This window comes from Chimaeribacter sp. YP20170169 (genome assembly GCF_056739715.1).
This window is the reverse complement of record NZ_CP176824.1, coordinates 2,631,004-3,551,328: the sequence shown is the minus strand read 5'-3', so window position 1 is coordinate 3,551,328 and position 920,325 is coordinate 2,631,004. Positions and strand designations below refer to the sequence as shown.

The following is a 920,325-nucleotide window of genomic DNA, read 5'->3' as shown; positions in this document are numbered from 1 at the left end:
TGTGGGGCTGGTGGTGGCGCAACTGCGCCAGATTGTTGGCAGCAGGGTGGAGGAGCCAGCCTTTATCGGCCGGGTCAAGGCGATCTACACCACGCTGTTGCCGGAGTACCCGCGTTATGAGATTGCCGAAAGCTTTTTCAACTCCGTCTACTGTCGGCTGTTCCACCATCGGGCAATCACCCCGGACACGCTATTTCTCTTCAGTTCCCAGCCTGAAGGGGGCATCCACACGGTGGCGCGGCCGCTGGATCGCCATTTAATGCCGCGTGGGGGACTTTCCGCGCTGTTTCAGGGGCTGTTGGGCACCCTGCCGCTGCGCCTACCGTGGGAGGATCTCACGCGGGATGTCTCGGCCATTGTGCAGGTGCTGGAAAAACGCATTGGCCGGCGGGCGCTGGCTGACGCACGTATTGAGGTCGCCAATGAGCTGTTCTACCGCAACAAGGCGGCGTGGCTGGTGGGCAAGATCCGTCTGAGCGATCGGGTGCTGCCCCTGTTGCTGCCGATCCATCACAACGGCCAGGGGGCGCTGTTTGTCGATACCTGCCTGACGGAGCCGGATGAGGCCAGCATTGTCTTTGGTTTCGCCCGCGCCTATTTCATGGTTTATGCGCCCCATCCGGCGGCGCTGGTGGGCTGGTTGCGCGAAATCTTGCCGGGCAAAAGCCTGTCAGAGCTGTATATGGCCATCGGCTGCCAGAAGCATGGCAAGACGGAGTACTACCGTGAGTATCTGGCCTTTATGGCCCAGCATCGCGAGCAGTTCATCATTGCGCCCGGCGTGAAGGGGATGGTGATGCTGGTGTTCACGCTGCCCTCCTTTGACCGGGTGTTTAAGGTGATCAAGGATCGCTTCGCCCCGCAGAAGGAGATGAGTGCGGCGCGGGTGCGGGACTGCTACCAACTGGTCAAGGAGCATGACCGCGTGGGGCGCATGGCCGATACCCAGGAGTATGAGAATTTTGTGATAGCCAAGGCGGCCATCAGCCCGGCGCTGCTGGAGGAGCTGTGGCGAGAGGTGCCGGAGAAGCTGGAGGATCTGGGCGATCGCCTGCTGATCCGACACCTCTATATGGAGCGGCGCATGATCCCGCTGAACCTCTATCTGGCACAGGCAGATGACGCCGCGCGCCGTGCAGCGATTGAAGAGTATGGCAACGCCATCAAGCAGTTGGCCGCCGCCAATATCTTTCCCGGCGACATGCTGTTCAAAAACTTTGGTGTTACACGCCATGCGCGGGTGGTGTTCTATGACTATGACGAGATCTGCTACATGACGGAGGTGAACTTCCGTGACATCCCGCCGCCGCGCCACCCTGAGGAGGAGCTGGGGGCCGAGCCGTGGTACAGCGTCGCGCCGAATGATGTCTTCCCGGAGGAGTTTCGCCACTTCCTGTGCGCTGACCGCCGTAACCGCGCGCTGTTTGAGGAGCTGCACGCCGATCTCTTCAGCGCCGCCTACTGGCGCAGCCTGCAACAGCGCATCCGGCAGGGATATATTGAGGATGTGTTCGCCTATCCGCACGGCCGGCGTTTCAGCCAGCAGCGAGAAGGCGTTGGGCAGTTTGCGCGGCAAGCGGGCACGGGCTAGCACAATGCGTTAACCCCGTTACGCTGCCGTCGGCGCTAACCTCGGGTGCCGCCATAGGCCAGCGTCACCTCTTTCGCGGCCTGGATCACCAGCGCGCCCAGTTCAGTGACACGGTCGTCGGTGATGCGCGACAGCGGGCCGGAGAGCGAGAGGGCGGCAAAGGGTACGTGATGCTCGTCAAACAGGCAGGCGGCCACGCAGCGCAGCCCCAGCGCATGTTCCTCATCATCAAAGGAGTAACCGCGCTTGCGGGTATGCGCCAGATCCTCCTTCAGGTGCGCTGGCGAGGTCAGTGTGGCGTGGGTATAGCTGTGCAGCCCGGTGCGGTGCAGCAATTCACTCACCTTCGCCTCGCTGAACTGCGCCAGCAGCGCCTTGCCCGCACCCGAGGCGTGCAGCGGCAGTTTGCCACCTATCGGGGCGGACATGCGCATCAGGGCGTTGCACTGCACCTGATCGATGATGATCACCTGGGAATCCGCGTGGTCGAACACCGCCAAATTCACCGTCTCGCCAGAGGCCTCCATCAGGCGTCGCAGCACCGGGTGCACAATCGCCAGCAAGTTGCGGCTCTGCAAAAAGCTGCTGCCGACAATAAATGCCTGCGCGCCAATCGCCCAGTGGCCGAGATCGCCCACCTGCCGCACAAACCCCTGCTGCTGCATGGTGGTCAGCAGGCGGTGGGTAGTGGAGTTCGGCAGGCCAGCCTGTTGCGCGAGTTCAGTGAGCGCCACACTGTTGTGCGATGCGGCAATAAATTCCAGCAGCGTCAGGCCACGGGTCAGCGACTGTACCTGGCCCGTGGCGGCCGGGCTGGTGGCTGCGGCACGGGGCTTTTTACCGCGTTTGACAGGAAGTGGGGTAGCCATGGGGCATCCTTTTGTAAGCGGAAGAGAGAGGGAAATTGGAATTTATTTTCATTTACTCAGTATGGCTGGCAAGGCGCGGATTTGCTCATCCGATCTGTTTAACACGCTAACTGAAAAAGTCTCAATATACGCCGCAGTGGCCGGTGAAAAACTTGTGTTAGGATGGCGCTTGTCTGATTTTTCGGCACCGCGCAGGTGCGCCGTCGTTTACAGGTTCCGGGCTGTGCCCCGGCAGTAAGGTTGAGGTTACAGTGACAAATCGAGCAGAAGCGCTGCGTTCGCAGCTTAACCAGCGTATTTTGGTGTTGGATGGCGGTATGGGCACCATGATCCAGAGTTACCGGCTGGAGGAGGGGGATTGCCGTGGCGCGCGCTTTGCCGATTGGCCCAGCGACCTGAAGGGCAATAACGATCTGCTGGTGTTGACCAAGCCGGAGGTGATCACCGCCATCCACTACGCCTACCTGGAGGCGGGCGCGGACATCCTGGAAACCAATACCTTCAACGCCACGCCCATCGCCATGGCGGATTATCAGATGGCGTCACTCTCCGCTGAAATTAACTACGAGGCGGCCCGGCTGGCGCGCATCTGCGCCGATGAGTGGACGGCCCGCACGCCGGAGAAACCGCGCTACGTCGCCGGGGTGCTTGGCCCGACCAACCGCACGGCCTCCATCTCGCCAGACGTTAACGACCCGGCCTATCGTAACGTCACCTTTGACCAGCTGGTGGATGCCTACCGCGAATCGACGCGCGCGCTGATTGAGGGCGGCGTTGACCTGATCATGATTGAGACGGTATTCGACACCCTCAATGCCAAGGCCGCCACTTTCGCGGTAGAGAGCGAGTTTGAGGCGCTGGGCGTTGAGCTGCCGGTGATGATCTCCGGCACCATCACTGACGCCTCTGGCCGCACACTCTCCGGCCAGACCACCGAGGCCTTCTACAACTCGCTGCGCCACGTTCGGCCCCTCTCCTTCGGCCTGAATTGCGCACTGGGGCCGGATGAACTGCGCCAGTATGTGCAGGAGCTGTCGCGCATCGCCGAGTGCTATGTCACCGCGCACCCCAACGCCGGGCTACCCAACGCTTTCGGCGAGTATGATCTGGGGGCAGATGAGATGGCGGCGCAGATTGGCGAGTGGGCGCGCGCGGGCTTCCTGAATATCGTCGGCGGCTGCTGCGGCACCACGCCAGCCCACATCGCTGCCATCGCGGCCGTGGTGGAGGGCGTGGCACCGCGCGCGCTGCCCGCCATCCCAGTGGCCTGCCGCCTCTCCGGCCTGGAGCCGCTGACCATTGACGCCAACACTTTGTTCGTCAACGTCGGCGAGCGCACCAACGTCACTGGCTCCGCCCGCTTCAAGCGCCTTATCAAAGAGGAGAAGTACAGCGAGGCGCTGGAGGTGGCGCGCCAGCAGGTGGAGAGCGGCGCGCAGATCATCGACATCAACATGGATGAGGGGATGCTCGACGCCGAGGCGGCGATGGTGCGTTTCCTCAACCTGATCGCCGGCGAGCCGGACATCGCGCGTGTGCCGATCATGATCGACTCCTCGAAGTGGGAGGTGGTGGAGAAGGGGCTGAAGTGCATTCAGGGCAAAGGCATCGTCAACTCCATCTCGATAAAAGAGGGGGTAGAAGCCTTTGTCCACCACGCCAAATTGGTGCGGCGCTACGGCGCGGCGATGGTGGTGATGGCATTTGATGAGGTGGGGCAGGCGGACACCCGCGCCCGCAAAATTGAGATCTGCCGCCGTGCCTACCAGATCCTGACCGAGCAGGTGGGCTTCCCGCCGGAAGACATCATCTTTGACCCGAATATCTTTGCGGTGGCGACCGGCATTGAGGAGCACAACAACTACGCGGTGGACTTTATCGAGGCCTGCGCCGACATCAAGGCGGAGCTGCCCCACGCGCTGATCTCCGGCGGCGTCTCCAACGTCTCCTTCTCCTTCCGCGGCAACGACCCGGTGCGCGAGGCGATCCACGCGGTGTTCCTCTACCACGCCATCCGCAACGGCATGGACATGGGCATCGTCAACGCTGGCCAGCTGGCGATCTACGATGACCTGCCAGCCGAGTTGCGCGATGCGGTGGAGGATGTGGTGCTCAACCGTCGGGTGGATGGCACCGAGCGCCTGCTGGAGCTGGCGGAGAAGTACCGCGGCAACAAGGGCGGCGGCGAAGCGGACAAAGTGCAGGCCGAGTGGCGCGGCTGGCCGGTCAACAAGCGGCTGGAGTACTCGCTGGTCAAGGGCATCACCGAATTCATTGAGCAGGACACCGAAGAGGCGCGGCAGGCAGCGGCGCGGCCGATTGAGGTCATCGAAGGCCCGCTGATGGATGGCATGAACGTGGTCGGCGACCTGTTTGGCGAGGGCAAAATGTTCCTGCCGCAGGTGGTGAAATCGGCACGCGTGATGAAGCAGGCGGTGGCCTACCTCGAGCCTTACATTCAGGCCAGCAAGCAGCAGGGCAGCAGTGCTGGCAAAATTCTGTTGGCGACGGTGAAGGGCGATGTGCATGACATCGGCAAAAACATCGTCGGCGTGGTGTTGCAGTGCAACAACTACGAAATTATCGACCTCGGCGTGATGGTGCCGACCGACAAGATCCTGAAGACCGCGCTGGAGGAGAAGGTGGACATCATCGGCCTCTCCGGCCTGATCACCCCCTCGCTGGATGAGATGGTCAACGTGGCGAAGGAGATGGAGCGTCAAGGCTTCACCCTGCCGCTGCTGATTGGTGGCGCGACCACCTCGAAGGCGCACACCGCGGTGAAAATTGAGCAGAACTACAGCGGCCCGACGGTCTACGTGCAGAACGCCTCGCGCACCGTGGGCGTGGTCTCCGCGCTGCTCTCGGAGACCCAGCACGATGACTTTGTCGCCCGCACCCGCAAGGAGTACGAGACGGTGCGCATCCAGCATGGCCGCAAAAAGCCGCGTACCCCGCCAGTGACGCTGGCAGCGGCGCGCGAGAATGCCCTGACGCTGGATTGGGAAGATTACACCCCGCCGGTGGCCCATCGCCTTGGTGTGCAGGAGGTGAGCGCCAGCATCGACACGCTGCGCAACTACATCGACTGGACGCCGTTCTTTATGACCTGGTCGCTGGCCGGCAAGTACCCGCGCATTTTGGAAGATGAGGTGGTGGGCGAGGAGGCGACGCGCCTGTTCGCTGACGCCAACGAGATGCTCGACATGCTGGCGGCCAATAGTGCGCTGACGCCGCGCGGCGTGGTGGGGCTGTTCCCGGCCAACCGCGTGGGCGATGACATCGAAATCTACCGCGATGAGCGCCGCGACGAGGTGCTGCTGGTGAGCCACCACCTGCGCCAGCAGACGGAAAAGAGCGACTTTGCCAACTACTGTCTGGCCGATTTTGTCGCGCCAAAGGGCACCCAGCCGGACTACCTTGGCGCGTTCGCCGTCACCGCCGGGCTGGAGGAGGATACGCTGGCCGAGGCCTATGAGCGGCAGCATGATGACTACAACAAAATCATGGTGAAGGCGCTCTCTGACCGCTTGGCGGAGGCGTTCGCCGAGTACTTGCATGAGCGGGTGCGCAAGGTCTACTGGGGCTTCGCGCCCTATGAGAACCTCAGCAACGAGGAGCTGATCCGCGAGAACTATCAGGGCATCCGCCCCGCGCCCGGCTACCCGGCCTGCCCGGAGCACACCGAGAAGGGGCAGATCTGGCAGTTGCTGGATGTCGAGGCGCACACCGGCATGAAGCTGACGGAGTCCTTTGCCATGTGGCCGGGTGCGGCGGTCTCGGGCTGGTACTTCAGCCACCCGCAGAGCAAGTACTTTGCCGTGGCGCAAATCCAGCGCGATCAAGTGGAGGATTACGCCCGGCGCAAAGGGATGAGCGCCAGCGAGGTGGAGCGTTGGCTGGCACCCAACCTGGGCTATGACGCCGACTGATTCCCCTTGGCCTGCGCGCGTTCGCCGTGCAGGCCATCACCTCCCTCATCTTTTCTCACACGTGCTCTAAAATTGCGGCGCACGGCGCATATTCACCGGGCTGCCGGCTGGTCAAAGTCATCTTGGTCTACAGTTAACTACAGCCCCCGTTGGGGGTGTGGCACGCCACTTGCTTGCAGTTTTAAGTGGTAAGTCGCTGATTAACGGGCGCTCACCGACAAAGCCCCTTTCCGAGCAGGCGGGTGGGCCATCTATGATGCTTAATTTCCCTTAATCTCTTTGCCGTTGGCCGGGGCAGGACGCCGCCGCGCCGATGTGGATGCCCCGCCGTTCCGACTCACCAGGCAGGCGGCGGGGCCGGTTAATGCCTGGGGTTAAAGGAGTGACTATTTGTGTTAACGCTTCTTCACTTGCTTTCAGCCGTGTCACTGTTGGTCTGGGGAACGCATATTGTCCGCACCGGCATCATGCGGGTGTATGGTGCAAACCTGCGTCAGGTATTGAGCGGCAGCGTGGAAAAGAAACCGCTGGCTTTCGCCGCTGGCATCGGCGTCACCGCGTTGGTGCAGAGCAGCAACGCCACCGCGCTGCTGGTGACCTCTTTTGTGGCGCAAGGGCTGGTGGCGCTCTCGCCAGCGCTGGTGATCATGTTGGGGGCGGACGTCGGCACCGCGCTGATGGCGCGAGTCCTGACCTTCGATCTCTCCTGGCTCTCGCCGCTGCTGATCTTTGTTGGCGTGGCGATGTTCCTTAGCCGCAAACAGATGCGTGCCGGGCAGATGGGACGGGTCGCCATTGGGCTGGGGCTGATTTTGCTGGCGCTGGAGTTGATTGTCACCGCTGCCACGCCTATCACCCAGGCCTCGGGCGTCAAGGTGATCTTCTCCTCGCTGACGGGTGACGTGCTGCTTGATGCCCTAACCGGTGCGCTGTTCGCCATCATCAGTTATTCCAGCTTGGCAGCGGTGCTGCTGACCGCCACCCTGACCTCCACCGGCGTCATCTCGCTGAAGGTCGCGCTCTGTCTGGTGATTGGTGCCAACTTTGGCAGCGGCCTGCTGGCGATGATCAATGCCAGTAAACAGAACGCCGAGGGCCGCCGGGTGGCACTCGGCAGCCTGTTGTTCAAGCTGGTGGGCTGCGTGGTGGTGCTGCCGTTCGTTACCCCGCTGGCGGACTACTTCGACCGCCTGCCGGTCTCCGACGAGGAGCTGGTGATCTACTTTCACGTCTTCTACAACCTGATCCGCTGTGTGGCGATGGTGCCGCTGGCGGAGCCGATGGCGCACCTTTGCCAGCGGCTGGTGGCCGCCTCGCCGCAGGACGATCCCCGACTGGCACCGCGCCACCTCGATACCAGCGCGCTGGACACCCCCTCGCTGGCGCTGGCCAATGCCGCGCGCGAGACGCTGCGCATGGGCGACGTGGTGGAGCATATGCTGATCCTCCACCATGAGGTGATGCACGGCAACCTGACGCAGGAGCGTGAGGTGAGCCGGCTGGATGATGATGTGGACGTGCTCTACACCGCCATCAAGCTCTATCTGGCGCAGATACAAAAGGAGGATCTGGGTGAGAGCGACTCCCGCCGCTGGGCGGAGATCATTGAGATGGCGCTCAATTTGGAGCAGGCCGGCGACATCATCGAACGCATGACCGGCGATGTGGCGGTGAAATCCCACAACGCCCGCCGCGCCTTCTCCGCTGCCGGGCTGGCAGAGCTGGACGCGCTGCATGAGCGGCTGCTCTCCAACTTGCGCCTCAGCCTGTCGGTGTTCCTCTCTGGCGACCTGACCAGCGCCCGCCGCCTGCGCCGCTCCAAACACCGTTTCCGCCTGCTGGATCGGCGCTACGCCCACGCCCATGTCGATCGCCTGCACCAGCAAAACGTGCAGAGCATCGAAACCAGTTCACTGCATCTGGGCCTGCTGGGGGACATGAAGCGCCTCAACTCGCTGTTCTGCGCCGTGGCCTATAACGTGCTGGAGCAGGAGCTGGAGGATGATGAGCGGGATGAGGAGAGCGGCGAGGCCGCGTCGCTCTAGGCAAAAAAAGGCGCTGCAAGTGCAGCGCCGGGGAGTCAGGCCTTGTCCGCGCGCTGCGCGGTGACCGGGTTGGCATTTGGTTTGTCGACCGGTTTGCCAGACCAGTAGCCCGCCAGCAGCGAGCCGGAGAGGTTGTGCCACACCGAGAAGAGCGCGCCGGGCAGGGCGGCCAGCGGGGTGAAGTAGATTTTGCCGAGGGTGGCGGCCAGCCCGGAGTTCTGCATTCCCACCTCCATCGCCAGTGTGCGGCAGGTGGTTTCGTCAAAGCCAAACAGCTTGCCGCCCCAGTAACCGCTCAGCAGCCCAATGCCGTTGTGCAGGATCACCGCAACAATCACCACCAGCCCAACCGACCCGATAAAGCCTTGGCTACCGGCCACCACCGCACTGATGATCGCCAAAATGCAGGCCATCGAGAACAGCGGCAGCAGCGGCTCCACCCGCTTCACCAGCCCGGTGAACAGGTGGTGGATCACCAGCCCGGCGAAAATCGGGATCACCACGATTTGCAGGATGCTCAGCAGCATCCCCTCCACATCCACCTGGATGTGGGTATCAACGTAGAGCCGCGTCAGCAGCGGGGTGGCGAACACCCCCACCAGCGTCGAGACCGCCGAGATGGTCACCGAGAGCGCCACGTCGCCCTTGGCCAAGTAGATCATGACGTTGGAGGCGGTGCCGCTGGCGACACTGCCAACCAGCACCATGCCGGCGGCCAGGTCAGGCGGCATCTGGAACAGCTTCGCCAATACCCAGGCGGCCAGCGGCATGATCAGGTAGTGCAGGAAGGTAGCGGCGGCCACCGGGGCCGGGCGGGACAACACGCGCTTGAAGTCGGCGAACTCCAGCGTCACGCCCATGCCAAACATAATCAGCATCAATAGCGTGCTGACGTGCGGGCCAATCGGCGTAAAGGCGCCGGGCGCAAAGTAGGCCGCGACGGAGAGCAACACAGCCCATAACGGGAACAGCCGGGTAATCTTCGCTAACATGGAGCAGATTCCTTCTTTTCATGGTGCAGGGTGGGGTGTTTTTTCGCCAGACGGCAGAGACAAAAAAGCCGGGCATGCGCCCGGCTTCGCCCTGCGCGCCGTCAGTTATTCAAATAGGTTGCGGTGCAGGGTCTGGACCACCTGCTCGGCATCGTCGCCCGGCACCAGGAAGCAGAGGTTATAGCTGCTGGCACCGTAGCAGATCATGCGGATGCTGAACGGGTCGAGCACGCCAAACACCTTTTTGCCCACGCCGCTGGCGCGTGAGAGCTGGTTGCCGATCAGTGCCACCAGCGCCAAGTTCTCTTCCACTTCCACCCGGCAGAGCGAAGAGAGCTCGGTCAGCAGCGAGGTGGTCAGCAGGCTCTCGCCCGTGGAGGTGGAGCCGGTAGTGTCGAGGGTCAGGGAGACGCTCACCTCAGAGGTGGTGACCAGATCGACCGAGATGTTGTGGCGCAGCAGGATGTTGAACACCTCTGCCAAAAAACCGCGCGCGTGCAGCATGTGCAGGCTGTGCAGCGTCAGCAGGGTCTGCTTACGGCGCAGCGCCAGCGCGCGGAACAGCGGCGGGTTCTCCGTGCTGCCGCACACCAGCGTGCCGCCCGCCTCTGGGGCCTTGCTGGAACCAACAAACACCGGAATGCCACGGCGCACCGCCGGTAGCAGGGTGGCCGGGTGCAGCACCTTCGCGCCGAAGGTCGCCATCTCCGCCGCCTCTTCAAAGGCGATTTTGTCGATGCGCTTGGCGGTCGGCACCACGCGCGGGTCAGTGGTGTAGATGCCCGGCACGTCCGTCCAGATATCGACGCGCACCGCGTGCAGCGCCTCGCCCAGCAGCGCGGCGGTGTAGTCACTGCCGCCACGGCCCAGCGTGGTGGTGCGCCCCTTCTCTTCACTGCCGATAAAGCCCTGGGTGATCACCAGCGCACGCGCCAGACGCGGCGCCAGTTGCTGCGCGGCCAGCGACGCCAGCGTGGTGGTCTCTGGCTCCGCGCGGCCAAAGCGGTCATTGGTGCGCATCACTTTGCGCACGTCGAACCACTCCGCCGCCACCTGGCGCTCGCGCAGAATCTCCACGAACAGCAGGGTGGACATCAGTTCGCCGTGGCTGACCAGCTCATCGGTCAGCGCCGCCGAGGTGGCCAGCGCGGCCGCCTCAGAGAGCATGGCGATATTCTCCAGCATCCGGTCAATCTCTTCCCGGATCACCTCTGGCTGCGCCAGACGGTCAATGATGGCGTACTGGATACGGCGGATCTCAGCCAGATGCGCGTCGCGCTGCGGCTGGTCGCACCCCTCGGCCAGCGCGACCAGCAGGTTGGTGATGCCCGCCGACGCGGAGAGCACCACCAGACGGTTGTCAGGGTTGGAGAGCACAACATCGGCGCTGCGGTTCATGGCATCAAAATCGGCCACGCTGGTGCCGCCAAATTTGGCAACGACAATCGGCTGGGCGGCGCTGGGGGGTACTGCTTGAGTCATGGTAGACCTCGTGTCAGGGGCCATTCGTGATGGCAACAATCAAAAACATAACCTTGGCACAAGGGGAGAGCAGTAAACAGGGGGCAGACGTAGAGATGGCTACGATACACCCAGAAGCGCCCCACCTTGTTAATCGCCCTTCTGGGGCGATTCTGGTGACAACCCAGAGGATTCAGCCTCTGTAGTCGATACGGGGACAGCCGCCTGTCACCGCACCTCGGCGTTGCTCCCCCTCAAGTGTCTTCAGCGGGTTACGGCTCCTCTGACACTCTACCTGGGCGACGCGCCTCTTCTGGCTCGCGCTGGCTGCGCGAGTAGGGGAGTAGGAATAACCGACTCTGCTTGCGCTGTCAATGGCGGGGGGGTGAGGGATTTTCATTTTTGAATTATTAACGCTGAAAGCACTTCTTCTGCCACACTAGGTAACTGTTTAATAAATATCCATTAACAGTTGTCGCCTATTGCAAGAAAAGGGATATCATCGGGGAAGTTACAAGATACAATCGGCTCAATGCGGTCTTTAATCTCACTACGTGAAACTCAAACGAGAGCGTTGCTATGAAAAATATCAATCCAAGCCAAACCGCTGCCTGGCAGGCCCTGCAGCAGCATTTTGAACAGATGAAGAATGTCCAGATCAGCGACTTGTTCGCGCAGGACAGCGAGCGCTTTTCCACGTTCTCTGGCACGTTTAACGACCAGATGCTGGTGGACTACTCCAAGAACCGCATCACGGCGGAGACCCTGGAAAAGCTGCAGGCGCTGGCCACGGAAACCGATCTGCAATCAGCAATCAAATCCATGTTCGCGGGTGAGAAGATCAACCGCACCGAAGATCGTGCCGTGCTGCACATCGCGCTGCGCAACCGCAGCAACACCCCGATTGTGGTGGATGGCAAGGATGTGATGCCGGACGTGAACGCGGTGCTGGCGAAGATGAAGCAGTTCTGTGAGCGCGTGATTGGCGGCGAGTGGCAGGGCTACACCGGCAAGGCGATCACTGACGTGGTTAACATCGGCATCGGCGGCTCCGACCTTGGCCCCTACATGGTGACCGAGGCGCTGCGCCCGTACAAAAACCACCTCAACATGCACTTTGTCTCCAACGTTGACGGCACCCACATCGCCGAGACGCTGAAGGATCTCAACCCGGAGACCACCCTGTTCCTGGTGGCTTCCAAGACCTTCACCACTCAGGAGACCATGACCAACGCCCACAGCGCGCGTGACTGGTTCCTGCAGGCGGCGGGCGACCAGCAGCACGTCGCCAAGCACTTCGCGGCGCTCTCCACCAACGGCAAGGCGGTCGGCGAGTTCGGCATCGACACCGACAACATGTTCGAGTTCTGGGATTGGGTGGGCGGCCGCTACTCCCTGTGGTCGGCCATCGGCCTCTCCATCGCGCTCTCACTGGGCTTTGATAACTTTGAGAAGCTGCTCTCCGGCGCGCACGAGATGGACAAACACTTCGCCAACACCCCGATGGAGCAGAACCTGCCGGTGCTGCTGGCGCTGATTGGCATCTGGTACAACAACTTCTTCGGGGCCGAAACCGAAGCGATCCTGCCGTATGACCAGTACATGCACCGCTTCGCCGCCTACTTCCAGCAGGGCAATATGGAGTCCAACGGCAAGTACGTTGACCGCGACGGCAACCCGGTGAGCTACCAGACCGGCCCCATCATCTGGGGTGAGCCGGGCACCAACGGCCAGCACGCCTTCTACCAGCTGATCCATCAGGGCACCAAGCTGGTGCCGTGCGACTTCATCGCGCCGGCCATCAGCCACAACCCGCTGAGCGACCACCACGCCAAGCTGCTCTCCAACTTCTTCGCCCAGACCGAGGCGCTGGCATTCGGCAAGTCGCTGGAGACGGTAGAGCAGGAGTTCGCGGCGCAGGGCAAACAGCCGGAAGATGTGAAACACGTCGCGCCGTTCAAGGTGTTCGAAGGTAACCGCCCGACCAACTCCATCCTGCTGCGTGAGATCACCCCGGAGAGCCTGGGCGCGCTGATCGCGCTGTATGAGCACAAAATCTTCACCCAGGGCGCGATCCTGAACATCTTCACCTTCGACCAGTGGGGCGTGGAGCTGGGCAAACAGCTGGCCAACCGCATCCTGCCTGAGTTGCAGGGCGATGAGCCGGTAAGCAGCCACGACAGCTCTACCAATGCGCTGATCAACCAGTTCAAATCCTGGCGCTAATACTTAACAAACGATTAAGCTTTAAGCGTTAAAAGTGGCATGGCCCGCGTGGAAATCTCCGCTCGGGCCATTTTTTTCGTGACTTTTCCGCCTGATAGGGTGGGTTTTATCTGAAAAAGCATAAAATCAGCGAGTTCCTAAGGCGTTTATTATTTCACCACGCATGCCCGGCGATTTACCCTGCTAACAACTGGCTGGTCGAATAAAATGCTTAACTTAAGTCATCCTGCCAGCATGAGATGCTGTTAAGGCGCTTTTCTGTCCACTCGGCTGCAAGATTTTCCAGAAGTATGAAAAAGCGTCAAGTGAAATGCCTGCCCGTGCCGCCCAATAAAAATTCTAATAAATCATAATGTTAAACTGATTTATAAAATCCCAGATCCACGCGTGAAAACGCCGCTGGCCGACTCATTCACCCCATCCATGATGACACTTCGTAACTGTTTATTGCATTATAAATAAGCAGCCAGCCACGCCTGCACGCCTGAATACCCTTTGGGTCACCCATGCAGCAACCATTTGATAAGCATAGGGACACCCTTTAGTTTTCGGAATGTAACGGCAGGCGGCTTGCTCTGGCCATTCAGTGGATGCGCCCCGCTTTTCGCAAGGAATCAGCGCTGCTTTTGCCGCGCTGGCGGAAGGGGATGCCGGCTCTCCGGCCCGCAGACACTGACCGGGAACGTCCCGGCCCGGCCAATAACCATATGCTCTCCCGGCTACGGGGGAGGTTTATCGGCTGCCGGCCTGTGCCGGCGCCTGTTACGGGCCTGTTTATTCGGGAAAGAAACGTGCGCTATTTTTCACTGTTATTGTGCCTGCTGCTGGCCGCCTGTAGCCAAACCCAACACAGCATCCAGGATACGCTGGCGCTCGCCACCGTCGGGATGCCGGATGTGGAGATGGACGATCAGGCGATCAACAACCTGCCGTACTCCAGCCTCTACGCGACGATCAATGACGGCCCGCAAATCTTTGTGGTCGCAGCCTTCGCCGAAGAGGATCAGGTCAAGTGGCTCACCTCCGACCGCGTGCTGCTGATCACCCAGAATGGCCGTCTGGTCAAGACCGTGGGTTACACCGATAACCTGCTGGAGACCACCGATCTGCGCCATGATCCCCTGCTTCACCCACTGCGCCTGAAAGAGGGCGACAGCTGGACACGCACCCTGAGCTGGACGGAGGGCAAGGCCTTCCGCAGTGCCACCGTCACCTCAGTGTTCCACCTGGACGGCGCCGAGCCGCTGACGCTGGCTGGCACCACCCTCAACACGCTGCGCGTGGAGGAGAATGTCTCGGTGCCGGCACTGGGCCAGCACTACCGCAACCGGTTCTGGATCGATCCCGCCACGGGCATCGTCAGGAAGGCCGAGCAGTCCGTCGGCCCGGATTTCCACGTTAACCTCACTATCTTAAAGCCCTGAATACGATGAAAAAACGTCTCTTACTTGGGGTCAGCCTGAGCGTTGGCCTGGCCGCGTCTGCGCTGGCGCAGAGCCGCGTGGTGGTGTCGTTCCCGCAGCGGGCTGAGACCGTCACCCTTGAGGGTGCCAACGATCTCAGTGAACTGGTGATGAACCCGGCGCTTGCCGGGCAGACTTGGTGGCCGGGCACGGTGATTGCCACCCCGCAGGCCACGCTGAAACAGCAGGCGCTCAAGCGCCAGGTGCTGGCGTCGCTGGGCGCGCTGGCGGCCCACTACCGGGCAGACGAGGATAACGATTTGGCGGCGGCAGTGGAGAACCTGCACCAGCAGGTGACGCAACTGGCCGTCACGGGCCGCCAGTTCGTCACGCTGGATCCGGACGCAGTGCGCATCCGCCCGGAGTGGAACCGCCGGCTGGAGGGGGAGTACCACCTCTACACCCTGCCACGCCCCACGACCCTTCGCCTGTTTGGCCTGCTCAGCCACAGCGGCCCGACCCCCTTTGTACCGGGGCAGGATACGCGTGACTACCTGACGGGCCACGACAGGCTGGCCGGGCGTGACCGCAATCAGGTGTGGCTGATCCAGCCTGACGGCACGGTGCAGTTGGTGCCGGTGGCCTATTGGAACCACCGCCATGTGCAACCGGCCCCCGGCAGCACGCTGTTTGTCGGCTTCTCCTCTTTACCCCGCGCCTATCGCGATCTGAACCAGCAGATTCTGGCGCTGTTGACCAACCGGGTCCCTGACTGATGAAAATACCATTTGTGATCAGCGCGCTGGCGCTGTCCGTGGCGGCGGGCGCGCAGGCTGCCACCTACACTGAGCCACTGGGGCCATCCCAAGGGGATCTGGGCGGCGTCGGCCTGTTGCAGACCCCGACCGGGCGCATGGCGAAGGAGGGGGAGTTCAGCCTCAACTACCGTGACAACGACCAGTACCGCTTCTACTCACTGGCAGTCCAGCCCTTTGACTGGCTGGAGGCGACCATCCGCTATACCGACGTGCGCACCCGCCAATATAGCCAGGATGCGGCCTTCAGTGGCGACCAGACCTACAAGGACAAGGGCCTCGACCTGAAGCTGCGCCTGTGGAAAGAGGGCTTCTGGCTGCCGGAGACCTCGGTGGGCATCCGCGACTTCGGCGGCACCGGCCTGTTTGACAGCGAGTACCTCGCCGCCAGCAAGGCGTGGGGGCCGCTCGACTTCACCCTCGGCATCGGCTGGGGCTACCTCGGCAACAGCGGCAATATCAAAAACCCGTTCTGTGAGGCAAAAGCGAGCTTCTGCTACCGCAACAACCAGCAGGGCGAGGCTGGCCAGTTCAACGGCAAAAACTTCTTCCACGGCCCGGCGGCGCTGTTTGGCGGCGTCGAGTACCAGACCCCGTGGCAGCCGTTGCGCCTGAAAGTGGAGTATGAGGGCAATGACTATCAGGGCGATTTCGCGGGCACGCTGAAACAGGATTCGAAGGTGAACGTCGGGGCGATCTACCGCGTCTTTGACTGGGCCGACGTCAACCTGAGCTGGGAGCGCGGCAACACCCTGATGGCGGGTGTTACCCTGCGCACCAACTTCAACGACCTGAAGCAGCGTCATATCGACCCGCCGCCGCAGTCCTACCAGCCGCAGCCGCAGGATGCGCTACTCGACCATCAGGTCGTGGGCAGCCAGCTGGCGGACTTGCAGGACAACGCGGGCTACAGCGCGCCGCATATCCAGGTGAAGGATCGCACGCTCTACATGACCGGCAGCCAGAACCGCTACCGCGACAATGATGAGGCGGTGGCCCGCGCCAACCGCATTCTGGTGAACCACCTGCCGGCAGGCGTGGAGACCATCACGGTCACTGACACCAGCATGAACATGCCGATCTCCAGCACGGTCACCAATGCCGAGAGCCTGAAGCAGCAGTTGCAGGGCTACCCGCTCGGTCAGGAGAAGCCGCTGTTGCAGCACCGCGCCGATCCGCACCTGCCAGAGAGCGCCGAGCAGGGTTACTACGCCGAGAAGAGCCACTTCGACGCGCGCCTGTCACCGGTGCTGAACCAGTCGCTCGGCGGCCCGGAGTCCTTCTACATGTACCAGGTGGGCCTGCAAGGCGATGCCGACTGGTGGATGACGGAGCACTTCCTCGCTTCCGGCTCGCTGTTCCTCAACCTCTACAACAACTACGACAAGTTCAACTACAAGGGGCCGCCGGGAGACAGTAGCCTGCCGCGCGTGCGTACCCGCATCCGCGAGTATGTCGATAACCACGACCTCTACCTGACCAACGCGCAGTTGACCTACATGAACCGCCTCGGCGATGGCTGGTACGGCCAGATTTATGGCGGCTATCTGGAGCAGATGTATGGCGGTGCCGGTGGCGAGCTGCTCTACCGCCCGCTGGACAGCAGCTGGGCGGTGGGCGTGGACGCCAACTACGTCAAGCAGCGTGACTGGGACAGCCCGATGCGCTTCACGAACTACAAGGCGGCCACCGGCCACCTGACCGCCTATTGGCAGCCGCACTTTATGGATGGCGTGCTGGTCAAGGCGAGCGTCGGCCAGTATCTGGCGAAGGACAAGGGCGCGACCCTCGACGTCTCCAAACGCTTCAACAGCGGCGTGATCGTCGGGGCCTTCGCCACCAAGACCAACGTCTCGGCGGACGAGTATGGCGAAGGGGAGTTCACCAAGGGCTTCTATATCTCGATACCGCTGGACATCCTGACGGTACAGCCGACCCGCACGCGCGCGCAGATCAACTGGATCCCGCTCACCCGCGACGGCGGCCAGATGCTCAACCGCAAATACTCGCTCTACAGCATCACCGACAGCCGCTCACCGTTCTTCAACTAACGGCCCGGCAATCCAAACGGCCCTCTCAGGAGGGCCGTTTTTTTATGGGTAAAACAGGGTGCGGCCCGCGAAATCTGATGATGGAGGGAGCCATGATCTGCATCAGGATTCAGAAAAAAATAGAAAATTCAGAAAGGCGTGAGAGTGATAACGTGGCGCAGCCAGGGCGAGGAGTTGCCCCGGAGGGAGAGGGGTAAACACGCCAACCGCGCAGCGTTGACGGATGTTCACACCCGATGGTACTATTCCTGTGACAGGAGAGTGATGAAAAGGCATCCTCACAAAGCCATTCAAGACGCCATAGAGTATGCGCTAGCCAATGGATGGGTCATTGTGCCGTGTAACGGCCATGCGCATGGGTTCTGTAAAATCCGCTGTGGCATACCGGGCCATACCGAGCATATGCACAGTATCTGGACCACGCCCAAAGACCCTGAACGATTTGCCCGCCAAATTCTCCGTGCGGTCAGTAAGTGCCAGCCTCATTTACAGTAATGGGCGCTCGGCCGGGCACAAGGCGAGTTAACTGACATTAAGGCGGTGCTTTCCGCCGCCTTATTTACCCCAGGAGAGAAGGAGTCCGCATGGCACTCTATAATTTCACCCTGACCCTTTCCGGGATCACCCTTGAGACAGCCGGCCACGAAGACGCGCTTTTTGCCGCTGGCTGCGATGACGCGCTGTTGAGCTATTATGGCAAGGCCATCTATTTGGAATTCGAGCGCGACGCCCCCTCCCTGAAGCGCGCCATCGCGTCCGCCATCCGGGACATTGAAGGGGCCGGTATTGGCGCGCGCGTAGAGTCGGTCGACTCCACGCTGGTGGGGCTGAGTGATATTGCGCAGCTCTCCAACTTGTCACGTCAGGCCATTACCATGCTGAAAGATGGCGATCGGGGAAGAGGGGACTTTCCCAACCCGATCCAGCGAATCTCAGGCCAGTCACCGCTGTGGGATTGGGCTGAAGTGGCGGCCTGGCTGGAGGGCTGTGGCCGCATAGCCGCTGAGTCGGGTCTGGTCGACAATGCGAAAGAGTTGAATGCCTGGAACCTGGCCCTGCGTATCCGCGCCTCGCAAAATGAAGCGATGATCGCTGAACGCGTCTCTATCCTTGCCCATCCTGAAGAGTGCCAGCCAGTCGACGCCTGACTGCCAAACAACGGCCCTCCCCGTCGGGCCGTTTTTCCTTTCTATCTCCTCTTGCTGCTGCTCCTTGCGCTTCGGTATGCTGCGCAATCAATCTACATTACTAAAGAGTATCTTATGGCTGCGTCACAACGTGGCATGGTGGTGGCGAAAACCATGCAGCGGATTTTGAATCTGTTTTTACTGGGGCTGGGGGCGATCCTGCTGCTGTTCTTGGGGCGGGAAACCTACCACTTGACGCTGGTGCTGTTTGTGAACGGTGATGAGCCGTCGTCGTACCTGCTGATTGAAGGGATCGTGATCTACTTCCTCTACTTTGAATTCATTGCCTTGATCGTGAAGTACTTCTCCTCGGGCTACCACTTCCCGCTGCGCTACTTCATCTACATCGGCATCACGGCCATTGTGCGGCTGATTATCGTCGACCACAAAAACCCGGTGGATACGCTGCTCTACTCCTCCGCCATTTTAGTGCTGGTGGTGACGCTCTGGCTCGCCAACTCTGACCGCCTGAAACGCGAGTAAAAAAAGAGGGCGGCCTCCAGGGCCGCCCAAGACACAGGGAATCATACTGCCACAGCAAAAATGTCAGCCCTTCACCCCGCCAGCGGTCAGGCCGCCAATCAGCCAGCGCTGCGCCAGCAGGAAGATGGCAGTGATGGGAATGGCGGAGAGCACGGCGGAGGCAGCAAAGTCACCCCACAGGTAGTTCTGCGGGTTCAGGTACTGCTGCATCCCCACCGCCAGCGTGTAGCTGTTCACGTCGCGCAGCAGCAGGGAGGCCACCGGTACTTCGGTAATGGCGGCAATGAATGACAGAATGAACACCACCGCCAGAATTGGCACCGACAGCGGCAGCAGCACCAGCCGGAACGCCTGCCACGGCGTAGCGCCATCCAGTGCCGCCGCCTCCTCCAGCGAGTTATCGATCGTCTCGAAGTACCCCTTGATCGTCCAGACATGCAGCGCGATCCCACCCAGATAGGCGAAGATCACCCCACCGTGGGTGTTGAGGCCAATGAACGGCAGGTACTGGCCGAGGCGGTCAAACAGCGCGTAGAGCGCCACCAGCGACAGCACTGCCGGGAACATCTGGAAGATCAGCATCCCGCGCAGCAGATTGCCCTTGCCACGGAAACGCATACGCGCAAAGGCGTAGGCGCAGGTGGTCGAGAGCGCCACAATGCCAATGGCGGTGATCACCGCAATCTTCACCGAGTTCCACAGCCAGAGCAGCACCGGGAAGGGCGGCGGCGTCACGCTGCCGTCGGCGTGGGTGACGCTAAAGCCGAGCGCCAGCCGCCAGTGATCCCAGGAGACCTGATCCGGGATCAGGCTGCCGGTGGCGAAGTTGCCGGGCCGCAGCGAAATCGCCACCACCATCAGCAGCGGGAACATAATCATCGCGATAAAGGCGATCAGTAACAGGTGGGTCACCAGCAGGCGCACACGCTGCGATTTTGGTTTAACCATGCCCATGGCGCTCTCCTTAATCAAAGTTCATCTTGGTGGCTTTCAGGTTGAGGATCGCCAGCGCGCCCACCAACAGGAAAATCAGGGTGGCGATGGCCGCCGCCAGGCCGAAGTCCTGCCCGCCACCGCCCTCAAAGGCGATGCGGTAGGTGAAGCTCACCAGCAGGTCGGTGTAGCCGGCCGGCGTGGTGGTGCCGAGCCGGTCTGGCCCGCCGTTGGTCAGCAGCTGGATCAGCACGAAGTTGTTAAAGTTAAAGGCGAAACTGGCGATCATCAGCGGCGTCAGCGGCTTAATCAGCAGCGGCAGGGTGATGCGGAAGAAGTTCTGGAACGGCGTCGCGCCATCCATCGCCGAGGCCTCGTAGAGATCGTCCGGGATCGCCTTCAGCAGCCCCATGCAGAGGATCATCATGTAGGGGTAACCGAGCCAGGTGTTGACGATCAGCACCATCGCCTTGGCGGTGGTCGGATCGCTGAACCACGCTGGCTTCACGCCAAACAGCGCGCCGAGCATCAGGTTGATCTCGCCAAAGCTCTGGTTGAACAGCCCCTTGAAGATCAGGATCGAAATAAACGAGGGCACCGCATAGGGCAGGATCAACAGCACGCGGTAGAGCGCCTTGCCGCGCAGCGCCTCCCACTGCACCACGCAGGCCAGCACCATACCCACCGCCACGGTCAAAATCACCGTCAGCACCGAGAAGATCACCGTCCAGAGGAAGATCGACAGGAATGGCTGCTGGATGCCCTTATCCTCAATCACGCGGCTGAAGTTTTTCCAGCCGATACCCACGGTAAAGCCGGGGCTGAGCCGCTCCGCCTGCCACTGGCCGCTGGCGTCCACCGCCTGATAGAAGCCGGTGTCAGGGTTGGGGCGATAGGTGACTTGCGTCTGGTTGTTGGTCAGGGTAGTGCCATCCTCCGCCAGCGTGTAGAGCGGGGCGGTGCCAGAGAAGTGGCGCAGCGAACTCATGCGCAGGTCGCTGCCGGTCGGCAGGTGTGCCACCAGCGACGTCATCGCCTGCCGGTTCTGGGTGATCACGCGCAGGGTGGCCTTCTCTCCCTCGGGCGGCGTCTGCTGGGCCTGCATCTCCAGCGCTGGCGGCAGGGTGCCGAAACTGAAGGGCTGGGAGATCCACTGCTCATTGTTCTCCGGGCGGGTAAGCTGCAACCGCCACTGGTTGCCAGCCGGGTAGAGCGCGAAACCATAGGTGTCGCCGGCCTGGTACTGCCGCTGCATCAGCACCGACTGCGCCCGCTCAAAGGTGAGCTGGTTGGTGCTGCTGTAGTTGGTAAAGGCGATGGCGATGGTGGCGACCAGCGGGAAGAGCACGAACAGCCCCATTCCCGCCAGGCCGGGGTAGACGTAGCGCCAGGCGTAGGCGCGGCGGTTGGCGAAAATATAGAGTCCGGCGCTCAACAGCACCAGCGTGACAATGGCGAACAGGTATTCGCCCTGTGCATACATCAGCACCACCAGATAGGCGGTGAACAGAGAGAACAGGCCAATAACCAACCATTTCAGCGGATCGCTCTGCCACCAGGCGGTGGTATTACGGTCGGCGCGATCGGTACGGGTCAACGGCATAGCGATGTTCCTTGCGGTGGGCAAAAAGAGGGCAGCGGCGCGCACCCGCCGCCCTCCGTGGGCGGCGGGGCAGGGCGTTACTTGGTGAGGCGGGACTGCACGTCATCCAGCGCCTGTTTCACGCTCTGGCGGCCGGAGAGGGCGTTGATCACCGCGCTGCGCTCGGCGTACCAGAAGGCGCTCATCTGCGGGATGTTCGGCATGATCTCGCCGTTCTGCGAGTTCTGCATGGTGGCGGCGATCTTCGGGTCTTTCTCCAGCTGCTGCTGGTAGGACTTCAGCGCCACCGCACCAAGCGGCTTGTCCTTGTTCACCGCGGCCAGCCCCTCGTCGGTCAGCAGGTAGTTCTCCAGGAACTCGGTCGCCAGCTCCTTATTCGGGCTGGCGGCGTTGATGCCAGCGGTCAGCACGCCGACAAACGGCTTGGAGGGCTTGCCCTTGAAGGTCGGCAGCAGGGTGACGCCATAGTTGATCTTGCTTTGCTCAATGTTGCCCCACGCCCACGGGCCATTGATGGTCATCGCCGTCTCGCCCTTGTTGAAGGCCGCCTCGGCAATGGAGAAGTCAGTGTCGGCGTTGATGTGCTTGTTCTTCACCAGATCGACGATGAATTGCAGGCCAGCCTGCGAACCGGCATTGTTCACGCCGACATCCTTCACGTTGTACTTGCCGTTCTCCAGTTTGAAGGCGTAGCCGCCGTCAGCGGCGATGATGGGCCAGGTGAAGTAGGGCTCTTGCAGGTTCCACATGATGGCGCTCTTGCCCTTGGCGCGCAGCTGCTTGTCCAGCGCCGGGATCTCCTCCCAGGTCTTCGGCGGGTTTGGCACCAGATCTTTGTTATAGATCAGCGACAGCGCCTCGACGGCCACCGGGTAGCCGATGATCTTGCCGTCAAATTTTACCGCGTCCCAAGTGAAGGGGAAGATCTTGTCCTGCGTCGCCTGTGACGGGTTGATCTCCGCCAGCAGGCCGGACTGCGCGTAGCCGCCAAAGCGGTCATGCGCCCAGAAGATGATGTCCGGGCCGTCGCCGGTGGCCGCCACCTGCGGATACTTCTCCTCCAGCTTGTCCGGGTGCTCCACGCTGACCTGGATGCCGGTGTCTTTTTCGAAGCGTTTGCCCACCTCCGCCAGCCCGTTGTAACCCTTGTCGCCATTGATCCAGATGACCAGCTTGCCCTCCTCAATCTTGGCCAGCGCCGGCGCGGACAGCACCAGGGTAGCCAGGGCGGAGAGCGCCAGGGTGCGGGTAAAGCGGGTGACGCTAGAGCGATGATGTGTGCGAGTCATAATCCTGTCCTGTTATCCGTGACTGAAGGCAGCAGCGCAGGCAGCCAGCAAGCGGGCGCGGCCATAGGGAGTACTTTCAACGTCGCCATAGTCAGTCACAACCCGAACTGGCCTCATCCTCCCCCCCTCTACGCCCCCCGCAGGCTTTCTGTGATCGCCATAACATTTCAGCGGGTTATGTGGGATCAGGCACAAAATCAGCCGACGATTTTTGTAAGGGCGATCACGAATTTGCTTTTCGCCGGGAACTTTCGCCACGCCGCGATCTGCCCCCGTCCTCCCGGCTCCTCCCCCATGAAAAACCTTGTTACGGATGATTACCGAATACCATCAAAGTCGCATCCTGTGCTCCAACTATTCACTGCACCGATTAATGGCAGAAAGGAGTCCGGCATGGCGGGCGTTACGCTGCGGCACGTACACAAGGCTTACGGCGAGGCCGTCATCTCCAAGGACATCAACCTGGAGATTGAGGATGGCGAGTTTGTGGTATTCGTCGGGCCATCCGGCTGTGGCAAGTCCACCCTGCTGCGGATGATCGCCGGGCTGGAGGGGATCACCTCCGGCGACCTGCTGATCGGCGAGAAGCGGATGAACGAGGTGCCCCCGGCGGAGCGCGGCATTGGCATGGTGTTCCAGTCCTACGCCCTCTACCCGCACCTGTCGGTGGCGGACAACATGTCGTTCGGCCTGAAGCTGGCGGGCGCGAAAAAGGCGCTGATTCACCAGCGCGTCAATCAGGTGTCAGAGATTTTGCAGCTGGCGCACCTGCTCGACCGGCGGCCCAAGGCGCTCTCCGGCGGCCAGCGCCAGCGCGTCGCCATCGGCCGCACGCTGGTGGCGGAGCCGGACGTCTTCTTGCTCGACGAGCCGCTCTCGAACCTTGACGCCGCGCTGCGGGTGCAGATGCGCATTGAGATCTCCCGCCTGCATAAGCGCCTGAAACGCACCATGATCTACGTCACCCACGATCAGGTGGAGGCGATGACGCTGGCCGACAAAATCGTGGTGCTGGACGCCGGCCGCGTGGCGCAGGTGGGCAAACCGCTGGCGCTCTACCACTACCCGGCCAACCGCTTTGTCGCTGGCTTCATCGGCTCGCCGAAGATGAACTTCCTGCCGGTCAAGGCGATTGCCGCCGAGACGGAGCGGGTACAGGTGGAACTGCCCAACCGCCAGCAGGTGTGGCTACCGGTGGCGGGGCGCGACGTCCAGCCCGGCAGCAATCTCTCGCTGGGCATCCGCCCGGAGCACCTGCTCCCCTGTGACCAGTCCGAGGTCACGCTCGAGGGCAAGGTGCAGGTGGTGGAGCAGCTCGGCAACGAAACTCAGATCCATATCCAAATCCCGGCCCTGCGTCAGAACCTGGTCTACCGCCAGAATGATGTAGTGCTGGTAGAAGAAGGTGCAACATTCGCCATCGGCCTGCCGCCGCATCGCTGTCATCTGTTCCGTGAAGATGGCTCGGCATGCCAACGGCTGCATGACGAGCCAGGCGTTTAAAGCACGCACATGCCATCAGGCAAATCCATAACAGGAGATTTTGAGGATGACTACTCTGCGCATTGTACCTCTGGCACTGGCGGTGGCAGCCGGCGTGATGTCCACCCAGGCCGCGGCGGTGGACTTTACCGGCTACGCCCGTTCCGGCATCGGCTGGACCGGCAGCGGCGGCGAACAGCAGTGTTTCCAGGCCACCGGCGCCCAGAGCAAATACCGTCTGGGTAACGAGTGTGAAACCTATGCCGAGCTGAAACTGGGGCAGGAAGTGTGGAAAGAGGGCGACAAGAGTTTCTACTTTGACACCAACGTCGCCTACTCCGTCTCCCAGCAGAATGACTGGGAAGCGACCGACCCGGCCTTCCGTGAGGCCAACATCAAGGGCAAAAACCTGATTGATGCCCTGCCGGGCGCCACCATCTGGGCCGGTAAGCGCTTCTACCAGCGCCATGACGTCCACATGATCGACTTCTACTACTGGGACATCTCCGGCCCCGGCGCAGGTCTGGAAGACGTTGACCTTGGCTTCGGCAAACTCTCGCTGGCAGCGACCCGCAACACCGAGAGCGGCGGCTCCATTGGCTACATCAATGACCAGCGCGACGAGGTGGACACCTCCAACGACGTGTTCGACGTGCGTCTGGCCGGGCTGGCGATCAACCCCGGCGGCACCCTGGAGCTGGGCGTGGACTATGGCCGTGCCAACGCGCGTGACGGCTACTCACTGGATGACAACGCCAGCAAAGATGGCTTCCTGTTCACCGCCGAGCACGTCCAGAGCTACATGGATGGCTTCAACAAACTGGTGGTGCAGTACGCGACCGATGGCATGAGCACCAACAACCAGAACGCCGGCCGCTCGCAGGGTGGGCTGGTGAACAACGATGGCCACATGATCCGCCTGCTGGACCACGGTGCGATTACCCTGGCCGAGAAGTGGGACTTGATGTACGTCGCCATGTACCAAGATGTCGACCGCGACAACAACAACGGCACCACCTGGTACACCGTGGGTATCCGTCCGATGTACAAATGGACGCCGATCATGAGCACCCTGCTTGAGGCCGGTTACGACAACGTCAAGTCGCAGGAAACCGGCGACCACAACAGCCAGTACAAGATCACCCTGGCCCAACAGTGGCAGGCGGGCAACAGCATCTGGTCGCGTCCGGCGATCCGCGTGTTCGCCACCTACGCCAAGTGGGATGAGAAGTGGGGCTACGATGACGCGGGCGTGGCAGCGCGTGACACCGGCCTGACCACCTTCAGCCGTGGGGATGATGATGAGATCACCTTCGGCGCGCAGATGGAGATCTGGTGGTAAAGCCTGACGCCGCCGGGCAACCCGGCGGCCATCCGCGTTATGGATTTTGAGATTAGCCGGCGCAGTGCATTGCCTGCCTGACGCCGGCGCTCCTGCTCGATAAAAAGGGTATAACAATGAAAAAGACACTGCTTTCCCTCAGCCTCGCCCTGAGTTTTGGGGTGCTGGCACCGATGGCGGCACACGCCGTCTCCCTGACCTCTTCTGAGCCGGTTGCCGTCTCCCATGACGTCGCGACCGCGCCAAGCCTCTCCAGCGCCGCACTCCAGCGCCTCCCCTGGACACCGCTGGTGCCACCGGCCAACCAGAGCGTGACGCTCGGTGGCACGCGCCTTAATGAGGGCGACGTGCAGGGCAGCGTGGCGGCCTTTGCACTGCCTGCCGATCGCGGCTCGCTGGAGATCCGCCTGACCAGCGTGGTGGAGGACAACTCCGTCTACGCGCCAAACGTGCTGGTGCTGGATGAGCAGATGCGCCCGGCGGCCTTCTACCCCAGCAGCTACTTCCCCTATCACCAGCCGGGCGTGATCGCCAGTGACCGGCTGGAGGGCACCATGAAGCTGACCCCGGCACTGGGCCAGCGGCAGATCTACCTGCTGGTCTATACCACCCGGCAGGATCTGGCGCGCAGCACCACGCTGATCGCCCCGGCCAAGGCCTATGCCGCGGGCGTCGGTAACGCAGTGCCAGACATCCCTGACCCGGTGGCGCGCCACAGCGATCGCGGCACGCTGAAGATCAAGATCAGCGCCGAACAGCAGTCCGGCAACATCATGATTGGCCAGCCGACAGCCGCCGCGCCTGCCGCGGTGATTGGCAGCGCCCCGGCCCCAGCCGCCGCCCCGGCACAGCCCGCCCCGGCGGCACCGGCCCCGGCCAAACCGGCTGCGCCCGTGTTGGATGACACAGAAACCTACTTCAATCAGGCCATTCGCCGCGCGGTGCAAGCCGGCGACATTGATAAGGCCCTCAAACTGTTGGATGAAGCGGAGCGCCTCGGCTCGAAAACCGCGCGTCAAACATTTATCGGCAGCGTGAAAGGCAAGGGGTAACTCCCCACGTCGCCGGTGATGGCTGGAAGATTGGTGCGCCCCGGCGCACCCTTTTTTCCCCGCTGTGGCCGGCCTTTCTCCCCCAATGCCCGCCAGTTATCTCAAACTCGTTAGCGGGTTGTTAACACACCCATTCCCCCCCGGCCATTCTGCGCTACAATAGCGCCTTGTCACCCTCTGACCCCGTAACGGAACCCCATGCCTGATTTGCCCACTATCCCTGCTTCCCTGCGCTGGCTCGGGCCGCACGACGCCGTGCCGCCGCAGATTGCCGACTGGCTGAATGAGATGGGGTCGATGACCCGCCGCTTTGAGCAGTTCTGCCGCCAGGTGACGGTGCAGCCGGTCAACGAGGGATTTATCTGCCGCGCTGAATTGCGGCCGGAGGAGGCGGAGGCGCTGCCAGACAGCCCGCGCTACTGGCTGCGCGAGATCGTGCTGCTGGGCGACGGCGTGCCGTGGCTGCTGGGACGCACGCTGATCCCGGAGGAGACGCTGACCGGCCCGGATCGTGCGCTGGTAGACCTCGGCACCATGCCGCTGGGGCGCTACCTGTTTGGCGGGGCAGAGCTAAGCCGTGACTATATCCATTTTGCGACCGTCGCCACGCCGGCGCTGCGCTGGGCCAGGCGTTCACGCCTGCGCCTGTCGGGCAAGCCGCTGTTGCTGACGGAGCTTTTTCTTGCGGACGCGCCCATCTACCGCGCGCCGCAACCAAATGATGTGGGGGAGAGATAGGTGGAGGCAAGTTTGACCCAGAGCAGATGGCGCGCGTACTGCCGCCTGATGCGCATTGATAAACCGATCGGATCGCTGTTGCTGCTGTGGCCGACCCTGTGGGCGCTGTGGCTGGCGGCTGGCGGCCTGCCGCCGTTGGACATCGTGCTGGTGTTCGCGCTCGGCGTGTTCTTTATGCGCGCCGCGGGCTGCGTGGTGAATGACTATGCCGACCGCAAGTTTGACGGCCACGTCAAGCGTACCGCCGGGCGGCCGCTGCCGAGCGGGCAGGTCACCACCGGGCAGGCCAAGGCGCTGTTTCTGGCGCTGGTGCTGATCTCCTTTGGGCTGGTGCTGACGCTTAACCTGATGACCATCGCGCTGTCGCTGGTGGCGCTGGCGCTGGCCTGGAGCTACCCCTTCATGAAGCGCTACACCCACCTGCCACAGGTGGTGCTGGGCGCGGCGTTCGGCTGGGCGATCCCGATGGCCTTCTCCGCCGTGGGCGAAACGCTGCCGCTCACCTGCTGGCTGCTGTTCATCGCCAACCTCTGCTGGACGGTGGCCTACGACACCCAGTATGCGATGGTGGATCGCGACGATGACCTGAAGATTGGCATCAAATCAACCGCCATCCTGTTTGGCAGCTGGGACACGCGCATCATCGGCCTGCTACAACTGGCGACGCTGGCGCTGCTGGTGGCCGTTGGCCTGCTGGCGCAGCTGGGCGGCATCTACTACCTGTCGCTGGCGGCGGCCGGGGCGCTGTTTGTGCGCCAGCAGCGCACCATTGCCAAGCGTGAGCGCGATCCCTGCTTCCGTGCCTTCCTGAACAATAACTACGTCGGCATGGTGCTGTTCCTCGGCATCTTCCTCAGTTACGTCTAGCCTGAACGCGGGCGCGTAACCATAAAAAAAGGGCACAGCAAGCTGTGCCCTTTTTGTTGCCTGAAACGTGGCGCTACCCGGCGATCAGTTCGCCTCCGGGTCAGCCACAGGCGTCGGCTCCACCGCGCCCAGTGCGTCCGCTGGGGTCATCACGCTCTCAATGGTCAGGCGCACTTCCGGCGTCATCAAATCGCTTAGCATGTTATAGACCGACAGGGTGTGCTCCTGGATGGCATCACCCACATCATTGATGTAGCCCTCGGCGCGCAACGTGCCGACCAGCGTCGAGAAGACCGCCTTGTCAAAGAACTCCGGCGCGTTGATGCCGTGCAGCACCGACAGGCGCTGGGCCATGCTGCGGCTCTCCTTCTCCAGCGCGCCACGGCTGATGCTCGGGTTGGCGCTCAGCAGTGAGAAGGTGATGGCGTAGCGTTGCAGCGTCTCGCGCACGCCAGCCGCCAGCAGTTGCAGCGGACGGATGCGGGTCGGGTTGATGGATAGCTCGCCGTCGATGTCGATAATCAGCTTCTGGCGCGCCAGCTCATCACTCAGCGTCGCCAGCACCGTCGGCAGCTCCTCTTTGGTGATGTGCAGGAACAGCTCGGCCTTCAGCATCGGGTAGATGAGGTCAATCTGGCGCAGCAGCTCCGCGTGGCTGACGCGGCGGTGGTGCATCACGATGCTGGCAATCAGCGACGGCAGCACCAGCAGGTGGTGGATGTTGTTGCGGTAGTAGGTCATCAGCACCGCCTGCTCACGCGGCAGGATGATGATGTCACCGATGTTGTCCTTCTCCACCTCGAACTTGTTCATGTTCAGGGCGTGATCCAGCAGGCCAGCTGGCGTCTGGTCAGGCACTGTCACGTCGCCAGCGTAGGGCACGTTGCGCAGCAGTTGCAGGTAGCAGTCGAGCTGCTCCAGCAGTTGTTCACGGGTCAACGAGCGCTGGCGCGAGGCGAGCAGGGCGGTGGAGCAGAGGTTCATGGCATTGGCCGCGGCGGCATTGTTGATGCGCACCATGATCTTGTCCGCCAGATCCTGCACCGTCGGCGTCAGCCAGCTTGGGCGCTGCGCTTCGATCGGATCGATGGCGTCACGCCAGGCCGGCACGTGCTGGTTAAGGTAGCTGGTGAGGTGCAGCGGCTCGCCGAAGTTCACATAGCCCTCGCCGAGGTTACGCAGCTTGCGCAGCCCGCGCAGCATCTGCAAAAAGCCCTCTTTCTCTTTGGTCGCGCCACGCAGCTCCTTGGCGTAGGTGCCCACCTCCATCACATGCTCATAGCCGATGTAGATCGGCACGAGGGTGATCGGGCGGGTGCCGCCGCGCAGCATCGCCTGAATGGTCATCGCCAGCGTGCCGGTTTTCGGCTCCAGCAGGCGGCCAGTGCGCGAGCGCCCGCCCTCGACGAAGTACTCCACCGAATAGCCGCGCGTAAAGAGTTCGCCCAGATACTCACGGAACACCGTGGAGTAGAGCTTGTTGCCCTTGAAGGTGCGGCGGATGAAGAACGCGCCCAGTCGGCGGAAGATCGGGCCGGCTGGCCAGAAGTTCAGGTTGATGCCAGCCGCGATGTGCGGCGGCACCAGCCCCTGATGGTAGAGCACGTAGGAGAGCAGCAGGTAGTCCATGTGGCTGCGGTGGCAGGGCACGTAGACGATCTCCTGTCCATCCTGCGCCAGCTGGCGCACGCGATCGGCGTTGCTGACGTTGATGCCTTGGTAGAGGCGGTTCCACGTCCAGCTCAGGATACGGTCGGAGAGGCGCACCGTCTCGTAGGAGAAGTCCGCGGCAATCTCCTCCATCAGGGCGATGGCGTTCTGCCGCGCCTTGTCATGGGAGATCTTCTTGCTGCGCGCCTCATCTTCCACTGCCTTCTCAATCGCCTTGGAGGCCAGCAGCTTGTTGAACAGATCCTGACGGGCTGGCAGGCGCGGGCCAACGGCGGCCAGCCGCTGGCGGGCGAAGTGCATCCGCGCGACGCGCGCCAGCTTCTGCGCGATGGTCTTGTCGGTGCCGTGCTCGGTCGCCATGTAGCGCAGGGAGACGGTATTGGAGAAGCGCACAAAGCTGTCGCGCCCCAGCCACACCACGGCGAAAAACTTCTGGATGCCGTTGAGCAGCCGCAGGTGCGGCATCATCTGGCCATCCCCCTCGCGGCCCGGCGAGCGGCCGAACATCACCGAAACTGGCAGCATCTGGATGTCGAGCTGTGGGTTGTTGCGGTGCAGGTCGAGGTAGTCGTGGAACAGCTTGACCGACTCCTCCTGTGGGGTGTAATAGCGGAAGAAGCGTGGCCCCTGGCCGATGAACACATGGCTCGGCAGGTGGTGGCCGTCAATCTCCAGCGGAATTAATGGATCGGGCAGGTTCTGCGCCAGGCACTGCCGCCGCAGGGTCAGAAGGTCTGCCTTCGAATCATAGGGTAAAACGTAAAGTACCGGCCGGGTCGGATCCAGGCGGAGTTCCGTCACCGGATCGGCAGGTATCACCTTGCTTCTTACCAGCAATTTGAGCGGTAAGTTCAAAAGGGAGTAGTAAAGTTTGCGCCAACCTGACATAAAAATGTAAAGCCTCATATAAGCGATGCGCCGCAAGGATATCAGAAAGCCGGTTTGATATCTTTCGTCCCGAGTGGATGAATAGCCGCTAAAATATTGTTAATTCATCTTAAGGTGCAGAGCGTATGGCAAATCAAACAACCGGGTTAGTCCGTATCTATAAAGCGGCCGGTTATTCAGTAAAAGGACTGCTGGCAGCCTGGAAAAATGAGGCTGCGTTCCGACAAGAGGCCATGTTGGCCATCCCGGCCATCATCCTGGCGTTCTGGCTGGATGTGACCACCGTTGAGCGCATCCTGATGGTCGGGGCCATCGTGCTGGTGATGATCATTGAGATTATCAACAGCGCGATCGAGGCCATTGTCGACAGAATCGGGCCGGAGTTGCATCCGCTCTCGGGCCGCGCCAAGGATCTTGGCTCGGCGGCCGTTGCGTTGGCTATCATACTGACACTTTTCGTCTGGGCAATGGTGCTGCTGCCCCATTTGTCATAACTTGCGAAGATTTACGCAAAAGCGCACGGTAAACAGTGCAAAATGCACCAGAACCGGGGATTTTTCGCCTGTCAGGTTTTCAACTGCGCCGTAGCTGTATATACTCCCAGCAAGACTGTATAAACAACCAGGGGGCGGGATGAAAGCACTTACCACCAGACAGCAAGAGGTCTATGACCTCATTCGCGACCACATTTCCCAGACCGGCATGCCGCCGACGCGTGCCGAGATTGCGCAGCGCCTGGGTTTCCGCTCGCCTAACGCGGCAGAAGAGCACCTGAAGGCGCTGGCGCGCAAGGGTGTGATTGAGATTGTCTCCGGCGCCTCACGCGGCATCCGCCTGCTGATGGAAGAGGAGAACGGCCTGCCGCTGATTGGCCGCGTCGCCGCCGGCGAGCCGCTGCTGGCCCAGCAGCACATTGAGAGCCACTACCAGGTTGACCCGGCGATGTTCAAGCCGAGCGCCGACTTCCTGCTGCGCGTCAGCGGCATGTCGATGAAAGATATCGGCATTCTGGATGGCGACCTGCTGGCGGTGCACAAGACCCAGGATGCGCGCAACGGCCAGGTCGTGGTGGCGCGCATTGATGATGAAGTCACCGTCAAGCGCCTGAAAAAGCAGGGCAACATTGTGCACCTGCTGCCGGAAAACAAAGAGTTCACCCCGATCGTGGTTGACCTGCGCGAGCAGACCTTCTCTATTGAAGGGCTGGCCGTCGGCGTCATTCGCAACGGCGACTGGAGCTAACGGCATAGGGCGCAGTGCAGGAAGCGGCTGCGCCAGCCGGATACAGTCCTGAACTCCTGATAACGCCCCCTCGTGGGGCGTTGTCGTTTCTTCTCCCTGCCCGTGAGCGAACTGATGCCACTGATTGCCGCCCTACGGTTCGGCGAGACCGACCGCCAGCTCTGGCGTTTGGCGCTGCCGATGATCTTCTCCAACGTCACCGTCCCGCTGCTGGGGCTGGTGGACACCGCCGTCATCGGCCACCTCGACAGTCCAGACTACCTCGGCGGCGTCGCGGTTGGCGCGATGGCGACCAGCTTCCTGTTTATGCTGCTGCTGTTCCTGCGCATGAGCACCACCGGCATGACGGCGCAGGCGTTCGGCGCCCGCGATCCGGCGCGGCTGGCGCGGGCCTTTATACAGCCGCTGCTGCTGTCGGTTGCCGCAGGCCTGCTGATTTTGCTGTTCCGCCACCCGCTGATTGAACTGGCGCTGGGGCTGGTGGGCGGCCATGCCGCGGTGCTGGAGCAGGCGCGGCTGTTCCTTGAGATCCGCTGGCTCAGCGCGCCCGCCTCACTGGCGAATCTGGTGATCCTCGGCTGGCTGCTGGGGGTACAGCATGTGCGCGCACCGGTGCTGCTGCTGGTGATAGGCAACCTGCTGAACATTGTGCTCGACCTGTGGCTGGTGATGGGGCTGCACTGGGGCGTGCAGGGCGCGGCGTGGGCAACCGTCCTGTCGGAGTACGCCACCCTGCTGCTCGGGCTGTGGCTGGCAGCGCGCGTCATGCGGCGGCGCGGCATCAGCCGGGCAATGCTGGCACAGGGCTGGCGCGGCGATCTGCGGCGGCTGCTGGCGCTTAACCGCGACATCATGCTGCGCTCGCTGCTGCTGCAACTCTGTTTCGCCTCACTGACCATTCTGGGCGCGCGGCTGGGCAGTGAGACGGTGGCGGTTAACGCCCTGTTGATGAACCTGCTGACCTTTACCGCCTATGCGTTGGATGGCTTTGCCTACGCGGTGGAGGCGCACTCGGGGGAGGCGTATGGCGCGCGCAACCGCGGGCAGTTGCAGGCGGTGTGGCATGCCGCCTGCCGGCAGGCCGGGCTGGTGGCGCTGGCGTTCGCGGCGCTCTATGCGCTGTTTGGGACACAGATTGTCGCGGCGCTCACCTCGCTACCGGCGCTACATGCGCTGGCGCAGCACTATCTGGGCTGGCAGGTGCTGCTGCCGCTGGTGGGCGTCTGGTGCTACCTGTTGGATGGCATGTTTATCGGGGCGACGCGTGGCCGTGAGATGCGTAACAGCATGGCGGTGGCCGCCGCAGGCTATGGCTTGACCCTGTTAACGCTGCCCTGGCTGGGCAACCATGCGCTGTGGCTGGCGCTGACGGTGTTCCTGGCCCTGCGAGGCCTAGCGCTGGGCTGGATTTGGCGTCGCCACTGGCAACAGGATAGCTGGTTCCCGGCAGGCGCCTGACGCGCCGTCGGGGCTGGCGGGCGGACATTCGTTGTTACATCTGCTAAGCGTTATTATCACTTCACGTTACCGCCTGTTTTCCCGCTCTTTTTATGCGCCCCTGCGCCCGGTCGTGCCCGTTTTTCAGGTTAATCTGACTACAAAAGCGGGCAAATTCCGCATGACCCACTACAATTATTCATACGGCAGGCGCTGATGGCGCTACCCGAGCGGTAGCCCCGGAGCCGGGCATAATGCAGAGGATGTCGTTCTTATGCCCCGCAGGCTCCGTCCCTGCCTCAATGATCACACCGGCTATGGAGATGCCTCCATCAGCCTCATCTGAACCAAGGTTAGGTAAGGAGATTATGATGAATAACGATCAAGTAGGCGGTAACTGGAAACAGTTTAAAGGCAAAGTTAAAGAACAATGGGGCAAGCTGACTGATGATGATATGACCACCATCGAAGGCAAACGCGAACAGCTTGTCGGCAAAATCCAGGAGCGCTACGGCTACGAGAAAGACGCAGCCGAGAAAGAGGTGAAAACCTGGGAAGACAGCAACAAATACAAATGGTAACCCCGGCCATTTGAGAGGTTCCGGCTTACCGGCCTCATGGGTGATGCCACTCACCCCAGGTAAGCCGGCATTAAGAATCCAGGGCTCTTCCGCTGCTCCTACCCGATAAGCGAAGGTACGGATGATGCGGCACAAGGATGTGCCCTTTCTTATTTCCCCACCCTCTTAACGCTTCTTCACCACGATGCTATGGTCGTGGCCGCAGGCGTGCTTATCCTCACAGCTCTCCACTTCACGGCACGGCGTACAGAGACCGTGGGCCTCCACCACACTGTGGCGCATGGCAAAGCCCGTCTCCTGCGCCAGTTTCGCCAAGATCTCCTCAATGCCTTGGGTCGTCTGCTCGGTCACCTGGCCGCAGCGGTCGCAGATGAACAGCGCCGAAGCATGGGTCGGCTCCTCGAAGTGGTGGCAGAGCACGTAGCTGTTGGCGGACTCCACGCGGTGGATAAACCCCTGCTCCAGCAGGAAGTCGAGGGCGCGGTAGACCGTCGGTGGCTTGGCCTGTGGCTCAGACTGGCGCAGCAGATCCAGCAGGTCATAGGCGCTGATGGCACCGGGCTGCAACGCCATCAGGCGGAGCACTTCCAGCCGCTGCGGTGTCAGGCGCACGTTGCGCTGTTGGCACAAACGCTCAGCCTGAGCAAGGAGGGTGTCCTGAAGGGTGGTGGTCATGGCAATATTCCCGGCGCAAAAGAGAGAGGGATTTTACCACGTTTAGTGCAAATCGACGAATCTACCGGCAGATGGTGGCAGCCCGCGTGCGCAGTGGCCTGTTAAAATTGCCGGATCGCTGTACAATAGGGGTTTGCCTGCGGCACTGCGCCGCCGTGCCGCGCCTGTTGCTGACAGGCTATCTTTTATCAATTCCCCGGAACTGCCCGATCCTGCTATGACGACTTCACTCTCTGCCCCGGCCACCGCGCCCGGCGTGGCGCCGACCCGTCCGCCGCACACCTTCTCTGTCGCGCCGATGCTCGACTGGACCGATCGCCACTGCCGCTACTTCCACCGGCTGCTGAGCCGCCAGACGCTGCTCTACACCGAGATGGTGACCACCGGCGCGATCATCCACGGCAAGGGCGACTACCTGGCCTATAGCGAAGAGGAGCACCCGGTGGCGCTGCAACTGGGTGGCAGCGATCCGGCGGCGCTGGCGCACTGCGCCAAACTGGCGGAGCAGCGCGGCTATGATGAGATCAACCTGAACGTCGGCTGCCCCTCTGACCGCGTGCAGAATGGCATGTTCGGTGCCTGCCTGATGGGGCAGGCCGCGCTGGTGGCGGACTGCATCAAGGCGATGCGCGACGTGGTCTCCATCCCGGTGACGGTGAAGACCCGTATCGGCATTGACGATCAGGACAGCTACGCCTTCCTGTGCGACTTCATCGACACCGTCTCTGGCCGGGGCGAGTGTGAGATGTTCACCATCCATGCGCGCAAGGCGTGGCTCTCTGGCCTCAGCCCGAAAGAGAACCGCGAGATCCCGCCGCTTGACTATCCGCGCGTCTACCAGCTCAAGCGCGACTTCCCGCACCTGACCCTCGCCATTAATGGCGGCGTGAAGACGCTGGAAGAGGCGAAAGCGCACCTGCAACATCTGGATGGCGTGATGATGGGGCGTGAGGCCTACCAGAACCCCGGCATTTTGGCGCAGGTGGACAGCGAGCTGTTCGGCAGCCAGGAACCGGCCCGCAGCGGGGTGGAGGTGGTCCGCGCGCTCTACCCCTACATTGAGAAGGAGCTGGCGAACGGCACCTATCTCGGCCACATCACCCGCCACATCCTCGGCCTGTTCCAGGGCATTCCGGGCGCGCGCCAGTGGCGTCGTTACCTGAGTGAGAACGCCCACAAAGCGGGCGCGGATGTCGAAGTAGTGGAGCGCGCGCTCCAGTGTGTGATCGCCCCGCGGTAAATTTCACCAACTGTTGGTGTTTTCCACGACGTCCCGCTGCACCCGGCGGCGGGGCGTGTGCCAAATCAGCCGCTTAGCGTCAAAGAAAAGTGGCACACTTCTTGTAATACTCCTGCCAGAACTCTCTCTTCAGGAGCCTTGCCATGATTGAACTCTTTTTTGTTATCGGCTTCTTCGCCATGCTGATGCTGACCGGCATTTCACTGATTGGCATTGTCGCGGCCCTGTTTGTCGCCACGCTGTTCATGATGGTCGGCGGGCTGTTTACGCTTGTTATAAAATTGTTGCCTTGGCTGCTGTTGGCGGTGCTAGTGGTGTGGATTTACCGCACGGTGCAAAAGCCCAAACTGCGCCGTTATTAAGCGAAACGGTTACGCGTTGTCGTAACATTCGGCAAAAATGTGCCAAAATTCAGGCGATTATTGTGCCAGCCGGCTAACAAAATCGTGCAAGCCAAACCCGTGGGCCGGGCAGGTTATGCGGCGAGGATCACAACCTGGCAGATTAGTCGGCGAAATAGGAAATTATGCATATTGTTTAACAAGGCAGGCTGTTAGGATGTCCCCAGCTTCTGGTTGCCGACCCGCTGGCGACCCCATTTTCATCCTGCCTGATGCGATAGATAATAGTCGCTGAAGTGACACCATCCGTCGGGCGCATCCGCTGTACCCCTACAATTACAGTGTGTCGCAGTAAGGAAGAGAATCGCGTGGACGTTCGGCGTTGCGCGAGGGCATGAGAGGGCTTCTTCGGAAGCCCTCTTTGCTTTTATAGGCCAGGGATCAGCAGGCTGGAGCCTTGGGTATTGCGCGACTGCAACACCTCATGGGCGCGCTTTGCCTCCGAGAGCGGGAAGCGCTGGCTCTCCGGCACCTCCACCTGAATCACGCCGCTGGCGATCAGCGCAAACAGCTCCTGACTTGCCTCCACCAGCTCCTCATGGCTGGCCACGTAGGCGTTGAGCGAGGGACGGGTCACGAACAGCGATCCCTTCTGGTTGAGGATGCCCAAATCGACGCCGGTCACCGGGCCGGAGGCGTTGCCGAAACTGACCATCAGCCCGCGCGGACGCAGGCTGTCGAGGGAGTCGATCCAGGTCTCCTTGCCCACCGAGTCATACACCACGCCCACCTTTTTGCCGCCAGTCAGCTCCGCGACGCGCGCGGCGATCCCCTCACGCCGGTAGTTGATGGTCGCCCAGGCACCCGCCTGTTGCGCGCGCTCCGCCTTCTCGTCGCTGCCCACGGTGCCGATCAGTTTTGCGTGGAGCGCTCTGGCCCACTGGCAGGCGATCAGCCCCACGCCACCGGCAGCGGCGTGGAACAGGAACACTTCGCCCGGCTGGATCTCATGGGTCTTGCGCAGCAAATAGTAGACCGTCAACCCCTTCAGGAAGGAGGCGGCCGCCTGCTCGAAGCTGATGCCGATGGGCAGCGGCGCGGCCTTGGCGGCCGGCACATTGTGCACCTCGCTATAGGCCCCCAGCCCGGACTGGGCATAGACCACGCGATCGCCCGGCTTGAGGTGGCTGACGCCGCTGCCGACGCGCGTCACCACGCCTGCCGCCTCGGTGCCCAGCCCGGAGGGCAGGCTGGCGGGCGGGTAGAGGCCGCTGCGCACATAGGTGTCGATATAGTTGATGCCGATGGCGCGGTTCTCAACCTGGATCTCGTGCTCGCCCGGCGCGGCGGGGGTGAAATCCACATACTCCAGCACCTCCGGGCCACCGGTGGCGGAAAACTGAATGCGTTTGGCCATGTCGTTGCTCTCCTTAGGGGTTTGCTCCACGCTACGCCAATTGGCAGGGCCAATCCACCCCCGGCTTTTCTGATTCGGGCATTGGGATAGTGAAGAAAGCGCCTGGAGAATTCAGTATACTCTAGGGCGCATCCCAGCGACGTTTCACCCGCAGGAACCCCTTTAGCCCAGGAAAAAAATCTACCCATGTCAGCAAAAAAACCCCTCAGCAAACCCACCGACACCCGAGATCGCCAGATGGAAGGGCTGAAGCTCCCGCCGCACTCCTTGGAAGCGGAGCAGTCCGTGTTGGGCGGGTTGATGCTGGACAACGAACGTTGGGACAACGTCTCTGAACGTGTGGCGGCGAATGACTTCTTCAGCCGCCCGCACCGGCTGATCTTCACCGAGATGCAGCGCCTGCTGGAGATGGGCAAGCCGATTGACCTGATCACCCTGTCGGAGTCGCTGGAGCAGCGCGGCGAGCTGGAGTCGGTGGGCGGTTTCGCCTATCTGGCGGAGCTGTCGAAAAACACCCCGAGCGCCGCCAACATCTCCGCCTACGCCGACATCGTGCGCGAGCGCGCGGTGGTGCGTGAGATGATCTCGGTGGCCAATGAGATTGCCGACGCTGGCTATGACCCGCAGGGGCGCAGCAGCGAGGATCTGCTCGACCTGGCCGAGTCGCGCGTGTTCCAGATCGCCGAGAACCGCGCCAACAAGGATGAGGGGCCAAAGAGCATCGACCAGATCCTCGAGGCCACGGTGTCGCGCATTGAGTCGCTCTACCAGACCCCGCACGACGGCGTGACCGGCGTGGACACCGGCTATCAGGATCTGAACAAGAAGACCGCCGGCCTGCAAAAGTCTGACCTGATTATCGTGGCGGCGCGTCCGTCGATGGGTAAAACCACCTTCGCCATGAACCTGTGCGAAAACGCCGCCATGTTGCAGGACAAGCCGGTGCTGATCTTCAGCCTGGAGATGCCCGGCGAGCAGATCATGATGCGTATGCTGGCGTCGCTGTCGCGCGTTGACCAGACCCGCATCCGTACCGGCCAGCTTGATGACGAGGATTGGGCGCGCATCTCCAGCACCATGGGCATCCTGCTGGAGAAGCGCAACATGTATATCGATGACTCCTCCGGCCTGACGCCAACCGAGGTGCGCTCGCGCGCGCGCCGCATCTTCCGCGAGCACGGTGGCCTCAGCCTGATCATGATCGACTACCTCCAGCTGATGCGCGTGCCGTCGCTCTCCGACAACCGTACGCTGGAGATCGCCGAGATCTCCCGCTCGCTGAAGGCGCTGGCGAAAGAGTTGCAGGTGCCAGTGGTGGCGCTGTCGCAGCTCAACCGCTCCTTGGAGCAGCGTGCCGACAAGCGCCCGGTCAACTCCGACCTGCGTGAGTCCGGCTCCATCGAGCAGGACGCCGACCTGATCATGTTCATCTACCGTGATGAGGTCTATCACGAGAACAGCGACCTGAAGGGCATCGCCGAAATCATCATCGGCAAGCAGCGTAACGGGCCGATTGGCTCGGTACGCCTCACCTTTAACGGCCAGTGGTCGCGCTTTGACAACTATGCCGGCCCGCAATACGACGACGAATAAGTTTCTCTCTTCATTAAGGACGAACCATGAAAGCGGCCACCGCGGTCATTAACCGCTGCGCACTGCGCCACAACCTGCAACAGGTGCGCCGGCTGGCGCCCCAGAGCCACCTGGTGGCGGTGGTGAAGGCCAACGCCTACGGGCATGGCCTGCTGGAGAGCGCCCACACGCTGCAAGATGCCGACTGCTACGGCGTGGCGCGCCTCAGCGAGGCGCTGGCGCTGCGGGCGGGCGGCATCGTCAAGCCGATCCTGCTGCTGGAGGGCTTTTTCAGCGCCTCCGACCTGCCGCTGCTGGTGGCGAGCAGCATTGAGACGGCGGTGCACAGCGAGGAGCAGTTGCAGGCGCTGGAACAGGCGACCCTGCCGCGGCCGGTGAAGGTGTGGATGAAGCTCGACACCGGGATGCACCGCCTCGGCGTGCGCCCGGCGCAGGCCGAGGCGTTCTACCGTCGGCTCTGCGCCTGCCCGAACGTCAGCCAGCCCGTGAACATCATGAGCCACTTCAGCAGCGCCGATGAGCCGGAGAAGCGCACCACCCTCGACCAGCTCGCCTGCTTTGACCGCTTTGCGCAGGGCAAGCCGGGCGAGCAGTCGATCGCCGCCTCTGGTGGGCTGCTGCTGTGGGCCGATGCCCATCGCCACTGGGTGCGGCCCGGCATCGTGCTGTATGGCGTTTCGCCGCTGGCGCAGCCCCATGCCGCCCACTTTGGCTTCCAGCCGGTGATGAGCCTGCGCGCCAGTTTGATTGCGGTACGCGAGCATGCGGCGGGTGAGCCGGTCGGCTACAACGGCGTCTGGCAGAGCGAGCGTGACACCCGCCTCGGCGTCATCGCCATCGGCTACGGCGACGGCTACCCGCGCAGTGCGCCAACCGGCACACCGGTCTGGATCAATGGCCGCGAAGTGCCGATCGTCGGGCGGGTGTCGATGGACATGATCTCCGTCGATCTTGGCCCAGACGCCGCTGATCGGGTGGGTGACGACGCGGTGCTGTGGGGACCGGAGCTGCCAGTGGAGCGGGTCTCCGCCGCCACCGGCGTCAGCGCCTATGAGCTGATCACCAAGCTGACCGCCAGGGTCGCAATGGAGTACGCCGACGAATAAAGGTTGGCCGGGGCGGCACCTGCCGTCCCGCTATTTCGCCCGCCTGCGGGTCAATGACCCCCCGCGCTTACCATTTCGCGCCAATTGATGGCTCCCACGCACATTCCCGCCAAATTAATCCAAAGAGATGAGCCAGTTAATATTTATCGCCACTAATTGCGCCATTAATTTCCGTGGAGGATAACGCAGGGGATTAATTGCGCGGAAAGGTATTTTGTATTTATGCCGAATAATCGCGACAACAAAAGTTAAAATAAAAGTGTGACGGCCTGCGGTTTTTTATTGTTATCCTGCCTTGCCAACTATTCCCACCGCTCTCTATCAGATTAGAGAACGTAATTTTTTCCGCTATGATTTACGCGGATAAATCATGGTTATTGCTCTGTTTCCTATAATTCATTTAATTGTAATTAAACGGGTTTATAGAGAGGCGTCAAGCGAGGAATAGATTAGCGTGGAAATAAGTGCCGTGGTTTGACAGCGTGAATTAAAGGCTATAGGTTTATTGGCAGATGTTGCTGGCATTTCATTTTATTTTTAAAGGGAGTGGCCCTGCCTGTATTCTCCCGTACTGCTTTCTGTTTTCTGGAAGGGGTGAAATAGAACACCCAATTATTTCCCTGTGTGCTTTGCTGGAACATCCACCGGGGCTTTTTATTTTCTTCTGTTAACAGGTGTGGGATATTACAATGAAACTCTCCTCTGGCGTCTCTCTCCTTGAGGCGGTGCGTGCGCACCGCTGTGCCTTGCGGGTGACCGCATGGTTGCAAATTGTGCTTCAGTTGTTGCTGATGCTGCTGCCGTTACAGGCGTGGGCAGCATCGCCGCACCAGCCTGAGATCCGGCTGGAGGAGCAGACCCTCAGCCGGGCCAGTATGTACACCCTACAGCCCGGCGAAAATGCCCGCCTGATCGCCCAACGCAAACAGATAAGCCTCGATGCGCTGTGGGAGCTGAACAAGTATCGCCAGCCTGATCGCGCCGCCATGCTGCGGCTGGGGGCCGGTGACATTCTGCTGGTGCCGATGAGCGAGCGCGATCAGGCGTTGCCGGTGCTCGGCAGCACGGCGCTCGGCAAGGAGGAGGGGTGGGATCTGCGCAACGTCGCCCAGCAGGCGAAAGCCTTTGGGCAGGCCACCGGCAGCCGCTACAGTGACGGCGACGCCGCCGGGCGCTTCGCCCAGAACCAACTGGCGCAGGCCGCCTCCTCTAGCGTTGAGGGGTGGCTCAGCCAGTTTGGCACCGTGCGCGCCAACTTAGCGGTGAGCGATGGCAGTGACCTCGACACCAGTTCGCTGGATATGCTGACGCCGATCTGGCAGAGCCGCTCACGCATCTTCTTCACCCAGTTCGGCGTGCGTGACACCGATGACCGGGTAATCGCCAACCTCGGCATCGGCCAGCGCCACTTCACTGACTTCGGCTGGATGTTTGGCTACAACCTGTTCTATGACCAGGAGGTGACCAACAACAACGCCCGGCTTGGTCTGGGCGGCGAGGCGTGGCGCGACTACCTGAAACTCTCCGCCAACGTCTACATGCGCCTCACCAACTGGGTGGACTCCAAACAGTTGGAGGATTACGAGGAGCGCCCGGCCAACGGCTGGGACGTCACCGCGCAGGGCTACCTGCCGGCCTACCCGCAGGTGGGCGGCAAGCTGGCCTATGAGCAGTACTACGGCAACAGCGTGGCGCTGTTTGGCACCGAGAACCGCCAGAGCAACCCGCACGCCATCACCCTCGGTGTCAACTATACACCGGTGCCGCTGGTCAGCCTCGGCGTGGACTACCGCGACGGCAAGGGCGGAGTGGATGAGACCCGCTACAGCCTGATGTTCAACTACACCTTCGGCGTGCCGTGGGAGGAGCAGATCTCGTCAGAGAACGTCGCCCTGAAACGCAGCCTGGCCGGTAGCCGGCTCGATCTGGTGGATCGCAACAACGACATCGTGATGGAGTTCCGCAAAAAGATCCTGATCTCCCTTGGCCTGCCAGCGCAGATCAGCGGCCGCAGCGGCGAACTCTATGACATTAACTACACCCTGCAATCCAAATACGCGCTCTCACGCATTGACTGGCAGCAGAGCGAACTGGCAGCGGCTGGCGGCGCCATCATCGATGCCGGCAATGGCCGCTATCAGGTGAAGATGCCACCGTTCCGCTATGACGGCAGCCCGAACAGCTACCCGATCTCTGGTATCGCCACTGACCGCAACGGCAACCGCTCAAACACCGCCAGCTCGGTGATCACCGTCAGCGGCGCGGCCATCGACAGCGTGAAATCCACCACCACCGCCACCCCGACCAACATCTTCGCCGATGCCCAGAGCACCTCGCTGATTGAGGTACGGGTGTTCGACACCGACGGCAACCCGGTATCCGGCCTCGGCGACGCGTTGAAAATGACGCTGGCGGAGACCCTGAGCGACAGCAGCACCCAGCCCGCTGTGGCGGCGCGCCTCGGCACCATCAATGAGAGTGCCGCTGGCGTCTATCAGGTACTGCTCACCGCCGGTAACAACCCCGGCAGCGTGGTGATCACCCCGTCGGTCGGCGACATTGGGTTGACGCCAGTAACCGTCAATGAGAACCAGCTGGTGCGTAATGCCCGCATCGCCAGCCTGAAGGTGAACAAAAACCGTGCTATCGCCAACGGCCAGGATCCGGTGGTCTACACCGCATTGGTGGTGGATGACAACGACCAGCCGGTGAAAGGCGCCGTGGTACGCTGGCTGACCTCCCTCGGTGAGGACTCGGTGCCCTCCAGCGTGACCGACGATCAGGGGCTTGCCACCGTCACGCTGACCAGTACTGAAGCGGGCGTGGCAGAGGAGATTGCGCAGGTGAACCTCAGCAATGTGCCGAATGCGCCAGAGCCGGTGCAGGCCCCGCCAGTGCTGTTCGTGCCGGATGCCGCCACTGCGCGCTTTAGCCAGATTGCCACTGACAAGACGCAGGCGCTGGCCAACGGCAGTGATGCGATCACCGTGACCGTCACTGTGGTGGATGCCAACGACAACCCGATCCCGGCGCAGAGCATCAACTGGGCCACCACGCTGGGTGCGATGTCCGCCACCAGCAGTGTCACCGATCTCAACGGCAACAGCAGCATCACGCTCACCAGCGGCGCGGCGGGCGTAGGGCAGGTGACCGCCACCCTCGGCAATGGCGCGGCGATTACCAGTAACCCGCTGACCTTTAGCGGCGATCCCGCTACCGCGCGCATCGTCTCGCTGACGCCAGATAAGATCGCGGCAGTCGCCAACGGCACTGACGCAGTCACCTATGACACGCTGGTGGTGGATGCCAACAACAACCCGCTTGGCGGGCTGGCGGTGACACTGAGCAGCGATCTGGGCACACTGGCTGCGCCGCAGGGCGTGACCGATGCGCAGGGCCACTACCTCACCACCCTCACCAGTACCTTGCGCGGCGTGGCGACGGTCTCTGGCGTGATCGCCAACCAACCGGCGACCCGTGCCACACCGGTCACCTTCAGTGCGGATGCCGCCAGCGCCACTGTTACGGCGCTGACCGTGGACAAACGACTGGTACTGGCGAACGGCACCGATCAGGCGACCTACACCGCCACTGTCACCGATAGCAACGGCAACCCGGTCGCTAACCAGCTGGTCAACTGGGGCACCACCTTCGGCAACCTGGCGGCGGCCACCAGCGCCACCGGGCTGGACGGCACCACCACCATCACCCTGACTAGCCTCCAGGCGGGTTCGGCGGTAGTGGATGCGCGCATCGGCAGCGGTGCGCCGCGTACGGCAGAGGAGGTTGTCTTCACCGGCGACCCGGCTACCGTCACCGTGGCCGCACTGACGCCAGACAAAAACAGCGCCGTCGCCAATGGCACGGACACCATCACCTACGTGGCGACAGTGCGTGACATCAACAATAACCCGGTGCCCGGCCAGACCGTGACGCTCGCCACCACCCTCGGCACGCTGGCGACCACCACCGCCGTCACCGATGCCAACGGGCAGGTGAGTACTGCGCTGACCAGCCTCCAGGCTGGGCCAGCGACGGTCAGCGCCTCGCTGAGCAATGGGGCCAGCATCAACGCCAGCGAGGTGATCTTCATCGCTGACGCCAGCACCGCCCGCATCACTGGCGTGACGGTCGACAAGACTCAGGCGGTGGCAAACGGCACCGATCTGGCGACCTACACCGCCACCGTCACTGACGCCAACAACAACCCGCTGGCGCAGGTGCCGGTCAACTGGGCCACCACCCTCGGCATACTCTCCGGCGCACAGAGTGCCACCGGCAGCAACGGACAGGCCACCATCACCCTCGGCAGCACTCAAGCCGGGCCGGCGTTGGTGAACGCGCAACTGGCCGGTGGCACCGCCTCTGACGCGCCGCAGGTGACCTTCGTGGCTGACGCCGCCACCGCACGCATCAGCGCGCTGACGGTCGATAAACCGGAGGCGCTGGCGAATGGCACCGATCCGCTCAACTACACCGCCACGGTCACTGACGCCAGCGGCAACCCGCTGGTGGGGCAGACCGTGACACTGGTCACCGATCGCGGCAACTTCCGTGACGGGGCGAGCGCACCGACCAATGACGCCGGGCAGATCACCCTGCCGTTGGTCGGCACCCAAGCCGGGCCGGTGGCCGTGACGGGCAGCGTAAACGGTGGGGCGGCGGTGGCCGCGCCAGCAGCGGCCTTTATTGCCGATGCCAGTACGGCGCACATCACTCTCCTTGAGCCAGATAAATTGACGGCGCTGGCCAACGGCGGCGATGTCGTAACCTACACAGCGACCGTTCAGGATGCCTTCCTTAACCCAGTGCCCAACCTGTCTGTTGCCTTCACCACCGATCTGGGCACGCTTACGGCCTCCAGCGCCACCACGGACGCCGAGGGTAAAGCCAACGTTGGCCTGACCAGCGTGGTGGCCGGGCAGGCCACGGTCACCGGGACACCGGCGAATGGGAATCCAGTGACTGCGGGTGTCGTCACCTTCACCGCTGACCTCTCAACCGCCACCATCACTGTGGAGGCGAATACCACCAGTGTCCCGGCCAACGGCACCACGCCGATTGTCATCACTGGCACGGTACGTGACGCCAATGGCAACCCGATAGCCAACCAGCCGGTGACCTACACCACCGACTTTGGCCAGCTCTCAGTACCGGGCGGCACCACCGACGCCAACGGGCAGGTGACCTTCAACCTCACCAGCCAGCAGGCCGGGACGGCCAATACCGTAGCGGTGCGGCTGGACAACGGCATCACCGGCAGCGGCGGCCCCTACCAGTTCGTGCCGGATCTCGCCACGGCGCAGGTGACGCTGACCCCGTCCAACAACGGCATCTACGCCACCGACACTGACAACGCCGTCACGGTGAACGTGCATGACGCCTTCAACAACCCGATTGTCGGCAGCGTAACCCTGACCGCCAGCGACCCGGCGGTGGTGTTCACCGGCAGCCCCATTACCCTGGATGCCGCCGGTAACGGCAGCGCCACGGTGCGTAGCGCCGCGGCCCTGCCGTCGGTCACCCTGACTGCGACGCTGGATCAGGAGACCAGCAAAACCGCCGCCGCCAATGTCAGCTTCACCGTGCCGGTCAGCGTGGTATCGCGTGAGGCGGTCGATGCTAACGGTGGCAACGCCAACGGCAAAACCTTCGCACAAGGCCCGTCGATCGCCTGGCCGGGGGCGCGCTTCCATATCACCACCGCTGGCGGTTCCGGCACGCTCAACTGGACCAGTAGCAACCCGGCGGTCACGGTACAGAACGATGGCACCGTGACCTTCGACAGCAACCCCGGCAAGGGAGCCATCACTATTACCATCACCGACACGCTGACCCAGCAGGTGGTGGTCGAGAGCTGGAACTTCGTCAGCTGGTTCAATACCGCTGGCTCCAGCAGCTCGGGCGATCACCTGACCGCCGAAAGCACTTGTACGGGGAGTGGCGGCCTGCCGACGCTGGGCAACATGAGCAGTCTGGTCGGCCTGTGGGGCAATATGAGTGTCTACAACTGGGACACCTCGACGAACTACTGGACCAATGAAGTCGATGTGGCGCAGCTTAACTACTACTATGCGGTCAACCTGACACAGGGGCAACAGAGCTCCTATCCTGACACCACCCAAACCGCCTATGTCTGTGGTGGTGAATAACGATATCCCTTGCTGAAAAGGGAAACGAATGTACCTCCACTGCCTTTCCGTGCCCTCCCGCGGAAAGGCTTTTTTTTTGGCGCACGGTGGGCGGGGCGCGATTATCGGTCAGCAAAGCGGCGTGGCGGCTAGGGTTATGCCAGCAAGGCGGGGGATAGCCAGCGCGATCGGCCATTTTTTCCCGTGCCGCTCACCGGGCGTGAAAAAACAGGTAGTCTGTGGGGCAACCATAAAAAGAAGCGATAAGTTCGCGGGTTGGTATTTATGTACAATATTGATGATTACGATTTGAAGATGTTGACCCTGTTGCAGAGTAATGGGCGTCTGACCAATCAGGAGTTAAGCGAACTGGTGGGGTTGTCCGCGTCCCAGTGCTCGCGCCGCCGCATCAGTCTGGAGCAGGCACAGCTGATCCTTGGCTACCATGCGCGCCTCGCGCCGGAAGCGGTCGGGCTGGGGATGATCGGCCTGATTGAGGTGCGCCTTATCAGCCATGTGCCAGAGTACGTGGAGAGCTTCCACGCCATGCTGGCGGAGGTGGACGCCATCATCGACGCCTACAAAACCACCGGCGACGCCGACTACCTGCTGAAGGTGGCGGTGGCCGATCTGGCCGCCCTCAGCGACCTCATCAGCAAGATCCTCTCCAACCACAAGAGCGTGGCCCACATCAAAACCTCGGTGGTGCTGAACCGCCTGAAGGAGAATGGCCTGCTGACCCTGCTACGTTAGGGTGCAATGCACTTTTTTGGTGCTACCGATGTGCAAAAAAAGTGCATTTTCGCTGTAATTAATGCGCAGACTGCGCGCGATAGGGAAGTTCTCTGCATGGATTGCGCGCGCGGGCGGAAAAAAATGCAAAAAGTGTGAACATAAATGTCTCGCACAAACAAAATGTTACCGAAGGGCAGGGCAGAGCGGGCCACCGGGTGGGCGAAAAAAGCGCCTGTCAGCGACCAAAGCACCTGAAATGGCGCGCTTTTTGCTGATTGGCTATAGCCCGCAGCCCGGCTGCGCTTCCCTGACAAAGTGGCCCCTAATGGATAACGTGATTCAACCCCCTAAACTCGCACACTCCGCACTGGAAGATGTGCTGGCGATGCTGATTGGCACCCTGATGGTCTCCTTCGGCGTCATCCTATTGCGCCAGGTCGGCGCGCTGACTGGCGGCACCGCTGGCATGGCGTTCCTGCTGCACTATCTGACCCATGTCTCTTTCGGCACCGCCTTCTTCCTGATTAACCTGCCGTTCTACTGGCTGGCGATCCGGCGCATGGGCTGGCAGTTCACGCTGAAAACCTTCTGTGCGGTGGGGCTGGTGTCGCTATTCTCTGACCTGCATCCGCTGTTTATCCACTTCGACCAGTTGCAGCCCTTCTACGCCACGCTGTTTGGCAACGTGATCATGGGGCTGGGCTTTATCGTCCTGTTCCGCCACAAAGCCAGCCTCGGCGGCGTAAATATTCTGGCGCTTTTCCTGCAGGACAAATATGGTATCCGCGCCGGGAAATTGCAGATGGGCGTTGACGTGGCGATCGTGCTGGCCTCGCTGTTAGTTGTGAGCCTGCCGATGCTGGTGGTTTCGATTGCGGGTGCTACCCTGCTGAACCTGATCATCGCCCTGAACCACCGGCCCGGCCGCTACAGCGTATAAGCGCCCGAGACCCTATTCATGACAAGACAATCCAAGGAGTGCAGCACCGTGTTCCAAAATGTTGATGCCTATGCAGGTGACCCCATTCTCTCGCTGATGGAGAGCTTCAAACAGGATCCGAGGGAGCAGAAGGTTAACCTGAGCATCGGGCTTTATTACAACGAGCAGGGCATCATCCCGCAGATGCAGGCCGTTGAGCGCGCCGAGCGTCAGCTGAGTGACACGCCGCACGGTGCGTCAGTTTACCTGCCGATGGAGGGCCTGACTGCCTACCGCAGCGCCATCCAGCACCTGCTGTTCGGTGCGGCGCACCCGGCACTGGCCGAGGGGCGCATCGCCACCATCCAGACCGTCGGCGGCTCGGGCGCGCTGAAAGTGGGCGCGGACTTCCTCAAGCGCTACTTCCCGGAGTCCGAGGTGTGGGTGAGCAACCCGACCTGGGAGAACCACATCGCGATCTTCGCGGGCGCGGGCTTCAACGTGCACACCTATCCCTACTTTGACGCTGACAGCCTGGGTGTGAACGTGCCCGCGATGCTGGAGAGCCTGCAACAGCTGCCGCCGAAAAGCATCGTGCTGCTGCACCCCTGCTGCCACAACCCGACCGGCTCTGACCTGACCCCGGCAGAGTGGGATCAGGTGATTGAGGTGGCGAAGGCGCGTGAGCTGATCCCGTTCCTCGACATCGCCTATCAGGGCTTTGGCGCGGGCATGGAAGAGGATGCCTACGCGATCCGCGCGATGGCGCAGGCCGGCCTGCCGTGTCTGGTCAGCAACTCCTTCTCCAAGATCTTCTCGCTGTATGGCGAGCGCGTCGGCGGCCTCTCAGTGGTGTGCGAAAATGCCGACGCCGCAGGCCGCGTGCTTGGCCAGCTGAAGGCCACCGTGCGCCGCAACTACTCCAGCCCGCCGAACTTTGGCGCGCAGGTGGTAGGCAAGGTGCTGAACGACGCGGAGCTGAACGCCCTGTGGCTGGCGGAAGTGGAAGAGATGCGCACCCGCATTCTGGAGATGCGCAAAACGCTGGTCGCCAAACTGAAGGTAGCGCTGCCCGCGCGCAACTTCGACTACCTGCTGGAGCAGCGCGGCATGTTCAGCTACACCGGCTTTAGCGAAGCGCAGGTTGACCGCTTGCGTGACGAGTTCGGCGTCTACCTGATTGCCAGTGGCCGCGTCTGCATGGCTGGCCTGAACCACGGCAATGTACAGCGCGTGGCGGAAGCCTTCGCCGCCGTGCAGTAAGTCCCCCGGCAGGCCGCCCGGCCTGCCGTTTTTCCCTCCCTCTGCCCGTCACGCCCGCAGGAAATTCCCCTCTCCGCCTTTATCTTTCAGCCGATTGATGCACACTGGATAGGAGAGTACATGGCATGGAGCAAATGATGTGGCATCAACATACCCTGACCCTGAGCGCCAAACCGCGCGGGTTTCATCTGGTGACTGACGAGGTGGTCGGCAAGCTGGAGGGGCTGGCACGGCTGGAGACCGGCCTGCTGCACCTGCTGCTGTTGCACACCTCCGCCTCACTGACGCTGAATGAGAACTGTGACCCGACGGTGCGCGGCGACATGGAGCGGCACTTCTTGCGGCAGGTACCGGAGAACGTCAATTACGAACATGATTACGAGGGGCCGGATGACATGCCGGCCCATATTAAATCGTCGCTGCTGGGCGCATCACTGATGCTGCCGGTGCGGCATGGGAAACTGGTGCTCGGCACCTGGCAGGGCATCTGGCTGGGTGAGCACCGCAATCACGGCGGCCAGCGGCGCATCGTCGCCACCTTACAAGGGGAACCCAAATGACCAGTTCAGAGCTGCTCGACTACTGCATGTCCAAGCCGGGCGCGGAGCAGAGCGTGGATAACCAATGGAACGCCAACCAGGTGAAGGTCGGCGAGATGATGTTCGCGATGGTCAGCCCCCTGCGGGAGCGCCCGGCGATCACGCTGAAGACCAGCCCGGAGCTGGCCGAAGAGTTGCGCAACAAGCACCCGGAGATTGTGCCGGCGGAGCACATGAACAAGGCGCACTGGAACACCATTTTCCTCGACGGCGACCTGCCGGATTCCCACTTCTACCACCTGATCGATAGCTCCTACCAGCTGGTGGTCACCGCGCTGTCGGAAGAGGTGCGGCAGGATCTGGGCGTCTAGGCATAAAAAAAGGCCACACCGTGGTGTGGCCTTGATGGCTAACGTCTGTCAGGCAGACTTCTTCTGCCGTTTCGCCACATGGCTGGCGAGAATCGGCTTCAGGAAGCGCGCGGTGTGCGAGGCTTCGCACTCCGAGACCGTCTCCGGCGTGCCGGAAACCAAAATCTCGCCGCCGCCGCTGCCGCCCTCTGGCCCCAGATCGACGATCCAGTCAGCAGTCTTGATCACGTCCAGGTTATGCTCAATCACCACGATGGTGTTGCCCTGATCGCGCAGTTGGTGCAGTACCGCCAGCAGTTGCGCGATGTCCGCGAAGTGCAGGCCGGTGGTCGGCTCATCCAAAATGTAGAGCGTCTGGCCGGTGCCACGTTTTGACAGCTCGCGCGCCAGCTTGACGCGCTGCGCCTCACCGCCGGAGAGGGTGGTCGCCGACTGGCCAAGGCGGATGTAGGAGAGGCCCACGTCGATCAGCGTCTGAAGCTTGCGCGCCAGCGCTGGCACGGCGTCGAAGAAGTCACGCGCCTCCTCAATGGTCATCTCCAGCACCTCATGGATGCTCTTGCCCTTGTAGCGGATCTCCAGCGTCTCGCGGTTATAGCGCTTGCCTTTGCACTGGTCGCAGGGCACGTAGATGTCCGGCAGGAAGTGCATCTCCACCTTGATCACGCCATCGCCCTGACACGCCTCGCAGCGGCCGCCACGGACGTTGAAGCTGAAGCGGCCCGGCGTATAGCCACGGCTGCGCGACTCCGGCACCCCGGCGAACAGCTCACGCACCGGCGTGAAGATGCCGGTGTAGGTCGCCGGGTTGGAGCGCGGTGTGCGGCCGATCGGGCTTTGGTCGATGTCGATCACCTTGTCGAAGTGCTCCAGACCCTGCACCTCGCGGAACGGCGCTGGCTCGATGATGGTCGCGCCGTTGAGCTGGCGTTGCGCAATCGGGAACAACGTGTCGTTGATCAGCGTTGACTTGCCCGAGCCAGAGACGCCGGTGATGCATGTGAACAGCCCCACCGGCAGCGTCAGGGTGACATCCTTCAGGTTGTTGCCCTTGGCACCCACCAGCTTCAGCACGCGGGAGGGATCGGCCGGCACGCGCTGCTCGGGCACCGCGATCTCACGCTCGCCGCTAAGGAACTGGCCGGTCAGCGACTCCGGTTTCGCCATGATGTCGCTGGCAGTGCCCTCGGCCACTACCTGGCCGCCATGCACGCCCGCGCCGGGGCCGATGTCGATGATGTGGTCGGCGGCGCGGATGGCGTCTTCGTCATGCTCCACCACGATCACCGTGTTGCCGAGGTCGCGCAGGTGGATCAGCGTCTCCAGCAGGCGCTCGTTATCGCGCTGGTGCAGGCCGATGGAAGGCTCATCCAGCACGTACATCACGCCCACCAGCCCAGCGCCGATCTGGCTCGCCAGACGGATACGCTGCGCCTCGCCGCCGGAGAGGGTCTCCGCCGAGCGCGACAGCGACAGGTAGTTCAGGCCGACGTTGACCAAAAACTTCAGGCGGTCGCCGATCTCTTTCAGCACTTTCTCGGCGATCTTGGCGCGCTGGCCGCTAAGCTTCATGTTCTGGAAGAAGGTCATGGCGTGGCCGATGCTGAAGTCCGAGATCTCCGGCAGGGTGGTGTTCTCCACGTAGACGTGGCGCGCCTCTTCCCGCAGGCGGGTGCCGTGGCAGGTGGTGCAGGGGCGGTTGCTGATATATTTCGCCAGATCCTCACGCACCGCGGTGGATTCGGTCTCTTTGTAGCGGCGCTCCATGTTGTTCAGCACGCCCTCGAACGGATGGCGGCGCACGGAGGTGTCGCCCCGGTCGTTGATGTACTTGAACTCGATGGTTTCGCGGCCGGAGCCTTGCAGGATCGCCTTTTGTACGTTGGCGCTCAGCGAGTCGAACGGCGCTTCCACGTCGAACTTATAGTGCTCCGCCAGCGAGCGCAGCATCTGGAAGTAGTAGAAGTTGCGGCGATCCCAGCCACGGATCGCGCCACCGGCCAGCGACAGCTCCGGGTTCTGCACCACACGGTCTGGGTCGAAGAACTGCTGCACGCCAAGGCCGTCACAGGTCGGGCAGGCGCCCGCCGGGTTGTTGAACGAGAACAGGCGCGGTTCCAGCTCGCGCATACTGTAGCCGCAGATCGGGCAGGCGAAGTTGGCGGAGAAGAGCAGCTCCTCGGCATTGGTGTCATCCATGTCCGCCACCACGGCGGTGCCGCCGGAGAGCTCCAGCGCGGTCTCAAAGGACTCGGCCAGACGCTGCGCCAGATCGTCGCGCACCTTGAAGCGATCCACCACCACCTCGATGGTATGCTTCTTCTGCAACTCCAGCTTCGGTGGATCGGAGAGATCGCACACTTCGCCGTCGATGCGGGCGCGGATATAGCCCTGCGCCGCCAGGTTCTCCAGCGTCTTGGTATGCTCGCCCTTGCGGTCTTTCACCACCGGTGCCAGCAGCATCAGGCGGCGGCCCTCCGGCTGGCTGATGACGTTGTCCACCATCTGGCTGACGGTCTGCGCCGCCAGCGGCACGTCATGCTGCGGGCAGCGCGGCTCGCCCACGCGAGCGAACAGCAGGCGCAGGTAGTCATGGATCTCGGTGATGGTGCCCACCGTGGATCGCGGGTTGTGTGAGGTCGACTTCTGCTCGATGGAGATCGCCGGCGACAGCCCTTCAATGTGGTCGACGTCCGGCTTCTCCATCAATGACAGGAACTGGCGGGCGTAGGCCGACAGCGACTCCACGTAGCGGCGTTGGCCTTCGGCATACAGGGTGTCAAAAGCCAGTGAGGATTTGCCCGAACCAGACAGGCCGGTGACAACGATCAGTTTGTCGCGCGGGATGATCAGGTTGATATTCTTGAGATTATGGGTGCGTGCGCCCCGAACTTCGATCTTATCCATTCATATTTCCCGGATTAAACACGATCTCTCACTATGCCTGTCACGGGTATCCGGCGCATTGTCGCTTGCGCAACGGAAGAAAGCAGGACACAGAAAGTACGAAACGTTTAATTATGACACAAAAAAACCTGAATGGATATCCAGTATTCCGCCGCAAGATTGGGTATACTGTGAACAATTCTGGGGCGCACTTCGCAGGTATGATCACGCGGGGTAGCGTGCTAAAATGAACGGTTTACTATCTTCAGAAAATTAACTCATCAGGCAGGAGAGTCGACATGGCCAGCAGAGGCGTAAACAAAGTGATTCTTGTCGGGAATCTGGGCCAGGATCCGGAAGTACGTTACATGCCCAATGGTGGCGCTGTGGCGAACTTCACTCTGGCGACATCAGAATCCTGGCGTGACAAAGCCACCGGCGAGCAGAAAGAGAAGACCGAATGGCACCGTGTGGTTCTGTTCGGCAAACTGGCGGAAGTGGCGGGCGAGTACCTGCGCAAAGGCTCTCAGGTGTACATTGAAGGTGCCCTGCAGACCCGTAAATGGGCGGATCAGTCTGGCCAGGATCGTTACACCACTGAAGTGGTCGTGAACGTTGGCGGCACCATGCAGATGCTGGGCGGCCGTCAGGGCGGCGGTGCAGGCGCAGGCGCGCCGATGGGCAACAACAACCAGAACGCCGGCAACAACGGCGGCTGGGGCCAACCGCAGCAGCCGCAGGGCAACAACAACCAGTTCAGCGGCGGCCAGCAGTCCCGCCCGGCCCCGCAGCAGAACAACGCCCCAATGAATAACGAACCGCCGATGGACTTCGACGACGATATTCCGTTCTAAGCATTTGTCCCGCGCAGTACCCACAAAGCCCCGAAAGGGGCTTTGTTGTTTTTGGCTACAGCTCATGTAATGTTTTTTCTCTCACCTTTTATCTATTGCTTGCAATTAATACTTGAGTTTCCTCTATAACGCCCAGTTATTACTAATATTTATCCTTTTCCTTCCTAACAGGTATATGGCTTGAAATATAAGCTTTATTGATTTTGCGCAGCGTGCCTGCGGCCTTTGCCTGCTCACAATATTGCCCCTGAACGTCTTCTGGCCGCCCCACCCCTCGCGGGTGCAGCGCGCCACTTCACTTTTTGTTGGTCAAGGAAAACAGCATGGATAAGGAGCTGCAAAATGCGCTGGCCTTCTACCAGCCGGCACCCGAAGGCTGGTTTGACAGCACGGCCCGGCGGATGGAGGCCGGCGGCGAGTGGATATGGCTGACCCTGCAGGGCGATTTCAATGAGCACCCGACCACCGGGCAGGTGGTGGCCGGTACGCTGATATCGGTTATCCCGCTGGTGGACCAGCTGTGTGACATGCGCGACCTGATAGCCAACAGCCGGAAAATCGAGCAGGAGCGTGACAACCTCTGGGCCTGGGTGGCGCTGGTGCTGACGCTGGTGGGCTGCTTCCCGGTACTGGGCTCGGTGACCAAGGGCGGTATCAAGGTGCTGCTGCTGAGTGCGCGCAAGGGGATGCTGTCAACTGCCGCGCGCGGCGGCCGGGTCGGACAGCGGCTGGATGAGGCGATACAGCTACTCGACCGGTTCCTGGCCATGCCGGCGGTGCGTCAGACGCTGCGAGCCTGCCGCATCGGCAATGTTTATCACTACCTGGAAGACCAGTTACGCCGGCTGATGGCCACCCTCACGCCGGCGGCCCTGCTAAACGTGTTGGACCCGCTGCTGGCCTCGACGCGCGAGATGCTCGGTCTGGTGGCCGAGTGGGGACCGGCCTCCCTGTACCGGCCGGTGCAGGCGCTGGGCGAGCAGCTCATCCGTCTGCGCAGCCAGGCCAACACCATGCTGGCCAAAGCGCTGGCCCCGGCCACGGACTACCTGGAGGCGCTGGCCAACCGCCTGCGCGTGGAGGGGGACAACCTCTACCGCGCCCACGTCGGCAATAACTACCATGTGCTGGGGACCTCCCCCGAGCGCGCCCGGGCCGAGCTTGCCCTGTTGGAGCGCAAGCGGCCTAACTGGGTGGATAAGGGGATTGGCGCCCGTTATCCGGCACTGAGAGAGTTACGCGATGATTATTCAGAAAAAATTGCTGAGGGCTGGCCGGATATCCGCAAGATTGATAACCGCGAACATCCCCTGGATGGGGCGTTTGAAACCTTTGATGATTCACTGCGTGCCTCGGAGCTGCCGCCGGGTACCCGGCTATACCGGGTGGTGGATGCCGGCTCCGGGGATAACAGCATCTGCTGGATGCGGGAGGAGGAGTTCCTGAAACTCACCACCAAAAGCGACTGGCGCCGCCGCTTTGCGGTCTGGAAGAGCTGGAATGAGAACGGTGAGTATCTGGTCTACACCGTGCCACCGCACAGCACCCTGAAGGTCTGGGAGGGGCGCGCTGCCACGCAGATTAATCGCACGGATGAAACCTACTCCCTAGAGGGGGGCGCGGTACAGATTGTGGTCGACCCGGCGCAGCTGAAAAAAGAGTTTGTCAGTGCGCGTCGGCCGACCGGCTGGGGCTATCAGGATGTGCCTGCCGACCCGGTCTACCCCTACCTGGGTTTGCCGTATCTGGAAACCACCCACAAATGGAATGAATAAAAGGAGCCGTAAGATGGCGATACTTCACCCGCTGGAGTGTTATCTACTGGAGCAGTTCAGCTCACCTGAGCACTTTGCCCTGACGCGTGATGCGATTAGCGAGTGGGTCAATGCCCATGAGGCGGCCTATGCGCGCTACCAGCAGGAACTGCCGCTGCGCAGCCGCAAAGATCCGCTGTGGAAACAGGGCGACGTGGTGTGGGGTACCCGCGTGCTGCCCAATATCCGCCCGGACGTGGACCGCTATATTCAGGCTTATATTCTGCGCATCCACCATGATCCGGAAGCTTTTTTTAAAGTCGGACACACGATGAGCGGGAACATCCGGGGTATCCGGGAGTTCTGGGATGGCTGGATGACCGAGGGGGAGCTGATGCGCCTTGGCCGTGCCGAGTATCGGGCCAGCCAATTGGACAATGCGTTGACCAAGACTGTGGATGGCACGTGGCGTGAGGGGGATCTAACCTATTTTCAGGGGGATTTATACCAACTTTCTGATTTACCCAAACGTATTCCCCGTTATGTGCTGGACAACAATGTGCGGATGGAGAAGGGCGGCATCCCGCCGGTGACCGGCATTTATCTACCGGACGTGGCGCTTGCGCCCGCGAGGCTACTCTATCCGGGTCTGGAAAAAGGCAGGCCGATTGTGGCGCGTCAGGGTGTAAGGCGCAGTGACTGGGTAGATGAGGACACCGGAGCACGCGATTATAACTGGGAAGAAACCTGTTGGGCCGAGACGGGCTGGACGCTGATCCGCCGGGTAGAGGGGGAGTACCTCGACGTGCCGCCGGGCGGCTTTTTCCCCAAGTGCACGCCGGAGGAGTTATATAACTGGCCAGCGCGGGAGGCTGACTATCTGAGCCGAGGTAGAGAGTATATCACCGCCTGGACGGGTGAGGCCGCGAGCCATGCCGGGCAGTGGTCCACCTTTACCGGCAATGAGATGCAACATGCCATGCTGGCAGCGGGGGAATCCTTGCCCCCAATCCGCGACAAAGGGAACAGCGCCCTGCGGGCGTGCTGGACGCTGGTCAGCCGCGCAGATGGCGGTTCGGTATTTAAGTAAACCGGCCACCCTTGCCTTCTGACTCTTGGACAGGGCATCTGCCCTGTCCGTGCCTACCGTTACCCCTACCTGGGTTTGCCGTATCTGGAAACCATCCATAAATGGAATGAATAAAAGGAGCCGTAAGATGGCGATACTTCACCCGCTGGAGTGTTATCTACTGGAGCAGTTCAGCTCACCTGAGCACTTTGCCCTGACGCGTGACGCGATTATCGAGTGGGTCAATGCCCATGAGGCGGCCTATGCGCGCTACCAGCAGGAACTGCCGCTGCGCAGCCGCAAAGATCCGCTGTGGAAACAGGGCGACGTGGTGTGGGGCACCCGGGTGCTGCCCAATATCCGCCCGGACGTGGACCGCTATATTCAGGCCTATATTCTGCGCACCCACCATGACCCCAAAGCCTTTAAGATTGGGCACACGATGAGCGGGAACATCCGCGGTATCCGGGAGTTCTGGAATGGCTGGATGACCGAGGAGGAGCTGATGCGCATTGGCCGTGCCCGGACCCGAGCCAGCCAGCTGGACGATGCGTTAACTTGGACGGTGAGTGGCATGTGGTGTGAAGGAGACCTGACCTATTTACAGGGGCGGTTATACAAGTTGTCAGACTTACCCAAACGGATTCCCCGTTATGTGCTGGACAACAATGTGCGGATGGAGAAGGGCGGTATTCCGCCGGTGACGGGCATTTATCTTCCGGATGTGGCGTTTGCGCCCGCGAGGCTACTCTATCCGGGTCTGGAAAAAAGTAGGCCGATTGTGGCACGTCAGGGTGTAAGACGCAGTGACTGGGTGGATGAAGACACTGGAGAGCGTGAATATGCCTGGAAAGAAACCTGCTGGGCCGAAACGGGCTGGACGCTGATCCGTCGGGTGGAGGGGGAGTACCTCGACGTGCCGCCGGGCGGCTTTTTCCCCAAGTGCACGCCGGAGGAGTTATATAACTGGCCAGCGCGGGAGGCTGACTATCTGAGCCGAGGTAGAGAGTATATCACCGCCTGGACGGGTGAGGCCGCGAGCCATGCCGGGCAGTGGTCCACCTTTACCGGCAATGAGATGCAACATGCCATGCTGGCAGCGGGGGAATCCTTGCCCCCAATCCGCGACAAAGAGAACAGCGCCCTGCGGGCGTGCTGGACGCTGGTCAGCCGCGCAGATGGCGGTTCGGTGTTTAAGTAAACCGGCAGCAGGCACTCTGCCTTATAACTGCGGGAGAGAGGGCTGTTATATTGGTTTAAGCGCCTGACATAGGCGCGCTCACACGACAGGCTGCACTGATTTATATCTTTTGAATTAACATTGAAAATGCCGCCAATAAAAAAGCCCCTGTCGGGGCTTTTTTATGTTGTGGGCGTTACCCGACGATCTTCTCCAGTTGCCCGGCGGGGGCGCGCTGGTCGCGTTTTTTGCGGTGCACCCAGAAGGAGCTGAGCACCACGGCGGCGGCGAGGATCAGGGTGGCGAGCACCTGGCCGCGCTGGTCGGGCATAAACAGCATACAGGCCAGCATCACCACGATGAAGGCGATCACCGCCAGCGTGATCCAAGGGTAGCCCCACATGCGGATCGGCATCTGATCGTGACGCATCTTGGTGCGCATCCGCAGCTGGGAGATGGCAATCACCAGATAAACCAGCAGGGCCACGCTGCCCGTGCTGGCGATCAGGAAGTCAAACACGTTCTTCGGCGCGTAGTAGTTGGCAATCACCGTCAGAAAGGCGGCAATGGTGGAGAGCATCACGGCCACGTAGGGGGTCTTCACCCGGTTGGTCTTGCGCGCCAGCGCCGGGGCGTCGCCGCGCTTGCTCAGGGAGAAAAGCATCCGTGAGGCGGTGTAGAGCGCCGAGTTGAGGCAGCTGGTCACCGCCAGCAGGATCACGCAGTCCATGATCAGCTTGGCGTAAGGGATGTGCAGCGACTCCAGCACCGTCTGGTAGGAGCCGAGGGTGGTCAGTCCGTGGCTGTTCCACGGCACCAGTGTGATCACCATGAAGATCGACCCGAGGTAGAAGACCGAAATGCGGCCAATCACCGACCGAGTGGCGCGCACCACGTGCTCCGCCGGGGAGGAGGTCTCGGCGGCGGCGATGGTGACAATCTCGGTGCCCATAAAGGAGAACATGGTGATCAGCACCGCGGCCAGAACGGAGCCGATGCCGTGCGGCATAAAGCCGCCCTGGCTCCACATCAGCGAGAGGCCAGCGTTCTCGGCGGAGGGGATCACGCCGGTCAGCGCCATGCAGCCAATCACGATGAAGGCCAGGATGGCGATCACCTTGGTCAGCGCCAGCCAGAACTCAAACTCGCCATAGTTCTTGACGTTCAACAGGTTGCTGCCGGTTAGGGCAAGGGTGATGAACAGGGAGAAGGTCCACACCGGCACGCTCTCAAACCAGCCGTGCAGGATGCTGGCGGCGACGTTCGCCTCCAGCGGGATCACCAGCACCCAGAACCACCAGTAGAGCCAGCCGATGGTATAGCCGGCCCACTTGCCAATGGCGCGGTCGGCGTAGGTGGAGAAGGAGCCGCTGTCTGGCGAGGCGGCGGCCATCTCGCCGAGCATCCGCATGATCAGCACCACCAGCAGGCCGGCGATGGCATAGGAGATGATGGAGGCCGGGCCGGCGAGGGCAACGGCGCTGCCGGAGCCGACGAACAACCCGGCGCCGATGACGCCGCCGATGGAGAGCATGGTGATGTGCCGGGCGCGTAAGTTGGTGTTCAGGTCACTGGCTGTGGCTGTCTTACTCATAGATGTCCCTTACTTTCCTGTTGGTGCCGGTGGCGCAAACAGGAAAATGTCGTGATGGTGAATGGGTGATAGCCCGCCGTGGCGGCGGCCAGAGTGGCCGGGGCGCGTGGCCCCGGCCCCAGCCTTACTGGCTGATGTCAAAGCAGAGGTACTTCATCTCGAGGTACTCATCCAGCCCGTAGCGCGAGCCTTCACGCCCCAGCCCGGACTGCTTCACGCCGCCGAAGGGCGCGACCTCGTTGGAGATGGCACCGGTGTTGACGCCGACCATGCCGCTCTCCAGCGCCTCGCTGACGCGCCACTGGCGGCTGGCGTCACGGGTGTAGAAGTAGGCGGCCAGCCCGAACTCGCTGTCGTTGGCGTAGCGGATCGCCTCCTCCTCGGTATCGAACGGGATCAGCGCCGCCAGCGGGCCGAAGGTCTCCTCATGGGCGACACGCATCGACGGCGTGACGCCGGTCAGGATGGTCGGCTGGAAGAAAGTGCCGCCCAGCGCGTGCGGCTGGCCGCCGCTCACCACCTCGGCTCCCTGCTGGCAGGCGTCATCAATGTGCAGCTGCACCTTGGCGACCGCCGCCTCATCAATCAGCGGCCCCTGGCTGCTCTCGGCGTCACGGCCATCGCCGACCTTCAACTGCGCGACGGCGGTGGTCAGGTGGCGCACGATCTCCGGGTAGATGCCGCGCTGCACGTAGATGCGGTTGGCGCAGACGCAGGTCTGGCCGCTGTTGCGGAACTTGCTGGCCATGATGCCCTGCACCGCCGCCGCCGGATCGGCGTCATCGAACACCAGGAACGGCGCGTTGCCGCCCAGCTCCAGCGACAGCTTTTTCACCGTCGGCGCGCACTGCGCCATCAGCAGGCGGCCCACCTCGGTCGAGCCGGTGAAGCTCAGCTTGCGGATCACCGGGCTGGCGCACAGGGTCTTGCCGACCGCCACCGCGTCGCCGAGCACATGGATCAGCAGGTCATCCGGCAGCCCGGCGCGGCGCGCCAGATTCTCCAGCGCGAAGGCGGTCAGCGGCGTCTGCTCGGCGGGCTTGACGATCATCGCGCAGCCTGCGGCCAGTGCTGGCGCGGCTTTGCGGGTGATCATCGCCGCCGGGAAGTTCCACGGCGTGATGGCGGCACAGACGCCCACTGGCTGCTTCAGCACCAGCAGGCGTTGGTGTGCCTGCGGCGGGGTGAGCACGTCGCCCTCCACGCGGCGCGCCTCTTCGGCGAACCAGCGGATAAAGGAGGCGGCGTAGCCAATCTCGCCGCGCGCCTCGGCCAGCGGCTTGCCCTGTTCGGCGGTCAGGATGTTGGCCAGCGCCTCGCGCTCGGCCAGAATCGCCTGATACCAGTTGAGCAGGATGTCGGCGCGCGTCTGGGCGGTCTGCTGCTTCCAGCTCTGCTGAGCGCGCTGCGCCCGCTGGATCGCCTCCTCAACGTCGGCGGCGTCGAGCTGTTTGACCCACGCCAGCACCTCGCCGCGCGACGGGTCGGTCACTTCAATAAAGCCAGCCGGAACTGGCTGGCCCGCTTCCGGCTGGCGCACCAGCGGGTGGTCGAGCAGGGGGGATAAGGTGTTCATGGCGGCCCTCACTCAGCGGTCAGTACGTGGCTGAGGATCTCCATCGCCTGCTGGAACTGGGCGTCCGGGATGGTCAGCGGGTAGAGGAAGCGGATGACGTTGCCGTGCTGGCCGCAGGTAAGCAGCAGCAGACCGGCTTCCATCGCGCGTTGCTGGATGGCGGCACACAGCGCCTTCTCCGGCGTGCCGCTCTGCGGATCGCAGAACTCCACCGCGATCATCGACCCCACGCCACGGATGTCCGCGATCGCCGGGTTGCGCGCCTTGGCAAGGTGCAGCACCTCACGCAGGTGCTGGCCGAGGTGCTCGGCACGCTCGCACAGCTTCTCCTCCTGAATCACGTCCAGCACCGCATGGGCGGAGGCGATCGCCAGCGGGTGACCAGCGTAGGTGCCGCCCAGCCCGCCGGGGGCTGGGGCGTCCATCACCTCGGCACGGCCACAGACGCCGGAGAGCGGCAGGCCGCCCGCCAGACTCTTCGCCATGGTGATCAAATCTGCCTTCACCTGCGGGTGGTGCTCCATGGCGAACAGCTTGCCGGTGCGGGCGAAGCCGCTCTGCACCTCGTCAGCGATCATTAGGATGCCGTGCTGGTCGCACAGGGCGCGCAGGCGGGTCATGAACTCGGTCGGGGCAGGGCGGAAACCGCCTTCACCCTGAATCGGTTCCAGCACAATCGCGGCCACCTGCTCCGGCGCGATGTCACAGCTAAAGAGCTGATCGATGCTCGCCATCGCGTCGTCAACGCTGACGCCGTGCTGCTCGCTCGGGTAGCGGGCGTGGAACACGGAGGCTGGCATCGGGCCGAAGTCACGTTTGTAGGGGGCCACTTTGCCGGTCATTGCCATCGTCATCAGGGTGCGGCCGTGGAAGGCGGCGGTGAAGGTGATGACGCCGGAGCGGCCAGTGTGGGCGCGGGCAATCTTCACCGCGTTCTCTACCGCCTCGGCACCGGTGGTGAAGAAGGTGGTCTTGGCTGGCCCCTCAATCGGCGCCAGATCGTTGATGCGTTCAGCCAGCGCGACGTAGCTCTCATAGGGCACCACCTGATAGGCGGTGTGGGTGAAGGCCTGAAGCTGCTTCTCCACGGCGGCCACGATCTTCGGGTGGCGGTGGCCGGTGTTCAGCACGGCAATGCCCGCGGCGAAATCGATCCAGCTGTTGCCCTCTTCGTCCCACAGGGTGGCGTTCTCGGCGCGGTTCACAAACCAGTTACACATAACGCCCACGCCACGCGGGGTGGCGGCATTTTTGCGTTGGTTAAGTTGCTGATGTTTCATGGTGTTCTCCAGGTACAGGCTATGCCGTTTAAATAACGGCCGTCGATATTGTTAATTATTAACAGTCTCTATTAACATCAGGCGAGAGCCACTTTAGGAAAACGGAGGGAGCCAATTGCGTTCTTTACACGCAGATCTGCTTTTACAGCGTTTGCAGCAGACCACCGGCGGGCAGCTGCGGCTGCGCGTCTGCCAGTGCCTGCGCACGGCGATTGCCGATGGCAGCATCCCGCCCGGCAGCCGCCTGCCAGCGACGCGCGATCTGGCGCGGGAGTTGGAGGTATCACGCAATACCGTGCTCTACGCCTATGAGCAGTTGCAGGCGGAGGGCTACTTGCAGGCCAAGACCGGCAGCGGCACAGCGGTGGCAGAGATCCTGCCCGACAGCTACCTGACGGCGGTCGCTGGCCAGAGCTACCATAGCGAGCGCTATGCCAAGGAGGCGCGGCTGTCGAAGCGCGGCGGCACCCTGATGGGCTACGCCAACGCCTCGCCGCACCAGTGGGGGGCCTTTGTGCCGGGCGTGCCGGACGTGCGCGAGTTCCCGCACGCGCTGTTCAGCTCCATCCAGCGCAAGATCAACCGCGATCCGCTGCACCACCACCTCACCTACAGCCATCAGGGCGGCAGCTATGAGCTGCAACAGGCGCTGGTGGAGTACCTGCGCGTCACGCGATCGGTGCAGTGCGACGTGGATCAGATCCTGATCACCGAGGGCACCCATCAGGGGATCGACCTGATCGCCAAGATGCTGTGCGATCCCGGCGATCGCGTCTGGTTCGAGGAGCCGGGCTACTGGGGCGCGCGCAATATCTTGCGCATCAACGGCGCGGAGTTGCAGCCGGTGCCGGTCGATGGGCAGGGGCTGGTGCCGCCCGCGCCGGAGGGCGCGCCGCCCAAGCTGATATTTGTCACGCCGTCGCACCAGTACCCGCTCGGCGCGGTGATGAGCCTGCCGCGTCGCCAGCAGTTGCTGGCGCTGGCGCGGGAGCAAGGGAGCTGGATCATTGAGGATGACTACGACAGCGAGTTCCGCTTCAGCGGCCAGCCCTACCCGGCGTTGCAGGGGCTGGAGCCGGATGCGCCGGTGATCTACCTCGGCACCTTCAGCAAGACGCTCTACCCAGCGTTGCGCATCGGCTACATGGTGTTGCCGAAACCGCTCGCCTCGGCAATGAAGCTGGCGAGCGCGGAGCTGTACCGTGGCGGCCACTTCCTGATCCAGACCGCACTGGCGCAGTTCATGCGCGAGGGTCACTACACCGCCCACATCCGCCGGATGCGGCTGCTCTATGGCCGCCGCCGCGCCTATCTGGTGTCGCTGATCCAGCGCTATCTGGGGCCGGAGTTTTTGCATGAGTATGACCACGATGCCGGGCTGCATCTGGTGCTGGTGCTGCCGAAGGGGTGCGATGACGTGAAGATTGCCGCCCATGCGCTGCGGCGCGGGGTGAAGGTGCGGCCACTGTCGCAGTACTTCATGTGCCGCCAGTCACGGCGGGGGCTGCTGCTCGGTTTTGCCTGCGTGGAGGAGAGCGCGATGCTGCCAGCCTTCAACGTGCTGCGTGACAGCCTGATCAAGGGCGGCCTGACGCTGCCGGGCTGCGCGCCGCCGGAGGCGGGGGACAAGTAGGGGAGGGGCGCGCCAGCGGGTCGGCGCGCCCGGTGGTTAGCGCCCTTGTGACGCCTGTTTGTCGAGCCACTGGCGCATCTGGACGATCTCGACCTGCTGCGCCTTGATCACCGCTTCGGCCATTTTGCGCGCCTCGGCGTTGCGGCCATACTTCAACTGGGTGCGCGCCATCGCGATCGCCCCCTCATGGTGGGCAATCATCCCCTGGATAAACGCGGTGTCCGGGTCGCTGGAGGTGAAGGCTTTCGCCATGTTGTCATGCATGGTAGCCATGCCAGCCTGATACTCCTGCTGGGCGTCGGTGGCGGCCCCACCATGCTCGCCATGCACTGCGTTGCCGCTTGGCGGTGGGGCGGCCAGCGCCATCAGCGGGGCGAGCAGCAGGCCAGCCAGCCAGGGTGCGCGTACTCTCATCATGATGCCTCCTGTGGCGACTGCGCCGCCGTAACATGCACATCGCGCCGCTCCAGCGTCACCGGGCGGCCCTCCTGGGCGGAGCGGTAGAGGGCCTCGATAAAGATCTGGTCCTGCAACCCCTCCTCGCCGGGCGTGCGCGGCGCGCGGTCGTTGCGCACGCAGTCGGCGAAGTGTTCAATTTCCAGCGCAAACTGCGGCCCGGCGCTCAGCTTCAACTCCTCCTGTGACACCGCCTCGCCCTTCAGTTGCGACACTTTCAGGCGCTGGCCGCTGTAGGCATAGGCGTTCTCCAGCTTCACCCAACCCTTCTCCAGCCGGATGGTCATCTCCTTGCCCTCGTGCGCGCCATAGCTGGACGAGCACTGCGCCACCACGCCCGACGGGAAGCGCATCTGGAAGGTGATGGTCTCCTCCACCTCCTCATAGCGCGGGTCGCCGGTCGGGTTGATGGCCTGCGCGTACACCTCAATCGGGTTCTCCGCCAGCATCATGCGCACGCCATTCAGGCAGTAGAGGCCGATATCCGGCAGCGCACCGCCGCCAGCCAGCGCCGCCTTGAAGCGCCACTGGTCATCCGGCCCCATCGACTGTACGTTGGTCGCCTCAATCAGCCGCGGGCGTCCCAATTCGCCAGATTGCACCTGCCGCGCCGCCTCTTTGTTGTAGGCATCAAACTGGCAGCGGTAGGCGATCATGAGCTTCACGCCAGCCTGCTGGCAGGCCTCCACCATCTCCTGCGCCTCCTGCGAGGTGTTGGCCATCGGCTTCTCGCACAGCACATGCTTGCCAGCGCGCGCCGCCGCCAGCACGTGGTCGCGGTGCAGGCCGTTGGGCGTCACGATGTAGACCGCCTCAATCTCCGGGTTGTCAGCCAGTTTGTGCATCTCGTCGTAGCGGTAAATCGCCTCTTCCGGGATGCCATACTGCGCCGCCACGACGCGCGCCTTGTCGGGCTTGCCGGAGACCAGTGCCACTGGCCGGGCATTCTTGCAGCGGTGCAGCGCCGGCAGGATCTGGTTGAGCGTCAGCCGCCCCAGCCCGACCACTGCGATGCCGACGCGCTGCTCCGGCGGCAGCCAGGTGGGCGGCGAAGGCTCCGGCGTGTCCGCCTCCCCCTTCCAGTTGATAAAGGTTACGCTTTCCCCCTCGGCCTTGCCGCTGTCAATCTCGGAGGGTGGCAGGTAAGCCCCCTCGGCGGGCAGGCCGTGGCCGGTGGCGGTCGCGGGGCCGCGATTCTCAAACGGGAAGTTGCTCTCATCGGTCATGCTGGCTCCTCAGTGCGGATGCGGGACTCCTTTCACTATAGACCATCCTCTGATGGCAGCCGGGTAGGGCGGGGGAAAAGGCAGTGAACATGCGGCCAATGGCGGCGAACGGGGGTTATCGGCGGGGAAAAGGGTGCGCCTGCCGGGAGCCGACAGGCGCTGGGGATTATGGTGAAGCGGCGTCCGCTTCGCGGGCGGTAATTTCAGTGGCCGGGATGACGCGGCCGGGCCAGTCGCTGCTGATGCGCTCGGCGATCTGGGCGGGCGTCATTGGGCGGCCCAGCAGGAAGCCTTGCAGGGCGTCGCAGCCGAGCTGGCTAAGGAACGCCTGCTGCTCCGGCGTCTCCACGCCTTCGGCCACTACCTTCAGGTTGAGGGTCTGCCCCAGCGCGATGATCGCCGAGACAATGCTGGCATCCTCATTGTCGATGGTCAGTTCGTTGATGAACGCCCGGTCAATCTTGAGTTCGCTGGCCGGCAGCCGTTTCAGGTAGAGCAGGCTGGAGTAGCCGGTGCCGAAGTCATCAATCGACGCCTTCACCCCCAGCTCGGTCAGCTGGTCGAGGATGGCCACGCTGACATCCGGGTTGCGCATCGCGGTGGTCTCCGTCACCTCCAGCGTCAGCTTGCTTGGCGGGATGTTGTGGCGCTTGATGATGCTGATCACCTTCTCCACCAGATCCGGCTGCTCAAACTGCAACGCCGACAGGTTGACGGCGATGCTCCACTCCTCGTGCCCCTGGCGGTGCCACTCGCTCAGCTGGCGGCACGCCTCGTTCAGCACCCACTCGCCAATCGGCAGGATCAGGCCGGTCTTCTCCGCCAGCGGCAGGAACACGGCCGGACTGAGCATCCCGGTCTCCGGGCGCTCCCAGCGCACCAGCGCCTCAAAGCCGCACACCGGGCCATCCGGCGCGGTGAACTTGGGCTGGTATTGCAGGCGCAGTTCGTCATGCTCAATCGCCAGCCGCAGATCGTGCATCAGTTGCAGCTGCTCCTGCGCATTGGTGTTCATCGACTTCTGGAAGAAGCTGTGGCCGTTGCGGCCGGAGTTTTTGGTGTGGTACATCGCCGCGTCGGCGTTGAGCATCAGTTCGCGCTCGGTGGTGCCGTCGCTCGGGTAGACGGCGATGCCGATACTGATGGAGACCAGCAACTCATAGCGCGAGACGTGGAACGGCTTCTCAATCAGCATCACCAGCTGCGCCGCCAGCGTGGCGGCATCGGCCGGGTCGCTGATCTCCACCAGCACCACAAACTCATCGCCGCCCAGCCGCGCCAGCGTGTCCTGGGTGCCGAGCCGGTCGCGGATGCGCTCGGTGACGGCGATCAGCAGCTGATCGCCGATGTGGTGGCCATAGGCATCATTCACCGCCTTGAAGCCATCCAGATCCATGAACAGCACCGCGAACTGGGTATCCTCATGCTCCGCCTTTTGCAGCGCCTGCTGGATACGATCCTCCAGCAGCAGGCGGTTTGGCAGCTTGGTCAGGTTGTCATGCAGCGCCAGCTGGGTCAGCTCGCGGTTGGCCTGCTCCAGCGACTGCGCCAGCACTGCGGTGCGCGCCTGAAGGCGGGCGTCCAGCACCGACACCACCAGCGTGATGGCCAGCACCGCCAGGGTAACCACAATCACCAGCACCGCCAGCCAGTTGGTGTTTACGCCGCCGTGGCGGTGCATGTGGCTCATCATCTCCGGTGTCATGGAGAAGTTGGCGGCCGCCATGCCGGTGTAGTGCATCCCGACAATGGCGATGCCCATGATGATGGCGGCCAGCGCGCGCAGCAGCTTGACGTTGGAGGTCTGGGTACGCAGCCGGAAGGACATCCAGAGCGCGCCGGCGGAGGCGAGCACCGCAATCACGATGGAGAGCGCCACCCAGCCGAAATGATAGGACATGCCGGGCATCACGTTCATCGCCGCCATGCCGGTGTAGTGCATCCCGGCGATGCCGACCCCCATGATCACCGAGCCAACCAACAGGCGGGAGATGGGCAGGTGCAGATCGGTGACCAGCCAGAGGGCGAAGACCGAGGAGGCGATGGCAATCAGCATCGACAGGCCGGTGATGGTGGGATCGTAACTGATGGCGACCGGCAGGCTGAAGGCCAACATGCCGATGAAGTGCATCGACCAGATGCCGATCCCCATCGCAATCGCGCCGCCGCCAAGCCACCAGTGGGCTGCGGGCTTGTCAGTGGTGGCCACACGACCGGCCATGTCCAGCGCGGTATATGAGGCAAGGATGGCAACGATGAAAGAGAACATCACCAATACATCGTTGTAACTGCTGGCAAGCATAACGTGCTCTCCGAGAGAACCTGAATTGATGGCAATGCGTCCCGGTTATGGCGCCGTTGAAGCGGCAGGACGATCGCCGTAAAAAGCCCTTAACGATTATGTTGGCTTAACAGTCATGCGGCAGGCTAGAGGGCGCGCCTTAATATGTTTAGCATTAATTATGTGTTATTTAAGGCTTATTTAACGATTCTAGCGGCTTTTCCCAGATGGTTAAACTGGCGCGTACGCCACACTCCTAAGCAGGCTAAAAGTTTTAAAAAGAAAAAAATCTTTATCATTAACAGGCAAAGTTTAGATGATATTAGTCGGTTTATTTGGCTTTGTGAGTGACGATGCCAAGCCCGGCTGCCGCCAGACAGGCCGTTGGGGGCCAGGGCGGGGGAAATGCCGGCGGAAAATAGGGCGTGTGGCGGAAAAAAGGCGGCCATTTCAAGGGCGCGCGCCGGCCAGCTGGGGGAATCAGCTATAGTTAATCATTACTGTGGTTAATGACTCAGGAGCGCCCGCATGATCACCCTCCACCACCTGAACAACTCCCGTTCCCAGCGCATTCTCTGGATGCTGGAGGAGCTGGAGGTGCCCTACCAGATTGAGCGTTACCAGCGTGACTCCCACACCATGCTGGCCCCAGAGGCGCTCAAGCGCGTGCATCCGCTCGGCAAATCGCCGGTGCTGACCGACGACGACCTGACGCTGGCGGAATCGGGTGCCATCATCGAATATTTGCAGGAGACCTACGACGCGCAGGGGCTGCTGAAACCTACCGACCACTTTGCCCGCCAGCACTACCGCTACTGGATGCACTACGCCGAAGGCTCACTGATGCCACTGCTGCTGATGAAACTGATCTTCAGCCGGCTCGGCAAACCGCCGGTGCCGCTGCTGGTGCGGCCAGTGGCTGGCGCGATTGGCAAGGGGATGCAGAAGGCCTGGTTCGACAAGCAGATCGCCGTTCACCGCGACTATTTGGAGAAGGCGTTGCAGGAGAACCCGTGGTTCGCCGGGCGTGAGTTCAGCGCGGCGGATATCCAGATGAGTTTCCCGCTGGAGGCGCTGAATTCGCGGGGCGGGCTGGAGGGCGCGCCAGCGCTGGCTGACTGGCTGAAACGGGCGCAAGCGCGGCCCGCCTACCAGCGTGCGCTGGCGCAGGGCGGGCCATACGAACTGGCGGGTGCTCAGTAGGGGCGTGCGGGGGCGTGGGTAAAGTGTCGCCCCAGCGACTGCAACAGGCGGTTGCACAGACGCACGGTCTGGCGGCGCAGGGTCGGGCGTGGCGTATTGCCTTGCGCGGACGTGGCGTCCTGGCGCGAAGGTAGGGTCATCGATTTCATCGTTGCCTCCAGTAAAAAGGGTGGGAGCGCATTTTTTGTGCGCGTCATACAAAAAGGATATGCATAACGATTCACCAGATCAATATTTTTGTGAGACACATCACAAAAATAGTGAAACGGCGTTTTGCTTACCTGCTGTTGCGCAACAAAAACAGAGCGTTTCCCTCCGGCTTCGCCGCTTTTTCCGGCACGTCAGGCTGGTAACGCATCAGGGGGTGCGTGAATGCTGCTTAAATGCGCAATCAGGCAAATTTTGTCATGATATGGAGTTGAAAAAGCCCGCTAGCTGGCTGGATAATCGTTTGCCTTTTATTTATCTCCTATTTTAATAACGTCATGCGGGTTCAGAGTTAAACGTTTGCCTTGTTTTCTGCCTCTCTTTTTTCAGGAAACGCGGCGCCAGGGATGCCACGAAACGGAAACGACTGCGCTAAACCACCCTGCGCCGACACTCCCAGACCACATTCAGAGGACATCATATGTCTAGCAATCACACCCGGACGGGTGGCTCCGTGCAGCCAACAGGCTCACTGGATGCATTTTTCAAAATCAGTGCGCGCGGCAGCAGCGTGCGGCAGGAGATTGTCGCCGGGCTGACCACCTTTTTGGCGATGGTCTACTCCGTGATCGTCGTGCCGGGGATGCTCGGCCAGGCCGGTTTCCCACCGGCGGCCGTGTTCGTCGGCACCTGTCTGGTGGCGGGCATTGGCTCGCTGTTGATGGGGCTGTGGGCCAACCTGCCGATGGCGATCGGTTGTGCCATCTCGCTGACCGCCTTCACCGCCTTCAGTCTGGTGCTCGGCCAGCAGATCACCATTCCGGTGGCGCTGGGCGCGGTGTTCCTGATGGGCGTGCTGTTCACCCTGATCTCTGCCACCGGCATCCGTGCCTGGATCCTGCGTAACCTGCCGATGGGCGTGGCGCACGGCACTGGCATCGGCATCGGCCTGTTCCTGCTGCTGATCGCCGCCAACGGCGTCGGTCTGGTGGTGAAGAACCCGGCCCCCGGCCTGCCGGTGGCGTTGGGCGACTTCACCTCCTTCCCGGTGCTGATGACGCTGGTGGGGCTGGCGGCCACCATTGGCCTTGAGAAGCGCCGGGTGCCGGGCGGCATCCTGCTGGTGATTGTGGTGTTGTCGATCATTGGGCTGATCTTCGATCCGTCGGTGAAGTATTCGGGGCTGTTCGCCATGCCGTCGCTGACCGACGCCAGCGGCCACTCCACCATCTTCAGCCTGGATATTCTGGGCGCGCTGCAACCGGTGGTGCTGCCGAGCGTGCTGGCGCTGGTGATGACCGCGGTGTTTGACGCCACCGGCACCATCCGCGCGGTGGCCGGGCAGGCCAACCTGCTGGACAGCGACGGCCAGATCATCAGCGGCGGCAAGGCGCTGACCTCTGACTCCGTGAGCAGCATCTTCGCCGGGCTGGTGGGTGTCTCGCCAGCGGCGGTCTACATTGAATCGGCAGCGGGTACGGCGGCGGGCGGCAAGACCGGCCTGACCGCGACGGTGGTTGGCCTGCTGTTCCTGCTGATGCTGTTCCTCTCGCCGCTCTCCTATCTGGTGCCGGGCTACGCCACCGCACCGGCGCTGATGTATGTCGGCCTGTTGATGCTGAGCAACGTCACCAAGCTCGACTTTAACGACTTCGTGGACGCGATGGCGGGCCTGCTGTGCGCGGTGTTTATCGTGCTGACCTGCAACATCGTCACTGGCATCATGCTGGGCTTCGGCTCGCTGGTGATTGGCCGGGTGGTGAGTGGCGAGTGGCGCAAGCTGAACGTCGGCACCGTGGTGATCGCCGTGGCGCTGGTGGTGTTTTATGCCGGTGGCTGGGCCATCTGATCCCGCACAATCATCCAGGGGAGCCACGGCTCCCCTTTTTTATGCGGCGAATTTTCCTTGCCGCGCCACATCCCGGCATTGCGCACACGCGGGTTTAACACCTTTTCCAATCTGATCTACTATCACCGCTTGCCTGTGCCGGCCCGTGGGGCCGGTTGATGTTATAACGACAAGAGCCCAAGGAACGCATGGAAATCTTTTTTACAATCCTCATCCTGATCCTGGTGGTGTCACTCTCCGGGGTCGTCACCCGGATGTTGCCCTTCCAGATCCCCCTTCCCCTGATGCAGATCGCCGTTGGCGCGATGCTGGCGTGGCCCAACTTCGGGCTGCACATCGACTTTGACCCGGAACTGTTTTTGGTGCTGTTTATCCCGCCGCTGCTGTTCGCCGATGGCTGGAAAACGCCGATGCGTGAGTTCCTGCACCACGGCCGCGAGGTGCTGGGACTGGCGCTGATGCTGGTGCTGCTGACAGTGGTCGGCATCGGCTACCTGATTCATCTGGTGGTGCCGAACGTGCCGCTGGTGGCGGCCTTCGCGCTGGCGGCGGTGCTGTCACCGACCGATGCGGTGGCGCTCTCCGGCATCGTTGGCAAGGGGCGTATCCCGAAATCGATCATGGGCGTGCTGGAGGGCGAGGCGCTGATGAATGACGCCTCCGGCCTGGTGTCGCTGAAGTTTGCCATTGCGGTGGCGATGGGCACCATGGTGTTCACCGTCTCCGGGGCGACGGTGGAGTTCCTGAAGGTGGCGATTGGCGGCCTGCTGGCGGGCGTCGCCGTTACCTGGCTCTACAGCAAGTCGCTGCGCGTGATGAGCCGCTGGAGCGGTGATGACCCGGCAACCCAGACGGTGTTCCTGCTGCTGCTGCCGTTCGCCTCCTACCTGGTGGCGGAGCACATTGGCGTCTCTGGCATTCTGGCGGCAGTGGCGGCTGGCATGACCATCAGCCAGTCCGGCATTATCCGCAACGCGCCGCTGGCGATGCGCCTGCGCGCCAACGGCGTCTGGTCGATGCTGGAGTTCGTCTTCAACGGCATGGTGTTCCTGATGCTCGGCCTGCAACTGCCGGGCATCCTCGAGACTTCGCTGCTGATGCTGGAGAATGACCCGACCGTGCCAAACTGGCAGCTGTTCGCGGATGTGGCACTGATCTACTTCGCGCTGCTGATGCTGCGCTTCCTGTGGCTGTGGTCGATGAAAAAGCTGAGCAACCGCCTGCTGGCCAAGCGCCCGCTGATGTTCGGCAGCTACACCACCCGCGAGCTGTGGGTCGCCTCCTTCGCCGGGGTGCGTGGGGCGATCACGCTGGCCGGTGTGCTCTCCATCCCGCTGTTCCTGCCGGATGGCTCCGCCTTCCCGTCGCGCTACCAGCTGGTGTTTTTGGCGGTCGGGGTGATCCTGTTCTCGCTGATTGCCGGGGTGATCGCGCTGCCGTTCCTGCTGCGTGGCGTCAAGGTGGCTGACAAGTCGGTCTACAGGGAGGAGGAGCGGATGGCGCGCTCGGTCGCGGCGGAAGTGGCGATTGAGAGCCTGCACAAGATGGAGGAGCGCATCGCCGCCGACACCGAGGAGAACATCGATGAGCAGACGGTGCGCGAGGTGAGCGCCCGGGTGATCGGCAACCTGCGCCGCCGCACCTATGACAAGGACAATCTGGAGAACATGCTGCTGGTGGAGAACCTGGAGCGCCGCTTCCGTCTCAACGCCCTGCGGGCCGAGCGCGCGGAGCTGTACCACCTGCGCGCCACCCAGCGCATCAGCAATGAGACGCTGCAAAAGCTGCTGCATGACCTTGACCTGCTGGAAGCCCTGCTGGTCGAGAAAGAGACCTGACCCACTGGCGCGCCCGCTCTGGGCGCGCCCTTTTCCCCCTGTTTTCCCGCCTGTTCGCTATTTCCCCAGTGCCATCCGCGCCGCATGGCGTGTCGCATACCTGACCGTGCCCGCCTCCAGCAATTTGCCCTGCAACAGCAGGTTGAACACCGGTGCCTGTGGCCGGTGGAGGCGATGCTGCAACAGGTGCACCGCCTCGACGCCCAGTTCGCGGCAGGGCACCACCATGCCGGTGAGCGGCGCGTCCGGCAGGTTCTCCAGATGCCAGGAGAAGTCGGTGGTGATCAGCGAGACGTCATCCGGCACCCGCAGACCATGCCGCGCCAGCACCCGCAGCACGCCGGAGGCCATCGTCATGCAGCCGGGGAAAATGGCCTCTGGCCAGTGGGCCGGCGGGTGGGTGGCCAGCCACGCCTCCAGCGCCTGTTCGGCCTCATCGGCGGAAAAGCCCTCGGTCACAATCAGATCCTGCTGTGGGTCGAAGGGCAGGTGGAAGGCGCGGTAGGCCGCCTGAATGCCATTCAGCCGGGTGTAGAGCGTGCGACGGCGCAGGCAGGTGAGCGTCAGAAGACGCCGGTGGCCGCGCTCCAGCAGATGCCGCGCCGCGTTGAAACCAATCGCGCCGTGGTCGGGGGCAACGGCGTCCAGCGTCATTTCGCGGTCATGGGTGTTGATTAGCACGCAGGGTTTGTTGAGCGCGGCCGCCACCTTGAAGATGGCGTCATCGTCGGTGCCGATGATGATCACCGCATTGATGCGCTTATTACCGGCCTTCTTAAGGAACAGCTCAATGTCCGCGTGCTGCTCCTCCAGCCCGCAGTAGCTGAGGTGGACGTTGTGCGCGGCCAGCGCCTCGGCGATGCCGCGTGTCACCTCAAGGTAGAAGATGTCGCCACGGGCGTTGAAGGTGCGCCCCGGCGCGAACACCGCGATCCCATCAATCAGCAGCCGCCCGCTCGCCAACTCCTCCAATACCCCCAGCTTGCGCGCGCAGTTAACAATTGCCGCGCGCGCCCGTTCGCTGGTGTAAGACTTGCCCGCCAGCACGCGTGACACGGTGCTGACGGAGTAACCGGTCTGGGCGGCAATTTGGTCCATTTTCAGCTTGCCTGGCATGGTGTGACCTCGCTCGCAATAAAGATCTGCAACTATTTTCAGCCACAGTTCGCTGATTTTAAAAGCTAATTTACGCCACCGGCCGGGCCGCCGTTCCACCCTGCGAGCATTCTCACAAATTCCGTTTGTCCTCGCTGGCCCGCTTTCTTATGTTGCCGCTATCCCCCCATTACGTGGAATCAAGGTGAGTTATGGAAGAGATGGAGAAGGTTCGCTTCGGCATCATTGGCATCGGCAATATCGGCACCGTCCACGCCCGCTACCTACTGGCCGGGACGGTCAGCGAGGCCCGGCTGGCCGCCGTCTGCGATAACGATCTTGCCAAACACCCGGCGATCCGCCAGCTGGTCGGCGACGCCATCCCGCTGTTTGACGATGCGGAGGCGATGATCACCAGCGGGCTGATTGACGCGGTGATTGTCGCCACGCCGCACTATGCGCACCCCGGTCTGTCGATGATGGCGATGCGCCACGGCCTCCACACCCTGTGCGAAAAGCCCGCCGGCGTTTACACCGCGCAGGTGCAGGAGATGAACGCCTGCGCCCGCGCCAGCGACGTGGTGTTCGGCATCATGTACAACCAGCGGCCCAACCCGCTCTACCAGAAGGTGAAGGATCTGATCGCCTCGGGCGAGTTGGGCACTTTGCGCCGCTCCACCTGGATCATCACCAACTGGTATCGCTCGCAGAGCTACTACAACTCTGGCGGCTGGCGCGCCACCTGGCGCGGCGAGGGCGGCGGCGTGCTGCTCAACCAAGACCCGCACCAGCTCGACCTCTGGCAGTGGCTGGTGGGAATGCCGGTGCGGCTGCGCGCCTTCTGCCAGTTCGGCAAGCACCGGCAGATTGAGGTGGAGGATGAGGTGACCGCCTACGCCGAGTACGCCAACGGTGCCACCGGCGTCTTCATCACCACCGTGGCGGAGACGCCCGGCACCAACCGGCTGGAGATTGTCGGCGATCGCGGCAAGGTGGTGGTCGAGGAGGGGCGGCTGCGCTACTGGCGGCTGCGCGAGTCGGAAACCGAATTCAATGCCCGCTGGCAGCAGGGCTTTGGCGAGCCGGAGTGCTGGGAGGTCACGATCCCGGTTGCGCCGGAGTGCAGCGACCATCAGGTGATCACCGCCAACTTCTGCGCCGCGGTGCTGCGCGGCGAGCCGCTGATCGCGCCGGGGTTGCAGGGCATCCACGGCCTGACGCTCTCCAACGCCATGCACCTCTCCACCTGGACCGATGACTGGGTGACGCTGCCGCTGGATGAGCAGCTCTACCTGCGGCTGTTGCAGCAGCGCATCGACGCTTCCGTTGACAAGCCCGCCGCCAGCCGCACGCTGGACGCGCGTGGAAGCTGGTAACAGGGGGCCGCATGTTATACGTCGCCATCGTGGGCACCGGCAACATCGCCCACCACCATATCCGCGCCTATCTAGAGTTTCCGCAGCGCTGCACCATCGTGGCGCTGGTGGATATCTACCCGGAGAAGGCGCAGGAGAAGCAGCAGCGCTATGGGCTGGCGCAGGCACAGGTCTTCAGCAGCCATGCAGAGATGCTTGCCGCCGGTATCCGGGTCGATCTGGTGGATGTCTGCACGCCGCCCTACGTCCACGCCGAGATCGCCATCGATGCGCTGCACGCGGGCAAGCACGTGCTGTGTGAAAAACCGATGGCCGCCTCGCTGGAGGAGTGTGACGCGATGATCGCCGCCCAACAGGCCAGCGGCAAGGTGCTGTCGGTGGTGGCGCAGAACCGCTTCACCGACGCCCTCTGGCGGCTGAAGGCGGCGCTGGAGAGTGGGCTGGCCGGCCGGGTCTGCCACGCGCAGGTTGATTCGCTCTGGTGGCGCGGCCACTGCTACTACGACCTGTGGTGGCGCGGCACCTGGGAAAAGGAGGGCGGCGGCTGCACGCTCAACCATGCGGTGCACCACATCGACGCGCTCCAGTGGATGCTGGGCCAGCCGCAGGAGGTGGTGGCGATGATGAGCAACGTCGCCCATGACAATGCGGAGGTCGAGGATCTGAGCGCCGCCATCTTCCACTATCCCAACGGCGCGCTGGCGCAGCTGACCGCTTCGGTGGTGCACCACGGCGAGGAGCAGAAAATCGTGATTCAGGGCGAGCGGGCGCGCCTCTCCGCGCCGTGGTCGGTCTGCGCCAGCGTCAGCGGCGACAATGGCTTCCCGCTGCCGGAGCCAGATCGCCCGCGCGAGGCGCAACTGGAGGCGCTGGCCCGGCAGATCCCACCGCTCACCTGGACGCTGCACACCGGGCAGATTGAGAACCTGCTGACGGCGATTGAGCAAGGCACGCCGCCGCTGGTGGATGGCGAGCAGGGCAAGCGCGCGCTGGCGTTGATCACCGCCATCTACAAATCGGCCATTACCCGCACCGTGGTGGTGCTGCCCATCAGCCGCCACGACGCCTTCTACCGCACCGGCGGCATCAGCGCCCTGGCGCCGCGCTTTTATGAGAAATCCGCCTCGGTCGCCAACTTCAGCGAGGTGGGTGCCATTCCCCTAGGAAAAGACCTGGACAAAGGAGTATCGCCATGAACAACAACGACGGCATGAACTATGCGCCAGCCGGCAAACCGCAGCCGGTGGTCAAGGCGGGCGAGTTTGTGTTTGCCGTCGCCGCGCTCGACCACGGCCACATCTACGGCATGTGCAACGGCCTGCTATAGGCGGGCGCAACGCTGAAGTGGGTCTACGACCCGGATCCGGAGAAGGTGGCGGCGTTTATCCACCGCTACCCGCAGGTGCGGGTGGCTGGCAGCCTAGAGACGCTGCTGGCGGATGAGGAGGTGCGGCTGGTGGCGGGCGCGGCGATGCCCTCGGCACGTTGTGCGCTGGGGCTGAAGGTGATGGTGGCGGGCAAGGACTACTTCACCGACAAGGCCCCGCTCACCACGCTGGAGCAGCTGGCCGACGCGCAGGCGATGGTGGCGAAAACCGGGCGTAAATACGCGGTCTACTACAGCGAGCGGCTCCATGTCGAGAGCGCGGTGTTCGCTGGCCAGCTGGTGCGGCGCGGGGCCATCGGCCAGGTGGTGCAGACGCTCGGCACCGGGCCGCACCGCGAGGGGCAGGGGCGGCCCGCATGGTTCTACGACCGCCGCTACTTTGGCGGCATCCTGTGCGACATCGGCAGCCACCAGATCGAGCAGTTCCTGTTCTACACCGGCAACCACGACGCCACCGTGATCGCCGCCCAGACGCGCAACGTCTCCCACCCTGAGCACCCCTACTTTGAGGATTTCGGCGACGCGATGCTGCGCGGCGAAAATGGCGCGAGCGGCTACTTCCGCTGTGACTGGTTCACCCCGGATGGCCTGCCGACCTGGGGCGATGGCCGGCTCACGTTGCTCGGCACCGAGGGCTACATCGAGATCCGCAAATATATCGACCTGACGCGCGGCGAGCAGGACGTGGTCTATCTGGTGAACCGCGAGGGCGAATTCCGTTACCCGGTGGCCGGGCAGGTCGGCTTCCCCTACTTTGGCGAGCTGATCCGCGACTGCCTGCACCGCACGGAGAACGCCATGACCCAGGCCCACGCCTTCAAGGCGGCGGAGTTGTGCGTGAAAGCGCAGATGCTGGCCAACGCGACGCGCTAGGGAGGAGCAGATGGAGAGACTCAATGCCGCTATCCTTGGCTGCGGCGCCATCCACCACTGCCACGTTGACGCCCTGCAACAGATCCCGGAGGCGCGGTTGCACGCGCTGGCGGACTGTGACGGCGAGCGTGGCCGACGGCAGGCGATGGCGCAGGGCTGCCACTTCTTCCATGACTACCGTGACGCGCTGTGGGATGAGGCGATTGACGTGGTGCACATCTGCACCCCGCACCACCTGCACAAGCGCATGGTGCTGGAGGCGCTGGCGGCTGGCAAGCATGTGTTCTGCGAAAAGCCGGTGGGCATGAATGGGCAGGAGGTGGCGGAGATCGAAGAGGCCGTCGCCCACGCGCCGGGGCTGCTGGCGGTCTGCTACCAGAACCGCTGCAACCCCACCAGCCTGGCCATCCGGCAGGTGCTGGCGGAGAAACAGCTGGGGGCGATGCTCAGTATGCGGGCGGTGCTCACCTGGTCACGCGCCGGGGCCTACTACACCGACAGCCCGTGGCGCGGGCGCTTCGCCACCGAGGGCGGCAGCCTGCTGATCAATCAGGCGATCCACACCCTCGACCTGATGCAGTGGTTCGCCGGTGGGGTGGCGCGGGTGAAGGGGGTGGTGGACAGCGGAATCCTGGCGGCGGCCACCGAGGCGGAGGACAGCGCGATGGCGACGCTGGCGTTCCGCAACGGCGCGCGCGGCCTGTTCTACGCCAGCAACGGTTACACCACCGACGCGCCGCTGCTGCTGGAGATCCAGTGCGAGCGCGGGGTGCTCCAGCTGAGCGACAACACCCTGTGGCAGATTGAGGGCGGCAGGCGCACCGCGCTGGTCAGCGACGCGCCGCCAGGCAGCGGGAAACGCTACTGGGGAGCTGGCCACCGCGAGGCGATCCGCCGTTTTTACCGCGCCATCCTTTCGCCGGCGGGGGCCGATTACATCCCGATCCGCGAAGCCAAACAGTCACTCACCCTTGTGGAGGCAATTTATCACTCATCCCTGACCCGGCAATGGATCGAGATTTATCACTGATTATTATCCTGACGTAAATAATCATCATTATGGATTCCGGCAATAAATAAAAATAGCCAAATAGATCTGGCAATCAGCGACCTTACACACTGGAATATTATTATGATTAAACCTACTGAGCGCAGGGTCGGTTATGGCGTGGCGATGGGCTACGGCGTGACTGACCTGTTTGGCGGCGGGGCTTTCGCCATTATCGGCACCTGGCTGTTATTCTTCTACACCACCTATTGCGGGCTGACGGTTTTGGAGGCAAGTTCAATATTTGCCATCGCCCGCGTGATCGACGCAATATTAAGCCCGATTATGGGTTACATCACCGATAATTTTGGCAACACCTGGCTGGGCCGGAAATTTGGCCGCCGTCGCTTCTTTTTATTGCTGAGCAGCCCGCTGATGTTTCTTTATGCGCTGCTGTGGCTGACGGACATGAACTACTGGTATTACCTTGGCACCTATCTCTCGATTGAGTTGCTGTCGGCGATGGTGCTGGTGCCGTGGGAAACCCTCGCCGCCGAGATGACCAACCGCTACGAGGAGCGTAGCCGGCTGGCGGGCGTGCGCATGATCTTTTCCCAGCTGGGCGGCTTCCTGGCGGTGTCCGTACCGGGCCTGATCATGCAGTTTACCGGCAAGGATAACCCCTTCACCTACACCCTGACCGGGCTGATCTTCTCCTGCGTATTCTGCCTCGCGGTCTTCACCACCTGGCGCTGCACCTGGGAGGCGAAGGATGTGCAACCCGAGCATAAGTTCAAGGCGGAAGTGCAACGCAGCAGCGGCCTTTTCAACCATCTGAAATATTTGATACTGGATCTGCTCTCTTCGTTCCGCATTCGCGCCTTCCGACTGCACATTATTATTTACATCGCCTCCTTTACCGCGATGGATGTATTTGGCGCGGTGTTTACCTACTATGTGATATACTGTTTGGGTAAGGATGCCGCCGCTGTTTCAGCATGGTCAAGCGTCGGCGCATTTGCCGCTATCCCTGGCACTTATGCTTTTATGATGATACTTAACAAATTAAATCTTACCCCCTCATCGGCGCTGCGGTTGGCGTATAGCTCCATATTCTTTGTATTAGCCTTCCTGTTTATTGTCTATTACACCAACACCCCGGTTCCCGATATGGTCTTTTTCGGGCTGTTTATTTTAAATGGGGTGGCGCGTGCCGGATTAATCTATATTCCGTGGAATATTTACAGTTTTATTCCTGATATTGATGAGATGGTCACACAACAGCGTCGCGAAGGGATTTTCGCTGGCGTGATGGTGATGACGCGCAAGAGCACGGTAGCGATCGCCATCCTGATTATCGGCATGGTGCTGGAGGAGGCGGGCTTTGTGAAGGGCAACGGCATACAGCCTGAAAGTGCGCTCTACGCCATCGTTACCCTGATGACGCTGGGCACCGCGGTGCTGCTGGCCATCAGTTTCTACGTCACCTATCCCTTCAAGCTGACGCGTGAAACGCACAAGGTGCTGTTGAAGGAGATTGCCCGCCGCAAACTGGGCGGCAAGGCAGAGGACTGCGATGCGCCGACCCGGCTGGTGATCAAGCAGCTGACGGGCTACGAGTACGATGAAGTGTGGGGCGGCGAGGCAACGCGCCGCGTAGTAGGTCAAGTTCACTGTTCCCGTGTGGGATAAGGATTGTTATGTACAGGCAATGGTCCGCTGAACAAGCGCAAGAGTGGCACCGCCGGCAAGGCTGGGGCTGCGGATTCAACTACCTACCCCGCACGGCGGTAAACTGGCTGGAGATGTGGCAGGCCGATACCTTTGACGAGCTGACCATCGAACAGGAGTTGGGCTGGGCGGCGCGCTACGGCTACAACCAGTTGCGCACCAACCTGCCGTTCACCGTCTGGCAGCATGACCGCGACGGCCTGCTGGCGCGCATCGACCGCTTCCTACATCTGGCCGACAGCCACGGCATCCGGGTGATGCTGACCCTGCTGGACGACTGCGCCTTCTCGGGCGACGAGCCGTTCGTCGGGCCGCAGAAACCGCCGCGCCCCGGTGTGCACAACAGCCAGGCGGCCGGTAGCCCCGGCCGGGCAAAGGTGCTCGACCCCGATAGCTGGCTGGACATTGAGGCCTACGTGCGCGACGTGGTGCGCCACTTCCGGGACGATGCGCGCGTGCAGGCGTGGGATCTCTACAACGAGCCGGGCAACGGCGGGATCTTCAGCGATGCCCACCACTGCGCGCTCTACGACACCCGGCTGGAGATCTACGCGCTGTCGCTGATGGTGCAGATCTTTGGCTGGGCGCGGCACGAACTGCCGAGTCAGCCGCTGACCGTCGCCGCCTGGCACGTCGATCGCGACGCCTGCCACCGGGCGTTCAACCACCCGATTGACGTCGCCGCGTTGCACCTGTCGGACATCATTAGCTACCATGCCTACGTTGACACGCCGGGGCAGCTGGCGGTGATGACCAAGCTGATGGCCTTCGGCCGACCGGTGCTCTGCACCGAGTGGCTGGCGCGCCACGTCGGTGGGGTGATGGAGGAGCAGTTGCCGCTGTTCAAGGCGCAGCAGGTAGGCTGCTACCACTGGGGGCTGGTACAGGGCAAGACGCAGACCTGGCTGCCGTGGCCGGATGTCACGCCTAATCCGGCGCTGTGGTTCCACGATGTGCTGACGCCCGAGGGCGCGCCGTTCAATGAGCGGGAGATGGCGCTGGTGCGCCAGTTGCGCGAAACGGCATGAGGGTTGGCCGGGCCTTGGGTGGCCCGGCCCGCCATCAGTGGATCACCTGCGCCAGGAACTCGCGGGTGCGCGGTGAGGTGGGGTTGGAGAAGAACTCTTGCGGCGGTGCCTGCTCGACGATCTCACCGCGATCCATAAAGATCACCCGGTCAGCAACGGTGCGGGCGAAGCCCATCTCATGGGTAACGCACAGCATGGTCATGCCATCCTGCGCCAGCCCAATCATGGTATCCAGCACCTCCTTCACCATCTCCGGATCCAGCGCCGAGGTCGGCTCATCAAACAGCATGATCTTGGGCTTCATGCAGAGCGAGCGGGCGATCGCCACCCGCTGCTGCTGGCCGCCGGAGATCTGGCCGGGATATTTGTGCGCATGTTCCGCGATGCGCACCCGCTTCAGGTAGTGCATCGCCAACTCCTCCGCCTCTTTTTTCGGCATCTTGCGCACCCAGGTCGGCGCGAGGGTGCAGTTCTGCAACACCGTCAGGTGCGGGAAGAGGTTGAAGTGCTGGAACACCATGCCCACCTCAGTACGCACCTTCTCGATGTTGCGCAGATCGTCATTCAACTCGATGCCATCCACCACGATGCGCCCCTGCTGGTGCTCCTCAAGGTGGTTGATGCAGCGGATGGTGGTGGACTTGCCGGAGCCGGAGGGGCCGCACAGCACGATGCGCTCACCCTGCCGTACCCGCAAATTGATGTCCTTAAGCACGTGGAACTGTCCGTACCACTTGTTGACCGCTTCCAGCGTAATCATCATCTGTTTATCGTCATTAACCTGATGGTCGCTCATGGTTTACCTCAGTGGTTGGAACGTCCGGTGTGAAAGCGCCTCTCCAGATGCTGGCTGTAGCGCGACATGCTGAAACAGAAAATCCAGTAGACCAGCGCGGCGAAGACATAGCCCTCGGTGGACATCCCGAGCCAGGCCGGGTCAACGGTCGCCTGCTGCACGCTACTGAACAGATCAAACAAACCGATGATGATCACCAGACTGGTGTCCTTGAACAGGGCAATGATGGTGTTCACCAAGCCGGGGATCACCATCTTCAGCGCCTGCGGCAGGATCACCAGCCCTTGGGTTTTCCAGTAGCCCAGCGCCAGTGACTCGGCCGCCTCATACTGCCCCTTCGGCAGCGCCTGTAAGCCGCCGCGCACCACCTCCGCCACGTAGGCGGACTGGAACAGGATCACGCCGACCAGCGCACGCAGCAGTTTGTCGATGCTGGTGCCCTCCGGCAGGAACAGCGGCAGCATCACCGAGGACATAAACAGCACGGTGATCAGCGGCACGCCGCGCCAGAACTCAATGAAGCAGATGGAGAGCACGCGCACGATCGGCAGCCGCGAGCGACGTCCCAGCGCCAGCAGGATGCCGAGCGGCAGCGCGCCGGCGATGCCCACCGAGGCGATGATCAGCGTCAGCGTCAGGCCGCCCCACTGGCGCGTCTCGACGCGCGGCAGGCCGAAAAAGCCGCCATACAGCAGCGCCCAGACCAGCAGCGGGTAGACCACCGCCCAGCAGGCGATGTAGCGCCCACGGCGTGGCATCCCGCGCCAGAACATCAGCCCAATGGTGACCAAGCCGATCAGCAGCGCGACGTTGATGCGCCAGCGCTGGTCAGCCGGGTAGAGGCCATACATGAACTGGCCGAAGCGCGCGTGGATGAAGACCCAGCAGGCCCCCTCACGCGTGCAGTCGGCGCGGCTGTCGCCAATCCAGTTGGCCTGAAAGATCGCCCAGTTCAGCAGCGGCGGCAGCACCAGCCACAGCAGGTAGAGGCAGAGCAGCGTCAGTAGGCTGTTGAACAGGCTGGAGAAGAGGTTGCGGCGCGCCCACAGCACCATGCGGCCGACCGGGCCGGAGGGCGGCGCGGCGCTGTGGGAGGAGGGGGGAAGGGTCATGGTCATGGCAGCTCCTAGCGCTCGACCAGCGCAATGCGCCGGTTGTAGAGGTTCATCAGCAACGAGATCAGCAGGCTGATAATCAGGTAGACCGACATGGTCATCGCGATGGTTTCAATCGCCTGCCCGGTCTGGTTGAGCACCGTACCGGCAAACAGCGACACCATGTCCGGGTAGCCGATGGCCGCCGCCAGCGAGGAGTTCTTCACCACGTTGAGGTACTGGCTGGTGAGCGGTGGGATGATCACCCGCAGCGCCTGTGGCAGCACCACCTGGCGCAGCGTGACGGGGTTGGGCAGCCCGAGGGAGCGTGCCGCCTCATGCTGGCCGCCCGGCACCGATTGGATGCCGGAGCGGATCACCTCGGCGATAAAGGCCGAGGTGTAGACCGACAGCGCCACCGTCAGCGCCGCCAGCTCCGGGATCAGCACCATGCCGCCGCGGAAGTTGAAACCGCGCAGCACCGGCAGCTCCCAGTGCAGCGCCGCGCCAAACAGCAGGTGGGCAGCCAGCGGCAGGCCCAGCAGCAGCAGCAGCGCCCACGGCCAGATGCGCCACACCCGGCCAGTGTGCACCTGGCGGAAGTGGTTATAGCGTGCCAGCGCGGCAATTGCCGCCACCGCCAGCAGCAGCGCCACCAGCGCCGCCGCCATCCCTTCACCCGCCGATGGCGAGGGGAGGTAGAGGCCGCGGTTGCTCATAAAGATGACGCCGAAGGCATCCAGACTCTGGCGCGGGCCGGGCAGGTTGCGCAGCACCGCAAAGTACCAGAAGAAGATCTGCAACAGCGGCGGGATATTGCGGAAGATCTCGACGTAGACCGTAGAGAGCTTGCGGATCAGCCAGTTGTCGGACAGCCGCCCCAGCCCGACGACAAAGCCGAGGATGGAAGCGAACAGGATGCAGAGCACTGACACCAGCAGGGTGTTCAGCAGGCCGACAATGAACAGGCGGCCATAGGTGTCGCCCTGCTCGTAGTCGATCAGGTGCTGGATCACGCCGAAGCCGGCGCTGTTGTTTAAAAAGGCGAACCCGGAAGTGATGCCTCGGGTGGAGAGGTTGACCTGCGTGTTGTGCAGAAGATAGCCGCCACAGGCGAGCAGCAAGGCCACCGCGATGAGTTGGTAGATCCAGGCGCGAACCGCTGGGTTGGTCAGCGAGAAGCCGCCTTTTCCGGTTGGGCGTTGCGACATAACAGGAACCTCAGAGCAAAAGCTGACGCTGCGCCCCGGCAAGCCGCCGGGGCAACAGGATTAACGTACCGCCGGTGCGTACTGGATGCCGCCCTGGTTCCATAGGGCGTTCAGGCCGCGCTTGATCTTCAGCTCGCTGCCCATCCCGACGTTGCGCTCAAACACTTCGCCATAGTTGCCGACCTGCTTGACGATCTTCACCGCCCAGTCATTCGGCAGTTTCAAATCCTTACCATAGCTGCCCTCTTTGCCCAGCAGGTGCGCCATGTCCGGGGTTTTCGGGTTGGCGGCCATCTGGTCAACGTTGGCGGAGGTGACGCCCATCTCCTCGGCGTTCAGCATCGCGAACAGCGTCCAGCGCACGATCGCCAGCCAATCCTCATCACCACGGCGCACCACTGGCCCGAGCGGCTCTTTCGAGATCACTTCTGGCAGCACGATGAACTCATCCGGCTTGCCGAGCTTGATACGCAGGGCGTAGAGCTGTGACTGATCCGAAGCCAGGGTGTCGCAGCGGCCAGAGTCCAGCGCCTTGGCGCTCTCGTCGGAGCGGTCAAAGGTGACCGGCGTGAACTGCATGTTGTTGGCCTTGAAAAAGTCCGCCACGTTCAGTTCGGTGTCGGTGCCCGCCTGGATGCAGACGGTGGCGCCATCCAGCTCCTTGGCACTCTTCAACCCGGCCTTCTGGTGGGTCAGGAAGCCGATGCCGTCATAGTAGTTGACGCCAGCGAAGATCATGCCCATGCCGCCGTCGCGGGAGGAGGTCCAGGTGGTGTTGCGCGACAGGATGTCCACCTCACCCGATTGCAGCGCGGTGAAGCGCTCTTTCGCGGTGAGCGGGGTGTACTTCACCTTATTGGCGTCGCCGAACACCGCCGCGGCCACGCCACGGCAGAGATCGACATCCAGCCCGGAGAACTTGCCGCTGGCATCGGCATAGGAGAAGCCCGGCAGGCCGTCACTGATGCCGCATTGAATGAAGCCCTTTTTCTGCACGGCGTCCAGCGTGGCGCCCGCCTGCGCCGTGTTGGCTGCCGCAAAGAGGGAAGCAGCGGCAATGAGTGTGGAAAGCATCATTTTTTTCATAAAGCGTCCTGTGAGGCAGTGTCGGTGAGTTTTCGTTATTGGCACACCCTGGTGCACCCTCTTTGTTCGCGGGGGAGACCCCGCAAGGGAATTAGCAAAGGGAGTGCCAACTTTGAAAGTGCTTATAAATCAATGATGGTGATGGATAAGGTGAAAACATTCATTCACCTGAGCAAATCTATAGCACCAAAAGGGTGCAATGGGGAGATTTGTGGCGCTTAATGGCGCAAAAAGATGCGTTTTGTGGGGCGGGTCACATCAACATGAATAAATGTGAGTTTTATCAACTAATTGAATAAATAATTTTATAAATTGAACCGGGTAGAAAGGTGCGGGGCAAAGATGATTTTGCAGGTGATTATCTGCATCAGAAGGAAAATTGTAGCGAAAGGCGCTAAAAGTTGCGGATTAAGCATGTGATAACGGGGCGGAATTATCTCCCGACCGGTCGGCCGGGAGAGGAAAATCACGTTAGTAGAGCGAAGGCGTGCCCGCCGGGCGGGTTTTGAAGCGGCGATGCAGCCACATGTACTGCTCCGGCGCGCGCATGATTTCGCGCTCCACAATGCGGTTCATGTAGGCAGCGGCGGCCAGCTCGTCATCCATCGGGTAGTCCTGCAACGCCGGCTGGATCAGCAGCTCATAGCCGCGCCCATCCTCGCGGCGCACCAGCACCACCGGTACTAGCGCTGGCTTCGCCAGACGCGCCAGCATAAAGGTGCCGCTGGTGGTAGCAGCCTGATCAACGGCGAACAGCGGCGCGAACACGCTGCCACGCGGGCCATAGTCCTGATCCGGCGCGAACCATACCGCTTCGCCACGCTTAAGGGCGTGCACCATGCCGCGCAGATCTTTGCGATCCAGCATCGCCTTGTTGGAGCGCATACGGCCCCAGGTCTGCGCCACTTCCATCGCCTTATTATTGTGCGGGCGGTACATCGCCATCATCGGCTGGCAGAGGCCCATCGCCCGGCCACCCAACTCCAGTGACATAAAGTGGATGCCAATCACCAGCACGCCGCGCTGATCTTGTTGTGCACTCTTCAGGTTGTGCAGGCCGTTAACGTTGAACCAGCGTTTGACGCGGCGATCGGACCAGAACCACGCCATGCCAGTCTCAATCAACCCCATGCCGAGTGACTCAAAGTTGCTGACCACTTTGCGCTCCAGCAGCTCCGGGCACATCTCCGGGAAGCAGAGTTGCAGGTTGCGGCGGGTGATGGAGACGCGGCGCTTCAAAAAGCGCATTGAGGTGCGGCCCATCCAGATGCCCAGACGGTGCAACAGCGGGTAGGGAAGTTGCACCAGCAGGAACAGCACGCCCAGCCCAAACCAGGTCGTCCAGTAACGTGGGTGCAGCAGGGCGCGGGAAAATTTTTGCGGGTTTTTCATGTCACAACTCATTATGCATTGGAAAGGGGGCGTAACGCATAAAGAGGTGACTCGTTAGCGGTACGTGGGTGTAGACACTGAAGGTCAACAATCGTTTGAAAATAGGCTCGAAGTGACACAATCTTTACACAAAAGCAGAGATCGCGAGGTAAACCGATGTGGAAGGTGTTTAGCGAGCGAGGCGACTTTTGCGGCGGAGTATATCATGACGTTTGGTAAAGATAACGGGGCGAAAATGAAGAAAAAGCGTGCTTTTTGGGTAATCGGTGAGCAAATGTGACTGGCGAAAAAAAAGGCAATAAAAAAGGCGTCACTCCATGCCGAGTGACGCCTTCCAAATCAGGCAATTAACCGATCAGGGATCAGTTCATGCCATATTTTTTCAATTTTTTGCGCAGGGTGCCGCGGTTGATGCCCATCATCAGGGCTGCACGGGTCTGGTTGCCACGGGTGTATTGCATCACCATGTCCAACAGGGGCTGTTCAACTTCAGCCAATACCAGCTCATACAAGTCATTCACGTCCTGACCATTCAGTTGAGCGAAATAGTTCTTCAGTGCTTGTTTAACCGAATCACGCAGGGGCTTTTGAGTCACCTGATCCTGGGAGTTAACGGTAGAAACGGTCAGTACGTCAGAATTCACGCGTTGTTCGAACATAGTTCTGTCAGCTCTTTTTTTACGCTAAGATTTTCGAAATATGCTTCCAACGCCTCCAGCTGTTCGCTGGCATCCTCTATAGCGTTGAATGAGCGCCGAAACTGGTCATTCGGGGCGTTCTCCTGGAGATACCAGGATACGTGCTTACGAGCGATGCGGAATCCCTTGCCGGGCCCATAAAAGCCGTGCAATTCCCGTACATGCTCGATCATCAAGCGCCTCACCTCGCCAAGCGGCATCGGTGGAAGCAGCTCCCCAGTGTCCAGATAATGCTGGATTTCCCGGAAGATCCAGGGTCTCCCCTGGGCCGCGCGGCCTATCATCAGGGCATCTGCCCCCGTATAGTCGAGCACAGCCCTGGCTTTATGCGGGTCAGTAATGTCGCCATTCGCGATAACCGGAATGGAGACAGTCTGCTTAACTGTCCGAATGCTGTCGTACTCTGCGTCGCCATTAAACAGGCAGGCGCGGGTCCGGCCATGAATGGTCAGGGCCTGAATACCACAATCTTCAGCCAATTGGGCAATTTCTACACAGTTACGGTGGTCCGGCGCCCAACCAGTGCGAATTTTCAGCGTAACTGGCACATCGACCGCGTTAACCACGGCGTGAAGGATCTGTTTGACCAGATCGGGGTACTGCAAAAGTGCAGAGCCTGCCAGTTTGCGGTTCACTTTCTTGGCCGGGCATCCCATATTGATATCGATGATTTGGGCACCATTTGCCACGTTGATTCTGGCGGCCGCCGCCATATCCTCCGGTTCGCTGCCGGCAATCTGCACGGTACGAATCCCGGGTTCATCGTCGTGTACCATGCGCAAACGCGATTTATCTGTCCGCCACACTTCCGGATTGGAAGAGAGCATTTCAGAAACCGTCATCCCCGCACCCATCGCGTGGCAAAGCGCGCGAAACGGGCGGTCAGTGACACCGGCCATGGGGGCGGCAATCAGGCAATTAGTGAGTTGGTGGTGTCCAATGCGCATAGACAAAAATTTGACCATACTGTGTCCGCAAGGGCGCGTATATTACGCATTTTTCAGACGATATGAAAGGCCAAACTTTGAACAATTCCGCGCGGATTTGGCTAAAAAGGTGATGGTCGTCACTTTTTCAGAAAATTTATAGAATATAAACAATAAGTTATAAATTGAAGGCTAAATAATAGCCGCAAAAATAATCCCGGTTATGCAGCATTTTATCGTCAAAATGAGCGAAATCAGTCGCTATTCTAGGCGGCTTGGTCGGCCGAACCAGGAGATTGCTTCACGCGCTGGTTGAAATGTGACCGATCCATGACGCCGCCGTCGAAACAAAAAATGTGGTCTGATGACCTCGCCCACTGCGTAAACCCAAAAAACGCCCGCTTACTCCACCACCACTCGGCCATGCAGCGGCTGCACCGGACGGTTGTTATTGTGGTGCATTAACTGCTTGAATTTCTCAAGCTGCGCCTCGGAGAGCGTCTGTGGCTGCTTCAGCACCAGCCAGCGTACCCCCTCGGAGCAGGGCGGGGTGGTCAGGGAACCGGAGAAACGGTAGTGGGTCAGGGAGTGGGGCAGCAGGCCGTTGAGATCGAGCGCCTTGGTCAGGGCGACCGGCTGGTTAACCTGCTGCGGCATCTGCTGCCACAGGGCTTCCAGCACCGGGTTGGCCTTGCCGAGCTTGAACATCACCGCCACCACGGCTATTTCGCCATCGGCGTCGGTGTGCACCAAATGCATCTCCATCGGGAAGGATTCACCGTTGAGGGTGTTTTCACTTGGCGCGTGGAAGTGGAACTGTTGCAGGCGGAACGCCTCGCCATCCAGCGTCACTTTATTCCCTTCGGGGACGGAGATCTGCAGCGTATGGCCGTTGTTCACCATGCTCTCAGGGGCTTTCGGGTAGCTTACCTTCAGCGGGCGGGGGTGCGCCTTTAGCGCGTCATGGATGTCGATGGGCGACTGGTTTTTGCCGTACTCACACAGGTAGTAGTCCTGGGAGAGGGTACCCCAGTGTGCAGGCGCGCCTTCGCCCTCATAACTCCAGTGTGGGGCGCTGGATGCTGTGTGATCCGCCGCGACGGCGGGCAGGGTGGCCAGCAGTGAGGCGGCCAAAAACAGTGCATGTTTCATCTCTTTCTCTTAGAAGGTATAGAAAACGGGAGTCCGGCAGGGCCGGGAGTGAGCGGCGCAGGGTACGCCTACGGGGGGCAAGAGAGGAGGCAAAAAATGGCATTTTGGCCACCCGGAGGTGGCCAAACGTGCGGTTTACTTTTTGTGCAAACGAAAGATTAAAACGCTATTAATCAACTGTTAACGGCGTGTGCCAGTGATGCGACACCACTCCTCGCGCTCCGCCACCGGATCCAGCGTGAACAGGTCGCGGTAGGCTTCGGATACGCTCTCCGCCTGCGTCGCCAGCACGCCAGAGAGGCCGAGGTGGCCGCCCTGTTTTGGCAGGCAGCCAATCAGCGGGGCCAGCTCACGCAGCGGGCCGGCGAGGATGTTCGCCACCACCACGTCAGCGCTCAGGTCTGCCGGCTGGTCTTGCGGCAGGAACAGCTCCAGACGCTCCGAGACGCCGTTGCGCTGTGCGTTGTCGCGGCTGGCTTGGATCGCCTGCGGATCGATGTCGATGCCGATGGCGCGCGCCGCGCCCAGCTTCAGGGCAGCGATTGCCAGAATGCCGGAGCCACAGCCGAAGTCGATCACCGTCTTGCCGGCCAGATCCAGCCCATCGAGCCACTGGAGGCAGAGCGCGGTGGTTGGGTGGGTGCCAGTACCGAACGCCAGCCCTGGATCGAGCATCACGTTCACCGCCTCCGGGTCTGGCACGTCGCGCCAGCTCGGGCAGATCCACAGGCGCTCACCGAAGCGCATCGGGTGGAAGTTATCCATCCACTCGCGCTCCCAATCCTTGTCCTCGAGCTGCTCAATGCGGTGGGCGAAGCCTTCGCCCAGCAGCGGTGAGCCGGAGAGGATCGCGACCACCTCTTTCATGTCCGTTTCGGCGTCATACAGGCCGATGACGTCGGTGTCGCCCCACAGGCGGGTCTCGCCCGGCAGCGGCTCGAACACCGGCGTGTCGTGGGTGTCCTGGAAGGTGACGGACACCGCGCCGCTCTCGATCAGGGCGTCTCCCAGGCTCTCCGCGTCACTGCCGCGGGTGTTGATTTTCAGTTGAATCCAAGGCATGGCAAATCTCTTCTAAGGTTGTGGCCCGATGGCGGGGTGTGGGCGCGCGGGCGCCTCTCCGAACCGGTTACCGATATAAAACGCTAGCAGGCTGAGCAGCAGCGAAGGAACAATGGGGTGCAGGCCGGCGATATGCAGGTCAATGCTGGCCAGCAGCGTGTAGCTGGCGGCCCCGGTTATCATTGAGCTTAGCGCACCCGTGGCGTTGGCCCGCTGCCAGTAGAGGCCGAGCACCAGCGGCCAGAGGAACACCGCCTCCAGCCCGCCAAACGCCAGCAGGTTGAGCCAGATGATCATCTCCGGCGGGCGCCAGGCCGCCAGCAGCACCAGCAGCCCCAGCACCAGCGTCGCCAGGCTGGTGAGGCGCGTCAGGCGGCGTTCGTTCGCCAGCGCCGCCGGGCGGGCATAGAGGTAGAGATCCTTCACGATCGTCGCGGAGGATTGCAGCAGCTGCGCATTGATGGTCGACATGATCGCCGCCATCGGCGCGGCCAGGAAGATCCCAGCGGCGAAGGGCGGCAGCACGGCGATCATCAGCGTTGGGATCACCTGGTCAGGGATCTTCAAATCTGGTAGCACCGCCCGGCCCAGCGCCCCGGCCAGATGCATCCCCAGCATCAGCACCGCCATCACGAGGGTGCCAAGCACGATGCCACGGTGCACCGCCTTGCTGTCACGGTAGGAGATGCAGCGCACGGCGGTGTGCGGCAGGCCAATCACGCCGAAGCAGACCAGAATCCAGAACGAGGCCATAAATGGCAGGCTCAGAATATCCTCCCCGCCACGCGGTGAAACCAGTTTCGGGTCAATCTGCTGGAGCGTATTGACTGCCGCGTGCAGGCCACCGGCGGCGTGGATCACCCCCAGCAGCAGCAGCACAGTGCCAAGCAGCATCACCAGCCCCTGCATCGCGTCATTCAATACGCTGGCGCGGAAGCCGCCGAAGGCGGTGTAGAGCGCGATGCTGACGCCAAAGATCAGCAGGCCGGTGTCATAGGGGATGCCAGCCGCCGTCTCCAGCAGCCGCGCGCCGCCGATGAACTGCACTGTCATCGCGCCCAGGAAGGCCACCAGCAGGCTGAAACTCGCCAGCCACACCAGCAGCCGGCTCTGGTAGCGGGCGTAGAGCATGTCGTTGAGCGTGACGGCGTTGTAGCGCCGCGCCAGAATGGCGAACTTCTTGCCGAGCACCCCCAGCGACAGCCATACCGCCGGCAGCTGGATCATCGCTAGCAGCACCCAGCCGAGGCCATATTTATAGGCCGCGCCGGGGCCGCCAATAAAGGAGCTGGCGCTGATGTAGGTGGCGGTCAGGGTCATCGCCAGCACAAAGCCGCCCATCGAGCGGTTGCCGATGAAGTACTCATTCAGGAAGTTGCCCTTCTGGCGACGGCGGTAGGCATAGACCGACAGGCCAAACACCAGCAGCAGGTAGCCGAGCAGCGGCAGCAACACATCAGTTTGCATGGTCATGATCCTCAAGCGGGATGTCGCGGAACACCACCCGCACCATCAGCCAGCAGAGCAGGACAAACCCCAGCGGCACCAGCAGGCAGGCCAGTTCAAACCAGTGCGGCAGCCCGGTCACGCCCTGGGCATCGCTTGGCAGGTAGGCCGCCAGCAGCCAGGCCAGCAGATAGGCCAGCGACAGGCCGAACGCCCAGCGCGCTTCCCGATGCGCCTGTATAAATCGCGTATCCATCCTCTTCCTCATCAGGTTGGCAGGAAAACAGAGTCGCGATTTTACGGCAGTGAAGCGGTTTGACCAGAACAATTCTGTGTGGCGGGGAGGGCGGTGGGCAGCGGGCATAAAAAAACGCCCACAGGGTGGGCGTTTTCAGGCAGCGAGGAATTACTTCTCCTGCAGGCCGAGTTTCTTCTCCAGATAGTGGATGTTGGTGCCACCATGCTGGAAGTTTTCGTCAGCCATAATGCGCTGCTGGAGATCAACGTTGGTTTTGATGCCGTCGATGATCAGCTCCGCCAGCGCATTGCGCATACGGGCAATTGCCACGTCACGGTTCTCACCGTAGGTGATCAGCTTGCCGATCATGGAGTCATAGTACGGGGGCACAGTGTAGCCCGCGTAGATATGGGACTCCCAACGCACACCAAAACCGCCCGGCGCGTGGAAACGGGTGATCTTGCCAGGGCTTGGCAGGAAGGTGTTCGGATCCTCGGCGTTGATACGGCACTCGACCGCATGGCCCTGGATGCGCACTTCGTCCTGCGTGATAGAGAGCGGTTGGCCGGCTGCGATGCGCAGCTGCTCTTTGATCAGGTCAACGCCAGTGATCATCTCGGTCACCGGGTGCTCCACCTGGATACGGGTGTTCATTTCGATGAAATAGAACTCGCCGTTCTCATACAGGAACTCGAAGGTGCCCGCGCCGCGGTAGTTGATGTCGATACAGGCTTTCGCGCAGCGGTCGCCGATGTAACGGCGCATTTCGCTGGTGATGCCCGGCGCGGGTGCCTCTTCGACCACTTTCTGGTGGCGGCGCTGCATGGAGCAGTCGCGCTCGGCCAGATAGATGGCGTTGCCCTGACCGTCCGCCAACACCTGGATCTCGATGTGGCGCGGGTTCTCCAGGTACTTCTCCATGTACACCATGTCGTTGTTGAAGGCCGCTTTGGCTTCCGCACGGGTCATGGAGATGGATTGCTCGAGGTCTTTGTCGCTACGCACAACGCGCATACCACGACCGCCGCCGCCGCCGGAGGCTTTGATGATGACCGGATAACCGATGCGTTTCGCGAACGCGCGGTTCTTCTCCATGTCATCGCCCAGCGGGCCGTCGGAGCCAGGTACGCACGGAACGCCAGCTTTCTTCATCGCGTTGATGGCGGAAACCTTGTCGCCCATCAGGCGGATGGTCTCGGCACGCGGGCCGATGAAGATAAAGCCGGAGCGCTCAACCTGCTCGGCAAAGTCGGCGTTCTCGGAGAGGAAGCCGTAACCCGGGTGGATAGCCACCGCGCCGGTGATCTCAGCGGCCGCGATGATAGCCGGGATGTTCAGATAGCTTTTTACGGACGGCGCAGGGCCGATGCAGACGGTTTCATCCGCCAGCAAAACGTGTTTCAGGTCGCGATCCGCGGTGGAGTGTACCGCTACGGTCTTGATGCCCAGCTCTTTGCAGGCACGCAGAATGCGCAGGGCGATCTCACCACGGTTGGCGATGACAATTTTATCTACCATGGGACGCCTCGTTATTCGATGACGACCAGCGGCTCGTCAAATTCAACCGGTTGGCCGCTTTCGAGCATGATGGCTTTCACCACGCCGGATTTGTCAGCTTCGATCTGGTTCATCATCTTCATGGCTTCAACGATACACAGGGTATCGCCCGCGTTGACTTTCTGGCCCACTTCCACGAACGGCTTGGCGTCCGGGCTAGGCGTGCGGTAGAAGGTGCCAACCATCGGCGAGCGCACGATGTGGCCGCTGATGGCAGCCGGCGCGGCCGGTGCGGCGTCTGCCGGGGCAACGGCAGCCGGTGCAACAGCAGCCGGGGCCGGTTGCGGCATCGGCATAGCGTAAGCCTGTTGCATCATCGGGAAGTTCTGCGCGGCCGGGGCACGACTGATACGAACTGATTCTTCACCTTCAGAAATTTCCAGTTCAGCGATGCCGGACTCTTCAACCAGTTCGATCAGTTTCTTGATTTTACGAATATCCATGAGTGTGATTCCGTACTCTTTTTGCTTGATTTAATTGGATTTTGACAAGCGGCGTGCCGCTGCCTGTAATGCAAAGGTATAACCATCAGCCCCTAAACCACAAATGACGCCGACAGCAATATCAGAAAGATAGGAGTGGTGGCGGAACGGCTCGCGCGCATGGACGTTGGAGAGGTGGATCTCGATAAACGGGATCGCCACCGCCAACAAGGCATCGCGCAGCGCCACGCTGGTGTGCGTGAAGGCCGCCGGATTAATCAGGATAAAATCCGTGTTGCCGCGGGCCTGATGGATGCGATCAATCAGGGCATGTTCCGCATTGGATTGCAGGTGACTCAGCGTCATGCCCAGTTCATCGGCCTGGCTCTCCAAACGACTGACAATTTCCGGCAACGTGGTGTGCCCATACTTCTCCGGTTCACGTGAACCCAGCAGGTTCAGGTTGGGGCCGTTCAGAAGCAAGATGTGGAAGTTGTCTGCCATCGTGTGCCTATCTCCGTCAATTTAACCTGTATTGTAGAAAATAACCCGATGTCATCATTTTGTCACCCTTTTCGCGGTCATCCGGGTGCCTTCAGGCCGCCAAAGCTGGGCATTATAATGATATCGTGGCAAATCGCAGCTAAATACTGGTCTTATCAGCGAAGATAATCAACCCTTTATCGTTAGTAAAGTGTGACGAACCCACAGAAAACGGGTGCGCGCCGGACACTTATCGCCACCATTGGCGCACCTTTTTATAGCGGAATGCCAGCAGGATCGCCGCAATCAGCGCATAAATCACCGGTTGGGGCGACACAGTCTTCACCGACCAGAGATAGTGAATCGGCGCGAGGATTGCCACCAAATAGATGGCGTTGTGCAGCCGCTGCCAATTTTTCCCGAGTCGGCGCTGCGATCCCATCGTCGAGGTGACGGCCAGCGCCAGCAGCATCAGCCAGCTTATCACGCCGAGGGTCAGGTAGGGGCGCGATACCAGCTCAGAGGCCAGCAGGCGCAGGTTGTTGATCCCCAGCTCCAAAAAGGTGTAGCTCAGCAGGTGCAGGCTGGCCCAGGCAAAGCACCACAGCCCCAGCAGGCGGCGGGTGCGGATCAGCAGCGGCTGCTTACCATAACGCGCCAGCGGCGCAACCACCAGGGTCGCCAGCAGCAGCTTCAGCGCCATCCGGCCGGTAAAGTGCTGGATATCTTTCGCCGGATCGGCGCTAAACCCGCCCTGACTCACCGACCAGACCAGCCACACCAGCGGCAGTAGCGCGGCGAGGTGGAGCAGCACCTTCAGGCCGGTAACCTGTTTCAGGCTCAGTCGCTTCACTTAGAAATTCTCCCTCAAATCCATGCCGCGGTAGAGCGAGGCCACCTGATCGCCATAGCCATTGAACAGCAGGGTGGGCTGGCGCTTCACGTCCAGAATGCCGCCCGAGCCAATCACGCGCTCGGTGGCCTGCGACCAGCGCGGGTGGTCAACGTGCGGGTTGACGTTGGCGTAGAAGCCATACTCATTGGGGGCGGAGAGGTTCCAGGTGGTGGGCGGCTGCTCCTTGGTCAGGCGTAGGGTGACAATCGACTTGATGCCCTTAAAGCCATATTTCCACGGCGTAATCAGCCGGATCGGCGCGCCATTCTGTGGCGGCAGCTCCTTGCCGTAAACGCCGACCGTCATCAGCGCCAGCGGGTGCATCGCCTCATCCAGCCGCAGTCCCTCGACATAGGGGTAGTCGAGGCCGCCGCCGACAAAGCGATCGCGCTGGCCGGGCATGTGCTCCGGGTCATAGAGCGTCTGGAAGGCGACGTAGCGTGCGTTGCTGGTCGGCTCTGCCAGCTTGATCAGCTTGCTCAGCTCGAAACCGACCCATGGCACCACCATCGACCACGCCTCGACGCAGCGCATACGGTAGATGCGCTGCTCGAGTGGGAAGCGCTTGAGCAGGTCATCCACGCCGAGGGTCATTGGCTTCGCCACCTCGCCCTCAATGCGGATCTTCCAGTCAGCGGTGGGCAGCGTGCCAGCATTGGCGGCGGGGTCAGCCTTGTCGAGGCCAAACTCATAGAAGTTGTTGTAGCCGGTGACTTTGTCCTCCGGCGTCAGCGGCCAGTCCGGCTGGTAGGCCGGCGGCTTGGTAAAGGTGAGGGGCTTGCCGGCCGGTGCCTTGGCCGGCTCGCTGCCCTTCAGCCAGGAGAGCAGATCGGCGCGGGCGGCGGAGGGCAGGGCCAGCGTGGCGGCAGAGATGCCCAGTGCCTGCATCACCCGGCGGCGACCCATCATAAAGACCTGTTCCGGCGTGACGTCGGCTTCGGTCAACTTGCGTGACTTACTCATCTGAATCTCCAGCGAAAGGCGATAACCTCTAAATTATCGCCTTTTAGGGAGTTTCCGCGAGCGGTGTCCGCGCATTTGTTACAACTTTGTGCCTAATGTGACCCTTTAGCCGCCGATTCGCACCAGCGTACGGCCGGTGATGCGGTTCTCCATCAGCGCCGTCGCCGCCTCCGGCACCGCCTCCAGCTCGATCTCGGTGGCGGCCTGCTGGTAGAAGCGCGTCGGCAGGATAGTGGCCAACCGCTCCCAAGCTGTCTGGCGGCGGTGCAACGGCGCGCGCACCGAGTCAATGCCCTGCAGGCGCACATTGCGCAAAATGAAGGGCATGACGGTAGTGGGCAGCAGGTAGCCGCCCGCCAGACCGCAGGCAGCGACCACGCCGTTATAGTTCATCTGCGCCAGCACGCTGGCCAGCAGGCGGTCGCCCACGGTGTCAATCGCGCCAGCCCAGCGCTGGCTCTCCAGTGGGCGCGCCGCCTCAAAGAAGGTCTCACGCGGCAGGATGTTGCTGGCCCCCAGTTCGCGCAGGTAGTCGTGGGTGCTGGTGCGGCCGCTGACCGCCGTCACTTGATAGCCGAGCTGCGCCAGCAGCGCCACCGCTGTGCTGCCGACGCCGCCGCTGGCCCCGGTGACCAGCACCTCGCCGCTCTCCGGCGTGACGCCGCCCTCCTCAAGCGCCATCACGCAGAGCATGGCGGTCAGGCCGGCGGTGCCGATGATCATGCTCTGGCGCGCCTCCAGCATCGGCGGCAGCGCCACCAGCCAATCCGCCTTTACCCGCGCCTGCTCGGCCAGCCCGCCCCAATGGTTCTCGCCCACGCCCCAGCCGGTCAGCACCACCTGCTGGCCCGCGCGGAAACGGCTGTCGCGGCTCTCCCGCACCGTGCCCGCGAAGTCGATCCCCGGCACCATCGGGAAGTTGCGCACAATCTTGCCCTTGCCGGTGATGGCCAACGCATCCTTATAGTTCAGGCCAGACCATGCCACCTGCACCGTGACGTCGCCCTCAGGCAGGCGTGCGGCGTCAATCTCCTGCACGCGGGCTGGGGTTCCTTGCTGCTCAAGCAAAAGCGCTTTCATACCACCTCTCATAATAAAGATGAATTTTTAGCCAAATAAGTTGTCTCTTTATGAATATAAACGCTTTACTTGCCGGGCAGCATGAGGCAGGACAAAAAAGCGTGCCGCCCCACTTTGGGAGAGGCCTCGCAAACGGTCTCTTTTCATACGTTCTGGAACCTGTTTTATTTTATAGTAGCGGCCCGCAGGGGGACTGCCCTTCCACTTAACCACGGTACGCAAGGCTCAGGGATGCGATTCACAACCAAACTTTCCGCTTTCATTACGCTGTTGGTGGCCTTGGCAATGTTGCTGATGCTGCTGGGAAGCGCGTTTAGTTTTTTCACCCTCAGCCAGCAGCGTATGCAGTCGCGCCTCCAGTCGTTTGCCACCACTTTTGATCAGGGGCTGTTGACCCAGCCGCCCGGCTCGGTGCCCAACTGGCTGCCGCTGGCGATGCGTACCGTCGGGGTGAGCGAAGTGAGCGTGATCAACAGCGGCCACGTCTACTACCACCTGGCCCTGCCGCCCGACCGCCGCCGCCCACCGGCCCACTATGCCTGGCGGGTGGTGAAGGTGCCGCTGATGCAGCACCCCGGCTCCACCCTGCAAATGACCTATCCCGATCCCTTCGCCAACTTCACCCACTCGCTGCAAACGTCGCTGCCGGTGAGTCTGGCGATCATCACCATGATAGGCGTGCTGCTGGTTAGCTACCGCTGGCTGAGCCGGCAGATCCGTGGCTATGAGCTGCTGGAGACGCGGGCGCGGCAGATCCTGCGCGGCGAGCGCGACAGTGTGATGCAAGGCAACATGCAGGAGTGGCCGCCAGTGGTGAGTGGCGCGCTCGATCACCTGCTGCGTGAATTGCGCGATGCCCAGGAGGCACGCAGCCGGGTGGACACCCTGATCCGCGCCTTCGCGGCGCAGGATGCCTCTACCGGCCTCAATAACCGCATCTTCTTCGACAACCAGCTCACCACCCAGCTGGAGGATGAGGGGGCGCACGGCGTGGTGATGGTGATCCGCCTGCCCGATTTTGACACCCTGCGTGACGTGCATGGCCAGCCGCAGGCGCAGGATCTGCTGAACGCGGTGGTCAACCTGCTCTCCACCTTTGTGATGCGCTTCCCCTCGGCGCTGCTGGCGCGCTACTTCCTCAGCGATTTCGCGGTGCTATTGCCGCACAGCACGCTGAAGGAGGGGGAGGTGATGGCGGCGCAGCTGGTAAATGCGGTGGGCGTGCTGCCAACCCACCCGGCGATCGATCGCGACGCGCTGCTCTATATTGGCATCAGCGTCTACCGCTTCGGCCAGTCGGCGGAGGAGGTGATGGACAACGCCGGGCAGGCGGCGCGGCTCGCCTCGCTACAGGGCAGCAATGGCTGGATCGTGCATGATGACCGGGTGCCGGAGCGCGGCCGCGGCAGCGTCAAGTGGCGCACGCTGCTGGAGAGCGTGCTGGCGCGCGATGGCCTGCGGCTCTACTACAAACCGGCGCTGGCGCGTGACGGCCAGCGCCACCATATCGAGATTTTGCGGCGCATCTTTGATGGCGAGCAGGAGCTGCTGGCGGCGGAGTTCCTCCCCTATGCCATGCTGTTTGGGCTGGCCCAAAGCTATGACCGCCACACCCTCGGCCAGATCCTGCCGCTGCTGGCGGAGTGGCCGGAGGAGACGCTGGCCTGCCCGCTGACGGTGGACGCCTTGTTACAGCGCGCTTTCCGGCAGTGGCTGCGTGACACGTTGCTGCAATGTGAAAAAAGCCAGCGCCAGCGCATATTGATTGAACTTGCGGAGGCGGATCTCTGTCAACACATCGACCGGCTGCGTCCGGTGCTGCGCCTGCTGCGTGGGCTGGGCTGCCGGATCGCGGTGGCGCAGGCGGGCCTGACGGTAGTCAGCTCCGCCTACATCAAGACCCTGCCGATTGAGCTGGTGAAGCTCCATCCTGGGCTGGTGCGCAGCATCGATCGGCGGGTGGAGAACCAGCTGTTTGTGCAGAGCCTGGCGGATGCCTGCGCTGGCACCCAGGTTCGACTGTTTGCCGCCGGCGTCAGGACGGCGGAGGAGTGGCAAACGCTGCTCGACAAGGGGATCCACGGTGGGCAGGGCGATTATTTCGCGCGGGCAGAGCTTGTCGAAAGAAGCAACAAAAAATATTCGTTCAACTGGTAGCATTACGCTGATCGAATGGAACGAATTGACGTAGAATGAGCCAGCCCGAGGAGAGGGGCGTTGGTGAGTACCTACCAACGCTGCCTATGGCGGGAATTATGATTTTTACTGTGTGGTGTGACCACCTTTATGGCTTGTCGGGCAGGATGCGCGGCGAGCGGTGCCAAAAAAACGGCAGAGTCCTTGTTTTATGGCTGATAAATTGTCAACATCGCAGACTATTTTTTCACCGGAGCAGAATCTTTATGCGCCTTGTCGCTGCTTCGCGTGGTTGGTAAAGTAGGCGGATTTTATTTTCCGCCCCCAGCTTGCAGGATTATCCTTTCGTTATGTTTAAGAAATTCCGTGGCATGTTTTCCAATGACTTGTCCATCGACCTGGGTACGGCCAATACCCTGATTTATGTTAAAGGGCAAGGCATTGTACTGAACGAACCTTCGGTCGTGGCCATTCGCCAGGATCGTGCCGGTTCCCCGAAAAGCGTGGCCGCCGTCGGTCACGATGCCAAACAGATGCTGGGGCGTACTCCCGGTAACATCGCGGCCATCCGCCCGATGAAAGATGGCGTGATTGCTGACTTCTTTGTGACTGAAAAAATGCTTCAGCACTTCATCAAACAGGTCCATAGCAACAGCTTTATGCGCCCAAGCCCGCGTGTGCTGGTGTGTGTGCCGGTGGGCGCCACCCAGGTTGAGCGCCGCGCCATCCGTGAATCCGCGCAGGGTGCGGGCGCGCGTGAGGTGTTCCTGATTGAAGAACCGATGGCAGCCGCCATCGGCGCGGGCCTGCCAGTCTCCGAAGCCACCGGTTCGATGGTGGTGGATATCGGCGGCGGCACCACCGAAGTGGCGGTGATCTCGCTCAACGGCGTGGTCTACTCCTCTTCCGTGCGCATTGGCGGTGACCGTTTTGACGAAGCTATCATTAATTACGTGCGCCGCAACTATGGCTCACTGATTGGCGAAGCCACCGCAGAGCGCATCAAACACGAGATCGGTTCCGCCTATCCGGGCGACGAAGTGCGTGAGATTGAAGTGCGCGGCCGTAACCTGGCTGAGGGCGTGCCACGCGGCTTTACCCTGAACTCCAATGAGATCCTGGAAGCCCTGCAAGAGCCGCTGACCGGCATCGTCAGCGCGGTGATGGTGGCGCTGGAGCAGTGCCCGCCAGAGCTGGCCTCTGACATCTCCGAGCGCGGCATGGTGCTGACCGGCGGTGGCGCACTGCTGCGTAACCTCGATCGCCTGCTGATGGAAGAGACCGGCATCCCGGTGGTGGTGGCGGAAGACCCACTGACCTGCGTGGCGCGCGGCGGCGGCAAGGCATTGGAAATGATCGACATGCACGGCGGCGATCTGTTCAGCGAAGAGTAATCCGCGCAGTCATCAGCCCCGGGAAGGGCAATGCGACACGAACAGCCGTGCAGTGAATGAGGCGCGCCCGCCAGGGCGCGCCGACCTGCCCGATTACCCTGTATTCCTGTGCGTGAACGGCTTTCACGCCGTGTGGCTAACCCCTTCTGTTGTCGAGGAACCCGCATAATTTATGAAGCCGATTTTTAGCAGGGGGCCTTCCCTGCAATTACGTCTCTTTCTGGCGATTGTCGCGGCGATCGCCCTGATCATTGCCGACAGCCGCCTCGGTACTTTCATGAAGATCCGTACCTATATGGATACGGCCGTCAGCCCCTTCTACTTCCTCTCCAATGGCCCGCGCAAACTGCTGGACAGCGTCTCCGATACCCTGGCTACTCGCCAGCAACTGGAGCTGGAGAACCGTGCGCTGCGTCAGGAGTTGCTGCTGAAAAACAGTGACCTGCTGCTGCTCGGCCAGTTCAAGCAGGAGAACGCCCGCCTGCGCGAGCTGCTTGGCTCGCCGCTGCGCCAGGATGAGCAGAAGATGGTGACGCAGGTGATTTCGACCGGCACCGACCCCTACAGTGACCAGGTGGTGATCGACAAGGGCGCGGACAATGGCGTCTACGAGGGCCAGCCGGTGATCAGCGACAAGGGCGTGGTGGGGCAGGTGGTGGCCGTTGCCAAGTTCACCAGCCGCGTGCTGCTGATCTGCGACGCCTCGCACGCGCTGCCGATTCAGGTGCTGCGTAATGACATCCGCGTGATTGCTGCTGGCAGCGGCTGCGCCGATGATCTGCAACTAGAGCACCTGCCGAGCAACACGGACATCCGCGTCGGCGACGTGCTGGTCACCTCTGGCCTTGGCGGCCGCTTCCCCGAGGGTTACCCGGTGGCGGTGGTCTCTTCGGTGAAGGTCGATAACCAGCGCGCCTACACGGTGATTCAGGCACGGCCCACTGCTGGCCTGCAACGTCTGCGCTACCTGCTGCTGCTCTGGGGCTCAGATCGCAATGGCGACCTGCCGCTCTCCCCGGAGGAGGTGCACCGCGTCGCCAATGAGCGCCTGACGCAGATGATGCCGCAGGTGCTGCCGCGTCCCGGTGAGGTGGCCGGGCCGCCGGCTCCGGCTGCCGCGCAGCCCGCCGCGGGCACCGCGCCGACCACAGGGGCGCGGCCATGAACCGTTACCGCAGCCACGGGCGCTGGATCATCTGGATCTCGTTCTTTGTCGCCATGCTGCTGCAAATCATGCCGTGGCCGGAGCAGATCTACATGTTCCGGCCCTCATGGCTGACGCTGATTTTGATCTACTGGGTGATGGCGCTGCCACACCGGGTCAACGTCGGCACGGGCTTTATCCTCGGGCTGGTGATTGACCTGATCCTTGGCTCCACCCTCGGGGTGCGGGCGCTGGCGCTGGGCATCATCGCCTATCTGGTGGCGTTCAAGTTCCAACTGTTCCGCAATATGGCGCTCTGGCAACAGGCGCTGATTGTGATGCTGCTGTCGCTGGCGATGCACGTGATGGTGTTCTGGGCGGAATTTTTGGTGATAAACGTCTCATCCCGGCCGGAAGGATTCTGGAGTAGTGTGGTAGACGGCATATTGTGGCCGTGGCTGTTCCTGTTGATGCGTAAGATCCGCCGCAAATTTGCTGTGCAATGAGGAGCGACATGACTTCACTCTATCTGGCCTCCGCCTCACCGCGGCGGTATGAACTGCTTTCCCTGCTGGAGATCCCTTTCGAGCGCCTGAGCGCGGAGGTGGAGGAGGTGCGCCACCCCTACGAAACGCCAGAGGGCTACGTGCGCCGGCTGGCGCAGGACAAAGCACGCGCTGGCGTCGCTGTCGCACCGCAGGATTTGCCGGTGCTCGGTTCTGATACTATCGTGGTATTGGATAACCAGGTGCTGGAGAAGCCGCGGGATGCCGCCCATGCCGCGCAGATGCTGCATGCGCTCTCCGGCAAGCGGCATCAGGTGATGACCGCGGTGGCCTTCGCCGACCGCGAGGATCTGCTCTGTGCGCTGGTGGTCACGGAGGTCACCTTCCGGGTGGTCACCGATGAAGAGATCCAGCGTTACATTGCCAGCGGCGAGCCGATGGACAAGGCGGGCGCCTATGGCATTCAGGGAAAAGGCGGTTGCTTTGTCCGCGAGATTCGCGGCAGTTATCCGGCGGTGGTGGGCTTGCCGCTGGTGGAGACACAGGAGCTGTACGGCCAGTTTATGGCAGTCCGCAAGGTAAGGAGAGACCATGACCGCTGAATTGCTGGTAAACATTACGCCATCCGAAACCCGCGTCGCCTATATCGACGGCGGGACGCTGCAAGAGATTCACATTGAGCGCGAGGCCAAGCGCGGCATCGCCGGCAACATCTATAAAGGGCGCGTCAGCCGCGTCCTGCCGGGAATGCAGGCGGCCTTCGTGGACATCGGCCTCGACAAGGCGGCCTTCCTGCACGCCTCCGACATCATGCCGCACACCGAGTGCGTGGCGGGCGATGAGCGGAAAAATTTCCATGTGCGCGACATCGCCGAATTGGTGCGCCAGGGGCAAGACCTGATGGTGCAGGTGGTGAAAGATCCGCTCGGCACCAAGGGCGCGCGCCTCACCACTGACATCACCCTGCCATCCCGCTATCTGGTCTTCATGCCGGGCGCGGCGCACGTCGGCGTCTCCCAGCGCATTGAGAGCGAGGCGGAGCGCAACCGGCTGAAGAAGATTGTTGCCGCCTACTGCGACGATCAGGGCGGCTTCATCATCCGCACCGCCGCCGAAGGCGTCGGTGAGGAGGAATTGAAGCAGGATGCCGCCTTCCTCAAACGCTTGTGGACTAAGGTCACTGAGCGCAAAAAACGCAATATCACCAAGTGCAAACTCTACGGCGAGGTGGCGCTGGCGCAACGCATCCTGCGTGACTTTGCTGGCGCGGCGCTGGATCGCATTCGCGTGGACTCACGCCTGACCTACGATCTGCTGATGGAGTTCACCGCCGAGTACATGCCGGAGCTGACCAACAAGCTGGAGCACTACACCGGCAAGCAGCCGATCTTCGATCTCTACGACGTGGAGAACGAGATCCAGCGGGCGCTGGAGCGCAAGGTGGAGCTGAAGTCGGGCGGTTACCTGATCATCGACCAGACCGAAGCGATGACCACCATCGACATCAACACCGGGGCGTTTGTCGGCCACCGCAACCTGGATGAGACCATCTTCAACACCAACGTGGAGGCGACGCAGGCGATCGCCCGCCAACTGCGGCTGCGCAACCTCGGCGGCATCATCATCATCGACTTCATCGACATGAACAATGAGGATCACCGCCGACGGGTGCTGCACTCGCTGGAGCAGGCGCTGAGCAAAGACCGGGTGAAGACCAGCGTCAACGGCTTCTCGCAGCTGGGGCTGGTGGAGATGACCCGCAAGCGCACGCGGGAGAGCGTGGAGCACGTGCTGTGCGGCGAGTGCCCGACCTGCCACGGCCGCGGCACGCTGAAAACCGTGGAGACCGTCTGCTATGAGATCCTGCGTGAAATCGTGCGGGTGCACCACGCCTATGACGCTGACCGCTTCCTGGTCTACGCCTCCCCGGCGGTGGGCGAGGCGCTGAAGGGTGAGGAGTCCCACGCGCTGGCCGAGGTGGAGATCTTCGTTGGCAAGCAGGTGAAGGTGCAGATCGAACCGCTCTATAATCAGGAACAATTTGATGTGGTCATGATGTGACCTGCCCCCCGGCGGCTGCGGCCGCCCCTTTGTTGCCTCTGCGTCGCACGTGGCTGTAAAACTGAATGAATGTCTATCCCGCCGCAGGTGCGGGGTAACAAGGAGATACACGTGAGGCGAGTGCCGGGAATACTGTTAACCACCTGCGCCACGGTCGTTGTGGCGGGGGCGTTGTCGATCAGTGGCCTACGGTTGATCCTGCCCAAGCTTGACACCTTCCGGCCACAGCTGCTGGAGAAGATCGAGGCGGTGAGCGGGGTGCCGGTCAAGATTGCCGCGCTCTCCGGCCGCTGGGAGACTTTCGGCCCGACGCTGGAGGTGCAGGGGCTGAGCGCGCGCCTGCCGGACGCCTCCTGGCAGCTGGATCGCGCCACGCTGGCGCTGGATGTCTGGCAGTCGCTGCTGCATGGCCGCTGGCAGTTCCGTGACCTCACCCTCTACGGCCTGAAGCTCGATTTCGACAGCACGCTGGGCGGCCGTGACCGTCAGGGCAACGCCATTGAGCCTGACACCCTCAGCACCCTGTTCCTCCAGCAGGTGGATCACTTCGACCTGCGCAACAGCCGTATCTCCTTCCTCACCCCCTCCGGGCCGCGTGCGGTGTTTGACGTCCCGCAACTTACCTGGCTCAACCGCGCCGACCGCCACCGCGCCGAGGGGCAGATCAGCCTCTCCACCTTCACCGGCCAGCATGGCGTGGTGCAGTTGCGCATGGATCTGCGCGACAGCGAAGGGCGGCTGGATCGCGGCAAACTCTACCTTCAGGCGGATGGTATTGACCTCAAGCCGTGGCTGAGCCGCTGGCTGCGCAAGAACACCGGCCTGCAAACCGGCAACATCAGCATGGCCGCCTGGCTGGAGGTGCAGAACGGCGAGATTGCCAGCGGTGACCTGCGGGTGAAGCAGGGTGAGGCGCGCTGGAACATCGACGGCCAGCCGCACCAGCTTAACGTTGGCGAACTGGCGTTGCAGGCGACGCGCCACGGGCGCGGCTGGCTGTTCACCGTGCCGCAGGTGCGGCTGCAAACCGATGGCCAGCCGTGGCCGGAGGGCGGGGTGTCGGCGCTGTGGCTGCCGGAGAACCGCGACTTCCTTGGCCCGTCACAGAGTGAGGAGCTGCGCCTGCGTACCCGCGACGTGCGCATTGAGCGGCTGGGGCCGCTGCTGCCAGCGCTGGCGTTCCTCTCGCCTAACCTGCTGGCGCGCTGGAATGACCTGAAACCCAGCGGCCACATCGATGCGCTGGCGCTGGACATTCCGTTGAAGCAGCCAGACCAGACGCGCTTTCAGGCGCGCTGGCATGACGTCAGCTGGCAGCACTGGAAACTGGTGCCGGGTGTCAACCACTTTGCCGGCACGCTCTCCGGCAGTGTGCCGCAGGGGCGGCTGGATCTCGATCTCAATGACAGCGTGCTGCCCTATGGCGAGATGTTCCGCGCGCCGCTGGAGGTGCAGCGCGCCCGCGGCAGCCTGAGCTGGCGCAGTGACAGCGATGGCTTCGAGTTGGCGGGCACCGGGCTTGACGTGCAGGCGCGCTCGCTGTGGGCCACCGGTGACTTCCACTACGCGCAGCCCGCGAAGGGCGAGCCGTGGCTGAAAATCCTCTCCGGCATCCGGCTGTATGATGCCGCCGACGCCTGGCGCTACTTCCCGGAACCGCTGATGGGCAAAGGGCTGGTCAACTACCTGAGTGGCGCGATTCAGGGCGGGCAGGTGGAGAACGCCACGCTGGTCTACGCTGGCGACCCTGGCCAGTTCCCCTACAAGCGCAATCAGGGCCAGTTCCAGGTCTATGTGCCGCTACGCCACTCGACCTTCCAGTTCCAGCCCGGCTGGCCAGCGTTGCAGGATCTGGCGATTGACCTCAACTTCGTCAACGATGGCCTGTTTATGAAAGCGCCGCACACCATGCTGGGGCAGGTCGCTGGCAACAATGTGGCCGCCGCCATCCCGGACTACCTGAAGCGCAAACTGCTGATTGACGCCGACATTCGCGGCGAGGGCAGGGAGGTGGGCAACTACTTCAACCAGACGCCGCTAAAAGGCTCGCTGGGCGCGGCGCTCGATCAATTGCAGATTGGCGGCGAGGTCAACGGGCGGCTGCACCTCGACATCCCCTTGGATGGCCAGCAGGTGCGCGCGAGCGGCGAGGTGGCGCTCGCGCGCAACAGCCTGCTGATCAAGCCGCTGAACACCACCATTGCTGACCTGAGCGGCACCTTCCACTATGACAACGGCAACCTCCAGAGCCAGCCGATGAACGGCGTCTGGTTCGGCCAGCCGTTGCAGGTGGACTTCTCCACCCAGGAGCAGCCGGAGAGCATGAAGATTGGCGTCAATCTGGCGGGCGACTGGCTGCCAGCCAAACTGCCTGGCCTGCCACAGGCCGCGGCAGAGGCGCTGGGCGGTCACGCCGCCTGGAAAAGCCAGGTGGGCATTACCCTGCCGCACCGGGGGCAGGCGCATTATGACGTAGAGGCAACAGCCAACCTGAAAGAAGTGAGCAGTCACTTACCTGCGCCGCTGGCGAAAGAGGCCGGTACGCCTTTGGCGCTCAACCTGACCGCCAAAGGCGGCCTCAACGGCTTTGTGATGGGTGGACGCGTCGGCGAGAAAAACGCCTTTAACAGCCGCTGGATGCTGGGTCAGGGCATCACCCTCGACCGCGCGGCATGGCGCGCGGGCAACCAGATCCCGCCGCTGCCGCCGGAGAGTAGCCTGCACCTCGACCTGCCGCCGCTGGATGGCGAAAGCTGGTTGGCGCTCATCTCGCCGCAACAGGCTTCCGGCAAGGGCGGCACCTCCCTGCCGCACTTCACCTTCCCGAAACAAGTGTCGCTCACCACGCCGGAGCTGACGGCGGGCGGCCAGCGCTGGCATGAGGTGTCGGTGGAGAATGAGCAGCAACTGGGGGGGATGCTGCTGCGGGCGAAGGCCAAAGAGGCGGACGGCACGCTGAAAATCGCCGAAAATGCGCCCTGGCAGGCTGACATCCGCTATCTTTATTATAATCCTCAATTTAGTGAGGCCGGTGCGCCAGCGGGCGGCACAGTAACCCATCCCTTCGGCCGCAACCGCGTCTCTTTCCGCGACTGGCCAGCGCTGCGGCTGCGCTGCCAATCCTGCTGGTTCTACGGCCAGAACGTTGGCCGGGTGGAGGGCGACCTGACGCCGGGTGGCGATACGCTGGTGCTGAGCCACGGGCTGGTGGACACCGGCAAGCTGCGCCTGACGGTGGATGGGCAGTGGCAGCAGGGCGCGCAGAGCGAGCGCACCAGCCTGAAGGGCAAGCTGAACGGCGCACGGGTGGATGATGCCGTCAGCTGGTTTGGCCTCTCCACACCGGTAAAAGAGGCGCCGTTTGATGTCGCCTTCGATCTGCACTGGCAGGGCGCGCCCTGGCAGCCAGCGGTGGCCACGCTCAATGGCACGCTCAACACCCGGTTTGGCAAGGGTGAAATCGCTGACCTCGGCGGTGGCCGCGCTGGCCAGTTGCTACGGCTGGTCAGTTTCGACGCCCTGCTGCGCAAATTGCAGCTCGATTTCAGCGACACCTTCGGCAAGGGGTTCTATTTTGACTCCGCCAAGGCCACCATCTGGATCAAGGATGGCGTGCTGCATACCGATGACCTGCTGGTGGATGGTCTGGCGGCGGACATCGCCATGAATGGGCAGGTGGATCTGGTGCGGCGGCAGATTGAGATGGAAGCGGTCATCGCGCCGGAGATCTCCGCCACCGTCGGCGTCGCGACCGCCTTTGTGGTCAACCCGGTGATTGGGGCCGCGGTATTTGCCGCCAGCAAGGTGCTGGCGCCGCTGTGGAACAAAATCTCCCTGATTCGTTACCACATCAGTGGTAACGTGGATCAACCCAAAATTAATGAAGTGTTGCGCCAGCCGAAAGCGGTCAAGGCTGATGAGTAGCCGGGCGCAACCGTCCAGATGCCGGCGCGCCGCGCCGGATCTCCCTAAAACAAGAGTGAAGAGACTATGAGCCTGGCCTATGCTAGTGAGCAGTTACTTACTGCGAACAACCTTACTCACCAAGACCTCTCGGCGGTATTGGGCCAACTGGCTGAGCGCCGCCTGGACTATGCCGATCTCTATTTCCAGTCCAGCTACCATGAAGCCTGGGTGATTGAAGACAGCATCATCAAAGATGGCTCCTACAACATTGATCAGGGCGTCGGCGTGCGCGCCGTCAGCGGCGAGAAGACCGGCTTTGCCTACGCCGACCAGCTGACGCTGAACGCGCTGAACCTCAGCGCGCAGGCGGCGCGCAACATCGTGCGGGAGCAGGGCAACGGCACGGTGCATACGCTGGGTGAAGTGCGCCACAAGGCGCTCTACCCGCTGTTTGATCCGCTGCAAAGCCTGCCGCGTGAAGAGAAAATTGCCCTGCTGCACCGCGTAGACAAGGCGGCGCGCGCCGCTGACCGCCGCGTGCAGGAGGTGAGCGCCAGCCTGACCGGCGTCTATGAGACGGTACTGGTCGCCGCCACCGACGGTACGCTGGCGGCGGATGTGCGCCCGCTGGTGCGCCTCTCCGTCAGCGTGCTGGTGGAGGAGGATGGCAAGCGCGAGCGCGGTTCCAGCGGCGGCGGCGGCCGTTTCGGCTACGACTTCTTCCTGGAGAGCGTGGATGGCGAAGTGCGCGCCGACGCCTGGGCGCGCGAGGCAGTGCGCATGGCGCTGGTGAACCTCTCCGCCGTGGCGGCACCGGCTGGCGCGATGCCGGTGGTGCTGGGCGCGGGCTGGCCGGGCGTGCTGCTGCATGAAGCGGTAGGCCACGGTCTGGAGGGCGACTTCAACCGCCGTGGCACCTCGGTCTTCAGCGGACAGGTGGGCGAGCTGGTGGCCTCCGAGCTGTGCACCGTGGTGGATGACGGCACCCTGCCGGGCCTGCGCGGCTCATTGGCGGTGGATGATGAGGGCGTACCCGGTCAGTACAACGTGCTGATTGAGAATGGCGTGCTGAAGGGCTACATGCAGGACAAACTGAACGCCCGCCTGATGGGCGTCGCGCCGACCGGCAACGGCCGCCGTGAGTCCTATGCCCACCTGCCGATGCCGCGCATGACCAACACCTACATGCTGGCTGGCCGCTCCACGCCGGAAGAGATCATCAGCAGCGTCGAGTTCGGCCTCTATGCGCCAAACTTTGGCGGCGGGCAGGTGGATATCACCTCCGGCAAGTTCGTCTTCTCGACCTCCGAGGCCTACCTGATTGAGAAGGGACGCATCACTAAGCCGGTGAAGGGCGCAACCCTGATCGGCTCGGGCATTGAGGCGATGCAGCAGATTTCGATGGTCGGCAATGACCTGGCGCTGGATCGCGGCGTAGGCGTCTGTGGCAAAGAGGGGCAGAGCCTGCCGGTCGGCGTTGGCCAGCCGACCCTGAAGCTGGATGCCCTCACCGTGGGCGGCACCGCCTGATCCTCTGGCCCTGCCCATCCGGGCAGGGCCTCACTCCTCGCTTGGCCGCTGCTCGCGGTACTGCTGGAACAGCGTACCGACGTGGTTGAAGTACTCCGTTAGATAGTTGATGCACACCTGCACCTTCAGCGGCAGCTTGTCCTTTTCGGTATAGAGGGCGTAGACCGGCCGCGGATCGGAGTGGTAGCGGGCAAACAGAATCTCCACCTCCCCGGCGTTAATCTCATCGATGATCCACATCAGCGGCACGTAGGCGATGCCAGCACCGGCCTTCAGCCAGCGGATCATGGTCTGTGAATCATTGGTGACGAAACGCCCCTGCGGGCTGAGGCGGGTGGTGATGCCCTCTGGCGCGATCAGCTCGAACTCGCTGTCCGGGCGTACGCTGTACTCCAGCCAAGAGAAGTTGACGATGTCCGCTGGCTTCTCCGGCGAGCCGTGCTGGTTGAGGTAGCTACGGGCGGCGCACACCACCATCGGCATCGAGCCGAGGCGGCGCGAGAAGAGGCTGGAGTCCTGCAACGCGCCGACGCGGATCACCACGTCCAGCCCATCGGCGATCAGGTCTGGCGCGGGGATGCCGGTCACCAGATTGACCGTCAGGCCGGGGTACTCGCGCATCATGTCGGCGGTCATGTTCGCCAGCACGTTTTGCGCCATGGTGGAGGAGCTGCCGATGCGCAGCGTGCCGGTCGGGGTATTGTTGAAGGCGTAGAGCTGCTCATGCACCTCCAGCACGTCCTGCAACATGCGTCGGCAACCTTGGTAGTAGATCTTGCCCGCCTCGGTCAGGCCGATGCTGCGGGTGCTGCGGTTCAGTAGCTTCACCTGTAGCTCATTCTCCAGTTTGGAGACGGTCTGGCTGATGGAGGAGACGCTCATTTCCAGCTGCCGCGCCGCGGCCGTGAAGGAGCCGCACTCCACCACTTTGGCGAACACGGACATCCGTTTCAGTCTTTCCATTATTCACTCTGGCTTAAAAGTGATTTAGATCACATAAGGTAGATAAGGCTTAAATAAGCAGGCTAACATAGTGGCACAGGTGAAGTGCCTCTCGTCAGGCGAATCTTTAGTCAATCAGTTCTTCCTGCGACACCTCCGCGTTGCTCCAGTTTACTTTTCATTCTCGGTTTCCGACCTTTTTTCGGTGGCGGGAGCCGGATATTGCCTAAAATATCTGAAGCGCGTGCGCAGTTATGGTGAGGCATTAGCCCGGTAGAGTAAACAATAAGGAATAAATGATGAGTTTGCTTCCGGTAATGGTAATTTTCGGATTATCGTTTCCCCCGGTATTCTTCGAGATCATCGTCGCGCTGGCCCTCTTTTTCCTCCTGCGACGACTGCTGCAACCCACCGGGATCTATGATTTTGTTTGGCATCCGGCGCTGTTCAACACCGCGCTGTACTGCTGCTTGTTCTATCTGATCTCCTGTCTTTTTGTCTGAGGCCGTTCCGTGAAAACCCTATCCATAAAAATAATCCGTATTGCGATCACCCTGCTGTTGGTCATCCTGGCGGCCATCGCGATTTTCCGTGCCTGGGTGTTCTACACCGAATCCCCTTGGACCCGTGACGCCAAATTCACCGCCGATGTGGTCGGGCTGGCGCCGGACGTCAGTGGGCTGGTCACCGCCGTACCGGTGATGGATAACCAGCTGGTGAAGGCGGGCCAGATCCTCTTCACCATCGATAAGCCGCGCTACCAGCAGGCGCTCGATGAGGCCGAGGCGGACGTGGCCTACTATCAGGCGCTGGCCGCCGAGAAAAAACGCGAAGCGGGCCGCCGCGTGCGCCTTGGCGTGCAGGCGATGTCGCAGGAGGAGATCGATCAGGCGAACAACTCGCTGCAAACCACCCTGCACCAGCTGGCGAAAGCTGAGGCGACGCGCGACTCGGCGCGGCTGGATCTGACCCGTACCGACGTGCGCGCCCCGGCTGACGGCTGGGTGACCAACCTGCGCGTGCATGGCGGCGAATTCATCACCCGTGGCTCCACCGCCGTGGCGCTGGTGAAGAAGAACACCTTCTACATCCTCGCCTATATGGAAGAGACCAAACTGCCGCAGGTGCGGGTGGGTGACCGCGCGGAGATCACCCCACTCGGCAGCAACCGCATCATGCATGGCACCGTGGACAGCGTCGCCGCAGGCGTGACCAACAGCAGCAGCACCGTGGACAGCAAGGGGCTGGCGACCATCGACAGCAATCTGGAGTGGGTGCGGCTGGCACAGCGCGTGCCGGTGAAGATCCGTTTGGATGACATCGACCAGAGCCACCCTTACCCGGCTGGCACCACCGCCACCGTGGTGCTGACCGGCCCGAACGATCGCAACCTGCAACAGGCTTCGCCCTTCGTGCAGTTCCTGCACCGCCTGCGTGAGTTCGGCTAAGGGGAGGCGATGAGAAGCCTTAACATTGAATTCCCGTTCCCGCGTATGCGGTTCGCGTTCAAACTGACCTTCGCCATTCTGTTTGCCCTGATTCTGGGGTTCCACCTTGAACTGGTCACGCCGCGCTGGTCAGCAATGACCGCCGCCATCGTGGTCGCCGGGCCAGCCTTCGTTGCCGGTGGCGAGCCTTTCTCCGGGGCCATCCGCCACCGGGGCTGGCTGCGTATCATCGGCACCTTCATCGGCTGTCTGGCGGCGCTGGTGATCATCACCACCACCGTGCGCGCGCCGGTGGTGATGCTGCTGCTCTGCTGCATCTGGGCGGGCTTCTGCACCTGGTGGTCATCGCTGGTGCGGGTAGAGAACTCCTACGCCCTTGGGCTGGCGGGTTACACCGCGCTGATTATCGTCGTCACCTCCGCCAACACGCCGCTGCAAACGCCCCAGTTTGCCGTGGAGCGCTGTAGCGAGATTGTGCTGGGCATCGTCAGTGCGGTGATCGCCGATCTGCTCTTCTCGCCGCGCTCGATCAAAAATGACATCGACCGGCTGGTGGAGAAGCTGCTGGTAGACCAGTACCGCCTGATGCAGCTCTGCCTGCGCTCCACCGAGCGCGAGACGGTGGACAAGGCGTGGGGCGATCTGGTGAAAAGCACCAACGCGCTGAACGGGATGCGTGGCCACCTGATGATGGAGTCCTCCCGCTGGACGCGCGCCAATCGGCGGCTGCGGGCGATGCATACCCTGTCGCTGACCATGATCACCCAAGCCTGTGAAAGTTACTTCATCCTGATGAACCACCCGGAGGAGATCTCCGAATCGATGCGCCAGCTGTTCGATGAGCCAGCGGAGAGCATGGTGGAGGTGCACAAACGCATGAAGATGCTGCGCCACCTGCTGACCAACGACGCCACCGCGCCGGTGACTGTGACCAGCTGGGTCGGCGCGGCCTCGCGCTATTTGATGCTGGCGAAAGGGGTACGCACCAACAGCAGCATCAGCAGCATTGAGGAGAACGTGCTGCATGATGAGGTGGTGGTGGTCAAACCCTCCTCCGCCGAGCGTTACCATGCGCTGATCAACGGCCTGCGCACCTTCTCCGCCACCGCCTTCGGCTGCCTGCTCTGGCTGTGGACGGGCTGGACTTCCGGCAGCGGTTTTATGGTGATCATCGCCGTGGTGACGGCGCTGGCGATGCGTACACCCAACCCACGCATGATGGCGATGGACTTCGTGCTGGGGATGATGGTGGCGATCCCGGTCGGCTCGCTCTACTTCATGTTGCTCCTGCCCGCCACCCAGCAGAGCGTGGTGCTGCTCTGCCTTTGCCTTGGTGTGCTGACTTTTATCTGCGGCATCGAGGTGCAGAAGCGGCGGCTCGGCACCCTGGGCCTGTTGGCGGGCAGCATCAACATTCTGGTGCTGAGCAACCCGATGGAGTTTAACGTGACCAGCTTCCTCGACAGCGCCACCGGCCAGTTCATTGGCGCGGGCGTCGCGCTGCTGGTGATCCTGCTGATCCGTGACAAATCCAAGGAGCGCACCGGGCGCACGCTGCTCAACCGGCTGGTCAGCAGCGCGGTCTCGGCACTGACTACCCAGGTGGCGCGCCGCCGTGAGAACCATCTGCCGGCGCTCTACCAGCAGCTCAACCAGTTGCTGGTGATGTTCCCGAATGACATCGCCAAATACCGGCTGGCGCTGACGCTGATCATTGCCCACCAGCGGATGCGGCAGGTGGAGATCCCGGTCAATGAGGATCTCTCGGCGTTCCACAAACGTATCCGTAACACCGCCGACCATGTGGTAACGGCCAAAAGCGATGCCAAACGCCGCTACTACTACAACCGGATGCTGAAGGAGCTGAATGAGTACCAGCAGAAGTTGGTGCTGTATGAGGCGCCGCGCAACGTTACCGAGCCGGTGCAACGGCTGGCGGACATGCTGCACAAGTACCAGAACGCGCTGCTCAGCGCCTGATTAGAAAGCCAGACTCCGGTCTGGCTTTTTTGTGTCTGGCGTCCTGCCTCACTCCGTTCCCCTCGCTCTCCCGCGAACGCCCGTCCGCCCCCTGTTGGCCTGGCGTACTGGCCCTGCGCATCGGTGACATGATAAGCCGCTATACTTACTCCTTGAATGATAAGTATGCGGCGCTGATGCCGCGCAGCGATCAGGAGATAACCATGACAAGCGATGAACGCCTGACAAATAACGACTTATTTAAGACCGGCTACTTTGTGGCGGGTGAATGGCACCGGGCCAACGAAACCTTTGATGTGCTGAACCCGGCCACCGGCGCGGTGGTGGCGCAGGTGGCAAAAGCCGGGCAGGCGGAGACCGAAGCCGCCATCCGCGCCGCCGAAGCGGCCCTGCCGGGCTGGCGCAGCCAAACCGCCAAAGCGCGCTCGGAGATCCTCTACCGTTGGTATCAGCTGATCAATGAGAACAAACAGTATCTGGGCGAGCTGATGGTGGCAGAGCAGGGCAAGCCGCTGAAAGAGGCGTTGGGCGAGGTGGACTACGCCGCCAGCTTTATCCAGTGGTTTGCCGAGGAGGCCAAGCGCGCCAACGGTGAGATCATTCCCGGTGCGAAAGCGGGGTCACGCATTCTGGCGACCCGCGAGCCGATTGGCGTGGTGGCGGCCATCACCCCGTGGAACTTCCCGCTGGCGATGCTGACGCGCAAACTTGGCCCGGCGCTGGCCGCTGGCTGCACCGGTCTGATCAAGCCCGCCAACAATACGCCGCTGTCGGCGTTTGCCCTGCTGGCGCTGGCTGACCGCGCCGGGGTGCCGAAAGGGGTGCTGAATGGCGTGGCTGGCGATACCTCCGCCATCAGCGAGGCCATCATGGCCAGCCCGGTGGTGCGCAAAATCTCCTTCACCGGCTCCACCGAGGTGGGCAAAACGCTGGTGCGCAACGCCGCCGACACGCTGAAAAAAGTCTCGATGGAGCTGGGCGGCAACGCGCCCTACATCGTCTTTGATGACGCCGATCTGGAGCTGGCGGTGCAGGGCGCGATTGCCAACAAGTTCCGCAACAGCGGGCAGGTGTGCGTCGCCACCAACCGCTTCTATATTCAGGACGGCATCTACGACCGCTTTGTTACCCGCCTTGGCGAGGAGGTGCAGAAGCTGAAGGTCGGCAACGGCATGGAGGAGGGCGTGGTGGTCGGCCCGCTGATTGAGCCGAAGGGCGTCGATAAGGTGGAGCAGCACATCAAGGACGCGCTGGCGAAGGGCGCGCGGGTGGTCACCGGCGGTGAGCGTCACGCGCTGGGTGGCAACTTCTTCCAGCCGACGGTGCTGGCGGAGGTGACGGAGGAGATGCAGGCCACGCAGGAGGAGACTTTCGGCCCGCTGGCGGCCTGTATGCGCTTCCAGACCGAGGAGGAGGTGATCCGCCGTGCCAACAACACGCCGTTTGGGCTGGCGGCCTACTTCTACACCCAGAACCTGCAACGGGTGTTCCGCGTCTCGCAGGCGATTGAGAGCGGCATGATCGGCATCAATGAGTGCTCAGTCTCCACCGAGGTCGCGCCGTTCGGCGGCGTGAAGGAGTCCGGCATGGGGCGTGAAGGCTCGGTGCTGGGGCTGGAGGAGTACCAGATCGTCAAGACACTGCATCTGGGCAACCTGTAACGGGTGACCGCGGGCCGTGCCGATCTCGGCCCGCTACCCGGCGACAGCAGGGGATCAGGCAAAAATTTTATCCGGATGGAGCAAGGCATGGGAAAAGTGGTGTTCGACTTTAATCAGATTCCGGATCTGCCCCGGTTTTATGGCGAATTTGCGCGCGAGTTTGCGCTGGACGAGGACTTTGGGGCGAATCTGGACGCGCTGTGGGATGTGGTGACTGGCCGCCTGGGGCTGCCGCTGGAGATTGAGTTTGTGAACCTGAACCCGCGCAAGAAGCGACGCTTCGGCGCGCTGGTGCTGCTTTTTGAGGAGGCGGAGGAGGAGCTGGAGGGCGGGCTGCGCTTCAACATCCGCCAATAAAGGGTGGGGCCGGGCAGGGGGCCCGGCCAGCCCTTAATCCTGTGTCTCAGCCAGTTCGCGCAGGTACTGGAAGATCTGGCGGAACGCCTTCGGCGGCTTGTTGGCGGCCTTCTCTTTCTGGGCGTTGCGCACCAACGCGCGCAGTTGCTGGCGATCCGCATCCGGGTAGAGCGCCAGCACGTCCGGCACCGCGTCATCACCCTCTTCCACCAGACGGTCACGCAATGCTTCCAGTTTGTGGAACAGCGACACCTGCTGGTTGTGGCGGTTTTTCAGCTTGTCGAGCGCGGTCTGGATCGGCTCCGGGTCACGCGCGCGCAGCATTTTGCCAATCAGCTGCAACTGGCGGCGACGGCCCTCTTTCTTGATGCGCTGTGCCAGTTCAATTGCGGCGCGCAGATCCTCATCCAGCGGGATCTTGTCCAGGGCGTTTTTGCCCAGATCGACCAGCTCCGCGCCCAGATCTTTCAACGCCTCGGCGTCGCGTTTGATTTCGCTTTTGCTGACCCAAATAATCTCTTCGTCTTCGTCGTTTTCATTCTCAGGGACGTCGTCGAGCCAGTCTTCGTGTGATTTGTTCATGGGGACTCCAAAAAAAGAGGCTAATCCTATCAGGTTGTCGGCGTGGATCGCCAGCGACAGCCCGATTTAGCCGCCTGCCAGTGCGCTGGCCCGGCCCCGCGTGCCGCGAAAGATCGGGCCGGCTGCTGTGGCTGCCATCATTTTGCGCCAATCTCTGTTAGACTCAAGTCTATGTATCCGGTGTAAAACGCCGCAAAGTGGACGCGAAACCCCGGCACCTCGCCCGGTTTCCCAACGATTATCTCATTAATTATGGCAAATAAATGAAAGTAGTCACTCAAGTTGCAGAGCAGCGTAAGATGCTGGAGCAGGCGGTGGCCCGTGCGCTGGAACTGGCGCAGGCTGGGGCCGATCAGGCCGAAGTCGCCGTCAGCAAATCCACCGGGATCAGCGTCAGCACCCGGTTTGGCGACGTGGAGAACGTGGAGTTCAACAGCGACGGCGCGTTGGGCATCACGGTCTACTGGCAGAACCGTAAGGGGAGCGCCTCCTCCACCGACCTCAGCCCGGAGGCCATTGGCCGCACCGTGCAGGCGGCGCTGGACATCGCCCGCTACACCTCACCCGATCCCTACGCCGGTGCCGCTGACCCGGAGCTGCTGGCCTATGACGCGCCGGATCTTGACCTGTTCCACCCGACCGAGCTAGACGCCGAGCGCGCCATCGAGCTGGCGGCGCGCGCCGAGCAGGCGGCACTGGCAGCGGACAAGCGCATCACCAACAGTGAGGGCGGCAGCTTCAACAGCCATGTCGGCATCAAGGTGTTCGGCAACAGCCACGGCATGTTGCAGAGCTACTGCTCCAGCCGCCACTCCATGTCGAGCTGCGTAATCGCCGAGCATGAGGGCGACATGGAGCGTGACTACGCCTACACCATTGGCCGGGCAATTGACGACCTGCAAAGCCCGGAGTGGGTGGGGGCCGAGTGCGCCCGCCGCACCCTGTCGCGCCTGTCGCCGCGCAAGCTGGCAACGATGAAGGCCCCGGTGCTGTTCGCCTCGGAGGTCGCCACCGGCCTGTTCGGCCATCTGGTCGGTGCCATCAGCGGCGGCAGCATCTACCGCAAATCGAGCTTCCTGCTCGACAGCCTCGGCCAGCAGATCCTGCCGGAGTGGCTGACCATTGAGGAGCACCCGCACCTGCTGAAGGGGCTGGCCTCCACCCCGTTCGACAGCGAGGGGGTACGCACCCAGCGCCGTGATATCGTTAAGGATGGCGTGCTGCAAACTTGGCTGATGACCAGCTACTCGGCGCGCAAGCTGGGGCTAAAGAGCACCGGCCACGCTGGCGGCATCCACAACTGGCGCATCGCCGGCCAAGGGCATGACTTCGCCGCGATGCTGAAACAGCTAGGCACCGGGCTGGTGGTCACCGAGCTGATGGGGCAGGGCGTCAGTGGCATCACCGGCGACTACTCCCGCGGCGCGGCCGGTTTCTGGGTGGAGAATGGCGAGATCCAGTACCCGGTGAGCGAGATCACCATCGCCGGTAACCTGAAAGAGATGCTGCGCAACATCGTCAGTGTCGGCAGTGACATCGAAACCCGCAGCAACATCCAGTGCGGCTCGGTGCTGCTGCCGGAGATGCGCATCGCCGGCCAGTAAGCCTCACCCCACGCTTTCCCCCAACGGGCGCCTTTTGGCGCCCGTTTTTATTTCCGCCGTTTTGCGAATCCGATCCCTCCCCGGCAGTGCTTTTCCAGTTTGAACTGGAAAAAGAGTGGCTACACAGGCCGCCGCCCGGCGCGTAGGGTGGGGTTATCACAGGGCGGCAGGGAGAGAGGTCACAGTGAATAACGCAAGCGCGCCAGAGACAGAGGACGAAGCGGCAAACAGGCAGGTTGAGCAGGTGCTGGCGCAGATCCACGCCCTGTTGTGCGGGGCGGCGATCGTCCCGAACGCGGTGCAGCAGCAGATGCTGGCGTCCCACATCCGCGCGATGGTGATGCGCTCCCGCACGGGCGAGCCGCTGCCGGAGGTGGATCGGGAGCTGTTCGATGAGATCTCGCCGCACTCCATGCAGCTGGCCGAGCAGGTGGTCGCCAGTTTCGGCAACCTGCCGATTGAGGAGGCTTACCTGCTCTCCGTGCATTTTGAAGTCGCGAAAGAGAACCAGACCACTAACTGATGACAGAGAGGGACAGGCATGGGCATTACCGTAGTGATTGGCGATCGGCTGGGCAAAGGGCAGAAAGTGGCGCAGGGCGTGGAAGCGGCAGGCGGCCGCGCGGTGGTGGTGCCCGGCATGGCGGCGGATATGCGGCTGGGTGACGTGATGAAGGCGGAGGGGGCCACCTTTGGCATCTCCTTCTGCGGCAGCGGCGGGGCCGGGGCGATCACCGCCCAGAACAAGTATGGCTACCGCGCCCGCCACGGGATGCGCTCCGTCGAGGAGGGCGTCACCGCCATTAATGAGGGCTACCAGGTGCTGGGCTTCGGCTTTATGGACAAAGAGGAGCTGGGCGAAAGGCTGGTGGAGGCGTGGCGCAAGAAATTCGGCCAGACGCCATGAAGCAGGAGTTCACCGCCACCGTGCAGGTCAACGGCAAGGGGGAGAGCAAATCCCAGGCGTTCTCGGCGGCGCTGGGCCAGGTGCAGGCGGAGGTGATGAAAAACTCCCCGCACCTGCTGCTGCGCATCGAGCCACAGGATGTGCGGGTGGTGAAGGCGGAGGAGCGGTGCGTGCGCGAGCGGTTCCTGTTTCTCTTTTTCCCGCGCGAGCGGCGGCACTACAGCGTCTCGCTGGAGATTGTGGTGAAGGTCACTGCCTTTGACATGGCGCAGGTGGCATTCACCCCCCAATAGCCAGCGGCAAGCCTGAGCGACAGAAAAGGATACCCTGATGTTTCTCATTATTCTGATGAAATCCCTGATTATCGGCGGGCTGGTCGGCGTGGGCGTCGGCGCGGGCGCGGCACGCATGTTCCATGCGCCAGCCACGCAGGGCATGGGGGCGTTCCGCACCCTCGGCGAGCTGAACGCCTGCGAGGGCGACCCGGCCTCCCACTTCTCCTTTGGCCTCGGTTTCTTCTTCAACGCCTGGGCCTCCTCGGTGGCGGCCGGTGCCTTCACGCAGGACGTTGACCATCGCATCATCCCCAACTGGGGCGCGGCGGCGCTGATGATGAAGAACCGCACGCTGGCCGACACCCTGCACAACCCGCGCCGCATGGCGCTGGCCTGCGGGCTGATTGGCATGGTGGTGGTGGCGTTCCTGAACACCACCGCCTCGGCGGTGCCAGCGGCGCTGCAAGTGACGGCGGTGAAGGTGCTGGTGCCAGCGGCCAATATCCTGGTCAACACCGTGATGCCGGTTATCTTCTGGCTGGCGGCGATTGACGCCGGTCGCCGTGCTGGCTTCTGGGGCACGGTATTTGGCGGATTGGCGCAGCTGATTATGGGCAACGCCGTGCCGGGGCTGGTGCTCGGCATCCTGATTGGCAAAGGGGTGGACGAGGGCGGCTGGACGCGCGTCACCCGCATCATGATGGCGGCGATTGTCCTGCTGTTTGTGCTGAGCGGCTTCTTCCGCGGCTTTGACATGAAGCTGCTGCAATCCTTTACCCTCGGCGTGCCGGGCTGGCTCGACAGCATCCACAACACCTTAAGCGGGAAGTGATATGGCGACGATTATCAGTGAAAAAACCGACACCGATCAGCAGGCCGGCTTCTGGTATGCCGACTGGTCATTCCCAATCTTTGTCGGGCTGCTCTCCGCTGGTGTCTTTGCTGGCACCCACATGTACTACCTCTACGGCATCGGCGCGTTCAACGAGGTGGCCTTTGTTTCGATGCTGCGCGCCGGTATGGATACCGGCGTCTATGGCGCGGTGGCGGCCTTCGGTGCCAGCTTCCTGTTCGCGCGCATCATTGAAGGCTCGCTGGTCGGCATTCTCGACATCGGCGGGGCGGTGCAGACCGGCGTCGGGCTGGGCATCCCGGCGCTGCTGCTTGGCGCGGGCATCGTCTTCCCGGTGGAGAACTTTGCCGCCTCGCTGCTCACCGGGCTGGTGGCTGGTATGGCGATTGGCTATCTGATCATCCTGGCGCGCAAGTTCACCGTCAATCAGGGCAACGTCACCTATGGTGCGGATGTGATGATGGGCGCGGGCAACGCCTCCGGCCGCTTCCTCGGCCCGCTGATTATCCTGTCAGCGATAACCGCTTCCATCCCGATTGGCCTCGGATCGCTGGGCGGCGCGCTGCTGTTCTACCTGTGGCGCAAGCCGATCACCGGCGGGGCGATCCTCGGCGCGATGATCCTTGGCGCGCTGTTCCCGGTGACGCTGTGATGGGCGCGCAACCGGCGATGGATCTGATCATCCGCCGCGCGCGGTTGGCGGAGGGGGGCGTGGTGGACGTGGCGGTCAGCGGAGGGCGCATTGCCGCGATCGGCACACTGCCCGCGACGCTGGCCGCCACCACCCAACTGGATTTAAGGGGCGAGGCGTGGCTGAGCGCTGGCTGGATCGACAGCCATGTGCACTGCTACGCCGCCTCGCCGCTCTACCATGACGAGCCGGATCGCGTGGGCATCGCCGGTGGGGTGACCACGGTGGTGGACGCTGGCAGCAGCGGCGCGGATGACGTGGCGGATTTCCGCCAGCTGGCCTCCGGCGCACAGACGCGGGTGCTGGCGCTGCTCAACATCGCCCGTACCGGCATCTGCACCCAGCATGAGTTGGCGGATCTGACGCAGATTGACGCCGCCATGGCGCGGCGCGCCATCGCTGACCACGCAGGGTTCATCGTCGGCCTGAAGGCGCGGATGAGCGGCAGCGTGGTGGGCGACAACGGCCTCCACCCGCTGCGGATCGCCAAGGCGATCCAGCGGGACAATGGCGATCTGCCGCTGATGGTGCACATCGGCAACGATCCGCCGCGGCTCGAAGAGATCGCTGATCTGATGGGCGCGGGCGACATCATCACCCACTGCTTCAACGGCAAGCCGAACCGCATCCTCACGCCGCAGGGCGAGGTGCGCGCCGCCGTCACGCAGGCGCTGGCGCGCGGCGTGCGGCTGGACGTCGGCCACGGTAGCGCCAGCTTCAGCTTTGAAGTGGCGCGGCAGGCGATTGCCCTTGGCTTGCTGCCCGACACCATCAGCTCAGATATCTACTGCCGCAACCGCCTGCAGGGGCCGGTGCACAGCCTGGCGGCGGTGATGTCAAAATTCCTGGCGATCGGCATGACCCTGCCGCAGGTGATCGCCTGCGTCACCCATCAGGCCGCCGATGCGCTGCGGCTGGCGGGCCGTGGCCGACTGGCAGTGGGGGCGGAGGCGGATTTGACGCTGTTCACCCTGACTGACGCGCCGCAGCACTATCTGGACGCCGACGGGGCGTCCGTGCACGCTTCACAGCACCTGTCGCCACTGGCGGCCGTGGTGGCGGGCGTGCTCTATCCCACTGACACATGGAGTGCCGAGTATGTCTGCTGACAAACACCCTTCGCTGTATGAGAAGTACCACCTGAAACCGGTGATCAATGCCTCCGGGCGCATGACCATGCTGGGCGTCTCCACGCCGGGGCCGGAGGTGGTCGCGGCGGTCAATCAGGGCCTGAGCCACTACTTTGAGATGAAAGATCTGGTGCTGAAAAGCGGTGCCTACATTGCCGGGCTGCTGGGGGTGGAGGAGGCGGTGGTGGTCTCCTGCGCCTCGGCGGGCATCGCCCAGTCGGTGGCGGCGGTGATTGTGCAGGAGAGCGATCACCTGCTGGCCAACCTGCACAGCGCCGCCCACGATCGCCCGTGTGAGATCGTGCTGCCGAAGGGGCACAACGTGAACTACGGCGCGCCGGTCGGCACCATGGTGGCGCTCGGCGGTGGCCGGGTGGTGGAGGCGGGCTACGCCAATGAGTGCTCGGCGGCGCAGCTGGCAGCGGCCATCACCCCACGTACCGCGGCGCTGCTCTACGTTAAGTCCCACCATACGGTGCAGAAAAGCATGTTGACGGTGGCGGAAGCGGCGGAGGTCGCGCATCGCCACCAGTTGCCGCTGATTGTGGACGCGGCGGCGGAGGAGGATCTCACCTGCTACTACCAAATGGGCGCGGATCTGGTGATCTACAGCGGCGCGAAGGCGCTGGAGGGGCCATCCAGCGGGCTGGTGATAGGCCGTGCGCCCTATGTTGGCTGGGTGCGCCGCCAGTCGGAGGGGATTGGCCGGGCGATGAAAATTGGCAAGGAGGGGATTCTCGGGCTGGCGCAGGCGATTGAGTGCTACGTGCAGCGCACGCCGGTCAGCGGCCAGCAGATGGTGGAGAAGATGACGCCCTTTATCGACCGGCTCAATGGCCTGCCCGGCATCCACGCGCGCGTGGTATGGGACGCCGCCGGGCGGGATATCGCCCGCACCGAGATCGCCTTTGACGAGGCGGCGCTCGGCGTGCGCACCGCCGAGATTGTGCGGCGCTTGCGCGAGGGGGAGGTCGCGATCTATTTCCGTGGCTACCGTGCCAATGAGGGCAAGGTGGAGGTGGACGTGCGCAGCGTCACCCCGGCGCAGCTTGCGCGCATCGCCGATGCCATCGCCACCCTGCGGGAGGCCCGCCCATGAGCCGCCTGACCCCGAACTACCTGCATGGCCGCGTCTGCCTGAATGTGCTGGCCGGCAGCAAAGAGAACGCCCAGGCGGTGTATGAGGCGGCCGAGGGGCATGTGCTGGTCGGCGTGCTCTCCAAAAATTACCCTGATGCCCGCAGCGCCATTGAAGAGATGCGCGACTATGCGGCGCGCATCGACAACGCCCTCTCCATCGGGCTGGGGGCGGGCGATCCGCGCCAGTCCGCGATGGTCAGCCAGATCGCCGCCGCGCTGCACCCGCAGCACGTCAATCAGGTCTTCAGCGGCGTCGCCACCAGCCGGGCGCTGCTCGGGCAGGGGGAGACGGTGGTCAACGGGCTGGTGTCGCCCACCGGCCGCGTGGGCTGGGTGAAGATCTCCACCGGGCCGCTGAGCAGCCGCCAGAGTGACGCGATCGTGCCGGTGGAGAGCGCCATCGCCATGCTGAAAGAGATGGGCGGCAGCTCGGTGAAGTACTTCCCGATGCAGGGGCTGGCCTGCCGGGAGGAGTATGCGGCGGTGGCGCGCGCCTGTGCGGCGCAGGATTTCTGGCTGGAGCCAACCGGCGGCATCGACATGGAGAACTTCACGCCGATTGTGGCAATCGCGCTGGAGGCGGGCGTCAGCAAGGTGATCCCGCACGTCTACAGCGCCATCATCGACAGCGACAGCGGCGACACGCGGCCCGCGCAGGTGGCGGGGCTGCTGGCGCAGATGCGGGCGCTGGTGGGCTAGCCGCCCGCCAGCGCGCATGGCACACTCTGGTTTTCCCGGCGCGGCGCGCCTGTGGCTGACCCGTAACAATGGAAGGATTATGGTGCGTTTTCCCTATCAACGTCTGTCCCATCTGTTTGATGCCTTGCAGGATGAGATCCTGCCGCAGGACGAGCTGGCAAAGCGTCTCGATGTCTCGACCCGCACGGTGCGCACCGACATCACCGCGCTCAACGAGATCCTCGGCAAGTATGGCGCGCAGTTGGTGCACACGCGCGGGAGCGGCTACCAGTTGCAGGTGCATGACGCCGCCCGCTTCGCCACGCTGCGCCAGCCCAGCCAGCCGGTGCGGCAACTGCCGCGTACCGCCGCCGAGCGGGTGCAGGCGCTGCTGGTGCGTTTCCTCACCTCTGCCTTCTCGCTGAAGCTGGAGGATGTGGCGGATGAGTGGTTCGTCAGCCGGGGCACACTGCAAAATGACATGGCCGAGGTGCGCGAGCACCTCGGTCGCTACTCCCTGCACATCGAAACCAAGCCGCGTTACGGCATGAAGCTGTTCGGGCCAGAGACGGCGATCCGCGCCTGCCTGACCGACCTGCTGTTCCGGCTGCGCGGCGAGAATGACGCCCACCCGCTGCTGACGCCGGAGGCGCTGGCGCTGGCGCAGATGCCGGCGCTGGCCGATGCCCTGCGCCACCGGCTGGCGCAGGCCGGCATCCGCCTGACGGATGAGGGGAGGAGTACCTGACGCTGTATGGCGCGGTGGCGTTGCGACGCATCGCCGAGGGCTACCCGCTCGCTGACTTCACGGCGGATGAGGGGAGGCGTGCGTGCGGCAGGTCTCCAGCGGGCTGGCGGCTGACCTGCGCCAGTGGGCGGGCAAGGAGCTGGCCCCGGCCGAGGAGGCTTACCTGCGCGTCAACATCGCCGCCCGGCGCAGCCAGGAGGTGGCGCCGACGGAGATTAACGCCGACGACGAGGAGGGGCTGGTCAACTATCTGCTCTGCTACATCAGCGCCTACTACAACTACGACCTTCAGGGCGACGCGCAGCTGCGGCTGGATCTGCTGACCCACATCAAGGCGATGATCACCCGCATCAAATACCAGATCGCCATTCCCAACCCGCTGCTGGCCAATATCAAGCAGCACTACCCGATGGCCTATGACGTGACGCTGGCGGCCATCTCCAGCTGGGTAAAGTACACCCCCTACAGCCTGAGCGAGAATGAGATTGGCTTTTTGGTGCTGCACATCGGCGTCGGGCTGGAGCGGCACTACAACATCGGCTACCAGCGCCATCCGCAGGTGCTGCTGGTGTGCGACACCGGCAACTCCACCATCCGCATGATTCAGGCGCAGGTCAGCCGCAAATATCCGCAACTGGTGATCACCCGCGTCATCTCTCTGCGCGAGTATGAGATGCTGGGCGAGGTGGAGGAGGATTTCATCATCTCCAATGCCCGGCTGGCGGAGCGCGGCAAGCCGGTGGTGGTGATGTCGCCCTTCCCGACGGAGTACCAGCTGGAGCAGCTCGGCAAGCTGGTGCTGGTGGATCGCACCCGCCCCTACATGCTGGAGAAGTTCTTTGACGCACAGCACTTCCTGCTGCTGGAGGAGACGCTGAGCCAGGCGGCGCTGTTCCGCCGGGTCTGCGACCAGCTGGCGCATGAGGGGGTGGTCGAGCCAGCGTTCCATGACTCGGTGGTGGAGCGCGAGGCGATTGTCTCCACACTGCTGGGCGACGGCATCGCGCTGCCGCACTCGCTGGGGTTGCAAGCCCACCGCACGGTGGTGGTGACGGTGATCTGCCCGCCGGGCATCGACTGGGGGGAAGGGGAGCGGGCGCAAGTGATATTTCTGCTGGCGATCAGCAAGGCGGATTATGAGGAGGCGATCGCCATCTACGATCTGTTCGTGACCTTCGTGCGTGAGCGCTCGGTCAGCCGCCTGCTCGGCAGCCGGGACTTCCCCAGCTTTAAGGCGATCGCCATTGACTGCCTGAGCCGGAGCTAGCGCTTACCAGGCTTGTTCGTGTTGTGGGGTGCTATCCCCCAACAGTCCGAAAGGTAGAGCAGGTCTGCGAATAAGAGTATGGACTTGTAGCGAGTGCGGATCGCTACATGATCGCGATGTAAACGCGTCAAAGAATATACTCGCGGCAGGGCATTGCCGTCTAGCTGTAGGAATCCCCGCCCTTTAGGGCGGGGAGGATGTCAATCTTCGTCAAAGCCGGAGTTGATCAGCTCAATCACCGCATTGAGCGCGTTCACCTCGTCGGGGCCGCTGGCCTCGATCTCAATGTGTTGACCCTTTGGCGAGTCCAGCATCAGCAGCGCAATCACGCTGCTGGCCTCCGCCTCCACGCCAGCGTCGTTGCGCAGCAGCACCTCGGCGTCGAAGCTCTGCACCAGCTCAAACAACTTCATCGCCGGCCGGGCGTGCATCCCGAGCCGGTTCTTGATCTCCACCGTCTGTTTGACCGTCATGATTTGCGCTTTTCCAGGGTGCGGTGGCGGGACTGCACATTCTTCCCGCGCGAACGGAAGTAGTCGGCCAGCTGCTCCGCCACATAGACCGAGCGATGCTTGCCGCCGGTGCAACCGATGGCGACCGTCAGGTAGCTGCGGTTGTTGGTCTCCAGCATCGGCAACCACTGCTCCAGGTAGCTGCGGGTCTGGTAGATGAAGTTGTGCACTTCCGTATGGCGATCGAGGAAGGCCGCCACCGGGCGATCCAAACCGGTCATCGGCCGCAGTTTGGGGTCCCAGTGCGGGTTGGGCAGGAAACGGACGTCAAACACATAGTCGGCGTCAATCGGGATGCCGTGCTTGAAGCCAAACGACTCGAACACCATCGTCAGCTCACGTTCGCGCTTGCCCAGCAGGCGGGTGCGTAGCATCTCTGCCAGCTCATGCACCGACATCTCGGAAGTGTCGATCAGCAGGTCAGCGCGGGAACGCAGCGGCTCCAGCAGCTCGCTCTCCTCGTCAATCGCACTCTCCAGGGAGAGGTTGCGGCTGGAGAGCGGGTGCAGGCGGCGCGTGTCGCTGTAGCGGCGGATCAGCGTGTTGCGATCGGCGTCAAGGAACAGCAGTTGCGGCGAGAAGCTCTCCGGCAGCTGGGCCATCGCGTGCTCAAACAGCTCCGGGGTCTCCGGCATGTTGCGCACGTCGATGCTCACTGCCGCCGAGGTGTTGCGCTCCGCCAGCGCGTGCGCCAACTGCGGCAGCAGCACCACCGGCAGGTTATCGACGCAGTAAAACCCCATATCTTCCAGCGCACGCAAGGCAACGGATTTACCTGAACCGGAACGGCCGCTGACTATCATCAGCACCATGTGTCACTCCCCCTGGCAATTCACTCTTGGCGTTGTGTTACCGGCAGCAGGCTACTCGGTAATGATCTGGTACAGCTCTTCATCGCTCTGCGCGGCGCGCAGCCGACGGCAGACGCTCTTATCCGCCAGACGCTTCGCCACTTGCGACAGCGTATGGAGGTGGGTCTTGCACTGGTCGGCAGGCACCAGCAGGGCGAACAGCAGGTCAACCGGCTGGTTGTCGATGGCGTCGAAGGCGATCGGCTGATCCAGGCGGATGAAAACGCCCACCGCGCGCAGCGTGTCCTCTTCCAGCTTGCCGTGCGGGATGGCGATGCCATTGCCGATACCGGTACTGCCCATGCGCTCCCGCGTCAGGACGGCATCAAACACCGCCTGCGACGGCAGGTTCAGCTGTTTCGCCGCCAGTTCGCTGATGATCTCGAGGGCGCGTTTCTTGCTGGAGCAGTGGACGCCGCTTTTGGTGCACTCTGCGCTGAGCACAGAGCTTAATTGCATGATTGAGTCGTTTATCATCTCATCTTTCACTTAAGCGCTTGAGTCACGCCTGATGGCTTATCGGCCCGTCACCGCAGGGTGAAGGGCCGATGGTCAGGTGATGTAGCGCGATTGGCTACAGTGAGTCTTAGTGTTGTTTCAACTTGTCTTTATGTTTATTGAGCTGCCGTGACAGCTTATCAATCAGGCCGTCGATGGCCGCATACATATCTTCATGTTCCGAGGTGGCGTGCAACTCGCCTCCATTGACGTGCACGGTGGCTTCCGCCACCTTCTGCACTCGCTCCATGCTGAGTATCACATGAACCTGATTGATTCGGTCGAAAAATTGCTCAAGCTTGGCAAATTTTGTACTGACGAAATCGCGCAGGGCATCAGTGACTTCAACGTGGTGGCCGGTGATGTTGAGCTGCATAATGTCTTCCTTCTCTGTTTAGGTCAAACCAGTTGTTTGCGTTGGTTCGACGGCGGGATGGACAAAGACTCTCGGTATTTTGCGACCGTGCGGCGGGCAACCATGATCCCTTGATCGGAGAGCAGGGTCGCCAGCTTGCTGTCGCTCAGAGGTTTGGCGGGGTTTTCCGCCGCAATCAGCTTCTTCACCAACGCCCGGATGGCGGTCGAGGAGGCCTCCCCGCCGCTGTCCGTGCTGACGTGGCTTGAGAAGAAGTACTTCAACTCAAAAATACCGCGCGGGCTGTGCAGGAACTTCTGCGTGGTGACGCGCGAGATGGTGGATTCGTGCATGTCCACGGCCTGGGCAATGTCCGCCAGCACCATCGGTTTCATGTACTCCTCGCCATGCTCGAAAAAGGCCTGCTGCTGCGCCACGATGCAGCGCGTCACCTTGAGCAGCGTCTCATTGCGGCTCTCCAGGCTCTTGATCAGCCATTTGGCCTCCTGGAGGTTGCTGCGGATGAACTGGCCATCGCTGTCGTTGCGGGCCGTGCCGCCCAGCGCCGCATATTGCTGGTTGATTTTGAGCCGGGGGATGCTGTCAGCATTCAGCTCGACCGCCCACTGCCCTTGGTGCTTGCGCACCAGCACATCGGGGATCACATACTCAGATTCGCCGGTGTTGATGGACTGGCCGGGGCGCGGATCCAGCGACTGGATCAGCAGCATCGCCCCCTTAAGTGTATCTTCTTTTAGCCGGGTCGAGCGCATCAGCGTCCGGAAATCGTGGTTGCCCAGCAGATCCAGGTGTTCGCTGACAATCAGCCGCGCCTCGGCCAGATAGGGGGTGTCAGGGATAAACTGCGAAAGCTGGATCAGCAGGCAGTCGCGCAGATCACGCGCCGCCACGCCAATCGGGTCGAAGCGCTGCACGCGTTTCAGCACCGCCTCCACCTCCTCGAGGGTGACATTCTCGTCACCCATGCTCTCCAGGATCTCCTCGAGCGTTACCGTCAGGTAGCCGGTGTCATCCACCGCATCGACAATCGAGGTGGCGATGGCGGTATCGGTGTCGGAGAAGGGGGTGAGATCCACCTGCCACATCAGGTAGTCCTGAAGGGTCTGGGTGGTCTCGCCCTGATAGACCGGCAGCTCGTCATCGCTGTAGTCGGTGCCGGTGCCAGAGGGGGTGCCAGCGGTGTAGATCTCGTCCCAGGTGGCATCGAGCGGCAGCTCTTCCGGCATATCCTTCTGCTCCAGCGCCTCGCGGGTGTCCAGCGCCTCGCTGTCGGTGGTCTCCTTGGCGTCAATCTCCTCGTGGATATCGCTCTGCTCCAGCAGGGGGTTGCTCTCTAATGCCTGTTGAATCTCCTGCTGCAGTTCTAGCGTTGAGAGTTGCAACAAGCGGATCGCCTGTTGGAGCTGGGGAGTCATGGCCAGTTGCTGGCTAAGCCTGAGTTGCAAACCTTGCTTCATAGGATGATCTGGTTTCCCTTACTGGTAACAACGCAAAAGTGGATCAGAGACGGAACTCTTCACCCAGATAGACGCGTTTCACCTGCTCATCGGCCAGAATATCGCTTGGGGAGCCGTGGGCGATCAGTCGCCCCTGGCTGACGATATAGGCGCGTTCGCAGACGTCGAGGGTCTCGCGCACGTTGTGGTCAGTAATCAACACGCCGAGCCCGCTGTCGCGCAGGTGCTCAATGATTTTTTTTATGTCAATCACGGAGATGGGGTCCACCCCCGCAAAGGGTTCATCCAGCAGGATAAACTTCGGGTTGGCCGCCAGCGCGCGGGCGATCTCCACCCGGCGGCGCTCACCGCCTGACAGCGCCTGCCCAAGGCTGTCACGCAGGTGGGTGATGTGGAACTCCTCCATCAGCTCCTCGGCGCGGTCACGGCGCTGTTCGCTGGTGAGGTCTTCACGGATCTGCAACACCGCCATCAGGTTGTCATAGACGCTGAGCCGGCGGAAGATCGAGGCCTCCTGCGGCAGGTAGCCGATGCCGCGGCGCGCGCGCGCGTGCAGCGGCAGCAGGCTGATATCCTCGTCATCAATCACGATGCGGCCAGCGTCACGCGGCACAATCCCCACCACCATGTAGAAGGTGGTGGTCTTGCCCGCGCCGTTCGGGCCGAGCAGGCCAACGATCTCGCCGGAGTGCACCTTCAGGCTGACGTCCTCCACCACTCTACGGTTTTTGTACGCCTTGGCGAGGTTTTCTGCAATTAGGGTAGCCATAAGTGATCAGTTACTCTTCTTCTGTCCGCTGGACGGGGTGCCTTTGTCCTGCAATTGGGTCGGGATTAACACAGTGGTAACACGTTTGCCTTCGTTACTGAAAGCTTCCATCTGCTGTTTTTGCACCAGATAGGTGATGCGGTCGCCCTTCACATTGCTGTCGAGCTGCTCCAGATAGGCATTGCCGGTCAGGATGACATAGTCATTCCCCAGCTCATAACGCATCTTCTGCGAGTGGCCCTTCACCGGCTTGCCGTTGTCCTGCAACTGGTAGAAGGTCGCCGGGTTGCCGAAGGCCTCAATCACCTCCTTGCCCTGCTGCCCCTGCGGGCGGATCACCACCACCTTGTCGGCCTTGATCTCGATGCTGCCCTGTTTCGCCACCACGTTGCCGGTGAAGGTCACGGTGTTGCCCTCCATGTCCAGCGCCTGCTGGGCGGAGTCGATGTGGATCGGCTGGCTGGTGTCATCTTTCAGCGCCAGGGCCGGCACGCTCACAGCCAGAAGCGAACTGGCAACCAGCAGGTTACGGAGCGGGGTTTGAAGTCTGGATTTCATAGTAGGTGTTTACCTTTTCGATCAGCTGAGCTGTTTTGGTCCGCAAATTGCCGCGCATTTTCATGCCCTTGGAGGTGAAGGCGGCCCCGTAAAGGGTGACTTCATCATCCGAGGTGACATCCTGGCTCACCAGGTTGACCTGGGCGTTGTCCGTTTTGATCCGCTGTAACTGCGAGGTCGCGGTCAGGCTGTTGACCTCAACATGCCCATAGAGATAGAGCATCCGATCCTTGGTCAGCTTGGCGCGATCGGCGCGCACCGACCAGGTCGGGATGGTGTTGGCGTCATAGAGCGTCATCACCGGGTTGGTGAACCAGCTCAGCTCCTCCGCCGTGTAATATTTGACGTCATCGGCCACCAGCTTGTAGTTCAGCTTGCCGGTCGGGTCGTAGACCACGGTAACGGTGTGCTGGCTCTGGTAGGTCGGGTCCTGGGTGTTGATGGCTGCCGTCGGTGCCGCCTCATCCTCATCGGCCAGGCTCCAGCCAATCAGTACCAGCGCGGCCAGCGCCAGCAGCAGGGTAATCAGAAACTTTGCTCTGCTCATATTGAAAGCCCGACGGCGTCCTCCAGCTTCCCTTGCGCCAGCAGGATCAGGTCACACACTTCGCGCACCGCGCCCTTGCCCCCGCTGATGCGGGTGGTGTAGTGGGCGCGCGGCGTCAGCATCGGGTGGGCATCCGCCACCGCCACCGCCAGGCCGCACTCGGCCATCACCGGCCAGTCAATCAGGTCATCGCCGACGTAGGCCACCTGCTCCGGGCGCAGCGCCAGCGTGGTGAGCAGTTCGCGGAAGGCAATCAGCTTGTTGGACTGCCCTTGGTAAAGGTAGCGGATGCCGAGGGTCGCGGCGCGATCCTCCAGCAGTTTGGCGGAGCGGCCGGTAATGATGGCCACTTCCACGTCAGAGGTGAGTAGGCAGCGGATGCCGTAGCCGTCGCGCACGTTGAACGCTTTCAGCTCCTCGCCCTGATTGCCCATATAGACCAGGCCGTCGGACATGACGCCATCCACATCACAGATCAGCAGGCGAATCTGCCGCGCGCGGTCCAGTACCTCGGCGCTGACCGGGCCGTAACAGGTATTCACAGTTGCTGCGTTATCACTCATTGAGCCTTTCCTTCATTAAACTACGCCAGCGCGCAGCATGTCATGCATATGTACCACACCGAGCAACTGGTCGCCATCGGCAACCATCAGGGCGGTAATGTGCCGGGATTGCATGGTATTCAGGGCCTCCACCGCCAGGGTGCCGGGGCGCACCCGTAGGCCGCCGGGCGTCATCACCTCTTCGATGCGCGCCCGGTTGAAGTCGATGCCCATATCAATAATGCGGCGCAGGTCGCCATCGGTGAAGATGCCCTCGATCTTCATCAAGTCATCACAGATCACGGTCATGCCGAGGTTTTTGCGCGTGATCTCCAGCAGCGCGTCGCGCAGCGTGGCGTCACGGCTGACGTGGGGGATCTCATTGCCACTGTGCATGATATCACTGACACGCAGCAGCAGCTTGCGGCCCAGTGCGCCGCCGGGGTGGGAGAGGGCGAAATCCTCGGCGGTGAAGCCGCGCGCCTCCAGCAGCGCCACCGCCATCGCGTCGCCCATCACCAGTGCGGCGGTGGTGCTGGAGGTGGGTGCCAGCCCAAGCGGGCACGCCTCCTGCGGCACCTGCACGCAGATGTGGATGTCCGCCGCGCGGCCCATGGCGCTCTCCGGGTTGCCGGTCAGGCAGATGAGCGGCACGTGCAGACGCTTGAGCACCGGCACCAGCGCCAGAATTTCGCTGGACTCACCGGAGTTGGAGAGGGCGATCACCACGTCATGCCGGCTGACCATGCCCAGATCGCCGTGGCTCGCCTCCGCCGGGTGGACGAAGAAGGCCGGCGTGCCGGTGCTGGCGAAGGTCGCTGCCATCTTGCGGCCAATGTGGCCGGACTTGCCCATCCCCATCACCACCACCTTGCCACTACAGGCGAAGATCCGTTCACAGGCGCGGGTAAAGTCGTCATTGATATATTGATCGAGCTGGGCCAGCCCCTCCCGCTCGATCTGCAGTACGGTTTTGCCGGCCTGCTGGAAGTCGAAGCCGGGCTGGAGTTCAAAGTTCGCCATGTTGGTGTCCTGACTGTTTTACAAGGCGGGGCCAGCCGGAAAGAGCAGCAGCCACGCAAGATAAGCCATAAAGCCGCACAGTAGCAGCGCGCCCGCCCGGCGGCCGATGCGGTGCTGACGCAGCAGGCAGAGGCCGGCCAGCACGCCGCTGACCGCCAGCATCACCCAGTAGTCGCGGCGGAACGCCTCCGGCGCGAAGGGGCCAGGGGCGATCAGTGCGGGAATGCCGAGCACTATACAGAGGTTGAAGATGTTGGCGCCTATGATATTTCCTAAAGCAATGTCATCCTCCCCCTTCAGCGCGCCCGCGACAAAGGTGGCCAGCTCCGGCAGGCTAGTGCCGACGGCAATCACCGTCAGGCCAATCACCAGCTCGCTGACGCCAAAATAGCGCGCGATCACGGTGGCGTTGTCCACAATCATGCCCGCGGCCAGCGGCATCATCACCACCGCCAGCAGCAGCCAGAGCACCGCCACGGTGTTGCTGCTGTCCTGCGGCAGCTCCGCCAGCTGCTCGGTGGTGAGCGGGTCACTGCCCTCGCGCTGCGCCAGCCGGGCGATCTTCAGCATCAGCAGGCAGAACAGGGCGGCGCTCAACAGCAGGATCACCCCGTCCAGCCGCGAGAGTTGCAGGTCTGAGAGCAGCACACCGCACAGCGCGGTGATCAGCAACAGCAGCGGCAGCTCGCGGCGCAAAATGTCAGACTGCACCCGCAGCGGGTGGATCAGCGCCGCGCCGCCCAGGATCAGCAGGATGTTGATGATGTTGGAGCCAATGGCGTTGCCTATCGCCAAATCGCGCTGCCCGCCAATCGCGGCAGTGGTGGAGACCACCAGTTCCGGCAGCGAGATGCCAATGCCGACAATGGTCATGCCGGTCACCAGCGGCGGCACCCCCATTGAGCGGGAGAGCACCGCCGCGCCATACACCAGACGGTCGGCCGCGTAAGAAAGTAGAAGTAAACCAACGATCAATAGTATGGTCGCAAGCAGCATGCGGAGTCCTTTATTCGGTATAATCCCCTGTTCGTCGGTGAATCAGAAGGTCAAAAATGATTACCTGAAACAATGATAAACTGACTCTAATCGACGGCGAACCCGCGCCAGCGTTAACGCCCAGATTTATCCGCTAATTTTGACCCTGCGGAACGTAAAAGTAAAACGTATGGCAAGTTTAGCGGCCAGGGCCGTAAGGTTTTGTAAAGATACGGCGTCCGGCCGCCTTTGCTTTAACATCAGGGGTATCGTTTTCCCAATACCCTATAAGGGATAGCAAGAATGAACCAGAAGGCATCGAATCTGGTGGAGATCAAAGGCATCAGTTTTATGCGCGGCGATCGCCCCATCTTCGAGAAAATCAATATGACGGTGCCGCGTGGCAAGGTCACCGCCATCATGGGCCCCTCCGGTATCGGTAAAACCACGCTATTGCGCCTGATCGGCGGGCAGCTCGCCCCCGATGAGGGCGAGATTTGGTTTGATGGTGAAAACATTCCCACCCTCTCGCGCCGCAAGCTCTACGCCACGCGCAAAAAGATGAGCATGCTGTTCCAGTCCGGCGCGCTGTTTACCGATCTGAATGTCTATGAGAATGTCGCGTTCCCGCTGCGGGAGCACAGCCACCTGCCCGAGCCGCTACTGCACACCACGGTGATGATGAAGCTGGAGGCGGTGGGCCTGCGCGGCGCGGCCAAGCTGATGCCCTCGGAGCTATCCGGCGGCATGGCGCGGCGTGCGGCGCTGGCGCGTGCCATCGCCCTCGACCCGACGCTGATCATGTTTGATGAGCCGTTCGTCGGGCAAGACCCCATCACCATGGGCGTGCTGGTGAAACTGATCGACGAGCTGAATCATGCGCTCGGCGTGACCTGCATCGTGGTCTCCCACGACGTGCCGGAGGTGCTGAGCATCGCGGACTACGCCTATATCGTGGCGGAGCAGCATGTGATTGCCGAAGGGACGCCCGCGGCGTTGCAGGCCAATGCCGATCCGCGCGTGCGCCAGTTCCTCGACGGCATCGCCGACGGCCCGGTGCCATTCCGTTTCCCGGCCGGTGATTACCAGACCGAGCTGCTAGGATAAGGGAGCCAATAGACTGATGTTAACAACTGCACTGGCGTCACTCGGACGCCGTGGGATCTCACTGTGCCGCGCATTTGGCCGCGCCGGGCTGATGATGTTCGGCGCCCTGATGGGTCGCCCGCACCCGCGCAAGCATGGGGCACTGCTGGTGAAGCAGCTTTACAGCGTCGGCGTGATGTCGCTGCTGATTATCGTGGTCTCCGGGCTGTTTATCGGCATGGTGCTGGGGTTGCAGGGCTACCTGATCCTCACCACCTATAGCGCCGAAACCAGTTTGGGGATGATGGTGGCGCTCTCGCTGCTGCGTGAACTGGGGCCGGTGGTGACCGCGCTGCTGTTTGCCGGCCGCGCCGGCTCGGCGCTCACCGCCGAGATTGGCCTGATGAAGGCCACCGAGCAGCTCTCCAGCATGGAGATGATGGCGATCGATCCGCTGCGCCGGGTGGTGGCACCACGCTTCTGGGCTGGCATGATCAGTATGCCGCTGCTGACGGCGATCTTCGTCGCGGTCGGCATCTGGGGCGGCTCGCTGGTGGGCGTGGACTGGAAGGGCATCGACAGCGGCTTCTTCTGGTCGGCGATGCAGAATGCCGTCGACTGGCGGCAGGATCTGGTCAACTGCCTGCTGAAAAGCGCGGTCTTTGCGGTCACCGTGACCTGGATTGCGCTGTTCAATGGCTATGACGCCGTCCCCACCTCGCAGGGGATTAGCCGGGCGACGACCCGTACCGTGGTGCACTCCTCATTGGCGGTGCTGGGATTGGATTTTGTGCTGACGGCACTGATGTTTGGGAACTAAATAATGCAAACGAAAAAGAGTGAAATCTGGGTGGGGGCGTTCCTGCTGATCGCGCTGGGCGCCATCCTGTTTCTGGCCCTGAAGGTGGCGAACATCACCTCAATGCGGCCGCACCCCACCTACCGCATCTACGCGACCTTCGACAACATCGGCGGCCTGAAAGCCAGCTCGCCGGTGCGCATCGGCGGCGTGGTGATTGGCCGGGTGGCGGATATCTCCCTGGACAACAACTACTCGCCGCGCGTGGCGATGGACATCGACGAGCAGTACAACCAGATCCCGGACACCAGCTCGCTGGCGATCCGCACCTCCGGCCTGCTGGGGGAGCAGTATCTGGCGCTGAATGTCGGCTTTGAAGACCCGGAGATGGGGACTGCTATGCTGAAAGAGGGTAGCACCATCCAGGACACCAAATCGGCAATGGTACTGGAGGATTTGATCGGCCAGTTCCTGTACAAGAGCGGCGGCTCCGATGACGCCGCCAAACCGGGCGCGCAGGCTGCGCCTGCCGCAACCCCTGCTGCACCCAGCAATTAAGAGGAAACCCTGAATGTTTAAACGTTTATTGATGGTCGCGCTGCTGGTGGTCGCTCCGCTGGCCAATGCGGTGGATATGACCAACCCTTACCGTGTCATGGATGAGGCGGCGGAGAAGACCTTCACCCGCCTGAAGAATGAACAGCCGAAAATCAGGCAGAACCCGAACTACCTGCGCGACGTGGTGCGTCAGGAGCTGCTGCCCTACGTGCAGGTGAAGTACGCCGGTGCGCTGGTGCTGGGCCGCTACTACAAATCCGCCACCCCGGCGCAGCGTGACGCCTACTTCGCCGCCTTCGAGGACTATCTGGCGCAGGCTTACGGTCAGGCGCTGGCGCTCTACCACGGCCAGACCTACCAGATTGCGCCGGAGCAGCCGCTGGGCAACGCCGACATCATCGCCATCCGCGTTACCATCCTGGACAACGGCGGCCGCCCGCCGGTGCGTCTGGACTTCCAGTGGCGCAAAAACAGCAAGACCGGCAACTGGCAGGCGTATGACATGATCGCCGAAGGCGTCAGCATGATCACCACCAAGCAGAATGAGTGGGCTGACATCCTGCGCCAGCAGGGCGTCGACGGCCTGACCGCCCGCCTGAAAAGCGCGGCGGCCCAGCCCATCACCCTCGACCAGCAATAATGGCCGGCTCAACCCTGAACTGGGCCTCCCGTGGGCAGACGCTGGTACTGACCGGCGATCTTGACCGCGATACGCTGCTGCCGCTCTGGCAGCAGCGTGAGAGCCTGCTGGCGCAGCACACTGCCCTCGACCTGTCGCAGGTCGGCCGAGTGGACTCGCCCGGTTTGGCGCTGCTGGTGCACCTGCGGGCCGAAGCGCGCGCACGTGGCGCGGCGCTGACGCTGGAGGGCATGACCGATCGGCTGGAGACGTTGATTACGCTCTATAACCTGGATGAGATCATCCCTGTCAGCGCCACCGCCTCAACGCGTTAGCGTGCTTTTTGCCGCAATTGACGACCAAAGCCCCCGCAAGAAAGCCTCTTCGGGGGCTTTTTCTTTGTTTAAGAGTCGGCCGGATTACACTAAGATAGTCGGCTGATATTATCCCCATTTAGACAGAATAGACTCCTATGGATACCCAAGAAATTAAAGACGTTCTGATGCAGGCGCTGGCCTTGCAGGAAGCCCACGTGACTGGCGAAGGCAGCCACTTCCAGGTGATTGCGGTGAGTGAGCAGTTCGCTGGCATGAGCCGCGTGAAGAAGCAGCAGACCGTCTATGCGCCGCTGATGGAGTACATCGCGGACAACCGCATCCACGCCCTCTCCATCAAGGCTTTCACGCCGGAAGAGTGGCAGCGCGACCGCAAGCTAAGCGGCCTTTGATGCCGGGGGCGGCGTGGCCGCCCTGTGCTCATCCTTATCAAGTTAATCATTGAGAGCAGTCATAATGGATAAATTTCGTGTGCAGGGCCGTACCCGCCTGAGTGGTGAAGTGACCATCTCCGGGGCTAAAAACGCGGCCTTGCCAATCCTGTTCGCCGCCCTGCTGGCGGAAGAGCCGGTTGAGATCCAAAACGTTCCCCATCTGAAAGACATCGACACCACCCTGAAGCTGCTGAGCCAGCTCGGCACCAAAATTGAGCGCAATGGCTCGGTGTTTGTCGATGCCAGCGCGGTCAACGAATTCACCGCCCCTTATGATCTGGTGAAGACCATGCGCGCCTCGATCTGGGCGCTCGGCCCGCTGGTGGCGCGTTTTGGCCGCGGCCAGGTGTCGCTGCCGGGCGGCTGCGCCATCGGCGCGCGTCCGGTTGACCTGCACATCACCGGCCTGGAGCAACTGGGCGCGGAGATAAAACTGGAAGAGGGCTATGTCAAAGCCTCCGTTGACGGCCGCCTGAAGGGCGCGCATATCGTGATGGACAAAGTCAGCGTTGGCGCGACCGTGACCATCATGAGCGCCGCCACGCTGGCGGAGGGCACCACCATCATCGAGAACGCCGCGCGCGAGCCGGAGATTGTGGACACCGCCCACTTCCTGAATACCCTGGGCGCGAAAATCAGCGGCGCGGGCACCGACAAGATCACCATCCAGGGCGTAGAGCGCCTCGGCGGCGGGGTCTACCGCGTGCTGCCTGACCGCATTGAGACCGGCACCTTCCTGGTGGCGGCGGCGATCTCCGGTGGCAAAGTGGTGTGCCGCGCGACCCGTCCGGACACCCTGGACGCGGTGCTGGCGAAACTGCGCGAAGCGGGCGCGGACATCGAGGTGGGCGAGGATTGGATCAGCCTGGACATGCATGGCCAGCGCCCGAAAGGTGTCAACATCCGTACCGCGCCACACCCCGGTTTCCCGACTGACATGCAGGCGCAGTTCAGCCTGCTGAACTTGGTGGCGGAGGGCACGGGCGTGATCACCGAAACCATCTTCGAGAACCGCTTCATGCACGTGCCGGAGCTGATCCGCATGGGCGCGCACGCCGAGATTGAGAGCAACACCGTGATCTGCCACGGCGTGGCGGAACTCTCCGGGGCGCAGGTGATGGCGACCGATCTGCGCGCCTCCGCCAGTCTGGTGCTGGCCGGCTGCATCGCCGAAGGCACCACCATCGTTGACCGCATCTACCACATCGACCGTGGCTACGAGCGTATCGAAGACAAACTGCGCGCGCTGGGTGCCAACATCGAGCGCATCCACGGCGAATAACCGTCCTGCGCCATAAAAAAAGCCGGCATTGCGCCGGCTTTTTTTTGTCCCAGCTTAGTGGGAGGGGTACTCCTGAATCGTGACCTGAAGCGTCATCTTGTTGCCATTGCGCATGATCTCGACCGGAATCACCGAGCCGGGGCGAATCTCCGCCACCTGATCCATCGTCTCCAGCGCCGAAAGGGCTGGCTTGTGGTTGACGCTGACAATCACGTCGTTGACCTGCATCCCCGCTTTCGCCGCCGGGCCATCTGGCGTCACCTCATTGACCACAATCCCCTGAATGCGATCGAGGCCGCTGTTTGGCGTGTGCATCGGGCTGATCTCGCGCCCGCCAATGCCGATGAAGCCACGGATGACGCGGCCATCGCGGATCAGCTTCTGCATCACCTTGGTCGCCAGCGCGGTCGGGATGGCGAAACCAATGCCCTCCGGTGTTTCGCCGTCGTTGCTCTTGTCAAAGGAGAGGGTGTTGATGCCCACCAGTTCGCCGAGCGTGTTCACCAGCGCGCCGCCGGAGTTGCCACGGTTAATGGAGGCGTCGGTCTGCAAGAAATTCTGCCGGCCAGAGGGGCTAAGGCCGATGCGGCCGGTGGCGCTGATGATGCCTTGGGTGATGGTCTGGCCAAGGTTATAGGGGTTGCCGATCGCCATCACCACGTCGCCGACGCGCGGGATGCGCTGGGTGTTGATCGGAATCACCGGCAGGGCGGTGGCGTCAATCTTCAGCACCGCCAGATCGGTCAGGCTGTCGGAGCCAACCAGCAGCGCCTCGAACACCCGGCCATCCTGCAATGCCACGATAATCTGCTCGGCGTCATTGATCACGTGCTTGTTGGTCAGGATGTACCCTTTGTCATTCATGATGACGCCCGACCCGAGGGTGCGGATCTCCAGCTCGTTGTGCGAGGAGGCCCCCATACTGCGGTTATAGACGTTCACCACCGCTGGCGCGGCATGGCGCACCGCCTGGTTATAGCTGACCGGCTGCTCATCGCCGCCGCTGAAGTGCGACGGCAGCAGGAAATCCGCACTGGGCAGCCGCAGCGCTGGCAGGGCGAATAGCAGGATGCCAGCGACAATCAGGCCAAAGAGAATTGAACGCAATAACTTAGCAAGCATCAGGCTCAGAATATCTGGAAATGGAATGGGGGGGAGGATAGCACGAAGTGCCGGGCGCGGCAGCGTGCCGCGCCCACTTTTCGATTAAATCAACGCAACAACAAGTAGATATTGTCATCGCCGCGCACCACGTGCAGCGCCACGATTTGCGGCTTGCCTGCCAGCACCTTGCGCAAGTCCGCCAGTGAGGCGATGCGCTCGCGGTTGACGCCGATAATGACGTCATTCTTTTGCAGCCCAAGCGCGGCGGCCGGCGAGCCGGGGTCCACGCTCACCAGCTTCACGCCCGTCTCACCAGCGTCGGTGGCGCCATCACTCATCGTCGCCCCCTGCAACGCCGGGGAGAGTGTCTGGGCGGCGGTGGCCTCGGTACTGGTCTGGAGGGTGACGTCCACCTCCATCAGCTTGCCAGCACGCAGCAGGCCAATTTTCACCGTCTTGCCTGGCCCGGCGGTGCCGACCTTGGCGCGCAGCTCGGCAAAGCTCTCAATCTGTCGGCCGTTGAGCGACACCAGCACGTCACCGGCTTTGATGCCAGCGCGGGCGGCGGCGGAGTCGGCCAGCACCTCATTGACGAACGCGCCGCGTTGGGTCTCCATCTTGAAGGCTTTCGCCATGTCGGCGTTCATCTCGCTGCCTTTGATGCCAAGCATACCGCGCCGCACCTCGCCAAACTCAATCAGCTGCTTGCTGAGGTTCTGCGCCATGTTGCTGGGGATGGCGAAGCCGATGCCGATGCTGCCGCCGCCCGGCGCCAGAATGGCGGTGTTGATGCCGATCAGCTCGCCGTTGAGGTTGAGCAGCGCGCCGCCGGAGTTGCCGCGGTTGATGGAGGCGTCGGTCTGGATGAAGTTCTCCAGCCCCTCCAGATTCAGGCCGGTGCGGCCAAGGGCGGAGATGATGCCGGAGGTAGCGGTCTGGCCGAGGCCAAACGGGTTGCCGACGGCCACGGCGAAGTCGCCCACCCGCAGCTGGTCAGAGTCGGCAATGCGGATCGCCGTCAAATCCTTGGCCGCCTGCAACTGCAACAGCGCGATGTCGCTCTGCTCATCCCGGCCCAGCAGCTTGGCCTCATACTCGCGGCCATCGTTCAGCTGTACCTGGATCTTGTCGGCATTGCTCACCACGTGGTTGTTGGTCAGCACGTAGCCTTTGTCGGCATTGATAATCACGCCGGAACCAAGGCCCTCAAAGGGGGTGGCGTTCTCCTCTTCGGCAGGCTCGTTCGGCCCGAAGAAGTATTTGTACTCTTCCGGCAGGCGCTGGCGCTCGGCCTGTGTGCCGTAGACATGCACGCTGACCACGGCTGGCAGTACCCGCTCCAGCATTGGTGCCAGGCTGGGCAGCGCCTCGCCCGCCACCGCCGTCGGCAGACCAGAGGCCATCGCAGGCTGTAAGGCCAGGCCGAGACAGAGGGTTAACGCACTCAGTGATAGTGAAGTCATCTTCATTGGCAGCTCTCCCGCAACCTGCGGCAAAAAATGAGTAACCGGTCATTCCAGGTAATGAGGGCAGCGTACCCGGTCAGACGCGCGTGTCATTTCATTAAATATCAATAAACAATAAGAGACGCGTTTTTTTCATGTGCCATGACGCACGGGGCGTGGTCATGACGGGAAGGCAAGCGCCGGCGGCAGGGGGCCGCCGGCGGACAGGCATCATTTGCGGCGGGAAGTGTCGCCACGCAGCAGCCCGGAGGCGCTGTCGGAGTAGTCGCGCGGCATCTCGACCGGCGCCTGATCGTTGTCGGCTTCCGCCTCGGTCAGGCGGTAGTTGAACGGGTTGTCCTGCGTCGGCATGTCCGGCAGCAGGTTGTTCGAACTTTTCGCCATGTGCTGGTAAAGCTGGCGATAGTCAGTGGCCATGTTGTCCAGCAGTTCGGCACTGCGGGCGAAGTGGCTGACCAGCTCCTGGCGGTACTCATCCAGCTCTGCCTTACTTTTCTCCAGCTCGTGCTGCAACACCTGCTGCTGGCGCAGTTTACGATTGCCAAAACGCATGGCGAGGGCGCCGATAATCAGGCCGCCGACCAAACCAATAAGTGCATACTCCCAGGTCATAATGACTCCTATGTTACTCTCGTTGTCCAGTAGGGCTTTTTCACTTAATAATACCCACTATAACCGTTAACCTTGTCCCAGTGGAATCCTGACGGGTCTGAAGCGCGGAAACAGCGCGTTTTTCACGGCCAGCACGGCAGGCAACGGCGGCGAACTCGGGGCGAAAACGTCCAGATGCGTCGCGAAAACCCGATAATTTTTTTCTCATGGAACGTCGAAAAACATGCAACCCACATCCCCCCTAGCACGCTATGAGCAGGCGCTGGCCGCCGGTGATTACCAACCGGATGACGTCCAGCGCCAGACCGTGACCCAGCTTGACGCCATCCACCATGCGCTGGTGGCGCAAAAACCTGCGCCTGCCCGCGCCTCCGGCGGCCTGTTCGCGCGGCTGATGGGCAAAAAGCCGGCGCCGACGCGCCCGGTGCAGGGGCTGTATATGTGGGGTGGCGTGGGGCGCGGCAAAACCTGGCTGATGGACATGTTCTTCCACAGCCTGCCGGGTGATCGCAAAATGCGGCTGCACTTCCACCGCTTTATGCTGCGGGTGCATGAGCAGCTGACCCAGCTGCAGGGGCAGGAAAACCCGCTGGAGACGGTGGCCGACCGCTTCAAAGCGGAGGCGGACGTGCTCTGCTTCGACGAATTTTTCGTCTCTGACATCACCGACGCCATGCTGCTGGCGACGCTGCTCCAGGCGCTGTTCGCGCGCGGCATTACGCTGGTCGCCACCTCCAACATCCCGCCAGACCAGCTCTACCGCAACGGCCTGCAACGCCAGCGCTTCTTGCCGGCCATCGATCTGATTAAAGAGTACTGCGATGTGCTCAACGTTGACGCCGGCATCGACTACCGCCTGCGCACCCTGACGCAGGCCAACCTGTGGCTCTCGCCGGCGGACGCCGCCGCCGCTGACCGGCTGGAGGGGATGTTCACCCGGCTGGCGGGCAAACCCGGCGAGCGCAACCCGGTGCTGGAGGTGAACCACCGGCCGCTGCCCGCGCTGGCGGTGGCAGAGGGGGTGGCGGCCTTTGACTTCCACACCCTGTGTGAGGAGGCGCGCAGCCAGATTGACTACATCGCGCTCTCTACGCTCTACCACACGGTGCTGGTGCACAATGTGCGGGTGATGGACAGCAAAAACGAGAGCGCCGCGCGCCGCTTTTTGGCAATGGTCGATGAGTTTTATGAGCGCCACGTGAAGCTGGTGATCTCCGCCGAGAGCGGGATGCATGAGATCTACCAGGGGGAGCGGCTGAAGTTTGAGTACCAGCGCTGCCTCTCGCGTTTGCAGGAGATGCAGAGCGAAGAGTACCTGCGTTTGCCGCACCTGCCGTAACCCGCGTACCAGCGGGCAGATATTATGCATTTGTGATAAAAAAGCAGTCGATCTTTGTGGGTGACTTCTCTATAATCTTGCGACCCCACGTTACAACAAAGTTTTTTTCCCGAAACTTTATTAGTGCCGGCATAGGCTATTCGAAGGGGTAGGTTTGCTGGACTTGATGGCCGTGTGAACCTCCAACACTGTTAATTAAGCGTTTGGGTGTTCGCCAACGTGTAACTTAAATTGGGTAAGCTTTTAATGAAAACTTTTACAGCTAAACCGGAAACAGTACAGCGTGACTGGTTCGTAGTTGATGCAAGCGGCAAGACCTTGGGTCGCCTGGCCACTGAACTGGCTCGCCGTCTGCGTGGCAAGCATAAAGCGGAATACACTCCGCACGTTGATACCGGTGATTACATCATCGTTCTGAACGCTGAGAAAGTTGCCGTAACCGGTAACAAGCGTAACGACAAGATCTATTACCATCACACCGGCCACATCGGTGGTATCAAACAAGCGACCTTTGAAGAGATGATTACTCGCCATCCTGAGCGTGTGATTGAGATCGCGGTTAAAGGCATGCTGCCGAAGGGCCCGCTGGGTCGTGCTATGTACCGTAAACTGAAAGTTTACGCGGGTAACGAGCACAATCATGCGGCACAGCAACCGCAAGTTCTTGACATTTAATCGGGATTATAGGCAATGGCTGAAAATCAATACTACGGCACTGGTCGCCGCAAAAGCTCCGCCGCTCGCGTCTTCATCAAGCCGGGCAACGGTAACATCGTAATTAACCAGCGTAGCCTGGAACAGTACTTCGGTCGCGAAACTGCCCGCATGGTAGTTCGTCAGCCGCTGGAACTGGTCGACATGGTTGAGAAACTGGACCTGTACATCACCGTTAAAGGTGGTGGTATCTCCGGTCAAGCTGGTGCCATCCGTCACGGTATCACCCGTGCGCTGATGGAGTATGACGAGTCTCTGCGTTCCGAGCTGCGTAAAGCTGGCTTCGTTACCCGTGACGCTCGTCAGGTTGAACGTAAGAAAGTCGGCCTGCGTAAAGCACGTCGTCGTCCGCAGTTCTCCAAGCGTTAATTTCTGGCTGCACTTGCAGCAGGAACAGCGTCAAAAACCCGGTGTCTCACCGGGTTTTTTTATGCCTGAAATCCACACTTTCCCGCCTTATCCCACCCTCTGACAGACAAATCGCGCGGATTTCACCGTTGCGCCGCCACAAGAGGGGCAAAATCTGGTAAACTAACAACACTTTTGCGCCTGAGCGCCGCGCAGTTTGATGGGTTCGGTCGTCCTGGAGATCGCCTGACCTCCGGGCTTCTGCGAGGTTGCTGGCTGGCGATAACATGATTCAGGATAGCAGCCTGATGTTGGCTATTCGCACTGTTTTCTAGATAAACTTGGAGGTTTACATGGCTGTCGCTGCCAACAAACGTTCGGTAATGACGCTGTTCTCTGGCCCGACCGACATCTTCAGCCATCAAGTACGTATCGTACTGGCGGAAAAGGGTGTCAGTGTCGAGATCGAGCAGGTGGATATGGGAAATCTGCCGCAGGATCTTATTGACCTCAATCCTTATCAATCCGTCCCGACGCTGGTTGATCGTGAGCTGACGCTGTATGAATCCCGAATCATTATGGAGTACCTCGATGAGCGCTTCCCACATCCGCCATTGATGCCGGTCTACCCGGTGGCGCGCGGTGAGAGCCGCCTGATGATGCTGCGCATCGAGAAAAACTGGTATTCGCTGAAAGACAAAATCGAACAGAGCAGCGGCCAGGAAGCTGACGCCGCCCGTAAACAGCTGCGTGAAGAGCTGCTGGCGATTGCCCCGATCTTTGGTCAGGCCCCGTTCTTTATGAGCGAGGAGTTCAGCCTGGTGGACTGCTACCTCGCACCGCTGCTGTGGCGTCTGCCGCAACTGGGCATTGAGCTGACTGGCGCTGGCTCCAAAGAGCTGAAAGGGTACATGACCCGCGTCTTTGAGCGTGATGCCTTCCTGGCTTCACTCACCGAAGCTGAACGCGAAATGCGTTTGCATACCCGGAGTTGATTCAGATGGAGATGTCGCACATGTCTCCGCGTCGTCCTTACCTGCTGCGGGCGTTCTATGACTGGTTGCTCGACAACCAGCTGACCCCGCATCTGGTGGTGGATGTCACGCGCCCAGGTGTTATGGTGCCGATGGAGTTCGCCCGCGATGGCCAAATCGTGCTGAACATCGCCCCGCGCGCGGTAGGGAACCTGGAGCTGGGCACGGACGATGTCCGGTTCAATGCCCGCTTTGGCGGCGTGCCGCGTCAGGTGAATGTGCCTATCGCCGCCGTCCTCGCGATCTACGCCCGTGAAAATGGCGCTGGCACCATGTTTGAGCCAGAACCCGCTTACGAGGATGAGGAGGGGATGTTTGAGACCTCCGCTGAGGAGAGCGCCACGCCTGAGCCAACGATGTCCGTTATCGATGGCGATCGCCCGGATGAGAGCGATCCTTCCGACGATGAGCCGCCGCAACCGCCACGCGGTGGCCGCCCGGCCCTGCGCGTGGTGAAGTAACCGCGTCGCACAAAAAGCCCCGCTCCGGCGGGGCTTTTTTATGGGCGTAAAAAAGGGGGAGCCACTGGCTCCCCCCGTTCGACCGCAGGCGGTTTATACTTCTAGGTAGTTCATGATGCCGTCGGCGGCTTTGCGCCCTTCGGCAATCGCCGTCACCACCAGGTCGGAGCCGCGCACCGCGTCGCCACCGGCGAAGATTTTCGGGTTGCTGGTCTGGAAGGCGTTCTCCACCCCTTCCGGCGCGATGATGCGGCCCTGATTGTCCAGCTCCACGTCATGGGCGGCCAGCCACTCCATCTTGTGCGGACGGAAGCCAAACGCCATCACCACCGCGTCCGCGTTCATCACGAACTCGGAGCCGGGCACCAGTTCGGCACGGCGGCGGCCAGCGGCATCCGGCGCGCCCAGTTCGGTACGCACCATCTTCACGCCGCTCACGCGGCCCTGCGCATCCAGTACCACGCTCAGCGGCTGGACGTTGAACTTGAACTCCACGCCCTCTTCACGCGCGTTCTTCACTTCGCGGCGGGAGCCTGGCATGTTCTCTTCGTCACGGCGGTATGCACAGGTAACGTGGGAAGCGCCCTGACGGATGGAGGTGCGGACGCAGTCCATCGCCGTATCACCACCGCCCAGCACCACCACGCGTTTGCCCTCCATGCTGATGTAAGGCTCCTCAGTGGTGGCCTCATAGCCCATCAGCTGCTTGGTGTTGGCGATCAGGAACGGCAGGGCGTCATACACGCCAGCCGCGTCCTCATTCTCCAATCCACCGCGCATCGACTGGTAGGTGCCAACCGCGAGGAACACCGCGTCATACTCTGCCAGCAGCGCCTCAACCGTGACATCCTTGCCGACTTCGGTATTGAGCTGGAACTCAATGCCCATGCCGGTGAAGATTTCGCGGCGGGTGGTCATCACCGACTTCTCCAGCTTGAAGGCTGGGATGCCGAAGGTCAGCAGGCCGCCAATCTCCGGGTGACGGTCATAGACCACCGCTTTCACGCCGTTGCGCGCCAGTACGTCGGCACAGGCCAGCCCGGCCGGCCCGGCACCGATGATCGCCACACGCTTGCCGGTCGGCTTGACGTGGGACATATCGGGCCGCCAGCCCATCTCAATCGCCTTATCATTGATATAGCGCTCGATGTTGCCGATGGTGACCGCGCCGAACTCGCCGTTCAGGGTGCAAGAGCCTTCACACAGGCGATCCTGCGGGCAGACGCGCCCGCACACCTCAGGCAGGCTGTTGGTCTGGTGGGCGAGGTCGGCCGCCTCCATAATGCGGCCCTCGTTCGCCAGCTTCAGCCAGTTCGGAATATAGTTATGAACCGGGCACTTCCACTCGCAGTAGGGGTTGCCGCAGGAGAGGCAGCGGTCTGCCTGCGCCTGCGCCTGGCTGTCGGAGAACGGCTCATAAATTTCTACAAACTCAATTTTCCGGATCTTCAGCGCTTTCTTGGGCGGATCGACACGCTGCAAATCGATAAATTGATAAACGTTTTGACTCATCGAAAACCTCTTACTGCGCTTGGACCCGCAGCTCTGCTGCGGAACGACTGCGGTGACCCAACAATGCTTTGACATCACTGGACTTCGGTTTCACCAGGGCGAACTTGGCGGCCCACACCGGCCAGTTGGCTAGCATCTCTTCACCACGGCTGGAGCCGGTCAACTGCACGTGCTCGGTAATCAGGCCGCGCAGGTGCTCCTCGTGGATCGCCAGTTGGTCAACTTCCAGCACCTCCACCAGCTCCGGGTTGACGCGTTTGCGGAACTCGCCATCCTCGTCCAGCACGTAGGCGAAGCCGCCGGTCATGCCCGCGCCAAAGTTGACGCCGGTTTTGCCCAGCACGCAGACAATGCCGCCGGTCATGTACTCACAGCCGTTGTCGCCGATGCCTTCTACTACGGTGATGGCACCGGAGTTACGCACTGCGAAACGCTCGCCCGCCCGGCCTGCGGCAAACAGCTTGCCGCCGGTCGCGCCATACAGGCAGGTGTTGCCGATGATGCTGGCCTCATGGCTGCGGAAGGCGGAGCCTACCGGTGGGCGCACCGCGATGCGGCCACCCGCCATGCCCTTGCCAACGTAGTCATTGGCGTCGCCGGTCAGCATCAGATCCAGGCCACCGGCGTTCCAGACACCGAAGCTCTGGCCGGCGGTGCCGGAGAAGTGCGCGGTGATCGGGTCAGAGGCCATGCCCTGATCGCCATGCTTCTCGGCGATGGCACCGGAGAGCAGCGCGCCCACCGAGCGGTCGGTGTTACGGATGTCAAAGTAGAACGTCTTACTCTGGCGCTTCTCCACGTGCGGCGCGGCTTGCTCCAGCAGCGCCTTGTTCAGCACGCCCTTGTCGAACGGCGGGTTGCTGCCCTCGGTGCAGTAGCGCGCCTTGCCGGGGTGCGGCTGGGCGGTTTGCAGCAGCGCGGCGAGATCCAGCTTGTTCTGCTTGGCGGTGAAGCCCTCCAGCGCGGTCAGCAGATCGGTACGGCCAATCAGGTCAACCAGGTTGCTGACGCCCAGCTCGGCCATGATCTGGCGAGTCTCCTGCGCGATGAAGCGGAAGTAGTGGGTCACACGCTCTGGCAGGCCATGGTAGTGGTCGCGGCGCAGCTTCTCATCCTGCGTTGCCACACCGGTCGCGCAGTTATTGAGGTGGCAGATACGCAGGTATTTGCACCCCAGCGCCACCATCGGGCCGGTGCCGAAGCCGAAGCTCTCCGCACCCAGAATCGCTGCTTTGATGATGTCGACGCCGGTCTTCAGGCCGCCATCCACCTGCAAGCGGATCTTGTGGCGCAGGCCGTTGGCCACCAGCGCCTGCTGGGTCTCCACCAGCCCCAGCTCCCACGGGCAGCCGGCATACTTCACCGAACTGAGCGGGCTGGCACCGGTGCCGCCGTCATAGCCAGCGATGGTGATCAGGTCGGCATAGGCTTTCGCCACGCCCACCGCGATGGTGCCGACGCCCGGCTCGGAGACCAGTTTCACCGAGATCAACGCCTTCGGGTTGACCTGTTTCAGGTCGAAGATCAGCTGGGCCAGATCCTCGATCGAGTAGATATCATGGTGCGGCGGCGGGGAGATCAGCGTCACGCCCGGCACCGAATAGCGCAGCTTGGCGATGTACGGCGTCACCTTGTCGCCCGGCAACTGGCCGCCTTCACCCGGTTTCGCGCCTTGCGCCACCTTCACCTGGATCACGTCGGCGTTGACCAGATAGGCTGGCGTCACGCCGAAGCGGCCAGAGGCCACCTGCTTGATGCGCGACACTTTGTTGGTGCCGTAGCGCGCCGGGTCTTCGCCGCCCTCGCCGGAGTTGGAGAAGCCGCCGAGGCCGTTCATCGCCTCCGCCAGCGACTCATGCGCCTCCGGGCTGAGCGCACCGATGGACATCGCCGCGGTGTCGAAGCGCTTGTAGAGGTTCTCTGCTGGCTCCACCTGATCGACTGGGATCGGCTGGCCGTTCGGCGTGATCTTCAGCAGATCGCGCAGCGTGGAGACCGGGCGCTCGTTCACTAGCTTGGCGTACTGCTGGTAGTCGTTATAGTCGCCGCTGTGCACCGCGGCTTGCAGCGTCGCCACCACATCCGGGTTGTACATGTGATACTCGCCGCCGTAGACGAACTTCAGCAGCCCGCCCTGATCCAGCGGTTTGCGCTTCAGCCACGCGCGCTTGGCGAGGTTTTGCAGATCCTGCTCGAAATCGCCAAAGTTGGCGCCGCCGATGCGGCTCACCACGCCCTGGAAGCAGAGGCTGCTCAGCTCGCGGTGCAGGCCAACGGCCTCAAACAGCTTGGCGCAACGGTAGGAGGCCACGGTCGAGATGCCCATTTTGGACATGATCTTGTAGAGGCCCTTGTTGATGCCGTTGCGATAGTTCAGCATCACCTCGCGGTAATTCTTGTCAATGGCACGGGAGTCCACCAGCTTCGCCAGCGTCTCATAGGCCAGATAGGGGTAGATGGCCGTCGCGCCGAAGCCCAGCAGCACTGCAAAGTGGTGCGGGTCACGCGCGCTGGCAGTCTCAACAATCAGGTTGGCGTCGCAGCGCAGGTTCTTCTCCACCAGACGGGTCTGGATGGCACCGACCGCCATCGGCGCCGGCACCGGCAGGCGGTTCGGGGCGATGGCGCGGTCAGAGAGCACCAGCAGCACCGCGCCGTCACGCACCTTGTGCTCGGCCTGTTCGCACAGGCGGTGGATCATCTCCTCCAGCGAGTGCTCGGCCGGATCGTAGGTCAGATCCAGCGTCTCGGCGCGGTAGTGCTCGCCCTCCAGCGTCGTCAGCTGTTTGAAGTCGGAGTAGAGCAAAATCGGCGACTTGAAGCTCAGGCGGTGGGACTGCCCCTCGGCCTCGAAGAAGACGTTCATCTCGCGGCCAATGCTGGTCGCCAACGACATCACATGGGCCTCGCGCAGCGGATCGATCGGCGGGTTGGTCACCTGCGCGAACTGCTGGCGGAAATAGTCATAGATGATGCGCGGGCGGCTGGAGAGCACGGCGAACGGGGTATCATCACCCATTGAGCCGACCGCCTCCTGACCATTCTCGCCCAGCACGCGGATCACCTGATCCAGCTCCTCATTGCTGTAGCCGAACTGCTTCTGGTAAGTCTCCAGCAAGGTGTCATCCAGCTCACGGCAGCCCACCTGATCTTCCGGCAGGTCTTCGAACGGCACCAGACGGCGGACGTTCTTCTCCATCCACTCTTTGTAGGGGTGGCGACTCTTCAGGTCATTGTCAGTTTCGGCGGAGTGCAGAATGCGGCCGCTGCGGGTGTCAATCACCATCAGTTCGCCGGGGCCGACGCGCCCCTTCTCCACCACCTCATCCGGCTGGTAGTCCCAGATGCCCACTTCAGAGGCGCAGGTGATCAGCTTGTCTTTGGTGATCACATAACGCGCCGGGCGCAGGCCGTTGCGGTCGAGGTTACAGGCGGCGTAGCGGCCATCGGACATCACGATGCCAGCCGGGCCGTCCCACGGCTCCATGTGCATCGAGTTGAAGTCAAAGAAGGCGCGCAGGTCGCTGTCCATGTCCGGGTTCTGCTGCCAGGCCGGCGGCACCAGCAGGCGCATGGCGCGCACCAGATCCATCCCGCCGCTCAAAAACAGCTCAAGCATGTTGTCAAGGGAGCTGGAGTCGGAGCCGGTTTCGTTGACGAACGGCGCGGCATCCTGCAGATCCGGGATCAGCGGGGTCTTGAATTTGTAGGCACGGGCGCGCGCCCACTGGCGGTTACCGGCAATGGTGTTGATCTCGCCGTTATGCGCCAAATAGCGGAACGGCTGTGCCAGCGGCCAGCGCGGCACGGTGTTGGTGGAGAAGCGCTGGTGGAACAGGCAGATGGCCGATTCCAGACGCAGGTCAGCCAGGTCGAGGTAGAAGCGCGGCAGGTCAGCCGGCATACAGAGACCCTTGTAGATGGTCACCAGGTTCGACAAGCTACAGACGTAGAACTCATTGTCCTGGATGCGCTTCTCAATACGGCGGCGCGCCATATAGAGGCGGCGCTCCATGTCACGCGGACGCCAGCCAGCCGGGGCGTTCACGAAAATCTGCTCAATGCGCGGCAGGGAGGAGAGGGCGATCTCACCGAGGACATCCGGGTTGGTCGGAACGTCACGCCAGCCGACGATCGACAGCGTTTCGTTCTGCAACTCTTCTTCGACAATGCGGCGGCTCTCGCGGGCGTCATCCTCATTCTTGCTGAGGAACATCATGCCCACGGCATAGTTCTTGGCCAGACGCCAGCCGCGCTCTTCAGCAACCATCCGGTAGAAGCGGTCGGGCTTCTGCAACAGCAGGCCACAGCCGTCGCCGGTTTTGCCGTCGGCAAGAATTGCACCACGGTGTTGCATACGGGCCAGTGCGTGAATGGCAGTACGCACCACCTTGTGGCTAGGTTCGCCTTCTATGTGGGCGATCAGGCCGAAACCACAGTTATCCCTCTCGAGGGACTTATCGTACAACATATCAGCAACCTCCCCAGGCTCTGCGTGACTCTTCCACCCTACGGCAAGAAGCGGCTCTCCGGCGGTCAGGGGGTTACCTGCATAATTTGGCAGGTGGAACCCGGCCTGACGTCCTCCGTCGACGGCCTCTTGTGACGGTGCTCACAAGTGGGTGATGACTTGTTTAATGAGGGAGTCTGTAATAACTGCATAAGTATGACGAGTCTTGGCTCGTCGAGAATGCTTCCAGCGGACTTCCAACTTATCGAGAAAGCACAGGTAGGTCAAATATGGTTTTAAGATATGCGTTTTTGTGATTTTTAATGGTTAACTTAATGTTTTTTAAATTAAAAATGACATTTTTTATGGGTGGGGAAGGGGTAGCGACAGAAGGCGGAATGTGAGCTGACTCACTATAGTGCAAGCCACAAATCTCTGCACCATGCTAGGGCGCAACACATTACCAGGATTATATTCTGTTAAAGTTCTGTTGAATGTAGTTTGTGTCTGTTTTTTATGCTGTCATTTTTCCTCATGATCCGGGCAGGCCGATAAGAATAATTCATCAGCCAAAATTTGAATTAATTCTCATTTATCCTGAATTTTTATTCTGGGGAAACAGCAGCGGGGCGGGGGTTGATCGCGGTCATCATGCAAAAAGCCATTGCGCGCTAGGCTATTGGCTTTTTTCTGAGATAACCACACGATCATGCAGCTGTCACAATTAGTCAATATGTTCGGCCCCCATTTGCAACGGCGCTTCGGCGAAAAGGTGCATAAACTCACGCTGCACGGCGGCTTCACCTGCCCAAACCGCGACGGTACATTAGGGCGCGGGGGCTGCACCTTCTGCAACGTCGCCTCCTTTGCTGATGAGGCCGCCCGCCACCAGAGCATCGCCGCACAGCTGGCCACGCAGGCCGCCAACGTCAACCGCGCGCGCCTCCACCTCGCCTATTTTCAGGCCTACACCAGCACCTACGGCGAGATCGCACGGCTGCGCGACCAGTATGAGCAGGCGCTGCAACAGGCCAGCATTGTCGGGCTGTGCGTCGGCACCCGGCCTGACTGCGTGCCGGAGGCGGTGCTGCAATTACTGGCTGGCTACCGCGACCAGGGCTATGAGGTGTGGCTGGAGCTGGGGTTGCAGAGCGCCCATGACGCCACGCTGCGGCGCATCAACCGCGGCCATGACTTCGCCTGCTACCGCGAAACGGTGCAGCGCGCCCGCGCGTGGGGCATCCCGGTCTGCTGCCACCTGATTGTCGGCCTGCCGGGCGAGACAGAAGCGATGGCGCAACAGAGCCTGCTGCGCGTGGTGGAGGCCGGGGTGGAGGGGCTGAAGCTGCATCCGTTGCACATCGTCACCGGCAGCCGGCTGGAGCGCGCGTGGCAGGCCGGGCGGCTGTCACCCCTGACGCTGGCGGAGTATGTCACCACCGCTGGCGAGATGGTGCGTCACACGCCGCCAGAGGTGATCTTCCACCGCCTGTCGGCCAGCGCGCGCCGCCCGACGCTCTGTGCGCCGCTGTGGTGCGAAAACCGCTGGAGCGCGCTGGTGGAGCTGGATCGTTACCTGCGTCGCGAGGGTGGGCAAGGCTCGGCGCTGGCTGGCAAAAAATCTGCGTACTGCCTCCCAGCCTGAGCATTCCCCGTGGTCGCTGCCGCCCTGCCGCCGCTGATTTGCGGTATGATTCACGCCATGTTGTTTGACTGGAGTGGCTATGAAGCAAATCAGGGCGCTGGCCCAGTATTACGTGGATCTGATGGTGAAACTGGGCCTGATCCGTTTTTCCCTGCTATTGGCATCCGCGCTGGTGGTGCTGGCGATGATCGTCCAGATGGCCGTCACCATGCTGCTGCGCGGCCAGGTGGAGAGCATCGATGTGGTGCGCTCCATCTTCTTCGGCCTGCTGATCACGCCGTGGGCGGTCTACTTCCTCTCGGTAGTGGTGGAGCAGCTGGAGGAGTCGCGCCAGCGGCTCTCGCGGCTGGTGGACAAGCTGGAGGAGATGCGCCACCGCGACCTGGAGCTGAACAACCAGTTGCAGGAGAACATCGCCCAGCTTAATCAGGAGATCGCCGTCCGTATCAAGGCGGAGGAGGCGCGTCTGGCGGTGGTGGACAAGCTGAAGCTAGAGATGGCGCACCGTGAGCAGGCGCAGATCGAGCTGAGCCAGCAGTCAGCGTTATTGCGCTCCTTTCTCGACGCCTCGCCCGATCTGGTCTACTACCGTAATGAGGATAAAGAGTTCTCCGGCTGTAACCGGGCGATGGAGCTGTTGACTGGCCGCAGCGAGAAGCAGTTGATTGGCCTGACGCCCTATGACGTCTATACGCCGGACATCGCCGCCAAGGTGGTGGAGACCGACGAGAAGGTGTTCCGCCACAACGTCTCGCTCACCTATGAACAGTGGCTGGTCTACCCGGATGGGCGCAAGGCGTGCTTTGAGCTGCGCAAGGTGCCGTTCTATGACCGCATCGGCAAGCGGCACGGCCTGATGGGCTTTGGCCGCGACATTACCGAGCGCAAGCGCTATCAGGACGCGCTGGAGAACGCCAGCCGCGAGAAGACCACCTTTATCTCCACCATCAGCCATGAGCTGCGTACGCCGCTCAACGGCATTGTCGGCCTCAGCCGTATCCTGCTGGATACCGAGATGAACGAGGAGCAGCGCAACTACCTGAAGACCATTCATGTCAGCGCCATCACCCTCGGCAACATTTTCAACGACATCATCGAGATGGACAAAATCGAACGCCGCAAAGTGCAGTTGGACAACCAGCCGGTGGACTTCACTGGCTTCCTGGCCGATCTAGAGAACCTCTCCGGCCTGCTGGTGCAGCCCAAAGGGCTGAAGTTCGTCATGGAACCGCACCTGCCGCTGCCGCAGAAGGTGATCACCGACGGCACGCGCCTGCGCCAGATCCTGTGGAACCTGATTGGCAACGCGGTGAAGTTCACCCAGCAGGGGCAGATCGTGGTGCGTGTCTGGCACGAGGGGCAGGATCGCCTGCGCTTCGAGGTGGAGGACTCCGGCATGGGCATCCCGCAGGATGAGCAGGACAAGATCTTCGCCATGTACTATCAGGTGAAGGACCAGCACGGCGGTAAACCGGCCACCGGCACCGGCATTGGGCTGGCGGTCTCCAAGCGGCTGGCGCAGAGCATGGGCGGTGACATCACCGTGCGCAGCCAGCCGGGGCAGGGCTCCTGCTTCAGCCTGACCATCGCCGCGCCGGCGGTGGAGGAGGAGCCGGCCGCCCAGAAAGAGCGCGATGAGCTGCCGCTACCGGCGCTGCATGTGCTGCTGGTGGAGGACATTGAGCTAAACGTGGTGGTGGCACGCTCGGTGCTGGAGAAACTCGGCAACAGCGTGGAGGTGGCGATGAATGGCCACGATGCGCTGGCGATGTTCCGGCCAGACGAGTTTGATCTGGTGCTGCTGGACATCCAGCTGCCGGACATGACCGGGCTGGACATCGCGCGCACCCTGCGTGAGCAGTACGTTGACCACGCGCTGCCGCCGCTGGTGGCGCTGACCGCCAACGTGCTCAAGGACAAGAGGGAGTACCTCGACGCCGGAATGGATGACGTGCTGAGCAAGCCGCTCTCCGTGCCAGCGTTGACGGCAATGATCAAACAATTCTGGGATCACCCGCCCCGTCATGCGGGCAAGAAGATGGAGCCAAAGAGTATGCAAACCAACGAATCATTGCTCGACCTACCGATGCTGGAACAGTACATGGATCTGGTCGGCCCACAGCTGATTCACCAGAGTCTGGAGATGTTCGAACAGATGATGCCGGGCTATCTGGCGGTACTGGATTCCAACATGACCGCCCGCGACCAGAAGGGGATCGCCGAGGAGGCGCACAAGATCAAGGGTGCGGCTGGCTCCGTGGGGCTGAAGCACTTGCAGCAACTGGCGCAGCAGATCCAGACGCCTTCGCTGCCTGCCTGGTGGGACAACGTGCAGGACTGGGTCGATGAGCTGAAACAGGAGTGGATGCACGATGTGCAGGTGCTGCGTGACTGGGTGACGGAAGCCGAGAAGGAGTAACGGACGGCGATAGGGGTCATAAAAAAAATGACCCCAGCCTAGGCCGGGGTGCGCGAATACTGCGCCAACACCAGGGAAATCGGTAACCCACGCGATTATTGTCAGAGGGGTTGCGTTATCGCAGGTCTTGGTAATCTTTCACAACAAATTTTTACTGCTTCCTAACAATAGCAAAAGGCTGAGCAGTTGTTAAAGGAATCATTAAAATCTGTGATGTAGATTAGTCTTTATTCATACAAAACTTCAAGCAGTTGTTTTAAGAAATTTCGGAGGCGCGAGATGAAAAGGATTGGCGTGCTGTTCTGTGGAACACATTTTCTCGATGAAAATGAAAAGTCTGAAGCAATAATCACCCTGAATGCCCTGAAAATAGCGCCGGAGAAAGCTGATTTCCCCTTGTTTATTTTAAATGAACTCATTGTTAATAAAGAAGATTTTTTGGTTGAAGAAAATAGTGCGCTTTCCGTGGTAAAAACCGTAACTGGACTGACCTCCGACCCCTTAAATAACCCGGCCAAATTTGATCAATTTGTGCTGGATGGGCTTATTATTTTGTCAGCTAATAGTGTACCGGTTTACAAGAATGGGCGATTAAATAGCGCAATTTCTACCCAAGAAATTGATAGTGTTGCTGACCAGTTGCAAAAAATACATAAGCAACATAAAACAATTGCCTTTATAGGGAAAAGCGCTTTATGGGCACCCCTACTGATCGGATCGCCAGTACGCATTACCTTGGGGAACGATCCCGACCACGCCGAACTGATTGATGAATTGGGTGGAGAAGCAGTGATATGTCCGGCGGATGACATCGTGGTGGATGAGGAGCAGGGGGTCATTTCCACGCCCGGTTTTCTGGGCGACCAGGATGTTGAAAATGTTTCACATGGAATTCATAAGCTGTTAACACGTATTTTAGGTGTGTGATTATGTGGCCGCGAGACCATAAAAAGCAGAGATTATCCTGGTTAGCACTTGTCCGGCGGGCAATTTTTTCCTTGATCGCACTGTGGCTGGGCCTAATGGTAGTTTTTTCTTTTCTACCGGTTCCATTTTCTGCCGTAATGGTTGAGCGCCAGCTCAGCGCGTGGTTCTCCGGCAACACAGACTATGTCGCCCACTCAGATTGGGTGCCGATGGAGGAGATTGCCCCGATGATGGCGCTGGCAGTGATGGCGGCGGAAGACCAGAAGTTCCCGGAGCACTGGGGCTTTGACGTGGCCGCGATCCAGTCGGCGCTTGATCACAACGCCCGTCGCGGCAGCAGCCTGCGTGGCGCGTCCACCCTGTCGCAGCAGACCGCCAAGAACCTGTTGCTGTGGGATGGGCGCAGTTGGCTGCGCAAGGGGCTGGAGGCGGGCCTGACGGGCGGCATTGAGCTGATCTGGACCAAGCGGCGCATCCTGACGGTCTATCTCAACATCATTGAGCTGGGTGATGGCGTGTTTGGCGTTGAGCAGGCAGCCCGCACCTACTTCCACAAACCGGCGAGCCAACTGACGGCCTCCGAGGCGGCGTTGCTGGCGGCGGTACTGCCCAACCCGCACCAGTTCAAGGTGAGCGCCCCCTCTGCCTATGTGCGGCAGCGCCAACAGTGGATTTTACGCCAGATGCGCCAGATGGGCGGAGAGAGCTTCCTGCGGCAGCATAATTTGTAACGGGGAAAGCGTGGGCGCAGCGCGCCCACGGGGGGATTACTTGACGTAAGTGAAGGCGGTGGTGACGTGCTTGACGCCGCTGACCTGGCTGGCGATCTGGGCCGCGGACTGCCCCTCTTGTGACGTGACCAGACCCAGCAGGAACACCTCGCCGTTCTCGGTGGTCACCTTGACGTTGGAGGATTTCACCGAGTCGCTGGTCAGCAGCTGCGAGCGCACCTTGGTGGTGATCCAGGTGTCGGCCGAGGCGGTGCCGAGGCTAACCGGCGTCCCCTGGCGGATCTCGTTGTAGACCTCCTGCGCCCCATCCACGCCCATGGTGATCTGCTTGGCGCGTGCGGCCAGATCGGTGGTCGGGGCCTGGCCGGTGAGCAGCACCTTGCCTTGGTATGCCGTGGCGACGATGCGCGCCTCTTTCTTCAGTTGCTGGTCTTTCGCCAGCGCATTCCCGACACGCGCTTCCAGCGTCTCGTCATCCACTTGCGTACCCACGGTACGGGGGTCAGTGGCGGTCTTGGTGGCGACAGCCGCACTGCCAACCACGACCGCGCCAACGCAGCCTTGCAGCAGCAGGGCAGCGCACAGCGTTGCCAATAAACGAACCTTCATGGATGCTCCTTAATCGTCCTGGTGGGGAAACAGGGTGTTGTCTATCAGATCGCACAGGCAATTCACGGTGAGCATATGCATCTCCTGAATGCGTGCGCTGCGGTGGGAGGGGATGCGGATCTCCACATCCTGCTGGCCGAGCAGGCCCGCCACCTCACCGCCGTCATAGCCGGTCAGGGCGACGATGGTCATGTCGCGGGTCACTGCCGCCTCCACCGCCTTGACGATGTCGCGGCTGTTGCCACGGGTCGAGATGGCCAGCAGCACGTCGCCGGTCTGGCCGAGCGCCCGTACCTGCTTGGCGTAGACCTCATCATGCAGCCGGTCATTGGTGATGGCGGTCAGGACAATGTTGTCGGCGCTCAGGGCGAGGGCCGGCAGGCTGGGGCGCTCTGTCTCATACCGGTTAATCAGGCTGGCGGCAAAGTGCTGGGCATTGGCGGCAGAAGTACCGTTGCCGCAGCAGAGGATCTTATTGCCATTCAGCAGCGATTGCACCAGCGTCATGGCGGCGCGGGAGATGGCGTCGGGCAGCGCTTCGGCCGCCGCGATCTGGGTTTGGATGCTTTCGGTAAAGCAGGCTTTGATTCTTTCCAGCACGTCAGTTAATCCAATCAGTAAGTATCCGGCTGGGATCGCCGGTTATGGTGTTATTCCGCCGTGAAGGCATTGGGCAGCCACGCCAGGTGTTCACCGGTGATGGCCACGACGTCAAAGCGGCAGGGCGCGGTATCGAAACTGGCCTGCCGCCCCGCCAGCCAGACGCGGGCGGCATGCAACAGCCTTTGGCGCTTCTGCCGGGTGATGCTGTCAGCAGCGTTGCCAAAGGCCGCGTTGCGCCGGTAGCGCACCTCCACAAACACCCAGGTGGCATGGTCACGCATGATGAGATCCAGTTCCCCGCCACGCACGGTGACGTTGGCGGCCTCAAAACGCAGGCCGGCCCGCTCAAGGTGGCGGCGCGCCTGCTGCTCATATTGGGTACCGGTCTTCCGGCTCTCCGTGGCACTCATCGGGCCTCCTGGCAATTGCCGGAGCCGCTATCAATAGCACGTTAGCGGCCCCGGTCACAATGCGATGGGTGAATCGCGTGGCAGGCGGGGTCAGCCCGCCGGTACTAGCGAGCCGCGGCGGTACTGCAACCACGGCAGCTGGCGATGGATGACGCAGTCACTGTTGGCGCTCAGGCCGCCGGTAGTCCCCGCCAGCTGGAAGCCAGGGATGCCGCGCATCTCAGCGAAGTGGTTAGCCAGCGACCAAGCGTCCATGCCCATGGCATAGAGGCGCACCAGCGAGTAGTCGCTCTTGAACTGCGCGCTGGCCTGCTGCATCAGTTGCGGATTGCTGCCAGCCAGCAGTGGGATATCGCTGAACTCCAGCCCCTCCATCTCCAGGCGGTAGTCCGGGCCGGCCCCAGCCTGATAGCTGCGTGAGCTGGCATAGAGGGCGACGCCGCTGCGCGAGCCGCGTGACATGTCAATCATCGGCTTGATCAGCGTCATCTCATCCTGTGTGGCGATGATGTAGACCGCGTCCACGTTGCCGGACGGCGCGGCCGCGCCGGTGATCTGCGCATCGGTCGGCGGGGCCGGGATGGTGATGCCACCAATGGTCACGCCCTGCTCGCTCGGGGCAGGCTGCGCTGGCGCGGTGGCCACCGGGGTGCCGGTCAGGCGGATGCCCGCGCCGCCATTGATGGCCTGTTTCAGTTCGGTACTGGAGCCGAAGCCCTGTTGCAGCACGGTCTGGCCGCCCTGTTTCTGCCACTCGTCGGCAAAGGCTTTGGCGATGCGATCGCCCAGCGTGCCGCGCGGCGCCAGAATCAGCGGCATCTGCTTGTGCTGTGACCAGATATGGCGCGCCGCGTCACGCGCCTCATCCTCTGGCGAGAGTGCGAAGTAGCAGAGGTTGGGCAGGTTAGTCACCGTCTCCGGCTGGTTGAGCGCCAAAATATTCAGCGGGGTCTGGGCGGTGGCGAGCTGCTCGACGTTGCTCTTGAGCAGCGGGCCGACCACCAGCGTCGCGCCATCCTGCTGCGCCTGTGCCAGCAGGGCTGGCAGCGACTGGCCATTGGTGTCATACACCTTCACCGAGGCCGCAGGGGCGGCAACCGGTGCCGGGGCAGGCGCGGGCGCGCTTTCTACCGGCGCGGCGGTTTCAGCCGGTGGTGCGGAGGGGCTGACCACCGCATTCGGGTCAGCCGGGGCGGCAGGGGCCGTCTCGGTAGCCGCCGGGGCCGGTGCGGCGGCAGGCGTCGCCTGTAGGCCATTCTGTGCCGCCATAAAGCCCTGCTGGATGGCATCGCCAAACACCTGCGCCTGCCCACTGAGGGGCAGCAGCAGCGCGATGCGTGCGGTAGAGGCTTGCTGGAAGTTCAGCACCTGATTCAACAGCGTCGGCAACGTCTTGGCCGCCGGGTTCTGCGGGTAACGGGTCTGCCAGTCGCGGATACCGGCCTTCAGCAGATCCGGGTCTTGCTTGTTGTCCTGATAGAGGCGCAGCAGATCCAGCCAGCCCTGCAACACATTCTCGTCGGCGTTGATCACCAGCGAGTTGAACGCCTGCGGTGGCAGTTGCACCAGCGCCATCCAGGTCTGGTCGATGTTGTCTTGATGCGCCTGACCGCTCAGCAGCGGCTCCTGCGCAATATAGGCGCGGATCAGCGGCAGCCCCGGCTGGTTGCGGTTTGCGCCAATCAGCGCCTGATAGTAGCGCGCCTGCTGGTTGGCCGACAGGCCCTTGGGATTGAGGGCGCCGAGCGTGGTGGCTGCGGTGGCCGCATCGCCCTGCGCCAGTTGCAGTTCGCCGGTCAGCAGTTGCTGCTCCTGACGTTGCACATCACTGAGGGAGGCGGGCAGGCTGCCGAGCTGGGCCGCCGCCTGCGGGAGCTTCTTCTCATTCAGCAGGGCACGAATGGCAAGTAATTGCCAGTCAGCCTTGTTATCATCGCTGCTTTGCTGCATCTGTTGCAGGTAGTAGTCAGAACTGGCGGTGGCCGCGTCCTGGATATTGACGGGTGGGGTGGTTTGGGGCGCCTGCATTTGACAGCCCGCCGCGATCAGGGCTGCCAACAGAACAGGCACAAAGCGCCCTTTGCGGGGACGAACGACATGAGAGAAAAGCATGCTGTATCCAGTGATGTTTTTTCAAGATGCTCAATATTAAATCGGCATTCCGGACTAAACAATGAATCAACACGATCAGGCAGTGATTTCTGCCTCAACGCTTTATGTGGTGCCCACCCCGATCGGCAATCTGGGTGACATTACCCAGCGCGCCCTGGCCGTGCTTCAGGGGGTGGATCTGGTGGCTGCCGAGGATACGCGCCATACGGGCCTGCTGTTACAACATTTTGCAATAAATGCGCGGCTCTTCGCACTTCATGACCACAATGAGCAGCAGAAGGCTGAATTGTTGCTGGCGAAATTGCAGGAGGGCCAGAGCATTGCGCTGGTCTCCGACGCTGGCACGCCGCTGATCAACGACCCCGGCTACCATCTGGTGCGCCGCTGCCGCGAGGCTGGCATCCGCGTGGTGCCGTTGCCGGGCGCCTGTGCGGCGATTGCCGCGCTCTCCGCCGCTGGCCTGCCCTCTGACCGCTTCTGCTACGAGGGCTTCCTGCCCGCCAAGACCAAGGGGCGTAAAGACGCGCTTCAGGCGCTGGTGGAGGAGCCGCGCACGCTGATCTTCTATGAGTCCACCCACCGCCTGATTGACAGCCTGACCGACATGGTCGCGGTGCTGGGCGCGGATCGCTATGTGGTGTTGGCGCGTGAGATCACCAAGACCTGGGAGTCGATCCACGGCGCGCCGGTGGCGGAGCTGCTGGCGTGGGTGCAGGCGGATGAGAACCGCCGCAAGGGCGAGATGGTGCTGATCGTCGAAGGCCACAAGGCCGATGAGGAGGCGCTGCCAGCCGAGGCACTGCGCACGCTGGCGCTGTTGCAGAAGGAGCTGCCGCTGAAAAAAGCCGCCGCGCTGGCGGCCGAGATCCACGGTGTGAAGAAAAATTCCCTCTATCGCCATGCGTTGGCGCAACAAGAGGGTGACATTCAGGACGAAACCGCCTAATATGCGCGCCGGAGTTGACCAGACAGTCGCCGCTTCACTGCCGTCCTTTTCGGAGGAGACAGGTGGAGGGGAGGAAAGTCCGGGCTCCATAGGGCAGGGTGCCAGGTAACGCCTGGGAGGCGTAAGCCTACGACAAGTGCAACAGAGAGCAAACCGCCGATGGCCTGCGCAAGCGGGATCAGGTAAGGGTGAAAGGGTGCGGTAAGAGCGCACCGCGCGGCTGGCAACAGACCGTGGCACGGTAAACTCCACCCGGAGCAAGGCCAAATAGGGGTTCGCATGGTACGGCCCGTACTGAACCCGGGTAGGCTGCTTGAGCCAGTGAGCGATTGCTGGCCTAGACGAATGACTGTCCACGACAGAACCCGGCTTACCGGTCAACTCCACTCCATATAGAAAAGCCCGGATCAGGAAACTGGTCCGGGCTTTTTGCTTATCAGGCACGGCTCAGGCGCCCTTTTTTGGTGTTGCTGTGTAGGGTCATGCAATCGCCCGCTGCCGTGGTCGCAGCGGGCAAAATGGGTTATTCCGCCAGATCAATCAGCAGCGCGCGCAGCGGGCTGTCCGCCACTATCGTCAGCTCCGGCTCCTCACAGATAAAGGCTCCATCGCCGCAGGCCAGCCGCTGCCGCGCCTGCCCATCATGGCCAATGGCCTGCACCTCGCCGTGGATCGACTGCAAGTAGGCGCGTGGGCCATGCAGGCGCAGGGTGTGGCACTCACCGGCCGCTAGGTCAATGTGGTGCACCCACGCCTGCTGGCGCAGTTGCAGGCTGCCCTGCGCGCCATCCGGCGACGCCAGCAACTGGCAGGGGCGATGACGCAGCGTCAGCTGCTGCGCCGCGTCATTGACGCGCGCCGGGCAGGCGTCCAGCCAGAGCTGCATCCGCGTCAGCGGCCGAGTACCGGGATTCTGCTCGCTGTAGGTGATGCCCAGCTGGGCCGACAGCAGCAGCGCCTCGCCAGCCTTGGCGCGCAGGCAGTTGCCGAGGCTGTCGCGGTACTCCGCCTCGCCCTGCAAGATAACATTCAGCACATCCACCCGTGGGTAGCCGCGTGGTTGCAGGCCCGCGCCGGGTGCCAGCACCTCCTGGTTCAGGACGCGCAGCGAGGCGTAGCCCATCAGCGAGGGATCAAAATAGTGGCCGAAAGAGAAGGTGTAGCGGGCTTTGAGCCAGCCAAAGTCCGCTTTCCCGCACTGTTTGGCTGTTCTGCAAGTAATCATGACGTTTGGCTCGCGTTATTCGATAGCTAAATGGTAAGCGTCTGGACGGCGGATTGTTAGCCAGTTAATCTGGTGGGTATATTCAAAAATCCTGACAGAGAACCACCATGGCCAAAGACCGGGCGTTGACGCTGGAAGCGTTGAGAGTAATGGATGCAATAAACCGCCGTGGCAGTTTCGCCGCCGCCGCTGATGAGCTGGGGCGCGTGCCGTCGGCGTTGAGCTATACCATGCAGAAGTTGGAGGAGGAGCTGGACGTGGTGCTGTTTGACCGCTCAGGCCACCGCACCAAATTCACTAATGTCGGGCGGATGCTGCTGGAGCGCGGCCGGGTGCTGCTGGAGGCGGCGGACAAACTGACCACCGATGCCGAGGCGCTGGCGCGCGGCTGGGAGACGCACCTGACGGTAGTGTGCGAGGCGCTCTCGCCCGCCACCCAACTCTTCCCGCTGGTGGAGCGGCTGGCGCAGAAGGCCAATACCCAGGTGTCGCTGCTGACCGAGGTGCTGGCCGGTGCGTGGGAGCGGCTGGAGCAGGGGCGCGCCGACATCGTTATCGCACCGGACATGCACTTCCGCTCCTCATCCGAGATCAACAGCCGCAAGCTCTATACGCTGATGAGCGTCTACGTCGCGGCGCCCGACCACCCGATCCATCAGGAGCCGGAGCCGCTGTCAGAGATCACCCGCGTCAAGTACCGCGGCATTGCGGTGGCGGACACCGCCCGCGAGCGGCCGGTGCTGACGGTGCAGCTGCTGGACAAACAGCAGCGCCTGACAGTCTCCACCATTGGCGAAAAGCGTCAGGCGCTGATTGATGGCCTTGGCGTCGCCACCATGCCCTACCCGATGGTTGAGCAGGACATCGCCGCTGGCCGGCTACGGGTGGTGAGCGCCGAGTACAACCGCGAGACCGACATCATCATGGCCTGGCGGCGTGACAGCATGGGCGAGGCGAAAGCCTGGATGCTGCGCGAAATCCCCAAGCTGTTCAGCCACCTGCAATAATCCCCGCTGGCCGGCCGCCCCGGCCGGCTACAGGTTCTCTTCCTCTTCATGCTCCTCGCTGCCGAAGCGCTGGTCGCGCCCGTGCTCGGCCAGCAGATCGCCCTGCGGCCCGATGGAGATGATGCCGCTCGGGTTGATGGTCTTGTGGCTGCGGTAGTAGTGGTGGCGGATGTGGTCGAGGTTGACCGTCTCCTCAATGCCCGGCAGCTGATAGATATCACGCAGGAAACCATGCAGGTTCGGGAAGTCGCTCAGGCGGTGGCGGTCGCACTTGAAGTGGGTGACGTAGACCGGGTCGAAGCGCACCAGCGTCGTCCACAGGCGCAGATCGGCCTCGGTCAACTGGTTGCCGGTCAGGTAGCGCTTGAAGCTCAGGATCTGCTCCAGCCGCTCCAGCGCCTCAAACACGCCCGCGACCTCGGTGTCATAGGCCTCCTGACTGGTGGCAAAGCCGGACTTATAGACGCCATTGTTCACCTTGTCATAGATCCAGGCGTTGAGATCGTCAATCTCATTGCGCAGCGCCACCGGGTAGTAGTCACCCGCGCGCGCGCCCACTGCGTCAAAGGCGCTGTTGAACATGCGGATGATGTCGGCGGACTCATTGCTGACGATGGTCTGCTGCTGCTTGTCCCACAAGACCGGCACCGTCACGCGGCCGGTGTAGTCAGGCTGCGCCTTCAGATAGAGCTCGTAGAGGTAGTTGAACTGGTAGAGATCGTCACCGGTGGCGGCGGGGAAGTCATCGCCGAAAGTCCAGCCGTTCTCCAGCATCAGCGGGTGCACCACGGAAACCGGGATCAGCGTCTCCAGCCCCTTCAGCTTGCGCATCAGCAGGGTGCGGTGCGCCCACGGGCAGGCCAGCGAGACGTAGAGGTGGTAGCGATCCGGCTCGGCGCGGAAGCCGCCGCGGCCATGCTCACCCGGCTCGCCATCCGGCGTCACCCAGTTGCGGAATTGCGAGGCGGAGCGCTTGAAGTGGCCGCCGGTCGATTTGGTGTCATACCAGGTGTCCTGCCAGACGCCGTCAACGAGCTGTCCCATGGGTATCTCCTTACGTGGCTAAAAAAAGAGGGGCGGGTGCTGACTGCGCCCGCCCCCTGATAGGGTAAGTGTAGTGAATTACGCGCGGGTTACCGAGCCGGAAAACAGGCCGCGTTTTTTCAGCAGTGCATCCAGGCTGAAGCCACCGGCACCGACCACGCTCAGCACCAGGAAACCGCCGGCGATGGAGAGGTTCTTCATGAACATCATCTGGTTCATCTCATCGGCGAAGTTGCTGTGGAACAGCAGCGCCGTCAGCACGGTAAAGATGGCGGTGATGAAGGCCGTGGTACGGGTCAGGAAGCCAAACAGGATGGCCAGACCGCCGCCGAACTCCAGCAGGATGGTGAGCGGCAGCATAAAGCCGGGCACGCCCATGCTCTCCATATATTGCTGGGTCGCGCCGTAGGCACCGATTTTGCCGTAGCCAGCGGTAATGAACAGGATCGGCATCAGGATGCGTGCAACCAGCAGGCCAGTATCTTCTAATTTCTTCATCATCTTATCCTCGGTCATTTTGCTGGTTCGCTCTGGCGGCCAGCCGATTTTTTTTGCCCCAGCCCGCGATTGGCGCGCTGTGTGGCGGTGTGTGTGTTCGATGGAGAGGAGTGTAGGGGAGTTAGAAAAAAGAAGTAAGCTGATAAAATTGCCGTAAAAACTCAAAAAAATTGAACAAGTGTTGGCAGAGCAAAAAAAACGGTAGCGCCGGGCTACCGTGGGGAGAGGGTATTGCGAACCAGCTTGACGGTGCCCCAGATGCCAAGGCCACGGCGTACCAGCCGCACCACTTTGTTGGGGTGGCGTACCGTGTAGACCGCCATCAGGCTCGAACCAATGGCGAGGTACTTCTTCATGCCCATCAGCTTGATCCAGCCGCGGTCATAGGGCGCGGTCACCTCCAGCCACTGTTCGCAGCCGACGGTGAGATCCATGCGCTGCTGCTGGATCAGCGCCAGCAGGCGCTGCTTCTCACGTTCGCGTTCCAGTTGGGGACGGCTCATGGGATCTTCTTCTCCAGCATGGCGCGGTCAATCTGTAATTGCCGCCGGGTGGCCCCCAGCAGGGTGGAGCGCTTGGCTTTTACCAGCGTCCAGATGGCTAAACCGCCGCCCAACACCAGCAGTGCCGCCGTGGCGATCCAGAGCGCGGTCTGGCGATAGTCCGGGTCAATCGCCCAGAAGATTAGCACCAGCAGGCTCACCAGCCCGAAGACCAACAGGATTAGGGAGATACCGGTCATCAGCAGCAGTTGAACCAGATTGGATTTCTCCTCCTCCAGCTCTACTACCGCCAGCTTCACCCGGGTTTCGATCAGGCCGACCAGGGTGGTGGTGACACGGTGCGCAACATCCAGGACCCCTTTCGCGGGGCCCTGGGATTCAGGTTTCTGATAATCCGCCATAGTTATCGACGCGCAATCAGGACGCCGACAATCACGCCGACGGCGGCACCGATGCCAATGCCTTTCCACGGGTTCTTGTGGACGTAGGTATCAGCCTGGCTGGCAATCTCTTTGGTCTGGTGGGCCAGACGGTCACCGGTGTCGCTCAGGCGCACACGGGTATCCTTCAGCGCACCTTCCGCCTTGCTGCGTAGACGATCCCACTCCGCCAGTGGCTTCTCAGAGGAGGAGCGCAGCACATCTTCCAGGGTGTCTGCCAGCGACTTGAGTTCGGCACGTAAATTTTCCGTGGTGTAATCTTTTGCCATCGGTAACTCCTTCGTTTACAGGACGGTATGAACATAGAGATGGCCGTGGGCGCGCCAATCCACAGGGCCTGACAGACAGGCCGCCGTGGCGTTGAAGAGGGGACGAAAGGGGGCTCAGGTCCCTCCGGCTACTCCCCGGCGGCGCGCAGCTCAGCGATCGCCTCTTCCAGTTTTTTCTGGCGCACGGCGATCTTGTCCTTATCGCCGCTAGCCTGTGCTTCCCTTAAATCTTGTTGCCGTTCCGCCACTTCCTGCTCGTATTCACGCACCTTGCGCTGTTTGTCTGCCTCCAGCGTCTGGGCGGTGCAGTTGGCTTTCACCTGCGTCAGCGCCTTCATCAGGCCGGAGACGCGCTCGGTTTGCCCCTGCTGGCGCGCCTGCGCCAGCTGCTGCTCGATTTCCTGTGCCTTGCTGTCGCAGGTCTCGTTGATCGCCGCGGCGCAACTGCCCGCCAGCAGCGGCAGGGTGAGGAGCAGAGCCAGTGAAGTGCGAAACGTCATGATCCGGTCTCCTTCTCAGGGTAGCGGCACGTTGCCGCCGGGGGCGGGATACAGGGTTTACCGCCACACTGGTAAGCATAGACCTGAAATTCGCATCCCCCCAAAAAAACAGGCTTTTTCGGAAAAGTTTTGTGCAGGCGGGCAAAAAAAACGCGCCGGGCGGCGCGTGATGGGAGGGGGGAAGCTAACCGATCCGCAGGTGATCGAGGGCCAGCTTTTTGACCCAGGCCTGCTCGGCGGCCACGGCGCGCAGCCCGACCGTGTAGCCCTGCGGCAAAATCAATGACAGCGCCTCACGCGCCTGCTGCTGCTGTTGCGGCGAGGCGAGGCGGATGATCAGCGTGTCATTCTCCGGCGTGATGCTCTTGATGCGGATGCCGCGCTGGTCAAGGGTCTGGTAGACGAAGAAGCCGTCCGGCAGCGTCTGGCCGCGCCGCTCGGGGCGAATGGTCAGGGCGCTCTCCTGGCTGGCACCGCGCGGCAGCGCCAGCAGCCCCAGCACGGCAAAGGCCAGCATCAGGCCAGCCAGCCACCGCCAGCGCAGGGCGGAAGGGGGGAGAAAGCGTTTCATAAGGGATTTCCTTTATCCGCACTGCCCTGCTTTTTGCGCCACAGCACCACCAGCGAGCCAATCAGGCCCAGCACCAGCAGCACCAGCGGCAGCATCATCAGGCAGAACATCAATTGATCTTCATATTGTAAAAACAGCGGCGTTCGGCCAAGGATAAAGCCGAGCGTGGTAAGGATCACTACCCACAGGAAGCCGCTCACCCAGTTGAAGAACTGGAAACGGCTGTTGCTGAGGCCAGAGAGACCGGCGATGGTCGGCAACAGGGTACGGACAAAAGCCAAAAAGCGGCCCACCAGCAGCGCGGAGAGGCCGTGGCGGTGGAACAGGTTGTGCGCCCGCTGGTGGTAGTGGGCGGGCAGATGCGCCAGCCAGCTCTGCACCAGCCGGGTGTTACCAAGCCAGCGCCCCTGGATGTAGCTCAGCCAGCAGCCCAGACTGGCGGCGGAGGTGAGCACCAGCAGCGTCAGCGGGAAGTCCATGGTGCCTTTGGCGATCAGCACCCCCACCAGAATCAGCAGGCTGTCGCCCGGCAGGAAAGCCGCTGGCAACAGGCCATTCTCCAGAAAGAGGATCAAAAACAGCAAAATGTAGATCGCCCATACCAAGGTCGGATCGGCAAGTAACTCAAAATTTTGGTGCCAGAGGGCATGCAGCAGCTCTTTGATGATATCCATGCGTTGGTTCCGGAAACTCTATTTATTACTGTCAGCCCGGGAGGCGCAGCACATCCTGTCCTGCATTGATGGCCAGCTCAATATGGGGGAAGCGGGGAGCCGGCCACAGGGCGATGTTTCCCGAGATTATTCTGCGACTTACCGTTATCGGCCTCATCAACAGCAAAATCGGGTAAAAAAAGTGGTCTAACTGTAACAAAAACCGTCAGAGCGAGACAGCGGTAATGAGGATTGATCGGACAGGTTTACATTCCATTGTATTAACCGATCGAAAAGGCGGGGCGGATTTACACATCTTGACATAACTGGCAAAAAACCGGCCAGTGGCCGGTTTTCAGGAGAGGTTATTTTGGCAGGCCAAGGTGGCTCTCAAGGTGCACCACCGGGTTCTCGGTAAACAGGTAGCGGTCAACGTTGAACTCAAAGTCATCGGTGGTGGCGTGGAACAGCATCTGCTTGGTGTTCTCCAGGTGCTGCCACATCGCCAGCTTGGCCCCATGCGGATCTTTGCGCACCAGCGCCTTCAGGATCTGGTCATGATCCTCGCACCAGCTCTCGATCGACTTGTCATCAATGTGCTCATGCAGTTTCAGCCAGTAGGGGTTCTGCACGCGCTGGCTCCACATCTTCTCGACGATGGTCGCCATCGCGCCATTCTGGGTGGCGAGTGCCACCTGCACGTGGAATTTCAAATCCCACTGCGAATCGCGGAAACGATCCTCCTGGCGGGCGTGCTCCTGAATCTCCATCAGCCGCACGATGTCCTGCTTGGTCACCTGGGTGGCGGCGAACTCGGCGATGTTGCTCTCAATCAACTGGCGCGCCTGTAACAGCTCAAACGGGCCGACGCTGGCGAACTCCAGATCGCTGCTTGGCGTCACCAGATGACGCTGCTGGTTGGAGACCACATGGATACCGGAGCCTTTGCGCACCTCCACATACCCCTCCACCTCCAGCATGATGATCGCCTCACGCACCACGGTGCGGCTGACATTCATCTCCTCGGCGATATAGCGCTCCGCCGGCAGCTTATCGCCCACCGGGTAGAGGCCGGACTCGATACGCTGTTTAAACTCTGCGGCCAGTTGTTGATAAAGCCGACGCGATTCGGTGATTTCCATGGCAGTGCTCTTGGGTCAGGAGTGGAGTAGGTTTCGGTGCGTGATAGTACCACAGGTTATCAGGCGCTCCGGCGCGATAACTTGTTATACCACTTTACTATAGCCCAGCGGCTTGGCCCAGCCTATGATCTGCGGTCATAAAAGTGCAAAAAACCCGGCCTTGGCCGGGTAGGGAAGCATCATCACGCCTTGGCGGTGACCGGCAGCTCGCTGGCTGGCGCGGGCGGCTGGGCCGGGCGGTTTTGCAGCACTGTCCAGATCAGCACCGCGCCCAGCAGGTCAAACACCGCCAGCGCGGCGAACAGCGGGCTGAAGCCGAGGGTGTCGGCCAGCGCGCCCACCACCAGTGCAAACAGGGTACTGGCTGTCCATGCCGCCATGCCGGTCAGGCCGTTGGCCGTCGCCACCTCGTTGCGGCCAAACACATCCGAGGAGAGGGTGATCAGCGAGCCGGAGAGCGCCTGATGGGCGAAGCCGCCGACGCACAGCAGCGCGATCGCCGCGTAGGGGCTGGTGAACAGGCCAATGGTGCCGGGGCCAATCATCAGCACCGCGCCCATCGTCACCACCATTTTGCGCGAGACGATCAGGTTAACGCCAAACACCCGCTGGAACAGCGGCGGTAGGTAGCCGCCAACGATGCAGCCGAGGTCGGCGAACAGCATTGGCAGCCAGGCGAACATCGCAATCTCTTTCAGGTTGAAGCCATAGGCCTTGAACATAAACAGCGGGATCCAGGCGTTGAAGGTGCCCCATGCCGGTTCGGCCAGAAAGCGTGGCAGCGCGATGCCCCAGAACTGGCGGTTCTGCACGATTTGCCAGGCGCTCATTTTCTTGCCGTTGGTGGTCTGGTGGTGCGCCTCCTGCCCATCGAGGATGTAGGTACGCTCCTCCGCGCTCAGCTTTTTCTGGTCTTTTGGGTGCTTATAGAAGATGAGCCAGCAGATCGCCCAGATCAGGCTCAGCACGCCGGTGATGATGAACGCCATCTCCCAGCTGTGGGCGACAATCGCCCACACCACCAGCGGCGGGGCGATCATTGCGCCGATGGAGGAGCCGACGTTGAAGTAGCCGACGGCAATCGAGCGCTCCTTGGCCGGGAACCACTCACTGCTGGCCTTCAGGCCGGCCGGGATCATCGCCGCCTCGGCCATGCCGACCGCGCCGCGCGCCAGCGCCAGTCCGCCCCAGCTGTTCGCCAGCGCGGTGCACATGCAGAACACCGCCCACAGTATGGCGAACATGGCGTAGCCGACCTTGGTGCCGAGGATGTCCAGGATATAGCCGGCCACCGGCTGCATCACGGTATAGCAGGCGGAGTAGGCCGCCACGATGTAGGAGTACTGCTGCGTGGTGATGTGCAGCGTGTCTTCCAGGGTTGGTGCGGCAACGGCGATGGCATTGCGCGTCAGGTAACCGAGCACGGTGCCGATGGTCACCAGTGCGATCATGTACCAGCGCAGCCCTTTGATCTTACGCATATAACACACTCCCAGTCTCTGTTAGGCGATGGGTGCCGCGATCGCGGCCCCGGACACAGCGGCCGTGGCCGCTGGCGCTTCGTATTATTGTGTTGAGAGGGCCAGTGGCCCCCGGCCGGTACGTACCGCCTGCATCGCACCGGAAAGGAGAACGACCCGCGCCACCGTGGCAGGTAAGCGGCGCGGGTCTTTGCCTAAAACGCAAGCACCTTAACTTGTCATACAGATTTAAAAGTTGAGTGACATCACAATTCGCATTTTTACGCCGACCAAGCATTAGCAGACTCACGAAAGAAACGCTTTCGGTGTGGTTTTTTGTGATCGGCCTCTGATTTTACAGCGGTTATGCCTTTTACACTGGGTGGCATGGCAGAGGCATAAGCTAAAAAAGCGCTGGACGCCCTCTGAAATTGGTGTGATAACTTTGTCCGTGAGACGGATCCCGTGTGGAACGTAAGGTGAGGAACTGATTATGTCGTCATTTTTGACTGAAGATTTTCTGCTCGATACTGAATTTGCCCGTCGGCTCTACCACGACTATGCCAAAGACCAGCCGATCTTTGACTACCACTGCCATTTGCCGCCGGAACAGATCGCTCAGGACTATCAGTTCAAGAACCTGTACGACATCTGGCTGAAGGGCGACCACTACAAGTGGCGGGCGATGCGCACCAACGGCGTGGCCGAGCGCTTCTGTACCGGCGACGCCTCCGACTGGGAGAAGTTCCTCGCCTGGGCCGAGACCGTGCCGCACACTATAGGCAACCCGCTCTACCACTGGACGCACCTGGAGCTGCGCCGCCCGTTCGGCATCACCGGCACCCTGTTGAACGGGGAGACGGCGAAGACGATCTGGCAGCAGGGCAACGCGCTGCTGGCGCAGCCAGAATTCAGCGCGCGCGGCATCATGCAGCAGATGAAGGTCAAGATGGTCGGCACCACCGATGACCCGATCGACACGCTGGAGCACCACAAGGCGATTGCCGACGACGGCAGCTTTGACATCAAGGTGTTGCCAAGCTGGCGGCCAGACAAGGCGTTCAACATCGACGCACCCGGCTTCACCGACTACCTGACACGCCTTGGCGCGGCGGCGGACACGGACATCTCACGCTTTAGCCAGCTCTGTGACGCCCTGAAAGTGCGGCTGGAGCACTTTGCCGCCCACGGCTGCAAGGTGTCAGACCACGCGCTGGACGTGGTGCTGTTCGCCCGTGCCGACGAGGCCACGCTGGATGGCATTTTGGCGCGCCGTCTGGATGGCACACTGCCCAACCCGCAGGAGCTGGCGCAGTTCAAGACCGCCGTGCTGCTATTCCTCGCGGGCGAGTACCAGCGCCGCGGCTGGGTGCAGCAGTACCACATCGGCGCGCTGCGCAACAACAACACCCGGATGCTGCGCACACTGGGGCCGGACACCGGCTTTGACTCCATCAACGACCAGCCGCTGGCGGAGCCGCTCTCCCGGCTGCTGGACGCGCAGGCCGAGGCGGGCAACCTGCCGAAGACCATCCTCTACTGCCTCAACCCGCGTGACAACGAGGTGATTGGCACCATGGTCGGCAACTTCCAGGGCGAGGGCGAGCCGGGCCGGATGCAGTTTGGCTCCGGCTGGTGGTTCAACGACCAGAAGGATGGGATGCAGCGCCAAATGACGCAGCTTGCCAACCTCGGCCTGCTTAGCCGCTTTGTCGGGATGCTGACCGACAGCCGCAGCTTCCTCTCCTACACGCGCCATGAGTACTTCCGCCGCGTGCTCTGCCAGATGATGGGGCGCTGGGTGGCGGATGGCGAGGCACCGGCAGATATCCAACTGCTCGGCAACATGGTGCAGGAGATCTGCTTCGATAACGCGAAGCGCTACTTTGCCATTGAACTGAACTGATCCTGTGGGCGGATCGCTCCGCCCCTCTCTCTGTCTGGCGTCGGCCGGGAAATGACCACTATGCAAAGCACAATAAAAATACACGCCCTGGACAATGTCGCCGTCGCCCTGCGCGATCTGGAGGCCGGTGAGCAGGTGTCGCTGGATGACCAGCCGCTGGCTCTGCCGCAGCCGGTGGCACGTGGGCATAAGTTCGCCCTGCGCCCGATTGACGCTGGCGAGCACATCATCAAGTACGGCCTGCCGATTGGCCATGCGCTGGTGGCAATCGCCGCCGGTGAGCATATCCACTCGCAGAATGCCAAAACCAACCTCAGCGATCTGGATGAGTACCAGTACCGGCCAGAGTTTGCCGCGCTGCCGCCGCAGCCAGCGGATCGGCCGGTGAAGCTCTACCGCCGGGCCAATGGCGCGGTGGGGATCCGCAACGAGCTGTGGATCATCCCAACCGTAGGCTGCGTCAACGGCATCGCCCGCCAGATCCAGACCCGCTTCCTGAAAGAGACCCGCGACGCGGAGGGGATCGACGGCGTGCACCTGTTCGGCCACACCCTCGGCTGCTCGCAGCTCGGACAGGATCATGAAAACACCCGCACCATGCTGCAAAACATGGTGCGCCACCCCAACGCTGGCGCGGTACTGGTGATTGGGCTGGGCTGTGAGAACAATCAGGTCGATGTGTTCCGCAGCACGCTGGGCGAGATCGACGCGTCACGCGTACGCTTTATGGTCTGCCAGCAGCAGGATGATGAGGTGGAGGCCGGGCTGGAGCAGTTGCGTGACCTGTACCAGGTGATGCGCGACGACACGCGCGTCGAGGGGCGGCTGAGCGAGCTGAAGTTTGGGCTAGAGTGCGGCGGCTCGGATGGCCTCTCCGGCATCACCGCCAACCCGCTGCTGGGGCGCTTCTCAGATTACGTGATCGCCAACGGCGGCACCTCGGTGCTGACCGAAGTGCCAGAGATGTTCGGCGCGGAGCGCATCCTGATGAGCCGCTGCCGTGACGAGGAGACCTTCAGCAAGACCGTCAGTATGGTCAACGACTTCAAGCGCTACTTCATCGCCCACAACCAGCCGATCTACGAGAACCCCTCGCCGGGCAACAAGGCGGGCGGCATCACCACGCTGGAGGAGAAGTCGCTGGGCTGCACCCAGAAGGCCGGGCAGAGCCAGGTGGCGGACGTGCTGAAGTATGGCGAGCGGCTGAAAACGCCGGGGCTGAACCTGCTGAGCGCGCCGGGCAACGACGCGGTTGCCACCAGCGCACTGGCCGGCGCGGGCTGCCACATGGTGCTGTTCAGCACTGGCCGCGGCACCCCCTACGGCGGCTTTGTGCCGACGGTGAAGCTGGCGACCAACAGCGAGCTGGCAGCGAAGAAGCCGCACTGGATCGACTTCGACGCCGGGCGGCTGATCCACGGTGTGCCGATGGATCGTTTGCTGGAGGATTTCATCGATCTGATCGTGGCGATCGCCGAGGGCCGGCAAACCTGCAACGAGAAGAACGATTTCCGCGAGCTGGCGATCTTCAAAAGCGGCGTCACGCTCTAGATCGCACGATCTGCCCCTGCCAGCGGCGCGATTGGTTTGTCACACCGGGCAGGGCTGTTTAAAATAAGAACAGCGTTTCAAAACCGGCGCTCCCTTGCGGGGCGCCGTTTTCTTTTGGTCGTAGTGGCAAGGCAGGGTGTATGACGTTTTACTGGTTCGCGCAGGGTGTGGGGGGTGTGGCCTTTCTGGTGGGCATCACCATGTTCTTTAACCGCAACGATCGCCGCTTCAAGCAGCAGCTGGCAATTTACAGCGCCTTGATTGGCGCGCACCTGTTCCTGATGGGCGGCCACTCCGCCGCCTTCAGCGCCTGGCTGAGCGCCACCCGTACCTTGGTGGCGCTGCGCACCCGCCACCTCGGGGTGATGTGGCTCTTTATCCTCATTACGCTGGTGCTCGGCCTGACCAACGCCCACCACTTGATGGAGCTGTTGCCGATCTGCGGCACCACCATCAGTACCTGGGCACTGTTCCGCACCTCTGGCCTGACCACCCGCTGCGTGATGTGGTGCTCCACCTGCTGCTGGGTGGCGCACAACATCTGGCTCGGCTCCATCGGCGGCTCGCTGATTGAGGGCAGCTTCCTGCTGGTCAACGGCTACAACATTCTCCGCTTCTACCGCCTGCAACAGCGCGGCATAGATCCCTTTAAAACCGAGAAGGCGTTGCAGAAGTCGTGACGGCTAGCGCCCACCCCCCGGCTCGAGCGCCAGTGGCGGCAGTTGGGTGAAGGTGTTCATCAGCCCCTCGCTCCACCCCTTACGGATTGCCTCGAAGTAGGGGTGCTGCTCGGTGATGCGGTACTGCTGCGACAGGCTGAAGCTGTCATTCGGGTAGAGCAGCGCGTCGAGCGGCAACCCCACCGAGAGGTTGCTGCGCAGCGTGGAGTCCATCGAAATCAGCGCGCACTGCATCGCCTGCTCCAGCGGGGTGTCGTAGGTTAGCACCCGGTCAATGATCGGTTTGCCATATTTGCTCTCGCCCACCTGGAAGTAGGGGGTGTCATGCGTCGCCTCAATGAAGTTGCCCTGCGGATAGACGTGGAACAGCCGCGGCTCCTCACCGTGGATCTGGCCGCCGAGCAGCAAGTTGCAGGTGAAATCGGTGGTGCCATCCTGCTGACTGGCGCTGTCACGCGCGATCACCTCCCGCACCGTCTCGCCCAGCATGGTGGCGGCGTCATACAGCGAGTGGACGTTCATCATGTTGCGCTGCTCCGGGTCGAGGCAGCGCCGCTGCAACAGGCTGATGATGCTCTGGGTGGTCGCCAGATTGCCGGCGCTCTGGAGCACCAGCAGGCGCTCACCGGGCTGGTGGAACACGTGCAGCTTGCGGAAGGTGGAGATGTGGTCCACCCCCGCGTTGGTGCGCGAATCGGAGACAAACGCCAGGCCGGCCGCCAGCCGCATGGCCACGCAATAGGTCATATCATGCCCTTTCAGGATTGGGATTGGGACTGCCCGCCATCCAGCGACTGGACGGCCGCCACGGCGTGCATCTCCTCCGAGCCGCCGCCGAGGCGGATGCCGCGCACCGGGCAGGCGTCCAGATAGTCGACGCCGATCGCCAGCTTCAGGTGCTGGTTGGGCCGGCAGGTGTTGTTGGTCACGTCAAAGCTCTGCCAGTGGCCCTCCAGCCACGCCTCGGCCCAGGCGTGGGTCGCCACGTGCGCGGTGTCCTGTGAGTATAGATAGCCGCTGACGTAACGCGCCGGAATGTTCAGGCTGCGGCAGCAGGCCAGAAAGACGTGGGTATGGTCCTGGCAGACGCCGTGCCCGCCCTGAAACGCCTGACTGGCGCTGTCACTGACGCTGGTGGCGCCGGGGGTGTAGGGCATCCGCTCCAGCAGATCGCCCATCATGTCGCACAGCGCGCCGTGGCTGCCGTTGGCGGCGTGGAAACGGCTGGCGAACGCCCGGATCGCGGCATCCGGCTGGGTCAGCGGGCTGTGGCGCAGGAACACCAGCGGCGACAGCGGCCCCTGATTGTCATCCTCCACGTTGTCCTCAATCTCCACGATGCCCTGCGCCTGAATGGTGATCGCCTGATGCGGGTGGTCGAGCGTCAGCACGTGCAGCACGTTGCCGTAGGCGTCGGTGGTCTCCACCGCCTCCGCCGGCAGGTTGAGCTGCCAGGCGAGGATGTGCTGGTGGCTGGAGTCGCGCGGCGTCAGCCGCAGGTACTGGGTGCTGCGCCGCACCTGCTGGGCGTAGGTGTAGTGGGTCTGGTGGTTGACGTTCAGTCTCATTGTGCCTCCAGGTAGGTGAGGTGAATGCTGTCGGCGATGCCGCTGAGCTGGGAGAGGAACTGCGTCAGCCACTCATCCAGCCCCGGTGCCAGCACATCCTCCAGCGTGCTGAATTGCAGTTCGGCGTGCAGCGCGTGGATCTGCCGCCGTGCCGGGTTGCCCTGCGGGCCATCAATCTGCGCCAGTTGCGCCATCATGTCGCTGACGCAGGCCAGCAGCGAGCGCGGCAACTCATCACGCAGGATCAGCAGTTCGGCGATCGCCTCGCGGGTGTACTGCTGCTTGTAGAGGCTGTGGTAGGCCTCGCGGGCGCTGACCGCGCGCAGCAGGGTCTCCATGCGGTAGTACTCGCGCACCGGGTCATTGTCATGCAGCAGCCGCTCTTTGGCGCTGAGCAGCCGCGCGGTGCTGTCGGCGCGCTCCAGCAGCGTGCCAAGGCGGATGAAGTGCAGCGCGTCATTGCGCAGCAGAGTGCCGAAGGTCGCGCCACGGAACAGGTGCGAGCGCTCCTTCACCCAGTCGAAAAAGGCGTCCGCGCCGACGGCGGCCACCCCCTTACGGCGGATCAGCTTCATCTCAATCCAGGAGGCGTTGATCGCCTCCCACACCTCAGAGGAGAGGCTGCCGCGTACCGCGTGGGCGTTGTTCCACGCCATCTGCATACAGCTGAAGATGCTGCTGTGGTTGTGATTGCTGAGGGCGAAGAAGTCGAGCAGGTTCGCCATGCTGAGCTGCGGGTAGTTGGCGTCAAACAGCGCCTGCGTGCCGCTGATGTTGAGCGGCACCTGGAGGTCGGTGCGGTGGTCGGCGCGCAGCGGCATCAGGGAGAGTTTGTTGGTGACGTCGAGGATGCGCGCGGTGTTCTCCGCCCGCTCCAGGTAGCGCGCCATCCAATAGAGTTCACTGGCTGTACGGCTTAACATGCGTCATCCTCCAGTACCCAGGTGTCCTTGGTGCCGCCACCCTGTGACGAGTTCACCACCAGCGAGCCGGCGGCCAGCGCCACCCGCGTCAGGCCGCCCGGCACCAGCCGGATCTCCGCGCCGGTCAGGGCGAAGGGACGCAGGTCGATGTGGCGCGGGGCCAGCCCTTGGTCGACGAAGGTCGGGCAGGTGGAGAGCGCCAGCGTCTCCTGCGCGATGTAGTTCTCTGGCCGCGCCAGCAGCCGGTCGCGGAAGTTGGCGATCTCCTGCTTGCTGGCGGCCGGGCCAATCAACATGCCGTAGCCGCCCGCCCCGTGCACCTCCTTCACCACCATCTGGTCGAGCCGGTCGAGCACATAGGCGAGATCCGTCGGCTGGCGGCACTGCCAGGTCGGCACGTTGTTGAGGATCGGCTCCTCCGCCAGGTAGTAGCGGATCATCTCCGGCACGAAGGGGTAGACCGATTTGTCATCGGCCACGCCGGTGCCGATGGCATTCGCCAGCACCACGCCGCCCGCGCGGTAGACCGACAGCAGCCCCGGCACACCGAGCATCGAGTCGGCGCGGAACGCCAGTGGGTCGAGGAAGGCGTCATCAATGCGGCGGTAGATCACATCCACCTTGCAGGGGCCAGCGGTGGTGCGCATAAATACCGCGCCATCCTTGACGAACAGGTCGATGCTCTCCACCAGCTCCACGCCCATCTGCTGCGCCAAAAAGCTGTGCTCAAAGTAGGCGCTGTTGAAGCGGCCGGGCGTCAGCACCACCACCGTCGGGTCATTGACCGGCGAGCTCTCACGCAGGGTTTGCAGCAGGTGCGAGGGGTAGCGCTCCACCGGGGCGATGCGCTGCTCGGCGAACAGCTCCGGGTAGAGGCGCATCATCATCTTGCGGTTCTCCATCATGTAGGAGACGCCGGAGGGGGTGCGCAGGTTATCCTCCAGCACGTAGTACTCGCCGTCGCTGTTGCGCACCATGTCGATGCCCGCAATGTGGGCGTAGATGTCGCGGTGCAGCTTCACCCCCTGCATACAGGGCTGGTACTGGTCATTGGCGAGGATGTGCTCGGCGGGCACGATACCGGCCTTGAGGATCTTCTGGTCGTGGTAGATGTCATGCAGGAAGGCGTTGAGCGCCTGCACCCGCTGGCGGATGCCGCGATCCAGCTTCTGCCACTCCGCCGCCGGGATAATGCGCGGCACGCTGTCAAACGGGATCAGGCGCTCCGCGCCATCATCCTCGCCGTAGACGTTAAAGGTGATGCCCACCCGGTGGAACAGCAGCGCCGCCTCCTCCCGCTTGCGCTGCACTGCCTGCTGGTCAGCCCGCTGTAGCCACTGCCAGTAGGCGTCGTAATGGCTGCGGTGGCGGCCTTCCGCCAGCAGCATCTCATCAAAAAACGGTGAAGCGGACAGGTCAATCGTTATCATTCTCACCTCACTGACAAAACAGGCCGTTGGGTTGCCTGATCCCCACGCATAAAGCGTGCCAAGGGACAGAAAGCGGGAAAACGTGCGGCCATCACCCCTCTTGGGCACCGTTTCAGTGCGTCAGGGGCGGGGTATGCGTTGCGCCGGGGCAACGGGGTAAGTATGGACGGGGGCGGGAAAAACGCGCGGGGGGAGGGGAGGCGTGCCGCGGGCGCGGCACGCGCAGGCATCAGCGGCGAACCGCGATCGCCTCAATCTCGATTTTCACGTCTTTCGGCAGGCGGGCCACTTCCACGCAGGAGCGCGCCGGGAACGGGGCGTCATGCTCGTTGAAGAACGCCTCATAGGCGGCGTTGACGGTGGCGAAGTCATTCAGGTCTTTCACGAACACCGTGGTCTTGACGATGTCTGCCACCTTCAGGCCAGCCTGTTCCACGATCGCCTTGACGTTCTCCAACGACTGGCGCGCCTGCGCGGCCACGTCATCGGCGACGGCGCCGGTTTTCGGGCAGACCGGGATCTGGCCGGAGGTGATGATCATACTGCCGAGATCCACGCCCTGGACATAGGGGCCGATGGCGGCGGGGGCAAGCTCAGTGCTGATGGTACGGGACATGATATCTCCTGTTGGGTAAGGGAAGGTTCAGGGCATTATAGGGAGCCGGTGGCGCACTGCACAACCGGCACCCGCCTCAGTCGTTGTTCAGCACCACCTGGCGGCCAAACTCCTTCTCGCAATACTTGCACTTCAACAGCACCTCCGCGCCGCGCGCGCGTACCGCGAAGCTGGAGGCCACCGGCTCGCGCCGGCTGATGCAGTTGCCGTTCGGGCAGCGCAGCACGCCGTGGATCTGCTCCGGCAGGCTCGGCATGATCTTGCCCACCACCTCGTAGTCGTCGATGCGGTTGACGGTGGCGTTCGGCGCGTAGACCGCCAGCTGGTTCACCTGCTGCTCGGTCAGGAAGGTGTTCTCAATCTTGATGATATCCTTGCGCCCCAGCGCGTTGGAGGGCAGGTTGAGGCCGATGGTGATGCGCTGCTCGGTTTTGGTCAGCTTGAACAGCGACAGCAGCTTGAAACCAACCTGCGCCGGGATGTGGTCAATCACCGTGCCACACTTGATGGCTTCAACCTGGAGTTTGGTGTCGTGGGTCATGGGGGCGGCTCCTTCAGGCGGTCAGGTCAGCGGGAAGTTCAGGGGTCAGTACCAGCGCCAGCAGCGCCTGGCGGGCGAAGATGCCGTTGCCAGCCTGCTGGAAGTACCAGGCGTAGGGGGTCTTGTCGACGTCAGTGGTGATCTCGTCGATGCGCGGCAGCGGGTGCAGCACTTTCAGGTTGTCGCGCGCGGCGGCCAGATCGGCGGCGCGCAGCACGAACTGCGCCTTGACGTTGGCGTACTCGGAGGGGTCGAGGCGCTCCTTCTGCACGCGGGTCATGTAGAGGATGTCCAGCTCCGGCACCACCTCGTCAATGCTGGTGTGCAGGCTGTAGGTGATGCCGCGCTCCTCCAGCATGGTGAGGATGTACTCCGGCATTGCCAGCGCGTCCGGCGCGATGAAGTAGAAGCGGTTGCCGCTGAACTTCGCCAGCGCCTGCGTCAGGGAGTGCACGGTGCGGCCATACTTCAGGTCGCCGACCATCGCGATGCTGATGTTCTCCAGCCGTCCCTGCGTCTCGCGGATGGTGAAGAGGTCGAGCAGCGTCTGGGTGGGGTGCTGGTTCGCGCCGTCGCCAGCGTTGAGCACCGGCACGCCGCCGGAGAACTCGGTGGCAAGGCGCGCCGCGCCCTCCTGCGGGTGGCGCATCACAATCGCGTCAACGTAGGTGCCAATCACCGAGATGGTGTCCGCCAGCGTCTCGCCCTTCTTGCCCAGCGAGGTGTTGCTGCCATCGGCGAACCCCACCACCGACGCGCCCAGCCGGTGCATTGAGGTTTCAAACGACAGGCGGGTGCGGGTGGAGGCCTCAAAGAAGCAGCTGGCGATCACCCGGTGCTTCAGCAGCTCCGGCTGCGGGCGGGCTTTCAGCGCGGCGGCGGTGTCGAGCACCAGCTCCAGCTCCTCACGGCTCAGGTCATTAATCGAGATGATATGTTTTTGGTACAGCGGATTGGCCATTGTCGCTCTCCTGTATCTCCCCGCAGGGATGCCGGTTGGTGGGGCATGGGGTTCTGCCGCCGGATCGCAGGCAAAAAAAAGCCCCTCAATGAGGGGCGTTCTACGATCGGGGCAACGGGAGGAAAAACGGCGGCGCGCCCCGGTTGGGGCAGGGCATTCTGGCGATGTGCGGCAACAGAAAACGCGGCGTTTCTCATGATCTCTCCCGGCAAATTGGGGCGCATTATACGCACGCCGTGTGACTCTGCAAGATGAAAGTTCTCACTTTTGCCACAACGCAACCGTTTGTCCAGCGACATCTGGCCATCTGGCCATCGGCTGAAAACGTTAGCCCGATCCCAATGCCCGCCGCACCCTGGGTTATAATGAAACGCCTTTTCATTTTAACCAGGGGATACCATGATTACCGGAAACATCTATGCGTTGGCGCAACTGCCCTACCTGCCCGCGCCGCTCTGCGCGGCCATCGATTATGTCAAACAGCAGATCACGGAGCAGACCCCGCTCGGCAAGCACACGCTGTGTGGCGAGGACGTGTTTGTGCTGGTCTCCGAGGAGATGACCGCCCCGGCCAACGCGCGCCGCGCCGAGTACCACGCCCAGTATCTGGACATCCAGATTGTGCTGCGCGGGCAGGAGGGGATGGCATTCAGCACCCTGCCAGCGCACCAGCCGGAGACCGACTGGCTGGTGGAGAAGGACATTGCCTTCCTGCCCCACGGCGAGCAGGAGAAGCATCTGGTGTTGCAGGCCGGTGACTTCGTGGTCTTCTACCCCGGCGAGGTGCACAAGCCGCTCTGCGCGGTGGGCGAACCGGCCCCGGTACGCAAAGCGGTGGTGAAAATGCGCGTCAGCGCGCTCTAGTGGCAGGTGCGGCGGCGCGCCGCCGCATCAGTGGCGGATCCAGGCCACCTGCCAGGGCGTCAGCGTCATCTTGCCGTTGAACGGCATATCTGTGATCAGCTCCTGCCCCACCTCATCCAGTTCCAGCTCCACCTTGTGGTCAGTCACGTTGATCACGCAGCTGATGCGATCCTCGTTTTTCGGGTCGTAGCGCTCCAGCCCGAACAGCGCAGTGCCAAGATCCAGCACCCGCTGGCCGGAGGCCGGGGCGAAGGCCGGGTGGGCGCGGCGCAGCTCAATCAGCTTGCGCAGGCCATTGTAGACCAGCGCGCGCAGGCTCTCCGGGTTCGCCAGCTCCTGCTCCACCTTGTCCGCCTCCAGCTTCTGCCGGTTGATGCGGCGGTTGATCCCCGCCTGATGCATCCCCTCGACGTCATTCTCACTGCCGAGCAGGCTGTGGTAGTAGAGTGCAGGCACGCCGACAAACGACAGCAGCAGTGACTGCGCGGCGATGAATTTTTTCGCCTTAAGCGCGTTGTTGTCCTGCTTCTCGGTCAGGGCGCTGAGGTAGTTGATGTTCAGCTCATAGGGGGAGAAGGTGCCGTCGCCGTTGTCCTTGTGCGAAACGCGCCCCTCCTTGCGAATCACTTCCGCCGCCATAAATTGCCGCTCGCTGTCGTCGAGGAAGGTCTCGGTCGGCCGCAGGCCAATGCCGTCATGGCTAGCGAGGAAGTTGAAGTAGGTGGTCTCCGGGTAGCGCGCCTCGGCGCTCAGGCCGTGTGCCCACTTGGTCAGCACCGTGGTGTCCTGACGCATGAAGGCGTGCAGCGTCAGTGGCGGCAGCGGGAACTGGTAGACCATGTGGGCCTCGTCACCGTGGCCGAAGTAGCTGATGTTCTCATGGTGCGGCACGTTGGTTTCGGTGATCAGCCGGGTGCCAGGGATCACGTAGTCGAGTACCGTGCGCCACACCTTGATGATGTTGTGCGCCTGCGGCAGGTGGATGCAGCGGGTGCCCGGCTCCTTCCAGATGTAGCCGATGGCGTCCAAGCGGATCGACTGCCCGCCGCTGGCGGCGTACTGCAGCAGGATATCGATGCTCTCCAGCAACACCTGGGGGTTGTGGAAGTTGATGTCGATCTGGTCGTCGCTGAAGGTGGTCCAGAGGTAGACCAGCTCGCCGTTGGCCTTGGTCATCGGCGTCAGTAGGCGCGAGGAGCGCGGGCGCACCACCCGGCTGTAGTCGAGCGCCGGGTTGGCGGCGATCAGGTAGTTGTCGAAGTGCGGGTCGCCATGCATGTAGCCGTGCACCCACTCGCTGGAGCGCGAGACGTGGTTGATCACGCAGTCAAACATCAGGTTGAAGTTCTGCGACAGCGCCTTCAGGTCGCCCCAGCCGCCCAGCCGCTCGTCGATGCGGCGGTAGTCAATCACGCTGAAACCGTCGTCCGAGCTGTAGGGGTACATCGGCAGGATATGGATGTCCGTCACCAGCCCATCGAAATATTTGCGGGCAAACTGGTTGAGCGTCGCCAGCGGCTTCTCGTCGCCGTGGTGGATGCTGTCCCCGTAGGTGATTAGGTAAATGCTGTTGCCATCCACCCAGTGTGGACTGGCGTGCTTGCCATACTGCCACTTGGCAACCAGCCGGAAGATCTGCCTCAACAGGTGCGCAATGTGTTCACGCGGATAGATGTTGCCGAGCAGTTTTTCTAACCGTTGCGCAAATTCCAGTTTGTTGGCGCTCATGACCTCTCCCTCTTCGGCTGCTGTCTGGAAAAGGGTAGTCGAGAATTAAGCGGAACGGCGGAAAAAGCAGCGGAAAAGTGCAAGCCAATGTGAATGCGCGGCAGGCGGCATGGAGGGCTAACCCCACGCCGCCTAAGGGGAAATTACGCCTCGGCGCTGAGGGTGGTGACCATCACCGCCTTGATGGTGTGCAGGCGGTTCTCAGCCTGATCGAACACCACGCTGTGCGGCGACTCAAACACCTCATCCGTCACCTCCATGCCGCCATGCAGGCCATACTGCTCGGCCATCTGCTTGCCGAGGGTGGTCTGGTCATCATGGAACGCTGGCAGGCAGTGCAGGAACTTCACCTGCGGGTTGCCGGTGGCCTGCACCAGCGCGCTGTTGACCTGATAGTCACGCAGCAGCGCGATGCGCTCCTGCCATACCTCTTTCGGCTCGCCCATCGACACCCAGACATCGGTATAGAGGAAATCGGCCTGCGCCACGCCCGCGGCACGATCCTCGGTCAGGGTGATGTCACCGCCGCGCGCCTGCGCCAGCGCCTTGCACTCGGCCACCAGCGCCGCCTCCGGCCAGCAGGCGCTCGGAGCCACCAGCCGCAGATCCAGCCCGGCCAGCGCCGCCGCTTCCAGCAGCGAGTTGCCCATGTTATTGCGCGCGTCGCCCAGATAGGCCAGCTTCACCCCCTGCAACGGGCGGCCCGGCAGGTGCTCGCGGATGGTCAGCAGATCGGCCAGCAGCTGCGTCGGGTGGAACTCATCGGTCAGGCCATTCCAGACCGGCACGCCAGCATACTGCGCCAGCGTATCGACAATCGCCTGCCCGTGGCCGCGGTACTGGATGCCGTCATACATCCGCCCCAGCACGCGCGCAGTGTCCTTGATGGACTCCTTGTGGCCAATCTGGCTGCCGCTGGGGCCGAGGTAGGTGACGCGCGCGCCCTGGTCAAATGCGGCAACTTCGAAAGAGCATCGGGTACGGGTCGAGTCTTTTTCGAAGATGAGCGCAATGTTCTTGCCACGCAGGTGGGGCGTTTCGGTGCCCTGTTTTTTCTCGGCTTTCAGCCGTGCCGCCAGCGCCAGCAGGCTCTCTAGCTCAGGTGGGGTGAAATCAAGTAACCGGAGGAAGTGACGTTTATAGAGTGAACTCATCGCGTGGATCTCCATGCTGACCATCAGATTAATATGAATTAAAATTCACTCTATATGTATGAATATGCAATTACAACCCCGGCAAACAAATCTTTCACGTTTGTGGTGGAGGCGGGGGCGGCGCTGTGGGAGAATGCGAGCAGATACGCCCACTGACTGAGGACTTAGGCATGGCAAACCGCGAATTGCTGGACGAACAGCGTGAAGAAACCCGTCTGATCATCGAAGAACTGCTGGATGATGGCAGCGATCCCGATGCGCTCTACACCATTGAGCACCACCTCTCTGCGGAGAAGTTCGAGGTGCTGGAGCAGGCCGCCGTTGAAGCCTTCAAGCTGGGTTATGAAGTGACCGACGCCGAGGAGCTGGAAGTTGAGGATGGCACCCGCCTGATGTGCTGCGACGTGATCAGCGAAGTGGCGCTGAACGCTGAGATCATCGACGCACAGGTCGAGCAGCTGGTGGCGCTGGCAGAGCGTTGCAACGTCAACTACGACGGCTGGGGCACCTACTTTGAAGACCCGGACGGCGAAGGCGACGAGTATGATGACGATGAGGACTTCATCGACGAGGAAGATGACGGCAAACGCCACTGATTCCCCGCGATAAAAAAAGGCGCCCCGGTGGCGCCTTTTTCTTGCCTGCGAGTTACAGCGTCTCGCCGTTGCTGGCGATCACCTGCTGATACCAGCCGAAGCTGGCCTTGCGCGAGCGCGCCAAGGTGCCGCTGCCGTCATCATATTTGTCGACGTGGATGAAGCCGTAGCGCTTGCTGTACTGGCCGGTGGTGAAGGAGACACAGTCGATGCAGCCCCACGGGGTATAGCCCATCAGCTCCACGCCATCCTCAATCACCGCTTTTTTCATCTGCTCAATGTGCGACTTCAGATAGGCGATGCGGTAATCATCCTGAATCTGGCCGTCGTCGCCCGGCTTGTCGATGGCACCAAAGCCGTTCTCAACGATAAACAGCGGCTTCTGGTAGCGCTCATAGAGCACGTTCAGCGAGTAGCGCAGGCCCACCGGATCAATCTGCCAGCCCCAGTCGGAGGCCTTGACGTGCGGGTTCGGCAGGCTGCCGGGGAAGCTGACGATGTCATCGGTGTCGCCGAGGGTGTGGGCCGACACGGCATTGCTCATGTAATAGCTCAGGCCGATGTAGTCGGTGCAGCCCTCACGCAGGATCTGCGCGTCGCCCTCTTCCATCTGGATAGTGAAGCCACGGCGCGCCCACTCCTTCAGGATGTAGGCCGGGTAGTAGCCGCGCACCTGCACGTCGGTGAACAGGAAGCGTGAGCGCATCGCCTCCACCGAGTAGATCATGTCATCCGGGTGGCAGGAGTAGGGGTAGATCGGCACACAGGCCAGCATACAGCCGATGCTGAAGGCCGGGTTGATCTGGTGGCCGAGTTTGACCACCTTGGCGCTGGCAACGAACTGGTGGTGCAGCACCTGATACATCGTCTCTTCCGGGTTTGGCTCCTCGGTGAAGACCACGCCGGAGCAGCAGTAACCGAACAGCGGGTAGCGCCAGTCACGCTGGTTGTTGATCTCGTTGAAGGTCATCCAGTACTTCACTTTGTGCTGGTAGCGGGTCATCACCACTTCGCTAAAGCGCACAAAGAACTCCACCAGCTTGCGGTTTTTCCAGCCGCCATACTCCTTCACCAGATGCCACGGCATCTCAAAGTGGGAGAGGGTGATCACCGGCTCGATGCCATATTTCAGCAGCTCGTCGAACAGGTCATCGTAGAACTGCAAGCCCGCCTCGTTGGGTTCCAGCTCGTCGCCGCGCGGGAAGATGCGCGTCCAGGCGATGGAGGTACGGAAGCACCTGAAGCCCATCTCGGCAAACAGCGCCACGTCCTCTTTGTAGCGGTGGTAGAAATCGACCGCCTCATGGTTCGGGTAGCGGTATCCCTCCTGGATGCCGTCGGTGATCACCCGGTCCACGCCATGCGCGCCGCCGGAGAGCACGTCGGCAATGCTGATGCCCTTGCCGCCCTGATCCCAGCCACCCTCAACCTGGTGCGCCGCCACCGCGCCGCCCCACAGGAAATCATCTGGTAAACCCTGCTTTGCCATTGTGAACCGCTCCATTTGGAAATAAATCCGAGTCTGGCAAAAACAAAAAATAAAGTCACGATATAACAAGGCACGCGCCGGGTAATATGTCACGCCCTGATAACAGGTTGTTTTTTAAGGCAGCGGGGCCACCTGCGCGACTTTTTTGCCGAGGGTTTCCAGAATATAGATCACCGGAATCTGGGTGGTGATATTGTGGTGGCCCGGCAACAGCACTGAGGGCATATGGTAGGCAATGTTCATGTCGGCCAATTGCGCCAGCGAGGAGCTATCGCCATTGGTAATGCTGATGATCCGGCACTGGTGCAGGCGGAACTGGCTGGCAATGCGCAGCATTTCGTGGGTTTCGCCCGAGACAGAGAGAATAATCGCCACCGCCTTGCGGTACATGTCACTGTTGACCGGATAATAGGGATCGTCGATGTGGGTGCTGAATTTCCCGACGTTGGAAAAGAAGCGCGCGCCATATTTCCCGAGGGTGCCAGAGGTGCCGGCACCGACAAAAATAATACGCTCATTCTCGGCAATCATGGCGGCGGCGGCATTCAGTTGCTGGTCAAATTCCACATTGTCGATGCTGCGGAAATAGTGGATCAGCTCGCTGATGCCAAAGGCCGGCACCGTCGCCTGCTCCTGTTGCAGGAACAGCTTGTAACGCACGCGGAACTCCGAATAGCCGGCGTAGCCCATCTTTTTGCAGAAGCGCAGGATGGTGGTGGTCGAGACGCCCACCTCCTCCGCTAGCTCGCGGATGGTCATGTAGATCACCTGCTGGCGGTGCTTCAGCACATAGTGGTAGACCAACAGCTCCAGCTCATTCAGGCAGGATACTTCCTGGTAGCTGAACATCCGGCGGCCCTACAGCGCTTTCAGCATGGTGACTTCACAGTCGCCGTGGCCGGTGGCCCCGAGCGGGCCATCAATGTGCTCAAAGCCGAGGTGCTCATAGAGCGCGATGGCCTGATTGAGGCAGGCGGTGGTCTCCAGATAGCAGTGGGTGAAACCCTGAGTGCGGGCGAACGCCAGCGCATCCAGCACCAGCCGTTTCGCCAGCCCCTGGCCGCGCAGCACCGGCATAAAGTACATCTTCTGCAACTCGCACAGCCCCGGCTCCGCGCCTGCCAGCGGGGCCAGCCCGCCGCCGCCGGCGATCTCGCCATCCGCCTCCACCACCCAGTAGACGCTGCGCGGCTGGCGGTAGACGGCATGGAGGTCATCCAGCGTCGGGTCAGCCACGGCGTAACCCTTGTCGGCGGTGAGGCCAAACTCCGTGGAGACCGTGCGGATGACGTGGGCGATGGCGGCGTTGTCCTGTTCTGTCAGCGGGCGGACGACGACACGGGAAGGCGTTGCAATGGTCATGGCACTCTACTCGAAAAGGAAAAAAGGGGCCGGCGGGGCTGCCGGTGGATCCGGTTACTATTACGCAAACCATCAGAAATGCAAAATAAAAAAGCCAGCCCGAAGGCTGGCTTTTCACTGACGGCGGTCAGGCTTAGAGCGCGGCGATGGTTACCTGCTGCTCCAGCAGCTTGGTTTTCGCCTGTGCGCAGGCGTCAAGGCGCTCGCGCTCCTTGGCGACCACGGCTTCCGGCGCGCGCGCCACAAAGCCTTCGTTGGAGAGTTTGGCCTCAATGCGGCTCACTTCTGCATCCAGCTTCGCCACTTCCTTCGCCAGACGATCCAGCTCGGCGGCTTTGTCCACCAGACCGGCCATCGGGATCAGCAGCTCTGCGCCCTCCACCAGCTTGGTGACGGAGACCGGGCCTTTCTCGCCGTCGGCCAGCAGGGTGATGCTCTCCAGACGGGCCAGCGATTTGATGAAGCTCAGGTTCTCATTCACCCGGCGCTGGGTGGCGGCATCCGCCCCACGCAGCAGCACGTCCAGCGGCTTGCTCGGCGCGATGTTCATCTCAGCGCGGATGTTACGCACGGCGATGATCGCCTGCTTGATCCACTCCAGATCGGCCAGCGCCTGCGCATCCACCTGCTCGGCGTCATACGCCGGGAAGGGTTGCAGCATGATGGTGTCAGCGGTGATGCCCTTCAGTCCCTTCACACGCTGCCAGATGGTCTCGGTGATGAATGGAATGATCGGGTGCGCCAGACGCAGCAGCGACTCCAGCACAGTGACCAGCGTGTGGCGGGTGCCACGCAGCTCAGCCTCGCTGCCGCCGTTCATGACCGGCTTGGTCAGCTCCAGATACCAGTCACAGAACTGGTTCCAGGTGAACTCATACAACACGCCGGCGGCCAGGTCGAAGCGGTAGCTGTCCAGCGCCTCGCGGTAGGCTTTCACCGTCTGGTTGAACTCCGCCAGGATCCAGCGATCCGCCAGCGACAGACGCAGCTCGCCGCCGTTCAGGCCACAATCCTGATCCTCGGTGTTCATCAGCACGAAGCGGCTGGCGTTCCACAGCTTGTTACAGAAGTTGCGGTAACCCTCAAGGCGCTTCATGTCCCAGTTGATGTCGCGGCCGGTCGAGGCCAGCGCCGCCAGCGTGAAGCGCAGGGCGTCGGTGCCGTGCGGCTCAATGCCGTTCGGGAACTGCTTCTCGGTGCGCTTGCGGATCTTCTCCGCCAGCTGCGGCTGCATCATGTTGCCGGTGCGCTTCTCCAGCAGGTCTTCCAGCGAGATGCCATCGATCATGTCCAGCGGGTCAATCACGTTGCCCTTGGACTTGGACATCTTCTGGCCCTCTTCATCGCGGATCAGGCCGGTCATGTAGACGGTGTGGAACGGCACCTGCGGCTTGCCATCCTCATCCTTCACGAAGTGCATGGTCATCATGATCATGCGTGCGATCCAGAAGAAGATGATGTCGAAGCCACTTACCACCACGCTGGTGGGGTGGAAGGCTTTCAGGTCTGGGGTCTGGTTCGGCCAGCCGAGGGTGGAGAAAGTCCACAGCGCGGAGGAGAACCAGGTGTCCAGCACGTCTTCATCCTGGCGCAGCGCGACGGCGGCATCCAGGCTGTTTTCACGGCGCACTTCCTCTTCGGTGCGGCCGACGTAGACGTTGCCCGCCTCGTCATACCACGCCGGGATGCGGTGGCCCCACCACAGCTGACGGGAGATGCACCAGTCCTGAATGTCACGCATCCAGCTGAAATACATGTTCTCGTACTGCTTCGGCACGAACTGGATATCACCGTTCTCAACCGCCTCAACCGCCGGTTTCGCCAGCACGTCCGCACGCACGTACCACTGGTCGGTCAGCATCGGCTCGATCACCACGCCGCCGCGGTCGCCGTAAGGCACCGTCAGATCGTGCGGCTTGATCTCCTCCAGCAGGCCCAGCTCCTCGATGGCCGCGACCACTGCCTTGCGGGCAGCGAAGCGCTCGAGGTTCTGGAACGCCGCCGGGATGGCGTTGTCGCAGGCGGTGCTCTCGCGGCCATTGGTGTCAAACACCTCGGCCACCTGGCGGATGTCGCCATCGAAGGTCAGGATGTTGATCATCGGCAGGCCGTGGCGCTTGCCCACTTCATAGTCGTTGAAGTCGTGCGCCGGGGTGATCTTCACGCAGCCGGTGCCTTTCTCCATGTCGGCGTGCTCGTCGCCCACGATCGGGATGCGGCGGCCGACCAGCGGCAGGATGATCTCTTTGCCGATCAGATCCTTGTAGCGCGGATCTTCCGGGTTGACCGCCACGCCGGTGTCACCCAGCAGGGTCTCTGGACGGGTGGTGGCGACCACCAGATAGTCGAGGCCCTCGGCGGTCTTCACGCCGTCGGCCAGCGGATAGCGGATATGCCACATGGAGCCTTTCGACTCGCGGTTCTCCACTTCCAGATCAGAGATGGCGGTGCGCAGTTTCGGATCCCAATTCACCAGACGCTTGCCACGGTAAATCAGGTCTTCCTGATAGAGGCGCACGAACACCTCTTTCACTGCCTCGGAGAGGCTCTCATCCATGGTGAAGCGCTCGCGCTCCCAATCCACGGAGTCGCCCAGACGGCGCATTTGGCGGGTGATGGTGCCGCCGGATTCGCCTTTCCACTGCCAGATCTTGTCAATGAAGGCGTCACGGCCATAGTCATGGCGGGTTTTGCCCTCTTCCGCGGCGATCTTGCGCTCAACCACCATTTGCGTGGCGATACCGGCATGGTCGGTGCCTGCCTGCCACAGGGTGTTTTTCCCCTGCATACGCTGGTAGCGGATCATGGTGTCCATGATGGTTTGCTGGAAGGCGTGACCCATGTGCAAGCTGCCGGTGACGTTCGGCGGCGGGATCATGATGCAGTAGCTCTCCTGGCTGCTGTCGCCGTTCGGCTTGAAGTAGCCCTGCTGCTCCCAATGCTCGTAGAGCGGTTGCTCGATGTCTTGCGGGTTATATGTCTTTTCCATTTCGCTTGTATGTCAGTGAGTTGGCGGCTGGGCCGTGGTCAAATGGAAGCCGACGCTGCGATAGGCTTTATAGCGGTCGCGCGCCAACTGTTTCAGGGATTCGGGATAAGGAACGAAGTCTATCACTTCATGGAAAGCGGTGGCAAAATCTGCGAACTGCGGCAGCAGGCTGATCAGCAGATCGCGCGGCGCATTGCCGCGTTTGCCCGGCCAGCAGATCTCCACCGGCGCGCCGTAGCGCGGCCCTTCGCCCGCCAGATTGTGCGGCACAAAAGCCTCCGGCTGGCGCTGCCACAGGGCATCGTCCAGCCGCTGTGCCTGTTGCTGGTCTTCACAGGCGATCAGCACCCGTTTACCGGCGCGCCAGCGCTCGGCAGCCAGATCGCAGGCCAGCGCCTCATGGGCCGTCATGCCATCCTCGGCGGTCTCACTCTCCAAAAGATAGAAGGTTGCGTTTTTCATTGCGTTGCCATTGGTCGGGTGGGGCGGGTGGCGGGTGGGGCGATGCCGCCGGGCGAGGCCCGGCGGCAGGGCGGTTACTCGTCGCCGTTCATGCCGGCGCGGTTAAGCAGGAACTGGGTCAGCAGTGCCACCGGGCGGCCGGTCGCGCCCTTGGCCTTGCCGGAGCGCCAGCCGGTGCCAGCGATGTCCAGGTGCGCCCACGAATACTTGCGGGTGAAGCGCGACAGGAAGCAGCCAGCGGTGATTGCGCCACCGGCGCGGCCGCCGATGTTCGCCATGTCCGCGAAGTTGGAGTCCAGCAGCTCCTGGTACTCCTCATGCAGCGGCAGGCGCCAGGCGCGGTCGCCCGCCAGATCGGCGGCGCTGATCAGCTCGTGCGCCAGTGGGTTGTGGTTGGACATCAACCCGGTGATCTGGTGGCCCAGCGCGACTACGCAGGCCCCGGTCAGGGTCGCCACGTCAATCACCAGCTCCGGGTCGAAGCGCTCGACGTAGGTCAGGGCGTCACACAGCACCAGACGGCCCTCGGCGTCGGTGTTGAGCACCTCCACCGTCTGGCCGGACATGGTGGTGAGGATGTCACCGGGGCGGAAGGCGCGCCCGCCCGGCATGTTCTCACAGCCCGCCAGCACGCCCACCACGTTCAGCGGCAGGTTCAGCTCGGCCACCACGCGCATCACCCCGTAGACTGCCGCCGCGCCGCACATGTCGTACTTCATCTCGTCCATGCTGTCGGCTGGCTTGATGGAGATGCCGCCGGAGTCAAAGGTCAGGCCCTTGCCAACCAGCACAATGGGCTTGGCATCCGGGTTCGGGTTGCCCTTATATTCCATGACAGACATCAGCGACTCGTTCTGCGAGCCTTGGCCCACCGCCAGATAGGCGTTCATCCCCAGCTCTTTCATCTGCTGCTCGCCGATGACGCGGGTGGTGATGTTGGTGCTGAAGGCATCCGCCAGCTGGCGCGCCTGCGAGGCGAGGTAGGCGGCGTTGCAGATGTTTGGCGGCATGTTGCCGAGATCCTTGGCGGCTTTCACGCCAGCGGCCACGGCCAGCCCGTGCTGGATGGCGCGCTCGCCGCTGGTCAGCTCACGGCGGGTCGGCACGTTGAACACCATTTTGCGCAGCGGGCGGCGCGGCTCAACTTTGTTGCTTTTGAGCTGGTCGAAGGTATAGAGCGACTCTTTCGCCGTTTCTACCGCCTGACGCACTTTCCAGTAGGTGTTGCGGCCCTTGACGTGCAGCTCGGTGAGGAAGCAGACCGCCTCCATCGACCCGGTGTCGTTGAGGGTGTTAATGGTCTTCTGGATCACCTGCTTGTATTGGCGCTCATCCAGCTCGCGCTCTTTGCCGCACCCAATCAGCAGGATGCGCTCGGAGAGAATATTGGGCACATGGTGGAGCAATAACGTCTGGCCCACCTTGCCCTCCAGCTCGCCGCGGCGCAGCAGGGCACTGATGTAGCCATCGCTGATTTTGTCGAGTTGCTCGGCGATGGGCGACAGGCGGCGAGGTTCAAAAACCCCGACTACAATACAGGCACTGCGCTGCTTTTCCGGGCTACCGCTTTTTACACTGAACTCCATGCACTCTCCTGAATCTTAAAGACAAGGACGGGAGCTACGGGCTAGAATGAGGCTCTCCGTAACAAACTCTCGTCATTGTGTTAACTGCGTATGTTAACCTGAACGGCGTAATTTATTCTGTTTTTGGCGGCTATAGGCGTGTTCCTATAGGGCACCCTAACACAAGATGTTTTAATGCTATTTTAGCTGTGAAGGTTGCCATATGATGAGAATAAATGGCGGATTAGCGAAGAAACTAGCGATTTTCCTGCAAAAAGACAAGTTTTCACAGGCGTATTAAGCGTGATCATCATTAGATATCTGGTACGGGAAACCTTCAAGAGCCAGGTTGCGATTCTGTTTATCCTGCTGCTGATCTTCTTCTGTCAGAAGTTGGTCAGGGTGCTGGGCGCAGCCGTCGATGGCGATATCCCAACGAATCTGGTCCTCTCATTGATGGGGCTGGGTGTGCCTGAAATGGCGCAACTGATCCTGCCGCTCAGCCTGTTCCTCGGGTTGCTGATGACACTCGGCAAGCTCTACACCGAAAGTGAAATCACCGTGATGCATGCCTGCGGCCTGGGCAAAAAGGTGCTGGTGGCGGCGGCGCTGCTGCTGGCGTTCATTACTGCCATTCTGGCGGCGGGCAACGCCTTCTGGCTTGGCCCCTGGTCATCCAAGCATCAGGACGAAGTGCTGGCGGAGGCGAAAGCCAACCCCAGCATGGCGGCGCTGGTGGAGGGGCAGTTCCAGTCCTCACAGGATGGCAACGCGGTGCTGTTTGTCGGCAGCGTCAAGGGCAAGGAGTTCCATGACGTCTTTCTGGCGCAACTGCGGCCAAACGGCAACCAGCGCCCGTCGGTGGTGGTGGCGGATCGTGGCCATATGGAGCAGCGTGAGGATGGCTCCCAGACGGTGACGCTCAACCAAGGTACGCGCTATGAGGGCACCGCGATGCTGCGCGACTTCCGCGTCACGGACTTCAACAACTATCTGGCGGTGATTGGCCATCAGGCGGTGAGCGTGGACAACAGCACCGAGGCGGAGCAGATGAGCATGACGCAGCTGTGGCAGGCGACCACCCCGGACGCCCGTGCCGAGCTGCACTGGCGGCTGACGCTGGTGGTCTCCGTGCTGTTGATGGCGCTGATGGTGGTGCCGCTCAGTGTAGTAAACCCGCGTCAGGGCCGCGTACTGAGCATGTTGCCGGCGATGCTGCTCTACCTGATCTTTTTCCTGTTGCAGAGCTCGCTGCGCTCCAACGGCGCGAAAGGCAAGCTGGACCCGCTGGTGTGGATGTGGGCGACCAATGCCCTCTATCTGGCGCTGGCGCTGGGGCTGAACGCCTGGGACACGGTGCCGATGCGCCGCCTGCGCGCCCGGTTTAAAGGAGCGGCATGATGTTTGGCGTACTGGATCGCTATATTGGCAAGACCATCTTCAACACCATCATGATGACGCTGTTCATGCTGGTGTCGCTCTCCGGCATCATCAAGTTCGTGGATCAGTTGCGCAAGGTGGGGCAGGGCAGCTACTCGGCGACGGGCGCTGGCTTCTACACCCTGCTGAGCGTGCCGAAGGATATCGAGATCTTCTTCCCGATGGCGGCGCTGCTCGGCGCGCTGCTGGGGCTGGGCACGCTGGCGACCCGCAGTGAACTGGTGGTGATGCAGGCCTCCGGCTTCACGCGGATGCAAATTGCGGCCTCGGTGATGAAAACCGCCATTCCGCTGGTGCTGCTGACAATGGCGATTGGTGAGTGGGTCGCGCCGCAGGGCGAGCAGATGGCGCGTAACTACCGCGCGCAGATGATGTATGGCGGCTCGCTGCTCTCCACCCAGAGCGGCCTGTGGGCGAAGGATGGCAACGACTTCATCTTCATTGAGCGGCTGAATGGCGACAATGAGCTGTCGGGCGTCAACATTTACCACTTTGACAAAGAGAACCACCTGCTGTCGGTGCGCTACGCCGCCACCGCGGCCTTCGACAGTGAGGCGCGCGAGTGGAAGCTGTCGCAGGTGGATGAGTCAGGGCTGGGCGGCAAGTTCATCACCGGCCACCAGACGCTTAACGGCGTCTGGAAGACCAACCTGACGCCAGACAAGCTGGGCGTGGTGGCACTGGACCCGGACGCGCTCTCCATCAGCGGCTTGCGTAACTACATCAAATACCTGACGCAGAGCGGGCAGGAGTCCAACCGTTACCAGCTCAACATGTGGAGCAAGATCTTCTCGCCGCTCTCGGTGGCGGTGATGATGCTCATGGCGCTCTCCTTCATCTTTGGGCCGCTGCGCAGCGTGCCGATGGGGGTGCGGATGGTGACCGGTATCTGCTTCGGCTTCCTGTTCTACGTGCTGGACCAGATTTTTGGCCCGCTCAGCTTGGTTTACAGCATTCCGCCGATCCTTGGCGCGCTGCTGCCAAGTCTGGTGTTTTTGCTCATCAGCCTGTTCCTGCTGCTGAAACGGCGTTAAAACCCCAGCTTGCCCTACTAAAGCCCCGTCACGACGGGGCTTTTTTTTGCTAGTTATCCCTGACGGGCGAACACCGCGAACACCGCGTCCAGATGTGCCTTCATCGCCTTGCGGGCAGCGGCGGCATCACCGGCCTCAATCGCCTCAAGGATGGCGCGGTGCTCCTGCTCTGAGCGGTGTGGCATATCCTGTGGCGTGTAGTGGCGCTGCAACACCCGGAACATGCTGCCGTAGCGGTGGCCGAGCAGGTGGCCGATGATGAAGGCGTAGGCTGGGTTGCCGCTGGCCTGCGCAATGCGAATGTGGAACAGCCGGTCGCCGGGATGGGTACTGGAGCCGGCGCGGTTGTCCGCCACGTTGCGCTGGTAAGCCTCACGGATGGCGGCGCGCTCCTCTGGCGTGGCGTAGCGGGCGGCCAGCGCGGCGGTCTCCGGCTCAATCAGCCGCCGGGTTTGCAGCAGCGAGAAGGGCGGCAGTTCGGCATTCAAATCGAGGGTGATGCCCAGCTCCTCATCCAGTTCCGCCCACTGGCCGCGCCCGGCCTGCGCCATCACTGGCTCCATAGAGGCGGCCTGTGGCGGGTGGCGCACAATCACGCCGTTGCCCACTTTCACATCCACCAGCCCAATCACCTCCAGCGCAATCAGCGCCTCACGCACCGAGGCGCGGCTCACCTGCAACTGGGCGGCCAGATCGCGCTCCGAGGGCAGCCGGCTGCCGGGCGGAAATTCTCCCTTTTCGATCAGGCCGCGCAACTGGTCTGCTATCTGCCTGTAAAGCCGTGGGTTTTCCAGTCTGGTTATCGGCATGGTCTCCTTCCCCCCTAGATCGGTTAAGCGATTCAGCCAGCAATTCCCCCCTGTCGCCCTTGAGGAATTGTTATAGCCATGTAAAAAATGAACCACATGTGATGATGTTTTGTTCAGTCCTGCCTTCCATCTTAACAAACCGCAGGCCGGGCAGAGCAACAACATTTCACGTGAGTGGCCTGACCTTCGGGCCGTTTTTATGCCGTCAGTGGCCTGACCATTAGACCTTAACCGCGAGGTAACCATGACCACCTTTACCGCCCTGCGTGTCGAAGACATTCGCTTTCCCACCTCGCTGGCGCTGGACGGCTCCGACGCGATGAACCCCGACCCGGACTACTCCGCCGCCTATGTGATTTTGGAGACCGACGACCCGGCGCTGAGCGGCCACGGCCTCACCTTCACCATCGGGCGCGGCAATGAGATCTGCTGCGCCGCCATCCGCGCGCTGGCGCACCAGATTGTCGGGCAGAGTCTGGAGACGATCGCCGCTGACATGGGTGCCTTCTGGCGGCGCTTCACCAGCGACAGCCAGTTGCGCTGGATTGGCCCGGACAAGGGCGCGATCCACCTGGCGACCGGCGCAGTGATCAACGCGGTGTGGGACGCGTGGGCAAAGTCCCGTGGCAAGCCGCTGTGGCAACTGGTGGCGGAGATGACGCCGGAGGAGCTGGTGCGCTGCATCGACTTCCGCTACATCACCGACTGCATCACTCCGGAGCAGGCGCTGGCGCTGCTCACCGAACGTGCCGAGGGCAAGGCGCAGCGCCGCGAGACGCTGCTGGCCGAGGGCTACCCCTGCTACACCACCTCCGCCGGCTGGCTCGGTTACCCGGATGAGAAGCTGCGACGCCTCTGCCAACAGGCGGTGGACAACGGCTTCTCCTTCCTCAAGCTGAAGGTGGGCCGTGACCTGGAGGATGACATCCGCCGCGTGCGCATCGCCCGCGAGGTGATTGGCCCGCAGCGCCAGCTGATGATTGATGCCAACCAAGTGTGGGAGGTGGACGAGGCGATCGATTGGGTCAAGCAGCTGGCCTTCGCCCAGCCGTGGTTCATTGAGGAGCCGACCAGCCCGGATGACATCGAGGGCCACCGCAAGATCCGTGAGCAGGTTGCGCCGGTGAAGGTCGCGACTGGCGAGATGTGCCAGAACCGTATCATGTTCAAACAGTTCATCATGCGCGGCGCGATTGACGTGGTGCAGATTGACGCCTGCCGCATGGGCGGCGTGAACGAGGTGCTGGCGGTGATGCTGATGGCCGCTAAATACCAGCTGCCGGTCTGCCCGCACGCTGGCGGCGTCGGGCTGTGCGAGTACGTACAACACCTGTCGATGATTGACTACCTCTGCATCGCTGGCACCCACGAGGGACGGGTGATTGAGTATGTCGATCATTTGCATGAGCACTTCCTGCATCCGTGCGAGATCCGGGGCGCGGCCTACATGCCGCCGCGCGCGCCGGGCTTCTCGATTGAGATGCACCCCGCCTCGCTGGAACAGTACCGTTTCCGGGGGGCGTGATGACACCGCGCATTGATGCCCACCAGCACTTCTGGCGCTACCGGCCGCAGGCGTTCCCGTGGATCAGCGATGCCATGCCAGCATTGCGGCGCGACTTCCTGCCCGACGACCTGCTGCCGCGGCTGGCGGCACAGCGCCTTGACGGCTGCATCGCGGTGCAGGCGCGCCAGAGCCTCGAGGAGACGCTGTTCCTGCTGGCGCTGGCGGAGGCGCACCCGCAGGTGCGTGGCGTGGTCGGCTGGCTGCCGCTCGCCTCGCCCCAGCTGGCTGACCTGCTGGAGCCATTGCAGGCGCGCCGCACGCTGCGCGGGTTCCGCCACTTGGTGCAGGATGAAACTGACCCGGCCGCTTGGCTGTGCCAGCCGGCGCTGACGGAGGGGATGCGCCTAATCCAGTCGCGCGGCTACCTCTATGAACTGCTGGTGACCCACCGCCATCTGGCGGCGGCGGCGGCTTTTGCGGCGCGCCACGATCGCCACTGGCTGGTGCTCGATCACCTCGGCAAGCCTGATATCGCACGCGGCGCGGCGCACTGGGCACGGCAGATAGCGCCGCTGGCCGCGCTGCCGCACGTCGCCTGCAAGCTCTCCGGGCTGGTCACGGAGGCACCCGGCGGGCAGTGGACGCCAGAACAGCTCCGCCCCTTTTTCGACGCCGCGCTGGAAGCGTTCGGCCCGCAGCGGCTGCTGTTCGGCTCCGACTGGCCGGTCTGCCTGCTGGCCGCGGAGTACGACGCGGTGGCGGGACTCTGTGAACAGGCGCTGGCCGGGCTGAGCGAGCCGGAACGCGCCGCCATCTGGGGCGGCAATGCCTGCCGCCTCTACGCCCTACAGGAGCCTGACTATGCACCTCAACCTGACCGATAAGGTCGTGATCGTCACCGGCGGCGGTTCCGGCATCGGCGCGGCCATCTCCCAGACGCTGGCGGAGGAGGGAGCGATCCCGGTGATCGTCACCAACGTGCCACCTGAGGCCACCTTCATGGCCGGGCTGCACCGCCACCAGCCGGAGGCGTGCGCCATCCTCGCCGATCTCTGTCTGGAGGCTGACTGCCGCCGGGCGGTGCGCGAGACGCTGTCGCGCTTCGGCCGCCTCGACGGGTTGGTGAACAACGCCGGTGTCAACGATGGCGTCAGTCTGGAGGCGGGCCGCGAGGCGTTCATCAGCTCGCTGGAGAAGAACCTGATCCACTACTACCTGATGGCGCACCTCTGTCTGGACGCGCTGCGCGCCAGCCGGGGCAGCATCATCAACATCAGCTCCAAAACGGCACTGACCGGGCAGGGCGGCACCAGCGGCTACACCGCCGCCAAGGGGGGCGTGCTGGCGCTGACGCGTGAGTGGGCCACCTCGCTGCTGGCGGATGGCATCCGCGTCAACGCGGTGATCCCGGCGGAGGTGATGACGCCGCAGTATGAGCGCTGGATCGCCTCCTTTGACTCACCGGAGGCCAAGCGGGAGAGCATCACCGCGCGCATTCCGCTTGGCCGCCGCATGACCACCCCGCAGGAGATCGCCGACACCGTGGTGTTCACGCTCTCTTCCCGCGCCTCGCACACCACCGGCCAGTGGCTCTGCGTGGATGGCGGCTACACCCACCTTGACCGGGCGATCACATGAGCCGCCGCCTCTGTCAGGCGCTGGATCTGGTCGATTCGCCGGCGCTGATTGCCGAGTATCAGGCGCACCACCGCCGCATCTGGCCGGAGGTGGCGGCGCACCTGCGTGGGCACGGCATTCTGGAGATGGAGATTTACCAGCTCGGCACCCGGCTGTTTATGGTGATGGAGGTGGCCGACGGGTTCAACCCGGCGGCCTTTGCGGCAGCCAGTGAACAGAACCCGCATATCCAGCGCTGGGAGGCGCTGATGTGGCGCTACCAGCTTCCCACCCCGTGGACGCCACCGGGTGACAAATGGGTGACGATGGAACGCCTGTTTTCCCTTGCGGATCAACCCGCGGCGCAGTAGCCCGGCGCGTGTGCGCCATCGATGCGTTATCCACCTTTGGATCAAGGAGTTAACATGCTCGTCAATAAAAGTGCGACCCCGGTGCCGGGCAGCGTCAGCCAGATGGCCTCGGCCAGCCGCTGGGCGCTGATGCTGGTCACCAGCCTGTTCTTTATGTGGGGCCTCTCCTACGGCCTGCTTGATGTGCTCAACAAGCACTTCCAGGAGACGTTGCACGTCACCAAGGCGCAGTCCGGCCTGTTGCAGGCGGCTTACTTTGGTGCCTACTTTTTGGTGGCGCTGCCCGCCGGGCTGTTTATGGATAGGCGCGGCTACAAGGCGGGGATTCTGGTGGGACTGTGCCTCTACGCCCTCGGCGCGCTGCTGTTTGTGCCTGCCGCCGCGGCCAACAGCTTCGCGCTGTTCCTGCTGGCGCTGTTTGTGATCGCCAGCGGCCTCGGCTGTCTGGAGACCGCCGCCAACCCTTACGCCACCGTGCTCGGCGACCCGGCAGGCGCGGAGCGGCGGCTCAACCTGGCGCAGTCCTTCAACGGGCTGGGGCAGTTTATCGGCCCGATGATTGGCGGCACGCTCTTCTTCTCCGCCACCCAGCAGGGCAGCGGGCTGGAGTCAGTGAAGGTGACCTACGTCGGCATCGCGCTGCTGGTGCTGCTGATCGCTTTTCTGTTCAGCCGCACCCGCCTGCCGGACATCCGTGAGAGCGGCGACGCGCCGGGGCAAGTGCAACGCGGGCTGTGGCAGCATCGTCACTTCGTTGGCGGCGTGGTGGCGCAGTTCTTCTACGTGGCGGCGCAGGTGGGCGTCGGGGCGTTCTTCATCAACTACGCCACCGAGCACTGGGATAACGTCTCCAACCAGAGCGCCTCTTACCTGCTCTCGGTAGCGATGATCTGCTTTATGGTCGGGCGCTTCTTCAGCACCTGGCTGATGGGGCGGGTGGCGGCCACCACGCTGCTGATGCTCTATGCGCTGGTGAACATCGCGCTGTGCGGGCTGGTGGTGTTGAGCATCGATAACCTGTCGGTGGTGGCGCTGGTGGCGGTGTTCTTCTTTATGTCGATCATGTTCCCGACCATCTTCGCCCTTGGCGTGAAGAACATGGGGGCGCACACCAAGCGCGCCAGCTCCTTCATGATCATGGCGATTGTCGGAGGGGCGATCATGCCCTACTTCATGGGCGCGCTGGCCGACCACTACCACACCGCTATCGCCTACCTGCTGCCGATGGCCTGCTTTGCCGTGGTGTTTGTCTATGCCCTAAGCCAACGCCGCGCACAGGGGTGATCGGGAGTGCCGGGCAGGCGAGGGCTGCCCGGCATCTTTAACGTGAAGGGAACAGTCAGGCGGAAGGGTTAGTCATACTGGTTATTGACCAGCGCCGTCACCAGATCGTTGACGCCATCACTCATGTTGGTAAAGCGCGTCAGCTCGGTGCGCGTCACCACCACGAACACCCCCACGTTTCTCTTCGGCACCATCGCCATGTAGGTGATGAACCCGCCCCCGCCACCGGTTTTCTGGATGATAGTCGGTCGGCCATCGCGCGCCGCCATCGTCACCCAGCCCAGCCCGAGGGCATCCGCCTGACCCGGCACATCCATCCCCTTCAGCGAGACCAGTTCACTGCGCCGGAAGTACATGGTCTGGTCGCGGGTGGCGGTAAGGGCTGGCGCGCGGCCATTGCTCTCCAGGAACTGCTGCATCCAGCGCTGCATATCCTCTGGCGTGGAGTAGACGCCGCCACTGCCCGCCGCCGCCAGCGTGTTGGTGCAGGGGCTGCTCCCCTTGCCAACCATCAGCCGGGCGCACTGTGCCGCCGTCGGCGTGAAGGTGGTGTTGACCATGCCGAGCGGGCCAGTGACCTTCTCACGCAGCAGCGAGGCATAGGGCTTGCCGGCGGCATTGGAGAGCGCATCGGCCAGCAGGTCATAGCCGAGGTTGGAGTAGGCCGCATGTACCCCCGGCGGCGTGGTGACCTTGGCGGATTTCAGGTACTGCCAGCGGTTGGCCTCGGTCGGCCAGGTAAACACCGCCCGCCCGGCCTTGCCACCCGGCTGCTCACGCGGCAGGCCGCTGGTGTGCGTGGCGAGGTTGAGCAGGGTAATGGGCTGACGCGCATTATAAGCCGGCACCCGCGCGCCGCGCGGCGCATACTTCTTCAGCGGATCGACCAGCCGCACCTTGCCCTCATCGGCCAGTTTCACCATCACCTCGCCGGTCATCAGCTTGGTGAGGGAGGCGATGCGGATCAGGGTATCCGGCTGCGGCCGCACATTATCGCCCGGCCGCGTATCACCGAAGCTGCGGAACACCTGCTGGTTATTGTCGATCACCACCAGCGCCATGCCTTGCGCGCCGCTGTTATAGAAGATGTGTTCAGCAAAATTATCCACCACTTGGGAGGACAACTGCGCCTGAGCAAAAGCGCTGAGCGGCAGGGCAGCCGCCACCAGCCCAAGCAGCAGGGAAGGGAGTCGTTTGGCCAATCTGGTTTCCATGAGAGGCAAGATTCAGGTGGCAGACATCATAAAGCCAACCGCCGCGCCTGACAGGCGAAAAATGTGCCCCCCGCCAAAAAAGTGTGAGCCTCTCTTACCTTTCCCAACCCCACCGGCACACGGCCTCACCACCCCGCAGCGCATGAAGCGCTGATTTTTTCGTCACTTAACAAACGGAAAGGGGGATAACAGTTGCACGTGCTCCGGGGGAAGGTATAATGCACCCGTTTTCCGCATACTACTTCAGTGCCGAAGTGGCGAAATCGGTAGACGCAGTTGATTCAAAATCAACCGTAGAGATACGTGCCGGTTCGAGTCCGGCCTTCGGCACCATTTAGATGCAATCAAGCTACCCCAGGGTGGCTTTTTTTGTGTCTAAAATCCAACCCCTGCAAGGTTTTTTCGCTTTTTACTCAGCCTAAATTAGCCAGATTTAATCTACATTGACTTACTGATACGGGTACAACTGCGGGTATATCTCGGTTCTATAATGTTTGTACCCACACAGAACCCTTGAAAAGATACTCATCATGGCTCTGAGTGATGTGAAGGTTCGTTCGACTAAGCCTGAAGAAAAAGCCTATAAGCTTACTGATGGCGACGGCATGGTATTGCTGGTTCACCCCAACGGTTCTAAATATTGGCGACTGCGTTATCGCTTTGGTGGTAAAGAGAAGATGCTGGCGCTGGGGGAATACCCTGAAGTGTCGCTGGCGGATGCCCGGGCATGCAGGGATGAGGCCCGTAAGCTATTAGCTAATGGCGTTGATCCCAGTGAGAACAAGAAAACCGTTAAGGTAGAGCAGGAACAAGAAGCTATAACGTTTGAAGTAGTCGCCAGAGACTGGCATGCCAGTAATCAGAAATGGTCGGCATCGCATAGCGCTCGTGTATTGAAAAGTCTCGAAGATAATCTCTTTGCTGCCATCGGTAAGCGGAACATTGCTGACCTCAAGACACGGGATCTACTTGTCCCCATCAAAGCGGTGGAGTCATCCGGGCGTCTCGAAGTTGCGGCTCGTTTGCAACAGCGAACTACCGCGATTATGCGCTTTGCTGTGCAGAGCGGTTTAATCGACTACAACCCCACGCAAGATATTGCCGGTGCAGTTGCTACGGCGAAAAGACAGCATCGTGCGGCACTGAAGCTTAACCGTATACCTGAATTACTTCATCGCATTGATCACTATTCCGGAAGACCATTAACCCGACTTGCTGTCGAACTTACCTTGTTAGTCTTTATCCGCTCAAGCGAGCTGCGATTTGCCCGCTGGTCAGAAGTAGATTTTGAAACGGCCATGTGGACGATCCCCGGTGAGCGTGAACCGCTGGACGGGGTTAAACATTCGCAGCGTGGTTCAAAGATGCGGACTCCTCATCTTGTCCCTTTGTCGCGGCAAGCTCTCGCTATTTTGGAAAAGATCAAAAGCATGAGTGGAAACCGTGAGCTGATCTTTGTGGGCGATCACGATCCGCGTAAACCTATGAGTGAAAACATGGTGAACAAAGCTCTGCAAGTGATGGGCTATGACACGAAAACGGAAGTATGCGGACATGGCTTCAGAACGATGGCGTGTAGTTCGTTGATTGAGTCGGGGCTATGGTCGAGAGATGCGGTAGAGCGGCAGATGAGCCATCAGGAACGCAGCTCTGTGCGGGCCGCTTATATTCATAAGGCGGAGCATCTGGGGGAGAGGAGACTGATGCTGCAGTAGTGGGCGGATTATCTGGATTCGAATCGGGATAAGAGGGTTAGTCCGTTTGATTTTGCTAAATTAAATAAAGACTCATTAAAAAGGATTTCTATAAAGCATGCATTGGGCATGCCTTATTTTTGGCTAATTTGGTATTTGCAGACTCACAACTTAGCCCAGACAGTTGTAAGTATCCGCATATCCGGAGTATTCACTTTTATCGAATTCATGATGCAGCACCCCTAATAATGAACACTCAGCATAAGTGTGAAAGGACTTATGCTGAGAGAGGGACATCCATCACATCATGATACCAACAACATCAATGGAACTTAAAAAATCATCCGTTTGTGAGAAAATAAGCTTTTTTAGAAACTGATCGATACGAATATTCAGCTTGAATAGGGGCATGGTTACGCCTTCATGTTTTTCAAAATAGGTCTTGGCTTTCACTTTATCTACCGATTCTTTTAATGCGTCGAAGCGACCAAAATCGTTTAGATTTTTCTCATTAACACTATCAACCATTAATGCTATGAGCAGTTCTTTATCTAAACCAAGAGCATTAATAACGGCGTTTATTTGCGCATTTTCAGCGTTATTTTTGTAGATGTTGATGTAGTCTCTGAAAGTATGTCCTTCAACCAACTGTGCATCGCCGCGCTGCAAGTCATGCAAGAAGAGTTTGGCATATTTTTGCTCAATTTGGGTGAGCGTTGCAAACGACTTGTGCAGTTCATTTAATGTGGATTCAATGCTTGCAGGGTCTTGGTGTTTATTCAGCTCTTTTAAATATTTATCAAATCGGCTGTTCATATAGTTAGCATCGATTTTGCCGGTGTCTATTTCAGTTAAATAACCACTAATATCAAAAGGCACATCGCCACCACCTGCACCATCGTGCTCACCTTTGGCTGTTAATTCTTTATAGCGCAGGACCAGGCTTAGGTAAGTTTGTTCGTCTATAGCCAGCGTTACTTCATGTTCTGCATTATTTTCAGTAAAGGAATAGACCGACTGTTCCCAATGGAAGCCTTGTACTTTAGCCGCTTCCAGGTGCTGGTTAAAGGTATTAAACAACTTGGCAAATTGGGCACAGGCTTCTATATCGTCTGGCAGTTTTTCAAAATTCTCCACGCCAGCGGTAACAAACAGCTCGGTAATGTCAGCTACTAATTCATTTATGGCTTTAATATTGCTTTCTAACTTATCAACAAACAAGCCGATAGGCTTATCGCCGGAATAGAGTTTTACCGCAGCATTAATGTGCTGCTCCATTGTATGTGGGTAGCGGTAATAACGGATGATGCCGTGGGGTTTGTCGGGACCAAACAAGCGATTGGTGCGTGAGAACGCTTGAATTATATTTTGGTATTTAATTACTTTGTCTAAATATAAAGTATTAAGCCATTTAGAATCAAAACCAGTGAGCATTTGATCCACTACAATCAATAAATCTAACTGCTTCGCAGGCTCGGTATGAATACGTTCGTAGGGTTTTTTATGTGCCAGACGTGCCGCTAAATCCTTTTTAAAAGCCGCGTGGCGGGCAAAATCAAAATCGTGACCATAGCGCTTATTGTAGTCACTCATAATTTCATCCAGCCCATCGCCTTTAAAGGTTGGGCTACGGTCACCACTGTCGTCGTTATCAATATTTGGGTCAAACAAGGCTGAGATTTTTAGCTCAGGTTTGGCCGCTTTTAAACGCCGGTAATAGTCAATTGCTTCAGCGATGCTATTTGTGGCTAGTATTGCGTGAAATTTATTGCCTTGGCTGAGTACATCCCATTTATCTAAAATGTCACTGACGACTTTTTCCTGGTGGGTGGCCGTTAAATATTGGCTTTTAGGTACATAGTCTTCAATGCCTTTATGGTATTTGCCTGTGGCATCTTTATAGCCAGCCATCGGTACGTCATTTAAAAAGTGATTAAACTTTTTCTTTTTGGCGGGATCCGCCATCGCATCAGCAACCGAATTAGCCTTAGCTTGTTCTAATGCAACTTCTTTCCTTAGGTCACTATCTCTAAAGGTAGGAACTTTGTAAGGATCAAAGCCCAAAACGTTACCATCACGTATACCATCAGCTATGCTATAGCGATGCAACTCGTTACCAAATACATCAGCGGTAGTATTGTTATTGATTTTATTTTCATCATGAATCGGCGTGCCGGTAAAACCAAAAAAGAGTGCCTTAGGGAAGGTTTTTTTAATACTTACCAGCATGCCTAACTTATTTTCTTTTCCTCCACTCATCGTTGAGCGATGTGCTTCATCAATAATAAATACCAAGCGCTTAGCACGGATTTTTTCTATATCAGCTGAATTTGTTGCTGTTCCCTCATCATCAGCTTCTTCAAAAATATTACTCATCTTTTGAATGGAGCTAACAATTAACGTATCGGAAGTTGCACTGCTTTTTAATTTTGTAATAAGCACATGAGTATTTTCTGTGGCTTGAACGTCCTCGCCATCGCTAGCAAAATTACGGTATTCTGTCAGCGACTGGGTACCCAGCTCAATCCTGTCCATTAAAAAAATCACTTTATCGGCATCTTTCGATTGTGCAATTAACTGTGCCGATTTGAAACTGGTCATGGTTTTTCCCGAACCGGTAGTATGCCACACATAACCCCCGAGACGATCAGGGTTATTAGCGCTACCCAGTTGTTGCCAGTTGGTTTTGGCTACTTTGTCTGATATCGCATTGGCGGCGTAATACTGATAACTGCGCATTACCTTAAGCACGCCGTCGGTATCGTCGGCGACGGTATAAAAGCCAATTAACTGGTGTGCCATAGGGATAGAAAGCAAGGTAGAGGCGATGTCTTTCCAGTAGTTCATGGGTTCGTTATTAAAATCGGCCCAGTTGAACTGATAGTCGGGGTTAAACTTGCCGTCTAGTCCGGGGTTGGCAAAGTATTTGGTCTCGTTTGGCTCCATAGCTACAAATACCTGGATGAGCGAAAACAGGCCGTTAAATAAGCCTTCTGTACTGTACTTTTCAATTTGGTTTACGGCCTGGCTAACTGGGATACCGCTGTGCTTTAACTCTACATGGATCACCGGCATACCGTTAATCAGTAGCAACACGTCACCTCGTCTGTCGTTACGCAAAGGGCTGCCGCGTTCAAATTTAGGCTGCTGTACAATTTGGTAACGGCTTTGACCTGCGGCGATTTCCTGGCGATCGTATATTTTTAAGCTGACTTCTTTACCCATATGCAAAGTATCGGCTGGGTTATCGCGCTTAATAGCCACGGTTTTACCATTAATTAAACCGTTCAGCTTGAGCGGGGTTTTAAGCTCTTTGATTTGCTCAATAATTTGCTGCATTTCAGTTGCAGTAAGCGGGACATCGTTTAAGCGATCTCGCTGGCAATTGTTTTCAAACAAAATGTCTGCCCAGTTTTGCAGTAAATCGGCCTCGGTTTTGTTTTTGAGTATCTCCGACTCCCAACCTTTGTTGGTAAGTACCTCAATAAAGGCTTGCTCAAATTGTGCTTCGTTTTTGAAGGTGATCATGTGCACTCCTTATACAAACATTTTGCTCAAGCAAGCCTGCTTGATGTTATTGAGCTTGGTAATTTGTTGTTGGTGTTGGTTGATCAGTGCGTCGAGTTTCTCGAAGTAGTTACTGATTGCAGTTTGTTCCACATATTCAGTTGGTAAAATTAGCTCTAAATCAGCCAGGTCTGAATTTCTTATATGAACAACAGATTTTCCTTGTGCTTTAGAAGACAGCTCTTTTTTTAAATGACCATTTGATATTACTAAGGCTAAAAATATTGGATGAATTTTTTTGCTAGGTGATACAATATTCAGATCACCACCAATAATTATATCCGGATCACTAATAACCGACGCTCTTGATATATCTTCAGGTGATTCACCTGAAGCAGGAACGATAACTTCCCCTCCAATACTTTTAACGGATTTATTTCTTTCAATTACAAATGTGTCAACGCTATTAATAACTGTTTGATACTTTGTATAAAGTAGGCCATACAAAATGATTGGCGATCCGCTTGTAACTAAATCACCTTTCGAATAGCCTTGCCCTTTAGTGAATTTCGCGTTTTCACCTAAAGCCAAGTAATCCCATTCTCCATTAAATCCCTTAAAGCGGATTTCTGGAATGGTTTCACCTTCTTTTGGGAACATTTTTTCTAGCATGGCTTTCTTAATGTTGCTGAGCTTGTCATGCTTTTGTTGGTGTTGATTGATTAGGCCATCGAGCTTTTGGAAATAGTTGCCGATTTGGGTTTGCTCTTCGTCGTTGCATGTATTTATCGGCGTTGCTTTGGCTTGTTCAATTGTATAGTGCGCAATAGTTCCTGTATGAGAAATACTTTTAATATGTTTTTTGAAGCATTCGCTAAAGAAAAATGTATATAGAAAGTATCCATTAAACTTTTTATTGTTCTTTAACCAAAGTAAATCAGCATCCTTGAAATATAAAGGATTATCATTCGGGACCAGGTAGGGAATACCAATCGAGCCGCCGCCAGTTATAAGAAGATCATCTTTTGCTACCTTGCCAATCTTCTCAGAGAGGCCATTGTAAACTTCATGAGAAATATAGGCTTTAGTGTTTTTCTGTCCTTTGTAAATAGATACAACATCGCTTGTTCTAAAAAATGGCACGCCTGTTTCAGTCCATTGCTCTTTATGAACTCGCGCGGCTGATTTAATATCTATTAGTTCACCTAGATTATTTTCAACCCACTCCCCACTAAATCCTTCAAAGCGAATTTCTGGTGCTTTGTTATCCACACTCATCTTATTCACCTTTCAATAAGTTGGTGAGTTCTGTCAAGCCCTGCATATCAAACTCATTACCTGTGAGCTTGCCCATCATCTCTGCCAGCTCTTGCTCGGTGGTTTTTATCGCATGGGAGACTTGCGAATAGGTGACGGCGTATTTGTCGGCAAGGGCTTGCACTTGGCTAGTAAGTTGGCTAATCACGGCGTCTGGCATGGCGGCGAGTTCGGTGCTTAATGGCGTAATCCATTTAAGGTGCAGCAGGTTGTTCACTTGTTCATCGGTTATGGTTTCTATGGTTGTTTTGGTTTTTGAGTGCAGGACAGCAGCCGCATCTTTGACCGTTTTTTTCAGGGATTTTTCTTCATCGATTAATTTGTTCGCGCGGATGATTTTGGCTTCATAGCTTTCCTCTGCGAATTTAACTTTGCTGTTTTTTTGTTCTTTCAAGAAGGCCTTGGCGGCCTTGCCTACTTCGGCATTGGCAAAGCCGTCTTTGCTTTCTTTGACCGTATCTTGTTCTTTATCTTCTTCGGTGAGAGATTCTAAAATATCTTCCAGCGCGCTAGCGATTTCTGCCAGGCGGGTTTCTTTATCTGCCAAAGCTTTTAAGTCATTACTCAAATAAGTTTGTTGCACTAAATCAAAGGGCAGTATGTGGCCTTTCCAGCCGTCTTGTACTTCGGTGTCTTTACCATCTTTTTTCTTGATGACAATATTTGGGTCAACTTGTTTGGTGGCGGCAAAGCCTTCGGTTTGCATCATCTCTAAATCGGCGCTAATGACTTGCCATTGGTTATTTAGAAATTGGTAAGCCTGGTATTTATCGATCAAGGTAATCGGGGCTAAGCGAGTAAAGAGCTCGGCGCTTAATACCGCCTCTTGTTGGTTACGCTTTACGCTTTGCCAGTTTTGTATTAATTGGGCGTTTAGCTGGTCATCAAAGCCATTAAAAGCTTGGTTGTAGGCGCTGATAAACTCTAGCACTTGCGGGTGCCCGCTAACGCTGGCGTTGACGTCTTGCTTGTCGATGGCCAGTTCACTGTCAGCGGCAGATTTTAGCGTAAATAAAGTACTGCGCAATTGTGGGAAGGCTTGCCAAAAGTTGTCTAACTCGGCAATTTCACTATTGGGAATACCGCCGAGCATGGTGGCGTGTAAATCCCAGCTTTCTGCCGCCGCAGAGGAATCCACGTAGCGCGGTATGTTGAGGTTGTAACCGTTGTCGCGCAGGATTTGTTTGCTCACTAGTTGTGAGAACTTGTCGATACTTTCGCGGTTAATCACCGCATCAGTAATGCGCTTGATATCACTGGCTTGCAGTTTATTGTTTTTACCTTCTTTCATAAAGTATTTGGAGGCATCGACAACCAATACATCGGTGTTTTGGCGTTTTTGCTTGAGCACTAAAATTACCGTAGGAATACCAGTGCCAAAAAAGATATTGGCCGGTAAACCGATAATAGTATCAATGTGATTCTGCTCAATGAGTTGCTTGCGAATTTCACCTTCTTCACCGCCACGGAACAAGACACCATGAGGGAGTACGATGGCCATAATACCATCGGGTTTTAGGTGATAGAGATCGTGCAGTAAAAAAGCAAAATCGGCTTTGGTTTTAGGTGCCAGGCCAAAGCGTGAATAGCGTGGATCGCTGTCTTTAAAGCTGGGGTCCCAGTTTTGTGAGTAAGGAGGGTTGGACACCACGGCATCGACATGTAAGGCGTAATATGAGCCTTGAGGATCACTGTCATCAAAATACGGCCAATCCTCTTACAGAGTGTCGCCATTACGAGTTTTAATGTTGCTGGCTTTAATACCGCGCATGATGAGGTTCATACGGGTTAGGTTGTAGGTATTGGCCTTCAACTCTTGGGCGAAATAGGTGATGCTGTCTTTATTTTTAGCGTATTTCTCGACTGCCTCACCGATATTGATCAGCAACGAACCAGAGCCGGAAGTAGGATCGTAAATTTTGATCGTATCTTTGTGTTTTAACTCATGGGCGATGATGTTCGACATTAGTACCGAAACTTCATGAGGCGTGTAAAACTCCCCGGCTTTTTTACCTGCGTTGGCGGCAAATTTTTCAATTAGGTATTCGTAAATATAGCCCAGGACGTCATACCCTTGATTGCTATTCATGGGGATGCTTTTGATTAGGTACAGTAAGTCGCTGATGGCTTTAGTGCGTTTGCCTGCGCTTTCACCCAGTTTGCTTAAACCTGTTTCTAAGGTGGTAAAAATCCCTTCAAACAGTTTTTTGTAAGTTGGCGAAATCAAACGGCTAAAGGCGGAGAGCGCATCACGCACGTTAGATTCATCAAATTCGGATTTTGGATCAACCCATGTCGAAAACAGATTATCGTAGGCAATAAAGTAGCCCAAGTTACTTTGTACGTATTCAACGATATCAGCGTCTTCTTCATTGAGGGCTTTGATGTCTTCGAGCGTCATACCTTGTCTAGTGACAAACTGCACTAGCTGGTCGCTTAGGTACTTGTAGAAGATAAAGCCGAGTATGTAGTCTTTGTATTCGTTAGCTTCAATTTTAGAGCGCATCTGGTTGGCAGATTCCCAGATTTTGGCAGCAAGTTTTTGTTTATTCACAATAATTCCTGTTTAAAGCAATCAATTTTTGAAAAGGCTATTTTAGGGTTTTGATTGTACGTTTGATAAAAGCTTCTTGCTAGTGGCAAGGCTTTGCGAACCTGTATCAGTGAGCAGTTTGTAGTCTCGATACCTACCAAAACAGCTATCGTCATCTGAGACAGCTTCGATGTTGCTGTCTTGAGGTACGAGCAAAGGATCTAAATACTGGCCCATGAACCGCCACCGCACAATACACCGGCTTCAAGCTAGCCATGATACTTTATGGTGTTTTGAAACCACAATTGTTTTAACCCAAGCATAACTTTATCCGTGATAGCATTGATAAACATGGTAGAGACGTTAAAGACATATAAACCTTGGATCTCACGGTAGGTATCCTAATAACTAATTCCTCGGACAAACAGGCGGATGATCTTATGCTCGATCTTGTCGAACAGTACGGTCTAATGCTTTTTCACTAACTTAGGTTCAAAAGTACCATTGCGATCCTACAGGTTGCCAGTTCGAAGTTATCTGCTGAAGCCTTAATCGTCTCTTTACCGGAGCCGTTTTACGCTTAGCTTCCATATATAAAGTCAGATGAGAGTCAAGTTCTGAAAACAAATATTTTCATATTAAATGCTTGATTAAAAATAAAAAATATATAGCTCGTTATATCCTAGCTAGATTAGAGTGCTTTGTCAAAATCGAAGAGTTTGGACATGTATCATTCCTTTTTGATTACATATTGTCAAGATGACACAGAATTTCTAATACGCCGTACTCAGACATGGTAGGCGTAATCACACTATCAAAAGAATGATAATCACCGCTCAAAATAATCCATATCCATCTTAGGCAATTTAACCAGTTGTGAAGTAACACCCACTTCATTATTCATCATCAAATTTACTAGCCGGTTACCATCAATTAGTACCAAGCTTTCAAAGGATCTGTAAAACTCTACGGCATGGACCGTAAATCCTGACGTGGTAATAAAAATACCTCGTTTAGCTTTTTGTCCGGCAAGCGCACCGTAGAATGCCTGTAGCTCTGGGCGTCCGACGGTTCCCTGCCAGCGTTTGGCTTGAACATAAACCTTTTCTAGCCCTAACTTATCAAGGGAAATAATGCCATTAATCCCGCCATCGCCTGTTCCGCCAACTCGTTGCAGATCATCACGGTGGCCACCGTAACCAAGCTTATGCAGCACATCCAATACGATGACTTCAAATCGACCAGGCGATGCCTGCAGTAGACTCTCCAATAATTTAATGGCAACAGCATCACGCATCTCTTGTAGTGCTTCAGCAAAACGGTCATCCGGACTACTGGTCTGTTGAGGAAACACATTTTCCTGCGGTGCATCATCAGCCAGTAGCATCGCATCCGAGGGAGTCGTTAGCTTTACGTTCACAAAGTCAAAAGCCAGGTGATCAACCTGTTCCTTACTGAGGGGAAAAGGGTTCTGTTTTATCCAGGCGAAACCGGCTTCTGTTAAGCACCACTTGCCGCGTGATAGGCTCTGTGAAAGTCCCGCACGCTTAAGCCTGTCATGGGCCCAGCCGGCGCGGTTTTTATACATCGGTTGGCCACTGGTAATCATCTCGTTACGTTGCTCTTGGCTCTGTTTCAGTAGATTCGCGGCGCTTTCATGCACCTCTTCTGCTGCAATACCTTCTGGAGATTGCTGTAGGAAGGTTAAGACAGGCTCAATAAATTTATCGTAAGTTGGAACTGCCATGTGGCGCTCTTTCTATTATTATGGAAATTATAAATATTATGACATTTATTTAAAATAGCGTAAAGTTAGATAAATTATTACGATATATTTATTTTAATATGAGACAAAATTCGATTTACATCGGCATTGTTTAAGTAGGTCCAGTCGAGATGGCGATAAAAAGTCTTGGCTTGCTAATGGCTTAATAACATTTGATCTCTGCCTTGACGTCAACAGATAATAATTCATTATTTGAGTATGAATAAAGGAAAAATTCCCAGCCCTAAGGTTCATCTTACCTTCTTAAAGATAAAAAGAATAAAAGGAACACAAATTGCGAATCCATAAATAGCGGCATTAAATACTCTGTCTGTGGCTTGTATCAATGAATCCATCGCCTGGATATAGGTATTCATAGAAATTGGATTAGATAGCAACAGACTCTGGCTCTCCAAGAACACTGCAAATGATTGCGAAGCAATGAATAGCCCTAGAAAGTAACATAGAGAGATAATAAAAATTCTGCTCCATCGAAGAAACGTCTTGGTTCTACCCGTCAATCTCATATGGTCCCCCTAATACGCCGCCAATTGTACCGCCAGAATAAGGGGACAAAGAATCTCCCAAAGCTGCACTTTCTGCGGCAACTTGCTGAAGTCTGCCACCGCGGGACTCCTTTAAGTAATGTAGATCATCTTGATTGCTATACATTGCTTTAAAGGCATCGGTCACTTCGACGACTAACATTGATGAAAGATCAGCACTCTTTGCTACCAGATACCTCTGGAGAGAGAAGGGAATAGTGAAATATTCCTCAGCGTCGATAGAGAGCAGCGTTGTCATAGATGTATAGCCACTTTCATAGATAATTTAGCCTATCGATTCTCAAGCCATGTTGGGATGACGAAATGGTAAACCTGTTTTTTTGATAGCATCCATATTATCTATAAAAATCAATCAATAAAATTTATCCATAAGTCAAAGGAATAATGTTATACGAATAAATGGTTCTTTTACGTCTATATAAATCATTAAAATTTAATTAAATATTGCTTTCCCCACTAGTAAAGCCGGCTCCTCACAGCCGGCACTCACTCAAAAAATCACTCCCACTTCCCTAAATAAAAATCACCGTCGCCAATTTCAACCAAATCGCTCCGCGCGAAAAGTGGCGAGCATGGGGTGTTTTTCGCCGCTAACGATCTCGTCGGCCAGCAGTTCGCCGACGATCAGGGCCAGGGTGGCGCCGGAGTGGGTGAAGGCGACGAAGCAGCCGGGCACTTTTTCAAGTTCGCCGAGTACTGGGTTGCCGTCGCCGGGGATCGGTTTGGGGCCAATCTTCCAGTTGTCGGCCTTGAGAGGCGTGCGGTCTGTTAGCAGTGCGCCTGCCTCGTGCATCAGGGTCTCTATTACGCTCTCGGCGATGGTGTAACTGCCGTCGGGTTGCTGTGTGATCTCCTCCTCGTACCAATCGTGATCCACCGCCAGCGTGCTGCCGGGGTTGGGGCGTACCGCGGCGCGGGGGGTGTTCATTACCACTTTCAGGCCGTGGGCGGTGGGCTGGCTGACCACCAGCATGGAGACCGGCGAGCCGTTGGGAATGGTGACGCCGAGTGGCGCGACCACCTCTGGCGTCCAGGGGCCGCAGGCCACCAGCACTGCGTCGGCGCGAAACTCGCCGCGCAGCTCGCTGCGGATGCCACAGGCGCGCTGTTGCTCGGTCAGTACCGTCGCCTTGCCGGCGTGCTCAATGACTTCGCCGCCCAGCGCGCGGAACTGCTGTGTCAAAAAGGCGATCAGGTGCGGCAGGCTGACCCAGCCCTCGCCGGGGTTGGCAATCGCCACTTCTGCCAGCGCGTTGGCGTTCACCTGCGGGTCAACGGCGGGCACGGTGGCGGCCTCCACCAGGTGCGAGTCATAGCCGTGGGCGCGCTCGTAGGCGTGGCGGGCGCGGGTGCCGGCGGCGTCATCGGCGGCCCAGAACAGGCCGCCGTCAAAGCGCAGCCAGTCGCAGGCCGGGTTGCGGGCGAACAGCGTGCGGTAGCGATCGATGCCCGCCATGCGCAGCGCATGGTAGGGCAGGGTACGCTCGCCTGCCGAGTTGAGCCAGGAGAGCGAGCGGCCAGAGGCGCCGGAGCAGAGCGCCGCCTCGGTCACCAGCGTTACATGCGCGCCCCGCTTCGCCAGCTCCAGCGCCGAAGAGACCCCCAGCACTCCGCCGCCCAGTACCACCACCGTTATAGTTGAGTTCACAGACATCGTTCTGATCCTTGCAATAGGGAAAAGGAAGCGCCGTTCAGGCGCTGCGCACCGCAAAGCGCGCATGGAGATCGTCAATCACGCGCAGCACCGCCAGCGCCTCATGGGCATCGACCGGCGGGGGCGCGCCTTCACGCAGCGCCAATGCCAGTTGCCGGTAGAAGGCCGGATAGTCGCCGCGCGCGGGCGTGACCCGTTGCTCATCGGTGCCCTGCCCGAGGGTGCCCCAGCGGGCCTCGGGGGTGATGCCGTAGGCGGCGTCATGGGGCGTGATGCCCGCCGACAGATCCGGCTCCTGGTTGTCCAGCCCCCAACTGGTGTAGGCCGCCCGGCTGCCGAGCAGATGGAAACGGGGCGCGGGCCGTGCCGCCTGCCCGTTCATCCACAGGCGCGAGCGCACGCCGCTCTCATGCAGCAGCGAGACAAAGGCGTCCTCGTCGCTGTCAGAGAGGGTGGCCGGGCTGTAGCGCGCCAGCTCTGCGGTGGCGGTACGCACTGGGCCGAAGAGCTGGATCGCCTGATCGATCAGGTGGCTGCCGAGATCGAGCAGCAGCCCGCCGCCCTCGGCCAGCGTCACACGGTCGCGCCAGTTGCCGAAGCCCTCTGGCCGCCACCACTCAAAACGTGACTCAAAACTGCGCACGCGCCCCAGCGCCTCCTCCGCCAGCAGGCGCTGGAGGGTCAGGAAGTCGCCATCCCAGCGGCGGTTATGGAATACCGTCAACAGCGTGCGACTGGCCTCCGCGCCAGCGATCATCTGCGCCGCCTGGCGGGCGTTGGCAGCGAACGGCTTGTCCACCACCAGATGGATGCCGCGGGCGCTGGCCTCCTGTGCCTGTTGCGCATGCAGCGCCGGCGGGGTGCCGAGCACGATCAGATCGATCGTGAGCTCGCCGCTGTCGATCCGGCGCAGCAGATCCTGCCAGTCGGCGAGGATCTGTGCCTGCGGGTAGCGCTGTTGCGCGGCAAGGATGCGATCCTCGCGGCTGGTGACGATCGCCGCCAGACTGAAGTGCGGGTCAGCCGCCAACAGCGGCGCGTGGAACACCTGGCCTGAGATGCCAAACCCCACCAGCGCGGTGCGGATGCGTTCTGAAGTAACCAACTGATGCGTCAAGATAAAACCTCCGAAAGGAAACGTTGCAGACGCGGCGACTGCGGACGGTCAAAGATCGCGTCCGGCGAACCGTACTCGACGATCTCGCCCTCATCCATGAATACCACCTGATCAGCCACCCGGCGGGCGAAGCCCATCTCGTGGGTGACTACCACCATCGTCATGCCGCGCCGGCAGAGATCCGCCATCAACGCCAGCACACCCTTCACCAGCTCGGGATCGAGCGCCGAGGTCGCCTCATCAAACAGCATCACCTCCGGGTCCATCGCCAGCGCGCGGGCAATGGCGACGCGCTGCTGCTGGCCGCCAGAGAGATCGCGCGGCCGGTGGTCGGCCCGCGGGCCGAGGCCCACCTCCTCCAGCCGCTGGCGGGCGATCGCCTCGGCCTGTGCGCGCGACAGCCCCTTCACCCGCCAGGGGCCAGCGCCACGTTCTCCAGCGCGCTGTGGTCAGGGAACAGGTTGAAGTGCTGGAACACCATGCCGATGCGCAGCCGCAGCGCGTCGGGTTTGTCACGCAGTACCGAGCGCCCGGCCAGCAGCACATCGCCGGAGAGCGGCTCGTGCAGCCGGTTGATGCCGCGCAACAGCGTCGATTTGCCGGAGCCGGAGGGGCCGATGATGCAGGTGGTGGTGCCAGGCGGCACGTGCAGCGACACCTTGCGCAGCACCTCCACCGGCCCGTAGGCCAGCGTCAGGTCGCGCAGCTCGAGGCTGGCACCGTGGTAGGCGAGGGCGTCGCCCGCGGCGGCTGGGGTGGGTTGGCTCATCATTGTCCTCGCTCTGTGATCAGGGGGTTGATCTGGCCGCCGGTCACCGGGGACGGCGCGGTCTGGGGTTGCACCTCGGCCACCTCTTTTAGGCCGCTGCGTGGCGCGGTCATGCGGCGGCGGCCGGTGCGGTAGCGGGTATCGATATAGTTGACCGCATGGGTCAGCGGCACGGTGATCACCAGGTAGAACAGCCCCGCCAGCAGCAGCGGCGAGAGATTGCCGGTCAGCACCGCCGCATCCTGCCCGACGCGGAACAGCTCGCGCTGGCCGGTCATCAGGCCCAGCAGGTAGACCAGCGACGAGTCCTTGATGATAGCGATGAACTGGTTGACGATCGCTGGCAGCACGCGGCGGATCCCCTGCGGGATAATCACCAGCCGCATGGCGCGGCCATAGCTCATGCCGAGCGCGCGGCACGCCTCCATCTGCCCCTTCTCCACGCTCTGGATGCCAGAGCGGAAGATCTCGCCCATGTAGGCGCTGGCGATCAGGCTAAGGGCGAAGATGCCGAGCGGGTAGGGGGTCGGGCCGAAGATCTGGTAACTGAAGCGGGCCAGCCCTTGGCCAATCAGCAGGATGGTCAGGATCGAGGGCAGCCCGCGGAACAGATCGGTATAGAGGCGCGCCGGGATGCGCAGCCAGCGCGACGGGGAGATGCCCATCAGCGCCAAAATCAGGCCGAACAGCGTGCCGAGAATCGTTGCTGCCACCGAGATGATCACCGTATTTACCAGCCCGGTGCTGAGCAGCTGCGGCAGCACCTCCAGCATCGACGGGAAGTCAAAGAAGGTGCGCGAAAGTACAGTTAACAGATCCATAGCCGTGTCTCACAGATAGCGGGTGACGGGGCGCGCCCCTCACCTGTTGGCACTCTGAACGCCAGGCGTCCACGGGATTACTGGGGCAAATACTGCTTCGGCAGCGGCGAGCCGGGGAACCACTTCTCATAAAGCTGTTTCCAGGTGCCATCCTGCATCGAGGCTTTGATCGCTTTGTCCAGCGCCGCCTTGAACTCCGGCTTGCCCTTGGCGATCGCCACACCTGCTGGCGCATCAAAGGAGGGGATATCGGCGGCGGTTGCCAGCTTGAAGCGCTCGGCATAGCTTTTGGCGGCCTCGTTATCGAGGAACATGGCGTCCAGCGTGCCATTGTTCAGCGCCGAGACCGCCGCGTTGTTGTCCGGGAAGCGCACCACGTCGGTCTGGGTGAAGTGCTTGATCGCATAGGCCTCCTGAAGGGTGCCCTGCACCACGCCCAGCCGCTTGCCGGCCAGCGTCTCCACGTTCTTCACGCCGGAGTCGCTGCGTGTCAGCACGGTCAGGAAACCGACCAGATAGCCGGTGGAGAAGTCCACGGTGTTGGCGCGCGCTGGGGTGATGCCGATGGCCGCCACACCGGCGTCATACTGGCCGTTGGCAACCGCCGGCAGGATGGCGGTGAAGTCCTGGCCGATGAAGTCGACCTGCTGGATGCCCATGCGGCGCGCGACATCCTTGAAGAACTCCACATCAAAGCCGGTAAAGTTACCGCTCTTGTCAGTGAAGGTGTAAGGTTTAGCGTCACCCAAACTGGCGACCCGCAGGTGGCCCGGCTCGATCAGCCCATAGGGGTTGGCCTCGGCGGCAACCGCGCCCGCTGACCAGAGGGGAGCCGAAGCGATCAGCGCCACGGCCAGTGCGTTCAGAGACGATTTGTGCAGGTGAAGGTGCGATTTCATAGCTCATCCGTTTTGTCAGGTTTAAACATCAGAGACTGTTGAACCGGCGGCGTTGTGTTAGTATGAGACCGGTCTCAACCAGAGTGACTGATTGGCCGGAATGATGGGTGTGAGACCGGTCTCAAGCAGTTGCCTTGATAATAAGCACAGCCTTTTTCCAGCGTCAATGCTCATGTTAACAACTTGTGATAAGACTTTATTATGACCAGCCCAATGCCCCGTATTAAGGCACCAACCGTGGCCGACGTCGCCCGCGCCGCCAATGTCTCCAAGGCTCAGGCGGCCCGTGCGCTGGGCGGCTATGGCGCAGTGAGCGAAGAGGTGCAGACGCGGGTCAACCACGCGGCCGCCGCCCTTGGCTATCGCACCAACGAACTGGCGCGCAGCATGAACACCGGGCGCTCCAACACCATTGGCGTGATTGTCGGCGACATCGAGAACCCGCACTTCGGACTGGCGTTGCGCGGCATGGCAGACGTGGCACGGCAGGCGGGCTACCACCTGCTGCTCAGCAACAGCGATGAGCAACTGGCGGAGGAGCGGCAGGCGGTGCAGGTGATGCTGGAGAAACGCGTGGATGGCATCATCATCGCACCCAGCAGCTCCGCGATGCAGCACAATGCCCATCTGGCGCAGATCGTGGCCGATGGCCGCGCGCTGGTGCTGTTTGACCGCGCGGTGGCCGGGCTGGCAGCGGAGGCGATCTGCGCTGACTTCACTGCCCCGGCAGAGGAGGCGACCCGCCAGCTGATTGCCGCCGGTCACCGGCGCGTCGCCTATGTCACCAGTATGCGCTGCGACGAGGGGTGGCGTTACCCGGACGATCTGGGGCTGACGCCCGTCGCCCAACGCCTCGGCGGCATGGCCCGCGCCTTTGCTAGCGCGGACTTGCCCTTTGATCCGTCGCTGATCAAGGCTAACGCACTGGATGAGGCTGCCATCGCGCGCATCGTGGAAGAGCTTTGGCAGGAGCGCGTGCCGCCGACCGCACTGATCGCCTCCGACAGCGTGATCGCCATGATGCTGCTGCGCGAGCTGGGCCAGCGCGGCCTGCGTATCCCGCAGGATCTCTCGTTCGTGATGTACGACAACTTCCCCTGGACGGAGATTGTCAGCCCGCCGCTGACGGTGGTGGCGCAGCCGGTCTATGAGATGGGTCGTGAGGCGGCGCGCCGCCTGATCGCCCACATTCGCGGCGAGGAGCCGGGGCCGATGGCACAGTTCGGCGCAGAGCTGCTGGTCAGAGGATCGATAGCCGCGCCGGGTGCAGGCAGCTAAACTTAAGGCATCGCCATCGACCGGGAGAGTACCCATGCCAGACTACCAGCTGCTAAGCGCCGCCCATGCCGCGCCGATCAAGATGTGGACCCACGGCGTGCCGGTGGAGGCAGAGGCGCGTGACCAGCTGATGAACACCGCCAAGATGCCGTTCATCTTCAAGCACCTGGCGGTGATGCCGGATGTGCATTTGGGGAAGGGATCGACCATCGGCAGCGTGATCCCGACGCGCGGCGCGATCATCCCGGCGGCGGTGGGCGTGGACATCGGCTGTGGCATGATCGCGGTGCGCACCTCGCTGATGGCCGGCGACCTGCCGGATAACCTCAGCGGCCTGCGTAGCGCCATCGAGCGCGCCGTGCCGCACGGGCGCACCGTGGGCCGTGGCAAGCGCGATCAGGGGTCATGGGATCGCACGCCGCAGGAGGTGGACGCCCACTGGGCGGCGCTGGCAATCCGCTTCAAGCGCCTCACCGACAAGTACCCGCAGCTACTAAAAACCAACAACCACCAGCACCTCGGCACGCTCGGCACCGGCAACCACTTCATCGAGATCTGTCTGGATGAGCAGCAGCGCGTCTGGGTGATGCTGCACAGCGGATCGCGCGGCGTCGGCAACGCCATCGGCACGCTGTTCATCGCGCTGGCGCAGAAGGATATGCAGCGCCACCTCGCCAACCTGCCGGACCGCGATCTTGCCTATTTTCAGGAGGGGAGTCGCCACTACGATGACTACCTGGAAGCGGTGGGGTGGGCACAGGATTTTGCGCGCCACAATCGCGAAGTGATGATGTCCAGGGTGCTGGCGGCGCTCTCGCAGACGGTGCCCAAACCCTTCCTCACCCAGCAGGAGGCGGTCAACTGCCACCACAACTATGTGCAGCAGGAGCGGCACTTTGGCGAGCAGGTGCTGGTCACCCGCAAGGGCGCGGTCTCAGCGCGAAAGGGCGAGATGGGCATCATCCCCGGTTCAATGGGCGCGAAGAGCTTTATCGTGCGTGGGCTGGGCAACGAAGAGAGCTTCTGCTCCTGTAGCCACGGCGCAGGCCGTACCATGAGCCGCGCCGCCGCCAAAAAACGCTTCACCGTACAAGACCAGATCCGCGCCACCGCCCACGTCGAGTGCCGCAAAGACAGCGACGTCATTGACGAGATCCCGATGGCCTACAAAGACATCGACGCCGTGATGGCCGCCCAATCCTCGCTGGTGGAGATCGTCCATACATTACGGCAGGTGGTGTGCGTGAAGGGGTAGGGAATACCGCGCCTGCCCCACACCGGCCTGGCATGGGGCGGGTGGGCGCTTAGCCCTGGTTATTATACTGCGACAGGATCATGGCGCGGCATTTGGCGGGGTCGTTGACGGCGGATTGGCGCATGTCGTCGTCGAGATCCATAAAGGCATCGACTACTTTTTCCGCTTCGTCGTCGTTGAACTCTGGTTTGTTCATCGCGGAGGAGGAGACGCCTGCCCCGGAGCGTACCTTGAGCTGGTCGAGGTAGTGATCGTCGTCGCCCTTGCCGCCATCGGCCTTAATCTCTTCACACAAGCCGTTGATATACATATCAGTGTGGCCATCGGCGGCCTGCGCCAGGTGGGGAAATGAGCTGGCCGCCAGCAGGGCGGTAAGTACCAGTAGTTTTCGCATTGTCACTCCTTTCATTGCCGGGTGCTGTCGCGCCTGTCGGTCGCCACAGCCCCATGGATTCCGCGCCAGTCAGGCGCGCTCCCCTTAAGTATTGGACAAAATCGCCATGCCAGCAGTGGAACGCGGCAATTTTCCTGTTGGCGCGGGCGTGGCGACGGGCCTCACGCCATTGCGGCGCGCCCTATGCTATGGTCGGGAGTGGTTATACTTCATTTCTTGCTCACCAATAAGGGACTGAAAGGTATGTCTACGTTTTTTATGAACGACCGTAAGAACCTGGTAAACGATGCCATCGAGGGTGTGATTTTGGCATCCCCCCACAAAAATCTGGCGCGGCTGGAGGTGGATCCGGCGATCCGCATCGTGGTGCGCAAGGGGTGGGACAAGCAGAAGGTGGCGCTGGTCTCCGGCGGCGGATCGGGCCACGAGCCGGCGCACGTCGGCTTTGTCGGCAAGGGGATGCTGACCGCGGCGGTGTGCGGCGATGTGTTCGCCTCGCCGAGCGTCGATGCGGTGCTGAACGCCATCGTGGCGGTGACCGGTGAAGCGGGCTGCCTGCTGATCGTCAAGAACTACACTGGCGACCGCCTGAACTTCGGGCTGGCGGCGGAGCGTGCCAAAAGCCTCGGCTACCAGGTCGATCTGGTGATGGTGGGTGATGACATCTCACTGCCCGACAACAAGCAGCCGCGTGGCATCGCCGGGACGGCGCTGGTGCACAAGGTCGCGGGCTGGGCGGCGGAGCAGGGGCAGTCGCTGGCGGAGGTCAAGGCGCTGGCGCAGCGCGCCATTGACGCCACCGCCACCATTGGCGTGGCCATGGCTGGCTGCCACCTGCCGGGCGAGAAGGGCGATGAGGCCGACCGCATCGCCCCCGGCACGGTGGAGCTGGGGCTGGGCATCCACGGCGAGCCGGGCGTCAGTACGCTGGATACCCAGAACAGCCGCGAGATCGTCGCCACGCTGGTGGAGAAGTTGCAGGGCGCGGTCGATGCGAAAGCGCGGCTGGCGCTGCTGGTGAACAACCTCGGCGGCACGTCGCCGCTGGAGATGGCGCAGATCACCAAGGAGGTGGCGGACTCCGCCATCGCCCCGGCGGTGGAGTACCTGATCGGCCCGGCGCACCTGGTGAGCGCGCTCGACATGAAGGGCTTCTCGCTGTCGGCGATCGTGCTGGATGAGACGCTGGAGCAGGCATTGAAGGCCGAGGTGGAGTGCGCTGGCTGGCAGCCGCTGGTGAAGCTGGAGGCGGCGCCAAGCCAGCCGGCGGAGAAGGTGAGCCAGCGGGTGGAGGTGACGCCCTCGGCGAACGCGCAAGTGGGGCAGGTGGTGGCGACCGTCACCCAGACGCTGATCGACCTGGAGGACGCGCTTAACAAGCTGGATGCGCAGGTGGGCGACGGCGACACCGGCTCCACCTTCGCCTCGGGTGCGAAGGCGATTTTCGATCTGAACCAGCAGGGCAAGCTGCCGCAGGACGATCTGGCGGATCTGTTCGCGCTGGTGGGCGATCGACTGGCGGTGGTGATGGGCGGATCGAGCGGCGTGCTGATGTCGATCTTCTTTACCGCTGCCGGTAAGCAGATCCAGGAGGGTGGGGATCTGGCGTCGGCGCTGCTGGCAGGCTTGCAACAGATGAAACATTATGGTGGCGCGGACAAGGGCGACCGCACGCTGATTGATGCGTTGCAGCCAGCGCTGGAGGCGCTGGAGCAGGGCAGCGACCTGGCCGCCGCGGCGCAGGCGGCGAAAGAGGGGGCGGAGGCCACCGCCGCCATGCAGAAGGCCAACGCTGGCCGCTCGGCCTACCTGAGCAGCAACAGCCTGGATGGCATCAAAGACCCCGGCGCGGTGGCGGTAGAGCGGGTGTTCGAGGCGCTGGCCAACGCCTGATCCTTATGGCCGGGGCAACCCGGCCATAGCTTTCATCCCCGGTGTTACCGGTATCACAGAAACCAGTTAACGTAATAGCTAAAGAAAATCTGAGAATCGTCCTGCCCCGCACACTGGCTTATAACCTCCCTATCGCCACGGTGTGCTGCCACGCCGTGAACCCCCTGATCGCGAACCTGTGGAGCAGAGATGAGCCAGAAACTCTCCGTCAAAGAAAAGGTCGGCTACGGCCTCGGTGACATGGCCAGCCACATCGGCCTGGATAACGTCATCATCTTCCTTACCTTCTACTACACCGATGTGGTCGGCCTGCCGGCGGTGTTCATCGGCACCATGTTCCTGCTGGCACGCGTCGGCGACGCGGTGATTGACCCGATAATGGGGCTGCTGGCGGATCGCACCACCTCGCGCTGGGGTAAGTTCCGCCCCTACCTGCTGTGGCTGGCGGTGCCATTTGGTGTCAGTTGTATGCTCACCTACGCGGTGCCGGCCGGGCTGTCGCTGGAGGCGAAAATGGTCTTCGCCACCGTCAGTTACTGCTTCATGATGCTGATGTACACGGCGATCAACATCCCCTACTGCTCGATGGGCGCGGTGATCACCGCCGACAATGAGCAGCGTATCTCGCTGCAATCCTACCGCTTCTTCCTGGCGACCCTCGGCGGCGCGCTCTCCACCTTCTTTATGCTGCCGCTGGCGGAGTACATCGGCGGCGCGGACAAGCTGGCTGGCTACCGCTGGGCGATGGCGATCATGGCCGCGGCGGCGACGCTGATGTTTTTGGTCTGCTTCCTCACCACCCGTGAGCGCATCCGCGCCACCCCCTCCCACGCCCACTTCATGAGCGACCTGCGCGACCTGTGGCACAACGACCAGTGGCGGGTGGTGGCGGTGCTGGTGCTGACCAATATTGCCTTTGGCGTCATCCGGCTGGGGGCGTTGATGTACTACGTGACCTACTATTTAGGGGACGCAGCGCTCTTCTCCTGGCTGCTGGGCGCGCACATTGTAGGGAAAGGCGCAGGCAGTGCCCTGTCAAAAGTGCTGACACGCGGACGCAGCAAGATCACCGTATTTGCCGGGGCGGCGGTGGCGGCGGGCGTGCTCAGCGTGGCGATCTTCTTTATGCCGAAATCGCTGATGCTGTTGGTAGGCATGATGTTCCTCGTCTCCACCTTCTACCAAATCACCACCACCTTGATGTGGGTGATGATGGCGGATGTCGCCGACTATGGCGAATGGAAGCAGGGCAAACGCATGGATGGCACCATCTTCTCCACCCTGCTGGCGGTGCTGAAGATGGGCATGGCCATCAGCGGTGCCATCGTCGGCTGGACGCTGGGGCTGAGCGGCTATGTACCGCAGGCCGCTGAGCAGTCGTCACAGGCGATGTTCTGCATTATCGCGCTGTTCAGCCTGGTGCCCGGCGTCCTGTCCTTCGTCAGCGTCATCGCGCTGCGTTGGTATCGGCTGAACGACGCCACCATGAGTGACATCAACCTGCATAAAGTGGTGATGCAGGCCGACAACTAATCTAAGGAGCGAAGATGAGTCAGTTAGAGGCGCAAGAGAACCGTATCCTGTGGCGCTATGACAACCAGATGCTGGTGGTGGAGCCGTGGGGGCCAAACAGCCTGCGCGTGCGCGCCACCTGCCAGCCCACGCTGGCGGAGGAGCCGTGGGCGCTGCTGCCGCGGCCAGCGGCGGAGGGTGTCACCATTGAGCGGCAGGATGACCAGCTGATCCTGCGCAACGGCAAGGCGAAGGCGGTGCTGAATGACAAGGGGCGGCTCTCGTTCTTCAACCAGCGCGATGAGCTGGTGCTGGAGGAGTTCTGGCGGCAGCGCTCCAGCGTCGGCATCGGTACGGTGGAGAAGGGCAAGGACAAGTACATCAGCGCGCTGAAGCTGGACGCCCGCGCCTTCCGGCCGATTCCCGGCGGCAAGCACCAACTGATGGTGCGCTTTGAGGCGCGCAACGATGAGCGCATCTATGGTATGGGGCAGTACCAGCAACCCTGCCTCGACCTGAAGGGGTGCGTGCTGGAGCTGGCGCAGCGCAACTCGCAGGCCAGCGTGCCATTTATGGTCTCCAGCCTCGGCTATGGCCTGCTGTGGAACAACCCGGCCGTGGGACAGGTGAGCTTCGCGAAGAACCTGACCGAGTGGCGCGCCGAGGTGACCGGGCAGATGGACTACTGGCTGACCGTCGGTGACTCGCCGGCGGAGATCACCCGCCAGTATGGCCGCGCCACCGGCACCGCGCCGCCGATGCCAGCGTTCGCCACCGGCTTCTGGCAGTGCAAGCTGCGCTACCGCAGCCAGGAGGAGTTGCTCTCGGTGGCGCGCGAGTACAAGCGCCGCAATTTGCCAATCTCGGTGATCGTCATCGACTTCTTCCACTGGCCTAAACAGGGCACCTTCCGCTTTGATGAGGAGTACTGGCCCGATCCGAAGGGCATGGTGGAGGAGCTGAAGGGGATGGGCATTGAGCTGATGGTCTCCGTCTGGCCGACCATCGATGCCACCACCGACAACTACAAGGAGATGAAGGCGCAGGGCTATCTGGTCAACAGCGATCGCGGTGTCTCGCTGACCCTCGACTTCCTCGGCAATACCACCTTCTTTGACGCCACCCACCCCGGCGCGCGGCAGTATGTCTGGGGCAAGGTGAAGCAGAACTACTACGACGCGGGCATCCGCCACTTCTGGCTGGATGAGGCAGAACCGGAGTTCCGCGCCTATGACTTCGATAACTACCGCTACCACCGTGGGACGGTGCTGGAGGTGGGCAACATCTATCCGCGCGACTTTGCCCAAGCCTTCTATGACGGCCTGCAAGAGCAGGGCGAACGGGAGGTCATCAATCTGGTGCGCTGCTCATGGGCCGGCAGCCAGCGCTACGGCGTGCTGGCGTGGTCAGGTGATGTCCACTCCTCCTTTGTCTCGCTGCGCAACCAGCTTGCCGCCGGGCTGAACATGGGCATGGCGGGCATTCCGTGGTGGACGACGGATATCGGTGGCTTCCAGGGCGGCCATGTGGAAGACCCGGCCTTCCAGGAGCTGCTGCTGCGCTGGTTCCAGTGGGGGATCTTCTGCCCGGTGATGCGGCTGCACGGCTACCGCGAGCCGCATGTCGCGCCCGAGAAAGCCTACGGCGCGGATGGCGCGCAGCAGTGCAACAGCGGCGCGCCCAATGAGGTGTGGAGCTACGGCGAGCAGAATCTGGCGATCATGACCGCCGGGCTACAGTTGCGTGAGAAGCTGCGCCCCTACATCGGGCGGCAGATGGCCGTGGCTCATCAGCACAATGACCCGATCATGCGTCCGCTGTTCTTTGACTTCCCACAGGAGGCGGAGAGCTGGCAGGTGGAGGATCAATATATGTTCGGGCCAGACATCCTGGTGGCACCGATTCTGGAAGAGGGCGTGCGCCAGCGCCGTGTCTGGTTGCCCGCGGGCGCCAGCTGGCAGGATCTGCATGGCGAAACCTATCCGGGCGGCAACTGGGTGGAAGCGGACGCGCCGATCGAGGCGATCCCCGTGTTCCTGCGGCAGGGCGCGGCGGTGATTGACGAGCTGCGCTGACCGGCCGGCCCCGCCTGCCGTGGCGGGGCCGGATGCTATTTGCTAAGCTGGCACTCCGTTAACCGCTGCCGGAATGCCGATGAAACGCCCTACCGTCACGTTGGATGACGTCGCCCGCGCGGCTGGCGTCTCCTACCAAACCGTCTCCCGCGTCATCAACCAGTCGCCCAATGTCTCCGTGCGCACCCGCCAGAAGGTGGAGGCCACAATGACGGCGCTCAACTATGTGCCGAACCGGGTGGCACAGCAGCTGGCGGGCAAGCGTTCGCGGGTGCTGGGGCTGGCGACCAGTTCACTGGCGCTACATGCGCCATCGCAGATTGCCGCCGCCATTGAGCAACGCGCCGGGGAGGCGGGCTATGGGCTAGTGATGGCGATGGTGCGCGGCAGCGGCGAACCGGCGTGCCGGGCGGCGCTCCAGGAGTTGCGCGCCCAGCGGGTGGACGGGGTGCTGGTGAATGCCCCGCTGGCGGGCGCGGCGGCCGCGGCGCTGGCGCAGCAGTCTGAGGGGTGGCCGCTGGTATTCCTCGATACCGATCCAGCCACTGCCGCGCCGCATGTGCTGTTCGACCCGGCGCAGGGGCGCGGCTGGCCACGGAGTATTTGCTAAGGGAGGGGCATCGTGCCATTGCGCTGCTGGCGGGGGAGGCCGGTTCCATCTCCGCCCAGTTGCGTTTGCAGGGCTGGCGGCAGGTGCTGGCGGAGGCCAGTCTGCTGCCGGTGGCCGAGCGCCACGGTGACTGGAGCGCCGCCGACGGCTACCATCAGACGCGGGCGCTGCTGGCAGAGGGCACACCATTCAGCGCCTTGCTGGTGGCCAATGACCAGATGGCGCTGGGGGCGATGCGCGCCCTGCACGAGGCCGGGCAGGCGGTGCCGCAACAGGTGTCGGTGGTGGGATATGACGATACGGCAGACAGCGCCTTCTTCTTCCCGCCCCTGACCACGGTGCGGCAAGATTTTCGGCTGCTGGGGGAGCGGGCGGTGGAGACGCTGCTGGCCGGGCTGGCGGGCGAGGCCGCCAGCCTCACCCTGCCCGTGACGCTGGTGGCACGCGGCACCACCCGTGCGGTGGCGCCGTCAGGCCAGTGAGGCCGTCGGCGATGGCTCTGGCAGCGGGGCATCCTTATACTCAATGGTGTTGCGGCCGTTGTGCTTGGCGCGATAGAGCGCATGGTCAGCCCGGTCAACCGCGCTCATCCAGTCCAACGCCTCCAGCGGCGAAATGCCGGTGCTGAGCGTGACCTGGGTAGAGACGTTCTCATTGAACAGGTGCGGGATCTCCAGCGCCAGCACCTGCTCCTGGATGCGTTGCGCCACCTTGATTGCATAGGCGCGCTCAACGTGGGTCAGCAGTACCAGAAACTCCTCGCCACCGTAGCGCACCACGATGTCCCGCGAGCGCACGGTATCCCGAATGGCGGCCGCCACTCGCACCAGCGCCTGATCGCCCATCGTATGCCCGTAGTTGTCGTTATAGGCCTTGAAGTGGTCGATATCCATTAGCAACACGAAGTGTTGCTGGTTGGCCGCTGGCGGTTGCATTGAGGCCCACTTATTTTCCAGCCCGCGCCGGTTATAGAGACTGGTGAGCGGATCGATCATACTGAGATCGCTAAATTTTTCCCGTTCAATATAGAGATTGTCCACTAAGCGGCGGGTAAAGGCATCGCTACGTTTTTGCAGGATATGGTGCAGCGCCAATCCGGTCATTGGCAGGGCAATAATGAAAAAAATTCTCAATAGATTATGTAGTTGATCGAAATAAACAATCATTATGCCAGCGGGCAATACATGCAGCAGAAAGGCAGTAAAGTTGGCCGAGAAGGCAATGGCGCTAATAAAAAATAGGCTAAACAAACTTATCAGCAGAAAATTTTTGTCATTGCCACCAATTGCTTGATATTTCAATGAGATATGCCAGGCCCAAAGCAGGCCCAATAAAAATGCATAGATATTCAAAATATTATCCAGCCGCAGACGATTGAGCAGCGTGAATATCAGGCCACCCAGGCTCAGCAGCGTGATGCCTGCCAACGGCACGGAGAGAAACATTTTATTATTAACGGTGCTCAGCAAGCTGAACAGGGACGATGTGCAACTCAGGAATAAAAAGAGTAAGAGGGAGAGCCGATGCTTACTTTTGACAAGCTCGTCATAGGAACGCAAATTCATATCGTTTTCACTCTGGTTTAAAAAGCTATCAATCTGAAAATTTTATTAAAATAATGGTGCTATTTATCCCAATGCCGACGGCCGGTTATTGGTAACCGGTGTGACAATAAGGGTTTTAATTATTTAGGTAATGCTAAGAATTCAAAATTACCACTTTTGTACCAGACTGTCATCTTTGTACAAGAATTCTCAGAAAAGAGTGAAAATCCGCCACTGATGCTATATGATATTAATTCTCATTATCACTCAATCAGTAAGGGAATTAGGATGGTGGCGGCGATGATTACGGTGTGCGGGCTGTGGGGCGCGGTATGGTGCATGGGCCGGAAATTGTCTGGCGGCTGGGGAGTGCTACTGCCCTGTGCGCTGCTGCCACTGTTGGCGATGATGGATATCAGCCTGGAGACGCTGCGGCTGGTGATCGTGGTGGCGATGCTGGTAACGCTAGGTATGCTGTTCAACCGCCATCTGCGCCACTATATTCTGGTGCCGTCCTGCGTGGCGTTGCTCGGCAGTCTGGTAGCGATGACACTGAACTTCAATATGCTGGGATAACAATAAGAGTGAGGGAAAAACAAGAGAGCGTATTGGAACAGAAGAGGAGAAGCAGGGGGAAGAAAAGAGAAGCGAATCAAGTGGTGCGAAGAGAGGGACTTGAACCCTCACGTCCGTAAGGACACTAACACCTGAAGCTAGCGCGTCTACCAATTCCGCCACCTTCGCACAGATGATTCTGCTGCAATTTATATCACCGGATTGGTGCGAAGAGAGGGACTTGAACCCTCACGTCCGTAAGAACACTAACACCTGAAGCTAGCGCGTCTACCAATTCCGCCACCTTCGCATTAAGTCCTGCGATATAAATCATGTGGTTATTTGGTGCGAAGAGAGGGACTTGAACCCTCACGTCCGTAAGGACACTAACACCTGAAGCTAGCGCGTCTACCAATTCCGCCACCTTCGCGTACCAATCACACTACTGAGGAGTAGCGTAACCACGGAGGCGAATTCTAGAGATTTTCGCTGCGGCGTCAATAACTATTTCGAAGAGATGACACGACTGCTGCAAAAGTAGACATAAAATGTAAAATTTGCTTTTTTTATCACCATTATGGCGCCGTTGCCTGCTGCAATAGCTCGGCTAGCCACTCCAACATGACCCGCACCCGTGGCGCGACGAAGCGCCCCGGCGGGTACATCAGGTAAATCGGCATCGGCGGCGGCGGGGTCTCTGCCAGTACCTCCACCAGTGCGCCGCGCGCCAGCTCCGCCTGCACCGAGTAGCGCGCCGCCTGCACCAGCCCAAAGCCACTGCACCCGGCCGCCAGATAGGCATCCGCCCCGCTGACCGCCAGCGTATGTGGCAGGGTGATGGCCTGCGTGCCGCCGGGTAGGCAGAACTCCAGCCGCTCCAGCTGCTGGCTGTGCCGGAAAAAGTAGCCCACCATGCGGTGGCCCTGAAGCGCCTCCGGCGACGTGGGCGTGCCGTGCGCCGCCAGATAACCAGGGGAGGCGCAGGTGACCTGCGGCAGGGCGACGCGGCTGCGCACCACCAGATTCTCCGCCTCCGAGGGCCAGGCGCGCAGCACGCAATCCACGCCGTGGTCGAGCAGGTCGATGGCGGCATCATTGGCGCTCAGCAGCACCTCAATGTGCGGGTAACGCGCCTGAAACTGCGGCAGCGCCGGGATCACCACTTCACGCGCCAATGAGTGCGGCATGTCGAGCCGCACCTTGCCCGCCGGCTGGTGTCGCTGGTGGGCGAACAGCGCGTCCGCTTCCGCCAGCGCGTCCAGCAGTTGCAGGCAGCGTTGGTAGTAGATCTCTCCCTCCTGCGAGACATGCAGCCGCCGGGTGGTGCGCACCAGCAGCCGTACGCCGAGCCGCAACTCCAGGCGCTTCAAGACGTTGCTGACGGTGGCGCGTGGCAGGCCAAGATCCTCCGCCGCCCGGCTGAAACTCTGCAACTCCACAATCCGGGTGAAGACCCGCATCGCCTGAACCTGATCCATCAGTGCCCCCATTGTTGGCGATTTATGAACAGTGCTGTGCAAACCGCGTGATTTATCCCGTTCGCCTAAACAACCACACTGAGCGCATCAGGTAAACCACCGTAAGGAGCAAGACAATGCAAACACGCCAATTGGGAAAAAATGGGCCAGTGGTCTCCGCCATCGGGTTGGGCTGCATGGGGATGAGCGACTTCTACTCCACCGGCGCGGATGCCGACGAGGCGGTCGCCACGTTGCACCGCGCGCTGGAGCTGGGGGTGACGATGCTGGATACGGCAGACATCTATGGGCCGCACACCAATGAGCAGCTGATTGGCCGCGCCATCAAGGGCAAGCGCGAGCAGGTGTTCCTCGCCACCAAGTTTGGCATTTTGCGCGATCCCAGCGCGCCGTCGCGCCGCGGCGTGGACAGCCGGCCGGAATATATCCGCGCCTCGCTGGAGGGCAGCCTGAAGCGGTTGCAGGTGGATCATATCGATCTCTACTACCAGCACCGGGTCGATCCGTCGGTGCCAATTGAGGAGGTGGTGGGCACGCTGGCCGATCTGGTGCGCGAGGGCAAGATCCGCTACCTCGGGCTGAGCGAGGCCTCCGCCGCCACGCTGGCGCGGGCGTGCGCCGTGCACCCCATTACTGCCCTACAGACCGAGTACTCGCTCTGGTCACGGGAGGTAGAGCAGGAGATTTTGCCTGCTTGTGAACATTTAGGCGTGGGCTTTGTGCCCTACAGCCCGCTCGGGCGCGGTTTTCTGACCGGTAAGATTGCCACGCCAGAGGATCTGGCCGCGGATGATTTCCGCCGGGGCAACCCGCGCTTTAGCCCGGAGAACTTCGCCAAAAATTTGCAGCTGGTGGAGGGGATCCGCACACTGGCGGCAGGGAAGGGGGTAACGGCCGGCCAGCTGGCGCTGGCGTGGGTACTGGCACAGGGATCGCACATCGTGCCGATTCCCGGCACCAAGCGCCGCCGCTATCTGGAGGAGAATATCGCTGCCGTGGAGATCACCCTCGATCCGGGTGAACAGGCGGCGATCGCGGCCCTGTTTGCGCCCCAGGCGATCGCGGGGGATCGCTATGAGGCGCATGTGATGCCGATGCTTAACGTCTAGATTTTTTCTTCGGCGCGCGCGGCGGGCGGCCCAGTTCAGCCTGATAGACCTTGAAGCGGCCGGTCTGGGCCAGCACTTCATGGCTGCCAAAAGTGGCGTCGAGGATATCGGCGTACGGCAGGAAGGCGTTGGCGACGATGCGCAGCTTGCCGCCGATGTGCAGGTGGCTGGCTGCGCCGCGGATCAGCATCTCGGCCGCGTGCAGGCTGGTTTGCAGCCCCTCGTGGAACGGCGGGTTAGAGACGATCATATCGAAGCGCCCGCTGATGTCGGAGTAGACGTTGCTGGCGATCACGTTGCCCTCCAGGCCATTGGCGGCCAGCGTGGCGCGGCTCGCCTCCAGCGCGGCGGCATTGACGTCGCTCAGCGTCAGCTTCACCTTCGGGAAGTGGGTGCCGAGTACCGCACCCACCACGCCCGCGCCACAGCCGATGTCTAGCACCGTGCCTTTGATGTCCTCGCTGAAGGTGCCCAGCAGCAACATACTGCCCGGATCGAGCGCGTCACGGCTGAAGACGCCCGGCAGGGTCTTCACCGTCACATCGGCAATCACGTAGGACTCCCACCAGTCGTCGGCGTCGAAGGCCGGTTGCTGCTCCAGACGGCCGTGGTAGAGGCCGCAGCGGCGCGCGCTGTCGATCTTCTGCAACGGGCTGTTCTCCTCCAGCATCCCCTCGGCGCTGCGCACGCCCGCGCGGTTCTCGCCCACCACAAACACCTCGGTGCCGACCGGCAGCAGCGACAGCAGGTTGGCGAGCTGGAACTGCGCCTCCTGCTTGCTCTTCGGCCAGTAGTAGATCAGCACCTCGCTCTGGCTGACGAACTCCGCCTCTGCCAGCAGGCCATACTGCACGTTATCCCCCAGCGCTTTACTGAGCATCTGTCCGTGATGATATTGGTTGGTGTGGACACGCACCTCCGCCGCGTCGAACTGGGCGGGCAGGCTGTCTTGGAGGTCGCCGGCAAACAGCACGCGGCGTCCGGCAAATTCATCAGTGTGGCGCAGTATGACTTCACTGGCAGGGGTTAATGCAGACATCAGGTTGTGGCTCCTTTGGAAGATGACCGGGGATTATAGAGGTTTGTTGGCGCATGTTCGATGGGTTTGCTAGCATAGCGCGGCACATTTGGGTGCTTGGCAGGATTTGGCATGGCAACGCGACGCGACATACTGTTACAACAACTGGGCATCACGCAGTGGACCCTGCGCCGCCCGGCGGTCTTGCAGGGTGAAATCGCCGTCCACCTGCCGGACGGAACCCGGCTGCTTCTGGTGGCGGAAAGCCCGCCGCCAGCCGATCACCCGCTGGTGCGTGACCTGCTGCGGGCGCTGGAGCTGGATGCCCATCAGGTCTACAGCCTGACGCCCGATCAGGCGGCGATGCTGCCGGAAGGCACCCGCTGCACCAGTTGGCGCCTTGGCGTCAGTACACCGCTGGCCCTTGAGGGGGTACAGCTCTCCAGCCCGGCCCTGCCGGCGCTATCCCAGGACGCCGGCGCGAAACGCGCCCTTTGGCAGCAGATTTGTGAACATGAACAGCATCTCCATCCTGACGCCGGACGACCATCCGCGCGCCATGCAGATTGAACGCGCCAGCCACGCCTTTCCGTGGAGTGACGCCACCTTCGCCGGCAACCAAGGCGATCGTTACCTGAATTTGAAGATCATGGCCGACGGGCAGATGGCCGGTTTCGCCATCACCCAGGTGGTGCTGGATGAGGCGACGCTGTTCAACATCGCCATCGATCCCGCCTTCCAACGCCGTGGGCTGGGGCGCACCCTGCTCACCGGGCTGATTGCCGAGCTGGAGACGCGCGACATCATGACCCTGTGGCTGGAGGTGCGCGCCTCCAACCAGCCCGCCCTCGCGCTGTATGAGGATCTTGGCTTCAATGAGGTGTCACTGCGCCGCAACTACTACCCCACTGCCACCGGCCGCGAAGACGCGGTGATCATGGCACTGCCGCTGTAACCTCCCCAAAACGGATAAGTGAATAATTACCCCTTATCCGTTGTTTTTCGCCCTCAAAACAACTGATAAGAAGTAAATCGAGGCTTTTACAATTAGTGCGTTGTTTTCTCCAGCAAATACAACCCATGCGTTGTAATAGCATGGCATCGATAGGGGGAGGGCACCCATATGAAAACCTTGGAGCAGCTGGCCGCCGCGTTAAAACAGCGGCGGCAGGCATTGGATCTGAACCAGAAAGATATGCTGATGAAAATTGGCATGTCTCAGCAGCAGTACCAGCGCATTGAGGCAGGGGGGGACGTGCGCCTCTCTACTCTGTTGCGGGTGCTGGAGGGCATGGATCTGGAGCTGGTGCTGTTGCCACGTGAGGCCGCCCGGCGCACTAAGGAGTGGCCGGTGGAGACACCCGCCGACCCGGTGGGCGAGTGGGATGCCCTGATGGGTTGAATGGCCGGCTCTCCCCGGCCTATGACATCCTCTGCACGCTGCCCTATGTGCGTGACGAGCAGGAGATGACACTCAACATGGCGCATGAGAAACGCTGGTCTCAGATCAGTTGGGAGACGTTCTCCCGTTGGGCACAGCGCTCGGGCGTCGCCTGGCCGGCCATCCGTGTCCATCTGGAGGAGGCGTTGCAGCGTGCGCGGGCCGAGTGGCCTGACAGGCTGGCGGCGCTGCCGATACATGACGCCCACAAGGCGGCCCTGCGTGCCTACTGGTCGGCGCTGCACCGGGATTTTCGGCTGTAGGCCAGTCCCCATGAACAATATTTCAACATTGATTGTCTCTGCGGGTTAAATCATAGAAAATAGCGCCCCATTATTACTCCTTTCCGCTTTGCCCGGTGCCGTTCGCGGCGCGATCTGATGGTCGCAGGGCGGTACAACGATAGAAACGTGAAAATGTCTCCAAGTGAATACGCCCGCGAAGTGGCCAAGCGCCGTACCTTCGCCATTATCTCCCACCCCGATGCGGGTAAAACCACCATCACTGAAAAGGTGTTGCTGTTCGGACAGGCGATCCAGACCGCCGGTACAGTGAAGGGCCGCGGCTCGAACCAGCACGCCAAATCTGACTGGATGGAGATGGAAAAACAGCGTGGGATCTCTATCACCACCTCGGTGATGCAGTTCCCCTATCGCGATGCGCTGGTCAACCTGCTGGATACCCCCGGGCACGAGGACTTCTCCGAGGATACCTACCGTACCCTGACGGCGGTGGACTGCTGCCTGATGGTGATCGACGCCGCGAAAGGCGTTGAGGATCGCACCCGCAAGCTGATGGAAGTCACCCGCCTGCGTGACACGCCGATCCTGACCTTCATGAACAAACTTGACCGCGACATCCGTGACCCGATGGAGGTAATGGATGAGGTGGAGCGCGAGCTGAAAATTGCCTGTTCGCCTATCACCTGGCCGATTGGCTGCGGCAAGCTGTTCAAGGGCGTGTACCACCTCTATAAGAATGAGACTTACCTCTACCAGACCGGTAAGGGCCATACCATCCAGGAAGTGCGCATCGTCAAAGGGCTGGATAATCCGGAGCTGGACGCCGCGGTCGGCGAAGATCTGGCGGCCCAGCTGCGTGATGAACTGGAGCTGGTGCAGGGCGCGTCCCATGAGTTTGAGCGTGAAGCCTTCCTTAATGGTGAGCTGACGCCGGTCTTCTTCGGTACTGCACTGGGTAACTTCGGCGTTGACCACATGCTGGATGGACTGGTGGAGTGGGCGCCAGCACCGATGCCGCGCAAAACTGACGTGCGCGAAGTGACGGCGGAAGAGGAGAAGTTCACGGGCTTCGTGTTCAAGATCCAGGCGAACATGGATCCGAAACACCGTGACCGCGTGGCTTTCATGCGCGTGGTCTCCGGCCGCTACGAGAAGGGCATGAAGATGCGCCAGGTGCGCACCGGCAAGGACGTGGTGATCTCTGACGCGCTGACCTTCATGGCGGGCGACCGCTCGCACGTGGAAGAGGCCTATCCCGGCGACATCCTCGGCCTGCACAACCACGGCACCATCCAGATCGGCGACACCTTCACCCAGGGTGAGGATATGAAGTTCACCGGCATCCCGAACTTTGCGCCAGAACTGTTCCGCCGCATCCGCCTGCGTGACCCGCTGAAGCAGAAGCAGTTGCTGAAGGGGCTGGTGCAGCTCTCCGAAGAGGGCGCGGTGCAGGTGTTCCGCCCCATCGCCAACAACGACCTGATTGTCGGCGCGGTCGGGGTACTGCAGTTTGACGTGGTGGTGGCACGCCTCAAGAGCGAGTACAACGTTGAGGCGATCTATGAGTCGGTCAACGTCTCCACCGCCCGCTGGGTGGAGTCCACGGACGTGAAGAAATTTGAGGAGTTCAAGCGCAAGTGCGAACTCAACCTGGCGCTGGATGGCGGTGACAACCTCACCTACATCGCCCCGACCATGGTGAACCTCAACCTGACGCAAGAGCGCTTCCCGGAAGTGACCTTCCGCAAAACCCGCGAGCATTAATCCATGCGATGAAAAAAACGGCAGCGATGCCGTTTTTTTTCGGCTGTAGCATGTTGTTACCTTCCCATTTCCCCTACCCAAAGCAGGAGAATTGCCGCTTTTTGCCGCAATATTCTCCTGTTTTGCTGCTTTTTTCATCCTGATTCCTCGGACTAGTCTGCATTTCCCGCCATTTCCGCAAATTTCCTTCAACCTCGTCATTTATCGACTATATTTAAGTTGTGCTTGCGAAACAGCGCGATAAAGCACTGATACGGGAGTTACTCACAGCGGCTTATCTGGGATTTTCGTCACTGAGTGGCGTTTAGTTCTGAATGAAGCGGTTGCTGAAGGGAACAACGGCGGGAGGCCGGGCAGCGCCAGGGAAGGGGCGGGCAAGGATGCAGTTTTGCCAGACAAAGGATGGTTTTGACTTTAAGACGCACACGACGCAACGCTTTTGACGTGCATAAGAACGTGAAATGGTCGGTCAGCTTGGTGGCAACGCCGGATATGGCCGACGGGTCCCGATGGTTGGGGATCACAACATAAAGGAATAAATCGATGAAAAAGTCTAAATTTGCCTATTCAATGATGGCCGTAGTGTTGAGTTCTGCGCTGGTGGGCGGTAATGCACTGGCGGAAACCATGACAAGCAAAGCGGACAGCGCCGCAACCTCCGCTGGCGATAAAATCGATAGCTCGGTAAACAAAGTCAGCAACTACATGGGTGACAGCGCGGTCACTGCCAAGGTGAAAAGCGCGCTGGTGGATGACGAGGCGATCAAAAGCACCGACATCTCGGTTGATACCACCAACGGCGTCGTAACCCTGAGCGGCTTCGTGGCCAGCCAGGCGGAAGCGGACAAAGCCGTGGCCGTGACCAAGAAAGTGGAGGGTGTCACCTCCGTCAGCGACAAGCTGCACGTACGTGACAGCAAAGAGCAGACCGCCAAAGCCTATGCGGGCGACGCTGCCACCACCACCGAAGTGAAGGCCAAACTGTTGGCTGACGACAATGTGCCCTCCCGCAACGTGAAAGTGATCACCACCGAAGGCGTGGTACAGCTGAGCGGTACTGTGGAGAATCAGGCGCAGTCTGAGCGTGCTGAAGGCATCGCCAAGGCTGTTGACGGGGTGAAATCCGTTAAAAACGACCTGACCATCAAGCCATAACATCTGGGGCCATCAGGCCCCGATGACCCGAGGTCAGGGCCGCCCCGTCGGGGCGGCCGGTAACTAACCAAAACCACAAGAAAAAACGACCGTGTCAGTCCTAAAGAGGGGGCGGGTCAGGCAATTTCCTGATTTTACGCTATCTTTTTAACACGGGTTTCATCGTCAGACGGTGAGATCCAGGCTGTATAACGGTGTCTCGAATTTCAATAAGGTAAGGAGAGATTTATGTTTCGATGGGGCATTATCTTTTTAGTCATCGCGCTGATCGCTGCGGCGCTGGGCTTTGGTGGACTGGCAGGTACTGCGGCGTGGGCTGCAAAAATTGTCTTCGTCGTCGGCATCATCCTGTTCCTGATCAGTCTGTTTACCGGTCGCCGCCGCTCTTAGCGAGCTGACGCACCCGCTGGCCGCCACATGATGGAAACGTGTGGCTGGCCAACGGAATGTACGCCATTGGCTCATTGGTAGGACGCCACCCACCCCGGCCAGCAGGGCGCCAAGGGGTGACAGCCAGGAGGCCCGCCGGTTATCCTCCCCGGTGCGGAATAGCCGGGTAATGAGGTGAAGGTTGGGATATAGGATACCCATCACGCTGGGGAATATTGAGTCCCTGGCCTACAAACCCTACCGGCCAGGCAAAATTGCGCTGGTATGTGAAGGGGGCGGACAACGTGGAATCTTCACGGCCGGTGTGCTGGATGAGTTCCAACGCGCCCACTTCGATCCCTTCGACCTGTTGATCGGCACCTCTGCCGGTGCGCAAAACCTCTCCGCCTTTGTCTGTCGCCAGCCCGGCTATGCCCGGCGCGTGATCTCCCGCTACACTACCGCTCCCCAGTTCTTCAACCCTTTGCGCTTTGTGCGCGGCGGCCACCTGATCGATCTCGACTGGCTGGTGGAGGCAACCCACCAACAGATGCCGCTGGCGTTGGGGCAGGCTTCCGACTACCTCGGCAATGGCCGGGAATTCCTGATGTGCGCCTGCCGCAGCGATGACTACTCGCCGGTTTACTTTGCGCCGACGCCGGAGAACTGGCTGTCGGTGCTCAAGGCCTCCAGCGCCATTCCCGGCTTTTACCGGCAGGGGGTGGAGCTGGAGGGGGTGAGCTACCAGGATGGCGGCATCAGCGCGGCCATCCCGGTGGAAGAGGCGTGGCAGCGCGGCGCGGATACCATCATCGTCATCCGCACGGTGCCGTCGCAGATGTTCTACACGCCGCAGTGGATGAAACGGATGGAGCAGTGGCTGAGCGAAAGCAGCCTGCAACAGCTGATCCACATGATGCAGCACCATGAGCAGAGCTATCGCCGCATCCAGCAATTCATCGAACAGCCGCCGGACAACCTGCGCATCTTTGAGATCTTCCCGCCTAAACCACTGGCCAGCCGGGCGCTCGGCAGCCGCCTGCCAGCGCTGAACCGCGACTATCACCTCGGACGGCGCTGCGCGCGTTACTTCCTCGCCACCGTTGCCCACTGGCTGTTGCCGCAGGACGATCAGGTGCCAGACATCCTGCCGCTCACCAAGGTGCCGGACGCCGTGCTCGCTGGCACGCCACCGCCGCCCGCGGGCGAACCGGCCAATACGCCGCTGGTCACCGACGCGCCACTGGTGGCCGCCGTGAGCGATGCCGTCAGCGGACTGCTGGCCGATGCGCCGCCAGTGGCGCAAAATGAGGAACCCGATGATCAGGAGCAGGCCGGATGACCCTTCCACGTTACTTTATTGATACCCATTGCCACTTTGATTTCCCGCCCTTTGTGCATGACGCGCAACAGAGCATCGCGCAGGCGGCGGCGCACGGCGTGCGGCAGATCATTGTGCCAGCCATCAGCGCCGACCGCTTTGCCCTCGTCAGCGAGCTGGCCGCCAGCCATCCGGCGCTCTTTGCCGCCCTCGGGCTGCACCCGCTGTTCATCGACCGGCATGATGACGCGGCGCTGGCGGCACTGGCCGATCGCCTGCGGCAGCCCGACCCCAAGTGCGTGGCGGTGGGGGAGATTGGCTTGGATCTCTATATGGAGAATCCGCGTTTTGAGCGGCAGAAGGCGCTGCTGGCGGCGCAGTTCCATCTGGCGAAGCAGGCGAACCTGCCGGTGATCCTGCACTCGCGCCGCACCCATGACCCGCTGGCGGCGATGCTGCGTCAACATAAGTTGCCAGCCACCGGCGTGGTGCATGGCTTTGCTGGCAGCCAGTCGCAGGCAGAAGCCTTCATCAAGCTGGGCTACGCGATTGGCGTCGGCGGCACCATCACCTATGAGCGGGCGCAGAAGACCCGGCGTACCCTCGCCGCGTTGCCGCTCTCCTCGCTGCTGCTGGAGACCGACGCCCCCGACATGCCGCTGGCCGGTTACCAAGGCCAGCCCAATCGGCCGGAGCGCGCGGCGCTGACCTTTGAGGTGCTCTGCCAGTTGCGCAGTGAACCGGCCGAAGAGATTGCCGCCGCCCTGAATGCCAATACCCGCCGCATCTTTAACCTGCCGCTGCTGGCTGACCAGTCTGAAAAAGCAATGTAATAAAAATAACATTTTTGCTGCCGGGCCACGGCGTTTGTATACCGGTTGACAAAACTTTTCACCGCTGGCGCGGAAATCCCATTCTCTTCCCGTTGTGACTATTATAACATCCTGCCTTGCAAATCCCTGCCAGCGCGGCCTGCGGGCCGGGACGGCGCACCGGGCCAGGTAGCCTGGTGTACACTCATAATTGCGGTCATTTTCTGAGCTTGAAACGATTAACATGTGATGTCTGTCACATGTAATCTAAACGCGTTACAATTGGCTTTCAGATTTTGTGAAACAGAACACATAAGCGTCCCCTTATGCATGTTTCAATAGCCAACGCTGGCCGGCGCCGGCTAGTGCGGTGAGAAGGATCTCAACGGTGGTATGCGCCTGCGTGCCCGCCTGCTCTTCACGGAACCAAGTCCGCTCGCCAACCTGTAGAGTGCGTTGCCCTCAGACCTGATCGTGGTTGTCAGCAACGATAACTGTTGGAGAGTCATATGACCGATTTAACCGCCGCAGCGCAGCGTGCGCTGAGCCTCATGGATTTAACCACCCTGAACGAAGACGACACCGATGAGAAGGTGATTGCGCTCTGCCGTCAGGCGAAAAGCCCGGCTGGCAACACCGCGGCCATCTGCATCTACCCGCGCTTTATCCCGGTGGCCCGCAAGGCGCTGCGTGAGCAGGGCACCCCTGAGATCCGCATCGCTACCGTGACCAACTTCCCGCATGGCAATGATGACGTGGAGATCGCGCTGGCAGAAACCCGCGCGGCCATCGCCTACGGCGCGGATGAGGTGGACGTGGTCTTCCCCTACCGGGCGCTGATCGCGGGCAACGAGCAAGTGGGCTTTGAGCTGGTGAAAGCCTGCAAAGAGGCCTGTGCGTCAGCTAACGTGCTGCTGAAAGTGATCATCGAAACCGGTGAGCTGAAGCAGGCGGCGCTGATCCGTAAGGCGTCCGAGATCGCCATCAAGGCGGGCGCAGACTTCATCAAGACCTCCACCGGCAAGGTGCCGGTCAACGCCACGCCAGAGAGCGCCGAGCTGATGATCCAGGTGATCCACGATCTGGGCGTCGGTGAGCAGGTCGGCTTCAAACCGGCTGGCGGTGTGCGCACCGCGGAAGACGCGGCGCACTATCTGGCGATTGCCGGGCGCATCATGGGCGACCAGTGGGCCGACGCGCGCCACTTCCGCTTCGGTGCCTCCAGCCTGCTAGCCAGCTTGCTGACCACGCTGGGCCATGCCAGCGGCAACGCAAACGGCGGCTACTGATGGGCCTGCCGCGCCGGTTTTCCGGCGCGGCCTTCACTCATGTGACGCAAGGGGGACACCTTGTTTCTGGCACAAGAAATTATTCGAAAAAAACGTGACGGCCAGCCGCTGACAGAAGAGGAAATTCGCTTCTTCATCAATGGCATTCGCGACAACCAGGTTTCAGAGGGTCAGATCGCCGCGCTGGCGATGACCATCTATTTCCATGACATGACCATGCCGGAGCGCGTGGCGCTGACGATGGCGATGCGCGACTCGGGCACGGTGCTGAACTGGCAGAGTCTGGGGCTGAATGGCCCGGTGGTGGACAAGCACTCCACCGGCGGCGTCGGCGACGTGACGTCGCTGATGCTGGGGCCGATGGTGGCGGCGTGCGGCGGCTACGTGCCGATGATCTCCGGGCGCGGCCTTGGTCACACCGGCGGTACGCTGGACAAGTTGGAGGCGATTCCCGGCTTCGACATCTTCCCGGATGATGCCCGCTTCCGTACCATCATCCAGCAGGTAGGGGTGGCGATCATCGGCCAGACCAGCTCGCTGGCACCGGCGGACAAGCGTTTCTACGCCACGCGTGACATCACCGCCACCGTAGATTCCATCCCGCTGATCACCGCCTCGATTCTGGCGAAAAAGCTGGCCGAGGGACTGGACGCGCTGGTGATGGACGTGAAGGTAGGCTCCGGCGCGTTCATGCCGACCTACGAACAGTCCGAGTCGCTGGCGCAGGCGATTGTTGGCGTCGCCAATGGCGCAGGCTGCAACACCACGGCGCTGCTGACGGACATGAACCAGGTGCTGGCTTCCAGCGCTGGCAACGCGGTCGAGGTGCGCGAAGCCGTGCGCTTCCTGACCGGCGAATACCGCAATCCACGCCTGTTTGAGGTCACGATGGCCCTCTGCGTGGAGATGCTGCTGTCGGGCGGCTTGGCGAAGGATGACGCCGAGGCCCGCACCAAACTGCAAACCGTGCTGGACAACGGCGCGGCGGCAGAGATCTTTGGCCGGATGGTGGCCGCCCAACGCGGCCCCACCGATTTTATTGAGCACTACGATCGTTATCTGCCGGCGGCGACGCTGAGCAAACCGGTCTATGCGACGGAGAAGGGCTATATCCGCGCCGTGGACACCCGCGCGCTGGGCATGGCCGTGGTGACCCTCGGGGGTGGCCGCCGGCGGGCGTCGGACAGCATCGACTATAGCGTCGGCCTGACCTCGGTGGCCCGGCTGGGCGAGCAGGTGGACACCCAGCAGCCGCTGGCGATGATCCACGCCAACAGCGAGGAGTCCTGGTGGCAAGCGGCGGAGGCGGTACGCGCCGCTATCACGCTCGGCGAGCAACCGCCGGAGGCGACGCCGGTCATCTACCAACGCATCCGGGCATAACGGTCACCCTTTCGCGTAGCCCTGTGGCCCGGCTGGCAGCCCGCCGCACAAACGCGTAAACACACGCAGGAGAACAGAATGAAACGTACGTTTATCATGGTGTTGGACTCTTTCGGTATCGGCCACAGCGCAGACGCCGAACGGTTTGGCGACAAAGGTGCCGACACGCTGGGACACATTGCCGAAGCCTGCGCGCGCGGCGAGGCTGACGTGGGCCGCAAGGGGCCGCTGCATATGCCGAACATGAGCCGACTGGGGCTGGGCAAGGCGGCGGAAGCCTCCACCGGCACCTTCCCGCCGGGGCTGGACGCCAACGCTGACATCATCGGCGCCTACGCTTTCGCCAGCGAACTCTCCTCCGGCAAGGACACCCCGTCCGGCCACTGGGAGATTGCTGGCGTGCCGGTGCTGTTTGACTGGGGCTACTTCACCGACACCGAAAACAGCTTCCCGCAGGCGTTGTTGGACAAGCTGGTGGAACGCGCCAACCTGCCGGGCTACCTCGGCAACTGCCACTCCTCTGGCACGGTGATCCTTGACCAGCTGGGCGAGGAGCACATGAAAACCGGCAAGCCGATCTTCTACACCTCGGCGGACTCGGTATTCCAGATCGCCTGCCACGAAGAGACCTTCGGGCTGGAGCGGCTCTATGAGCTGTGCGAAATCGCGCGCGAGGAGCTGACTGAGGGCGGCTACAACATTGGCCGCGTGATTGCCCGCCCGTTCGTTGGCAACAAGGCCGGCGAGTTTGAGCGCACCGGCAACCGCCATGACCTGGCGGTGGAGCCGCCGGCACCGACCATCCTGAAAAAGATGGTGGACGAGAAGCAGGGCGAGGTGGTTTCCATCGGCAAGATCGCGGACATCTACGCGCAGGTCGGCATCACCAAAAAAGTGAAGGCCACCGGGCTGGACGCGCTATTTGACGCCACCGTTAAAGAGATGGCGGCGGCGGGTGACAACACCATCGTCTTCACCAACTTTGTGGACTTCGACTCCGCCTACGGCCACCGCCGCGACGTGCCCGGCTATGCCGCGGCGCTGGAGCTGTTTGACCGCCGCCTGCCGGAGCTGATGGAGCTGGTTGGCCCGGATGACATGCTGATCCTGACTGCCGACCACGGCTGCGACCCGACCTGGACCGGCACCGATCACACCCGTGAGCACATCCCGGTGCTGATCTACGGCCCGAAAATCAAGCCGGGCTTCCTCGGCAAGCGCGACACCTTCGCTGACATCGGCCAGACCGTTGCCAGCTACTTCGGCATGTCGCCGATGGAATACGGCAAGTCCATGCTGTAACCTGATCTGCGCGCCGCCTCCGGGCGGCGCGGTTTTTATGATTAACGTCAGAATTTGTGAAATAAGGAACTGAATATGGCTACGCCGCATATCAATGCTGAAATGGGTGATTTTGCAGACGTGGTACTGATGCCGGGCGATCCGCTGCGTGCCAAGTACATCGCGGAGACCTTCCTGGAAGACGTGCGTCTGGTCAACGAAGTGCGCGGTATGCTGGGCTACACCGGCACCTACAAGGGCCGCAAAATCTCCGTCATGGGCCACGGCATGGGCATCCCCTCCTGCTCCATCTACGCCAAAGAGCTGATCACTGAGTTCGGCGTGAAGAAGATCATCCGTGTTGGCTCCTGCGGCGCGGTGCGCAGCGACGTGAAACTGCGTGACGTGGTGATCGGCATGGGCGCCTGCACCGATTCCAAGGTGAACCGCCTGCGCTTCAAGGATCACGACTACGCCGCCATCGCTGACTTTGACATGGTGCGCCATGCAGTGGACGCGGCGAAGGCCAAGGGTATCCCGGCACGCGTCGGCAACATCTTCTCCGCTGACCTGTTCTACACCCCAGATCCGCAGATGTTCGACGTGATGGAGAAGTACGGCATTCTCGGCGTAGAGATGGAAGCGGCGGGCATCTATGGCGTGGCGGCAGAGTTCGGCGCGAAAGCGCTGGCGATCTGCACCGTCTCTGACCATATCCGCACCCACGAGCAGACCACTGCTGACGAGCGCCAGACCACCTTCAACGAGATGATCGAGATCGCGCTGGAGTCAGTGCTGCTGGGCGACCAGGAGTAACGGCCACAGGCTGAAAAAAAACCGCGCCCCGGCGCGGTTTTTTTATGCTCAGGATTTGCCGGGCGGATCCTCTGGCTCCTCCTTTACCGGCCGGGCGGCGGTGAGCAGGAAGGGGGATTGCTGCCAGCGGCTGCGGCGGTGCTGCAACAGGGTGCGCGCCAAAATGATGCCGACCGCCAGCGCCAGCAGCATCATCAGCCGCAGCAGGTTGGTGGTGTTGTCCACCTGCTTGGACTCGGTTGCCAGCACGTGGGTATCCAGCGTGATGCGCAAGAACCCCTCGGGATCGGCACGGTCGCCAATCGGCTCGACAATCTGGTGGTTGAAGTAGCTGCCAGCACGCTTGCCATCCAGCGCCAACCGGTCACGCACCGGCACCGTCTCGCCAGCGTGCGCCACCAGCGTGCCATCCATCTGGTAGACGCCCGCGTCCAGGATGCGGCTGTTGTCATCCGTCAGGCGCGCCAGTAGCGCGGTGATCTTGTCGCTGTCGACGTTTTCATTGTCGCTGTCCATCAGCGGCGTTAATGAGTAGGCGACCTGCCGCGCCAATGTTTGCGCCAGCTCCTCCACCTGCTCTGAGCGCGCCATCTGGTGGCTCAGGCTGAAGTAGGAGGCGCCCTGCATCAACCCGACCAGCAGCGCCAGGCAGATCAGCACGATTACGGTACGGTGCAGGCGGAATGTGAATGTGGCTCGGGCCATGCCGTGTCCTTCAGAGGATTTGATCAGTTTCATGTTGCCAGAAGCAAGGGCGATAGGATAGCTTGAGGCGCGTTTAACGAGGCCACGCGCCATGCCCCTGAGGCCATTTGCACGCCGCGTTATCAGTTAAATCCATGCCGGGCCTGCCGGCGAGCCAAGTTTACCATGACCCCTCTGCACCCCTACAGGAGTTAACGATGTCGACCAGTCTGACCTATTGCGATCTTCCGGCGGAGATCGATCAATGGCCGGGGCTTCCCCTCTCTTTAAGCGGCGATGAAGTGATGCCGCTTGACTACCGCGCGGGCCAGACCGGCTGGTTGCTCTATGGCAGAGGGCTGGACAAGCAGACCCTGACCCACTTCCAACGCGAGCTGGGCAACGCGCTGGTGATCGTGAGCGCTTGGCGCATCGGCGACTGCTGCGTGGCGCGCCTCGCTGGCACCCTGACACCGGCGGTTGCCGAGCTGGCGGATCGCCGGGGGCTGGATGTTGCGCCGCTCGGCAAGCTGCCCGACCTGCGTATGCCGGGCCTGCTGGTGATGGACATGGACTCCACCGCGATTGAGATTGAGTGCATCGACGAGATCGCCAAGCTGGCGGGCGTCGGCGAGCAGGTGGCGGAAGTGACCGAGCGGGCGATGCGCGGCGAGCTGGACTTCAGCGCCAGCCTGCGCCAGCGCGTCGGCACGCTCAAGGGGGCGGACGCCAATATCCTGAAGACGGTGCGCGACCAGCTGCCGCTGATGCCGGGCCTAACCGAGCTGGTCAGCCGCCTGCATGGCTTTGGCTGGCATGTGGCCATCGCCTCTGGCGGCTTTACCTACTTCGCCGAGTACCTGCGTGAGCGTCTCAATTTGGTGGCGATTGCCGCCAACGAACTGGAGCTGCGCGACGGCAAGCTGACCGGTGAGGTGCTGGGGCCGATTGTCGATGCCCAGTACAAGGCTGACGTCCTGCAATCTCTGGCGGAGAAGCTGGAGATTCCTGCTTCCCAGACGGTAGCGATTGGCGACGGTGCCAACGACCTGCTGATGATCCAGGCCGCCGGGCTGGGGCTGGCCTACCACGCCAAGCCGAAGGTCTACGCGCAGGCGAAGGTCTGCATCCGCCACGCCGACCTGACCGGCGTGCTCTGCGTATTGAGCGGCAGCTTCCGCGACGGCATCTAAGGGCTGGTTATCCATCCAGTTGTTGGGGTAGAATAGGGAACTTCACGGCGTGCGCGGCGCGCCCGGTTCCCACGACGCCCCGGCGTCAGAAACATGAGGTAGGCTGTGGCTAAAGCTCCGAAACGTGCGTTTGTCTGTAATGAGTGTGGGGCGGATTATCCGCGCTGGCAGGGGCAGTGCAGCGCCTGCCAGGCCTGGAATACCATTACCGAAGTGCGCGTGGCCGCCTCCCCGTCGTCGGCACGTACCGAGCGCTTCAGCGGCTACGCTGGCGATGCCGGTGTCAGCAAGGTGCAGAAACTCTCCGAGATCAGCCTTGAGGAGTTGCCGCGCTTCAGCACCGGCTTCAAGGAGTTCGACCGGGTGCTGGGCGGCGGCGTGGTGCCCGGCAGCGCCATCCTGATTGGCGGCAGCCCCGGTGCCGGCAAGAGTACCCTGCTGTTGCAGACCCTCTGCAAGCTCTCCGAAAACATGAAGACGCTCTACGTCACCGGCGAGGAGTCGCTCCAGCAGGTGGCGATGCGCGCCCATCGCCTCGGCCTGCCGACCGCCAACCTCAACATGCTCTCCGAAACCAGCATCGAGCAGATCTGCCTGATCGCCGAGCAGGAGCAGCCGAAGCTGATGGTGATCGACTCCATCCAGGTGATGCACATGGCGGAGATCCAATCCTCGCCGGGCAGCGTGGCGCAGGTGCGTGAAACCGCCGCCTACCTGACGCGCTTCGCCAAGACGCGCGGCGTGGCGATCATCATGGTCGGCCACGTCACCAAGGATGGCTCGCTGGCTGGCCCGAAGGTGCTGGAGCACTGCATCGACTGTTCGGTACTGCTGGATGGCGATGCTGACTCCCGCTTCCGTACCCTGCGCAGCCACAAGAACCGCTTTGGCGCAGTGAATGAGCTGGGCGTGTTCGCGATGACCGAGCAGGGGCTGCGCGAGGTGAGCAACCCCTCTGCCATCTTCCTCAGCCGCGGTGACGAGGTCATGTCCGGCAGCGCGGTGGTGGTGGTCTGGGAGGGCACCCGGCCACTGCTGGTGGAGATTCAGGCGCTGGTCGATCACTCCATGATGTCCAACCCGCGCCGCGTGGCGGTGGGGCTGGAGCAGAACCGGCTGGCGATCCTGCTGGCGGTGCTGCACCGCCACGGCGGGTTGCAGATGGCCGATCAGGATGTGTTCGTCAACGTGGTAGGCGGCGTGAAGGTGACGGAGACCAGCGCCGACCTCTCGCTGCTGCTGGCGTTGGTCTCCAGCCTGCGTGACCGCCCGTTGCCGCAGGATCTGGTGGTGTTCGGCGAGGTGGGGCTGTCCGGCGAGATCCGCCCGGTGCCGAGCGGCCAGGAGCGCGTCTCCGAGGCGGCCAAGCACGGCTTCAAGCGCGCGATTGTGCCGCACGCCAACATGCCGAAAAAGCTGCCGCCCAACATGCAGGTATTCGGCGTGAAGAAGCTGGCTGACGCGCTGGCGATCCTCGACGACCTGTAATAAGCGATCTGTCGCCGTGAGTTGTGATAGGGTGGTTTACTGCCCTGAACAAGAGGATCGGCGATGTCGCAGTTTGATTACCTGAAGGCGGCGATTAAGCAGAAAGGCTGTACGCTACAGCAGGTGGCGGACGCCAGTGGAATGACCAAAGGCTATTTAAGCCAACTCCTTAATGACAAAATAAAAAGCCCCAGCGCCCAGAAGTTGCAGGCGCTGCACCGCTTTCTGGGGCTGGACTACCCGCGCCGCGAGTCACGCATTGGCGTGGTGTTTGGTAAATTTTACCCCCTGCATACCGGCCACATCTACCTCATCCAGCGCGCGTGTAGCCAGGTGGATGAGCTGCACATCGTGATGGGCTATGACGAGCCGCGCGACCGCGAGCTGTTTGAGAATAGCTCGATGTCCCAGCAGCCGACGGTCAGTGATCGCCTGCGCTGGCTGCTGCAAACCTTCAAGTACCAGAAGAACATCCGCATCCACGCCTTCAATGAGGAGGGGGTGGAGCCATACCCGCACGGCTGGGACGTCTGGAGCCATAACATCAAGGCGTTTATGGCAGAGAAGGGCATTGATCCGGCAGTGATCTACACCAGCGAGGAGCAGGACGCGCCGCAATACCGCGAGCACCTCGGCATCCACACGGTGCTGATTGACCCGCAGCGCTCCTTCATGAACATCAGCGGTACGCTGATTCGCCAGGATCCGTTCCGCTACTGGGAGTACATCCCCACCGAGGTTAAACCCTTCTTCGTGCGCACCGTAGCCATCCTCGGCGGCGAGTCGAGCGGCAAATCGACGCTGGTCAACAAGCTGGCTAACATCTTCAACACCACCAGCGCCTGGGAGTATGGCCGCGATTACGTCTTCTCCCACCTCGGTGGCGATGAGATGGCGCTGCAATACTCCGACTATGACAAGATCGCCCTTGGGCAGGCGCAGTACATCGACTTTGCGGTGAAGTACGCCAACAAAGTGGCAATTATCGATACCGATTTCGTCACCACGCAGGCGTTCTGCAAAAAGTATGAGGGGCGCGAGCACCCGTTTGTGCAGGCGATGATTGATGAGTACCGCTTCGATCTGGTGATTTTGCTGGAGAACAACACGCCTTGGGTGGCTGATGGCTTACGCAGCCTCGGGAGCAGCGGCGACCGGCAGAGTTTCCAGCAGTTGCTGGTGGAGATGCTGAACAAAAACCGTGTGGAGTTCGTGCATGTGGAGTCGTCAGATTACGACCAGCGCTTCCTGCGCTGCATTGAGCTGATCCAGCAGTTGCTCGGCATCCGCCAGTAGGCAAAAAAATGGCCCGCTTGGGCGGGCCATCTCAACGCATTACTTCGCGATCTTCTTGTACTTGATGCGGTGCGGCTCCAGCGCCTCAGCGCCGAGGGTACGCTTCTTGTACTCTTCGTATTCGGTAAAGTTACCTTCGAAGAACTCCACCTTGCCCTCATCCTGATAATCGATGATGTGGGTGGCGATACGGTCAAGGAACCAACGGTCGTGGGAGATGACCATCGCACAGCCTGGGAACTCCAGCAGGGCGTTCTCCAGTGCGCGCAGGGTTTCGATGTCCAGGTCGTTGGTTGGCTCATCGAGCAGCAGCATGTTGCCGCCGACCTGCAACAGCTTCGCCAGGTGCAGACGGCCACGCTCACCGCCGGACAGTTCGCCGACACGTTTGCCCTGATCCACACCCTTGAAGTTGAAGCGGCCAACGTAGGCGCGGCTTGGCATCTCAAAGTTGCCGATGCGCATGATGTCCTGACCGTTGGAGACCTCTTCCCAGACGGTTTTCTTGCCATCCATGCTGTCGCGGAACTGGTCTACCGACGCCAGACGCACCGTCTCACCGAGGGAGATGTCACCGGAGTCTGGCTGCTCCTTGCCGGAGAGCATACGGAACAGCGTCGATTTACCGGCACCGTTCGGGCCGATGATGCCGACAATCGCACCCTTCGGCAGCGCGAAGCTCAGGTCGTCGATCAGCACGCGATCGCCGTAGGATTTGCTCAGGTGCTCCACTTCCAGCACCTTGTCGCCCAGACGTGGGCCAGGCGGAATGAACAGCTCGCTGGTTTCGTTGCGCTTCTGGTACTCAACGTTGTTAAGCTCCTCGAAGCGGGCCAGACGCGCCTTGCCTTTCGACTGACGGCCCTTGGCACCCTGACGCACCCACTCCAGCTCTTTCTCGATGGATTTGCGGCGCGCGGCTTCGGCAGAGGCTTCCTGCGCCAGACGCTGGTCTTTCTGCTCCAGCCAGGAGGAGTAGTTGCCCTCCCACGGAATGCCCTCGCCGCGGTCCAGCTCCAGGATCCAACCCGCAACGTTGTCGAGGAAGTAACGGTCGTGGGTGATCGCCACCACGGTGCCTTCGTAGTCGTGCAGGAAGCGCTCCAGCCAGGCCACGGACTCGGCGTCCAGGTGGTTGGTCGGTTCGTCGAGCAGCAGCATGTCCGGCTTCTCCAGCAGCAGGCGGCAGATCGCGACGCGGCGACGCTCACCCCCGGAGAGGTTGCTGATTTTCGCATCCCAGGCCGGCAGGCGCAGCGCATCGGCGGCACGCTCCAGCTGGTTGTCGAGGTTGTGGCCGTCGTGGGACTGGATGATCGCTTCCAGTTCGCCCTGTACCTTGGCCAGCTTGTCGAAATCGGCTTCCGGGTCGGCATAGGCCGCGTAGACCTCATCCAGACGGGCCAGCGCGCTCTTCACTTCCGCGACCGCTTCCTCGATGGATTCGCGGACGGTCTGCTCCATGTTGAGCTGCGGCTCCTGCGGCAGGTAGCCGATTTTGATGCCGGGCTGCGGGCGCGCTTCGCCTTCGATGTCTTTGTCGATGCCCGCCATGATGCGCAGCAGGGTCGATTTACCCGCGCCGTTCAGGCCCAGCACGCCGATTTTGGCACCTGGGAAGAAGCTGAGGGAGATGTTCTTCAGAATATGACGCTTCGGCGGAACCACTTTTCCGACGCGATGCATGGTATAGACGTATTGAGCCACGTTGGATTGAGCCTCTTTTCAGATCCGTGTGTTGGAGTTTGGCTGCGGAGTGTAGCCCGTTTCCGGGCACGATGACAGCCGAACGCATTGACCACACAGTATAGCGACGGCGGCCGTGCTCCGCAGCTAAAAGCGCCGGTTATGCTGCCCGGCGCACACCGCGTCAGCGCGGCTGGATCGGGATGCCGTTGGTCAGCTGTTCCACCAGCCGGGCGACGTGGTGGATCACCTGCTTGCTCTGGCTGCCGACCTTGCGCTTAATGTTGCCCTTGTAGAGCGACACGGTTTTGCGGTGGATATTCAGCCGCGCCGAGATGGCCGGTGTCGGTTGGCCCGCCATCCACATCGCCAGCACCCGGTGCTCCGAGGCACTGAGGGAGAGGGGGGCGGCCGGCGGGGCAACGGCGTGCTCCGGGCAGGCCAGCGCCAAAAAGGGGCGCAACGTGTGCGGGCGGGCGGTCTTCGGCAGCAGCACGATGTTCGGGCCAATCGCGACGAACTCGCGGTAGTGCAGCGGCTCTCGATCAATGAAAATCACGAACTGCACCTGCGGCGCAGCGGCGATCATCTGGCGAAGCCGCGTGGCGCTCTCCGGCTGGCGGCAGAAACAGGCCTCGTTGATAAACACCACCTGCGGCTGCACCAGCGCCATATTGTCATGCAGGTCGGCCAGAGTTTTCACCGCCAGCACATCCTGGCTGGGCTGGCTCATCTCAAGCAGCGTGGTCAGTAGCGCCAGCCGGGTGAAGTGGCACTGGTCAACAATAATCGCAGACATGTCCTTCCCTTATGCGTGGAGTGGGCATCAGCGGGCGGGCGCCCTGCTGGAGAAGTGAGTATCGGCAGCGCGGCGGCAGACTGTAAATATTGCCGCGGTGAATTGAGACACCACGGCAGCAAATTGAGACGCCCTGTACGCCAGCCACCACTTCGCAGGGGGCTCTCCGCGGCGTGCGCAAAAGCGCGCTACACTTTCACCACCGTCTGGAGGGCGGCAGGGATTGATCTGCATTAAGGAGACAGGCGGTTTTTATCCCGTTGATGGCCCTCTGCTTTTACACTTCATGGCCGATAACCCTGTCTGCCGCCACGTGTAAATGTTGTGGTGTTAAAGCGCGTGACCTTCAATTCTTCCCCTGAATCGATTAGCGTGACAGTTAATTACGGCGGGGGAGATGCCCGCGCCAGACATGGCTCACATTCAATACCGGGTGGCGGTGGCCGCCCGTTTCCGGACACACAGCGAGGATAAACCCAAGTATGGTCAAGGTGGACAAATGGCGATTTCTGGCAGTGGGCGTCTGGCTGGCGCTGTGCGCGGGCAGCGCCCATGCCGACTCCCTCGAGGCGCAGCGCCAGCGTTACCAGCAGATTAAGCAGGCGTGGGACAGCAACCAGATGGACACGGTCGCCCAGCTGATGCCGACGCTGCGCGACTACCCGCTCTATCCCTATCTCGAGTACCGCCAGCTGACGCAGGATCTCGGCACCGCCACCTCCATGCAGGTGTCGGCCTTTATCAAGGCACACCCGACGCTGCCGCCGGCGCGCTCTCTGCCCTCGCGTTTCGTCAATGAGCTGGCGCGGCGGCAGGACTGGCGCGGCCTGCTGGCCTTCAGCCCGCAGCCGCCCAAACCGGTGGCGGCGCGCTGCAACTACTACTACGCCCGCTGGGCAACCGGCCAGCAGCAGGTGGCTTGGGACGGCGCAAAAGAGATCTGGCTGACCGGCCACTCACTGCCCACCACCTGCGACAAGTTGTTTACCGTCTGGCAGCAGGACGGCAACCTGTCGCCCATCACGCTGCTGGCGCGTATCAGGCTGGCGATGAAAGAGGGCAACAGTAATCTGGTCAACTTCCTGGCGAAGCAGTTGCCGGAGGATTACCAGACCATGGCGAACGCGCTGATGGCGCTGCAAAACAACCCGGACACCATCGAGAGTTTTGCCCGCACCGTCGGCCCCACTGACTTCACTCGTCAGGCGGTGACGCTCGCCTTTGAGCGGGTGGCGCGTGAAGACCCGGAGAACGCCCGCTCCATGCTGCCGGTGCTGGTGCGGCTGCAAAAGATGAGCGACAGCGAGCGGCTGGCGCTGGAGGAGTCGATCGCCTGGCGGCTGATGGGCAGTGACGCCACCTATGAGCAGGCCAAGTGGCGCGACAGCGTGATCCTGCGCGGCCACTCCACCGCCTTGCTGGAGCGCCGGGTGCGGATGGCGCTGGGCGCGGGCGACCGGCAGGGGTGTCGGTGTGGCTGGCGCGGCTGCCGGAGGAGGCGCAGCAGAAGGAGGAGTGGCGCTACTGGCGCGCCTCAGGGCTGATCGATCAGGGCCGCCGCAGCGAGGGTGAGGCGATTCTGCGCTCGCTGATGCAGATGCGCGGCTTCTACCCGATGGCGGCGGCGCAAAAGCTGAATGTGCCGTATCCGGTACGGGTGGAGCCTTCCGCCCAACCAGACAGCGACACCGCGGCGCTGCCAGGCATTGCCCGCGTGCGTGAGCTGATGTACTGGGGCATGGATAATCTGGCGCGCACCGAGTGGAGCTATCTGGTGGCGAGCCGCAACAAGACCGAACAGGGGCAATTGGCGCGCTACGCCTATGAGCAGAACTGGGCGGATCTGAGTGTGCAGGCAACCATCACCGGTAAGCTGTGGGACAATTTGCAGGAGCGCTTCCCGATGGCCTGGGCGCAGGAGTTCCGCACCCAGACGGAAGGGAAGGGAATCACCCCGAGCTACGCAATGGCGATTGCCCGTCAGGAGAGTGCCTGGAACCCGAAGGCCCAGTCGCCGGTCGGCGCTGCCGGGCTGATGCAGGTGATGCCGCGCACCGCCGAACACACGGTGAAGATGGGTAACATTCCTGGCTACTACAACAGCAGCCAGTTGCTTAATCCGCAGACCAATATCCTGATCGGCACCAGCTATTTGGAGTATGTCTACCAGATGTTTGGCCGTAATCGCATCCTCTCCAGTGCCGCCTACAACGCCGGGCCAGGGCGCGTCACGACCTGGTTGGAGAACAGCGGCGGGCGGGTGGATGCCATCGCCTTTGTTGAAAGTATTCCTTTCTCTGAAACGCGCGGTTATGTTAAAAATGTGTTGTCATACGATGCGTTCTATCGCCATTTCATGCATCGCCCGGCGAAACTGCTGACTGACGCGGAGTGGCAACGGCGTTATTGATTTTGGTGCGATTATGGTATGCTGCTGTACTAGTTACATAGTATGGCAGCGATTATGGCGCACTTATCCCTTAACGATCCGGCTCTTTCCCAACAAGGCAATGAAGACTGGCTGCGCTTTGTCGCGCTGCTGCAACAGGCGTTTGCCGAAGGCCGGCACTCGCAACTGTTGCAGCTGTTCCTGACGCCCGATGAGCGCACCGCGCTTGGCACCCGGCTGCGGATTATCGAGGAGCTGATGCGTGGCGAACTGAGCCAGCGTGAGCTAAAAGGCGAACTGGGGGTGGGCATCGCGACCATCACCCGTGGCTCCAACAGCCTGAAAAGTGCCACGCCGGAGCTGAAGGCATGGCTGACTGAGCAGCTGCTGGAGACGCCGCGCTAATCAGTGGGTGTGGGCGCGCGCCTGATACACCTCGTTGTGGAAGGGCGCCAGCGCCAGCACCAGCGCCTGATGGTAGACGCGGGTGCGGGTCAGTACCCCGGCGGTAAAGATGCCGATGGCGCCACCCTTGCGTTTCACATCGGCAATGCCGCTGAGTTTCGCCATCTCCTCCCCCAGTTCGTGACCCAGACGAATCTCCCGCAAGATCACCTCCGGCAACATCAGGCTGGCGGAACGCGACTCACCGCGCTGGTGCATGTCCTCGATCACCATCCAGGCAAAGGTCATGTCATCCTCAATCCCGGCCTCCACCCCGACCCAAAAGTCCGCCTCCGGGCGTAGTTGGCGGGCGTTGGTCACCCGGTGCCGGGCGCCACTGCGCGTTTCGTCGCTGCCCATCGGCTGGGCTGGCACGCCGCTCTCTACCTCAACGCCTTCGATGCGCACGCTCTCCGGGCCAAAAATGTCTTCAAATGCCAGTTTGATTGCGTCAATTTTTGCAGGATTGGTTGTTGCAGCGACCACGTGATACATAGGGATTCAGCGTCCTTTTGTCAATTTTAGGCAGTATAACGGAAAACACTCATGCTACAGGTATATCTTGTTCGCCACGGCGAAACCGAATGGAACGCCGCCCGCCGCATTCAGGGCCAGTCAGACAGCGCCCTGACCGCCAAGGGTGAGCAGCAGGCAAGGCAGGTGGCGCAGCGCGCACGCCATCTGGGCATTACCCACGTTATCACCAGCGATTTGGGGCGCACCCGACGCACCGCCGAGATTATCGCCGACGCCTGTGGCTGCCCGGTGGTGGTGGAGCCGCGCCTGCGCGAGCTGCATATGGGGGTGCTGGAGGAGCGCGCCATCGACAGCCTGACGGCGGAAGAGGAGCAGTGGCGCAAGCAGATGGTGGATGGCACGCCAGATGGCCGCATCCCGGAAGGGGAGAGCATGGCGGAGCTGGGAGAGCGGATGCAGGCGGCGCTTAATCACCTGCGCACCCTGCCGGCTGGCAGCGTGCCGCTGGTGGTCAGCCACGGCATCGCGCTGGGCTGTCTGTTAAGCACCATCATCGGCCTGCCGCCCTACGCGGAGCGCCGGCTGCGGCTGCGTAACTGCTCGCTGTCGCGGGTGGATTACCAGCAAAGCCCGTGGCTGGCCCCCGGCTGGATCGTGGAGAGCGCGGGCGACGTCTCACATCTGGATCTGCCCGCGCTGGATGAGTTGCAGCGCTAGCGGCGAATCGGGATCAGGTAGTCGCAGGCCATCTCTTTAATCGGGCGGACAGTGCGATCGCCCTTCGGGTAGAAGCGCTCGATGTCGTAGCCCTTGCGGCGGGTCAGCTTCAGCAGCGGCAGGCAGGTGCCGTAGAGCATCAGGATAAAGTCCTGGAAGCCGCTGATTGGCCCGTCGTAGCGGAAGAGCGCATACTCGCCGCCCTGAAGCGTTACCGGGTGGCCCTCCTGCACGCTCTCCGGCACATGCTCCGGTTGCAGCGCAGTGGTGTAGAACACCTCCTGCTCGTCATCCTTCTCCAGACTGGCGCGCGCATGGTGCAAGCCATACAGCACCGGCGGCAGCTGGGCGACCTGCCCCAGATACTGTCCCCAGAACTGCGAGCGCAACTGGGAGCGGAAGGTGGAGAGCTGCTCCAGCGTACAGGTGTAGCTCTGCGTCATCCCAACCAGGTGCTGCTCCGGCAGGGAGACAAACTCCGGCTGCGGCAGGGCGAGGTTATCCAGCCGAATCGGCGGGCAGATGCCGTAGGAGTGCCAATCTTCCGCCCGGCGATAGAGCGCCGGCGTCTGGGCAAACTGCTTCTTGAAGGCGCGCGTGAAGGTTTGCTGGGAGTCAAACCGGTACTGCAGGGCGATGTCGAGAATCGGACGGCTGGTCAAACGCAGGGCCACGGCGGCCTTGGAGAGGCGCCGGGCACGGATGTAAGCGCCGATCGCGTTCCCGGTGACATCCTTAAACATTCGTTGCAGGTGCCATTTGGAGTAACCGGCCTTGGCTGCCACGTTGTCGAGTGATAACGGCTGGTCCAGGTGGGTCTCCAACCAGCTAAGCAGATCGCGAATAATTCCGGCTTGATCCATAGATCGTCCTCGTTGAACTAAGATTGGCGCTAAGAATATGACGCCGCATAATAGCAATTTTTTCGGCCTAAAACTTCTGGAGATTTTTTTGTCCTCGCGTGCTATTGCTGGATATAAAAGCCATGAATCAGTCTTTTTTGTGATCTCGTTTGATTTGTATGAATGACGGCATGGCCATCACACAGTATGAAAGGGAGTAAATGAATGAAAACGAGTTGGATCCTAGGCGCCGCACTGCTGCTTGGCGCGGCAGGTACTGCACAGGCAGAGCAGGTGGGTGAGGTGGATACGGTCTTCAAACTGTTTGGCCCTGACCACAAAATTGTGGTGGAAGCCTTTGATGACCCGGACGTGCAGAATGTCACCTGCTATATCAGCCGGGCGAAGACCGGCGGCATCAAGGGCGGGCTGGGTCTGGCGGAGGACACCTCTGACGCGGCCATCTCCTGCCAGCAGGTGGGGCCTATCACGCTCAGCGACAAAGTGAAGCAGGGGAAGGAGAAGGGCGTGGTGGTATTCCAGAAGCGTACCTCACTGATCTTCAAGAAGTTGCAGGTGGTACGCTTCTATGATGAGAAGCGCAATGCGCTGATCTACCTGACCTACTCCGACAAGGTGGTGGACGGCTCGCCGAAAAACGCCCTGAGCGCGGTGCCGATCATCCCGTGGGGCGGCCGCTAAGGCATAAAAAAGCCGGCACATAGGCCGGCTTTTTATGACCATCGGGCAGTATTACTCTTCCAGATCGCCGCAGAAACGGTAACCTTCGCCGTGGATGGTGGCGATAATCTCTGGCGTGTCCGGCGTCGATTCGAAATGCTTGCGGATGCGGCGGATGGTGACGTCCACCGTGCGGTCGTGCGGCTTCAACTCACGGCCGGTCATCTTCTTCAGCAGTTCGCCACGCGTCTGGATTTTGCCGGGGTTCTCGCAGAAGTGCAGCATGGCGCGGAACTCGCTACGCGGCAGCTTGTACTGCTCGCCCTGCGGGCTGATCAGCGAACGGCTGTTGATGTCCAGTTCCCAACCGTTGAAGCGGTAGCTCTCCACCAGGCGGCGCTCTTCACCGGTGCTCGCCAGGTTCATGGTGCGGGAGAGTAGGTTGCGGGCGCGGATGGTCAGCTCACGCGGGTTGAACGGCTTGGTGATGTAGTCATCAGCACCAATCTCCAGACCGAGGATCTTATCCACTTCGTTATCACGGCCGGTCAGGAACATCAACGCGACGCTGGCTTGTTCACGCAGCTCGCGGGCCAGCAGCAGGCCATTTTTGCCGGGCAGGTTAATATCCATGATAACCAGGTTGATGTCGTTTTCGGACAGGATCTGGTGCATCTCCGCACCGTCATTGGCTTCATAGACCATATAGCCTTCGGCTTCAAAAATGGTCTTCAGCGTATTACGCGTTACTAGCTCGTCTTCGACGATTAGGATTTGCGGGGTCTGCATGGTTGCTACCTAAAATTGCCAACAAATAGAAAATAGGAGTACAAAAGTCTTTGTTCTCATGGAGCTGTAGGCGGGTGTTACCGTCAACTCACCTGCTACCCGACTAAAGTACGTAAACTCGTTCTTGATGCACTTTCCATCAACGTCAACAACATCGCTAGCCTGGTTGGGGAAGATACGCTAACAGCGCCAAGGGGACCAAAAGAGGCGCATATCCTAACCCCATTAACAGCAATATAACAGTGTGTATCGAATTTACCACCCAACAAAACTACGCTTTGTTGACATATATCAAGTTCAATTGTAGCACGTTAACAGATTAGTGATAAACACTTCCCAGAATGCCGCAGCAAGTCACACTTTTGTGCCTATTGTCGCGCTTGTGCGTCCGTTTTTTCGCGTAAACCAATATAATTTATGCATAAAAAAATGGAACTCATCCAGTTGATTTATAAATATTTCGGCACAACAAATAAACCAATGTAATATCTTCAGCAGGCATGAACTGAGAAAAGCTTATTTAAGTCATCATTTAATGATAATCGCAAACGGCTTTTATGTTAATACACTGTAAAATTGAACGCCTTTCCCTGAAGGAAATGACAAGGTAAAGTAGAGCCTGTATTCCCTTTTTTCTTTCAGGTACACCATGCAGTTTCATATTATTTTAGTTTCTCCCGCTCGCCCGGAAAATGTCGGCGCGGCTGCCCGTGCAATGAAAACCATGGGCTTTGGCTCCCTGCGTATTGTTGACAGCCAGGCGCACCGCCAGCCGGAAGCGGCCAGGGTGGCGCATGGCTCAACAGAGATCCTGGAAAATGCGCTCCACTTTCAAACGCTTGAGGAAGCGCTGGCTGACATCGACCTGACCATCGCCACCACCGCCCGCAGCCGCTCCCACTATCACTACTTCTGCACGCCGCAGGAGTTGCAGGGGCAGCTGGAGGAGAAGCAGCAGTGGATCCACCATGCCGCGCTGGTGTTTGGCCGCGAGGACTCCGGGCTGACCAATGAGGAGTTGGCGCTGGCCGACCTGCTGACCGGCGTGCCGATGCAGGCGGATTACCCCTCGCTCAACCTCGGGCAGGCGGTGATGGTTTACTGCTACCAGCTTTCGGCGCTCAACCAACTGTCGCAGAGCGTGATGCCTGAGGCGGCACCGGGCCAGCTCGCTGCGCTGCGTGAGCGGGTCACCCAGCTGCTGCCGCGCCTCGGCTGTGAGGACGACCGCAAAATGGTGGAGTGGCTGGCGCAGCGGCTGGGCAGTGTGTCGCAGCGTGACACCGCCATGCTGCACCGCCTGCTGCACGACATCGAAAAAAAATTAACGCCATAATCGCTGGGGATTCCACTGCCTGAAGGGCCATCCGTAGTGGAATCCTCTGTACGGTTCCCAGAGGGCTGGCAATCCGGTTGGCGCGTCCGGCTTTCATAGCGGGAACTGTTTTTGAACTCCCTTGGCCTTCTGCACCGCCTTTTTAGAAATAAATTGACTTGGAAGGGCGATTGCTTTAGCTAATAGGGGGACAGATAAATTTGACAGACAGACTCCATGCGACTCATCAGCCTGAACACCACAATTATTACCACCACCGCTACCACAGGTAACGGGGCGGGCTGACGCGTACAGGAAACACAAGAAAAAAGCCCGCACCTCACAGTGCGGGCTTTTTTTTCGGCATCAATTCAGGAGAAACCAGAAATGCGAGTGCTGAAATTTGGCGGGACCTCGGTAGCCAATGCGGAACGCTTCATGCGCGTGGCCGATATTATGGAAAGCAATGCACGTCAGGGACAGGTGGCGACCGTGCTCTCCGCACCGGCGAAGATCACCAACCACTTGGTGGCAATGATCGAAAAAACCGTCGCCGGTCAGGATATCCTGCCGAATATCAGCGACGCCGAGCGGATCTTCTCCGAGCTGCTCGAGGGGCTGGCGCAGGCGCAGCCGGGCTTTGATCTCGCGGGGGTGAAGGCGTTTGTTGAGCAGGAGCTGGGCCAGCTCAAGCAGAAGCTGCACGGCATCGCGTTGCTGGGCCAGTGCCCGGACAGCGTCAACGCTGGGATCATCTGTCTGGGTGAGAAGCTCTCAATCGCCATCATGGCGGCGCTGTTCACTGCCAAGGGCTACCCGGTCACCGTCATCAACCCGGTGGAGAAGCTGCTGGCACAGGGGCACTTCCTGGAGTCCACAGTGGACATTACCGAATCCACCCTGCGCATCGCCGCCGCCGAGATCCCGGCTGACCACATTATCCTGATGGCGGGCTTCACCGCTGGCAATGAGAAGGGCGAGCTGGTGGTGCTGGGGCGTAACGGCTCCGATTACTCTGCCGCCGTGCTGGCCGCCTGCCTGCGCGCTGACTGCTGCGAAATTTGGACTGACGTGGATGGCGTCTACACCTGCGACCCGCGTACCGTGCCGGACGCACGCCTGCTGAAATCGATGTCCTACCAGGAGGCGATGGAGCTCTCCTACTTTGGCGCGAAAGTGCTGCACCCGCGCACCATCGCGCCGATCGCCCAGTTCCAGATCCCCTGCCTGATCAAGAATACCGGCAACCCGCAGGCGCCGGGCACGCTGATTGGGCTGGAGAGCCGCGACGAGGCCAACCCGGTCAAGGGCATTACCAACCTCAATAACATGGCGATGTTCAACGTCTCCGGGCCGGGCATGAAGGGCATGGTCGGCATGGCGGCGCGGGTATTTGCCGTGATGTCGCGCGCCGGCATCTCGGTGGTGCTGATCACCCAATCCTCCTCCGAATACAGCATCAGCTTCTGCGTGCCGCAGAGCGATATGGCGCGCACCCGCAAAGCGCTGGAGGATGAGTTCTACCTCGAGCTGAAGGATGGCCTGCTGGAGCCGCTGGACGTGATGGAGCGGCTGGCGGTGATCTCGGTGGTCGGCGACGGTATGCGCACCCTGCGCGGCATCTCCGCCAAATTCTTCTCGGCGCTGGCGCGCGCCAACATCAATATCGTGGCGATCGCCCAAGGCTCCTCCGAGCGCTCCATCTCGGTGGTGGTCAACAACGATGACGCCACCACCGGCGTGCGCGTCAGCCACCAGATGCTGTTCAACACCGATCAGGTCATTGAGGTGTTTGTCATCGGCGTCGGCGGGGTCGGCGGTGCGCTGATCGAGCAGATCGCCCGCCAGCAGGCGTGGCTCAAGCAGAAGCACATCGACCTGCGGGTGTGTGGCATCGCCAACTCGCGCGCCATGCTGACCAACGTGCACGGCATCTCGCTGGAGAGCTGGCGCGACGAGCTGGGCGCGGCGCGTGAGCCATTCAACCTTGGCCGCCTGATCCGGCTGGTGAAGGAGTACCACCTGCTCAACCCGGTGATTGTCGACTGCACCTCCAGCCAGGTGGTCGCTGACCAGTATGCCGATTTCCTGGCGGATGGCTTCCACGTGGTGACGCCGAACAAAAAGGCCAACACCTCGTCGATGAACTACTACCACCAGCTGCGCAAGGCGGCGCAGGGTTCACGCCGCAAGTTCCTCTATGACACCAACGTGGGCGCGGGCCTGCCGGTGATTGAGAACTTGCAGAACCTGCTGAACGCTGGCGATGAGCTGACCCGCTTCTCCGGCATCCTCTCTGGCTCGCTCTCCTTTATCTTTGGCAAGCTGGATGAGGGGATGTCGCTCTCCGCCGCCACCCTACAAGCGAAGGAGATGGGCTACACCGAGCCAGATCCGCGTGACGACCTGTCGGGCATGGACGTGGCGCGCAAACTGCTGATTCTGGCACGTGAGGCGGGCTACACGCTGGAGCTGAACCAGATTGAGGTGGAGCCGGTGCTGCCAGCGCACTTTGACGCCAGCGGCGATGTCGCGGCGTTCCTCCAGCACCTGCCGGGGCTGGATGAGGAGTTTGCCCGCCGGGTGGCGCAGGCGCGTGATGCCGGCAAGGTGTTGCGCTATGTCGGTGCCATTGAGGAGGGGCGTTGCAAGGTGAAGATCGCGGCCGTTGATGGCAACGATCCTCTGTATAAAGTGAAGAATGGGGAGAACGCGCTGGCCTTCTACAGCCGTTACTACCAGCCGCTGCCACTGGTGCTGCGCGGCTACGGTGCCGGGAACGATGTGACCGCCGCCGGCGTCTTTGCAGATCTTTTACGCACACTGTCATGGAAGTTGGGGGTTTAATATGGTTAAGGTGTATGCACCGGCGTCAATCGGCAATGTCAGCGTGGGCTTTGATGTCCTGGGCGCCGCCGTGTCGCCGGTTGACGGCACCCTGCTGGGCGACTGCGTCAGCGTTGAGGCGGCTGCCACATTCAGTCTGCGTAATGAGGGGCGTTTCGTCAGCAAGCTGCCGGCCGACCCGCAAGAGAACATCGTCTACCAGTGCTGGCAGCGCTTTTGCCAGGAGATTGGCCGCGAAGTGCCGGTGGCGATGACGCTCGAGAAGAATATGCCCATCGGCTCCGGGCTGGGTTCCAGCGCCTGTTCGGTGGTCGCCGGTCTGATGGCGATGAATGAGTTCTGTGACCGCCCGCTCGACCAGAACCGCCTGCTCTCCCTAATGGGGGAGCTGGAGGGGCGCATCTCCGGCAGCGTGCACTACGACAATGTCGCCCCCTGCTACCTGGGCGGGCTGCAATTGATGCTGGAGGTGGAGGACACCATCAGCCAGCCAGTGCCCTGCTTCGATGACTGGTTCTGGGTGATGGCCTATCCCGGCATCAAAGTCTCCACCGCCGAGGCACGCGCCATCCTGCCTGCCCAGTACCGCCGCCAGGACTGCATCAGCCACGGCCGCTATCTGGCGGGCTTCATCCACGCCTGCCACACCCGCCAGCCGCTGCTGGCCGCCAAACTGATGCAGGATGTGATCGCTGAACCCTACCGCACCCGCCTGCTGCCGGGCTTTGCCGAGGCGCGCAAGGCGGCCAGCGAGATTGGCGCGCTGGCCTGCGGCATCTCCGGCTCCGGCCCGACGCTGTTTGCCGTCTGTGATGACGCGGCGACCGCGCAGCGCATGGCCGCATGGTTAGAGCAGCACTACCTGCAAAATGATGAAGGTTTTGTTCATATATGCCGTCTGGATACTGCCGGCGCACGACAATTAGGATAAGCCATGAAACTCTACAACCTGAAGGATCACAACGAACAAGTCAGTTTCGCCCAGGCGGTGAAGCAGGGGCTAGGCAAACAGCAGGGGCTGTTCTTCCCGCTGGAACTGCCGGAGTTCGAACTGACCGAGATTGATCGCCTGCTGGAGCAGGACTTTGTGACCCGCAGCACCCGCATCCTCTCCGCCTATATCGGCGAAGAGATCCCGACCGAGGTACTGCGCGAGCGCGTGGCCGCCGCTTTTACCTTCCCGGCGCCGCTGGCGCAGGTGGAACCGGATGTCGCGGCGCTGGAGCTGTTCCACGGCCCAACGCTGGCGTTCAAAGATTTCGGCGGCCGCTTTATGGCGCAGATGCTAGCGGAATTCTCCGGCAACCAGCCGGTGACCATCCTGACCGCCACCTCCGGTGACACCGGCGCGGCGGTGGCCCACGCCTTCTACGGCATGGAGAACGTACGGGTGGTGATCCTCTACCCAGAGGGCAAGATCAGCCCGTTGCAGGAGAAGCTGTTCTGCACCCTGGGCGGCAACATCCACACCGTGGCCGTTGACGGCGACTTTGACGCTTGCCAGGCGCTGGTCAAGCAGGCCTTTGACGATGAGGAGCTGAAACAGCGGCTGGGGCTGAACTCTGCCAACTCCATCAACATCAGCCGCCTGCTGGCGCAAATCTGCTACTACTTCGAAGCGGTGGCGCAACTGCCGCAAGAGGCGCGCAACCAGCTGGTGGTTTCGGTGCCGAGTGGCAACTTCGGCGACCTTACCGCCGGCCTGCTGGCTAAGTCGCTCGGCCTGCCGGTGAAACGCTTCATCGCTGCCACCAACGCCAACGACACGGTGCCGCGTTTCCTGCAACAGGGCGCATGGCAGCCGCAAACCACGGTCGCCACGCTGGCGAACGCGATGGATGTCAGCCAGCCGAACAACTGGCCGCGCGTGGAGGAGCTGTTCCGCCGTAAAACCTGGCAATTGAAGGAGTTGGGCTACGGCGCGGTCAACGACGAGGTTACCCGCGACACCATGCGCGAGCTGGATGAGAAGGGCTACCTGTCAGAGCCGCACGCGGCCATTGCCTATCGCTTATTACGCGACCAGTTGCAGCCGGGTGAATTTGGCCTGTTCCTGGGAACTGCCCATCCGGCGAAATTCAAAGAGAGTGTGGAAGAGATCCTTGGACGGGCGATTGATTTGCCAGAAGCATTGGCTGCCCGCGCCGAACAGGCATTATTGTCACATTCCCTGCCAGCTGACTACCTGAAAATAAGAGAATTTTTACTGAATATTCCTGCCTAAAATTCGACAGTCCCGTTTTCAGATAAAGGCCATTTTATAATGGCCTTTTTTTATACATATAGATTCTCCAACCATTTCACCTGTAGCAAACTTCTCAGTTTTAAATCTTTTTAGGTGAGTTAGGCTAAGTTATTTTACCCCGAGAAGTATGAAGCGATATCTAAAGTGATACCGTGCCTAAAACTCTCAAGAGGCAGCAATGAAAGAAAGGCGTCCCCCCTTATTCGACTACAACCTCATCCGAATTATGGATGAGGTCATTGCCGCAGGGAGCGCGTCTAAAGCAGCAAAACGTTTGAACCTCTCCACTTCCGCCGTCAGCCTTTCACTCAGCCGGCTGCAACGCCATTTTGGTCAGGAGCTGTTCATTCGTACCGGCACCGGACTTAAACCGACACCTTCCGCCCTGGAAATTAATCGTTCATTCAGACAAGCAATTGATATCGTAGATAATGTAATAGATTTGTACCAAAAGGAGGAGAGTCATTTAGAGTTTTTTAGAATATCTGGATCAGATTTTATCGAGTCATTTTATATTTCTCAGCTTGTTGAGCAAGGCTATTTAGAGATAAATAGCATCGTTTTTTATACGCTGACCAACCAGGATGAGTTCGAATTAACGGATAGCCTCTTGCAAAATAAGTGTGAGCTGGCAATGACGTTCTTCCCGCTGATGCATGAGTCAGTCATCACCGAAAAAATAGGGAGTCTGCAAAAATTCGTTGCCGTCTGCCGGGCAGACCATTTATTGGCGTCCGGCGGAGCAATGACCTTGGCAAACTATTACTCACTGCCACATGCCGGATTAAATGGCGAAGTGTCAGACATGGATACGACGTTGTTAGGCAGCTTAATGCATATTAACCATGAGTTCCGGGGAAAGCGTAAGGTTACTTATCGGTCCAACAGTTTTAACGGCATCATCAATGCGATTGAAAAAAGCGACATGATTGCCATTTTGCCTGAAAGCATTGCCACTTTCTTGATAGATAAAGAGAGGCGAAAGTTGGCCTGGCTCACGTTGCCGCCTGAACTGGAACCCTATCCGGTTAATGTTTACGCCAACTATTATATTAATTCAGCTTATCGTTCTTCCATTGCCGCGTTGATCTCTCAATTCAAAAGTATTAAAAGCTAATTTTACCCGTCCTTTATCATCCTCTTTTATCCCTCTGTGTAAATATCATCAAAGAAAAGATGATGTGATAAATCGCATGCCTCACGTAATAACAATAAAAGAGATCTATTTTGTGGTAAGGCTCACGCAACAAAAAAGAGATGTCGTGATTTGCAAGGCGAGGGGTGGCTCATTACCATAGGCCTCAGTCGAAAGTTAACGTTTTTATTCTTCCTATATGAGGGTTCTACCATGACCGTAACTACCGTGGAAAATTTTGCCTTTATGGAATTCGAACTGTTCCTGACCATCATCGTGATGGCAACCTGGGGCGGGGTAATCCGGATTTTGTTGCAGCCCGGCAAGCTGCCAAAAAAGAATCGCATCAGCAACTGTATTATGCAGGTGTGCATCTCCTGCTTTACCGGATTTATCCTCAGCGTGCTGGGGATTGAACGCGGGTTAAGCTCCCATATGGTTATTATGGTGGCGGGCCTTGGTGGCGTATTTTCAGGAACGCTGTTGACTGCCCTGGGCGAACGGATAAGCAGTATCGTCCAGGGACACACATTACTCACTAAATAAAGCATAGTGACAAAGTCAAAAAAGGAGAACGCGAGTTCTCCTTTTTTTTGTGTCATATTAGTGTTACTCGATGATCTATCCACCCATAAATAAACGACTCATTCTGCTCCCGCTTTTCAGCCAGTTCCAGATAGTAGTGTCCTTGTGAACAATTTAATGAACGTGTTAATACATTCTCACCGTGTGGCTGTCGTTTTTTTAGAAAAGATTCCAGTGAAGATAACGTTTTGCTCCCAATTATCCCGTCCACTACAATATCTGGATAATACTTCTGTTGATTATTGTACGCATTCAACCACCGCTGTAGCCAGCGTATGGGTAATCCCGTCCCAATATTGGTACCGGCATCGCACATCTCCAGTGCGAGGAGAGGCGCCAGATCATGCACCTTGTCAAACCCTGGTGAACGCCAGTAGTCATCCTCTAGGATACGGTAGGCCTCCTCTTTGGAAAGATCTTTCATTTCACCCACATAGCCATGCTTGCGGGCCACCTTTTCGGTAATTCCCCAGCAGGTTTCGCCCCCCAGGTCATTGGCATGGTTGACGTATGCCCCCTCTTTTTCAAGGATGCTGTTAATCACGGGATTCGTAAACATGAGGATACCCCTTGTTTATTGGCTGCTAATAAAGAAAGAACAGCGTACCGATAGCCAGTAAGAACAGAATCAGCGCGCCGCCGGTTAAATAAAGCCCCTTGCGCGGATAGACCATCTCTGGTGCCTTCTCTATTTTCTCAATCTGTACGGTATCATTTACCCGAATGCCGGAGCGTGGAACGGTAATAAAGAAGTCATCCAGGCCCAGCGTCTTGAGATCCTTACGAATCAGATAGAGGGTTTGGGTCAGGCTGGCGTCGCTGGCAAATTGGCTACGTTTGCCCCAGAGCGCCTGTGACAGCGATGATTTCTCAATAACATCTTCATCGGCATGTTCAATGATATAGCTCAGGCAGCGGGCACGCATTGACGTGAGTTTAATAATGACATCACTGTCCACTAATTTCAGCTCTTTAGCATTTTCATTGAAGATGCACATCTTATTTAACAGGTAATTGCTCATCATATTAAGCTCTCTTATGAGTTAAGTTCATTACAGGAACGGGTGGACTTTTAAAAGCGTAATTCCGTTTGGGCAATAATCTAGTTCCGAGAGAGATAAAACTTTGTCGTTTATTTTATTTTGCGAGCCTGTTCAATAAAACCGGACCTTTTTTATCTTAACTCAAAACCCTTTTGAGTTTTACTCAAATTATATTTTTTGGCTGTCAAATCTTGAAATAATTAACAACGATGTGGTAAATCAATATGTCGATCTAAGGTCAGGAAAATTAATGTTTCGGATGCTTTCGGCTGCTAAATGATGATGAGAAAATTTAACGGGCAATGAGTAGAGAGGCTTTTTTTTAAGAGGATACTTCGGCACTGCTTTATTATCGGAATGAGTGATTAGCATCAAAATAAATGTGATGGGGTGTGATTTGTGTTTGTGGGGCGATAACGCAAAGATTGATTCCGGCAGCGCAATGCTGCGCGATTAATCTCAACACCACATAAGGTAAATAAAATGGCAACAAGTAAACTTGTGAAAGACGATTCATTGACCACGCAATCCTATCAGGCGGATGGTTTTGATCCGGCAAAGGAAACGGTCAAGTACAGCACCACCTCCGCACGAGTAATTAAACCCGTTTACAACAAATATAACACTGCTAATAAGCCCAAAGTGTTTGGCTATTACACTGACTGGTCACAATACGATGGCCGTTTACAGGGTGGGGTAGGTACGCCAGAGACGCGCGGTCGTGGTTATGATTTAGCAAATGTCTCCCCGACGGCCTATGACAAAATTATTTTAGGTTTTGTTGGAATTGTTGGCGACCAGGGTGAAAAGAAACAGACAATTGAGAATGCGGCCAGCCAACTCAATAAAAAAGAGCATGAAGCCACCTTCCTGGATCCGTGGGGCGATTTCGCCTCCTCCACCAACTGTGGGCTGGATAATCCGGGTTGGGTTGAGTTGTCAATTTCCACCCTGACCCAAGCCAACACCAAAGGGGTGATTGGCGGCCTGCGCGATCTGCAAAAGAAAGCCAAGGCACAGGGCCATAACCTGGCGCTCTCCCTGAGCATCGGCGGCTGGACGTTGAGTAACGGTTTCCACAATATGTCGAAAACCGCCAACGGGCGCAGCGTCTTCGCCAAGAGCGTCGCCAACATCTTCAAACGCTTCCCGATGTTCAGTGAAGTGGATATTGACTGGGAGTACCCCAACAATATCGGTAACAACAACCCGCATGGCCCAGAGGATGGCCCGAACTACGCGCTGCTGATCGCCGAACTGAAGAAGGAGCTGACCGCCATCAACCGCGCCGATGTCAAAATCAGTATCGCCAGTTCGGCGGTGGTGAGCGTGCTCGGCCACTCCAACGTCAAAGCATTGATGAACGCGGGCCTCTACTCCATCAACGTTATGACCTATGACTTCTTCGGCACGCCGTGGGCAGAAACATTGACCCACCACACCAACCTGCATGCGCTGGAAAGCGGTGCGCTGGGTGTCGACACCATCGTTGACTACCTGATCGCTGAGGGCTTCCCGAGAGACCGCATCAACGTCGGTTACGCGGCCTATACCCGCAACGGCCAGAACACGCAGATCGACAGCTTCTCGCCGCTGAAGGGGAGCTACAAACCAGAAGAGGGCAAAACCACAGTCGGGACCTTTGAGAGCGGCACCACCGAATGGTACGACCTGGTCTACAACTATCTCGACCTGGAGAACCAGCGTGGCCGCAACGGCTTTGATGTCTATACCGATCAGGTAGCCAACGCTGATTACCTCTATAACAAGGACACCAAGGTGTTTATGTCCTGTGATACCCCGCGCTCGGTGAAAGCGAAGGGTGAGTATGTGGCCTCGAAAGGGCTGGGTGCGCTCTTCACCTGGACCATCGACCAGGACAATGGCGTGCTGGTCAATGCGGCCCGCGAAGGGCTGGGTTGCCCGATCGTCAATAAAGTGATTGATATGTCCCCGTTCTACTTTGAGGGGGTGAACGTCAGCGGCTCCGTGCCAGACGAGCCTGCGCAAGAGGAAGAGAGCAGCGCCGCCAACCGCGCGCCAGTGGCCGCCATTGAGTTGCAGGTGGTCGGTGGCTCACGGGTACGGCTGAGCGGGGCCGGTTCGAAAGACCCAGACGATGACGCCATCAGCTACCAGTGGACCGTGCCGGCGGCGATTGCCGTGGCAGACAAAAGCGCGGCCGTGCTGGAGTTCACCGTGCCAGAGGTGGTGGAAAAGGCGAGCTTTACCTTCTCATTGATCGTGAAGGACAGCCATGACCAATCCTCCACCCAGCAGAACTATGTGCTGACGGTGATCTCCGCGCCGCAGGAGCAGGAGGAGGCGCCGACCCCGACCCCGACCCCAACGCCGACCCCAACGCCGACCCCAACGCCGACCCCAACGCCGACCCCAACCCCGACCCCAACGCCGGAGCCTTCAGGCAAGACGCCTTATGCGTTGTGGGATGAAGAGGAAGTGTACACCGGTGGCGAAACCGTCAGTTGGAAAGGCACCAACTACAAGGCCGCCTGGTGGACGATGGGCGACGAACCCGGCAGTGAGCAGGGCACCGGTTCCGGCCGCCCGTGGGTGGTGCAGGGCACCTATTGATTGCGAGGAAGTTAACCATGCCGGGCGCTTGCCCGGCATTTTTTTACTGCTCTGACCGGATGAAGACCAGCTCATTGCCCTGTGAGCGGGCGGCGTCGAAGCGGTAGCCCTCCCAATCAAACGCCTTGAGCTGCTCCGGCTGGGAGAGGCGCTCGGTAATGATAAAGCGGCTCATCAGGCCACGCGCTTTTTTGGCATAGAAACTGATCACCTTATACACGCCATTTTTCTCATCAAGGAACACTGGCTTCACCATCTGCGCCTTCAGGGACGTGGTTTTCACCGCCTTGAAGTACTCATCAGATGCCAGATTCACCAGCACCTCATCCCCTTGCGCCGCCAGCGCCTCATTCAGCGCCTCAGTGATAATGGTACCCCAGAAGGCATAGAGATCCTTGCCGCGCGGGTTATCCAGTTTGGTGCCCATCTCCAGCCGGTAGGGCTGCATCAGATCGAGCGGCCGCAGCAGGCCATACAGGCCGGAGAGCATCCGCAGATGCTGCTGGGCGTGGTCAAAATCCTGCTCGCTGAAGGTGTGTGCCTGAAGGCCGGTGTAGACATCCCCCTTGAAGGCCAGCAGCGCCTGACGCGCATTGTCCGGCGTGAAGGCGGGCGTCCAGTTCTGGAAGCGGCCTACATTGAGATCGGCCAGCTTGTCACTGATGCCCATCAGGCTGGCGATCTGCGCGGGCGTCAGCGTGCGGCAACGCTCAATCAGTTGCTGGCTGTGGTCAAGCAGCGCCGGTTGGGTATGGCGCTGGGTCGCCAGCGGGCTTTCGTAATCCAGGGTTTTGGCAGGAGAGATAATCGTTAACATGGCGCGGTCCCATTCTGTGCATTGTCGCTACTGTACCAAATCCCAGCCGAAAAAGGGGCGATGGGTCTGATAGGGCGCGTCACGCCGGCGGCTCCCACACCCCCGGCACCAGTTGCCCGCGCAGGCTGGGGTGGTGCGCCGGGTGGAAGACCGGCAGCAGCCCAATGCGCTGCTGACGCTGGTAATCCTTGACCAGCATCACCGTCACGCCGGAGAGCAGCAGTAATGCCGTCAGGTTGGCCAGTGACATCACCGCCAGCAGGCTGCCGGTCAGCGGGCTGAGCCAGGGAGCCTGCCAAAACAGCCCCAGCCCGGCGCAGGCCAGCGTCAGGCCGCGCAGCCAGGGCAGGCCGCCGGTGCGGTTACGGGTCAGGAATAGCAGGTTGCTCTCGGCATAGACATAGTTGCCGAGCAACGTGGTTAGGGTGAAGAGCACGATCACCGCCATCATCGGCGCGCCGCCCCAAAGCTCGACGCAGGCCGCCATCGCCTGCCGGGCGAGGGAGGGGGCATCCGCCGTCACGGCAGGCAGACCCGCGAGCAACAACACCAGCGCGGTGGCACTGCCAATCACCAGGGTATCCAGCACCACCCCCAGCATCTGCACATAGCCCTGTGACACCGGGTGGGCCGGTTGCGGTGCGGCGCTGGCTGCGGCGTTTGGCACGGAGCCAATGCCCGCCTCATTGGTCTGCAACCCCTGTTGCAGCCCCTGGCTCATCGCCTGAGAGATGCCATACCCAATTGCGCCAGACATCGCCTCCTCCAGACCGAATGCGCCACGAAAAATAGCCAGCGCAATGCGCGGCAGCTCAGCGGCATGGCTTAGGATCGTCCAGCCCGCCAGCCCAAGGTAGAGCAGCAGCATCAGCGGCACCAGCAGTGCCAATGTGCGGGCGATGCGCGACAGGCCACCGAGCATCACGCCGCCGGCCGGCAGCAGCAGGGCGGCCGCCAGCCCCAGCGGCGGGCAGTGCAGCGCCAGCCGGTTGGCCTCCGCCAGCGCGTTGGTCTGCAAAGTATTGAGGGTCAGGCCGAAGGTGGCAATCAGCAGCAGGGCGAACAGCACGCCGAGCCAGCGCATCCCCAGCCCGCGCGTCATATAGTAGGCGGGGCCACCGCGAAAGCGTCCCTGCCCATCGCGGCTTTTATAGAGCTGCGCCAGCGTGCTCTCCGCCAGCGTGGTCATCATCCCGATCCAGGTCATCACCCACATCCAGAAGATGGCGCCCGGCCCGCCATTCTCCAGCGCGATGGCAACGCCGGTCAGGTTACCCGGCCCGATGCGCGCGCCGAGCGTCAGGCAGAGCGTCTGCCAGGAGGTGAGGCCACCGGGCTGGCGGACACGGCTCAGCCGCAGGGCGCTGGCCATGCCGCTCAGGCAGCGCAGCTGCATCCCGCGGGTGCGCCAGGTGAAGTAAAGCCCCGCGCCAATCAGCAGGTAGAACAGGATGGAATCCCACAGGATAGTGTTGAAAAAGACAATCAGTTCAGTCATTGAGGGCCTCGTTGAGCCATGCCCGGATGGCGCCACCCGACGTTGCGACGCGGGAACGCTGGTAATGGGCGCGACTGTAGCACACAAATTATGCATCCAGACAGCCCCATTGTCGCGTCGTGAACTGGTTGAATTCCCGCGCGATTTCCCCGGCCTTTCCTGCCCGGCCGGGGCGTGCGCTTTTCCCTGACGCGCGTCTTGCGCGCCCCCCTTTGCATGTTATTATCAGGCTACGGCAAGGCCGTCTGGCCTTCATCAATACCCACCTATGAGAAATGCCATTATGACGAACAAACTTACTGCCCTACGCCAGTTGACCACCGTGGTTGCCGATACCGGCGACATCGCGGCCATGAAGTTGTACCAGCCGCAAGATGCCACCACCAACCCCTCCCTGATCCTGAATGCAGCCCAAATCCCGGAATACCGCAAACTGATTGATGAAGCCATTGCCTGGGCGCGCGACCAGAGCGGCGACCGCGACCAGCAGATCCTGGACGCCTCTGACAAGCTGGCGGTGAACATTGGTCTGGAGATCCTGAAGCTGATTCCTGGCCGCATCTCCACCGAAGTGGACGCGCGCCTCTCCTATGACACCGAAGCGAGCGTCGCCAAGGCCAAGCGCCTGATGAAGCTCTACAACGATGCCGGCATCAGCAACGATCGCATCCTGATCAAGCTGGCCTCCACCTGGCAGGGCATCCGCGCCGCAGAGCAACTGGAGCGCGAAGGCATCAACTGTAACCTGACGCTGCTGTTCTCCTTCGCGCAGGCGCGTGCCTGTGCTGAAGCGGGCGCTTACCTGATCTCGCCGTTCGTTGGCCGTATCCTCGACTGGTACAAGGCCAATGGCGACAAGAAAGAGTTCGAATCCCATGAAGATCCGGGCGTGATCTCCGTGACCGAAATCTACCAGTACTATAAAGAGCACGGCTACGAGACCGTGGTAATGGGCGCCAGCTTCCGTAACGTGGGTGAGATCATCGAACTGGCAGGCTGCGACCGCCTGACCATCGCCCCGGCGCTGCTAAAAGAGCTGGCCGAGAGCGAAGGCGGGGTAGAGCGCAAACTCTCCTTCAACGGTGAAGTGAAACCACGCCCGCAGCCACTGACCGAATCCGAGTTCTACTGGGAGCATAACAGCGACCCGATGGCGGTTGAGAAGCTGACCGACGGCATCCGCAAGTTTGCCGTTGACCAGGGCAAACTGGAGAAGATGATCGCCGATCTGCTCTGATCTGGCGCATTAACCAGCGAAAGGCGGCCTTGGGCCGCCTTTTTTATGCGCGGCGCGGCGGCAGAATTCGTATACTGGGCGAAACAGGTTTACTGGCGCACGCCATAAGGTAAAAGATGAACACATTACGCATTGGTCTGGTCTCGGTGTCTGACCGCGCTTCCAGCGGCATCTATCAGGACAAGGGCATCCCGGCATTGCAGGAGTGGCTGGCGTCGGCGCTGGCGACCCCGTTTGAGATTGAGACCCGCCTGATCCCGGACGAGCAGCTGCTGATTGAGCAGTCACTGTGCGAGCTGGTGGATGAGAGAGGTTGCCATCTGGTGCTGACCACCGGCGGCACCGGCCCGGCGCGCCGTGACGTGACCCCGGACGCTACGCTGGCGGTGGCCGATCGCGAGATGCCCGGCTTTGGCGAGCAGATGCGCCAGATCAGCCTCAACTTTGTGCCGACCGCCATCCTCTCCCGTCAGGTGGGGGTGATCCGCAAGCAGGCATTGATCATCAACCTACCCGGCCAGCCGAAGTCGATTAAAGAGACGTTGGAGGGGCTAAAGGATGAAAGTGGAAAGGTAATTGTACACGGTATTTTCGCTAGTGTGCCGTACTGCATACAGCTGCTGGATGGCCCCTACATTGAGACCCACCCCGATGTTGCAGTGGCTTTTCGCCCGAAAAGCGCGATTCGCGAAACAAAAAGCTGAAGTTGGACTTTTTCCGCCATAAGCCGCGCTGACGCTGGTGTGTAGATAAATTGCCGATATAGTAATGTTAACTTTACAAATATCGGCAACTTTATTGACGCGTGGTGACTGATGATTCCTGAGCCTGCCCGCCGCCTTAACCGGCGCGATTTCCATACCCTGACCTTGGCCGCCTTGGGCGGCGCGCTGGAGTTTTACGACTTCATCATCTTCGTCTATTTTGCCGCAGTGATTGGCGAGCTGTTCTTCCCGGCCCAGATGCCGGAGTGGCTGCGGCTGGTGCAGACCTTCGGCATCTTTGCCGCGGGCTATTTGGCGCGGCCGTTGGGCGGCATCGTGATGGCGCATTTCGGTGACATCGTTGGCCGCAAAAAGATGTTCAGCCTTAGCATCCTGCTGATGGCGTTACCGACGCTGGCGATGGGAATGTTGCCAACCTACGCCAGCATCGGCGTGGCCGCGCCGCTGTTGCTGCTGTTGATGCGGCTGTTGCAGGGAGCGGCGATTGGCGGCGAAGTGCCGGGAGCCTGGGTGTTTGTCGCGGAGCATGTGCCGCGTCGGCGCATCGGTTTTGCCTGCGGCACCCTGACTGCCGGGCTGACGGTCGGCATCCTGCTCGGTTCCTTCGTGGCTACCCTGCTGAACACGCTCATGACGCCACAAACGCTGGCGGCCGTGGGCTGGCGTATCCCGTTCTTCCTCGGCGGGCTGTTTGGCCTCGGCGCGATGTACCTGCGCCGCTGGCTGCATGAGACGCCGGTGTTCACCGAGATGCAGCAGCGCAAGGCGCTGGCGCAGGAGTTGCCGCTGAAGGCGGTGCTGCGCCAGCATCGGCGGGCATTAGTGGTGAGTATGCTGCTCACCTGGCTGCTCTCCGCCTGCATCGTGGTGGTGATCCTGATGACGCCAACCTGGCTACAGAAGCAGTTTGGCCTGCCAGCCGCGCTCACCCTTCAGGCCAACTGTCTGGCGACGGTGGCGCTGATCTTCGGCTGCATCATCGCTGGCAGCCTGGCGGATCGCTTTGGGGCCAGCAAGGCGCTGATCGGCGGCAGCCTGCTATTGGGGATCTGCTCCTGGACCTTCTACCACCTGGCGGCCAGCGGCACGGGCTGGCTGTTCGCCACCTACGGGCTGGCGGGGCTTGGCGTCGGCGTGGTGGGCGCGGTGCCCTACGTCATGGTGCGCGCCTTCCCGGCGGAGGTGCGCTTCACTGGCCTCTCGTTCTCCTATAATGTCGCCTATGCGCTGTTTGGCGGGCTGACGCCCATCTGCGTCACGCTGCTGATGGCGGTCACGCCGATGGCCCCGGCCTACTACGTGCTGGCGCTGGCCGTGCTGGGAATGGGAGTAGGGCTCTATTTGAGCCGCGATCTGGATGGGGAGGCGAGCGGGGCGCCGCTGCAACGTGGCATGGCCAACCCCTGATGTGAAAAAGCCCTGCTGAGCAGGGCTTTTTTTATGGCGGTCAGGCGCGGGCGCCAATCGGCAGCAGGGTGCGGCCAAACTGTTCGTTCAGCACCTCCGCCATCGCCAGATAGATGGCGATCAGGCCACAGACAATCCCCTCGATACCTGCCAGTTTCAGCAGCGCCGCATTGCCGGTCAGATTGCTGGCGGCCAGCAGCACAAACAGCAGCGCCAGCGTGCCGAACACCGCCTGCAATGCCCGGTTGGCGCGCAGCGTGCCAATAAACATAAACAGCGTGAACAGGCCCCATAGCGCCAGGTAGCTGGCGAAGGTCGCGCCATCCGCCACCTCTGCCAACCCAAGGCGCGGCAGCAGCAGAATGCCCACCAGACTGAGCCAGAAGGCACCATAGGCTGTAAAGGCGGTCATGCCGAAGGTGTTGCCCTTCTTGAACTCCATCAGGCCGGCCAGCATCTGCGCCATCCCGCCGAAGCACAGCCCCATGCTGAGCACCACGGCGGTCAGCGGGCAGAAGCCAGCATTATGGAGGTTAAGCAGAATGGTGGTCATGCCAAAGCCCATCAGCCCAAGCGGGCCAGGGTTGGCGTAGTGTTTCTCGTGCATAAAGTCCCTGCATCAAAATGATCGGTAGCTGAATTGAAAAGGGGAGAACCCCTCCCCATTTCCCCCTGAGTAATGGGGCGCGCCATCATAATCAGCGGCAGATGGTCAGACTTTGATCCAACGGGGAAGAAAACACACTTTTTTTCATAGTGCCCCCTTGATGCCGTCGCGCTTGGCCCCATCTTATTTGCAACCGCAGTTGCTAATCGCGGGCAAGCCGGACATATCGGGCGTTGAAAACGAAAAAATCGCCCGCATATCCATTAGCAACCTGATCGAATATGAATATTTAGTGGAGACGTTTAGATGGGCAAAATCATTGGTATCGACCTGGGTACAACCAACTCTTGTGTGGCAATCATGGATGGCACCCAGGCTCGTGTGCTGGAAAACAGCGAAGGCGATCGCACCACGCCTTCCATCATTGCTTACGCGCAGGATGGTGAAACCCTGGTGGGCCAACCGGCTAAACGTCAGGCTGTCACTAACCCGCAAAACACCCTGTTTGCTATTAAGCGCCTGATTGGCCGTCGCTTCCAGGACGAAGAAGTCCAGCGCGACAAAGGCATCATGCCGTACCAAATCATCAGCGCCGACAACGGTGACGCCTGGATCGACGTAAAAGGCCAGAAAATCGCCCCGCCGCAGATCTCTGCGGAAGTGCTGAAAAAGATGAAGAAGACTGCGGAAGATTACCTGGGTGAGCCGGTAACCGAAGCTGTCATCACCGTTCCGGCCTACTTCAACGATGCACAGCGTCAGGCGACCAAAGACGCCGGCCGCATCGCGGGTCTGGAAGTGAAACGTATCATCAACGAACCGACCGCCGCTGCGCTGGCTTACGGTATGGACAAAGGCATCGGCAACCGCACCATCGCGGTCTATGACCTGGGTGGCGGTACCTTCGATATCTCTATCATCGAGATCGATGAAGTTGACGGCGAAAAAACCTTTGAAGTACTGGCTACCAACGGTGACACCCACTTGGGTGGTGAAGACTTCGACAGCCGCCTGATCAACTATCTGGTGGACGAGTTCAAGAAAGAGCAGGGCATTGACCTGCGCAACGACCCGCTGGCAATGCAGCGCCTGAAAGAGGCCGCTGAGAAGGCGAAGATCGAGCTTTCCTCTGCCCAGCAGACCGACGTGAACCTGCCGTACATCACTGCAGACGCCACCGGTCCGAAACACATGAACATCAAAGTGACCCGCGCTAAGCTGGAGTCGCTGGTAGAAGATCTGGTTGCCCGTTCCATCGAGCCGCTGAAAGTGGCACTGCAGGACGCTGGCCTCTCTGTCTCCGAGATCAACGACGTGATCCTGGTAGGCGGTCAGACCCGTATGCCGATGGTACAGAAGAAAGTGGCTGAGTTCTTCGGCAAAGAGCCGCGTAAAGACGTGAACCCGGACGAAGCGGTAGCGATCGGTGCAGCGGTTCAGGGCGGCGTGCTGGCAGGTGACGTGAAAGACGTCCTGCTGCTGGACGTAACCCCGCTCTCCCTGGGTATCGAAACCATGGGTGGCGTGATGACCTCGCTGATCAGCAAGAACACCACTATCCCGACCAAGCACAGCCAGGTGTTCTCCACCGCGGAAGACAACCAAGCCGCCGTGACCATCCATGTGCTGCAGGGTGAGCGTAAGCGTTCGGCGGACAACAAGTCCCTCGGCCAGTTCAACCTGGACGGCATCCAGCCGGCACCGCGCGGTATGCCGCAGATCGAAGTGACCTTCGACATCGACGCCGATGGTATCCTGCACGTCTCCGCGAAAGACAAAAACAGCGGCCGCGAGCAGAAGATCACCATCAAAGCTTCTTCTGGCCTGAGCGATGAAGAAGTACAGAAAATGGTGCGTGAGGCGGAAGCCAACGCCGAGTCTGACCGTAAGTTCGAAGAGCTGGTTCAGACCCGCAATCAGGGTGACCACCTGCTGCACAGCACCCGCAAGCAGCTGGATGAAGCCGGTGACAAGCTCTCCGCTGACGACAAGGCACCGATTGAGTCTGCGCTGAAAGATCTGGAAGCGGCGCTGAAAGGCGAAGACAAAGCCGACATCGAAGCGAAAATGCAGGCGCTGGCACAGGTTTCCGGCAAGCTGGTTGAGATGGCGCAAGCCCAGGCTGGCGCAGCGGAAGGCCAAGCAACCGACGGCGCGAAGAAAGATGACGACGTGGTTGATGCTGAGTTCGAAGAAGTTAAAGACAAAAAATAATCGCCCTTAAGCGGGCACAGCGGCGGCGTCGGCGGAACCCATTTCCCTCGCCGCCGCTGCCAACCAGGCACGGGCGTCGGGGAAACCTTACGCCCGTGCACGCATGTTGAGGGCAGGAAAAAAACAATGGCGAAAAGAGACTATTACGAGATTTTGGGCGTTTCCAAAACAGCGGAAGAGCGTGAGATCAAAAAGGCCTATAAACGCCTGGCAATGAAATATCACCCTGACCGCAATCAGGGCGACAAAGAGTCGGAAGCCAAATTCAAAGAGATCAAAGAAGCCTACGAGATCCTGACGGACGAGCAGAAACGCGCGGCCTACGATCAGTACGGCCATGCGGCCTTCGAGCAGGGCGGCATGGGCGGTGGCGGCGGCTTTGGCGGCGGTGGCGCGGACTTCAGCGACATCTTCGGCGACGTCTTTGGCGATATCTTTGGCGGTGGCCGTCGCCAGCGCGCCAGCCGTGGCGCCGACCTGCGCTATAACATGGAGCTGACGCTGGAAGAGGCGGTACGCGGCGTCACCAAAGAGATCCGTATCCCGACGCTGGAAGAGTGCGAAATCTGCCACGGCAGCGGCGCGAAACCGGGCAGTTCGCCGGTCACCTGTCCGACCTGCCACGGCGCGGGCCAGGTGCAGATGCGTCAGGGCTTCTTCACCGTGCAGCAGGCATGTCCGCACTGTCAGGGTCGCGGCCAGATCATCAAAGATCCGTGCAACACCTGCCACGGCCACGGCCGCGTTGAGAAGTCCAAAACCCTGTCGGTGAAGATCCCGGCTGGCGTGGACACCGGCGATCGCATCCGTCTGGCGGGTGAGGGTGAAGCGGGTGAGCATGGCGCACCGGCAGGCGATCTGTACGTTCAGGTGCAGGTGAAAGCCCACCCGATCTTTGAGCGTGAAGGCAACAACCTCTACTGTGAAGTGCCGATCAACTTTGCGATGGCTGCACTGGGTGGCGAGATTGAAGTGCCGACCCTCGATGGCCGCGTGAAGCTGAAAGTGCCAACCGAGACCCAGACCGGCAAGCTGTTCCGTATGCGCGGCAAGGGCGTGAAATCGGTGCGTGGTGGCAGTCAGGGCGACCTGCTGTGCCGCGTGGTGGTGGAGACCCCGGTCAACCTGAGCGAGCGCCAGAAGCAACTGCTGCGTGAGCTGGAAGATAGCCTGGGCGGCCCATCGGGTGAGAACAACAGCCCGCGCTCTAAGTCCTTCTTTGACGGCGTGAAAAAGTTCTTTGATGACCTGACCCGCTAAAACGCGGCAGGCATCACTCCCCTGAAACCAGATGGCCCCGGCCATCTGGTTTTTTTTATGTCTGCCGTTCCGCTTTTCCAGACAGAATTGATCCTACTTACACTTCGGTAAAGCCGAATCAATCATAATCTAAAAGCTGCTTTTAACGATGTATGCGATTGCGTACTCTTTAGGCCCGCATCCACTACAGAGCATTTTAAAGGACGACTTTCGTGCATAACATCATCAGGCAATTTTTCAATATGGAAGCCTCCGGCGGCATTGTGCTGATCGTGGCCGCCGCCGCGGCATTGGTCATGGCAAACTCCTCGCTGGAACCCGTCTACCACGCGCTGGTTGAGTTCTCCCTGCCTTTGCAGGCCGGTGGGTTTGACTTTACCCGCTCGGCGGAGTGGTGGATCAATGACGGCCTGATGGCAATCTTCTTCCTGCTGGTGGGAATGGAGGTCAAGCGCGAACTGCTGGAAGGCTCACTGGCTGGCATTAACAAGGCGCTGTTCCCAGTGATTGCGGCACTCGGCGGCATGATCGCCCCGTCGCTGATCTATCTGCTGTTCAACGCCGGTGATGAAATCACCCGCGTCGGCTGGGCAATCCCGGCCGCCACGGACATCGCCTTTGCCGTCGGGGTGATGGCGCTGCTCGGCAGCCGCGTGCCGGTCAGCCTGAAGGCGTTCCTGCTGGCGCTGGCGATCATCGACGATCTGGGTGCGATCGTGATCATTGCGTTGTTCTACACCGCCGATCTCTCGCTGATCGCGCTGGCCGCCGCCGGTGGGGTGATCGCCGTGATGGCACTGCTGAACTGGCGCGGCGTCAATGCCCGCTCGATCTACCTGCTGCTGGGCGTGGTGCTGTGGGTGTGCATCCTGCAATCAGGGATCCATGCCACCCTGGCGGGCGTGATCACCGGGTTCCTGATCCCGTTGAACCGCGGCCAGAAGGTATCGCCGCTGCGCCAGCTGGAGCACCAGCTGCACCCTTGGGTGTCGCGCGTGATCCTGCCGCTGTTCGCCTTTGCCAACGCCGGCATTGTGTTTGGCAGCGTGACATTGGCTGGCCTGTTCACCGACCTGCCGCTGGGCATCATCGCCGGGCTGTTTATTGGTAAGCCGGTGGGCATTACCCTGATCTGCTGGCTGGCCGTGAAAATCGGCATCGCCAGCCTGCCGGATGACATCACGTTCAAGCACATCAGCGCGGTCTCGGTGCTGTGCGGCATCGGCTTTACCATGTCGATCTTCATCGCCGGGCTGGCCTTCGGTCATGACGATCCGCACCTGATTACCTACGCCAAAATTGGCATCCTGAGCGGATCGCTGCTGGCAGCGTTCTTTGGTTACCTGGTGCTGAGCCGGGTGTTGCCGGCCAAACGCGCGGCCTGACGGAGTGGGGCGGCGTCTCCTGCGCCGCCCCCAGCATGATGCGGCAGGCCCCACCTGCCGCTACCGGGGGTAAACCATGCGTATGTCCCATCTCAATTTCAACCATCTCTACTACTTCTGGCACATCTGCAAGGCTGGCTCCGTGGCAGGCGCGGCGGAGGCGCTGTTCCTGACGCCGCAGACCATCACCGGCCAGATCAAGGCGCTGGAGGAGCGGCTCGGCGGCAAACTGTTCAAACGCCAGGGGCGCGGGCTGGTGCCCTCGGAACTGGGGCAACTGGTGTTCCGCTACGCAGATCGCATGTTCATGCTTAGCCAGGAGATGCTGGATATCGTCAACTACCGCAAGGAGTCGAGCCTGCTGTTTGATGTCGGCGTGGCGGATGCGCTGAGCAAGCGGCTGGTGAGCCGGGTGTTGGAGACGGTGGCAACGGTGGAGACGCCCATCCACCTGCGCTGTTTTGAGTCGACCCATGAACTGCTGCTGGAGCAGCTTAGCCAGCACAAGCTGGACATGATCCTCTCTGACTGCCCGGTGGACTCCAGCCAACAGGCGGGACTGTTCTCCCTGAAGCTGGGCGAGTGCCCGATCGGTTTCTACTGCTGCCAGCCGCTGCCGGCTGCGCCTTTCCCGGCCTGCCTGAGCGAGCGGCGGCTGCTGATCCCCGGTCGACGCTCCATGCTGGGACGCAAGCTGCTCAGCTGGTTTGGCGCGCAGGGCATCCAGCCGGAGATCCTCGGCGAGTTTGATGACGCGGCACTGATGAGCGCCTTCGGCCAGCGCAACAACGCCATTTTTGTCGCCCCGGCGATGGATGCGGCCGAGATGGGCGGTGCCATGCAGGTGCAGAAGATTGGCCAGTTGGAGCAGGTGCAGGAGGAGTACTACGTGATCTTTGCCGAGCGGATGATCCAGCACCCGGCGGTGCAGCGCATCTGCCACAGCGACTTCTCAGCGCTGTTCAGCGGGGGAGGGGAGAGCCAGAGGTAAACTGCAGACGTAAAAAAACCGGCCTAAGCCGGTTTTTTTAACAAAGCACACAGCGTAATGCGATTATTGCATTGCGTTGATTTGCGCAGCCAGGTTTGACTTATGACGCGCAGCTTTGTTTTTGTGAACCAGACCTTTAGAGGCCTGACGGTCCACGAGCGGTTGCATTTCGTTAAATGCTTTTTGTGCAGCTTCTTTGTCGCCAGCTGCGATAGCCGCGTATACCTTCTTGATGAAGGTACGCATCATGGAGCGACGGCTAGCGTTATGCTTGCGGCGCTTTTCAGATTGTACGGCGCGTTTCTTAGCTGATTTGATATTAGCCAAGGTCCAACTCCCAAAATGTTCTATTGAGGACAATTCAAAGGCCGAGGAATATGCCCGTTCAGCCTTCTTTTGTCAATGGATTTGTGCAAATAAGCGCCGTTTGTACGAGCGGCACTTGTTACGTTGTGATGGCGCAGGATTTTAACAGCTTCGCCGCTCGGAATACAGTCTTTAACATGAAAATTCACCACTGGCCTGACCGGGGGAGAGTAAAGAAAGCTAACCATTTGTTTCGATTCAGCCGATCCCGCCACATGGCGTGGGGCCAGCGCGCAAAGGGATTTTACCGCGGCAATAACTCCGGTATGGTAGGACATCATACTAAACCCCCAATCGCCGGTTAACCTTACACGCTGTACAAGGTATAATCCGTCGATTTCCACTGTCTTGAGCCAGCTATGGAGCTAATTCGCGGCATTTACAATCTTCGGGCGCGCCACCACGGTTGTGTGCTCACTATTGGTAACTTTGACGGCGTGCACCGTGGCCACCGGGCGTTGCTGGAGCAGTTGAAACAACAGGGGCAACGTCTGGGCTTGCCCGTGATGGTGATGATTTTTGAGCCGCAGCCGCTGGAGCTGTTTGCGGCCGACAAGGCCCCCGCCCGGCTGACCCGCCTGCGCGACAAGGCTAAATACCTGGCGGAAGCGGGGGTGGATTACCTGCTCTGCGTCAAGTTTGATCCCCGTTTTGCCGCCAATACCGCCCAGTCGTTTGTCGCTGAGTTGCTGATCGAAAAACTGGGTGTTAAGTTCCTGATGGTCGGCGATGACTTCCGCTTTGGCGCGGGCCGGCAGGGCGATTTTGCGCTGCTACAGAAGGCGGGGGCCGAGTATGGCTTTACCGTATGTAACACCGACACCTTCTGTGACGACGGTATGCGCATCAGCAGTACCGCCATTCGCACCGCGCTGAAGCAGGATGACCTGGCGCTGGCGGAGCGTCTGCTGGGCCACCCCTACAGCATCTCTGGCCGGGTGGTGCATGGTGACGCGCTGGGCCGAACCATCGGCTTCCCCACTGCCAACCTGCCGCTGAAGCGGCTGGTGGCACCCGTCAACGGCGTTTATGCGGTCGAGGTACTTGGCCTCGGGCCAGCGCCGGTGCCCGGCGTCGCCAATATCGGAACCCGCCCGACCGTGGCGGGAGTACGCCAGCAGCTGGAAGTTCACCTGCTGGACGTTGCAATGGACTTATATGGGCGCCATATAGATGTGGTGCTGCGCGCCAAAGTGCGCGATGAACAGCGGTTTGCTTCTCTGGATGCATTGAAGCAGCAGATCGCGAATGATGTGGTGACTACCCGGAACTATTTCGGGCTGAAGGCACCGGTTTAACCTCTCTTGCCGAAAACGGAACCGAGAATCTGATGAGTGACTACAAAAATACCCTGAATTTGCCGGAAACAGGGTTCCCGATGCGCGGCGACCTCGCCAAGCGCGAGCCTGGCATGCTGAAACATTGGTATGAGCAGGATCTGTACGGGATTATTCGTGCTGCCAAAAAGGGCAAAAAAACCTTTATCCTGCATGACGGCCCTCCGTATGCGAACGGCAGCATTCATATTGGTCACTCGGTTAACAAAATTCTCAAAGACATTATTATCAAGTCGAAAGGAATGGCCGGTTATGACTCGCCGTACGTGCCGGGCTGGGACTGCCACGGCCTGCCGATTGAGCTGAAGGTTGAGCAACTGATTGGCAAGCCGGGCGAGAAGGTCAGCGCGGCGGAGTTCCGTCAGGCGTGCCGCACCTATGCCGCCGAGCAGGTGGAAGGGCAGAAGGCGGACTTTATCCGTCTGGGCGTGCTGGGTGACTGGGATCACCCCTACCTGACCATGAACTTCGACACCGAAGCCAACATCATCCGCGCGCTGGGCAAGATCATCGCCAACGGCCACCTGCACAAAGGCGCGAAGCCGGTGCACTGGTGCACCGATTGCGGCTCCTCGCTGGCCGAAGCGGAAGTGGAGTACTACGACAAAACTTCGCCGTCGATTGACGTGGCCTTCAACGCCACCGACGCCGCCGCCGTGGCGGCCAAATTTGGTGTGACCGACTTCACCGGCCCGGTGTCGCTGGTGATCTGGACCACCACCCCGTGGACCATGCCGGCCAACCGTGCCATCTCCCTTAACCCGGAGATCGCCTACCAGCTGGTGCAGATTGAGGGCCAGTGCCTGATTCTGGCCGCTGATCTGGTGGAGAGCGTCATGAAGCGCATCGGTGTCGCCAGCTGGAACGTGCTGGGCGAGTGCCGCGGCGCGGAGCTGGAGCTGCTGCGCTTCCAGCACCCGTTCCTGGCATTCGACGTGCCGGCCATCCTGGGCGACCACGTAACGCTGGACGCCGGTACTGGCGCGGTGCACACCGCCCCCGGCCACGGCCCGGATGACTATGTCATCGGCCAAAAATATGGCCTTGAGGTGGCGAACCCGGTTGGCCCGAACGGCTGCTACCTGCCGGGCACCTACCCGACGCTGGATGGCCTGTTTGTCTTCAAGGCGAATGACGTTATCGTGGAGCTGCTGCGCGAGAAGGGTGCCCTGCTGCACGTTGAGAAGCTGGTGCACAGCTACCCGTGCTGCTGGCGCCACAAAACGCCGATCATCTTCCGTGCCACCCCGCAATGGTTCATCAGCATGGACCAGAAGGGCCTGCGCCAGCAGTCGCTGAGCGAGATCAAGGGCGTGAAGTGGATCCCGGACTGGGGACAGGCGCGCATCGAGACCATGGTCGCCAACCGCCCGGACTGGTGCATCTCCCGCCAGCGTACCTGGGGTGTGCCGATGGCGCTGTTCGTCCACAAAGAGACCGAAGTCCTGCACCCGCGCAGCGTCGAGCTGATGGAAGCGGTAGCGCAGCGTGTTGAGCAGCACGGCATTCAGGCATGGTGGGATCTCGATCCGGCCGAGCTGCTGGGTGACGAAGCGGCGGACTATGTGAAGGTGCCGGATACGCTGGACGTCTGGTTTGACTCCGGCTCCACCAGCTTCTCGGTGGTGGATGCCCGCCCAGAGTTCGAAGGCCACAGCGCCGACATGTATCTGGAAGGCTCCGACCAGCATCGCGGCTGGTTCATGTCCTCGCTGATGATCTCCACGGCGATGAAGGGCAAGGCGCCTTATAAAGAGGTGCTGACCCACGGCTTCACCGTGGACGGGCAGGGTCGCAAAATGTCCAAGTCCATCGGCAACACCGTCAGCCCGCAGGACGTGATGAACAAGCTGGGTGGCGACATCCTGCGCCTGTGGGTGGCGTCCACCGACTATACCGGCGAGATCGCGGTCTCCGACGAGATCCTGAAGCGCTCCGCAGACGCCTACCGCCGCATCCGTAACACCGCCCGCTTCCTGCTGGCGAACCTGAACGGCTTCAACCCGGAGACCGACATGGTCAAGCCGGAGGAGATGGTGGTGCTGGATCGCTGGGCCGTGGGCCGGGCGCTGGCAGCGCAGCAGGATATCGAGCAGGCCTACGCCCGCTACGACTTCCACGAAGTGGTGCAGCGCCTGATGCAGTTCTGCTCCATCGAGATGGGCTCCTTCTATCTCGACATCATCAAGGATCGCCAGTACACCGCGAAAGCGGACGGCGTGGCGCGCCGCAGCTGCCAGAGTGCGCTCTACTTCATCGCCGAGGCGCTGGTGCGCTGGATGGCACCGATCATGTCCTTCACCGCGGATGAGATCTGGGGCTACCTGCCGGGCCAACGCGCGCCATTCGTCTTCACCGAGGAGTGGTTCGACGGCCTGTTCGGGCTGGACGCGGCCGAGCCGATGAACGATGAGTTCTGGGCCTCGCTGCTGAAAGTGCGTGGCGAAGTGAACAAGGTGCTCGAGCAGGCGCGCGCTGACAAGCGCATCGGCGGCTCGCTGGAAGCGGCCGTCACGCTCTACGCGGACGAAACGCTGGCAAACCAGCTGGAGAGCCTGGATGCGGAACTGCGCTTTGTGCTGCTAACCTCGGCGGCCACCGTGGCCCCGCTGGCCGACGCCCCGGCAGACGCCCAGCCAAGCGAGCAACTGAAAGGACTGAAAGTGGGTCTGGCGAAAGCCGCTGGCGAGAAGTGCCCGCGCTGCTGGCACTACACCACCGATGTGGGCCACAACCCGGAGCACGCCGAGATCTGTGGCCGTTGCTATACCAACGTGGCTGGCAGCGGCGAAGAGCGTAAGTTCGCCTGATGCGTAAACCGTTACTTTCAACCGGACTGCGCTGGCTGTGGCTGGCGATTGTGGTGCTGATTGTCGATCTCGGCAGCAAGCAGTGGATCCTCTCCCACTTTATGTTGGGGGAGACCCAGCCGCTGTTCCCGTTCCTGAACCTGCACTACGCGCGTAACTACGGCGCGGCGTTCAGCTTCCTGGCGGATCGCGGCGGCTGGCAGCGCTGGATGTTTGCTGGCATTGCCATCGCCATCGCGCTGTCGCTGCTGGTGATGATGTTCCGCAGCAGCGCACAGAAGCGGATCGCCAACAGCGCCTACGCCCTGATCATCGGCGGCGCGCTAGGCAACCTGTTTGATCGCATGTGGCACGGCTTCGTGGTCGATTTCATCGACTTCTACGTCGGCGACTGGCACTTTGCGACCTTTAACATCGCTGATACTGCCATCTGCGTCGGCGCGGCGCTGGTGGTGCTGGAGGGGTTCATCTCCCCGGCCGACAAAGACAAGGCTACGGCCGGAAACAAGGGATAAATGATGGCAGAGAGCGTACAACCTGACAGCGCCGTCCTGGTGCACTTTACCCTGACGCTGGAAGATGGCTCAGTGGCGGAGTCCACCCGTGGCAACGGCAAGCCGGCGCTGTTCCGGCTGGGCGATGGCAGCCTCTCTGGCGACCTGGAGGCCCACCTGCTGGGCCTGCACGTCGGCGAGAAGCGGGCGTTCACCCTGTCACCCGATTCCGCCTTCGGGCAGAAAAGCCCGGATCTGATCCAGTTCTTCTCACGCCGCGACTTTATCGAAACTGGCGTGCCGGAGGTGGGCACCATCATGATGTTCACCGCGATGGACGGCAGCGAGATGCCGGGCGTGGTGCGCGAGGTGGCGGAGGAGTCGATTACCGTGGACTTCAACCATCCGCTGGCCGGGCAGCACATCAGCTTTGATCTCGAAGTGCTGGAGATCGACCCGCAACTGGAGGGCAACGATGCAAATCCTGCTGGCTAACCCGCGCGGCTTCTGCGCAGGCGTTGATCGCGCCATCAGCATTGTCGAGCGCGCGCTGGAGATCTACGGCGCGCCGATCTACGTGCGCCATGAAGTGGTGCATAACCGCTACGTGGTGGACAGCCTGCGCGAACGTGGCGCGGTGTTCATTGAGCAGATCGCGGAAGTGCCGGATGGCTCGATCCTGATCTTCTCGGCACACGGCGTGTCGCAGGCGGTGCGGGCGGAAGCGCGCAGCCGTGATCTGACGGTATTTGACGCCACCTGCCCGCTGGTGACCAAGGTGCATATGGAAGTGGCACGCGCCAGCCGCAAAGGGACGGAGGCAATCCTGATTGGGCACGCCGGCCACCCGGAAGTGGAGGGCACCATGGGCCAGTACAGCAACCCGAAGGGCGGCATGTATCTGGTGGAGTCGCCAGAGGATGTCTTTAAGTTGCAGGTGAAGGATGAGAACAATCTCTGCTTCATGACGCAGACCACGCTGTCGGTGGATGACACCTCGGACGTGATCGACGCCCTGCGTGAGCGCTTCCCGAACATTGTCGGCCCGCGCAAGGATGACATCTGCTACGCCACCACCAACCGGCAGGAAGCGGTGCGCACCCTGGCGGGCGGCGCGGACGTGGTGCTGGTGGTGGGGTCACGCAACTCCTCCAACTCCAACCGTCTGGCGGAGCTGGCACAGCGGATGGGCAAGCAGGCCTATCTGGTTGATTCTGCAGCAGACATCCAGGAAGCCTGGTTGAACGGGGCGTCGAGCATCGGCGTCACGGCTGGGGCATCCGCGCCGGATGTGCTGGTGCAAGAGGTGATCGCCCGCGTTCAGGCGCTGGGCGGTGGCATCGCCATCGAGCTGAGCGGCCGTGAAGAGAACATCGTGTTCGAAGTGCCGAAAGAGTTGCGGGTCGAGGTCAAACAGATCGACTGATCCCCGCCTCTTAATAAGAGGGCCTGCTGATGCAGGCCCTTTTTTATGGCGGCGAGCTGGCGATCAGATCGCGAAGCGGTTCTGCGGCACACCGGTTTCACTGGTCTCCACGCGCAGCAGCGCCCCCTCCAGATCGTGCGGCTGCTCCAGCCCCTTGCGCGCCGAGGTGATAAACAGCGTCTTCATCTCCGGGCCGCCGAAGGTGCAGCAACTCGGCTGGGTCACCGGCAGGCGAATCTCCTGCTCCTTTAGCAACTCGTCGCCGCGCAGCTGGTAGAGACAGAGACAGTGGTGGCCGAAGCAGGCGTTGACCAGCTGGCCGCGGGTGGTGAGGGTAGAGCCATCCGGCGTCAGGTCGCCACTGGAGTAGCAGTTCAGCGCGCGCGGGTTGATGCGTTTGCCGTGGCCGGAGTAGAAGCGCTTGGCGTCACTGTCAGCGAACCAGACGCGCTGCTCATGCCAGACCAGCGTATTGGGGATGGTGAGGTTCTCCATCATCCGCTCCGGCTGGGCGTCGCCGGCGGCGTAGCGATACCAACTGCCGATGGCGCTCCCCTCCGTCAAATCCATCGTGCCGAACCACAGCGAGCCGTCCGGGGCGATGGCTGCCTCATTCGGGCGGGTGCGGCCGATCTCTTCGGGGTAGTCGCAGAGCGGGGTGATCTCGCCGCTGGCGTAGTCATACAGCGCGATGCCCAGCTGCGACACCAGCAGGAAGCACTCCTCGCGCTCGGTCAACAGCACGCCGCTGGTGACGCCCGGCAACTCGCGCACCGCCGTCTCCTGGCGATCCGGCCAGTGGCGCAGCAGGCGCTGGCAGTTAATGTCGACCCACAGCAGCGACTGGCTGCGGTCGCACCATACCGGGGTCTCCCCCAACTCGGCCCGGTAGTCACTGACCGGGGTAATCTCAGAACGTAAAAATGCGGCCATGAATCGTGTCGTCCTCCCTTTCATTCATCGGGTGCGGCAGCAACGCCGCGGCCCTCTTAGCTTAGCCCTCAGCGCCCTCTGGCGCAGGCCGGATATGAAAAATCCTGCACGCCCCGGCCAGAAGCCATTGGTGCCGCTTATTTTCAACATCTGGCCGATAAATTTAGCCGATGTTAACAAGCCTACATCATAAACTCCTAATTATTCAACCATTTGCCCGGCGAGAGGAGCGGGGCGCTGGCACCTTAAGGTTGTGACCCGGCCCGCACTACGGTGATCGGATTGATGGATTAATCGATTAATCTGCTAACCTGACAGGGCTGTTCTCCTCGGGCCGGAGGCACATATGACTCTCTCTTTTATCCAGCCACCACAGGTGGCGTGGGCTAGCGGTGCATTAGCCGGTGGCCCGTTATTGCGTAAATCAACCCGCATTCAGGATCTTACTGACGTTTTTGACGATGAAGAGGCCCGCCAGCAGTTGGCTGGCGAGCAAGTCGTGTATGACGTTGAGATGCTGGATACCACGCCTGCGGAAGGCGAACTCTACACCGGCGTCACCCACCTCTATCCTGGCCGGGTCGGCTGCGAGTACTTCATGACCCGCGGGCATTTCCATGCGCGCCGCGAACAGGGGGAGGTCTATTTTGGCCTGCGTGGCAGCGGGTTGTTGCTGCTGCAAACGGAGCAGGGCAAGGCGCGGCTGGAAAAGGTCTTCGCTGGCTCGGTGCATATCATTGCTGGCTTTACCGCCCATCGGTTAATCAATACCGGAGAGGAGGTGTTGTCCGCGCTTGCCGTATGGCCAGCGATAGCGGGCCACGACTATGCGGCGCTGGCCCGCGGCTTCAACATCCGGGTCTTTGAGCAGAACCAGAGGGTTCGGGCGAAGGAGGTACAGAATGGCTGACTCAGCGCCCGGTTACGGTCTGGACATGCGGGTTCATCACCATCCGCTTGGCTTTAGCTATGGGGATGACGTCACCGGGCCGATGCCGGAGATTCGCCGGCTCGACCACATCCGCGCCTCACTGCGCGATCCGCAGTGTGACGGGCCAGAAGAGGTGTATGCCATTGCGATGGATGTGGCCCGGATGCAGGATCGCGAAGAGTTGGAAAAGCGGATGCTGCTGTTTGGCGTGGTGACCTATGCCGCGGGGCGGCTGGGGGAGGAGCCGGTGCGTAGCCAAGGGCATATCCATCGCATCAGCCAGCACAGCGGCTGGTCTCCACCAGAGCTGTACGAAATCTGGCAGGGGAGAGCGATAATCTATATGCAGGAGTATGTGGAGGATGACCCCGGACGTTGTTTTGCGGTGATTGCCCGGCCCGGTGAAAAAGTGCTGGTGCCGCCCGGTTGGGGACATGCGACCATCTCCGCTGACCCGGAGGTGCCATTGACCTTTGGGGCATGGTGCGATCGTGAATATGGCTTCGAGTACGAGGCGGTACGGGCGCACAAAGGGCTGGCATGGTATCCGTTACTTCAGGGGAACCAGATTATCTGGCAGCATAATCCGCGTTACAAAGCGGGGCGATTACAGGCCGTCACGCCCCGACACTATACGGAATTTTCGGTCACCCCGGCGCCCGTCTATCAGCAATTCATTGAAGACCCGGCACGCTTTCAATTTATCTCACGCCCGGATAAACACCCGACGCTGTGGCAGAACTTCCATCCATAAAAAACCGGGGCATCGCCCCGGTACAGAGATTGCCGTTGAGGCATTACCCCGCAAACAGGCCCGTGGTAACGCCGAGGGCGGCCAGCACCAACAGCAGAATCATGGCTTTTACCGGCGACACGCCGCGCTTCGCCATCAGATACCAGGTGCCGAGCACCACAATCAGCGGCAGTAACTGCGGGAAGATACCGTCCAGCATCTGCTGGACATGGATATTCACCCCATCATTGGTGATAAACTCCAGTCCGCTGCCGAGCTTCACGTAGCTTGCCGCGACGCCACCCATCACAAACACGCCCAACAGTGACAGCGCTTCACGCAGGCGGGTAGATTTGCTGCTCACCAGCATCTCCACCGAGCCGGAGCCCATTTTGTAGCCCTTCAGGAACAGGAACCACGAGCCGGGAATGATGATGGCCAGCCAGGCGACGGTATAAAACAGCGGCCCCAGAATGTTACCGCCAGCCGCCAAAGCCATACCGATGCTGAGCAGGATAGGGATCAACATACCGGGGATCATCGAGTCGCCGATCCCGGCGATCGGCCCCATCAGGCCAACCTTCAGGGTATTGATCGTCTCCCCATCGATCGGCTCACCGTTTGCTTTCTTCTCCTCCAGTCCCAGCGCCATGCCATTCACGATGGCACCCATCTGCGGTTCGGTATTATAGAACGAGGCGTGACGGCGCAGCATTTCAGTACGCTGCGCGGCGTCGGGATAGAGTTTCTTTGCCACCGGCAGCATACTCAGGCAAAAGCCAAAAGATTCCAGACGTTCAAAGCTCATGGATGACAAGTTATGCATCATCCATGCACGCCAGCAGTGGCGAAGATCTTTACGGGTCAGTGTGCGCGCTTCCATCAGAATTCATCCTCATCATCGACAACCGACGTTGCCTTGGCAGCCTGCGGCGGTTCTGGTTTGTAGTTGTAATGGATCAACGCCAACAGCGACCCGACGATCACCAGCGCGACCATGTTGAGTTTCAAAAAGACGATGCAGACAAAACCGACCAGAAAATAGATCAACATGGTGTAGTTTTTGATGATCTGCTTAAGCAGAATCGCGATCCCGACGGCGGGTAAAATACCGCCCAGCACATTCATCGTCGAGAGAACCACCTTCGGCAAACTGTCCATAAAGCCGCTGATGTACTGCGCGCCAAAGTAGACCGCAATAAAGGTCGGCACAAAACGCAGGACGAAGTTTGTCGCCTGCGGCCAGATGGCGCTGTTTAGGTAGATCCCGCGTTCGTCGCCCCGTTCCAGTGCCACGTCGGCGCGGTGGTTCCAGAAGGAGTTCAGAACCATCATCGCATTAAACAAGATGGTTCCGGCAATGCCGATGGTCGCCGCCAGCGCGACCGCCACCTCCGGCCCCTGTCCCGACAGGATCCCCAGGGCAATCGCCGGGTAAGCGACAAAGTTAAGGTCAGCCGGCATGGAGCCGCCCGGCGTCACCATCGCGATATAGACCGCCTGCACCGCAACGCCAATCATGATCCCGGTTTTCATGTCGCCGAGGATAATCCCGACCAACATCCCGGACACCAGCGGGCGGGTGATCAGATACCAGCCGCCAGTCAGTCCCAGCAGCCAGGGGCTGCTGAGCGCGCCGAGATAGCAAAGTATGCCAATCAACGTAGCTTCGAGAATCATGGTGCGCTCCTTATTTCAGCTTCTGGCGTGCGTCCTGCCAGCTGTAGTAACTGGCATCCGGCACCAGCCGAAACTCAACCAGATGCCCACGTTGCGTCAGCCAGTCAAAGGCGGCAATTTCATCGCCATTCACCGACTGGTTGGGGCCGATGGTGGTGGTATCGGCGCGGGCGCTCATCGGGCCAACGTTGATCTTGCCGTTGGCATTTTTCAGGCTGATGCCCGCCTCTTCGAGGCGTTTCAGCGTGACAGGCGATTTGCCAATGACGAAATACCGCTTCTCGCTGGCAATGACTTTGGGCAGTTTTTCAATCGCGGTGGCCGTATCAAACAGCCAGACTTTGGTGTCCTGCACCGCCCCTTTCATCACCGAAGAGAGCAGGGGATCGGCCGCGACGGCATCATCTATCGCGACGATCCCATCACAGGGCAGCTCTTTGGCCCAACGTGTCACGAGCTGCCCGTGGATCACGCGGTCATCGATACGTACAAAAGAGAGACTCATAGTGGTTTCCTTTAAAAATCGTCGGATTGAACGGAGAGAACCGGGGCGGCTTTAATCAGGGTCGGCACCGTCAAGGCCAACAGTTCAACGGCTGCGGCGTGGACATCCGTCAAATGGCAGATCTCTTCGCTTTGCAGCAGCATTGGGAAATTGACGCCCGCCACCACGGCGACGGGAGGGCGCGTTTGTGGCGAGAACGCATGGTGGCAGGCGACGTTCCACGGTGTACCGCTCTGCATGTCGCACAGCACCAGCACGCCGTCGGCATTTTTCCCGGCATCGGTGAGCACCTGGGCGAAGGTCTCCTTAAACCCTGCGATACCCGCATCTTCACTCAGCGTAACCGGGTAAACATGCGGCAACTCGCCGTAAACCATACGACCGCTGGCGACAAGCGCTTCCGCCAGTGGGCCGTGGGTGGCAACAATGACGTTGATCATGTGCTTATCCCCTCACCCAGGCTTTGATGGTGGCGAGCTGCTGGCCGATGCCCTTGCCAAAGGGTGAAATGCGATACTCGCCAACCGCGGCTGGGACGATAAAGGTCTCTGCATAATTGACGACAAACGGGGCAAACGCGCCGCTCGGGCTATCGACCACCGCTTGCGCACCTTCCACCAGATTCAGGACGTTCACGCCGCCACGGGTATGGTGCGTGACCGGCCCGGTAAACCAGTGGCGACGCGTTTCGATGAACTCGCGCTCGTGCAGCCCGGTTCTCTCCTCCCGCCACGCTTCCCCTTCGGCGATCGGTTCAATATGGTTGACCAGATTGTCGTGCACCCACTGGGTGTCACGCTGCCAGTCAATGACCTGCTGGCCGTGATCCAGATGGACTGGGCGCGGCAGGCCATCCAATCCCAAGCGTCCCCAATCCCACAGTTTGAAGGTGAAGATATAGGGCGTGGCGCTGATCTCCAGCACCAGCGTGCCCGCGCCGGAACAGTGCACGGTGCCGGCAGGGATCAGGAAGTGATCGTGTTTACGGGCAGGGATCTGATTGACGAATCGCTCATCATCAAACGCTTTTTCGCCACGGCCTGCCGCCCTGAGATCGTCGAGCATCGCCTGCGGCGCGATGCCGGTTTTGGTGCCGAGATAGACCACGGCATCCGGCTCGGCGTCCAGAATGTAATAGCTCTCATCCTGGGTGTAGTGCATACCAAACTGCTGCTGTATGTACTCGGTGACCGGGTGAACCTGGAAACTCAAGTTCTGGCCGCCGATGGTATCGAGGAAGTCAAAACGAATCGGGAACTCCGCGCCAAAGCGCGCGTGCACTTTCTCGCCCAGCAGGGCGCGTGGACAGGTCAGTACCAAGTCCTGAGAGGGGATCTCGATCCGCACATTGCCAAAACGCAGTAACAGGCTGTTTTCCTCGGGCACGCAATCAAAACACCACGCGTAATTGGCGGCTGAGGGATCGAGATCGAATTGTTGTTTCATCCACTGCCCACCCCAGACGCCGGGGTCAAAGAGCGGGGCAACGCGAAACGGTTGTTCGGTGGTTTGTTGCAGGCCAGTGCGCAGCGCGTCGCCGCTGACCATCGCCGGCTGGTTCTCTAGCGTGGTATCCAGCAAATAATCGGCGCGTTTGAGTAACGGGGTTTTGTGTCGGTCGAACACCCGCCACTCAATAAAGAACGCGCGTTTGTAACGCCGAAGAATGTCTTCCTGCGGGTTTTCCGCCCCCCAGTTACCCAGCCCGTCATGGCGCATACGCTGTTGAATCTCCCAGCGTGGAAGATCGGCATACACCAGTACGTCACCGGGGTGCGCCAGCGCCGCGCCGGAGCCATACACCACGACCAGCCCCTCGGTCACGGCATCAATCTGTTGCCGGATCTGGCTGAGTTTGTCGCGATCAAAAAACTCCTCCAGCTGATGGCAGGAGAGCACGCCGAATACGCGATCGTCAGTTAGGTTGCGCGCCAGCAATTCATGCAGGGCCTGCTCATCGCGGCGGGCGGATTCAATATTCAGCACCCGCGCGGTGTCGAGTGTCGTGACAAGCTGGTGTTCCAGTTCGCCAAGCCGCACGCCCGGATAGCAATCCACGATCAAGACGGTTTTGGCGGCGGTAGACATTCTGGTGTTAAGCTCAACCTGGATTGACGCCCAACCCTGCCAGGCGTGATGGTCATAGCCCTGAACGTTAACCTCAGGGAATTTGTTGTAGGTGGTAGACATTTTCTTTCTCCGTATTGGCTTATTAAAGATTAATCGATTAACCTTATTTTCCTAGGGTGGTTAACGCGATTAACCCGCCACATTCGGGATTCAGTAGGGTCAACAGCACGCTGGCGTGATGGGAATCACAGGTAAAAAAACAAAATGTAGGTTATTCGATTAACCTTGGACAAGAGATTAGGAGAGATCATGGCAACAGTCACGTTGGCGCAGGTCGCTGAACGCGCGGGCGTCTCCACGGCAACTGTTTCAATGGTATTGCGTAACCGGGGGCGAATTTCTCAGGCTACACGCGACCGGGTGCTAAAAGCGCTGGACGATGCGGGCTATGTGTACAACCAAACCGCCGCCAACCTGCGTAACCGCAGGAGTAACCAGGTTGGCTTGCTGCTGCACGACATCACCAACCCCTTTTACGGCGAGATGACGGCGGGGCTAAGCCATGAGATGGAGCGGCATGACCTGCTGCTGTTTCTGGCCAATAGTGAAGAGTCAGGAGAGCGGCAGCAAAAATTTGTCGATTCGCTGATGCGCAACAATGCCTGCGGCATGGTGCTCTGTGCGGCGCGCGAGACGCCGGCCTCCTTCTTCGAGGCGCTGAAACGGCGCAACATTCCCGCCATCATGGTGGTGCGTCCCCTGAGCGATCCTGATTTTGATTTTGTCGGCACCGATAACTTTCTCGGTACGCAGATGGCGACCACCCACCTCGTCAACATGGGGCATAAAAACATCGCGTTTATTGGCGGCAGCCCCACTTCCGGGAGCCGGGCACAGCGCATTGGTGGGTTTACCAGTACCTTGCTGGAGCAGGGCATATCGCCAAACCCGGCGTGGATCGTGGCGACGCAGGCCAGCCAAATTGACGGTGAAAACGTGGCGGAGTCCCTGCTTCTGCGTTACCCGCAAATCACCGCCGCCGTCTGTTATCAGGATATCGTGGCGCTTGGCGTCATGCAGGCGCTACGCAAGATGGGGCGCGAACCCGGACGGGATTTTGCGCTGGTGGGGTTTGATGACATCACCGAAGCGGCGCTGGTGCAACCCGCGCTCACCACGGTGTCCGTGGCGGCAAAAGAGATTGGCCGCAAGGCGGGGGAGCTGCTGTATAGCCGGATTCAGGGCAATGACGAACCGCCGAAACGCATTATCCTGCCGCCAGCGCTGGTGGTCAGGGAGTCATGTGGCTTTTGCTAAGGGTCATGCCTTTTACTGATATCTCTGCCTGTTTATCATTAAATTCTAATTATCGACGTTTTCGGCTGGCGGCACGGCGATGTGCTGGTTACTCTGAAAACGATTTACCTAAAATTAACAAAAGAGAATAGCTATGCATGATGGACAAATCCGCGTTGCCATCGCGGGAGCCGGAGGGCGCATGGGGCGTCAGTTGATCCAGGCCACTCTTGGCATGGATGGCGTACAGCTCGGTGCGGCGCTGGAGCGTGAAGGCTCCTCCTTGCTGGGATGCGATGCCGGAGAGTTAGCGGGCGCCGGAAAAACCGGCGTGACCGTGCAGAGTGACCTTGAGGCGGTAAAAGGGGATTTCGATGTCTTCATCGACTTCACCCGCCCGGAAGGCACGCTGGCGCATCTGGCGTTCTGCCGCCAGCACGGTAAAGGGATGGTGATCGGCACCACCGGTTTTGATGATGCGGGTAAACAGGCTATTCAGGATGCCGCGCAGGAGATTGCCATCGTCTTCGCCGCGAACTTTAGCGTCGGCGTTAACGTCATGCTTAAGCTGCTGGAGAAGGCGGCGAAAGTGATGGGGAATTACACCGACATTGAGATCATTGAGGCGCACCACCGCCACAAAGTCGATGCGCCGTCAGGCACGGCGTTGGCGATGGGCGAGGCGATTGCTGGCGCGCTGGAGAAGGATTTAAAAGAGTGTGCGGTCTATTCACGTGAAGGGTACACCGGGGAACGCGTGCCCGGCACCATCGGCTTTGCCACCGTGCGCGCCGGCGACATCATCGGTGAGCACACCGCGATGTTCGCGGACATCGGCGAGCGCGTGGAGATCACCCACAAGGCCTCCAGCCGCATGACCTTCGCCAGTGGCGCGGTGCGTGCCGCCCAGTGGCTGGCAACGCAACCGACCGGACTGTACGACATGCGGGACGTGCTCTCGCTACACGATTTATAAGCTTTCCCAACCATCGTGATGTGGTTATTTCAATCATAAGTCTTGGATTACGGGGCAATGAACGGTTGCCCCTTTTTTCGCCCCGCGCCTGACCACTCCTTTTCCCCCTCCCTGATTAATGCATGAATATGCAAATATTTTCATTATTTATGATTTGTGGGCGCCATTGGCACCCTGACAGCGCTAGCCTGTGACTGGGCCAGCAGAATCCAACGCCCGCCGCCAGCGCCACCAAACCCATCGGCTACCCTGCCGGGATCACGATAACCAGACAGGGAGGAGAGATGGAGACGAGGTATGGGTTGGAGATAGCCATCCGGCAGGCTCCGCTGGGCTTCAGCTATGGCGAGGAGGTGATCGGGCCGATACCGGAGATCCGCACGCTGGCGCAGATGCGGCCGCTGCTGCGCGATCCGGGCTGCGGCGGCCCGGCACTGGTGTACGCCACGGCAACGGACGTGGCGCGGCTGGATGACCGGGCGGAGCTGGAGCGACGGATGCTGCGCTTCTGCGTGGTGGCCTGCGCGGCGGGCACCCTCGGCGCGGAGCCGGTGCACAGCCAGGGGCATGTGCACCCCATCAGCCAGCACAGCGGCTGGTCGCCGCCGGAGCTGGTTGAGATCTGGCAGGGGCGGGCGATGGTCTACATGCAGGAGTATGTGGCGGAGGATGCCGGGCGCTGCTTCGCGGTGCAGGCCGGGCCGGGGGAGAAGGTGCTGGTGCCGCCGGGCTGGGCGCACGCCATCCTGTCCGCCACGCCAGACGTGCCGCTGGCCTTCGCCACCTGTTGTGACCGGGAGAGGCGCGCGGATCATGGCGCGCTTTACGCGCGCCACGGGATGGCGTGGTATCCGCTGGTACAGGGAACGCACATCGTCTGGCAGCGCAACCCGCACTACGCGCCGGGGCAGTTGCAGGTGATCACACCGCGCCGCTACCACGAGTTCGGCCTCACCGATGCGCCGATCTATCAGCAGTTCCGCGACGATCCGGCGCGGCTACAGTTCATCTCCCGGCCGGGACGCGTGGCGGCACAGTGGCGGCGCTTCCTGCCCTGACTCGGCCTGGAGGGCCACCCGTTGCTGGCCGGGGCCGCGCCGCTAGGGCGCGAAGCGCAGCAGCAGCGTCAGGTAGTCGCCCGGCGGGATCAGCGCCTCGTTCGCCAGCGGTTGTGGGTCATCCTCACGCAGCGACAGGCGCAGCATCTGGCAGGGGCGCGCCATCTCCAGCGTGGCCCGCTCCGGGCGGCGACCGGGGTTGAACAGCCGGATCACCAACTCCCCGGCCTCCACGCCGGGCCGGCACATGCTAAGGAAGATGCGGGGGTTGGTCAGGCTGAACAGCGACAGATCCGCCGGCATCGCCTGTGCGGGCAGCGGCAGGGTGAAGCGTTCCAACCGCTCCTCGAAGGTGTTGAGATCCTGCACGTGGTAGCTCATCACCGGCTCGCGGTAGTCACGGATGGCGGCGAAGGCCGCGGCCTCATCCGGCAGGGTGTCGAGCAGCAGCGCATAGTCAAACACCAGCGGCTGCAATAGCTGGGCGTCGGGCGTCTCTACCACTTTGTTGTTGATGCCGGAAGCGCGCCCCGGCCGCCACGCGGTGTCATCCTTGCCCAGCAGCCCGACGCTGCGGTAGAGCGTCAGCGCCAGCACCTGCTCATCCGGCAACACCTCATACTCCTTGATGCCCTGCGTCAGCACGCCAAAGTTGTGGTCGTCATTCAGCACCAGCACGATGTTCTCCAGCGTGAAAATCGGCATCGGCTTCTCGACAAAACCTTTCTCGCGCCAGTTGGCGAGCCACGGACTGTGGGTGTCGCGACGCAGCAGGCTGTAGCCCTGATCGGCGAAGGAGAAGCGCGGCGAGCGGACGGGCGTGGCGAGGTGCACCCGCAGCCGGTGGTCGGTGGCGGCATTGGTCAGCTGGTGCTGCACGCGCAGCCACGGCTCGCCCTGACGCAGCTCCAGCGTGGTATGCACCACCATCGCCAGGTTACGCTGGCCCGCCTTGCGGCTCGCCATGTCCGCTGGCAGTTGCAACGTGGTCGCCAGCGTCATGCGCGCGGCCAGTGGCCCGGTCTCGCAACGGATGAGGCTAAAGCGCTGGCAGGCGTCGGGGATCTCGGACTCGAGCGGCGCGAAGTCAAACTCGTCGCCGTCATCACCGCACTCGACAAAGGTGATGGGGTGGCGCAGGCGGCAGCCGTTGCGCAGGTTCTCCAGCGTCAGCCCCTCCTGCTCGAAGGTGACGCGATAGCAGCCATTTTCTATCACCGGCTGCGGCGCAGGGCGCAGCGCCGGGGCAGCACACTGCTCATCGACGCTCAGAGTGTGCCAGCCCAGCCCCGGCAGGGTGGTGCGGAACAGCACCTCGCTGCGGTAGTAATCCGCCAGCGGCTCCAGCTTCTCGCCGGTGGCGGTCACCACCACGCGCTGGCCGCCGGGCATTTGCTGCTGGCTGAGCAGCGTGCTGTCGAGCAACGCGCCCGCCCGGCGCAGGGCAAAGCCCGGCTGGCGGGTGAAGAGTACGGCGCGCACCAGCTTCTCCTGCGGGGTCGGGTCGCCGTTGAACACCACCAACGCGTTCTCCTGCTCGACGCGGCGGGCAATCTTCTTCTTCAACAGGTTGAGCAGGCTGAGGGCGGAACGCTCCACGCTCACCAGTCGCTGGCGGATATTGAGGTTGACGGCATCGGCGTTGGTCGCCTCAATGCCGTTGTGCGCATGGGCGGCAAACAGCGTCTTCCACATCTCATCCAGCAGCGGCGCGGGGTAGTGGATGCCCATCAGCGACGCCATCGCCGCCAGCGGCTCCAGCTGATCCAGCAGCAGATGCTCGGTCTGCCAGTTCTGGCGCTTGATGTCATAGCGCGTAGAGTGGCAGGTGCGGTGGATGCGCGACTTCTGGCAGGCGTACAGCTCACCCTCCAGCGTGTGGTTAAAGAGCGCGTCAGCCCAGACGTCCCGCATATAGTGCTCATAGTCGGTAAGGGTAAAATGCCACGGCAGGCCAAGGGCGTTAAGCTCCTCGACAATCTGCGGGAAGCGGGCATTCGCCAGAACCTGATCGCCGCCCGCTGGCAGCAACAGCGTGTCGGTGCCGCGGTTCATGGCGCGCAACGACGTCAAAATCGGCAGCAGGCGCTGGTTGAGGTAGGTGTCATCCGTCGCCAGGAACTTGCCGGGGCCGTAGCCATAGTAGAGGTAATGGGTGGCGATGCGCTTGCCGTTGGGCGACTGCCACCAGAAGTTAAGATCGCCCTGAAGCTGCTCGGTATAGACGCCGCGTTGCAGCACGCAGTAGTGGATGCCAAGGTCGGTGAAGATGGCTGGCAGCCAGGCGTGCTGGCCGAAGATGTCCGGCAGGTAGCCGATGTCCATGCTATGGCCGAAGCGCTCGGCGGTGCGGATGCCATATTGCAGGTTGCGGATCAAAGACTCGGTGCGGATCAGCAGCGAGTCGCACTGGGTGTACCAAGGGCCGACCAACAGCCGGCGCTGGCCAATCAGCGCCGCCAGCCGCCCGGTGTTCTCTGGCCGTACCCGCAGGTACTCCTCCAGCACAATCGCCAGCCCATCGAAGGTGTAGCTGGGGAAATCCTCGCGCTGCTCCAGCAGGTCGAGGAGGTAGTCGAGATTCTCCACCAGCAGGATGTGGGAGTCCTCGCAGGTAAAGTACCACTCGGCGTCCCAGTGGCAGTGCGGGACAACATAAACGTGCGTGTGCTTCATGACCCCTCCTGGTCATTGACGGTCAACAGGCCGCGTTTAATCAGATAGAAACGCAGAAAGACATTGCTGATGGCGATGAACGCAATCCCGGTCACCATGCCGCACAGGTAGGCGGGCAGGTTCTGCACCAGCGGCCAACCCCAGATGGCGGGCAGCGGATACCACTGCACCGAGCCAAGCAGGATGGCGATCACCGCGCCGAGCACCGCACCTAGCATGTTGAGGGAGATGGTGATCAGCGGGTTTTTCAGCATAAAGGGGATCGCCCCCTCGCCAATGGCAAGGAAACCGAGGATCAGCGAGGTGGTGCCGGTCACCCGCAGGCTCTCGTCGAACACCCGGCGGTGCACCAGAAAGCGGTCGATCAGGGTGGCGAGGCCGATGCCGATCGGCGGGATGACAATCGCCAGCACCCGTGGCGTCAGCGGGAAGATGTGGTCAGCCGCCAGCCCAATGGCGATCGCCCCGGCGGATTTGTTCACCGGGCCTCCTAAATCGAAGGCGGTGAGGGAGGCGATGATCACGGCGAGCATCAGGGCGCTGGAGTTGCCGTGCGCGGTAATGAACGCCTGCAACGCCCGGTTAAGGCCGCCAAACACCGGATCGACAAAGTAGAAGTTGAGCAGGAACAGGGCGATGACTGTCAGGCCGGGCACAATCAGCATCGGCTTCATCGCCTGCAAATGCCGGTGCAGGTGGATGCGCCGGTTGAGGGTGTCGGCGATCAGCCCGGCCGCCATGCCAAGGATCAATGCGCCCAGAAAGCCGGAGGGCACGCCGCCCGGCACTGACCAGAAGGTGAAGTGCAGCCCACCGGCGAAGGCCCCGCCGACAAAGCCCGGCATCAGGCCCGGCCGGTCGGCCAGGCTCCACGCCATGTAGGCGGCGAACACTGGGTACATGAACTTCATGATCATCGCGCCATACAGCGACAGCCAGTGGGCCATCGCCACTGTCAGCCGGTCATCGGTGGCATACTGCGCGTTGGCAATGTCGGTGATGCCGCAGGCGCTGGCGAGCAACTGGCCGATGCCCATCATCAGCCCGGCGGCGACAATCACCGGGATCATATAGGAGATGCCGCTGGAGACGCCTTGGTAGAGGCGGCCGGAGAGGGTGAGGCCGCTGCGCGGCGGTGGCTCCGTCGCGTGCGCCTCGGTTACCACGCCGTCGGGCTGCTGCAACAGGCGGTCAATCACGCCGTCGGCATCCTTCAACGGCGCGGAGACCGGCACCGAGACGTAGGGCTTACCGTGAAAGCGCCCCCGTCCCTTGGGCGGCAGGGTGGCGGCAAAGATCACCCCCTCGGCGTCACGGATCTGCGCCGCTGTCAGCTCTCCCTCGGTGCCGCTCGCGCCCTGCTTTTCACAATGGATCTGGATGCCGCGCGCCGCGCCCGCCCGCTCCAGCGCCTCAGCGGCCATATAGGTGTGGGCGATGCCGGCCGGGCAGGAGGTGATGGCGACCAGCGTGCGGCTGGGCGCGCTTACTGGCGTGGCGTCGGCGCTGGCGCTGTCCAGCAGCGTGAGGAATGCCTGCGGGCTGGCGGCGGTTTTCAGCGCCTGCACGCGATCCTCCTCCATCAGCGCCAGACTCAGCGCCGACAGCAAACGGATATGGCCGTCGCTGTCCCCCTGCGGCACCGCCAGCAGGAACACCAGATCCACCCGGTTTTCACCATCCATTGTCGGCCAGTCGGCCACCGGCTGCGTCAGCCGCGCCACGGCGAACGCCGGGGCCGTCACCACCGGCGACTTGCCGTGGGGCAGGGCGACACCCTGCTCAAAGCCAGTCTCGGATAGCGCCTCGCGCTGCCACACCGCCTCCAGAAACTGCGCCCGGTCAGCGATTTTTCCCTGCTCAAGCAGGCGCTGGCTTAGCTCCTCAAGGATCATCGTCCGGCTGCCCCAGGGCGCATCCAGCACAATGAGGCTTTCGGCCGTTATGCTGCTTAGTATCATCACTCCTCCTGCCGCATGGGTGAAATCTGGTCAGCGCTAGGTTAATCGATTAACTTTTTTGCGAAAGGGTGGTAAACGCGATTAACCCAGCAGATTCCGGGAGATGTGGCACGTTGCCACCCCGGCTGTGAGGCAGCTCACAAAGAAAGTGCAGCCAGAAACAGGGGGCATCCCTAACGCCAGCGCCTGATCCGGCCGCCAGCGTGCGTCATTCCTGGCCTCTGCGGCTTTCGTTCGGCACCCAAGGGCAGAATAACTATGCACCCCCTGCTGCATAGCAGTTCAGGGGGCAAAAAATGGCCGACGCCCGCGCGCCCTGCGGCCAGCCAGTGTCCAGTGGGCAGGGGTTAAGCGAAGCGGGTGAAAAAAGCAGCTTTCTGGCCCCCGGTTGGGCTGGGCAAAGCAACAAAAAGCGCTGGGGCATCTCCCCACGGTTTTCACGCTAACAGTCAAGAACGTGTGCTTTTTCAGGGGCAAAAAGGGCTGTCAGGGCAGCGATGACTGGCGATTACGTTACGCAATGGTAAATAAATGGGGTGATGTGGCTTAAGGTGGTTTTGGTGAATGAAATTGCTATTTATATGCTTTGAAACGATTTTTTTTGGCGTATATTTTGGCTTTTTAAATTATTATTGATTTTATATTTATATGTATTATAAGATTTTTTAAGTTAAGTATCTTGCTTTAAAGCGTATGTGTATTTATCTGTAATATTTTCCGCATAACATAGCAATATCTCTTCGCAATCCCGTTTTTCATGTTGCAATTGCTCAAAGTTCGCCCTGAATGGGCAGCCTCCCCGCTTTTTTTTCGCGGAAAAGTGTCGCAACCGTTTACTCACACCACTTATCACCCTTTTTTGGCTGGCTAAGGCTGCATTTCTACTGAATGAAGAGAAATAGGGGTGAAAATGCGTGTTTCTGGTAGACAAAGGTAGGGGGCATCATTAGAATGCGCGCAATTTGCCAAAAATTAGCTCTCGCAGTGATTTTTGCATTGATTTAGGGCGTCAATTCTGAATTAATATGCAAATATAATGATTGATTATTCCTGGAGGATGCTTTGATTAAGTCAGCGCTGTTGGTTCTGGAAGACGGAACCCAATTCCACGGTCGGGCCATCGGGGCCGAAGGTACGGCAGTGGGGGAAGTGGTCTTCAATACGTCGATGACCGGTTATCAAGAAATCCTCACTGATCCCTCCTATTCCCGCCAGATCGTCACCCTCACTTATCCCCATATCGGCAATGTCGGCACCAACACCGCCGATGAAGAATCCTCCACCGTCCACGCGCAAGGCCTGATCATCCGCGACCTCCCGCTGATCGCCAGCAACTACCGCTGTGAAGAGACCCTCTCGGACTACCTCAAGCGCCTGAACATCGTGGGCATCGCCGATATCGACACCCGCAAGCTGACCCGCTTGCTGCGTGAGAAAGGGGCGCAGAATGGCTGCATCATCGCTGGCGACCATCCAGACGCAGCGCTGGCCCTGCAAAAGGCGCAGGCGTTCCCCGGCCTGAACGGCATGGATCTGGCAAAAGAGGTCTGCACCAAAGAGAGCTACAGCTGGCAGCAGGGGAGCTGGTCACTGGAGGGCGAACTGCCGGAGGCCAAAGAGGCCGCGGATCTGCCCTTCCATGTGGTGGCCTATGACTACGGCGTGAAGCGCAACATCCTGCGGATGCTGGTGGATCGCGGCTGCCGCCTGACGGTCGTACCGGCGCAGACCCCGGCGGACGAGGTGCTGGCGATGAACCCGGATGGCATCTTCCTCTCCAACGGCCCCGGCGACCCGGCACCGTGCGACTACGCCATCACCGCTATCCAGCGCTTCCTTGAGACTGAGGTGCCGGTGTTTGGCATCTGCCTCGGCCACCAGTTGCTGGCGCTGGCCAGCGGCGCGAAGACGCGCAAAATGAAGCTTGGCCACCACGGCGGCAACCATCCGGTCAAAGACCATGACAACAATACCGTGATGATCACCGCCCAGAACCACGGCTTCGCCGTCGATGAAGAGGGGATGCCAGCGACGCTGCGCATCACGCACACCTCGCTGTTCGACCACACGGTGCAGGGCATTCACCGCACTGACAAACCGGCTTTCAGCTTCCAGGGTCACCCGGAAGCCAGCCCCGGCCCGCACGACGCGGCGCCGCTGTTCGATCACTTCATCGAACTGATCCAGACCTACCGTTCTACCGCCAAATAATCAGGAGCGACTTACCATGCCAAAACGTACAGATATAAAAAGCATCCTGATTCTCGGCGCCGGCCCGATCGTGATTGGCCAGGCGTGTGAATTTGACTACTCCGGCGCGCAGGCGTGTAAGGCGCTGCGTGAAGAGGGCTATCGCGTCATTCTGGTGAACTCCAACCCGGCGACCATCATGACCGACCCGGAGATGGCCGACGCGACCTACATTGAGCCGCTCCACTGGGAAGTGGTACGCAAAATCATCGAAAAAGAGCGCCCGGACGCGGTGCTGCCGACCATGGGCGGCCAGACCGCGCTGAACTGCGCGCTGGAGCTGGAGCGTCAGGGCGTGCTGGAGGAGTTCGGCGTCACCATGATTGGTGCCACCGCCGACGCCATCGACAAGGCCGAAGACCGTCGCCGCTTTGATCAGGCGATGAAGAAGATTGGCCTCGACACCGCACGCTCCGGCATCGCGCACACCATGGAAGAGGCGCTGGCCGTGGCGGACGACGTGGGCTTCCCCTGCATCATCCGTCCCTCCTTTACTATGGGCGGCACCGGCGGTGGCATCGCCTACAACCGTGAAGAGTTCGAAGAGATCTGCGAGCGCGGCCTCGACCTCTCGCCAACCAATGAGCTGCTGATTGACGAGTCGCTGATTGGCTGGAAAGAGTATGAGATGGAGGTGGTGCGCGACAAAAATGACAACTGCATCATCGTCTGCTCGATTGAGAACTTTGATGCGATGGGCATCCACACCGGTGACTCCATCACCGTCGCCCCGGCGCAGACCCTGACCGACAAAGAGTACCAAATCATGCGTAACGCCTCGATGGCGGTACTGCGTGAGATTGGCGTCGAAACCGGCGGTTCCAACGTGCAGTTCTCGGTTAACCCGAAAACTGGCCGCCTGATCGTCATCGAGATGAACCCGCGTGTGTCGCGCTCCTCGGCGCTGGCCTCCAAGGCCACCGGCTTCCCGATTGCCAAGGTAGCCGCGAAACTGGCGGTGGGTTACACGCTGGATGAGCTGATGAACGACATCACCGGCGGCCTGACCCCGGCCTCGTTTGAGCCGTCCATCGACTATGTGGTTACCAAAATCCCACGCTTCAACTTTGAGAAGTTCGCGGGCGCGAATGACCGCCTGACCACCCAGATGAAGTCCGTGGGTGAAGTGATGGCGATTGGCCGCACCCAGCAGGAGTCGCTGCAAAAAGCGCTGCGTGGCCTGGAAGTAGGCGCCACCGGCTTTGATCCGCAGGTGAGCCTGGATGACCCAGAGGCGCTGACCAAAATCCGCCGCGAGCTGAAAGACGCGGGCGCGGAGCGTATCTGGTACATCGCGGACGCCTTCCGCGCTGGCATGTCCGTGGATGGCGTGTTCAACCTGACCAACGTTGACCGCTGGTTCCTGGTGCAGATTGAAGAGTTGGTGCGTCTGGAAGAGAAAGTGGCCGAGGGTGGCATCAACATCCTGACCGCTGACTTCCTGCGTCAGCTGAAGCGCAAGGGCTTTGCCGACGCGCGTCTGGCGAAACTGGCTGGCGTGGCCGAGAGCGAAATTCGCAAGCTGCGCCACGGCTACCAGCTGCACCCGGTCTACAAGCGCGTAGACACCTGTGCGGCGGAGTTCTCCACCAACACCGCCTACATGTACTCCACCTATGAGGAGGAGTGCGAGTCCAACCCGACCAACGACCGCCCGAAAGTGATGGTGCTGGGCGGCGGGCCGAACCGTATCGGTCAGGGCATCGAGTTCGACTACTGCTGCGTGCACGCCTCGCTGGCGCTGCGCGAAGATGGCTTCGAAACCATCATGGTCAACTGTAACCCGGAGACCGTCTCCACCGACTACGACACCTCTGACCGCCTCTACTTCGAGCCGGTGACGCTGGAAGACGTGCTGGAGATTGCGCGCCTCGAGCAGCCACAGGGCGTGATCGTGCAGTACGGCGGCCAGACCCCGCTGAAACTGGCGCGTGCGCTGGAAGCCGCGGGTGTGCCAATCATCGGCACCAGCCCGGACGCGATTGACCGCGCCGAAGACCGTGAGCGCTTCCAGCAGGCGGTCAACCGCCTCGGCCTGAAGCAGCCAGCCAACGCCACCGTCACCACCACCGAGCAGGCAGTAGAGAAGGCCGCGACCCTCGGCTACCCGCTGGTGGTGCGCCCCTCCTACGTGCTGGGCGGCCGGGCGATGGAGATTGTCTACGACGAAGTGGATCTGAAGCGCTACTTCCAGAACGCCGTCTCCGTCTCCAACGACGCGCCGGTGCTGCTGGATCGCTTCCTTGATGACGCGGTAGAGGTGGACGTGGATGCCATCTGCGACGGCGAGCGCGTGCTGATTGGCGGCATCATGGAGCATATCGAGCAGGCTGGCGTGCACTCTGGCGACTCCGCCTGCTCCCTGCCGGCCTACACCCTGAGCCAGGAGATTCAGGATGTGATGCGTCAGCAGGTCGAGAAGCTGGCCTTCGAGTTGCAGGTGCGCGGCCTGATGAACGTGCAGTTTGCGGTGAAGGAGAATGAGGTCTACCTGATTGAGGTCAACCCGCGTGCGGCGCGTACCGTGCCGTTCGTCTCCAAGGCGACCGGCGTACCGCTGGCGAAAGTGGCGGCGCGCGTGATGGCTGGCAAATCCCTCGCGGAGCAGGGCGTCACCAAAGAGGTGATCCCGCCGTACTACTCTGTGAAAGAGGTGGTGCTGCCATTCAACAAGTTCCCCGGCGTTGACCCGATTCTGGGGCCAGAGATGCGCTCCACCGGTGAGGTGATGGGCGTCGGCCGCACCTTCGCGGAAGCCTTCGGCAAGGCGATGCTCGGCAGCCAGTCCAACCTGAACCTGAAGGCGAGCGGCCGTGCGCTGCTCTCCGTGCGCGAGGGTGACAAGTCCCGCGTGGTGGATCTGGCGGCCAAGCTGCTGAAACGCGGCTTCGAGCTGGATGCCACCCACGGCACCGCCGTGGTGCTGGGCGAGGCGGGCATCAACCCGCGTCTGGTCAACAAGGTGCATGAGGGCCGTCCGCACATTCAAGACCGCATCAAGAATGGCGAGTACACCTACATCGTCAACACCACCGCGGGCCGTCAGGCGATTGAGGACTCCAAGCTGATTCGCCGCAGCGCGCTGCAATATAAAGTGCACTACGACACTACGCTGAACGGCGGCTTCGCCACCGCGATGGCGCTGAGCACCGACCCGACCGAGCAGGTTATCTCGGTGCAGGAGATGCACGCGCAGATCGTTGGTTAATCCAGCGCGACCCTACAGACCCCACGGCAACGTGGGGTTTTTTTTCGCATAATAGTTCATCCTGATCCAGACCGTGACGGGCTATGGCCGGGCGGTGGGGCGGTTGATTGATCACCACGCCCTGTCCGGCGTACTGGGGGCCGGCAGCAGCACGGTGTGGGTCGCAGCGCGCAGCCGCGACACGCTAACGCAGACCCGCCAGCAGCTCAGCCGCCTGCTAACGGCGGGGTGATCCGCGCCAGGGCGGCCTCTTTCCCCTGTTTCGCTCTTTTCCCATTTCTCCTGTGGCGTGAACGCCGTAGAATGCGCGGTTTCCATTGGCGGCAGCGTCAGGGCCGGGCGTGTGGATGGCCCTGCCTGACGCGACACACGTTGTAGCGAGATCCTGATGATCCTGATTATTTACGCCCACCCCTATCCCCACCACTCCCACGCCAACAAACGAATGATCCAGGCGGCCGGTGAGCTGGATGGCGTGGAGGTGAGATCGCTCTACGATCTCTACCCCGACTTCACCATCAATGTGCGCGCCGAGCAGCAGGCGCTGAGCCGCGCCTCGCTGGTGGTGTGGCAACACCCGATGCAGTGGTACAGCATGCCGCCGCTGCTCAAGCTCTGGTTTGACAAGGTGCTGGAGCATGGCTGGGCCTACGGGCAGGGGGGCGACGCCCTGCATGGCAAACAGGCGCTGTGGGCCGTGACCACTGGCGGCGACCAGCCGCACTTCAAGCTGGGCGACTTCCCGCACTTTGACGCGCTGGCGCAGCCGTTGCAGGCGACCGCCCTCTACTGCGGCATGACGTGGCAGCCGCCGTTCGTGCTGCATGGCACTTTCAGCTGTGATGCGGCGACCCTGGAGGCGGCAGCGGCCCGCTACCGGGCACAACTGGCGGGCTATCTGGCCGCCACCCTTGAGGCCGCGGCGAACGGAGGTGAGCATGGATAACCACGCGATGATGATTGAGGGGCTGATCTACCTCGGCTCCGCGGCGCTGATTGTGCCGATTGCCGTGCGCTTTGGCCTCGGCTCGGTGCTCGGCTACCTGATTGCTGGCTGTCTGATTGGGCCGTGGGGGCTGCGGCTGGTGGCCGATGCCGAATCGATTTTGACCTTCGCCGAAATTGGCGTGGTGCTGATGCTGTTTATCATCGGCCTTGAGCTGGATCCGAAACGGCTGTGGAACCTGCGCGCCGCGGTGTTCGGCGGCGGCGGCTTGCAGATGGCTGGCTGTGGGGTGCTGCTCAGCGCCTTCTGCTACGTGCTCGGCCTGAGTTGGCAGGTAGCGGCGCTGATTGGCCTGACGCTGTCGCTCTCCTCCACCGCCATCGCCATGCAGGCGATGAGCGAACGCAACCTGACCTCGACGCAGATTGGCAACAGCGCCTTCGCCGCGCTGCTGTTTCAGGACATCGCCGCCATTCCGCTGGTGGCGATGATCCCGCTGCTGGCAAGCACTGGCGGCGGCACCACCCTCAGTACCTTTGCGCTCTCCGCGGGCAAGATGGTGCTGGCGCTGGCGCTGGTGGTGCTGCTTGGCCGCTACGTCACCCGCCCGCTGCTGCGCTTTGTCGCCAAGTCCGGGATGCGTGAGGTGTTCAGCGCCGTGGCACTGTTTTTGGTGTTTGGCTTTGGCGTGCTGCTGGAGATGGCTGGGCTGTCGATGGCGATGGGCGCGTTCCTCGCTGGCGTGCTGCTCGCCAGTTCCGAGTACCGCCATGCGCTGGAGAGCGATATCCAGCCCTTCAAGGGGCTGCTGCTGGGGCTGTTCTTCATTGGCGTCGGCATGTCGATCGACTTCGGTACGCTGGTGAACAACCCGCTGCTGATCCTCACCCTGCTGGGCGGCTTTATGTTGCTGAAGGGGGCGCTGCTGTGGCTGCTGGCACCGATGCTGCACGTGCCGCGCGCCCAGCGTGGGCTGTTCGCCATCCTGCTCGGGCAGGGCAGTGAGTTCGCCTTTGTGGTGTTCAGCACCGCCCAGACCGCTGGCGTGCTGCCGGTCGAGTGGTCGAAGGCGCTGACGCTGGCGGTGGCGCTGTCAATGGCGGTGACGCCGCTGCTGCTGGTGCTGTCCAAGCGCTTCGAGAAGGCGGCACCCGCCAATTCACGCCCGGATGACACCATTGATGAGCACGCCAGCGTGATCGTCGCGGGCTTCGGCCGCTTTGGTCAGATCACCGGCCGTCTGCTGCTGTCGAACGGCATCAACGCGGTGGTTCTGGACAACGACCCGGATCACGTGGAGACGCTGCGCAAATTTGGCACCAAGGTATTCTATGGCGATGTCACCCGCGTGGAGTTGCTGGAGTCCGCTGGCGCGGCGCAGGCCAAGGTGCTGGTCAACGCGCTGGATGACGTAGATGCCAACCTGCAACTGACCGATCTGGCGCGTGAGCACTTCCCGCACCTGAAGATCATTGCCCGCGCGCGTGACGTTGACCACTACTACCAGCTGCGGCTGCGTGGCGTGGAGTCGCCGGAGCGTGAGATGTTTGAAGGCTCGCTACGCACTGCCCGCCGCGCGCTGGAGGCGATCGGCATCGGTGCCTATGAGGCGCGGGAGAAAGCGGACATCTTCCGCGACTACAACCTGAAGATGCTGGAGGAGACGCTGCCGAACTATGAGGATACCGAGTTCCGCATCGCCACCATGCAGCGCGCCAAAACCATGCTGACCGAAGCGATGGCGATGGATCATACCCGCTTGGCGCGGGCGCAGCAGACTGGCTGGCAGGGGCGCTCGGAAGAGGGCGAGATTCCGCAGGAGGAGACGCCGCACCAAGCCTGATGCGGCACACCGGTGGCCGCGCCCGCGGCCACCTTTTTCCTTACTCCTCAAACGTCCCTTTCACGCACGCCTTGCCGTTCTCCACCAGCCGTTTCCCCTTCGCCCACACCTGATCGATCGCCAGATCCGGCGTCAGCACCAGCAGGTCAGCGTCACGCCCCGGCAGCAGTTCCCCTTTCATGCTTAGCCCCAAGAAGGCCGCCACATTGCAGGTGAAGGGGCAGAGCGCCTCCGCGAGCGTGAAGCCGTGGCACTGCACCAGCTCGCGCAGCGCCTGCGGCAGGGAGGTGAACCCGGCCACGCCGATGCCCTGTAGGTTACCCTGCTCGTCAAACACCGGCTGGCTGCCGTTGCCATCGGAGCTGATGCTCAGGCGCGCCAGCGGCACATTGGCCGCCACCGCCCGCGCCACCCCTTCGGCGGCGCTGAACGGGGTCTCAATGCTGCTGGTCAGGTCGATGTGGCCGCCGGCGCGGGCGAACTCCAGCGCGGCGGTGAACAGCGTGGTGCTGCGGTTGACGTGGGTCGGCAGCAGCTTGCCGATCGGCACGTCGCTGTCGCGCAGGAGCGCCTCAAGCGGGGCCAGCAGGCGCGGGCTGTTGCCGAGGTGGAAGACGCTAACACCCGCCTTGCCGCCCAGCAGGCCACCGACCCGCGCTTGCGCCGCCAGATTGGCCAGCGCCGCCGGGGCCGGGGCCGCAGAGCGGTGGTCGGAGATGGCGCACTTCACGCCGATCACCTTGTCAATCAGCGCCACGTCGCGCTCGACGCTGCCAGTGATGGTGGGCGAGGGTATGCCGTAGGCGCCGGTCAGCATCCAGGCGCTGATCCCCTCACTCTCCAGCGCCCGCACCTTGGCCAGCAGCGACTCCGGGTGGCGCGTCACGCTGTCAGTGCCCAGCAGCCCCACCACGCTGGTGATGCCCGCCTCCACCAGCCGCGACAGCCGCACCTCCGGCGTGCGGGTGTGCGGGCCAGCCTCACCGCCGCCGCCAATCAGGTGGACGTGCTGGTCAATCAAACTGGGACAGAGGCAGTGGCCCGCCAGATCCACCACCTCACAGCCGGGCAGAGACTCCGGCGCGATGTGCGGGGCGAGGGCCACAATTTTACCGGCGATCACCAGCAGATCCTGCCGCCCGAGCGCCTGCGGGGTATAGACATTGGCACCGCGCAGCAACACGCCGCCAACCATTGAGAGATCCATCGTTTTTATCTCCTTACACCAAAGCCTGCATCACCCAGATGGAGAGCAGGGCGTTGATCACACAGACCGCCAGAATCAGCGGGTAGTAGCGCGGGTGCACCCCGGCGGTGCCGAGGCAGCGGCCAACGTTCTGTACTGGGTTGCCCATCAGGTAGATGGCGGGCAGCAGCACGGTGGCGTGGTGGCCGTTGAGCGCCCCTCCAGCACCAAGCTGGCGCAGACGCCGACCGCGCCGCCCATGCTCATCAGCGCCGCCAGCAGCACCGTCGCCGCCTCGCCCGGCAGCCCCCACAGCGCCATCACCGGCTGGCAAATCCGGCCGACCCACTCCAGCAGTCCGGTCACCTTCAGCGCCTGAATGATGACGAACGCCATCACCACGTTCGGCAGCAGGTTGGTGGTGGCGATGGTGAAGCCACGCCGCGCGCCGTCGATAAACATCTCCATCACATTTTTGTGTTGCGTCACCATCTTATTGCTCCTGTACCCGGCGGCTTTCCAGCGCGAAGATCCAGACGCGCAACAGGTTCGCGCCAATGAATTTGAACAGCAGGATCACCGCCAGCGGGGTGATCACCGGCACGGTGATGACGCTGAACAGCGCCGCCGCCGAGGAGAAGTAGTTGGTGACGATGGCGCTGCCGCTGGTCTGGTAAGTGGCGAAGATTGCCCGCTCCTGTTCGGTGATCACCTTGGTCTCTGCCAGCTCCTTGGTCATGCCAGCGGCGGCGTCGGTGTTCTGCAAGTTGGCGATCAGCGCCAGCGAGCAGATGCCCGGTACGCCGAGCAGCGGGCGCAGGATGGGCGTCATCAGTTGCTGTGCGGCGCGCAGGCCACCCAGCCCCTCGGTGATGGCGATCAGGCCCAGCGAGAGGATCACTGAGGGCGTCAGCTCGAGTGCGAACAGGAAGCCATCTTTCGCGCCGCTGCCGCCGCTGCCGCGGAAGGAGGTGACGGTATCGCCCGGCGCGTTGAGCGTGCCGAACGCGCCATTCAGCACGGTGAAGTCCAGCACCCGCCACCAGCCGCTGCTGCTGGAGAAGAGGCCGGAGAAGAGCAGGATAGTGATAAAGAAGGCGAGGTAGCCGGTGATGCCGACCCGCTCTGTTGCGTGAGGTGTCTCTGTTTTCATTATTATTCCTGTCAGTCGTCAATAGCGGCCTGCCGGATGCAGGCCAAAACGGACGATAAAACAACAGGCTGAATCAGGAAGGTGGACAGGATCAAAGAAAGGGCAGGGGATGCATTAGCAAGGTTTAATCATGATTTAACGAATGGCATAAAAAAAGCGGGCCGTAGCCCGCGCCAGGATCACGGGACGATCAGCTCAATGCCACCTTGATCCCCAGTGCGATCAGTACGCCGCCCAGCAGGCGGTCGACGACCTTCTGCGCCTTCGCCAGCCCGCGCCGTACCGGCTCGCTCTGGAACAGGATCACTAGCAGCGGCCACCAGACCACCGACAGGCTAAGGATAATACCGGCGTACCACAGCTTCTCGCCGATGCTGGAGTTGACCTGCAACACCTGGGTAAAGACCGCCAGAAAGAACAGCGTCGCCTTCGGGTTCAGCAGGTTGCAGAGGTAGCCCTGCAAGAAAGCCGCCTTCAGGCTGACGGTCTGCGGGGTGAGCTGGCTGAGGTTCATTTTGCTGTCGCCACGTGCGCGCAGCGCCTGAATGCCGACCCAGATCAGGTAGGCCGCGCCAGCATATTTCAGCACGTTGAACAGCCAGGGCGTGGTGGTGATCACCACCGCCAGCCCGGCGACGCAGTAGGACATATGGGTCGCCACGCCACAGATGACGCCCAGCGCGGTGAACATCGCCGCCGCACGCGGGTAGCGCGCCGCGTTCTTGATCACCAAAAAGAAGTCCGGGCCGGGCGACAACATGCCCAGCGCCGCGATGGTCGCGACAAACAGAGAGGTTTCTAACATCGTATACAGGCCGAGGAGGAAAAAAGGGAATGATAGCCTCACGGCGGGAAATTCGCACCACGCTTATGGATAATTGCCACGCCGGGCCGCTGTGACTGCTGCTTTACTAACCCCTTCGGGGTAGGAATTACGATCTTGTACTGGCTTTTTTCCACTTTGCGGGCAGGAAACATGCGGGCAGGCCACTATTTGTGGCGAAATACGCGGTAAAATGGCGACTTCGCTAAGAGCTGTCTCATAAATTTGTTGGGAACCGCTGACGCTATCGACGGCTGTTGGCCCTTTCCGTATAGTGACAGCACTTTTCGGTACTACACTTTCCGACGACAACACACTCCGACGACACAAGGTTTAACAATGATTATCAGCCTGATCGCTGCACTGGCGGTGGATCGCGTTATTGGCATGGAAAATGCCATGCCGTGGCATTTACCGGCTGACTTGGCGTGGTTCAAGCGCAACACGCTCAATAAACCGGTAATTATGGGACGCAAGACATTTGAGTCTATTGGACGCCCGCTGCCGGGACGCCACAATATTGTTATCAGCAGCCATCCCGGTGACCACGATGGTGTCACCTGGGCCACCTCCGTCGAGGCCGCGCTGGCCGAGGCCGGCGACGCCGCCGAGGTGATGGTGATTGGCGGTGGTCGGGTCTATGACCAGTTCCTGCCGCGTGCTGACCGCCTCTACCTGACGCACATTGATGCCGAAGTGGAAGGGGATACCCACTTCCCGGACTACGAGCCGGATGAGTGGGAGAGCCAGTTCAGCGAATTCCACGATGCGGATGACAACAACTCCCACAGTTACTGTTTCGAAATCCTCGACCGCCGTCGTTAATCTTGCTGGCGGCGCGCCCGGCTGGCGCGCCGTTTTTCTACCTCTCGCCGCCAAATTGTAACAAACCTGAAACACTCTCTGTTTAGACTGACCCGCATCGTTGGCAGCCGGCAGCCTCCTGCCGCTCGCAAATAAGAAAAGGGAAACAGCATGAGTGAAAAAATTGAACTGAATGCCGACCGCCTGATGAATCCAACCCGCCGCAAATTATTGCTGGGAAGCGCGGGGATGGTGGGTCTGGCGGGCTTCCTGGGCGGCATTGGCACCTTCCCGCGTGACGTCTGGGCAGCAGAGGGCACGGGCGCCAACGGCAGCAAACTGTTGGGCTTCAAGGGCATCGCCGCCTCCACCGAGGACAAGGTAGTGCTGGCCGAGGGCTACCGGGCGGACGTGCTGATCTCCTGGGGCGACCCGCTGCACGCGGGCGCGCCAGCCTTCGACCCGAATGGCGGCAACAGTGCGGCGGATCAGGAGCAGCAGTTCGGCGACAACAACGATGGCATGAGCTTCTTCCCGCTGGATGACAACCGTGGCGTGATGGCCATCAACAATGAATATGTCAACGAGCCGTACCTGTTCGCCCACGGCGGCAAAAAGGCCACCAGCCTGGAGGATGTGCGCAAGTCGCAGGCGGCGCATGGCGTCTCGGTGCTGGAAGTGCGCCGCGTTGCCGGTTCCCCGCGCTGGGAGCGTGTCACCGACTCGCGCTACAACCGCCGCATCACTGCCAACACGCCGATGACCTTCAGCGGCCCGGCGGCTGGCAACGCGCTGCTGCAAACCGCCGCTGACCCAACCGGCACCCGCGTGCTCGGCACCTTCGGCAACTGCGCCAACGGCAAGACCCCGTGGGGCACCTACCTCACCTGTGAAGAGAACTTCGACACCTACTTCGGCACCAAACAGGCGGGCTTTGCCACCACCGCTGACCAGAAGCGCTATACCCTGAAGCCGGAAGATCCGGAGCGCAACTGGCCGGACTACGACCCGCGCTTTGACGTGGCGAAAAACCCAAACGAGTTCAACCGCTTTGGCTGGATCGTCGAGATCGACCCGATGAACCCGGACTCCACGCCGATCAAGCGCACCGCGCTGGGACGCTTCAAGCATGAGAATGCCGCCGTTACCGTCGCCGAGGATGGCCGGTTGGTGGTCTACATGGGCGATGACGAGCGCGGCGAGCACATCTACAAATTCGTCTCCAACGGCAAGGTGGACAGCGCCAACCCGGCCAACAACCGCATGCTGCTGGATGAGGGCACCCTCTACGCCGCGCAGTTCAATGGCGATGCCAATGGCACGCCGTTGAAGGGCACCGGCAAGTGGCTGCCGCTGCGCTTCGGTGAGAATGGCCTGACGCCGGAGAATGGTTTCCAGAACGCGGCCGAGGTGCTGATCTTCGCCCGCAAGGCGGCGGCACAGGTGGGCGCGACCAAGATGGATCGCCCGGAGTGGATCGCCGTCAACCCGCATGATGGGCGCGCCTACTGCACCCTGACCAACAACAGCAAACGTGGCGACGAGGGGATGCCGCTTAACGCCGCCAACCCGCGCCCGGACAACATCTACGGCCAGATCATCCGCTGGGATGAGGGCGGCGACGCCACCGCCGAGAGCTTCAGCTGGGACATGTACGCGCTGTGCGGCAACCCGATCGCCCACCCACAGGGCGTCAACCGCGGCACGCCGAACATCACGGCGGAGAACACCTTCAATAGCCCGGATGGGCTGGGCTTTGACCACGATGGTCGCCTGTGGATTTTGACCGATGGCAAGTACACCAACAGCGGCGACTATCAGGGGCAGGGCAACAATCAGATGCTGGTGGGCGACCCGCAGAGCGGCGAGATCCGCCGCTTCCTGGTGGGGCCGAAGTCCTGCGAATTGACCGGCGTGGCCTTCACCCCGGACTACCGCACGCTGTTCGTCAACATCCAGCATCCCGGCGAGGAGGGCGACTCCCACTTCCCGGACAACAGCCCGCGCCCGCGCTCATCGGTACTGATGATCACCCGTGAGGATGGCGGCATCATCGGCGCCTGACGCGCGCAATAAAAAAGGCCGCCGGGCGAGATGCCGGGCGGCCTTTTTATTGGTAGCGGATCAGGAGGCCCGGGGGGCCTCGGTCTCCGCCATGTCATGCTGGCGGTTGGAGGGCTGGGTGAAGTACGCCTTATCCTCCCAGCGCAGCAGCGTCAGTTCGCCACCCCAGCAGCAGCCGGTGTCGAGGGCGTAGATACCCTCCGGCGCGCCACGCCCCTCCAGTGAGGCCCAGTGGCCAAAGATGATGGCGTAACCCTGCTCCGCCACCGGGTTGGGCAGCGCAAACCACGGTTTGAGCGGCGCGGGCGCGTGCTCCGGCGTGTCCTTGCAGATCATGTCGAGCTGGCCGTTGGGGAAGCAGTAGCGCATCCGCGTCAGCGCGTTGGTGCTAAAGCGCAGGCGCGCCAGCCCTGACAGCTCCGGCAGCCAGTTGTTGGGCATGTCGCCATACATGGCGTCGAGGAACAGCGGGTAGCTGTCACTGCTCAGTACCGCCTCCACCTCGCGCGCGCAGAGCTGGGCCGTCGCCAGATCCCACTGTGGCGTGATGCCAGCGTGGGCCATCACCAGCCGCTTCTCCTCATCCACCTGCAACACCGGCTGGCGGCGCAGCCAGTTGATCAGCTCATCCGCATCCTCCGCCTCCAGCAGCGGCGTGATGCGATCCTTGGGTTTGTTGCGGCTGATGCCAGCGTAGACCGCCAGCAGGTGCAGGTCATGGTTGCCCAGTACCATCCGCACCGCCGGGCCGAGCGAGCGCACGTAGCGCAGCACGTCCAGCGAAGCCGGGCCGCGCGCCACCAGGTCGCCGGTCAGCCAGAGGGTGTCAGTGGCCGGATCAAAATTGACCTGCGCCAGCAACGCGCGCAGCTCCTCATAGCAGCCGTGGATATCGCCTATCAGATATGTCGACATAACTCAGTTAATCATGGTTGGAATGGCAAGGCGGAAGGCGGGAATGGCGACACGGAAGGGCGCTCCCTGCTCATCAATCATCTCATAGTGGCCCTGCATGGCGCCGAGCGGCGTCTCCAGCACGGCACCACTGGTGTACTGGAACTCGCCGCCGGGCAGGATGTGCGGCTGCTCGCCGACCACCCCTTCGCCCTGGACCTCCATTTCACGCCCATTGGCGTCGGTGATCAGCCAGTAGCGGCGCAGCAGCTGTACCGGATGCCGCCCCAGATTGCGGATCGAGATGGTATAGGCAAAGACATAGCGGTTCTCGTCGGGCAACGACTGGGACTCAATGTAAACGCTCTGTACCTGTACGCAAACGCGGGGCGACTCAATCATTACAGCGACTCCTGTGGTTCCTGCTGCTGATGCGGCGGATTGGCGGAGAGCCAGTTTGCCAGCGCGCAATACTGCGCCACGGTAATGTTCTCCGCCCGTAGGCCGGGGTTGATGCCCAGTTCGGTCAGCTGCTCTGGGGTGAACAGGTGGCCGAGGCTGTTACGGATGGTCTTGCGGCGCTGGTTGAACGCCTCGGTGGTGATGCGGCTCAACATGCGCACGTCGCCGACCGGGTAGGGCAGCTCGGTGTGCGGCACCAGACGCACCACGGCGGAGTCCACTTTCGGCGGCGGGGTAAAGGCCGTCGGCGGCACTTCCAGCACCGGGATAACCTTGCAGTAGTACTGCGCCATCACAGTCAGACGGCCATAGGCCTTGCTGTTCGGCCCGGCCACCAGACGGTTGACCACCTCTTTCTGCAACATGAAGTGCATGTCGCGGATCGCCTGAGTATAGCTGAAAAGATGGAACATCAACGGGGTAGAGATGTTATACGGCAAATTGCCGAACACCCGCAGCGGCTGGCCTGCCTGCTCCGCCAGCTCGGCGAAGTTGACGGTCATGGCGTCCTGCTGGTGGATGGTGAGCTTGTCCTTCAGCGTCGGGTGCACTTCCAGCCGGGCCGCCAAATCGCGGTCCAGCTCGATCACGGTCATTTTGTCCATGCGTGCGCCGACCGGCTCGGTCAGCGCGCCGAGGCCGGGGCCGATTTCAACCACCGCCTCGCCCGGTTGCGGGTGGATGGCGGAGACAATGCTGTCGATGACAAACTGATCGTTTAAGAAGTTTTGTCCAAAGCGTTTGCGGGCAAAGTGCCCTTGGTGGACTCGATTATTCATTACTGTTGGTTATCATTTTAATGGCGAGATGTAAGGCCGTCTTGAAGCTCCCGGCGTCGGCAGTGCCGCTGCCAGCCAGCTCCAGGGCGGTACCGTGGTCTACTGAAGTTCGGATAAAGGGCAGGCCCAGGGTGATATTCACCGCCCGGCCGAACCCCTGGTATTTTAGCACCGGCAGCCCCTGATCGTGATACATCGCCAGCACGGCATCCGCATGTTGCAGATATTTCGGCTGGAACAGCGTATCGGCAGGCAGTGGCCCAATCAGGTTGATGCCGCGCTGGCGCAGTGCCTCCAGCGCCGGGCCGATGGTGTCGATCTCCTCGCGCCCCATGTGGCCGCCCTCCCCGGCGTGGGGGTTCAGCCCACAGACGTAGATCTGCGGCTGGGCGATGCCAAACTTGCTGCGCAGGTCGGCGTCGAGGATGGTGATCACCTCATCCAGGCTCTGGCGGGTGATGGCGTCCGACACCGCCTTCAACGGCAGGTGGGTGGTGGCCAGCGCCACGCGCAGCTCCTCGGTGGCGAGCATCATCACCACCCGGTCGCAGCCGCTGCGGTCAGCGAAGAATTCGGTATGGCCGCTGAAGGGCACGCCAGCGTCGTTGATCACGCCTTTGTGCACCGGGCCAGTGATCAGCGCCGAGAAGTGGCCCGCGAGGCAGCCATCGCAGGCGCGCGCCAGCGTCTCGACCACGTAGGCGCTGTTGGCGGCGTCCAGCTGGCCTGCGTGCGCTGGCGCGGCCAGTGCCACCGGCAGCACCGACAGGGTGCCGGCCGGGGCGGGCGTGGCGGGCCGACCCGGCTGGTAGTCGCGCAGCGTCAGCGGCAGGCCAAGCTGCGCGGCGCGCTGAGACAACAAAGCCGGATCGGCGCAAGCCACCAGCTCAACAGGCCATGCCTGCTGAGCCAGGGCAACCACCAGATCCGGCCCAATCCCGGCGGGTTCGCCGGGAGTGATCACCACAGGATTAAGGTTGTGCATTGCCATCCAGAATTTTCACGTAGGCCGCGGCGCGCTGCTCCTGCATCCAGGTCTGCGCTTCCTCGGCGAACTTGCGGTTGAACAGCATACGGTAGGCCCGATCTTTCTGGGCAGCGTCTGTCTTGTCCACCTGGCGCGTATCCAGCAGTTGGATCAGGTGCCAGCCAAAGGCGGAGTGCACCGGCTGGCTCACCTCACCCTTACGCAGCTTCAGCAGCGCATCGCGGAACGCCGGATCGTACATGTCCGGGGAGGCCCAGCCAAGATCGCCGCCCTGCATGGCAGAACCCGGATCCTGGGAGAGCTGTTTTGCCAGGGTCGCGAAGTCCGACTGACCACCCTTGATCTGGCTGGCCGCGTCCTGGAGTTTGGCGCGCGCCTGATCGTCGGTCAGCACCACGGAGGTCTTCAGCAGGATGTGGCGGGCGTGCACCTCAGTGACGGAGACGGTCTGGTTGTTGCCGCGGATGTCATTGACGCGCAGGATATGGAAGCCCACGCCAGAGCGGATTGGCCCTACCACCTGGCCCTTCTGGGCGCTTTGCAGGCGCTCGGCAAACAGGGTCGGCAGCTCTTGCAGTTTGCCCCAGCCCATCTGGCCGCCCTTCAGTGCCTGCGGGTCAGCGGAGTAGGTGATCGCCAGCTTGCCGAAGTCGACGCCGCTATTGATCTCGGCTACCAGCTTGCGTGCCAGCTCCTCAGCCTGATCCACCTGATCCTGTGACGGGTTCTCCGGCAGCGGGATCAGGATGTGGCTCAGGTTGAATTCGGCGTCGTTGCCGTTCTGTGCGCCAATCTGCTTCGCCAGCGAATCGACTTCCTGCGGCAGAATGGTGACGCGGCGACGCACTTCATTGTTGCGTACTTCGGAGATCAGCATCTCCTTGCGGATCTGGCTGCGGTAGGTGCCGTAATCCAGCCCCTCGTAGGCCAGACGGCTGCGCATCTGGTCAACGCTCATGCGGTTCTGGGCGGCGATGTTGGCGATTGCCTTGTCCACGTCAGCATCCGTGAGGGTGATACCCATCTTCTGCGCCATCTGCAACTGGATGTTGTCCATGATCAGACGCTCCAGGATCTGGTGGCGCAGGGTGTTGTCGTCCGGCAGCTGCTGGCCAGCCTGCTGCGCGTTCAGCTTCACCGACTGCATCAGGCCGTTCACATCACTCTCCAGCACAACGCCGTTATCCACGACGGCGGCGACCTTATCAACTTCCTGCGGTGCTGCGAACGCGGTATTGGCACAGATCACCAATCCGAGAATAAGCGTTCTCCAGTTCTTCATACCTTTTCCATTTATTGTCATCCGCATAGCGGGTTAAAGTTTACACATCATGCAGTTGCACTTAATCAGAATGCACGCTGGTAAGGGAGGATACCCTGTTTCAGCATCTCCTGTGTGCCGAGAGAATGGTTGCTGCTCAGGCCGCGCAACTCAATATTAAATGACACCCTGTTATCGTATTTGCTCGATTGGGACGTGTTGTCCCACTCAGTGATTTTACGCTCATACCCAAGGTTGATCGCCCAGCAACAGGTGCTGTACTGCACACCAATCAGCTGGTCGGCCGGTTGTTTGGCCTCAACATCATAGTAGTAAGCGCCGACGACGGCCCAGCGATTGGCGATCGGCCAGCTCGCGGTGATGCCCGCCTGCGAGATGCCCTGCTGGTAGCCGGGGTTCTGCACGGTGGGCAGCGTCGCCTGGATATACTCCGGGCTGGCGTAACGGTAGTTCAGCTGTACCATGCGCTCGGCGTCCTTGCGGTACTCCAGCACCGCGTCGCCCAGCGCCAGCGCGTCCAGGCGGGTGTCATATTGCACCCCGCCGCGCACGCCCCAGTTGTTACTGATCTTCCAGTAGGTATCGCCCGCCCACACCAGACTGCCGGTGTCATCATCTTCATCCAGCGACGAGTTCGGATCGCCGGTACGCGGCTGGGTGAAGTAGTAGATTTGACCCGCAGAAACGTTAAAACGTTCAACCAGCGCATCATCATAAATGCGCGAGGTTAAACCGGCGGCCACCTGGTTGGCGGAGGCGATGCGATCCAGGCCGCTGTAGCTGCGGTCGCGGAACAGGCCGGTGTAGTCCGACTGCAACAGGGTGGAGTCATAGGTGTAGATGTTGCTCTGGTCGCGGTACGGGATGTAGAGGTACTGCGCGCGCGGTTCCAGCGTCTGGGTATAGCCCTCCGCCCAAGTCATGTTGCGGTCAAACACCATCTTGCCGTCGGTCTTGAACTCCGGGATGGTGCGGTTGACGTTGTCCTTCAGCGCCAGGTTGCGGTTGGCGTTGAACTCGTCCGGCACATCCTGCTGATAGTGGGTCGCCAGCAGCTTCACTTCGGTGTTCAGGCTGCCCCAGCGGTTAGCCAGCGGCAGGTTGACGGTCGGCTCCAGATGCAGACGGGTCGCCTCCGGGTTGTCCGGGTTAACGCTGGTGAAGCGCGCGGCCTGCCCATAGACGTTGAAGTCAAACGGGCCAAGGTCATTCTGGTAGTAGTGGATATCGAGCTGCGGCTGCGCGCGGTAGGCGTTGGCGTTGCCTGCGTCGGCGAAGACCTGGAACTGTTTCGACGCCAGCATCACATCCCAGTTGGCATCGGCGTAGCCGACGCTGAATTTCTGCGTGGCGTAGCCGTCGGTGGTGGAGCCGTACTCTGAGTCGAGATCGGTGAAGTACTGGGAGTCGCTCACCTTGGTGTAATCGACGTTGAAGCGCCACACCTGATCCATCACGCCGCTGTGGCGCCAGTAGAAGAGCCAGCGGGTGGAGTCGTCATCCTGCGGATAGTCGTCGCGGTACTCTTTGTCGCTTGGCAGCCAGTCGAACTCGATGTTGCCAGCGCCCGGCGCGGTCAGGTAGCGGAACTCGTTCTGTAACTGCATCCCCCGCTTGCTGATGTAGTGCGGCGTCAGCGTGGCGTCAAAGTTAGGCGCGATGTTCCAGTAGTACGGCAGCATGAATTCGAAGCCGTTGTGGCTACCGAATTTGGCGTTCGGGATCAGGAAGCCCGAGCGGCGGCGGTCGCCCACCGGCAGTTGCAGGTAGGGGCTGTAGAACACCGGCACCGGCCCAATCTTGAAGCGGGCGTTCCAAATCTCGGCCACCTGCTCCTCGCGGTCGTGGATCACCTCGGAACCGACCACGCTCCAGCTGTTGTCGCCCGGCAGGCAGGAGGTGAAGGTGCCGTTGTCGAGGATGGTGTAGCGGTTGTTGCCGCGCATCTTCATCTTGTCGGCATCACCGCGCCCCTGACGGCCTACCATCTGGTAATCGCCCTGATCGACGTCAGTATCTTTGGTGTTTAAGTTGGAGAAGGCGCGCGGCCCCTTCAGCTTGATCTGGTTGTCGTCGTAGTGGACGTTGCCGGTCGCGGTCACGGTGCGCACCGGCTCCGGCTGGTCTTTCACCTGGGTCTGGTCGAGTTGCACCTGATCTGCGGTCAGGGTGCTGTTCCCCTGCTGGATGTTGACGTTGCCAGAGAAGATGGCGTTGTCCGGATAGTTGGCCTCACTCTTGTCAGCCTGAATGTGCACCGGCAGAGTCTCCGGATCGCCATTCACCAGCGGCTTATTGTAGGTGGGAACGCCAAGCATACATTGTTCAGCAAGGTCGGCCATCGCGCCCTGGCTGTAGAGTGCCGTGCCAATCATGGTGGCCAGCAGTGTAGGAAGAGTTTTTTTCATACGCGGTATAGGGTGTTCCGTCATCAGGGGCATCATGCCGGCAAACGGTCAGAGACTATCTCACTCATCTACGTTGCGCTAGTGTTAAATCCAGCCGCAATTCTGTCGTCGTTAGGCATCCGGATAAATGCCGAGTATGATAAAGCAAATCTTACGTGACGGCATGGTGAATTGAGGAGTATATGCAGTATTGGGGAAAGCTGCTCGGCGTTGTACTGGGCTTGATGTCCGGTGCGGGCTTTTGGGGCATAGTATTGGGATTTCTGATCGGTCATTTGGTTGACCGGGCGCGGGCCACCCGCCGCCAGGGCTACTTTGCCGATCAGCAGACAAGACAGACCATCTTTTTCCGCACCACCTTCCAGGTCATGGGACACCTGTCAAAAGCGAAGGGCCGGGTAACGGAAGCCGACATCCAGACCGCCAGCCAGCTGATGGCACGTATGCAGCTGCATGGCGAGCAGCGCACCATGGCGCAGCAGGCGTTTCGCGAGGGCAAGGAGAGCAATTTCCCGCTGCGTGACAAATTGCGTGAGCTGCGCAGCGTCTGCTTTGGGCGCTTTGACCTGATCCGCATGTTCCTGGAGATCCAGGTGCAGGTGGCATTCAACGACGGCGTGCTGCACCCGAACGAGCGGCAGGTGCTGTATGTGATCGCCGAGGAGCTGGGCATCTCGCGCCACCAGTTCGACCAGTTCCTTAGCATGATGGAGGGCGGCCAGCAGTTTGGCGGCGGGCAGGGCGGTTACTCCCAGGGCGGCTACCAGCAGCCACAGGGGCCGACGCTGGCGGACGCCTGCAAGGTGCTGGGCGTGCAGCCCGGTGACGACGCCACTACCATCAAGCGCGCCTACCGCAAGCTGATGTCCGAGCACCACCCGGACAAGCTGGTGGCGAAGGGGCTGCCGCCAGAGATGATGGAGATGGCGAAGCAGAAAGCGCAGGCGATCCAGGCCGCCTATGATCTGATCAAGCGTGAGAAGGGCTTTAAATAGCCGCCTGCCACGCACAAAAAAGCCGCCCGCAGGCGGCTTTTTTTATGGCGCTCAGCGACTGCCGCGCAGTTTGCGCACCACCTCGAACTCATCGAAGCGCACCGGCGCATTGCGCTGCATCGAGAGGTTGCCAGCGATGCCGGTCAGGATGGAGAGCGTGCCAGCGCGGTGGTCAGCGGCGCGTTGCAGCGGGTCGATGGGCGGCGAGCCAAACAGATCCTCTAGCATCGCCTGATCGCCGCCGCCGTGGCCGCCCGCGCCAGCGGTGAACTCCGCCTGCCACGCCTCGCCAAACATCGGCCAGACGGTGATCTGGCACTCATCCAGCGCGCCTTCCCCCTCACGCAGGCCGCCGCCGTTGACGTAGGAGTGCTCCACCACCTTCATCTCCAGCCGCCCCTTGCTGCCGTTAAACACCACGTTCAGCCCCTCCCACGGCAGGTAGGCGTTGAGCGAGTAGGTGAGCTGCGCGCGGTTGCGATACTTCACCAGCACCGACAGCGTGTCCTCAATGTTGATGCCGTCGCTGAAGACGCTCTGGTCGCGGTAGTAGCTATCCTCATGCTCCGCCTCCAGATAGAGGGCGCTCAACTGCGGGTTATCGGCCATGTGCAGCGCGAAAGGATCTTCCTTCGCCAGCGCCGAGCCGTGGGCGCGGGCGTAGAACTGGGTCTCGCCGCGTCGCTCGGCGTTCTCGCGGCCGTAGAAGCGCAGATCGCCCATCGCGTAGACCTGCTCCGGGGCGCTGTTGAGCCAGAAGTTGACCAGATCGAAGTGGTGGGTCGATTTGTGCACCAGCAGGCCGCCGCTGTTGCGTTTCTCACGGTGCCAGCGGCGGAAGTAGTCCGCGCCATGCTCGGTGTTCAGCAGCCACTCGAAGTGCACGGAGAACACCTCGCCAATCGTTCCCTTCATCAGCAGTTCGCGCACCTTGCTGTGGTGCGGCGCGTAGCGGTAATTGAAGGTGACGCGCACCTGCCGGCCGCTCTCCTCGATCGCCTCGGTGATGCGCAGCGCGCGCTCGGCGTCGATGGTCATCGGCTTTTCGGTGATCACATCGCAGCCAGCCTGCAACGCACGGATGATGTAGTCATCGTGGGTGCGATCAATGCTGGTGACGATCACGATATCCGGGCTGGTCTCGTCAATCATCTCCTCGAACTCCGCCGCCGAGAAGGTCGGCACCGGTGCCGCACCTGACTGGGCCAGCAGGCGGTTGGCGTAGTTCATCCGCGTCTGGTTGGTATCACAAAATCCCACCAGCCTGGCGCTCTCCCGGTAGGTACTGCCGATGGCCTCAATAAAGAGGCCCGCGCGCCCACCGGTTCCGACTAATGCATATCTTTTCATGACATCCTCTTTATCACCTGCGTAAGGCAAAGGCCGCGGCGGTATCGCTGCATTGCCGGGCCGGATAGGGGGAAGCATAAAAAGCGGGCGGCGGAATGTCTGCCCGGCACAATCAATTAGCAGGAGAAATGGCGGCCAGTGATGTGAGTTTGTGATGCGGGTCAAAAAATAACCGCCGACGGGCGGCGGTCAGGCAATCAGAAGTCGGCGGGCGCGCGGAAGGTCATCGGCGTGCCGAAGTGCGGATGGGTAAGGGTGAGGGTTTCGGCATGAAGTTGCAGCCGGGAGGCCATCGCCCGCGCCTCGGGCGGCGCGTAGAAGTTGTCGCCGAGGATTGGGTGGCCGAGCGCCAGCATGTGCACGCGCAACTGGTGCGAGCGGCCGGTGATCGGCGTCAGGCGCACGCGGCTGGTGCCATCCGCGTCACGCGCCAGTACCTGATAGAGGGTCTGCGCCGGTTTGCCGCTCTCGTGGCACACCTTCTGCTTGGGCCGGTTTGGCCAGTCGCAGATCAGCGGCAGATCCACCAGCCCCTCATCCTCGGCCAGATGGCCGAACACCCGCGCCAGATAGCTCTTTTTCGGCTCGCGCTCGCGGAACTGGCGTTTCAGCTCCCGCTCGGCGGCCTTGGTCAGCGCCACCGCCAGCACGCCGCTGGTGGCCATGTCGAGGCGGTGCACCGACTCGGCCAGCGGAAAGTCACGCTGGATGCGGGTGATGATGCTGTCCTTGTGCTCCTCCGCCCGGCCGGGCACCGAGAGCAAACCGCTCGGCTTGTTGACCACCATCAGGTGCTCGTCCTGATAGAGCAGCATCAGCCACGGATCCAGCGGCGGGTGGTAGGCTTCCAGCGGGGGCGTCAGGGACGCGGCATTGTCGCTCATCGCTTCTTGTCTCGGGGAACCGGGCGCGGCAGGCGCGCCCGGAACGGGTTACTGGTGGCTCACCACCACCAGGCGGATGGCGTCCAGACGCCAGGTAGCGTCATTCAGGTTCGCCAGCACCTGGGTGCGGTTGTGCTCCAGCGCCTCCACCTCATCGTCACGGATGTTCGGGTTGACGGCACGCAGCGCCTCCAGACGGGCCAGCTCGCTGCTGGTTTGCTCGTCAGCCTCGACCTTGGCGGCCTCAATCAGCGCCTTCGCCTCGTCGGCCACCAGCGCCTCCGCCTGTTGCAGCATGGCGTGGACATCCTGCTGCACCGCGTTCACCAGCTTGCTGGAGGTGTGGCGGTTCACGGCATTAAGCTGGCGGTTGAAGCTCTCAAACTCCACCTGCTTCGCCAGGTTGGTGCCCTTGCGATCCATCAACATGCGGATCGGCGTCGGCGGCAGGAAGCGGGTCAGTTGCAGGTGCTTCGGCGCCTGCGCCTCGACCACGTAGACCAGCTCTGCCAGCAGGGTGCCGACCGGCAGCGCCTTGTTCTTCAGTAGCGAGACGGCGCAGCTGCCGGTGTCGCCGGAGAGGATCAGATCCAGGCCGTTGCGGATGATTGGGTGCTCCCAGGTGATGAACTGGGTGTCCTCGCGCGAGAGCGCCTGCTCACGGTCGAAGGTGACGGTGCAGCCATCCTGCGGCAGGCCGGGGAAGTCCGGCACCAGCATGTGATCAGAGGGCGTCAGCACGATCAGGTTGTCGCTACGGTCATCCTGGTTGATGCCGACAATGTCGAACAGGTTCAGCGCAAAGTTGACCAGATTGACGTCATTGTCACACTCGGCAATCGACTCGGCCAGCGCCTGCGCCGCCTCGCCGCCGTTGGAGTGCATCTCCAGCAGGCGGTCGCGCCCCTGCTCAAGCTGCTGCTTCAGCGCGTCATGCTCCAGACGGCACTGGTGGATGAACTCCGGCAGGCCGTCGGTCTGGGTCGGCGCGGCCAGATAGGTCACCAGCTGCTCGTGGTGCTTGTCATAGATGGTGCGGCCGGTCGGGCAGGTGTGCTCGAAGGCGTCCAGCCCGTCGTGATACCAGCGGATCAGCACTGCCTGCGCGGTCTGCTCAAGGTAAGGCACCATGATCTGGATGTCGTGCAGCTGGCCGATACGGTCAAGGCGGCCGATGCGCTGCTCCAGCAGATCCGGGTTGAACGGCAGGTCAAACATCACCAAGTGGCTGGCGAACTGGAAGTTACGCCCCTCGGAGCCGATCTCGGAGCAGAGCAGCACCTGCGCGCCCTCCTCTTCGGAGGCGAAGTAGGCGGCGGCGCGGTCGCGCTCAATGATCGACAGCCCCTCGTGGAAGACGCCAGCGCGGATGCCCTCGCGCTCACGCAGCACCTGCTCCAGTTGCAGCGCGGTTTCGGCCTTGGCGCAGATCACCAGCACCTTCTCGTGGCGGTTGGCGGTCAGGAAGCCCATCAGCCACTCGACGCGCGGGTCGAAGTTCCACCAGGTGCCATTCTCACCCTCGAACTCCTGATAGATGCGCTCCGGGTAGAGCATGTCACGCGCGCGCTCCTCAGTGCTCTTTTTCGCGCCCATGATGCCGGAGACCTTGATCGCGGTCTGGTACTGCGCTGGCAGCGGCAGGCGGATCTCATGCAGCACACGATGCGGGAAGCCCTTCACGCCGTTGCGGGTGTTACGGAACAGCACGCGGCTGGTGCCGTGGCGATCCATCAGCAGGGATACCAGCTCGCGGCGCGCCGCCTCGCTCTGCTCGCCTTCGCCGTTGGCCGCCGCCAGCAGCGGCTCGATGTCCTGCTCGGAGACCATCTCGGCCAGCAAATTCTGCTCATCGTTGGAGAGGGCGTTGCCGCTCATCAGCAGGGTCACGGCGTCGGCCACCGGGCGGTACTGCTGCTGCTCGGCGACAAAATCGTGGTAGTCATGGAAGCGGTTCGGGTCGAGCAGGCGCAGGCGCGCGAAATGGCTCTGCGGCCCCAGCTGCTCGGGGGTGGCGGTCAACAGCAGCACGCCCGGCGTCTGCTCGGCCAGCTGCTCAATCACCTGGTACTCGCGGCTTGGTGCCTCTTCGCTCCAGGCCAGGTGGTGCGCCTCATCCACCACCAGCAGATCCCAGGCGGCGTCCGCCAGCTGCTCCAGACGGCCCTTGTTGCGGCGCACGAAGTCCAGCGAACAGATCACCAGCTGCTCGCTCTCGAACGGGTTGGTCGCCTCGTGCAGCGACTCGGCATATCGCTCATCATCAAACAGGGAGAAACGCAGGTTGAAGCGGCGCAGCATCTCCACCAGCCACTGGTGCTGGAGCGTCTCCGGCACCACGATCAGCACGCGATCGGCCCGGCCAGCGAGCAGTTGCTGGTGGATGATCATCCCGGCTTCGATGGTCTTGCCCAGACCCACCTCGTCCGCCAGCAGTACGCGCGGCGCATGGCGGCGACCCACTTCGTGGGCGATGTGCAGCTGGTGCGGGATCAGGCTGGCACGCATCCCGCGCAGGCCGCTCCATTGCAGGCGGTACTGCTCACGCAGGTACTTGCGGGCGCGGAAGCGCAGCGCAAAGCGATCCATACGGTCAATCTGGCCGGCAAACAGGCGATCCTGCGGCTTGCTGAAGGTCAGCTTGCTGTCGAGCAGCACCTCGCGCATTGCCACCGGCGACTCGCCGGTATCCTGGCGCACGCCGATATAGGTCAGCAGGCCGTTATCCTCTTTCACTTCATCCACGTGCAGTTGCCAGCCCTCATGGCTGGTGACGGTATCGCCCGGATTGAACATCACGCGGGTGATAGGGGAGTCGTTTCTGGCATAAAGGCGGTTTTCGCCGGTCGCGGGGAAGAGCAACGTCACCATGCGCGCGTCGAGCGCCACCACAGTGCCTAATCCTAATTCGCTTTCCGTATCGCTGATCCAGCGCTGACCAAGTTTAAAGGGCATAGTTACTCTCTGTGTTGATAAGGTCGGGTCGTACGTTTTTCCTTGCTTACCCTTTGGGCAATAGCAAAGCCTCCCATGCAGCGAGGCACGGAGTGATGGGCAGGTAAAATGGGAAAGGGCGCTATGGTAATGGAAGGTTGCGGTTTCGTCACCTGCCAGCGCCGTTATTTCTGCTACGTCTCTACATGCCGGGCGCGTGGCCCGGTGTCGCATCCCGGCGGCCCGGCGGGCAGCCGGTTAGAACAGTCCCATCTGCCCGGTAATCAGTGTAGCAAAATCATCCTGGACGAAAGGCAGAATGCCATCCGCCACCGGCTCCAGTTGCCGCTCGATGTAGTGCTCATAGTCGATGGCGGCGCTGCGCGCCTCCAGCGGCACCGGCCCGGCGAGGGTCATCACGTAGCTGATCCAGCCGCCTTTCTGGTACTGCTGCGGCCGGTTGTGTGCCCGGTTGTACTCATCCGCCAGCCGCGCGGCACGCACGTGGGGCGGTACGTGGCGCTCATACTCCGCCAGTGGCCGGCCCAGCCGCTTGCGGTAGACCAGCCGGTCATCAAACTCACCGGCGCGGGTGCGCGCCACGTAGTCGCGCACAAACTCCTGATAGGGCTGCTGGCGGAAGATACGCTGGTAAAGCTCCTGCTGGAAGATCTGCGCCAGCGCCGTCCAGTCGGTGCGCACTGTCTCCAGCCCCTTGTAGATGATCTGCTCCTGGCCGTCGCGGCTCACCAGCCCGGCGTAGCGCTTTTTGCTGCCCAGCTCCGTCCCGGTGCCACGGATCGAGGGCATCAGGAAGCGGCGGAAGTGGGTCTCAAACTCCAGCTCCAGCGCGCTCTCCAGCCCCAGCTCCGCCTTCAGGCTCTGCTGCCAGTAACCGTTGACCCTCTCCACCAGCCGCTGGCCTATCTGCCGCGCCTGCGCCTCATCATGGGCCTGCTTCAGCCAGACAAAGGTGGAGTCGGTGTCGCCATAGATCACCTGATAGCCCTCCTCCTCAATCAGCGCCCGCGTGCGGTGCATGATCTCATGGCCGCGCAGGGTGATGGAGGAGGCGAGGCGCGGGTCGTAGAAGCGGCAGGCGCTGGTGCCGAGCACGCCATACAGCGCGTTCATGATGATCTTTAGCGCCTGTGAGAGCGGGGCGTTGCCCTGCTGCTTGGCCGCCTCGCGCCCCTGCCAGATGCGCTGCACAATCTCCGGCAGGCAGTGGGTCTGGCGCGAGAAGCGCGCGCCGAGGAAGCCCGCCACCGAGGCCGCGTCATCGGGCTGTTGCAGGCCAGCCACCAGCCCGACCGGATCGATCAGGAAGGTGCGGATGATGGAGGGGTAGAGGCTTTTGTAGTCCAGCACCAGCACCGAGTCGTAGAGGCCGGGGCGCGACTCCATCACAAAGCCGCCGGGGCTGGCCTGCTCCGCCACCTCGCCACGGTTGGGCGCGACGTAACCGGCGCGGTGCATCCGTGGGATATAGAGGTGGCTGAAGGCCGCCACCGAACCGGCGTGGCGATCCGCCTCCAGCCCGGTGACGCTGGCGCGCTCCAGCAAAAAGGGCATCAGATCGGTCTTGGCGAAGATGCGCGTCACCAGTTCGCAATCCTTCAGGTTGTAGCGTGCCAGCGCTGGCTTGTCGCTGCGAAAGCGCTGCTCAATCTCCGCCAGCCGCTGGTAGGGGTTGTCGATCGCCTTGCCCTCACCGAGCAGGGTTTGCGACACCGACTCCACGCTGAAGGAGGGGAAGCTCCAGAATGCCGATTTCAGCGCCTCAATGCCGTCGATGAGCAGCCGCCCGGCCGCCGAGGCGAAGTAGTGCCCCTGCTTGAAGGGATGCTCGCGCCACTCCAGCGGCGCGCCGCCACGGCCCAGCCGCAGCGGGATGCCGTAGCGGTCGGCGTGCTTCTGCAATACCCGTAGGTCGAACTGCACCACGTTCCAGCCGATGATCGCATCCGGATCGTGGCGCGCCAGCCATTCGTTGAGCCGCTCCAGCAGCAGCGGGCGGCTGGCGACATACTCCAGCGCGAAATCGACCTGTGTGGGCGGGCCGCTCTCTGGCCCGAGCATGTAGACCTGTCTCTCGCCGCACCCCTCAATGCCGATGCAGTAGAGTTCGCCGCTGCCGCTGGTTTCGATATCAATGGAGGCGAGTTTCAGCGGCGGGCGGTAGCCCTCCGCCGGTTTCATCCGCGTCTGGCGCAGGCTGCCGTCAGCGGCCGGCTCGCCGCTGAACCAGACCGGCGCGGTGATGAAGCGCTCCATCAGGAAGCGCTCCGGCGGGCGGATGTCCGCCTCATACAGCGACAAACCCTGCTCGCGGAACTGCCTCTCCAGCCGCGTCAGCTGGCGGTACTGCGGGCAGTAGAGGCCGAGCTGCGGCCGGTGGCGGAAGTCCTGGAGGTTGACCGGGCGCAGCACCGCGCCTGGCTCACCGCGCAGCAGCGCCTCGGCGCGCGCCTGCTGCTCCACGGGCAGGAAGGCCACGGCGGTTTGCGGCGGCAGGAGCACGCGCTGCGGGCCATCATCGGTCGCCAGCCAGAACTCAAGTTCGGTGCCGACGGGGGTGTCGCGCCAGTGGCGGGTCAGGATAAAACCCTGGCGGGCTGGGGTCATGGGCTACCTTCTTGCGGCCGGAGAGCGGGCGATCAGTATCGGTTTTTCATCCGGCGCTGTCCAACCGCCGCCGCTTCTGCCAAAACCACATACAATTCATTCATTGACTGTATTAATGACGGCGATAACAATTCAACGCCAAAATGATGAATTAAGCCGGAAAACGCGTTGGAATTTATGGAATCCTACATTGAACATCTGATTACCCAATCTGTTGCGTTCTCACTGGCCGCAGTGTTGCTGGTGACCTTTTTGGAGTCGCTGGCGCTGGTGGGGCTGCTGTTGCCGGGCACGGTGATGATGGCGACGCTCGGCGCCTTTATCGGCAGCGGGCAGGTCAACTTCTACGAGGCCTGGGCGGCGGGGATCATCGGCTGCTTCGCCGGTGACTGGATCTCCTACTACATCGGCCACCGCTTCAAGAAGCCGCTGCACCGCTGGTCGTTCCTGAAAAAGCACAAGTCGCTGATGAGCAAAACCAGCCACGCGCTGCACCAGCACAGTTTCGCCACGGTACTTGTCGGCCGCTTTATCGGCCCGACTCGGCCGCTGGTGCCGCTGGTGGCCGGGATGCTGGATCTGAAGCCGCTGAAGTTCGCGCTGCCCAATGTCCTTGGCTGCCTGACGTGGCCGCCGGTCTACTTCCTGCCGGGCATTCTGGCGGGGGTGGCGATTGGCATCCCGGCGGGCGCGGAGGTGGCGCACTTCCGCTGGCTGCTGCTGACGGCCTTTGTGCTGGTGTGGCTGGCCGGCTGGCTTGGCTGGCGCTGGTTCCGTGAAGGGAAGCGCAGCGCCGACTGGCTGTCACGTTACCTGCCTCTGGGCCGCCTGCGCTGGGCCTGCATACTGGCGGCTGTCGCGGCGCTGGTAGCACTGGTGGTACTGGTGCGCCACCCGCTGATGCCGGTCTACCGCCACCTGCTGTGGCAGGTGATGGCCTTCTAACGGCCGATGCCGAGCACCGCCGCCTCTTTGGCGCTGCCGTCGAGCAGCGCCGCCGTCGGGCCGTCATAGTAGAGCCGCCCGTCCACCACCAGCAGCGTGCGCGCCGCAATGCGCGCCGCGTCATCCAGATTATGTGACACCATCAGCAGCGTCAGCCCCCGGCGGCGGCACACCTCATCCAGCAGGGTCAGCATGTCACTGCGCAGGGCCGGATCGAGCGCCGAGAACGGCTCATCCAGCAGCAGCAGCGGCTGGCTGCGCAACAGGCAGCGCGCCAGCGCCACCGCTGCCGCTGGCCGCCGGAGAGCTGCCCCGGCAGGCGATCCAGACAGTCGCCTAGCCCGACTTGATCGGCAATCTCCACCAGCGCGCGCTGCTGCGCGGCGTCCAGCTTCAGGCCGGGGTGCAGCCCCAGCCCCAGATTCTGCCGCACCGTTAAATGGGCAAACAGGTTGTTCTCCTGAAACAGCATCGACACCGGCCGCCGCGCGGGCGGCGTGCGGGTGTGGTCGTCACCGGCAATGCGCAGCGTGCCGCTGCTTGGCGCCAGGAAGCCGGCAATTAGTCCCAGCAGCGTGCTCTTGCCCGCGCCGCTGGGGCCGAGGATCGCCACGCGCTCGCCCGCGGCCAGCGCCAGATCAAAGCGCATCGGCAGATGCTCATAGAGGTAGGTGATGTTATCCAGCGTCAGTATCGGTTCGGGCATCGCGGCGTTCCGGTAGGCGTTCAATCAGGGTAAACAGCAGGAAGCAGAGCAGCAGCAACAGCAGCGCGGTGACCGCGCCCGCCTGACTGCGGTAGGCTCCCATCTGCTGGTAGAGGTAGAAGGGCAGGGTGCGGAACTGCTCGTTGCCAAACAGCGCCACCACGCCAAAATCGCCCATCGACAGCACGCTGGCGAAGGCCAGTGCCTGTGCCAGCGGTCGGCGCAGCGCGCTCAGCTCCACCCAGCGCAGGCGCTGCCAGCCGCCCATGCCGAGGGCGCGGCAGAGCGGGTTGTAGCGCTCCGCCAGATCGCGCATCGGGTTGTCCAGCACCTTCAGCGCGTAGGGCACCGCCATCAGCGCATTGGTGAGCATCACCAGCCCCCACGCCGACTGCGGCAGCCCGGTGGTGGCGCTCATCAGCAGGAAGAAGCCAGTCGCCAGCACGATGCCCGGCATCGCCAGGATCACCATGCCGCTCAGTTCCAGCGCCTGTGCATGGCCCCGCTGCTGGCGCAGGCGCAACTCACGGCTGCTCCACAGCAGCATCATGGCGAGCAGCAGGCAGATCAGCCCGGCACCCAGCGCGATGCGCAGCGAGGTGAACAGCGCCTGCCACAGCGCGGGCTGTTGCAGCACCGCTGGCAGCGCCGGGTTGAGGCCATCGGCCACCACCGCCAGCAGCGGCGGCAAAATCAGCAGCAGCGCCAGCGCAATCAGCCCGCCATCCAGCAGCCGCGCCGACCAACTGTCCTGCGGGTTGCGCCACTGCACCGCTTGCGTGTGGCCGCCCGGTAGCGCCCGGTTAAGGCGCTGGCTCAGCAGCACCAGCCCCAGACAGCAGCCGAGCTGGAGCAGCGCCAGCAGCGCCGCCCGGCCCAGATCGTAGTCGTAACTCAGCGCCTGATAGATCGCCAGTTCAATGGTGGTCGCCTGCGGCCCGCCGCCCAATGACAGCACGGTGGCGAAGCTGGCAAAGCAGAGCATGAAGATCAGCGCCGCCGCGGGCAGCAGTTGCCGCCGCAGCGCGGGCCACTCAACAAAGTGCCACTGTTGCCAGCCGCTCATGCCTAGCTGCGCCGCCAGCTGGCGCTGCTCTACCGGGATGCCCTCCAACGACTGCAACAGCAACCGGGTCGCCAGCGGCAGGTTAAAGAAGACGTGCGCCAGTAGGATGCCCTGTAAGCCGTAGGGTGAGAAGGCGTAGGGCAGGCCGAGCCAGCCGCAGAGCGCGGCCAGCCACCCCTGCCGACCATAGACGCTCAGCAGGCCGAACACTGCTACCAGCACCGGCAGCACCAGCGTCATGGCGCACAGGCGCAGCAGCAGGCGGCGGCCGGGAAAGCGGCGGCGGAACAGCGCGCGCGCCAGCGGCAGCGCTGGCAGCACCGAGCAGAGCGCCGACAGTAGCGCCTGCATAAAGGTGAAGCGCACCACATGCCACAGGTAGCTGTCCTGCATCAGCGCCCGCCAGTCGGCGACTGGCGCATGCAGCCACAGCGCGCCGAACGCCAGCCCGGCCACCGCCAGCAGCAGCCCGCCCGCGATCAGCCCCGGCAGCAGCCAGCTGGCGATCAGCGGCTGACGGCGGTTTGCCATGCCCGGATCCAGTCGGCGCGGTGGGTGGCCACGTCAGCGGCGCTGTAGCTCAGGGCGGTTTTCGGCACGGTCAGGCTCTCGAAGCCCGCTGGCAGCGGGGTGTCGGTGGCCGGGTACATCCAGTTGCCGGCCGGGATGGTTTTTTGGAATGCCGGGGTGAGCATGAACTTCATGAACTGCTGCGCCAGTTGCGGCTGGCGGCTGGCGGCCAGCTGGCCAGCTACCTCCACCTGGAGGTAGTGCCCCTCGCTGAAGTCAGCGGCGGCGTAGGCGTCATTCTTCTCTTCAATCAGATGATAGGCCGGTGAGGTGGTGTAGCTCAGCACCATATCCGCCTCTCCTTTCAGGAACAGGCCGTAGGCCTCGCTCCAGCCCTTGGTGACGGTGACGGTCTTCTTCGCCAGCTTCTGCCAGGCCGTTGGCGCGTCATCGGCATAGACCTTCTGCATCCACAGCAGCAGCCCCAGCCCCGGCGTACTGGTGCGCGGATCCTCATAGATCACCTTCAGCGGGCGGTCACTCTCTACCAGCTCGCGCAGGCTGGTCGGCGGGTTTTGCAGCTTCTGCTTGTTGTAGACAAACGCGAAGTAGCCGTAGTCGTAGGGCACAAAGGTGGTGTCCTGCCAGCCACCCGGCACCTTCAGCGCGGCGGTGTCAACGCCCGAGGGCGCAAACAGCCCGGTCTGGGCGGCGGCCTGCACCAGATTGTTGTCCAGCCCCAGCACCACGTCCGCCGGGCTGTTTTTGCCCTCCATCCGCAGCCGGTTGAGCAGCGAGACGCCATCCTCCAGCGGCACGAATTTCAGTTCACAGTGGCACTGGGCCTCAAAGGCTTTTTTCACCGCCGGGCCGGGGCCCCACTCGGAGGCGAAGGAGTCATAGGTATATACCGTCAGGACAGGCTGGGCAGCCAGCGTCGAGGCAGAGATAAACAGCAGGCAGGACACGATCTTTTTCAACACTTTGCGCTCCTTGGCAGAAGGGTGGCAAAGGAGTTTGAGCAAGCAGGAAGCACTCTCAAATCCCTCCGCCGGTATTAACCGGATCAGGTTCGACGGGACTCTCTCAGCCAAAGCCGGCAACTGACGCCAGCATTTCGCACCCCGTTGAGAACGCGCCATTGTAAAGGCTTACTCCGGCGGGCGAAAGGGCGGCGTGTCAAGGCTCCGGCGGCGCGAACCAAGCGGATTTGAAGTCGAACCAGCCGAGAGTGTTGAGCCGCACGCCGCGCATACTGCGCTGGCCCTGCAACTGCAACCAGTGGTGGAACAGCGGGTGGATCTGGTGGCTGGCGACCAGCGAACGGCACCACTCCGCCAGCGGCAGTTGCTGCTGTCGCCAGGCGGCGGCCTGCGACGCCGGTGGCTCCTCCAGACAGTGGTGCAGCAGCGGTAGCTCGTAGAGGCTGGCGAACAGCGAATACTCCAGCGGCAGCGTGAAGTTGACACTGCCGAGCCACAGGTCACTCTGCGCTTCCCCGGCGTGCCACTGGGCATACTCCAGCGCCTGCACCCGCAGGCTGATGCCCTGCGCCGCCAACAGCGGTTGTAGCGCGCGGCAGATGACGTCGAACTCCGGGTGATCGCGGTAGTAGGTGAGGGTCAGCGCCGTCAGGCCAGCCGGTTTGGCGGGCTGCGGCGGGTGGGTGCGGTGGTGCCAACGCGGCAGCAGCCCGAGTGCCGGTGACCAGTAGCGCTGGTAACGGCGCTCGGCATGGTTGAGCAGCGCCGCCGGGTTGAGCAGCTCCGCCAGCCAGGCGCGCACCTCTGGCCGGGCGGCGGTGGCGGATCGCCGGTCAAACAGCACGAAGTAGCACCCCTCCTCAAGCCGGTTCTCCAGCTCGCGCGAGCCGGTGTCGTCCGCCTGCAACTGCACGCCGGAGGAGACCAGCTCCTCGCTCAGCTCCGGCTGCACCCAGATGGTGACCTCATCAATCAGCGCGCGGTAGCCAAAGTAGTCATCAAAGGCGCGGATACGCAGCTGGCTGCGGTGGTTGCGCACCACCGCATAGGGGCCGGTGCCGACCGGGTGGCGCGCGAAGCCGGGCAGCGTCTGCCACTCGTGCGGCAGGATCATGGCGCTGACGCTGCTGAGCAGCCACGGCAGCCACTGGTCTGGCATGGTCAGGGTGATGTCGATGACGTGCGGCGTCGGCGAGCGGATGGTCGCCAGATGGTTGAAGAGCGGCAGGCGCTGGGCGCGCGTCAGGGCGGCGATCACATCCTGCATCTCCAGCGGCCGCCCGTGGTGGAAGGCGATGGCCGGGCGCAAATAAAAGCGCCAGTGCAGCGGCGTCAGCGCCTGCCAGTGGTGCGCCAGATCCGGCTCCAGTTCCCCGTTTTCCTCATTTATCCGCGTCAGGCCACTGAAGATCTGGCGCGCCAGATGGGTCTCCGAGCGGCGCAGGGGCGAGCCGGGCAGCAGGTTGCTCATCGGCCGGTAGTAGAGCACCCGCAGCAGGTGCCGCCCCTGACGAAAGCTGCGCCCCAACTGGCCCAGCAGCATCTGGCGCGCGACCTGCCGGTCGCCGAGTAGCTGCACCAGTTGGTCGGCGCTGCCCTGTTCCAACAGCTCCTCTGCCCGCTGGCGCTGCAACGCCAGCCCGGATTGCAGGAAGGTGAGGGTGGAGCGGCGGCCGCGGCCCGCCTCGGCCTGCCAGCTTAACCAGCCAGCCTGTTGCATGGCATTGAGCAGCGAGCGGACGTGGCGGCGCGAGCAGTTGAGCAGCGTGGCCAGATCCGCCAGCCGGGTCTCGGCCGGTTCGCCGTGGAAGTGTTGCCACAGGCGGATAAACTGCTGCTGGCGGCGGGATGTCGGCATAAAAGGGGAACTCCTTGGCAGAAGGTGAGCCATTTTTCTTTCCCCATATTACGCCGATACTTAGCTTCAGCAATCCTGCGCCGATCCGGTGCGTATGGCCGGGGCGACGACCATGCAGGCCAGCATTCCGCAAGTCCGCCGTGGGCGGGCTTCCCCTTTTCTGAGTAATGGTGTGTTCACCAGCCAGCCGGGTCCTCCGCTGGCTTTTTTTATGGGCAGCGGCGTGCCAGCGGTGAAAAAAGCGCCATTGCTGGCGTGGTGTGCGGTATCCTGCCGCAAAGCCGTCTACACTCCACCTTTTAAGGTTAAAAACCATCTATTTTTTGCAGGGATAACACCATGTCCAACCGGTCAATCACGCCGTACTCCACCCTGTTCCGTCGCCTGAACCCCGTGTTTGTCGCCTTTTTGGCCGTGGCGTTTCTCAGCGGCATCGCCGGGGCGTTGCAGGCACCGACCCTCAGCCTGTTCCTGACCACCGAGGTGAAGGCCAGTCCGCTCTGGGTCGGGCTGTTCTACACCATCAATGCGCTGGCGGGGATCGTGGTGAGTTTCCTGCTGGCGAAGCGCTCAGACCACAGCGGCGACCGGCGCAGCCTGATTCTGGTCTGCTGTTTGATGGCGGTTGGCAACTGCCTGCTGTTCGCCTTCAACCGCCACTACCTGACGCTGATTACCGCTGGCGTGCTGCTGGCGGCGATCGCCAACACCGCCATGCCGCAGCTGTTCGCGCTGGCGCGTGAGTATGCCGACACCTCGGCGCGCGAGGTGGTGATGTTCAGCTCGATGATGCGCGCGCAACTGTCGCTGGCGTGGGTGATTGGCCCGCCGCTCTCCTTTACCCTGGCGCTCAACTACGGCTTCACCCTGATGTTCTGCTTTGCCGCCGCCATCTTTCTGCTCAGCGCGCTGGTGGTGTGGTGGGTGCTGCCCTCGGTGCCGCGTGAGCCGCAGCCGGTAGACCAGATGGTGGTGTCGCCGAAGGCGTGGAAAGACATCAACGTGCGGACGCTGTTTTTCGCCTCGCTGCTGATGTGGACTTGCAACACCATGTACATCATCGATATGCCGCTCTACATCAGCCATGACCTCGGGCTGCCCGACCGGCTGGCGGGGCTGCTGATGGGCACGGCGGCGGGGCTGGAGATCCCGGCGATGCTGCTGGCGGGCTACTACGTGAAGCGGGTCGGCAAGCGGCGGATGATGATTGGCGCGGTGGTGGCGGGCGTGCTGTTCTACGGCGGGCTGGTGCTGTTCCAGGACCGGACGATGCTGCTGGTGCTCCAGCTGTTCAACGCCATCTTTATTGGCATTGTCGCTGGCATCGGGATGCTCTACTTCCAGGATCTGATGCCCGGCCGTCCGGGGTCGGCCACCACGCTATTTACCAACAGCATCTCCACGGGCGTGATTGTGGCGGGGGTGTTGCAGGGGGTGGTGGCGGAGCACTTCGGCCATTATGCGGTCTACTGCGTGGCGGGCGTGCTGTCGGTGCTGGCGCTGGCGCTCACCTGGCGGGTGCGCGACGTCTAAAAAAAGCCCGCCGGGCGGCGGGCTAGGTGGTGCTTACTTCATGAACGCTGGCTGCTGCGACTCATAGGCCGCGATGCTGGCGTCGTGTTGCAGCGTCAGGCCGATGCTGTCGAGGCCATTGATCATGCAGTGGCGGCGGAAGCTGTCGATCTCAAACGGGTAGCGCTTCCCACCGGCGATCACCTCCTGCTTCTCCAGATCCACGGTAAAGGTGATCCCTTCCTGCTCTTTCACCAGCGTAAACAGCTCATCCACCTGCTCATCGCTCAACGTCACCGGCAGCAGCTGGTTGTTGAATGAGTTGCCGTAGAAGATATCCGCGAAGCTTGGCGCGATGATCACCTTGAAGCCATAGTCGGTCAGCGCCCACGGCGCGTGCTCACGGGAGGAGCCGCAGCCAAAGTTCTCACGTGCCAGCAGAATGCTGGCACCCTGATAGCGCGGGGCGTTCAGCACAAAGGTTGGATCCGGTGACTGGCCAGCGTCGTCCAGGAAGCGCCAGTCGTGGAACAGGTGCTGGCCGAAGCCGGTGCGCGTCACCTTTTGCAGGAACTGTTTCGGGATAATCGCATCGGTATCGACGTTGGCCGCATCCAGCGGTGCGACCAAACCAATGTGCTGGGTAAATTTCGCCATGGTGCTGCTCCTTAATTCAGTTCGCGGATGTCGGCAAAGTGGCCAGAAACCGCCGCCGCCGCTGCCATCGCCGGGCTGACCAGGTGGGTACGGCCACCACGGCCCTGACGGCCCTCAAAGTTACGGTTGCTGGTGGAGGCGCAACGCTCGCCGGGGTTCAGGCGGTCGTTGTTCATCGCCAGACACATGGAGCAGCCCGGCAGGCGCCACTCAAAGCCCGCCTCGATGAAGATCTTGTCCAGACCCTCCTGCTCGGCCTGTGCCTTCACCGGGCCGGAACCCGGCACCACGATGGCCTGTACGCCGGTCGCCACTTTGCGCCCCTTGGCAATCTCCGCCGCCGCGCGCAGATCTTCAATGCGCGAGTTGGTGCAGGAGCCAATGAAGACCTTGTCGATGGCGACGTCGGTCAGCTTGATGCCCGGTTGCAGCCCCATGTAGGCCAGCGCCTTCTCGGCGGAGGCGCGCTCCACCGGATCGCTGAAGGAGTCCGGCGCGGGGATAATCTGGTTGACAGCAATCACCTGGCCGGGGTTGGTGCCCCAGGTCACCTGTGGCGCGATCTCGGCGGCATCCAGCGTCACCACGCTGTCAAAATGCGCGCCCTCGTCCGATTTCAGCGTTGACCAGTAGGCCACCGCCGCGTCCCAGTCCGCCCCTTTCGGCGCGAACTGGCGGCCCTCCAGGTAGGCGAAGGTGGTGGCGTCTGGTGCGACCAGCCCGGCCTTGGCGCCCATCTCAATCGCCATGTTGCACAGGGTCATGCGGCCCTCCATGCTCAGCGCCTCGATCGCTGAGCCGCAGAACTCCACCACATGGCCGGTGCCGCCAGCGCTGCCGGTTTTGCCGATCACCGCCAGCACGATGTCCTTGGCGGTGATGCCGTGCGCCGCGGTGCCCTTGACCTCAATCTTCATGGTCTTGGCGCGGCCCTGTTTCAGGGTCTGCGTCGCCAGCACGTGCTCCACCTCGGAGGTGCCGATGCCGAACGCCAGCGAGCCAAACGCGCCGTGGGTGGCGGTGTGGGAGTCGCCGCAGACGATGGTCATGCCCGGCAGTGTCATGCCCTGCTCCGGGCCGATGACGTGCACGATGCCCTGGAACGGGTGGTTCAGGTCATACAGCTGGACGCCAAACTCCGCGCAGTTCTTGATCAGCTCCTGCATCTGGATGCGCGCCATCTCGCCAGAGGCGTTGATGTCTTTGGTCTGGGTCGAGACGTTGTGATCCATGGTGGCGAAAGTCTTGCCCGGCTGGCGTACCGGGCGGCCCATGGCGCGCAGGCCGTCAAATGCCTGCGGCGAGGTCACTTCATGCACCAGATGGCGGTCGATGTAGAGCAGCGGGGTCTCATTCGGCGCTTCGTGTACCACATGGGCGTCAAACAGTTTCTGGTATAAGGTCTTGGCCATGTTATGCCCCTTCTGCTACAAACCGGGCGATGATGTCGCCCATGTCACCGGTGGAGATGGCGTTGCCGTCACCCGCCAGATCGGCGGTGCGGGAACCCTGTTCTAATGCCTGATTGACGGCGCGCTCAATCGCGTCAGCCGCCTCATCCGCGCCCAGGCTGTAGCGCAACAGCAGCGTCAGCGACAGGATCTGCGCAATCGGGTTGGCGATGCCCTTGCCAGCGATGTCCGGCGCGGAACCGCCCGCTGGCTCATACAGGCCGAAGCCCTCCTCATTCAGGCTGGCGGAGGGCAGCATTCCCATTGAGCCGGTGATCATCGCGCACTCGTCTGACAGGATGTCGCCAAACAGGTTGGAGCAGAGCAGCACGTCAAACTGCGACGGGTCTTTGATCAACTGCATGGTGGCGTTGTCGATGTACATGTGGGAGAGGGCGACATCCGGGTAATCCTTGGCGATGCCGTTCACCACTTCACGCCACAGGATCGAGCTTTGCAGCACGTTGGCCTTGTCGATGGAGGTCACTTTGCCGCGGCGCTTGCGGGCGGACTCAAAGGCGATGCGCGCGATGCGCTCAATCTCAAAGCGGTGGTAGATCTCGGTGTCGAACGCCTTCTCCTGCGCCCCTTCACCCTCGCGCCCCTTCGGCTGGCCGAAGTAGATGCCGCCGGTCAGTTCACGCACGCACAGGATGTCAAAGCCGCGCGCGGCGATGTCAGCGCGCAGCGGGCAGAAGGCTTCCAGACCGGTGTAGAGGCGCGCCGGGCGCAGGTTGCTGAACAGCTTGAAGTGCTTGCGCAGTGGCAGCAGCGCGCCGCGCTCCGGCTGCTGGTCTGGCGGCAGGTTTTCCCACTTCGGGCCACCCACCGAGCCGAACAGGATGGCATCGGCCTGCTCACAGCCAGCCACGGTCGCGGCTGGCAGTGGGCTGCCGTGCTTGTCGATGGCCGCGCCGCCGACATCATATTCGCGCGTGGTGATCGCCAGCCCAAAACGCTGGCGCACTGCATCAATCACTTTATAGGCCTGCGCCATCACTTCCGGGCCGATGCCATCTCCGGGCAGAACGGCAATGTGGTGGGTTTTGCTCATATTCACACCATTTCCTGATTATTATGTTGTTGAGTGGTTTGCAGGCGCTGTTTCTCTTTTTCTACCTGCTTGCTGCGCCAGATGCAGTTCAGCACATGCACCATCGCCTTGGTGGAGGACTCCACGATGTCCGTTGCCAGCCCCACGCCGTGGAAGCGGCGCCCCTCATAAGAGACCACGATATCCACCTGGCCCAGCGCGTCACGGCCGTGGCCCTTGGCGCTCAGCTGGTACTTCACCAGCTCGATCTGGTAGCCGGTGACGCGGTTGATCGCCTCGTAGACCGCATCGACCGGGCCATTGCCGGTGGCAGCCTCGGTCTTCACCTCGTCGCCGCAGCGCAGGTTGACGGTGGCAGTGGCGGTGATGCTGGAACCGGACTGCACGTTGAAGTTATCCAGACGATAGAACTCCGGCTCCTCCTGCTGCTTATTAATGAACACCAGCGCTTCCAGGTCATAGTCGAACACCTGGCCCTTCTTGTCCGCCAGCTTCAGGAAGGCGTCATACAGCGCGTCCAGGCTGTAGTCGCTCTCCTTATAGCCCATCTCCTCCATGCGGTGCTTCACGGCGGCGCGGCCGGAGCGGGAGGTCAGGTTCAGCTGTACCTGATTCAGGCCGATGGACTCCGGCGTCATGATCTCGTAGTTCTGGCGGTTCTTCAGCACGCCATCCTGATGGATGCCGGAGGAGTGGGCGAAGGCGTTGGAGCCGACGATCGCCTTGTTGCCCGGAATCGGCATATTGGTGATCTGGCTGACGATCTGGCTGGTGCGGTAGATCTCTTTATGGTTGATGTTGGTGTGCACGTTCAGGATGTCTTCACGGGTCTTGATCGCCATGATGACCTCTTCCAGCGCGGTGTTGCCAGCGCGCTCGCCGATGCCGTTCAGGGTGCCCTCAACCTGGCGTGCGCCCGCCTGCACCGCGGCGATGGAGTTGCCGACCGCCATGCCCAGATCGTCGTGGCAGTGCACGGAGATGATCGCCTTGTCGATGTTCGGCACGCGGTCATACAGGGTGGAGATGATGCCGCTGAACTGGTGCGGGGTGGTGTAGCCCACGGTGTCCGGGATATTGATGGTGGTGGCGCCGGCGGAGATGGCGGCCTCAACGATGCGGCACAGGTTATCAATCGGCGTGCGGCCGGCATCTTCGCAGGAGAACTCCACATCATCAGTATAGTTGCGGGCGCGTTTCACGGAGCGCACGGCCATCGCCATCACATCCTCAAAGGAGCGGCGCAGCTTGGACTCAATGTGCAGCGTGGAGGTGGCCAGGAAGACGTGGATACGGAACGCCTCCGCCACGCGCAGCGCCTCGGCGGCCACGTCGATGTCGCCATCCACACAGCGCGCCAGCCCACAGACGCGGCTGTTTTTGATCTGGCGGGCGATGGTCTGCACCGACTCAAAGTCGCCCGGCGAGGAGACAGGGAAACCCACTTCCATCACATCGACGCCCATTCTTTCCAGTGCCAGCGCAACTTGCAGCTTTTCGTTCACGCTCAGGCTGGCTTGCAGGGCTTGTTCACCGTCGCGCAGGGTGGTATCGAAAATAATAACTTGTTGGCTCATGGGGTTAATCCTTGTCTTGTCGTCACGTTTAGCGCCCAGCGAGTAAAAAAAAACCCGCGCAATGGCGCGGGTTTTTTATTTGGGGGAGAGTTGATTCAGTGTTGAATCCCGTCCACCGCCCTACCGCGCAATGAGAATGCGAGAAGTAGTAGGCGGTTTAGACGGGTAACGATAAACATAGGAATCAATCTCTCTCGTAACTGGTAAAAACTTCGTTGCCTAATTTGATACGGCATCGCGTTACCCTTGTCAACCCTCGGGTCAAAAATAGCGGCGGCAGGGCCGGGGGTGGCAAACAGAATAAAAAACTGCCGTGAAAAGTGCGGCCAACGGAATCTTTGGCAAGATGGGGCAGGGGGTAAGATGCAGGAAAAGTGGCTGGTTGGCTGCTTTTTTTGATGCTCGTCATGGCTGCATTTGAATTTATATTTATCACCAAAATTTTAAGGTTATGCAAACTCATTATTATTTGTGATAGTCGCTATTTATATCATTGAAAATAAAGTTCTGATAAATCAACAGAATGACATCAATTTAATGTTGGCTTAAATCATTATTCTCATGTGGCTATGTTGTATGTCATAAGGTGATGTGGTCATATTGGCTCGAAAAATAAATGGGCATGATGGTTTTTGATTGTCTCTGCTTATTATTTCCTTATATCTATTTCCGCCCATCGTAATCAGTGGGCACATAAAAGAGACGCCGCTGTCGGCCTTTTCTCTGGTATTCCACGCCCCCGGCGATAACCGGTTGCGGCTATTCGCCGACGGGGGGTTAAGACGTCCTGCCCTGGCCGGCGGGTTATTAAAGTGGCCAGCTTATTGGAGTTAAATATGTCTGACTATGTTGCAGAAAAACCGGCTCATGATGTTCAATTGCGTAACGTCGATCTGAATTTATTAACGGTATTTGACGCCGTCATGCAGGTCCAGAATATTACCCGCGCCGCACAGAGCCTTGGCATGTCCCAGCCGGCGGTCAGCAATGCCGTGGCACGCCTGAAGCTGATGTTTAATGATGAGCTGTTCGTGCGCTACGGGCGCGGCATCCAGCCCACCGTGCGTGCACGCCAGCTGTTTGGCCCGATACGCCAGGCGTTGCAGCTGGTGCTGAACGAGCTGCCGGGCGCTGGCTTCGAGCCGGTCAGCAGCAACCGCACCTTTAACCTCTCCATCAGCAGCCCGCTGGATATTCGGCTGGCGCCCAAGATCTTCAATATCATCGGCAACGCGGCGCCCAACGTGCAAGTGCGGCTTACCTCCTGCTTTGATGAGAATATTGAGCACCAGTTGCGTTATCAAGACGTAGAATTTTTTATCAGTTATAAAAAGTTTGAAAAAGACGCCTTTTGCAGCGATGTATTATTTAATGATGAGGTGGTATTGGTCTGCTCCTCAACGCACCCCAATATTAAGGCGCTGAACAGCCGCGCGCAGTTTTTAAGTGAACGCCATGCGGTGGTCAATTTCTCACAGACCGGTTCATTTAGCTCGGAATTCTATAACGGCTCGGAAGCCCGGCGCACCATTGCCTATTGCGCCAATGACCTGAGCAGCGCGATGAATATTGTGTCACAGACAGAGATGATTACCCTGGCACCGCGCTGGCTGGCCTCGGAATATATGCAGATGCTCAATATTACCCTGCTGCCGGTCAACTGGATGGAGAACAGCATGAAGTGCTACCTGACGTGGCATGAGTCCGCTGACAAAGACCGCGCACACCAGTGGCTGCGGGCACTGTTGAACCAGTCCAAGTCCTCCCTGTAATCTCTTCCCGCGTGCTCCATCTCGGCCAGAAAGCGATTGATACTGGCGAGATGGGGCAGCGCAAACGATCATCCTGCGCCAACCGGCCCAAAAAAATGGCATCCCGCCAGCGGTGATAAACATGTTCCCTCCCTAAAACAGGGCGAGCCAGCTGCCACGAACAGATGGCCTCGCAGAGCCATTGCCCCACGGCGACCCGCGCCGCTCCCTTTTAGGGCTGCATCAGCGAGGTTATTTTTTTATATGATTTACTTCTGCCTTTGACTCACCCCGCCATATATTTCCCGAGCGCAAGCCGCATTCGATAGTGAATAATCTCTTTTCCCCCGCATGTCACAGCGTGGCGCTATTTTAGTGGCGCCGCACTGCCATTTTTGCCGTTTGCTTGCCCCAAATTCTGACGTTAAGGTAATCAGTTATATCCGAACAATAATAATATCGGGGCAATGCCCTCTTACCCACAGAGTGGCGGAGAAGGGATCTCCCCATTCAGTAATAAAAACAGCAGTCTGGAGGCAAGTCATGGAGATGTTGTCAGGAGCCAAGATGGTTGTCCGATCGTTAATCGATCAGGGCGTGAAGCATGTGTTTGGTTATCCCGGCGGGGCAGTGCTGGATATCTACGATGCCCTGCATACGGTGGGCGGCATTGACCACGTGCTGGTGCGCCACGAACAGGGCGCGGTACATATGGCGGACGGCTATGCCCGCGCCACCGGCGATGTGGGCGTGGTGCTGGTCACCTCCGGCCCCGGTGCCACCAATGCCATCACCGGCATTGCCACCGCCTATATGGACTCCATTCCCATGGTGGTGCTCTCCGGGCAGGTGCCCAGCTCGCTGATTGGCTATGACGCCTTCCAGGAGTGCGACATGGTGGGCATCTCCCGCCCGGTGGTGAAGCACAGCTTCCTGGTCAAGCGCGCGGAGGATATCCCTACCATCCTCAAGAAAGCCTTCTATCTGGCGGCCAGTGGCCGGCCCGGCCCGGTGGTGATCGACCTGCCGAAAGATGTGATGAACCCGGCGATCAAACTGCCCTACGCCTACCCGGAGCAGGTGACCATGCGCTCCTATAACCCGACGGTGCAGGGCCACCGTGGGCAGATCAAGCGGGCGCTCTCCACCCTGCTGGCGGCGAAAAAGCCGGTGATGTACGTCGGTGGCGGGGCGATCAACTCCGCCTGCCATCAGGAGCTGACCCAGCTGGCGGAGAAGCTGAACCTGCCGGTGACCAGTTCACTGATGGGGCTGGGCGCTTTCCCTGGCTCGCACCGCCAGAGTCTAGGGATGCTCGGGATGCATGGCACCTATGAGGCCAACATGTCGATGCACCATACCGACCTGATCTTTGCGGTCGGCGTGCGCTTTGACGATCGCACCACCAATAACCTGATGAAGTACTGCCCGGATGCCACGGTACTGCATATCGACATCGACCCGACCTCCATCTCCAAGACCGTCAATGCCGACATCCCGATTGTCGGCGATGCCCGCCAGGTGCTGACGCAGATGCTGGAGCTGCTGGATCAGGGCGACGCCACCCAGGAGCATGATGCGCTGCGCGACTGGTGGCAGATGATCGAACAGTGGCGCGCGCGCCACTGCCTCGCCTATGAGAAGGAGGGGAGCACCATCAAGCCGCAGGCGGTGATCGAGACGCTCTACCGGCTGACCGAGGGCAAGGCCTACGTCACCTCCGACGTCGGCCAGCACCAGATGTTCGCCGCGCTCTACTACAAATATGACCTGCCGCGCCGCTGGATCAACTCCGGCGGGCTGGGCACCATGGGCTTCGGTTTGCCCGCCGCGCTGGGGGTGAAACTGGCGCTGCCCGATGAGACGGTGGTGTGCGTGACCGGCGACGGCAGTATCCAGATGAATATTCAGGAGCTCTCCACCGCGCTGCAATATGGCCTGCCGGTGGTGGTGGTCAACCTGAACAATCGCTACCTTGGCATGGTGAAGCAGTGGCAGGACATGATCTACTCTGGCCGTCACTCCCAATCCTACATGGAGTCCCTGCCGGACTTCGTGAAGCTGGCGGAAGCCTACGGCCACGTCGGCATCGCCATCCGCACGCCGGATGAGCTGGAGAGCAAGCTGGCGGAGGCGTTGGCCGAGAAGAACCGGCTGGTGTTCGTTGACATCACCACCGACGAGAAGGAACACGTCTACCCGATGCAGATCCGCGGGGGCGGGATGAATGAAATGTGGTTAAGCAAAACGGAGAGAACCTGATTATGCGCCGGATATTATCGGTTTTACTGGAAAATGAATCGGGCGCGCTCTCGCGGGTGGTCGGGCTGTTCTCCCAGCGCGGCTATAACATCGAAAGCCTGACGGTGGCCCCGACCGACGATCCCACCCTGTCGCGCATGACCATCCAGACCGTCGGCGACGAGAAGGTGCTGGAGCAGATTGAGAAGCAGCTGCACAAGCTGGTGGACGTGCTGCGCGTCAGCGAGCTGGTGCAGGGCGCGCACGTCGAGCGTGAGATCATGCTGGTGAAGGTGCAGGCCAGCGGCCATGGGCGTGAGGAGGTGAAACGTTGCGCCGACATCTTCCGCGGCCAGATCGTGGATGTCACCGCCACGCTGTACACCGTTCAGCTGGCGGGCACCAGTGACAAGCTGGACGCCTTCCTCAACACGGTGCGTGAGGTGGCGGAGATTGTCGAGGTGGCGCGCTCCGGCGTGGTCGGCGTCTCACGCGGCGAGAAGATTATGCGTTAAGCCTTCATACCACAGACAAAATTGCAGCGCGGCCGGGCAGGGGATGCCCGGCCGCTTTTTTTTACGGCCTTGCTGATACCTTTCGGCAAAACACCTTGCTCTCCATCAGGGATTGGGATTAGATAACCGGAGGTTATTTATCCCGGTTATCTGGATCAGAGATCGATAACCCGTTGGGAAATAAAGGCACAGCGCCTTTCCTGCCTCCTTACAGGGAAGTGGCGGAATATTACTTCAAGCAATGAGAGGACGTCATGAAACTGGATGAAATCGCGCGGTTAGCCGGTGTTTCGCGTACCACCGCCAGTTATGTGATTAACGGCAAGGCGAAGCAGTACCGGGTCAGCGATAAAACCGTTGAGAAAGTCATGGCCGTCGTCAGGCAATATAACTACCACCCCAATGCAGTGGCTGCCGGATTGCGGGCGGGCCGTACCCGCTCCATTGGGCTGGTGATCCCTGACCTGGAAAATACCAGCTATACCCGCATCGCCAACTACCTGGAGCGTCAGGCGCGCCAGCGCGGCTACCAGCTGCTGATCGCCTGTTCGGAAGACCAGCCGGACAATGAGATGCGCTGCGTGGAGCACCTGCTGCAACGCCAGGTGGACGCGATCATCGTCTCTACCGCCCTGCCACCCGAGCACCCCTTCTACCAGCGCTGGGCGAACGACCCGTTCCCCATCATCGCCCTCGACCGGGCGCTGGATCGCGAGCACTTTGTCAGCGTGGTGGGGGCGGATCAGGAGGATGCCCAGATGCTGGCGAAAGAGCTGCGCAGCTTCCCGGCTGAATCGATCCTCTACCTCGGCGCGCTGCCAGAGCTGTCGGTCAGCTTCCTGCGCGAACAGGGCTTCCGTGAGGCGTGGCAGGGGGATACCCGCCGCATCGACTACCTCTATGCCAACAGCTTTGAGCGCGCCGCCGCCGGTGAGCTGTTCCGCAACTGGCTTGAGACGCATGAGATGCCGCAGGCGCTGTTCACCACCTCTTTCCCGCTGTTGCAGGGGGTAATGGATGTGGCGCTGGCACAGCAGGGCCGCCTGCCGACTGATTTGATTATCGCCACCTTTGGTGACAACGAGTTGCTCGATTTCCTGCAATGCCCGGTGCTGGCCGTGGCCCAGCGCCACCGTGACGTGGCAGAGCGGGTACTGGAGCTGGTGCTCGCCAGTCTGGATGAGCCGCATAAGCCGAAAACGGGCCTGACACGTATTCGGCGTACCCTCTACCGGCGCGGATCGCTAAATCGTAAATAATCGCAGGCGCAATTGATGCGCCTGACCCACTATCATGATTAATTATCTTCCGCTTCGCCTTTACGTTTTTTTACGCACTTGTAAAAAAGCTGTTTAAATTAGTTCAAAAAAAGCCTCTTTTAATATGTAAGAAATTAATTCAGCTTTATTTGGCAGAATTGAGATGAATCCGAAGGGAATGCCAATAAATGCCATGCGACCGGAAAAATATAGTCATCAATATTATTTGCTACATGGTAAAGCGGTATAACGCGGCAATAGGTTAATAAAAGCGAAAAAAGCGGGGCCATTGTGGTTATGGGCAAAGAAATCAACCTATTATTAGCCCCCTATGCGTATCAGGACAGGCAGCGTGCCCCCACGGCTGGCCGCGGCTGGGCGGAAAAAGTGGCGCTAGACGTCTAGCGAAGCGTAGTCAAAAGTGAGAGATTGATAGCAGAAGAATATGAGCAGTTATTTATTGCTCAATTTGACTTTTTTTTAATCTGTTATTAAGTGATGGCAAAAATTTCCTTAGCTAATCATGGCCTTAATTTTTATTGCCATGTCGTACCCTTCATGGGCAGTGAATTCCGCTCTGCTAACCTCCGAGAAATATTGCGAAACCGCCTCCGCGCTGGCTTGACAAGGTTTTCATACCCTCCGTAAACTCCTTTAGGTGGGAATTTGTGGGAGAAAGTGGTGAAAATGGTCATCAAGGGGTAGCGAACCATGTTCCGTGGGGCAACGCTTGTAAACCTCGACAGTAAAGGACGGCTCGCCGTACCCACCCGTTACCGGGAGATGCTGAACGAGAGTTCCCAAGGCCAGATGGTATGTACCATTGACCTTCACCAGCCCTGCTTGCTGCTTTACCCCCTGCCTGAATGGGAAGTCATAGAAAGAAAATTGTCCCGTCTGTCGAGCATGAATCCGACCGAACGTCGCGTGCAGCGTCTTCTTTTAGGACATGCCAGTGAGTGTCAGATGGATAACGCCGGGCGCTTGCTGATTGCCAGCACATTGCGCCAGCACGCCAGGCTCACCAAAGAAGTGATGCTGGTCGGGCAGTTCAATAAGTTTGAACTGTGGGATGAACAGACCTGGTATCAAAAAGTTAAGGAAGATATTGACGCTGAGCAATCGGGCCAGGGGCCGTTATCCGACCGATTACAGGATTTGTCATTATAAGCATGTTGGAAAATTACAAGCATAAAACCGTGCTGCTTGATGAGGCCGTCAACGGCCTGAACATTCGCAGCAGTGGCATCTACATCGACGGTACGTTCGGTCGCGGCGGTCACTCTCGCCTGATTCTGTCCCAACTTGGGCCGGATGGGCAACTGCTGGCAATCGATCGTGATCCTCAGGCCATTCAGGCCGCTGAATCCATTGCCGATCCCCGTTTTACCATCATACACGGCCCGTTCTCTGACTTGGCGCATTACGTGCGCGAGCGTGGGCTGGAGGGGAAAATTGACGGCATCCTGCTGGATCTGGGCGTCTCCTCCCCGCAACTGGATGACCCGGAGCGCGGTTTCTCCTTTATGCGTGACGGGCCGCTGGACATGCGCATGGATCCGACCCGCGGCCTCTCCGCGGCGGAGTGGCTGCAAAAGGCCGAGGCTGACGACATCGCTTGGGTGCTGAAAACCTTCGGCGAAGAGCGTTTTGCCAAGCGCATCGCGCGGGCCATTGTCGAACGCAATCGTGAACTTCCGATGACACGCACCAAAGAGCTGGCGGAGCTGATTGCTGCGGCCACGCCGATCCGTGATAAGCACAAACACCCAGCCACTCGCAGCTTCCAGGCCATCCGCATCTACATCAACAGCGAGTTGGAGGAGATTGAGCGTGCCTTGGAAGGGGCGCTGGAGGTGCTGGCACCGGGCGGCCGTCTCTCCATCATCAGCTTCCACTCGCTGGAGGATCGCATCGTCAAGCGCTTCATGCGCCAGCACAGCCGTGGCCCTCAGGTGCCAGCCGGCCTGCCGATGACCGAGGCGCAGTTGCGCGAACTGGGCGGACGCTCGCTGAAAATGATTGGCAAGATGATGCCTTCGGAGCCAGAAGTGGCCGAGAACCCACGCGCGCGCAGTTCCGTGTTGCGCTTCGCTGAGAGGACGGGCGGGTGATTGGCACCGAGCGGCATGGACTGGTCGGCGTTATCGGCGGCGACCTGCTGCGTCATGGCAAGCTTCCGGTCATCCTGCTGGTGTCGGTGCTGGTCTCCGCCGTTCTGGTGGTGACCACCGCCCACCGCACGCGCCTGCTGACGGCAGAGCGCGAGCAGCTGGTGCTGGAGCGGGACGCCCTCGACATTGAGTGGCGCAACCTGATTCTGGAAGAGAATGCCTTGGGCGATCACAGCCGGGTGGAGCAGATCGCGACCCAAAAGCTGCAGTTGCAGCATGTTGATCCTGCGCAAGAGAACATTGTGGTTAAACAATAATTTGAGGGAGCCGGTATACCGCGCATGAAAGCCACACGTGGAGTGAAGTTGAAACGCCAGGATGATCAGGCCAGCTTTGTCAGCTGGCGTTTTGCGTTGCTGTGTGGCTGCATTTTGCTGGCACTGGTCGGCCTGATGTTGCGCGTCGCCTACCTTCAGGTGATTAACCCCGACCGGCTGGTGCGCGAGGGCGACATGCGCTCCCTGCGTGTGCAGCAGGTGCCTACCGCGCGCGGCATGATCAGTGACCGTGCTGGCCGCCCGCTGGCGGTGAGCGTGCCGGTCAACGCCATCTGGGCCGATCCCAAAGAGCTGAATGAGCACGGCGGCATCACGCTCGACACCCGCTGGAAGGCGCTCTCCGACGCGCTCTCCATCCCGCTCGACCAACTCTCCACCCGCATCAACGCCAACCCGAAAGGGCGCTTTGTCTATCTGGCGCGTCAGGTCAATCCTGCCATCGGTGAGTACATCCACAAACTCAAGCTGCCGGGCATCTACTTGCGCCAGGAGTCGCGCCGCTACTACCCGGCCGGACAGGTCACCGCCCATGTAATTGGCGTGACCAACATTGATGGCAAGGGGATCGAGGGCGTGGAGAGCAGCTTCAACCGCTGGCTGACCGGCCAACCGGGCGAGCGCACGGTGCGCAAGGATCGCTACGGGCGGGTGATTGAGGATATCTCCTCCGTGGACAGCCAGGCGGCGCACAATCTGGTGCTCAGCATCGATGAGCGGTTACAGGCGCTGGTCTACCGCGAGCTGAACAACGCGGTGGCGTTCAACAAGGCGGAATCGGGCACAGCAGTGCTGGTGGACGTCAACACCGGCGAAGTGCTGGCGATGGCCAACAGCCCCTCCTACAACCCGAACAACCTGAGCGGCACCCCGCAGGAAGCGATGCGCAACCGCGCCATCACCGATATTTTCGAGCCGGGTTCCACCGTGAAGCCGATGGTGGTGATGACCGCGCTGCAACATGGTGTAGTACGTGAGAACAGCGTGCTGCAAACCCTGCCGTACCGAATCAATGGCCACGAGATCAAAGACGTGGCGCGCTACAACGAGCTGACCCTGACTGGGATCTTGCAGAAATCGAGTAACGTCGGCGTCTCCAAGCTGGCGTTAGCGATGCCCTCCTCGGCGCTGGTAGAGACTTACTCGCGTTTCGGGTTGGGAAAACCGACCAATTTGGGGCTGGTCGGAGAGAGCAGTGGCTTATATCCCCATAAACAACGGTGGTCTGACATAGAGAGGGCCACCTTCTCATTTGGCTACGGGCTGATGGTAACGCCGTTACAGTTAGCGCGTGTGTACGCCACCATCGGCAGCCTGGGCATCTATCGCCCGCTGTCGATTACCAAAGTGGACCCGCCGGTCTCCGGGGAGCGCGTCTTCCCTGAGCACTTGGTGCGTACCGTGGTGCATATGATGGAGAGTGTGGCACTGCCGGGCGGCGGTGGCACCAAGGCCGCGATCAAAGGCTATCGCATCGCCATTAAGACCGGTACGGCGAAAAAGGTCGGCCCGGATGGCCGATACGTCAACAAATATATTGCCTATACCGCAGGCGTCGCCCCGGCCAGCAACCCGCGCTTTGCGCTGGTGGTGGTGATTAACGATCCGCAGGCCGGGAAGTACTACGGCGGCGCGGTATCGGCACCGGTGTTCGGTGCCATCATGGGCGGCGTGTTGCGGACAATGAATGTGGAACCGGATGCCCTGATGACTCCCGGACCAGCCGGTGAGAAGGGTGATCTCGTAAACAACAAAAAAGAGGGTTCAGGTGGCCGATCGTAATTTGCGCGACTTACTCGCTCCTTGGGTGGCGAATGCCCCGGAGTGCGCGCTGCGGGAAATGACGCTGGACAGCCGCGTGGCGGCTGCCGGGGATCTGTTTGTGGCCGTGGTTGGCCATCAAGCGGACGGACGCCGCTATATCCCACAAGCCATTGCCCAGGGCGTGGCGGCCGTGATCGCGGAAGCGGACGGCGTGGCTGACAACGGTACGCTGGCGGAAGTGCATGGCGTGCCGGTGATCTACCTGCATAACCTTCACCAACAGCTGTCGGCGCTGGCCGGCCGCTTCTACCAGCAGCCCGGCGACGCGCTGCGCTTGGTGGGCGTGACCGGCACCAACGGCAAGACCACCACCACCCAGCTGCTGGCGCAGTGGAGCCAGGCACTGGGCGATACCAGCGCCGTAATGGGTACCATTGGCAACGGCCTGCTCGGGCAGGTGGTGCCGGCGGAGAACACCACCGGTTCCGCGGTGGATGTGCAGCAGGCGCTGCGCACGCTGGCAGACAAGGGCGCGACCTTCGCCGCGATGGAGGTCTCCTCCCACGGGCTGGTGCAGCACCGGGTCGCCGCGCTGCCGTTTGCCGCCGCGCTGTTCACCAACCTGAGCCGCGACCACCTCGATTACCACGGCGACATGGCCGGGTATGAGGCGGCGAAGTGGCTGCTTTTCTCTACCCATCAGGTGGGGCAGAAGATTATCAATGCCGACGACGCGGTCGGGCAGCGCTGGCTGGGCCAACTGCCGGACGCGGTGGCGGTCGCTGTCGAGCAGCCCCTGCCGGAAGGGTGGGCGGGCCGCTGGCTGGCGGCACGTGAGGTGCAGTACCACGATCAGGGCGTGCGCGTTGCCTTTGACTCCAGCTGGGGCGAGGGCGTAATGGAAGCGCGCCTGATTGGCGCATTCAACGTCAGCAACCTGCTGATGGCGCTGGCGACCCTATTGGCGCTCGGCTATCCGCTGGCGACGCTGCTCAAGGCCGCGCCGCAACTGCAACCGGTGTGCGGCCGCATGGAGGTGTTCACCGCCCCCGGCAAGCCCACGGTGGTGGTGGACTACGCCCATACGCCGGATGCGCTGGAGAAAGCGCTGGCGGCGGCCCGGCTGCACTGTAAAGGGCAGTTGTGGTGCGTCTTTGGCTGTGGCGGCGACCGTGACAAGGGCAAGCGCCCGCTGATGGGCGGCATTGCCGAGCAGTACGCTGACCGCGTGGTGGTAACGGATGACAACCCGCGCAGCGAAGAGCCGCGCGCGATTGTCGCGGATATCCTCAGTGGCCTGCTGGATGCTGGCCGCGCGCAGGCGATCCACGGCCGCACCGAAGCGGTCACCCATACCATCATGCAGGCCACGCCAGATGACGTGGTGCTGATCGCTGGCAAGGGGCATGAGGATTACCAACTGGTCGGCAACCGTCGGCTTGACTACTCCGACCGTTTGACGGTCGCCCGGTTGCTGGGGGTGATGGCATGATTCCCGTCTCCCTCAAGACACTGGCCGCGGTGCTGGACGCCGAGCTGATTGGCGCAGATTGCGAGATTGACGCGGTCGAGACCGATACCCGCAAACTGACCGCTGGCTGCCTGTTTGTCGCGCTGAAGGGCGAGAACCATGACGCCCATGACTTTGTTGATCAGGCGGTAATCGCGGGCGGCGCAGCGCTGCTAGTAAGCCGCCCGGTTGACGCCTCCGTGCCGCAGTTGCGGGTGGCGGACACGCGTATCGCCCTCGGCCAGCTGGCCGCGTGGGTGCGCAGCCAGATGCCGGCGCGCATCGTCGGCCTGACCGGCTCCTCCGGCAAAACCTCCGTGAAGGAGATGACGGCGACCATCCTGCGCGAGTGCGGCAACGTGCTCTACACCCAGGGCAACTTCAACAATGACATCGGCGTGCCGCTGACGCTGCTGCGCCTGAAGCCGCAGCACCAGTTTGCGGTGGTGGAGATGGGGGCGAACCACATCGGTGAGATCGCCTACACCACGGCGCTGGTGAAACCGGAGAGCGCGCTGGTCAATAACCTGGCGGCGGCCCACCTAGAGGGCTTCGGCTCGCTGGAAGGGGTGGCGATCGCCAAGGGTGAGATTTTCGATGGCCTGCCGCCGCAGGGCGTGGCAGTGATCAATGCCGACAGCCATGACGAGCCGCGCTGGGCACCTTCGCTGGCGGGCAAAACCGTCTGGCGCTTCTCGCCGCAGGCGGCAGAGGGCGTGGACTTCTATGCCAGCGACGTGCAGGTCGGGCAGCAGGGCACCACCTTTATGCTGCATACGCCGGTAGGTGAAGTGAGTGTTCGCTTACCTCTGCCGGGGCGGCACAACATTGCCAACGCGCTGGCAGCGACGGCGCTGGCGTTGTCAGTCGGCGCGTCGCTGGAAGCGGTGGCTCAGGGGCTGGCGAAGTTGCAGGCCGTGCCGGGCCGCCTGTTCCCGATCCCGCTGGGGGAGGGGAGGCTGGTGCTGGATGACAGCTACAACGCCAACGTCGGTTCCATGACCGCCGCCGCCCAGGTGCTCTCGGAGATGCCGGGCTACCGCGTGATGGTGGTGGGCGACATGGCTGAGCTGGGGGCTGACAGCGCGGCGTGCCACCGTCAGGTGGGCGAAGCGGCGCGGGCAGCGGGCATCGACAAAGTATTAAGCGTGGGGCGCGAGAGCCAATTGGTGAGTGATGCCAGCGGCTGTGGCGAACATTTCGCAGACAAAACAGCAGTGGTGGCCCGGTTAACGAGCTTACTGTCTGAACATGCGGTTATTACCGTTTTGGTTAAAGGTTCACGTAGTGCCGCAATGGAGCAGGTAGTACGCGCGTTACAGGAGAGTGCAACATGTTAGTTTGGCTGGCCGAACATCTGGTCAAGTATTATTCCGGCTTTAACGTCTTTTCCTATCTGACGTTCCGCGCCATCGTCAGCCTGCTTACTGCGCTGTTTATTTCACTCTGGATGGGGCCGCGCCTGATCGCCTACCTGCAAAAGTTGCAGATTGGCCAGGTGGTGCGTAACGACGGCCCGGAGTCGCACTTCAGCAAGCGCGGCACCCCGACCATGGGCGGGATCATGATCCTCACCTCCATCACCATCTCGGTGCTGATGTGGGCCTACCCCTCCAACCCCTATGTCTGGTGCGTGCTGTTTGTGCTGGTGGGGTATGGCATCGTCGGCTTTGTGGATGACTACCGCAAGGTGGTGCGCAAAAACACCAAGGGGCTGATCGCCCGCTGGAAGTACTTCTGGCAGTCGGTGATTGCGTTGGCGGTGGCCTTCGCGCTGTACACCATCGGCAAGGACACGCCAGCGACCCAGCTGGTGGTGCCGTTCTTCAAGGACATCATGCCACAGCTGGGGCTGCTCTATATCCTGCTCTCCTATTTCGTGATTGTCGGCACCAGTAACGCCGTCAACCTGACGGATGGGCTGGATGGCCTGGCGATCATGCCGACCGTCTTCGTGGCGGCCGGGCTGGCGCTGGTCTCTTGGGCGACCGGAAACATGAACTTCGCCAACTACCTGCATATCCCGTACCTGCGACATGCCGGTGAGCTGGTGATTGTCTGTACTGCCATCGTGGGGGCCGGGCTGGGCTTCCTGTGGTTCAACACCTATCCGGCGCAGGTCTTTATGGGTGACGTCGGTTCACTGGCGCTGGGCGGCGCGCTGGGCACCATCGCGGTGCTGCTGCGTCAGGAGTTCCTGCTGGTGATCATGGGCGGCGTGTTCGTGGTGGAGACGTTGTCGGTCATCCTGCAGGTGGGTTCGTTCAAGCTGCGCGGACAACGTATCTTCCGCATGGCGCCGATTCATCACCACTATGAACTGAAAGGCTGGCCGGAGCCGCGCGTCATCGTGCGCTTCTGGATTATTTCGCTGATGCTGGTGCTGATTGGCCTGGCGACGCTGAAGGTACGGTAATTATGGCTGACTATCAGGATAAAAAGGTCGTCATTATCGGGTTGGGGCTAACGGGCCTCTCCTGTGTGGAGTTCTTCATGGCGCGTGGCGTGACGCCGCGGGTCATGGATACCCGCGCCAACCCGCCGGGACAAGACGCACTGCCCGCTGGCGTGGAGTGCCATGTCGGCTCGCTCAATGAAGCGTGGCTGATGGCGGCTGACCTGATTGTCGCCAGCCCCGGTCTGGCGCTGGCTACCCCGGCGCTGAGTGCGGCGGCGGAAGCGGGCATTGAGATCGTCGGCGACGTAGAGCTGTTCTGCCGTGAGGCACAGGCCCCGATTGTTGCCATCACCGGTTCCAACGGCAAAAGCACTGTCACCACCCTGGTGGGCGAAATGGCGAAGGCCGCCGGCTGGGCGGTCGGCGTGGGCGGCAACATCGGGCTGCCGGTGCTGTCGCTGCTGGAGAACCCTTGCCAGCTTTACGTGCTGGAGCTGTCGAGCTTCCAGCTGGAGACCACCTCCAGCCTGAAGGCCACGGCCGCCACCATCCTGAACGTCACCGAAGACCATATGGATCGCTATCCATTTGGGCTGCAACAGTACCGCGCCGCCAAGCTGCGCATCTATGAGAATGCGGAAATTTGTGTGGTAAATGCCGATGACGCCCTCACGATGCCGGTGCGCGGTGCCGATAAACGTTGCGTCAGTTTTGGCACCGACGTTGGCGACTACCACCTTAACCGCCAGCAAGGCGAAACCTGGCTGCGGGTGCGGGGCGAAAAAGTCCTGAACACCAAAGAGATGGCGTTGACCGGTCAGCATAATTACACCAATGCCCTGGCGGCGCTGGCGCTGGCGGATGCCGCCGGCATTCCGCGCGCCTCCAGCCTGAAAGCGTTGACCACCTTTGGTGGGCTGGCACACCGCTTCCAGCTGGTGCACCAGCAGAACGGGGTGCGCTGGATCAATGACTCCAAGGCCACCAACGTCGGCAGTACTGAGGCGGCGCTGAAGGGGTTGCAGACCGACGGCACGCTCTACCTGCTGCTGGGCGGCGACGGCAAATCCGCGGACTTCTCGCCGCTGGCGCCTTACCTGGCGCGGCCAGACATTCGCGTCTACTGCTTTGGCCGGGATGGCGATGCGCTGGCTGAATTGCGCCCAGAGGTGTCGGTGCGTGTAGAGACGATGGAACAGGCGATGCGGGCGCTGGCCCCGGCGCTCCAGAGCGGCGACATGGTGCTGCTCTCGCCGGCCTGCGCCAGCCTTGACCAGTTCCGCAATTTTGAGCAGCGGGGCGATGAGTTCGCCCGGCTGGCTAAGGAGTTGGGCCAATGAAGATCCCGGGCCTGCGTCTGATAGGCGGCCTGTTTGCCAGCCTGTTTGGCAAGCTCAATGACTGGGTGATGGGCGCGCGCGAAAGCGACGACACCAGCATGGTGCTCTATGACCGCACCCTGCTGTGGCTCACCTTCGGTCTGGCGATTATCGGCTTTGTGATGGTCACCTCGGCTTCGATGCCGATTGGCCAGCGGCTGGCGGACGATCCTTTCCTGTTCGCCAAGCGTGATGCGCTCTACCTTGGGCTGGCATTCGTGCTCGCGCTGGTGACGCTGCGCGTACCGATGGCCGTCTGGCAGCGCTACAGCAACGTGATGTTGCTGCTGTCACTGGTGATGCTGCTGATTGTGTTGGTGGTGGGCAGTTCGGTCAACGGCGCCTCGCGCTGGATCGCGCTCGGGCCGCTGCGTATCCAGCCGGCAGAGTTCTCCAAGCTTTCGCTGTTCTGCTACCTCGCCAGCTATCTGGTGCGGAAAGTGGAGGAGGTGCGCAGTAACTTTTGGGGCTTCTGCAAACCGATGGGCGTGATGGTGATGCTGGCGGTGCTGCTGTTGGCGCAGCCAGACCTCGGCACCGTGGTGGTGCTGTTCATTACCACGCTGGCGATGCTGTTCCTGGCCGGTGCGAAAATGTGGCAGTTTTTGGCGATTATCGGCTCCGGTGCCTTTGCGGTAGTGCTGCTGATCATTGCCGAGCCGTACCGTATGCGCCGCGTTACCTCGTTCTGGAACCCGTGGGCCGATCCCTTCGGCAGCGGCTACCAGTTAACCCAGTCGCTGATGGCGTTTGGCCGGGGCGAATTCTGGGGACAGGGGCTGGGTAATTCCGTACAGAAACTGGAGTATTTGCCGGAAGCGCACACCGATTTTATTTTCTCCATTCTCGGTGAGGAGCTGGGGTATTTCGGTGTGGTTTTGGCCTTGTTAATGGTATTCTTCGTCGCTTTTCGGGCGATGTCCATCGGCCGCAAGGCGTTGGAGATCGATCAGCGCTTTTCCGGCTTCCTGGCCTGTTCGATTGGCGTCTGGTTTAGCTTCCAGGCACTGGTCAACGTCGGCGCTGCCGCCGGTATGCTGCCGACCAAGGGCCTGACGCTGCCGCTGATCAGTTACGGCGGCTCGAGCCTGTTGATTATGTCCACGGCAATTGTTCTGTTGCTGCGGATCGATTTTGAAACGCGGATGACGAAAGCGCAGGCGTTTGTAAGGGGTTAATGATGAGTGGCAAGACCAAGCGTTTACTGGTGATGGCAGGCGGGACTGGCGGGCATGTGTTCCCAGGGCTGGCCGTGGCCCATCACCTGATGGCGCAGGGCTGGCAGGTACGCTGGCTGGGAACTGCCGACCGGATGGAGGCGGATCTGGTGCCCAAACATGGCATTGAGATCGACTTTATCCGCATTTCCGGACTGCGCGGCAAGGGGCTGAAGGCCCAGCTGCTGGCCCCAGTGCGCATCTTCCGCGCGGTGCGTCAGGCGAAAGCGATTATCCGCCGCGACCAGCCGGATGTGGTGCTGGGCATGGGCGGTTACGTCTCCGGCCCCGGCGGCCTGGCGGCCTGGCTCAGCGGCGTCCCGGTGGTGCTGCATGAGCAAAACGGCATCGCTGGCCTGACCAACCGCTGGCTGTCAAAGATCGCCAAAAAGGTGTTGCAGGCGTTCCCCGGTGCCTTTGCCAAGGCTGAGGTAGTGGGCAACCCGGTGCGTACTGACGTGCTGGCGCTGCCGCTGCCAGCTACCCGACTGGCGGGCCGTGAAGGCCCGATTCGCGTACTGGTGGTGGGCGGCAGTCAGGGCGCGCGCGTCCTGAACCAGACCCTGCCAGCGGTGGCCGCCGCAATGGGCGAGCGCATCACCCTCTGGCATCAGGTGGGCAAGGGCGCGCTGGCCGAGGTTGAGCAGGCGTACCGCGCCGCTGGCCAGCCGAGGCACCGGATTGCCGAATTCATTGATGACATGGCCGAGGCTTACGCTTGGGCTGATGTGGTGGTCTGCCGCTCCGGCGCGCTGACCGTCAGCGAGATCGCCGCTGCGGGCCTGCCGGCAATCTTCGTGCCGTTCCAGCATAAGGATCGCCAGCAATACTGGAATGCCTTGCCGCTGGAAAAGGCGGGTGCAGCCCGCATTCTGGAGCAACCAGACTTTACCGCCGAGGCGGTGTGCGGATTGCTGGCCCAGTGGGATCGTCCGACGTTGGCTGAGATGGCGCAACGGGCTCGGGCGGTCGCTATTCCGGACGCCACCGAGCGGGTGGCTGCCGAGGTGTGCGCCGCGGCGCATATTGACTATGAGCGAACCGCGCCGCGCGCGGTTGCCAATCAGTAACGATGGAAAAGTGAAAAACAACGTGAATACACAACAATTGGCGAAACTCAGAACCTTCGTGCCCGAGATGCATCGCGTCCGGCACATCCACTTTGTTGGCATCGGTGGTGCCGGCATGGGTGGCATCGCCGAAGTGTTGGCTAATGAGGGCTACCAGATCAGCGGCTCTGATCTGGCGCCGAACCCGGTGACGCAGCACCTGACGTCACTGGGTGCACAGATTTACTATCACCATCGCCCGGAAAACGTGCTGGACGCCAGCGTCGTGGTGGTCTCCTCCGCCATTACTCAGGATAACCCGGAGATCGTGGCAGCCCGCGAGGCGCGCATTCCGGTAATCCGCCGTGCGGAGATGCTGGCGGAGCTGATGCGCTTCCGCCACGGCATTGCCATTGCCGGCACCCACGGCAAAACCACCACCACGGCGATGGTGAGCAGCATTTACGCCGAGGCCGGGCTGGACCCGACCTTTGTGAACGGTGGGCTGGTGAAGGCCGCCGGTACCCATGCCCGGCTGGGGAGCAGCCGCTACCTGATCGCGGAAGCGGATGAGAGCGATGCCTCCTTCCTGCACCTGCAACCGATGGTGGCGATTGTGACCAATATCGAAGCCGATCACATGGATACCTATCAGGGCGACTTTGAGAACCTGAAGCAGACCTTCATTAACTTCCTGCACAACCTGCCATTCTATGGGCGCGCGGTGATGTGCATTGATGACCCGGTGGTGCGCGAGCTGTTACCGCGCGTCGGCCGCCATGTCACCACCTATGGCTTTAGCGAGGATGCGGACGTGCGGCTGGAGGATTACCAGCAGCAGGGCGCACAGGGGCACTTCACCCTGCGCCGTCAGGACAAGCCGCTGATGACCGTGACGCTGAACGCGCCGGGCCGCCACAACGCCCTGAACGCCGCGGCGGCGGTGGCGGTGGCGACCGAGGAGGGCATTGCTGATGCGGCCATCCTCAGCGCGCTGGCGGGCTTCCAGGGTACCGGGCGCCGCTTTGACTTCCTCGGCGAGTATCCGTTAGCCGCGGTCAACGGCAAAGAGGGCGCGGCAATGCTGGTGGATGACTACGGCCACCACCCGACCGAAGTGGACGCTACCATCAAGGCGGCGCGTGCCGGTTGGCCGGACAAGCGGCTGGTGATGATCTTCCAGCCACACCGTTACACCCGTACCCGCGATCTGTATGACGACTTCGCCAATGTGCTGTCGCAAGTGGACGTGTTGCTGATGCTGGACGTCTATGCGGCCGGCGAAGCGCCGATTCCGGGGGCGGATAGCCGCTCCCTCTGCCGCACGATCCGCGGGCGCGGTAAGATTGATCCTATTTTGGTTTCCGATGTGGATACCGTGCCGGAAAATCTTGCCCAAATCCTGGAGAATGAGGACTTGGTGCTGGTGCAGGGCGCCGGCAATGTCGGCAAGGTTGCCCGTAAATTGGCTGAGCAGAAATTTCAGCCCGTAAGAAAAGGTGAAGAGCAACATGGCTGATAAAGTCGCGGTATTACTGGGCGGCACCTCCGCTGAACGCGAAGTATCGTTGCAATCCGGGCAGGCAGTGCTGGCCGGATTACGTGAGTCGGGCATTGATGCCCATCCGGTCGATCCGCAAGAGACGCCGGTGACGCAGCTGAAAGAGCAGGGCTTCACCAAGGTATTTATCGCGCTGCATGGCCGCGGCGGTGAGGACGGCACTTTGCAAGGGCTGCTGGAGCATCTGGGTCTGCCCTATACCGGCAGCGGCGTGATGGCCTCGGCGCTGACGATGGACAAGATGCGCACCAAGCGCATCTGGCAGGCGATGAACTTGCCGGTCGCGCCGTTCGTGGCGCTCAACCGCCAACAGTTCACCTCTGGTGAGCTGGGCGAGGATGCCACTACGCTGGCCGCGCTCGGTTTCCCGCTGATTGTGAAGCCGAGCCGTGAAGGCTCGAGCGTTGGTATGAGCAAGGTAGACGGCATCGAACAGCTGCAACCGGCGCTGGAAGCGGCGTTCCGCCATGACGACGATGTACTGGTGGAGAAGTGGCTGAGTGGGCCGGAGTTCACAGTTGCGATCCTGGGTGATGAGGTTCTGCCCTCAATTCGCATCCAACCGGCTGGGGTGTTCTATGATTACGAGGCGAAGTATCTCTCTGACGAGACGCAATATTTCTGCCCTAGCGGTGTCAGCGAACGTGAAGAGGCGCATCTGGCCGATCTGGCCCTGCGCGCATATCGCGCGCTGGATTGCCAGGGTTGGGGTCGGGTCGACATCATGCAGGACAGCAATGGCGGGTTCTACCTGCTTGAGGTGAACACCTCGCCGGGGATGACCAGCCACAGTCTGGTGCCGATGGCCGCCCGCCAGCATGGTTTGAGCTTTGCCCAGCTGGTGGCGCGCATTCTGGAGCTTGCTGACTGATATGTCGCAAGCGGCGTTGAATGCACGCGAGCGTAATGAGCCAACGGTCAGCCGTGGCCTGCGCCGCAGTAACGGTACTCGGCTGGTGGGGGTGCTCTTCCTGCTGCTGGTGCTTGGCACCATCGGCTGGGGCGGTTGGGCCGTGGTGGGCTGGATGAAAGATGCCAGCCGGCTGCCGCTCTCACGGCTGGTGGTGACGGGTGAGCGCCACTACACCACCAACGACGACATCCGCCAGGCGATTCTGGCGCTGGGGTCGCCAGGCACCTTCATGACGCAGGATGTGGATGTCATCCAGCAGCAGATTGAGCGGTTGCCGTGGATCAAGCAGGCCAGCGTGCGCAAGCAGTGGCCGGATGAGCTGAAGATCCACCTGGTGGAGTATGTACCCGTCGCCCGCTGGAATGACCTGCACATGGTGGACGCGGACGCGAAGTCGTTCAGCGTGCCGTCAGAGCGGGTGGGCAAACAGACGTTGCCCCTGCTCTACGGGCCGGAGGGGAGTGAACAGGATGTTTTGCAAGGTTACAGAACGATGAGCCAGACGCTGGCGGCCAGTAAGTTCACGCTGAAGATGGTCTCCATGACCGCGCGTCACTCCTGGCAGCTGGCTTTGGACAACGATATCCGTATTGATCTGGGCCGTGACGACCGGGCAGGACGCTTGCAGCGCTTCATTGAGCTGTTCCCGGTGTTGCAGCAGCAGGCGCAGACCGACAGCAAGCGCATCAGCTACGTCGATCTGCGGTATGACACCGGTGCGGCAGTTGGCTGGGCTCCGGCGTTCGTGGAGCAGCAAAACAGTAATCAGGAACAAAATCAGGCACAGGCAAAACAACAATGATCAAGTCGACGGACAGAAAACTGGTAGTTGGACTGGAAATCGGTACGGCAAAGGTTGCGGCATTGGTAGGGGAAGTTCTGCCCGATGGCATGGTCAACATTATTGGGGTGGGCAGTTGCCCGTCCCGCGGTATGGACAAGGGTGGCGTTAACGACCTGGAGTCAGTGGTAAAATGCGTACAACGCGCCATTGATCAGGCGGAACTGATGGCAGATTGCCAGATTTCGTCAGTGTATCTGGCGCTTTCTGGCAAACATATCAGCTGTCAGAACGAAATCGGGATGGTTCCTATTTCGGAGGAGGAGGTCACGCAGGAAGATGTGGAGAATGTGGTCCACACCGCCAAATCGGTACGTGTGCGCGATGAGCACCGTATCCTGCATGTCATCCCCCAGGAGTACGCCATCGACTATCAGGAAGGCATCAAGAACCCGGTCGGCTTGTCCGGTGTCAGGATGCAGGCGAAGGTGCATCTGATCACCTGCCACAACGACATGGCGAAAAACATCGTCAAAGCGGTGGAGCGTTGTGGCCTGAAAGTTGACCAACTGATTTTCGCCGGGCTGGCGGCCAGCTATGCGGTCTTGACTGAAGATGAACGCGAGTTGGGCGTCTGCGTGGTGGATATTGGCGGTGGTACGATGGATATCGCCGTCTACACAGGCGGGGCGCTGCGCCACACCAAGGTTATCCCTTACGCGGGGAACGTGGTGACCAGCGACATCGCCTACGCTTTCGGCACCCCGCCAACGGATGCCGAGGCGATTAAAGTGCGCCACGGATGCGCGCTGGGATCGATTGTCAGCAAGGATGAGAGCGTTGAAGTACCGAGCGTGGGCGGGCGTCCGCCACGCAGTCTGCAAAGGCAGACCCTGGCCGAGGTGATTGAGCCGCGCTACACCGAGCTGCTGAACCTGGTCAATGACGAGATCCTGCAGCTGCAGGAGCAACTGCGCCAGCAGGGCGTTAAACATCATTTGGCCGCCGGCATTGTCCTGACCGGCGGCGCGGCGCAAATTGATGGTCTGGCGGCTTGCGCCCAACGGGTGTTCCACACCCAGGTGCGTATTGGCCAGCCGTTGAACATCACCGGGCTAACGGATTATGCGCAGGAGCCTTACTACTCGACAGCGGTCGGGCTGCTGCACTACGGAAAAGAGTCTCACCTGAGCGGTGAGGCGGAAGTGGAAAAACGCGCCTCAGTGGGCAACTGGTTCAAACGAATCAACAGCTGGCTGAGAAAAGAATTTTAATGTTTAACAAGAGATCAAGCTGATCCTCTTTTTTTGATCTCGAAGCGACAGGCACAAAACGGAGAGAAATTATGTTTGAACCTATGGAATTAACCAATGACGCGGTGATTAAAGTCATCGGCGTCGGCGGTGGCGGCGGTAATGCCGTTGAACATATGGTGCGCGAGCGCATCGAAGGTGTTGAATTCTTCGCCGTAAACACAGACGCTCAGGCGCTGCGTAAGACGGCGGTGGGCCAAACCATCCAGATCGGCAGCGGCATCACCAAAGGGCTGGGCGCGGGCGCCAACCCGGAAGTGGGTCGTAACTCTGCTGAAGAGGACCGCGAGGCACTGCGTACGGCGCTGGAAGGCGCTGACATGGTCTTCATCGCAGCCGGCATGGGCGGCGGCACCGGGACGGGCGCAGCGCCTGTCGTGGCTGAAGTGGCCAAAGATCTGGGTATTCTGACCGTCGCTGTGGTGACCAAGCCTTTCAACTTTGAAGGCAAAAAGCGCATGGCGTTTGCGGAGCAGGGCATCGCCGAGCTCTCCAAACACGTTGACTCGCTGATCACCATCCCGAATGACAAGCTGTTGAAGGTGCTGGGTCGTGGCATCTCCCTGCTGGACGCGTTCGGCGCGGCCAACGACGTGCTGAAAGGCGCGGTCCAGGGCATCGCTGAGCTGATTACCCGCCCAGGCCTGATGAACGTCGACTTTGCGGACGTGCGCACCGTGATGTCCGAAATGGGCTACGCGATGATGGGTTCTGGCGTTGCCTGTGGCGAAGATCGCGCCGAGGAAGCGGCAGAGATGGCCATCTCCAGCCCGCTGCTGGAAGACATCGACCTCTCTGGCGCGCGCGGCGTGCTGGTCAACATCACCGCGGGCTTCGACCTGCGTCTGGATGAGTTCGAAACCGTGGGTAACACCATCCGCGCCTTCGCCTCTGACAACGCGACCGTGGTAATCGGTACCTCGCTGGATCCGGAGATGAACGACGAACTGCGTGTCACCGTGGTGGCGACCGGTATCGGCATGGACAAACGCCCAGAGATCACCCTGGTCACCAACAAGCCGCAGACCCAACAGCAGCCAGTGATGGATCACCGTTACCAGCAGCATGGCCTCTCCCCACTGCCACAGCAGCAGGAGAACAAACCGGCCGCCAAAGTGGTGAACGAGCAGAACACCCAATCCAACAAAGAGCCTGATTATCTGGATATTCCGGCCTTCCTGCGTAAGCAGGCGGATTAATTGTCGCTGCTTTTTCATCTCCGCTCTTTGTGCTAAACTGTCCCGCCGATCCTGGTATAAGCTAGGGTCGGTAGGATGGATAACATTGCGAGATAAAACGATGATCAAACAACGCACACTAAAACGTATTGTTCAGGCGACTGGCGTCGGTTTGCATACCGGCAAGAAAGTCACCCTGACCTTGCGCCCTGCACCGGCAAATACCGGGGTCATCTATCGTCGCACTGACTTGAATCCACCGGTTGATTTTCCGGCAGATGCAAAATCCGTGCGTGATACCATGCTCTGTACTTGCCTGGTCAATGAGCATGACGTACGTATTTCTACGGTTGAGCACCTGAATGCCGCACTGGCGGGATTGGGTATCGACAACATCGTAGTGGAAGTGGATGCGCCTGAAATCCCAATCATGGATGGCAGCGCCGCGCCTTTCGTCTACCTGTTGCTTGACGCCGGCATTGAAGAGCTGAACTCCGCCAAGAAATTCTTACGTATTAAGCAGCCTGTTCGCGTGGAAGAGGGCGACAAGTGGGCCGAACTGACACCGCACAACGGTTTCAGCCTCGACTTTACTATCGACTTTAACCACCCGGCGATCAACGCCAGTTCGCAGCGCTACCGCATGGACTTCTCTGCCGACGCCTTTGTCCGCCAGATTAGCCGCGCGCGTACCTTCGGCTTTATGCGTGACATCGAGTACCTGCAATCCCGTGGCCTTTGCCTGGGCGGCAGTTTCGATTGCGCGATTGTCGTGGATGACTACCGTGTGCTGAACGAAGATGGCCTGCGTTTTGAGGACGAGTTTGTACGTCACAAAATGCTGGACGCCATCGGTGACCTGTTCATGTGCGGCCACAACATCATCGGCGCGCTGACGGCTTTCAAGTCCGGCCATGCGCTGAATAACAAGTTGCTGCAAGCGGTGTTGGCGAAACAGGAAGCGTGGGAATATGTGACCTTCGAGGACGAAGCGGAAATGCCGCTGGCATTCAAAGCCCCGTCCGCCGTACTGGCCTAATTCCGACGCGACGCGTCACTTGCCTCTGTTGGTTGCACTGGTACCCTCTCCGGCCAGTGCAGCCAGCCGTTCCAAGGCTTTCTTAAGCTTCTCAGGACTGCGCTCTGCTACCCCACGTAATACATCCGCGCTCTGCGGGCTAAGCTGCCGGAATACTTGCTGTTTTTCCTGTTCAATGCCTGAGTTTTTTTGCGTGGCCGCTTCCGCTTTTGCCATGAGCGACGGATTAATCCTGATGTCGATCGCACTCAATGATGGTAAGATTTGCGCTCGCAGAGCCGAGAGCAAAGTGGACTGTTCGTAGCGTAATCGCATCATCCAACTGGCATTCGCGGTTTCAAGCACTAAAATACCCTGTCGGTAATTGGCAACACGACACCAGGGGTGCAATTGAGCAGGCAACAGGCCTTTCACTGCACGATTAAGTTTCAAGAGCGCGGTTGCACGCTGCTGTACGCTATGCAGCGGGCTTTTTTCTCCCGCAGAAGCATCGTCGAACAGAACTTCTAATAATTGTGGGCGGCTATCACGCATGGCGGGGCTCCGGCGGATCTGAACTCGTAATGGGTATTCTAAATCTTTGGCGACAATTTGGCAGACGTTATTTCTGGCCGCATCTCCTGTTGGGGATGGTCGCGGCAAGCTTTGGGGTCTCCTCAAGCCTGAATGGCGCGTCTGAACAGTCGTCACTGCCCAATCCTGCCTCCTCGCTCAATCGCCAGAACAGCGCCAGCACCGCCTTCAGCCGGCTGATGCTGTTGCAGGAGTCGCAACGCCGCGCCTTCGCCGTGGATTACTGGCACCAGCACGCCATTCGCACCGTCATTCGTCACCTCTCCTTCGCCTTTACGCCGCACACAATGGCGGAGAAGGATGAGGCGCAGGGTGCCCCCCTGCAAGCACAGCGTCTGGCGCTGCTGGTTTCGCTCAATGCGTTGCTGACGCAGGAGCCGAAGCCGCCCACCATTGTCCATCTCACTTCCCCCTCACTGTATGTCACTGTCTCACAACATCAACCGGGATTGTGGCTGGCCCAAGTGCAAGGTATTCGTGCCGGGCCGTTTGCATAATTCGATCAATACCTTTAAAACCATAAGTAGATCCAATGACATAGTGGCTTATTTATAACCACAAAAGAGATATGACGAATTATGTTGATTAAATTATTGACCAAAATTTTTGGTAGCCGTAACGACCGCACCTTGCGTCGCATGCGCAAAGCCGTAGACCTGATCAATCGTCTGGAGCCGGAGATCGAAAAGCTCTCTGATGAGGCGCTGAAAGCCAAAACCGACGAGTTCCGTGCGCGTCTGGCCAAGGGCGAGAGCCTGGAAGCCCTGTTACCGGAAGCCTTCGCCGTAGTGCGCGAGGCGAGCAAGCGCGTGTTCGGGATGCGTCACTTCGACGTCCAGCTGCTGGGCGGCATGGTGCTGAATGATCGCTGCATCGCCGAGATGCGTACCGGTGAGGGTAAAACCCTGACCGCGACCCTGCCGGCCTACCTGAACGCCCTGAGCGGCAAAGGCGTGCACGTTGTGACCGTCAACGACTACCTCGCCCAGCGCGATGCGGAAAAGAACCGCCCGCTGTTTGAGTTCCTTGGCCTGACCGTCGGCATCAACCTGCCGGGGGTGCCGGCACCGGTCAAACGCGCCGCCTATGCCGCAGACATCACCTACGGTACCAACAACGAGTACGGCTTCGACTACCTGCGTGACAACATGGCTTTCAGCCCAGAAGAGCGCGTGCAGCGCAAACTGCACTATGCGCTGGTGGATGAGGTGGATTCCATCTTGATCGATGAGGCGCGTACCCCGCTCATCATCTCCGGCCCGGCGGAAGACAGCTCCGAGATGTACATCAAGGTCAACAAGCTGATCCCGAAACTGATCCGCCAGGAGAAAGAGGACTCCGACACCTTCCAGGGTGAAGGCCACTTCTCCGTGGATGAGAAAGCGCGTCAGGTACACCTGACCGAGCGCGGTCTGGTACTGATCGAAGAGTTGCTGATGGACGCTGGTATCATGGAAGAGGGCGAATCGCTCTACTCGCCGACCAACATCATGCTGATGCACCATGTGACCGCCGCCCTGCGCGCCCATGTGCTGTTCACCCGTGACGTCGATTACATCGTCAAAGATGGCGAAGTGATCATCGTGGATGAGCACACTGGCCGTACCATGCAGGGCCGCCGCTGGTCTGATGGCCTGCATCAGGCGGTGGAAGCCAAAGAGGGCGTGGATATCCAGAACGAGAACCAGACGCTGGCCTCCATCACCTTCCAGAACTATTTCCGCCTGTATGAGAAGCTGGCCGGCATGACCGGTACTGCTGATACCGAGGCCTTTGAGTTCAGCTCCATCTACAAACTGGACACCATCGTGGTGCCGACCAACCGCCCGATGCAGCGTAAAGACCTGCCGGATCTGGTCTACATGACCGAAGCGGAGAAAATTGGCGCCATCATTGAAGACATCAAAGAGCGCACCGCCAACGGCCAGCCGGTGCTGGTGGGTACCATCTCGATTGAAAAATCGGAAGTGGTCTCCAACGAGCTGACCAAGGCAGGCATCACCCACAACGTGCTGAACGCCAAGTTCCATGCCCGCGAAGCGGACATCGTGGCACAGGCTGGTCAGCCGGGCGCGGTCACCATCGCCACCAACATGGCGGGCCGTGGTACGGACATCATGCTGGGCGGCAGCTGGCAGGTTGAACTGGCCGAACTGGAAGAGCCGACGCAGCAGCAAGTGGACGCCATCAAGGCAGCATGGCAGGCCCGCCACGAAGCGGTGCTGGCCTCCGGTGGTTTGCACATCATCGGCACCGAGCGCCATGAGTCGCGCCGTATCGACAACCAGTTGCGCGGCCGTGCGGGCCGTCAGGGTGATGCCGGTTCCTCCCGCTTCTACCTCTCGATGGAAGATGCCCTGATGCGTATCTTCGCTTCTGACCGCGTCTCCAACATGATGCGCAAGCTGGGCATGAAGCCGGGTGAAGCGATTGAGCACCCGTGGGTGACCAAGGCGATCGCCAACGCCCAGCGCAAGGTGGAGAGCCGCAACTTTGACATCCGTAAACAGCTGCTGGAGTACGATGACGTCGCCAACGACCAGCGTCGCGCCATTTACACCCAGCGTAATGAGCTACTGGATGTGTCGGACGTCAGCGAAACCATCGCCAGCATCCGTGAGGATGTGTTCAAGGCGACGCTCGACAGCTACATCCCACCGCAATCTCTGGAAGAGATGTGGGACATTCCGGGGCTGGAGCAGCGCCTGAAGGCCGATTTCGATCTGGAACTGCCGATCAAAGAGTGGCTGGACAAAGAGCCGCAACTGCATGAAGAGACGCTGCGCGAGCGCATTCTGCATAGCGCCATTGAGGTGTACCAGCGCAAGGAAGAGGTGGTTGGCGTCGAGATGATGCGCAACTTCGAGAAGGGCGTGATGCTGCAAACGCTGGACTCCCTGTGGAAAGAGCACCTGGCAGCGATGGATTACCTGCGTCAGGGCATCCACCTGCGCGGCTATGCCCAGAAAGATCCGAAGCAAGAGTACAAGCGCGAGTCGTTCGCCATGTTCGCCTCCATGCTGGAGTCACTGAAATATGAGGTGATCAGCACCCTGAGCAAGGTACAGGTACGCCTGCCGGAAGAGGTGGAAGCCCTAGAGCAGCAGCGCCGTGAAGAGGCGGAGCGTCTGGCGCAACACCAGCAGCTGAGCCACCAGACCGACGCGGCCATCGAGGCGGAAGCCGCGATTGGCGCGGCATTGGGCGAACGCAAAGTGGGGCGCAACGACCCTTGCCCATGCGGTTCCGGTAAAAAATATAAGCAGTGCCATGGCCGCCTGCAGAAGTAAGGCCACTTGCCGCCCCGCTGCCTGAGCGCCGGGGCGCAACACATCCACGGGGTTCAGCATGCTGAACCCCGCTTTTTTTGCTAAAACAGCAGACAGAGAAGAGGGCAGCAGCGTGAAACAGTTGGAGATCGCAGTCGGTATCATCCGCAATCCGCAGCAAGAAATTTTTATCACCCAGCGTGCGGCCGGGTCACATATGGCAGGGTTCTGGGAGTTTCCCGGCGGCAAAATTGAGGCCGACGAAACGCCGGAGCAGGCGCTGGTACGTGAGCTGAGCGAAGAGACCGGCATCATCCCTACCGCCATCCAGCCGCTGGAGAGTGTGGCGCATACCTTCAGCGATCGGCAGATCACGCTCCACGTCTTTTTGGTCGAGGCATGGCAGGGGGAACCCTATGGCCGTGAGGGCCAGCCCATGCGTTGGGTCAAGCAGCAGGCGCTGCGCGCGGAGGAGTTCCCGCCCGCCAACGCCGGTATCATTGCAAGGCTGACCGCCTAACGGCGGCCAGCGGCGGCAGGTCGGGACTAGCGCTCGTCCTGCTCGCTCCACTCATCCGAGTCATTCACATCCCCCTGACTCGGGATGCGCTTCTCTTCATCCGCCCACTCGCCCAAATCAATCAACTGGCAGCGCTTGCTGCAAAAGGGCCGGTAGGGGCTACTCGCGTCCCAGCGCACCGGCTTCTGGCAGGTCGGGCAGCTTACGACAGGGGTTTCGGTACTCATAACATCTCCAATCATCAACATCCCCGGCTTAACAGCAGGCCAGGGTAAAAGTGAGACGCGCCGGCACCTGGCCGCGCTCGCTGTCCAGCGACAGGAAGCGGATGGCATAACGGGTCTTGTGGCCGGAGATCTGTGGGTAGATCTGGTGCTCCAGCGCCACCCGCAGCCGCAGCAGATCCGCGTCCTCGGCATTGTCCTGGAAAAAGCCGTTCAGGCTGATCTGGTTTTTGAACGCGCCGGACTGGCGGATCAAATCAAGGATAATGGTCAGCGCCTCATTGAGCGGGGCAAGGGTGGCCAGCCAGGCGCTCACCTGGCTGTCACGCGCCTCCTGCTCCAGGTGCAACCACATATGCAGGGTCGGCAGGTCGAAGCTGCAACAGCCACCCGGAATGCTCAGCCGTTGCTTCACCAGCGCGATCAAACGATCCTCGCGCAGTGCCTGCCCCATACGCGGCGCGGCCATCAGCACGCTGGAGCGCTGCTTGAGCTGCTGGCGCAGCGCATCGACGCGGGCCATGTCCACGCCCGGCACATCGGCCCAGAGCATCAGTTTTTGCTGCTGGCGTTCCAGCTCCTTGAGCAATTCGGTGCGCACTTCGCCGCGCTCCAGTACATCCAACAAATCAGAGATGGTGCGGAAAAAGCTGAGCGCGGTGGCGATATCGCGCAACACCGGGTACTGGTAGATCTGTTGTAGCAAAAATTCGATGCGCAACCAGGTGCGCATCTTCTCATTCAGGGGGTGTTCGAACAGAACGGTCGGGGAAAGGTCGCTCATTGTGTTAATCCTGTTGGGCTGCCGCCGCCAGCTGCAAATAGTGCTGGTGGAGGGCGGCAACACGCGGCACGATCGTCGAGGGATCGCCGCGGTTATCAATAACGTCGTCGGCGCAGGCCAGCCGCTGTTCGCGGGATGCCTGCGCCGCAAGAATATTTTCCGCCTGCTGGCGGGAGACGCCATCACGCGCCGTGGTTCTTGCCAGTTGGGTCTCGCGATCGACATCGATCACCAGCACCCGGTCAGCCCGCGCCTGCAGGCCATTTTCGATCAGCAGCGGCACCACCCACAGTACATAGGGGGAGGTGGCCTGCTGGATCTGCCGCTGGGTCTCCTGCTGGATCAGCGGGTGCAGCAGGGCATTCAGCCACTGCTTCTCATCCGGGGCGGCGAAAATTCGCTCGCGCAACCGGGCGCGATGCAGGCTGCCATCAGGATGGAGGATGCCGTCGCCAAAATGCCGGGCGATCTCTGCCAACGCCGGTGTCCCCGGCTCCACAACCTGACGCGCAATAATGTCGGCATCAACAACGGTGATACCCAATGCGGCAAAGGCATTGGCCACGGTACTTTTGCCACTGCCGATGCCCCCTGTCAGTGCCACAAGATAGTTCATGGTCATGCTCTCATTAATAATGATAGATAAAACAAGATGTTATTTGGCATGGCTCGCAAAATGATGTCAACGCCCGGTTGCTGGGATGGCCATACGGCGGCACCCAACAGGCGATAACAGTGAGCCGGGTCACGCCACATTTCTATGGTTAAATTTCTGTGATTGTAGCGTAAATAAAGTCGGAATCGCAGACTTGTACGGTGATTAATCCGGCGTATGATGACATCACTGGGAGTGGCCGCACGACCTGTCGCGCACCCCTCTGTCCGAACACCCTTAGCGATCCGTCGCCTACTACCAGGAAACTGCACCATGCGTATTGAAGAAGATCTGAAACTGGGCTTCAAAGATGTCCTGATCCGCCCGAAACGCTCCACCCTGAAAAGCCGCTCTGAGGTTGAACTGGAACGACGCTTCAACTTCAAACATGCCGGATGCGCATGGTCAGGTGTGCCGGTCATTGCCGCTAACATGGATACCGTGGGGACCTTCCAAATGGCCACCGTGCTGGCCTCCTTTGACATGCTGACCGCCGTGCACAAGCACTATAGCGTGGAGCAGTGGCGCGATTTTGTGGCACAGGCGCCAGAGTCCGTGCTCAACCATGTAATGGTCTCCACCGGCACCTCCGAGGCAGATTTTGCCAAGATGAAGCAGATCCTGGCGCTGTCGCCGGCGCTGAAGTTCATCTGCATCGATGTCGCCAACGGCTACTCTGAGCACTTCGTTGCCTTCCTGCAACGGGCGCGTGAGGCCTGCCCGGATAAGGTGATCTGTGCCGGCAACGTGGTGACCGGCGAGATGGTGGAGGAGCTGATCCTCTCCGGCGCGGATATTGTCAAAGTGGGCATCGGGCCGGGTTCGGTCTGCACCACCCGCGTCAAAACCGGTGTCGGCTACCCGCAACTCTCCGCCGTGATTGAGTGCGCCGACGCCGCCCACGGTTTGGGTGGGCAGATTGTCAGCGACGGTGGCTGCGCGGTGCCGGGCGATGTGGCAAAAGCCTTTGGCGGCGGTGCCGACTTCGTGATGCTGGGCGGGATGCTGGCCGGCCACAACGAGTGCGGGGGTGAGGTGGTGGAGCAGGACGGTGAGAAGTTCATGCTGTTCTACGGCATGAGTTCCGAATCCGCCATGAAACGCCACGTGGGCGGGGTGGCCGAGTACCGTGCCGCCGAAGGCAAAACCGTGAAACTGCCCCTGCGCGGCCCGGTTGACCACACCGTGCGCGACATCCTGGGCGGCCTGCGTTCGGCCTGCACCTACGTTGGGGCGGAGCGCCTGAAAGAGCTGACCAAGCGCACTACCTTCATCCGCGTGGCGGAGCAGGAAAACCGCACCTTTAACGGCAACTGATCCTGATACCGGCGGGCACGCCCCGCCGGTCAACCACTCCCCATCACACCACCCAGCTGGAATATCGGCAGGTACATGGCGATGACCAGCCCGCCAATCACGCCCCCCATCACCAGCATCATCACCGGTTCCAGCGTCTGCGCCAGCCCTTCGGCCAGTTCAAACGTATGCTGCTCATACCAGTGCGCCAGCCGCTCCAGCAGGCTGTCCAACGAACCAGACTCCTCGCCGACCCGGATCAACTGCCGGCACAGTGGGGTAAAAAGCGGCTGCGCGCTAATCGCCCGATGCAGTGGCACCCCTTGCAGCACCTGCTCCCGTACCGCCAGCAGTGCCTGCTGATAGCAGAGATTGGGTACCGCCCGCGCGGCGGCCTGCAATCCGGTAAGCAGATCCAGTCCGGCCTGTTGGGTCAGGGCCAGCGTAAAGAAGATCTGCGCCAGCGCGCCGCCCTGAATCAGGCCGCGTGCCAGCGGCAGGCGCAGCATCAGCCGCTGCTCACGCAGATGCCAGCCGGGCTGAGGGCGCAGCCAGACGCCATACCCCGCCGCCGCGCCGATCAGCACCGCCAGCAGCAGCGCGCCATGCCTGACCAGCCAGGAGGAGAGCGCCATCAGCCACTGGGTAAACCACGGCAGGGGCGCATCAAAGCTGCGGTAGATCTCCGCAAACGCTGGCAGCACCAGCGTCAGCATCAGCACGCAGACCAGCAGGGCAATCAATGAGACGATCAACGGATAGCGCAGCGCTTTGCCGACCATCTGGCGCAACTTGCCCGCGCGCGTCTCCAGCAAGGCGTACTGCCGGCAGCAGTGGTCGAGGTTGCCAGTCAGTTCACCCAGCTTCATCATCTGCACCGCCAGTGCCGGAAAGATAGTGGGATAGGCCGCCAGCGCCTGCGAGAGTGGAATCCCATCCGCAATCTGGCGCGCCAGTTCGCGCAGGATACAACGCCACCCGGCCCGTGGGTGCCCCTCTGCCAGCAGCGCCAGCCCCTCCATGAGCGGCAGGCCCGCCTGCAACAGGGCAGCCAGTTGCTGGAACAGGGCGGTACGCTCCGTGGGTTTCCAGTAACGTTTGCCCAGACGGCCACGGGAGGTCACGCGCAGCGGCTGAAGCCCGCCCTCAATCAGCCCCTCGATCACCGCCTGCCGGTGAAGCGCCAGCTGCTCGCCCTGTTGCAGCGTGCCCTGGGCATCTATGGCCTGCCATACGAACAGCGCAGGATCGGCCATCTTAATGTCCCACCACCCGGTACACCTCCTCCAGCGAAGTGACGCCTTGCGCCACCAGCGCCAGCCCGGCATGGAACAGGCTGGCCTGATCCTGCTGCCGGGCAATGGCGGCCAGTTCATCGGCGGCGGCATTCAGGGTCAGCGCCCGCTGGATCGCCGGGGTCACCACCAGCATTTCATAGAGGCCGGTGCGTCCATAGTAGCCGCCCATACAGTGGTTGCAGCCAGCGGCGCGCCACGGATGCAAGGGAGTGGGCCAGCTGTCGGGCGGCAGCACGGCAGGCTGTGCCGACTGCCGTCGGCAGTGTGGGCAGAGCCGGCGCACCAGCCGCTGCGCCACCACCAGCTTCAGGCAGGAGGCGATCAGGTAGCCCGGCACGCCCATCTGGTTGAGGCGGGTCAGCGTCTCGGCCGTGGAGTTGGTATGCAGGGTCGAGAGCACCAGATGGCCGGTCTGGGCGGCATTGACCGCAATCTCCGCCGTCTCGGCATCACGGATCTCGCCAATCATGATGACGTCAGGATCCTGGCGCAGCAGCGCCCGCAGTGTGCGGGCAAAGCTAAGATCCGCCTTAGGGTTAATTTGGGTCTGGTTAATGCCCTCTACCGGGATCTCCACCGGATCCTCCACGCTACAAATATTGCGCTCTGGCTGGTTGAGCTGCCGTAGCCCGCTGTAGAGCGTGACGGTTTTGCCGCTGCCGGTGGGGCCGGTGACCAGCACCAGCCCCTGCGGTTGGGCCAGCGCCGTCAGGTAACTGGCCAATGCCTCAGGTGCCATGCCCAGCTGCGCCAACGCCAGCGCCTGTTGCTGGCCCTGCTGGAGGCGCAGCACCAGCTTTTCGCCATGCAGCGTCGGCAGGGTGGAGAGGCGCATCGCCAGACGCTCCCCCGCCAACCGGGCCGCACACTGCCCATCCTGTGGCAGACGCCGCTCGGCGATGTCCAGCTTGCCCATCACCTTCAGCCGAGCGCCCACCTGATGCCCCAGCGCCGCCGGTGGTGCGGCTGCCTCCTGCAATACGCCATCCACCCGCAACCGCAACCGGTAGCCGCGGGCGCACGGTTCCAGATGGATGTCCGAGGCGCGCCCCTGTACCGCCTGCCGCAGCATCTGTTGGATGAAGCGTGCGGCCGGCGTCTCATCCTCCAGCGCGTCGGGCGGCTCTGCGCCCAGCGAGGCAGGCTCGGTAGGCGCCAGTTCAGCCGCTTGCCGTGCCTGATCCAGTTGCGCCACCGGCCAGCACTCCAGCCGCAGGGGCAGGCGGCAGGCAAAGCGCAATGCCTCCTCCAGCGCGGCTCGTTGCTCAGCGGAGACCGCTACCTGCAGGCCATCGGGCGTGTGGCTCAGCAGCACCGCCCCGAAACGTGCGCAGAGTTGCCGCAGCGCGCTATCCTGCTGCGCCAGCTGGCTCATGATGCGCTCCCGTTTGCATCAAACCGGAAAATTTCTTCGCACCGCGCTTTCAACTCATTGTCGGAAGCCGTGCACTGCCGCTGCCAGAGTAGCCCACCGGCCTGCGTGTCTGGCACCGGGGTCAAGGTCACGTCCAGCCCAGTGAGCGCGGCCTGCCCGGTCAGGGTGATGACACCGTTGCTGACGGTGATGGCGCTGACATAGTGGGTAGTTTTGCTGGCTGGAATGCCCGCGGTGCCGAGGTTGCAGCCTGTCACTGCTCCCTGCTCAATGGCACATAGCTCGGTCGCCATTTTGTAGGGGGTGAGGGCCTGGAGCATGTCGGTCAAGGCCGCCTTCTGGATATAGCTCTGATAAGCCGGGATGCCGATGGCGCTCAGGATGGCGATGATGGCAATGACCACCATCAGTTCAATCAGGGTAAAGCCTTGCTGGTGACGCATAGTGTCGCTCCATAGAGATTGGGTGGCGTCACGGTAATCAGGTGGCACGCCCGCTGCCAGCGGCAGAACGCGGGGCTTCGGCACACCTCCAGAAAATAAACGGCGTTGCAAAGCACCGGGAAAAAGGTTGGGAGGCGGCTCGCAGGCCGTCAGAATGGCGCTGGGTTTCTGGCGGCAACGGCGTATAACGGCGGCAGGAAAAGGCGGGGTAGCGAGACGCTGCCGGAAACATGTTAACCTGGGCGCCCAGACACCCTGCGAACCGGGCCACTCCGGGGCAGGGCAGAAACAGAAGAAGAGGTTAACGATGAGAGTGGAAGAGGGATGGCTGACCGGCGTGAGAAGGGTGGTATCGCCGCACTGTGACCTGCGTCCGGCGGAGGAGAAGCCGAGCCTGCTGATCATTCATAACATCAGCCTGCCGCCCGGCCAGTTTGGCGGCCCCTACATTGACCAGCTGTTTACCGGTACGCTTGACCCGCAGGCGCACCCCTTTTTCGCCGAGATCCATACCCTGCGCGTGGCGGCGCACTGCTTGATCCGCCGCGATGGCGAGATTGTGCAGTATGTCTCCTTCAATGACCGCGCCTGGCACGCTGGCGTGTCGCAGTGGCAGGGGCGGGAGCGCTGCAATGACTTCTCCATTGGCATTGAGCTGGAGGGCACAGACACCCAGCCCTTTACGGCGGCGCAGTACCAAAGTTTGGTTAGCGTGAGCGAGTTGTTAATTAGTGAGTATCCTATTAGTGTAGAAAATATTACGGGTCACAGCGATGTGGCACCGGGGCGCAAAACTGACCCCGGCCCGGCATTTGACTGGGCAGGCTATCGCCATGCGCTCCATGCGCAGCCCTAAGCCGGCAAGGCAGGAATAAGAGGATACCGCAGCATGACGCTTTTTACTTTATTGCTGGTACTGGCGTGGGAGCGCCTGTTCAAGCTGGGCGAGCACTGGCAACTGGATCACCGCATGGTGGCCTTTTTCCAACGTACGCAGGGGGCGGCCGGGTGGAAAACCCTGCTGATGCTGCTCTGCTGGATGGGCATGGTGGCCGGGCTGCTATGGGTGGTGCATGGCCTGTTCTTCGGCGTGCTGAGCCTGCTGCTGTGGGTGCTGGTGGGTGGGTTGTGCATTGGGGCGGGCAGCAAACGCCGCCACTACCGCGCCTACCTGAAGGCCGCACGCCAGGGAGACGATCAGGCTGGCAAGCAGATGGCTGAGGAGCTGGCGCTGATCCACGGCCTGCCGGTGGAGTGCTCCCCCGAGGTGCGGTTGCGCGAGCTGCAAAACGCGCTGCTCTGGATCAACTTCCGCTACTATCTGGCGCCGATGTTCTGGCTGGTGATTTGCGGCCCCTACGGGCCGGTGTCGCTGGCGGGCTATGCCTTCCTGCGCGCCTACCAGAGTTGGCTGGCGCGGCGCGAGTCACCGTTGTTGCGCGCGCGCTCTGGCATTGACCGCCTGCTGCACCTGTTGGACTGGGTGCCGGTACGGCTGGCGGGTGTCGCTTATGCGCTGCTGGGGCATGGCGAGCGGGCACTGCCCGCGTGGTTTGCCTCCCTGTGGGATCGCCGCCGCTCGCAGTATCAGGTGCTGACCGGGCTGGCACAGTTCTCGCTGGCGCGGGAGCCGCATCTGGACCCCATCCAGACGCCGCGCGCCGCCGTGGCGCTGGCGAAACGCGTGACGTTGATCATCGTGGTGGTGGTGGCGCTGCTGACCATCTACGGCACGCTGGTCTAGCGCCAGTGGGCCGGGGTGGCCCGGCCTGAAATGGCTCGGCGCGGGAAAGCCCGGCGCAGGGCAGGCATAAAAAAAGCACGGTATACCGTGCTTTTTGGTGGGCGGCGCAAAGGGGTATGCAGCACTAGCCAGCTACAGTACCCGGTGCGTCGGTTTGGAAGGTGCTGGAAATATCACGGTTTTCCGCTGGCGGTTCACCAAAGACCGGCATCCCCTTTTCATCCCAGCGCAGGTCAAGGATGCGCGTATGGCGGTTGTGGTCATACAGCGGGTCGCCCTCAATCTCCCGGTAGTTGCGGGCATGGTAGACCAGCACGTCGCCCCCTTCGGCATTGGTGGTGAAGCTGTTGTGGCCCGGCCCGTACTGGCGGTTGCGGTCGCTGGTGGAAAAGACTGGCTCCGGGGATTTGTGCCAGCTTGCCGCGTCCAGCAGGTTGCTGTCGATGTCGGCCCACAACAGGCCCATGCAGTAGTTGGCATCCGTCGCGCTGGCGGAGTAGGTCATGAAGATGCGTTTGCCGTGTACCACCACCGCTGGCCCCTCATTGACCCAGAAGCCGCGCGTCTCCCAGTCAAACTCTGGCTGGGTGAGCATGACTGGCGTGCCTTTCAGGGTCACGGCATCCTCCATCTCGCACAGGTAGATATTGGAGTTGCCGCGCGTGGCCGGATCTTTCTGCGCCCACGCATAGTAGCGCCGCCCCTGATGCTCAAAACTGGTGGCATCGAGCGAGAAGGTATCCAGGTGTGACTCAATGCGGCCGCGCTCGACCCACTTACCGTGCAGGGGGTCGGCATCCGCGCACTCCAGGGCAAACATCCGGTGCTGGAACAGGGTGTCAATCACCGTGATGTCAGGGGCGGCGGCAAAGTAGATGTACCATTTGCCCTCAATGTGGTGGATCTCCGGTGCCCAGATCAGGGCGCTCATCGGGCCGCTCTCCGGTTTGCGCCATACCACCACGGGTTCTGCATCGGCCAAACCCTCCAGGGAGGTGGCGGCCCGCAACTCGAGCCGGTCATACTCCGGCACCGAGGCAATAAAGTAGTAGTGTCCATTAATTGGATGGGTAATGAAGGGATCGGCCCGCTGGAGGATCAGAGGGTTAGGGTAACGAGTTACGGTCATGCCAATGGTTCCTTATCCGTTGCAATCAAAGCAACACCTTCTCGATGTTTCATGCTCTGGTAATCCGCCAGTTCACGGTAGTTCTGACGGCGTTTTTCCAAATCACTCTGAATCTGCGCCATCAGGTTGCGGTCAACCTTCAACAGGCGCACCACCCCGGCGGTGATCAGGTAGCCAATGCCGGGAATGACGGTGAACAGCAGGACGATGCCATTCAGGGCGGTGGCACCCTGCTGTTTGGCACCGGCATCGTAGCCATAGAAGGAGAGCAGGAATCCCACCATCGCCCCGGCAATTGCCAGCCCCACTTTCAGGAAGAAGAGGTTGCCGGAGAAGCTGATGCCGGTGATGCGCTTGCCGGTTTTCCATTCGCCGTAGTCATCCACATCCGCCATTAAAGACCAGTGTAGCGGCGATGGGATTTGATGCAGGATATTCAGGACAAAATAGGCAACCAAAATCAGCGTGGTGGCGTGTGGGTCCAGGAAGTAGAAGCCGCTCGAGCAGATCGCCAGCACGATATTGGTCCAGAAAAAGACCTTCAGTTTGCAGAACTTATCCGTCAGTGGTTTTGCCAGCGCCGCGCCAATCATCATGCCGACCACGCCGAGGCTGATAAAGAAGCTGGCAAAGGAGGCGGATTGCCCCATCACCCAGGTGACGTAGTACATGGTGGCCGCCATGCGGATGAAGCCGGGGCAGACGTTGCACAGCGTCAGCAGCAGGATGCGCACCCACTGGTCATTTTTCCACGCGTCTTTCAGGTCAGATTTCAGCGCGTCACGGGTCGGGACGGCCGGCTGGATGCGCTCACGCACGGTGGCAAAGCAGAACAGGAACATGAACAGCGCGATCACCGCCATCACACCCATCGACATCTGGTAGCCGCGCGCCCGGTCTGCCCCGCCGAAGAACTCCGCCATCGGCAGCAGGGTGGAGGAGAGGATCAGCGTGGCGATGCCAACCATAAAGAAGCGGTAGGATTGGCAGGAGACGCGCTCATGCGGGTCGGCAGTGATCACCCCGCCCAGCGAACAGTAAGGAATATTGATGGCTGTGTAGGTCAGCGACATCAGGAAGTAGGTCACGAAGGCATAGACTACCTTGCTGTTGTAGCTCCACTCTGGCGTGGTGAACATCAGCACCGCAAACAGCACGTAGGGCAGGGAGATCCACAATAGATAGGGGCGAAAACGTCCCCAGCGGGTGGTGGTACGGTCGGCAATCGCGCCCATAATCGGGTCGGTCACCGCATCAATGACCCGCACCGAGAGCAACAACACCCCCACTAACGCCGGGGCCAGCCCAAACACATCGGTATAGAAGTAGTTGAGAAAAAGCATGATGGCGCCGCCGATCATATTGCAACCGGCGTCGCCCATCCCATATCCGATCTTCTCTTTAATCGAAAGCGCACCCTGTTTCATGGACTCTCCGCGATGGATGAAAACTGCTGATAAGAGACGATTATTGCGCCCCCGCCCAGCACTATGCAGAAGACGATGGTTATAGAGATGGACAAATTGGTTGCGATGATGGAAATGTGATTTTGCTAGCAACTTATTAACATTTCGGCCGATCCATTAGCCTCTTGCTTGCTGCTATAAAAAAGCCCGGCAGAGCCGGGCTTGGAAGGGGGTAGGGAAGGTTAGCCGCGTTTGCGGGTAAACAGGTAACCAATACCGAGGATGGCCACCCAGACCGGAATCAGCAGCACGGAGATGCGGATGCCCGGTGTCAGGTACATGATCACCAGAATGGCACACATAAACGCCAGGCAGAGGTAGTTGCCGAACGGATACCACATCGCCTTGAATTTCGGCTCAATGCCCTGCAGGCGCTTGGCCTTGCGGAATTTCAGGTGCGCCAGGCTGATCATCGCCCAGTTGATCACCAGCGTGGAGACCACCAGCGCCATCAGCAGCTCAAACGCCTTGCCCGGCATCAGGTAGTTGATCAGCACGCAGAATGCGGTCGCGGCGGCAGAGACGCCAATCGCCACCACCGGCACGCCACGGCGATCCACTTTCATCAGCGATTTTGGGCCGTTGCCCTGTTTCGCCAGGCCGAACAGCATACGGCTGTTGGAGTAGACGCAGCTGTTGTAGACCGACAGCGCCGCCGTCAGCACCACGATGTTGAGGATGGTTGCAACCACGTTGCTGTTCAGCGCATGGAAGATCAGCACGAACGGGCTGCCGCCTTCCACCACTTTGCCCCACGGGTAGAGCGAAAGCAGGATTGCCAGCGAGCCGATGTAGAAGATCAGGATGCGGTAAATCACCTGATTGGTGGCTTTCGGGATGGTCACATCCGGCTTGTCAGCCTCTGCCGCGGTGATGCCGATCAGCTCCAGGCCGCCGAAGGAGAACATGATGACCGCCATCGCCATCACCAGCCCGCCAAAGCCGTTCGGGAAGAAGCCGCCCTGCGCCCACAGGTTGGTGACGCTCGCTTCCGGGCCGCCATTGCCGCTCAGCAGCAGCCAGCCGCCGAAGACAATCATGCCGATAATCGCCACCACCTTGATGATGGCGAACCAGAACTCCAGCTCCCCATACACCTTCACGTTGGTGAGGTTGACGGCATTGATCAGCACGAAGAAGGCTAGCGCCGAGACCCAGGTCGGGATCTCAGGCCACCAGTACTGGATGTAGATGCCCACGGCGGTCAGTTCCGCCATCGCCACCAGCACATAGAGCACCCAGTAGTTCCAGCCGGAGGCGAAGCCCGCGAAGTTGCCCCAATACTTGTAGCAGAAGTGGCTGAAGGAGCCGGCCACTGGCTCCTCCACCACCATTTCGCCGAGTTGGCGCATGATCAGGAAGGCGATGAAGCCGCCGATGGCGTAGCCGAGCAGCACTGACGGGCCTGCCATTTTGATGGTCTGCGCGATACCGAGGAATAACCCGGTACCAATGGCGCCTCCCAGTGCGATGAGCTGAATGTGGCGGTTTTTTAGCCCGCGCTTCAGCTCCTCGCCATGCTGTTGATCGTCCATTTACTGTCCTCTGTCACTTGGTGCAAACGCCGAACCAAAACGCTTTCGCGCCGTGTAAGGCTGTGATTACAGTTATTGTATTAGTAGGTTTACGGTTTTTAGGGCAGCAAAATGGGCTGTGCCCTACCGTTGCGGCCAGAATAGTGTTAAGCGCAAAAGTTTGCACCTGGTTTCTGGATGTAACTGATTAATAAACGCGCAAACCCGCGTAGGCAGGAGGAATCTGGAAAAAAAGCGTCGGCAGGACGCGGCGCGAGGGAACCGGGGCTAATATGTAAGGTCAATAAAACGGTTAACCATTATTAATGAAAAAACAGGTTTAAACCCCCGCCTACTGGGCAGGTTTTTGTGCGCTTACCTGACCATTGCCTTTTTATGCACCGGCTGCAGCAAGTTATGCATCCATTTTGCCTGCTCAATCTTTTAGTTCTACCGCTTAATTGTTTCAAAAAGGTTAAAACAGAATTTAGATCAAAATTGGTTATACCAAGCCCTGATGCCGCCTTTGATCTGGTCACGTAAAAAGGTTGTTAAAATGTGCGGGCATGGCGGAATTCATTCGCCCGATATGGACAGAAGGTGAATACTTTGTTAGTTTACGGGCACGTTTTAGAAATTGGTATTACCAATTTACTACGCGCTTTCGGCGAGAAGAATAATATGGCTTACAGCAAAATCCGCCAGCCCAAACTTTCGGATGTGATTGAGCAACAACTCGAGTACCTGATTTTGGAAGGGACGCTGCGTCCCGGCGAGAAGTTGCCCCCGGAACGTGAGCTGGCGAAACAGTTTGATGTTTCCCGTCCTTCTCTCAGGGAAGCCATCCAGCGCCTGGAGGCCAAGGGGCTGCTCTTGCGCCGTCAGGGCGGCGGCACCTTCGTTCAAAAAAACCTGTGGCAAAGCTTCAGCGACCCGCTCGCTGAATTGCTGGCCGATCACCCTGAATCACAATTCGACCTGCTGGAGACCCGCCACGCGCTGGAGGGGATCGCCGCCTACTATGCGGCGCTACGCGGCACGGAAGAGGATCTGCTGCGCATCCGCGACTGCCATCTGGTTATCCAGCAAGCGCAGGACAGCGGCGACCTGGACGCCGAAGCGGACGCGGTGATGCAGTACCAGGTGGCGGTGACCGAGGCGGCGCACAACGTGGTGCTGTTGCACCTGTTGCGCTGCATGGGGCCGATGCTGGAAAAGAACGTCCGACAGAATTTTGAGCTGCTCTACTCGCGCCGGGAGATGCTGGCGCAAGTGAGCAGCCATCGCGCCAGGATTTTTGAGGCGATTGTGGCGCGCGAGCCGGAAAAGGCGCGCGAGGCCTCACACCGCCACCTGGCGTTTATTGAGGAGATTTTGCTGGATCTCAGCCGAGAGCACAGCCGGCGCGAGCGTTCGCTGCGCCGCCTCCAGCAACGCAAGGATTAAGCGCTTGGTTAAGCACTGAAAGCGGCAACCCATGACGGGCCTGTCTTCGTGTGCTTTGACGTTCGCCGTCAGAGTACAGGGAGACAGGCTCCACTACACAAACGTATAGAGAAGATAAGGAATCCCACCATGTCAGATCGTTTAAACAATGACGTGGATCCGATCGAAACCCGTGACTGGGTGCAGGCGATCGAATCGGTCATCCGTGAAGAGGGTGTTGAGCGTGCACAGTTCCTGATTGATCAGGTGTTAGGTGAAGCGCGCAAAGGCGGCGTCAACATCGCGGCCGGTGCGTCTGCCCGCCACTATGTCAACACCATCAGCGTGGAAGACCAGCCGGAGTACCCGGGTAACCTGGAGCTGGAGCGCCGTATCCGTTCTGCCATCCGCTGGAACGCAGTGATGACCGTGCTGCGCGCCTCCAAAAAAGATCTGGAGCTGGGCGGCCACATGGCGTCATTCCAGTCCTCCGCGACCTTCTATGAAGTCTGCTTCAACCACTTCTTCCGCGCCCGCAATGACAAAGATGGCGGCGACCTGGTTTACTTCCAGGGCCACATCTCGCCGGGCGTCTATGCGCGTGCCTACCTGGAAGGGCGTCTGACTGAAGAGCAGATGAACAACTTCCGTCAGGAGGTGGATGGCAAAGGCCTCTCCTCCTACCCGCACCCGAAACTGATGCCGGAGTTCTGGCAGTTCCCGACCGTGTCGATGGGCCTTGGCCCGATCAGCGCCATCTATCAGGCGAAGTTCCTGAAGTACCTGGAGCACCGCGGCCTGAAAGACACCTCTGAGCAGACCGTTTACGCCTTCCTGGGCGACGGCGAGATGGATGAGCCGGAATCCAAGGGCGCGATCACCATCGCCACCCGTGAGAAGCTGGACAACCTGGTGTTCGTCATCAACTGTAACCTGCAACGCCTTGATGGCCCGGTGACCGGCAACGGCAAGATCATCAACGAGCTGGAAGGCATCTTTGGTGGCGCGGGCTGGGAAGTGATCAAGGTGATCTGGGGCTCCCGTTGGGACGAGCTGCTGCGCAAAGACACCAGCGGCAAGCTGATCCAGCTGATGAACGAAACCGTGGACGGCGACTACCAGACCTTCAAGTCCAAGAACGGTGCCTATGTGCGTGAGCACTTCTTCGGCAAATACCCGGAGACCGCGGCGCTGGTGAAAGACATGAGCGACGACGAGATCTGGGCGCTGAACCGTGGCGGCCATGATCCGAAGAAAGTCTTCGCCGCGCTGAAAAAAGCGCAGGAGACCAAGGGCAAGCCGGTCGTTATTCTGGCGCATACCATCAAGGGTTACGGCATGGGCGTCACCGCCGAGGGCATGAACATCGCCCACCAGGTGAAGAAGATGAACATGGAAGGCGTTCGCTACTTCCGTGACCGCTTCAACGTGGAAGTGACCGACGAGAACCTGGAATCCCTGCCGCTGATCAAGTTTGAAGAGGGTTCCGACGAGTACAAATACCTGCATGAGCGCCGTCAGGCCCTGAAAGGGTATGTGCCGACCCGTCTGAAAGCCTTCACCCAGTCGTTGCAACTGCCGACGCTGCAGGACTTCTCCCCGCTGCTGGAAGAGCAGAAGAAAGAGATCTCCACCACCATCGCGTTCGTGCGTGCACTGAACGTGATGCTGAAGAACGACTCCATCAAGGATCGTCTGGTGCCGATCATTGCGGACGAAGCGCGTACCTTTGGTATGGAAGGCCTGTTCCGCCAGATCGGTATCTACAGCCCGAACGGCCAGCAGTACACCCCGCAAGACCGCGAGCAGGTGGCCTACTACCGTGAAGATGAGAAGGGTCAGATCCTGCAGGAAGGGATCAACGAACTGGGCGCCGGCTCCTCCTGGCTGGCCGCGGCAACGTCGTACAGCACCAACGACCTGCCGATGATCCCGTTCTATATTTACTACTCCATGTTTGGCTTCCAGCGCATCGGCGATCTCTGCTGGATGGCGGGCGACCAACAGGCACGCGGCTTCCTGATCGGCGGCACCTCTGGCCGTACCACCCTGAACGGCGAAGGCCTGCAGCACGAAGATGGCCACAGCCACATTCAGGCGCTGACCATCCCGAACTGCATCTCCTACGACCCGGCTTACGCCTACGAAGTCGCAGTGATCATGCATGACGGCCTGGAGCGCATGTACGGTGAGTCGCAGGAGAACATCTACTACTACATCACCACGCTGAACGAGAACTACCACATGCCGGCGATGCCGGAGGGTGCGGAAGAGGGTATCCGTAAGGGTATCTACAAGCTCGAGACGCTGGAAGGCAGCAAAGGCAAGGTGCAGCTGCTTGGTTCCGGTGCCATCTTGCGTCACGTGCGTGAAGCGGCGGAGATCCTGGCGAAGGATTACGGCGTGGGTTCTGACGTCTACAGCGTCACCTCCTTCACCGAACTGGCACGTGATGGCCAGGACTGCGAGCGCTGGAACATGCTGCACCCGACGGAAGAGCCGCGTGTACCGTACATCGCTCAGGTGATGAGCGATGCACCGGCCGTGGCCTCCACCGACTACATGAAGCTGTTCGCCGAGCAGGTGCGCAACTTCATCCCGGCGACCGAGTTCCGCGTACTGGGCACCGACGGCTTTGGCCGCTCCGACAGCCGCGAAAACCTGCGTCACCACTTCGAAGTGGACGCCTCCTACGTGGTGGTGGCTGCCCTGGGTGAGCTGGCAAAACGTGGCGACATCGACACCAAGGTAGTGGCAGAAGCGATTACCAAGTTCGGCATCGATGCTGACAAAGTCAACCCGCGTCTGGCATAAGAGGTAAAGATTACATGGCTATCGAAATCAACGTACCGGACATCGGTGCAGATGAAGTTGAAGTCACCGAAGTGATGGTGAAGGTTGGCGATAAGGTTGACGTAGAGCAGTCGCTGATCTCCGTTGAGGGTGACAAAGCCTCAATGGAAGTACCCTCCCCGCAGGCGGGTGTGGTGAAAGAGATCAAGGTTTCGGTGGGCGACAAGGTCGAAACCGGCAAACTGATCATGATCTTCGAAGAGGCCGGTGCGGCCAAAGAAGAGAAAGCTGCGGCCCCGGCCGCAGAGAAACCGGCTGCGGCCGCACAGCCAGCCCCGGCGGCTGGCGGCGCGAGCAAAGAGGTCACCGTGCCTGACATCGGTTCCGATGAGGTAGAAGTGACCGAGCTGCTGGTGAAGGTCGGCGACCAGGTTGAGGCCGAGCAGTCCCTGATCACCGTAGAGGGCGACAAGGCCTCAATGGAAGTGCCTGCGCCGTTCGCCGGCAAGGTCAAAGAGATCAAGATTGTCAGCGGTGACAAGGTGAAAACCGGCTCCCTGATCATGATCTTTGAGGTGGCAGGCGCTGCCGAGCAGCCGCAAGAGGCACCGAAGCCGCAGGGCGAAACCGCACCGGCTCCGGCTCAGGGCGGCTCCGCCAGCAAAGAGGTGAACGTGCCGGACATCGGCGGTGATGAAGTCGAAGTGACTGAGGTGATGGTCAAGGTCGGCGACAAAGTGGATGCCGAGCAGTCCCTGATCACCGTTGAGGGCGACAAGGCCTCAATGGAAGTGCCGGCACCGTTCGCCGGTACGGTCAAAGAGATCAAGATTGCCAGCGGCGACAAGGTGAAAACTGGCTCGCTGATCATGGTATTCGAAGTGGAAGGCGCTGCGCCGGCCCCGGCCGCCGCGAAGCAGGAGACCCAGGCCCCGGCGAAAGCCGAGCAGGATGCCCAGGTCGCCCAGTCCACGCCGGCGAAAGCCGAGAGCAAGCCAGAAGGCAAGGGCGAATTCGCCGAGAACGACGCCTACGTGCATGCTACCCCGGTCATCCGCCGTCTGGCGCGCGAGTTTGGCGTCAACCTTGGCAAGGTGAAGGGCACGGGCCGCAAGGGCCGTATCCTGCGTGAAGACGTCCAGACCTACGTGAAAGAGGCGGTGAAACGCGCCGAGTCCGCCCCTGCCGCCGCGGCGGCAACCGGTGGTGGCCTGCCGGGCATGTTGCCGTGGCCGAAAGTGGACTTCAGCAAGTTCGGTGAGGTGGAAGAGGTGGAGCTGGGCCGCATCCAGAAGATCTCTGGTGCCAACCTGAGCCGCAACTGGGTGGTGATCCCGCACGTCACGCAGTTCGACGAAGCCGACATCACCGAGCTGGAGAACTTCCGCAAACAGCAGAACCTGGAAGCCGAGAAGAAGAAGCTGGATGTGAAAATCACCCCGCTGGTCTTCATCATGAAGGCGGTTGCCAAGGCGCTGGAAGAGTTCCCGCGCTTCAATAGCTCCCTCTCCGAGGATGCCCAGAAGCTGACGCTGAAGAAGTACATCAACATCGGCGTGGCAGTGGATACACCGAACGGTCTGGTGGTTCCGGTGTTCCGCGACGTAAACAACAAGGGCATCATCGAGCTGTCGCGTGAGCTGGCGGTCATCTCCAAGAAAGCGCGTGACGGCAAGCTGACCGCGTCTGACATGCAGGGCGGCTGCTTCACCATCTCCAGCCTCGGCGGCATCGGCGGCACGGCGTTCACGCCGATCGTCAACGCGCCGGAAGTGGCAATCCTGGGCGTCTCCAAGTCGTCTATGAAGCCGGTCTGGAATGGCAAGGAGTTCGCGCCGCGCCTGATGCTGCCGCTGTCGCTCTCCTTCGATCACCGCGTGATCGACGGTGCGGCGGGCGCACGCTTCGCGGCCTTTATCGGCACCCTGCTCTCCGACATCCGTCGGTTAGTGATGTAACCACACAGGCCGGCCCACTGGGCTGGCCTGTCTGTTTTTGCACCGAAATGCTGGCGGGCCGCCCTCCCGGATGGGGGTGCCAGCCGGCATGGTTAAGACACTGAACACTCGAACTTGCTTTGCAGGTTGTTAACAATTCTGTAAACTGCTCGCGGTGTAAGCGTCCCGGTGGATGAAGGGCGTTATGAATTCTATGAGCGACAAAAGTGACGTCTGACCCGCCGGACAATCAATTAAGAGGTCATGATGAGTACAGAAATCAAAACCCAGGTGGTGGTACTTGGGGCAGGCCCGGCAGGATATTCCGCGGCCTTTCGTTGCGCTGATTTAGGTCTTGAAACGGTTCTGGTTGAACGCTATTCCACGCTGGGCGGGGTGTGCCTGAACGTTGGCTGTATCCCTTCCAAAGCGCTGCTGCACGTTGCCAAAGTGATTGAAGAGGCCAAGGCCCTGGCCGAGCATGGCGTGGTCTTCGGTGAGCCGAAAACCGACATCACCAAGATCCGCACCTGGAAAGAGAAAGTCATTAACCAGCTGACCGGCGGCCTCTCCGGCATGGCCAAGCAGCGCAAGGTTAAAGTGGTGAACGGCCTGGGCAAATTCACCGGTGCCAACACCCTGCAAGTGGAAGGCGAAAATGGTGCGACCACCATCACCTTCGACAACGCGATCATCGCGGCGGGTTCCCGTCCGATCCAACTGCCTTTCATTCCGCATGAAGACCCGCGCGTGTGGGACTCCACCTCTGCGCTGGAGCTGAAAGAGGTGCCTGAGCGCCTGCTGGTTATGGGCGGCGGCATCATCGGCCTGGAGATGGGCACCGTTTACCACGCGCTGGGTTCCCAGATCGATGTGGTAGAGATGTTCGACCAGGTGATCCCGGCGGCTGACAAAGACGTGGTGAAAGTGTTCACCAAGCGCATCAGCAAGCAGTTCAACCTGATGCTGGAGACCAAGGTCACCGCCGTCGAAGCCAAAGAAGATGGCATCTACGTCACCATGGAAGGCAAAAAAGCGCCAGCCGAGCCGCAGCGCTATGACGCGGTGCTGGTGGCGATTGGCCGCGTGCCGAACGGCAAGCAGCTGGACGCGGGCAAGGCCGGCGTGGAAGTGGACGACCGTGGCTTCATCCGTGTGGACAAGCAGATGCGCACCAACGTGCCGCACATCTTCGCCATCGGCGACATCGTCGGCCAGCCGATGCTGGCGCACAAAGGCGTGCATGAAGGCCACGTCGCGGCGGAAGTGATCTCCGGCAAGAAGCACTACTTCGACCCGAAAGTGATTCCGTCCATCGCCTACACCGAGCCAGAAGTGGCATGGGTTGGCCTGACCGAGAAAGAAGCGAAAGAGCAGGGCATCAGCTACGAAACCGCGACCTTCCCGTGGGCCGCGTCGGGCCGTGCCATCGCGTCTGACTGCGCGGACGGCATGACCAAGCTGATCTTCGACAAAGAGACCCACCGCGTCATCGGTGGTGCCGTGGTCGGCACCAACGGCGGCGAGCTGCTGGGCGAGATCGGCCTGGCGATCGAGATGGGCTGTGACGCGGAAGACATCGCGCTGACCATCCACGCCCACCCGACCCTGCATGAGTCGGTCGGCCTGGCGGCTGAGATCTTCGAGGGTAGCATCACCGACCTGCCCAACCCGAAAGCGAAGAAGAAGTAAGCTTCGCACCCAAGAAACGGCGCCCTTCGCGCCGTTTTTTTATGCCCGTGGTGACCCCACCGGGAGGCGGCAGCAACCCGATGCCTGCCGCCGCTGCCCTTAGCAGGCGATTTGACGCAGGTCAACGTTTGGTCGAGGTTTTTATGTTGCTTTTATGTGAACGAATTAACAACTGCTTCAAGTTCTGGTATGCTTCCTGAGCGGAACCGGGCACTGTACTTTCCTACAGTCCAGGCGATCGACAGCAGTGCTGTGGCGTTTCATAAGTTAAGCGTTGATAAAGGCGGAGAATCTCATCAGGCGAAAACCCTGTGCGCAGGACGGCAGGTTTTACACCGGTATGAACATGGATAGCCAGGCACAATAAATGACAATGAGAGCGAGGAGAGAGTCGTGCTAGAAGAATACCGTAAGCACGTAGCCGAGCGTGCTGGAGAGGGGATTGCCCCGAAGCCATTGGACGCAACCCAAATGGCCGCGCTGGTTGAGTTACTGAAGAATCCGCCTGCGGGCGAAGAAGAGTTCCTGTTAGACCTGCTGATTAACCGTGTACCGCCGGGCGTTGATGAAGCTGCCTACGTGAAAGCCGGCTTCCTGGCCGCGATTGCCAAGGGCGATGCCCACTCCCCCCTGATTACCCCGGAAAAAGCGGTCGAACTGCTTGGCACCATGCAGGGCGGTTACAACATCCAGCCACTGATTGAGGCGCTGGACCACGAACAGCTGGCACCGATTGCCGCCAAAGCGCTCTCCCACACGCTGCTGATGTTCGACAACTTCTATGATGTGGAAGAGAAAGCCAACGCGGGCAACCGCTATGCCCAACAGGTGATGAAATCCTGGGCTGATGCCGAGTGGTATCTCTCCCGCCCGCAGCTGGCTGAAAAACTGACCGTCACCGTCTTCAAGGTGACCGGCGAAACCAACACCGATGACCTGTCACCGGCACAGGATGCGTGGTCGCGCCCTGACATCCCGCTGCATGCGCTGGCGATGCTGAAAAATGCCCGTGAAGGCATTGAGCCAGACCAGCCGGGCAACGTTGGCCCGATCCGCCAGATTGAGGCGCTGAACCAGAAAGGCTTCCCGCTGGCCTACGTCGGCGACGTGGTCGGCACCGGCTCCTCCCGTAAATCCGCTACCAACTCGGTGCTGTGGTTCATGGGCGACGACATCCCGAACGTGCCGAACAAGCGCGGCGGCGGCGTGGTGCTGGGCGGCAAGATCGCCCCGATCTTCTTCAACACCATGGAAGATGCTGGCGCACTGCCGATTGAGCTGGACGTCTCCAACCTGAACATGGGCGACGTGATTGACATCTACCCCTATCTGGGCGAGGTGCGCAACCATGACACCAATGAAGTGATCGCGACCTTCGAGCTGAAAACCGACGTGCTGCTGGACGAAGTGCGCGCTGGCGGCCGTATCCCGCTGATCATCGGCCGTGGCCTGACCTCCAAGGCGCGCGAGTCACTGGGCCTGCCGCACAGCGATGTGTTCCGCATCGCCAAGCCGGTAGAGGCCAGCGACCGTGGCTTCTCCCTGGCGCAGAAGATGGTGGGCCGCGCCTGCGGCGTGACCGGCGTGCGTCCGGGCGAGTATTGCGAACCGAAAATGACCTCGGTTGGCTCACAGGACACCACCGGCCCGATGACCCGTGACGAGCTGAAAGATCTGGCTTGCCTCGGCTTCTCGGCGGATCTGGTGATGCAATCCTTCTGCCACACCGCCGCCTATCCGAAGCCGGTGGACGTCACCACCCACCACACGCTGCCGGACTTCATCATGAACCGTGGCGGCGTCTCGCTGCGTCCGGGCGATGGCATCATCCACTCCTGGCTGAACCGTATGCTGCTGCCGGACACCGTCGGCACCGGCGGTGACTCCCACACCCGCTTCCCAATCGGCATCTCCTTCCCGGCCGGCTCTGGTCTGGTGGCGTTCGCTGCCGCGACCGGCGTCATGCCGCTGGACATGCCGGAGTCAGTGCTGGTGCGCTTCAAGGGCAAAATGCAGCCGGGCATCACCCTGCGCGATCTGGTGCACGCCATCCCTTACTACGCCATCCAGCAGGGCCTGCTGACCGTGGAGAAGAAGGGCAAGAAGAACATCTTCTCGGGCCGCATTCTGGAGATCGAAGGGTTGCCGGAGCTGAAAGTGGAGCAGGCATTTGAGCTGGCTGACGCCTCGGCGGAGCGCTCTGCCGCAGGCTGCACCATCAAGCTGGATCAGGCCCCGATCATTGAGTACCTCAACTCCAACATCGTGCTGCTGAAGTGGATGATTGCCGAAGGCTACGGCGACCGCCGTACGCTGGAGCGCCGTGTGCAGGGCATGGAGAAGTGGCTGGCCGATCCGCAGTTGCTGGAAGCGGACGCTGATGCCGAGTACGCCGCGGTGATCGAGATCGATCTGGCGGAGATCAATGAGCCGATTCTCTGCGCGCCGAACGATCCGGACGACGCGCGCCTGCTCTCCTCGGTGGCCAACAGCCACATCGACGAGGTGTTCATTGGCTCCTGCATGACCAACATCGGCCACTTCCGCGCCGCGGGCAAGCTGCTTGACCAGCACAAGGGCCAACTGCCGACCCGCCTGTGGGTGGCACCGCCGACCAAGATGGACGCGGCCCAGCTGACGGAAGAGGGCTACTACAGCGTGTTCGGCAAGAGCGGCGCGCGCATCGAGATCCCAGGCTGCTCGCTCTGCATGGGTAACCAAGCACGGGTCGCCGACGGCGCGACGGTGGTCTCCACCTCCACCCGTAACTTCCCGAACCGCCTTGGCAACGGGGCCAACGTCTACCTCGCCTCGGCGGAGCTGGCGGCGGTTGCCTCCCTGTTGGGCCGCCTGCCGACCCCGCAGGAGTACCAGCAGTACATCGAGCAGGTCGATAAGACGGCAGTGGACACCTACCGCTACCTGAACTTTGACCAGCTGGCGGAGTACACGGAAAAAGCGGACAACGTGATCTTCCAAACCGCGGTGTAATTGGCTATATTGCGCCACGCAACAGAGGGAGCCGGAAGGCTCCCTTTTTTTATGTCTAAAAAAGCGTGCCCACCCACGCCTGCCAGCGGGCGGCGCGGGTTACACTTAGGGTATCAACCGGGAGGTCACTATGGATTACGAATTTTTGCGCGATATTACCGGCCAGGTACAGGTGCGTTTCTCAATGGGCCATGAGGTGATTGGCCACTGGTTCAATGAAGAGGTGCGCGGCGACCTGTCGTTGCTGGACGAGGTGGAGGCGCAGGCAGCGGCGGTGTATGGCACCGAACGCCAGTGGCAGCGCGAGGGGCGTGAGTACACGCTCTGGCTCGACGGCGAGGAGGTGATGATTCGCGCCAACCTGCTGGAGTTTGAGGGCGACGAGATGGAGGAGGGCATGAGCTACTACAACGAGGAGAGCCTGTCACTGTGCGGCGTCGAGGACTTCCTGAAGGTGGTGGCGCAGTACCGTGCCTTCCTCAAGGGGCGCTAATCCGCCGGCCAGCGGCCAGCGGCGGCTTCCCTGTCGTTGGCATCAATCAGTAGTAGAACCCGATCTCCAAACCTGCGGAGGAGGTGGTGGTGGCAGGCTGGTAGAAGTTCATCTCCTTGCTGCCGAGCGTGCCGCGCTGGTTGTCTGAGCGGCCATACTTCTGGTGCACGTAGTAGGCTTTCACGAACATATCGCGCGTCGGGTTCCAGGTCAGCGCCGCGTAGGGTGACAGCCGCGAGGTCGGCTCCAGCCAGACGTCACCGACGTTGCTGTGCGTCCAGGTCTTGATCGGGTAGAGCGCGCCACCCTCCAGGCTGATCATGGTAGCTGGCGTTGGCTGCCAGTTCACCCCGGCACCCGCTTTCGCATAGGGCTGGATCGACACCTCCACTGCGCCAAACTGGCGGGTGCGGTTCTCGGCGGCGATGTAAACCTCGTCGGAGCGGATGTTGCGCAGCCACGCCTTGGCGCCCAGCGTCCCTTTCAGGTCAAACGAGAGGCGCTCGGAGGCGCGCACCCGGTAGCCACGGGTGAGGTCGGCATGGTAGCCGGTGTACCAGGTAGTACCCTTCAGCGAGCCGGGCGGCAGGTTATAGTCCGGGTCGATCGCGCCGCCGCGGTAGCTGACCGCGCCCAGCATCAGGCCACTGTCCCACCCCTTCAACAGCCCGCGATGGGCATCGGCGTAGTTGTTGGCGCCAGCATTGACGCGCAGGCGCGGCCCGTGCTCCTGCACATAGCTGCGGTTGAGGTTCGCGACCCGCTCATCCCATTTGAAATATTCTGCCCCGACGCTGACATAGGGGCGGGTAGGCGTGCTGAATGGATTTTCCCCGGCTTGGGCTGTGCTGGACATAAACGCACTGCCGGCAACCAGAGATAACCCGGCGGTGCAAAAGAAGGTTTTCATTATTGATATCTTGTGTGAATAAACAGGGAAATTGATTATAAAAACGGCGCGGGAATGCTAACGGCGGAACAGCATAAGATACAGCGGCTATTTCCAAAATTGGCAAGAAAAGATCAATAAAAAAGAGTTAAGTCAAATCAATGGGTTAAAATGGGATGATATTTGACTTAGGGCAACGCGCTTATATTTTTAATTTTTGTTAATGAACGGATCATTTTCTGATCAATTGTGCGAAAAAATGGGCAAAAATAAGCGAAGCACGCGGCAAGGTGCCAGCGGAAAATAGCGCCAGCAAAAAAAGGCCGGGTGCGGAATAATGGAGCGGGTGGGGGAGAGGAAAATGCGCCCGCAGAGCGGGCAGCGGCGCTACTGCGCGTAGGCAAGCAGGCTAAGGGAGTCGCGGGCCAGCGATTTGCATTTATTGGGCGTTGGGATGGCGATGCCGCTCAGGTCGCGGTAGCTCTCTTCCCCAAGCTGGCGCATGTTGAAGCTGTTGTAGTTGCTCAAATCCCAGCTATTCTGCTGGGCAAAATAGAGGATTGCCCGCTTGATCTGGGTGTTCGGCAGGTCATGGTAGCCGCAATTGTTTTTCAGGTAGACAAACACCGCCGTCAAATCGGCAAGGTCTTCGGCTTCGGCTTCGCTCAGTGCTTGGCTGGCGGAGGAGAACCCCAGCAAACCCAGCAGCAGCATTATCAATGTCGTTCGTTTCATTGCCATTTTTGACTTATTCATGGTGGGTTGACGTTATCACACTTAGTAAGCGCGGCACCAAATTTATTCTGTGCCGCGACGGCTTGACCTTGCCGTTAGGGCAGGGTGTAGTCTGGCTTCCGCCTGATGGGAAAGATCCTAAGTATAGTGTCCGGCGCACCCCGCCGCCGAAATTAAGAAAAGTGAGAAAGGAGAGCCATGCACCGTCGCCACTTCCTGAAACTGGCCGCCGCCACCGGCACCCTGCCGCTCTGGTCGCGCGCCGCCTGGGCCGCTGGCCAGACGCCACTGCCCATTCCGCCGTTGCTGGCACCCGACGCGCAGGGCAATCTGGCGCTGCGGCTCCAGCCCGGCACCAGCGCGTTGCTGCCGGGCGTGCGTACCGCCACCTGGGGCATCAATGGCCCGCTGATGGGGCCAGCGATCCGCTTGCGGCGCGGGCAGGCGGTCACGGCGCAGATCCACAACGCGCTGCCGGAGACCACCACCCTGCACTGGCACGGGCTGGAGGTGCCAGGCGAGGTGGATGGCGGCCCGCAGGCGATGATTGCGCCGGGCGCGACGCGGCAGGTCAGCTTTACCCCCGACCAACCAGCGGCGACCTGCTGGATCCACCCCCATACCCACGGCGCAACCGGCCAGCAGGTGGCAATGGGGCTGGCCGGGCTGGTACTGATCGAGGAGCCGGGCGCGGCGTTGCCGCTGCCCACGCAGTGGGGCGTGGATGACATCCCGCTGGTGTTGCAGGACAAGCGCTTTACGGCGGACGGGCAGGTTGACTACCGGCTCGACGTGGAGAGCGCGGCGGTGGGCTGGTTCGGTGACCACCTGTTCACCAACGGCGCGCACTACCCGCAGCACGCCGCACCGCGCGGCTGGTTGCGGCTGCGGCTGCTGAATGGCTGCAACGCCCGCCCATTGCGGCTGGCAGCCAGCGATAACCGCCCGCTCTATGTGATCGCCAGCGACGGCGGCCTGCTCAGCGAGCCGGTGAAGGTCACGGAACTGCCGCTGCTGATGGGTGAGCGCTTTGAGGTGCTGGTTTCGACCGCTGACGGCAAACCCTTTGACCTACTGACGCTGCCGGTCACGCAGATGGGAATGGCGCTGCCGCCGTTCGACCAGCCGCTGCCGGTGGTGCGCATCCAGCCCACCCGCACGCCAGGGCAGGGCGCGTTGCCAGATAGTCTGGCAACCCTGCCGCCGCTGCCCGCCAGCGCCGGGCTGAAATCCCGCTGGCTGCAACTGATGATGGATCCGAAACTCGACCAACTAGGGATGCAGGCACTGGCGGCGCGCACTGGCGCGGCGGCCAGCCACCACGGCCACGCTGGCATGGCGATGGATCACGGCGCGCTGGGCGTCCCGCTGATGGGGGCCAACCGCATCAACGGCAAGGCGTTCGACATGGCGAAAACCCAGTTTGACGTCCGGCGCGGCGAGCTGGAGAGGTGGACGATCTCGGGCGAGGGCGACATGATGTTGCACCCGTTCCACATCCACGGCACGCAGTTCCGCATCCTCAGTGAGAATGGTCAGCCGGTGGCGGCGCATCGCCAGGGCTGGAAGGACACCGTCTGGGTGGAGGGCGGGCGCAGCGAGGTGCTGGTGCGCTTCGCCCATCTGGCCCCCGCGGCGACGCCCTACATGGCCCACTGCCACCTGCTGGAGCACGAGGACACCGGCATGATGCTGGGCTTTAGCGTCAGCGCCTGAGCTGCCCCCTGCGTCGATCCGGCGCGGGGGCTATGCTAGAATCGGATTCCACCTTCCGGTAACAGACAAGATATTTATGAAACACAGTGTAGAGATCGTGATCTCCGAGCAGGAGGTCAAAGCGCGCATCGCCGAGCTGGGCCAGCAGATTACCGCCGACTACCGTGACAGCGGCAGCGAGATGGTGCTGGTGGGCCTGTTGCGCGGCTCCTTCATGTTTATGGCTGACCTTTGCCGCCAGATTGAGGTATCGCATGAGGTGGACTTCATGACCGCCTCCAGCTATGGCAACAGCATGTCCAGCAGCCGGGATGTGAAGATTCTGAAGGATCTGGATGAGGATATCCGTGGCAAGGATGTGCTGATCGTGGAGGATATCATCGACTCCGGCAACACCCTCAGCAAGGTGCGCGAGATCTTGGCGCTGCGCGAGCCAAAGTCGCTGGCCATCTGTACGCTGCTCGACAAACCCTCCCGCCGCGAAGTGCCGGTGCCCGTGGAGTATATCGGTTTCTCGATCCCCGATGAATTTGTGGTCGGATACGGAATCGATTACGCGCAGCGTTACCGCCATCTGCCCTACATTGGCAAAGTGGTGCCGCTGGCGGAGTAATACCCACCCGCCGTTGCTACTTCCTTGTCCCCAATAAAGAAAACCGCAGAATAAAAGCGCTTGGAAAGCTAATTTTTACTCTGCGGTATTGGCTATGCTTCAGGCCAGCGGGTCACCCTCAGGCGTTGCCAGGCAGCAGCTTGGCGATCGCGCCATGGTAGTTGGCTTCCAGGCTTTCGCGGTTGGCGGTGGTCATGTCCAGATCATTGAGCTGGCCGTTCTGCAAGCCGTAGACCCAGCCGTGCAGCATCACTTTCTGCCCGCGCTTCCAGGCGCCCTGCATGATGGTGGAGTGGCCGAGGTTGTAGACCTGCTCAACCACGTTGATCTCGCACAGGGTATTCAGACGATCCTCCTGCGGGAGTTCGTTCAGTAACGAGCTATGCTTGTACCACAGGTCGCGGATGTGCAGCAGCCAGTTGTTGATCAGACCCAGATCCGGGTTCTCCACCGCTGCGGCCACGCCGCCGCACCCGTAGTGGCCGCAGACGATGACGTGCTCAACTTGCAGGACGTCAATCGCATACTGCACCACGGAAAGGCAGTTCAGATCGGTATGGATAACCAGGTTGGCCACGTTACGGTGAACGAACAACTCACCCGGCTCCATGCCGGTCAGGCGCTCAGCGGGCACCCGGCTGTCGGAGCAACCAATCCACAGGAAACGCGGTTTTTGGGCTTCGGCCAGGCGCTCGAAGAAGGCTGGGTCGTCTTTAGTGATGGTCTCAGACCATGCACGGTTGTTGGCTATGAGCCTTTCAATCTCTTTCATGGGGGATCTTTCTCGTATGAAATGTGAACAATCTGTGAAGCACAGGTTGTCAGTTTAATATAGGGCATACATCACGAATTTGAAATCTGATCCTGCCCTTGAGTCAGAGAAAACAGCAAAACAAGGCGATCCTACGTTTATGACATATGCACTGGAATTAGCGCAGCTTACCAAAACCTACGCAGGTGGGGTACAGGCGCTGCGCGGCATCGACCTGCAGGTGGAAGCCGGCGATTTTTATGCCCTGCTCGGCCCGAACGGCGCCGGGAAATCCACCACCATCGGCATCATCAGTTCGCTGGTCAACAAGAGCGCCGGTAAGGTGCGGGTGTTTGGCTATGATATTGACCGCGACATCGTCAACGCCAAGCGCCAGCTCGGGCTGGTGCCGCAGGAGTTTAACTTCAACCCGTTTGAGACCGTGATGCAGATTGTGGTCAATCAGGCCGGCTACTACGGCGTGAAGCGCCGCGAGGCGCTGGAGCGGGCAGAGAAGTACCTGACCCAGCTTGACCTGTGGGGCAAGCGCAACGAGCGGGCGCGGATGCTCTCCGGCGGCATGAAGCGCCGCCTAATGATTGCGCGCGCGCTGATGCACGAGCCAAAGCTGCTGATCCTCGATGAGCCGACCGCAGGCGTCGACATTGAGCTGCGCCGCTCCATGTGGAGTTTTTTGCAGGAGCTGAACGCTGGCGGCACCACCATCATCCTTACCACCCACTATCTGGAAGAGGCGGAGATGCTGTGCCGCAACATCGGCATCATCCAGCGCGGGGAGCTGGTGGAGAACACCAGCATGAAGGCACTGCTCGCCAAGCTGAAGTCCGAGACCTTTGTGCTCGATCTGGCGGCGAAAAGCCCGCTGCCGAAGCTGGAGGGGTACAAGAGCACGCTGGTGGACACCTCAACGCTTGAGGTGGAGGTGATGCGTGAGCAGGGGTTGAACGGCGTGTTCAGCCAGTTGAGCAAGCAGGGCATCCAGGTGCTCAGTATGAGGAACAAGGCCAACCGGCTGGAGGAGCTGTTTGTCGGGCTGGTGAATGGTGTGGAGGAGGAGGCATGACACATCTCTATTGGGTGGCGCTACAGAGTATCTGGTACAAAGAGATCAACCGGTTTGGCCGCATCTGGATCCAGACGCTGGTGCCGCCGGTGATCACCATGACGCTCTACTTCATCATCTTCGGTAACCTGATTGGTTCGCGCATCGGCGAGATGCACGGCTTTGACTACATGCAGTTCATTGTGCCGGGCCTGATCATGATGGCGGTGATCACCAACTCCTACGCCAACGTCGCCTCCTCGTTCTTCAGCGCCAAGTTCCAGCGCAACATTGAGGAGCTACTGGTGGCACCGGTGCCGACCCACGTGGTGATCGCCGGCTATGTCGGCGGCGGCGTGGCGCGCGGCATCTGCGTCGGCGTGCTGGTGACAGCGGTGTCGCTGTTCTTCGTGCCGCTGCATGTGCATTCATGGTGGGTGATCGCGCTGACGCTGCTGCTGACCTCGATCCTGTTCTCGCTCGGTGGCCTGCTGAACGCAGTATTTGCCAAGACCTTCGACGACATCAGCCTGATCCCGACCTTTGTGCTGACGCCGCTCACCTATCTGGGCGGGGTGTTCTACTCGCTGACGCTGCTGCCGCCCTTCTGGCAGGCGGTGTCGAAGCTGAACCCGATCGTCTACATGATCAGCGGCTTCCGCTACGGCTTCCTCGGCATCAGTGACGTGCCGCTGGCCCTCACCATGGCGGTGCTGGTGGCCTTTATCGTGGTCTTCTACCTGCTGGCGTGGATCTTGATCCAGCGCGGACGCGGCCTGCGTACCTGATCGCTTTTCGCTGACAAAAAAGGGAACCCGCGGGTTCCCTTTTTTTATGGCATTCAGGCCACCTGCACCGGAATGGCGCTGGCGCGCCGCTGGAGCTGGTTGTCACCCTCGAAATAGGCAACCTTCGGCTGGTGGCGGCGCGCGTCCGCTTCCTCCATCTGCACGTAGGAGCAGATGATCAGCTTGTCGCCAACGCAGGCGAGGCGGGCGGCCGCGCCATTGACCGAAATGATGCGCGAGCCGCGCTCGGCGACGATGGCATAGGTGGAGAAACGCTGGCCGTTATCGACGTTGTAGATGTCGATGGCTTCATACTCCAGGATGCCGGCGGCCTCGAGGAAATCCTGATCGATGGCGCAGGAGCCTTCATAGTGCAGATCGGCTTGCGTGACCTTCACCCGGTGGAGTTTGCCTTGCAGCATTGTGCGTACCATAGCGTGTTACCTTGGCAGTAGAGTCATGGTGCCGGCCGCCGTCGGCGGCCGGGTAGGGCGGGGTGCGTCCTGCGTCCGGGGGCGGCGTGCCTGCCGCCCGTTAAGCATCATACCGTCAGGTCAACCTGACAGTTATCAATCAAACGCGCCTTGCCGAGCCAGGCGGCCATCAAAATCACCGCGCGGGTGCTGGCAACCGTTAGCGGTTGCAGGCTGTCGGCATCGCGGATAAACAGCTCATCCGGCGTCAGGCCCGCCTCGCGCAGCTCGGCGGCCGCGCCCTCCAGCAGATCCTCCACGTGGCGCTCGCCCTGCAACAGCGCCTCCGCCAGTTGGTTCATGATACGGCTGAGGGCCGGGGCCAGCTTGCGCTCCTCCGGCGTCAGGTAGCCATTGCGCGAGCTGAGGGCCAGCCCATCCTTGGCGCGCACCGTCGGCACGCCGACAATCTCGATGTCGGTGCCCATGTCATCCACCATCTTGCGGATCAGCGCCAGCTGCTGGTAATCCTTCTCGCCAAAGCAGGCGATGTCTGGCTGCACTAGATTGAACAGCTTGCTGACCACGGTGGCGACGCCGCGGAAGTGGCCGGGGCGGCTGGCGCCCTCCAGCATCTCGGAGAGCACCGGCACCTCCACATAGGTGTGGGTCGCCATGCCATGCGGGTAGATGTCCGCCGGGGCGGGGGAGAAGACCAGATCGACGCCGCGCCGCGTCAGCTTCTCGCAATCCTCTTGCAGGGTGCGCGGGTAGCGCGCCAGATCGTCGGCCTTGTCGAACTGCATCGGATTGACGAAGATGCTGACCACCACCACGTCGGCGCGCGCCCGCGCCTCGTCCACCAGCGTCATGTGGCCGTCGTGCAGGTTGCCCATGGTCGGCACCAGCGCAATGCGCTTGCCCTCCTGTCGCCAGCGGCGGATCTCACGGCGCAGCAACGGTATGGTTTCAATGATTACCACGTTCCTCTCCTTTTTATTTAAAGCTGTGCTCTTCCGCCGGGTACGCGCCGGAGGCCACCTGATCGACGTAGAGGCGCACCGCGCTGCGCAGGTCGCCCGCCTCGGCCAAAAAGTTCTTGGCGAACTTTGGCACATGGCCGCCGGTAATGCCAAAGGCATCATGCATCACCAGAATCTGGCCGTCGGTGGCGTTGCCCGCGCCGATGCCAATCACCGGGATCTGCAACGCGCGCGTCACTTTTTCAGCCAGCGATGCCGGTACGCACTCCAGCACCAGCACCTGTATGCCGGCCTGCTCCAGGTTGAGGGCGTCCTGCAACAGCTGGTTGGCCGCCGCCTCGTCGCGCCCCTGCACCTTGTAGCCGCCGAAAATATTGACCGATTGCGGCGTCAGGCCAAGGTGGCCGCACACCGGCACCGCGCGCTGGGTCAGCTTTTTCACCGTCTCGCACAGCCAGCTACCGCCCTCCAGCTTCACCATGTTGGCCCCGGCGCGCATCAGCATCGCGGCGTTGTCGCACGCCTGCTCCGGCGTGCCGTAGCTCATGAACGGCAGGTCAGCCATCACCAGACTGTGGGGCGCGCCGCGCCGCACGCAGCGGGTGTGGTAGGCGATCTCCTCCACCGTGACCGGCAGGGTGGAGTCCTGCCCCTGAACCACCATCCCAAGCGAATCGCCAATCAGCATCACGCTGATGCCCTGCTCCTCGAACAACTGGGCGAAGCTGGCGTCATAGGCGGTGATGGTCGCGAACTTGCGCTGCTGCTGTTTCCACTCGCGTAAGTGGCTGACCGTGGTGGGTTTCATAATGACCTCGTCTACGACTATTTATCGGTATTCACCAAAGAGGTCATTTTAATGATAAGGCGAGGCGCTGGATAGCCAACCGTGCGTTTCGCATCGCATGGTTAACAAAAAAGGGGAGAAAAAGTTGGCGGAACAGGCACCCGGCCGGGCACCTGTTACCAGAGCGTCAGGCCGTTGCGGTCGATGCCACGCAGGTGCGCGTCCAGCGCCACGCCGCTGGGGAACACCAGATCGGGGGCGATCTCAAACAGCGGGTAGAGCATGAACTCGCGGTTCATAATGTCATAGTGCGGCACCGTCAGGCGCGGCGTGCTGATCACCTGCTCACCGTAGAGCAGCATGTCGAGATCCAGCGTGCGCGGCCCCCAACGTTCAGCCTTGCGTACCCGGCCCTGCTGCTGCTCAATCGCCTGCGTGGCGTCAAGCAGCGCCTCCGGCGGCAGGGCCGTCTCCAGCTCCACCACCGCGTTCAGATAGTCCGGCTGGTCCTGCGGGCCAAGCGGCTTGCTGCGGTAGAGCGAGGAGCGGCGCACCAGCCGCGTCTGCGGCAGGGCGTCCAGCGCCGTGAGGGCCGCATTGACCTGATCGAGCGGCTCGGCCAGGTTGCTGCCGAGCGCCAGATAGACGCGGATCACTCGGCGTTGTCCCGGCGCGGCGCGCGTTTGCGCGGACGGCGTGGGCGGCTGCGGCGCGGGTTGCCCTCTTCGCCGAGGTTGGAGAGCATCCCTTTCTGGCGCATCGGGGTGGCGGTCTGGAACTCGCCCCACCACTGGGCCAGCTGCACCAGCTCACGGTTGTTCTCCGCCTCGGCGCGCAGCGCCAGCAGATCGTAGGCGGCGCGGAATTTCGGGTGCTCCATCAGCTTGTGGGCACGCTTGCCCTGACGGCGTGACAGGCGCAACTGCAACAGCCAGATGTCGCGCACCAGCGTGGTGATGCGTTTCGGGATCGCCAGCGAGCGGCACTGCTCGTCCAGCACATCATTCATCGCCAGCGCGAAGGCGTCGAAGTAGGCCAGCCCGCTCTCTTGCGCCAGTTTCTGCGCATGTTCAATCAGCGGATACCAGAGCATGGCCGCGAACAGGAACGCCGGGTTGACGCGCATGTCATTGTGCAGGCGATGGTCGGTGTTCTTCAGCACCTGCGCCAGGATGCGCTCCATCGGGCTGTCGCCGCTCTCGGTGAACTGGCGGGAGATGAGCGGGAACAGCGGCTGGAACAGCTGGTATTCGCACAACAGGCGGTAGGTCGGGTAGCCATACCCGGCCTGCAACAGCTTCAGCGACTCCTCAAACAGGCGCGCTGGCGGGATCTCATGCAGCAGCGCCGCCAGACGCGGGATCGGCTCGGCGGTCTCCGCGCTGATGCGCATGTTCAGCTTGGCGGCGAAACGCACCGCGCGCAGCATCCGCACCGGGTCTTCACGGTAGCGGGTCTCCGGGTCGCCAATCAGGCGGATGACGCCCTCCTGGAGATCGCGCAGGCCGCCGGTGTAGTCACGCAGGCTGAAATCGGCCACGCCGTAGTAGAGGCTGTTGATGGTGAAGTCGCGGCGCTGCGCGTCCTCCTCGATCGAGCCGAAGATGTTGTCGCGCAGCAACATGCCGTTGCGCCCCTGCTGGGAGGCATTTTTGTCCTGCTGCGGCTGCTCCTGCTCGTGGTGACCACGGAAGGTGGCGACCTCGATGATCTCCGGGCCAAACATCACGTGGGCCAGACGGAAACGGCGGCCAACCAGCCGGCAGTTGCGGAACAGCTTACGCACTTCATCCGGCGTGGCATTGGTGGTGATGTCAAAATCTTTGGGTTTTTTGCCGAGCAACAAGTCACGCACGCCGCCGCCGACCAGGTAAGCCTCAAAGCCGGCTTTGTTCAGGCGATAGAGCACCTTCAGGGCATTTTCACTAATGTCCCGGCGGGAGATCGCGTGTTGATCGCGCGGAATGACAGTGAAAAGAGGCGCTTGCACGGGTGCGACCGTGTCAGGGACGTCGTTTTCGCGGGCCAGCACCTTTCGGCAAAAATTGGCTACTCGGGTAAAAATGGGACACCTCGATAGTGACTAAAAAATGAGAGCAAAAAACAGCGGCTAATCATAGCTCATGCCGGGGGGTTTGAGAATAATGTTGTAAAGATGTGCCAAATCCCCTCATCGCGGCACCGCCTCCAGTTGCCAGTGCGCCACCGCGTGCGCCAGCAATTGCGCCAGACTCAGGTCGCGCCAATCCGCTGGCAGCGGCTGGTTAAGGAAGCGCAGCGCCTCCGCCAGCACCGGGCGCGGATCGCCCTCCGGCAGCGCCGGCGCATGGTTCTGCTTGGAGAGTTTGTCGCCATGCTCATTCAGCGCCAGCGGCAGGTGGATATAGCCGGGCGCCTGCCAGCCGAACTGGTGGTAGAGCGCGATCTGCCGCACCGTTGGTTCAATCAGATCCGCGCCGCGCACAATCTCCGTCACCCCCTGAGCGTGGTCGTCCACCACCACCGCCAGGTTATAGGCGAACAGGCCATCACGCCGGTGGATAATGAAATCCTCCTCCGCCAGCCGTGGGTCGGCTGCCAGCCAGCCGCGCAGGCCATCCTCAAAGCCGTAGACCGGCTGCGACTGCACCAGCCGCAGGGCGGCGTTGTGCGCGCCCAGATGCAGCGAGCGGCAGTGGCCGTCATAGACGCCACCTATCGACTGGATGCGGCTGCGGGTGCAGGTGCAGTAGTAGGCGCGGCCGGCAGCAATCAGCTGGCTTAGGGCCTCGCGGTAGGCGTCATGGCGCTGCGACTGGTAGAGCACCTCGCCGTCCCAGTGCAGGCCGTAGTGCTCAAGCTGGCGCAGGATGCGCGCCGCGGCACCGGGCATCTCGCGCGGCGGATCGATATCCTCGATGCGCACCAGCCAGCGACCCTGTTGGGCACGGGCGCGCAGGTAACTGCCAAGCGCGGCGATCAGGGAACCAAAGTGCAGCTCGCCGGAGGGCGATGGCGCAAAGCGGCCAATATAGGGAGCGGGGGAGAGGCGTTCAGGCATGGTGTAGGGTGACGAAAGCGCGGCGCCAGGGGCGCCGCGGCAGTCGTGATCAGACATCAGAGCTTAGCCTGCCATCTGCTTTTCGCGGATTTCGGCCAGCGTTTTGCAGTCAATGCACAGGTCTGCGGTCGGACGGGCTTCCAAACGACGGATGCCAATCTCAACCCCGCAGGATTCGCAGAAGCCGAAATCTTCGTCTTCCACTTTTTTCAGGGTCTTTTCAATCTTCTTGATCAGCTTGCGCTCACGATCGCGGTTGCGCAGCTCCAGACTGAACTCCTCTTCCTGGGCAGCACGGTCAACGGGATCAGGGAAATTAGCGGCTTCGTCCTGCATGTGCGATACAGTACGGTCGACTTCATCCCTGAGCTGGTTGCGCCATGCTTCAAGAATACGTTTGAAGTGGGCGAGTTGCGCCTCATTCATGTACTCTTCGCCCACCTTCTCTTGGTACGGCTCCACCCCAGCGATGGCGAGAATGCTCAAGGAGGATGTTTTACGGGTTTGCCCTTCTTGCATGTTGCTTCTCCTACATAACACGCACTATCGATCCCCAACGTGGGGAAAAATCAGGCCGCTATAAATAACAGATGGAAGGATAGATGGCAATTATTCCTCACATCCGCTTGACAATCCTGTGATACGCGGCTTTATTGCGCTCGCCGCAGGATGAGGCAGCCTTATGTTTTTGGTATCCCTATCAACGGGATGGGGTTCATCAGGTCAATGCCGGTGGGTGAGAGCTGTGCTCCGTAGCAAATCACCTCAACCCCCTGATTTTGTACTTCTGCCAATAGATTAGCGTAGCGTGGATCAATATGGCGGGCGGGAGAGACCATAGAGATGCCGGAGTGCAGCACGGCAAAAAACAGCACCGCACGCCGCCCGGTTGACGCTACCTGCTGCAACTCCCGCAGATGCTTCTGCCCACGCAGTGTCACCGCATCCGGGAAGTAGCCGCCGCCCTGGTGGAGCAGCGTCACCGACTTCACTTCAATATAGCAGTCAGGACGGTTTTCTGCCTGTAATAACAGATCGATACGGCTGTTTTCACTGCCATACTTTATTTCGCCCTGTAGCTGGGTGTAACCAGACAATTCCGGCACTCTTCCCGCCGCTATCGCCTCGCGCACTACACTATTAGCACGCTGAGTATTGATGCAAATCCAATGGTTTTCTTGAGTTTCAGACAACTCCCAGGTGTGGGCGTACTTGCGCTTGGGGTTGCTGGAGGTGGAGTACCAGACAGTGTCGCCCGGCGTGGCGCAGCCGGTCATGGCGCCGGTGTTGGGGCAGTGCAGTGTCAGTTGTTCCCCCTCGGGGGTGACGACATCTGCCAGAAACCGTTTGTAACGTGTGATCAACGTAGCCCGTTGCAGCGGTGGGGTAAAAAGCATAACTCTCCTGACTGGCCTTAGCCAAGCGGCCACGCCTGCAGGGCGCGGTAGCGGGTCTGGCCGCGTTCAAAGCGGGATTCATACAGGCAGAACTCGGTGGCCTCCAGCGTCCAGTTGGGCGTGGCGGGCGGCAACGCCACCGGGCGGGTAGCACCGCGCAACAGCGTAATGTGCGGGTGGAATGGCTGTGCGCTCTGGTGGCAGCCGTTGCGCGCCGCCTGCGCGCGCAGCAGCGTCGCCAGTTGCAGCAGCGGGCGCGGCGCGCGGCGCGGGCCAAGCCACACCACACCGGGGCGCGGCCAGTGGCCAAGGTCATCCAGCGTCAGCTGGAAGCCGCTCTGGCGCACCCGGCCCGCCAGCTGGGCCAGCGCCGCGGCCTTCTGGTCGCTCACCTCGCCAAGGAAGGCCAGCGTCAGGTGCAGGTTGGCGGCGGCAATCGGCCGGCCCGCCTCCGGCGCGAACGCGGTGGCGCGCCAGCCGATCACCTGTTGTTGCAGGCCAGCCGGCAGCGGCAGGGCGAAGAAGAGGCGTTGGGCGTCGGGCATGGGCATCCTGTATGAATTTACCAAAGGGTCTGGGGCTGAATGCTACAATGCCCGGCTCAGAAAGTTAACCGATGTAAGGGGAAGGGGTATGGACGCGGTGACCACCGGGGCATCTGCGCTGCCGGTCAGCGAGGTGGTGGAGGAGGTGCTGACGGCGCTGGCATCGTCGCCACAGGTGCTGCTGAATGCGCCGACCGGCGCGGGCAAGTCAACCTGGCTGCCGCTGACCATCCTGGCGCGCGCCGGGCTGCCGGGCCGTATCATTATGCTGGAGCCACGCCGTCTGGCGGCAAAGAACGTCGCGCACCGGCTGGCGCAGCAACTGGGCGAAGCGCCGGGGCAGACAATCGGCTACCGGATGCGCGCCGAGAGCAACACCAGCGCCGCCACCCGGCTGGAGGTGGTGACCGAGGGCATCCTGACCCGCATGGTGCAGCGCGACCCGGAGCTGAGTGGCGTGTCGCTGGTGATCCTCGATGAGTTCCACGAGCGCAGCTTGCAGGCCGATCTGGCGCTGGCGCTGCTGCTGGAGGTGCAGCAGGGGCTACGCGATGACCTGAAGCTGCTGGTGATGTCCGCGACACTGGACAACGCCCGGCTGGCGCAGGCGCTGCCGGACGCGCCGGTAATTGTCTCGCAGGGGCGCAGTTTCCCGGTCGAGCGCCGCTATCAGCCGCTCGCCAGCCATGAGCGGCTGGAGGAGGGGGTGGCCGCCGCCGTGCTGCGACTGCTGCGCGAGGAGTCAGGCTCGTTGCTGCTGTTCCTGCCCGGCGTGGCCGAGATTCTGCGCGTGCAGGAGCGGCTGGCGGGCAACGTCGCCACCGATACCGATCTCTGCCCGCTCTATGGCGCGCTGCCGCTGGCGCAACAGCAGCAGGCGATCCAGCCAGCGGCGGCCGGGCGGCGCAAGGTGGTGCTGGCGACCAACATCGCCGAAACCAGCCTGACCATCGAGGGCATCCGGCTGGTGGTGGACAGCGGACTGGAGCGCGCCACCCGCTTTGACCCGCGCAGCGGCGTCACGCGGCTGGTGACCCAGCGCATCAGTCAGGCCTCCATGACCCAGCGCGCTGGCCGTGCGGGACGCCTGTCGCCGGGCCTCTGTGTGCACCTCTTCAGCCGTGAGCAGGCGGAGCGTGCGGCGGAGCAGGGCGAGCCGGAGATCGTGCAGAGTGACCTGAGCAACCTGTGGCTGGAGCTGTTGCAGTGGGGCTGCCGTGACGCGGCCGACCTCACCTGGCTGGACGCGCCGCCTGCGCCCGCGCTGGCAGCGGCACAGGCGCTGCTGCGGCAACTGGGCGCGCTGGATGCTGGCGGGCGGCTCACCCCGGCTGGGCAGCGCATGGCGCGGCTGGGCGTTGACCCACGGCTGGCGGCGATGCTGGTGGCCGGTGCGGCCGAGGGGGCGGCGCTGGCCACCGCCGCGCTGCTCGCCGCCATGCTGGAGGAGCCGCCGCGCGGTGGCACGCCGGATCTCAGTGACTGGCTCAGCCGCCGCCAGCCGCATTGGCAGCGCCGCGCTACCCAACTGGCGAAGCGCTGCGGCCAGCCCTTTGGCCAGCCCGACCCTGACCACACCGCCTGGCTGCTGGCGCGCGCCTTCCCGGATCGCCTCGCCCAGCGGCGCGGCACGGAGGGGCGCTATCTGTTGGCGAATGGGTTGGGTGCCTCGCTGCCGCAGGATGAGGCGCTGACCCGCCACGGCTGGCTGATTGCACCGTCGCTGTTGCAGGGCAACGCCAGCCCGGACGCCCGCATCCTGCTGGCACTGCCGGTGGAGATGGAGGCGCTGGCCGCGCGCCTGCCGGATCTGGTGACGCGCCATGCCGCCGTGGAGTGGGACGAGGCGCGCGGCACCCTGCGCGCGTGGCAGCGCGACATGGTGGGGCGGCTGGTGCTGCGCGCCCGCCCGCTGGCAAAGCCCTCCGATGAGGAGCTGCAACAGGCGCTGCTGGAGTGGGTGCGCCAGCAGGGGCTGGCGGCGCTCAACTGGGAACCGGCGGCCGAACAGCTGCTGCTGCGGATGCGCTGCGCCCGCCGCTGGCTGCCAGAGGGCGACTGGCCGGCGGTAGAGGAGGAGGATCTGCTGGCGAGCCTTGAGAGCTGGCTGCTGCCGTCGCTCGGCAAGGTGCGCGACATGCGCGCCCTGCGGCAGGTGAATCTGCTGGAGGCGCTCGGTCGGCTGCTCAGTTGGCCGCAGCGGCAACGGCTGGATAGTGCGTTGCCAAGCCACTACACTGTGCCGACCGGTAGCCGGCTGCCGCTTCGCTATGACGCCGATAAGCCGCCGGTGCTGGCGGTGCGGTTGCAGGAGATGTTCGGCGAGGAGGCCAGCCCGCGCGTCGCCGAAGGGCGGGTGGCGGTGGTGCTGGAGCTGTTGTCGCCAGCGCACCGCCCCTTGCAGATCACTGCCGATCTGGCGGCGTTCTGGCGCGGTGCCTACCGCGAGGTGCAAAAGGAGATGCGCGGGCGTTACCCCAAGCATCCGTGGCCGGACGATCCAGCGCAGGCGCTGCCCACGCGCCGCACCAAGAAACACGCCCCCTAGCCCCGGTGGCTGGGCGGTTTTCAGATGTTTCCGCTGGCCGGGCCGGGCAGCGGGTAACAAAGTAGCGCCTTTTCCGGCCTCCGTTGATAGCACAGCAATCTGAAAAGCCACTGCAGGACGCCGCGACTTTTCTTTAGGAAGGGTAATGATGAACAAGAACAGTAGCGTGGAGAACAGCAATGTCAGGTGATGACCGCGAGCCCATCGGGCGCAAGGGACGCAACACTCCCCCAGAGCGCAAGCCCGCGCGGCAGCGGCCGCGTCACCGCAGGGAGGAGGACGCTGGGGATGATTTTGGCGACTATCAGGATGACAACCAAGACAATAAAGGTAAGCAACAGATGCCACGCAAGGTAAAGGCGGGCAAGCCGCGCAAAAAACGCGGCTGGCTGGGCCTGGCAGTAAAAATCGGGATTGTGCTGGCGCTGCTGCTGGCGATCTATGGCTTCTATCTGGATGGGCAGATCCGCAGCCGCATTGACGGCAAGGTGTGGCAACTGCCGGCGGCGGTCTATGGCCGGATGGTCAACCTCGAGCCGGGCATGGGCTACAGCAAGAAGGAGATGGTTTCGCTGCTGGAGGGCACCCAGTACCGCGAGGTGTCACGCATCACCCGGCCGGGCGAATTCACCGTGCGCGGCAACAGCATTGAGATGCTGCGCCGCCCGTTCGACTTCCCGGATGGCAAAGAGGGGCAGATCCACGCGCTGCTCACCTTTAAGGGCGACAGCCTGGCGCAGATCCAGAACATGGACAGCAAGCGCAACTTCGGCTTCTTCCGCCTCGATCCGCGCCTGATCACCATGTTGCAGTCGCCAAATGGCGAGCAGCGCCTGTTCGTGCCGCGCAGCGGCTTCCCTGACCTGCTGGTGGATACGCTGCTGGCGACGGAAGACCGCCACTTCTATGAGCACGACGGCATCAGCTTCTACTCCATCGGCCGCGCGCTGCTGGCGAACCTGACGGCTGGGCACACGGTGCAGGGGGCGAGTACCCTGACGCAACAGCTGGTGAAGAACCTGTTCCTCAGCAATGAGCGCACCTACTGGCGCAAGATCAATGAAGCCTACATGGCGCTGCTGGTGGACAGCCGCTACAGCAAGGATCGCATCCTCGAGCTGTACCTGAACGAGGTCTACCTCGGGCAGGATGGCAATGACCAGATCCGCGGCTTCCCGCTTGCCAGCCTCTACTACTTTGGCCGCCCGGTGGATGAACTGAGCCTCGACCAGCAGGCGCTGCTGGTGGGCATGGTGAAGGGGGCGTCGCTCTACAACCCGTGGCGCAACCCGAAACTGGCGCTGGAGCGCCGCAACGTGGTGCTGAAGCTGCTGGAGACCCAGCAGATCATTGACCACGAGCTTTACACCATGCTGAGCGCCCGCCCACTGGGCGTGCAACCGAAGGGCGGGGTGATCTCGCCGCAGCCAGCCTTTATGCAGCTGGTGCGCCAGGAGTTGCAGCAGCGGATGGGCGACAAGGTGAACGACCTCTCCGGCGTGAAGATCTTCACCACCCTTGATCCGGTGTCGCAGGACGCCGCCGAGCAGGCGGTGGAGGAGGGCATCCCGCAGCTGCGCAAGAAGAGTGGCCTGAACGACATCGAAACCGCGATGGTGGTGGTCGATCGCTTCAGCGGCGAGGTGCGGGCCATGGTCGGCGGGTCGCAGACCCAGTTTGCTGGCTTCAACCGCGCCATGCAGGCGCGCCGCCAGGTTGGCTCGCTGGCCAAGCCAGCCACCTACCTGACCGCGCTGGCGCAGCCGGACAAGTACCGCCTTAACACCCTGCTGGCTGACCAGCCGCTGGCGCTGCGTCTCTCCAACGGCCAGACCTGGAAACCGCAGAACGATGACCACCAGTTCCGCGGCCAGATGATGCTGGTGGACGCGCTGGCGCGTTCGATGAACGTGCCGACGGTCAATCTGGGGATGGCGGTCGGGCTGGATGAGATCACCAAAACGCTGGTGACGCTCGGCGTGCCAGCCAACGTGCTCAACCCGGTGCCGTCGATGCTGCTCGGGGCGATCGCGCTGACGCCAATGGAAGTGGCGCAGGAGTACCAGACCATCGCCAGCGGCGGCAACCGCGCACCGCTCTCCGCCGTGCGCTCGGTGATTGCCGAGGATGGCTCGGTGCTCTACCAGAGCTTCCCGCAGGCCGAGCGCGCAGTACCGGCGCAGGCCGCCTACCTGACGCTCTACGCCATGCAGCAGGTGGTGAACGAGGGCACCTCGCGCGCGCTGGCGGTGAAGTACCCCGGCCTGCATCTGGCGGCCAAGACCGGTACTTCGAACGACCTGCGTGACAGCTGGTTCGCGGGCATTGACGGCCAGCAGGTGGCGATCACTTGGGTAGGCCGCGACAACAACGGCCCGTCGAAACTGTGGGGCTCCACCGGGGCGATGGCGCTCTACAGCCGCTATCTGGCAAACGGCACCCCGCAGCCGCTGGATCTGCAAGCGCCAGAGGAGATCAGCCCAATGGGCGTTGACTCCGCCGGTAACTTTGTCTGCGGCGGCGGTGGCGGCCTGACCGGTGGCGTGGTGCGCACCATGCCGGTCTGGACGGATGACCCGGACAGCCTGTGTCAGGCCAGTCTGGCGGCTCAACAGCAGCAGTGGCAGTTGCAACAGCAGCAACAGGCGCAAGCGCCGCAGGGCCAGCCGCAGCAGGCACCGCAGGATGAGCAGAAGGAGAGCGAGGGCGTCGCTGGCTGGATCAGGGAGATGTTCGGCCAGTAACTCCCCGCCTTGAGCCGAGAGGGTGTGATGCGTGTCAAACGTGCATCACACCCTTTTTTTATCAGCTTTATCAATGATTATCGCTGACCGTTGGTGATTGGCGTCGGCCCGGCGGGGCGGGGCACTCTCTGGGGATCCCCCACAGAAGGAGCCAACCATGAAACGCGCACTACCCCTGCTACTGATGCTTATCTGGCTGAACCCCCTATCACGCGCCGAGGCCGCCGATGCCCAGGTTCACGTGGTGTGTGACTACAGCCATACGCTGCCCGATGACGCGATCATGATGCCCGCGATGCCCGGTATGGCGATGTCCCATGATTTCTTCGGCAGCACCCACGCCAACGCCTACAGCACCAACGAGCAGCTGGTGGCGGACTTCTCCACCACCTGCAACAACCTGGCCGACCACTCTGCCTACTGGGCGCCGTCGCTGCGCCTGCCGGATGGGAAGGTGATCCGCCCCGCCTACCAAAAGACCTACTACCAAGCCAACAACGTGCAGGAGTTCCCGCTCAGCCCGTTCCCGGCCGGGCTGCAACTGCTGGCTGGCACCCACAACGGCACTACGCCCAACAAGGTGGCGATTGACTACTTCTGTCAGGGGCTGGGCTACTCGGATGTGCCCAAGAGCCGCTGCCCGCCGCAAGCGGATGGCACGGTGCAGATGAACATCGCCATCAAATTCCCCAACTGCTGGGACGGCGTGACGCTCCGCCCGGCAATTGGGGTCAAGAACGCGGATTACACGGTGAACAACGCCTGTCCGGCGGCTTACCCGGTGAAGATCCCGACCGTCAACATGAACATCGCCTATCTGGTGCCCAACTCGCCGCCGATTGACATGACCAAGGTAGAGCTATCGCTCGATCCGAAAATAGTAGAGGGCAATGTGGTGGAGCGGTGGGGGTCGATCTACAGCGCCCACGCCGACTTTATGAATGGCTGGTCGGATCAGGCGTCTGATTACATGGTCAACCACTGCATGAACCACGCGCTGGATTGCGGCTTGAATGTGCCGCTGGCCTATGAGCCAGCGTTGCAGGATGTGACCGTCAGCAATCAGGAGTCGGCGGAGAGCAACTTCGCGGGCAGCAGCACGCTGGTGGTGCAGGACAACTGGCAGAATGACCGCAGCAAAAACCGTGAGGAGGTGGGGCTGATCCAGTTCGCCATCCCGGCGTGGCCGGCGGCGCTGGACATCGATAAAGACACCTCCTTTATTTATAAGGTGCGGCTGTTTGGTAACAACGTCTCCGACAGCGCGTCGCGCCAGCTCTTCCTCTACCCGACCAGCAACGACTGGCAGGAGCAGGCGGTGACCTGGAACAGCCGCCCAAGCTGTGGCCGTGACGCCGACGGCAAAACGCAGGTGACCAGCAAACCCAGTTACCTCTATTTCAGCGTTGATGCCGCTGTGAAACGGGCGATTAAAAATAAGCAGTCCACCATCTCATTCTGCATTGGCGGCGAGCGGCAGGGACGTATTTACCATTTCGATGCCACCGAGAGCGGTAATCCACCGCTGCTGATATTACTGGGCGTTAGAAAATAGTCATCAGGATAAAAAGTTTTATAAACCCGCGACATAAACGTTGCGGGTTTTTTTATTTGCGTTAATGAAATTTAACCATAACGGAAATAAGGTGAATTCTTCACCCGCTTATCAGGCGTCAGGCGCTTTCTGCTTGAGTTTAAAAATTCATCCGAATATGATTCGCTCTGCATAATAATAATTCTCGTTTACATTCCTGTTAACATCATTAGAGAAGCAACCATGCGCACACGCACACGTTCAGGCTTTACCTCAGCGGCTTCGTTCCCCCGTGGGAAAGTGGCGCTGGCCATTGCGGTTACACTCGGGCACGTCGCCCTGCCGGCCCTGGCGGCCGACACGACCCAGACCAACGGCAACGACACCATTACCGTGGTGGGCAGTGGGCCGAATGTGGCGCAGGAGAGCGCATGGGGGCCAGCCGCGACCGTGGCGGCCAAACGCAGTGCCACCGGCACCAAGACCGATACCCCGCTGCTGAAGACGCCGCAGTCGGTCTCCGTGGTCACCAGCGAGGAGCTGGAGATGCGCCAGCCGGACTCGGTCAAGGATGCGTTGCGCTACACACCGGGCGTTTTCGCCAGCCGTGGTAGCTCCGAGGCGCTGGATGTGGTCTCAATCCGCGGCTTTAGCTCGGTCAACACCAACCAGTACCTCGATGGCCTCAAGCTTCAGGGCGACAACTACAATGAAGCCGCGATGGATCCCTATATGCTGGAGCGCGTGGAGCTGATGCGCGGCCCGGTGTCGGTGCTGTATGGCAAGAGCAACCCCGGCGGCATCATCTCGATGGTCAGCAAGCGCCCGACCACCGAAACCCTGCGCGAAGTGCAGTTCTCGATGGGCACCGATAACCTCTACCAGACCGGCTTTGACTTTGGCGGCGCGCTGGATGACAACGGCGTCTACTCCTACCGCCTGACCGGTGTGGCCCGCAGCCAAGATGCCCAGCAGGAGCTGGTGAACGAGAAGCGCTACGCCATCGCCCCGGCCTTCACCTGGCACCCGGATGACCGCACCACCTTCACCTTCCTGAGCAACTTCCAGAATGAGCCAGAAACTGGCTACTACGGCTGGTTGCCGCGTGAGGGCACCGTGGTGCCTTACACCGACGCCAACGGCAAGGCGCGCAAGCTGCCGGTGGACTTCAACGAGGGGGAGGCGAGCGACACCTACTCCCGCAACCAGAAGATGGTGGGCTACAGCTTCGAACATGGCTTTGACGACACCTGGACGGTGCGCCAAAACCTGCGCTACAGCATGATCGACAGCCACTACATCGGCCACTACGGCAATGGTTACAGCGCGCCCGCCACCATCAACCGTGGCTACGTGGACTCCAGCGAGAAGCTAAATAACTTTAGCGTGGACACCCAGGGGCAGGCCAAATTCGCCACCGGCGACGTGGATCACACCCTGCTGGCGGGCGTGGACTACATGCGGATGCGCAACGATATCAATGCCGACTACGGCACCACCGGCGGCATCAACATGACCGCGCCGCAGTATGGCAATGATGACTACGACATCAATTTCCGCTATCACATCCTCAACCGTCAGGAGCAGACCGGCCTCTATGTGCAGGATCAGGCGGAGTGGAACCACTGGCTGCTGACGCTGGGCGGCCGCTATGACTTCGCCAAGAGCACCGTGCTGACCCGCAGCAGCAACACCACCGACAAGCGCCGCGACGAGCAGTTCACCTGGCGCGGCGGCCTGAACTACCTGTTCGACAACGGCATCTCGCCTTACTTCAGCTACAGCGAGTCCTTCGAGCCAGTCAGCGGCACCAGCCTGAGTGGCAAGGCGTTCGATCCTTCCCACGGCAAGCAGTATGAGGCCGGGGTGAAGTACATCCCGGAGAACCAGCCGATCAGCCTGACGGCAGCGGTCTACCAGCTGACCAAGGACAACAATCTGACCGCTGACCCGGCTAACTCTCTGTTCAGCGTCCAGAGCGGCGAGATCCGCTCACGCGGCGTGGAGCTGGAAGCCAAGGCGGCGGTCAACGCCAACATCAACCTGATCGCTTCTTACACCTTCACCGATGCCGAGTACACCAAGGACACCAACCTGAAGGGGCTGCGTCCGGTTGAGGTGCCGCGCAACATGGCGGCGCTGTGGGCAGACTACACCTTCCATGAGACGGCACTGAGCGGCCTGACCGTGGGCAGCGGCGTGCGCTACGTTGGCGCGACCTCCAGCCTGAACGCCGCCAACGAGCCGTTCAGCGTGGCGTCCTACACGCTGGTGGACGCCACCATCAAGTACGATCTGGCGCGCGCTGGCCTGCCAGGCTCCTCCGTTGGGTTGAACATCAACAACCTGCTGGATCGTGAGTATGTCTCCAGCTGCTACCGCGACTACGCCTGCTACTGGGGCACTGACCGCCAGATCGTGGCGACCGCCACCTTCCGCTTCTGAGCCTTGGGCCTCGCGGCAACGCGCGCATCCGGCCAGTCAGACTTTGGGCGCGCTGAAGCGCGCCCGTTTGCAAGACAGGGAATTATGCAGGATAACCACGTCAACACCCACGTTTCGCTGAGCCTGGAACAGGCCAGCTTCACCGTTCCGGGGCGCACCCTGCTGGCGCCCCTGACCCTCACCTTCCCGCAGGGCAAATTTTGTGGCCTGATTGGCCACAACGGCTCTGGCAAATCCACGCTGCTCAAGATGCTAGGCCGCCATCAGCCGCCCTCCAGCGGCGCGCTGCGGCTGAACGGCAAACCGCTGGGCACATGGGAGAGCAAAGCCTTCGCCCGCGAAGTGGCCTATATGCCGCAGCAACTGCCGCCCGCCGAAGGGATGACCGTGCAGGAGCTGGTGGCGATTGGCCGCTACCCGTGGCACGGCGCGCTCGGGCGCTTTCGTCACCATGACCGCGAGGCGGTCGAGCAGGCCATCGCGCTGGTGGGACTCAAGCCCTTCGCCCAGCGGCTGGTGGACAGCCTCTCCGGCGGCGAGCGCCAGCGCGCCTGGCTGGCGATGATGATGGCGCAGGAGACGCGCTGCCTGCTGCTGGACGAGCCGACCTCCGCGCTGGACATCGCCCATCAGGTGGAGGTGCTGGCGCTGATCAAGCGCCTGAGCGCCGAACGCGGCCTGACGGTGGTGGCGGTGCTGCACGACATCAACGTGGCGGCGCGCTACTGCGACCATTTGATTGCCCTGCGTGAGGGGCAGATGATTGCCAGCGGCAGCCCGCTCGAGCTGATGCAGGGGCCGGTGCTGGAGAAAATTTACGGTATCCCGATGGGCGTGCTGCCGCACCCCGGCGGCGGCGCCCCGGTGAGCTTTGTCTGCTGATGAGATCCCTGACCCAACCTGACGGCGTGCGCCGTCGCCTGTTGCAGGCGCTGGCGCTCTCGCCGCTGCTTGCCGCCTGGCCCTCACTGGCGGCCGCCCGCCCTGATTTGCGCCGTATCGTCTCGCTGGAGTGGTCTACCGTGGAGCTGCTGCTGACGCTCGGCGTGGTGCCGCTCGGCGTGGCCGATACCCACAGCTACCGCGAGTGGGTGAAAGAGCCAGCACTGCCGCCCGGCGTGGTGGACGTCGGGCTGCGTACCGAGCCAAACCTGGAGCTGCTGCAACAGCTGCGTCCCTCGCTGCTGCTGCTCTCCGCTGGCTATGGCCCGACGCCGGAGGCGCTGGCGCGTATCGCACCGACCCTCTCGCTGGCCTTCTATGACGGCAGCGGCCAGCCGCTGGACTCGGCACGCAAGGCGCTCTATCTGCTAGCTGACCGGTTGGCGCTGCGCCCGGCGGCCGATCGCCATCTGGCGGAGTTTGAAACGCTGCTGGCGCAGACGCGGGTAGCGCTACGCCCCTACGGCCAGCGGCCGGTGCTCCTTTTCTCTTTCCTCGATGCCCACCACGTACTGGTGTTTGGCAAAGGCAGCTTGTTTATGAATGTCCTGAATGAACTTGGCATCCCCAACGCCTGGCAGGGGGAGACCAACTACTGGGGCAGTAGCGTGATTGGTATTGAGCAGCTCTCAACCGTGAAGGGCGTGCGGGCGCTCTGCTTTGATCATGGCGATCGGGCGCAGCGTGACAGCATCATGGCCTCGCCGCTGTGGCGCTCCCTGCCGATTGCCCGTGACAATGCGGTCTCCATCGTGCCAGCCATCTGGTTCTACGGCTCCACCTCCAGCGCCATGCGCTTCTGCCGTTTGCTGCCAGCATCGCTGGGGGTGACGTCATGAGCCGCCGTCCGACCGCCACCGCGCTGCTGGTGCTGGGGTTGCTGGCCGCCGCCTGTCTGGCGCTGAGCGGCTATAACCTGCGTTGGCAGTTGCCGACGGATCGCTGGGCGCAGGGGTTCTGGCAGCCCGAGATCGATGACGTGCGCCAGATGGTGTTCCACTATAGCCTGTTGCCGCGTATCGCCGTCTCCTGGCTGGCCGGGGCCGGGCTGGCGCTGGCGGGCGTGCTGTTCCAGCAGGTGCTGCGCAATCCGCTGGCGGAGCCAGCGACGCTGGGCGTGGCCTCCGGAGCCAAGCTGGGGCTGACGTTAGCGACCCTCTGGACGCTGCCGGGCGGCCTGCTGACCCAACAGTTCGCGGCGCTGGCAGGCGCGCTGGTGGTGGGGGCGCTGGTGTTTGGCGTGGCGTGGGGCAAGCGCATCTCGCCGGTGACGCTGATCCTCGCCGGGCTGGTGCTGAGCCTCTACTGCGGCGCAGTGGATGGCCTGCTGGCGCTGTTCAACTATGATCAGTTACAGAGCCTGTTCCTCTGGAGCAGCGGCGCGCTCAACCAACAGGATTGGAGCGTGGCGCGCTTCCTGCTGCCGAGACTGGTATTGGCGCTGGTGCTGGCGCTGCTGCTGCTGCGGCCGATGACGCTGCTGGGGCTGGATGACGGCATCGCCCGCAACCTGGGACTCGGGCTGTCGGCGGCACGGCTGGGCGCGCTGGCGGTGGCGATCACGCTCAGCGCGATGATCGTGAATGCGGTGGGCGTGGTCGGCTTTGTCGGGCTGTTTGCGCCGCTGCTGGCGACGCTGCTTGGTGCTCGGCGCTTGTTCAGCCGCTTGCTGCTGGCCCCGCTGGTGGGGGCGCTGCTGCTGTGGCTGACAGACCAGATCATGCTCTGGCTGAGCCACTTCTGGCAGGACATCGCCACCGGTGCGGCCACCGCGCTGATTGGCGCGCCGCTGCTGCTGTGGCTGCTGCCGCGCCTGCGTAGCCGCAGCGTGCCGGGCCAGAGTGACGTGGTGCCTGCGGAGCGCGGCCACCTGCCGTGGTGGATTGGCGGCGCGTTGCTCTGTTTGCTGGGTGGCCTGTGGCTGGCGCTGGCCTTTGGCCGCGACATGGCGGGCTGGGTCTGGGCGCAGGGCGATCTCTTCACCCAACTGCTGCCGTGGCGGATGCCGCGCGCGCTGGCGGCGCTGGCCGCCGGGGTGATGCTGGGTGCGGCGGGCACCATGATGCAGAAGCTGACCGGCAACCCGATGGCCAGCCCGGAAGTGCTCGGCATCAGTTCCGGCGCGGCCTGTGGCGTGGTGCTGATGCTGTTCTTCGTGCCGGGCGACGCCTTTGTCTGGCTGCTGCCTGCGGGCAGTCTTGGGGCGGCGGCGACGCTGTTCATCATCCTGCTGGTGTCGGCGCGCAGCAGCTTCTCGCCGGAGCGGATGCTGCTGGCGGGGATTGGCCTGAGCACCGTCTTCACCACGCTCATCACCCTGCTGATGGCGAGCGGCGATCCGCGCATGGGGCAGTTGCTGAGCTGGATCTCCGGCTCGACCTACTCGGTGACTTGGGCGCAGGCATGGCGTAGCGTGGCGTTGGCGGCGATCCTGCTGGCGTTGACGCCGCTCTGCCGCCGCTGGCTGATGATCCTGCCGCTGGGCGGCGCGCTGGCGCGCTCGGTCGGGCTGGCGCTCGGCCCGAGCCGGTTGGTGATTCTGCTGTTGGCGGCGATCATGACGGCGGTGGCGACCCTGACTATCGGGCCGCTCAGCTTTGTCGGCCTGATGGCACCGCACATGGCGCGGATGATTGGTTTCCGCCGCGCGCTGCCGCAACTGGTGATGGCCTCGCTGATTGGCGGCCTGCTGATGTTGCTGGCCGATTGGGGCGGGCGGATGCTGCTGTTCCCCTACCAGATCCCGGCCGGGCTGCTGGCGACCTTTATCGGCGCACCCTACTTTATCTACCTGCTGCGCAAGCAGGCGTCATAAAAAAACGGCCACCCCTCGGGGTGGCCGTTTTGTTTGGCAGGGCAGGGCGCTTACCAGTTGACGCGTACGCCAACCGACCCCTGATAGTCGCTGTAGTGGTGCTCACCCCACTCGCCGCCGACCTGTCCCCAGAGTTGCACATGTGAGTTGGCGCTGCCTGACAGGCCAATCACCGCCTGATAGCGATTCTCCGGCATATCCTGATTCACCCACTCGCCGTCGAAGGCCATGCCGCCAACATCGGCACCGTTCTTCCAATTCGCCTCACCATAGAACTGCACAGCCTGTGAATCCAGCACGTTGCGGTTGGTCAGCCGCACGCCAAGGCGGGAGAAGAGTGCGTCATCGGCACCACTGCTTACCCGGGTGCCGTTGGCCTCGGTATGGTCGTCGCTCTCAAGGTGCGAGTAGATCAACTGTGCCTGCGGCGTGACGGCCCACTCGCGTGTCTCACCCCGGCCAAAGGGCAGGGTGTAGCCCGTTTCCAGAGAGGCCTGCACCCCCTGGCTATGGTAACTTTCGGACGCCAGATCCGCGCCGGTGACGTGGTTGTCGAATTTGTTGTACTGCACCCAGCTATCGGCATACAGCCCCTGCTGGCGCGCCGCATCCTGGAACCAGGTGGCGTAGGCTCCAACGCTGTAACCGGTGACGTCGCCCTTGGCGTTGTAGCGGTTCCCCTTGGCATGAGCATCGTTCTCACTGTCACCGATGCCGGCCATCAGCCCGGCATGCCAGCGCGCATCGCTGCTGGTGAAGAGATCGCCCCCCACCTGAAGCAGGGTGGTGGTGGTATCAACAGACAGCCCGCCGTTGCCCGCCTGGCTCTCGCTGGCGTTGCTCTTGATGCGTGCCCAGCCAAGGCCGCTCTCCTGGCTGCCCGCCGGGGCGTAGCGGTCGCTCATCTGGCTGATGAACATCTGCTGCGCGGCCAGTTGGTTACCCAAATAGGCACCCACTTCCGGGCGGTAGAGGGTAGGGGCATCCGGCACGGGTTGCAGCTCAGGCTGCGGTTCTGGCGTCGGCTCAGGTTGTGGTTCTGGCGTTGGCTCAGGCTGTGGGTCTGGATCAGGGGTTGGTTGCGGCTCGGGTTCCGCCTGCGAGCTAAGATACCAGCCGCCATTGCCGCTGTTCTGGAACAGGTTGTACTCATAGGCCCCGCTGACGGCACGGCCCGTCAGCGTAAATTGGCCGGAGGAGTCGCCGCCCACCGAGATCACCTCCATGCCCTGCACGGTCTGTGCGCCGAGGCCACCGATGTTGTTCACCACCAGCGAGGAGCTGCCGCGGCTGTCGCCCTCAATCACCAGCGCGTCCGTGGGGGCATTATCCCCCGCCAGTGCGCTGTTGATCACCACGGTGCCGTTGTCACCGGTGTAGTTGCCGCTGATGGTCAGGATGTTGCCAATCTCACTGCCGCCCAGTTGCAGGGTACCGCTGTTGGTGAGATTGCCGTTGACGCTGGTGGCGCTGGCCGGGCCATCCACGATGGCGTTATAGGCGGCAAAGGTGCCGGCATTGTTGACGTCGCCGGTCAGGGTGCCGGCGACGGCTGCCTGCGCATTAGTGGCGATGTTGAGCTGTGGCGTGGTCAACGTGCCGCTGCCATCCACCAGTAGGGTGGCCCCGCTCGCCACTTGCGTATTGCCTTTGGCGGTGACGTTGCCGGCCAGCGTCAGGCGACCACTCTCCACGTTGAGGGTGGTCGCATCACTGCCGGTCAGGTTGACGTTGCCGGAGAGCATCCAGTCGTCGCCTTGCATGGTCAGGGATTTGAAGCCATTCTGCGTGCTGTTTTTGTCACCCACAAAGTTGGCATCTTCACTGCCGCTGCCAATAAGTGTCAGGGTATTGGTGTCCGCAGTGCTGCTGACCACATCGCCCTCAATCACCGAACCCGTGCCGAGCGTCACTGCGTTGCTGCCGTTGGTGAGGTCAATGGCAGTGCCACTTTCACTGGAGATCGTGCCTTGGTTCAGGATGTTGACGCCGGTGGTGCTGTCAATTTTGATCGCCTGGGTTTTCGAGGCGATCACGCTGCCCTGCTGGTTGGTGAGGGTGCCCGTGGTGTCGTTGCCGAAATAGATGCTGACAGCGTCGGTCGTGATGGAGCCAGCATTATCCACCACACTCCGGGTGTTGCCGCCCATCATGTAGAGGCCATACGAAGCGCCTTCCAGCACGCTGCCCGCTGACCCATAGTAGCTGCCGCCCTGTTTATAATAGACGATTGACCCATTTACCTTGTGGCTGATGATCTTGCCGTCATTATTGACGGTCAGACTATTGCTCCCATAAATGGCATCGGATTCCGAGATGATAACCCCGCTGGCGCTATTATTGATGGTGGCGGAGCCAGACGCCAGAATGGCGGCGTCGGAACCAGCCAGTTTCGTCCCGGTGGCGGTGATCTGACCATTATTGGTAAAGGTATTATTTTGGCCAGTGATAGAAACGCCATTTTTACCAAAAATCATCATGTCTGGCGTGTCGGGGGTGTAGGTAATGGTATTGTTATTACCAGTAAGGCTAACCGCCGACCCGCTGCTGTTTGCGATATCATTATTAATAAGGATAGCTTGGTTGTCACCGGTATAGGTGACGGGTGCATCTGCCGCTCTGGCTGGGCCAGACAGCAAGGCGGTGCCTAGCAGAACCGGCAGGGTATGTTTGATATAGAGTGAAAGGGGCGAAAGTGTGCCCACGTAATCTTTATTAACGTCACCTTTAGTATGTTTTATTTTCATTATCTTATGACCGTGGAGTATTGGAAATCATTAAATTAACAAACTGTCCCTCCGGAGAGTCATATAGGTAAAAAGTGGAAGCGCTATGTAACTTAAAAGGAGGGGGTAGGTAGGAATCTATAGGGGGAATTTAAAGGCCGGGTCAGGGTTGTTCAATTAATTTTATTTTAATGATGTATTGATGTTGAGTTAAATGTTAAAGCTGAAAGGGTGAAGAACAGTTCGGGTGATCTGATGAAAAACCTCTTAACGCGCACCTTGGCAATAATAAAAATAAAAGGGGCCGTAGCCCCCTCATTATATTTTATCTAACGCTTACAGCTTGGCGAAGCAGCGGCGTGCCGCGTCCACGGTACGCTGGATATCTTCCGGGCTGTGCGCCAGCGACATGAAGCCCGCCTCAAAGGCAGATGGCGCGAGGTAGACGCCCTCGTCCAGCATCAGGTGGAAGAAGCGCTTGAAGCGCTCCACGTCGCACTGCATCACATCCTGATAGCAGGTGATGCTCTCTGCCTCGGTGAAGAACAGGCCGAACATGCCGCCGACGCGGTTCACCACCAGCGGGATGCCGCTCTCCTGAGCCGCGTTCAGCAGGCCGGTGGCGAGCTGCTCGGTCAGGTCAGTCAGGGTGGCGTGGGTGCCCGGCTGGGCGATCTGCGTCAGGCAGGCGTAGCCAGCGGCCATGGCGACCGGGTTGCCAGAGAGGGTGCCAGCCTGATAGACCGGGCCGGTCGGGGCCAGCGCTTCCATCACTTCACGACGGCCGCCAAAGGCGCCCACCGGCATCCCGCCGCCGATGATTTTGCCCAGACAGGTGAGGTCAGGCACCACATTGTAGTAGGCCTGCGCGCCGGCCAGCGCCACGCGGAAGCCGGTCATCACCTCGTCAATGATCAAGAGCGCGCCGAACTCGTCACACAGCGCGCGCAGGCCCGGCAGGAATTCTGGCAGCGGCGGCACGCAGTTCATGTTGCCAGCCACCGGCTCAACGATGATGCAGGCGATCTCCTCCGGGAACTGCTCAAAGGCAGCGCGCACCGAATCCAGATCGTTGTAGGTGCAGGTCAGGGTGTGTTTGGCGACGTCCGCTGGCACGCCCGGCGAGTTCGGCTGGCCGAGGGTCAGCGCACCGGAACCGGCCTTCACCAGCAGGTGGTCGGCGTGGCCGTGGTAGCAGCCCTCAAACTTGATGATCTTGTCGCGGTGGGTGTAGCCGCGCGCCAGACGGATGGCGCTCATGGTGGCCTCGGTGCCGGAGTTGACCATCCGCACCATGTCCATCGTCGGCACCAGTTCGGTCACCAGCTCCGCCATGGTCACTTCCATCTCGGTCGGCGCGCCGAAGCTCAGCCCGCGTGCCGCCGCCTCAATCACCGCCTCGCGGATGCCAGCGTTGTTGTGGCCCAGCACCATTGGCCCCCAGGAGCCCACATAGTCGATATAGGCCTTGCCGTCGGCGTCATACAGGTAAGCCCCGTCGGCATGTTCAATGAACAGCGGCACGCCGCCGACGCCGGTAAAGGCACGTACCGGCGAATTGACACCGCCGGGAATAAGTTGCTGCGCCTTGGCGAACAGACTTTCGGACTTGCTGTGTTGGCTCATGGTTAAGGCTCCTGAATGGTTCGCATCCCAGGGGATGCAGAGGTAAACCCCCCTATTCTAGTGAAACAGGGCGCGTTATGAAATCGTTGCTGGCCTGCTACGCGCCCGGCGGGGCGGGGAAATCGTGCCAATGTGTTGCAGAAAACGAATGGTGGCGATTCAGGCGGGACGCCCCGCCTGCCATCGAGTAGTATGATCCGCCGGGCTTTTTGGTGATTTCCGATCCTGATAAACGAGACCGTGATGATAACGCAACAAGAGAGGCAGCTTTCCGCCGCGCCCCGTCTGCGGCGCAGTGAGGTGTTACGGCAATTTCTGCGGCGTGACAAGACGCCAGTGGCGATTTTGGGGGTGGCGGCGCTGGTCGGGTTGGTGACCGGCCTGCTGGGCGTGGGCTTCGAGCGGGCGGTCGGCTGGGTGACGCAGCAACGGCTGGCGGCGCTCCAGGAGGCGAGCGCGCACGCCTGGCTGCTGTGGCCGCTGGCATTTGTGCTGTCGGCGCTGCTGGCGATGGTCGGCTACCTGCTGGTGCGCACGCTGGCGCCGGAGGCGGCGGGATCGGGCATCCCGGAGATTGAGGGGGCGCTGGAGGAGCTGCGCCCGGTGCGCTGGTGGCGCGTGATCCCGGTGAAGTTCATCGGCGGCATGGGCAGCCTCGGCGCGGGCATGGTGCTGGGGCGCGAGGGGCCGACGGTGCAGATCGGCGGCAACGTCGGCAAGATGCTGGTTGACCTGTTCCGGCTGAAGAGCGCCGAGTCGCGCCACTCGCTACTGGCGACCGGCGCGGCGGCCGGGTTGTCGGCGGCCTTCAACGCGCCGCTGGCGGGCATCCTGTTCATCATCGAGGAGATGCGGCTCCAGTTCCGCTACAGCCTGATCTCCATCAAGGCGGTGTTTATTGGCGTCATCACCTCCAGCGTGGTCTACCAGTACTTTAACGGCGCGGCCTCGGTGATCCAGATTGGCCGGCTCCAGGCGGCCGCCAGCGATACGCTCTGGCTCTACCTGCTGCTGGGGATGCTGTTCGGGGTGGTGGGCGTGGCCTTCAATGCGCTGATCTTCCGCATCCAGGATCTGTTCCAGCGCCTGCACGGCGGCAACCTGCGGCGCATCCTGCTGATTGGCGGGCTGCTGGGCGGCGTGTGCGGCCTGCTCGGCCTGATCCAGCCTGCGGCAGCGGGTGGTGGCTTTGGCCTGATCCCGGCGGCGGCGTTGGGCCACTACACGCTGGGGATGCTGCTGTTTATCTTCCTGAGCCGCATCGTGACCACGCTGCTCTGCTTCTGCTCCGGCGCGCCCGGCGGCATCTTCGCGCCGATGCTGGCGCTCGGCACACTGGCTGGCACCGCTTTCGGCATGGCGGCCGCGGCGCTGTTCCCGCACTACGGGTTGCAGCCGGGCGCCTTCGCCATCGCGGGCATGGGGGCGCTGTTTGCCGCCACGGTGCGCGCGCCGTTGACCGGCATCGTGCTGGTGCTGGAGATGACCGACAACTACCAATTGATCCTGCCAATGATCATCACCTGCCTCGGCGCGACGCTGCTGGCGCAGTTTCTTGGCGGCCAGCCCTTGTATTCCACGCTGCTGGCCCGCACCTTACAACGGCAGGAGCGTGAGCAGGCGGCGCGCGCCGCCGCAGAAAATGCCCCCGGGACGGTCAATACTTGAACGTATCAGCCGGGTATAAGATAATTGATCGATGTTCGGGCGCCATTGGTGCGGCCTGAAGTGAAACTGGTTGGGAGTATAAAGATGAGTGATGACGTAGCACTGCCCCTGCAATTTACTGAGGCGGCGGCACATAAGGTGAAGAACCTGATTGCTGACGAAGAGAACCCGAACCTGAAACTGCGGGTCTATATCACCGGGGGTGGTTGCAGTGGTTTCCAGTATGGCTTCACTTTCGACGATCAGATCAATGACGGCGACATGACCATTGAGAAAGCCGGTGTGGCGCTGGTGGTCGATCCGATGAGCCTGCAATATCTGGTGGGCGGTTCGGTGGACTACACCGAAGGGCTGGAAGGATCGCGCTTTATCGTCACCAACCCGAATGCCAAAACCACCTGCGGCTGCGGCTCCTCATTCAGCATCTGAGGCGTTCGTCAGGCAGAAAAAAACCCGTGTGCCAGTGGCAGACGGGTTTTTTTATTACTGTTTTTCTTATGGGTAAAACAAGGTTGCTGTGTATAGCTGCGAAGCGTCCTGACTCACCATTCAACCGTGATAAGCCGGGTGGTGCGCTCCACATTGCCCGCCAGATGGGTCTCTTGTTTCAAGGTTTGGGTACGGATAACCGGCTGATAGCGGGCATCGCTGCCGCACTCGGCCGTAGGGGTGCTGCCGGTCAGGGTAACCGCGCATTGAGGCACAATCACCAGACGGACATTGATCACGCCCTGGGCACCCTCGCCCTGACTTCCGATGGCCATTGCCGGCAAAATCCCCAGCGCCAGTAGCGCGCTGCACAGGAGGTATCGCATCGGTGGTATTCCTGGTGTTGAAGTACTCCAACGTACCGGCCGGTGACCCCGGCCTGATAAGGGTATCGGCAGGGGAGGGCGCTGGCTTTAGCCAATCTGGATCTCCCCAGGGTTAACCGGTTTACCGGTACGTGGAGCCCGCGCCGCAAAACAGACCGAAAAGGGAGTGTGTGGCGGCGGCAGGGCGCATGAGCAACCGGCCAAAGGCCGGGCTGCTCAGACGCGGTGAATATAACAGAACCGATCGATGGGGTGAATATGTTTTAATCAATAAATAATTAATTGATATTTCATCCCGGTTGAAGATTAATTTGCCAGTTGCTTATCCGTGGCTTTCCAGCTCAAAGGTCGGCAACTTCAGGTGCCAGCGGATGGCAGCCAGACGAATCACCAGCGTAATCGCCATGCCCAGCAGCGTCGCCTGCGGCAGCGGCAGGGCAAAGACCGAGTAGGCGAGGGTGTGGGCAATGCCGCCGACGATGCAGGCGGTGGCATAGATCTCGGTACGCAGGATCATCGGGATCTCACGCGCCAGAATGTCGCGGATGATACCGCCGCCGACGCCGGTAATCACTCCCATGCAGACCGCCACCAGCGGGCCAGTGCCCGCGGCGAACGCCTTGTTGACGCCGATGCCGACAAACACCGCCAGGCCGACCGCATCCAGCACCGGCAGCACCCACTTCGGCAGGCGGCGCGGCTGGCGCACCAGCAGGATGGTGAGCAGGCAGGTGAGCATCGCCACCACCAGATCGGTGGGATCGCGCACCCAGAACACCGGGCCATGCGCCAGCGCCATGTCACGGATGGTGCCGCCACCGACCGCCGTCACCACGCCCAGCACCAGTACCCCGAAGGGGTCCATCCGCAGTTTGCCCGCCAGCAATACGCCCGAGATGGCGAATACCGCGGTGCCTAAGATATCCAGAATTGAGAGCAACATATCAACGATCGTTCCGCGCAGAAGTGGGATCCGGCAGCGCCGCCAGCTGTGGGCAGAGCTGCTGTGCGGCCAGCATAATACGCGGGCCAGCGCGGCTGAACCAGTCAGAATTAACGGCGATCACCGGCACCGTCAACTGCGGCCGCCAGAAGGCGCTGACCGCCTGCTGCTGCGCCGCCTCACCGGGGGTGACGATCGCCGCCGGGTGGCGCATCAGCACCTGTTCGCGGCTCACCTGCGGCCACGGCATCCGGCTGTCGGCAAACACATTGCGCGCGCCGCACAGCGTCACGATCTCGCTCTGGAGAGTGTCGGCGGAGGCGGTGAACAGCGGCCGGGTGCCGAACTGCAACAGCACCGGCAGCGGGGTGGCGCGTGCGTAGTGCTGGCGCAACGCCTCCCGCTGCTGGCGCAACTGCGCGGCGGCCTGTTTGCCCAGAGCCGGCTGGTCGCTGTAGTCGGCGAGCCGTTCCAGCGTCTCTGCCACCTGCTCAATGCTCTGCGGATCGAGGGTGATCACCGGGATCCCCAGCGACGTCAGCTGGTCGAGGGCGCGCTGCGGGTTGCCGCCGCGCCACGCCAGCACCAGATCGGGCTTCAGCGCGACGATGCGCTCCAGGTTGATCCCCTGCCAGTTGGCGACCCGCTCCAGCGCCTTGGCCGCGGGCGGGTAGTCGGCGTACTCACTGGCGGCCACCAATTTCGGCTCCAGCCCGGCGGCGTAGGCCAGCTCGGTGAGGTTGGGGGCCAGCGCCACCACCCGCTGCGCCGGAGCCGCCTGCGCTGTTGCGATAAAAAAAGGCACTGCCAACAGCAGTGCCTTGAGGGAAGCGAACAGCCGCATCAGCCGCGCGACGCCAGCGCCTGAAGCATGGCATCTACCATGCGCGTGGATTGCTCAGCCGCCACCACCAGAAACTCCTCAAAGCTCAGGTGGGAAGCCTGATCCGCCACGTCGGAGATGGCGCGCACCACCACGAACGGGGTGCCGAACAGGTGGCAGACGTGGCCGATGGCTGCCGCTTCCATCTCCACGGCCGCCACCTGCGGGAAGGTCGCGCGAATGCGGGCCAGCGGCTCGGCGCCATTGATGAAGGCGTCGCCGCTGCACACCAGCCCGCGCACAGCATTCAGGCCCAGATCGCTGATGCAGCGTTCGGCCAGCGCAATCAGCTCGCCATCGGCGGTGAAGGCCGCCGGGCAGCCAGCCATCTGGCCCGGCGCGTAGCCGAAGGCGGTGACGTCGGCATCGTGGTAGCGCACTTCGTCAGAGACCACGATGTCGCCCACTTTCAGGGTGGCGGCCAGGCCACCGGCGGAACCGGTGTTGATCACCACGTCCGGGCGGCAGTGCTCCAGCAGCAGGGTGGTGCCCATCGCGGCGGAGACCTTGCCAATGCCCGATTTGAGCAGGGCCACCTCCACGCCATGCAGCGTGCCGGTGTAGATTTCGCAGCCGGCGCGTTGCAGGGTCTGACGGTTTTCGATCTTGTCGCGCAGCAGGGTAACTTCCTGCTCCATTGCGCCGATGATGCCAACTTTCATAGAGATACTCGCTGATAAAGGTAGAGGACGATTTCGCATTTTCCTGTGGCCGAGTAGTCTATCATGGCTAAAAGCCAGAGATAATGCGTAATGGGCCGCGTCCTGCGGCGGGGGAACAGCATGGCGGCAATTGATTTTCGTAAAAAATTCAGCGTGGAGCGTCCCTTCAGACCGCAGCGGCAGGTGCTGGAGGAGCTGGACGCCTATGACATTGTGCGCCAGTTCGAGAGCGATCGCGGGCGCATCATCAACTCGGCGGCCATCCGCCGGTTGCAGCAGAAGACGCAGGTCTTCCCGCTGGAGCGCAACGCCGCGGTGCGCAGCCGGCTGACCCACTCGCTGGAGGTGCAGCAGGTGGGGCGGCACATCGCGAAAGAGATCCTGCACCGCCTTGGTAAGGCTGACCGGTTGGCGGCGCTGGGGCTGGAGCGGCTGGTAGCCCCGTTTGAGAGCGTGGTGGAGATGGCCTGCCTGATGCATGACATCGGTAACCCGCCGTTCGGCCACTTCGGCGAGTCCGCCCTCAATGACTGGTTCGGCCGACGGATGCGGGTGGCCGACTGCGCGCCCGGCGCGGAGGATGCCTGCCCGGTGCCGTTCCTGCGGCTGCGCGCTGGGGAGGAGACGCTCAATGCGCTGCGTGGCCGCATTCGCCACGATCTCAGCCACTTTGAGGGCAACGCGCAGGCCATCCGGCTGGTGTTCAGCCTGCTGCGCCTCAACCTCACGCACACCCAGGTGGCCTGCATCCTGAAGTATACCCGCCCCGCCTACTGGGCCGGGCCGGTGCCGGAGCCATACAGCTACCTGATGAAGAAGCCGGGCTACTATCTGGCGGAGGAGCCGCAGATCCGCCAGCTGCGCACGGCGCTGGATCTGGGCGAGTTCCAGCGTTTCCCGCTCACCTACATCATGGAAGCGGCGGATGACATCTCCTACTGCATTGCCGATCTGGAGGATGCGGTGGAGAAGAAGATCTTCACCGTTGACCAGCTCTACCACCACCTGCAACAGGAGTGGGGCAGTGCGCAGGCTGGCGACCTGTTTGATCTGGTGGTGGGCACCGCCTATAAAAAGATGGCGGCCGCGCGCGACTATCGCCACCCCATTGACTACTTCTTTATGGAGTTGCGGGTGCAGACCGTCAAACGGCTGGTGCCCCATGCCGCGCAACGCTTCATCGACAACCTGCCGCAGGTGTATGAGGGGACGTTGAATCAGGCGCTGCTGGAGGATGAGAGCCAGGCTAACCGGCTGCTGGAGGTGTTCAAGACCGTTGCCTTCCGCCAGGTGTTCAACCACCATGAGGTGGAGGAGCTGGAGTTGCAGGGCTACCGGGTGATCAGCGGCCTGCTGGATATCTACAGCCCGCTGCTGGAGATGCCGTGGGAGGATTTCCGCCAGCTCAACGAGCAGGATACCCATCGCCGCTACCCGATTGAGACGCGCCTGCTGCACAAGCTTACCGCCAAATACCGGCTGGCCTACAATCAGGCGGTGAATCAGCTGGTCACGCTGCCGGAGGTGGAGCAGCCGGTGTGGGAGTACTACTACCGCGCGCGTTTGATCCAGGATTACATCAGCGGCATGACCGATCTCCATGCCTATGATGAGTACCGACGGCTGGCGGCGGCGGAGTGATTAAAATCTGTTCTTTTGTAAAGGCGTTGAACACTTTTTTACCATTGCTGAATCGACGCCAGTGAACTTAAGGTAGTTAATTACATCTTATTCAGCATGGCTGCACAGTCAGTATTGTTTTTATCGTATTAATAAATTAAAGAGATACAGACGCATGAAAAACTCCTCTTTGTTCCTCAGCGCCTTGGCGCTTAGCATTGGAATGGCTTTTGGCCCCGCCTCCTCCGCACTGGCTGCGGAAACCGCCTCCTCGGCACTGGCTACGGAAACCGCCTCCTCGACACCGGCTGCGGAAACCGCCTCCTCGAACATGACCCAACTGCCGAGTCTGGCGCCGATGCTGGAGAAAGTGATGCCGTCCGTTGTGAGCATCAACGTCGAGGGCAGCACCACGGTCAACACGCCGCGCATGGGCCAGCAGTTCCAGCAGTTCTTCGGTGACGACTCGCCGCTCTGCCAGGATGGCTCGCCGTTCCAGCAATCCCCGCTCTGTCAGGGCGGCGGTGACAACCCGCGTGGCGGCAACCCGCGTGGCGGCCGCCAGTCCCAGCAGCCGTTCCAGGCGCTTGGCTCCGGGGTAATCATTGACGCCGACAAGGGCTATGTGGTCACCAACAACCACGTGGTGGACAACGCCACCAAGATCGTGGTGCAGCTCAACGATGGCCGCAAATTTGATGCCAAGGTGATCGGCAAAGACCCGCGCTCCGACATCGCGCTGATCCAGCTGAAAGAGGCTAAAAACCTGACGGCCGTGAAGATAGCCGACTCCGAGGCGCTGCGCGTCGGTGACTACACCGTCGCCATCGGCAACCCGTACGGGCTGGGTGAGACCGCCACCTCCGGCATCATCTCGGCGCTGGGCCGCAGCGGGCTGAACATTGAGAACTACGAGAACTTCATCCAGACGGATGCCGCCATCAACCGTGGCAACTCCGGCGGCGCGCTGGTCAACCTGAACGGTGAGCTGATCGGCATCAACACCGCGATCCTCGCGCCGGACGGCGGCAACATCGGTATCGGGTTTGCCATCCCCAGCAACATGGTGAAGAACCTCACCAGCCAGATGATTGAGTTCGGCCAGGTGAAACGTGGCGAACTGGGCATCATGGGCACCGAACTGAACTCCGAACTGGCGAAGGCGATGAAAGTTGACGCCCAGCGCGGCGCGTTCGTCAGCCAGGTCATGCCGAAATCGGCGGCGGCGAAGGCCGGTATCAAGGCCGGGGACGTGATCCTCACCATGAATGGCAAGGCTATCTCCAGCTTTGCCGCCTTCCGCGCGGAGGTGGGTACGCTGCCAATCGGCACCAAGCTGGCGCTGGGCCTGCAACGTGACGGCAAGCCAATAACGGTAGAAGTGACGCTGGAGCAGAGCCAGCAGGCGCAGGTCGATTCCGCCACCATCTTTACCGGCATTGAGGGCGCGGAGCTGAGCAACACCGAGGTCAACGACCAGAAGGGCGTGAAAGTGGACAACGTGAAGCCGGGTTCTGCCGCAGCACGCATCGGCCTGAAGAAGGGCGACGTGATTCTCGGCGTCAACCAGCAGCCGGTGGCCAACCTTGGCGAGCTGCGTAAGATCCTCGATAGCAAACCGTCCGTTCTGGCGCTCTCGATCCAACGCGGTGACAGCCAGCTCTATCTGCTGATGCAGTAAGATCCTGACGGTCCACACGATTTAAAAGGCACGGGAGACCGTGCCTTTTTTACGTCTGTGGTGGTCATTATTTCTGCCGCACCTAAAATCGTCTTTCATTCCGTTGTCATCGCTTATTTATCCACTGTGTGCATTTTGTGCGTTTATACAAGGCGGCGTGGCGTGCGGCGGCGTATGCTGCCAGACAGGTCAGAGCAGTGGAGGGAGCAGATGGCGGCATATCAACTGGAAGCGGGCATGGCGCAGGAGATCGTCTCCCGCACCATGCAGATCATCGACAGCAATGTCAACGTGATGGATGGGCGCGGGCGCATCATCGGCAGTGGCGATCCGCAGCGGCTGGGTGAGCTGCATGAGGGGGCACTGCTGGCGATCGCGCAGGGGCGGCGGGTGGAGATCGATTCCGCCGTGGCGCGCGGGCTGCACGGCGTGCGGCCGGGGGTGAATTTGCCGCTGCGCATCGACGGCGAGATTGTCGGCGCGGTGGGGCTGAGCGGCGAGCCAGAGACGCTGCGTCGCTACGGCCAGCTGGTCAGCATGACCGCTGAGATGATGCTTGAGCAGGCGCGTTTGCAGCAACTGCTGGCGCGCGACAGCCGGCTGCGGGAGGAGTTGGTGCTCAACTTGATCCGGGCGGAGGGCGGCACGCCCTCTTTGGCGGAGTGGGCGCAGCGGCTGGGGGTCAACCTTGACCAGCCGTGGGCGGTGGCGCTGATTGAGGTGGAGGGGCAGGGGCCAGACGCTGGCAGCGCGCTGCATGAGATGCAGGCACTGCTCGCCGCGCCGGGGCGGGAGCCGCTGCTGGCGCTGGTGTCACTGCATGAGCTGGTGTGGCTGGTGCCGGCGCCGGAGGGGAGGCGCGTGGCGATGCGCTGCGGGCGCGGATGGAGGCATTATTGGCGCGCGCGGCGGCACAGGGGCTGGAGGTGCGGCTGGCGCTCGGCAACGGCTTCAGCGGCCCCGGCGGCATTGCCCGATCCTACCGCACGGCCCGTGCGACGCTGGCGGTGGGCAAGCAGCAGCTGCCGGCGCAGCGCGGCTACTTCTACCCGGATCTGCGGCTGCCGGTACTGCTCGACAGCCTACGCGATGGCTGGCAGGCCGAGGAGTTGGCGCAACCCTTGGCGCGTCTGCGGGAGACGGACAGCAACGGCCTACTGCGGCGCACGTTGCGCGCCTGGTTCGCCCACGACGTGCAGCCCGGCGCGGCAGCGCGCGCGCTGTTTATCCATCGCAACACGCTCGAGTACCGCCTCAACCGCATCGCCGACGTGACCGGCCTCGACCTCACCCGCTTTGACCACCGGCTGCTGCTCTATGTGGCGCTGCAACTGGAGGCTCCCCAGCCCGAGTGATCGGCTTAGCCGCCGCGCAGCTGGATCTTCGCCGCGTTGGTGACGTTCTCAATCTCATCCAGCAACTCTAGCCACTCCGGCTCCAGTGACAGCGGGCTGGCGTGCTGGCGCAACTGCTGCTCCAGATAGAAACAGAGATGCTTGAGGCGCGGTACGCCGCTGTAGCTGCAACTGCCGTGCAGCTTGTGGATCAGCGCCTGAATGGTGTCATCGTTGGCGCCGTCCAGCACCGCCTGTACCCGCTCGCTGACCTGCGGCAGGAAGTCGATCAGCATCTGCAACAGATCGCGCGCTAGATCCTCTTTATTGGCGGACTGGCGCAGCGCCAGATCCCAATCCAGCGAGGGCAGCGGATCGCCCGCGGTGGGGCTGATGACCAGCGCCGCTGGCTCGAGCGGTTCCACCTCCGGCGCGTGGTAGCGCGCCAGCACCCGTTTCAGCATCGCCTCATCGATCGGTTTCGCCAGATAGTCGGTCATGCCGGCCGCCAGCAGGTGCTCATGCTCGCCAGCCAGCGAGTGGGCGGTGACGGCGATGATCGGCGTCTGGCTGTGCTGCGGCAGCTGGTGGATCAGTTCGGCGGCGCGAATGCCGTCAATCTCCGGCATCTGGATATCCATCAAAATCACATCCAGTGCCTGTTCGCGCGCCAGCGCCAGCGCATCCACCCCGCTGTCACACAGCAGCACCTCCTCCACCAGCTCCTCCAGCAGGGTGCCGATCAGCTTCAGGTTGGCCGGGTTGTCATCCACCGCCATCACCGTCAGCGGCAGGCGCGGCGGCTTGTTGCCGAGCAGCCCGGCCTGACGGTCATCCAGCAGCAGCGGCAGCAGGCGCACGCTGGAGATGGGCTTGATCAGGCAACCCTGCACGCCCAGCTGCTTGAGCGCTTCGGCGTCAATCTGCAACTGCGAGGGGAGCGCCATGATCACCCGGTCGGCCAGCGCCACGATGCTCGGCATCCGCTGCTTGTACTCACGCAGCATGTGGCGCTTCTTCAGCGGCACGCCAATCAGCAGGATGTCAAAGTGCTCCTCCGGCAACTGGCTGAGCAGCGAGGCGTAGGTGATCTCCAGCGGCGTAGTGGCGAGGATCTCCAGCGTCGCCTTGGCGGCGGCGTCGTTGGCCTCGACGTAGGCCAGCCGCTTGCCCTGCAAGGGTGCCATCGGCTGCGGGCTAGGCAGGAAGTTGTCGTTCAGCTCAATGTTGATGTGGAACCAGAAAGTGGAGCCGCGGTTAAGCTGGCTGTAGAAGCTGATGTCGCCCCCCATCTCCTTGACCAGCTTTTGGGTGATCACCAGCCCCAGCCCGGTGCCGCCGTGGCGGCGCGAGATGCTGGCATCCGCCTGGCGGAAGGCCTGGAACAGCTGCGACTGCTGGCGCTCGGAGATGCCAATGCCGGTGTCGTGGATCTGCACTTCCAGCTCCGCCTTCATGTGGTCATGGGAGCGCAGCTCGACGTTGATGTCGATATTGCCGGTTTCGGTGAACTTGATAGCGTTACCGAGCAGGTTGGTCACCACCTGTTGCAGGCGCAGCGGGTCGCCGATCACCTGCTCCGGCACGTTGTTCTGCACGTTCAGCGTCAGCTCCAGCCCCTTCTCATGGGCGGAGTGCGCCAACAGCACCACCACCTCATCCAGCGTCTCGCGCAGCGCGAACGGGATGTGCTCCAGCACCAGCTTGCCGGCCTCCAGCTTCGAGAAGTCGAGCACGTCATTGATGATGGTCAGCAGGTTGTTGGCGGAGCGCTCAATGGTTTGCAGGTAGTCGCTCTGGGTCGGCGTCAGCGGGGTCTTCAGCGTCTGGCGGGTGAAGCCAATCACGCCGTTGAGTGGGGTGCGCAGCTCATGGGACATGTTGGCCAAAAATTCAGACTTGATGCGCGCTGCCTCTTGGGCACGCTTCTTCGCCAGATCCAGTTCGACGTTCTGGATCTCCATCTGCTCCAGCGTCTCGCGCAGGTCAGAGGTGGCCTGATCGATATTCTGCTGCATCTCCTCATGGTAGGCGGTCAGGGACATCGCCATCGAGTTGATGCCGTTTTTCAGCATGTCCAGCTCACCCAGCATGTAGCCCTCCACCCGGCTGTCGAGCTGGCCGCGGCGGATGCGGTCAACGGTGTTGACCATGTTGCGGATTGGGCCGGTGACATCGCGCATCAGCCGGTAGGCGAACAGGATGGCGATGCAGAGGCTGAGCACCAGCAGCAGGGTGGCGACAAACACCTCCTTATACTGCTGGAGGCGCACCGAGTTGAGATCCAGCTCAATGGCGATGTAGCCGAGGTTGTCGGTTTTCAGCGCGGGCGCGTTGTCGCTCTCGTCCGGCGCGCTCTCCTCCGGGGTAATGGGCGTGCGCAGGATCAGTTCGTCGCCGATGCGGCTCACCATCAGTTCCGTGGGCATCGGCGTGCCCTGGCTGATTTGCAGCTGGGTGTAGTTGCGGTGGTAGTTGGAGGTGACGAACAGCCGGTTGTCGCGGTCAAACACCGTAATCGAGCGCACGATGTCAGAGTGGCGGCGGTGCAGCAGGCTTACCAACTGGCGCACCGACTCGCGGTTATTGAAGGTCATGCCATACTCGCTGGCGACCGCCAGCGGCTCAATGATGCCAGCACCGGCATCCACCAGCTGATCCTGCAACTCATTGTACCGGTGGACCACAAAGAAGGTGCTGAGCAGCAGGCCGATCAACAGGGTCGGTGCCAGGATCAAAATCATCATCCGTGCGCGAAGGCTATATTTGGTCATGGGATTCCAATATGGGAGAATTGGCAGCTAATTAGCTTCATTAACACGCGTGCAATCAATATGGCCCAATTCTACTCTCCAAACCGCCGTGTGACGACCCGGCAAACGGTGACGGTTACCGCCACCGATCTCGATACCTTCGGTCAGGGCGTGGCGCGCCACCAAGGCAAAGCGCTGTTTGTGCCCGGTGTGCTGCCCGGCGAACAGGCGGAGGTGACGCTCACCGAAGAGAAGCGCCAGTTCGCCAAGGGCAAGCTCAAGCGTCTGCTGACGCGCAGTGAGGAGCGCGTGGCCCCGCCATGCCCGCACTATGGCGTCTGCGGCGGTTGCCAGATCCAACACGCCGCCACGCCGTTGCAGCAGCGCAGCAAATCGGCCGCCCTGCTGCGGATGATCGCGCGTGAAACCGGCATCACGCCAGAGGCGCAACCGGTGATTGCCGGGCCGGAGTATGGCTACCGCCGCCGGGCGCGCCTCGGGCTGGTGTGGCAGCCGAAGGCGAACCGGCTGGTGATGGGCTTCCGCCAGCAAGGCTCCAGCGAGCTGGTGGCGGTCAGCCGCTGCCCGGTGCTGGTGCCTGCGCTGGAGGCGCTGCTGGTGCCGCTGCACGCCTGCCTGAGCGGGCTGGCGGCGGTGCGTCGGCTCGGCCACGTGGAGCTGGTGCTGGCGGAGGCCGGGCCGCTGGTGGTGCTGCGCCACCTCGACCCGCTGAAAGAGGGCGACCGCGCGCGGCTGGCGGCCTTTGCCGCGCACCACGCGCTGACGCTTTTCCTCGACGGCGGGGAGGGGCAACTGACAAAAATGTGCGGTGACGATCCGCACTATCAGGTGGATGGCTTATCATTGCGTTTCAGCCCGCAGGATTTCATTCAGGTGAATGATGCCGTCAACCAGCAGATGGTGCAGCAGGCGCTGGCCTGGCTGGCGCTGACGCCCGACGATCGCGTGCTCGATCTGTTCTGCGGCATGGGCAACTTTACCCTGCCGATCGCCCGCCGCGCGCGGGAGGTGGTGGGCGTGGAAGGTGTTGCCACGCTGGTGGCGAATGGGCAATATAACGCACAGATAAATTCGCTGAATAATACCCAGTTCTTTCATGCCAACCTGGAGGATGAAAGTACCTGGCAGCAGTGGGCACAACAGGGGTTCGACAAGGTATTGCTCGACCCGGCGCGGGCTGGCGCGGCAGGGATCATGCCGCACATCGCCAAACTTTCTCCATCACGGATTGTCTATGTGTCCTGTAACCCCACCACACTGGCGCGGGACAGCAATGTCCTGCTCGGGGCAGGCTACCGGCTTGCAGAAGTGCGGATGCTGGATATGTTTCCACAGACTGGCCATCTGGAGTCCATGGCCCTGTTCATCAAGCCGCCCGCGACGCCGGGCAAGTAGGGAGAAGATATGGTTGCGGTAAGAAGTGCGCATTTGAATACGGCTGGCGAGTTCGCGCTTGATGCGTGGATTGAGAGTTTGGGGCTCCCCAGCCAGCAATCATGTGAGCGTCTGGCCGAAACCTGGCGTTATTGCGAGCAGCAGACCCAGGGCCACCCCCTGGCCTCGCTGCTGCTGTGGCGCGGGCTGGAGATGGTTGAGATCCTCTCCACCCTGAGCATGGACAATGACAGTATGCGCGCGGCGCTGCTGTTCCCGCTGGTCAATGAGGGGATCATTGACGAGGCCACCCTGACCGTCGAGTTTGGCGGCGGCATCACCGCGCTAGTGCATGGCGTGATCGACATGGACGCCATTCGCCAGCTCAAGGCGACGCAGAATGACTCGATGGCCTCAGAGCAGGTGGACAACGTGCGCCGGATGCTGCTGGCGATGGTCGAGGATTTCCGCTGCGTGGTGCTGAAGCTGGCGGAGCGCATCGCTCACCTGCGCGAGGTCAAGGACGCGCCGGAGGATGAGCGCGTGCTGGCGGCGAAGGAGTGTACCAACATCTACGCGCCGCTGGCGAACCGCCTCGGCATCGGCCAGCTCAAGTGGGAGCTGGAGGATTTCTGCTTCCGCTACCTGCACCCGGACGAGTACAAACGCATCGCCAAGCTGCTGCATGAGCGCCGCATCGACCGTGAGCAGTACATTGATGATTTCGTTAACAACCTGCGCCGCGCGATGCAGGAGGAGAACATCAAGGCCGACATCTACGGCCGCCCCAAGCACATCTACAGCATCTGGCGGAAAATGCAGAAAAAGGCGCTGGCCTTTGATGAGCTGTTTGACGTGCGCGCGGTGCGCATCGTGGTGGATCGCCTGCAAGATTGCTACGCGGCGCTGGGGATTGTGCACACCCACTATCGCCACCTGCCAGATGAGTTCGACGATTACGTCGCCAACCCGAAACCCAACGGCTACCAGTCGATCCACACCGTGGTGCTCGGCCCGCGCGGCCTGCCGCTGGAGATCCAGATCCGTACCCGCCAGATGCACGAAGATGCCGAATTGGGCGTCGCGGCGCACTGGAAGTATAAAGAGGGCACGGTGGTGGCCGGCCGCACCGGCTACGAGGAGCGCATCGCCTGGCTGCGCAAGCTGATTGCCTGGCAGGAGGAGATGGCCGACTCCGGCGAGATGCTCGACGAGGTGCGCAGCCAGGTGTTCGACGACCGGGTCTACGTCTTTACGCCGAAGGGCGACGTGGTCGACCTGCCGACCGGCTCCACGCCGCTCGACTTCGCCTACCACATCCACAGCGACGTCGGCCACCGCTGCATTGGCGCGAAGATTGGCGGGCGCATCGTGCCCTTTACCTACCAGTTGCAGATGGGTGACCAGATCGAGATCATCACCCAGAAGCACCCGAACCCGAGCCGCGACTGGCTCAACCCGAACCTCGGCTACATCACCACCAGCCGTGGGCGTTCGAAGGTGCACAACTGGTTCCGCAAGCTGGATCGCGACAAGAATATCCTCGCCGGCCGCCAGATTCTGGATGATGAGCTGGCGCGCCTTGGCATCAGCCTGAAAGAGGCGGAGAAGCTGTTGATCCCGCGCTACAACGTCAATTCGCTGGATGAGGTGCTGGCGGCCATTGGCGGCGGCGACATCCGCCTTAACCAGATGGTCAATTTCCTCCAGTCGCAACTGAACAAGCCGACCGCCGAGGAGCTGGATCGCGAGGCGCTGCGCCAGCTGACGCAGAAGAGTGGGCCATCCCAGCAGCGTGCGGCCAACAAGGACAATGGCCGCGTGGTGGTGGAGGGCGTCGGCAACCTGATGCACCACATCGCCCGCTGCTGCCAGCCGATCCCCGGCGATGAGATCGTCGGCTTCATCACGCAGGGGCGCGGCATCTCGATCCACCGCGCCGACTGCGACCAGCTGGCGGAGCTGCGCTCCCACGCGCCGGAGCGGCTGGTGGACGCGGTGTGGGGCGAGAGCTACTCCAGCGGCTACTCGCTGGTGGTGCGCGTCACCGCCAACGATCGCAGCGGCCTGCTGCGCGACATCACCACCATTCTGGCGAATGAGAAGGTGAATGTGCTGGGCGTCGCCAGCCGCAGCGACACCAAAGAGCAGCTCGCCACCATCGACATGGAGATTGAGATCTACAACCTCCAGGTGCTGGCGCGCGTGATCGCCAAACTTAACCAGCTGCCGGACGTGATTGAGGCGCGACGCCTGCACGGGAGCTGACTCTTCTGGCGGCCCTGCGTGGCCGCCCCTCCTCTTTTTTTGGGGCCACTCTGGCCCCGCCACCCTTGAGATGCCGTCATGACCGAGATGTCCCCGCTTGAACGCCTGCTTGCCCTGATGAAAACCCTGCGCGACCCGCAACACGGCTGCCCGTGGGATCGGGCGCAGACCTTCGACACCATCGCCCCCTACACGCTGGAGGAGACCTACGAGGTGCTGGACGCCATCCAGCGCCGTGACTACGCCGACCTGCGCGACGAGTTGGGCGATCTGTTGTTCCAGGTGGTGTTCTACGCTCAGATGGGCAGCGAGCAGGGGCTGTTCAGCTTTGATGAGATTTGTGATGCCATCAGTGACAAGCTGGAGCGCCGCCACCCGCACCTGTTTGGCGGCGACAGCGCCGCGCCGTCACTGGCGCGCTGGGAGCAGGCCAAGGCGCAGGAGCGGGCAGAGAAGTCGCTGCACTCGGCGATGGATGACATCCCCGAGGCACTGCCGGCGCTGATGCGCGCCCACAAGATCCAGAAGCGCTGCGCGGCGGTGGGCTTTGACTGGACAACCCTCGGCCCGGTGGTGGACAAGGTGCATGAGGAGATTGATGAGGTGATGCACGAGGCGCAGCAGGCGGTGGTCGATCAGGAGAAGCTGGGCGAGGAGATTGGCGACCTGCTGTTCGCCACCGTCAACCTGTCACGCCACCTCGGCCACAAGGCGGAGAACGCGTTGCAGGCCGCCAACCGCAAATTTGCCCGCCGCTTCCGCGAGGTTGAGGCGATCCTGCGCACGCAGGGCATGAGCACCGACGAGGCGACGCTGGAGCAGATGGAGGCGGCCTGGCAGCAGGTCAAACGCAACGAGCGCTGAGTGGCGATTTTCAGCCAAAGTGCAAGCTTACAGCCGGCGTGCGGCAGGGTAGAGTAGCGCGGTTTTTTATCCGGGGATCGCCAGGCCATTGGCGCGCCCTGACGCCGTACCGTAAGGCGTTTTGCTGGCCCTGAGTACCGGACAACCATCGGCAGCAAAGGGGCGGAAATACAGGGTTTGTCGCAGGATAAAGCCGGGGAAAACAGAGGGGCAAGGCGCTTTTTCATCGCCGAGCCATAAAACGATCAATTGTGGCGCCCTCCAGGTTCGGGTATACTACTTTCCCGTCCTGGTACTCCCATCGTCTTTAAACCTAAACTCTCAGGTTCAGCATGACAACTAATTATATTTTTGTGACCGGCGGGGTCGTCTCCTCTCTGGGTAAAGGCATTGCCGCAGCCTCTCTGGCGGCTATTCTCGAAGCCCGTGGCCTCAACGTTACCATCATGAAGCTGGACCCGTATATCAACGTGGATCCGGGCACAATGAGCCCAACTCAGCATGGTGAGGTTTTCGTTACCGAAGACGGCGCAGAAACTGACCTCGATTTAGGTCACTACGAACGCTTTATCCGCACCAAAATGTCTCGCCGCAACAACTTCACCACCGGCCGCATCTACTCTGATGTGCTGCGCAAAGAGCGCCGTGGTGACTATCTGGGCGCGACCATTCAGGTTATCCCGCACATCACCAACGCCATCAAAGAGCGCATCATTGAGGGTGGCGAAGGCCACGACGTGGTGCTGGTCGAGATCGGCGGCACCGTCGGCGACATCGAGTCCCTGCCGTTCCTGGAAGCCATCCGCCAAATGGCGGTGGACGTGGGCCGCGAGCACACCCTCTACATGCACCTGACGCTGGTGCCGTACATGGCGGCGGCCGGTGAAGTGAAGACCAAGCCGACCCAGCACTCCGTGAAAGAGCTGCTCTCCATCGGTATCCAGCCAGACGTGCTGATCTGCCGTTCTGACCGTGCAGTGCCGGCCAACGAGCGTGCGAAAATCGCATTGTTCTGTAACGTCCCGGAAAAAGCGGTTATCTCCCTAAAAGATGTTGATTCGATTTATAAAATCCCGGCGCTCTTGAAATCACAGGGCCTGGACGATTATATTTGTAAACGATTCAGCTTGAACGCGCCGGAAGCCAACCTGGCCGAGTGGGAGCAGGTGATCTACGAAGAAGCCAACCCGGGCGGCGAAGTGACCATCGGCATGATCGGCAAGTACGTGGAACTGCCGGATGCCTATAAGTCGGTGATTGAGGCGCTCAAACATGGCGGCCTGAAGAATCGCCTGACGGTCAACATCAAGCTGATTGACTCGCAGGACGTGGAGACGCGTGGCGAAGAGATGCTGAAGGATCTGGATGCCATCCTGATCCCAGGCGGCTTTGGCTACCGCGGCGTGGAAGGCAAAGTGGCCGCCGCCCGTTATGCGCGTGAGAACAATATTCCTTACCTGGGCATCTGCCTGGGGATGCAGGTGGCACTGATGGAGTTCGCCCGCCACGTGGCCGGGATGGAGAACGCCAACTCCACCGAATTTGTGCCAGACTGTAAGTACCCGGTGGTCGCGTTGATCACCGAGTGGCGCGATGAAGACGGCAACGTTGAAGTGCGCGATGAGAAGAGTGATTTGGGCGGGACCATGCGCGTTGGGGGGCAACCGTGCCACCTGACCGAGAACAGCCTGGTTCGCCAGCTGTACGGCGAGCCGACGATTGTTGAGCGCCACCGCCACCGTTATGAGGTGAACAACATGCTGTTGAAGCAGATCGAAGCGGCGGGCCTGCGGGTTGCCGGTCTCTCTGCTGACAAAAAGCTGGTGGAGATCATTGAGGTGCCGAACCACCCGTGGTTCGTGGCATGTCAATTCCACCCGGAATTTACGTCAACGCCGCGTGATGGTCACCCGTTGTTTGCGGGCTTCGTCAAAGCCGCCGGTGAGTATCAGAAGCGCCAGGTAAAATAAGATAGATGATAAGCAGTGCGCACCCTAGGGTGCGCACTGTTTGTCTGGGGTTTTAGTTTAACTTGTACTGAGGAAAATCTAATGTCCAAAATCGTTAAAGTCATCGGTCGCGAAATCATCGACTCCCGTGGTAACCCGACGGTAGAAGCTGAAGTGCATCTGGAAGGTGGTTTCGTAGGTCTGGCGGCTGCGCCGTCAGGTGCCTCTACCGGTTCCCGCGAAGCGCTGGAACTGCGTGACGGTGACAAATCCCGTTTCCTGGGTAAAGGCGTCACCAAGGCGGTTGCCGCGGTTAACGGCCCGATCGCACAGGCCGTGACCGGCAAAGATGCCAAAGATCAGGCTAACATCGACAAGATCATGATCGAGCTGGACGGCACTGAGAACAAATCTAACTTCGGTGCAAACGCCATTCTGGCGGTTTCCCTGGCTGCTGCCAAAGCTGCCGCCGCGTCCAAAGGCATGCCGCTGTACGAACACATTGCTGAACTGAACGGCACACCGGGTAAATTCTCCATGCCGCTGCCGATGATGAACATCATCAACGGTGGTGAACACGCTGACAACAACGTCGACATCCAAGAGTTCATGATTCAGCCGGTTGGCGCGAAGAACGTGAAAGAAGCCATCCGTATGGGTTCTGAAGTGTTCCACAACCTGGCTAAAGTGCTGAAATCCAAAGGCATGAACACCGCTGTGGGCGACGAAGGCGGCTACGCGCCGAACCTGGGTTCCAACGCCGAAGCACTGGCTGTGATCGCGGAAGCGGTAAAAGCAGCGGGCTACGAGCTGGGCAAAGACATCACCCTGGCGATGGACTGCGCGGCCTCTGAGTTCTACAAAGATGGCAAATACGTGCTGGCTGGCGAAGGCAACAAAGCCTTCACCTCCGAAGAGTTCACCCACTTCCTGGAAGATCTGACCAAACAGTACCCGATCGTCTCCATCGAAGATGGTCTGGACGAATCTGACTGGGACGGTTTTGCATACCAGACCAAAGTGCTGGGCGACAAAATCCAGCTGGTGGGCGACGACCTGTTCGTCACCAACACCAAGATCCTGAAAGAAGGCATCGAGAAAGGCATCGCTAACTCCATCCTGATCAAGTTCAACCAGATCGGTTCCCTGACCGAAACCCTGGCTGCGATCAAAATGGCGAAAGATGCAGGCTACACGGCGGTTATCTCCCACCGTTCCGGTGAGACCGAAGATGCCACCATCGCTGACCTGGCAGTAGGTACAGCAGCAGGCCAGATCAAGACCGGTTCCATGAGCCGTTCTGACCGCGTTGCCAAGTATAACCAGCTGATCCGTATTGAAGAAGCGCTGGGCAACCGTGCGCCGTTCAACGGTCTGAAAGAGGTGAAAGGCCAGTAATTCCTGCGCCTTCGCTGATAAAACCCGCTTCGGCGGGTTTTTTTATGCCGGTTTACCACTGGAAACAGATAACACTGCGCTAAATTTGGTCAGCGCGCGGGAATCTGCCATAATCACGCCCCTTCAAATTAACAACATTGAGAGTGCCATGCAGTACCCGATTAATGAGATGTTCCAAACCCTGCAAGGGGAAGGCTACTTTACCGGCGTGCCAGCCATTTTTGTTCGCTTGCAAGGATGCCCGGTGGGATGCAGCTGGTGCGACACCAAACACACTTGGGACAAGTTGGCCGATCGGGAAGTGGCGCTGGATGAGATTCTGGTCAAAACCGTGGAGACCGACGCGTGGGGTGCGGCCACCACCGAGGATCTGCTGGCGGTGATTGAGCGCAACGGCTACACCGCCCGCCACATCGTGATCACCGGCGGCGAACCGTGCATCTACGATCTTGGCCCGCTGACGCTGCTGCTGGAGAAGAGCGGTTTCACCTGCCAGATTGAGACCAGCGGCACCCATGAGGTGCGCTGCTCGCCTAATACGTGGGTAACGGTTTCGCCGAAGGTCAATATGCGCGGCGGCATGGCGGTGCTCGATCAGGCGCTCAAGCGTGCCGATGAGATCAAGCACCCGGTGGCGCGTGAGCGAGACATTGAGGCGCTGGATGCCCTGCTGGCGCGGCTGCATGATGAGAAGCACCGCATCGTGGCGCTGCAACCCATCAGCCAGAAAGAGGAGGCCACCCGCCTCTGTATTGAGACCTGCATTGCGCGCAACTGGCGGCTGTCGATGCAAACTCACAAATACCTCAATATCGCCTGATTCCCAACCCGCCCACGTGGCGGGTTTTTTTTATGATGAAAATTGATGCCCCTCACAGATCTCATCTCTTGCCGCCCGGCATCCGGTGAGCGGCAACCCCTCCAAATAACGCCATACCTCTTCAACGCGACCAGCCCGTTTTCTGGGCGAATCCACAGCGAATCAATGGTCTGACATGTTTGAGCCGCACCACAGTTAACAGTAAAAATGCTGGATAGCGGCGCGGATCCGCGTGGAAGAAATTACTCAGGTAATGATTTTGTTGCTTAGCAATAAACCCTGTACTTTTAACCCGTTATCGCCCTCTTGCGCTTTCTTAAATGCGGGTATTTTATAAGCAAGGGAACGTTTCCCTGAAGAGAATGCGCGGAGTTAATCATGAGTAAAAATATAGTTTTCTGTGCCGACGGTACATGGAACGGTATCCGCACTGATGATAACCATGACGGGCAATTTGAACTCACCAATGTCCTGAAGCTGTATAAGAGCCTGCAAGGGATACCCGAGGATCTGGACAGTAACCCAGAGGAGCAGGAGAAACTGCTGACGGAGGGGCAGGCGGTAATTCAGGTGGCCAAATATATCCACGGCGTCGGTGACACCACCAATTGGCTGATTAGAAATTTAGAGGGAATATTTGGCGGCGGCACCATCCAGCGGATTGTGCGCGGCTACACCTTTATTAGCCGCCACTACCAGCCCGGCGACAAAATCTTCCTGATCGGTTTTAGCCGCGGGGCCTACACCGCGCGGGCGCTGGCGGGCATGATCGCCTCACAGGGGTTGCTGGACGCGGGCAAGCTCAATCTGGCGGATGAGAGTGAAGCCCATAAGGCACAGGCTTACCGCTGGGGAACTGCCGTCTGGTCTCAATTCCGCGAGCAGGCCAAAGGGGAGAAATCCTGGCAGGAGAAGCTGGCCTCTATCAAACATGGGCTGCCGGGATTTGCCTCCGAGCGCGTCAATCCTGATGCCATGATCTATAACGTGCCGATTGAGATGGTGGCGGTCTTCGACACCGTTGGCGCGCTCGGCATCCCGCATTATGAGGATGAGGACACCAGAGTCGATCTCTTCCGCTTCGCCGATACCACGTTAAGCCAGCGCGTCAGGTTGGGGCGTCATGCCATCTCGCTGGATGAGCAGCGGCTGGACTTTACCCCAGTGCTGTGGGAGGCGCGGCAGGGCATCCAGCAGGTGCTGTTCCCCGGCGTGCACTCGGATGTCGGCGGCGGCTACCCGGAAGAGGAGAGCGGGTTATCGAACGGTGCCTACGGCTGGATGCATGAGGAGCTGGAGCAGGCTGGGGTGAAGTTGCGTCCACACCACTATCAGGCGGACGCCTGCGCGATCTGTCACTGCCCGTGGTTTGACAAGGCGATCTACAAAATCGGCCATCGGGAATTGACCACGCCTTTGAAAAAGAGTTTGCCCTATCTCGCGGAAGGCAACTACACCCTGGCGGTGCACCAGTCAGTGGTTGCGCGGCGAGCGGGCAAGGAGATTTGGTTCCAGGATCCAAAGACAGGCAAAAAGCTTGCCGGCCCCTACCAATCGGCGTTTCTGGACAGCTTTATTGATGACCCGGAGATTATGGTGATGCCAGTGCATGAGTGAAGGCAGAGGGGAAAATCAGGCCGCGTGAGCCACGCTCCGGTGGGTCACGCGGGTGGGGTTATTCGCCCTTATAGATGCAGCCGGCGGTGCAGGTCTCTTTAACCAGCACGGCGCTCAGGATCGGCAATTGCGGCTTCAGTTCGTCCCAAATCCATTTTGCCAGCACTTCGCTGGTTGGGTTCTCCAGACCGGGAATATCATTCAGATAGTGATGATCCAGACGCTCCCAGGTGGGCTTGAACATTGCCTTCAACTCGGAGAAGTCCATCACCCAGCCGGTATGCGCATCCACTTCGCCAGTGATCTCCAGACGTACCATAAATGAGTGGCCGTGCAGGCGCCCGCATTTATGGCCTTCCGGTACGTGGGGAAGCCGGTGGGCGGCTTCAAATTGAAAATCTTTAAACAGCGTGGTTACCATTGCTACCGTCTCATTGACTCAAAAAACCGGCGGATATTACCGGAAAGCCGCCGCCCGCGCCATGACAACCCACTTTCGCGCCACGTTCAGCTAAAACTTTTTTAACTGCCTGAAAAACAGCCATTCGTCATGCGGTCAACGGGTTAGCGCCAGCAGGCCAGTAAAAAGCGAACGAATTCAACGTTATAAAAATTCAAATCTATTACTTTTTCCGGTAAGCATAACCGTTAAATCAGCTTAGTCGTTTTTGTTATTTATTATTTCCATCCCTTATTTAAGTGTTGCCAGCGCGCTGGGTAACCTTACAAACTCTCTACTTTCTCACTTTTTTCCTAGTATCACCCGACTCTACGAAAAACAGACACTGGCTTACGCACAAGGGAATCGGTACTGCAATGACGACTCAGGCTCCACCCACTTCACTGCTCCCGCTCACGCCCGAGCAACTGGCACGCTTGCAAGGCGCCATCGGGGAGTTCTCCCCGACGCAGCTGGCGTGGCTCTCCGGCTACTTCTGGGGCATGGTTAACCAGCAACCGGGCGCGGCGCTGCCGACGGCCCCGGCTGCCCCGGTTGCCAGCACCATTACATTGATCTCAGCCTCGCAGACCGGCAATGCGCGCCGTCTGGCGGAGCAACTGCGTGACGACCTGCTGGCCGCCAAGCTGACCGTGAATCTGGTCAATGCCGGCGACTACAAGTTCAAGCAGATCGCGCAGGAGAAGCTGCTGATCATCGTGGCCTCCACCCAGGGTGAGGGCGAACCGGCGGAAGAGGCGGTGGCGCTGCACAAGTTCCTGTTCTCGAAAAAAGCGCCGAAGCTGAATGAGACGGCCTTTGCGGTGTTTGGGCTGGGTGATACCTCCTACGAGCGCTTCTGCCAGGCGGGCAAGGACTTCGACAGCAAGCTGGCCGAGCTGGGCGCGGAGCGCCTGCTGGATCGCGTGGACGCGGACGTCGAATATCAGGCGGTGGCCGAGCAGTGGCGCAAGCAGATTGTTGAGGTGCTGAAGGCACGCACCCCGGCAGAGCCAGCCGCTGCCGTGCAGGCGGCGCAGAGCGGCGCGCACAACATCGTCGACTCCAGCCCCTACACCAAAGAGCAGCCGCTGACCGCGACCCTGCTGATGAACCAGAAGGTCACGGGCCGCAACTCCGACAAAGACGTGCGCCACATTGAGATTGACCTCGGCGACTCTGGCCTGCGCTACCAGCCGGGCGATGCCCTCGGCGTCTGGTTCGACAACGATCCGGCGCTGGTGGACGAGCTGCTGGGGCTGGTGTGGCTGAAAGGTGATGAGAGCGTGGAGGTCGAGGGCAAAACCCTGACGCTGCGTGACGCCCTGATCCACCACTACGAGCTGACGCAGAACACCACGGTGATCGTCAGCAACTACGCCGCGCTGGCACGTGACGAGACGCTGAATGCGCTGCTCAGCGACAAGCCGCGCCTGCAACACTATGCGCAGAACACGCCGATCGTTGACATGGTGCGTCAGGCGCCGATGGAGCTGAACGCCGAGCAACTGACCGGCCTGCTGCGCCCGCTGACGCCACGCCTCTACTCCATCGCCTCGTCGCAGGCGGAGAGCGAGGGCGAGGTGCATGTCACCGTCGGCGTGGTGCGCTACGAGATTGATGGCCGCCCGCGTACTGGCGGTGCCTCTGGCTTCCTGGCGGATCGTCTGGAAGAGGAGGGCGAGCTGCGGGTGTTCATTGAGCACAACGACAACTTCCGCCTGCCAGCTGACCCGGAGACCCCGGTGATCATGATTGGCCCCGGCACGGGCATCGCGCCGTTCCGCGCCTTCATGCAGCAGCGTGACAACGACGGCGCTGGCGGCAAAAACTGGCTGTTCTTCGGAAACCCGCACTTCACCGAGGACTTCCTCTATCAGGTGGAGTGGCAGCGCTACGTGAAAGATGGCCTGCTGACCAACATCGATCTGGCATGGTCACGCGATCAGGCCCAGAAGGTCTACGTGCAGGACAAGCTGCGCCAGAAGGGCGCGGAGGTGTGGCGCTGGATCCAGGAGGGCGCGCACATCTACGTCTGTGGCGATGCCAACCGCATGGCCAAGGATGTTGACCGCATACTGGTAGAGCTGGTGGCGGAGCATGGCGGCATGGACACCGAGTCAGCCGATGAATTTTTAAGTGAGCTGCGCCTTGCGCGCCGTTATCAGCGAGATGTGTACTAATGAGCGACAAACACCCTGGGCCTCTGGTTGTGGAAGGCAAACTAAGCGACGCCGAACGCATGAAGCGCGAAAGCAACTTCCTGCGTGGCACCATCGCCAACGATCTGAATGACGGCCTGACCGGCGGCTTCAACGGCGACAACTTCCTGCTGATCCGTTTCCACGGCATGTACCAGCAGGATGACCGTGACATCCGCGCCGAGCGTGCGGCACAGAAACTGGAGCCGCGCCACGCGATGATGCTGCGTTGCCGCCTGCCGGGCGGCGTCATGACGCCAGCGCAGTGGCTGGGCATCGATAAGTTTGCCGCCGAGAGCACGCTCTACGGCAGCATCCGCATCACCAACCGCCAGACCTTCCAGTTCCACGGCATCCTGAAACCCAACGTGAAGCCGGTGCACCAGCTGCTCAACAAGCTGGGGCTGGACGCGCTGGCGACCGCCAATGACGTGAACCGCAACGTGCTCTGCACCTCCAACCCGGTGGAGTCCGAGCTGCATCAGGAAGCCTACCAGTGGGCGAAGAAGATCTCTGAGCACCTGCTGCCACGCACCCGCGCCTATGCGGAAGTGTGGCTGGATGCCGAGAAGGTGGAAACCACCGACGAGGAGCCGATCCTCGGCCCAACCTACCTGCCGCGTAAGTTCAAAACCACGGTGGTGATTCCGCCGCAGAATGACGTGGATCTGCATGCCAACGACCTCAACTTCGTGGCGATTGCTGACAACGGCAAGCTGATTGGCTTCAACGTGCTGGTGGGCGGTGGCCTGTCGATTGAGCACGGCAACAAGAAGACCTACGCGCGCACCGCCAGCGAGCTGGGCTTCATCCCGCTCGAGCACACCCTGGCAGTAGCGGAGGCGGTGGTGACCACCCAACGCGACTGGGGCAACCGTACCGACCGCAAAAACGCCAAGACCAAGTACACGCTGGAGCGTGTCGGCGTGGACACCTTCAAGGCTGAGGTGGAAAAACGCGCGGGCATCACCTTTGCCGCCGTGCGCCCCTATGAGTTCACCGGACGCGGCGACCGCATCGGCTGGGTGAAGGGCATCGATAAGCAGTGGCACCTGACGCTGTTCATCGAAAATGGCCGCATCCTCGACTATCCGGGCCGCCCGCTGAAAACTGGCCTCGCGCAGATTGCGCGTATCCACCAGGGTGACTTCCGCCTGACCGCCAACCAGAACCTGATTGTCGCGGGCGTACCGGAGTCAGAGAAGGCAAAAATTGAGGCGCTGGCGCGCGAGCACGGCCTGATGGATGACGCCGTCACCGAGCAGCGCAAAAACTCGATGGCCTGCGTCTCCTACCCAACCTGCCCGCTGGCGATGGCGGAGGCGGAGCGCTTCCTGCCGGAGTTCGTCACCAAGGTAGAGGGGATCATGCACCAGCACGGCGTGGGCGACGAGCACATTGTCCTGCGCGTCACCGGTTGCCCGAACGGCTGTGGCCGCGCGCTGCTGGCCGAGATTGGTCTGGTGGGCAAGGCGATCAACCGCTACAACCTTCATCTGGGCGGCAACCGCAGCGGTACGCGCATCCCGCGCATGTACCGTGAGAACATCAGCGCGGAAGAGATTCTGACGCTGATTGATGAGCTGGTGGGCCGCTGGGCGCAAGAGCGCCAGCCGGGCGAGGGCTTCGGTGACTTCACCATCCGTGCTGGCATTATCCGTCCGGTGCTCGATCCGGCCCGCGATTTCTGGGAGTAAGGCCGCTGCGGCGGCTGATTAGCTGAGGAGAACCCGATGTCCCAATTTAATCTGGCGGAACTGAATGCCCTGCCAAAATCTGGTCAGGCCCTGGCGCTGGCGGAGATCAACGGCGAGCTGGAGGCCCTGACGGCCGAGCAGCGCGTGGCGTGGGCGCTGGAGCACCTGCCGGGCGAGTTCGTGCTGTCGTCCAGCTTTGGCATTCAGGCCGCGGTCTGCCTGCATCTGGTGACGCGCCAGCGCCCGGATATTCCGGTGATCCTGACCGACACCGGCTACCTGTTCCCGGAGACCTACCAGTTCATTGACACGCTCACCGAGCAGCTCAACTTGAACCTGAAGGTGTTCCGCGCCGAGCAGTCGCCAGCCTGGCAGGAGGCGCGCTACGGCAAGCTGTGGGAGCAGGGCGTGGAGGGGATCGAGCGCTACAACCAGATCAACAAGGTCGAGCCGATGAACCGGGCGATGGCCACGCTGAAGGCTGGCACCTGGTTCGCGGGCCTGCGCCGCGAGCAGTCCGGCAGCCGCGCCCATCTGCCGGTCTTGGCCGTGCAGCGTGGCGTGTTCAAGGTACTGCCGATCATTGACTGGGACAATCGCCAGATTTACCAGTACTTGAAGCAGCACGGGCTGGGCTACCACCCGCTGTGGGATCAGGGCTACCTCTCCGTTGGCGACACCCACACCACCAAAAAGTGGGAACCAGGCATGAAAGAGGAAGAGACCCGCTTCTTCGGCCTGAAACGTGAGTGTGGCCTACACGAATAATTTTCATCTTCGAGGGCGCGGCTTCCGCGCCCTCGCTCTCTCTGCGCCGGTTCCCTTCGCTTTTACGCTTCCCGTACTTTTCCCCGCTGTGAACCGCAATACCTTGGCCCTTGCAGCCAGCAAAAGGCCATTTTGCCGTCGGCCTTTACTTTCGGTCATTAACTATTCTTATCTATTAACGCCAGTCTCTCTTCAAGAATGAACAAAAGCCCCCAATTTAGCTGTTGAAATTAAACCGGTTTAATTGAGGCTTATGAATAAAACGACGGTAAGTTGGGATTTGTCGCGCAAAGAATGATCACTTAATCTTATCTGTGTCTATTTGTTAACAGGAAGATAACAACGTGATCAAACCCCTTCGCCCAGCGTCGCCGCTTACCGTGCTAGACCGCACGCTTCACTTCAGCCGCCAGCCGACGCCTGAGGGCATTACTGTGCGCGGTGTCAGGAACCTCCAGGAGTTTTACAGCGGGATGCGCCTGCTGCACCAACAGTACCGGCGGCTGGGCATCATCACGCCGCAACCGGGTGAGATGATCTTCTCGCCCGGCCTTTTCCAGCACGGTAGTCGGCTGTTCATCGCCACCCGTGGCAATGCGGTGGTGGGCACCATCGCCTACTTGCGCCACGGGGCGCTGGGCATCCCGGCGATGTCGCTGTATGGCGAGGAGATCCAGCCCTGGCTGGCACGCGGCCCCGTTGGGGAGATTGGCGCGCTCTGCATTGAGCCATCGTGCCGCAATCAGGGCGTGCTGCGGCTGCTCTATGCCTACGCCATGCTCTACGCCTGCGTTGCCGAACGTACCGAAACGCTGTTTATCCAGGTAGACCGGCGCAAGGCGGCGTTCTACCAGAAGATGTTCTTCTTCCAGCCAGCCAGCGAGGGCAAACGCCACCCGGCCTACGGCAACCTGGAGTCGATGCTGATGCGCGCTGAGATCCGGCCACTGCTGCGGCAGTTGCGCCATAGCCTGCTGCCAGCGCAGCGGCTGAGCATCCGGCAGCGGTTGGGCCACCTGCATATCCTCCCGCTTTACCAGCAGTTGTGCTACCGGATGCAGCATAGCCGCCCCTTCCTGTGGCAGGCCGACAGCGTGCGCGACTACTGCCGCCAGTGCCATGTCAGCGGGCCGCGCATCAGCCCGGCACTGCGCCGTTTGCTATGGCAGGAGTGGGGCTGGGTGCCGGGGCCGTAGCCGGAAAAGGGGGGAAGGAGAGGGAAAAAGCATTTCTATATTCCAATAAGGAACTAATAATTCCATTTCGTCATTTCATAACGCCAAAGGGCACACCGTATAGTCATGTGATTATTCTGTTACATAGATAAAGGCTGTTGTGGACTATCTCCCCCTATTTGCTGACCTGAAACAGCGTCCGGTACTGGTCGTTGGCGGCGGCGAAGTTGCATCGCGCAAGATCGACCTCCTCCTGCGCGCCGGTGCGGAAGTACGGATAGTGGCGCACTCGCTCCACCCTGAACTCCAGACACGTCATGAACAACAGCAGGTTATCTGGCTGGCGACGGACTTTGTGCCCGAGCAGCTGGATGACGTCTTCTTTGTGATCGCCGCCACTGACGACACCGTGCTAAACGCCGAGGTGTTTGAACAGGCCGACCGCCGCCGGGTGCTGGCGAACGTGGTGGATGACCAGCCGAAGTGCTCTTTCATCTTTCCGTCGATCGTTGATCGCTCGCCCTTGGTGGTCGCCATCTCCTCCAGCGGCAAGGCACCGGTGCTGGCGCGCCTGCTGCGTGAGAAGCTGGAGGCGCTGCTGCCCACCAGCCTTGGCACGATGGCGGAGATCGCCGGCAACTGGCGTGGCCGCGTCAAGGATCGCCTGCGCTCAATGACCGAGCGTCGCCGCTTCTGGGAGAAGGCTTTCAGCGGGCGCTTTGCGGCGCTGGTGGAGAGCGGCCAGCACGCGGAGGCGGAGCAGGCGCTGGACGACGCCCTGAGCCAGCACCAGCGTGAGGGCGGCCAGGTGACGTTGGTCGGCGCCGGGCCGGGCGACGCCGGGCTGCTGACGCTGCGCGGCCTACAGGTGATGCAACAGGCGGACGTGGTGCTCTATGACCATCTGGTCAGCGACGAAATTCTGGATCTGGTGCGCCGCGATGCCGACCGCATCTGCGTCGGCAAGCGTGCTGGCGCGCACTCGGTGGCGCAGGAGGAGACCAACCGCCTGCTGGTGGAGCTGGCGCTGAAGGGCAAGCGCGTGGTGCGGCTGAAGGGGGGCGATCCCTTTATCTTTGGCCGCGGCGGCGAGGAGTTACAGGCCGCCAAGGCGGCAGGTATCCCGTTCCAGGTGGTGCCGGGCGTGACGGCGGCGGCAGGCGCGACCGCCTACGCTGGCATCCCGCTGACCCACCGCGACCATGCCCAGAGCGTGCTGTTCATCACTGGCCACTGCCGGCCAGATGGCGACGGCATCGACTGGGCAACGCTGGCGCGGGCGCGCCAGACGCTGGCCATCTACATGGGCACCGTCAAGGCCGCGGAGATCAGCGCACAGCTGATCGCCCACGGCCGGGCGGCCGACACGCCGGTGGCGGTGATTGGCCGTGGCACCCGCGCTGACCAGCAGGTGCTGACCGGCACGCTGGCACAACTCGATACTCTGGCCCAACAGGCGCCGACCCCGGCGCTGCTGGTGATAGGCGAAGTGGTCTCGCTCCATTCGCAACTTGCCTGGTTTGGGCATCAACCGCAGGCTGACGGCTTCCAACGCCCGTCAGTCGTGAATTTGGCTTAAGCCGCTGCGCCGGGATACCCCCGGCAGCAGGGCCTGAAAGGATCTGTTATGGACGAAAAACGACTCACACATTTGCGGCAATTGGAGGCGGAGAGTATCCATATCATCCGTGAAGTTGCCGCTGAATTCAGTAACCCGGTGATGCTCTACTCCATCGGGAAAGACTCCTCGGTGATGCTGCACCTGGCGCGCAAAGCCTTCTACCCCGGCACCCTGCCGTTCCCGTTGCTGCACGTGGACACCGGCTGGAAGTTCCGCGAGATGTATGAGTTCCGCGATCGCACCGCCAAAAACTATGGCTGCGAACTGCTGGTGCACAAAAACCCGGAAGGGGTGGCGATGGGCATCAACCCGTTCGTGCACGGCAGCGCCAAGCATACCGACATCATGAAGACCGAAGGGCTGAAGCAGGCGCTGAACAAATACGGATTTGACGCCGCGTTCGGCGGCGCACGCCGCGACGAGGAGAAGTCCCGCGCCAAGGAGCGTATCTACTCCTTCCGCGACCGCTTCCACCGCTGGGACCCGAAAAACCAGCGCCCAGAGCTGTGGCACAACTACAACGGCCAGATCAACAAGGGCGAGAGCATCCGCGTCTTCCCGCTGTCGAACTGGACGGAGCTGGACATCTGGCAATATATCTACCTGGAAAACATCGAGATCGTCCCGCTCTACCTGGCCGCGCCGCGTCCGGTGCTGGAGCGCGACGGTATGCTGCTGATGGTGGATGATGACCGCATCGAGCTGCAACCGGGCGAAGAGATCAAAGATCGGATGGTGCGCTTCCGTACGCTCGGCTGCTGGCCGCTGACCGGTGCCGTGGAGTCCGAGGCGCAGACCCTGCCGGAGATCATCGAAGAGATGCTGGTCTCCACCACCAGTGAGCGCCAAGGGCGCGCCATCGACCGCGATCAGGCGGGTTCGATGGAGTTGAAAAAGCGTCAGGGATATTTCTAAGGAGCCACCAGATGAACAATGCTATTGCACAACAGATCGCTGAACAGGGTGGCGTCGAAGGTTACCTGAAGAACCAGCAGCACAAGAGCCTGCTGCGTTTCCTGACCTGCGGCAGCGTCGATGACGGCAAATCCACGCTGATTGGCCGCCTGCTGCACGACACCCGCCAGATTTATGAGGATCAACTCTCCTCGCTGCACAGTGACAGCAAGCGCCACGGCACCCAGGGCGAGAAACTCGATCTGGCGCTGCTGGTGGATGGCCTGCAAGCCGAGCGCGAGCAGGGGATCACCATTGACGTGGCCTACCGCTACTTCTCCACCGAGAAGCGCAAATTTATCATCGCCGACACGCCGGGGCATGAGCAGTACACCCGCAACATGGCGACCGGCGCCTCCACCTGCGACCTGGCGATCCTGCTGATCGACGCGCGCAAAGGGGTGCTGGACCAGACCCGCCGCCACAGCTTCATCGCCACCCTGCTGGGCATCCGTCACCTGGTGGTGGCGGTGAACAAGATGGATCTGGTGGAGTACAGCGAGCAGGTGTTTGAGCAGTTCAAAGATGACTACCTGACCTTCGCCCAGCAGTTGCCGAGCGATCTGGACATCAAATTCGTGCCGATGTCAGCGCTGGAGGGCGACAACGTCGCCACCGAGAGCCGCCGCATGCCGTGGTACAGCGGCCCGACGCTGCTGGAGTTGCTGGAGAGCGTGAACGTGGTCAACGTCAGTGAACAGCAGCCGATGCGCTTCCCGGTGCAGTACGTCAACCGCCCGAACCTCGATTTCCGTGGCTATGCCGGCACCCTGGCCTCTGGCGTGGTGCGCGTTGGCCAGCGCGTGAAAGTGCTGCCGTCGGGCGTCGAGTCCACGGTGGCGCGCATCGTCACCTTCGATGGCGATCTCCAGGAAGCATGGGCCGGTGAAGCCGTGACGCTGGTGCTGAAAGATGAGATCGACATCAGCCGTGGCGACCTGCTGGTCGATGCGGGCGAGAGCCTGACGCCGGTGCACAACGCGCTGGTGGACGTGGTGTGGATGGCGGAGCAGCCGCTGGCACCGGGCCAGAGCTACGACATCAAGGTGGCGGGCAAGAAATCCCGCGCGCGCGTCGAGGGCATCCGCCACCAGGTGGAGATCAACTCGCTGGCGCAGCGTGAAGTCGATAGCCTGCCGCTGAACGGCATCGGGCTGGTGGAGCTGGCCTTTGATGAGCCGCTGATGCTTGACCGCTACCAGCAGAACGCGGTGACCGGTGGCATGATCCTGATTGACCGCCTGAGCAACGTGACCGTGGGCGCGGGCTTGGTGCGCGAAGCACTGGAGAGTGCCCCGGCCGCCGCAGGCAACTACAGTGCCTTTGAGCTGGAGCTGAACGCGCTGGTGCGCCGCCACTTCCCGCACTGGGGCGCGCGCGACCTGCTGGGTGGTAAATAAACGTGTCTGAACGCGACGAAAATATCGTCTGGCACCCGCACGCCATCGCGCGTGCGGAGCGTGAGGCGCTGCATGGCCATCAGGGCGTGGTGCTCTGGTTCACGGGCCTCTCCGGCTCTGGCAAATCCACCGTCGCCGGGGCACTGGAGCAGGCGCTGCACGCCCACGGCGTCAGCACCTATTTGCTGGATGGCGACAACGTGCGCCACGGCCTGTGCAACGACCTCGGCTTCTCGGATGCCGACCGCCGCGAAAACATCCGCCGGGTGGGCGAGGTGGCGAAGCTGATGGTGGACGCCGGGCTGGTGGTGCTGACCGCCTTCATCTCGCCGCACCGTGAGGAGCGCCGCATGGTGCGTGAGCTGCTGGGCGATCGCTTTATCGAGGTCTATGTCGATACGCCGCTCGAGCTGTGTGAGGCCCGCGATCCCAAGGGCTTATACAAGAAAGCGCGCGCTGGCGAGCTGAAAAACTTCACTGGCATCGACTCCGCCTATGAGGCGCCGGAAGCACCTGATATCCATCTAAAAGGTGAACAATTAGTAACAAATTTGGTCGAACAAATGTTAGACGTCTTGCGTCGCCGCGTTATCATCGAACCCTGAGCCAGCTGCGGCAAAACGCCTGAGAGCGTGCCGCGGCACTGATAATACAGGGATCACCTTATGCAGAACGTCAGCCCCTACACCACTGACCGCCGCCGGGCGCAGGACTCTCCGCGACCGGCCCGGCAGGCCGCTGACCAGACCGAAGCCGAGGAGCCGTCATACTCCTTTCTGGGCGGCACCACGGGCTTTATCTTCTACTGGCTGGCCTTCGCCATCCCCTTCCTGATTTACGGTGCCAACACGCTGTTCTTCCTGCTCTACACTTGGCCCTTTTTCCTCGCGTTGATGCCTATCTCCGTGGTAATCGGCATGGCGATTAGCGTGCTGCTGCGCGGAAGGGTGCTGCTGACCGTGCTGCTGTGCGGCCTGGCGGTCACCTGCCTATTCTGGATGCTCTTCTCCTTCCTCACCGGCTGGTAAGCCGCTCCCCCCACTGCACTGCCTTTCCCGCACGCCTGCCGTTCGCTATTCTCCCCATCAATAGATCGCGCCGGTGGAGTCCGACGGAAAGTTATGGGATGATTGCCGAGGTTTTTCAGGGGGCGGGGATGGGCAAACTAACGCTGCTATTGCTGGTTTTACTTGGCTGGTTACAGTATTCGCTGTGGCTGGGAAAAAATGGGATTCACGATTATGTCCGGGTCAATGATGACGTTGGGGTCCAGAAGGCCAACAACGCCAAACTCAAGGCGCGGAACGATCAGCTGTTTGCTGAGATCGATGATTTGAATGGCGGTCAGGAGGCGATCGAGGAGCGCGCGCGCAACGAACTCGGGATGATCAAGCCGGGAGAGACCTTCTACCGTCTGGTCCCTGACCAATCCAAACGCGGGACTGCCACGGCATCCACGCAAAATAACGCACAATAAAGACGATGAACAACGCAGGTTCCCTTCCAGAGATCATTGCCGTTGTGCCGGCTGCCGGGATCGGCAGCCGGATGCAGGCGGAGTGCCCTAAGCAGTACCTCACCATCGGCCACCAGACCCTGATCGAGCACGCGATTGCCGCACTGCTGCGCCATCCGCGCATTACGCGGGTGATCGTGGCGATCAGTCCGCAGGATTCGCACTTTCGGCATTTGCCGATTGCTGCCGATCGGCGGGTTGACGTAGTGTCGGGCGGAGCCGAGCGCGCCACGTCGGTGATGGCCGGGCTGGCGCACGCCGGCGACGCGGGCTGGGTGCTGGTGCATGACGCCGCGCGCCCTGCCTGCACCCGGACGACCTCGACCGGCTGCTGGCGCTGACTGCCACCAGTCAGGTGGGGGGGATCCTGGCGGCCCCGGTGCGCGACACCATGAAGCGCGCTGAAGTGGGCGTGGCGGCGGTGGCGCATACCGTTGACCGCCAGAACCTGTGGCACGCGCTGACGCCGCAGCTCTTTCCGCTGGCACTGCTGAAGTCGTGCCTTGAGCGGGCGCTGCGCGAGGGCGCGACCATCACGGACGAGGCCTCCGCGCTGGAGTACTGTGGCTACCACCCGGAGCTGGTGGCGGGCCGCGCGGACAACATCAAGGTGACGCAGCCCGAGGATCTGGCGCTGGCTACCTTTTATCTATCCCAATTTTCACTACAGGAGAGCGCATGATGCGTATCGGTCACGGTTTTGATGTCCATAAGTTCGGCGGCGAAGGCCCGCTGGTGATCGGCGGCGTGCGAATTCCCTACCCGCAGGGGCTGCTGGCGCACTCTGACGGCGATGTGGCGCTGCACGCCGCCACCGACGCCCTGCTGGGCGCGGCGGCGCTGGGGGACATCGGCAAGCTGTTCCCGGACACCGATCCCGCCTTCAAGGGCGCAGACAGCCGTGCGCTGCTGCGTGAAGCCTACCGCCGCATCCTGGCGAAGGGTTACCGCCTCGGCAACCTGGATGTCACGATTATTGCGCAGGCACCGAAAATGGCTCCGCACATCCCGCAGATGCGTGTGAACCTGGCAGAAGATTTGCAATGCCATATGGATGACGTCAACGTGAAGGCGACCACCACCGAGCAGCTGGGCTTTACCGGCCGCGGCGAGGGCATCGCCTGTGAGGCCGTGGCGCTGCTGGTGAAGGCGTAACCGATGGACATGACAACGCTGACCTGGCTGCATGGTGAACCGCTCTCTGCCGGTATCCTGAAGGCCAACCCGGAAGATTTCCAGGTGCGCGAGGATCTGGGCTTCGAGCCAGACGGGGAGGGGGAGCACCTGCTGGTGCGCATCCGCAAGACCGGCTGCAATACCCAGTTCGTCGCGGACGCGCTGGCGCGTTTTGCCGGTATCCCGGCGCGCGCCGTCAGTTACGCTGGCCTGAAGGATCGCCACGCGGTGACCGAGCAGTGGTTCTGCCTGCACCTGCCGGGCAAGGAGACGCCGGATCTGGCGGCGTTCCAGCTTGAGGGGTGCGAGGTGGTCGCCAGCGCCCGCCAGCGCCGCAAGCTGCGCATCGGCACCCTGAAGGGCAATGACTTTACGCTGGTGCTGCGCCACATCACCGATCGCGAGGATGTCGAGCAGCGCCTGCAACGTATCGCCACCGCTGGCGTGCCGAACTACTTCGGCGTGCAGCGTTTTGGGCATGGCGGCAACAATCTGGTGCAGGCCGGGCGCTGGGCGCGCGATGAGATCCGCGTCAAAGAGCGTAGCAAGCGCAGTTTTTACCTCTCCGCCAGCCGTAGCGCGATGTTCAACCTGATCGCCAGCCAACGTCTGGCGCAGGGATTGCAACGCACCGTGCTGGAGGGCGATGCCCTGCAACTGAGCGGCCGCGGCAGTTGGTTTGTCGCCAAGCCGGAGGAGCTGGAGGCGCTGCAGGCGCGTCTGGACGCCGGTGAGTTGCAGGTGACCGCCCCGTTGCCGGGCGATGGCGAGCTGGGCACGCAGGCGGCGGCGCAGGCGCTGGAGCAGGCGTGCCTGCAAGACCAGGAGACGCTCTTGGGTTTGCTGCGGCGCGAGCGGGTGGAGCCGGCACGCCGGGCAGTGCTACTGATGCCACAGCAGATGCAGTGGAACTGGTGGGATGATGTCACCCTTGAACTGAATTTCTGGCTGCCAGCGGGCAGCTTCGCCACCAGCGTGGTCCGTGAGATTCTGCGACAGGACAGCAACGATGCGGATATTACTGAGTAATGATGATGGCGTGAGCGCGCCGGGCATTCAGGCGCTTTCGACGGCGTTGCGTGAGTTCGCCGAGGTGCAAGTGGTGGCCCCGGATCGCAACCGCAGCGGCGCGTCCAACGCGCTGACGCTGGATGCGCCACTGCGCACCCTGACCCTGCCCAACGGCGATGTCGCCGTGCAGCAGGGGACGCCGACCGACTGCGTCTACCTTGGCGTCAATCAACTGATGCGGCCACGGCCAGATATTGTGGTCTCAGGCATCAATGCCGGGCCGAATCTGGGGGATGATGTCATCTACTCCGGCACGGTGGCGGCGGCGATGGAGGGGCGTCACCTTGGCTACCCGGCGCTGGCGGTGTCACTGGATGGCCACCAGCACTATGACACCGCGGCAGCAGTGACTTGCATGATTTTGCGGGCATTGAGCCGTGAACCGCTGCGAACCGGCAAGATTCTCAATATCAATGTGCCGGATCTGCCGCTGGCGGAGATTAAGGGCATCAAGGTTACACGCTGCGGCAGCCGCCACCCGGCGGAGCAGGTGTTCCACCAGCGCGATCCGCGCGGCCAGGATCTTTGGTGGATTGGGCCGCCGGGCGAGAAGTTTGACTACGCGCCCGGCACCGATTTTGCCGCCGTGGAAGAGGGATATGTATCGGTCACCCCGCTTCAGGTCGATTTGACGGCCTACGCGGCTCAGGATGTGGTGGAGAGGTGGTTAACCCAAGCCGAGGTCAATGCGGAATGGTAAACAGTCGTATGCGAACCCTGCTGGATCAGCTGCGCCAGCAGGGCATCCAGGATGAGCGGATATTGCAGGCGATGGAGGCGGTGCCGCGCGAGCGCTTTGTGGATGAGGCGCTCGAGCACAAAGCCTACGAGAACACCGCGCTGCCCATTGGCTCCGGGCAGACCATCTCACAGCCCTATGTGGTGGCGCGGATGACCGAACTGCTGCGGTTGACGCCCACCTCACGCGTGCTGGAGATCGGCACCGGATCGGGCTACCAGACCGCCATTTTGGCGCAGTTGGTCGATCATGTCTGCTCCGTGGAGCGCATCAAGGGGTTGCAGTGGCAGGCAAAACGCCGGCTAAAGCAGCTCGACCTGCACAACGTCTCCACCCGCCACGGCGACGGCTGGCTCGGCTGGCCCTCACGCGGGCCGTTTGACGCCATCATCGTCACCGCTGCGCCGCCGGAGATCCCCACCGCGTTAATGGAGCAACTGGATCAGGGCGGCATTTTGGTACTGCCAGTGGGCGACCAGTCGCAGTTGCTGCAACGAATCCAACGCAAAAACAGTGAGTTTCTCATCGAAACCATTGAGCCAGTGCGCTTCGTGCCGCTGGTGAAAGGGGAGCTGGCCTGATTACCCGGGACGATCGCTCCCGGCTTTTCCCCGCCTTCTTGCCACCAATCAAAAATTCCATACATCTCTCCTATGGCGCTGTACCAGCGATTGTTGATAGCATCCGTGCAGCGTTTTTCTCTCCCGCTGGCCGCCATGGCAGCTGCGGGGAGGCCTTGGGGTCGCGCAGCGGGGCCGCGTGGCCCGGTTGCCGCCGATTGATAAGGTTTTTTGGATAGTTCACTGATTTTGCTGTCATGGGGGAAGCATGAGCACGGGAAGCCCGATTATTACATTGCGCCGCATCGCGGCGTGTACAGTGGTGAGTTTATGGCTGGCGGGCTGTTCCAATAACGCCACCAACACTGCGCCGATCTCGAGCGTCGGCGGTGGGGGCGGTAGCCAGGGCGGTATGATGCAAGGCTCTGCCCCGCAAGGAAATATGCAGGGCGCGCCGCAGGGGCGGATCGTCTATAACCGCAGTTACAACACCATCCCCAAGGGCAGTTATACCGGCAGCACCTACACCGTCAAACGGGGCGATACCCTATTCTATATCGCCTGGATTACCGGCAATGACTTCCGCGATCTGGCCGCCCGCAACAATATTCCGGCCCCCTATAGCCTAAATGTTGGGCAATCAATTCAGATCAATAATGTCTCCTCTGGAGCCAGTACTGGCGGGGCTTTGGTGGCCACTGACGCCACCCGTGGCGGGGTACCGAAACCCCCATCCAGTACGCAGATACAAAGCGCAACGGTTGATTCTCGTCCAACTAGCGCGTATTCTGATAATTCTGGTAAACAGAATGTAGGCCATATGTTGCCTTCATCAGGGGCTGTAGTGGCTACGACAGCGCCTGTTACCGCACCGAGCACTACCGTCAGCAGTACAGCGAATACCGGCGCGCCGGTAAGCAGCTGGAGATGGCCTACTGACGGTAAAATTATCGATAGCTTCTCAGCGTCTGAGGGAGGCAATAAGGGGATCGATATCGCCGGTTCGCGTGGTCAGTCCATCGTCGCGACCGCCAGTGGGCGGGTTGTGTATGCAGGGAATGCGCTGCGCGGTTACGGTAATCTGATCATCATTAAACACAATGATGATTACCTGAGCGCCTATGCACATAACGACACAATGCTGGTTCGGGAACAACAAGAAGTGCAGGCGGGTCAGAAGATAGCGACCATGGGTAGCACCGGAACCAGTTCGACAAGATTGCATTTTGAAATTCGTTACAAGGGGAAATCCGTAAACCCGCTGCGTTATCTTCCGCAGCGATAAATTGGGCAGAATCCTTGTATTCTGCCTTGGGATCACGGGTAGGAGCAGCTTATGAGCCAAAGTACGCTGAAAGTTAACGAGTTACATGATGACGCGGATTTCGACGAGAACGGCGGTGAAGCCTTTGACGAGAAAGCACTCGTTGAAGAGCCTGTTGATAACGAGGCTTCTGAGGAAGAACTGTTATCACAAGCTGTGAGCCAACGAGTGCTGGATGCTACTCAACTGTATCTCGGTGAAATTGGTTATTCGCCTCTTCTGACCGCAGAGGAAGAGGTCTATTTTGCGCGGCGAGCACTGCGCGGTGACGTGCCGTCCCGCCGTCGTATGATTGAAAGTAACTTGCGCTTGGTAGTAAAAATCGCCCGTCGTTACAGTAACCGTGGTCTGGCACTGTTGGATCTGATTGAAGAGGGTAACCTCGGTTTGATCCGTGCCGTTGAGAAATTTGACCCGGAGCGCGGCTTCCGATTTTCTACCTATGCGACCTGGTGGATTCGCCAGACGATTGAACGGGCTATCATGAACCAAACCCGTACCATCCGTCTGCCGATCCACATCGTGAAAGAACTGAACGTGTATCTGCGTACCGCACGTGAGCTTTCTCACAAGCTGGATCATGAACCGAGCGCGGAAGAGATTGCCGAGCAACTCGACAAGCCGGTGGATGATGTCAGTCGCATGTTGCGCCTGAATGAGCGCATCACCTCAGTGGATACCCCGCTGGGTGGCGATTCTGAGAAAGCGCTGCTGGATATTCTGGCAGACGAGAAGGACAATGGTCCGGAAGACACCACGCAAGACGATGACATGAAACAGAGCATCGTGAAATGGCTGTTCGAACTGAACGCCAAACAGCGTGAAGTGTTGGCGCGTCGTTTTGGCCTGTTGGGCTACGAAGCTGCCACACTGGAAGATGTTGGCCGGGAAATTGGTCTGACCCGTGAACGTGTTCGTCAGATTCAAGTTGAAGGTCTGCGCCGCCTGCGTGAAATTTTGCAGGGTCAGGGGCTGAGCATTGAGGCACTGTTCCGCGAGTAAGTGGCGCATCCTATTGCTCTGGAAAAGCCGTGAATCATTAACCTGCTCAGGATGTTAATGATTCATTGAAAAAGAAAGCAAAACGGTGGGCCTTGCCCACCGTTTTTTTTCGCCTGTACATTGGTGACCGCAGACGATCGTTCACCCAACGCTTCGTTAAAACGATCCGTGGGGATCGGGCGGATCGCGATCGCCGCCCGCCAGGATCGATCCTTGCTACACCATATTTTTCAGCCGGTAGATCCACTCCAGCGCCTGCTTGGGCGACAGGGAGTCAGGGTCTAGTGCCTCCAGCGCCTCCACGGCCGGTGAAGTCTCCTCACTCAGCAGCGTCAGCTGCGCGCTATCCACATGGCTGCCCGCCGCATGGTTGGAGAGGCTCTCCAGCTCCCTCAGCTTCTGCCGCGCGCGCTTGATGACATCACGTGGGACACCCGCCAGCGAGGCGACGGCCAGACCATAACTTTTGCTGGCCGCGCCCTCCTGTACATTGTGCATGAAGGCGATGGTATCGCCGTGCTCCACCGCGTCCAGATGGATGTTGACCACCCCCTCCATCTTCTCGGGTAGGGTGGTCAGCTCGAAGTAGTGGGTGGCAAACAGCGTCATCGCCTTGATGCGGCTCGCCAGGTTTTCGGCGCAGGCCCAGGCCAGCGATAGGCCATCGTAGGTGGAGGTGCCACGGCCAATCTCATCCATCAGCACCAGACTGTTCTCGGTGGCGTTGTGCAGGATGTTGGCGGTCTCCGTCATCTCCACCATGAAGGTGGAGCGGCCGGAGGCCAGGTCATCTGCCGCGCCGACGCGGGTAAAGATGCGGTCAACCGGCCCAATGACTGCGCCATCCGCTGGCACAAAGCTGCCAATGTGCGCCAGCAGCACAATCAGCGCCGCCTGACGCATGTAGGTGCTCTTGCCGCCCATGTTCGGGCCGGTGATGATCAGCAGGCGACGCGCCGAGGAGAGTGCCAGCGGGTTGGCGATGAAGGGATCTTTCAGTACCTGCTCCACCACCGGGTGGCGGCCCCCGCTGATTTTGATGCCGGGCTGGTCGCTCAAGGTTGGGCAGTGATAGTTCAGCGTCTCGGCGCGCTCCGCCAGGTTGCACAGCACATCCAGCTCTGCCAGCGCGGCCGCGCTCTGCTGCAACGCGGGCAGGTGCGGCAGCAGCAGGTCGAACAGCTCCTCGTAGAGCGCCTTCTCAAGTGACAGCGCCTTGCCTTTGGAGGTGAGCACCTTGTCTTCATACTCCTTCAGCTCTGGGATGATGTAGCGTTCGGCATTTTTCAGCGTCTGGCGGCGCACATAGTGCATCGGCACCAGATGGCTCTGGCCACGGCTGACCTGAATGAAGTAGCCGTGCACGCCGTTGAAGCCGACCTTCAGCGTATCAAGGCCCAGCTTCTCACGCTCGCGGATCTCCAGCTGGTCGAGGTAGTCCGTCGCGCCGTCTGCCAGCGCGCGCCACTCATCCAGCTCCGCATGGTAGCCGGGCGCGATCACGCCGCCGTCACGCACCAGCACTGGCGGTGACTCAATGATCGCCCGCTCCAGCAGTGCCACCAGCTCGGTGAACTCCCCGGCGCTCTCTTGCAGCGCGGGCAGGTGTCCGGCCGTCAGCGGGGCCATCACTTCGCGAATCTCCGGCAACTGCTGCAAGGCAAAGCGCATCCGCGCCAGATCGCGCGGGCGGGCGCTGCGCAGCGCCAGACGGGCCAGAATGCGCTCCAGATCACCCACCTGACGCAGCAGGGGTTGCAGATCTTCCGCCGCCTCCTGCAGCGCTGCAATCGCCTGCTGGCGCTGGGTCAGCAGGGTACGGTTGCGGCTTGGCATGTGCAGCCAGCGCTTGAGCATCCGGCTGCCCATTGGCGTGACGCAGCGATCCAAAATGGCCGCCAGCGTGTTGTCGGTGCCGCCGGCCAGGTTCTGGGTCAGCTCCAGATTGCGGCGCGTGGCGGCATCCATGATGATGCCATCCTGCTGGCGCTCCATCGTCAGCCCACGGATGTGGGGCAGGGAGGTGCGCTGGGTATCTTTCACATACTGGAGCAGGCAGCCAGCCGCCCGCAGCGCCTGCGTGGCCTGCTCAACGCCAAAGCCGGTCAGGTCACGGGTGCCAAATTGCAGGTTGAGCTGCTGGCGCGCCGTCTCCAGTTCGAACTCCCAGATCGGGCGACGACGCAGGCCGTGGCGCTGCTCAATCAGCGCCATCTCCGGGAACTCCTCCGGGTAGAGCAACTCGGCTGGGTTGGAGCGCTGTAACTCCGCCGCCATCGTCTCGCTGTCGGCAGGCTCTACCACCTGGAAGCGCCCGGAGCTGATATCGAGCGTGGCGTAGCCGTAGCCACGCCCATCGCGCCAGATGGCGGCCAGCAGGTTATCCTGCCGCTCTTTGAGCAGTGCCTCGTCACTGACGGTGCCAGGGGTGACGATCCGCACCACCTTGCGCTCCACTGGCCCCTTGGTGGTGGCCGGGTCGCCGATCTGCTCGCAAATCGCCACTGACTCACCCAGCTGCACCAGCTTCGCCAGATAGTTCTCCACCGCGTGGTGCGGCACGCCAGCCATCGGGATCGGCTCGCCCGCCGACTGGCCGCGCTTGGTCAGGGAGATATCCAGCAGCTGCGAGGCGCGCCGGGCATCGTCAAAGAAGAGCTCGTAGAAGTCACCCATGCGGTAGAACAGCAGGATGTCGGGATGGTCGGCCTTCAGGCGCAGGTACTGCTGCATCATCGGGGTGTGGTCTACGTAAGCGTTATGTTCCATAGTCTTCACTGCAAATTAGGTTGGGTCTGCGCCGCAGGGACAACGACGGACTGACGAAAAGAGAGGGACCGGCAAGGGTTCCCCTTGCTCAAAGTGACGTGATGTTAACAGCTGGCTCCAAGGTTGAAAACGCATCCGCACCAATCCAATCGGGTTTTCATTTGCTCCTTCGGCACGTCTCGCAAAAAAGCGCACTATCGCCCATGCTTCCCTTGAGAAGTGCTAACATTGGACCCACTTACCCTCTTCACAAACAGGATATGTCATGAGCGAAAAAACCTTGCATGCGCTGAGTGTGCGACTGGGGGAACTGCTACAGCAGCAGGAGGCTTGGGTCACCTGTGCGGAGTCCTGCACCGGTGGGCTGGTGGCGAAATCCATCACCGACATCGCTGGCAGCTCGGCCTGGTTTGACCGCGGCTTTGTGACCTATAGCAACACCGCCAAGCATGAGATGCTGGGGGTGGCAGAGGAGACCCTCAGCAGTTATGGCGCAGTCAGCGAGGAGGTGGTGCGTGAAATGGCCTACGGCGCGTTGAAGGCGGCCGTCGCGGATTATGCCGTCGCCATCAGCGGCATCGCTGGCCCCGGCGGCGGCAGTGAGGCCAAACCGGTTGGCACCGTATGGTTTGGGCTGGCGAACGAAGAGGGGCAGATCCTGGCCTTTAAGCAGCACTTTTCCGGTGACCGCGAGGCGATCAGAATGCAAGCCGCTGTTTTCGCTTTGCAATCCCTACTTGATGAATTTCTGGAAAAATAAGCTTGTGGTACTGTATGCGCATACAGTATAATTCGTCTCGTTTTCCGGCACACCAAATTACAATCAGTGACAGTCCCGGGGTGATGACCTTGCACTGTCCGAGAGGAGTTAACATGGCTATTGATGAGAATAAGCAAAAGGCGTTAGCTGCAGCACTGGGTCAAATTGAGAAGCAATTTGGCAAAGGCTCCATCATGCGCCTCGGTGAAGATCGCTCTATGGACGTGGAAACGATCTCTACCGGTTCTCTGTCGCTTGATATTGCATTGGGTGCGGGTGGTTTACCGATGGGTCGTATCGTTGAGATCTACGGGCCTGAATCCTCGGGTAAAACCACGCTGACCCTGCAGGTGATCGCTGCCGCGCAGCGTGAAGGCAAAACCTGTGCCTTCATCGACGCCGAGCACGCCCTGGACCCAATCTACGCCAAAAAGCTGGGCGTAGACATCGACAACCTGCTCTGTTCCCAGCCGGACACCGGTGAGCAGGCGCTGGAGATCTGTGATGCCCTGACCCGCTCTGGCGCGGTTGACGTCATCATCGTTGACTCCGTGGCGGCCCTGACGCCGAAAGCGGAGATCGAAGGTGAGATCGGTGACTCCCACATGGGTCTGGCGGCCCGTATGATGAGCCAGGCGATGCGTAAGCTGGCCGGTAACCTGAAGCAGGCCAATACCCTGCTGATCTTCATCAACCAGATCCGTATGAAGATCGGTGTGATGTTTGGTAACCCAGAGACCACCACCGGCGGTAATGCGCTGAAGTTCTACGCCTCCGTGCGTCTTGATATCCGCCGCATCGGCGCCATCAAAGAGGGCGACGTCGTGGTCGGGAGCGAAACCCGCGTGAAAGTGGTCAAGAACAAAGTGGCTGCACCGTTCAAGCAGGCTGAGTTCCAGATCATGTACGGCGAAGGGATCAACATCAACGGCGAGCTGATCGACCTGGGCGTGAAACACAAACTGGTGGAGAAAGCCGGTGCCTGGTACAGCTACAACGGTGACAAGATCGGTCAGGGCAAGGCTAACGCCTGCAACTACCTGAAAGAGAACCCGGCCATTGCCGCCGAGCTGGACAAGAAGCTGCGTGAGCTGCTGCTGACCACCAACGGTGAGACCGCCAACGCGTCCGCCTCTGAAGCCTTCGATGACGACGGCGCAGAGATGAGCGAAGAGTTTTAATCGATAGTCCGCGTTGAACCAGCCAGGGTGCGAAAGCACTCTGGCTGTTTTTTTATCTGCCGATCGGATGGTCGCCGCCATCCCACCGAGGAGATGCCGATGAGCAATCAATCCCCCCCACCTGCCCGCAGCGAAAAAGAGCAACTCAATACCCTGCTGGCGCGCGCCATGCGCCTGCTGGCCCAGCGTGACCACAGCGAGTCAGAGTTGCGCCGTAAGCTGGAGACACCGCCGGTGTTCAAGCCGCGCCAACCCTCATTCTCCCGCGCCTCACGTCGCCCCTCTGAGGATGAAGATGCCAAGCCCCAGCCGCTGCCCGCGCCGGTGCCAGTGGAGGAGATTGATCCGCAGTTGGTCGAGCAGATCATCGACTACTGCCTAATGCATCAATACCTGGATGACCAGCGCTTTACCCGTAGCTATATCAATAGCCGCAGCCGCAGGGGATATGGGCCGCAACGCATCCGTTCCGAACTGGTGCAGAAGGGAGTGGCAAAAGAGACCATTAATGTCGGCTTCGAGGAGAGTGAGGTGGACTGGTGCCTGCAGGCGCGCGAACTGGCGCAGCGCAAGTTTGGCGACCACCTGCCGACGGAGTGGAAGGAGAAAGCGAAGGTTCAGCGCTTTTTGCAGTACCGCGGCTTCTTCCAGGAGGAGATCCAGTCGATTTATCGCGATTTTGAGGATTGAGCGCATACTGGATTTTACTTCCCAGTGAAGAAATTTTATCTTATTCCCACTTTTTGTTCGTAAGCTGTTTGCCCGCGTCAGGATGTAGGGCAGGGAGCTTACGGGCCGTTCTTCTAGCCTGATTCCGGGACATTTATGAGCAAGAGCACCGCTGAGATCCGTCAAGCGTTTCTCGATTTCTTCCAGAGCAAAGGACACCAAGTTGTATCAAGCAGCTCGCTGGTGCCCAACAACGACCCGACGCTGCTGTTTACCAACGCCGGGATGAACCAATTCAAGGACGTTTTCCTTGGCCTGGACAAGCGCGCCTATTCGCGCGCCACGACCTCACAGCGCTGCGTGCGTGCGGGCGGTAAGCATAATGACCTCGAAAATGTGGGTTACACCGCGCGTCACCACACCTTCTTTGAGATGCTGGGTAACTTCAGCTTTGGCGACTACTTCAAGCATGACGCCATCCAGTACGCCTGGGAGCTGCTGACCGGCGAAAACTGGTTCGCCCTGCCGAAAGAGCGCCTGTGGGTTACCGTCTATGAAACCGATGACGAAGCCTATGACATCTGGCTGAAAGAGATTGGCGTGCCGCAAGAGCGCATCATCCGTATCGGCGACAACAAGGGCAAACCTTACGCCTCTGACAACTTCTGGCAGATGGGCGACACCGGCCCATGCGGCCCGTGCACCGAGATCTTCTTTGATCACGGCGATCACATCGCTGGCGGCCCGCCGGGCAGCCCGGATGAGGATGGCGATCGCTATATCGAGATCTGGAACGTGGTCTTCATGCAGTTCAACCGCCAGGCCGATGGCACCATGGAACCGCTGCCGAAACCCTCCGTGGATACCGGCATGGGGCTGGAGCGTATTGCCGCGGTATTGCAGCATGTGAACTCCAACTATGAGATCGACCTGTTCAAAACCCTGATCAAGGCAGTGGCGGACGTTACTGGCGCCACCGATCTGGATAACAAATCCCTGCGCGTGATCGCGGACCATATCCGCTCCTGTGCCTTCCTGATCTCTGATGGCGTCATTCCGTCGAATGAAAACCGTGGCTATGTGCTGCGCCGCATCATTCGCCGCGCCATCCGCCACGGCAACATGCTGGGCGCGAAAGAGACCTTCTTCTATAAGCTGGTGGCCCCGCTGATCGCGGTAATGGGCCCGGCGGCAGAGGAGCTGCAACGCCAGCAGGCGCTGGTGGAGCAGGTGCTGAAGACCGAAGAGGAGCAGTTCGCCCGTACCCTGGAGCGCGGTCTGGCGCTGCTGGATGACGTGCTGGCTAACCTGCAAGGCGATACGCTGGATGGCGAAACCGCCTTCCGCCTGTATGACACCTACGGCTTCCCGCTGGATCTGACGGCGGACGTGTGCCGTGAGCGCAACCTGAAGGTTGACGAAAAGGGCTTCAATCAGGCGATGGAGCAGCAGCGTCGTCGTGCCCGTGAGTCCAGCGGCTTTGGCGCGGACTACAACAGCCTGATCCGCGTGGATGGCAGCACCCAGTTCCTAGGTTATGACCAGCTGGATCTGCAAGCGAAAGTCGTGGCCCTCTACCGTGACGGCCAGCCGGTGGACACCATCAACGCTGGCGACAACGCGGTCATCGTTCTGGATGAGACCCCCTTCTACGCCGAGTCCGGCGGCCAGGTGGGCGACAAGGGCCAGCTGCGTACTGCCGCTGCTGAGTTCGATGTCATCGACACCCAGAAGTATGGCCAGGCTATCGGCCATCAGGGTGTGCTGAGCCAGGGTACCCTGAGCATCAATGACGCCGTGGAAGCCCGTGTGGACGTGGCGCGCCGCAACCGCATCCGTCTGAACCACTCGGCAACTCACTTGCTGCACGCGGCACTGCGTCAGGTGCTGGGTGAGCACGTCGGCCAGAAAGGCTCGCTGGTTAACGATAAGTACCTGCGTTTCGACTTCTCCCACTTCGAAGCGATGAAGCCGGAAGAGATTCGCGCGGTAGAGGATATCGTCAACGCCCAGATCCGTCGCAACCTGCCGGTGGAAACCCAGATCATGGCGCTGGAAGAGGCGAAAGCAAAAGGCGCAATGGCGCTGTTCGGCGAGAAGTATGAAGACCATGTGCGTGTACTGAGCATGGGCGACTTCTCCACCGAGCTGTGCGGCGGCACCCACGCCAGCCGCACCGGCGACATCGGCCTGTTCCGCATCCAGAGTGAGTCTGGCACCGCTGCAGGCATTCGCCGTATCGAAGCGGTGACCGGGGAGGGGGCTATCGCCACCCTGCACCAGGAGACCGATCTGCTGCACAGCATCTCCTATCTGGTAAAGGGCGATGCCAACACCGTCTCTGACAAAGTCCGTGCGCTGATTGAGCGTTCGCGCCAGCTGGAGAAAGAGCTGCAACAGCTGAAAGACCAGCAGGCGGCACAGGAGAGCGCCTCGCTCTCTTCCAACGCCAAAACGGTGAAGGGCACGCAGCTGCTGGTGAGCAAGCTGGACAACGTCGAGCCGAAGATGCTGCGCACCATGGTAGACGATCTGAAAAACCAGCTCGGTTCCGCGGTGATTGTGCTGGCAACGGCGGCAGAGGGCAAAGTGAGCCTGATCGCTGGCGTGACCAAAGACCTGACTGACCGCGTGAAAGCAGGCGAGCTGATTGGCTTTATCGCCCAGCAGGTGGGCGGTAAGGGCGGTGGCCGCCCGGATATGGCACAGGCGGGCGGCAGTGACGTTAATGCCCTGCCAGCAGCGCTGGAGAGTGTTACAGCCTGGGTAGAAGATAAATTATAATTTTGTCATAATTCAGGTTCATTGATACGCCATAACGCGTTGCGCGTTATGGCGTTTTTATTTTTACCAGGGATAGGGTACTTGAGCTGCCGCCACAAACCTGCCGAATTCGACTAAACTAAACAGAGATGACGTTGGTGCCCTGACACTAACTTATAGTTAATGCAGTCGCATGGTTTACGTTTTCACAGTATATGATGGATAATGGCGGGGAAACCGAGAGACCCGACTCTTACAATCTTTCAAGGAGCAAAGAATGCTTATTCTGACTCGTCGAGTTGGTGAAACCCTCATGATTGGCGATGAGGTGACTGTCACTGTATTAGGGGTGAAAGGTAACCAGGTACGTATTGGTGTCAACGCCCCCAAAGAGGTTTCTGTCCATCGCGAAGAAATCTACCAACGCATTCAAGCTGAAAAGTCCCAGCAAACGACCTACTAATTCAACCGGCGTCACGCGGGAAGCGAGGCGCCAGTCACTTTTTCCCTCCGCTTTCTGCCTGTCGGCTACCTTTTCTTGTCTCTTTTTACCATTCCTGCTGCTTCTCAATTCTTATGGTTATGCCCTTTTTGCGTTGATAAAAAAACCATTTTGTCTTTAAAGTGCCCATGTTGGGTATGTTTTGCTCAAACGCGCATGAGATTAAAAAAAAGGGTTTGACTTATAAAGCCGGGAAAGTAATATGTGCGCCACGCAGCGACGATGAGCTTTCAAAAAGTTAGTCAGCGCAACTCGAAAGAGGCGTAAGGTGAGGTGGCCGAGAGGCTGAAGGCGCTCCCCTGCTAAGGGAGTATGCGGTCAAAAGCTGCATCGAGGGTTCGAATCCCTCCCTCACCGCCATTTGCATCCATAGCTCAGCTGGATAGAGTACTCGGCTACGAACCGAGCGGTCGGAGGTTCGAATCCTCCTGGATGCACCATATTCTACAGTATGGTGATGTGGTAATAGCAATACCATACAGTATCAAAGAAAGTAATTCCGTTGCATCCATAGCTCAGCTGGATAGAGTACTCGGCTACGAACCGAGCGGTCGGAGGTTCGAATCCTCCTGGATGCACCATCTTTGCTTTTATCGAATATATTATCGGTAAGGGCTGGCAGTAAAAAACCTACCAATGCATCCATAGCTCAGCTGGATAGAGTACTCGGCTACGAACCGAGCGGTCGGAGGTTCGAATCCTCCTGGATGCACCATCTTTGCTTTTGTCGAATGCCTTTCGGTAAAGGCCAGCAGTAAAAAACCTACTAATGCATCCATAGCTCAGCTGGATAGAGTACTCGGCTACGAACCGAGCGGTCGGAGGTTCGAATCCTCCTGGATGCACCATTTTCCCTGTATTGATTCCCCTTTCGTTCTACCCGCACTAATACGCACCATTACTTCTGAATGGCTCCATCAGCACAGCTCATCTTTCGCTGGCTCTGTGCATTACTAAAACATATCTTATCTATTGCGTTTAGCTAATGCCACGTCGCTTTACGGCCACTCGCTACCTGCCGGTTTTCTCCACTTTTCCAGCAACCATTTCCGCCGTCGCCAAAGCCGATTTCCAATAAAGATAAATCCCGTTTATTCCGAAATTTCATCATGTTAAGTGGTGATTAAAACGCCAGACTCCGCCGTGGAATTCAGGTTGTTTTCTGTTTTATAGGGATTTTTTTAATGCTGGCCTATTTTCATTGATTGATTGTCTGTGCCACTTCGCTACCGTCAATTAACCAACATGCGACATTCAAAAGAGTTTCAGCTAAAGTAGTTTTTCTCTTTTCAGTGAATGCGGAGTACATGATGTACGATCGTTACGAAGGACTGATATTTGATATGGATGGCACCATATTGGATACCGAGCCGACACACCGCAAAGCCTGGGATCATGTCTTGTCACGTTATGGCATGCACTATGATGCCGAGAGCCTGGCGGCACTGAATGGCTCGCCCACCTGGCGGGTTGCCGAAACCATTATTGCCACTCATCAGGCGGATCTGGATGCACATCAGCTGGCGGCGGAGAAGACCGCTGCGGTGAAAGAGATGCTGTTTGACAGCGTGCAACCACTGCCGCTGCTGGAAGTGGTGAAAGCCTACCACGGGCGTCGGCCTATGGCAGTCGGCACGGGCAGTGAGCACGCTATGGCGGAAGCGCTGCTGCGCCATCTGGGTGTGCTGGAGTGTTTTCAGGCCATTGTCGGCGCGGATGACGTGACCGAGCATAAACCGGCCCCCGAGACATTTTTACGCTGCGCCACCCTGCTGGGCGTTGCGCCCGAGCGCTGTGTGGTGTTTGAGGATGCTGATTTCGGCATTGAAGCCGCCCGGCGGGCCAATATGGCCTATGTGGATGTGCGCACGTTGTGAGTGACACACTGGCGGCTGCCTCGTTATTTGGCAGCAGCTTTCTCAGTGCAACCCTGTTGCCGGGAAATTCAGAAATTTTATTGGTCGCGCTGCTTGCCGCTGGCAATACCGAGCCTTGGGTGCTGGTGTTGTCTGCGACAGTGGGTAACACGCTGGGCGGCGTGACCAATGTAATAATAGGACGCTTTCTACCGGCAACGTTAGTCCAGCGGGGGCATAAATTGGCCCTGGCCTGGCTGACCCGTTTCGGGCCTGCTGCGCTACTGCTCAGCTGGGTTCCTGTAGTCGGCGATGTGTTATGCGTGTTTGCGGGTTGGTTGCGTATGCCCTGGTTGCCGGTGGTGCTCTGTCTGTGCCTTGGCAAAGGGGCGCGTTATGCGGCATTAGCCTGGTTTACTGTGCAGGGAGTTTCCTGGTGGCATTGAACAGCTTTAAAGCAACGGGGCGCCTTGGCTGCCCTGCTTATACGCTATCGTTTTTTGAGAGCGGGAGGTCAATTTGATCCCGGACGTATCCAAGGCGCTTTCATGGTTGGAAGCGCATCCTGAGGCAATTAAGGGCATTCGCCGCGGTATTGAGCGTGAGACATTGCGCGTGAACGCGGATGGCTCACTGGCCCAGACTGGTCATCCAGAAGCGTTGGGCGCAGCCCTCACGCATGAGTGGATCACCACGGACTTTGCCGAGGCGCTATTAGAGTTTATTACCCCCGTCGATGCCGACATCGATCACATGCTGGCTTTCCTGCGTGATATCCACCGCCACACCGCGCGGACACTGGATCAGGAGCGCATGTGGCCATTCAGCATGCCTTGCTATGTGGGTGACGAGCAGGATATTGAGCTGGCGCAGTATGGAAAATCCAATATTGGCCAGATGAAGACCCTCTACCGTGAGGGGCTGAAGAACCGCTATGGCGCCCTGATGCAGATCATCTCTGGTGTCCACTACAACTTCTCGCTGCCACTCTCCTTCTGGCAGGCGCGGTTGGGCGTGAAAGATGCGGAAAGCGGTAAAGAGGAGATCTCGGCGGGCTACTTCAGCCTGATCCGAAACTACTACCGCTTCGGCTGGGTTATCCCTTATCTGTTCGGCGCGTCGCCGGCCATCTGCTCCTCTTTCCTGAAGGGGCGTGAGGGCAAGAGCACCCTGCCATTTGAGCGGGATGAGAACGGCATGATCTACCTGCCGTATGCCACCTCGCTGCGTCTGAGCGATCTGGGCTACACCAATAAATCGCAGAATAACCTCGGCATCACCTTCAACGATCTGCACACCTATGTGACGGCGTTGAAAAAGGCGATCCGCACGCCGTCTGAAGAGTATGCCGCGATGGGTGTGAAACGCGATGGCCGCTACCTGCAACTAAACACCAACGTGTTGCAGATTGAAAATGAGCTGTATGCGCCTATCCGCCCGAAACGCGTCACCAAGCGGGGTGAAACGCCATCTGACGCCCTGCTGCGCGGTGGCATTGAGTATATCGAGGTACGCTCCCTCGACATCAACCCGTTCTCGCCGGTGGGCGTTGATGCCACGCAGGCCCGCTTCCTGGATCTGTTCCTGATCTGGTGTGCGCTGGCGGATGCGCCAGAGATGAGCAGCGACGAGTTGTTGTGCAGCCGCAAAAACTGGAACCGCGTGATCCTTGAGGGGCGCAAACCGGGCCAGACCATCGGCATTGGCTGTGAAGTCTCCCACGAGCCGCTGGCGGATGTCGGCAAGGCGCTGTTTGCCGATCTGCGCCGTGTGGCGGAAGTGCTGGATAAGCTCAACGGCGACAGCCAGTATCAGGGCGTCTGTGATGAGCTGGTTGCCTCGTTCGACAATCCCGATTTGACATATTCCGCCCGGATATTGCAGGCTATGAAAGAGGGTGGCCTGAAACAGGTTGGCCTGGCGCTGGCCGAGCAGTACCGGCATATGCTGAGTGAAGAGCCGTTGGAGATTCTGGACAGTGACACACTGACAGAGGAGCAGCGTGCTTCCTTTGAGCGGCAGCAGGCGCTGGAGGCGGCGGACACGCTTAGCTTCGACGCGTTCCTGGAACAGGTTAACGCCGCCAAATAAAAGAAAAAGGCCACAATCACTGTGGCCAAATATGCATCTCTGCTAACAGGGATGATGATAACAAATGCGCGTCTTTCACTAATTCAGACTCGCTGGATGCGAAAAGGTTTCCTTCGTTCGCTAAAAATATCTTTTTTCTTAGAGGAGGTGTCACGATGCCACTGCTGGACAGCTTTACTGTAGATCATACCCGGATGGCAGCCCCTGCGGTCCGTGTTGCGAAAACCATGCATACACCTCACGGCGACACCATCACCGTGTTTGACCTGCGCTTCTGCCGGCCGAACCTGGAAGTGATGCCAGAGCGCGGCATCCACACCCTGGAGCACCTGTTCGCAGGTTTCATGCGCAACCACCTGAACGGCGATGGCGTAGAGATCATCGACATCTCCCCGATGGGCTGCCGCACGGGCTTCTACATGAGCCTGATTGGCACGCCGGATGAGCAGCGCGTGGCCGATGCCTGGAAAGGTGCGATGGCAGACGTGTTGAAAGTCAGCGAACAGAATCAGATCCCTGAACTGAACGAGTACCAGTGCGGCACCTACCAGATGCACTCCCTGGATGAGGCGCAAGAGATTGCCCGCCATATCCTGGATCATGATGTGGTGGTTAACCGCAATGACGATCTGGCGCTGCCGAAAGAGAAGCTGCAAGAGCTGCACATCTAGCGCTATTTTGCAGGCACAAAAAAAGACGCGTTGAACGCGTCTTTTTTTATGGCCGTCGCGCCGGTTATGACTGCTCGACGCTGGTGCGAATGGGTTGGATCGGCGTCACCCGCACCTGTTTGATCATGTTGTCCTGCACGTCAAGAATATCGATGTCGTAGTTCTCCACGCGGATCTGGGTATTGACCGGCGGGATCTCCTCGAGGATCTCCAGTAGCATACCGTTGATGGTGCGCGCGTCCTCCTCCGGCAGCTTCCAGTTGAAGGCCTTGTTGAGTTCACGCACGTTGGCACTGCCCTCAATCAGCACGGAGCCATCGCTCTGCGGTGTGACTTCCTCCGCCAGGGTAGGGGACATGGAGGTGGTGAAGTCGCCGACAATCTCCTCCAGAATATCCTCGACCGTGACCAGCCCCTGGATATCGCCATACTCATCCACCACGATGCCGACCTTCTCTTTATTGCGCTGGAACTTCACCAGCTGGATATTCAGCGGCGTGCCCTCAGGGATAAAGTAGATCTCATCCGCCGCCCGCAGCAGGTTCTCCTTGTTGAACTCTTTCTTCTCCGTCATCAGGCGGTAGGCTTCGCGCACGCGCAACATGCCAATCACATCATCCAGCGATTCGCGGTAGAGCACGATACGGCCATGGGGCGAGTGCGTAAGCTGGCGCATGATCGATTTCCAGTCGTCATTGACGTCAATGCCGACAATCTCATTGCGCGGCACCATGATGTCATTCACCGACACACTCTCCAGATCGAGCACGGAGAGCAGCATGTCCTGATTGCGGCGTGAAATCTGCGAGCGTGACTCATTCACGATGGTGCGCAGTTCTTCCTTGCTCACCGCGTCGCTCAGGTGCGGGTTGGCCTTAATGCCAAACAGCCGCATTAGTAGACGGGAGAGGGTATTGAGGATCCACACCAGCGGCAGCATGATTTTTTGCAGCGGCATCAGCAGCAAGCTGCTGGGGAAGGCAATGCGCTCCGGGTAGAGGGCGGCGAAGGTTTTCGGCAGCACCTCGGCGAACAGCAGCACGGCAAAGGTCAGCACACCGGTGGCAACTGCCACGCCGGCATCGCCATACAGGCGCATCCCTACGATGGTTGCCAGCGCCGAGGCGAGGATGTTGACCAGGTTGTTGCCGATCAGCACCAGACTAATCAGGCGATCGGGCTGTTTGAGCAGTTTCTCTACCCGGCGGGCGGCACGGTTTCCCTGTTTGGCCTGATGGCGCAACCGGTAGCGGTTGAGCGTCATCATGCCGGTTTCAGAGGCAGAAAAGTAAGCGGACACGATGATCATAATGACCAGCGTAATAATCAGGGTGCCTGTAGAGACGTGCTCCAACGCGGTCTTCCTTATAGCTGTGTGAATTCCCCCAGCGGGGGAATGTAGGTTCAGATAATGATATGTCAGCCCATCATGATCTGCTGGATAAGGCGGCTGCCGAAATAGGCCAGGGTGAGCAACAGCGCGCCGGCCATGCTGAACCAGACCACGCGGCGGCCGCGCCATCCCTCATGGTAGTGCCCCCAGAGCAGCACCACATAGACAAACCATGCCATGATCGACAGCACCGCCTTGTGGATGTTCTCTTTGCTGAACAGGTTGTCCAGGTAGAAGAAGCCAGTGCAGAGGGTCAGCGTCAGCAGCACCACACCCACCTGGGTGACATGGAACAGCTTGCGCTCAATGCTCATCAGCGGCGGCATGTCAGCGTTGAAGGTCAGGCGTTTGGTCTTCAGCAAGTGATCCAACCACGCGAGCTGGAACGCATAGAGTGCCGCGATGATCAGGGTTGAGTATGAGAAGAGCGCCAGCCCGATATGTACCAGCAGCCCGGGGCTGGACTCCAGGTGGGTGATGAACTCGCCCGGCAGCAATCCAACAAAAATCAGGTTGATCAGGGCGAAGCTATACACAATTGGTAACAAAAACCAGCCACGGTTACGGGAGGCCACCACGGTCATCACCGTACAAATAATCAGGCTGACCATCGAGCCGATATTGACCAGACTGAGGTTCTGTCCGGTGTTGACGTCGAAAATCCGCTGCTCCAGAGCAATGGCGTGGCTGACCAGTGCAACGGCCGCAAAGAACAGCGCCAGACGGCGGAAACCGCCCTGCTGCCTGACCAGGCTGGGGAGAACCAGCGCAAGGCTGAGCAAGTAAGCAATCATGGCCACAAAGGCAGGAATTGGCATAAGGTGTCGTCAGGGTTCAGAAAATAAGTCAGAGGGTCAGTATAACGTCAGCGGCGTCATGCTCCAACCGTTCCCCACGGCGGGGCAGAGATCGCACAGACTTCGTGTTATAATCCCGCCATTGTGTCGCCAAGGCGGCCTGTCATTACGTTGAGCAAGAGACGATGTTTGATAACTTAACTGATCGATTGTCGCGCACACTGCGCAATATCAGCGGCCGCGGGCGGCTGACCGAAGAGAATATTAAAGAGACCCTGCGCGAAGTACGCATGGCGCTGCTGGAGGCCGATGTCGCGCTTCCCGTGGTGCGGGACTTCATTAACCGCGTGAAAGAGAGTGCGGTGGGGGTCGAGGTCAACAAGAGCCTGACGCCGGGGCAGGAGTTCGTCAAGATCGTCCGCAATGAGCTGATGACCGCGATGGGCGAGGCGAACTCCGAGCTGAACCTGGCCGCGCAGCCGCCAGCCGTAGTGCTGATGGCGGGCCTGCAGGGTGCGGGTAAAACCACCAGCGTCGGCAAGCTGGCAAAATTCCTGCGTGAGAAGCGTAAGAAGAAGGTGCTGGTGGTCTCCGCGGACGTCTACCGTCCGGCGGCGATCAAGCAGCTGGAGACGCTGGCCGAGCAGGTGGGCGTGGACTTCTTCCCGTCCGATGCGCAAGAGAAGCCGGTTGATATCGCCAACCGCGCGCTGCAACAGGCTAAGCTGAAATTCTACGACGTGCTGCTGGTGGATACCGCCGGCCGCTTGCACGTTGATGAAGCGATGATGGACGAGATCAAGCAGGTCCACGCCGCCATCAACCCGGTCGAGACGCTGTTTGTGGTGGACGCCATGACCGGCCAGGACGCCGCCAACACGGCGAAAGCCTTCAACGAAGCGCTGCCGCTGACCGGCGTGGTGCTGACCAAGGTTGACGGTGACGCGCGCGGCGGTGCGGCGCTCTCCATTCGCCACATCACCGGCAAGCCGATCAAGTTCCTCGGTGTCGGTGAGAAGACCGAAGCGCTGGAGCCGTTCCACCCGGATCGTGTCGCCTCACGTATCCTCGGCATGGGCGACGTGCTGTCGCTGATCGAGGACATCGAGAGCAAGGTTGACCGCGAGCAGGCGGAGAAGCTGGCTTCCAAATTGAAGAAAGGCGATGGCTTTGACCTGACCGACTTCCTGGAGCAGCTGAAACAGATGCGCAACATGGGTGGCATGGCCAGCATGTTGAGCAAGCTGCCGGGTGCCGGCCAGCTGCCAGACAACGTCAAGTCGCAGATGGATGACAAAGTGCTGGTACGCATGGAGGCGATCATCAACTCGATGACGCTGAAAGAGCGCGCCAAGCCAGAGATTATCAAAGGCTCGCGCAAACGCCGCATCGCGATGGGCGCGGGTATGCAGGTGCAGGACGTTAACCGCTTATTGAAGCAGTTTGACGAAATGCAGCGCATGATGAAGAAGATGAAAAAGGGCGGGATTGCCAAAATGATGCGTGGCATGAAGGGCATGATGCCGCCCGGTTTCCCAGGTCGTTAACCCCCGAGGCACTTATTTATCGCAGCGTGTGGCAACTCTGTACGCTTTAGATTGCTTTTTGCGCCAAAATGAGTAAAATTTTCGGGCTTTTTATATTGCACCCGGGCCCCGTTCCTCGATGGGGCCCGGCTGTTTTATTAACTAAAGAGGATGTTATGGTAACAATTCGTTTGGCACGTGGCGGCGCGAAAAAGCGTCCGTTCTATCAAGTAGTAGTGACCGACAGCCGCAATGCGCGTGACGGTCGTTTCATCGAGCGCGTAGGCTTCTTCAACCCGATCGCTGCAGGTCAGGCTGAAGCACTGCGTCTGGACCTGGACCGTATCGAGCATTGGCTTGGTCTGGGTGCAACCGTTTCTGATCGCGTAGCTTCGCTGATCAAAGACGCTAAGAAAGCAGCTTAATCTGTCGCGGTGGTAACGATGAGCAAGCAATCCAAGCCTGTGGCGCCTGAGAAGCCGATTGTGCTCGGCAAACTGGGATCCACCTACGGCATTCGTGGTTGGCTCAGAGTGTTTTCATCCACCGATGACGCCGAAAGCATTTTCGACTATCAGCCGTGGTTTACACAGCAGTCGGGTAAGTGGCAGCTTATCGAGCTGGAAAGCTGGAAGCGCCACAATCAGGACCTGATCATCAAAGTCAAAGGCGTTGACGATCGGGATGCGGCAAATCTACTGACCAATTGCGAAATTGTCGTGGATTCAAGCCAGCTTCCAGCACTGGGAGAGGGCGACTACTACTGGAAAGACCTGATTGGTTGCCAGATAGTGACTACTGAGGGTTATGTGCTGGGTAAAGTCATCGATATGATGGAAACCGGCTCTAACGATGTCCTGGTAGTGAAAGCCAACCTGAAAGATGCCTTCGGAATCAAGGAACGGCTGATTCCGTTCCTCGATGGGCAGGTTATCAAGAAAGTCGATCTCACTACGCAAGTGATTGAAGTAGATTGGGATCCTGGTTTTTGACCTCCGCAATGACCGGAGATGATGAGTGGAACGGCAAGATGGGGATGGGCGTATGTTTATCGGTATAATCAGCCTGTTCCCGGAAATGTTCCGCGCCATCACCGATTACGGGGTAACTGGCCGGGCAGTTAAAAATGGCCTGCTGAGCGTAGCCTGCTGGAGTCCACGTGACTTCACCTACGATCGGCACCGCACCGTGGACGATCGCCCCTATGGAGGTGGTCCCGGTATGCTGATGATGGTGCAACCCTTGCGGGAAGCCATCCATGCAGCAAAAGCGGCGGCAGGCGAAGGCGCTAAGGTGATCTACCTTTCGCCGCAGGGGCGCAAACTTGATCAGCAAGGCGTGCGCGAGCTGGCTACCAACCCGAAGATGATTCTGGTTTGTGGCCGCTACGAAGGGATTGATGAACGTATCATCCAAACCGAAATTGACGAAGAGTGGTCAATCGGCGATTACGTTCTCAGCGGGGGCGAGTTACCGGCCATGACGCTGATCGACTCGGTGGCCCGGTTTATTCCGGGTGTGCTGGGGCATCAGGGTTCCGCGGAGGAGGACTCCTTCTCCGATGGCTTGTTGGACTGCCCTCACTATACCCGCCCTGAGGTATTGGAAGGGATGGAGGTTCCGCCAGTTCTGCTGTCGGGCAACCATGCCGAGATCCGCCGCTGGCGCTTGAAGCAGTCGCTGGGCCGCACCTGGCTTAGAAGACCTGAACTTCTGGAAAGCCTAGCTCTGACTGACGAGCAACAGGTGTTGCTGGCAGAGTTCCGACGTGAACATCTGGCCAGTCAACCAGATTATGAAGGGTGAAGTTGGCTACGGCTGATTTTCCCGAGATATCAGTTTACCTAGGGTAAGAGACATATTATGAGCAACATTATTAAGCAACTTGAACAAGAGCAGATGAAGCAAGACGTACCTGCATTCCGTCCGGGTGATTCCGTGGAAGTGAAGGTATGGGTCGTTGAAGGTAGCAAAAAACGTCTGCAGGCATTCGAGGGCGTGGTTATCGCTATCCGTAACCGCGGTCTGCACTCTGCATTCACTGTTCGTAAGATTTCCAACGGCGAAGGTGTTGAGCGCGTATTCCAGACTCACTCCCCAGTAATCGACAGCATTACTGTGAAACGCCGTGGTGCCGTTCGTAAAGCCAAACTGTACTACCTGCGTGAGCGTACTGGTAAGTCTGCTCGTATCAAAGAGCGTCTTAACTAAGATACAGCTAACGCTGCATCCAAAAGTTAATAGATATGAAGGGGTTAGCCAATGGCTAACCCCTTTTTTTGCACTTAGTGTCCACACAATGTCCACGCAGCCCATAATTGTGTTCAATCGACACATTTTATACCTATAAAATGTATTAGCTCAGAGCAGATCTGACAGTTCAATCTCACCGCAGGCCTCATCATCAGCTTTACGCGCCAGCGCGGCGATCTGATTGTCGGTCAGCTCAATGCCATCCCAGACTACTTTCTCTTCCAGCGCTTTCAGGCGTTTTTGAAATTCTCAAAGCTATGGCGTAACCAGACGGAACGGACACCGCTACCGGAGATAAAAACGCCCTGTTTACGTAGCTCGTTGCTGGCCGTGAGCCGGGAGTGCGACAGCATAATCAGCTCAGTGGCCTCATCGGTACGGTTCTTAAGGTTAGGTGTGCGACGGCTGCGATTTATCAGTGCATCCACGCCGCCTTCATCGGCCAGTTCGCGGTAACGATAAAACGTATCACGTGAAACGCCCATGATTTTACAGGCTTTCGATACATTGCTGAGTTCTTCAGCCAGATTGAGTAAACCGGCTTTGTGTTTGATGACGGGATGGATAGTATGAAGCATGAGAGTTACCTCGTGTTTTGTATAAGGATTCGACACCCATATCAAAACCGGTCACTCTGAACCTTTCAAAGCCATGTGTCAGATCAAGTCGCGACTAATACAAGAAGAAGCCACAGAACTCAATCTTATCGCTAACCTGGTGTCCACACGCTGACCACACAACTTGTACGTAATGGCTCTTGCTTACACTTAATTTATATTTAACTCATTGTTTTTTATAAGAAAATACATATAAAACAGTTGTATTTCATAAATGCGTCTTAACTTATTGCGGCGCCCCTCACTGACTTATGTGTTGGAATGGTAATGGGATACCAGACGCCATCATCTTAGTGATGTAAATAAAAATGTACAAAAAACTTGGGCTGCTGAGGAAATTTTTATCTCTGAGTTTAGCTAAAGCTTGGGCTTCTTTAACTCATTGATTGGGCTATGCATCGTAGAGAGCGGCTTCTCATCTTTTACTCCTGCCACCCGCAAAAAATCCAAGGTGTAATTTATAATTTACGTTTTATGGATTGAAATATTTACATGGGGTGGTAAGGTAGGGGGTATCGCAGCGGCAGAGCCGGCTGCCTCAGAAACCGACAGGATAGAAGCCATGCAAAAAGATGCCCTGAACAATGTGCATATCAGTGCCGAAGAAGTGTTGATCACCCCGGAAGAGTTGAAGCGCCAGTTCCCCCTCAGCGAAACGGCTGAGCACAAAATTGCCCAGTCGCGCGAAACCATCGCCAATATCCTGACCGGCCGTGACCACCGCCTGTTGATCGTGTGTGGGCCGTGCTCCATCCACGATCCGGATGCCGCGCTGGACTACGCGCGCCGGTTGAAAGTGGTGGCAGAGGAGCTGAGCGATCACCTCTACATCGTGATGCGCGTCTACTTTGAAAAGCCGCGCACCACCGTGGGCTGGAAAGGGCTGATCAACGATCCGCACATGGACAACTCGTTTGATGTGGAAGCTGGCCTGCACATTGCCCGTCGCCTGCTGCTGGAGCTGGTCAACATGGGCCTGCCGCTGGCTACTGAGGCGCTCGACCCGAACAGTCCGCAATACCTGGGCGATCTCTTTAGCTGGTCAGCCATCGGTGCGCGTACCACTGAGTCGCAGACCCACCGGGAAATGGCCTCCGGCCTCTCCATGCCGGTCGGCTTCAAAAACGGCACGGACGGCAGCCTCGGCACCGCCATCAACGCCATGCGCGCTGCGGCGATGCCGCACCGCTTCGTCGGCATCAATCAGGCTGGCCAGGTCTGCCTGTTGCAGACCCAGGGCAACCCGGATGGCCATGTGATCCTGCGCGGCGGCAAAACGCCGAACTACAGCGCGGAGGATGTGGCCGCCTGTGAGAAACAGATGGAACAGGCGGGACTGCACCCGGCGTTGATGATAGATTGCAGCCATGGCAACTCGAACAAAGATTACCGTCGCCAGCCGCTGGTGGCGCAATCCGCGGTCGAGCAGATCAAGGCGGGCAACCGCTCCATCATCGGCCTGATGCTGGAGAGCCATCTGCACGAGGGCAACCAGTCCTCTGAGCAGCCGCGCGGCGACATGCGTTACGGTGTCTCCGTCACGGATGCCTGCATCAACTGGGAGAGCACCGACACCCTGCTGCGCGAGATGCACCGCGAGCTGGGCAGCGTGCTGGTTCAACGTCAGGCAGGAGAGTAATCGGAATGGTGGCTGAGCTGACCGCGTTGCGCGATCAAATCGATGAGGTAGACAAGGCACTGCTGGATCTGCTGGCAAAACGCCTGTCACTGGTGGCGGAAGTGGGTGAGGTCAAGAGCCGTTACGGCCTGCCCATCTATGTGCCGGAGCGCGAAGCCTCCATGCTGGCGTCACGCCGCAAAGAGGCCGAGTCACTGGGGGTGCCGCCCGATCTGATCGAGGATGTGCTGCGCCGCGTGATGCGAGAGTCCTACTCCAGCGAGAATGACAAAGGGTTCAAAACCCTCTGCCCGCAGCTGCGCCCCATTGTCATTATTGGCGGGCGCGGCAAGATGGGGCAGCTGTTCCAGCGGATGCTGGCGCTCTCCGGTTATCAGGTGCGCGTACTGGAGCAAGAGGATTGGGCGCAGGCGGACACGCTGCTGGCGGACGCTGGCATGGTGATCGTTAGCGTGCCGATCCATGTGACGGAGCAGGTGATCTCGCGCCTGCCGCCGCTGCCCGCCGACTGCATTCTGGTCGATCTGGCCTCGGTGAAGAACCGTCCGTTGCAGGCGATGCTGGCGGTACATGAGGGGCCGGTGCTCGGCCTGCACCCGATGTTCGGGCCTGACGTCGGCAGTCTGGCGAAACAGGTGGTAGTCTACTGTGATGGCCGGCAGCCTGAGGCTTACCAGTGGCTGCTGGAGCAGTTGCAGGTCTGGGGTGCGCGGCTGCACCGTATCAGCGCTGTGGAGCATGACCAGAACATGGCCTTTATTCAGGCGCTGCGCCACTTCACGACCTTTGCCTATGGGCTGCATCTGGCCGAGGAGAATGTCCAGCTGGAGCAGTTGCTGGCGCTCTCATCGCCCATCTACCGGCTGGAGCTGGCGATGGTTGGGCGGCTGTTTGCCCAAGACCCGCAACTCTACGCGGACATCATCATGTCCTCCGAGAATAATTTGGCGCTGATTAAACGCTATCACCAGCGCTTCGGTGAGGCGATTGCCCTGCTGGAGCAGGTGGACAAGAGAGCGTTCGTCGAGAGCTTCCGCAAGGTGGAGCACTGGTTCGGCGATTACGCCAAACGCTTCTTGGTGGAGAGCCGCACCCTGCTGCTGCAAGCCAACGACAACCGCCAGTAAAAAAAACCACGCCCAAAGGCGTGGTTTTTTTATCAGCTCGGCTCGACCGGCACCACACTCTCGGTAGGGTAGCACCCCAGCACCTTCAGCGAACGGGTAATGGGCGCCAGTTCGCGCAGCGCTTTCTGCATACTCTCATTGCGCAGGTTGGCCTGTACATCAATGTAGAACATCTCTTCCCACGGGTTGCCGTTGATGGGGCGCGACTCCAGCTTGGTCATCACGATGCCATGCTCGCGCAGCACCAGCAACGCCTCCACCAGTGCGCCAGACTGCTGGCCGGTCGCCATGATCAGCGTGGTCTTCGCTGGCACCTGCTCCGAGACATCAATGGCCTTGCGCGCCAGCACGATAAAGCGGGTAATGTTCTGCTGCTGGTTGGCCAGCTTATGCTCCAGCACCTGGAGCTGGTAGAGCGCGCCACCGGCCTCACTGCCGAGCGCTGCCACCTCTGGGGAGTTCAGGGCCGCCACCTTCTCCATCGCTGCGGCCGTGCTCTCGCAATACTCAATTTTCCACTGCGGGAAGCGGTTCAGGAACTGGCTGCACTGCTGGAAGGGTTGCGGATGGCTGTAGACGGTTTTAATGGCTGACAGGTCGGTGGGCGTACTGACCAGCACACAGTGGTCAATCGGCGTGGTCAACTCGCCCACAATCGACAGGCTGGTGTGTTGCAGCAGGTCATACACATCATTGATGGAGCCGGAGCTGGTGTTCTCAATCGGCAGCACCGCATAGTCAGCCTGTCCGGTCTCCACCTGGGCGAAAATATCCTGGAAACGCTGGCAGCCGCACTCAATGAACTGGTCGAAGTGGCGGGCGGCGTAGTGGCGAGCCGCCAGGTGAGAGTAGGAGCCTTTCGGGCCGAGGAAGGCGATGCGCGCTGACTGGCGCGACGTCTGGTTCAGCTGGTGTTGCAGCAATGCCTGCTGGGTCAGCACTGAATCCTCAATGATCAGCTGGAACAGGCGGGTGATGTAGAAACCATCCAGATTGCGCTGCTTACCGGCATCAATCAGGGTATCCAGCAGATCCCGTTCACGCGCCTTGTCGCGGATAGGGCGGTGGGTATGCAGTTTTGCCTTCGCCACCTCCAGCGCCAGTCCGCGGCGCTCGGCCAGCAAGTCCAGCAATTTGATATCCAGCGCGGTGATATTTTCGCGCAGCGCGAGTAACGGGTTGTCGGTCATGATCTCTGCCTTTTTGGTTTTTTATCTGAATCTGCCCATAAAAAAAGCCTCCCACCGGGGGAGGCTTTCTTGTTCGTCTTCGCATTCTTTATCGTGTGACGAATCGCCTCCCAATCAGGGGAAGGTAAAAAAGAATGCGAAGAAGAACAGGTATTGGCGCAAAAGGGTGTACCAGATAAATAAGTGATAACAAGTAAAGTAACGGCTGGCGGTTTTTTGTCAATAAAAAACGCGCCCAGTGGGCGCGCTCCTTATGAAGAGGGGAGGGATCAGCGTTCTGGCTCGAGATTGACCTCTTTGATACAGGTGGCGGCCCGGCGTGCCTCATCTTTATGCTGCGCTTTGTTAAGCTGCCTTTCGAGCTTGCTAATCAACTCATTAACCGCCGCATACATGTCATCATGTTTTGCGCTGGCGACCAGTACCCCGCAATTGGGCGTACTCACCGTGGCGTCGGCCTGGAAACCATCAGGAACTTTAGAGAGTACCACATGGGGGTTAATCAGCTGGGTTTGCCACTTATCCAGTTTGGCTAGACGGTCTTCAACATGCTGGCGAATTGCATCAGTGATATCCATTTGTTTGCTGGTAATGTTGACTGTCATAGAACTTACCTCTCTCTTTCCGTCTTGGATACCTCCAGCATAACGAACTGACCGGGTAATTTTGTGATCTATATCACACATTTTTGTCACTTTTTGTCAGTGAGGGCGCTTCTGTGAAGTGTGATCCAGTTCAGAAAAACAGTGCTTGAGAGTTGGTGCCGGATATCGCAATATCGATGAGTTAACCTGATGGTAATATGCAACCTACCATGAAATAAGTGTTTAACATTCAAAATAATAGACACAAAAAAGGCAGCTTACGCTGCCATTTTTTTATGCGGTGCCGACGGGCTTACGGGTTGGCAGCGATAATTTTCGCCACTTTATCCGCCTGACCATTCATCTGCAACTGCTTGTAGGCGTTTTCCATCAGCGGCAAGGCGTCACGGGTGGCCTGCGTATCCGCGTAGTTCTTCATCATCAGCTCAACACGATTAACTACTGCAACGTAAGCGCCGCGTTTCGTGTAATATTGCGCCACGGACAGCTCATATTTCGCCAGACGATCCTTCAGGTAAACCAGACGCTTTTGCGCATCCGTGACATACTGGCTGGTCGGGTGAGCCTGAATCAGCTGGCTGAAGTCGCGGAACGCGGCACGCGCGTGTTGTGGGTCACGGTCAGAACGGTCAACGCCGAAGAAGCCCTGCAACGCGCTATCATCCAGCGCCATGTCGGTCAGGCCACGCATGTACATGACGTAGTCAATGTTCGGGTGCGTCGGGTTCAGGCGCGCAAAGCGTTCGATTGCCGCTTGGGCCATTGGCAGATCCGCTGACTTGTAATAGGCGTAGATCAGATCCAGTTGAACCTGCTGGGAGTAAGGCCCGAATGGATAGCGGTTATCCAGCGCCTCCAGCTGGGTGATGGCTCCCTTGAAGTCACCGTCCTGCAGTTTTTGCTGAGCGGTTGCATAGATTTCCGAAGGCGGGTTGTCGGGAACCGCATCCTTCGAACTGGAGCAACCTGCCAGAACCAGGCTCAACGTGGCTGCAGCCACCAGATATTTCATACGCGTCATGACGTTTTGATTATCCTCAGGGTGTTGTTCCGGGAGACTGTCCGTTAAGTTCCCGGCAAAGACCAGCTACAATAGCACATTATTTTAAACGGCATCGCCGTGAAAACCCAACGTTAACGAAGAAGCTGCATATGGCACAACTAGTACAACTCACCGCAACGGTGGCCGAATCTCAACTCGGTCAACGTTTAGATCAGGCTTTGGCGGAATTGTTCCCTGATTATTCACGTTCGCGCATAAAAGAGTGGATTTTGGATGATCGTGTCCTGGTCAACGGTAAGCGAGTGAACAAACCGAAAGAGAAAGTGTTGGGTGGCGAGGCGGTGGCCATTGATGCGCAGATTGAAGAGGAAGCCCGCTGGGAAGCCCAGCCAATCGCGCTGAACATTGTATATGAAGACAGTGATATCCTGGTGATCAATAAGCCGCGCGACCTGGTAGTACACCCCGGTGCCGGTAACCCAGACGGCACCGTGCTCAACGCGCTGCTGCACCACTACCCGGAGATTGCAGATGTGCCGCGCGCCGGCATCGTGCACCGTCTGGACAAAGACACCACCGGCCTGATGGTGGTAGCGAAAACCGTACCGGCGCAAACCCGTCTGGTCGAGGCGTTGCAAGCGCGTGAGATTACGCGTGAGTATGAGGCCGTTGCGATTGGCACCATGACCGCGGGCGGCACCGTTGAGCAGCCGATCAGCCGCCACTCCACCAAGCGTACCCACATGGCCGTCCACCCGATGGGCAAGCCAGCGGTAACGCACTACCGCATTATGGAGCACTTCCGCGCGCATACCCGTTTGCGCCTGCGTCTGGAGACCGGCCGTACCCACCAGATCCGTGTCCATATGGCGCACATTAACCACCCGCTGGTGGGCGATCAGCTCTATGGCGGCCGTCCGCGTCCGCCGAAGGGCGCATCCGAGGCCTTCATTGCCACGCTGCGCGGCTTTGACCGCCAGGCGCTGCACGCCACTATGCTGCGCCTCTATCATCCGATCAGCGGCATCCAGATGGAGTGGCATGCGCCACTGCCGCAGGATATGGTCGATTTGATCAATGACCTCAAGGCCGACACCGAAGCCTTCAAGGATCAGATGGACTGGCTATGAGTGCCCTGATCCGCCCGCAATGGCCGGTGCCCGCTGGCGTTGGCGCATGTAGCACCACCCGCCTCGGCGGGGTCAGCCTGCCGCCCTATGACACCCTGAACCTGGGTGCGCATGTGGGCGACGACCCGGCACGCGTGGCGGAAAACCGTCAGCGTCTGGTGGAGATGGCCGGCCTGCCAGCCATGCCGCACTGGCTGGAGCAGGTGCATGGCACCCAGGTGCTCCGGCTGGAGGGGGAGGTGCCGAGCGCCGACAGCCTGCGCGCCGACGCGGTCTATACCCGGTTGCCGGGGCAGGTGTGCGCGGTGATGACAGCTGACTGCCTGCCCGTGCTGTTTTGCTCCCGGCATGGCGATGAGGTTGCGGCCGCCCATGCTGGCTGGCGTGGCCTATGCGCGGGGGTACTGGAAAATACCCTGAGCCAGTTCCGTTGCGCGCCGGCGGATGTCATGGTCTGGTTTGGCCCGGCTATTGGCCCGCAAGCGTTTGAGGTGGGGGCGGAGGTGCGCGCAACCTTTATGGCGCACGATCCTGTCGCCGAAGCGGCTTTTCACCCATCGGGTGAGAAATATATGGCGGATATTTATCAGTTGGCGCGCCAACGCCTGTTGGCTGCAGGCGTGCGCCAGCTCTACGGCGGCAAGCATTGCACCGTCAGTGACCCGGTTAATTTCTTTTCATATCGCCGGGATAGCATTACGGGTCGGCTGGCAACTTTAATCTGGCTGATATAATCTACGGCTCCGAGACGATCCGTGACGCATAAAAAAACTCCGAATTTAGGGTTGGGATAACCTTGAAAACGTGAGGGTTGACCTCATTTAATCTCCAGTAGCAATTCTGACCGTATTGGAGGAGTTATGCGTCTGGATCGTCTTACCAGCAAATTCCAGCTTGCTCTCGCTGATGCCCAATCCCTTGCCCTTGGGCGTGACAATCAATTCATTGAACCTCTTCACCTGATGAGCGCACTGCTCAACCAAGAAGGGGGCACCGTACGCCCGCTGCTGACTGCCGCAGGGGTGGACGTCAACCGTGTTTGCACCGATATCGACAGCAATCTTGCCCGCCTGCCACAGGTGGAGGGGACTGGCGGCGATGTGCAGCCTTCCCATGATTTAGTCCGGGTGCTGAACCTGTGCGACAAACTGGCGCAGAAGCGCGCCGACAACTTTATCTCATCAGAACTGTTTGTCCTGGCCGTCATGCAAGATCGCGGCACCTTGACCGATCTGCTCAAGGCAGCCGGTGCCGATGCCAATAGACTCAGCCAGGCCATTGATCAGATGCGAGGTGGCGAAAAAGTGAATGATGCGAACGCAGAAGATCAACGCCAGGCGTTGAAGAAGTTCACCATTGACCTGACGGAGCGCGCCGAGCAGGGGAAACTCGATCCGGTGATTGGCCGTGATGAGGAGATCCGCCGTACCATCCAGGTGCTGCAACGCCGTACCAAAAACAACCCGGTGCTGATTGGTGAACCGGGGGTGGGGAAAACCGCCATCGTCGAAGGGCTGGCACAGCGTATCGTCAATGGCGAAGTGCCGGAAGGGCTGAAAAACAAACGCGTGCTCTCGCTGGACATGGGCGCGCTGGTGGCCGGTGCCAAATACCGCGGTGAGTTCGAAGAGCGCCTGAAAGGGGTGCTCAATGACCTGTCGAAACAGGAGGGCAGTGTCATCCTGTTCATTGATGAGCTGCACACCATGGTTGGCGCGGGTAAAGCCGATGGCGCGATGGACGCCGGCAATATGCTGAAGCCAGCGCTGGCGCGCGGTGAGCTGCACTGCGTGGGCGCGACTACTTTAGACGAGTACCGCCAATATATAGAGAAGGATGCCGCGCTGGAGCGCCGCTTCCAGAAAGTCTATGTGGCGGAGCCGTCCGTTGAGGATACCATCGCGATCTTGCGTGGATTGAAAGAGCGCTATGAGCTGCACCACCATGTGCAGATCACTGACCCGGCCATCGTAGCGGCGGCTACGCTCTCTCACCGTTACATTGCCGATCGCCAGTTGCCGGACAAGGCGATTGACCTGATCGACGAGGCAGCCTCCAGCATCCGGATGCAGATCGACTCCAAGCCAGAGTCGCTCGATCGCCTTGAGCGCCGCATCATCCAGTTGAAACTGGAGCAACAGGCGCTGATGAAGGAGTCCGATGAGGCCAGCCAGAAACGGCTGGAGATGCTGAACAACGAGCTGTCGCAGAAAGAGCGCGAATATTCGGAGCTGGAGGAGGAGTGGAAGGCGGAAAAAGCCTCGCTGTCTGGCACCCAGAATATCAAGGCCGAACTGGAGCAGGCGAAGATCAGCCTGGAGCAGGCGCGCCGTGTAGGCGACCTGGCCCGGATGTCAGAGCTGCAATATGGCAACATCCCCGCACTGGAGAAACAACTGGCGGCGGCCACGCAGAGCGAAGGCAAGACCATGAAGCTGCTGCGTAACCGCGTGACCGATGCGGAGATTGCTGAAGTGCTGGCACGCTGGACGGGCATTCCGGTCTCCCGAATGATGGAGAGCGAGCGCGAGAAGCTGCTGCGCATGGAGCAGCAACTGCATGAGCGCGTCATTGGCCAGGATGAGGCGGTGGATGCGGTGTCGAATGCGATTCGCCGCAGCCGTGCCGGCCTTGCCGACCCGAACCGCCCCATCGGCTCCTTCCTCTTCCTTGGGCCAACCGGGGTCGGGAAAACTGAGCTGTGTAAGGCGTTGGCGCGATTCCTGTTTGACAGCGACGACGCGATGGTGCGCATCGACATGTCCGAGTTTATGGAGAAACACTCCGTCTCACGGCTGGTGGGCGCGCCTCCGGGCTACGTTGGCTATGAAGAGGGGGGCTACCTCACGGAGGCAGTACGCCGCCGCCCTTACTCCGTTATCCTGCTGGATGAGGTCGAGAAGGCTCACCCGGATGTCTTTAACATCCTGTTGCAGGTGCTGGACGATGGCCGCCTGACGGACGGGCAGGGGCGCACGGTCGATTTCCGCAATACCGTGGTGATCATGACGTCTAACCTGGGATCTGATCTGATTCAGGAGCGGTTTGGCCAGATGGACTACCCGGAGATGAAAGAGACGGTGCTCGAGGTGGTCAGCCATCACTTCCGTCCGGAATTTATCAACCGTATTGATGAGGTGGTGGTATTCCATCCGCTGGGCCGCGCGCATATCAAGTCGATTGCCGCCATCCAGCTGGAGCGCCTCTATAAACGTCTGGGAGATCGTGGCTATAGCGTGACGCTCAGTGATGCGGCGTTGGAGCTGCTGGGCGAAACAGGCTTCGACCCGGTATATGGTGCGCGACCGCTGAAGCGCGCCATCCAGCAGGAGATCGAGAACCCGTTGGCGCAACAGATACTCTCTGGCAAGTTGCTGCCGGGCACGCCTATCAAGCTGGATGTGGAAAACGGCCATATCGTAGCGCAGCAGTGATAAAGAGCAGTATAAAGAAGAGGCCCGCGATAGCGGGCCTCTTCTATTATGTGCGGGAAATAGGGATGGGGCTGGTTAGAAAAAGGACTATCAGGCGAACCCTTAATCATAATTAGCGAGTTTTGGCTAATTATTCACCGGTTGAATAATTTTTTAAAATTAGGGGTTGCGGCCCGCCGAGAACTCCCTATAATGCGCCTCCACTGACCGGGAACAACGACCAACACGTCGCCGGGTCAGCGGAGAGGCCCTCAGCGGAGACGCTGAAAACACTAGAAAATAGTGCTTGACTCTCCGGTGGGAAAGCGTAATATGTGCCTCCCACGTTACCGAAACGAAACGGTAACGACTGCTCTTTAACAATTTATCAGACAATCTGTGTGGGCACTCACAAGACGATATCAAGCATCCTCGGATGCACAAAATATTAAGTCTTGAAGAGTGACTAACTGAAGTAAAATTCAAACAGTAACCTTTGAGCATCGCTACCTTGTGTAGCACATCAAGCTTTTAATTGAAGAGTTTGATCATGGCTCAGATTGAACGCTGGCGGCAGGCCTAACACATGCAAGTCGAGCGGCAGCGGGAAGTAGCTTGCTACTTTGCCGGCGAGCGGCGGACGGGTGAGTAATGTCTGGGGATCTGCCTGATGGAGGGGGATAACTACTGGAAACGGTAGCTAATACCGCATAACGTCGCAAGACCAAAGCGGGGGACCTTCGGGCCTCGCGCCATCAGATGAACCCAGATGGGATTAGCTAGTAGGTGGGGTAATGGCTCACCTAGGCGACGATCCCTAGCTGGTCTGAGAGGATGACCAGCCACACTGGAACTGAGACACGGTCCAGACTCCTACGGGAGGCAGCAGTGGGGAATATTGCACAATGGGGGAAACCCTGATGCAGCCATGCCGCGTGTATGAAGAAGGCCTTCGGGTTGTAAAGTACTTTCAGCGAGGAGGAAGGCGGTAAGGTTAATAACCTTACCGATTGACGTTACTCGCAGAAGAAGCACCGGCTAACTCCGTGCCAGCAGCCGCGGTAATACGGAGGGTGCAAGCGTTAATCGGAATTACTGGGCGTAAAGCGCACGCAGGCGGTTTGTTAAGTCAGATGTGAAATCCCCGAGCTTAACTTGGGAACTGCATTTGAAACTGGCAAGCTAGAGTCTCGTAGAGGGGGTAGAATTCCAGGTGTAGCGGTGAAATGCGTAGAGATCTGGAGGAATACCGGTGGCGAAGGCGGCCCCCTGGACGAAGACTGACGCTCAGGTGCGAAAGCGTGGGGAGCAAACAGGATTAGATACCCTGGTAGTCCACGCTGTAAACGATGTCGATTTGGAGGTTGTGCCCTTGAGGCGTGGCTTCCGGAGCTAACGCGTTAAATCGACCGCCTGGGGAGTACGGCCGCAAGGTTAAAACTCAAATGAATTGACGGGGGCCCGCACAAGCGGTGGAGCATGTGGTTTAATTCGATGCAACGCGAAGAACCTTACCTACTCTTGACATCCAGAGAAATTGGCAGAGATGCCTTGGTGCCTTCGGGAACTCTGAGACAGGTGCTGCATGGCTGTCGTCAGCTCGTGTTGTGAAATGTTGGGTTAAGTCCCGCAACGAGCGCAACCCTTATCCTTTGTTGCCAGCGATTCGGTCGGGAACTCAAAGGAGACTGCCGGTGATAAACCGGAGGAAGGTGGGGATGACGTCAAGTCATCATGGCCCTTACGAGTAGGGCTACACACGTGCTACAATGGCGCATACAAAGAGAAGCAAACTCGCGAGAGCAAGCGGACCTCATAAAGTGCGTCGTAGTCCGGATTGGAGTCTGCAACTCGACTCCATGAAGTCGGAATCGCTAGTAATCGTGGATCAGAATGCCACGGTGAATACGTTCCCGGGCCTTGTACACACCGCCCGTCACACCATGGGAGTGGGTTGCAAAAGAAGTAGGTAGCTTAACCTTCGGGAGGGCGCTTACCACTTTGTGATTCATGACTGGGGTGAAGTCGTAACAAGGTAACCGTAGGGGAACCTGCGGTTGGATCACCTCCTTACCTAGAGATATTTGACTGTGCAGTGCTCACACAGATTGTCTGATGAAATTCGAGCAGAAATACCTTTATAGGCTTGTAGCTCAGGTGGTTAGAGCGCACCCCTGATAAGGGTGAGGTCGGTGGTTCAAGTCCACTCAGGCCTACCACAAAGGTATCTTAAGACTGCACGGGGCTATAGCTCAGCTGGGAGAGCGCCTGCCTTGCACGCAGGAGGTCAGCGGTTCGATCCCGCTTAGCTCCACCATCTCGTACGGTCTGAATAATAGTTCTGAGTATACTGGCAACAGTATGCTGTGAAGTATTTGCTCTTTAACAATCTGGAACAAGCTGAAAATTGAAACCTTACAGCCCTGTCTCTCTCCGTAGAAGTTCTGAGAGATGGCGCATGTAAGAGAGTCTCTCAAATAATCACACCCTGATGGAAACATCTTCGGGTTGTGAGGTTAAGCGACTAAGCGTACACGGTGGATGCCTAGGCAGTCAGAGGCGATGAAGGGCGTGCTAATCTGCGATAAGCGTCGGTAAGCTGATATGAAGCGTTATACCCGACGATACCCGAATGGGGAAACCCAGTGTGATACGTCACACTATCTCTGCATGAATACATAGTGCAGTGAGGCGAACCGGGGGAACTGAAACATCTAAGTACCCCGAGGAAAAGAAATCAACCGAGATTCCCCCAGTAGCGGCGAGCGAACGGGGAACAGCCCAGAACCTGAATCAGTTTGTGTGTTAGTGGAAGCGTCTGGAAAGTCGCACAGTAAAGGGTGATAGTCCCGTACACAAAAATACACAGGCTGTGAGTTCGATGAGTAGGGCGGGACACGTGACATCCTGTCTGAATATGGGGGGACCATCCTCCAAGGCTAAATACTCCTGACTGACCGATAGTGAACCAGTACCGTGAGGGAAAGGCGAAAAGAACCCCGGCGAGGGGAGTGAAATAGAACCTGAAACCGTGTACGTACAAGCAGTGGGAGCCTTGATTTATCAGGGTGACTGCGTACCTTTTGTATAATGGGTCAGCGACTTATATTTTGTAGCAAGGTTAACCGAATAGGGGAGCCGTAGGGAAACCGAGTCTTAACTGGGCGTCTAGTTGCAAGGTATAGACCCGAAACCCGGTGATCTAGCCATGGGCAGGTTGAAGGTTGGGTAACACTAACTGGAGGACCGAACCGACTAATGTTGAAAAATTAGCGGATGACTTGTGGCTGGGGGTGAAAGGCCAATCAAACCGGGAGATAGCTGGTTCTCCCCGAAAGCTATTTAGGTAGCGCCTCGTGAATTTATCTTCGGGGGTAGAGCACTGTTTCGGCTAGGGGGCCACCCCGGCTTACCAACCCGATGCAAACTGCGAATACCGAAGAATATTATCACGGGAGACACACGGCGGGTGCTAACGTCCGTCGTGAAGAGGGAAACAACCCAGACCGCCAGCTAAGGTCCCAAAGTCATGGTTAAGTGGGAAACGATGTGGGAAGGCATAGACAGCCAGGATGTTGGCTTAGAAGCAGCCATCATTTAAAGAAAGCGTAATAGCTCACTGGTCGAGTCGGCCTGCGCGGAAGATGTAACGGGGCTAAACCATGCACCGAAGCTGCGGCAGCGACGCTTAGGCGTTGTTGGGTAGGGGAGCGTTCTGTAAGCCTGCGAAGGTGGACTGTGAGGTCTGCTGGAGGTATCAGAAGTGCGAATGCTGACATAAGTAACGATAAAGCGGGTGAAAAGCCCGCTCGCCGGAAGACCAAGGGTTCCTGTCCAACGTTAATCGGGGCAGGGTGAGTCGACCCCTAAGGCGAGGCTGAAAAGCGTAGTCGATGGGAAACAGGTTAATATTCCTGTACTTGGTGTTACTGCGAAGGGGGACGGAGAAGGCTAGGCTGGCCAGGCGACGGTTGTCCTGGTTTAAGCGTGTAGGGGAGAAGGCAGGTAAATCCGCTTTCTTATTAACCCTGAGGCGCAATGACGAGCCACTACGGTGGTGAAGTAGCTGATGCCCTGCTTCCAGGAAAAGCCTCTAAGCTCCAGGTAACACGAAATCGTACCCCAAACCGACACAGGTGGTCAGGTAGAGAATACTCAGGCGCTTGAGAGAACTCGGGTGAAGGAACTAGGCAAAATGGTGCCGTAACTTCGGGAGAAGGCACGCTGGCACGTAGGTGAAGGGACTTGCTCCCGGAGCTGAAGCCAGTCGCAGATACCAGCTGGCTGCAACTGTTTAATAAAAACACAGCACTGTGCAAACACGAAAGTGGACGTATACGGTGTGACGCCTGCCCGGTGCCGGAAGGTTAATTGATGGGGTTAGCGGCAACGCGAAGCTCTTGATCGAAGCCCCGGTAAACGGCGGCCGTAACTATAACGGTCCTAAGGTAGCGAAATTCCTTGTCGGGTAAGTTCCGACCTGCACGAATGGCGTAATGATGGCCAGGCTGTCTCCACCCGAGACTCAGTGAAATTGAACTCGCTGTGAAGATGCAGTGTACCCGCGGCAAGACGGAAAGACCCCGTGAACCTTTACTATAGCTTGACACTGAACATTGAGCCTTGATGTGTAGGATAGGTGGGAGGCTTTGAAGTGTGGACGCCAGTCTGCATGGAGCCAACCTTGAAATACCACCCTTTAATGTTTGATGTTCTAACTCGGCCCCGTTATCCGGGGTGAGGACAGTGTCTGGTGGGTAGTTTGACTGGGGCGGTCTCCTCCTAAAGAGTAACGGAGGAGCACGAAGGTTAGCTAATCACGGTCGGACATCGTGAGGTTAGTGCAAAGGCATAAGCTAGCTTGACTGCGAGAGTGACGGCTCGAGCAGGTGCGAAAGCAGGTCTTAGTGATCCGGTGGTTCTGAATGGAAGGGCCATCGCTCAACGGATAAAAGGTACTCCGGGGATAACAGGCTGATACCGCCCAAGAGTTCATATCGACGGCGGTGTTTGGCACCTCGATGTCGGCTCATCACATCCTGGGGCTGAAGTAGGTCCCAAGGGTACGGCTGTTCGCCGTTTAAAGTGGTACGCGAGCTGGGTTTAGAACGTCGTGAGACAGTTCGGTCCCTATCTGCCGTGGGCGTTGGAAGATTGAGAGGGGTTGCTCCTAGTACGAGAGGACCGGAGTGAACGCACCACTGGTGTTCGGGTTGTCATGCCAATGGCACTGCCCGGTAGCTAAGTGCGGAAAAGATAAGCGCTGAAAGCATCTAAGCGCGAAACTTGCCTCAAGATGAGTCTTCCCTGGGGCCTTGAGCCTCCTGAAGGGACGTTTAAGACGAAGACGTTGATAGGCCGGATGTGTAAGTGCAGCGATGCATTGAGCTAACCGGTACTAATGACCCGTGAGGCTTAACCTTACAACACCGAAGGTGTTTTTAGAGACGCGATATTCAGCTTGGTTCAGATATCTGATGGCCCAGTGGGCGGTCAGAGCACAGAATTTGCCTGGCGGCACGAGCGCGGTGGTCCCACCTGACCCCATGCCGAACTCAGAAGTGAAACGCCGTAGCGCCGATGGTAGTGTGGGGTCTCCCCATGCGAGAGTAGGGAACTGCCAGGCATCCATTCACAAAACAGCCTCATGCAACAGCATGGGGCTTTTTTGTTTGTCTAAATTCTTCACATTATCCGTATTAACAAGAAATATGGATGTAATATCAGACAAGATTTGTTTGGATTTTCATCAACCCCTCCCACACCTACCGCCGTTTTTTGTTTATTCCTTTTCTTAAACTCCTGCTGCTATCACAAATCCGTCAGTAATCGGCTGAAAACGGTGATTTCATTAGCCTGCTTCCTAATTCATCGCTTAAATTTTTCCCTACCAATAATAATGGGAAAGTTATCTATCCCCATCGCACAGGTTAATGGAGAGCATAATGGCCGAGATTTCACAAAGCGCCGCGCAACACGAGGAAAGGATCGATAAAAAGAAGCGAGTGTTCGCGATTGTTGGCGCATCATCTGGCAACCTGGTGGAGTGGTTTGACTTCTATGTCTACTCATTCTGCTCGATCTACTTTGCTGCCGCTTTCTTCCCGGCTGGAAACGCCACTACCCAACTGCTGCAAACCGCCGGTATCTTTGCGGCTGGCTTCTTTATGCGCCCGATTGGCGGTTGGTTGTTTGGCCGCATTGCTGATAAGCATGGTCGCAAAACCTCCATGTTGATCTCTGTCTGTATGATGTGCGGCGGATCGCTGGTCATTGCCTGCTTGCCGACCTATGCCACTTTGGGGGCCTGGGCGCCGGCGCTGCTGCTGTTGGCACGCTTATTCCAAGGATTATCCGTGGGTGGGGAGTATGGCACCAGCGCCACCTATATGAGTGAAGTGGCGGTGAAAGGGCAGCGCGGTTTTTATGCTTCATTTCAGTATGTCACGCTGATTGGTGGGCAACTGCTGGCGCTGCTGGTGCTGCTGGTATTACAGCAACTCTTCACGGCGGAGGAGTTGCGGGCGTGGGGCTGGCGCATTCCATTTGCGTTGGGCGCGGCGCTGGCGATCGTGGCCTTGTTCCTGCGCCGCTCGCTGAATGAGACATCAGATCGTACCACCCGCCAGCACGAAGATGCCGGCACCCTGAAAGGCCTGTGGAAACACAGCAAAGCGTTTTTGATGGTGCTTGGCTTTACTGCCGGGGGATCGCTCAGCTTCTACACCTTCACCACCTACATGCAGAAATATCTGGTGAATACTGCTGGCATTGACGCCAAGGTCGCCAGCACCATTATGACGGCGGCGCTGTTTGTCTACATGCTGTTGCAACCATTGATTGGCGCACTGTCAGACCGGATTGGCCGCCGCAACTCTATGCTGATCTACAGCGGGTTAGCCACGATCTGCACTGTGCCGATCCTCTACACGCTGAAAGAGGTGAGCAATCCCTGGCTGGCCTTTGCGTTGATTATCACCGCGCTGACCATTGTCACCTTCTACACTTCCATCAGCGGGTTATTGAAAGCGGAGATGTTCCCGCCAGAGGTGCGCGCATTGGGCGTTGGGCTATCTTATGCGGTGGCGAACGCCATGTTTGGTGGCTCAGCGGAGTATGTCGCGCTGTCGCTGAAATCGTGGGGCATTGAGAATGTCTTCTTCTGGTATGTGTCGGGCATGGCCCTGCTCGCATTTTTGGTGTCGATGAGCCTGCATCGGAAGGGGAAAGAGATCCAGCTGTAATCAGTTGGCTGACTCATAGAGGGTGTAGCCGGCCAACGCGCCGGCCACATCCCAGCTAAAATCCCGCCAGCTCCACCCCGACCCCGCCGGCCGACTGTCATACGCCTCTTTTACCAATCCCAGTGACAGTGAAAATAGCAGCCCAACATTACGCCGCACCGGCTCACTGGCACCTTGCCGTTCTGCATACGCGCTGCCGGCCGCCGCCAGTACCGCCGAGCCGATAAAGTGCTCAACCTTATCCTGCCCCGTCCAGCGGTCGTGCGCATAGTGGCTGCATCCGCCGTTGGCAAGCAGCGCCAGCGTAAGGGGTAAGAGCGTCAGGCGGGCGGCATACATAGTCAGCCTCCATAAAAAAACCCCGCGATGCGGGGTTGATAGGCTTACAGGATACGGCTAATCAGCCGGTCGATGCGGATACGGCGCAGGCGGCGAATCAGTTTGCGTACTTTCACCGGATATTGCTGGATGCTCTCCAGCTCCAGGTAGGTATTGACCACCGTGGTGTGCTGGCGAATTGTCTCCAGCTCCACGCGGCGCTGCTCGCGCATCTGCTGTTGCGGATCGTGGATCAGCACCGCATTCTCCAGATCGAGCCGCCAGGCGCGCGGGTTGAGGTTATTGCCGGTGATCAGCTGCCACTCCTCATCGACCCACATTCCTTTCAGGTGATAGCTGTTGTCGCCATCTTTCCACAGCCGCACCGTCAACTGGCCGTTATCGACAAAGCGTTGCAGGCGGGTAAGGAAGCGGCGCAGGTTAATCTCATACAGATAGGGCAGGGCACCAATGATCTTGAAGGGCTGATCCTGCGGGATGTAGAAATCGTTGGCCGTCTTGTCCCCGACGATAATCTCCACCTGTTTGCCCTGACGCAGCAGCGCCACCAAATTGCGCACCAGCAGGGTTGGCAGGTTGAAGTAGGGCGTGCAGAGGATCAGGCGCTCATCGGCGCAGGCCATCAAGTGGAAGATGGTTTTGTTCAGCAGGCTCTGTTTGCCCAGCCCAACCAGCGGCGTGACGGCCAGCTCATGGTTGCTGGCGCTGCCAAGGAAATGGTAGCCGGCGGCGCGCAGGCTCTGGCGGAACATGCGCGTCTCGTTCTTGATCTCCGGGCTTTTGGGGCGATCGCTGCGATCCAGCCGTGATACCGCCTGCGCCTTCAGCAGATGCTGATTGATGTAGCCGATCATCGCATCAGCCATCGGCGCATTCTGGATCAGCTGGTAGCGGTCATAGCGATATTTATCGTGCTGATGCAGGTAGACGTCGTTCAGGCTGGCACCGCTATAGATCACCTGATCATCGACGATAAACCCCTTCAGGTGCAGGACACCCAAGGCTTCACGGGTATTGACCGGCACGCCATACACCGGCACGTCAACGCCAGGGTGCTGGCTTGCCAGCTCGCAATACCAGTCGGCGTTGGTATGGCCCGCGGCGGCGCCAATACGCCCGCGCTGGGCGCGATGCCAGTCAACCAGCACGGCGATCTCCAGTTCCGGGCGTGCCTGTTTGGCCTGATAGAGGGCCTCCAGCACACTGCGGCCGCCATCATCATTCTCCAGATAGAGCGCGACCAGGTAGATGCGCCGCGTGGCCTGGGAGATGGCATCCAGTAACGCCACACGGAAATCCGCGGGCGCATAGAGCGTGCGGATGGCGTCAACCGACTGGGGAAGTTTGGGCAATTGTGCAAGGTGTTGTTGATGTTTATTGCGTTTGAATTTAGACAACATCACAGTGCGCTTCTTCTCTCTATAAATAGGGCAATAGTGCCACGGGCGAAAATCATAAACTGTCGAATAGGCGATAATAACATTAGTCACCCCCCGGCGCGCATTTTTTGCCAATCGCCACCCGGATCATATTGATTCTTCGGGTTCTGTCAGCAGCAGGGTCAAATTCACGATCCCCTCCTCCAACAGCACCTCGACACGGAAACCCACCTTTTTTGCCAGTGCGATCATGCCACGGTTGTTTGGCATGGTAATACCGGTCAAGCGTTTCAAGCCGTGATCGGTGGTGTAGGCAATCATCTTGGCGAGCAGCCGTCCGCCCAACCCCAATCCCTTTAAATCTGAACGAACCAGCACCGAAAATTCCGCGTCGATATTGTCTGGATCCGACACCGCACGGGTCACGCCAATGATCTCCTGGCCTTCACTGCCGGGCCGCACCGCAACAAACGCCATCTCCCGATCGTAGTCGATCTGGGTCATATTCGCCAAATCTTCGTGGGTAAACTCATTGATCTCGCTAAAGTAGCGGTAGTAGAGATCTTCCTTGGTTACGCGGCTGATAAAGTGCTTCAGCAGCGGCTCATCTTCGGGCAGGATGGGGCGGAACAGGCAGACGCCGCCATCTTTCAGCACCACCTGCTCCTCCAGCGCGTGGGGGTAGGGGCGGATGGCCAGCCGCGCCTGCGGATCGCCCACAAAGGGCGCGAGCTGCATCGAGACATCCAGCAGGGTGAACTCACTGCCGGAGGCCAACAGCGGGTGGATGTCGAGCCGGCCAATCTGCGGGCAGTCCAGAATCAGGTTGGAAACCTGCACCAGCAGGCGGCTAAGCGCTGGCACGTCCAGCGCCTGTAACGCGCTGCGCCCGCGGATTTTGCCGCCCTTGACCGCCTGCATCACCAGATAGCGCGCCAGCGTCATATTGAGCGGCGGCAGCGCCACCGCGGCCTGCTCCTCTGGCCGCCACTCCACGCCGCCTTCACCCAGCATCACCAGCGGGCCGAACACCGGGTCTTGCTCCACCACGATCCGCAACTCCTGCGCGCCAGCACGGTTGGCCATGCTTTGCACCAGCAGCCCCTGAATGCGTGCCTGTGGGAAGGTGCGCTGTACCCGCTCGAGAATCGCGTCGGCGGCGTGCTGCACTTCCGCGGCACTACGCAGGTAGAGCATCACCCCCTGCACCTCGGACTTGTGCGGAATGTCCGGCGAGCGCAGTTTCAACGCCACCGGATAGCCAATCTGCTCCGCGATGTGCACCGCCTCGGCGCTGTCGCCAGCGATCCAGGTCGGCAGGGTGGAAAGCCCATAGGCGTGCAGGATGGCACGCACCTCATGGGTGTCGAGTTGGGTGGCGCCAGCGGCCAGCGCCTGCTCAATCAGCTGGTGGGCATGGGCGGCGTCAGTGGCCAGCGCCACCGGCAGCGCTGGCGTCTCACGTAGTTGCTTCTGGTTACGCCGGTACTCCACCATATGCATAAAGGCGGTGACCGCGCCCTCAGGCGTACGATAGGTCGGGATGCCAGCCTCGGTAAACAGCCGGCGCGCCTCTTGGGAGGAGTGTTCGCCGCTCCAGTTGGTCAACAGCGTAATGCGTTTGCCGCGCGGATGCTGGCGCAGGGCCTCAATCAGCGTCGCGGCGGTGGTGGTGGCGTGGGCGGCCGCGCTGGGCGCATGGAGCAGCAGCAGCGCGTCATACTCCTGGCTGTCAAGCAGCGCCTGCAACGCCGCTTGGTAGCGGGCAGGGGTGGCGTCATCACGCAGGTCGAGCGGGTTGCCGGGCGCAATCACCGGCGGCAGCGCGGTCGCCAGCGCGCCGAGGGTCGTCTCCTCCAGCGTTGCCAGCTTGCCGTGGCGGCGCAGCAGCTCATCCAACGCCATCGCCGCCGGGGCCGCGCCATTACTGACGATCAGCAGCCGCTCGCCACGCAGTGGCCGCATGTGGCTGAGCGTCTCAACCGCTGAAAAGAGTTCATGGGTATCGCGCACCCGCAGCAGGCCAGCGCGCTGGATGGCGGCATCATAGGCGGCGTCCAGCCCCTGTTGCCCCTGCAACAGCTGTTGCGCCTGTGGGCTGCGGCCGCTCTTGATCACCAGAATCGGTTTATTGCGTGAGGCGCTACGCGAGGCGGAGAGAAAGCGGCGAGCGTCGCTCACCTGTTCGAGGTGGAGCAAAATGGCGCTGGTCTTAACGTCACGCGCCAGAAAATCGAGCAGGTCATCGACATCAATATCGAGGCTGTCGCCGAGCGAAATAAAGTAGGAGAACCCAATGGCACGTTGTTGCGCCCAGTCAAGGATGGTGTTGGCGACGGCGGCGGACTGGGAGATAAAGGCCAGCTTGCCCTTCTGGATCGGCACCGGCGAGAAGCTGGCGTTGAGTTGTTGCCACGGGGCCAGCAGGCCGAGGCTGTTGGGGCCAAGCAACCGCATGGCGAAGCGCTGGGCGCAGGCTTTCAATTCCGCAAATTGCGCCGGGTGGGAGGAGAGGACAATGGCGGTTTTGCACCCCTTGCGCCCGAGGGCCTCCAGCAGCGCCAGATTACGCTCGGCGCGGGTGCAGAGCACCGCCAAATCAGGCGTCAGCGGCAGGCCATCGACGTCGGCATAGGCCAGCACGCCACACACCGCGCGCACCGCTGGCGTCACAGGCAGCACCGGCCCACTGAAGCCGCCCTCCAGCAAATTGCGCATCATCAGGTTGCCGGCGCGCCCCGGTTTGTTGGAGGCGCCGATCACGGCAATCGATTTTGGCCGCAACAGCGCCTCTAATCCGCGTTGGCTCATAAGCCCACTCCTTGCTTGGGTGAGCCAATGATTTTACGCGCAAATCGTGGATTATGTTGTGAGTTCTACCGGACGATGGGGTTTTCCCGCCAGATAGCGCTCGCGGAAGGTGTGGAAGTGCTCGGCCAATTGCTGGGCGGCGGCGGCGTCACCGGCCTGCGCCAGCAGCACGGCGGCCACCTCGGCGGTGCAGTGCTGCTCCGGGCGCTGCGCCTCGCGCAACAGGTAGCGGGAGGTGGAGGGCACGTTCAGCGAGAACATCGGCAGCCCGTTCAGGTAGGGGCTTTTGCGGAACATCTTTTTCGCCTCAGTCCAGGTGCCATCCAGCATGATGAACAGCGGCGGCTTGCCGCCAGCGGGCAGTTCGGTAAACACCTGTCGGCCCGGCTCCGCGTAGGCTTCCGGGAAGATGACGTAGGGCTGGCGCGACGGGTCAGCGACGGCCGCCAGCAGCGCTGGATCGGTCTCCGTGCGCGACCAGACAAAGGCTTCGGTCTCCGGCAGGATGTCAGCGATCAGGCGGCCAGTGTTGCTGGGCTTCAGCGGCTCGGTATCAAACATCACCAGACAGAAACGGCTGCGCGCTGGCTGCGGCACGATGGTGTCGCACAGGCAATTGATCTGGGGCAACAGGCAGGATTGGCAGCGCACCACGCGACAGCCGCGGGCGCGGTAGGGGCGGGTTGAGCGCGCCAGGCGCTCACGGCGCAGGCGTAAAACGGCATTGTCTGGCATGGGGGTTCCGCACTGGGGGCGTAAAGCGCGCTATTCTAAACAACTGCCGCAGCTGGTGCCACCGTGAAACCGGTGGCACCAGCCTAATGCATCAGGCTGATTAACCATTCATGCATTACACTAAGGGGAAATGCGGTTTATTTCGCCACCAGCGCGTCGTCAAGCCACTCTTCAAATGGCGCTTTTGGCATCGCGCCACTCAGCAGATCGACCACCTGTCCCTTATGGAACAGCATGATGGTCGGGATGCTGCGGATACGGAAACGGGCGCTGAGGGCCTGCTCCTGTTCGGTGTTGATCTTCAGGAAACGCATTTTGCCGGCTCGCTCCTGAGCCACCGCCTCAAAGACCGGGGCGAAGTTCAGGCACGGCCCGCACCAGGGCGCCCAGAAGTCGACCACGACGGGCAGGTCGTCCTGCAACAATTTATCCAGGGTTGCGCCGGTCGCGTGGGCCACTTCGCCATCGAACAGCGGATGACCGCAGCGGCCACATTTCGCGCCGTCATCAATGCGGTCTTCAGGCAGGCGGTTGGTTGCCTGGCAGGATGCACATACGGTGTTCATAACAGAGCCTCAATCAGAAGGATGGGTGTCAGCCTGTCGCGCCACACGGCGGGGAAGCTCCCCCTGACGCACAGATGTTGCTGTGATGTTATCAGTATGGGGAGTTTCCCGCCGTTGGACAAAACGATTTGTTCAATGAGTGCAATAGATTTTAGCTTTTGGCGGTTTCGAGTGGTGCACCCGGCCCATATCAGGTAATCTGCGCGCCCAGCGCGTAGGTAGGTGGAGAGAAGAATGAGTGATTCATTAAGTGGTAAAAGCGGCAAAGTCAAAGTGATGTACGTCCGCAGTGAAGATGAGGGCGAATCCCGTAATAAGGATCGCCGTCCAGCCGGCAAGGGGCGCGATGGCGCACGGCCGGAAAATGGTCGCCGTAACGACCGCCGCAGCGAGACGCGCGGCAGTGACGCCCGTGGCGGCAGCGACAACCGCGGTAGTGACAGACGCAATGACACCCGCCGCAACGACCCGAATCGCCCACGCCGCCCGGCACGTGACGATCGTGACGACGGCCCATACAGCTCGCCGTGGAAGACCGTCTCCCGCGGCCCGGCGGATGAGACTACCCCGGATCACGGTGGCATCACCGGCAAGAGCTTCATCGACCCGGAACAGCTGCGCCGCCAGCGCGCCGAAGAGACGCGTGTCTATGGCGAAAACGCCTGTCAGGCACTGTTCGCCAGCCGCCCGGAGGCGATTGTCCGCGCGTGGTTCGTGCAGTCCGTGACCCCGCGTTTCCGCGAGGCGCTGCGCTGGATGGCGGCCAACCGCAAGGCTTACCACGTGGTGGAAGAGGAGGAGCTGGCGAAGGCGTCCGGCACCGAGCACCACGGCGGCGTCTGCTTCCTGATTAAGAAGCGTCAGGGGCTGGCGGCGGAAACCTACCTGGAGACCGCACCGGCGACCGACTGCGTGCTGGCGCTGGAGGATGTCGGCAACCCGCATAACCTCGGCGGCATCATGCGCACCTGTGCCCACTTCGGCATCAACGGCCTGCTGGTGCAGGATCCGGCGCAGCTGGAGTCTGGTGCGGCGGTGCGTACCGCTGAGGGCGGCGCGGAGCATGTGAAGGCGATCAACGCCGATGATTTCCTCGGCGTGCTGGATACCTTCCGCCGCGCGGGTTACACCATCGTCACTACCTCCAGCCACAAGGGCAACCCGCTCTCCAAGGCGACCCTGCCAGCCAAAATGGTGCTGGTGCTGGGTCAGGAGCGCGCTGGCCTCTCTGACAGCGCCTGGCAACAGGGGGACGTCAGCGTCTCCATCGGCGGCACCGGCAATGTCGAGAGCCTGAACGTCTCCGTCGCCACCGGCATCCTGCTGGGCGAGTGGTGGCGCCAGAATCAGGGCTAATCCTCTGATGCTGCAAAGAAAAACGGACGCCTCGGCGTCCGTTTTTTTATGCGTGTCACTCAGTGCGCGCCACCGCCACCACCCGGCCCGGCGCCAAACGGCGGACGGGCAAACCACACCAGCGCCAGCAGCAGGATAAAGATGCAGCCGGAGAGCCAGAAGATCTCATTGGCCGACATAATCAGCCCCTGATTGGTGATCTGCTGCGCCAGATAGGCGGACGCCTGTTGCTGGCTCATGCCGAGCTGCTCAAGCTGCTGGTAGCTCTGCTGCGCCAGCGGATTGTAGGGGTTTACCGACTCGGTCAGGTGCGCATGGTGCATCGCCTCACGGTCGGTCCACATGGTGGTGGTGATGGAGGTGCCGATGGAACCGGCCAGCGTGCGCATAAAGTTCGACAGGCTGGAGGCCGCCGCCAGCCGCTCCGGCGGCAGGCCGGAGAGGGTGATGGTGGTCAGCGGCATGAAGAAGCAGGCTACGGCGAAGCCCTGAATAAACTGCGGCCAGGCCGAGGCCCCGAAGTCCATGCCCGGCTCAAAGGTCCAGGCGCGCCAGAAGAAGCAGACCGCGTACATGATGAAGCTGAAGGTCACCAGCCGCCGCATATCCAGCTTGTGGGCGAAGCGGCCGATAATCGGCGACAGGATCACCGGCAGTATGCCGACCGGCGCGGAGGCCAGCCCAGCCCAGGTGGCGGTGTAGCCGTAGACCTCCTGCAACAGCTGCGGCAACAGCACAATCGCGCCAAAGTAGAGCATGTAGGCGAGGCTGATGCTCAGACAGCCGATGGTAAAGTTGCGCTGCTTGAACAGCGACAGATCGACAATCGGGTGGTCGTCCGTCAGCTCCCAGACAATCAGGAAGGTCAGCGCCACTACCGCCACCACTGTCAGGATGATGATCTCCGGCGAGCTAAACCAATCCAGCTCCTTGCCCCGGTCTAGCATCACCTGCAGGCAGCCGATGCCCACCACCAGCAGCACCAGCCCGACGGTATCAATCGGCTTGATCTCGGTACGCGTCTCGCGGTCGCGCAGCGTCTGCAACGTCAACATCACCACCGCCACGCCAATCGGCACGTTGATGAAGAAGATCCAGCCCCAGTGGTAGTTGTCGCTGATGTAACCGCCAAGGATTGGGCCACAGATGGGCGCGACAATCACCGTCATCGACCAGAGCGCCAGCGCGATGCTGCGCTTCGCGGGTGGGTAGTTGCCCAGCAGCAGGCTCTGTGACAGCGGGATCAGCGGCCCGGCGACGATGCCCTGCACCACGCGGAAGAAGATCAGCATCTCCAGGCTGTTGGAGATACCGCACAGCCAGGAAGCGATGGCGAACATCGCCGTTGACCAGACAAACAGCCGCACCTCGCCGAAGCGCTTTGCCAGCCAGCCGGTGATGGGGATCGAGATGGCGTTCGCCACCCCGAAACTGGTGATCACCCAGGTGCCCTGGGAGTTGGACGCGCCGAGGTTACCGGCGATGGTCGGGATGGCGACGTTGGCGATAGTGGAGTCCAGCACTTGCATAAAGGTCGCCAGCGCCAGCGCGACCGTCATCCAAGCCAGCTGCGCGCCCTCAAGGGGTTTTCTAACCACGCTTACCTCCGCTGGCCTCAGCCGCCATTTGCCTGAATGATGTCAGCGATCAGCTTATCGACCGGTGCCAGATCCAGCGTCAGGGCGTTGGTCTCATACAGCGCCCCCTTGCGTGGCACGGAGGCGAGCATCAGGCCCTGCGGATCGCGGGTATCGACCTTGACCAGCGTGGAGAGGCCGATGCGCAGCGGGTGGTCTGCCACCTGTTTCGGGTCCAGCTCAATCCGCACTGGCAGGCGCTGTACCACCTTGATCCAGTTGCCGGTGGCATTCTGCGCCGGCAGCAGGGAGAAGGCACTGCCGGTGCCCATGTCCAGCCCGACCACCTTGCCCTGATAAACCACGTCATCACCATAGATGTCGCTGACCACGGTGGCCGGCTGGCCGATGCGCATATTGGCGAGCTGTGTCTCTTTGAAGTTGGCATCGACCCACAGGTTGTTGGCGGGCACCACTGCCATCAGCGGCGTATTGGTGGTGATCTGCGCGCCCACCTGCACACTGCGGCGGGAGACATAGCCATCAATCGGCGCGACCACGCGGGTGCGTTGCAGCGCCAGCCAGGCTTCACGCAACTGGGCGGCGGCCTGTTGGATCGCCGGCTGCTGCACCAGCGGGGTAGAGAGGATCATGGCTTGATTGGCGTTGTACTGTTGCTGCGCCACATCCAGCGACGCCTTGGCGCTCGCCACCGCGTCACGGGCGTGTTGCAGCTCCTCACGGCCAATGGCGTTGGCCGCTCCTAGCACCACGCGGCGTTGGTAGTCATTCTCAGCCTGACTCAGCTCGGTCTTGCGCAGGGCAATGGTCGCCTGATATTGCTTGCTGTTGATGATCAGCTGGTGGGTCTGGCGCACGCTGCTGGCCAGTTCGGTCTGGGCGCGCTCAAAGGCCTGCTCGGCGTCAGTGGGGTCGAGGGTCAGCAGCACATCGCCCTTGTGCACCAGATCGGTGTCATCGACGTTGACGCGGGTCACGCTGCCCGTCACCTGCGCCATAATCTGCACCTGATTGCCCGCCACATAGGCGTCATCCGTCTCCTGATAGTGTCGTGCCACCAGATACCAGTAAGCCAGATAGGCCGCGCCGGCCAGCAGGAAAATGATGCCAAGGATCAGCAACGCGCGTTTGCGCGAGCGTTTTTTGGCAGTGGGTTGCTGCGGCTGTTGGCTCTCCGCCTGTGCACTCATGGTTATCTCCACGTTTTTTTTAGTGTTTATACGCGCCACCCTGAGTGGGGGCGCGAGTCCGATCCTTGCCAGTTGCCGGGGGCGGCAACAGAGACCGCCCTGTTACCGGAGCAACAGGGCGGTCAAAGTCATACAATCATTTGCCAGCGTAGCCTGCCTGGTGGCGCATCCCACGCCACACCGCCTGCGGGCCAGACCGGCGCGGAGCCGGCGGTTACAGCGCGGCCGCGTGCTCCTTGACATCCATCTGGTCAAGCCGGCTCAACAGCTTGCGCGTCAGCACCTCCAGTTGCTTCTGTTCGCCCTCGTCCAGCGTGGACCACAGGAAGTGCAGGGCCTGATGCTGAGGCGGCAGCAGTTGACGCAGGAAATCCTCGCCCGCCGGGGTCATGTGTAGGTGCAGGCAGCGGCGATCGTTGTCGCTCTCGCGGCGCTCAATCCAGCCACGTTTCTCCAGCTCATCGGCGATACGGGTGGCATTGGTGCGTGAGGAGCCGAGCGCCGAGCTTAACTCAGAGGGCTGAATGCTGTGGCTCTCCTGCGCATCCAGGGTGATCAACGCCATAAACAGGGTTTCGTTGATGCCTTGGGCCTTGAGCATCTTGTTGCGGTTTTCCAGCAGTTTGCTCTGCATATGCATGCAGAGGCGCGTCAGCAGGATCTCCTGATAGGGAAAATCCTTCTGGCGTTTAGCGCGGAATGCCAGCATCTGTTCAATAGGGGTAAACGAACTGTCCATATAGAGCAACCTCTTTAGTTACAGGCGGTATAGTAACCATAGTTATTAATAAAGTAAACGCTGTGCCAGACGCATGGGCCAAGCTTTAAGTATCGGAGAGAGTGTCACGCGGGACGCACGCGGCGCCGCCAGCGGGCGGTGCCGGCAACCGATGAACCGGCAGGAAACGGTTTCCGCCGGGGCGGTCAGCCAAAAGGGTGGGTACTGCGCTCATTGGTTACATCCTTGGTATCCACGGCAAAGGGTTGGTCTGACAGGCATGGAGGCGCCCCTGCAGGGAGCATCCGGCGCCCGGCAATCACTACACCCGCGTGTCCCGGCCAGCAAGCCGGGGAAAACGGGCATTTTCCGCCAGAGGGCGGGGCATCAGCGCCCCGACAACTCTCTTTCTTCGCAGGCGGCGCTTCCCCGACAGGTGCCACGCGGGCAAGTCGGGGAAGGCCACGAAATTTAACATGTCTTAACAGTGATAACAGGTAGTCAAAATATAATTTATTACGCAAACATTACCAGAGTGTTAATACTGTTAATACCCTTTAAGTCAAATAAATCGCAATTATTACTATTCGCAGGCTAATCAGGTTCAGTGCTTCGCATTGAGCAGCCAATGCAGCAGATTCACCGCCGCGATGCTAGCGCCCACGCCCGCCACCCCAGCCCAGCCAAAGTGTTGGTAAGCACTCGCTGACAACAGTGAACCGGCCGCGCCGCCGATGAAGTAGCTGGTCATGTAGCCGGCGGTCAGGCGGTTACGCGCCTCCGGCAGGGTACGGTAGATCACGCTCTGGTTGGTGATGTGCACCCCCTGGACCGCCAGATCCAGCACCAGAATGCCGACCACCAGCCAGCCCACCGAGACGCTTCCCCAGTAGATTGCCCCCCACGAGAGCAGCAGCAACAGCAGCGCGGCGGTGGTGGTGTGCTTGGCGAACCCTTTGTCCGCCAGGTGGCCAGCGCGGGTCGCGCCCAATGCCCCGGCTGCCCCGGCCAGACCAAACAGCCCAATGGTTCCTTCAGAAAAGTTGAAGGGTGGGCTGGCGAGCAGGAACGCCATGGAGGTCCAGAGAATGCTGAAGTTGGCGAAGGACATCATGCCAATCAGCGCGCGGGTGCGCAGCAGCGGATTGCGCAGGAACAGGGTGAAGATGGAGCCGAGCAGCTGGGCGTAGTTTAGGTCGCTGTGCTGCTTGTAGCGCGGCAGCACGCGCCACAGCACGCCCGCCATGATGAACATCAGCACGCTGGCGATCCAGTAGATGGCGCGCCAGCCGCCGACGCTGGCCACCGCTCCAGCCACGGTGCGCGCCAGCAGAATGCCGAGCAGCAGGCCGCTCATGATGGTGCCAATCACCTTGCCGCGCCGGTGCGGTTCGGCCATGGTGGCCGCCAGCGGCACCAGCACCTGCGCCACCACTGAGAACAGGCCGGTCAGCGCGGTGCCGAACAGCATCAGCGGCAGGGTGGAGGAGGAGGCGGTCACCAACATCCCGGCGGCGGCCAGCAGCATCATCAGCACAATCATGTTGCGGCGTTCGAACTTGTCGCCAAGTGGCACCAAAAACAGCAGGCCGCAGGCGTAGCTGACCTGCGCGACAGTGACAATAAAGCCAGCCTGATTGACCGACAGCGCGAAGTGCTGCGCGATGGTCTCCAACAAGGGCTGGGCATAGTAGTTGCTGGCGACGGCCAGCCCGGTAGCGATGGACATCAGCAGGGTAAGCAGCGGCGTCAGCGTCGCTTTTTTATGTTCTTGTGTCATGGGCGTGCATTGTTCAGAGGAAAGGAGCGGGGATTATTACCCAGAGGGGAGGGGGTGGCAACCAACCAGAAGGCTGAGCACGCCGCCACCGGGGCGGCGTGGGAGTATCATTATTGCGCGGCCGCCGCCTCCTTGACCCAGCCATCAAACAGCGCCTGATGCGCCTGGATCCAGCCGTCGGTCTGGCGCTCGATATCCGCTTCCGAGCTTTGGCCAGCGTGCATCGCCGAGTTCTGCGCGTTGATGTCCTTCAACGGCAGCTTCATGATGGCGAACAGTTTCGCCGCCGCCGGGTTCTTCTCCGCCCACGCGCGGTTGGCGACGATGTGCATGGTGTTCACCTTGAAGCCATAATCCTTGCCGTTCGGCAGCTTGGTACTGCCATTTGGATCGCCCGGCACCACCGAGAAGGGCACCTGCAACCACAGCACGTCACGGCCCGGCACCAGCACATCGCTGACCCAGTAAGGCGTCCAGGTGTAGTAGAGGATCGGCTTGCCCTCTTTATAACGGGTAATGGTGTCCGCCATCATCGCCGCGTAGTTGCCTTGGTTGTGCGTCACGGTATTGGTCAGATCATAGGCCTTGAGTTGGGCATTCAGCGCCGCCTCACAGCCCCAGCCCGGCGTACAGCCAGCCAGATCGGCCTTGCCGTCGCCGTTGGCATCAAACAGCTTGGCAATCTCCGGATCCTTGAGCTGCTCGACATTGGTGATGTGGTGCTGCTCGGCGGTCTTGCGATCGATCAGGTAGCCCTGCGCCGCGCCGCTGACATAGTCACCCTGACGGTAGAACAGCTTATCGCCGCCAGCGGCATCATACATATCATCATGCAGCGGCTGCCAGTTGACGGCCATAAAGGTGGCATCGCCAGCCGCCAGCGTGGTGTAGGCGACGTTGTAGTCCACCTCGCGCGTCTCCTGCACGGTGTAGCCCAGCTTCTCCAGCGCCTTGTTGACCAGCAGGGTCTGGAAGGTCTCCTCACTGATGGTGCTCTGGATCGGCTGGACAGTGACGCCCTTGCCGGGCAGATCGGCGGCGGTGGCGGCGGTGGTCAACAGGGCGCTGCCGAGCGCCAGCACCTGCCATGTGCGTGCTTGCATATCATCTCCTTAATCAGAATTGTTAACCGGCGGGACAGCCCCGCCGGGGAGGGAATCAGGCGTCAGCCCGGCGCAGGAAGGGGCGCGACAGCAGGCCGAGTGGGCCGGTGGCGAACCAGCGGCGCGGGCCTTTGTGGCGGCGGGTGCGGCCGAGGGACTGGGTCAGGCGATCGAGGATGATCGCGAGGATCACGATCCCGACGCCGCCGACCGAGGCCAGCCCCATGTCGAGGCGGCCAATGCCGCGCAGCACCATCTGGCCGAGGCCACCGACGGCGATCATCGAGGCGATCACCACCATCGACAGCGCCAGCATCAGCGTCTGGTTAATGCCAGCCATGATGGTCGGCATCGCCAGCGGCAGCTGCACCTTGAACAGCAGCTGGCGCGGATTGGCGCCGAAGGACTCCGCCGCCTCCACCAGATCGGCCGGCACCTGGTTGATGCCAAGGATGGTCAGGCGCACCACCGGCGGCAGGGCGAAGATGATGGTCACCACCACGCCGGGCACGTTGCCGATGCCGAACAGCATCACGATCGGCACCAGATAGACGAAGGCTGGTGTGGTCTGCATCGCATCCAGCATCGGGCGGATCACCCGGCTGGCACGTGGGCTGCGCGCCAAAAAGATGCCGAGCGGCAGGCCAATCAGCACGCAGAAGAACAGCGCGGTCAGCACCAGCGCCAACGTGACCATTGCCTGTGACCACGCACCGATGGCGCCAATCGCCACCAGCGCTACCAGCGTGGCGGCCCCCATGCCCGCACCGGCGATCTGCCAGGCGATCAGCGCGAACAGCACAATCGCCACCGGTGACGGCAGCCCCTGCAACAGCGCCTGAAAGTGGGTCAGGATGATGTCAATCGGCACCCGGATGCCCTGAAACAGCGGGCGGAAGTGCAGCACCAACCAGTCGATCGCCACCGTCACCCAGTGGTCGAGCGGGATCAGCGTCTGGTGGAACGGGTCGAGCCAGGAAAAGTGCTCCGGCGCGGCCTGCGGCCCGGCGCTCAACCAGTCATTGCCAGCGGCGCTGGCCTGATGGGCGCTCTCCACCGCGCCCTGACTGGCGGCGCTGGCACCGCCGGAGGCGTTGTCCGCTGACCAGGGATCGATGCTCGCGTCGAGCGGGGCGGCAGAGGTGGCCGCATCGGCCTGCCCGCTGCTGGCCCACGGATCGCTCTCGGCCTGCGCCGCCTGGGCGAATTGGGTAATGGTGTCAGGATTACGCATTGGCATTGCCCTCCTTGTCCAGTGCCTGCAACAGCATGGCTTTCGAAATGATGCCGAGGTAGTGGTTCTCCTCCGCCACCACCGGCACCGCACAGGGCGCGGCGGCCACCTGGGCGATCAGCTCGCCGAGCGGCGTATCGGCCGCCACCGGGGTTGGCTCCGGCAGCAGCGCGCTCTCCAGCGAGCGGCCCCCCTTCAGCGCCTCTTTCAGCGAGTCGGTAGAGACCACGCCGACAAAGCGCTGCCCGCGCTCCAGCACGTAGCCGTAGTCACGGTCTTCATCCTCCAGCAGCTTCAGCGCCGAACGCGGGCCAAAGCCGGGGGTGTGGCGCAGCAGCGTCACCGCGCGGCGGCGGGCGATGTCCTTGGCGCTGAAGACGTTGCTGATGTCCACGCCACGGAAGAAGGTGCGCACATAGTCATTGGCTGGGTTGTTGAGGATCTCGTCCGGCGTGCCGACCTGCACCACGATGCCGCCCTGCATGATGGCGATGCGATCGCCGATGCGCATCGCCTCGTCGAGGTCATGGGAGATAAACACGATGGTGCGCTGGTGGCGTGACTGGAGTTTCACCAGCTCATCCTGCATCTCGGTACGGATCAGCGGGTCGAGCGCCGAGAAGGCCTCATCCATCAGCAGCACGTCCGGGTTGTTGGCCAGCGCCCGCGCTAGCCCGACACGCTGGCGCATCCCGCCGGAAAGCTCATCGGGGTAGACGTGGGCGTAGTTCTCTAGCCCCACCTGACGCAGCGCGTCGATCGCCTTCTCCTCGCGCTCCGCCGCGGGCATTCCGGCCAGCTCGAGGCCAAAGGCGGTATTATTCAGCACCGTCAGGTGCGGCATCAGGGCGAAGGATTGGAATACCATACTGATCTTATTCCGCCGCACCTCACGCAGGCGGCTGGCGGATATTTTGGCAATGTTCTCGCCATCGATCAGCACTTCACCGCGGGTCGGTTCGATCAGACGATTGAGAAGGCGTACCAGCGTGGATTTGCCCGAGCCAGAGAGGCCCATAATGACAAAGATCTCGCCTTCTTCAATGGCCAGACTGGCATCCTTGACGCCCAACGTCAGCCCGGTTTTTTCAAATATCTCCTCTTTGCTCTTTCCAGCCTCAATCATTTTGAACGCCCGCTCCGGGTGTTCACCAAATACTTTATACAGGTTCTTCACTTCAAGTTTTATTGCCATGCGATGCTTTTCCTCGCGGGTGGTAATAGAAAATTGGATGTGAAAATTACATGGAATTCATCAATATCGAATATCCGATCCAAAATTTAAACGCTCTATACCCTAGCATAAAGAGAATCCCTGACAACCCTGGGCGGGGGAGGGAAAATAGCTAGCAACCCATTCGCAGAATATTATTCTGTGAATGGGGTGTCGTGAATTTCCCAGTTATTTCCCGTGCGATGATGTGCTATTTACCAATTAATAGGACGTGGTTTCCCCAGCAATAACAATGGCTGCGGCCATAGGGTTGACAAATGGCCGGAAATGCGCCGCCGCAGCTATTTTCAGGACAGGGAGTGGGGGAATTTCCGTGAGGTGAAGTAGGCTAATCGCCGGCAAACAGAATATCTCGCTGTTTGCCGGGCAGATTATTTCACGCTGGCTGGCTGGTTTTGCGGTAGAGACGGCGGGGATGGCCAATCTTGCCGTACTGCATCTCCACCTGCACAAAGCCGCTTTCGACACAAAACTCCAGGTAGCGGCGCGCGGTGGTTTTGCTGATGCCGCTCTGCGCCACCACCTCATCCACCGACCAGGCGACATCCGGCCGGGCGGTGAACAGCCCTTTGACCAGCGCGAGGGTGTTTGGCTCAATCCCCTTCGCGCCCGCGTCATCCGCCGGGCGGCGCGCCTGTAAGTTATAGAGCGCGTCAACGTTGCTCTGGTCAATCACCTTGAAGCTGCGCTGCGCTTGGGTGAACTGCATAAAGCGCTCCAGCGAGTTGCGCAGCCGTTTGTAGGAGATGGGCTTGATCAGGTAGTCAAAGGCCCCGCCACGGATTGCCTGACTACAGGTGTGCATGTCGCTGGCGGCAGTGATAAAGATCACCGAGCACTCGCTGCTCTTGAGCAGCGGCGTCTCCACTAGCTCGATGCCCTGCCCATCGGGCAGGAAGTTGTCCAGCAGCAGCAGGCGCGGGCGGTGGGCGGCGATCAGCCGACGCGCCTCCGCCAGCGAGGCGGCGATGCCCACCACCCGCAGCGCAAAGTTCTGCTCGATAAAGTCGGCGTGCAGCCGCGCCAGCGCGGCCTCATCCTCGACGATCACCACCTCCAGCCGGGAAAAGCCGGGATCGGGCGTCAGGTTCTGTTCCATCATGTGTCCCTTCAGGTTAATGCGGCCGGCGGGTTGGGAATAAACAGCGAAAACAGCGTGCCGCGCGGCGTGTTGTCCGCCACCTCAATCAGCCCCCCGGCCTGCGCGACGTAGCGTGCCACCAGATAGAGGCCGATGCCGTGGTCGCCCTCCGGCTTGCTGGTGACGCCCGCCTTAAACAGTGAATCACGCAGCGCTGGCGCAATGCCGCAGCCCTGATCCGCCACCTCGATCACCAGCTCATCATGGGCGTCCGCCAGATAGAGCGACACCTCACCGCCCGGCGGCGTGGCGGCAAGGCTCGCCTCCACCGCATTGTCCAGCAGGTTGCCGAGGATCGACATCAGTTCGCTCTCGCTTAGCCGGGTCAGCGGTTGTTGCAGGCGACAGGCGGGGTCGAACGTCAGGTGCACTCCCTTCTCGTGGGCGGCGGCGAACTTGCCGAGCAGTAGGCCGCACAGCGCCGGCGAGGCAAAGCGCCCCGAGAGAAAGTCGAGCAGCGCCTGCGTACCGGCGGACTGCGCCTCTATATAGCGCACCGCCTCGTCATAGCGCTTCATGTGCAGCATCCCGGCCAGCGTCGCCGTCCAGTTGAGCTGCTCATGGCGCATGATGCGCAGGCTGTCGGCGTAGCGCGTCACCTGGCTGAGCTGGCTGCTCAGGGTGTTGATATCATTTTTGTCGCGGAAGCTGATCACCCAGCCCTGCGGCCCGCGCTCATCCACCATCTCCACCCGGTTGGCGATCACCTGCCGCTGGTTGAAGCGGCAGATCTCATCGTGGCGGTTGGTGGCGTCATGGGCATGGAAAAAGTCGGGCGTGGCGTGGATCACCGCCTCCACCGGCAGGCCAATCAGCGCCTCCTCCGGTGGGTGGATCGCCAGCAGGTCGCGCGCCGCCTGATTGATGCTGATGATGCGCCGCGCCGGGTCCAGCGCGATCACCCCCTCATAGATTGCCGCCAGCAGCGCCCGTTGCTGGCGCACCAGCTGACCAATCTGCTCCGGCTCCAGCCAGAACATCTGCTTTTTCAGCCGGCGCGAGAAGGCCCAGGAGAAGAGGAACAGCGCCAGCAGCAGCAGCAAAACAAAGCCGACAATCTGCGACACCTGCCGGGCATTGAGCCGGGCGATGTGCGACTCCAGATAGCCCACCGACACCAGCCCAATCACTTGGCCCTGCGCATCCCGCACCGGCGCCTTGCTGCGCAGTGACAGCCCGGTGCCGCCCTGACGCACCGAGATGATCCCCTGGCCGCGCAATACCTCGCGGTTGTCGCCGCCGACCAGCGGCGTGCCGACGCGCTCCGGGTGCTCTGAATGGTAGAGGTGGCGCGCCTGCCGGTCGCCAAACACCAGATAGCTGGCGTCGCTCTGCGCCCGCAGCCGGTCGCCCATCTGCCGCAACGCCGCGCGATCGCCCCGCGCCATCGCCTCGATCAGTGAGGGGATCTGTGCAATCTCCCGCGCCTGCACCTGCGCCCGCAGGCCCAGATCGCGGTGCAATTGTTGATCAAGTGTATGGTAAAGGTAATAAGCAATCAGCCCCAGCAGCAGGCAGGAGCAAGCGACCAGACTGAGGAACAGCCTGATTTGGAATGAAAGTCGGGGTTGGTCAGCGGTCATGCGGCGCAGGTTTGGCAAAATGGAGCATTTGTTTAACCTACCATTAACAATGCGGCGGCGTTACTCCCTTTTTGTGCGCCGGGGTGAAAACACCACAAACCCTGCAATCTTTCTGAAGAGAGTTGCATTAACACCATAGAAACCATTATCCCCATAATCCCCCCGATCTAATTTTGAGCACCTTCACACCCCGGGCAGGGGGGCTTTCCCTATCCTTGCCTGACAACGACAAAAAGGGGAATGCAATGAGCACGAGCGATGATGCCTATCTGGCGACAAAAGAGCAGGGCGTGGCCCACCCGACCCGCAGCGAACGCTGGTGGCGCGTGATGGACACCTACAAGGTCGGCATCATCCCACTGCCCCTGTTTGTGCTGGCGGGCGGGCTGATTTTGCTCGACTGCCTGGCAGGCAAGCTGCCGAGCGACATTGTGGTGATGGTGGCGACGCTGGCGTTCTTCGGCTTTGCCTGCGGCGAGTTTGGCAAGCGCCTGCCGCTGGTGGGCAAGCTGGGGGCGGCGGCGATCTGCGCCACCTTCATCCCGTCGGCACTGGTGCATTATGGGCTGTTGCCGGAGGTGGTGGTGAGTTCGACCATTGCCTTCTACAAATCCACTGACATTCTCTACCTCTACATCTGCTGCATCATTGTCGGCAGTATCATGAGCATGAACCGCGAGGTGCTGATTCAGGGCTTTATGCGCATCTTTGTGCCGATGCTGTGCGGTGAGCTGGTGGGGATGGTGGTCGGGATGGCCGCTGGCATGGCGCTGGGGCTGGATCCGTTCCAGACCTTCTTCTTCCTGATTTTGCCGATCATGGCTGGCGGCGTGGGCGAGGGGGCGATCCCGCTTTCGATGGGCTATGCCGCGATCCTGCACATGGATCAGGGCGTGGCGCTGGGTCGCATCCTGCCGATCGTGATGCTGGGCAGCCTGACGGCGATTGTGATCGCTGGCGTGCTCAACCAATTGGGCAAGCGCTACCCGCACCTGACCGGCGAGGGCACATTGATGCCAAACCGCCGCGGCCACATGGCGTCAATGACCGAGGATGAGGGGCGGCCAGACATTAACGCGCTGGCCTGTGGCGCGCTGCTGGCGGTGCTGCTCTATATGGTTGGGATGCTCGGCCACCGGCTGATTGGCCTGCCAGCCCCGGTCGGGATGCTGTTCGTCGCGGTGTTGCTGAAGCTGGTGAATGGCGTGTCGCCGCGCATCCAGCAAGGCTCGCAGATGGTGTACAAATTCTTCCGCACCGCCGTCACTTACCCGATCCTGTTTGCCGTCGGCGTGGCGATCACCCCGTGGCAGGAGCTGGTGGACGCCTTCACCATGCAAAATCTGGTGGTGATTGTCTGCACCGTCAGCGCGCTGGTCGGCACCGGTTTTCTGGTTGGCAAGAAGATCGGTATGCACCCGATTGACGTGGCGATTGTCTCCTGCTGCCAGAGCGGGCAGGGCGGCACCGGCGACGTTGCCATCCTCACCGCCGGCAACCGCATGTCGCTGATGCCCTTCGCGCAGATCGCCACCCGCATCGGCGGCGCTATTAACGTCTCCGTCGGGCTGATGGTGCTGGCGCACTTCCTGTCATAGGACGGGGGACAACGTAATAACCGCCCGGCCCTGTGCCGGGCGTTCTATTTTCTAAGGCGCCTGCGGGCGCGTGGCAAAGGATTGACGATGGCACCTGAACTGACCCATAGCTTCTCCCTCTCCCTAACGGTCGATCGACCGACGATCATTAGCCGGTCGCCAGATCGCGGCAAGCGGCAACTGATCCCGATCCTCTCCGGCACCCTCTCTGGCGCGTTGCGGGGCCATGTGCTGCCGGGCGGCGTGGACAGCCAGATCATTGACCGCGATGGCCTATGCCGCCTCTCCGCCCGCTACGCCGTCGAAACCGACAGTGGCGAGCACTTCTACATTGAAAACAACGGCCTGCGCCGCATCCCTCGCCAGTGGTGCGCCCGGCTGTTTGAGGATGATCTGGCCTTCTTCAACGACATTCCACCCGGCGAGATCTACTTTCGCACCACGCCCACCTTTGAAACCTACAGCGATAATCTGCGCTGGCTAAGCGAAAGCCTGTTCATCTGTAGCGGCCAGCGCAGCGCCAGCGGGTTGGAGCTGGCGTTTTACCGGGTGGAATAGCGCTCACACATCACACAGAAAGCGCGTAATCCTCCCCGCGTTCTACAGTGTAGAAACATGGCTGAGGATAAACATGAGACAGACGCTCAAACGCTGGGGCAACAGTCCGGCTGTTCGTATCCCGGCGGAGGTGATGAAAACGGTGCAACTGCGGCTGGACGATGACGTTGAGATCAGTGTCGATAATAAAGGACGGATCATGATTGACCCGGTGGAAAAGGCGTTAACGTTAGCGGCACTGCTTGAGCAGGTGACGCCAGAGAACCTTCATGGCGAGGTAGAGGTGGGCGAGGTAGGTAATGGAATACGTACCGGATAGCGGGGATATTGTATGGCTGGACGTTGATCCCCAGGCTGGTCACGAACAGGGCGGGCATCACCCGGCATTGGTGCTCAGCCCGCAAACCTATAACGGGCGGGTGGGGTTTATGCTCTGTTGCCCGCTCACCACCCGTATCAAGGGCTACCCCTTTGAAGTCCTGCTGAGCGGGGCGCCCTCCAGTGTCCGATCAGGCCAAGAGCCTGGATTGGCGTAGTCGCCAGGCCAGACACAAAGGCAGGGCCACCCCGCAGGAGATGGCGGCAGTACGCCAGCGCATCAAGGTCTTGATTGACTAAACGCGGGGCAACCCGGCCCCTCATCCCGCCATCACGCTCACATGGGCTGCCACGATGCGCCAGCCGCAGGGCAGCCTGACCCAGGTCTGCATCTGGCGGCCAATCTGGTCGCTCCCCTCACGGCGGAACTCGGTGCTGGTGACGCCCATGTCCTCGCCGAAGGTGGTGATGGTGGTGTTCTCCAGCGTGCGCGCCAGCCCCTGTGACGGGCGGTGCAGGCGGAAGTCGCGGATCGCCTCAATGCCGTAGAGGTTCTCGCCCGCGCCGTAGCGCACGGTGCGCGCGTCATGCCAGAACAGCTCATCCAGCACCTCAATGTCATTGCCGATTAGCGCCTGCTCATAGCGGTAGAAGGCGGCGTTCAGCTCCGCCAGGATCGCCGGGCGATCAATATGTTCACTCTTCATCTCAGTTTCCCAATCACTATGGAATGTGGCTCAGGCCACAGAAACGGCCACGGCTTTTACCACCCCTTGCTGCTCCAGCGCCCAGGCGGCGCGCAGGGCAAGATCCTCCCGCCACGGCGGCGCGATCAGCTGCACGCCAATCGGCAGGCCGCTGGCGGTGGCTAACGGCACCGTCACCACCGGCAGGCCAAGGAAGGAGAGGGGCTGGGTCAACATCCCCATGCTGGCGCGGGTCGGCAGATCCTGCCCGTTGATGTGGATGCTCTCCTGCCCAATCGGCGTGGCGCAACAGGGCGTCGCCGGGGCGATCAGCAGATCCCAGAGGTTAAACAGCGGCTGCACCAGCTGTTGCAGGTGGCGGCGGAAGCGCTGCGCCTGAATGTACCAGACGGCGGGGATCATCGCCCCGGCCAGCAGCCGCTCGCGTGACAGCGGCTCGAACTGCTCTGGCATCGTGCGCAACAGCGGCAAATACTGGTTGCCCCCCTCGGCGGCGGTGGTGATAAAGGCGGCGCTACGCGCCAGCTCCGCCTGTGGCAGCAAGACCTCCTCCTGCGCCTCCAGCGCCCGCGCCACCTGTGCCACCGCGGCGCGGGCATCATTGTCACACCACTCGGCAAAGAAGCCGCCGAGCGTCGCCACCCGTAGCCCCTGCTGGCCCTGTGGCAACAGCGGGGCGGTCAGGCCCAGCGGCTGGTCAGCCTGAAAGGCATCCTGTGCGTCTGGCCCCTGCAACGCGTCATAGACGGCGGCGAGATCGGCGCTGCGGCGCGCCATCGGCCCGATGTGGTCGAGGCTGGCGACAAACGGCTGGCTGCCGTGGCGCGACAGGCGGCCAAAGGTCGGTTTCAGGCCAAGGATGCCGCACAGCGAGGCGGGTACGCGGATGGAGCCGTTGGTGTCGCTGCCAAGGGCGGCGCTCACCAGCCCGGCCGCCACCGCCGCGCCGGAGCCGCCGGAGGAGCCACCGGCGATGCGGCTAAGGTCATGCGGGTTGCGCGTCGCGCCGTAGTGGCTGTTCTCGGTAGTGAAGCCGTAGGCGTAGGCATCCATGTTCAGCATCCCGGCCAGCAGCCCGCCAGCCTGTGCCAGTCGCGCCACGGCGGTGGCGTCGGTGGCCGCGCGTGGCCGCTGGCTGTAGAGGCTGCCCCGGCCAGCGTCACCTCGCCGGTGACATCGAACAAATTTTTTACCGCATAGGGAATGGCGGCCAGTGGCGGCAGCGCATCGCCAGCGGCGCGGCGGGCGTCCACCGCCTTGGCCTCACGCAACATGCGCGCCTCGGTCACGCCAGTGAAGGCGTTGATGGCCGGGTTGACGCGCGCAATGCGCGCCAGCGTGGCGGTGGCGATCTCATGGGCGCTCACCTCGCCCTGTTGCAGCGCGGCGCGCAGGGTGGCGATCGGGGCGGTCAGCAGCTCATTCATGCGCGGTACACCCCAGCGATCTCGGTGCGCGCGTCGAGTGGCAGCGCCATCAGCGGTTCGGCCATCATGGCGATGCGGCTGAACTGGGCCAGCAATTCGGCGCGGCGCGGCTCATCCAGCGTCAGGCCGAGTACCGCCTCCATCTGTTGCAAATAGGCCGCCCAGTCGAGGGCGGCGGGTTGGGAAGGGGTCATGCTCTCTCCTTAATGGTCAGAATCCGGCGGCACTGCCGTTGCTGCGCGGGTCGAACGCGCCCTCAAACATGCCGTTGGTGTGGCGCACAATCGCACCGGCGTGGCCGACCGCCTCGCTGAAGTCCGGCAGTGACTCCACCTGATGCCCGCGTTGGCGCAGGCTCTCCAGCGTGGCGGCGCTAAAGCGCCCCTCCAGTTTCAGCGAGTCAGAGCTATCGCCCCAAGTGCGTCCCAGTAGCCAGCGCGGCGCGCTGATCGCCTGTTGCAGCGGCACTCCCTGCACCACATGGCGCACGAACAGCGCCGCCTGCGTCTGCGGCTGGCCATCGCCGCCCATCGAGCCGTACACCAGCGTGCGGCCATCCGCCAGCCGCGCCGCCGCCGGGTTGAGGGTGTGGAACGGCTGCTTGCCGGGGGCCAGCTCCAGCAGGTGGCCCGGTTCCAGGCTGAAGGAGGCACCGCGGTTCTGCCACAGTACGCCGCAGCCCGGCAGCAGCACGCCACTGCCGAACTCGTGGTAGAGGCTCTGGATAAAGGAGACCGCCAGCCCGCTGCTGTCCATCACGCCGAGCCAGACGGTGTCGCCCGGCCCCTTGCCCTTGCCCCAGTCGGCGGCCTGCGTGGGGTCGATGCGGGCGGCCAGCGCGTCGAGGTGCGCCGGGTCGAGCAGCGCCTGTGCGTCCTGCGTCATGTGGCGCGGATCGGTGATAAAGCGGTCACGCAAGCCGAAGGCCAGCTTGGTGGCCTCGACAATGCCGTGCAGGGTGTCGGCGTCGTCGCTCCCCGCCAGATTGAGGCGGTCAGTGATGCCGAGCATCGCCAGCGACACCAGCCCTTGGGTCGGCGGCGTCAGGTTGAACACCTCGCCCTTGCTGTGCAGCAGGCGCAGCGGCGTGCGGCGCTGGGGGCGGTAGGCGGCCAGATCGGCGCGCGTGACGGGCATCCCGGCGCTCGCCATCTCGTCGGCCATGCGGTCAGCCAGCGCGCCACGGTAGAAGCTCTCCAGCCCCTCATCACAGAGGGTGGTGAGGGTGCGCGCCAGCGCCGGCTGGGTGAAGCGGCTGCCGCCGGTGGGGATCGTCCCGCCCGGCAGGAACACGCTGGCAAACTCCGGCAGGTGGGCCAGCTCATGGGCTTTGCTGCGGGTGGCGGCCTCCTGTGAGGCGGTAACCGGAATGCCATCGGCGGCGTAGCGGATGGCGTCCCGTAGCAGCCGATCGAGCGGCAACGGCTCGCCGCCCAGCTCGGCGCTGACCGCCAGCGCCTCCTGCCAGCCACCGACGGTGCCCGCCACCGTCAGCGCCGCCTGCGGCCCGCGGTGCGGGATCTGCGCCGCGCCAGCGTAGCGCGCCGGGGTCGCCAGACTGCCTGCCGCGCCGCTGGCGTCAATCGCCACCGGATCGCCCTGCGGCGGCACAATCAGCCAGAAGCCGTCGCCGCCCAGCCCGTTCATGTGTGGATAGACCACCGCAATGGTGGCCGCCGCCGCGACCATCGCCTCAATGGCGGTGCCGCCCTCGCGCAGTACCGCCAGCGCGCTCTGGCTGGCCAGATGGTGCGGGGTGACCGCCATGCCCAGCGGCGCGCAGTTACTGTTTATCATGCCTGTTCCTCTTGCTGCCCCTGCGGGCGGATTGATGGCGATAACCAAGCAAGAGGCGTTCCACTTTGCCGGGTGGGGCGGCAATGGCACTTGCCTCGCCCCTCCAGACTCGTGTTACCTTGCCGGTCATGCTGCCGTGGAGACGGTGAAACAGATGTTGCAAGGTGAGCCATGAAACAGATTGATGAACGCCTGCGCGGCCACTACGCCGCACTGACGCCGCAGGAGCAGCGGGTGGCGGACTTTATTTTCGAGAACCTCGACCACCTGATGAGTTACAACAGCGCCGAGCTGGCGCGGCTAAGTGGCGTCTCCAAGGCCACCGTCAGCCGGTTGTTCAAGCGGCTCGGCTACCCCAGCTACCGCGAAATGCGTGACGAGGTGCGGGCGCTGCGCCAGACCGGCCTGCCGCTGGCCGACAGCCGGGACGCGGTGCAGGGCAACACCCTGCTGGCCCGCCACTATAAGCAGGAGATGGCCAACCTGACGCAGTGGGTGAACCAGATTGACCCGGCACAGTTCACGGCGGTGATTGGGGCGCTGGCAGCGGCGCGGCGCGTCTGTCTGCTGGGGTTCCGTAACAGCTACCCGGTGGCGCTGCACCTGCGCCAGCAGCTGTTGCAGATCCGCCCCGGCGTGCAGCTGATGCCGCAGCCGGGCCAGACGCTCTCGGAGGAGCTGGTGGATTTGACGCCCGAGGATCTGGTGATCTTCGTCGCCTTCCGCCGTCGGCCGCGGGCGGTGCGCACCCTGCTGGCGCATTTGCAGGCGCGGCAGGTGCCGACGCTGCTGGTGTGCGAGCCGCAGGCCAGCACGCTGCCAGCACTGGCGCGCTGGCACCTGGCCGCGCCGCTCGACAGCGTGTCAGCCTTTGACGCCTACTCGGCGGCGATGAGCCTCGCCAATTTGCTGAGCAACGCGCTGCTGCACCAGATGCTCAGTAGCGGCCGCCAGCGCATCCACCAGATCGCCGATCTCTACGGCGATCTGGATGAGCTGGAGCAGCGCTAATCCCCGCACCCGCACAGTGCGCGCGCACCCCACTGGTGCGCGCCGCTGGGGCAATGCCCGGTTACTGACACCTCCCCTCGCCGTAAGGCCGCCACCGGGCGGCATTTTTTCCCTGTGGTCTGCATCACACGGTTGGCACATTAGTTGCAGAATCTCTGGCATAAGAATCTATCGTTTCATTCTTTGCACACCGGAGATATGCTCATGAACTTCAGGAAACCTCTTTTCGCCCTGGCCGGGGCGGCGTTGATGCTGATGCAGGCCTCCAGCGCGCTGGCCGACCAACTGGAACAGATCCAGCAACGCGGCGTGCTGCGCGTGGCGGTGCCGCAGGACTTCCCGCCGTTTGGCTCGGTGACGCTGGATCTGCAACCACAGGGGTATGACATCGACATGGCGCACTATCTGGCCGACAAGATGAAACTAAAGTTGCAACTGGTGCCGGTTACCAGCGCCAACCGCGTACCCTACCTGCAAACCGACAAGGTGGATCTGGTGATCTCCAGCCTCGGCAAAAACGCCGAGCGTGAGAAGGCCATCGACTTCAGCCGCGCCTACGCGCCATTCTTCCTCGGCGTGTTTGGGCCGAAAGGGACGACGCTCACCGACGCCAAGCAGCTGGCCGGGCAGAGCATCGGCGTAACGCGCGGCGCGGTGGAGGACATGGTACTGAGCGAGATCGCGCCGAAAGAAGCACAGCTGAAACGCTACGAGGACAACAACACCACGCTGTCGGCCTACCTCTCCGGGCAGGTGAAGTATGTGGCGACCGGCAATCTGGTGGTGGCGGCCATCGCCCGCCAAAACCCGGAGAAGGCGCCAGAGGCGAAATTCATGCTGAAGGACTCCCCCTGCTACATCGGCCTGCGCAAGGATGAGCCAGCGCTGAAGGCGAAAGTGGATGAACTGATTGGCGAGGCGCTGAAGGACAACACCCTGAACACCCTGTCGCAGAAGTGGCTGCACGCGCCGCTGCCAGCGGATCTTGGCGAGTAACGGGAGCCGGTGATGACCTACCAGCTCAACTTTTCCGCCCTGTGGCCCTACCTGCCGGAACTGCTGGCGGGGCTGCTGACCACCCTGCAACTGACGGCGATGGCGACCCTCGGCGGCATCGCCCTGGGCATCTGCGGCGCGGCAATCCGCTGCGGCCAGCGGCCATGGCTGCGCGCGCTGTGGGGCGGCTACGTGGAGATCATCCGCAACACGCCGTTTGTGGTGCAGCTGTTCTTCATCGTCTTTGGCCTGCCGGGCCTCGGGCTGATGCTCACCGCCGGGCAGGCGGCGCTGCTAGCCATGCTGATCAACCTCGGTGCCTACAGCACTGAGATTATCCGCGCTGGCATCCAAGCGACGCCCAAGGGGCAGTGGGAGGCGGGGCGGGTGCTGGGGCTGTCACGGGCGCAGACCTTTGTGCGGGTGGTGCTGCCGCCGTCGCTGAAACGCATCTACCCGGCGCTGGTCAGCCAGTGCATCATCGTGATGCTGGGCAGTTCGGTGGTGTCGCAGGTCTCCTACGAGGAGCTGACCTTCGCCGCCAACCTGATCCAGTCGCGCAGTTTCTTGAGCTTTGAGGTCTATCTGGTGACCACGCTGTGCTACCTGTTGCTGTCGCTGGCGATGCGCCAGCTGCTGCTGGCCGCTGGCCGGCGGATCTTTGGGGAGGCGAGGGCATGATGACCTTTACCGATTGGGATATCGTTCGCAACCTGCTGCTGGCCGGGCGCTGGACTGTGCTGCTCTCGCTGGTGGCCTTCTTCGGCGGCACGCTGGTGACGCTGCCCCTGTTGCTGATGCGCCTGTCGCGCCGCCGCTGGGCGCAGCGGCTGGTGCGCGGCTACGCGGCGCTGTTTCAGGGCACGCCGCTGCTGATGCAGCTGTTCCTCGCCTTCTTCGGCCTCGGGCTGTTTGGCATCAACGTCAGCCCATGGGCCGCCGCCGCGCTGGCGCTGACGCTGTTCACCAGCGCCTTTCTGGTGGACATCTGGTACGGCAGCATCGACGCGCTGCCCAAGGGGCAGTGGGAGGCGTCACGCTGCCTCGGGCTGGGCTTCGGCCAGACGCTCTGCCGGGTGATCGCGCCGCAGGCGGTGCGCATCGCCATCGCCCCAACCGTCGGCTTCTCGGTGCAGGTGGTGAAGGGCACCGCGCTCGCCTCGATCATCGGCTTTGTCGAGCTGACCAAGGCTGGCACCATGCTGAACAACGTCACCTACCAGCCGTTCAAGGTCTTCGGGCTGGTGGCGCTGGGCTACTTCCTGCTCTGCTACCCGCTATCGCGCTACAGCCACTCACTGGAGAAAAAATTCCATGCCGCTGATCACCATTAATCAGGTGCAAAAATATTATGGCCAGAACCACGTGCTGAAGGGTGTGGATCTCGATATCGGCATGGGTGAGGTGATCTCCATCATCGGCCGCAGCGGCTCTGGCAAAAGTACCCTGCTGCGCTGCATCAACGGGCTGGAGGGCTACCAGGAGGGGAGCATCAAGCTCGGCGGCATGACCATCACCCACCGCGAATCGCAGGCGCGCGAGATCAGCCGCTCGATCGGCATGGTGTTCCAGAACTTCAACCTCTTCCCGCACATGACAGCGCTGGAGAACGTGATGCTGGCGCCGCGCCGGGTGCTGGGCAAGAGCGCCGCCGAGTGCCGGGCGCTGGGGATCGAGATGCTCACCAAGGTGGGGCTGGGCGACCGCCTCGACTACCGGCCGGCCAGCCTCTCCGGCGGCCAGCAGCAGCGGGTGGCGATCGCCCGCGCGCTGGCGATGAAGCCAAAGGTGCTGCTGTGCGACGAGATCACCTCGGCGCTCGACCCGGAGCTGGTGGGCGAGGTGCTGAAGGTGCTGGAGCAGCTGGCGCAGGAGGGAATGACGCTGGTGCTGGTGACGCATGAGATGAACTTTGCCCGCGAGGTCGGCGACCGGGTGGTGTTTATGCATCAAGGCACCGTCTGGGAGCAGGGCGACAGCAAAACGCTGTTCGCCCGCCCGCAGACCGCCGAACTGAAACAATTTATCGCATCGGTGCGCGGCCTGACGGAGGCCTGAGGCGCGGCGGTGTACCCAACTGCAATGATGTCAGGGAGTAAACAGATGACCCAGTACGGACAGATCAACCCGCCCGCGCGCCTGCTGATGGGGCCGGGGCCGATTAACGCCGACCCGCGCGTGCTGCGGGCGATGTCCAGTCAGCTGGTGGGGCAGTATGACCCGGCGATGACCCACACCATGAACGAGGTGATGGCGCTCTACCGGGGCATCTACCGCACCGACAACCGCTGGACGCTGCTGGTGGACGGCACCTCGCGCGCGGGCATTGAGGCGGTGCTGGTCTCCGGCATCCGCCCCGGCGACCGGGTGCTGGTGCCGGTATTTGGCCGCTTCGGCCACCTGCTGTGCGAGATCGCCCGCCGCTGCCGCGCCGAGGTGCACACCATTGAGGTGCCGTGGGGCGAGGTGTTCGACCCGCAGCAGATCGAGGACGCCATCAAGGCGGTGAAGCCGCGCTGGCTGCTGACGGTGCAGGGCGACACCTCCACCACCATGCTGCAACCGCTGGCGGCGCTCGGCGACATCTGCCGCCGCCACGACGTGCTGTTCTACGCCGACGCCACCGCCTCGATCGCTGGCAATGCGCTGGAGACCGACGCATGGGGACTGGATGCGGTCTCCGCCGGTTTGCAGAAGTGCCTCGGCGGCCCCTCCGGCAGTTCGCCGGTGACCATCAGCCCGCGCTTTGAGGCGCAGATCCGCCGCCGCAAGTGCGTGGAGGAGGGCATTCGCACCGCCGAGCACACCGACGGCAGCGAGGAGATGATCTACTCCAACTACTTCGACCTCGGCATGATCATGGACTACTGGGGGCCGGAGCGCCTTAACCACCACACCGAGGCCACCAGTATGCTGTTCGCCGCCCGCGAGTGCGCGCGCGTGATTTTGGAGGAGGGGCTGGAGCACACCATCGCCCGCCACCAGTTGCACGGCGACGCGCTGCTGGCAGGCATCCGCGGCATGGGGCTGGAGGTGTTCGGCGACATGGCGCACCGCATGAATAACGTGCTGGGCGTGGTGATCCCGGCGGGCATCCACGGTGAGCAGGTGCGCCAGATGATGCTCAATGACTTCTCGATTGAGATTGGCACCTCCTTCGGCCCGCTCAACGGCAAGATCTGGCGCATCGGCACCATGGGCTACAACGCCCGCAAGGATTGCGTGATGCAGACGCTGGCGGCGCTGGAGGCGGTGCTGACCCGCCTCGGTTTCCGTTCGGCGCAGGGCGCGGCGTTGCAGGCCGCCTGGGATCGCTATGACGCCGCACAGGCAGGGGGCCGCTGATGCCACAGGCCGCGATGCCCCCGAGGCCGCCCGCGCCGCCGCGCAACGCATCATGGCGCGCTGCGCGGCGCTGGCCGAGATCAGTGAAACCCCCGGCGCGCTGACCCGCGTCTACCTCTCGCCGGAGCACCTGCGCGCCAACCAGTGCGTCGGCGCGTGGATGGAGGCGGCCGGGATGCGCGTCTGGCAGGACAGCGTCGGCAACCTGTGCGGCCGCTACGAGGCGGCCACGCCGGGCGCGCCAGCGCTGCTGCTCGGCTCCCACCTCGACACGGTACGTAACGCCGGTCGCTACGACGGGATGCTGGGCGTGCTGGCGGCGATTGAGGTGGTGGGCGAGCTGCACCGCACCGGCCGCCGCCTGCCGGTGGCGCTGGAGGTGATGGGCTTTGCCGACGAGGAGGACGCGCTTTGGCGTCACCCTGCTGGGCAGCCGGGGCCTCACCGGCACCTGGCCAGCGGCGTGGCTGTCGCGCACCGACGCCAACGGCACCAGCGTGGCGCGGGCGTTGCAGGAGGCGGGGCTGGACGCGGCGCGCATCGGCGCGGCGGCGCGCCCGGCCGCGGACATCCTCGCCTATCTGGAGCTGCACATTGAGCAAGGCCCCTGCCTCGAGGCCGCGGGCCTGCCGCTTGGCGTGGTGACTGCCATCAACGGCGCGCGGCGGCTCAACTGCCACTTTGTCGGCGAGGCGAACCACGCGGGCACCGTGCCGATGGGCCAGCGCCGCGACGCGCTGGCCGCCGCCGCCGAGTGGACGCTGGCGGTGGAGCGGCTGGCGACGGCGGCTGGGCAGCATCTGGTGGCGACGGTCGGCACGCTGCACTGCCTGCCGGGCGCGGTGAACGTCATTCCCGGCGAGGCGCGCCTGTCGCTGGATATTCGCGGCCCGCAGGATGCGCCGCTGGCCGCGCTGCTCGACACGCTGCTCTCTGAGGCACACGCCATCGCCGCCCGGCGCGGGCTGCTGTTCACCTCAGAGCAGTACTACGCCATCAACGCCACCGCCTGCGACGCCCGTCTGCAAGCCTGTCTGGCGCGCAGCGTGGCGGCGGTGCAGGGCAAAAGCCTGTCACTGCCGAGCGGCGCCGGGCATGACGCCATCGCCGTCGCCGAGCGCTGGCCGGTGGGTATGCTGTTCGTGCGCTGCGATCGCGGCATCAGCCACCATCCGGACGAGTCGGTGGCCGAAGCCGACGTGGCCGCTGCCGCTGCCGCTTACTTTGCCGCCGCGCTGGCGGTCGCCACGGAGCTGGCCCCTACCTGATCACCCGCGTTTCCGGCACAGGTTTTGCAGTAAGCATTCTGTGACGGCGGTGAGGAGAAAACGATGACACTCGATGAGTTCAATGCGCTGCCTGCTGACAGCGCAGCGGCCCGGCTACGCCCCTGTGTGGCGATCCCGGCCTGGGTCGAGGCGGTGGTAACAGGCCGCCCCTACGCCTCCCATGCGGCACTGCTGGCCGCCGCCCGTGAGGCCGCTGACGGGTGGCAGGCGGCGGAGGTTGAGCAGGCGCTCGCCAGCCATCCGCGCATCGGCGAGCGAGCCGCTGGCGCGGAGGAGGAGGCGGCGCACTCGCGGCGCGAGCAGGCGGGGTGGATGTCGGCCAGCCAGCGCTGGCCGCTGCCCTGCTGGCGGGCAACCGCGCCTATGAGCAACGTTTCGGGCGCGTGTTTCTGGTGCGCGCCAAGGGGCGCGACGCCCATCAGATTCTGGCCCTGCTGCACCAGCGGCTGACCCACAGCCCGGCGCAGGAGCTGGCCGAAACCACCGAGCAACTGCGGCAGATCACCCTGCTGCGACTGGAGGAGCAAATCACACCATGAGCCACATCACCACCCACATTCTGGACACCTCCCTCGGCCGCCCGGCGGCGGGGGTGACGGTCTGGCTGGAGCGGATCGAGCACGGCGAGGCGCGGGAAGTGGCGCGCGGCACCACCGATGCCGACGGCCGCCTCATGGCCCTGACGCCGCAGCCGCTGGCGGCTGGCCACTACCGGCTCTCGGCGGACATCGGCGGCTACTTCCGCGCCAGCGGACGCGACTCGCTCTACCGCGCCGCCGTGCTGGAGATAGAGATTGATGGGCAGCCGCACTACCACCTGCCGCTGCTGATTGCCCCTTACTCCTATTCAACCTATCGCGGGAGCTGACCCATGAAAGAGAAGATCATGTTAGGCGTGAACCAGTACGGCAAGGCCGAGGTGCGCGTGGTGAAGGTGACGCGTGACAGCGCGCGCCATGAGATTGATGACCTGAATGTCACCTCACAGCTGCGCGGCGACTTCCGCGCGGTGCATGAGGAGGGGGACAACGCCCACTGCCTGCCAACCGATACCCAGAAAAACACCATCTACGCCTTCGCGCGTGACGGCATCCGCTCGCCAGAGGCGTTCCTGCTGCGGCTGGGGCGGCACTTCACCGGCAACTATGAGGTGGTGAGCGGCGGCCACTGGTCGGCCGAGCAGTACCAGTGGCAGCGCATTGCGGCCCACGGCGCGGAGCATGACCACGCCTTCGTGCGCCACGGCCAGGAGACGCGTACCGCCTGCGTCACCATTGACGAGGGGGCGTGCTGGGTGGTGGCGGGGCTGACCGATCTGGTGGTGCTGAAGTCCACCGGCTCCGAGTTCCACGGCTTCATGGAGGATCGCTACACCACCCTGAAGGGGGCGAGCGACCGCATCCTCGCCACCTCCGTCACCGCCCGCTGGCGCTACAACCGGCTGGATATCGACTTCAACGAGGTCTACCACGACGTAAAGCGCCTGATGCTGGAGGCGTTCGCCACCACCCACTCGCTGGCGTTGCAGCAGACGCTCTACGCGATGGGCAAGCAGGTGCTGGAGGCGCACCCGGAGATTGATGAGATCCGCTTCTCGATGCCCAACAAACACCACTTCACGGTGGATCTGTCGCCCTTTGGCCTCGACAACCCGAATGAGGTGTTCTTCGCCGCCGATCGCCCCTACGGGCTGATTGAGGCCAGCGTGCTGCGCGAGAACAGCGCGCCAGCTGGCAAGGCGTGGGAGAGTGTCACCGGCTTCTGTTAATTCCCGTGGGAGGATCTATGCACCAGCGCACACACGCGGCCAGCGGCCGCCCGGAAGATGGCCGACTGCCGTGGGGAAAAACCCTCGCCTTCGGTATGCAGCATATCCTGACCATGTATGGCGGGTTGATCGCCCCGCCGCTGATCATTGGCACCGCTGCCGGGCTGGGCACCGCCGAGATCGGCATGTTGATCAGCGCCGCGCTGTTTGTCAGCGGGCTGGCAACGCTGTTGCAGACCCTCGGCCTGCCGTTTTTTGGCTCACAGCTGCCGCTGGTGCAGGGCGTCTCCTTCGCCGGGGTGGCGACCATGGTGACCATCGTCAACGGCGGCGGCGGGTTGCCAGCGGTGTTTGGCGCGGTGATGGTCTCAGCGGCAATTGGGCTGCTGGTCACGCCGTTTTTCGCCCACATCATCCGCTTCTTCCCGCCGGTGGTGACCGGCACGGTAGTCACCGTGATTGGCCTGTCGCTGATGCCGGTGGCGGTACGCTGGGCGATGGGCGGCAACATGCGGGCGGCGGATTGGGGCGCGCCCGGTAACATCGGGCTGGCGGCCTTTACGCTGGCGGTGGTGCTGCTGCTGAACCGGCTGGGTGGCCGGGCGGTGGCGCGGGTGGCCGTGCTGCTGGCAATGGCGATCGGCACGCTGGCGGCAATGCTGGCTGGCAAGACCCACTTCGGCGCGCTGCCAGCCGGGGAACTGCTGGCGCTGCCGCACCCTTCGCCTTTGGCTGGCCGGTGTTTGAACTGCCAGCGATCCTGTCGATGCTGCTGATTGTGCTGGTGCTGCTGACCGAAACCACCGCCGGGCTGATGGCGGTGGGGGAGATCGTCGGCACGCCGGTGGATGGCCGCCGCATCGCCAACGGGCTGCGCGCCGACATGCTCTCCAGCGCGCTGTCGCCGGTGTTCAACTCCTTCCCGCAGAGCAGTTTCGCGCAGAATATCGGGCTGGTGGCGCTGACCGGCGTCAAGAGCCGCTTTGTGGTGAGCGCCGGTGGGCTGATTCTGCTGCTGCTCGGCGTGGTGCCAGCGCTGGGGGTAGTGGTGGCCGCCATCCCGCTGCCGGTGCTGGGCGGGGCCGGGGTGGTGCTGTTTGGATCGGTGGCGGCGAGCGGCATCCGCACCCTCGCCAAGGTGGAGTATAAAGACAACATGAATCTGGTGGTGGTCGCCACCGCCATTGCCTTCGGCATGATCCCGATTGTGATGCCGACCTTCTACGATCGCTTCCCCAGCTGGGTCGGCACCCTGCTGCACTCCGGCATCAGCGCCTCCTGTCTGGCGGCGCTGCTGCTGAACCTGCTGTTCAACGCGACGCGGCCCGCCGCCGTGGTGGCAAGCCGCTCCAGCCTGCCGCCGGGCTAGTCCAGACGCAGGAAGTTGTCCTGATCCATCCACGCCGGGAAGGCCTGGCGGTAGGCCTGCAACTGCTCCAGCGACAGATCGGCGTGCAATACCGCCGGGGTGGCGGGCGCGGCCTCCGCCAGCCGCACGCCCTGCGGGTCATGGATCACGCTGTCGCCCCGGTAGGCGTGGCCGTTGCCATCCTCGCCGACGCGGTTGCAGCCCGCGACATAGCACTGGTTCTCGATGGCGCGTGCCGCCAGCAGGGTCTGCCAGTGGGCTGCGCGCGGCGCGGGCCAGTTGGCGACGTAGATCGCCAGATCGTAATCCTGGTGGCAGCGTGACCAGACCGGGAAGCGCAGGTCGTAGCAGACCTGCGGCAGGATGCGCCAGCCGCGCCACTCGACAATCTCCCGCCGCGTGCCAGCCCGGTAGTGCTGGTGCTCACCGGCCATGCGGAACAGGTGGCGCTTGTCGTAGTGGTGCACCCGGCCGCCCGGCTCGGCCAGCAGGAAGCGGTTGACCGCCCCGGCTGGCGTGCGCACCGCCGCGCTGCCGCCCACCAGCGCGTGGCAGGCGCGCGCCTGTGCCTGCAACCATGCCCGTACCTCCTCCTCTGGCAGCGCGCTCTCCGCCGCCTCCATCGCGAAGCCGGTGGTGAACATCTCCGGCAGGATAATCACGTCACGGCCATCCAACCCGCTGAGCAGGGTGTCAAAATGGCGCAGGTTGGCCGGGCCATCCAGCCAGGCCAGCGGCTGTTGCAGTAGGGTCAGTTTCAGAGTTGACACAGGCGCTCCGCGGCGGCGTCCAGCGTGGCATCCTGCTTGGCAAAACAGAGCCGCACCAGTTTGTGGGGGAAGGGATCGGCGCAGAACACCGACAGCGGAATGGCGGCGACGCCGACCTGCTCGGTCAGCCAGCGGCTGAAGGCGACGTCATCCAGATCTGAGACGGCGCTGTAGTCCACCAACAGGAAGTAGGTGCCCTCGCATGGCAGCACCTCCAGCCGGCTGGCGGCCAGCGCCTGCACCAGCCGGTCACGCTTCGCCTGATAGAAGGCCGAAAGCTGCGCCCAGTGCGCCGGTTCATGGCGCAGCATATCCGCCAGCGCCAGCTGCACCGGCGTGGTGATGGAGAAGGTGAGGTACTGGTGCACCTTGCGCAGCTCGGCGGTGAGGGGCGCGGGCGCGACGCAGTAGCCGACGCGCCAGCCGGTCATGTGGGTGCTCTTGCCGAAGGAGTAGACCGCCAGCGCCCGCTGGCGTAACTGCGGGTGGGCCAGCACGCTGGCGTGCCCCTCGCCGGTGAAGCAGATGTGCTCATACACCTCGTCGCTCAGCACGAAGATGTCACGTTCGGCAATCGCCTGCCACAGCGCCTCCCGATCCGCCGCCCGCCAGCTGGTGGCCGAGGGGTTATGCGGCGTGTTGACGATCACCAGCCGTGTGCGGTCGCTCAGCAGCGCGGCAAACTGATCCCACGCCACGCGGAAGGCGGGCGGTTGCAGGGTCAGGCGTTTCATCACGCCACCCGCCAGCGCCACCGCTGGCGCATAGCTGTCATAGCTTGGGTCAAAGCAGATCACCTCATCGCCCGGCCGCACCAGCGCGGTGATGGCCGCGTAGAGCGCCTCGGTGGCCCCGGCGGTGATGGTCACCTCCTCACCGGCATCGGGCCGCCAGCCATACGCCGCGCCGGTCTTGTCGGCAATCGCCTCGCGCAGTGCCACCACACCGGCCATCGGCGCGTACTGGTTCGCGCCCTGCGCCACGTGCCAGGCCAGCCGCTCCTGTAAGTAGGCCGGGCCGTCGTAGTCTGGGAACCCCTGTGAAAGGTTGATGGCCTGATGCTGCTGGGCCAGCGCGCTCATCTGGGTAAAGATGGTGGTGCCGAGGGCCGGCAATTTACTTTGTGGAATCAACGCTGCACTCATGGGGAACCCGTCATTTGGTGAAGGATGTCACAACAATATAACATCTCTCCGGCACTTGGCAATCAAGACGTGTAGACGGCTAAATTCAGCAATCTGCGGTGAATAAAGCGGTTTTTCAGCCCATAATCCCTCTATAATGCACCCCGGCAACATGGCTCACGCCACTCTCTCTTTAAAACAGGAAACACCCTTTATGATGAACAACGACGTTTTGCGCAGCCTTCGCTACATGCTGGATCTGAGCGACGCCCGCCTCCTTGAGATTTTGGCGCTGGCTGGCCAGACCGCCACCCCGGAGGAGATGCAAAGCTACCTGAAGAAAGAGGAGCAGCCGGGACACCAGCCCTGCCCGGATACGGTGATGGCGCACTTCCTCAACGGGCTGATTGTGCACCGCCGTGGCCGTGACGAGTCGCGCCCGATGCCAGACGTTGAGCTGCCGCTGACCAACAACATCATCCTGAAGAAGCTGCGCGTGGCCTTTGAGCTGAAGACCACCGACATTCTGGAAGTGCTGGCGGCGGTGGATTTCCGCGTCTCCGAGCCGGAGATTGGCGCCATCTTCCGCAAGCCGGGCCACAAAAACTACCGCCCGTGCGGCGACCAGTTCCTGCGCTACTTCCTGAAAGGGTTGACGCAGCGCCTGCGCCCGGCAAAAGCACGCTAATAAAAAACGGCACCCGAGGGTGCCGTTTTTCATACTGTGGGTCTTTGCCCTAGGCCGCCTCAGGGTGGCGCGGTGAGTGCGTCTCCGGGGCTGGCTGTTTCGCCGCCAGCGCTTCCGGTTCAAAATCATCGACGTTAATGGCAAGTAGCCGGCTCTCTTCAGCCTGCGTCAGGATGCGCGCCTCCTCCTCACTGATGCGCCCTTCGCTGCGCGCCTGAAGCGCCAGCTGGTCGAGCCGGGTGAAGGGCAGGGACTTGCCGCTCTCAGTGCACAGGCGTTTGTGGATCGCCTCGGCGGCGATGATGTGCTGCAACGCCTGCTCCAGCAGTCCGAACGGGTTATTCTCGCCCGGCGTCAGGTACTGGCCGCGCCCCAGCCGCGCGCGGGTGGCGGAGGGCTGTTGCAGCAACTGCGCCAGCTTGTGATCGAGCCGGTCACTTGGCCCACGCTGGGCGCGCCCGAGCGGGAAGACCACCAGCCGCATCAGCCCGGCCACCAGCCGGTTCGGGAAGTTGCGCAGCAACTCATCCAGCGCCTGCTCTGCCTGATGCAGGCAGTCCTGTACCCCCCAGTGCACCAGCGGCAGGTCGGCCTGTTGGCGACCCTCATCCTGATAGCGTTTCAGGGTGGCGGTGGCGAGGAACAGTTGGCTCAGGATATCACCCAGCCGCGCCGAAATGCGCTCGCGCCGCTTCAGGCTGCCGCCCAGCGTCCCCATCGAGACATCGGCCAGCAGCGCCAGGTTGGCGCTCAGCCGGTTGATCTGCTGGTAGTAGCGGGTGGTGGCGTCACGCACCGGCGTGCGGCTGGTGTGGCCGTTGGTCAGCCCCAGCCAGAGGCTGCGCGCGGTGTTGCTGCCGACGTGGCCGAGGTGGCCAAGCAGCGCCCGGTCAAAGGCCGGCAGGTCGCGCGCCGCCGCGGCCGCCATCTCTGCCAGCACGTAAGGGTGGCAGCGGATCGCCCCCTGGCCGAAGATGATCATGCTGCGGGTCAGGATGTTCGCCCCCTCGACGGTGATGGCGATAGGCGCGCCTTGGTAGGCCCGCGCCAAAAAGTTGCTGCTGCCCAGCATGATGCCCTTGCCACCGGTGATGTCCATTGCATCCATGATGGCGCGCTGGCCGCGGTGGGTGCAGTGGTATTTGACGATGGCCGAAAGCACGGCTGGCTTCTCGCCAGCCATGATGCCGGTGGTGATCAGCGTGGCGGCGGCGTCCATCACATAGGCGTTGCCCGCGATGCGCGCCAGCGGCTCCTCGATCCCCTCCATCTTGCCAATGGCGATCTTGAACTGGCGGCGGATGTGGGCATAGGCACCGGTCGCCAGCGCCACGGATTTCAGGCTGCCAGTGGAGTTGGAGGGCAGGGTGATGCCGCGCCCGACTGACAGGCACTCCACCAACATCCGCCACCCCTGTCCGGCCATCGCCGGGCCGCCGATGATGGTGTCAATCGGCACAAAGATGTTGTTGCCGCGCGTCGGGCCATTCTGGAACGGCACGTTGAGCGGGAAGTGGCGGCGGCCAATCTCCACGCCGGGGGTATTGGTGGGGATCAGCGCACAGGTGATGCCGAGATCCACTGTCTCGCCCAGCAGGTGATCCGGGTCGGAGAGCTTGAATGCCAGCCCGAGCACCGTCGCCACCGGCGCGAGGGTGATGTAGCGCTTGTTCCAGGTGAGGCGCATCCCCAGCACTTGCTGGCCCTGCCACTCACCCATGCACACCACGCCGGTGTCCGGGATCGCCCCGGCATCAGAGCCAGCCTCCGGGCTGGTGAGGGCGAAGCAGGGGATCTCCTGCCCACGCGCCAGACGCGGCAGGTAGTGATCTTTCTGCGCGTCGGTGCCGTAGTGCTGCAGCAGTTCGCCGGGGCCAAGGGAGTTGGGCACGCCGACGGTGATCGCCAGAATGCCAGAGACGCCCGCCAGCTTTTGCAGTACCCGCGCCTGCGCATAGGCCGAGAACTCCAGCCCGCCATACTCCTTCTTGATGATCATCGCGAAGAAGCGGTGCTCCTTGAGGTAGGCCCACAGCTCCGGCGGCAGGTCGGCCAGTTCATGGGTGATCTCGAAGTCGTTTGCCATGCGGCACGCCTCTTCTACCGGGCCATCAAGGAACGCCTGCTCCTCGGCGGTCAGGGTCGGCAGCGGGTAGGCGTGCAGCGTGCGCCAGTCGGGCGCGCCGCGGAAAATTTCCCCCTCCCACCAGGTGGTGCCAGCGTCAATCGCCTCTTTTTCGGTGCGCGACATCGGCGGCATCACCTGGCTAAAGGTGCGCATCGCCGGGGCGGAGAAGAGTGAGCGGCGCAGGCCGGTGAGGTTGAGTGGCAGCAACAGCAGCGCCAGCAGCAGCAGGAACCAGAATGACCAGAGGCCCACCACGCCCATCAGCGCGGTGTAGGCCAGCAACGCCAGCGTACTGAGGTGCAGGTTCACTTTGTGGTAGAACAGCACGCCCAGTAGCCCGACGAAACCAATAAGGGTGAGCAGCAACATAACAAGCTCCGTAAGTTGTAGGAGGTCTGACCTGTTGGGGATGTATTGGTTGTAGATGATGGCTAATTATTTATCAACGCGTTTACATGCTATTTACAACATGGCTCACATTCCGGCCGTACGCGTGGCGAAAAGCCCCGGCAGCCTGTGACAACGCTTCTCGCTTATGGGGCAATCCGCTACACTGCACAGCGGAAGAATTTTCATGCCCACCGGCTACCAAGAGGCTGTCATGTACCAGGATTTGATCCGTAGTGAACTGAACGAAGCTGCTGAAACTTTGAACAAATTTCTCAGTGATGAGGCCAATCTCGCGGCCATCCAACAGGCGGCGGTGCTGCTGGCGGACGCCTTTAAGTCCGGCGGCAAGGTGCTCTCCTGCGGCAACGGCGGCTCCCACTGCGACGCCATGCACTTCGCCGAGGAGCTGACCGGCCGCTACCGCGAAAACCGCCCCGGCTACCCGGCGATTGCCATCTCCGATGTCAGCCACCTCTCCTGCGTCAGCAACGATTTCGGCTACGATTTCGTCTTCTCCCGCTTTATTGAGGCGGTCGGCCAAAGCGGCGACGTGCTGCTTGGCATCTCCACCTCCGGCAACTCCGGCAACGTCATCAAGGCGGTGGCGGCGGCGCGCGCCAAGGGGATGAAGGTCATCACCCTGACCGGCAAGGATGGCGGCCAGATGGCCGGCAGCGCCGATGTCGAGATCCGCGTGCCGCACTTTGGCTATGCCGACCGCATTCAGGAGATCCACATCAAGGTGATCCACATCCTGATCCAGTTGATTGAGAAAGAGATGGTGCGCGGCTAACAGGCCAACGCAGGGGAGGAGAGGCGATGTGTGAACTGCTCGGGATGAGTGCCAATGTGCCCACGGATATCTGCTTCAGCTTTACCGGGCTGGTGCAGCGCGGCGGCCGCACTGGCCCGCACAAGGATGGCTGGGGCATCACCTTTTATGAGGGGCTGGGCTGCCGTACCTTCAAGGATCCGCAGCCGAGCTACAACTCCCCGATTGCCCGACTGGTGCAGGAGTACCCGATCAAATCCTGCGCCGTGGTCTCCCACATCCGTCAGGCCAACCGGGGCGAGGTGGCGCTGGAGAATACCCACCCCTTCACCCGTGAGCTGTGGGGGCGCAACTGGACGTTCGCCCACAACGGCCAGCTCAAGGGGCATCGCCAGCTGGAGAGCGGGACGCTGCGGCCGATTGGCCAGACGGACAGCGAGCACGCCTTCTGCTGGCTGCTGCACCAACTGACGCAGCGCTACCCGCGCACCCCCGGCAACTGGCCCGCAGTGTTCCGCTATATCGCGACGCTGGCGGATCAGCTACGGCAGAAGGGGGTGTTCAATATGCTGCTGTCGGATGGGCGCTTCGTGATGGCCTACTGCTCCACCAACCTGCACTGGATCACGCGCCGCGCGCCCTTTGGCAAGGCGACGTTGCTGGATCAGGATGTGGAGATCGATTTTCAGCAGCAGACCACGCCAAATGATGTGGTGACGGTGATCGCCACCCAGCCGCTGACCGGCAACGAAACCTGGCACAAGATTGCGCCAGGTGAGTTCGCGCTATTTTGTCTCGGTGAACGCATACTCTGAGATGTTCTGCGTGCCGATAATCGCCGGGTGCACCACGTACTGACCATTATCGACCGTGATGGTCGGCGGCAGGTGCTTCTCGTTGAAGTAGCGGTAGCCCGGTTGCAGGCCGCGCCAGAAGTTGTAGTAGGTGGAGAAGCGGTGGCGTTGCAGGTTGGCGTCCGTCATGCGGAACGGGTAGATGGCGATATCCACCTTCACCTGGCCATAGTGCAGCGCGGCCTGGACATAGGTGAAGATCTCATCCATGTAGGCGTTGGTCATCGCGTAGCAGCCAATCGAACGGCAATCGCCGTGGATCATCAAGTAGTTACCAGAGTAGCCCTGCGCCCGGTCATAGGCGTTCGGGTAGCCAATATTGATGGCGCGATAGAAACGGCTGTCTGGCTTCAGGTGGCGGATGTCAACGCTGTAGAACCCCTCCGGGCTTTTGAAATCCCCTTCACGCCGTTTCGGCCCCAGCCCACCCGAGAAATTACAGATGCGATAGGCGCCCAGCAGACGGTACTCATTGCCCATCTTGCCGTATAACTCCAGCAGGCGCTCCTCTTTGAAAATTTGAATATAGACCGGTGTACCCAATAATTGCTGTTTAATATTTTGCTTAACGGGCACCAACTCACTGGCGGAGCTGGGGGTGACCCAAGGCAAACAGAGAAACATCGCAAGCATCAGCGCGATTTTGCCCATTATCATTCCTGCTTTATAAATGTTGAACTGCCGAAGGCGAACGCCCCGGCATTGGCACTGCCTGACCCAATGTGGGAGGCAGCCCCATCTTAATGGTGATTAAATAATTAGCAATGGGGCATAAATACTATTTTTGTGGCCGATCGCGATTAATAGAAAAATAGCGCGGCCACCGAGTGGTGGCCGCTCAAAATAACAGCAATAGCAAAAAGTCAGGTGCGGGGCGCGAGGGTGGCAGGCGAGTCAACCAGTACGCCATCCGCACCGAGCGCCTGCGCCTGCTGGTACTCCTCCGGCGTATTGACGCCAAACAGGATGATGTGCGCCGCGCCCTGACGGCGGAAGCACGCCATCGCCTCGTTGTCCCAGACCAGCGTAGAAGCGGAGCGCGCCTCGCCAAGGGTGTACTTCTCCACCACCTCGACCTTGCGTTTCAGCTCCAGCCCATACCAGCGCTCGTCCGCTGGCGTGGCCGGTAGGGTGCACTGGTGCGCCATCGTGACGTTCGCCAGCACGGTGCGCGTCAGGTCGCGGCTCGCAAAGCGCGCCACCTCTGGCGGCAGGGCGGCCAGATAGCGGCTGTCAGTGCTGTAGACGCGGGTGCGCGTCAGGCTGTTGCTCTCATGCAGCACCGCCGCCAGTGCGCCAGCCAGCGCGGCCGGCTCAGCGTCCGGGGATTTGAGGTCAATATAGAAGAAGAGATCCGGGTAGCGGAACAGGGTGGCCGCCAGCGTCGGGATGCCCACCCCCTTGCCGCGCCACGGGTGCGTTTCGCCCTTGCCAAAGGCCCAACCGGCGTCCACCTGCGCCAGCTCCGCCGCCGTGTGCGCCGAAACCGGGCCACTGGCCGGGGTCAGGGCACTGAGATCGGAGGGACGGTAGAGCACCGGCACCCCATCCTTGGCGAGTTGCACCGTGATCCAGATGGCCTCCGCGCCATTTTTCCGTGCCAGATCAATGGCGGCAAAGGTGTTTTCCGGCGCGTCGCCGGTGCCGCCGCGGTGGGCGATCAACTGGGGCCGCTGGCCTTGTGCCGGTGGGGCGTCCGCCGCGCCAGCGACAGACGCGCCAATTAACAGTGAGGCGGCCAACAACATGAGTTTGGGTGTGGTCATGATCCTGTCCTTCATCCTTAAGTAGAGGGAAGCGCCCGGTTGCCGGGCGCGCCGCCATGATTACGCCACGCCTTGGCAATAAAAGCCAAATAATCTACCGTTTTTCAATGACATATATATGACAGCAATGGGCTTTACCCAAATCATCCATCGCATCCATGCTTTTCGGCCGATGGGTTGAGCCGGGGCTGCCTGCGCCTGTATACTTATACAGGGAGGGATTATGCGCAAAATCATTCATGTCGATATGGACTGCTTCTACGCGGCGGTTGAGATGCGTGACGACCCGAGCCTGCGCGACATCCCGATCGCCATCGGCGGCAGCTCTGACCGGCGTGGGGTAATCAGCACTGCCAACTACCCGGCGCGCAAATATGGCGTGCACAGCGCGATGTCCACTGCGATGGCGCTGAAACTCTGCCCGCACCTGAAAGTGGTGCCGGGCCGGATGGCGGTCTACAAGGAGACCTCCGAGCATATCCGTGGCATCTTCGCCCGCTACACGCCGCTGATTGAGCCGCTCTCCTTGGATGAGGCCTATCTGGACGTCACTGACTCCCCGCAGTGCCGTGGCTCGGCCACCCTGATTGCCCAGGAGATCCGCCAGTCCATCGAGCAGGAGCTGCAACTCACCGCCTCCGCTGGCATCGCGCCGGTGAAGTTTCTGGCTAAAATCGCCTCTGACCTCAACAAGCCCAACGGCCAGTACGTCATTCCGCCAGCCGGGGTGGCGACCTTTTTGCAGACGCTGCCGCTCAAGAAGATCCCCGGCGTCGGCAAGGTGACGGCGGCGAAGCTGGAGGAGCTGGGGCTGGTGACCTGCGCCGACGTGCAGCGCTATGACCTGGCGGAGCTGCTCAAGCGCTTTGGCAAATTTGGCCACGCGCTGTGGGAGCGCAGCCACGGCATTGATGAGCGCGACGTCTCCGCCGATCGCCTGCGCAAGTCGGTGGGGGTCGAAACCACGCTGGCGAATGATATCCACCAGTGGGAGGCGTGCGAGGCGCTGATCCGCGAGCGGCTCTACCCGGAGCTGGAGACGCGGCTGCGGCGGGTACGGCCCGATTTGCAGATTGCGCGCCAGGGGGTGAAGCTGAAGTTCCACGACTTCCAGCAGACCACGCAGGAGCACGTCTGGCCGTCGCTGAATTTGCCGGATCTGCTCTCGGTGGCGCAGCAGGCGTGGGAGCAGCGGCGCGCCGGGCGCGGGGTGCGGCTGGTGGGGCTGCATGTGACGCTGCTGGATCCGCAACTGGAGCGGCAACTGCTACTGCCGTGGGACGAGGGCGGCTAGGGCAAAAAAAAGGCGAAGCCGCAGCTTCGCCTGAGGGGAGGGGGGACGTTACGCCTTCGCCGGAATCGCCTTCAGCAGGGCGGTCAGCAGCTGCCAGTAGAGGCCGACGCTGCCGATGTGCACCTGCTCATCCGGGGAGTGCGGGCCAGTGATGGTCGGCCCGATGGAGACCATGTCCATCTCCGGGTAAGGCTTCTTGAACAGGCCGCACTCGAGGCCCGCGTGGATCACCTGGATGTTCGGCGTTTTGCCAAACAGCGAGTGGTAGGTCTCACGCACCAGTTGCATCACTGGCGAGTGCGGGTCTGGCTGCCAGCCAGGGTAGCCGCCCTTCGGCGCGGTGGTGGCCCCAGCCAGCTGGCCGAGCGCGGTCAGGATGCCGACCACATCATCCTTGCCGCTGTCGATCAGCGAACGGATCAGGCAATTCACCACCACTTCGTCAGCGTTCATGGTCACCACGCCGAGGTTCAGCGAGGTCTCAACCACGCCCGGCACCGCGTCGCTCATGCGGATCACGCCGTTCGGTGTGGCGTTCAGCAGCGCCAGCAGACGCTCCTGGCTCGCTTTGTCCAGCGCCAGCGCGCTGCTCTCGCTCTCTTCCAGCTGCACCACCAGCTTCTTCTCTTTCGCTGACAGTTCATTTTGCAGCGTCGCCTGATACTCGCTCACCAGCGATTTCAGCGCATCCACGTTGACCGCCGGCACCGCCAGGGTGGCGAAGGCTTCACGCGGGATGGCGTTGCGCAGGGTGCCGCCGTTCAGGTCGAGCACACGCAGGCCGAGCGCCGCGGCGTGCTCAAACAGGAAGCGCGCCAGCAGCTTGTTGGCGTTGCCGAGGCCGTGGTGGATATCCGCGCCAGAGTGGCCGCCCTTCAGCCCCTTGATCGCCAGCTTCAGCACGCTGTAGCCGCTGGCCAGCGCCTCGCGTTGCAGCGTCAGGGTGGTGGTGAAGTCAATGCCACCGGCGCAACCCATGTAGATCTCACCCTCCTCCTCGGAGTCGGTGTTGATCAGGATCTCGCCCTGCAACCAGTTCGGCTGGAGGCCAAACGCGCCATCCATGCCGGTCTCCTCGGTCATGGTCAGCAGCACTTCCAGCGGGCCGTGCGCCACGCCCTCATCCGCCAGCACCGCCAGCGCTGAGGCCATGCCGATGCCGTTGTCCGCGCCCAGCGTGGTGCCGCGCGCTTTGACCCACTCGCCATCCACGTAGGGCTGGATCGGGTCTTTGGTGAAGTCATGCACGGTGTCATTGTTCTTCTGCGGCACCATGTCCAGGTGCGCCTGCAACACGACCGGCTTGCGGTCTTCCATGCCCGGCTTGGCCGGTTTGCGCAGCAGGATGTTGCCTACCTGATCGCGCTCCGCATGGATCCCTTTCTCGTTGGCCCAGGCCATGATGTCCTGCGCCAGCGCCTCTTCGTGGAATGAGGGGTGCGGGATGGCGCAGATGCGGGCAAAGATGTCCCACAGCGGTTGTGGCGAGAGTTGCGACAGTTCAGACACAGTGAGTCTCCTGTGGCAGCATCCCCGGATTGGCCCCCGCCGCGCCGGCGGCAGGGCAGGGGAACAGGGAGGCCGCGGTGTTAAGGTTGAGAATACAGCGCCATAACGCGATGGCGGAAACAGGGAGAATATCACTTTCCCCCGCGCCGTGCGCGTGGCGGGGCAGCAAAAAGCCGGGGCTTTTTTGGATTGCCGCTGGTTTTTATCCGGCCGCCTCTCTATAATCTCGCGCAACCTTTTTCCCCCTGAATATTTTTAAGCCAATCCACAGCTGGCTGGGACACGATTTTATGAGCGAAAAATACGTCGTAACTTGGGACATGTTGCAAATGCAGGCCCGTAAACTGGCACACCGTCTGCTTCCTGCCGATAAGTGGCAGGGCATCATCGCGGTCAGCCGCGGCGGGCTGGTGCCGGCGGCGCTGCTGGCGCGTGAACTGGGTATTCGCCACGTCGACACCGTCTGCATCTCCAGCTATGACCACGACAACCAGCGCGACCTGCATGTGCTCAAGCGCGCTGAGGGCGACGGTGAAGGCTTTATCGTGATTGATGACCTGGTGGACACCGGTGGCACCGCCAAGGCGATCCGTGAGATGTACCCGAAAGCCCACTTCGTCACCATCTTTGCCAAGCCGGCTGGTCGCCCGCTGGTGGACGACTACGTGGTCGACATCCCGCAGGACACCTGGATTGAGCAACCTTGGGACATGGCTGTGACCTTCGTCGAGCCAATCGGCGGTCGTTAAGCGCCTTCCCCCACACGCCCGGCATCAGCCGGGCGTGCTGTTTCTGCCCCTGCCTTGACCTCACCCGCCCCCTTTACCAGGTTCTTTGGTACACTTTGGCATTATGTCCGGCCGCATTTGCGCCCGCAGCATCATGGAGGCTGTTGATGACCCAAGCCAATCTTTCGGAAATCCTGTTCAAACCCCGCTTCAAGCACCCTGAGACCTCCACGCTGGTCAAACGGGTGCACCACCCAACCGCGCAACCGCTCCAGTCCGCCCTCGACGGGCAGGCCGGCCCACGCTGGTATCGCATGATCAACCGGCTGATGTGGATCTGGCGCGGCATCGACGCGCTGGAGATGCAGCAGGTGCTGGCGCGCATCGCCGCCTCGGATGCCGAGCGCACCGACGAGCGGCTGCTCGATACCGTGGTCGGCTACCGCAACGGCAACTGGATCTATGAGTGGTCGCATCAGGCGATGCTGTGGCAGCAGCGGGCGCTGGAGAGCCAGGATCCGGCGGAGCGCGGTAAGCTGTGGCTGATGGCGGCCAACTACTACAACATCGCCGCCTACCCGCACCTCAAGGGCGACGAGTTGGCGGAGCAGGCGGAAGTGCTGGCCAACCGCGCCTATCAGGAGGCGGCCCACCATCTGCCCTACCAGCTGAAGGAGTTGGAGTTTGCCATCCCCGGCGGCGCGCCCATCACCGGTTTCCTGCACCAGCCTGCGCAGGGGCAAGCGCCGTTCCCGACGGTGCTGATCTGCGGCGGGCTGGATATGTTACAGAGCGACCACTACCGGCTGTTCAGCGACTATCTGGCGCCGCGCGGCATCGCAATGCTGACCATCGACATGCCCTCGATCGGCTTCTCCTCCCGCTGGAAACTGACGCAGGACACCAGCTTCCTGCATCAGCAGGTGCTGGCGCAACTCGACAAAGTGCCGTGGGTGGATCACACCCGCGTCTCGCTGTTCGGCTTCCGCTTCGGGGCCAACGTCGCGGTGCGGCTGGGCTACCTGGAGTCGCGCCGGTTGCGCGCCGTCGCCTGCCTTGGGCCGCTGGTGCATGAGTTGATGAGCAACCGCGCCTGCCAGGAGGCCGCGCCTGACATGTACATGGATGTGCTCGCCAGCCGGATGGGCATGAGCAACGCCTCCGACGCCGCGCTGCGCATCGAGATGGGGCGCTACTCGCTGAAGACCCAAGGGCTGCTCGGCCGCCACTGCCCGACGCCGATGCTCTCCGGCTACTGGGCGCATGAAACGTTCAGCCCGAAAGAGGAGTCGCGCCTGATCGCCTCCTCCTCACGCAGCGGCAAACTGCTGGAGATTGGCCGCAAACCGGTCTATCGCAGCTTTGACCGGGCGCTGAATGAAGCGTGTGACTGGTTGCAGGGTAAAATGTGTGAATAGAGTTGCTATTTCCGCGCGGTTTGTTAAAAAGGATCGTCGCCATAAGGAGGTAGAAGATGACATTACCAAGCGGACACCCAAAAAGCCGTCTCATGAAGCGTTTCGCGGCCCTGGGCCCCTATCTGCGTGAAGGGAAGTGCCAGAATAATCAGTTCTTTTTTGATTGTCTGGCGGTGTGTGTCAACGTCAAGCCGGCGCCGGAAAAACGTGAGTTCTGGGGCTGGTGGATTGAGCTACAGGACGAGGCCACGCGTTATACCTATGTTTACCAGTTTGGCCTGTTTGATAAAGAGGGCGAGTGGACGGCCCAAAAGATCAAAGATCCGGAAGTGCAGGAGAAATTGGAAACCACGTTGCGCGATTTTCACCAACGTCTGGCGGCCATGCTGGGCGAGATGAACCTGGCGCTGGAGCCTGCCGATCACTTCACGGACGAGCCAGTCAAACTCTCTGCCTGATCCCCCGGTGGCGCTTCCAGGCCGCCGGGCCTGCGCGCCGCCCTGCTGGGCGGCCCTTTTATTTTATGTCCCCCCGTTGGCAACCCGCCTCTCTCCTGTTACAAAGATCCCTCTGATGGCCCCGTGGCCACCTCCCTATTCATTTGCTATGGCAGAGTAATTATGAGTGGCAGCCAGACTTTGGTTGTAAAACTGGGCACCAGTGTGCTCACCGGCGGATCGCGCCGCCTTAATCGCGCCCACATTGTGGAGCTGGTGCGCCAGTGCGCCCGGCAACACGCCGCCGGGCACCGCATCATCATCGTCACCTCCGGCGCGATTGCCGCTGGCCGTGAGCACCTGGGCTACCCTGAACTGCCCGCCACCATCGCCTCCAAGCAGTTGCTGGCGGCGGTAGGGCAGAGCCGCCTGATCCAGCTGTGGGAGCAGCTTTTCTCCATTTATGGCATCCACGTCGGCCAGATGCTGCTAACCCGCGCCGATCTGGAAGACCGTGAGCGCTTCCTCAACGCCCGCGACACCCTGCGCGCGCTGCTGGATAACCACATCGTGCCGATCATCAACGAGAACGACGCCGTCGCTACCGCGGAGATCAAGGTAGGCGATAACGACAACCTCTCGGCGTTGGCGGCGATCCTTGGCGGGGCCGACAAACTACTGTTGCTGACCGACCAGCCGGGGCTGTTCACCGCTGACCCGCGCAAGAACCCTGAGGCGGAGCTGATCCGCGAAGTGACCGGCATTGATGACGCGCTGCGCGGCATCGCCGGTGACAGCGTTTCGGGCCTTGGCACTGGCGGCATGGCCACCAAATTGCAGGCCGCCGACGTCGCCTGCCGCGCTGGCGTGGATGTGATCATTGCCGCTGGCAGCCGCCCGGACGTGGTGGCAGACGTGATCGCGGGCAACTCGGTCGGCACCCGTTTCCACGCGCTGGAGACGCCGCTGGAGAGCCGCAAGCGCTGGATCTTCGGCGCGCCGCCAGCCGGGGAGATCACCATTGACGACGGCGCGGTCGCCGCGATGCTGGAGCGCGGCAGTTCGCTGCTGCCGAAAGGCATCCGCGAGGTGAAGGGCAACTTCTCGCGCGGCGAGGTGATTCGCATCCGCAATCTGGCGGGCCGCGACCTGGCCCACGGCGTCAGCCGTTACAACAGTGATGCGATGCGGATGATTGCCGGGTATCACTCGCAGCAGATCAGCGATATCCTTGGTTATGAGTACGGTCCGGTGGCGGTTCACCGTGACGATATGATTGTTAGCTAAGGAGTTGCCATGCTGGAGCAGATGGGGCAGGCCGCGAAACAGGCCTCCTACCAGTTGGCCGTGTTGAGCACGGCGAAGAAGAACCAGGCGCTGTTGGTGATGGCCGACATGCTGGAGGCTGAGGGTGAGATTATCCTCAGCGCCAATGAGCAGGACGTCGCCGCCGCCCGCGCAGCGGGCATGGGCGAGGCGCTGCTCGATCGCCTGCAACTGACGCCAGCGCGTCTGGCGGCGATCGCCAACGACGTGCGGCAGGTCAGCAAGTTGCACGACCCGGTGGGGCAGGTGATTGACGGCAGCCTGCTGGACAATGGCCTGAAGCTGGAGCGCCGCCGCGTGCCGCTCGGCGTGGTCGGTGTGATCTATGAGGCGCGCCCGAACGTGACCGTGGACGTCGCCTCGCTCTGCCTGAAGACCGGCAACGCGGTGATCCTGCGCGGCGGCAAGGAGACGCACCTCACCAATCAGGCGACGGTGAGCGTCATCCAGCGCGCACTGGAGCGCTGTGGCCTACCGGCCGCGGCGGTGCAGGCGATCGATAACCCAGACCGCGCGCTGGTCAATGCGCTACTGCGCCTCGACCGCTATGTGGACATGCTGATCCCACGCGGCGGGGCGTCGCTGCATAAGCTGTGCCGCGAGCACTCGACCATTCCCGTCATTACCGGCGGCATTGGCGTGTGCCACATTTTCGCTGATGAGAGCATCGACGTGGAGAAAGCACTGACGGTGATTGAGAGCGCCAAGGTGCAGCGCCCGAGCGCCTGTAACAGCCTGGAGACGCTGCTGGTGCACGAGGCGATCGCCAGCACCTTCCTGCCGGCGCTGAGCCGCCGCATGGCCGACGCTGGCGTCACGCTGCACGCCAGCCCGGAGGCGCTGCGCCTGCTGCAAGATGGCCCGGCCGCCGTGGTGCCGGTCACCCCGCAGGATTACGAGGATGAGTGGCTCTCCAACGACCTCAACGTCACGCTGGTCACTGGCCTGGAAGCGGCGGTGGAGCACATCCGCGCTTACGGCACCGCCCACTCCGACGCCATCCTGACGCGCTCCATCAGCAACGCCGAGCGTTTTGTGCGCGAGGTGGACTCGTCCGCGGTCTACGTCAACGCCAGCACCCGCTTCACCGACGGCGGCCAGTTTGGCCTTGGCGCGGAAGTGGCCGTCAGCACCCAGAAGCTGCACGCCCGCGGCCCCATGGGTCTGGAAGCGCTCACCACCTACAAATGGATCGGCTACGGCGACGACCTCATCCGCGCCTGATGCCTCCCCCCGCGCCCCGGCGCGGGGATTCTATCATTCGCGATTTTTCATTCATCAAATCAATGCGTAACGCCCTTACCGAGCACGTTTCCCCGCGCGCGTCCCAAATTGGCGATAAAATCACCCGCCGACGCTCACCCTCTTGACTTGCCGCGCGCTTTTCAATAATTTGTCACTCCGTAGTCCCCCGGCAGCACCTCTCAACGCCGATATAGCTCAGTTGGTAGAGCAGCGCATTCGTAATGCGAAGGTCGTAGGTTCGACTCCTATTATCGGCACCAATCAAGCATCTTTTGACGTCTACTAAAGTCCACAAGAGCCCCTTATACTCTGCCTTGTAGCGCTCCTGCTAGTATCCCAACGTCTACTAACAAAGCCCAAAATCTACATGTCATTGGGGGTATTTTTGGGCGGATATACTGTTTGGCCTTGTGTAGATATCACCAATAAATCTCAACAGATCTCGCCAATGTATTTCTGACCTGTTATTCTAATCTGAAAAAATATTATATCCTTATAAAAGTTGGATGATGAATAAGTGACAGTTAGTTATGTACCAAAGGCGGAAATTGTACGTACTGAATGACCAAACAATTTTATTTATGCAGAATGTCTTTATTATGAAAATTAATGATCATCATTAATTAATGTGAATAATAAATGACGGGTTTTATTTTTCTTTTTAATGCCTATGTATATTAGTAAAAAAATCAGGTGATTTTCTATACTAAATTTGATAGTTTATGTTTTGTTAAGCCTGTATATGGATGTATTTTAAATTTTATTTTGAGATGTTATCAACATGTCAATTTTAAACGGTGTTATTGATTTTTTAAATAGTCATCCTGAGTGGTTATCATCTTTTATTCCTGCGTTCATTGGGGCAGTCACTGGGGGAATCTTTACTCTAGGGGGGGTTAACCTTAACGCCAGGATTAATCGAAAACAAGCAGAAAGGAACTCGCTTGAGTTGCAGTTGTCAGTGTTACAGGGAATTAAAAGAGAAGTTGTTACCCTGATGAAACTCTACAATGAAAGGATGCGGTCCCATCTTGATGATATCGGCCCAGGTGAGTTTCTGCCTATTACCTTCCTTATTGGGGATGATAATTTCACCTTCTACGAACAAAATGCAAGGGTCATTGCAAATTTAAATGATACATCAATGGGTTCAATAATTAGCATTTATACTTATATTCGGTCGCTAATTCAAACTTTTAAAACAAACAACCAGCTTATTGTAGATTACAGTAGAATTGTTTTTGACATGGCTGATAATAATAGAAATAAAGAATTATATGAAAGATTATTTATTGAGCAGGAAAAAATAATGGTGAATTATACAAAAGAAATTATCAAGATTGATGCAGAGGTTAAGGAAGTTGTCGATAAAGGAATTGAAACTATCGATCAAGAAATAGCGGGGCTTCAAGCGAAATTAAAAAACTGATAAGCGTAAAAATTATGTGCAATTTTCAATCATGGCTGGTTGTATCATCTATGATGATTACTACATTCCAAAGACGGTTTTTCTAACATAATAGAGTGCGTAAATATTGAGATTTCTTTCAATGCGTTTTGCTTAACAAAAACAGCGAGTTGAAATTTTTTGACCTGATTAAGTTAACGCTTGAAAATAATTGTCATATCGAGAACAAATTGTTCTGCCTTTGCCCTACCTTCGGCCACGCTTCTATATATATAGGTTATGTCTCAGTTCAGGAAAGCAGGTGCTTAGCTGTGCCACAATATCTTCAGTCACGCATGAGAACGTAGGCTGCATTTCATGATGTTTTGACAGGCTAATGTAGCCATTGTGATTGATTACTATTCCTCCTCCCTTCTACAGCAGTATTCTTCCAAACAACATGCAACTTAATTTTCAAATTATCATGTCTCAATTTCCATTCTTCGCTTAAAGAAAACACTCTTCGCTTGCTGTAAAGTCATATAGAAACATGTTTTAGTAACTGCACCAGCCTCCAATTTATAAATCAAATCATTCTACTAAACCTCTCTTTATTGCTCTCACTCCGAATCCCCCCAAACCTAAAATCCCATCTTCACCCCCCGCACCTACACTTTCCCCCCGCTCTGCCGATAACTCTTGTGCGTAATGCAGGCGCGCGAATGCGGGAAGGGCAGGTGGCCCTTTAGCTCATCACTCCACTCGCCTTGTTAATTACATAACTCATACTCAGGGGTAAAGATGGATAATTTTCAAAAAGATATCGATGAGCGGGCTAACCTCGCACTCTCCAATAAGTTCGAGCTGCTGCTGTTCCGGCTGGGCAATGACGTCACGGACGGCAAGGCGGAGCTGTTTGGCATAAATGTCTTCAAGCTGCGCGAAATCGTGCCGATGCCGACCATCACCAAGGCGGCAGGCATGAAGTCGCCGCTGCTCGGCGTTGCAAGAATCCGTGACCAGATTATCCCGGTGATTGACCTGCCGGCGGTGGCGGGCTGTACGCCCTCCACTGGGCTGAATTTGCTGTTGGTGACCGAGTATGCGCGCAGCACCCAGGCGTTCGCGGTGGAGGCGGTGGATAACATCGTGCGCCTCGACTGGAGCCAGGTACATGCGGCGGACGCCGGCGTCAGCAACCGCAACATCACCAGCATCGCCCGCCTCAACAGCGATGAGCATGGCGGCGATCTGGCGCTGGTGCTCGACGTCGAGCAGATCCTCTATGACATCATCCCGACGGTGCGCAGCGTGCAGGCGGATGAGATCAAGGCGCGCCCCTTCAAGATGAAGCCCGGTGCGGTCGCCATCGTCGCGGAGGACTCCAAGGTGGCGCGCTCCATGCTGGATCAGGGGCTGAAGGGCATCGGCATCCCGGCGCTGATGCACACCACTGGGCTGGAGGCCTGGGAGAAGATCAAGCTGATGGCGCAGCAGGCGCAGGCGGAAGGGGTGCCGCTCACCGACAAAATCGGGTTGGTACTCACCGACCTGGAGATGCCGGAGATGGATGGCTTCACCCTGACGCGCAATATCAAGCTGGATCCCACGCTCAAACGCATCCCGGTGGTGATCCACTCCTCGCTCTCCGGCAGCGCCAACGAGGAGCACGTGCGCAAGGTCGGTGCCAACGGCTACGTGGCAAAGTTCGAAATCAACGAACTCTCCAGCGTCATCCACCAGGTGCTGGAGCAGGTGGAGGGCTAAGACCCGCCCTGTGCTGGGGCGAGAGGCATCGCCCCGCATATAAACAATCGATAATTTTACGGTGACTGATAAAGTGGGGATACTCATCTCTGCGTCTTACTATGGAGCTTCTCTGCGATGGAACACCCAACCGCCTCATCCCCTGATGTAAACCAAATCTTCTACGGGCCGCCCGGCACCGGCAAAACTTACACCACGCTCAATGAGGCGCTCAGGATACTTGATGCCGAGTTTTTGGCGGCGCATGAGCAGGATCGTGAGGCGATCAAAAGGCGCTTCGATGATCTGGTGGCCGAGGGGAAGATCCGTTTTGTGACCTTCCACCAGAGTTTTAGCTATGAGGATTTTGTTGAGGGGCTGCGGGCGGAGAGCGATGAAGAGACGCAGCAACTGCGCTACGAAGTGGTGGATGGCGTCTTCAAGAGCCTGTGCGAAACGGCTGCCACCAAGGTGGTGCTGCAAGCGCCCGCGCCAGTGACCCTCGCGGGCCGCAAGATCTGGAAGATGTCCCTTGGCAACACGCTCGGCAGTGATGCTGGCATCTATGATGAGTGCCTGGCGGGCGGCTACGCGCTGCTGGGGTATGGCGGCAACATCGACTTTACCGGCTGCCAGACCCGTGCGGAGATCGAGCAGCGCTTCGCTGACCGCGGGGTAGCGGTCAGCAGCGCTTATGACTACGCGGTCACCAGCGTGATGACCTTTATCAACCGCATGAAAATCGGCGATCTGGTGGTGGTGAGCGACGGCAACTTCAAGGTCAGGGCCATTGGGGAGATCAGCGGCGATTACCGCTACCAGCCGCATAGCGAGTACCTGGATGGTTATGCGCAACAGCGCCCGGTGAAGTGGCTGCGCCAATACCAGCCCTCGCTGCCCTACACGGAGCTGGCAAACAACCAGTTCAGCCAGATGACGCTGTACGAGCTGCGCGCGCCCACGCTCAACCCTGAGAAACTGCTGTCGCTGCTCGGCCAGGGCAGCGCCCAAGCTACCTTTACCGTGGGGCAGGTCTTCTCCTCCAACTACCGGGTGGTGCAAGCGACGCCGGAGATGGTGGAGCTGTGCAAGCCCAACGGCAACCTCATCACCTTCAGCCTGAGAATGCTGAATACCCTGTGCGAGCACATCCGCCAGGGGGAGATCACGGTGCAGGACATCCGTGACAAGAAGATCTTTGAGCGCGTCACCGACTCGCAACTGGAGCCGTATGTGGTGCATGGCTACAACAATGTCATCGCGCACCTGGTGGAGTTTTTGCTTGGCGGCCAGCCGGGCAACCTGCCGCTACTGCCAGAAGCGCCGGTGAATGACGCGCGCGTGCTGATCATCGATGAGATCAACCGTGGCAACATCTCCCGCATCTTCGGCGAGCTGATTACGCTGATCGAGCCATCAAAACGTGCCGGCGAGGCGGAGGCGCTCTCGGTGGTGCTGCCCTACTCAAAAACGCCGTTCAGCGTGCCGAACAATGTCTACCTGATCGGCACCATGAACACCGCCGACCGCTCGCTGGCCGGGCTGGACATGGCGCTGCGCCGACGTTTCACCTTCAAGGAGATGCCGCCGCGTCCCGAGTTGCTGGATGGCGTCACCGTCGAGGGCGTGGACGTCGGCGCGCTGCTGCGGGTGATGAACCAGCGCATCGAGGTGCTGCTCGATCGCGACCACTGCCTCGGCCACGCCTACTTTATGCCGTTGCGCGCGCAGCCGGCGCTGCCGCTGCTGGCCCAGCTGTTCCAGCAGCAGATCGTGCCGCTGTTGCAGGAGTACTTCTTTGAGGACTGGCAGCGCATCCAGTGGGTGCTGAATGACCACCGCAAACCCGAGGCGCTGCGCTTTATCCGCCAGCCGGCCAACGATCTCAGCCAGCTCTTTGGTGAGGAGGTGCCGCTGAACGGGCAGGGGCGTTGGGAGCTTAACGACGCAGCCTTTAGGCAGGTGGAAGCCTACGCTGGCATCCTTGGCCCCGCAGGCGGCGCGGTGTGACGCCGACCATCACGGTGCGGGAGTACGCCCGGCTCACCACCGAGCCGGTCAGCGTGCCGACGCTCGATCGCGCCCACATCCCGCCCTCGGCCTTTGACTGGATCTGCCGCATCAGCCAGCGCTACCGCACCAGCCATGCGCCGGCGCTGGCGGAGCTGGAGGATCGCCGCACGCTGCATCTGGATAACTACGTCGGCGTGGTGGAGACGCCCTGTGGCACGCGGCTGGAGATCTTGCCGAAAACCTTTGATGAGGCGGAGGACGCCAACGAGAGCCGCCGCCTGCTGCAACGGCTGATCGCCGCCTCCCTGGAGATCACCCCGCGCGAGGCGGGCATGGCCTCGCTGGAGCGCTTTGACATGCCGGTGAACGAGTGGGTGATGGCGCAATTTTTAGCGGCGCTGGAGCACCTGGTGAAGCGGGGCATCCGTTCGGATTACCAGCGGGTGGAGGGGTGCGAGCGCTTCCTGCGCGGACAACTGGATAGGGTACGGCAGATGCGCCAGCCGCCGGGGCGGGCGCACCTGTTCAACATCCGCCATGACCTCTTCTTGCCGGATCGCGCCGAAAACCGCTTGCTGAAAACGGCGCTGGAGCGGGTGGCAAAAGAGACGCAGCAACCGGCCAACTGGCGGCTGGCGCAAGAGCTGCGCACGATGCTGATGGAGATCCCCGCTAGCCGCGACATTGAGGGGGATTTCCAGCGCTGGCGCAACGATCGCCTGCTGGCGCACTACCAGGTCGCCAAACCCTGGTGCGAACTGGTGCTCTACCGGCAGATGCCGCTGGCGTTGCAGGGCGCGTGGCGCGGCATCAGTATGCTCTTTCCGATGGAGCGGCTGTTTGAGCGCAGCGTGGAGCGCGCGCTCCAACAGGGGCTGGCACCGGGCGTCAGCCTCACCGCCCAGGCGCGCAGCCACTTCTTGTGCCGCCAGGAGACGCATTCGCTGTTCCAACTGCGGCCGGATCTGTTGCTGCGCGAGGGAGAACGCGCCTGGGTGCTGGATGCCAAATGGAAGCGCATCGACGCCGACGATCGCCGGCGCAAATATGGCCTCAGCGAGGCGGATTTCTACCAGCTGTTTGTCTATGGGCAAACCTACCTGGGCGGCAAGGGCGAGATGGCGCTGATCTACCCGCGCTGGAGCCGCTTCACCACGCCGTTGGCCCCGTTTGAGATGAGCGACACGCTGCGCCTGTGGGTGCTGCCCTTTGACCTGACCGCGCCGCCCCACGGCCAGTTGCTGCACCACAACCTGACCCAACTGCCGTTGCGCGATCACTAAACAGGCGGCGCAGTGTCGCCCACCGGTTCCCTCCCGCCCCAATACCCGGTACAACACTCTTTTGATCCCGATCAGGAGAGTGTTATGTCATCACAACGTCCACCGCTGCCGCCCTTTACCCTTGAGAGTGCCATCCTGAAGGTGAGGGCGGCGGAAGATGCCTGGAACAGCCGCGACCCGCGGCGGGTCGCGCTGGCCTACACCGAGCAGTCACGCTGGCGCAACCGCGATGAGTTCGTCACCGGACGGGCAGAGATCGAGGCGTTCCTTACCCGTAAATGGCAGCGCGAGCGCCACTACCGGCTGATCAAAGAGATCTGGGCGTACAGCGAAAACCGCATTGCGGTGCGCTTTGCCTATGAGTGGCAGGATCAGGCCGGGCAGTGGTTCCGCGCCTATGGCAATGAAAACTGGCAGTTTGATGCCAATGGCTTGATGGAGACACGCCATGCCTCAATCAACGATCTGGCGATCGCTGAGGCGGAGCGTAAGTTCCACTGGGAGGAGGGCACTTGCCGCCCGGTTGACCATCCGGGACTCTCCGCGCTCGGGTTATAAATCGCCTGGCAATTATACCACGCGCGCCAGTAGCACGTTATTTCCCACCATTTAGCCGTTGGTGGGAATAATAGGGCTGCCAGCTGGGAAAGGTGCGAATAATCCGCGGGGGAGCGGCTTTAAAATAACTGAAATATAAATGGCTTACCCTGTGGCACGTGAAATTAACCGCCAGCTGACGGTGATGTGCGCATAATCGCCGAAACATTCAGAAACATCCAAAATAAGAGCCAAACGCGCTATTTATGAGCGGGCATCCGTCATTTATGCTGGTTGCACACTATTTGTCGTACCAAGTTGGCGTTAAGGAGTATTATTTAACGGGTAAATTTACCCGTAATGCGGGTAAATGCCTTCTATCTTGCGAAAAAACTAAGAGTATCTTAGTCATTTAAGCCAGGAAATTAAGCATGGTGGTTAAACGATTAAAAGAAGCGCGGCTACGTGCCGGCCTGACCCAATATAAACTCGGCATTTTGGCCGGATTGGATGAGGCGTCCTCCAGCGCCCGGATGAACCAGTATGAGAAGGGCAAACACCAGCCCGATCAGGCCACGGCAATGCGCATTGCCGGGGCGCTCGGCCTGCCGTTGGCCTATTTCTATGCCCAGGAGAACGATCTGGCGGATGCCATCCTCGACTATTGGCAGCGTTGCTCCCTTCATCAGGGAGGGCCGGGCGTTTTATAGGAAAGCGGTCTAAGCTCAACACTCTCTGATGTTCTCCCAGGAAAGACACAATGAAAGGACTCTCCCGCCCGGTGCTGTTAGCCCTGCTCACCCTACTGCCCTCGTTCCTTCAGGCGGCGCCCACCCTCGGCACCGGCTGGAACTGGGCAGATGGGCAGGATGGCAGCGGCCAGGGCGCCACTTACGCGCAGTCCAGGGCGCTCTGCAACCGCCTGCGTGACCGGCAGCCGCCGGCGCAGGACTGGCCCGATGCCGCCACCGCCGCGCGCCTGACGGGCTGCGACGCCGAGGCGCTCTACTACGGCATCATGACACCCGCCGATCCGGTACAGGCGCGCCAGTGCGCCCTGCTGGAGGCGCAGCGAGGTGAGAATCAGGCATTCCACGGCATCTCGTTGCTGATGGAGATCTACGCCAATGGCCGTGGTGCCGCGCGTGACTTGGATCTGGCGACCGCACTGGCCTGCACGCTGGAGGGCGCGCCAGCGGAGAATGATGACCGCCCGCGCACCCTCCAGATGCTGGCCGCCAAAAAGTGGAACGGCGACAGCTTCAGCTTCTGTGACAACATCACCAGCGGCTACAACATGGGGGTCTGCACCGCCCATGAGGCGCGCATCAGCGAGGGCAAGCGCCACGCCCAGACCACGGCCCTTATCGCCCACTGGCGCACGGCCGATCGGCAGGCGCTGCAACCGCTGCAACAGGCGCTGCAGGAGTACGCCAATGCCAGCGCGGATCATGAGGTCGATCTCTCTGGCACCGCGCGCGCCGCTTTCCAGGTAGAGCAGCGCCAGCATCTGTTGCAGCAATTTGACCAGCTGCTACACGCGCTGGAGCACCAGTCGTTGCCGGTGGCCTCGGCGCGCCACTATCAGGCCGCGGACGCCGAGCTTAACCGCGTCTACCGGTTGGTGATGGCGATAGCGCCTACGCCGGGCGAGGGGGCGGATCATCTGCCCTCCATGACCGTCACTAAAAGCGGCATCCGTGATACCCAGCGCCGCTGGTTGCACTATCGCGATGCCTGGCTGGCCTTCGCCGCGCAAAAATACCCGGCAGTCAAACCAGAAAGTCTGCTCACCCTGTTGACCCGCCAACGCAGCAAAGAGCTGCGCGCCTTTTTGCCGCACGAATAATTCTGAGACTGATCCCATGACCATGCCCGCCGCCCCGCAAGGATGGCGGGCAGCGCATTATTTTTTTGCCTGAAGCGGCCACTGAAATAGCGGGTAGAATGAACTGACATCGTAAAGGGTTTATTTCGATTGCGCGCCAGGGGACGGAAAAATAAGCAAAGAGGCGGGCGGGAAATAAGCGCCCCGAGGGGCGCTGACGGTTATAACGGGGCGCGGCCGGCGAGGGCGGCGATATCCTGTGGGGTGGTACGGCAGCAGCCGCCAATCAGGCGCGCGCCGAGGGCCATCCAGTCGGGCAGGTGATCCGCCAGCTGGCTGGCGTGGGCGCAGCTGTGCCAGCGCTTGTGCACCGCGTCATACTGCTCGCCGGAGTTGGGGTAGACCAGCAGCGGCTTGTCGGTCAGCGGACTGAGGGACTGGAGCGCTGGCGTCACCTGATCCAGCGCGATGCAGTTGATGCCCAGCGCCAGCGCCTGCGGGGTGGCGTTGATCAGCGCCGCCACCTCGGTCAGCGGCGTGCCGTCGCTGAGGTGGTCGCTGTCGCGCAGGGTAAAGGAGAACCATGCGCCCAGCGTCGGGAACTCCGCCAGCAGCGCCACCAGTGCCTGCAACTCGGCGAAGGAGGGCAGCGTCTCGCAGGCCAGCAGATCCACGCCCGCCGCCGCCAACGCCTCAATGCGCGGGCGGTGGAAGGCCATCATTGCCTCCTGTGGCAGCGCGTAGTCGCCCCGGTACTCAGAGCCATCCGCCAGATAGGCGCCGTAGGGGCCGACGGAGCCAGCCACCAGCAGCGCGCCGCTCTCCGGATGCTCCGCCAGATAGTCACTGCGCGCCTGTTGGGCCAGCGCCACGCTCCTGCCAATCAGCGCCCGCGACTGCGCCTCGTCCAGCCCGCGCGGCGCAAAGCCCTGCGGCGTCGCTTGGTAGCTGGCGGTGATCGCGCACTGCGCGCCGGCACGGAAGTAGTCCAGATGCACCTGCTGGATCAGCGCCGGGTTCTCCATCAGCACCTTGGCTGACCAGAGCGGATCGGCCAGGTCGCAGCCGCGCGCCTCCAGTTCGGTGGCAAGCGCCCCGTCAAGGATCAGGCAGCGGTGCTGCGCCAGATGGCGGGCAATCGGATTTTCAACCGGCATGGGTTTCTCCTGGTTCGGCAGAGGGTGGGGTCGCCAGACGTTGTGTCAGGTGATAGGCCAGGTAGCAGAGCACAACAAACGGCAGCCCGCAATAGAGCGCGATGCGCTGCGACGGATCAAATGCCAGCCCGACGCAGGCCAGCAGGCAGAGCACAAAGCCGAGAATCGGCGTCACCGGATACCAGGGCGCGCGGTAGGGCAGCGCCTCCAGGCGGTTGCCCTCGGCCAGATAACGGCGGCGGAACACATAGTGCGAGGCGCAGATGCTCAGCCACACCGCCACCACCGCAAAGCCAGAGATGGCGGACAGCGCCACGAACACCGTGTCCGGCGCGATCACGCTGGAGAGCAGCGCCAGCAGGCCGCCGACCATGCTGATCAGCAGGGCATTCATCGGGATGCCGCGGCGGTTGACGCGGGCAAAGGCGCGCGGCAGCGTGCGCTCATTGGCCAGCGACCAGAGCATCCGCCCGGAGGCGTACAGCCCGGAGTTGGCCGCCGACAGGATGGCGGTCAGGATCACGAAGTTAAAGATGTCTGCCGCGTAGGGGATGCCAATCTTCTCAAACACCGCCACAAACGGGCTTTTGACAATCCCGGCCTGATCCATCGGAATCAGCGCCGCCAGCACAAATACCGAGCCAAGGAAGAAGATCACCAGCCGCGCCACCGTGGTACGGATCGCCATCGGCACCACTTTCTGCGGCTGGTCAGTCTCGCCAGCGGCGATGCCAATCAGCTCAGTGCCGGAGAAGGCGAAGTTGACCGCCACCATGGTCATCAAAATCGGCAGCCCGCCGTGTGGCAGCCAGCCGCCAGCCGTCAGGTTGTGCAGGAAGGGCGGCGGCGTGCCATCGCCCATCGGCACCAGCCCGACCATCGCCCCGGCGCCAAGGATGATGAAGGCCAGAATGGTCACTACCTTGATCAGCGAGAACCAGAACTCCCCCTCGGCAAACACCCGTGTGGTGATGACGTTCATCAGGAAGATGGTGAGGCAGAACAGCAAACACCAGATCCACACCGGCACCGACGGGAACCAGTATTGCATACAGAAGCCAGCAGCCGTCAGGCTGGAGCCGAGCGCCACCGTCCAGGTGAGCCAGTAGAGCCACGCCACGGTGTAGCCGGTGGCCGGGCTAAGGTAGCGGGCGGCATAGAGGTGGAACGCGCCGGTCTCCGGCATCGCCACCGACAGCTCGCCGAGGCTGAGCATCACCAGATAGACCACCAGCGCGCCAATCAGGTAGGCCAGCAGCGTACCGGGCGCGCCGGTGGTGGAGATGATATAGCCGGTATTGAAAAACAATCCGGTGCCGATAACGCCACCCAACGAGAGCATCACCAAATGGCGGGCTTTCATGGTGCGCTGGAGCTGGCCCTCTTGGCCGGCAGTGCGTGGGGATTGGCTGCTCATTCTTATCCGTATAGACGTCTAAACTTCTAAAGTGGGGAGCAGTTATACCTTTTACACTTGCTGAAATCAATATTAAGCCCGTCATGGGTATTGATGGCCAGCTATCACCCTCCCTTACTGGTTCTGCCGCGTGACGATTGCGCAACGGCACCACCCAAGGGTGCAAAAAAACGATGAATCGACACGCCTTGGTAGCCACGCAAATAAAATCGTCTGGTGAAGTTGAGAAATAATAGAAATAAACAGGCCAATTAAACAGCCGCCGCCGAAATTCACGCAAAGTGGGGTGCTATTTTATTAGCAGGCGAAGGAGATAGCGAGAGTATGGGATTTTCGCGCACACTCCTAAATGAACTGTATTGATTTATAAGGGTTTTCACTGGGGTTTCATGACTATTTCACCCGCTTTTTTGGCAGGGAAAAGATAAAAAATATCATTTCATATTAAGGCAATTCTTAAATGGGTTAAGCCATCTAATGTTATTTGTTTTCCAAAATCAAAGCGCCTAATTTTTAAATCCGCAGGGCAGGAAGAATGGTAAGGAATTCTGCCAGCAAGGGCGGGAAATAATGGTTTTTCTGGCAGCACGCAATAAACAAAACAGAGCGTCTGCCCTACAGGAACAGCCGGCTAGCCCGCCACTCCCAAGACCGCACAGCAATAAGATGGAGAATAGCGTGATGAAAAATAAGGTGCTCGCCGCAACCGGCATGATTTTCGCCCTGATGGTATCTGGCTCTGCGCTGGCAGCACAGACCGCGGGCAGCAGTGCAACTTCCCTGAGCAAGGGCCAGTCTGACGCCATCGGGGTGGGCAGCATCGTTGCCATTGCCGCCGTGGCGCTGCTGCTGGAGAACGGGGGTTCTGACAGTAACGGCAACACCGCCAGCACTTCCACCACGACCACTACCAGCCGTTAATCCCGCTGGCTGCTATGAGCCGCGTGCTTGCGGCTCTTTTCTGCTTTCCCGGCAATCTGCCCTCTCCCGCACCCTAGGAACCCTCTGAGATTTCCCAGCCTGGGTTATCCTGCGCCGCCCCACGCCGGGAATTTCCTATCCTTATAGCAGTGGCCGGCCATCGCCGGCCTCCCAATCCGGGGGAGAGCAGCCATGGGCAGTGAAAACCAGAAGGTCGCCATTGTGACGGGCGCGTCGCGCGGTATCGGCGCGGCAGTGGCGGAACGGCTGGCGAAAGAGGGGTTCGCGGTGGTGATCAACTACGCTAATCAGGCCCTGCCAGCGGAAGCGCTGGTGGAGAAGATCACCTTGCTGGGCGGCCGGGCGCTGGCCTACCGCGCCGATGTCAGTGACGCCAAGGCGGTGGCTGGCATGTTTGATCATGCGGAGAAGGCTTACGGCGGCATTGATGTGCTGGTGAACAACGCTGGCATCATGGCGCTGTCGCCGCTGGCGCAGGCCGAGGAGGCGGATTTCGACCGGCTGGTGGCGGTCAACCTGAAAGGGACGTTTTTGGCGCTGCGCGAGGCGGCGAGGCGGCGAGGCGACTGCGCGACGGCGGCCGTATCATCAACTTCTCCTCCAGCGTGGTGGGGCTGTTGCAGCCGGGCTACGGGCTGTACGCCGCCACCAAGGCGGGCGTTGAGGCGCTGACGCCGATTCTGGCGCGTGAATTGCGCGGCCGCGGCATCACCGTCAACGCGATTGCGCCGGGGCCGACCGCCACCGACCTGTTCCTCGATGGTAAATCCGAGGAGCAGGTGGAGCGGCTGGCGAAGATGGCGCCGCTGGAGCGGCTCGGCCAGCCGGAGGATATCGCCCAGGTGGTGGCCTTTTTGGCCGGGCCACAGGGCGGCTGGATCAACGGCCAGACGCTGCGCGCCAACGGCGGCATTATCTAGGCGGCACGCACCGCACGCCGCCAGCGCAACAGGTCAATCGCCAAAAACAGCAGCAGGCTCGCCCCCATCACCGGCAGCGCTGCGCCGAGCGCGATGGCCAGCAGCAGCGCGACCAGCCGCAGCGGCAGGGTGAGGGCGGCCCAGGCGGCGCATAGCGTCTGGGCCGGGTGCTGGGCAGGCGCGGCCGGACGGCGCAGCCACCAGAGGCGGTAACCCAACACGATCAGGGTACACAGCCCCAGCCCGAAGGCCGCCAGCAGTAGCTGGTTGGGCAGGCCGAACAGCACGCCCATGTGGGCATCCACCCCCAGCGCGTCAATTTGGCGGCCAGCGGGAAATCCGCAAAGCGCACCTGATCCACCACCCGTCCCTGTGCCGGGTCTACCGCCACGGCATCGACCTGCGTCGGCCAGCGGCGATCGATCTCATTCACCGTCCACGCCTGCCCATCCGCTTTCGCCGGGCGGATCTCCAGCCGATCGGCCGCCAGCCCGGCCTGCCGCGCCGATGCCAGCACGCGGTCAAAGGTCGCGGCCGCCTGTGGGGCGGGCATCGCCATCCCGGCCATATGGCCGTGGTGTTCAGCGTGCGGATCGGGCATCGCCATGCCAGCCATGTTGCCGTGGTGCGCGGCGTGCGGATCGGGCATCGCCATCCCGGCCATGTTGCCGTGGTGTTCAGCGTGCGGATCGACCACCGCCGGGCGGCCGCCGTGCAGGTCAGTGGTGACCGCTGGCGTCATCCAGTCGAGGGCGCTACGCATCCGGTCGATATTGCCGCCCGCCCAGTTCGACCAGGTCAGCCCGGTGACGGATAAGAACAGTAAACCCAGTGAGAGGCACCAGCCGGTAATGACATGGCGGCGGGTGCGCTGGCGCTGGCGGGCGGCCTCGGTGGCGTAGCGCGTCACGCGGGGCGGGCGCTGTACCAGCCAGAGCGCGATGCCACCCAGCGCCGCGACCCACATCCAGGAGGCGGCCAGCTCGCTATAGACGCGGCCCGGCTCACCCAGCAGCAGGTTGCGATGCAGGTAGTCGAGGGTGGTACGAAACGGCAGCACGCCGCTGGTGCCGTAGACCGTCAGATCGCCGCGCACGGCCAGCGTGTGCGGGTCGATGAACAGCGCCCGGCTCTCCGAGGGGCCAAGGCCGGGCGCGGCGAACATCACGCGGGTGGTCTCGCCGGGCGTCGGGGCCGGGCGCACCGCCATGATGCGCGCGTCCGGGCCAGCCTCTGCCTGCGCCGCCGTCACCTGGCGTGACAGCGGCTGGAGCGGGCCAGCCGCCGGGGTAAAGAGCTGCTCGGCGTAGAGGGCATCCTCCAGCTGCGGGGTGAGCACGTAGAGCGCACCGGTCAGCGCCGCGACAAAGATAAAGGGGCCGACAAACAGGCCAATGGCGAAGTGCAGGCGTTTAAGCAGCGCCACCAGCGCCGCCTGTGGGGCATGGGTACGGGCAGGCGAAGTGGCCTGCGGCAGTGTGTCCACCGTCATGGGGATCTCCTGATAAAGCAAAATGGGCGCGGCCCCTGTCCAGATGGGCAGCGGCAACGGGCATTACGACGCAGGGCGTCAGGCGTTTATCAGCAGCGGGGGAGCACGGGCCGGCGGGCGGCGGTTGGGCGGCGCATCCGGCAGCGGCAGGCGCAGCAGGGGCAGCGGGGGACGGGTAGCCAGCAGGGTGAACCAGAACAGCAGCGGCAGCACCATCTCCAGCAGCGGCGCATGGGCCAGCAGCACGCAGTAACCACAGGCCGGGCCGTCGGGCATCATGCCCTGCTCATGATCCATGCCGGGCATCGGCATCTCATGCATGGGCATCTCATGCATCGGCATGTCTGGCATGGTGGCCGCCATCTCCGCCATCTGCCCGGCGCGCGCCTGCGCCAGTGAGGTTGAGATCACCGGTGCAACAAACAGCATCAACAGGGCAAACAGTCCCAGCCACGCCGCCAGTCGGCGGAGGGGGGCGCGAAACATCAACAACAGCGGCTCCTTGGAAGCCAGTGCATCGGGCAACCGGCGGACGGATTGTACGTCATCCGCCCGCCGGTTGTTAAATCATTGATGATAAAAATTGATATTTGAGTGAAGGAAACGGCGGGTTTGTTAACACTCAACCGGCCAGCGGCATCGCCAGCACATCCATCAGGCTGCGCTGGCTGGCGCTGGAAAAGGGCAGCGTCTCCACCGTCACCATCCCCTGCTTGATGTAGAAGTCGCGGCCATGGTTGTTGTCCTGCAACACCGTCACCCACAACGTCGGCTGGTGGCACTGCTTTGCCTCGTCGATCACCCGGTGCAGCAGGTGGCGGCCGTGGCCCTTGCCGGTCTCCTCTGGCAGGAAGTAGAGCTTCTGCAACAGCGCGCCCGGCTCGCCGTTGTCCGGGCGCGGGCGATCCCACCACACCTTGGCAAAGCCGATGGGCTGGTTCTCACGCTCGGCCAGCAGCCACAAGATGGTCGGGTCGGACAGGCTCGCCGCCAGCGCCTCGCGACCATACTCCTCCGCCAAATACTCCTCCATCTCCTCGGCCGCCAGCCACAGGTGGGAGAAGTGGTGCAGGTAAGTGTCGCGCGCCACCTGTTGCAGGATTTCGGCGTCGGCGACGCCGGCGGTTCTGATAGTCAGCATGCTCATTCCTTCGATAATAAGAGAAACATTTCCTGTCAAAGAGATTCGGCCTACATCTATTTAACAGTACCGAAGTAAAAAGTTTAGCCGCTCATCCCCGTAACCGCTGGTTCCTTTCATGTTGCAGCCGCTCAAGGCCAAAGATCACCTGCTGCAATTCGCGCTCCTGCAGCGCGCTGAGCATCGGGAAGCGGAAGCTAAAACGGGTCTGGGACTGGGTATCGCCCTTGCGATCCAGCACCTGGCTCACCATCACATCCACGAACTGGATATCGAGCGTGAAGCGGCCAAAGGCGGCCAGATCCAGCTCGACGTTGCGGATCAGCGTGCGCTCCTCCAGCGTGCCGTTGAACGCCTTGTCAGCGTAGAGGCAGATGCCGCCGAGCGAGATGTCCTTCACGCGGAAGCTGAAATCGCCGTAGCCCGGCAGGGTGCCGTTGCAGCAGAAGTCGAGCGACAGCGGCGTGTTGACGCGGAAGTACTCGCGCCGCTGGATGGCGTAGAGTGAAGCGGGCAGCGGCGCGAAGAAGGCTGGCAGCCCCTGCCACGCCTGCTCAACGAGCGGTGCCGACAGGGTGAGCTCAATCTTGGCGGCGGCTGGCTCCGCGACGATGGTCAGCGACTCGGCTTCGCGCACCAGACGGTTCTCATACTCCACGCTGCTCAAATCCAGCACCCACTGGCCGCTCTCCGGCAGCACCTCCAGCACTCTGGTAATGAACTGCCCGCGCGCGTGGCTCACCATCACCGCCGTGCCTTGCGTCTTCAGGTCGCGCAGGGTGGCAATAATGGAGAGCGGATGGGTCTTCAAAAACTGTTCTTTGTCGCTCACCCTGGTTCCCTCATGTTGGCGGGCCGCCGCGCGGCCCCCGGTGTCAATCCATCACTATCGGCAGCGGGCGGGGCGGGCTTTAGCACCAGCCAAAAATTTCCCTGCCGCGCGCAGGTTGCCCGGCAGGTGCCGCAGCGGCTACCCTTAGAGCGCACATAATAAGAGGAGTCATGGATGCAACAGTGGATCATTTTAATCGCCGCCATTATCTCCGAGGTGATTGCCACCTCGGCGCTGAAGGCCAGCGAAGGCTTTACCCGGCTGTGGCCCACGCTGCTAATGACCGTGGGCTATGGCATCGCGTTCTATCTGCTGTCATTGACCCTGCGCACCATGCCGGTGGGCGTCGCCTACGCCATCTGGTCGGGGATGGGGGTGGTGCTGATCACGTTGGTCGGCTGGGTGCTGTTCGGCCAGCGGCTGGATATGCCTGCGCTGATCGGCATGGCGCTGATCGTGATTGGCGTGGTGGTGATGAACCTCTTCTCCCACAGCGTCGGCCACTGAGGTCGCCGCGTGCCTGACTTTGTGAGGCACCTCCCACCCTGAATGGCAGGGTGCTCTATGCTGGAAACAGATGCAGGATCAATCGGTTGACCACAAGGGCAAAAAGGGAGAGGGCAATGGAGAGAAAGGCAACATGGATCGCGTGCGCCGCGCTGCTGCTGGCGGCACAGGGCGCGGGGGCGGCGGAACAGGGCGCGCCGCAGGGCTACCAGCTGGAGAAGGTGGTGGTACTGAGCCGACATGGCATCCGCGCGCCGCTGGTGAACTACGGCGATGCGCTGGCAAGCGCCACCCCGCACCAGTGGCCCGCATGGCAGACCGCCGGCGGGCTATTGACGCCAAAGGGCGGGCAGGTGGAGGAGCAGATGGGGCGTTACTTCCGCAGCTGGCTCGGCGAGGCTGGCCTGCTGGCGGCGCAGGGTTGCCCGGCGGAGAAGCAGGTCTTTACCTACGCCAACAGCTTGCCGCGCACCATCGACACCGCGCGCCACTTTTTGGCCGGTGCCTTCCCCGGTTGCGCCCTCAGCGTTACCCATCAGGCGCTGGTGGGGACCATGGATCCGACCTTCAACCCCATCATTACCGCCGAGGTGACGGAGACGTTCCGCCAGCAGGCGTTGCGCGCCATTGACCAGCACGTGGGCGAGGGCGGCCTCAGCGGCCTGAACCGGCGGCTGGCTCCCCACTATGCCGAGCTGGAGCAGGTGCTGGACTACCGCAACAGCCGCGCCTGCCTTGAGGACAAACAGTGCGCGCTGGCGGATCAGCCCAACCGCGTGCAGTTGACGCAGGGCAAGGAGCCAGCCATCAGCGGGCCGCTGCGCACCGCCACCGGCGCGGTGGACGCCTTTATGTTGCAGTACTACGAGGGCTACCCGCTGACCGATGTTGCATGGGGCAAGGTGACGACGCCAGCCCAGTGGCAGCGGTTGCAGGCGATCAAGAACCTCTACCATGAGACGCTGTTTGGTTCGTCCGTGATCGCCAGCAATGCCGCCGCGCCGCTGCTCAGCTTCATCAGTCAGGCGATGGAGGGCGAAAATGGCAAAAGCGCCAACCAGCAGGCGGCGCAGCAGGCCAGATTGGCGGTGCTGGTGGGGCATGACTCCAACATTGCCTCGCTGCTGGCGGCGTTGCGCACGGCGGAGTACAGCCTGCCGGGGCAGTATGAGCGCACGCCCATCAGCGGGGCGGTGGTGTTTGAGCGCTGGCATGACGGCAACGGCAACCGCGACCTGCTGAAAATTGAGTATGTCTACCCGACGGCGGATCAGATCCGCAATAGCAACGCCCAGACGCCGCAGCGTGTCACCTTGCGGCTGGCAGGCTGCCCGGTGGATGCGCAGGGCTTCTGCCCGCTGGCGAGTTTCCGCCAACTGGCCGGGCAACAGAGCGCCGTGCCCGCCAACTGACGCTGACCCCGCGCCGCTGGCGCGGGCCAACTGATAAGGAGCGCCATGAGCCAGATCCTCTCCTTTCCGCGCCGTGCCGCGCCGCATCTGGCCGCCGGCCAGCAGGTGGTGCTGTTTGACGGCGAATGCCCGCTCTGCCACCGGCTGGTGCGAGTGCTGCTCCATGCCGATCGCCAGCGCACCCTGCACCTTGCCACCGTCCAGTCGGACGCCGGGCAAGACCTGTTGCGCTGGGCCGGGCTGCCGACCGATAACTTCAACACCATTGCCTGGATCCACGGCACGGATCTCCAGGTGCGATCGGACGCCTTTTTCGCCATTCTGGCGCAACTTGGCTGGCCGTGGCGGGCGCTGGGGGCCTTGCGGCTCTGTCCGCGTGGGCTGCGGGATGCGGTCTACAATGGCGTGGCGAAAAATCGTTATCGCTGGTTTGGCAAACTGCCAGCAGGATCGGCACTGCCGGGGGAGGGGGAGCCGGGGCGCTACCTGCCCGAGGGCCGGCGCGCCGCCAGTTGAGTTGTAATTTTTTACATTTTAATAACATCGACCGGCCGAAACCGGTCTATGCTTAAAACGTTGAAAGAAAACCCCAAGCACTTCTATGATGAATCCAGTTTTGTTGCGCCCGCTACCCTGCGGGCCTTTTTTTGCCCGGATTCAGCCCTTCGCCACCGGCTGGCTGCCGTTCAGATCGCCCCACTCCGTCCATGCGCCGTCATAGAGTTTCGCCTCCACGCCCAGCGTCTCCAGTGCGAACACCAGCGCGGCGGCCGTAACGCCAGAGCCACAGCTCGCGACGATCGGCTGCTCAAGATCCACGCCCTGATCAACAAACGTCTGCTTCAGCGCCTCCGGCGATTTCAGCTTGCCGTCGGCGGAGATCAGCGTAAAGGGCACGTTCAGGCTGTTCGGGATATGGCCGCTGTGCAGGCCAGCGCGCGGCTCCGGCACCTCGCCACGGAAACGGCCAGCGGCGCGGGCATCAATGATCTGTGCCGTGCCCTGCTCGCTGATGGCCTGCACCTGCGCCAGCGACACCACCTGCTGGCGGTCAAAACGGGCGCGGAAGGTCTGCGGCGCGCGGCTCACCTCACCCTGCTCCAGCGGGCGGCCCTCGGCGCGCCAAGCGTTGATACCGCCATCCAGCACCCGCACATCGGTCGCGCCATAGTGGCGCAGCATCCACCAGATGCGCGGCGCGGAGAAGAGGTCGCCCTCGTCATAGGCGATGATGGTCATGTCATTGCGCAGGCCAAGCTTGCCCACCTCGCGCGCGAACCAGGCGTCCTCCGCCAGCATGTGCGGCAGCGGCGTGTTCTGGTCAGAGAGCTTGTCGATATCGAAATAGACCGCGCCGGGGATATGGGCGTCGCGGTACTCCTCCTCCAGCGGGCGCGGCGGCGTGGTGCCGGGCTTGGCCTTGCGGCAGTCTAGAACGATCAGGTTGTCCTTGGTCAGGTGCTTTTCCAGCCAGTGTGGCGAAACAAGTTGGGAAGTCATGGTGTGGCATTCCTTGGTGTCATTAACAGGGCGGCATCCGGGGGGCTGATGTCGCCGGGGATCAGGGAGTAAACCCAGGCATGGCAGGGCTTGCCATGGAAATAGAGCCGGTTGCGGTGCAGCCCCTCGGCGGTGGCACCCACCTTCTCCGCCACCCGGCAGCTACGTAGGTTGCCCTCCATCGCCACAATCTCCAGCCGCGTCAGCGCCAGCCGTTCGAAGGCGAAGGCGCTGATGGCACGCACCGCCAGCGGGGCCAGCCCGCGGCCCGCCAGATCGCTGCGTATCCAGTAGCCGATGTTGGCCATCCGGTATTCGTAACTGATGCGGTTGAGGGAGATGGCACCCGCCACCTCGCCGCTGGCGCGCTCAAACAGGTTGAAGTTATATTCGCTGCCGCGTGAGCGCTTCTGCGCCGAGTCGCGCAAAAAGCGCAGGCTCTCCGCCACCGTGTAGGCGCTGGTGCACCAGCTCTCCCAACGGCCAATCTCTACCAGTGAGCGGCGTACCGCGCTGCACAGCTGGGGCGCATCCTCCTCCTCGGGAACACGGATCTCAATGTCACTGTCACGGTAGAGCAGGTGTGGGATCATGGCGTCTCCTTAGCCAGGGGGAGCATCAGCCAGGCTGGGCCTGGCACTCAATGGTTTCAGCCGGTGCGCCCGGCAGCAGCATCACCAGCTTCAGCGCCGGGCTGCCAGCGGGGAAGAAGGTCTGCTGGTGGTAACCCAGTTCACCGTGCTGTGGGTGGTGGAAGCGGCGCAGGCCGCCCTCGCGCGCCAGCACCGCCTGCTCATGCCAGCCACGGTAGAAGGTGTCGCTGGCGGCGCACAGCCGTTGCACCTGCTGGCGCACTGGCTCGGAGTGGGGCAGCAGCCGGGTGTCGGCGCGGAACTCCGCCACCACCCGGCGCGCGCGCTCCGGCCAGTCAACCACCAGCTCACGCGCCGCCGGATGCAGGAACATGAAGTTTAGCAGGTTGGGCGCCGGTTCCACGCCAAGGAACGCGCTGAACAGCGCGCCAGCCGGGCATTCCACGCCAGCACGTTCCAGGTGCTGTCGAGCAGATAGCCGGGGCAGGTGAGCTGTTGCACGCTCTCCAGCAGCGCCGGGCTGGGGCGCGGGTCGGCGTGCGCCCCTCCGGGTCGCTGGTCTGCGCCAGTGAGAAGAGGTACTCCCGCTCGGCCGCGCCAAGTTGCAGCGCCTTCGCCAGCCGCGCCAACGCCAGCGGCGAGGCGGTGACGTCGCGCCCCTGCTCGATCCAGGTGTACCAGGTGGTGCTGATGTTACTGAGCTGGGCCAGCTCCTCGCGCCGCAACCCACGGGTACGGCGGCGCGGTGCGGTGGGCAGCCCGGCCTGCGCCGGGGTAAGGCGCTCACGGCAGGCGCGCAGGAAGGCGCCGAGCGCCTGGGGGCCATTTAACGCATCATGCTGCATCGGTGCTCTCCATGTAAAAAACGGCCGGGTGTTACTGTTTATACCAGCATAACTGCTCATATTGTACCCGTATCACGCGCTGCTATAGTGGCCCCACGGCAGCCGGTGACAGCCCGGCACCGCCCTTTATCCCATTACGGCAATCAGGAGGCAACATGACAACCCCATCCACCCACGCAGATCACGTTACCCAGCAGTTCGGCGAGCAGGCCGCCGCCTACCTCAGCAGCGCGGTGCACGCGCAGGGCAGGGATCTGCGGCGGCTGGCCGAGTTGCTGGCGGACGCCCCACAGGCGCGGCTGCTGGACATCGGCTGTGGCGCAGGCCACGCCAGCTTTGTGGCGGCGGGCGCGGTGGCGGAGGTGACGGCCTACGATCTCTCGGAGCAAATGCTGGCGGTGGTGGAGCAGGCGGCGCGCGACCGGCAGCTGGGCAATATCCGGGTGGCGCAGGGGGCGGCGGAGTCCTTGCCCTTTGCCGACGGGGCGTTTGACGTGGTGATCAGCCGCTACTCGGCCCACCACTGGCATGACGTTGGGCAGGCGCTGCGCGAGGTGCGCCGGGTGCTGAAGCCGGGCGGCCGGGCAATCTTTATGGACATGGCCTCGCCGGGGCAGCCGGTGCTGGACATCCATTTGCAGACCGTCGAGGTACTGCGCGACACCTCCCACGTGCGCAACTATGCGCCCGGCGAGTGGCTGGCGATGTTCAACGCGGCGGGCCTGACGGTGGAGCGGGTGGCGCGTGACCGGCTGGCGCTGGAGTTCAGTAGCTGGATTGCGCGGATGCGCACGCCTGAGCACTTCGTTACCGCCATCCGCGCGCTGCAACAGGGGGCATCGGCGGAGGTGGCGGCCTATTTCGCCATCCAGCCGGACGGCAGTTTCAGCAGCGACACCCTGATGATTGAGGCGCACCGCCCGGCATAAAAAAGGGCCGGCATCAGGCCGGCCCCGTGGGGAAGGGGAGACAGGCTTACGCCTGTTTCTCCTTCTTGCCGAACAGCTTCTGCCCGAGGCTCACCACGCCAAGCACCAGCGCGCCAGCCACCAAGCCAACCACCAGATCGGTCGCGCCGGTGATCAGGCTGCTGACCCAGCCCTGATGGCCGTGGTTCAGCACATCCACCAGACTGTGCATGAACGGCAGGCCGTGGCTCAGGATGCTGCCGCCGACCAGGAACATGGCGATGGTGCCGACAAACGCCAGGGTTTTCATCAGCAGCGGCGCGGCGCTGATAATCAGCCCACCCAGCCCGCGCAGCGCACGGCGGAACAGCCCTTCGCCCTCCAGCTTGCCAAGCCAGACGCCGACGTCATCCATCCGCACGATGCCAGCGACCAGCCCATAGACGCCCAGCGTCATCACCACCGCGATCATCACCATCACCATCAGCTGGTCAATCAGCGGCACGTGGGCCACGGTGTTCAAGGAGATCACGATGATTTCAGCCGACAGGATAAAGTCAGTGCGCACCGCGCCCTTGACCTTCTTCTTCTCCAGCGCCAGCAGCTCCTCCTGCGTTTTCGGCACCTTGGTGGCCGCGACCGGCTTCTCGGCGTGATCCTTGCCGTGGAACAGCTTCTCGGCGATCTTCTCAAACCCCTCGTAGCAGAGGTAGGCACCGCCCACCATCAGCATCGGGGTGATCGCCCAAGGGATAAAGGCGCTGATCAGCAGCGCCAGTGGCACCAGGATGGCTTTGTTCAGCAGCGAGCCTTTCGCCACCGCCCACACCACCGGCAGCTCGCGGTCAGCCTTCACGCCGCTGACCTGTTGGGCGTTCAGCGCCAGGTCATCGCCCAGCACGCTGGCGGTTTTGCGCGCCGCCACCTTACTCATCGCGGCAACGTCGTCCAAAATGGTGGCAATGTCATCAATCAAGGCCAGTAGGCTAGTACCTGCCATTCTCGTTTCCTTTCAGTTAAGTGTTGCAATGGGCCGGGATAGTAGCAACAACCGCCAATACGATAAACTCTCCCGCACCCCTCTCATCTCCGCCCTCTGTCGGGTCGTCCCCCTTAAAGATAGGTGCTGGATGGGCATTCGCCTATCGGCGCGGCCAGATTCAGAGGATTACACCCGATAACGTGAATGCTCAGGCAAGCGGCCACATTAACCGGCTTTTTATATATAGATATTTTCGGACAATACGCTAGCGACAAAATAATCGGTGGACGCGGCGGCAACTCCAGCAATTTCATTGACTATTTCCAGCGGCACTGGCACTTCTTCAAATTTCCTCCTTATTTCCTACACGATAATTAAATTTCTTTACAACCTGACGCCTCCACTTTTTGTGAATTGGCGCATAATTACATCTCCGGAAATAATCCGAGCTGTTATGAGGAATGTGTCATGAAACTTTTACCCATCATTACCGCCGCACTGTTGACGACCGCCTCCTTCGCCACCCTCGCGGCCAGTGAAATCAGCGCCAGTGAAGCCAACCGTAGCAACCTGCAAAGCATGGGCACCATCCAGGTCAGCAACATCACTGGCTCGCCGGATGACGCGCTCAGTGCGCTGCAACAGAAGGCGATGGAAGAGGGCGCCAGCCACTACCGGGTGATCGGCATCGATACCCCGAGTGACTCCAGCCAGCAGCGCGCCAACGCGGAGATCTACCGCTAAATGACCCATCAGGCAACCGCCACCTGACGAAACAGGAATCCTGGCTTATTTAAGCCACCCCTGCCTGTTGGCCGCCAGTGGTTAATTTCCCCTGATTAGGGCAGTAAAGATGTTTATATATGTTATCAATGAAATAATGCCATGAGCATGATTCAATAATGCCATTAATAATAAGCGGCACGGCAACGTATGGCTGAGGGTAAATAAAAAAGAGGGATATTTCACGCCATAGAAATCGCGGGCGGTTATCCCATGTTTTTATTGCTCCCTTCGCCCGCTGCCGTGTCCGTTTCTCCTTTTTCCTGCCGTTTCTCTCCTTCCCGGCTGGCATCAGCCATTGCGTCTGTATCATGAACAGGTATGATTCCGCTTCATTAAACCACGCGTGGGCCGCGATCCGGCGCGCAGCAGGAAGGACAGCAATGATACAACCGCTCTTTATGGTCGGCGCCCGTGGCGCAGGCAAAACCACGGTCGGCAAGGCGCTGGCGCGTGCGCTGGATTATCGCTTCACCGACACCGACCTCTATATGCAGCAGCACACCGGCCTGAGCGTGGCGGACGTGGTGGCGCGCGAGGGGTGGATTGGCTTTCGCCAGCGTGAGACCCAGGCGCTACAGGCGGTCAGCGCGCCGCAGACCGTGATTGCCACCGGCGGTGGGGCCATTCTGGCGCCAGAGAACCGGGCCTTTATGCGCGCCACCGGGCTGGTTATCTACCTGCGCGCGCCGGCTGGCACACTGGCGCACCGGCTGGAGGAGTACCCGCAGGACGCCCAGCGCCCGACGCTGACCGGCAAGCCGATTGCCGAGGAGATGGTGGAGGTGCTGGCCGCCCGCGAGGCGCTCTACCAAGAAGCGGCGCACTATGTGCTCGACGCCACCGCCAGCCCGGATGAGATTGTGGCTGACATCCTGCGCCGGGTGCAGGGCGAGCTGGTGCGTTAGGCTTTCTTCCATTTTTCAGAGGTTTCTGTGATCGACTGCGGCCGCCACCTGGCCGTGGGGCGTCTATACTGAGTATTCAGGCCCTCAATAAAAAAGGAGTGTACTATGCCAGGCAGACCCCCCTATCCGCGCGAGGCGCGCGTCGTGCCCGTAGAAAAGGGCGATCCCGGCCAAACCGTGACCTGGTATCAGTTGCGTGCCGATCACCCGACCCCGGACACCCTGATCAGCGAGCATGAGACCGAGGAGGAAGCCCTCGACTCCAAGCGCCGCTACGAAGATGAAGACATGGTGTGACGCCCTCCCGAGGCCGGCCTGACAGCCGGCCTTTTCTTTGCCACCGGCAAATGCGCGCCGGATCGCGCCCCCCGATAATAATCAGTGACAGCCGGGGCAAACTCACCCTACTATGGCCGTTCCATGTCTTCTGTCACAGGGCGAAACGATGCTGAAAGTAAACGAGTATTTTGCAGGGAAAGTGAAGTCGATCGGGTATGAGAGCGGGACAATCGGGAACGCCAGCGTGGGCGTGATGGAAGTGGGAGAGTACACCTTCACCACCAACCTGCCGGAAGAGATGACCGTCATCACCGGCGCCCTGAAGGCGCTGATCCCCGGCTCGCCGGACTGGCAGACGTTCCTGCCGGGCGAAACCTTCTACGTGCCGGGCCACAGCGAGTTTAACCTCCAGGTCGGCGACACCACCTCTTACCTCTGCAAGTACCTCAGTAAGTAAGCGGCAAACAAAAACCCCCTGCACCGGCAGGGGGTTTTTGCATTCCAGCGGGGGCGCTTAGCGCTGTGCCTCGCCGCCCAGCGCCTCAATCACATTGGCGATCAGGGCCGTCAGCTCGCTGGTCATCAGTATGAAGTCGGCGTCAAAGCGCGCCGCCGGGTCATCGCGGTCGATGTCATCATTCTGCTCGCGCAGCTCATCCGAGAACTTCAGGCGTTTCAGGCTGCCATCTTCGGCCAGCAGCAGCTGGACGCGATCCTGCCAGTCCAGCGCCAGCTTGGTGACCAGCTTGCCCGCCTCAATGTGGGTGGCGATCTCGTCGCTGACCAGATCCTGCTTCTTGCAGCGCACCACGCCGCCATCATCCAGCAGCGCCTTCAGCTCCGCCTCATCCATCAGGGTGAAGCCCGCCGGCAGTTCGCCCGCGCGCACCCACTCGGTGAGGGTCTGCTCAATCGGCTTCTCCAGCGTCAGCGGCACCACCGGCAGCGAACCCAGGCTCTTGCGCAGCAGCGCCAACGTGTCCTCGGCCTTTTTGGCGCTGGCGCAATCGACCATGATCAGGCCGTTGACGGTGTCGATCCAGAGGAAGGTCTGGCTGAAACGGCTGAAGGCGCGCGGCAGCAGGGTGTGCAGCACCTCATCCTTCAGCGCGTCCTTTTCGGTCTTCTTCAGCTTGCGCGCCTGCTCGCCCTCAAGCTGGCGCACCTTGGCTTCCAGCGCCTGTTTCACCACCGGCGAAGGCAAAATCTTCTCCTCCTTGCGCGCGCAGATCACAATCTGGCCATTGGCGGTGTGGGTGAGGGCGTCACTCTGGGAACCCATCGGCGAGACCCAGCCGGTCTTTGCCATATCCTGGCTGCCGCACGGCGTAAAGGTAAACGCGCTGAGCTGTTTTTCCATCTCTTCCGCAGACAGTGACACTTCACGGCTCAAACGGTAAACCATCAAATTCTTAAACCACAACATCGTTTTATCCCTGTCCGGGCGCGCCAAAGCGCGCGGTTAATCACAAGCAGGGCGGCATAATAACCAATTGGGCGGCGGTCGTCGTTAAGAAAAATCCCGCGCCTGACGCGCCCAGGCTCGGTGCAGCGCGTCGGCTAGCTGGCGCTGGGTGTAGGGCTTGCGCAGCCGCTCGCAGGCTGGCAACGGCTCCTCGCTGGCCTGCCGCCGATCCTGCCCGCTCACCAACAGCGTGGCGAGGGCGGGGTAGCGCGCCTGCGCCTGCCGCACCACCTCCGCGCCGCTCTCGCCCGGCAGCATCAGGTCGCTGATGAGCAGCCCGATGTCCGGCGTCTGCGCCAACAGCGCCAGCGCCTGCGCGCCGGTGGCGCACTCCAGCGTCAAATAGCCGAGGCGGTGCAACTGCTCGCACAGCGTCTGGCGCACATCCTCCTCATCCTCCAGCACCAGCACCAGCCGATCGCTGGGCGGCGGCTCCTCGCGGGGCGCGGGCGTCGGCACTGCCGGGGCGGCGGAGGGCGCGCGGCAGTTGCAGCTGCACCCGCGTCCCTTCGCCCAGCTGGCTCTCAATCTCCACCCGCCCGCCGGACTGGCGGATAAAGCCATACACCATCGACAGCCCCAGCCCGCTGCCCTGACCGACCGCCTTGGTGGTAAAGAAGGGTTCGAACACCTGTGCCTTCACCTCGTCGGACATGCCACAGCCGCGATCCTCCACCTCCAGCACCACCATCTCCTGCTGGCGGCCGCCGCTGCGCGTCACCCGCCGGTTGCCGATGCGCAGCCAGATGTCGCCAGCGCGGCCAGCCATCGCGTCGCGGGCGTTCATCACCAGATTCAGCAACGCATTCTCCAGCTGGTTGGCGTCAATCCATGCTGGCCACGCGTCGGGCTGCGCCTCCACACGCAGCGCCAGCGGCGGCGGCAGGGCGTGCTGCAACAGTTCACGCAGGTTCTCCACCAGCGCCGCCAGCGACACCGCCTGCGGTTGCAGCGACTGCTTGCGCGAAAAGGCCAACAGCCGCTGGGTCAGTTGCGCGCCGCGCTCCGCCGCCTTCAGCGAACGCCCGATGCGCGCGGCGGTCTGCGCCTCCAGCGGTTGCTGCTGCGCCAGTTCCAGACTGCCAATGATCACCGCCAGCAGGTTGTTGAAGTCATGGGCCAGTCCGCCGGTCAGCTGGCCGACCGCCTTCATCTTCTGGCTGTGCGCCAATGCCTGCTCCAGCGCCCGCCGCTCGGTGCGTTCCAGCACCACGTTGACCATGCCACCATCCGGCAACGGGCTGAAGCGCAACTCAATCACCCGGCCATCATGCAGCCGCACCTCCTGTGGCGCGGGCAGCTGGCGCGCCAGATCGGCCAGCGCCTGCTCCCAGCTGCGCTCACCCAGCCAGGGCTGGCGCGGCGGGTCAACGCGCCGCAACAGGTCGCGGTGGTGCTGGCCACGGTGCAGCAGGCGCGCCTCCAGCCCCAGCAGCAGCGGGTATTGCGGGTTCCAGGCCACCAGCTCGCCGCGGTGGTCAAACAGCGCGAAGCCGTCACGCATCGCCTGAAAGGTGGTCTCCAGCTGGGTACTCTTCTCCTTCAACAGGCGCGAGGCCTGCTCCAGCGAGGCGGTGTTGCGGGCGAAGACGTTGAAGGCGCGCGCCAGATCGCCCAGCTCGTCGCGCCGTTGCAGTGCTGGCACGCTGACGTCGCGCTCGCCCTTGGAGAGCCGGGTCATGGCGTGGGCAATCGCCGTCAGGTTGGAGCCAAGGTTGCGGTAGATGTAGAAGCCAGCGAAACCGGTGATCACCAGCGCCAGCAGCGCGAACAGGCCGATAAACAGGATGCCGGAGCTAAGCTCGCGATGGGTCTGCTGGGTGCGCTGCGCCGACGCCTGCGCCACCTGCTCCACGTAGCGGTTGATGTCCTCATTCAGCGCCGCCACCAGCGCCTTGATGCGGTAGGTGTAGTAGGCGATCGCCAGATCGCTCTCCGCCAGCCCGGCGGCCAGCGGCGTCAGACCGGCGGTGGTCTGCTGGAACTGTGCCATCTTCTCCGCCAGCAATGGGTTGGCGGGGGAGGGCGGCCAGCGCACCATTACCCGGTCGATCTGCTCGGTCACCGCCTGCGGCGAGGGGATCTGGATGGCGATGGTCAGCAGCCGGTTCAGCTCAATCGCCAGATCCGACGGCAACGGCGAGGGAGGCTGGCGGTCGGCGATGGCGATGATGTGGTGCAGCGCCGACTGATCTTGATAGAGCGCGCTCAGCAACTGGTTGCGCTGCACGTGGCGCTGGTGGCCGAGCCGCAGCAGTTGGCTGACGCTCTGCTCCAGCCGGGTGGCGCGGCCGGTGATGCGCGCCGCCAGCGCCGGATCGCGCGCGGCGGGCGGCGAGTGCGCCAGGGTGCGCAGCGAGGACTGCAACGCCAGCTGGGTCTGTTGCAGGCGCGCCGACTCGCTCTGGTACTCCAGCGCGCCCACCACCTGTGACAGGCGCACGGCGGCGGTCGCCACGTTGGCGGTGTCACGTGCCAGCGCCATGCTGCCGGTCATCTCGCTCAGTGTCTGCGCCTGTGCCTGCTCATGCAGGCGGCCAGCGTGGTGGAAGCCCCACACCGCCACGGCGCTGGCGGCCAGCGTCACCGCCGCCACCAGCAAATTGAACATCAGCAGGCGGCCACGCGCGCCGGCCAGCAGTCGGGAGGGCACCATGCGCCATCGGCTCCAGGTCAGGGAAGGGAGGCGTTGATGATAAGAGCGGCGCGCCGCCGGATTATGACAAAGATGAATGGCGGCTGACATGCAGCATTTATCTGGCGGCGGTGAAGTGGTGACCTTCCCCCCGACAGGAGAGGCCGATGAGCGCCACCCCGATTCTGGAAATGAGGCACATCTCGCGGCGTTTTGGTCAGTTCTACGCGCTCAAGGATGTCAGCCTGACGGTCTACCCCGGCGAGGTACATGCGCTGATGGGCGAAAACGGCGCAGGCAAGAGCACGCTGATGAAGATTCTGGCCGGTGCCTACACCGCCAGCGGCGGCGACATCCTGATTGATGGGCAGCCGCATCCGATCCGCGGGCCGAAGGATGCGCTGGCCGCAGGCATCACGCTGATCTACCAGGAGATCAATCTGGCACCCAACCTGACGGTGGCGGAGAACATCTTCCTCGGCAGCGAGATCCAGCGCGGCGGGCTGGTGCGGCGCGGCCTGATGGCGCAGGAGGCGCAGAAGGTGATTGACCGCCTCGGCGCACAGTTCCGCGCCACCGATCTGGTGATGCGGCTGAGCATCGCCGAGCAGCAGCAGGTGGAGATTGCGCGCGCGCTGCACCGCAACAGCCGCATTCTGGTGATGGACGAGCCAACCGCCGCGCTCTCCAGCCGCGAGACTGAGCACCTGTTTGGCCTGATCAAGCGGCTGCGCAGCGAGGGGATGGCGATCATCTACATCAGCCACCGCATGGCGGAGATTTATGAGCTGTCCGACCGCGTCAGCGTGCTGCGCGATGGCGAGTATGTCGGCAGCCTGACGCGCGATAACCTCAACGCCGCCGAGCTGGTGCGGATGATGGTTGGCCGCCCGCTGAGCGACCTGTTCAATCAGGAGGGGCACAGCCGACAGCCCGGCGCGGTGCGGCTGGCGGTGGAGGGGCTGACCGACGGCGGCAAGGTGCAGCCGTGTAGCCTGACGGTGCGCGCCGGGGAGATTGTTGGGCTGGCCGGGCTGGTGGGCGCCGGGCGTTCTGAGCTGGCCGGGCTGATTTTCGGCGTGCAGCGCGCCCGCGGCGGACAGATCCGCATCGACGGGCAGACGGTGACGGTTCGCTCGCCGCGTGAGGCGATTGCCCACGGCATCGGCTTCCTGACCGAGAACCGCAAGGAGCAGGGGCTGTTTTTGGAGCTGGCGGCGCAGGAGAATATCGTGATGGCGACGCTGGAGCGTGACGCCCACTACGGCCTGCTGGATCGCGGCAAGGGGCGCACCCTCGCCCGCGACGCGATTCAGGCGCTCAATATCCGCGTGCCGCACGCGCAGGTGCGCGCTGGCGGGCTGTCGGGCGGCAACCAACAGAAATTGCTGGTCTCGCGCTGGGTGGCGATTGGCCCGCGCATCCTGCTGCTGGATGAGCCAACGCGCGGCGTGGATGTCGGTGCCAAGAGTGAAATCTACCGCATGATGAACCAGATGGCGCAACAGGGCGTCGCCATCCTGATGATCTCCAGCGAACTGCCGGAGGTGGTCGGCATGAGCGACCGGGTCTACGTGATGCGCGAGGGCACTCTGGTCGGCGAGCTGGCGCGGGGCCAGATCTCGCAAGAGAGCATCATGGCGCTGGCGACGGGCGCGCCCCCATCCCCTGACACTTCCCTTTAAGGAGCCGAGATGATGAGCAAAACTGACGCCGCCGGCAAGGCACCCACCCTGAAGCGGGCGCTGATTGGCGACCTGATGCAGACGGTCGGTATCCTGCCCATTCTGATCCTGATCGTGGCGGTATTTGGCTTTATCGCCCCCAACTTCTTCACCGATGCCAACCTGCTGAACATTACCCGGCAGGCATCGATCAACATCGTGCTGGCGGCAGGGATGACCTTCATCATCCTGACCGGCGGCATTGACCTGTCGGTAGGCTCGATGCTGGGCGCGACGGCGGTGGTGGCGATGGTCGCCTCGCTCGACCCGGCGCTGGCGGGCCTCTCCATCCCGGCGGCGCTGCTGGCCGGGCTGCTGATGGGGCTGTTCAATGGCGCGCTGGTGGCGTGGGCCGGGCTGCCGCCGTTTATCGTTACCCTCGGCACCTATACTGCCCTACGCGGCGCGGCCTACCTGCTGGCGGATGGCACCACGGTGATCAACTCTGACATCAACTTTGAGTGGATCGGCAACGGCTACCTGGGGCCGATCCCGTGGCTTATCATCATCGCCTTCGCGGTGATCGCCCTCTGCTGGTTCATCCTGCGCCGCACCACGCTGGGCGTCCATATCTACGCCGTCGGCGGCAACATGCAGGCAGCGCGGCTGACCGGCATCAAGGTGAGCGCGGTGCTGCTGTTCGTCTACGCCATGAGCGGGCTGCTCTCCGGGCTGGGCGGGCTGATGAGCGCCTCGCGCCTCTACAGCGCCAACGGCAACCTCGGCGTAGGCTATGAGCTGGACGCCATCGCCGCGGTGATCCTCGGCGGCACCAGCTTTGTCGGCGGCATCGGCACCATCACCGGCACGCTGGTCGGCGCGCTGATCATCGCCACCCTCAACAACGGCATGACGCTGATGGGCGTCTCCTACTTCTGGCAACTGGTGATTAAGGGCGCGGTGATCATCATCGCCGTGCTGATCGACAAGTACCGTACTCGCCACCACCAGGCGGCATAACACCCTCCACCTTATAATAAGGAAGCCCTATGAAACTTCGCTTTAACCCCCTGATGGGCGCGCTGCTGGCTGCGGGCGTGCTGCTGGCCGCCCCCCTGGCGCAGGCCAAAGAGCTGAAATCCATTGGTGTGACGGTCGGTGACCTCGCCAACCCCTTCTTTGTGCAGATCACCAAGGGCGTCGAGAAAAAGGCGCGTGAGCTGGCGGGGGACAACGTCAACGTTACGCTGGTCTCCAGCGGCTATGACCTCGGCCAGCAGGTCGGCCAGATCGATAACTTCATTGCCGCGAAAGTGGACATGATCGTGCTCAACGCCGCCGACTCCAAGGGCATCGGCCCGGCGGTGAAACGGGCGAAAGAGGCCGGCATCGTGGTGGTGGCGGTGGACGTGGCGGCGGTGGGCGCGGATGCCACCATCACCTCCGACAACACCCAGGCCGGGCAGATCGCCTGCAAATATATCGCCGATCGGCTGAAGGCCAAGGGCAACGTGGTGATCATCAACGGCCCACCGGTCTCCGCCGTGCAGAACCGTGTCGAGGGCTGCATGACCGAGCTGAAGCAGCACCCGGAGATCAAGTTGCTCTCCTACAACCAGAACGCCAAGGGCAGCCGCGAGGGCGGGCTGGAGGTGATGACCTCGCTGCTCTCCGCGAACCCGCACATCGACGGCGTGTTCGCCATCAACGATCCGACGGCGATCGGCGCGGATCTGGCGGCGAAACAGGCGCAACGCAGCGAGTTCTTTATTGTCGGCGTGGATGGATCGCCGGATGGCGAAGAGGCGCTGAAGCGCAAGAACTCGCTGTTTGTCGCCACCCCGGCGCAGGATCCGCAGGTGATGGCCGCCCGCGCGGTGGAGATTGGCTATGACCTGCTGCAAGGCAAGCCCGCGCCTGATGCGCCGGTGCTGATCCCGGTGACGATGATCGATCGTGACAACATCGGCAGTTATAAGGGCTGGACCGTGAAATGATGGGGGGCTGGCGCGCCCGCGCCGGCCCGTTCACCGCAGGAGGACGCCTATGTCCACCCCACATGAAGCGAGCGGCCTGGCCCGCTCGCAGGTCAACCAGATTTTGCAGGAGACGCGGCACTTCTTCGCCCTGCACGATCTGCACCTGCCACCGTTTGCCGACTTCAGCCCGGAGGCATGGGCGCGCCAGCCCGCCGAGGCGTGGCAGGAGGTGTTCGATCTGGCGCTCGGCTGGGACGTCACCACCTTTGGCAGCCACGACTTCCGGCTGCGCGGCCTGACGCTGTTCACCCTGCGCAATGGCTCGCCGCAGGGCCACCCCTACCCGAAAAGCTACGCCGAGAAGGTGATGCACTGCCGTGAGCGGCAGGTGACGCCGATGCACCTCCACTGGCGCAAGCGGGAAGACATTATCAACCGTGGCGGCGGCAACCTGATTTTAGAGCTATACAACGCCGACGGTGGCCCCGGCCACGACCAGCCGCCCGGTTTGGCGAATACGCCGGTGGCGGTGGTCACCGATGGCTACCGCCAGACACTGCCGCCCGGCAGCCGCTTGCGGCTGGCCCCCGGCGAGAGCGTGACCCTGACGCCGGGGCTGTACCACAGTTTCTGGGCGGAGGAGGGGTATGGCGACGTGCTGGCGGGCGAGGTCTCCACGCCCAATGATGACCGGCAGGACAACTGCTTCCTGTCGCCGGTGGCGCGCTACACCGCACTGATCGAGGATGAGGCACCGCACTGGCTGCTGTGCCATGAGTACCGGCAGCACCTGCCGGGCTAGCTCAGGCGATGTGGCGCGGGGCGGCGGCTGGCTCCGGGCGCTGCACGTCAGCGGCGAACACATAGCCCAAACCGCGGATCGTGCGGATCAACACCGGTTGGTGAGGATTCGTCTCGATCTTGCGGCGCAGGCGCATGATCAACACGTCAATGGTGCGATCGAACACATCCAGCGTCTCACTGTGGGTCAGCTCCAGCAATTGGTCGCGCGTCAGCACCCGGCGCGCATGGCTGACCAGCGCCCGCAACAGCGTATATTCGCCCTGCGTCAGGTTCACCTCCTCCTGGCGCGGGTTGTGCAACATGCAGCGCCCCTCATCCAGCTGCCAGCCGCAGAAGCCCCAGACGCGGCCGGTGGCGGCCGGGGTGCCAGCGCGCCACTGCGGCGCAGCACCGCCTTGGCGCGCGCCACCACCACGCGGGCATTGAAGGGCTTGGCGATGTAATCATCCGCACCCATCTCCAGCCCGACCACGATGTCAGACTCCGCGCCAAGGCCGGTCAGCATCATCACCGGCAGGGTGGGGCGCAGGCGGCGCAACTGCTGCAACACCAGCAGGCCGTTGGTGTCCGGCAGGATCAGGTCGAGCAGCACCAGCGCAATGTCCTGCTGTTGCGCCAGACAGTGCAGCGCCTCATCGCCCCGGTGGCAACAGTAGACGGTAAAGACATGTTCACTCAGCACATCACGCAGCAGATCGCAGATGGCTGGATCGTCATCCACCACCAAAATGGCAGGCTTCATCGTAGGATCCTCGCTGGCTGGTGACGCCGACAACTTCATGACCGCAGCGGGCCTGAAACAGCGCAGTTTGTGTTAAGGAAAGGTTAAAATGATTGTACCTGATGGGTTCCGGCTGTCGGCATTGGGGCAGTGGAACTGTGAGCAAACTCTCTCGCCCGTCGGCATTTCCACCCGGCTTGCCAGTGCGGGAAAATGACCGCCGTCGCGGCGCGCGTGCTGGAATGCCGCCATAATCAGACAGGTCAGGCTTGCCGTCGAGGCGGCCCAACCGTCACACTAGCCAGATAATTCAGTAAGGGAGAGAGCAACGTGCGCATTGGGATTGATTTGGGCGGCACCAAAATAGAGGCGGTGGCGTTAGCCAGCGACGGGCAGGAGATGTTCCGCAAGCGGGTCGATACGCCGCAGCATGATTATGACAAGACGCTGGCCGCGATCGTCGGGCTGGTCACCGACGCGGAGCGGGCCACCGGCGAGCGCGGCACGGTAGGGATGGGCATTCCCGGCACCCTGTCGCCCTACACCGGGCTGGTGAAGAATGCCAACTCCGTCTGGCTGAATGGTCAGCCGCTGGACAGCGATCTCTCCCGCCTGCTGCAACGCGAGGTGCGCATCGCCAATGACGCCAACTGCCTGGCGGTCTCCGAGGCCACCGACGGTGCGGCCGCTGGCAAGCAGACGGTGTTTGCGGTGATCATCGGCACCGGCTGCGGCGCGGGCATCGCCCTCAACGGCCAGGTTCACGCGGGCGGCAACGGCATCGGCGGCGAGTGGGGCCACAACCCGCTGCCGTGGCAGGATGACGACGAGCTGCGCTACGCCCGCGAAGTGGCCTGCTACTGCGGCAAGCCGGGCTGTATCGAAACCTTTATTTCTGGCACCGGCTTCGCGCAGGACTACCAGCGCCTGAGCGGGCAGCCGCGCAAAGGCGCAGAGATCATGGCACTGGCCGGGCAGGGCGATCCGGTGGCGGAGCTGGCGATCAGCCGTTATGAGCTACGGCTGGCGAAGTCGCTGGCGCACGTCATCAACCTGCTCGACCCGGATGTGGTGGTGCTGGGCGGCGGCATGAGCAATGTCGACCGGCTCTACCGCACCGTGCCGCTGCTGATCAAACCGTGGGTCTTTGGCGGCGAGTGCGAGACGCCGGTGTTGAAGGCGCAACATGGCGACTCCAGCGGCGTGCGCGGCGCAGCCTGGCTCTGGCCGCCAGCCTGATGCGGCGGGTTTTGCCCCGGCGCTAACCATTAGCTTGATCTGGCTGGTTTTTTCTCGGATCTGGCCGTCAGCCTAATCCGGTTGGCTTTTTTCCCAGTTCTGGCCAGCGGGCTGCTGCCCCGGCACGGGGCGTCACTTTTTTCAGGAGAGGCCGATGGAGAGTCAGGCACTGTCAGTCACCGTCATACTGCGTTTTTCAGGTGCGGTGCCGCCGCCGTTTGCCGGTAACCCACTGTTTGCCGAGTATCAGGGGACGGCAGAGGCGGCCTGGCCCGATCCCGGCACGCCCGGCAGTGCCAAGCTGCGCGCGATCCTCGCCGAGGCGCAGCGCAACAGCGGCGGGTTGGCGAAAGTGCATAGCCTGACCGCCTCGCTGGAAACGCCCGCTGAGGGCGAGGCGCTGGCTAGCCTGTTGGGACTGGCCGACCAGATGGCAGCACAACCGTGGCGGGACGCGGATGCGCTGCTGGTGGCCGGGCTGGCACTCAGCCCCACGCTGATGCAGGTGGAGGTACAGAGCGCGCGCTTGCTGCCCTCTGGTGTGGTGGCGCGCACCACCCAGCAGGCTGAGCGCCGCCTCTATGTGATGAACAGCAACGGCCTCTGCTTTGTAGTGGATGCGGAGATCGCGCTGTCACCGGAGAAGCTGGCGAATGCCCGCTTCTTTGCCTCTGAGGAGGCACTCGACGCCGCTGGCATCAGCCTGTGGGGCGAGAACGGCAGCCAGATGTGGCGTTGCCGGGTCAGCAACATTGATGGCCGCGCCTGCGCCCTGACCGAGTATGGCAATGTCATCGATTTAGGTGAGGAGCCGGAGATTGCCCTGAGCAGTTTCTCCCACTGATCGCCCGACCGCAGGCCATCGCCTGCGGTCGGGTTTACCTCGCACCAACCCACTGTTTCGGCCCAAGCGGGCAGCACCACTCTCCGCACTCGCCGGAGCCATTTCGCATAGTCAGCGGGCAGGACGGCAGTGCGCTTCTGCCTGCCCCAACCCACTGGTTCAGCCCAGCAGGCAGCACCACTCTCCGCACTCGCCGGAGCCATTCCGCATAGTCAGCGGGCGGGACGGCAGTGCGCTTCTGCCTGCCCCAACCCACTGTTTCAGCCCAAGCGGGCAGCACCACTCTCCGCACTCGCCGGAGCCATTTCCCATAGTCAGCGGGCGGGACGGTAGTACGCTTCTGCCTGCACCAACCCACTGATTTAGCCCAAGCGGGCAGCACCACTCTCCGCACTCGCCGGAGCCATTTCGCATAGTCAGCGGGCAGGACGGCAGTGCGCTTCTGCTTGCACCAATCCACTGGTTTAGCCCAGCGGCAGCGCCGGGCCATACGCGTTGCCAAGGCGAATCAGACTGCAAACTCCTTGCCGAGCCGGCTGACGCCGAGGCCGTTGACCTTCTTCACCCGGATCTGCACTGGGATGCGCTCTTTCATCGCGTCCACGTGGCTGATGACGCCAATGGTTTTGCCGGAGGCGTTGAGGTTGTCGAGCGCATCCAGCGCGGTGTCCAGGGTTTCAGCGTCGAGCGTGCCGAAGCCCTCATCCAGGAACAGCGAGTCGATGCTGGTTTTGTGGCTGACCAGATCGGAGAGTGCCAGCGCCAGCGCCAGACTCACCAAGAAACTTTCGCCACCGGAGAGGGTGCGGGTATCACGCAGCGCGTCAGCCTGCCAGGTGTCCACCACCTGCAACTCCAGCGCGTCGCTCTCTTTGCGTTGCAGCAAGTAGCGGCCATGCAGCCGCTCCAGTTGCCGGTTCGCCAGATAGACCAGATGATCCAGCGTCAGGCTCTGGGCAAAACGGCGGAACTTGGCGCCGTCGCTCGAGCCAATCAGCGCGTTCAGGGCGCTCCAGTCGCGGAACTGCTGCTGGCTCTCCTCGATTTGCGCAAACAGTTGCTGCTGACTGCCGCGCCGCTGGCAATCGCTCTCTAACTGCTGGCGCAACTCACCCTGCTGCTGCGCCGACTGGCGCAACTGCTGGCGCAGGCTGGCAAGTTCGCTCTCCAAGGCACTGGCCTCGGCGTCCGGTGCCAGCGTGGCGGGCCGCTGCGTTGCGCTGTGCGCCAGCGCCTCGGCGGCCTGTTTGCGCAGCGTCTCGCTCTCCTGACGCTGCTGGATCAGCGCCTCACGCTGCGCGGTCAGCGCGTCACGCGTCGGTTCGTCCAACAGGGCGGCGTTGAGCGCCGCCTCATCCGCAAATGGGCTGGCGGCCAGCGCGGTGGCCCAACGGGCGTCAGCCTGTTGCGCCAGTTCATCCAGCCGCTGCTGCTGCTGGCGTAGCGTCGCCAGTTCGCCCTCCAGCCGGCTCAGCTGCTGATGCGCCTGCTGCTGCGCCGCTTCCGCCTGACGGCTGGCGTGCTCCGCCTCCGTCAGTTGACGGTGCAGGGCGTCGCGCGCTTCACTGATTTGCCGTTCGCCAAACAGGGCAGTGCGCTGCTGGCGAACGGTTTGCTGTTGCGCCTCCAGTGCCGTACAGCGCGTCTGGTGCTGCGTCAGCGCATTTTGGCTCTCGGCCAGGGTGCGCTGTTCAGCCTCGCGGCGGATCTCGTGCTCTTTCAACGAAACTGCCAGTGCCTGCTGGGCCTGCTGCTGCTGTTGCCACTGCCGCCACTCCTGCTGGCGCGCCTCAAGCCACGGCTCATCTGGCTGTGACGGCGGCAGGCCAGCGTCAGCCAGCCCGGCGCTGAAGAGGGCATGAGCCTGCTCCAGCGCCTGTTGCTCCTGTGCCAGCGTCTGTTGCTGGGCGTCATGCTGCTTCTGCTGCTCCTGTTGCCGCTCGGCCAGCAAATCATGCTGGTGCTGCCACTGCTGTTCCGCCTGCTGGGCTTGGGTCAGCGCATCCTGCGCCTGCCGCACCGCCTGTAACTGGTGCTCCCGCGCTTGCCACTGCTGCTGTGCCTGCGTCTCCTCCTGCTCGCGCGCCTCCAGCCAGAGGGTGGCCTCGTCGGCCTGCGCCAGCGTGAAGGGCAGGGCGAGGGACTCCGCCAGCGCCTGCCACTGCTGTTGCCACTGCGCCTGCTGCTCCGTGAGGCTCGCCAGCGCTTGCGCCAGTTGCGCCTCCTGCTCCTTCAGGCCCTTGGCCTGTGCGCCCAATTCGGTGCCACTGGTGCGCGTCTCGTCTACCTGCTGCTCCAGCGCCGCAAGCCGCTGGGCGGTGGCGGAGGGCTGGATCGCCTGATAGTGGGCGATTGCCGGGTGCTCGGTGGCCCCGCACAGTGGGCAGGCTTCACCGGCCTGAAGCCGGGCGCGTTCCGCCTCCAGGCTGACAATCTGTTTCTCGCGCTCATGCAGCGCGCGCAAATCTTCAAGGTGCTGCTTTTGTTGCTTGAAGTGGCGGCGCTTCTCCTCCAGCTGCTGTTCGGCTTGCGTCAGGCGCTGGTGGAGCGCCTGTTGCTGCCGCGTCAGCTCCGCCTGTTGCCGCAGGCCCTGCTGCACCAGCGGAGCCAGGCTGGTCAACTGACGCCGGTGCGGGCGCTGGGCGTGCAGCGCGTCCAGCCGCTGGCGCAGCGCTGCCTCCGGCTGCTGTTGCGCCAAAACGGCCAGTTGCTGCTGCTGGCCGCGCAACTGCGCCTCGGCCTGCTCCCGCGCCTGTAGCAGGGCCGGCCGCTGGTGCGCCAGCGTCTGTTGCGCCTGTTGCAGGTGGCTAAGCTGCTGCTGGGACGCCTCACACTGCTGCTGCGCGTGCTGGACTCGCTGGCGCAACGCCTGCTGCTGCGCCAGCTGCGCACGCCACTGCGGCAACAGGTCGCCCCACTGGGCATGGTGGGCGTGGTCGTGCTGCCACTGCGCCAGTTCGGCCTGCTGGGCGCGTTCTGCGTGGAGTTGCTGCTCAATGGTTTGGCACTGTTGGCGACAAGCCGCCAGTTGCTGCTGCTGTGCCGCTTCCGCTTGCCGCGCCTCCGTGCACTGTTGGGTCAGTTGCGTAAGTTGGGCATCCAGCGGCATCACTTGCGCAATCAGCGCCTCCTGCTGCTGCTGTTGCTGCAACAGTGCCTCTCGCTGCCGCTGCGCCTGTTCCACGGCGGCGGCCAGTGGTGTCAGTGCCTGTTGCTGCTGCTGTTGCCGATTGAGCAGGTCGCCAAGCTGCTGCTGGTGCGTACGCTGGGCGGTAAGCGCCTGATCGCGCTCCCGTTGCAGCGGCCGCAGCTTCTCGGCAGGCTCATTGTGTGCCAGCCGGGTGAGCTCTGGCTGCGCCTGCTGCCATGCGGCATCTGCGGCCTGCACACGCTGCTCGGCCTGCGCCAGCGCCTGCTGGTGGGCATGATCCTGCTGGATCCAGGCGATCCCGCGCTGCTGCTCTGCCGCCTGCGCGGTTTGCTGTGTCTCCTGCTGCGTCAGTGCCTCAAGCTGCGCCTCCAGCGCCTGCCGCTGTGCCTCGGTGAGCAATTCAATGCCGGCGGCACGGTGGTGCAGTGCCTCCAGATCCAGCCGCGCCTGCTTGTGCTGCTCAAACACCCGCTCAGAAAGCTGGCCGTAGATCTCGGTGCCGGTCAGCTCCTCCAGCAGCTCGGCGCGGTCATTGGCGTCCGCGTTCAGGAAGGCGGCGAACTGCCCCTGCGACAACATCATCGACTTGGTGAAGCGGCCAAAGTCCAGTCCGGTGATCTGCGCCACCGACTCCAGTTTGTCCCGCACCTTGTCGGCCAGGATCTTGCCATCGGCGCAGCGCGCCAGCTCCACCTTCGGCGCCTGCAAATTGCCATCCGGCGCGTTTTTGGCGCGTCGCTGGCTCCAGAAAGCGCGGTACGCCACGCCCTTCACCTCAAACTCCACCTCCGCCAGCGACTCGGCGGTGTGGCGGGTCATCAGCTCGTTATGGCTGGGGGTGACATTCAGCCGCGGCGTCTGGTGGTAGAGCGCCAGACAGATGGCATCCAGCAGCGTGGTTTTGCCCGCGCCGGTCGGCCCGGTGATGGCAAACAGGCCGTTGCTGAGGAAGGGCTCCTGGGTAAAGTCGATCTTCCACTCGCCTTGCAGGGAGTTGAGGTTTTTCAGCCGCAGGCTCAGGATTTTCATACGGATTGCACTCCTTCATTGGCTTCACGCACCTCTTCCACCACCGCGCGGAACATCTGCCGCATCCGTTCATGGTGCGCCTCGTCCGTGTCGGTCTCCAGCGCGATGCGCCGGTCAAACACCTCCGCCACCGACAGCTCATTCAGCGTTTCGCGCGCCTGCTGATCCAGCATGTTCTGGCGCTGCGCCTTGTGGCGGCGCAACAGCACCACCTCCACCGGCAGCCCTTCGGTGAGCTGCTGGATACGGCGCTGGATGTCGCTGAGGTAGTCCTGGGTGGCGACCTCAATGTCGAGCCACACCGGGCGGGCCGGATCGGCGCTGGCGAACGCCTGCAACTGCTGCTCAATCTCCACCAAAGTGCCCTTGACCACCGCCAGCGGCTGGGTGACCGGCACCGGCAGGGTTTCGACGCCCGCCAGCGCGCCGCCGTCAAACTCCAGCAGGTAGACGCTTTTCTGGTTATTCGCCTCGTCAAAGCTGAGCGGGATGGGCGAGCCGCTGTAGCGGATGTGCTCGGTTTTCGCTACGCACTGGGCGCGGTGGATATGGCCGAGGGCGATGTAATCCACCGGCGGGAACGCCTGCGCCGGGAAGGCGTCCAGGGTGCCGATATAGATGTCGCGTACCGAATCGGTAGTAGAGACGCCGACGGTAGTGAGATGGCCGGTGGCGATGATGGGCAGCGGCAGGCCCAGTTGGTCGCGCTTTTCCAGCGCTGACTGGTGCAGGGTGTGGTAGTGGGCGGCGATGGCCTCTTGCAGGGCCAGCTGTTTCTCACTGCCGGACTGGCCGGCGCGACTGAGCAGCAGGTCACGCGGGCGCAGGAAGGGGATGGCGCACAGCAGCGCGCCGGGGGTGCCGTCGCGCTGGTTCAGCACACAGAGCTGCGGCCGGTGATCGGCCTTCACATTGGCGATCACCGTGGTATTGAGGCAGGCGAGCAATTCACGCGACTCATTGAGCGTCGCGACCGAGTCATGGTTGCCGCCCAGCACAATCAGCTGGCAGCCGGTGCGTTGCAGATCCACCACAAAGCGGTTGTAGAGCTGGCGCGCATAGCTCGGCGGCGCGCCCGTGTCGAAGATGTCCCCGGCCACCACCACCGCATCCACCTGGTGGGCCTCCACCTGATCAATCAGCCAGCCCAAAAAGGCCTGGTGCTCGGCCGCACGGCTCTTGGTAAAAAACAGCTGGCCAAGGTGCCAGTCAGATGTGTGAATCAGGCGCATAACACTCTCTCTCGGTAATCCGCTCACGCTACCGCACCCGCCCGGCGGCAGATGCGGGGATTGACGCCAGCCCCGGCGTAATGGAGGCTGATTATAAACACCCGGCTGGCACGCTGTCGCGCCGCAAACCCCCCGATGTTTGCGAGATGCTTTCCAACTTCGTGATTTTACCCTGGCAGTCGCCGCCGTTCGCCGTAAGGTAGGCACCGGGACACGGCGTGGGGGAAACATTACCGAAACAGATATTCATAAATGTGTCATAAATCTGACGCATAATGGCGGCCGCAAACAAACGTGATCGCTAACCTATTGGCAGGATTGACGATGGTAAGACGCATATTGGTGGTTGAGGATGAAGCCCCGATTCGGGAGATGGTCTGTTTTGTCCTGGAGCAGAACGGTTACCAGCCGCTGGAAGCGGAAGATTTCGACAGTGCGATAAACCGCCTGGCGGAACCCTATCCCGACCTGGTGCTGCTCGACTGGATGCTGCCGGGAGGATCCGGGTTGCAATTTATCAAGCACATGAAACGTGAGGCGCTGACGCGCGACATCCCGGTGATGATGCTCACCGCCCGCGGTGAAGAGGAAGATCGCGTGCGGGGTCTCGAGGTGGGGGCGGATGACTACATCACCAAGCCCTTCTCGCCGAAGGAGCTGGTGGCCCGCATCAAGGCGGTCATGCGCCGCATTTCGCCAATGGCGGTGGAAGAGATGATTGAGATGCAGGGCCTGAGCCTTGATCCCTCCTCGCACCGGGTGATGGCCAATGAATCGCCGCTGGAGATGGGGCCGACCGAGTTCCGGCTGCTACACTTCTTTATGACCCATTCAGAACGGGTCTACAGCCGCGAGCAGCTGCTCAACCATGTCTGGGGCACCAACGTCTACGTCGAGGATCGTACCGTGGACGTGCATATCCGCCGCCTGCGCAAGGCGTTGGAGAGCAGTGGGCATGACCGCATGGTGCAGACTGTCCGCGGTACGGGCTACCGGTTCTCAACGCGCTACTGACGCCGCGCCGGAGATTATCACGTGCTGGAACGTCTATCCTGGAAGGGTCTGGCGCTGGAGCTGGCGCTGTTCTGCCTGCCCGGCCTGCTGCTGGGGCTGCTGTTTGGCGGTCTGCCCTGGTGGCTGCTGGCCAGCGTGCTGGTCGCGCTGGGCTGGAACTACTATAACCAGCTTCGCCTCTCTTATTGGCTGTGGCTCGACCGCAGCATGACTCCGCCCACCGGCCGCTGGAGCTGGGAGCCGCTGTTCTACGGCCTTTACCAGATGCAGCTGCGCAACCGCCGCCGTCGCCGCGAGCTGGCGCTGCTGATCAAGCGCTTTCGCAGCGGGGCAGAGTCCTTGCCTGATGCGGTGGTGCTGACCACCGAGGAGGGGATCATCTTCTGGTGCAACGGGCTGGCCCAACACCTGCTCGGCCTGCGCTGGCCGGAGGACAACGGCCAGAATATCCTGAACCTGTTGCGCTACCCGGAGTTCACCCGCTATTTGCAGGAGCCGCAATTCAACCGCCCGCTGACCTTGGTGCTCAATAATGGTCACCATGTGGAGTTTCGCGCCATGCCTTACTCTGAGGGGCAGCTGCTGATGGTGGCGCGTGACGTCACCCAGATGCGCCAGCTGGAGGGCGCGCGCCGTAACTTCTTCGCCAACGTCAGCCATGAGCTGCGCACGCCGCTTACGGTGTTGCAGGGCTATCTGGAGATGATGGGCGAGCAGACGCTGGAGGAGCCGTTGCGCAGCAAGGCGCTGCACACCATGCAGGCGCAGGGCCGGCGCATGGAGGGGCTGGTGAATCAGTTGCTGACGCTCTCGAAAATTGAGGCCGCGCCGCCGCCGGACATGCAGGAGCGGGTGGATATCCCGCGTATGTTGCGCATGTTGCAGCCGGAGGCGCAGACCCTGAGCGGCGGCCAGCATCACATTGAGTTCCGCATCAATGACACGCTGAAGGTTTACGGCAATGAGGAGCAGCTACGCAGCGCCTTCTCCAATCTGGTCTATAACGCCGTCAACCATACGCCGCCGGGCACCCGTATTGAGGTCTCCTGGCAGCGTACCGCGCAGGGCGCGCAGTTCCAGGTGAGCGACAATGGGCCGGGCATCGCCGCCGAGCACTTGCCGCGCCTGACCGAGCGCTTCTACCGCGTGGACAAGGCGCGCTCCCGCCAGACCGGCGGCAGCGGGCTGGGGCTGGCGATTGTCAAACACGCGCTTAACCACCACGACAGTCGGCTGGAGATCCTCAGCGAGCCGGGGGAGGGCGCACGCTTCATGTTCACCCTGCCAAAACGGCTGATTGTACCGGATACATTGACTCATGGCGCCGCGCAGACATAATCATCGGCTTTACGGACTTTTCAGCCGGACATCCGCATGATTCTTCGGTTCTACCGGCAGGCCAGCGCCTGCCTGCTGCTTATTCTCTCGGTGTGCGCGCCGGGCGTCGCTGCCGTGCCGCCCGCGGCGGGCCACGGTATGCTCTCTGGCAACCTCTCCAGCGTGGGTTCCGATACCCTGGCGACCCTGATGGCGTTGTGGGGCGAGGGGTTTTCCCGCCGTTATCCCGGCGTTAACTTGCAGATCCAGGCTGCTGGCTCCTCTACCGCGCCCACTGCGCTGGCCGCCGGTGCGGCCCAGCTGGGGCCAATGAGCCGGCCAATGAAAAATGCCGAGATCGCCTCGTTCCGCGAGCACTTCGGCTATGTGCCCGTTGCCGTGCCGGTGGCGGTGGATGCGCTGGTGGTGCTGGTGAATCAGGATAACCCCCTGACCGGCCTGACCCGTGGGCAGCTGGACGCCATCTTCTCGGTGAACCGCCGCTGTGGCGAGGGCGGCGCGGCGCGCCATTGGGGGGACGTCGGGCTGGGTGGCAACTGGGCCAACCGCACCTTTGAGCGTTACGGGCGCAACTCCGCCTCCGGCACCTATGGCTATTTCAAGCTACGGGCGCTGTGCGGCGGCGATTTCCTGCCACAGGTCAACGAGCTGCCCGGCTCCTCCTCCGTGGCGCAGGCGGTGGCTGGCTCGCCCAATGCCATCGGCTACGCCAGCATCGGTTTCCACACCAGCGGCGTGAAGGCACTGCCGCTGGCGGAGGATGGGCATACCTTTATCAAGCCCTCGGCAGAGAATGTGCGCAACGGCAGTTACCCACTGACCCGCTTCCTCTATATCTACATTAATAAGCCGCCCGGCCAGCCACTTGAGCCGCTGACCGCCACCTTCCTTGGCTACGTGCTCTCGGATGCCGGGCAGCAGCTGATCACCCGCGACGGCTACCTGCCACTGCCGCCGGAGACACTGAAACAGGTGCGGGCGCAGCTGGCCCTGCCGTAAACCGGTTTCTGCTCCCGATTTTGCAACCTGCTAAAGCAATAGCGCCACAGAGAGATTCTGCGGCGCTTTTTTCATCTTGCGCGCCTAACTTGAATTTTTTTCATGTGCCATGAAAATTCCTCGTTTGCCGTTGAGCAGATCTCATGACAAATTAGCCTTCAAGCCATTTAGACGTCTGGAAGTCCCAGAGTCACCTTGGGTAACTATTTACTTGATAAACTACTTTGTCGCCGGGATTGAGCGGCAATGTTCAGGAGCCAGAGATGTCCAATACGCATGCCACCGTTGCCGTTCCCGCTTTCCCCGCTGACGTTGTCGGCAGCCTGCTGCGCCCGGCGGCGTTGAAGAAGGCCCGTGTGCAGTTCCAGAGCGGCGAGATCTCCGCCGAACAGCTGCGTGAAGTGGAGAATGAAGAGATTCGCCACATCGTGGCCAAACAGCGTGAGCTGGGCCTGAAAGTGGTTACCGACGGTGAGTTCCGCCGCGCGTGGTGGCACTTTGACTTCTTCGAGGGCCTGGACGGCGTGGAGCCTTACGAAGCCGATCAGGGCATCCAGTTCAATGGCGTGCAGACCAAGGCGCGCAGCATCAAGGTGGTCAGCAAGCTGGGCTTCAATAGCCAGCACCCGATGCTCGACCACTTCCGCTTTCTGAAAGAGATTGCTGGCGATGCGGTGCCGAAGATGACCATCCCTAGCCCGAGCGTGCTGCACTTCCGCGGTGGCCGTAAAGCCATCAGCACCGAGGTCTACCCGGAGCTGGACGCCTACTTCGACGATCTGGCGCAGACCTACCGTGACGCCATTCAGGCCTTCTACGACGCTGGCTGCCGCTATTTGCAACTGGATGACACCGTCTGGGCCTACCTCTGCTCCGAAGACCAGAAGCGCCAGATGCGTGAGCGTGGCGATGATCCGGAAGTGCTGGCGCGCACCTATGCGGACGTGCTGAACAAAGCCATTGAGGGCAAGCCGGCTGACCTGACCATCGGCCTGCATGTGTGCCGCGGCAACTTCCGCTCCACCTGGATCTCTGAGGGCGGCTATGAGCCGGTGGCGGAGCTGCTGTTTGGCGGCGTGAACATCGATGCCTTCTTCCTGGAGTATGACAATGAGCGCTCCGGTGGCTTTGAGCCGCTGCGCTTCCTGAAGCCGGGCAAACAGCAGGCAGTGCTGGGTCTGGTGACCACCAAGAGCGGTGAGCTGGAAGATCCGGCGGTGATTGAGCAGCGCATCAAAGAGGCGGCCCAGTATGTTCCGCTGGAGCAACTGCGCCTGAGCACCCAATGTGGCTTCGCCTCGACGGAAGAGGGCAACAGCATCACTGAAGCCCAGCAGTGGGAGAAACTGCGCCTGGTGATCGATACCGCCAATCGCGTTTGGTAACCTGCGGATCCGTATGGGAATTGTGTATGAAACCGCCAGGGAGTGGCGGTTTCATGCATTTCAGGTAGCAAAGTGTCACACTTTGTGTGCTGCAAGATTAAAAAACATACAAATCATGTAGGGTGGATAAGAGATTAAACGGCATGATTCTCTATCTGGGAAATTTTATACAGTCAATGCCTCTGCTTTTTCGATCCCGTCTTGCCTTCATACGCTATAAACGTTTACCTTAGCTCCCGTTGTCGCGCTAAACCACCTGCAATACGTCACTTTTCCACCTTATCGGTGCGTAGTCGCTTCCAGCATGGAGAGCCGCTGCTTCGGCAGCCAACGTATCGCCCAATCATGACGATAAAAACAATTTTAGCAGTCGGGCACTGTTACTCCGGTTCAGGCCGGGGCGCGGTATGCCGGCAACAGGGTATCTCTTTTTCCATTTGAACAGGCAACACGACACACCATGAGTCATCGTTTAGCAAGTAAAGATATTCTGGCGTTGGGGTTCATGACCTTCGCCCTGTTCGTCGGTGCCGGGAACATCATCTTCCCGCCGATGGTTGGTTTGCAGTCTGGCGAGCATGTCTGGTGGGCCGCGCTTGGCTTCCTGCTCACTGCCGTCGGTTTGCCGGTCGTCACGGTGATTGCGCTGGCGCGCGTCGGCGGCGGCATTGATGCCCTTAGCTCGCCGATTGGCCGCAAGGCTGGCATCGTGCTGGCAACCGTCTGCTACCTGGCCGTTGGCCCGCTGTTCGCCACCCCGCGTACCGCCACCGTCTCCTTCGAAGTGGGCATCGCGCCCCTGACCGGCGACGGCGCCATGCCGCTGATGGTCTATAGCCTCATCTACTTCGCGCTGGTGATTGGCGTCTCCCTCTATCCGGGCAAGCTGCTGGATACCGTGGGCCACGTGCTGGCACCGCTGAAAATCGTCGCGCTGGCGATCCTGGGCATCGCCGCCGTGCTGTGGCCGGCAGGCCAGCCGATCCCGGCGACCGAGGTCTACCAGAACGTGCCGTTCTCCACCGGCTTCGTGAATGGCTACCTCACCATGGATACCCTGGGCGCGCTGGTGTTCGGCATCGTCATCGTCAATGCGGCGAAATCGCGTGGCGTGAAAGAGGCGCGACTGCTGACCCGTTACACCATCCTGGCTGGCCTGATCGCCGGTGTGGGCCTGACGCTGGTCTACCTGAGCCTGTTCAAGCTGGGCGCGGGCAGTGGCGTGCTGGTTCCGCACGCTGAGAATGGCGCGGTGATCCTGCATGCTTACGTCCAGAACACCTTTGGCGGCATCGGCAGCACCTTCCTGGCGGCGCTGATCTTCCTGGCCTGTATGGTGACGGCAGTGGGCCTGACCTGTGCCTGTGCTGAGTTCTTCGCCCAATACCTGCCGTTCTCCTACCGGACGCTGGTGTTTATGCTGGGCCTGTTCTCGATGGTGGTCTCCAACCTCGGCCTGAGCCACCTGATCCAGATCTCGGTGCCGGTACTGACCGCCATCTACCCGCCGTGCATCGTGCTGATCGTGCTGAGCTTCACGCTGCGCTTCTGGAACAGCCTGCCGCGCATCGTGGCACCGGTGATGCTGGTGAGCCTGGTCTTCGGCATCATTGACGGCATCAAGACCTCCTCCCTGGCGTCGGTGCTGCCGGCCTGGACTGAGCACCTGCCGCTGTCGACGCAGGGCCTGGCCTGGCTGCCGCCCTCTCTGGTGATGCTGGTACTGGTCGGGATTTACGACCGCGTTGCCGGCGAGCGTAGCGTCACAGTTCACCAATAATGTGGTAAGGTTCGCCTCACCCCTTCGATGCCACGGGCCCTCCCGTGGCATTTTTGCGTGAGCGATGCGCGGTTTTGCCGTGTTCCCCTCGCTATTTTTGGTTTATTTACAGGTTTAATCGTACATGGAACAACCAGCCACCCAGCTCAAGCGCGGCTTGAGCACCCGGCACATCCGTTTTATGGCCTTGGGTTCCGCCATCGGAACCGGCCTGTTTTATGGCTCTGCCGATGCCATCAAGATGGCCGGCCCCAGCGTCCTGCTGGCCTACCTGATTGGCGGCGTCATCGCCTTCATCATCATGCGCGCCCTCGGCGAGATGTCGGTCAACAACCCGCAAGCCAGCTCCTTCTCCCGCTATGCGCAGGATTACCTTGGCCCCTTGTCCGGTTACATCACCGGCTGGACCTACTGCTTTGAGATCCTGATTGTGGCGATCGCGGATGTCACCGCCTTCGGCATCTACATGGGCGTCTGGTTCCCGGAGGTGCCGCACTGGATCTGGGTGCTGAGCGTGGTGCTGATCATTGGCGCCATCAACCTGATGAGCGTGAAGGTGTTTGGCGAGCTGGAGTTCTGGTTCTCCTTCTTCAAGGTGCTGACCATCATCATCATGATCGTGGCGGGCATTGGGATTATCGTCTGGGGCATCGGCAACGGTGGGCAGCCCACCGGCATCCATAACCTCTGGAGCAACGGCGGCTTCTTTAGCAACGGCATCATGGGGATGATCCTGTCGCTGCAACTGGTGATGTTTGCCTACGGCGGCATTGAGATCATCGGCATCACCGCTGGCGAGGCCAACAACCCGAAAGTCTCCATCCCGAAAGCGATCAACTCGGTGCCGTGGCGCATCCTGGTGTTCTATGTCGGCACGCTGTTCGTCATCATGTCCATCTACCCGTGGAACCAGGTGGGGACGCAGGGCAGCCCGTTCGTGCTGACCTTCCAGCACATGGGCATCACCGTGGCGGCAGGCATCCTGAACTTTGTGGTGATCACTGCCTCGCTCTCGGCGATTAACAGTGACGTGTTTGGCGTCGGCCGGATGCTGCACGGCATGGCGGAGCAGGGCCACGCGCCGAAGATTTTCGCCCGCGTGTCGAAGCGTGGCATCCCGTGGGTGACAGTGGTGGTAATGATGTCCGCGCTGCTGGTGGCGGTCTACCTCAACTACATCATGCCGGAAAATGTCTTCCTGGTGATTGCATCCCTGGCGACCTTTGCTACGGTTTGGGTATGGATAATGATTCTGTTGTCACAGATCGCCTTCCGTCGCAGCCTGACCAAGCAGCAAGTCTCCGCGCTGGCCTTCCCGCTGCGTGGCGGCATTGCCACTTCGGTGTTGGCAATTGTTTTTCTGGTGTTCATCATTGGCCTGATCGGCTACTTCCCGGATACGCGGGTCTCGCTCTACGCGGGGCTGGTGTGGGTGGCGCTGCTGATTGCCGGCTATGTGTGGAAAGTGAAGTTCCAGCGTCGAGTGGCTGCCCAGCAGCATGATGCGTAACCGCTAATCCTCTCCACCTCCGCCCTCCGCCCCGTCATTCTGTTTGGGGAGAGGAGGGCGGATGTCGCCTGGCATGGCATGGTGAACGCTTTATGATGCGAATCAGGAGACACTATGCTCAATGCCTGGCACTTGCCAGTTCCCCCCTTCGCCATCCTGCGTGGTAACTACCTCTATCTGACCCTCTGGCTGGAGAGCGACGATCCGCCGGAACAGGTGATGCTGCGCGCTGAACCTGACAATGAGGAGCTGTTGCAGGCTATGGAGTCGCAGCAGATCGGCCGCTATCGCCGCTACCACACCGCGCTGGCGCTGGATGAGGGGCAACCCGCCCGCCGTTACTGCTTCAAGCTGCTGTGGGAGACGCATCAGCGCTGGGTCGGGCCGCTCGGCGTCAGCGAGCTGCAACCCGCCTCGCTCCAGCAATTCTCCCTCTATGCCCCCGATCCTGACCCGGAGTGGGTGACCGATCAGGTCTTCTACCAGATCTTCCCTGACCGCTTTGCCAGCAGCGGTGGCCCGCACCTGATCCAGAGCGGCAGTTACTACCACCACGCCGAGGGGCGGGAGGTGAAACGCTGTGACTGGGAGGATCCGATTGAGAGTGAAGGCTCACCTTCCACCTTCTATGGCGGCGATCTGGATGGCATCATCAGCAAGCTGCCCTACCTGCAAAAGCTCGGCGTCACCGCGCTCTACCTGAACCCGGTGTTCAAGGCCCCTAGTGTGCATAAATATGACACCGAGGATTACTATCAGGTCGATCCCTATCTGGGCGGCAATGAGGCGCTGGTGCGGCTGCGTGAGCAGACGCGGGAGTTCGGCATCCGCCTGATGCTGGATGGCGTGTTCAACCATACCGGCGACTCCAGCCCGTGGTTTGACCGCCACCAGCAGCACCATAATGGCGCGTTTGGCAATGAGGAGGCGCCCACCCGCAGTTGGTACAGCTTCTGGCCGGATGGCAGCACCTGCGACTGGAAGGGCTTCAGCAGCTTGCCGAAGCTGGATTACGCCAGCGACGGCGTGGTGGAGCAGATCTATCGCGGGCAGGATAGCGTGGTGCGCCACTGGCTGCGCCCGCCCTACAGCATCGATGCGTGGCGGCTGGATGTGATCCACATGCTGGGCGAGGGGGGCGGCGCGAAGCGCAACCTGCACCACCTGGCGGGCATCAAGCAGGCGATCCGTGAGGAGAACTCTGACGCCTACATCCTCGGCGAGCACTTCAACGATGCGCGTGAGTGGCTGCACGCGGGCGTGGAAGATGGTGCGATGAACTATCGCGGCTTTGTCACGCCGGTGTGGGCCTTTCTGGCGAACGTGGACAACGCCGGCGACCCGATGACGCTGAGCGCTGAAGCCTGCGCCGAGTGGGTGGAGTCCTACCGCGCCGGCCTGCCGCATCAGGTGCAGCTGCGCCAGTTCAACCAGCTCGACAGCCATGACACCTCGCGCTTCATCACTCTACTTGAAGGCAACCAGGCGCGGATGGCGATGGCGGTGGTGTGGCAATTCTGCTGGATTGGCGTGCCCTGCATCTACTATGGCGATGAGATCGGGTTAGATGGCGAGAACGATCCCTACTGCCGCAAAACCTTCCCGTGGCACAAAGAGCGCTGGGACGCCGACCTGCTGGGGCTTTATACCCGCCTCGCGGCCCTGCGCCATGACAGCCCGGCGCTGCGCCGCGGCGGCTGCAAAGTGCTCCATGCCGAGGGGGACACGCTGGTGTTTATGCGCCGCTATGAGCAGGAGCAGATTGTGGTGGCGTTGCAGCGTAACCGGGCGGCCAACGTGGCCCTGCCATTGACACCGATGCTGGAGAGTGCCGAATGGCAAGCGCTGGAAGGTGAGGGAGTACTTACTTCACATTCAGGCGCGCTGACGCTGGCCCTGCCGGGTGAAAGCGTCACCCTGTGGCGCGGGCAGGCCAAGGCCTGAGCATGATCCCGCCGTGGCGGCGGGATCAGTTTCATCAGTAGCCGATGGCGGCGCCGGCAGGCCGGCGCACGTCATTCGCGCCATACAGGTAGCCCTCCCGCACCTTGCCCGACACCGCCGAGTCATTGCCAGAGTTGGCGGGCGTCACGCCAGCCGCACCCGGCAGCCCCACCATAATCAGCTCCGCCGCGCCCCACGGCGTCTGCTCGACCATCTTGTAGCCACGCTCCTTCAGCAGCGCCAAACTGTCTGCGGAGACACCGCGCTGCTCATAGTAGACCTCATCCGGCAGCCACTGGTGGTGGATGCGCGGGGCGTCCACGGCCTCCTGCGGCGGCATACCGTAATCAATGATATTGATCGCCGCCTGAAGCGTGATGCTGATGATGCGCGAGCCGCCCGGCGAGCCGAGCACCAGGAAGATCTTGCCATCCTTGGTGACCAGCGACGGGCTCATGGAGGAGAGGGGGCGCTTGCCGGGGGCGATGGCGTTACGCGTGCCCTGCACCAGCCCATAAAGGTTCTGCTCGCCGACCTTGGTGGTAAAGTCATCCATCTCATCGTTCAGGAAGAAGCCGGTGCCGGGGGCAATCACTACCGCGCCGAAGCGGCCATTGATGGTGTAGGTGGTGGAGACGGCGTTGCCCTGCTGGTCAACGATGGAGTAGTGGGTGGTCTCTGGCTTCTCATGCGGCTCCATACCCGGCTGCACCTGCTCGGAGGGGGTGGCGCGCAGCGGCTCGATCTTCTTGCGGATCTCGGCGGCGTAGCTCTTGCTGGTCAGGCGGCCGATGGGGTTGGTGACGAACGCCGGGTCGCCGAGGTAGGTGTTGCGATCCATATAGGCGTGGCGCATCGCCTCGGTCAGCACATGGATTGAGGCGGCAGAGTTGAAGCCCATCTCCTTCAGGTTATACCCCTCGAGGGTATTGAGGATCTGGCACATCGTCGTGCCGCCGGAGCTGGGGGGCGGGGAGGAGACAAACTTGTAGCCGCGGTAGCTACAGGTAATGGGCGCGGTTTCGGTCACGCGGTAGTCGGCGAAATCCTTCACCGTCAGCAGGCCGCCGCCCTTTTTCGACGCCGCCTCGACTGCCGCTGGGATCTGCCCGTGGTAGAAGGCCTCTGGCCCACGGCGGGCAATCGACTCTAGCGTATTGGCCAGATCGGTCTGCACCAGCCGGTCGCCCGGTTGCAGCGCGCTGCCGTCCGGGCGCAGGAAGATGCGCGCCGCCTCGGGATCGTCACGGAAGCGCTTGACGGTGGTGTCCAGAATGTCCGTGTCGGCGCGGGTCAGGACAAAGCCCTCGCGCGCCAGCCGGATGGCCGGTGCCATCACCTGTTGGCGCGTCAGCTTGCCATATTCGCGCTGGGCGGTGTCCAGCCCCAGCACCGTACCGGGCACGCCAGCGGCCAGGTAGCCATAGAGGGAGGCGTCTTTGCGCACCTTGCCCTGTGCGTCAAGGTACATGTCCGCGCTGGCCGCCGCCGGGGCAGTCTCACGGAAGTTGATAAAGGTGTCCCGGCCATCCGCCAGGTGGACGGTCATAAAGCCGCCGCCACCAATGTTGCCGCAGCAGGGGTTCACCACCGCCTGCGCGTAACCCACTGCCACCGCCGCATCAATGGCGTTGCCGCCCATCTTCAGGATATCCACGCCGACCTGCGAGGCCAGGTGTTGCGAGGAGACCACCATCCCATGCTGCACTTCCACTGCCGGCATGGAGGCCGCGTAAAGATTGCCGCTGACCAGCAGCGCCAGCGCGCTCAGCGGCGCCGTCCATTTTGTTGACCACATAACCACTCCTGTCTGTGCTGATTATTATCCGGGCATTTGCCCCAAGTGAGTTGCAAAGGCCGCGCCAGATCGGCGCGCAAGCGTTACCTCACCAGCCTACCGGCAATCAGGGCGAAAAAGCAGCGGAAGTGAAAGAAAAGACAGGAAAAATTTTCATTTGGCGGGCAGGGTGGTGCAGCGGGGGCACCGTGGGCGTGCAGGCATAAAAAAACCGGCGGGCAAGGCCGCCGGTCATTACCTGAGTCTTTAGCCGGCAGGGCCGGCACAGCATTACAGGTTGGTCGCGTTTTCAGACAGGTACTTGGCAACGCCGTCCGGAGACGCGCCCATGCCGGTTTTCCCTTTTTCCCACTGAGCCGGGCACACTTCGCCGTGCTCTTCGTGGAATTGCAGCGCGTCAACCATACGCAGCATTTCATCGATGTTACGGCCCAGCGGCAGGTCGTTCACCACCTGGTGACGCACGATACCTTCTTTGTCGATCAGGAAGGAGCCACGCAGCGCCACGCCCGCTTCCGGGTGCTCGATGCCGTAAGCTTTCTGGATTTCACGCTTCACGTCAGCAACCATCGCGTACTTCACTTCGCCGATGCCGCCGTTCTCAACCGGGGTTTTACGCCATGCGTTGTGAACGAACTCGGAGTCGAAGGAAACACCGATCACTTCCACGCCACGGTTCTGGAATTCAGCGTAACGGTTGTCGAAGGCGATCAGCTCAGACGGGCACACGAAGGTGAAGTCCATCGGCCAGAAGAAGACAACGGTAGGTTTGCCAGCGGTGTGTTTTTTGAAGTTGAAGTTATCAACGATTTCACCACTGCCCAGTACGGCAGCTGCGGTAAAGTCTGGGGCTGGACGAGTTACCAGGACCATAATTACTCCTGTAATATCAGGTTAAAGGACAATTGATGAATAAGACCGAGGCAGTATAGGGATTTAGTCCGGTCGAATAAAGGGCGCGAGACCAATCAATCAGATAGTTTACGGCTATCGTTACAAGCTATAAAAACTATCTTGTTTTAACAATAACCGTTATAAAAGAGCGGCTTATTTTTTGTTCATTCGACAGATTTAAAGCTCCCCCGCGCGCGCTTTTGCCATCATCTCCGGATAAAATTCGAAGAAGATCGCCTCAAAGTGCGGGTATTGGCGCTCAAGATCGGCATAGGAGCCAGCCAGCCGGTGCAGGCGAGGGCGGCGGATCGCCATTCGCTCAAGTACCGTCGCCAGATAGGGCAGATCGGCGTAACGCTCCAGCCAGCGCTCTGGCCACAGGTAGCGGTTGAGGTTCTGGAAACGCTCCGGCATCGCTGCGGAAGCGGGCAAAATTTGACGCTGCGCATGGTTGATAAAGGCTGACAGCGTATAATCCGCCTCCAGTTTGGCCCAGTGCAACGCCAGGAAGTGATCCCACAGCACATCCATAGTAATGGGTGCCACGCGGCGGTAGTCGTCGCTGAACAGGGCGCGGGCGCGCTTGACCGCCGGCAGGCTGTCGGTCAGCACGTCAACCCGGCGATGCATCATGATCCCGGCCGCCACTTCCGGCGGGTAGTCATGGCGCGGGTCGCCCCGGACGAAGTCCGCAGCCAGGTTGCCGAGCAGTGAGCTTTGGGCCAGCTCGGCCAGATGAAGGTGGGCTAGAAAATTCATCCGGCGAGTATAACCATTTCGGGCCATCCGCGCCCTTAATTGTTGCAGCGCGGCGGTGCTCCCTCTAGACTAAGCCGCCTGTTTTTCATGTGAACTAAATTGCTATGCGCGTCGCTGATTTCTCGTTTGAACTTCCAGAATCCCTTATTGCCCGCTACCCGCAGGCCGAGCGCAGCGGCTGCCGCCTGCTCTCCCTCGACGGCCCGACCGGTGAATTGACGCACGGCGTCTTTACCGACCTGCTGGAGAAGCTGGAGGCGGGCGACCTGCTGGTCTTCAACAATACCCGGGTGATCCCGGCGCGGATGTTTGGCCGCAAGGTCAGCGGCGGCAAGATTGAAGTGCTGGTGGAGCGCGTGCTGGATGACCACCGCGTGCTGGCGCACGTGCGCGCCTCCAAGGCGCCGAAGGTCGGCGCGGAGCTGCTGCTGGGTGATGACGAGAGCCTCTCCGCCACCATGGTGGCGCGCCACGACGCGCTGTTCGAGCTGCGCTTCAACGATGCGCGCGACGTATTCACCGTCCTCAATGACATCGGCCACATGCCGCTGCCGCCTTACATTGATCGCCCGGACGAGGAGTCCGACCGCGAACTGTACCAGACGGTCTACAGCGAGAAGCCGGGTGCGGTCGCTGCGCCGACTGCGGGCTTGCACTTCGATGAGCCGCTGCTGGCGGCCCTGAAGGCGAAAGGCGTGGAGATGGCCTTTGTGACGCTGCACGTCGGCGCGGGCACCTTCCAGCCGGTGCGGGTGGAGAGCATCGAAGATCACATCATGCACTCCGAGTACGCTGAGGTGCCGCAAGAGGTGGTGGATGCGGTGCTGGCCTGTAAGGCACGCGGCAAGCGCGTGATCGCCGTCGGCACCACCTCGGTGCGCTCGCTGGAGAGCGCGGCGCAGGCCAGCCAGGAGGCCTCGATCGCCCCGTTCTTCGGCGATACCCAAATCTTCATCTACCCCGGTTATGAGTACCAGGTGGTGGATGCGCTGGTGACCAACTTCCACCTGCCGGAGTCCACGCTGATCATGCTGGTGTCCGCCTTCGCTGGCTACCGCCCGACCATGAAAGCCTATGCCGAGGCGGTGGCGGAGCAGTACCGCTTCTTCAGTTACGGTGATGCGATGTTCATCACCCGTAACCCCCTGGCCCCGCAACAGCAGGTCGGCCAGTAATTCCCGGCCCGGCGCACCGCCGGGCTTACTCTTTCCGGGGCGGTCGTCCCGGAGTCAACCTCATCAGACTGTTTCTCTGATGCCGGAGGCAATGTGAAGTACGAATTAATAACGAAAGATGGTCGCGCCCGCCGCGGCCGTTTGGTGTTTGAGCGCGGTGTGGTGGAGACCCCGGCCTTTATGCCGGTTGGTACCTACGGCACCGTAAAAGGGATGACGCCGGAAGAGGTGAAAGAGACCGGCGCGCAGATTCTGCTGGGCAACACCTTCCACCTGTGGCTGCGCCCGGGGCAGGAGATCATGAAGCTGCACGGCGACCTGCATGACTTCATGCAGTGGCATGGCCCGATCCTCACCGACTCCGGCGGTTTCCAGGTCTTCAGCCTGGGCGCGATGCGCAAGATCAAGGAGGAGGGCGTCCACTTCCGCAATCCCATCAACGGCAACCCAGTGTTCCTCAGCCCGGAGAAGTCGATGGAGATCCAGTATGACCTCGGCTCCGACATCGTGATGATCTTCGACGAGTGCACCCCGTACCCGGCTGACTGGGACTACGCCAAGCGCTCCATGGAGATGTCCCTGCGTTGGGCGGCCCGCAGCCGCAAGCGCTTTGATGAGCTGGAGAACAAAAACGCACTGTTCGGGATTATCCAGGGCAGCGTTTACGAAGATTTACGAGATGTCTCCGTGAAAGGGCTGGTGGAGATTGGCTTTGATGGTTACGCTGTGGGCGGCCTGGCGGTAGGCGAGCCGAAAGAGGACATGCACCGCATCCTGGAGCACGTCTGCCCGCAGATCCCGGAAGATAAGCCGCGCTACCTGATGGGCGTCGGCAAGCCAGAGGATCTGGTTGAGGGTGTGCGCCGGGGCATTGATATGTTTGACTGCGTGATGCCGACGCGCAACGCGCGCAACGGCCACCTGTTTGTCACGGAAGGCGTGGTGAAAATCCGCAACGCGAAGTACAAAGAGGACACCTCACCGCTGGATGCGGAGTGTGATTGCTACACGTGTCGCAATTACAGCCGCGCCTACTTGCATCATCTCGACCGTTGCAACGAAATATTGGGTGCACGCCTGAATACCATCCATAATCTGCGTTATTACCAGCGCGTGATGGCAGGTTTACGCCAGGCTATTGAAGAAGGTAAATTGGAACTGTTTGTTACTGACTTTTATCAGCGTATTGGCAAACCGGTTCCGCCTTTGGACGCGTAATTTCACACTACTGATTTCGATAACAATGAGGGAAATTCAATGAGTCTTTTCATTTCTGATGCTGTTGCCGCGGCAGGCGCGCCGGCCGGCCAATCCAGCTCGTACTCTCTGGTAATTATGCTGGTGGTCTTCGGTCTGATCTTCTACTTCATGATCCTGCGCCCGCAGCAGAAACGCAGCAAGGAACATAAAAAGCTGATGGATTCGATCGGTAAGGGTGATGAGGTGCTGACCAACGGTGGCCTGATCGGCCGTGTATCCAAAGTGGCAGAGACCGGTTACATCGTAATTGCGCTCAATGACACCACGGAAGTGACCATCAAGCGTGACTACGTAACCGCCGTTCTGCCGAAAGGTACGATGAAGGCTCTGTAATTGAATTTTCCCGAAGGGAACTGCCGTGTTAAACCGATATCCTTTGTGGAAGTACCTGATGTTGATCGCCGTGATCCTCATCGGTTTGCTTTATGCGCTTCCCAACCTTTATGGTGAGGATCCGGCTGTGCAGATTACTGGCGCTCGGGGCTCCGACGCCAGTATGGCCACGCTGGACCAAGTCAAAAGTGTATTAGAGCAAGACAAGATCGCGAGCAAGTCCATTGCCTTGGAAAATGGGGCCATCTTAGCTCGCTTTAAAGATACTGACGTTCAGCTGCGGGCGCGTGAAGTGCTGACCACCGCGCTGGGCGATAAATATGTGATTGCCCTTAACCTGGCACCGGCCACCCCGACCTGGCTCACCCGCCTCAAAGCCGAGCCGATGAAACTCGGCCTCGACCTGCGCGGCGGTGTGCACTTCCTGATGGAAGTGGACATGGAAACCGCCATGGGCAAGCTGCAAGAGCAGATGATGGATACCCTGCGCGGTGACCTGCGCGACAAGAGCATCCCTTATGCGACGGTACGCAAGCTGCCGGATAACGCGGTGGAGATCCGTTTCCGTGACGCCGCCACCCGTGACAACGCGCTGAGCTACCTCTCGCCGCGCCACCGCGATCTGGTGCTCAACACCTCGGGCGACAATGCGCTGCGCATCGTGATGACCGATGACCGTCTGCGCCAGTCCCGTGAAGATGCGGTGCAGCAGAACATCAACATTCTGCGTAACCGTGTCAACCAGCTCGGCGTGGCTGAGCCGCTGGTGCAGCGCCAGGGTGCTGACCGCATCGTGGTTGAGCTGCCAGGCATCCAGGACACCGCGCGCGCCAAAGAGATCCTGGGCGCCACCGCGACCCTGGAGTTCCGTCTGGTGAACACCAACGTCGATGCCACTGCGGCAGACGCGAACCGTGTACCGGGCGACAGCGAAGTGAAATCCACCCGTGACGGCCGTCCGGTGGTGCTCTACAAGCGTGTCATCCTGACCGGTGACCACATCACCGACTCCAACTCCAGCATGGATGAGTACAACCAGCCGCAGGTCAATATCTCCCTGGACGGCGCGGGTGGCTCAGCGATGTCCAACTTCACCAAGGACAACATCGGCAAGCCGATGGCGACCCTGTTTGTGGAGTACAAGGACAGCGGCAAGAAAGATGCCAACGGTCGCAGCATCCTGGTGAAACAGGAAGAGGTGATCAACGTGGCGACCATCCAGTCACGTCTGGGCAACAGCTTCCGTATTACCGGCATCAACGATCCGAATGAAGCGCGCCAGCTCTCGCTGCTGCTGCGTGCCGGTGCGCTGATTGCGCCGATCCAGATTGTTGAGGAGCGCACCATCGGCCCGACCCTGGGTATGCAGAACATCACGCAGGGCCTCGAGGCTTGCCTGTGGGGTCTGGTGGCGTCCATCGTCTTTATGGTGGTCTTCTACCGTAAGTTCGGCCTGATCGCGACCGCTGCGCTGATCGTCAACTTGGTGCTGATTGTCGGCATCATGTCCCTGCTGCCGGGGGCGACCCTGACCATGCCGGGCATTGCCGGTATCGTATTGACGCTGGCGGTGGCGGTTGACGCCAACGTGCTGATCAACGAGCGCATCAAGGAGGAGATCCGTAATGGCCGCTCCATCCAGCAGTCGATCCATGAAGGCTATCGCGGCGCGTTCTCCAGTATTGTTGACGCCAACGTCACCACATTGATCACGGCCATCATCCTGTATGCCGTGGGGACAGGTTCCATCAAGGGCTTCGCCATCACCACCGCAATCGGTGTAGCGACCTCGATGTTTACCTCCATTGTCGGTACTCGTGCCATCGTCAACCTGCTTTACGGCGGCAAGCGCATCAACAAGCTGTCTATCTGAGGAGTGCGTTGTGGCACAACAACAATATAGTGTTGAACAACTGAACTACGGCCGTAAAGTCTATGACTTTATGCGCTGGGACAACCTGGCCTTCTGTATCTCCGGGCTGTTGCTGATCGCTTCGGTGATCATCATGGGCGTACGTGGCTTCAACTGGGGCCTGGACTTCACCGGCGGGACGGTCATTGAGATCACCCTCGACCAGCCGGCGAACCTCGATACCCTGCGCGGCGCGCTGGAGAAGGCCGGCTTTGCCGAGCCAGTGGTGCAGAACTTCGGCAGCAGCCGTGACGTGATGGTGCGTTTGCCACCCGTCAGCGGCAGCGCTGGCCAGGAGCTGGGCAACAAGGTGATTTCGCTGGTCAACAGTGAAGTCGACAAGAATGCCACGGTGAAACGGGTGGAGTTCGTCGGCCCGAGCGTCGGCAGCGATCTGGCGCAGGCCGGCGGCATGGCGCTGCTGGTGGCGCTGATCTCCATTCTGGTGTATGTCGGTTTCCGCTTTGAGTGGCGACTGGCGCTGGGTGCCGTACTGGCACTGGCGCACGACGTCATCATCACCATGGGTGTGCTGTCACTGTTCCACATCGAGATTGACCTGACCATCATCGCCTCGTTGATGTCGGTCATTGGTTACTCGCTGAACGACAGTATCGTGGTGTCAGACCGTATCCGTGAGAACTTCCGCAAGATCCGCCGCGGCAATGCTTACGAGATCACCAACGTCTCCCTGACCCAGACACTGAGCCGTACTATCATGACCTCCGCCACCACGCTGATGGTGGTCTTGATGCTCTACATCTTCGGCGGCGCGCTGCTGGAAGGCTTCTCCCTGACCATGCTGATTGGTGTCTCCATCGGTACGGTCTCTTCCATCTATGTGGCTTCGGCGCTGGCGCTGAAACTGGGCATGAAGCGCGAGCACATGCTGCAACAGAAGGTGGAGAAAGAGGGGGCAGACCAGCCCAACATCCTGCGCTAAGCACCCAGGCTCTGATAAAAAACCCCGCATCGCGGGGTTTTTTTATGGCTGCGGAGCGGCGTCCGGGGCGGGCGCGCTCTGGGCGGTGGGTGTGACGTCACGCAGCCGGATAAAGCCGAGCTGCTCTGGCGTCTGGCCACTGAAGCGCAACTCCAGCGTTACTTCAGTGCGTGGCAGCAGGGCATCGCTGACGCTGATGGGCTGGGAGAGCATATCAACCAGCAACGGCTGGCCGGTTGTAGGGTCGAGGTGGCCCCAGTCCACCACCGCCGTAAAGCCGGGCAGGGTGGTGCCGGAGCGCGCGCGGAGATGCAGCAGCGCCTGCGCGCCATTTGCCTCCGGGGCGAGGTGGCTTATAGAGACGCTGAGCTCGCCGATGGCGCTGCGCAGCGCCGCCGGGTTATTGGCCGCCGGCAGCAGATAGACGCCGCTCTCTGACTGGCGATTAAGCTGGCTCTGCTGCTCCAGCGCGGTGGCCTCGTCGGTCAATGCCTGCAATTTCTGGTTAAGCTGGACCACTTCGGATTTCAGCTTTGGCACCTCGGGGTTTTGGGCGCAGGCACTCAACAACAGCGGGAAGAGCAGGGCGGCCCGCCGCAGCACACGCGGGGCGGGAAGGCAGTAACTGGTTGTCATGTCGGTGATTTCCTTTTCCAGATTCGCTCTCTAGAGCTTAGTCCGCCGGCCAGCGAAAGTCATGCAAAAGCCGGGCGTGGGTCGGTCAATCCGGGAAGCGCTTCCCAACAAATGGGCATCAGCCTTTGTAGTCGCGGCAGTTCGCGGTAAACTAACAACCAGTCAGAAATGCTAATCAGGAAGCGCCATGCACTGTCCATTTTGTGCCGCAGTTGATACGAAAGTGATTGATTCACGCCTGGTGGGTGATGGTTCGCAGGTTCGCCGCCGTCGCCAGTGTCTGGTCTGCAATGAACGCTTTACCACCTTTGAAGTGGCGGAACTGGTGATGCCGCGCGTTATCAAGAGCAATGATGTGCGCGAGCCGTTCAATGAGGACAAGTTGCGCAGTGGGATGCTGAAGGCGCTGGAGAAGCGTCCGGTCAGCTCCGATGACGTTGAGATGGCCATCAGCCATATCAAGTCCCAGCTGCGCGCCACCGGCGAGCGCGAAGTGCCCGCCAAGATGGTCGGCGGTCTGGTCATGGATGCGTTGAAGCGTCTCGACAAGGTCGCCTATATTCGTTTCGCCTCGGTCTACCGCAGCTTCGAAGATGTCCGTGAGTTCGGCGAAGAGATCGCCCGCCTGCAAGATTAAGGGATCCCATGCAGCACGATGAATTTTACATGGCGCGCGCCTTTGAATTGGCGCGGCTGGGCCGTTTTACCACGACGCCTAACCCCAATGTGGGCTGTGTTATCGTGCGCGACGGCGAGATTGTCGGCGAAGGGTATCACCTGCGCGCCGGCGAGCCACATGCTGAGGTACATGCGCTGCGCATGGCCGGGGAGCGCGCGGTGGGCGCGACCGCTTATGTCACGTTGGAGCCATGTAGCCACCACGGGCGTACGCCGCCCTGCTGCGATGCGCTGATTGCCGCTGGCGTCAGCCGGGTGGTGGCAGCGATGCAAGACCCCAATCCCGAAGTGGCGGGGCGCGGCCTCTACCGCCTGAAACAGGCAGGCATTGAGGTGCGCCACGGATTGATGCTGCCCGAGGCGGAGGCGATCAACCGCGGTTTCCTCAAGCGGATGCGCACCGGCTTCCCCTATGTGCAGCTGAAGATGGGCGCATCGCTGGATGGACGTACCGCCATGGCCTCTGGCGAGAGCCAGTGGATCACCTCACCGGAGGCGCGCCGCGATGTGCAGCGCTTCCGCGCGGAAAGTTCTGCCATCCTTAGCAGCAGCGCCACGGTACTGGCAGACGATCCCTCGCTGACGGTGCGTTGGAACGAGCTGGATGAGACGCTGCGCCAGCGCTATCCGGCGCGGCAGGCGGCGCAACTCTCTGCTGACTGCCCGGCGACGGCTGACGATCTGCGCCAGCCCTTGCGGATCATCATCGACAGCCAGAACCGCGTGACGCCGCAGCACCGGCTGGTGAGCCAGCCCGGCCAGACCTGGCTGGCGCGTCTGGAGGCTGACCAACAGGCATGGCCTGACAGCGTCGAGCAGTGGCGGGTGCCGGGCCGGGATGGGCAGGTTGATCTGGTGCTGATGATGATGCAACTGGCGAAACGCCAGGTGAACAGCGTGTGGGTTGAGGCGGGCGCGCAGCTGGCCGGGGCGCTGCTTCAGGCCGGGCTGGTGGACGAACTGATCGTCTATCTGGCCCCTAAATTGTTGGGCGACAGCGCCCGCGGCCTGTGCGCGCTACCGGGCCTGACCCAGTTGGCCGACGCGCCACGCTTTGCCTTTAGCGAGGTACGGCAGGTTGGCCCGGATCTGCGGGTACGCCTGAAACCCGCGTGAGAGATGGCCGGATTGGGGCCGAATCCACGCAAAGAAACCGATTGCCTGGGCGTGGAGATTAAAACCGCACGCGCAGGTGAGTAAAGAGTGTGATAGAATCCGCCCCCCTGCGGGGTATTGAACCCAACTTAAGGAAAGCGTATGAACGTTATCGAAGGTGCTGTTGCGACTCCTGACGCACGTGTGGCGATTGCAATTGCTCGTTTTAATAATTTCATCAATGACAGCTTGCTGGCAGGCGCCATTGATGCCCTGAAACGCATTGGTCAGGTTTCTGAAGACAACATCACCGTGGTATGGGTCCCAGGCGCTTATGAGCTGCCGCTGGCTGCCCGTGCTCTGGTCAATACCAAACGTTATGACGCCGTCGTCGCGCTCGGCACGGTAATTCGTGGGGGCACCGCGCACTTTGAGTATGTGGCCGGTGAGTGCAGCTCTGGCCTGGCCAGCGTTGCCATGAACAGCGAAGTGCCAGTGACCTTCGGCGTGCTGACCACTGAAAGCATCGAGCAGGCCATTGAGCGTGCTGGTACTAAAGCGGGCAACAAAGGTGCAGAAGCTGCACTGACCGCACTTGAAATGATTAATGTTATCAAGGCCATCAAGGCCTGAATCTAGTTAAGGGGATATCCGTGAAACCTGCTGCCCGTCGCCGCGCCCGTGAATGTGCCGTCCAGGCGCTTTACTCCTGGCAGTTGTCTAAGAATGACATTGCCGACGTAGAATTACAGTTCCTGAGTGAGCAGGATGTCAAAGATGTCGACATCGCCTATTTCCGTGAGCTGTTGTCCGGCGTGGCCGTCAATGCGAGCAGCCTGGATGCCATGATGGCGCCGGTTCTCTCCCGTCAGCTCGAAGAGCTGGGCCAGGTGGAGCGCGCGGTGCTGCGCATCGCGCTGTTTGAACTGAGCAAGCGTGAAGATGTCCCCTACAAAGTGGCAATCAATGAAGCCATTGAACTGGCAAAAACCTTTGGTGCAGAGGACAGCCACAAGTTTGTGAACGGTGTGCTGGACAAAGTCGCGCCGACCGTGCGCAAGAAACGCTGATCGCAGGGCCACCCTGCCAGCCACTGACGGTGTCTGCTTGTAACGCATCATAAATAAGGCCGGTTATCCGGCCTTTCTTATTTATCTTACTTGTTGGAAAAGCACTATGGCATGCGGCGAATTTGACGTAATTGCCCGTTATTTTGACCGGTTTAAATATAGCCGCCGGGATGTGCAGCTCGGGATTGGCGATGACTGCGCCCTGCTGACCGTCGCAGAGAAACAGGTGCTGGCGGTCAGCACGGATACCCTGGTCGAGGGTACCCACTTCCTGCCGGATATCGATCCGGCGGATCTTGCCTACAAGGCATTGGCGGTGAACGTCAGCGATCTGGCCGCGATGGGTGCCGACCCGGCCTGGCTCTCACTGGCTCTGACCCTGCCACACGTGGACGAGCCTTGGCTGGCCGCCTTCAGCAACAGCCTGTTCGAGCATCTCAACTACTACGGTATGCAACTGATTGGTGGCGACACCACGCGCGGCAACAGCCTGAGCCTCACCCTGACGGTGCACGGTCTGGTGCCGGCGGGCCGGGCGCTGACCCGTGGCGGCGCGCGGGTAGGGGATTGGGTCTACGTCACCGGCTCACTGGGCGACAGCGCGGCCGGGCTGGCGCTGTTGCAGCAGCGGCTGACGGTCGCGGAGGCAGAGGATCGCGACTACCTGCTGCGTCGCCACCTGCGGCCACAGCCGCGCGTGCTGCATGGGCAGGCTCTGCGCGATCTGGCCAGCGCCGCCATCGACCTCTCTGATGGCCTGATCTCTGATCTCGGCCATATCCTGAAGGCCAGTGCCTGTGGCGTGCGCATCGATCTGGATGCCATTCCCTGCTCAGACGTGCTGAAAAAGCATGTGTCACCGGAGCAGGCGCTGAAGTGGGCGCTCACTGGGGGGGAAGATTACGAGCTGTGCTTTACGGTGCCGGAGATTAACCGCGGCGCACTGGACGTGGCGCTGCACCATGCTGGCGCACCCTTTACCTGTATCGGCCAGCTGGCGCCGCAGGCGGAGGGCATCCAGTACCTGCGCGGTTCACAGCCGGTCACGCTGGCGTGGCACGGGTTCGATCACTTTAAGGCAGATGAGTAGATGGCAAAGAGTATGAAACCGTCGCTGCAGGCGACGGAACAGGTGCTGGACGAGGCAATCGACCAGATGGACGCCGCCAAAAAGCGGCTGCGGATGCGCAACCCCTGGCATCTGCTGGCGACCGGCTTCGGCAGCGGGCTATTCCCTTGGGGGCCGGGCACCGCTGGCTCCGTGGCAGCAATTCCCTGCTGGGTGCTGCTGAATACCCTGCCGTGGCAGGTCTATTCACTGGTGGTGATGTTCAGCATCTGTATCGGTGTTTACCTCTGCCACCAAACCGCCAAAGACATGGGCGTGCACGATCACGGCAGCATTGTCTGGGATGAGTTTGTCGGTATGTGGATCACGCTGATGGCGATCCCGGTCAATGACTGGCAGTGGGTGCTGGCGGGCTTTGTGGTGTTCCGCATTCTGGATATCTGGAAGCCCTGGCCAATCCGCTGGTTTGACCGGAATATTCAGGGCGGCATGGGGATTATGGCCGACGATGTGGTGGCGGGCGTCTGTTCTGCCCTGATCATCTATCTGGTGGGTCACCACTGGCCATTCTAAGCCGGTGAAAAGAGTGAAACGGGCGCGATGGCGCCCGTTTTTGTTACTGGAAGCCAGTTTCCGGGTGGGGCTGGTAGTGGCGCTCCAGATCGGCAATCTCTGCCTCGCTCAGGGTCAGCGCCAGCGCCGCCACGGCATCCTCCAGATGGGAGGCGCGTGACGCGCCAATGATGGGCGCGGTGACCACCGGCTTGCTCAGCAGCCAGGCCAGCGCGACTTGCGCGCGTGGCACGCCACGCTGCTCCGCCAGCGCCGCCACCCGTTCCGCCACTTGTCGGTCAGAGGCCGCGACGGCATCATCTGCCTGATCGTAGAGGTTCTTGCCCACCTCATCGGTCTGCGTGCGCACGGTCTGTTCGCCCCACGGGCGGGTCAGGCGGCCACGCGCCAGTGGGCTCCACGGCAGCACCGCAATCCCTTCCTCCGCGCACAGCGGGTACATCTCCCGCTCCTCCTCACGTTGCAGCAGGTTGTACTGATCCTGCATCGACACAAACCGCGCCCAGCCCCGCTGTTGCGAGAGATCCAGCGCCTGACGGAACTGCGCAGTATGCATGGAGGAGGCACCGATGTAGCGCACTTTACCCGCTCTTACCACCTCATCCAGCGCCGCCAGCGTCTCCTCAATCGGCGTGTCGTAATCCCAGCGGTGAATTTGCAGCAGGTCGATATACTCCATGCCGAGGCGGCGCAGGCTGTCGTCCACCGACTGTACGATTGAGGCGCGCGACAGGCCGCCAGCCAGATTGCTGAGGGGGAAGTAGACCTTGGTCGCCAGCACGATCTCATCACGGCGGGCAAAATCGCGCAGCACGCGGCCAACAATCTCCTCGCTGCTGCCGTCGGAGTAGCTGTTGGCAGTATCAAAGAAGTTGATGCCCGCCTCCACGGCCTGCTTAATCAGCGGGCGGCTCTCCGCCTCTGGCAGCGTCCAGCTATGGTTGCCGCGAGATGGCTCGCCGTAGGTCATGCAGCCGAGGCACAGGCGCGATACCTTCAGATCGGTACTGCCTAACTGGGTGAATTTCATCGGGACTCCTTGGGCAAAAGGGCAGGGGAAATGCCTAACTTTAGCCGCCAGAGAGAGTTATGGCGAGGGGGAAGGGGAAACAGGGGCGCGGCGCGCCCCTGAGGCTGTCAGGCCAGCCACTCCGTGATGCGGCGCTCAATGCCTGCCGCATCCAAACCGAAGTCTGCCCGTACTTCTTCCTGCGTGCCCTGCGGGATAAAGAGATCCGGCAGGCCGAGGTTGAGTACTGGCGTCATGCGGCGTTTGCTCATCAGCAGCTCGTTGACGCCGCTGCCCGCGCCACCCATGATGGCGTTCTCCTCCAGCGTTACCAGTGCGTCGTGGCTCTCCGCCAGCTCCAGCACCAGCGACTCATCCAGCGGCTTGACGAAGCGCATGTCCACCAGCGTGGCGTCCAGCGCCTCGGCAGCCTGACGCGCTTCCGGCAGCAGCGTACCGAAGTTAAGGATCGCGATCTTCTTGCCTTCTCGGCGCACCACGCCCTTGCCAATCGGCAGCATCGCCAGCGGCTCACAGGTGGCGCCGGTGCCATTGCCGCGCGGGTAGCGCACCGCCACCGGGCCAGCGTTGTGGTGGTAGCCGGTATGCAGCATCTGGCGGCACTCGTTCTCGTCGCTTGGCGTCATGATCACCATGTTTGGGATGCAGCGCAGGAAGGAGAGATCGAACGCCCCCTGATGGGTCTGACCATCCGCGCCGACGATGCCGCCGCGGTCAATGGCGAACAGTACCGGCAGGTTCTGGATCGCCACGTCATGGATCACCTGATCATAGGCGCGTTGCAGGAAGGTGGAGTAGATCGCCACCACCGGCTTGTAGCCGCCAATTGCCAGACCGGCGGCGAAGGTCACCGCATGTTGCTCGGCAATCGCCACGTCGAAGTACTGCGTCGGGTACTCGCGGGAGAACTTCACCATGCCGGAGCCTTCGCGCATCGCCGGGGTGATGGCCATCAGCTTGCTGTCGGTGGCGGCGGTTTCGCATAGCCAGTCGCCGAAGATTTTCGAGTAGGTCGGCAGGCCGCCGGCGCTTTTCGGCAGCGTACCGGTGGTTGGGTCAAATTTCGGCACCGCGTGCCAGCTGATAGGGTCATTCTCCGCCGGGGCGTAGCCCTTGCCCTTTTTGGTCATGATATGCAGCAGCTGTGGCCCCTTCAGGCCGCGCATGTTTTTCAGCGTCTGCGCCAGCGCCTGGACATCATGGCCATCCACCGGGCCGATATAGTTGAAGCCCAGCTCCTCAAACAGCGTGCCCGGCACCACCATGCCCTTCAAGTGCTCTTCAGTGCGGCGCACCAGCTCCTTGATGGGCGGCACGCCAGAGAGCACCTTCTTGCCGCCTTCACGCAGGCGAGAGTAGAGCTTGCCGGAGAGCAGATTGGCTAGATGGTTGTTGAGCGCGCCGACGTTCTCAGAGATCGACATCTCGTTGTCGTTGAGGATCACCAGCATGTCGGAGTTGATATCGCCAGCGTGGTTCATCGCCTCAAAGGCCATGCCGGCGGTGATGGCACCGTCACCAATCACACAGACGGTGCGGCGGCCCTTGCCCTCGCGCTCCGCCGCCGCCGCCATGCCCAACCCGGCGCTGATGGAGGTGGAGGAGTGGCCGACGGAGAGCACGTCATATTCGCTCTCGCTGCGCCACGGGAAGGGGTGCAGGCCATTCTTTTGGCGGATGGTGCTGATGCGGTCACGGCGGCCGGTCAGGATCTTATGGGGATACGCCTGATGGCCAACATCCCACACCAGATGATCAAAAGGCGTGTTGTAGACATAGTGCAGCGCCACGGTCAGTTCGACCGCGCCGAGGCCCGAGGCAAAGTGTCCGCTGGATTGGCTGACGCTGTCCAACAGGTACTGACGAAGCTCATCACACAGCTTGGGTAAACTTTCTTTGGGCAACAGGCGCAGCTCTTCCGGGGAGTGCACCAGTGCCAAGGTCGGGTAATTAGCGAGATTAAGACTCATCAGATACTCGTATCAGAGGGTTTACGATACTCATCAGTTATCGCGTTCAATAATGAAACTGGCCAGCGCCTGCAAAGGGGCGGTGTTATAGGACTCTGCGGCCAGCGGCGCCAGGGCCGCCAGCGCGTCCTGATAGAGATCCCAGGCCTTGGTTTGCGCCTGCTCCAGCCCCAGCAGCGCCGGGTAGGTGCTTTTGCCCAGCTGCTGGTCTGCGCCCTGACGCTTGCCGATTTTGTCGGTATCGCCAATCACGTCCAGAATGTCATCCTGCACCTGGAAGGCGAGGCCAATGGCCTGTGCGTAGCGATCCAACAGCGGCAGGGCGCGGCGGCCCCGCTCGCCAGCGGCATAGGCGCCAAGGCGGACGGCGGCCTGAATCAGCGCGCCGGTTTTGTGGCGGTGGATCTGCTCCAGTGCCGTCAGCCCCACCTGCTGGCCTTCGGCGGCCAGATCTAGCGCCTGTCCGCCCGCCATGCCGGCAGCGCCGCTGGCGGTGGCCAGTTCCGACACCATGCTTAATCTATCATGAATAGCCACTCCGGGCATCGGGGCGTCGGCCAGAATGGAGAAGGCCAGGGTTTGCAGCGCGTCGCCAGCCAGAATGGCGCTCGCCTCACCGAACTTGATGTGGCAGGTGGGCTGGCCACGGCGCAGGTCATCATCGTCCATCGCTGGCAGGTCATCATGGATCAGCGAGTAGGCGTGGATTGACTCAATCGCCGCCGCCGGCGCGTTCAGCGTCTCGGTGGGCAGGCCAAACATCTCCCCGGTGGCATAGACCAGGTAGGGGCGCAGGCGCTTGCCGCCCAGCAGTGCGCCGTAGCGCATCGCCGCCACCAGCTGCGCATCCGGCGCGTGGCGATCGGCAATGTAGCCGTTCAGGGCCTGATCGATCTGCTGCTGGCAGGCACGCAGGCGCGCAGGAAAATCGATCACAGCCGCCTGTGATTCTTCATGGGCCATAACTATTACTCTTCCGGGGTAAAGGGAGTCAGGGGGGTGTCAGGCTGGTTGTCGCTCTCCAGCAGGATCTGCACGCGCTGTTCAGCCTGTTGCAGGGTCTGTTGGCCCTGGCGCGCCAACTGCACGCCGCGCTCAAACTCGTTCAGTGCCTCTTCCAGCGGCAGGTCGCCAGATTCCAGGCGGGTGACAATCTGCTCCAGCTCGCCGAGGGCGGTTTCAAAATTGGCAGGTGGTACGGCTTTTTTTGGCATAGTTCTCTTTTAATAAGTTGGGCGGCGCGGCCAGAGACCTTCACACCGCACTCTGCGCTGGGCGCAGGGGCTAATTCACGGCAAAGTGCATGGATTTGCGCGCAGCGTAGCCCGATATGATGATATACTGTGCGGCCTGAACAGTATGGGTACGGCTGCGGAAGGGTTCCGCCATGACTCACTTTCTGATTCTAGATCGTTATTCACACACTGACGACCCACTCATTCACACCTTAAATCAAAGACTGCCATGAAGTTTATCATTAAATTGTTCCCGGAAATCACCATCAAGAGCCAATCCGTGCGTTTGCGCTTTATAAAGATCCTGACCAGCAACATTCGCAACGTACTGAAAGAGCTGGATGAGACGCTGGCGGTGGTGCGCCATTGGGACCATATTGAAGTCCGCAGCAAGGATGAAAGCAAACGCGAACTCCTCTGCGACGCGCTGACGCGCATTCCGGGTATTCATCATGTGCTGGAAGTGGAAGAGCGTGAGTATCGCGATCTGCATCATATTTTTGAGCAGACCCTGGAAGCCTACCGCGACGAGCTGGAAGGAAAAACCTTTTGCGTGCGCGTGAAGCGCCGTGGCAAACACGCCTTCACCTCTGGCGACGTTGAGCGCTACGTTGGCGGCGGCCTGAACCAGCACATCGACTCCGCCAGCGTCAACCTGACGCAGCCGGAAGTCACGGTGAAGCTGGAGGTCAATGATGAGAAGCTGGTGCTGGTGAAGGCGCGCCACATCGGCCTGGCTGGCTACCCGATCGGCACGCAGGAAGATGTGATGTCGCTGATCTCTGGCGGCTTTGACTCCGGCGTCTCCAGCTACATGCTGATGCGCCGTGGTTGCCGTGTGCACTACTGCTTCTTCAACCTCGGCGGCGCGGCCCACGAGATTGGCGTCAAGCAGGTGGCGCACTACCTGTGGAACCGCTTCGGCAGTTCGCACCGCGTGCGTTTCGTGGCGATCAACTTTGAGCCGGTGGTCGGCGAGATCCTTGAGAAGGTGGACGACGGCCAGATGGGCGTGGTGCTCAAGCGCATGATGGTGCGCGCCGCCTCCCAAGTGGCTGAGCGCTATGGCGTGCAGGCGCTGGTGACCGGCGAGGCGCTGGGCCAGGTCTCCAGCCAGACGCTGACCAACCTGCGCCTGATCGACAACGCCACCGACACGCTGATCCTGCGTCCGCTGATTGCGCACGACAAAGAGCACATCATCAAGATTGCGCGTGAGATCGGCACCGAGGACTTCGCCAAGACCATGCCGGAGTACTGTGGTGTGATCTCGAAAAGCCCAACCGTCAAGGCGGTGAAGGGCAAGATCGAGGCCGAAGAGGCGAACTTTGATTTCGAGATCCTGGACCGCGTGGTGCGCGAGGCGAAGAACGTGGACATCCGCGAGATCGCCGAGCAGACCGAGGAGCAGGTCACCGAGGTGGAGACCGTCGCGGCTCTGGCCCCGGACGATGTGCTGCTGGATATCCGCTCCCCGGATGAGCAGGATGAGCATCCGCTGGCGCTGGAGGGTGTGGTGGTGAAATCGCTGCCGTTCTACAAGATCAGCACCCAGTTCGGTGATCTGGATCAGAGCAAAAATTACCTGCTCTACTGCGACCGTGGCGTGATGAGCCGCCTGCAGGCGCTCTACCTGCTGGAGCAGGGCTTCAAAAACGTGAAGGTCTACCGCCCGTAAGCGCGGCAGGACAAAAAAACCGGGGCCAAGGCCCCGGTTTTTTTATGCCAGCAGGGCAGGGGACTAGGCGGGATCGCGGTAGTCGTAGACGCCGGGCGGCAGCACCAGTTGGGCCGCAACCTCGGCGGCCTTGGCCTTGCCGACCAGCAGGTCAATCAGCTTCAGGGCGAACTCAATGGCGGTGCCCGGCCCCTGGCTGGTCAGCAGGTTGACGCGCGGATCGTGCACCACCCGTTTGTCCATCCACTTCTCGGGGCTGATCTTCTCTTTCAGCGCCGGAAAGCCGGTCATGTTGCCCACTGGGAAGAGCTGGTGGTGCTCCAGCACCAGTGCTGGTGCGGCGCAAATGGCTGCCACCAGCTTGCCGCTGAGGTGCGTCTGGCGCACCGTCTCCACCAGCAGCGGGCTGTCGCGGAAGCACTCCGCGCCGGGGCCGCCGCCGGGCAGCACCAGCGCGTCATGCCCGCCGTCCGCCACTTCGGCCAGCGTGGCGTCAGCCAGCAGCCGCACCCCGCGTGAGCAGGTGATCTCGCGCGTGCCATCACCGGCCACGCTGGCGGTGGTGACCTGGATGCCGGCACGCACCAGCAGGTCAATCACCGTGACCGCTTCCATCTCTTCACTGCCAGGCGCCAGGCAGACCAGAACCGATACGCTCATACTCATTTTCCCTTCTTTTAATCTGTTCAAACAGCCGGCTGTTCTCCGGCAGGTGCAGCCCGTGGCTGCGGGCGCGCCGCAGCAGGTAGCCGGTAATGTAGTCGATCTCCGTGTGGCGCTGGGCGCGCACATCCTGGAGCATCGAGGAGTGGTTGGCGGCAGTGCGCTGCATCACCTCATAGACATAGGGCAGCAGCGCCTCGCCCGAGGTGTGGAAGCCCTCAATGGTCATCACCTGTGCCACTTCGTGGCAGATACGCTCGATCTGCTCCGGGTAGGCGACCAGCTCGCCGTTGCTACAGCCGTAGAGGGCGGTCAGCGGGTTGATGACGCAATTGACCGCCAGCTTTTTCCAGCTGGCGGCGGCAATGTGGTCATGCCAGGCGACGTCCGGCAGCGCTAGATGCAGCACCTCTGCCAGGTGGCTCATCGCCCGCCCGTGTGGTGAGGTGGGGCCGATATGGGTGATGCCGCTGGCCACATGGTGGATCAGGGTGCCATCGCGTCGCGCCGCATGGGTGGTGATACCCTGCAAAATCGGCAGGCGGTTGGGCGGCAGCTCATCCTGCGCGCCCATGCCGTTGTGCAGCAGCAATAGGGTGCACTCTGGGTTGAGTTGCGGCAGCAGCGGGATCAGCGCGCCCGACACCTGCCACGCCTTCAGCGTCACCAGCAGCAGTTCGCTCTCCGCCAAATGCGCCGGATCGTTGGCCGGCAGGGTATGGTTGTACACCATCCCCTCTTCATCAATGACGTTAACGGAGCAAAACGGCTGTGGCACGCGCAGCCAGCCCTGGACATCATGCCCATGCCGCGTGAGGGCCGAGAGCCAGACCTGCCCCAGCGCACCGCAACCAAGAACGGTTATTTTCATCTTTTTTTCTCCCCCTGGCCGCCAGCGGAAAATCCCGCCCAACAGGGCTAGTATAGTCATTCAGGCAACCGACCCCCGGCAGTATGCCGTCTGGCGTGCCGCGATGCCACCGGCGCGGCTACGATTTTGCATCCGCCCGGTAAGCGGTTATCATGCTCGCCATGTCGAGTTAAGGGAGGAAAGGCGATGCCATCTTTCGATATTGTTTCTGAAATTGATATGCAAGAAGTTCGTAATGCCGTGGAAAACGCCAGCCGTGAGCTGACCAACCGCTGGGACTTCCGCAACATACCGGCCAGCTTCGAGCTGAATGAGAAGAATGAGACCATCAAGGTCGCCAGCGAGTCTGACTTCCAGGTCAACCAGCTGCTGGATATCCTGCGCGAGAAGCTCTCCAAGCGCGGCATTGAGGGCGGGGCGCTGGAGATCCCAGAGCAGATCGACCACAGCGGCAAGACCTACAGCGTGGACGCCAAGCTGCACTCCGGCATTGAGACGACGCTGGCGAAGAAGGTCGTCAAGCTGATCAAAGACAGCAAGCTGAAGGTGCAGGCGCAAGTGCAGGGGGAGGAGGTGCGCGTCACCGGTAAATCCCGCGACGATCTGCAAAGCGTGATGCAACTGGTGCGCGGGGCCGATCTCGGCCAGCCGTTCCAGTTCAAAAACTTCCGCGACTAATAAAACGGGCCGCATCAGCGGCCCGTCGGGAAGCATGAAGGGGGCCGCCAGCGCGGCCCCTTTTTTATGCGCCGGTGCCCAGATCGCCGAGGAACTGCTCCAGCGCCTGACGGTTGGTGACCTTGCTGTCAATCTTGATATAGGCGCTCCGCTCCGCTGGCACCACCACCACGTCGGCCACGCCTGGTTGCGCCTTCAGGCGTGACGCCAGCGCCGGATGGTTGACCGCCCGCTCAGAAAGGGTGAGGCGCAGGCTGCTGACGTAGGGCGGCTCCTGCATGGTGGCGCTGACCGCCAACCACACCACGGCAATGGCCGCGCAGGCGATAAAGACCGCGCCCGCCCCGGCCATGCCAAAGATCCAGCCACCCAGGCTGCCGCCAATCGCCACGCCAATAAATTGGCTGGTGGAGTAGACGCCCATCGCCGTGCCTTTGTAGCCCGCCGGCGACTCCTTGCTGACCAGCGATGGCAGGATCGCCTCCATCAGGTTAAACGCCAGGAAGAAAAGTTGGATGCCCGCGATGATCACCCACAGGCGCTGGCCACCGGCCGACCAGAGCACCAGCTCCGCCAGCAGCAGCACCGCCACGCAGCTCATAAAGACCTGCTTCATGCGGCGCTTCTTCTCGGCGTAGATGATGAACGGGATCACTGCCACGAAAGAGGTGAGCATGGTCACCAGATAGACCTTCCAGTGGTCGCTGGCCGGGAAGCCGGCCTGCTCCATCACGCGCGGCAGCACCACGAAACTGGACATCAACAGGATGTGCAGGCACATGATGCCGAAGTTGAGCTTCAGCAATTTCGGGTTGCCAAGTACCTTGCTGAAACTGCCCTTGACCATGCTCGACTCACGGTTGAGCACGTGGCTGGAGGCGTTTGGCACCACCGCAACAGTGATGGCAATGCCGCACAGCGCTAGCAGGGCAATCATCCAGAACAGCGCGTGCAGCCCCAGCGCGTGGGTGATGATCGGGCCAAGCACCATCGCAATGGCAAAGGTGATGCCAAAGCTGATGCCGATAAAGGCCATCGCCTTGGTGCGGTTCTGCTCACGCGTCAGGTCGGAGAGCAGCGCCATCACGGCGGCGGCAATCGCCCCCGAGCCTTGCAGCGCGCGGCCCAAAATCACGCCCCAGATGGAGTCGGTGAGGGCGGCAATGGCGCTGCCGAACGCAAAGATTGCCAGGCCAAACACAATCAGCGGCTTGCGGCCAATCCGGTCAGAGAGCAGGCCAAAGGGGATCTGGAAGACCGCCTGTGCCAGCCCATAGATGCCGATGGCCAAACCAATCAGCGCTTCGCTGGCGCCGGAGAGCGCCATGCCATAAGTCGTCAGCACCGGCAGTACCATGAACATGCCGAGCATCCGTAAAGAGAAAACGGTCCCTAATCCCCATGTCGCCCGACTCTCTAGCGGGGTCATTTGGTTATCTTTCATTACCACCTCAAAATGACAAACTGCGCCATTGTAGTGTTGTTAATGCATTGCGGTAAATCGCCGGATGTTTAGCAGATATTACGGTCAGGTTATTTCCTCTGCCCCACTTGAGCATAGCGGGCAGGGCGGGGGAGGGGAGGGCAAAAAAAAGAAGCGCCCGGAGGCGCTTCTTAGGAACCGTGTTGTGCGGCGCTTACCCGTTGTAGGTGAGCAGCGTGCCGGTGGCCGGGACATTGAAGTCCACGGACATCATCACGCTCAGCGAGGTGATCGCCACGATGGAGAAGACGAACAGCTTGCGCGCCCACACCCGGTCGTTGGAGGTTTTGTAGCCACGCAGGGCCATCCCCAACCACCAGACGCTCACCGCGGCTGCCACCACCAGATACTTGTACCCGGCGTAGCCGCCCAGCGAGAGCATGACCGTGGCAATCATAAACGCCAGGATATAGAGCGTAATATGGTTTTTTGCCACCGAGATGCCTTTCACCACCGGCAGAACCGGGATGTTCGCGGCCTGATAATCCTTGAAGCGGAAAATCGCGATCGCGTAGGAGTGCGGCATCTGCCAGAGGCTGAAGATCAACAGCAGGATCAGCGCCCCGGCGTCAAACTCATTGCTAACCGCGCAGTAGCCAATCACCGGCGGCGCAGCGCCGGAGAGGCTGCCAATCAGCGTGCCGTAGACGGAGTTACGCTTCATGTAGAGGCTGTAGACCCCGACATAAATAATGAACCCCGCCAGCGCCAGCCACATGGAGAGCGCATTGGCGGCAAAGTAGAGCAACGCGCCACCAGCAATACCCAGCAAGGATGCGTAAACCAGGGAGCTTTTCGGCTGAATAAGGCCCTTTACCAGGACCCGGTTCTTCGTTCTCTCCATTTTCTTGTCGATGTCGCGGTCAATGTAGTTGTTAAACACACAGCCCGAAGCGACAACCAACGAGACGCCCACCAGGGTGGCGAGAAAGAGGGGATAATCAATGTTTCCTTTGGAAGCAAGGAGAAACCCTCCGACGACAGAAATTAAATTACCGAAAATAATTCCTGGCTTCGTTACTTGCAGGTATTGCTTAATCATCACGTGCAACTCGGCTCTTAGCTGACCATCATATTGAGGTTGAGGTTGTACATAATCCAGAGAGAGCCCACAACAACAATAAGAATGATCATGGCGGTGAACAGGAATGCCACCAGGTTCCAGCGCTCTTCCGACGACGTGTTCATGTGCAGGAAGTACACCAGGTGTACCACAATCTGAATCACGGCCATCGCCACGATAGTGGCCAGGATGGTGCCATGGGTCGCGGTGCCATTCATCACCATCCAGAACGGAATGATCGTCAGGATGACGGAGAGGATGAACCCAATCAGGTAGCTTTTAACGCTGCCGTGGCTGGCGCCGCCGTGCCCTGTAGAAGAATGACTCATTACATGGCCCCCATCAGATAGACAACGGTAAATACGCAGATCCACACCACGTCCAGGAAGTGCCAGAACAGGCTCAGGCACATCAGGCGGGTTTTGTTCACAGAGGTCAGGCCGCGGTTCTTCACCTGTACCATCATGGTCAGGATCCAGATAAGACCGGTGGTCACGTGCAGACCGTGGGTGCCGACCAGAGTGAAGAAGGCAGACAGGAACGCACTGCGATCCGGGCCAAAGCCTTCAGCGATCAGGTGATGGAATTCATAGATTTCCATGCAGATGAACGCCAGACCGAACAGGAAGGTCAGGCCCAGCCAGGTGTTGACGCCCGCTTTATTACCCTTGTTCATGGCCAGCATGGCCATGCCGTAGGTGATACTACTGAACAGCAGGCAGAAGGTCTCTACCAGCACGAACGGCAGTTCAAAGATGTCTTTACCAGAGGGACCGCCCGCGGTCCCATTTACCAGTACCGCATACGTCGCGAACAAGCTCGCAAACAGTACGCAGTCGCTCATCAGGTAGATCCAGAAGCCAAAGACTTTGGTCTCACCTGCATCGTGGTGCCCATGCTCCGCATGGGCTACGTTGTGGTTAGTCAGAGAATCAGTTGACATGTTTCACGCCTGCTTTGCTGATTTGTTCAAAATGTTGGTTCTCAATACGCTCGATTTCGGCAACCGGCACATAGTAGTCAACATCGTTGTCGAAGCTCTTCCAGATCCAGGCCACAGCCATCGCCAGGAAGCCCACGCCTGCCAGCCACCAGATGTCCCAGATGGCCGCGAAACCGAACACCAGGCTGGCGAACGCAATCACGATACCGGCACCGGAGTTCTTCGGCATGTGGATCTCTTCATACTTGGCGGGCTTCTTGTACGCTTCGCCTTTCTCTTTCATGTCCCAGAACGCGTCGCGGTCATGCACTTCCGGCACGATGGCGAAGTTGTAGAACGGCGGCGGAGAGGAGGTTGCCCACTCCAGGGTACGCGCGCCCCACGGGTCGCCAGTCAGGTCGCGGTTTTGGTCGCGGTCACGGATGGAGACGTAGAACATAATCAGCTGGCACAGGATGCCACAGGCAATCAGCAGAGCACCAAACGCTGCCACAATCAGCAGAGAGTGGAATTCCGGGTCAATGTTCTGGCTCAGGCGACGGGTCATGCCCATGAAGCCCAGCACGTACAGCGGCATGAACGCCACGAAGAAACCAATGATCCAGAACCAGAAGGAGCGTACTGCCCACTTCTCATTCAGCATGAAGCCAAAGGCTTTCGGGAACCAGTAGATCAGGCCAGCGAAGCAACCGAACACCACACCACCGATGATAACGTTGTGGAAGTGCGCGATCAGGAACAGGCTGTTGTGCAGTACGAAGTCTGCGCCCGGTACAGCCAGCAGTACGCCGGTCATCCCACCGATGGAGAAGGTGATGATGAAGCCCACAGTCCACAGCATGGCGGAGTTCAGCTGAATACGGCCCTGGTACATGGTGAACAGCCAGTTGAAGATTTTCACCCCGGTCGGGATGGAAATGATCATGGTGGCGATACCAAAGAAGGCGTTGACGTTCGCGCCGGAACCCATGGTGAAGAAGTGGTGCAGCCAGACGATGAACGACAGAACGGTAATCGCGATGGTTGCCCATACCAGGGAGGTGTAACCGAACAAACGCTTCTTGGAGAAGGTCGCGGTCACTTCCGAGAACACACCAAACACCGGCAGAACCAGGATGTACACTTCCGGGTGGCCCCATGCCCAAATCAGGTTGACATACATCATCATGTTGCCGCCCATATCATTGGTGAAGAAATGGGTGCCCAGATAACGGTCCATCGTCAACAGCGCGACGGTAACAGTCAGGATTGGGAAGGAGACGATGATCAGCACGTTGGTGCAGAGTGCGGCCCAGGTAAAGACCGGCATTTTCATCAGCGGCATGCCCGGCGCGCGCATCTTCAGGATGGTCGCGAAGAAGTTAACGCCTGTCAGCAGGGTACCAACACCGGAAATCTGCAAGCTCCAGATCCAGTAGTCAACGCCCACGCCCGGACTGAACTCCTTACCTGACAACGGCGGATAGGCCAGCCAGCCAGTCTGCGCGAACTCACCCACACCCAGAGAGATGTTGATCAGAATCACGGCAACGGCGGTGAACCAGAAGCTGATGTTGTTCAGGAACGGGAAGGCCACGTCACGCGCGCCAATCTGCAACGGCACCACGATGTTCATCAGACCGATAACGAACGGCATCGCCATGAAGAAGATCATGATGACGCCATGCGCGGTAAAGATCTGGTCATAGTGGTGTGGCGGCAGGAAGCCCGCCTCGCCCGCCGAGGCCAGCGCCTGCTGACCACGCATCATGATGGCATCGGCAAAGCCACGCAGCAGCATGACGATGGCGACGATGATGTACATGATACCCAGTTTTTTGTGGTCAACTGAAGTCAGCCACTCGCTCCACAGATACTGCCATTTGCCGAAGTAGGTGATGGCACCTACGAGTGCCGCACCAAGTACGGCAATACCAGCAAGTGTAAACATAATGATGGGTTCATGATAAGGAACCGCATCAAGCGTTAATTTTCCGAACATCTTTTATTCCTCGGCTCCGGCTTTCGCGTGCTCACCCATGTCCATGCCTTTGCTCATGTCCATACCGTCTGGCATGGCATCGATATCTTTATGCGACTTCATTTCACCCATAAATTTACCAATGACTTCCTGGAACAGGCCCGGCTTGACGCTGGAGAAGTACTCAACCGGGTGAGCTTCGCTCGGCGCAGCCAGTTTGTTGAACTCATCAGTGCTGTTCAGGGCATGAGGCGCCTGTTTCACCTTGGCCACCCAGCTATCGAAATCTTGCTGAGTAGGTACGGCGATGGCGTTGAACTTCATCCCGGAGAAGCCGCGACCGCTGAAGTTGGAGGAGATACCTTTATAGGTTCCCGCCTCGTTCGCAATCAGATGCAGTTGAGTCTGCATACCGGCCATCGCGTAGATTTGTCCGCCCAGTTGGGGAATAAAGAACGAGTTCATTACCGTGTCAGAGGTGACCTTGAACTGCACAGGCACATCTTTCGGGATAGCGATCTCGTTGACGGTAGCGATACCTTGTTCTGGATAGATAAATAGCCACTTCCAGTCCAGGGCGACCACTTCAATCGTTAACGGCTTTTTGTCACTGTCGATAGGTTTGAAGGGGTCTAGCGAGTGGGTGGTTTTCCAGGTAATCGTTGCCAGGATGGCAATGATGATAATTGGAACGGTCCAGACCACTGCCTCGATTTTGTTGGAGTGGGACCAGTTTGGACTGTACTTAGCGTCCTTGTTGGAAGCGCGATACTTCCAGGCAAAGGCGAAAGCCATAATGATCACTGGTATCACTACAATCAGCATCAAGCCGATGGCGGTTAAGATCAGTGTTCGTTGCTCAAGTCCAACTGCTCCCTTGGGATCCATTAATGCCGTATCGCAACCACTGAGCAAGACAGTGGAAGCAAATAAAGACAACATCCCAATACTTTTATTGTATTTCTTAAGTCTCATCTAACGACCTCAATTACAAGGGCTCTATTGTCGTTTCATGTGTGCGGGCATTTTACGGGAAGGTTGCAGTACTGTAAACACGCTTAAGAGAGTGTCAGTAGCATGTTGACACTTTATGTTAACATGCTCACATCTGTAACAGAGGGTGATGATTTCTCAAGGGCAACAACGCGTTGAGCCAACTAAACTGCGGAAATTTAATCAAATTGTTGAAAAAATAGCAGCCTCCAGCCGGGTTTATTCCGCTAACCAGACATATTTAGAAATTACAGGTTTAAAATATGTAAACAACTTGTTTAATTACGGTAAAAATAAAATAACAAAGCGCAGATAAAAAAAAGCGTTGTAACAAATAGGCAAATAATTAAAAAGGTGTTGATAACTGAAATTGCATCATCCCTTTTTTTGAAAAGTCAGGAAAAAGGCCACACCCTGCCGGGGTGGCGATTTTTTGTTCAGCTGCGCTACAGTGTCAGAGCAGCGCGCGCGCCTGTCGTTGGGCAGCGTAATCCAGCCCGGCGCCCCATGCCACGCCCACCAAGCCGAGCGCCATGCCGACCTCAAACAGCGGCGTCAGCAGCGGTTGTACTACCGGCCCCAGCAGGGCATTGATCGCCAGCAGCAGCACCCAACTCAGCAGCAGCAGGCAGCCGCCAGTGAACAGGCGCAGCGCCCAGCGGTAACCCTGCGCGTACTGCGTGCGGACGGGGAAGGCATCATGTTGCTGCGCGTACTCCAGCGTGGAGCGGCAGGCCAGCAGCAGCCCCAGTCCCGGCAGCGCCGCCAGGATGGAGAAGAGGTAGAAGAGCGGCCAGCCATGCGCCTCGACAAACCAGCCGGCGACCGGCCCGACATAGACCCGGCCCACCGCCGAGAGCGCCGAGAGCAGCGCGAATTGGGTGGCGGAGAAGGATTTGTTGCACAACGCCATCAGCAGCGCGACAAAGGCCGCAGTGCCCATGCCACCGCACAGGTTCTCAACAAAGATGGCGCTGGCCATGCTTAGCAGGTTTTTATCGGTGATGGCCAGCAGCCAGTAACCGGCATTGGAGAGCGCCTGCAACAGGCCGAAGATCAGCAGGGCGCGGAACAGGCTCAGCCGCTGCATCAGCGCCCCACCGTAGAGCGCGCCGACAATGGTGGCCGCCAGCCCAAGGGTCTTGTTCACCAGCCCCACTTCGCCGGCCTCAAAACCGACGCCACGGATCAGGAAAGTGGTGCTTAGGCTGCCAGCGAAGGCGTCACCCATCTTGTAGAGCACAATCAGGCTCAAAATCAGCCAGGCATTGTTGCGGCCGAAGAAGTCACGCAGTGGCGCGGCCACCGCCTGCTCCAGCGAGCGCGGCGGCGCGGCGTGCGCCTCAGGCTCTGGCGCGCGCAGGGTGGTCACCACCCCAATCACCATCAGCCCGGCCATCAGCCAGTAGGTCGCCTGCCAGCCAAGGTAGCGATCGGCAATCCACAGCGCCAGCCCGCCCGACACCAGCATCGCCAGCCGATAGCCCAGCACCGAGACGGCCGCGCCAGCGCCGCGCTGCTCGGCGCTCAGCAGGTCGGTTTTATAGGCGTCAAACACGATGTCCTGGGAGGCGGAGAGGAACGCCACCGCCACGGCCAGCGCCGCCAGCCACCAGAGGTCGCCCGACGGCTGCATAAAGCCCATCGCGGCGATCGCCACGATCAGCAGCAGCTGCGTCACCAGCAGCCAACCGCGCCGCCGCCCCATCAACGGTGGGGTATAGCGGTCCATCAGCGGTGACCACAGGAATTTGAACACATACGCCTGCCCGACCAGCGAGAAGAAGCCGATGGTTTTCAGATCTACCCCCGCCACCGTCATCCAGGCTTGCAGGGTGCCGGAGGTCAACGCCAGCGGCAGGCCAGAGGCGAAGCCAAGCAGCAGCATCACCGCGCTGTTGCGTTGGGTAAAGAGGCTGAGGGTTTGGCTGGGCATGGCTGATTTCCGCTGGCAGGGGGAGGGGGAAAAGAGGCCACCGGCGGCAAACCGGTGGCAACCAGACGCCGCGGAGCGCGGCGGCAGGATTAACGCGCGTTCTGCTTGATGAACTCGCTGACGCTGGTGTCTTGCGCCATGTCGGCAATCACGTCGCCCAGCACGGTGTTGACGGCGGCGGTGATCTTGTCATTGGTAGCGGTGAACGCGCCCTGAACGTTATAGGTTGAGCGGTAGTTTTTCACCTGTTTGCTGCCATTCTGCGCCGTGGCGATGATGGAGATGTCCGCCTTGGTGGTGATGTTGTAGCGCAGGTTGCCCTCTTGCACATCGGCATAGAGGTTGTTGACCACGATCTGCAGGTCAACCGCGCCATTGGCGCCAATCATATAGCCACGGGCGCCCATCTGCTTCTCCAACACCTCTTGCAGCAGGAAGCGCAGGTCGCGGGAGGGGGTCAGCACCACCAGCTGGCCGTCACGGTTCACCTTCGCCAGTGCCTGATCCTGACGCTGGTCCGCGCCGTTGATGCTGACGGTCACGCCCATCAGCGTCGGATCCTGGGTCGGCAGGACAATCTTCGGCGATACGTTAAGGGTATTGCTGTTGGTGGCACAACCGGCAAGCATCACCATTGCCAGTAAAGGGAAAATCATCTTCTTGAACATGATCACGTCTCTGTCGTTATTGTGGTGGGTAACGCAAAATTGCCGACATCATAACACTGCCGGCCAGCGGGGGAAGATCCTCGCCTACAGATTTTCGCCTTAGGTCATTTGCCCAGGCAGTCTGCCCATTCAAACAGCCAAGCCATGCCATTTCAATCAGATAATCACCCGGATGATTTGCGGGCTAGTGATGAGCCAACGAATGGTTATTGACTTTTTTAGCGCTTTCGCAGACAAAATTGCTCAAGCGAGACGATAAGAAGTTTAAAACCGACTAATATTGAACTAGATGGGGCGCAGCTCTCTGCTGGTGTAATAAGGAGATCTTTATGATTCGCGAGCAAATCGAAGCAAAACTAAGGGCGGCGTTTGAACCTGTGCATCTGGAAGTGGTGGACGAGAGCTATCGCCACAATGTTCCGGCCGGTTCAGAGAGTCATTTCAAGGTTGTTATGGTCTCAGATCGGTTCGTGGGAGAGCGCTTCCTGACCCGGCACCGCGCGATCTACAGTGTGCTGTCTGAAGAACTTTCCGATGGCGTGCATGCCCTGGCGCTCCATACCTATACCCTGAAAGAGTGGGAAGGGTTGCAGGACACCGTGCCTGCCTCGCCACCCTGCCGGGGGGCCGGCACCCTCGCCTGACGGCTCCGCCAGGCAGGTGTGGCGCGGCGTTCCGCGTTGCCGGTGGCATTTGCCACCTGAAATAGGGTATTAATAGAGATGCGTTGTTGAAACGGCCTGCGGGCCGTTTTTGTTTATGCAGCAGCGGCGTGTGCACCAGTGAGCGTGCTGTTAGCGGGTAAAACGGTGGAAGTGTGAGATTTAGCGCGCCTTCGTGGCCGTCCCCTCCTCGACTCGCACGGCTTGCGCCGCTATAATGCTGCGTCTTATTTTCCGGAATGGTTTCGGGACGCTTCTGAAAACAGGGATTGGGTTCTGATAAAGCGACCGTCCTGGTTCTTAGAAGCCGTTTTCAAAGTAAGCTGCCCTGCGCACTCATTTTGAGAACGGCTTCTGGAGTTGACCGAGCACTGTGATTTTTTTGAGGTAACAAGATGCAAGTTTCAGTAGAAACCACCCAAGGCCTTGGGCGTCGTCTCTCTATTACTGTACCGGCTGATACCATCGCCCAGGCAGTGAAAAAAGAGCTGGTGAATGCGGCGAAAAGCGTCCGTATCGACGGCTTCCGTAAAGGCAAAGTGCCGATGAATATCATTGAGCAGCGCTATGGCGCCTCTGTCCGTCAGGACGTGCTGGGCGAACTGATGCAGCGCAACTTTGTTGACGCGATCATCAAAGAGAAGATCAATCCGGCTGGCGCACCGAACTACGTGCCAGGCGAGTATAAAGAAGGTGCAGACTTCACTTACACGGTAGAGTTCGAAGTCTACCCGGAAGTGGAACTGAAAGACCTGGAAGGCATCGAAGTTGAGAAGCCGGTCGTTGAAGTCAACGAATCCGACGTGGACGCGATGCTGGAAACCCTGCGCAAGCAGCAGGCAGAGTGGAAAGAGACTGACGCGGCTGCTCAGGCAGAAGACCGTGTGACCGTTGACTTCTCCGGCTCCATCGACGGCGAAGATTTCGAAGGCGGCAAAGCCTCTGATTTCGTACTGGCTATGGGCCAGGGCCGCATGATCCCGGGCTTCGAAGAGGGTCTGGTCGGTCACAAAGCGGGCGACGAGTTCACCATCGACGTGAGCTTCCCGGAAGACTACCACGCAGAGAACCTGAAAGGTAAAGCTGCCCAGTTCGCTATCGTTCTGAAGAAAGTAGAACAGCGTGAACTGCCGGAGCTGACCGAAGAGTTCATCAAACGTTTCGGCGTGGCTGATGGCTCCCTGGAAGGCCTGCGCGCAGAAGTGCGTAAAAACATGGAGCGCGAGCTGAAAGGCGCCGTGCGTAACCGTGTGAAGACCCAAGCTATCGACGGTCTGGTAAACGCTAACCCGATCGACGTGCCAGCGGCACTGATCGACGGCGAAATCGACGTGCTGCGCCGTCAGGCTGCACAGCGTTTCGGTGGCAACGAGAAGCAAGCGCTGGAACTGCCGCGCGAGCTGTTCGAAGAGCAAGCCAAACGCCGCGTTGTGGTTGGCCTGCTGCTGGGCGAAGTGATCAGCCAGAACGAGCTGAAAGCGGATGAAGATCGCGTGAAAGCGCTGATCGAAGAGATGGCTTCTGCGTATGAAGATCCGCAGGAAGTGATCGAGTTCTACAGCAAGAACAAAGAGCTGATGAACAACATGCGCAACGTCGCGCTGGAAGAGCAGGCGGTTGAAACCCTGCTGGCCAAGGCGAAAGTGACTGAGAAAGAGACCTCCTTCACTGAACTGATGAACCAGGCTTCCGCCTGAGTCCCATCGCGGATCGGCTGAGAGGCCGGTCCCGCCCGCCAAGCCCACGGAGACCCGTGGGCTTTCTTTTTATCGGCGTCAGCCAATGACCTGCCAAAATTCTCATTCCCTTTGCCCCGATTTGCACTATATTCAAGATGTTGGTATACCCGGAGAAGGGGAGAGCGACGTCATTCGTCCCATTGTTGGCAGGCAATGAGAGGCAACCGCCCGGCGGCGTTTTTCCGGGCGACGCTTGAAATGGTGCCGGCCCGCCCCCACAGCTAAGGAACAGGGCTTCCATTACTCTGCATGAGGAACGACCACCGTTTATGGCCGGGGCAACCGGGCGCTTGAGCAATGGTCATCAGCGGCCAACTCAAGTAGAATCGTTTTTAATGGCGCCAAAGTGAATTATTTCTAGGAGACGGTGATGTCATACAGTGGCGAACGAGATCAATTAGCACCTAACATGGCTCTGGTACCGATGGTAGTGGAGCAGACCTCACGCGGTGAGCGTTCATACGATATCTACTCCCGCCTGCTTAAAGAGCGCGTGATCTTCCTGACCGGCCAGGTTGAAGACCATATGGCCAACCTGATTGTGGCGCAGATGCTGTTCCTGGAAGCGGAAAACCCGGAAAAAGATATCTTCCTGTATATCAACTCCCCAGGCGGCGTCATCACAGCCGGCATGTCAATCTATGACACCATGCAGTTCATCAAGCCAGACGTCAGCACCATCTGTATGGGCCAGGCGTGCTCGATGGGCTCCTTCCTGCTGGCCGCAGGCGCGAAGGGCAAGCGTTTCTGCCTGCCGAACTCCCGCGTCATGATCCACCAACCGCTGGGCGGCTTCCAGGGTCAGGCCACTGACATTGAAATTCATGCCAAAGAGATTTTGAAAGTGAAATCGCGCATGAATGAACTGATGGCAAAACATACGGGTCAGTCACTTGAAGTGATAGAGCGTGACACTGAGCGTGACCGTTTCATGTCTGCAGAACAATCTGTAGAGTATGGCCTGGTGGACGCCGTATTAACCCATCGCAACTGACCAATGAGTACGGGCCGATGCGCTATACTGGGTGAAGCCCCTGTGAACGCCACAGCTGACGCATCGGCGGCCAGCAGCGGAAAGGTTCGTTAACTGGTCATGCTTCTGCCGAATGGTGCGGCAGGACAGATACTAGAGAAGAGGTTTACTGATGACAGATAAGCGCAAAGACGGTTCAGGAAAGCTGCTGTACTGCTCTTTTTGCGGCAAAAGCCAGCATGAAGTGCGTAAGCTGATTGCCGGGCCGTCAGTGTATATCTGCGATGAATGTGTTGATCTGTGTAACGACATTATTCGCGAAGAGATTAAAGAAGTTGCGCCCCACCGTGAGCGCAGTGCACTCCCGACCCCGCACGAAATCCGCCAACACCTGGATGACTACGTCATCGGCCAGGAGCAGGCCAAGAAAGTGCTGGCAGTGGCGGTGTACAACCACTACAAACGTCTGCGCAATGGCGACAGCAGCAACGGCGTGGAGCTGGGCAAAAGCAACATCCTGCTGATCGGCCCGACCGGTAGCGGCAAGACCTTGCTGGCCGAGACTCTGGCTCGCTTCCTGGATGTGCCCTTTACCATGGCTGACGCCACCACCCTGACCGAAGCCGGTTATGTGGGTGAGGACGTTGAAAACATCATCCAGAAACTGTTGCAGAAGTGCGATTACGACGTGCAGAAAGCCCAGCGTGGCATCGTCTACATCGATGAGATTGATAAAATCTCCCGTAAGTCTGACAACCCCTCCATTACCCGTGATGTCTCCGGTGAGGGTGTGCAGCAGGCACTGCTGAAACTGATTGAGGGCACCGTGGCAGCCGTACCGCCGCAGGGTGGCCGCAAGCATCCGCAGCAGGAGTTCCTGCAAGTTGATACCTCCAAGATCCTGTTCATTTGTGGCGGCGCCTTTGCCGGCCTGGATAAGGTGATCGGGCAGCGTATCAACACCGGCACCGGCATCGGTTTCGGCGCGGAAGTGAAGGGTAAATCTGAAAAAGCCACCGAAGGCCAGCTGTTGGCACAGGCAGAACCAGAGGATTTGATTAAGTTTGGTTTGATCCCTGAGTTCATCGGTCGTCTGCCGGTAGTCGCGACCCTGAGCGAACTGAGCGAAGACGCGCTGATCCAGATCCTGAAAGAGCCGAAGAACGCCCTGACCAAGCAGTATCAGGCGCTGTTCAACCTGGAAGGTGTGGAGCTGGAGTTCCGTGACGAGGCCCTGACGGCCATCGCCAAGAAGGCCATGGCGCGCAAAACGGGCGCCCGCGGCCTGCGCTCCATCGTGGAAGGCGCACTGCTGGACACCATGTACGACCTGCCCTCCATGGAGAGCGTTGACAAGGTGGTCATTGATGAGTCGGTCATCGCCGGTCAATCTGAGCCGATGCTGATTTATGGCAAGCATGAGGCCCAACAGGCTTCAGGTGAATAATTACTCAGCTGTTCCAGTAAGTTAAACATCCAATGGGGGAAATCATCCCCCATTTTTTTTTCCTCGCATGCTGGTCGTTGAATGTAAGAGATTCATCCCCATATACTCAGTATCCTACTTGCTGAAACCCGTAAATCTGGAGTTTCACGAGATTTCTTTAACCTGGCGGAAGCTAAACTAAGAGAGAGCTCTATGAACCCTGAGCGTTCCGAACGCATAGAAATCCCCGTATTGCCTCTGCGCGATGTGGTGGTTTATCCGCACATGGTGATCCCGTTGTTTGTTGGCCGGGAAAAATCAATACGGTGCCTTGAAGCCGCAATGGATCACGATAAGAAGATCATGCTGGTGGCGCAAAAAGAGGCCTCAACGGATGAACCGGGCGTCAACGATCTGTTTTCTGTCGGTACGGTAGCGTCCATCCTCCAGATGTTGAAGCTGCCGGACGGCACGGTAAAAGTGCTGGTAGAAGGTTTGCAGCGCGCGCGCATCACCACCCTGTCTGACAATGGCGAGCACTTTGCGGCCCAGGCTGAATACCTCGATTCGCCAGCCATTGATGAGCGTGAGCAGGAGGTGCTGGTACGCACCGCCATCAACCAGTTTGAAGGCTACATCAAGCTCAACAAAAAGATCCCGCCGGAGGTGCTGACATCCCTGAACAGCATCGACGATGCCGCACGCCTGGCTGATACCATCGCCGCCCATATGCCGCTAAAACTGGCAGACAAACAGTCCGTGCTGGAGATGTCCGATATCACTGAACGCCTTGAGTACCTGATGGCGATGATGGAGTCGGAAATCGACCTGTTGCAGGTGGAGAAACGCATCCGCAACCGCGTCAAAAAGCAGATGGAGAAGAGCCAGCGCGAGTACTACCTGAATGAGCAGATGAAGGCCATTCAGAAAGAGCTGGGCGAGATGGATGACGCGCCGGATGAGCACGAGGCGCTGAAGCGCAAAATCGACGCGGCCAAAATGCCGAAAGAGGCCAAAGAGAAGACTGAGGCCGAGCTGCAAAAGCTGAAGATGATGTCGCCGATGTCAGCGGAAGCCACCGTGGTGCGCAGCTACATCGACTGGATGATCCAGGTGCCGTGGAACGACCGCAGCAAGGTGAAGAAAGACCTGCGCAAGGCCCAAGAGGTACTGGACTCCGACCACTACGGGCTGGAGCGCGTCAAGGATCGCATCCTTGAGTACCTCGCCGTGCAGAGCCGCGTCAGCAAAATCAAGGGGCCGATCCTCTGTCTGGTGGGGCCGCCAGGGGTAGGTAAGACCTCCCTCGGCCAGTCCATCGCCCGTGCCACCGGTCGCCAGTATGTGCGTATGGCGCTGGGCGGTGTGCGTGATGAGGCGGAGATCCGCGGTCACCGCCGTACTTATATCGGCTCCATGCCGGGCAAGCTGATCCAGAAGATGGCGAAAGTGGGCGTACGTAACCCCCTGTTCCTGCTGGATGAGATCGACAAAATGTCCTCTGACATGCGTGGTGATCCGGCTTCCGCCCTGCTGGAAGTGCTGGACCCGGAACAGAACGTGGCCTTCAACGACCACTATCTGGAAGTGGACTACGATCTCTCCGACGTGATGTTTGTGGCGACCTCCAACTCCATGAACATTCCGGCACCGCTGCTGGACCGTATGGAAGTGATTCGCCTCTCGGGTTACACCGAGGATGAGAAGCTGAACATCGCCAAGCAGCACCTGCTGCCGAAGCAGATTGAGCGCAACGCATTGAAAAAGGGCGAATTGACGCTGGAAGACAGCGCGATCATCGGCATCATCCGCTACTACACCCGTGAAGCCGGCGTGCGTAGTCTGGAGCGTGAAATCTCCAAACTGTGCCGCAAGGCGGTGAAACAGCTGCTGATGGACAAAACCATCAAGCACATCACCATCACCGGCGACAACCTGAAGGATTACCTGGGCGTCCAGCGTGTCGACTATGGCCGCGCGGATACCGAAAACCGCATCGGTCAGGTGACCGGTCTGGCGTGGACGGAAGTGGGCGGCGACCTGCTGACCATCGAAACCGCCTGCGTACCGGGCAAGGGCAAGCTGACCTACACCGGCTCCCTCGGCGAGGTTATGCAGGAGTCCATTCAAGCGGCGCTGACCGTGGTGCGCGCGCGTGCCGACAAGCTGGGCATCAACAACGACTTCTATGAGAAGCGTGACATCCATGTGCACGTGCCGGAAGGCGCGACGCCGAAAGATGGCCCAAGCGCCGGTATCGCCATGTGCACCGCGCTGGTCTCCGCCCTGACCGGCAACCCGGTACGCGCCGACGTGGCGATGACCGGTGAGATCACGCTGCGCGGCCAGGTGCTGCCGATTGGCGGCCTGAAAGAGAAGCTGCTGGCGGCCCACCGTGGCGGCATCAAAGTGGTGCTGATCCCGGATGAGAACCGCCGCGATCTGGAAGAGATCCCGGATAACGTCATCGCCGATCTGGAGATCCACCCGGTCAAGCGCATCGACGAAGTGCTGAATCTGGCGTTGCAAAATCCAGCGTTTGGTGCGCAGCCGGTGGCGGTGAAATAATCGCAGGCAGGCTTACGTTCTCAACAGCCGGCAAGCCGAGAGGTTTGCCGGCTTTTTTATGCCACCGCGCCGGGCGCGTGGTTGGCTTGCATAGCCCTGGTAGGCTTGATATAAAAGCAGCGCAGCCGCGCACCAAGGACTTTTTTCAGCGCGGCAAAGATTTCAAGAGGGGATGAATACGTGAATAAATCACAACTGATCGACAAGATTGCCGTGGACGCAGACCTTTCCAAGGCTGCCGCTGGCCGTGTGCTGGATGCCATTCTGGAATCCGTTACTGATTCACTGAAGAGCGGCGAAGAAGTGGCGCTGGTGGGGTTCGGCACTTTTGCCGTACGCGAGCGCGCCGCCCGTACTGGCCGCAACCCGCAGACCGGGAACGAGATTGCCATCCCGGCAGCCAAAGTTCCGGGTTTCCGCGCAGGCAAGGCGTTGAAAGACGCTATTAATTGATGAGTGTGCGGTAGATCGCGTTTCCACAGGCAGTTTGTTTCAAACAATCGCCTGACGCGACCAGCCGGGTAAGGTAAGATACAAGGCGCATCAAAATAGGTGCGCTTTTTTTATTTCTACAGCACAGGCAGGACGGGGTGATACTCGTTTTCTTTGCCTTTCGCTCTACCGCGCAACGGCGCAGGACGTGCCGGGCACCATGCCTGCGCAGGGTTGTTAATCTACATTACAGCGGAGTGTTGTCACATTATGATGGACAATTTACGCGCGGCCTCTAACCATGTCGTGCTCAAAGTCATCCTGGCGCTTATTATCCTCTCCTTTGTCCTGACCGGGGTGGGCAACTATCTGATCGGCGGTTCCGGCGACTATGCCGCCAAAGTGAACGGCCAGGAGATCAGCCGCGCCCAGTTTGAACAGGCTTTCCAGAATGAGCGCGCCCGTATGCAGCAGCGCCTGGGTGAGCAATTCTCCCTGCTGGCGGGCAATGAACAGTATATGCAGGGCCTGCGCCAGCAGGTGCTGAACCAGCTGGTGGACGTCACCCTGATTGACCAGTACGCCAAAAAGTTGGGCGTGACCATCGCGGATGAGCAGGTTAAAGAGAGCATCCTGGCGACCCCGGCGTTCCGCACCAACAACCAATTCGACAATGACAAATACCTGGCGGTAATCCGCAGCAATGGCTTCACCGCTGACAACTACGCGCAGGTGGTTCGCCGCCAGTTGCAGGCGCAGCAGCTGAATCAGGTATTTGGCGGTAGCGAGTTTGTCCTGCCGGTGGAAACCGATGCACTGGCAGCGCTGGTGCTGCAATCGCGCGAGGTGCGCGTTGCGGCCTTTGACACCGACGCGCTGGCGACCAAGCAGACCGCAACGGATGACGAGCTGAAAGCCTACTACGACCAGCACCGTGACGCGTTCATCGCGCCGCAGCAGATGAAGGTCAGCTATCTGGAGATGGACGCGGCCGCCCTGCAAGACAAGGTGACCGTCAGTGACGCGGAGATCGCGGCCTACTATGACCAGCACCAGAACACCTTTGGCCAGCCGGAGCGCAAAAAGTATGGCGTGATCGTGCTGAAAACTCAGGCGGATGCCGATGCAGTACTGGCTGACCTGAAAAAAGGCGCAGATTTCGCTGAACTGGCGAAGGCCAAATCCATCGATACCTTCACCGGCCAGCGCGGCGGCGAACTGGACTGGATGGAACCGGAAACCACGTTGGAAGACTTCAAGAATGCCAACCTGACGGAGAAGGGCCAGCTCTCTGGCGTGATCAAATCCTCCTCTGGTTTCCTGATCCTGAAACTCAACGATCTGGAAGCGGCGAAGATCAAGCCGCTGGCTGAAGTGCACGCCGACGTGCTGGCGAAACTGAAGCAGGAGAAGGCGCTGGATGCCTTCTATGCGCTGCAACAGAAAGTGAGCGAAGCGGCAACCAATGACAATGAGTCACTGGCATCAGCGGAAGAGGCCTCTGGCCTGAAAGTGGTACACACCGACTGGTTCACCCAGCAGACCATCCCGCAGGCGCTTAACAGCAAGGCGGTGGTGGATGTCCTCTTTGATGGCTCCCTGCAGGGCGACAATGGCACGCCGGGCAGCAACTCCAACGTGATCAGCGCCGACGGCGACCGTGCATTTGTAGTGCGTATCGATGCCCACAAACCGCAGGCAGAGAAGCCGCTGGCGGAGGTGCATGATGAGGTGCTGGCACTGGTGAAACGTCAGAAAGCTCAGGAGCAGGCGCAGGTTGAGGCAGATAAAGTGCTGACCGCACTGAAAGCGGGCAAGGGCGATGAGGCGTTGAAAGCCAATGGCCTTAGCTTTGGTGAAACGCAGAACGTCCAGCGTTCCCAACAGCCTTCTGCCTTTGAGCAGAACGTCTACAGCCTGCCGCAGCCGCAAGCCGGCAAGCCAAGCTTTGGCGTGACCAAGGATGAGAAGGGCAACGTGGCGCTGGTCGCTCTGGACAAAGTTACCCCCGGCCACCTGCCGCCGGACGCTATCCCGGGCTTCAGCAGCCAGGTGAAAGAGGGTGCCACCAACATCACCTTCGATGCCCTGCTGAGTAGCCTGCGTGAGTCTGCTAAAATCAAACTGGGCAGTGCTGCACAGGCGCAATAACGCTTCCAAGAAAATGTAATGCGTTGCAACAGACAAAGGCCGCTTTCGCGGCCTTTTCCACATTTGAAATCTGCCCTTTGTGCTCGTTTCCGCTTTTCGGCATTGTGTCCGTGCTGAACAACACAAGGAGAAACAGCATGAAAAAATTAGGAATTTCCGCCCTCGGACTGGCACTGGCGCTCGGTCTGTCAAGTTTACCGGTGCTGGTGCAGGCAGCTCCCACTGACGCCTCGCCTGCCACGCTCTCCGCCAAAAAAGCGGAGAAAGCGCCCGTCACACCCAGCGCCAAGGCGAGCGTAGCTAGCCAGGAGGAGAAGGTCAGCATCAACAGCGCCGATGCCGCCGCGCTCTCTCAGGGGTTGAATGGCGTCGGCCTGAAAAAGGCCGAGGCGATTGTCAGCTACCGTCAGGAATTTGGGCCTTTTACAGACATCGAACAGTTGCAGGAGGTGCCCGGCATTGGCCCGGCGTTAATCGAGCGAAACCGCGACCGGCTGGTTTTGTGAACCCCCTCGCGTAACGCTGAACTTCTGACCGACGACAGGGAGATTCTGCTACCCTCAAAGTGATCCGACCAGTGCGCCCGCGGGCGCACTTCAGGGCGCAGGTTTTTCCCTATCGTTGCAACAGGAGTGAGTCAGCCACCATGCAGATGCTGCTAAAAGTCCGGGGTTTTCATATCGATGTCTACCAGCATGTCAATAATGCCCGCTATCTGGAGTTCCTGGAGGAGGCCCGCTGGGAGTGGCTCTCTGCGCTGGAGGGATTCCAGTGGATGAAGGCGCAAGGCATCGCCTTTATCGTGGTCAATATCAACATTAACTATCGCCGACCAGCCGTGCTGGGGGATGTGCTGCGCATTGACAGCCAACTGGCGCGCCTCAATGGGCGCAGCGGCGTGGTCAATCAGGTGATCACCCTGGAGCCAACGGGTGAGGTGGTGGCGGATGCGGCCTTGACCTTCGTCTGCATCGATCTGAAAACCCAGAAGGCGCTGCCGCTGGAGGGGGAGTTGCTGGCGCGCTTGAGCCAGTTGGAGCAACCGGCGGGGCAGTAAACGGCCCCACCGTGGGGCAGGGCCGGCGTGCGGTTATTGCAGGCCGCTCTTCTGTTTCAGGCTGGCGAGCACGCCCGCGCGGTCTTGCTGGTAAACCGCCAGACCGTTGGCGCGCAGGTGGCAGGCAGCGCATTCGCCGCAGCCATCGCCCTGAATGCCGTTGTAACAGGTCAGGGTGTCGCGGCGCACGCGCTCCAGTTGCCCGTAGTAGTCGGCCAGCGCCCAGGTTTCCGCCTTGTTCAGCCACATCAGCGGTGTCTCAAAGCGGACATCACGCGCCAGCCCGAGGCTGACCGCGTGGTTCAGCGCCTTAACGAACTCGTCGCGGCAGTCCGGGTAGCCGGAGAAGTCGGTTTCGCACACGCCCGTGATCACCGCTTCCGCCCCGATCTGGTAGGCATAGATGGAGGCCAGGGTCAGGAACAGGATATTGCGGCCGGGCACAAAGGTGCTTGGCAACTGCCCCTCGGCATTGGCCTCATAGCCCGGCACCGGGATGTTGTCACGCGTCAGGCTGCTGACCGCCAGTTCATTCAGCAGGCCGACATCCAGTACCTTGTGCGCCCGCGCGCCCAGTGCTTGGGCCAGTTGGCGGGCCACGTCAATCTCTGCCCGGTGGCGCTGGCCGTAGTCGAAGGTGACGCAGTGCACCTCATCATACTGCGCCATTGCCTGAATCAGGCAGGTGGTTGAGTCCTGACCACCGCTGAATACCACTACTGCTCGTTTCATTGTTACTACCTTTACTGTGTGTACCTGCCCGGCAACGCCGCCGGGTATTCACTATAGGTTACTGTCCCGCGCCCGCTTTGAACAGCTGCATGGGTGGGCCGGTCAGCCGGGAAAGAGGGGAGGGATCGCGCCAATGTGCTCCGCCACCCAGCTATCACTGTAGTAGGTATCGGGGTAACGATCGCCGCTGTCGCACAGCAATGTAACGATGGAGCCTTGTTCACCGCGCTGGCGCATCTCGGCTGCCAGTTGCAGCGCGCCACAGAGGTTGGTGCCGGTTGAGGCGCCAGCGCGGCGGCCCAGCGCCCGCTCCAGCCAGTGCAGGGCGGCGATGCTGGCGGCATCTGGCACCGCGATCATGCGGTCAATCACATCCGGGATAAAGGAGGGCTCAACACGCGGCCGGCCAATGCCCTCAATCCGGCTGCCCAATGGCGAGGTGATCTGCGGGTCACGCCGGTGGTAGTAGTCGTGGAACACTGAGTTTTCAGGATCGACCACCACCAATTCGGTCGGGTGCCCCTGATAGCGGATATAGCGCCCCAGCGTGGCAGAGGTGCCGCCGGTGCCCGCGCCCATCACCAGATAGCGCGGCATCGGGAACGGCTCGCGCGCCATCTGGCGGTAGATGCTGTCAGCGATATTGTTGTTGCCGCGCCAGTCGGTGGCCCGTTCGGCGTAAGTGAACTGGTCCATATAGTGGCCGCCCAGATCGCGCGCCAGATGTTCAGACGCGGCATAGATCTGCGCCGAGTGCTCAACAAAGTGGCAACGCCCACCATAAAAGGCGATCTGCTCTATTTTGCGGCGCGCGGTGCTGGCCGGCATCACGGCGATAAAGGGCAGGCCAAGCAGGCGGGCAAAATAGGCTTCGGAGATGGCAGTGCTGCCGGAGGAGGCTTCAATCACCGTGCTGTTCTCCCGCAGCCAACCGTTGCAGAGCGCGTAGAGGAACAGGGAGCGTGCCAGCCGGTGTTTCAGGCTGCCACTGGGGTGGGTGCTCTCATCTTTCAGATAGAGATAGATGCCGGGGAAGTCCGGCAGCGGCAATCGGATTAAATGGGTATCCGCGGAGCGCTGGAAATCGGCCTCGATTTCCCGGACAGCGCCCCTGACCCAGCAAGCAGTCATCGGCTCGTTCTCAACAGGGGGAAGATGGCGCTTAGCCTACCCTGAGAACGGGAAAAAAGGATTGCTATCTTGCCTGCAAAATGGCCAGATAAGAGAAAATTTTTCTCAGGAGCGACCCTTGCTGGATAAAATTGACCGTACGCTGCTGCGTTTGCTGCAACAGGACTGCACGCTCTCCCTCCATGAGATGGCGGAAGCGGTCAACCTGACCTCCACCCCGTGCTGGAAACGGCTCAAACGGCTGGAGGAGCAGGGTTACATCCGCAGTCGGGTCGCGTTGCTGGATTGTGATAAGATCGGCCTCGGCCTGACCGCCTTTATGCTGATCAAGACTCAGCAGCATAACCGTGAGTGGTATCAGCACTTCGTCAGCCAGACTGAACAGATGCCGGAGGTACTGGCGTTCTACCGGATGGCGGGGGAGTACGACTATTTATTGCAAGTGCAGGTGGCTGACATGAAAAGCTACGACACCTTTTACAAAAAGCTGGTAAACAGTGTGCCCGGCCTGATTGAGGTGACCTCCAGCTTCGCGATGGAAAGGATCAAATACATCACGGCCCTGCCGCTGCCGGAGTAGGCGCACAGCGCCATCGCTTTTTTCCAACCATCTTCTATGCTGCTTGGGCGGCCATCATCCGGTGCGCCGGCGCTTCACTTTTTGGGAATAAAATCTTGTGAGATTGTTTGCACAACTAGGCTGGTATTTCCGCCGGGAGTGGCGTCGCTACCTCGGTGCGATAGCCCTGCTGATTATCATTGCCGTCCTGCAACTGCTGCCGCCCAAGCTGGTGGGGGTGATTGTGGATGGCATCACCCAAAAACGGATGGACACGTTCGCGGTACTGGGCTGGATTGGCGTGATCCTGGTGACGGCGGTGTTCGTCTACCTGCTGCGCTATGTCTGGCGAGTGCTGCTGTTTGGGGCCTCCTACCAACTGGCGGTGGAGCTACGCGAACGCTTTTACCAGCAACTCAGTCACCAGCATCCGGCCTTCTACCTGCGCCACCGTACCGGCGATCTGATTGCCCGCGCCACCAATGACGTGGATCGGGTGGTGTTTGCCGCCGGAGAAGGGGTATTGACGCTGGTGGATTCGCTGGTAATGGGCTGTGCGGTGCTGGTGGTGATGTGCACCCAGATTAGCTGGCAACTGACACTGTTGTCACTGGTGCCGATGCCTATCATGGCGCTGGTGATCAAGCGCTACGGCCAGCAGCTGCACGATCGTTTCAAGTCGGCGCAGGCGGCCTTCTCGGCGTTGAATGACCAGACGCAGGAGAGCCTGACCAGCATCCGCATGATCAAGGCCTTCGGCCTGGAAGATCATCAGTCCGGCCAGTTCGCCCGCGTGGCAGCGGATGCCGGTGCCAAAAACCTGCGAGTGGCGCGCGTGGATGCGCGTTTTGACCCGACCATCTACATCGCCATCGGCATGGCGAATTTGCTGGCGGTGGGCGGCGGCAGTTGGCTGGTGGTCAACGGCACCCTGACCCTCGGCCAACTCACCAGCTTTGTGATGTATCTGGGCCTGATGATCTGGCCGATGCTGGCGCTGGCCTGGATGTTCAACATCGTGGAGCGCGGCAGTGCTGCCTACAGCCGCTTGCGCAGCATGTTGAAAGAGGCCCCGACGGTGGTGGATGGCAGCCAGGGCGTGCCTGCGGGGCGCGGGGCGTTGCAGGCGGAGATCGTGCGCTTCCACTATCCAGAAAACACCCACAGCGCGCTGCATGACGTGCGCTTTACCCTCCAGCCGGGCCAGATGCTGGGCCTATGCGGCCCGACAGGCGCCGGGAAGAGCACTCTGCTGGCGCTGGTGCAGCGCCAGTTTGATGTGGATGAGGGGGCAATCCGCTTCCACGGTCTGCCGTTGCCCGCGCTAAAACTGGATGAGTGGCGTGGTCGGCTGGCGGTGGTGAGCCAGACGCCGTTCCTGTTCTCAGACAGCGTGGCGCAGAACATCGCCCTTGGCCGACCAGAGGCAACGCCAGCGCAAATTGAACAAGCGGCGCGGCTGGCTAGCGTGCATGACGATATTTTGCGCCTGCCGCAAGGTTACGAAACCCAGGTGGGGGAGCGGGGCGTGATGCTCTCCGGCGGGCAGAAGCAGCGCATCGCCATTGCCCGCGCGCTGCTGCTGGAGGCAGAGATTTTGATTTTGGATGACGCCCTCTCTGCGGTGGATGGCCGCACTGAGCACGAGATCCTAGCAAACCTGCGCCAATGGGGCAGCAACCGCACCCTGATCATCAGCGCCCATCGCCTGTCGGCACTGACCGAGGCCAATGAGATTTTAGTCTTTAACCAAGGCACGGTTATGCAGCGCGGCGATCATGACACGCTGGCGGCACAACCGGGCTGGTATCGTGATATGTATCGTTATCAACAACTTGAGGCCGCACTTGATGAGCCAGCGCCCGCTGCGGGAAACCGGGAGGCGCAGGATGCCTAAACTCCAGTCAATGTGGCCGACCCTGAAACGCCTGCTCACCTATGGCTCCCCCTACCGCAAGCCGCTGCTGCTGGCGGTGGTGATGCTGTGGGTGGCCGCGGGCGCGGAGGTAGGCGGCCCGCTGCTGATCAGTTACTTTATCGATCATGTGGTGGCGCACGGCAACCTGCCACTGGCGCTGGTTTCAGCGCTGGCCGGCGGCTATATCCTGCTCAACCTGCTGGCGGCAGCACTGCACTACTACCAGTCGCTGCTGTTCAACCGGGCAGCGGTCGGTGTGGTGCAGCGGCTGCGAATCGATGTGATGGATGCCGCGCTGCGCCAGCCGCTGAGCGAGTTTGATATTCAGCCGGTGGGGCAACTTATCTCACGCGTCACCAATGACACCGAGGTGGTGCGCGATCTCTACGTTACCGTGGTGGCGACCGTGCTGCGCAGCGCCGCCCTGATTGGCGCGATGTTGGTGGCGATGTACAGCCTCGACTGGCGCATGGCGACGGTGGCGGTCTGTATCTTCCCGGCGGTGCTGGTGGTGATGGTGCTCTACCAGCGTTACAGCACGCCTGTGGCGCGCAAGGTGCGCAGTTACCTGGCCGATATCAACGATGGCTTCAATGAAGTGATCAACGGCATGGGCGTGATCCAGCAGTTCCGCCAGCAGCAGCGCTTTGCTGAACGGTTGAGCGCGGCGAGCTGGGCACACTACCACGCGCGCATGAAGACGCTGCGCATTGAGGGGTTCCTGTTACGCCCGCTGCTGAGCCTCTTCTCCACCATGGTGCTGTGCGGACTGCTGATGCTGTTTGGTTTCAGCGCTGTCGGCAGCGTCGGGGTGGGCGTGCTCTACGCCTTCATCAACTACCTCGGCCGCCTCAATGAGCCGCTGATAGAGCTGACCTCCCAGCAGTCGATCCTGCAACAGGCGGTAGTGGCGGGCGAGCGCATCTTTGAGCTGATGGATCGCGTACAGCAGCAGTATGGCGGTGATGACCAGCCGCTCACCAGCGGCCAGATCGAGATTGATGACGTCAGCTTTGCCTACCGGGATGACAAAAAGGTGCTGGAGCACATCTCGCTGTCGGTGCCGTCGCGCGGCTTTGTGGCGCTGGTGGGACATACGGGCAGCGGCAAAAGCACCCTCGCCAACCTGCTGATGGGCTACTACCCGATCAGCGAGGGGCAGATTCGCCTTGATGGCCGTCCGCTTGACACGCTCTCCCACCAGACGCTGCGTCAGGGTGTTGCCATGGTGCAGCAAGATCCGGTGGTGCTGGCGGAGTCGGTCTACGCCAACGTCACGCTGGGCCGCGAGATTGCCGAGCAGGAGGTGTGGCAGGCGCTGGAGACGGTGCAACTGGCGGAGCTGGTACGCGCGATGCCCGAAAACATCCACACCCGGCTGGGCGAGCAGGGCAATAACCTGTCGGTGGGCCAGAAACAGCTGCTGGCGATGGCGCGAGTGCTGGTGCAGGCGCCGCAAACCCTGATTCTGGATGAGGCGACCGCCAATATCGACTCTGGCACCGAGCAGGCGATCCAGCGCGCGCTGCGTGCCATCCGTCAGCACACTACGCTGGTGGTGATCGCTCACCGCCTCTCTACCGTGGTAGACGCCGACTCCATTCTGGTGCTGCACCGTGGACAGGCGGTGGAACGCGGCACCCATGCCGAGCTGCTGGCGCATCAGGGGCGCTATGCCCAGATGTACCAGATGCAACTGGTGGGTGAGCAGCTGGAGGCAGAGAGCGCCACGCCACTCTCCGCCTGAGCGAGGGCGGGTGCTTGGCACCCGCTCCCTCAGTCCGCACCATTATCAGGCATATAACCCGCGCAATTCCCCCACGCTGCACCCCAGTAAAGCGGCTTGCACTAAAATGAGGCGCAGCTACGCTTTCTATGGGCTGACTTAAGTCAAATCGTCTCCTCCGGACTGGCCGGAGAGGACGTCGCCTGTCCCTAATTCCCTCTATTCCCAGACGAAATCATTTGTGGCACACCCTTTGCTTTAGACTAGCTATCCACGCGGGTTTAACGCGACAGGCTCTTAATTCGAGGAGTGGCAATATGAAACTGGTTACTGTGGTGATCAAACCATTCAAGTTGGAAGATGTGCGCGAGGCGCTCTCTGCCGTAGGCATTCAGGGACTGACCGTCACCGAGGTAAAAGGCTTTGGCCGCCAGAAAGGTCATGCCGAACTCTACCGTGGGGCTGAGTACAGCGTGAACTTCTTGCCGAAAGTCAAAATCGATATTGCCATTGCCGACGACCAGCTGGATGAAGTGATTGATGTGATTAGCAAAGCGGCCTACACCGGCAAGATCGGGGACGGCAAAATTTTTGTTGCAGAGTTGCAGCGTGTGATTCGTATTCGTACTGGCGAGACCGACGAAGCAGCATTGTAATTTCAGGCTCGGATGAGTGAACTAGGGGTGGATTGATAATGAAAAAACTTTTATCCATGATGGGCCTCGGCACGGCGGCCATAGCGCCATCGCTGGCGATGGCGGCACCGGCAGTCGCTGATAAGGCGGACAACGCCTTTATGATGATCTGCACCGCGCTGGTGCTGTTTATGACCGTGCCGGGGATTGCGCTGTTCTACGGCGGCCTGCTGCGCTCCAAAAACGTGCTGTCGATGTTGACCCAGGTGATGGTGACCTTCGCGTTGGTCTGCGTGCTCTGGATGCTGTATGGCTACAGCCTGGCCTTCAGCGAGGGCAACGCCTTCTTCGGCGGCTTCCAGACGGCGATGCTGAAGGGCATTACGGTGGACAGCGTTACCGGCACCTTCGCCCAATTGATCCACGTCGCCTTCCAGTGCTCCTTCGCCTGCATTACCGTGGCGCTGATTGTCGGGGGCTTCGCCGAGCGTATCCGCTTCTCCGCGGTACTGATCTTCACCGTGATCTGGATGACCTTCTCCTACCTGCCGATTGCCCACATGGTGTGGGGCGGCGGCTTCCTGGCGGCAGATGGCGCGCTGGACTTTGCCGGCGGCACCGTGGTGCACATCAACGCGGCGATTGCCGGGCTGGTGGGCGCGTACCTGCTGGGCAAGCGCGCGGGCTTTGGCAAAGAGGCATTCAAACCGCATAACCTGCCGATGGTCTTCACCGGTGCCAGCATCCTCTACGTGGGCTGGTTCGGCTTCAACGCTGGCTCCGCCAGTGCGGCCAATGGCATCGCGGCGCTGGCTTTCGTCAATACCGTAATGGCTACCGCTGGCGCGATCCTCTCCTGGGTACTGGTGGAGTGGATGGTGCGCGGCAAGCCTTCCCTGCTGGGCGCCTGCTCCGGCTGCATCGCGGGTCTGGTCGCCATCACCCCAGCGGCGGGCACAGTGGGTGTCGGCGGCGCGCTGGTGATTGGTCTGATTGGCGGCGTGGCCGGCCTGTGGGGCGTAGTGATGCTCAAACGCTGGCTTCATGCGGATGACACCTGTGACGTCTTTGGCGTACACGGCGTGTGTGGTATCGTCGGCTGCATCCTGACTGGCGTCTTCACCTCCTCCTCCTTGGGCGGCGTTGGTTACGCAGAAGGCGTGACCATGGGGCACCAGGTCTGGGTACAGCTGTTCAGCATCGGCATTACCCTGGTGTGGTCAGGTGTCGTGGCCTTTATCGGTTACAAAATTGCTGATATGGTGGTGGGACTGCGTGTTCCGGAAGATCAGGAGCGCGAAGGGCTGGACGTCAACAGCCACGGCGAGAACGCCTACAACCAGTAATGGCAGAGTAGGGCATCAGCCTGACGAGCAGTGCGCTAAATAAAACAGGTTCCCCGGCGTGGGCGTGATTCCTACCCCCGCCGACTTAAGGAGCCGGGCAACATGCAAAAAACATCACAGATAATGATGCAAACATGATGATAGAGAGGCGGTGGCGCAATCCACCGCCTTTTTTTATGCGTCGCGGCGGCGGATGACCCCCTCCTGCACCGACGTCGCGACCAGCACGCCATCGCGGGTGTAGAACTGGCCGCGCACAAAGCCGCGCGCGCTAGAGGCGGAGGTGCTCTCCACCGCATAGAGCAGCCACTCATCCAAACGGAAAGGCCGGTGGAACCACATGGAGTGGTCGATGGTCGCCACCTGCATCCCCGGCTCGAGGAAGCCGACCCCATGAGGTTGCAGCGCGGTGGGCAGGAAGTTGAAGTCCGAAGCGTAGCCCAGCAAATATTGGTGGATACGCAGGTCGTCCGGCATCTCGCCATTCGCCCGGAACCAGACGTGCCGCTCTGGTGCGGCCACCGTGCCCTGCAACGGGTTGTGGAAAGCCACCGGCCGCATCTCAATCGGGCGCTGGCCAATGAACTTTTCCCGCACCTTCTCGGGGATCAGGTGGGCAAACTTCTGCGCAATCTCTGACTCTGAGATCAGCGCCTCCGGCGGCGGCACCTGTGGCATGGTGTTCTGGTGCTCGAAACCGCTCTCCTGACACTGGAAGGAGGCGGTCATGTAGAAGATAGGCTTGCCATTCTGCACCGCTTTGACCCGCCGGGCGCTGAAGCTGTGGCCATCACGCAAAATTTCCACGTCATAGATGATCGCCTTGCTGCTGTCACCGGGGCGCAAAAAATAGCTGTGGAAGGAGTGGATACCGCGCTCGGCGGGCACCGTTTGCTTGGCGGCATACAGCGCCTGACCGACCACCTGGCCGCCAAAGACCTGGCGTAATCCCAGATCCTCGCTCTGTCCCCGGAACAAGCCCTCTTCGAGTTTCTCCAGGTTGAGCAGATCCAATAAATTCGTTAATGCCTGACTCATGCGGTGATCCCTTTCAGCGAAAAACAGGGTAGGTGGGGCGCGTGGCCCCCTGTCGCCATAGTAGAGGATCCGGGGCAGTGAAAGAAGGGCGTGCCGGGGGGCGGCAGGAATTTTTCAGAGTTATGTGCCACAATTATTTCGTGATGTGGTGAATGCCACTAGTCCAATCCTGATGCTTGCGACCCGTAAGAAGTAAACAAAACAAGGAGTGCAACTGATGAAATTTTGGCAGATTGTAGGTGGAACCGCGCTGTCTCTCACATTGGCCGGCTGTGCATCCCAACCCGCCCAGCCTCCCTTGCCGCCACCCGGCAATGGCGCGCCCTCGACGGCGGCTATCCAGCAACCCTCAGTAAAAGGCACTATCTCCATCGACTCACGCGTGGCGTTGCCGCCTGATTCGGTGCTGACCGTGACTCTGGCAGACGCCTCCATCGCAGACACGCCGTCGAAAGTAGTGGCGCAGAGCGTTGCCTATACCCAAGGCCATCAGGCACCGTTCCCCTTCGTGCTGCCTTATAGCCCAAATGACGTGCAGCCTAAATCCAGGGTACTGCTGAGCGCGGTCATCGCGGACAAGCAGGGGCATTTCCTGTTCCAAACCGAACAGCCGACGCCCGCCGTGACCAATGGCGCAGGCACCCAGTTTGATCTGGTGCTGAAGCCGGTTGAGGCGCGGGCAGTGCCTACCAAGCCTTCCACGCTGGGGCCACTGGACACTTCACCGAACAGCCCGGTGCCTACTGGCATCAACCCGACACCGATGCCATAAGCTGAGCTGGCGGCGCTTGTCGCCGCCAGCGCTAGCCACGCCAGCCATAGCGCTCCAGGTCAATGCGACTTTCGGGGCCAAAGATAATGCCCTCTGACAGCAGTGCCTGACGCTGGCGCTGGAAGTCCTCCCCCTGAAGCGAAATACCGCCGTGACGATTCACTACCCGGTGCCACGGCAGGCTGCTCCCTTCCGGCAAACGGCGCAATACCCCACCCACCTGCCGGGCGGCACGGGGTGAGCCAGCCAGCCGCGCCACCTCGCCATAGGTGGTCACCCGGCCCTCTGGGATGGCCGCGACAATGTGGTAAACGCGTTGATTGAAATTTCCTTCCCCTTCCATAGCTGCCCCAACGTAGTGATATACCATGTCCGCGAGTATGAACCAAAACCGCTGCCATCGCAGGCCAGGCCAGACGCAGGTGCTTAAGAAACCATCGGTTGGCCGGTGGTGGGTTGCTTTTACCGGGGCCATCCCTGATAATGCTCCCCGCTCCACACCAGTGGGGCAACTCAATGGAGGCCCTGTTGGTTCTCCCGCAACACTAACTTGTGAACTCGGTCAGGTCCGGAAGGAAGCAGCCGCAGCAGGCGTCGTGTGTGCCGGGATGTAGCTGGCAGGGCCTCCACCCAATTTGGCTCCCCGCCTTTTTCTGCTCTCGTCCTCTCTCCCAAAGCGTTAACCATGCGACACTATTACTGCGTAATCAGACGTAGACTATTGATATTTCTTTTCGCTCGATAAATATTCCTAATCAATGCCGCCAATGCAGACGAAAAATGCCCGGTCGTTGGCCGAAAAGTGATTGCCATAAACAGACTGATGCGAAACGGAAAAAGCCAGGGCAGAAAGGGAATAAAGGGCTGACAGGAAACAGGAAGTGGGTGCCGCAGAAGGAAATGTTGAGCTAAGTGGTTGAAGCCGATAGAACTATCGGCTTCATGCTATTACCGCAATAACCGGCCTGAAGGCCATTAGCGCACGTATTTCCATACAGAAGTCGGCACTTTGTCATAGAGCTTATTCATCGTCAGTTCTGCCAGACGATGGTCAGCGGCAGAGTAAAACATTTCGAGTTCATCATCAGATAACTCATATTTATTCTTTTCAATAACACGCTCTAATGTGTCGATAGTGGTGCACTTACGCAAACGCATCAGGTAGTCGATTTTTTTCATCGTGGTCATAGTGTTTCTTATATAAGTAAATTGCGGTGGATTATCTATTAAGTTCTAATCAGCGTACAGGCATTCTCTTCTGAGAACATTCCGAATAGTCGCCGTTTGGTTTTTTGCCAGCGCTTCAAATCTGGTGCGCTGATGCCGTAATTGCCGAACAGGGTATAAGTATCGTCGAGATACTCTTCGACCCGGTCAGCTAACTGAAGTTCATCCTGATATTTTATTTTAAAGCTCATGACGAAAGAAGCAATATGCTCAATCAATTCGTTAAGCTGTAAGTTAACCTCTGACGTTGGATCATTAACCCAGCCGTGATGGCTATCCCCCAGGGTGGCGATCCCCTCGTCATAGAGGCTTTCGCACAGGAACTTGAGCTGGGCGACATCGTGCCGTTTTGGCGAATACTCATCCATATCATCTCCTCCGTAAGGTTGTTATTCAGTCGTGATAACACTCAGTGAGTAATGAAATAACCGGACAGGTGAGAGGCTGGTTAATCAGCGCGGTTTATATCCCTTCAATTAAATATAAGTCATTTTTTTGTTTTGTGACGTCTTGGATTACCCAACATTACAATTCATCGGCTGGAGAGGGTCGGTTGTTATCCACGATATCGAAAATCAGCGCAGACCCGCTATGGGTAAAGGTAAGGCGCTCCTCGCAATACTCCTCCGCATTGATATCCAGGCAGGCATTGAAAAGGATCCAACGATAACGGTAACGCATTGAATAACGGTTGGCAGAGAGCGGCTCTATCGCCTGAAGGGTCAGGCTGCCTGTCTCATACCGCGCACTCTCTGAATAATAGCTCAAATTCCCGACCAGTGTCTCTTCAAGCAGAGGAATATTTTCCTCGATGAACTCTTTTAAATCAGTAATGGAACCGAATTCACTGTTGGCAGGAAACGAAAGTGTAATTTGCATCGACTCATCATTATTTGTGCGACTCCTTTCTAGTATTGCACACTCCGGCGTCTTTTGTCAGGCAGGCAAGACACTTTTTCCGAAAGCACCTTACAATTATCAGTTTGATATCTATAGCAATTAATCCGACGTAATAAAAAATTACGCTTTAGTGGCGTTTTGCCTACCGACGCCCCAACGGGGCAACTTGAAACCCCGCCTCAAGTGTGATGTTATATTATAACAATTGCGTACCGGAGTAAATGTATGACCGCCTCACCCGCCCCCCTCACTGGCCGCCAGACCTGGCTGATGGCCTCAGCCTTTGCGCGCTGCGCTGCCACGATGCTGGTGCTGGCCGGTGTATGGGCAGCCATCACCTGGGCCAACCTGCTGCCATGATGACCTTACAACACTTGCAGGTTGGCTATGGCCGTTATGCTGTGGCTCCGCCCATTAGCGGCGCTTTCCATACCGGTTCACTGACGGCGATTATCGGTGCCAATGGCAGTGGCAAGTCCACCCTGCTGAAAACGCTGGCGGGCTTACTGCCGCCGGTGGCAGGCGCGGTGATCCGCCATGTCCGGCAGCCGCTGGCTTATCTGCCACAACAGGCGGAGCTGGATCGCCAATTCCCGCTGCTGGTGGAGGATTTGGTGGCAATGGGACGGGTCAGCCAGCGCGGGCTGTTTGCCCGGTTGCAACGCAGTGACCGGCAGTGGATCAGTGAAGCACTGGAGCGCGTCGGGATGCTCGCCTTCGCCCGCCAACCGGTCGGCATCCTTTCCGGCGGTCAATTCCAGCGTGTGCTGTTTGCCCGCCTGCTGGTGCAGCAGGCCCCGGTGATGCTGCTGGACGAGCCGTTCACTGGGGTCGATACCCCGACTATCCAACTGCTGTTGGAGATGATCGCCGAGTGGCACCAGCAACAGCGGACGGTGATTGCGGTGCTGCATGACCGGCAGATGGTGAGTGCCTGTTTCCCGCAGACCCTGCTATTGAGCGCCAGCGGCAACCATTGGGGTGCGACGCCCCATGTCATGCGCGCCCTGAATGCGGCCAGTGAGATCACGCCCGCGGCGGTGGCGCTATGATTGTCCACCTGCTGCTTGACCCTTTTCTGACGTTTGGTTTTATGCGGCGCGCGCTGGTGGCGTGCCTGACGCTCTCCCTGAGCGCCACGCCGCTGGGTGTTTTTTTGTTGTTGCGGCGCATGAGCCTCGCCGGTGATGCGCTCTCACATGCGGTATTGCCAGGCGCTGCCATCGGCTATCTGATCTCTGGCATGTCCCTGGTGGCGATGGGGGTGGGCGGCTTTATCGCCGGGCTGGCGGTTGCCATGCTCTCCGGCTGGGTGAGCCGCCACACGAGTTTGAAAGAGGATGCCAGTTTTGCTGGCTTCTACCTTGGTTCACTGGCGCTGGGGGTAACGTTGGTCTCGCTGCGCGGCTCCAGTGTCGATCTGCTGCATGTGCTGTTTGGTTCGATTCTGGCGGTGGATGCGTCGGCACTGCGGCTGGTGGGTGGCATCGCCACGCTCTCTCTGCTGCTGGCGCTGCTCTACCGGGCGCTGGTGATGGAATCCTTTGACCAGACCTTCCTGAGCCTGGCCGCTGGTCGCTGGGTGCCCGTAATCCACGCCCTGTTTTTGGCTCTGGTGGTGATCAATCTGGTCGCCGGTTTCCAGATTCTGGGCACTCTGATGTCCGTGGGCCTGATGATGTTGCCTGCCGCCTCCGCGCGACTCTGGACGCGCAACCTGCCCGCGACGCTGCTGACCGCCGCCGGGCTGGGCATGGTCGCCAGCCTCGCTGGCCTGCTCTGGTCTTACTACGCCTCGCTGCCCGCTGGCCCGGCCATCGTGCTGAGCGCCAGCCTGCTGTTTTTGCTTTCCGTACTATTTGGCTCGTGTGGCGGCATTTTCGCCGCGGCACGGCCTGCATTGCGTCATCAATAAGGAGAAAGAATGAAACGTTTACCTGTGGCGCTGGCCATGGCCACGCTGTTCGCCAGCCCATTGGCGATGGCCAACACCGTCAATGCCGTAGCCAGTTTTTCCATCCTCGGCGATATGGTTCACCAGATTGGCGGTGAGCATGTGGTCGTCAAAACGCTGGTCGGGCCGAATGGCGATCCGCACAGCTACGAGCCAAGCCCGCAAGACAGCCGGTCGCTGGCGAAAGCCGATGTGGTGTTTGTCAGCGGCTTGGGGCTGGAGGGGTGGATGGATCGGCTGATCGGTGCCTCGGGCTATCGCGGCAAAGTGGTGGTGGCCTCTGAAGGCGTCAGCTTCCGCCAGATGGAGGAGGAGGGGAAAACCATCACCGATCCTCACGCTTGGAACAGTATGCAGAACGGCGTGATCTATGCCCGCCACATCACGGAGGCGCTGGCCGCTGCCGATCCGCAGGATGCCGCCGACTTCCGCCAACGTGGTGCGGCTTACATCGCCAAACTGCAACAGCTCGACCAGTGGGCCAAACAGCAGTTTGCCACCGTACCCGCCAGCCAGCGCAAAGTGCTGACCAGCCATGATGCCTTTGGTTACATGGGGCAGGCCTATGGCGTGCAGTTCCTGGCACCGGTGGGCTTCTCCACAGATGCCGAAGCCAGCGCGCAGGATGTGGCGGCGTTGATTGCCCAGATCAAGCAGGCGCACGTGCGCCACTACTTTATTGAGAACCAGACCGACCCACGTTTGGTGAAGCAGATCGCCAGCGCCAGCGGCGCGCAGCCGGGGGGCGAGCTCTACCCTGAGGCGCTGTCCACCGCTGACGGGCCTGCGACCACCTATGTGCAGGCCTTTACCCATAACGTTAACACGTTGGTTACTGGCATGAAGTAAGCCGCTCCCCCTGCCAGCATGGCAGGGGGCAGGGCAAAAAAAAGCCCCGCTGGTAAGGGCGGGGCGAAGGCGTAGGGGCGGGATTAACGCTTCTTTTTTCTACCTTGAACGGCCTTGAAGCGCGGATTACTTTTGCAGATGACATAGGTGCGGCCATGGCGGCGTACCACCTTGCAATCTTTGTGGCGGTTTTTGGCTGAACGCAGTGAACTCAATACCTGCATGTTCCTCTCCTTAAGCAGATTTTGGGTTCAAGAAGCGGCCAAAACGCTGCTGGAAGCGCGCGGTGCTGCCCTCTTTGGAGAACTCTTTCTGCTTCCCGGTGTAGTAGGGGTGGGAGGCAGAGGAGACCTCAAGGGGAATGTAAGGCAGTTCACGCCCCTCCCACTCAATGGTGCGGTCAGTACGGATGGTCGAGCCGACGGTAAAGTAGGTGTCGGCGCTGGTGTCGTGGAATACCACGGTGCGGTAATCAGGATGGATGCCGGCTTTCATATTGCCTCCAGTGAAATGTTATAACATAACAATTGATGGCGACAGTATCGCGCAAACTCTGTCCGTTGGCAACCCCACCTTTTCAACAGGCAAAAAAAAGCCGCGCAGTGCGCGGCTTTTGTCAAAAATTCACCTTAGTGCTTGTCGAGCGACACTTGCTGCTTGTGGCTATGTTCCACATCATCAGACTTCTTGCTAAAGCGGCGGCGTACCACCACGAAGAAGACCGGGACGAAGAAGATGGCCAGAATGGTCGCGGTGATCATGCCGCCCATTACGCCCGTACCGACGGCGTTCTGTGCGCCGGAACCCGCGCCGGTAGAGATCACCAGCGGCAACACGCCGAGAATAAAGGCCAGTGAGGTCATCAGGATGGGGCGCAGACGCATCCGCACCGCCTCCAGCGTGGCCTCAATCAACCCTTTGCCCTCTTTCTCCATCAAATCCTTGGCGAACTCCACGATCAGGATGGCGTTTTTCGCCGACAGGCCGACAGTGGTCAGCAAGCCTACCTGGAAGTAGACGTCGTTGCTCAGGCCGCGCAGGGTGGCGGCCAGAACCGCACCGATGACCCCCAACGGTACTACCAGCATAACGGAGAACGGTATCGACCAGCTCTCATACAGTGCAGCCAGACAGAGGAAGACCACAATCAGCGAGATGGCGTACAGGGCAGGGGCCTGGTTGCCGGAGAGCCGCTCTTGATAGGACATGCCCGTCCAGTCATAGCCGATGCCGGTCGGCAGTTTCGCCGCCAGCGACTCCATCATCGCCATCGCGTCACCACTGCTTCGGCCCGGTGCTGGCTGGCCCAAAATCTCCATCGCAGGCAGGCCGTTATAACGCTCCAGACGTGGCGAGCCATACTGCCAGTGCGAGGTGGAGAAGGAGGAGAACGGCACCATCTGCCCATTGCTGCCACGGACATACCAGTTATTCAGATCGCTTGGCAGCATACGGTACTGTGCCTTCGACTGGATGTAGACCTTCTTCACGCGTCCGCGGTCAATAAAGTCATTTACATAACTGCCGCCCCAGGCCGCGCCCAGCGTGGTGTTGATGTCATCAATAGAGACGCCAAGGGCCTCCGCTTTCTCCTGGTCAATCTCCAGTTTAAACTGCGGCGTATCCTCCAGGCCGTTCGGACGCACCCCAACCAGCAGGTCTGGATGCTCCGCCACCATGCCCAGCAACTGGTTACGCGCTTCGGTCAGTTTCTGGTGGCCAAGGTTGGCCTGGTCAATCAACTCGAAGTCAAAGCCAGTGGCCGTGCCCAGCTCAACAATCGCCGGCAGGTTGAACGGGAATACCATGGCGTCCTTGATGACGCTGAAGGCGCGCATTGCCCGGCCAGTGATGCCCGCGACCTTGTTCTCTTCGCCTGGGCGTTCCGCCCAGTCTTTCAAGCTGATGAAGGCAATACCGGTGTTCTGGCCGCGGCCAGAGAAGCCAAAGCCGTTTACCGCAAACACCGAGTTGACGTTAGCCTTCTCTTTGTCCAGGTAGTACTTGGTGACCTCATCCAATACCTTCTGGGTACGCTCCTGCGTGGCGCCAGCTGGCAGCTGCGCCATGGTCAGGAACACGCCCTGATCCTCTTCCGGCAGGAAGGAGGTTGGCAGACGGATAAACAGCACTGCCATGCCCACGACAATCAGCAGGTAGACCAGCAGGTAACGGCCGGTGCTGCGCAAGATGTTGCCCACGCTGTCGGTGTAGTGGTCGGTGCTGCGCTCAAACATGCGGTTGAACCAGCCGAAGAAGCCCTTCTTGTCATCGTGGTGTCCTTTCGGCACCGGCTTCAGCATGGTGGCGCACAGCGCAGGCGTCAGGATCAACGCCACGATCACCGACAGCACCATCGCCGAGACGATGGTAATCGAGAACTGGCGATAGATAACCCCGGTTGAGCCGCCAAAGAAGGCCATCGGCACGAATACCGCGGAGAGCACCAATGCAATGCCCACCAGCGCGCCCTGGATCTGCTCCATCGACTTCTTGGTCGCTTCCTTAGGCGGCAGGCCCTCTTCCACCATCACACGTTCGACGTTCTCCACTACCACGATGGCGTCATCCACCAGCAAGCCAATGGCGAGCACCATGCCAAACATCGTTAGGGTGTTAATGGAGTAGCCAAAGGCACCGATGATGGCGAAGGTGCCGAGCAGTACCACCGGCACCGCGATCGTTGGGATCAGGGTGGCACGGAAGTTTTGCAGGAACAGGTACATTACCAGGAACACCAGCACGATCGCTTCGAACAGCGTCTTCACCACCTCTTTGATGGAGATCTGCACGAACGGCGTGGTGTCATACGGGTAGACCACCTTCAGGCCATTTGGGAAGAACGGCTCCAGTTTCGACAGCGTCGCCTTCACCGCATTCGAGGTATCGAGGGCGTTGGCGCCGGTCGCCAGCTTGATGCCAAGGCCGGAAGCCGGCTTGCCGTTATAACGCGCGATGACGCTGTAGTCTTCGCCGCCCAGCTCAATTTGCGCCACGTCACGCAGACGTACCTGCGAGCCATCCGGGTTGACCTTCAGCAAAATTTTGCCGAACTCCTCGGTGGAGGTGAGACGGGTCTGCGCAATGATAGAGGAGTTGAGCTGCTGGCCCTTCACCGGCGGCGTACCGCCCAGCTGGCCTGCGGCCACCTGGTTGTTCTGCACGCTGATGGCGTTGATGACATCCACTGGCGTCAGGGCGTAGTTGGTCAGCTTGTTCGGATCCATCCAGATGCGCATCGCGTACTGGGAACCAAACAGCTGGACGTCGCCCACGCCGCTGGTACGGCTGATCGGATCCTGGACGTTGGAGGCCACGTAATCCGCGATATCCTCCTGGGTCATGGAGCCGTTATCGTTGATAAAGCCGGCCACCATCAGGAAGCTGCTGCTCGACTTCTGGACGCTGATCCCCTGTTGCTGCACCTCTTGCGGCAGCAGTGGCATCGCCAGCTGCAGCTTGTTCTGCACCTGCACCTGCGCGATGTCAGGGTCAGTACCAGAAGAGAAGGTCAGCGTCAGGGTCACGGAGCCTGATGAGTCACTAGAGGAGGACATGTACATCAGGTTATCGATGCCGTTCATGTTCTGCTCGATAACCTGGGTCACAGTATCCTGCACTGTCTGGGCATCGGCACCCGGATAGTTGGCGGACACTTCAATCGCTGGTGGCGCGACGGTAGGGTACTGCGCAATTGGAAGTTGCAGTATCGTCAGGGCGCCAGCCAGCATGATAATAATGGCGATAACCCACGCAAAGATGGGCCTATCAATAAAGAACTTAGCCATGAATCACCGGCTCCTATTAAGACTGCGGGGCTTGTTCAGACGGCGCTTGCTGCTTGGCGGAAGCGTCGTCAGTCACTTCCTGCATCTTGACCTGGGCGCCCGGTTTCACTTTCTGCAATCCGGTCACAATTACCCGGTCGCCCGCTTTCAGGCCGCCGGTCACCAGCCACTTGTCACCAATCGCTTGTGAAGTGGTCAGGGTACGGGTTTCAACCTTGTCGCCAGCGCCCACCACCATCGCGGAAGCTTCACCGCGCGGGGTACGGGTCACGCCCTGTTGTGGCACCAGCAGCGCGTTCTCATTTACGCCCTCATCAAGGCGCGCACGAACAAACATGCCCGGCAGCAGGGTCTCGTCAGGGTTCGGGAATACGGCGCGCAGGGTGATGGAGCCGGTGGACTCATCCACGGTCACGTCGGAGAACTCCAGGGTGCCCTCCTGCTTATACTGCGTGCCGTTCTCCAGCGTCAGCTGTACCTTGGCCTTGCCATTTTGCTGCTTCAGCGTGCCTTCGGCCATCTCCTGCTTCAGGCGCAGGAAATCGGTGCTGGATTGGGTGACATCGACGTAGATTGGGTCAAGTTGCTGCACGGTAGCCAGTGCGGTGGTCTGCCCTTCGGTCACCAATGCCCCTTCGGTCACGCTGGATTTACCAATCCGGCCACTGATGGGAGAGGTCACCTTGGTGTAGGCGAGATTAATGCGGGCGGTCTCAACGGCGGCCTTGGCAGCCAGCACTGCCGCATCAGCGGAGCGCAAATCAGCCTGGGCCTGATCGTAATCCTGCTTACTGATGTAGTTGGTGCCGAGCAGGGGCTTGTAACGGTTGACCGTCACACGTGAGATTTCAGCGGTTGCCTGTGCCTTGGCCAGGTCGCCTTTGGCGCTGTTATAAGCAGCCTGATAGGTTGCGGGATCGATCTGATAAAGGGAGGTGCCTGCCTGAATGTCGCTACCTTCAACGAAGTTGCGCTTCAGGATGATGCCGCTGACCTGTGGACGGACTTCCGCCACCCGGAAAGCGCTGGTACGGCCGGGGAGTTCAGTGGTGATGTTCAGTGGCGCCGCCTTCAGCGTCACCACACCCACTTCCGGCATATGTTGCTGCTGCGCACCCTGTTGAGACTCATCATCGTTGCATCCTGCAAGAACCAAGCTGCCCGAAAGCATCAGAACTGCCGCCAGAGGCGTTAACCCTCTGTTTTTGTTCATAGGTAAACCTCAAGTGTCCGATTTCAAATTGACCAATGGATCGCAAGCTGTAAAACCCATTGCTGCTTAATAAATATGTGCGTACCATCGTACATACATACGTGAATGTATGTAAGCTATCCCTCCGCGAAAACCTGATGCCATGGCACGAAAAACCAAACAACAAGCACTTGAAACTCGCCAACAAATCCTGAACGCTGCGGTGCAGCTCTTCTCGGATTGTGGGGTTTCAGCCACTTCGCTAGCTGACATTGCTGCCGCCGCTGGTGTCACGCGAGGTGCCATCTATTGGCACTTTAAAAACAAGGCCGATCTATTTAATGAGGTCTGGGCGATCTCTGAGTCAAAAGTAACCGATCTCGAAATAGAGTATCAGGCAAAGTATCCCAATAATCCACTGTGCGTCCTGCGTGAAATTCTAATCTATATTTTGTGCGCTACTGTAGAGGATCCACGCCGTCGCGCCCTGATGGAGATCATTTTTCATAAGTGTGAATTCGTAGGAGAGATGATTACCCTGCATCAGGCGCGCAAGGATCTCTATCTGGCGGGCTATGAAAAGATTGAGGTTATTCTGCGCAACTGCATGGCGCAGGATCTGCTGCCCGCTGACCTGCACACCCGCCGCGCTGCCGTGACCCTGCGCGCCTACATCACTGGGCTAATGGAGAACTGGCTGTTCATGCCGGAGAGTTTTGACCTGCGCGCACAGGCGGCGCTGTATGTGGATTGCTATCTGGACATGCTGAAGCTCAGCCCCCATTTGCGCCTTGGCGCGGGGGAGGGGGCGAGCGCCAACCCGCCGGGGCAGTGACCGGCGGCGGCAAGGAGGGCATCAGACGCCGAGGGGATATTCACCGTGGCGGCGCAGCTTCTCCTGATAGTCACGGGTGACGATCTCCAGCGCCGCCAGCGCGGTGTGGGGATCGATCTCATTGCACTCCAGCAGGTAGATCAAATCTACCGCCAGTTGCAGCTCTGGGGGGGCATTGTCAACGGACATCGGGGGCCAACTCAATAGTTACGTTTGCGAGAGACAAACAGAATCAGGATTGCGCCCGTCAGTGCGATCAGCAAGCTTCTGAAACTGAACCCTGCGACAGTGCCGGCATCCAGGTAGGTACTGACATAACCGCCAACCAGCGCACCGCTGATCGCCAGCACCACCCATAACACCACACTGCCGTCATTTTTGCCTGGCATCAGCACTTTTGCCAGTAACCCGACCACCAGTCCCATAATGATCCAAGAAATCAGGCCCATAATGTTCTCCAGTCAGGTCTCTCTCTATAGTATAGATAATCACTTGTCTTGGCAGGCGGCAGCGGCTTAAAAAATTGTGATAAACCTTCAAAAACCTCGCTCTTTCCGCTCAATGGTGCGTTCAATGCGTGCCAGCGCCTCACGGCAGCGCTGCAAACGTCCCTCAAGTGCCGCCAACTCTTGCTGAACCTTGCGCTGCTGCGCCAATGACTCCTGTCGCCCCAGCAAGCTTTCGCGGTCACGTACCATCGCCAGCAGGCGGCGCTCGAAATCCTGATGCTGCGCCAGCCGGTGGTAGATGTCCTCCTGGCCATCACGCGCGGGCCGTATGGTGGCTTTGCGCAGCCGCTGGGTCGCCAGCTCCCGTTGTAGGGCAGCGATCTGCGCCACCAGCCGCTCCGCGAGGAAGGCCACTTGCGCGGTGCGCCCCTCTGCCACGGCCTCGGCCAGCTGCTGCTGGTTCTGGCGCACCTCCGCCAAATAGTCACGCAGGCGCGTGCCATGGGTACGGAACAGCTTGCTGTCAAAGCGCGCCTGCGGGGTCGGGGTGTGGCCGACAGGCTCGATGGCGGCGGCCAGCGCGCTGATCTGCTGGTCCAGGGTCTGTAAAACTCGTTGCGTATTCACGTTGTCTCTCCGGCGGGATTCCTGCGTAGCTTGCCGCTGAAAGGGCGGGCTGGCAAGCCGGCGGATTGTGCCCGCCCGGCCATCAACGCTATGATTGCCGCTTAACAGCGCGAAACAGGGCAAGAGACAATGAAACAGAAGATTGGGCGCGGGGTACTGATTGCCACCGGCTGGCTGGCCGTCGGGCTGGCGGCGCTTGGCGTGCTGCTGCCCCTGCTGCCCGCCACACCCTTCCTGCTGCTGGCCGCCTGGTGTTTCTCCCGCTCGTCGCCCCGTTTCCACCAGTGGCTGCTCTACCGCTCCTGGTTTGGCGGCTATCTGCGCCACTGGCAGGCGCACCGCGCACTGCCGCCCAATACCAAGTGGAAAGCAATGCTGTTCACCGCGATCTCCATCAGCATCTCTCTCTTTTTTATAAAGATTATCTGGGTACGTGTGCTGCTGTTTGGGCTGATGCTGGTGCTGCTCGCGATAATATGGCGTCTGCCGGTTATTGACCAACGACAATAAAATCCGGGATTAACGGCCGGCTGCGGTTGCATTTTCAGGTGAGTTTGCATAAATTTGAGCGTTTTCGTGCGTGGGTCATCTCCTCTTTCTCCCCTGTTGTCCTTCTTCCAAGGCATATGCACGCCATTTCATGGCGAGGCAGGGATATCAGACGGCCTGCGTTTAAGTTAGAACACCAGCTTTTTCAGGCACATATTATGACCGCTACTGCACAGCAGCTTCAGTTTATTAAAGACAGTATCAAGACCATCCCCGACTATCCGAAGCCGGGCATACTGTTCCGTGACGTCACCAGCCTGCTGGAAGATCCGCAAGCCTACGCCGCCAGCATCGCGCTGTTGGCCGAGCGCTATCGCGACAAGGGCGTCACCAAGGTGGTCGGGACTGAAGCCCGTGGTTTCCTGTTTGGTGCGCCGGTGGCCCTGGCGCTGGGCGTGGGCTTTGTTCCGGTACGCAAGCCAGGCAAACTGCCGCGCGCGACCCTGTGCGAAAGCTATGAGCTGGAGTACGGCACCGACAAACTGGAGATCCACACCGACGCGATCCAACCGGGCGACAAAGTGCTGGTGATCGACGACCTGCTGGCGACCGGTGGCACCATTGAAGCGACCGTAAAACTGATCCGCGCCCTTGGCGGCGAGGTGAGTGACGCCGCATTCATCATTGATCTGCCGGAACTGGGTGGCGAACAGCGCCTGACCCGTCAGGGCATCAACTGCTTCAGCCTGGTCTCCTTCGCCGGTCACTAAGACCCGCATTCAGCCTCGCCGCTCTGGCGAGGCTGTGTTAGCATTACCCTCCAGATTTCCCAACTTCTCCGGTATTAATGAGCTATCAGGTTCTTGCCCGTAAGTGGCGCCCGCAAACCTTCGCTGATGTTGTCGGCCAGGAACATGTCCTGACCGCGCTGGCCAATGGCCTGTCGTTGGGGCGGATTCACCATGCCTATCTCTTTTCCGGAACCCGTGGCGTCGGGAAGACCACCATTGCCCGCCTGCTGGCCAAGGGGCTGAACTGCGAAACCGGGATCACCGCCACCCCGTGCGGCAAGTGTGACAACTGCCGGGAGATTGAGCAGGGGCGTTTCGTCGATCTGATTGAGATTGACGCCGCCTCGCGCACCAAGGTTGAGGACACCCGCGAGCTGCTGGATAACGTCCAGTACGCGCCGGCGCGTGGCCGCTTCAAGGTCTACCTGATCGATGAAGTGCACATGCTGTCGCGCCACAGCTTCAATGCCCTGCTGAAAACGTTGGAGGAGCCGCCGGAGCACGTCAAATTCCTGCTGGCGACCACCGATCCGCAAAAGCTGCCAGTCACCATCCTGTCACGCTGCCTGCAATTCCATCTGAAGGCGCTGGACGCCAGCCAGATCCGCCAGCAACTGGAGCATGTGTTGCAGGCCGAGCAGATCGCCGCCGAGCCGCGTGCGCTGCAACTGCTGGCGCGTGCCGCCGATGGCAGTATGCGTGACGCCCTGAGCCTGGCCGATCAGGCGATCGCGATGGGGCAGGGGCAAGTGAGCAGCGACACCGTCAGCCAGATGCTCGGCACACTGGATGATGAGCAGCCGCTGGCGATCATTGAGGCGCTGGTGAGCGGCGAGGGCGAGCGGGTGATGGCGCAGGTCGAGCAGGCCGCGTCGCGCGGCGTGGACTGGGAGGCGCTGCTGGTGGAGACCCTCTCGCTGCTGCACCGCATCGCCATGCTGCAACTGCTGCCTACCACGCTGGATGAGCACTACGCCGCCGTGGAGCAGCGCCTGCGCGAGCTGGCGCGGGTGGTGCCGCCCACCGATCTGCAACTCTATTACCAGACCCTGCTGATTGGCCGCAAAGAGCTGGCTTTCGCCCCCGATCGCCGCATGGGCGTGGAGATGGCGCTGCTACGCGCGCTGGCCTTCCACCCGAAAGCGGTGATTGCCGAACCGGTGATGCCGGCGCAGCCTCAGCCCCAATCGGCACCGGTCGCGCCCGCCTACACGCCGCCGCGCCCAATGCCGCAGCCGGTTGCCGCGCCGCAAGCTGCCACCGCACCCGTCGCGCAACCGGCCACGCCGCCGGTTCAGCCCACTGCCGCCCCGGCGCGCCAGCCGGCTCCGGCCACTGAGCCGCCACCGGCCGCGCCGCCCGCTGGCCTGTCGGACACTGCCAAGCTGCTGGAGGCGCGCACCCAGCTGCTGCGGCAACAGGGAAACCACAGCCCAAAAAGTTGAGCCGGCGGCGCCTTCTGCGCGGCCGGCCACCTCAGCGCTGGAGCGTCTGGCGTCCGTTACCGAGCGCACCCAGCAGCGGGCGGCGGCCCGTCCGGTAGAGCCGGAAAAACCGGCCAAGCCGGAGGCGTACCGCTGGCGCGCACAGGCGCAGCCCAACGCCGTGGAGCAGGTGCCGGTAGCGACGCCTAAGGCGCTGCGTTCGGCGCTGGAGCATGAGAAGACCCCGGAGCTGGCGGCAAAACTGGCCGACGAGGCGCTGGAGCGTGATGACTGGGCCGCCTACGTGCACCAGCTGGCGATTCCCAAGCTGGTACAGCAGCTGGCGCTCAACGCCTTCCGCGAAGTGCTGGGGCCGTCATCCTTGCGGCTGCACCTGCGCCCTGCCCAGCGCCATCTGAATAGCCCGTCGGCACAAAAAGCGCTGGCGGAGGCGATCAGCCGCTGCGAGGGGCATCCGGTTGAATTAACAGTGGTTGAAGACGATAATCCAGCGGTGCGGACGCCGCTGGAGTGGCGTCAGGCCATCTATGAAGAGAAACTGGCGCAGGCGCGTCAGTCAATTATCGCGGATAATAACATCCAGACCCTGCGTCGCTTCTTTGATGCGGATCTGGATGAAGACAGTATTCGCCCCCTTTAACTGCCGCGGTGCATGTTGCACCATGCGGCCCAGCGCAAAGAGAGATGACTATGTTTGGTAAAGGCGGTCTGGGTAACTTGATGAAACAAGCCCAGCAGATGCAAGAAAAGATGCAGCAGATGCAGGAAGAAGTCGCCAAGATGGAAGTAACCGGCGAATCCGGCGCTGGCCTGGTTAAAGTCACCATCAACGGCGCGCACAACTGCCGCCGGATCGAGATCGATCCGAGCCTGATGGAAGATGACAAAGATATGCTGGAAGATCTGGTTGCGGCAGCCTTCAACGACGCGGCGCGCCGCATCGACGAAGCGCAGAAAGAGAAGATGGCCTCCGTCTCCAGCGGTATGCAACTGCCGCCGGGCTTCAAGATGCCATTCTGATGCAGACCAGCCCGCTCCTCGAATCCCTGATGGAGGCACTGCGCTGCCTGCCGGGCGTTGGCCCGAAATCGGCGCAGCGCATGGCGTTCCAGCTGTTGCAGCGTGACCGCAGCGGCGGTATGCGTCTGGCGCAGGCCCTGACCCGCGCCATGTCCGAGATTGGTCACTGTGCCGATTGCCGCACCTTCACCGAGCAGGAGATCTGCACCATCTGCGCGAACTCGCGTCGCCAGCAGAATGGTCAGATCTGCGTGGTGGAGAGCCCGGCGGACATCCACGCCATTGAGCAGACCGGCCAGTTCTCCGGACGCTACTTTGTGCTGATGGGGCACCTCTCGCCGCTGGATGGCATCGGCCCGGATGACATTGGCCTCGACCGTCTGGAAGAGCGCTTGGCTACCGAGTCGATCCAGGAGCTGATCCTGGCGACCAACCCCACGGTGGAGGGCGAGGCGACCGCCAACTACATCGCCGCGATGTGCGGGCAGTATGGCGTCCTCGCCAGCCGCATCGCGCACGGCGTTCCGGTAGGCGGCGAGCTGGAGATGGTGGATGGCACCACGCTCTCCCACTCCCTGGCGGGCCGGCACCCGATCCGCTGACAGCACAGGCCGGATCCTCAGGCGCGGGCAACCGCGCCTTTGTCTATTTTCGCACCACTCACATCATCCGCTGGTTGAATTCTTTTTCCCCTATCCCCATCTCCTCTCCATTGTCGGGTTCATCCCGTTGCATTCAGCCCAAACACTGTTTTTAGGATTGAGGTAGAACATGAGTATGAAAGGTCAAGAAACCCGCGGGTTCCAGTCTGAAGTGAAACAGCTGCTTCACCTGATGATCCACTCGCTCTATTCGAATAAGGAAATTTTCCTGCGTGAGCTGATCTCCAACGCCTCCGACGCCGCTGACAAACTGCGCTTCCGCGCGCTGTCTACGCCGGATCTGTATGAGGGCGACGGTGAACTGCGCGTGCGCCTCTCCAGCGATAAAGAGAAGCGCACCCTGACCATCAGTGACAACGGCATCGGTATGCGCCGTGACGAGGTGATCGACAACCTCGGCACCATCGCCAAATCCGGCACCAAATCCTTCCTTGAGTCCCTCGGTTCTGATCAGGCCAAAGACAGCCAGCTGATTGGCCAGTTCGGCGTCGGCTTCTACTCCGCCTTTATCGTGGCTGACAAGGTGACCGTGCGTACACGTGCGGCCGGCGCGGCAGCAGACGAAGCGGTGTTCTGGGAGTCCGCTGGCGAGGGCGACTACACCATCGCCGACATCAGCAAAACCGAACGCGGCACCGAAATCACCCTGCACCTGCGCGAGGGGGAGGATGAGTTCCTCGACGACTGGCGTTTGCGCTCCATCATCGGCAAATACTCTGATCACATCGCGCTGCCGGTGGAGATCCTGAGCCGCAGTGAAGGCGAGGGCGAAGAGGAGAGCACCGAGACCTGGGAAAAGATCAACAAGGCTCAGGCGCTGTGGACGCGCAACAAATCCGAGGTGAGCGAGGAGGAGTACAAGGCGTTCTACAAACACATCGCCCATGATTTCACCGACCCGCTGACCTGGAGCCACAACCGCGTGGAGGGCAAGCAGGAGTACACCAGCCTGCTCTACATCCCGGCACAAGCGCCGTGGGACATGTGGAACCGCGACCACAAGCATGGCCTGAAACTCTACGTACAGCGCGTCTTTATCATGGACGACGCCGAGCAGTTCATGCCGAACTACCTGCGTTTCGTGCGCGGCCTGATTGACTCCAACGACCTGCCGCTGAACGTCTCGCGTGAAATCCTGCAAGACAGCCGCATCACCCAGAGCCTGCGCGGCGCGCTGACCAAGCGCGTACTGCAAATGCTGGAGAAGCTGGCGAAAGACGACGCTGCCGCGTACCAAACCTTCTGGCAACAGTTCGGTCTGGTGCTGAAAGAGGGGCCGGCCGAGGACAGCGCCAACAAAGAGAGCATCGCCAAACTGCTGCGCTTTGCCTCCACCCACGGCGACAGCGCCGTGCAGAACGTCTCTCTGGAAGAGTACGTCAGCCGCATGGTGGAAGGGCAGGAGAAGATCTACTACATCACCGCAGACAGCTACGCCGCCGCGAAGAGCAGCCCGCACCTGGAGCTGTTCCGCAAAAAAGGCATTGAGGTACTGCTGCTCTCCGATCGCATCGATGAGTGGATGATGAGCTACCTGACCGAGTTCGACGGCAAGCCGCTGCAATCCGTGAGCAAGGCGGACGAGGCGCTGGACAAGCTGGCGGACGAGGAGAATGAGCAGCAGAAAGAGGCCGAGAAGGCGCTGGAGCCGTTCGTCGATCGCGTGAAAACCCTGTTGGGCGAGCGCGTGAAAGAGGTACGCCTGACCCACCGTTTGACCGATACCCCGGCGATTGTCACCACCGGCGCGGACGAGATGACCACCCAGATGGCGAAACTGTTCGCCGCTGCCGGCCAACAGGCGCCGGAAGTGAAGTACATCTTTGAGCTGAACCCGGAGCACGCGCTGGTCAAGCGCGCCTCAGCGGTGAGTGAGGACGCGCACTTTGCCGAGTGGATCGAGCTGCTGCTCGATCAGGCCCTGCTGGCAGAGCGCGGCACGCTGGAGGATCCAAACCTCTTCATCCGCCGTATGAACCAATTGCTGCAAGCCTGATCCCCGGCCTGCATCTGATAAAAGCCTGTATTGCTTGTGCAATACAGGCTTTTTTATGGATCAATTTGCCACTTTCACTCGTAAGTAAAAGTCTGCTATTACCGCCGCTTCCTTGAGCCGTGCGGCCTGCAATGGTATCGTTGAGCGCTTTCGACATTTTTATAAAAACTACATAGCAAGGGGATTTACGCAATGCGTATTATTCTGCTGGGCGCTCCGGGCGCCGGTAAAGGTACTCAGGCTCAATTCATCATGGAGAAGTACGGCATTCCGCAGATCTCCACCGGTGACATGCTGCGTGCCGCGGTTAAAGCAGGTTCGGAGCTGGGCAAACAGGCCAAAGAGATTATGGATGCCGGCAAACTGGTCACCGATGAGTTGGTGATCGCGCTGGTGAAAGAGCGCATTGCGCAGGAAGATTGCCGTAACGGCTTCCTGCTGGATGGCTTCCCACGTACCATTCCCCAAGCTGACGCCATGAAAGAGGCCGGCATCAAGGTGGATTGCGTGCTGGAGTTTGATGTGCCGGACGAACTGATTGTGGATCGCATTGTGGGCCGCCGCGTGCACCCCGGTTCTGGTCGCGTCTACCACATCAAATTCAACCCGCCGCAGCAGGAAGGCAAAGATGATGTGACCGGTGAGGAGCTGATCACCCGCAAGGACGATCAGGAAGAGACCGTGCGCAAGCGTCTGGAAGAGTACCACACCCTGACCGAGCCGCTGGTGGCCTACTATCGTCAGGAAGCGGACGCTGGCAACACCCAGTACCACAAAATCGACGGCACCCGTAGCGTGGCCGAAGTGCGTGAAGAGCTGGCCAAGCTGCTCGGCTAAGCGTCACCCTTGATATTTAATGCCAGGCCCCGGCCTGGCATTTTTTTAACCATACACTCCCCATATGTATATTTAGCCAGCACCTGTTGCTGCTATCGGTGCCGGTTTTCCCCATATTGGTTACAATAGCTCATCAAAGATTCAACCTGTTACCCTGACGCCCCGGTGTGGTGCGGGGGGCGGATTACGAAAGGAAAGGCTCATGGGGCAAGAGAAAGTTGGGGTCCTGCTGGTTAACCTCGGTACGCCTGAGGCACCGACCCCGCAGGCAGTAAAACGTTATCTGGCGGAGTTCCTCGGCGACAGCCGGGTTGTGGACACTAAACGCTGGCTGTGGTGGCCGATCCTGAACTTTGGGATCCTGCCGTTCCGTTCGCCGCGCGTCGCCAAGCTCTACCAGTCCGTCTGGATGGAGGAGGGCTCGCCGCTGATGGTCTTCAGCCGCCGTCAGGAGAAAGCGCTGGCCGCCCGTCTGCCAGGGGTGCCGGTGGAGCTGGCGATGAGCTACGGCAAGCCCTCGCTGCCAGACGCCATCCGCAAGCTGATGGAGCAGGGCGTCACCCAACTGGTGCTGCTGCCGCTCTATCCGCAGTACTCCTGCTCCACCAGCGCCGCGGTATTTGACGCGGTGGCGCGCCACCTGGTGCCGCTGCGCCGGTTGCCGTCGCTGCACTTCATCCGCGACTACGCCGAGCACCCACAATATATCGAGGCGCTGAAACAGACGGTGCTGCGATCCTTTGAGCAGCACGGCAAGCCAGATCGCCTGATCCTCTCGTTCCATGGCATTCCACAGCGCTACGCCGATGAGGGCGATGACTACCGCACCCGCTGCGAGGACACCACGCGCGCGCTGTTCGCCGCGCTCGACCTGCCGCCAGGCATGGGCATGATGACCTTCCAGTCGCGTTTTGGCCGCGAGCCGTGGCTGACGCCCTATACCGACGAGACCATGCAGGCGCTGCCCTCGCAGGGCGTCAAACATGTGCAGCTGATCTGCCCCGGCTTTGCTGCCGACTGTCTGGAGACGCTGGAGGAGATCAAGGAGCAGAACCGCGAAATCTTCCTGGAGGCGGGCGGTGAGACCTTCGAGTACATCGACTGCCTGAACGATGAGCCAGCGCATATCGACCTGCTGGAACAGCTGGTGCGCGACCAGTTCTGATCCCCCAGACCGGCTGCCCATGTGCAGCCGGTAATACAAACGGCTCCTTCCGGCGGCAAGTTATGCTACTATCGCCCGCCTGTTTCCCAAGCTGCGCCAATCCCGATGAAATTCCCAGGCAAACGTAAATCCAAACACTATTTTCCCGTCAATGCGCGCGATCCGCTGCTGCAACCGGCCCAGACCGAGAGCGAAACGGCCCGTTCCTACGTGGTCGGCATTGACCAGACGCTGGTGGACATTGAAGCCAGGGTTGATGACGAGTTTATCCAGCGCTATGGCCTGAGCATGGGCCACTCTCTGGTCATCGAAGATGATGTCGCGGATGCGATGTACCAGGAGCTGATGGCGGGCAACCTGATCACCCACCAGTTTGCCGGTGGCACCATCGGCAATACCCTGCACAACTACTCGGTGCTGGCGGACGATCGCTCGGTGCTGCTCGGCGTGATGTGCAACAACGTCCAGATTGGCGGCTACGCCTATCGCTACCTCTGCAACACCTCCAGCCGTACCGATCTCAACTATTTGCAGGGCGTGGATGGCGCGATTGGCCGCTGCTTCACCCTGATTGGTGAGCACGGCGAGCGCACCTTTGCCATCAGCCCCGGCCAGATGAACCAGCTGCGCCCGGAGAGCATCCCGGAAGCGGTGATCGCGGGCGCGTCCGCGCTGGTGCTGACCGCTTATCTGGTACGCTGCAAGCCGGGCGAGCCGATGCCCGAGGCCACCATGCAGGCCATCGCCTACGCCAAGAAGTATCAGGTGCCGGTGGTGCTGACCCTCGGCACCAAGTATGTGATCGCCGACAACCCGGAGATGTGGCGCGAGTTCCTGCGTGAGCATGTCTCCATCCTGGCGATGAACGAAGAGGAAGCCGAGGCGCTGACCGGCCTGAGCGACCCGCTGCTGGCCTCCGACCGGGCGCTGGAGTGGGTGGATCTGGTGCTCTGCACCGCCGGGCCGAATGGCCTCTACATGGCGGGCTATACGGAAGAGTCCGCGCGCCGCCAGAGCAACCGCCCGCTGCTGCCGGGCGCGATTGCCGAATTCAACCTGTATGAGTTCAGCCGCGCGATGCGCCGTGAGCACTGCGAAAACCCGTTCCGCATCTACTCCCACATCGCCCCCTACATGGGCGGCCCGGAGAAGATCATGAACACCAACGGCGCGGGCGACGGCGCGCTCTCGGCGATCCTGCATGACATCGCCGCCAACGGTTACCACCGCACCAACGTGCCGAACTCCAGCAAGCACAATCACACCTACCTGACCTACTCGTCGCTGTCGCAGGTGTGCAAGTACGCCAACCGCGTCAGCTATCAGGTGCTGAACCAGCACTCGCCACGCCTGACGCGCGGCCTGCCGGAGCGGGAAGACAGTCTGGAAGAGGCATACTGGGAGCGTTAAGCCCAGCCAACAAAATGACGACGGGGCGCCTTAGGGCGCCCCGTCTGTTGGTGGGGGTCAGGTCGGTGACACCGGGCAGACCGGCAATTTCTCTTCCTCGGTCAGGGTGTCCACCTCCAGCATGTTGAGCATGTTGTTGGCGATCTCCCGTTCGCCCATCACCACCTGGGTGGCGCCGCGATCCAAGATGTAGCTCACCTCGTCGTCATAATGCGCGCGAGCAATGATGATGAGATCTGGCCGACGGGCACGGGCGGCGGCGACAATTTCACCCGCCTCGTAACCATTCGGAATGGTCAGCAGCAGCCAGCGGGCACAGTCCAGCCGCGCCAGATCCATGATCTCCGGGTTGGCAGCGTTGCCCAGCAGGGTAGGGATGCCCTGCTCGCGCAGCGCCTCGACCCGTGGGCGGGTATTCTCTATCACCACCAATGGCACGCCCGCCGCTTGCAACTTGCCGCCGAGCAGGCTGCCGACGCGGCCATAGCCCACCAGCAGCGCATGGTTGCACAGCTCCATTGCCGCCTGTGACTCCTCTTCCGTCACCTCCTCCAAACTCTGGTCCTCCAGGCTCTCGCCCTTCTCCAGATAGCGCTCCAGCAGGGTGAACAGCAGCGGGTTGAGCATGATGGAGAGGATGGCACCCGCCAGCACCAGATTGCGGCCATGCTCCGACAGCAGGCCAAGCGAGATGCCCAATCCGGCGAGGATAAAGGCGAACTCGCCAATCTGCGCCAGACTGGCGGAGATGGTCAGCGCGGTGCGCGTCGAGTGGCGGAATAGCTTGACCAGCAGGAAGGCGGCGGCCGATTTACCGAACACAATGATCGCCAACGTCGCCAGCACCGTCAGCGGCTCGCGCAGCAGGATCATCGGGTCAAACAGCATCCCCACCGAGACGAAGAACAGCACCGCGAAGGCGTCGCGCAGCGGCAGGGTGTCATGGGCGGCGCGCTGGCTCAGCTCCGACTCATTCAGCACCATGCCAGCGAAGAAGGCCCCGAGCGCAAAGGAGACGTCAAACAGCTTCACCGCGCCATAGGCAATGCCGAGCGCCAGCGCCAGCACCGCCAGGGTGAACAGCTCACGCGAGCCCGTGCTGGCGGTGCGGGCGAGGATCCACGGCACCAGGCGGCGGCCGACCACAATCATCAGGGTAATGAACGCAATCACTTTGCCGATGGTGATCCCCAGCTCAATCGCCAGCTCCTGTATGCTGGCGTGGTGATTGTCGATCATATTGCTGAAGGCTGGCAGCAGCACCAGTGTCAGCACCATTGCCAGATCCTCGACAATCAGCCAGCCGATGGCGATCTGCCCACGCTGGCTCTCAATCAGCTGTCGCTCCTCCAGCGCCCGCAGCAGCACCACGGTACTGGCGGTGGAGAGGCAGAGGCCAAATACCAGCCCGGCACCCAGATCCCAGCCCAGCATCTGTGACAGCCCGACGCCAAGCAGCGTCGCCACCGCAATCTGTGCCACCGCGCCCGGAATGGCGATGGATTTCACCGCCATCAAATCTTTCAGGGAGAAGTGCAGCCCCACACCAAACATCAGCAAAATCACGCCAATCTCTGCCAGCTCTGGGGCCAGCGAGGTATCAGCGACAAAACCGGGGGTAAAGGGGCCAGCCAGCACGCCGGCAGTCAGGTAGCCCACCAGCGGCGAGATGCGCAGGCGGTTAGCCAACATGCCCAGCAGAAAGGCCAATACCAGCCCGCCAACAATCGTGGTAATCAACGGCGTAGAGTGATGCATCCAGGCTCCTTCTTGTCTGCATGGGGGAAAAGGGGCGCGTTTTTTAAGTGTATTGCATAAGGAATGATTATGCCCGGCGCGAATTCATATTCAGCAACAAAATAACACGTTTGGGCATAAAAATATCCTGGAGGCAGATTTATTGCAAAATTTTACGAAAGTGTTGATGGGATAAGGAAAATTCATGGCTGGGCCGGGCAGCGCGGCCATGAATTGCATGTCAATTAGCGGGATTTGATTTCAGTATTTGGCAAAAATAGCGTCAGGATGCCCAGCAACGGCAAGAAAGCACAGAGTTTATATACCAGCTCAATGCTGGTGTGATCAGCCACATAGCCGAGCACTGCCGCCCCCAGCCCACCCATGCCAAAGGCCAGCCCAAAGAACAGCCCGGAGACCATGCCGACTTTGCCGGGGATCAGCTCCTGCGCATAAACCAGAATAGCGGAGAAGGCCGAAGCCAAAATCAGGCCGATGATTACCGTCAGAATGCCCGTCCACTCCAGGTTGGCGTAGGGCAACACCAGCGTAAAGGGGGCGACGCCGAGAATCGACACCCAGATCACCCGCTTGCGGCCGATACGGTCGCCCACCGGCCCGCCGATGATGGTGCCCGCCGCCACCGCGAACAGGAAGGCAAACAGGTGATACTGCGCGTTCTGCACCGACAGCCCGAACTTATGCATCAGATAGAAGGTGTAGTAGCTGCTCAGGCTGGTGAGATAGAAGTATTTGGAGAACACCAGCACCATCAGGATGCACATCGCGAAGGCCACGGTGCGACCCGGCAAGCGGGCGACCACCGGGCTGGGGCGCACCTTGCTGGCACGCTGTTGTTGCTGATACCACTTGCTGATCTGCAACAGCACTACGATCGCCAGCAGCGCCGCCAGCGAGAACCAGGCCACCTCGCCTTTGCCGTAGGGGGCAATCACCAGCGCCGCCAGCAGCGGGCCGAGGGAGGCACCGACGTTGCCGCCCACCTGGAACAGCGACTGCGCCAGCCCATGCCGGCCACCAGAGGCCATGCGCGCCACCCGCGACGACTCCGGGTGGAAGATGGAGGAGCCGGTGCCGACCAGCGCCGCCGCCAGCAGCACCATACCGAAGCTATGGGCAAAGGCCATCAGCAGCAGTCCGCACAGGGTAAAGCCCATGCCAATCGGCAGAGACCAGGGTTGCGGCCGCTTGTCGGTGTAGAGGCCGATCAACGGCTGTAACAGTGAGGCGGTAAGCTGGTAGGTGAGGGTAATCAGGCCAATCTGGGTGAAGCTCAGTGAGAACTCACGTTGCAGCAGCGGATAGATGGCGAGGATCAGCGACTGAATCATGTCATTCAGCAGGTGCGACACGCTGATAGCCGCCAAAATGGAGAACGCCGTGCGTTTGACGGCCCCGACGCTTTGCTCGGTCATGGGAGAATTTCCTTATTATCGGGCGGTGCAGGCGTCGCCCAGAGCGTGGAAGATCACGTCATCTTAAGCACTCCCTTGCATGAATACCACATCAGTCATATTTTGAGCAGGCTGGCCACCCCGCTGGCTGGCCCTCTCCGTCCCCGCCCGGCTGGAAGAACAAGAGGCAGGACGATCTGGCAACCGCGGTTTTATTGACATCATTATAGGGAGTGTTTATGCGTGCACTGAAATTGACGGCGGCAGCGATGCTGGCGGCCACCTGGCTGGGCCTGCCCGCCACCGGTTATGCCTGGGAAAAAGACCGGACTTACGAGATAACCATCCTGCACACCAATGACCACCACGGCCACTTCTGGCAGAACGGTGATGGCGAGTATGGCCTGTCGGCGCAGAAAACGCTGGTGGACGGCATCCGCAAGGAGGTGGCGGCAGCGGGCGGCAGCGTGCTGCTGCTCTCGGGCGGCGACATCAACACCGGCGTGCCGGAGTCCGATTTACAGGATGCCGAGCCAGATTTCCGCGGTATGCGGCTGATTGGCTATGACGCAATGGCGCTCGGCAACCACGAGTTCGACAACCCACTTAGCGTGCTGCGCCAGCAGCAGAAGTGGGCCGGTTTCCCGCTGCTCTCCGCCAATATCTACCAAAAGAGCACGCAGACGCGGCTGTTCCAGCCCTATGCGCTGTTTGAGCGGCAGGGGATCAAGATTGCGGTGATCGGCCTGACCACCGATGACACCATCAAAATTGGCAATCCGGAGAACTTCACCGACATCGAGTTCCACAAACCGGCCGACGAGGCGAAAAAGGTGGTGGAGTCGCTGCGTGAGAAGGAGAAGCCGGACGTGATCATCGCCGCCACCCATATGGGCCACTATGACAACGGTAACCACGGCTCCAACGCCCCCGGCGACGTGGAGATGGCGCGCAGCCTGCCAGCTGGCTATTTGGACATGATTGTCGGCGGCCACTCGCAAGACCCGGTCTGCATGGCCAGCGAGAACAAAAAGCAGGTCGATTATGTGCCCGGCACCCCCTGCGCACCAGACCGGCAGAACGGCACCTGGATCGTGCAGGCCCATGAGTGGGGCAAATATGTTGGGCGGGCGGATTTCACCTTCCGCAACGGCGTGCTGACGCTCAAGCACTACCAGCTGATCCCGGTCAACCTGAAGAAGAAAGTGGAGAAGGCGGACGGCAGCAGCGAGAAGGTCTACTACACGCAGGAGATCAAAGAGGACAGCAACATGCTGAAGTTGCTGACGCCCTTTGAGAACCACGGCAAAGCGCAGCTTGACGTCAAGGTCGGCAGCGTCAATGGCCGGTTGGAGGGCGACCGCAGCAAGGTGCGCTTCGTCCAGACCAACCTGGCGCGCCTGATCCTCAGCGCCCAGAAGGAGCGCACCAACGCCGATTTCGCGGTAATGAGCGGCGGCGGGGTGCGGGACTCCATTGAGGCGGGCGATATCACCTATAAGGATGTGCTGAAGGTGCAGCCCTTTGGCAACACGCTGGTCTACGTGGAGATGAAGGGCAGTGAGGTGGCGGAGTACCTGGCGGCGGTGGCCAACATGCAGGTGGACTCCGGGGCCTACGCCCAGTTCGTTGACGTCGGGCTGGTGGCGGATGGCAAGGGCGTCAGCGACATCATGATCAACGGCCAGCCGTTGCAGGCAGATAAGGTCTATCGCATGGCGACCCTGAGCTTCAACGCCACCGGCGGCGACGGCTACCCGAAAATCAGCGATCGCCCGGACTACGTCAACACCGGCTTTGTGGATGCCGAGGTGCTGAAGCAGTATATCGAAAGCCACTCACCGCTGGATGCCGCCCGCTTCCAGCCGCAGGGCGAGATCGTCTACAAATAAGCGCGCCGGGCCGGGTGGCAATCACCCGGCCTTGGCGATGTCCGCGAACAGCCCATCCAGCAGCCGCCGCAGGTCTTGCGGGTTCAACTCAATATCCAGCCCACGCTTGCCGCCAGAGACATAGATGGTGGCGAACGCCTGCGCCGGGCCATCAATCACCGTCGGCAGGCGTTTCTTCTGCCCCAGCGGGCTGATGCCGCCCACCAGATAGCCGGTGGTGCGCTGCGCCAGTTGTGGGTCAGCCATCTCGGCCTTTTTCGCGCCGAGCGCCTTCGCCACCTTTTTCAAATCCAGTTGGCAGGCCACCGGTGTCACCGCCACCGCCAGCGCCTTGGCGTCACCATTGAGTGAGACCAGCAGGGTTTTGTAGACCTGGCGGGCATCCAGCCCCAACTTTTTTACTGCCTCTTCGCCGAAGTGGGTGTCGTGACTGTCATGCTCATAGGCGTGCAGCGTGAAAGCAACCTTCTGCTTTTCAAGAAGTTTGATTGCGGGTGTCATGGCCTCTCCCTGAATGTGGACGGATGCCCGATTATTGGCGATAACCCCGGCGTCGGCAAGAGCACGCACAGGCCGCGTATTGCCAAGGGGACAGGCCATTGTTACTCTGGCGCCGCCGGCAGCGCCATCACTGGCCTGCAAGAGACAAAAATAGAGTTATTCCTCTTTGACGGCCAATAGCGATATTGGCCCCTTTTTTATCCCGCGCGCTCGCCTTTCAGCAGATCCGGCAGGTTGCCCTCGCCATACAGATGTAGCGCCCCGACCGCCACCACATAGCGACCGGGCGGCAGCGCCACCAGCAGCTGTTGCCAGCGGCGGTTGCGCTGGTGCATCAGCACATCATAGAGATCGTTGCTGAAAGTGGAGGGCAGCACCTTGCCCGCGGCGCTTGACGAGCCAGCCATCCACCAGCCCATCATGGTTTGCAGCAGGCGCGCGTTGGTGTGCCAGTGGGTCAGGGTATCCTCCAGCAGCATCAGCCCGTCCTGGGGCAGTTGCACCAGCAGCTCGACCTGCTGTTGCGCCCCCTCCAGTTCAATGATGCGTTTCTGTTGCTGGCCGGCGGCGGCAATTAGCTGGTAATCGACGCCATACTCCGGCCGCAGCCCCAGCTGCTGCGCCTGTCGCGCCTGCAACATCAGCGCCACCTGCCAGGCAGGCAGTGGATCGAGTTGCGCCTCGTTGGCGGAGAGGGTATCGCAGATATCGAGGAACTGGCGGTACTGCGCTGGCGGCAGACGCTCGGCCAGCGGTGGCTGTGGCGGCGGATTACCGAACGGCGACTCACTGCCGCTGATGTCCGCCTCGACGATCAGCGCATCCGCCCCCTTCAGTTGCGCCAGCAGCGCTGGCGGCAGCGGCGACATATCCATGGTGCCCATATGGATGCTGCCGACCAGATGGAGATGGCGCTCGCCCGGCAAGCTGACATCCAGCGCCGGGTAGGCATAGGCCACCGGCGCAATCAGGCCGACGAACGAGGCAAGGCGGTGCAGCAGTTTTCTCATGTAAGGCTCCTGATGGCTCATACATCGTATGCTAACCGCTTGCGCGCGGCAGGTGTAGGGGGATTCGGCTGAATTGAGCGGGCCGGGCGGGGTGCCCGGCCAGTGCATCAGGCTTTCGGCGGGGTGTAGCGCAGCAGGCGGTTGGCGTTGCCGACCACGGTGATGGAGGAGAGCGCCATCGCCGCGCCAGCAATCACCGGGCTGAGCAGCGAACCGGTCAGCGGGTAGAGCACCCCCGCCGCCACCGGGATGCCGAGGCTGTTGTAGATGAAGGCCCCCAGCAAATTCTGCTTCATGTTGCGCAGCGTGGCGCGTGACAGCGCGATGGCATCCGCCACCCCAGCCAGCGAGGGGCGCATCAGCGTCAGGGCGGCGGTCTCCACCGCCACGTCGCTGCCGCCGCCCATCGCGATGCCCACGTCGGCCTGCGCCAGCGCTGGCGCGTCATTGATGCCGTCGCCAACCATCGCCACGCGGCACCCTTGCTGTTGCAACTGCGCAATCGCGTCTGCCTTGCCATCGGGCAGCACGCCAGCGATCACCCGATCGATGCCCGCCTCGGTGGCAATCGCCTGCGCCGTGGCCGGGTTGTCACCGGTCAGCATCACCAGTTGATAGCCTTGGGCGTGTAACCTTTGCAGCGCCGCCCGGCTGTCGGCGCGCAGCGGATCGCGCAGGGCGAACAGGGCCGCCACCTGGCCCTCCACCGCCAGCAGCACCGGCGTCGCGCCCGCCGCCGTCTGCTGTTGCAGCGCGGCCTCGAGCGGGCCAATCTCCACCTGCCGCTGCGCCATCAGCGCCGGGTTGCCAAGCAGTAGCCGGTTACCCTCCACCGTTCCCTCCAGCCCCAGCCCGCCCAGGGTGCGGAACCCTTGTGCTTCCGGCAGTGGGATGCCCTCTACCCGCGCCAAAATTGCCTGCGCCAACGGGTGGTGGGAGCCTTGCTCCAGCGCGGCTGCCCAGCGCAGCGCCTGCTGTTCGCTGATGCCGTTGGTCGTCTCCAGCGCGGTAAGGCGCGGGCGTCCCTCGGTCAAGGTGCCGGTCTTGTCAAACACCAGCGTATCCAGCGCGGCGGCTTTTTGGAGGGCGTCGGCATCTCGGATCAACACCCCCAGCTCGGCGGCGCGGCCAACGCCCGCGATGATCGACATTGGTGTTGCCAGCCCCAGTGCGCAGGGGCAGGCGATGATCAGCACCGTGGTGGCCACCACCAGCGTATAGATGCCCTGTGGCGCAGGGCCGAACAGATACCACATCAGGGCGCTGAACAGCGCGATCAGCACCACCGTCGGCACAAACACCGCTGAGATGCGATCCGCCAACCGGCCCAGCGCCGGTTTGCTGCTCTGCGCCTGCCGCACCAGCTGGATGATGCGCGCCAGCGTGGTCTGGTTGCCAATGGCATCGGCGCGGAACACCACACTACCGTCAGTCACCAGCGTACCGGCGCGAAGCATGGCGCCCGCGCCCTTGTGCTGCGGCACGGCCTCGCCGGTCAGCATCGCCTCATCCAGCCAGGCCTCGCCACGCAGGATTTCGCCATCCACCGGCACCCGGTCGCCGGTGGTCAACCGCAGCGCCATGCCGCGCGTCACCTCCGCCAGCGGCAGGGTGCGCTCACCGGATGGCTCCACCACTTTCGCGGTGGGCGGGGTGAGGTCGAGCAGCCGCTCCAGCGCCTGCGAGGAGCGCTGGCGGGCGCGCTGCTCCAGCGCATGGCCGAGGTTAATCAGGCCAACAATCATCACGCTGGCCTCATAGTAGAGGTGGCGCGCCTGTGGCGGGAAGTGCTGCGGCCAGAGGTTGACCAGCATCGAGTAGATCCAGGCCGCGCCGGTGCCCAGCGCCACCAGTGTGTCCATGGTGGCGCTGCCGTGGGTCAGGCTGACCCACGCGTTGCGGTAGAAGTGGCCGCCGGCGATGGCGAGCACCGCCAGCGTCAGCACGCCGACCATCAGCCACAGCGTCTGGTTGGCGGGCGTCACGCTCATGCTGCCGCCCAGCAGGCCCCAGGCCATCAGCGGCACGCCGACCGCCAGGGCCAGCGCCGCCTGCCAGCTAAAACGCCGCAGCGCCACGCGGTTGCCCTGCTGCTGGCGCGCGCGTCGCTCGGCGTCATCCTCAATGATCTCCGCGTCATAACCGGCGTGGCTGACGGCGGCGACCAGCGCCGCATTGTCCGCCTCGCCCAGCACCAGCGCGCTGCGATCGGCGAGGTTAACCCGCGCCTGCGCCACGCCCGGCACCTGTTGCAGCGCGTTCTGTACCTTATTGACGCAACTGGCGCAGCTCATGCCACCGATCAGCAGGTGTTTGCCTGACTGATCAACATGCACCGCTGCACCAGGGGTTGCCGGGGTATCCATCGGGGCCGCTGCCTCAGGTTCCGGCGGGAGAGGGGCAGTAGGGGGCAGCGGCTCAGTTTTTGGGAGCGTTGGCTCCGGCGATGCATAGCCAGCCTCCTCGACCGCTGTCCGCAACGCGGCGCGATCCGCCTGGCCGAAGACGCGCGCATGGTCGAGGGAGACCTCCGCCGCCGCCACGCCCGGTACGGCTTCCAGCGCCTGCTGCACCGCACGGATGCAGTGGCCGCAGCTTAGGCCATCCAGTGGCAGCTCGATATCCGGCTGGCTGGCCAGCTGTGCCTCGTAGCCAGCCTGTTCAACGTTCTCAATCAACTGTTGCGCCGGCACCTCGCCGGCGACGCGGGCGTAGTGCAGCCCAACCTCGGCGGCCGTGACCTGCGGCAGCGCCTCCAGACTCTTTTTCACCCGCTGGACGCAGTGTTGGCAGCTCAGCCCATGCAGGGCGAGCAGGGTAGTGGCAGACATGGGGTTCTCCTCTCTCTGGCCGATACGCAGGGGGAGCCTGCTTTGGCAATGTGTGGCAGAATAAACCTTCCAGCAACAGGAAGGTCAAGGGGCAGCACCATGAACATCAGTGATGTGGCAAAAAAAACCGGCCTGACCAGCAAGGCAATCCGTTTTTATGAAGAGAAGGGGCTGGTCACCCTGCCGGCGCGTAGTCTCAACGGCTATCGCACCTACAGTATGAAACATATTGAAGAGTTGACCCTGCTGCGTCAGGCGCGGCAGGTGGGCTTTACCCTGGAGGAGTGCCGCGAGCTGCTGGCGCTGTTCCACGATCCGGCGCGCCACAGTGCAGACGTCAAGGCACGCACGCTGGAGAAGGCAGCGGAGATCGAACGGCATATTGACGAACTCCAGCTGATGCGCGCCCGCCTGTTGGCGCTGGCCGAGCAGTGCCCCGGCGACGACGGGGCCGCCTGCCCAATTATCGACAACCTGACTGGCTGCTGCCACGCGCCTAAATAATCTAAGCATTGCCACATTTTTGCCAGCCCATACCGATATCCGGAAACGGGCTGGTCATTACATAAAGTGGAGAACTCCCTTTAATATTGGCCAGTATTGGTGCTTGTTCGGCATTACTTTGACTGGCAATTGAGTGGGGATTTTCAGGGCTTCATCAAATTGCATAAGCTGGACTGAAGATGATCTACTATTCCAAGCAGCTACTTAATCCTACAAGAAGATTGTAGCCATGCTTAAATATCATTTGTGTTTGATAATATTACTAATTACCTGTTATCCGCTTTACGCTGGCTCGAGTTAGGAGACAACAGGCGTCGTCACGCATCGAAAACGGGCACTGCTGGCAGCAACGGCAAACCGGCTCTGTGCCATCAGCGCGGCTGATAAAACGACCTATGGCGGTAAGATCATGACGGGGGCAGAGGATCATACTTTGTTCAATAAACCTGCTGCTTAGGAACAGGAGAGTGTGACCTGCCGGACGCTACAAAATAGCCAGTGGCATGGATAACGACACCCTTCACGGCAGGCGAGTGGCTGGAACTCTCGACTGCTACAGCACCTGCCCCTGCAAGGCAACGTTCATTCCGTCGATGATGCAGGATACCGATGAGAAATAAGCCCCCAGGGGGCTCGACTACTTCAAGCCGCTATTTATGGGCGGCGCAGCGGCCGCACCTCTAGCGTGATGCCGTCGATGGCGACGACCTCCACTTCGTCGCCGGCCTGCAATGGCGCATCGCTGTGGATGCGCCAGCTGCTGTCACCAATCTCCAGCCGGCCGTAGCCGTTGTGCAGCGGCGCGCGCAGGGTAGCGCGGGTGCCGACCAGCTGCTCGCCGCGCCGGTTGAGCCGCCGGGCCGCTGGGGTGCCGGGGCGGCGTTTCAGCCAGAGCCACCAGCCGCCGGCGGTGAGCAGCGTCAGCAGCGCGAAGGCCAACAGTTGTACTTCCCAGCCGAGCGGCAGTAGCCAGAGCAGCAGGCCGGTCAGCATCGCCGCCACGCCGCTCCAGAGCAGATAACCGCCCGCGCCGAGCATCTCCGCCGCCAGCAGCAGGCCGCCGAGCGTCAGCCAGATGCCCTGCGGGTGAAGCGCCAGTGTTTGCCACATCTATTTTTTGCTCTCGTTCAGCAGTTCGGCGATGCCACCAATCGAACCCATCAGGCTGGTGGCGTCAACCGGCATCATGATCACCTTGCTGTTGTTGGCAGAGCCAATCTGTTGCAGGGCGTCGGTATACTTTTGCGCGACGAAGTAATTGATCGCTTGCACGTTGCCAGCGGCAATCGCCTCGGAGACCATTTTGGTCGCTTGTGCTTCTGCCAGCGCCTCCCGCTCACGCGCCTCCGCCTGAAGGAACGCCGACTGGCGCTCGCCCTCGGCCTTCAGGATCTGCGCCTGCTTCTCCCCCTCGGCGCGCAAGATCGCCGCCTGACGCACCCCCTCAGCCTCCAGAATGTCGGCGCGCTTGGTGCGCTCCGCCTTCATCTGCGCGTTCATCGAGTCAATCAGCTCCGCCGGCGGTCGCACGTCGCGGATCTCAATGCGGGTGATCTTGATGCCCCACGGGTTGGTCGCCTCATCCACAATCTGCAACAGGCGGGTGTTGATGTTGTCGCGCTGCGAAAGCATCTCATCCAGCTCCATCGAGCCGAGCACGGTACGGATATTGGTCATGGTGAGGTTAACGATCGCCTGCTCCAGGTTGCTCACCTCATAGGCGGCGCGCGCCGGGTCAATCACCTGAATAAAGCAGACCGCGTCAATCGCCACGTTGGCGTTGTCACGGGAGATAATCTCCTGCGACGGAATATCCAGCACCTGCTCCATCATATTGATCTTGCGGCCAATGCGATCCATAAAGGGCACAATCAGGTTGAGACCGGGCATCAGCGTCTTGGTGTAGCGGCCAAAGCGCTCCACTGTCCACTGGTAGCCCTGCGGCACGGTTTTTACGCCGGCAAACACCACCACCAGCAACACCACAATAATCGGAATGACGGTAAACATAGCAAAACTCCTGTAAGGCTGTCCTGAGGTCTACGGCGGGCACGCCGCCGATCCGCAGATCATAAAACGATAGCCATAATGGGCAAGCAGAGGCGGAGAAATGCGCGAAAATCGGGCAAAAAAAGCGGGGAAGGGGGGAGCCGGCGGGGAAAGCCGGCTCCGGGGTGATGGATTGGCAGTGAATCAGTAGAGCAGTGAATAGAGTTTACGGCGATATTTTGCCGCCAGCGCATCGCCGGTGCCGAGCGCGGCCAGAATGTCCATCAGCGTCTTGCGCGCGCCGCCGTTGGCCGCGCCAAGGTCACGCGTCAGGAAGCCCATCAGCAACGCCAACGCCTCTTCATTGCGGCCTACCTGGTGCAGTTGCAGCGCCAGCTTCATCGCCAGTTCGGCATCTTCCGGGTTCTGCGCCATCTGCTGTTGCAGCTGCTGGATCTCTGGGCTATCGGCCGCCTGCTTCAGCAGCTCAATCTGCGCCACCAGACTCTGGTAACGGGTATCGCGATCCTGCAACGGCACCACCGCCAGCACCGCCTCCGCGTCATCGCTGCGGTTCAGGTGCAGCTGGGTCTCTGCCAGCAGGAACCCAATCTCACTGTTCTGGTTGCTCAACTGCCAGGCCTCTTTCAGCAGCGGCAGCGCCTCGCTATAACGCTCCTCCTGCATCAGCTGCGCCGCTTCGGCGGCTTTCAGCTCTTCCGGGCGCGGCAGCACCTTCTCCAGCAGGGCGCGGATCGCCTCTTCCGGCTGCGGGCCTTGGAAGCCGTCCACCGGCTGGCCCTCTTTGAACAGGTAAACCGTGGGAATGGAGCGCAGACCGAACTGGGAGGCCACCATCTGCTCGGCATCGCAGTCCACTTTCGCCAGGATGAACTGGCCAGCGTACTCCGCCGCCAGACGATCCAGAACCGGCGTCAGTTGCTGGCAGTGCTGGCTACGCTCTGACCAGAAATAGAACAGCACCGGGACAGACATCGACTGCTCCAGCGTCTGGTGCAGGTTGGCTTCATTAATCTCTACAACTGTGGCTTGTGCTAGCATGGCATTCTCTCTCATCCGTTTCTAAGGTAGATGGGGGCAGCCAGCCGCGCTTCAACCCCCCGGTCCATCCTGATTAACTTTTCCTGCGCAGCAGCCAATCCAGCGCCCGCCCCGGCAGCAGCCGGCGCAGCAGGCTGAGCGCGTGGGCCACCAGCGTCACCGGGTAGCGCAGGCGGGCGGTGGGACTCTCCAAAGCATGGCGCAACTTGGGCAATACCGCCTCTGGCGGCAGCGTGAAACGTGCGGCGATGCCCGGATTTTTCACCGGCTTGTCGCTCTGCGTCTGGTTGACGTTCTGCGTGAAGTGGGTGCTGAGCGGCCCCGGCTCAATCAGGCTGACCTGGATACCGGTGCCGTGCAGCTCCATGCGCAGGGTGTCAGACCATGCCTCCAACGCATATTTGCTGGCGGCATAGGCGCCGCGGCCCGGCGTGCTCACCAGCCCCATCACCGAACTGGTCTGGATGATGCGCCCCTCGCCGTGCGCCTGCATCGCGGGCAACAGCCGCATCGTCAGCTGGTGGACGCCAAACAGGTTGCTGGCGAACTGCCCCTCCAGCTGGCTACGGCTCAGAGTGTGCAGCGGGCCATAGACGCCAAAGCCAGCATTGTTGAACAGGCCGTAGAGCCGGTTGCCGGTCAGGGCGATCACCTCGTCAGCGGCGCGATCAACGCTTGCGGGGTCATCCAGATCCAGCGCCAGGCTCTCAAACCCCAGCTCGCGCAGGTTGCCGACATCCTCCAGACGGCGGCAGGCGGCCAACACCCGGTAGCCGCGGTTGCGCAGATCCTGCGCGGCAATCAGGCCAATCCCGCTGGAGCAGCCGGTAATCAATACCGCTTTTTGCATAACTTTACCTGTTCACTTTCCCTATTTTTTAAGACGCATGATTTACTAAAGGGGCGAGGCGCTCCGCCATCCAGTCCGCGATAAACGGCTGGGCGTCCCGGTTGGGGTGCAGGCCGTCGTCTTGCATCCACTGCGGCTTGATCGCCACCTGCTCCATAAAGAACGGCAACAGCGGCACTTCATACTGCGCCGCCAGCGCCGGGTAGATATTGTAAAACGCATCGCCGTAGCGATGCCCATAGTTGGGCGGCAAACGGATTTGCATCAGCAACGGCTGGGCGTCCGCCTGTTTCACCAACTCAATGATCCTGCTCAGGGTTTGCTGGATGTCCTGCGGCGCAAAGCCGCGCAGGCCATCGTTGGCGCCCAACTCAATCAGCACCCAACGGGGTTGATGCTGTTTTAGCAGGGCCGGCAGACGCGCCAGCCCCTGCGCTGCGGTATTGCCGCTGATGCTGGCATTCACCAGCCGTGGCGCGGAGGGGGACTGCCGCCAGTTGTCGGCCAGCAGCGTCGGCCAGGCGTTGGCAACCGGCATCCGGTAACCGGCGCTTAAACTATCGCCTAAAATCAACAGGGTATCAGCCGCGGCAGCGCGCAGGCTGAACAATCCCAACAGCAAAAGGAAGGGCAGATGCCAGCGGAAAACGTTCTTGAAGTTCATCATCTTAGTAAGCACGTCGGTCAGGGTGAGCACAGGCTTTCCATCCTCACCGGAGTTGACCTGCTTGTCAAACCCGCGCAGACCCTAGCGCTGATTGGCGAGTCCGGCTCCGGCAAGTCCACGCTGCTTGGCATCCTCGCCGGGCTGGATGATGGCAGTGAGGGGGACGTGCGGCTGCTCGGCCACTCGCTCGGCAGTCTGGATGAGGAGGGAAGGGCGGCGCTGCGGGCGCAGAACGTCGGGTTCGTGTTCCAGTCCTTTATGCTGGTGCCGACGCTAAATGCATTGGAGAACGTCCAACTGCCGGCGCTGTTGCGGGGCGACAGCGAGAAGCAGAGCCGTGAGCAGGCGGCCCAGCTGCTGGCGCAGCTGGGGCTGGGGCAGCGCCTGACCCACTTGCCCGCGCAGCTCTCCGGCGGTGAGCAGCAGCGGGTGGCGCTGGCGCGCGCCTTTATCGGCCATCCGAAAGTGCTGTTCGCGGATGAGCCGACCGGCAACCTCGACCGCCAGACCGGCGACCGCATCGCCGACCAGCTTTTCTCCCTCAACCGCGACTACGCCACCACCCTGATTCTGGTGACCCACGACAATGAACTGGCCGCGCGCTGCCAGCGTCGGCTGCGGCTGCGTGACGGCAAATTATGGGAGGAGGCATGATTGCCCGCTGGTTCTGGCGCGAGTGGCGCTCCCCCTCGCTGCTGATTGTCTGGCTGGCGCTGACGCTGGCGGTGGCCTGTGTGCTGGCGCTCGGCACCCTCAGTGACCGGATGGAGAAGGGGCTAAGCCAGCAGAGCCGCGACTTCCTCGCCGCCGACCGGGTATTGCGCAGCGCCCACCCGGTGCCGGAGGGGTGGCTGCTGGAGGCGCGCCAGCAGGGGCTGACGGTCAGCCAGCAGCTCTCCTTCATGACCATGGCCTACGCCGGTGACCGGCCGCAACTGGCGTCGGTGAAGGCCACCGACCGCGCCTACCCACTCTATGGCGAACTGCAAACTGATCCGCCGGGGCAGCGCGTCGCGCCCGGTCAGGTGCTGGTGGCCCCGCGGCTGCTGGCGCTGCTCGACAAACGCGTCGGGGATAATCTGGATGTGGGCGACACCACGCTGCGCATCGCCGGGGTGGTGGTGCAGGAGCCGGACGCTGGCTTCAACCCGTTCCAGATGGCGCCGCGCCTGATCATGGACATCAGTGACGTGGCGAAGACCGGGGCGATCCAGCCCGGCAGCCGCCTCACCTACCGCTACCTGTTCGCCGGAAAGCCAGCGGATCTGGCGCGCTTTGGCGACAGTCTGACGCCGCAGCTGACGCCCGACCAGCGCTGGTATGGGCTGGAGGAGTCGGGCGGCCCGCTCAGCAAGTCGCTGCAACGCTCCCAGCAATTCCTGCTGCTGTCGGCACTGCTGACGCTGCTGCTCTCGGTGTCGGCGGTGGCGGTGGCGATGGGCCATTACTGCCGCAGCCGCTACGATCTGGTGGCGGTGCTGAAGACGCTCGGCGCTGGCCGGCGCGCGTTGCAGCGGCTGATTGTCGGGCAGTGGCTGTCGGTGCTGCTGCTGGCGGCGGTGGCAGGTAGCGCCATCGGCAAGCTGTTTGAGCTGGCGCTGCTACGCGCGCTGGCACCGGTACTGCCCGCCGCCTTGCCGCCGGCTGGGTTGTGGCCGTGGATCTGGGCGCTTGGCGCGCTGGTACTGATTTCGCTGCTGGTGGGGCTGCGCCCCTACCGCCAGCTGCTGGCAACCCAGCCGCTGCGCGTGCTGCGCCGTGACGCGGTGGCCGCCGTCTGGCCGCTCAAATACTACCTGCCAGCGATTCTCTTGCTGGTGGTCGGGATGCTGGCGCTACTGGTGGGCGGCAGCCAACTGCTCTGGTCGCTGCTGGCTGGCATTCTGGTGCTGGCGCTGCTGCTCGGCCTGATTGGCTGGGGCGGCCTGCTGCTGTTGCGCCGCCTGACGCTACGGCAACTGGCGCTGCGGTTGGCGGTCAACCGCCTGCTGCGCCAGCCTTGGGTGACGCTCAGCCAGCTCGCGGCCTTCTCGATGTCATTTATGCTGCTGGCCTTGCTGCTGGTGATGCGCGGTGACCTGCTCGACCGCTGGCAGCAGCAACTGCCGCCCGAAAGCCCCAACTATTTCCTGTTGAACATGACGCAGGAGCAGGTGCCGCAGGTGACGGAGTTCCTGCAAGCACATCAGGTGACGCCCTCCACCTTCTACCCGGTGGTGCGGGTGCGGCTGAGCAAGATTAACCAGCAGGTGGCGACCGAGCGGGTGAAGGAGAGCGATCCGGGCGGCGAGGCGGTCAACCGCGAACTCAACCTGACCTGGCAGGCGGAACTGCCGCCCCACAATCCGCTGGTGGCGGGCCAGTGGCCGCCGAAAGAGGGGGAGGTGTCGATTGAGCAGGGCATTGCGGAGCGCTTGGGGCTGGGAGTGGGTGATCGGCTGACCTTCAGCGGCGACACTCAGGAGTTCTCCGCCACCATCAGCAGCGCGCGCAAGGTGGATTGGGAGAGCCTGCGACCCAACTTCTACTTCATCTTCCCGCCGGGCGCATTGGACAGCCAGCCGCAGACCTGGCTGACCAGCTTCCGCTATCAGGGCGACAGCCGCATGGTGTCGCAGCTTAACCGCCAGTTCCCGACCCTCAGCCTGCTGGATGTCGGTGCGATCATCAAACAGGTGGGACAAGTGCTGGCGCAGGTCAGCCGCGCGCTGGAGGTGATGGTGGTACTGGTGATGATCTGCGGCACGCTGCTGTTGCTGGCCCAAATCCAGGTGGGGATGCGCCAGCGTCGGCAGGAGCTGGTGGTCTATCGCACCCTTGGCGCGGGCAAACGGCTGCTGCGCGGCACCCTGTGGTGTGAGTTCGCGGTGCTCGGGCTGGTAGCTGGCGTGGCGGCGGTGGTCGGGGCAGAGGCGGCGCTGTGGCTGTTGCAGACGCGGGTATTTGACTTCCCGTGGGAGCCGAACCTGATGCTGTGGTGGCTGCTGCCGCTGTTGAGCGCGCTGCTGCTGTCACTGTGCGGTGGCTGGCTGGGTGTGCGGCTGTTGCGTGGACGGGCGCTGTTCCGGCATTACGAGGGCTAGCCAAAAAGAACCCCAGCCTGGCTGGGGTTTTTTTGTGGGCTACAGGGTGGCTTGCGCCCAGCTGATGCCGCTCTGGTACTCTGGCGGCAGCAGCGGCACCAGCGCCGCCAGCGTCCGGCGCAGGGCGTCGCGATCCGGGTCGCTGAGGTTGAGGTGACCCACCTTGCGGCCCGGCCGTACCTCTTTCTCATACCAGTGCAGGTTGACCAGCGGCAGGCCAAGCCACGCCAGATTGACGTCGGTGCCGATCAGATTGACTATCACGGACGGGGCGCTCACCACCGGCTGCGGCAGCGGCAGGCCAAGGATGGCGCGCAGGTGCAGCTCGAACTGGCTGATGGAGGCACCATTCTGCGTCCAGTGGCCGCTGTTATGGACACGCGGGGCCAGCTCGTTGATCAGCAGCCCCTGTTCCACCACGAAGCACTCCATCGCCATCACGCCGACGTAGCCCAGCTCCTGCATGATCGCCGACAGCATCGACTCCGCCTGCTGTTGCAGCGCGGCGTCTGGCGCGGGCAGGGCGACGCTGGTGCGCAGGATGCCCTCTTCGTGCAGGTTGTGGGTCAGCGGGTAGAACACCATGGTGCCGTCGTGGCCGCGCGCGCCCACTAGCGAGACTTCGCCGGAGAAGGCGATGCCCTGCTCAACGATGCACTCGCCGTAGCACTCCGTAGGCAGGCTCGGCTCCTCGCCGGGACGCAGGCGCCACTGGCCGCGGCCATCATAGCCACCGACGCGGCGCTTGACGATCGCCAGATCGCCCAGCGTGCTGAACACCTGCGGCCACTCCTCGGCGGCCGCCAGCAGTTGCCACGGTGCGGTCGCCAGCCCAAGTTGGTCCAGCAGCTGCTTCTGCGTCAGGCGGTCAGCCAGCCGCGGGAAGATGTCACGGTTGACGAACGCCGGGTGGTCGGCGAGCTGGCGGGTGAGGGCGGTCTCCGGCCAGCGCTCAATCTCCGCGGTGATCACGCTCTGTTGGAACGGCACCGCCTCTGGCTCGGCATCCAGCCCAACCGGGTAGACGGCGATCCCCAGCGGCTCGCCCGCCTGACGCAGCATCCGGCCAAGCTGGCCGTTGCCCAGTACGCAAACCGGCTTCATGCCTCCTCCCGCGGATCGGGATGGTTGAGCACCTCGTCCGTCTGCGCCTGACGCCAGGCCGCCAGACGGCTGGCCAGTTCGGCATCGTGCAGCGCTACAATCTGCGCCGCCAGCAGCGCCGCGTTCGCCGCGCCCGCCTTGCCAATCGCCAGCGTCCCGACCGGGATGCCGCGCGGCATCTGCACGATGGAGTACAGGCTGTCCACGCCACTCAGTGCCGCGCTCTGCACCGGCACGCCCAGCACCGGCACCAGCGTCTTCGCTGCCAGCATTCCCGGCAGGTGCGCCGCGCCGCCCGCGCCGGCAATGATCACATCAATGCCATTGCCCGCCGCCTGCTCAGCAAAGCTAAACAACTTGTCGGGAGTGCGGTGGGCAGAGACCACCTCAACGTGGAAGGCGACATTCAGCGTGGTGAGGATTTCAGCGGCAAACTGCATGGTGGCCCAGTCACTCTTGGACCCCATGACGATGGCGATCTTTGCCGGGGAAAGGTTGGATGACATGCCTGTAGTGCTCCTGTGAATATGCAAGCGTCGCCAGAGCGGTTGTTTCTGGCGGAGAGGGCGCAAATCATAGCATGGCCTGCGGGCAAGGAAAACGGTTGCGTAGCGCTGGCAGGCTGCGAAAATCGGGGGTAATTTGTATAATGGCCGCAAAATGACCCTAATAGGACAACGATTATGATGGAGTCCCTGCTGGCACCGATTCAGGAGTTCCTGCACTGCGCCACTCCGGCCCGCTGGATTGACGTGGCGCTTACCCAGCAAGATATTCTGCTGATCGACCACGCCAACTGTGAAAAGAAGGCCGCCGCCTCGGCGATGTCCTTGATGACGCGCTACTTGGATCGCACCGAGCTGCTGATCTGCGCCGCCCGGCTGGCGCGTGAGGAGCTGCATCACTTCGAGCAGGTGGTGGAGATCATGACCCGGCGCAACGTGGCCTATGTGATGCTGTCGCCGTCGCGCTATGCCAATGGCCTGCTGAAACATGTGCGCCATCAGGATGAGCTGGGGCTGCTGGTGGATCGGCTGATCATCGGTGCCTACATTGAGGCGCGCTCCTGCGAGCGTTTTGCCGCCATCGCGCCGCACCTTGATGATGAGCTACGCCGCTTCTACGTCTCGCTGCTGCGCTCAGAGGCGCGCCACTATCAGGACTATCTGTCACTCGCCCAGCAGTATGCCGGTACGGACATCAGCGATCGGGTGGAGGAGCTGGGAAGGATTGAAGCAGAGCTGATCCTCTCGCCGGATGAGCAGTTCCGCTTCCACAGTGGGGTGCCGGCGTAAAATCAGAAGGGGAAGCGGGAGAGATCCACGCCCTGCGGCGTCACGGCGATCATCCAGCCCTCATGGTGCCAGGCACCCAGCACCGCGCGGTGTGCCTCGCCCGTCGGCAGGGCCAGCGTATGGATGGCCGGGCGGTGAGTATGGCCATGGATCAGCCAGTTCACCTGATGGCGCTGCATCACGGCGGCCACCGCCTGCGGATTGACGTCCATGATCGCCATCGATTTGCTCTGGTTGGCCTGCTGGCTGTCCGCGCGCATCTTACTGGCAATCTTGAGCCGCCAACGTAATGGCAGGCTGAGGAAGATGCGCTGAATCAGCGGGTTGCGCACCTTTTTACGAAAGCGCTGGTAGCCTTCGTCGTCGGTGCAGAGCGTATCGCCATGCATCACCAACAGCCGGCGGCCATAGAGTTCCAGCACCTGCTCCTCCGGCAGCAGCGTCATGCCGCTGGCGCGGGCAAAGCGCTGACCAACCAGAAAATCCCGGTTGCCGTGGATGAAGTAGCAGGGCACCCCGTGCGCCGAGAGCGCCTTCAGCGCCTGCGCCACCTGGGTATGCAGCGGCTGCGGATCGTCATCGCCAATCCACGCCTCGAACAGGTCACCCAAAATGTAGAGTGCGTCCGCGCGGCGCGCTTCACCGGCCAAAAAACGCAGAAAACCGGCAGTGATTGCCGGTTCCTGTTCGCAGAGATGCAGATCAGCGATAAAAAGCGTGGTCATGCCGTCTTGGTGGCCTTACTCGCCGACGGTCACGCTAGTGATCACCACATCTTCTTTCGGCACGTCCTGGTGCATGCCGCTGCGGCCAGTGGAGACGCCCTTGATCTTGTCAACCACGTCCATGCCCTCAACCACTTCGGCAAACACGCAGTAGCCCCAGCCCTGAGAGTTTTCCGCGCGGAAGTTCAGGAAGTCGTTGTCCACCACGTTGATGAAGAACTGCGCAGTCGCGGAGTGCGGATCGTTGGTACGCGCCATCGCCAGGGTGCCACGGGTGTTTTTCAGCCCGTTGTTGGCTTCGTTTTTCACCGGTGCGTCGGTGGCTTTCTGCTTCATGCCCGGCTCAAAACCACCGCCCTGGATCATGAAACCGTTGATAACACGGTGGAAGATGGTGTTGTCGTAGAAGCCTTTACGGCAGTAGTTCAGGAAGTTTTCAACGGTGGCCGGCGCTTTGTCGGCGAAGGTATTGATGACGATGTCACCGTGATTGGTGTGGAAAGTAACCATAATTATTCATCCTGCTTGATTGGAGAGGTGCCCCGCCGGGCGGCGGCACAATAGAGGGCTGTTATAACATAAACCCGCGGGCGGAGTCAGCAGCCGGCACGGTGGCCCAATTTGCTGATATGCTTATGCAGAGGCCGGGTGCGGGATGTTGCAAACACCGGGCGTTCAAGGTTCAATAGGCCTTTCGGCGGTAACCATCTCGACGTTTTACCCCTTTTTATTGCCAACCACACATGTAAACCACGGAATGACCCGATGCTAAAGATATATAACACCCTGAGTCGCCAAAAAGAGGAATTCAAGCCTATCCATGCCGGCCACGTTGGCATGTACGTGTGTGGGATTACCGTTTACGACCTGTGTCACATCGGCCACGGCCGCACCTTCGCCGCCTTTGACGTGGTGGCGCGTTACCTGCGCTACAGCGGCTATACGTTGAAGTATGTGCGCAACATCACCGATATTGACGACAAGATCATCAAACGCGCCAATGAGAACGGCGAGAGCAGCGATGCGCTGACCGATCGTATGATTGCCGAGATGCACGCCGACTTTGACGCGCTGAACATCCAGCGCCCGGACGAGGAGCCGCGTGCCACCCGCCACATCGCTGAGATCATTGAGCTGGTCGAGCAGCTGGTGGCGCGTGACCACGCCTACGTTGCCGCCAATGGCGACGTGATGTTCGCCGTCGACAGCGACCCGCAGTATGGTTTGCTGTCACGCCAGGATCTGGATCAGTTGCAGGCTGGCGCGCGCGTCGAAGTGGCTGACGTGAAGCGCAACCCGATGGACTTCGTGCTGTGGAAGATGTCCAAGCCGGGCGAGCCGAGCTGGACTTCACCGTGGGGCGAGGGTCGCCCTGGCTGGCACATCGAGTGCTCGGCGATGAACTGCAAGCAGCTGGGCCACCATTTCGACATCCACGGCGGCGGCTCTGACCTGATGTTCCCGCACCATGAGAATGAGATTGCCCAGTCCACCTGCGCCCACGACGGCCCCTATGTGAACTACTGGATGCACTCTGGCATGGTGATGGTCGATCGCGAGAAGATGTCGAAGTCTCTCAACAACTTCTTCACCGTGCGTGACGTGCTGGGCTACTACGACGCTGAGACCGTGCGCTACTTCCTGATGTCTGGTCACTATCGTAGCCAGCTCAACTACAGCGAAGATAACCTGAAACAGGCGCGCACCTCGCTGGAGCGTCTCTACACCGCGCTGCGCGGCACCGATGCCAGCGCCACCGCAGCTGGCGGCGAAGTCTTTGTCGCCCGCTTCAAAGAGGCGATGGATGATGACTTCAACACGCCAGAGGCCTACTCCGTGCTGTTTGACATGGCGCGTGAGGTGAACCGCCTGAAGGGTGAGAACCCGGCGGCCGCCAACGGGTTGGCTGCCGAGCTGCGTACCCTGGCGGGCGTGCTGGGCCTGCTGTCGCAGGAGCCGGAGCAGTTCCTGCAGGGCGGGGCGCAGGCAGCAGATGAAGACGACGTGGCGCAAATTGAGGCGCTGATCAAACAGCGCAACGACGCGCGCGCCACCAAGGAGTGGGCGCTGGCTGACTCCGCGCGTGACCAGCTGACCGCGCTCGGCATCATCCTTGAGGATGGCCCGCAGGGCACCACTTGGCGTCGCAAGTAACATTCGACCATAAAAAAAGGCGACGTATCGACGTCGCCTTTTTTATTGCCCGCTGAGGCCAGCGGGCGGGGTCAGTTACGGCTTCACCACCACGGTAGCGCCATCGAACTCGACCTGCTGGTCAACCACGATTTTGCAGCGTTTGCGCGTTTCCACTTTGCCGTTCACTTTCACCAGCCCGTCGGCGATCACGGCCTTGGCCGCGGCACCGCTTTCGCACCAGCCCTGGAATTTCAGCAGATCGCACAGTTCAACGTGCGGGTGTTTTTCGAGATTAAAAATGTCCATCTGTTCCTGACTTAACGCGCCGGACGCGTATACATGCATGAGTGTGCCGCCGTGCGGCGGCACCTAAGGGTCAACCGGCGTTATTGTCGTGGTACTCCTCGCATGCCTGCAAGGTATTTTGGATCAATGTTGCCACCGTCATCGGCCCAACACCGCCCGGCACCGGGGTAATGAAGGCCGCGCGCTCGGCTGCCGCATCAAAATCGACGTCGCCGACCACCTTGCCGCTCTCCAACCGGTTGATACCGACATCGATCACGATGGCACCCGGTTTGATCCAGTCGCCGGGGATGAAGTTCGGCTTGCCAACCGCCACCACCAGCAGATCGGCGTTCTCCACATGGTGACGCAGGTTCTTGGTGAAGCGGTGGGTAACAGTGGTGGTGCAGCCTGCCAGCAGCAGCTCCATGCTCATCGGGCGGCCAACGATGTTGGACGCGCCCACCACCACGGCATTCAGGCCGAAGGTGTCGATGTCGTAGCGCTCCAGCAGCGTGACGATACCGCGCGGGGTGCAGGGGCGCAGCTTCGGCGCACGCTGGCACAGGCGGCCGACGTTATAGGGATGGAAGCCATCCACATCCTTGTCCGGGCTGATGCGCTCAAGCACCTTGACGTTATCGATGCCAGCAGGCAGTGGCAGTTGCACCAAAATGCCGTCGATGGCGGTGTCATTGTTCAGCTTATCGATCAACGCCAGCAGATCGGCCTCAGAGGTGCTGGCCGGCAGGTCGTAGGAGCGGGAGAGGAACCCCACCTCCTCACAGGCGCGGCGTTTGCTGCCGACATAAATTTGCGAGGCCGGGTTCTCGCCAACCAGGATAACCGCCAGGCCGGGCGCACGTTTGCCCTTAGCCAGACGTTGTTGCACACGCGCCGCTACTTCGCTTCGAACCTGCTGCGCAATCGTTTTACCGTCAATAATTGTTGCTGCCATCAGTGGGAAATCCATCAAAAGTCATTATGCAGGGGAGTGCGCCTATTCTGTCAGAAGCCAGGCGCGCTGTCAGGCGCTGCGTGGAGATAAATTGGCGCACCCCGCGCCAAAAGCCGCCGGTGGCAGGGCGTTATCTCCTTGAGTTGTACATGGAATCGTCGTCCGGCAGCTTTCCACTGCGATTTCGTTGACTCATCGGGGAGGGTGGGTATAATTCCAGCCCATTGCCCCCGCGGCAGTCGCATCACCATGCGCCCTTAGCTCAGCTGGATAGAGCAACGGCCTTCTAAGCCGTAGGTCACAGGTTCGAATCCTGTAGGGCGTGCCATTACGAATCAATAACTTAACCTCACCCGCTAACTTTCAATTTTCCTTCGTGGGACGGATTTGGGACGCGAGCGCCAAGAATTGCATCAATATGACGTGCGTGTTCGGTCAGATGGTTAGGTGCCAAGTGAGCATATCGTTGCACCATCTCAATGCTTTCCCAGCCTCCCATCTCCTGCAATGTAGAGAGTGGAACTCCAGCCTGAATCAACCAGCTTGCCCACATATGCCGCAAGTCGTGGAAGCGAAAATCCTCGATGCCTGCTCTCTTTAAGGCTGCTCGCCATGCCGTATTGGAATCTACACGCATTTTCCTGACAGCCGCCATTGCCTTACCTGCGTTATTTTTCACTGACTCAGTGTGCACAAACACCCAACTGTGATGACGTCCCAGTTGTCTCCTGAGAATAGAGCAAGCAGTATCATTCAGCGCAACGCCAATTGCCCTGCCTGATTTGCTCTCCTCAGGTTAGATCCATGCCACCTTGCGTTGCATATCAATTTGCTGCCACTTCATGTCCACAATATTTGACCTGCGCAATCCTGTTGCCAAGGCAAACTCTACAGTAGACTGGAGGGGTTCGGGGCATTCATCTATCAGTCGCTGTGCTTCTACGGGTTCGAGCCACCGAACCCGCTTATTTCTTTCCTGAGGCACCTTGATCACTGGCGACTTCTCTAATCGCTTGAGCTATAGTCACTGTCTGTTTTCACGACATCTTGAACTATGGCTCGCTACGACCTTCCTGATGAAGCGTGGATTATCATCCAGCCTTTACGGCCTGCTGAACCTTTATCCCCACGGGCCGGACGGCCATGGGCTGAGCATCGTAAAATTATCAAAACCTCAATTTCTGTAGACGTAACCGGGGCTGGATTTACTGCCAAGCCAGTCAGCGCATCTATGCAGTTGACAACTTAGCCAGCCGTGCGACTCGTCTATAGTTACGGCAACTCAAACACGACGACCCTTTACTTTACAGCTATAGGGACATCGGTAGCGCAAACAGATCGGTGGGTACTGGATGCCAGTGGTTTTTCGCCATTAGGATTCTAAAGAAAAAGGGCACAAATTCGTGCCCTTGAATTTATCCAGCAACCCTGTGTTTGAGGAGAAACGCGTCAGTGCATATTTTCATCACTGATACGATGCACATCATCTCAAACATCATATCAACGCGCAGGCCTGATGCGTACACTGTAGGTGTCAGCCCCATCATTGATACGGTCATGTAGCCGATCAGCATCGCTATGATGGGGGTGGCTCCCATATATCGATTCAATGCCATATCTAGCATGATGATGAACATTGAAGATATAACAAAGAACAAGTAAAGATAAGAAAGATATAGCTTGCCCGCAGACCATATGGCGGCATTAACAGGTACGCTGACAAAGAAGAACCCGACATTAGGTATTCCAGTAAGCGCTTTCGCAATAGATACTGCCACGAAGCTTGTCACTATAAGCATTGCCATCTTTATGGTGACACTCATGGTGCCACTGACTGACCTGAAGCAGACAATAGCTAAAGACAGGACGATAAGTGGGAAGTTGGCGCGCATGGTCATTAGCTGGTGAAGCTTATCAAAGCCTAAAGCTAATTTGATAGAAAGGCCATATGTCTGGTACTCAGGGTACCACCTCCAGATCTCCTCGGAAAACCTTCTTTCATTTCCCGGAGCCTTAAGGCAAATAATTAGATTTATTACAGCAATGATTATCAATGCGTAATTGATTTTGTTTCTGCTCTCCTTTTTGAATGCAAACAGCGCGGCCATTGCTACAATGAATGCGATCCCCGCTTGCTCCATGTAAGGGAAATAAAGCGCTAGAGCTAAACAAGCAATATTTTCAAAGATGCTATTGATATTAGAAATTGCAACCGAGAAAGCATATAGAGAGACAGATATGGGCAGCAGGTAATTGTAAAAGCCCGTTATCCACCATGAAGCATCTGAATTAATATCATATGGTATTGATGCAAAAAGAATTAGAGCTATTGAGCACCCTATGATGTTTGCTTTCTGGCCTGCAATGCGGCATGCAGAGTAGCATGAGAGCATGATAGATGCTGGGACGCCAACCTTCCACAGCCATGTGTAGCCTATTGTGGATGTCATTAGCCACTCAAGCATAAACCTCCCGCTCCATTGATTGTATCGAGTGGTGAGAATTTCCATCATGTTGCTGGAGTTGAATATTGACAAAAAAATCTTGTCATCATCATAGTCACGAAGAGCCAGGCTATATGCAATAAAAAGCAGGTAGACCAGAGATGATGAAACCAGTGTCAGCGAAACCCATTTATTTGCATTCGTATTTAGCTGCATGGACCACCCCCTGCTCATCCATTGAAAATATTTCGATTTGCTTTTTGAAATCCGACATGGCCGATGAGTCCCTTCTTGTGGCTATGAATCCAGACTTGTCGTATTTGCTGCCAACACTATAGGCTTCGCTTACATCTCTGCGATATTGAAGAGAACTCATTAGCTCTACCTTTTCGCCATCATTCTTTTCAGCAAAGACTCTATTCAAAACCCTCCCGTTACCGGGAACAAAAGCCCACCCACCAACGGTAATGCCACTCACATTAAAAATGCACTGATCTACATAAAAATCTTTTAAAGGTTGAGTTATATTATGTGGTATATCTGACGCCGGTCTGTTCCATGCGCGATAAAACATGAATGAAATAACGATTGAGAAGACAATCATTATTAAGAATAACAAGTCGAGATTCAGCTTTGCTATCTCTCTTACTCGGTCACTCCTGGCTGGCATAACATTTCCTTTTAATAAGCAAACCACCATTGCGCGGATGACCTTTCCTGGCCATCGATACTGCGAGGATGGAGTCTAGATCCAGTTTGAGTTGAGTGTAAAGGGTGGTGTGCGATTGTTGATCAGCGAGGAGGGTGGAACCATTTTGGGACATGCAAGGGCTTGGATCACTTTCTAAGCCTTTGCATGTTTTGGCATCGTGGGACGTGTGAGCGCGGTAAGATGCGGTAAATAACTGTGTTAAAAGGTGGTTCTAGGAAATTCTAAGCCGTAGGTCACAGGTTCGAATCCTGTAGGTGCCATTCTGACCTCTCCCTGTGTGTTCACATTTATAAAATCCCGGTTTTCAATCACCTGAAAAAATTACTCCAGCGCCTTACCCGCCCGCAAAGACTGGGGTGGGATGCCGTAGCCTCGGACGAACACTTCGCGCATGTGGCGGCGGTCGCGGAATCCGGCTTCGCGGGCGATGGTGTCCAGCGACAGGCGGCTTTGTTCGATCATGAGTCGGGCAGCCTCGAGGCGCAGGCCCTCAATGGCTTTTGCCGGGGATTTGCCAGTCTCGGCGCGGAACAGGCGGCTGAGCTGGCGGGCGCTGAGGTGGACGGCATCGGCCAGATCCTCCACCGTCAGGGGCTTGCTGAGGTTGTTGCGCGCGTACTCCAGCGCATTCTGCAAACGGTCGGAGCGCGGTGCCAGCGCCAGCATCTCGGAGTGTTGCGTCTGGCCGCCGGAGCGGCGTTGATTCATCACCAGCCGATGCGCGACGTTGCGCGCGATCTCCGCGCCGAAATCCTTCTCCACAATCCCCAGCGCCATATCCAGCCCGGCGGTCATACCGGCGGAGGTCCAGATATGCTCATCGATAATGAAAATGCGATCGTCCTGCACCTGAATGGTGGGGTAGCGCTGTTGCAGGCTCTTGGCATGTGCCCAATGGGTAGTGGCGCGTTTGCCATCCAGCAGCCCGGCTTGCGCCAGCACAAAGGCACCGGTGCAGATGCCGGCCACCCGGCGGGCGTGGCGTGGGGCGTCGCGCAGGAACAGGGTGGTCTGCTCGGAGGCGGGCGCGGCCAGCGGGTCGAGCACCCCGGCGACCATCCACGTGTCGGCGCTGGCCGTAGCGTCAAGAGGCTGGGTCTGGAGCGTCACGCCGGTGGAGGAGCGCACCTCGCCGCCCTGATCGGAGTAGATGCTTAGCTGGTAGAACGGCTCACCAAGCACCAGGTTGGCGAACTCAAACACCGACATGGTGGAGAGCGCCAGCAACTGGAAATTATCCGTCAGCAATACCCCGATTCTATGCACATCTCCCTCCGTTCGCGGCTGGTTGCCGCCACTGTTCATCATGATGCCTGCACCTTCAGGCAGGTTGCCTGCCGCGCCCGGACGCGCTCTGAGAGCCAGAGCGTCAGCAGCGCCAGTCCCAGTAGGAGGGCCGAGCTAAGCAGGATGCCGCTGACCCCGGCCAGCGGGTAGATCCAGGCGGCCACCGCCGAGCCAGCGCTGATGCCGCAGAACATAAAGGCACTGGTCAGCGCCAGCGCAAGGCCGCGTTGCTGCGGGGCCAACTCCACCACCCGCCGTTGCTGGCTCGGCCAAAGGATGTCGGTGGCAAAGGCCCACAGCACCAGCGCCAGATAGAGCAGGGGCAGGCGGGCGGGCATCACCAGCAGCAGCGCCACCACTGCCATCAGTAGGATAATGCCAGCCGTCAGCAGCCTTTCAGCACTGTACCTGCGAGCGGCGCGGGCGACAAACAGATTTCCGGCAATGCCAGCCACGCCAAGGATGAAAAGCGCCACTGTAACGGCCTCTGCGTCACCATGGTAACGGGCGCGCACCAGCGGGGAGATGAAGGCGTAGGTCGCGAACACCCCGGCGGAGATGAAGAACACCACCATAAAAACGCTGAGGGAGCGGGCATCCGTCATCATCTGGCTGACGGCGCGCAGCGGCACCCGCTCGCCAGCATGTTGCCCCGGCACGGTCAGCAGGATCATCAGCACCGTCAGCAAACTGGCGACCCCAACGGCGATAAACAGCACCTTGGCTCCCCACAGGCTGGCGACCCAGGCGGCCAGCGGAATGCCCGCCATGCTGGCGACCGACAGCCCCAGCAGCACCATCGCAATCGCGCTGCCGCGATCTTTTTGCGCCACCAGTTCGGAGCCAAGGGCGACCAGCACCGGCCCCATCATCGAGGCACCCAGCCCCATGATGATCCGCGCGGTGACCAGCACCGGGTAGCCGGGCGCGAAGGCAAATAAAAGCGCGCCAAGGCCGAACACCGTTACGCCAGCCAGCACCTGGCGCCGCCGCGGCAGATGGCCAAACAGCACCTGTGACAGCGGGGCCGCGAGCGCGAAGGTCAGGCCGAACAGCGCCAGCAGGAAGGCGCTCTGTGACTCACTCAGTGCCCACTGGTGGGCGATCGGTTCCAGGCTGCCCGCGATGGCCAGCGCGCCGGTGGCCTGAACAAAATAGGCCGCGCTCAACGCCCGCAAGGCGCGGCGCTGAGGGAGAGGGATAGGGTGGCTCATGGACATCTCTCCAGCAGGGGAAGCGGGGCCGTGGCCCCGCAGCCGGTATCACTGCACCGGGATCGGGTTGTCCAGCACTGACTGGTTGAAGTGCTCGACCATCTGGTACTCATTGGCACCGGGGTTATCGCGAACCGGCAGCACGCGGTCAACAATCGCTTCTGGGCCATCCTCCGCCAGTTTTTGCATCGTCTCCTGAATGAAGGCCTCCAGTGGCATGGCGCGCGCATCGCCACTCTTGTAAATCAGGTCGGTATCGACCCACGGTGGCGCAATCTCAATCACCTGCACGCCACTTTTACGCAGCAAGAAGCGTTGTGACAGGGTATAGGAGTGGATGGCGGCCTTGGTAGCGGAGTAGAGCGCGTTGGTCGCCAGCGGCAGGAAGGCCAGAATCGAGCTGTTGTTGATCAGCACCGCATCCGGTTGCTGTTTCAGGTGCTCAATAAAGGCGGCGCTGGTGCGCACGGTTCCCAGCAGGTTGGTGTTCAGCAGCGTAACGGCCTGCTCGTCATCCAGTTCGCCGCTGGCGGGATTATCAAACGGCATGATACCGGCGTTGTTGATCACCACGTTCAGCGTTGGGTAACGGCCAATCAGGGTGCTGGCCGCCGCTTTCACCTGTGCCGGGTCGGTGATGTCCAGTTCGATATAATCCATGCTGGGGTTGGCGGCGGTCACACTCTGCAACAGCGCCGTGCGGCGGCCGGAGATGATGACCTGATTGCCCAGCCGGTGGAAGGCTTCTGCCAGTCCACGCCCAATGCCCGATGCGCCGCCAGTGATGAAGATGGTGTTTCCGGTCATTTTCATGATGTTTCTCCGTTCCGCTTGAGGTTAAGGGTCACTAATCTCGGTCAGTGAGTTCATCTTATGCGGAATCACGATGGCGTGAATGACGTACAAGGACGTGATTTAGGACATTATGGCAGAAAGGAGAGAAGTGAGTACGTGAGCCATACCCACTGGACGCCAAAGTCAGAGTGAGAGATAGAAAGCAATATCCCCTTGGCAAGGTTTCTCGTGGTTATAACTGGTCATCATCAGACGCTGACTGTCATGGGACAGAAAGTAGGGCACCTGCCCACGGGGCAGGGCATCGCTGATATCCTCTACCTTTCCTTGCTGGTAATCCTGCCAGGTACGCCAGCGGATCAGCCGATGGGTGTCTGTGTCATAGCCGGGGGCGTAACTGGGCGTAAAGTAGCTGGAGGCGTAGTAGTAACCCTTCAATTGGGTCACGCCATTGAGGATTGGGCCGGTCTTGCCATAGGCACCGGCATCCGCATCGGCTTGATGGGCGACGGTAGAAAACACCGTAATCTGGCCTTTGGAAAAATCATCAACCCGGATTATCTCGCCACGTGAGGCACTGATGACATGCACTTTGCCATCCAGCAGCGCGAGCGCCCGGACATAGCCCATCGGGTGGTTGCCGAAATTCAATATTTCGCCCTGCCCACTGAAATCCCAGATGCGGAATAGATGGTGGGCATCGACAATATAAGCCAAGCCATCACCCCCATCCAAAATATCATGCGGGCGCTGTAACCCCTTACCCGCGATATTATCCAGGTATTGCGGCTGGGGATCGCTTAGGCTTTTTATCTTTATTAATCTGTGGCTCTCGGTATCATCAATCAAATAGCTAAATCCTTTGATATAACGAATACTATGCGCCCCCACCAAAGAGAGCGGAGACTTCTGCCACTGCTGGGTGGCGGTTTTATACAGGACGCGGTCATTCTTATAATCAGAGATAATAATCTGCTTGTTTTCATAGGAAAACTGCGTGGGCCAGCAAAGCTGGCCGAATTCTTGCTGATAGACCAGCTGTTTTTCCGGTGTTTTATATAACGTAGGTGAGGTGACACAGAGTGCCGCACACAGCAAAAAGGGGATCTTGATATTATTTTTCATCGTTGGCTTCTTTTAATGAATACCAGAGCGCGTGGAATAAAGGTGCGGCTGAAAAAGGCATTCAATTGAGGAGGCCGAACTGATGAAACCAATTTTTCTTTGCAAAAATATTAACGTTGGATGTCAGTTAAAATGACGGGCAGGCATTGATTAAAATCCTTTATTCCTAATGACGCCGCGTGTTGGCTCATGCGTTCAGACAACGGCGTTGACGTGTAACACTTGAGTCTCCATGAAGGGCGCTAACCCGCTTTACACCCATTCCGTGATCCCCCATCCACTTTTCACTTTTCATACTTGTATGGTAGTTCATGCAGATCTAGAGTCATCCACTCGTTGTGGTGCTCATCGTTGAGCTGGCTGATAAGGATCGACCTATGAAGATTGTGAAGGCTGAAGTGTTTGTAACCTGCCCGGGGCGGAATTTTGTAACGCTGAAAATCACCACCGATCAGGGGTTGACCGGGCTGGGGGATGCCACGCTGAACGGGCGCGAACTGTCAGTGGCCTCCTACTTGCAGGATCACCTCTGCCCACAACTGATTGGCCGTGACGCGCACCGCATTGAGGATATCTGGCAATTCTTCTACAAAGGGGCCTACTGGCGGCGCGGGCCGGTGACCATGTCGGCGATCTCCGCCGTGGACATGGCGCTGTGGGACATCAAGGCCAAGGCCGCTAACATGCCGCTCTACCAGTTGCTGGGCGGGGCGTCGCGCGAGGGGGTTATGGTCTACTGCCACACCACCGGCCACAGCATTGATGAGGTGCTGGATGACTACGCCAAGCACAAGGAGCTGGGCTTCAAGGCGATTCGCGTGCAGTGCGGCGTGCCGGGCATGAAAACCACCTACGGCATGGCGAAGGGCAAGGGGCTGGCCTACGAACCGGCCACCAAGGGCGTCTGGCCGGAGGAGCAGCTCTGGTCAACCGAGAAGTACCTCGACTTTACCCCTCGACTGTTCGAAGCGGTGCGCAGCAAATTCGGCTTCAATGAGCATCTGCTGCATGACATGCACCATCGCCTGACGCCGATTGAGGCGGCGCGGTTCGGCAAGAGCGTGGAGGAGCACCGGCTGTTCTGGATGGAAGATCCGACGCCTGCGGAGAATCAGGAGTGTTTCCGCCTGATCCGCCAGCACACCGTCACGCCGATTGCCGTTGGTGAGGTGTTCAACAGCATCTGGGACTGCAAACAGTTGATTGAGGAGCAACTGATCGACTACATCCGCACCACGCTGACCCACGCCGGCGGCATCACCGGGATGCGCCGCATCGCTGATTTCGCGTCGCTCTATCAGGTGCGTACAGGTTCGCACGGGCCGTCTGACCTCTCGCCAGTCTGCATGGCGGCGGCGCTGCACTTTGATCTCTGGGTGCCAAACTTTGGCGTGCAGGAGTACATGGGCTACTCCGAGCAGATGCTGGAAGTCTTCCCGCACAACTGGACCTTTGACCGTGGCTACATGCACCCAGGCGACAAGCCGGGCATCGGCATTGAGTTTGACGAACGCCTCGCGGCGAAATATCCCTATGAGCCAGCCTGCCTGCCGGTGGCGCGTCTGGAAGATGGCACCCTGTGGAACTGGTAACGGAGAGCATCAGCATGAAAAGTGTCGTGATCCAACAGCCGGAGCGGCTGGTGATTGAGGAGCGCCCACTGCCGCACCCGCAGCCGGGCGAGGTGCGGGTGCGGGTGATGAGCGCCGGTATCTGTGGCTCGGACGTGCACATTTTCCAGGGCCACAATCCGTTCGCCAAATACCCCCGAGTGATCGGCCATGAGTTCTTTGGCCTGATTGACGCAGTAGGCGAGGGCGTGGAGGCGTCGCGCCTCGGCGCACGGGTGGCGGTCGATCCGGTGGTCAGCTGCGGCCACTGCTACCCCTGCTCGGTTGGCCGCCCGAATGTTTGCACCTCCCTGCAGGTGATCGGTGTCCACCGTGACGGCGGATTCAGCGACTACGCCTGCGTGCCGGATCGCTGCGCCTATGAAGTGCCGACGGCCATCCCTGATCAGCATGCCACCCTGATTGAGCCATTCACCATCGCCGCCAACATCTGCGCCCAGCTCCAGCCGACGGCGCGTGACATCGCGCTGATCTACGGGGCCGGGCCGATGGGGCTGACGCTGATTCAGGTACTGCGTGGCGTATTTGGGGTCGCGCAGATTATCGTGGTGGATCGCATCCCGGAGCGGCTGGCGATGGCACAGGAGAACGGCGCTGACTGGGTGATCAACAACCTCACCACTGATCTGAAAGCGGAATTGGAGCAGGCTGGCGTGCGGCCGACGCTGATTGTTGATGCCGCCTGCCACCCGGCCATTTTGCCGGAGGCGACCATGCTCGCTTCACCGGCGGGGCGTATCGGCATCATGGGCTTCTCGCCGGAACCCTGCACCCTCAGCCAGCAGGCAATAACCGGCAAGGAGCTGACCATCTATAGCTCACGCCTGAACAGCGGCCGCTTCCCGCAGGTCATCGCGTGGATGGCGGAGGGCAAGATCCAGCCGGAGAAACTGGTCACGCACCGCTTCCCGCTGGAACATGTCACGGACGCGCTGCAACTGTTCGAACAGGACCAAAAAACCTGCTGCAAGGTGCTGCTCAGCATCTCCGTGTAGCGCCCCGTGCCGCCACCCTGCCGGCATTGATAACGAGAAAGACGTGGAGTCATTATGATTAAGAACTTGCGTTGGATCATCGTCTTACTGCTGTTCCTGGTATACATGATCAACTACCTCGACCGTGTGGCCCTCTCTATCACCCTACCGATGATTGAGCAGGACTTGACGCTCAACGCCGAGCAATTTGGCCTGATCTTCGGCAGCTTCTTCTTTGGTTATGCGCTGTTCAACTTCGTCGGCGGGCTGGCGGTGGACAAGTTTGGCCCAATGCTGGTGCTGGGCGTGGCGGTTGGCCTGTGGTCAATCTTCTGCGGCATGACGGCGCTGGCAACCGGCTTCTACTCCATGCTGATCCTGCGGGTGCTGTTCGGCATGGCCGAGGGGCCAATCTGCGCCTCCGCCAACAAGATGATCAACGGCTGGTTCCCGCGTAAACAGGCAGCGACCGCGATGGGCCTGCTGAGCGCCGGTTCACCACTGGGCGGCGCGGTAGCCGGGCCGATTGTTGGCTATCTGGCGCTCTCTTTCGGCTGGCGACCTGCTTTCATGATCATCTGCGCCATCGGCATTGTCTGGATGCTGGTCTGGTTCTTCCTGGTAGCGGACTCGCCGGAGAAGAGCCGCCGCACCCTGGAGAGCGAGCGGGCGCTGATCGCGCAGCAAAAGGCCGAGGAGGGTGAGCAAGAAGCCGCGCCACAGGCGGGCCACTCGCTGGGCTACTACCTGAAGCAGCCGATCATTTTGGTGACTGCCTTCGCCTTCTTCAGCTACAACTACATCCTGTTCTTCTTCCTGAGCTGGTTCCCCTCTTATCTGGTGCAGGCGCACGGCCTGAACATCAAGGAGATGAGCATCACCACCATGATTCCGTGGATTGTCGGATTCGTCGGGCTGGCGCTGGGCGGCATCATCTCTGACGCCATCTTCCGCCTGACCGGCCGGCTGCTGCTGTCACGCAAAATCGTGCTGGTGACCTGCCTGCTGGCCTCGGCGGCCTGCGTGGCGCTGGCGGGCACCGTCAGCCAGGTGGTGCCAGCGGTGATGCTGATGTCAGTGTCGATCTTCTTCCTCTATGTCACCGGCTCCATCTACTGGGCGATCATTCAGGATGTAGTGCATAAATCCCGCGTCGGCGGCGCGAGTGGCTTCATCCACCTGATTGGCAGCGTCTCCGGCATTGTCGGCCCTATCGTCACCGGCTTTATCGTGCAGAACACCGGCAAGTTCGACAGCGCCTTTATTCTGGCCGGCGGTGTTGCCGCGCTGGGCGCGATTCTGGTGCTGCTGGTGGTGCGGTCGCCGCGTGCGGTGTCGCCGGCGGCCACCAGCCACTGAGTCGGGTCAGCCACTGAGTCGGGTCAGTTACTGAGTCGGGTCAGCCACTAAAGCGAATCGTATAATAGAAAGGGGAGCCTGATGGCTCCCCTTTTTTATTCGCCGCGGTAGCGCTCCAGCCAGTGGGCGTAGGGGGCGGGCATCACCCAGGAGGGGTTGTCGATGCCAAGCCGGCGCGCGGCCATGTAGGGCCAGTGTGGGTCGGCCAACATTGGTCGCGCCAGCATCACCATATCAAGCTGGCCCTCTTGGATCATGGCGTTGGCCTCCTCTGGCGAGCTGATGTTCCAGCTGGTGGCACAGGGCAGGCCGGTCTCGCGCCGCACCCGCGCCGTCAGATCGGCGAGCATGTTCGCCCCCCAAGGAATGGCGGCATCGGGCGTGGAGAAGCCCATGCTGACGTCAATGAAGTCCAGCCCGGCGCGCTTGAACTGCTGGATCAGCGCAATGGCCTCGGCAGTGGTCTGCTCGTCGCGGCCATCAAACTCAATCACGCCAAACCGCGCGGTCAGCGGCAGGTGATCCGGCCATACCTCACGCACCGCTTGCAGGGTCTCCAGCAGGAAGCGGCCACGGTTCTCCGCGCTGCCGCCGTACTTATCCTCACGCTGGTTGGAGTGCGTGGAGAAGAAGCTCTGCCCCAGATAGCCGTGGGCAAAGTGCAGCACCAGCCACTCAAAACCGGCGTCCCGCGCCCGCGCCGCCGCCTGCACAAAGTCAGTTTTTATCCGCTCGATATCCTCCAACGTCATGGCGCGCGGCACCTTCGGCAGGTTGGCGCCGAAGGGCAGGGCGGAGGGGGCGAGTGTCTCCCAGCCACGCGGATCATTTTCGGTAATGTGGTCATCCCCCTCCCACGGGCGGTTGGCGCTCGCCTTGCGCCCGGCATGGGCGATCTGGATACCGGCCACCGCACCGGCCTCCTTGATGTCACGCACAATCGGCACCAGTTTGTCCGCGTGCGCATCGCTCCAGATGCCTAGATCGGCTGGGGTGATGCGCCCCTCCGGCGACACGGCGGTAGCTTCCACCACCACCAGCCCCGCGCCGCCGCGTGCCAGCGAAGCGTAGTGCGGCCCGTGCCAGGCGGTGGTCAGGCCATCCTCCGCCATATATTGGCACATGGGGGATACGGCAATGCGGTTGCGTAGGGTCAGCCCCTTCAGCGTCAGGGGGGAAAAGAGTGAGCTCATGGCGTCTCCTTAAGGGTAGGGCAGGTGCGCCGGGCACCGTGCCGGGCAAAGGATCAGTGTAATGGCTAATCGGTCGCCTTGCCGCCGCCGCACGCCATAAAAAAAGCCACCCTGAAGGGTGGCTTTTGGATGTCAGCGTTAACCAAACCGCTGCGGATCAACGTCTGCTTAGTGAGAGCGCATACCTGCGGCGGTCATCAGCAGGCGGAACACGGTTGCGACGCAACCCAGGGCCAGAATACTGCCGGCGTAAATCGCGACCAGCCAGGCAATACGTTTCCACAGCGGGGAAGGAGCCTGAGCTTGGGTGTTCTCAATCATCTATTCCTCCTAGTTATAGCTAACAATCAATGAATCAATGGTAGCCTTCGTCCGGGCTGATCTTCCCACGGAACACGTAGTAGCTCCAGAAGGTGTAGGTCAGGATCACCGGAATGATCAGCAGGCCGCCCACCAGCATGAAGCCCTGGCTCTGCGGCGGGGAAGCCGCCTGCCAGATGGTGATGCTTGGCGGAATGATGTTCGGCCAGATACTGATGCCCAGACCAGTGAAGCCAAGGAACACCAGCGCCAGCGTCAGCAGGAACGGCGAGTAGTGCGCGTGGCGTTTCACGCTGCGCAGCAGGCCCCAGGCGGACAGCAGCACCAGTACCGGCACTGGCAGGAAGTAGAACAGGTTCGGCAGGGTGAACCAGCGGGCGGCGATAGCGCCGTGCGCCATCGGCGTCCAGACGCTGATCACGGCAATCGCGGCCAGCAGCAGGATAACCAGCGGTTTCGCCAGCGCCGACATCTTACGATGCAGGCCATGCTCGGTCTTCATAATCAGCCAGGTACAGCCCAGCAGTGCATAGGCAATCACCAGACCCACGCCGCAGAACAGGGTGAACGGGGTCAGCCAGTCCATCGCGCCGCCAGCGAAGGTGCGGCCTTCAACCGGGAAGCCGTTGATGAACGCGCCAACCACAGTACCCTGGCTGAAGGTGGCAAAAATGGAGCCGAAAATGAACGCTTTGTCCCAGAAGGCACGGTGCTCTTCGGTCGCCTTGAAGCGGAACTCGAAGGCCACGCCACGGAAGATCAGCGCAATCAGCATGATGGTCAGCGGAATCGACAGCGCATCAATGATCACCGCGTAGGCCAGCGGGAAGGCGCCATACAGCGCCGCGCCGCCCAGCACCAGCCAGGTTTCGTTGCCGTCCCAGACCGGGGCAACGGTGTTGACCATCATGTCACGTTCGATTGGATCTTTGTTGAACGGGAACAGGATACCAATCCCCAGGTCAAAGCCATCCATCACGATGTACATCAGCGTCGAGAAGACGATGATGGTGAACCAAATAATAGAGAGATCGATACCCACGTTATTTACCCTCTTCCGATTGGTTTAACGGTTCCTGAACCGCGGAGAGCGGACGTGCAGGGGTATGTTTGGTGCCTGGGCCACCCTCTGGGGTGTGGTCGCCTTCGCCGGTCTGCGGGCCTTTCTTGATCAGGTGGATCAGATAGGTGTAACCCACGCCGAATACCGACATGTAGACCACGATGAACGCCAGCAGGCTGATGCTCATTTGCAGGTCACCGTGCGCGGAAACCGCATCCTTGGTGCGCAGCAGGCCATAGACCACCCACGGCTGGCGGCCAACTTCAGTGGTGAACCAACCTGCCAGAATCGCGATCAGGCCAGATGGGCCCATCATCAGGGTGAACCACAGGAAGGCGCGCGAGGTGTAGAGGCGATCCTTGAAACGCAGCCACAGGCTGACCACGCCCATCAGTACCATCAACATGCCGAGGCCGGCCATGATGCGGAACGACCAGAACACAATGGTGGAGTTCGGGCGATCTTCTTTCGGGAAGGTCTTCAGTGCCGGAACCTGCTTATCCAGGCTGTGCGTCAGGATGATGCTGCCCAGGTAAGGGATTTCCACGGCGTATTTGGTCTTCTCCTGCTCCATGTCCGGGATGCCGAACAGGATCAACGGCGTCGGCTCATTCGGCGGGTTCTCCCAGTGGCCCTCAATCGCAGCGATTTTCGCTGGTTGGTGCTCCAGAGTGTTCAGGCCGTGCATGTCGCCCAGTACTGCCTGGATCGGGGAGACAATCAATGCCATCCACAGCGCCATAGAGAACATCTTACGGATTGCCGGGGTGTCATTTTTGCGCAGCAGGTGCCAGGCCGCAGACGCACCCACAAAGAAGGCGCTCGCCAGGAAGGCCGCGGTTGCCATGTGCATCAGGCGGAACGGGAAGGACGGGTTGAAGACAATCGCCATCCAGTCAGCCGGAACCACCAGCCCATCTTGCAGCGCATAGCCCTGCGGCGTCTGCATCCAGCTGTTGGAAGCCAGGATCCAGAAGGTGGAGATGATGGTGCCGAGGGCAACCATGCAGGTGGCGAAGAAGTGCAGGCCACGGCCCACGCGGTTCCAGCCAAACAGCATGACGCCGAGGAAGCCAGCTTCGAGGAAGAAGGCCGTCAGTACTTCATAGGTCAGCAACGGACCGGTGATGCTCCCGGCGAATTGGGAGAAACCGCTCCAGTTGGTGCCGAACTGGTAAGCCATCACCAGACCGGAAACCACACCCATACCAAAGTTAACCGCAAAGATCTTGGACCAGAAGTGGTAGAGATCGCGATAAACTTCATTTTTGGACTTCAGCCACATCCCTTCCAGAACGGCAAGGAACGTCGCCAGGCCAATGGTGATGGCTGGGAAAATAATATGGAAGGAAACAGTAAAAGCGAACTGTATCCTGGCGAGATGAAAGGCGTCTAATCCAAACATTGCTTACCTCGATCTAGCATAGCATCCTCATTTATTATTTATTTACCAGCAATTAACAGGTGAGCTACATTTCCGTGCGGTTCAGGCAATTAACTGCGGACTTCTTTCCTGTTTTGATCGCAAAAACCAACCCAGGAGAATGGGCAAGCACAATAAATTGATCTGCATCAAAGCGGTGGTGATTATTGATATGAATTGTTTCTGGCGCAGGTTATTCAGACTTTGTTGCAATGTTGAGCTTTTACCAATGTATGATAATGAAATGTGAAAATGGTGTACTTTATGTGGCTATATTGGGATAAAGGAGATGAAAATTAACCAGAGTATTTCTCTGCCTATTTTGTTTATTTTAGCGTGAAGTATTGGCATTCACGCTGGGCAAAAAGCGTTGGAAAGAGAATGCCCTCGGGCAGGGGTCATGGGGTAAATAGCGCTTTGGTAAAATCGATAAAGTGAATCACCGTGGGCGAGCGCTCCCACTTCCGGTAGATGATGTTGATTTCAGAAGGAATGGCGGGTGGCGCCAGCGGGCGATAGACCACCTCTGGCAGGAATACGGTGTTAGACAACACATCCGGCACCACGGCGACGCCCTCATTGAATGAGACGCGTGACAGCACATCCACCAGGCTGCCGGGGCTTTCACTGCGCTTGACCTTAAAGCCGCCACGCCGCGACACCTCTACCGTGCCATGCGGCTGTTCCGGCAGGATAAATTTCTCATTGCGTAACTCCACAGGTTCAATTGGCTGCTGGCGCGCCGCCAGTGGATGGCCCGCCGGCAGCGCTACGCAAAAAATATCCTGCTGAATATGAAGGCTTTTTATATCGTCTGGTAGCCGCATCGGGCTGCGGATAAAAGCGACGTCCAGCTTTCCCTCACTGACCATGATAGGCAGCTCATTCATCGGGTATTCGCGCGGCGTAATGGTGACATTGGCCGTTGCCTTCCTGAATTGCGACAACAACTTACTCAGAATACCAGACCAGAGCGCGGAGCTGACGTAGCCCAGTCCCAGATGCCCCACCTCGCCACGGCTGGCCAGCCGGCCAATCTCCATCGCCCGATCCGCCTGTGCCAGCGTGGCTTTCGCCTCCACCAAGAACAGGCTGCCGGCCTGAGTCAGGCTGACACTACGCTTGGTACGAACGAACAACTCTACGCCTACCGTCTCTTCCAATTGGCGAATTTGCACCGACAGGGTAGGCACCGAGATGCCGAGCTTTTCCGCCGCAGCGCCAAAATGGAGCTTTTCCGCCAGAACGATAAAATAGTGAAGATGCCTGAGTTCCATGTGTTACCTACAATTAGCTTTTAACTAATAGTAATGCAAAAAAAGTAAAACATCGATAACGGAAAATCTTCACAGCCTGAAAAATATTGTTACATCCGTGCTGTAATAATAACCAGTGGTGGGGCGCAAAACGATAAAGGAGATAAATCACACAATAGACAGGGGTAAGCCGTTAACACCACGAGATGCAACGCCTTCCGCTTTCTTATGCCATAACGTGCCGTGGCGTTGGGCACAGTTGAGGCACTTGCCATCTACATCGGGATTTGTAACAGCCAGCGAGCGGAGGCTAATGCCATGTTTTCTCTATGCAGCAACAAAAGGCAGGGTTAATTGCGAAAGGCACCCCAAGCGACAGTACCTCTTGCTCTAGTTATTGTTACAACATACTGTAATCGGAAGGAGAGTAAACAGGTCATAACGAAGGGAGCATTGTTAATGATCATAAGGCATCACAGAAAGATATTTAGCCTGGCATACTTTCGCTATCACTTTCATCCTCTCTCCATGCGATCAGTTAGCGAATAGAAAAAGTCCATGCAGGCATCCATTTATTCCGAATAAAAGATGAAAAAGCGCGGAAGAGGGGTGTATTAAAAAGCGCCTTAATAACTTATCCATTCATTTTGTATAACATTAATGAAAATCGTTGATAACGATTAAGTAAAGATTGCGCGCCCCTGCCTTATTCAGCATAGTGAAAAAATAAACAGGAGAGTGCAAATGGAAAGTGAATGGTTAGCTCTGTTATCTATCAGCGGTGTCATTGCGCTCGGTGCCATGACGCCAGGGCAAAGTTTTATTCTGGTGGCACGTGTCACCATGGCCTCTTCCTTACGTGAAGGCATCGCTGCGGCGGCAGGCATGGGGGTAGGGTGTGCGCTCTTTGCGTTGATCGCCCTACTGGGTCTGCATACCTTGCTACTGGTCGTCCCTTGGTTGTATACCGCGCTTAAAATTGCCGGGGGTATTTACCTACTCTATCTGGCGATGAAAATGTTGCTGGGCAGCCGTTCTACAGCGGTGGCTTCCCCGCCCTCTGAGGCACCGGCCAATGTCTGGCGGGCCTTTCGGCTTGGGTTGGTTACGCAAATCAGTAACCCCAATACCGCCGTTGTTTTCGGCAGCGTATTTGTCGCTTTCCTTCACCAGCAGATCGCTGGCTGGATGTTTCTGGTACTGCCGGCTCTGGCCTTTACCATCGATTTCGTCTGGTATGCGCTGGTGGCCTGCTTGCTGGCAACCCCGGCGCCGCGTGCTTTCTATCTCTCATGCCGGCGTGGTTTTGATCGCACGGCGGGCACCGTCATGGCATTGCTGGGCCTCAAGCTGATTTTACAGCGCTGACGGCCGGGCCGGTGCAGGCCGGCCCGGCCTTTGTCAAAGCTTATCGGCACTGCCGCACATGATGATTTTCTCCTCTACTACCCGTTGCATGGCCTCTTTGGCGGGTTGTAGATAGTGGCGGGGATCGTTGGCCTGCGGATGGGCGGTGAAGTAGGTTTTCACCGCATCAGCAAAGGCGATTTTCAACTCAGTGGCCACGTTGACTTTGCAAATCCCGTTGGCAATCCCTCGCCTGACCATGACGTCTGGAATGCCTGACGCCCCATGCAGTACCAGTGGCGTCTCTGTCTGGCTACGGATCTGCGCCAGCCGCTCAAAATCAAGCTGTGGCTCCCCGTCATACAGGCCATGTGCCGAACCGATGGCGACGGCCAGTGAGTCAATGCCAGTGCGCGCGATATACCCCGCGACACTGTGCGGATCGGTAAAGAAACTCTCCTTCTCCGCGACCTGAAGATCATCCTCCTGGCCCCCCAGCCGACCCAGCTCTGCCTCAACGCTCACCTCATAGCGATGGCAAAAACGCACTGCCGCCGCCACGGTCATGATGTTCTGCTCAAAGGGCGCGTGGGAGGCATCGATCATCACTGAACGCACACCGGCACACACCTTGCGCTCAATGTCAGCCAGCTCTTCATGATGATCCAAATGCAGCGCCAAGGGGCGTTTTAGTTTCTGCGCGGCCTGTCGGCAGAGGGCCACCAGATAACCAACCCCCGCATAGGTAAAGGTGCCGGGCGTGCCAGCCAGAATCACCGGTGAGTTGAGCCGGGCGGCAGTTTCTGTCACTACCTGGATAGTCTCCAGATTGTGGATATTAAAAGCAGGCACCGCGTAGCCCTCACGCTGTGCCTTTTTGAGCATCTCCCGGGTGGGTATTAAATACATAGCGATATCTCTAAAAAAGGGTCGCCTGACAGACGGGCAGGCGCAGACCGTAATCAGTGGGAAGCAAAGCCCAACAGCAACTTGCCCTGCATTGGCCGACCCTGTAGGGCGCTGACCTGACTGGCAAAGGTTTCGGCATCGCCGACATGGGCAATCAATGGCGCAAGGTTAAGCGCCTGCTGCTGAAACAGTGTGCTGGCCTGTTGCCACTCCATGCCCGGCCAGGCTGCCGAGTAGTTCATCCAACTGCCAATCAGCGTTAGCTCCTTGCGCAGGATCTGGCCGAACTGCGAAGGCGTCAGGGTGATCTCCCGGTGCACTGTGCCGACCAGTGCCACCTGCGCGCTCGGCCCGGCAATCTCCAGCGCCAGCGCCACGGTTTGTGGGGTGCCAGCGGTCTCCAAAATCAGCTGGTCAAAACGGCGCTCGTGCAGCTGTTCAGCGATCTCCTTGGCGCTTAGCAGGGCGCTGTTGCAGAGGTGGGTGGCGCCGGAGATCTGCGCCAGCTCCAGCTGTTGCGGGACGATATCAAGGGCAGTCACTGACGCCGCGCCCAGCGCCCGGGCGCATTGAATCGCCAGCTGGCCGATGGTGCCCGCGCCTATTACCACCACATGTTTGCCTTCGCAGCCGCCTGCCAAATTGAGCGCATGTAGCCCCACGGTGATGGGCTCGAAAAAAGCGCCCTGCAACAGGGTCGTGCCGGTCGGCAGCCGGAACAGGTTCACCCGCCGCACCACCACATATTCCGCATGGCCCCCGGCCGAACGCGAGCCGATGAACTGGTAGTGGTAGCACTGGGAGTAGAGGTGGCGCTGACATGCCTCACAGGCAAAGCAGGGTTGCAGCGGCACACAGGCCACCGCGTCGCCGACCTGCAAGTCCGTAACCTCTGCGCCGCAGGCCACCACTTCACCGCTGAACTCATGCCCCAGGGTGATGGGGTAGAAGTGCGCGCCCCCGGAAAAAATGCGTGGAATATCTGAGCCGCACAACCCGGAGTACGCCACGCGCACCAGCACCTCATCGGGGTGGGTGAGCGTCGGTTCTGGCTGCTCTTCAACCCGTATCGCACCATCGTTATGAATGACAACTGCTTTCATCACCAACTCCTGCAAGGGGGCGAGCCGCCCCCGGTCAATTAAAGGGCTGTAGGTTTTTCAGCGGTAGTTTTTGCAAGCTCTGCCGTGGCGCGGGTGGCGTTACGCGCCCGTCGCCAGGTGAGCAGGACGCCCGCCAGGTAGATCGCGCCAATCACCAACAGGCCAGTCACGTTCTGCCAGGTCAGCAGTTCAATCAGCAAGTAGGTGATGGGTGAACCGCCCTGATCCATTGAGGCGACCAGTCCACCGCTCGCTTTCAGCGTGCCAGCATTGGTGGCCAGCTGAGTGTGGAGCGGGATGGTCTGGGTGGCGATCCAGAGGGTGATACCCATGATCAGCGTGCCGGAGATCAGGGTGCGGAACAGGTTGCCCTGATGCACCGCTACCGCCATCGCGACGAAGAAGCCAATCGTCGCCAGATCGCCAAACGGCAGAACCTGGTTGCCCGGCGTCACTACCGCCACCAGAATGGTCAGCGGAATGAAGATCAGGCTGGCGGAGACCACTGAGGTGTGGCCGAGTAGCAGCGCTGGGTCAAGGCCGATAAGGAACTCCTGCCCGCCAAATTTCGCCTGCAACTTTTTGCGTGCCTGACGGGCAATCGGGGTCAGGCCATCCATGATCGGCTTGATGACGCGTGGCATCAGCAGCATGACGGCGGCAGTCTTGACCGCCAGTTGCAGCACGCCCTTCACGTCATAGCCAGCCAGCAGGCCAATCAGCAGCCCCATCACGAAGCCGACGGTGACGGGTTCGCCAAAGGGGCCGAAGCGTTTTTGTACGTCATCGGCGCTGAAGTGGATCTTGTTCAGGCCCGGCACCCGCTCAATCAGGGTATCCACCAACACGGCAATCGGCCCAAGATAGGCTGAGGAGCCGTGCGGAATGGCGATCCCTTCCAAAGCGAAGAAGTCACGGGTGTCCTTGGCGAACCAATCCCCCAGCTTGTAGACAAAGGCGGCATGTACCACGACCCCCAGAATCGCCAGCCAGTAGGAGCCCGTCGCGATGTGTACCAGCGCGCCGGTAAAGGTCATGTGCCAGATATTCCAGATATCGACATTGACCACCCGGGTCATGCGGGTGACCAGCATCAGGATATTGACGCCAATCGCAATCGGAATCGCCACCAAAGCAATTTGCGAGGCCCAGGTCATCGGCGATGAGCCGGGCCAGCCGATGTCCACGACCTGCAAGTTGATGTCGAATTGCTCCGCCATCGCTTTCGCCGCCGGGCCGATGGAGTCGAGCATCAGCCCAATCACCAGCCCGATGCCGACAAACCCAATGCCGATGTGGATACCGGATTTAAAGGCTTCGCCCAGTTTCATGCCCAGTAACAGCGAAAAGAGCATGATCACGATAGGCAGCATCACCGTCGGCCCCAAATCGAGGATATAGCGCATGATGTCAGTGAACATGGCGACTACTCCTCCAACAGGGCCAGTATCTTCTGTTTCAGCTCTTCAATGCCGACGCCAGAAACGAAGGGCATACCATGTACCACCGGGATGTCACCGAATGTGCGATCGACCCGGGCTGTGGTGCAGATCAGGTCAGCGCCATCCATATAGGTTTCGATTTCCGTCACGCGGCACTGCACCAGATCAAGCTGGATATGGTGTTCGGCGCACAGCTCTTTTATCTCTTCCGCAGCCAGGGTTGAGGTCGCCACGGCGCCCCCACAGGCAACAATGATTTTTCTTTTCATAGGACAACTCCTTGTGGTTGTTTTTGTTGAAGATCAGAGGCAGGGCAGGGGACGAACAGATGGCGGGCGAAGTACGTCCCCAGCTCGTCATCGGGTACAGAGAGCAGCGCGTCCAAGAAGCCAGGCTCCTGTAACTGGCTGAACAGTGTGCGCAGCAGAACCAACTGTTGCTGCGGGTCAGTGACAATCAGCGCAATGATCAGCGAGACAGCCACCAAACAGGCATCATCGGCCTGCTGAAACGGCACCGGCGCCGTCGGGCGGATCAGGTAGAGGGCCGGGTGGCAGGCATGTTCGGCGCTACAGTGCGGAATGGCGACCGCATGGCGCTCCAGAGCGATGCCGGTGGGGAACTCCGCCTCGCGTGCCAGCAAAGCCTCCGGGTAACTGGCTTTCACCACCCCCTGCGCCAGCATCTGCTGGCCGATATGGCGCAGCGCGGTTTCCGCGTCGGCAAAGTCAATCTGGGTCTTGATGAAGAGATCACAGGGTTGCATCAGCTTCAGCCTCCCATTCGGTGGCCTGTGGCAAGCAGCCATAACGGTAAGCGCGCAACACATCCTGGATCTTGTCGATAATCAGCGTATGCGGCGTGGCCTCCAACGTGCCCGCCATAATCCGTTGGAATTGGTGCGGCAGGTACTGGCTGAGCAGGCCCAACGGCAGCGGCGTCTGTTCAAGGTTGCCAATCAGCTGGGCCAGCGCCGTCTGAATGCGGGCATGTGACCAGTAGTAGCGGATGCGATCTGACAGGCTGAAGTGCAGGTCAACCAACGCCTTGCTGAAGGTAGGGTGGTAGTACTTCTTCCAGTAGTGCGGCTCATCCAGCATCACCTGATCAATCACCTCCCGGATCTGGCTGCGCTGTTCTGGCGCCACCAACGTCTGTTCCATCTGCGCCAAGGCAAATACCGCCTCACGTAGGGCAAAGGTCAGCGCTGGCCCCACCTTGAGGATGGCATAGTGATCCTGCACCAACTGGCGGTAGGCCTGTGGCGTCTGGTAGTCCGTGGAGTGGGCCTCATAAACCAGTGGCGTTTCAGCAATGAAGCGGGAGAGCGACTGGGCGGCCTCCGGCTGGTAGGGAATGACGCGGGAGTGATCGAACTCAACCCCGGGCTGCACCACCAAGGCAATAATCCGTGGAATGGCCTCCTCCAGACCCGCTTGCCGGAAGGCAACCTCATGCAGGCGCAGGGTTTCGGCGGCATCGCTGGGGCGGGTGATATGCACCTGCTCAATGGCGCTGGCCTCACCGCCCGGCACGGGCACCTCGGTGCCGATGACATAGGTAAGCCGCTGCTTTTGAGCCGGTGTCGCAACATGTTCCGCCACCCGGCACAGTCGCGCCGCCCGCTCGGCCACCACCGCAGGGGGCAGCGGGGTGGGATCATCGGCACAGGACATGGAGGCATCCAGATGGATTTTGCTGAATCCGGCGCTGACATAGGCGGCAATCAGGGCCTCCGCCTTTTGCATCGCGACTTCTGCCGGCTCATGTTGCCAACAGTTCGGGCCAAGGTGGTCGCCGCCCAGAATCAGGCGCTCCGAAGGGAAACCTACGCGTTCGGCAATACTGAGCACCCCTTGGCGAAAATCCTCCGGCATCTGACCGGTGTAGCCGCCAAATTGATTGACCTGATTGGAGGTGGCCTCAATCAACACTTTCTGCCCACTGGTCAAATCAAAACGCAGGGCAGCTTCAATGACCCAAGGGTGTGCTGAGCAGACTGAACAGATCCCCGCCTGACCATCACGCTTATGTTGTAGGATAACGTCTTTCATTTTTAATCTCCGTTTGTTTTCGAATAACAATCTATTTATTTCGAAATGTCAGCAAGGCGCGGTGCGCCAATTCGTGACCCGGATCGTAAATATTCTTCGTTTGTTTTCACATTTGCGGGTGTCTTTCGAAATGTCGCACAAAAAAATGGTGGGTTAAGGCGGGCCTTTCAGAAGTGTGGTGAATGAATAAATTTAAAGCATAATTCAATGTTATTATTAGTTTTTATGCAAAGGAGTCAGGTTTTTTCTGATAAGTTTCTTGAAGCGGTAATGCCTCTGCGGTCGGCCATTCAGGGGTGATAAGATTTCCCTCCCCTTTCGTATGCCGATTGTTTACACTGTCAGGAATACAGTGAGATGGACCCATATTTATGAACTCTTATGAAAGGCGTAACAGAATTATCGAGCTGGTCAATCAACAAGAGAGCGTGTTGGTGACCGATCTTTCTTCTGCTTTCGATGTCTCCGAGGTGACGATCCGCGCGGATCTTCGCCTGCTGGAGGAGAAGGGGCAGGTGATGCGTTTCCACGGCGGGGCAGCCCGGCCGCCGGCTGGGCAACAGAGTGAGGCGGAGATTCAGGAAGTGGTTCTGGAGGATCGCTACAGGCTGGCCAAGGATCCCAAGAAACGCATTGCCCAAGCTGCGGCGGCTATGGTGCAGCCGGGTGATACCCTCATTCTGGATAGCGGCAGCACGACCATGCTGATTGCCGAGGAGCTGGCAAGTCACCGCGACATCACCATCATCACCAATAACCTGCCGGCGGCCTTTATGCTGTCAGATAACCGGGAAATCACGCTGGTGGTCTGTGGCGGCACCCTGCGCCATAAGACGCGATCCCTGCATGGGGCGTTGGCGGAAAATACCCTGCAAGGCATCTCGGCCAACCTGATGTTTGTGGGAGCGGATGGCTTTGATATGCACAACGGCATCACCACCTTTAATGAGGGTTACTCCATCAGTGGTGTCATGGCAGAAGCGGCAGAGCGGGTCATCGTGGTCACGGATGCGTCGAAATTTGGGCGGCGAGGATTCAATCAGGTACTGCCGCTGGCGAAGATCAACGGCATCATTACGGATGAGGGGATCAGCGCTGACGACCGTCAGACGCTCGCACAGTGTGATATTGAGTTAACTATCGTCTGAGGATGAGGCGAAAGCCCCATACTCATGGGGCTTGCCGAAAACTATTTGGCAGGTGCGGGCATCGGGGGAAGTTCTATCACCGAGAGGCGAACTTCATAGTGACCACCGCTTTTTTGCGGCATGGCAGAGAGCAGTTTATTCAGCCCCTCGGTTGGGTTGTCAGTCTGCATGGATGCCTGATACAGCGGGATCATGGGCGGTGGCGGATTGCCAGGGAAACCGCCATGTGGCCCCTTGCCGTCAAAAGCTGTCGGCGGGTTGCCATGCGCATTGTCCGCCGGAGCGGCAAAGGCAGAGAGGCTGGATGCAGAAAGCGCCAGTGCCAGTAGGCTGGCCGTTGCTAAAATCTTTTTCATTATTCCCTCCAGAACCGTGCAATATCGCCCGGTGCCGCTATCAAACGCTTTCTCAGCGTGGCGCTCAAGACGCTTTACGCAACATTTTCCCTGCTAACGCAAAACTGAATATTGAGACACATCTGGGCCAAAAGCTGACAAATGCGACGATAACGCCTTGATTCAACAGATCTCTGGAGGTTAACAGTGATGTCAGGAGGAGAGGGGGAGGCTACTGGGGAAAACACAAAACCCAGCATGAGGCTCCTATAAACTGCATCGGGCTGTGGCGTGGCGTGGATGAACATGAGCTCCAAAGGCCAGGGACAGCAAAGCAGGTTGTTTTTTATTTTCCCTTATTGGGGCAAGCGCACCCAGGGACAGGCTAAAAATCAGGAGCGGCCTGTAAAAGCACACAGCGGACGGATTAGAAGATCTGGCACGCCAGGGCAATCAGCACGACCCAGAAGGCTGCGCACCCGCCAAGGATCAATTTCCATGCCACCGGGCGGCTGATCGAATCAATGTTAAAAACAGGTTGCTGTTGCTGCTGCTTGATAACGTGTTGATGATTGTTCATGGTGCTCAGTTCTCGCCAGTAAAAATTAGGAATAATCGTATGAAGTGCCTAACGGAGCGTGAATATAAACTATACAAACTGATAATGCATTCTAAAAAATCATATAAAAGAGTGTATTTTCTTCTAGGAAAAGTCCTATCCATAAATAATAGTGGTTTAACAACCAGTGGTTTTGTTAACTCAATCAAGAAATTTCTATATTTATTTGATTTTATTAAATTTTAAAAGTGCTATTGCTTGCGCCGCTAGCGCTTACGAAGGAGCCAGCTGCCACCAAGCGTGTCTTGGGAGGGGGTTATTGTAAAAATGGCTTTTCTATTAGAGCAAGAAACTCGGTAACAATTGGTCAATTAAAATAATGTGATTATTCGATTAAGAAAATCTATCAGAAAGTTAAAAAAAAGAGATGGCTGGCGTAGAGGCCACAGAGGCTATCAGGCCTATGCTCGTTAGGGACTTTCAATGCCGCAACAACTTAATACTGCTTCGTAAAATATTTATGTTAAAAATCAATAGATTATAAAATATCGGTGGAGGTTGGGAGCGCTATGGAAAGCCTGATGGCAGAAAATCGTCTATATATCAGCAACGTCAAAAGAGTCCATAGGCAAACACCGCTTTTATACTCTTAACTGCGTTAGATCAAAAATTTTGCGACATTTATCGCTTTATCGATACCTGGCGCTGGACAAAACTCCTGCTAGTTGCTGTACTGTTACCCGACACACGTTTTGTGTCGTTCATTCACGTAAAGGTAAGTTTGATGTCTAAGATTAAAGGTAACGTTAAGTGGTTCAATGAGTCCAAAGGCTTTGGTTTCATTACCCCTGAAGATGGCAGCAAAGATGTATTCGTGCACTTCTCTGCTATTTCTGGCAATGGTTTCAAAACCCTCGCTGAAGGTCAGCGTGTAGAGTTCGAAATCACTAACGGTGCCAAAGGTCCTTCAGCTGCTAACGTTGTTGCGATCTAATTGCCCCCATTCTATAAAAAACCCGCCTCGGCGGGTTTTTTTATGTCCTGAGATCACTGCTCGCTGCGTGCGGGTCGGCGTACCAGCAGGGTAAAGCAGAGAATGGCCAGCAGGTAACACCCCAGAATGGTACAGGCCATCGAGAGCGTTGATGTCCCTTTCAGGCCAGTCAACGGCACGCTGATGGCACCCAAGGTAAACATGGTCATCCCAATCAGCGCCGAGGCGCTGCCCGCACTGTTGGCCTGCGACTGCATGGCCAGTGAGGAAGCATTTGGCCCGACTACGCCAATGGTCAGTACCGAGAAGAACAGCGGTATTAACAGCATCACGAGCGGGGCATGCATGGCACCGGCCACCACCAGCAGTAGCGACGCGAGCGCGGCAATCGTCAACCCTAGCTTCACCACTTTCAGCTCGCCCCATACCAAACTCAGGCGGGTCGAGATTTGGGCGGCAATCACTAAACCAATGCCGTTCAGAGCAAAACAGAGGCTGAACATCTGGGGCGAGAGGTGGTAGATCTCCTGCAAGACAAAGGGTGAGGCACCGATATAGGCAAACATGCCCGCGGTCACGAAGCCTTGAGTCAGGCATAACCCCATAAATTGACGCTGGCGCAACAGCCCACCCAGGTTACTGAGCAATGCCCCGACGCCGCCATGCGCCCGGCGCTCGGTGGGCAGGGTTTCATGCAGCCGCCAACGGGAGAGGGCTATCAGCAGTGCGGCAATCGCGGCCAGCACCACAAAAATGCCCCGCCAATTCATGATTCCCATCAGGGCTCCGCCCAACACCGGCGCAAGAATAGGGGCCAGACCATTCACCAACATCAGCAGGGCAAAAAAGCGGGTCAGGTCATGCCCTGAATAGAGGTCGCGGGCAATCGCGCGCGACAGCACGGCACCGCCGGCACCGGCCAATCCCTGTAGGAGACGGGCGGCGATCAGCTGGTGGATGTCCGTTGCCAGCGAGCACCAGACCGAGGCGGCCAGCAGCAACAGCAAGGAGAGCAGCAGCGGGCGCATCCGGCCCAAATTATCGCTGAGCGGCCCGAAAATCAGCTGCCCCAGCCCGAGTCCAAACAGCCCGGCGGTCAGGCTGAGCTGCGCCTGAGCGGTAGTGCTGCCCAGTTCGGTGGAGAGCTGCGGCAGGGCCGGCAAGTAGAGATCGGTACACAGGGGGCCAAGGGCGGCCAGCGCACCTAACGCCAGCGCATAACCGAGGCGCTGGCGGGCAAGTTGTGGATTCATGGTTTATCCGACGCAGGTAAAATGGTTGAGAAAATGGAGAAGTAGAGGGTATTGAGCAGGTCGGGGTCAGCCTTTTGGTTATTGCGTACCCGAAAGGCCGTGCCTTCACACATCACGGCGATGAATTCGGCACGCGCCGCCAGCTGCTCTTTGCTCAGGTGCGGGTAGGTAGCCATCAGCAGTTCCATTGACTGACTGAATAGCCGATCGTCTGCCTCACGCAAAATTCGGGCAACAGTGGGGTTACGGGTTGCTTCTGCGGCAACCTCCAGCATCAACGCGCGGTCGATCTCTCCCTCATCCTGTTCACCCATTAATATCCGATGTGACAATCTGTGGGCCATTTCACTCATCGCGCCCTGTTTGAGCTGCATCCGGCTGACTTTCTTCTCCACGATGCGTCGCACAATCTCTTCGATGATGGCGTCTTTATTGGTGAAATAGCGATAAATCTGGCCGACGCTCAGGGAGGACATCTGGGCGATCTCCGCCATGCCAGCACCGTGGAAACCGTGGTTGCGGAAGCAGATCCGCGCCGCGGTAATGATCTGGTCGCGCCGCAGGCGGGCGCGCTCTTCTTTATTGAGCGGCTGATTCATTGCATGTTCCAAAGTCAGCATGGCAGGGTACTCTCATGCCAGTACAGTATAGGCAGGCAAATGAGAACGAACGTTCACAGCGAATTGTATGACATTCAATAACGCAGGGAAATATTAAATTCGTGTTGGTTAGGGCGCGGTTGAGGCAGGAAAAATACCGGGCGAAGCCGCCCGGCGGGGGCTCAGAGCGAGAAGTATTGATACAGGAAGCTGATGACCGTCACCAGACAGAAAGTGACGGCAAGGCACTCAACAGGCGTTTTCGGCAGGGCGAACATAATGCATCTCCACACAGACAGGGCTGTATGATTATCACTCGCCAACATGAAGAAAAGATTAAGTGCCTACCGGCCGCTGTAGGCATTGACCAGCATAAAGGCCAGCGCGGTCATCAAAAGCGATCCGGCCAGATTGAGCAGCACGTTCAGCGCCGCCGCCGCCAGCCGCCCCTCTTGCAGTTGGTAGACTACTTCCAGCGAAAAGGTGGAGAAGGTCGTCAGGCCCCCGCAAAAACCGGTGGTGATCAGCATCTTCCAGACAGGATCACACTGCGTTATGCGCGTCAGCGTCGCGATGCCCAACCCAATAATGAACGCGCCCACCAGATTGACGGTAAGGGTGCCAAAGGGCAGCACGGCAGAGAGAGGATTCAATTTCAGGCTGACATACCAACGGGTAACACTGCCCAACCCCCCGCCAATAAAAACTGCCAAAAGCGTAGCAAACATAGTAAACCTACCAGTAGAGTGAAAGAATAGGGACGAGCGAACTACCCTGGCACGTCGCCTGCATTTATCAAAGAGTAACGTATTCACCATCACGGCGTCATCTGCGCACGGCAGGGTATGGGCGCTATCGGCGAAAGCGTAGTGAATCCTCAGGAGTCAGTTATGAAGGTTGCTTTGGGCCAGTTTGTCATCTCCACCGAATGGCAACGTAATGCGGAAACCTGCCAGACGCTGATGGCTGCGGCGGCTAGCGCCGGGGCCGCGCTGCTGGTGCTGCCAGAGGCTGCGATGGCGCAGAATGCCGCCGATCCAGACGCGGTGCTCTCCTTCGCCCAGCCGCTGGAGGGGCCGTTCCTCCGTGCATTGCTGGCTGCCAGCCGCGGCCAGTCGTTGACCACCTTAGTTGGTATGCACACCCCCGCCAATGATGGCCGGGTTTATAACACGCAGGTGGCGATTCGGGATGGCGAGCTGCTGTGCCATTACCACAAGCTGCACCTCTATGATGCCTGGAACATCAAGGAGTCGACCCATGTTACGCCCGGCACACAGTTGCCCCCGGTGCTGGAGGTGGGGAAGTTTAAGGTCGGCCTGATGACCTGCTACGACCTGCGCTTCCCTGACTTGGCGCGCACGTTAGTGATGGAGGGCGCCGATGTGCTGGTGGCTCCGTCAGCGTGGGTGGCGGGGCCGTTGAAGGAACGCCACTGGGAGATGCTGCTCGCCGTACGGGCGCTGGAGAATACCTGTTATATGGTGGGCGTCAGTGCCTGCGGCGGACGCAATATCGGCAATAGCATGGTGGTGGACCCCTTGGGTGTTGCTGTGGCGCGCGCCGCGGAGGGGCCAGCCTTGATCTATGCCGAGCTGGAGAGTGATAGGATTAAAAACGCGCGCGAAGTATTGCCAGTGCTAAAAAATAGCCGGTTTGCCAAGCCACAACTGCGGGAGATGTAATGGGTTCGTTCTTAATCTGTTACATATTGTCGTTGAGTCGCGCCACAGAATGACAGTAAATGAGCCATCGCTGTGTTTGCTGGGGCATACAGCATTTTAGATAACTGAGAAGGTGTGTATGGAAGGTATCAGTATTACAAAACTGTTGGTCATCGGCGTGCTTATCATCCTGCTGTTTGGTACCAGCAAACTGCGTTCGCTGGGTGGCGATCTGGGTGCGGCGCTGAAAGGCTTCAAAAAAGCGATGAGCGATGACAATGCGCCGGCCAAGGCCACCGCAGAAGAGCCTCCGGCCGCTGGCCGTGTAGAAAACAAAGAGTAAGCGGGCAGCCTGCCGCCAGTCATGGCGGCCACTTGCCAAGAAAAAACGGATGCTCGTGAGATCATCCGTTTTTTGTGTGGCTGTCGCCAATGTCGTAACAATTTATGTCTGCCGCACTGGGCGGCAGCACAGTTACTTCACTTCAATCCCTTTTGCCTGCAGGTCGGCATGGTAGGAGGAGCGGACGAACGGCCCGCACGCGGCATGGGTGAAGCCCATCGCCAGTGCTTCCTCTTTCATCTCATCGAATTCAGCCGGGCTGACGTAACGCTGCACTGGCAGGTGGTGACGGCTGGGTTGCAGGTACTGGCCGAGCGTCAGCATGGTGACGCCGTGGCGACGCAGGTCGCGCATCACCTCAATGATCTCAGCATTGGTCTCACCCAGCCCAACCATCAGGCCAGACTTGGTAGGGATCTCCGGGTGCAGCTCCTTGAATTTCTCCAGCAGTTTCAAAGACCACTCATAGTTAGCACCGGGGCGCACCTGACGGTAGACGCGTGGCACATTCTCCAGGTTATGGTTGAAGACGTCCGGCGGCGTGGCATCCAGGATCTCCAGCGCCCGATCCATGCGGCCACGGAAATCTGGCACCAGGGTCTCAATCTTGATGGTCGGGTTTTTTTCACGGATCGCGCTGATGCAGTCAGCAAAGTGCTGGGCACCGCCGTCACGCAAGTCATCACGGTCCACCGAGGTGATCACCACATAGCGCAGCCCCATATCGGCAATGGTTTGCGCCAGCTTGGCCGGCTCGTTGGCATCTGGGGTCAGCGGGCGGCCGTGGGCCACGTCGCAGAATGGGCAACGGCGGGTGCAGATGGCACCCAAAATCATAAAGGTCGCGGTCCCGTGGTTGAAGCACTCTGACAGGTTAGGGCAGGAGGCCTCCTCACAGACCGAGTGCAGGCCATTTTTTCGCATCGCCGCCTTGATGCCCTGTATCCGGCTGGAATCCGCAGGAAGTTTGATTTTCATCCACTCGGGCTTGCGTAACATCTCCTGGCGTTCAGTCACCACGGTTTTCACCGGGATCAGGGCCATCTTGTCCGCATCGCGGTACTTGACGCCGCGTTCCATCTGAATTGGTTTACTCATAGTCGTGCAGGTTCCAGTTTTGACACTCCCGGCAAGAAGGTCAGTGAATTCAACGAACTACATGTTAATTCAAATTAATTTGAAAATATGCCCGGAATTATATCACTTTTGCCGGTAAGCATTCAGCCCTTCAATGTCGATTGCCGGGGCAAAAACTGGTCATAACGGCGGATATTGCCGGGAAAACGGGGCAATGAGCGGTGAGGTTCCTATTTTAACCTAATAATATCAACAGCTTGATTCTGATGGCGTGACGAAATAGTGTGTTGTAAAAATGTTACCTTTTTGTGCGTTTCTGGTCACGCCAACGAGTAAAGAGAGGCTTAGCTCGCGGCCTCTGTCGGTGGATCAAGCTGGGGCACTTGCTCGCCATTGAAGGATTCAATGATGTTGTTAATCAGCTGCATCAGCGTTTTATCTTTTCTGGAGGCCCGGTTGTAGTAGAGGAAGAGGTCCATATCACCAAACACGAAATCGCTGGTAACTTTTTTTAGCGGGTAGGCGTGTTGGTACAGCTCGTATAATCGCTCTGGAACAAACCCTACCAGCGCGCTGTGTGCCACGATATGCATGGCGTTCATGGCGTTATAGGTGTGGAAGCCAAAATTGCGGTTAGTCTCGTTTAGATCGATGGACTGCTTGCTCTGTTTCAGTAGGATATCGTTGACTTCAATAAAAGTGAATTTCTCGTGGACGGAGTCAGCCAGTGAAAGATGGTTATCAATTCGCGGATGATTTTGATGGCAAATACAGATGAATCTTTCTGAGAATAATTTTACGCCAACGATAGATTTACTATATAACGGTTTTATATCTATCATGATATCCGTATTAAACTGATTAAGAATGTCTTGATTATCAGGGATATCATGATGCTTCAGGACATAATTTTCATTCAGACCAACCAGTTGCTCATAGACCCTGGGTAATACCAGCAAACCGATATAGGGGTGGCAACTGACAGTAACAAACCGGGACTTATGAACATCCTGGCTGAAGTCCAAACCGGTAATAATGGCGCCCAATCCCTGGCTGATGTGATTGTGCAGATTTTTGGCGTAGGCGGTGGGGGTAATGCCCTTGCCAGAGCGAATAAACAGGGGATCAGGAAAGGTATTACGCAGTTTCTGGATTGACTGGCTAATGGAGGAGGGCGTCAGGTTCAGCGCCTTGGCGGCGTTTACAATGCCATTATGTAAATAGACGGCCTCAAAAACTGTTAATAAATTGAGATCTATATTTCTCAATTTATTTAAGCTGGAACTTATATTGTTCTCATCCATAAAATCATCTCGCTATTAAAAAAGGCGTTTTTTATTCGGTAACGCTGTCAGTTAATCACGTAAGTTCACTCGCCGGGGAAGCGTACCAGATTTACTATAACTTAAGTTAGCCTAAAGGAGAGATTTAATTTGCGATCCAATACTTATAGTGATGAAATGGGAGGAATAAATTTATAAGGATAATTAAAATCTAAATGAGCATGATGAATTAATTCACCATGCCTATTTGTTTGAATTTAAATATTGTCTTCCCACGACTTTAGGGTAATTTGTTGAAATCCAACCTGGTGGGCGAAGGTGTCAAGCAGGATTGGCTGGACGTCTGCCAGCGTAATACCGGGAACCAGCGCGCTGAGTTGGGTCATCTGCATACCGGCATAGCCGCAAGGATTGATGCGCAGGAAAGGGGCCAGATCCATCGCGATATTGAGCGCCAAACCGTGGAAGGAGCGGCCATTGCGGATACGCAGGCCAAGGGAGCAGATCTTCTGCTCACCAACGTAGACACCGGGCGCATCGGGGCGGGCATGGGCGGTCACGCCGAAGTGGGCCAGCGTCTGCACCACGGTCTCCTCAATCGCCGTCACCAGTTGGCGTACCCCCAGTTTGTTGCGTTTCAGATCCAGCAGCACATACATCACCTGCTGGCCCGGCCCGTGGTAAGTCACCTGGCCGCCGCGATCGCTTTGGATGACCGGAATCTCCCCCGGCATCAACAGATGTTCCGCCTTGCCGGCCTGGCCTTGGGTGAAGACCGGCGGATGCTCCACCAGCCAGATTTCGTCGGGCGTCTCTTCAGTGCGACAATTCGTGAAGGTGTGCATTGCCTGAGACACAGGCTGGTAGGGTTGCAGGCCAAGCTGCCTGACGATCAAGTTACTCTGTTGCAAATTGGTCATCACAAGGTAAAGAAATGATGGCAGTAGTATAACCAGCGACCTGTTTGCCTACCAGCCGGGCTGATTCCGTTCTGCGGCGGGCGTGATTTACAGCACCATGCGGACAATATCAATGTTGCCCAGCTCTTCGTACAGGGTTTCAACCTGTTCAATGTGGGTGGCGGTGATGGTAATGGAGACGGAGTGGTAGTTGCCTTTGCTGCTCGGTTTCACCTGCGGGGAATAGTCGCCCGGAGCATGGCGTTGCACCACTTCAATCACCTGGTCAACCAGCTCGGGTTGCGCCAGCCCCATCACTTTATAGGTGAACGGGCAGGGGAATTCGAGCAGTTCGTTCAGTTTGGTTTTCATGTGTGCTCCAGATTGTTACGGTGAATAAAAAGTATAACTCCCGCCGGGGCAGGAGTTAATCAATGATGATGATATGGGGGCAGAACGCCCGGTTTCAAGCCGTTTAGCCGAACCAGTGGTGGAACATCAGTTTGATGTAGTCAATCAGGCGGCCGAAGAAACCACCCTCTTTCACTTCATTCAACACCACCAGCGGGCGCTGGTCGATGGTCTTGCCGTCAAGCTGGAAGTTGATGCTGCCCACCACCTGATTTTTTGCCAGCGGTGCGTGGATCTCTGGCGTGGTCAGCACGTAACTGGCCTTCAGGTCTTTCATGCGGCCGCGCGGGATGGTCAGGTAGAGATCTTTGTCCACACCCAATTCCACGCGATCGGCATCACCAAACCAGACCGGCTCAGACGCGAACTCTTTGCCTGCTTTCAACGGTGAGACGGTCTCAAAGAAACGGAAGCCCCAAGTCAGCAGCTTTTTGCTCTCTGCTTCACGGCCCTTGTAGGTGTGGCCGCCCAGTACCGCGGAGATCAGGCGCATCTGGCCTTCGGTGGCGGAGGCCACCAGGTTGTAACCTGCCGCCTCGGTGTGGCCGGTCTTGATGCCATCAACGTTCAGGCTGGTGTCCCACAGCAGGCCGTTGCGGTTGACCTGGCGGATCTTGTTGAAGGTGAACTCTTTTTCGCGGTAGGTCGAGTACTCATCCGGCACGTCGCGGATCAGTGCCTGACCAATCAGCGCCATGTCACGCGCGGAGCTGTACTGGCCGTCGGCGTCCAGACCGTGCACCGTCTTGAACTGGGTGTTTTGCAGCCCAAGCGCCTTGACGTAGTTGTTCATCAGGCCGACGAACGCGTCCTGGCTGCCCGCCACATAGTCGGCCATCGCCACGCAGGCGTCGTTGCCCGATTGCAGGATGATGCCGCGGTTCAGCTCAGAGACCGGCACGCGGTCACCTGGCTTCAGGAACATCAGGGAGGAGCCTTTGAACTCCGGGTTACCAGTGGCCCAGGCATCCTTGCTGATGGTGACCACGTCATTTGGCGTGATCTTGCCGGCCTTAATGGCCTGGCCGATGACATAGCTGGTCATCATCTTGGTCAGGCTGGCCGGGTTGCGGCGGGTGTCGGCGTTCATCTCTGCCAACACTTTACCGGAGTTGTAATCGATCAAAACATACGCTTCCGCATCAATCTGCGGCACGCCAGGGATCATTGTTTTGAGGTTGACGTCATCAGCCTTGGCGACGGAAGTCGCGCCAAGCGCCAGAACGGTGCCAAGAGTGATGCTCTTCAGTAAACGCGAGGTAGTTACATGTTTCATGATCGGGACTACAACATCCGTGAAAGTAAGTGAAAAAACGTGCCACACTATAGCAGACACTCGATTTCCCAGCATCTGCCAAACAGAATAGCAGGCGGCGTTTACATAGATTTACTTAATAAATTAGGCATATTTCACACTATGCAAACGCCACCTGCATGGCAGATATTTCAAGCAATTACTGTCCAGCCGCCACAATAAAGGATTGCTGCTGCGCCTCACCGGCCAGCCGCTGTTGCAGCGCTGCGGCCTGCTGGCGGCTACTGAACGGCCCCAGCTGCACTCGGTATACGCCACTGCCGGCATTGACCTTGCCCGGCACGCCAAACTGTTGGCTCAGGCTGTGTTGGAACTGTTGCGCGCGTTGGGCGTCGCTCAGGGCGCCCACTTGAACCATGTAACCACCTGCCTGCGGCACGGCAGCACGTGGGGCAGGGGCAGGGGCGGCGGCTGGCATTACGGCCGCAGGCGCGGCAACAACCGGGGCAGCCGGTTCATCGCTCTCCAGAATGCCCTGTGGCACCGGGCGCGGGGCATTCAGGAACCCGCCGCTGGCATTGCCCGGCGAACTGGTTCCCTCCGCCATACTGCCGTCACTGAGCGCGCTGTTATCAATGGCACGTACCGGCGCGTCAGTGGGAGCCAACGTCTGCATCGGGGTGCCCAGGCCGCTGCTGCCCAACTCCGGGCGGCTTGGCAGGGCATAACTCTGCTTGGCGACCACAGTCCCCAGGGTGCCGGGGCCGGAGAGTGTGCCGTCTGGCGCAACGTTGATAAAGTCAACTTTGACCTTGGTATTGTTGGAAATATTCAGGCGCTCGCCGGCCGCCTTGGAGAGATCGATAATCCGCCCCGGCTGGAAGGGGCCACGGTCATTGATGCGCACGACAATGCGGCGGCCGTTGCTGAGGTTGGTGACGCGCACGTAGCTCGGGATCGGCAGGGTGGGGTGGGCCGCCGTCAGCGCGTTAGGATCGAAAGGCTCGCCCAGCGCCGTGGTGTTACCGCTGGCCTCGGAGGCATACCAGCTCGCCAGCCCGGTTTCGCTGAAATTCTGCGGGTTGCGCACAATTTTGTAGCTCTTGCCGTTGACGCTGTAGTCCTGATTGGCGTTGGGGCTGTAAGGCTCATACTGCGGCTCCGCGCCGCCAATTTCTTCCACCGGGCCGGCGTAGGCCGGCTGCTGTGGGGCGGGCTGCTGTTGTGATACCTCGGTGGTACAGGCGCTCAACAGCGCCCCCATGATGCCAACCCATAGCCACTGCTTACGCATTGCTCACCTCTTATAAATTTTTAGACAACATTTTGCGATGAGTATGTATCGACATCACGATACCAAACCCGGCCATCAGAACAATCAACGCCGACCCGCCATAACTGACCAGCGGCAACGGCACGCCCACCACCGGCAGGATACCACTCACCATGCCGATATTGACGAAGACATAGACAAACAGGATCAGCATCAGGCCGCCGGCCATTACGCGGCCAAAGGTGGTTTGGGCGTTGGCAGCGATCACCAGCCCGCGCATGATCAGGCAGAGGTAGAGCGCCAGCAGAATCAGCACGCCCGCCAGCCCCAGCTCCTCCGCCAGCACGGCGAAGATAAAGTCAGTGTGGCGCTCGGGCAAGAACTCCAGCTGCGACTGGGTGCCATGCAGCCACCCCTTGCCGGACAGCCCGCCAGAACCGATGGCGATCTTCGACTGGATAATGTGGTAGCCCGCGCCCAGCGGATCGGACTCTGGGTCAAGCAGCATCATGACGCGGTCGCGCTGGTAGTCATGCATCAGGAAGAACCAGAGGATTGGGATGAAGGCGGCGACCAGCAGCGCGGCGACGCCAATCAGTTTCCAGCTCATGCCGGAGAGGAACAGCACGAACAGGCCGGAGGCGGCGATCAAGATTGAGGTGCCAAGGTCTGGCTGCGCCGCCACCAGCAGGGTCGGGATGAAGATCAGCGCCAGCGCGATGCCGGTATTTTTCAACGAAGGTGGGCAGACGTCGCGGTTGATGAAGCGCGCCACCATCAGCGGCACGGCAATTTTGGCAATCTCCGAGGGCTGGAAACGCACAATGCCCAGATCCAGCCAGCGCTGTGCGCCCTTACTGATCTGGCCGAAGGCATCAACCATCACCAGCAAAATCACGCAGACAAAGTAGAGATAGGGCGCCCAGCTCTCATAGACCCGCGGTGGGATCTGCGCCATCACCAGCATAATCACCAGACCCATCGCGATCTGGCCGATTTTGCGCTCCATCATGCCCATGTCCTGGCCGCTGGCGCTCCAGATGACGAACGCGCTGTAGGCCAGCAGCGCCATGATCACCAGCAGCAGCGGCATATCAATATGCAGCTTGGCCCACAGCGAGCCTTTCTTTTGCCCTTCAGTCATTTATTCACCTTCCGTACCGGGCGGCAACGGGGCGGCGTCCGGCAACTCTGTATTGTTGTCACCCAGCAGGATATGGTCGAGGATCTGGCGAGTGATGGTACCGACCGCCGGGCCGGCGCCGCCGTTCTCCAGGATCACCACCACGGCCACCGTCGGTTTGTCATAGGGGGCAAACGCGGTCATCAGCTTGTGGTCACGCAGCCGCTCAGCGATCTTGTGGGCGTTGTAAGTCTCATTCTCCCGCAGGCCAAAGACCTGAGCGGTACCGGATTTGGCCGCCGCCCGGTAAGGGGCATCGGCAAAGCTTTTGTGTGCCGTGCCGTTGGCACGGTTGGCGACGCCATACATGCCATCTTTGGCAATCTCCCAGAAGCCGGAGTGGATGTCGCCAATATGGGTACTCTCCTCCTGGCGATAGGGCGAAGGCTTGCCATCTATCTGGGTGCTCTGCAACAGGTGGGGCGTTTTGACCGTGCCGTCGTTAATCAGGGTCATCATCGCTTTCGCCATCTGGATTGGGGTGGCCGTCCAGTAGCCCTGACCGATGCCGACCGGGATGGTGTCACCCTGATACCACGGCTTTTTGAAGCGCTTGAACTTCCATTCGCGGTTCGGCATGTTGCCGGAGCGCTCCTCAGAGAGGTCAATGCCGCTGTAGTGCCCATAGCCAAACTTGCCCATCCATTCGGAGAGGCGATCGATACCCATGTCGTAGGCCACCTGATAGAAGAAGGTGTCGGCCGACTCCTCCAGCGAGCGCGTGACGTTCAGCCGGCCGTGGCCCCACTTCTTCCAGTCGCGGAAGCGTTTCTCCGAGCCGGGCAACTGCCACCAGCCGGGGTCAAACAGACTGGTATTGCGGGTGATGACGCCAGCGGAGAGCGCCGAAACGGCGATGTAGGGCTTGACCGTGGAGGCTGGCGGATAGACGCCTTGGGTAGCACGGTTGATCAAAGGCTTGTTGGCGTCTTCCAGCAAGCCTTTGTAATCCTTGCTCGAAATGCCATCCACAAACAGGTTGGGATCGTAGCTCGGGGTGGAAACCAGCGCCCGAATGCTGCCATCACGCGGGTCAGTGACCACCACCGCCGCGCGGCTGCCGGCCAGCAGCTGCTCGATGTAGGTTTGCAGGTTGAGATCCAGCGTCAGGGTGATGTCTTTGCCCGCCTGCGGCGGCTGCTCATGCAGCTGGCGGATCACCCGGCCGCGGTTGTTGACCTCGACCTCTTCGTAGCCGGTTTTGCCGTGCAGCACATCCTCATAGTAACGCTCAATGCCCAGCTTGCCGATGTCATGGGTAGCGGCGTAGTTGGGCAGGATGCCGGCTTTGTCCAGGCGTTCGACGTCCCGGTCGTTGATCTTGGACACATAGCCAATCACGTGGGTGAGGGCAGAGCTATAGGGGTAGTAGCGGCGTTGGTAGCCCTTGACCTCCACACCGGGGAAGCGGAACTGGTTGACCGCAAAGCGCGCCACCTGCACCTCGGTCAGCGCGGTTTTGACGGCGATCGAGGTGAAGCGGCGCGAACGTTTGCGCTCCTTCTGGAAGTTGGCGATATCCTCATCCGTCAGGTTGACCACTGGCCGCAGCTGGTCCAGCGTCGCCTGCAGGTTATCCACCTTCTCCGGCACCAGCTCCAGCTGGTAGATGGTGCGGTTAAGCGCCAGCGGCGTGCCGTTCCGGTCATAAATGATGCCGCGGCTGGGCGCAATCGGCACCAGCTTGATGCGGTTCTCATTGGAACGGGTGCGGTAATCCTCAAACCGCAGGATCTGCAGGTTATAGAGGTTGGCGACCAGAATGCCGCTGAGGAGCAGAATGCCTGCGAATGCCACCAGAGCGCGGCGGACAAACAGGGCCGATTCAGCCGAATAGTCGCGAAAAGGGTTACGGTCTATTTTCATCCCACTACTTATGGTTCACTCTGCTGACATTCACCGACCGTTTATTCGCGGTGGTAAGGGTGATTGGTGGTAATGCTCCAGGCGCGGTACAGGCTCTCCGCCACCAGCACCCTGACCAACGGGTGTGGCAACGTCAGCGGCGAAAGCGACCAGCTCTGCTCCGCTGCCGCCTTGCAGGCCGGCGCCAGCCCCTCGGGGCCGCCAATCAACAGGCTGACATCGCGGCCATCCTGTTTCCAGCGCTCCAGTTGGGTCGCCAGGTGCGGCGTCTCCCACCGGGTGCCGGGAATATCCAGGGTCACTATGCGGTTGCCTTTACCGACCGCCGCCAGCATCTGCTCACCCTCTTTTTCCAGGATGCGTTTGATGTCCGCATTTTTTCCGCGCTTGCCTGCTGGGATCTCCAGCAATTCAAACGGCATATCCTTCGGGAAGCGGCGCAGGTAGTCCATAAAGCCGGTCTGGACCCAGTCCGGCATCTTGGTGCCGACCGCCACCAGTTGCAGCTTCACCGCTTAACTCCAGAGCTTTTCGAGTTCGTACAGGGCGCGGCTCTCTTCCTGCATCACGTGCACAATCACTTCGCCCAGATCGACCACAATCCACTCGGTATCATTAACGCCTTTCACGCCCAGAGTATCCAGGCCTGCGGCTTTGGCCTCTTCCACAACGTGGCCAGCGATCGACATCACGTGGCGGCTGGAGGTGCCGGTGCAGATGATCATGCAGTCAGTGATGCTGGATTTCCCAGTCACATCCAGGGAAATAATGTCCTGACCTTTCAAATCATCAATTTTATCAATAACAAAATCTTGGAGCGCTTTACCTTGCAAAGGTTCCCCCTCGGGTAGTATGTGGAGTGGCATGGGGTTCACACAATGGCAGCACACAGGCTGCGATGGGCGGTGAGGCCCCATGCCGTAACAGATAGTTGGCCGGGTGCCGGTGGGCTTGATTATTTTGTGCCAAAAAATCAACCATTTATATGTAAATGGAAAACGGCTGAGCGGACACCCGAAATTAAGCGGCGCAGTATAACATGGGTATTCTACTCGCGATATAAACCCTGTGAATCGATAAAGCGTTCTACTGCCGCCGGAAGCAGGTGATCGCAGCTCTGCCCGGCATGGCGGCGCCGGCGGATCTCGGTGGCCGAGACATTAACCAGCGGCGTGTCCGCCAAAAAAATCGTGCCTGCGGGCCGTGTCGCCAACTGTGCGACATCCGGGGTCTGGTGGGCCTCGAACCAAGCCTGAAGCTGCGGGGTATCAAGCTGTTGGCGATAGCCGGGACGGGCGCACACCAGCAGATGGCACACATCCAACAGCGACTCCCAACGGTGCCACTTATAGAGCGACAGCAGTGAGTCCTGCCCAATGATAAACGCCAATGACGCGTGGGCGCCACGTTCTTTACGTAACGTTTCAAGCGTCTCGATGGTGTAGGAGGGCGTCTCGCGCTGCAACTCCCGGTCATCCACCCGGAACAGCGGCTGGTCAGCGATCGCCAGCTCTACCATCCGCAGGCGCTGGCGGGCGCTGGCCTCCGGCTGGGGGCGGTGCGGCGGCACGTTGTTCGGCAGCAGGGTGACGCTGGCCAAACCGATTTGCCGTGCCAGCGCCGCCACCGGTGTCAGGTGGCCGTAGTGGATGGGATCAAAGGTGCCGCCAAAAAAGGCATCTACAGGGGCCAGGGATGCAGGGGTAGTGTCAGGCATAGCAAGCCGTCTCGTGGCGATGGGGGGTCAGTAAAAGATAGCAGGCAGCGCCTTGCCGCACAGCAGCAGGGAGAGCGTCTCCAGCTCCGGCCACACTGACTGGCCATAATCCTGCTTGAGGGTGCGCTCCAGATCCGCCAGCAGCCGGATGGACTGGTGCAGTTGCGGCAGGGAGAGGCGTTGCAGCGCCTGCGTCATCAATGGGCGGCGGTTCTGCCACACCTTGTGCTGGTCAAACAGCGCCCGCAGCGGCTGGGCATCGCCAGCCCGTTTCAAGGTCAGCAGCAGCAACAGCTCGCGTTGCAGCGTCCGCAGCAAGATCACCGGTTCGCTCTCCTCCAGCCGCAGTTGGTGAAGAATGTGCAGCGCCCGCTTGCTCTTACCAGCCAGCAGCGCATCCAACCAGTGATAAGGGGTAAAGTGGGCGGCGTCATTGACGGCGGTCTCGACGCGCGGCAGGGTGAGTTTGCCATCCGGGAACAGCAGGGAGAGCCGCTCCAGCGCCTGCGCCAACGCCAGCAGGTTACCCTCGTAGCAGTAGCAGAGCAGCTGGTTGGCTGGCTCATCCAGCGACAGCTTCATCGCCGCCGCCCGCTGGGCGACCCAGCGTGGCAGTTGCGCCTGCTCTGGCGTCTGGCAACTGACCCAGGCACCGCCCGCACTGCCCATTGCCTTGTACCAGGCGCTGTTCTCCTGCGCCCGTGTCAGGCGCGGGGCGCGCAGCATCAGCAAGATATCCGGGTGCAGCAGCCCGGCAAGTTTCACCAGCTGTTCGCCGATCGGGGCCGTGGGGCCGCTCTCCGGCAGCATCAGCAAAAGCGTCTGGCGACTGGAGAAGAGGCTCAGCGCCTGACAGACGCTGAAGATGGCGTCCCAGTCGGTATGGTTATCGAGCGCAAAGCTGTAGTGCTCGCTAAACCCCGCTTGCTGGGCCGCCGCGCGGATCTGGTCCTGGCTCTCCTGCAACAGCAACGGGTCGTTGCCGCACAGCAGATAACAGGCGCGCAGCCCCTCACGGAGCTGCGCGGCAAGTTGTTCAGGGTAGAGACGAATCATTGTGCGCGGACGCTGGCAGGCTGAAGGGCATCCGTGGCCGGTGGCGGGGTGCTCTCCGCACCGGGGGCGCTCAAGCTGACTTTCTGCGGTTTGGCGGCCTCAGCGGCATGGACGGTCAGCAGCTTACGCACCAACTGTTGCGCTACCTGCTCACGCATCTCCTGCAGGATCAAGTCTTGCTCGGCATCTTTGGCCAACGCCGTCAGCGGGTTGTCAAAGAAGGAGCGGAAGGCTTTGGCCTGAATCGGATAGAGATCGTGGCCCGGCAGCAGGACTTGGGCATCGACCGTCATCACCAGCTGGTACTCAGCGGTCTTACCATCCTGGAAGATCGAGACCGTATCCTGGCTCTGGTTCGAGCTGACAATACGTAGCGACGGCAGATCCTGGCGGGCGGACTTCTGGACAATCTTCACATCACTCAATCGCAGCTGTTCACGAACGGCCCGCGTGAGCGGGCCATAGGGATCGTAGCTGTCGAGCATCATGGTTTTCAGTTCCTCGGGCACCTGGGTGGTGCCGCGAAGGTGGAAGCCGCATCCAGAGGTCACCAGCACGGCGACCCCCAATAGCAGCAGCATCAAACGATGTCGCACAACGCCTCCTTGTCTCAACCTACCACCAGGTTCAGCAGTTTGCCGGGCACATAGATCACTTTACGGATGGTCACGCCATCCAGATATTTGGCCACCAGATGCTCCTGACCGGCGCGCGCGCGCACCTGCTCTTCTGTCGCATCGGCGGGCACGGTGATTTTGCCGCGCACTTTACCGTTAACCTGCACCACCACCAGTTTCGAATCCTCGACCATGGCGCTCTCATCGGCAACCGGCCACGGCGCGGTGTCGATGTCGCCTTCGCCGCCCAGTACCTGCCACAGGGTGAAGCAGATGTGCGGGGTGAACGGGTAGAGCATCCGCACCACGGCCAGCAGCGCTTCCTGCAACAGTGCGCGATCCTGCTCGCTCTCCTGCGGGGCACGGGCCAGCTTGTTCATCAGCTCCATCACGGCAGCGATCGCGGTGTTGAAGGTCTGGCGGCGGCCGATGTCATCGGTCACCTTGGCGATGGTTTTGTGCAGGTCACGGCGCAGCTCTTTCTGTGCGTCATTCAGGCCAGCGACATCCAGCGGCTGCGCGGTGCCCTTGTCCACATGCTCGTAAGCCAGTTTCCAGACGCGCTTCAGGAAGCGGTTGGCCCCCTCAACGCCAGACTCCTGCCACTCCAGCGTCATTTCAGCCGGGGAGGCGAACATCATGAACAGACGCACGGTGTCAGCGCCGTAACGCTCAACCATCACCTGCGGGTCGATGCCGTTGTTTTTCGACTTCGACATCTTGCTCATGCCAGCATAGACCAGCTCGCGGCCCTCTGGATCGGTCGCCTTGATAATGCGGCCCTTCTCATCGCGCTCCAGGGTGGCGTCAATCGGGGAGACCCAGTTGCGCTCGCCGTTGGCACCGGTGTAGTAGAAGGCGTCTGCCAGCACCATGCCCTGACACAGCAGGCGCTTGGCCGGCTCGTCGGAGTCCACCAGCCCTGCGTCGCGCATCAGCTTGTGGAAGAAGCGGAAGTACATCAGGTGCATGATGGCGTGCTCAATGCCGCCCACATACTGATCCACTGGCAGCCAGTAGTTGGCAGCGGCCGGATCCAGCATCCCTTGGTCATACTGCGGGCAGGTGTAGCGCGCGTAGTACCAGGAGGACTCCATGAAGGTGTCGAAGGTGTCAGTCTCACGCAGCGCTGGCTGGCCGTTAACGGTGGTTTTGGCCCACTCCGGGTCAGACTTGATTGGACTGGTGATGCCATCCATCACCACATCCTCCGGCAGCACCACCGGCAGCTGGTCTTCCGGCGTTGGCATCACGGTGCCATCTTCCAGCGTGACCATCGGGATCGGCGCGCCCCAGTAACGCTGGCGCGACACGCCCCAGTCACGCAGACGGTAGTTCACCTTGCGCTGGCCGCGGCCCAGAGAGACCAGTTTGTCAGCAATGGCGTTGAAGCCCTGCTGGAAGTCCAGGCCATCAAACTCGCCAGAGTTGAACAGCACGCCCTTCTCGGTCTGCGCCTGCGCGCTCAGGTCTGGCTCGCTGCCATCGGCATTCAGGATAACCGGCTTGATCGGTAGGTTGTACTTGGTAGCGAACTCCCAGTCGCGCTGGTCGTGGCCCGGTACTGCCATGACCGCGCCGGTGCCGTACTCCATCAGTACGAAGTTAGCGATCCAAATCGCCACTTTCTCGCCGGTCAGCGGGTGGATGGCAACCAGCCCGGTGTCCATGCCCTTCTTCTCCATCGTCGCCATATCGGCTTCTGCTACCTTGGTGTTGCGGCACTCGGCGATGAAGTCAGCCAGCGCTGGGTTGCCAGCGGCGGCTTGCAGGGAGAGCGGGTGGCCCGCGGCAACGGCCACGTAGGTCACGCCCATAAAGGTGTCAGGACGGGTGGTGTAGACCGTCAGCGTCTCTTCACTCTCTTCGACGTCGAAAGTGATCTCCACGCCTTCAGAACGGCCGATCCAGTTGCGCTGCATGGTTTTGACCTGCTCAGGCCAGCTCTCCAGCGTATCCAGGTCGTTCAGCAGTTGATCGGCGTAGTCGGTGATCTTGATGAACCACTGGGGGATCTCTTTGCGCTCGACCTTGGTGTCACAGCGCCAGCAGCACCCTTCGATAACCTGCTCGTTGGCCAGCACGGTCTGGTCATGCGGGCACCAGTTCACGGCGGACGTTTTCTTGTAGACCAGACCCTTCTCATAGAGCTTGGTGAAGAACCACTGCTCCCAACGGTAGTAGTCAGGTTTGCAGGTAGCGATTTCACGATCCCAGTCATAGCCGAAGCCCAGCACTTTCAGCTGGTTCTTCATATATTCAATGTTTTCGTAGGTCCAGGGCGCGGGCGCGGTGTTGTTTTTGACTGCCGCACCCTCAGCCGGCAGGCCGAAGGCATCCCAGCCGATGGGCTGGAGCACGTTTTTGCCCAGCATACGCTGGTAACGGGAGATCACATCGCCGATGGTGTAGTTACGCACGTGGCCCATGTGGAGGCGGCCGGAAGGGTAGGGCAGCATGGAGAGGCAGTAGTACTTCTCCTTGGTTGCATCCTCGGTCACCTTAAAAGTTTGCTTCTCTTGCCAGTGAAGCTGGACGTTTGACTCTATGTCTTCTGGGCGGTATTGCTCTTGCATGGCGGCCGGTGGTCCTATAGTGAAAACAGCTACGCCTGTAGCCTTATCTGATTCATATAAAGAGATCCGCATAGCATAGCTGATAAGCGCCTGACGCAACAACACCCAGCGCCCGCCGTGGGCGTATTTCTCCCGGCCCGGCAGGCAATTTTGCGAAAGGGGCCGTAAAGCCAGAATTTTCCCCGAATCACATCAGGCGTTTACGACTAAACTGAACAGCAGGAGAGGCGCGCCCGGCGGGCCGCAGCATGATTACGCCGAACAGAGTGAGGATCGTATGAGTAACGTTGCACACTATTACCGTGAACTGGTTTCATCCCTAACGGAGCGCATTAAGGGCGGCGATCGTGACATTGACGCATTGGTACGCAGCGCGGAGGCGCGGCTGAGAACCGCGGGTGACCTGAGCGAGGAGGAGATCCGCCAGGTGACGCAGGCGGTGCGGCGCGATCTGGAGGAGTTTGCCCGCAGCTACCAGGAGAGTGACGAATTCACTGACAGCGTCTTTATGCGCGTGATCAAAGAGAGCCTGTGGCAGGAGCTGGCGGACATCACCGACAAAACGCAATTGGAGTGGCGCGAGGTGTTCAAGGATGTGACGCACCACGGCGTCTACCACACCGGCGAGGTGGTGGGGTTGGGGAATTTGGTGTGTGAGAAGTGCCACTACCACATGCCGATCTACACGCCAGAGATCCTGCCGCTCTGCCCGAAGTGTGGCCATGACCAGTTCAACCGCAAGCCGTTCCAGCCCTAGGGGAAAGTGGCCGCGCCCAAGTGGCGCGGCCAGCGTAACGGTCAGTGCAGGATTTTGGCCAGAAAATCACGCGCCCGCTCAGATTGCGGGTTGGTGAAGAAGTCGTTTTTGTCGCGGTCCTCGACGATGCGCCCCTCATCCATAAAGATCACGCGGTTCGCCACCTTGCGGGCAAAGCCCATCTCATGGGTCACCACCATCATCGTCATTCCCTCCTGCGCCAGCTCCACCATGACATCCAGCACCTCGTTGATCATCTCCGGGTCGAGGGCCGAGGTAGGTTCGTCGAACAGCATGGCGACCGGGTCCATGCAGAGCGCGCGCGCAATCGCCACCCGCTGCTGCTGGCCGCCGGAGAGCTGGCCGGGAAACTTGTTGGCGTGCGCAGCCAGACCCACGCGATCAAGGAGTTTTAGCCCCTTATCACGCGCCGCGGCCTTGTCGCGCTTGAGCACCTTGATTTGCGCCAGCGTCAGGTTATCGACAATCGACAGGTGCGGGAACAGTTCGAAGTGCTGGAACACCATGCCCACCTTGGCGCGCAGTTGCGCCAGATTGGTTTTGCGGTCATTAACTGGGATGCCGTTGACAATAATCTGGCCCTGCTGGATAGGCTCCAGACCATTCACGGTCTTGATCAGGGTGGATTTGCCAGAGCCGGAGGGGCCGCAGACCACCACCACTTCCCCTTTCTGCACTTCAGTGCTGCACTCGGTCAGCACCTGGAAATGCCCATACCACTTGGAAATACTCTTCAGGGTGATCATCACACGGTCCTTTTCTTCAATACGCTGACCAGCAGAGAGGCCGCGATGCTAATAACGAAATACACTAGCCCGGCAAACAGCACCATCTCCACCTGGGTGCCGTCGCGCTCGCCAATGGTGGCGGCAGTGCGGAAGAAGTCCGCCAGGCTCAATACGTAGACCAGCGAGGTATCCTGGAACAGCACGATGCCCTGTGTCAGCAGCAGCGGGATCATGGCGCGGAACGCTTGCGGCAGGATCACCAGCTTCATGGATTGCCACGGGGTCATGCCCAGCGCCAGCGCGGCGGCATTCTGGCCGCGCGCCACGCTCAGGATGCCGGCGCGGATGATTTCGGAGTAGTAGGCTGCCTCAAACAGCGAGAAGGCCACCATCGCTGAAATCAGGCGAATATCGGTGTGCGGCGACAGCCCCAGCCCCTTTTGCAGCAGGCTCGGCACCACCAGATAGAACCAGAGCAGCACCATCACCAACGGCACGGAGCGGAACAGGTTGACATACAGGGTGGCGAACCAACTCACCGGCTTGAAGGTGGAGAGGCGCATCACCGCCAATAGCGTGCCCCACAAAATGCCAAACACCACGGCGGTCACGGTGATCTTCAGGGTGATCACCAGCCCGTCCAGCAGGTAAGGGAAGCTTGGCGGTATGGAACTCCAGTCAAACTCGTACATTATTTACCTCCCGCATGGCCGGGCAGTTTCACCCTGGATTCCACCAGCCGCATGATCACCATGATCACGGCGTTGATCAGGATATAGGCCAGCGTAATGGCGGTGAACGACTCATAGGCATGGGCCGAATAGTCAAGCAGCTTGCCGGCCTGTGCCGCCATGTCCACCAGCCCGATGGTGGAGGCAATGGCGGAGTTCTTCACCAGGTTCAGCATCTCGGAGGTCATTGGCGGCACAATCACCCGATAGGCGTTGGGCAGCAGCACATAGCGGTAGGTCTGCGGCAGCGTCAGGCCCATTGCCAGCCCGGCCGCCTTCTGCCCACGTGGCAGTGACTGGATGGCGGCGCGCACCTGTTCGCAGACGCGGGCCGCGGTAAACAGCCCGAGGCAGACCATCGAGGAGACAAAGAACTGCACATTGGGGTCCAGTTCCGACTTAAACCACATGCCGATGTCCACCGGTAGCAGCTCCGGCACCACCAGATACCAGATAAAGAACTGAACGATCAGCGGCACATTGCGGAACAGCTCGACATAGCAAGTACCCAGCCCGGCAAGAAAGCGGTTGGGCACGGTACGCAGAATGCCGAACAGCGACCCGACCAGAAACGCGATGATCCAAGCGCAAAAGGAGAGGGCAACCGTGACCTGAAACCCTGACCAGATCCAGCCCAAATAGGTAGTGTTGCCGAAGGGGGCCTCTTGCAAAAAGATGCCCCAGTTCCAGTTTGTTGACATACATCACTCCAGACAGCGGCCCGGCAGGATGGGGGACGGCAGAAGCGGCAAAGCCGGCGCGCGTGGGGCAGGGAACGGCCACCCCGGCTACCGGCTTCTCCTCTCTCCTGCCCTCATCCGGCCAGGACTCACAGGGGATTACGGCTTATCGTTCGGTGCCTTGAACAGGGCTTTCATGTCATCCGACAGGGCAAAGTTCATGTTCAGGTTCTTCGGCGGGATCGGCTGCTGGAACCACTTGTCATACCATTTGGTCGCCTCGCCGGAGGTCTGCGCCTGTACGATGGTGTCATCCACCAGCTTCTTGAAGGCCGTGTCACCCTTCGGCAGCATACAGCCGTATGCCTCATGGGATTGCGGCGTGCCGAGGATCTCCCACTGGTCCGGTTTCTTCGCCTTGGCGCGCTCGCCAGCCAGCAGGGCGTCATCCATCATGAAGGCCACCGCGCGGCCGCTCTCCAGGGTACGGAAGGAGTCGCCGTGATCCTTGGCGCTGATGATGCGCATACCCATCTTCTGCTCATCATTCAGCTTGTTGAGCAGGATCTCGGAGGTGGTGCCAGAGGTCACCACCACGGTTTTGCCCTTCAGATCCGGGAAGTCTTTGATAGGGGAGCCTTTCTTCACCAGCAGACGGGTGCCGACCACAAAGATGGTGTTGGAGAAGGCCGCCTGCTGCTGGCGCTCCAGGTTGTTGGTGGTGGAGCCGCACTCAAAGTCATAGGTGCCGTTCTGCAACAGCGGGATGCGGTTTTGCGAGGTGATGGGCAACATTTTCACCTGCAGGTTAGGGGCATTCAGTTGTTTCTTGATCGCCTCAACAATTGCATTCGAGTAGTCCTGGGAGTATCCCACCACTTTCTGCGTATTGTCGTAGTAGGAGAAGGGAACGGAAGATTCACGGTGCCCGACCACAATCACGCCGTTTTGTTTGATTTTTTGCAGCGTATCGGGGGATGCCCCGGCGGTGGTCTGTTCCGCGTGTGCACTGCCTGCGGCGATCCCGGCGAGCAGCAGCGATAACGCCAGTTTGCGCATTTGCATGGTCCTACTCCTTGCTGTAGTGGTGACGGTGGCGCAGCGCACCCCGCCAAAAAAAGAGACCGCGTTAGCGCGGCAAGCGGCCCTCGAAAAGCCTGTTTGAACATAGCTGAATGTAAATTTATTGAAACCAAAACGTTTCTTTTTTGCGACCAGCGCCGCACCAAATCAAGGCAAAAAAGCGGCCACGCACACTGCCGGTGCAGCAGGTGTCTTCAGATGGTGCATTCGCCAGACGAAACGTCAGGGTGGGTTACACGTCCAACTAAATCCTAACGTTATCAAGCAAGAGGCGTGCCAGCAGGCAAGGGGAAGGGAAGAAAAAGCCGGGGAGGACTCCCCGGCAGGGGGCATCAGGATGCACGCGGACGGCGCAGGGTGGCGTACAGCGACGCCACCCCGGCCAGCAGGGTCAGGAGCCACAGGGGCAGATCGCCCATGCGGGCATAGGGGGTCAGGCCGGTGGTGGGAGCCACCTTCACTTCCAGCACCTGGCGGGTAAACTGTGGCAACATTTTGATCACTTCACCGTGGGCATCCACGGCGGCAGTCACGCCATTGTTGGTGCTGCGCAGCAGCGGGCGGCCCAGCTCGACGGCGCGCATCCGTGCCATCTGGAAGTGCTGCCACGGGCCAATCGAGTGGCCGAACCAGGCGTCATTGGAGATGGTCAGCAGGAAGTCAGTGTCCGGGCGGAAATTCGCCCGCACCTGTTCACCCAAGATAATCTCGTAGCAGATGGCTGCCGTCAGGTTGAAGCCAGCCGCATGGAGCTGTGGCTGCACATAGCCGCCCCGGCTGAATGAGGACATCGGCAGGTCAAAGAAGGGAGCCAGCGGGCGCAACAGGCTCTCCAGCGGCACAAACTCGCCAAACGGCACCAGATGGTGTTTGTTGTAGCGGTCAGCGCTCGGGTAACGGTAGGGCGTTGGTTCGCCCAGCGCAATCACGCTGTTATAGTAGGCGTAGCCCTGCGACGTGCGGCGCGCATCCACGATACCGGTGATCAGGCTGCTGTGGTGGGCGCGCATCAGGTCATCCATCATCGTCAGGAAGGGTTGCTGATCGCTCTCAATGTCCGGGATAGCCGACTCCGGCCAGATAATCAGCGGCGCACGGCCAGCGTAGGGGCGGCTGGCATCCAGATAAGTTTCGAGGGTGGCGCGCAGCACTTTCGGATCCCACTTCATCGACTGCGGGATATTGCCCTGCACCATCGCCACGTTCACCGCCTTTTCCGGCTGCGGCGTAAACCAGCTGATCTGGCGCAGCGGCCAGGGGAGCAGCAGCATCGCCAACGCCACCACCGCTGGCACCACCTGCCGACGGCAGAGGGCATAGACCAGCAGGCCGCTGAGGGACATCAGAATAAAGGTGATGGTCTCGACGCCGAGCACCGGGGCGATGCCCTTCAGCGGGCCATCAATCTGGCTGTAGCCAAATTGCAGCCACGGGAAGCCGGTCAGTACCCAGCCGCGCAGGAACTCCGTCACCTGCCACAATGCCGGTGCCGCCAGCGCCACGCGCCACAGCGTCAGGCGCGGCCAGAGGCGCGCCAGCACGCCAGCGAACAGCATGGTATAGAGCGACAGGTAGGCGGCCAGCAGCACCACCAAGAACAGGTTGATCGGCATTGGCATACCGCCAAACTGGGCGATGCTGACATAGACCCAGTTGACGCCGCTGCCAAACAGCCCCAGTCCCCAGAAGAAGCCGATCCAGGCGGACTGGCTGGCGGAGCGGTTGAGGGTCAGCCCTTGCAGGCCACAGAGCGCAATAATCGCCGCGGGCCAGAAATCATAGGGGGAGAACGCCAGGGTGCCGCAGGCACCAAATAAGAGCGCCAGCGGGAGGCGTATCCGCTGGCGTTGTAATAGGGCGAGAGACATGGATTACGTTATTCTTCCATTTCCAATTTTGGTTGCGGTGCGTCATCCGGGATCTTGACGTGAACCTGGATGATACGTCGGCTATCTGCCATCGCAACTTTAAATACGTAACCATCAATCTCAATGGTTTCGCCACGGGCTGGCAGGTGGCCGAAGCCCTGCATCACCAGGCCGCCGATGGTATCGACCTCTTCATCACTGAACTGGGTGTTGAAGACCTCGTTGAAATCCTCAATCGGCGTCAGCGCGCGCACGGTGTAGGTGTGGCGGCTGAGCTGGCGGATGTCACGATCCTCTTCATCGTCATACTCATCCTCAATCTCACCCACGATCAGCTCCAGGATGTCCTCAATGGTCACCAGACCCGAGACGCCGCCGAACTCATCGATCACGATTGCCATATGGTAGCGCTGGGAGCGGAACTCCTTCAGCATCCGGTCAACGCGCTTGCTCTCTGGCACCACCACCGCCGGGCGCAGCACCTTGTCGATGCTGAACGGTTCGGATTCGGTGCGCATGAAGGGCAGCAGATCCTTGGCCATCAGGATGCCTTCAATGTGGTCCTTGTCTTCGCTGATCACCGGGAAGCGGGAGTGGGCGGACTCAATGATCACGTCCAGACACTCCTCCAGCGGCTGGTTTCGCTTCAGGGTCACCATCTGGGAGCGGGGGATCATGATGTCGCGTACGCGTTGGTCAGCAATGTCCATCACCCCTTCCAGCATATCGCGGGTATCGGGGTCAATCAGGTCATTCTGCTCGGAATCGCGGATTAGCTCGACCAGGTCGCCACGGTTTTTTGGCTCACCGTGAAACAGTTGGTTGAGGATAAGGGAAAAGAAGCCCTTCTTGGGACTGGGGCTGTCACTGCTCTGTGAATGGTCGTCGCTCATGGCGGTCTGGTTAATATTACTCGAGTTGGGAGGAAAAAATTATTATTAGTGAAATCGCGGCGTTTGTCGCCGGTTTCCGGCCAGATCGGGCACGAAAAACGCCGCGCGTCATCAGTTCACGTCAGGCATCGTCTTTTTCAGACAGGTAGGGGTCAGGGTAGCCCATCCCTTGCATGATCTCTGTCTCCAAAGATTCCATCTCTTCGGCCTCTTCGTCAACAATATGATCGTACCCTAGCAGATGCAGCGTGCCGTGGACAACCATATGTGCCCAGTGGGCCTCCAGCGCTTTCTCCTGCTCCTTGGCTTCCTGCTCCACCACCTGACGGCAGATGATCAGGTCGCCAAGCAGCGGCATCTCGATGCCCGGCGGGGCTTCAAACGGGAAGGAGAGCACGTTGGTTGGCTTGTCCTTGCCACGGTAGGTGAGGTTCAGCTCATGGCTCTCGGCCTCATCCACCAGCCGAATGGTCACCTCGGACTCCTCCTGGAACTGCGGTAAAACGGTATCAAGCCAACGCTGGAAATCAGCCTCGGCCGGCAGGCCCGCCGTCTCTTCACAGGCAATTTGCAGATCAAGGATCACGTTGCTCATGGGGCCTCCTGCGGCGGCACGGCGGCGGGGGCAGCCTGCTGTTGGGCATAGGCTTGCGTCTCACGCCGGCGCTGCTCCGCTTGGGCATCTCTGCGCTTCTGATCCTCGGCTTCCCACGCCTCATAGGCGATGACCACGCGGGCCACCACCGGGTGGCGTACCACGTCCTCGCTGTGGAAGAAGTTGAAACTGATCTCCTCCACGTTGGCCAGCACCTCAATGGCGTGGCGCAGGCCCGATTTCTGGTTGCGCGGCAAGTCAATCTGCGTGACGTCGCCGGTGATCACGGCCTTGGAGTTGAAGCCAATGCGCGTCAGGAACATCTTCATCTGCTCAATGGTAGTGTTCTGGCTCTCATCGAGGATGATAAAGGCGTCATTCAGCGTACGGCCACGCATGTAGGCAAGCGGTGCCACCTCAATCACGTTGCGCTCAATCAGTTTCTCAACCCGCTCAAAGCCGAGCATCTCAAACAGCGCGTCATACAGCGGGCGCAGGTAGGGGTCTACTTTCTGGCTGAGGTCGCCGGGCAGGAAGCCCAGCTTCTCACCGGCCTCTACCGCCGGGCGGGTCAGCAGGATGCGGCGCACTTCCTGACGCTCCAGCGCGTCCACCGCCGCGGCCACCGCCAGGTAGGTCTTCCCAGTACCGGCCGGGCCGATGCCGAAGGTGATGTCATGATCCAGGATGTTGGCGACATATTGTGCTTGATTGGGCGTACGCGGCTTCACCACCCCACGCTTGGTGCGGATGGTCACGGCCTTGCCGTAGTCAGGCACGCTCTCCGCGCTCTGCTCCAGCACGCGGCTCTCTTTAATCGCCAGGTGAATCTGTTCCGGGTCGATATCTTTGATCTCACCGCGAACCGGCGCCGTCTCCACGTAGAGATGGCGCAAAATGTCGATGGCGGCATTGACGATCAGGCTTTTGCCGACCAGTTTGAACTGGTTGTCACGGTGGTTAATCTCGATACCCAACCGGCGTTCAAGGTGTTTGATATTGTCATCAAACGGCCCGCACAGGCTCAGTAAGCGCTGGTTGTCGGCGGGTTCTAGCAGGATTTCTTGTGTCTCGACGTTCAAGCTGTTCCTCTGGGTCACATAGGGCCTGTTGATAGAGAAAAGTGCACTCTGCCGGAGTTCCGGCATAGGGTAATCATACATGCCATTTACCCCTTCTTCCTCTTTCTGGCAAGGGAGCAGAGCGCCTGGAGTATGAATATGAGGGTTAAATCGAAAAAATAAATGGTTGGCTGCAAGAAGTTTCTTGCGCCCGCGAAGCGGGTTCCAGCCGGGCAGGGGGCAGGGAGGGCGCACCGGGCGCCCTCTGGGGAGGCATTATGGCTGGTGGAGGCCGACGCCCAGTTCGCTCTCTTTGCGGGTACGGGCAATGACCGAGGAGGGGGACTCATGGATGCGCAGGTTCATCTGCTCCTCCGTGAGCACCACCACGCCGCGCAGGGAGTTGGCATAGACATCCACAATCTCTACGTCCACGAACTTGCCAATCATGTCTGGTGTGCCCTCAAAGTTGACCACGCGGTTGTTCTCAGTGCGGCCCGTCAGCTCCATCAGGCTTTTGCGTGACGGCCCCTCTACCAAAATACGCTGGACGGTGCCAACCATCTGGCGGCTGAACTGCATCACGTGCTGGTTGATGCGATCCTGAAGAATATGCAGGCGCTGCTTCTTCTCCTCTTCGCTGACGTCATCCACCATGTCCGCCGCCGGTGTGCCGGGGCGCGCGGAGTAGATGAAGCTGTAGCTCACGTCGAAATTGATCTCGGCAATCAGCTTCATGGTCTGCTCAAAGTCTGCCTGCGTCTCGCCGGGGAAGCCGACGATAAAGTCAGAACTGATGTGGATGTCCGGGCGCGCCTGACGCAGCTTGCGGATGGTGGCCTTGTACTCCAGCGCGGTGTGGGCGCGCTTCATCATGGTCAGCACCCGGTCAGAGCCGCTCTGCACCGGCAGGTGCAGGAAGCTCACCAGCTCTGGCGTGTCACGGTAGACATCAATGATGTCATCGGTGAACTCAATCGGGTGGCTGGTGGTGAAGCGCAGACGGTCAATGCCATCAATCGCTGCCACCAGTCGCAGCAGGTCGGCAAAGGTGCAGAGGGAGCCATCGAAATTCAGGCCGCGATAGGCATTGACGTTCTGCCCCAGCAGGTTGACCTCGCGCACGCCCTGTGCCGCCAGCTGGGCAATCTCAAACAGGATGTCATCGCTCGGGCGGCTCACCTCTTCACCACGGGTGTAGGGCACCACGCAGAAGCTGCAATACTTGTTGCAGCCCTCCATGATGGAGACAAAGGCGGTCGGGCCGTCGGCACGCGGCTCCGGCAGGCGGTCAAACTTCTCAATCTCCGGGAAGCTGATGTCCACGATGGGGCTGCGGGTGCCCTGCACATGGTTGATCATCTCCGGCAGGCGGTGCAGGGTTTGCGGCCCGAACACGATGTCCACGCAGGGCGCGCGCTGGCGCAGGAATTTGCCCTCCTGGGAGGCCACGCAGCCGCCGACGCCAATCACCAGCCCCGGCTTCGCCTCTTTCAGCTGCCGCCAGCGGCCCAGTAGAGCAAACACTTTTTCCTGCGCCTTTTCACGGATTGAACAGGTATTGAGCAGCAGAAGATCGGCGTCCTCCGCGTTCTCTGTCAGCTCATAACCATGAGTGCTGGCTAACAGGTCAGCCATCTTCGATGAATCGTACTCGTTCATCTGACAGCCCCAGGTTTTAATATGCAGTTTTTTGGTCATTGACGTGCCATTACTCAATGCGGAAGAGAAAGCTTCTCGGGTAAGCTTGGGTTGCAGGGCTGCTATTCTAATCGCTCACCGCGGTGGTGACCAGTGTGGGAAAACCGGGGTGTGCCTGTTGCAGGCAGAAAAATCCGGTACACTTCCTGATGTTGTCATCACAATTTGGTATCTAGCCATTATGAAGAGTTCAGAGAATCAGTCAGACATTGCGGTGGTGGGCGGCGGAATGGTTGGCGCGGCAGCCGCGCTGGGGCTGGCTGAGCAGGGGTTCCGCGTCGCCCTGCTGGAACATGCCGCCCCGACGGAGTTCGATCCGCAAAGCGCGCCTGACCTGCGCATTTCAGCGCTGGGGAGCGCCTCGGTCAGGTTGCTCGACCAGCTGGGGGCCTGGCAGGCGGTGAAGCAGATGCGCTGCGCGCCCTATCGCCGGCTGGAGACCTGGGAGATGCCCGGCTCAGAGGTGGTGTTTGACGCGGCGGCACTCGGCTTGCCGGAGCTGGGGTATATGGTGGAGAACCTGGTGCTGCAACGCGCGCTCTGGCAGCGGGCGCAGCAACAGCCCCGCATCAGCCTGCACTGTCCAGCCTCTCTGGAGGGGATGGCGCGTGAGGCGGACGGCTGGGCATTGACGCTGGCCGATGGGCAGGTGATTTCGGCACGGCTGGTGATAGGTGCGGATGGCGCGCAGTCGCAGGTGCGGCAGCTGGCGGGCATTGGCGTCAATGGCTGGCAGTATCGCCACGCCTGTATGCTGATCAGTGTTGAAACCGAACAGCCAGATCAGGATGCCACCTGGCAACAGTTCTTCCCCAGCGGCCCGCGCGCCTTCCTGCCGCTGTTTGGCCGTTATGCGTCGCTGGTGTGGTATGACAGCCCGGCGCGCATCCGCTACCTGCAATCCTTGCCGATGGCGCAATTGAGCCGCGAGATTGAGCAGGCCTTCCCGGCCCGCGTCGGCAAGGTGACCGCGCTGGCCGCCGGTGCCTTCCCATTGACGCGTCGCCATGCCCATAACTATGTGCAGTCGGGTCTGGCACTGGTAGGCGATGCGGCCCACACCATCAATCCATTGGCGGGGCAGGGCGTTAACCTTGGCTACCGCGACGTGGAGGCGCTGATCGATGTGCTGGCGACTGCCCGTGAACGTGGTGAGTCGTGGGCGGGTGCGGAGGTGCTGGGGCGTTACCAGCAGCGCCGCAAGCTGGATAACCTGATGATGCAGAGCGGCATGGATCTCTTCTACACCGCGTTCAGCAACGATCTGGCACCGGTGCGCATGGTGCGCAATGCGGCGTTGATGCTGGCGCAGCGGGGCGGACGGCTAAAGGAACGGGCATTACGTTACGCGCTAGGGTTGTAAGGGCCGGGCCGGGCAGTGTCCCGGCCTTTTTATCTGCTCTGAACGCAGAAAAGCAAAAAGCCCGCCGAAGCGAGCTTTTTGCTTTTTTTTGGCTGGGGTACCAGGATTCGAACCTGGGAATGCCGGAATCAGAATCCGGTGCCTTACCGCTTGGCGATACCCCAATAAATTGGTGGCTACGACGGGAATCGAACCTGTGACCCCAGCATTATGAGTGCTGTGCTCTAACCAGCTGAGCTACGTAGCCAAATTGTACTTCTGTGTGCTTGCGCTGCTATATATATTACATATCAACGTCTTAATTGCAACTCTTTGTTGTTTGGCTGGGGTACCTGGATTCGAACCAGGGAATGCCGGTATCAAAAACCGGTGCCTTACCGCTTGGCGATACCCCAACTGGAGTCAACAACAAAAATACTGCATTCTTCCGAAGAAGATGGCTGGGGTACCTGGATTCGAACCAGGGAATGCCGGTATCAAAAACCGGTGCCTTACCGCTTGGCGATACCCCATCCGTACAACAACGTGAAGAGAAATGGTGCGGGAGGCGAGACTTGAACTCGCACACCTTGCGGCGCCAGAACCTAAATCTGGTGCGTCTACCAATTTCGCCACTCCCGCAACAAAAAGATGGTGGCTACGACGGGATTCGAACCTGTGACCCCAGCATTATGAGTGCTGTGCTCTAACCAGCTGAGCTACGTAGCCATCTTTTTTCGCGTTACCTTCATCGGCGTTGCGGGGCGCATTATGCGTATATGACCGAATTGCGTCAACAAGTTTTTTCCCGAAAAATCGCATCCCGATACTGTTTGTTTGGCTTGTGTACAGTATGCTGGCAAATTCGTCAAAAAGTGTCATTTATCACGCAATTGGGGCATAAAAAAACGGGCCATAGAGGCCCGTTATGGAAAAACATGAGATTACTAGTAGGCGGACTGGTGCACGCCCACTGCGCGGCCAGACGGGTCATCCATCTTTTTGAACGACTCATCCCACTCAATGGCCTTGGCGGAGGAGCAGGCCACCGACGGGCCGCCTGGTACGCACTCGGCTGCGCTCGGCACCGGGAACAGCTCTTCAAAGATCGTCCGGTAGAGGTAACCCTCTTTTGAGGACGGGGTGTTGTACGGGAAGCGGAAGTGTGCCGTCTCCAGCTGCTGGTCAGTGATCTGTTGTGCCGCCACCTCTTTCAGGGTGTCGATCCAGCTGTAGCCCACGCCGTCAGAGAACTGCTCTTTCTGGCGCCACGCCACACTCTCCGGCAGGTAGGATTCAAAGCACTCACGCAGGATGTGCTTCTCCATCTTGCCGTTGCCGCACATTTTGTCCTGCGGGTTGATGCGCATCGCCACGTCCAGGAACTTCTTGTCCAGGAAGGGTACGCGCGCTTCTACGCCCCAGGCAGCCATCGCCTTGTTGGCGCGGGCGCAGTCATACATATGCAGCGCCAGCAGCTTGCGCACGGTCTCTTCGTGGAACTCTTTGGCGTTTGGCGCCTTGTGGAAGTAGAGGTAGCCGCCAAACACTTCGTCCGCCCCTTCGCCAGAGAGCACCATCTTGATGCCCATCGCCTTGATCTTGCGTGACATCAGATACATCGGCGTGGAGGCGCGGATGGTGGTCACGTCATACGTTTCGATGTGGTAGATCACGTCACGGATGGCGTCGAGGCCCTCTTGTACTGTGAAGTGAATCTCATGGTGTACGGTGCCCAGATGGTTAGCCACCTCTTGCGCGGCGCGCAGGTCGGGCGAGCCCTCCAGACCGACGGCAAAGGAGTGCAGTTGCGGCCACCAGGCTTCGCTGCGGCTGTCATCCTCGACGCGGTGACCCGCGTATTTCTTGGTGATCGCCGAGATAATCGAGGAGTCCAGACCGCCAGAGAGCAGCACGCCGTAAGGCACGTCAGTCATCAGGTGGCTTTTCACGGACTCTTCCAGCGCGGTGCGCAGGGCAGCGGCGTCAGTGACGTTATCTTTCACGTTCTCATAGTCAAACCAGTCGCAGCGATAGTACTCACGCACGGTGCCATCTTGGCTCCACAGGTAGCTGCCAGCCGGGAACTCTTTGATGGTCTTGCACACCGGCACCAGCGATTTCATCTCAGAGGCGACAAACAGGTTGCCGTGCTCATCGTGGCCCATATAGAGCGGGATGATGCCGAGGTGGTCGCGGCCAATCAGGTAGGCATCGCGCTCGGTGTCATAAAGGATGAAGGCGAACATCCCCTGCAACTCGTCCAGAAACTCCGGGCCTTTCTCCTGATAGAGCGCCAGGATCACTTCGCAGTCGGAACCGGTCTGGAAGGCGTAACGGTCGCCCAACTCCTGACGCAGCGCCTGATGGTTGTAGATTTCGCCGTTCACCGCCAGCACGTGGGTGTGGGCAGGGTTGTAGAGAGGTTGTGCGCCAGTGTTGACGTCGACGATGGAAAGACGCTCGTGGGCCAGAATGGCCTTGTCACCCGCGAAGACCCCGGACCAGTCCGGTCCACGGTGACGCATCAGGCGGGAGAGCTCCAGCGCTTTTTTGCGCAGTTCAGAAGCATCAGTTTTGATATCGAGCACACCAAAAATAGAACACATATAACTTCTCCTAACGACCTTTCCAAAGCGGTAATGATGTAGTGTAGGCAGCGTCTGGCTAAGAAATCCCCGGCTGCTTGTCTGATTAAGAACATGCGCCAAAACCTGCAGATGATGCAAGCGATTTAGCGTTGAGGGGTAAAATAGTTCATTGACCCCTGAACATTCTTAGCGGATCTGCAATTTAACGGGGGATAAATTAGGGATTGTTCAATTTTTACGGCAGGCACGGCAAAAGAGGAAAAGTACTCGAGAGCGGGGCGCCTGCCACTGACCGGCGCCCTATGCAGTTAAATGACGTCAATCTCTGCCACGGAAGGGTAGATCCAGGTCGGGCGGAACGGCATGGTGTCCACGTCACTGAGGGTCGAGACGCCAGAGAGCACCAGAATGGTCTCCAGCCCAGCCTGGAAGCCGGCCAGAATGTCGGTGCGCAGGTTGTCGCCGACAATGACCGTATCCTCAGAGTGCGCCTGCATTTTGTTAAGGGCAGAGCGGATGATCCACGGGCTAGGCTTGCCGACGTAGAATGGCTTGCGCCCGGTAATCTTCTCAATCGGGGCGCAGAGCGCGCCGCAGGCCGGGAAGAAGCCACGCCCGTGGGTGTCTGGGTTGGTGGCGATAAAACGCGCGCCGTTGGAGACGAAGTAGGAGGCCTTGTGGATCATGTCGAAGTTATAGGAGCGGGTTTCGCCAACGATCACAAAATCAGGGTTAATGTCAGTGATGGTGAATCCCGCTTTATACAGCTCATGAATCAGCGCGCCCTCGCCAATCACATAGGCTTTCTTGCCCTCTTGGCGGCGCAGGAAGTCGGCGGTTGCCATTGCAGAGGTAAAGAAAGCGCTGTCTGGCACCTCAATGCCCGCCGCCAGAAAGCGGTTCGCCAGATCCTGGGCGGTCTGGGAGGGGTAGTTGGTGAGAATCACCAATGGCATACCCTGCTCCTGCACGCGCGCCAAAAAGGCCGCCGCGCCGGGGACTGCGGTGTTGTCGTGCATCAGCACGCCATCAATATCACAAATTACATTCTTTATTGTCATGGGCTGCATACTCGCGTTGGATAAGGGCGGCGTGGCCTGCCCCGTCGGCCGCCTTTCCAGGCCGAAGGTCAACAGTATAGGCCAGCGCCGCAGCGAAAGTGTGTCAGGATTCCAGCAGGCGTTGCAGCAGGACGCCATTTAGCATGGCGCGTTTGACCAGCGCAAAGGCACCAATAGAGGACCGATGGTTCAGCTCAGAGGTAACGATGGGCAGGTTATGGCGGAAATCTTTCAACACCTGCGTATTGATGCACCCCTGAATGGCAGGCAGCAGCACCTTCTCTGCCTCAGTGATCTCACCAGCCAGCACCACTTTTTGTGGGTTGAACAGGTTGATGGCGATGGCAATGGCCTTGCCAAGGTAGCGGCCAACATTTTCGATCACCTCCACCGCCAGCGGATCGCCACGGTTGGCGGCCTTGCAGATGGCAGCAATGCTGTGATCCTCCAGCGTCAGCTTGCTGGGGTAACCTTGGGTCAGCAGGTGGCGCACCCGGTTCTCAATCGCCGCATTGGCGGCGATGGTTTCCAGACAGCCGAAGTTGCCGCAGTGGCAGCGTTCGCCAAGCGGGTCTACCTGGATGTGGCCTATCTCGCCAACGTTACCGTTGCTACCGAGGAAAATTTTCCCATTCACCAAAATGCCAGCGCCGGTTCCACGGTGCAGGCGAACCAGAATGGAGTCGCCGCAGTCGCGGGTTGCACCAAAGTAGTGCTCCGCCAGCGCCAGGCTGCGAATATCATGGCCAACAAAGCTAGTGGTACCGAAGCGCTGCTGCAACTTTTCCACCAATTGCCAGTTGCTGACCTGGATATGCGGCATGTAACGCACCACGCCGTGCTCCGGGTTCACCAAGCCGGGCACAATCACCGCGATGGCGATCAGCTCACGCAGCTTGCGCTGGTTCTCTTCGATAAAGCGCGCCAGCGCGGCAAACAGCGCCTCCTCCAGTGTCTCTTGGGTGCGCTGGGGCAGGGGGCAGGAGGACTCGCTCAACGCCTTGCCGCCCATGTCATACAGGGTGATGGTGGCGTCATGGCGGCCCAGCCGCACGCCGAGGGCATGGAAGTGGCGGGTCTCGGTGATGATGGAGATGGCACGGCGGCCACCGGTGGACGCCTGCTGGTCTACTTCGCGGATCAGGCCGCGCTCTAGCAGTTGGCGGGTAATTTTGGTGACGCTGGCCGGCGCCAGTTGGCTCAATTCCGCAATCTGGATGCGTGAGATGGGCCCCTGTTGATCAATCAGCCGGTAGACGGCCGCGCCATTCAACTGCTTGACCAGATCAACGTTTCCGATTTGTGACTGCCCGCCGGTGCCCATGTCCTTACCCGCTCATGATTAAACGCCGTTACCGTTAACAAACGTTTTGGTGATAGTAAAATCGCGGTCAAATGCTGTCAGGTTGGCGACCTTGCCGACCTCCAGCGTGCCTAATCTGGCTTCCACGCCGATTGCCCGCGCCGGGTAGAGAGTCGCCATGCGCAGGGCTTCATCCAGGGCGATGCCGGCATGTTCGACGCTGTTGCGTACTGCTTCGATCATGGTCAGTGCAGAACCGCTCAGCGTGCCGTTGTCATCCACGCATAACCCATTGCGATAGTATATTGTTTTGCCAGCAAAAATGAACTGGTCAATGTCGGCGCCCGCCGGGGCGGTGGCGTCGGTGACCAGCACCAGCTTGTCACCCTTGAGCCGTTTGGCGTTACGGATGCTGGCCCAGGCAACGTGGTGGCCGTCAGCAATAATGCCGCTATAAACCTCTGGGGTGTCAAAAATCGCCCCCATCAGCCCCGGCTCACGGCCAGTCAGGTAGGGCATAGCATTATAGAGGTGCGTCGCGAAGCTGACGCCCGCGGCAAAGCCCTTGCGCGCCTCATCATAGGTGGCGTTGGAGTGGCCGGCGGAGACCACGATCCCAGCCTGATGCAGTTGGCGGATCACGCTGGCGTCCACGCGCTCCGGTGCCAGCGTCACCTTGGCAATCACATCGGCGTTCTCGCACAGGTAGTCAATCATCGCGGCATCCGGCGTGCGGATGAAGTCCGGATTGTGGGTGCCCTTCTTCAGCGGGTTGAGGTACGGCCCTTCCAGATGCAAACCAAGCGCCTGATTCTGGTGCTGTTGCAGGTAGGCGCGCATCACGTCCACGCCGTGGCGCATATGCTCATCACTGCAGGTAATGAGCGTCGGTAGGTAGCTGGTGCAGCCCGACTTCTCATTCGCCTTCTGCATAATCTCCAGCGTCTGTGTTGAGATGGCCTCCAGCGAGTCATTGAACTGCACGCCGCCGCAGCCGTTAAGCTGCAGATCGATAAATCCGGGGGCCAGGTTCGCACCGTCCAGATCGAAGGTTTGGATGCCAGTTGGCAGCTCCGCTTCCGGGCAGATTTTGCTGATCATGCCGTTTTCAATGACCACGGCATGGCCATCCAGAATGTCATGGCCGGTATAGAGTCGGCCGTGGATTAACGCGTACATCTTCGCCCCCTGATTACTTAGACGTTTACTGATTTGACCATCCTGTCATGCCAGCGGACGCAACGCCCCCGCTGGCCGCAAGAGATTACAGATCTTTTATGTTTTCCGCTTCCAGCTCGCGGAAATATTTCACTGTTTTTACCTTCAGCTCCATGGTGGAAGGCTCATCGCACACCACCACCGCTTTCGGGTGCAGTTGCAGACAGCTGATAGTCCACATATGGTTAATGTTGCCCTCTACCGCCGCCTGCAATGCCTGCGCCTTCAGGTGGCCGGTCACCAGAATCATCACCTCTTCGGCATCCAGCAGGGTGCCTACGCCCACGGTCAGGGCATATTTGGGCACCTGGCTGACATCACCGCCAAAGAAGCGGGAGTTGGCGATACGGGTGTCTTCCGTTAGCGTCTTGATGCGGGTACGGGAGGACAGCGAGGAGGCCGGCTCATTAAAGGCGATGTGGCCGTCATTGCCCACGCCACCCATAAACAGATGGATCTTGCCGTAGGACTTAATTTTCGCCTCGTAACGACGGCACTCCTCATCCACATCGTCGGCATTGCCGTTCAGCAGGTTGATGTTCTCAGCCGGAATATCCACATGGTCGAAGAAGTTACTGTACATGAAGCTATGGTAGCTCTCGGGATGTTGCTGTGGCAGGCCCACGTACTCATCCATATTGAAGGTTACCACATGTTGGAAGCTGACCTGGCCCGCTTTGTGCATGGCGATGAGGTGCTTGTAGGCTTCAAGTGGGGTGCCGCCGGTCGGCAGGCCCAGTAGGAAGGGGCGATCGGCAGTGGGGTTGAAGGCATTGATGCGATTGACGATGTGACGCGCTGCCCATTTGCCAACTTCCGCAGGGGATTTTAGTGGGATTAATCTCATTATTCACCTCTTAAATGCTTGAAATAAAGATATACTGCCAACCGACAGAATCCGTGGTGCCTGACCCATCGCTACCGGTGCCACCAGGGTCGCTTCAATTTTTTCGGATAATAAAATAAGTTTTGCACGTTGACCAGTGTATCACCAATAAAAGTGGGGTTCAGGGTGATTTGACTCACAAAATCCGCGCTTTTAATTTGCGATACGAATTAATTTTTTTACACTCCGCGTAGCAGTCGTTTTCAATACTAAAGCGTAGTTATTAAGTACAGACACCGCTTGAATCGTCCGCCAACGGACACATAGGGGGAAATGGTGAATATTCTGGGATTTTTCCAACGTTTAGGCAGATCGCTTCAGTTGCCTATTGCGGTTTTGCCGGTCGCCGCGCTGTTGTTGCGGTTTGGCCAGCCAGATCTGCTAAACATGCCGTTCATCGCCCAGGCGGGCGGAGCGATCTTCGATAACCTGGCGCTGATCTTTGCCATTGGCGTGGCATCCACCTGGTCCAAGGACAACGCCGGTTCAGCGGCGTTGGCAGGCGCAGTGGGCTACTTCGTGCTGACCAAGGCGATGGTCACCATCAACCCGGCCATCAATATGGGCGTGCTGGCGGGGATCATCACCGGGCTGGTAGGCGGTATGGTCTACAACCGCTGGGCCGACATCAAGCTGCCGGACTTCCTCAGCTTCTTTGGCGGCAAGCGCTTTGTGCCGATCGCCACGGGCTTCTTCTGTCTGGTGCTGGCGGCCATCTTCGGCTACGTCTGGCCACCGGTACAAGATGCTATCCGCGCTGGCGGCGAGTGGATTGTGTCGGCGGGCGCGTTCGGTGCCGGGATCTTCGGTTTCGTCAACCGTCTGTTGATCCCAACCGGCCTGCATCAGGTGCTGAATACCATCGCATGGTTCCAGATTGGTGACTTCACCAATGCGGCTGGCACGGTATTCCACGGCGACATCAACCGCTTCTACGCTGGTGACACTACCGCGGGGATGTTCATGTCCGGCTTCTTCCCGATCATGATGTTCGGTCTGCCGGGCGCGGCGCTGGCGATGTACCTGGCGGCACCGAAAGCGCGCCGTCCTATGGTGGGCGGGATGCTGCTCTCCGTGGCCGTAACGGCGTTCCTGACGGGCGTCACGGAGCCGCTGGAGTTCCTATTCATGTTCCTCGCGCCGCTGCTCTATCTGCTGCATGCGCTGTTGACCGGTATCAGCCTGTTTGTCGCCACCACGCTGGACATCCACGCGGGCTTCTCCTTCTCCGCCGGGGCCATTGACTATGCGTTGATGTTCAACCTGCCAGCGGCCAGCAGCAACGTCTGGATGTTGCTGGTGATGGGGCTGGTGGCCTTCGCCATCTACTTCGTGATATTCAGCGCGGTAATCCGCATGTTCAACCTGAAAACACCGGGACGCGAAGATCAAACGGCCACGGCGCAGCCCGCGTCTGCGGCGGCCGGTGAAGAGGGGCTGGATGGGCTGTCACGCAGCTACATCAGCGCCATCGGCGGCTCTGCCAACCTGAAGGGCATTGATGCCTGCATCACCCGCCTGCGCCTGACCGTTGAGGACGCCGGGCTGGTGAACGATGCCGAGTGCAAGCGTCTGGGCGCTTCGGGCGTGGTCAAACTGAACAAGAAGAGCATTCAGGTGATTGTTGGGGCGAAAGCGGAGTCGATTGCGGACTCCATGAAACGCCTGCTGGCGGCTGGGCCAGTGGCGGCGACAGCACCCGCCGCGCCTGCCGCGGCCAAAGCCCGCCCATCCAAGGGCACCAAGCAAGATAGCGCGCTGAAGGCCGTGGTGGAGAGTCTGGTGGCCCCAGTGTCAGGTGAAGTCATGCCGCTCTCGGCAGTGCCGGATGAGGCGTTCGCCAGCGGGGCGGTCGGCGAGGGCGTCGCCATCAAACCGACCGACAAGCGGGTGGTCTCGCCCGCAGATGGCACGGTGGTGAAGATCTTCAACACCAACCACGCCTTCTGTCTGGAGACCAACAATGGTGCCGAGGTAGTGGTGCACATGGGCATCGATACCGTTGGGCTGGATGGCAAAGGCTTCACCCGTCTGGTGGAGGAGGGGACAGTGGTCACCGCCGGCCAGCCAGTGCTGGAGATGGATCTGCCGTTCCTCGAGGCCCATGCGCGTTCGATGATAAGCCCGGTGGTGGTCAGCAATGCGGATGACTTCTCGGCAGTCACCACGCTGGCCAGCGGCCAAGTTATCGCTGGCCAGACCAAACTGATTGATCTGCAAGGCAAGTAAATCCACTGCATTTCATCATCATGGCAACGGGAGGGGAGCAATCCCCTCCCGTTGTGCTTTTTGCCGGCATGTCCGCCGGATTTTCTGCAACAAACGGTTGTGTCCCAGCGTGGCTTGTTGGAACATAAGCGGTTATCTGTAGTGCTTTCGCATAGAGGAATTGAGCGATGAGTGAGGCTGAAGCCCGCCCAACAAATTTTATTCGTCAGATTATTGATGAAGATCTGGCATCCGGTAAACACGCTAGCGTGCATACCCGTTTTCCGCCTGAGCCTAACGGCTATTTGCACATCGGCCATGCCAAGTCGATCTGCCTGAACTTTGGCATTGCGAAAGATTATCAGGGCCAGTGCAACCTGCGTTTCGATGACACCAACCCGGTGAAAGAGGATATCGAGTACGTCGAATCCATCAAACGTGACGTGCAGTGGCTGGGCTTTACCTGGAGCGGTGACGTCTGCTACTCCTCCGACTATTTCGACCAGCTGCACGCCTACGCCGTGGAGCTGATCGGCAAGGGGCTGGCCTATGTGGACGAGCTCTCGCCGGATGAGATCCGCGAATACCGCGGCACCCTGACGTCGCCGGGCAAAAACAGCCCTTACCGCGATCGCAGCGTGGAAGAGAACATGGCGCTGTTCGAAAAGATGCGCAACGGCGGTTTCGCCGAGGGTGCGGCCTGCCTGCGCGCCAAAATCGATATGGCCTCGCCATTTATCGTGATGCGTGACCCGGTGCTGTACCGCATCAAGTTCGCGGAACACCATCAGACCGGCAAAAAGTGGTGCATCTACCCGATGTATGACTTCACCCACTGCATCTCCGATGCGCTGGAGGGGATCACTCACTCTCTCTGCACGCTGGAGTTCCAGGACAACCGCCGCCTGTATGACTGGGTGCTGGACAACATCACCATCCCGTGCCACCCGCGCCAGTATGAGTTTTCGCGTCTCAACCTTGAGTACGCCATCATGTCCAAGCGCAAGCTGAACCTGCTGGTGACCGAGAAGATCGTGGAAGGGTGGGATGACCCGCGTATGCCGACCATCTCCGGTCTGCGCCGCCGTGGTTACACCGCAGCCTCCATCCGTGAGTTTTGCCGCCGCATTGGCGTCACTAAGCAGACCAACAACGTCGAAATGATGGCGCTGGAGTCCTGCATCCGTGACGAACTGAATGAGGATGCGCCGCGCGCGATGGCCGTGATCAACCCGGTGAAGGTGATCATCGAGAATTTCGATGCTGACCAGACCCTCTCCGTGACCATGCCCAACCATCCGAATAAACCGGAGATGGGCGAGCGCGAAGTGCCGTTCAGCCGTGAAATCTACATCGATCAAGCTGACTTCCGTGAGGAAGCCAACAAGCAGTACAAGCGTCTGGTGCTCGGTAAGGAAGTGCGCCTGCGCAACGCCTACGTCATCAAGGCAGAGCGGATTGAGAAAGATGCGGATGGCAACATCACCACCATTTTCTGCCACTATGACCCGGAGACCCTGAGCAAGGATCCGGCGGATGGTCGCAAGGTGAAAGGCGTGATCCACTGGGTCTCCGCTGCCCACGCGGTGCCGGCAGAGTTCCGCCTGTATGACCGCCTGTTCAGCGAAGCCAATCCGGGTGCGGCCGAGGACTTCCTCGCCACCATCAACCCGGAGTCACTGGTGATTGCCAACGGTTTCGTTGAGCCATCCCTGGCGACAGCCCAGCCGGAAGTAGCTTACCAGTTTGAGCGTGAAGGTTACTTCTGCGCCGACAGCCGCTACTCTAGCGCCGAGAAACTGGTGTTTAACCGCACCGTGGGCCTGCGTGACACTTGGGCGGCGAAAGCCACTGCCTGATTGTTGAAAGCCTGAAAAGCGTGGCAACTGCCACGCTTTTTTCTTTATTTTCGATATGAATTAAGCAATGCCCCGCATTATCAAAAATATCACCTTCCCTGATTCTTCCTCTACAAGCTATTTCTTTGATTGATCGTTAAAAAAATCAGGCCACGCCACGTGCCCCTTGATTGCGTTTAGCGCCGTTACCTTTCTGTGCACTTTGTCATAAAGCGTAAAATTTACGCACTCCTCGCGTTGATAATTCGCGATGCGAAAAATAGATTAGCCCTTGCGTTAAGAGGGGTTATTGCCTGCCTCTGGCGCGTTTTCCGGCCGTGGTGTGGCCGGGCGTTTTTTTCGTCAAAGAGGAGTTGCTATGGTTACGCCAAACAGACAGCGTAACGGGCTGCTGATCGTCAGCAGTTTGTTGGCTGGAGCAGCGGGGCTAGCCGCCCCGGAGGCGGAAGCGGAGGGGTTTATTGAAGACTCCACGCTCTCCGGCGGGATCTACTACTGGCAGCGCGAGCGCGACCGCTGGGATCTCAACCCGACCAAAACAGTGGACGCCCCGGATGGCTCACCCACCACCATCGCCAACCCGGACTATGATCGCTACGCCACCAATCTGTCACACGCCACCGCCAACCTGAACCTCGACTTCTCCTCCGGTTACGCCTGGGACATGTTTGGTGTCGATGTGGCGGCGTTTACCGCCATTGAGCTGGCCGAGTCCAGCGACAGCGCCCACCCGAACGAAATCGCTTTCTCCACCAGCAACCGCGCCTATGAAGAGGACTATGGTGGCGACAAGAGCGGCGTCAGTCTCTACCGTGCGGCGGCGAAATTCAAAGCGGGCGGCGCGTGGGCACAGGCCGGTTATATCCAGCCGAAAGGGCAAACCTTGCTGGCACCGCACTGGAGCTTTATGCCCGGCACTTATCGCGGCGTCGAGATGGGCTACCAGAAGGATTTCCAGCAGGCGGGCGAACTGAGCTTCTCCTACATGTGGGCGGATGAGTACAAATCGCCGTGGCACCTGGAGATGGATGATTTCCGTCAGGCCGATCGGCAGACGCAGATCGATTACTTACACTCGCTGGGCGCGAAGTATGATTTTAAAAATGATTTTGTGCTGGAGGCGGCCTACGGCCAGGCTGAAGGTTACATCGATCAATATTTCCTGAAAGGATCTTACACGATCCCGGTTGCGGGCAGCCCACTGGATCTCTCCTACCAATTTTACGGGGCAGAGGATCGTGTGAGCAACAAAGACGATCCTAACAGTCTCTACGATGGGTTGGCGTGGTTGCAAGCGCTGACCTTCGGTTACCAGACCGGCCCGGCCACCTGGCGGCTGGAGGGCACGATGGTCAAGGCCGAGGGCAATCAGGGCTACTTCCTGCAACGCATGACGCCCACCTACGCCACCTCCAACGGCCGGCTGGATATCTGGTGGGACAACCGCTCTGACTTCAACGCCAACGGTGAAAAGGCGATCTATGCCGGTGTGATGGTGGATCTGAAGCGCTGGAACCTGCCCGGCGTGTCGGTCGGCGGATCGGTGGTCTACGCATGGGACGCCCACCCCAGCAGCAATCCCATCTATGACCAGAGCCAGCGGCTGAAAGAGAGCGCCTGGAGCCTGGACGCGGTCTACACCGTGCAGGATGGGCGCGCCAAAGATACCCAAATCAAGCTGCACTACACCCAATACAACAACCACTCTGACTTGCCGAGCTGGGGTGGGGGTTACGGCAACATCTTCCAGGATGAGAAAGACGTCAAGTTCATCGTGATCGCACCCTTCACGCTATTTTAACCACGCGGCAGGGTGCCGCTGCTGGCGGGCCCACCGCCCCAGACAGAGGTTGAACACCATGAAATTTACACCCACTGCGCTCTCCGCCGCGCTGTTTGCCCTGATGCTGACTACCCCCGCCCAAGCGGGCCAGCAGACGGTCGATCGCATCAGCGCCTTCACGTTGCACTACCAGATCAATGACAACCAAGCTGGCCAGCACGGCACCGACTGCCGCTCGCTGGGGGCTGACTGGGCCGCCTGCAACACCGTCACCCTGACGCTAAGCAACCCCGGCGGCGCGGTCAATGACCGCGACTGGGCGATCTACTTCCACAGTGTGCGGCAGGTGCTACAGGTTACCGATCCGCAATTTACCGTCACCCGCCTGACCGGTGACCTGCACCGCCTGACGCCGACCGCCGCCTTCAAGGGCTTCCCGGCCAAGGGCCGCACCGACATCCCGATGGTGGTGGAGTACTGGCAGGTCGCTAACAGCGATATTATGCCGCGCTGGTACGTCACCGCTGAGGGCGCGGAACCGAAAATCATCCGCAACACCGATACCGAGGATGTCTCCCAATTTGTCGGCGAGATCACGCCAGCGAACCTGAAGCGCGCCCCGGAAGATAACAACATTGCGATGACCCCGGCCACCCGTTTTGTGAAAAACCGCGATGTCGCGCAGGTGCCTGCCGCCTCGCTGCGTGGGCAGATCATGCCAACGCCGTTGCAGGTGAAGGTGAGCGCTGGCGACGTGGTGCTGGACAAAGGATTGGCGGCTGATTTGTCAGCGCTGCCGATGCCGTCACAGCAGGCGGTACGGGCGCGCATGGCACTGCTGGGCCTGACGGAGCAGCCCGGCGGCTACCCGCTTACCACCCGCATTGACCGTAACGCCTTCAGCGGCAAGCAGGCGGTCGATGGGGCCTATCGGTTGGTGATTGGCGAGCGCGGCGCGGAGGTGGTGGGCTTCGACCACAGTGGCGTCTTCTACGGCGTGCAGTCGCTGCTCTCTTTGGTGCCGGTCAATGGCGAGAAGCGCATTGCCCAGCTGACGGCTGAGGATGCGCCGCGCTTCCCTTACCGAGGGATGCACATGGACGTGGGCCGCAACTTCCACAGCAAGGCGGCAGTGTTGCGGCTACTGGATGAGATGGCGGCCTATAAGCTCAATACCTTCCAGTTCCATTTGAGTGATGATGAGGGCTGGCGCATTGAGATCCCCGGCCTGCCGGAGCTGACGGAGATCGGTAGCAAGCGCTGCCACGACCTGAAGGAGACGCGCTGCCTGCTACCACAACTGGGGTCTGGCCCCTTTAGCAACAATAACGGCAGCGGCTACTTCAGCCGGGCGGATTACATTGAGATTGTGAAGTACGCGCAGGCGCGGCAAATTCAGGTGATCCCAGAGATAGACATGCCAGCCCACGCCAGAGCGGCGGTAGTTTCAATGGAGGCACGCTATCAGCGGCTGCAACAGGCTGGCAAACTGGAAGAGGCGGAGGCCTACCGGCTGCTCGACCCGACCGACACCTCCAACACCACCTCGGTGCAGTACTACGATCGCCGCAGCTACCTCAACCCCTGTATGCCGTCGTCGCTGCGCTTTGTTGACAAGGTGATTGGCGAGATTGCCGCCATGCACCGGGAGGCGGGGCAGCCGCTCACCACCTGGCACTTTGGCGGTGATGAGGCGAAAAATATCCGCCTTGGGCCGGGCTACCAAGATCTGAAAGCGCCAGCAGACCCGACGAAAGGGGCCATCGACCTGAGCAAAGAGGATCTGCCGTGGTCGAAATCGCAAGTGTGCCAGACGCTGGTCAAATCGGGCGGGGCCACGGCCTTTGACCACCTCTCCAGCTACTTTGCCATCCAGGTCAGCAAGCTGGTCAAGGCGCATGGCATCGACCGGATGCAGGCCTGGCAGGATGGCCTGAAGGATGCGAAAGATGCCCGCGCCTTCGCCACCCCGCGTGTAGGGGTAAACTTCTGGGATACGCTCTACTGGGGCGGGGCGCAGACTGCCGGCGAGTGGGCGGCCAAGGGTTATGAGATTACCCTCTCCAACCCTGACTACCTCTACTTTGACAAACCCTACGAGGTCAGCGCCCGTGAGCCGGGCTACTACTGGGCCACGCGCGCCAGCGATGAAGCCAAGATCTTCAGCTTCGCGCCGGACAACCTGCCGCAGAACGCCGAGACCTCCGTTGACCGCGACGGCAACGCCTTCACCGCCCGCAGCGATGCCCCGTGGCCGGGCGCGCACGGCATGTCCGGGCAGGTGTGGAGCGAAACCATCCGCACCGACAGTGACCTGGAGTACCGCATCTACCCGCGCCTGATGGTGCTGGCGGAGCGCGCCTGGCACCGCGCCGACTGGGAGCTGCCGTACCAGCCTGGCCGGGAGTTCCAGGGCGGCAAGACCCACTGGGTCAACCGTGATCAACTGGCCACCGACTGGCAGCGCTTCGCCAATCTGATGGGGCAGCGTGAGATCGCGAAGCTGGATCGGCAGGGTGTCGCCTACCGGCTGCCCGTGCCGGGGGCGCGCATCAATGCCGGCGTGCTGGAGGCAAACGTGGCGCTGCCGGGGCTGGTTATCCAATATTCAGTAGATGGCAAAAACTGGCAGGCGTATAACCCGCAGGCCAAGCCCACGGTAGGGGAGAAGGCGTGGGTGCGCACCCTCAGCCCAGATGGCAAGCGCGTCAGCCGTAGTGAGGAGGTCGCCCTCTGACGACATGGCCCCGCCCGGCCAGCGCGCCGGGCAGACAACAGGCGAAAAAAAACCGCATCAAAGCGGTTTTCACTGGCAGTTACCTGCCGCTCCCGTGCTGACGGGAGCTTTATACTGCGGGGGGCGTCCTGCGTCCCGCAGATTGGTTACTTGTCGTGCAAACCTTCGTTTTCGCGACAATCACCGGCTTCACAATGACCATAGAGGTAGAGGCTATGGTTGGTCAGCTTGATGCCATGTTTCTTGGCAATTTCACGCTGGCGGATCTCAATAGATTCATCACTGAATTCAATCACTTTACCGCAATCAAGGCAGATCAGGTGATCGTGGTGCTGCTGCTGCGTCAGCTCGAATACGGACTTGCCGCCTTCAAAGTTGTGACGGGTCACGATGCCGGCGTCGTCGAATTGGTTCAGCACGCGGTAAACCGTGGCCAGACCAATCTCTTCGCCCATATCAATCAGCTTCTTATAAAGATCTTCCGCACTGACATGATGGCATTCCGGATCTTGCAGCACTTCCAGGATCTTAAGTCTGGGAAGCGTGACTTTCAGGCCGGCCTTCTTTAATGCGGTGTTATTGTCAGTCATGCGGATTCTGTCCTGTTACTATGCTATTCACGTTGAGGCATACAGCCTATGACATCAGGCGGCGCAACGGTTTTAATTGCGTCTCATTATAGAACTCACGGGTTCAAAAGAAAACGCCGCCTGTTAACGCCGTTCGCGCCATTGTTAATACACTGTTGCAATGCGTTGATGGATAGGAAATACACCGGCGCCAGTGTACCCCGATACTGTATAAAGTTACAAACTTGTAGCCGATCTTTTGGTGTCTGGCGGGATAAATCCGGCCCGTTCGGTCAGAAATCGACACCCCGGGCCGTGAGGGAGCTTAGCCGATGATCTCAGCCAGGCTCAGCTCTTCGGAGATCTGCTTCACCCAAGCGTCGACGCGCTCGTTGGTCAGCTCCGGCTGGCGGTCTTCGTCAATGGCCAGACCAATGAAGTGGCTGTCGTCGGCCAGGCCCTTGGAGGCCTCAAAGTGGTAGCCAGCTACCGGCCAGTGGCCGACCAGCGTCGCGCCGCGCGGCTCGATGATGTCACGCACGGTGCCCATCGCGTCACAGAAGTACTCCGCGTAATCTTCCTGGTCGCCGCAGCCAAACAGCGCCACCAGCTTGCCGTTGAAGTCGATCTCTTCCAGCGTCGGGAAGAAGTCATCCCAGTCACACTGCGCTTCGCCGTAATACCAGGTCGGGATGCCCAGCAGCAGGATGTCAAACTTTTCCAGATCTTCTTTGCTGCTCTTGGCGATGTCATGCACTTCCGCCACATCGGCACCCAGTTGCTTCTGGATCATTTTGGCGATGTTCTCAGTGTTTCCGGTGTCAGATCCGAAGAAGATTCCCACTACGGCCATATAATTCTTTAACCTCTTGTTCTTAATTAATTTACCTGCCATTGACAGGTGCGGATGCTGCTGATGATAGCAAAGTCACCGCGGGGTGAACATCATCACGCCGCCGCGCCCAGGGAGCCAGCCGGCTTCCCAACAGCCAGAATGGTCAAATATTCTATCGGCCAAATGGCGCGGGTGTTATCGCCTTTGTGTGCTTGCGGCGCTTTTTTCCTGCATTGGTGCCCTACGATCAAAGACATCCGCGGGCAAGCGTTAGGGAGGGCGGGGGAGGAGGCAGGGCCATGCTGGCGGCGAAGGGTGTCACCGCCGGCAGGCCGTCAGGCGTCGTCTTGCTGCTTGCGCAGTTGCGCCAGCAGCATCTGCTCAATCAGCTCGCTGCGGCTGATGTTCTGCTGCTCCGCCAGCTTATTGAGCGCGTCCACGGCGTCCGCGTTGATCTTCAGCTCTACCCGGCGCAAGCCCCGCACCTTGTCGCGTCGCAACTGGTTACGTTTGTTGATCCTGAGCTGTTCATCACGGGAGAGTGGATTGGTTTTTGGGCGTCCCGGCCGGCGTTCATCTGCGAACAGATCCAGCGTGGTGCGATCCGTTTGTTCTTTTGCCATAGGTAGAGGTACGACTAAGGAGTCAACATCTGCCTGCGCCTGAGCACAGCCGGATGGCTCGGTGAATACATGTTGAGGTCAATCAACCTTAACCCACTTTACCGCCGCCGCGCGGCGTAACCGACGCTGACGGGGCAAGACATAGCGCGCCATAATACCCCAGCACGCGCGGCCTGAACAATGCCTAACTGCCTGTTCGGCTTCATCTGTTGGCGTTTCACCCCGTTTCTCACTCCGTGCGATCAATCGGGGCGGCAGGTGCCAGAGGTGGAAAAACCTGACAGAATACGCGCCTTCTGCTCAGGGATTAAGCATAAATGTTTGATATAAAATACTTTAAACCATTTTTACCCGTGATGATTGCCATGTTGGTAGGGGGATGTGGCGCGCAGGGCGACACCGCCGCCCAGCAACGTCAGGCCATCCAGACGCTCAAGCAGGACACGCTGAAAGAGGTGCGCGCCCGCTACCCAGAGGCGACCAACGCGCTGGCCCACGCCAGCGGCTACGGGGTATTTGCCGCCAACAGCAGCAAAATCATGGTGGTGGGATTGGGGTCGGGCTATGGCGTGGTGCATGACAACCGCAGTGGGCGTGAGACCTATATGAAGATGGCGCAGGCCGGTGCCGGGCTGGGGCTGGGCATCAACCAGACGCGGACGCTGATGGTGTTCCACACCCCTGAGAGCCTGCATGGCTTTATCGACAATGGTGTGATGGTCGGGGCCAGTGCGCAGGCGGCGGCCAAGTATCAGGACAAGGGTAAGGCGCTCTCCGGCAAGGCGATCAATGACGCCCTGCCGGAGGAGTTGCGCGCCGCCAGCGGCGTCAGCCTCTATCAGGTGACAGACAACGGGCTAGTGGCGCAGGCGATGGTCAACGGCTACAAATACTGGCCAGACAGCGCGCTGAACTGAGGGCCGGTCAGGCTTCTGTCAGGAAGCGATCGATGGCGCGCAGCACCGCCTCTGGTTTTTCCGCATGGACCCAGTGGCCGGTGCCAGCCACCACGTGGGCGCGCGCCTGCGGGAACTGGCGCGCGATCTCATCGCGGTAGCTCTCCTTGATATAGGGGGAGAGGCCGCCGCGGATAAACAGCGTCGGGTGCGGCCAGGTGGGGATCGGCTCCCAGCCGGTGATGTGCGCATACTGCTCCCATAGCACTGGCACATTGAAGCGCCACTCGCCCTCATGGAACGACTTCAGCAGGAACTGGATGACCCCCTCCTCAGCGAGATGGTCACGCATCAGGGCGGCGGCGGCGCTGCGCTGGGTGATGCCCGCCTCGCTCACCGCGCGGATGGCGGCGAAGATCTCGTCGTGGCGGCGGGTCTGGTAGTCCACCGGCGCGACGTCAATCACCACCAGCTTGTCCACCACCTCCGGGGCGACGGCGGTGAGCGCCATCGCCGCCTTGCCGCCCATTGAGTGGCCAATCACGATGGCGCGCGGGATAGCCAGCTCCTCAAGCAACTGCTTCAGGTCGGCGGCCATCTCCGGGTAGCGCATACCCGGCGCGCGTGGCGAAAGGCCGTGGTTGCGCATGTCGACCTGCACAATCGGGTGGCGGTCGCGCAGGCCGCGCGCCAGGATGCCAAGGTTATCAAGGCTGCCGAACAGGCCGTGAATCAGCACCACCGGCAACGCCCCCGCCGGCGAGTGTTCAGTTTGTAAGCGATAATTCAATTTCATAGCGAAGTTCGTACTGAGAGACAATCCGCTTAGGGTATCATGGCAAACAGCGATCTTCCCCATGATTGAGAGACGGCAATGCGCCCGGCGACGTAGCAAATTTGGGTAATAGTCTGCATTTTAGGTACGACCTGAAGGAAGCTGTTCGCGAAACCGGATTAGCTTGTATACTCTTTTCGATTGAATTAAGTAGAAAAACAGTACTGGATAAAGATGAAAACTATTGAGGTTGACGAAGAGCTCTATCGTTATATCGCGAGCCACACCCAGCACATTGGTGAAAGCGCGTCCGATATCCTGCGCCGTATGCTGAAATTCACACCGGGCCAGCAGGCACCGGCGCGCGCCGCGACAGCCAGCATGGCCGCCCAATCGCAGGCCCAGCCTGCCCCCGCGCCGGCCCCGGTGCAGCCGCAGGCCGCCGCCCCCTCCGTGACCGCGCCAGCCCCGGCCGCGCAGCCGCGTGACAAGGTGCGGGCGATGCGTGAGCTGCTGCTTTCGGACGAATACGCCGAGCAGAATAAGGCCGTCAATCGCTTTATGCTGGTGCTGTCAACCCTCTATAGCCTGGCGCCGCAGGAGTTCGCGGCGGCGACAGACACGTTGCACGGCCGCACGCGCACCTACTTTGCCGGCGACGAGCAAACCCTCCTCCAGAGCGGCAACCACACCAAGCCCAAGCCAGTGCCGGGCACGCCGTACTGGGTCATCACCAATACCAATACCGGTCGCAAACGCAGCATGATTGAAACCATCATGCAGGCCATGCAGTTCCCGGTGGAACTGACCGATAAAGTTTGCGGCACCATTTAATTTACGCGAAAGGGAGAAGTGCCGGTGGCCAATCATCCACGCGCAGGGCAACCTGCTCAGCAGAGCGATTTGATTAATGTGGCACAGTTGACGTCGCAATATTACGTATTGCAGCCGGAGCCGGGCAATGCCGCACACGCGGTGAAGTTCGGCACCTCCGGCCACCGTGGTAGCGCGGGCCGTCACAGCTTTAATGAAACGCACATTCTGGCCATCGCGCAGGCGATTGCCGAGGTGCGCAAACAGCACGGCATTACCGGGCCGTGCTACGTGGGTAAGGATACGCACGCGCTCTCGGAGCCGGCCTTCATCTCCGTGCTGGAAGTGCTCACCGCCAACGGCGTTGACGTGATTGTCCAGCAGGACAATGGCTTCACCCCGACCCCCGCCATCTCCAATGCCATTTTGGTGCACAACCAGAACGGCGGCGCGCAGGCCGACGGCATCGTGATTACGCCGTCCCACAACCCGCCGGAAGATGGCGGCATCAAGTACAACCCGCCGAACGGTGGCCCGGCTGACACCAACCTCACCTCGGTGATTGAGAAGCGCGCCAACGCGCTGCTGGCCGATGGCCTGAAGGGTGTGCAGCGCCAGTCGCTGGACAAAGCCTGGCAGGGCGGCCACCTGCATGAAAAAGATCTGGTGCAGCCCTACATTGAGGGCCTGACCTCCATCATCGACATGCCAGCTATCCAACGCGCGGGCCTGAAGCTGGGCGTGGATCCGCTCGGCGGCTCCGGCATCGCCTACTGGGAGCGCATCGCCGAGCACTACCAGCTCGACCTGACGCTGGTCAACAACGAGATCGACCAGACCTTCCGCTTCATGCACCTCGACCATGACGGCATCATCCGCATGGACTGCTCCTCCGAGTCGGCGATGGCTGGCCTGCTGGCGCTGCGTGACAAATTTGATCTGGCCTTCGCCAATGACCCGGATTACGACCGCCACGGCATCGTCACGCCGAAAGGGCTGATGAATCCGAACCACTATTTGGCCGTTGCCATCCAGTACCTGTTCCAGCACCGCCCGCAGTGGGGCCAGGATGTCGCGGTAGGCAAGACGCTGGTCTCCAGCGCGATGATTGACCGCGTGGTGGCCGATCTGGGCCGCAAGCTGGTGGAAGTGCCCGTGGGCTTCAAATGGTTTGTGGATGGCCTGTACGACGGCAGCTTTGGCTTCGGCGGCGAGGAGAGCGCAGGCGCCTCCTTCCTGCGCTTCGACGGCACGCCGTGGTCCACGGACAAAGATGGCATCATCATGTGCCTGCTGGCCGCCGAGATCACCGCGGTCACCGGCAAGAACCCGCAGCAGCACTATGACGGGCTGGCAGAGCGCTTTGGCGCGCCGAGCTACAACCGCATTCAGGCAGCCGCCACCCACGCACAGAAGGCCGCGCTCTCCAAGCTCTCCCCAGAGCAGGTGAAAGCTGACCAACTGGCCGGTGACAAGATCACCGCCCGCCTGACGGCGGCACCGGGCAATGGCGCGGCCATCGGCGGCCTGAAAGTCATGACCGACAACGGCTGGTTCGCCGCCCGTCCGTCCGGTACTGAGGAAGCCTACAAAATTTACTGTGAGAGCTTCCTTGGCGCGGAACACCGCGAGAAGATCGAGAAAGAGGCGGTCGACATCGTGGGCGAAGTATTGGCGAACGCCAAATAACCCGCGGCTAACCGCATGATTAAGGCGCTGTTTCGACAGCGCCTTTTTTTATGCCTGCAAAATGAGCAAAAAGATCTTGCCGGCATCGTGCATCGCCGTTATTTTAGATATATCTAAAATAATTCGATATATCTAAAAACAAGGTGACTGATGATGAATGAAGAGATGACCACTCGCAAACCCGGCGGCCGCCGTCGCCGTGACAAAGTCTATAACCTGATCCGCCGCGGTGGGCACCATGAGCACCGGGGCGGCCATGAGGGGCGCCGGCGCGGCCGGGGTGAGAAGCTGCACCGGCTGTTTGAGCACGGTGAACTGCGCCGCGTGCTGCTGGCGCTGGTAGCCAAAAAGCCGAGCCACGGCTATGAGCTGATCAAGGCGATTGAGGTGGCCTCCTCCGGGCTGTATGTGCCTAGCCCTGGCGTGATCTACCCGACCCTGACGCTGCTGGAGGAGCAGGATTTTCTGGTGGCAGAGGCGGCAGAAAATGGCCGCAAGCGCTACCGCATCACGCCAGCAGGCGTGGCAGAGCTGGCGGAGCACCAGACGGCGGTGGATGTGATCTTCGCCCGGCTGGCGCAGGTGACGGCGAACCGGGAGGGCAATCTGGCCGAGGGGATCGCGGAGACCATGAAGCGCCTGAAACACGCATTGCGCAGCAATATGATGCGCACCGACCTGAGCGCGGAGCAGATCGCGCGCGTCAATCTGGCGCTGCAAACGGCGGTGGAGAGCATTGAGCAGGAGCTGGCCGCCGCGCCACGGGAAGAGGGCGAATAGGCGCGGCAAGGGCGGGTATTATTTAACCTGAAATTAGCGACTATTTAGCACTCCTGTAACTTAATCACGCCATTGGTAAGGATCCGATCAAAAAAGTGAAAAAGAGTGGTCGGAGGAGTAGCCATAGCTCATTGTGCAGGGTAATATTTGAGCTAGCTCACATAATCACCGTGATTAACTTTCAGCGAAACGTTTCAGGAGGAACAGTATGCCAATCTATACCGCCTTTCCCCGCCACCGGGTCCTGATGCGCCGCGGCGCAGTCATCGCCGCTGGGGCGCTGGCCCTGCCGGTGATGCTGCTGCACCGCGATCGCGCCCGTTTCTATAGCTACCTGCACCGCGTCTGGCACAAAACCAGCGACAAGCCGGTGTGGCTGGCGCAATCCGAACTGGCGGCGCAGGATTTCTATTGATTCCCGTCAGGCCATAAAGCGGTAGCCGACCCCGGTTTCGGTCAGCAGGTGCTGCGGCCGGGTGGGGTCGGCCTCCAGTTTTTGGCGCAGATGCCCCATGTAGATGCGCAGGTAGTGGTTGTGCTCCACTGCGTTCGGCCCCCACACCCGGCTCAATAACTGCCGCTGCGTCAATACTTTGCCACGGTTTGCCAGCAGCTCTGCCAGCAGGCGGAACTCAATCGGCGTCAGGTGCACCGGTTGGCCCTGGCGTGTCACCCGCCGGTTGGGCAGATCCACCGTCACCTCTGAGAAGGTCACCAGCGGGCTGTCATTGCCGCCGTGGCCGTTATGGCGGCGCAATGAAGCGCGCGCCCGCGCCAGCAGCTCACCCACGCCAAACGGCTTGCTCAGATAGTCATCCGCGCCCGCGTCCAGCGCGGCGATCTTCTCCGCCTCCTCACTGCGCGCCGACAGCACGATCACCGGGATCGCGCTCCACTGGCGCAGATCGTGGATGAAATCCAGCCCATCGCCATCCGGCAGCCCGAGATCCAAAATGATCAGATCTGGCTTGCGGGTCGCCGCCTCGATCAGCCCACGTTGCAGGGTGCCAGCGTCATGCACGCGCCACCCCTCCGCCTCCAGCGCGGTACGCACAAAGCGGCGGATCTCATTCTCATCTTCCACTATCAGGATCTGCACCGGGTTCAGGGCCATTCTCCTCAAGGAATTCTGCCGCAAGGGCCGGGGGCGGGGTGAGGGGCAGCCAGAAACGGAAGGCCGCGCCCCCCTCAGGGCGATTCAGCGCCTGAATCTCCCCGCCGTGAAGCACCATAATGGCACGGCAAATCGCCAGCCCCAAGCCCACGCCGGGGATCGCTGACTCCCGCTGCCCACGGGCGAACTTGTCAAAGATGCGCAGCTCCTCGCCGGGCGGGATGCCGGGGCCATCGTCCCAGACCGTCACCCACAGCCGCCCCGGCTCCTCCTCGGCGCGGATGCCGAGGGTGGCGGTGGGGCCAGCGTACTTATGGGCATTCTCCAGCAAATTGACCAGCACCCGTTCAATCAGTCCGGCGTCACACTGCACCAGCAGCAGCGCCGGCGGTAGCTCAAGACGCAGCGGATGCCCCTCCAGCGTTGGCTCCAGCGATCGCAGCGCGCTGCCCACCAGCTCATCCAGTGCCTGCCACTCCTTGCGCAGCTGGAGGCCGCCGGACTGGATGCGCGCCATGTCGAGCAGGTTGTTCACCAGCCGGGTAGTGCTCAGTACCTGCTGGCGGATCTGGCTGGCCTGTGGCGCAAAGGGGGAGTGCGCCGCCGCCAGATCGAGGGTGAGAATCTCCGCCTGACCAAATAGCACCGTCAGCGGTGTGCGCAGATCGTGGGAGAGGGCGGCGAGCAGCGAGTTGCGTAGCTGCTCCCGTTCGGCGTCAACCCGCGCGTGCTCCGCCTGTGCCGCCAGATGCAGGCGCTCCAGCGCATTCGCCAGCAGCACGCTGAAGGTCTGCAACAGCCGCTGTTGCTCTGGCACCATCAACTGGCGCGGGCTGGCCGGCTCCACCGCCAGCAGCCCCAGCGCCTGCCGGCCGGTGGCCAGCGGCAGCAACTGGTAAGGGACGCCGGGCAGGGTGTCGGTGCCTGCCCCGGCCGGGGCGCGGGTGTCGAAGCTCCAGCGGGCGATGGCCGGATCGATCGCGCCCGGCGTGGATTCTGGCTCGCTGTAGGGGTGCAGCTCGCCCTGCTCGTCAGGCAGCAGCAGGCTGACGCGCGCCTGAAAACTGCCCGCGACAAAGCGGCAGCCAGCCTGCGCCACCGCCTCCGGCGTCAGCGCCTGACTCAGGGCGGTAGAGATCTCATACAAATGGCGGGTGCGCTGCTCGCGGTAGCGCGCCACCCGCGCCTGATAGCGTACCCCGGCGGTGAGGTTACCGATCAGCAGGCCGACGGTGAGCATCACCGCAAAGGTGACCAGATATTGCGCCTCACTGACCGCCAGCGAGCCGCGCGGCTGGACGAAAAACAGGTCGAAGCTGGCGACGTTCAGCAGCGCCGCCACCACCGAGGGCCAGCGGCCAAAGAACAGCGCCACCACCACCACCCCGAGCAGGTAGAGCATCACCAGATTCGACAGGTCAAAGCCGGGCAGCAGCCACTGTGACGCGCCGGTGATCAGCGCGCAGAGCGCCAGCGCCGCGCCGCATCCCTGCCACTGGCGCTGCCAGCGCGTCGCCAGCGGGCGGGCGTCAGATGGCCCGCTGGCGGCGGGCACGGGGGTGAGCGGGATCAGCAGCAACTCGGCCTCCGGGGCCAGCCGCGCCAGCCGTTCACCAAAGCTGCGCCGCCAGCGGCGACCCTCACGCGGGCGGCCTGCGAGGATGCGCCCCAGCCCATGCTGGCGGGCGTAGCGCAGCAGCGCCCGCTCCGGTTCGGCGTCCGCGAGGGTGGCGGTCTCCGCGCCGAGCGCCTGCGCCAGCTTCAGTGCCTGCAAAATCGCCCGCCGCCGCGCCTCTGGCAGGCGGTACAGCCGTGGCGTTTCGGCATAGACCGCATGCCAGGGGCAGTTGAGCCGGCTCGCCAGCCGGGCGGCGGCGCGCACCAGCCGCTCCTGCCCGGCGGCGGGGCCGATGCAGACCAGCAAGGCGTCACGCGGCGTATTGCCGCCCTCCGGCCCGTGGCGCAGGGCGCGAATCTGCCCATCCACCCGGTCGGCGGTGCGGCGTAGCGCCAGCTCCCGCAGGGCGATCAGGTTGCCGGTGCGGAAAAAGTGCTCGATGGCGCGCTCCGCCTGACCGGGCAGGTAGACCTTGCCCTCCTTCAGGCGGCGGCGCAGGTCATCCGGCGGCAGATCGACCAGCACCACCTCGGTGGCCTGATCGAAGATCTGGTCGGGCACCGTCTCCCGCACCCGGATGCCGGTGATGCCGCCGACAATGTCATTCAGGCTCTCCAGATGCTGCACGTTGACGGTGGTCAGCACATCGATGCCGGCGTTGAGCAGCTCCTCCACATCCTGCCAGCGCTTGGGATGGCGTGATCCCTCGACGTTGCTGTGCGCCAGCTCGTCCACCAGGATCAGCGCCGGGTGGCGCGCCAGCGCGGCGTCGAGGTCAAACTCCGGCAGCGCGCGGCCACGGTGGCTGACGCGGCGCGGCGGCAGCTGCGGCAGGCCCGCCAGCAGCGCCTCGGTTTCGCGGCGGCCGTGGGTCTCCACCACACCGGCCAGCACTGCCAGCCCGGCCTGTTGCAGGCGCTGCGCCTCCTGCAACATGGCGTAGGTTTTCCCCACCCCGGCGCAGGCACCAAAAAAGATCTTCAGTTGCCCGCGCGGGCGGGCGTTCGCCAGCGCCAGCAGGGCGTCCGGGTCAGGGCGTTCAGGCGCCTCATCCACCATGCATTATCCTTTGAGCGCATCCAGGGCGCGGTTCAGTTCCAGCACATTGACCACCGGCTCGCCAAGCAGCGCCGGGAAGGGCGTTTCGGTCTGGGCCGCCACCAGCCGCTCCAGCGTCGCCGGTGGCAGGTGGCGGACCCGCGCGATGCGCGAGATCTGCCAGCGCGCCGCCTCGGGCGAGATGTGCGGGTCCAGCCCACTGCCGGAGGCGGTCACCAGATCCACCGGCACTGCCGCCGGGCTGCCGGGGTGGGCGGCACGTAGCGCGGCGATGCGGTCGGCCAGTGCCTGATCGAGCGCCGGGTTGCTGCCCGCCAGATTGCTGCCGCCCGACGCCAGCGTATTATAGGGCGCGGCCGATGTCGCGGAGGGACGTCCCCAGAAATAATTGTCATGGCTGAAGGGCTGGCCAATCAGCGCCGAGCCGACCGCCCGGCCCTCGGCGTAGATCAGCGAGCCGTGCGCCTGCGGGCTGAACAGCCAGCTGGCCAGCGCGGTAGTCAGCAGCGGGTAGGCGAGGCCGGTCAGCAAGGTCAGCAGCAACAGCAGCACAGCGGGTCGTAAATGGCTCATGGGGTCTCCTTTCAGGCCATGCCCAGCAGGGTGAGGAACAGATCGATAAGCTTGATGCCAGCGAACGGCACCAGCAGCCCGCCCAGCCCGTAGATCCAGAGATTGCGCCGCAGCAGCGCCGCCGCGCCCATCGCCCGGTAGCGCACGCCCTTCAGCGCCAGCGGGATCAGGAATACGATGATCAGCGCGTTGAAGATCACCGCCGACATGATGGCGCTGGCCGGCGAGTGCAGGTGCATCACGTTCAGCGCGTTGAGCTGCGGGTAGGTGGCAGCGAAGGCCGCCGGGATGATGGCGAAGTACTTGGCGACATCATTGGCGATGCTGAAGGTGGTGAGCGAGCCGCGCGTCATCAGCATCTGCTTGCCGATGTGCACCACCTCAATCAGCTTGGTGGGGTTGGAGTCGAGATCGACCATATTGCCCGCCTCCTTGGCCGCCTGGGTGCCGGAGTTCATCGCCACCGCCACGTCGGCCTGCGCCAGCGCCGGGGCGTCATTGGTGCCGTCGCCGGTCATCGCCACCAGCCGCCCCTCGGCTTGGTACTGGCGGATAAGCGCCAGCTTGGCCTCGGGCGTCGCCTCCGACAGGAAGTCATCTACCCCCGCCTCGGCGGCGATGGCCGCGGCGGTCAGTGGGTTGTCGCCGGTGATCATCACGGTTTTGATGCCCATCTTGCGCAACTGGGCGAAGCGCTCGCGGATGCCGCCCTTCACGATATCCTTCAGCGCCACCACCCCCAGCACCTGATTGCCGTCGGCCACCACCAGCGGTGTGCCGCCCTCGCGTGCCACCCCTCCACCAGCGTGTTGACCGCCAGCGGGAAGGCACCGCCGTTGGCCTCCACGTGGCGGCGGATGGCGTCCACCGCCCCTTGCGCACGCTGCGCCCCGGCAGTTCCACGCCGCTCATGCGCGTCTGGGCGGAGAAGGGCACAAAGCTTGCGCCGAGTGCGCTGAGCGGCCGCTCGCGCAGATTGAAGCGCTGTTTCGCCAGCACCACGATGCTGCGCCCCTCCGGTGTCTCATCCGCCAGCGAGGCCAGCTGGGCGGCGTCGGCCAAGGCCTGCTCTGCCACGCCCGGCGCGGGCAGGAAGGCGCTGGCCTGCCGGTTGCCGAGGGTGATGGTGCCGGTCTTGTCGAGCAGCAGCACATCGACGTCACCGGCCGCCTCCACCGCCCGGCCGCTGGTGGCGATCACGTTGGCCCCCAGCATCCGGCTCATGCCCGCCACGCCAATCGCCGACAGCAGCCCGCCAATGGTGGTCGGGATCAGGCAAACCAGCAGCGCCACCATCACCGTGACGGTGATCGGCGTACCGGCCCCGCTCGCCAGCACGCTGAACCAGGAGAAGGGGAAGAGGGTGGCGGTCGCCAGCAGGAAGACGATGGTCAGCGCCACCAGCAGGATGGTGAGGGCGATCTCGTTGGGCGTCTTGCGGCGCTGCGCCCCCTCCACCATGCTGATCATCCGGTCAAGGAAGGTGTCGCCGGGGTTGGCGCTGCACTCCACCACCAGCCAGTCGGAGAGCACCCGCGTGCCGCCGGTGACGGAGGCGAAATCGCCGCCGGACTCGCGGATCACTGGCGCGGACTCGCCGGTGATGGCGCTCTCATCCACTGACGCGCCGCCTACCCGCACTTCACCGTCGCAGGGGATGATGTCACCCGCCTCCACCAGCACCCAATCGCCCTTGCGCAGGCTCTCCGCCGCCACCTGCTCATGGGCGGCCTCCGGCTGTGGCGCAGCCAATTTTTTCGCCCAGTTGCTCTTTTTCACGCCGCGCAGGCTGGCGGCCTGTGCCTTGCTGCGTCCCTCGGCCAGCGCCTCCGCCAAATTGGCGAACAGCACCGTGAACCAGAGCCACAGGCTGACCGCGCCGGTAAAGCCGCTCTGTTGGCCAGCCAGCCACTGTTGCAGCCAAATCAGGGTGGTCAGCAGGCTGCCGAGGTAGACCACAAACATCACCGGGTTGCGCCACTGGGCGCGAGGGTCGAGTTTTTTCAGCGCGCCCAGCAGCGCGGCGCGCAACAGCGCTGGCGTCAGCAGGGACGAAGGTTGTCGTGTCATCACAGGCTCCCTGAGTACCCAATGGGCTGAAGGTGTTCGGCCACTGGCCCCAGCGCCAGTGCCGGAATAAAGGTCAGCGCGCCGACCAGCAGCACGGTGCCGACCAGCAGCCCGACAAACAGCGGGCCGTGGGTCGGCAGGGTGCCAGCTCCCGCCGGCTGGCGCGGTTTTGCCGCCAGCGAGCCAGCAATCGCCAGCACCGGCACAATGACGCCAAAGCGCCCGACCGCCATCACCACCGCCAGCAGCAAGTTGTAGAAGGGGGTATTGACGCCCAGACCGGCGAAGGCGCTGCCGTTGTTATTGGCGGCCGAGGAGAGGGCGTAGAGCACCTCACTGAAGCCATGCGCGCCGGGGTTAAGGATGCCCGCACGCCCGGCGGGCAGCGCCAGTGCCAGCGCGGTGCCGAGCAGCACCAGCGCCGGTGTCACCAGAATCGCCAGCGCCGTCATCTTCATCTCGCGCACGTCGATCTTCTTGCCGAGGTACTCCGGCGTGCGGCCAATCATCAGCCCAGCGATAAACACCGTCAGCAGCACGAACAGCAACATGCCGTAGAGGCCGGAGCCGACGCCGCCAAATACCACCTCGCCAATCTGCATCAGCCACATCGGCACTAGCCCGCCCAGCGCAGTGAAGGAGTCGAGCATCGCGTTGACCGCGCCACAGGAGGCGGCAGTGGTCACCACGCTGAACAGCGCGGAGGCGGCGATGCCAAAGCGCGCCTCCTTGCCCTCCAGGTTGGCGGCGCTCTGCGCGCCGAGGGCGGTGAGGTGCGGGTTGCCCGCCAGTTCGGCGTACATCACCACCGCCACGCAGACCACGAAGATCAAGGACATCGCCCACACCAGCGCATTGCCTTGGCGGCGGTCGCCCACCACCTCGCCGAAGGCGAAGCAGAGCGCGCAGGGGATGAGGAAGATCGCCAGCATCTGCAACAGGTTGCTAAAGGCGGTCGGGTTCTCAAACGGGTGGGCGGAGTTGGCGCCGAAGAAGCCGCCGCCGTTGGTGCCGAGCATCTTGATCGCCTCCTGTGAGGCCACCGGCCCCATCGGTAGCACCTGCACGCCGCCCTCCAGCGTCGCCACCTGCTGGTAGGGCGCGAGGTTCTGCAACACCCCTTGGCTCACCAGCATCAACGCCAGCAGCAGCGACAGCGGCAGCAGCACGTAGAGGGTGATGCGCGCCAAATCGACCCAGGCATTGCCAAGGGTGGCGGTGGCGGGGCGGGCGAAGGCACGGATCAGCGCGAAGGCCACCGCGATGCCGCTGGCGGCGGAGAGGAAATTCTGCACCCCCAGCCCGGCCATCTGGCTCAGGTAGCTCAGGCTGTTTTCGCCGCTGTAGGCCTGCCAGTTGGTGTTGGTGACAAAGCTGACGGCGGTGTTCAGCGCCAGATCCCAGTCCAGCCCCGGCAGGTGTTGCGGATTGAGTGGCAGCACGCCCTGCGCCAGCAGCAGCGCCAGCAACAGCAGCAGCCCGAGCGCGTTGAACAGCAGCAGCGCCAACAGGTAGTGCACCCAGCCCATCTCGTTGGGCTGCGGTGCCAGCAGGCGCTCCAGCCCGCCAAGCCCCGGCGGCGGCCCGCCCTCCACCAGCCGGGCCATGCCACTGCCGAGCGGCCGCGCCAGCGCCAGCAGCACCAGCATAAACAGGGCCAGCAGGCCCATGCCTTCCATTGTCATTAGAATGCCTCCGCCCGGATCAGGGCATAGACCAGGTAGGCCAGCACCAACAACACCAGCCCGGCCCCGGCGATTACGCTGAGACTCATCTTCTTCTCCTGTGGGATTTCGTTACCCGCAGGCTAGGGCGTGGCAGGCAAAGAAGCTGAAAAAATCGGGCGTGCGGGTGTAAAGAAAAGATAAAAACCATCCTCATTGATAATTTTTTAAACGCTAACCTGTACAAAACCAGTAATTTGTATAAATTGTTGGCCCCGAGGGTGGGACAGTGGCCCGCTCTCTTCTACACTTAATTCATCATGCACAACACCAGGGAGCCGTCGTGAGTGAAAAAATTCCTATTGGAATCAGCGCCTGCCTGCTGGGTGAGAATGTCCGGTTTGATGGGGGGCATAAGCGATTCGGCTTTGCCGTGGAACAGTTGGCCCCCTATGTTCGCTTCGAACCGGTATGCCCGGAGATGGCGATCGGTCTGCCGACGCCGCGCCCGGCGCTGAGGTTGGTCAAAGCCGATCAGGGCATCGTGATGCGTTACAGCAACGATGAGTCGGTGGATGTCACCGAGGCCATGCAGCACTACGCCGAAACGCGGGTCAGTTCACTCGGCCACCTGTGCGGCTACATTGTCTGCGCCAAGTCGCCGAGCTGCGGCATGGAGCGGGTGCGGGTCTACAGCGCCAATGGCAAGGACGCGCGTAAAAGTGGCGTCGGCCTCTATACCGCCGAGCTGATGAAGCGCTACCCGTGGCTGCCGGTGGAGGAGGATGGTAGGCTGCACGATCCGGTGCTGCGCGAGAACTTTGTGGAGCGGGTGTTCGCGCTCTATGAGCTGAATATGTTGTGGAAGCAGGGGTTGTCGCGCGGCGGGCTGATCGCCTTCCACAGCCGCTACAAGCTGTCGCTGCTGGCGCACTCCCAGCCAGAGTACCGCGAGCTGGGGCGCTTCGTCGCCGCCATTGACCAGTGGGAGTCGTTGGAGGAGTTCACGGTGGAGTACCGCAGCCGGCTGATGAAGCTGATGTCCCACCACGCCACCCGCCGCAACCACACCAACGTGCTGATGCATGTGCAGGGTTACTTCCGCAACCAGCTGACAACTGACCAGAAGCAGGAGCTGACCCAGCTGATCGATCGCTATCGCCGTGGTGTGCAGCCGCTGCTGGCCCCGATCACGCTGCTCAAGCACTACATGCGCGAGTTCCCGGATGGCTACCTGCAACAACAGCGCTATTTTGAACCCTATCCCGAAGCGCTCTGCCTGCGCTACGGACACTGAACCGGGCGGCCTGCGGGCCGCCCGTTTGTTGACAGGATCTGTTATGGCAACCCATCTGGTCTGGTTCCGAAATGACCTACGCGTCACGGATAACCGCGCGCTGCACGCCGCCTGCGAAGACCCGGAGGCGCGGGTGCTGGCACTGTTTATCGCCACCCCGGCGCAGTGGGCCTCCCACAGCATGGCCCCGCGCCAGGCGGCCTTCATCCGGCAGAATCTGGCGGCGTTACAGGCGGCGCTGGCGGCGCGCCACATCGAACTCTTCTACCACCAATGCCCGGACTTCACCGACAGCGCGTTGTGGCTGGTGGAGTTCTGCCATGCGCAGCAGGTCGATCAGCTTTTCTACAACCGCCAGTATGAGCTGAATGAGCGGCGGCGTGACGCCACGCTGGAAAAAGCGCTGGCAGGCACGGTGCTGTGCCGCAGCTTTGATGACAGCCTGTTATTGCCGCCGGGTAGCGTGGTGAATGGGCAGGGCGAGATGTACAAGATCTACACCCCGTTTCGCAAGGCGTTTGTCCGTCGGCTGACGGAGTCAGACACCCGCTCGCTGCCCGCGCCCAAGCCGCGCCACACCAACGAGGTGGCACGCCACCGGTTAACACCGTTTGACTACCCGCAACAGGAGCCGGATGCCGAGCTCTACCCGGCGGGCGAGGAGGCGGCACTGGCGCAGCTGCGCCGCTTCTGCCGCGAGCAGGTGGAAGATTACTCGCGCCAGCGTGACCAGCCCGCGCTGGAGGGCACCAGCCGCCTGTCGGCCTATCTGGCGATTGGCGTGCTCTCGCCACGCCAGTGCTTCAACCGCCTGCGCACCGAGTGCCCGCAGATGCTGGAGCAGCAGGAGGGCAGCGCTTTCGGCTGGTTCAATGAGCTGGTGTGGCGCGACTTCTACCGCCATTTGCTGGTGGCATGGCCGATGCTCAACAAACACCAGCCGTTCGTGCCGTGGACGAAGTTTGTGCCGTGGCGGCGTGATGAGGCGGCATTCGAGGCGTGGAAGCGCGGCCAGACCGGCTACCCGATCGTGGACGCCGCGATGCGCCAGATGAACCAGACTGGCTGGATGCACAACCGGCTGCGGATGATCACCGCCAGCTATCTGGTGAAGGATTTGCTCATCGACTGGCGCGAGGGCGAACGCTACTTCATGTCGCAGCTGATTGATGGCGACTACGCCGCCAACAACGGCGGCTGGCAGTGGGCGGCCTCCACCGGCACCGACGCGGTGCCCTATTTCCGCATCTTCAACCCTACCACCCAGGGCGAGCGCTACGACAAGCAGGGCGCGTTTATCCGCCGCTGGCTACCGGAGCTGGCGGCGGTGCCGGATAAGTTCATCCACCAGCCGCACCGCTGGGCGGAACAGCACCAGCACGTGCTAGACTATCCGGCACCACAGGTCGATCATGCCGATGCGCGGCGCGACACGCTGGCCGCCTTCGAGGATGCCCGCCGCCATGCGCAACGCCTTGAGGATGGCGGCCTCTCGGAGGATCGTCAAGGAGCAGGCAGATGGGCAGAGGAAAATACCGGGCAACCTTACTGATTGGCGCGGCGCTACTGGCGCTGTGCCCGACGGCGGCACTGGCTGGCTTTGAGCTAGTGGCGCTGGGCGTGCGTGGCGGGGTGGATCAGCAGAACCTGAGCGCCTACCTGATCCGCAGCGATCAGGATACGCGCTGGCTGGCGCTGGACGCCGGCTCGCTGTTGCCGGGCATCCGGCAGGCGTTGGCGAAAGGCAGCCTACCAGAGGCGACGCCGCAACAGGCCGCGCCGCTGACGCCGGAGGGCTACGTGTTCCGCGAGCTGATTGCTGGCTACTTCATCAGCCACGGCCACCTCGACCACCTGGCCGGATTGCTGCTCAATGCGCCCGAGGATAAGCCGCGCAAGCCCATTTACACCACCAGCGACACCGCCAACACCCTGCGTACCCACTACTTCAACTGGAAAAGCTGGCCCAACTTCAGCGACAGCGGCAACGGCACGCGGCTCGGCACCTACCGGATCTACACCCCGCCGCCCGGCCAGCGCTTCACCCTGGCAGACACCCGCATGAGCGGCGTGATCTACCCCCTGAGCCATGAGGGCGGCGCCTCGGCGATGCTGCTGATCCGCCACGGCGAAGAGGCATTCGCCTACTTTGGCGACACCGGCGCGGATGCCGTCGAGCGCTCCCGCCATTTGCACGCCGCCTGGGCGGCGCTGGCACCGCTGGTGCAGGCGCGCCAGCTCAAGGGCATTATGCTGGAGAGCTCCTACGCCGATGACCAGCCCAGCGACCGGCTCTACGGCCACCTGACGCCCGCGCTGCTACTCAGCGAACTGGCGCGGCTGGCGGCGCTTAGCGGCGGCGAGGAGGCGCTGCGCGGCCTGCCGGTGGTGGTCACCCACATCAAGCCGTCGTTGCAGGCCAGCAAGGATGTGCCCGCCGAGGTGAAACAGCAACTTGACGCCGGAAACCGCCTCGGGGTTAACTTTATCTTTATGCAGCAGGGCGACCGCCTGACCTTTTGATGCCCTGCGTGACCTACCAAGGAAATGAACCATGCGCAATACCGAACTGGAACGCCTCATCAACCAGAAACTCAACGTCAGCGACTTTAAAGACTACGCGCCGAACGGCCTCCAGGTGGAGGGGCGTGAAGAGGTGCAACGCATCGTCACCGGCGTGACCGCCAGTCAGGCGCTGCTTGACGCCGCCGTCGCGCACCGGGCCGATGCCATCGTGGTGCACCACGGCTACTTCTGGAAGAACGAGCCGGTGGTAGTGCGCGGCATGAAACGCAACCGCCTGAAGACCCTGCTGACCGAGGATATCAACCTTTACGGTTATCACCTGCCACTGGACGCGCACCCGGAGCTGGGCAATAACGCGCAGTTGGCGCAGATGCTGGGAATTGAGGTGCGGGGCGAGGTGGTGCCACTGGTGCCGTGGGGCGAGCTGACCACGCCGCTCACCGGCGAGGCGCTGCGCCAGCGGCTGGAGCAGCAACTGGGGCGCAGCGTGCTGCACAGCGACACCCACGCCCCGGCCACCATCCGCCGCGTCGCGTGGTGCACCGGCGGCGGGCAGGGCTTTATCCAGCAGGCGGCGGAGTTTGGCGTCGATGCCTTTATCAGCGGGGAGGTGTCGGAGCAGACCATCCACATCGCGCGTGAGATGGGGCTGCACTTCTTTGCCGCCGGCCACCACGCCACCGAGCGCGGCGGCGTGCGGGCGCTCGGCGAGTGGCTGGCGCAGGCGCATGGGTTGGAGGTCACCTTCATCGACATCGATAATCCGGCCTGATGCGGTGGGGGCAGGGCGCTGCCCCCTTTTTTAAGCCATGTGGGTCGGAATGGCTTGCCGGGATTGGATAAATTCATCCAGCGCGTCAACAATGGCATCGTTAATTGCCTCGCGCACCTCCGCCTCCAGCAAGGTACTTCGATCGTGCTCGTTACTGATAAAACCCAATTCAATTAATACCGCTGGCCCGGTAAATTTTAATACCGCCAACTCCGGGCGATGCTTTATTCCCCGGTCACGGAAATGGGTGGTTCTCACCAGCCGCTCCTGTATTAACCGTGCCAACGGCTTGCTATTGTCACGGTTATAGATCACCTCGACGCCCTGTGCGGCGGGATCGTCCGAAGCGTTGAGGTGCAGCGAGATCAGGATGTCGCCGCCCGCCTCCTTGACGCGCTGGGCGCGCTGCGACAGCGGCGTCGGTGTCTGGCTATCCTGACGGGTGATAAACACCTCGAAGTCGCCTGAGCGCAGCCGCTCCTTCAGCGCCAGCCCATACTCCAGCACCACATCCGCCTCAAACAGCGGCGGGTGTGAGGGGGTGTGCACGGCACCGGGATCAAAGACCCCCGCCTTGCGGTTTGCCATGCCATGTCCGGGATCGATGCCTATTTTCATAGTGGTTCCTTACTGCCATTACAGTGGTTAAGTAGGTGGGAAAATCCTCCTTATTAAAATAAAAATCAGGATGTAATAAGCGTAACGGCTGTTCGCTTGCCGCTGGCAGAACCATCAGCCCGGCAGGGAAAAGTTTATAAATAGAGTGTGCAAGGACGGCGAAAAATAAAAATCACATTAATGTGATTTATTCTTTTCATAAAAAATGGGCGAAAGATGAGATCTATTTCTCATCTTTTAGCCTAATCAAGTAAATTTATTATTTCAATGATCATGGTTAGGCAAGTAATAATAGGCCAGCCAGCCGGTGATGGGGCAGGCCTGCGCGCTACCCGTGATGAACGCGCTTCTCCGGCTCCTCGGGCAGGGCGTCATCCTCAAGCAGGATAAACGCTTTTTGCAGGCCGGTGTCGGCGTCCGGGTCGGCCCCCTGTGGCGGGAAGGGGGACGTCGAGTCATCATTCACCGGCATCGCCTCCTGGATCTGCTGCTCATCAAACGCCGGGTTAAGCGCTGGCGAGAGCGGCGAACTGGTCAGGCTGTCGGGGATCACGGCGTGCGGCACCGGCGCATCCTCGGCCAGCGGCACCTCCTCCGCCTGTGGCACCGGCCGCGCCAGCGCCGCCATCACCGCGCCGCACAGCGCAAAGAAGGCGTAGAGGATATGGCCGCCCAATGGCTCCATCAGCGAGCCGACCAGCAGCGGGCCAAGACAGGCGCCAACGCCAAAGGCCATCAGCAAACAGGCGGAGAGCGACACCCGCCGCTCCGGCGCAATCTGGTCATTGGCCAGCGCCACCACCAGCGGGTAGAGCGAGAACTGCATCAGGCTGACCACGAACCCGATCCCCAGCAGCAGCGCGAACGGCAGGCGCGGCAGCAGCGCCAACGGCAGTGCCGCCAGCAGCAACAACAGCGCACCGATGCAGAGCAGCCGGTTGCGGTTGTAGCGGTCAGAAAGCCAGCTCAGCGGGAACTGCGCCAGCAGCCCGGCGAAGATCGCCAGCGCCATGAACAGCCCGGTCTGGCGGGTGGTCAGCGCCTGTTGGCTGGTATAGACCGGGGCCAGCCCGTAGAACGCGCCCACCACCATGCCGGTCAGCAGCGTCAGCGCCAGCACCTTGGGGATCGCCCCGAGGAAGAACTTCAGCTCCAGCGGCGCGGGTGACATGTGGTTGGCGTGGGTGCGGGTGGTGAGGGCAATCGGCACCAGACAGAGGGCAAAGCAGAGCGCGATCAGCAGCAGCGTGCTGATGCCCAGCCCATCCTGCCACATCAGCACCACCTGGCCGAGCGACATCCCCAGATAGGAGGCGGCCATATAGAAACCAAACACCAGCCCGCGCTGCTCTGACTGCGCCTGATCGTTGAGCCAGCTCTCCAGCACCATGTACTGGCACATCATGCACAGGCCGATGATCAGCCGCAGCCCAACCCACGCGGGCAGGCTGTCCGTCAGCCCGTGGCCGAGCACCGCGGCGGTGATGATGCCGGAGCAGGAGACATAGGCGCGGATGTGGCCGACGCGGGCGATCAGCACGTGGCCCACTTTGCCGCCAATCACCAGCCCGATATAGTGGGCGGCGATGATGGCGCCAATCAACATGCCGCCCACCTGCATCGCCGTCAGCCGCAGCGAGACATAGGTGGTGAGCAGGCCGGAGCCAAGCAGCATCAGCAGGGTGGTGGTGTAGAGGGGAAAAAAGACGCCCAAGGTTTTTTTCACGCTATCTCCCTTATTCCATGCAAGAAAGGCGGGGCATGAGGCGCCCCGGCGCACCTTCACCGGCGCAGGATGAACAACCCGATACACTTGATACTAGCAGGTGTGTAAGGGCGTGAGGCCGCTGCCACGTAACAGGTTGACAGCGCACCAATAGTTGCAGCATAAATATGCATGTTTTGATTGATAAATATTCTTTATCTAAGGGGTGGCCAGTGCAGCGAGCACGTTGTTATCTGTTGGGGGAGCGCGCGGTCGTTCTGGAGCTGGAGCCGCCGATTTCGCTGTTGAGCCAGCAGCGCATCTGGGGGCTGACGGCGCGCCTACGCGAGCGGCCGGAAGTGCGGGAAGCCATTCCGGGCATGAATAACCTGACCATCCTGCTGGCCGAGCCGCAGGCGGTGGCGCTGGACGCCATCGAGCGGCTGCAACGCTGGTGGGAGGAGAGTGAGTCACTGGTGCCGGAGGCGCGCCAGGTGGAGATCCCGGTGATCTATGGCGGCGCGGATGGCCCCGATCTGGCGGGGGTGGCGCGCCACACCGGGCTGACGCCGCAACAGGTGGTGGAGGCGCACGCCTCGGCCCACTATATCGTCTATTTCCTCGGCTTCCTGCCGGGCTTCTCCTATCTGGGCGGGATGCCGCCACAGCTTGCCACCCCGCGCCACGGCGAGCCGCGCCTACAGGTGCCGGCTGGCTCGGTGGGCATCGCCGGTGAGCAGACCGGCATCTACCCGCTGGCCTCGCCCGGCGGCTGGCAGTTGATTGGCCGCACGCCGAGCCGTTTGTTCATGCCGGAGCAGCAACCGCCCACGCTGTTGCAGCCGGGCGACAGCGTGCGCTTTGTGCCGCAGAAGGAGGGCGTATGCTGAAAATTGTTCGTGCCGGGATGCTGACCACCGTTCAGGATCAGGGCCGCCACGGTTTCCGGGCGCTAGGCATCAGCCAGACGGGCGCGCTGGATCTCCCGGCGCTGCAACTGGCGAACCTGCTGGTCGGCAACGCGCCGCTGACGGCGGCACTGGAGATCACCCTCGGCCAGTTCTGCGCCGAATTTTTGCGTGAGGATTGGATCGCCCTGACGGGCGCGGGCTGTGACGCTGAACTGGATGGCGAAAAACTCTGGACCGGCTGGCGCTACCGGGTGAAGCCGGGGCAGCGGCTGGTGCTGAAGATGCCCAAGCGCGGGATGCGCAGCTATCTGGCTGTCTCTGGCGGCTTTGATGTGCCAGAAGTATTGGGGTCGCGCAGCACCGACGTCAAGGCGGGCATCGGCGGCCATCAGGGGCGCGCGCTGCGGGATGATGACCTGTTGCCGCTCGGCACGCTGCATCACTTGCCGCGCCGCCCGACCGGCATCAAGCAGCTGCTGTTCAACAACCGCGTGCGGGCGGTGCCGGGGCCGGAGTATTTGGAGTTCAGCCCGGCAGCGCGGGCGTCCTTCTGGCGCACGGCGTGGCAGATCAGCCCGCAGAGCAACCGCATGGGCTACCGGCTGCATGGTCACGCGCTGGAGCGCACCACCGACCGCGAGATGCTCTCCCACGGCCTGCTGCCGGGCGTGGTGCAGGTGCCGGGCAACGGCCAGCCGATTGTGCTGCTGGCGGATGCCCAGACCACCGGCGGCTACCCGCGCATCGCCTGCATCATTGAGGCAGATCTCTATCATCTGGCGCAGATCCGGCTGGGCGAGCCGATTCACTTTATCAAGTGCACGCTGGAGCAGGCGCATCAGGCGCAGGCCGAGCAGGCGCGCTTCCTGCAACAGGTGCAGTGGGGGTTACATGAACGTTGATTTGAACGCCGATTTGGGCGAAGGGTGCGCCAACGACCGCGAGCTGCTGCAACTGGTGAGCTCCGCAAACATCGCCTGTGGCTTCCATGCGGGTGACGCGCAAACCATGGTGCAGTCGGTGCGCTGGGCGCGCGAGTTTGGCGTCGCCATCGGCGCACATCCCAGCTTCCCAGATCGGGAGAACTTTGGCCGCACGGCGATGCAGCTGCCGCCGGAGACGGTCTATGCGCAGGTACTCTATCAGGTGGGCGCGCTGGCGGCGATTGCCCGCGCCGAGGGCGGCGAGCTGGTTCACGTCAAGCCACACGGTATGCTCTACAACCAAGCGGCCAAGGAGCCAGCGCTGGCGGAGGCGATCGCCCGCGCGGTGCAGGCGGTGGACAGCCAGCTGCGGCTGGTGGGGCTAGCGGGCAGCGAGCTGATCCGCGCCGGGCAGCGGCTGGGGCTGGCGACGCGCGAGGAGGTGTTTGCTGACCGCCGTTACCAATCCGATGGTTCGCTGGTGCCGCGCAGCCAGCCAGATGCATTGATTGAGAGCGACGAGCAGGCGCTGGCACAGACCCTGCATATGGTTCAGCACGGGCAGGTCATCAGCCGCGACGGCCAGACGGTGCCGGTGCGCGCCGATACCGTCTGCCTGCATGGCGACGGCGCGCACGCGCTGGCCTTCGCCCGGCTGCTACGCCGCAGCTTCGCCGACCGGCAGATTGCGGTGCGCGCCGCCTGATCACACCGCCGCCCTGTGCGGCATCACGCATCACACGCCGGGCCGCGCCCGGCGTTTTTATCTGGGAGCAGGGAATATGCAACAGGCTGTGAATATGTGGCCGCTGATCGGCATTGCCGTGATTGTGGTGGGGTTTGTATTGCGCTTTAACGCGGTGCTGGTGGTGATGGTCGCTGGCATCGTCACCGGGCTGGCGGCCGCCATGCCGGTCATGGACATTCTGGAGAAACTGGGCAGCGGCTTCCTCAACACCCGCACGCTGCCGCTGATCCTGCTGCTGCCGCTGGTGGTGATTGGGTTGCTGGAGCGCCACGGTCTGAAGGAGCGGGCGCAGGCGTTTATCGCCACCATCCACAGCGCCACCGCTGGCCGCCTGCTGACCGTCTACCTGCTGGCGCGTGAGTTGACCGCCGCGCTGGGGCTGACCAGTTTGGGCGGCCACCCGCAGATGGTGCGGCCGATGCTGGCCCCAATGACTGAGGGCGCGGCCGCCCGTGACGGCCACCTGCCAGAGGCGACCCGCCACCGCCTGCGCGCGATGGCCGCCGCCACCGACAACATCGGGCTGTTTTTCGGTGAGGATATTTTTGTGGCCTTCGGGGCCATCATCTTCATGCACAACTTTATGCAGGAGTCGGCGGGCATCCAGACGGAGCCGCTGCACATCGCGCTGTGGGGCATCCCGACGGCGGTTGCCGCCTTCCTGATCCACGCCTTCCGCCTTAACCGGATGGATCGCCAACTCAAGCGGGAGCTGGCGGCGCTCAATGACGCCGCGCTGACGCGCAAAGGGGGCCACTGATGTTCCAGCAACAATATCTCTATACGCTGGCGGGCATCCTGCTGTTGCTGGTGGCGCTGCTCTCGCTGCGCGATCGCGCCAACCCCCGCCGCCTCTTTACCGGCCTGTTCTGGGGATTGTATGGGCTGATCTTCCTGCTCGGCGACTGGGCGGCGGAGTGGGTGGGGCAGATAACCGGTGGCGACGGCACCCGCGGCCTGCACATTCTGGTGGGCGTGCTGGTGGTGGTGATGGCGCTGATCGCTGGCTGCGGCGGCGTGCGGCTCGGCAGCTACTCCCAGCGCAGTGAGCGAGCGCGCAGCGAGAGCGCGGCCCGCCTCGGCAACCGGCTGTTCCTGCCGGCGCTGGCGATCCCGGTGGTGACGGTGCTCGGCGTGCTGGCCTTCAACAACATTCCTGGGCTGGCGGGCGCGGTGTTCGGCACCGGTAGCCCGCCGGCGCTGGTGACGCTCTTCTCCATGCTGGTGGGCTGCCTGATTGGGCTGGGCATTGCGCTGGTGATGACGCGCGACTCGGCGTTGCAATCGGTGCAGGAGGCACGCCGGTTGCTGGACGCCATCGGCTGGGCATTCATCCTGCCGCAGCTGCTGGCGACGCTGGGGCTGCTGTTCACTGCCGCTGGCGTCGGCAGCGCCATCGCTGACCTGACGCAGACCTACTTGGCGGTTGACCACCGGCTGGTGGCGGTGGCGGTCTACGCCATTGGCATGGCGCTGCTGACGATGATTATGGGCAACGCCTTCGCTGCCTTCCCGATTGTCACGGCGGGCGTTGGCATCCCGATTCTGGTGCTGCAACAGGGCGGCAACCCGGCGGTGATGGCGGCGATCGGTATGTTCTCCGGCTACTGCGGCACCCTGATGACGCCGATGGCCGCCAACTTCAACCTGGTGCCGGCGGCGCTGCTGGAGCTGCCGGATCGCAACGCGGTGATCAAGGCGCAGATCCCCACCGGGCTGGCACTGTTGCTGGTTAACATTTTCCTGCTCTACTTTTTGATGTTTTTATAGGCCACTGGCTATGCTGATCATAAGGCCGCCCAAGGGGCGACAAAACCGGGGGAGAAGAGGATGCAAACGGTACTGGTAACAGGGTTTGAACCCTTTGGCGGCGAGCGCCTCAACCCCTCGTGGGAGGTGGTGAGGCGGCTGCACGATATGGAGTTAGGCAGGGCGCACATTGTGGCGCGTCAACTGCCCTGCGTATTCCACCATGCGCTGGAGGCGCTGCACGCGGCGATTGAGGAGACGCAGCCGCGGCTGGTGCTGGCGGTGGGCCAGGCCGGTGGGCGGGCGGAGATCAGCCTTGAGCGGGTGGCGATCAACGTCGATGACGCGCGCATCCCGGACAATCAGGGCCAGCAGCCGGTGGATGAACCGGTGGTGCCGGGCGGCCCGGCCGCCTACTTCTCGCTGCTACCCATTAAGGCGATCGTCACCGGCCTGCGTGAGGCGGGCATCCCGGCGGCGGTGTCGCAGAGCGCTGGCACCTACGTCTGCAACCACGTGATGTACGGCCTGCTGCACCACCTGCACAGCCGCGGCAACTCGCGCATCAAGGGCGGCTTCATCCACATTCCTTACCTGCCGGAGCAGGCGGCCCACCATCCGGGCGCGCCCAGCATGGCGGCCTCCACGGTGCTGACCGCGCTGGAGCTGACCATCGCCATTGCGCTGAGCACCGAACGTGACCTGCTGGTGAGTGGCGGCGCGACCCACTGATTTTGCGCTATACTTCAAGGCGTTAACAGGCACGCTGCGGCGTGCCTCTCTTTAGCTGCCAAGGAGTTGTGCCCATGCCTGAAGGCCCGGAGATTCGACGTGCCGCCGATAAAATTGAGAAAGCCATCGCCGGGAAGCCGCTGACCGAGGTCTGGTTTGCCTTTCCCCACCTGCAACCCTACCAGTCAGAACTGATCGGCACCCATGTCATTCGGTTTGAGACGCGCGGCAAGGCGCTGCTGACCCACTTCTCCAACGGCATGACGCTCTATAGCCATAACCAGCTGTATGGCGTCTGGCGGGTGATGAAGCCGGGTGAGGCCCCGGCTGGCAAGCGCTCGCTGCGGGTGCGGCTGGAGACCGCGGATAAGGCGGCGCTGCTGCTGAGCGCCTCGGACATTTCGCTGTGGATGACGGAGGAGATTGAGCAGCACCCCTTCCTGGTGCGCATCGGCCCGGATGTGCTGGACAGCGCGCTGACGCCTGACATGGTGCGCGAACGGCTGATGTCGCCGGCTTTCCGCCGCCGCCAGCTGGCCGGCACGCTGCTTGACCAATCCTTTATCGCCGGGCTGGGCAACTACCTGCGCGCTGAAATCCTCTGGCAGGCGCAGCTTGCCCCCCACCACAAGCCGCAAGATTTGAGCGAGGTGCAGCGTGAGGCGCTGGCCGAGGCGGTGCTCTCCATCGCCCGCCTCTCCTACGCCACGCGCGGCCGGGTGAAGGAGGATAAACACCACGGCGCGCTGTTCCGCTTCCGGGTATTTGGGCGCGCGGGCAAGCCCTGCGAGCGCTGCGGCGGCACGGTCGAGAAGACCACGCTCTCCTCGCGCCCCTTCTACTGGTGCCCTACCTGCCAGCGCTAGTGGCGGTCAGAAGGTCGCCTTGATCCCGAGCGTCCCGGCGTACCCGTCCATATCCCCATCAAAGGCGCGCTGGTAGCGCAGCTCGCCATAGGCGGAGAGGTTGGGGCGCAGGGTGGCGGCCGCGCCGAGGCCCGCCTGCCAGCTGCTATTGCTGAACTCGGCCCGCAGGGTCTGCGACCCGACGCGTACCGGCGGTTCATTGCCGATCAGCGTGGTGGCGTCCAGCGTCAGGTAGGGGCGGAAGGCCCCCGGCGTCACGCGCCAGGCGCAGCCCGGCCCGTGCCTCGCCGCTATGGTTGGCGACGCCTGAAACATCGCTAATCTCATCGTGGAAGGCATCCAGGTGCAGGTACTGGTACTTCAGCTGGAGTTGTGGCTCCAGCGCCCAGTCACCACCGAGCGCGAATGGCCGCCCAGCCTCGGCGGAGAGAGCCGCGCCCAGCCCATGCTGCGCGGCGTGGCTGGCGCTGAAGTAGTCATTGCGGTAGCTGTTGAACTGGCCAATCACATCGAGATAACTGCCGTCCGTCGCCTGCCGGGTGTAGTAGCCGCCGGCGCTGTAGATGGTGCTGTCGAGGCGGCCAGTGGCGATGGAGAGTGCCGGGTTGAGCGCCCGCTGGCGGTCTTCGGCGTCCGTGCGCTGGCTGCCCAGCGTGACCACCCAACCGGCGCGGGTGGTCTGGCTCTCATCCCGCTGCTCATAGAGATCGTTGCCGAACTGCACGTAGCGGGTTTCGCTGTCATAGCCAAAGCGACCGGCATCCCAGCGCTGCTGCTGGTCAAACACCCGTAGCCAGCTCCCGTCGAGGTGCGCTACGTCGCCGCCGGTGCGCTGGTGGTAGGTGCCGAGCGCATCAAAGGCGTAGTGCTGGTTGAGCAGCGGCGCGGCGATATAGCTCGGCACCTCTTCGCGCCATGGGATCTCGTCTGGCGGCAACGGCTGCGGCTCGTCGCCATCATCCGGCACCGGTTCGCCCCCATCATCCGGCACTGGCTCATCGTCAAGGCTGGAGCGCAGGAACCAGTCGTTGGCATCCTGCTCGCCGCCCTGATAGAGCAGGTACTCATAGGCATCGACCGCCACCCGCTGGCCGAGCGTCACGCTGCCCTCACTCTGCCCATCCACCTCCAGCAGCAGGATGCCGTCACCCTGCGTCAGCCCGCCCGCGCCGCCGCTGTTGTGGACGTAGAGCTGGTAGTCGCCGCGCATGTCGCCGCCGACCCGCAGGCGATCACTGGGCGAGGCGTTGCCACCCAGTGCGCTGTTCATCACCAGCGTCCCGCCGCCGGTCAGGTCGTCGTCAATGTTCACCGTGGTGAAGCCGGTACTGTGCGGCGTAAAATCCAGGGTGCCATGGAGCGTCAACGCGTTGAGCTGGCTATCGCCCGTGACCTGCCAGACACTGGTGGCGTCAACCGCCAGCGTCGGGGCGCTCAGGCTGCTGCCTTGCCAGAGTGAGCCGTCGCGTAGATCGACGCTAATCGCGCTGGCCCCGTCGCTTTTAATCTCGCCGAGGAGTTGCGAATTGTCGCTGGCGCTCAGGAGGATGGCGTCGTTAGTGGGTATATTGCCACTTGTCGTGGCGGGCAGCGCGGTGGCATCAAGCAGCACGCCGCTGTCACTGGCAAGCTGGCTGCCGTGGGTAAGGGCGAGATTTAGCCCGCCGCCCTGTGAGGTGATGGCGTGGGACTCACTGCTGATCTGGCTGTTGTCGAGGGTGATCTGGCTGGTGATGCCGTCGCCCGGTGCGCTGTTCTGCTGGAGGATGCCGGTGGCGTCCTGACCGCTGGCGCGGAGCTGGCTGTGGGTCAGGGCAGTGTCGCCATAGGCGTAAGTCCTGATGGCGGCGGCCGCGTTGCCGCTGGCACTGCCGGTCAGGCCGGTGGCCTCAATGCGGCTGTGGCCGAAATTGAGCAGCAGGTTGCTGTTGTTTCCCTCGGCGCGGGCCTCGACCCCCGTCAGCGTGGCGTCACCGCCGCGCGCGACAGCCACCGCCGCCCCGTTGCCGCCCAACGCCGCCAGCGTCAGGTTTTCGCCGGTGGTCTGCCCCTCTGTGTAGAGGGCGTGGGAGAAGGCCCCGGTGGTGGTGACGCGGCTCTCTGTCAGCTGCATCACGCCGCGGTTGTCGATGCCGTGGCCCTGTAGCCCGTCGGTGGAGAGGCTCATGCCGGTGGCGGTCATCTGCGCGTCAGGCTGGGTGAGCCAGACGCCATAGCCGAGCGGCCCACTGATGCTGAACTCGCCGCCGTTGACTTCCACCTCACCGCCGCTACCGACATAGAACAGGTAGCTGGGGGTGGAGAGGGTGGTGCGGCTGTTGGTGACGCTGACGTGGGCGTCATTGAGCGTCAGCGAGCCGGCACGGCTGCTGCTGCCAGCGACGTCGAACACATCCAGCGTGCCTTGGGTCTCGGCGTGGAAGGTCGCCTGATTGAGCACCACATCCGCACCGGTGATATCCACCAGCTCCATTACCGGTGTATCGCCGGCCGCGCGGTTGTCCACCTCTACCGTTAGGCGTTCGGCGGTGAGGACAGCGCCGTTGCGCAGCGACAGCGCGCTGGTACCCGCCTGCATTGCCACGGTGCTGTCAACCAGCCGGCCCTCTGTCGCCCCCTCCAGCACAATGCCCTGCGCCTGTGCGCCGCTCACCTCAACATGAAGGTGATCGGCACTAAAGTATGAGGGCGCGTCGGGATTGTCGCCGGTCGCCACCAGCCCCTTGCCGGTTTTTCCCAGCACCTTAATCTGGCTGTCATTCAGGAGCAGGGTGCTGCTGTCACTTAATTTGATGCCTTCGCGTTGGGCGCTGGAAATAACGCTGTTTTTAACCGAAACATGGCTATTTCCCATCAGGTTAAGGCCACTGGCATTGCCGTTAATGGTTATTTCACTTTGTTCCATCAGCATGGCGGCATTGAGCATGTTAATGCCATCCGCCTCACGCCCGCTGGTGGTGATCTGGCTGTTGACCAGCTCCAGGCTGGTGAGGTCTGAGAGTTTGATGCCAACACCATAGTCGCCCCCCGTGGTAACCGTGCTGTCGGTGAGCAACAGGGAGCTGCCGTGCTGGCGCAGGATAATCGCCGGTTGGTCAAATGCTTGGCTGTTGATGCTGGACTGGCTCATGCGGTGCGCCTTGCCATCTTCAATGGTCAGCGGGCCGAGGTCACCGGCCAGTGCGTCGGGCAGGGGAGCCAGCCCATAGAGTAGGGTGGCGAGCAGCGTTTTACGGTAACGGAGCGGGCGGTTTTTCATATTTTCCAATACGTAGACAAATCTGTCGGCTATTAAATAGGCGAAAGTGGGTGCGAGGCACGGAAAATAGGGGCTGGGCCGGGCGATTTCAACTATTTTCGCGCCAGCGTAAAACCGGAAAGGATTACTGTTTGAATGGCCTTGGGTTACGGGAAATATTTTTTTTGTGAATGTTTGAGATTAATTAATTAAATATATGCATCTCGGGATTAATTATTTATCCCTTCTATTATTTACGACGTCGCAGGCATAAAAAAACCGGGAGACCTGAGTCTCCCGGTGGGCATCGAGTCAGTAAAGGCTTAGCCCTTAATCTGGCTCTTGAAGTCGCGCTGGTCGTAGCCAGTGTAGAGCTGGCGCGGACGGGCGATCTTGATGCCATCCTGGTGCATCTCGTTCCAGTGGGCGATCCAGCCGATGGTGCGGGCCATCGCGAAGATCACGGTAAACATGGAGGAGGGAATGCGCATCGCCTTCAGGATAATGCCGGAGTAGAAGTCGACGTTCGGGTAGAGCTTGCGCTCAATGAAGTAGGGGTCGTTCAGCGCGATGTGCTCCAGCTCCATGGCGACTTCCAGCAGGTCGTCCTTCATGTTCAGCTCGTTCAGCACTTCGTGGCAGGTTTCGCGCATGACGGTGGCGCGCGGGTCATAGTTTTTGTAGACCCGGTGGCCAAAGCCCATCAGGCGGAACGAGTCGTTCTTGTCCTTGGCGCGGCGCAGGAACTCCGGGATGTGCTCCACGGTGTTGATCTCTTCCAGCATCTTCAGGCAGGCCTCGTTGGCGCCGCCGTGTGCCGGCCCCCACAGTGAGGCGATGCCCGCGGCGATACACGCGAACGGGTTCGCGCCGCTTGAGCCGGCGGTACGCACGGTGGAGGTAGACGCGTTCTGCTCATGGTCGGCGTGCAAAATCAGGATGCGGTCCATGGCGCGCTCCAGCACCGGGTTCACCTTATACTCTTCGCACGGGGTAGCGAACATCATATGCAGGAAGTTGCCAGCATAGGAGAGGTCGTTGCGCGGATAGACGAAAGGCTGGCCGATCGAGTACTTGTAGCACATTGCCGCCACGGTCGGCATTTTCGACAGCAGGCGGAAAGCGGCAATCTCGCGGTGGCGCTCATTTTCCACGTCAATCGAGTCATGGTAGAAGGCTGCCAGCGCACCGGTCACGCCGCACAGCACCGCCATCGGGTGGGAGTCACGGCGGAAGCCGTGGAACAGGCGGGTGATCTGCTCATGCACCATGGTGTGGCGCGTCACGGTGGTGCGGAACTCATCAAACTGTGCTTTGGTCGGCGCTTCACCGTACAGCAGGATGTAGCACACTTCCAGGTAGTTGGACTCTTGCGCCAACTGGTCGATCGGGAAACCGCGATGCAGCAGGATGCCCTCATCGCCGTCGATATAGGTGATCTTTGATTCGCAGGATGCGGTCGAGGTGAAACCCGGATCGAACGTGAACAACCCTTTGGAACCCAGGCTACGGACGTCAAGTTCATCCTGACCGAGGGTACCGGTTAGGACATCCAGTTCAATCGGATCACTCCCCTCGCGGGTCAGTGTCGCTTTCTTGTCAGCCATTTTACTGTCTCCTTAGCGCCTTATTATTAAAATCTGTTACAACCGAGGCCCATTCTCCGGGAATACCGGATGCCTGTCGGTGCATGAGCGGCTGTAAATGGGGAGGGGTACAGCGTTCATGGCATGCAGCCCAGCCCGGAAGACCGGACACTGTGGCTGACCAGTAGAGGGCTGACAAGCTGTGTTCCTGGTTGTTAACGACTCAGTAATCTCGGGGTGATAGAACGCCTCACCCTACGACATCGCTCAACGTGCGGTGTGCTAAGCCCTGTGCGAGCCTTTCAATTGTCATCACAAATGGCACGTGTTCCGTTAATACACTGTTGCATAACTTAGGCGACCAGGGAAGAGCCATCTGATAAGCCTCAGGTCATAGGGGAGATTGCTTGCCTATATGTAATGGAAATGTTGATCTAATGTCAAACTACATAATTAAATTTGTATCATTTGTGAAATCTATGACCCAGATCACTGTTTTGGTCAAATGTGACCAAAGCATTTGTGTGGGAATTGTAATAATAATGTGAACAGCCTATACTGCCGCCAGGTCTCCGGAACACCCTGAAGTAGGAGCACCCAGCGTTAATAAGACCGCGCCGTTTAAGCACAGTGGACGTTGATGTTTGAGCGCGTGACGTGAAGGGCCAAGGCTCTTAACGCTGTCTGATCCCCACCCAGGCCGGAGGAAGGAAAATAATAAGAGCTGTGTGGGCTAATCCGTGAAAAAACAAAGACCTGTCAATCTGGATCTGCAAACGATCCGGTTTCCTGTTGCTGCGATAGCGTCAATTTTACACCGAGTCTCTGGCGTAATCAGCTTCGTAGCGGTCGGTATCCTCCTGTGGCTTCTGGGCATCTCCCTCTCCTCTCCGGAAGGGTTTGCGCAGGCCGCTGCCATTATGAATAGTGGGTTCGTTAAATTCATATTTTGGGGCATCCTGACTGCACTTGCCTACCACACCTGCGCGGGCATCCGCCACCTGATGATGGATTTTGGCATGATCGAAGAGAGTCTGGCCGCCGGTACCCGCACAGCCCAAGTGGCTATGGTGGTCACCGTCGTGCTGTCAATTCTGGCTGGAGTTTGGGTATGGTAAGCAATGTTTCAGCATTAGGGCGCAATGGCGTGCACGACTGGCTTCTAATCCGGGCCTCGTCCATCGTCATCACCTTGTATATCATCTATATCGTGGGCTTTTTCCTCATCGCCCCGCCACTCACCTATGCCGTCTGGCATGATTTCTTTGCCTCTTCCACCACGAAAGTGTTCACCCTGCTGACGCTGCTCTCGACCCTGGTTCACACCTGGATCGGCATGTGGCAGGTGCTGACGGACTATATCAAGCCGTTGGCGTTGCGCCTGACGATCCAGCTGGCCATCGTCCTGCTGCTGTTTGTGTACTTAATCTATGGAACCATCGTGGTGTGGGGAGTGTAAATGAAACTGCCAGTCAGAGAGTTTGATGCAGTGGTCGTCGGTGCCGGCGGCGCAGGTATGCGCGCGGCGCTACAAATTTCACAGATGGGCCTCTCCTGTGCCCTGGTGTCCAAGGTCTTCCCAACCCGCTCCCACACGGTCTCCGCCCAAGGCGGCATCACCGTGGCCCTCGGCAACAGCCATGAGGACAACTGGGAGTGGCATATGTATGACACGGTGAAGGGTTCCGACTACATCGGTGATCAGGACGCCATCGAATATATGTGCAAAACCGGCCCGGAAGCGATTCTGGAGCTGGAGCACATGGGCCTGCCGTTCTCCCGTCTGGAGGATGGCCGCGTCTACCAGCGCCCGTTCGGCGGCCAGTCGAAGAACTTCGGCGGCGAGCAGGCGGCACGCACCGCGGCGGCGGCTGACCGTACCGGCCACGCGCTGCTGCATACGCTCTACCAACAGAACCTGAAGAATGGCACCACCATCTTCTCCGAGTGGTACGCGCTGGATCTGGTGAAGAACCAGGATGGCGACGTGCTGGGCTGTACTGCCATCTGCATCGAAACCGGTGAAGTGGTCTACTTCAAGGCGAAGGCCACGGTGCTGGCCACCGGCGGCGCGGGCCGCATCTACCAGTCCACCACCAACGCCCATATCAACACCGGTGACGGCGTCGGCATGGCGCTGCGCGCCGGTGTGCCGGTGCAGGACATGGAGATGTGGCAGTTCCACCCCACCGGCATCGCTGGCGCGGGCGTGCTGGTAACGGAAGGGTGCCGCGGCGAGGGCGGTTACCTGCTGAACAAGGATGGCGAGCGCTTCATGGAGCGTTACGCGCCGAACGCCAAAGATTTGGCGGGCCGCGACGTGGTGGCACGCTCCATCATGATCGAGATCCGCGAAGGGCGCGGCTGCGATGGCCCGTGGGGCCCGCACGCCAAGCTGAAGCTCGACCACCTCGGCAAAGATGTGCTGGAGTCCCGCCTGCCGGGCATCCTTGAGCTGTCCCGCACCTTCGCCCACGTTGACCCGGTGAAAGAGCCGATTCCGGTCATTCCAACCTGCCACTACATGATGGGCGGTATCCCGACCAAGGTGAGCGGTCAGGCGTTGCGCCTCAACGCCAAGGGCGAGGATGAGGTGATTCCGGGGCTGTTCGCGGTGGGCGAGATCGCCTGCGTGTCGGTGCACGGCGCCAACCGCCTCGGCGGCAACTCGCTGCTCGACCTGGTGGTGTTTGGCCGTGCGGCCGGGATGCACCTGCAAGAGTCGCTGATGGAACAGGGCACGCTGCGCGACGCCAGCGACTCGGATATCGAGGCCTCGCTGACCCGCCTCAACCGCTGGAACAATACCCGCTCCGGTGAAGACCCGGTGGAGATCCGCAAGGCGCTGCAAGCCTGTATGCAGAATAACTTCTCCGTCTTCCGTGAGGGTGACGCGATGGCGAAGGGACTGGCCGAACTGAAAGAGATCCGTGAGCGCCTGAAAAACGCCCGTCTGGATGACACCTCCACCGAGTTCAACACCCAGCGCATCGAGTGTCTGGAGCTGGATAACTTGATGGAGACGGCCTTCTCCACGGCGGTCTCCGCCAACTTCCGTACCGAGAGCCGCGGGGCGCATAGCCGCTTCGACTACCCGGAGCGGGATGATGAGAACTGGCTGTGCCATACGCTCTATGAGCCGCAAAATGAAAGCATGACCCGTCGCGAAGTGAACATGCAGCCAAAACTGCGCCCGGCCTTCCCGCCGAAAGCGCGTACTTACTAGTTGGCGCATGGTGCACAGGAGTATTAGATGAAAATTGAATTCTCGATCTACCGCTACAACCCTGATGTCGATGATGCACCGTACATGAAGGATTATGTGCTGGAGGCCGAAGAGGGCCGCGACATGATGTTGCTGGACGCGCTGATCCTGCTGAAGGAGCAGGACGCGATGCTGACCTTCCGCCGCTCCTGCCGTGAAGGGGTGTGCGGCTCCGATGGCCTCAACATGAATGGCAAAAACGGTCTGGCGTGCATCACGCCGCTGTCGGCGCTGCGCAACGGCAACAAGAAGATAGTGATCCGTCCACTGCCTGGATTGCCCGTGATCCGCGATCTGGTCGTAGACATGGGACAATTCTATAAGCAGTATGAGAAGATTAAGCCTTACCTGTTGAATGATCAGAAAAATCCGCCGGCGCGTGAATATTTGCAGATGCCGGAAGACCGGGAGAAGTTGGATGGCCTGTACGAGTGTATTCTCTGTGCCTGCTGCTCCACCTCCTGCCCATCATTCTGGTGGAACCCGGACAAGTTCATCGGCCCGGCCGGGCTGCTGGCGGCCTACCGCTTCCTGATCGACAGCCGCGACACTGAAACCCAGTCGCGTCTGGATGGCCTGAGCGATGCCTTCAGCGTGTTCCGCTGCCACAGTATCATGAACTGCGTCAGCGTCTGCCCGAAAGGGCTGAACCCGACCAAGGCAATTGGGCACATCAAGTCCATGCTGTTGCAACGGGGCGCCTGATCCCCGTGCGCCGGGGGCCAACTGGCCCCCGGTGCAACACTCAGGCCAGGAAACCTTTGAAAGCGGCCCCCGCGTGACCGCTTCCAAAGGTTCCTTTACGGGCCGGAGCGCCGTAAGCGCACACCCGTAATGCATGAACCGTAATGACGGCACACCGTTTGTACGGCACGACGATGTATGTTAACCACGGCGAAAACTAAAGCTTCAAAGCTTAAGGGATCATGATGCAGAACGGCGCAATGAAGGCCTGGCTGGATTCCTCCTATCTGGCGGGCGCGAACCAGTCTTACATAGAGCAGCTCTATGAAGACTTCTTAACCGATCCGGGCTCCGTTGAAGATAGCTGGCGTTCTATTTTCCAACAGCTACCCACCGCGGGTGTAAAACCCGATCAGCTCCACTCGAAAACCCGGGACTACTTCCGCCGTCTGGCGAAAGACAGTTCCCGTTACTCCGCGGCAATCAATGATCCAGACACGGACGCCAAGCAGGTGAAAGTGTTGCAGTTGATCAACGCCTTCCGCTTCCGCGGCCACCAGCAGGCCAACCTTGATCCCCTCGGCCTGTGGCAACGCGAGACGGTGCCCGATCTGGACCCGGCCTACCACAACCTCTCCGAGGCGGATTTCCAGGAGACCTTCAACGTCGGCTCCTTTGCCATCGGCAAGGACACCATGCAGCTCGGCGAGCTGTACAAGGCGCTGAAGCAGACCTACTGCGGCCCGGTCGGCGCGGAGTACATGCACATCACCAACACCGAAGAGAAGCGCTGGATCCAGCAGCGTATCGAGTCGGTGGTGGGGCTGCCCTCCTTCAGCAGCGAAGAGAAGAAGCGCTTCCTGAAAGAGCTGACGGCCGCCGAAGGGCTAGAGCGCTATCTGGGCGCGAAATTCCCTGGCGCGAAACGCTTCTCCCTTGAGGGTGGCGATTCGCTGGTGACGATGCTGAAAGAGATGATTCGCCACGCCGGAAAGAACGGCACACGTGAAGTGGTGCTGGGCATGGCGCACCGCGGCCGCCTGAACGTGCTGATCAACGTGCTCGGCAAGAAGACCGAAGAGCTGTTCGATGAGTTCGCCGGCAAGCACAAAGAGCACCTCGGCACCGGTGACGTGAAGTACCACATGGGCTTCTCCTCCGACGTCGAGACTGAGGGCGGCATGGTGCACCTGGCGCTGGCGTTCAACCCGTCGCACCTGGAGATCGTCAGCCCGGTGGTGATGGGCTCGGTTCGCGCCCGCCGCGACCGCCTCGACGAGGCGCGCAGCAACATGGTGCTGCCGATCACCATCCACGGTGACGCGGCGATTGCCGGCCAGGGCGTGGTGCAGGAGACGTTGAACATGTCTCAAGCCCGCGGCTACGAAGTGGGCGGCACCGTACGCATCGTCATCAACAACCAGGTGGGCTTCACCACCTCCAACCCGCAGGATGCGCGCTCTACCGAGTACTGCACCGACATCGCGAAGATGGTGCAGGCACCGATCTTCCACGTCAACGCGGACGATCCGGAAGCGGTGGCCTTTGTCACCCGTCTGGCGTTGGATTTCCGTAACACCTTCAAGCGCGACGTGATGATCGATCTGGTCTGCTACCGCCGCCACGGCCACAACGAGGCCGATGAGCCGAGCGCGACCCAGCCGCTGATGTACGCGAAGATCAAGAAGCATCCGACGCCGCGCAAACTCTATGCCGACCGCCTGAGCGAGACGCAGGTGGCTAGCCTGGAAGATGCCACGGAAATGATCAACCTGTACCGGGATGCCCTCGACCGCGGCGATTGCGTGGTGGAAGAGTGGCGCCCGATGAACATGCACTCCTTTACCTGGTCGCCGTACCTCAACCACGAGTGGGATGAGCCGTACCCGAACAAGGTGGAGATGAAGCGCTTGCAGGATCTGGCCCGCCGCATCAGCGCCATCCCGGACGGGGTGGAGGTGCAGGCACGTGTCGCCAAGATCTACAACGACCGCAAAGAGATGGCCGAAGGCAACAAGCTGTTCGACTGGGGCGGCGCGGAGAACCTGGCCTATGCCACGCTGGTGGATGAGGGCGTGCCCGTGCGCCTCTCCGGCGAGGACAGCGGCCGTGGCACCTTCTTCCACCGCCACGCGGTGATCCACAACCAGCGCAACGGCGCGGTCTACGTGCCACTGAACCACATCCACAACAGCCAGGGCGTGTTCCGCGTGTGGGACTCCGTGCTCTCTGAGGAAGCGGTGCTGGCGTTTGAATATGGCTACGCCACCGCAGAGCCGCGCACCCTGACCATCTGGGAAGCGCAGTTCGGTGACTTCGCCAACGGCGCGCAGGTGGTGATCGACCAGTTCATCAGCTCCGGCGAGCAGAAGTGGGGCCGGATGTGCGGGCTGGTGATGCTGCTGCCACACGGCTACGAAGGGCAGGGGCCGGAGCACTCCTCCGCGCGTCTGGAGCGCTACCTGCAACTCTGCGCTGAGCAGAACATGCAGGTCTGCATCCCGTCGACCCCGGCACAGGTCTACCACATGCTGCGCCGTCAGGCGCTGCGCGGTATGCGTCGCCCGCTGGTGGTGATGTCGCCAAAATCCCTGCTGCGCCACCCGCTGGCGGTCTCCAGCTTGGATGAGCTGGCGAACGGCAGCTTCCAGCCAGCAATCGGTGAGATTGACGAGCTGGATCCAAAACAGGTTAAACGTGTGGTGATGTGCTCTGGCAAGGTCTACTACGACCTGCTGGAACAGCGCCGCAAAAATGAGCAGACCAATGTGGCGATTATCCGCATTGAGCAGCTCTACCCGTTCCCTCATCAGGCGATGCAGGCGGTGCTGGAGCAGTACGCGCACGTGCATGACTTCGTCTGGTGCCAGGAAGAGCCACTGAACCAGGGTGCCTGGTATTGCAGCCAGCACAACTTCCGTGAAGTGATTCCTTTCGGGGCTTCTTTACGTTACGCCGGGCGTGCGGCTTCTGCCTCTCCGGCAGTGGGCTACATGTCCGTTCACCAGAAACAGCAACAAGCTCTGGTCAATGACGCGCTGAACGTTGATTAATACATAAGGATAGATAATGAGTAGCGTAGATATTCTGGTTCCTGACCTGCCTGAATCGGTCGCCGATGCCACCGTCGCCACCTGGCACAAAAAGCCGGGCGACAGCGTGGAGCGTGATGAAGTATTGGTGGAAATCGAAACCGATAAAGTGGTGCTGGAAGTGCCGGCGGTAGAAGCCGGCGTTCTGGACAGCGTACTGGAAGATGAGGGCGCGACCGTGACCTCCCGCCAGATCCTGGCGCGCCTGCGCCCTGGCAACAGCAGCGGCAAACCGAGCGAAGACAAGGTGCAGAACAACGAGCCGACCCCGGCCCAGCGCCAGACCGCCAGCCTGGATGAGGAGAGCAACGACACCCTCAGCCCGGCCATCCGCCGCCTGATCGCCGAGCACAACCTCGACGCCTCTGCCATCAAGGGCAGCGGTGTTGGTGGCCGCCTGACGCGTGAGGACGTGGAGCAGCACCTGGCGAAGGCCAAGTCTGACCAACCGGCCGCCCGCGCGCCAGAGACCGCCAAGGGCAGCAGCGAGCCGGCCCCGGCGCTCGGCAGCCGCAGCGAGAAGCGCGTGCCGATGACCCGCCTGCGCAAGCGTGTGGCAGAACGCCTGCTGGAAGCGAAAAACAGCACCGCGATGCTGACCACCTTCAACGAAATCAACATGAAGCCGATCATGGACCTGCGCAAGCAGTATGGCGAGTCCTTCGAGAAGCGCCACGGCGTGCGTCTGGGCTTCATGTCCTTCTACCTGAAAGCGGTGGTGGAAGCGCTGAAACGCTTCCCGGAAGTCAACGCCTCCATCGATGGCGATGACGTGGTCTACCACAACTACTTTGACATTAGCATCGCCGTCTCTACGCCGCGCGGTCTGGTGACCCCAGTGCTGCGTGACATCGATACCCTCGGCATGGCCGACATCGAGAAGAGCATCAAGGAGCTGGCGGTCAAAGGCCGTGATGGCAAGCTGAAAGTGGAAGAGTTGACCGGGGGTAACTTCACCATCACCAACGGCGGCGTCTTCGGTTCACTGATGTCCACCCCGATCATCAACCCGCCGCAGAGCGCCATCCTCGGGATGCACGCCATCAAGGATCGCCCGATGGCGGTCAACGGCCAGGTGGTGATTCTGCCGATGATGTACCTGGCGCTCTCTTATGACCACCGCCTGATTGATGGCCGTGAGTCCGTGGGCTTCCTGGTCACCATCAAAGAGATGCTGGAAGATCCGGCTCGCCTGCTGCTGGACGTCTAAGCCAAACGGGCGCCACGCTGGCGCCCGATACTTTCATCTGGCCGTGCCCTGGCCCACGACGGGCTGGTGGGGCGGCTGAATCTTTCAGACCTGAATGGATAGAAGATCATGAACTTACACGAGTATCAGGCAAAACAGCTGTTTGCACGGTATGGCCTGCCAGTACCGACCGGTTACGCCTGCAACACCCCGCGCGAGGCGGAAGAAGCGGCGTCCAAAATTGGCGCCGGCCCGTGGGTGGTGAAGTGCCAGGTACACGCCGGCGGCCGCGGTAAAGCGGGCGGCGTGAAGGTCGTGAAAAGCAAGGAAGAGATCCGTGCTTTCGCTGAGCAGTGGCTGGGCAAAAAATTGGTGACCTACCAAACGGACGCCAATGGCCAGCCGGTTCACCAGATCCTGGTGGAAGCCGCGACCGACATCGAGAAAGAGCTCTATTTGGGCGCCGTGGTTGACCGCAGCTCTCGCCGCGTGGTGTTCATGGCCTCCACCGAAGGTGGCGTGGAGATCGAGAAAGTGGCGGAAGAGACCCCGCACCTGATCCACAAAATGGCCCTCGACCCGTTGACCGGGCCGCAGCCGTATCAGGGCCGCGAGCTGGCCTTCAAGCTGGGCCTGAGCGGCAAGCAGGTTCAGCAGTTCACCAAGATCTTCATGGGTCTGGCAAACATCTTCCTGGAGCGCGATCTGGCGCTGATCGAGATCAACCCGCTGGTGATCACCAAGCAGGGCGATCTGGTCTGCCTCGATGGCAAGCTGGGCGCGGATGGCAACGCTCTGTTCCGCCAGCCGGAACTGCGCGAAATGCAGGACCCGAGCCAGGAAGACGCGCGTGAAGCGCACGCGGCACAGTGGGAGCTGAACTATGTGGCGCTGGATGGCAACATCGGCTGCATGGTGAACGGCGCAGGTCTGGCGATGGGCACCATGGACATCGTGAAGCTGCACGGCGGCGAACCGGCCAACTTCCTTGACGTTGGCGGCGGCGCGACCAAAGAGCGCGTGACCGAGGCGTTCAAAATCATCCTCTCCGATGAGAAGGTGAAAGCGGTGCTGGTCAACATCTTCGGCGGCATTGTGCGCTGCGACCTGATTGCTGACGGCATCATCGGCGCGGTCTCTGAAGTGGGTGTCAGCGTGCCGGTGGTGGTGCGTCTGGAAGGGAACAACGCCGAACTGGGAGCCACTCGTCTGGCTGACAGCGGCCTGAATATCATTGCTGCGACCAGCCTGACGGATGCGGCTCAGCAAGTTGTTGCGGCAGTGGAGGGGAAATAATGTCCATCTTAATCAATAAAGAGACCAAAGTTATCTGCCAGGGCTTCACCGGCAGCCAGGGGACGTTCCACTCCGAGCAGGCGATCGCCTACGGTACTCAGATGGTCGGCGGTGTGACGCCGGGCAAAGGCGGCACCGAGCATCTGGGCCTGCCAGTATTCAACACCGTGCGTGAAGCGGTTGAGCAGACCGGCGCTACCGCCTCTGTTATCTACGTCCCAGCCCCGTTCTGCAAAGACTCCATTCTGGAAGCGCTGGACGCTGGCATTAAGTTGATCATCTGCATCACTGAAGGCATCCCGACGCTGGACATGCTGGTGGTGAAAGCCAAGCTGGAACAGACCGACGCGCGTATGATCGGGCCAAACTGTCCGGGCGTCATCACCCCAGGCGAGTGCAAAATCGGCATCATGCCGGGCCACATCCACAAGCCGGGCAAAGTGGGCATCGTCTCCCGCTCTGGCACCCTGACCTATGAAGCGGTCAAGCAGACCACGGACTACGGCTTCGGCCAGTCCAGCTGCGTCGGCATCGGCGGCGACCCGATCCCAGGCTCCAACTTCATCGACATCCTGAAGCTGTTCCAGGAAGACCCGCAGACTGAAGTGATCGTGATGATCGGTGAAATCGGCGGCAACGCGGAAGAGGAAGCGGCAGCCTACATCAAAGAGCACGTCACCAAGCCGGTGGTGGGCTACATCGCGGGCGTTACCGCGCCGAAAGGCAAGCGTATGGGCCATGCGGGCGCCATCATTGCCGGTGGCAAAGGCACCGCAGACGACAAATTCGCAGCGCTGGAAGCGGCAGGCGTGAAAACCGTCCGCAGCCTGGCTGACATCGGCGAAGCCGTGAAGTCACTGCTGAACTGAGTTTTAGTAGCTCGACATATTGGCCACCCTCGGGTGGCCTTTTTTATAGGCGGTCGCCGCCAGTCTCGTGATCAGTCGCTGGCTACTTAACAAAGCAATTTTTATTGATGATCGCCTGAATCAGTCCCTTGCCGGGGAAATCCGCCGCGATGATGCCCTGCGGCTTCATGTCCGGGCGATTGTTCAGGGCGTTTTTCGTCAAGGTGTTGGTGCCCTCAAAGGCGATGGTGCCCTCAAAGGCGATGGTGCAGATATCGAGGAAGCAGGAGACGCGCGGGAAGTCCGGGTAACGGTGCTTGAAGCCCGGCGTGGTCAGGCCGGTGGCGAGACGCGGGGCGCTGGTGCCGCTGCTGGAGTGGCCACTGGCGACAAAGTAGGGGAAGGAGCCGCCAGAGGCGCTCAGATAGTTGAGGGCGATCTGCTGGCCGCTGAAGTGCTGGCTCGCCTCAAGGAAAGCCTTAACCTTTTCCCACTTGCCATAGAGATCCCAGTTGGTCTTGACATGATAGGCATCCTGCAACTGCTGGCCGAAGAACTGCCCGTAGGTCAGGGTACGTTGGGGGCGGAGATTGTCCCAGAGGAAATAGATCTGGCCGCGGTGCGCGCCCACCGTCTCCAACGAGTAGGCTTTGTCAGGGTGGCTGATCCACTTCTCATATTGTGCTAGATATTCATCCAGCGTCTCATTGGCGCTATGAATGCTATTGGTGGACTTGCCATCATATTCATCCCGCAGGCGCATGAAGACAATTTCGGTCGGATGAGCGCTCAAGAATTCGGTCACCTGTTTCATCACGTCATTGAAATTCATCTTCTGGTAAACAAACCCGTGATGGATGGCGAAGCTGTCATCGATATGGCGCACGCGGATATCTAAAAATCGGATGCCGGCACGCAACTGTTGGTCAATGGTCATGACCTGATTGGCCACAGCCGCACCGCCGTAGCGCGAGCCGGAGTCGTGGGTGCCAGGGATCACCAATTCTCCCAACGGGGTGTAATTATCCAGTTTGGCCATCCAGTCGCTTTGGCTATAATCCATAATATTGACATCATGGCTATATCCGCTGTCATTATGCGCGTAACTAATGACTGGCAGAGAAAATAGAGCTGCCAACAATATAAGGCTATATTTTTTTATCTTCATTGGATGTATTTCCGATTATTTTCCAGTTTCCAGGGGTAATTGGCGCGTGAGAATATAATCGCCCACAATTTTCTGTCAATAATACACATCCTCACTTGTCATGAATTAAAGGAATCGTCAAATAATAATTTGTCAGGTAATGAATAAGCAGCAACGATATTATAGGATTCTGCATTCACAGGTTTCTGACAAAATGAATATTAATCAGTAAATTGGGTGAAGGTTGCTAGCGCTTCGCCCTTGGGTTATGCAAAAAAAGCAAAGGCTTTTTTGTTTATCAGAGGTTTTATTGATTTAGATCAATTATCCAAAATATGCGTAAAAATAAAAACTTGATCTGTGAACAAAAATAGCCGCCATCCCTTGTCAGGCTATTTATTTCATCTAAGGGGAGGCGTAAGATAATTACCACACAAATGAAAGTAATTTATTTGTTAATTTTGTTGTGTTTTTAAAGGTAAAACCGTCCGGCATTCTGTCGGCGGCCAGGGTCTATTTTCGACATCACGCTTTTAAAATGATATTCACAGCTCAACGTCCTGGGGCGGATGCCGCTGCGCGCCGCTCCCGTACTGCGTAAGGGGTCACCATGTTTGATGTAGTCGAACTGTCACGCTTACAGTTTGCCCTGACGGCCATGTACCACTTCCTGTTTGTCCCGCTGACGCTCGGTATGGCGTTCCTGCTGGCAATCATGGAGACGGTCTATGTGCTCTCTGGCAAGCAGATCTATAAAGATATGACCAAGTTCTGGGGCAAGCTGTTTGCCATCAACTTCGCGCTGGGGGTTGCCACCGGCCTGACGATGGAGTTCCAGTTTGGCACCAACTGGTCTTACTTCTCTCACTACGTCGGCGACATCTTCGGCGCGCCGCTGGCGATTGAGGGGCTGATGGCCTTCTTCCTGGAGTCCACGCTGGTCGGCCTGTTCTTCTTCGGCTGGGATCGCCTCGGCAAGGTGCAGCACATGATGGTCACTTGGCTCGTGGCGCTCGGCTCCAACCTGTCGGCGCTCTGGATCCTGATCGCCAACGGCTGGATGCAGAACCCAGTCGCCTCCACCTTCAACTACGAAACCATGCGCATGGAGATGGTCAGCTTCGCCGAACTGGTCTTCAACCCGGTGGCGCAGGTGAAGTTTGTCCACACCGTGGCTGCCGGCTACTGCACTGGTGCCATGTTCATCATGGGCATCAGCGCCTACTACCTGCTGAAGGGGCGCGATCTGGCGTTCGCCAAACGGTCATTTGCCATTGCGGCCAGCTTTGGCATGGCGGCGGTGCTGTCGGTGATCGTGCTGGGCGATGAGTCCGGCTATGAGATGGGCGACGTGCAGAAGACCAAACTGGCGGCGATTGAAGCGGAGTGGGAGACCCAACCCGCCCCGGCCAGCTTCACGCTGTTTGGCCTGCCCGATCAGGAGAAGATGCGAAATGACTACACCGTGCAGGTTCCTGCACTGCTGGGGCTGATCGCCACGCGATCGGTTGATAAACCGGTTGCCGGGCTGCGCGAGCTGATGGACGAGCATGAGACCCGCATCCGCAACGGTATGCGCGCCTACCAGCTGCTTGAGTCGCTGCGTGCTGGCAACAACGATCCTTCGGTACGGGACGCTTTCAACGACAGCAAGCAGGATCTGGGCTACGGCATGTTGCTCAAGCGCTATACACCCAACGTCAGCGATGCCACGGAAGCGCAAATCAAGCAGGCGGTCAAAGACTCCATCCCGCAGGTGGCGCCGCTCTACTTCTCCTTCCGCATCATGGTGGCCTGTGGCGTGCTGATGCTGCTGGTGATTAGCCTGGCCTTTATCAGCGTGCTGCGTAGCCGCATCGGTGAGCAGCGCTGGCTGCTGCGGTTGGCGCTCTATGGCATCCCGCTACCGTGGATCGCGATAGAGGCGGGCTGGTTTGTGGCGGAGTATGGCCGCCAGCCGTGGGCCATCGGCGAGTTGCTGCCGACCGCGGTGGCCAGCTCCTCCCTGACCGCTGGCGACATCCTCTTCTCAATGGGGCTGATCTGCGGCCTCTACACCCTGTTCCTGGTGGTGGAGATGTACCTGATGTTCCGCTTTGGCCGTCTCGGCCCCAGCAGCCTGAAGACGGGTCGTTACCACTTTGAGACCGGTGCCGTTGACGCCGCCCCGGCCCTGCAACAGGCACAGTAAGGAGCCTCAGCATGTTTGATTACGAAGTATTGCGTCTGATTTGGTGGGCGTTGATTGGCATCCTGCTGATTGGCTTTGCCATCACTGACGGCTTTGACATGGGGGTCGGGGTGCTGCTGCGCATTTTGGGCCGCACCGACATCGAGCGCCGCGTCATGATCAACGCCATCGCCCCGCACTGGGACGGCAACCAGGTGTGGCTCCTCACCGCTGGCGGCGCGCTGTTCGCCGCCTGGCCGATGGTCTACGCCGCCGCCTTCTCCGGCTTCTACGTGGCGATGATTCTGGTGCTGGCCTCGCTGTTCTTCCGCCCGGTCGGCTTTGACTACCGCTCCAAGCTGGAGGATCGCCGCTGGCGTAACCTGTGGGACTGGGGCATTTTCATCGGCAGCTTCGTGCCAGCGCTGGTGTTTGGCGTGGCGTTCGGCAACCTGTTGCAGGGCGTGCCGTTCCACATCGATGAGTACCTGCGCCTGTACTACACCGGCAGCTTCTTCGCGCTGCTCAACCCCTTCGGCCTGCTGGCTGGCGTGGTCAGCCTCTCAATGCTGGTCACGCAGGGGGCGGCCTATTTGCAGATGCGCACCACCGGCCAACTGCACCTGCGCAGCCGTGCCGCCACCCAGCTCTCGGCGCTGGTGGTGATGGCCGCCTTCCTGCTGGCTGGCATCTGGCTGGTGAGCGACATTGATGGCTACGTGGTGACTTCCAGCCTCAATCTGGCGGCGGAGTCCAACCCGCTGCGCAAAGAGGTGGCGCATCAGGCGGGCGCGTGGCTGCTCAACTTTGAACGGATGCCCGCGCTCTGGGCACTGCCCGCGCTCGGCGTGCTGCTGCCGCTGCTGACCATCCTGATGGCGCGGCTGGATCGTGCCGCCTGTGCGTTCGTCAGCAACTCGCTGACCATCGCCTGCATCATCCTCACCACCGGCGTCACAATGTTCCCGTTTGTCATGCCCTCCATCACCCACCCGAACGTCAGCCTGACGATGTGGGATGCGACCTCCAGCTTGCTGACACTGAAGGTCATGACGGTGGTGGCGATCATCTTCGTGCCGATCGTGCTGGGTTATACCGCCTGGGCCTACTACAAGATGTTTGGCCGGGTTGATAAAACCTTTATTGAAAACAATACCCACTCACTCTATTAAGGAGCACACCATGTGGTATTTCGCCTGGATTCTCGGCACGCTGCTGGCCTGTTCATGCGGCATCATCACCGCCCTGGCGCTGGAGCACCATGAGGCGCGTGAGACGGCCAAAAAAACCCACTGACAGGGGTAAAAAGCAAGAGGGGCCAGACGGCCCCTTTTGCCGCCTTAGGCGGCGTCAGGCGCGGGTTATGGGATACTTTTTTTTGCTAATAATTTACATTAATTTATAACGCCCTGACTGGACCGATAATTATTTCTCTGTAACTCTGGCAACCCATTCCAAACACTAATTCCATTGCGTATAGTAAGCGCGTTTAATTGCATTGCGGGATGTAGAGTGAGTAATACGTTGTTCCGATGGCCGGTTCGTGTCTACTACGAAGATACAGACGCAGGTGGCGTGGTCTATCACGCCCGTTATGTGGCCTTTTATGAGAGAGCGCGCACCGAAATGCTGCGCCAACACCACTTTTATCAGCAGCAGCTATTGGCTGACCACGTCGCCTTTGCCGTGCGCCGCATGACGGTGGACTATTATGCCCCGGCACGCCTGGATGATCTGTTGGAAGTGCAGAGTGAGATTACCGCTCTGCGCGGCGCCTCACTCACGTTCGTCCAGAAGATTTTCGATGAGCAGGGAACACTCCTGAGCAGCGCCGAGGTGCTGATCGCCTGCATCGACCCACACCAAATGAAGCCGATCGCGCTTCCCAAGTCTATTGTCGCGGAGTTTAAGCAGTGACTGACATGAACATTCTCGATCTATTTTTGAAGGCCAGCCTTCTGGTGAAGCTGATCATGCTGGTATTGATCGGCTTTTCGGTGGTGTCGTGGGCGATCATTATCCAGCGGACGCGCATCCTGAATGCCGCCACCCGTGATGCAGAGGCCTTCGAAGATAAATTCTGGTCGGGTATTGAGCTTTCTCGCCTCTACCAGGAGAGCCAGACGCGCCGTGACGCGCTGGCTGGCTCAGAGCAGATTTTCTACGCCGGTTTCAAGGAGTTCGCCCGCCTGCACCGCGCCAACAGCCATGCGCCGGAAGCGGTGATCGACGGCGCCTCGCGCGCCATGCGCATCTCCCTGAACCGTGAGATGGAGACGCTGGAGAACCACATCTCCTTCCTCGGCACCGTCGGCTCCATCAGCCCCTATATCGGCCTGTTTGGTACGGTGTGGGGCATCATGCATGCCTTTATCGCCCTTGGCGCGGTGAAGCAGGCCACCCTGCAAATGGTTGCGCCCGGCATCGCCGAAGCGCTGATCGCCACCGCCATCGGCCTGTTCGCGGCCATCCCGGCGGTCATGGCCTATAACCGTCTCAACCAGCGCGTAAACAAGCTGGAGCAAAATTACGACAACTTCATGGAAGAGTTCACCGCCATCCTGCACCGTCAGGCCTTCTCCAGCGAGCACAGCAAATAAGGTAGGGGGAGAAGATGGCACGTGGTCGTCGCGGTCGTCGCGAACTGAAATCGGAAATCAACATCGTTCCATTGCTCGATGTGTTGCTGGTGCTGCTGCTGATCTTTATGGCGACAGCACCCATCATCACCCAGAGCGTGGAAGTGGATCTGCCGGACGCAACGGACTCCAAGGCCGTTGGCAGCAATGATAACCCACCGGTGATCGTTGAGGTCTCCGGGGTAGGGCAGTACACCCTAGTGGCCGATCATCAGCGGATGGAGCAGCTGCCTGAGCAGCAGGTGATGGCGGAAGCCGCCGCCCGCCTGAAGGCAAACCCGAAAACGGTGTTCCTGATTGGGGGTGCCAAAGAGGTGCCTTACGACGAAATTATTAAAGCGCTGAATCTGTTGCATCAGGCAGGGGTCACCTCCGTTGGCTTGATGACACAACCGATCTGACACCTGCCGGCAGTTGGCCGGCGTTTATATGGGTTTTCAACGCGCAGGGAGAGGGCGGTTGGAAACCTTGTTTTTTGGTAATCCTGTTTTGGGAATCTATTGTGGTAAAGGCAACTGAGCAAGACGATAAGCTAAAACGCGCCGTTATTGTTTCGGTGGTGCTGCACATCATATTGATTGCCCTGCTGATCTGGGGCTCGCTGGCCGAAGATACCTCCATGAGCAGTGGTGGCGGCGGTGAGGATGGCGGCAGTGCAATTGACGCCGTCATGGTCGATCCGGGCGCGGTGGTTGAGCAGTATAACCGCCAGCAACAACAGCAGACAGATGCCCAGCGCGCCGCCCAGCTTCGCCAGAAAAAGGCTGAGCAGCAGGCGGAAGAGTTGCAGCAGAAGCAGGCCGCCGAACAGCAGCGGCTGAAAGAGCTCGAGAAAGAGCGCCTTGCGGCGCAGGAAGAGAGCCGCAAACAGGCACAGGCGCAGGCAGAGCAGCAGAAACAGGCGCAGGAAGCCGCCGCCAAGGCTCAGGCGCAGCAGAAGCAGGCTGAAGCCGCTGCCGCCAAGGCGAAAGCAGAAGCGGAAGCCGCCGCTGCCGAGGCGAAAGCACAGGCAGAGGCAGCGAAGAAAGAGGCAGCCGCTGCAGCGGCTGCCGCGAAGAAACAGGCGGCGGATGAGGCGAAGAAAGCCGCAGCCGCCGCAGCGGCAGAAGCGAAAAAGCAGGCGGAAGCCGAGGCGAAGAAAGCCGCGGAAGCAGAAGCCAAACAGGCCGCTGAAGAGGCGAAAAAAGCTGCCGCTGACGCCAAGAAACAGGCGGAAGCCGAGGCGAAGAAACAGGCAGAAGCCGAAGCCAAAAAGCAGGCGGCAGATGAGGCCAAGAAAGCCGCCGCTGCTGAGGCGAAGAAGCAGGCAGCGGAAGAGGCCAAACAGGCTGCTGCTGAAAAAGCGGCGGCAGAGAAAGCGGCCGCGGCGGCAGAAGCCAAAAAAGCCGCCGATGCCAAGAAAGCGGCAGATGCCAAGAAAGCTGCGGCCGCAGCCAAGCAGAGTGAGGACGTGGACGATCTGTTCGGCGGACTGGCCTCCTCGAAGAATGCGCCGAAATCTGGCGGCGGTGCCAACGGCACGCCTGACAAAGCCTCTGGCCCGGCAGGGCAGGGCAAAAACAAGAACAGTGGCGCGTCCGGTGCGGATCTCGCTAACTATGGTAGCCAGGTACAGGCTGCCATCCAGAGCAAGTTCTATGACTGGCAGAGCTACAAGGGCCGCACCTGTAACCTGCGCATCAAACTGGCGCCAGATGGCCTGCTGATCAGCATCTCGGCGGAGGGGGGCGACCCGGCGCTCTGTCAGGCAGCGATCGCCGCCGCCCGTCAGGCACGCATTCCGAAGCCACCGAGCCAGGATGTATACGAAGCCTTTAAGAATGCGCCGTTGGACTTCAAGCCACGTTAATCGCATAAGGCAACAAGTTTTAAGACTTTTACTATAGTGTCACGGGTGATGTTCTAGTTTTGTGGGCGTGGGTTAGTTAAAATTCAGCTAAGTTATCGTGGGCAAAATGCCCAGATAAGGGAGAGACAATGAAGCAGGCATTTCGAGTAGCGATGGGCCTTTTGATGTTGTGGGCCACTATGCTCCATGCAGAGGTTCGCATTGAGATTACCCAGGGCGTGGATTCCGCGCGTCCTATCGGTGTGGTGCCCTTCAAGTGGGCCGGCCCGGGCAGTGCGCCAGAAGAGATTGGTGCCATTGTGGGCGCGGATCTGCGCAACAGCGGCAAGTTCAACCCGATTGATGCCGCGCGTATGCCACAGCAGCCGGGCAGCGCTGCCGAAGTGACCCCGGCCGCCTGGACGGCGCTGGGCATTGACGCCGTGGTGGTAGGCCAGATCCAGCCGGATGCTGGTGGCAACTATCTGGTGACCTACCAGCTGGTGGACACCTCCGGCGCACCGGGTAGCGTGCTGGCGCAGAACCAGTACAAGGTGACCAAACAGTGGCTGCGTTACGCGGCACACACCGCCAGTGATGAAGTGTTCGAGAAGCTGACCGGCATCAAGGGCGCCTTCCGTACTCGCATCGCCTACGTGGTGCAGACCAATGGCGGCCAGTTCCCGTATGAACTGCGTGTGGCGGACTATGACGGCTACAACCAGTTCGTGGTGCACCGTTCGCCGCAACCGCTGATGTCTCCGGCCTGGTCGCCGGACGGCACCAAGCTGGCCTACGTGACCTTTGAGAGCGGCCGCTCAGCGCTGGTGGTACAGACCCTGGCCAACGGCGCGGTGCGTCAGATTGCCTCCTTCCCGCGTCACAACGGCGCGCCGGCCTTCTCGCCGGATGGCAGCAAGCTGGCCTTTGCCCTCTCCAAGAGCGGCAGCCTGAACCTGTATGTGATGAACCTCGGTTCTGGCCAGATCAGCCAGGTCACCGACGGTCGCAACAATAACACTGAGCCGACCTGGTTCCCGGACAGCCAGACCCTGGCCTTTACCTCCGATCAGGGTGGTCGTCCACAACTGTATAAAGTAAGTATCAATGGCGGTGCGCCGCAACGTCTGACATGGGAAGGTTCTCAAAACCAGGATGCTGACGTCAGTACTGACGGCAAATTCGTGGTAATGGTGAGCTCCAATGGGGGAGCGCAGCACATCGCTAAACAAGATCTGGAAACGGGAGCCGTCCAAACGTTGACGGACACGTTCCTGGATGAGACGCCTAGCGTCGCACCGAATGGCACCATGGTGATTTACAGCTCCACGCAAGGGCTGGGTTCCGTGTTACAGCTGGTCTCGACTGATGGGCGTTTCAAAGCGCGTCTTCCGGCTACCGATGGACAGGTCAAATTCCCTGCCTGGTCGCCGTATCTGTGATGCATGTGTAAATATGTATGGCAAACAATAAAAGGATCAAAGAGATGCAACTGAACAAAGTGCTGAAAGGGCTGATGCTGGCATTGCCGGTTATGGCTATCGCTGCATGTAGCTCCAACAAAAGCGCGAACAATGACCAATCTGGTATGGGCGCCGGCACTGGTATGATGGAGAACGGCAGCGCGGGTGCAGGCAACATGTCTTCTGAAGAGCAAGCGCGTCTTCAGATGCAAGAACTGCAACGCAACAACATCGTTTACTTCGATCTGGACAAGTACGATATCCGTTCTGACTTCGCTCAGATGCTGGACGCACATGCCGCTTTCCTGCGCAGCAACCCGTCCTACAAAGTCACCATCGAAGGCCACGCGGATGAGCGCGGTACGCCGGAGTACAACATTTCCCTGGGCGAGCGTCGTGCCAGCTCCGTGAAAATGTACCTGCAAGGCAAAGGCGTTTCTGAAGACCAGATCTCCATCGTTTCTTACGGTAAAGAGAAACCGGCAGTACTGGGTCATGACGAAGCGGCTTACTCCAAAAACCGTCGTGCCGTTCTGGTTTACTAAGAGCATCGCATGAGCAGTAACTTCAGACACTCCTTAGTGAGTCTGGCGTTACTGGTTGGCGTAGCGGCCCCCTGGGCCGCTACTGCCCAGGCGCCAATCAGTAGTGTCGGCTCTGGCTCGGTGGAAGACCGTGTCACGCAGCTTGAGCGCATTTCCAACGCGCATAGCCAACTTTTAACCCAACTCCAGCAGCAGCTCGCTGACTCTCAACGCGATGTCGATACACTCCGGGGCCAAATCCAGGAGAACCAGTATCAGCTCAACCAGATTGTCGAACGCCAGAAGCAGATCTACCAGCAGATCGACAGCCTGAGCAGCCAGGGTGCCGCCGCACCTGCCGCCGCCGCGACAGACAGTACCGCCGCCGCAGGCAGCGCTCCCGCAGCCAGTGCACCCACCGCACCGGCCAGCAGTGGCGATGCCAATACCGATTACAACAACGCCGTAGCCCTGGCACTTGAGAAGAAGCAGTACGATCAGGCGATCACGGCCTTCCAGGCGTTTATCAAGCAGTATCCGGACTCCACCTATTTGCCGAATGCCAACTACTGGCTGGGGCAGTTGTACTACAACAAGGGGAAGAAGGATGATGCGGCCTACTATTATGCCGTTGTGGTGAAAAACTACCCGAAGTCGCCGAAAAGCCCGGACGCGATGTTTAAGGTGGGTGTCATCATGCAGGACAAAGGGCAGAAGGATAAGGCCAAAGCGGTCTACCAGCAGGTACAGAAACAGTACCCGAACACGGACGCCGCCAAGCAATCGCAGAAGCGTCTTGCCGCACTTGGGTAAGATTTTACGTCCAGAAATTGGGCATTTCGCCTGATTTCTGGACGCGAGCGGGTGAAGAACAAGCAATCAGTAATTTTATTCAGAAATACAGGTTGCACTGCCCAGATAAATAAGTAATATATGCCGCCGTTGCCAAGACAACTTGTAAAGCGTTAAGGCAGCAAGGAATTATGGGTCGTTAGCTCAGTTGGTAGAGCAGTTGACTTTTAATCAATTGGTCGCAGGTTCGAATCCTGCACGACCCACCATCTTCCTGATGGTGCCCTGATTCCACCGCAGTAACCGCACAGCGGGTCGTTAGCTCAGTTGGTAGAGCAGTTGACTTTTAATCAATTGGTCGCAGGTTCGAATCCTGCACGACCCACCATCTTCTTGATGGTAAGTGTAAAAAAGTAAGCAGTACCTGATGGGTCGTTAGCTCAGTTGGTAGAGCAGTTGACTTTTAATCAATTGGTCGCAGGTTCGAATCCTGCACGACCCACCATCACAAAGTTTCTCAGCAGTAACCGCACAGCGGGTCGTTAGCTCAGTTGGTAGAGCAGTTGACTTTTAATCAATTGGTCGCAGGTTCGAATCCTGCACGACCCACCATCACGCATTCTCTCGTTGTTTCTTATATTCCCTTATATTTCCCGTTGTAACGCGTCTTCTCCTCTGTTTTAGTTTTTTCTACTTTGGCTTCTTTGGTGATTTGCGGCCTCGCTTAGGCCGGAGCAGGGTTTCGGGCATCGTGGGTGCCTGTGGCTCCGTTTAGGCCGGAGACTGGTTTCGGTTGTTTGGGTTCCTTTGTCTACCTGTACGCCTGCGCCTCAACCGAGCAGGGCCTGCCCGCTCACCCGGCCCTGCGACTCCACTCGGCAATGATTTAACGCCCCCACCGTTTCTGCAAATTCTTAGCTATGTAAGGAAATAGTTGGGGGGATTTTTATTTGTGGGGTGTTGTGGGTGGGCATGGCGGGTGCCTGTGGCCGCGCTAGGCCGGAGCAGGGTTTCGGTTGTTCGAGTTCCTTTGTCTACCTGTGCCTTGGAGCCTCAACCGAGCAGGGCCTGCACCACGCGGGCATGTTTAACCTTCAGTTTGGCTCTGTCTTTTTCTGCTTTGGCTTTCGTGGTTATTTTTGGCCTCGCTGAGGCCGGAGCAGGGTTTCGGTTGTTTGGGTTCCTTTGTCTACCTGTGCCTTGGAGCCTCAACCGAGCAGGGCCTGCCGGCGCGCCGGCCCTGCACCCGCGCGCTTTTGGGGGAATGGCTAATCATTGCCCGCTCTCGCGGGTGACCCTCGCTGCGTCTCCGGGCTTGCGGGCCGGCCCAGACGCGCTCCCGGCGCGGCTGGCCCTTTCGCGGGCGTCCTGCCCGCTCACCCGGCCCTGTGACTTCACTCGGCAATGATTAACGCCCCCACCATTGTGCAAATCCTTTGCTATGTGAGGAAGGAATAGGGGAGTTCGTTATATATGTGGAGTGTCGCGGGAGCATTATTATTGCCTGTGGTCTCGTCAGGCCGGAGCAGGGTTTCGGTTGTTTGGGTTCCTCTGTCTACCTGTACACCTGCGCCTCAACCGAGCAGGGCCTGCCGGCCCTGCACCCGCGCGCTTTTGGGTGAATGGCTAATCATTGCCCGCTCTCGCGGGTGACCCTCGTTGCGTCTCCGGGCTTGCGGGCCGGCCCAGACGCGCTCCCGGCGCGGCTGGCCCTTTCGTGGGCGTCCTGCCCGCTCACCCGGCCCTGCGACTTCACTCGGCAATGATTAACGCCCCCACCGTTTTTGCCAATGCTTGGCTATGTAAGGAAATAGTTGGGGGATTTTTATTTGTGGGGTGTTGTGGGTGGACATGGCGGGTGCCTGTGGCCGCGCTAGGCCGGAGCAGGGTTTCGGTTGTTTGAGTTCCTTTGTCTACCTGTACGCCTGCGCCTCAACCGAGCAGGGCCTGCCGGCGCGCCGGCCCTGCACCACGCGGGCATGTTTAACCTTCAGTTTGGCTCTGTCTTTTTCTGCTTTGGCTTTCGTGGTTATTTTTGGCCTCGCTGAGGCCGGAGCAGGGTTTCGGTTGTTTGGGTTCCTTTTTCTACCTGAGCCTTGGAGCCTCAACCGAGCAGGGCCTGCCGGCGCGCCGGCCCTGCACCCGCGCGCTCTGGGTGCCTCGGCTAATTATTGCCCGCTACCGCGGGTTCCCTCCGTCAGCTTCCGGCCTGTCGGGCCGCGGCAGACGCGCTCCCAGCGCGACTGCCACTTTCGCGCATATCCCTGTGCGCTCACCCGGCCCGGAATCTTCCGTCGGCAATAATTGAACGCCCCCACCGTTTCTGCAAATCCTCGGCTATGTGAGGAAAGAGTTGGGGCGGAATATGGGGGAATTATTTCTATTTAAAAGTTTCTGGATTCTATGCGGCTGGGTATGTGGTGTTTAAGTCTGCCGTAGACAAAAAATACAATCAGCTCCACAGCCAATCCATTTCCCCTTCCAATATAAAAACTCCCCCAACTATTTCCTCACATACTCACAGCGCGCAGAGGAGGTAGGGGCGTTAAATCATTGCCGAGTGAAGTCACAGGGCCGGGTGAGCGGGCAGGACGCCCGCGAAAGGGCCAGCCGCGCCGGGAGCGCGTCTGGGCCGGCCCGCAAGCCCGGAGACGCAACGAGGGTCACCCGCGAGAGCGGGCAATGATTAGCCATTCCCCCAAAGCGCGCGGGTGCAGGGCCGGCGCGCCGGCAGGCCCTGCTCGGTTGAGGCTCCAAGGCACAGGTAGAAAGAGGAACCCAAACAACCGAAACCCTGCTCCGGCCTCAGCGAAGCTGCACACAACAAAGAAGCCAAAGCAGAAAAAGACATGAACAAACTGAAGGTTAACACGCCCGCGTGGTGCAGGGCCGGCGCGCTGGCAGGCCCTGCTCGGTTGAGGCTCCAAGGCTCAGGTAGAAAAAGGAACCCAAACAACCGAAACCCTGCTCCGGCCTCAGCGAAGCCGCACACAACAAAGAAGCCAAAGCAGAAAAAGACATGAAAAAACTGAAGGTTAACACGCCCGCGTGGGGCAGGGCCGGCGCGCCGGCAGGCCCTGCTCGGTTGAGGTGCCGAGGCACAGGTAGAAAGAGGAATCCGAACAACCGAAACCCTGCTCCGGCCTCAGCGAAGCCGCACACAACAAAGAAGCCAAAGCAGAAAAAGACATAAACAAACCGAAGGCTAAGCTGCCCGCGTGGAGCAAGGCCAGCGCGCTGGCAGGCCCTTCTCCGGCCTAAGCGAGGCCACAGGCACCCGCCATTGCCTAAATCCCTCTAATGCCCATGAGAGTGCCCATGCCCATGAGAATGAGCGTGCCCATGCGCGCCCTGCGCCGCGCGCTCACTGATCCCGCAATCTGGTGTATCACAATGCTGATACTCCATCTGGATGGTGGCGTGGCCAATCTGGTAGTGATCCAGCAGGTAGTGCTGGATACGGTGCAGCAGCGCGTCATGGTCATGGGGCGGTACTACCTGCGCGTGGAGCGTCATCAGCCGCTGCTCACCCACTTGCCAGACGTGGACGTGGTGCACGTCGCGCACCTCCGGGATATTGCGTGACAGGTCTTTCTGCAACGCCTGAATGTCAATCTCCTGCGGCGTCCCCTCCAGCAACTCGTGGAAGCTCTCCTTCATCAGCCCCCAGGCGCTGCGCAATACCAGACAGGAGACCAGCACCGACAAAATCGGGTCGATGGGCGTCCAGCCGGTATAGAGGATAACCAGCGCCGCTACAATCGCCCCAACGGAGCCGAGCAGGTCGCCCAGCACATGCAGCGCCGCCGCGCGCACGTTGATATTGGCCTCGGCGTCGCCACGGTGCAGCAGCCAAAATGAGGCGAGGTTGGCGAACAGCCCGGCCACCGCAATCACCATCATGGTGCCACCCAGCACCGGCTGTGGCTGGACAAAACGCTCCACCGCCTCCCAGATAATCAGCACCACAATCACCAGCAGCGCTGCCGCATTGACGAAGGCGGCCATGGTAGTCAAACGCAGATAGCCAAAGGTATGGCGCGCGTTGGGCTTGCGCCGGGCAAAACGCACCGCCAGCAGCGCCATCAACAGCGCGGCGGTGTCGGTCAGCATGTGGCCAGCGTCGGCCAACAGCGCCAGCGAACCAGAAACCAGCCCGCCAATCACTTCCGCGACCATAAAACCACCGGTGATCAGCAAGGCCCACAACAAGCGCTTGCTGTTACTGTCACTCGGGGCGTGATGATGAGTATGAGCCATAAACTATCCTGTCAGCAGTCACTGACAACCGGCAGGAGGCCAGTCGTCATGTTATAACAATACATTTAATATCAGCCAGTTATGGCTGTTCAGATAGCATAAACCACGGGCGGCAGGTTGCAAGGGGGAAGGGGAGTGGAAAAACAAAAACGGGGGCCAGGCCCCCGTGATGGTGTTAATGGCGGGCGGATTACTTGGTGGTGTCGTCCGCGGCAGCCCCTGGAGTCTGGTCTGGGCAGCGGCCATCTTTACACATGGTTTTTTTATGTGCTTCATCCGCATCGGTGGTGCCAGTCGCGGTGCTGGTATCACCGGTGCCGGTATCAATGCTGGTATTGCCGCTCACATCGTTGGAGCCGGTATTGATCTGGCTATTGTCCACGTTGTTCGGCGGCAGGTTCTCTTTCGCGCCAGGGCCATCAGATTGGTTAGACATGCCATTATTGCTGGAAGAGCCAGCGGCCAGCGCAGCGCCACTACCGAAAGTACCGAGTGCCATGGTTGCGGTCAGAAAAATCAAAGCGAGCTTTTTCATTATGTCCTCTCCATTTTTTTGGTGCTGTGGGTCGGGTTATGTGAAACAGAATGGCAGACCGGGCGGTTAACGATTGCCCGTTGCCAGAAAATCACGTCCTTGTTCCCGCGCGGTATTGATTGGGGTAATGGACGTTTTAGCCGGGTAGCAGCCGGATAACCGGTTGCGCATATGGATAAAACGGGTCGCCGACATTGTGTGACTGATTCATATGCATACTTTAAGCCTAGATTAATCTCGCCAGTTATCAATCTGGCCGCGGAAAAAGCGCAGGTGTGAAAGTATATTTACAGCAACCGGGAGAGAGGATAAATTTAGGCAGATTCGCCCGTGTGTGCGCCCCTCCGAAGATCCAATGGAACAGTTATGAATTACCAAAATGACGATTTACGCATCAAAGAGATCAAAGAACTTCTGCCCCCTGTTGCCCTGTTAGAGAAATTTCCTGCCACTGATAAGGCAGCGGAGACGGTCTCCCACGCACGCAGCGCGATCCACAGAATCCTGAAGGGCAACGATGACCGCCTGCTGGTGGTGATTGGCCCCTGTTCCATCCACGATCCCAAAGCAGCCAAAGAGTACGCCAGCCGCCTGCTGGCGCTGCGTGACGAGCTGCATGGCGCGCTGGAGATTGTGATGCGCGTCTACTTTGAGAAACCGCGCACCACCGTCGGCTGGAAAGGGCTGATCAACGACCCGCAAATGGATGGCAGCTTCCAGATCAATGATGGCCTGCGTCTGGCGCGCAAATTGCTGCTGGAGATCAATGACACCGGTCTGCCCGCGGCGGGCGAGTTCCTCGACATGATCACCCCGCAATATATGGCGGACTTAATGAGCTGGGGCGCGATTGGCGCGCGCACCACCGAGTCCCAGGTGCACCGCGAGCTGGCCTCTGGCCTCTCCTGCCCGGTCGGCTTCAAGAATGGCACCGACGGCACCATCAAGGTGGCCATTGACGCCATCAACGCCGCTGGCGCGCCGCACAGCTTCCTGTCGGTCACCAAGTGGGGCCACTCCGCCATCGTCAACACCAGCGGCAATGGCGACTGCCACATCATCCTGCGCGGCGGCAAGGCGCCCAACTACAGCGCGCAGGATGTCAGCGCGGTGAAGGCCGGGTTGGAACAGGCGGGCTTGCCAGCGCGCATCATGATCGACTTCAGCCACGCCAACAGCAGCAAGCAGTTCAAAAAGCAGATGGAAGTGGCGACCGACGTCTGCGGCCAGATCGCGGGCGGCGACCAGAGCATCATGGGCGTGATGATTGAGAGCCATCTGGTGGAGGGCAACCAGAGTCTGGAGAGTGGCGAGCCGCTGGTTTATGGCAAGAGCGTCACTGACGCCTGCATCGGCTGGGACGACACCGAAACCGTGCTGCGCCAGTTGGCGGCGGCGGTGGAAGCGCGCCGCGGCTAATGCCTGCAGGGATAAAAAAACGGGGCCATCGGCCCCGTTTTTGTTACTTCGCTTTGCCCTGGTTGGCGACAGCGGCCGCTTTGGCGGCGATCTCGTCGGCATTGCCCAGGTAGTAGTGCTTGATCGGCTTGAAGTTTTCGTCGAACTCATACACCAGCGGCACGCCGGTCGGGATGTTCAGTTCGAGGATCTCTTCTTCGCTCATGTTGTCCAGGTACTTCACCAGCGCGCGCAGGGAGTTACCGTGGGCCGCGATGATGACGCGCTCGCCGCTCTCAATGCGCGGTTTGATCTCGTCAGTCCAATAAGGGATCACGCGATCGATGGTCAGCGCCAGGCTTTCGGTGGTCGGCAGCTCTTCCGCACGCAGTTTGGCGTAGCGCGGGTCGTGGCCCGGGAAGCGCTCATCTTCACGATCCAGCTCCGGCGGGGTCACGGCAAAGCCACGACGCCACTGTTTTACCTGCTCGTCACCATATTTCTGTGCGGTTTCGGCTTTGTCCAGACCCTGCAACGCGCCATAGTGGCGTTCGTTCAGTTTCCAGGACTTCTCCACCGGCAGCCACGGTTGGTCCAGCTCGTCCAGGATGTTCCACAGGGTGTGGATGGCGCGTTTCAGCACGGAGGTGTAAGCGAAATCGAAATGGAAGCCTTCCTGTTTCAGCAACTGTCCTGCCTGCTTGGCTTCGGTGCGGCCTTTGTCAGAGAGATCGACATCTTTCCAGCCAGTGAAGCGGTTCTCTTTGTTCCACTCACTTTCACCATGTCTTACCAGCACCAGCTTCGTTACAGCCATAGCTAAACTCCTTAATTTCCTGATTTTTAATGATAACAATTATCATTATATGGCCTGACCATCACGCCGACAATCGGATTGTGGCGCGGAAAAACCGCGCCTGTTGCCACCAACCCAATGGCGGGGACAATCTGTTGCCCTACACCATAGCGAAAATTGGCGGACAAAGAAAATGAAACGCGGGGCATGCCAGGACAGCCCGCCCGCTGGGGCCGGGCCATCGTGGGTAAAGGGTTGAACTAGCTGTTTTTCTTCAGGCACTTGCTCATGAAGGTCTTGCGGGCGTCACCGGTAATGTCCTGATGGTCGGCGTCGTCGTTGCAGGCTTTCATCTTCAGCTGGTGGGGCGTCAACTGCTGGTCAGGGTTGACCTGCGCTGGCAGGCACTGGCTCATAAATTTTTTGCGATCCTCGCCCTTCAGCGACTGTTGGGTGGCCTGCTGTTCGCAGTCGGTCATCTTCTGCTGGGTGGGGTTGTGCAGGGCGGCGGCGGCCTCGCGGCTCTGGGTGTCAGCGGCCAGCGCGCCCCCGCCAATCAGCAAGGCAAGCAGGGGAGAGAGCAGGTAAGCGCGACGCATAGGAACTCCTTGTAACTGAGGGGGAATCCTTTAAGCGTAGAGCCTGTCACGCGCCCTTGGCGGCTTTTCCGTGGGGATTGTGTGATATTTCACATTTTGCTGGGCGGGAGGAAAACGGGGGCCGAGGCCCCCGTTGGCGTTACAGCGCGAAGAACTGGTAGACGGTGGTGGAGCGGTAGCTCTTGCCCGGTGCCAGCCAGCAATCGGGCTGCGGCCATGCCGGGTGGTTGGGGCTGTCAGGCAGGAATTCGCTCTCCAACGCCACGCCGGTGTAGTTGGCGTAGGTGCCGCCGCTGCGGTTCGGTACGCCGTTGAGGAAGTTGCCGCTGTAGAGCTGCAACGCTGGGGCGGAGGTAAAGACGCTCATCTTCACCTTGCCATCGGACGACCAGAGGTGGGCGGCGGCCGTGTCGAGCGCGCCACTGGTGCGGCGCAGCAGGTAGGCGTGGTCATAGCCCTTCACCCGCTGCTGGTCACGATCTTTCAGGAAGTCCTGCGCCAGCGTTTTTGGCTGGCGGAAATCCATGCCGCTGCCATCCACCTCGGTCAGGTCGGCGCTGGGAATACCCTCGCTGTCCACCGGCAGGAAGCGGTCGGCAAACAGTTGCAGCCGGTGCTGGCGCACGTCCGCCCCCTCGCTGTCGAGGTTGAAGTAGGCGTGGTTGGTGAGGTTAACCGGGCAGGCGCGATCCACCGTGCCGCCATACTCAATCTCCAGCCGGTTGTCGTCGGTAAGGCGGTAGGTCACCGTCACGCTCAGATTGCCGGGGAAACCCTGATCGCCATCTGGTGAGTCGAGCTGGTAGCGCACGTGGCTGGCATCCGCCTCCAGGCAGGCCCAGCGGCGGGCGTTGAAGCCCTGCGGGCCGCCGTGCAACTGGTGCGCGCCTTGGTTGGCGGCCAGCTGGCGCGGTTGCCCATCCACCATGATGCGGGCGTGGGCGATGCGGTTGGCGTAACGGCCAACGGTCGCGCCCAGGTAGGCCTCCTGCTGTGGGTAGAGCGAGGTCGACTCGCAGCCCAACAGCAGTTCGCGCGTCTCGCCGCCCGCCAGTGGCAGCAGGGCGGAGAGCCAGGTGGCGCCCCAGTCCATCAGGGTCACGCTCATGCCGTGGACATTGTGCAGCGTGTGCAGGTTGAACGGCTGACCATCAGGGGCCGGGGTAGTGTTTAGCATACGCTGGCCCCCTGCATCGCGCGGCAGACGTAGAACGTCTCTTTCAGGCCGGTCTGCGCCGGGTAGTCGCGCGCCACCGCCTCACGCACCTCATCGACCAGCGCGGTTGGCATCAGCGCCACCACGCAGCCGCCGAAGCCGCCGCCGGTCATACGCACGCCGCCGCGCTCGCCAATCACGCCTTTGACAATCTCCACCAGCGCATCGATCGGCGGCACGGTGATCTCAAAATCATCCCGCATGGAGGCGTGGGATTCGGCCATCAGCTGGCCCATCTTCTTCAGGTCACCGGCGGCCAGCGCCTCGGCGGCGGCCAGCGTGCGGTCATTTTCGGTGATCACGTGGCGGGCGCGGCGTGATACTACCGGGTCCATCTCATGGGCGATGGGGAAGAAGAGATCCGGGTTGACGTCGCGCAGTGCCTTGACGCCAAAGAAGCGCGCCGCCACCTCGCACTGTTCGCGGCGGGCGTTGTACTCACTGCCCACCAGCCCGCGCTTGACGTTGGAGTTGATGATCACCACTGCCACATCCTCCGGCATCGGCACCGGGCGCGTCTCCAGCGAGCGGCAGTCAATCAGCAGCGCGTGGTCTTGCTTGCCGAGGGCAGAGATCAGCTGGTCCATGATGCCGCAGTTGCAGCCGACAAACTGGTTCTCCGCCTCCTGGCCATTCAGCGCCAGCGCCACGCCATCCAGCGGCAGCTGGTGGAGCGCCTGCATCGCCTGACCGACCGCCACCTCCAGCGAGGCGGAGGAGCTGAGGCCTGCGCCCTGTGGCACGTTGCCGCTGATCACCAGATCCGCGCCGCCCAGCGACGGGCAGCGCTGTTGCAGGTGTTTCACCACGCCGCGCACATAGTTGGCCCACGGCAGCGCGTCGTTGGAGAGGATCGGCGCGTCGAGGGAGAAGCTATCCTGCTGGTTGTCATAGTCGGCGGCCACCACGCGCACCTGGCGGTCGTCACGCTTGGCGCAGGCTATCACCGTCTCATAGTCGATGGCGCAGGGCAGCACGAAGCCATCGTTGTAGTCGGTGTGCTCGCCAATCAGGTTGACGCGGCCGGGCGCTTGCACGGTCAGCGCCGCCGGGTAGCCAAAGGTCTGTTCAAAAATCTGGTGGGTAGTGGTGGTCAGGCTCATTGTTCGGCTCCGGCTTCACGGTAGTGGATATCGCTGACGGCGCGCAGACGCTCCGCCGCCTGTTCGGCAGTCAGGTCGCGCTGGGTCTCTGCCAGCATCTCGTACCCGACCATAAATTTGCGCACTGATGCGGAACGCAGCAGCGGCGGATAGAAGTGCGCATGCAACTGCCAGTGCGTGTGGTCGCCGTCGGTGAACGGCGCGCCGTGCCATCCCATTGAGTAGGGGAAGGAGCACTGGAACAGGTTGTCATAGCGGCTGGTGAGTTTTTTCAGCGCCAGTGCCAGATCGCGGCGTTGCGCCTCTGACAACTCAGTCAGGCGCAGGACGTGGGCCTTCGGCAGCAGCAGGGTTTCGAATGGCCATGCTGCCCAGTAGGGCACCACCGCCAGCCAGTGCTCGGTCTCCACCACGGTGCGGCTGCCGTCCGCCTGCTCGCGCTGTACGTAGTCGAGCAGCATGGGCGAGCCTTGCTGTTGCAGGTAGTCGCGCTGCAACTGATCTTCGCGCGCCGCCTCATTTGGCAGGAAGCTGTTGGCCCACACCTGCCCATGCGGGTGCGGGTTGGAGCAGCCCATCGCCGCGCCCTTGTTCTCAAACACCTGCACCCACGGGTAAGTCTGGCCCAGTTCGGCGCTCTGCGCCTGCCAGGTCTCCACCACCGCTTCCAGTGCTGGCAGCGAGAGCTGCGGCAGGGTTTTGCTGTGGTCTGGCGAGAAGCAGATCACCCGGCTGGTGCCGCGCGCGCCCTGGCAGCGCATCAGCGGGTCATCGCTCTCTGGCGCGGCCGGGGTGTCCGGCATCAGGGCGGCGAAATCATTGGTGAAGACGTAGGTGGTGGTGTAATCCGGGTTGACGTCACCGGTCACACGCGTGTTGCCGGGGCAGAGGAAGCAGTCAGGATCGTGGCTGGGCAAAGTCTCCAGCGCCGGCGACTCCTGCTGGCCCTGCCAAGGGCGCTTGGCACGGTGCGGGGAGACCAGGATCCACTGGCCGGTCAGCGGGTTGTAGCGGCGATGTGGGTGATCAACCGGGTTAAAAGTCGACATAGCGTAAACATTCCTTTATCCAAACGCCCGGCAAGGCCTGTGGCCCGGGGCACAACAGGGAACAGCAATCAAAAAGGCCCACAAACGGGCTAGTGTAACCGCTTCCACACTCTCTGGCCGGGGGCCTTCTTGCCCACGGCTATACAACCATACCAAAAGATAGCACGCCAGCGGCAAAGAAAAGGTGATCCAGACTCAAGAAATGGAATCGCTTACACCCGGCAGCCTAGCACAAGCCGCCGGGAAAGAGCAGGGGGGAATTGGCTGAAAACCACGAGCGGCCAGACCTAGTGTAACCGCTACCACTTGGTCATGCAGAGTGGTAGCGCGGCGGTCACAGTGCCTGCGTCACATAGCGGTAGAGGTCGCCCTCGGGCACAAAGCTCAGGCGGTGGGTGATGCAGGCTGGCGCGTCCTCGGCATGGTGCGAGACAAACAGCAACTGGGTTTCGCCCTCGCCAATCAGCACGTCAATCCAGCGGCGCACCAGCTGGCGGTTGAGCGGGTCCAGCCCCTGCAACGGCTCATCCAGAATCAGCAGCGCCGGGTGTTTCACCAGCGCCCGCGCAATCAGCGCCAGCCGCTGCTGTCCCCAGGAGAGGCTGTGGAAGGGCGCGTCGGCGGCATCGGCCAGCCCCAGCAGCGCCAGCCAGTGGTCGGTCAGCTGCCGCTGGCGGTCAGAGGCGGCCTGATAGATGCCGATGGAGTCGAAAAAGCCGGAGAGGATCACCGTGCGCAGGCTGGCACTGACGCGGTAGTCAAGGTGCAGGCTGCTGCTGACGTAGCCGATGTGCTTTTTGATATCCCAGATGGTTTCGCCGCTGCCGCGCCGACGGCCAAACAGCGTCAGGTCATTGCTGTAGCCCTGCGGGTGGTCGCCGGTGATCAGGCTGAGCAGCGTGGACTTACCCGCGCCGTTCGGGCCGACAATCTGCCAGTGCTCGCCGGGATTGACCTGCCAGTCGAGGCCGTTGAGGATCGGGCGATCGTTATAGGAGACCACCCCGTGGTGCAGGATGATGCGCGGCTCGTCCGGCGGCAGGGCGGGGCCACGGCGCGGCTCCTCGGTCTCTGGCAGCGCCATGCCGCTCAGCCGCTCGCTGTGCGCCAGTTGCGCCACCAGCGCCTGCGCCATCACCGCCTCGCGTGGGCCAGTGGTGGTCAGGTGGCAGTCGGCCAGCACCCCGACCTGCTGGACAAACGCCGGGATCTCATCGAAGCGGTTCAGCACCAGCACCAGCGTGATCCCCTGTTGGGAAAGCTCGCCCAGCAGCAGCGCCAGCTGGCCGCGCGACGCCACGTCCAGCCCATCGAAAGGCTCGTCGAGGATCAGCAGGTCGGGTTGCGCCATCAGCGCCTGACAGAGCAGCGTTTTGCGCGTCTCGCCGGTGGAGAGGTATTTGAAGCGCCGCGCCAGCAGCGGGGCAATGCCGAACTGGGTCGCCAGCGCCGCCGCGCGCGCCGGATCCTTCACCTCCTCCTGGATGATGTCGGCGGTGGTGCGGCCGGTGTCATCCTCGTCGGCGCTCAGCAGGTCGGTGTTGTTGCGCTGCCACTCGTCGCTCAGTAGCTTCTGCAACTGCTCGAAAGAGAGGCGGGCGATGCGCGGGAAGTCATGCTGGCGCTGCCCCTCCAGCTGCACCAGCTCGCCGGCCAGTGCACGCGCCAGCGCCGATTTGCCGCTGCCGTTGGCCCCGACAAAGGCCCAGCTGTCGCCGGCGTGGATCGCCAGCTCGGGCAGGTGGAGGGTGCGAGAGTCGCTCAGGCGGAACACACCTTGCGCAATCTGCAATGACGCCATGTTTTATCCCTTAATATGCAACCAGTTTGGGGTTAGGGATAAGCGCCGCTGGCGCTGAAGTCAATTGACAAATCTGCAAAGTATTAACGCTGAAAATGCAACTACCTGATTTAACAGGCGATCACAGCAGGGTGGCGAGGATTACCCGGTCGGGCTGCACCTGCGCGGTGACCGCCAGTCCCGGCTGTAGCCCCAGCGCCGCCACCTGGGTGTTGGGCACGGTGGCGCACAGCGTCTCGCGCCCGGCGAACGTCAGCAGCACCTCGCTGTTGTCGCTGCCCGGCTCAAGGCTCTGCACCACGCAGGCGAAGGCGTTGGCGGGCAACGGGTCGCTGGCCGGGGAGATCGTCACCCACGGGGCCTTGATCAGCGCCAGCACCTCCTTGCCCGGCGCCAGTTGCAGCCGGTCGGCGCTCTGCTCGGTCAGTGCCGCGTTGAGGCGCGTGGTGCCGTCGGCCAGTAGCAGCTGCACCTGCTGCTGCACATGCTGGTGGCCGCGCTCAGTGACGGTGGCGAAAAACTGGTTGCGGGCGCTGGTCTGCAACGAGAAGCGTGAGATGGCGGCGAGCAGGCTGTCGAGCGGCAGGCTGTCCTCCTTCAGCACGTCGAAGGCTTTTTGCTGGATCTGCGCCAGCAGGTCATAGAGTTGCACCAGCCGCTCGCCATAGCGCGTCAGGGTCGCGCCGCCGCCGCCCTTGCCGCCGGTGGCGCGCTCCACCAGCGTCTGGTCGGCCATCTGGTTCATCTCATTGATGGCGTCCCAGGCGCTTTTGTAACTGATGCCAGCCAGCTTCGCCCCCTGGCTGATGGAGCCGGTGGTGCGCACCTGTTTCAGCAGGGCGATGCGGCGGGGGTCAGCAAAGACCCGCTGGTCGAGTTTCAGGGTCAGCAAAATTTCAGCGTGCATGGCAACATCCAACGGCGGGGAAGGGGGTAATTGTCGCTGATTGGCGGCAGGGAGGCAAACCGGCGGTTGGCGAATTGCTAACACCCCGGCGCGCCATCCCTGCTATTATCGCAAAGATTGACGCCAGCAATCGGCGTCCCATGGAAATGAGTGAGGCGATTATGTTGGAACTGCTGGAGAGTCTGGTGTTTGCCGTCGTCATGGTGCCGGTGGTGATGGCAATTATCCTCGGCCTGATCTACGGCCTGGGTGAAGTGTTCAACGTCTTTTCGAAGATCGGCCATCCCAAAGAGAGCCACCAGGCCCCGCGCCGCTGATTGGCTTCCCCCTCCCGCCCGGCCCCTGTGCCGGGCGTTTTTTTGGCCGTCAAGTTCCGCTGGCCGCCGCCGATAAAGCGAATGACAAGGTTTAACACGACGTTATATGATTTCCTATATAACGTTGACCCCTTCGGAGAGAACCCTATGCCATGCCCCACTTCGCGCGCGCCGCGCCGTTTGATGTCCCGTTCACTGATCGCCGTGGCGCTGCTCTCTGGCCTGTCGTGGCAGGCGCAGGCGGCGGAGAAGATCACCGTCTTTGCCGCCGCCTCGCTAACCAATGCTCTGCAAGAGATTGCTACCCAGTACCAGAAGGATCACCCGGTAGAGGTGGTGGCCTCCTACGCCTCCTCCTCGGTGCTGGCGCGGCAGATTGAGCAGGGCGCGCCGGCCAACCTGTTTATCTCTGCCGATCAGCAGTGGATGGACTACGCGCAGCAGAAGCAGCAGATCGTCAACAACAGCCGCTACACCCTGCTGGGCAACGAGCTGGTGCTGATTGCGCCGCAGCCGTCGGCGCAGGCCGAGGTGAAGATCGACAAGCAGACGCCGTGGGTGTCGCTGCTGTCAGGCGGCCGTCTGGCGGTCGGTGACCCGGACCACGTACCGGCAGGCATCTATGCCAAGCAGGCGTTGCAGTCGCTGGGGGCGTGGACGGCGCTGGAGCCGACGCTGGCACGCGGCAACAACGTGCGCGCGGCGATGGCGCTGGTGGAGCGGCAGGAGGCACCGCTGGGCATCGTCTACGGCTCAGACGCCAAGGCCAGCGCCAAGGTGAAAGTGGTCGGCACCTTCCCCGCAGAGAGCCACCCGCCGGTGGAGTACCCGATGGCGATCGTGCGCGATCACCAGAACAGCGCAACGCAGGCGTTCTACGACTACCTCAAGGGGCCGCAGGCGGCCGTGGTGTTCAAACAGTATGGATTTAGCCCCCGTTGATGAGTGAGTACGAGTGGCAGGCGGTGCTGTTGAGCCTGCAAGTGGCGGGCGTCGCGGTGTTGGGCAGCCTGCCGTTTGGCATTCTGGTGGCCTGGGTGCTGGTGCGCTGCCGCTTCCCCGGCAAGGCGCTGCTGGACAGTCTGGTGCATTTGCCGCTGGTGCTGCCGCCGGTGGTAATTGGCTATCTGCTGCTGATTGGCATGGGGCGGCGCGGGCTGCTCGGTGGCTGGCTCTACCAGACCTTTGGCCTGAGCTTCAGCTTTAGCTGGCGCGGGGCGGCGCTCGCCTCGGCGGTGGTGGCCTTCCCGCTGATGGTGCGCGCCATCCGGCTGGCGCTGGAGGCGATTGACCTGCGACTGGAGCAGGCGGCGCGCACGCTGGGGGCGTCGCCGTGGCGCGTCTTCCTGACGCTCACCCTGCCGCTGTCGCTGCCGGGCATCATCGTCGGCGCGGTGCTGGCCTTTGCCCGCTCGCTCGGCGAGTTTGGCGCTACCATCACCTTTGTCTCCAACATTCCCGGCGAGACGCGTACCCTGCCGCTGGCGATGTACACCCTGATTGAGACGCCGGGGGCGGAAGCCGCCGCCGCGCGCCTCTGCGTGATTGCGATTGTGCTGTCGCTCGGCGCGCTGCTGCTCTCGGAGTGGCTGGCGCGCTGGAGCAAGCGGCGGCTGGGGGGCTGAGATGCTGGAACTCGATTTGACGCACCGCCTCGGCGACCTGAGCTTATCAGTACAGGCCACGCTGCCGGCGGTGGGCATCACCGCCATTTTCGGCCTCTCCGGCGCGGGCAAAACCTCGCTTATCAATTTGATTGGCGGGCTGGCACGGCCCGATCGTGGCCTGATCCGTCTCAATGGCCGCACCCTGACCGACAGTGAGGCGCGCATCTGGCTGCCGCCGGAGAAGCGGCGCATCGGCTATGTCTTTCAGGACGCTCGCCTCTTCCCGCACTACCGGGTGCGCGGCAACCTGACCTACGGGATGCCAACATCGCAGCGCGGTGAGTTTGACAAGGTCGTCTCCCTGCTGGGCATTGAGGCGCTGCTGGAGCGCCACCCGCAGACCCTCTCCGGCGGCGAGAAGCAGCGGGTGGCGATTGGCCGCGCGCTGCTCACCGGGCCGGAGATGCTGCTGATGGATGAGCCGCTCGCCTCCCTCGACCTGCCGCGCAAGCGCGAGCTGATGCCCTATCTGGAGCGGCTGGCGCATGACGTCCAGTTGCCGATCCTCTACGTCACCCACAGCATGGACGAGCTGTTGCGGCTGGCGCAGCAGGTGCTGGTGCTGGATCGCGGCGAGGTGCGCGCACAGGGGCCGCTGGAGGCGGTGTGGGCCAGCAGCGCGCTGCGGCCATGGCTGCCGAAGGCCGACCAGAGCAGTGTGCTGCCGGTGACGGTGCTGGAGCACCACCCGCGCTACGCGATGAGCGCGCTAAGCCTTGGCGATCAGCACCTGTGGGTCAACCGGGTGGCGGCGGCGGTGGAGAGCCGGCTGCGCATCCGCATTCAGGCGGCGGACGTCTCGTTGGCGCTCTCCCCGCCGCACGGCAGCAGCATCCGCAACATCCTGCGCGCCAAGGTGCTGGAGTGTCTGGAGGTGGAGGATCAGGTGGAGGTGAAGCTGGCAATCGGTGAGCAGATACTCTGGGCGCGCATCTCCCCGTGGGCGCGGGATGAGTTGCAGGTCAAGCCGGGGCTGTGGTGCTACGCGCAGGTCAAGAGCGTCTCTATCTCTGGCTAGATGTTCGCAAGGGGCGGCGCGCTGGCCGCCCCAACCACTTATTGCAGGATATGCTGCTCAATCACGGCGGCGATGCCCGGCTCCTCGTTGGTGCCAATCACCAGCCCGGCGCGCTCCTTGATGAAGTCGTCGGCGTTGCCCATCGCCACGCCAAGGCCGGCGGTCTGCAACATGCTCAGGTCATTGTAGTTGTCACCGAAGGCCAGCACGTCCTTCATCGTCATGCCCTGCGACTCCACCCACTCCTGCAGGCGCTTGCCCTTGCTGTTGCCGCCCTTGGCGACATCCACCTGGTCAAACCATGACCACTCACAGGCCAGCCCCAGCTTCTCCTCTACCTCCATGGTGAAGGCCTTCAGGGCGTCCAGATCCGGGTGGGTAGTGGCGAATTTCCAGATGGCGTCGGCGCGCTCGGCGGCGGCGCTCAGGCTCTCCACCTGGAGGATGGTCGGGCGCTGCGCCTCCGGCAGGGTCTCGGCCCATGCCAGCGAACGCAGCACGTGCTCGGTCGGGCGCTCGTAGAGCATCGCGTCATCCACATAGAGCATACCGTGGATTTTGGAGTGGTCGAGCATGGTGATCACCTGCTGCGCCAGATCCTTGCGCAGCGGGTCGGACTTCAGCACCTTGCGGTTCTGGTAGTCATAGAGGTAGGTGCCGTTGCAGCAGATGGCCGGGGTGTCCAGCTTCAGCGCCTGATAGAAGGGGTGGATGGCGACGTGGTGGCGGCCAGTGACCACCAGCACGGTCACGCCCAGCTCACGGGCGGCGGCGATGGCCTTCAGGGACTCCGGCAGGATACGTTTTTGACGGTCCAGCAGGGTGCCGTCGAGGTCGAGCGCAATTACGCGATAGGTCATAACAGGTCTCGTTGTGAAGTGAATAAAAGTCAGCCGATTCAGACGATAGTAGCAGCGAACCGGCAGGGGGAAAACACACTCGGTGCTATGCGCCAGCCGGATGAATGGTTATGGTAGGAAACAACACGCGCTAAAATGCATTACGCCACCCATGCCGCGCCGGTGGGCGTGGCCCCAAAAGGAGAGATCATGAAGCAAGTCGTCTATGTCGCCAGCCCGGACAGCCAGCAGATCCACGTCTGGCAGCTTGCCGGCGATGGCACGCTCAGCCTGCTGCAAACCGTCGAGGTGCCGGGACAGGTACAGCCGATGGTGCTGCGCCCGGATAACCGTTTCCTGTACGTGGGCGTGCGCCCGGCGTTCGGCGTGGTGAGCTACCGCATCGCCGATGATGGCCAGCTGGAGCAGGCGGGCATGGCACCGCTGCCCGGCGGCCCGACCCACCTGGAGACCGACCGCCAGGGGCGCTTCCTGTTCGCCGCCTCCTACAGCGGCAACTGCGTCAGCGTCAGCCCGATTGGCCGGGATGGTGTGGTACAGGCCGCCTCGCAGACGCTGGAGAACCTCCACGCGCCGCACTCCTCCAACATCTCGCCAGACAATCAGGTGCTGCTGGTGCCGTGCCTGAAAGAGGATCGCATCCGCCTGTTCGATCTGGCGCAGGATGGCACCCTGACCGCCCACCAGCCGGAAGGGATGGGCACCGTCGAGGGCGCAGGCCCGCGCCACATGGCCTTCCACCCGAACCAGCGCTTCGCCTACTGTATCAACGAGCTGAACAGCAGCGTGGACGTCTGGCAGGCGGAAGAGGGCGGCTACCGCGCGGTGCAGACGCTGGACGTGATGCCGGCTGACTTCAGCGGCACCCGCTGGGCGGCGGATATCCATATCACGCCGGATGGCCGCTTCCTCTACACCACCGACCGCACTGCCAGCATCCTGAGCGTGTTCCAGGTCTCCGAGGATGGCAGCACCCTGACCGCCGCTGGCCACCACCCGACCGAGACCCAGCCGCGCGGCTTCAACATCGATCACAGCGGCCGCTTTGTCATCACCGCCGGGCAGAAGTCCGCTGGCATTGAGGTGGCTGAGATCGATGCGCAGAGCGGGGCGCTTACCACGCTGGCGCGCTACGACGTGGGCCAGGGGCCGATGTGGGTCACCATCCTCGATCTGGACAAGCAGTACGCTGACATTGAGTAATCTGGTGCCATAAAAAAAGCCCCGGCAATCCGGGGCTTTTTTGTGGGCGCAACGGTCAGTTGAAGGTGACCGTTAGGCTCGCCTTACCGAGGCTGTGGTGGTGGATGTAGAAGCCCAGCATCGCGCCGCTGGTATTCTCATCCACTTCAATCTGCTCCAGATCAAGCGCATGGACGGTGAACTGGTAGCGGTGGCTCTCGCCCTGCGGCGGGGCCGCGCCGCCGTAGCCCGCCTTGCCGAAGTCGGTGCGGGTTTGCACCGCGCCCGCTGGCAGGCTGCCCTGCCCGGAGCCGACGCCGGTTGCCAGTTCGCGCACGTCCGCCGGGATGTTGGCGACGCCCCAGTGCCACCAGCCGGAGCCGGTTGGCGCGTCCGGGTCATAGACGGTGATCGCAAAGCTTTTGGTGCCTTCCGGCGCGCCGTCCCAGGCGAGGTGTGGCGACAGGTTCTCGCCGCTGTAACCCATGCCGTTGAAGACCTGGCGCTGCGGCATTTTGTCGCCGTCTTTCAGGTCATGGCTGGTCAGTGTCAATGCCATCTCGGTTCCCCAATTGATGATGTCGTGGTGGGTGTGGTGCGGCAACCGCATGGCCGCCGCCCTCCATCTCTAGCCTAAACGTCCAATTTTTTCAATAACATCTGTGCGGTTTCCGCGGAGGAAGCCGGGTTCTGGCCGGTCACCAGATGGCCGTCGTCGATCACGTAGCTTTTCCAGTCCGCCTCTTTGCTGTAGTCGCCGCCCATGCGCTTCAGCTCGTTCTCCACCAGATGCGGCACCACCTTGGTCAGGCCGACGCCATCCTCTTCGCTGTTGCTAAAGCCGGTAACGCGCTTGTCCTGCACCAGCGGCGTGCCATCCGGTTTCTGCGCGTTGCGCAGCGCAATCGGCGCGTGGCAGACCGCCGCCACCGGCTTGCCTGCGGCGTAGAGGGTATTGATGAGCATGATCGAGTGACGGTCATCCACCAGATCCCACAGCGGGCCGTGGCCGCCAGGGTAGAACACCGCGTCATAGTCGTGGGCGTTGATCTCCGCCAGCGGCACGCTGTTGGCTAGCACCTGCTGCGCCGCCTCATCCTCACGGAAACGCTGGGTGTGGGCGGTCTGCGCGTCTGGTTCGTCGCTCTTAGGGTCGAGCGGCGGCTGGCCACCCTTCGGTGAGGCGACCGTCACCTCCGCGCCCGCATCAATGAATTCGTAGTAGGGCGCGGCGAACTCCTCGAGCCAGAAACCGGTTTTCTTGCCGGTGTCACCGAGTTGGTCATGTGACGTCAGCACCATTAAGATTTTCATCGTTTCCTCCTCATCAAGTGGCTGCGTGGGGATCACTCATCCTCCCCGACGCGTACCACAACCTTGCCAAAATTTTTCCCTTCCAACAGGCCAATCAGCGCGTCCGGCGCGTTCTCCAGTCCCTCGGTGATGTCCTCACGGAAGGCGATTTTCCCCGCGTCGAACCACTCGCCCATCTGGGCGGCGAACTCGTCATAGCGGTGGCCATAGTCATCAAAAATAATGAAGCCCTGCACCCGCAGGCGCTTGCGCAGGATCATGCCGGCCAGCAGCGGCAGGCGATCCGGGCCATCCGGCAGGTTGGTGGCGTTGTACTGCGACACCAGCCCGCACACCGGGATGCGCGCCTTGGTATTGAGCAGCGGCATCACCGCGTCAAACACCTTGCCGCCGACATTCTCATAATAGACGTCGATGCCGTCCGGGCAGGCGGCTTTCAACTGCTCGGCGAAATCCTCGGCACGGTGATCGATGCAGGCGTCAAAGCCAAACTCCTCCTGCGCGTAGCGGCACTTCTCCTCGCCGCCCGCGATGCCGATGGCCCGGCACCCCTTGATTTTGGCGATCTGCCCCACCAGCGAGCCGACCGGGCCGGTGGCAGCGGCGACCACCACCGTTTCGCCCGGCTGCGGGTTGCCGATGTCCAGCAGCCCCATAAAGGCGGTGAAGCCCGGCATCCCGAGCACGCCCAGCGCCAGCGACGGGTGGTCAGCGATGCGCGGGTCGAGCTTCTTCACGCTGTCACCAGCCACCGCGCTGTAGTCCTGCCAGCCGGTGGAGCCGAGTACCCAGTCACCCTCCTGGAAATCGGGGTGGCGCGAGGAGACCACGCGTGACACCGCGCCGCCGGTCATCACCTCGCCAATCTGGACGGGCGCGGCGTAGGAGGGGGCATCACTCATGCGGCCGCGCATATAGGGGTCGAGGGAGAGAAAGACGGTGCGCAAGACCACCTGCCCTTCGTCCGCCTGTGGGATCGGGTGCTCCTCTTGGCGGAAGTTCTCCGCCGTTGGCGCGCCATGCGGGCGCGACGCCAGGACCAGACGACGGTTAACGGTTTTGCTCTGACTCATCACTCACTCCTTTTGGTTGGATAGGAAACACCATCCCTAAGTATAGGCATGAGTTCTTAGGATTTTATGCGGTGTAAGCTGGCGGAAGCAGTGAAGGCGCGCCGGGCGGGGCGGCTGGGGGAAAAATAAAGGGGAAGCGCAGCGGCTCCCCCTTGGCATCAGGCCAGCGCGGAGGCGATAGCGCCGGTCAGGCGGCGCAGTTGCACCGGCGTGATGATGTAGGGCGGCATCAGGTAGATCAGGCGGCCAAAGGGCCGGATCCATACCCCCTGCTCAACGAAGTGGCGTTGCAGCCGCGCCATCTCCACCGGCTCGCGCATCTCTACCACGCCAATCGCCCCCAGCACGCGCACCGCCGCCACTGCCGGGTGGGCGGCCAGCGGCCCGAGTTCGGCCTTCAGCTGCGTTTCAATGGCCGCCACCTGCGCCTGCCAGCGGTTCTCAGCCAGCAGCGATAGGCTGGCGGAGGCCACGGCGCAGGCCAGCGGGTTGCCCATAAAGGTCGGGCCATGCATGAAGCAGCCCGCCTCGCCATTGCTGATGGTCTCGGCGACGTGGCGGGTGGTGAGGGTGGCGGAGAGCGTCAGGTAGCCGCCGGTCAGCGCCTTGCCGAGGCAGAGGATATCCAGCGTGATGCCTGCATGTTCGCAGGCGAACAGCTTACCGGTGCGGCCAAAGCCGGTGGCGATCTCATCGGCAATCAGCAGGATGCCGTGGCGATCGCACAGCGCGCGCACCGCCTTCAGGTACTCGGGATGGTAGATGCGCATCCCGCCCGCGCCCTGTACCACCGGCTCCAGAATCACCGCGGCAATCTCCGTGGCATGGGCCGTGAGCAGCGCCTCAAACGGCGCGATGTCGCGGGCGTCCCACGGATCGTCGAAGCCGCACTGCGGCGCGTCAGCGAACAGGTGGTGCGGCAGGTAGCCTTGGTAGAGGCTGTGCATCGAGTTCTGCGGGTCACACACCGCCATCGCGCCGAAGGTGTCGCCGTGGTAGCCGTGGCGCAGCGTCAGCACCCGCTGGCGGGATTCGCCGCGCGCCTGCCAGTACTGCATCGCCATCTTCAGCGCCACCTCCACCGCCACCGAGCCGGAGTCGGCCAGGAACACGCACTCCAGCGCCTCCGGCGTCATCGCCACCAGCTGGCGGCAGAGCCTGACCGCCGCCGGGTGGGTGATGCCGCCAAACATCACATGGGACATCTGCCCCAACTGCGCGCTGGCGGCGGCGTTCAGCGCCGGGTGGTTGTAGCCGTGGATTGCCGCCCACCAGGAGGACATGCCATCCACCAGCCGCCGGCCATCGGCCAGCGCCAGCTCGGCGCCCTCGGCGGCCACCACCGGGTAGCAGGGCAGCGGGGCGGTCATCGAGGTGTAGGGGTGCCAGATATGGCGTTGGTCAAAGGCTAAATCATCATCAGTCATCAGGAGAACCCGGCGGAGATTGGTAAACCGCACAGTCTACACAAAGTTTACCGTAAACTTAACAGATCTGTTTTGGTTGACAGGTCGGCGGCGTTATTTACACTGTGTCCACAACACTGATAAGGAGATGCCGCCGTGGCACAACGTATTCACTGGACGCTTGAGCAAACCCAGGCCCTGTTTGACAAACCCTTCCTGGAGCTGCTGTTCGAGGCGCAACAGGTGCATCGCCAGCACTTCGACCCGCGCCAGGTGCAGGTCAGTACGCTGCTTTCCATCAAGACCGGCGCCTGCCCGGAGGATTGCAAATACTGTCCGCAAAGCTCGCGCTACAAAACTGGGCTGGAGGCGGAGCGCCTGATGCAGGTGGAGCAGGTGCTGGAGTCGGCGCGCAAGGCGAAGGCCGCCGGATCGACCCGCTTCTGCATGGGCGCGGCGTGGAAAAACCCGCATGACCGCGACATGCCCTATCTGGAGCAGATGGTGCAGGGCGTCCGGGCGATGGGCATGGAGACCTGCATGACGCTGGGCACACTGAACAGCGAGCAGGCGCAGCGGCTGGCGCACGCCGGGCTGGACTACTACAACCACAACCTCGACACCTCGCCCGAGTTCTACAGCAGCATCATCACCACCCGCAGCTACCAGGAGCGCCTCGACACGCTGGATGAGGTGCGCGGCGCGGGCATCAAGGTCTGTTCCGGCGGCATCGTTGGGCTGGGCGAAACGGTGCGCGACCGCGCTGGCCTGCTGATGCAGCTCGCCAACCTGCCGACCCCGCCGGAGAGCGTGCCGATCAACATGCTGGTGAAGGTGAAGGGTACGCCGCTGGCCGATAACGAAGACGTCGATCCGTTCGACTTCATCCGCACCATCGCGGTGGCGCGCATCATGATGCCCACTTCCCACGTGCGCCTCTCGGCGGGCCGTGAGCAGATGAGCGAGCAGACGCAGGCGATGTGCTTTATGGCGGGCGCGAACTCCATCTTCTACGGCTGCAAGCTGCTGACCACGCCGAACCCGGCGGAGGACAAGGATCTGATCCTGTTCCGCAAGTTGGGGCTGAACCCGCAGGCCACCGAGGTGGAACACGGCGACAACCAGCAGCAGCAGGCGCTGGCGGCGCAGCTGGTCAACGCGGATACCGCGCAGTTCTACAATGCGGCCCTGTAACGCGCCATGAGCTGGACGGAACGCATCACAACGGCGCTGGCCGCCCAGCACGCCGCGGCCGCCTACCGCCGCCGTCTGCCGAATCAGGGCGGCAATGGCCGCTGGCTGGAGCAGGCGGGGCGGCGTTACCTCAACTTCTCCGGCAACGACTATCTGGGGCTAAGCCGTGATGCGTCGGTGATCGCCGCCTGGCAACAGGGCGCGGCGCGGCATGGCGTCGGCGCGGGCGGCTCCGGCCACGTCACCGGCTACAGCGAGACGCACCAGCGCTTTGAGCAGCGGCTGGCCGCGTGGCAGGGTTACCCGCGCGCGCTGCTGTTTATCTCTGGTTTCGCCGCCAATCAGGCGGTGCTGGCAGCGCTGTTGCAGGAGGGCGACCGGGTGCTGGCAGACCGGCTGAGCCACGCCTCGCTGCTGGAGGCGGCGATGCACGCGCCCGCCACCCTGCGCCGCTTCGCCCACAATGACCCGGCCGCGCTGGCGCGCCTGCTGGCAACGCCGCACAGCGGCGAGACGCTGGTGGTCACCGAGGGGGTGTTCAGCATGGACGGCGACGCCGCCCCGCTGGCGGCACTGGCGGCAGAGACGCGCCAACAGGGCGGCTGGCTGCTGGTGGATGATGCCCACGGCATCGGCGTGGTGGGGGAGCAGGGGAGCGGCAGCGCCCGCCTGCATGGCGTGCGGCCGGATCTGCTGGTGCTGACCTTCGGCAAGGCATTTGGCGTTAGCGGCGCGGCGGTGCTGTGCGATGAGGCGACCGCCGAATTCCTGCTGCAACGGGCGCGCCACCTGATCTACAGCACCGCGATGCCCGCCGCCCAGGTGTGCGCGCTGGACGCGGCGCTCACCGCCCTCCAGCAGGGCGATGCCCTGCGCGCGCGGTTGCACCAGCATATTCAGCGCTTTCGCGCCGGGGTGGCCGGGCTGCCGCTGCAACTGGCGGCGTCCCAGACCCCGATCCAGCCGCTGATTGTCGGCGACAATCAGGCGGCGCTCGATCTGGCCGCCCGCCTACGGACGCAGGGGCTATGGGTCAGCGCCATCCGCCCGCCGACGGTGCCGCCCGGCAGTGCCCGGCTGCGTGTGACGCTGACTGCCGCGCACCAGCCGGAAGATATCGACCAACTTTTGGAGGCGCTCCATGCTGCCTGTCGCTGACCGCCCAACGGGCGTCAACAAACCCGCGGTGGCGGCGGCCTTTAGCCGCGCCGCCCACAGTTATGATGCCGCCGCCGACCTGCAACGCCGGGTTGGCGAGCGGCTGATGGCGCTCGCCGCCATCCCCCGCAGGCCAGGGTGCTGGACGCCGGTTGCGGCACCGGCCACTTCAGCCGCTGCTGGCGCGCCGCTGGCCATGAGGTGTGGGCGCTCGATCTGGCGCCCGGCATGGTGCAGCAGGCGCAGGCGTTGGACTCCGCCGACCGCTACCTTACCGGCGACATTGAGGCGCTGCCCCTGCCGGATGCGGTGGTGGACGTCGCCTTCAGCAGCCTGGCGGTGCAGTGGTGCGATGCCCTGCCCGCGGCGCTGGCGGAGTTGTACCGCGTCACCCGCCCCGGCGGGGTGATCCTCTTCTCCACGCTGGCCGCCGGTTCGCTTAGCGAATTGGCACAGGCGTGGCAGCAGATTGATGGCGGCACGCACACCAACCGCTTCCTGCCGGTGGAGCAGATCGCCGACGCCTGCCGCCCCTACCGGCATGAGCTGGGTTTCAGCACCGAGGTGGCGCGCTTTGAAGACGTGCGCGCCCTGATGCGCTCGCTGAAGGGCATCGGTGCCACCCACCTGCATGAGGGGCGTAACGCCGGGCTGACCGGCCGCCAGCAACTGGCACAACTGGAGGCCAGCTTCCCGCGCCGCGACGGGCTATGCCCGCTGAGTTACCAATTGGTTTATGGAGTGATTTACCGTGATTAAACGCTATTTTGTCACTGGCACTGACACTGAGGTGGGCAAGACGGTGGCGAGCAGCGCCCTGTTGCAGGCGGCGGCACTGGCCGGCTACCAGACCGCTGGCTACAAGCCGGTGGCCTCCGGCAGTGAGATGACGCCGGAGGGCGCGCGCAACAGCGACGCGCTGGCGCTGCAACGCCACAGCACGCTGGCGCTGCGCTACGAGGAGGTCAACCCCTGCACCTTCCTCGAGCCGACCTCGCCGCACATCGTCAGCCGGGAGGAGGGGCGGCCGATTGAGGCGGCCACCCTCTCTGTCGGGCTACGCCAGCTGGAGGCGCGCGCCGATTGGGTGCTGGTGGAGGGGGCGGGCGGCTGGTTCACGCCACTGGGCGAGGGATTCAGCTTCGCTGACTGGGTGGTGCAGGAGCAACTGCCGGTGATTCTGGTGGTAGGGGTGAAGCTTGGCTGCATCAACCACGCGCTGCTGACGGCGCTGGCGGTGCAGCAGGCCGGATTGCCGCTGGTGGGCTGGGTCGCCAATGGCGTGCAGCCAGCGGGCCGCCGCCACGCCGAGTATATGGCGACGCTGCGCGACCTGCTGCCCGCGCCGCTGCTGGGCGAAATTCCCTATCTGGAGAACCCTGACGCGCCGCTGGGGCACTACCTGGATCTCAGCGCGCTGACCTAAGCGGCTACATCAGATAGTGGCTGATCAGCTGGTCGTCGAGTTGGTCGAGCGTCCCCTCCGCCACGTTGCGGCCACGGTCGAGCAGGAAGAAGCGGTCAGCGACGCGGCGGATAAACGGCAGGCGGTGCTCCACCAACAGCACCGTCAGGCCAAGATCGCGGTTGAGGCGGTGGATGATGTTGCCCATCTCCGCCATCAGCTCCGGCTGCCCGCCCTCCGTTGGCTCATCCAGGATCAGCAACTCCGGCTCCGGCACCAGCGCGCGCGCCATCGCCAGCTGCTGTTGCTGTGGCCCGGTTAGCTCCCCGGCGCGCCGGCTGCCCATGTCATGCAGCGCCGGGAAGAGGTCAAACACCACGTCAGGAATGGCGCGCCGGCCGTGGCGCGCGGCCATCAGCGCCACGTGCAGGTTCTCCTCCACGCTAAGCTGGGAGAAGATGGGCCGCCCCTGTGGCACATAGCTGATGCCGAGGGCGGCGCGCGTCTCCACCGGCTGTTGCAGCAGGTTCTGCGGCGGCTCATCGCCGCGCTGCCAGATGACCGTGCCGCTCTTCACAGGCAGATGACCCATGATGCAATTCACCAGCGTGGTCTTGCCGACGCCTGCGCGCCCCAACAGGCAGGCGCACTCGCCGCGCGGCAACTCCAGGTTGACATCCCACAGCGTGTGGGTCTGCCCATAATATTGGTTGACTGCTTTCACGCTTAACATCTCACACTCCCCCAGATACGCCTTCATGGTCAGTGCAAGCCCACCGTGTCAGGTGGCGCTCGCTGCGCGTGGTGCGCCGGCATACCTTCCCAGGCTGGCCGTCAATGTGCAGAACCGGTTATCCGTCATCAGCGTGCCGTTCATGCTGCATAGCGGGCGCAGAGTGCAGGGTGCTGAGTGAACCTTTATAGCCTGTCGCCCCCCCATCCCACCCGCACAAACCGCAGCGAAACGCCGCGTCGGCAGTGATAAATGGGCCAAAGCCAGCAAATGCCCGGCTAAAGCAGGGAGACGGCGACAGGAAGGCAGTGTATCGCCCCGGTGTCCTAAAACAGGAAAAACCTCCCCTGACAGAGAGAAAGCAATCTTCAGGCCACTTTCACACAGCGCGGGGAGAAACGTGAAGTTAAGCGGTTGTTAATGAATATCGGGCTGAAAAGGTGGCTCTATAAATAAGTAATCCTAATCTTTTGGCGCATCAGGGGGAGGGGGCCTGCACCCTGCCGGTGCCTTGCCGGATGGTGCTGGTGCAGTGCGGAATTCGGGTTGCTGCAACTTGCACCAATACCCCGGCGCAAAGTAGGGTTCCTGCCGCTGGCAAGAGGGCGCGTTAGTCTTTATCAGCATATATAGCCAGTAAAAGTGGAATAAAATTAACTAAAAAAAGCCATTTATTCCTCATTGATATGCCAAACGCCGTTTTTAGCCAACTCCCGCCGTCTGCGGGCCTGTGTGAGTTATCCACCATTCCTGTGGATAACCTTGTGCATTATATTGAGAAAACTCTCTGCAACCAAGGCGGGGCGCGGCTTGGAGCCAGATTGCCGTCAATCTCCCCTTTTTGTAAAAGGCTTTCCCTTTCAGCAGGTTATTAAAAAACAAGTCACCGATGACTGCGCGATGAAAACGGCGTGAATAAAATGCTAAATTTTAACGCCAGGTTAATTTGCGCTGCGTTCTGGGGATAAAATCTGGTATGTGACAAAACCATCATTTTTTTGTCACACCGCTGCGCATCGTCAAGCCCATCATGGGGCAGGGCTGCCAACCGGGCAAAAAATCGCCTTTGAACCTGGGATTATATCCAGTAGAATAGGAGTGGAAAAAATCGCGCCGGCCTCCATACTTACTAGCCGTGCGGGCGCCTTTTCGCGTCGTGGGGCATCTTCCCCTTACGCAGCGTTGCACGACTCTCCAACAGGTAGCCTATTCAATGAGTAAAACGTTCAAACTTCGTTCCGATTTCAAGCCGTCCGGGGATCAGCCCGAGGCGATCCGCCGCCTGGAAGAGGGGCTGGAGAACGGACTGGCGCACCAGACACTGCTCGGGGTGACCGGTTCCGGTAAGACCTTTACCGTCGCCAACGTCATCGCCGACCTCAACCGCCCCACCATGGTGCTGGCACCCAACAAGACGCTGGCGGCGCAGCTCTATGGCGAGATGAAGGAGTTCTTTCCCGAGAACGCCGTGGAGTACTTCGTCTCCTACTACGACTACTACCAGCCGGAAGCCTACGTGCCCAGCTCCGACACCTTCATCGAGAAGGACGCGGCGGTCAACGAGCATATCGAGCAGATGCGCCTGTCAGCCACTAAGGCGCTGCTGGAGCGGCGCGACGTGATCGTGGTGGCCTCGGTCTCCGCCATCTACGGCCTCGGCGATCCCAATACCTACCTGAAGATGATGCTGCACCTGACGCGCGGCATGTTGATCGACCAGCGCGCTATCCTGCGTCGGCTGGCAGAGCTGCAATATGCCCGCAACGATCAGGCGTTCCAGCGCGGCACCTTCCGCGTGCGCGGCGAGGTGATTGACATCTTCCCGGCGGAGTCCGATGACCTGGCGCTGCGCGTGGAGCTGTTTGACGAGGAGGTGGAGCGCCTGTCGCTGTTCGACCCGCTCACCGGCCACCTGGAGCAGGATGTGCAGCGCTTCACCATCTACCCCAAGACCCACTACGTGACGCCGCGTGAGCGCATCCTGGAGGCGATGGAGGGCATCAAGGAGGAGCTGGCTGACCGCCGCAAGGGGCTGCTGGCCAACAACAAGCTGCTCGAGGAGCAGCGCCTGACCCAGCGCACCCAGTTTGACCTGGAGATGATGAACGAGCTGGGCTACTGCTCCGGCATCGAGAACTACTCGCGCTACCTCTCCGGCCGTGGGCCGGGCGAGGCCCCGCCGACGCTGTTTGACTACCTGCCGGCCGACGGCCTGCTGGTGATCGATGAGTCGCACGTGACCATCCCGCAGCTCGGCGGCATGTACCGCGGCGACCGCGCCCGCAAGGAGACGCTGGTGGAGTATGGCTTCCGCCTGCCGTCGGCGCTCGACAACCGCCCGATGCGCTTTGAGGAGTTTGAGGCGCTGGCACCGCAGACCATCTACGTCTCGGCGACCCCCGGCAACTACGAGCTGGAGAAGTCAGGCGGCGAGGTGATTGACCAGGTGGTGCGGCCGACCGGCCTGCTCGACCCGCTGATTGAGGTGCGCCCGGTGGCCACCCAGGTGGATGATCTGCTCTCTGAGATCCGCAAACGCGTGGCGATCAATGAGCGTGTGCTGGTCACCACGCTGACCAAGCGCATGGCGGAGGATTTGACCGAGTACCTGGAGGAGCATGGCGAGCGGGTGCGCTACCTGCACTCTGACATCGACACCGTGGAGCGCGTCGAGATTATCCGCGACCTGCGTCTGGGCGAGTTCGACGTGCTGGTGGGCATCAACTTGCTGCGTGAGGGGCTGGACATGCCGGAGGTGTCGCTGGTGGCGATCCTCGACGCCGACAAAGAGGGCTTCCTGCGCTCCGAGCGTTCGCTGATCCAGACCATCGGCCGCGCGGCGCGTAACCTGAACGGCAAGGCGATTCTCTACGGCGACAAGATCACCAACTCGATGGCGCGCGCCATTGAGGAGACGGAGCGCCGCCGCGCCAAGCAGATGGCCTACAACGAGGAGCATGGCATCACGCCGCAGGGCCTCAACAAGCGCATCGCCGACATCCTGCAAATTGGCCAGCCGACCTCGCGCACCAAGCAGAGCAAACGCGCCGCCGAGGCGAAGGCCACCTACAACGCGCTGTCGCCAAAGGCGCTGGAGAACAAAATCCGCGAGCTGGAGGCCAAAATGTACGTCCACGCCCAGAACCTGGAGTTCGAGGAGGCGGCCAACGTGCGCGACGAGATCCAGCAACTGCGCGAGCAGTTCATCGCCGCCTCCTGAGGCCGGCGTTTGCCGGGGCGCATAAACCTGTTAAGGTGTGCGCCCCGATTTTTTGAGGCACGCGGCCATGACACACTCCCCCACATCTTCCAACGATCCGCTGCACGGCATTACGCTGGAGCGGCTGCTGACCGAACTGGTCGATCACTACGGCTGGCCGGGTCTGGCCCAGCGCATCAACATCAACTGCTTCAAGAGCGATCCGAGCATCAAGTCGAGCCTGAAATTCCTGCGCCGCACTCCGTGGGCGCGCCAGAAGGTGGAGGAGCTTTACCTCGACACCCAGCACAATAATCCCTGGAAGCAGCCATAAAAAAACCGCCGGTTCGGCGGTTTTTTTTCACTTCATCAACTGCAATGCCCGCTCCAGCGCCTGGCGCAGTAACTCGCGGTCGTGGCGGTAGGGGATATCGCTGGCCTCCAGCGGCTGCTGGATAACCAGCCGCCCGTCAAGCCCGTCCGTATTGACCTGTGGCCCGGCAATCACCGCCTGAATTGCCCGGCGGCCGATGCGTTTCTCCATCAGGCTCAGCTTGTCTGCCAGCGACAGCGAGGCGGCGGCAACGCTCAGTTCGCGTCCCAGATTGCCGATGTAGAGGATCGGCGCGCTGCTGCGGCGCAGGGCGGTCGCCAGCTCCTCCAGCAGCAGCAGCGGCATCAGGCTGGTGAGGAAACTGCCCGGCCCAATCAGGATGATGTCAGCGTGGGCGATCGCCTCCAGCGCCTCGGCGGTGGCGTGCACCGGCGGCGAGAGCATCAGCTGCTGCGGCATGTGCTGCAACTGATCAACGTCCACCTCGCCATAGACGTGGTTGCCCTCGTGGTCGAGCGCCACCAGATCCACCGGCTGCTCTGACATCGGGATCAGTTGGGCATCCACCTTTAGCAGGCTGCGCACCAGATTGATCGCCTCCAGCGGCCGCACGCTCAAATTGTCTAGCGCCTTCAGCATCAGGTTGCCGAGGTTGTGGCCAGCCAGTTCGCCATTGCCGCTGAAGCGATACTCAAACATCGCCGAGGCGACGCTTGGCTCGGTGATCAGCTGGTTGAGGCAGTTGCGCATGTCCCCCCAGGCGATGCCGCCCTCCGAGCGGCGGATGCGCCCGGTGGAGCCGCCGTTGTCGGTGGTGGTGACAATGCCGGTCAGGCGCGAGCCGAGCGGGGAGAGGGCGGACATCACTCGGCCCAGTCCGTGGCCGCCGCCAAGGGCGACGACCCGGTCGAGGTCAGCTAATGTTCTGTTGCGCATAGGGATCCTTCTTGAGATCGGTACGGGGGCCTGGCGGCAGGCAACCCTGACGCGACGGCGGCGATTTTACCTGAATTTTATCCCGGCTGTTACCGGTGGTTGCAAAGCAAGCGGTTGCGCGGCAAATTTCGTTATATATCAATGTATATAGCGAAAAAGCGGATTGGCGCTGCGCGCAATTTAGCGCTAAAATTTCCCACTCAATGCGTCCTGACCCCCCGCCACGCGCGGCCGGTTGGTGACCACACTCCTAGCCTTTGCGCCTAAGTCATTTTTCTTGCTGACATAAATGATATGGCGCCCTGGCCGTGGCGAACGCCACCAGGGTGCGAGGCAGAAATGCCTGCATCTCCCGTATTTGGAAAGGTGTTACAGGTGTCCCAACTTACCGATGCTTTTGCGCGCAAGTTCTACTACTTGCGCCTGTCGATTACCGACGTATGTAATTTCCGCTGTACTTACTGTCTGCCGGATGGCTACAAACCGAGCGGCCATGCCAAGAAGAGCTTTCTGTCGCTGGATGAGATCCGCCGCGTCACCCGCGCCTTCGCCGACCTCGGCACCGAAAAGGTGCGCCTGACCGGCGGCGAGCCGAGCCTGCGCCGCGACTTCTGCGAGATCATTGCCGCGGTGCGTGAGAACCCCGGCATCCGCACGCTGGCGGTGACCACCAATGGCTACCGCATGGCGCGTGACGTCGCCGCCTGGCGCGATGCCGGGCTGACGGCGATCAACGTCAGCGTCGATAGCCTCGACGCCCGCCAGTTCCATGCCATCACCGGGCAGGACAAGTTCCGCCAGGTGATGGCCGGCATCGATGCCGCCTTCGAGGCGGGCTATGAGAAGGTGAAGGTCAACGCGGTGCTGATGCGCGGCGTCAACCACAACCAACTGCCGGCATTCCTCAACTGGATAAAAGATCGCCCGATTCAGCTACGCTTTATTGAGCTGATGGAGACCGGCGACGGCGGCGACCTATTCCGCAAGCACCATCTCTCCGGTGAGGTGATCCGTGACCAACTGCTGGCCGCTGGCTGGCAACTGCAACTGCGCGGCCGCAGCGATGGCCCGGCGCAGGTGTTCCGCCACCCGGACTACTGTGGTGAGATTGGCCTGATCATGCCCTACGAGAAGGACTTCTGCGCCAGCTGCAACCGCCTGCGCGTCTCGGCGATCGGTAACCTGCACCTCTGCCTGTTCGGTGAACAGGGAGTGCCGCTGCGCGACCTGCTGGCCGATGACCGCGATCGCGAGGCGCTGCTCGATCGCATCCAGGGCGGACTGCAACGCAAAAAGCAGACCCACTTCCTGCATCAGGGCAACACCGGCATCACGCAAAACCTCTCATTTATCGGCGGCTGATCCGCCGTTTCGTCAAGGAGCTTCTATGAGCAAAGCCGGCAGCGTCTTTATTCCCGCCCAGCTTGCGGTGCTGACCGTGTCCGACTCCCGTACCGAGGCTGACGACACCTCGGGCGACTACCTGCGCGAGGCGGCGCATGAGGCCGGCCACCGCGTGGTGGTGAGTCGCATCGTGAAGGATAACCTCTACCAGATCCGCGCCGTGGTATCGGCGTGGATTGCCGACCCGGACGTACAGGTGATTTTAATCAACGGCGGCACCGGCTTTTCGGCGCACAACACCACGCCAGAGGCACTGCGCCCGCTGTTTGACCGCGAGATCGAGGGCTTTGGCGAGCTGTTCCGCATGGCCTCCTATGAGGAGATCGGCACCTCCACCATCCAGTCGCGCGCCATCGGCGGCCTCGCCAACCAGACGGCGATCTTTGCCATGCCCGGTTCGACCCGCGCATGCCGCACCGCCTGGGAGCGCATCATCGCCGAGCAGCTCGACGCGCGCCAACGCCCCTGTAACTTTATTCCGCACCTGAAGGCACTGCCGCAGGACGACGGAACGGATGAGAACGAGTAACCATGTCCCAACTGACCCACATTAATGCCGCTGGCGAGGCCCACATGGTGGATGTCTCCGCCAAGGCCGAGACGGTGCGCGAGGCGCGCGCCGAGGCGTTCGTCGAGATGCTGCCCGCCACGCTGGCGATGATCATTGACGGCAGCCACCACAAGGGCGACGTGTTCGCCACCGCGCGCATCGCTGGCATTCAGGCCGCCAAAAAGACCTGGGATCTGATCCCGCTCTGCCACCCGCTGCTGCTGACCAAGGTCGAGGTGCAGCTGGAGGCACAACCGGCGCACAACCGCGTGCGCATTGAGTCGCGCTGCCGCCTGAGCGGCAAGACCGGCGTCGAGATGGAAGCGCTGACCGCCGCCTCGGTGGCCGCGCTGACCATCTATGACATGTGCAAGGCAGTGCAGAAAGATATGGTGATTGGCCCGGTGCGCCTGCTGGCGAAAAGCGGCGGCAAGTCCGGTGATTTTGAGGCGGCCCCATGATTGAGATCCTGTTTTTCGCCCAGGTGCGCGAACTGGTTGGCACCGCCAGCCTGAGCCTGCCGGCCACCTACCCGGATGTGGAGTCGCTGCGGCAGGCGCTCTGCGCGCGCGGCGACCGCTGGGCGCTGGCGCTGGGGGAGGGCAACTTGCTGGCGGCGGTTAACCAGTCGCTGGTGGAGATGGCCCACCCGTTGCAGGCGGGCGACGAGGTCGCCTTCTTCCCACCGGTCACCGGGGGCTGAGATGGCAGAGCATGAGCAGACCCGTATCCGCGTCGGCGAGGCGCGTTTTAGCGTCGGTGATGAGTATCCTTGGCTGGCGGCCTGCGACGACGACGGCGCAGTGGTCACCTTCACCGGCAAGGTGCGCAACCACAATTTGGGCGCGGACGTCAGCACCCTGACGCTGGAGCACTACCCCGGCATGACCGAGAAGGCGCTGGCGGAGATCGTGGCGGAGGCGCGCGGCCGCTGGGCGTTGCAGCGCGTCACGGTGATCCACCGCATCGGCGCGATGTACCCCGGCGACGAGATTGTGTTCGTCGGCGTCAGCGCCGCCCACCGTGGCATGGCCTTTGAGGCGGCGGAGTTCATCATGGACTACCTGAAGACCCGCGCCCCGTTCTGGAAGCGCGAGGCGACGCCAGAGGGCGAGCGCTGGGTGGCGGCGCGTGACAGCGACCATCAGGCCGCCGACCGCTGGGCCGGGAAACCGGGGGCCTGAGGCAGCGGCCCGCCTGTGGTAGACTATACTTTTTGGAGGGCTGTGGTTGCAGCCTGACTTTTCTGTCATTTACGCAAAAGGTTTCACATGGACAGATATCCGCGTTCCAACAATACCATCATCCAAGGTGCTAGCACCGGCCTCCAGACCTACATGGCACAGGTCTACGGCTGGATGACCTGCGGCCTGCTGCTGACCGCCTTCGTCTCCTGGTACGCCGCCAACACGCCGGCGATCATGCAGGCGATCTTCTCCAGCCAGATGACCTTCTTTGGCCTGATCATCGCCCAACTGGCGGTGGTGTTTGTGCTCTCCGGGCTGGTGAACCGCATGAGCGGCGCGGTCGCCACCACGCTGTTTATGCTCTACTCGGTGCTGACCGGGCTGACGCTCTCCAGCATCTTCGTGCTCTACACCTACTCCTCCATCGCCAGCACCTTTGTGGTGACCGGCGGGATGTTTGGCGCGATGAGCCTCTACGGTTACACCACCAAGCGTGACCTGAGCGGCATGGGCAGTATGCTGTTTATGGCGCTGATCGGCATCGTGCTGGCCTCGGTGGTCAATATCTGGCTGAAGAGCAGCGCGCTGATGTGGGCCGTGACCTACATCGGGGTGGTGGTGTTCGTGGGCCTGACCGCCTATGACACCCAGAAGCTGAAAAACATCGGCGAGCAGCTCAATCCGGCTGACCGTGACAGCTTCCGCAAGTACTCGATCGTGGGTGCGCTGACGCTCTACCTCGACTTCATCAACCTGTTCCTGATGCTGCTGCGCATCTTCGGCAACCGCCGCTAAGCACAGGTAGGATGAAAAACCGGGCATCGCGCCCGGTTTTTTTATGCGCGCTGGCGTGCCAACCTGCGCAGGGGCAGCCGGACAGGGGCGGATTTTTCCCCACATTGTGAGCGGGTGCATAATATTTCACGAATCCCGGGGGTTATCTGCTACACTTTGCGCAACTGGCGCACTTGCAGTTTGTGCCGAATCCTCGTGGTAATGCCTCATCTTGCCTCGTCTGAATATCTCCCCGGAAACTGCACCAACCTGGTTGGTAACGGGAGATCTGGAGCTTTACTCTTTATGTCATTTGATTCTCTCGGTTTACATACCGATATTCTGCGTGCGGTAGAGGAACAGGGCTATCGTGAGCCGACCCCGATCCAGCGCCAGGCCATTCCTGTGGTGCTGGAAGGCCGTGACCTGATGGCCAGTGCCCAGACCGGCACCGGCAAAACCGCAGGCTTCACCCTGCCGCTGCTGCACCTGCTGAGCAGCACCCCGCACCAGAGCAAGGGCCGTCGCCCGGTGCGCGCGCTGATCCTGACCCCGACCCGTGAGCTGGCGGCGCAGATTGGCGAAAACGTGCAGGCTTACAGCAAACACCTGCGCCTGCGTTCGCTGGTGGTGTTTGGCGGCGTGAGCATCAACCCGCAGATGATGAAGCTGCGTGGCGGCGTCGATGTGCTGATCGCCACCCCGGGCCGCCTGCTGGATCTGGAACACCAGAACGCCGTGGATCTCTCCCACGTAGAGATTCTGGTGCTGGACGAAGCTGACCGTATGCTCGACATGGGCTTCATCCATGACATCCGCCGCGTGCTGGCCAAGCTGCCGCCGAAGCGCCAGAACCTGCTGTTCTCCGCGACCTTCTCCGACGACATCAAGGCGCTGGCGAACAAGCTGCTGCACAACCCGGCCTCGGTGGAAGTGGCGCGCCGCAACACCGCCTCCGAGCAGGTGGCGCAGAGCGTCCACTTCGTGGACAAGAAGCGCAAGCGGGAACTGCTGTCGCAGATGATTGGCGAGGGCAACTGGCAACAGGTGCTGGTCTTCACCCGCACCAAGCATGGCGCCAACCATCTGGCCGAGCAGCTCAACAAAGATGGCATCACTGCCGCCGCGATCCACGGCAACAAGAGCCAGGGCGCGCGTACCCGTGCACTGGCTGACTTCAAGGATGGCCGCATCCGTGTGCTGGTGGCGACCGACATCGCCGCGCGTGGTCTGGACATCGATCAGCTGCCGCACGTGGTGAACTACGAGCTGCCGAACGTGCCGGAAGATTACGTGCACCGCATCGGCCGTACTGGCCGTGCCGAAGCGACCGGTGAGGCGATCTCGCTGGTCTGCGTCGATGAGCACAAGCTGCTGCGTGACATCGAGCGCCTGCTGAAGAAAGAGATCCCGCGCATCGCGCTGCCGGGCTATGACCCAGACCCGACCATCAAGGCGGAGCCGATCATCAATGGCCGTCAGGGCGGCGGTCGCGGTCAGGGCGGCCGTGGCGGCAACGGCAATGGCGGCGGCCAGCGCACGGGCGGCAATGCCCCGAGCCGTGGCAACCGCAGCGGTGAAGGGCGCGGCGAAAGCCGCGGTGGCGAGGGCCGCAGCGGCCAGCCACCGCGCCAGCGTCAGGGCCACAGCGACGGCCAGCGCCGTCCGGGGAGCCAGCCACGCCGCTCCCGTCCGGCCACCAAGGCGGACTGATTTCCCCCCGCTGAAAAAAGCTGCCTCCGGGCAGCTTTTTTTTCGCCCTGACGGCGGCCCGCCGGGCATTGCCTTGGGCGGGGCATCGCCCGTATCATGGCGCCTCATTTTTTTAAGGTAACCGGCAATGCGTGTACTTCTCGCCCCGATGGAGGGCGTCCTCGACTCACTGGTGCGGCAACTGCTCAGTGAGGTCAATGACTACGATCTCTGCATCACCGAATTTTTGCGGGTGGTGGATCAGCTGCTGCCGGTCAAATCCTTCCTGCGCCTCTGCCCGGAGCTGGAGCAGGGGAGCCGCACCGCCTCCGGCACGCGGGTGCGGGTGCAGCTGCTCGGCCAGTACCCGGAGTGGCTGGGGGAGAACGCCGCGCGCGCGGCGGAGCTGGGCTCCTATGGCGTGGATCTCAACTGCGGCTGCCCCTCCAAACTGGTGAACGGCAGCGGCGGCGGCGCGACCCTGCTTAAAGACCCGGAGCTTATCTACCGTGGCGCGAAGGCGATGCGCGAGGCAGTGCCATCGCACCTGCCGGTGACGGTCAAGGTGCGCCTCGGCTGGGACTCCGGCAGCCGCAGCCTGGAGATTGCCGACGCCGTGCAGCAGGCCGGTGCCAGCGAGCTGACGGTGCATGGCCGCACCAAAGAGGATGGCTACAAGGCGGATCGCATCAACTGGCCGGCGATTGCCGAGATCCGCCAGCGCCTCACCATCCCGGTGATCGCCAACGGCGAGATCTGGGACTACCAGAGCGCGCAGCAGTGTCTGGCGGTGACCGGCTGTGACGCGGTGATGCTCGGGCGCGGCGCGCTCAACGTGCCGAACCTCAGCCGGGTGGTGAAGTACAACGAGCCACGGATGCCGTGGCCGGAGGTGGTGCGGCTGTTGCAGAAGTATGTGCGGCTGGAGAAGCAGGGCGACACCGGCATGTACCACGTGGCGCGCATCAAGCAGTGGCTTGGCTACCTGCGCAAGGAGTATGAGGAGGCGACCGGCCTGTTCAGCGAGATCCGCACCCTGACCCACTCGGCGGCCATCGCCCAGGTCATTGATCGGCAGTAGGCGCGTCGTCCCAGTAGTGGTACTGGTAGGCGGTGCTGATGTTGCGCGTCAGGCGCATGGTGGCAAACATCTCCGTCTCCAGCGTCTCGCTCAGGGTGCAGTTGCCATGCTCATCCCAGGACTGGCAACTCTCCAGACTGCTGCTCTCGCTGACGGCGGAGCGGTTGTGGCGCGTTGAGCTTTGCTCCACGCCCTTATCATTATAGCGGTAGCTGATGCCGCCCTTGTCGGAGTCGCTGGCCAGCAGCCACCCCTGCGGCGAGTAGCGGTAGCGCAGCTGCTCGTTGTTCAGCGCATCGGTGCCGCGCGCCGTGCTCTCCACCAGCCGCCACTGGTCATCATAGCGGTAGGTGCTGTTGGTGAAGCCGCTCTCCTCGTTGATCAGGAAGGTGTCGGTGGCGGCGGTGATGTTGCCATGCTTGCCGGTGGTGAAGTGCAGGGTGCCGCGCTTGCGGGTTAGCAGCGTCACCTGATTGTCGCGGAACATCGAGACGGCGATGTCATACTGGGTGACCCACCCCTCACTACTGCGTAGCGTATGGTTGGCCATCTCCAGCCGGACATTGCGCTCGGTCTTCTGGTACTTGAAGGCCGCCTCCTCCAGCTGGCCACAGCGGTCAAAGCTGCCGCTGTAGTGGGACTGCAAATTGACATCCTTGCCGATGGTGCCCGCGCTGAAGTCGCGGATCTCGCCGCGCCCGGTGCCGCCAAGCAGGATCAGCGCATTGCTCTCATTGATCTGCTGGTTTTTCATTGGGCAACGCTCTGCCGCGCCAGCCTGTGCGGCCAGTAGCCCGATGGCCAGAAGTGTCCCTGTTACCGCTTTTTGCGCCTGTTGCATACTTTTTCCATTATTCAGCCCACTCTCTTTCATAGTAGCGGAAAAGGGGCGCAGCTGGCGCTTGCACTTTGTCACAAATGGACTCGCACTCTCCCAGTGCCAACCCTCTGTCTGTCACTTATAATCCGGCAGCAGTGTTCTGGCCGTTAATCATCCATAATCCCAATAAGTTACAGAGTACGAGACGTGAAAATTCCTGTTCTGGCTTTAAGCCTGCTGGCACTGAACCTTGGTCTGGGCATGGCACCGGCCGTTTCCGCCAGCAGCAATGCGGCAATTGAGGGTAAAGTGACGCCGCTGGAGATCGCCTCTGGCAGCGCGATGGTGGTGGATATGCAGACCCATCAGGTGATCTACTCCCGCAACCCGGATGAGGTGGTGCCGATCGCCTCGATCACCAAGCTGATGACCGCGATGGTGACGCTGGACGCTAACCAGCCGCTGGATGAGGTGATTGCCGTTGACATCCACAACACGCCAGAGCTGCGCGGCGTCTTCTCACGCGTGAAGGTGGGCAGCGAGGCCAGCCGCCAGCAGATGCTGCATCTGGCGCTAATGTCCTCGGAGAACCGCGCCGCCGCGACGCTGGCGCACCACTACCCCGGCGGCTATGACGCCTTTATCCGCGCGATGAACGCCAAGGCGCGCGCGCTCGGCATGACCCACACCCACTACGTCGAGCCAACCGGGCTGTCGGTGCGCAACGTCTCCACCGCCCGCGACCTGACCAAGCTGTTGCAGGCGACGCGCCTCTACCCGCTGATCAGCCAGCTCAGCACCACCGAGCAGGCGCAGGCGGAGTTCACCCACCCGCGCTACAGCCTGCCGTTCCGCAACACCAACCACCTGCTGGCGACCGGCAAGTGGGACATCCAGCTGACCAAGACCGGCTTCACCAATCAGGCTGGGCACTGTCTGGCGATGCGTACCATCATTAACCGCCGCCCGGTGACGCTGGTGGTGTTAGATGCGTTCGGCAAATATACCCACTTCGCCGACGCCAACCGGCTGCGCAGCTGGATGGAGACCGGGCGCGCCGCGCCGGTGCCACAGGTGGCGAAGAATTACCGCAGGGAGAAGGATCAGCAGTTGGATCACCCGACGGTGGCGCAGGCGATCGAGTAGGGCGGGGGAGCCTGCCCGGCGCACGGCCGGGCAGGCCAGACATCAGAACAGCATCTTGAACACGCCGGTGATGGTCAGCAGGCCGACAATAAAGATAATGGCGATAATCCACAAAATGATTTTCATACCGTGCTCCTTTGTTTTTATATCACTACAACGCCGTGACGTTGCCATCCCAAACCGGGGGCGCCGGGCCTGCGGCGCATCCCTACCACCTCCAACGTAAGCGGTTGTTATCAGTATAGTCACTTTCGCCACAGTTGCCGGAAAGTGTGCAAATTGGGGCGGATAGCCAGCTGAAAAGCATGACGTTTATCGCAGGCTGGACATTTCCCCCCTCGCCGGGCGCGCTGCGCCTTGTATTCGGCCCGCGCTGGGTTATGGTTGAATTTCACAAACAGAAAGGACACTAAGGGGTGACAGATGAAAAGAATCGTACTGTGTTGTGCTGCCGGCATGTCGACCAGTATGTTGGTGCAGCGGATGCGCCAGGAGGCGGAGAAGCGCCAACTGGAGGTGGACATTGAGGCGGTGCCGGTGTCTGACTTTGAACTCATCGTCAAGGATGCGGATGTCATCCTGCTGGGGCCGCAGGTGAAGTTCCAGCTCAAGCGCTTGCAGGAGGCGGCCGCGCCGCTCAACAAGCCGGTGGATGTGATTGACATGATGGATTACGGCACCATGCGCGGTGACAAGGTACTCGACAAGGCCATCGCGCTGATGGGCTGACGCGTTTGCCGCGCGGCACCCGCCGCGCGGCCCTCCTCACGATTTTCCCACGCCTTTCTCAGTACAAATAGTAAACACCTCTATACTAAAAAAGGTCGTCCGGCGGCGGCGCGCCCTTGCGCCTGCTCAAGCCGGCCCGTCTGGTGCCGCCCCAGACGGGCGTCAGGAGGTATCTATGATTAACCATGTCTGGGGGCTGTTTGCCCATCCCGGCCCCGAACTGCAACAGATCAAGCGCGAGCATGAGAGCATCGGCCATCTCTACCTGCACCATGTGCTGCTGATGGCGGCGATCCCGGTGGTTTGCTCCTTCATCGGCACCACCCGCGTCGGCTGGAGTTTTGGCGACGGCGACTACTTGCGCATCCTGCCCTCTACCGCGCTGGCCATCGCGCTGGCGTTCTACCTGCTGATGTTGGGCGCGGTGGCGCTGATGGGGCGCGTGATCCATATGCTGTCGCGCCGCTTCCCCAGCCGCCCGTCGCTCAATGAGTGCATCGTGTTCGCTGGCTATGTCGCCACGCCGATGTTTCTCAGCGGGGTAGTGGCGCTCTACCCGGTGGTCTGGCTCTGCCTGTTTGTCGGCATTCTGGCGCTGGTCTACAGCGGCTATCTGCTCTACCTCGGTATGCCAGCGTTCCTCGGCGTGAACAAGGATGAGGGGGTGCTGATCTCTGGCTCGACCCTCGGCATCGGTGTGCTGGTGCTGGAGTTCGTGCTGGCGCTGACCGTCATCATGTGGGGCTACGGCGCGCACATTTTCTAGGGGGCGCGCGGCTTAGCTGACACGCGCCAATCTGCCATCATCGCCCGCTGGCGTCTGGGCTAACTCCAGGTGTGGCGGGCATTTTTTGCTTTTTCTGCGGGTAAACCGGTTGAGGGCGCACGCTTTAGCACGCAGCCGCGTGCGGCATTTGTTACAGTATCGGCCCACACGATAAGAGAGGCGCGGGCCGGATGCCCGTGAACGTATGCAACTTAAGGCTCTGTTTACCCTGGTGTCATGGATGGTGGCCCTGATTGGCATTCTGCTGGCGGCGGATGCCTTCTGGTTCGCGCCGCGCGATGAGGTGTTCAACCTCAATGGCTACGTGGCGCTGGTGATTTTGGCGGTCACCAACTTCACCACGCTGCTGCTGCATCTCGCGATGCTGACCATGCCACCCGCGCCACGCCGGGGCTTTCGCTGGCTGGTGGGCGGGCAGGTGGCCGGCGTGCTGATCTCCGCCGGCCTGGCAGGGTTTAACCTCTGGTAGCCGCTACTCGCGCCAGTTGCGCGCCTTTGGCGTCTTGCCAATGCCGGGGTTGAAGCTGTTGGTCGGGTCAATCTGCCGGTAGAACCCCTTCAGCGCTGGCTTGGCGGCGTAGAGGTGGCCGACGTTGTGCTCGGCCGGATACTCCGCCCCCTTGCGGTCTAACCTCTCCAGCATCTGCGCCTTCAGCGCATGGGCGTCCACGCCCTTCTTCACAATGTAATCCTGATGGAAGACGTGGCACATAAAGTGGCCATAGTAGAGTTTCGCCACCAGCTGGCTGTCGATCTCTGGCGGCAGCGTCTCAAACCACGCGGTCTCATTGCGCCGCAGGGCGATGTCCAGCGGCAAGATCTCCTCCACCTCCTCCTCATGCATCGCGTGGTAGCGCACCGCCGCCCCGGCGGCGACAAAGCGGTGCAGGAAGGCCTTGCGCCCCTCCTCCTCGGTGCAGGCAAAGAAATCCCCCTCGGCATCGCGGAAGAAGCCCTCCAGGAAGTGCTGCGCCTCCGCCACCCCCTCGCCGGACATCCGCAACAGCAGGTGGTGCTCGTAGCGGTCACGGTACTCGGTCAGGCGCGGCGGCAGGTGGCCGGGCATCAGGCGGCTGACGGACTGCATCACCCGGTCGGTGAGGTGGCGCGGCACCAGCGGCGCCTTGTTCAGCCGCGCGTCCACTTTGCCCTTCGCCAGAAACAGGTCGGGCATCCGGTCAGTGCCAAGCCGGTCAATCATCAGGAAGGTATCCTTGCCATAGATTTCGGCGATGTTGAAGCAGTCGCGGTGCATGTACTCGCCAGCCACCGGCAGGGCGCGGAAGTGGCTGAGGATGTGGCGGCGGATCGCCGTCAACACCGCGGTGTCATTGGTGCCGATGTAGAACACCTGCTGGTTTGGCTCGGCGGGGAAGGTGTCGAGCCGCACCGCGAACACCGCCAGCTTGCCCGCGCAGCCGCTGGCCTCAAACAGCCGACGCCGGTCGGCGTTGAAGCGCGACGGGGTGTCGGCATCCACGTCACGCACCCGGCTGGCGTAGTCCGGGTCGGAGGCGACGCGACCATTGTGGGCAATCTCATGCGGGCTGTAGGTGCCGCGCTCCAGCCGGGTCAAAATCTCCTCCGGCGTGTCGCCCAGATCAATCCCCAGATGGTTCACCAGCTTCAACTGGCCGTCGGTGCCCACCTGCGCATAGAGCGCCAGCTCGGTGTAGGCCGGGCCACGTTTCACCAGCGCGCCGCCGGAATTGTTGCAAATACCGCCAATCACCGACGCGCCGATGCAGGAGGAGCCAATCACCGAGTGCGGCTCGCGGCCATAGGGTTTCAGCAGCTTCTCCAGGTGGTGCAGGGTGCTGCCGGGGAAGGCGATCACCTGCTCGGCATTGTTGATCAGTTGCAGCTTGTCGAGTTTGCGGGTGCTGACGATCACGATGTCGCGGTCATAGTCATCACCGCTCGGCGTCGAGCCTTCGGTCAGCCCGGTGTTGGCGGCCTGCATGATGACAATGGTGTCAGCGGCCACGCAGGCTTGCAGGATGCGCCACTGTTGCAGCAGCGTCTGCGGGAAGACCACCGCCAGCGCCCGGCCGCCGCCGGAGCGGTAGCCGTGGCGGTAGCGTTCGGTACTGCGTTCATCGGTCAGCACATGGTTGCCGCCAACAATCTCTTGCAGGCGCGCCAGCAGCGCGCGGGTGTCGCGGGGGGTGGGGGCCATCGTCTCTCCCTGTCCTGAAAATGAGGATGATAAATAAACCTAAGCTTAACCGCGGGGATGCGCAATAAAAGGGCGGGGAAAGCACCGGCCGCGGGCGCGGCCGGTGGGGGATCACTTGGCGATCACCACCAGTTTCTGGTTGACGAACTCCTTGATGCCGAGGTCAGACAGCTCGCGGCCATAGCCAGAGCGCTTCACGCCGCCAAACGGCAGCTCCGGCGCGGTGTCAGTGGCGGAGTTGATGTAGACCATGCCGGTCTCAATGCGTGACGCCAGCGCCTTGCCGCGCGCGGTGTCCTGGGTGAAGATCGCGCCACCCAGGCCGTAGTGGGAGTCATTCGCCAGCGTCACCAGCTCCTCGTCATCTTTTACCACGTAGACCTGCGCCACCGGGCCAAAGAACTCCTGGAAGTAGGCCGGGTTGTCACGCGTGATACCGGTCAGGATGGTCGGCTGGTAGAAGTTGCCGTCGGTGTTCTCCACTTTTTTACCGCCGAGGTGCAGGGTCGCGCCCGCCTTGACCGCCTCATCCACCTGCTTGGCGAGATCTTTCAGCGCCTGCGCCGAAGAGAGCGGGCCGAGGGTGGTCTGCGGGTCGAGCGGATCGCCCGGTTTCACCGCCTGCATCTGTGCGGTGAAGCCCTTCAGGAAGGCGTCTGCCACCTTCTCATGCACGATAAAGCGCTTGGCGGCGGTGCATACCTGGCCGCAGTTGCTCAGGCGCGCCTGTGCCGCCGCCTTGATCGCCTTCTCCAGATCGCAATCATCCAGCACCGCGAAGATGTCATTGCCGCCCAGCTCCAGCGTCGATTTCTTCAGCTTGCTGGCGGCGCGGGCGGCGACGATGCTACCGGCCTTCTCTGACCCGGTCAGCGCCACGCCCTGCACCCGGTCATCATCAATCAGCGTGCCCACCTGATCAGTGGAGATAAACAGGTTGGTGTAGGCCCCCTCTGGCGCACCGGCCTCATGCACCAGCTGCTCAAACACCTCGGCGCAGTGCGGCACGATGCTGGCATGTTTCACCAAAATCGGGTTACCGGCGGCCAGGTTGGGTGCCAGTACGCGCATCAGCTGGTAGTAGGGGAAGTTCCACGGCTCGACGGCGACCAGCACACCAATCGGACTGTTCTCCACCCACGCCTCGCCCAGATCGGTCGGGTAGCGGGTGGGTTGCAGGAAGGTTTCCGCATGTTCGGCGTAGTAGCTGGCGATGGCGGCACACAGCTTCACCTCGCCCCGGCTCTGCTCAATCAGCTTGCCCATCTCCTCGCTGGCGATCTTCGCCAGATCGTCCACGCGGGCGGCGATCAGCGCGGAGAGCTTATGCAGCACCTGCACGCGCGACTGCACCGGCCCCTGCGACCACTCGGACTTATAGAGCCGATGGGCACGATCCAGCGCCTGCTGCACCTGCTGGTCACTGTGGTCGGGGTAGGTTTTGATGAGTTTATTATTGAAAGGGTTCACGGTTTGATAAGGCATTAAACGCTCCTTGGTGACGGCGAATCAGCGTGCGAATCAGGCCGCACGGCATAAAAAAGCTGGCCGTAGTGGGATAGTCTCTTGCGGCTAACTTGTTAAAGCGTAGTCCATAACAGCCGGTGGCTGGGCCGGGTGAGACGATCTGTAACAGAATTGCGCAACGAATATCCCACTGTGCTGAAAACCGGCATTTTTTCTTTCTGGCTGATTTACCTAACTTTTCAGAAATCTGCCCGTATCTGCTTTTTGAGGGCGGTATTAAGGTAACGAGAGCGCAACAGACAAGGAGCCGCAATGAAACTTTCCGCCATTCCCTTTGGCGTGACCGACTGGAGCACGGTTGAGGTCACGGCTTACCCCGGCGAGCGGGGCACCGCCTACTGGCGCACCCGCCACTTTGGCGACGAACAGCAGCCGGTGCGAGTGCGGATGGTCGAGTACTCGCCGGGCTATTTGGCAGACCACTGGTGCAACAAGGGGCATATTCTGCTCTGCCTCTCTGGCCGGCTGGAGTGCCGTCTGGAGGATGGCCGCACCTTCGTGCTGTCGCCCGGCATGAGCTACCAGGTGGCCGATGAGCATGAGGCGCACCAGTCCTACACCGAGGAGGGGGCGGTGCTGTTCATCGTTGATTAGCCGCCGTTTGCCGCTTTACTTTCGCCCCGCGCCCGCGCCATTATTTCGCTTTCACTCTTTGGGTAAGGAACGGGCGTGGCTAAGATTCGGGTAGGGGTTATCTTCGGCGGGAAATCAGCGGAGCATGAGGTCTCATTGCAGTCGGCCAAAAACATTGTCGAGGCGATGGACAAGGATCGCTTCGAGGTGACATTGCTGGGCATCGACAAACAGGGGCAGTGGCACCTTCATGACGCCGCCCACTATCTGCAACATGCAGACGATCCGGCGCGGATCGCCCTAAACCCCTCTAGCCGCGATCTGGCGCTGGTGCCCGGCCAGCAGCAGAACCAGTGGGTTGAGCGCCAGGAGGCTCGCGCACTGGCACAGCTCGATGTGATCTTCCCGATCGTACACGGCACGCTGGGCGAGGATGGCTCCCTACAGGGGCTGCTGCGGATGGCGAATTTGCCGTTCGTGGGCACCGGCGTGCTAGGGTCGGCGGTCAGCATGGACAAGGATGTCACCAAACGCCTGCTGCGCGACGCCGGGCTGGCGGTCGCCCCCTTCGTTACCCTGACACGCACTAACCGCGCGCGCTTCGGCTTCGACGCCGTCCGGGCGCGGCTCGGGCTGCCGCTGTTCGTCAAGCCAGCCAACCAAGGCTCCTCCGTGGGCGTCAGCAAGGTGCGCAACGAAGAGGAGTACCAGGCGGCGCTGGCGCTGGCCTTCCGTTTCGATCACAAGGTGCTGGTGGAGTCAGCCATTCAGGGCCGTGAGATTGAGTGCGCGGTGCTGGGCAACGATCAGCCCGTCGCCAGTGTCTGCGGCGAGGTAGTGTTACAGGATGAGTTCTACTACTACGACACCAAATATATCAATGAGCAGGGCGCGACAGTGTCCATCCCGGCTGATCTGCCGGAAGAGACGCACCAGCGCATCCGCGCCGTGGCGGTGGAGGCGTTCCAGGTGCTGGAGTGCAGCGGCATGGCGCGGGTGGATGTGTTCCTGACCGTCGACGGTGAGGTGATCATCAATGAGGTGAACACGCTGCCCGGCTTTACCAACATCAGCATGTACCCAAAACTGTGGGAGGCGAGCGGCCTCAGCTATTCAGCGCTCATCACCCGGCTGATTGAGCTGGCGCTGGAGCGCCACCAGCTTGACAGCGCCCTGCAAAGCTCGGTGCGCCTGCCCGAATGACCGCCCGGCCGGCGTGCGCGCCGGCCGCTTCAGGTTCCCGCCATCAGTAGATCGCCAGCCGCTCGGCCAGCAGCGCCAGCAGACGCGGGGTATCCACCTCGGTCATCACCCGCGTGTTGGGCGCATGCCCATGCAGGTGGCGCGGTTTCACCGCCGCCACTGTTTGGCCGCGCCCCAGCCCCGGATCGGTATTGACGGTAATGTGCGCCTCCACGCCGCCGAACAGCGTCGGGTCTATCAGCCAGGCAATCACACAGGGGTCATGCAGACAGGGATCGGCCGCGCCATAGCTGCGCATCATCGCCGCAATGCTTGCCAGCGCCGGGCTGCCCTGCTGCAACTGCGCCAGCCAGTCAGCATTCACCTGCGCCTGCATCGTCACGTCCAGACCAAACATCACTTGCGGGATGCCCGCGCTCAGCACCACCTGCGCCGCCCAGGGGTCAACGTAGAGGTTGAACTCCGCCAGCGGCGTCACATTGCCGGGGCAGAATGCCGCACCGCCCATAAACACCAGCTGGCGGATCTTGCCAGCAATCTCCGGTGCCTTGATCAGCGCCAGCGCGATGTTGGTCAGCGGGCCAATCGGGCAGAGCGTCACTTGGCCCGGCGCGGCATTGATCGTCTCAATGATGAAATCGACCGCATGTTGCCGCTGCACGGCAAACGCCGGTTCCGGCAGCGGCACGCCGCCCAGCCCATCATGGCCATGCACCTGCGAGCCATAACCCTGCGGCTCCAGCATCGGGCGCGGGCAACCAGCAAACACCGGGATCTCAGGCCGTTGCGCCAGCGTACAGAGGCGGCGTGCGTTGTACTCGGTCAAGTCAGCGGAGACATTGCCCGCGACGGTGGTGATGCCCGCCAGCTCAATCTCCGTGGGAGAGGCCAACGCCAGCAGCAGGGCAACGGCGTCATCCACGCCGGGATCACAATCAAGGATAATGCGGTGCAGCGCCATAAAGGGTTTCCGGTAACAGGGGAATCAGGCAGTTACAGTAAACGGTGGCGGGGGGAAGGGCAAGGCAGCGGGGGAAGAGAAAAAGGCGGCCAACGCCGCCTCTTCGACATGAAGCATTATTTGTAGAGTTCGGCATTGCCATACAGATGGTTATTGCCGGATGCCGAAATGATGCGGTATGAGGTCGCACCCTGCTCATCGGCTTTCTGTGCCAGTTGGCTCTCCAGATCGCTCAGGTTCAGGGAGCTGGTGGCGCTGACGGTGCCGATAGGCTGTGCGTCGGCCGGTGCCTGACCAACCTGTTGGGCAGCGAACGCACCAAAGGAGGCGCTGGTCAGGGCGAGGGCGGCAAGGGCAATTTTCAGGTTTTTCATGGTGTTATCTCCTGTCCGAATTTTAACGTCGTGATTTTTTTATGTTGATTAGTTGTAGATCTCAGCGGTGCCGTAGACCAGGTTGGTGCCGCCGGACGCAGAGGTGATACGGTAAGCGCTGGCGCCTTGCTCCTGGGCTTTCTGTGCCAGCTGGTTTTCCAGACCGGTCAGGTTAGTGGAGCGAGCGCTCACGGTGCCAATCTGTTGGGCATTGGCCGGGGCTTGCGTCACTTCTTGGGCAGCGAACGCGCCGAAAGAGGCGGTGGTCAGGGCAAGGGCAGCGATGGTGAGTTTCAGGTTTTTCATGATCTTATCTCCGAGGCAAAAAATGCGTTTTGGTTTTATCAGCTCATCGTTATTTAATTAACGATCGATAATTTAATGGTAGATCGCATTTTAGCCGGCTGCAACTATTTTTTTAACGATCGTTAATTAATCTTTGGCGATTCGTGCGAAACAGCGGGGCGGCCGGCAGGACGCCGGCCGGGGAGGGAATTAATTGTAGATGCTGCTGTCATCAAACAGGTGATTGCTGCCGGAGCTGGCGACCAGCTGCCGGGCCACCGGATCGCGCAACACCGTGCGCTGTGGGGTGACCGGTTTCAAGGTCGACAGGTCATCACTGGTGCGGGTGGTAAAGCCAATTTTCTGGCTATCGACCTGCATCGTGATAACCTGTTGGTTCGCTAGCGCGGCCAATGGGCTGCTGGCGACCAGCAGGGCGGCAAGCCATAGGGTGATGGTTTTCATGGTGGTAATGTCCGTCAGGGGCGAATCCCGATAACCGCCCCTCTGCCAGTGTCTGATGCCGGGAGGGCCGGCGGCACGGCAGGATACTGCGCGGTACAGGGGGAAGTCGTCATTTGTTTAACGATCGATAACTAAATTATAAACAGACCTCGACACTCCTGCCACCGTTTTTTATAATGATCATTAATAAATATTTTCTGACCTAATCACAGCAGTGATAAGAGAGGGTGTATGAGCACTGAAAATATGGCCTTGGCAAAAAAATGCCGCGGGCGCCCCAAACAGTTCGACCGGGATGATGCGCTGAACAAGGCGCTGAAATTGTTCTGGAAGTATGGCTATGAGGCGACCTCGCTGGCAGATCTGGTGGAAGCCACCGGGGCCAAGGCACCGACGCTCTACGCAGAGTTCGGCAACAAAGAGGGGCTGTTCCGGGCGGCGGTCGAGCACTACCTGACCCTGTTCATCGAGACTAGCAACCGCGCGCTGACGCACTCGGACGTCCCGCTGAAGCAGGCGATTGAGGAGTACCTGCGTGCCGCCGCCGCGCTGTTCACTGACTGCGACAACCCCTCCGGCTGCTTTATGGTCTGCACCTCCGCCACGCTCTCGGCGGCGTCGGAAGAGATCGCCTCGATGCTGCGCTCCCGCCACCATATGCAGGAGCAGACCCTGAGCGAGTTCCTCGACAGCCGCAAGGCGAGCGGCGAGCTGCCGGCGCAGGTCTCCAGTCAAGTGCTGGCAAAATATCTCAACTGCATGGTACAGGGGATGTCGGTGCAGGCGCGGGATGGCGCGAGCCGCACGGATCTCAACCTGTTGGTGGATGTGGTGATGGCCATCTGGCCGCAGCTGATTGCCTTTGATGCCACAAGCGAACCTGCCTGAGTCGCGGCTGCTGGCCCCGCTCCGGCAACGTATAGAGCGACAGGTACTGGGGCTGACCGGCCTGTCGCTGGGCGGCATTGACCTGGAGCAACCGCCGGGCGACCCCGGTCTCTACGGGCCGGACAGCGTTATCTGGCGCGTACACGGGGATTTTACCTCGATGCTGTGCGGCGGCATCTCGGCGCTGCTGCTCCAGATGCTGCACCCGCTGGCGCTGGCTGGCGTCTGGGATCACTCCAACTTCCGTGAGGATATGCTGGGCCGCCTGCGCCGCACCAGCCAATTCATCTCCGCCACCACCTTTGGGGCCACCGGCGACGCCGAACGGCTGATCCAGCGGGTGCGCACCATCCACCGCCAGGTGAAGGGGCAGGACGCCCACGGCACCCCCTATACCGCCGACGACCCGTCGCTGCTGGTTTGGGTGCATGTGGCGGAGACCTATAGCTTCCTGCAATCCCACTTGCGCTACCGCAACCCCCACCTCACCAAGCGAGAACAGAACGCCTACTACCGCGAGGCGGCGCGCATCGCTTACGCGCTGGGCGCTGGCCTGGTGCCGGAGAGCGTGGCGGAGGTGGCGATCTACCTGAACCAGATGCAGCCGCAACTGCGTTACGATGCACGCACCGCCGAGGTGGTGCGCCTGCTGCTGGGTGCGCCCGCTCCCAGTCGGCTGGCGGCCCCTGCCGGTACGCTCTTTATGCGCGCTGGCGTTGACCTGCTGCCCGGCTGGGCCGCCGACCAGCTCCAGTTGCCTATGGGCGGCAGCCAACGGCGGGCGGTACGCTTCGCCACCCGCCGCCTCGCCACGCTGCTGCGCTGGGCGGTACGCAATGGCTCCTGGCACCGCGCCATGCGGCGGGTAGGGCGCCTGCCAGCGTCCTAATAGGGTGCCGATGCCAGACAGAGGGGCACGGAGAGCGTACCGCTCTGCGTCGAGTAAGCGGCGGGCGCGTGGTAGTCATACACACGCCCCCGGATCGTAATCTTCAGGCACTTCTGCTGTTTCTCAATCGTGGCATCTGGATCATCCGTCACCAGAAAAGGGCGTTGCTTCTCTTTGATGCTCTTCACACACGCCGCCTCACTCTGGCGCGCATCACACACAAAATAACGATATGAGAAGGATGTGGTCGCCCCGGCGCTGGCTTCGGTGACATAGAGCGTCGCCAGCGGATTAATGGCGAGCTTGTGAATCACGGTCTGTTCAAAGGGCGTGATAGTCAGGACGCGCCACACGCCGTAGATTACTAGAATAATCAGCGCCACTGGCCATACGTATTTGAGCCAACCAAGAGAGTGCCGCGGACTTGCGTTATGTTGTTGATGGGTAGCCATTGCTATTGCTCCTGAAGATAGCCGCGCAAATTGTAAGTGTTTCTGGGCGCAGTCCTAAAGGGAGATTGCCGCCATAGCGCATCAAATCACCAAGAATTCGCGCCATATTTTGACGGCTGACCTGTCATTTCTGGTTATTCCTGCTTTGCTTATCGCGCCCCCCCCGGCTTTTTTCCGCCATAGCGGCGACTTTTGGGAGTTTTGCCCGTGCGCCCATGCTGGAAGAGGTTCTACACTTCGTTCAATGCGAGGAAAATGGGATTTTAACGAGGTGTCATGCGTCAGTCAGAATTGATCGCCGAAGTGAGCAACCACAAACAGACCCTTATTGCCGTGGTCGAGCAGGATGACCGCGTGGTTTACTTCTACCTCTATGCGCAGGGAGAGATGCGTGAGCGCTTCCCCGGCCTGCGCGCTTGCTGGGTGCGCAACCTGCAACCCGCCCCGCAGGAGGAGGATTGGCAGGCCGCCGAGCAGGGGCTGGCACCGATGATGCCGGCCGCCTACTGCCGCAGTCTGGATGGCGAGCCGCCGCTGCACCCGGAGGGCATCCAGGTCATCTGGAACGAGAGCGATGACGGCGCGGCGCTCTGGTATCACGGCCAGTTGCTGGCGGTGGTGCCGGGTTGGAGCCTCTATATTGATCATCAGGTGAGTTACGCCGCCAGTTGCCTGAAGGACAATGGCAGCACCTTCCCGCTCGGTTCTGCCTCTACCAACAGCCAGTACGCCCGTGCCGAGGAGACGCGCCAGTTCTGGCGCAGCTGGTTGCAGCAGGGGGAGCATCGCCCCTGGCAGAAGGCGCAACGGCAGTTTTTGGAGCACTACGAGGCACGCTTTGGCCCCTCGGTAAAATATTACGCCATCGATCAGGGCAGCTGGCCGCCGATGGCGATTTCGCAGCATGAGCAGGATGGCATCTACTACTTCCTGACGCTGGGTGCCAGCATCCGGCCGATGCCGGGCGTGGAGATTCTGTTTAACGATGACGCCAGCGATCACCGCCGCGCTGAGCTGGCCTTCGCCGTGGAGGCGCAGTATGTCACCGAGCAGAGTGCGGTACAGATGGCCAGCGCGCTCTCTGGCTTCGCCCAGTTGCCGTGGACTACCCTGAGCTGGCTGGGCGAGGGGCACACGCTGGCCTCGCCAATGGCCCCGCAGGGGTACGAGGGCTTTGTGCTCTCTGATGCCCTCTGTTCACCGGCCAGCAAGGTCGCCATGCCGACGCTGTATGGCGATAAGGTCAATCTCTACTGGGCCAGCCCCATTTTCGAGTCTGAACGCGAGTTTGCCCACAGCCAGCACCACGGCGGCTATGAGCTGGTGAAAAAGATGATCGAGGCCGGACTGGGCCACATCTTCACCCCGCGCGCGCCCGTGGTTTAGCACTACCGGGGAGCGACGGCTCCCCCTCAAATTCATCACGTATTTTATTTTTACATGAATCAATTATTAGCTAATAGAATCATTCATTTGCTATAGATTATGCTGCGCCCTTATCAAAAAAAGCACCGATATAAATTATTATTATTATCCGAGGCGGAAATTGAGGTGTACATCAGAAGGGTTAATTCAGCTGTTTAACAGACCCGCCTGATGTCTGGAGAGCGTCAGGTTATCATCGCCTCTGCATAGGTAGGGTGACGTATGGGATTTGAAAACCTCAATGTCATTGAAATTTCTATTTTAGTTATTATCTCTCTATTATTAGGTGCTGGAGTGCCATTTGGTATCTCTCTAAGCCGAAAAAATACGCGGGCAATGCGTGCAAGAAGACTATTGGATTTAGAAAAGTCATTGCACTTCAAAGAGCTTGGTGGATCGATGCTGCCTTCTTTTGAAGTGGTGAAACATAAATATCATATTATGCAAGATGAAGATAAGGAGCTAGCTGGTGAGCTGGAAAACAACGTTAACTATTTTTTACCCGTCCTACTCTATATTACGTTAACCTCAAGCTGCTTTTTTATCTCTTTGACAGTATTTCAACAGCTATATGGTAAAGAGTTTGAAATTTTGCATGAAACAAAAAATCTGAGTCGGCTAGTTTTTGCCTTCACTTTCCTTGGCGCTTTTCTATGGACCCTGAACTATTTGCTGCGCCGGGTCGCCAATTATGACCTGTCGCCGCTCTCCTATTTCCGAGCCTTTTACCGGATTCTGCTCTCTTTAGTCATTGTGGGAGCAGTCTATTACAGCGGTGTTTTCCAAAGCATGACAGATGAGGATATACAGCCAGCCAGTGCCATGACAGCAATGTCATCCATAGGTGCACAACCTACAGTCCCGCCAGCTGCTGCAGCTGCAGCTACACCTACGACTACACCTACGGCTACACCTACGACTACACCTACAACTACACCTACGGCTACGACTACGACTACACCTACGGCTACACCTACGGCTACACCTACGGCTACACCTACGGCTACACCTACACCTACGGCTACACCTACGACTACACCTACGACTACACCTACGACTACACCTACGCCTACGACTACGCCTACAGTTGCTCCCACTAGCAAAGCTGAGGAAACTGTTCGTAAAACCGGTCAGGTAACACTCTTGATTATTGCTTTGGCACTGCTGGTAGGGCTGTTTCCTCTTGCCTTTATCGATCTTCTGGTAGCGCGCTTTCCCTCATTAGCGTTGCGCAGGGTAGACAGTGACGACAAGAAGCTAATGAAAGAGTACCCGCTGGATATGATTATTGGCATCGACCCCTATATGAAGTTTCGGCTTAGTGAGTTCGAAATTGAGGATGTGCAAAATCTGGCGACGGCCAACCCTATTCAGATATTTGTTGAGACCCCCTATGGTCTGTATGAAGTGATTGACTGGATTGCACAGGCGCAACTGATTATTGCGGTTGGCTCAAAAAAAACTCGGCTGCTGCGGAACCTGAATATTCGCACTGTCTTCGATCTGGCCAATATCGGCCAGGATAGATTTTTGCGGCAGCGGATCTACACAATTTTGGTGGCCGATCCCACGGCTCCTGCTCTTTTTCCTGATGATCAAAAAGAGGTGGGCCAAAGCAAAAATATAGATGAAAAATCTCAAGAGGAAAAAAGTCAGGCGAAAAGTGAAATGAAGAAGCAAGATAAGCCAATTATCCAAACCCATCAAGGCAACGATGAACAGCTTCATAATAATTCATTGGAAAAAAACAAATTATGTAAACCGTCAGACGCGTTGACAGAAATTATCAGTATCATTACTGATGATCTTTATATCAAGCGCCTGAATCAGCTTTGGTTTATAATCGAAAAGAGACTAGATATAAAACCTTTTATCAATGAAAACGCGTCAGAAAAAAAATCTCCCTGACCTCAGGCAGCATTACCCTTGGGCAGGGCCGCCAGCAGCAGGTCACACTGCTGCTTGAGCATGGTATGCAACTGCCGCACCGCTGGCGAGAACTGGCCGCGGTGCGGGCAGATCAGGTTGAGCGGCACCGGCTCACCCAGCGCCCCGCCAAACAGTGTCACCAGCCGACCGGCCTGCACGTCGTCGCACACATCCAGCCAGGATTTATAGGCGATGCCCTCACCGGCGATCGCCCAGCGTCGCACCACATCGGCGTCGTCGCTCATCAGCGCGCTGTTGACCGCCACCACCTGTGGCTGCCCGGCCAGCGGGTGGAACGCCCAACGGTCATAGACCCGGCCATGCAGCACAAACGCCAGACAGGCGTGCCCCGCCAGTTCCGCCGGGGTCGTCGGGCGGCCATGACGGCGCAGATAGTCCGGGGAGGCCACCGCCACCCGCCGGTTCTCCGCCGCCAGCGGCAGGGCGACAAAACTGGCATCCTCCGGCTGGCCGTAGCGCAACGCCACATCCACCGGGTCTTTGAACACATCCGTAACCTGATCGGAGAGGAACAGCCGCAGCGTCAACCGCGGATGGGCGCGGCGGAAGGCGCTGAGGGTCGGCAGCAGCACATTGCGCCCCAGATCGGAGGGGGCGGCCAGTTGCAGTATGCCGTTGAGGTGCTCCGGCTCGCGGCGCAGCACTGACTGCCCGGCCGCCAGCGTTGCCAGCGCCTCACTGGCGTAGGGCAAATATTGCTCCCCCTCCGCCGTCAGCCGCAGGCTACGGGTGGAGCGGGCAAACAGCCGCGCCCCCAGCTCCCCCTCCAGCCGCTTGATGGCGGCACTCACCTGCGCCGGCAGCAGATCGGCCTCCCGTGCGGCGTTGGAGAAACTGCCCACCGCTGCCGTGCGGACAAACAGCGCCAGGTCATCAAGTCTGATCATTTTCACTCCCATCATGAAACTGTTGTTCTGTGGCGCGGCTGTATCCGGCCTGTGGAGGGCGGCTATGCTTGGGTCATACCCGGCTTCGGCCATTGAGGTGCGCCGCGGCGCACTGCCACACCATAATTGCGAGGAAGTGAAAATGAAAGCGATAGCCTATGAACAACCCGGTCTGCCGATTGATGATGCGCGTGCGCTGTTTGATACCGACCTACCGGTGCCGCAGCCGGGCGCGCGTGACCTGCGGGTGCAGGTGAAAGCGATCTCGGTTAACCCGGTGGACACCAAGGTGCGCGCTGGCGGTGAAACCAACGGGCCGCGGGTGCTGGGCTGGGACGTGGCCGGCGTGGTGGAGTCGGTGGGGCCAGAAGTGACGCTGTTCAAGCCGGGCGACGAGGTGTTCTACGCCGGTTCCATCATCCGCCCCGGTTGCTACAGCGAGCTGCATCTGGTGGATGAGCGCATCGTGGGCCGCAAGCCGGCCTCGCTGGGCTTTGCTGACAGCGCCGCGCTGCCGCTCACCTCCATCACCGCCTGGGAGCTGCTGTTTGACCGCCTCGGCGTGCCGGAGCAGGGCGGCGAGGGCGATGTGCTGCTGATCGTCGGCGCGGCCGGTGGCGTTGGCTCTATCCTGACCCAGCTGGCACGCCAGTTGACGAAAATGACGGTGGTTGGCACCGCCTCGCGCCCGGAGACCCACGACTGGGTGCGCCAACTCGGCGCGCACCATGTGATTGACCACCACCAGCCGCTGGCAGCACAGCTGGAGAACCTCGGCATCAATCAGGTGACCCACATCGCCAGCCTGACCCACACCGACAGCCACTACGCGCAGCTGGTGGAGGTACTGGCACCGCAGGGCAAGCTGGGGCTGATTGATGACCCGGCCACGCTGGACGCCATGCCGCTGAAGCGCAAGGCGATCTCGCTGCACTGGGAGCTGATGTTCACCCGCTCGATGTTCGAGACCGACGACATGATCAAGCAGCATGAACTGCTGAACCGCGTCGCCGCGCTGCTGGATGAGGGTACGCTCAGCACCACCCTTGGCCAGCACTTCGGCACCATCAATGCCGATAACCTCAAGCGCGCCCATGCGCTGATCGAGTCTGGCAAGGCACGCGGCAAGCTGGTGCTGGAAGGCTTCTGATCCCCTGAATGCCTCCCCGCTGGCCTTGGGCTGGCGGGGTACGCATCGTCTGAAAATCCCCCTTTTGTCGCACCCCGCGCCCTCCGGGCTGGTCAGCCGGGGAATCGCGGCTATCCTTTTGAGTGTCAGCGTGTTTATCCAGGGCAGCACGCCATAACAATCAGGAGGAGTCACCATGTCCCGTTCCCCTTTCCGTGGCCGTTGGCTGGCGGCGGCATTAATGGCCGTGGCTGGCCTGGCGCAGGCGGCCGAGCCAGTGCGCGTCGGTTCCAAAATTGACACCGAGGGATCGCTGCTCGGCAACCTCATCATCCAGGTGCTGGAAGCCAACGGCATCCAGACCACCAACCGCCTGCAACTCGGCAACACCAAGGTGGTGCGCGGGGCGATTACTGCCGGTGAGATTGATATCTACCCGGAGTACACCGGCAATGGCGCGTTCTTCTTCTCACAGGAGAGTGACCCGGCGTGGAAAAATGCGCAGGCTGGCTACGAGAAGGTAAAACAGCTCGACTACGAACAGAATAAGATTGTCTGGCTCGACGCCGCGCCAGCGAACAACACCTGGACCATCGCCGTGCGGCAGGATCTGGCGCAGCAGAACAATCTGAAAACCCTTGAGGATCTGGGCAAGTACATCAGTGGCGGCGGCAACTTCAAGCTGGCCGCCTCGGCGGAGTTCATTGAACGGCCGGATGCGCTGCCTGCTTTCCAGCAGGCCTACCACTTCACGCTGAAACAGGACCAGCTGCTGTCACTGGCCGGTGGCGACACGGCGGTCACTATCAAGGCGGCGGCGGAGCAGACTTCCGGCGTCAACGCCGCGATGGCCTACGGCACCGACGGCCCGGTGGCGGCGCTTGGCCTGCAAACGCTGGATGACCCGCAGAACGTGCAGCCGATCTACGCGCCCGCGCCAATTATCCGTGAGGCGGCGCTCAACCAGCACAAGAACATTCCGGCACTGCTGAAACCGGTGTTCGCCTCCCTTGACGGCCCGACGCTGCAAAAGCTGAACGCGCAGATCGCCGTCGGCGGGCGTGACGCCAAAAAAGTGGCGGCCAAATACCTGCAAGACCACGGCTTTGTGAAGTAATGGCCGAGCTGGGTATGCGCCGGGGCGTCAATCCGGTGCTGTTGCTGCTGCTGGCGCTAATGCTGCTGGCGCTCGGTGGGCTAGGGCTGGTCAGCCATGCGCCAAACCGGCTGGTCTCCGGCCGGGCGATAGGGCTGCTGGCACTGCCGCAGGGCGGCGGCGCGCTATTAGGGCTGCCATTGGCTGGGTTGCTGGTGCTGGCGCTACTGCCCCCGGCGCGCTGGCGCGCCCTGTTGACGCTGCTGCTGGCGGAGGGGCTGCTCTATGGCCTGACCTCTGTTGCTGGCACGGCGGCCACGCTGCTGGCGGGCGATGGCGACGGCATCGCGCGCACCTCGCTCGGTGGCGGTTACTGGGCGGCGGCGGCGCTCTGCGTGTTGGCGGGGGCCGACGCGGTGTCACGCCTGACCACCCACCGGGGCTGGCGGCTGCTGCTCAACGCGCAGATGGCGCTGCCAGTGGTGGCGCTGCTGGCGAGCGGGCAACTCAACGCGCTCTCGCTGCTCCAGGAGTATGACAACCGTGCCGATGTGTTCCACGAGGCGCTGTGGCAACACCTTGGGCTGCTGGCGGGTACGCTGGTGCCAGCACTGCTGATTGGCCTGCCGCTCGGCGTGCTCTGCGCCCGCTCCGTGCGCTGGCGCGGGCCGCTGTTCCCGCTGCTCAACATTATCCAGACCATCCCCTCCATCGCCCTGTTTGGCCTGCTGCTGGCACCGCTGGCCGGGCTGGCGGCCGCCTTCCCGTGGCTGGCGCGCGCTGGCATCAGCGGCATTGGTCGTGCGCCAGCGATCATCGCGCTGGTGCTCTATGCGCTGCTGCCGCTGGTGCGCGGCGTGGTGGCCGGCTTGCAGGCGGTGCCGCCACAGGTACTGGAGTCGGCACGCGGCATGGGCATGACGCGCGGCCAACTGCTGCGCCGGGTGGAGTTGCCGCTGGCGCTGCCGGTCATTCTGGCCGGTGTGCGGGTGGTGGCGGTGCAGACCGTCGGCATGGCGATGGTGGCGGCGCTGATTGGCGCTGGCGGTTTTGGGGCCATCATGTTCCAGGGGTTGCTGAGCAGCGCGCTGGATCTGGTGCTGCTGGGGGTGATCCCGGTGGTGGTGCTGGCCGTGGTGATCGATGGCCTGTTCACCCTTCTTGTCTCTGTTTTGGAACCCTCGCGCAGATGATCCAGTTTTCCCAGGTAAGCAAAACCTATGGCGGCAAGCCGGTGGTGGACGCGCTGACGCTCAACATTGCCGACGGCGAATTCACGGTGCTGATTGGCACCTCCGGCTCCGGCAAATCCACCACCCTGAAGATGATCAACCGGCTGGTGGAGCCAGACCACGGCGAAATCCTGTTTGCTGGCGAGGCGATCCACGCCTTCAAGCCGGAAGATCTGCGGCGGCGGATGGGGTATGCCATCCAGTCCATCGGCCTGTTCCCGCACTGGACGGTGGAGCAGAACATCGCCACCGTGCCGCGCCTGCTGAAGTGGCCGACGGCAAAAATCCGCGCCCGCGTGCGCGAACTGCTGGGGCTGCTGCATCTGGATGAGGCGTTCTTAAAACGCTACCCGCACCAGCTCTCTGGCGGCCAGCAGCAGCGGGTCGGGGTGGCGCGCGCGCTGGCCGCCGACCCAGAGGTCTTGCTGATGGATGAGCCGTTCGGCGCGCTGGACCCGGTGACGCGCGGTGCGCTGCAACAGGAGATGGCACGCATCCACCAGCTGCTGGGGCGTACGGTGGTGCTGGTGACCCACGACATCGACGAGGCGCTGACGCTGGCCGACCGCATCGTGCTGCTCGATCAGGGGCGGGTGCAGCAGCAGGGCGCGCCGCTCGACTTGCTGGAGCGGCCGGCCAACGCCTTTGTGCGGGAGTTCTTTGGCCGCAGCGATCTGGGCATCAAGTTGCTGGCGCAGCGGCAGGTGGCGCAGCGAGTCAGGCCGGGGCAGGCACCGGGCGCGCCCATCGAGGGCGGCCTTAGCCTGCGCGAGGCGCTGTCGCTGTTTGTGGCGCGCGGTGCGCAGGTGCTGCCGGTGGTGGATGGCGCGGGCGCGCCGCTGGGCGTGCTGCACCTGTCCGATCTGGTGGAGGAGGGTGGCGATGGCGCACCCCACGCATAGCTGGCGGCAGCTGCGTTCGCCGCTGCTCTGGGCGCTGCTGCTGTTGCTGGCCTTCACCTTCGGCATGGGACAGCTCGGCGGGGTGTTCCACAGCCTGTTCCCGACGCTGCAACGGCCGCTCTACCTGCAACAAAGCTTCCCGTCACTGGTGCTGGCGCACCTGACGCTGGTGGGGATCTCCAGCCTGATTGCGGTGGGCGTGGGCGTGGCGGCGGGGATTGCCGTCACCCGCGAGTGGGGGAAGCCCTTCCGCCCGCTGCTGGAGACGGTGGTGGCGATGGGCCAGACCTTCCCGCCGGTGGCGGTGCTGGCGGTGGCAGTGCCGGTGATGGGTTTTGGCCCGCAGCCCGCGATTCTGGCGCTGGTGCTCTACGGCCTGCTGCCGGTGGTGCAGGGGACGCTGGCCGGGCTGGCCTCGGTGCCGGCCGCCAGCCGCGAGGTGGCACTGGGTGTCGGCATGAGCCGTCTACAGATGCTGGCGCGTGTGGAGCTGCCGCTGGCCGCGCCGGTGATTGTCAGCGGTATTCGCACCTCGGTGATCATCAACATTGGCACGGCGGCGATCGCCTCCAGCGTCGGCACCCAGAGCCTTGGCTCGCCGATTGTGATTGGCTTGAGCGGCTTCAACACCGCTTATGTGATACAGGGGGCAATTCTGGTGGCGCTGCTGGCGATTGTGGTGGATATGCTGTTTGAGCGCTGGGCCGACGCCCTGCAACGGCGGCGCGGCCCGGTGGCGTAGCGGATCAGGCCGGAGGGCCGATGACAATGGCGTAACCGGCCAGCATCACGCCGCCGATCGCGCCAAGCGCCATCAGTGACACCACGATGATGAACACTTTTTTCGGGATACTCTTCATATCAGCTTCCTTTGGTTGGCAACAGGATTATAGAGCCTTTCCCCCACCAGGCAACCGCTGGCGGGGGCGGTGTTACGCCGTACCGTCCCGGCGGGTGAACAGCAACTTGCCGAGTGTCACCATCAGCACCGCGCCAAGGATGATCGCCAACGCCAGCCACTCGGTGCCGGAGAGCCGCTCGCCGCCGAGGCTGATGCCAATCAGCACCGCCACCATCGGGTTGACGTAGGCGTAGCTGGTGGCGAGTGCCGGGCGCACATTTTTCAGCAGGTACATGTAGGCGCTGACGGCGATCACCGAGCCAAACAGGATCAGGTAACCCAGCGCCAGCAGGCTGCGGGTGGAGGGGGCGCCCGTCAGCTGCTCGCCATGCAGGTGGCCAGCCAGCAGCAGCACCCCGCCCGCGATCAGCATCTCCGCCGCGCCAGCCATCGGCCCCTTCGGCAGCGGCAGCCGCGCGCTCCAGACCGAGCCGAACGCCCAACTCAAGGAGGCGATCAGGATCAGCACCGCCCCCAGCGGGTTCCCCACCAGATTATGGCCGGTGTTGAGCAGCACGATCCCCACCAGCCCAATCGCCACCCCGGCCCACTCCACCCAGGTGTGCGCGATGCCCCACAGGCGGCTGAAGCAGAGGGTGAACAGCGGCACGGTGGCGACCATCACCGCCGCGATGCCGGAGGGCACCTGCATATGCTCCGCCACGGTCACCAGCCCATTGCCCACCGCCAGCAGCAGCACGCCAATCACCCCGGCCGCCAGCCACTCGCGGCCAGTGGGCAGGGCGTGGCCGCGCAGCCGCAGGAAGGTGAACAGCAGGATGCCCGCCACCAGATAGCGCAGGCCGGCCATCGTCAGCGGCGGGAAGCTCTCCACCCCCAGCCGGATGGCGAAGTAGGTGGAACCCCAAATAAAGTAGAGTGCGAATAGCGATCCCAGCAGCAGCCAAAAGGCACGCGAGGCAGGTTGAGGCATAGTGATCATCCGTGGCGGGAAAAAGAGGGCCATAGCTAACAGGATTGTGGCCGGTTGCGCAAGGCAGGCCGCAAGAAAAGCAGGGGAGGGGAGAATAAACCGATTTACTGCGTAGGCAACCCTGAGTCGTCGCCTTGCAATGTGGCGGAGCTCCCCATCAGCTCCACATTCAGGCCCTGCGCCTGCCAGGCCAGGAACTGCTGTTGCTGGGCAGGACTGAGCCGCCCCTCTGACCAGAGCACGAAACGGTCACACAGCAGGGGTTCCAGTTGCGGCGCGGCCAGCGGTTCGGTCAACACCTCAACCCGCGCGCCCGCCTTGCTGCGTTTTAGCCCCTCCAGCCAGAGATCGGCACGGTCAGCGCGGCCCCAGCCGATGATCATCAAGTGCTCGCCGGGCGTTTTGCGGCCAGCGGTCAGGCAGAAGGCGGCGTACTCCAGCAGCAGGCCATCCAACAGGCTGCGCAGCGTCAGCAACTGCACGTTGCCGCTGGCGAGGCGCGCGCGCAGCGGCCGCAGCACCTGATCCACCAACTGGCCGGCCGGGTATTCGCGGCCATACTCATTGAGCATCTGGCGCAGGCGGTTGAATTGGCCGCCCTGCAAGGTAACCAGCAGGGCGTCGGTCAGTTGTACCCAGCCATCGCCGACCTGCTCCACCTTATCGCCGTTCTCCAGCAGCGCCCGCACCTGGCCGACCGGCACGCCGCGCTCAATCCAGGTCAGGATGGTGCGGATGCGCGCCAGATCCTCGTCGTCAAACAGGCGATGCCCGCCCTCAGTGCGTTGGGGTTTCAGCAGCCCATAGCGCCGTTGCCAGGCCCGGAGGGTTACCGGGTTGATGCCGCAGATCGCGGCCACTTCGCCAATGCTATAACGCCTCATTGTCTCCCCGAGAATTGCGAATCATTGAAAATTTGAATAGTGATCATGTTATCAAATATACGCTCGCCAGACATGATCTCGGTTATTTTGTTGGTCAAAAAAACTTTAAAAATGTATCAGCAATGGGGTATGGAAATTATGATAAAGATAAAAATTCATCAAAATGATGATTTTTTGTTGCGTTGTTCTCATTTTAGGGATAATTTCCCAAAAAAGAGAAAAGGAACGCCCATGCAAACCCAGGATACCCGGCTGGCCGCAAGGCTGGTGCAACTGCGCATCACCCAAGATCTGACCCTCGCCCAACTGGCTGACCAGAGCGGCATCAGCCGCGCCACTCTCTCCCGCATTGAACGGGCCGAAAACAGCCCGACCGCCGCCCAACTCGGCAAACTGGCGCAGGTATTTGGCCTCACCATGTCGCAACTGCTGCATGAGATTGATGAGGCACCGCCCGAACTGCTGCCCCGCGCCCTGCAACCCATTTGGCTGGATGCCGAAACCGGCTTTGAACGCCGCTCCGTGTCGCCGCCAGCCGCCGGTTTCCGCGCCGAGCTGATTGAGGGACGGCTACGCGCCGGGGCGGAGATCGCCTACGCTGGCGCGCCGGTCGCCGGTATGCAGCAGCACATCTGGCTGCTGGAGGGGACGCTGGAGTACCGCCTTGGCGAGCGCACTTACCAACTGGCCGCGGGCGACTGCCTGCGCTTCCGGCTTCAGGGGCCTTCCCATTTCCGTGCGACCGGCCCGGCCGACGCGCGCTATCTGATCGTTATCTGCCAACACTGACTGGAGCCTGCATGATGAGTGAGATTCACTATACTGTTACCCATTCCCTGACCCAAGACGATCTGCACCAACTGGCGCAGGTGCTGACGGCTTGCGTCGAACAGGGCGCCAGCGTCGGCTTTGTTCAGCCCTTTGGCATGGCGCAGGCGCTGGCGTTTTGGCAGGGCATCCAATCGGGGGTGGAGAGCGGCGAGCGCATCCTGCTGCTGGCGCGCCAGGCGGGGCGGATTGTTGGCACGGTGCAGTTGCTACCGGCCATGATGCCCAACGGCCCACACCGGGCAGAGGTGGCAAAGTTGCTGGTGCACCCGGCGGCGCGGCGGCAGGGTGTGGCGCGCGCGCTGATGCAGCGGCTGGATGAGGAGGCACTGGCGCGTGGCCGACGCCTGCTGGTGCTCGACACCCGCAGCGGCGATCATGCCGAACGGCTCTACCAGTCGCTGGGATACCAGCTGTGCGGGCAGATCCCGCGCTATGTGCTGTCGCCAGATGGGCGCGGCGCGTGGGAACCCACCACCGTTATGTACCGCCAGCTGGCATAGGGGCGGCCACTTATTATGCGGAGGAAAAAAACATGGGGGAGAGCGCAATCACGGTGCGGCGCGCGGCGGCCGAGGGGGCGGATGCCACCCTGTTGATGGAGGAGCTGTCGCGGATGCTGCTCTCCATCACCGGCAGCAGCGGCCGCGCCTCCTTTGATGCCGAGCAGATGCAGCAGCCGGGCTGCTGCTTTGCGCTGGCCTACGATCCGCACGGCAACCCGGTGGGCTGTGGCGCGTTCCGGCCGCTGGAGGAGGGGATTGCCGAAGTGAAGCGCGTGTACGCGCGTGACGGTGCGCGCGGCGTGGGTTCCGCGCTGTTGGCCTTTCTGGAGGCGGAAGCGCGGCGGCTCGGCTACCGCCAGGTCTGGCTGGAGACGCGGCTGGTCAACCTGAGGGCGGTGCGCTTCTACTTGGCGCATGGCTACCGCGAGATTGCCGCCTATGGCGACTACATCGGCAAGGCGGACGCGGTCTGCCTCGGCAAAACCCTCGGCGACAGTATGGAAGGGTGATCGTCGCCGAATTGGCGCCAGACGATATGGTCTACAGTTAACGGAGGAGCACAGACCCTATTTCACAGGAGCATGGCCATGAGTGGAACCTATACGCTGTTTGGCAGCAAAGGCTGCGGATCAGTGATTGTGGCGGCCGCGCTGGAGTTGACCCGGCTGCCGTACCATTACCAGGAAGTGGATTACCATAAGCCCAGCCCGGAGCGGGAGCGGCTGTTGCAGCTTAACCCGTTGTGTCAGGTGCCGGTACTGCTGTTGCCGGATGGCACCGTGATGACCGAGAGCGCCGCGATTCTGGTACTGCTGCACCTGCGCTGGCCGCTGGCCGGGCTGATCCCCTCCAGCGCCGGTGGCCACCTGCCGGCCTTCCTGCGCTGGATCATGGTGATCAACGCCCAAATTTACCCCTCCTTTACCTACGGCGACAAACCCGAGAAGTGGCTGCCGGGTGCCAGCAACGCCCAATTGCTGACCGAGAGCACCGACGGGCTGCGCAAAAAACTCTGGTTGCAGATTGAGGCCGAAGCGAACGCCACTGGCCCCTGGTTCTTTGGCGAAACCTTCACCGCACTCGACATCTATATCGCCGTGATGCACCACTGGCGGCCGGGGCCGGTCTGGTTCGCCGAGTACGCGCCGCGTCTGGAGGCGATCGCCAAAAATGTTGCCCGCCACCCGCGGCTGGAAGCGCTGTTCAAGGCGCACTTTGGTTAACGGATGTTCACCCGCAGGCTGACGCGCGCGCCGGTCTGTGGGAGAATGGCGACCAGATCCTCTACCGAACCGATGTGATGCCGCTCTCCTCCGCCGTAAAAAACCAAATCAGCCAGTGGTACAAAGCCCTGCAACAGCAGATCCCCGACTTTATCCCGCGCGCCCCCCAGCGCCAGATGATCGCCGACGTCGCCAAAACCCTCTCTGGCGATGAGAGCCGCCATCTGGTGATTGAGGCGCCGACTGGCGTCGGCAAGACGCTCTCCTACCTCATTCCCGGCATCGCCGTGGGCCGCGCCGATGGCAAGCCGCTGGTGGTAAGCACCGCCAACGTGGCGTTGCAGGATCAGATCTACAGCAAGGATCTGCCGCTGCTGAAAAAGATCATCCCCGATCTGAAGTTCACCGGCGCCTTTGGCCGTGGGCGCTACGTCTGCCCGCGCAATCTGGCGGCGATGAGCAGTGAAGAGGCGGCGCAGGGCGATCTGGGGCTATTTCTGGATGATGAGCTGGCACCGGCCAGCGGCGAGGAGCACGCGTTGTGCGTCAAGCTGGGCAAGGCGCTGGCCGACCACAGCTGGGATGGCCTGCGTGACCACCATCCGCAGACGCTGCCGGATCCGCTGTGGGGCAAGCTCAGTACCGACAAGGCCAACTGTCTGGGGCGCAACTGCCACTACGTGCGCGAGTGCCCCTACTTCATCGCCCGCAAAGAGATTGAGAGCGCCGACGTGGTGGTCGCCAACCATGCGCTGGTGATGGCGGCGCTGGAGTCGGAGTCAGTGCTGCCACCGGCCAAGGATCTGCTGCTGGTGCTGGACGAGGGGCACCACCTGCCGGAGGTGGCGCGCGACGCGCTGGAGATGGAGGCGGAGATTGGCGCGGTCGCCACCAACTTCCAGCTGGATAACCTGTGGCGGCAGATGGAGGTGTGCATCAGCCACTTCCCGCCGAAAAGCCCGCCGCCGCTGGCGAATCTGGAGCGGCTAAAAAACCACTGCGAGGAGACGCGCGAACTGCTGGCGCAGGTGGAGCGCCAGCTCTCCGGCTGGCTACCAACCGACGTGGTGGAGGCGGAGTACCGCTTCGCGATGGGCGAGCTGCCGCAAGATTTGCTGGAGGCGTGCGCCCGGCTGTTCAAGCTAACCGACGCGCTGCGCGGGCTGGTGGAGTTCATGATCAATGATCTCGGCGAGAAGACCGGCAAGCATGACGTCGTGCGGCTGCACCGCACTCTGTTGCAGATGAGCCGCTCCTTCGGCTACCTGGAGGCGATGAGCAAGCTGTGGCGACTGGCGGCGCTGGAGCAGGCCTCCAACGCGCCGATCAGCAAGTGGGTGACACGGGTGCAGCGTGACAACGTGGCGCACCTGTCGCTGCACTGCGTCGGCATCCGCGTCAGCGACCAGCTGGAGAAGATGCTGTGGCGCAAGGTGCCGCACGTGGTGGTGACGTCGGCCACGCTGCGCTCCCTTAATAGCTTTGCCCGTTTGCAGGAGCTGAGCGGCCTGAGCGAGCGCGCTGGCGATCGCTTCGTTACGCTCGATTCGCCCTTCAACCACGTTGAGCAGGGCAAGCTGCTGATCCCGCAGATGCGCCACGAGCCGCTGTTGGCGAATGAGGAGGCGCATCTGGCGGAGATGGCGCACTTCTTCCGCGCGCAGGTGGCGGCCAAACAGCACAAGGGGATGCTGGTGCTGTTCGCCAGCAACCGTGCGATGCAGACCTTCCTTAGCCATGTGCAGGATCTGCGGCTGATGCTGCTGGTGCAGGGCGACCAGCCGCGCTACCGGCTGGTGGAGACGCACCGTAAAAAGGTGGAGGAGGGGAGCCAGAGCGTGCTGGTCGGGCTGCAATCCTTCGCCGAGGGGCTGGATCTGAAGGGCGATCTGCTGACGCAGGTACACATCCATAAAATCGCCTTCCCGCCAGTCGACAGCCCGGTGATTGTCACCGAGGGCGAGTGGCTCAAGACTCTGAAACGCTACCCGTTTGAGGTGCAGAGCCTGCCGAGCGCCTCCTTCAACCTGATCCAGCAGGTGGGCCGCCTGATCCGTAGCCACCAGTGCCGCGGCGAGATTGTCATCTATGACCGCCGGTTGCTGACCAAGGGCTACGGCCCGCGCCTGCTCGGGGCGCTGCCGGTCTTCCCGATCGAACAGCCACCGATGCCAGAGGGCGCGCCGCCGAAACCCAAGCCCGCCGCGCCAGCCAAACGGGCGCGGCCCAGCTGGCGGCGCGGGCGCTAGGGGCGCTACTGGAAATCGTTCCGCATAATGGCCGACGCGCTGAAGTTGCCCGGCGCGGGCGTGGTGCCGGTGGTGTTGACCGGGTAGGCGTAGATCATCGCCTGCCCCGGCTCCGCCTAGCTCTGTACCAGATAGGCGCGGGCAGGCTCGGGGTTGCTTAACCCCAATGCGCTCTCTTGGCTTTTCCACCCAAAATAACCCAGGTGCCGCCAATCATAATGCCAGCCTGAATAGGCAGGGGTAAATAGAGCATCATCTCGATAATGATGCGCATAAATAACGTCATGGTCGCCACATCTCATTAAGGATAATAGTGTGAGTGTAGGCGCTGAATGGCGCGATTCAACGGGGTAGGCGCCAGTGATAAATTACGTCACGCTGTTGTGGCGTTAATTGAATAAATTCTCATTCTGTGCGGCAGGTAAAAAAAGAGCGGGCGATACGCAATGGCGCGCCGCCCGAAATATAAAGGATGATAATAAGAGGAAGCTGCAAGAAAAACAAAGACCGTCTCAATTATATAATTGTTTTTCACCGCCCACTGATTTCGGCCAATAATAAAGCGTGAAGTGTGAACTGGCGAAGGTTTTATTATGGGTAAACCAGCGTGAACTGGGCTGAGGCATTGGCCTCGCCTGCCGTCACCGTCTTGGCCGTGGACATGTAGCCGGCATAGAAGGTGAGGGTGTTGGCGCCGGGGGTGATCGCATAGGGCTTGGAGTTCTGGCCCAGCTTGATATGCGACTGCTCGCGGTCTGACAGCTCAATCGCCACGCCGGTGGCAGTGGTGGCGCCGCTGTTAAGCTCCAGCAGTTCCGGATAGGCGGCGTCCGCCGGGCCATCTAATTTGACCTCGACCGCGCTGTCAGCCGGGCAGTCGATCAACTCAATATTGAATTGCGTCTTTGCCGCACGTTTGCCCGCCGCGCCATTCAGCGAAGCCGCGGAGATCGATCCCAAATTAACCTCCTGGCTTGGCGTGTTAACGGTACAGGCGGCATCCGTGATGCTGCCGGTGAATTTAAGGGTGCCATCGGAAGCCTGGCTATTCGTTGCCATAAATAGCGCGGCCGCTGACAGGGCAGTCGAGGTAAAGAGTGTTTTTGCAGAATACATAATCCTACCCATGAGTGATTGACAAGTGGCTATTCCCGCCCGGTGGCGGGCGGCATCAGATTAACCGTTGGTGCAATAGTGGTTCTCCCTGTGGCCCATGCTGTTTAGGGGCGTCAGGCATGGCTATTTCGTGGGCTATATAATCATAGCGTGAATGATTACTTTAGTTGTCTATATTGGATTTTAATTTAATGGCTTATTACTTTATGGCGTAGGTTTCCGTGCGCCTGCGCACGGCAGTTTGCCCGGCGCGGAAGCTACGTTATGCTAGCCCCCTGGTGACGCATCTGAGGCAGAGCAATGGACTACACAAAAATTATCAAAGAGGTGGGGCGCGGCAAGAACCATGCCCGCGATCTGGAGCAGGCCGACGCGCTGGCGCTCTACCGCGAGATGCTGGCTGGCCGGGTGCCGGAGCTGGAGCTGGGCGGGCTGCTGATCGCCTTCCGTATCAAGGGCGAGGCGGAGCAGGAGATGCTCGGCTTCTATCAGGCGATGGAGGAGCAGACGCTGCGCCTCACCGCGCCCGCCGACCGGCCACTGCCGGTAGTGATCCCAAGCTACAACGGCGCGCGACGTCAGGCCAACCTGACGCCGCTGCTGGCGCTGCTGCTCAGCCGCCTCGGCCTGCCAGTGGTGGTGCACGGCGTCAGTGAGGATCGCACCCGCGTCACCAGCGCCGCCATTTTTGAGGCGCTCGGCATCGCGCCCGCCGCGTCGCAGCAGGAGGCGCAACAGCGGCTCGATCAGGGTGGGCAGCCGCTGTTCATGCCGATCTCGCTGCTCTGCCCGCCGATGGAGACGCAGCTTAACCTGCGCTGGCGGATGGGAGTGCGCAACAGCGCCCACACGCTGGCGAAACTGGCGACGCCGTTTGCCAGCGATGCCCTGCGGCTCGCCAGCGTGTCGCACCCGGAGTATGTGCAGCGCGTCTCCTCCTTCTTCCGCCAGATTGATGGCCGCGCGCTGCTGTTGCAGGGCACTGAAGGAGAGGTCTACGCCAACCCGCTGCGGATGCCGCCGCTGTATGGCATTCATCAGGGGGAGGTGGTGACCCTGACGGAGCGCCAGGAGTTTGATGGGGTGATGTTACCGGCGGATAAAGAGGTGGAGAGCACGGCGCGCTGGATTGAGCGCTGTCTGGCGGGAGAGGTGCCGGTGCCGCAGGCGCTGCGCATCCAGCTTGCCGCCTGCCTGCTGGCGGCGAGGGAGGCCGCCAGCCAGCAAGAGGCCAACGACCGGGTGGCGGCGCTGCTGGCCTGACGCCCGCGCCCCGCGGGGTCACACTTTTTTCAGGAAACAGGTTTTCAGCACCAGTCCCTTAATCTTGTCTGACCGGCACTCAATCTCATCCGCGCGGCCGGTCAGGCGGATATTCTTGATCACCGTCCCACGCTTCAGCGTGCTGGAGGTGCCCTTGACCTTCAAATCTTTGATCAGCTGCACCGTATCGCCTTCGTTAAGTTGCGCGCCGTTGCTGTCTTTGACTTCCATTACCTTTCATTCCGTCTGTTTATGATGGGGGCGCGGAGTATAGCCCAACCACGGCGGCAGACTTTGCGCCAGCTCAACGTCCGGGGCTGAAAATGCTAGACTGAAGCGAAAACGACATAAGAGAGGGTTGGCATGCAACAGGCACTGGAGTACTTCAACGCATTGAACCATGACTATCTCGCGGTCCATCAGGCGAAGGAGACGCTGTTCTGGCAGAACTACATGGGCACCGGGGCGGAGGACGTGGCGGAGCGTTTCGCGGAGGCGGAGAGCGCCTATAAGCGGTTTATCGCCAACCCGGCCCGGCTGGGCGAACTGCGGGCGATGATCGCCGAGGCCGAGGCAGAAGTGGGCGAGGGGCGTGACGCGTTGCTGCACGGCCTGCGCGGCTGGCAGCGCTTTTTCGAGAGCAACGCGATCGAAGACCCGGCGGCACAGGCGCTGATGGATGAGATTATCCACGCTGAGGGCGCGCTCTACAGCCAGCGCAAGGGCTTCCGGGTGACCCACAGCAACGCCGCTGGCGAGGAGGTGGAGGCATCTCTGGGCGAGCTGCTGACCAATCAGGCGACCAACGATAACGAGGCCTACCGCCACAGTTCGCAGCAGGCACTGCGCGGGCTGGAACAGTGGCTGCTGCATAACGGCTTCCCGCAGCTGGTGACGCTGCGCAACCGCTTTGCGCGCCAGATGGGCTTTCGCAACTATTTCGACTATAAGGTCAACCTGACCGAGCGCATGACGCCGGAGGCGCTGTTCACCATCCTCGACCGCTTTGAGCAGGAGACGCGCGAGGCCAACGCCCGCAGCCTGCAACAGCTGGCGACCAACAAGGGGGCAGGGGCGCTGGAGGCGTGTAACATCCGTTATGCCAGCGCTGGCGACGTGACCCGCCAGCTCGATCCCTACTTCCCGTTCTCGCGTTCGCTGCAACGTTGGGTGGAGAGTTTCAAGCGGCTGCACATTGGCTTCCGTGGCGCGAAAATGCAGCTCGATCTGCTGGTGCGGCGCGGCAAATATGAGAATGGCTTTATGCACGGCCCGGTGCCGCCCTTTTACGATCAGGGCAAGTGGGTGCCAGCGACCCTCAACTTCACCAGCCTGGCGCAGCCCGATCAGGTGGGCAGTGGCGCCTCTGGCCTGAACACCCTGTTCCACGAGGGGGGCCACGCAGCGCACTTCGCCAACATCACCCAGAACGCGCCCTGTTTTTCGCAGGAGTTCGCGCCGACCTCGATGGCCTACGCCGAGACGCAGTCGATGTTCTGCGACAGCCTGCTGGGTGATGCAGACTGGCTGAAGCGCTACGCGCTGGACGCGCAAGGCGAGCCGGTGCCGGATGCGCTGATCCGCGCCAGCATTGAGGCGCGCCAGCCGATGCGCGCCTTTAACGAGCGCCATATTCTGCTGGTGCCCTATTTTGAGTGGTCGCTGTATCAGTTGCCGGAGGAGGCACTGACGCCGGAGACCATCACGGCGCTGGCGCGTGAGATGGAGCAGCGAATCCTTGGCGTGGACAGCCCGCGTCCGACGCTGGCAATCCCGCATTTGCTGTCGATGGAGTCTGCCTGCTCCTATCAGGGCTACCTGCTGGCGCTGATGGCCGTGGAGCAGACGCGCCACTTCTTCCTGAAGCGCGACGGCTACCTAGCCGACAACCCGGCCATCGGCCCGGATCTGGCGGCGCACTACTGGCAGCCGGGCAACAGCGTCAGCCACAACGACACGCTGCTGAGCCTGACCGGAGAGGGTTTCAACCCGGACTATCTGGCGCAAGCCTGCAACCAGACCGCCGAGCAGGCGTGGCAGCAGGCGCAGGTCTGCATCCTTGCCGCCGCCAACCGCCCCCAGCCCCCGGCTGATTTCGACCTGAACGCCGAGATCCGTATCGTGGATGGTGACCGGCTAATCGCCGATAACCGTGATGGCGATAACGCCATGTGTCAGGCATTTGCGGAGTTTATTCAGGGGAATTATTAAGTCCCGGGCGGGCGAGGGCCGGAGCCACACTGGGGCCGGAGACTGGTTTCGGCTCCGGGAACCTGAATGTGGCCTTGCTAAAGCCGGAGACGGGTTTCGGTTGTTTGGGTTCCTTTTTCTGCCTCGGTTCCCGAGCCTCAACCGAGCAGGGCCTGCCGGCGCGCTGGCCCTGCACCACGCGGACGTGTTTAACCTTCAGTTTGGCTCTGTCTTTTTCTGCTTTGGCTTCTCTAGTTGTTTGCTGTTTCGCTGGGGCCGGAGCAGGGTTTCGGTTGTTCGGATTCATTTGTCTACCTGTACGCCTGCGCCTCAACCGAGCAGGGCCTGCCGGCGCGCCGGCCCTGCACCCGCGCGCTTTTGGGTGGAATGGCTAATCATTGCCCGCTCTCGCGGGTGACCCTCGCTACGTCTCCGGGCTTGCGGGCCGGCCCAGACGCGCTCCCGGCGCGGCTGGCCCTTTCGCGGGCGTCCTGCCCGCTCACCCGGCCCTGCGCCTCCACTCGGCAATGATTAACGCCCTCACCATTGTGCAAATCCTTTGCTATGTGAGGAAGGAATAGGGGGAGTTCGTTATATATGTGGAGTGTCGTGAGGGCATTATTATTGCCTGTGGCCTCGTCAGGCCGGAGAGGGGTTTCGGTTGTTTGGGTTCCTTTTTCTGCTTTGGTTTTTGTGGTTATTTTTGGCCTCGCTGAGGCCGGAGCAGGGTTTCGGTTGTTTGGGTTCCTTTTTCTACCTGAGCCTTGGAGCCTCAACCGAGCAGGGCCTGCCGGCGCGCCGGCCCTGCACCCGCGCGCTTTTGGGTGGAATGGCTAATCATTGCCCGCTCTCGCGGGTGACCCTCGCTGCGTCTCCGGGCTGTCGGGCCAGCCCAGACGCGCTCCCGGCGCGGCTGGCCCTTTCGCGGGCGTCCTGCCCACTCACCCGGCCCTGCGACTTCACTCGGCAATGATTTAACGCCCCTACCGTTTCTGCAAATTCTTGGCTATGTGAGGAAATAGTTGGGGGGATTTTTATTTGTGGGGTGTTGTGGGTGGACATGGCGGGTGCCTGTGGCCGCGCTAGGCCGGAGCAGGGTTTCGGTTGTTTGGATTCATTTGTCTACCTGTACGCCTGCGCCTCAACCGAGCAGGGCCTGCCGGCGCGCCGGCCCTGCACCCGCGCGCTTTTGGGTGAAGTGGCTAATCATTGCCCGCTCCCGCGGGTGACCCTCGCTGCGTCTCCGGGCTTTCGGGCCGGCCCAGACGCGCTCCCGGCGCGGCTGGCCCTTTCGCGGGCGTCCTGCCCGCTCACCCGGCCCTGCGACTCCACTCGGCAATGATTTAACGCCCTCACCATTGTGCAAATCCTTTGCTATGTGAGGAAGGAATAGGGGGAGTTCGTTATATATGTGGAGTGTCGTGAGGGCATTGTTGTTGCCTGTATCCTCATTAGGCCGGAGCAGGGTTTCGGTTGTTTGGGTTCTTCTTTCTACCTGTACGCCTGCGCCTCAACCGAGCAGGGCCTGCCGGCGCGCCGGCCCTGCACCCGCGCGCTTTTGGGTGAAGTGGCTAATCATTGCCCGCTCTCGCGGGTGACCCTCGCTACGTCTCCGGGCTTGCGGGCCGGCCCAGACGCGCTCCCGGCGCGGCTGGCCCTTTCGCGGGCGTCCTGCCCGCTCACCCGGCCCTGCGACTTCACTCGGCAATGATTAACGCCCCCACCGTTTTTGCCAATGCTTGGCTATGTAAGGAAATAGTTGGGGGGATTTTTATTTGTGGGGTGTTGTGGGTGGACATGGCGGGTGCCTGTGGCCGCGCTAGGCCGGAGCAGGGTTTCGGTTGTTCGGGTTCCTCTTTCTACCTGTGCCTTGGAGCCTCAACCGAGCAGGGCCTGCCGGCGCGCCGGCCCTGCACCCGCGCGCTTTTGGGTGGAATGGCTAATCATTGCCCGCTCCCGCGGGTGACCCTCGCTGCGTCTCCGGGCTTTCGGGCCGGCCCAGACGCGCTCCCGGCGCGGCTGGCCCTTTCGTGGGCGTCCTGCCCGCTCACCCGGCCCTGCGACTTCACTCGGCAATGATTAACGCCCCCACCGTTTTTGCCAATGCTTGGCTATGTAAGGAAATAGTTGGGGGATTTTTATTTGTGGGGTGTTGTGGGTGGACATGGCGGGTGCCTGTGGCCGCGCTAGGCCGGAGCAGGGTTTCGGTTGTTCGGGTTCCTCTTTCTACCTGTGCCTTGGAGCCTCAACCGAGCAGGGCCTGCCGGCGCGCCGGCCCTGCACCCGCGCGCTTTTGGGTGAAGTGGCTAATCATTGCCCGCTCTCGCGGGTGACCCTCGCTACGTCTCCGGGCTTGCGGGCCGGCCCAGACGCGCTCCCGGCGCGGCTGGCCCTTTCGCGGGCGTCCTGCCCGCTCACCCGGCCCTGCGCCTCCACTCGGCAATGATTAACGCCCCTACCTCCTCTGCGCGCTGTAAGTATGTGAGGAAATAGTTGGGGGAGTTTTTATATTGGAAGGGGGAATGCATTGGCTGTGGAGCTGCTTTTCGTTTTTCTGATTTATACAGCATAACCGTCAAACTCGCCGCCTAGCTGCATAAAACCCAGAACCCTTTAAACAGAAATAATTTCCCCATATACCGCCCCAACTCTTTCCTCACATAGCCGAGGATTTGCAGAGGAGGTGGGGGCGTTAAATTATTGCCGACGGAAGATTCCGGGCCGGGTGAGCGCACAGGGATGTGCGCGAAAGTGGCAGTCGCGCTGGGAGCGCGTCTGCCGCGGCCCGACAGGCCGGAAGCTGACGGAGGGAACCCGCGATAGCGGGCAATAATTAGCCGAGGCACCCAAAAGCGCGCGGGTGCAGGGCCGGCGCGCCGGCAGGCCCTGCTCGGTTGAGGCGCAGGCGTACAGGTAGACAAATGAATCCGAACAACCGAAACCCTGCTCCGGCCTCAGCGAGGCCAAAAATAACCACAAAAACCAAAGACAGGAAAAGACAGAGCCAAACTGAAGGTTAAACACGCCTGCGTGGTGCAGGCCCTTCTCCGGCCTAAGCGAGGCCACGGGCATTAGCTATGCCTGAAAAAGGGGGGATTAATGGGGGGCCCCCCCATTCCCCTCACCGTGCATCAGGCCTCACCAGATCAAACCGCTGATCCTCGGAAATCCCATAGTAGGCGCTGGGGCCACCGGCGCGCAGCACGGGCTCGGCGCGGGCGGTCTGGTAGATGCCCTCGTCCAGCAGGGCGGTGTCGATATGCACTGCCACCACCTCGCCCAGCACCAGCCAGGTGTCGATGGGCTGGCCGGTGGCGTCCTGCAACTGGATTAACTGCGACAGCTTGCACTCAAAGTTCACCGGGCTTTCCAGCACGCGGCTGGCGGCGACCCGGCGGCCGCGAACCGGCGTCAGGCCAGCGCGCTCAAACTCATCCATGCCGTTGGGCAGTGAGGCCGAAGTCTCGTTCATCCGCTCGGCCAGCGAACGGGTGGTCAGATTCCAGACAAACTCACCGGTGGCGCGGATGTTCGCCACGCTGTCCTTCCAGCCGGTGCTGGCGAAACCAATGATCGGAGGACGGTAGTTAAAACAGTTGAAAAAGCTGTAGGGAGCCAGGTTGCGCTGCCCCTCGGCGTTGCAGGAGGCGATCCAGCCGATCGGGCGCGGGCCGACAATCGCGTTCAGCGGATCGTGCGGCAGGCCGTGGCCAGCGGCTGGCTCATAGTAGTAACGGTTTTCCTCGGTCATGACTTACCTCTTGATGAGTAACACAATACCTAACGTTAGCTGCCAGGGGGGAGCTTCGTCCAGGGGGAGAATGTGCGCTTGCGTGGGGCGGGTGTGGTATCTTAGCCGCAGAAAATGTTGTCAGAGAGCTTTCAGGTGCAAAAAGAGACTCCCCCGCAGGAAAAAGCGGACTCCATGCGCGTAACCGGCATCGCAGCCGCTATGATTTCCCGGCGCTTATCGCCAGTAGCCCCGAACTGGCCGCTTTTGTCGCCGAAAATGCCTGGGGCGACCTGTCGGTGGACTTCGCCGACCCGGCTGCCGTCAAGGCGCTGAACCGGGCACTGCTGCGCCACTTCTACCAGATCGCCGAGTGGGATATCCCCGAGGGCTACCTCTGCCCGCCGATCCCCGGCCGTGCCGACTACCTGCACCACCTGGCCGACCTGCTGGCCGCCAGCAACCACGGTGAGCCGCCGCGCGGCAAAAATATCACCGTGCTGGACGTCGGCATCGGGGCCAACTGCATCTACCCAATCGTCGGGCTGCATGACTACGGCTGGCGCTTCACCGGCAGCGACATCGATGAGGTCGCGCTCGCCTCGGCGAAGCAGATCATCGCCCGTAACCCGCTGTTGACCCACAACGTGCGCCTGCGCCAGCAGAAGCAGTCGCAGCAGATCTTCGCCGGCATCATCAAGCCGAACGAGCGCTATGACGCCACCCTCTGCAACCCGCCGTTCCACGCCTCAGCGGAGGAGGTGGCCGCCGGTAGCCGCCGCAAGCGGCACAACCTAGGGCAGAGCGACGCTGACACTGCGCGGCTCAACTTCGGCGGCCAGAGCAATGAGCTGTGGTGCGAGGGCGGTGAGGGGCTGTTTATCAGCCGCATGATCGCCGAAAGCCGCCAGCTGGCGGAGAACTGCTTCTGGTTCACCACGCTGGTATCGAAAAAGGAGACGCTGCCGCGTATCTACCGCGAACTGGAAGAGGCCGGGGCGGTTGAGGTGAAGACGCTGGAGATGGCACAGGGGCAGAAGGTCAGCCGTGTGGTGGCCTGGACATTCCTCAATGCGCGCCAGCAGGCGGCCTGGGTCGCGGCGCGCTGGAAGTAAAAAAACGGCGGGCTGATGGCCCGCCGTTTCGCTTAGGAGACGTGTTGCAAAAACTCGCGCAGCCGATCGCTGGGCGGGTTGTTCACCAGCGTGTGCGGGTCGCCATCCTCGGCGATACGCCCCTTGTCGATGAAGATCAGGCGTGACGCCACCTTCTCGGCAAAGCCCACCTCGTGGGTGACGATCACCATCGTCATGCCCTCTTCGGCCAGATCCTTCATCACCGTCAGCACCTCGTGGCGCAGCTCCGGGTCAAGCGCGGAGGTCGGCTCATCAAACAGCATCAGCTTCGGCTTCACCGCCAGCGCACGGGCGATCGCCACGCGCTGCTGCTGGCCGCCCGACAGCTCGGAAGGGTAGTGGTGCGCGCGCTCTGAGAGGCCCACCTTGCCCAGCAGCTCTTTTGCCAGCTTCTCGGCGTCCGCCTTCTTCGCGCCACGCACGCGGATCGGGCCGAAGGCCACGTTCTCCAGCGCGGTCAGGTGCGGGAAGAGGTAAAATTGCTGGAACACCATCCCCGCCTCTTGGCGGATCAGGCGCTCATCCACTTTCGGGTCGTTGACCTTCAGGCCATCCACAATCAGATCGCCGCTGGTGATCTCTTCCAGCTTGTTGATACAGCGCAGCAGGGTCGATTTGCCGGAGCCGGACGGCCCGATAATCACCACCACTTCGCCTTGGTTAATCTTCAGGTCAATGTCATGCAGCACCTGGGTCTTGCCAAAGTGCTTGGAGACGTTCTTGAATTCGATCATATGATTTTCAGTTTTCTTTCAAGCCGGCGCAGGATAAAGCTCAATACCAGGGTGATGATCAGGTAGATCACCGCCACTGCGGTCCAGATTTCCATCGCACGGAAGTTGCCGGCGATGATCTCCTGTCCCTGACGGGTCAGTTCAGCCACACCGATCACAATAAACAGGGAGGTGTCCTTGATGCTGACAATCCACTGGTTGCCCAGCGGCGGCAGCATCCGGCGCAACGCCAGCGGCGCTATCACGTAGCGCAGCGTGTCGCGGCGGGAGAGGCCCAGCGCCAGCCCGGCTTCGCGGAACCCTTTGTGGATGGAGAGCACCGCACCACGGGTGATCTCGGCAATGTAGGCGCCGGAGTTAATGATGATGGTCACCACCGCCGCGCTGAAGGGATCAATGCGCACCGGGATCATCATCGGCAGGGCGAAGTAGATAAACATCACCTGCACCACGATCGGCGTGCCACGGATAAGCTCGATAAACACCAGTGCGATGTGGCTGGAGACCCAGCCACCCACGGCGCGGGCGAAACCCGCGATCACACCGATGAACAGGCCGCCCAGCAGACCGAGGATCGAGATCCACAGGGTCATCTTGGCGCCTTCGAGCAGGATAGGAAGAGCGGGCCAAATGGCGCTCCATTCAAACTGCATGGGTCATCTCCTGGAAAAACCGGCAGCGGATGCCGCCGGGAACGTCAACGTAACGCACTTATTTAGGTTCAGTGCCAAACCATTTCTGGTAAATCTCGGCGTAGGTGCCGTTCTCACGCAGCGTTTTCAGCGCGCCGTTCACCTTCTCGCGCAGGTCGCTGTTTTTCGGGAACGCAATGCCGTACTGCTGCGCCTTGATGGAGTCACCCACCGCCTTAAAGCGGCCCTGGCCGGCAGTCTTGATGAAGTAGAGGATGTTCGGCGTGTCATGCAGCACCGCATCGGCACGGCCAGTACCCAGCTCCAGGTAGGCGTTGTCGATGTTCGGGAACTGGCGCAGCTCTTTGGTTTTGATGTTCGCTTTCGCGTAATCCACCGAGCCGGTGCCGCTTTTCACTGCCACCACTTTGCCAGCCAGATCCTGCTCGCCTTTGATTGGGCTGTTGGTCGGCACCATCACCATCAGGCCGCTGTTGTAGTAGCCGTCAGAGAAGTCGATGGCGTTTTTGCGCTCCGGGGTGATGGTGATGCCGGCCAGCGCCAGGTCAACGTTGTGGGTTTGCAGCGCCGGGATGATGCCGCTGAAGTCCATCGGCTTCAGGCTGTAGTCCAGCTTCAGCTCTTTGGCGATGGCGTCCCACAGGTCCACGTCGAAACCAACATATTTGTCACCCTGCTTGAACTCAAACGGGACGAAGGCAGTGTCTGTGGCAACGATCAATTTGTCTGCTGCGTGTGAGGAAACGGCGAAGGCCAGCGTCAGGGCGGCCAGTGTGGCTTTTGCAAATGACTTCATGAAGGAGTTCCTTATTGGTGCCGGAGTGATAGCCGATTCTTATCTTTCACGCGATGCTATGAAAAAATCGTGCCAACTTTTCGACTTGTTGAAAATCAATAGGATTTTTCGCAAGAGAGCGCACGCAAAGCGAATTTACGCCCGATTGCACCAGAATAGTGCACCAAAGGAGTGCAATAGTGCGATGGTGGTGCAGGGGCTGTAGTTATGCCCTATTTAAGTGCAGCGCACTGCATTTATAGTCAAATCAGATCTGATTTTAGACCTTAATGCTGATTTTTCCGGCAGTCGTGCTGCAAAAATGTGCAGGGGAGCAAAGGGAGGGGAGAAGGGCAAGATAAGAGAGGCTGATGGATGGAAAAAGGGCCGGTTGCCCGGCCCGCCTTAACGTAATTGGCTATCTTTACTGCCACGCCGGTTATAGCCAGCATGATCGTGCTCGGCTTTGTCCAGCTCGGCCTGGCACTGCACACAGTAGCGCACGCCTTTCAGCGCCTGCCGTCGCGCCTCAGGAATCGGCTCCCCGCACTCCTGGCAAAACTTCTCGCTGACGCCATGTCCCAACGACTGGCGCGCACGCTGCACGGCGTCCTCTACCGTCGAGTCAATCTGATCCTGTACGGCACCATCTTGTGCCCAACCACTGGCCATTATGCCTCCGTAACGCGATGGAAAGATCAAAAAACCGGCGTCACTTTATCGGTGAATTATCCGGTTTGTGAGATTAATTATAGTCGCTGGAAGGGTGTTTTGCTGGGAGAGTGAAGTATTCCACCGGTCAATTTGCGTTAAGGAGGTGTAAACCTGTGAGCACGCCGTTACAAGCGTTAGCACTGTGTTACCTTTGTTTAAATTTTGAGCGTAAGGTGAGAATAATCTTAAATTTATTGTGTTCAATTATTTCATGTGATAAACAGGCAGCGTTTTAAACAGACCCTCTTTTTAAAGGTGTTATTTTCTGGTGACGCCATTTGGGGCAGCCATCCTGCCTGGCGTTATTTTTATTACCGGTTAAGGTCAATCCCGTGTCTGATACGCTGCTCTCCACACTTCCTCGCTATTCTGCATCGCCAGATAATATTGCGTCGATTAAACGCACCCTGAATGAGCAGGCTGAAGCCCTGCGCACTTTGGCAGAACATATTGATTCCACGCAATATCAGCAGGCGCTGACATTAATTAGCCAGTGCAAAGGGCATGTGATTCTCTCCGGCATGGGAAAATCGGGCCACGTGGGGCGCAAAATATCGGCCACGCTTGCCTCGACCGGCACCCCCAGCTTCTTTATCCATCCGGCGGAAGCGTTCCACGGCGATCTGGGGATGATTACTCCCTATGACCTGCTAATCCTGATCTCCGCCAGCGGTGAGACGGATGAGATCCTGAAACTCATCCCATCGCTGAAGGCGTTCGGCAACCGTATCATCGCCCTGACCAACGCCGCTGACTCGACCCTGGCACACCACGCCGATGCCGTGCTGGAGCTGATGATGGAGAGCGAAAGCTGCCCGAATAATCTCGCCCCGACCACCTCCACCACCCTGACGATGGCGATTGGCGATGCATTGGCGATTGCGTTGATGCAGCAACGCCAGTTCCGGCCCACGGATTTTGCTCGCTACCACCCCGGTGGTTCGCTGGGCCGCCGTCTGCTGACCCGTGTGGCAGACTTGATGCAGACCACGGTGCCACAGGTGCAGGAGTGCGCGACCTTCCGTGAGGTGATCCAGGAGATCACCGGCGGCTGTCAGGGGATGGTGGCGGTCAATGACGCCGCCGGGCGGCTGGTGGGCATCATCACCGATGGCGATCTGCGCCGGGCATTGGCGAAGTGCAGCAGTCTCGACACCTGCACTGCCCGCGACATCATGACCCATGACCCGATCACCCTGCCGCAGGAGACAATGATCGCTGATGCCGAACACCTGATGCAGCAGGAGCGCATCTCCGCGCTGCTGGTCACCGGCAGTGGGCAGGATGTGGTCGGCCTGATCCGTATATTCGATTAAAAAAGCAGCCAATTGAGTGAATAGCGCCCTTTTTTGCGCCATAACCTCTGCGTTACAGGGGATTAGTGCGCCAGATAATGGCACCAAGCCACGCCCCTTTTAGAAAATGATGAACCCTCATGTTAATGAATAACCTAAAAGCTGCACTGCCGGGCAAGCAACTCGTCCGGCGGCTGCGTCAGACCGTGAATCTGGCTTTCCTGCATCGCCACCTGGCAAAGATCATCATTATTGCGCCACTGGCACTGTTGATTATTTATCTGGTGTTATTCAGCCAGCCGCGTTTCCAAAGTGAATCCACGGTCGCAATTAAACGTTCCGATGATATCAACGGCAGCAGTTTGAATGTCGGCTTGTTGCTGGGGGCGAGTAATACCAGTTCGGCCGAGGATGCGCTCTATTTAAAAGCCTATATCAACTCGCCGGATATGCTGGCGATTCTGGACAAGCAACTTAATTTCCATCAGGCCTTCGGTGCCAGCGGCTGGGATATTTTCTACCACCTGCCGGCAGACCTGTCGCGTGAGCGTTTCCTCGAGTACTACCGCAATCGTATCAGCGTGATTTACGACGATAAAACCGGTTTGCTGACCATCGCCACCCAAGGCTTTACGCCGGCGTTCGCCCAGCGCTTTAACCAGGCGGTGCTGAAAGAGTCGGAGCGTTTTATTAACGAGCTATCCCACCGGATTGCTCGTGACCAGCTCGCCTTTGCTGAGAAAGAGATGCACGAGGCCAGCAGCCGCCTCGACGCCAGCCGGGCGGCGCTGCTCGCCTACCAGAACAGTAACAGTACGCTGGACCCTGGTGCACAGGCGCAGGCAGCTAGCGCTCTGGTAAATACCCTGATTGGCCAGAAAATCCAGATGGAAGCGGAGTTGCGTAACCTGCTGACCTATCTGCGTGAGGATACGCCGCAGGTGGTCAGTGTCCGCAATGCGCTGGAGTCGCTCTCTGCCCAGATTAAAGAGGAGCAGAGCAAAATCACTGCCCCGGACGGCCGCCAGCTCAATACCATGGCGGTGGACTTCGAGGCGATCAAGGCCAGGGTTGCCTTTGATACGGATCTCTACAAGCTGGCGCTCACCTCCATCGAGAAGACCCGCGTCGAAAGCGCACGCAAGCTCAAGGTGCTGTCGGTGATTAGCTCGCCGCAGATGCCGGAAGAGTCAACGTACCCCAACAGCCCTTATCTGATCATCAGCCTGCTGCTGATCTGCTGCTTACTCTTCGGCACCATCAAACTGCTGCTGGCAGTGATTGATGACCACCGGGACTAATAACGACTACCGCGAGCACGCCATGAAACTGTTTAACACCTTTGTTCTTGCCCTGATGTTGCCGCTGGCTCAGGCGCAGGCGATCTCCCTGACCGCCGATCCCTCCCTGACCGGCGCGGCACCGCTGCCGCAGGTGATCAGTGGCCAGACTGCCCAGCCCAAAAGCAGCAGCCAGTTTGACGACACCCCGCCCCCGGTGGTTCCGGCCCCCGCCAGCCGCATGTTCGGTGCCCAGATCTTTAGTGGCACCGGCGGCAACAGCGCCAGCAGCATCGGCTTTAACCCCAGCTACGTCATCGGGCTGGGTGACCAGATCCAG

795 protein-coding genes, 23 tRNA genes, 3 rRNA genes, 2 other RNA genes, 28 pseudogenes, 3 riboswitches and 2 other annotated features (2 of these 856 cut by a window edge) are annotated in these 920,325 nt (G+C 61.0%); of the genes and pseudogenes, 473 read left to right on the top strand and 378 right to left on the bottom strand.

Annotated elements, in window-relative coordinates; translation table 11 throughout:
• Positions 1-1,591 carry the 3' portion of a bifunctional isocitrate dehydrogenase kinase/phosphatase gene (gene aceK, locus ACK3SD_RS16150; RefSeq protein WP_481126155.1) on the top strand. It extends 170 nt beyond the left edge of the window, so 1,591 of the gene's 1,761 nt are visible here — the last part of the coding sequence; its start codon lies beyond the left edge, outside the window; it ends in the stop codon at positions 1,589-1,591.
• A 35-nt stretch (positions 1,592-1,626) separates the two neighbouring features.
• On the opposite strand, the gene iclR is transcribed toward aceK, so the two are convergent.
• Complete coding sequence (gene iclR / locus ACK3SD_RS16145; protein WP_481126154.1) at positions 1,627-2,460, bottom strand: glyoxylate bypass operon transcriptional repressor IclR; 834 nt, start codon at positions 2,458-2,460, stop codon at positions 1,627-1,629.
• A gap of 251 nt (positions 2,461-2,711) precedes the next feature.
• On the opposite strand from iclR, the gene metH reads away from it, so the two are divergent.
• Both metH and ACK3SD_RS16135 read left to right on the top strand, forming a co-directional pair.
• Entirely contained in the window at positions 2,712-6,392 is a 3,681-nt protein-coding gene (metH, locus tag ACK3SD_RS16140) for a methionine synthase (RefSeq protein ID WP_481126153.1), read from the top strand.
• A gap of 392 nt (positions 6,393-6,784) precedes the next feature.
• Positions 6,785-8,437 carry a Na/Pi cotransporter family protein gene (locus ACK3SD_RS16135; RefSeq protein ID WP_481126152.1) on the top strand — a complete coding sequence of 551 codons (1,653 nt, stop codon included), beginning with the start codon at positions 6,785-6,787 and terminating at the stop codon, positions 8,435-8,437.
• Between the two features lie 35 nt (positions 8,438-8,472).
• On the opposite strand, the gene panS is transcribed toward ACK3SD_RS16135, so the two are convergent.
• The gene (gene panS / locus ACK3SD_RS16130; RefSeq protein ID WP_481126151.1) at positions 8,473-9,429 is read right to left on the bottom strand and encodes a ketopantoate/pantoate/pantothenate transporter PanS; all 957 of its coding nucleotides are present in this window, start codon (positions 9,427-9,429) and stop codon (positions 8,473-8,475) included.
• 105 nt (positions 9,430-9,534) lie between these two features.
• Positions 9,535-10,911, bottom strand: a complete 1,377-nt coding sequence (gene lysC, locus ACK3SD_RS16125) for a lysine-sensitive aspartokinase 3 (protein ID WP_481126150.1) — start codon at positions 10,909-10,911, stop codon at positions 9,535-9,537.
• 106 nt (positions 10,912-11,017) lie between these two features.
• A riboswitch (Lysine riboswitch) is annotated at positions 11,018-11,211 on the bottom strand.
• Between the two features lie 258 nt (positions 11,212-11,469).
• Here lysC and pgi point away from each other — a divergent pair.
• The 6 genes from pgi (at position 11,470) to psiE (ending at position 19,055) form a co-directional block, all read left to right on the top strand.
• Entirely contained in the window at positions 11,470-13,116 is a 1,647-nt protein-coding gene (gene pgi / locus ACK3SD_RS16120; protein WP_481126149.1) for a glucose-6-phosphate isomerase, read from the top strand.
• A 791-nt stretch (positions 13,117-13,907) separates the two neighbouring features.
• Positions 13,908-14,540, top strand: a complete 633-nt coding sequence (locus ACK3SD_RS16115; RefSeq protein WP_481126148.1) for a YjbF family lipoprotein — start codon at positions 13,908-13,910, stop codon at positions 14,538-14,540.
• Positions 14,541-14,545: 5 nt separating this feature from the next.
• Positions 14,546-15,295 (top strand): capsule biosynthesis GfcC family protein, encoded by a 750-nt coding sequence (locus tag ACK3SD_RS16110; protein WP_481126147.1) that lies wholly within the window; start codon positions 14,546-14,548, stop codon positions 15,293-15,295.
• Entirely contained in the window at positions 15,295-17,385 is a 2,091-nt protein-coding gene (locus tag ACK3SD_RS16105) for a YjbH domain-containing protein (protein WP_481126146.1), read from the top strand. The genes ACK3SD_RS16110 and ACK3SD_RS16105 overlap by 1 nt, the downstream gene beginning before the upstream one ends.
• A 584-nt stretch (positions 17,386-17,969) precedes the next feature.
• Positions 17,970-18,533 (top strand): helix-turn-helix transcriptional regulator, encoded by a 564-nt coding sequence (locus ACK3SD_RS16100; protein WP_481126145.1) that lies wholly within the window; start codon positions 17,970-17,972, stop codon positions 18,531-18,533.
• Between the two features lie 114 nt (positions 18,534-18,647).
• Positions 18,648-19,055 (top strand): phosphate-starvation-inducible protein PsiE, encoded by a 408-nt coding sequence (gene psiE, locus ACK3SD_RS16095; RefSeq protein ID WP_481126144.1) that lies wholly within the window; start codon positions 18,648-18,650, stop codon positions 19,053-19,055.
• Positions 19,056-19,118: 63 nt separating this feature from the next.
• Here the strand turns inward: psiE and malG are convergent, their stop codons facing one another.
• The 3 genes from malG to malE form a co-directional block, all read right to left on the bottom strand.
• Complete coding sequence (malG, locus tag ACK3SD_RS16090; RefSeq protein ID WP_137764549.1) at positions 19,119-20,009, bottom strand: maltose ABC transporter permease MalG; 891 nt, start codon at positions 20,007-20,009, stop codon at positions 19,119-19,121.
• 10 nt (positions 20,010-20,019) lie between these two features.
• Positions 20,020-21,591 (bottom strand): maltose ABC transporter permease MalF, encoded by a 1,572-nt coding sequence (malF, locus tag ACK3SD_RS16085; protein ID WP_481126143.1) that lies wholly within the window; start codon positions 21,589-21,591, stop codon positions 20,020-20,022.
• Between the two features lie 77 nt (positions 21,592-21,668).
• The gene (gene malE, locus ACK3SD_RS16080; protein WP_481126142.1) at positions 21,669-22,880 is read right to left on the bottom strand and encodes a maltose/maltodextrin ABC transporter substrate-binding protein MalE; all 1,212 of its coding nucleotides are present in this window, start codon (positions 22,878-22,880) and stop codon (positions 21,669-21,671) included.
• 393 nt (positions 22,881-23,273) lie between these two features.
• Here malE and malK point away from each other — a divergent pair, with 393 nt between their 5' ends.
• The 5 genes from malK (at position 23,274) to ubiA (ending at position 28,361) form a co-directional block, all read left to right on the top strand.
• Positions 23,274-24,383: a maltose/maltodextrin ABC transporter ATP-binding protein MalK gene (gene malK / locus ACK3SD_RS16075; RefSeq protein WP_481126141.1), complete on the top strand. Its 1,110-nt coding sequence runs from the start codon at positions 23,274-23,276 to the stop codon at positions 24,381-24,383.
• 46 nt (positions 24,384-24,429) lie between these two features.
• A complete protein-coding gene (locus ACK3SD_RS16070; RefSeq protein ID WP_481126140.1) occupies positions 24,430-25,704 on the top strand; it encodes a maltoporin in 1,275 nt (424 codons plus the stop codon).
• Between the two features lie 116 nt (positions 25,705-25,820).
• Entirely contained in the window at positions 25,821-26,756 is a 936-nt protein-coding gene (gene malM / locus ACK3SD_RS16065) for a maltose operon protein MalM (RefSeq protein WP_481126139.1), read from the top strand.
• A gap of 198 nt (positions 26,757-26,954) precedes the next feature.
• The gene (gene ubiC / locus ACK3SD_RS16060; protein WP_481126138.1) at positions 26,955-27,494 is read left to right on the top strand and encodes a chorismate lyase; all 540 of its coding nucleotides are present in this window, start codon (positions 26,955-26,957) and stop codon (positions 27,492-27,494) included.
• A gap of 48 nt (positions 27,495-27,542) precedes the next feature.
• Positions 27,543-28,361, top strand: coding sequence for a 4-hydroxybenzoate octaprenyltransferase (gene ubiA, locus ACK3SD_RS16055; protein ID WP_481127573.1), 819 nt, complete (start codon positions 27,543-27,545; stop codon positions 28,359-28,361).
• A gap of 84 nt (positions 28,362-28,445) precedes the next feature.
• Here ubiA and plsB read toward each other — a convergent pair whose 3' ends face one another.
• On the bottom strand, positions 28,446-30,920 hold the full coding sequence (plsB, locus tag ACK3SD_RS16050; RefSeq protein ID WP_481126137.1) for a glycerol-3-phosphate 1-O-acyltransferase PlsB: 2,475 nt from the start codon (positions 30,918-30,920) through the stop codon (positions 28,446-28,448).
• 125 nt (positions 30,921-31,045) lie between these two features.
• Here plsB and ACK3SD_RS16045 point away from each other — a divergent pair, with 125 nt between their 5' ends.
• The 4 genes from ACK3SD_RS16045 (at position 31,046) to ACK3SD_RS16030 (ending at position 34,180) form a co-directional block, all read left to right on the top strand.
• Positions 31,046-31,414 carry a diacylglycerol kinase gene (locus ACK3SD_RS16045; protein ID WP_137764540.1) on the top strand — a complete coding sequence of 123 codons (369 nt, stop codon included), beginning with the start codon at positions 31,046-31,048 and terminating at the stop codon, positions 31,412-31,414.
• Between the two features lie 139 nt (positions 31,415-31,553).
• Complete coding sequence (lexA, locus tag ACK3SD_RS16040) at positions 31,554-32,162, top strand: transcriptional repressor LexA (RefSeq protein ID WP_137764539.1); 609 nt, start codon at positions 31,554-31,556, stop codon at positions 32,160-32,162.
• A gap of 114 nt (positions 32,163-32,276) precedes the next feature.
• Positions 32,277-33,620: an MATE family efflux transporter DinF gene (gene dinF, locus ACK3SD_RS16035; protein WP_481126136.1), complete on the top strand. Its 1,344-nt coding sequence runs from the start codon at positions 32,277-32,279 to the stop codon at positions 33,618-33,620.
• 350 nt (positions 33,621-33,970) lie between these two features.
• Positions 33,971-34,180 (top strand): CsbD family protein, encoded by a 210-nt coding sequence (locus tag ACK3SD_RS16030; protein ID WP_481126135.1) that lies wholly within the window; start codon positions 33,971-33,973, stop codon positions 34,178-34,180.
• Between the two features lie 165 nt (positions 34,181-34,345).
• Here ACK3SD_RS16030 and zur read toward each other — a convergent pair whose 3' ends face one another.
• On the bottom strand, positions 34,346-34,855 hold the full coding sequence (zur, locus tag ACK3SD_RS16025) for a zinc uptake transcriptional repressor Zur (protein ID WP_137764537.1): 510 nt from the start codon (positions 34,853-34,855) through the stop codon (positions 34,346-34,348).
• Between the two features lie 298 nt (positions 34,856-35,153).
• On the opposite strand from zur, the gene dusA reads away from it, so the two are divergent.
• Together dusA and pspG are read left to right on the top strand one after the other, a co-directional pair.
• A complete protein-coding gene (gene dusA, locus ACK3SD_RS16020) occupies positions 35,154-36,095 on the top strand; it encodes a tRNA dihydrouridine(20/20a) synthase DusA (protein WP_481127572.1) in 942 nt (313 codons plus the stop codon).
• Between the two features lie 143 nt (positions 36,096-36,238).
• Entirely contained in the window at positions 36,239-36,457 is a 219-nt protein-coding gene (pspG, locus tag ACK3SD_RS16015) for an envelope stress response protein PspG (RefSeq protein ID WP_481126134.1), read from the top strand.
• 406 nt (positions 36,458-36,863) lie between these two features.
• Here the strand turns inward: pspG and ACK3SD_RS16010 are convergent, their stop codons facing one another.
• The gene (locus ACK3SD_RS16010; protein ID WP_481126133.1) at positions 36,864-37,853 is read right to left on the bottom strand and encodes an NADPH:quinone reductase; all 990 of its coding nucleotides are present in this window, start codon (positions 37,851-37,853) and stop codon (positions 36,864-36,866) included.
• Positions 37,854-38,039: 186 nt separating this feature from the next.
• Between ACK3SD_RS16010 and dnaB the strand changes: the two genes are divergently transcribed.
• From dnaB to ACK3SD_RS15970, 8 genes are all read left to right on the top strand, one after another.
• A complete protein-coding gene (gene dnaB, locus ACK3SD_RS16005; protein WP_137764533.1) occupies positions 38,040-39,446 on the top strand; it encodes a replicative DNA helicase in 1,407 nt (468 codons plus the stop codon).
• A gap of 26 nt (positions 39,447-39,472) precedes the next feature.
• A complete protein-coding gene (gene alr, locus ACK3SD_RS16000; RefSeq protein ID WP_481126132.1) occupies positions 39,473-40,552 on the top strand; it encodes an alanine racemase in 1,080 nt (359 codons plus the stop codon).
• A 689-nt stretch (positions 40,553-41,241) separates the two neighbouring features.
• A complete protein-coding gene (locus ACK3SD_RS15995) occupies positions 41,242-46,704 on the top strand; it encodes an Ig-like domain-containing protein (RefSeq protein WP_481126131.1) in 5,463 nt (1,820 codons plus the stop codon).
• A gap of 264 nt (positions 46,705-46,968) precedes the next feature.
• Positions 46,969-47,436 (top strand): Lrp/AsnC family transcriptional regulator, encoded by a 468-nt coding sequence (locus ACK3SD_RS15990; RefSeq protein WP_481126130.1) that lies wholly within the window; start codon positions 46,969-46,971, stop codon positions 47,434-47,436.
• A gap of 307 nt (positions 47,437-47,743) precedes the next feature.
• Positions 47,744-48,358 (top strand): YitT family protein, encoded by a 615-nt coding sequence (locus ACK3SD_RS15985; RefSeq protein ID WP_137764529.1) that lies wholly within the window; start codon positions 47,744-47,746, stop codon positions 48,356-48,358.
• 48 nt (positions 48,359-48,406) lie between these two features.
• Positions 48,407-49,600, top strand: a complete 1,194-nt coding sequence (locus ACK3SD_RS15980) for an amino acid aminotransferase (RefSeq protein ID WP_137764528.1) — start codon at positions 48,407-48,409, stop codon at positions 49,598-49,600.
• Between the two features lie 137 nt (positions 49,601-49,737).
• Positions 49,738-50,160: a secondary thiamine-phosphate synthase enzyme YjbQ gene (locus tag ACK3SD_RS15975; RefSeq protein WP_481126129.1), complete on the top strand. Its 423-nt coding sequence runs from the start codon at positions 49,738-49,740 to the stop codon at positions 50,158-50,160.
• Entirely contained in the window at positions 50,157-50,510 is a 354-nt protein-coding gene (locus tag ACK3SD_RS15970) for an MmcQ/YjbR family DNA-binding protein (protein ID WP_481126128.1), read from the top strand. The genes ACK3SD_RS15975 and ACK3SD_RS15970 overlap by 4 nt, the downstream gene beginning before the upstream one ends.
• A gap of 48 nt (positions 50,511-50,558) precedes the next feature.
• Here ACK3SD_RS15970 and uvrA read toward each other — a convergent pair whose 3' ends face one another.
• Complete coding sequence (gene uvrA, locus ACK3SD_RS15965) at positions 50,559-53,417, bottom strand: excinuclease ABC subunit UvrA (protein WP_137764526.1); 2,859 nt, start codon at positions 53,415-53,417, stop codon at positions 50,559-50,561.
• Between the two features lie 278 nt (positions 53,418-53,695).
• Here uvrA and ACK3SD_RS15960 point away from each other — a divergent pair, with 278 nt between their 5' ends.
• The 4 genes from ACK3SD_RS15960 (at position 53,696) to ACK3SD_RS15945 (ending at position 58,274) form a co-directional block, all read left to right on the top strand.
• Entirely contained in the window at positions 53,696-54,250 is a 555-nt protein-coding gene (locus tag ACK3SD_RS15960; RefSeq protein ID WP_137764525.1) for a single-stranded DNA-binding protein, read from the top strand.
• Positions 54,251-54,573: 323 nt separating this feature from the next.
• Positions 54,574-56,025, top strand: a complete 1,452-nt coding sequence (locus ACK3SD_RS15955; RefSeq protein ID WP_481126127.1) for a hypothetical protein — start codon at positions 54,574-54,576, stop codon at positions 56,023-56,025.
• Positions 56,026-56,038: 13 nt separating this feature from the next.
• Positions 56,039-57,094, top strand: coding sequence for a type VI secretion protein ImpA (locus ACK3SD_RS15950; RefSeq protein WP_481126126.1), 1,056 nt, complete (start codon positions 56,039-56,041; stop codon positions 57,092-57,094).
• A 127-nt stretch (positions 57,095-57,221) separates the two neighbouring features.
• Positions 57,222-58,274, top strand: coding sequence for a type VI secretion protein ImpA (locus ACK3SD_RS15945; protein ID WP_481126125.1), 1,053 nt, complete (start codon positions 57,222-57,224; stop codon positions 58,272-58,274).
• 175 nt (positions 58,275-58,449) lie between these two features.
• Here ACK3SD_RS15945 and gabP read toward each other — a convergent pair whose 3' ends face one another.
• From gabP to ACK3SD_RS15930, 3 genes are all read right to left on the bottom strand, one after another.
• Positions 58,450-59,847 carry a GABA permease gene (gene gabP / locus ACK3SD_RS15940; RefSeq protein ID WP_481126124.1) on the bottom strand — a complete coding sequence of 466 codons (1,398 nt, stop codon included), beginning with the start codon at positions 59,845-59,847 and terminating at the stop codon, positions 58,450-58,452.
• Between the two features lie 124 nt (positions 59,848-59,971).
• Positions 59,972-61,423: an NAD-dependent succinate-semialdehyde dehydrogenase gene (locus ACK3SD_RS15935; RefSeq protein WP_481126123.1), complete on the bottom strand. Its 1,452-nt coding sequence runs from the start codon at positions 61,421-61,423 to the stop codon at positions 59,972-59,974.
• 8 nt (positions 61,424-61,431) lie between these two features.
• Positions 61,432-62,703, bottom strand: coding sequence for a 4-aminobutyrate--2-oxoglutarate transaminase (locus tag ACK3SD_RS15930; protein WP_481126122.1), 1,272 nt, complete (start codon positions 62,701-62,703; stop codon positions 61,432-61,434).
• A 115-nt stretch (positions 62,704-62,818) separates the two neighbouring features.
• On the opposite strand from ACK3SD_RS15930, the gene pdxR reads away from it, so the two are divergent.
• Positions 62,819-64,336: a MocR-like pyridoxine biosynthesis transcription factor PdxR gene (gene pdxR, locus ACK3SD_RS15925; RefSeq protein ID WP_481126121.1), complete on the top strand. Its 1,518-nt coding sequence runs from the start codon at positions 62,819-62,821 to the stop codon at positions 64,334-64,336.
• Between the two features lie 36 nt (positions 64,337-64,372).
• Here the strand turns inward: pdxR and copM are convergent, their stop codons facing one another.
• From copM to ACK3SD_RS15910, 3 genes are all read right to left on the bottom strand, one after another.
• The gene (gene copM / locus ACK3SD_RS15920; protein WP_481126120.1) at positions 64,373-64,753 is read right to left on the bottom strand and encodes a CopM family metallochaperone; all 381 of its coding nucleotides are present in this window, start codon (positions 64,751-64,753) and stop codon (positions 64,373-64,375) included.
• Complete coding sequence (locus tag ACK3SD_RS15915) at positions 64,750-66,018, bottom strand: Gfo/Idh/MocA family protein (RefSeq protein WP_481126119.1); 1,269 nt, start codon at positions 66,016-66,018, stop codon at positions 64,750-64,752. The genes copM and ACK3SD_RS15915 overlap by 4 nt, the downstream gene beginning before the upstream one ends.
• A gap of 166 nt (positions 66,019-66,184) precedes the next feature.
• Positions 66,185-68,320, bottom strand: a complete 2,136-nt coding sequence (locus tag ACK3SD_RS15910; protein ID WP_481126118.1) for a putative bifunctional diguanylate cyclase/phosphodiesterase — start codon at positions 68,318-68,320, stop codon at positions 66,185-66,187.
• Between the two features lie 507 nt (positions 68,321-68,827).
• Between ACK3SD_RS15910 and ACK3SD_RS15905 the strand changes: the two genes are divergently transcribed.
• Positions 68,828-69,502 carry a glutathione S-transferase family protein gene (locus ACK3SD_RS15905; protein WP_481126117.1) on the top strand — a complete coding sequence of 225 codons (675 nt, stop codon included), beginning with the start codon at positions 68,828-68,830 and terminating at the stop codon, positions 69,500-69,502.
• Here ACK3SD_RS15905 and ACK3SD_RS15900 read toward each other — a convergent pair.
• The gene (locus ACK3SD_RS15900; protein ID WP_481126116.1) at positions 69,496-69,651 is read right to left on the bottom strand and encodes a hypothetical protein; all 156 of its coding nucleotides are present in this window, start codon (positions 69,649-69,651) and stop codon (positions 69,496-69,498) included. The genes ACK3SD_RS15905 and ACK3SD_RS15900 overlap by 7 nt on opposite strands.
• Before the next feature lie 479 nt (positions 69,652-70,130).
• Here ACK3SD_RS15900 and ACK3SD_RS15895 point away from each other — a divergent pair, with 479 nt between their 5' ends.
• On the top strand, positions 70,131-71,498 hold the full coding sequence (locus tag ACK3SD_RS15895) for an NCS2 family permease (protein WP_481126115.1): 1,368 nt from the start codon (positions 70,131-70,133) through the stop codon (positions 71,496-71,498).
• A gap of 188 nt (positions 71,499-71,686) precedes the next feature.
• Complete coding sequence (locus ACK3SD_RS15890) at positions 71,687-73,336, top strand: Na+/H+ antiporter (protein WP_137764515.1); 1,650 nt, start codon at positions 71,687-71,689, stop codon at positions 73,334-73,336.
• Positions 73,337-73,393: 57 nt separating this feature from the next.
• Here ACK3SD_RS15890 and ACK3SD_RS15885 read toward each other — a convergent pair whose 3' ends face one another.
• On the bottom strand, positions 73,394-74,452 hold the full coding sequence (locus ACK3SD_RS15885; protein ID WP_481126114.1) for a LacI family DNA-binding transcriptional regulator: 1,059 nt from the start codon (positions 74,450-74,452) through the stop codon (positions 73,394-73,396).
• Positions 74,453-74,652: 200 nt separating this feature from the next.
• On the opposite strand from ACK3SD_RS15885, the gene ACK3SD_RS15880 reads away from it, so the two are divergent.
• The 6 genes and pseudogenes from ACK3SD_RS15880 (at position 74,653) to ACK3SD_RS15855 (ending at position 81,814) form a co-directional block, all read left to right on the top strand.
• Positions 74,653-75,807 carry a Gfo/Idh/MocA family protein gene (locus ACK3SD_RS15880; protein WP_481127571.1) on the top strand — a complete coding sequence of 385 codons (1,155 nt, stop codon included), beginning with the start codon at positions 74,653-74,655 and terminating at the stop codon, positions 75,805-75,807.
• Positions 75,808-75,818: 11 nt separating this feature from the next.
• Positions 75,819-77,003, top strand: coding sequence for a Gfo/Idh/MocA family protein (locus tag ACK3SD_RS15875; RefSeq protein ID WP_481126113.1), 1,185 nt, complete (start codon positions 75,819-75,821; stop codon positions 77,001-77,003).
• Positions 77,000-78,067 (top strand): annotated as a pseudogene (locus tag ACK3SD_RS15870) (Gfo/Idh/MocA family protein). Before ACK3SD_RS15875 ends, ACK3SD_RS15870 begins: the two are co-directional and overlap by 4 nt.
• Positions 78,068-78,077: 10 nt before the next feature.
• A complete protein-coding gene (locus ACK3SD_RS15865; protein ID WP_481126112.1) occupies positions 78,078-79,097 on the top strand; it encodes a Gfo/Idh/MocA family protein in 1,020 nt (339 codons plus the stop codon).
• 102 nt (positions 79,098-79,199) lie between these two features.
• On the top strand, positions 79,200-80,747 hold the full coding sequence (locus ACK3SD_RS15860; RefSeq protein ID WP_481126111.1) for an MFS transporter: 1,548 nt from the start codon (positions 79,200-79,202) through the stop codon (positions 80,745-80,747).
• Positions 80,748-80,755: 8 nt separating this feature from the next.
• Positions 80,756-81,814 carry a glycoside hydrolase 5 family protein gene (locus ACK3SD_RS15855; protein WP_481126110.1) on the top strand — a complete coding sequence of 353 codons (1,059 nt, stop codon included), beginning with the start codon at positions 80,756-80,758 and terminating at the stop codon, positions 81,812-81,814.
• Between the two features lie 34 nt (positions 81,815-81,848).
• Here the strand turns inward: ACK3SD_RS15855 and ACK3SD_RS15850 are convergent, their stop codons facing one another.
• From ACK3SD_RS15850 to acuI, 17 genes are all read right to left on the bottom strand, one after another.
• Positions 81,849-82,610, bottom strand: coding sequence for an amino acid ABC transporter ATP-binding protein (locus ACK3SD_RS15850; RefSeq protein ID WP_137764508.1), 762 nt, complete (start codon positions 82,608-82,610; stop codon positions 81,849-81,851).
• A gap of 8 nt (positions 82,611-82,618) precedes the next feature.
• Positions 82,619-83,728, bottom strand: a complete 1,110-nt coding sequence (locus tag ACK3SD_RS15845) for an amino acid ABC transporter permease (RefSeq protein WP_370465574.1) — start codon at positions 83,726-83,728, stop codon at positions 82,619-82,621.
• Positions 83,729-83,736: 8 nt separating this feature from the next.
• A complete protein-coding gene (locus ACK3SD_RS15840; RefSeq protein ID WP_481126109.1) occupies positions 83,737-84,915 on the bottom strand; it encodes an amino acid ABC transporter permease in 1,179 nt (392 codons plus the stop codon).
• Positions 84,916-84,975: 60 nt separating this feature from the next.
• Positions 84,976-86,001, bottom strand: coding sequence for an amino acid ABC transporter substrate-binding protein (locus tag ACK3SD_RS15835; protein ID WP_137764506.1), 1,026 nt, complete (start codon positions 85,999-86,001; stop codon positions 84,976-84,978).
• A 471-nt stretch (positions 86,002-86,472) separates the two neighbouring features.
• Positions 86,473-87,393: a kdo(2)-lipid IV(A) palmitoleoyltransferase gene (gene lpxP / locus ACK3SD_RS15830; RefSeq protein ID WP_137764505.1), complete on the bottom strand. Its 921-nt coding sequence runs from the start codon at positions 87,391-87,393 to the stop codon at positions 86,473-86,475.
• Positions 87,394-87,755: 362 nt separating this feature from the next.
• The gene (fis, locus tag ACK3SD_RS15825) at positions 87,756-88,052 is read right to left on the bottom strand and encodes a DNA-binding transcriptional regulator Fis (RefSeq protein ID WP_000462905.1); all 297 of its coding nucleotides are present in this window, start codon (positions 88,050-88,052) and stop codon (positions 87,756-87,758) included.
• On the bottom strand, positions 88,034-89,038 hold the full coding sequence (gene dusB / locus ACK3SD_RS15820; RefSeq protein WP_481127570.1) for a tRNA dihydrouridine synthase DusB: 1,005 nt from the start codon (positions 89,036-89,038) through the stop codon (positions 88,034-88,036). Before dusB ends, fis begins: the two co-directional genes overlap by 19 nt.
• A gap of 381 nt (positions 89,039-89,419) precedes the next feature.
• On the bottom strand, positions 89,420-90,169 hold the full coding sequence (locus tag ACK3SD_RS15815; protein WP_481126108.1) for a carbonic anhydrase: 750 nt from the start codon (positions 90,167-90,169) through the stop codon (positions 89,420-89,422).
• 180 nt (positions 90,170-90,349) lie between these two features.
• Positions 90,350-91,231, bottom strand: a complete 882-nt coding sequence (prmA, locus tag ACK3SD_RS15810; RefSeq protein ID WP_137764504.1) for a 50S ribosomal protein L11 methyltransferase — start codon at positions 91,229-91,231, stop codon at positions 90,350-90,352.
• A gap of 12 nt (positions 91,232-91,243) precedes the next feature.
• Positions 91,244-92,698 (bottom strand): sodium/pantothenate symporter, encoded by a 1,455-nt coding sequence (gene panF / locus ACK3SD_RS15805; protein ID WP_481126107.1) that lies wholly within the window; start codon positions 92,696-92,698, stop codon positions 91,244-91,246.
• Positions 92,688-92,933 (bottom strand): YhdT family protein, encoded by a 246-nt coding sequence (locus ACK3SD_RS15800; RefSeq protein ID WP_137764502.1) that lies wholly within the window; start codon positions 92,931-92,933, stop codon positions 92,688-92,690. Before ACK3SD_RS15800 ends, panF begins: the two co-directional genes overlap by 11 nt.
• Before the next feature lie 150 nt (positions 92,934-93,083).
• Positions 93,084-94,433: an acetyl-CoA carboxylase biotin carboxylase subunit gene (gene accC / locus ACK3SD_RS15795; protein ID WP_137764501.1), complete on the bottom strand. Its 1,350-nt coding sequence runs from the start codon at positions 94,431-94,433 to the stop codon at positions 93,084-93,086.
• Between the two features lie 11 nt (positions 94,434-94,444).
• Entirely contained in the window at positions 94,445-94,915 is a 471-nt protein-coding gene (gene accB / locus ACK3SD_RS15790; protein ID WP_481126106.1) for an acetyl-CoA carboxylase biotin carboxyl carrier protein, read from the bottom strand.
• A 30-nt stretch (positions 94,916-94,945) separates the two neighbouring features.
• On the bottom strand, positions 94,946-95,398 hold the full coding sequence (gene aroQ, locus ACK3SD_RS15785; RefSeq protein WP_137764499.1) for a type II 3-dehydroquinate dehydratase: 453 nt from the start codon (positions 95,396-95,398) through the stop codon (positions 94,946-94,948).
• Positions 95,399-95,627: 229 nt separating this feature from the next.
• Positions 95,628-96,230, bottom strand: a complete 603-nt coding sequence (gene msrQ, locus ACK3SD_RS15780) for a protein-methionine-sulfoxide reductase heme-binding subunit MsrQ (RefSeq protein WP_481126105.1) — start codon at positions 96,228-96,230, stop codon at positions 95,628-95,630.
• Positions 96,231-97,235 (bottom strand): protein-methionine-sulfoxide reductase catalytic subunit MsrP, encoded by a 1,005-nt coding sequence (gene msrP, locus ACK3SD_RS15775; RefSeq protein WP_481126104.1) that lies wholly within the window; start codon positions 97,233-97,235, stop codon positions 96,231-96,233.
• A gap of 105 nt (positions 97,236-97,340) precedes the next feature.
• A complete protein-coding gene (gene acuI, locus ACK3SD_RS15770) occupies positions 97,341-98,315 on the bottom strand; it encodes an acrylyl-CoA reductase (NADPH) (RefSeq protein WP_481126103.1) in 975 nt (324 codons plus the stop codon).
• Positions 98,316-98,546: 231 nt separating this feature from the next.
• On the opposite strand from acuI, the gene csrD reads away from it, so the two are divergent.
• From csrD to tldD, 8 genes are all read left to right on the top strand, one after another.
• On the top strand, positions 98,547-100,472 hold the full coding sequence (csrD, locus tag ACK3SD_RS15765; RefSeq protein ID WP_481126102.1) for an RNase E specificity factor CsrD: 1,926 nt from the start codon (positions 98,547-98,549) through the stop codon (positions 100,470-100,472).
• Between the two features lie 329 nt (positions 100,473-100,801).
• Positions 100,802-101,845, top strand: a complete 1,044-nt coding sequence (gene mreB / locus ACK3SD_RS15760; protein ID WP_003855260.1) for a rod shape-determining protein MreB — start codon at positions 100,802-100,804, stop codon at positions 101,843-101,845.
• A 172-nt stretch (positions 101,846-102,017) separates the two neighbouring features.
• Positions 102,018-103,010 carry a rod shape-determining protein MreC gene (mreC, locus tag ACK3SD_RS15755; protein WP_481126101.1) on the top strand — a complete coding sequence of 331 codons (993 nt, stop codon included), beginning with the start codon at positions 102,018-102,020 and terminating at the stop codon, positions 103,008-103,010.
• Positions 103,007-103,495 carry a rod shape-determining protein MreD gene (gene mreD / locus ACK3SD_RS15750; protein ID WP_481126100.1) on the top strand — a complete coding sequence of 163 codons (489 nt, stop codon included), beginning with the start codon at positions 103,007-103,009 and terminating at the stop codon, positions 103,493-103,495. Before mreC ends, mreD begins: the two co-directional genes overlap by 4 nt.
• A gap of 8 nt (positions 103,496-103,503) precedes the next feature.
• Entirely contained in the window at positions 103,504-104,097 is a 594-nt protein-coding gene (locus ACK3SD_RS15745) for a Maf family protein (protein WP_137764492.1), read from the top strand.
• A complete protein-coding gene (gene rng / locus ACK3SD_RS15740) occupies positions 104,087-105,556 on the top strand; it encodes a ribonuclease G (protein WP_481126099.1) in 1,470 nt (489 codons plus the stop codon). The genes ACK3SD_RS15745 and rng overlap by 11 nt, the downstream gene beginning before the upstream one ends.
• 111 nt (positions 105,557-105,667) lie before the next feature.
• The gene (gene yhdP, locus ACK3SD_RS15735) at positions 105,668-109,480 is read left to right on the top strand and encodes an AsmA2 domain-containing protein YhdP (protein WP_481126098.1); all 3,813 of its coding nucleotides are present in this window, start codon (positions 105,668-105,670) and stop codon (positions 109,478-109,480) included.
• Positions 109,481-109,546: 66 nt separating this feature from the next.
• On the top strand, positions 109,547-110,992 hold the full coding sequence (gene tldD, locus ACK3SD_RS15730; protein ID WP_137764489.1) for a metalloprotease TldD: 1,446 nt from the start codon (positions 109,547-109,549) through the stop codon (positions 110,990-110,992).
• A gap of 30 nt (positions 110,993-111,022) precedes the next feature.
• On the opposite strand, the gene aaeR is transcribed toward tldD, so the two are convergent.
• A complete protein-coding gene (gene aaeR, locus ACK3SD_RS15725) occupies positions 111,023-111,955 on the bottom strand; it encodes an HTH-type transcriptional activator AaeR (protein ID WP_481126097.1) in 933 nt (310 codons plus the stop codon).
• Between the two features lie 278 nt (positions 111,956-112,233).
• On the opposite strand from aaeR, the gene aaeX reads away from it, so the two are divergent.
• The 5 genes from aaeX to ACK3SD_RS15700 all read left to right on the top strand — a co-directional run bounded on the left by aaeX (position 112,234) and on the right by ACK3SD_RS15700 (position 117,380).
• Positions 112,234-112,437: a p-hydroxybenzoic acid efflux pump operon protein AaeX gene (aaeX, locus tag ACK3SD_RS15720; RefSeq protein WP_137765035.1), complete on the top strand. Its 204-nt coding sequence runs from the start codon at positions 112,234-112,236 to the stop codon at positions 112,435-112,437.
• Positions 112,438-112,446: 9 nt separating this feature from the next.
• Complete coding sequence (gene aaeA, locus ACK3SD_RS15715) at positions 112,447-113,382, top strand: p-hydroxybenzoic acid efflux pump subunit AaeA (protein WP_481126096.1); 936 nt, start codon at positions 112,447-112,449, stop codon at positions 113,380-113,382.
• A 9-nt stretch (positions 113,383-113,391) separates the two neighbouring features.
• Positions 113,392-115,362 (top strand): p-hydroxybenzoic acid efflux pump subunit AaeB, encoded by a 1,971-nt coding sequence (gene aaeB, locus ACK3SD_RS15710; RefSeq protein WP_137764486.1) that lies wholly within the window; start codon positions 113,392-113,394, stop codon positions 115,360-115,362.
• A 203-nt stretch (positions 115,363-115,565) separates the two neighbouring features.
• Complete coding sequence (locus tag ACK3SD_RS15705; RefSeq protein WP_481126095.1) at positions 115,566-117,023, top strand: NAD-dependent succinate-semialdehyde dehydrogenase; 1,458 nt, start codon at positions 115,566-115,568, stop codon at positions 117,021-117,023.
• An 87-nt stretch (positions 117,024-117,110) separates the two neighbouring features.
• On the top strand, positions 117,111-117,380 hold the full coding sequence (locus ACK3SD_RS15700; RefSeq protein WP_481126094.1) for a barstar family protein: 270 nt from the start codon (positions 117,111-117,113) through the stop codon (positions 117,378-117,380).
• Between the two features lie 33 nt (positions 117,381-117,413).
• Here ACK3SD_RS15700 and yjgA read toward each other — a convergent pair whose 3' ends face one another.
• Entirely contained in the window at positions 117,414-117,962 is a 549-nt protein-coding gene (gene yjgA, locus ACK3SD_RS15695; RefSeq protein ID WP_137764483.1) for a ribosome biogenesis factor YjgA, read from the bottom strand.
• 263 nt (positions 117,963-118,225) lie between these two features.
• On the opposite strand from yjgA, the gene pmbA reads away from it, so the two are divergent.
• The 11 genes and pseudogenes from pmbA (at position 118,226) to ACK3SD_RS15640 (ending at position 127,442) form a co-directional block, all read left to right on the top strand.
• Positions 118,226-119,566 (top strand): metalloprotease PmbA, encoded by a 1,341-nt coding sequence (pmbA, locus tag ACK3SD_RS15690; protein ID WP_481126093.1) that lies wholly within the window; start codon positions 118,226-118,228, stop codon positions 119,564-119,566.
• Positions 119,567-119,750: 184 nt separating this feature from the next.
• Positions 119,751-120,089 (top strand): glycine dehydrogenase, encoded by a 339-nt coding sequence (locus ACK3SD_RS15685; protein WP_481126092.1) that lies wholly within the window; start codon positions 119,751-119,753, stop codon positions 120,087-120,089.
• Positions 120,090-120,107: 18 nt separating this feature from the next.
• Positions 120,108-120,473, top strand: coding sequence for an SFCGS family glycine-rich protein (locus tag ACK3SD_RS15680; RefSeq protein WP_137764480.1), 366 nt, complete (start codon positions 120,108-120,110; stop codon positions 120,471-120,473).
• Positions 120,443-120,766 carry a DUF4312 family protein gene (locus ACK3SD_RS15675; RefSeq protein WP_481126091.1) on the top strand — a complete coding sequence of 108 codons (324 nt, stop codon included), beginning with the start codon at positions 120,443-120,445 and terminating at the stop codon, positions 120,764-120,766. Before ACK3SD_RS15680 ends, ACK3SD_RS15675 begins: the two co-directional genes overlap by 31 nt.
• 37 nt (positions 120,767-120,803) lie before the next feature.
• Complete coding sequence (locus tag ACK3SD_RS15670) at positions 120,804-121,580, top strand: DUF4311 domain-containing protein (protein WP_137764479.1); 777 nt, start codon at positions 120,804-120,806, stop codon at positions 121,578-121,580.
• Position 121,581: 1 nt separating this feature from the next.
• Complete coding sequence (locus tag ACK3SD_RS15665; protein ID WP_137764478.1) at positions 121,582-122,253, top strand: DUF4310 family protein; 672 nt, start codon at positions 121,582-121,584, stop codon at positions 122,251-122,253.
• Positions 122,253-123,401 carry an amidohydrolase/deacetylase family metallohydrolase gene (locus tag ACK3SD_RS15660; protein ID WP_481127569.1) on the top strand — a complete coding sequence of 383 codons (1,149 nt, stop codon included), beginning with the start codon at positions 122,253-122,255 and terminating at the stop codon, positions 123,399-123,401. The genes ACK3SD_RS15665 and ACK3SD_RS15660 overlap by 1 nt, the downstream gene beginning before the upstream one ends.
• Entirely contained in the window at positions 123,391-124,521 is a 1,131-nt protein-coding gene (locus tag ACK3SD_RS15655; protein ID WP_481126090.1) for a DgaE family pyridoxal phosphate-dependent ammonia lyase, read from the top strand. The genes ACK3SD_RS15660 and ACK3SD_RS15655 overlap by 11 nt, the downstream gene beginning before the upstream one ends.
• Positions 124,518-125,261, top strand: coding sequence for a 2-dehydro-3-deoxy-phosphogluconate aldolase (dagF, locus tag ACK3SD_RS15650; RefSeq protein ID WP_481126089.1), 744 nt, complete (start codon positions 124,518-124,520; stop codon positions 125,259-125,261). Before ACK3SD_RS15655 ends, dagF begins: the two co-directional genes overlap by 4 nt.
• 82 nt (positions 125,262-125,343) lie before the next feature.
• Positions 125,344-127,255, top strand: a pseudogene (locus ACK3SD_RS15645) (BglG family transcription antiterminator).
• Between the two features lie 28 nt (positions 127,256-127,283).
• Positions 127,284-127,442 carry a zinc ribbon domain-containing protein gene (locus tag ACK3SD_RS15640; protein ID WP_481126088.1) on the top strand — a complete coding sequence of 53 codons (159 nt, stop codon included), beginning with the start codon at positions 127,284-127,286 and terminating at the stop codon, positions 127,440-127,442.
• A 13-nt stretch (positions 127,443-127,455) separates the two neighbouring features.
• On the opposite strand, the gene npr is transcribed toward ACK3SD_RS15640, so the two are convergent.
• The 11 genes from npr to ACK3SD_RS15585 form a co-directional block, all read right to left on the bottom strand.
• Positions 127,456-127,728 (bottom strand): PTS phosphocarrier protein NPr, encoded by a 273-nt coding sequence (gene npr, locus ACK3SD_RS15635; RefSeq protein ID WP_481126087.1) that lies wholly within the window; start codon positions 127,726-127,728, stop codon positions 127,456-127,458.
• Entirely contained in the window at positions 127,725-128,579 is an 855-nt protein-coding gene (gene rapZ / locus ACK3SD_RS15630) for an RNase adapter RapZ (protein ID WP_137764474.1), read from the bottom strand. The genes npr and rapZ overlap by 4 nt, the downstream gene beginning before the upstream one ends.
• 51 nt (positions 128,580-128,630) lie before the next feature.
• A complete protein-coding gene (gene ptsN, locus ACK3SD_RS15625) occupies positions 128,631-129,107 on the bottom strand; it encodes a PTS IIA-like nitrogen regulatory protein PtsN (protein ID WP_206057754.1) in 477 nt (158 codons plus the stop codon).
• A gap of 97 nt (positions 129,108-129,204) precedes the next feature.
• The gene (gene hpf / locus ACK3SD_RS15620; RefSeq protein ID WP_137764472.1) at positions 129,205-129,492 is read right to left on the bottom strand and encodes a ribosome hibernation promoting factor; all 288 of its coding nucleotides are present in this window, start codon (positions 129,490-129,492) and stop codon (positions 129,205-129,207) included.
• Positions 129,493-129,515: 23 nt separating this feature from the next.
• Positions 129,516-130,949, bottom strand: coding sequence for an RNA polymerase factor sigma-54 (rpoN, locus tag ACK3SD_RS15615; RefSeq protein WP_137764471.1), 1,434 nt, complete (start codon positions 130,947-130,949; stop codon positions 129,516-129,518).
• A gap of 43 nt (positions 130,950-130,992) precedes the next feature.
• Entirely contained in the window at positions 130,993-131,718 is a 726-nt protein-coding gene (lptB, locus tag ACK3SD_RS15610; RefSeq protein ID WP_137764470.1) for an LPS export ABC transporter ATP-binding protein, read from the bottom strand.
• A gap of 6 nt (positions 131,719-131,724) precedes the next feature.
• The gene (lptA, locus tag ACK3SD_RS15605) at positions 131,725-132,276 is read right to left on the bottom strand and encodes a lipopolysaccharide ABC transporter substrate-binding protein LptA (protein WP_137764469.1); all 552 of its coding nucleotides are present in this window, start codon (positions 132,274-132,276) and stop codon (positions 131,725-131,727) included.
• A complete protein-coding gene (lptC, locus tag ACK3SD_RS15600; protein WP_481126086.1) occupies positions 132,245-132,823 on the bottom strand; it encodes an LPS export ABC transporter periplasmic protein LptC in 579 nt (192 codons plus the stop codon). Before lptC ends, lptA begins: the two co-directional genes overlap by 32 nt.
• Positions 132,820-133,386 (bottom strand): 3-deoxy-manno-octulosonate-8-phosphatase KdsC, encoded by a 567-nt coding sequence (gene kdsC / locus ACK3SD_RS15595; RefSeq protein ID WP_481126085.1) that lies wholly within the window; start codon positions 133,384-133,386, stop codon positions 132,820-132,822. Before kdsC ends, lptC begins: the two co-directional genes overlap by 4 nt.
• Before the next feature lie 15 nt (positions 133,387-133,401).
• A complete protein-coding gene (gene kdsD / locus ACK3SD_RS15590) occupies positions 133,402-134,388 on the bottom strand; it encodes an arabinose-5-phosphate isomerase KdsD (RefSeq protein ID WP_481126084.1) in 987 nt (328 codons plus the stop codon).
• Positions 134,389-134,406: 18 nt separating this feature from the next.
• On the bottom strand, positions 134,407-135,384 hold the full coding sequence (locus tag ACK3SD_RS15585; RefSeq protein WP_481126083.1) for a calcium/sodium antiporter: 978 nt from the start codon (positions 135,382-135,384) through the stop codon (positions 134,407-134,409).
• A gap of 282 nt (positions 135,385-135,666) precedes the next feature.
• Here ACK3SD_RS15585 and mlaF point away from each other — a divergent pair, with 282 nt between their 5' ends.
• The 7 genes from mlaF to murA all read left to right on the top strand — a co-directional run bounded on the left by mlaF (position 135,667) and on the right by murA (position 140,476).
• Complete coding sequence (gene mlaF / locus ACK3SD_RS15580) at positions 135,667-136,470, top strand: phospholipid ABC transporter ATP-binding protein MlaF (RefSeq protein ID WP_137764464.1); 804 nt, start codon at positions 135,667-135,669, stop codon at positions 136,468-136,470.
• A gap of 16 nt (positions 136,471-136,486) precedes the next feature.
• Entirely contained in the window at positions 136,487-137,269 is a 783-nt protein-coding gene (gene mlaE / locus ACK3SD_RS15575) for a lipid asymmetry maintenance ABC transporter permease subunit MlaE (RefSeq protein WP_137764463.1), read from the top strand.
• Between the two features lie 3 nt (positions 137,270-137,272).
• Positions 137,273-137,806 (top strand): outer membrane lipid asymmetry maintenance protein MlaD, encoded by a 534-nt coding sequence (gene mlaD, locus ACK3SD_RS15570; protein WP_481126082.1) that lies wholly within the window; start codon positions 137,273-137,275, stop codon positions 137,804-137,806.
• Between the two features lie 13 nt (positions 137,807-137,819).
• Positions 137,820-138,446, top strand: coding sequence for a phospholipid-binding protein MlaC (gene mlaC / locus ACK3SD_RS15565; RefSeq protein WP_481126081.1), 627 nt, complete (start codon positions 137,820-137,822; stop codon positions 138,444-138,446).
• Positions 138,446-138,760, top strand: a complete 315-nt coding sequence (mlaB, locus tag ACK3SD_RS15560) for a lipid asymmetry maintenance protein MlaB (RefSeq protein ID WP_481126080.1) — start codon at positions 138,446-138,448, stop codon at positions 138,758-138,760. Before mlaC ends, mlaB begins: the two co-directional genes overlap by 1 nt.
• A gap of 137 nt (positions 138,761-138,897) precedes the next feature.
• On the top strand, positions 138,898-139,152 hold the full coding sequence (gene ibaG, locus ACK3SD_RS15555; protein WP_137764459.1) for a BolA family iron metabolism protein IbaG: 255 nt from the start codon (positions 138,898-138,900) through the stop codon (positions 139,150-139,152).
• Positions 139,153-139,216: 64 nt separating this feature from the next.
• On the top strand, positions 139,217-140,476 hold the full coding sequence (gene murA, locus ACK3SD_RS15550) for a UDP-N-acetylglucosamine 1-carboxyvinyltransferase (RefSeq protein WP_481126079.1): 1,260 nt from the start codon (positions 139,217-139,219) through the stop codon (positions 140,474-140,476).
• A gap of 54 nt (positions 140,477-140,530) precedes the next feature.
• On the opposite strand, the gene degS is transcribed toward murA, so the two are convergent.
• The 3 genes from degS to zapG form a co-directional block, all read right to left on the bottom strand.
• Positions 140,531-141,598, bottom strand: coding sequence for an outer membrane-stress sensor serine endopeptidase DegS (gene degS, locus ACK3SD_RS15545; RefSeq protein WP_481126078.1), 1,068 nt, complete (start codon positions 141,596-141,598; stop codon positions 140,531-140,533).
• Positions 141,599-141,687: 89 nt separating this feature from the next.
• Positions 141,688-143,049 (bottom strand): serine endoprotease DegQ, encoded by a 1,362-nt coding sequence (gene degQ / locus ACK3SD_RS15540; RefSeq protein ID WP_481126077.1) that lies wholly within the window; start codon positions 143,047-143,049, stop codon positions 141,688-141,690.
• Positions 143,050-143,256: 207 nt separating this feature from the next.
• Positions 143,257-143,658, bottom strand: a complete 402-nt coding sequence (gene zapG / locus ACK3SD_RS15535; RefSeq protein ID WP_481126076.1) for a Z-ring associated protein ZapG — start codon at positions 143,656-143,658, stop codon at positions 143,257-143,259.
• A gap of 223 nt (positions 143,659-143,881) precedes the next feature.
• Between zapG and zapE the strand changes: the two genes are divergently transcribed.
• The 5 genes from zapE to sspB all read left to right on the top strand — a co-directional run bounded on the left by zapE (position 143,882) and on the right by sspB (position 147,554).
• The gene (gene zapE, locus ACK3SD_RS15530) at positions 143,882-144,997 is read left to right on the top strand and encodes a cell division protein ZapE (protein ID WP_481126075.1); all 1,116 of its coding nucleotides are present in this window, start codon (positions 143,882-143,884) and stop codon (positions 144,995-144,997) included.
• 246 nt (positions 144,998-145,243) lie between these two features.
• Positions 145,244-145,672 carry a 50S ribosomal protein L13 gene (rplM, locus tag ACK3SD_RS15525; protein WP_137764454.1) on the top strand — a complete coding sequence of 143 codons (429 nt, stop codon included), beginning with the start codon at positions 145,244-145,246 and terminating at the stop codon, positions 145,670-145,672.
• A gap of 15 nt (positions 145,673-145,687) precedes the next feature.
• Positions 145,688-146,080, top strand: a complete 393-nt coding sequence (gene rpsI / locus ACK3SD_RS15520) for a 30S ribosomal protein S9 (RefSeq protein WP_039346610.1) — start codon at positions 145,688-145,690, stop codon at positions 146,078-146,080.
• A gap of 332 nt (positions 146,081-146,412) precedes the next feature.
• Positions 146,413-147,054 carry a stringent starvation protein SspA gene (gene sspA, locus ACK3SD_RS15515; protein WP_481126074.1) on the top strand — a complete coding sequence of 214 codons (642 nt, stop codon included), beginning with the start codon at positions 146,413-146,415 and terminating at the stop codon, positions 147,052-147,054.
• A gap of 5 nt (positions 147,055-147,059) precedes the next feature.
• Positions 147,060-147,554, top strand: coding sequence for a ClpXP protease specificity-enhancing factor (gene sspB, locus ACK3SD_RS15510; RefSeq protein WP_137764452.1), 495 nt, complete (start codon positions 147,060-147,062; stop codon positions 147,552-147,554).
• 93 nt (positions 147,555-147,647) lie between these two features.
• On the opposite strand, the gene ACK3SD_RS15505 is transcribed toward sspB, so the two are convergent.
• Complete coding sequence (locus ACK3SD_RS15505; RefSeq protein ID WP_481126073.1) at positions 147,648-149,066, bottom strand: glutamate synthase small subunit; 1,419 nt, start codon at positions 149,064-149,066, stop codon at positions 147,648-147,650.
• A 10-nt stretch (positions 149,067-149,076) separates the two neighbouring features.
• Positions 149,077-153,537, bottom strand: a complete 4,461-nt coding sequence (gene gltB, locus ACK3SD_RS15500) for a glutamate synthase large subunit (protein WP_481126072.1) — start codon at positions 153,535-153,537, stop codon at positions 149,077-149,079.
• A gap of 688 nt (positions 153,538-154,225) precedes the next feature.
• Here gltB and mnmL point away from each other — a divergent pair.
• From mnmL to mtgA, 4 genes are all read left to right on the top strand, one after another.
• The gene (gene mnmL, locus ACK3SD_RS15495) at positions 154,226-155,161 is read left to right on the top strand and encodes a tRNA modification radical SAM protein MnmL/YtqA (protein WP_481126071.1); all 936 of its coding nucleotides are present in this window, start codon (positions 154,226-154,228) and stop codon (positions 155,159-155,161) included.
• A 79-nt stretch (positions 155,162-155,240) separates the two neighbouring features.
• Entirely contained in the window at positions 155,241-157,580 is a 2,340-nt protein-coding gene (gene arcB / locus ACK3SD_RS15490; RefSeq protein WP_481126070.1) for an aerobic respiration two-component sensor histidine kinase ArcB, read from the top strand.
• Positions 157,581-157,859: 279 nt separating this feature from the next.
• Positions 157,860-158,507 carry a type 1 glutamine amidotransferase family protein gene (locus ACK3SD_RS15485; protein WP_481126069.1) on the top strand — a complete coding sequence of 216 codons (648 nt, stop codon included), beginning with the start codon at positions 157,860-157,862 and terminating at the stop codon, positions 158,505-158,507.
• A gap of 95 nt (positions 158,508-158,602) precedes the next feature.
• Complete coding sequence (mtgA, locus tag ACK3SD_RS15480; protein ID WP_481126068.1) at positions 158,603-159,238, top strand: monofunctional biosynthetic peptidoglycan transglycosylase; 636 nt, start codon at positions 158,603-158,605, stop codon at positions 159,236-159,238.
• A 36-nt stretch (positions 159,239-159,274) separates the two neighbouring features.
• Here the strand turns inward: mtgA and dolP are convergent, their stop codons facing one another.
• The 4 genes from dolP to ACK3SD_RS15460 form a co-directional block, all read right to left on the bottom strand.
• Positions 159,275-159,847, bottom strand: coding sequence for a division/outer membrane stress-associated lipid-binding lipoprotein (gene dolP / locus ACK3SD_RS15475; protein ID WP_137764445.1), 573 nt, complete (start codon positions 159,845-159,847; stop codon positions 159,275-159,277).
• Between the two features lie 9 nt (positions 159,848-159,856).
• On the bottom strand, positions 159,857-160,447 hold the full coding sequence (gene diaA / locus ACK3SD_RS15470) for a DnaA initiator-associating protein DiaA (protein ID WP_137764444.1): 591 nt from the start codon (positions 160,445-160,447) through the stop codon (positions 159,857-159,859).
• 50 nt (positions 160,448-160,497) lie between these two features.
• The gene (locus tag ACK3SD_RS15465; RefSeq protein ID WP_481126067.1) at positions 160,498-160,860 is read right to left on the bottom strand and encodes a YraN family protein; all 363 of its coding nucleotides are present in this window, start codon (positions 160,858-160,860) and stop codon (positions 160,498-160,500) included.
• Positions 160,861-160,950: 90 nt separating this feature from the next.
• Positions 160,951-162,972, bottom strand: a complete 2,022-nt coding sequence (locus tag ACK3SD_RS15460) for a penicillin-binding protein activator (RefSeq protein ID WP_481126066.1) — start codon at positions 162,970-162,972, stop codon at positions 160,951-160,953.
• A gap of 61 nt (positions 162,973-163,033) precedes the next feature.
• Between ACK3SD_RS15460 and rsmI the strand changes: the two genes are divergently transcribed.
• Both rsmI and rnpB read left to right on the top strand, forming a co-directional pair.
• Positions 163,034-163,918: a 16S rRNA (cytidine(1402)-2'-O)-methyltransferase gene (rsmI, locus tag ACK3SD_RS15455; protein ID WP_481126065.1), complete on the top strand. Its 885-nt coding sequence runs from the start codon at positions 163,034-163,036 to the stop codon at positions 163,916-163,918.
• Positions 163,919-163,928: 10 nt separating this feature from the next.
• An RNA gene (gene rnpB, locus ACK3SD_RS15450) (RNase P RNA component class A) lies at positions 163,929-164,307 on the top strand.
• Between the two features lie 134 nt (positions 164,308-164,441).
• Here rnpB and ACK3SD_RS15445 read toward each other — a convergent pair.
• A complete protein-coding gene (locus ACK3SD_RS15445) occupies positions 164,442-165,143 on the bottom strand; it encodes a pirin family protein (RefSeq protein ID WP_481126064.1) in 702 nt (233 codons plus the stop codon).
• A gap of 107 nt (positions 165,144-165,250) precedes the next feature.
• Between ACK3SD_RS15445 and ACK3SD_RS15440 the strand changes: the two genes are divergently transcribed.
• Positions 165,251-166,150, top strand: coding sequence for a LysR family transcriptional regulator (locus ACK3SD_RS15440; protein ID WP_481126063.1), 900 nt, complete (start codon positions 165,251-165,253; stop codon positions 166,148-166,150).
• A gap of 27 nt (positions 166,151-166,177) precedes the next feature.
• Here ACK3SD_RS15440 and ACK3SD_RS15435 read toward each other — a convergent pair whose 3' ends face one another.
• From ACK3SD_RS15435 to ACK3SD_RS15390, 10 genes are all read right to left on the bottom strand, one after another.
• Entirely contained in the window at positions 166,178-167,194 is a 1,017-nt protein-coding gene (locus tag ACK3SD_RS15435; RefSeq protein ID WP_137764438.1) for a glutathione S-transferase family protein, read from the bottom strand.
• 78 nt (positions 167,195-167,272) lie between these two features.
• Entirely contained in the window at positions 167,273-167,692 is a 420-nt protein-coding gene (locus tag ACK3SD_RS15430; RefSeq protein WP_481126062.1) for a DoxX family protein, read from the bottom strand.
• Positions 167,693-167,904: 212 nt separating this feature from the next.
• On the bottom strand, positions 167,905-168,195 hold the full coding sequence (locus ACK3SD_RS15425) for a YqjK-like family protein (RefSeq protein ID WP_137764437.1): 291 nt from the start codon (positions 168,193-168,195) through the stop codon (positions 167,905-167,907).
• A complete protein-coding gene (locus ACK3SD_RS15420) occupies positions 168,192-168,596 on the bottom strand; it encodes a phage holin family protein (protein WP_137764436.1) in 405 nt (134 codons plus the stop codon). The genes ACK3SD_RS15425 and ACK3SD_RS15420 overlap by 4 nt, the downstream gene beginning before the upstream one ends.
• 2 nt (positions 168,597-168,598) lie before the next feature.
• Positions 168,599-168,904, bottom strand: coding sequence for an ElaB/YgaM/YqjD family protein (locus ACK3SD_RS15415; protein ID WP_481126061.1), 306 nt, complete (start codon positions 168,902-168,904; stop codon positions 168,599-168,601).
• A gap of 128 nt (positions 168,905-169,032) precedes the next feature.
• Entirely contained in the window at positions 169,033-169,404 is a 372-nt protein-coding gene (locus tag ACK3SD_RS15410) for a DUF1090 domain-containing protein (protein WP_481126060.1), read from the bottom strand.
• Positions 169,405-169,588: 184 nt separating this feature from the next.
• Positions 169,589-169,975 carry an EnvZ/OmpR regulon moderator MzrA gene (mzrA, locus tag ACK3SD_RS15405; protein ID WP_481126059.1) on the bottom strand — a complete coding sequence of 129 codons (387 nt, stop codon included), beginning with the start codon at positions 169,973-169,975 and terminating at the stop codon, positions 169,589-169,591.
• Positions 169,972-170,649 carry a DedA family protein gene (locus ACK3SD_RS15400; protein WP_137764432.1) on the bottom strand — a complete coding sequence of 226 codons (678 nt, stop codon included), beginning with the start codon at positions 170,647-170,649 and terminating at the stop codon, positions 169,972-169,974. Before ACK3SD_RS15400 ends, mzrA begins: the two co-directional genes overlap by 4 nt.
• 344 nt (positions 170,650-170,993) lie before the next feature.
• Complete coding sequence (gene exuR / locus ACK3SD_RS15395; RefSeq protein WP_137764431.1) at positions 170,994-171,770, bottom strand: transcriptional regulator ExuR; 777 nt, start codon at positions 171,768-171,770, stop codon at positions 170,994-170,996.
• 182 nt (positions 171,771-171,952) lie between these two features.
• The gene (locus ACK3SD_RS15390) at positions 171,953-173,251 is read right to left on the bottom strand and encodes an MFS transporter (protein WP_481126058.1); all 1,299 of its coding nucleotides are present in this window, start codon (positions 173,249-173,251) and stop codon (positions 171,953-171,955) included.
• A 472-nt stretch (positions 173,252-173,723) separates the two neighbouring features.
• Here ACK3SD_RS15390 and uxaC point away from each other — a divergent pair, with 472 nt between their 5' ends.
• The 3 genes from uxaC to ACK3SD_RS15375 all read left to right on the top strand — a co-directional run bounded on the left by uxaC (position 173,724) and on the right by ACK3SD_RS15375 (position 177,367).
• Positions 173,724-175,136, top strand: coding sequence for a glucuronate isomerase (gene uxaC, locus ACK3SD_RS15385; protein ID WP_481126057.1), 1,413 nt, complete (start codon positions 173,724-173,726; stop codon positions 175,134-175,136).
• A 60-nt stretch (positions 175,137-175,196) separates the two neighbouring features.
• Positions 175,197-176,687, top strand: a complete 1,491-nt coding sequence (locus ACK3SD_RS15380) for a UxaA family hydrolase (RefSeq protein WP_481126056.1) — start codon at positions 175,197-175,199, stop codon at positions 176,685-176,687.
• A 140-nt stretch (positions 176,688-176,827) separates the two neighbouring features.
• Positions 176,828-177,367, top strand: coding sequence for a YgjV family protein (locus tag ACK3SD_RS15375; protein WP_481126055.1), 540 nt, complete (start codon positions 176,828-176,830; stop codon positions 177,365-177,367).
• A gap of 3 nt (positions 177,368-177,370) precedes the next feature.
• Here the strand turns inward: ACK3SD_RS15375 and ACK3SD_RS15370 are convergent, their stop codons facing one another.
• The 7 genes from ACK3SD_RS15370 to pyrB form a co-directional block, all read right to left on the bottom strand.
• Positions 177,371-178,114 (bottom strand): proteasome-type protease, encoded by a 744-nt coding sequence (locus ACK3SD_RS15370; protein ID WP_481126054.1) that lies wholly within the window; start codon positions 178,112-178,114, stop codon positions 177,371-177,373.
• 11 nt (positions 178,115-178,125) lie between these two features.
• Complete coding sequence (locus tag ACK3SD_RS15365; protein ID WP_481126053.1) at positions 178,126-178,935, bottom strand: transglutaminase family protein; 810 nt, start codon at positions 178,933-178,935, stop codon at positions 178,126-178,128.
• Positions 178,932-179,858, bottom strand: a complete 927-nt coding sequence (locus tag ACK3SD_RS15360; RefSeq protein ID WP_481126052.1) for an alpha-E domain-containing protein — start codon at positions 179,856-179,858, stop codon at positions 178,932-178,934. The genes ACK3SD_RS15365 and ACK3SD_RS15360 overlap by 4 nt, the downstream gene beginning before the upstream one ends.
• A complete protein-coding gene (locus tag ACK3SD_RS15355; protein WP_481126051.1) occupies positions 179,852-181,288 on the bottom strand; it encodes a circularly permuted type 2 ATP-grasp protein in 1,437 nt (478 codons plus the stop codon). The genes ACK3SD_RS15360 and ACK3SD_RS15355 overlap by 7 nt, the downstream gene beginning before the upstream one ends.
• Positions 181,289-181,517: 229 nt before the next feature.
• Positions 181,518-181,904: a 2-iminobutanoate/2-iminopropanoate deaminase gene (gene ridA, locus ACK3SD_RS15350; RefSeq protein WP_137764424.1), complete on the bottom strand. Its 387-nt coding sequence runs from the start codon at positions 181,902-181,904 to the stop codon at positions 181,518-181,520.
• A 76-nt stretch (positions 181,905-181,980) separates the two neighbouring features.
• A complete protein-coding gene (gene pyrI, locus ACK3SD_RS15345; RefSeq protein WP_481126050.1) occupies positions 181,981-182,445 on the bottom strand; it encodes an aspartate carbamoyltransferase regulatory subunit in 465 nt (154 codons plus the stop codon).
• Positions 182,446-182,458: 13 nt separating this feature from the next.
• Positions 182,459-183,406, bottom strand: coding sequence for an aspartate carbamoyltransferase (pyrB, locus tag ACK3SD_RS15340; RefSeq protein ID WP_137764422.1), 948 nt, complete (start codon positions 183,404-183,406; stop codon positions 182,459-182,461).
• A 399-nt stretch (positions 183,407-183,805) separates the two neighbouring features.
• On the opposite strand from pyrB, the gene ACK3SD_RS15335 reads away from it, so the two are divergent.
• Positions 183,806-184,270, top strand: a complete 465-nt coding sequence (locus ACK3SD_RS15335; protein ID WP_481126049.1) for a NanQ anomerase/TabA/YiaL family protein — start codon at positions 183,806-183,808, stop codon at positions 184,268-184,270.
• Between the two features lie 27 nt (positions 184,271-184,297).
• Here the strand turns inward: ACK3SD_RS15335 and ACK3SD_RS15330 are convergent, their stop codons facing one another.
• Both ACK3SD_RS15330 and argF read right to left on the bottom strand, forming a co-directional pair.
• Positions 184,298-185,998, bottom strand: a complete 1,701-nt coding sequence (locus ACK3SD_RS15330; RefSeq protein ID WP_481126048.1) for an alpha-amylase family glycosyl hydrolase — start codon at positions 185,996-185,998, stop codon at positions 184,298-184,300.
• A 143-nt stretch (positions 185,999-186,141) separates the two neighbouring features.
• Entirely contained in the window at positions 186,142-187,152 is a 1,011-nt protein-coding gene (gene argF / locus ACK3SD_RS15325) for an ornithine carbamoyltransferase (protein ID WP_481126047.1), read from the bottom strand.
• Positions 187,153-187,322: 170 nt separating this feature from the next.
• On the opposite strand from argF, the gene rraB reads away from it, so the two are divergent.
• A complete protein-coding gene (gene rraB / locus ACK3SD_RS15320; protein ID WP_137764418.1) occupies positions 187,323-187,748 on the top strand; it encodes a ribonuclease E inhibitor RraB in 426 nt (141 codons plus the stop codon).
• Positions 187,749-187,800: 52 nt separating this feature from the next.
• On the opposite strand, the gene ACK3SD_RS15315 is transcribed toward rraB, so the two are convergent.
• The 6 genes from ACK3SD_RS15315 to pepA all read right to left on the bottom strand — a co-directional run bounded on the left by ACK3SD_RS15315 (position 187,801) and on the right by pepA (position 195,636).
• On the bottom strand, positions 187,801-189,237 hold the full coding sequence (locus tag ACK3SD_RS15315) for a 6-phospho-beta-glucosidase (RefSeq protein WP_481126046.1): 1,437 nt from the start codon (positions 189,235-189,237) through the stop codon (positions 187,801-187,803).
• A 114-nt stretch (positions 189,238-189,351) separates the two neighbouring features.
• Positions 189,352-190,086 (bottom strand): MurR/RpiR family transcriptional regulator, encoded by a 735-nt coding sequence (locus tag ACK3SD_RS15310; protein ID WP_481126045.1) that lies wholly within the window; start codon positions 190,084-190,086, stop codon positions 189,352-189,354.
• A 9-nt stretch (positions 190,087-190,095) separates the two neighbouring features.
• Complete coding sequence (locus ACK3SD_RS15305) at positions 190,096-190,599, bottom strand: GNAT family N-acetyltransferase (RefSeq protein ID WP_481126044.1); 504 nt, start codon at positions 190,597-190,599, stop codon at positions 190,096-190,098.
• 133 nt (positions 190,600-190,732) lie between these two features.
• Entirely contained in the window at positions 190,733-193,588 is a 2,856-nt protein-coding gene (locus ACK3SD_RS15300) for a valine--tRNA ligase (protein ID WP_481126043.1), read from the bottom strand.
• 12 nt (positions 193,589-193,600) lie between these two features.
• The gene (locus ACK3SD_RS15295) at positions 193,601-194,050 is read right to left on the bottom strand and encodes a DNA polymerase III subunit chi (protein ID WP_137764414.1); all 450 of its coding nucleotides are present in this window, start codon (positions 194,048-194,050) and stop codon (positions 193,601-193,603) included.
• A gap of 74 nt (positions 194,051-194,124) precedes the next feature.
• Positions 194,125-195,636 (bottom strand): leucyl aminopeptidase, encoded by a 1,512-nt coding sequence (pepA, locus tag ACK3SD_RS15290; RefSeq protein WP_137764413.1) that lies wholly within the window; start codon positions 195,634-195,636, stop codon positions 194,125-194,127.
• 282 nt (positions 195,637-195,918) lie between these two features.
• Between pepA and lptF the strand changes: the two genes are divergently transcribed.
• Together lptF and lptG are read left to right on the top strand one after the other, a co-directional pair.
• On the top strand, positions 195,919-197,016 hold the full coding sequence (gene lptF / locus ACK3SD_RS15285; protein WP_481126042.1) for an LPS export ABC transporter permease LptF: 1,098 nt from the start codon (positions 195,919-195,921) through the stop codon (positions 197,014-197,016).
• A complete protein-coding gene (gene lptG / locus ACK3SD_RS15280; RefSeq protein ID WP_481127568.1) occupies positions 197,016-198,089 on the top strand; it encodes an LPS export ABC transporter permease LptG in 1,074 nt (357 codons plus the stop codon). The genes lptF and lptG overlap by 1 nt, the downstream gene beginning before the upstream one ends.
• 53 nt (positions 198,090-198,142) lie before the next feature.
• Here the strand turns inward: lptG and ACK3SD_RS15275 are convergent, their stop codons facing one another.
• Positions 198,143-198,898, bottom strand: a complete 756-nt coding sequence (locus ACK3SD_RS15275; RefSeq protein WP_481126041.1) for a FadR/GntR family transcriptional regulator — start codon at positions 198,896-198,898, stop codon at positions 198,143-198,145.
• Between the two features lie 244 nt (positions 198,899-199,142).
• Between ACK3SD_RS15275 and ACK3SD_RS15270 the strand changes: the two genes are divergently transcribed.
• The 5 genes from ACK3SD_RS15270 to fucP are packed head-to-tail and all read left to right on the top strand — an operon-like array spanning position 199,143 to position 203,677.
• Complete coding sequence (locus ACK3SD_RS15270) at positions 199,143-200,423, top strand: L-fuconate dehydratase (protein ID WP_481126040.1); 1,281 nt, start codon at positions 199,143-199,145, stop codon at positions 200,421-200,423.
• Positions 200,423-201,289, top strand: a complete 867-nt coding sequence (locus ACK3SD_RS15265) for an amidohydrolase family protein (protein WP_481126039.1) — start codon at positions 200,423-200,425, stop codon at positions 201,287-201,289. The genes ACK3SD_RS15270 and ACK3SD_RS15265 overlap by 1 nt, the downstream gene beginning before the upstream one ends.
• A complete protein-coding gene (locus ACK3SD_RS15260) occupies positions 201,267-202,043 on the top strand; it encodes an L-fucose dehydrogenase (protein ID WP_137764408.1) in 777 nt (258 codons plus the stop codon). The genes ACK3SD_RS15265 and ACK3SD_RS15260 overlap by 23 nt, the downstream gene beginning before the upstream one ends.
• Positions 202,040-202,393 carry an L-rhamnose mutarotase gene (locus ACK3SD_RS15255; protein ID WP_481126038.1) on the top strand — a complete coding sequence of 118 codons (354 nt, stop codon included), beginning with the start codon at positions 202,040-202,042 and terminating at the stop codon, positions 202,391-202,393. Before ACK3SD_RS15260 ends, ACK3SD_RS15255 begins: the two co-directional genes overlap by 4 nt.
• Positions 202,394-202,447: 54 nt before the next feature.
• Positions 202,448-203,677, top strand: a complete 1,230-nt coding sequence (gene fucP, locus ACK3SD_RS15250; RefSeq protein WP_481126037.1) for an L-fucose:H+ symporter permease — start codon at positions 202,448-202,450, stop codon at positions 203,675-203,677.
• Between the two features lie 68 nt (positions 203,678-203,745).
• Here fucP and ampH read toward each other — a convergent pair whose 3' ends face one another.
• On the bottom strand, positions 203,746-204,891 hold the full coding sequence (gene ampH, locus ACK3SD_RS15245; RefSeq protein ID WP_137764405.1) for a D-alanyl-D-alanine-carboxypeptidase/endopeptidase AmpH: 1,146 nt from the start codon (positions 204,889-204,891) through the stop codon (positions 203,746-203,748).
• Positions 204,892-205,139: 248 nt separating this feature from the next.
• Here ampH and ACK3SD_RS15240 point away from each other — a divergent pair.
• Together ACK3SD_RS15240 and ACK3SD_RS15235 are read left to right on the top strand one after the other, a co-directional pair.
• Positions 205,140-205,224: transfer RNA gene (locus ACK3SD_RS15240), tRNA-Leu, on the top strand.
• 197 nt (positions 205,225-205,421) lie between these two features.
• Positions 205,422-206,672: pseudogene (locus ACK3SD_RS15235) on the top strand (tyrosine-type recombinase/integrase); the annotation flags it as partial.
• 213 nt (positions 206,673-206,885) lie between these two features.
• On the opposite strand, the gene ACK3SD_RS15230 reads toward ACK3SD_RS15235, so the two are convergent.
• From ACK3SD_RS15230 to ACK3SD_RS15185, 10 genes and pseudogenes are all read right to left on the bottom strand, one after another.
• Entirely contained in the window at positions 206,886-210,113 is a 3,228-nt protein-coding gene (locus ACK3SD_RS15230; RefSeq protein WP_481126036.1) for a type I restriction endonuclease subunit R, EcoR124 family, read from the bottom strand.
• Between the two features lie 9 nt (positions 210,114-210,122).
• Positions 210,123-211,370 (bottom strand): restriction endonuclease subunit S, encoded by a 1,248-nt coding sequence (locus ACK3SD_RS15225; RefSeq protein ID WP_481126035.1) that lies wholly within the window; start codon positions 211,368-211,370, stop codon positions 210,123-210,125.
• Between the two features lies 1 nt (position 211,371).
• Positions 211,372-213,915: pseudogene (locus ACK3SD_RS15220) on the bottom strand (type I restriction-modification system subunit M).
• 856 nt (positions 213,916-214,771) lie between these two features.
• A complete protein-coding gene (locus ACK3SD_RS15215) occupies positions 214,772-215,689 on the bottom strand; it encodes a restriction endonuclease (protein WP_481126034.1) in 918 nt (305 codons plus the stop codon).
• 528 nt (positions 215,690-216,217) lie between these two features.
• Positions 216,218-216,511 carry a hypothetical protein gene (locus ACK3SD_RS15210; RefSeq protein WP_481126033.1) on the bottom strand — a complete coding sequence of 98 codons (294 nt, stop codon included), beginning with the start codon at positions 216,509-216,511 and terminating at the stop codon, positions 216,218-216,220.
• A gap of 300 nt (positions 216,512-216,811) precedes the next feature.
• A complete protein-coding gene (locus ACK3SD_RS15205) occupies positions 216,812-217,927 on the bottom strand; it encodes an NAD(P)/FAD-dependent oxidoreductase (protein WP_481126032.1) in 1,116 nt (371 codons plus the stop codon).
• Positions 217,928-217,964: 37 nt separating this feature from the next.
• On the bottom strand, positions 217,965-219,032 hold the full coding sequence (locus ACK3SD_RS15200) for a Gfo/Idh/MocA family protein (protein WP_481126031.1): 1,068 nt from the start codon (positions 219,030-219,032) through the stop codon (positions 217,965-217,967).
• Positions 219,033-219,040: 8 nt separating this feature from the next.
• Positions 219,041-219,816, bottom strand: a pseudogene (locus tag ACK3SD_RS15195) (amino acid ABC transporter ATP-binding protein).
• Positions 219,813-220,634 carry an amino acid ABC transporter permease gene (locus ACK3SD_RS15190; protein WP_137764387.1) on the bottom strand — a complete coding sequence of 274 codons (822 nt, stop codon included), beginning with the start codon at positions 220,632-220,634 and terminating at the stop codon, positions 219,813-219,815. Before ACK3SD_RS15190 ends, ACK3SD_RS15195 begins: the two are co-directional and overlap by 4 nt.
• 77 nt (positions 220,635-220,711) lie before the next feature.
• Positions 220,712-221,533, bottom strand: a complete 822-nt coding sequence (locus ACK3SD_RS15185; RefSeq protein WP_137764386.1) for an ABC transporter substrate-binding protein — start codon at positions 221,531-221,533, stop codon at positions 220,712-220,714.
• A gap of 201 nt (positions 221,534-221,734) precedes the next feature.
• Between ACK3SD_RS15185 and ACK3SD_RS15180 the strand changes: the two genes are divergently transcribed.
• Both ACK3SD_RS15180 and ACK3SD_RS15175 read left to right on the top strand, forming a co-directional pair.
• A complete protein-coding gene (locus ACK3SD_RS15180; protein ID WP_481126030.1) occupies positions 221,735-222,811 on the top strand; it encodes a LacI family DNA-binding transcriptional regulator in 1,077 nt (358 codons plus the stop codon).
• A gap of 34 nt (positions 222,812-222,845) precedes the next feature.
• Positions 222,846-224,066: an RtcB family protein gene (locus tag ACK3SD_RS15175; protein WP_481126029.1), complete on the top strand. Its 1,221-nt coding sequence runs from the start codon at positions 222,846-222,848 to the stop codon at positions 224,064-224,066.
• Between the two features lie 49 nt (positions 224,067-224,115).
• On the opposite strand, the gene ACK3SD_RS15170 is transcribed toward ACK3SD_RS15175, so the two are convergent.
• Positions 224,116-224,460 carry a hypothetical protein gene (locus ACK3SD_RS15170; RefSeq protein WP_481126028.1) on the bottom strand — a complete coding sequence of 115 codons (345 nt, stop codon included), beginning with the start codon at positions 224,458-224,460 and terminating at the stop codon, positions 224,116-224,118.
• Positions 224,461-224,703: 243 nt separating this feature from the next.
• Here ACK3SD_RS15170 and ACK3SD_RS15165 point away from each other — a divergent pair, with 243 nt between their 5' ends.
• From ACK3SD_RS15165 to ACK3SD_RS15150, 4 genes and pseudogenes are all read left to right on the top strand, one after another.
• Complete coding sequence (locus ACK3SD_RS15165) at positions 224,704-226,353, top strand: dihydroxyacetone kinase subunit DhaK (RefSeq protein WP_481126027.1); 1,650 nt, start codon at positions 224,704-224,706, stop codon at positions 226,351-226,353.
• A 189-nt stretch (positions 226,354-226,542) separates the two neighbouring features.
• A complete protein-coding gene (locus tag ACK3SD_RS15160) occupies positions 226,543-227,886 on the top strand; it encodes a glycoside-pentoside-hexuronide (GPH):cation symporter (protein WP_481126026.1) in 1,344 nt (447 codons plus the stop codon).
• A 14-nt stretch (positions 227,887-227,900) separates the two neighbouring features.
• Complete coding sequence (locus tag ACK3SD_RS15155) at positions 227,901-229,940, top strand: glycoside hydrolase family 31 protein (RefSeq protein ID WP_481126025.1); 2,040 nt, start codon at positions 227,901-227,903, stop codon at positions 229,938-229,940.
• Between the two features lie 79 nt (positions 229,941-230,019).
• Positions 230,020-231,032 (top strand): annotated as a pseudogene (locus ACK3SD_RS15150) (LacI family DNA-binding transcriptional regulator).
• Here ACK3SD_RS15150 and ACK3SD_RS15145 read toward each other — a convergent pair.
• Positions 231,021-232,115, bottom strand: a complete 1,095-nt coding sequence (locus ACK3SD_RS15145; protein ID WP_481126024.1) for a GGDEF domain-containing protein — start codon at positions 232,113-232,115, stop codon at positions 231,021-231,023. The pseudogene ACK3SD_RS15150 and the gene ACK3SD_RS15145 sit on opposite strands and share 12 nt — an antisense overlap.
• 267 nt (positions 232,116-232,382) lie before the next feature.
• Here ACK3SD_RS15145 and ACK3SD_RS15140 point away from each other — a divergent pair, with 267 nt between their 5' ends.
• The gene (locus tag ACK3SD_RS15140; protein ID WP_137764377.1) at positions 232,383-232,670 is read left to right on the top strand and encodes a DUF1435 family protein; all 288 of its coding nucleotides are present in this window, start codon (positions 232,383-232,385) and stop codon (positions 232,668-232,670) included.
• Between the two features lie 81 nt (positions 232,671-232,751).
• On the opposite strand, the gene ACK3SD_RS15135 is transcribed toward ACK3SD_RS15140, so the two are convergent.
• The 4 genes from ACK3SD_RS15135 to ACK3SD_RS15120 all read right to left on the bottom strand — a co-directional run bounded on the left by ACK3SD_RS15135 (position 232,752) and on the right by ACK3SD_RS15120 (position 234,127).
• A tRNA-Leu gene (locus ACK3SD_RS15135) sits at positions 232,752-232,838 on the bottom strand.
• 34 nt (positions 232,839-232,872) lie between these two features.
• Positions 232,873-232,959: transfer RNA gene (locus ACK3SD_RS15130), tRNA-Leu, on the bottom strand.
• A gap of 33 nt (positions 232,960-232,992) precedes the next feature.
• Positions 232,993-233,079: transfer RNA gene (locus ACK3SD_RS15125), tRNA-Leu, on the bottom strand.
• A gap of 145 nt (positions 233,080-233,224) precedes the next feature.
• Positions 233,225-234,127 (bottom strand): LysR family transcriptional regulator, encoded by a 903-nt coding sequence (locus ACK3SD_RS15120; RefSeq protein ID WP_481126023.1) that lies wholly within the window; start codon positions 234,125-234,127, stop codon positions 233,225-233,227.
• Positions 234,128-234,243: 116 nt separating this feature from the next.
• Between ACK3SD_RS15120 and ACK3SD_RS15115 the strand changes: the two genes are divergently transcribed.
• Positions 234,244-235,236, top strand: coding sequence for an aldo/keto reductase (locus ACK3SD_RS15115; protein WP_481126022.1), 993 nt, complete (start codon positions 234,244-234,246; stop codon positions 235,234-235,236).
• Here the strand turns inward: ACK3SD_RS15115 and rsmC are convergent.
• Positions 235,226-236,275 carry a 16S rRNA (guanine(1207)-N(2))-methyltransferase RsmC gene (gene rsmC / locus ACK3SD_RS15110; protein ID WP_481126021.1) on the bottom strand — a complete coding sequence of 350 codons (1,050 nt, stop codon included), beginning with the start codon at positions 236,273-236,275 and terminating at the stop codon, positions 235,226-235,228. The genes ACK3SD_RS15115 and rsmC overlap by 11 nt on opposite strands.
• Before the next feature lie 111 nt (positions 236,276-236,386).
• Here rsmC and ACK3SD_RS15105 point away from each other — a divergent pair, with 111 nt between their 5' ends.
• The 13 genes from ACK3SD_RS15105 (at position 236,387) to deoD (ending at position 248,127) form a co-directional block, all read left to right on the top strand.
• Positions 236,387-236,824, top strand: a complete 438-nt coding sequence (locus ACK3SD_RS15105) for a DNA polymerase III subunit psi (RefSeq protein ID WP_137764373.1) — start codon at positions 236,387-236,389, stop codon at positions 236,822-236,824.
• Positions 236,769-237,209 (top strand): ribosomal protein S18-alanine N-acetyltransferase, encoded by a 441-nt coding sequence (gene rimI, locus ACK3SD_RS15100; protein ID WP_481126020.1) that lies wholly within the window; start codon positions 236,769-236,771, stop codon positions 237,207-237,209. The genes ACK3SD_RS15105 and rimI overlap by 56 nt, the downstream gene beginning before the upstream one ends.
• Positions 237,210-237,377: 168 nt before the next feature.
• Complete coding sequence (locus ACK3SD_RS15095; RefSeq protein WP_481126019.1) at positions 237,378-237,656, top strand: helix-turn-helix domain-containing protein; 279 nt, start codon at positions 237,378-237,380, stop codon at positions 237,654-237,656.
• Complete coding sequence (locus ACK3SD_RS15090; protein WP_481126018.1) at positions 237,635-237,958, top strand: hypothetical protein; 324 nt, start codon at positions 237,635-237,637, stop codon at positions 237,956-237,958. Before ACK3SD_RS15095 ends, ACK3SD_RS15090 begins: the two co-directional genes overlap by 22 nt.
• Positions 237,959-238,111: 153 nt before the next feature.
• Positions 238,112-239,701, top strand: coding sequence for a peptide chain release factor 3 (gene prfC / locus ACK3SD_RS15085; RefSeq protein ID WP_137764371.1), 1,590 nt, complete (start codon positions 238,112-238,114; stop codon positions 239,699-239,701).
• A gap of 543 nt (positions 239,702-240,244) precedes the next feature.
• Entirely contained in the window at positions 240,245-240,856 is a 612-nt protein-coding gene (osmY, locus tag ACK3SD_RS15080; RefSeq protein WP_137764370.1) for a molecular chaperone OsmY, read from the top strand.
• Between the two features lie 228 nt (positions 240,857-241,084).
• The gene (locus tag ACK3SD_RS15075) at positions 241,085-241,246 is read left to right on the top strand and encodes a DUF1328 domain-containing protein (protein ID WP_137764369.1); all 162 of its coding nucleotides are present in this window, start codon (positions 241,085-241,087) and stop codon (positions 241,244-241,246) included.
• Positions 241,247-241,427: 181 nt separating this feature from the next.
• Positions 241,428-242,567 (top strand): patatin-like phospholipase family protein, encoded by a 1,140-nt coding sequence (locus ACK3SD_RS15070; protein ID WP_481126017.1) that lies wholly within the window; start codon positions 241,428-241,430, stop codon positions 242,565-242,567.
• The gene (locus ACK3SD_RS15065) at positions 242,564-243,379 is read left to right on the top strand and encodes a TatD family hydrolase (RefSeq protein ID WP_481126016.1); all 816 of its coding nucleotides are present in this window, start codon (positions 242,564-242,566) and stop codon (positions 243,377-243,379) included. The genes ACK3SD_RS15070 and ACK3SD_RS15065 overlap by 4 nt, the downstream gene beginning before the upstream one ends.
• 488 nt (positions 243,380-243,867) lie before the next feature.
• The gene (gene deoC, locus ACK3SD_RS15060; protein ID WP_137764366.1) at positions 243,868-244,647 is read left to right on the top strand and encodes a deoxyribose-phosphate aldolase; all 780 of its coding nucleotides are present in this window, start codon (positions 243,868-243,870) and stop codon (positions 244,645-244,647) included.
• A 60-nt stretch (positions 244,648-244,707) separates the two neighbouring features.
• Entirely contained in the window at positions 244,708-246,030 is a 1,323-nt protein-coding gene (deoA, locus tag ACK3SD_RS15055) for a thymidine phosphorylase (protein WP_481126015.1), read from the top strand.
• Between the two features lie 78 nt (positions 246,031-246,108).
• Positions 246,109-247,332 carry a phosphopentomutase gene (deoB, locus tag ACK3SD_RS15050; RefSeq protein ID WP_481126014.1) on the top strand — a complete coding sequence of 408 codons (1,224 nt, stop codon included), beginning with the start codon at positions 246,109-246,111 and terminating at the stop codon, positions 247,330-247,332.
• Between the two features lie 75 nt (positions 247,333-247,407).
• Positions 247,408-248,127: a purine-nucleoside phosphorylase gene (gene deoD / locus ACK3SD_RS15045; RefSeq protein ID WP_137764363.1), complete on the top strand. Its 720-nt coding sequence runs from the start codon at positions 247,408-247,410 to the stop codon at positions 248,125-248,127.
• A 48-nt stretch (positions 248,128-248,175) separates the two neighbouring features.
• On the opposite strand, the gene ACK3SD_RS15040 is transcribed toward deoD, so the two are convergent.
• The gene (locus ACK3SD_RS15040) at positions 248,176-248,832 is read right to left on the bottom strand and encodes a YtjB family periplasmic protein (protein WP_137764362.1); all 657 of its coding nucleotides are present in this window, start codon (positions 248,830-248,832) and stop codon (positions 248,176-248,178) included.
• A 197-nt stretch (positions 248,833-249,029) separates the two neighbouring features.
• Here ACK3SD_RS15040 and serB point away from each other — a divergent pair, with 197 nt between their 5' ends.
• The 3 genes from serB (at position 249,030) to nadR (ending at position 252,788) form a co-directional block, all read left to right on the top strand.
• Positions 249,030-250,004 (top strand): phosphoserine phosphatase, encoded by a 975-nt coding sequence (serB, locus tag ACK3SD_RS15035; protein ID WP_481126013.1) that lies wholly within the window; start codon positions 249,030-249,032, stop codon positions 250,002-250,004.
• A 105-nt stretch (positions 250,005-250,109) separates the two neighbouring features.
• Positions 250,110-251,492, top strand: coding sequence for a DNA repair protein RadA (gene radA / locus ACK3SD_RS15030; protein ID WP_137764360.1), 1,383 nt, complete (start codon positions 250,110-250,112; stop codon positions 251,490-251,492).
• 63 nt (positions 251,493-251,555) lie between these two features.
• On the top strand, positions 251,556-252,788 hold the full coding sequence (nadR, locus tag ACK3SD_RS15025) for a multifunctional transcriptional regulator/nicotinamide-nucleotide adenylyltransferase/ribosylnicotinamide kinase NadR (protein ID WP_481126012.1): 1,233 nt from the start codon (positions 251,556-251,558) through the stop codon (positions 252,786-252,788).
• 39 nt (positions 252,789-252,827) lie between these two features.
• Here the strand turns inward: nadR and ettA are convergent, their stop codons facing one another.
• Together ettA and rcsA are read right to left on the bottom strand one after the other, a co-directional pair.
• Complete coding sequence (gene ettA, locus ACK3SD_RS15020) at positions 252,828-254,495, bottom strand: energy-dependent translational throttle protein EttA (RefSeq protein WP_137764358.1); 1,668 nt, start codon at positions 254,493-254,495, stop codon at positions 252,828-252,830.
• Positions 254,496-254,658: 163 nt separating this feature from the next.
• Positions 254,659-255,273: a transcriptional regulator RcsA gene (gene rcsA, locus ACK3SD_RS15015; protein WP_137764357.1), complete on the bottom strand. Its 615-nt coding sequence runs from the start codon at positions 255,271-255,273 to the stop codon at positions 254,659-254,661.
• Positions 255,274-255,764: 491 nt separating this feature from the next.
• On the opposite strand from rcsA, the pseudogene sltY reads away from it, so the two are divergent.
• Both sltY and trpR read left to right on the top strand, forming a co-directional pair.
• Positions 255,765-257,683, top strand: a pseudogene (sltY, locus tag ACK3SD_RS15010) (murein transglycosylase).
• A gap of 54 nt (positions 257,684-257,737) precedes the next feature.
• Positions 257,738-258,067: a trp operon repressor gene (gene trpR / locus ACK3SD_RS15005; protein ID WP_481126011.1), complete on the top strand. Its 330-nt coding sequence runs from the start codon at positions 257,738-257,740 to the stop codon at positions 258,065-258,067.
• On the opposite strand, the gene yjjX is transcribed toward trpR, so the two are convergent.
• Positions 258,068-258,601: an inosine/xanthosine triphosphatase gene (gene yjjX / locus ACK3SD_RS15000; RefSeq protein WP_481126010.1), complete on the bottom strand. Its 534-nt coding sequence runs from the start codon at positions 258,599-258,601 to the stop codon at positions 258,068-258,070.
• A gap of 51 nt (positions 258,602-258,652) precedes the next feature.
• Between yjjX and gpmB the strand changes: the two genes are divergently transcribed.
• Entirely contained in the window at positions 258,653-259,300 is a 648-nt protein-coding gene (gene gpmB, locus ACK3SD_RS14995) for a 2,3-diphosphoglycerate-dependent phosphoglycerate mutase GpmB (protein ID WP_137764354.1), read from the top strand.
• Here the strand turns inward: gpmB and robA are convergent.
• Positions 259,297-260,163: an MDR efflux pump AcrAB transcriptional activator RobA gene (gene robA / locus ACK3SD_RS14990; RefSeq protein ID WP_481126009.1), complete on the bottom strand. Its 867-nt coding sequence runs from the start codon at positions 260,161-260,163 to the stop codon at positions 259,297-259,299. The two genes, gpmB and robA, sit on opposite strands and share 4 nt — an antisense overlap.
• A 204-nt stretch (positions 260,164-260,367) precedes the next feature.
• Between robA and creA the strand changes: the two genes are divergently transcribed.
• On the top strand, positions 260,368-260,844 hold the full coding sequence (creA, locus tag ACK3SD_RS14985) for a protein CreA (protein WP_481126008.1): 477 nt from the start codon (positions 260,368-260,370) through the stop codon (positions 260,842-260,844).
• A 51-nt stretch (positions 260,845-260,895) separates the two neighbouring features.
• On the opposite strand, the gene arcA is transcribed toward creA, so the two are convergent.
• Positions 260,896-261,612, bottom strand: a complete 717-nt coding sequence (arcA, locus tag ACK3SD_RS14980) for a two-component system response regulator ArcA (protein ID WP_137764351.1) — start codon at positions 261,610-261,612, stop codon at positions 260,896-260,898.
• Between the two features lie 102 nt (positions 261,613-261,714).
• Between arcA and yjjY the strand changes: the two are divergent.
• The 8 genes and pseudogenes from yjjY to ACK3SD_RS14940 all read left to right on the top strand — a co-directional run.
• Positions 261,715-261,852 (top strand): annotated as a pseudogene (gene yjjY / locus ACK3SD_RS14975) (YjjY family protein); the annotation flags it as partial.
• 409 nt (positions 261,853-262,261) lie between these two features.
• Positions 262,262-262,948 (top strand): tRNA/rRNA methyltransferase, encoded by a 687-nt coding sequence (locus tag ACK3SD_RS14970; RefSeq protein WP_481126007.1) that lies wholly within the window; start codon positions 262,262-262,264, stop codon positions 262,946-262,948.
• A 216-nt stretch (positions 262,949-263,164) separates the two neighbouring features.
• Positions 263,165-263,233 carry a thr operon leader peptide gene (thrL, locus tag ACK3SD_RS14965; RefSeq protein ID WP_137765028.1) on the top strand — a complete coding sequence of 23 codons (69 nt, stop codon included), beginning with the start codon at positions 263,165-263,167 and terminating at the stop codon, positions 263,231-263,233.
• Positions 263,172-263,289 (top strand) — a sequence feature (Thr leader region). (Overlaps the previous gene by 62 nt.)
• A 25-nt stretch (positions 263,290-263,314) precedes the next feature.
• The gene (thrA, locus tag ACK3SD_RS14960) at positions 263,315-265,774 is read left to right on the top strand and encodes a bifunctional aspartate kinase/homoserine dehydrogenase I (protein ID WP_481126006.1); all 2,460 of its coding nucleotides are present in this window, start codon (positions 263,315-263,317) and stop codon (positions 265,772-265,774) included.
• A 1-nt stretch (position 265,775) separates the two neighbouring features.
• Positions 265,776-266,705, top strand: coding sequence for a homoserine kinase (gene thrB / locus ACK3SD_RS14955; RefSeq protein WP_481126005.1), 930 nt, complete (start codon positions 265,776-265,778; stop codon positions 266,703-266,705).
• Between the two features lie 3 nt (positions 266,706-266,708).
• Complete coding sequence (thrC, locus tag ACK3SD_RS14950) at positions 266,709-267,998, top strand: threonine synthase (RefSeq protein WP_137764347.1); 1,290 nt, start codon at positions 266,709-266,711, stop codon at positions 267,996-267,998.
• A gap of 199 nt (positions 267,999-268,197) precedes the next feature.
• Positions 268,198-269,136 (top strand): LysR family transcriptional regulator, encoded by a 939-nt coding sequence (locus ACK3SD_RS14945; protein WP_481126004.1) that lies wholly within the window; start codon positions 268,198-268,200, stop codon positions 269,134-269,136.
• 231 nt (positions 269,137-269,367) lie between these two features.
• Positions 269,368-269,700 carry a phage holin family protein gene (locus tag ACK3SD_RS14940; RefSeq protein WP_481126003.1) on the top strand — a complete coding sequence of 111 codons (333 nt, stop codon included), beginning with the start codon at positions 269,368-269,370 and terminating at the stop codon, positions 269,698-269,700.
• Positions 269,701-269,752: 52 nt separating this feature from the next.
• On the opposite strand, the gene ACK3SD_RS14935 is transcribed toward ACK3SD_RS14940, so the two are convergent.
• Positions 269,753-270,298 carry a glycoside hydrolase family 108 protein gene (locus tag ACK3SD_RS14935; protein ID WP_481126002.1) on the bottom strand — a complete coding sequence of 182 codons (546 nt, stop codon included), beginning with the start codon at positions 270,296-270,298 and terminating at the stop codon, positions 269,753-269,755.
• 25 nt (positions 270,299-270,323) lie between these two features.
• On the bottom strand, positions 270,324-270,764 hold the full coding sequence (locus tag ACK3SD_RS14930; protein WP_137764343.1) for a winged helix-turn-helix domain-containing protein: 441 nt from the start codon (positions 270,762-270,764) through the stop codon (positions 270,324-270,326).
• Positions 270,765-271,265: 501 nt separating this feature from the next.
• Between ACK3SD_RS14930 and ACK3SD_RS14925 the strand changes: the two genes are divergently transcribed.
• Positions 271,266-273,377 (top strand): glycoside hydrolase family 18 protein, encoded by a 2,112-nt coding sequence (locus ACK3SD_RS14925; protein WP_481126001.1) that lies wholly within the window; start codon positions 271,266-271,268, stop codon positions 273,375-273,377.
• A gap of 43 nt (positions 273,378-273,420) precedes the next feature.
• On the opposite strand, the gene yaaA is transcribed toward ACK3SD_RS14925, so the two are convergent.
• Entirely contained in the window at positions 273,421-274,194 is a 774-nt protein-coding gene (gene yaaA, locus ACK3SD_RS14920; RefSeq protein WP_481126000.1) for a peroxide stress protein YaaA, read from the bottom strand.
• Positions 274,195-274,273: 79 nt separating this feature from the next.
• A complete protein-coding gene (locus ACK3SD_RS14915) occupies positions 274,274-275,692 on the bottom strand; it encodes an alanine/glycine:cation symporter family protein (protein ID WP_481125999.1) in 1,419 nt (472 codons plus the stop codon).
• A gap of 283 nt (positions 275,693-275,975) precedes the next feature.
• Between ACK3SD_RS14915 and tal the strand changes: the two genes are divergently transcribed.
• From tal to ACK3SD_RS14900, 3 genes are all read left to right on the top strand, one after another.
• The gene (tal, locus tag ACK3SD_RS14910; RefSeq protein ID WP_137764339.1) at positions 275,976-276,929 is read left to right on the top strand and encodes a transaldolase; all 954 of its coding nucleotides are present in this window, start codon (positions 275,976-275,978) and stop codon (positions 276,927-276,929) included.
• 116 nt (positions 276,930-277,045) lie between these two features.
• Entirely contained in the window at positions 277,046-277,633 is a 588-nt protein-coding gene (mog, locus tag ACK3SD_RS14905; protein ID WP_481125998.1) for a molybdopterin adenylyltransferase, read from the top strand.
• Between the two features lie 111 nt (positions 277,634-277,744).
• Positions 277,745-279,061 carry an MFS transporter gene (locus tag ACK3SD_RS14900; protein ID WP_137764337.1) on the top strand — a complete coding sequence of 439 codons (1,317 nt, stop codon included), beginning with the start codon at positions 277,745-277,747 and terminating at the stop codon, positions 279,059-279,061.
• Positions 279,062-279,101: 40 nt separating this feature from the next.
• On the opposite strand, the gene ACK3SD_RS14895 is transcribed toward ACK3SD_RS14900, so the two are convergent.
• A complete protein-coding gene (locus tag ACK3SD_RS14895; RefSeq protein ID WP_481125997.1) occupies positions 279,102-279,668 on the bottom strand; it encodes an acetate uptake transporter in 567 nt (188 codons plus the stop codon).
• 306 nt (positions 279,669-279,974) lie between these two features.
• Here ACK3SD_RS14895 and dnaK point away from each other — a divergent pair, with 306 nt between their 5' ends.
• The 4 genes from dnaK (at position 279,975) to nhaR (ending at position 285,518) form a co-directional block, all read left to right on the top strand.
• Positions 279,975-281,882, top strand: coding sequence for a molecular chaperone DnaK (gene dnaK, locus ACK3SD_RS14890; RefSeq protein ID WP_137764335.1), 1,908 nt, complete (start codon positions 279,975-279,977; stop codon positions 281,880-281,882).
• 126 nt (positions 281,883-282,008) lie between these two features.
• The gene (dnaJ, locus tag ACK3SD_RS14885; RefSeq protein WP_481125996.1) at positions 282,009-283,142 is read left to right on the top strand and encodes a molecular chaperone DnaJ; all 1,134 of its coding nucleotides are present in this window, start codon (positions 282,009-282,011) and stop codon (positions 283,140-283,142) included.
• Positions 283,143-283,354: 212 nt separating this feature from the next.
• Entirely contained in the window at positions 283,355-284,527 is a 1,173-nt protein-coding gene (nhaA, locus tag ACK3SD_RS14880) for a Na+/H+ antiporter NhaA (RefSeq protein ID WP_481125995.1), read from the top strand.
• Between the two features lie 76 nt (positions 284,528-284,603).
• A complete protein-coding gene (gene nhaR, locus ACK3SD_RS14875; RefSeq protein ID WP_481125994.1) occupies positions 284,604-285,518 on the top strand; it encodes a transcriptional activator NhaR in 915 nt (304 codons plus the stop codon).
• Between the two features lie 63 nt (positions 285,519-285,581).
• Here the strand turns inward: nhaR and rpsT are convergent, their stop codons facing one another.
• Positions 285,582-285,845, bottom strand: coding sequence for a 30S ribosomal protein S20 (gene rpsT / locus ACK3SD_RS14870; RefSeq protein ID WP_481125993.1), 264 nt, complete (start codon positions 285,843-285,845; stop codon positions 285,582-285,584).
• Between the two features lie 398 nt (positions 285,846-286,243).
• On the opposite strand from rpsT, the gene ribF reads away from it, so the two are divergent.
• Genes ribF through ispH form a run of 5 tightly spaced genes read left to right on the top strand, consistent with a single transcriptional unit; the run spans position 286,244 to position 291,951 of the window.
• Positions 286,244-287,182, top strand: coding sequence for a bifunctional riboflavin kinase/FAD synthetase (ribF, locus tag ACK3SD_RS14865; protein ID WP_137764329.1), 939 nt, complete (start codon positions 286,244-286,246; stop codon positions 287,180-287,182).
• 32 nt (positions 287,183-287,214) lie between these two features.
• Positions 287,215-290,031 carry an isoleucine--tRNA ligase gene (ileS, locus tag ACK3SD_RS14860; protein ID WP_481125992.1) on the top strand — a complete coding sequence of 939 codons (2,817 nt, stop codon included), beginning with the start codon at positions 287,215-287,217 and terminating at the stop codon, positions 290,029-290,031.
• Positions 290,031-290,546, top strand: coding sequence for a signal peptidase II (gene lspA / locus ACK3SD_RS14855; RefSeq protein WP_481125991.1), 516 nt, complete (start codon positions 290,031-290,033; stop codon positions 290,544-290,546). The genes ileS and lspA overlap by 1 nt, the downstream gene beginning before the upstream one ends.
• A 3-nt stretch (positions 290,547-290,549) precedes the next feature.
• On the top strand, positions 290,550-291,020 hold the full coding sequence (gene fkpB, locus ACK3SD_RS14850) for an FKBP-type peptidyl-prolyl cis-trans isomerase (RefSeq protein ID WP_137764326.1): 471 nt from the start codon (positions 290,550-290,552) through the stop codon (positions 291,018-291,020).
• On the top strand, positions 291,001-291,951 hold the full coding sequence (ispH, locus tag ACK3SD_RS14845) for a 4-hydroxy-3-methylbut-2-enyl diphosphate reductase (protein ID WP_137764325.1): 951 nt from the start codon (positions 291,001-291,003) through the stop codon (positions 291,949-291,951). Before fkpB ends, ispH begins: the two co-directional genes overlap by 20 nt.
• A 63-nt stretch (positions 291,952-292,014) precedes the next feature.
• Here the strand turns inward: ispH and ACK3SD_RS14840 are convergent, their stop codons facing one another.
• Positions 292,015-292,884: an SMP-30/gluconolactonase/LRE family protein gene (locus tag ACK3SD_RS14840; RefSeq protein WP_481125990.1), complete on the bottom strand. Its 870-nt coding sequence runs from the start codon at positions 292,882-292,884 to the stop codon at positions 292,015-292,017.
• 346 nt (positions 292,885-293,230) lie between these two features.
• Between ACK3SD_RS14840 and ACK3SD_RS14835 the strand changes: the two genes are divergently transcribed.
• The gene (locus ACK3SD_RS14835) at positions 293,231-293,794 is read left to right on the top strand and encodes a glucose-6-phosphate isomerase family protein (RefSeq protein ID WP_481125989.1); all 564 of its coding nucleotides are present in this window, start codon (positions 293,231-293,233) and stop codon (positions 293,792-293,794) included.
• On the top strand, positions 293,787-294,569 hold the full coding sequence (locus ACK3SD_RS14830; RefSeq protein ID WP_481125988.1) for a glucose-6-phosphate isomerase family protein: 783 nt from the start codon (positions 293,787-293,789) through the stop codon (positions 294,567-294,569). The genes ACK3SD_RS14835 and ACK3SD_RS14830 overlap by 8 nt, the downstream gene beginning before the upstream one ends.
• A 43-nt stretch (positions 294,570-294,612) precedes the next feature.
• Here ACK3SD_RS14830 and ACK3SD_RS14825 read toward each other — a convergent pair whose 3' ends face one another.
• The 5 genes from ACK3SD_RS14825 to ACK3SD_RS14805 are packed head-to-tail and all read right to left on the bottom strand — an operon-like array spanning position 294,613 to position 298,923.
• Positions 294,613-295,431, bottom strand: a complete 819-nt coding sequence (locus ACK3SD_RS14825; protein WP_481125987.1) for a PTS system mannose/fructose/sorbose family transporter subunit IID — start codon at positions 295,429-295,431, stop codon at positions 294,613-294,615.
• Entirely contained in the window at positions 295,431-296,228 is a 798-nt protein-coding gene (locus tag ACK3SD_RS14820) for a PTS mannose/fructose/sorbose/N-acetylgalactosamine transporter subunit IIC (RefSeq protein WP_481125986.1), read from the bottom strand. The genes ACK3SD_RS14825 and ACK3SD_RS14820 overlap by 1 nt, the downstream gene beginning before the upstream one ends.
• Before the next feature lie 10 nt (positions 296,229-296,238).
• The gene (locus tag ACK3SD_RS14815; protein WP_137764319.1) at positions 296,239-296,733 is read right to left on the bottom strand and encodes a PTS sugar transporter subunit IIB; all 495 of its coding nucleotides are present in this window, start codon (positions 296,731-296,733) and stop codon (positions 296,239-296,241) included.
• An 11-nt stretch (positions 296,734-296,744) separates the two neighbouring features.
• The gene (locus ACK3SD_RS14810; protein WP_481125985.1) at positions 296,745-297,173 is read right to left on the bottom strand and encodes a PTS sugar transporter subunit IIA; all 429 of its coding nucleotides are present in this window, start codon (positions 297,171-297,173) and stop codon (positions 296,745-296,747) included.
• 4 nt (positions 297,174-297,177) lie between these two features.
• Positions 297,178-298,923: a class I mannose-6-phosphate isomerase gene (locus ACK3SD_RS14805; protein ID WP_481125984.1), complete on the bottom strand. Its 1,746-nt coding sequence runs from the start codon at positions 298,921-298,923 to the stop codon at positions 297,178-297,180.
• A 189-nt stretch (positions 298,924-299,112) separates the two neighbouring features.
• Between ACK3SD_RS14805 and ACK3SD_RS14800 the strand changes: the two genes are divergently transcribed.
• From ACK3SD_RS14800 to ACK3SD_RS14790, 3 genes are all read left to right on the top strand, one after another.
• The gene (locus tag ACK3SD_RS14800) at positions 299,113-300,120 is read left to right on the top strand and encodes a LacI family DNA-binding transcriptional regulator (RefSeq protein ID WP_481125983.1); all 1,008 of its coding nucleotides are present in this window, start codon (positions 299,113-299,115) and stop codon (positions 300,118-300,120) included.
• Positions 300,121-300,253: 133 nt separating this feature from the next.
• Positions 300,254-301,075 carry a 4-hydroxy-tetrahydrodipicolinate reductase gene (gene dapB / locus ACK3SD_RS14795; RefSeq protein WP_481125982.1) on the top strand — a complete coding sequence of 274 codons (822 nt, stop codon included), beginning with the start codon at positions 300,254-300,256 and terminating at the stop codon, positions 301,073-301,075.
• A 284-nt stretch (positions 301,076-301,359) separates the two neighbouring features.
• Positions 301,360-302,133 carry a glucose-6-phosphate isomerase family protein gene (locus tag ACK3SD_RS14790; protein ID WP_481125981.1) on the top strand — a complete coding sequence of 258 codons (774 nt, stop codon included), beginning with the start codon at positions 301,360-301,362 and terminating at the stop codon, positions 302,131-302,133.
• A gap of 42 nt (positions 302,134-302,175) precedes the next feature.
• Here the strand turns inward: ACK3SD_RS14790 and ACK3SD_RS14785 are convergent, their stop codons facing one another.
• Positions 302,176-304,809: a glycoside hydrolase family 38 N-terminal domain-containing protein gene (locus ACK3SD_RS14785; RefSeq protein ID WP_481125980.1), complete on the bottom strand. Its 2,634-nt coding sequence runs from the start codon at positions 304,807-304,809 to the stop codon at positions 302,176-302,178.
• Positions 304,806-306,770 carry a fructose-specific PTS transporter subunit EIIC gene (locus ACK3SD_RS14780; protein ID WP_481125979.1) on the bottom strand — a complete coding sequence of 655 codons (1,965 nt, stop codon included), beginning with the start codon at positions 306,768-306,770 and terminating at the stop codon, positions 304,806-304,808. Before ACK3SD_RS14780 ends, ACK3SD_RS14785 begins: the two co-directional genes overlap by 4 nt.
• A gap of 1,062 nt (positions 306,771-307,832) precedes the next feature.
• Between ACK3SD_RS14780 and carA the strand changes: the two genes are divergently transcribed.
• From carA to kefC, 5 genes are all read left to right on the top strand, one after another.
• A complete protein-coding gene (carA, locus tag ACK3SD_RS14775) occupies positions 307,833-308,981 on the top strand; it encodes a glutamine-hydrolyzing carbamoyl-phosphate synthase small subunit (protein ID WP_137764311.1) in 1,149 nt (382 codons plus the stop codon).
• A 16-nt stretch (positions 308,982-308,997) separates the two neighbouring features.
• Complete coding sequence (gene carB / locus ACK3SD_RS14770) at positions 308,998-312,228, top strand: carbamoyl-phosphate synthase large subunit (RefSeq protein ID WP_481125978.1); 3,231 nt, start codon at positions 308,998-309,000, stop codon at positions 312,226-312,228.
• Positions 312,229-312,301: 73 nt separating this feature from the next.
• Entirely contained in the window at positions 312,302-312,460 is a 159-nt protein-coding gene (locus tag ACK3SD_RS14765) for a hypothetical protein (protein WP_481125977.1), read from the top strand.
• A 156-nt stretch (positions 312,461-312,616) separates the two neighbouring features.
• Entirely contained in the window at positions 312,617-313,174 is a 558-nt protein-coding gene (kefF, locus tag ACK3SD_RS14760) for a glutathione-regulated potassium-efflux system oxidoreductase KefF (RefSeq protein ID WP_481125976.1), read from the top strand.
• Positions 313,167-315,017: a glutathione-regulated potassium-efflux system protein KefC gene (gene kefC / locus ACK3SD_RS14755; protein WP_481125975.1), complete on the top strand. Its 1,851-nt coding sequence runs from the start codon at positions 313,167-313,169 to the stop codon at positions 315,015-315,017. The genes kefF and kefC overlap by 8 nt, the downstream gene beginning before the upstream one ends.
• Before the next feature lie 40 nt (positions 315,018-315,057).
• Here kefC and iadA read toward each other — a convergent pair whose 3' ends face one another.
• From iadA to ACK3SD_RS14735, 4 genes and pseudogenes are all read right to left on the bottom strand, one after another.
• Positions 315,058-316,224: a beta-aspartyl-peptidase gene (gene iadA, locus ACK3SD_RS14750; RefSeq protein WP_481125974.1), complete on the bottom strand. Its 1,167-nt coding sequence runs from the start codon at positions 316,222-316,224 to the stop codon at positions 315,058-315,060.
• Positions 316,225-316,237: 13 nt separating this feature from the next.
• Positions 316,238-316,695, bottom strand: a pseudogene (locus tag ACK3SD_RS14745) (YjiG family protein).
• Between the two features lies 1 nt (position 316,696).
• Entirely contained in the window at positions 316,697-317,356 is a 660-nt protein-coding gene (locus tag ACK3SD_RS14740; RefSeq protein ID WP_481125973.1) for a nucleoside recognition domain-containing protein, read from the bottom strand.
• A 190-nt stretch (positions 317,357-317,546) separates the two neighbouring features.
• Entirely contained in the window at positions 317,547-318,161 is a 615-nt protein-coding gene (locus ACK3SD_RS14735) for a LysE family transporter (protein ID WP_481125972.1), read from the bottom strand.
• 357 nt (positions 318,162-318,518) lie between these two features.
• Between ACK3SD_RS14735 and folA the strand changes: the two genes are divergently transcribed.
• Both folA and ACK3SD_RS14725 read left to right on the top strand, forming a co-directional pair.
• Positions 318,519-319,004 carry a type 3 dihydrofolate reductase gene (folA, locus tag ACK3SD_RS14730; protein ID WP_137764299.1) on the top strand — a complete coding sequence of 162 codons (486 nt, stop codon included), beginning with the start codon at positions 318,519-318,521 and terminating at the stop codon, positions 319,002-319,004.
• A gap of 150 nt (positions 319,005-319,154) precedes the next feature.
• Positions 319,155-321,047 (top strand): PhoX family protein, encoded by a 1,893-nt coding sequence (locus ACK3SD_RS14725; RefSeq protein ID WP_481125971.1) that lies wholly within the window; start codon positions 319,155-319,157, stop codon positions 321,045-321,047.
• 60 nt (positions 321,048-321,107) lie between these two features.
• On the opposite strand, the gene apaH is transcribed toward ACK3SD_RS14725, so the two are convergent.
• From apaH to lptD, 6 genes are all read right to left on the bottom strand, one after another.
• Entirely contained in the window at positions 321,108-321,962 is an 855-nt protein-coding gene (apaH, locus tag ACK3SD_RS14720; protein ID WP_481125970.1) for a bis(5'-nucleosyl)-tetraphosphatase (symmetrical) ApaH, read from the bottom strand.
• Between the two features lie 3 nt (positions 321,963-321,965).
• Positions 321,966-322,343 carry a Co2+/Mg2+ efflux protein ApaG gene (apaG, locus tag ACK3SD_RS14715; protein WP_137764296.1) on the bottom strand — a complete coding sequence of 126 codons (378 nt, stop codon included), beginning with the start codon at positions 322,341-322,343 and terminating at the stop codon, positions 321,966-321,968.
• The gene (gene rsmA / locus ACK3SD_RS14710) at positions 322,343-323,182 is read right to left on the bottom strand and encodes a 16S rRNA (adenine(1518)-N(6)/adenine(1519)-N(6))-dimethyltransferase RsmA (protein WP_137764295.1); all 840 of its coding nucleotides are present in this window, start codon (positions 323,180-323,182) and stop codon (positions 322,343-322,345) included. Before rsmA ends, apaG begins: the two co-directional genes overlap by 1 nt.
• Positions 323,175-324,167 carry a 4-hydroxythreonine-4-phosphate dehydrogenase PdxA gene (pdxA, locus tag ACK3SD_RS14705; RefSeq protein WP_481125969.1) on the bottom strand — a complete coding sequence of 331 codons (993 nt, stop codon included), beginning with the start codon at positions 324,165-324,167 and terminating at the stop codon, positions 323,175-323,177. The genes rsmA and pdxA overlap by 8 nt, the downstream gene beginning before the upstream one ends.
• Positions 324,154-325,452 carry a peptidylprolyl isomerase SurA gene (gene surA / locus ACK3SD_RS14700; RefSeq protein ID WP_481125968.1) on the bottom strand — a complete coding sequence of 433 codons (1,299 nt, stop codon included), beginning with the start codon at positions 325,450-325,452 and terminating at the stop codon, positions 324,154-324,156. The genes pdxA and surA overlap by 14 nt, the downstream gene beginning before the upstream one ends.
• A gap of 65 nt (positions 325,453-325,517) precedes the next feature.
• On the bottom strand, positions 325,518-327,860 hold the full coding sequence (lptD, locus tag ACK3SD_RS14695; protein WP_481125967.1) for an LPS assembly protein LptD: 2,343 nt from the start codon (positions 327,858-327,860) through the stop codon (positions 325,518-325,520).
• Between the two features lie 182 nt (positions 327,861-328,042).
• On the opposite strand from lptD, the gene djlA reads away from it, so the two are divergent.
• Complete coding sequence (gene djlA, locus ACK3SD_RS14690; protein ID WP_481125966.1) at positions 328,043-328,855, top strand: co-chaperone DjlA; 813 nt, start codon at positions 328,043-328,045, stop codon at positions 328,853-328,855.
• A 51-nt stretch (positions 328,856-328,906) separates the two neighbouring features.
• Here djlA and ACK3SD_RS14685 read toward each other — a convergent pair whose 3' ends face one another.
• From ACK3SD_RS14685 to ACK3SD_RS14670, 4 genes are all read right to left on the bottom strand, one after another.
• Positions 328,907-330,205, bottom strand: coding sequence for a Gfo/Idh/MocA family protein (locus ACK3SD_RS14685; protein ID WP_481125965.1), 1,299 nt, complete (start codon positions 330,203-330,205; stop codon positions 328,907-328,909).
• Between the two features lie 197 nt (positions 330,206-330,402).
• The gene (gene rluA, locus ACK3SD_RS14680; protein ID WP_481127567.1) at positions 330,403-331,056 is read right to left on the bottom strand and encodes a bifunctional tRNA pseudouridine(32) synthase/23S rRNA pseudouridine(746) synthase RluA; all 654 of its coding nucleotides are present in this window, start codon (positions 331,054-331,056) and stop codon (positions 330,403-330,405) included.
• Between the two features lie 81 nt (positions 331,057-331,137).
• Positions 331,138-334,044: an RNA polymerase-associated protein RapA gene (gene rapA / locus ACK3SD_RS14675; protein ID WP_481125964.1), complete on the bottom strand. Its 2,907-nt coding sequence runs from the start codon at positions 334,042-334,044 to the stop codon at positions 331,138-331,140.
• A gap of 237 nt (positions 334,045-334,281) precedes the next feature.
• Positions 334,282-336,651: a DNA polymerase II gene (locus ACK3SD_RS14670; RefSeq protein WP_481125963.1), complete on the bottom strand. Its 2,370-nt coding sequence runs from the start codon at positions 336,649-336,651 to the stop codon at positions 334,282-334,284.
• Positions 336,652-336,828: 177 nt separating this feature from the next.
• Here ACK3SD_RS14670 and ACK3SD_RS14665 point away from each other — a divergent pair, with 177 nt between their 5' ends.
• Positions 336,829-337,596 (top strand): DedA family protein, encoded by a 768-nt coding sequence (locus ACK3SD_RS14665; RefSeq protein ID WP_481125962.1) that lies wholly within the window; start codon positions 336,829-336,831, stop codon positions 337,594-337,596.
• Here the strand turns inward: ACK3SD_RS14665 and thiQ are convergent.
• The 4 genes and pseudogenes from thiQ to sgrR all read right to left on the bottom strand — a co-directional run bounded on the left by thiQ (position 337,593) and on the right by sgrR (position 342,719).
• Positions 337,593-338,290, bottom strand: a pseudogene (gene thiQ / locus ACK3SD_RS14660) (thiamine ABC transporter ATP-binding protein ThiQ). The gene ACK3SD_RS14665 and the pseudogene thiQ sit on opposite strands and share 4 nt — an antisense overlap.
• Positions 338,274-339,899 carry a thiamine/thiamine pyrophosphate ABC transporter permease ThiP gene (gene thiP / locus ACK3SD_RS14655; RefSeq protein ID WP_481125961.1) on the bottom strand — a complete coding sequence of 542 codons (1,626 nt, stop codon included), beginning with the start codon at positions 339,897-339,899 and terminating at the stop codon, positions 338,274-338,276. Before thiP ends, thiQ begins: the two are co-directional and overlap by 17 nt.
• Entirely contained in the window at positions 339,875-340,861 is a 987-nt protein-coding gene (gene thiB / locus ACK3SD_RS14650; protein ID WP_481125960.1) for a thiamine ABC transporter substrate binding subunit, read from the bottom strand. The genes thiP and thiB overlap by 25 nt, the downstream gene beginning before the upstream one ends.
• A gap of 42 nt (positions 340,862-340,903) precedes the next feature.
• A riboswitch (TPP riboswitch) is annotated at positions 340,904-341,015 on the bottom strand.
• 42 nt (positions 341,016-341,057) lie between these two features.
• The gene (gene sgrR / locus ACK3SD_RS14645) at positions 341,058-342,719 is read right to left on the bottom strand and encodes an HTH-type transcriptional regulator SgrR (protein WP_481125959.1); all 1,662 of its coding nucleotides are present in this window, start codon (positions 342,717-342,719) and stop codon (positions 341,058-341,060) included.
• A gap of 339 nt (positions 342,720-343,058) precedes the next feature.
• Between sgrR and ACK3SD_RS14640 the strand changes: the two genes are divergently transcribed.
• Positions 343,059-344,252, top strand: coding sequence for a sugar efflux transporter (locus ACK3SD_RS14640; protein ID WP_481125958.1), 1,194 nt, complete (start codon positions 343,059-343,061; stop codon positions 344,250-344,252).
• A gap of 33 nt (positions 344,253-344,285) precedes the next feature.
• Here the strand turns inward: ACK3SD_RS14640 and leuD are convergent, their stop codons facing one another.
• From leuD to leuL, 5 genes are all read right to left on the bottom strand, one after another.
• Entirely contained in the window at positions 344,286-344,888 is a 603-nt protein-coding gene (gene leuD / locus ACK3SD_RS14635; protein ID WP_481125957.1) for a 3-isopropylmalate dehydratase small subunit, read from the bottom strand.
• Between the two features lie 11 nt (positions 344,889-344,899).
• A complete protein-coding gene (gene leuC / locus ACK3SD_RS14630) occupies positions 344,900-346,300 on the bottom strand; it encodes a 3-isopropylmalate dehydratase large subunit (RefSeq protein WP_481125956.1) in 1,401 nt (466 codons plus the stop codon).
• A 1-nt stretch (position 346,301) separates the two neighbouring features.
• Positions 346,302-347,393 (bottom strand): 3-isopropylmalate dehydrogenase, encoded by a 1,092-nt coding sequence (gene leuB / locus ACK3SD_RS14625; RefSeq protein ID WP_481127566.1) that lies wholly within the window; start codon positions 347,391-347,393, stop codon positions 346,302-346,304.
• A gap of 2 nt (positions 347,394-347,395) precedes the next feature.
• Positions 347,396-348,970, bottom strand: a complete 1,575-nt coding sequence (gene leuA / locus ACK3SD_RS14620) for a 2-isopropylmalate synthase (RefSeq protein ID WP_481125955.1) — start codon at positions 348,968-348,970, stop codon at positions 347,396-347,398.
• Between the two features lie 95 nt (positions 348,971-349,065).
• Positions 349,066-349,149 (bottom strand): leu operon leader peptide, encoded by an 84-nt coding sequence (gene leuL, locus ACK3SD_RS14615; RefSeq protein ID WP_481127565.1) that lies wholly within the window; start codon positions 349,147-349,149, stop codon positions 349,066-349,068.
• Between the two features lie 657 nt (positions 349,150-349,806).
• Between leuL and leuO the strand changes: the two genes are divergently transcribed.
• The 20 genes from leuO to lpxC all read left to right on the top strand — a co-directional run bounded on the left by leuO (position 349,807) and on the right by lpxC (position 373,287).
• Positions 349,807-350,742, top strand: a complete 936-nt coding sequence (gene leuO, locus ACK3SD_RS14610) for a transcriptional regulator LeuO (protein WP_481125954.1) — start codon at positions 349,807-349,809, stop codon at positions 350,740-350,742.
• 522 nt (positions 350,743-351,264) lie between these two features.
• A complete protein-coding gene (gene ilvI / locus ACK3SD_RS14605) occupies positions 351,265-352,983 on the top strand; it encodes an acetolactate synthase 3 large subunit (protein ID WP_481125953.1) in 1,719 nt (572 codons plus the stop codon).
• A gap of 2 nt (positions 352,984-352,985) precedes the next feature.
• Positions 352,986-353,477: an acetolactate synthase small subunit gene (ilvN, locus tag ACK3SD_RS14600; protein ID WP_168195867.1), complete on the top strand. Its 492-nt coding sequence runs from the start codon at positions 352,986-352,988 to the stop codon at positions 353,475-353,477.
• A 254-nt stretch (positions 353,478-353,731) separates the two neighbouring features.
• On the top strand, positions 353,732-354,736 hold the full coding sequence (cra, locus tag ACK3SD_RS14595; RefSeq protein ID WP_137764275.1) for a catabolite repressor/activator: 1,005 nt from the start codon (positions 353,732-353,734) through the stop codon (positions 354,734-354,736).
• A gap of 711 nt (positions 354,737-355,447) precedes the next feature.
• Complete coding sequence (mraZ, locus tag ACK3SD_RS14590; RefSeq protein WP_481125952.1) at positions 355,448-355,906, top strand: division/cell wall cluster transcriptional repressor MraZ; 459 nt, start codon at positions 355,448-355,450, stop codon at positions 355,904-355,906.
• A 2-nt stretch (positions 355,907-355,908) separates the two neighbouring features.
• Entirely contained in the window at positions 355,909-356,850 is a 942-nt protein-coding gene (gene rsmH, locus ACK3SD_RS14585; RefSeq protein WP_481125951.1) for a 16S rRNA (cytosine(1402)-N(4))-methyltransferase RsmH, read from the top strand.
• Positions 356,847-357,167 (top strand): cell division protein FtsL, encoded by a 321-nt coding sequence (gene ftsL / locus ACK3SD_RS14580; RefSeq protein ID WP_137764272.1) that lies wholly within the window; start codon positions 356,847-356,849, stop codon positions 357,165-357,167. The genes rsmH and ftsL overlap by 4 nt, the downstream gene beginning before the upstream one ends.
• 24 nt (positions 357,168-357,191) lie before the next feature.
• Positions 357,192-358,967: a peptidoglycan glycosyltransferase FtsI gene (locus ACK3SD_RS14575; RefSeq protein ID WP_481125950.1), complete on the top strand. Its 1,776-nt coding sequence runs from the start codon at positions 357,192-357,194 to the stop codon at positions 358,965-358,967.
• Positions 358,954-360,441, top strand: coding sequence for a UDP-N-acetylmuramoyl-L-alanyl-D-glutamate--2,6-diaminopimelate ligase (gene murE, locus ACK3SD_RS14570; protein ID WP_481125949.1), 1,488 nt, complete (start codon positions 358,954-358,956; stop codon positions 360,439-360,441). Before ACK3SD_RS14575 ends, murE begins: the two co-directional genes overlap by 14 nt.
• Complete coding sequence (gene murF / locus ACK3SD_RS14565) at positions 360,438-361,799, top strand: UDP-N-acetylmuramoyl-tripeptide--D-alanyl-D-alanine ligase (RefSeq protein WP_481125948.1); 1,362 nt, start codon at positions 360,438-360,440, stop codon at positions 361,797-361,799. The genes murE and murF overlap by 4 nt, the downstream gene beginning before the upstream one ends.
• A complete protein-coding gene (gene mraY, locus ACK3SD_RS14560; RefSeq protein ID WP_481125947.1) occupies positions 361,793-362,875 on the top strand; it encodes a phospho-N-acetylmuramoyl-pentapeptide-transferase in 1,083 nt (360 codons plus the stop codon). Before murF ends, mraY begins: the two co-directional genes overlap by 7 nt.
• A gap of 2 nt (positions 362,876-362,877) precedes the next feature.
• Positions 362,878-364,197: a UDP-N-acetylmuramoyl-L-alanine--D-glutamate ligase gene (gene murD, locus ACK3SD_RS14555; protein ID WP_481125946.1), complete on the top strand. Its 1,320-nt coding sequence runs from the start codon at positions 362,878-362,880 to the stop codon at positions 364,195-364,197.
• A complete protein-coding gene (gene ftsW / locus ACK3SD_RS14550) occupies positions 364,194-365,414 on the top strand; it encodes a cell division protein FtsW (protein WP_481125945.1) in 1,221 nt (406 codons plus the stop codon). Before murD ends, ftsW begins: the two co-directional genes overlap by 4 nt.
• 2 nt (positions 365,415-365,416) lie before the next feature.
• Positions 365,417-366,523: an undecaprenyldiphospho-muramoylpentapeptide beta-N-acetylglucosaminyltransferase gene (gene murG, locus ACK3SD_RS14545; RefSeq protein WP_481125944.1), complete on the top strand. Its 1,107-nt coding sequence runs from the start codon at positions 365,417-365,419 to the stop codon at positions 366,521-366,523.
• 22 nt (positions 366,524-366,545) lie between these two features.
• Positions 366,546-368,021 (top strand): UDP-N-acetylmuramate--L-alanine ligase, encoded by a 1,476-nt coding sequence (gene murC / locus ACK3SD_RS14540; protein WP_137764265.1) that lies wholly within the window; start codon positions 366,546-366,548, stop codon positions 368,019-368,021.
• Positions 368,014-368,934 carry a D-alanine--D-alanine ligase gene (locus ACK3SD_RS14535; protein WP_481125943.1) on the top strand — a complete coding sequence of 307 codons (921 nt, stop codon included), beginning with the start codon at positions 368,014-368,016 and terminating at the stop codon, positions 368,932-368,934. Before murC ends, ACK3SD_RS14535 begins: the two co-directional genes overlap by 8 nt.
• A gap of 1 nt (position 368,935) precedes the next feature.
• Positions 368,936-369,778, top strand: coding sequence for a cell division protein FtsQ (ftsQ, locus tag ACK3SD_RS14530; protein WP_481125942.1), 843 nt, complete (start codon positions 368,936-368,938; stop codon positions 369,776-369,778).
• Entirely contained in the window at positions 369,775-371,031 is a 1,257-nt protein-coding gene (gene ftsA / locus ACK3SD_RS14525; RefSeq protein WP_072928843.1) for a cell division protein FtsA, read from the top strand. The genes ftsQ and ftsA overlap by 4 nt, the downstream gene beginning before the upstream one ends.
• Before the next feature lie 71 nt (positions 371,032-371,102).
• Entirely contained in the window at positions 371,103-372,269 is a 1,167-nt protein-coding gene (ftsZ, locus tag ACK3SD_RS14520) for a cell division protein FtsZ (protein ID WP_137764263.1), read from the top strand.
• Between the two features lie 100 nt (positions 372,270-372,369).
• The gene (lpxC, locus tag ACK3SD_RS14515) at positions 372,370-373,287 is read left to right on the top strand and encodes a UDP-3-O-acyl-N-acetylglucosamine deacetylase (RefSeq protein ID WP_137764262.1); all 918 of its coding nucleotides are present in this window, start codon (positions 372,370-372,372) and stop codon (positions 373,285-373,287) included.
• A gap of 15 nt (positions 373,288-373,302) precedes the next feature.
• On the opposite strand, the gene ACK3SD_RS14510 is transcribed toward lpxC, so the two are convergent.
• Positions 373,303-373,821 carry a DUF721 domain-containing protein gene (locus ACK3SD_RS14510; protein WP_481125941.1) on the bottom strand — a complete coding sequence of 173 codons (519 nt, stop codon included), beginning with the start codon at positions 373,819-373,821 and terminating at the stop codon, positions 373,303-373,305.
• A 29-nt stretch (positions 373,822-373,850) separates the two neighbouring features.
• Between ACK3SD_RS14510 and secM the strand changes: the two genes are divergently transcribed.
• From secM to mutT, 3 genes are all read left to right on the top strand, one after another.
• Positions 373,851-374,357 (top strand): secA translation cis-regulator SecM, encoded by a 507-nt coding sequence (gene secM / locus ACK3SD_RS14505; RefSeq protein WP_137764260.1) that lies wholly within the window; start codon positions 373,851-373,853, stop codon positions 374,355-374,357.
• An 81-nt stretch (positions 374,358-374,438) separates the two neighbouring features.
• Positions 374,439-377,150, top strand: coding sequence for a preprotein translocase subunit SecA (secA, locus tag ACK3SD_RS14500; RefSeq protein WP_481125940.1), 2,712 nt, complete (start codon positions 374,439-374,441; stop codon positions 377,148-377,150).
• Positions 377,151-377,262: 112 nt separating this feature from the next.
• On the top strand, positions 377,263-377,649 hold the full coding sequence (mutT, locus tag ACK3SD_RS14495) for an 8-oxo-dGTP diphosphatase MutT (protein WP_481125939.1): 387 nt from the start codon (positions 377,263-377,265) through the stop codon (positions 377,647-377,649).
• Between the two features lie 26 nt (positions 377,650-377,675).
• Here mutT and yacG read toward each other — a convergent pair whose 3' ends face one another.
• From yacG to coaE, 3 genes are read right to left on the bottom strand one after another with little or no spacing between them, the layout of a single operon-like run.
• The gene (gene yacG, locus ACK3SD_RS14490) at positions 377,676-377,876 is read right to left on the bottom strand and encodes a DNA gyrase inhibitor YacG (protein ID WP_137764257.1); all 201 of its coding nucleotides are present in this window, start codon (positions 377,874-377,876) and stop codon (positions 377,676-377,678) included.
• A gap of 28 nt (positions 377,877-377,904) precedes the next feature.
• The gene (gene zapD, locus ACK3SD_RS14485; protein ID WP_137764256.1) at positions 377,905-378,657 is read right to left on the bottom strand and encodes a cell division protein ZapD; all 753 of its coding nucleotides are present in this window, start codon (positions 378,655-378,657) and stop codon (positions 377,905-377,907) included.
• Positions 378,658-378,661: 4 nt separating this feature from the next.
• On the bottom strand, positions 378,662-379,273 hold the full coding sequence (gene coaE / locus ACK3SD_RS14480) for a dephospho-CoA kinase (RefSeq protein WP_481125938.1): 612 nt from the start codon (positions 379,271-379,273) through the stop codon (positions 378,662-378,664).
• A 312-nt stretch (positions 379,274-379,585) separates the two neighbouring features.
• Between coaE and ACK3SD_RS14475 the strand changes: the two genes are divergently transcribed.
• Entirely contained in the window at positions 379,586-380,629 is a 1,044-nt protein-coding gene (locus ACK3SD_RS14475; RefSeq protein ID WP_137764254.1) for a GMP reductase, read from the top strand.
• A gap of 29 nt (positions 380,630-380,658) precedes the next feature.
• On the opposite strand, the gene hofC is transcribed toward ACK3SD_RS14475, so the two are convergent.
• From hofC to ppdD, 3 genes are read right to left on the bottom strand one after another with little or no spacing between them, the layout of a single operon-like run.
• Complete coding sequence (gene hofC / locus ACK3SD_RS14470; RefSeq protein ID WP_481125937.1) at positions 380,659-381,864, bottom strand: protein transport protein HofC; 1,206 nt, start codon at positions 381,862-381,864, stop codon at positions 380,659-380,661.
• A gap of 1 nt (position 381,865) precedes the next feature.
• Positions 381,866-383,281 carry a type II secretion system protein GspE gene (gene gspE, locus ACK3SD_RS14465; RefSeq protein ID WP_481125936.1) on the bottom strand — a complete coding sequence of 472 codons (1,416 nt, stop codon included), beginning with the start codon at positions 383,279-383,281 and terminating at the stop codon, positions 381,866-381,868.
• Entirely contained in the window at positions 383,278-383,724 is a 447-nt protein-coding gene (ppdD, locus tag ACK3SD_RS14460; protein WP_481125935.1) for a prepilin peptidase-dependent pilin, read from the bottom strand. Before ppdD ends, gspE begins: the two co-directional genes overlap by 4 nt.
• 307 nt (positions 383,725-384,031) lie before the next feature.
• On the opposite strand from ppdD, the gene ampD reads away from it, so the two are divergent.
• A complete protein-coding gene (gene ampD, locus ACK3SD_RS14455; protein WP_481125934.1) occupies positions 384,032-384,580 on the top strand; it encodes a 1,6-anhydro-N-acetylmuramyl-L-alanine amidase AmpD in 549 nt (182 codons plus the stop codon).
• A 33-nt stretch (positions 384,581-384,613) separates the two neighbouring features.
• A complete protein-coding gene (gene ampE / locus ACK3SD_RS14450) occupies positions 384,614-385,468 on the top strand; it encodes a beta-lactamase regulator AmpE (protein ID WP_481125933.1) in 855 nt (284 codons plus the stop codon).
• Positions 385,469-385,592: 124 nt separating this feature from the next.
• Here ampE and ACK3SD_RS14445 read toward each other — a convergent pair whose 3' ends face one another.
• From ACK3SD_RS14445 to ACK3SD_RS14435, 3 genes are all read right to left on the bottom strand, one after another.
• Entirely contained in the window at positions 385,593-386,597 is a 1,005-nt protein-coding gene (locus ACK3SD_RS14445; RefSeq protein WP_481125932.1) for a glycoside hydrolase family 43 protein, read from the bottom strand.
• The gene (locus ACK3SD_RS14440) at positions 386,594-388,024 is read right to left on the bottom strand and encodes a glycoside-pentoside-hexuronide (GPH):cation symporter (protein ID WP_137764247.1); all 1,431 of its coding nucleotides are present in this window, start codon (positions 388,022-388,024) and stop codon (positions 386,594-386,596) included. The genes ACK3SD_RS14445 and ACK3SD_RS14440 overlap by 4 nt, the downstream gene beginning before the upstream one ends.
• A gap of 221 nt (positions 388,025-388,245) precedes the next feature.
• A complete protein-coding gene (locus ACK3SD_RS14435; protein ID WP_481125931.1) occupies positions 388,246-389,598 on the bottom strand; it encodes an amino acid permease in 1,353 nt (450 codons plus the stop codon).
• A 660-nt stretch (positions 389,599-390,258) separates the two neighbouring features.
• On the opposite strand from ACK3SD_RS14435, the gene pdhR reads away from it, so the two are divergent.
• The 6 genes from pdhR to yacL all read left to right on the top strand — a co-directional run bounded on the left by pdhR (position 390,259) and on the right by yacL (position 400,908).
• Positions 390,259-391,023, top strand: a complete 765-nt coding sequence (gene pdhR, locus ACK3SD_RS14430; RefSeq protein ID WP_137764245.1) for a pyruvate dehydrogenase complex transcriptional repressor PdhR — start codon at positions 390,259-390,261, stop codon at positions 391,021-391,023.
• Positions 391,024-391,152: 129 nt separating this feature from the next.
• Positions 391,153-393,816, top strand: coding sequence for a pyruvate dehydrogenase (acetyl-transferring), homodimeric type (gene aceE, locus ACK3SD_RS14425; RefSeq protein WP_481125930.1), 2,664 nt, complete (start codon positions 391,153-391,155; stop codon positions 393,814-393,816).
• A gap of 14 nt (positions 393,817-393,830) precedes the next feature.
• A complete protein-coding gene (aceF, locus tag ACK3SD_RS14420; protein ID WP_481125929.1) occupies positions 393,831-395,753 on the top strand; it encodes a pyruvate dehydrogenase complex dihydrolipoyllysine-residue acetyltransferase in 1,923 nt (640 codons plus the stop codon).
• Between the two features lie 246 nt (positions 395,754-395,999).
• Positions 396,000-397,424, top strand: coding sequence for a dihydrolipoyl dehydrogenase (gene lpdA / locus ACK3SD_RS14415; protein WP_137765021.1), 1,425 nt, complete (start codon positions 396,000-396,002; stop codon positions 397,422-397,424).
• A 393-nt stretch (positions 397,425-397,817) separates the two neighbouring features.
• On the top strand, positions 397,818-400,415 hold the full coding sequence (gene acnB / locus ACK3SD_RS14410) for a bifunctional aconitate hydratase 2/2-methylisocitrate dehydratase (protein ID WP_481125928.1): 2,598 nt from the start codon (positions 397,818-397,820) through the stop codon (positions 400,413-400,415).
• Positions 400,416-400,545: 130 nt separating this feature from the next.
• Positions 400,546-400,908: a protein YacL gene (gene yacL / locus ACK3SD_RS14405; protein WP_481125927.1), complete on the top strand. Its 363-nt coding sequence runs from the start codon at positions 400,546-400,548 to the stop codon at positions 400,906-400,908.
• A 46-nt stretch (positions 400,909-400,954) separates the two neighbouring features.
• Here yacL and ACK3SD_RS14400 read toward each other — a convergent pair whose 3' ends face one another.
• Both ACK3SD_RS14400 and ACK3SD_RS14395 read right to left on the bottom strand, forming a co-directional pair.
• Entirely contained in the window at positions 400,955-401,764 is an 810-nt protein-coding gene (locus tag ACK3SD_RS14400; protein WP_481125926.1) for a hypothetical protein, read from the bottom strand.
• Between the two features lie 420 nt (positions 401,765-402,184).
• A complete protein-coding gene (locus ACK3SD_RS14395; RefSeq protein ID WP_137764239.1) occupies positions 402,185-402,532 on the bottom strand; it encodes a YacC family pilotin-like protein in 348 nt (115 codons plus the stop codon).
• 198 nt (positions 402,533-402,730) lie between these two features.
• Here ACK3SD_RS14395 and cueO point away from each other — a divergent pair, with 198 nt between their 5' ends.
• Both cueO and hpt read left to right on the top strand, forming a co-directional pair.
• On the top strand, positions 402,731-404,248 hold the full coding sequence (gene cueO / locus ACK3SD_RS14390; protein ID WP_481125925.1) for a multicopper oxidase CueO: 1,518 nt from the start codon (positions 402,731-402,733) through the stop codon (positions 404,246-404,248).
• A 76-nt stretch (positions 404,249-404,324) separates the two neighbouring features.
• Positions 404,325-404,861: a hypoxanthine phosphoribosyltransferase gene (gene hpt, locus ACK3SD_RS14385; protein ID WP_481125924.1), complete on the top strand. Its 537-nt coding sequence runs from the start codon at positions 404,325-404,327 to the stop codon at positions 404,859-404,861.
• Positions 404,862-404,979: 118 nt separating this feature from the next.
• Here the strand turns inward: hpt and can are convergent, their stop codons facing one another.
• A complete protein-coding gene (can, locus tag ACK3SD_RS14380) occupies positions 404,980-405,633 on the bottom strand; it encodes a carbonate dehydratase (RefSeq protein WP_481125923.1) in 654 nt (217 codons plus the stop codon).
• A 139-nt stretch (positions 405,634-405,772) separates the two neighbouring features.
• On the opposite strand from can, the gene ACK3SD_RS14375 reads away from it, so the two are divergent.
• Both ACK3SD_RS14375 and ACK3SD_RS14370 read left to right on the top strand, forming a co-directional pair.
• A complete protein-coding gene (locus tag ACK3SD_RS14375; RefSeq protein ID WP_481125922.1) occupies positions 405,773-406,696 on the top strand; it encodes an ABC transporter ATP-binding protein in 924 nt (307 codons plus the stop codon).
• The gene (locus ACK3SD_RS14370) at positions 406,693-407,463 is read left to right on the top strand and encodes an ABC transporter permease (protein WP_481125921.1); all 771 of its coding nucleotides are present in this window, start codon (positions 406,693-406,695) and stop codon (positions 407,461-407,463) included. The genes ACK3SD_RS14375 and ACK3SD_RS14370 overlap by 4 nt, the downstream gene beginning before the upstream one ends.
• 53 nt (positions 407,464-407,516) lie before the next feature.
• Here the strand turns inward: ACK3SD_RS14370 and panD are convergent, their stop codons facing one another.
• The 9 genes from panD to thpR all read right to left on the bottom strand — a co-directional run bounded on the left by panD (position 407,517) and on the right by thpR (position 414,628).
• Positions 407,517-407,897: an aspartate 1-decarboxylase gene (gene panD, locus ACK3SD_RS14365; protein ID WP_137764233.1), complete on the bottom strand. Its 381-nt coding sequence runs from the start codon at positions 407,895-407,897 to the stop codon at positions 407,517-407,519.
• Between the two features lie 107 nt (positions 407,898-408,004).
• A complete protein-coding gene (gene panC, locus ACK3SD_RS14360) occupies positions 408,005-408,859 on the bottom strand; it encodes a pantoate--beta-alanine ligase (RefSeq protein WP_481125920.1) in 855 nt (284 codons plus the stop codon).
• Between the two features lie 13 nt (positions 408,860-408,872).
• A complete protein-coding gene (gene panB / locus ACK3SD_RS14355) occupies positions 408,873-409,667 on the bottom strand; it encodes a 3-methyl-2-oxobutanoate hydroxymethyltransferase (RefSeq protein ID WP_481125919.1) in 795 nt (264 codons plus the stop codon).
• Positions 409,668-409,822: 155 nt separating this feature from the next.
• On the bottom strand, positions 409,823-410,302 hold the full coding sequence (gene folK, locus ACK3SD_RS14350; protein ID WP_481125918.1) for a 2-amino-4-hydroxy-6-hydroxymethyldihydropteridine diphosphokinase: 480 nt from the start codon (positions 410,300-410,302) through the stop codon (positions 409,823-409,825).
• The gene (gene pcnB / locus ACK3SD_RS14345) at positions 410,299-411,711 is read right to left on the bottom strand and encodes a polynucleotide adenylyltransferase PcnB (protein ID WP_481127564.1); all 1,413 of its coding nucleotides are present in this window, start codon (positions 411,709-411,711) and stop codon (positions 410,299-410,301) included. The genes folK and pcnB overlap by 4 nt, the downstream gene beginning before the upstream one ends.
• A 105-nt stretch (positions 411,712-411,816) precedes the next feature.
• On the bottom strand, positions 411,817-412,686 hold the full coding sequence (gluQRS, locus tag ACK3SD_RS14340) for a tRNA glutamyl-Q(34) synthetase GluQRS (RefSeq protein WP_481127563.1): 870 nt from the start codon (positions 412,684-412,686) through the stop codon (positions 411,817-411,819).
• Between the two features lie 63 nt (positions 412,687-412,749).
• Positions 412,750-413,205, bottom strand: coding sequence for an RNA polymerase-binding protein DksA (dksA, locus tag ACK3SD_RS14335; RefSeq protein ID WP_137764228.1), 456 nt, complete (start codon positions 413,203-413,205; stop codon positions 412,750-412,752).
• A 161-nt stretch (positions 413,206-413,366) separates the two neighbouring features.
• Complete coding sequence (gene sfsA, locus ACK3SD_RS14330; protein WP_481125917.1) at positions 413,367-414,083, bottom strand: DNA/RNA nuclease SfsA; 717 nt, start codon at positions 414,081-414,083, stop codon at positions 413,367-413,369.
• Between the two features lie 17 nt (positions 414,084-414,100).
• Positions 414,101-414,628 carry an RNA 2',3'-cyclic phosphodiesterase gene (thpR, locus tag ACK3SD_RS14325; protein ID WP_481125916.1) on the bottom strand — a complete coding sequence of 176 codons (528 nt, stop codon included), beginning with the start codon at positions 414,626-414,628 and terminating at the stop codon, positions 414,101-414,103.
• An 88-nt stretch (positions 414,629-414,716) separates the two neighbouring features.
• On the opposite strand from thpR, the gene hrpB reads away from it, so the two are divergent.
• From hrpB to fhuB, 7 genes are all read left to right on the top strand, one after another.
• Entirely contained in the window at positions 414,717-417,176 is a 2,460-nt protein-coding gene (hrpB, locus tag ACK3SD_RS14320; protein ID WP_481125915.1) for an ATP-dependent helicase HrpB, read from the top strand.
• Between the two features lie 179 nt (positions 417,177-417,355).
• A complete protein-coding gene (mrcB, locus tag ACK3SD_RS14315; RefSeq protein WP_481125914.1) occupies positions 417,356-419,920 on the top strand; it encodes a bifunctional glycosyl transferase/transpeptidase in 2,565 nt (854 codons plus the stop codon).
• 157 nt (positions 419,921-420,077) lie between these two features.
• Positions 420,078-421,475 (top strand): CBM96 family carbohydrate-binding protein, encoded by a 1,398-nt coding sequence (locus ACK3SD_RS14310; protein WP_481125913.1) that lies wholly within the window; start codon positions 420,078-420,080, stop codon positions 421,473-421,475.
• 222 nt (positions 421,476-421,697) lie between these two features.
• Positions 421,698-423,899: a ferrichrome porin FhuA gene (gene fhuA / locus ACK3SD_RS14305; protein ID WP_481125912.1), complete on the top strand. Its 2,202-nt coding sequence runs from the start codon at positions 421,698-421,700 to the stop codon at positions 423,897-423,899.
• A gap of 84 nt (positions 423,900-423,983) precedes the next feature.
• Complete coding sequence (fhuC, locus tag ACK3SD_RS14300; protein WP_481125911.1) at positions 423,984-424,781, top strand: Fe3+-hydroxamate ABC transporter ATP-binding protein FhuC; 798 nt, start codon at positions 423,984-423,986, stop codon at positions 424,779-424,781.
• On the top strand, positions 424,781-425,680 hold the full coding sequence (gene fhuD, locus ACK3SD_RS14295; RefSeq protein WP_481125910.1) for a Fe(3+)-hydroxamate ABC transporter substrate-binding protein FhuD: 900 nt from the start codon (positions 424,781-424,783) through the stop codon (positions 425,678-425,680). The genes fhuC and fhuD overlap by 1 nt, the downstream gene beginning before the upstream one ends.
• Entirely contained in the window at positions 425,677-427,656 is a 1,980-nt protein-coding gene (fhuB, locus tag ACK3SD_RS14290) for a Fe(3+)-hydroxamate ABC transporter permease FhuB (protein WP_481125909.1), read from the top strand. The genes fhuD and fhuB overlap by 4 nt, the downstream gene beginning before the upstream one ends.
• Before the next feature lie 50 nt (positions 427,657-427,706).
• Here fhuB and ACK3SD_RS14285 read toward each other — a convergent pair whose 3' ends face one another.
• Together ACK3SD_RS14285 and hemL are read right to left on the bottom strand one after the other, a co-directional pair.
• A complete protein-coding gene (locus tag ACK3SD_RS14285; RefSeq protein ID WP_481125908.1) occupies positions 427,707-430,403 on the bottom strand; it encodes an autotransporter family protein in 2,697 nt (898 codons plus the stop codon).
• Positions 430,404-430,718: 315 nt separating this feature from the next.
• A complete protein-coding gene (hemL, locus tag ACK3SD_RS14280; RefSeq protein WP_137764218.1) occupies positions 430,719-432,008 on the bottom strand; it encodes a glutamate-1-semialdehyde 2,1-aminomutase in 1,290 nt (429 codons plus the stop codon).
• Positions 432,009-432,251: 243 nt separating this feature from the next.
• Here hemL and clcA point away from each other — a divergent pair, with 243 nt between their 5' ends.
• On the top strand, positions 432,252-433,676 hold the full coding sequence (clcA, locus tag ACK3SD_RS14275) for a H(+)/Cl(-) exchange transporter ClcA (RefSeq protein WP_481125907.1): 1,425 nt from the start codon (positions 432,252-432,254) through the stop codon (positions 433,674-433,676).
• A gap of 84 nt (positions 433,677-433,760) precedes the next feature.
• Positions 433,761-434,105, top strand: coding sequence for an iron-sulfur cluster insertion protein ErpA (gene erpA, locus ACK3SD_RS14270; RefSeq protein ID WP_137764216.1), 345 nt, complete (start codon positions 433,761-433,763; stop codon positions 434,103-434,105).
• 113 nt (positions 434,106-434,218) lie between these two features.
• Here erpA and ACK3SD_RS14265 read toward each other — a convergent pair whose 3' ends face one another.
• From ACK3SD_RS14265 to mtnN, 4 genes are all read right to left on the bottom strand, one after another.
• The gene (locus ACK3SD_RS14265) at positions 434,219-434,491 is read right to left on the bottom strand and encodes a hypothetical protein (RefSeq protein ID WP_481125906.1); all 273 of its coding nucleotides are present in this window, start codon (positions 434,489-434,491) and stop codon (positions 434,219-434,221) included.
• A gap of 322 nt (positions 434,492-434,813) precedes the next feature.
• Positions 434,814-435,434: a TRIC cation channel family protein gene (locus ACK3SD_RS14260; protein WP_481125905.1), complete on the bottom strand. Its 621-nt coding sequence runs from the start codon at positions 435,432-435,434 to the stop codon at positions 434,814-434,816.
• Position 435,435: 1 nt separating this feature from the next.
• Positions 435,436-436,278: a vitamin B12 ABC transporter substrate-binding protein BtuF gene (gene btuF / locus ACK3SD_RS14255; protein WP_481125904.1), complete on the bottom strand. Its 843-nt coding sequence runs from the start codon at positions 436,276-436,278 to the stop codon at positions 435,436-435,438.
• Entirely contained in the window at positions 436,278-436,979 is a 702-nt protein-coding gene (gene mtnN / locus ACK3SD_RS14250; protein ID WP_481125903.1) for a 5'-methylthioadenosine/S-adenosylhomocysteine nucleosidase, read from the bottom strand. Before mtnN ends, btuF begins: the two co-directional genes overlap by 1 nt.
• A 120-nt stretch (positions 436,980-437,099) precedes the next feature.
• Between mtnN and dgt the strand changes: the two genes are divergently transcribed.
• The 3 genes and pseudogenes from dgt to ACK3SD_RS14235 all read left to right on the top strand — a co-directional run bounded on the left by dgt (position 437,100) and on the right by ACK3SD_RS14235 (position 441,635).
• A complete protein-coding gene (gene dgt, locus ACK3SD_RS14245) occupies positions 437,100-438,620 on the top strand; it encodes a dGTPase (protein ID WP_481125902.1) in 1,521 nt (506 codons plus the stop codon).
• Positions 438,621-438,774: 154 nt separating this feature from the next.
• A complete protein-coding gene (gene degP, locus ACK3SD_RS14240; RefSeq protein ID WP_481125901.1) occupies positions 438,775-440,280 on the top strand; it encodes a serine endoprotease DegP in 1,506 nt (501 codons plus the stop codon).
• 210 nt (positions 440,281-440,490) lie between these two features.
• Positions 440,491-441,635, top strand: a pseudogene (locus tag ACK3SD_RS14235) (sugar diacid recognition domain-containing protein).
• A gap of 5 nt (positions 441,636-441,640) precedes the next feature.
• Here the strand turns inward: ACK3SD_RS14235 and barA are convergent.
• Complete coding sequence (gene barA / locus ACK3SD_RS14230) at positions 441,641-444,388, bottom strand: two-component sensor histidine kinase BarA (RefSeq protein ID WP_481125900.1); 2,748 nt, start codon at positions 444,386-444,388, stop codon at positions 441,641-441,643.
• Between the two features lie 60 nt (positions 444,389-444,448).
• Here barA and rlmD point away from each other — a divergent pair, with 60 nt between their 5' ends.
• The 7 genes from rlmD (at position 444,449) to ACK3SD_RS14195 (ending at position 454,678) form a co-directional block, all read left to right on the top strand.
• A complete protein-coding gene (gene rlmD, locus ACK3SD_RS14225; protein ID WP_481125899.1) occupies positions 444,449-445,783 on the top strand; it encodes a 23S rRNA (uracil(1939)-C(5))-methyltransferase RlmD in 1,335 nt (444 codons plus the stop codon).
• A gap of 9 nt (positions 445,784-445,792) precedes the next feature.
• Complete coding sequence (gene relA / locus ACK3SD_RS14220; protein ID WP_481125898.1) at positions 445,793-448,030, top strand: GTP diphosphokinase; 2,238 nt, start codon at positions 445,793-445,795, stop codon at positions 448,028-448,030.
• A 78-nt stretch (positions 448,031-448,108) separates the two neighbouring features.
• Positions 448,109-448,894, top strand: coding sequence for a nucleoside triphosphate pyrophosphohydrolase (mazG, locus tag ACK3SD_RS14215; protein WP_137764205.1), 786 nt, complete (start codon positions 448,109-448,111; stop codon positions 448,892-448,894).
• Positions 448,895-449,226: 332 nt separating this feature from the next.
• On the top strand, positions 449,227-450,864 hold the full coding sequence (pyrG, locus tag ACK3SD_RS14210) for a glutamine hydrolyzing CTP synthase (RefSeq protein ID WP_481125897.1): 1,638 nt from the start codon (positions 449,227-449,229) through the stop codon (positions 450,862-450,864).
• An 81-nt stretch (positions 450,865-450,945) separates the two neighbouring features.
• Positions 450,946-452,241 (top strand): phosphopyruvate hydratase, encoded by a 1,296-nt coding sequence (eno, locus tag ACK3SD_RS14205; protein ID WP_137764203.1) that lies wholly within the window; start codon positions 450,946-450,948, stop codon positions 452,239-452,241.
• 148 nt (positions 452,242-452,389) lie between these two features.
• Positions 452,390-453,061 carry a 7-carboxy-7-deazaguanine synthase QueE gene (gene queE, locus ACK3SD_RS14200; protein ID WP_137764202.1) on the top strand — a complete coding sequence of 224 codons (672 nt, stop codon included), beginning with the start codon at positions 452,390-452,392 and terminating at the stop codon, positions 453,059-453,061.
• Positions 453,062-453,439: 378 nt separating this feature from the next.
• Entirely contained in the window at positions 453,440-454,678 is a 1,239-nt protein-coding gene (locus tag ACK3SD_RS14195) for a DUF2235 domain-containing protein (protein ID WP_481125896.1), read from the top strand.
• Positions 454,679-454,736: 58 nt separating this feature from the next.
• Here ACK3SD_RS14195 and queD read toward each other — a convergent pair whose 3' ends face one another.
• Positions 454,737-455,099 (bottom strand): 6-carboxytetrahydropterin synthase QueD, encoded by a 363-nt coding sequence (gene queD, locus ACK3SD_RS14190; RefSeq protein ID WP_137764200.1) that lies wholly within the window; start codon positions 455,097-455,099, stop codon positions 454,737-454,739.
• A 395-nt stretch (positions 455,100-455,494) separates the two neighbouring features.
• Between queD and cysJ the strand changes: the two genes are divergently transcribed.
• From cysJ to rpoS, 17 genes and pseudogenes are all read left to right on the top strand, one after another.
• Positions 455,495-457,300, top strand: coding sequence for an NADPH-dependent assimilatory sulfite reductase flavoprotein subunit (gene cysJ, locus ACK3SD_RS14185; protein ID WP_481125895.1), 1,806 nt, complete (start codon positions 455,495-455,497; stop codon positions 457,298-457,300).
• A complete protein-coding gene (cysI, locus tag ACK3SD_RS14180) occupies positions 457,300-459,015 on the top strand; it encodes an assimilatory sulfite reductase (NADPH) hemoprotein subunit (RefSeq protein ID WP_481125894.1) in 1,716 nt (571 codons plus the stop codon). Before cysJ ends, cysI begins: the two co-directional genes overlap by 1 nt.
• 36 nt (positions 459,016-459,051) lie before the next feature.
• A complete protein-coding gene (locus tag ACK3SD_RS14175; RefSeq protein ID WP_481125893.1) occupies positions 459,052-459,783 on the top strand; it encodes a phosphoadenylyl-sulfate reductase in 732 nt (243 codons plus the stop codon).
• 344 nt (positions 459,784-460,127) lie between these two features.
• Positions 460,128-460,979 (top strand): GNAT family N-acetyltransferase, encoded by an 852-nt coding sequence (locus ACK3SD_RS14170; protein ID WP_481125892.1) that lies wholly within the window; start codon positions 460,128-460,130, stop codon positions 460,977-460,979.
• Positions 460,980-461,118: 139 nt separating this feature from the next.
• On the top strand, positions 461,119-462,537 hold the full coding sequence (gene cysG, locus ACK3SD_RS14165; protein ID WP_137764195.1) for a siroheme synthase CysG: 1,419 nt from the start codon (positions 461,119-461,121) through the stop codon (positions 462,535-462,537).
• A 48-nt stretch (positions 462,538-462,585) separates the two neighbouring features.
• Complete coding sequence (cysD, locus tag ACK3SD_RS14160; RefSeq protein ID WP_481125891.1) at positions 462,586-463,494, top strand: sulfate adenylyltransferase subunit CysD; 909 nt, start codon at positions 462,586-462,588, stop codon at positions 463,492-463,494.
• Positions 463,495-463,505: 11 nt separating this feature from the next.
• On the top strand, positions 463,506-464,933 hold the full coding sequence (gene cysN, locus ACK3SD_RS14155; RefSeq protein ID WP_481125890.1) for a sulfate adenylyltransferase subunit CysN: 1,428 nt from the start codon (positions 463,506-463,508) through the stop codon (positions 464,931-464,933).
• A 2-nt stretch (positions 464,934-464,935) separates the two neighbouring features.
• The gene (gene cysC / locus ACK3SD_RS14150; RefSeq protein WP_240775704.1) at positions 464,936-465,538 is read left to right on the top strand and encodes an adenylyl-sulfate kinase; all 603 of its coding nucleotides are present in this window, start codon (positions 464,936-464,938) and stop codon (positions 465,536-465,538) included.
• 60 nt (positions 465,539-465,598) lie between these two features.
• Entirely contained in the window at positions 465,599-465,961 is a 363-nt protein-coding gene (locus ACK3SD_RS14145; protein WP_481125889.1) for a DUF3561 family protein, read from the top strand.
• Positions 465,962-466,089: 128 nt separating this feature from the next.
• The gene (gene ftsB, locus ACK3SD_RS14140; protein ID WP_137765019.1) at positions 466,090-466,410 is read left to right on the top strand and encodes a cell division protein FtsB; all 321 of its coding nucleotides are present in this window, start codon (positions 466,090-466,092) and stop codon (positions 466,408-466,410) included.
• A 5-nt stretch (positions 466,411-466,415) separates the two neighbouring features.
• Positions 466,416-467,131: pseudogene (gene ispD / locus ACK3SD_RS14135) on the top strand (2-C-methyl-D-erythritol 4-phosphate cytidylyltransferase).
• Positions 467,131-467,604, top strand: coding sequence for a 2-C-methyl-D-erythritol 2,4-cyclodiphosphate synthase (gene ispF, locus ACK3SD_RS14130; RefSeq protein WP_481127562.1), 474 nt, complete (start codon positions 467,131-467,133; stop codon positions 467,602-467,604). Before ispD ends, ispF begins: the two are co-directional and overlap by 1 nt.
• Before the next feature lie 3 nt (positions 467,605-467,607).
• Complete coding sequence (truD, locus tag ACK3SD_RS14125) at positions 467,608-468,654, top strand: tRNA pseudouridine(13) synthase TruD (protein WP_481125888.1); 1,047 nt, start codon at positions 467,608-467,610, stop codon at positions 468,652-468,654.
• Complete coding sequence (gene surE / locus ACK3SD_RS14120) at positions 468,635-469,396, top strand: 5'/3'-nucleotidase SurE (protein ID WP_481125887.1); 762 nt, start codon at positions 468,635-468,637, stop codon at positions 469,394-469,396. The genes truD and surE overlap by 20 nt, the downstream gene beginning before the upstream one ends.
• Positions 469,390-470,016, top strand: a complete 627-nt coding sequence (locus ACK3SD_RS14115) for a protein-L-isoaspartate(D-aspartate) O-methyltransferase (RefSeq protein ID WP_137764187.1) — start codon at positions 469,390-469,392, stop codon at positions 470,014-470,016. Before surE ends, ACK3SD_RS14115 begins: the two co-directional genes overlap by 7 nt.
• A gap of 265 nt (positions 470,017-470,281) precedes the next feature.
• A complete protein-coding gene (nlpD, locus tag ACK3SD_RS14110) occupies positions 470,282-471,280 on the top strand; it encodes a murein hydrolase activator NlpD (RefSeq protein WP_168195898.1) in 999 nt (332 codons plus the stop codon).
• A gap of 51 nt (positions 471,281-471,331) precedes the next feature.
• Positions 471,332-472,321, top strand: coding sequence for an RNA polymerase sigma factor RpoS (gene rpoS, locus ACK3SD_RS14105; RefSeq protein ID WP_137764185.1), 990 nt, complete (start codon positions 471,332-471,334; stop codon positions 472,319-472,321).
• A gap of 216 nt (positions 472,322-472,537) precedes the next feature.
• On the opposite strand, the gene mutS is transcribed toward rpoS, so the two are convergent.
• On the bottom strand, positions 472,538-475,090 hold the full coding sequence (gene mutS, locus ACK3SD_RS14100) for a DNA mismatch repair protein MutS (protein ID WP_481125886.1): 2,553 nt from the start codon (positions 475,088-475,090) through the stop codon (positions 472,538-472,540).
• A gap of 265 nt (positions 475,091-475,355) precedes the next feature.
• Between mutS and pncC the strand changes: the two genes are divergently transcribed.
• From pncC to luxS, 14 genes are all read left to right on the top strand, one after another.
• Entirely contained in the window at positions 475,356-475,850 is a 495-nt protein-coding gene (pncC, locus tag ACK3SD_RS14095) for a nicotinamide-nucleotide amidase (RefSeq protein ID WP_481125885.1), read from the top strand.
• A gap of 113 nt (positions 475,851-475,963) precedes the next feature.
• A complete protein-coding gene (gene recA / locus ACK3SD_RS14090) occupies positions 475,964-477,031 on the top strand; it encodes a recombinase RecA (protein ID WP_137764182.1) in 1,068 nt (355 codons plus the stop codon).
• A 93-nt stretch (positions 477,032-477,124) separates the two neighbouring features.
• Entirely contained in the window at positions 477,125-477,721 is a 597-nt protein-coding gene (gene recX, locus ACK3SD_RS14085; RefSeq protein ID WP_481125884.1) for a recombination regulator RecX, read from the top strand.
• Between the two features lie 135 nt (positions 477,722-477,856).
• A complete protein-coding gene (alaS, locus tag ACK3SD_RS14080; protein ID WP_481125883.1) occupies positions 477,857-480,484 on the top strand; it encodes an alanine--tRNA ligase in 2,628 nt (875 codons plus the stop codon).
• Between the two features lie 256 nt (positions 480,485-480,740).
• The gene (csrA, locus tag ACK3SD_RS14075; protein ID WP_004091602.1) at positions 480,741-480,926 is read left to right on the top strand and encodes a carbon storage regulator CsrA; all 186 of its coding nucleotides are present in this window, start codon (positions 480,741-480,743) and stop codon (positions 480,924-480,926) included.
• 306 nt (positions 480,927-481,232) lie between these two features.
• Positions 481,233-481,325, top strand: a tRNA-Ser gene (locus tag ACK3SD_RS14070).
• A 3-nt stretch (positions 481,326-481,328) separates the two neighbouring features.
• Positions 481,329-481,405 (top strand) — tRNA-Arg (locus ACK3SD_RS14065).
• A gap of 64 nt (positions 481,406-481,469) precedes the next feature.
• Positions 481,470-481,546 (top strand) — tRNA-Arg (locus tag ACK3SD_RS14060).
• Positions 481,547-481,603: 57 nt separating this feature from the next.
• Positions 481,604-481,680 (top strand) — tRNA-Arg (locus tag ACK3SD_RS14055).
• A 56-nt stretch (positions 481,681-481,736) separates the two neighbouring features.
• A tRNA-Arg gene (locus tag ACK3SD_RS14050) sits at positions 481,737-481,813 on the top strand.
• Between the two features lie 462 nt (positions 481,814-482,275).
• On the top strand, positions 482,276-482,842 hold the full coding sequence (yqaB, locus tag ACK3SD_RS14045) for a fructose-1-phosphate/6-phosphogluconate phosphatase (RefSeq protein WP_481125882.1): 567 nt from the start codon (positions 482,276-482,278) through the stop codon (positions 482,840-482,842).
• Positions 482,839-483,267: a YqaA family protein gene (locus ACK3SD_RS14040; RefSeq protein WP_481125881.1), complete on the top strand. Its 429-nt coding sequence runs from the start codon at positions 482,839-482,841 to the stop codon at positions 483,265-483,267. Before yqaB ends, ACK3SD_RS14040 begins: the two co-directional genes overlap by 4 nt.
• Positions 483,268-483,340: 73 nt before the next feature.
• On the top strand, positions 483,341-484,912 hold the full coding sequence (gene gshA / locus ACK3SD_RS14035) for a glutamate--cysteine ligase (protein WP_481125880.1): 1,572 nt from the start codon (positions 483,341-483,343) through the stop codon (positions 484,910-484,912).
• Positions 484,913-485,067: 155 nt separating this feature from the next.
• Entirely contained in the window at positions 485,068-485,583 is a 516-nt protein-coding gene (gene luxS / locus ACK3SD_RS14030) for an S-ribosylhomocysteine lyase (protein WP_137764177.1), read from the top strand.
• 64 nt (positions 485,584-485,647) lie between these two features.
• Here the strand turns inward: luxS and ACK3SD_RS14025 are convergent, their stop codons facing one another.
• A complete protein-coding gene (locus ACK3SD_RS14025) occupies positions 485,648-486,937 on the bottom strand; it encodes an HlyC/CorC family transporter (RefSeq protein ID WP_481125879.1) in 1,290 nt (429 codons plus the stop codon).
• Positions 486,938-487,002: 65 nt separating this feature from the next.
• The gene (locus ACK3SD_RS14020) at positions 487,003-487,794 is read right to left on the bottom strand and encodes a cytochrome C assembly family protein (RefSeq protein WP_481125878.1); all 792 of its coding nucleotides are present in this window, start codon (positions 487,792-487,794) and stop codon (positions 487,003-487,005) included.
• Between the two features lie 164 nt (positions 487,795-487,958).
• Between ACK3SD_RS14020 and ffh the strand changes: the two genes are divergently transcribed.
• The 5 genes from ffh (at position 487,959) to rplS (ending at position 491,510) form a co-directional block, all read left to right on the top strand.
• Complete coding sequence (gene ffh / locus ACK3SD_RS14015) at positions 487,959-489,320, top strand: signal recognition particle protein (RefSeq protein ID WP_137764175.1); 1,362 nt, start codon at positions 487,959-487,961, stop codon at positions 489,318-489,320.
• Between the two features lie 155 nt (positions 489,321-489,475).
• Positions 489,476-489,724, top strand: coding sequence for a 30S ribosomal protein S16 (gene rpsP / locus ACK3SD_RS14010; protein WP_481125877.1), 249 nt, complete (start codon positions 489,476-489,478; stop codon positions 489,722-489,724).
• Positions 489,725-489,742: 18 nt separating this feature from the next.
• Positions 489,743-490,291: a ribosome maturation factor RimM gene (rimM, locus tag ACK3SD_RS14005; RefSeq protein WP_481125876.1), complete on the top strand. Its 549-nt coding sequence runs from the start codon at positions 489,743-489,745 to the stop codon at positions 490,289-490,291.
• 52 nt (positions 490,292-490,343) lie between these two features.
• A complete protein-coding gene (gene trmD, locus ACK3SD_RS14000) occupies positions 490,344-491,105 on the top strand; it encodes a tRNA (guanosine(37)-N1)-methyltransferase TrmD (RefSeq protein ID WP_481125875.1) in 762 nt (253 codons plus the stop codon).
• A 57-nt stretch (positions 491,106-491,162) separates the two neighbouring features.
• On the top strand, positions 491,163-491,510 hold the full coding sequence (gene rplS, locus ACK3SD_RS13995; RefSeq protein ID WP_137764171.1) for a 50S ribosomal protein L19: 348 nt from the start codon (positions 491,163-491,165) through the stop codon (positions 491,508-491,510).
• A gap of 168 nt (positions 491,511-491,678) precedes the next feature.
• Here the strand turns inward: rplS and ACK3SD_RS13990 are convergent.
• Positions 491,679-492,130: pseudogene (locus ACK3SD_RS13990) on the bottom strand (helix-turn-helix domain-containing protein); the annotation flags it as partial.
• Positions 492,131-492,731: 601 nt separating this feature from the next.
• Between ACK3SD_RS13990 and ACK3SD_RS13985 the strand changes: the two are divergent.
• Entirely contained in the window at positions 492,732-493,808 is a 1,077-nt protein-coding gene (locus tag ACK3SD_RS13985; RefSeq protein WP_481125874.1) for a 3-deoxy-7-phosphoheptulonate synthase, read from the top strand.
• Positions 493,809-493,813: 5 nt separating this feature from the next.
• Complete coding sequence (gene tyrA / locus ACK3SD_RS13980; RefSeq protein WP_481125873.1) at positions 493,814-494,935, top strand: bifunctional chorismate mutase/prephenate dehydrogenase; 1,122 nt, start codon at positions 493,814-493,816, stop codon at positions 494,933-494,935.
• 32 nt (positions 494,936-494,967) lie between these two features.
• Here tyrA and pheA read toward each other — a convergent pair whose 3' ends face one another.
• The 3 genes from pheA to bamD form a co-directional block, all read right to left on the bottom strand.
• Positions 494,968-496,125: a bifunctional chorismate mutase/prephenate dehydratase gene (gene pheA / locus ACK3SD_RS13975; RefSeq protein ID WP_481125872.1), complete on the bottom strand. Its 1,158-nt coding sequence runs from the start codon at positions 496,123-496,125 to the stop codon at positions 494,968-494,970.
• Positions 496,126-496,162: 37 nt separating this feature from the next.
• Positions 496,163-496,288 (bottom strand) — a sequence feature (Phe leader region).
• Positions 496,289-496,394: 106 nt separating this feature from the next.
• Positions 496,395-496,730, bottom strand: a complete 336-nt coding sequence (raiA, locus tag ACK3SD_RS13970; RefSeq protein WP_481125871.1) for a ribosome-associated translation inhibitor RaiA — start codon at positions 496,728-496,730, stop codon at positions 496,395-496,397.
• Between the two features lie 292 nt (positions 496,731-497,022).
• The gene (gene bamD / locus ACK3SD_RS13965; protein WP_481125870.1) at positions 497,023-497,751 is read right to left on the bottom strand and encodes an outer membrane protein assembly factor BamD; all 729 of its coding nucleotides are present in this window, start codon (positions 497,749-497,751) and stop codon (positions 497,023-497,025) included.
• A 131-nt stretch (positions 497,752-497,882) separates the two neighbouring features.
• On the opposite strand from bamD, the gene rluD reads away from it, so the two are divergent.
• The 9 genes from rluD to ACK3SD_RS13920 all read left to right on the top strand — a co-directional run bounded on the left by rluD (position 497,883) and on the right by ACK3SD_RS13920 (position 509,520).
• Positions 497,883-498,863 carry a 23S rRNA pseudouridine(1911/1915/1917) synthase RluD gene (gene rluD, locus ACK3SD_RS13960; protein ID WP_137764131.1) on the top strand — a complete coding sequence of 327 codons (981 nt, stop codon included), beginning with the start codon at positions 497,883-497,885 and terminating at the stop codon, positions 498,861-498,863.
• Positions 498,860-499,597: a purine nucleoside phosphorylase YfiH gene (gene yfiH, locus ACK3SD_RS13955; protein ID WP_481125869.1), complete on the top strand. Its 738-nt coding sequence runs from the start codon at positions 498,860-498,862 to the stop codon at positions 499,595-499,597. Before rluD ends, yfiH begins: the two co-directional genes overlap by 4 nt.
• 126 nt (positions 499,598-499,723) lie before the next feature.
• A complete protein-coding gene (clpB, locus tag ACK3SD_RS13950) occupies positions 499,724-502,297 on the top strand; it encodes an ATP-dependent chaperone ClpB (protein ID WP_481125868.1) in 2,574 nt (857 codons plus the stop codon).
• Positions 502,298-502,808: 511 nt separating this feature from the next.
• Positions 502,809-504,349: ribosomal RNA gene (locus tag ACK3SD_RS13945) — 16S ribosomal RNA — on the top strand.
• Positions 504,350-504,418: 69 nt separating this feature from the next.
• Positions 504,419-504,495: transfer RNA gene (locus ACK3SD_RS13940), tRNA-Ile, on the top strand.
• A gap of 22 nt (positions 504,496-504,517) precedes the next feature.
• Positions 504,518-504,593: transfer RNA gene (locus ACK3SD_RS13935), tRNA-Ala, on the top strand.
• 197 nt (positions 504,594-504,790) lie between these two features.
• Positions 504,791-507,699: ribosomal RNA gene (locus ACK3SD_RS13930) — 23S ribosomal RNA — on the top strand.
• A gap of 87 nt (positions 507,700-507,786) precedes the next feature.
• A 5S ribosomal RNA gene (gene rrf / locus ACK3SD_RS13925) occupies positions 507,787-507,902 on the top strand.
• Together the 16S, 23S and 5S rRNA genes with 2 tRNA genes alongside form the textbook arrangement of a ribosomal RNA operon.
• A 319-nt stretch (positions 507,903-508,221) precedes the next feature.
• The gene (locus ACK3SD_RS13920) at positions 508,222-509,520 is read left to right on the top strand and encodes an MFS family transporter (protein WP_481125867.1); all 1,299 of its coding nucleotides are present in this window, start codon (positions 508,222-508,224) and stop codon (positions 509,518-509,520) included.
• Here the strand turns inward: ACK3SD_RS13920 and ACK3SD_RS13915 are convergent, their stop codons facing one another.
• The 5 genes from ACK3SD_RS13915 to trxC form a co-directional block, all read right to left on the bottom strand.
• Positions 509,521-509,859 (bottom strand): YfiM family lipoprotein, encoded by a 339-nt coding sequence (locus ACK3SD_RS13915; RefSeq protein ID WP_481125866.1) that lies wholly within the window; start codon positions 509,857-509,859, stop codon positions 509,521-509,523.
• A gap of 44 nt (positions 509,860-509,903) precedes the next feature.
• On the bottom strand, positions 509,904-511,259 hold the full coding sequence (gene pssA / locus ACK3SD_RS13910; protein WP_481127561.1) for a CDP-diacylglycerol--serine O-phosphatidyltransferase: 1,356 nt from the start codon (positions 511,257-511,259) through the stop codon (positions 509,904-509,906).
• Positions 511,260-511,385: 126 nt separating this feature from the next.
• Positions 511,386-514,049 carry a bifunctional acetate--CoA ligase family protein/GNAT family N-acetyltransferase gene (locus ACK3SD_RS13905; RefSeq protein ID WP_481125865.1) on the bottom strand — a complete coding sequence of 888 codons (2,664 nt, stop codon included), beginning with the start codon at positions 514,047-514,049 and terminating at the stop codon, positions 511,386-511,388.
• Between the two features lie 51 nt (positions 514,050-514,100).
• Entirely contained in the window at positions 514,101-514,784 is a 684-nt protein-coding gene (locus ACK3SD_RS13900) for a tRNA-uridine aminocarboxypropyltransferase (protein WP_481125864.1), read from the bottom strand.
• A gap of 137 nt (positions 514,785-514,921) precedes the next feature.
• Positions 514,922-515,350, bottom strand: coding sequence for a thioredoxin TrxC (gene trxC / locus ACK3SD_RS13895; protein WP_137764123.1), 429 nt, complete (start codon positions 515,348-515,350; stop codon positions 514,922-514,924).
• 234 nt (positions 515,351-515,584) lie between these two features.
• Here trxC and ACK3SD_RS13890 point away from each other — a divergent pair, with 234 nt between their 5' ends.
• Positions 515,585-516,706 (top strand): tRNA/rRNA methyltransferase, encoded by a 1,122-nt coding sequence (locus tag ACK3SD_RS13890; RefSeq protein WP_137764122.1) that lies wholly within the window; start codon positions 515,585-515,587, stop codon positions 516,704-516,706.
• Between the two features lie 59 nt (positions 516,707-516,765).
• Here the strand turns inward: ACK3SD_RS13890 and emrB are convergent, their stop codons facing one another.
• The 9 genes from emrB to ACK3SD_RS13845 form a co-directional block, all read right to left on the bottom strand.
• Positions 516,766-518,304, bottom strand: coding sequence for a multidrug efflux MFS transporter permease subunit EmrB (emrB, locus tag ACK3SD_RS13885; protein WP_481125863.1), 1,539 nt, complete (start codon positions 518,302-518,304; stop codon positions 516,766-516,768).
• Between the two features lie 17 nt (positions 518,305-518,321).
• Entirely contained in the window at positions 518,322-519,494 is a 1,173-nt protein-coding gene (gene emrA / locus ACK3SD_RS13880) for a multidrug efflux MFS transporter periplasmic adaptor subunit EmrA (RefSeq protein WP_481125862.1), read from the bottom strand.
• Between the two features lie 214 nt (positions 519,495-519,708).
• Complete coding sequence (mprA, locus tag ACK3SD_RS13875; RefSeq protein WP_137764119.1) at positions 519,709-520,233, bottom strand: transcriptional repressor MprA; 525 nt, start codon at positions 520,231-520,233, stop codon at positions 519,709-519,711.
• Between the two features lie 583 nt (positions 520,234-520,816).
• Positions 520,817-521,992: an MFS transporter gene (locus ACK3SD_RS13870; RefSeq protein ID WP_481125861.1), complete on the bottom strand. Its 1,176-nt coding sequence runs from the start codon at positions 521,990-521,992 to the stop codon at positions 520,817-520,819.
• Positions 521,993-522,102: 110 nt separating this feature from the next.
• Positions 522,103-523,095, bottom strand: a complete 993-nt coding sequence (proX, locus tag ACK3SD_RS13865) for a glycine betaine/L-proline ABC transporter substrate-binding protein ProX (RefSeq protein ID WP_481125860.1) — start codon at positions 523,093-523,095, stop codon at positions 522,103-522,105.
• Positions 523,096-523,150: 55 nt separating this feature from the next.
• Positions 523,151-524,329, bottom strand: a complete 1,179-nt coding sequence (gene proW / locus ACK3SD_RS13860; RefSeq protein WP_137764116.1) for a glycine betaine/L-proline ABC transporter permease ProW — start codon at positions 524,327-524,329, stop codon at positions 523,151-523,153.
• Positions 524,322-525,524 carry a glycine betaine/L-proline ABC transporter ATP-binding protein ProV gene (proV, locus tag ACK3SD_RS13855; protein ID WP_481125859.1) on the bottom strand — a complete coding sequence of 401 codons (1,203 nt, stop codon included), beginning with the start codon at positions 525,522-525,524 and terminating at the stop codon, positions 524,322-524,324. Before proV ends, proW begins: the two co-directional genes overlap by 8 nt.
• 415 nt (positions 525,525-525,939) lie before the next feature.
• Entirely contained in the window at positions 525,940-526,665 is a 726-nt protein-coding gene (locus tag ACK3SD_RS13850; RefSeq protein ID WP_481125858.1) for a response regulator, read from the bottom strand.
• 8 nt (positions 526,666-526,673) lie between these two features.
• Complete coding sequence (locus tag ACK3SD_RS13845) at positions 526,674-528,287, bottom strand: ATP-binding protein (protein ID WP_481127560.1); 1,614 nt, start codon at positions 528,285-528,287, stop codon at positions 526,674-526,676.
• Positions 528,288-528,532: 245 nt separating this feature from the next.
• Here ACK3SD_RS13845 and ACK3SD_RS13840 point away from each other — a divergent pair, with 245 nt between their 5' ends.
• The 4 genes from ACK3SD_RS13840 to ACK3SD_RS13825 all read left to right on the top strand — a co-directional run bounded on the left by ACK3SD_RS13840 (position 528,533) and on the right by ACK3SD_RS13825 (position 530,979).
• Positions 528,533-529,885, top strand: a complete 1,353-nt coding sequence (locus ACK3SD_RS13840) for a 2-hydroxycarboxylate transporter family protein (protein WP_481125857.1) — start codon at positions 528,533-528,535, stop codon at positions 529,883-529,885.
• Positions 529,886-529,972: 87 nt separating this feature from the next.
• Complete coding sequence (locus ACK3SD_RS13835; RefSeq protein WP_481125856.1) at positions 529,973-530,443, top strand: DUF3237 domain-containing protein; 471 nt, start codon at positions 529,973-529,975, stop codon at positions 530,441-530,443.
• Between the two features lie 73 nt (positions 530,444-530,516).
• The gene (locus tag ACK3SD_RS13830) at positions 530,517-530,762 is read left to right on the top strand and encodes an AbrB/MazE/SpoVT family DNA-binding domain-containing protein (protein WP_481125855.1); all 246 of its coding nucleotides are present in this window, start codon (positions 530,517-530,519) and stop codon (positions 530,760-530,762) included.
• Entirely contained in the window at positions 530,743-530,979 is a 237-nt protein-coding gene (locus tag ACK3SD_RS13825) for a type II toxin-antitoxin system PemK/MazF family toxin (RefSeq protein WP_481125854.1), read from the top strand. Before ACK3SD_RS13830 ends, ACK3SD_RS13825 begins: the two co-directional genes overlap by 20 nt.
• 102 nt (positions 530,980-531,081) lie before the next feature.
• On the opposite strand, the gene hpxZ is transcribed toward ACK3SD_RS13825, so the two are convergent.
• From hpxZ to ACK3SD_RS13805, 4 genes and pseudogenes are all read right to left on the bottom strand, one after another.
• On the bottom strand, positions 531,082-531,468 hold the full coding sequence (hpxZ, locus tag ACK3SD_RS13820; protein ID WP_481125853.1) for an oxalurate catabolism protein HpxZ: 387 nt from the start codon (positions 531,466-531,468) through the stop codon (positions 531,082-531,084).
• 30 nt (positions 531,469-531,498) lie between these two features.
• Positions 531,499-532,895: pseudogene (locus ACK3SD_RS13815) on the bottom strand (AtzE family amidohydrolase).
• The gene (gene hpxX / locus ACK3SD_RS13810; protein ID WP_481125852.1) at positions 532,892-533,089 is read right to left on the bottom strand and encodes an oxalurate catabolism protein HpxX; all 198 of its coding nucleotides are present in this window, start codon (positions 533,087-533,089) and stop codon (positions 532,892-532,894) included. The pseudogene ACK3SD_RS13815 and the gene hpxX overlap by 4 nt, the downstream one beginning before the upstream one ends.
• Positions 533,090-533,105: 16 nt before the next feature.
• A complete protein-coding gene (locus ACK3SD_RS13805; protein WP_481125851.1) occupies positions 533,106-534,692 on the bottom strand; it encodes a gamma-glutamyltransferase family protein in 1,587 nt (528 codons plus the stop codon).
• A gap of 171 nt (positions 534,693-534,863) precedes the next feature.
• Here ACK3SD_RS13805 and ACK3SD_RS13800 point away from each other — a divergent pair, with 171 nt between their 5' ends.
• The 11 genes and pseudogenes from ACK3SD_RS13800 to ACK3SD_RS13750 all read left to right on the top strand — a co-directional run bounded on the left by ACK3SD_RS13800 (position 534,864) and on the right by ACK3SD_RS13750 (position 544,470).
• Positions 534,864-535,703, top strand: coding sequence for a MurR/RpiR family transcriptional regulator (locus tag ACK3SD_RS13800; protein ID WP_137764108.1), 840 nt, complete (start codon positions 534,864-534,866; stop codon positions 535,701-535,703).
• Positions 535,704-535,907: 204 nt separating this feature from the next.
• Positions 535,908-536,699, top strand: a complete 792-nt coding sequence (locus tag ACK3SD_RS13795; RefSeq protein ID WP_481125850.1) for a transporter substrate-binding domain-containing protein — start codon at positions 535,908-535,910, stop codon at positions 536,697-536,699.
• 12 nt (positions 536,700-536,711) lie between these two features.
• On the top strand, positions 536,712-537,380 hold the full coding sequence (locus ACK3SD_RS13790; protein WP_137764106.1) for an amino acid ABC transporter permease: 669 nt from the start codon (positions 536,712-536,714) through the stop codon (positions 537,378-537,380).
• Complete coding sequence (locus ACK3SD_RS13785) at positions 537,380-538,033, top strand: amino acid ABC transporter permease (RefSeq protein WP_137765010.1); 654 nt, start codon at positions 537,380-537,382, stop codon at positions 538,031-538,033. Before ACK3SD_RS13790 ends, ACK3SD_RS13785 begins: the two co-directional genes overlap by 1 nt.
• Entirely contained in the window at positions 538,014-538,757 is a 744-nt protein-coding gene (locus ACK3SD_RS13780) for an amino acid ABC transporter ATP-binding protein (RefSeq protein WP_137764105.1), read from the top strand. The genes ACK3SD_RS13785 and ACK3SD_RS13780 overlap by 20 nt, the downstream gene beginning before the upstream one ends.
• 45 nt (positions 538,758-538,802) lie before the next feature.
• Complete coding sequence (locus ACK3SD_RS13775) at positions 538,803-540,044, top strand: pyridoxal-phosphate-dependent aminotransferase family protein (protein WP_481125849.1); 1,242 nt, start codon at positions 538,803-538,805, stop codon at positions 540,042-540,044.
• A gap of 52 nt (positions 540,045-540,096) precedes the next feature.
• A pseudogene (gene hpxK / locus ACK3SD_RS13770) lies at positions 540,097-541,312 on the top strand (allantoate amidohydrolase).
• A gap of 63 nt (positions 541,313-541,375) precedes the next feature.
• Positions 541,376-541,872: pseudogene (gene uraD, locus ACK3SD_RS13765) on the top strand (2-oxo-4-hydroxy-4-carboxy-5-ureidoimidazoline decarboxylase).
• A complete protein-coding gene (uraH, locus tag ACK3SD_RS13760; protein WP_481125848.1) occupies positions 541,869-542,201 on the top strand; it encodes a hydroxyisourate hydrolase in 333 nt (110 codons plus the stop codon). The pseudogene uraD and the gene uraH overlap by 4 nt, the downstream one beginning before the upstream one ends.
• A 3-nt stretch (positions 542,202-542,204) precedes the next feature.
• Entirely contained in the window at positions 542,205-543,101 is an 897-nt protein-coding gene (gene pucL, locus ACK3SD_RS13755) for a factor-independent urate hydroxylase (RefSeq protein ID WP_137764100.1), read from the top strand.
• 113 nt (positions 543,102-543,214) lie between these two features.
• Positions 543,215-544,470: pseudogene (locus ACK3SD_RS13750) on the top strand (nucleobase:cation symporter-2 family protein).
• Here the strand turns inward: ACK3SD_RS13750 and ACK3SD_RS13745 are convergent.
• Together ACK3SD_RS13745 and ACK3SD_RS13740 are read right to left on the bottom strand one after the other, a co-directional pair.
• Positions 544,467-545,240 (bottom strand): amidohydrolase, encoded by a 774-nt coding sequence (locus ACK3SD_RS13745; RefSeq protein ID WP_481125847.1) that lies wholly within the window; start codon positions 545,238-545,240, stop codon positions 544,467-544,469. The pseudogene ACK3SD_RS13750 and the gene ACK3SD_RS13745 overlap by 4 nt on opposite strands.
• Positions 545,228-546,385 carry a pyridoxal phosphate-dependent aminotransferase gene (locus ACK3SD_RS13740; protein ID WP_137764097.1) on the bottom strand — a complete coding sequence of 386 codons (1,158 nt, stop codon included), beginning with the start codon at positions 546,383-546,385 and terminating at the stop codon, positions 545,228-545,230. Before ACK3SD_RS13740 ends, ACK3SD_RS13745 begins: the two co-directional genes overlap by 13 nt.
• 193 nt (positions 546,386-546,578) lie before the next feature.
• On the opposite strand from ACK3SD_RS13740, the gene ACK3SD_RS13735 reads away from it, so the two are divergent.
• A complete protein-coding gene (locus ACK3SD_RS13735) occupies positions 546,579-547,052 on the top strand; it encodes a YehS family protein (RefSeq protein WP_481125846.1) in 474 nt (157 codons plus the stop codon).
• 49 nt (positions 547,053-547,101) lie between these two features.
• Here ACK3SD_RS13735 and fadE read toward each other — a convergent pair whose 3' ends face one another.
• On the bottom strand, positions 547,102-549,549 hold the full coding sequence (gene fadE / locus ACK3SD_RS13730; RefSeq protein ID WP_481125845.1) for an acyl-CoA dehydrogenase FadE: 2,448 nt from the start codon (positions 549,547-549,549) through the stop codon (positions 547,102-547,104).
• A gap of 232 nt (positions 549,550-549,781) precedes the next feature.
• Here fadE and lpcA point away from each other — a divergent pair, with 232 nt between their 5' ends.
• Complete coding sequence (gene lpcA, locus ACK3SD_RS13725; protein WP_137764094.1) at positions 549,782-550,363, top strand: D-sedoheptulose 7-phosphate isomerase; 582 nt, start codon at positions 549,782-549,784, stop codon at positions 550,361-550,363.
• Positions 550,364-550,389: 26 nt separating this feature from the next.
• The gene (locus ACK3SD_RS13720; RefSeq protein ID WP_137764093.1) at positions 550,390-551,157 is read left to right on the top strand and encodes a class II glutamine amidotransferase; all 768 of its coding nucleotides are present in this window, start codon (positions 550,390-550,392) and stop codon (positions 551,155-551,157) included.
• Here the strand turns inward: ACK3SD_RS13720 and dpaA are convergent.
• Together dpaA and ACK3SD_RS13710 are read right to left on the bottom strand one after the other, a co-directional pair.
• Positions 551,128-551,847, bottom strand: coding sequence for a peptidoglycan meso-diaminopimelic acid protein amidase (gene dpaA / locus ACK3SD_RS13715; protein ID WP_137764092.1), 720 nt, complete (start codon positions 551,845-551,847; stop codon positions 551,128-551,130). The two genes, ACK3SD_RS13720 and dpaA, sit on opposite strands and share 30 nt — an antisense overlap.
• Before the next feature lie 212 nt (positions 551,848-552,059).
• Positions 552,060-552,962 (bottom strand): glycerophosphodiester phosphodiesterase family protein, encoded by a 903-nt coding sequence (locus tag ACK3SD_RS13710; RefSeq protein ID WP_481125844.1) that lies wholly within the window; start codon positions 552,960-552,962, stop codon positions 552,060-552,062.
• 223 nt (positions 552,963-553,185) lie between these two features.
• Between ACK3SD_RS13710 and dinB the strand changes: the two genes are divergently transcribed.
• Positions 553,186-554,256 carry a DNA polymerase IV gene (gene dinB, locus ACK3SD_RS13705; protein WP_481125843.1) on the top strand — a complete coding sequence of 357 codons (1,071 nt, stop codon included), beginning with the start codon at positions 553,186-553,188 and terminating at the stop codon, positions 554,254-554,256.
• Between the two features lie 48 nt (positions 554,257-554,304).
• Here the strand turns inward: dinB and pepD are convergent, their stop codons facing one another.
• Positions 554,305-555,765, bottom strand: coding sequence for a beta-Ala-His dipeptidase (gene pepD, locus ACK3SD_RS13700; RefSeq protein WP_481125842.1), 1,461 nt, complete (start codon positions 555,763-555,765; stop codon positions 554,305-554,307).
• A gap of 290 nt (positions 555,766-556,055) precedes the next feature.
• Between pepD and gpt the strand changes: the two genes are divergently transcribed.
• The 13 genes from gpt to ACK3SD_RS13635 all read left to right on the top strand — a co-directional run bounded on the left by gpt (position 556,056) and on the right by ACK3SD_RS13635 (position 569,734).
• Positions 556,056-556,514 (top strand): xanthine phosphoribosyltransferase, encoded by a 459-nt coding sequence (gene gpt, locus ACK3SD_RS13695; protein WP_137764088.1) that lies wholly within the window; start codon positions 556,056-556,058, stop codon positions 556,512-556,514.
• A gap of 146 nt (positions 556,515-556,660) precedes the next feature.
• Positions 556,661-557,911 (top strand): esterase FrsA, encoded by a 1,251-nt coding sequence (gene frsA, locus ACK3SD_RS13690; RefSeq protein WP_481125841.1) that lies wholly within the window; start codon positions 556,661-556,663, stop codon positions 557,909-557,911.
• A gap of 56 nt (positions 557,912-557,967) precedes the next feature.
• Positions 557,968-558,369, top strand: a complete 402-nt coding sequence (crl, locus tag ACK3SD_RS13685; protein WP_137764086.1) for a sigma factor-binding protein Crl — start codon at positions 557,968-557,970, stop codon at positions 558,367-558,369.
• A 162-nt stretch (positions 558,370-558,531) separates the two neighbouring features.
• On the top strand, positions 558,532-559,635 hold the full coding sequence (proB, locus tag ACK3SD_RS13680) for a glutamate 5-kinase (RefSeq protein WP_137764085.1): 1,104 nt from the start codon (positions 558,532-558,534) through the stop codon (positions 559,633-559,635).
• 9 nt (positions 559,636-559,644) lie between these two features.
• Positions 559,645-560,898 (top strand): glutamate-5-semialdehyde dehydrogenase, encoded by a 1,254-nt coding sequence (gene proA / locus ACK3SD_RS13675; RefSeq protein ID WP_137764084.1) that lies wholly within the window; start codon positions 559,645-559,647, stop codon positions 560,896-560,898.
• 205 nt (positions 560,899-561,103) lie between these two features.
• Positions 561,104-561,179: transfer RNA gene (locus tag ACK3SD_RS13670), tRNA-Thr, on the top strand.
• 521 nt (positions 561,180-561,700) lie between these two features.
• Complete coding sequence (locus ACK3SD_RS13665; protein ID WP_481125840.1) at positions 561,701-562,348, top strand: hypothetical protein; 648 nt, start codon at positions 561,701-561,703, stop codon at positions 562,346-562,348.
• A 759-nt stretch (positions 562,349-563,107) separates the two neighbouring features.
• The gene (locus tag ACK3SD_RS13660; protein ID WP_481125839.1) at positions 563,108-564,073 is read left to right on the top strand and encodes a chemotaxis protein; all 966 of its coding nucleotides are present in this window, start codon (positions 563,108-563,110) and stop codon (positions 564,071-564,073) included.
• A gap of 117 nt (positions 564,074-564,190) precedes the next feature.
• Positions 564,191-566,062 (top strand): AAA family ATPase, encoded by a 1,872-nt coding sequence (locus tag ACK3SD_RS13655; RefSeq protein ID WP_481125838.1) that lies wholly within the window; start codon positions 564,191-564,193, stop codon positions 566,060-566,062.
• Entirely contained in the window at positions 566,059-567,348 is a 1,290-nt protein-coding gene (locus ACK3SD_RS13650) for an McrC family protein (RefSeq protein ID WP_481125837.1), read from the top strand. Before ACK3SD_RS13655 ends, ACK3SD_RS13650 begins: the two co-directional genes overlap by 4 nt.
• A gap of 84 nt (positions 567,349-567,432) precedes the next feature.
• Positions 567,433-567,906 carry a nuclear transport factor 2 family protein gene (locus ACK3SD_RS13645; protein ID WP_481125836.1) on the top strand — a complete coding sequence of 158 codons (474 nt, stop codon included), beginning with the start codon at positions 567,433-567,435 and terminating at the stop codon, positions 567,904-567,906.
• 410 nt (positions 567,907-568,316) lie between these two features.
• Positions 568,317-568,595, top strand: coding sequence for a helix-turn-helix domain-containing protein (locus ACK3SD_RS13640; protein ID WP_481125835.1), 279 nt, complete (start codon positions 568,317-568,319; stop codon positions 568,593-568,595).
• Positions 568,596-568,645: 50 nt separating this feature from the next.
• On the top strand, positions 568,646-569,734 hold the full coding sequence (locus ACK3SD_RS13635; RefSeq protein ID WP_481125834.1) for a lysozyme inhibitor LprI family protein: 1,089 nt from the start codon (positions 568,646-568,648) through the stop codon (positions 569,732-569,734).
• Positions 569,735-569,934: 200 nt separating this feature from the next.
• On the opposite strand, the gene mmuM is transcribed toward ACK3SD_RS13635, so the two are convergent.
• Positions 569,935-570,870 (bottom strand): homocysteine S-methyltransferase, encoded by a 936-nt coding sequence (mmuM, locus tag ACK3SD_RS13630; protein WP_481125833.1) that lies wholly within the window; start codon positions 570,868-570,870, stop codon positions 569,935-569,937.
• Entirely contained in the window at positions 570,860-572,287 is a 1,428-nt protein-coding gene (gene mmuP, locus ACK3SD_RS13625) for an S-methylmethionine permease (RefSeq protein WP_481125832.1), read from the bottom strand. The genes mmuM and mmuP overlap by 11 nt, the downstream gene beginning before the upstream one ends.
• A 681-nt stretch (positions 572,288-572,968) precedes the next feature.
• Between mmuP and yjbE the strand changes: the two genes are divergently transcribed.
• Together yjbE and ACK3SD_RS13615 are read left to right on the top strand one after the other, a co-directional pair.
• Positions 572,969-573,208: an exopolysaccharide production protein YjbE gene (gene yjbE, locus ACK3SD_RS13620; RefSeq protein WP_481127559.1), complete on the top strand. Its 240-nt coding sequence runs from the start codon at positions 572,969-572,971 to the stop codon at positions 573,206-573,208.
• A 192-nt stretch (positions 573,209-573,400) separates the two neighbouring features.
• Positions 573,401-574,149: pseudogene (locus ACK3SD_RS13615) on the top strand (SDR family oxidoreductase).
• On the opposite strand, the pseudogene ACK3SD_RS13610 reads toward ACK3SD_RS13615, so the two are convergent.
• From ACK3SD_RS13610 to ACK3SD_RS13595, 4 genes and pseudogenes are all read right to left on the bottom strand, one after another.
• Positions 574,146-575,641 (bottom strand): annotated as a pseudogene (locus ACK3SD_RS13610) (PepSY-associated TM helix domain-containing protein). The pseudogenes ACK3SD_RS13615 and ACK3SD_RS13610 sit on opposite strands and share 4 nt — an antisense overlap.
• A 78-nt stretch (positions 575,642-575,719) precedes the next feature.
• A complete protein-coding gene (locus tag ACK3SD_RS13605) occupies positions 575,720-576,127 on the bottom strand; it encodes a DUF2946 domain-containing protein (protein ID WP_481127558.1) in 408 nt (135 codons plus the stop codon).
• A 136-nt stretch (positions 576,128-576,263) separates the two neighbouring features.
• A complete protein-coding gene (locus ACK3SD_RS13600) occupies positions 576,264-576,782 on the bottom strand; it encodes an N-acetyltransferase family protein (RefSeq protein WP_481125831.1) in 519 nt (172 codons plus the stop codon).
• 91 nt (positions 576,783-576,873) lie between these two features.
• Positions 576,874-577,614, bottom strand: coding sequence for a flagellar brake protein (locus ACK3SD_RS13595; protein ID WP_481125830.1), 741 nt, complete (start codon positions 577,612-577,614; stop codon positions 576,874-576,876).
• A gap of 174 nt (positions 577,615-577,788) precedes the next feature.
• Here ACK3SD_RS13595 and ACK3SD_RS13590 point away from each other — a divergent pair, with 174 nt between their 5' ends.
• The 3 genes from ACK3SD_RS13590 (at position 577,789) to ACK3SD_RS13580 (ending at position 580,049) form a co-directional block, all read left to right on the top strand.
• On the top strand, positions 577,789-578,121 hold the full coding sequence (locus tag ACK3SD_RS13590) for a DMT family transporter (RefSeq protein WP_481125829.1): 333 nt from the start codon (positions 577,789-577,791) through the stop codon (positions 578,119-578,121).
• 116 nt (positions 578,122-578,237) lie between these two features.
• Entirely contained in the window at positions 578,238-579,533 is a 1,296-nt protein-coding gene (gene agp, locus ACK3SD_RS13585; protein ID WP_481125828.1) for a bifunctional glucose-1-phosphatase/inositol phosphatase, read from the top strand.
• 45 nt (positions 579,534-579,578) lie between these two features.
• The gene (locus tag ACK3SD_RS13580) at positions 579,579-580,049 is read left to right on the top strand and encodes a thiol-disulfide oxidoreductase DCC family protein (protein WP_137764068.1); all 471 of its coding nucleotides are present in this window, start codon (positions 579,579-579,581) and stop codon (positions 580,047-580,049) included.
• A 141-nt stretch (positions 580,050-580,190) separates the two neighbouring features.
• On the opposite strand, the gene sseA is transcribed toward ACK3SD_RS13580, so the two are convergent.
• The 3 genes and pseudogenes from sseA to ACK3SD_RS13565 all read right to left on the bottom strand — a co-directional run bounded on the left by sseA (position 580,191) and on the right by ACK3SD_RS13565 (position 582,471).
• Positions 580,191-581,033: a 3-mercaptopyruvate sulfurtransferase gene (gene sseA / locus ACK3SD_RS13575; RefSeq protein WP_137764067.1), complete on the bottom strand. Its 843-nt coding sequence runs from the start codon at positions 581,031-581,033 to the stop codon at positions 580,191-580,193.
• A complete protein-coding gene (locus ACK3SD_RS13570; protein WP_481125827.1) occupies positions 581,030-581,626 on the bottom strand; it encodes a GNAT family N-acetyltransferase in 597 nt (198 codons plus the stop codon). The genes sseA and ACK3SD_RS13570 overlap by 4 nt, the downstream gene beginning before the upstream one ends.
• Before the next feature lie 25 nt (positions 581,627-581,651).
• A pseudogene (locus tag ACK3SD_RS13565) lies at positions 581,652-582,471 on the bottom strand (helix-turn-helix transcriptional regulator).
• Positions 582,472-582,626: 155 nt separating this feature from the next.
• Between ACK3SD_RS13565 and ACK3SD_RS13560 the strand changes: the two are divergent.
• Positions 582,627-583,400: a class I SAM-dependent methyltransferase gene (locus ACK3SD_RS13560; RefSeq protein ID WP_481125826.1), complete on the top strand. Its 774-nt coding sequence runs from the start codon at positions 582,627-582,629 to the stop codon at positions 583,398-583,400.
• Between the two features lie 46 nt (positions 583,401-583,446).
• Here the strand turns inward: ACK3SD_RS13560 and ACK3SD_RS13555 are convergent, their stop codons facing one another.
• Complete coding sequence (locus tag ACK3SD_RS13555; RefSeq protein ID WP_481125825.1) at positions 583,447-584,379, bottom strand: DUF808 domain-containing protein; 933 nt, start codon at positions 584,377-584,379, stop codon at positions 583,447-583,449.
• Positions 584,380-584,829: 450 nt separating this feature from the next.
• Here ACK3SD_RS13555 and ACK3SD_RS13550 point away from each other — a divergent pair, with 450 nt between their 5' ends.
• The 4 genes from ACK3SD_RS13550 (at position 584,830) to ppnP (ending at position 586,788) form a co-directional block, all read left to right on the top strand.
• Complete coding sequence (locus ACK3SD_RS13550; RefSeq protein ID WP_137764062.1) at positions 584,830-585,105, top strand: YdgH/BhsA/McbA-like domain containing protein; 276 nt, start codon at positions 584,830-584,832, stop codon at positions 585,103-585,105.
• A 422-nt stretch (positions 585,106-585,527) separates the two neighbouring features.
• Positions 585,528-586,052: a shikimate kinase AroL gene (aroL, locus tag ACK3SD_RS13545; RefSeq protein ID WP_137764060.1), complete on the top strand. Its 525-nt coding sequence runs from the start codon at positions 585,528-585,530 to the stop codon at positions 586,050-586,052.
• Between the two features lie 105 nt (positions 586,053-586,157).
• Positions 586,158-586,349: a YaiA family protein gene (locus ACK3SD_RS13540; protein ID WP_137764059.1), complete on the top strand. Its 192-nt coding sequence runs from the start codon at positions 586,158-586,160 to the stop codon at positions 586,347-586,349.
• A 148-nt stretch (positions 586,350-586,497) separates the two neighbouring features.
• On the top strand, positions 586,498-586,788 hold the full coding sequence (ppnP, locus tag ACK3SD_RS13535; RefSeq protein WP_481125824.1) for a pyrimidine/purine nucleoside phosphorylase: 291 nt from the start codon (positions 586,498-586,500) through the stop codon (positions 586,786-586,788).
• A gap of 57 nt (positions 586,789-586,845) precedes the next feature.
• Here the strand turns inward: ppnP and rdgC are convergent, their stop codons facing one another.
• Both rdgC and ACK3SD_RS13525 read right to left on the bottom strand, forming a co-directional pair.
• Positions 586,846-587,757, bottom strand: a complete 912-nt coding sequence (gene rdgC / locus ACK3SD_RS13530; RefSeq protein ID WP_137764057.1) for a recombination-associated protein RdgC — start codon at positions 587,755-587,757, stop codon at positions 586,846-586,848.
• A gap of 84 nt (positions 587,758-587,841) precedes the next feature.
• Positions 587,842-590,452: pseudogene (locus ACK3SD_RS13525) on the bottom strand (ATP-binding protein).
• Positions 590,453-590,598: 146 nt separating this feature from the next.
• Here ACK3SD_RS13525 and ACK3SD_RS13520 point away from each other — a divergent pair.
• The 4 genes from ACK3SD_RS13520 to ACK3SD_RS13505 all read left to right on the top strand — a co-directional run bounded on the left by ACK3SD_RS13520 (position 590,599) and on the right by ACK3SD_RS13505 (position 594,876).
• A complete protein-coding gene (locus ACK3SD_RS13520) occupies positions 590,599-592,116 on the top strand; it encodes a sugar ABC transporter ATP-binding protein (protein WP_481125823.1) in 1,518 nt (505 codons plus the stop codon).
• Positions 592,117-592,125: 9 nt separating this feature from the next.
• Complete coding sequence (locus ACK3SD_RS13515; protein WP_370465569.1) at positions 592,126-593,115, top strand: ABC transporter permease subunit; 990 nt, start codon at positions 592,126-592,128, stop codon at positions 593,113-593,115.
• Between the two features lie 29 nt (positions 593,116-593,144).
• Positions 593,145-594,092 (top strand): ABC transporter substrate-binding protein, encoded by a 948-nt coding sequence (locus ACK3SD_RS13510; protein WP_137764054.1) that lies wholly within the window; start codon positions 593,145-593,147, stop codon positions 594,090-594,092.
• 76 nt (positions 594,093-594,168) lie between these two features.
• Complete coding sequence (locus tag ACK3SD_RS13505; protein ID WP_481127557.1) at positions 594,169-594,876, top strand: D-lyxose/D-mannose isomerase; 708 nt, start codon at positions 594,169-594,171, stop codon at positions 594,874-594,876.
• A 1-nt stretch (position 594,877) separates the two neighbouring features.
• On the opposite strand, the pseudogene ACK3SD_RS13500 reads toward ACK3SD_RS13505, so the two are convergent.
• Positions 594,878-595,620: pseudogene (locus ACK3SD_RS13500) on the bottom strand (response regulator).
• A 309-nt stretch (positions 595,621-595,929) separates the two neighbouring features.
• Here ACK3SD_RS13500 and mak point away from each other — a divergent pair.
• Together mak and ACK3SD_RS13490 are read left to right on the top strand one after the other, a co-directional pair.
• On the top strand, positions 595,930-596,838 hold the full coding sequence (mak, locus tag ACK3SD_RS13495; protein WP_481125822.1) for a fructokinase: 909 nt from the start codon (positions 595,930-595,932) through the stop codon (positions 596,836-596,838).
• 154 nt (positions 596,839-596,992) lie between these two features.
• Positions 596,993-597,682 carry a hypothetical protein gene (locus ACK3SD_RS13490; protein WP_481125821.1) on the top strand — a complete coding sequence of 230 codons (690 nt, stop codon included), beginning with the start codon at positions 596,993-596,995 and terminating at the stop codon, positions 597,680-597,682.
• 508 nt (positions 597,683-598,190) lie between these two features.
• Here the strand turns inward: ACK3SD_RS13490 and ACK3SD_RS13485 are convergent.
• Positions 598,191-601,862 (bottom strand): SbcC/MukB-like Walker B domain-containing protein, encoded by a 3,672-nt coding sequence (locus ACK3SD_RS13485; protein ID WP_481125820.1) that lies wholly within the window; start codon positions 601,860-601,862, stop codon positions 598,191-598,193.
• The gene (gene sbcD, locus ACK3SD_RS13480) at positions 601,859-603,094 is read right to left on the bottom strand and encodes an exonuclease subunit SbcD (protein ID WP_137764048.1); all 1,236 of its coding nucleotides are present in this window, start codon (positions 603,092-603,094) and stop codon (positions 601,859-601,861) included. Before sbcD ends, ACK3SD_RS13485 begins: the two co-directional genes overlap by 4 nt.
• 324 nt (positions 603,095-603,418) lie before the next feature.
• Between sbcD and phoB the strand changes: the two genes are divergently transcribed.
• The 7 genes from phoB to malZ all read left to right on the top strand — a co-directional run bounded on the left by phoB (position 603,419) and on the right by malZ (position 613,064).
• Entirely contained in the window at positions 603,419-604,108 is a 690-nt protein-coding gene (phoB, locus tag ACK3SD_RS13475) for a phosphate response regulator transcription factor PhoB (protein ID WP_137764047.1), read from the top strand.
• A 21-nt stretch (positions 604,109-604,129) separates the two neighbouring features.
• Positions 604,130-605,446 carry a phosphate regulon sensor histidine kinase PhoR gene (gene phoR, locus ACK3SD_RS13470; protein WP_481125819.1) on the top strand — a complete coding sequence of 439 codons (1,317 nt, stop codon included), beginning with the start codon at positions 604,130-604,132 and terminating at the stop codon, positions 605,444-605,446.
• Between the two features lie 36 nt (positions 605,447-605,482).
• Entirely contained in the window at positions 605,483-606,445 is a 963-nt protein-coding gene (locus ACK3SD_RS13465; protein ID WP_137764045.1) for a PstS family phosphate ABC transporter substrate-binding protein, read from the top strand.
• A 263-nt stretch (positions 606,446-606,708) separates the two neighbouring features.
• Positions 606,709-607,830 carry a cobalamin-independent methionine synthase II family protein gene (locus ACK3SD_RS13460; protein ID WP_481125818.1) on the top strand — a complete coding sequence of 374 codons (1,122 nt, stop codon included), beginning with the start codon at positions 606,709-606,711 and terminating at the stop codon, positions 607,828-607,830.
• Positions 607,831-608,290: 460 nt separating this feature from the next.
• Positions 608,291-609,610, top strand: coding sequence for a branched-chain amino acid transport system II carrier protein (gene brnQ, locus ACK3SD_RS13455; protein WP_137764043.1), 1,320 nt, complete (start codon positions 608,291-608,293; stop codon positions 609,608-609,610).
• Positions 609,611-609,734: 124 nt separating this feature from the next.
• Positions 609,735-611,120, top strand: a complete 1,386-nt coding sequence (proY, locus tag ACK3SD_RS13450; protein ID WP_137764042.1) for a proline-specific permease ProY — start codon at positions 609,735-609,737, stop codon at positions 611,118-611,120.
• A gap of 114 nt (positions 611,121-611,234) precedes the next feature.
• A complete protein-coding gene (gene malZ / locus ACK3SD_RS13445) occupies positions 611,235-613,064 on the top strand; it encodes a maltodextrin glucosidase (protein WP_481125817.1) in 1,830 nt (609 codons plus the stop codon).
• A 34-nt stretch (positions 613,065-613,098) separates the two neighbouring features.
• Here malZ and ggt read toward each other — a convergent pair whose 3' ends face one another.
• The 3 genes from ggt to ACK3SD_RS13430 all read right to left on the bottom strand — a co-directional run bounded on the left by ggt (position 613,099) and on the right by ACK3SD_RS13430 (position 616,515).
• Positions 613,099-614,862: a gamma-glutamyltransferase gene (gene ggt, locus ACK3SD_RS13440; protein WP_481125816.1), complete on the bottom strand. Its 1,764-nt coding sequence runs from the start codon at positions 614,860-614,862 to the stop codon at positions 613,099-613,101.
• Positions 614,863-615,132: 270 nt separating this feature from the next.
• Complete coding sequence (locus ACK3SD_RS13435) at positions 615,133-615,735, bottom strand: peroxiredoxin C (protein ID WP_137764039.1); 603 nt, start codon at positions 615,733-615,735, stop codon at positions 615,133-615,135.
• A gap of 198 nt (positions 615,736-615,933) precedes the next feature.
• Positions 615,934-616,515, bottom strand: a complete 582-nt coding sequence (locus ACK3SD_RS13430) for an acyl carrier protein phosphodiesterase (RefSeq protein ID WP_481125815.1) — start codon at positions 616,513-616,515, stop codon at positions 615,934-615,936.
• Positions 616,516-616,619: 104 nt separating this feature from the next.
• Here ACK3SD_RS13430 and queA point away from each other — a divergent pair, with 104 nt between their 5' ends.
• The 5 genes from queA (at position 616,620) to secF (ending at position 622,138) form a co-directional block, all read left to right on the top strand.
• Positions 616,620-617,690 carry a tRNA preQ1(34) S-adenosylmethionine ribosyltransferase-isomerase QueA gene (gene queA, locus ACK3SD_RS13425; RefSeq protein ID WP_481125814.1) on the top strand — a complete coding sequence of 357 codons (1,071 nt, stop codon included), beginning with the start codon at positions 616,620-616,622 and terminating at the stop codon, positions 617,688-617,690.
• A gap of 93 nt (positions 617,691-617,783) precedes the next feature.
• Positions 617,784-618,908: a tRNA guanosine(34) transglycosylase Tgt gene (tgt, locus tag ACK3SD_RS13420; protein ID WP_481125813.1), complete on the top strand. Its 1,125-nt coding sequence runs from the start codon at positions 617,784-617,786 to the stop codon at positions 618,906-618,908.
• Between the two features lie 39 nt (positions 618,909-618,947).
• Positions 618,948-619,283: a preprotein translocase subunit YajC gene (gene yajC, locus ACK3SD_RS13415; protein ID WP_481125812.1), complete on the top strand. Its 336-nt coding sequence runs from the start codon at positions 618,948-618,950 to the stop codon at positions 619,281-619,283.
• Positions 619,284-619,308: 25 nt separating this feature from the next.
• Positions 619,309-621,156: a protein translocase subunit SecD gene (secD, locus tag ACK3SD_RS13410; RefSeq protein WP_481125811.1), complete on the top strand. Its 1,848-nt coding sequence runs from the start codon at positions 619,309-619,311 to the stop codon at positions 621,154-621,156.
• 70 nt (positions 621,157-621,226) lie between these two features.
• Positions 621,227-622,138, top strand: a complete 912-nt coding sequence (gene secF, locus ACK3SD_RS13405; RefSeq protein ID WP_240775782.1) for a protein translocase subunit SecF — start codon at positions 621,227-621,229, stop codon at positions 622,136-622,138.
• A gap of 42 nt (positions 622,139-622,180) precedes the next feature.
• On the opposite strand, the gene ACK3SD_RS13400 is transcribed toward secF, so the two are convergent.
• Positions 622,181-622,774: a SadB/YajI family lipoprotein gene (locus ACK3SD_RS13400; protein WP_481125810.1), complete on the bottom strand. Its 594-nt coding sequence runs from the start codon at positions 622,772-622,774 to the stop codon at positions 622,181-622,183.
• A 187-nt stretch (positions 622,775-622,961) separates the two neighbouring features.
• Between ACK3SD_RS13400 and nrdR the strand changes: the two genes are divergently transcribed.
• The 6 genes from nrdR to pgpA all read left to right on the top strand — a co-directional run bounded on the left by nrdR (position 622,962) and on the right by pgpA (position 627,259).
• On the top strand, positions 622,962-623,411 hold the full coding sequence (gene nrdR / locus ACK3SD_RS13395; RefSeq protein ID WP_137764031.1) for a transcriptional regulator NrdR: 450 nt from the start codon (positions 622,962-622,964) through the stop codon (positions 623,409-623,411).
• Between the two features lie 8 nt (positions 623,412-623,419).
• Entirely contained in the window at positions 623,420-624,568 is a 1,149-nt protein-coding gene (gene ribD / locus ACK3SD_RS13390; protein ID WP_137764030.1) for a bifunctional diaminohydroxyphosphoribosylaminopyrimidine deaminase/5-amino-6-(5-phosphoribosylamino)uracil reductase RibD, read from the top strand.
• A gap of 141 nt (positions 624,569-624,709) precedes the next feature.
• A complete protein-coding gene (ribH, locus tag ACK3SD_RS13385) occupies positions 624,710-625,180 on the top strand; it encodes a 6,7-dimethyl-8-ribityllumazine synthase (protein ID WP_137764029.1) in 471 nt (156 codons plus the stop codon).
• A 20-nt stretch (positions 625,181-625,200) separates the two neighbouring features.
• Positions 625,201-625,617 (top strand): transcription antitermination factor NusB, encoded by a 417-nt coding sequence (nusB, locus tag ACK3SD_RS13380; RefSeq protein ID WP_137764028.1) that lies wholly within the window; start codon positions 625,201-625,203, stop codon positions 625,615-625,617.
• Positions 625,618-625,723: 106 nt separating this feature from the next.
• The gene (gene thiL, locus ACK3SD_RS13375; RefSeq protein WP_481125809.1) at positions 625,724-626,707 is read left to right on the top strand and encodes a thiamine-phosphate kinase; all 984 of its coding nucleotides are present in this window, start codon (positions 625,724-625,726) and stop codon (positions 626,705-626,707) included.
• Positions 626,708-626,773: 66 nt separating this feature from the next.
• Positions 626,774-627,259 carry a phosphatidylglycerophosphatase A gene (gene pgpA / locus ACK3SD_RS13370; RefSeq protein WP_137765008.1) on the top strand — a complete coding sequence of 162 codons (486 nt, stop codon included), beginning with the start codon at positions 626,774-626,776 and terminating at the stop codon, positions 627,257-627,259.
• Positions 627,260-627,302: 43 nt separating this feature from the next.
• On the opposite strand, the gene ACK3SD_RS13365 is transcribed toward pgpA, so the two are convergent.
• The 4 genes from ACK3SD_RS13365 to xseB all read right to left on the bottom strand — a co-directional run bounded on the left by ACK3SD_RS13365 (position 627,303) and on the right by xseB (position 631,473).
• On the bottom strand, positions 627,303-628,289 hold the full coding sequence (locus ACK3SD_RS13365; protein ID WP_481125808.1) for an aldo/keto reductase: 987 nt from the start codon (positions 628,287-628,289) through the stop codon (positions 627,303-627,305).
• A 107-nt stretch (positions 628,290-628,396) separates the two neighbouring features.
• Positions 628,397-630,259 carry a 1-deoxy-D-xylulose-5-phosphate synthase gene (gene dxs / locus ACK3SD_RS13360; RefSeq protein ID WP_481125807.1) on the bottom strand — a complete coding sequence of 621 codons (1,863 nt, stop codon included), beginning with the start codon at positions 630,257-630,259 and terminating at the stop codon, positions 628,397-628,399.
• 33 nt (positions 630,260-630,292) lie between these two features.
• Positions 630,293-631,222, bottom strand: coding sequence for a (2E,6E)-farnesyl diphosphate synthase (gene ispA / locus ACK3SD_RS13355; RefSeq protein ID WP_481125806.1), 930 nt, complete (start codon positions 631,220-631,222; stop codon positions 630,293-630,295).
• A 5-nt stretch (positions 631,223-631,227) separates the two neighbouring features.
• Positions 631,228-631,473 carry an exodeoxyribonuclease VII small subunit gene (gene xseB, locus ACK3SD_RS13350; protein WP_481125805.1) on the bottom strand — a complete coding sequence of 82 codons (246 nt, stop codon included), beginning with the start codon at positions 631,471-631,473 and terminating at the stop codon, positions 631,228-631,230.
• A 250-nt stretch (positions 631,474-631,723) separates the two neighbouring features.
• Between xseB and thiI the strand changes: the two genes are divergently transcribed.
• Positions 631,724-633,172 (top strand): tRNA uracil 4-sulfurtransferase ThiI, encoded by a 1,449-nt coding sequence (gene thiI, locus ACK3SD_RS13345; protein ID WP_481125804.1) that lies wholly within the window; start codon positions 631,724-631,726, stop codon positions 633,170-633,172.
• A 63-nt stretch (positions 633,173-633,235) separates the two neighbouring features.
• Here thiI and yajL read toward each other — a convergent pair whose 3' ends face one another.
• Both yajL and panE read right to left on the bottom strand, forming a co-directional pair.
• Positions 633,236-633,832 carry a protein deglycase YajL gene (gene yajL / locus ACK3SD_RS13340; protein WP_481125803.1) on the bottom strand — a complete coding sequence of 199 codons (597 nt, stop codon included), beginning with the start codon at positions 633,830-633,832 and terminating at the stop codon, positions 633,236-633,238.
• Positions 633,792-634,706: a 2-dehydropantoate 2-reductase gene (gene panE / locus ACK3SD_RS13335; protein ID WP_481125802.1), complete on the bottom strand. Its 915-nt coding sequence runs from the start codon at positions 634,704-634,706 to the stop codon at positions 633,792-633,794. Before panE ends, yajL begins: the two co-directional genes overlap by 41 nt.
• 186 nt (positions 634,707-634,892) lie before the next feature.
• Here panE and ACK3SD_RS13330 point away from each other — a divergent pair, with 186 nt between their 5' ends.
• Positions 634,893-635,384: a YajQ family cyclic di-GMP-binding protein gene (locus ACK3SD_RS13330; protein ID WP_137764019.1), complete on the top strand. Its 492-nt coding sequence runs from the start codon at positions 634,893-634,895 to the stop codon at positions 635,382-635,384.
• Between the two features lie 64 nt (positions 635,385-635,448).
• Here ACK3SD_RS13330 and ACK3SD_RS13325 read toward each other — a convergent pair whose 3' ends face one another.
• The 8 genes from ACK3SD_RS13325 to ACK3SD_RS13290 all read right to left on the bottom strand — a co-directional run bounded on the left by ACK3SD_RS13325 (position 635,449) and on the right by ACK3SD_RS13290 (position 644,430).
• Positions 635,449-636,828: an MFS transporter gene (locus ACK3SD_RS13325; protein WP_481125801.1), complete on the bottom strand. Its 1,380-nt coding sequence runs from the start codon at positions 636,826-636,828 to the stop codon at positions 635,449-635,451.
• Positions 636,829-637,021: 193 nt separating this feature from the next.
• On the bottom strand, positions 637,022-637,909 hold the full coding sequence (cyoE, locus tag ACK3SD_RS13320) for a heme o synthase (protein WP_481127556.1): 888 nt from the start codon (positions 637,907-637,909) through the stop codon (positions 637,022-637,024).
• Positions 637,910-637,926: 17 nt separating this feature from the next.
• Positions 637,927-638,259 (bottom strand): cytochrome o ubiquinol oxidase subunit IV, encoded by a 333-nt coding sequence (locus ACK3SD_RS13315; RefSeq protein WP_137764017.1) that lies wholly within the window; start codon positions 638,257-638,259, stop codon positions 637,927-637,929.
• Positions 638,259-638,873 carry a cytochrome o ubiquinol oxidase subunit III gene (locus ACK3SD_RS13310; protein WP_481125800.1) on the bottom strand — a complete coding sequence of 205 codons (615 nt, stop codon included), beginning with the start codon at positions 638,871-638,873 and terminating at the stop codon, positions 638,259-638,261. The genes ACK3SD_RS13315 and ACK3SD_RS13310 overlap by 1 nt, the downstream gene beginning before the upstream one ends.
• Positions 638,863-640,854 carry a cytochrome o ubiquinol oxidase subunit I gene (gene cyoB / locus ACK3SD_RS13305; RefSeq protein ID WP_137764015.1) on the bottom strand — a complete coding sequence of 664 codons (1,992 nt, stop codon included), beginning with the start codon at positions 640,852-640,854 and terminating at the stop codon, positions 638,863-638,865. The genes ACK3SD_RS13310 and cyoB overlap by 11 nt, the downstream gene beginning before the upstream one ends.
• 3 nt (positions 640,855-640,857) lie before the next feature.
• Positions 640,858-641,808, bottom strand: a complete 951-nt coding sequence (gene cyoA, locus ACK3SD_RS13300; RefSeq protein ID WP_137764014.1) for a cytochrome o ubiquinol oxidase subunit II — start codon at positions 641,806-641,808, stop codon at positions 640,858-640,860.
• 472 nt (positions 641,809-642,280) lie between these two features.
• Positions 642,281-643,762: a muropeptide MFS transporter AmpG gene (gene ampG, locus ACK3SD_RS13295; RefSeq protein ID WP_481125799.1), complete on the bottom strand. Its 1,482-nt coding sequence runs from the start codon at positions 643,760-643,762 to the stop codon at positions 642,281-642,283.
• Between the two features lie 89 nt (positions 643,763-643,851).
• Positions 643,852-644,430: a lipoprotein gene (locus ACK3SD_RS13290; protein WP_481125798.1), complete on the bottom strand. Its 579-nt coding sequence runs from the start codon at positions 644,428-644,430 to the stop codon at positions 643,852-643,854.
• Between the two features lie 329 nt (positions 644,431-644,759).
• Between ACK3SD_RS13290 and bolA the strand changes: the two genes are divergently transcribed.
• The 9 genes from bolA (at position 644,760) to ACK3SD_RS13245 (ending at position 655,438) form a co-directional block, all read left to right on the top strand.
• Positions 644,760-645,074 carry a transcriptional regulator BolA gene (bolA, locus tag ACK3SD_RS13285; RefSeq protein WP_137764011.1) on the top strand — a complete coding sequence of 105 codons (315 nt, stop codon included), beginning with the start codon at positions 644,760-644,762 and terminating at the stop codon, positions 645,072-645,074.
• 413 nt (positions 645,075-645,487) lie between these two features.
• Positions 645,488-646,789: a trigger factor gene (gene tig, locus ACK3SD_RS13280; RefSeq protein ID WP_481125797.1), complete on the top strand. Its 1,302-nt coding sequence runs from the start codon at positions 645,488-645,490 to the stop codon at positions 646,787-646,789.
• Positions 646,790-647,201: 412 nt separating this feature from the next.
• The gene (gene clpP / locus ACK3SD_RS13275; protein WP_137764009.1) at positions 647,202-647,825 is read left to right on the top strand and encodes an ATP-dependent Clp endopeptidase proteolytic subunit ClpP; all 624 of its coding nucleotides are present in this window, start codon (positions 647,202-647,204) and stop codon (positions 647,823-647,825) included.
• A gap of 151 nt (positions 647,826-647,976) precedes the next feature.
• Positions 647,977-649,251, top strand: coding sequence for an ATP-dependent protease ATP-binding subunit ClpX (gene clpX, locus ACK3SD_RS13270; RefSeq protein WP_137764008.1), 1,275 nt, complete (start codon positions 647,977-647,979; stop codon positions 649,249-649,251).
• Positions 649,252-649,443: 192 nt separating this feature from the next.
• Positions 649,444-651,798, top strand: a complete 2,355-nt coding sequence (gene lon, locus ACK3SD_RS13265; RefSeq protein WP_137764007.1) for an endopeptidase La — start codon at positions 649,444-649,446, stop codon at positions 651,796-651,798.
• A 180-nt stretch (positions 651,799-651,978) separates the two neighbouring features.
• The gene (hupB, locus tag ACK3SD_RS13260) at positions 651,979-652,251 is read left to right on the top strand and encodes a nucleoid-associated protein HU-beta (RefSeq protein ID WP_481125796.1); all 273 of its coding nucleotides are present in this window, start codon (positions 651,979-651,981) and stop codon (positions 652,249-652,251) included.
• A gap of 249 nt (positions 652,252-652,500) precedes the next feature.
• Positions 652,501-654,381, top strand: a complete 1,881-nt coding sequence (gene ppiD / locus ACK3SD_RS13255) for a peptidylprolyl isomerase (RefSeq protein ID WP_481125795.1) — start codon at positions 652,501-652,503, stop codon at positions 654,379-654,381.
• A 137-nt stretch (positions 654,382-654,518) separates the two neighbouring features.
• Positions 654,519-654,887 carry a ComEA family DNA-binding protein gene (locus ACK3SD_RS13250; protein ID WP_481125794.1) on the top strand — a complete coding sequence of 123 codons (369 nt, stop codon included), beginning with the start codon at positions 654,519-654,521 and terminating at the stop codon, positions 654,885-654,887.
• 140 nt (positions 654,888-655,027) lie between these two features.
• Positions 655,028-655,438 (top strand): YbgC/FadM family acyl-CoA thioesterase, encoded by a 411-nt coding sequence (locus ACK3SD_RS13245; protein WP_137764003.1) that lies wholly within the window; start codon positions 655,028-655,030, stop codon positions 655,436-655,438.
• Positions 655,439-655,471: 33 nt separating this feature from the next.
• On the opposite strand, the gene queC is transcribed toward ACK3SD_RS13245, so the two are convergent.
• Positions 655,472-656,170, bottom strand: a complete 699-nt coding sequence (gene queC, locus ACK3SD_RS13240; protein ID WP_481125793.1) for a 7-cyano-7-deazaguanine synthase QueC — start codon at positions 656,168-656,170, stop codon at positions 655,472-655,474.
• A gap of 102 nt (positions 656,171-656,272) precedes the next feature.
• Positions 656,273-657,301: a PLP-dependent cysteine synthase family protein gene (locus ACK3SD_RS13235; protein WP_481125792.1), complete on the bottom strand. Its 1,029-nt coding sequence runs from the start codon at positions 657,299-657,301 to the stop codon at positions 656,273-656,275.
• 118 nt (positions 657,302-657,419) lie between these two features.
• Between ACK3SD_RS13235 and ACK3SD_RS13230 the strand changes: the two genes are divergently transcribed.
• From ACK3SD_RS13230 to amtB, 5 genes are all read left to right on the top strand, one after another.
• Positions 657,420-657,881: an Lrp/AsnC family transcriptional regulator gene (locus tag ACK3SD_RS13230; RefSeq protein ID WP_481125791.1), complete on the top strand. Its 462-nt coding sequence runs from the start codon at positions 657,420-657,422 to the stop codon at positions 657,879-657,881.
• Between the two features lie 97 nt (positions 657,882-657,978).
• Positions 657,979-659,757 carry a SmdA family multidrug ABC transporter permease/ATP-binding protein gene (locus tag ACK3SD_RS13225; RefSeq protein ID WP_481125790.1) on the top strand — a complete coding sequence of 593 codons (1,779 nt, stop codon included), beginning with the start codon at positions 657,979-657,981 and terminating at the stop codon, positions 659,755-659,757.
• Positions 659,750-661,525, top strand: a complete 1,776-nt coding sequence (locus ACK3SD_RS13220) for a SmdB family multidrug efflux ABC transporter permease/ATP-binding protein (protein ID WP_481125789.1) — start codon at positions 659,750-659,752, stop codon at positions 661,523-661,525. Before ACK3SD_RS13225 ends, ACK3SD_RS13220 begins: the two co-directional genes overlap by 8 nt.
• Positions 661,526-661,821: 296 nt before the next feature.
• On the top strand, positions 661,822-662,160 hold the full coding sequence (glnK, locus tag ACK3SD_RS13215; protein ID WP_009639071.1) for a P-II family nitrogen regulator: 339 nt from the start codon (positions 661,822-661,824) through the stop codon (positions 662,158-662,160).
• Between the two features lie 38 nt (positions 662,161-662,198).
• A complete protein-coding gene (amtB, locus tag ACK3SD_RS13210; RefSeq protein WP_481125788.1) occupies positions 662,199-663,485 on the top strand; it encodes an ammonium transporter AmtB in 1,287 nt (428 codons plus the stop codon).
• A 174-nt stretch (positions 663,486-663,659) separates the two neighbouring features.
• Here the strand turns inward: amtB and tesB are convergent, their stop codons facing one another.
• Positions 663,660-664,523, bottom strand: coding sequence for an acyl-CoA thioesterase II (gene tesB, locus ACK3SD_RS13205; protein ID WP_481125787.1), 864 nt, complete (start codon positions 664,521-664,523; stop codon positions 663,660-663,662).
• A gap of 217 nt (positions 664,524-664,740) precedes the next feature.
• Here tesB and ACK3SD_RS13200 point away from each other — a divergent pair, with 217 nt between their 5' ends.
• Complete coding sequence (locus ACK3SD_RS13200) at positions 664,741-665,295, top strand: YbaY family lipoprotein (protein ID WP_481125786.1); 555 nt, start codon at positions 664,741-664,743, stop codon at positions 665,293-665,295.
• 31 nt (positions 665,296-665,326) lie between these two features.
• Here the strand turns inward: ACK3SD_RS13200 and ACK3SD_RS13195 are convergent, their stop codons facing one another.
• Entirely contained in the window at positions 665,327-665,638 is a 312-nt protein-coding gene (locus ACK3SD_RS13195) for an MGMT family protein (RefSeq protein ID WP_137763994.1), read from the bottom strand.
• Positions 665,639-665,821: 183 nt separating this feature from the next.
• On the opposite strand from ACK3SD_RS13195, the gene ffs reads away from it, so the two are divergent.
• An RNA gene (gene ffs, locus ACK3SD_RS13190) (signal recognition particle sRNA small type) lies at positions 665,822-665,918 on the top strand.
• 352 nt (positions 665,919-666,270) lie between these two features.
• Here the strand turns inward: ffs and ACK3SD_RS13185 are convergent.
• From ACK3SD_RS13185 to ACK3SD_RS13175, 3 genes are all read right to left on the bottom strand, one after another.
• Positions 666,271-666,474: an HHA domain-containing protein gene (locus ACK3SD_RS13185; RefSeq protein ID WP_072926899.1), complete on the bottom strand. Its 204-nt coding sequence runs from the start codon at positions 666,472-666,474 to the stop codon at positions 666,271-666,273.
• A 47-nt stretch (positions 666,475-666,521) separates the two neighbouring features.
• Positions 666,522-666,890, bottom strand: coding sequence for an Hha toxicity modulator TomB (gene tomB / locus ACK3SD_RS13180; RefSeq protein WP_137763993.1), 369 nt, complete (start codon positions 666,888-666,890; stop codon positions 666,522-666,524).
• A 157-nt stretch (positions 666,891-667,047) separates the two neighbouring features.
• Complete coding sequence (locus tag ACK3SD_RS13175) at positions 667,048-667,401, bottom strand: hypothetical protein (RefSeq protein ID WP_481125785.1); 354 nt, start codon at positions 667,399-667,401, stop codon at positions 667,048-667,050.
• 246 nt (positions 667,402-667,647) lie between these two features.
• Between ACK3SD_RS13175 and ACK3SD_RS13170 the strand changes: the two genes are divergently transcribed.
• The 4 genes from ACK3SD_RS13170 to ACK3SD_RS13155 are packed head-to-tail and all read left to right on the top strand — an operon-like array spanning position 667,648 to position 670,225.
• Positions 667,648-667,782 carry a hypothetical protein gene (locus tag ACK3SD_RS13170; RefSeq protein WP_481125784.1) on the top strand — a complete coding sequence of 45 codons (135 nt, stop codon included), beginning with the start codon at positions 667,648-667,650 and terminating at the stop codon, positions 667,780-667,782.
• Positions 667,779-668,474, top strand: a complete 696-nt coding sequence (locus ACK3SD_RS13165) for a metal ABC transporter ATP-binding protein (RefSeq protein ID WP_481125783.1) — start codon at positions 667,779-667,781, stop codon at positions 668,472-668,474. The genes ACK3SD_RS13170 and ACK3SD_RS13165 overlap by 4 nt, the downstream gene beginning before the upstream one ends.
• The gene (locus ACK3SD_RS13160) at positions 668,471-669,337 is read left to right on the top strand and encodes a metal ABC transporter permease (protein WP_481125782.1); all 867 of its coding nucleotides are present in this window, start codon (positions 668,471-668,473) and stop codon (positions 669,335-669,337) included. Before ACK3SD_RS13165 ends, ACK3SD_RS13160 begins: the two co-directional genes overlap by 4 nt.
• Positions 669,338-669,346: 9 nt before the next feature.
• On the top strand, positions 669,347-670,225 hold the full coding sequence (locus ACK3SD_RS13155; RefSeq protein ID WP_481125781.1) for a metal ABC transporter substrate-binding protein: 879 nt from the start codon (positions 669,347-669,349) through the stop codon (positions 670,223-670,225).
• A gap of 83 nt (positions 670,226-670,308) precedes the next feature.
• Here the strand turns inward: ACK3SD_RS13155 and ykgO are convergent, their stop codons facing one another.
• From ykgO to ACK3SD_RS13135, 4 genes are all read right to left on the bottom strand, one after another.
• Positions 670,309-670,449 carry a type B 50S ribosomal protein L36 gene (gene ykgO, locus ACK3SD_RS13150; protein WP_481125780.1) on the bottom strand — a complete coding sequence of 47 codons (141 nt, stop codon included), beginning with the start codon at positions 670,447-670,449 and terminating at the stop codon, positions 670,309-670,311.
• A 10-nt stretch (positions 670,450-670,459) separates the two neighbouring features.
• Positions 670,460-670,720: a type B 50S ribosomal protein L31 gene (locus ACK3SD_RS13145; RefSeq protein ID WP_481125779.1), complete on the bottom strand. Its 261-nt coding sequence runs from the start codon at positions 670,718-670,720 to the stop codon at positions 670,460-670,462.
• 134 nt (positions 670,721-670,854) lie between these two features.
• Positions 670,855-674,013 carry a multidrug efflux RND transporter permease subunit AcrB gene (gene acrB / locus ACK3SD_RS13140; protein ID WP_481125778.1) on the bottom strand — a complete coding sequence of 1,053 codons (3,159 nt, stop codon included), beginning with the start codon at positions 674,011-674,013 and terminating at the stop codon, positions 670,855-670,857.
• Between the two features lie 16 nt (positions 674,014-674,029).
• Positions 674,030-675,226, bottom strand: a complete 1,197-nt coding sequence (locus tag ACK3SD_RS13135; protein WP_481125777.1) for an efflux RND transporter periplasmic adaptor subunit — start codon at positions 675,224-675,226, stop codon at positions 674,030-674,032.
• A 142-nt stretch (positions 675,227-675,368) separates the two neighbouring features.
• Between ACK3SD_RS13135 and acrR the strand changes: the two genes are divergently transcribed.
• On the top strand, positions 675,369-676,040 hold the full coding sequence (acrR, locus tag ACK3SD_RS13130) for a multidrug efflux transporter transcriptional repressor AcrR (RefSeq protein WP_481125776.1): 672 nt from the start codon (positions 675,369-675,371) through the stop codon (positions 676,038-676,040).
• 21 nt (positions 676,041-676,061) lie between these two features.
• On the opposite strand, the gene rsmS is transcribed toward acrR, so the two are convergent.
• The 3 genes from rsmS to priC form a co-directional block, all read right to left on the bottom strand.
• Positions 676,062-676,229, bottom strand: a complete 168-nt coding sequence (rsmS, locus tag ACK3SD_RS13125) for a pleiotropic regulatory protein RsmS (protein WP_137763983.1) — start codon at positions 676,227-676,229, stop codon at positions 676,062-676,064.
• 11 nt (positions 676,230-676,240) lie between these two features.
• Positions 676,241-676,489 carry a GlsB/YeaQ/YmgE family stress response membrane protein gene (locus tag ACK3SD_RS13120; RefSeq protein WP_137763982.1) on the bottom strand — a complete coding sequence of 83 codons (249 nt, stop codon included), beginning with the start codon at positions 676,487-676,489 and terminating at the stop codon, positions 676,241-676,243.
• Positions 676,490-676,576: 87 nt separating this feature from the next.
• On the bottom strand, positions 676,577-677,116 hold the full coding sequence (gene priC, locus ACK3SD_RS13115; RefSeq protein WP_481125775.1) for a primosomal replication protein PriC: 540 nt from the start codon (positions 677,114-677,116) through the stop codon (positions 676,577-676,579).
• A gap of 141 nt (positions 677,117-677,257) precedes the next feature.
• On the opposite strand from priC, the gene ACK3SD_RS13110 reads away from it, so the two are divergent.
• From ACK3SD_RS13110 to ACK3SD_RS13060, 11 genes and pseudogenes are all read left to right on the top strand, one after another.
• Positions 677,258-677,626 carry a DUF454 family protein gene (locus ACK3SD_RS13110; protein WP_481127555.1) on the top strand — a complete coding sequence of 123 codons (369 nt, stop codon included), beginning with the start codon at positions 677,258-677,260 and terminating at the stop codon, positions 677,624-677,626.
• 197 nt (positions 677,627-677,823) lie between these two features.
• Positions 677,824-678,375 (top strand): adenine phosphoribosyltransferase, encoded by a 552-nt coding sequence (apt, locus tag ACK3SD_RS13105; RefSeq protein ID WP_137763980.1) that lies wholly within the window; start codon positions 677,824-677,826, stop codon positions 678,373-678,375.
• Positions 678,376-678,452: 77 nt separating this feature from the next.
• The gene (gene dnaX, locus ACK3SD_RS13100) at positions 678,453-679,841 is read left to right on the top strand and encodes a DNA polymerase III subunit gamma/tau (protein WP_481125774.1); all 1,389 of its coding nucleotides are present in this window, start codon (positions 678,453-678,455) and stop codon (positions 679,839-679,841) included.
• Positions 679,732-679,980 (top strand): annotated as a pseudogene (locus ACK3SD_RS13095) (hypothetical protein); the annotation flags it as partial. The gene dnaX and the pseudogene ACK3SD_RS13095, both read left to right, overlap by 110 nt.
• A gap of 21 nt (positions 679,981-680,001) precedes the next feature.
• Positions 680,002-680,481: a DNA polymerase III subunit gamma/tau C-terminal domain-containing protein gene (locus ACK3SD_RS13090; protein ID WP_481127554.1), complete on the top strand. Its 480-nt coding sequence runs from the start codon at positions 680,002-680,004 to the stop codon at positions 680,479-680,481.
• A 50-nt stretch (positions 680,482-680,531) separates the two neighbouring features.
• Positions 680,532-680,861 carry a YbaB/EbfC family nucleoid-associated protein gene (locus ACK3SD_RS13085; RefSeq protein WP_137763978.1) on the top strand — a complete coding sequence of 110 codons (330 nt, stop codon included), beginning with the start codon at positions 680,532-680,534 and terminating at the stop codon, positions 680,859-680,861.
• Entirely contained in the window at positions 680,861-681,463 is a 603-nt protein-coding gene (recR, locus tag ACK3SD_RS13080) for a recombination mediator RecR (protein ID WP_137763977.1), read from the top strand. Before ACK3SD_RS13085 ends, recR begins: the two co-directional genes overlap by 1 nt.
• A gap of 175 nt (positions 681,464-681,638) precedes the next feature.
• The gene (htpG, locus tag ACK3SD_RS13075; protein WP_481125773.1) at positions 681,639-683,519 is read left to right on the top strand and encodes a molecular chaperone HtpG; all 1,881 of its coding nucleotides are present in this window, start codon (positions 681,639-681,641) and stop codon (positions 683,517-683,519) included.
• 192 nt (positions 683,520-683,711) lie between these two features.
• Positions 683,712-684,356, top strand: coding sequence for an adenylate kinase (adk, locus tag ACK3SD_RS13070; protein WP_137763975.1), 645 nt, complete (start codon positions 683,712-683,714; stop codon positions 684,354-684,356).
• Positions 684,357-684,558: 202 nt separating this feature from the next.
• The gene (gene hemH / locus ACK3SD_RS13065) at positions 684,559-685,521 is read left to right on the top strand and encodes a ferrochelatase (protein ID WP_481125772.1); all 963 of its coding nucleotides are present in this window, start codon (positions 684,559-684,561) and stop codon (positions 685,519-685,521) included.
• Between the two features lie 105 nt (positions 685,522-685,626).
• Entirely contained in the window at positions 685,627-686,931 is a 1,305-nt protein-coding gene (locus tag ACK3SD_RS13060) for an inosine/guanosine kinase (RefSeq protein WP_481125771.1), read from the top strand.
• Between the two features lie 57 nt (positions 686,932-686,988).
• Here the strand turns inward: ACK3SD_RS13060 and ybaL are convergent, their stop codons facing one another.
• Together ybaL and ACK3SD_RS13050 are read right to left on the bottom strand one after the other, a co-directional pair.
• The gene (gene ybaL / locus ACK3SD_RS13055; RefSeq protein ID WP_481125770.1) at positions 686,989-688,689 is read right to left on the bottom strand and encodes a YbaL family putative K(+) efflux transporter; all 1,701 of its coding nucleotides are present in this window, start codon (positions 688,687-688,689) and stop codon (positions 686,989-686,991) included.
• A 224-nt stretch (positions 688,690-688,913) separates the two neighbouring features.
• Complete coding sequence (locus ACK3SD_RS13050; RefSeq protein WP_481125769.1) at positions 688,914-690,104, bottom strand: MFS transporter; 1,191 nt, start codon at positions 690,102-690,104, stop codon at positions 688,914-688,916.
• A gap of 218 nt (positions 690,105-690,322) precedes the next feature.
• On the opposite strand from ACK3SD_RS13050, the gene ushA reads away from it, so the two are divergent.
• Positions 690,323-691,975: a bifunctional UDP-sugar hydrolase/5'-nucleotidase UshA gene (ushA, locus tag ACK3SD_RS13045; protein ID WP_481125768.1), complete on the top strand. Its 1,653-nt coding sequence runs from the start codon at positions 690,323-690,325 to the stop codon at positions 691,973-691,975.
• 21 nt (positions 691,976-691,996) lie between these two features.
• Here ushA and ybaK read toward each other — a convergent pair whose 3' ends face one another.
• The 3 genes from ybaK to copA all read right to left on the bottom strand — a co-directional run bounded on the left by ybaK (position 691,997) and on the right by copA (position 696,317).
• Entirely contained in the window at positions 691,997-692,476 is a 480-nt protein-coding gene (ybaK, locus tag ACK3SD_RS13040) for a Cys-tRNA(Pro)/Cys-tRNA(Cys) deacylase YbaK (protein ID WP_137763969.1), read from the bottom strand.
• A 197-nt stretch (positions 692,477-692,673) separates the two neighbouring features.
• Positions 692,674-693,486 (bottom strand): TraB/GumN family protein, encoded by an 813-nt coding sequence (locus ACK3SD_RS13035; protein ID WP_481125767.1) that lies wholly within the window; start codon positions 693,484-693,486, stop codon positions 692,674-692,676.
• 107 nt (positions 693,487-693,593) lie between these two features.
• Positions 693,594-696,317 (bottom strand): copper-exporting P-type ATPase CopA, encoded by a 2,724-nt coding sequence (gene copA / locus ACK3SD_RS13030; protein ID WP_481125766.1) that lies wholly within the window; start codon positions 696,315-696,317, stop codon positions 693,594-693,596.
• Positions 696,318-696,416: 99 nt separating this feature from the next.
• On the opposite strand from copA, the gene cueR reads away from it, so the two are divergent.
• Positions 696,417-696,821 (top strand): Cu(I)-responsive transcriptional regulator, encoded by a 405-nt coding sequence (gene cueR, locus ACK3SD_RS13025; RefSeq protein ID WP_481125765.1) that lies wholly within the window; start codon positions 696,417-696,419, stop codon positions 696,819-696,821.
• 409 nt (positions 696,822-697,230) lie between these two features.
• Positions 697,231-697,438 (top strand): annotated as a pseudogene (locus ACK3SD_RS13020) (PAAR domain-containing protein); the annotation flags it as partial.
• A 37-nt stretch (positions 697,439-697,475) separates the two neighbouring features.
• Here the strand turns inward: ACK3SD_RS13020 and ACK3SD_RS13015 are convergent.
• The 5 genes from ACK3SD_RS13015 to tesA all read right to left on the bottom strand — a co-directional run bounded on the left by ACK3SD_RS13015 (position 697,476) and on the right by tesA (position 701,386).
• Positions 697,476-697,931, bottom strand: coding sequence for an NfeD family protein (locus ACK3SD_RS13015; RefSeq protein WP_481125764.1), 456 nt, complete (start codon positions 697,929-697,931; stop codon positions 697,476-697,478).
• A complete protein-coding gene (locus ACK3SD_RS13010) occupies positions 697,932-698,831 on the bottom strand; it encodes an SPFH domain-containing protein (protein ID WP_481125763.1) in 900 nt (299 codons plus the stop codon). It lies immediately after the preceding gene.
• A 183-nt stretch (positions 698,832-699,014) separates the two neighbouring features.
• Complete coding sequence (locus ACK3SD_RS13005; protein WP_481125762.1) at positions 699,015-699,872, bottom strand: co-chaperone YbbN; 858 nt, start codon at positions 699,870-699,872, stop codon at positions 699,015-699,017.
• A 73-nt stretch (positions 699,873-699,945) separates the two neighbouring features.
• Complete coding sequence (locus tag ACK3SD_RS13000) at positions 699,946-700,722, bottom strand: SDR family oxidoreductase (protein ID WP_481125761.1); 777 nt, start codon at positions 700,720-700,722, stop codon at positions 699,946-699,948.
• Positions 700,723-700,750: 28 nt separating this feature from the next.
• Complete coding sequence (gene tesA / locus ACK3SD_RS12995) at positions 700,751-701,386, bottom strand: multifunctional acyl-CoA thioesterase I/protease I/lysophospholipase L1 (RefSeq protein WP_168195895.1); 636 nt, start codon at positions 701,384-701,386, stop codon at positions 700,751-700,753.
• Here tesA and ybbA point away from each other — a divergent pair.
• Positions 701,357-702,043 (top strand): putative ABC transporter ATP-binding protein YbbA, encoded by a 687-nt coding sequence (ybbA, locus tag ACK3SD_RS12990; protein ID WP_137763947.1) that lies wholly within the window; start codon positions 701,357-701,359, stop codon positions 702,041-702,043. The two genes, tesA and ybbA, sit on opposite strands and share 30 nt — an antisense overlap.
• The gene (ybbP, locus tag ACK3SD_RS12985) at positions 702,040-704,472 is read left to right on the top strand and encodes a putative ABC transporter permease subunit YbbP (protein ID WP_481125760.1); all 2,433 of its coding nucleotides are present in this window, start codon (positions 702,040-702,042) and stop codon (positions 704,470-704,472) included. Before ybbA ends, ybbP begins: the two co-directional genes overlap by 4 nt.
• 39 nt (positions 704,473-704,511) lie before the next feature.
• Here the strand turns inward: ybbP and purK are convergent, their stop codons facing one another.
• On the bottom strand, positions 704,512-705,576 hold the full coding sequence (gene purK / locus ACK3SD_RS12980; RefSeq protein ID WP_481125759.1) for a 5-(carboxyamino)imidazole ribonucleotide synthase: 1,065 nt from the start codon (positions 705,574-705,576) through the stop codon (positions 704,512-704,514).
• Positions 705,573-706,082 carry a 5-(carboxyamino)imidazole ribonucleotide mutase gene (gene purE, locus ACK3SD_RS12975; RefSeq protein WP_137763944.1) on the bottom strand — a complete coding sequence of 170 codons (510 nt, stop codon included), beginning with the start codon at positions 706,080-706,082 and terminating at the stop codon, positions 705,573-705,575. The genes purK and purE overlap by 4 nt, the downstream gene beginning before the upstream one ends.
• A gap of 177 nt (positions 706,083-706,259) precedes the next feature.
• Here purE and ACK3SD_RS12970 point away from each other — a divergent pair, with 177 nt between their 5' ends.
• Positions 706,260-706,871: a MiaE family protein gene (locus ACK3SD_RS12970; RefSeq protein WP_137763943.1), complete on the top strand. Its 612-nt coding sequence runs from the start codon at positions 706,260-706,262 to the stop codon at positions 706,869-706,871.
• A gap of 2 nt (positions 706,872-706,873) precedes the next feature.
• Here the strand turns inward: ACK3SD_RS12970 and lpxH are convergent, their stop codons facing one another.
• Both lpxH and ppiB read right to left on the bottom strand, forming a co-directional pair.
• A complete protein-coding gene (lpxH, locus tag ACK3SD_RS12965) occupies positions 706,874-707,596 on the bottom strand; it encodes a UDP-2,3-diacylglucosamine diphosphatase (protein ID WP_481125758.1) in 723 nt (240 codons plus the stop codon).
• Positions 707,597-707,611: 15 nt separating this feature from the next.
• Positions 707,612-708,106 (bottom strand): peptidylprolyl isomerase B, encoded by a 495-nt coding sequence (gene ppiB, locus ACK3SD_RS12960; protein WP_137763941.1) that lies wholly within the window; start codon positions 708,104-708,106, stop codon positions 707,612-707,614.
• Between the two features lie 255 nt (positions 708,107-708,361).
• On the opposite strand from ppiB, the gene cysS reads away from it, so the two are divergent.
• A complete protein-coding gene (gene cysS, locus ACK3SD_RS12955; protein ID WP_481125757.1) occupies positions 708,362-709,750 on the top strand; it encodes a cysteine--tRNA ligase in 1,389 nt (462 codons plus the stop codon).
• Positions 709,751-709,825: 75 nt separating this feature from the next.
• Here the strand turns inward: cysS and ybcJ are convergent, their stop codons facing one another.
• Positions 709,826-710,038 carry a ribosome-associated protein YbcJ gene (gene ybcJ / locus ACK3SD_RS12950; protein WP_137763939.1) on the bottom strand — a complete coding sequence of 71 codons (213 nt, stop codon included), beginning with the start codon at positions 710,036-710,038 and terminating at the stop codon, positions 709,826-709,828.
• A gap of 70 nt (positions 710,039-710,108) precedes the next feature.
• Entirely contained in the window at positions 710,109-710,975 is an 867-nt protein-coding gene (gene folD / locus ACK3SD_RS12945; RefSeq protein WP_481125756.1) for a bifunctional methylenetetrahydrofolate dehydrogenase/methenyltetrahydrofolate cyclohydrolase FolD, read from the bottom strand.
• 251 nt (positions 710,976-711,226) lie between these two features.
• Between folD and ACK3SD_RS12940 the strand changes: the two genes are divergently transcribed.
• Positions 711,227-711,303 (top strand) — tRNA-Arg (locus tag ACK3SD_RS12940).
• Between the two features lie 21 nt (positions 711,304-711,324).
• Here ACK3SD_RS12940 and ACK3SD_RS12935 read toward each other — a convergent pair.
• A pseudogene (locus tag ACK3SD_RS12935) lies at positions 711,325-711,990 on the bottom strand (site-specific integrase); the annotation flags it as partial.
• Positions 711,991-712,029: 39 nt separating this feature from the next.
• Here ACK3SD_RS12935 and ACK3SD_RS12930 point away from each other — a divergent pair.
• Positions 712,030-712,194, top strand: a pseudogene (locus ACK3SD_RS12930) (IS5/IS1182 family transposase); the annotation flags it as partial.
• A gap of 196 nt (positions 712,195-712,390) precedes the next feature.
• Here ACK3SD_RS12930 and ACK3SD_RS12925 read toward each other — a convergent pair.
• From ACK3SD_RS12925 to ACK3SD_RS12900, 6 genes are all read right to left on the bottom strand, one after another.
• Positions 712,391-713,635: a hypothetical protein gene (locus ACK3SD_RS12925; protein WP_481125755.1), complete on the bottom strand. Its 1,245-nt coding sequence runs from the start codon at positions 713,633-713,635 to the stop codon at positions 712,391-712,393.
• Positions 713,610-714,089, bottom strand: coding sequence for a hypothetical protein (locus tag ACK3SD_RS12920; RefSeq protein WP_481125754.1), 480 nt, complete (start codon positions 714,087-714,089; stop codon positions 713,610-713,612). The genes ACK3SD_RS12925 and ACK3SD_RS12920 overlap by 26 nt, the downstream gene beginning before the upstream one ends.
• 363 nt (positions 714,090-714,452) lie before the next feature.
• Entirely contained in the window at positions 714,453-715,397 is a 945-nt protein-coding gene (locus ACK3SD_RS12915; RefSeq protein ID WP_481127553.1) for a GlxA family transcriptional regulator, read from the bottom strand.
• 38 nt (positions 715,398-715,435) lie between these two features.
• Positions 715,436-716,632: an MFS transporter gene (locus ACK3SD_RS12910; protein ID WP_481125753.1), complete on the bottom strand. Its 1,197-nt coding sequence runs from the start codon at positions 716,630-716,632 to the stop codon at positions 715,436-715,438.
• A gap of 48 nt (positions 716,633-716,680) precedes the next feature.
• Positions 716,681-717,445 carry an SDR family oxidoreductase gene (locus ACK3SD_RS12905; protein WP_481125752.1) on the bottom strand — a complete coding sequence of 255 codons (765 nt, stop codon included), beginning with the start codon at positions 717,443-717,445 and terminating at the stop codon, positions 716,681-716,683.
• A 165-nt stretch (positions 717,446-717,610) separates the two neighbouring features.
• A complete protein-coding gene (locus ACK3SD_RS12900) occupies positions 717,611-718,552 on the bottom strand; it encodes a hypothetical protein (RefSeq protein ID WP_481125751.1) in 942 nt (313 codons plus the stop codon).
• A 377-nt stretch (positions 718,553-718,929) separates the two neighbouring features.
• Between ACK3SD_RS12900 and rspA the strand changes: the two genes are divergently transcribed.
• The 3 genes from rspA to ACK3SD_RS12885 are packed head-to-tail and all read left to right on the top strand — an operon-like array spanning position 718,930 to position 722,516.
• Positions 718,930-720,144: a starvation-sensing protein RspA gene (gene rspA / locus ACK3SD_RS12895; protein ID WP_481125750.1), complete on the top strand. Its 1,215-nt coding sequence runs from the start codon at positions 718,930-718,932 to the stop codon at positions 720,142-720,144.
• A 14-nt stretch (positions 720,145-720,158) separates the two neighbouring features.
• Positions 720,159-721,178 (top strand): Zn-dependent oxidoreductase, encoded by a 1,020-nt coding sequence (locus ACK3SD_RS12890; protein WP_481125749.1) that lies wholly within the window; start codon positions 720,159-720,161, stop codon positions 721,176-721,178.
• A gap of 54 nt (positions 721,179-721,232) precedes the next feature.
• On the top strand, positions 721,233-722,516 hold the full coding sequence (locus ACK3SD_RS12885; protein ID WP_481125748.1) for an MFS transporter: 1,284 nt from the start codon (positions 721,233-721,235) through the stop codon (positions 722,514-722,516).
• Positions 722,517-722,611: 95 nt separating this feature from the next.
• On the opposite strand, the gene ACK3SD_RS12880 is transcribed toward ACK3SD_RS12885, so the two are convergent.
• From ACK3SD_RS12880 to ACK3SD_RS12860, 5 genes are all read right to left on the bottom strand, one after another.
• Positions 722,612-723,709, bottom strand: a complete 1,098-nt coding sequence (locus ACK3SD_RS12880) for an NADH:flavin oxidoreductase/NADH oxidase (RefSeq protein ID WP_481125747.1) — start codon at positions 723,707-723,709, stop codon at positions 722,612-722,614.
• Between the two features lie 168 nt (positions 723,710-723,877).
• Positions 723,878-724,030: a DUF2474 domain-containing protein gene (locus ACK3SD_RS12875; RefSeq protein ID WP_137763928.1), complete on the bottom strand. Its 153-nt coding sequence runs from the start codon at positions 724,028-724,030 to the stop codon at positions 723,878-723,880.
• Positions 724,031-724,064: 34 nt separating this feature from the next.
• A complete protein-coding gene (cydB, locus tag ACK3SD_RS12870; protein WP_137763927.1) occupies positions 724,065-725,072 on the bottom strand; it encodes a cytochrome d ubiquinol oxidase subunit II in 1,008 nt (335 codons plus the stop codon).
• Position 725,073: 1 nt separating this feature from the next.
• The gene (locus ACK3SD_RS12865; RefSeq protein ID WP_481125746.1) at positions 725,074-726,498 is read right to left on the bottom strand and encodes a cytochrome ubiquinol oxidase subunit I; all 1,425 of its coding nucleotides are present in this window, start codon (positions 726,496-726,498) and stop codon (positions 725,074-725,076) included.
• A gap of 416 nt (positions 726,499-726,914) precedes the next feature.
• Positions 726,915-727,793, bottom strand: a complete 879-nt coding sequence (locus ACK3SD_RS12860; RefSeq protein ID WP_481125745.1) for a LysR family transcriptional regulator — start codon at positions 727,791-727,793, stop codon at positions 726,915-726,917.
• A 723-nt stretch (positions 727,794-728,516) separates the two neighbouring features.
• Between ACK3SD_RS12860 and ACK3SD_RS12855 the strand changes: the two genes are divergently transcribed.
• Positions 728,517-729,140, top strand: coding sequence for a LysE family translocator (locus ACK3SD_RS12855; protein WP_481125744.1), 624 nt, complete (start codon positions 728,517-728,519; stop codon positions 729,138-729,140).
• Between the two features lie 33 nt (positions 729,141-729,173).
• On the opposite strand, the gene ACK3SD_RS12850 is transcribed toward ACK3SD_RS12855, so the two are convergent.
• Genes ACK3SD_RS12850 through gatZ form a run of 6 tightly spaced genes read right to left on the bottom strand, consistent with a single transcriptional unit; the run spans position 729,174 to position 734,627 of the window.
• Positions 729,174-730,028, bottom strand: a complete 855-nt coding sequence (locus ACK3SD_RS12850) for a tagatose bisphosphate family class II aldolase (protein WP_481125743.1) — start codon at positions 730,026-730,028, stop codon at positions 729,174-729,176.
• A gap of 53 nt (positions 730,029-730,081) precedes the next feature.
• Positions 730,082-731,131, bottom strand: coding sequence for a galactitol-1-phosphate 5-dehydrogenase (gatD, locus tag ACK3SD_RS12845; RefSeq protein WP_481125742.1), 1,050 nt, complete (start codon positions 731,129-731,131; stop codon positions 730,082-730,084).
• A gap of 38 nt (positions 731,132-731,169) precedes the next feature.
• Positions 731,170-732,552: a PTS galactitol transporter subunit IIC gene (locus ACK3SD_RS12840; protein ID WP_481125741.1), complete on the bottom strand. Its 1,383-nt coding sequence runs from the start codon at positions 732,550-732,552 to the stop codon at positions 731,170-731,172.
• A 5-nt stretch (positions 732,553-732,557) separates the two neighbouring features.
• Entirely contained in the window at positions 732,558-732,842 is a 285-nt protein-coding gene (gene gatB, locus ACK3SD_RS12835) for a PTS galactitol transporter subunit IIB (RefSeq protein WP_137763920.1), read from the bottom strand.
• Positions 732,839-733,339 (bottom strand): PTS galactitol transporter subunit IIA, encoded by a 501-nt coding sequence (gene gatA / locus ACK3SD_RS12830; protein WP_481125740.1) that lies wholly within the window; start codon positions 733,337-733,339, stop codon positions 732,839-732,841. The genes gatB and gatA overlap by 4 nt, the downstream gene beginning before the upstream one ends.
• Positions 733,326-734,627, bottom strand: a complete 1,302-nt coding sequence (gene gatZ, locus ACK3SD_RS12825) for a tagatose-bisphosphate aldolase subunit GatZ (RefSeq protein WP_481125739.1) — start codon at positions 734,625-734,627, stop codon at positions 733,326-733,328. Before gatZ ends, gatA begins: the two co-directional genes overlap by 14 nt.
• Positions 734,628-734,998: 371 nt before the next feature.
• Here gatZ and ACK3SD_RS12820 point away from each other — a divergent pair, with 371 nt between their 5' ends.
• Complete coding sequence (locus ACK3SD_RS12820) at positions 734,999-735,775, top strand: DeoR/GlpR family DNA-binding transcription regulator (protein WP_481125738.1); 777 nt, start codon at positions 734,999-735,001, stop codon at positions 735,773-735,775.
• A gap of 41 nt (positions 735,776-735,816) precedes the next feature.
• On the opposite strand, the gene ACK3SD_RS12815 is transcribed toward ACK3SD_RS12820, so the two are convergent.
• On the bottom strand, positions 735,817-736,131 hold the full coding sequence (locus ACK3SD_RS12815) for a hypothetical protein (protein ID WP_481125737.1): 315 nt from the start codon (positions 736,129-736,131) through the stop codon (positions 735,817-735,819).
• A gap of 406 nt (positions 736,132-736,537) precedes the next feature.
• Positions 736,538-736,690, bottom strand: coding sequence for a hypothetical protein (locus ACK3SD_RS12810; protein WP_168195858.1), 153 nt, complete (start codon positions 736,688-736,690; stop codon positions 736,538-736,540).
• Positions 736,691-737,453: 763 nt separating this feature from the next.
• On the opposite strand from ACK3SD_RS12810, the gene cspE reads away from it, so the two are divergent.
• A complete protein-coding gene (gene cspE, locus ACK3SD_RS12805; RefSeq protein ID WP_137763915.1) occupies positions 737,454-737,663 on the top strand; it encodes a transcription antiterminator/RNA stability regulator CspE in 210 nt (69 codons plus the stop codon).
• A 53-nt stretch (positions 737,664-737,716) separates the two neighbouring features.
• On the opposite strand, the gene ACK3SD_RS12800 is transcribed toward cspE, so the two are convergent.
• From ACK3SD_RS12800 to crcB, 3 genes are all read right to left on the bottom strand, one after another.
• On the bottom strand, positions 737,717-738,916 hold the full coding sequence (locus tag ACK3SD_RS12800; protein WP_481125736.1) for a multidrug effflux MFS transporter: 1,200 nt from the start codon (positions 738,914-738,916) through the stop codon (positions 737,717-737,719).
• Positions 738,913-739,515 (bottom strand): TetR/AcrR family transcriptional regulator, encoded by a 603-nt coding sequence (locus tag ACK3SD_RS12795; RefSeq protein WP_481125735.1) that lies wholly within the window; start codon positions 739,513-739,515, stop codon positions 738,913-738,915. Before ACK3SD_RS12795 ends, ACK3SD_RS12800 begins: the two co-directional genes overlap by 4 nt.
• A 344-nt stretch (positions 739,516-739,859) precedes the next feature.
• Complete coding sequence (gene crcB, locus ACK3SD_RS12790; protein ID WP_481125734.1) at positions 739,860-740,243, bottom strand: fluoride efflux transporter CrcB; 384 nt, start codon at positions 740,241-740,243, stop codon at positions 739,860-739,862.
• Positions 740,244-740,405: 162 nt separating this feature from the next.
• On the opposite strand from crcB, the gene ACK3SD_RS12785 reads away from it, so the two are divergent.
• Positions 740,406-741,200 carry a deaminated glutathione amidase gene (locus tag ACK3SD_RS12785; RefSeq protein WP_481125733.1) on the top strand — a complete coding sequence of 265 codons (795 nt, stop codon included), beginning with the start codon at positions 740,406-740,408 and terminating at the stop codon, positions 741,198-741,200.
• Between the two features lie 118 nt (positions 741,201-741,318).
• Entirely contained in the window at positions 741,319-741,522 is a 204-nt protein-coding gene (tatE, locus tag ACK3SD_RS12780; protein ID WP_481125732.1) for a twin-arginine translocase subunit TatE, read from the top strand.
• A 132-nt stretch (positions 741,523-741,654) separates the two neighbouring features.
• On the opposite strand, the gene lipA is transcribed toward tatE, so the two are convergent.
• The 14 genes from lipA to leuS all read right to left on the bottom strand — a co-directional run bounded on the left by lipA (position 741,655) and on the right by leuS (position 756,735).
• Positions 741,655-742,620, bottom strand: coding sequence for a lipoyl synthase (gene lipA, locus ACK3SD_RS12775; RefSeq protein ID WP_481125731.1), 966 nt, complete (start codon positions 742,618-742,620; stop codon positions 741,655-741,657).
• A gap of 323 nt (positions 742,621-742,943) precedes the next feature.
• Positions 742,944-743,903 carry a YbeF family transcriptional regulator gene (locus ACK3SD_RS12770; protein ID WP_481125730.1) on the bottom strand — a complete coding sequence of 320 codons (960 nt, stop codon included), beginning with the start codon at positions 743,901-743,903 and terminating at the stop codon, positions 742,944-742,946.
• A gap of 236 nt (positions 743,904-744,139) precedes the next feature.
• A complete protein-coding gene (lipB, locus tag ACK3SD_RS12765; protein WP_481127552.1) occupies positions 744,140-744,802 on the bottom strand; it encodes a lipoyl(octanoyl) transferase LipB in 663 nt (220 codons plus the stop codon).
• Positions 744,803-744,889: 87 nt separating this feature from the next.
• On the bottom strand, positions 744,890-745,153 hold the full coding sequence (gene ybeD, locus ACK3SD_RS12760) for a DUF493 family protein YbeD (protein WP_481125729.1): 264 nt from the start codon (positions 745,151-745,153) through the stop codon (positions 744,890-744,892).
• A 103-nt stretch (positions 745,154-745,256) separates the two neighbouring features.
• Positions 745,257-746,468: a D-alanyl-D-alanine carboxypeptidase DacA gene (gene dacA, locus ACK3SD_RS12755; RefSeq protein WP_137763905.1), complete on the bottom strand. Its 1,212-nt coding sequence runs from the start codon at positions 746,466-746,468 to the stop codon at positions 745,257-745,259.
• A 178-nt stretch (positions 746,469-746,646) separates the two neighbouring features.
• A complete protein-coding gene (gene rlpA, locus ACK3SD_RS12750; RefSeq protein ID WP_481125728.1) occupies positions 746,647-747,741 on the bottom strand; it encodes an endolytic peptidoglycan transglycosylase RlpA in 1,095 nt (364 codons plus the stop codon).
• A 10-nt stretch (positions 747,742-747,751) separates the two neighbouring features.
• Complete coding sequence (gene mrdB / locus ACK3SD_RS12745) at positions 747,752-748,864, bottom strand: peptidoglycan glycosyltransferase MrdB (RefSeq protein ID WP_137763903.1); 1,113 nt, start codon at positions 748,862-748,864, stop codon at positions 747,752-747,754.
• A complete protein-coding gene (mrdA, locus tag ACK3SD_RS12740; RefSeq protein WP_481125727.1) occupies positions 748,865-750,769 on the bottom strand; it encodes a peptidoglycan DD-transpeptidase MrdA in 1,905 nt (634 codons plus the stop codon). It lies immediately after the preceding gene.
• 41 nt (positions 750,770-750,810) lie between these two features.
• On the bottom strand, positions 750,811-751,281 hold the full coding sequence (gene rlmH / locus ACK3SD_RS12735; protein WP_137763901.1) for a 23S rRNA (pseudouridine(1915)-N(3))-methyltransferase RlmH: 471 nt from the start codon (positions 751,279-751,281) through the stop codon (positions 750,811-750,813).
• A 3-nt stretch (positions 751,282-751,284) separates the two neighbouring features.
• Positions 751,285-751,602: a ribosome silencing factor gene (gene rsfS / locus ACK3SD_RS12730; protein ID WP_137763900.1), complete on the bottom strand. Its 318-nt coding sequence runs from the start codon at positions 751,600-751,602 to the stop codon at positions 751,285-751,287.
• Positions 751,603-751,817: 215 nt separating this feature from the next.
• A complete protein-coding gene (gene nadD / locus ACK3SD_RS12725) occupies positions 751,818-752,486 on the bottom strand; it encodes a nicotinate-nucleotide adenylyltransferase (protein ID WP_481125726.1) in 669 nt (222 codons plus the stop codon).
• Between the two features lie 27 nt (positions 752,487-752,513).
• Positions 752,514-753,542 carry a DNA polymerase III subunit delta gene (gene holA / locus ACK3SD_RS12720; RefSeq protein WP_481125725.1) on the bottom strand — a complete coding sequence of 343 codons (1,029 nt, stop codon included), beginning with the start codon at positions 753,540-753,542 and terminating at the stop codon, positions 752,514-752,516.
• Entirely contained in the window at positions 753,539-754,138 is a 600-nt protein-coding gene (gene lptE / locus ACK3SD_RS12715) for an LPS assembly lipoprotein LptE (protein ID WP_481125724.1), read from the bottom strand. Before lptE ends, holA begins: the two co-directional genes overlap by 4 nt.
• Before the next feature lie 14 nt (positions 754,139-754,152).
• A complete protein-coding gene (leuS, locus tag ACK3SD_RS12710; protein WP_481125723.1) occupies positions 754,153-756,735 on the bottom strand; it encodes a leucine--tRNA ligase in 2,583 nt (860 codons plus the stop codon).
• Between the two features lie 277 nt (positions 756,736-757,012).
• Between leuS and ACK3SD_RS12705 the strand changes: the two genes are divergently transcribed.
• Complete coding sequence (locus ACK3SD_RS12705) at positions 757,013-757,492, top strand: zinc ribbon-containing protein (protein ID WP_137763895.1); 480 nt, start codon at positions 757,013-757,015, stop codon at positions 757,490-757,492.
• Between the two features lie 41 nt (positions 757,493-757,533).
• Here ACK3SD_RS12705 and ACK3SD_RS12700 read toward each other — a convergent pair whose 3' ends face one another.
• From ACK3SD_RS12700 to miaB, 9 genes are all read right to left on the bottom strand, one after another.
• Positions 757,534-758,259, bottom strand: coding sequence for an amino acid ABC transporter ATP-binding protein (locus ACK3SD_RS12700; RefSeq protein ID WP_481125722.1), 726 nt, complete (start codon positions 758,257-758,259; stop codon positions 757,534-757,536).
• Complete coding sequence (gltK, locus tag ACK3SD_RS12695) at positions 758,259-758,933, bottom strand: glutamate/aspartate ABC transporter permease GltK (RefSeq protein ID WP_137763893.1); 675 nt, start codon at positions 758,931-758,933, stop codon at positions 758,259-758,261. Before gltK ends, ACK3SD_RS12700 begins: the two co-directional genes overlap by 1 nt.
• Entirely contained in the window at positions 758,933-759,673 is a 741-nt protein-coding gene (locus tag ACK3SD_RS12690; RefSeq protein WP_137763892.1) for an amino acid ABC transporter permease, read from the bottom strand. Before ACK3SD_RS12690 ends, gltK begins: the two co-directional genes overlap by 1 nt.
• Before the next feature lie 138 nt (positions 759,674-759,811).
• The gene (locus ACK3SD_RS12685; RefSeq protein ID WP_481125721.1) at positions 759,812-760,717 is read right to left on the bottom strand and encodes a glutamate/aspartate ABC transporter substrate-binding protein; all 906 of its coding nucleotides are present in this window, start codon (positions 760,715-760,717) and stop codon (positions 759,812-759,814) included.
• A 350-nt stretch (positions 760,718-761,067) separates the two neighbouring features.
• On the bottom strand, positions 761,068-762,603 hold the full coding sequence (gene lnt, locus ACK3SD_RS12680) for an apolipoprotein N-acyltransferase (protein ID WP_481125720.1): 1,536 nt from the start codon (positions 762,601-762,603) through the stop codon (positions 761,068-761,070).
• Between the two features lie 8 nt (positions 762,604-762,611).
• Positions 762,612-763,496 (bottom strand): CNNM family magnesium/cobalt transport protein CorC, encoded by an 885-nt coding sequence (corC, locus tag ACK3SD_RS12675; RefSeq protein ID WP_137763889.1) that lies wholly within the window; start codon positions 763,494-763,496, stop codon positions 762,612-762,614.
• Between the two features lie 121 nt (positions 763,497-763,617).
• Positions 763,618-764,091, bottom strand: coding sequence for an rRNA maturation RNase YbeY (gene ybeY / locus ACK3SD_RS12670; RefSeq protein WP_137763888.1), 474 nt, complete (start codon positions 764,089-764,091; stop codon positions 763,618-763,620).
• Positions 764,088-765,191, bottom strand: a complete 1,104-nt coding sequence (locus tag ACK3SD_RS12665; RefSeq protein WP_481125719.1) for a PhoH family protein — start codon at positions 765,189-765,191, stop codon at positions 764,088-764,090. The genes ybeY and ACK3SD_RS12665 overlap by 4 nt, the downstream gene beginning before the upstream one ends.
• Before the next feature lie 237 nt (positions 765,192-765,428).
• Entirely contained in the window at positions 765,429-766,853 is a 1,425-nt protein-coding gene (miaB, locus tag ACK3SD_RS12660; protein WP_137763887.1) for a tRNA (N6-isopentenyl adenosine(37)-C2)-methylthiotransferase MiaB, read from the bottom strand.
• Between the two features lie 181 nt (positions 766,854-767,034).
• Between miaB and ubiF the strand changes: the two genes are divergently transcribed.
• On the top strand, positions 767,035-768,216 hold the full coding sequence (gene ubiF / locus ACK3SD_RS12655) for a 3-demethoxyubiquinol 3-hydroxylase (RefSeq protein WP_481125718.1): 1,182 nt from the start codon (positions 767,035-767,037) through the stop codon (positions 768,214-768,216).
• An 89-nt stretch (positions 768,217-768,305) separates the two neighbouring features.
• On the opposite strand, the gene ACK3SD_RS12650 is transcribed toward ubiF, so the two are convergent.
• The 11 genes from ACK3SD_RS12650 to nagB form a co-directional block, all read right to left on the bottom strand.
• Positions 768,306-768,380, bottom strand: a tRNA-Gln gene (locus ACK3SD_RS12650).
• A 6-nt stretch (positions 768,381-768,386) separates the two neighbouring features.
• Positions 768,387-768,463: transfer RNA gene (locus ACK3SD_RS12645), tRNA-Met, on the bottom strand.
• A gap of 73 nt (positions 768,464-768,536) precedes the next feature.
• Positions 768,537-768,611 (bottom strand) — tRNA-Gln (locus tag ACK3SD_RS12640).
• Between the two features lie 42 nt (positions 768,612-768,653).
• Positions 768,654-768,728, bottom strand: a tRNA-Gln gene (locus ACK3SD_RS12635).
• Positions 768,729-768,752: 24 nt separating this feature from the next.
• Positions 768,753-768,837: transfer RNA gene (locus ACK3SD_RS12630), tRNA-Leu, on the bottom strand.
• A gap of 10 nt (positions 768,838-768,847) precedes the next feature.
• Positions 768,848-768,924 (bottom strand) — tRNA-Met (locus ACK3SD_RS12625).
• 218 nt (positions 768,925-769,142) lie between these two features.
• Positions 769,143-770,804 carry an asparagine synthase B gene (gene asnB / locus ACK3SD_RS12620; protein ID WP_481125717.1) on the bottom strand — a complete coding sequence of 554 codons (1,662 nt, stop codon included), beginning with the start codon at positions 770,802-770,804 and terminating at the stop codon, positions 769,143-769,145.
• 290 nt (positions 770,805-771,094) lie between these two features.
• Positions 771,095-771,847, bottom strand: a complete 753-nt coding sequence (locus tag ACK3SD_RS12615; RefSeq protein ID WP_137763884.1) for an HAD-IIA family hydrolase — start codon at positions 771,845-771,847, stop codon at positions 771,095-771,097.
• 103 nt (positions 771,848-771,950) lie between these two features.
• Complete coding sequence (nagC, locus tag ACK3SD_RS12610) at positions 771,951-773,171, bottom strand: DNA-binding transcriptional regulator NagC (RefSeq protein WP_481125716.1); 1,221 nt, start codon at positions 773,169-773,171, stop codon at positions 771,951-771,953.
• A gap of 18 nt (positions 773,172-773,189) precedes the next feature.
• Positions 773,190-774,329, bottom strand: coding sequence for an N-acetylglucosamine-6-phosphate deacetylase (gene nagA, locus ACK3SD_RS12605; RefSeq protein WP_481125715.1), 1,140 nt, complete (start codon positions 774,327-774,329; stop codon positions 773,190-773,192).
• Positions 774,330-774,414: 85 nt separating this feature from the next.
• Entirely contained in the window at positions 774,415-775,215 is an 801-nt protein-coding gene (gene nagB, locus ACK3SD_RS12600) for a glucosamine-6-phosphate deaminase (RefSeq protein WP_481125714.1), read from the bottom strand.
• Between the two features lie 315 nt (positions 775,216-775,530).
• On the opposite strand from nagB, the gene nagE reads away from it, so the two are divergent.
• From nagE to ACK3SD_RS12580, 4 genes are all read left to right on the top strand, one after another.
• Positions 775,531-777,483, top strand: a complete 1,953-nt coding sequence (gene nagE / locus ACK3SD_RS12595) for a PTS N-acetyl glucosamine transporter subunit IIABC (RefSeq protein ID WP_481125713.1) — start codon at positions 775,531-775,533, stop codon at positions 777,481-777,483.
• Between the two features lie 167 nt (positions 777,484-777,650).
• A complete protein-coding gene (gene glnS / locus ACK3SD_RS12590; protein WP_137763880.1) occupies positions 777,651-779,321 on the top strand; it encodes a glutamine--tRNA ligase in 1,671 nt (556 codons plus the stop codon).
• Positions 779,322-779,679: 358 nt separating this feature from the next.
• Positions 779,680-781,122 carry a chitoporin ChiP gene (gene chiP, locus ACK3SD_RS12585; RefSeq protein ID WP_481125712.1) on the top strand — a complete coding sequence of 481 codons (1,443 nt, stop codon included), beginning with the start codon at positions 779,680-779,682 and terminating at the stop codon, positions 781,120-781,122.
• Between the two features lie 49 nt (positions 781,123-781,171).
• On the top strand, positions 781,172-783,841 hold the full coding sequence (locus ACK3SD_RS12580) for a beta-N-acetylhexosaminidase (RefSeq protein WP_481125711.1): 2,670 nt from the start codon (positions 781,172-781,174) through the stop codon (positions 783,839-783,841).
• A 146-nt stretch (positions 783,842-783,987) separates the two neighbouring features.
• On the opposite strand, the gene fur is transcribed toward ACK3SD_RS12580, so the two are convergent.
• The 3 genes from fur to ybfE all read right to left on the bottom strand — a co-directional run bounded on the left by fur (position 783,988) and on the right by ybfE (position 785,868).
• A complete protein-coding gene (gene fur / locus ACK3SD_RS12575; RefSeq protein WP_137763877.1) occupies positions 783,988-784,431 on the bottom strand; it encodes a ferric iron uptake transcriptional regulator in 444 nt (147 codons plus the stop codon).
• A 304-nt stretch (positions 784,432-784,735) separates the two neighbouring features.
• Complete coding sequence (gene fldA, locus ACK3SD_RS12570) at positions 784,736-785,263, bottom strand: flavodoxin FldA (protein WP_137763876.1); 528 nt, start codon at positions 785,261-785,263, stop codon at positions 784,736-784,738.
• Between the two features lie 317 nt (positions 785,264-785,580).
• Complete coding sequence (ybfE, locus tag ACK3SD_RS12565) at positions 785,581-785,868, bottom strand: LexA regulated protein (RefSeq protein WP_137763875.1); 288 nt, start codon at positions 785,866-785,868, stop codon at positions 785,581-785,583.
• Positions 785,869-786,233: 365 nt separating this feature from the next.
• Between ybfE and ACK3SD_RS12560 the strand changes: the two genes are divergently transcribed.
• A complete protein-coding gene (locus tag ACK3SD_RS12560; RefSeq protein WP_481125710.1) occupies positions 786,234-786,785 on the top strand; it encodes a lipid-binding SYLF domain-containing protein in 552 nt (183 codons plus the stop codon).
• A 7-nt stretch (positions 786,786-786,792) separates the two neighbouring features.
• Here the strand turns inward: ACK3SD_RS12560 and ybfF are convergent, their stop codons facing one another.
• On the bottom strand, positions 786,793-787,560 hold the full coding sequence (ybfF, locus tag ACK3SD_RS12555) for an esterase (protein WP_481125709.1): 768 nt from the start codon (positions 787,558-787,560) through the stop codon (positions 786,793-786,795).
• 213 nt (positions 787,561-787,773) lie between these two features.
• On the opposite strand from ybfF, the gene seqA reads away from it, so the two are divergent.
• From seqA to ACK3SD_RS12535, 4 genes are all read left to right on the top strand, one after another.
• A complete protein-coding gene (gene seqA / locus ACK3SD_RS12550) occupies positions 787,774-788,373 on the top strand; it encodes a replication initiation negative regulator SeqA (protein WP_481125708.1) in 600 nt (199 codons plus the stop codon).
• Between the two features lie 24 nt (positions 788,374-788,397).
• Positions 788,398-790,041: a phosphoglucomutase (alpha-D-glucose-1,6-bisphosphate-dependent) gene (gene pgm / locus ACK3SD_RS12545; protein WP_481125707.1), complete on the top strand. Its 1,644-nt coding sequence runs from the start codon at positions 788,398-788,400 to the stop codon at positions 790,039-790,041.
• A 150-nt stretch (positions 790,042-790,191) separates the two neighbouring features.
• Positions 790,192-790,821 carry a PadR family transcriptional regulator gene (locus ACK3SD_RS12540; protein ID WP_481125706.1) on the top strand — a complete coding sequence of 210 codons (630 nt, stop codon included), beginning with the start codon at positions 790,192-790,194 and terminating at the stop codon, positions 790,819-790,821.
• Positions 790,822-791,029: 208 nt separating this feature from the next.
• Positions 791,030-791,236, top strand: coding sequence for a YbfA family protein (locus ACK3SD_RS12535; RefSeq protein ID WP_481125705.1), 207 nt, complete (start codon positions 791,030-791,032; stop codon positions 791,234-791,236).
• A 6-nt stretch (positions 791,237-791,242) separates the two neighbouring features.
• Here the strand turns inward: ACK3SD_RS12535 and kdpE are convergent, their stop codons facing one another.
• The 6 genes and pseudogenes from kdpE to ACK3SD_RS12505 all read right to left on the bottom strand — a co-directional run bounded on the left by kdpE (position 791,243) and on the right by ACK3SD_RS12505 (position 799,029).
• Positions 791,243-791,935, bottom strand: a complete 693-nt coding sequence (gene kdpE / locus ACK3SD_RS12530) for a two-component system response regulator KdpE (protein WP_481125704.1) — start codon at positions 791,933-791,935, stop codon at positions 791,243-791,245.
• Positions 791,895-794,612 (bottom strand): two-component system sensor histidine kinase KdpD, encoded by a 2,718-nt coding sequence (gene kdpD / locus ACK3SD_RS12525; protein ID WP_481125703.1) that lies wholly within the window; start codon positions 794,610-794,612, stop codon positions 791,895-791,897. The genes kdpE and kdpD overlap by 41 nt, the downstream gene beginning before the upstream one ends.
• Before the next feature lie 3 nt (positions 794,613-794,615).
• Complete coding sequence (kdpC, locus tag ACK3SD_RS12520; RefSeq protein WP_481125702.1) at positions 794,616-795,185, bottom strand: potassium-transporting ATPase subunit KdpC; 570 nt, start codon at positions 795,183-795,185, stop codon at positions 794,616-794,618.
• Positions 795,186-795,196: 11 nt separating this feature from the next.
• Positions 795,197-797,255, bottom strand: a pseudogene (gene kdpB, locus ACK3SD_RS12515) (potassium-transporting ATPase subunit KdpB).
• Entirely contained in the window at positions 797,255-798,940 is a 1,686-nt protein-coding gene (kdpA, locus tag ACK3SD_RS12510) for a potassium-transporting ATPase subunit KdpA (RefSeq protein ID WP_481125701.1), read from the bottom strand. Before kdpA ends, kdpB begins: the two are co-directional and overlap by 1 nt.
• A complete protein-coding gene (locus tag ACK3SD_RS12505; RefSeq protein ID WP_137763863.1) occupies positions 798,940-799,029 on the bottom strand; it encodes a K(+)-transporting ATPase subunit F in 90 nt (29 codons plus the stop codon). The genes kdpA and ACK3SD_RS12505 overlap by 1 nt, the downstream gene beginning before the upstream one ends.
• A gap of 233 nt (positions 799,030-799,262) precedes the next feature.
• On the opposite strand from ACK3SD_RS12505, the gene ACK3SD_RS12500 reads away from it, so the two are divergent.
• From ACK3SD_RS12500 to ACK3SD_RS12485, 4 genes are read left to right on the top strand one after another with little or no spacing between them, the layout of a single operon-like run.
• A complete protein-coding gene (locus ACK3SD_RS12500) occupies positions 799,263-800,216 on the top strand; it encodes a YbgA family protein (protein WP_481125700.1) in 954 nt (317 codons plus the stop codon).
• Between the two features lie 43 nt (positions 800,217-800,259).
• The gene (phrB, locus tag ACK3SD_RS12495) at positions 800,260-801,768 is read left to right on the top strand and encodes a deoxyribodipyrimidine photo-lyase (protein ID WP_481125699.1); all 1,509 of its coding nucleotides are present in this window, start codon (positions 800,260-800,262) and stop codon (positions 801,766-801,768) included.
• Positions 801,735-802,739: an MBL fold metallo-hydrolase gene (locus ACK3SD_RS12490; protein WP_481125698.1), complete on the top strand. Its 1,005-nt coding sequence runs from the start codon at positions 801,735-801,737 to the stop codon at positions 802,737-802,739. The genes phrB and ACK3SD_RS12490 overlap by 34 nt, the downstream gene beginning before the upstream one ends.
• 31 nt (positions 802,740-802,770) lie before the next feature.
• Complete coding sequence (locus tag ACK3SD_RS12485) at positions 802,771-803,514, top strand: type 2 GTP cyclohydrolase I (RefSeq protein ID WP_481125697.1); 744 nt, start codon at positions 802,771-802,773, stop codon at positions 803,512-803,514.
• Between the two features lie 30 nt (positions 803,515-803,544).
• Here ACK3SD_RS12485 and ACK3SD_RS12480 read toward each other — a convergent pair whose 3' ends face one another.
• Together ACK3SD_RS12480 and ACK3SD_RS12475 are read right to left on the bottom strand one after the other, a co-directional pair.
• Positions 803,545-804,132, bottom strand: coding sequence for an N-acetylmuramoyl-L-alanine amidase (locus tag ACK3SD_RS12480; RefSeq protein ID WP_481125696.1), 588 nt, complete (start codon positions 804,130-804,132; stop codon positions 803,545-803,547).
• A gap of 328 nt (positions 804,133-804,460) precedes the next feature.
• The gene (locus ACK3SD_RS12475; RefSeq protein WP_481125695.1) at positions 804,461-805,858 is read right to left on the bottom strand and encodes an MFS transporter; all 1,398 of its coding nucleotides are present in this window, start codon (positions 805,856-805,858) and stop codon (positions 804,461-804,463) included.
• Positions 805,859-806,070: 212 nt separating this feature from the next.
• Here ACK3SD_RS12475 and pxpB point away from each other — a divergent pair, with 212 nt between their 5' ends.
• From pxpB to nei, 7 genes are all read left to right on the top strand, one after another.
• Entirely contained in the window at positions 806,071-806,727 is a 657-nt protein-coding gene (gene pxpB / locus ACK3SD_RS12470) for a 5-oxoprolinase subunit PxpB (protein ID WP_481125694.1), read from the top strand.
• Positions 806,721-807,650, top strand: coding sequence for a 5-oxoprolinase subunit PxpC (gene pxpC / locus ACK3SD_RS12465; RefSeq protein ID WP_481125693.1), 930 nt, complete (start codon positions 806,721-806,723; stop codon positions 807,648-807,650). The genes pxpB and pxpC overlap by 7 nt, the downstream gene beginning before the upstream one ends.
• On the top strand, positions 807,640-808,377 hold the full coding sequence (pxpA, locus tag ACK3SD_RS12460) for a 5-oxoprolinase subunit PxpA (RefSeq protein ID WP_481125692.1): 738 nt from the start codon (positions 807,640-807,642) through the stop codon (positions 808,375-808,377). The genes pxpC and pxpA overlap by 11 nt, the downstream gene beginning before the upstream one ends.
• Positions 808,378-808,453: 76 nt before the next feature.
• Positions 808,454-809,179: a DUF969 domain-containing protein gene (locus ACK3SD_RS12455; protein ID WP_481125691.1), complete on the top strand. Its 726-nt coding sequence runs from the start codon at positions 808,454-808,456 to the stop codon at positions 809,177-809,179.
• Positions 809,176-810,189, top strand: coding sequence for a DUF979 domain-containing protein (locus tag ACK3SD_RS12450; protein WP_481127551.1), 1,014 nt, complete (start codon positions 809,176-809,178; stop codon positions 810,187-810,189). Before ACK3SD_RS12455 ends, ACK3SD_RS12450 begins: the two co-directional genes overlap by 4 nt.
• A gap of 60 nt (positions 810,190-810,249) precedes the next feature.
• The gene (pcp, locus tag ACK3SD_RS12445; RefSeq protein ID WP_137763851.1) at positions 810,250-810,900 is read left to right on the top strand and encodes a pyroglutamyl-peptidase I; all 651 of its coding nucleotides are present in this window, start codon (positions 810,250-810,252) and stop codon (positions 810,898-810,900) included.
• Positions 810,901-810,974: 74 nt separating this feature from the next.
• The gene (nei, locus tag ACK3SD_RS12440) at positions 810,975-811,766 is read left to right on the top strand and encodes an endonuclease VIII (protein ID WP_481125690.1); all 792 of its coding nucleotides are present in this window, start codon (positions 810,975-810,977) and stop codon (positions 811,764-811,766) included.
• A 6-nt stretch (positions 811,767-811,772) separates the two neighbouring features.
• Here nei and ACK3SD_RS12435 read toward each other — a convergent pair whose 3' ends face one another.
• The 3 genes from ACK3SD_RS12435 to ACK3SD_RS12425 all read right to left on the bottom strand — a co-directional run bounded on the left by ACK3SD_RS12435 (position 811,773) and on the right by ACK3SD_RS12425 (position 816,611).
• Entirely contained in the window at positions 811,773-812,024 is a 252-nt protein-coding gene (locus ACK3SD_RS12435) for an autotransporter outer membrane beta-barrel domain-containing protein (protein WP_481125689.1), read from the bottom strand.
• Positions 811,963-815,025, bottom strand: a complete 3,063-nt coding sequence (locus ACK3SD_RS12430; RefSeq protein ID WP_481125688.1) for an autotransporter outer membrane beta-barrel domain-containing protein — start codon at positions 815,023-815,025, stop codon at positions 811,963-811,965. The genes ACK3SD_RS12435 and ACK3SD_RS12430 overlap by 62 nt, the downstream gene beginning before the upstream one ends.
• A gap of 302 nt (positions 815,026-815,327) precedes the next feature.
• Positions 815,328-816,611 carry a citrate synthase gene (locus tag ACK3SD_RS12425; protein WP_481125687.1) on the bottom strand — a complete coding sequence of 428 codons (1,284 nt, stop codon included), beginning with the start codon at positions 816,609-816,611 and terminating at the stop codon, positions 815,328-815,330.
• A gap of 719 nt (positions 816,612-817,330) precedes the next feature.
• Here ACK3SD_RS12425 and sdhC point away from each other — a divergent pair.
• From sdhC to sucD, 8 genes are all read left to right on the top strand, one after another.
• Complete coding sequence (gene sdhC, locus ACK3SD_RS12420; RefSeq protein WP_137763848.1) at positions 817,331-817,708, top strand: succinate dehydrogenase cytochrome b556 subunit; 378 nt, start codon at positions 817,331-817,333, stop codon at positions 817,706-817,708.
• Complete coding sequence (gene sdhD / locus ACK3SD_RS12415; RefSeq protein ID WP_137763847.1) at positions 817,702-818,049, top strand: succinate dehydrogenase membrane anchor subunit; 348 nt, start codon at positions 817,702-817,704, stop codon at positions 818,047-818,049. The genes sdhC and sdhD overlap by 7 nt, the downstream gene beginning before the upstream one ends.
• Positions 818,050-819,816, top strand: a complete 1,767-nt coding sequence (gene sdhA, locus ACK3SD_RS12410) for a succinate dehydrogenase flavoprotein subunit (RefSeq protein ID WP_137763846.1) — start codon at positions 818,050-818,052, stop codon at positions 819,814-819,816.
• 27 nt (positions 819,817-819,843) lie between these two features.
• Entirely contained in the window at positions 819,844-820,560 is a 717-nt protein-coding gene (locus tag ACK3SD_RS12405) for a succinate dehydrogenase iron-sulfur subunit (protein WP_481125686.1), read from the top strand.
• 224 nt (positions 820,561-820,784) lie between these two features.
• Positions 820,785-823,592 (top strand): 2-oxoglutarate dehydrogenase E1 component, encoded by a 2,808-nt coding sequence (sucA, locus tag ACK3SD_RS12400; RefSeq protein ID WP_481125685.1) that lies wholly within the window; start codon positions 820,785-820,787, stop codon positions 823,590-823,592.
• A gap of 16 nt (positions 823,593-823,608) precedes the next feature.
• Complete coding sequence (odhB, locus tag ACK3SD_RS12395; RefSeq protein ID WP_481125684.1) at positions 823,609-824,841, top strand: 2-oxoglutarate dehydrogenase complex dihydrolipoyllysine-residue succinyltransferase; 1,233 nt, start codon at positions 823,609-823,611, stop codon at positions 824,839-824,841.
• Between the two features lie 108 nt (positions 824,842-824,949).
• The gene (gene sucC, locus ACK3SD_RS12390) at positions 824,950-826,116 is read left to right on the top strand and encodes an ADP-forming succinate--CoA ligase subunit beta (RefSeq protein WP_137763842.1); all 1,167 of its coding nucleotides are present in this window, start codon (positions 824,950-824,952) and stop codon (positions 826,114-826,116) included.
• Positions 826,116-826,985 (top strand): succinate--CoA ligase subunit alpha, encoded by an 870-nt coding sequence (gene sucD / locus ACK3SD_RS12385; protein WP_137763841.1) that lies wholly within the window; start codon positions 826,116-826,118, stop codon positions 826,983-826,985. The genes sucC and sucD overlap by 1 nt, the downstream gene beginning before the upstream one ends.
• An 82-nt stretch (positions 826,986-827,067) precedes the next feature.
• On the opposite strand, the gene ACK3SD_RS12380 is transcribed toward sucD, so the two are convergent.
• Positions 827,068-828,027, bottom strand: coding sequence for a phosphatidylinositol-specific phospholipase C (locus ACK3SD_RS12380; RefSeq protein WP_481125683.1), 960 nt, complete (start codon positions 828,025-828,027; stop codon positions 827,068-827,070).
• Positions 828,028-828,721: 694 nt separating this feature from the next.
• Here ACK3SD_RS12380 and cydA point away from each other — a divergent pair.
• From cydA to ACK3SD_RS12310, 14 genes are all read left to right on the top strand, one after another.
• Positions 828,722-830,302, top strand: a complete 1,581-nt coding sequence (gene cydA / locus ACK3SD_RS12375) for a cytochrome ubiquinol oxidase subunit I (protein WP_481125682.1) — start codon at positions 828,722-828,724, stop codon at positions 830,300-830,302.
• Between the two features lie 11 nt (positions 830,303-830,313).
• Positions 830,314-831,453, top strand: a complete 1,140-nt coding sequence (gene cydB / locus ACK3SD_RS12370) for a cytochrome d ubiquinol oxidase subunit II (RefSeq protein ID WP_481125681.1) — start codon at positions 830,314-830,316, stop codon at positions 831,451-831,453.
• A 10-nt stretch (positions 831,454-831,463) separates the two neighbouring features.
• Entirely contained in the window at positions 831,464-831,577 is a 114-nt protein-coding gene (gene cydX, locus ACK3SD_RS12365) for a cytochrome bd-I oxidase subunit CydX (RefSeq protein ID WP_137763837.1), read from the top strand.
• 216 nt (positions 831,578-831,793) lie between these two features.
• Positions 831,794-832,198, top strand: coding sequence for a tol-pal system-associated acyl-CoA thioesterase (gene ybgC, locus ACK3SD_RS12360; RefSeq protein WP_137763836.1), 405 nt, complete (start codon positions 831,794-831,796; stop codon positions 832,196-832,198).
• Positions 832,195-832,881, top strand: a complete 687-nt coding sequence (gene tolQ / locus ACK3SD_RS12355) for a Tol-Pal system protein TolQ (protein ID WP_137763835.1) — start codon at positions 832,195-832,197, stop codon at positions 832,879-832,881. The genes ybgC and tolQ overlap by 4 nt, the downstream gene beginning before the upstream one ends.
• A 14-nt stretch (positions 832,882-832,895) precedes the next feature.
• Positions 832,896-833,321 carry a colicin uptake protein TolR gene (gene tolR / locus ACK3SD_RS12350; protein ID WP_137763834.1) on the top strand — a complete coding sequence of 142 codons (426 nt, stop codon included), beginning with the start codon at positions 832,896-832,898 and terminating at the stop codon, positions 833,319-833,321.
• 101 nt (positions 833,322-833,422) lie between these two features.
• Positions 833,423-834,769, top strand: a complete 1,347-nt coding sequence (tolA, locus tag ACK3SD_RS12345; protein ID WP_481125680.1) for a cell envelope integrity protein TolA — start codon at positions 833,423-833,425, stop codon at positions 834,767-834,769.
• Positions 834,770-834,897: 128 nt separating this feature from the next.
• The gene (gene tolB, locus ACK3SD_RS12340; protein WP_137763832.1) at positions 834,898-836,190 is read left to right on the top strand and encodes a Tol-Pal system beta propeller repeat protein TolB; all 1,293 of its coding nucleotides are present in this window, start codon (positions 834,898-834,900) and stop codon (positions 836,188-836,190) included.
• Positions 836,191-836,234: 44 nt separating this feature from the next.
• Positions 836,235-836,756 (top strand): peptidoglycan-associated lipoprotein Pal, encoded by a 522-nt coding sequence (gene pal, locus ACK3SD_RS12335; RefSeq protein ID WP_137763831.1) that lies wholly within the window; start codon positions 836,235-836,237, stop codon positions 836,754-836,756.
• Positions 836,757-836,765: 9 nt separating this feature from the next.
• On the top strand, positions 836,766-837,548 hold the full coding sequence (cpoB, locus tag ACK3SD_RS12330) for a cell division protein CpoB (protein WP_481125679.1): 783 nt from the start codon (positions 836,766-836,768) through the stop codon (positions 837,546-837,548).
• A 172-nt stretch (positions 837,549-837,720) separates the two neighbouring features.
• Positions 837,721-837,796: transfer RNA gene (locus ACK3SD_RS12325), tRNA-Lys, on the top strand.
• 43 nt (positions 837,797-837,839) lie between these two features.
• A tRNA-Lys gene (locus tag ACK3SD_RS12320) sits at positions 837,840-837,915 on the top strand.
• Positions 837,916-837,956: 41 nt separating this feature from the next.
• Positions 837,957-838,032 (top strand) — tRNA-Lys (locus tag ACK3SD_RS12315).
• 31 nt (positions 838,033-838,063) lie between these two features.
• Positions 838,064-838,139: transfer RNA gene (locus tag ACK3SD_RS12310), tRNA-Lys, on the top strand.
• A 2,685-nt stretch (positions 838,140-840,824) separates the two neighbouring features.
• Here ACK3SD_RS12310 and zitB read toward each other — a convergent pair.
• Together zitB and ACK3SD_RS12300 are read right to left on the bottom strand one after the other, a co-directional pair.
• Positions 840,825-841,787, bottom strand: a complete 963-nt coding sequence (gene zitB / locus ACK3SD_RS12305; RefSeq protein WP_481125678.1) for a CDF family zinc transporter ZitB — start codon at positions 841,785-841,787, stop codon at positions 840,825-840,827.
• Between the two features lie 190 nt (positions 841,788-841,977).
• Complete coding sequence (locus ACK3SD_RS12300; protein WP_137763828.1) at positions 841,978-842,322, bottom strand: protein YbgS; 345 nt, start codon at positions 842,320-842,322, stop codon at positions 841,978-841,980.
• Between the two features lie 366 nt (positions 842,323-842,688).
• Between ACK3SD_RS12300 and aroG the strand changes: the two genes are divergently transcribed.
• Positions 842,689-843,741, top strand: coding sequence for a 3-deoxy-7-phosphoheptulonate synthase AroG (gene aroG, locus ACK3SD_RS12295; protein ID WP_481125677.1), 1,053 nt, complete (start codon positions 842,689-842,691; stop codon positions 843,739-843,741).
• 43 nt (positions 843,742-843,784) lie between these two features.
• Here aroG and gpmA read toward each other — a convergent pair whose 3' ends face one another.
• The 7 genes from gpmA to modE all read right to left on the bottom strand — a co-directional run bounded on the left by gpmA (position 843,785) and on the right by modE (position 851,191).
• Entirely contained in the window at positions 843,785-844,537 is a 753-nt protein-coding gene (gene gpmA / locus ACK3SD_RS12290; protein ID WP_137763826.1) for a 2,3-diphosphoglycerate-dependent phosphoglycerate mutase, read from the bottom strand.
• Between the two features lie 239 nt (positions 844,538-844,776).
• Positions 844,777-845,115 carry a PsiF family protein gene (locus tag ACK3SD_RS12285; RefSeq protein ID WP_481125676.1) on the bottom strand — a complete coding sequence of 113 codons (339 nt, stop codon included), beginning with the start codon at positions 845,113-845,115 and terminating at the stop codon, positions 844,777-844,779.
• Between the two features lie 139 nt (positions 845,116-845,254).
• Positions 845,255-846,292, bottom strand: coding sequence for a galactose-1-epimerase (gene galM / locus ACK3SD_RS12280; protein ID WP_481125675.1), 1,038 nt, complete (start codon positions 846,290-846,292; stop codon positions 845,255-845,257).
• Positions 846,286-847,434, bottom strand: coding sequence for a galactokinase (gene galK, locus ACK3SD_RS12275; RefSeq protein ID WP_481125674.1), 1,149 nt, complete (start codon positions 847,432-847,434; stop codon positions 846,286-846,288). The genes galM and galK overlap by 7 nt, the downstream gene beginning before the upstream one ends.
• Complete coding sequence (gene galT, locus ACK3SD_RS12270) at positions 847,431-848,483, bottom strand: galactose-1-phosphate uridylyltransferase (protein ID WP_481125673.1); 1,053 nt, start codon at positions 848,481-848,483, stop codon at positions 847,431-847,433. Before galT ends, galK begins: the two co-directional genes overlap by 4 nt.
• 334 nt (positions 848,484-848,817) lie before the next feature.
• Positions 848,818-850,284: a molybdate ABC transporter ATP-binding protein ModF gene (gene modF / locus ACK3SD_RS12265; protein WP_481125672.1), complete on the bottom strand. Its 1,467-nt coding sequence runs from the start codon at positions 850,282-850,284 to the stop codon at positions 848,818-848,820.
• Positions 850,285-850,405: 121 nt separating this feature from the next.
• Positions 850,406-851,191 (bottom strand): molybdenum-dependent transcriptional regulator, encoded by a 786-nt coding sequence (gene modE, locus ACK3SD_RS12260; protein ID WP_481125671.1) that lies wholly within the window; start codon positions 851,189-851,191, stop codon positions 850,406-850,408.
• Positions 851,192-851,352: 161 nt separating this feature from the next.
• On the opposite strand from modE, the gene ACK3SD_RS12255 reads away from it, so the two are divergent.
• The 4 genes from ACK3SD_RS12255 (at position 851,353) to modC (ending at position 854,193) form a co-directional block, all read left to right on the top strand.
• Positions 851,353-851,508 (top strand): AcrZ family multidrug efflux pump-associated protein, encoded by a 156-nt coding sequence (locus ACK3SD_RS12255; RefSeq protein ID WP_137763819.1) that lies wholly within the window; start codon positions 851,353-851,355, stop codon positions 851,506-851,508.
• A gap of 183 nt (positions 851,509-851,691) precedes the next feature.
• Positions 851,692-852,450 (top strand): molybdate ABC transporter substrate-binding protein, encoded by a 759-nt coding sequence (gene modA / locus ACK3SD_RS12250; protein ID WP_481127550.1) that lies wholly within the window; start codon positions 851,692-851,694, stop codon positions 852,448-852,450.
• Complete coding sequence (gene modB / locus ACK3SD_RS12245) at positions 852,450-853,133, top strand: molybdate ABC transporter permease subunit (protein ID WP_137763817.1); 684 nt, start codon at positions 852,450-852,452, stop codon at positions 853,131-853,133. The genes modA and modB overlap by 1 nt, the downstream gene beginning before the upstream one ends.
• Before the next feature lies 1 nt (position 853,134).
• Positions 853,135-854,193: a molybdenum ABC transporter ATP-binding protein ModC gene (gene modC, locus ACK3SD_RS12240; protein WP_481125670.1), complete on the top strand. Its 1,059-nt coding sequence runs from the start codon at positions 853,135-853,137 to the stop codon at positions 854,191-854,193.
• 38 nt (positions 854,194-854,231) lie between these two features.
• Here the strand turns inward: modC and ACK3SD_RS12235 are convergent, their stop codons facing one another.
• A complete protein-coding gene (locus ACK3SD_RS12235; RefSeq protein WP_481125669.1) occupies positions 854,232-855,053 on the bottom strand; it encodes a pyridoxal phosphatase in 822 nt (273 codons plus the stop codon).
• A gap of 189 nt (positions 855,054-855,242) precedes the next feature.
• On the opposite strand from ACK3SD_RS12235, the gene pgl reads away from it, so the two are divergent.
• Positions 855,243-856,256, top strand: coding sequence for a 6-phosphogluconolactonase (pgl, locus tag ACK3SD_RS12230; RefSeq protein WP_481125668.1), 1,014 nt, complete (start codon positions 855,243-855,245; stop codon positions 856,254-856,256).
• A gap of 55 nt (positions 856,257-856,311) precedes the next feature.
• Here the strand turns inward: pgl and ACK3SD_RS12225 are convergent, their stop codons facing one another.
• The 4 genes from ACK3SD_RS12225 to bioA all read right to left on the bottom strand — a co-directional run bounded on the left by ACK3SD_RS12225 (position 856,312) and on the right by bioA (position 860,049).
• On the bottom strand, positions 856,312-856,794 hold the full coding sequence (locus tag ACK3SD_RS12225) for a kinase inhibitor (RefSeq protein ID WP_137763813.1): 483 nt from the start codon (positions 856,792-856,794) through the stop codon (positions 856,312-856,314).
• A gap of 74 nt (positions 856,795-856,868) precedes the next feature.
• The gene (locus tag ACK3SD_RS12220; protein ID WP_481125667.1) at positions 856,869-857,549 is read right to left on the bottom strand and encodes a type 1 glutamine amidotransferase domain-containing protein; all 681 of its coding nucleotides are present in this window, start codon (positions 857,547-857,549) and stop codon (positions 856,869-856,871) included.
• Between the two features lie 32 nt (positions 857,550-857,581).
• A complete protein-coding gene (locus tag ACK3SD_RS12215) occupies positions 857,582-858,622 on the bottom strand; it encodes an NADP-dependent oxidoreductase (protein ID WP_481125666.1) in 1,041 nt (346 codons plus the stop codon).
• 158 nt (positions 858,623-858,780) lie between these two features.
• Positions 858,781-860,049: an adenosylmethionine--8-amino-7-oxononanoate transaminase gene (gene bioA, locus ACK3SD_RS12210; protein ID WP_481125665.1), complete on the bottom strand. Its 1,269-nt coding sequence runs from the start codon at positions 860,047-860,049 to the stop codon at positions 858,781-858,783.
• Positions 860,050-860,184: 135 nt separating this feature from the next.
• Here bioA and bioB point away from each other — a divergent pair, with 135 nt between their 5' ends.
• The 4 genes and pseudogenes from bioB (at position 860,185) to bioD (ending at position 863,806) form a co-directional block, all read left to right on the top strand.
• Positions 860,185-861,222: a biotin synthase BioB gene (gene bioB / locus ACK3SD_RS12205; protein ID WP_481125664.1), complete on the top strand. Its 1,038-nt coding sequence runs from the start codon at positions 860,185-860,187 to the stop codon at positions 861,220-861,222.
• A 6-nt stretch (positions 861,223-861,228) separates the two neighbouring features.
• The gene (gene bioF / locus ACK3SD_RS12200) at positions 861,229-862,380 is read left to right on the top strand and encodes an 8-amino-7-oxononanoate synthase (protein WP_481125663.1); all 1,152 of its coding nucleotides are present in this window, start codon (positions 861,229-861,231) and stop codon (positions 862,378-862,380) included.
• Positions 862,364-863,139, top strand: a pseudogene (gene bioC, locus ACK3SD_RS12195) (malonyl-ACP O-methyltransferase BioC). The gene bioF and the pseudogene bioC overlap by 17 nt, the downstream one beginning before the upstream one ends.
• Positions 863,132-863,806 carry a dethiobiotin synthase gene (gene bioD / locus ACK3SD_RS12190; protein WP_481125662.1) on the top strand — a complete coding sequence of 225 codons (675 nt, stop codon included), beginning with the start codon at positions 863,132-863,134 and terminating at the stop codon, positions 863,804-863,806. Before bioC ends, bioD begins: the two are co-directional and overlap by 8 nt.
• Before the next feature lie 4 nt (positions 863,807-863,810).
• Here bioD and ACK3SD_RS12185 read toward each other — a convergent pair whose 3' ends face one another.
• Positions 863,811-864,518, bottom strand: a complete 708-nt coding sequence (locus tag ACK3SD_RS12185; protein WP_137763805.1) for an ATP-binding cassette domain-containing protein — start codon at positions 864,516-864,518, stop codon at positions 863,811-863,813.
• A gap of 1,213 nt (positions 864,519-865,731) precedes the next feature.
• Here ACK3SD_RS12185 and uvrB point away from each other — a divergent pair.
• Together uvrB and ACK3SD_RS12175 are read left to right on the top strand one after the other, a co-directional pair.
• Complete coding sequence (gene uvrB / locus ACK3SD_RS12180; protein ID WP_137763804.1) at positions 865,732-867,738, top strand: excinuclease ABC subunit UvrB; 2,007 nt, start codon at positions 865,732-865,734, stop codon at positions 867,736-867,738.
• A 67-nt stretch (positions 867,739-867,805) separates the two neighbouring features.
• Positions 867,806-868,051 carry a VF530 family protein gene (locus tag ACK3SD_RS12175; protein ID WP_137763803.1) on the top strand — a complete coding sequence of 82 codons (246 nt, stop codon included), beginning with the start codon at positions 867,806-867,808 and terminating at the stop codon, positions 868,049-868,051.
• A gap of 27 nt (positions 868,052-868,078) precedes the next feature.
• On the opposite strand, the gene ACK3SD_RS12170 is transcribed toward ACK3SD_RS12175, so the two are convergent.
• Positions 868,079-868,987 carry a gluconeogenesis factor YvcK family protein gene (locus ACK3SD_RS12170; RefSeq protein WP_481125661.1) on the bottom strand — a complete coding sequence of 303 codons (909 nt, stop codon included), beginning with the start codon at positions 868,985-868,987 and terminating at the stop codon, positions 868,079-868,081.
• A gap of 235 nt (positions 868,988-869,222) precedes the next feature.
• A riboswitch (molybdenum cofactor riboswitch) is annotated at positions 869,223-869,372 on the top strand.
• Here ACK3SD_RS12170 and moaA point away from each other — a divergent pair.
• The 8 genes from moaA to dusC all read left to right on the top strand — a co-directional run bounded on the left by moaA (position 869,363) and on the right by dusC (position 875,675).
• Positions 869,363-870,349 carry a GTP 3',8-cyclase MoaA gene (moaA, locus tag ACK3SD_RS12165; protein WP_481125660.1) on the top strand — a complete coding sequence of 329 codons (987 nt, stop codon included), beginning with the start codon at positions 869,363-869,365 and terminating at the stop codon, positions 870,347-870,349. (Overlaps the previous riboswitch by 10 nt.)
• 25 nt (positions 870,350-870,374) lie before the next feature.
• A complete protein-coding gene (gene moaB, locus ACK3SD_RS12160; RefSeq protein WP_137763800.1) occupies positions 870,375-870,920 on the top strand; it encodes a molybdenum cofactor biosynthesis protein B in 546 nt (181 codons plus the stop codon).
• A 2-nt stretch (positions 870,921-870,922) separates the two neighbouring features.
• Positions 870,923-871,402, top strand: coding sequence for a cyclic pyranopterin monophosphate synthase MoaC (gene moaC / locus ACK3SD_RS12155; protein ID WP_137763799.1), 480 nt, complete (start codon positions 870,923-870,925; stop codon positions 871,400-871,402).
• Positions 871,399-871,644: a molybdopterin synthase sulfur carrier subunit gene (moaD, locus tag ACK3SD_RS12150; RefSeq protein ID WP_481125659.1), complete on the top strand. Its 246-nt coding sequence runs from the start codon at positions 871,399-871,401 to the stop codon at positions 871,642-871,644. Before moaC ends, moaD begins: the two co-directional genes overlap by 4 nt.
• 1 nt (position 871,645) lies before the next feature.
• Positions 871,646-872,125, top strand: coding sequence for a molybdopterin synthase catalytic subunit MoaE (gene moaE / locus ACK3SD_RS12145; RefSeq protein ID WP_481125658.1), 480 nt, complete (start codon positions 871,646-871,648; stop codon positions 872,123-872,125).
• An 87-nt stretch (positions 872,126-872,212) separates the two neighbouring features.
• The gene (locus ACK3SD_RS12140) at positions 872,213-872,923 is read left to right on the top strand and encodes a Bax inhibitor-1/YccA family protein (RefSeq protein WP_137763796.1); all 711 of its coding nucleotides are present in this window, start codon (positions 872,213-872,215) and stop codon (positions 872,921-872,923) included.
• Between the two features lie 285 nt (positions 872,924-873,208).
• Positions 873,209-874,615 carry an ATP-dependent RNA helicase RhlE gene (rhlE, locus tag ACK3SD_RS12135; protein ID WP_481125657.1) on the top strand — a complete coding sequence of 469 codons (1,407 nt, stop codon included), beginning with the start codon at positions 873,209-873,211 and terminating at the stop codon, positions 874,613-874,615.
• 127 nt (positions 874,616-874,742) lie between these two features.
• Positions 874,743-875,675 carry a tRNA dihydrouridine(16) synthase DusC gene (dusC, locus tag ACK3SD_RS12130; RefSeq protein WP_481125656.1) on the top strand — a complete coding sequence of 311 codons (933 nt, stop codon included), beginning with the start codon at positions 874,743-874,745 and terminating at the stop codon, positions 875,673-875,675.
• Here the strand turns inward: dusC and ACK3SD_RS12125 are convergent.
• Positions 875,659-876,516: a hypothetical protein gene (locus tag ACK3SD_RS12125; protein ID WP_481125655.1), complete on the bottom strand. Its 858-nt coding sequence runs from the start codon at positions 876,514-876,516 to the stop codon at positions 875,659-875,661. The two genes, dusC and ACK3SD_RS12125, sit on opposite strands and share 17 nt — an antisense overlap.
• A 240-nt stretch (positions 876,517-876,756) precedes the next feature.
• Here ACK3SD_RS12125 and pbpG point away from each other — a divergent pair, with 240 nt between their 5' ends.
• Entirely contained in the window at positions 876,757-877,641 is an 885-nt protein-coding gene (gene pbpG, locus ACK3SD_RS12120) for a D-alanyl-D-alanine endopeptidase (protein WP_481127549.1), read from the top strand.
• 42 nt (positions 877,642-877,683) lie between these two features.
• Here pbpG and ACK3SD_RS12115 read toward each other — a convergent pair whose 3' ends face one another.
• On the bottom strand, positions 877,684-877,767 hold the full coding sequence (locus ACK3SD_RS12115) for a small membrane protein YohP (protein ID WP_481127548.1): 84 nt from the start codon (positions 877,765-877,767) through the stop codon (positions 877,684-877,686).
• A gap of 297 nt (positions 877,768-878,064) precedes the next feature.
• Between ACK3SD_RS12115 and ACK3SD_RS12110 the strand changes: the two genes are divergently transcribed.
• The 3 genes from ACK3SD_RS12110 to ACK3SD_RS12100 all read left to right on the top strand — a co-directional run bounded on the left by ACK3SD_RS12110 (position 878,065) and on the right by ACK3SD_RS12100 (position 879,626).
• Positions 878,065-878,370 carry a PTS sugar transporter subunit IIB gene (locus ACK3SD_RS12110; protein ID WP_137763790.1) on the top strand — a complete coding sequence of 102 codons (306 nt, stop codon included), beginning with the start codon at positions 878,065-878,067 and terminating at the stop codon, positions 878,368-878,370.
• 178 nt (positions 878,371-878,548) lie between these two features.
• Positions 878,549-879,136 carry a Yip1 family protein gene (locus ACK3SD_RS12105; RefSeq protein WP_168195893.1) on the top strand — a complete coding sequence of 196 codons (588 nt, stop codon included), beginning with the start codon at positions 878,549-878,551 and terminating at the stop codon, positions 879,134-879,136.
• 205 nt (positions 879,137-879,341) lie between these two features.
• On the top strand, positions 879,342-879,626 hold the full coding sequence (locus ACK3SD_RS12100; RefSeq protein WP_481125654.1) for a hypothetical protein: 285 nt from the start codon (positions 879,342-879,344) through the stop codon (positions 879,624-879,626).
• Between the two features lie 3 nt (positions 879,627-879,629).
• On the opposite strand, the gene dld is transcribed toward ACK3SD_RS12100, so the two are convergent.
• Both dld and ACK3SD_RS12090 read right to left on the bottom strand, forming a co-directional pair.
• Positions 879,630-881,336 carry a D-lactate dehydrogenase gene (dld, locus tag ACK3SD_RS12095; protein WP_481125653.1) on the bottom strand — a complete coding sequence of 569 codons (1,707 nt, stop codon included), beginning with the start codon at positions 881,334-881,336 and terminating at the stop codon, positions 879,630-879,632.
• Positions 881,337-881,447: 111 nt separating this feature from the next.
• A complete protein-coding gene (locus ACK3SD_RS12090; RefSeq protein WP_137763786.1) occupies positions 881,448-882,821 on the bottom strand; it encodes an NAD-dependent succinate-semialdehyde dehydrogenase in 1,374 nt (457 codons plus the stop codon).
• A 294-nt stretch (positions 882,822-883,115) separates the two neighbouring features.
• Here ACK3SD_RS12090 and ACK3SD_RS12085 point away from each other — a divergent pair, with 294 nt between their 5' ends.
• Both ACK3SD_RS12085 and ddlA read left to right on the top strand, forming a co-directional pair.
• The gene (locus ACK3SD_RS12085; protein ID WP_481125652.1) at positions 883,116-883,457 is read left to right on the top strand and encodes a DHCW motif cupin fold protein; all 342 of its coding nucleotides are present in this window, start codon (positions 883,116-883,118) and stop codon (positions 883,455-883,457) included.
• A gap of 75 nt (positions 883,458-883,532) precedes the next feature.
• Positions 883,533-884,639 carry a D-alanine--D-alanine ligase gene (ddlA, locus tag ACK3SD_RS12080; RefSeq protein WP_481125651.1) on the top strand — a complete coding sequence of 369 codons (1,107 nt, stop codon included), beginning with the start codon at positions 883,533-883,535 and terminating at the stop codon, positions 884,637-884,639.
• A gap of 43 nt (positions 884,640-884,682) precedes the next feature.
• Here ddlA and ACK3SD_RS12075 read toward each other — a convergent pair whose 3' ends face one another.
• The 4 genes from ACK3SD_RS12075 to ACK3SD_RS12060 form a co-directional block, all read right to left on the bottom strand.
• On the bottom strand, positions 884,683-885,600 hold the full coding sequence (locus ACK3SD_RS12075; protein ID WP_481125650.1) for a nucleoside hydrolase: 918 nt from the start codon (positions 885,598-885,600) through the stop codon (positions 884,683-884,685).
• Positions 885,601-885,716: 116 nt separating this feature from the next.
• On the bottom strand, positions 885,717-885,974 hold the full coding sequence (gene bhsA, locus ACK3SD_RS12070) for a multiple stress resistance protein BhsA (protein ID WP_481125649.1): 258 nt from the start codon (positions 885,972-885,974) through the stop codon (positions 885,717-885,719).
• Positions 885,975-886,022: 48 nt separating this feature from the next.
• Positions 886,023-886,280, bottom strand: coding sequence for a multiple stress resistance protein BhsA (bhsA, locus tag ACK3SD_RS12065; protein ID WP_481125648.1), 258 nt, complete (start codon positions 886,278-886,280; stop codon positions 886,023-886,025).
• A gap of 189 nt (positions 886,281-886,469) precedes the next feature.
• Complete coding sequence (locus ACK3SD_RS12060; RefSeq protein ID WP_481125647.1) at positions 886,470-886,724, bottom strand: hypothetical protein; 255 nt, start codon at positions 886,722-886,724, stop codon at positions 886,470-886,472.
• Positions 886,725-886,955: 231 nt separating this feature from the next.
• Between ACK3SD_RS12060 and ACK3SD_RS12055 the strand changes: the two genes are divergently transcribed.
• Positions 886,956-887,612: a TetR/AcrR family transcriptional regulator gene (locus tag ACK3SD_RS12055; RefSeq protein WP_481125646.1), complete on the top strand. Its 657-nt coding sequence runs from the start codon at positions 886,956-886,958 to the stop codon at positions 887,610-887,612.
• 10 nt (positions 887,613-887,622) lie between these two features.
• Entirely contained in the window at positions 887,623-888,501 is an 879-nt protein-coding gene (locus ACK3SD_RS12050) for an oxygenase MpaB family protein (RefSeq protein ID WP_481127547.1), read from the top strand.
• Here the strand turns inward: ACK3SD_RS12050 and ACK3SD_RS12045 are convergent.
• A complete protein-coding gene (locus ACK3SD_RS12045) occupies positions 888,498-888,953 on the bottom strand; it encodes a hypothetical protein (RefSeq protein WP_481125645.1) in 456 nt (151 codons plus the stop codon). The two genes, ACK3SD_RS12050 and ACK3SD_RS12045, sit on opposite strands and share 4 nt — an antisense overlap.
• A gap of 276 nt (positions 888,954-889,229) precedes the next feature.
• Here ACK3SD_RS12045 and ACK3SD_RS12040 point away from each other — a divergent pair, with 276 nt between their 5' ends.
• Together ACK3SD_RS12040 and ACK3SD_RS12035 are read left to right on the top strand one after the other, a co-directional pair.
• Entirely contained in the window at positions 889,230-890,339 is a 1,110-nt protein-coding gene (locus ACK3SD_RS12040; RefSeq protein ID WP_481125644.1) for a suppressor of fused domain protein, read from the top strand.
• A gap of 261 nt (positions 890,340-890,600) precedes the next feature.
• Complete coding sequence (locus tag ACK3SD_RS12035) at positions 890,601-892,286, top strand: hypothetical protein (protein ID WP_481125643.1); 1,686 nt, start codon at positions 890,601-890,603, stop codon at positions 892,284-892,286.
• A gap of 2 nt (positions 892,287-892,288) precedes the next feature.
• Here ACK3SD_RS12035 and ACK3SD_RS12030 read toward each other — a convergent pair whose 3' ends face one another.
• Complete coding sequence (locus tag ACK3SD_RS12030) at positions 892,289-893,215, bottom strand: LysR family transcriptional regulator (protein ID WP_481125642.1); 927 nt, start codon at positions 893,213-893,215, stop codon at positions 892,289-892,291.
• 142 nt (positions 893,216-893,357) lie between these two features.
• Between ACK3SD_RS12030 and ACK3SD_RS12025 the strand changes: the two genes are divergently transcribed.
• From ACK3SD_RS12025 to ACK3SD_RS12005, 5 genes are all read left to right on the top strand, one after another.
• Positions 893,358-894,365, top strand: coding sequence for a zinc-binding alcohol dehydrogenase family protein (locus ACK3SD_RS12025; protein ID WP_481125641.1), 1,008 nt, complete (start codon positions 893,358-893,360; stop codon positions 894,363-894,365).
• Between the two features lie 175 nt (positions 894,366-894,540).
• Entirely contained in the window at positions 894,541-895,461 is a 921-nt protein-coding gene (gene osmF, locus ACK3SD_RS12020) for a glycine betaine ABC transporter substrate-binding protein OsmF (protein ID WP_137763772.1), read from the top strand.
• Positions 895,461-896,633: an ABC transporter permease gene (locus tag ACK3SD_RS12015; RefSeq protein ID WP_481125640.1), complete on the top strand. Its 1,173-nt coding sequence runs from the start codon at positions 895,461-895,463 to the stop codon at positions 896,631-896,633. The genes osmF and ACK3SD_RS12015 overlap by 1 nt, the downstream gene beginning before the upstream one ends.
• Complete coding sequence (locus ACK3SD_RS12010) at positions 896,630-897,574, top strand: ABC transporter ATP-binding protein (protein ID WP_137763771.1); 945 nt, start codon at positions 896,630-896,632, stop codon at positions 897,572-897,574. Before ACK3SD_RS12015 ends, ACK3SD_RS12010 begins: the two co-directional genes overlap by 4 nt.
• Positions 897,555-898,316 (top strand): ABC transporter permease, encoded by a 762-nt coding sequence (locus ACK3SD_RS12005; RefSeq protein ID WP_481125639.1) that lies wholly within the window; start codon positions 897,555-897,557, stop codon positions 898,314-898,316. The genes ACK3SD_RS12010 and ACK3SD_RS12005 overlap by 20 nt, the downstream gene beginning before the upstream one ends.
• A gap of 190 nt (positions 898,317-898,506) precedes the next feature.
• On the opposite strand, the gene yedA is transcribed toward ACK3SD_RS12005, so the two are convergent.
• Both yedA and ACK3SD_RS11995 read right to left on the bottom strand, forming a co-directional pair.
• Positions 898,507-899,409: a drug/metabolite exporter YedA gene (gene yedA / locus ACK3SD_RS12000; RefSeq protein WP_481125638.1), complete on the bottom strand. Its 903-nt coding sequence runs from the start codon at positions 899,407-899,409 to the stop codon at positions 898,507-898,509.
• Positions 899,410-899,513: 104 nt separating this feature from the next.
• Positions 899,514-900,293 (bottom strand): MerR family transcriptional regulator, encoded by a 780-nt coding sequence (locus ACK3SD_RS11995; RefSeq protein WP_481125637.1) that lies wholly within the window; start codon positions 900,291-900,293, stop codon positions 899,514-899,516.
• A gap of 231 nt (positions 900,294-900,524) precedes the next feature.
• On the opposite strand from ACK3SD_RS11995, the gene ACK3SD_RS11990 reads away from it, so the two are divergent.
• From ACK3SD_RS11990 to dinG, 5 genes are all read left to right on the top strand, one after another.
• Positions 900,525-901,082, top strand: coding sequence for a helix-turn-helix domain-containing protein (locus ACK3SD_RS11990; RefSeq protein WP_137763767.1), 558 nt, complete (start codon positions 900,525-900,527; stop codon positions 901,080-901,082).
• A gap of 11 nt (positions 901,083-901,093) precedes the next feature.
• Positions 901,094-901,624, top strand: a complete 531-nt coding sequence (locus ACK3SD_RS11985) for an N-acetyltransferase family protein (RefSeq protein ID WP_481125636.1) — start codon at positions 901,094-901,096, stop codon at positions 901,622-901,624.
• Positions 901,625-901,656: 32 nt separating this feature from the next.
• Complete coding sequence (locus tag ACK3SD_RS11980; RefSeq protein WP_481125635.1) at positions 901,657-902,136, top strand: GNAT family N-acetyltransferase; 480 nt, start codon at positions 901,657-901,659, stop codon at positions 902,134-902,136.
• 78 nt (positions 902,137-902,214) lie between these two features.
• The gene (locus ACK3SD_RS11975; protein ID WP_481125634.1) at positions 902,215-902,850 is read left to right on the top strand and encodes a glutathione S-transferase family protein; all 636 of its coding nucleotides are present in this window, start codon (positions 902,215-902,217) and stop codon (positions 902,848-902,850) included.
• A gap of 77 nt (positions 902,851-902,927) precedes the next feature.
• The gene (gene dinG / locus ACK3SD_RS11970; RefSeq protein ID WP_137764999.1) at positions 902,928-905,099 is read left to right on the top strand and encodes an ATP-dependent DNA helicase DinG; all 2,172 of its coding nucleotides are present in this window, start codon (positions 902,928-902,930) and stop codon (positions 905,097-905,099) included.
• 157 nt (positions 905,100-905,256) lie between these two features.
• Here dinG and ACK3SD_RS11965 read toward each other — a convergent pair whose 3' ends face one another.
• Together ACK3SD_RS11965 and ACK3SD_RS11960 are read right to left on the bottom strand one after the other, a co-directional pair.
• Positions 905,257-905,385, bottom strand: a complete 129-nt coding sequence (locus ACK3SD_RS11965) for a hypothetical protein (protein ID WP_481125633.1) — start codon at positions 905,383-905,385, stop codon at positions 905,257-905,259.
• A gap of 305 nt (positions 905,386-905,690) precedes the next feature.
• Entirely contained in the window at positions 905,691-906,158 is a 468-nt protein-coding gene (locus ACK3SD_RS11960; RefSeq protein WP_481125632.1) for a fimbrial protein, read from the bottom strand.
• A gap of 357 nt (positions 906,159-906,515) precedes the next feature.
• Between ACK3SD_RS11960 and ybiB the strand changes: the two genes are divergently transcribed.
• Positions 906,516-907,478: a DNA-binding protein YbiB gene (ybiB, locus tag ACK3SD_RS11955; protein ID WP_481125631.1), complete on the top strand. Its 963-nt coding sequence runs from the start codon at positions 906,516-906,518 to the stop codon at positions 907,476-907,478.
• An 18-nt stretch (positions 907,479-907,496) separates the two neighbouring features.
• On the opposite strand, the gene ACK3SD_RS11950 is transcribed toward ybiB, so the two are convergent.
• Entirely contained in the window at positions 907,497-907,709 is a 213-nt protein-coding gene (locus tag ACK3SD_RS11950) for an alkylphosphonate utilization protein (protein ID WP_137763758.1), read from the bottom strand.
• A gap of 132 nt (positions 907,710-907,841) precedes the next feature.
• Here ACK3SD_RS11950 and ACK3SD_RS11945 point away from each other — a divergent pair, with 132 nt between their 5' ends.
• Positions 907,842-909,689 carry a M3 family metallopeptidase gene (locus tag ACK3SD_RS11945; protein ID WP_481125630.1) on the top strand — a complete coding sequence of 616 codons (1,848 nt, stop codon included), beginning with the start codon at positions 907,842-907,844 and terminating at the stop codon, positions 909,687-909,689.
• A 3,100-nt stretch (positions 909,690-912,789) separates the two neighbouring features.
• Here ACK3SD_RS11945 and ACK3SD_RS11940 read toward each other — a convergent pair.
• Positions 912,790-913,419 (bottom strand): flavin reductase family protein, encoded by a 630-nt coding sequence (locus tag ACK3SD_RS11940; protein ID WP_481125629.1) that lies wholly within the window; start codon positions 913,417-913,419, stop codon positions 912,790-912,792.
• Positions 913,420-913,517: 98 nt separating this feature from the next.
• Between ACK3SD_RS11940 and rlmF the strand changes: the two genes are divergently transcribed.
• Positions 913,518-914,513, top strand: a complete 996-nt coding sequence (gene rlmF, locus ACK3SD_RS11935; protein WP_481127546.1) for a 23S rRNA (adenine(1618)-N(6))-methyltransferase RlmF — start codon at positions 913,518-913,520, stop codon at positions 914,511-914,513.
• 32 nt (positions 914,514-914,545) lie between these two features.
• On the opposite strand, the gene glnQ is transcribed toward rlmF, so the two are convergent.
• From glnQ to ACK3SD_RS11915, 4 genes are all read right to left on the bottom strand, one after another.
• Complete coding sequence (gene glnQ, locus ACK3SD_RS11930; protein ID WP_137763754.1) at positions 914,546-915,268, bottom strand: glutamine ABC transporter ATP-binding protein GlnQ; 723 nt, start codon at positions 915,266-915,268, stop codon at positions 914,546-914,548.
• Complete coding sequence (glnP, locus tag ACK3SD_RS11925; protein ID WP_481125628.1) at positions 915,265-915,921, bottom strand: glutamine ABC transporter permease GlnP; 657 nt, start codon at positions 915,919-915,921, stop codon at positions 915,265-915,267. Before glnP ends, glnQ begins: the two co-directional genes overlap by 4 nt.
• A 58-nt stretch (positions 915,922-915,979) precedes the next feature.
• On the bottom strand, positions 915,980-916,717 hold the full coding sequence (gene glnH / locus ACK3SD_RS11920) for a glutamine ABC transporter substrate-binding protein GlnH (RefSeq protein ID WP_481125627.1): 738 nt from the start codon (positions 916,715-916,717) through the stop codon (positions 915,980-915,982).
• Positions 916,718-917,101: 384 nt separating this feature from the next.
• Complete coding sequence (locus ACK3SD_RS11915; protein WP_137763750.1) at positions 917,102-917,368, bottom strand: DksA/TraR family C4-type zinc finger protein; 267 nt, start codon at positions 917,366-917,368, stop codon at positions 917,102-917,104.
• A gap of 374 nt (positions 917,369-917,742) precedes the next feature.
• Here ACK3SD_RS11915 and ACK3SD_RS11910 point away from each other — a divergent pair, with 374 nt between their 5' ends.
• The 3 genes from ACK3SD_RS11910 to ACK3SD_RS11900 all read left to right on the top strand — a co-directional run.
• Positions 917,743-918,726, top strand: coding sequence for a KpsF/GutQ family sugar-phosphate isomerase (locus tag ACK3SD_RS11910; RefSeq protein WP_481125626.1), 984 nt, complete (start codon positions 917,743-917,745; stop codon positions 918,724-918,726).
• Positions 918,727-918,845: 119 nt separating this feature from the next.
• The gene (locus ACK3SD_RS11905; protein WP_481125625.1) at positions 918,846-920,006 is read left to right on the top strand and encodes a capsule biosynthesis protein; all 1,161 of its coding nucleotides are present in this window, start codon (positions 918,846-918,848) and stop codon (positions 920,004-920,006) included.
• A gap of 22 nt (positions 920,007-920,028) precedes the next feature.
• Positions 920,029-920,325, top strand: the 5' portion of a protein-coding gene (locus tag ACK3SD_RS11900) for a polysaccharide biosynthesis/export family protein (RefSeq protein ID WP_481127545.1). 1,377 nt of this gene lie beyond the right edge of the window; the window shows 297 of its 1,674 coding nt (coding positions 1-297); its start codon is at positions 920,029-920,031; the stop codon falls past the right edge of the window.

Excerpts from the sequence above, each read along its gene's own strand:
- iclR (WP_481126154.1), bottom strand. The coding sequence starts at position 2,460 with ATGGCTACCCCACTTCCTGTCAAACGCGGTAAAAAGCCCCGTGCCGCA.
- panS (WP_481126151.1), bottom strand. The coding sequence starts at position 9,429 with ATGTTAGCGAAGATTACCCGGCTGTTCCCGTTATGGGCTGTGTTGCTC.
- lysC (WP_481126150.1), bottom strand. The coding sequence starts at position 10,911 with ATGACTCAAGCAGTACCCCCCAGCGCCGCCCAGCCGATTGTCGTTGCC.
- pgi (WP_481126149.1), top strand. The coding sequence starts at position 11,470 with ATGAAAAATATCAATCCAAGCCAAACCGCTGCCTGGCAGGCCCTGCAG.
- ACK3SD_RS16110 (WP_481126147.1), top strand. The coding sequence starts at position 14,546 with ATGAAAAAACGTCTCTTACTTGGGGTCAGCCTGAGCGTTGGCCTGGCC.
- ACK3SD_RS16105 (WP_481126146.1), top strand. The coding sequence starts at position 15,295 with ATGAAAATACCATTTGTGATCAGCGCGCTGGCGCTGTCCGTGGCGGCG.
- ACK3SD_RS16100 (WP_481126145.1), top strand. The coding sequence starts at position 17,970 with ATGGCACTCTATAATTTCACCCTGACCCTTTCCGGGATCACCCTTGAG.
- psiE (WP_481126144.1), top strand. The coding sequence starts at position 18,648 with ATGGCTGCGTCACAACGTGGCATGGTGGTGGCGAAAACCATGCAGCGG.
- malG (WP_137764549.1), bottom strand. The coding sequence starts at position 20,009 with ATGGGCATGGTTAAACCAAAATCGCAGCGTGTGCGCCTGCTGGTGACC.
- malF (WP_481126143.1), bottom strand. The coding sequence starts at position 21,591 with ATGCCGTTGACCCGTACCGATCGCGCCGACCGTAATACCACCGCCTGG.
- malE (WP_481126142.1), bottom strand. The coding sequence starts at position 22,880 with ATGACTCGCACACATCATCGCTCTAGCGTCACCCGCTTTACCCGCACC.
- malK (WP_481126141.1), top strand. The coding sequence starts at position 23,274 with ATGGCGGGCGTTACGCTGCGGCACGTACACAAGGCTTACGGCGAGGCC.
- ACK3SD_RS16070 (WP_481126140.1), top strand. The coding sequence starts at position 24,430 with ATGACTACTCTGCGCATTGTACCTCTGGCACTGGCGGTGGCAGCCGGC.
- malM (WP_481126139.1), top strand. The coding sequence starts at position 25,821 with ATGAAAAAGACACTGCTTTCCCTCAGCCTCGCCCTGAGTTTTGGGGTG.
- ubiC (WP_481126138.1), top strand. The coding sequence starts at position 26,955 with ATGCCTGATTTGCCCACTATCCCTGCTTCCCTGCGCTGGCTCGGGCCG.
- ubiA (WP_481127573.1), top strand. The coding sequence starts at position 27,543 with ATGCGCATTGATAAACCGATCGGATCGCTGTTGCTGCTGTGGCCGACC.
- plsB (WP_481126137.1), bottom strand. The coding sequence starts at position 30,920 with ATGTCAGGTTGGCGCAAACTTTACTACTCCCTTTTGAACTTACCGCTC.
- ACK3SD_RS16045 (WP_137764540.1), top strand. The coding sequence starts at position 31,046 with ATGGCAAATCAAACAACCGGGTTAGTCCGTATCTATAAAGCGGCCGGT.
- lexA (WP_137764539.1), top strand. The coding sequence starts at position 31,554 with ATGAAAGCACTTACCACCAGACAGCAAGAGGTCTATGACCTCATTCGC.
- dinF (WP_481126136.1), top strand. The coding sequence starts at position 32,277 with ATGCCACTGATTGCCGCCCTACGGTTCGGCGAGACCGACCGCCAGCTC.
- ACK3SD_RS16030 (WP_481126135.1), top strand. The coding sequence starts at position 33,971 with ATGAATAACGATCAAGTAGGCGGTAACTGGAAACAGTTTAAAGGCAAA.
- zur (WP_137764537.1), bottom strand. The coding sequence starts at position 34,855 with ATGACCACCACCCTTCAGGACACCCTCCTTGCTCAGGCTGAGCGTTTG.
- dusA (WP_481127572.1), top strand. The coding sequence starts at position 35,154 with ATGCTCGACTGGACCGATCGCCACTGCCGCTACTTCCACCGGCTGCTG.
- pspG (WP_481126134.1), top strand. The coding sequence starts at position 36,239 with ATGATTGAACTCTTTTTTGTTATCGGCTTCTTCGCCATGCTGATGCTG.
- ACK3SD_RS16010 (WP_481126133.1), bottom strand. The coding sequence starts at position 37,853 with ATGGCCAAACGCATTCAGTTTTCCGCCACCGGTGGCCCGGAGGTGCTG.
- dnaB (WP_137764533.1), top strand. The coding sequence starts at position 38,040 with ATGTCAGCAAAAAAACCCCTCAGCAAACCCACCGACACCCGAGATCGC.
- alr (WP_481126132.1), top strand. The coding sequence starts at position 39,473 with ATGAAAGCGGCCACCGCGGTCATTAACCGCTGCGCACTGCGCCACAAC.
- ACK3SD_RS15995 (WP_481126131.1), top strand. The coding sequence starts at position 41,242 with ATGAAACTCTCCTCTGGCGTCTCTCTCCTTGAGGCGGTGCGTGCGCAC.
- ACK3SD_RS15990 (WP_481126130.1), top strand. The coding sequence starts at position 46,969 with ATGTACAATATTGATGATTACGATTTGAAGATGTTGACCCTGTTGCAG.
- ACK3SD_RS15985 (WP_137764529.1), top strand. The coding sequence starts at position 47,744 with ATGGATAACGTGATTCAACCCCCTAAACTCGCACACTCCGCACTGGAA.
- ACK3SD_RS15975 (WP_481126129.1), top strand. The coding sequence starts at position 49,738 with ATGTGGCATCAACATACCCTGACCCTGAGCGCCAAACCGCGCGGGTTT.
- ACK3SD_RS15970 (WP_481126128.1), top strand. The coding sequence starts at position 50,157 with ATGACCAGTTCAGAGCTGCTCGACTACTGCATGTCCAAGCCGGGCGCG.
- uvrA (WP_137764526.1), bottom strand. The coding sequence starts at position 53,417 with ATGGATAAGATCGAAGTTCGGGGCGCACGCACCCATAATCTCAAGAAT.
- ACK3SD_RS15960 (WP_137764525.1), top strand. The coding sequence starts at position 53,696 with ATGGCCAGCAGAGGCGTAAACAAAGTGATTCTTGTCGGGAATCTGGGC.
- ACK3SD_RS15955 (WP_481126127.1), top strand. The coding sequence starts at position 54,574 with ATGGATAAGGAGCTGCAAAATGCGCTGGCCTTCTACCAGCCGGCACCC.
- ACK3SD_RS15950 (WP_481126126.1), top strand. The coding sequence starts at position 56,039 with ATGGCGATACTTCACCCGCTGGAGTGTTATCTACTGGAGCAGTTCAGC.
- ACK3SD_RS15945 (WP_481126125.1), top strand. The coding sequence starts at position 57,222 with ATGGCGATACTTCACCCGCTGGAGTGTTATCTACTGGAGCAGTTCAGC.
- gabP (WP_481126124.1), bottom strand. The coding sequence starts at position 59,847 with ATGAGTAAGACAGCCACAGCCAGTGACCTGAACACCAACTTACGCGCC.
- ACK3SD_RS15935 (WP_481126123.1), bottom strand. The coding sequence starts at position 61,423 with ATGAACACCTTATCCCCCCTGCTCGACCACCCGCTGGTGCGCCAGCCG.
- ACK3SD_RS15930 (WP_481126122.1), bottom strand. The coding sequence starts at position 62,703 with ATGAAACATCAGCAACTTAACCAACGCAAAAATGCCGCCACCCCGCGT.
- copM (WP_481126120.1), bottom strand. The coding sequence starts at position 64,753 with ATGATGAGAGTACGCGCACCCTGGCTGGCTGGCCTGCTGCTCGCCCCG.
- ACK3SD_RS15915 (WP_481126119.1), bottom strand. The coding sequence starts at position 66,018 with ATGACCGATGAGAGCAACTTCCCGTTTGAGAATCGCGGCCCCGCGACC.
- ACK3SD_RS15910 (WP_481126118.1), bottom strand. The coding sequence starts at position 68,320 with ATGCTTGCCAGCAGTTACAACGATGTATTGGTGATGTTCTCTTTCATC.
- ACK3SD_RS15905 (WP_481126117.1), top strand. The coding sequence starts at position 68,828 with ATGATCACCCTCCACCACCTGAACAACTCCCGTTCCCAGCGCATTCTC.
- ACK3SD_RS15900 (WP_481126116.1), bottom strand. The coding sequence starts at position 69,651 with ATGAAATCGATGACCCTACCTTCGCGCCAGGACGCCACGTCCGCGCAA.
- ACK3SD_RS15895 (WP_481126115.1), top strand. The coding sequence starts at position 70,131 with ATGTCTAGCAATCACACCCGGACGGGTGGCTCCGTGCAGCCAACAGGC.
- ACK3SD_RS15890 (WP_137764515.1), top strand. The coding sequence starts at position 71,687 with ATGGAAATCTTTTTTACAATCCTCATCCTGATCCTGGTGGTGTCACTC.
- ACK3SD_RS15885 (WP_481126114.1), bottom strand. The coding sequence starts at position 74,452 with ATGCCAGGCAAGCTGAAAATGGACCAAATTGCCGCCCAGACCGGTTAC.
- ACK3SD_RS15880 (WP_481127571.1), top strand. The coding sequence starts at position 74,653 with ATGGAGAAGGTTCGCTTCGGCATCATTGGCATCGGCAATATCGGCACC.
- ACK3SD_RS15875 (WP_481126113.1), top strand. The coding sequence starts at position 75,819 with ATGTTATACGTCGCCATCGTGGGCACCGGCAACATCGCCCACCACCAT.
- ACK3SD_RS15865 (WP_481126112.1), top strand. The coding sequence starts at position 78,078 with ATGGAGAGACTCAATGCCGCTATCCTTGGCTGCGGCGCCATCCACCAC.
- ACK3SD_RS15860 (WP_481126111.1), top strand. The coding sequence starts at position 79,200 with ATGATTAAACCTACTGAGCGCAGGGTCGGTTATGGCGTGGCGATGGGC.
- ACK3SD_RS15855 (WP_481126110.1), top strand. The coding sequence starts at position 80,756 with ATGTACAGGCAATGGTCCGCTGAACAAGCGCAAGAGTGGCACCGCCGG.
- ACK3SD_RS15850 (WP_137764508.1), bottom strand. The coding sequence starts at position 82,610 with ATGAGCGACCATCAGGTTAATGACGATAAACAGATGATGATTACGCTG.
- ACK3SD_RS15845 (WP_370465574.1), bottom strand. The coding sequence starts at position 83,728 with ATGACCATGACCCTTCCCCCCTCCTCCCACAGCGCCGCGCCGCCCTCC.
- ACK3SD_RS15840 (WP_481126109.1), bottom strand. The coding sequence starts at position 84,915 with ATGTCGCAACGCCCAACCGGAAAAGGCGGCTTCTCGCTGACCAACCCA.
- ACK3SD_RS15835 (WP_137764506.1), bottom strand. The coding sequence starts at position 86,001 with ATGAAAAAAATGATGCTTTCCACACTCATTGCCGCTGCTTCCCTCTTT.
- lpxP (WP_137764505.1), bottom strand. The coding sequence starts at position 87,393 with ATGAAAAACCCGCAAAAATTTTCCCGCGCCCTGCTGCACCCACGTTAC.
- fis (WP_000462905.1), bottom strand. The coding sequence starts at position 88,052 with ATGTTCGAACAACGCGTGAATTCTGACGTACTGACCGTTTCTACCGTT.
- dusB (WP_481127570.1), bottom strand. The coding sequence starts at position 89,038 with ATGCGCATTGGACACCACCAACTCACTAATTGCCTGATTGCCGCCCCC.
- ACK3SD_RS15815 (WP_481126108.1), bottom strand. The coding sequence starts at position 90,169 with ATGAAACATGCACTGTTTTTGGCCGCCTCACTGCTGGCCACCCTGCCC.
- prmA (WP_137764504.1), bottom strand. The coding sequence starts at position 91,231 with ATGCCTTGGATTCAACTGAAAATCAACACCCGCGGCAGTGACGCGGAG.
- panF (WP_481126107.1), bottom strand. The coding sequence starts at position 92,698 with ATGCAAACTGATGTGTTGCTGCCGCTGCTCGGCTACCTGCTGCTGGTG.
- ACK3SD_RS15800 (WP_137764502.1), bottom strand. The coding sequence starts at position 92,933 with ATGGATACGCGATTTATACAGGCGCATCGGGAAGCGCGCTGGGCGTTC.
- accC (WP_137764501.1), bottom strand. The coding sequence starts at position 94,433 with ATGGTAGATAAAATTGTCATCGCCAACCGTGGTGAGATCGCCCTGCGC.
- accB (WP_481126106.1), bottom strand. The coding sequence starts at position 94,915 with ATGGATATTCGTAAAATCAAGAAACTGATCGAACTGGTTGAAGAGTCC.
- aroQ (WP_137764499.1), bottom strand. The coding sequence starts at position 95,398 with ATGGCAGACAACTTCCACATCTTGCTTCTGAACGGCCCCAACCTGAAC.
- msrP (WP_481126104.1), bottom strand. The coding sequence starts at position 97,235 with ATGAGTAAGTCACGCAAGTTGACCGAAGCCGACGTCACGCCGGAACAG.
- acuI (WP_481126103.1), bottom strand. The coding sequence starts at position 98,315 with ATGAAAGCGCTTTTGCTTGAGCAGCAAGGAACCCCAGCCCGCGTGCAG.
- csrD (WP_481126102.1), top strand. The coding sequence starts at position 98,547 with ATGCGATTCACAACCAAACTTTCCGCTTTCATTACGCTGTTGGTGGCC.
- mreB (WP_003855260.1), top strand. The coding sequence starts at position 100,802 with ATGTTTAAGAAATTCCGTGGCATGTTTTCCAATGACTTGTCCATCGAC.
- mreC (WP_481126101.1), top strand. The coding sequence starts at position 102,018 with ATGAAGCCGATTTTTAGCAGGGGGCCTTCCCTGCAATTACGTCTCTTT.
- mreD (WP_481126100.1), top strand. The coding sequence starts at position 103,007 with ATGAACCGTTACCGCAGCCACGGGCGCTGGATCATCTGGATCTCGTTC.
- ACK3SD_RS15745 (WP_137764492.1), top strand. The coding sequence starts at position 103,504 with ATGACTTCACTCTATCTGGCCTCCGCCTCACCGCGGCGGTATGAACTG.
- rng (WP_481126099.1), top strand. The coding sequence starts at position 104,087 with ATGACCGCTGAATTGCTGGTAAACATTACGCCATCCGAAACCCGCGTC.
- tldD (WP_137764489.1), top strand. The coding sequence starts at position 109,547 with ATGAGCCTGGCCTATGCTAGTGAGCAGTTACTTACTGCGAACAACCTT.
- aaeR (WP_481126097.1), bottom strand. The coding sequence starts at position 111,955 with ATGGAAAGACTGAAACGGATGTCCGTGTTCGCCAAAGTGGTGGAGTGC.
- aaeX (WP_137765035.1), top strand. The coding sequence starts at position 112,234 with ATGAGTTTGCTTCCGGTAATGGTAATTTTCGGATTATCGTTTCCCCCG.
- aaeB (WP_137764486.1), top strand. The coding sequence starts at position 113,392 with ATGAGAAGCCTTAACATTGAATTCCCGTTCCCGCGTATGCGGTTCGCG.
- ACK3SD_RS15705 (WP_481126095.1), top strand. The coding sequence starts at position 115,566 with ATGACAAGCGATGAACGCCTGACAAATAACGACTTATTTAAGACCGGC.
- ACK3SD_RS15700 (WP_481126094.1), top strand. The coding sequence starts at position 117,111 with ATGGGAAAAGTGGTGTTCGACTTTAATCAGATTCCGGATCTGCCCCGG.
- yjgA (WP_137764483.1), bottom strand. The coding sequence starts at position 117,962 with ATGAACAAATCACACGAAGACTGGCTCGACGACGTCCCTGAGAATGAA.
- pmbA (WP_481126093.1), top strand. The coding sequence starts at position 118,226 with ATGAAAGTAGTCACTCAAGTTGCAGAGCAGCGTAAGATGCTGGAGCAG.
- ACK3SD_RS15680 (WP_137764480.1), top strand. The coding sequence starts at position 120,108 with ATGGGCATTACCGTAGTGATTGGCGATCGGCTGGGCAAAGGGCAGAAA.
- ACK3SD_RS15670 (WP_137764479.1), top strand. The coding sequence starts at position 120,804 with ATGTTTCTCATTATTCTGATGAAATCCCTGATTATCGGCGGGCTGGTC.
- ACK3SD_RS15665 (WP_137764478.1), top strand. The coding sequence starts at position 121,582 with ATGGCGACGATTATCAGTGAAAAAACCGACACCGATCAGCAGGCCGGC.
- ACK3SD_RS15660 (WP_481127569.1), top strand. The coding sequence starts at position 122,253 with ATGGGCGCGCAACCGGCGATGGATCTGATCATCCGCCGCGCGCGGTTG.
- ACK3SD_RS15655 (WP_481126090.1), top strand. The coding sequence starts at position 123,391 with ATGTCTGCTGACAAACACCCTTCGCTGTATGAGAAGTACCACCTGAAA.
- dagF (WP_481126089.1), top strand. The coding sequence starts at position 124,518 with ATGAGCCGCCTGACCCCGAACTACCTGCATGGCCGCGTCTGCCTGAAT.
- npr (WP_481126087.1), bottom strand. The coding sequence starts at position 127,728 with ATGACGGTCAAACAGACGGTGGAGATCAAGAACCGGCTCGGGATGCAC.
- rapZ (WP_137764474.1), bottom strand. The coding sequence starts at position 128,579 with ATGGTGCTGATGATAGTCAGCGGCCGTTCCGGTTCAGGTAAATCCGTT.
- hpf (WP_137764472.1), bottom strand. The coding sequence starts at position 129,492 with ATGCAGCTCAACATCACCGGCCACCACGTTGAAGTCACTGATGCCCTG.
- rpoN (WP_137764471.1), bottom strand. The coding sequence starts at position 130,949 with ATGAAGCAAGGTTTGCAACTCAGGCTTAGCCAGCAACTGGCCATGACT.
- lptB (WP_137764470.1), bottom strand. The coding sequence starts at position 131,718 with ATGGCTACCCTAATTGCAGAAAACCTCGCCAAGGCGTACAAAAACCGT.
- lptA (WP_137764469.1), bottom strand. The coding sequence starts at position 132,276 with ATGAAATCCAGACTTCAAACCCCGCTCCGTAACCTGCTGGTTGCCAGT.
- lptC (WP_481126086.1), bottom strand. The coding sequence starts at position 132,823 with ATGAGCAGAGCAAAGTTTCTGATTACCCTGCTGCTGGCGCTGGCCGCG.
- kdsC (WP_481126085.1), bottom strand. The coding sequence starts at position 133,386 with ATGAGTGATAACGCAGCAACTGTGAATACCTGTTACGGCCCGGTCAGC.
- kdsD (WP_481126084.1), bottom strand. The coding sequence starts at position 134,388 with ATGGCGAACTTTGAACTCCAGCCCGGCTTCGACTTCCAGCAGGCCGGC.
- ACK3SD_RS15585 (WP_481126083.1), bottom strand. The coding sequence starts at position 135,384 with ATGCTGCTTGCGACCATACTATTGATCGTTGGTTTACTTCTACTTTCT.
- mlaF (WP_137764464.1), top strand. The coding sequence starts at position 135,667 with ATGAACCAGAAGGCATCGAATCTGGTGGAGATCAAAGGCATCAGTTTT.
- mlaE (WP_137764463.1), top strand. The coding sequence starts at position 136,487 with ATGTTAACAACTGCACTGGCGTCACTCGGACGCCGTGGGATCTCACTG.
- mlaD (WP_481126082.1), top strand. The coding sequence starts at position 137,273 with ATGCAAACGAAAAAGAGTGAAATCTGGGTGGGGGCGTTCCTGCTGATC.
- mlaC (WP_481126081.1), top strand. The coding sequence starts at position 137,820 with ATGTTTAAACGTTTATTGATGGTCGCGCTGCTGGTGGTCGCTCCGCTG.
- mlaB (WP_481126080.1), top strand. The coding sequence starts at position 138,446 with ATGGCCGGCTCAACCCTGAACTGGGCCTCCCGTGGGCAGACGCTGGTA.
- ibaG (WP_137764459.1), top strand. The coding sequence starts at position 138,898 with ATGGATACCCAAGAAATTAAAGACGTTCTGATGCAGGCGCTGGCCTTG.
- murA (WP_481126079.1), top strand. The coding sequence starts at position 139,217 with ATGGATAAATTTCGTGTGCAGGGCCGTACCCGCCTGAGTGGTGAAGTG.
- degS (WP_481126078.1), bottom strand. The coding sequence starts at position 141,598 with ATGCTTGCTAAGTTATTGCGTTCAATTCTCTTTGGCCTGATTGTCGCT.
- degQ (WP_481126077.1), bottom strand. The coding sequence starts at position 143,049 with ATGAAGATGACTTCACTATCACTGAGTGCGTTAACCCTCTGTCTCGGC.
- zapG (WP_481126076.1), bottom strand. The coding sequence starts at position 143,658 with ATGACCTGGGAGTATGCACTTATTGGTTTGGTCGGCGGCCTGATTATC.
- zapE (WP_481126075.1), top strand. The coding sequence starts at position 143,882 with ATGCAACCCACATCCCCCCTAGCACGCTATGAGCAGGCGCTGGCCGCC.
- rplM (WP_137764454.1), top strand. The coding sequence starts at position 145,244 with ATGAAAACTTTTACAGCTAAACCGGAAACAGTACAGCGTGACTGGTTC.
- rpsI (WP_039346610.1), top strand. The coding sequence starts at position 145,688 with ATGGCTGAAAATCAATACTACGGCACTGGTCGCCGCAAAAGCTCCGCC.
- sspA (WP_481126074.1), top strand. The coding sequence starts at position 146,413 with ATGGCTGTCGCTGCCAACAAACGTTCGGTAATGACGCTGTTCTCTGGC.
- sspB (WP_137764452.1), top strand. The coding sequence starts at position 147,060 with ATGGAGATGTCGCACATGTCTCCGCGTCGTCCTTACCTGCTGCGGGCG.
- ACK3SD_RS15505 (WP_481126073.1), bottom strand. The coding sequence starts at position 149,066 with ATGAGTCAAAACGTTTATCAATTTATCGATTTGCAGCGTGTCGATCCG.
- gltB (WP_481126072.1), bottom strand. The coding sequence starts at position 153,537 with ATGTTGTACGATAAGTCCCTCGAGAGGGATAACTGTGGTTTCGGCCTG.
- mnmL (WP_481126071.1), top strand. The coding sequence starts at position 154,226 with ATGCAGCTGTCACAATTAGTCAATATGTTCGGCCCCCATTTGCAACGG.
- arcB (WP_481126070.1), top strand. The coding sequence starts at position 155,241 with ATGAAGCAAATCAGGGCGCTGGCCCAGTATTACGTGGATCTGATGGTG.
- ACK3SD_RS15485 (WP_481126069.1), top strand. The coding sequence starts at position 157,860 with ATGAAAAGGATTGGCGTGCTGTTCTGTGGAACACATTTTCTCGATGAA.
- mtgA (WP_481126068.1), top strand. The coding sequence starts at position 158,603 with ATGGTAGTTTTTTCTTTTCTACCGGTTCCATTTTCTGCCGTAATGGTT.
- dolP (WP_137764445.1), bottom strand. The coding sequence starts at position 159,847 with ATGAAGGTTCGTTTATTGGCAACGCTGTGCGCTGCCCTGCTGCTGCAA.
- ACK3SD_RS15465 (WP_481126067.1), bottom strand. The coding sequence starts at position 160,860 with ATGAGTGCCACGGAGAGCCGGAAGACCGGTACCCAATATGAGCAGCAG.
- ACK3SD_RS15460 (WP_481126066.1), bottom strand. The coding sequence starts at position 162,972 with ATGCTTTTCTCTCATGTCGTTCGTCCCCGCAAAGGGCGCTTTGTGCCT.
- rsmI (WP_481126065.1), top strand. The coding sequence starts at position 163,034 with ATGAATCAACACGATCAGGCAGTGATTTCTGCCTCAACGCTTTATGTG.
- ACK3SD_RS15445 (WP_481126064.1), bottom strand. The coding sequence starts at position 165,143 with ATGATTACTTGCAGAACAGCCAAACAGTGCGGGAAAGCGGACTTTGGC.
- ACK3SD_RS15440 (WP_481126063.1), top strand. The coding sequence starts at position 165,251 with ATGGCCAAAGACCGGGCGTTGACGCTGGAAGCGTTGAGAGTAATGGAT.
- ACK3SD_RS15435 (WP_137764438.1), bottom strand. The coding sequence starts at position 167,194 with ATGGGACAGCTCGTTGACGGCGTCTGGCAGGACACCTGGTATGACACC.
- ACK3SD_RS15430 (WP_481126062.1), bottom strand. The coding sequence starts at position 167,692 with ATGAAGAAATTAGAAGATACTGGCCTGCTGGTTGCACGCATCCTGATG.
- ACK3SD_RS15425 (WP_137764437.1), bottom strand. The coding sequence starts at position 168,195 with ATGAGCCGTCCCCAACTGGAACGCGAACGTGAGAAGCAGCGCCTGCTG.
- ACK3SD_RS15420 (WP_137764436.1), bottom strand. The coding sequence starts at position 168,596 with ATGGCGGATTATCAGAAACCTGAATCCCAGGGCCCCGCGAAAGGGGTC.
- ACK3SD_RS15415 (WP_481126061.1), bottom strand. The coding sequence starts at position 168,904 with ATGGCAAAAGATTACACCACGGAAAATTTACGTGCCGAACTCAAGTCG.
- ACK3SD_RS15410 (WP_481126060.1), bottom strand. The coding sequence starts at position 169,404 with ATGACGTTTCGCACTTCACTGGCTCTGCTCCTCACCCTGCCGCTGCTG.
- mzrA (WP_481126059.1), bottom strand. The coding sequence starts at position 169,975 with ATGAAACGCTTTCTCCCCCCTTCCGCCCTGCGCTGGCGGTGGCTGGCT.
- ACK3SD_RS15400 (WP_137764432.1), bottom strand. The coding sequence starts at position 170,649 with ATGGATATCATCAAAGAGCTGCTGCATGCCCTCTGGCACCAAAATTTT.
- exuR (WP_137764431.1), bottom strand. The coding sequence starts at position 171,770 with ATGGAAATCACCGAATCGCGTCGGCTTTATCAACAACTGGCCGCAGAG.
- ACK3SD_RS15390 (WP_481126058.1), bottom strand. The coding sequence starts at position 173,251 with ATGCGTAAGATCAAAGGGCTGCGCTGGTACATGATCGCACTGGTGACC.
- uxaC (WP_481126057.1), top strand. The coding sequence starts at position 173,724 with ATGTCGTCATTTTTGACTGAAGATTTTCTGCTCGATACTGAATTTGCC.
- ACK3SD_RS15380 (WP_481126056.1), top strand. The coding sequence starts at position 175,197 with ATGCAAAGCACAATAAAAATACACGCCCTGGACAATGTCGCCGTCGCC.
- ACK3SD_RS15375 (WP_481126055.1), top strand. The coding sequence starts at position 176,828 with ATGACGTTTTACTGGTTCGCGCAGGGTGTGGGGGGTGTGGCCTTTCTG.
- ACK3SD_RS15370 (WP_481126054.1), bottom strand. The coding sequence starts at position 178,114 with ATGACCTATTGCGTGGCCATGCGGCTGGCGGCCGGCCTGGCGTTTGTC.
- ACK3SD_RS15365 (WP_481126053.1), bottom strand. The coding sequence starts at position 178,935 with ATGAGACTGAACGTCAACCACCAGACCCACTACACCTACGCCCAGCAG.
- ACK3SD_RS15360 (WP_481126052.1), bottom strand. The coding sequence starts at position 179,858 with ATGTTAAGCCGTACAGCCAGTGAACTCTATTGGATGGCGCGCTACCTG.
- ACK3SD_RS15355 (WP_481126051.1), bottom strand. The coding sequence starts at position 181,288 with ATGATAACGATTGACCTGTCCGCTTCACCGTTTTTTGATGAGATGCTG.
- ridA (WP_137764424.1), bottom strand. The coding sequence starts at position 181,904 with ATGTCCCGTACCATCAGCACTGAGCTTGCCCCCGCCGCCATCGGCCCC.
- pyrI (WP_481126050.1), bottom strand. The coding sequence starts at position 182,445 with ATGACCCACGACACCAAACTCCAGGTTGAAGCCATCAAGTGTGGCACG.
- pyrB (WP_137764422.1), bottom strand. The coding sequence starts at position 183,406 with ATGGCCAATCCGCTGTACCAAAAACATATCATCTCGATTAATGACCTG.
- ACK3SD_RS15335 (WP_481126049.1), top strand. The coding sequence starts at position 183,806 with ATGATTACCGGAAACATCTATGCGTTGGCGCAACTGCCCTACCTGCCC.
- ACK3SD_RS15330 (WP_481126048.1), bottom strand. The coding sequence starts at position 185,998 with ATGAGCGCCAACAAACTGGAATTTGCGCAACGGTTAGAAAAACTGCTC.
- argF (WP_481126047.1), bottom strand. The coding sequence starts at position 187,152 with ATGAGTTCACTCTATAAACGTCACTTCCTCCGGTTACTTGATTTCACC.
- rraB (WP_137764418.1), top strand. The coding sequence starts at position 187,323 with ATGGCAAACCGCGAATTGCTGGACGAACAGCGTGAAGAAACCCGTCTG.
- ACK3SD_RS15315 (WP_481126046.1), bottom strand. The coding sequence starts at position 189,237 with ATGGCAAAGCAGGGTTTACCAGATGATTTCCTGTGGGGCGGCGCGGTG.
- ACK3SD_RS15310 (WP_481126045.1), bottom strand. The coding sequence starts at position 190,086 with ATGTTCAGCTACCAGGAAGTATCCTGCCTGAATGAGCTGGAGCTGTTG.
- ACK3SD_RS15305 (WP_481126044.1), bottom strand. The coding sequence starts at position 190,599 with ATGACCATTGCAACGCCTTCCCGTGTCGTCGTCCGCCCGCTGACAGAA.
- ACK3SD_RS15300 (WP_481126043.1), bottom strand. The coding sequence starts at position 193,588 with ATGGAAAAGACATATAACCCGCAAGACATCGAGCAACCGCTCTACGAG.
- ACK3SD_RS15295 (WP_137764414.1), bottom strand. The coding sequence starts at position 194,050 with ATGAAAAACGCAACCTTCTATCTTTTGGAGAGTGAGACCGCCGAGGAT.
- pepA (WP_137764413.1), bottom strand. The coding sequence starts at position 195,636 with ATGGAGTTCAGTGTAAAAAGCGGTAGCCCGGAAAAGCAGCGCAGTGCC.
- lptG (WP_481127568.1), top strand. The coding sequence starts at position 197,016 with ATGTTTGGCGTACTGGATCGCTATATTGGCAAGACCATCTTCAACACC.
- ACK3SD_RS15275 (WP_481126041.1), bottom strand. The coding sequence starts at position 198,898 with ATGCCGATAACCAGACTGGAAAACCCACGGCTTTACAGGCAGATAGCA.
- ACK3SD_RS15270 (WP_481126040.1), top strand. The coding sequence starts at position 199,143 with ATGACCACCTTTACCGCCCTGCGTGTCGAAGACATTCGCTTTCCCACC.
- ACK3SD_RS15265 (WP_481126039.1), top strand. The coding sequence starts at position 200,423 with ATGACACCGCGCATTGATGCCCACCAGCACTTCTGGCGCTACCGGCCG.
- ACK3SD_RS15260 (WP_137764408.1), top strand. The coding sequence starts at position 201,267 with ATGCACCTCAACCTGACCGATAAGGTCGTGATCGTCACCGGCGGCGGT.
- ACK3SD_RS15255 (WP_481126038.1), top strand. The coding sequence starts at position 202,040 with ATGAGCCGCCGCCTCTGTCAGGCGCTGGATCTGGTCGATTCGCCGGCG.
- fucP (WP_481126037.1), top strand. The coding sequence starts at position 202,448 with ATGCTCGTCAATAAAAGTGCGACCCCGGTGCCGGGCAGCGTCAGCCAG.
- ampH (WP_137764405.1), bottom strand. The coding sequence starts at position 204,891 with ATGGAAACCAGATTGGCCAAACGACTCCCTTCCCTGCTGCTTGGGCTG.
- ACK3SD_RS15230 (WP_481126036.1), bottom strand. The coding sequence starts at position 210,113 with ATGATCACCTTCAAAAACGAAGCACAATTTGAGCAAGCCTTTATTGAG.
- ACK3SD_RS15225 (WP_481126035.1), bottom strand. The coding sequence starts at position 211,370 with ATGAGTGTGGATAACAAAGCACCAGAAATTCGCTTTGAAGGATTTAGT.
- ACK3SD_RS15215 (WP_481126034.1), bottom strand. The coding sequence starts at position 215,689 with ATGGCAGTTCCAACTTACGATAAATTTATTGAGCCTGTCTTAACCTTC.
- ACK3SD_RS15210 (WP_481126033.1), bottom strand. The coding sequence starts at position 216,511 with ATGACAACGCTGCTCTCTATCGACGCTGAGGAATATTTCACTATTCCC.
- ACK3SD_RS15205 (WP_481126032.1), bottom strand. The coding sequence starts at position 217,927 with ATGTCTGTGAACTCAACTATAACGGTGGTGGTACTGGGCGGCGGAGTG.
- ACK3SD_RS15190 (WP_137764387.1), bottom strand. The coding sequence starts at position 220,634 with ATGGATCTGTTAACTGTACTTTCGCGCACCTTCTTTGACTTCCCGTCG.
- ACK3SD_RS15185 (WP_137764386.1), bottom strand. The coding sequence starts at position 221,533 with ATGAAATCGCACCTTCACCTGCACAAATCGTCTCTGAACGCACTGGCC.
- ACK3SD_RS15180 (WP_481126030.1), top strand. The coding sequence starts at position 221,735 with ATGACCAGCCCAATGCCCCGTATTAAGGCACCAACCGTGGCCGACGTC.
- ACK3SD_RS15175 (WP_481126029.1), top strand. The coding sequence starts at position 222,846 with ATGCCAGACTACCAGCTGCTAAGCGCCGCCCATGCCGCGCCGATCAAG.
- ACK3SD_RS15170 (WP_481126028.1), bottom strand. The coding sequence starts at position 224,460 with ATGCGAAAACTACTGGTACTTACCGCCCTGCTGGCGGCCAGCTCATTT.
- ACK3SD_RS15165 (WP_481126027.1), top strand. The coding sequence starts at position 224,704 with ATGTCTACGTTTTTTATGAACGACCGTAAGAACCTGGTAAACGATGCC.
- ACK3SD_RS15160 (WP_481126026.1), top strand. The coding sequence starts at position 226,543 with ATGAGCCAGAAACTCTCCGTCAAAGAAAAGGTCGGCTACGGCCTCGGT.
- ACK3SD_RS15155 (WP_481126025.1), top strand. The coding sequence starts at position 227,901 with ATGAGTCAGTTAGAGGCGCAAGAGAACCGTATCCTGTGGCGCTATGAC.
- ACK3SD_RS15145 (WP_481126024.1), bottom strand. The coding sequence starts at position 232,115 with ATGAATTTGCGTTCCTATGACGAGCTTGTCAAAAGTAAGCATCGGCTC.
- ACK3SD_RS15140 (WP_137764377.1), top strand. The coding sequence starts at position 232,383 with ATGGTGGCGGCGATGATTACGGTGTGCGGGCTGTGGGGCGCGGTATGG.
- ACK3SD_RS15120 (WP_481126023.1), bottom strand. The coding sequence starts at position 234,127 with ATGGATCAGGTTCAGGCGATGCGGGTCTTCACCCGGATTGTGGAGTTG.
- ACK3SD_RS15115 (WP_481126022.1), top strand. The coding sequence starts at position 234,244 with ATGCAAACACGCCAATTGGGAAAAAATGGGCCAGTGGTCTCCGCCATC.
- rsmC (WP_481126021.1), bottom strand. The coding sequence starts at position 236,275 with ATGTCTGCATTAACCCCTGCCAGTGAAGTCATACTGCGCCACACTGAT.
- ACK3SD_RS15105 (WP_137764373.1), top strand. The coding sequence starts at position 236,387 with ATGGCAACGCGACGCGACATACTGTTACAACAACTGGGCATCACGCAG.
- rimI (WP_481126020.1), top strand. The coding sequence starts at position 236,769 with ATGAACAGCATCTCCATCCTGACGCCGGACGACCATCCGCGCGCCATG.
- ACK3SD_RS15095 (WP_481126019.1), top strand. The coding sequence starts at position 237,378 with ATGAAAACCTTGGAGCAGCTGGCCGCCGCGTTAAAACAGCGGCGGCAG.
- prfC (WP_137764371.1), top strand. The coding sequence starts at position 238,112 with ATGTCTCCAAGTGAATACGCCCGCGAAGTGGCCAAGCGCCGTACCTTC.
- osmY (WP_137764370.1), top strand. The coding sequence starts at position 240,245 with ATGAAAAAGTCTAAATTTGCCTATTCAATGATGGCCGTAGTGTTGAGT.
- ACK3SD_RS15075 (WP_137764369.1), top strand. The coding sequence starts at position 241,085 with ATGTTTCGATGGGGCATTATCTTTTTAGTCATCGCGCTGATCGCTGCG.
- ACK3SD_RS15065 (WP_481126016.1), top strand. The coding sequence starts at position 242,564 with ATGACCCTTCCACGTTACTTTATTGATACCCATTGCCACTTTGATTTC.
- deoC (WP_137764366.1), top strand. The coding sequence starts at position 243,868 with ATGACCGATTTAACCGCCGCAGCGCAGCGTGCGCTGAGCCTCATGGAT.
- deoB (WP_481126014.1), top strand. The coding sequence starts at position 246,109 with ATGAAACGTACGTTTATCATGGTGTTGGACTCTTTCGGTATCGGCCAC.
- deoD (WP_137764363.1), top strand. The coding sequence starts at position 247,408 with ATGGCTACGCCGCATATCAATGCTGAAATGGGTGATTTTGCAGACGTG.
- ACK3SD_RS15040 (WP_137764362.1), bottom strand. The coding sequence starts at position 248,832 with ATGGCCCGAGCCACATTCACATTCCGCCTGCACCGTACCGTAATCGTG.
- serB (WP_481126013.1), top strand. The coding sequence starts at position 249,030 with ATGTCGACCAGTCTGACCTATTGCGATCTTCCGGCGGAGATCGATCAA.
- nadR (WP_481126012.1), top strand. The coding sequence starts at position 251,556 with ATGTCGCAGTTTGATTACCTGAAGGCGGCGATTAAGCAGAAAGGCTGT.
- rcsA (WP_137764357.1), bottom strand. The coding sequence starts at position 255,273 with ATGTCTGCGATTATTGTTGACCAGTGCCACTTCACCCGGCTGGCGCTA.
- trpR (WP_481126011.1), top strand. The coding sequence starts at position 257,738 with ATGGCGCACTTATCCCTTAACGATCCGGCTCTTTCCCAACAAGGCAAT.
- yjjX (WP_481126010.1), bottom strand. The coding sequence starts at position 258,601 with ATGTATCACGTGGTCGCTGCAACAACCAATCCTGCAAAAATTGACGCA.
- gpmB (WP_137764354.1), top strand. The coding sequence starts at position 258,653 with ATGCTACAGGTATATCTTGTTCGCCACGGCGAAACCGAATGGAACGCC.
- robA (WP_481126009.1), bottom strand. The coding sequence starts at position 260,163 with ATGGATCAAGCCGGAATTATTCGCGATCTGCTTAGCTGGTTGGAGACC.
- creA (WP_481126008.1), top strand. The coding sequence starts at position 260,368 with ATGAAAACGAGTTGGATCCTAGGCGCCGCACTGCTGCTTGGCGCGGCA.
- arcA (WP_137764351.1), bottom strand. The coding sequence starts at position 261,612 with ATGCAGACCCCGCAAATCCTAATCGTCGAAGACGAGCTAGTAACGCGT.
- ACK3SD_RS14970 (WP_481126007.1), top strand. The coding sequence starts at position 262,262 with ATGCAGTTTCATATTATTTTAGTTTCTCCCGCTCGCCCGGAAAATGTC.
- thrA (WP_481126006.1), top strand. The coding sequence starts at position 263,315 with ATGCGAGTGCTGAAATTTGGCGGGACCTCGGTAGCCAATGCGGAACGC.
- thrB (WP_481126005.1), top strand. The coding sequence starts at position 265,776 with ATGGTTAAGGTGTATGCACCGGCGTCAATCGGCAATGTCAGCGTGGGC.
- thrC (WP_137764347.1), top strand. The coding sequence starts at position 266,709 with ATGAAACTCTACAACCTGAAGGATCACAACGAACAAGTCAGTTTCGCC.
- ACK3SD_RS14945 (WP_481126004.1), top strand. The coding sequence starts at position 268,198 with ATGAAAGAAAGGCGTCCCCCCTTATTCGACTACAACCTCATCCGAATT.
- ACK3SD_RS14940 (WP_481126003.1), top strand. The coding sequence starts at position 269,368 with ATGACCGTAACTACCGTGGAAAATTTTGCCTTTATGGAATTCGAACTG.
- ACK3SD_RS14935 (WP_481126002.1), bottom strand. The coding sequence starts at position 270,298 with ATGTTTACGAATCCCGTGATTAACAGCATCCTTGAAAAAGAGGGGGCA.
- ACK3SD_RS14930 (WP_137764343.1), bottom strand. The coding sequence starts at position 270,764 with ATGATGAGCAATTACCTGTTAAATAAGATGTGCATCTTCAATGAAAAT.
- ACK3SD_RS14925 (WP_481126001.1), top strand. The coding sequence starts at position 271,266 with ATGGCAACAAGTAAACTTGTGAAAGACGATTCATTGACCACGCAATCC.
- yaaA (WP_481126000.1), bottom strand. The coding sequence starts at position 274,194 with ATGTTAACGATTATCTCTCCTGCCAAAACCCTGGATTACGAAAGCCCG.
- ACK3SD_RS14915 (WP_481125999.1), bottom strand. The coding sequence starts at position 275,692 with ATGACTGAACTGATTGTCTTTTTCAACACTATCCTGTGGGATTCCATC.
- tal (WP_137764339.1), top strand. The coding sequence starts at position 275,976 with ATGACGAACAAACTTACTGCCCTACGCCAGTTGACCACCGTGGTTGCC.
- mog (WP_481125998.1), top strand. The coding sequence starts at position 277,046 with ATGAACACATTACGCATTGGTCTGGTCTCGGTGTCTGACCGCGCTTCC.
- ACK3SD_RS14900 (WP_137764337.1), top strand. The coding sequence starts at position 277,745 with ATGATTCCTGAGCCTGCCCGCCGCCTTAACCGGCGCGATTTCCATACC.
- ACK3SD_RS14895 (WP_481125997.1), bottom strand. The coding sequence starts at position 279,668 with ATGCACGAGAAACACTACGCCAACCCTGGCCCGCTTGGGCTGATGGGC.
- dnaK (WP_137764335.1), top strand. The coding sequence starts at position 279,975 with ATGGGCAAAATCATTGGTATCGACCTGGGTACAACCAACTCTTGTGTG.
- dnaJ (WP_481125996.1), top strand. The coding sequence starts at position 282,009 with ATGGCGAAAAGAGACTATTACGAGATTTTGGGCGTTTCCAAAACAGCG.
- nhaR (WP_481125994.1), top strand. The coding sequence starts at position 284,604 with ATGCGTATGTCCCATCTCAATTTCAACCATCTCTACTACTTCTGGCAC.
- ribF (WP_137764329.1), top strand. The coding sequence starts at position 286,244 with ATGGAGCTAATTCGCGGCATTTACAATCTTCGGGCGCGCCACCACGGT.
- ileS (WP_481125992.1), top strand. The coding sequence starts at position 287,215 with ATGAGTGACTACAAAAATACCCTGAATTTGCCGGAAACAGGGTTCCCG.
- lspA (WP_481125991.1), top strand. The coding sequence starts at position 290,031 with ATGCGTAAACCGTTACTTTCAACCGGACTGCGCTGGCTGTGGCTGGCG.
- fkpB (WP_137764326.1), top strand. The coding sequence starts at position 290,550 with ATGGCAGAGAGCGTACAACCTGACAGCGCCGTCCTGGTGCACTTTACC.
- ispH (WP_137764325.1), top strand. The coding sequence starts at position 291,001 with ATGCAAATCCTGCTGGCTAACCCGCGCGGCTTCTGCGCAGGCGTTGAT.
- ACK3SD_RS14840 (WP_481125990.1), bottom strand. The coding sequence starts at position 292,884 with ATGGCCGCATTTTTACGTTCTGAGATTACCCCGGTCAGTGACTACCGG.
- ACK3SD_RS14835 (WP_481125989.1), top strand. The coding sequence starts at position 293,231 with ATGACTCTCTCTTTTATCCAGCCACCACAGGTGGCGTGGGCTAGCGGT.
- ACK3SD_RS14830 (WP_481125988.1), top strand. The coding sequence starts at position 293,787 with ATGGCTGACTCAGCGCCCGGTTACGGTCTGGACATGCGGGTTCATCAC.
- ACK3SD_RS14825 (WP_481125987.1), bottom strand. The coding sequence starts at position 295,431 with ATGGAAGCGCGCACACTGACCCGTAAAGATCTTCGCCACTGCTGGCGT.
- ACK3SD_RS14820 (WP_481125986.1), bottom strand. The coding sequence starts at position 296,228 with ATGATTCTCGAAGCTACGTTGATTGGCATACTTTGCTATCTCGGCGCG.
- ACK3SD_RS14815 (WP_137764319.1), bottom strand. The coding sequence starts at position 296,733 with ATGAGTCTCTCTTTTGTACGTATCGATGACCGCGTGATCCACGGGCAG.
- ACK3SD_RS14810 (WP_481125985.1), bottom strand. The coding sequence starts at position 297,173 with ATGATCAACGTCATTGTTGCCACCCACGGCCCACTGGCGGAAGCGCTT.
- ACK3SD_RS14805 (WP_481125984.1), bottom strand. The coding sequence starts at position 298,923 with ATGTCTACCACCTACAACAAATTCCCTGAGGTTAACGTTCAGGGCTAT.
- ACK3SD_RS14800 (WP_481125983.1), top strand. The coding sequence starts at position 299,113 with ATGGCAACAGTCACGTTGGCGCAGGTCGCTGAACGCGCGGGCGTCTCC.
- dapB (WP_481125982.1), top strand. The coding sequence starts at position 300,254 with ATGCATGATGGACAAATCCGCGTTGCCATCGCGGGAGCCGGAGGGCGC.
- ACK3SD_RS14790 (WP_481125981.1), top strand. The coding sequence starts at position 301,360 with ATGGAGACGAGGTATGGGTTGGAGATAGCCATCCGGCAGGCTCCGCTG.
- ACK3SD_RS14785 (WP_481125980.1), bottom strand. The coding sequence starts at position 304,809 with ATGAAGCACACGCACGTTTATGTTGTCCCGCACTGCCACTGGGACGCC.
- ACK3SD_RS14780 (WP_481125979.1), bottom strand. The coding sequence starts at position 306,770 with ATGATACTAAGCAGCATAACGGCCGAAAGCCTCATTGTGCTGGATGCG.
- carB (WP_481125978.1), top strand. The coding sequence starts at position 308,998 with ATGCCAAAACGTACAGATATAAAAAGCATCCTGATTCTCGGCGCCGGC.
- kefF (WP_481125976.1), top strand. The coding sequence starts at position 312,617 with ATGATCCTGATTATTTACGCCCACCCCTATCCCCACCACTCCCACGCC.
- kefC (WP_481125975.1), top strand. The coding sequence starts at position 313,167 with ATGGATAACCACGCGATGATGATTGAGGGGCTGATCTACCTCGGCTCC.
- iadA (WP_481125974.1), bottom strand. The coding sequence starts at position 316,224 with ATGGATCTCTCAATGGTTGGCGGCGTGTTGCTGCGCGGTGCCAATGTC.
- ACK3SD_RS14740 (WP_481125973.1), bottom strand. The coding sequence starts at position 317,356 with ATGAAAACAGAGACACCTCACGCAACAGAGCGGGTCGGCATCACCGGC.
- ACK3SD_RS14735 (WP_481125972.1), bottom strand. The coding sequence starts at position 318,161 with ATGTTAGAAACCTCTCTGTTTGTCGCGACCATCGCGGCGCTGGGCATG.
- folA (WP_137764299.1), top strand. The coding sequence starts at position 318,519 with ATGATTATCAGCCTGATCGCTGCACTGGCGGTGGATCGCGTTATTGGC.
- ACK3SD_RS14725 (WP_481125971.1), top strand. The coding sequence starts at position 319,155 with ATGAGTGAAAAAATTGAACTGAATGCCGACCGCCTGATGAATCCAACC.
- apaH (WP_481125970.1), bottom strand. The coding sequence starts at position 321,962 with ATGTCGACATATCTGATAGGCGATATCCACGGCTGCTATGAGGAGCTG.
- apaG (WP_137764296.1), bottom strand. The coding sequence starts at position 322,343 with ATGATTGAGTCGCCCCGCGTTTGCGTACAGGTACAGAGCGTTTACATT.
- rsmA (WP_137764295.1), bottom strand. The coding sequence starts at position 323,182 with ATGAATAATCGAGTCCACCAAGGGCACTTTGCCCGCAAACGCTTTGGA.
- pdxA (WP_481125969.1), bottom strand. The coding sequence starts at position 324,167 with ATGCACAACCTTAATCCTGTGGTGATCACTCCCGGCGAACCCGCCGGG.
- surA (WP_481125968.1), bottom strand. The coding sequence starts at position 325,452 with ATGAAGAACTGGAGAACGCTTATTCTCGGATTGGTGATCTGTGCCAAT.
- lptD (WP_481125967.1), bottom strand. The coding sequence starts at position 327,860 with ATGAAAAAAACTCTTCCTACACTGCTGGCCACCATGATTGGCACGGCA.
- djlA (WP_481125966.1), top strand. The coding sequence starts at position 328,043 with ATGCAGTATTGGGGAAAGCTGCTCGGCGTTGTACTGGGCTTGATGTCC.
- ACK3SD_RS14685 (WP_481125965.1), bottom strand. The coding sequence starts at position 330,205 with ATGAAAAGATATGCATTAGTCGGAACCGGTGGGCGCGCGGGCCTCTTT.
- rapA (WP_481125964.1), bottom strand. The coding sequence starts at position 334,044 with ATGCCCTTTAAACTTGGTCAGCGCTGGATCAGCGATACGGAAAGCGAA.
- ACK3SD_RS14670 (WP_481125963.1), bottom strand. The coding sequence starts at position 336,651 with ATGACCCCAGCCCGCCAGGGTTTTATCCTGACCCGCCACTGGCGCGAC.
- ACK3SD_RS14665 (WP_481125962.1), top strand. The coding sequence starts at position 336,829 with ATGGAATCCTACATTGAACATCTGATTACCCAATCTGTTGCGTTCTCA.
- thiP (WP_481125961.1), bottom strand. The coding sequence starts at position 339,899 with ATGGCAAACCGCCGTCAGCCGCTGATCGCCAGCTGGCTGCTGCCGGGG.
- sgrR (WP_481125959.1), bottom strand. The coding sequence starts at position 342,719 with ATGCCGACATCCCGCCGCCAGCAGCAGTTTATCCGCCTGTGGCAACAC.
- ACK3SD_RS14640 (WP_481125958.1), top strand. The coding sequence starts at position 343,059 with ATGTCCAACCGGTCAATCACGCCGTACTCCACCCTGTTCCGTCGCCTG.
- leuD (WP_481125957.1), bottom strand. The coding sequence starts at position 344,888 with ATGGCGAAATTTACCCAGCACATTGGTTTGGTCGCACCGCTGGATGCG.
- leuC (WP_481125956.1), bottom strand. The coding sequence starts at position 346,300 with ATGGCCAAGACCTTATACCAGAAACTGTTTGACGCCCATGTGGTACAC.
- leuB (WP_481127566.1), bottom strand. The coding sequence starts at position 347,393 with ATGAGCAAAACCCACCACATTGCCGTTCTGCCCGGAGATGGCATCGGC.
- leuA (WP_481125955.1), bottom strand. The coding sequence starts at position 348,970 with ATGAGCCAACAAGTTATTATTTTCGATACCACCCTGCGCGACGGTGAA.
- leuL (WP_481127565.1), bottom strand. The coding sequence starts at position 349,149 with ATGTTTATCGTTACCCGTCTAAACCGCCTACTACTTCTCGCATTCTCA.
- leuO (WP_481125954.1), top strand. The coding sequence starts at position 349,807 with ATGTCTGACTATGTTGCAGAAAAACCGGCTCATGATGTTCAATTGCGT.
- ilvI (WP_481125953.1), top strand. The coding sequence starts at position 351,265 with ATGGAGATGTTGTCAGGAGCCAAGATGGTTGTCCGATCGTTAATCGAT.
- ilvN (WP_168195867.1), top strand. The coding sequence starts at position 352,986 with ATGCGCCGGATATTATCGGTTTTACTGGAAAATGAATCGGGCGCGCTC.
- cra (WP_137764275.1), top strand. The coding sequence starts at position 353,732 with ATGAAACTGGATGAAATCGCGCGGTTAGCCGGTGTTTCGCGTACCACC.
- mraZ (WP_481125952.1), top strand. The coding sequence starts at position 355,448 with ATGTTCCGTGGGGCAACGCTTGTAAACCTCGACAGTAAAGGACGGCTC.
- rsmH (WP_481125951.1), top strand. The coding sequence starts at position 355,909 with ATGTTGGAAAATTACAAGCATAAAACCGTGCTGCTTGATGAGGCCGTC.
- ACK3SD_RS14575 (WP_481125950.1), top strand. The coding sequence starts at position 357,192 with ATGAAAGCCACACGTGGAGTGAAGTTGAAACGCCAGGATGATCAGGCC.
- murF (WP_481125948.1), top strand. The coding sequence starts at position 360,438 with ATGATTCCCGTCTCCCTCAAGACACTGGCCGCGGTGCTGGACGCCGAG.
- mraY (WP_481125947.1), top strand. The coding sequence starts at position 361,793 with ATGTTAGTTTGGCTGGCCGAACATCTGGTCAAGTATTATTCCGGCTTT.
- murD (WP_481125946.1), top strand. The coding sequence starts at position 362,878 with ATGGCTGACTATCAGGATAAAAAGGTCGTCATTATCGGGTTGGGGCTA.
- ftsW (WP_481125945.1), top strand. The coding sequence starts at position 364,194 with ATGAAGATCCCGGGCCTGCGTCTGATAGGCGGCCTGTTTGCCAGCCTG.
- murG (WP_481125944.1), top strand. The coding sequence starts at position 365,417 with ATGAGTGGCAAGACCAAGCGTTTACTGGTGATGGCAGGCGGGACTGGC.
- ACK3SD_RS14535 (WP_481125943.1), top strand. The coding sequence starts at position 368,014 with ATGGCTGATAAAGTCGCGGTATTACTGGGCGGCACCTCCGCTGAACGC.
- ftsQ (WP_481125942.1), top strand. The coding sequence starts at position 368,936 with ATGTCGCAAGCGGCGTTGAATGCACGCGAGCGTAATGAGCCAACGGTC.
- ftsA (WP_072928843.1), top strand. The coding sequence starts at position 369,775 with ATGATCAAGTCGACGGACAGAAAACTGGTAGTTGGACTGGAAATCGGT.
- ftsZ (WP_137764263.1), top strand. The coding sequence starts at position 371,103 with ATGTTTGAACCTATGGAATTAACCAATGACGCGGTGATTAAAGTCATC.
- lpxC (WP_137764262.1), top strand. The coding sequence starts at position 372,370 with ATGATCAAACAACGCACACTAAAACGTATTGTTCAGGCGACTGGCGTC.
- ACK3SD_RS14510 (WP_481125941.1), bottom strand. The coding sequence starts at position 373,821 with ATGCGTGATAGCCGCCCACAATTATTAGAAGTTCTGTTCGACGATGCT.
- secM (WP_137764260.1), top strand. The coding sequence starts at position 373,851 with ATGGGTATTCTAAATCTTTGGCGACAATTTGGCAGACGTTATTTCTGG.
- secA (WP_481125940.1), top strand. The coding sequence starts at position 374,439 with ATGTTGATTAAATTATTGACCAAAATTTTTGGTAGCCGTAACGACCGC.
- yacG (WP_137764257.1), bottom strand. The coding sequence starts at position 377,876 with ATGAGTACCGAAACCCCTGTCGTAAGCTGCCCGACCTGCCAGAAGCCG.
- zapD (WP_137764256.1), bottom strand. The coding sequence starts at position 378,657 with ATGAGCGACCTTTCCCCGACCGTTCTGTTCGAACACCCCCTGAATGAG.
- coaE (WP_481125938.1), bottom strand. The coding sequence starts at position 379,273 with ATGAACTATCTTGTGGCACTGACAGGGGGCATCGGCAGTGGCAAAAGT.
- ACK3SD_RS14475 (WP_137764254.1), top strand. The coding sequence starts at position 379,586 with ATGCGTATTGAAGAAGATCTGAAACTGGGCTTCAAAGATGTCCTGATC.
- hofC (WP_481125937.1), bottom strand. The coding sequence starts at position 381,864 with ATGGCCGATCCTGCGCTGTTCGTATGGCAGGCCATAGATGCCCAGGGC.
- gspE (WP_481125936.1), bottom strand. The coding sequence starts at position 383,281 with ATGAGCCAGCTGGCGCAGCAGGATAGCGCGCTGCGGCAACTCTGCGCA.
- ppdD (WP_481125935.1), bottom strand. The coding sequence starts at position 383,724 with ATGCGTCACCAGCAAGGCTTTACCCTGATTGAACTGATGGTGGTCATT.
- ampD (WP_481125934.1), top strand. The coding sequence starts at position 384,032 with ATGAGAGTGGAAGAGGGATGGCTGACCGGCGTGAGAAGGGTGGTATCG.
- ampE (WP_481125933.1), top strand. The coding sequence starts at position 384,614 with ATGACGCTTTTTACTTTATTGCTGGTACTGGCGTGGGAGCGCCTGTTC.
- ACK3SD_RS14445 (WP_481125932.1), bottom strand. The coding sequence starts at position 386,597 with ATGACCGTAACTCGTTACCCTAACCCTCTGATCCTCCAGCGGGCCGAT.
- ACK3SD_RS14440 (WP_137764247.1), bottom strand. The coding sequence starts at position 388,024 with ATGAAACAGGGTGCGCTTTCGATTAAAGAGAAGATCGGATATGGGATG.
- ACK3SD_RS14435 (WP_481125931.1), bottom strand. The coding sequence starts at position 389,598 with ATGGACGATCAACAGCATGGCGAGGAGCTGAAGCGCGGGCTAAAAAAC.
- pdhR (WP_137764245.1), top strand. The coding sequence starts at position 390,259 with ATGGCTTACAGCAAAATCCGCCAGCCCAAACTTTCGGATGTGATTGAG.
- aceE (WP_481125930.1), top strand. The coding sequence starts at position 391,153 with ATGTCAGATCGTTTAAACAATGACGTGGATCCGATCGAAACCCGTGAC.
- aceF (WP_481125929.1), top strand. The coding sequence starts at position 393,831 with ATGGCTATCGAAATCAACGTACCGGACATCGGTGCAGATGAAGTTGAA.
- lpdA (WP_137765021.1), top strand. The coding sequence starts at position 396,000 with ATGAGTACAGAAATCAAAACCCAGGTGGTGGTACTTGGGGCAGGCCCG.
- yacL (WP_481125927.1), top strand. The coding sequence starts at position 400,546 with ATGGATTACGAATTTTTGCGCGATATTACCGGCCAGGTACAGGTGCGT.
- ACK3SD_RS14400 (WP_481125926.1), bottom strand. The coding sequence starts at position 401,764 with ATGTCCAGCACAGCCCAAGCCGGGGAAAATCCATTCAGCACGCCTACC.
- ACK3SD_RS14395 (WP_137764239.1), bottom strand. The coding sequence starts at position 402,532 with ATGAAACGAACGACATTGATAATGCTGCTGCTGGGTTTGCTGGGGTTC.
- cueO (WP_481125925.1), top strand. The coding sequence starts at position 402,731 with ATGCACCGTCGCCACTTCCTGAAACTGGCCGCCGCCACCGGCACCCTG.
- hpt (WP_481125924.1), top strand. The coding sequence starts at position 404,325 with ATGAAACACAGTGTAGAGATCGTGATCTCCGAGCAGGAGGTCAAAGCG.
- can (WP_481125923.1), bottom strand. The coding sequence starts at position 405,633 with ATGAAAGAGATTGAAAGGCTCATAGCCAACAACCGTGCATGGTCTGAG.
- ACK3SD_RS14375 (WP_481125922.1), top strand. The coding sequence starts at position 405,773 with ATGACATATGCACTGGAATTAGCGCAGCTTACCAAAACCTACGCAGGT.
- ACK3SD_RS14370 (WP_481125921.1), top strand. The coding sequence starts at position 406,693 with ATGACACATCTCTATTGGGTGGCGCTACAGAGTATCTGGTACAAAGAG.
- panD (WP_137764233.1), bottom strand. The coding sequence starts at position 407,897 with ATGGTACGCACAATGCTGCAAGGCAAACTCCACCGGGTGAAGGTCACG.
- panB (WP_481125919.1), bottom strand. The coding sequence starts at position 409,667 with ATGAAACCCACCACGGTCAGCCACTTACGCGAGTGGAAACAGCAGCAG.
- gluQRS (WP_481127563.1), bottom strand. The coding sequence starts at position 412,686 with ATGCCTGAACGCCTCTCCCCCGCTCCCTATATTGGCCGCTTTGCGCCA.
- dksA (WP_137764228.1), bottom strand. The coding sequence starts at position 413,205 with ATGCAAGAAGGGCAAACCCGTAAAACATCCTCCTTGAGCATTCTCGCC.
- sfsA (WP_481125917.1), bottom strand. The coding sequence starts at position 414,083 with ATGCTTTTTACCCCACCGCTGCAACGGGCTACGTTGATCACACGTTAC.
- thpR (WP_481125916.1), bottom strand. The coding sequence starts at position 414,628 with ATGCCCGACGCCCAACGCCTCTTCTTCGCCCTGCCGCTGCCGGCTGGC.
- hrpB (WP_481125915.1), top strand. The coding sequence starts at position 414,717 with ATGGACGCGGTGACCACCGGGGCATCTGCGCTGCCGGTCAGCGAGGTG.
- mrcB (WP_481125914.1), top strand. The coding sequence starts at position 417,356 with ATGTCAGGTGATGACCGCGAGCCCATCGGGCGCAAGGGACGCAACACT.
- ACK3SD_RS14310 (WP_481125913.1), top strand. The coding sequence starts at position 420,078 with ATGAAACGCGCACTACCCCTGCTACTGATGCTTATCTGGCTGAACCCC.
- fhuA (WP_481125912.1), top strand. The coding sequence starts at position 421,698 with ATGCGCACACGCACACGTTCAGGCTTTACCTCAGCGGCTTCGTTCCCC.
- fhuC (WP_481125911.1), top strand. The coding sequence starts at position 423,984 with ATGCAGGATAACCACGTCAACACCCACGTTTCGCTGAGCCTGGAACAG.
- fhuD (WP_481125910.1), top strand. The coding sequence starts at position 424,781 with ATGAGATCCCTGACCCAACCTGACGGCGTGCGCCGTCGCCTGTTGCAG.
- fhuB (WP_481125909.1), top strand. The coding sequence starts at position 425,677 with ATGAGCCGCCGTCCGACCGCCACCGCGCTGCTGGTGCTGGGGTTGCTG.
- ACK3SD_RS14285 (WP_481125908.1), bottom strand. The coding sequence starts at position 430,403 with ATGAAAATAAAACATACTAAAGGTGACGTTAATAAAGATTACGTGGGC.
- hemL (WP_137764218.1), bottom strand. The coding sequence starts at position 432,008 with ATGAGCCAACACAGCAAGTCCGAAAGTCTGTTCGCCAAGGCGCAGCAA.
- clcA (WP_481125907.1), top strand. The coding sequence starts at position 432,252 with ATGATAACGCAACAAGAGAGGCAGCTTTCCGCCGCGCCCCGTCTGCGG.
- erpA (WP_137764216.1), top strand. The coding sequence starts at position 433,761 with ATGAGTGATGACGTAGCACTGCCCCTGCAATTTACTGAGGCGGCGGCA.
- ACK3SD_RS14265 (WP_481125906.1), bottom strand. The coding sequence starts at position 434,491 with ATGCGATACCTCCTGTGCAGCGCGCTACTGGCGCTGGGGATTTTGCCG.
- ACK3SD_RS14260 (WP_481125905.1), bottom strand. The coding sequence starts at position 435,434 with ATGTTGCTCTCAATTCTGGATATCTTAGGCACCGCGGTATTCGCCATC.
- btuF (WP_481125904.1), bottom strand. The coding sequence starts at position 436,278 with ATGCGGCTGTTCGCTTCCCTCAAGGCACTGCTGTTGGCAGTGCCTTTT.
- mtnN (WP_481125903.1), bottom strand. The coding sequence starts at position 436,979 with ATGAAAGTTGGCATCATCGGCGCAATGGAGCAGGAAGTTACCCTGCTG.
- dgt (WP_481125902.1), top strand. The coding sequence starts at position 437,100 with ATGGCGGCAATTGATTTTCGTAAAAAATTCAGCGTGGAGCGTCCCTTC.
- degP (WP_481125901.1), top strand. The coding sequence starts at position 438,775 with ATGAAAAACTCCTCTTTGTTCCTCAGCGCCTTGGCGCTTAGCATTGGA.
- barA (WP_481125900.1), bottom strand. The coding sequence starts at position 444,388 with ATGACCAAATATAGCCTTCGCGCACGGATGATGATTTTGATCCTGGCA.
- rlmD (WP_481125899.1), top strand. The coding sequence starts at position 444,449 with ATGGCCCAATTCTACTCTCCAAACCGCCGTGTGACGACCCGGCAAACG.
- relA (WP_481125898.1), top strand. The coding sequence starts at position 445,793 with ATGGTTGCGGTAAGAAGTGCGCATTTGAATACGGCTGGCGAGTTCGCG.
- mazG (WP_137764205.1), top strand. The coding sequence starts at position 448,109 with ATGACCGAGATGTCCCCGCTTGAACGCCTGCTTGCCCTGATGAAAACC.
- pyrG (WP_481125897.1), top strand. The coding sequence starts at position 449,227 with ATGACAACTAATTATATTTTTGTGACCGGCGGGGTCGTCTCCTCTCTG.
- eno (WP_137764203.1), top strand. The coding sequence starts at position 450,946 with ATGTCCAAAATCGTTAAAGTCATCGGTCGCGAAATCATCGACTCCCGT.
- queE (WP_137764202.1), top strand. The coding sequence starts at position 452,390 with ATGCAGTACCCGATTAATGAGATGTTCCAAACCCTGCAAGGGGAAGGC.
- ACK3SD_RS14195 (WP_481125896.1), top strand. The coding sequence starts at position 453,440 with ATGAGTAAAAATATAGTTTTCTGTGCCGACGGTACATGGAACGGTATC.
- queD (WP_137764200.1), bottom strand. The coding sequence starts at position 455,099 with ATGGTAACCACGCTGTTTAAAGATTTTCAATTTGAAGCCGCCCACCGG.
- cysJ (WP_481125895.1), top strand. The coding sequence starts at position 455,495 with ATGACGACTCAGGCTCCACCCACTTCACTGCTCCCGCTCACGCCCGAG.
- cysI (WP_481125894.1), top strand. The coding sequence starts at position 457,300 with ATGAGCGACAAACACCCTGGGCCTCTGGTTGTGGAAGGCAAACTAAGC.
- ACK3SD_RS14175 (WP_481125893.1), top strand. The coding sequence starts at position 459,052 with ATGTCCCAATTTAATCTGGCGGAACTGAATGCCCTGCCAAAATCTGGT.
- cysD (WP_481125891.1), top strand. The coding sequence starts at position 462,586 with ATGGACGAAAAACGACTCACACATTTGCGGCAATTGGAGGCGGAGAGT.
- cysN (WP_481125890.1), top strand. The coding sequence starts at position 463,506 with ATGAACAATGCTATTGCACAACAGATCGCTGAACAGGGTGGCGTCGAA.
- ACK3SD_RS14145 (WP_481125889.1), top strand. The coding sequence starts at position 465,599 with ATGCAGAACGTCAGCCCCTACACCACTGACCGCCGCCGGGCGCAGGAC.
- ftsB (WP_137765019.1), top strand. The coding sequence starts at position 466,090 with ATGGGCAAACTAACGCTGCTATTGCTGGTTTTACTTGGCTGGTTACAG.
- ispF (WP_481127562.1), top strand. The coding sequence starts at position 467,131 with ATGCGTATCGGTCACGGTTTTGATGTCCATAAGTTCGGCGGCGAAGGC.
- truD (WP_481125888.1), top strand. The coding sequence starts at position 467,608 with ATGGACATGACAACGCTGACCTGGCTGCATGGTGAACCGCTCTCTGCC.
- surE (WP_481125887.1), top strand. The coding sequence starts at position 468,635 with ATGCGGATATTACTGAGTAATGATGATGGCGTGAGCGCGCCGGGCATT.
- ACK3SD_RS14115 (WP_137764187.1), top strand. The coding sequence starts at position 469,390 with ATGGTAAACAGTCGTATGCGAACCCTGCTGGATCAGCTGCGCCAGCAG.
- rpoS (WP_137764185.1), top strand. The coding sequence starts at position 471,332 with ATGAGCCAAAGTACGCTGAAAGTTAACGAGTTACATGATGACGCGGAT.
- mutS (WP_481125886.1), bottom strand. The coding sequence starts at position 475,090 with ATGGAACATAACGCTTACGTAGACCACACCCCGATGATGCAGCAGTAC.
- pncC (WP_481125885.1), top strand. The coding sequence starts at position 475,356 with ATGAGCGAAAAAACCTTGCATGCGCTGAGTGTGCGACTGGGGGAACTG.
- recA (WP_137764182.1), top strand. The coding sequence starts at position 475,964 with ATGGCTATTGATGAGAATAAGCAAAAGGCGTTAGCTGCAGCACTGGGT.
- recX (WP_481125884.1), top strand. The coding sequence starts at position 477,125 with ATGCCGATGAGCAATCAATCCCCCCCACCTGCCCGCAGCGAAAAAGAG.
- alaS (WP_481125883.1), top strand. The coding sequence starts at position 477,857 with ATGAGCAAGAGCACCGCTGAGATCCGTCAAGCGTTTCTCGATTTCTTC.
- csrA (WP_004091602.1), top strand. The coding sequence starts at position 480,741 with ATGCTTATTCTGACTCGTCGAGTTGGTGAAACCCTCATGATTGGCGAT.
- yqaB (WP_481125882.1), top strand. The coding sequence starts at position 482,276 with ATGTACGATCGTTACGAAGGACTGATATTTGATATGGATGGCACCATA.
- luxS (WP_137764177.1), top strand. The coding sequence starts at position 485,068 with ATGCCACTGCTGGACAGCTTTACTGTAGATCATACCCGGATGGCAGCC.
- ACK3SD_RS14020 (WP_481125878.1), bottom strand. The coding sequence starts at position 487,794 with ATGCCAATTCCTGCCTTTGTGGCCATGATTGCTTACTTGCTCAGCCTT.
- ffh (WP_137764175.1), top strand. The coding sequence starts at position 487,959 with ATGTTTGATAACTTAACTGATCGATTGTCGCGCACACTGCGCAATATC.
- rpsP (WP_481125877.1), top strand. The coding sequence starts at position 489,476 with ATGGTAACAATTCGTTTGGCACGTGGCGGCGCGAAAAAGCGTCCGTTC.
- rimM (WP_481125876.1), top strand. The coding sequence starts at position 489,743 with ATGAGCAAGCAATCCAAGCCTGTGGCGCCTGAGAAGCCGATTGTGCTC.
- trmD (WP_481125875.1), top strand. The coding sequence starts at position 490,344 with ATGTTTATCGGTATAATCAGCCTGTTCCCGGAAATGTTCCGCGCCATC.
- rplS (WP_137764171.1), top strand. The coding sequence starts at position 491,163 with ATGAGCAACATTATTAAGCAACTTGAACAAGAGCAGATGAAGCAAGAC.
- ACK3SD_RS13985 (WP_481125874.1), top strand. The coding sequence starts at position 492,732 with ATGCAAAAAGATGCCCTGAACAATGTGCATATCAGTGCCGAAGAAGTG.
- tyrA (WP_481125873.1), top strand. The coding sequence starts at position 493,814 with ATGGTGGCTGAGCTGACCGCGTTGCGCGATCAAATCGATGAGGTAGAC.
- pheA (WP_481125872.1), bottom strand. The coding sequence starts at position 496,125 with ATGACCGACAACCCGTTACTCGCGCTGCGCGAAAATATCACCGCGCTG.
- raiA (WP_481125871.1), bottom strand. The coding sequence starts at position 496,730 with ATGACAGTCAACATTACCAGCAAACAAATGGATATCACTGATGCAATT.
- bamD (WP_481125870.1), bottom strand. The coding sequence starts at position 497,751 with ATGACGCGTATGAAATATCTGGTGGCTGCAGCCACGTTGAGCCTGGTT.
- rluD (WP_137764131.1), top strand. The coding sequence starts at position 497,883 with ATGGCACAACTAGTACAACTCACCGCAACGGTGGCCGAATCTCAACTC.
- yfiH (WP_481125869.1), top strand. The coding sequence starts at position 498,860 with ATGAGTGCCCTGATCCGCCCGCAATGGCCGGTGCCCGCTGGCGTTGGC.
- clpB (WP_481125868.1), top strand. The coding sequence starts at position 499,724 with ATGCGTCTGGATCGTCTTACCAGCAAATTCCAGCTTGCTCTCGCTGAT.
- ACK3SD_RS13920 (WP_481125867.1), top strand. The coding sequence starts at position 508,222 with ATGGCCGAGATTTCACAAAGCGCCGCGCAACACGAGGAAAGGATCGAT.
- ACK3SD_RS13915 (WP_481125866.1), bottom strand. The coding sequence starts at position 509,859 with ATGTATGCCGCCCGCCTGACGCTCTTACCCCTTACGCTGGCGCTGCTT.
- pssA (WP_481127561.1), bottom strand. The coding sequence starts at position 511,259 with ATGTTGTCTAAATTCAAACGCAATAAACATCAACAACACCTTGCACAA.
- ACK3SD_RS13905 (WP_481125865.1), bottom strand. The coding sequence starts at position 514,049 with ATGAGCCAACGCGGATTAGAGGCGCTGTTGCGGCCAAAATCGATTGCC.
- ACK3SD_RS13900 (WP_481125864.1), bottom strand. The coding sequence starts at position 514,784 with ATGCCAGACAATGCCGTTTTACGCCTGCGCCGTGAGCGCCTGGCGCGC.
- trxC (WP_137764123.1), bottom strand. The coding sequence starts at position 515,350 with ATGAACACCGTATGTGCATCCTGCCAGGCAACCAACCGCCTGCCTGAA.
- ACK3SD_RS13890 (WP_137764122.1), top strand. The coding sequence starts at position 515,585 with ATGAGTGATTCATTAAGTGGTAAAAGCGGCAAAGTCAAAGTGATGTAC.
- emrA (WP_481125862.1), bottom strand. The coding sequence starts at position 519,494 with ATGAGTGCACAGGCGGAGAGCCAACAGCCGCAGCAACCCACTGCCAAA.
- mprA (WP_137764119.1), bottom strand. The coding sequence starts at position 520,233 with ATGGACAGTTCGTTTACCCCTATTGAACAGATGCTGGCATTCCGCGCT.
- ACK3SD_RS13870 (WP_481125861.1), bottom strand. The coding sequence starts at position 521,992 with ATGACACAAGAACATAAAAAAGCGACGCTGACGCCGCTGCTTACCCTG.
- proX (WP_481125860.1), bottom strand. The coding sequence starts at position 523,095 with ATGCAAGCACGCACATGGCAGGTGCTGGCGCTCGGCAGCGCCCTGTTG.
- proW (WP_137764116.1), bottom strand. The coding sequence starts at position 524,329 with ATGCGTAATCCTGACACCATTACCCAATTCGCCCAGGCGGCGCAGGCC.
- proV (WP_481125859.1), bottom strand. The coding sequence starts at position 525,524 with ATGGCAATAAAACTTGAAGTGAAGAACCTGTATAAAGTATTTGGTGAA.
- ACK3SD_RS13850 (WP_481125858.1), bottom strand. The coding sequence starts at position 526,665 with ATGATGGAACAGAACCTGACGCCCGATCCCGGCTTTTCCCGGCTGGAG.
- ACK3SD_RS13845 (WP_481127560.1), bottom strand. The coding sequence starts at position 528,287 with ATGACCGCTGACCAACCCCGACTTTCATTCCAAATCAGGCTGTTCCTC.
- ACK3SD_RS13840 (WP_481125857.1), top strand. The coding sequence starts at position 528,533 with ATGAGCACGAGCGATGATGCCTATCTGGCGACAAAAGAGCAGGGCGTG.
- ACK3SD_RS13835 (WP_481125856.1), top strand. The coding sequence starts at position 529,973 with ATGGCACCTGAACTGACCCATAGCTTCTCCCTCTCCCTAACGGTCGAT.
- ACK3SD_RS13830 (WP_481125855.1), top strand. The coding sequence starts at position 530,517 with ATGAGACAGACGCTCAAACGCTGGGGCAACAGTCCGGCTGTTCGTATC.
- ACK3SD_RS13825 (WP_481125854.1), top strand. The coding sequence starts at position 530,743 with ATGGAATACGTACCGGATAGCGGGGATATTGTATGGCTGGACGTTGAT.
- hpxZ (WP_481125853.1), bottom strand. The coding sequence starts at position 531,468 with ATGAAGAGTGAACATATTGATCGCCCGGCGATCCTGGCGGAGCTGAAC.
- hpxX (WP_481125852.1), bottom strand. The coding sequence starts at position 533,089 with ATGACCCCTTCCCAACCCGCCGCCCTCGACTGGGCGGCCTATTTGCAA.
- ACK3SD_RS13805 (WP_481125851.1), bottom strand. The coding sequence starts at position 534,692 with ATGATAAACAGTAACTGCGCGCCGCTGGGCATGGCGGTCACCCCGCAC.
- ACK3SD_RS13800 (WP_137764108.1), top strand. The coding sequence starts at position 534,864 with ATGAAACAGATTGATGAACGCCTGCGCGGCCACTACGCCGCACTGACG.
- ACK3SD_RS13795 (WP_481125850.1), top strand. The coding sequence starts at position 535,908 with ATGAACTTCAGGAAACCTCTTTTCGCCCTGGCCGGGGCGGCGTTGATG.
- ACK3SD_RS13790 (WP_137764106.1), top strand. The coding sequence starts at position 536,712 with ATGACCTACCAGCTCAACTTTTCCGCCCTGTGGCCCTACCTGCCGGAA.
- ACK3SD_RS13785 (WP_137765010.1), top strand. The coding sequence starts at position 537,380 with ATGACCTTTACCGATTGGGATATCGTTCGCAACCTGCTGCTGGCCGGG.
- ACK3SD_RS13780 (WP_137764105.1), top strand. The coding sequence starts at position 538,014 with ATGCCGCTGATCACCATTAATCAGGTGCAAAAATATTATGGCCAGAAC.
- ACK3SD_RS13775 (WP_481125849.1), top strand. The coding sequence starts at position 538,803 with ATGACCCAGTACGGACAGATCAACCCGCCCGCGCGCCTGCTGATGGGG.
- uraH (WP_481125848.1), top strand. The coding sequence starts at position 541,869 with ATGAGCCACATCACCACCCACATTCTGGACACCTCCCTCGGCCGCCCG.
- pucL (WP_137764100.1), top strand. The coding sequence starts at position 542,205 with ATGAAAGAGAAGATCATGTTAGGCGTGAACCAGTACGGCAAGGCCGAG.
- ACK3SD_RS13740 (WP_137764097.1), bottom strand. The coding sequence starts at position 546,385 with ATGAGTGCAGCGTTGATTCCACAAAGTAAATTGCCGGCCCTCGGCACC.
- ACK3SD_RS13735 (WP_481125846.1), top strand. The coding sequence starts at position 546,579 with ATGATGAACAACGACGTTTTGCGCAGCCTTCGCTACATGCTGGATCTG.
- fadE (WP_481125845.1), bottom strand. The coding sequence starts at position 549,549 with ATGTTGCTGCTCACCCTTATTGGTTTCGTCGGGCTACTGGGCGTGCTG.
- lpcA (WP_137764094.1), top strand. The coding sequence starts at position 549,782 with ATGTACCAGGATTTGATCCGTAGTGAACTGAACGAAGCTGCTGAAACT.
- ACK3SD_RS13720 (WP_137764093.1), top strand. The coding sequence starts at position 550,390 with ATGTGTGAACTGCTCGGGATGAGTGCCAATGTGCCCACGGATATCTGC.
- dpaA (WP_137764092.1), bottom strand. The coding sequence starts at position 551,847 with ATGGGCAAAATCGCGCTGATGCTTGCGATGTTTCTCTGTTTGCCTTGG.
- ACK3SD_RS13710 (WP_481125844.1), bottom strand. The coding sequence starts at position 552,962 with ATGACCACACCCAAACTCATGTTGTTGGCCGCCTCACTGTTAATTGGC.
- dinB (WP_481125843.1), top strand. The coding sequence starts at position 553,186 with ATGCGCAAAATCATTCATGTCGATATGGACTGCTTCTACGCGGCGGTT.
- gpt (WP_137764088.1), top strand. The coding sequence starts at position 556,056 with ATGAGCGAAAAATACGTCGTAACTTGGGACATGTTGCAAATGCAGGCC.
- frsA (WP_481125841.1), top strand. The coding sequence starts at position 556,661 with ATGACCCAAGCCAATCTTTCGGAAATCCTGTTCAAACCCCGCTTCAAG.
- crl (WP_137764086.1), top strand. The coding sequence starts at position 557,968 with ATGACATTACCAAGCGGACACCCAAAAAGCCGTCTCATGAAGCGTTTC.
- proB (WP_137764085.1), top strand. The coding sequence starts at position 558,532 with ATGAGTGGCAGCCAGACTTTGGTTGTAAAACTGGGCACCAGTGTGCTC.
- proA (WP_137764084.1), top strand. The coding sequence starts at position 559,645 with ATGCTGGAGCAGATGGGGCAGGCCGCGAAACAGGCCTCCTACCAGTTG.
- ACK3SD_RS13665 (WP_481125840.1), top strand. The coding sequence starts at position 561,701 with ATGTCAATTTTAAACGGTGTTATTGATTTTTTAAATAGTCATCCTGAG.
- ACK3SD_RS13660 (WP_481125839.1), top strand. The coding sequence starts at position 563,108 with ATGGATAATTTTCAAAAAGATATCGATGAGCGGGCTAACCTCGCACTC.
- ACK3SD_RS13655 (WP_481125838.1), top strand. The coding sequence starts at position 564,191 with ATGGAACACCCAACCGCCTCATCCCCTGATGTAAACCAAATCTTCTAC.
- ACK3SD_RS13645 (WP_481125836.1), top strand. The coding sequence starts at position 567,433 with ATGTCATCACAACGTCCACCGCTGCCGCCCTTTACCCTTGAGAGTGCC.
- ACK3SD_RS13640 (WP_481125835.1), top strand. The coding sequence starts at position 568,317 with ATGGTGGTTAAACGATTAAAAGAAGCGCGGCTACGTGCCGGCCTGACC.
- ACK3SD_RS13635 (WP_481125834.1), top strand. The coding sequence starts at position 568,646 with ATGAAAGGACTCTCCCGCCCGGTGCTGTTAGCCCTGCTCACCCTACTG.
- mmuM (WP_481125833.1), bottom strand. The coding sequence starts at position 570,870 with ATGCCGGTTGAAAATCCGATTGCCCGCCATCTGGCGCAGCACCGCTGC.
- mmuP (WP_481125832.1), bottom strand. The coding sequence starts at position 572,287 with ATGAGCAGCCAATCCCCACGCACTGCCGGCCAAGAGGGCCAGCTCCAG.
- yjbE (WP_481127559.1), top strand. The coding sequence starts at position 572,969 with ATGAAAAATAAGGTGCTCGCCGCAACCGGCATGATTTTCGCCCTGATG.
- ACK3SD_RS13605 (WP_481127558.1), bottom strand. The coding sequence starts at position 576,127 with ATGTTTCGCGCCCCCCTCCGCCGACTGGCGGCGTGGCTGGGACTGTTT.
- ACK3SD_RS13600 (WP_481125831.1), bottom strand. The coding sequence starts at position 576,782 with ATGCTGACTATCAGAACCGCCGGCGTCGCCGACGCCGAAATCCTGCAA.
- ACK3SD_RS13590 (WP_481125829.1), top strand. The coding sequence starts at position 577,789 with ATGCAACAGTGGATCATTTTAATCGCCGCCATTATCTCCGAGGTGATT.
- agp (WP_481125828.1), top strand. The coding sequence starts at position 578,238 with ATGGAGAGAAAGGCAACATGGATCGCGTGCGCCGCGCTGCTGCTGGCG.
- ACK3SD_RS13580 (WP_137764068.1), top strand. The coding sequence starts at position 579,579 with ATGAGCCAGATCCTCTCCTTTCCGCGCCGTGCCGCGCCGCATCTGGCC.
- sseA (WP_137764067.1), bottom strand. The coding sequence starts at position 581,033 with ATGACTTCCCAACTTGTTTCGCCACACTGGCTGGAAAAGCACCTGACC.
- ACK3SD_RS13570 (WP_481125827.1), bottom strand. The coding sequence starts at position 581,626 with ATGATCCCACACCTGCTCTACCGTGACAGTGACATTGAGATCCGTGTT.
- ACK3SD_RS13560 (WP_481125826.1), top strand. The coding sequence starts at position 582,627 with ATGACAACCCCATCCACCCACGCAGATCACGTTACCCAGCAGTTCGGC.
- ACK3SD_RS13555 (WP_481125825.1), bottom strand. The coding sequence starts at position 584,379 with ATGGCAGGTACTAGCCTACTGGCCTTGATTGATGACATTGCCACCATT.
- ACK3SD_RS13550 (WP_137764062.1), top strand. The coding sequence starts at position 584,830 with ATGAAACTTTTACCCATCATTACCGCCGCACTGTTGACGACCGCCTCC.
- aroL (WP_137764060.1), top strand. The coding sequence starts at position 585,528 with ATGATACAACCGCTCTTTATGGTCGGCGCCCGTGGCGCAGGCAAAACC.
- ACK3SD_RS13540 (WP_137764059.1), top strand. The coding sequence starts at position 586,158 with ATGCCAGGCAGACCCCCCTATCCGCGCGAGGCGCGCGTCGTGCCCGTA.
- ppnP (WP_481125824.1), top strand. The coding sequence starts at position 586,498 with ATGCTGAAAGTAAACGAGTATTTTGCAGGGAAAGTGAAGTCGATCGGG.
- rdgC (WP_137764057.1), bottom strand. The coding sequence starts at position 587,757 with ATGTTGTGGTTTAAGAATTTGATGGTTTACCGTTTGAGCCGTGAAGTG.
- ACK3SD_RS13520 (WP_481125823.1), top strand. The coding sequence starts at position 590,599 with ATGAGCGCCACCCCGATTCTGGAAATGAGGCACATCTCGCGGCGTTTT.
- ACK3SD_RS13515 (WP_370465569.1), top strand. The coding sequence starts at position 592,126 with ATGATGAGCAAAACTGACGCCGCCGGCAAGGCACCCACCCTGAAGCGG.
- ACK3SD_RS13510 (WP_137764054.1), top strand. The coding sequence starts at position 593,145 with ATGAAACTTCGCTTTAACCCCCTGATGGGCGCGCTGCTGGCTGCGGGC.
- ACK3SD_RS13490 (WP_481125821.1), top strand. The coding sequence starts at position 596,993 with ATGGAGAGTCAGGCACTGTCAGTCACCGTCATACTGCGTTTTTCAGGT.
- ACK3SD_RS13485 (WP_481125820.1), bottom strand. The coding sequence starts at position 601,862 with ATGAAAATCCTGAGCCTGCGGCTGAAAAACCTCAACTCCCTGCAAGGC.
- sbcD (WP_137764048.1), bottom strand. The coding sequence starts at position 603,094 with ATGCGCCTGATTCACACATCTGACTGGCACCTTGGCCAGCTGTTTTTT.
- phoB (WP_137764047.1), top strand. The coding sequence starts at position 603,419 with ATGGTAAGACGCATATTGGTGGTTGAGGATGAAGCCCCGATTCGGGAG.
- ACK3SD_RS13465 (WP_137764045.1), top strand. The coding sequence starts at position 605,483 with ATGATTCTTCGGTTCTACCGGCAGGCCAGCGCCTGCCTGCTGCTTATT.
- ACK3SD_RS13460 (WP_481125818.1), top strand. The coding sequence starts at position 606,709 with ATGTCCAATACGCATGCCACCGTTGCCGTTCCCGCTTTCCCCGCTGAC.
- brnQ (WP_137764043.1), top strand. The coding sequence starts at position 608,291 with ATGAGTCATCGTTTAGCAAGTAAAGATATTCTGGCGTTGGGGTTCATG.
- proY (WP_137764042.1), top strand. The coding sequence starts at position 609,735 with ATGGAACAACCAGCCACCCAGCTCAAGCGCGGCTTGAGCACCCGGCAC.
- malZ (WP_481125817.1), top strand. The coding sequence starts at position 611,235 with ATGCTCAATGCCTGGCACTTGCCAGTTCCCCCCTTCGCCATCCTGCGT.
- ggt (WP_481125816.1), bottom strand. The coding sequence starts at position 614,862 with ATGTGGTCAACAAAATGGACGGCGCCGCTGAGCGCGCTGGCGCTGCTG.
- ACK3SD_RS13435 (WP_137764039.1), bottom strand. The coding sequence starts at position 615,735 with ATGGTCCTGGTAACTCGTCCAGCCCCAGACTTTACCGCAGCTGCCGTA.
- ACK3SD_RS13430 (WP_481125815.1), bottom strand. The coding sequence starts at position 616,515 with ATGAATTTTCTAGCCCACCTTCATCTGGCCGAGCTGGCCCAAAGCTCA.
- queA (WP_481125814.1), top strand. The coding sequence starts at position 616,620 with ATGCGCGTCGCTGATTTCTCGTTTGAACTTCCAGAATCCCTTATTGCC.
- yajC (WP_481125812.1), top strand. The coding sequence starts at position 618,948 with ATGAGTCTTTTCATTTCTGATGCTGTTGCCGCGGCAGGCGCGCCGGCC.
- secF (WP_240775782.1), top strand. The coding sequence starts at position 621,227 with ATGCGCTGGGACAACCTGGCCTTCTGTATCTCCGGGCTGTTGCTGATC.
- ACK3SD_RS13400 (WP_481125810.1), bottom strand. The coding sequence starts at position 622,774 with ATGACAACCAGTTACTGCCTTCCCGCCCCGCGTGTGCTGCGGCGGGCC.
- nrdR (WP_137764031.1), top strand. The coding sequence starts at position 622,962 with ATGCACTGTCCATTTTGTGCCGCAGTTGATACGAAAGTGATTGATTCA.
- ribD (WP_137764030.1), top strand. The coding sequence starts at position 623,420 with ATGCAGCACGATGAATTTTACATGGCGCGCGCCTTTGAATTGGCGCGG.
- ribH (WP_137764029.1), top strand. The coding sequence starts at position 624,710 with ATGAACGTTATCGAAGGTGCTGTTGCGACTCCTGACGCACGTGTGGCG.
- thiL (WP_481125809.1), top strand. The coding sequence starts at position 625,724 with ATGGCATGCGGCGAATTTGACGTAATTGCCCGTTATTTTGACCGGTTT.
- pgpA (WP_137765008.1), top strand. The coding sequence starts at position 626,774 with ATGGACGCCGCCAAAAAGCGGCTGCGGATGCGCAACCCCTGGCATCTG.
- ACK3SD_RS13365 (WP_481125808.1), bottom strand. The coding sequence starts at position 628,289 with ATGAAATTCACCCAGTTAGGCAGTACCGATCTGAAGGTATCGCGCCTG.
- dxs (WP_481125807.1), bottom strand. The coding sequence starts at position 630,259 with ATGAGTCTTAATCTCGCTAATTACCCGACCTTGGCACTGGTGCACTCC.
- ispA (WP_481125806.1), bottom strand. The coding sequence starts at position 631,222 with ATGGCCCATGAAGAATCACAGGCGGCTGTGATCGATTTTCCTGCGCGC.
- xseB (WP_481125805.1), bottom strand. The coding sequence starts at position 631,473 with ATGCCAAAAAAAGCCGTACCACCTGCCAATTTTGAAACCGCCCTCGGC.
- thiI (WP_481125804.1), top strand. The coding sequence starts at position 631,724 with ATGAAGTTTATCATTAAATTGTTCCCGGAAATCACCATCAAGAGCCAA.
- yajL (WP_481125803.1), bottom strand. The coding sequence starts at position 633,832 with ATGAGCGTATCGGTTCTGGTCTGCCTGGCGCCTGGCAGTGAAGAGATG.
- panE (WP_481125802.1), bottom strand. The coding sequence starts at position 634,706 with ATGAAAATAACCGTTCTTGGTTGCGGTGCGCTGGGGCAGGTCTGGCTC.
- ACK3SD_RS13330 (WP_137764019.1), top strand. The coding sequence starts at position 634,893 with ATGCCATCTTTCGATATTGTTTCTGAAATTGATATGCAAGAAGTTCGT.
- ACK3SD_RS13325 (WP_481125801.1), bottom strand. The coding sequence starts at position 636,828 with ATGAAAGATAACCAAATGACCCCGCTAGAGAGTCGGGCGACATGGGGA.
- cyoE (WP_481127556.1), bottom strand. The coding sequence starts at position 637,909 with ATGATTAAGCAATACCTGCAAGTAACGAAGCCAGGAATTATTTTCGGT.
- ACK3SD_RS13315 (WP_137764017.1), bottom strand. The coding sequence starts at position 638,259 with ATGAGTCATTCTTCTACAGGGCACGGCGGCGCCAGCCACGGCAGCGTT.
- ACK3SD_RS13310 (WP_481125800.1), bottom strand. The coding sequence starts at position 638,873 with ATGTCAACTGATTCTCTGACTAACCACAACGTAGCCCATGCGGAGCAT.
- cyoB (WP_137764015.1), bottom strand. The coding sequence starts at position 640,854 with ATGTTCGGAAAATTAACGCTTGATGCGGTTCCTTATCATGAACCCATC.
- cyoA (WP_137764014.1), bottom strand. The coding sequence starts at position 641,808 with ATGAGACTTAAGAAATACAATAAAAGTATTGGGATGTTGTCTTTATTT.
- ampG (WP_481125799.1), bottom strand. The coding sequence starts at position 643,762 with ATGCCCAGCCAAACCCTCAGCCTCTTTACCCAACGCAACAGCGCGGTG.
- ACK3SD_RS13290 (WP_481125798.1), bottom strand. The coding sequence starts at position 644,430 with ATGTTCAAGAAGATGATTTTCCCTTTACTGGCAATGGTGATGCTTGCC.
- bolA (WP_137764011.1), top strand. The coding sequence starts at position 644,760 with ATGATTCGCGAGCAAATCGAAGCAAAACTAAGGGCGGCGTTTGAACCT.
- tig (WP_481125797.1), top strand. The coding sequence starts at position 645,488 with ATGCAAGTTTCAGTAGAAACCACCCAAGGCCTTGGGCGTCGTCTCTCT.
- clpP (WP_137764009.1), top strand. The coding sequence starts at position 647,202 with ATGTCATACAGTGGCGAACGAGATCAATTAGCACCTAACATGGCTCTG.
- clpX (WP_137764008.1), top strand. The coding sequence starts at position 647,977 with ATGACAGATAAGCGCAAAGACGGTTCAGGAAAGCTGCTGTACTGCTCT.
- lon (WP_137764007.1), top strand. The coding sequence starts at position 649,444 with ATGAACCCTGAGCGTTCCGAACGCATAGAAATCCCCGTATTGCCTCTG.
- ppiD (WP_481125795.1), top strand. The coding sequence starts at position 652,501 with ATGATGGACAATTTACGCGCGGCCTCTAACCATGTCGTGCTCAAAGTC.
- ACK3SD_RS13250 (WP_481125794.1), top strand. The coding sequence starts at position 654,519 with ATGAAAAAATTAGGAATTTCCGCCCTCGGACTGGCACTGGCGCTCGGT.
- ACK3SD_RS13245 (WP_137764003.1), top strand. The coding sequence starts at position 655,028 with ATGCAGATGCTGCTAAAAGTCCGGGGTTTTCATATCGATGTCTACCAG.
- queC (WP_481125793.1), bottom strand. The coding sequence starts at position 656,170 with ATGAAACGAGCAGTAGTGGTATTCAGCGGTGGTCAGGACTCAACCACC.
- ACK3SD_RS13235 (WP_481125792.1), bottom strand. The coding sequence starts at position 657,301 with ATGACTGCTTGCTGGGTCAGGGGCGCTGTCCGGGAAATCGAGGCCGAT.
- ACK3SD_RS13220 (WP_481125789.1), top strand. The coding sequence starts at position 659,750 with ATGCCTAAACTCCAGTCAATGTGGCCGACCCTGAAACGCCTGCTCACC.
- glnK (WP_009639071.1), top strand. The coding sequence starts at position 661,822 with ATGAAACTGGTTACTGTGGTGATCAAACCATTCAAGTTGGAAGATGTG.
- amtB (WP_481125788.1), top strand. The coding sequence starts at position 662,199 with ATGAAAAAACTTTTATCCATGATGGGCCTCGGCACGGCGGCCATAGCG.
- tesB (WP_481125787.1), bottom strand. The coding sequence starts at position 664,523 with ATGAGTCAGGCATTAACGAATTTATTGGATCTGCTCAACCTGGAGAAA.
- ACK3SD_RS13200 (WP_481125786.1), top strand. The coding sequence starts at position 664,741 with ATGAAATTTTGGCAGATTGTAGGTGGAACCGCGCTGTCTCTCACATTG.
- ACK3SD_RS13195 (WP_137763994.1), bottom strand. The coding sequence starts at position 665,638 with ATGGAAGGGGAAGGAAATTTCAATCAACGCGTTTACCACATTGTCGCG.
- ACK3SD_RS13185 (WP_072926899.1), bottom strand. The coding sequence starts at position 666,474 with ATGAAAAAAATCGACTACCTGATGCGTTTGCGTAAGTGCACCACTATC.
- tomB (WP_137763993.1), bottom strand. The coding sequence starts at position 666,890 with ATGGATGAGTATTCGCCAAAACGGCACGATGTCGCCCAGCTCAAGTTC.
- ACK3SD_RS13175 (WP_481125785.1), bottom strand. The coding sequence starts at position 667,401 with ATGCAAATTACACTTTCGTTTCCTGCCAACAGTGAATTCGGTTCCATT.
- ACK3SD_RS13170 (WP_481125784.1), top strand. The coding sequence starts at position 667,648 with ATGACCGCCTCACCCGCCCCCCTCACTGGCCGCCAGACCTGGCTGATG.
- ACK3SD_RS13165 (WP_481125783.1), top strand. The coding sequence starts at position 667,779 with ATGATGACCTTACAACACTTGCAGGTTGGCTATGGCCGTTATGCTGTG.
- ACK3SD_RS13160 (WP_481125782.1), top strand. The coding sequence starts at position 668,471 with ATGATTGTCCACCTGCTGCTTGACCCTTTTCTGACGTTTGGTTTTATG.
- ACK3SD_RS13155 (WP_481125781.1), top strand. The coding sequence starts at position 669,347 with ATGAAACGTTTACCTGTGGCGCTGGCCATGGCCACGCTGTTCGCCAGC.
- ykgO (WP_481125780.1), bottom strand. The coding sequence starts at position 670,449 with ATGCAGGTATTGAGTTCACTGCGTTCAGCCAAAAACCGCCACAAAGAT.
- ACK3SD_RS13145 (WP_481125779.1), bottom strand. The coding sequence starts at position 670,720 with ATGAAAGCCGGCATCCATCCTGATTACCGCACCGTGGTATTCCACGAC.
- acrB (WP_481125778.1), bottom strand. The coding sequence starts at position 674,013 with ATGGCTAAGTTCTTTATTGATAGGCCCATCTTTGCGTGGGTTATCGCC.
- ACK3SD_RS13135 (WP_481125777.1), bottom strand. The coding sequence starts at position 675,226 with ATGAACAAAAACAGAGGGTTAACGCCTCTGGCGGCAGTTCTGATGCTT.
- acrR (WP_481125776.1), top strand. The coding sequence starts at position 675,369 with ATGGCACGAAAAACCAAACAACAAGCACTTGAAACTCGCCAACAAATC.
- rsmS (WP_137763983.1), bottom strand. The coding sequence starts at position 676,229 with ATGTCCGTTGACAATGCCCCCCCAGAGCTGCAACTGGCGGTAGATTTG.
- ACK3SD_RS13120 (WP_137763982.1), bottom strand. The coding sequence starts at position 676,489 with ATGGGCCTGATTTCTTGGATCATTATGGGACTGGTGGTCGGGTTACTG.
- apt (WP_137763980.1), top strand. The coding sequence starts at position 677,824 with ATGACCGCTACTGCACAGCAGCTTCAGTTTATTAAAGACAGTATCAAG.
- dnaX (WP_481125774.1), top strand. The coding sequence starts at position 678,453 with ATGAGCTATCAGGTTCTTGCCCGTAAGTGGCGCCCGCAAACCTTCGCT.
- ACK3SD_RS13085 (WP_137763978.1), top strand. The coding sequence starts at position 680,532 with ATGTTTGGTAAAGGCGGTCTGGGTAACTTGATGAAACAAGCCCAGCAG.
- recR (WP_137763977.1), top strand. The coding sequence starts at position 680,861 with ATGCAGACCAGCCCGCTCCTCGAATCCCTGATGGAGGCACTGCGCTGC.
- htpG (WP_481125773.1), top strand. The coding sequence starts at position 681,639 with ATGAAAGGTCAAGAAACCCGCGGGTTCCAGTCTGAAGTGAAACAGCTG.
- adk (WP_137763975.1), top strand. The coding sequence starts at position 683,712 with ATGCGTATTATTCTGCTGGGCGCTCCGGGCGCCGGTAAAGGTACTCAG.
- hemH (WP_481125772.1), top strand. The coding sequence starts at position 684,559 with ATGGGGCAAGAGAAAGTTGGGGTCCTGCTGGTTAACCTCGGTACGCCT.
- ACK3SD_RS13060 (WP_481125771.1), top strand. The coding sequence starts at position 685,627 with ATGAAATTCCCAGGCAAACGTAAATCCAAACACTATTTTCCCGTCAAT.
- ybaL (WP_481125770.1), bottom strand. The coding sequence starts at position 688,689 with ATGCATCACTCTACGCCGTTGATTACCACGATTGTTGGCGGGCTGGTA.
- ACK3SD_RS13050 (WP_481125769.1), bottom strand. The coding sequence starts at position 690,104 with ATGACCGAGCAAAGCGTCGGGGCCGTCAAACGCACGGCGTTCTCCATT.
- ushA (WP_481125768.1), top strand. The coding sequence starts at position 690,323 with ATGCGTGCACTGAAATTGACGGCGGCAGCGATGCTGGCGGCCACCTGG.
- ybaK (WP_137763969.1), bottom strand. The coding sequence starts at position 692,476 with ATGACACCCGCAATCAAACTTCTTGAAAAGCAGAAGGTTGCTTTCACG.
- ACK3SD_RS13035 (WP_481125767.1), bottom strand. The coding sequence starts at position 693,486 with ATGAGAAAACTGCTGCACCGCCTTGCCTCGTTCGTCGGCCTGATTGCG.
- copA (WP_481125766.1), bottom strand. The coding sequence starts at position 696,317 with ATGTCTGCCACTACCCTGCTCGCCCTGCATGGGCTGAGCTGCCAACAC.
- cueR (WP_481125765.1), top strand. The coding sequence starts at position 696,417 with ATGAACATCAGTGATGTGGCAAAAAAAACCGGCCTGACCAGCAAGGCA.
- ACK3SD_RS13015 (WP_481125764.1), bottom strand. The coding sequence starts at position 697,931 with ATGTGGCAAACACTGGCGCTTCACCCGCAGGGCATCTGGCTGACGCTC.
- ACK3SD_RS13010 (WP_481125763.1), bottom strand. The coding sequence starts at position 698,831 with ATGTTTACCGTCATTCCGATTATTGTGGTGTTGCTGGTGGTGGTGTTT.
- ACK3SD_RS13005 (WP_481125762.1), bottom strand. The coding sequence starts at position 699,872 with ATGCTAGCACAAGCCACAGTTGTAGAGATTAATGAAGCCAACCTGCAC.
- ACK3SD_RS13000 (WP_481125761.1), bottom strand. The coding sequence starts at position 700,722 with ATGCAAAAAGCGGTATTGATTACCGGCTGCTCCAGCGGGATTGGCCTG.
- ybbA (WP_137763947.1), top strand. The coding sequence starts at position 701,357 with ATGCCAGCGGAAAACGTTCTTGAAGTTCATCATCTTAGTAAGCACGTC.
- tesA (WP_168195895.1), bottom strand. The coding sequence starts at position 701,386 with ATGAACTTCAAGAACGTTTTCCGCTGGCATCTGCCCTTCCTTTTGCTG.
- ybbP (WP_481125760.1), top strand. The coding sequence starts at position 702,040 with ATGATTGCCCGCTGGTTCTGGCGCGAGTGGCGCTCCCCCTCGCTGCTG.
- purK (WP_481125759.1), bottom strand. The coding sequence starts at position 705,576 with ATGAAGCCGGTTTGCGTACTGGGCAACGGCCAGCTTGGCCGGATGCTG.
- purE (WP_137763944.1), bottom strand. The coding sequence starts at position 706,082 with ATGTCATCCAACCTTTCCCCGGCAAAGATCGCCATCGTCATGGGGTCC.
- ACK3SD_RS12970 (WP_137763943.1), top strand. The coding sequence starts at position 706,260 with ATGATGGAGTCCCTGCTGGCACCGATTCAGGAGTTCCTGCACTGCGCC.
- lpxH (WP_481125758.1), bottom strand. The coding sequence starts at position 707,596 with ATGACCACGCTTTTTATCGCTGATCTGCATCTCTGCGAACAGGAACCG.
- ppiB (WP_137763941.1), bottom strand. The coding sequence starts at position 708,106 with ATGGTTACTTTCCACACCAATCACGGTGACATCGTCATCAATACCTTC.
- cysS (WP_481125757.1), top strand. The coding sequence starts at position 708,362 with ATGCTAAAGATATATAACACCCTGAGTCGCCAAAAAGAGGAATTCAAG.
- ybcJ (WP_137763939.1), bottom strand. The coding sequence starts at position 710,038 with ATGGACATTTTTAATCTCGAAAAACACCCGCACGTTGAACTGTGCGAT.
- folD (WP_481125756.1), bottom strand. The coding sequence starts at position 710,975 with ATGGCAGCAACAATTATTGACGGTAAAACGATTGCGCAGCAGGTTCGA.
- ACK3SD_RS12925 (WP_481125755.1), bottom strand. The coding sequence starts at position 713,635 with ATGCAGCTAAATACGAATGCAAATAAATGGGTTTCGCTGACACTGGTT.
- ACK3SD_RS12920 (WP_481125754.1), bottom strand. The coding sequence starts at position 714,089 with ATGCCAGCCAGGAGTGACCGAGTAAGAGAGATAGCAAAGCTGAATCTC.
- ACK3SD_RS12910 (WP_481125753.1), bottom strand. The coding sequence starts at position 716,632 with ATGAGCCACCCTATCCCTCTCCCTCAGCGCCGCGCCTTGCGGGCGTTG.
- ACK3SD_RS12905 (WP_481125752.1), bottom strand. The coding sequence starts at position 717,445 with ATGAAAATGACCGGAAACACCATCTTCATCACTGGCGGCGCATCGGGC.
- ACK3SD_RS12900 (WP_481125751.1), bottom strand. The coding sequence starts at position 718,552 with ATGAAAAATAATATCAAGATCCCCTTTTTGCTGTGTGCGGCACTCTGT.
- rspA (WP_481125750.1), top strand. The coding sequence starts at position 718,930 with ATGAAGATTGTGAAGGCTGAAGTGTTTGTAACCTGCCCGGGGCGGAAT.
- ACK3SD_RS12890 (WP_481125749.1), top strand. The coding sequence starts at position 720,159 with ATGAAAAGTGTCGTGATCCAACAGCCGGAGCGGCTGGTGATTGAGGAG.
- ACK3SD_RS12885 (WP_481125748.1), top strand. The coding sequence starts at position 721,233 with ATGATTAAGAACTTGCGTTGGATCATCGTCTTACTGCTGTTCCTGGTA.
- ACK3SD_RS12880 (WP_481125747.1), bottom strand. The coding sequence starts at position 723,709 with ATGAGCTCACTCTTTTCCCCCCTGACGCTGAAGGGGCTGACCCTACGC.
- ACK3SD_RS12875 (WP_137763928.1), bottom strand. The coding sequence starts at position 724,030 with ATGATTGAGAACACCCAAGCTCAGGCTCCTTCCCCGCTGTGGAAACGT.
- ACK3SD_RS12865 (WP_481125746.1), bottom strand. The coding sequence starts at position 726,498 with ATGTTTGGATTAGACGCCTTTCATCTCGCCAGGATACAGTTCGCTTTT.
- ACK3SD_RS12860 (WP_481125745.1), bottom strand. The coding sequence starts at position 727,793 with ATGGAACTCAGGCATCTTCACTATTTTATCGTTCTGGCGGAAAAGCTC.
- ACK3SD_RS12855 (WP_481125744.1), top strand. The coding sequence starts at position 728,517 with ATGGAAAGTGAATGGTTAGCTCTGTTATCTATCAGCGGTGTCATTGCG.
- ACK3SD_RS12850 (WP_481125743.1), bottom strand. The coding sequence starts at position 730,028 with ATGTATTTAATACCCACCCGGGAGATGCTCAAAAAGGCACAGCGTGAG.
- gatD (WP_481125742.1), bottom strand. The coding sequence starts at position 731,131 with ATGAAAGCAGTTGTCATTCATAACGATGGTGCGATACGGGTTGAAGAG.
- ACK3SD_RS12840 (WP_481125741.1), bottom strand. The coding sequence starts at position 732,552 with ATGTTCACTGACATCATGCGCTATATCCTCGATTTGGGGCCGACGGTG.
- gatB (WP_137763920.1), bottom strand. The coding sequence starts at position 732,842 with ATGAAAAGAAAAATCATTGTTGCCTGTGGGGGCGCCGTGGCGACCTCA.
- gatA (WP_481125740.1), bottom strand. The coding sequence starts at position 733,339 with ATGCAACCCTGTGATCTCTTCATCAAGACCCAGATTGACTTTGCCGAC.
- gatZ (WP_481125739.1), bottom strand. The coding sequence starts at position 734,627 with ATGAAAGACGTTATCCTACAACATAAGCGTGATGGTCAGGCGGGGATC.
- ACK3SD_RS12820 (WP_481125738.1), top strand. The coding sequence starts at position 734,999 with ATGAACTCTTATGAAAGGCGTAACAGAATTATCGAGCTGGTCAATCAA.
- ACK3SD_RS12815 (WP_481125737.1), bottom strand. The coding sequence starts at position 736,131 with ATGAAAAAGATTTTAGCAACGGCCAGCCTACTGGCACTGGCGCTTTCT.
- ACK3SD_RS12810 (WP_168195858.1), bottom strand. The coding sequence starts at position 736,690 with ATGAACAATCATCAACACGTTATCAAGCAGCAGCAACAGCAACCTGTT.
- cspE (WP_137763915.1), top strand. The coding sequence starts at position 737,454 with ATGTCTAAGATTAAAGGTAACGTTAAGTGGTTCAATGAGTCCAAAGGC.
- ACK3SD_RS12800 (WP_481125736.1), bottom strand. The coding sequence starts at position 738,916 with ATGAATCCACAACTTGCCCGCCAGCGCCTCGGTTATGCGCTGGCGTTA.
- ACK3SD_RS12795 (WP_481125735.1), bottom strand. The coding sequence starts at position 739,515 with ATGAATCAGCCGCTCAATAAAGAAGAGCGCGCCCGCCTGCGGCGCGAC.
- crcB (WP_481125734.1), bottom strand. The coding sequence starts at position 740,243 with ATGTTTGCTACGCTTTTGGCAGTTTTTATTGGCGGGGGGTTGGGCAGT.
- ACK3SD_RS12785 (WP_481125733.1), top strand. The coding sequence starts at position 740,406 with ATGAAGGTTGCTTTGGGCCAGTTTGTCATCTCCACCGAATGGCAACGT.
- tatE (WP_481125732.1), top strand. The coding sequence starts at position 741,319 with ATGGAAGGTATCAGTATTACAAAACTGTTGGTCATCGGCGTGCTTATC.
- lipA (WP_481125731.1), bottom strand. The coding sequence starts at position 742,620 with ATGAGTAAACCAATTCAGATGGAACGCGGCGTCAAGTACCGCGATGCG.
- ACK3SD_RS12770 (WP_481125730.1), bottom strand. The coding sequence starts at position 743,903 with ATGGATGAGAACAATATAAGTTCCAGCTTAAATAAATTGAGAAATATA.
- lipB (WP_481127552.1), bottom strand. The coding sequence starts at position 744,802 with ATGACCAATTTGCAACAGAGTAACTTGATCGTCAGGCAGCTTGGCCTG.
- ybeD (WP_481125729.1), bottom strand. The coding sequence starts at position 745,153 with ATGAAAACCAAACTGAACGAACTGCTCGAATTCCCCTGCCCGTTCACC.
- dacA (WP_137763905.1), bottom strand. The coding sequence starts at position 746,468 with ATGAAACATGTAACTACCTCGCGTTTACTGAAGAGCATCACTCTTGGC.
- rlpA (WP_481125728.1), bottom strand. The coding sequence starts at position 747,741 with ATGCGTAAGCAGTGGCTATGGGTTGGCATCATGGGGGCGCTGTTGAGC.
- mrdB (WP_137763903.1), bottom strand. The coding sequence starts at position 748,864 with ATGACTGAAGGGCAAAAGAAAGGCTCGCTGTGGGCCAAGCTGCATATT.
- mrdA (WP_481125727.1), bottom strand. The coding sequence starts at position 750,769 with ATGAAAATAGACCGTAACCCTTTTCGCGACTATTCGGCTGAATCGGCC.
- nadD (WP_481125726.1), bottom strand. The coding sequence starts at position 752,486 with ATGCCTGACACTACCCCTGCATCCCTGGCCCCTGTAGATGCCTTTTTT.
- holA (WP_481125725.1), bottom strand. The coding sequence starts at position 753,542 with ATGATTCGTCTCTACCCTGAACAACTTGCCGCGCAGCTCCGTGAGGGG.
- leuS (WP_481125723.1), bottom strand. The coding sequence starts at position 756,735 with ATGCAAGAGCAATACCGCCCAGAAGACATAGAGTCAAACGTCCAGCTT.
- ACK3SD_RS12705 (WP_137763895.1), top strand. The coding sequence starts at position 757,013 with ATGAGTAACGTTGCACACTATTACCGTGAACTGGTTTCATCCCTAACG.
- ACK3SD_RS12700 (WP_481125722.1), bottom strand. The coding sequence starts at position 758,259 with ATGATCACCCTGAAGAGTATTTCCAAGTGGTATGGGCATTTCCAGGTG.
- gltK (WP_137763893.1), bottom strand. The coding sequence starts at position 758,933 with ATGTACGAGTTTGACTGGAGTTCCATACCGCCAAGCTTCCCTTACCTG.
- ACK3SD_RS12690 (WP_137763892.1), bottom strand. The coding sequence starts at position 759,673 with ATGTCAACAAACTGGAACTGGGGCATCTTTTTGCAAGAGGCCCCCTTC.
- ACK3SD_RS12685 (WP_481125721.1), bottom strand. The coding sequence starts at position 760,717 with ATGCAAATGCGCAAACTGGCGTTATCGCTGCTGCTCGCCGGGATCGCC.
- lnt (WP_481125720.1), bottom strand. The coding sequence starts at position 762,603 with ATGTCTCTCGCCCTATTACAACGCCAGCGGATACGCCTCCCGCTGGCG.
- corC (WP_137763889.1), bottom strand. The coding sequence starts at position 763,496 with ATGAGCGACGACCATTCACAGAGCAGTGACAGCCCCAGTCCCAAGAAG.
- ybeY (WP_137763888.1), bottom strand. The coding sequence starts at position 764,091 with ATGAGCAACGTGATCCTTGATCTGCAAATTGCCTGTGAAGAGACGGCG.
- miaB (WP_137763887.1), bottom strand. The coding sequence starts at position 766,853 with ATGACCAAAAAACTGCATATTAAAACCTGGGGCTGTCAGATGAACGAG.
- ubiF (WP_481125718.1), top strand. The coding sequence starts at position 767,035 with ATGAAGAGTTCAGAGAATCAGTCAGACATTGCGGTGGTGGGCGGCGGA.
- asnB (WP_481125717.1), bottom strand. The coding sequence starts at position 770,804 with ATGTGTTCTATTTTTGGTGTGCTCGATATCAAAACTGATGCTTCTGAA.
- ACK3SD_RS12615 (WP_137763884.1), bottom strand. The coding sequence starts at position 771,847 with ATGACAATAAAGAATGTAATTTGTGATATTGATGGCGTGCTGATGCAC.
- nagC (WP_481125716.1), bottom strand. The coding sequence starts at position 773,171 with ATGGGCACCGGCGGGCAGTCACAAATCGGAAACGTTGATCTGGTCAAG.
- nagA (WP_481125715.1), bottom strand. The coding sequence starts at position 774,329 with ATGTACGCGTTAATCCACGGCCGACTCTATACCGGCCATGACATTCTG.
- nagB (WP_481125714.1), bottom strand. The coding sequence starts at position 775,215 with ATGAGATTAATCCCACTAAAATCCCCTGCGGAAGTTGGCAAATGGGCA.
- glnS (WP_137763880.1), top strand. The coding sequence starts at position 777,651 with ATGAGTGAGGCTGAAGCCCGCCCAACAAATTTTATTCGTCAGATTATT.
- chiP (WP_481125712.1), top strand. The coding sequence starts at position 779,680 with ATGGTTACGCCAAACAGACAGCGTAACGGGCTGCTGATCGTCAGCAGT.
- fur (WP_137763877.1), bottom strand. The coding sequence starts at position 784,431 with ATGACTGACAATAACACCGCATTAAAGAAGGCCGGCCTGAAAGTCACG.
- fldA (WP_137763876.1), bottom strand. The coding sequence starts at position 785,263 with ATGGCCGTAGTGGGAATCTTCTTCGGATCTGACACCGGAAACACTGAG.
- ybfE (WP_137763875.1), bottom strand. The coding sequence starts at position 785,868 with ATGGCAAAAGAACAAACGGATCGCACCACGCTGGATCTGTTCGCAGAT.
- ACK3SD_RS12560 (WP_481125710.1), top strand. The coding sequence starts at position 786,234 with ATGTTGGTAGGGGGATGTGGCGCGCAGGGCGACACCGCCGCCCAGCAA.
- ybfF (WP_481125709.1), bottom strand. The coding sequence starts at position 787,560 with ATGAAATTGAATTATCGCTTACAAACTGAACACTCGCCGGCGGGGGCG.
- seqA (WP_481125708.1), top strand. The coding sequence starts at position 787,774 with ATGAAAACTATTGAGGTTGACGAAGAGCTCTATCGTTATATCGCGAGC.
- ACK3SD_RS12540 (WP_481125706.1), top strand. The coding sequence starts at position 790,192 with ATGATGAATGAAGAGATGACCACTCGCAAACCCGGCGGCCGCCGTCGC.
- ACK3SD_RS12535 (WP_481125705.1), top strand. The coding sequence starts at position 791,030 with ATGCCAATCTATACCGCCTTTCCCCGCCACCGGGTCCTGATGCGCCGC.
- kdpE (WP_481125704.1), bottom strand. The coding sequence starts at position 791,935 with ATGGCCCTGAACCCGGTGCAGATCCTGATAGTGGAAGATGAGAATGAG.
- kdpD (WP_481125703.1), bottom strand. The coding sequence starts at position 794,612 with ATGGTGGATGAGGCGCCTGAACGCCCTGACCCGGACGCCCTGCTGGCG.
- kdpC (WP_481125702.1), bottom strand. The coding sequence starts at position 795,185 with ATGAGCCATTTACGACCCGCTGTGCTGCTGTTGCTGCTGACCTTGCTG.
- kdpA (WP_481125701.1), bottom strand. The coding sequence starts at position 798,940 with ATGACAATGGAAGGCATGGGCCTGCTGGCCCTGTTTATGCTGGTGCTG.
- ACK3SD_RS12505 (WP_137763863.1), bottom strand. The coding sequence starts at position 799,029 with ATGAGTCTCAGCGTAATCGCCGGGGCCGGGCTGGTGTTGTTGGTGCTG.
- phrB (WP_481125699.1), top strand. The coding sequence starts at position 800,260 with ATGGCAACCCATCTGGTCTGGTTCCGAAATGACCTACGCGTCACGGAT.
- ACK3SD_RS12490 (WP_481125698.1), top strand. The coding sequence starts at position 801,735 with ATGGGCAGAGGAAAATACCGGGCAACCTTACTGATTGGCGCGGCGCTA.
- ACK3SD_RS12485 (WP_481125697.1), top strand. The coding sequence starts at position 802,771 with ATGCGCAATACCGAACTGGAACGCCTCATCAACCAGAAACTCAACGTC.
- ACK3SD_RS12480 (WP_481125696.1), bottom strand. The coding sequence starts at position 804,132 with ATGAAAATAGGCATCGATCCCGGACATGGCATGGCAAACCGCAAGGCG.
- pxpC (WP_481125693.1), top strand. The coding sequence starts at position 806,721 with ATGCTGAAAATTGTTCGTGCCGGGATGCTGACCACCGTTCAGGATCAG.
- pxpA (WP_481125692.1), top strand. The coding sequence starts at position 807,640 with ATGAACGTTGATTTGAACGCCGATTTGGGCGAAGGGTGCGCCAACGAC.
- ACK3SD_RS12455 (WP_481125691.1), top strand. The coding sequence starts at position 808,454 with ATGCAACAGGCTGTGAATATGTGGCCGCTGATCGGCATTGCCGTGATT.
- pcp (WP_137763851.1), top strand. The coding sequence starts at position 810,250 with ATGCAAACGGTACTGGTAACAGGGTTTGAACCCTTTGGCGGCGAGCGC.
- nei (WP_481125690.1), top strand. The coding sequence starts at position 810,975 with ATGCCTGAAGGCCCGGAGATTCGACGTGCCGCCGATAAAATTGAGAAA.
- ACK3SD_RS12430 (WP_481125688.1), bottom strand. The coding sequence starts at position 815,025 with ATGAAAAACCGCCCGCTCCGTTACCGTAAAACGCTGCTCGCCACCCTA.
- ACK3SD_RS12425 (WP_481125687.1), bottom strand. The coding sequence starts at position 816,611 with ATGGCTGACAAGAAAGCGACACTGACCCGCGAGGGGAGTGATCCGATT.
- sdhD (WP_137763847.1), top strand. The coding sequence starts at position 817,702 with ATGGTAAGCAATGTTTCAGCATTAGGGCGCAATGGCGTGCACGACTGG.
- sdhA (WP_137763846.1), top strand. The coding sequence starts at position 818,050 with ATGAAACTGCCAGTCAGAGAGTTTGATGCAGTGGTCGTCGGTGCCGGC.
- ACK3SD_RS12405 (WP_481125686.1), top strand. The coding sequence starts at position 819,844 with ATGAAAATTGAATTCTCGATCTACCGCTACAACCCTGATGTCGATGAT.
- sucA (WP_481125685.1), top strand. The coding sequence starts at position 820,785 with ATGCAGAACGGCGCAATGAAGGCCTGGCTGGATTCCTCCTATCTGGCG.
- odhB (WP_481125684.1), top strand. The coding sequence starts at position 823,609 with ATGAGTAGCGTAGATATTCTGGTTCCTGACCTGCCTGAATCGGTCGCC.
- sucC (WP_137763842.1), top strand. The coding sequence starts at position 824,950 with ATGAACTTACACGAGTATCAGGCAAAACAGCTGTTTGCACGGTATGGC.
- sucD (WP_137763841.1), top strand. The coding sequence starts at position 826,116 with ATGTCCATCTTAATCAATAAAGAGACCAAAGTTATCTGCCAGGGCTTC.
- ACK3SD_RS12380 (WP_481125683.1), bottom strand. The coding sequence starts at position 828,027 with ATGGATTATAGCCAAAGCGACTGGATGGCCAAACTGGATAATTACACC.
- cydA (WP_481125682.1), top strand. The coding sequence starts at position 828,722 with ATGTTTGATGTAGTCGAACTGTCACGCTTACAGTTTGCCCTGACGGCC.
- cydB (WP_481125681.1), top strand. The coding sequence starts at position 830,314 with ATGTTTGATTACGAAGTATTGCGTCTGATTTGGTGGGCGTTGATTGGC.
- cydX (WP_137763837.1), top strand. The coding sequence starts at position 831,464 with ATGTGGTATTTCGCCTGGATTCTCGGCACGCTGCTGGCCTGTTCATGC.
- tolR (WP_137763834.1), top strand. The coding sequence starts at position 832,896 with ATGGCACGTGGTCGTCGCGGTCGTCGCGAACTGAAATCGGAAATCAAC.
- tolB (WP_137763832.1), top strand. The coding sequence starts at position 834,898 with ATGAAGCAGGCATTTCGAGTAGCGATGGGCCTTTTGATGTTGTGGGCC.
- pal (WP_137763831.1), top strand. The coding sequence starts at position 836,235 with ATGCAACTGAACAAAGTGCTGAAAGGGCTGATGCTGGCATTGCCGGTT.
- cpoB (WP_481125679.1), top strand. The coding sequence starts at position 836,766 with ATGAGCAGTAACTTCAGACACTCCTTAGTGAGTCTGGCGTTACTGGTT.
- zitB (WP_481125678.1), bottom strand. The coding sequence starts at position 841,787 with ATGGCTCATACTCATCATCACGCCCCGAGTGACAGTAACAGCAAGCGC.
- ACK3SD_RS12300 (WP_137763828.1), bottom strand. The coding sequence starts at position 842,322 with ATGAAAAAGCTCGCTTTGATTTTTCTGACCGCAACCATGGCACTCGGT.
- aroG (WP_481125677.1), top strand. The coding sequence starts at position 842,689 with ATGAATTACCAAAATGACGATTTACGCATCAAAGAGATCAAAGAACTT.
- gpmA (WP_137763826.1), bottom strand. The coding sequence starts at position 844,537 with ATGGCTGTAACGAAGCTGGTGCTGGTAAGACATGGTGAAAGTGAGTGG.
- ACK3SD_RS12285 (WP_481125676.1), bottom strand. The coding sequence starts at position 845,115 with ATGCGTCGCGCTTACCTGCTCTCTCCCCTGCTTGCCTTGCTGATTGGC.
- galM (WP_481125675.1), bottom strand. The coding sequence starts at position 846,292 with ATGCTAAACACTACCCCGGCCCCTGATGGTCAGCCGTTCAACCTGCAC.
- galK (WP_481125674.1), bottom strand. The coding sequence starts at position 847,434 with ATGAGCCTGACCACCACTACCCACCAGATTTTTGAACAGACCTTTGGC.
- galT (WP_481125673.1), bottom strand. The coding sequence starts at position 848,483 with ATGTCGACTTTTAACCCGGTTGATCACCCACATCGCCGCTACAACCCG.
- modF (WP_481125672.1), bottom strand. The coding sequence starts at position 850,284 with ATGGCGTCATTGCAGATTGCGCAAGGTGTGTTCCGCCTGAGCGACTCT.
- modE (WP_481125671.1), bottom strand. The coding sequence starts at position 851,191 with ATGCACGCTGAAATTTTGCTGACCCTGAAACTCGACCAGCGGGTCTTT.
- ACK3SD_RS12255 (WP_137763819.1), top strand. The coding sequence starts at position 851,353 with ATGTTGGAACTGCTGGAGAGTCTGGTGTTTGCCGTCGTCATGGTGCCG.
- modA (WP_481127550.1), top strand. The coding sequence starts at position 851,692 with ATGTCCCGTTCACTGATCGCCGTGGCGCTGCTCTCTGGCCTGTCGTGG.
- modB (WP_137763817.1), top strand. The coding sequence starts at position 852,450 with ATGAGTGAGTACGAGTGGCAGGCGGTGCTGTTGAGCCTGCAAGTGGCG.
- modC (WP_481125670.1), top strand. The coding sequence starts at position 853,135 with ATGCTGGAACTCGATTTGACGCACCGCCTCGGCGACCTGAGCTTATCA.
- ACK3SD_RS12235 (WP_481125669.1), bottom strand. The coding sequence starts at position 855,053 with ATGACCTATCGCGTAATTGCGCTCGACCTCGACGGCACCCTGCTGGAC.
- pgl (WP_481125668.1), top strand. The coding sequence starts at position 855,243 with ATGAAGCAAGTCGTCTATGTCGCCAGCCCGGACAGCCAGCAGATCCAC.
- ACK3SD_RS12225 (WP_137763813.1), bottom strand. The coding sequence starts at position 856,794 with ATGGCATTGACACTGACCAGCCATGACCTGAAAGACGGCGACAAAATG.
- ACK3SD_RS12220 (WP_481125667.1), bottom strand. The coding sequence starts at position 857,549 with ATGAAAATCTTAATGGTGCTGACGTCACATGACCAACTCGGTGACACC.
- ACK3SD_RS12215 (WP_481125666.1), bottom strand. The coding sequence starts at position 858,622 with ATGAGTCAGAGCAAAACCGTTAACCGTCGTCTGGTCCTGGCGTCGCGC.
- bioA (WP_481125665.1), bottom strand. The coding sequence starts at position 860,049 with ATGACTGATGATGATTTAGCCTTTGACCAACGCCATATCTGGCACCCC.
- bioF (WP_481125663.1), top strand. The coding sequence starts at position 861,229 with ATGAGCTGGACGGAACGCATCACAACGGCGCTGGCCGCCCAGCACGCC.
- ACK3SD_RS12185 (WP_137763805.1), bottom strand. The coding sequence starts at position 864,518 with ATGTTAAGCGTGAAAGCAGTCAACCAATATTATGGGCAGACCCACACG.
- uvrB (WP_137763804.1), top strand. The coding sequence starts at position 865,732 with ATGAGTAAAACGTTCAAACTTCGTTCCGATTTCAAGCCGTCCGGGGAT.
- ACK3SD_RS12175 (WP_137763803.1), top strand. The coding sequence starts at position 867,806 with ATGACACACTCCCCCACATCTTCCAACGATCCGCTGCACGGCATTACG.
- ACK3SD_RS12170 (WP_481125661.1), bottom strand. The coding sequence starts at position 868,987 with ATGCGCAACAGAACATTAGCTGACCTCGACCGGGTCGTCGCCCTTGGC.
- moaB (WP_137763800.1), top strand. The coding sequence starts at position 870,375 with ATGAGCAAAGCCGGCAGCGTCTTTATTCCCGCCCAGCTTGCGGTGCTG.
- moaC (WP_137763799.1), top strand. The coding sequence starts at position 870,923 with ATGTCCCAACTGACCCACATTAATGCCGCTGGCGAGGCCCACATGGTG.
- moaD (WP_481125659.1), top strand. The coding sequence starts at position 871,399 with ATGATTGAGATCCTGTTTTTCGCCCAGGTGCGCGAACTGGTTGGCACC.
- moaE (WP_481125658.1), top strand. The coding sequence starts at position 871,646 with ATGGCAGAGCATGAGCAGACCCGTATCCGCGTCGGCGAGGCGCGTTTT.
- ACK3SD_RS12140 (WP_137763796.1), top strand. The coding sequence starts at position 872,213 with ATGGACAGATATCCGCGTTCCAACAATACCATCATCCAAGGTGCTAGC.
- rhlE (WP_481125657.1), top strand. The coding sequence starts at position 873,209 with ATGTCATTTGATTCTCTCGGTTTACATACCGATATTCTGCGTGCGGTA.
- dusC (WP_481125656.1), top strand. The coding sequence starts at position 874,743 with ATGCGTGTACTTCTCGCCCCGATGGAGGGCGTCCTCGACTCACTGGTG.
- ACK3SD_RS12125 (WP_481125655.1), bottom strand. The coding sequence starts at position 876,516 with ATGCAACAGGCGCAAAAAGCGGTAACAGGGACACTTCTGGCCATCGGG.
- pbpG (WP_481127549.1), top strand. The coding sequence starts at position 876,757 with ATGGCACCGGCCGTTTCCGCCAGCAGCAATGCGGCAATTGAGGGTAAA.
- ACK3SD_RS12115 (WP_481127548.1), bottom strand. The coding sequence starts at position 877,767 with ATGAAAATCATTTTGTGGATTATCGCCATTATCTTTATTGTCGGCCTG.
- ACK3SD_RS12110 (WP_137763790.1), top strand. The coding sequence starts at position 878,065 with ATGAAAAGAATCGTACTGTGTTGTGCTGCCGGCATGTCGACCAGTATG.
- ACK3SD_RS12100 (WP_481125654.1), top strand. The coding sequence starts at position 879,342 with ATGCAACTTAAGGCTCTGTTTACCCTGGTGTCATGGATGGTGGCCCTG.
- dld (WP_481125653.1), bottom strand. The coding sequence starts at position 881,336 with ATGGCCCCCACCCCCCGCGACACCCGCGCGCTGCTGGCGCGCCTGCAA.
- ACK3SD_RS12090 (WP_137763786.1), bottom strand. The coding sequence starts at position 882,821 with ATGCCTTATCAAACCGTGAACCCTTTCAATAATAAACTCATCAAAACC.
- ACK3SD_RS12085 (WP_481125652.1), top strand. The coding sequence starts at position 883,116 with ATGAAACTTTCCGCCATTCCCTTTGGCGTGACCGACTGGAGCACGGTT.
- ACK3SD_RS12075 (WP_481125650.1), bottom strand. The coding sequence starts at position 885,600 with ATGGCGCTGCACCGCATTATCCTTGATTGTGATCCCGGCGTGGATGAC.
- bhsA (WP_481125649.1), bottom strand. The coding sequence starts at position 885,974 with ATGAAAAACCTGAAAATTGCCCTTGCCGCCCTCGCCCTGACCAGCGCC.
- bhsA (WP_481125648.1), bottom strand. The coding sequence starts at position 886,280 with ATGAAAAACCTGAAACTCACCATCGCTGCCCTTGCCCTGACCACCGCC.
- ACK3SD_RS12060 (WP_481125647.1), bottom strand. The coding sequence starts at position 886,724 with ATGAAAACCATCACCCTATGGCTTGCCGCCCTGCTGGTCGCCAGCAGC.
- ACK3SD_RS12055 (WP_481125646.1), top strand. The coding sequence starts at position 886,956 with ATGAGCACTGAAAATATGGCCTTGGCAAAAAAATGCCGCGGGCGCCCC.
- ACK3SD_RS12045 (WP_481125645.1), bottom strand. The coding sequence starts at position 888,953 with ATGGCTACCCATCAACAACATAACGCAAGTCCGCGGCACTCTCTTGGT.
- ACK3SD_RS12040 (WP_481125644.1), top strand. The coding sequence starts at position 889,230 with ATGCGTCAGTCAGAATTGATCGCCGAAGTGAGCAACCACAAACAGACC.
- ACK3SD_RS12035 (WP_481125643.1), top strand. The coding sequence starts at position 890,601 with ATGGGATTTGAAAACCTCAATGTCATTGAAATTTCTATTTTAGTTATT.
- ACK3SD_RS12030 (WP_481125642.1), bottom strand. The coding sequence starts at position 893,215 with ATGATCAGACTTGATGACCTGGCGCTGTTTGTCCGCACGGCAGCGGTG.
- ACK3SD_RS12025 (WP_481125641.1), top strand. The coding sequence starts at position 893,358 with ATGAAAGCGATAGCCTATGAACAACCCGGTCTGCCGATTGATGATGCG.
- osmF (WP_137763772.1), top strand. The coding sequence starts at position 894,541 with ATGTCCCGTTCCCCTTTCCGTGGCCGTTGGCTGGCGGCGGCATTAATG.
- ACK3SD_RS12015 (WP_481125640.1), top strand. The coding sequence starts at position 895,461 with ATGGCCGAGCTGGGTATGCGCCGGGGCGTCAATCCGGTGCTGTTGCTG.
- ACK3SD_RS12010 (WP_137763771.1), top strand. The coding sequence starts at position 896,630 with ATGATCCAGTTTTCCCAGGTAAGCAAAACCTATGGCGGCAAGCCGGTG.
- ACK3SD_RS12005 (WP_481125639.1), top strand. The coding sequence starts at position 897,555 with ATGGCGCACCCCACGCATAGCTGGCGGCAGCTGCGTTCGCCGCTGCTC.
- yedA (WP_481125638.1), bottom strand. The coding sequence starts at position 899,409 with ATGCCTCAACCTGCCTCGCGTGCCTTTTGGCTGCTGCTGGGATCGCTA.
- ACK3SD_RS11995 (WP_481125637.1), bottom strand. The coding sequence starts at position 900,293 with ATGAGGCGTTATAGCATTGGCGAAGTGGCCGCGATCTGCGGCATCAAC.
- ACK3SD_RS11990 (WP_137763767.1), top strand. The coding sequence starts at position 900,525 with ATGCAAACCCAGGATACCCGGCTGGCCGCAAGGCTGGTGCAACTGCGC.
- ACK3SD_RS11985 (WP_481125636.1), top strand. The coding sequence starts at position 901,094 with ATGATGAGTGAGATTCACTATACTGTTACCCATTCCCTGACCCAAGAC.
- ACK3SD_RS11980 (WP_481125635.1), top strand. The coding sequence starts at position 901,657 with ATGGGGGAGAGCGCAATCACGGTGCGGCGCGCGGCGGCCGAGGGGGCG.
- ACK3SD_RS11975 (WP_481125634.1), top strand. The coding sequence starts at position 902,215 with ATGAGTGGAACCTATACGCTGTTTGGCAGCAAAGGCTGCGGATCAGTG.
- dinG (WP_137764999.1), top strand. The coding sequence starts at position 902,928 with ATGCCGCTCTCCTCCGCCGTAAAAAACCAAATCAGCCAGTGGTACAAA.
- ACK3SD_RS11965 (WP_481125633.1), bottom strand. The coding sequence starts at position 905,385 with ATGACGTTATTTATGCGCATCATTATCGAGATGATGCTCTATTTACCC.
- ACK3SD_RS11960 (WP_481125632.1), bottom strand. The coding sequence starts at position 906,158 with ATGGCAACGAATAGCCAGGCTTCCGATGGCACCCTTAAATTCACCGGC.
- ybiB (WP_481125631.1), top strand. The coding sequence starts at position 906,516 with ATGGACTACACAAAAATTATCAAAGAGGTGGGGCGCGGCAAGAACCAT.
- ACK3SD_RS11950 (WP_137763758.1), bottom strand. The coding sequence starts at position 907,709 with ATGGAAGTCAAAGACAGCAACGGCGCGCAACTTAACGAAGGCGATACG.
- ACK3SD_RS11945 (WP_481125630.1), top strand. The coding sequence starts at position 907,842 with ATGCAACAGGCACTGGAGTACTTCAACGCATTGAACCATGACTATCTC.
- ACK3SD_RS11940 (WP_481125629.1), bottom strand. The coding sequence starts at position 913,419 with ATGACCGAGGAAAACCGTTACTACTATGAGCCAGCCGCTGGCCACGGC.
- glnQ (WP_137763754.1), bottom strand. The coding sequence starts at position 915,268 with ATGATCGAATTCAAGAACGTCTCCAAGCACTTTGGCAAGACCCAGGTG.
- glnP (WP_481125628.1), bottom strand. The coding sequence starts at position 915,921 with ATGCAGTTTGAATGGAGCGCCATTTGGCCCGCTCTTCCTATCCTGCTC.
- glnH (WP_481125627.1), bottom strand. The coding sequence starts at position 916,717 with ATGAAGTCATTTGCAAAAGCCACACTGGCCGCCCTGACGCTGGCCTTC.
- ACK3SD_RS11915 (WP_137763750.1), bottom strand. The coding sequence starts at position 917,368 with ATGGCCAGTGGTTGGGCACAAGATGGTGCCGTACAGGATCAGATTGAC.
- ACK3SD_RS11905 (WP_481125625.1), top strand. The coding sequence starts at position 918,846 with ATGTTAATGAATAACCTAAAAGCTGCACTGCCGGGCAAGCAACTCGTC.